A 753,656-nucleotide genomic window follows, 5' to 3' on the forward strand; every position below is an offset into this window, starting at 1 on the left:
CTACCTTCTGCTGGTTTGAAGGGAACCTGTGTTTCTTTTTTACAGTCTGCACATGTGGCAGGAAACATTTGTCTGTCTTCAGTTGACATGATTTTTGTTGATAAATGCTACATAATAACTGTTCACTCAGGATTTTTAGACCTTTATCACGTGTTTGCCTATCCGAAGTCTGCTGGGAAGACAATTTCACGAGTATTCTAGTACCATACTTGTCTAGGTACATGACTGTTAGTGATCAATTGCTCTTATGATGACTTTATTCTGAAAATGAAAATAACTGAAAACATTCCGATTACAAGTATTGTAGGAGCTATGGGGAATTCTGGAACAGGGTTAGTTTGACTTGCCAAAAATGTACTTGCAGAATCTTCGAATAACTGTGAGTTTTTGTCAATGTTGTCTGGATTGCTTGTTAGATCTAATGTGTACTGATTTCCATTATCTAAAAAATAAATTATGTTTTCACTCAATGATGTGGAATTGTCTAAAGAATAGTGTGTGGCAGAACTAATTGTAACACGTACTCCATCAGTGAATCTGTCCACTACTCCGTTGTATACTATTGTATTAGAATCTGTATCTTTATGTGTCATCTCTTGGGCTATTGTAGCAAGAATATCATTATCTGTGTGGTTGTTTATGGCATCTATTACATTCGATGCTATGTACCTGTGATAAATTCCAAATGTGGCCAACTGGGTTTTATCATTGTTTGAAAATGTTACTATTGATTGATTTGATATGTTTGGTGGTAAGTTATTCAGGGCTTCCCAGTTGAGAGGTGGCTGGATGGAAATACCATAGTTAGAATTTTTGTAGGTATTAGAATCTGCAAATCTGAGAGCATCCGCAAATATGGAAACATTGTGATTTGTTGCATATGCTATACTTGTAGAAAATAGAGTTAGCGCAATCGCTGCTGTGATTATCGGTATTGTTTTATTCATGATTTTTCTTGATGGTACTGTTATTTATTGTTCAAGATTTTCCTAGATTGGTTATTATGAAAAATGTTTTACTATGGGTAGGCAATTATCTATTATTCTGAGCACTTCGGAACGAATTACTTTTTTATCAATTGATACCCAGACGGTATTCTTACCTACTGCAAAAGAGATGGTTTGTACTTTTTCTCTTTCCTCCCACATGAATTGTACGTCGCCAAGCTGTCTGTTAAACTGTGATGCCATACGGGTCTTGATTGCAAGATGTGAAAACTGATCAGTCGTATTTTTTATGTTAAGCAGTGGTTCATGCCCATGCCTTCTCTCATATACCATGATCTTTCCCTTACTATCTATTACGCCTGCAAATCTAACATACTGGCTAATCGCTCGTATTGCTTTTACTATTCCTTGGGCGTCTTTTTTATTCAATATCCCATGTGCTAATTTTTTGCTATATAACCATTGTTCACTTGTTCTTGATAATGACTTGGGGGTTAGAGGTATTTACTACAAATTTGATGTCTAACTTTTGATAAAATGGGGATTCACTGGGAAAAATTTTGTCTCATGCTCTTTTCAGCTTGTTGTCTTAATTGCGTTGCAAAAAAATTATCTGGCTCATAATCTAGCACTGTATCAAAATAGGCAATAGCCTCATCATATTTGCCAAGGTGGGAAAGAGACAGGCCTTTGTTTATTATTATGTTTATTTCCCTTGGTTTGGTTTCAAGGATCTTGTCAAAACAATCTATTGCTTCCCTATACCTGCCTATGTTGTCAAGCGAATATCCCTTCAATGACAGAGCTCCGGGATCATCTGGCATCAACCTTAAAGCCTGATCAAAACACCGCAGTGCATCCTCATGTTTGCTTATGTTTGGATTTGAAAGACACAGTCCTTTGTTGACGAATGCACCAAAGTTATTCGGATCTATCTTCAATGACTTGTCATAGCACTCAATTGCGTCATCAAATTTTAGTAGCATTTGAAATGATATTGCTTTATCATATAATAACTCGGCATTATTTGGAGATGACTCTAAAGCCTTGTCTAGGTATGAAATTGCCTCTTCCTGACTTCCTTCTTTTTGCAACATGAGCGCTTTTTTATGTAATGATTCCACGGAATTGTTTTTGGATGTAGTATCAGCTCTGCCCAATGATACTATTACGTGATCCTGACTGATAAAGATTGGAATTACACATATGTATTATTGTACATTGAATATTGTTGCTACAATTGATAATGACCCTGACAATTATAATGATCTTCTACCAAGTTGCACTGTCTTGGATTTCAGTCGCAAGAAAACAATTAACATATTTGCAATTATTCTTGTATTGTTAATAGCGGTACCTGAGATTGTTGGTCATACTTTATTTGACAAGGCTCATCCTGAAAACTCGTCTGTTGTTGCAGCACTCGCTCTTGCGAAAAAGTTTGAAGCAAATAAACATTCCAGTCCGTCCTGCAATCTTATAATTCAAAATGATACTTCTGGCGCAGGAATTGCACGGGCAGCTGGTCTACAAGGGCAATATGGGAACTTTACTTGTACCAGCCCTTGACGTCTACTGATTATCCTTTATTTCTAGGTTGAATCTACTTGATGATCTTACACTTGGATGTGATGTCCCTTATTGATGAATAATAAGTATAACCCAAGACTGCAATTGACACCAGTCTTAACGGCATCTCATAATTTGTAAGAAACGCAGTATCTGTTCCTCCTATGGTTCCAAATATGGATATTGCAGAAAACCCAAGTGATCCACAACTGCATGCACTGCACTTGCATCTATGATGGAGCCAAAGAAACCGATCCCTGATCTTTTCAAACCATTATTTGACATACGCATATGCTAAATGCTCAAACTTGTGACAATTCAAGATAGTAGTACAATTGCAACAATTAGAACAAAGTCTACGATTGAATTTGTTGGTACGTAGAACGTCCATACGCTCGGGAATTATTTAATCACATTTTTCACAATATCTTAATTGTTGATGTGTAAACACATGATATGCTACTCTACCCGAATTTGTAGCGGCAGTGAAGGAGCTAATGCATTTGGACTTGATATGCTCTGCCAGACAAAAATTTGAGCAGTATAAGTCCCGGCAGTACTTGGTAGCCATGATTGGCCAAGACTGAGAGTCTGTCCTGGAGTCATTGAACCTGTTATCCAAGATAATGAAACTGTGATTCCATTATTGTCTTGTATTTGTACAAGATACGCAAATGGTTGATCTCTTTTTTGCTGATTTGTAACATCTGACACAACTTGTATCTGTTGGTTTACATTGACTTTGCTCAATACTTTTCCAGTCGAGTCTACAATTCTTGCATTGCTCAAAGCTGCTTGCTCAAGTGGAGCAAGAACCGTACCTGCAGTTGTTGTTGCAGTAAGACGCAATTGGTCCGATGGTGAATATGGCAGTGGAAGGGTATTGTCTGTATATTCTGCAGTTATGGTATCGCCGGGTGATACATGTAATCTACTTCCTGCTGATCTCAAATCGGTGGTAAGATACACCGTTCCCTGAAATATTCCCGTGTTTGGACCTGTTTCAGTCATTGTTAGATTGATGCCTCCTGAATCCGAGTCTGACCAAACACTTGTATCAAATTTGTCAATTGCACCTGGGTTGAGATTCATGTCAGGATCTGTTATCTGTACTATTGCCTGACTATTTACCGGATAACTTGATTGTAACCATTGTATGCTGCCTTGATTCCAACTGATTGTACCAGATCCTGTTACAACTTCATTACGGTTGTACTCAAACGAGACCGTAACTCCATCATTATTACTGCTTGGGAGAAACCCGTTTGTAGGACCGCATGTGGGGCTGCACGTTGATTGGATTCCAGTAGGATTTGTACCCTGACCGTCTACGCCTGTTGATCCCTTCAATGCTGGATCACCAGTAAGTGTAACATATCCACTAAATATTCCCGTGTTTGGACCTGTTTCAACCAAACGATATGGTATGCTGTGACCGCTTGTAGAGACAGTTATCTTATCATCCGCAGTAACACCTATCTCATCAATTATGTTAGGATCTGAATTAAAATCCGGTGCATAAATTGTAATGTATACCCGGTCAGTCCAACTGAATATTTTTTTGTTAAGCTGTATGGGAGATGATGTTGAAAATGCATTTTGAGGCATTATGAGAAAACATATTACAATCATCGAAACTATGATAATTTTCTTCAAACGTTATCTGGTACTGTAAATGGTCGTCATAAACATTGAGATAGAGGATACACACGAATCATTTTTACACCATATACGCGTACGACTCTTACTGCAAGTTTCTTATAAGGTGCTTTGAAAGTTTTTAACACTTGGCAAAACTATCCCTGGCACGCGGTCCTGTAATTGCAGCAATTGGATTGATTGTAGTAGTGATAGGTGCCAATCTTTTCGATACATCATACCGATCCGTGGAATCTGTAATGGGAACCACATCTAGTATATTTGCAGACAAGGAAATTCTTCCAAATCAATTCGTCAATTCTACGATAGCGTCATCACATCTCCAAGAACATAATGTCATTATAGTGCATGTCATACCCTCATCTGGTTCTGTCAAGCTAGAAGGTATTGACCCAAATGGTATGACTTTTGAGAAAGACAGCAGTGATGGTTTTCTATATCATATTATACAAAGAAGTCCTCAGGGTGGAGCATATGATCTCAAAATACTTGATACTGGAAGTAGGTCAGTGAGAATCAACGCTGTAATAGGTGAGGATCCGTTCTTAGGTAATAGCTGCAATACGTCATATGGGATGAAGTGTAACATTGTGCACCTAGCAGTGGGCATGGTAGCAACTGGTATTATTGCATTTGTTGTTGGAATTGGTATTGGAATGTATGATTTCAAAAAAGAGCAAAAACTTCAAAAAAAATAACGGTCAGTCTATTTTCTAAACTGTCTGATGTCTTGAATAATTGGTGTGTTTCTATCTGGGCGTGTATTTTTTAACTTTACATATGATAGCCATCAATAATCTTATCAAGTGATATGACCATATGGTATCATGTCAAAAGAATCTGCTCCCAAAGATTGGGACAAGATGTGGCTTGAATATAATAAATCGCTCAAGACATGGATGCACGCATTTGAAACACTTCAAAAGGCAACCAATGATGTCCAGTCCAAATATAATGATGTCATGGCAAAAGCACTCAAAGAATCTAGTGATAAAACCATGAGTCAATTTACTGAAAACTGGCAGAAATCAATGAGCCAAGCAGGAATTGAGACATTCAAACAATTTGGTACCAACTGGCAAAAATCATTTAGTCAATCTGGAATGGATCAAATGAAAGCATATGGTGATGTGATGAATAAATTTGCCGAAACTTGGCAAAAAATGTGGAACAAGTAAAATTTTCACATCTTCATTTTTATTCATAATTTGCCTTGATTTGTCACGAAAGGAATTTTTTAACTGGAAAAAGAGTATTCGTTTTGTTAAAAGTCTGATTTGTAAAGATCCTAAAAACCGTCTTGCTCATTTTTGGATCAAAAATGGATCATTTTGAGCTCAAAAATCAATTTTAAGATAAAATTTGTTGCCAACTTTCTTAGCGATCCTAGCTAACAAATCATTTAACAGAAAGGTTTTTAATATTCGAAAATTTAGAACACACAAGTTGAATTCCAAAGTACTTTTCTCAGTATTGGCAGTTATGTTGCTCTCCTTGACAATATCTTCAGTATCAGCATATGCTGCAACTGGAACAACCAAAACTAGCGAGGCTACCGTAAATGAACAAACAAGTATTACATTGTCTGGTGCAGACTCGACTGATCCACACTTTCAAGCTATTTCATACCATTGGCAGCAGTTGTCTGGTGAACCTGTAACTCTGTCATCTACCTCTGATGCTGATATTACTTTTACAACTCCGGCAGTTGATCCAGGTCAGGTAAAAGATCTCAAGTTTTCGTTAATTGTGACAAATCCTCAGGGACTTACAAGTATTACTGCATTTACATTACATGTTATTCACATAAATCATCCTCCAGTGGTAACCACTGATCATGAATTGACCGTGATGGAAGGAAGTCCTATGACTTTGATGGCATCTGCCACTGATCCAGATGGTGACAACATGACTTATGCGTGGACTCAGGATGCTGGATCTAATGTAACCTTGTCTAACCCAACTGATCTTACCACTCTATTTACCGCACCTGTGATTAATTCTGGTAATAACTCCACTTTGCACTTTACAATTACTGCAACTGATCCATATGGTGGTGTAGGCTCTGATTCTGTTTTAGTTCATGTCATCAGTGCATCTGCGTACAAGCTTGCATCACTGAGCTGCGGTCCAATAATTAGATCACATGAGGGCGGTAGTGCAACTCTTGCAGAATCAATTGACAACCCATCTAATGCTCCATTGACATATCAATGGAACCAAGTCTCTGGAATGCCACTTCAAATTTCATCTACAACAGATGTTTCACCAACAGTATCCCTGCCATCTGGTTCAGGTGGAAGTGTATTTGCATTTCAATTAACACTTAATCAAGGTGGTTCAATTGTAGGGAACTGTGAACAATATGTTTATGCCGCATACCCAGAACCAGGTAATCCACCGGTCGCAAATGCAGGTCCAGACCAAGTAGTTAATACTGCAAGTCAAGTACAACTTGATGGTACAAACAGTACAGGTGGATACTTGCAATTCTCTTGGATGCAAATCTCGGGTGAACCAGTACAGTTACTTTATGCAAACACTGCAAAACCAGTCTTTACTGCCCCTGATGTACCACTTGGTCAGTCAATGGATATGACATTCTCTAATACAGTGAGCAATTCATTTGGAAAAGATGCCGCAGTGGTACATGTTACAGTGGTCAATCCGTCATCACCACCGAACGCTGTAATTACAATCAAGTAAACCTGTAGGGTTTTTTCTACAATAGGTTTTTTTGGATTGTATTTGATTGATTTGGACATGTTACTAGTCCATTTGTAGATGGCCAAACGTACGTGGATGGAGAGTTAAAAAAGCATCTTGTGGCTAGTCTTAATACTTTTTGACGGAATTATGGGTAAAGAATAGACTGATTCGGTTGTTGGCACTCAAAAATCATGAACTAAATCGATGAGAAAACAACACAGAACTAAACTAGATGAATAAAACCCCTTTCGAACTCGCGGGAATGGCAACGATACAAATTTTCTTGAAGTGCTATCGCTTTTATCTGGGTAAACTTTTGTCCAAACTGTTGTCAGATGATCTAATTGGAGCAATCCAACAAATCTTACTTCTTGGTAAAGGCGACCGGGGTAGACTAGAATATCTTCTTGATCTGCTGCAAAAGGGCAGACCACTTACAGACTCTGATCAAAATTATCTACAAATGATGGTGCCACTATACCTCAGTCCAAAAGATTCCTATCAGCAAAATACTGAACTTGTGATAGGCCGATTGTCAGATGAAATAAAGGAGTTACATCAAAAAATTCAGCAAATGCAAAGAAAAGGATTTGAAAAATATGTGGGAAGAAAGGCTGTCTTGTTCTTTTTTACCGTATTTGTAGGATGGAACGCATGTCAAACCTATCTGCAACCCATGCTGTCAGGCTTTGTATCTGATAGTTTGATATCTTACGTATTTCCCTTGAATCTGGTTGCAAATTACTTTAATTATGGCATGGTTGTCTGGCTTGGATTCTTGGTATTGTTGTCGTCATGGCCATTTATTGGTTCAATACATCTTGCCAAGTTCATCATGTCTAGAAAAATTTCAAAGTAGCTATTGTAAAACTACACGATAATAATCCCAGCGCTCTGGGTCAAATTGTTTTACAAATTCAATCTGCTCGTTTCTTTCAATTCTGCTTGCAATTACATCGCGTAATGCAAAGCTTGTGAGATACTTGTATCCCTTTGACTGTACCTGCATATTAAACAACAATCTCATTTCTCTTCCACCTCTCTGTCCCCAATATCCCATTCTGATTGCGAGTGGTTCCATAAATGCAGTATTTTTGAGTCCATAGTTTACGTCATTTATCTCTGGTCTGAGCTTGTATGTTTCCAAGGGCCCTCCTTTTGTGAATCCTATGACTGGACCATCGTCACTTCCAAGCCTTAGTGTATTAAGTATGGTATCTTTTGCCATGACTGATTCTACAAACTCATCTTTTTTGAATTGAAGTGGCTTTGGCAACTGTTTATGTATCTCTGATAATATGTCTACGAATCCGTGTTCTTGTCTGTTTGACATGGGTTCTATTACTGCAAAAAATTTGGTATTGTCATAAACTAGAGATCCCTCAATCTCTATTTCTTGTTCCCGTAGTTTCATAAATGATAGTACATTGTTTGTAAAATGTTTTCTCATGTCTTTTGGAAGTGACTGCAGGACGCTCTGATACATCTCTGCATCATTATTGAGTAGATCCTCGAAATATGCAACAGATCTTCTGACAATGTAATATGGATGCCATGCCAATGCGTGGGCGTTTTTTTGTGCCATCTCTAGTGCTTTTGCAAAGTCGCCAAGAGTATATCCTGCTATCCTGTCTGTAACTGAGAGAAACCAACCTACCTTCTTAAAATGCTCTCTCTTGTCTTTGTCGTCTCTTGTAATTTCTGACAAGTTAAGACAATCTTCGATTTTTTTCTCTGTGGCCTCTTTTATCTCTCCACTCCAAGGGTATGTGGTTCTATGGATTAGTACTGCAATCAAATTCTTATCAATGCTTGCATCTCTTAATAAAGAATCTAATTTCTCGTCTGTCATGACAAATTTTACAGCGTCCTCTTCATGTGGCTTGTCCACCTTTTTTTGCGGATCATAATCATGGAATAGTGATGCAACAAAAAGATATGGAAAGTCTTCGGGTCTTAGAATACTTCTGGTGTTCTCGGACTGGGCTGCAAGCAGCGTGACATAGGTCACTTCTAATTCGTGAATAATATTGTGGTATCCATAATACTCTATACCGAGACCCTTTGATTCGAATAGGTTTATTGTATAATCTAGGATCTTGGAGTAACACTCTCGCTTAAAGCCATTAGCTACCATGATTCTTTGAATCTCTTCACGTAGGGCTACTGGATCCTGATTCTGTAGCAACATGTTGGTAATTGAAACTGATGGTTTTAAGTTCTCGCTCGAATTCCAATCATGTTTTAGAAAGAGGTTTCCTTTTTTGGTAAATTGTCAGCGAAACTAAAACTGCAACTATGACTATGCTAATTATGGAGACATTGGTATAATCCTCAGACCAGTTGGCCACCATAACCTTTGGTGAGTCCGCTATTGTCTCTACAGACTCGTGATCCGAATTTCCTATGACAGTTCCTTGCCACCCCGAAAATACGTGGTTTACAAGAATGTTGTTTCCTGGAATGACACTTACATCTACGATCGCACCTGAATCATACCATCCTGTTCCCAATACCCGTCCGAAATTTGAAATGACCTTGATGTAATATTGGGTCTTGTACTCTAGACCAATCTCGTGCATACTAGACATGTGGATTTGGGGGGACATGAAAATGCCTGATTCCTGCCTTGGGATGACGTTTATGTCTGGGTTATCAAGTGACCATCCGTCAAGTATCTGTCTTGTATATTGATTGTCGGATTGTATCACATGAGGTACCACAAATTGTACATGTGTGCCAACATCAAACCAGCTGTCGCCTGTGGGAGATGGTGGAACAAAAGTTACATTGTTATCTCCATGTATAGCTATTTCAAATTGGTGTACTGCAAAAAATGTCAGGGAGTGATTTCTGTCAGCGATTACATTCAGGGTGAAATTTCCACCGGCTGTCCTGTTGATTGGAACTGCCTGACTGTTATCAATGGAGTACGAATACAAATTGTATCTGCCATTATCTGTCGTCCATGAATGTTGTTGGAAAACTGTATAGTTCTGGCCATTGTTTACAAGAACGGTGTATCCTGTCGATGTATTGTTTGCATATCTGACATTGATGATTGACACTTGGTTATTTTGTACATATGCTGACACTTGATTATCTGAAACAATGATGCAAAATAATAACACTGGAATTAAAAAGAAAATGACCTGTTTTCTCAAAAATAAACTTGACAAATCTCTCTGTACATGATATTTGCTTTTCAACTCTCTAAACAATATCCATCCCTAGCAAAGGTCAAATAATGCTTGGTAAAAAAGAATCTATGCAATCATACTCTTATGTTATAATTATTTGCCTTGTCTTTTCAATGGGTGTTGCACCAGTCTTTGCGCAAACATCATCGCAATATTTGATAAAAGATGCACAAAGTGGGCAGTCATTTCAGGTGCCGTATTCCATAACGGGTGCAATAGTCAGTGACATGTCAATTAGTTCTTCAGATACATCTCTTGTGGTGTTTCTTCAATCATCTGATGATGGAAACCTGACTCTGACTCTTCCAAGAGCACTAATTGATGCAAAAAATGGTACAAACGATGATCAGTTCTTTGTTCTAGTGGATGGTGCAGACACTGATTTTACAGAACACAAAACTAGTACTGACAGAACAATAACCGTGTTTATTCCAAAAAACACTGAACAGGTAGAGGTGATTGGTACACAGGTGGTTCCAGAGTTTGGTGCATTATCCTCCGTGGTGCTTATTATGGCAATAATTTCAATAGTTGCAATATCTACAAAAACCCGCCTCAAGTTTGCCTAGAAAACGTACGATCTCTCTTAGCTGAATCCTGCACCAAACTGATCTCCATGTTGAAGAGGATCTGCAGATTCTGCACCCTTGAGCTTTAGATACAAAAATGCTTCATTTACCAACTCTATTGCAAGCTCATCTTGCAAATGAAATTGTTTTTTTACCAAGTCGTGATATTTTTTTAATTTTTTTTCCTCTTGCTCATCCAACGAGATCCCGTCTTTAACTATGATTGCGGCAATCGTTTCAATCTGAGAATTATGCTGGGCATCATTCATTATTTGTGATAGTCATTTCTTACTTTTAAGTGATTGTCCTATTTGATGTAATTCAAGATTTTTCAGAATCCAATTCTTCTTCAAATTCGTCATCCAAGAATTCGTCTGTATCATCATTGTTCTCAGAAGGTTCATCTAGAAAGTCTTCTTTTTCTTTATTCTTTTTAGACATGTTTTCATTCTTTTCTTTGCACTTATAACTTTTGAAATATTCTTGATATGAAAAATCTCTCACTCGTATAATATGGTATCATGCGACATTGTATGCTATTCCACAATAGTTTTTTCTTTGTCGACTAACTCCGCTTCTAACTGATTTTCTGATCTAATTTTCTGTACCAGACAAGCTTTGGATCAGAGTACCTCTGACCAGTTACCAGCAGGTGTTGCTATCAGAGGAAAGTATCTATGATATCACAGATTGAAAGGCACAATTACTGGAAGGACAGTGTGAGCGATGGAAAGCGATGGATAGCAGAATATATCTTCTCCGTACTGAAGAGATCTTTGGTGAGCACGTGATGGCTCACAAGCGGCAGAACATGGAAAAGGAGTTGCAGCTGAAGGTAGCATTGTATAACAAGTTCGTGAGCATGTGATAGAAGACACCATTATGGCGATATCTTGATTAGTTTAGGAGTTAGTCGACAGAGCAATTTTTAATATTGTATACGGTACAAGTTATAAATAATTAAAATGAAAACTCCATACTATTTCATAATTGTAATTGTCAGTGCATGTATCATAATCACAAATAATCTTGTATTTGCTGATAATGCGATTCCGCATGTAGTCATAGACGGAACCATTTCTGAAAATGGTTGCAACGTCATAAATGGCATCATAACGCAAGCATTAGACATACAAAATACGCCAATTCAAGCATGCAAGTATCATGGCAAATACTTCAAGATATCAGCATATCTTGGATGTCCATTGATCAGCGTTGGAGATACAAGAGATCCGGAAACAGGACAAAAATTCAATTTCAATGTAGTGTGTGACGAACCAACAACATGCGGTCTTAAAAATTCATGGGGCGGATACAACTTGGGAAATGCTGGAAATGCTGACTTGTTAAACGCATCAACAATTAATGGAACAGGATACGTAATCACTGCAAATTATGGTGAGGGTGTATGCCTGTCAGAAAAATATGACGAACAAAAAAAGAAAATTACCATGATTGCTGATGGTCTGTGGAAAAACGAAACAGTTCTAAATGTACTGGTTCCAAGGGCACTTTTGACAGATACTACAGTAACAATTGATGGAAAGAAAGCAGATGCCAAGATTGAAGAGCACAACCCAAAAAATGAAACCACAACCTGTAATCTATGCTATTATACGATAAACATTCCTCTCTTGTCTTCACAAACTTCTAAGAAAATTGAGATTGGTGTACAGGATACTGTGTATAACAACGCAGAAAATTGGAATAATTACTATATGTTAGGAAGCTTTGATAATTCATTTCCAAAAAAACCTACTCAGATCTTTGTCTTTCAATACAAGATAACAAACGGAACTGTAAGCGAGTTTAAGGGCCAACGAGGGATACTTTCAGCAGAGGTTCACAGCACTGGTAACGCAACACTTGATATCAAATTTCCACGCAACTATCCATATACAAATCAGCCTAAACAGGGGCCACAATACGGAGATACATCGCCAATCGTACTAGTAGACGCGTATGATCTTGTAAAAGTACAGCACTTTAAACCTGATACAAAAACTACCGATTGTTTCTTTGAGTATTCTATTCCATTTTCAGGAGATCACAAGATAGATTTGGCATGGTTTTATCTTTTATCTACAAGCTTCCCACTTCATGGTGACAACATACCACAATCTTGTAATACTCAAACAATTGCAAACTGGCCACCGCTAAAACAAATTAACATTGGAATGTCTACAAATGAAATCAAATGCGATGACGGATTTGATAAAATACTGCATCCTGACAACAAGACCGTTTCATGTGTCAAACCTTCCACACTGTCAAGACTTGAACACCTTGGATGGATTAAACCACATTTTGATCCACGTATGAATCCAAAGATTGTACTTACAAACTCTTCTTATGCAGGAATAGATAAACAAGACAGAACCATGGTTTCTATAAACAACCAAACTTTTTATCAGCTTACACTTGAGCACACCATTGATCAATTACAATCTGGAGAGTCAATCAAGTTTCAAAATGTCACATTTAGTTTTCCAGACGGATTGATGAAAACCATATCTGGAGGCATGACAACAGTTGATATCAAATTCTCTGATGGGAATGAAGAAATCTATGAGAAAATCCCAACAAGGTATGGTGGTACTTATGCAGAAAATGACATCACAATTCTTAGCAACCATTTAGGTCCACAAGCCGGTCTTACATACTATAAAGATGAAATCAAGTTACTTGTTGGAGAAGAAAAATGAAAACCACCTCCAAACTCTTTTTGTTATCAATCTAGCAAAATCATTTAGTAACGAGTGTAAAGATTGTAAATTCAACTAAATGAAAGTTCTCAGTTTCAAGCATGTTATAATAATTGCAGTTATAACTTTCTTGTTATCGTTTCTTCTACACTATCCACTTTTGCCATCAAAAGTATATGATGATGTATCATATTTTTGGACTTCAAGACCTGAGATACACGGATATCAGGTACCATATACAGATTACAACCTAGAATATCCTGCAATTTCTGGTCTTGTGTTGTATCTGTCCGCTCAATGGCACAATATTTTGGGATATTATATCACAATATCTCTGATAACACTCGGGTTTGTTCTAGTTAGCGTATGTGTTCTTGACAAGATTCTTCTAATCACAAACCAGCCAAGAAACAAGATAATCTACTATGTAATTTTGACACCTGTTTTTGTTGTTTATTCAATTTACAGTTTTGATTGGATAGGAATTGGACTGTTATTACTATCAATATATTGTTGCCAGAAAAACAAGGCGTATATTTCTGGCGGATTTATGGGACTGGCAATTGCAACAAGAATCATACCAATTGTATGCGTTCCGTTTATCTTGCGGGAATTCAAATCTTGGAAACAAAAGGCAGGATTTCTCTGTGTTGCGTTTTTGGCATGGCTTGGACCAAACATCTACTTTATGTTAAAAAACTTTGGAGGCTTTCTATATTCATATGCGTTTCAAAATTCCTGGCATGCTGAAGACAGCTGGCTTGTGATCTTTGGTACTGAATTTCCAGAAAGGCAATATGTATCGCTAGGATTGCTTGCGGCTTTGCTTGCTATCATCTATTCTAAAAAAAGATTCAATGTTTGGCAGGCATGCTTTTTAGCTCTTCTTGCATTTGTATTGACAAGCTACAAGTTTCCGCCACAATACATGATTCTCTTGCTTCCTTTTTTTGCTCTAGTCCAAACAAGATATCTGCTTTTTATTGTTGCAAGTACTTTGGATGCATTGATAATTCTACTCTTGCCTGCATTTCAAGGAGCAGGTCTAGCTTCATGGGATATATCAAGCCCAGTCCAGTGGATTGCCATTGCAAGACAAGTGATTCTGGTACCAGTGTTTGTAAGCATCTTTATGTCAAATAAAAAGAGGGTAAATTCTACACCAGTTTTTTAAACTATGCCTCTCCAGTACAAATACAAAATGAAAATGTATTTTGCAATAATCATAATATCATTTGTGTTTGTTTTCTTTTCACCATTTCAAGTCTTTGCACAAGAGTATGTTACAGTAAATCCTGTATTTTCAAAAGATCAATCAGATTCATGCTCTAAACTGGAAAAGAAATTTCCTGGAAGTGGTTATTCTGATAGTTGGGTAATACATGTAGCAATAAATTTTGTACCAACTATTAGCTCAAACCATACAAGAACAACAATGGTTGACTATAACGATACTAAATTCATAGTAACATTAAATGATTATAACCAAACAATCTACAACGATTATCCAGTTAACACACTCTTACAGTCTTCAAATTACACCACTCAAAATACGACTCTGTTCAATCTTAGGGGTTTTTCTTTGTGATGTTCAATTAGGGGTTTGAAGTGTTAATTTAGGGAGATGATTAATGGATAACCTTAATTCAAAATACAAGTAAAAACTATACTGCTGATTGAAAAAGATTTGTAAAATATGACACTGGTAAAAGTTCGGGTGGTACGATCTAAATAGCTATGAAATCAATCAAGCAGCACCACCAACACTCTCCTTGAAGAAGAGCAAGTAAAGCGTAACAGGATGGTAGAAGACTACGAAAAAGGAATTAGTAGCGGAAGCACATACAAAACATATGAAGGATAGACTTGTTCTTGGTACTGCGAACTTCGGCTCCGCTGTTCCTGAGACAGAGGCTCTGGAAATAATAGATTATGCTCTCTCCCAAGGTATCAAAGCGATAGATACCGCAAACTCCTACGGATCAGAGGAGATTGTAGGGAAAGCGTTGAAAGGAAGGAGAGACAATGTGATTCTTTCTACCAAAGTCGGCAACCCGGCACCAATGGGTTCCGGTCTCTCGCGTAGACATATGGAGGAGGCAATAGAAGATTCCCTGAGACGGTTACAGACGAACTATGTGGACGTGTACTATGCCCATAATTGGGACAAGATGGTCCCATTGGAAGAGACGCTCAAAACCTTCGACAAAATGATATTTGAGGGAAAGATATTGTCAGTTGGTTGTTCAAACTTCTCCGCAGAACAATTGGAAGAGTCGCTTGACATATCAAAGAAAAATCACATCACTCGATTCGGGACAATCCAGTCCGTCTATAATTTAATAGAACGTGGTGCAGAGAATGTTCTGTTTCCTTTGGCGAAGAAAGAAGGAATCAAGATTGCAACATATAGCCCCCTTGCAGGTGGAATCCTAACGGGCAAGTATTCCGAGGGAGTGAGAGAAGGAATGCGTGCGGCACAATTTTCTGGTGCTAATCCTCGTGAAGCAGGATTCATCCCCAAAATAACACCAGAGAATATAAAAATGGGAAAGAAAGTAGCAAAAATAGCCCAGAAGTTTAGCATCACTCCATCACAATTAGCTATAGGATGGGTACTTTCCAATCCTCTCGTCGATTCGGTCATAATCGGCGTCCGCAGTCTTGAGCAATTAAAAGAAATACTTTACTCAAATACTCCAAAAGAGGCATTAGTATTGATATGAAAGTTGTTATAGTGGGCGGAGCCGGATTTCTCGGCTCGTACCTTGTCAATGAATTGAAATACGACCATGACGTGTTGGTGTTCGACAGAGTAGCGAATCCTGACGTTGAATCACATGTTGGAGATTATATGAATATTGAGAACTGTCTTGAATCTTTGAAGGGGGGGGGGGGGGATGCAGTGATTCATGTCGCGGCGATTTCCTCTCCCGCCTACGATCCTCCCGAGCTTGTGTTCAAATCCAACGTAACGGGAACGTTCAATGTCCACGAAGCAGCAAGAAAATTAGGCATTAAAAAAGTTATCTCGACTAGCAGCGAAGCGGCATATGGCTTCTTCTTCGGAGAGAAAGAATTCCTGCCGAACTATCTTCCCATAGACGAGAATCATCCTCTGCGCCCCCAAGACCCCTACGGACTTTCCAAGAAGGTTAACGAGGAGATAGCACAGAGCTTCTCGGATAAGGGCATCATGAGCACGTCAGTCATTCGTCCGCCATGGATAGTCAAGCCGGAGGATTACACGGGTCACAAGGGATTCATTGCGGGGAGGGGATTCCCTCTCGATAAGTTCAACACTTTCGCGTATGTGGATGTACGGGATTTGACAAAAGCATTTAGATTGCTTTTAGAGACAGACATTCCTAGGTATGAAATCTACAACGTATGTGCAGATGACAGCACCTCTAACATGCCACTCAGCGAACTTCTCCCGAAGATAAACCCTACACTTGAAGACATGGCTCAATCCATAAAGGGCAATAAGTCTGGACTTTCTAATGAGAAGATAAAGAAGCTAGGTTGGATTCCCAAATTCGCACGCCGATAAAAATCATTATATTAGCAAATGCACTGGTCGCCTTCACAGATGGTCATGATATTACGCTACACCTAGATTCGTATCCTCCCAAGCTTTAGTTGCATCGCTTATTGTATTTGATGCAATAGCCAAGTGCATAATTTGGGACTGGATCGACATAAATAGTAAGTTTGTTGGTTAGGGGTCATGTTGATCATCCGAGGAATTACCAGTGTCATATTTTACAAATCTTTTTCAATCAGCAGTATAGTTTTACTTGTATTTTGAATTAAGGTTATCCATTAATCATCTCCCTAAATTAACACTTCAAACCCCTAATTGAACATCACAAAGAAAAACCCCTAAGATTGAACAGAGTCCAAAATACGACACCGTTACATCTTAGGTTGATTTCAGGATTTTGGATGGACTGTTACGAAAGGGTGATTGGGTGTTACGTTAGGGAGATAGTGAATTTATACACTAGTAAATCTTGGGAGGATGACTGTTCCTTCGGTTACTGAATAGCTTTAGCTTGTTCAAAAAATCACTCCATACAATATTCAATTAATAGAGGTCGAATACCTTTTAGATGAATGGGGAGAGTTATGGATAGCGATGAAATGTTGGGGGACGTCGTAGCCTCAATTGTTGAAAAAATTCTCATGAATATCGGGTTTGATGCTCATGCCAAAATAAGCAATATACTTGAAGCCCACAACCTTAATTTTTCTGACTGTTACAAAAACCCTGATGTCTTGAACTTTGCCCTCAAGGAAGTGTTCGACCATGACTATATCTCGATAGTGGAAAAGATCAGAAAAGAATTTGGCGGTATTGTGGATGATGATCAACGTTTAGTAAAATTCATGCAAAAATTAAGTGAATAAATTTAGGAGAGTAGTTTTAGCCAACAACTATCCTTTCCATTGGACAGCCAGTTAAAACCACTCAGTTTTAGAATGTCGTTAATCTCTCTCCAAGTCTGTTTTTCCATCCATCCCTTGCATGTTACCTTGATGGAATCCTTCTCGTTCACAATGTTTACTTTATCAATTCTTTTTCCTAGTTGAACTGCAAAGTTACTTTTAGATTCTACACTTTTGGTGATTAGATCCTTGATCTTGTCATGTCCCAAGTTTAGATTGATTCCTGAGGCTTCGGCAGGAGTGATATTTCCTAACCCTTCATGAGGTCTGACATAGTTGTGATATGTCATGTATGCTTCTGCAAATTTTTGAGCAGATTCATCATTTCCCAAACCACGTCTAGTCTTTAGTTTCTCTCTGATTTCATTATGGTATCTCTCAATAGGTCTGTTTTGAAAGCCATCTGAGAGGGATTTTGTCTTGATATGTGCTGTCTTTCTTGCATCAAGTTCTGTTCTGATTGCTTGCTGGTAGGAGTTGAGCGAATCTGTAATTACATAACTTGGGTTTGAAACCTTTTTTCCCTTTGCTATGATATTTCTTGCATCTTCTACCTTGCGTTTCTTTGATACTTCTGTAGCAATTACAAATCTCGTTTTTGGATCTATGATAGTCCATACCCAATCATAGAAGCCTTTTCCAGTTTTTTGAGTATCTTTTACGTTGAGCATCATTTCATCTAGTGACCATACATCGCTTACTAGTGGATTAAGAGTTTCAACATATTCCTTGATTATATCCATGTATTTTCTCATCCATCGGTTTATTGCAACATGACTAATCGACATGTCATGGACTGACTTGATATGCCTTGCAATGTTTCTATAAGACATCCCAGATAGAAAGAGGTTCAACGCTTCTGTGATTATTTTTGGATCTGAACTTACCTTTGAGAAGCCATTCTCACCTAGAGTGAATTTGTAGTTGCATTGTAGACAAGAATATCTCTGTCGCTTTGTACCGTTTTTGACAATTCTAAATCCATTTCTTATTATGGTGCTTGAATAGCATCTTTGGCATATCTTTGCCCTTTCGACTCGTTCAATTTTCTTTTCATTCTGTACTGTATTTACAAGTAATTGGCAACTTATGATATGCTTGCATCTCTTATCGTCCTTTCTTGTTAGGTTGTATAGGAAATCAGGACAGTCGCAAGTCCATGTGTCAGAATCTTGAAGTTTTCTTATACTGTAAGTCTTGTTTTGTGATTGTGAATCTACTGAATAGTGATTCTTTGTTATCTTTCTGATGTGGCTTCCCTCAGAAAGGATTTGGATTCCTTTTTCATTTCTTGAATTGTCTATCATACCTTAGTATATACCACCGTATGTATATAAATTTTTATATACGATATGATATACTGATGTATGTACATGGTGAATGAGACTAAGATCAAAATATACAAGGTAGGATCAAGGCATAGCATCAATCTACCAAGTGACTTTGTAACGGATAGTGCATTTCCTTTTGAACCGAGTGAGGAGTTGATTGCTAGAATAGAAGGAAAAGCGGTCATTATCGAAAAAAGAAAGCATGTAAAGGCATAATGTGTTGATTGTAGCTATCAATAGTAATCATCCCTCTTATCAGGGCTAAGAACTATATATAGTTACTATACATATTTATAGTACCATGTAACTATGTATAGTAACAATGCAAACAGAAAAAATCTACAAATTAGAAAGAAATGAAATGCTCAAATTTGCTCCGGATAAAAAATCGGAAACTGTAGTTAATGCAATAACTCAAGTTTTAAACAACAATTCTGAAGGAATATCAATTTCACAAATATGTAAAGACCTAGAAATGTCGAGACCGACGGTAGCTAAACATCTTGAAAAACTTGTGGCTTTACGTGAAGCTAGAAAAGTAACAAAAGAGATGGGCGATGTTAAAATTGCCTTTTATTATCCTATAGGCGTCATTAAGGAAGAAAAACAGTTTCATAAACAAAAAGGAAATACTACATACACTTTTTCAGTAGTTGAAAATGAAGGTGGAAAATATTTCTATGTTAAAGAAATTGAATTAGATCCTCTAAAAGGCGAGGTTGTAAAAGGTGCGATCATGATCAAAGGAATTAATCTTATCTCTTTTATAGAACAATTGCATTCTTTTTCAGCAAAGGCGATGGAAAGTGAGCCAAAACCCTAGCGAAATTTCAATTAAAGAAGTAGAGCGTGATAGATGTGCTCGTATTACAAAAAGTACTATAAGACGAAAAGTACTCGAAACTCCAAATTTTTGTGTTCAACTTAAGAGTCATTCAGATTATGAATTATTTTATAATTTAAGATTGAATTACAAGACAGAGCATTTAGGTTCAATCACTATTCCATATTTTGTAGCAGAAAAAACTATTGCCCCATTAATCCGAACATCTGAAAAACAACTAGATATGAATTTAAATCCTGTTTCAAATAGTTTCCTACAAAATACTGTCATCGGTGTAGACCCATATACTGAATACATGAAATACGAATGGCGGTTCAAAGATATTCTAGAAAGCGATCTTACCCCTTTGTTAGTAAAACAATATGCTAGAGAAGTTAATACTAGAGGGAAAAAAGCGATAACAAAAGAACAACTAAAAGATTTCAAATTATGGAAAACGGCTCGTTATCGCAAATTTTGGTTATCTTCAATGAATGATGATCCATCGAGCTTGGTTAGGCTAATTGCTAATTATTTCGATATTGAACAGAAATGTGGTGCCGACTACTTCATTCCATCATGTCCTGTGATTGATGATACCGATGAGATGCTTCAAGCTACAATAACAGTGAACGACAAAGCAAAAGCCATTAAAAAAGTAGATTCAGTAGCCACTTATTTTCTTCTTGCTTTTGAAGCACTTTCTGAAACAAAAATAATTAAAGGAATAATTAATTACATAACTGATAATCCATCAAAAATAACAATAATTAAAATAAAAAATCTTGATCTATTCCAGCCAAACAATTATACCGCATTCAACAATTATGTCGGTTTACTCAGAGAAGTAGATCTGATTAAAAGAAGTGATCCTGAAAGATTATTTTTCAATTTGGAAACAGGATATCACGCATATCCAACTTTAGTTGCGTGTAGTGACTCTATCTCAACGTCAGTAAGAGGATTAGACAAAGATGGCATATTTGGACGACCTAAGGAACATGCACACTCTCAATGGTTTCATCCTAAACTAAAAGTTCATCTTACTCACAGCGAAACTATGGAAATGGTCAAACTCAATGCTGATACAATAATGGATAACTGTCCCGCATGTAACGAAATTCAAACCAAACCAAATTTAATTATCAAAGATAATTGGAATCCTTACACAAAGAAACATTATCTTTTGACATGGAATTCTTTTGTAAGTGAAATACGAACTTTTATTCAATCACATGAAATTGAAAAGACTAGAAATGAAATAATGGAAGATGCAGTAAATCTACGGAAGTTTAAAGATTTTATTCCTACATATTAATAATTAAATTAAGATAAGACATGCTTTGAAGTTGCAAATTGTAAGAAGATTTGATCTAGAAGTAATGTGTACTGTAATTAGAGATCGTTTTTAAATATAAGATTTAAAACCTAACTGTAGTTGGTCAAGGCAATTCAGGTTTTTAAATATGAATATGCACCAAGTAAAGCTACAATAAGAGAAAAGTTTGGTACTAAAAAAACCATAACAAGACCAATTCTAAAAATGTATAAAGAGAATAACGTAAATCATCTGGATAAACTCCAGACTATAATAAAAGACTTTGATGAGAGTGATGAAAATGGTACCATGGGATTCATTCAACATCAGTATTTTCGAAAACTAAATCTGGCTAATGATGAATACACTTATGAAGATGCGTGGCAAAATTTCTTTTTTTATATTTCATCTAAATATAAAATTATAATCATAGGAGGAGGACCTGAAAAATTAAGAAATGAGGCAAGAGATATCATCGTTCAATTTCTTAGTGGTGATATATCGTACATTTCTGTTATTCCTATAAAAACAAAAGAAATGTTTGCATTAGTAAATAAAATAAAAAGAGACGGACCTCCTATGAAAGTAGCTGGTTCTCAAAAAATTGAATATAAAAACATCATGACCGATGTAGTATGGTATTTTATTCGGATAGATGATCATGAGGGTGAAAAAAGAGAAGAAAACAACATGCATCGAAAGGAAAATGATCCCCGATGTGTTTCGAAACGTTCCGATTTCAAACAGAATCTGGATGACTCCGATTCTTTTGACCCAACTATGGCAATCTATCGTTGTAATGGAATAATGGAAACTGAATCAACACATGCACATCATATGACCATGTACGAAGATGCGAGATACGAATGCACTGCTGATCCATCTCCAAGACATTGGGTGATTTTCATTACACAGACTTGTAAGGATGTATTAGGTATCGGTTAATTTTCTGCCTTTAATTCTTTTTTCAATATGCTGTCAATATCGTATTTTTTTTCTAAAAACATATTATATTCAGTAGTCCAGATTGTTGTCCGCATATCGTCATTATCTACGTTCAACGGAAAGAACGTTGTAATTAACCAATCAAAATTAGAAATCACTTTATCAAATTTGTCTCTTACAACATGATCTAGGTTTACCCATAATTCAAGACTTCTTTCACTATTCTGTAATAATTTTATCATATCTCCATGATATTTTCTAAAGTAGAGATTAAGTTCTTGTGTGATTAGTTGTTTATCTTCATCATTATCCAATTTACGTTTTTCAATAGTTTTAAAAATCTGATCAAAATGATTTTGGATTTTTCGCAAATAATCTTGCGTTTTTACCACGTACAAACCTTCTGCATTTTCTAATTGTTTTTTCTGTATATTTCCTGTTCGTCTATAAATTACAATAGTTAATGCAATTGCAATAATACCAAGAATTATTCCAAATATACTTGCCCATGCTCCGATCTCATCCAACTGTGGCATTTATGATCCATTTCATTTACCACAATCGGAGCTATAAATCTTCTGTTTCAGTTACGAAAAAAGTAGGAAGGTCAAATTGATGAAAGGAAAAAATTAACATAATACATTTTAAGTAAACCATTATTTTTGCTTTTATTAAAGAAAGGGTCTCTAGCCTAGTTGCCTGTAGGTGAAAATGAGATCTCGCATTCCCCCAAGAAGAATTATTATCTATAAGCCTCAAATTTTACCCAATTCCTTAGCACAACTTCAAACAATAGCCAAGTCTATTCCTCAATAAAATTATTTTAGTGCTGTGAAACCATCTCCCTTACGTAACAACTAATCACCCTTTCGTAACAGTCAATCCAAAATCCTGAAATCGACCTAAGATGTAACGGTGTCCAAAATACGGCGATGTTTCTTTATCGGTTGTTCATTCCTAAAAATGAGGCTTAAACAACCTATAAAGTAACAGTACCCTTATTTGTTAAGAGTGACTAGTTTTCATCATCACTAGTCAATTAATTCCCAAGTGCCGTGTTAACACCATGACAACAATAGTCGGAATTAAGACAAAAGACGGGATAGTACTAGGATCAGACAAGAGAGCAAGCAAAGGCTTTTTCATCGGATCAAAAATAGTACAAAAAATTGCAAAGGTAGATGATACGCTGGCTGTCGCAATTGCAGGACAGCTCTCAGATGCAGAGCACATCATCAAAGTAGCAAAAGCAGAACGAAGGCTCATAGAATTGAGGCGGGGGTTCTCCTTGACCATAAAAGAGGCTACTAGACTGATTGCAAACATTGCCTATTCGGGTCTTAGAAACTACCAACCATACTATGTAGAATTACTGGTTGCAGGAGTAGACAGAGATGGCGCACATGTTTTTGCAGCAGATATGAGCGGAGCAATCACCGAGGAAGATTTTGCATCTTCGGGGTCGGGCTCTCCTATTGCATATGGTGTACTTGAGAGCTTGTACAACAAAAATATAACAAACAGTCAAGCAAGCGAGATTGCATCACGTGCAGTATCTGCCGCAATGGAGAGAGATCCAGGTTCTGGAAACGGCATAGACATTTTGGCCATACAGAACTTGCAAAAGGAGGCAGTGACATAAATGTCTGAAAACCAAAATGGCAACAGATTTCCATTTTATGGCCCACAGGGAAGACTTGTTCTTGTAGACAGTGCTCTGGAGGCTGTAAGTAGAGGTTCTACAACCATTGGAATCAAGACGCCAAACTTTGCAATGATTGCAAGCCAGATAAAACCAACACACCCATTAATGGAGCCTTCTGAGAAAATATTTCCAATTGATTTCCATATTGGTGCGACAGGTGCTGGATACATTGGAGACATTCTGCAGCTAATTGACACATTACGGCTAGAATCACAAAAACATCGACTTACATATGAGACACCAATAGACGTAGATTCCCTAGCAAAGCACCTCAGTAGCTTTCTCCACAACTATACAACATACGCAGTAAGGCCACAGGCCGCATCAGTGATAATCGTAGGCGAAGACCAGACTGGGATCCAGTTGTATCAAGTAGACCCAAGCGGGACTTTTTTTAGAGGTTCTGGGTTTGCAATAGGTCAGGCATCCGATATTGCACTTGATGTAATAACAAAAGAGTACAACAAGGATATGAAGTTGGACCAAGCCATAGAACTCGGCAGAAAGGCAATTGAAAAATCTCTCGGGGAAAAACCCATAGTTGAAACAGGAATAGTTGAACCTGGAAAAGCGTTTCGTAAGATACGCACAGACAAAATCTAGAATCCAGTCACTATTTTTCTTTTTTTAAAACCAAAAAATGTTCAATAGATTCAGATATGATCACAAGGACATTAGCTGACTGCTCTATGCATCAAGTGTTGATATGAGTTGATCTCCTAATCTATTATGCCCTATCCTTGGTGGGTGGATAATCTTTTTAGGGGTTGTTTATCCATCGCCGATAAGAAACAGGTGTTTGAATGATCAACCCTCTTACATACATCATAGGATCAGCCATAGTAGGGATACTGCACATGGCAGCCCCTGACCATTGGTTAACACTTTGTATGCTTGCAAAAAATCAAAAATGGGTTTCAAAAAAGATCTTCAGAGTATCGTTTGTAACTGCAGTTGGACACGTTGTACTGTCTATTGCCATGGGTCTTGGAGTCGTAGCTGTCGGACTTGTTTTTTCTCATCTGATTTCATCATATCTTGATGCCGGAATAGGAATAGTCATGTTAATTGCAGGTTTGGTCATAAGAATTAGATCCCTCATAGTGAAAAATACTCATCATCATGATCATCATTCTCATCATGATCATCATCATGAGAATGAAGAAAAGAAAAATATCAATAACCTAACTTGAGGTATTGGATATTTTGCAGTATTAGGAGCCGCACTTTCTCCAGATCCCAGCATAGTTCCAATTTTCCTTTCTGCGATATCAGCCGGATTCTATTTTGCACTAGAGTTATCAGCTGTTTTTGCCATATCTTCCATAATTACACTCTTGCTACTAGTTCAGCTTGGTACGGTTGGATTTACAAAAACATTGACAAAAATTCCAGAAAAGTATAACGATTCAATAGTTGGCTTTGTCATTGCAGCCATAGGAATTTACATTCTGGTTTCCTCATAGGTTGGATAAACCATCCGATTAGATAAATATCGCCCAGATAAGAAACATTGTAACGTGACTCACCACAAACTTCCCGAGGTAAAGAAGAGACTGGCAAGAATAGAAGGCCATGTTAAAGGCATTAGTAAAATGATTGACGGTGGAAAGGGTTATCCGGAGATTGTTCAGCAAATAACAGCTGTCAGAGCTGCTTTAGATAGCACAATGGAGATAATAATTCAAGATCTTGTGGATCATGTCAATCTGAATACAAATACAAAAGGTAAGAAAGCAGCAAGCGATCTTAAAGACACGGTATCCAAAATCTTATAGTTCATACCCCCTACTGACATGTAGAAAAAGCAAACCAATATCGGCCAATCATACAAAACCAAGTTACTGGTGTGAGATTTCAATGAAATACTTGCTTTATGCCATCAATTACAAATTGTACTGCAAAAGCTGCTATTATGATTGCAAATATTCTTGTTATTATCAATGAACCCCTTTTTCCAAGAAGCTTGTAGATTGGATCAACTGAGCGCAATATTGCATACGTTATGCCCAGTACAATTATGATTGAAAGTACAGTTATCAGTATGCCATAGGTTTCAAAGGATAGTATTACCAAAGTCAGTGCTCCAGGACCTGCAAGTAGTGGAAAAGCTAATGGAACAACGCCGGATTCATCATGCAGGGTTTGGTTGCCAAATGTCCAGTCTCCGTGTGTCAGTAATTGAATGGATACCAAGAATAAAAGCACGCCTCCTGCAATCATAAAACTGAATATTGAAATTCCAAATGTTGAAAGAATCGAAGATCCAATAAATGCAAAAACAAAGAGTAGAATTGCAACTGTTATTATTGTTACGTTTAAAATTGATGTTCTTTGTTTTCTTTCCATTTTACCAGTGAGACCCATGATAATAGGTATACTGGCAATTGGATCAATTACTACAAGTAGTGTGATGACGGCCTTGCCAAGATCGCCTAGAAAATCTTGTACCATGTTTTATTTGTAGACATTAGTTATTTCAGGGATTCTTTTAGTTGTTTTTAGAAGCAAGAGCCTGAAAGATAGTAAATGTCTGCATTTTCACTAAAAACATTTTTCTGACTAGATATCAATACTGTTTCAACATAGTAAAAGCGGCTAGTCTTGAACTGTTGGTATAATGTGACAGGTCAAATTCAATTATGGTTTTTGGACGATTTTGGTTCTTCAAAATCCAATACAATACTTTTGAGTACTATCTTCACTCCCTTTAGAATTCGCAATCCATGTTTTTTAGAACTGTCTGCAATCACATGTATAGTATACATCCGTAACATAAAAGTCTGATCTCAGTTGGTTGTGTCAAGTTTCCATAATTTTAAAAAAATCAATCACCTCTTGAACATCGGCCAATTCCCCAAGATATGATTTGATTTGAGATATGATAGAAGTATACTCCTCACCATACACATCCTTGAGTACTGTTTTCAGGTATTGTGGATGATCATAACAGTCTCCGATTTTGCAATCATAAAGAGATCCAAGCCTTGCCAATACAAGATGATAATTTGTGTTCCCTCTCCTCATCAGTACAAGTTCTACGTATGAAATGACGGCTAACCGGTACGGTTCAAAACTGGAATCCAATACAAGACATTAGCATGTTATTTTATAATATTTTGTGTCATGAAATTCCAAAGTAATGCTAGTAACCTGTCAGTTATACAGGTCAAAAGAGCTGTATCGGCTCTTTCCATCGTATCTTTCTTGGCCCTCTTTGATCAGTTTTGCTATATGTTCAAGTATGCGGTGTGCATTTATAGTTGCCTCAGATTTGTCTTTTGGCTTCACTGCATCGCTTTCTATAACTGCATATCTTGTGACCAGTTTGAGGTTGACATTATACTTGTCATTGCTTGCCCACTGTAAGATACATCCCCCATCTCCCTCAACCATGCCAACCCATCGGAGCGTGCCAAACCATTTACCAAGTAACTTGGTTACAACATCTTCAACTTTTACAGCGGTTGGGAGATATAGTTGAATTATCTGTTCAAACTGAGCACAGTGATGTGACATGGCCTTGGAAAGATTTTCAAGATCAATCCTAGATTTTTTTACAAGCACAGAATCAAGGTTTTTTGTAAGCTTGTAACCGTAATCTGTTTTTTTCACAAGCCCTGCGTTCTCTAGCCTATGCAAGGATCTTGCCAAGCTTTGCTGATGAATTCCTAATTTTCGTACAAGTCCATTGAATGTATACTGGTTGTCATTGACATCACTGTCTTGGTTTAGTAATGATAAGACTTTTTTGTCATTTGTTTGAAAATCATCAAGAGATACATCTGGTGAACTGTCAATTATTATTTGAACCATTTTGTCATCGACCTTGATTTCTTTTTCATTTCCCGACTTTTCTTCTTTTTCATGAGAATCTGGAGTATCCATGTTTATCAACTTCCGATAGTCTCTTTACTTATTTAAAACTAGTTTAGATGTTATCATTTGATCTGATTCTGGTATACCACGGATAGATTTCATCAAGTTGCTTGCTTTTTCCAAGATGGTATAATCTCCTAGATTAAACCTATTTTTTCTCGACTTTGTATTTCTTGAATTTAATCGTAATTTGTTATTACAGCAAGGACATCTTATTCCTACAGATAACGAATCTACAAATATTCCACATACAGAGCAAGGCCTTTGCCCCACTGCAAATCTATATCCTCCCAATGGCTTTTTTGCCGCAAACCTATAACAAATTCCTTTGCATCTCAAATCTCCAAACTTCCTTGTTATGAAAATACACATCATTCTAAATAAAATAGACTAGGATTAACAAAACCTAGTCACACGCGTTTTTATATGAAGTTAGAGGTACTAGCACAAAGCAGATTCATTGGAGTTCAAAGTCTAGAAAGCAACACACTGCCATACTAGTTTTTGTTTCTTTTTCATGTTTAATTTTTTGTAGATCAAGTTCAGGCATAACATAGCGCATTAGATAATTTCAAAAAAAGACTAGCTTTGTTTGTTTCGTGTAACAGCAATTACTGCAATCACAATTCCTGCAATACCTATTCCGATTCCAGTCATACTTATCATATACAATTTATCAGTAGTATCTTTAACTTGTTGGAAGGATTGTACAACATTTGAGACACTCTTAGATGCAGCATCGGCATTGTTTTTTGCATCTTCTATATCACTTGTCAATTGATTTATCACTGTACCCATCTGATCCATATTTACAGATGTGCTAGATGATGAACCGGCAGATTGTGGAAAGTTCAAGGTATCTATACTGCTCACATCATCCAATAATATTTCATCGGCAATTGTCTGATTTCCTACACTTCCTTTTAAGACAAGACTATAAGTTCCAACTCTTGTTGGAATAAGTATTGCATGATATTGTCCATCAACAACACTGCTGGGAAGAAAGTCAAGTGGCTTTGTCACGCTACCATACTTGACAGAAATCTGCAGGTTTTGTAGTGCGTTAATCACAGGCGTTGCACTGTCTCCACTTCCCTGTTTTATTATCACCTGTGCACCATTTGTCAACCCAGTATATGCCGGCTCATTATCCCAACCTACCTCCACAATATAATTTCCATAAACCTTTACAATGTGAGCTTCAGCTGGTTTTACAGAAATCGGTGATACAAAAATGACGGTAGCTATGACTAGTGAGAGAATAGTAGGAATTATGATTTTATTTATTTTTGTCATTGTTTTACAGATTTAAAATCCAAGTCGTGATCGGAATCTAGTTGTTACAACTACACCGGCAATTGAAACTACAGCCAAGAGAGCTGGTAATGGGAATTCTGGTACGGCCGGCACAGTATTAGTCGTTGTTCCATCAATGCCCTGTATGTTGTAAGCACTTATCATAACAGGGTGAATATGGACATGAACGTCAGTCATGATAGTATTTACATCAGCCTTGTTATTTAGATCCTGCACTAGTTTTGTAAATGCGGTTGATATTTTGGCATTTGCATCAGACTGGCCAGGATATTTCGTAGCAAGATCATTGAACATACTTTGTGCTGCAGTTGCGAGCCCTATAGAATTCTCATATGCATTTTGATTAACAATAGTGCTCGACATTGACATGCCATTTGACATACTTCCTCCAGACATGTTCATTTGAGACATGTCATTTAGATTAGTTGTTGTATTTAGTGCAATCCCATATTTTTCCAAGGCCTCTTTTTGTACAAATACTACAGCCAATGCTTGGACTGTAGAGTTGTCAAGCTTACTTGCATCAACTCTCACTGGTATAGATTCATCAAGATACCCATTGAGTTTTGAAACATCGATATTTACAGCATTCTGATTTCCAGCCAGTGCGTCAGACAGAGTTGCATTTATTGTAGAAGGTATTTCAGTTTGTAGCAAAGTATTCCTCTCGCCCATTTCTCTGGTGTCATTTACATTCCAATATTCGCCTAGTGCGTCAGAATAGTAATTAATTGCATTCTTGTCACCAACATGTTTTGCAACTAAACCTATTTCCGTTTTAATCTCTGCCATTTTGGCAAGCCATGTCGCACTTGCATCCCCCCCAAAATTGTGGGCAAATGCAGGATGAGTATAGATCAAGCCAGATGCAATAATCACCGATAACAATACTGCGATTAATTTGTTGTTCACATGAAAATAGAAATCACCGTCATTTAAAAGCCTTATAGTACAACAATCGAATGTAAGACTCTAAAAATTTCTAAATTACACAACATGATAACCTGTGTTCGATGACTGTACCACAAATTTAACAAGAGCAATATAGTAAATCACATATGTAATTCATTAGATGTCTAACAAAAAAACAAAATTGCAATTGGTTTTGATCATCATAATAATTTCATCCGTCATGGTAATTCCTAATGCACCAAAATCTTATGAACATGCATTTGTTGAAAAAAGTGATCCTGCTGCATCTCAATCACTTTCAACACCACCGTCCAAGGTTGATGTATACTTTAGTGATCCTGTTGACATAAGATATAGTGAAATCAAAGTCTTAGATTCAAATGGAAAACAGATTCAAAAAAATGATCAACATTACATTACAGATGACCAAAAGGCATTGAGTGTATCCCTCCCATCAAACCTTAAAAACGGCATATACACAATATCAACAAAGGTCTTAGATCAGACAGACGGCCATGTTACTGAAGATGCATTTGCTTTTGGGATCGGGCAGGATGTTCCAAAGAGCATCGCAAGTAATACGCCAAGCAATTACCAAGAAATATCAATACCAGATGCGGTAGCTAGATTTCCAGCCCTCATAGGTCAGATCATCGTAGCAGGCATTGCCTCTGCTACATTATGGTTATGGAGTCCAATATCCAGAATACCAAGACTATCTGATTCAGTTTCGCAGATCAGAGCTAAGATAGACAACAACATGACAAAGATGGCAGTTATTGGCTCCATCATCATTTTAGTGTCAGGCTTTGCAATGATAGTTGTACAGGCTTACTCCATAAATGCAGGAATACTTGATGCCATTTCTACAAAGTTTGGAAACATGTGGGTACTAAGAATGATCGCATCATCTGTATTGCTTGCGTTATCATTTACAATTTACCAAAAAACAAAGAAAACCCAGGCCATAATTCCAAGAGCACACACTGTATCTTTACTTGGTCTAAGTTTTGCAGTATTACTGACTACAAGTCTAATTAGTCACGGAGCTGCTACTGGTCAAATAATTCCTCTATTACTTGATTTCTTCCACAATGTCTTTGCATCATTATGGATTGGAGGAATAATTTATCTTGCATTTATTGTCATGCCCCAGATTAAACGAATTACAGACCCTAATCTCAGTCTTTCAGTCATGTCTATGATCATTCCAAGATTCTCTACACTTGTAATTACTGTGCTTGGTGCAGTTGTAATTACTGGCCCATTTTTGTTGTATGTGCTAGAAAATAATCTTGCACTGACCTTGGCATCATTTTATGGCAAGGTCCTAGTAGTCAAACTCTTACTTGCCACCGTCATGATTGGGCTTGGTGCATACGACCACATGTCTGTAAGCGGTAAGGCATACCAGACAATCTCAAATAAGACAACAAGAAACACAGCAATACAGAATACAGTCATAGATGCAAAACTTATCCTTTCCAGATTTGATATGAGTGTAAAGATATCAGCATTTCTAGGTATTGCACTGATAGCATCTGTTGCAGTTCTGGTGGATTCAGGCTTGCCATCAAGTGAATTTCAAAACCAGTTACAGTCATTACCAAACAATGTATTTGCGCTTGGTACAAATAATAACCTCCACATACAAGGGTTTTCTCAAACAAGTTTCATCGAAAATGGAAGCAGAATAGTTTTATCAATGAGTCCATTTGCTACAGGAAATAACGATTTTACCATATCATTTTTGGACTCGAATAAACATCAAATAGACATGAAATCCACCCAGCTCAAACTTACGCAAACAGATAATGGGATAGGACCAATTACAATCAACACAAATAAGACAGATACTGGAATTTTTACTGCCAATACAGACTTTGGATTTCCGGGACACTGGACCGTTAGAGTAGAAGGAGTACAGAATAAAGAAAATTCTCTCAATCTAGTATCATCATATAATTTATTTGTCAAGCCGAAACTGAGCAATTTACAACTAGACATAAAAGAATACAAGACTCCTGGAAACAGCAGTACCCCCAGATATCCAGTTTATGACAGTAGTAGAAACAAGATATGGGTCGGAGATACAACCCTCAAGAGCGGTAAGATACTTGATTTTGATCTGGGAACTAACAAGTATACAGAACACAAAATCAGTGGATTAAACAGCATAGTATACATGGCATTAGACTCTCACAACACTCTTTGGTACATTGATTATACACAAAGAATGCTAGGACATTTTAATCCAGATGACAACTCAAATCAATATTACCCCATTCCAAATAAAGGAATTCTTACAAGCTTGGTAATAGATGGTAACGATACAATCTGGATCACTTCTGCAAACACTAATGAGGTTTTAAAATTTGATACCAATACAACAAAGTTTGATTCAATAAAATTACCAGACAAATCAGACCCGCTAGGAATTGCAGTAGACAATACACAAGGCAAGATATGGATAGCTGAAGGCATTGGTAAAATATCAAGTATTGATATTTCAGACAACAAAGTGACAGAATTTTCACCTTCCGGAAATTACACCATGAAAGGTCCTACTGCCATAATTTTAGATCCTTGGACTGGAAAAATATACATTTCAGAGCATGAAGGTCAGGCAGTATCAGTTTTTGATCCATTATTAAAGACATTCAAGAAGATACATCTTGATCCAAACCCAGACAATCTTCCATATGGAATGGCTTTTGATAAATACCACAACCTGTGGGTTGCACAACATACTTTTGACAAAGTTTCAGTGATAAACCCAAGGACTGGAAACATAATTGAGAAAAGCATTCCAACACCGAATAGCTGGGTGCAATGGTTGACATCAGATTCACAAGGCAACATCATAATGGCAGAGGAAAGAGCAAACGCACTTGCTACTGTTACAATATCAGCAGGACAACCACAAAATGATCAAAGCAATAAAGAAAATATTTCATCCGTGGTTCCAAATCTAGGCTTTGATTATGCTCAAGTTGCGGCTCCAACCATTGCAGGATTATTAGTAGTAGTTGGATTCTTCTATTGCAAAGGCGTAATGGATTTAAAAAAAGTCTCAAACCAAGTAAGAAAACAGGGATAATTCATAATTCGATTGCCCCACGCAGTATGTTTTATCATCCCAGAGAAACAGCCGGCTCAGATATTATTAGTAAAATACAGATGGTGTTCGAAGATTGTACCAGTTCGTTTAAATCCAATTTTCGACCATGATATTCCATGTCCATGTATAGCAATATCCTAGAAAATAGATCTAATTTACTAACTGTGATAATGTTTGCAATCATAGGTATTTTGGCAATACCAGTAATTTTGCCGCACATTTTTCACGAGTTCCAGATCTTTCATATATTGATCCATCTTTGTGGTATCAGCCTAGCAGTTTTCTTGAGTATAGTATCAGCAATTGCGTATTCAAGAGTCAAAACCAAGCGATTATTCTTTACAATGTTGGCATTTTCGCTCTTTGTAATAGCAGAAGCGTTATCTCTAGTGGATGCAGCATGGCAATACACATATTATTTAGGCCCATTTCCAGCAGGCGAGATTGGACATTTCTTTGAAGTGTCAACACTGGGAATGCTTGCACTCGGTGTCTTTAGGAAAGATTAGTCATGAATCGAGAAACAGAAATCATTAACATCATTGAAAAAAATCCCGGAATAAAATTCAGGGAGATAATGAGAGAAACGGGATTGAAAAACGGAGTACTAAGCTATCACACAAGAAAGTTGGAGGAAAATGGCAGCGTCAAGATAGATAGAAAATCTGGTGAGACTAGATTCTATCCGCTCTTTGTTACAGAAGAAGAATCAATACTAATAACAAGTCTCAGACGGGACACACAAAGATATATCGTGTTAGCATTATTAGAAGACAGGCCGCTTTCATTCAACGAAATAGTTCAAAAGGCGAAAAAAGCCCCTTCCACTGTTTCCATATTTCTTTCAAAACTCGTAGATGATAAAATAGTGGATATCAGGACCATGGAACTGAAAAAAACGTACCTTTTGAGAAATGTAGACATGGTGCATGAAATCATAGAAAAATACAACCCCATCTTGCTTGAAAGAACTGCGTATAACTTTGCGGATACATTCTCAAGTCTATAGAACAACTAAGCCAGTTTCCAATTTATGCCAACCATGCATCATAGAATCTGGTCAGTGCGATCAAGTGAGAAGATGCCGACTATTTATTTAGAGTCATAAGATAAGACTCTGCAAATTGGCAAAACTGGCAGTTCTAATCGTAATTTTGTGTGCATTGCTTCCAAGTTTTGTTTTCATGTCAGCAAATGGTGATGGTCTTGCAAGTGAAATATTGCCACCAGAGATGATAGGAAACAAGAATGTCACTCTGTCAATAAATTCGTCGCCATTTTTGATTGATAACGATCATGTCGGTACTCAGATAAACTTTGTTTTACAAGATGCGTCAAACCAGACACCATTACCGCAGGTGACACTTGCAATATCAGCTTTTAAAAATAATCAGGCACTTTTTGGCCACATATTCATGAGCGATAGTGGAAATTTTCTGTTTGATGTTACGCCTGACAACTCAAGTAAAATTTCAATAAATGAAGAAGGTGGACTATTCCCCGGTCTTTTGGGGCACAGTGGAAGTTATCAAATAAAGAGCCCCGTGTTTGCATCAGGCGGATTGTACAAATTCAAGATCAACGTACTTACAATGGGCTCTTACAATAACCAGATAAGCAAAACATATGATGCTGCAATATCTATTCCAATAACCAATGAATATCCAATAACCGACAAAGATGATGGGAAACAGACAATTACAATTGTTGCATATTATGATCAGATTGGAAATTTTCAATACGATTCTGATAACAAAAAAATGAGTTTTTCCATGCCATTTAACTGGAGTCAGGACAACTTGAAACAAGTAACAGTTGTGCATCAAGAATTGAAGATTCCAAGAGCATTTTCCAGTTTTATAGTTACAAAGTATGACGCACATGTAAACGGAATAGCACTGCCAGACAGTGCAGTAAGCATAGATGATTATTCTTCAGATACTGAGAGGATCATACATCTAATATTATACAAACAAGTGCTAGACAAAATCGCTGCACAGCAACAAAACTCCAAGCCCGAGATGAATTTCACCCTATCTCCAAGTAATGAAACCGCGTTTCCAATAATGCAGTATACAAGAAATGCCCAGTACAAGATCAGTCTCAGATGGGACCCACCAAAGATGATTGCAGGCCAGACAACAAGATTTAGTTTCCAAATTCTTGATCCATATCTAGTAAACAAGACCGTGAATTCGATAGATTATGATTTTTCCGTCATAGAGGGTAAAAATGGTTTGCTGTTTCATAATAGCGGTACAACCAACAACGATGGTGCTCCAAATACCATAGATGTTGATTTTCCAGCCAACTATACAGGCCCTATTACCATGGGGTTTGAGAATCTAAATGGAAACAGTTTTTCAGATGCAGAGATTTCAGGTGTTGTGTCACGACCTCACATAGTGCCAGAATTTCCCACTGGGTCGTCGGTTGTAATTGCAATAGTGTTTTCACTGACAATCATGCTTCCCAGATTTGCAAAAATATGAAGATCAACCGAGGCATCTGGATTTTTCTATCAGGTGTCATCATGTTCCCAGTTGGACACTTTTTGTCACAGATGGTGCTTGACCTCATTTCAACAATCAATCCAGCCAATTCAAGTGTAATCGTCGATACAAATTACCACATGTTATCCATCAGTAATCAACTAACGACTGTCAGCCAATTTGGAATCATTGTGATTGTTATAGACGCAATAGTTTTCTTTGCAGACAAAAGAAAACCCAAATTATAGTTTAATGAATGTTAGCCCTTCATTCCATATCCAACAAGTACAGAATAGCACCCAAGACCACATTCTTCACATATTGGTTTCATCGAAGAGTTTTCAGCACTACCAATACAGCATGGCTTTTTCTCCCTGCCCATATGATCAACGGATACAATTGCCCAAGTTGGACAGTCAATTGGTATGGTTCCCTTTCCACCCCAGTTTTTCTTCATCAGTTCAAGCTGACTGTCAGGATTTATGATGTAATCATCATCGAATTTCTCCCTTAATGCAATGATATCATCAACTACCCTAGTCCTCTCAGGGCCAAACGGTAAGAAGAGCGGATCGTTTTTTGCAAAGGGAGTGTGAAACTGGAATCCAATCTTATTAGTGTGGTCACGCCATTCTTCTACTACGTCCTTTACAGTCTTGTAGTTTAGTGAGTTTATTGTCATTGTAATCCAAACATCTTTCCATGCCTTTTCTCCATTATCTCTTACATAATCAAGCACATTTTTCCTAGTCTTGTCATAGGATCCAGGACCACGAATTTTGTCATGTATCTCTTTTGTGCCATCTATTGAAATCCAGTAAAAGTAAAGATTAGGAATTTTTTTCAACGGTATTGTTCCATTTGATACAATACAGATTCTTTTTGGAAATTGTTTTACAAACAGATCAATAACATCAGGCCTAAGAGTTGGCTCTCCTCCAACAAGGGTTATGATGAAGATGTGTTTTTTCTTGAATTTTTCATCAATTACTTTTTGCCACTGCGCAACTGTGAGCTCCTCATTTTCTTTTCTGTTGAGCCACCAGTAGCAATGTGTACAGTGCAAGTTGCACACATTGATGATATCGGCAGATCCATACAATGGACTCTTACGATGAAACAGTTTGTAGCCTGCAAATTTGCCAAATATGTGAAAATAGCAAGGCATCTCTTGAACTAGTTGAGTAAAACCCCTTCCCATTATCTCCATTATACAATAATAGCATGTTGCAGGTTAAAAGATGTTATTTCCAATAATTTTTACAATAGCAGAGGGAAATACATGTCATTTTGGACCCTAGTTAGCACACATTAGTGTTGTAGTACATCGCACATTTGACAGAAGGCGTATCTTTTTTGCTATGGTTTCACGCATCTCATCAATGTCTAGACATTCTAATTTCACTATGACATCATAGTTGCCAAACACGCCTGACACTTCCTTTACAGAATCGATTGATTTCACACCCTCCATAATTGTCCCCTCCGCACCCATTTCACAGTTAATCATCACATATGCGGTTTCCAATTATAATATATCGTGTTCATAATATATGAGATTTTTGGAGGATGGTCAATTTTGAGATACATAATCACATAACACATACAGTTTTTTGAAAAATATCAGTATGCATGCCAAGTACAGGACAGTTGTTTTACTGTCACAGTGTCAACACATATCCCAAAAAATGAAGAAATGTAAAACTACTGGTCTCCAATTAGGAATGTTACATCTACAGTAGTTGTTACTTGTTGGTTTGCAGTAAATACAGGTGTTGCCTTGTCAGCCATGGATTGCATTGCACCATAGTACATCGGGACTGGTGCCGGATTAAACTCTGACAAGCTTACCATTTTTACGCCAATTATTTTTTGGCCTAGAGGCTCAAGTGCTTTTTCTGCCCTCGATTTGGCATTCAAGACAGCTTGTCCTAGCAGATCATCTTGCATACTTTGTTGCTTGCTAGGAGAGAGTGAGAACGATATGTTGTCCACCCTGTTTGCTCCCGCACCAACTGCAACATCAACAATGCTTCCTGCAAGTGACAGTTTGGTTGTCTTGACATACAAAGTGTTTGAAGCTCGATATCCTGTCAGGACAGACTTGTGTATGCCAGTTGTCATATCAGATACAGAGGCATTGTATACTGGATAAATTGAAAATCCAGCCGTACTGATCTCAGTGGTGGTTATGCCAATGTTCTGAACAGCACTCACCACAGTACTCATCATCTGAGCGTTTGAGCTTATTGCATCCTTGGCAGTCTTTGCCTCCGTGTCAACACCAAATTGAACAGTAACCATGTCCGGTGTGACAGATTCAGTGGCAGAGCCTGTGACAGATGCAGTTCTTTCTCGCGATGCGGGTATTATAGTGGCTTGCTGCCCATAGGCTTGCTGCTGAGAGATTTCCAGGCTTGCAAATACTGCAGTTGAAACGATTAAAATTGCAGCAATTGTTGCAAGGATGGTTTTTTTCTTGGTTGTCATTATACGGCATCACACCTGCAGAGTTTATAGGCTTTGATTAAATTTCATTTTAACTTAATTTTTTTAAAAATTTATGTCATGATATGTAACATAAGGTATTTTTTTATCAAATATTTACTAAAGAGTAATTTATCTTATTTTTTTATTTTTCGTAATTTTTTAAATGCGCGTATTACAAAAAACACTAAAAAAAATGCAGCTGCCGCCCCAGATATTGCAATTGCAATCATCACAGGATCTGCAGATACAATAGTCGACTCTGGACTTGATGACATACGTGATGCTACAAATGGTGCAATGGAGACATTGTTTTTTAGTGACTCGATTGCATGTGGAAGACTGTTTTGCGCAGCTTCTCGAACAGGTCCTTGGTTTACAGATTGGTTCTGTTCTACAAGGTAAATCAAAGGGCCAACTATTACAAATGCCAAAATGCTTGCCAAATAATGCCGCAATTGCATAAATATGGCCTCTTTTTTTGTTCTTGAAACATTATTTTCAGCAGGGTTTGTAGGCGGTACAATCACAAAGGCGGTTTTGACAGGACCATAATATTTCATTTTTTTATTTTTTGAGCTTAGTTCAGTCTTTTCTACTTTTATCAATCCTACGCCAAGCAAACGAGTTATGTGCCAGTTGACAAGAGGTAGTGAAATGTTTAGTGACTTTGCTAGATCGTTTGTACTTAAAACTCCTTGTGATATTTTTCCAAATATGGCTCTGCCAGTATCGTTTGCAAGTTCTTCACCAATTATTTTTATTCTTTCATCTTCAGTGCTTATTACCTCAATGTGCTCTTGCGCCTTGACAAGAAAATCGTCATCATCAGACATTGTTTAGTAAATCATTTCAATGGAATATAATTGAACATCCCAACAATCATGCACATGCCTTATTTTCTTGGCAGGCATGATTTTCCCAAGTTGCAATTTGCCACCAGCATGTTCCAGGCCAGATTGAGACCAAATAATTGCATGGCCATCCATAGCAAGATTCTCAACATAGGTCCACCATATTACAAAATTGTCCAAGATATGAACAGATGATTGAGTTTTCATACCAAGAATGGGGAGTTGAACTTTCAGACAGTCAACATAAAACCAGTTATATCCCCAATAGATATCAGTATAAAGTATTTTTCAAATCATTTCACTTACAATCATTTCACAACATCGTTAACTGATGCTCATAGACAGCGTAAAAGCACCATGTGAGTATTTTTAACATATCAATATGCTACCTCTAGTTTTTGATCTTTGGGGATGTATGACAGAGATCTCAAAGAACTGTAGTGATATGAGTAACGCATCATCAACATATCTTGGAATCGCAGGTGGAGCAATAATCGGAGGAATTGTAAGCTGGTGGATATACAACAGACAAAACAGGACAGCCGTCCAACAAGACAAGATACTTGGCAGAATAGAAAAACTAGAAGAGAATCATAGTGACATTTTAAAAAAACTTGCCGACTTTGACGACAAGCATGAAAGCTCGTTTGGTGCAATACAGGAACTTGATAAAAAAATTGACATACTTTTAAAGAAATTCCAAGACGGGCCCGAGTGATGACATCATCACTTGTTTGAAAATGACCACTTGTCTTCCTTGTTAATTTTCAGTATTTGTTCAGGAGGTATGTCTTTGTGATCTACACCAATATGATTAGTATATTCTATCAAACTGGTAAATTTCTTGCCGCACACGGGACAGTTTTTTTCAAATCCTCCCATGGTATAACATGTATCAATTTTATATTTTAAGATATTCCAAGTTATCAGATCAGAGCTTGCCATATTCCTCTTCGTCAGAGTAGGCCCTTTCTGCATGTTCTTCAATATCAAGACCTGCCTCTTCTACACTAGAACTTACCCTTATTGGAATCAATGCTTTTAGTATCTTTAGGATTAACCATGTGCCACCAAAGCCCATCAATACCGCAATACCTACTCCAAGTGCCTGAGCTCCCAGTTGTCCCGGATTTCCATACAGCCAGCCGTTTATTCCAAGGTGGTTTACTGCAGAGTTGGCAAACACTCCTACAAGAAGTGAGCCAATAATTCCAGATACACCATGCACTGCACCAATGTCAAGAGCATCATCAATCTTCAATCTCTCTTTGAACACCGGTACCATAAGTGATGATGCAAAACCTACAATAATTCCAATCACTACGGCAAATTCAACTCCGACATATCCAGAGGCTGGAGTAATCCCTGCAAGGCCTGCAACTGCGCCGTTGATTGCAGCAATTATGCTAGACTTTCTTGTCCGTATCCAAAATATTACAACCCAGATAAGGCATGATACAGCGGATGCCATTTGCGTGTTTACAATTGTAATTCCAGAGAGAGATCCTGCAGAATATGCACTGCCAGCGTTAAATCCAAACCAACCAAGCCAGAGGAGTGAAGAGCCAAGAACCGCAAGCGGAATATTATGTGGAACCATTATGCCAGGACCAAACCCGAGTCTCCTTCCAAGTACTAGAGCAGCGGCGATTCCTCCAACACCTGTCGTAGTGTGAATTATCATCCCACCTGCAAAATCAACTACGCCAAGCTTGTGTAGCCATCCATCTCCCCAGATCCAGTGCACCAAGGGATAGTAGATCAATGCACTCCATGCTACAATAAACAAGACATATGCGCTAAACCTCATCCTCTCTGCTACCGCACCTGTAAGAATCAATGGCGTGATTACCGCAAACATCATCTGAAACATTGCAAATGAGACTCCTGGTACAGTTGGTGCATAATGGAGTCCTTCCTTTTGAGAGACGCCATGTAGAAATCTCCAGTCTGTGTTACCAGTCAGTCCTTCACCAGTATCAGGTCCAAAAGTCAGACTAAATCCAACTGTAAACCACATCACACTAAGCAATGCAAGACCAAAGAAGATCTGCATGAAGACAGAGACTGCATTTTTTTGTCTTAAAAGTCCAGCCTCGAACATACCCAGTGCTGGGATCATAAGTAGCACCAAGCTAGATGCTATCATAAGCCAGGCTGTGTCGCCTGTGTTTATCGGGATTGGCAAGATGGAATTAGGTCATAACGGTGTATTATTAATTATTTTCCAAAGGCGGTCAAAAACAGAGATCTAAAATTAGGAATGAGGCATCATGTGGAATATTTTTTGAGGAACTATCTTTAGCATGATTCTTTTTTCTCCAGGCATTGCAAACGGATACTTGTCTACCCCAAGATATTTTTTTGCCATCTTGTCAATATGTTCATCAGCCCCTTCGACTGTCTGTTCTACCACCTGACCCCTGATTGTAACCATGTTGTACGGGTTATTTCTGTCAACTATGGAAATTGCAACCCGCGGATCTCTTGAAACATTTCTTTGTTTCACTCTACCTTCTGCAGTATTTACAATAATTTTTCCATCAACCAAGTCTATCCATACAGGAGTTATCTGGGGCGAATTATTTTTCATTAGGGTTGCAACAAATGCCAGGTTCTTGTCTTCAATTAATTGTGCAACCTGCAAAGTCATGCTTCCAGTCATAGGGACTTGGGCCTGTTACCAAACTTACCATCCATTACAATTTCCGACAATGGTTTTCTAGTGTTAGGAATTTCACGGGCTTGGAGTTCAGGTGATAATTTCTCTTTTGAACCTCTTTTTCCTATTGCTACCATTGCCATCACTTCATAGTTATCAGGAACTTGTAATGTTTTTCTTGCCTTGTCATAATCAAATCCAGCCATTGCATGTGTAGCCAATCCTTGAGAGACTGCCTGAATTGCAAGGTTTTCCCATGCTGCTCCAGTGTCAAACTGGTGCGTTATCGATGGCTTTTCATTATTTTCAAAGTTCTTTCTTGATACAACAACCACCAAGGCTGCAGCATCTGCACACCACTGCTTATTAAAATCAATCAATAGATTAAAAAAATCATTCCAGTTTTCAGAATTTCTTTTAGCATAGATAAATCTCCAGGGCTGGCTGTTAGAAGACGACGGTGCCCATCTTGCAGACTCGAAGAGAGAAAACAAGTCAGCATCATCAATATCATACGGTACAAATGATCGTGGAGACCACCTGTTTACTATGACATGATTAATTTCAAAGGTCATATTTCTAGTCTTTTGTACTTCAGGGTCTATCATGAATGAGTTTCACATTCTGTGACAAGCATCCAGTATTATTGGTTTTCTAAATCATCTAAATTATTTTTTGCGTTAAAACAAGTCATTTTTTCATAGAATCAATGCGAGAAAAAATCGGCCCCAAATATTTGCTTGATGCAACTACTGCGCATGCTATACCAGTACCAAGTAAGATTCCGCCAACCACATCTAGTGGATAGTGAACACCGACGTAGACCCGAGAGTAGGAAACAAGTAGTGCCTCGATTCCAAGAATTATCGAAATAATCATCTGTCTTCCCCTGTTGAATCTCAGAAGAAGTATTGCAGCACCCCCTGATACGATCGTTGCGTGTCCAGATGGGAATGAAGGATCAGTTTCTGTTTGTACAAGTAGGTTGCCATCGAGTGGAACAGGTCTTGGTCTATCTATCTCAGATTTTATTATTGTCCCAAGAGGAATCAGAATTAGAAACGTTATAGTGAGTAAAACTGCCACCTTGCGGCCATCTTTTTTGCCAACAATAAAAAGTAACGCAGTCATTCCAATCCACACTGCTTCTCTTCCATATTTACTCAGGTCAACCATTAACTTGTCTACAATTTTGTTACCATGTTTGTTCACTAGAGTAAATGAGGCATGATCCCATTCAGATACACTAGTGTTATTTTCAACAATTAAAAAAGACAAAGCTGCCAATCCTGCAAGCAGGATTGCAGAAATTATAACATACTTCATTTCAAACAAATGAAAAACGAGGTCCATTATAAAACAATCCTGCTAGATAATTTCGGATACTAGTATTTCCATTATTGGAATAGTGATCTTGCAATTGACTCTCAATACAGTACAATCACTTGAGTAAGTTAGCTTAACAATAACAAAACAAGCTGATAAGATCTTATCATCTTGTCTGATCAAATATAGATATGACAGACAAACCAACCAAACCCTCAGTGTGGGCAGCAGAGGTTCGTGCTCCATTTAAGAAAGTAGTAGCATTTGACATCCTGTTTTTGGGACTAGGTGCAATTATAGGAGCAGGAATAATTACAGCAGTCCTATTCAACAGATAGGACTAATTTTTTTAATTCAGAAAACCCGGGTTGTAAAAAAATTCTATTCTACGTGATGGAATGGTACAAGCTGGTCATAATATCTAACAGACTTGACATTTACAAATTCAAGCATTCCATATCTTGAGAGTTCCCGACCAAATCCACTCTGCTTGACTCCTCCAAATGGAACCCGCGGATCAGATATGACTACGTTATTCACAGTCACAATGCCTGATTCTATCAATCTAGATAATTTTTCCGCTCTGTCAAGATTCTGAGTCCATATGCTTGCTCCAAGACCATATTGTGACGAGTTTGCAAGCCTTATTGCCTCAGCCTCATCTTCAACCACAGTCACAGGTGCCACAGGCCCAAATACCTCCTCGTGTGCCACTGCCATATCAGGAGTTATGTTGTCAAGTACAGTAGGTGCGTAAAAATAGCCCTTGTCTCGCAGTCGTTTGCCTCCTGTAAGAACCCTGGCACCTTTTGCTACAGCGTCTTTTACCATAGCCTCAATCCTATGCAGACCATCAGCATTTACAAGAGGACCAATGTCAGTGCTATCAGACATTGGGTCTCCCACGTTTAGTTTTGCAGTCTTTTGTACAAATTGTTCGATGAATTCTTTTGCGATATTTTTTACTACAAAGAACCTCTTTGATGCAATGCAGCTCTGACCACAGTTGATGAATCGACCCTTTACTGCCCCAGTTGATGCCTTGTCAACATCGGCATCAGAACAGACTATGAAAGGATCACTTCCACCAAGTTCTAGAACACATTTCTTGATTTGCGATGTTGCCCTCTGCGCAACCCTTGCGCCAACAACATTGCTGCCAGTAAATGTTACCGCATTAATATTAGAATCAATTAATTTTTCAGCCATGCTAGAATCACTTACCAGTGTTTGAAATATACCTTCAGGAAATCCAGTCTTTACAAACAGGTTTTCCATTTCAATACCGCATTGCATGGTAGCACTTGCAGGTTTTAGTACAATTGTATTTCCAGCCATAAGCGATGGAGCAGCAAATCTCAATGCCTGCCAATATGGAAAGTTCCATGGCATTATACTTGCAATGACACCAATTGGCTCAAATGCAACAAAACTCTTTCTTGCATCAGTGTTTATTACTTCGGTGTTTAGAAATGTCTCTCCATTGTCACCATAAAACTCCATCACCCATGCACATTTTTCCACTTCGGAAAGAGATTCTTTGAGTGGTTTTCCCATCTCTTGGGTAGCTACTTTTGCAAGAGATTCCTTGTTCTTTCTGAGTTCCAGAGATAAAAGATGCAATAATGTTGCCCTATTTTTAGAGTCAGACTTCCATGTGGCAAATGCCTCTCGTGCCTTGCCTACCTTATTTTTCAGATCTGCTTCTGTTATATTTTGATATTCATGTATGACATCCTCGGTGACAGGATTTATTGTACGAATCGTCATCATTTGTGATATTAAACAATAGCATTATATACCTTTGGTTGGTTATCATTACCAATGACTGGTAACTATGACCAACCTGACCCATCGGCTATCTTTAGAGAATGGATCCAGCGAAGTGGCAAGGCTCAGATGGATTTTATGAGAACATTTGGCGACATGATGAATCGCACAAACCAAACAAATCCACTGGACACACTAAAAGAGATGGCGGACAAGACCACCAAGACGCAAACAGACTTTTTACAAACTTTTGCAGAGAGTGGATCAAAGGCCATGTACAATTGGTTCAATCTTGCACAAAATTTGCCCCAGTTTTCGTCATGGGGGGCATTCAAGACATCAGTTGGGAGCAATGGCAGAATTTCCATACCCGAAGCAGAAAGGGAAGCAATTGGGATCAAGGAAAACGATCTGGTCCAAGTGATTGTAGTTCCAATTCATAAAAGTAATTCACGACAGGAGGTGAAAAAATGAGCAAGACAGAAACAAAAGAAACATACGCAGTATACAAGCAGAATGTGAACCGATATTTTGAAGAGGCAGAAAAGAATGTCACACAATACATACAAGCAGTCTCAAATCTACAGCAAGAATTTGCAACAGCATACAAAAATGCGGTAGAAACAGCAATTGAGTTCCAGCAAGAGGCAGCAGCAAAGAGTGGTTTTACAGCAAACCTTCCACCAACTTACCTCAAAGCAATAAATGATGCAACTGAGGAGATAGTAAAAACAAGTTCAGTACAAAACAAAGCAGTATTGGCAGCAATGGAAGCAGCAAGACAAAACCTCAAGACATTCAATGACAACCTAAAGGCATTCACAACAATGGATGCAAATATACTGCAATCATGGTTCTCAGCATGGACTCCAAGCAAGAACTAGACCATTAATTTTTCAATTTTTTTATTTTTCAGATCTTTCTCCCAGCCATTTGGCAAATTCTGGGAGAACCTTTTTTTGAGAAAATGAGCTTGCGATCATGCCCACATGTCCAGTTGGATATATCTTGAGCGTCTTGTCTTCGCTTGATACTGCATAGTGAATAGGCATACTGCATTCGGGGGAGACCAAGTGATCGCCTACTGCAACCTGTGTAAGTAACGGCATGGAAATATTTTTCAAGGACACCTGCCTTCCTCCCACATACATTTTGTTATTTATCAGAAGGTTTTCCTGGTAAATGTCCCTTATCCATTGTCGGTACAATTCCCCTGGAATTGGAGGGGTATCTGAGACCCATTTCTCCACCCGGATAAAGTTTTCAACGTATTCCTGGTCATGGATGTTTTTGAAGAAATTAAGGTATTTTTCAAAGCCTTGTTCAAAGGGTTTGAGAATTGAAAAAACATAATACATCAATTCAGGGGGCATGTTACCCAGAGTATCTACTAGCTTGTCAACATCCATGTGTTTTGCCAAGTTTGACACTACGGTGCTGTCTCTCCTACCATCAATCACTGGAGCAGTCAGAGTCAGGTTTTTGACTTTTTTAGGATAAAGGGCAGAATATACTGTAGACAGTGTACCACCAGTGCAATAGCCTTGCAGAGATACTGCATCAGACAAGGTTTCTTTCCTTACAAAATCAATACAGTTGTCCATGTAACCGTTGACATAGTCATCAAATCCCTCGTGTCGATTTATTGGAGTTGGTGTTCCCCAATCAATCAAGTAGACATCAATTCCTTGATTCAGCAAATGTTTTACCCAGCTCTTTTTTGGATGTATATCTAAGATATGAAATCTGTTTATCAGTGCATATGCAATCACTAGTGGTGTCTTTAGTTGTCTTGAAACCAATGGATTGAAGTGAAGTAGTCGAATCTTTCCTTCAGAATATACAACCTCATGCGGAGTTACTTCAAGATCAATCTCATCAAGAGATTTGGCAAGATTTGGCGCCTCAAGTATGTTCTTGTTTAGTTTGATAAACTCTGCCAACATTTGCGGGTCTACTTTAATTTCATTGGCCATTTGAAGTTCCTCCCTTGTTTACTATTTTTTCAAGTTTGGCAACTCTTTTTCGCAAAGAGTGTAATTCTTTGTACACTTCATCCATGTCCTTCTTTGTGGGCATGTTTGCGCTTTCAAGCAGTGTGGATGCCATGTTGTTCCAGTGTTTGGCAATCTCAAGTTCGCTTGATACGAGTTTGCCAAAGTTCTCTGCAAATTCAGCAGAATCAAAAAGTCTTGTAAAATAATTTTCAAATATATCAATCCATATGCGTTTTGATGCCTCCATGTGTTCTACATCATTTGGAAGTTCCGGTACCTTTCTGGCATATTCTTTCTGTGCCTCATTCCATGTATCTGAGAGTTGCTTATAGTATCCAGACAGTCTAGTGTTAAACTCTGCCATGTCTTCATTAATTTCGATGGTTTCCGTGCTTAGGGTTTTGGCGTTTATTGCAAATTTTCTAAATGGTCCCGTGGCCGCAAGTGATTGTTGCCTGTTTGACATCAGGTACAACAAGTCGGTCCAAAAAAGGGAATTGTGTTTATAGTTTGCCAACGATTTTTTAAAGTCAGGCGGAATGGACATGAGAGGTAGAATAGATTAGTGCTCTATACATATAGAGATTGCTAGCTAAATGTAAATGCAACAAATTGTTAAAAGGATGTACCTCATAAACAATATCAGTGTTAAAATCAGAACCCCAAGAAAAGGCAGATGTCAGACATTCCCTTTCGGTATGCGACGTAATGAGGGATAATACAAATGAAGTAATAATGAAAATAGAGGGTTTGCTGCCTTCATATATTGAAAATTTTGCAGATTTGCAGGAAGAAAGCTTGCGCATTGCAAGGGACTTTTTTGGCACATGCTATATTGCAGAAAAAGAATTTCTTGACAACATGGGAGTTGACCAAAAAGCAATAGAAACATTTGACAAGTGCTTTAAAATAATAACAAAGACTACCTTGTCAGAGATAGACATGATGAGTAGTTTTCAAAAAACACTTGTCAAAAACACCATGTCTGCAATGAAATCATATGATGATTATGTCAAGCTAGCTCTGTCATCTTATGCAAAGATGCTTGAATACGTCACGACCATGACTAAGACGTGATCGCACTACCGATCTTTTTAGTGAACATTGCTTTACTAATGTTGTCATAAGAAATATCGCTAAAAACTTATTTTGTTTGCAAGACTTTCAGTGACGGATGAAGGAAAAATTTATCGTCATAAACAGAAACAGTATCAGATATTTAGAGGATGGTAGTCAGTCTGATCGCAATCTAATTCTTTTACATGGACTTGGTGGATATGCAGAAAGGTGGAGCAATATCATGCCTTATCTGAATAAAAAGTATCATATTTTTGCACCTGATATAATCGGGTATGGTCAGAGCGACAAACCTTCCGTTGATTACACTCCCGAATTTTTTATAAAATTTGTTTTTGACTTTATTGAATCACTTGGCATAAAAAAGACATTCATGATTGGTACGTCACTTGGAGGTCAGATAACTGCAGAATGTGCCGCTGTCCAAAATTCTGTAATTGAAAAAATAGTTCTCATCTCTCCTGCAGGGATAATGAAAAAATCCACCCCAACACTTGATGCATATACGATGGCCGCATTATACCCAAACAAGGACTCGGTGAAAAATGCATACCAGATGATGATAGGCCCTGGCATGCAAGTATCAGAGATATCAATAGAGAGGTTTGTCAATAATATGTCAAGACCAAATGCAAAGATGGTATTCTTGTCTACTCTTCTAGGATTAAAGAATGCACCTGATATTTTTGAGAAGCTCTCAAAGATAGACATTCCCACATTGGTAATTTGGGGTAATGAAGATAAGCTGATACCTTTCGAGTATTCACACCAGTTTGTTTCGCGAATCAAAAACTGTGAGTTTATGCCAATGGAAGGATGCGGGCATTCTCCATATGTTGAGAAACCAGAAAAACTTGCAGAAATCATCATCAAGTTTCTATCAAAATAAGATTATAATTACAAATCACACATGAGAATCATAATCAATGTAAATAAGGATGATTTTCTAGTTATAGATATGCGCTACAGCCTTTTAAAAAAGAGACACCATAGGTCATGAACATGTTTCTTGCAGACAAGACATTGGAGGAAATTTTACCCCAATCAATACTTTCCACGCCAATGGTGAGCATCAGAGTAAACGATACATTATGTGAAGCAGCGTCACTTCTTCCTCATCATCTTGAGACATTGACAGATTCACTTGTTGCTACAAGCGATGACATACCAGTAGGCATAGTAGGCGGGATTGAGGTTTTAGATAATATCCTAAAAAATCAGACTGCTGATTTTCTTGACAAGACAAAGATAGGAGACTCGATGAGTAGAAAGATTGTCATTATGAGTCCAAAGGATAAATTTTCAGAATTGATAAAACGGTGGTCGCAGACCAGAAGGGCATTTGCCATAATACCAAACCAGTATTACGGATATTCAGTCATATCAGCAAGAAAGATCCTTGAAGTGGGGACAACATTTCAAGTAAACTCTACCATTTCTGACATTCCAAGAAAAAAGATAGTCACATTTCACAAAGAGGATACGGTAAGGCAAATAATTCAGAGAATGTTTGACAACAATACTCGTAAGCTTGTACTTGACGGCACTTGTTCTTTTATCAACGACCGTATAATAATACAGAAACTGGTCAGAGAGTTTGAATGTCTCAGAAACGGACAAGACTTTTTGGCAATGAGTGGAGACATTTTCAGTCTAGAACAGGTAAAAAACACACCAGATGACATTACAATTACTGATGCATGTAAAATTATGCAGGATATGAAATCCCCATACTTAAAGAGTCAGAATAACATAATCAGCCCATGGGACATGGTATTTGCTCTTGCCTCTGCAAACTTGTCATAGTTTAAAATTACAATATTTTCACATACAGCAAATGGTGAAAGGTGTAGAACCAAAAAATGAGGGCAGGACAAGATTTGCTACAAATCACAAGATTCTGATTTTTTGTTTATTTTTTCTTGCCATTACAGGTACCATGTGCTATTTCATAGATGACAGAAAAGAAGCATATGAAGCAAAGTGGCTGATAGTATCCACTGCATGGTATATTACAATCAGTTTTAGTATCATAGCAGTATTCAAGAAGGCAAGAATTGGATATCTAACCGCCGGCATACTTTCATGGATAACACTGGCGCTATGGATGCTTGACAATTCCCATGTCATATTTGGCATATCATTTTTTGCAACCAAGCCAAACATGATAATGATAGTAAGAAATTTCATAGGATCTGCAATAGCATCTCTGGGCATCATATCTTCTCATAATGCATTTCACAAAATTTTAAGATGTAGGATGAATTAGGATCCATTCGATGCAAGTAGATAATCAAAAACAAAGATACAAAACACAGCCACATAACCACCTAGAAACAGGAACTGGGCTCCATGTCAGAAATCTGAGAATTATAGAAGGCGTCAACAATCTACGATGTAATACATACTAGTAGAATGTTGGAGACATATAAGAGAAAAATGAAGAAAATATTTGTCTTCCAAGGCGTGGGTTCTCTCAAGGGGAATCCCATGATCCGTTGAGACCTTATGAATGAGACTCATCAAATTAGTTTTCTTTTTTTAAGAATCTTTCTACTATTTTTTATCACTGAATTATTTCAAGTCTTCATTTGGATTTATTTTGGAACCCTGAAATGAATTAAATCCATAATGACGAGCCCTTGGGTTCTCTTGCTGACAGTCAGTGCGAGTCCGGGACATGTTGTGAGTAAAACTTGGCAGAAAATGTGCAGTAAGATGATCGGAGTAGCTACAAATTCATTTTCCTTAATTTTTTATTTTGACCTAGTTTCTAGAATATTTTCCCATTAGAGTAGATTCTGTAATAATGTGCCCATCCATTGCCTTTTGGAGATCCGTTACACTTGATCCCTCAGTAAGATCTAATTCTGCATCCAACGCGTAAATTTTGATAAGGTATCTATGAGTACCTGACGGAGGACATGGGCCACCATACGCTGGTGTTTCAAAACCAGTACGTCCTTGTGGAAAATCAAACTTTTCACCTTTTGCAAATTCGGTCTTGGAAGAAGGAATGTTCCAAACGGTACTGTTACTTTATAGGTTGTTTAAGCCTCATTTTTAGGAATGAACAACCGATAAAGAAACATCGCCCAAATAAGATAGTATTTTATTAGTTGTTTTATCATTATATGGTACCATGAAAGACATCAATGAAATAATGCCAAAAGTTCCAAACATGAGATGGGGAGCACTGACCAATGCGTTTCCAACAAACGACAAGATAAAAGAAATGAATAAACTTTTTCCCCATGATGGTAGGTGGCATACAGTATTTGAAGAGCCAGAGCAGGTCTTCGTTGATGGTGTTAGAATATGGAAAAAAGATCTTACCAATCTGAGCTAAACTTTAATCTGAAATAAATCGCTGATCTGCAATTCCAATTATTCTTAATTCTGTCTGTCCCTTGATCGAATTGATTGTAAAATATGGATCTCCCCACCTTCTATAGTGTACTAGTTTTTCATCATCTGTCATGTGTACTGCAATAACATTTCCTATCTTTGGGATGCTGACTGGATGAAATGTTGCTAGTCTTTCTCTAATTGTTCCATGCTGCTCTGTTTGCATGAATATGCAATCTGCCACACCATATTCGTATAGTTCAATCACTGGAACAAATGGGTTTGATGTTTCATCTATTACCTGATTTATCATGTAGCTGTTGAAATGATATCTTGCATATTCTTCCATATGTTCTGCCTCATTTCGGTATGTCCACGGGGAGTCTCTGTCAAATACTATGTTGTATGTATCGTGCACCTTGTTTTTCTGACCTTGGATTGACGAATAAAGCGCGGCAAGCCCGAACCTCTTGGCTTTTGCATTTGTCAGTCCAAATAACTCATGAAATACTTCATAATTTCCTATCTTTTTTGACCTTTCTATTGAACGCATCATGGGAATTCCCATGGCGGCACAAAGGGATGTGTGATACGTGTCTGCAAATGGCCTGAATGCCTCGACTGTTTTTTCCTTTATCCTGTTTAGGTGTGATAATTTTTTCTCAAATTCTTCAACAGGCTCATATCCAAATGTCTCCGATTCGTCTATTGCATCTATTCTATTCCAAGCCCGGTTTATCAAAAACATGGTTTTTTTATCGAGATGGTATTTTTCCACTATGTTTTCTAATATGGTAGCATCAATTTCATTTGGCATGATTTGTTTTTGTATGATGGCATAGAGTTAAATTTCCTTTGGGACCTATTGTCCAATAATTGGCCCAGCGCATAAAGCCCGCAGATCCATATGGTCAGATCCTACTACTTGATGATGCAATTCGTTTTGTTGGCAGGATAAAGGATAGGAAATTGGTCACATTTGTCAGGCAATCAAATGCAGCACCATTGCTTGATGAAGAACTAAGTAACATGGTACACTATCAAGCCTCTGTCAAAGCATCATGGGATGAAATGTTTAATGAAAAACTGGGCAAGACTAACTGGATGATAACATCCAAAGAAAAAGTAAAACTTATCACTTTGTTTCTTGATGATGGACTCTTGATACTATCAACTGAACCAGAATCACAACATGATGAGATAATCCAAAAGATAAAAAACCTGAACGTAAAATTATAGCCATATAGAAAATTATTTTATGACAATTATTATTTTTTATAAGCTAATGTTGTGAAAACTAAGCTTTTCTATTGAAAGAATTCTATATTCACTAATGTCTATACTAGAACTGAAAGTTAGGTCAATATGTACTTCACATAATTTGTGTCTCTTAGTCAGCATTTTGACCAGGCAAGATTACTTTCTTGGAGAGGTCCTACCAAAGAAACCTCTCCAATTTTTTTATTTTTATGAATAGTGTTAAGCCTTTTTGGATCTTTGAAACATGTATGTCATGACTCTCTAGTTTCACATCTGGATTTCTTTTAGGATGGTAACCATTGCTTCTTTTTACCATATTCTGTGAGGGTGTGATACATGCGGTTAAACGAATCTTGCTGCATGGTCCCATGTTCAATAGTTCTCTGAATGATGGTCTCCAACTTGATGTGTTTCTCACGAATCATTTTCATTATCTCATCAAACATTTGTTTTATTATCTCAGACTCTTCATCTTCTGGTTCTTTGGGCATGCTATTCATCTATGTTGAAAAAACTTAAGGATTATTTAATTGAGACACATTGAAGTATACATGAGTGCTAATACAATAAAAAAGGCCAAGGCCCTTGCAAAAAATGGCGTAGTCATGATTGACAATGATCTATACCAAGTAAAATCCTCTAGCGATCCCTCCAAATCATACATGGTGACATCAGACAGCTGTGACTGTGAGGGGTTTAAGAATTTCTACAAGTTTCATCATGGAAAGGGATTGAAAGCAAACTGCTCACACCTTGAAGCTGTAAGAATCTTCAAAGACATGTCTCACAAAAAACAAAATCCAAAAACCAAATGAATTGTACGAAATAATGGTAAAATAATATTACGTAGAGCCTTTGTACAAAACCAAATACTCGTCTGGCCTGTCTCGCTCTTTTTTTGCTTGTAATGCATCTTGGTATCTTTCATAATGCGCAATAAAGTAAAGCCTTCTTCCAAATGATTCAAAGTAGTCAATTCCACACAAGTCAAATCCCGACTCTGGCGTCAATGATTTTTTTTCCTCATCTGTTACATCGGAACTCATTGATTGAATAAATAATACGTATTATTTCAAACTAACTTGAAAGCTAGTTTTTCTTGGAATCGAAATGCAGTATTAAAACTGACTTGTTTATCAATTCCTTGGCGGGGATTACAACACTCTCGTTTTTTTCATTGGTTACTATTATGTGGAACATCTCTGATGATGTGATGGTTCTGGATATATCACCTATCTGAGACATGAGTATGCCCAACCCTCAGGTAAATAATCTTTTGAAACGTTTGAATTTGAGAAACAAATTGAAAATCTCCGAGTTTAAGTTTTCTAATGATACGCCTAAAACAAGAATAAGATTTTTGAAACTGATTAGCACTTTGGTCCTAGATGTTGGAGTAATAGCAATCTCTAAGGATAGCGTGAAAAAAGAATTTCAAATGTAAATAATGTGGTACATTTTTGATCGTTACTAGTTGAAAGGATTCAGATATGTTTAATAGTAGCATTGCTACATAGGTAGATGATCCACTGTGAAACCTATTATGTATGGAGTGATTGGTGGAGGAGGTGCAGTTATGATTGCCATAGTTATCATACTAGTCTCTCAGTCAACTCCGCAATACGCACTACTACTAAATCCTGTGATACAAACAGGGACTAGTACCGACATGCATGTCATGGTTCAAAATACGGGCAAGGCCCCACTTACAAATGTCAGGGTAGATTATGGACATGGCACCAAGGCAGATATTATTCCAGTTTTAAATCCTGGGGAAAAAGTATGGTTGTCGCCGTCTAACATTGACACAAACAATAATGTAGTAGTAACAGATGATCAGGGAGTTACAGTAACAAAACCGTATACGACACCAATTAAGACGCCTCTTGCTGATTCGGACTAAACCACACGATGATCTTTTTTCTGACCTTGAATCTGAAAACAATTTTTGCATGTATCTATATTTACCGATAATGTTGAATCCATGGGCTGATCTGTAAATGACAACAGTAAGGATAAGAATCTGCCTTGAATGTGGTAGCACAAATACCGTTGTGAAAGCCAACGGTATTACATGCAGAAGCCGTGGAATGCAACGTATTCTTCGTTCAGTATCTTCTAGTGATTAAAAATGGCTTGTAAGGGAATATGCTACAGATTTGCAGCCAAAATACCATCAATAAAACAACAAATCTGAAATTTTTAATCAAGTACACATACCAAATGCCAGCGCCTATATGCCTGTTGATAATCTAATCTTATTACAATTCAGCCATGCTGTTAATTTTGTATGATTCTAGTTTAAGATGATGGATTTGAGTTCTTCTGGTTCTTCTATGACATGATCAGGATGAAATTTGAGCAACGCATTTTTACTGTTGTATCCCCATGACACTCCTATCACTCTGATTCCTGCCTTTTTAGCTGCCTCCACATCTCTTATCTCATCTCCTACGTAGATTGGATCTTCATGTGGAATAGTTTTTTCTTTCATCATTTTTTTCAATAGTCTGCTCTTGCCAAAGACTGCTCGCCCTGAATAGACAAAATCAAACAACTCCAAATCGTTTTTCTTTAAAAATTCCATTACATTCTCTCTGGAGTTTGTGGTCAATATTCCAAGGACACATCCGTTTTCTTTGAGGTGTACAAGCGTCTCTCTTATGTCCACCGCTGTCTTTAGATTGATGATTTCTTTATTCATCTCAAATCTTATCTTTCTTGCAACGATTGGAAGTTTGAATATTGATATTCCTAGGTGCTTTAGTACTGCACTTGGTTTTTTTTCTCGTAATTTTGGCAAGTCACTGAGTGGAATTTTTTTGTATCCGTAATGATCTGCAAACTTGTTTGCAATTCTTATGACTACTGACAGCGTATCTGCTATTGTACCGTCAAAATCAAAGATTATTGTGTGCATTAAAGTTTCGCAAGAAACTGCCGTTAAAGATTGTTGTGGATTAGGTTTTTCATTATTTACTGGACAATAAACTGTGTATTGTTCTTGATTTGTGGAACAGATATCTAGAATCTGTACTATGTTTTTGATATCTACAACTAGCTTTTTCTGATCGCGCAAACCTGACTCTGTATTTCGTTTACTTGTCGTTGACCTGTACTTGTGATAAGATATTCTAAAAATATAATATCTACAGATTTTAACCTTTGATGATGAAATCCTCCCTTTTGGATGAGGCATACGAGCTATGTGAAGAAGGCAAGTATACTCTAGCACTAGAATTTTATGATCTAATTTTATTCAAGGAACCCCGAAACATCACTGCCATGATAAACAAGGGTGTTACACTGCAAACGCTTGGAAAGCACTCCAAAGCAATAAAATGCTATGACGAGGCGCTGGAGATTGAAAAAAACAATCTGGATGCTCTTGTAAACAAGGGTTCGGTGCTACACACGCTTGGAAAATTTCACGATGCAATAGATTGTTATGACAAGACACTAAAGATCCAACCGAAATATGCATTGGCAATGGCATACAAGGGTCTCTCATTGGGAGAAATTGGTTTGCTAAAAGATGCAATAAAATGTTTTAATGCTGCACTAAAGATTGACAAAAAGTTTGACTTGGCATTGAACAATAAAACAATTGCACTAGAACTTTTAAAAAACAATACCAAGCTAAAACCAAAACTTCTCAAAAAGACTAGCGCAATAAAATAAAACTTGCTTAAAGTTATTGTATTTGTGCTTGCTGGACAAACCTGTCAAACCCGTATTCTAGGGCATCTGAGACCGAACTGTCTGGAACAAAATTGATCATCCATGCCAATAGTCCTGATGTCTTTACATCTAAGGAGATGTTTGCAATTGTCCCCCCATCTTTTTGACCATGAAAACCCCATGTTTTTTCTAGTTTGGTAATCATAGTAGTTCCCTTGAGATCTCCTGAAACTACCTCAACTACATAATTTCCATTCGAATCAGTCTTGCATATTGCCTGGGTGTCAAAAAATATGCCATTTACTCCTGCATTAATGTCCACAAGTCTTGTGTTGTTGTCTAATATCTTGACATATTTTACATTGTCAGGAAATATCTTGGAATACTGTGACACGTTTGATATTGTATTGAGCAAAGATTCTTCTTTTACGTCAGAAACTTTTTGCAACGTGATCATCCTGTCAGCATACGATGATGGAAACGAAAAGACTGTAACTACTACTATGATGATGAAAAGAACAGACTGTAATGATCTCTTGTCATGTTTTTGCATGACTTCCTATCCTGTATAAAATTTTGATGTGACTCTCGAAAGTCTTTCTGTAGTCTATGTGTTTTGTAAATGTAAATTTGTCTTGAAATGCCATTTCTGTGTCATTTGACGCAATCAATTGAAATCCATCATATGCATTATCTGATCTACCTTGTGCTGTCTGGATAAGGGCACTGCATGTCTTTGGCGCAGACATGGTGTAATATTTGACGTGTTAGTATATAACTATTGGTATACCAATCATTTGTATACAAGTGTATGCCATAGATATTATGCGTAAACTCGATCTCAGTGATAGCATAGGAACACTGATTGCACTTGCAGCAAAATCCCAGGAGCGGCTTGCAGAAATAGAGATGAAAAAACAACTGGGATTGACTCCTGCACAATGGAAAGTCATCCTGGTTCTCAATATTGTTGATGGACCAACACAAAAAGAGATCGCCGAAAAAATTAATGTTGATGGAAGTACACTTGTACCAGTGATAGATAAGATGGTAAAAAATGGCCTGGTAAAAAGAATGGCAGACTCTGAGGACAGACGAAACAACAGGATATTTCTTACAAAAAAAGCTGAATCAACAGTGGACTCTATAATTGTTATAATTCTCCAGGTTCGAAAGATGATTTATCGCGGCATATCTGAAAGCGATATACGTATCACTAGGACAGTTCTAAAATCCTTGATTGCAAATTCTGATTCTGTAATAAATGAAATAAGATCTGCATCTGGAAAGGGTGTTTCATGAATATGTCCAATCTGAAAGCATTTCTTATCATGATGCTTTTGTTACCAATGTCTCTTTCTTATGCAGAACCTGCAACACCTGGAGCCATTCTGACTTTTTATGTGACTGATTCGAACTTGTCCACTGATCATCGTGCAGTGATGAAGATATCTACATCTGGACTTGTTGATTTTACAATAAACGGAGTTCCAATATCTGGGCCAGGTGAAATGGTGGAAACTGGAATAGATACTGGAGTTTTTCAGCTCGAGCTTACACTGCCAGACTCTGTTAATGGAAAACCACTACAAAGTGGAGATGTTGTTGTCATGACATACCACCAGCGAGCAGACTATTCTGGAAATCCTACTGATGTTACCCAGTCTGCAGTTCTGTCAAGTGCACCATCAAGTCCTGTACAAAGCTCTTCACCAAATGTTAGAATTGGACAATATTTCAAACTGGACATATATGCACCAAACTATAACCTTGATTCCCAGACACCTGATGACATTCCACTTAGCATGATTGAGGTTCATATGGGCGGAGCGCAAACCACATTATCAGATAGTGCATTCCAAGCCAACCCGTATACTATGAGGGAGACTGGACCTGATACTAGTACATTTGAGGTAAATGTCAAGATACCAAAGTCAATAGCCGGGTTTCCTGTAGAGATGGGCTCGACATTAGAATTTCGATTCAATGATCCATCCATGCCCTCAAGTGTATTTGTAACAGTGGGCGGAGGCTCGTATCGTACACCTTACAACTCTGGTTCGGGTGGGGTGCCTAATTCAAGCTCTGGTTCTGGTACCTCTTACAACTATGGTTCAGGTGGGACACAACGCTTGGCTCCTAGTACGCTGATATTTTATGCGACAAACTCGATTGGAACAAATGTCAACTATGTAAACTCTACGTTGTTGTCTAGTCTGCAGGCGCCAATATGTGATCCAATCTCTGGTTCTTTTTTCATGATGGGAACAACAACAGTGACTTGTGCCGCAAAGGATCAAAATGGAAATTCTGTGATAAAGACATTTGTGGTAACTGTATTGGCAGATAAGAGTCATATTCCATCCTGGACCAAGAAGACAGTGGGATTCTGGTGTGCTGGTGAAATATCAGATAGCCAGTTGTCTTCTAGCATGAAATATCTTGCTTTAAATGGTGTGCTGTCTGTACAAGGAGATTCTGTGGTCCCAACCCCTGACAAGACAACACTGTGTCTCTGGGCTGGTGGTAGGGCATCTGATCAAGACGTGATAAGTTCTCTGTATCTTCTTTCTAGGTGATAGTTAAGACTTGGAGTGCTTGAAAAAATTCTAAAAACTTTCAACTCTTCATTATGTCTAGCGCAGCAAAATTTTCTCTAGGACCTTCTTATTTTAACAGCCCTGGCTATTAACAAAACTATTCCCACTATGAAGAGTATACCGCCGCCTATGATTATGATCTGGATATGATTGCATAATTCTAGTATCTGTAAATTGAAAGTTTGTGCAAGTTGTCCAATGATGGAACTGCAAAGTGATGAATATTGGAATAAAGATATGGCTGGTATGATGCCTACTATGATGGATATTATTCCAGCTGCTGCCATCCCTGCATATCTTTTCTGTTTTGACTGGAACTTTTTGGTGTCCTTTAACTTGTTTTTGCCTTGATGTGCTCCACATATGGGACAAAATTCATGCGTTTTGAATATTTTTGAACTGCATGTAATACACGATTTCATTGATGTGTCTTGAAATGTTTGCTGGGAACTGTGATCACGTTTTTCCTTTTTTTGTTGATCTTTACGTGTATCAATAAAATTATGTTCATCATGAAATGCTCCGCATTTTGAACAAAAACTAAACATTCTTGGTACTGGCGAACCACATTTGGGGCATAAATCAGAAAGACTAGTATCTGTTGATGGGTTGGTCTCACCCCCGTATCGTTGTTTTACATTCTGTATTTTGTTTTCTAGTGATCCTATCTTTCTTGTATTTTCGGATTCCTCTTCATGCGGATAAAGATATTTAGAAACTAGCATGTCTACATATTTCTGATCTGACGGGTATAACGGCTGTTCATTTTGTAATCTTTTAGATATTGAATCTAACCTAAGTGAATCTCCATAACCAAACTCTGTCAATTGTTCCACCAGTTCGATTAATTCTTTATTCATGAATCAGTAAATATAATCCACTGATTAAAAGAGGTTTTCATTTGCTTGATTTGATGTCTTTCACAAACGTGGTAAGAATAATGTGAAAAAATGTGGGTAAACCTTTTAGATAGAATTTAATTCTTGTCTGGATATTGTGTTGTGGATGAAAGCTACTTTTGGCGCAGGGTGTTTTTGGTGCATAGAACATGTTTTTAGAAAAAATGGAATCACGTCAACAAGTGTTGGCTATATGGGGGGCAAGACAAAAAATCCGACCTATGAGGATGTCTGTACCGACATGACTGGCCATGCAGAAGTTGTACAAGTAGAATATGATCCATCCAAGATTTCATATGGTGAAATTCTAGACATTTTTTGGAACAATCATGACCCGACAACACTGAATAGGCAGGGGCCTGATGTTGGGACCCAATATAGATCTGCCATTTTTTATCATACTCCGGAGCAGGAAATGGAGGCATTACAATCCAAAGAATACATTGAGAAATCTGGAACTAGGAAAAAGATTGTAACTGAGGTGGTACCTGCAACAGAATTTTACAAGGCAGAAGAATACCATCAGCAATATTATGACAAATGTGGAATCGTGTAACCTCTTGCATGGTTTGTGAAATTCTTACAAGACAGATCCGTTTTATATCAGGTCGTGGATGTGTGTCACTAGTTGAATTTCAAGCGACTTGGTAGACTGGTACTTTTTTTTGGCCTGATAGGACTGGGCGCGTTTATTTTTCTAAATCTTGATCTGGCGCATCGCAAGAGGGAGATATATCTATTATTTGCGTTATCTATCGCCTCTTTCATATCTGGTTGGGTTGGTCTGTTTCGCTATTCTCGGTTCTGGAACATGCTTGAATAGTGAAATGACCTGGTATTTGTCATGATATATGACAATTGTTAAAAAAATACAATGTTTCTAGAAATATCTCATGTAATGATTTTCTAAATGTATTTTTAACATCAATTCTTAAATAATTTAAAATTATATTATATATGTGATCGTAGAGTCACTACAGATGGCTTGACGATGCGTGGTCTGGCAGGAATCTTAGACGAATGCACGCAATGGCGTTGATTCCAAAGGAGGTAATCTCCAAACATCCCTGCAATGAAGGACCACGCCCTATGTTTTACTTTTCTTGAACCAAAGTTTTTTCTGAAACAAGATTATTGCAATCACGATTCCTCCAGCACCTGATAGGCCTGCTATTATTAGATATGTAAACACATTCATGTAGAAATTAAGAACGCCTACATTGAATGTGTATGATAACGTTCCCCCATTTTTGAAATCGACAAGACTGGCTCTGATTACATGATTTCCAGGTTCCTTGAATGTGTAATCCAAATCCCATTTTCCATAATCATGGTTTGCGGGAGGAAACGTGCCTACAATTTCGTCGTTATAATAAATTTGAACACCCATTCTGAAATTATCAACTGGGTTTTCATTCTGATCAAGAACTAGAAAGTGTAGAGTTGTATCTTTTCCTACCTCTGGAACAGGAGGAGTGGTTCCAACCTGGACTTCATAATCTCCAATCCTTGAAGAGTCTGTGCTAAAAGGGGGATGAATTATTTCATATATTCCAAGTCCGATAAAGAAGCTTAGGTATATTGGTAACAATAGATAGAATCGTTTTCTCATGATGTAATATCTGGCGTGTTGATATATTACGTTGCCTCTGTTTGCCAAATTGGAAAATACGTCAATCTGATATCATGATTGCCAAATATGTACAACTTTGAATTCTGTAGAAAAATTAACGGGATCTGAGATACTAATAAAGACGGATACTGTCAATTTAATATTGAACAAGTTGGCATCTAAAAAAATTTTAGCGGTTACAATAGTTGCAATGATGATAATCTTGTTTGTATATCTTGATCAGAATTTTAGAGATAAAGTGTTGCCTTCAAACGTTGTATCTCGAAATGATCCTTTCGTTAAGGAATATTCTTTGCCTCCAGGTTCTGCGCCAAATGGATTGGTTGTAGACAAGTCAGGGTTGGTTTGGGTTACGTCAAAGAATGCCACACTCTATTCAGTTGATCCACGCAGTGGGCAGGTGAACAGATATGAGATCAAAAGTGGGACAGCATCATACGAAAACCCGGGCACCACTTCTGCCATGGTTTGGGCTATTGTACAAGGCGGTGATGGAAAGATCTGGTTTTCTCCGCTGGGAACCAAAACAATCTGGAGATTTGACCCATCACGCGACATCTTTGATTCGTATTTGTCTGAAACTGGGGCTCCATTTCAGATGAAAGATGCCATGGATGGAAAAATCTGGTTTACTACACTGCGTGGAGACACAGTTGGCGTCATAGAAAAATCACAAAATGACACTTATTCTGTTTCTACTTTTGATACACTTCCTCATGCCAATCCTGCAGGAATATTTCTACAAAATGATTCTGTATGGGTGGCCAATGTGGGCTCTCAAAATATTTTCCAGTATAAAATCGACCAGAGTAATTATACCACAAAAGATATTTCAGTCATCCGAGAAATCCCGCCAGACAATAATACGCTATTTTCATCCCCGACTGATCTGTTTGTCGATAAGAATATTTTGTGGCTGACCGAACATGGCACCAGCTTTCTCACAAGTTATGATCTTGATAGCGGAAAAATTACGAGATATCCAACATCACAAAATACTTTCGGTACTACCACACTTCCCTTCTGGATTAGAGGAATTTATGATCCAAAAATTCTGTGGTTCAACGAACACCAGGGAAATAAAATTGGGCGCTTTGATGTATACAATAAAACATTGACAGAATACTCGATACCGTCATTACCAAAAGATGGTTATCTTACTTATCCTCTCAATATTTCGCAAGATCCTATGGATGAAAAAATTCTCTGGTTCTCTGAATGGAACACGGATAAGATTGGAGTGATAAACGGACATGTTACCATACCATTTACAATAAATCTCAATACAACAGAAATGACATTACGATATCATGATGCCAATGTTGTTGATTTGAAAATCACAGGTGATACCCATAGTTCTGACAGGATATTTTTGAATGCGTCAAGCTCAATTACTCCTACTGCCGAACTTGGAAATCTGACAGTGGGGTTTTCCTCTAATGTAGTGACTCTACCTCATGATAATATTATACACTTATCCATAAGGAATGATGGGGTTGCGCCTGGAAATTATACTGTTGGAATAAGTGCATCAGATGGCTTGGTGACAACCACCAAGTTTTTCGGTCTGTCTATACCCCTGACATAACTTTGTGACTGTTATTTCTCAAAAAAGTGTTTGGTAACTATGCCTTTTTTTAAAGCATACTCCTTGATCTCGGCAAATCGGAACTCATCTATGATGAAATGAATAAAATCTTCCTTGTATTGAGGCAACTCGGTCTTCTTCTTTGTTATTTGGTCTTCGTAATATTCTACATCTGGACCCTTGCCAAGCAGATTGTTACACATGTCTTTTAACTGGCCTATGCCAAATTTATCCAAAAGAAAGTACTTACTTGAGAGTTCTTTGTAAAATATCTTGTCTGCAGTCTCCATTTCATTTTTTATTTTTGATACGTCAGAATTCCTGGTTTCAGCATCTCTTGATCTTTCATGAGAATTGCTATGATGCATTTGTTATTGAATTCTTTTTTCCCAAAATATATACCATGAAAATTCCTGCTTGTTTTTTCTCATATTGAATATTGTTGAATGCGTGATACTGGAAAGATCCATTTACAATAATATTGTTTGACACTGTCATTGTTATGTCTTGATAAATTTGTTCTGCTTGATGAATGGTGAAAACTTGTTACATGTCTGAAAAAACTGAGCCTTGGAACAAACCTCTAAAGTTTTCCATGTGTGTCCTTGTCTGGTATTTTGTTTATGCAAAAACATGATCTAATCTGATTGCAAATAAAACTAGTGCTATTACAATCTGTGGTTCGCTGCATTTTGTTAGATCTAGTAAATGTGTTGTCTTGGTGCCTTTCAACCTATTTGGAAAATTACACCAATTTGTAAAACACGATCAGTTTTTTGATCGAAGTTTTTCGTTTTCAAAACATGCTGTAAGATCTTTTACCTTTCCAGTCATGGTAGTTATGTAATTGGTTATATATGGTACCACTTTATAACCTATTTAAATGCCGCAAACAAAACCTATTGTCGACATCGTAAATGTGGTTGCCTCTGCTTCCGTGGACCAAAAAATTGATCTTGTGGCAATTACAAAAGAATTTCCGGACGTTGAATACCACCCTGAACAATTTCCAGGCCTTGTCTTTAGATTAAAGTCTCCAAAAACTGCGACACTTATCTTTAGCTCGGGCAAAATGGTCTGTACTGGCTCAAAATCAGAAGAGGCGGCAGTAAATGCTGTAAATACAGTAGTGCAAAGACTTCGAAAAGGCAAGATAAAAATAAAAAAGAATCCCGAGATTACCATTCAGAATATTGTAGCTTCTGTTAGTCTTGGTGGTAAGGTTCACTTGGAAAAGGCCGCACGAAGTCTTCCAAGAAGTATGTATGAACCAGAACAGTTTCCTGGATTGATACACAGGATGCTTGATCCGCGCTCAGTGGTTCTAATCTTTGCATCTGGAAAACTAGTGTGTACCGGAACAAAGAAAGAGGCCGAAGTTTACCGTGCAGTCCACAATCTTCACACATTACTAGAAGAAAAGAAACTCATGGAATACGAGTAATCGTAAAACCACTCTCTAAATTTTTATAAATAATATCATACTCTTGTGTTTATGATCTATTTTTTTGCATCATGCTTCCGCCAAATGATATTGCAAGATTGATTCCAAGTGAAATCACTGCTATGTATATTGGACCAAATGTTGTTTTTAGTAACGATGATGTCAATGGACCAAAATTATTTGCCATTTCTACCATGAGTATGCCTGATGATATCCCAGCAAGTAGACCTATTATCAGGGGTGTCTTTTTGAGCATCTTTGTGTGTAGTCCAAAAAAGACTGCAGGTAAAATTTGGACTATGAGTATTCCTCCAAGCAACTGAAGCGATATTGCATAAGTTGCTGGAACAGAAAATACAAACCCTAAAGCTATGAATTTGAAAACAGTTGATGAAATTTTTGTAATTTTAATTTCTGACTTGTCTGAGAGACTAGGCTTTACTTCCTTGATTATATTTCTAGTCAGGAGATTTGCTTGGGCCATGGCCATGATTGCTGCAGGTACAAGACCTCCTATGAAAATTCCAAGCAGGGCAACACCTGAGAACCAACTTGGAAGAGAGTACAGGATAAGTGAGGGGACTACAAGTATCCCACGTGAACTCTCGGGAAATCCTGACAAAAACTTCATTGCGTCTGGAACTGCATAAACCAGTATTCCCATCAGTGCAAGCACTGCCAGTCCAATTCCATAGAGCGGTAATAATGCAGTACTTTTGCGAAGCTTTTGAGCACTTTGGGCACTAAGTACTCCGCTTATTGCATGTGGGTAGAGATAGAGTGCAAGTGCACTGCCAAGAATGAGGGTAGCATATGCTGGAACAAGATTTTCTGGTAGTGTGACATAACTGCTGTTTGCTGCCTTGAATGCATTTCCAAAACCTCCTATGCTGATTGGTACTACCACTATGACTACAATTACTGTTATCCATACCAGTATGTCTTTGAATATTGCAGTAAGGGTTGCACCGCGCAAACCACTTGTGTATGTAAAGGCTGCTAGAATTACAAAAGCAATGAGAAGCGATATCTCTTGAACCATTTGAGAATTGGCATATCCTGCAAGCATTACAGTGAGCACTGATTGCATTCCAACTATCTGGAGTGCGATATATGGCAATTCTGCAACAATTCCGGTAACCGCAATCATGATTGCAAGTGTTTTGCTATTGAATCGATCCTTGACAAAATCTGATGCCGTGATGTATCCCTTTTCTCTTGCAAGTGTCCAGAGCTTGGGCATTGCAACTAGAGCCACTGCAAAAGTTAACATGACATAGGGAATTGCAAAAAAGTATAGCGCCCCTTTTGCAAATACTCCAGACGGAATTGCCACAAAACTGTATGCAGTGTACAAATCCGCACCTATGAGGAAAAATACCAAGGTTGTTCCAAGATTTCTTCCTGCAAGCGACCACTCGTGAACATGATTCAGGTCTCCTCTTCTCCAATACTTGCCATAAAATCCTAGTCCAATGAATATGATAAACAGTGAAACAAATACAATGATAATATCTGAGCTTATCATGATTTGTTCTCCACTATCTTGGCATACATGAAATAAAATCCGGTACATGCTACAAGCCAAAATGTTTGAAACCAGTAGAAAAACGGTAGTCCAAATAACTCTGGTGAATCCATGTTGTATATGGGCACTCCCAAGTTCACAAACGACGGTATCAAAATAAGCAAGGCAAGTATGACGTACCTAGTTTTGGAATGCATATCCATCTTGAACTGGGCCGTAAAAATATAAGCATTCAGAATTCTTCTAATATGACAGTCACTATATTCTACCGTGGAAGATGAGCCATCAGAATCATTTTGTCATGATGTTGTAAAAAATCATGATTATTCTAAACTAGAAAGGCCTGTCTATGTCATTCAGGAGCATCATGCCTCAAAACTACACTGGGACCTGAGGTTTGAGATGAATGGCACCTTGAAAAGCTGGGCATTGCCAAAAGAGCCTCCTCAAAAAATTGGCGAAAAACGCTTGGCAATATCAGTTGATGATCATCCTGTAGGATATGCATTATTTGAGGGTCAAATTCCAGCGGGAAACTATGGGGCGGGTCTGGTCAAAATTTGGGACGGGGGGACATTTGAAATTGTGGAAAACAGTGACAGGAAAATAGTTGTGAATATACATGGCTCCAGGCTACAGGGAAAATACTGCCTTGTACATTTTGAGGCTGAAGAAAAGAACTGGCTGTTTTTTAAGATGAAGTATGATTCTAGGTAGGTTTTTCTTTTTTTCCTATTGCCATCAAAAACATGGTCTCCTTGTTTTCTGCATGCGGAGAAAAGAAATTGATTACCAAATCATCATAGAATGTCAGTCCTGTCGCACCAAGACCCAGTGCATATGATGCAAGATACATCTTGCCTCCTGTTATTGCTGCATCAAGCTGGGCAACTCTGTAACCGCGATTTCCAAAATGCCTCAAAATCTTATCAAGGTTTGAGAGGAGAAAAATTGTAACACTTGCATCATGTGGTAGGTCTTGATCCAACCCTAAATTACCTGATGCATGTCTGAAATTACCTTTGCGCAATTGTTCCAAGGAGTTTTTTTCTTTAACAAAATAATATGAGCCAGACTCTAGTCCATCTACCGCGTTTGCAATGATGTAGATGTCTGATAGTGAACCCTGGCTTGTAAAGTCTGTATTTGTTTTAGATGTTGTCTGATTGAGTATGGTTGACAACTGATCAAGTGTTATGGGCTCTGGTGAAAACTTTCTTGTAGAACCACGCCTGATTATTGTTTTCTCTAGGGGTTCTTGAACTGCAATGTTTTTTCCAAGCGGAATGAGTTTGGCCGAATATTTTTCCTCCGATGTGATTTGGCGCCTCCATGATGTCACTTCTGCCTCAGTTAAAAGGCAGGATGACTCGTGAATGGCATTAATCTCTGGATATTCTATATCATAGTCTGACGAGGCTACATCCATATTGATTTCTTGCAAGGGTGGGCATGTCGGTGCTTCCTGTACCGTCTGCCCTATGGATACGATTACGATAGGTGCTTCCTCAGTAATATTCAATCCTAGCAACTGGCAGATCTTGGAGTCTACAAAACCTGTGATTATCTTTGAGTAAATCTTGTGGGCAGATGTGATGGCAAGTGTATTTGCAAGTATTGTTCCACTGTCCCAAAACGCATGCCTGTATTCACGTGATTGATATTTTATGGAATTTCTAGAAAAGACATCCGTGAAAACCAGAATTGCTGTAGCTTGGCTTGTGGATTGTTCCTCTGCAGTAGCACTTGATATGAATTTTCTAAAATCTCCTAGGCGTATTGTATCCAATTTCATGTGTTTTGGATCAAAGTGGTATACTCCTGCACCCAGTCCTGGGATGTCATTGCAGATGATGTAAATTTCAATGTGGTACAGTGCACCAGTACAAGAGGCTGCACGAAAATCCATCTCTCCGAGTCCTTGGAATTTTATTTTTTTTGTAATGCCTGATGAAAAATAGAGAATCCTTCCAAGTACCCACAGATCTAAAATGGTATGACTGTAGTTATTTTCTCTGGATATTGCAACAAGTGCAGAAATCCCTACTGGGGTTTTATCTAATGGAATGTTAACTTGTGATATGTTCTTGTAAATTTTGTAAGGTACTGGTCTGTGAGAAGGGTGGTATACATGAAACCTGTTGAGTAGCATCCCGTTTGGGTGTTTTGTGCCGTTGTGATAGTGCCAGGCTGCCTCGATTTCATAATTTTGCACAGATACCATCTATGGAATTGATCTTGTAAAAGTATCGTAACTGTGACAAGCAGAAGATTATTAGTGGTTGATTTTTTTAAATATGCTGTAAATGATAGAAAACGAAGACGTACTGGTGAAATTATCGGAGACACAGAATCTGTCCTGTACCACACATGTTGAAGAAAAATCATACCCTGTTCAAAAAATATCTATTGCCAAGTCTACAATTCCTGTGAGAAGGCCAACTACTAGGGGAGGTGTGTATTTTACAGATACTGTGGCCTATAAAATCAAAGCACTCACACAAGACATGTCAATCTCAGCAGAGATTCCAAAACTTATGCTAGGCCCAAATGCCGACTTTAAGCCAATACTGGTTAAAACTAGGTTAATAATTGATGGCGCGGAACGCCAAATAATACTCACGGTGCATCTCACTAATGCCGTAAGCACGACGGATCATATGGAATTAAACCTAATAGTTGACAAGGTGGATCTGAAATAACTTTGTCTTACATGCTTACTATATTATACTGGCAAATCGTGATAAATACATGAAAATTTCAATTGCAATAATTTTGAGTTTGTCTGTGCTTGCAGGAATTGGACAAAGCTTTGCACAAGTAGAGTCGCCTGGATTTACAAATGCTATCAGTATTAGTTCTGTCTCTGGTAATTCTGCGTTGCCACACTTGCTGGTTTCAAGTGATGGCATTTTTACAATCTGGACTGAAACAGAGTCTGGAAAGTCTAATGTCTTATTTTCAAAGAGTACTGATGGTGGGTATACGTTTGACAATCCGATAAATCTATCTTCGACCACCACGGGACAGTCAAGCTATCCGCAATTTGTAGAAAAAAACAATCATGTTTACGTGACATGGCAGTCATCTTTGTCTGGTACTTCGACTATATTGATGGCAAGAAGCCTTGATGGCGGCGTTAGTTTTGAAAAACCAATTCAACTAAGCGACGGGTCACAACTCTCGGCATTTCCACAAATTGCAATGTCTGGGAACAATGTCTATTCTTCTTGGATTGAAAAATCTGCAGACAACTCTACTAATATAATATTTGCAAAAAGCAATGATCAAGGAAATTCATTTGGCGCACCTCTACATGTGACACACAATATGGGAAATTCTGGAATTCCAAAACTGTCTGCAGATGGAAATGATGTCTATCTGACATGGGAGGATAACAGCAAGGGGGACTATGAGGTGTTTCTAAGCAAGAGTAGCGACTCGGGGGCTTCATTTCATGTACCAATTGACATAAGCACAACCACCGGACAATCAGGAACGCCTGAAGTTATTTCATCTGGAAATAACGTGTATGCTGTATGGATGGACAACACCTCGGGAAATTACGACATATTTTTTACAAAAAGCTCTGATGGTGGAGCAACATTTGAAAAACCTGTTGACATTAGTAATCTCAAGGGGGATTCAGGATATCCACAGTTTGCTGTATGGAAAAATAATATCTATGTAACGTGGACCCAGACCATGTCTGGCATAAACTATGATGTCTTTTTTGCAAAGAGTAGTAACAATGGTGATACCTTTGATCAGCCGATAAATCTAAGCAACAATCTGGGCCCATCTGGATGGCCACAGATTGTATCTGATGGAAACATCTATGTGAGCTGGGTCGACAGCTCATTTGGAAAATTTGACATCTTGATTACAAAAAGCTCTGATGGGGGTACAACATTTGAAAGCCCAACAAACCTGAGCCATTCTAAAAGCGAGTCATACGAAAGTCAAATGGCAGCACTGAACAACACCGTATACATGGTATGGCAGGAGGAGGAAGGACAGAGTGGAAACCATACCATTGTCTTCTCAAAGAGCACCACATTTGTTCCAGAGTTTGGTCCGCTTGCATCAATTGTACTAGTTGTATCTATAACTTCCATAATTGCAATATCATTTCGATCTAACTTGCGCTTGAATACCGGCTGAAGTCAGTAACCATTTCTGTGATTCATCTAGTACACCTTTTTGTCAGAAACAACTATTTGTCGAAATACTCTATACTGGATAGTCCACACGAAATAATTTTTGGGAATCACCTAAAATATTTTGTCACAGAATGACCTGAAAAATATTTTTATCAAAACCTATCTCTGGCATTGTAAATGAAATATTTTTTGCGGTTTATCTCATTTCCAAAAGCTCAACAAGGCCGCATTTTGTGTTCTTTGTATTAAGATCTACAAATGCAATGCGACGCTCATCAAAACCTCTCACGGGATTTACGAGAATGGTTGCACCTTTTTTTGCAAATGACTCTAGTTCTACCTCAATATCTTTTACCTCAAAGCACAAGTGGTGTATTCCGCCTCCCGACCTTGCAAACTCGCTAATTGCCGAGTCTGGGGATGCAGGTTCTATTAGCTCCAAGAATGGATCGCCTATCTTTAAGAGGCAAATGTTGACTTTCTGGCTACCGACTGGCATTATTGTGCTTGTGGTCTCAAAATTAAGATAGTTCTTGAGTTCGCCAATGGATTGCTTTATGTTACCAACTACGATGCCAATATGGTGCAATTTCACAAAAATTGTGGTATTGCACATGTACTATAATCTAATGGATGACATGTTAATCTTATATTGATACTGGATTCAAGTAGTACCAATGCTGGAAAAACTAGTCAAGGAATCAAGGGCACTTGAGAAAGCAATTGCTGGAGAAGATCTAACATATGATGACGGAATTGAGCTAATGTCATATGACAATCTATACATGCTTGGTGCAGCAGCAGACCTGATTAGGCAAAAAAAGGTTGGGCAACAAGTAACATTTGCAGCATCATATTATCTGAATTACACAAATGTCTGCGCAGCAAGCTGTCAAATGTGTGCATTTTACAGAAAGGGAAACGAATCTGATGCATACGCATTATCTGCAAAAGATATTGAGGGTCGTGTTGCAATGGCAAAAAACTTGGGTGCAACAGAGGTTCACATTGTTGGAGGTTTTCATCCAGATCTTCCACTTGAATATTACGAAGAAATGTTCAAAACAATAAAAACCAGTCATCCTCAAATGCATATCAAGGCACTTACTGCAGCAGAAATATTTTTCCTAGCACGCTTGACAAAAAATTCCGTAAAAGAAGTACTGACTAGACTAAAGACAGCTGGCTTGGATACCATGCCAGGAGGTGGTGCAGAACTATTTCACCCTGACATACGAAACAAAATAGTTCGTGGCAAGTGCTCTGGTCAAGAGTGGCTTGATACAATAGAGCAGGCTCATAATCTTGGAATAAAGAGCAATGTGACTATGCTCTTTGGACATATTGAAAAACCTGAACACATTATTGATCATCTTGTAAAAATTAGGGAGGTCCAAAAGAGGACCAAGGGATTTCTTACATTGATACCGCTCAAGTTCAGTCTTGACAATACAGAGCTTGAAAAGAAGGGGCTGGTGACCTCGGAGAGTTCATCGACATATGATCTTCGGGTTACTGCAGTGTCAAGGCTTATGCTTGCAAATCAACTTGACAACATTTCTGTATACTGGGTTGCGCTGGGAAAAAAGCTTGCTCAGGTTGCACTCACATATGGCGGAAATGACTTGGTTGGTACTGCTTTTTCTGAGGAGATTTATCGCGCAGCAGGCAAGGGAACAAACTCTTCAATAATCGAGCTAGCAAACATGATAAAAGAAATTGGACGAGAACCAGTCCAGAGAGACACATTTTTTAACATTTTAAAAAAATTCTAGAAACCTGACACAACACTGAAAATAATTGACGGTTTTCTGATGTGTGCGTAATTCTACTCTTGAATGGATGCTCTACAGTATTTGACATGTATCGCGGTTTTAAATCTCTGCAGGTTTTTGTGTAACTGGTTTTCCATCTCCTCCTTTTTTCCTGCGCTTTAAACCAATACTTATCAGCACGATGAAAAAACCTATGCCGCCAATCATTGCTGCAATGTTTTCCAGTCCTGCATTTACTATCTCCGCCTGGTTCAATGCATCTATCTCGTCTTGCGACATGCCTGTCTTGCCAGTTGGAACATTCTCATTTAGATATCCGTAAACTGAAAAGCCTGTTACAAGCATTGCAATGCCTAGTACAAAGACACGTTTGTCCACTAGAATAATCTGAGACTAGAGGTAAATAATCTAAGCTATCCGAAGCTCAAATTCTGGAACCAGACTCTTTTCTATTCCAAACTGGAACAGGTTTCTTATTGCCTGCTCTCCAAGAATACCCATCTCTATTGTTACATCATTGACGTACATTCGAACAAACTTGTCAATTGTCTCCTTTGCCTGTCCTCTCCCATATTGCATCGCGTAATCTAGTGCATCACTTGGCCTTGCCATTCCGTATATGATTGACTCGCGAAAAAATGCGTCAAACTTTCTGATGACATCAATTCCAAAATGATTGCTCATGACATTTACTCCAAGTGGAACTGGCAAGCCTCCCGTGCTGTCCCTCCACCAAGAACCTACATCCAGTAGTTTTACCAAATTCTTTTGATCATATGTGATCTGCCCTTCATGTATTACCAAGCCTGCATCCACCTTGCCGCTTGCCACTGCGTCTGGAATGTCACTGAACTTCATTTCTATATAGTCAAACTTGCCAATCATGAGCTCTAAAAGAAGGAATGCAGAGGTAAGCTTTCCAGGGATTGCTATCTTTGATCTTTGCAATTTTTCTACATCCATGTCTTGCTTTGCAACTACGATTGGACCATATCCCTTTCCAAAACTGCCCCCGCTTCGCAATATGGTATAATCATCAAGGTATGCACAAGCATGGACAGAGACTGCTGTTACATCAAGCTCATGCTTTAGGGAACGCTTGTTGAGGGTCTCAATATCTTCCACAACATGTTTTACATTGAAAAAGGGTGAGGTAACCTTACCGCTTAACATTCCATAGAACATGAACGCATCGTCTGCATCAGGTGTGTGACCTATTGTAATATCCACGATTAATGATTTTTGTGTCTATTATAAAAATCAAGTTTGTGGGATCATTTCAATTGGCATTGATCATCATCTGTTTTTGATCTAGCTCTTGTCTGCAAATTATTATGTCTGTTTGAAATAAAAACAGATGTTTGCTTGTGCAAATGCAAAAAATCATGACATGCTAGTTCTTCCATGATCCATTGATTTTTTTTATAATTCTTCTAAACGTTTAATAGCGGCTGGAAAAGGATTTAGCTAAACCATGAAATTCAAGGCAACAGATCAAATTCTAAGTATTATTGGTAACAAGAAAAATATTAGAAACTTTGGAGTCATAGCTCACGTAGACCATGGAAAGACAACCATGAGTGACAGCCTTTTAGCTTCTAGTGGAATTATCAGCCCATCTGTTGCAGGCCAGGCTTTGGCACTTGATTCAATGAAACTTGAACAAGACAGACAGATGACAATTGTCCAGGCAAACGTTACATTGCTTTACGAACAAGCAGGCCAGGAATACGTCATTAACATGATTGATACTCCTGGACACATTGACTTTACTGGCAGAGTAACTCGAAGTCTTAGGGCAATAGATGGCGCAGTAGTTGTATCTGATTCGGTAGAAGGTATCATGACACAGACTGAAACCGTGACTCGTCAGGCATTAGAAGAGAGAGTAAAACCTGTTCTTTACATTAACAAGATTGACCGTCTCATAAAGGAACTAAGACTGCCTCCGGAGAAGATGCAAGAGTGGCTGCTTGAGATCATAACCAACTTTAACAGGCTAATCGATATTTATGCAGAACCAGAGTACAAGGAAAAATGGAAGGTAAGCATACAGGATGGAAGTGTGTCATTTGGTTCTGCAAAGGACAAGTGGGGATTTAATGCAGATGTGATGAAAAAGAAAGGAATCTCATTCAAGGATATTTACGAAGCATACTCTGAAGGCGGCGATGTCAAGAAACTCGCAGAGAAAGCCCCGTTGTATGATGCAGTACTTGGAATGGTTGTAAAGCACCACCCGTCACCTGATGTTGCACAAAAATACAGAATTCCAAAAATCTGGAAGGGTGACTTGGACTCTGATATTGGGAAAGCACTCATGAACTGTGATGATAATGGTCCTGCTGTAATGATGATTGTAAACATGACTGTAGACCCCGCTGCAGGCCCTGTGGCAATTGGACGTTTATTCTCTGGCAAAATAAAAGATGGTGACCGCATACATTTGATTGACTCAAAACGAGAGGGCCGAGTCCAGTCTGTCAACTTTTTCATGGGTAACCAAAGAGAGATGGTAGGCGAACTTGCTGCAGGAAACATCCCTGCGCTTCTTGGATTGGAACATGCAAGAGCAGGTCAAACACTGTCTTCCGTGGCAGGCATTCCTGCATTTGAGGGAATTCATTATGTATCAGAACCTGTGGTGCAAATTGCAGTAGAGCCAAAACATCCTAAAGATTTACCAAAATTAGTTGAGGCATTAAATCGTATTACAATTGAAGACCCTAACTTGGTTGTAAAAATAAATGAGGAATCCGGTGAAACTGTAATTGCGGGCATGGGTGTGTTGCACCTTGAAATTGCCACTGCACTTATTGCTGATGCCAAGGTAGAGATTGTAACATCTCAGCCATTGATAAATTATCGTGAAACAATTCGAAGCAGTGCGGGACCAATCATGTCCAAGTCACCTAACAGACATAACAAAATATTCATGAAGGTTGAACCACTGGATGAAAAAATTGCTGAAATGATACGAAATGGAACACTAAATGAGTACAAGGACAAGAAAGAAGTTGCTACGATACTAAAGGCGGCGGGCTGGGACGGCGATGAGGCAAAACGTGTCATGAGATTTGATATCAGAGGTAATGTCATGGTCGACGGAACCAAGGGTGTCCAGTTTGTGGGAGAATCAACTGACTCTATCTTGTCAGGCTTTGAAGACTCTGTAAAAGAGGGCCCACTTGCAAGAGAGCAGGTGAGAGGTTGCAAGTTTACATTCCATCATTTTGTTCCACACGAAGATCCAGCTCACAGGGGCTTGTCACAATTGGGACCAGCCTCTCGAAGGGCATGTACAGGTGTCATGCTTTTGTCACAACCGGTATTGCTAGAACCAATGCTTGGAATTGAAGTACGTGTACCGCAGGAAATGATTGGCAACGTTGCAGGTGTAATATCTGGTAAGAGAGGCAAGGTACTAAACATGGAACAAAAAGGTGTCATACATATCATATCTGGTGAGCTTCCGGCATCTGAGACATTTGACTTGTCTGAGATAATGAGAGGACAGACTGCAGGACGCGCCATGTGGAATACACACTTTAAGGCATGGACTCCAGTTCCAAACTCAATCCTAACCAAAGTAATTGCTGACATTAGAAAGAGAAAGGGACTTGCACCCGAAGTGCCAACTCCAGACGAATACGTCGACAGCGAGTAAAAATGGTTTACCCCCAAATTACGCTTGGGGACATGCTATTGTCGTAATCTTTTAGATTGGGAATTACTAGGTTTATTCGATGAGAAAATTTTCAGAACCTGAAGCATCATTTCATTTTGATAATATTCCGGCAGTTCTAAACGGAAAAACTAGCAACATGATCAATTTTTGGAAATGGGCTTATTCTGATCTTTCTCAGAACGTTACAAGAGGTATGTTAGGTCAATACATTGTAGCGTGGTCGCTTGGAGTTGACGACATACCTGATGATCGATGGGCTTCTTTTGATCTGAGCATAAATGATAAAAGAATAGAAGTAAAAACCACATCATATCTTCAAGCATGGAAACGAAAAAAGATCAATCCACAGTTTACTATTCATAAAACGCATAGTTATTCGAGAGAATCAGGCTACTCCAAAGAATCTGACTTTCAGGCAGATGTCTATGTTCTATGTTATTTTTTTGAAAGGGACGAAAAAATAGCAGATACGACAAATCTTAACCAATGGAAATTTTGGGTATTATCAAGAAACACAATTGAAGAATTATTCCGAAATAGAAGAGCCATAACAACGTCAAGATTGGAAAAAGAATTCAATTCTGTCGTAGCAGACGATCTGAAAAAAACAATTCTTTCATGTGAAAATTGACTCTAAAAGGTAAGAAAAACCGCTATAACGTCAAACTCCTTCGAGGGATGGCGTATCAATTAATCTAAGAGACAATAGAATCATTCTCAAAAATGGGCAACATGAATCACTGCGACCAAAAATTGAAACAAAATATCTGGGGCATTTTCGGACTGATTTGTGAATAATCTCTAATTGGTCTAGCCGTGCAATTGTTGTGTTATCTCTATTCTACGTAGTATCTTTGAGTAAAGATATCATGTTATTGCAGAACATATGTCTGAAAGTACATGTGAATTGTATTGTCCCATCTGTGTTCTAATACTGGTACGAGGAATGACTTTGCAAATTACATTTGGCATGATATAATCTGCCATTGCGTAGATTCCAATTAAGAGGCATCCGATCAAAATTATAAGTCCAAACGGTATCTGCATTAAATTATTCTACCTAGTGTTGTCATATAAGAGTCATTTTATATTTTCTTAAATATGTCCAGTTTTCACAATATCGCTTTGTATAAATTCACAAGTTTTGTCTTGTGTACTGGATGTGACTAAAATGTACATGCGATCATCGAACATCATATCTTTTTCACTGGCAATATTCAACTTTCATCATTGATGGTATGATTTAACTAGGAACCAGCATATCACAAATTATGGGGCAGAAATCATCCGGAATAGAAAGATTTCTTGCTCCATCTATAAACAAGATAGAAGAAGAATTAAAGTCAATTCATGCTGAGATTAATACTGTAAAAACAAGAATTGATGAGACTGATAATAAACTGGAAAAATTAGAAGAAGAACGTAAACGCCTCGCAACTAGAATGGACAAGACAGACGATGGAATGACAACTGAATCCAAAGTCTTGTTTGACAGTGTAAATGAGATGGGCAAACAAAACAGGGACGAAATTGACATCCTAAAACGCGCCATTGATATTGCACAAAGAAGACTAGTCGTTCTTGAGGCTAACATGAAAGAACTTGGCAAGTGATTTGTTTTTATCTAGTTCTCACTATGGAATGTCTAGAAAATATGATATCATTGTACTCTACTTTATCGATAATTCATCCATGAATGGAAATGTGAGGTATGGCTGACATCGCCTCAAAATGTTTAATATATCAGTCCTAATCCTGTAGGCTCTGATCTTTCACACCTTGACAGTTTTATCTATGTCCAGTCTTGCCGATTGAATCCTGTCATGGATACGTTGTCATGTATCGTAAAACTTAGAATCAAGTAAAACAATGTTCTGGCATGGATGTAAAACAAAAAAGTCTCAAATGCAAAGAATGCGGAATGCAATTTGATGACCCTGTACGGTTAGAGAGACACTTTCATGCAGCACATCCAAGCAAACATGATGGTTTCAGGCAGAAAATGTACTGGGAATAGATATACGTCAACTCTTTTAACAAAAGGAATAACTGATGCCAAGATTGCTAACATCCAGTCATAACCATATGCGACAGTGATGCTAAATGATTCTTAAAAATGACCATCTTGACGTTTAAAAATTAGAATTCAATTTAAATAATGGATTTTTTCCATGATAATCATTGGACAAAGAGACGACAATTCTAAAAATCGACGAAATAATAAAAACACTATCTGAATCAAAAAAACCATTGACGATTTTAACACCTGATGAGGTGAAATCTATTCAAGATGTAGACAAGGAAGATCACTCCAAGCTTGCAGATAGGCTAGAAGATTTGGTTGTCTTGCTAAGAGATGATCCTGATAATAAGAGAAAGATACGGGATACGCGCCAGATAGCTTTTGATGAATTTGGCCACGTAGGTCCTGTATGGGATGTCTTAAAATCGGTAGAAGCCTTATTCTAGAATCATATTCACAAAATCTACCAATAACTGAAACCTAATTCTAGACAGTATGTTGTGGTATTGCTGGGTAATTGTCACAACCAGAGTCTGAGAAAATCCATAATTCTTTATAGGTAATTTTAAATTATAATTTTAATGAGAATACCAACAGGACTAGTTGTCATTTCAACACTGTTTTTTTTGACCATGAACTCTGTTCATGCTCAAGTTGATCCGGGCAACGATCCTGCCATGTGGAGCTATGTTGATCCTACACAATTCGGAATAATACTTGTTGCATTAGTTGTGGTCGGCGGCGGGTTTACAATATATTTTCGCAGAAAACCTGCCCCAAAAGGTGACAATGCCTAGGTTTTAGGTTTTGTAATTTTTTTGGCACGTAATTTTTCAAGCCCTGGAATCATCATTGTGATGATGGCAATAAATCCAAAAATAACTGCTGCCCATCCAGCAATGTAGGATTTGTAAGTATGCATGACAAGAAATGATGCTACGGAAAGACTAAACGTGATTAATGATATGGCAAAAAATGACTTTATCAATTCATGATATCTTGACTGGACTAGTGATTTAGCAATTTCTATTGGTATGGTAAAAATAATACCATTCTAGCAAACAATTTATCAGGTATGGCATGATATCAAGTCTACCACTGGGACTCGACGGGATGATGTTAGTATGGCAATCCTTTGACCGATTGAGGTAGTGGTCAATCTTTTTTAGTCTAGTATGAAATGTATACTTGTTGAACTTTTTTGGTAATAAAAAAGAAGAATTTTGTGCAGTTTGCAAAAAGAGAACCGCTCGGACTAGCAAGCCAAAGAAAGAGTGGAATGTCAAAGGACAGGTGTGCGCAAACTGTTACGTGGATTTGATGAAAAAACCGGTGAGTAAAAAAACCAATAGCGATGACAAGTGTATTGCATGTGGAGACGAGCCAGGGGGACTAAATCTGTGGAGGCCAAAAAAAGAATGGGAATTAAAGGGATGGCTGTGTGAACCTTGTTTTAATGAATGGGAAAAGTCAGACAATGAATTGAAAAAAAATTGTGTTGTATGTAATACAAAACTTGGTTTTATGCCACGCCGTGCAAAAAAAGAATGGAATCTCAAAGGCTATCTGTGCAAAAACTGTTGGAACCTTCAAGAGTCAAAAACCTAGAAAACTAACATTCCTGCAACTTGACTACTCTGGAGGGTTTTGAACAAATACGTTGCAAACAAGTATGTCTGTCTTTGAGTCTCTGTACTGAACATTACATGTCACAAATTTGCCTTTCAGGGCGCGTTCTAGATCATAAATGGTTTTTTCCTCATATTGAGGATTTGTAGGATCATCGACTTTGGCAATCATTATTCTTTCGATATTGCCATATTCTTCCTTGTTGTCTTTACGAAAGTGTGTTACAGACATTTGAAAAGTGTTTCCTGATAAACAGACAATTACTGGCCCACCTATTCCGTCTCCCATGTCTTGTATGGTTTTTGCACATCGTAATTAACCATGTCATTCCAGTATCATATGTTACAAGAAACAGTCAAACATGTTTTTCAAATAATTATGCATGTTAATCATTTCATCATGTATTGTATGTATCTCTAAGTAATTTATTATCAAGATCTTTATGACGTAGAACTAGAAAATAAAGCCATGAGTAAAACTGAAATGCTAAGCGAGAGGGCAAACAAACCGGAGACAAAAGAAGTCTATGCAGTATATCGACAGAATCTAAGTCGTTACTTTGATGAAGTCGAGAAAAACATAACACAATACATTGAGGCAATTTCTCACCTGCAACAAGAGTTTACATCGACATGCAAAAATGTAATGGATAATACAATTGCATTTCATCAGGATGTGATGACAAAGAGCGGTCTTGGTGCCAATCTTCCACAATCCTATCTGAAATCAATCAATGATGTAACAGACGAATTTGTAAAAACAAGTTCTTTGCAGAACAAGGCGGTAATAACTGCAATAGATGCAACAAGACAGAACATCAAGACATTCAATGATAACTTGAAGGCGTTTACAAGCATGGATATGAGCGTAATCCAATCATGGTTCTCATCTTGGAAACCTACACGAAATCCATAGATCCCTTTTTTATTTTTGTATATGGCATATTTGTAAAATGATTTGTATTTCTTTGAAGAACCTTTGACGATTAATTATTTTAGTATGATTTCCCACTCGTGTTTGCAGTCTTCACACAGGAAATAATAATGCATTCCGTCGCTTTTCTCAATTGGGTCCATGTATTGACCGGTATTCTTTGACATGCATTCAAGACATTCATACTCTTTCATTTTTTATTTGTGATGTTCTGCATAAAATTAATGCTTCTGAACATTTTTCTGCCTACTGATTTCAATCTAGTTCATGGCGCAAATTTTTAGAATCATCTCGGGTCATTTTTATAGTTCATGGGAAGATTCTATTTTATGATATATTGTGTCAATTCTAGGTGTAGGGCAAGGATTGCTCGGGGTGTGGCATGTAACAAATGCGGCCTTGACAACTCACGCGAAGCAGGAAGGATTGGACTTGAAATTCTTGAAGACAGGGGAGTTGAGGAACTCGATGAGTTTATGCTCATCCATTTTCCTGATGAGAACAAGCGAAAAAAGCTCAGACATGTCATGCTACAAATAAACTATAATGAGAATAGGGCAAAACAATATGATGCATCAAACCGTCATAAAAGATGATGACATAAAAGATCATTCAAACCAACTCGATTACTAAAATTTGTGTCAGAAACAATGTTTATACTAGATCCAATACAAAGAAGAGACATGGAACCTAATCAAATAGATGGACTGAAAAAGAAACTAAAAAAGAACAACGACGACGCACTAGATTTTGTGCAAAAACTAGAATCTACATTAACCGACTTTGAAAAAACTGGAGACTTGTCAAGCAGCTACTCTGAGATTAAAAAAGCAGTGCTTGCATACAAGGACAAGATAATAAGTCAAGTCTAGTAAACATTACATCTGGATTTTCAAACATTGTAAATTGCCTGGTATTGTTTGAAACATTTCTTGTGACTGTACTTTGAAGAATCACTATCTAACTTACACGATGTCATTATTTTAAAAATACAACGTTATGCTTTTGTTAATTTTTCTCTCGGATCTCTATATGTATGCCCTCGACAGTGGAGCGAAGACTCTGGTAGGGATAGTGATCGGTGAAATATTTAGAAATGTCATCATCAAATGTAGCAACAAGTTGTGTGGAATTGTACATGTCGACAATCTGTCTTCCTCTGTTAAAGTCTACCATGTAATGTGGATCCGCCACTAGGACAACTTTTGTTGTGTTGATGGGCTCGAAGAGTATCTGGGAGTAATCTAGCGGAACATTATTCTTGTGAAACACATTGCTGAATATCCATGTATAAGTGGGGCTTGCAAGAATGGTGGTGTCATTACCAATTGACTGGTTTACAACAAAAGATGTTGCAGAATATTCTGCACTTGTCATATCTGTAGATATGAGTTGCACAAGGCCTATCATGCCAAAGGCACAGATCCCTAAAACAAACACAATCATACCATCTTTGGAAATTTTTCTCTTAGGTATCTTTTCAAATGACTTTGTAATCAACACTCCAGCAGCAATACACATCACAGGTATTACTGGAATCCAATAAAAATACTGGTTATAGCCTATGAAATACAGAAAAACTACAAACGGGGCAAACCATCCTAGTATCAGATAATCTCTCCTGATTACTGCAAAGCCAATGCCTGCAATTCCTAATCCAAATAAAACGGGATCCATGTCTGCAAATTCTTTTGATATTACATTCAGATCAGCACCTCCAACCCTATGAGTCTGAAAATAAAATACATCATGCATCCAATAGTTAAAGTGTCCAGCCTCTATGCTTTGAACTGGCCACAAGGAGGGAATCAAAATTACGGGTATAATCCACAATGCAAGTAACTTGAAACGTTTGGTATTGCTGAAAAAAATAATACCTCCAACCAAGGGAATTGTAGTAAAGGCGGGAATTTTCGTAAATACTGCCAGTCCGAGACATATGCCAGATAACAAAACTAGCCCGGTGATATGTTTGGAATTTTTAGATTGGAGTGCAGTCCATATTGATAGCAAAAGAAAAGGCAGCAAGATTGAATCAAGCAATATTCTGCGAAAGATCCATGATATTGGCATCACCGAAAATAATGCTGCAGAAACCAATGCTACCTTTTGTCCGTAGTGTTTGCCCGCTATCTTGTATATGAGAAACGTATCTGCAACCGCAAGTAGTCCCATTATGATTCTTGGTATTGTATACAGGATGGCAATGGAGTTGGTATCACCTGAGGAATGCAGAGAGCTGGGATATCCTATGAAACCAAGTATTACTGCAAGAAATGTTTGTCCAAAAAATGGATGATCATAAAACGATCCTTCTTGGGGGCCTAAGCCATTTAGTACATGCATTGCCCTGTGCATGTATATCCCCTCATCAAAGAAAATATCTGGAAAGCCATCTACATTCCAAAGATGCGTGAAAACAGAAACTATCAGTATGGATATTATCAAAAGGCGGTACTTGTTTACAAATTCAAGTCTTGCATTCAATATGTTGTGACATTTTTCTAATGCATTAAACTTATTCTAGTTTGTACTGTCTTGTACGGGTTTATGTTCTAGAAGAAAGATTCATTTTTCAAATCATGTTGATGTTGAACATATCATGTGGATAAAAACTCTTCAAACTGAATCATTATGCCCACTTGATATCCTGTAGATGAACCATGACTGATATCAATCAACTGGTATAGTTTTATCTGGTTTTTCCTAATCTTGTGGCTTGGTAAGTCGTCTCAATAGCATGTGTTGTTTGCACTCTAGGATATCGTATTGAGGGTCATATTTGGTACAAAAACCTACAAGACAGAATTTTGAGGCATCATAAAATGATGGATATAATTTATTAATAGATTTAAAGCGGAGGAATCGATGAAAATGTCAAAACCATTTGGCGTACTATTTGGTCTTTTGGCTCTAGTTGCTATCTTAGGTGTAGCACCAGCATTTGGACAAACAGCAAATGAAATTGATATGGTAAAGGGCGCAGGCGCTTCCGCATCAGCGGCTTGTGTCACTGCAAATAATTGCTTTTCTCCAAATCCTCTGAATGTTACACCGGGAACAACAGTAACTTGGAAAAATACTGATACTGTAAGTCATTATGTGACAAGCGGTAAACCGTCCGATGAAACAACTGGAACTGTGTTTGATAGCGGTAATTTGATCAAACCAGGCAGTACATTCCAATTTACTTTTGCAAATGCAGGCACATATGATTACTTTTGCACTGTTCATCCATGGATGACAGGTCAGGTAATTGTAGGAGCAGCTAGTACCACACCAAGTACTACAACGTCGAATATGACAACAACTATGTCTAACATGACAACAACACCAGCTGCAAACACTACAACTACAACAACACCAGCTGCAACAACACCAACTACAACAACACCAGCTGCAAACACTACAACTACAACAACACCATCTGCAACAACACCAGCTGCAAACACTACAACTACAACAACACCATCTGCAACAACAACACCATCTGCAACAACACCAGAAACACCACAATATTCTGCCAGCCCGACTACTGTCAGCCCATCACCTGGACCAACTGGTGATGAAGTAGCTGCATGGGTTGCTGGAATTGTAATATTTGGAATTGTAAGTGGTATAGGAATCTGGACTGCAGTACGACGTAGATAAGATCTGGGTCTAATAACTCGATCATTCCTTTTCATTTTTATTTTGACTCTAAAGCAATACTTGTTACCGTCTCAAGGGTATCTTGGTGTAAGGTATGAACAGAACCTGGAAATAAAATAATTGAACTAACAGAACAACTCTCCAAATATGTTCAAAAAAATTCATTATACATGGTAGATCCAAAATTCCTGGGAATGAAATAAAAAAGATGTAATATAGGCTTAGGACTGTCATGCAGTAACTATTGCCTGATCCTTTGTAACCCTGATAGTTGCATCAGAGTTATCTTTTGTCACATCCGTCTGCTCGTATGCCTTGTCTTTTGTTACTTGGTCTTGACCTAATGCATTGTATGCCGATATGGTTGCATCCTCTACTGCCTTGGCTTGCATGATGGATACTTCAAAACCGCCATTTGTATTCTCCTGATCATTTCTTGCGGATAAAATGGAATTGTCTTGTGCAATTGATGCGGTTTCCACTGTTTGATCTCGGGCTGCATTTTTACCACCCTTGATATTGTCATATACAACTAGGGCATCTCCAGATGCCTTGTCTTTTACGGCTTGGGCAGAACCAATCGCTTGTATCTTTGTTACTTCTGCCTGAATCTCTGCATTTTTCTCTGTCACATCGGCCTGACCAATTGCGATATCTAATGTAATCTTTGCATTGCCTATGATACTGTCTCTTATAGCAGATGCCTGTGCTATTGCAGACTTGTCTCCGTTTGCAGCATCTTCTGCTATTTCATATGTCTGTCTTGATGCATTTACTACACGAAAAGTCTGCCTTGCATCACTGTCTGCTTTTTGTTTTATCTGTTCTGCATTTTGCATTGTCTGACTGTAGCTTTGTGTGGCATTTCTCACGGTATTCCAAGTCCTGATTTGCCTGATGAAGAGCTGTTTGATAATCACTCCATGACTGGTCTTTGTCATTGCTGCTATTTCCAGTCTGATAATTTGTATTTGTAGAATTTTTATTACTACTGTCTGCTGCTGCAAAGTTTACAATTGATTGTTCGGAAAGACTAAACAACAAGAGCAATATTGTAGATCCGGAAAGTGTTGTTAGAGTTTTTGATGTGTTTGTTTTTTGTCTGTAAAAATTTTCATTGCATTGTAATGATAATTCTATTGTTAAACAATCGCGGAACTATGTAACTTAACAACGACAAGTGACAATGCTGAGAAAACTTTAAACCAATTTCAGAAGCTTGCAAATAAAATGTATCAAAAATAAATCCATGTTGTCATTTCAATCCATATGGAAAATCATGGTACTTTCACATGTTATTCTTGATCATGTTTGTACTACAATATTCTCTGAGATGGCTATTCATTGAGAAGTCTTAGAACAAATATCGTAATAATACACGGAACTCTTAAATCTATTATATTGCTCCAAAATAAGGTTAACCAGTTTGAATCTAAAATTAATCTTGGCATTTATTCTTACTTTTTTTGGAGCATCACTCTTTGGAATTGCATTTGCCCAGTCTCCAAATTCTGTCCAATATGGACCTCCTGCAAACACTGGTGATTATTTAGAAATTATTTCCAATACTGAGAGAAATAAACAAATCGTCCAATTGCCGGTGGACCAACTCTTGTTTAATGTTATTCCACATTATGATCAAAAATCAAATCTCATATCGCTTTCTATACAATTAAAGCCGAATTTGACTGACGTGTATCAGAAAATTGGACTCTTTAACAAGCCAAAAGACATTGTTTTTGTTTATCCTATCTTTACACAGGCTGCATATGGTGCAAATGGATTTTATGATTATTATAACAAAAAATGTGATACAACTTGTCTTACTGTAAGTATGCCGACCAAGATTAACGGCGTACAAGCATCCAGCATAGCAGGGGCATGGGCACTGAAATTACTCCAGTTTCCTTTTGTTACTGATGAGGATATTGACAAAAATCCTGACATTCTAAAGCAATACAAGAGAGTAATAGTTTTACATAGTGAATATGTTACCAAAAAAGAATTTGATGCAATAACAAGTCATCCTGATGTGATTTTCCTGTATCCAAATGCATTGTATGCTGAAGTAAAAACAGATTATGATAACAATACTATAACCTTGATACGTGGACATGGATATCCAGATCCAAACATCACGAATGGTTTTGATTGGAAGGGCGATAATTCAAAATATGAATATGATGTACAATGTGATAAATGGAATTTTTATCATAAAAATAATGCAACAATGCTTAACTGCTATCCTGAATACAAGATGCTTTATAGTGCAGAATTACTGAAATCACTCCAACGATCAGAGCCATCTAATTTATTAGATGACGTCACAAACTGGTTGCGATATCCTAATCAGGGCATCTATGTAAATGACGTATTGGATGAATATGATATTACGGGTTCTCATATACCGTCATGGGTTTCAAAACCTGCAACCATGCTTACAAATGGAGATATTACTAGAAATGACTTTGCAAACATAATACAATATCTAAACACAATTCACGCGTTAAACTGACAATATCTGTAACGAATCGTCAAGATCTAATCTTAAACTGTTTTTAAACAATTCTCTGTTTTCTATCTTATATTTCAAGGAAGACACTACACCTAGTGGACAAAGCAATGGCGAATCATTCTCGTGACGGTCTAGTCTTATGTGAGTTAAATCTGAGAAATAAATCTGAAATAAAGTCTATTTTCATAGAATACCATCATGGTAAAACCATCCATGATTGATATAATGCCGTGGCTCCAACTTTGACTGTCAAATACACGTCAGATATAATTGAATTTTATAAAAAAGCATTTGCTGCTCTGGAAATAATGAGATTCCTAGGACCGGAATACTTTTCACAAGTATGACTCCAAGTTCAATAATTGAACCTTATAGGATTTGAGTTTTTGACTCAATGTAAAAAATACGAAAATATACCGTACAAATAAAGGGTGTCTTGTCCCGCAAACATTATAACATAATGATTGAAAAAATAAACATGAATTCCAAAGAACGGGAAAATAAAATCGCCTTTATGACTTGTGTTGAAGTGGTATTGATGAGAAGGGGAAACACCAATTATAATTTAGTTCTGGCTAAACTCCAATCATATCATAATTTTTGGATTTTTGAATGCATTGATCATCCAGAACACTTACGAGACATATTGAAAGAAGTATATCAAAATGAATATTATTCTATTGTGGATGAAATCCGAATGGAATCAGAAAGACTGGATGATATGGATGAAACCAAAGAAGCCTTTTTGAAAGTCATGCTCAGTTAATGTCAAGACAAAAACCAGTCCCGTATACCTGGGATGTAACATGATCTACAAATTAGTTCTCAAGTGATATGATACACAAATGGTACCAGGCCACAGATCTCACGTCTTGGATGTGTTCTTGCCAGAGCCAATTTAATAGGGACGGTGATGTAATAATAGTTGGAGAATTGGCATATGGTATACAATGTTGCCAAAAAGCATCCTCTGAATCATGTCTTAGGGTTTAGGATGGAATTTGTTGAATGTGGCAGATATAGTATCAAGATTGGTAGTGATATGATTTGCAAATAATTATGCTGAAAAAATCAAAAGTCTATAAAAGATGTAAAGCAGAATTTGAGGAAGAAAATGGTTATTTCATATGTGCATATTGTCTAAAACTGCTGGATGATTGGGAGTAGTAGGACTTGTCACTCAAAAGCGTCATTCCAAAAGAGATCAACGAACACCTCCGTCTTTATTCAAAAGAATCATGGGAAGTGCAATTTAAGGAAGAGTGTGGAGTGTGTGGAAATAAAATTGATGAATTTGGACTGTGTGGATGTGACATTGGGGGAGGGGATTGAGAATAGAATCATGTTTGTACCAACGAATGCCTGATAAGGAATCACCAAACTTTTGCAAAGGTATTTGCTGGTTTTGCCAAAATCGTTGTAATGCCGCTAGTTACACTCATGAAGCATGTATCATAGATTATTTTGGCAGACTAAAGAAAGACAAATTGATAAAAACATAGGGTATAAACTAGACTGACAATGCTTATTGGCTAGCAAGTCCTTATGGATATCATGGTGACAACACTTGAAAATCACCATTCTGAAATACTGTATGATATACAAGATGTGATGGATGATGCAAAAACCCGGGATTATGTTAAAGATATTTCCAGATCTGAGCACACTACAATAGCAAGCATCATGACACGAGATATCGTAACATTGGATCATACCAAAACTGCACATGATGCGATTATTGCCATGATGCAAAAAAGGACTGGAAGCATAATAATCACTGCATATGGAAAACCGTTTGGCATAGTTACAGAAAGGGATTTGGCACGTATAGTTGCAGCTGTGCATGTACCTGCCAGATGTCTGATCTTAAGTTATCTTGCATCAAGACCACTAATTTGTGCAAGTCCAACTCAAACAATTCAGGAAGCATCATATCTGATGGGAAAATATAACATAGATCATCTTCCAATATTGGAAAAAGACGAAATTGTTGGAATGGTTACGACCAGAGATCTTGCCATGTATTTGTTTTATGCTTGAGAGATCTTTCTAACTCTCTAATATCATTTGATGATAGTGCATCATAGGCTGGCGCTGCAAACATCTTTCCCGGTACGGGGAGTCAAGCGAGCTCTCACATTCAAATTATGTGTATATTTATAAATATTTAATAATATCTATTTTTCACGTGTTAGAAGAGGCCATGATTTGCTAAACCTGTTTCATATGAAACCCATGATAACTCCCTGGTGCCATCTTGTAATTATGTGTAAAACAACAAGTGTTACTAATAATGCAGCAAGAATAGCTTGACCATGAACTAGTCTACTGACAAATTTCAAATTTTTACCATATGTGAATCGAAGTAGTATACCACTAATCATTGATACAATCATGACTGTGACCATTGAGAGTGAGATATAGTCCAGTCCTCGGATGAGCATAAATCCATGTGATACCCCTGCAAGGAATCCTACTGAATTTAACATAATGTGAAAGTTCAATACAGGTTTGTACATAGGTGTCAAACTTTGTGATGTGGCAGAACGCCCGATTACTTTCATGACTGGAATTTTTCTTACCATTTTGAATATTACAAGAGAGAGATTTGCTGTCACCCCGCATCCAATAGCCAGCCAGCCAAGAGTTGCGGCTGTACTGAATACACTGTTATCATCAGCATAGGCTAGAATTGGCACGAATACCAGTGCTACTATCGCTAATGTTTTTAAGAAATGAATCGGAGAGAAAAATCGCATACAAATTACGCTAATTTTTTTATGGACTTTCTTCTTATTTTGTATACTTGCCAAATCGAATATCCAACTACAGCAAATATTGCAGATATGGTAACATACAATGTTAAACTAAAAATTGCCAGGATCGTTGTGCCTCCCTGATTGTCCCCTTGGTTTTCATATTGTGCAAGAGCTAGTGTTGGTGCGCTTGTGGCAAGTATGACAAGTATCATCAGTCCGTATAGACGCAATTTCATTGAATGAGTAATAAGTAAATTGGAATAAAACCGGTTCTACTATTTTCATTGATGAGAACGGTAGTTAGGCAATTAAATACAGAATTTGAACTAGAAACATGTCAAAACATCAATACCGATCAGAAATGGGTATAATATCGGATATTTTACGTGTTGTACTGGATTGTGATAGGCATGGTACAATAATATCCTCCATATCCAGAAGTGCAAATCTATCACATTATACAGCAATTGAAAAATGTCAAAAATTGATAGACTTTGGATTAATGAAGTCTACAAATGATGGGAGAACCCGTACTTTCACCATTACTGAAAAAGGAATACACTTTTTTCAAGAACTACAGAAATTCCTAGAAACTGTGCAGGAAATAAAAATAAGATATTGAATTGTTGCGAACAATGCTGGAAATGAGATATGATGAATGGTATGTTCATCTATAATCCATCCTATTATGTCAATAATGATGCCTATTTTTTTCCAAACTCTTGCCAGAGTCTAACTATCTTATCATTCATTTGAAGTCGTTCAATTTTATATGAAATCTTTCCATCCCTGAACTTGATCTCAATTTCGGAAACAAGTCCCTTGTAATAGCTTTCATCGAGTCCCTCTAAGGTTCTGATAACCTTGGTTTTCTTTATGATTTTCATATATTCTAAGAATTTTATTTTTCTGTAGCTTGTAGATAGTGGAATGTTAAGCTTTGTAGCAATCTCCTGTGTTGTCAACTCGTTATTTGTTAAAAGTATGATTATCTCTCTGCTATATTTATCCGCAAGTACTGATATGATGTCATCGTCGCTGTCCATTTCAACTTTTTTTGACTGCCCAAATCAGTGTGATGAATCCAGCGATCTCAAATGACTCCTCTATAATTTTCTGTAGATTTTCATCATTAAGAAATGAAAATGCCTCTTCGATTACTGTCTCTCCTACAACTAGAAGTGTGAAGCCGATTACTAAAAGAAGCATTGGCAGATATTTTGTTTTCTTGAATGCCTTTGCAGCAAATAAAACCAGGATGAAACCTACTATTAGATGTGCCACAAGTAGAACATAATGAGTAATCGATAAATCTACCATTTCTTATCACTTGTCCAAATGAGGTTTAGCACAATCGCAAAAACAAGTCCTGATGCTGAAAAATTTGTCATCTCTTCATCATAAATGGCATAACTTTCTGTTTTTAATTAATCTGTCCATTCTTATCACTGGGAATGGTAAGCAGACTCTTATGATGGAATAAGGAAAGTATGTGTCATGAACAAGAAGATTGCTGTTGGTGTGGGCATTGCAGTACTGACGATTGTCATAGCGGTAGTAGGCTTCAAGACAACTTTGGGTGATAAGGCAATGGGACTACCTGGAGAAGAAAATACAGAAAATGCATTGCATCTTCAAGAATCTAATGGAACCACTTCGTCCGCAAATACTACTAAATCCGCTGAATCTGCGTCTACAGAATCAAGCGAATCTGGACCATAGTAAAAAAGCTGAACCAAGTGAATATGCTGTTTATGCTGTCTAGTATTTTTTGACAAAATTTTATAAAAAGAGAATTGGCTTGACCTGACAACTTTTCTAAATGAATCTGTAGTTTCTAATGTGTGCCTGGTTTTATGACATTTGTACCAAGCAAAATTAAGATATTGTAAAAACAATGAAAAACCACCATGATTCCATGATGTGCTCTGGCAACTGTTTAACAATTGGTATTATTGTATAATTTTATGAAACCCTTTCAAAAGATCCTGTTTATTGATATTGCTGCTCTGGTTGGATGCTTTTTTCTGATCTGGATATTGTCTACAGGATTTAATTTTTTGATTCCAAACACCACATCTGACTATGTAAAATCATTACCGTTGGCATTGTTGTATACTACACTTGTAGGAATTCTTATTGTGTTGGGAACAGTGCTTTTATTTCTGCCACGGGCGAAAAAACAATGACTCTACACTGTCTTCAATACTTGCCCGTCTCTGTTGTTTCTATGATATCAGGGTGCTATTGGTATAGCTAGTCATCGTCCTCGTCATCATACTCAAACTCATATTCATTTGAATGTAACACAAATAATTTTCTGAACAAGGGCAATTTTTTCTCGTATAAAACAAAGGTCACAAGTTAATGGTAGTCAGTCTTTGATATTCCAACCTTTGGATCAATTAACTAATGCTGCCCATCGATTTTTTATTTGTACGATCATCTCATAGATTTTAACATAGATAAAGAAAGTTTGGATTTCATATAAAAACAGAAAAAAAATGAAATTCTACAACCCTTGTTTTTAATCGATGATATTTTTGATAAATTTTTTCTTTAGAAGGACTCTGTCAATGATCTAATTTGCTATTGTGTTGGCAGATGTTTACTAGTTTCTGATTTTGTTCAATCGGTGCACAAATTATAACAAGTATCAAGTTAGATGTTATAACAATGAATGCTCTGGCAGTTGGCTTGGTTCTTGGTTGCATTGTATTATCTGGAATTATACTTTACACATACATTCCAAAAACAACGACAAGTGCTGTGATCAGGCTAAGTGCAACTGTTGAGATAACTCCTGGTAATGTCAAGGTTCATACACAACAAGATCTCTAGAATATGGATATCGGTACATATTTCTTGACAATTCTACACTGGATAAATTCCTGTACTAAAGAATTCCATTGACAGCCTGAAACGCAAACCAATGACACCAATTTTGGAGTAAGTTTTACAACCTACACATCTTCAATGGAATTCAAATTGAACAATTTCTATTATTATGTTATCATAGAACAAATGATTCAGTCATAAACAAAGTAAACTGATGTCTTGTAATGGGAAATGCGATAGATGTGATTTGTCCAAATTAAAAAAGAAGATTTTGGGGATTTGTAATAAAGCCAAGATGCGAAAACTTTTAAAATTCTATCTTGTCTTTTTCATTGAGAAGAAACTTTTTTGACTTTCTTGCTCCTTTTAGATCAAACCAGCTTATTTTTAGGGTGACTTTTTTACCCTTGATCTCATCGATTGTTATCTTGTCGGCTGTCTTTACAAGCTCGCTTAATGTTTGATTTGGCATTTTTTTACTTGGTATTATTTTTCAATTTGATTCTTGGGACGAAATTTTGTACACATCTAGTTCAAAATATTCCACGCTGTAATTTTTTCAGGCAAGGCCATTTGCTGCGATCTGATCGATTAAGCTAGCTTTATGATAAATCAGCTACATTGTTGAGTATGCATAATATGCAAAAAGTGCCCTGACTCTATTTATGCTTCAAACCTCACAACTGGACAGAAATGTTGAAACAACATGTGTCATGATAAACTGTGAATCAGGCTCTGAAGGGAGAATCATTGACAAGATACGAGAGATTCAGGGAGTAAAAGAGTGTGTTAGAACAACTGGCCCATATGACATTTTGGCTATTATAGAGTCAAACACTGTGGAGTTGCTCAAGGAAATAATTGAAAACAAGATCCGCAAGATTCAAAGTGTTAATGCTACAACAACACTAGTCATTGCAACCAAATTCTAGGAAAGAATTTTCTATCTGAATAGCAACACAAAACTACTTGTGTGGGCGTGTGGTATTTTACACCATGAAGGCAATGAGCTACAAAAAATTCCGTGAATCCAAGGCCACACACTATGATACCATAGAGGGAAAGATGGAAAGGGCTCAAGTCATAAAAAAACTAGAATCATTTCTGACTCAAAAACTAGGCGAAGGTCAGGACTTTTTTGATCAATATAATGTAAAAGAAGAGTAGCTATCTTATCATACTATGGGTTAGCTTGTCATGAATCTGTGCTAAAATGAGTTCTGCCTTCTCCTTATTCTCAAACGTCTCTACCTTCTCATCCATGATTGCATCAATTTCATAACTCTTGTCTACCAAAACATTTGCCACGTGATCATCTAGTGTACCATTACCCATGAGATAATATGCAAAGACCGTATTTTTTTGTCCAATTCTGTGCAACCTGTCTTCTGCCTGTCTGTGTATTGCAGGACTCCAATCAAGTTCTGCAAATATTACATATCTTGCTCTGCTCAAGTTTATGCCTACATTTCCAGCTCTGAGGCCGGCAATTATCAGCTTGGTCTCACCATTTTGGAACCTGTCTATTCCCTCTTGCCTTTCCTTGTCACTCTGGCCTCCAATGATTGATGCAGGTGAATATTCTGAGAGGCTTCGGTGAAGTAATTCGTGGATTGCCTTGTGGTGGCAAAACACTACGACACTTTCTTCAATTTCCATGATGTTTTTGACAAACTCTATCACATGAGGAACTTTTGCTACGCCTGCAGCTTGCCTTTCGCTCTGTATTGCTCTCTTGTATGATGAAAATTTGTCAAAGGCGCTTGTTGCGCTTTTTTGCTCTTCTTCCAATCTCTCCCAAATTTTGCCAAGCTCTGTTTGGTAATAATTGATATCTGAATCAATAAGCTCCTTGTACCTAACTTTATCCTTTAACTCCTTTAGAACATCAGATTTTTTTCGCCTTAGCATTACATGCTTGCGTAATTCTTCCCCTAGACTTGCACGCTTGTTTTCAAGAACGATTGCCTTTCCTTTTTCATTGACATAGCAAAAATATTCACAAAATTCATCAAATGTTCCCAGAAGCCCGGGCCTTAATATGTCCACAATCGGCCATATTTCAGAGCCTCTGTTGTAAATTGGTGTTCCAGATAGGCCTACTCTGTATTTGACAGAATCAAGCGCTGCAAGCTTTTTAACAGCTGTATATTTTTTAGTTGTCTTTGATCTGAGGTGTTGTACTTCATCGCATACAATTGTCTTGATGTTTAATTTGGCAAGATCGTCTATTCTCTTATGAAGTAAATCATAGTTTATGATGTAAACATCATATTTTCCCAGTTCTTGCGCCTTGCCTGTTCTTATCAAGACAGATGATGGATATTCAGACTCTGAAATTTTTCCGTTGCGACTACGTTTTTTGAGAAATTTTTGCGTCTCTCTCTGCCAGTTATTTAGTGTAACAAGTGGTGCTACAATTAATACTGGAAATGTTTGTTTTTCTGTCGCAAGATATGCCAAGGTCTGCACTGTATTGTGGGTTATAATTCCATTTGCAACATAATTGTGTGTCTGGGGAACCGATATATCATACACGTATCCTGAAAACTGTTTTTCATCAACTGACTTGACTGGACACCAGTTGACTGACTCTGCAGATATCTTGTGCAATTGTTGTGTCAAATTGTGATAATCTGGCTCTAACATTTTAGAAGACTGGAGGGCAAGTTGTTTACTCGTACCTTGGATGTATTTGTATTGTGTGTAAATGTCGGGGGAAAATGATATTCCAGTCTCTGCAATTTTTTGTGATGGAAATACCGTTAATTCTGCAATATCTTTTGACGACTTGTCCTTTACAACATGTGCTGTTTTTGAGGGTACTGCAACTTTATCATTGACATTTAATTCGCCAGCTCTCTTCCATCCATCGGGAGTGAGAAATCTGTGACGCTTGGTACATTCTATCTCAGAACCATTTTTGAGAGTTATCTTTGTTATGGATTCATTAATTTTTTGCCTAAATACTCTGTTCACTTGTTTGGCAACTATGCTTTTTCCATCGAAAGTTTGTATACTTGTGGGAATTTCCAGTCTGGCCCATTCTTCATCACCGCCCTTCTCTATGCTTTTTGCTCGCTTCCAAATCTTCTTGATTGCAATACTCCCGTTTGTTGTGCTGATTAGCGTATCGCCCTTTAGACACTTGCCTAGACCCATCTCGTCTGCTAGCAGTGCATTGCCGTATGATTTTAGTAGAAAATCAAGACCTTCTCTCTGAAAGTCAAGCAGGTTGCCGCGAAATTGGGGCCCGGGGCTTGCCTTGCGCAATTTTTCAATCCGTGTCCATTTTTTTTGCGGAACAATAACCTTGCGGACTTTTCTATGCCATATTGATTTTGATCTTATCTCCAGCGGATATCTGTCCATTATCCATTTTATCTTCTCTACATTTTGTATCGTATCTGGTACTATGGCTTCTTCTGGGCCATTACCGTACCATGCATGAGGTATGACACGAGCTACCATGCTTACTGCTCTGGGGCCCGTAAGTTTCCAAGTCCAGTTTTTTGAATATGTGTCCAGAACATATTCCAGGGTGCCAAATTCTTTCATAAGCTATAATTCTTCGACATTGGTAAACTCGATTTATGAATCTTTTACTTTGTGTATCTGATCGCAGTTTTATTGATTTATGGCATCTTTGAATAATTTTTAAAAGAAATTATGCCACTTTTATAAAAAATTGATGATTAAAACTGATAAATATTTGAAAAGACCCTTTTCTGAAAAAATCTATTTGGTGGATTGTTTTCGAAACTTTTTCAGCTTGTTGAATCCTAGGCTCTGCCCAAAGAATTTTTTTACATAGAAATAGGCTACAGCGGTTGCCAACGCAGCGGATGTTACAACAGTGGTAACAATGGGCCAGAATACTATCTCATGGTTTGGATAAAGGCCAAAGACTGTTGCAATTGTGTTTGGCACAAGTTCAGCTGTTCCAGCCACTGTCCACCAGATGATAAGGATGGTAACCTTGTTTGTTACTTCGGTTTGGACCACATTGACTCCTGTTGCAACCATCTGCATGATGTTTTCTGACATTTGTATCTGCCTGTCAAGTCTTCCAAGGATTACCTCAAATTTTGCAAGAATTACTTCATCGTCTGAGACCATTTCTGCATCGCCATACTTTAGATTGTGCACTGTATCATAGCTTGCCCATGTTGCATTCAAAAAAGTCAATAGCGATGTTCGTACGTTTGATAGTTCCAGAGATATGTCTCTTGTAACTTGTCTTGAACCTGCAATGTCTATCTCAAATTGCTCTGCCCTTTCCACTATGAGGCGTAATATGGAGAAATTGGACTCGCTAATTTCATCTATGATTCTTGCTAAAAGTATTGTCTGCCTGTCTGCCCAACTGTCAGCTTCTTTTGGAAGTTTTCGTAAAAGTGTGGGAGCATAATTGTATAGACGAGTAATCTTACCACCATAGTCATCATGAATGGTCACGATAAGATCTTTTTTCACAAAAACCAAAATAGGGGCAGTCAAAGTTTTGTTATTTCCTGGTACGACAAATGGTATCATGAGTCCTAGCGTATCGCCCCTGTCTTCATAACTTGACACATATCCTGATAATAGTACGGAAGGGTCCATGGTAATGTTTAATTTTTCTAAAATTTTTGGAGTTTCTCCTATGATGTTATCTACTACACACTCAATCCAAGTGAGGTGTACTGGGGATGATATCTCGACAAGTTCTTCTAAAGTGATTGTTGGTTTCTTGAATGGTACACCTTCTTGTAAACCTGCGACACTGATTGTCTTGATCATATCTTAGGGGCAAATTTGGACTTATATACACTTATTCGTGAACAAAAACTTACCTTATGTTTTTCATAATCTATTGATGCTTACAGAAAAGTTTGCTATGATATGATGACATGACAACTTGTTTTTATTTTATGTTGTAAAGTCGTGTAATAAATCATCCATAATGTCTAAAACCTGTATATCTTCAAAGCTTGCATGAACCATGTAACACTGGTTGCAATTGTGGTGATTTTTCTGATATCTGGATTATTTGTTCAACTTGGTAATGTTGATGCCAATGCCACAACAAACATTGTACCAACGTGGGTAAAGCATATTGCATTGTTATGGACGCAGGCAGAGATCTCCGATGCTGATTTTATAAATGACATGAGATGGCTTGTAGAACATCGGATTATTCCAGTAGAAGATCTTGTAGAAAATGCAGATGGTTTTATGATACCTGATTCTGTAAAAAAAATTGCATATTATTGGAGTAATGGAAACGTACCAGACAGTGAGTTTATTAGTGGAATTGAATATTTAATCCAAAATGGAGTAATTGAACTGGATGACAATTTTGTGTCAAGAGTACAGAAAGAAAGGATGTCGGAAATCTCAGTATATAATGATACAAAAAAATCCGTAGTGATTATTCCAGTTTTTACAGCATCTGCATATTCTGAACGTGGTTTTTACTCGTATTATGCAGGCAATTGTGATACCACCTGTCTGACATCTTTTATCTATGCCAATGCGCCTCTCGGATACACTGCAAGCGGACAAGCCGTGGATATTTTAGAATCCCTTGGATATTATACTCTCACAGACATTGATGTGGATAAAAATCCCAAAATTTTGTTACAATATGACAAGGTGATTGTATTGCACAATGAATACGTTACACAAAAAGAGTTTGACGCAATTACTACTCATCCACATGTAATTTACCTTTATCCTAATGCGCTGTATGGAAAAATAGTTGTGAACTATTCTGCTAATGTATTGACGCTTGTTCGTGGCCATAATTATCCGGATGTAAAAATACGCAATGGTTTTGACTGGAAATTTGACAATTCCAATCTAGAGTATAATACACAGTGCAGTAACTGGAAATTTTATAATGTAACAAATGGAATTATGCTTGACTGTTATCCTGAAAATCACATAATGCATAACATACCGCTGCTCAGGGCAATAAAAGACTATTAAATCGCCATGTTGGCCAAGTCCCAGTCTGAACATCCTAACATAATAATATGAGTTTCAAACGGATACTGACAATGAAAGTATTAGTTGATGAGATGTATGATGGGTTTGATGCCCGACTCAAGGAATTTGGATATGAAGCATTTAGCGTAAAAAAACTAATTGCCGAGGGAAAAAAACTATCTAGTGACTATTCTGTGATAAAATATGCACATGAAAACGGCATGATTGTTGTAACAGAAGATGTGGAGATTGGAAATGCATGCAAGGAAAATGATATCAGGTGTGTGTTGCTTGACAGCGAAACAATATTTCAGATAATCCTAGAAGAGTTGAGCAAGCATAAAGATCGTTAATTATTATCTGGCTTGGCAACCCTTTTTTTGACTATGATTATTATTATGATAACTAGTCCTACTATGACTGCACCATCAATGTAATCTGAATAGTGTCTGATCCTAGTCCACTGATCTCCTAGTGTCATCCCAACATATGTTAACATGGTACTCCATATGATAGAGCCTGCAAAAGTGTAAATTGAAAATTTTTTCAAGTTCATTTTTGCTATGCCGGCTGGCAATGAAATGTATGTTCTAATGGCAGGCAGTAGCCTACTTACAAATGTGGATCTATCACCATATTTTTTAAAGTATGATTCAGTCCATTCCAGGTGGGATTTTTTCAGAAGAACATATTTTCCATACTTGGCAATGAACTCTCTGCCAAGCTTTACACCTATGATATATGCCACAAGCGACCCCACTAGGTTTCCAATCGAGCCCGCAAGTATTATTAAAATTGGATTGAGTTTTCCAGTGGATGCAAGATATCCAGAAAATGGCATGATTATTTCACTTGGAATTGGTATGAGCGAACTTTCTGCTAGCATTAGAAAGAAGATTCCAAAATATCCTGTATTTGATATTGCATGGATTATGAAATTTGCTAAATTATTGATAATATCCAAAGCAACCATGTTTTGTCAATCCACTTCATTTTTTTCTTGCAAATCTTGTACCTTTACCACATTCCGCCTGTACTGGTTCCAGGCTCATCAAAGTTCCTTTGTGGCGCATGTTTGTGTGCCTTCTTCATGTGCCTGTCAAGTCTTACTGGATCGTGGAGCTCAAGACCGCACTCTTTACATTTTGTTTCAGCAGGTCCTTCTTTTTTCTTGAAAAGTCCCATGCTTTAATCATATTATTTGAGATAATATTTCTTACGGAGAAAATTGTCAAGATCTGTTTATGAAAATTAATAGGCTCTGCGTAGAGAGAACCTACGCAGAATAGCATCCAGACGGAATTGGTATGCTATGAAAAGTCATGGATTTACTACGTTGATAAGGGTTACTTTGTGCATTTTATCAAGACATATTCAATGGTATGATTTGTTGCAGCTTGTTTCATCTTTAGCATTGATCTGAACAATATTGTCTCTACATACGACGGGTATCTTTTTAAGATCTCTGATCTGAGAAACCGATGATTCTGAATATAGTATTCTGCCAGAGGTGGATATACATTTGATCCAACAAGTCTGATTTCTGTAATGTTAAGACCAATGTCTTGGATTATTTTTTTAATCGCATCAATATCATAATGCTCAGAAGACCATGTCATCTTCAAAATACCGATCTTCAAAACGCTAAACTTTGATGGTTTTGAAAGCACTGGTATTGCAAAGACGGCGGTCCCATCTTTTTTCAGAATCCTTCCAGTCTCTGATATAAATTCCTTGATTGGTCTAAAGTGCTGCGCTGATTCTAGTGCAATTATTCTGTCACATGATCGGTCTGATATGGGAATTTTTACTGCTGTTGCATTTACCAAGTTTATTTCAGATATTTTTTTCTGTATGTTTGCAAATTTGAGTTGATTGGGGTTTATGTTAAGGCATGTGATTGTAATGTTTGGGTATGCCTTTTTCCAAAGAAAAGCTGGTTCTGAAAAACCACTTCCCACATCAAGAATATGTCGTGCATTTTCAAGCTCTGCCATGTCTCCTATTAGATTGCACAGATTTGTCTGAGCATCTGCAGGACTCTTTGTTGCGTTATCCCAATATCCAAAATTAAGAAAATTTCTCCCAGTTGAAATCTGCATTAGTTCGGACAGGTAGTTGTACATGTTCACAATGTCGCCCTCTCCACGTCGCAGTGTCCATAGGATGACATCCATGGGATTGGGGTTGTTCAATATGGAAAACGATCAAAACACGGGTGTATTAAGATATGAATTCTCGCAGGTGAGGTTCAAAAATCACTGATCTTTTTATTTAGCTTGACAAAACTAGTATGCAATGGAAAAATGTGACGCTCGAACCAGAGCGTACAAGAATGGAAAGACTTTTGATCAATGCAGGGATATTGCAAAGATTATTGTTTTACAAATGGAGGAAAAGATTAACCAATCTGGTCAAGTGGAATGGGACGAAATCCTCCGCACTGTTGAGCATGACGAATTGGTATACAAGCTTACTCTGAAATATCTCAGGCAAAATGGGTATGATATTGGAGACTGGAAAAGACCGCGTGTCATAAAGTCTATCTAGAGTTTACTGCACAACTCTCATTCTGCGACTTTATCTTCTTGGCCATTATGATGGGAGTTACAAAAAGAACCGGAATGGATATTGCAATAAAGACTGTCTGGATTTGGGCCTCGACGCTTGTTAAGAACAAAGTAAATGTTGTGGCTCCTGTTCCAAAACCAAATAACATGGTAAACATCGTACCTGCACACGTAGGGCATCCGACAAACAACCCTGTTATTGCTCCAAACGCCCCGAGATTTCCTCCACTTTTTGCAATGGAAAATACGGTCGATGATAACGCAAAATTCAAACCGACCAAGAATGACACCATGACTAGTAGCAGTAAATTTAATGGAATTATCTGTAATCCTATATGTTCTGTAAAAAATGCAAAAATCATTGGCATGTAGCCTGGAAGATCACAGCATGGCGAGAGCTCTATGTGTGGAGGTTGTGGAAATCCATAATCTGTAGCATTGATGTCTGGCTTGTAGATTATTATTCCTGAAGTAAATGCAAAAAATAATCCGTATCCTATTGTACTTATGACGAAAATTTGTTTTGATCTTTTGTTATGTGTGGCATTTGCAATAATTGATAAGATGGTAGAGTCTGCATGTGTGATCTTTGACTTGTACATCTTGTACAACCCCCAACCTATGGCTCCAAATGATGAAAATAGTACAGCGTATGTAGCAACTGCAAGGTTTTGCAAGGCGGGCATGGCAGCGGGCGTGATTATTAGACTGTTATTTTTTGTATATGCTAAAAATGATATGGCAATAGCTAAAAAGCCAACTAGTACGAGTGCAAGATGGGAACGACCACGTATTTTTTGTTTTTCCACTTGTACAAAATTCTCAGCCTGGCATTAAATTCTATCTCCTATTCTCTCCAAAGTGTTTATCTTGGGTAATTCCATACTTGATCTAGTCGTGAAGATCGACGAGCCTCAAGATTCTGATTATGCCGAGACCAAGATAACCTACGTGGGTTTTGTAGATCCGTACGGGGTTGAAGGGCTTTTGATCCTACGATCAGACGACGGTAAAGAATTTCACATGAGAGCCTTTTCAGGAGAAGTTGCAAGACACATATCTAATTTTATTGAAGGACAACGAGATGCGATTCCAACTATATACAACATGGTAGAAGAAATTGCGGAACTAAACGAGCTTGTACTTGTAAAGATAAAAGTATATGAAAGTGGCAGCGTCTTGCGTGCCAATGTCTACTTTACTGGAAAACATGATCTTGTAATGCGTAACTACCGTGCATCTGATTCTATAGCACTTGCAACATTTTATAACATACCAATACTGGTCAGAAAAAATCTCTTGAAAGAAAAAATGGAAGCCTAGGTTAGCACTTGTTCCAATTTTCCTTCCTGCTGTGCAATTCTTAACTCCATTGCAATCCTGCGTCCAACACCAAAAGTTTCACCATATTTGTATTTTGTATATGGACTTGTTGTAGCAAGAATTGGATTTCCTGGAACTCGTAATGATACGTCATACACTACGATGTCTAGGTCACGGGTTATGACGCTTTGCAGAGAAAATGGACCGATGATCCCTGGCGCATACTCTTTTTTCACGGCATTGACAAACTTGTCTCCAGCATCTATGACCTGCTCAAGTAGGGATTCTCTAATGCTTGCAGGTGTGTGACCTACCTCGATATTTTGTAATTCGATGTTTGTCTCAAGCTGTTGTTTTGCAGGAAGTGAAACAAAGTCATGAAGGTTTGTCTGCAATCTTCTTTCTATTCCAAGAAAATCAACCTCTTTTGATATCGGTGTATGGAAATAATTGAAATTAAAATAAGTTCCTATGATAAATTCCTCGATGCTTGCAGTCTTGAGTGCATCTCTTGAAATCAATCCTTGTTTTATCTTGGTCTCTGTCTTGTCCCTGTATTCTGCATATGATGATACATTGAAAAAAGCACGTTCAAGCTTGCGTTTTTTTTCCTGAACTTTTACTATTACTGGTCTGTCTATGTCTTTTGGATCTTTGAACAGTCTTGGAAAACGTATCCTTGCTTTTTGTAGCAAGTAATATTGGTTTTTCTTGTTGGCCCGCTCCTCTGCCTGGAACAAGGCTCTGTTTCCAAACAATGGTACTTTGAACTTGTTCTCGACACCGTCGTATCCAAGATATGCAGTAAGGGCTCTATGTGGAACCACTATTGTACCGGAATCTCTCAGTCTTGACTGGATCTTGGGAGATAGCATGTCTTGGAACCTCTTCACTATTATGATGTCATCTGCAAGCCTTGAAAATCTCCTGTATGGCACATCTCTTCCCTTTTGGCAAACCACGACTGTCTTGAAATTTTCATCCTTTGCACCGTCCATTATTTCAAGTGCCGAATGACTCCCAAGTGCACCAATGGTTAGTTCAGAATACTTGTTTACAATATCTACAATGGCTGATTTTCTTATCACGTCGTATCTATTTTATCTGGGTAAAAAAGCGTTATCCAAAGCAAACGTGGATTATTTGTATTTCTTACCGTGAATAAATTTCTAACAAAAAAGGGGATGAACTTTTTGAAAAAACTACTTGAGGTCTTCCTTGTCCTTGAAATCCTTGAGCTCTTTTTCAGATTCTAATCTGCCTTTCTCAAACTCGCCCTTTGCCTTTCCAAACGTTTTTGCAAGTTCAGGGATCTTTTTGGCACCAAATATCAAAACCCCTATTATTACCACTGCAATTATTACATTTTCATATGCCATTAGTGGCTTAAATGCGGCAGATTAAGATTTAAACGTTCCAATATTTTTTGCCTGTCTCTCAGATACCGCCATACCTATTAGATACAACACTATCATAGGACCTGCTACGAACCACATGGTTACTCCACTACCATCTGGTGTTATTGCTGCACCAAGTATGACCATCGCAATTATTGCATACCGTATGTTATTCCTCCAAAATTTTGGGTCAATTAGTTCAGATGTAGTAAGTGCATACATTATCAATGGTAGCTGAAATGATACTCCAAATGCAAGAATAAACTGCAGTACAAATGTGATAAAATCTATTATGTTCAAAAATGTGAGCAAGTCTGCAGATTGTCCATATTTGTAAAGAAATTCTAGTATGTATGGAGTGACGAAAAAATATGAAAATATGCCTCCTATTGTGAAAAGAATGATGGCTGGAATTGTTATGTTTCTAATTATCTGGATCTCCTTTCTATGCAACGCAGGTGCCAAAAATCCTACAAACTCTTTGACTATGACTGGCATTGAGAACACCATTCCAAGCAATACTGCAATATAAAACTGGGAAAAAAATGCCTGTCCTGGGGCTGTCTGGATTAATTGTACCGTTGATGGTAATAGATGATGCTTCATTGATATTGTTACTTGTGCTGCCATGTTGTTAAATGGACTAAATGTTGGATAATACAGCTTGATGTTATTGTACATAAATGGCGTAAGATGAAAACTCAGGATGAAAAATGAGATTAACGCTATCGCAATGACTGACCTAAATATTCTTTTTCTTAAATCATCAAGATGCTGGCTGATGGTCATAGACTTGTCCATTATAGATTATGAAATGGGCAGATCTGTATTAATAGTATTTTTTCTACAGTCCTGGTATTGGAAGTATCTTGCTTGAGGGCAAGTTACTTTTTTCTTGTTCTGGCACAGTAAAGTTTTCAAGCTCTATTGTAAGTTCAGTGCTTACCTCAAAATTGTCGCCAAGCTGGACTGCAAGTTCTGCAATTTCTTTTGGTGCGTATATCTCACGTGAGCCCTTTAGGAATATTCTGGAACTCTTTTCTGCAGGGTCTCCACCAAACTTTTCCTTGAGGAATTTTGTTAGTTTGTCTACCTCCTCCTTTTCTATCATGTTGTGATAAAATACAATGCCTTTGATTAAATCGTAATCCCATGGAGTTCCATTTCTATACGAATATACTCCAAAGACTGCGCCCTTGTCATCTTTTGGACATTTTATTTCCCAGATCAATACTTTTTTCGGGTCATACTCTGCATTTCGAACGTCTTCTACGGTAAGTTTCCAGTATCTCAAGCGACTCATGTTCTAGTCAATCGATAAATATTCACGGTTAATGAGCCTTACTAGACGCAAACTATGGTGTAGCAGGTGGTTAGCGTTATTACAAGTTGATATTTTTGATGGCCTTTATTCCAATCTGTTTGGATCAGAATCCATCCGAATCAAAACTAGGCTCTTTTTTATATCGTGATATGATCTGAAATGATGATCTGCAATGGATAGAACATTTGACTTTCATGGTACACTTGTGACAATCAAGTCTATGACTTGTGAGACCGGCGGTATCTATACAATACTTTATGCAGTTCATCCTCCAAATACGGGACCTGCACTACATGTGCATCCTAGAGGCAGTGAGTGTTTCTACATTGTCAAAGGTGGATACAAGTTTATACTTGGAAACAAGTTGATTGATGTTACACCTGGTGATCTGGTTGTTGTGCCAACAAACACTCCTCATAAATTCACTGTAGGAAATGATGGTGGAGAAGTACTGATAATCAGCTCTCCTGATTTGGAAAATTATTTTTCTCAAGTAAGCAGTCTGCTGCGAACAGGTACTGTTACATGTGAAATGGAATCCCAAATAGCACAGAAGTATGGACAAGTTTTCCTAGAAAGTACAAATCACTGGAAGTAGATTTTACATTGAGTGAAAAATTCAAACAAATTAGAGCTATATACATACTAGCAATAATACTGACACTGTCTGGTTTTACGCACCTTTGGAACACTGTGGGATTTCCAGATATTTTCTATGATGAGGGAGTATACATGGAAAGGGCAATGCATGTGCTAAATGGTCTTGGCCCACAAGACCGGTATTTTTATGATCATCCTTATTTTGGCCAAATTTTTCTTGCTGCTCTTTTTGGCCTAGTAGGATTTCCAAATTCATTACATCCTTCAACCGACCCGCATTTCATTGCATCACTTTATTTTGTACCCCGACTTGTCATGGGGTTGCTAGCAGTTCTGGATACTTTTCTTGTTTACCAAATTGCCGATACAAAATATGGGAAAAAAATAGCGCTAGCTTCCTCTCTCTTGTTTGCAGTGATGCCGTTTACTTGGATACTGAGAAGAATACTTTTGGATTCTATATTGCTGCCGTTCCTGCTGACATCTATACTGTTTGCACTCAAAACCAAAGATTCTAAAAACAAGTACATGTTGGCATCTCTTTCAGGAATTTGTCTTGGCATTGCAATATTCACAAAGATTCCAGTCTTTACAATGATTCCATTGATTGCAGGTCTTGTATATTTCAATACTGGGAGGAACATCAAGACTCTTGTGTTTCTATTGATTCCAATATTTTTGATACCTCTCATATGGCCACTTCAGGCAATAGGTACACAACAGTTTGATGTGTGGATGAGAGATGTCATAGGGCAGACACAAAGGCAAAGTTTTGGATTGCCATACATCTCACTAGTTTTTTTCAAGCTTGATCCAGTTCTATTTGTTCTCGGAATAGCTGGAACTGTATTTACAATTATACGGAGAAACTTTTTTATCTTGTTTTGGTTTATCCCATTTGTAATATTCCTGCTCATGATTGGTTACAATCAGTATTTTTACTGGATTCCAATACTTCCAGTATTTTGCATATCTGCATCAATACTAACCATGAATGTCTTGGAACGTCTCAGTAAGAGAAATCAAAACAAAGTCTTATCTCCTGTTGTATTTTTAGGGCTTGTTATGTTTGGATTGGCAAGTACCATTCTAGTTATCAGTGTAAACGTGACAAACTCTGAATTCCAGACCACATCATTTATTCTACAAAATGTACATGATACTGATACTACAGTACTTGCAAGTCCCACATATGCATGGATTTTACATTATGTATTTCATAGAGAAAACATACCCAACGATTATTCGTTTGTATTATTCAATCATCTCCAGACCAGGAAAATACTTCTTGTGGCTGATCCTCATTTTTTTATAGATCTCGGAAGGGGAAAACAATTGCAACAACTCTATAATGATTCTAAAACAATAGCTACATTTGATGAGGATCTATCAAAATATGACATGTCCACATATCCCTATTCTAACATAAAGATGAATGTTGATGGAGAGAACATCCAAGTCAAAATGAAATGAATCTAAAATTGCCCCTATGAAGCCAAATGTGTTTTCAAATATTTGTATTCCATCTATTGTTGCAGTGCGACTGAATACGTTTAACACCTCAAATCCTGATATCTGCTATTGTTCAAACTAGAAGAAAACATACGTCAGTCTTTTAAACAAGTGTGAGACCGTACACTTCAAGAGATGAATTCTGTGCATATTACGGCGATTCTGAAATCTAATGTTACAGGTAACATTGTTCATGAACAATGTATAACAATTCTTTATTTGAAGAATATTGGAGATCATGCGAGATGGATCTAAAGATTTTACTCTTCGTCTCCATCGTTGCGGTGATGGTTTTTCCTCAATATGCTTTTTCCGCCGAACCTGACTCGAACAGTTCTGATACTATAATATCTAATTCTACAATATCTAATTCTACCAATTCCACCATTGTGCCCAAACCAAATATTGTAATTGATTCTACATCAAGTAAAGTTATATCAAATCCTAGCACCTCAAGTCAAGGTTCCCCCATATCGTTAACTGTGAAAGTCATGGACACATCAAACTTGCCAACTACTCCTACAGGTTCTGTAACCTGGAGTGACGGCAACCTTGGCGGTACATTTAGTCCATCTTCGTGTACCATCTCATCCGGCAATTGTACCGTCTCATATGCGCCTCCGGCAAATCATGCTGGTACGATAACAGTAACCTCGAATTATGGCGGGGATACAACGCATTCTGCCAGCACTGGCACATTTGCCTTGACTGTGACGACAATTCATAGTGTCACCACTACCATAACCTCTACCACCAGCTCAAATTCTAAAGTACAATTTACCGCAACGCTTGTTGATACGTCCAACCCTCAAATTGCCCCTACAGGTTCTGTAACCTGGAGTGACGGCAACCTTGGCGGTACATTCAGCCAATCATCATGTATTCTTTCATCCGGCAGTTGTACCGTATCATATACTCCTATTGCAAATTATGGAAGCAACATACTGATAACCACTAGTTATGAAAGTGATGGAACGTTTTCCACCAGCACTGGAACATTCACTCTGATGGTACACCCTCTGCCCAGTACTACTCTTACAGTAACACCAAGTACTGCTACTGTGAACCGCGGATCTCAGGTACGGTTTACTGCTACAGTAGTGGATGTTTCTAAATTGACAACAGTTCAAACTGGCTCTGTAACCTGGAGTGACGGCAACCTTGGCGGTACATTTAGTCCATCTTCGTGTACCCTTTCATCCGGCAGTTGTACAGTATCATATACTCCTACAACTACATCAAACCTAGTAACAGTTACCGGTAGATATGCTACAAATAATGAATATTCTGGCAGTGCTGGTACCTCTATTCTAACAATAACTTCTCTAGCTGATACTACAACAAAAGTCACACCAAGCACTGCTACTATAAATCAAGGATCTCAGATACAGTTTACGGCAATTGTGACTGGTGCATCTAGATCACAAATTGTCCCTACAGGTTCTGTAACCTGGAGTGACGGCAACCTTGGCGGTACATTTAGTCCATCTTCGTGTACCCTCTCATCCGGCAGTTGTACCGTATCATATACAGCACCACTCAATTATGGCGGTACGATAACAATCGCTACTAATTATAATGGAGATGTCGCACACTCTGGCAGCACTGGCACATCTACTTTGGCGCTAGATGTACTGCATAATACCATAACCACTGTTACACCTAATACTGCTACCGTGGCACAGGGATCGAAGGTACAATTTACTGCAACACTTGCAGATGTTTCCATCTCATCAATTGTAACTGGGAACGTGTCATGGAGTGATGGCAACGCAGGGGGTTCATTTGACACTGCCTCATGCACGCTTTCATCTAATGCATGCACTGTATTTTATACACCATCTGCGTCTTCTACAAATGCAGTTACAATCACTGCTACGTATGCAGGAGATAGTGCACACTCTGGTAGTTTTGGTACCGCACAATCTACGATAATCATACTTCCACATTCACTCTTGTTGAGCACTGATCAGTCATACTATGCATACGGTGATGTAGTCACACTCTCTGTAAATCTTCCAGGCCAAAGCTTACAAAGTATTGCAGTTGGGGTGTCAAATCCAAGTGGTGACAATATTATATCCAGGACTATAACTACTGATGAAAACGGTACTGGCTCTTTACAATTCAAGATACCGAATACATATCAAACTGGCGTCTATCGAGATATTGTGAATACAAATGTTGATGGTAGAAACTATACTAATTCAACCGAGTTTAACGTAATAAAATCACGCGGCGTTTCTATTGACTCGGTACAAATCACAAATCAACAAGGAAATCCAGTTTCAGTTCTGCCACAGGGCCAAAATGGATTTGTCAAAGTTTCACTCTCATCGGGAGAAAAAATGCCGGCCCTCTTGACACTCAATCTATTTGATGCAAACCAAAGTAGTCTTGGTACCACATCTATCAAGTCCATCTTAAACCCGGGAACATCTCAAATGACTCTGTCGTTTTTCATACCCTCGAATGTACAGGTGGGAGTAGCAAATGTCTTCACTGATGTGTATTCGGACTGGCCAACTAATGGTGGAACGCCGCTCACTGCAGAGTCTTGTCTTGCAGCAGACCTTCAGGATGTGTCAACACTTCCTGCCTCATACGTTTCATTCGTACCGCATGCATGCACAACTTCTGCCAGCAAGGTGCCTGGAGCTGGAAACGTATTATCCACTGCAATGACAAATAACCAAGCTGAAATTACACTTGGAGTCGTGATTCAAAATGACTCTATGACATTTATGAGTCCTACACAGGCTCATCTTCTTGCACTCGCGTATCAAAATAACACTGGCCAAAATATGATCCACAATTCCATAGGAACAGTAAATGTGAGTCTTAACAGTCTTGGTACTAATGGAACAAGTATCGGAACTATTGGTAATGCTACCAGAATCGGACCTGCACAATTTACAACCTTGGCAGGTCCTAATATTCAAAATAATCCCGTGGCACTGAAAATTTTACAAGAAATCCAAGCATCAAAGAGGCAAGTGGCAAATATACTGGGGAACCAGACAGCAGCACAACTTGATCAGCAGTTGATACTGCAGCAGCGACAGTCTGCTGCCAGTCAACTCAAACAAGACTTATCTGCACTTGCAGTGGCAAGTGCATCCACCACACCCGATGCAGCATATGTCCACTTTCTTACAACCGTGACTGACAACAGGACTCAATCTGTATTTCAAAATGAGTTTAATTTCATGAAACAAAGAATTGCAGTTGCAAATACTGCAATGCAGTCTGTTATTAATGGCGGTGGAAGTCTAGACCAAGCACTTGTCACCTTTAACAAATATGCCACCGTAAACCACGTTCAAATGGTCAGCCTTAACAATGAACTAAATGTTGCATATGGTCTTGCAAACAGCAAAATTCAGTCTTGTTTTAACAATGCGGGACAACTAACGGTCGTAAATGGAGTGAATCCATGTATTGCAAATATTGCAAACAATTCTACCGGACCGACTGGAATCTCAATAGTATCGGTACAACCAACCGACCAGCAAGGAAACCCAGTATCTTTAATCAATAGAGGACAGACAGGATACGTAAAAGTTGTAATTGATTCCAACGCGAGTACACAATCTCTCATAACAGTAAACATCTTTGATTCCAATGTGAGCAGTCTTGGTACTGCATCTGCCCAGTATGCGCTAAGCCCGGGACAATCTGAAGTAATTCTGCCTTATTATGTTCCAGCCCAATCAGGAACTGGACTTGCAAGTGTTTATGCAAATGTATTTACTGACTGGCCAAACAAAGGAGGAACATCACAATCAAATGAATTATCATACTTTGTCGGTCTTTCATGAGGCGAGTCACAACAGGCTCTTGTTTCTTGCGGCGGTTGTGTTACTAGCACTGCAAGTCTCAAATTCGTTTGCTCAGGAGGAGCAGTCCATTGTGATTACCACAAACAAGGCTCATTATGTGCCAGGTGACATTGTTACGTTAAATGGTACGGTGTCAGGACAACCCAACGCACTTGTTGCCTTGCAAATAAAAGACTCGTCTGGAAACTTGATATTAATAAGAACTGTATCGTCTGATCAAAACGGAAATTTTGCGCTCCAGTTCAAACTACCTCCTACTGCAACATCTGGAGATTTCAACATAATTGCCAGCGCAAAAGTAAATGGATTTATTGTAACACAAACCAAGATCATGACTGCAACTGTTCCAGAGTTTGGTCCTATCACAATGCCTTTGTTTGGAGTATCGCTTGTTCTGACAGTTGTCATATTTGCCATGGCAAACAAATCAAAAAACTTGCATTACTAAAAATCTATTACATGTGATGTTGTTACTAGTACATGAATTTTGGTCTTTGTTTTTTGTGCAACATGCATCGAGAACTTGGGATACATTATTCAAAAAAACATGGCAAAATAATTGAAGTCTGTCTTGGCTGTAAATCCAAACTGGCTTGATAAAAAATGGGAAAGTCTGGCCTATCCGTATGTCTTTCCACATGTATTGCATTGCCAGTGGTTTGATATTACCGACCACTGATGTTTGTGTTGTGCCTGAGTCGTCATATTGTTCTCTATTAGATATACAAAGGTAAGCATATAAATTAGAAAGTGATAATATGGTTATCAAGTGAGTTGATGGTAAGTTGAAAGAAGAAGAATGCAAGGTTTTGTTGGATTCTATGAAAGCATGCCCAATTGATAATACTTTTAAAATTATAGGAAGAAAGTTTACCGTACACATTTTACGTAACATGACAAAACTTGGCCAAAGCCGGTTCAACCAGTTTTTGGACTCTGTAGAAGGGATAAACCCAAAAACCTTGTCTGCAAGGCTGCGAGAAATGGAAAAAAATGGCATAATCGAGAAGAGAATCTATGCTGGAACTCCAGTCAAGATAGAGTATGTTGTCACAAAAAAGGGGCTTGCACTAAACCCGATACTTGAATCAATGGCGGCGTTTTCTATGCAATATTGCGCTAAGGATGTATTCAAAGATGGAAAGCCTAGAATCTTGAAAGAAGTCTATTCGAAACCCACCGAAGCTGCATAAATTGTATTTTAATATCACACAAAAACCAAAAAATGACTTACCTCAAGTTAATCTGATATAGTCACACTCACTTGCCATTTTAAATACTTTCAAGTGTATAGTAGATATACAAATGATATCTAATAAAAAACAAGAACTTGTATTTGAAAAAGACAAGACATGCCTACGTGATGGAATATCACATGGGCCACTTGTGACTGATAATGTTCGTGGTGAAATACTGTGTGCAAAATGTGGAACCATTCTTGAAGATAGGGTAGAAGATTCCGGATCAGAACAAAAATTATTCACTGCAGAAGACTATGGAAACAGCACCAGGACTGGACTTGGCTCGGCGCTATCAATTCATGACAAGGGATTGTCTACTGTAATTGGAAATACAGATCGGGATGCATCTGGAAATTCCATTTCTACATACATGAAGTATACATTTAACAGACTACGAACTTGGGATACAAGAAGCAAGTCAAGTTCTGCTGAAAGAAATCTTCGCTCTGCGTTTGTAGTAATGGGGGCAATCCAGCCAAAACTTGAGGTTTCTGATGCTGTAGTCGAACGAGCTGCATATTTGTATCGAAAGGCACTGACTAAAAACATCATTCGAGGAAGAACAATTTCTGGCATGATTCTTTCTGCACTGTATATTGCATGCAGGGAATCTGGAGTTCCAAGGACACTGCAGGATGTTTCAAGTGCAGGAAATGTGTCTTTTAAGAATCTCTCGCGCCACTATAGGATATTTGTCAAAACACTTGATTTGCAAGTAGACTCTCTCAATCCGTCAGAGTTTGTATCAAAGATTGGAACATCTGTAGGTCTTAGTGAAAAGGCACAAAGAGACGCACTTGGTATTATTGAGGATGCCAAGAAAAGAGGGCTTGCAGATGGGAAAAACCCAGTATCGCTTGCAGCTACTGCCCTCTTTTTGTCAGGTATGATAAATGGAGAAAAGGCCACTCAAGACAGCATTGCCAAGGCTTCTGGAATCAGCAGCGTGACTATACGCAATGTAGCAAAGGTGTTCCGAAAGAAGATGGAATTGGGAACATAATGGGAGTAAAGATAATACCGTCTGACGAACACTATCAAAACAAGACTGACTGGCTCACCACCTATCACCATTTCTCATTTGCTGAATACCAGAATCTGGAGAAGATGAACTTTGGACCATTGCGCGTATTCAATGATGATGAAATACAGCCTGGCACAGGATTTGATTTTCATCATCATAGAGACATGGAAATTGTAACCTATGTCATTGATGGAGAACTAGAACACAAAGACAATCAGGGAAATCATGGAATAATATATCCTGGAGAAGTTCAACGAATGACTGCAGGTTCTGGAATAATGCATGCCGAATCAAACAATTCAAAAGAAAAACCACTGCGATTGTTGCAAATGTGGGTGTTTGCAAACAAGAAAGGTCTAATGCCGTCTTGGGAACAAAAAAAATTTACAAAAAAAGAAATGATGGACAAACTTGTACCAGTGATTACTCCTGAAAACAGCAAGGACAATAATACATTACACATACATCAGAATGCAACATTTTACTTGGCATCTCTTACAGCTCAAGGCCAAGTAACACACAAGCTAGGATCTGCAAGACAAGCATACTTGTTTGTAATAGACGGGAAGATAAAATTTGGAAACTATGACATGCAGACAAGAGATGTGGCCATGATATCACAAGAAGACAAAATTAAGATCCAGGCAAAAATTCCAACAGATCTCATACTGATTGATCTGCCAGAACAATATGTAGTCAATGGATGAACAACTGCATTTTTCTAAATGCAAAGAATCTGCACAAAATCATCATGAGATTTATAGTAACTTGTTCAAGCTAAAACAATGCAGTACAAGTGGATAGCACTAACTAACACTACGATGTGCATCTTGATGGCATCACTTGATGCCAACATTCTCATCATTGCACTTCCAAGACTTGTTCCTGATCTACATGTCTCACTTATTGAAACAATATGGATAATTCTCTCATATGGACTTGTTACCACATCTGTTCTGCTCAGCTTTGGCAGACTGGCTGACATGTTTGGAAGGGTAAAACTCTACAACTTTGGCCTGGTGGTTTTTACAATTGCATCATTTCTATGCAGTCTTGCCCAGACTGGAACTGAGTTGATAATATTTCGAATAATTCAGGCCTTGGGCGCTGCCTTTCTGTTCTCTAACAGTGCAGCCATATTGACAGATGCTTTTGATGCAAAGGAAAGAGGCAAAGCTTTAGGGCTTAACCAAATATCTATTGTGATAGGGTCTGCACTGGGCCTGGTACTTGGTGGCATATTGACAGAAACACTGGGTTGGAGAGCAATTTTTTGGGTCAATATCCCTATAGGGATTTTTGCAATTGTTTGGTCACGAGCAAAACTTCGAGAGCTGGGCATTATGACAAAAGGCAAGATAGATTGGACTGGAAATTCAATACTTGTAGCATCACTGGTTCTAATTATGTTTGGAATCACATTTGGTTCTTTACATATAGTAGATTCTCTTGGAGCAATACTTCTTCTAGTCGGAGGGATTAGTCTCTTGGTATTGTTTGTGTATGTTGAATCAAAAACAAAAGAGCCTATGTTTGATCTGGCTCTTTTTAAAATAAAGTTTTTTTCTGCAGGAAATACCACCATATTTCTAAATGCATTGGCAAGAGGCGCATTAGTTTTGATAATGGCATTTTATCTTCAGGGACCATCGATGCGTCTGAGTCCATTTACTGCTGGACTGTATCTGATACCTGTATCATTTACAATTGCAACATTTGGGCCAATAAGTGGATGGCTTTCGGATAGGTATGGTCCTAGGTTGCTTACGGTATCTGGATTGTTATTGTCAGCAGTAGGATTTTTGATATTATCCCAGATTGGATCGAAAACTAGTTTTAATGATCTAATGTTACCTCTTGCATTGGTAGGTGCAGGGATGGGACTGTTCGCATCTCCTAACAGGTCTTCTATAATGAACTCTGTTCCTCCTCAACGACGGGGTGTTGCAGCTGGGATGAGCACTACTCTTGTAACACTTGGAAACATGATCAGTCTTGGAATGTCTTTTGCAATACTTGCCAGCACAGTTCCAATGTCAGATCTTGAATCGATATTTTTGGGCGCTTCAGGTCATGTTGAATCCGCAGATGTTGTATCTAACTTTATGAATTCTGTCCATGTGGTATTTTTCATCTCTACCTTTGTTTTACTGGTATCGATAATACCTGCTGTGCTGAATCGTTCGCAAAAAGAGCATATAATATACTAAATTTTTTCCACATGTGGAAAATTACTACCTAAATGATCTTTAGGTATTCATTAAACATAAAGAACAGTTTTCTATTATGATATAAAATGCACTCAAAAAAGCCAAATGTTTTTGATATCCTGACAACTCGGTTAGGAGATGAATTCCCACAGTTTTCAAGAATTCGTGCTGACTGGGAGTTTGTTCTTACTGAAAAGAAATCAGGAGAGGTAAAAAACACAAAAAAATTCCAAATATTGGTAATTCAAAACGATCTTGAAAAATATCAACATGTTGGAATAATAATTTCTGAACTAAGTAGCGAATATGTACAGCTTCCAGCTCTAGTAGAGAAATTTTTGTCAGAAATAAAAAAGACAATTGAGGTAAATGTGGGTGAAACCCTGGGAGAAAAGAAAATATTTGATATGTCAGGATTACAGTTCACAGGAAATGTCTATCTGTATGCTGACAGACTGCTTGTAGCAGAAGATGCTGTGCAAAAACATTTCAAAAAGAACAACTTGGATCTGCATCTTCGAGTCGAAAAAAGAATCTTGTTCTGAGATAACGTTGTTCTGATATTGCAAAAGACTCTGATAATTACTCTGGATTGATTATTGTTTTTGTAAAACTATGGATTAAATGTAATCTGCCAAACTCTAAATATCAGATGATAAAAACCGAGTGCATGGAAATTATACCAACAGGACGCCTTGAACTCTTGTCCGAAATGGAAGAAAGATACGAGAAAAAAGACAAGGAATACTTTGTTGGCCTATTAGATGACAAAGATTTTGTAATAAGGTGCAGGACAGTCTGCATTCTTGTAGATATGGGTGGAGAAGATGTTGTTCCACATGTGGCAAGCGTATTGAAAAACGACTCTAATGAATTAGTACGACACGAGGCAGCTTTCTCCTTAGGACAAATGTGTCTAAGAAGCGGAATAAAGCCATTGGAAGACGCAACACGAAATGATCCTAGCTTGTTTGTAAGACATGAGGCTGCTGTAGCACTTGGAGTGATTGGCTCTCAAGATGCAAAGGAAACTCTGCAAAAGGCTCTTGAAGACTCTAGTGAGCAGGTAAGGGATTCAGCTGTAGTTGCACTATCTAATTTGAAATTCATGGAAAGTCTTTGTAAGAATGAAAAATTTGCCAAGATGACTGGCGGCTAGATTGGTGTAACAACAGTTCCTTCAGGTGTGGACTTGAAATCATAGATTGCATCAATGTTTGAATTTTCAAATATGTCTGAATCATGTGTGATTATGATGAACTGGGAGATTGCATCAATGTTTGATTCAAATGCTTGCGAAAGTACATTTACAAGTGATTTTCTTCTTTCCTGGTCCAAATGAGTTGTCGGCTCATCAAGTATGATGAAATTCAAGTTTGAAGTTCCCATAAAATGAGCCATTCCAAGACGTAGTGCAAGTGCTACGCTCATCTTCTCTCCTCCACTCAAAGATTCCAAATCTATTTCCAAGTTTCCGGAGTAGCATGTGATGCCTACATCTCTTGACTTGTCTTCTAGCGTGATTCTCTGGATTTTTACATTAAATGTTGAAAGATACTCTGAGGCTTTTTGCGATATCATGTTTAGAGCCCATGAGCGTAGACTTGTGGCAACAGGTCCATCTCGGTTGTAAATCTTACTGCGTATTGCCTCAAGGCCTGTGACATATTGTTTTACTTTATGCAATTCAAGCAATATCTGAGAAATTTTTTCCGCATCTTCCTGACGTATCACTAATTTTGTATTTGTGACAGTAATTTCTTGATCCAGCATGCCTAGCGCTTTTCTTTTTTGTTCCAGCCTTGATTTCAAGTCTCTGAAATGGTTAATGTCAAAGTCCCTCGTCTCATCAACCAACCTAGTTATTGATTTTATCACATCTGTGGAATATTCATCAATTGCATATTGCATGAGATTTCCAGAGTTTATCTCATGGGGAATTCCTTGTGTACTTACCTGTAGTTTTGATATTTCCTCTTCAAGCTTTGTCAAATCCTCATGAGTTTTGATATTGTTTGAAGCCAGAATCCCTTCTGCTTTTATGATTTGCTGTAGTTTTAGATCAAACTCTTTTTTTTTGCTCTGAATAGAGGTGTTTTTCTTTGTAATGTCTTCTTTTTTCTTTTTTAATGCTTCAATCTCAAATGTAATGTATTTCTCATCAAATAACGGATTTAACTTGTCAACGCTAGAATCGCAGACCGGACATTTTCCATCTACCAAGTGAAGTTTGTTTGCAATATCTTGCTGACTCTGTATTATAGTTATTTTTTCTTCTACTTGTTTTAGTTCAGCTTGAATATTATCAATATCTAGTTGAATCTGTTCTGTGTCTGACTCTACTTGCAATTTGACTTTTGTAACTGATAAACTGTTTGAGCAATCTGAAAATTTTTTCTCCTTTTCTACAAGATCTCGTTTCATCTTGACAATAGAGTCTCGTATGTATCTGAGAAGATCTTCTTTTTCTCTCTCTATTTCCTTTATCTTGGTCTCTTTTGGGGTTTCAATTTCAATATCATGCTCTAGTGTAGAAAATTCCTGTTCTCGTAGAATTTTCTCCTCCATGATTTTTTTCTTTTGTGGCTCAAGCACTGATATCTCTTTTAACAACACGTCAATTCGAGCCTGAAGCGTGTCAATATCAGTATCATCATGGCCTAGTCTGGACTTTATTGTTCCTCTAAAACTGTCTATTGTTTTTTTCATGGATTCATATGCAATGTCTAGCTTATCTATCCCAACTATTGCATTGACTAGCTCTTTGAATTTTCTAGGGTCTGCCTCAATTATTGCCTGAAGTTCACCTTGTTGAACTATTGACGCAACCTTGAGCTTTTCAAAGTCTAGTCCAATTAGTGATTCTATTTCCTTTGTCATGGATTCTCCAAATTGCTTGCGCTCTCCAGCTACGAGCGAAACCATTTCGCCGTTTATTTTTTCATAAAGAACTGCTCCCGCTGTTCCCTTGGAGTCAATCTTGCGTACTGCCTCAAATTGTCTGTGTCCTAAGGAAAACTCTACTTTGGAGTATGACTGGTTGCTCCCTCTCCGTAAAAGCCCTTTTGTTGATTTTCTTAGGTGTTCCCCAAATAGGGCAAATGTTATCGCATCAATGATGCTTGATTTGCCAGCACCGTTTTGTCCAACAAATACAGTAACACCTCTGTCAAATGTCAATTTGGTATTCTTGTGTGAAAGGAAATTTTCTATCTCAACTGACTGTAGCATTTTCTACTCCTTTCTTGAATCTCTCAAAATCTTCAATTATTGCCTGCCTTGCCTCCTCTATGTTACCTCTGGATAATAGTGGCAAGAGTTCGTTTATTGCAAAGTTTGCCTTGTCTGTAGAACCAAGCATCTCTTTTGCAATTCTGTACATTTCATCTTCTATCATTAGCGGTTTGTTCACAAATACCGATCCGTTTGATTGTTCCTTTGAAACATGTTTCCAAAAACAACGTAGTGTCTGATCTGTTAGTCTTGAAATTTGAGACTGCATCAATCCTGAATCTAAAATTTCTCCTGTTACATTCAACTCCAATATTGGTTTTCTTGAAAATAATTTTATCTTCTCTGATAACCTGTCTATCTCACTTGAGATGTCTTGTACTGACGTTTTGATGGAAAACTGTGGACGGGTATCAAGTTTTATCCATGTTGGATTGGACTCTTGTCCTGAAATATCTACTTGATAAAATCCCTTTTGTGTCTCTTTTATTCCCTCACTTGACGTAAGTTCGGTGGATCCTGGATATGCTAGTGGTCCTCCCAAATGTGAAAATTGCTTCAACTCTTGTTCATGGAGGTGACCCATTGCATAATATGTAAAATTACTTGGTAGATCTGTGGAGTTTAACTCACCTGCAAACTTGTTAATTTCTGTAATTCCCTGGTGCAAGACTAATATCTTATGCCCTTGATGTTTTTTTGCATCTGCATCAATTTGAGAAAAGTCATCTTCAAACGATTCAATCTCTGCTTTTCTACGCTTGTCAAATCCAGCAATCAAAACATCCTTGTAAATGATTGGCTTGCCGTTTCCGATGTACTTTGAAAACTCTAGATTGTGGTATACCCAGGGAACAGGAGTTGCTCTAATTCTACTGATGTCATGTTCTCCTAGTATAAAGAAAGATTCAATGTTGTTTTTCTTTAGGCGCTTTAAGGCGTTTGCTAAAACAACAATTGCCTTCCCGCTTGGATTTGGGACGTGAAATATGTCTCCTGCAAGTATGATGAAATCTACATGATCTTTTATTGATGTGTCAATTGCCTCATCAAACGCAGTGTACACATCATTTTCACGCTCTTCTGAATGATATTGTACAAAACCAAGATGTGTATCTGATATGTGTGAAAAGATCATCTCAATCTAATAGCAGGTCTTTTTGAATCATTGACTCGGTCGATTCTTTTGCAACTTGTTTGAACTTATCTGTCTGGTTCCACTCTGATACTGCATTCAAATCCGATCCTGATTTTTTACTCTTTACCTCATCCACATGTACAATTGATGGCAAGTTCACCCATTGTCCAATCAAAACAGCATCACCGATATTCAAAGATGAAAGTTGTGATAATAGATCTTTGCTTAGTGATTCTGCAGCCGATGCAATCTGCTGTTGATCATCATCCTGCACTATTTTCATTATTGCAAGTGAACCCATCTGGCTCAATACGTTTGGATCAATGTTTCGCGGTCTTTGAGATACTACTCCCAAACCTATTCCAAATTTGCGACCCTCCCTTGCTACTTTTGATGCCCAGTATTTTGTATCGGTATGTTCGCCCTTTGGAATAAACACATGTGCCTCTTCTATTATTACAAATATTGGTGCAAGAAACTTGTTGTTTCTTTTGCTTGATGTCTTGCCTTTCCTCTCCCAAACTGCATCCTTTCTATGTTGCAACAATTCTTGTAAATAATATGACAGTCCTGCATTTGCCTGTCTCTCGCTGAGCTCCGATATGTTAAGCACATTGACCCTGCCTTCCTTGATTAGATCTACTGGATCTCCACAATCTGGATCTAGTATGTCTGAAAACCTATGTTTTGCGTCATCTATCTTGTCTAAAACCCTACTTGCACTATCTGCATAGCCCTTGACAGTCCGACCAAAAGATGCTGTGCTCTCTTCTAAGGCTTGCCAGAAATCCTTTGACTGCTTCACCGCCTCTGTAAGAGACTCTCGCAATGCTCTTTGTTGCTTGTCTGCATTTTCTCTTAGCTCTATTACTTCTGCTAGCTTGTCTGAAGGTAAAAGTCTGGGGTTTATCTTTGCCAGCATGTAGTTTATCTTTGGCACATCCAAGTTCTCATAATCATTGTGGTAGTCAAAAATAATCAAGGTACCATTTAGTGATGAAACATGTCTTGCAATCAGGGATACAAGATTGCTCTTTCCCATGCCAGTCATTGCAAGTATAGCTAGATGTCTTGATACCATCTTGTTGACATTAATCTTGGCCTCTATGCTAGAGTTTCTCAAAAGAGAGCCAATTCTGATCCACTCTTCTGTTATGGGTCCAAATATTGCACCAAGATCTTTTTGTGTTGCCTCAAGAATTGAGGTACCTGGCAATGGCGGTACTGCTGGCAGAACCATCTGACCGTTTTGTAACTTGTCCAAAAAGCCAAGTATTCCTATCTTTACCTTGTAATTCTTATCTCGTGAATTTATATCTGCGACTTCTTTGCTTTCTACAGCTTCATCAAAATTTCTTACATCTGTTAATGCTTCGCTTGATATTATTGATTTTTCAACAAGACCTAGAATCTGTCCGTCTTGAGAATCAATTATTACATATTCTCCTACCGAAAGCGGCTTTGATGATTGGGCAGTAACATCTGTAGGTCTTGATTCTCCTATTACTACACCTATTGTCAATTCAGCACCTCTCTTGAACCGATTTCATTTCCTAGTCCATATAGGCTAACAAGTCTTGCAAGATCTACACTGGTTATCTTGCAGTTTTCATGTGCAAGCTTTAACGAGTACGGATATCCACCTACACTGTTTTTTGTTATCATGTCAAGAAGTAATTTTATTTCGTTTTCCATGTGGTTTGACCCTAAAAGTTCTATTTTGATTAGTGGAGTGGAATCTCTTAGTCTTGCGTAGACATAGGATACTATTTTGCCAGGTCCCAGGCTGGTATCAACAAATATTTTACTAAAACCAGGCGTCTTGATTGCGTGGTTGTAATAGAAAATATCTCCCGCTATGGAGCCGAGTTTTTCAAATTGTTTTCTTGCAGATGACGTTTTTGATATGAAAATCACATTGTTTCTTTTTTTTATTGCGGATGTGATAGAGTTTCCAAGCGATGTCTGTCTAGTAAGAAATTGTGAATAGAGCGAACCATCTAATGCCACCAAGTCTGCCTTGTCCACTGAATTGATACATGCCTCTACTTCCATCTTACTTGCCTGCATCTCAAGTTCGGGCGCAGGTTGACCGAGTCCCTGTCTGTGATTCTCAGTTATTATCTGGCCGTCTGATTTTACTGATACGCCAGTTACTACCCATAACTCTAGCCCTTGAAACTTTGTACTGTTGTAACTACTGTCTATTCCAGCAATCTCAGCATCTTTTTTCTGAGGGGTATACTCTATCCAGTTTTCCTTGGCTGTTTTGATTATATGATCAAATTTCTCGCCCCTAAAGACGGATCTTACTGCTTCACGCTTCTCTATTGCATCGCGATATACAGCATTGAGCATAAAACACCTTTGCCTACGGAGATAAAATGTTTCTCGTTTGAAATGGATTTGTTCTCAAGCTAGTGCAAATTCAACATAAATCTGACTAGTTAAAATGATGGTACTGTGTAATACATGCATGTTTGAAAACGAAAAAACTTGGATGAGATTTGTAGAAAACAACTCCACTGATGAGTTTCACAAGAACTTTGATAATGCTATAGATAAAGCACAAAAGGATTTTGGAAAGGCATATCCAATGATAGTGGGAGGAAAGGAGATCTTTTCTGATGATGTATTCCAAGTCCGATCCCCTGCAGACAAGAATATTGTATTGGCAAACTTTCCTCTTGCTACAAAGGATGACGTTTTACGTGCAATTGAAACCGCAAGGGAGTCATTTTACAAATGGTCTCTTGTATCATATAAAAAAAGAGTTCAGATATTTCGCGAAGTTGCCGACACCTTCTCTCAAAATAAATTCAGTCTTGCGGCAATCATGAGCTTTGAAAATGGAAAGAACAGACTTGAGGCAATGGGGGATTTGGACGAATCAATAGATTTCATGAGATTTTACGCCGAACAACTTGAAATAAACGAGGGATTTTCAAAAGAAACCAAAAGTGCTTCTCCAAACGAGAAGACAAGGAGTGTTCTAAAACCATATGGAGTCTGGGGAATAATCTCGCCGTTTAATTTTCCTTCTGCAATTGCAATAGGGATGACATCTGGGGCTTTGATCACTGGAAATACTGTCGTCTTAAAGCCGTCAAGCGATGCACCAATATCTGGATTCAAGTTTGTCGAACAAATCTATCACAAACTTCCTCCTGCAACAATAAACTTTGTAACTGGTGCTGGAAGCATAGTTGGAAAAACAATAATTGAAAGCAACATGGTTGATGGCATTGCATTTACTGGCTCAAAAGAGGTGGGAATGACTGGATATTCTACATTTGAAACAACTAAGCCTCGACCATTTATCTCTGAGATGGGAGGGAAAAATCCAACAATAGTTTCCTCCTCATCCGATGTGGAAAAGGCAGTAGATGGTGTCATGCGTGCAGCATTTGGTTTTAGCGGACAAAAATGTAGTGCTTGCTCTAGGGTCTATGTCCAAAAATCTATTGCAAACAAGTTTTTGGAGAGACTTGTTGCAAAGACTAGTGCACTAAAAATTGGCAAACCGTGGGAACGAGATGCATACATTGGGCCTGTCATAAATGATGCAGCAGTAAAAAAATTTCAAAGGGCGGCTGAGATTGCAAAAAAAGATGGTATTATACTGTGTGGAGGCTCACTTGTTTCCGACGAGCAACATAAAGATGGAAACTTTGTTACGCCAACAATTGTAGTCCACCTTCCAAAAGATCACGAGTTGATACGCGAAGAATTATTCTTGCCGTTTCTCTGTGTAGAAGAATTTGAAAACTTTGATGAGGCACTTGTCATGGCAAACAAGAGCAATTATGGATTGACTGCCGGAATTTTCAGCCAAGATAAAAATGAGATTGAAAAGTTTTTTGAAAAAATTGAGGCAGGTGTTACATATGCCAATAGGGCAGCTAGTGCTACCACTGGTGCAATGGTTGGGGCACAACCGTTTGTTGGATGGAAAGACTCTGGGATATCAGGCAAAGGTGCAGGAGGTGTATACTATCTTTTACAATTTCTAAGAGAGCAGACTCAGACCCGATGTGAATGAATAAACGAACTTCCAAGGAGAAGTATATTGCGCTTCCTCTCTCTTAGTCTTCTGATGGAATAAGGAAGCCAGTTGGTGCCATATGGGATGTATTCTGAAACAGAGAACCCCTTTTTTACCAAAATGGGTTTTAGCTCATCGCGTATTCCCTTTAGCATTTGAAATTCAAACTTTCGTTCATGTTTTTTTGATAAATCTGTTGCCAAACCAATTATCCTAGAATCATGTGTTGCAATTGCAAACTCATTTCCATGTTCAAATAAAACGTTCATTAATTTTCTATAGTTTTCATCTACCGCATGTCTTGTTCTGTACGAGTTTATTGAATTTTCATGGTATGCTCCTTTGACAAGGCGAATCTTGGCACCTTTTTTTAAAAGCATGTCCAGATCATCCCAAGTACGTTTTAGATTAGCCTGTATGACTATGCCAAGTCTCTCGTATTTTTCAAAGAGCATACTGTATATTTTGAATGTAACATCAGTGTATTCTGATGATTCCATGTCTATCCAAACAAAAGACTGGAACTGTAGGGCTTTTTCTATTATAGTGTCAAGATTTGAAATGCATTCTTTTGCACTGATGGCAAGTCCCACCTGAGTCGGCTTTATGGATAATCCTCCAGTTATCTTTGATCTCCGCAAGTTTGAAACAAGTGTTAGATAATCTGAAACCGTCTGGCTAACCTGTGCTTTGGATGTGATGTGTTCACCTAACTTGTTCAAGATTGCATTCATTCCGTTCATGTTTGCCTGATGTGCAGACTTGAGTGCATCATTCATTGTATCTCCTGCTATCCACTGCTTTGCTATCTTGAACAAAACCTTCTCAATTAGTACAGACTTGTGTTTTTCCAATTTACCTAATTTGTATGACTTGTTTTGATAATTCAATATTTTGCTAGTACAAAACCTGATAACAGATTTAATGAGGACGGGTTGTTCTAAAATTTAGATTGAAGCGAGTTGGATTACTTGGTTGTGGAGCAATAGGATCAGAGATCGCATTTGCAATAGACTCTGGAAAGATTTCTGCGAAACTCACTCACATTTATGATTTTTCAAAAGACAATTCCAAAAAACTTGTTGACAAGTTGCAAAACAAACCTGTCGTGACAGAAAATGTCGGCCTGCTTGCTGCATCTCCGGTAGATCTGATAATAGAGGCGGCATCACAAGATGCAGTAAGAGATGACATACTGAGCATACTGCAAAATAGGAAAGACGTGATGATAATGAGTGTAGGTGCACTGTTGGATGAATCAATATTTGATATTGTCATGGATGGCTGCAGGGATTTCAATAAACGCGTCTATCTACCATCTGGTGCGATAATAGGACTTGATGGAATTAGGGCTGTTCAGGATGAACTTGACTTGGTAACTTTGGTTACTACAAAAAACCCACGAGCACTCAAAGGTGCCAAGTTTTTTGAGACGTCAACGATTGACCCTGATAAAATCACCACATCTGTTGTAATCTATGAAGGAAATGCGCAAGAAGCAGTAAAACTATTTCCAGCAAACATCAATGTTGCTGCACTTCTTAGTCTTGCAGGAATTGGTAGCGAAAAGACTAGGGTAAAGATAATTGCAGACCCATGTGCCAGCAAGAACACCCACGAGATATATGCTGAGGGAAAATTTGGAAAGTTTTCAATAAAGGTAGAAAATGTACCCAGCCCAAGCAATCCAAAAACAAGCAGGCTTGCAACCCTTGCTGCAATAGAATGCCTCAAAAAGATTTGCGGTACTCCCTTGAACATAGGCACCTGAATGGTAAATTTTGCCGTCTGGATCAATATTGCCCGATAAATTTGTCAATATCATGACGCTTTAAAGATGAATCAATACTAATTAGTTTGTACATGAATATCAAATCTGAAATATTAAAGCTCAAAAAAGAAAAAGACGTACTAATACTTGCTCACAACTATCAGCTCCCAGATGTACAAGATATTGCAGACTATGTTGGAGATTCGCTAGGACTTTCAAGACAGGCTGCAAAGACTGCCCAAAAGACAATCCTCTTCTGCGGGGTTCACTTTATGGCAGAAACTGCTGCGATAACATGTCCTGATAAAACAGTATTAATTCCAGACCTCGGGGCTGGATGCTCACTTGCAGATACCATAAATGCAGAAGAGTTGAGAAAATGGAAATCAGAGCATCCAAAAGCAATCACTGTAGGATATGTCAATACATCTGCCGAAGTAAAGGCAGAGCTTGATTATTGTTGCACTTCATCTAACGCTGTAAATGTTGTAAAATCTATTCCTGAAGACAAGGAGATTCTCTTTTTACCAGACATGTTCCTTGGTTCTTATGTTGCAAAGATGACCAACAGGAATAACATGTTCATCTGGGCAGGAGAATGTCATGTTCATGCCGGCATTCGTTCACAGGATGTACAGGAAAAACTCCGAGAACACGCAAATGCTGAATTTTTGGTACATCCGGAATGCAGTTGTACATCTTCAGTAATGTATGATGTGGCATCGGGTGACTATGGTTCAAGACAAGTTCAGATATTGTCAACCGAAGGAATGATGAATCATGCCAAAAACTCCCAATCAAAGGAATTTGTGGTGGCAACAGAGACTGGAATATTGTATAAAATGCAAAAACAAAATCCTGACAAAAAATTTATTCCCATGTCTGAAAATGCGATATGCCGATACATGAAGATGATAACACTGGAAAAAGTATATGCGTCATTGCAAGAAAACAAGTATCAAGTAAAAGTTCCAAAAAACATTGCAGACAAGGCTCATCTTGCAATAGAACGTATGCTGGCGATTAGTTAACTTCAAGACTAAGATCAAGGCCTATGACTGAGCTTGTCAGTCTTCCGATGGATATCATGTCTACACCTGATCTTGCATATTGTGCTACGTTTGAGTAATTTATTCCGCCTGACGCCTCTATCTTTACTCTGTCCCGTAGGTGAAGGCGTTTGAGTTCCTGGATTGTCTCTCTTATCTTTGACGGCGGCATGTTGTCTAGCATGATTATCTGTACACCTTCAGTTGCTGCCGTAATTGCATCCTTTAGGCGCTCTACTTCTACCTCGATTTTCTTGTGCTTTTGTCTTGCACGCTTGATCAAATCTAAAAGAGAGTCTGATGCCGCAATGTGGTTGTCCTTTATCATGATCATCTGGTCTAGAGACATCCTATGTCTATGTCCGCCACCAATAGCTACTGCATCCTTGTCAAAAATCCTAAGACCGGGTGCTGTCTTTCGCGTGGAATATAGCCCAACTTTGGGATTTGCAGCACGGATTTTTTTTACATATTGGTTAGTCTGATTTGCAATGCCGCTCATCCTTGACATTAAATTCAATGCTGTCCTTTCACAAGATAATATTTGATATGTGCCGCCTGAAATTGTCATTATCTTTTGGTCTGGGATTACAGTTTGCCCGTCTTTTTTGTGTATTGTAACCTTGCAGCCTCTTGATGAAAAAATCTCTCTTGCATACAAAACGCCTGCCACTATGCCACTTTCACGAGATACTATGGTTGCAGTAATTTTTTTTCTTACAAGTAATTTGCTTGTAATATCACCACTTTTGATATCTTCCTCAAGAAATCTTTCTAGCTGTTTTTTTGCACTTGTTTGCAACCTATGTTACCTTGAGTGCATACTTGCCTTTCTCTTTTATTCCTAGAGACTTGGCAACAAGAGAATTTGTTGGATCTACAACAAGAACTGAACTACTCCAGTCTGGACTAAGGTCTGATGACTTGCATATTGGACATACTTTCCCTACTGTGACAAACTTACATTTGCGACAAGCCAACTCTCGTACCAATTCTTATCACTTGGACTCCGCTGGTTTCTTTTTGTCTGAAGATGCTGCAGCAGCTGCTGGATTTTTGGATTTCTTGATCTCCTCTTCAATCCACTCGTCTGCACCAAGAAATGGTTGTCTGCAGGTGATGCCAACCTTCATGGCTGCTGTCTTGCCAATTGATACTGCTGTGATTCTTGCACGGAGTGTTGTTCCAATCTTCATTGTTCTTCCACTCTGGTTTGCAAGGATCATGCCAGACTTGACATCGCTCTTGAGATAATCATCCATTATTTGTGACAAGTGTAACAATGCATCTGTTGCACCAATTCTGACAAACGCTCCAAAGTCTGTAATCTCGACAATTTCTCCACGGACAATTTCCTGGAGTTTTGGTGAAAATGTTAATGCTGTGAATTCTACTCTGTGATACGTTCCGCCATCGCCTGCAATTACTTTGCCCATTTTTTCTACCTTGGTTTCAAGTATCATTATGACATAGCCAAGCTCTGGGTTTATCATGCTCTCATATTTTTCACGTAGGATGGTGATTGCGGCCTTTTTGAGGGATTCGCCAAATAGTTTAGGAGGTATTCTAACTACATCAGTAAGGGTCGATATAGAAAACATCCATAAATCGACATAAAATTTGAATTTATGAATCTTTGGATAACTTGAATGTTGTCTTTGTAGTATGTTTGATGGTACTATCAAATCATGCGATGAAAATCCGATCTCTTGACTTGATCACATCGACTCGATAGTTACTGGTTCACCACGTTTTGTCATCAACACTTTACATGTGAATCCCGTCTGGTACCACCAGTGTGTCTCAAAGCAATATGTACACGCACCATGAAAATGCCATGAATAGAGTTTGGAATCTAGGCGTAATCTGTGATACCTTAGTCCAAACTTGGATGAGATGTTTTCTTCAATGCAGTCCCTTACTTATGTTTAAATATTGTATTCGGGATTTTTTACTTTATGGTTTCAGTTGATCAAGTACTTTCTACTCTTGCCACTGTGATTGATCCTGATCTAAAAAAAGACATTGTCTCAATGGGGATGATAAAAGACATTGAAATCAACGGAAACGATTTAAAATTTACACTAGAGCTTACCACTCCAGCTTGTCCTTTTAATGATGAAATAGAACAAGATGTACGAAACGCAATCTCCAAGATGAAGGAGATATCAAAATTTGATCTCAAGGTTACTGCCAAGGTTATGGAAGGAAGATCACTTAGCATGGACGAGATGTTGCCAACAGTCAAGAACATAATAGGTGTTGCAAGCGGAAAAGGAGGAGTAGGTAAAACAACTGTCTCTGTCAACTTGGCACTAGCATTGGCCCAGACTGGTGCAAAAGTTGGACTGCTTGATGCAGATATCTATGGTCCAAGCGTTCCTCTAATGCTTGGAATGGGAAAATCCGCAATGGAGGTTGATAATAATAAATTACAACCTGCTGAATCACATGGACTCAAAGTTGTATCGTTTGGCTTTTTTGCAGAGCAATCTCATCAAGCAGCAATTTACAGGGGACCGATAATTTCTGGAATTTTAAAGCAATTTCTTGTCGATACTAACTGGTCAGATCTTGATTATCTTATCGTAGATCTTCCGCCTGGGACTGGAGATATTCCTCTTACACTTGCACAAACAATTCCAATCACAGGAATTGTAGTTGTTACAACTCCACAGGATGTTGCAAGTAATATAGCTGTCAAGGCATTTGGAATGTTTCAAAAGCTAAACATTCCTATCATGGGGGTCATAGAAAACATGAGCTACTTTAGATGTCCAAACTGTGCTACTGATCATTACATTTTTGGAAAAGAGGGTGCAAAAAGAATGAGTGAGAAACACGACCTTCCATTCTTGGGGGCAATTCCGCTCAATCCTGGCATAATGGAGGGTTCTGATAGTGGAAGGCCCGTACTTGTAACAGATCCAAATTCTACAATGTCTCAGGCATTCATGGTTGTAGCAAAGAATGTGGCAGCAAGATGCAGTGTTCTTGCATCCCAGCTAAGTGATGAAATGAAAGCTGAGGTAGCAACTCAAAAATAGTTGAAAATAAAGGTAAATCGTGCATCTTCCTGAAAACCTGCGGTCTGGGCTAAAAAAACCACTTGGACTGCTCATTGAAGATCATAAAGTAACTAGATCTAGTGTTTCAAACAACATGCCAAAAGACGCATTTGTAATCACTGTAGGTGATGCCACTACTGAAAAGATGATATCGTTTGGTTTCAACCCGTCTCTGCAAATTGTAGATTCTTTGGAAAAGAGAAACAAGAGGGACTTGCCAGGGGGATATGTGAAAACAATTCTCGAGTGTAAAAATCCTGCCGCAGAGATTACAGAAGACAGCATTTCCACAATTCGTCAAGCGTTTAACATGACCCCGCCTGTGCGAATAATTGTCGATGGGGAGGAGGACTTGCTTGTTCTTCCAGTTGCAGCTTATGCACCTGATAACGCAGTAATCTTGTATGGTCAACCAAATGAAGGGCTGGTTCTTGTAGTATTGACAGAGAAGGTAAGAAATAAGGCTAAATCTATAATGAGTTCAATGAATTAATGTGGGGAATGAGGAGACGGTGGCTGTATGATTTGTGATTAAACTAATGATTTCTGACCCTGCTTACTACTTTTCTGGTTGAAACGAAAAAATCCACTACTACCAATACGAATTTTGACAACATCAATTAAACTTGGAATTGTCGTCTCTGATTTTATGAAGCTAGACCATGATCTGCGTTTTAAGATACTTGAAAAAGTGGGAATTTACTCTGCAAGATTTAGTATATCTGAACCTCAGATACTCTTAACAACAAAAGAGGTTCTTGCTATGCCAAAGGCAGTAACTGAGGGAAGGCGAACATCTGCATACAAATATCTCGGAGTCTCGTACATTCAGGACAATGTTGTTTTTGTTAATGTACGAAAGATCCAGGATGAAAAAATGCTGGAAAATACCATTGTGCACGAGCTAATCCATATGAGGTTTCCATACATGAGTCATGGAAGAAGATTCAACAAGATGGTAAGGAGAGGCCTTGCAGGCTGGACGTTTAAACCATATTCGAAAAGGCGTTGAAAAGGCTATTTTTCTTCAACGACTGTGGTCATGTCAAGCTTGTCTATCTGTGACACTATGGTGTTCTTCATCAACTCTCCGTGCTGGGAACAAAACCTGAAAAATCCGTCTACCGTCTCAAAGCAGCCACATATCCACTTTGTTTGTATGTCTCCCTCTACAGTTAATCTGTTGTAATTGCTTTTTTTTGCCATGGCATGATGCTATATGCATCACGCTAAAAAGAGTTTTTAAAAATAGTAATTGAATTAAAAAATTGAGATTAGATCTTACGGACAGCCTTCCATCTTTTGGATGAAGTAGCCTTTCTTTTGGATCTCGTTGGCAATTGGTTCTGGTGCACCTTGTGAGTGGCAGAATTGGCATTCTTCGGTTGAAACCTTTGACTCGGCTTCTCCTATAGTCTTGAGCCATTCTTTTGCATACTGGATTGCCTTTTGGTGATCCTTCTGGCTTGTAATGACATCAAAATGCATTGTATGGCCATCCTTTGCCTCTACGTATGTATCATATACGTGAATTTCCATGATTGATATTCGAAAAAAGGGATATTTAATCTAATTTGGACAAGTTTTTAACATGATTGGCATAGCAGGCGATCGGAAATGGGTTTTCACATGAAATGCATCTTTACCGCGTCTCTAAAACTTCATATTTTTAATGAATTTGGTGTGTATTTCTGGACACTTTTTGAGAGACTAGGGGCATTTCTTGGTTCTCTAGTTGTATATCCCGATCTTCTAAATATCATCAGTAAATCCTTTTACGCAAGTTCATGCCATTAATTGCCGTTGTGGGGCGCTAAAACCGAACTAAAATGCAAGGACTGCGACACTATTTTTACAGATAAAGAACATTTTGAACGACACAAAAAAGTTCACAAAAAATAGGTCACAATACCTTTACGGGAATCTCGATGATAATCCCTGAATTGTAAATATACGCCTTGAATTCGTCATTTATGTTTGAGAATATGATCCATGGTACAGGATTGATTTCCATGTATTTCTTGTCTGTCAACGAAGGATATGGAACTGAGACTGGATGGGAATGAAATATCCCGCTGACATCTAACGCCATCTTCTCCGCACTGCTATATGCTGCTATTAGCTCTTCGCTTGAAATGGTAAAATTTGCTGGTGCCTGGTCGATATTTTTTGTAAGAAAAATTTCTTTTATTGTAACCTGGTAATTTACATTGTTGCCAAACAAAATTGCACATGCTTCATTTGGAGAATTTTGTTCTGAGTGTTTTTTCAATGTCTCTATTTGATTCTTTGAGAAAATTATTACCTTTATTGTCATCCTACTGTTACTTTTCCAGTCATCCATGGGTGGACTGTACAAAAGTATGATGTAGTGCCAGCAGTGTTAAACACCTGCTGGAATGTTTTTCCTGGTTTGATAAGGCCCGAGTCGAACAGTCCGCCAGGGGATGAATCGCTAGGGTTGCCACTGGTAACCGTATGTGCTACACTGTCTGCATTTGTCCAAACTACTGTTGTTCCGGCTTTTACTTTGCTCTCTTGTGGGTCAAAGTATTTCTGGCCTGCAGCTTGTTTTGAAGCACCACTTGAGATGGTTACATTTGCAAACATTGGGGCTGTTATGGTTATGCTTCCTGACATTATTGGATGAACAGTACACAGATACTGGTATGTTGTGGCGTTGAGTTTTGATGTATCAAGACGGAATGTTTTACCTGCTGATATTATTCCAGAATCCCACGTTGTACCATCTGCACTTGTCACAGTGTGACCTACTTTGTCGTCATTCTTCCATTCTATGATGTCTCCCTTGGGGACTGATACAGAATTGGGGATGAAGCTTGGATTGCCCTTTATTGATGCGTTTGCAGGAATGTCAATTGATATGACCGGTACATTTGAAGTGGGTGCTGTTGCGTTTGTCGCATTTTCTGATATTGAGTTGAGATGAAACTGTGCACCTGGTCCAATAAAACCAAATACTGTGTAAGAGCCTATTGCTACTACCATTGCCGCAATGAATATTGTCGCTACTGGTTTGAAGTGTTTTGGCATCTTCATTGAGAAAAAGGCAAGAACTATTGTTGGTATCACGATGATTAATAGCAATCCGACAAATACTGTCAATGATGTGATTACCTTGTTCAAGCTCAGGGCATATGTTGCAACAGATCCTGCAATGCCAAAGATTACAAGCGTAGTTGCCTTGGCACGTGGGCTAGTCGATACACCGCCACTTAGAATTCCTGCTGACAAGAAGACCAAGCCGATAAACAAGGTTAAACCTGAAAGAGCCTGCATTCCTGTAAGAAAGGTGTTTGCAATGCCCAGATATGATAAAATCACTCCTGCTAGACCAATCGCTGATAGTCCCATTCCTGGCATCATGAGGTCCCAGTCACTCATTTGTGGTTGTTCCATGAAATGACATACTTAATTCTTTTGAACCTGTGGGATAATCTTCGAAGAAATTAAATTCCCTGCAAATCAGCTTAGATCCGTGGGATTAAAGGAAGTACTTGAAGTATCTAAACCAAGAATCATAGTTTTACTTGTAATTACTGCAGTGACCTCGATGTATGCTGCAAGCATATTGATCGCACACAAACCTCTTGACAATGTGGTACTCTTTCACTTGATAGTGGCAGGTGCGCTTTCATCTGCAGGTTCTAGCGCTCTGAATCATTTCTATGACAGAGACATTGATCCACTGATGAAACGTACGAGCACAAGACCTATCCCATCTGGAAGGATGGCAGCTCGTAGTGTACTTGTCTATGGTCTTGCAGTTAGTTGTATTTCAGTGGTTTATGCTTGGTTTACACTAAATCCTGTATCTACATTCTTTATTGCGCTTGGAATATTTTTCTATGTGATCATCTATACTGTCTGGCTTAAACGAAATAATTGGTCAAACATTGTAATTGGTGGTTTTGCTGGAAGCTGTGCATCCATGGCAGGCTGGGCTGCAGCAACTGGTTCCATGGATATTCTTGGGGCATTGGTTGGCATGCTGGTCTTTGTATGGACACCTTCTCATTTCTGGTGTCTTGCAATGAAAATACGAGACGATTATGCAGAGGCAAAGGTCCCGATGCTTCCAGTATTGATTGGAATGCAAAAGACCTCCAAGTACATTCTGCTCAACACTGCAATACTGCTACCCTACTCTATTGCACTTGTTGCATTTGGATTGGGATATGTGTATCTGGGTGTTGCATTGGTATCTGGCGGTCTTATGCTGGTTTATCATTACAAGCTTACCAAGACTCCCACCTCGGATTTTGCATGGAAAGCGTACAAGGTTACTGCGCCATATCTTACAATAATATTTGTAGGAATTGCACTTGATGCGGCATTTCACTTTCCAGTGATAAAATAACTATTCTTGAATCTCTTCTTCTTGTCCAACACCTGGAAATCCTGATTCATATTCTTTTTCCAAGTTTTCCATGTTCTGTTTTTCTATCTCATCTTCATCTTCTTCCTTTTCAGATATCTCTATTCTACGCTCATCTTTTGTTAGCCACGTTACTTTGATCAAGCCATAGATCTCTAGGTTGAGGAGAGTCTTGTTAAACTCGTCTTCTGGAATTGAGATGCCCGCCTTGATGAGGGATTTTGATAGCTCTGAATCGGTAAGAGATCCTGCAATCTTGATCTTTTCATATATTGTATTTCGTAGTGGGATGGCCATATCTATCCGTAAAATGCCTTGTCCATTGGTTTTGGTAATGCGTATGATATATTATCTTTAACTGTAGAGTACCAATCTTCAACTCCTTTTGTAATTGATGGCTTGACGTTTTTGAGTGCGGCAGAAAAGTCAGTACTAGTTATTTTTTGACTATTGTTTCGCATGGTATTTACTGCAGCTTCCCTACATACTGCAACAAGATCTGCTCCACTGTATCCTTTTGTTGCTACTGCAATCTCTTTCAAGTTAATGTCACCTGAAAGTGGCATCTGTTTTGTTAATAGTTTGATTATCTCAAATCGACCCTTTTCATCTGGCGGTGGAACGAAGATCATTAGATCCAGTCTGCCCGGTCGTATTAATGATGGGTCGATAAGATCTGGTCTGTTTGAAATTCCTAGTACTACAACTCTTGACGCTCCTCCATCTTCCATCTCTGTAAGAAGCTGACTTAGCAGCCTCTCTCCAATCCCGCCCTCTTCATTTGATTTGAAACGGGCAAGTGAGTCAAGCTCATCAAATATTATTATACATGGTGATGATGTCTTTGCTTTCCTGAAAATTTCTCTTATTGCTTTTTCTGATTCTCCGACCCATTTTGACAGTATCTCTGGTCCTCTTACGAGTATCATGTTTGCACCACTCTCTGTTGCAAGAGCCCGTGCAAGTAACGTCTTTCCACATCCTGATGGACCGTACAATAATGCGCCCTTTGGAGGTTTGATTCCCATCTTTTGGAATTTGACTGGTTCTTTTATTGCAGTGATCAAGTTATCTTCTAGAGTTCTTTTTGCATCATCCAGTCCCCCAACTTCCTTCCACCATACTTTTGGACTCTCAACATAGAATTCGCGCATGGCAGTTGGCACGATTTCATGCATTGCATCGTAAAAGTCCGGTAATGTTATCCTCATCTTTTCTAATACATCTGGCGCTATCTTTTCATTCTCGTTCTCAATCTCTGGTAAGAATGTCCTGAGGGCTTTCATTGCAGCTTCTCTGCATAATGATTTGATGTCCGCACCTGTATATCCGTGTAATTCTGCAGCAAGTGTTTTGAGGTCTACATCTTGAAGTGGCATGCCGCGTGTGTGGATGTGTAGTATCTCAAGCCTACCGTCTGCATTTGGTACTGTGATCTCAATCTCTCTGTCAAACCTACCTGGTCTTCGCAAAGCAGGGTCTACACTTTCCGGTCTGTTTGTTGCACCAAGAACTATTACATTTCCTCTGTCGTTCAGACCGTCCATCAAGGCTAATAACTGAGCCACTACTCTCTTTTCCACATCTCCATATGCTTCCTCTCTTTTTGGGGCGATTGCATCAATTTCATCAATGAATATCACACTTGGTGAATTTTCTCTTGCCTCTTTGAAAATATCTCGTAATCTTGCCTCTGTCTCTCCATAATACTTGTTCATTATCTCTGGACCGTTAATTGAGTAAAAGTTTGCCTCTGATTCACTTGCTAATACTTTTGCAATCAATGTCTTTCCACATCCTGGAGGGCCGTACAGCAATATTCCACTGTGTGGCTCTACATTGAGTCTTGTGAAAACTTCGGGGTGTTTTAATGGCAGTTCTACAATTTCCCGCATTCTTTTAGTCTGTGTCTTAAGGCCACCTATTTCATCAAATGTAACTCTGACTTTTTTATCAATGGATGTCTCAGTAAGTATAGTAACCGAAGTACTTCGTTCTATTTTTACAACAGCTTTTGGAGAGATCTTGTGAATTTTGAAATCCATCGAATTTCCAAGAATCATTACTGATATCTCATCACCTTCAGAAAGTGGTAAACCACGTAGTCTGTTTTTTACAAAATCTGTAAACTCCTTGTCAACTGTAACATTTCCGTTTACCGGCATTAAAGTTACAGTCTTGGCAGGCTTGGCTGTTACCTTTTTCACATTTACCAAGTCGTTGATTCCAACTCCTGCATTTTTTCTTGTTTGACCATCTATTCGAATGACATCTGGTGTCTTGTTGTCGTCATCTGCAGGCCATACTACTGCACAACTTGATCTTTTACCCATGATTTCAACCATGTCGCCTGCTTCTACTTTTAAAAATTCCATTGCCTCTGGTTCAATTCTGGCTCGTCTTTTTCCAACGTCTCTTTGTTTTGCTTCGCCGACCCGCATTTGTAGCAGTTCGTCTTTTTTTACCAAGTTGATACCTACTTCATATCAACAGATGTTCTGCTCAAGCCTAGTACTTCGAATTCTCCAACTCCTTCAATTGAACGTACTACGTTTTCAAGAGAATCCATTTGACCTTCCTTGTCGTCTAGGGCAAACTCTGCATTAATGAAATAGAGGCCAAAAGCAAGCGGCTCTTTTGTATATTTTGAAAGTATAATACCCTCCTTTAATGATACGGTGATCTTTTTTGCAATGTCGTCTAGATTTATTTCAGTTCCTGTTGGGAGAATTTTTGCTCTAAGTGAAAGTCGCGCCAATTTCTAAGGTCCTTCAAATGTGCATGAATTGCATTTGTATGGTCTTGCTGCTTCTCTACAACTCTCACATCTCCAGAGTAATACCGAGCCACAACTTGGGCAATTGAATTTTACACACTTATCGTTAGGCATTATTGGTCTGTGACAAGAACTGCAGACAGGTAATGCTATTGTTGATGACATGATTAAAACTCGATTTCTACTGAATTTATACCTTGCTTATCAATTTTGACTCAGCTCAGCAATCTTCTCAATTCATTTCCAAGAATTGCTTGTACCGCCTTGACCGATCCTCTTACGCCAAGTATTTTGGCAACCGATGTAGTATGAAAATCAAAACTTCCTTCCTTTGAGATTTCATCAAGCATCTTTGGTGTTATCGAGTCAAATATTGAGTCAATTGTTTTGTTGTCCATTCTCTCAAGTAAAGAGCGCGCAAGAAGCATATTCTCAAACTCCTTGCCGAATTTTTTGTTCCATTCTCTTTGATATTCTGCCAGTTCTGACTTGTTTCCAGATTCCAAGAACTTGGAAATTGCATTGCCTGCAAATATGCCGCCAATTCCTGATGAATAGATTCCTCCAGCAGTTGTGGGCTTGGCTTGTCCTGCCGCATCACCTATTGTGATAACATTTCCTGTAACAAACTCTTTGATTGGCCCCTTGATCCAAATTGGGGCAAATATTTTTCTAATGGTGGAATGTTTTCCTTTTTTCTTGAGAAATTCCTCGATTACTTGTGCTGGATTAATTCCTCTTCCTGCTACTCCTATTTTTGCCTCATCTCTTCTAGTAGGTATGACCCATGCAAAAAATCCGGGATATCTTTCTTGATCTAAATAGACCTCGATTCTTTCCTTGTCTATCCAGTCTGCAAATATCTCGTACTGTGCTGACTGGAGAGTGCCAGTTCGGTCTTTTTGAACAAGAGATGTCACACCTCTTGCATCTACAACAAATTTGCACTTGATCTCGCCATCCGATGTTCGAACTCCTTCCTTTGTAATCTCTCGCAGTGATGTTCTTACTCTAATTTCAGCTCCCTTGACCTGAGCTTGGTGCGCAATCTGCTTGTCGAATTCTCGTCTATCCAAGACTATTACTTGTTGCTGCCTTGCATCAATTGTAAACTCTTTTCCAGATGGTGATACTATTTTTGCAGAGCGTACCTTGTTGTCAAGTGTGGCCCTCATTGGTATGATGCCCAAGTCGTCTATTGCAGAGATGCTGACTACTCCACCACAGTGTTCAGGTGTTCCCAGCTCAGAGTCTTCTTCTATTACTAGGACTCGATGGTTCTTACTTGCAATCTCTCTGGCACATAGTAATCCTGCAACACTTCCGCCTGCTATGACTACATCATAATCCATGTTTCTTATTTTTTGTACATACACTATTAATTCAATACGGATTTGAAAAAACTCGGTTTTATTTTATGGTGAGAAAAAATGGGTTAGTGGCTATGACCGCAACCACAAGAGTCATGACTTGCTGCGGCTTCATGATGGCCCTTGTCTGAACACTTGGAACATTTGTCTGAACCAGTGGCAGAAAAGAATCCAATTCCGCATGATACGCATTTCATACCTGGCATGTATCTAGTAAAATAATACCGTTATTTATGGATATAATATGAAAATCAAACAAGCCTTTTTTGTTAAACACGCTGTTCAAAAGTTTAACATGCCCTAATGTAATTCAAAATCAGTATGGGTACAATCAAGCAAGTAATTGTTGTAAGAAAAGATTTAGGGATGGGTACTGGAAAGATTGCTGCACAAGTAGGTCACGCATGTGTTTTGGGAGCAGAGCATGTGAGAAAATCAAAAAGAGAATGGTTTGATCAGTGGGAAAGATACGGACAAGAAAAAGTTGTTGTTAAAGTATCTAGCATGTCAGAGCTTGAAAAAATAAAACGTGATGCGATATCACATGATCTGCCTTGGTCTGAGGTCACTGATGCAGGTCATACTCAGATAGAACCTGGGACTGTGACATGCATATCGATAGGTCCTGCTCCAGAAGAAATGATTGATAAAGTCACAAAGGATCTAAAACTTCTCTAATCTGCTATATTTTGTGCTCTCTGTCTTTTACCTTTACATCATATGTTGCAGTGATATTGTCTCCTACCTTTGCATTGTTGCAAGGAATGCCACGTATGTCAAAACCATCACTTGTTTCTACAGTGCATTTGCCGCCTCCTTCTAAATATACAACTCTGGCTTTTTCTGTAACCATGGATGGAATCAAATTCCAAAATGGGAATACGATGGTTGACATTATCACTATGGCCGCAATGATTGATCCATATGCTAGGAGCTTCTCATTCATGTCTTTGATCGAATTACTCCGTTATTTAGAATTATTGAGTCTGTGCGAATATAGCACCATTTAGACACGTGCAACTTGCTATGCATGACAATCTTAGAAATATTATTATTCATATAATTACCGATCAAGCATATGTTTGTAGTTTCAGCAGAAATTCAAATCAAAAAGGGCTCAGAAGACGAGTTCAAAAACTGGATATCTGAATCTAATGTCGAGCTCTCAAAATTTGATGGCTTTGTAAGAAGACGACTGTTGGAAACACGTAGTGGCAAGCATGTGATTCTGGTGGAGTTTGAAAACCAGGCAAAGTTTGAAGCAATGCACAAAACACAAGAACATTTCAGAATTCAATCCAAGGGTCATTCTTTGATGGATGTGCTGCCCAAGCCAACGTTTTATGAAGTAGTGTCTCAGTAGACAGAAATTTTTCTAGACTTACAAATAAAGTCTCTTTTACAAATGGTTCAGAAACGTGTAGGAAAGGTCTTTGTGTGTGACAAGGGAGGTAAACTTTTGGGAGTAGTAAGCAAAACAGACATTATAGAACTGGCAAGTGAGAGGCAAAAATATCTTCAAACTCTAAAGAAAACTAGCAGATCTACTACAACATAGCAAATTCATATCATCAGTTCTCGTAATCATGTGATCCAGTACACTAATGCCCTGAAATTCTTGATATTTAGAAACATTTTGATGTCTATCATGAGTATTTTTATACACTACTCTAGAATTTGCATGGCAAGATTCTGAAGTCTTTGCAGTCTTTGGTATGATATTTTAGTTTCACGGGATAACATATTCAGATCTGACTTTATCAAATCTTTGATCAACATCATGTTGTTTCTTGATAAAGACTCGAACTCAACCTGTTTAACCCTAAAATTGTTACTGGATATAGGCCCTTTTCTTCAATCATGCTTTCAAGGCCTTTGCTTGGTGGGTATCTCCAAGAAATTATCTGCTGGCCTATGTACTTTGCGTATGTTATGGCGTCATCTGATAATTTGGTTTGCATACTAGCATTTCCTGATCATACTTGTCATCTAGATCTAAGAATCTAGTGTGTGTGTACAATGATTCTTTGAGACCTGTGTATATTCCAGACATGTTATTATACTTGCATTCAATTATGTATTTTTCGCCAGTGGAAATGATCTCTGTAACTAGATCAATTTCATGCTTTACACATTTACCGTGCTCTATTGTTCTTGTAAAGAGAACATTGTGACCATAATCTCGGAGTATTTCACCAACATAATTTTCAAAGCTATATCCGGCAGGTCCCATCCTCATGATCGATTCTTTGAGTTTGTACTTGTGATGCGTTACCTTGCTTGCATCTTCAATTTTGAGTGCTTCTAGAACCATTTTGTAAATTTCAGATGTTTTCATACATTCCTTCACTTTTTGACCTATATTCTCTGCTACTGTTATTGGAAACATCTCTAGAAGTTTTGTATTGTTGTCTTTTATTGTGCCAGTATCATACCTACGGTGGCAATATTTCATTCAAATGTGTCTGCTTTGTTTATGTAGTGTCTCATGTATACAATGAATTTCTGATATGAATATGTTATTTAATATCTGATCACGTGTCACAAATAATGTATCTTCATGTGGTTGTTATGCACTGCCTCAAATTGGGTAACATGACCGCAGTGTACACATGAAAAAAATTGATCCGTTGGCTGTGCAGGCTGTATCTCCAGCTTAAAGTCATCTATTGCCACTACTGAAATCAAGTTTTTATTCTGAATTATGGCAAAATGTTTCTCAATTGACAATGAGTCCAGGAAATTTCTGATTGCCTTTATGACTCTTGAAGCATCTACATCATCATTATTGATGGAATCTAGTACAAATTCTCGTATCTTCAGTGCAGGTACTGCTCCAACTTGCTCCGATGTGTATACAGCAAGGGGAGACTTTAGGGATGGTATGTCTCTACAGTTTACTGTGATCATACCTAGTCCAGTTGACCATGATATTTTAGTTTAACAATACGCTTGGTAAATATATCTCACATCACATCTCACAAGAATTTGTTCATGATAATAATCTGCACAGGATCTAGGTTAGTAAGATTTACATAAATACTTTGAACCAAGTATGTTGTGGGTACAATTTATGAAAACGCGGCAAACGATTTTCTAGAACTTGCAAGCGAACAAAGACTCAAGATAATATTCAAACTGCTGGAACAAAAATCAAAAATTTCAAACATGGCAAAGGAATTGCATGCCACTGTGCAAGAGGTGCATCGAAACTTTGAACGCCTTTCAAATGCCGGACTTATCATGAAAGACAAAGATGGATACTATGATCTAACTACTTATGGAAAGACAATGTGTACTCAAGTACCTTCACTACTATTTTTATCAAGAAACCGGAAATATTTTGAAACCCATGACTTTGGAGACATTCCTATGAAATTCATACAACGAATTGGTGCTCTTGCTGGAGGGCAACAGATCAAGGGATTTGTTAATGTGTTGGAACAATGGAAGCTTGTGTACAAGAATGCGGATGAATACATCTACGAGTTATTCACCGAGGTTCCCCTGGATCTAATAGAACCATTGCTTGCAAGAGTAAAACGTGGCACTACATTCAACTACATATTTTCTAATACCGTGATTGTGCCCAAGGGCAGAAAAGAGCTGTTAAACAAGCTGGATATGAAGGCCTTACTTGACAAGGGATTGGTTGAAAGAAAAATGAAAGAGGATGTCAAGGTAGTTGTTGTGTTAAATGAAAAAGAGGCATGTGTATTGTTTCCAACTCTTGATGGGGACGCAGACATGAGGGAAATGTTCTATAGCAAAGATCAGCTGTTTCACGAGTGGTGTCTTGATTATTTCAGGTATTGCTGGTATAATTCAGGACCATTCCAAGAGAACAAGATTTCAGAGTAAATCGTTATAGATTTAATCTCTTACTGGTATCGAGCTTTATTGTACGAATCTAGCTTGCAGTATATTCGATGTGTCAAATGTGGATGGTCTTTGGAAATGGAGGTATTTGAAAAGAAAACCGAGATTGTGGAAGGATTACTTTCTTGCACATCTTGTACTGGTATATATCCCATAATCTTGTCAATCCCAATTCTAGTTGAAGATCTTTCATCTTTTTTCTCTATTAGGACAAAACTTGGGGGCTATCTTTTACTTAATGTAAAAAATTCGAAAGTAAAATCCTTGATAAAAAAATCACTACAAAACATAAAAAAAGTTGGAGATGATACAACAGATTTAGAAAAGAACTGGACAAAAATTTACAAGAAAAGCAGATATTCGATATTTGAGAAAAAAATAAAAAACATTGTCCAGAAACTACCAAAGTGTAGTCTTGTACTGGAACATGGTTGTTCTATTGGCACAATGTCTGATATTATGGCAAAACATCATGGCATTGTATTTGGAATTGATAAATCCTTTTTTGCGTTGTTGGAAGCAAAGAAACACAAGGTAAAAAATATGGACTTTTTCCTAGCAGATTCTTTGTCAGGACCTTTTGGTTCCATGAAATTTGATCTTGTTGTATCCCTGAATATTTTAGAACTGGTTGAACCATTGAAGTTTTTAAAAATTGTTGGGATTCAATCTAAGCGATTTTTACTCTTGTCTGATCCTTATGATTATGATGGGAGAAAAAATTCTGTTAAAACTAGGCTAGATGAAAAAACACTGCGCGCAAATATACGACAGATGGGATTCAAGTTAATTCTCGGTACTGGCAAGCCAAGTTTTATTTCGTGGAAATTAAGCGTAAATTCACGCCTTGAATTGATGTACAAAGTAGATCTAGTTCTTGCAGCTATCGAACAAACAAGGGTGAATTGAACAAAAATGATTCATTGTTAATAATGATCAAAAATGGGTTTGTTGATTCTATAGGTTTTAACTCACTACAGTGTTAGTCTTCTGCATTGGCGGCAAGTGACTTTTTGAGAGCGAACATCTTGGATTTGAATTAGTATTCATGCACGTGTAGGACTGTCAATTGGTGAAATGTTTGGAGGAAAAACACCAAATGTTAATAATTTTACAAGGTGGGCTGATGAACATGTTGTATGTAATGGTTCACATTATGTGTATTTTGGACCCATTTCTTAATTGGTGTAAAAATATTCACCATACTCATCATCACAAATTCTTCGTTTCACTTAAATAATAATTAAAAAAAATGTGATCATTGAAAATTAATGCATTACTAGTTGTTACAATGTTGCTTACTAGTGCCATGATTATGCCTGTTGGTATGTCATACGCACAAAGTTATGGTGGTATGATGCAGTCATCTGGTAATCAAACTAGCATGAATCAGACTATGACAATGCATACTAACTCTACCAGCACAAATGCAACCATGATTATGCATGATAATGCAACTATAACCATGTCTACCAACACTACAAGTGCAATTATCACTCCGGTGACTAACTCTACAACTTCCCAGTCTAATTATACCAAGTCTGCTCAACAAATATCTGATTTTATCCACTCTGCAGTTGCAGACTTTAAACAACAGGGTGCTGAAACTCTTAAAGTTATACTGGACTGCCAGAATAGAGTTCAGGCTGCTGCTCCAGGAGATATCAATTCCATTAAACAAGATTGTTCAATACAACTTAATGCTATTACTGCAAAATATCAAGACGAGCGAACCCATTATCATGATTTGATAAAACAATACAGATCAAGCGTGATGGTTTTCTTGGCTGATGCACGGGGACTTTCTACAAGTCCGGCAGCACTTGATAATGCAATCACACATCTCGGCATGATGATGCATAATACCATGTCAAATAATACCGTGACGGGTTATATGGCCACTAGGAACAATACACATTGTGTCAATCCGCCTGGCGGACCTGCAATCTGTTAAGTTCTTCTCTGACAACTCCACAAGATATTTTACTAGTCCATAAATTTTACAAATAAAATGAAATCGATAAATTTCACACTTCTTGCCGATGAATCACTTGCAAAGGATTTTGGGAAAAAAGGTACGGCTACTGACATTACAATTTATGACAGAAAAGAATCTGGAGTTTTACGGACCTGGACTGTGCCAACCTCATTTCCAGACAAAATCCAATCATTGTTTCAGGCCATAAACATGGGCGAGTATGTAATATTTCATGTAACAAAACTCGATAAATTTACAGGCGAGCAAATAATTGCACTTGATATGCTTGGTAAAAAACAAGGAATTCTTTCGCACTCTTTTGATGTTGACAAGAACATGCTGCTTTCAATGATAAAAGGAACAGTTGTAGAGCAATACAAATTGGTAGACACTGAAAACCTAAAAAAGGAAATTGATCTGCTGGAGCCGGTTTCAAAAGATGGTAATCCGCAAATTGTAATAGATCATTGTTTTGATGTCAAAGGTGTAGGTACAGTAATTCTTGGCAAAATAGCACAGGGCAAGATCAAAGTATATGATAACCTCAAACTGTTTCCAAAAGGAACAGACATTATGATAAAATCTATCCAAATGCACGATGATACTGTGGAAGATGCAGTTTCTCCTGCAAGAGTTGGCTTGGCAGTAAAAGGCGTAGTGACAGATGATGTTCAGAGAGGTGATGTACTTTGTATGCCGAACACAATGATGATTTCCCAAGAAATTGAGGTTGATTACGTGCAAAATAAATTCTTTAAAGATAAAGTTTCTGAAAACCAAATGTTTCTTGTAAGTATTGGGTTGCAAATACGACCTGTCAAAATTGTCTCTCTGAATCCTATGAAACTGTTGCTTGGTAAATCTGCGGTATATGAAAAAGGAGACACGTGTGTTATTTTAAAACCTGAATCTACCTCTATTCGCATTGTGGGTAGCGGGAAAATTACAAAATAGTTTTAAATTTTTTCTCATGATGTTTTTTAAATTCACTCAAATAGATCCATTTCATAACACATTGTAAGATTTGACTCATCTTGATACTGTTGCATTTACATCATGGTCTGTTCTTACTGCTGTGTGCATGATATCTATAGGTCTAATCTATAGAAGATTTACTAGAACTGGGAAAAATGAAACACGTCCATCTTGAAAGACTAGCTGCTAAATCAACACCCGCAGACTTGAAAGTGTCTTGGTAACTAACATCTATTTTTTATTGGAATAATGTCACCTGTTCAGCTAGATACATGTGATATTATTTTCTCTCTTCCTTTGTTATCTTCCATTCTCCCTGTGAAAACCTAGAAGATTCAAATTCGATCTGGCCTATAACTCTGTCACCTTTTTTTACTACTCCATACTCATTTTTTGCAATTTTTGCCAAAAATTTTCTTGTCTTGTAGCCTCCTTCTATGACTTTGATCTTAAAACGTTTACTTGCTCTCATTGTTATCTCTCTTGCAGCCTTTGGGTCTCCAATCAACGAAAACATTTCAAACGAACCAAAGTTTTTTGTTTGAATTTGACAATTGTATAACCTTGCCTCAAATTTCCAACCCATCTTCTTTGCTTCATCATTCATCCATTCTATTGCCTGTGTTCCATATCCTATCTCTACGCCAAAAGTTTCAGAATCCATTTGATCTAATCTTGATCTAGTTGAATATAACTTGAAATAACGATCTAAATAATATTATTAGCAAGAGTCCGTTACATGTTTATGTGAAGCGTACTGCTACCGACATACGAAAAGCAATAGAATCAAACTGGAAAGAATATCTCTCGCGTTATGGCAACCTGTTTTCATCTAGTAATATTGCTGGTTCTACTCCGCCGTCTGTATTTGTTGGAGCATATGGTTATCCAAAAGTCTTGGTAGGTCCTATGCTACCTCCTGTTCATGGTGACACAATGATCCTAGACTCTCCGGAAAAATGGACAGGAAAAAGTCTCGAGGATATAGTGAATTACAGGCTAAGCTTGGTTCGTGGCATAAAACCTGTAAAAATAGATGATGTGGAGCAAAAATATATTGAAAACCTCCAAGAGATGTCCATGTCTGAACGATCAACTGACGCAGAATTGGAACTGGTAAAAAATGCGTCTCCTGTTGTCACAGTTGACCGGGATAGTCCAATTTTTGGACCAATTGGTGAGATAAAGTCTGCAAAATTTGCAAACTCGTCATCTGACAAAAACATACAGAGAACATTTTATGACAAGGATCTCTTGGCACAGGATGCAATGGTGGAACTTTACAACAGAGGCATTGAAATTTCACGAATCCAAAAATGTTTTAGCATTGGAATGTTTGGGAAAAACAGAAAGCTCGTACCAACCAGGTGGAGTATCACTGCAACAGATGATGTCATCTCAAAATCGCTCATAGAAAAAATAACTGAATATTCGATATTGGATGTTTCCTTGGTATTTTCATACAATCACTTGGGTAATTTTTTTGCAGTTGTCATGTTTCCAAGTAGGTGGATGTTTGAAATGCAAGAGGCGTGGTATGATGAACATGGAAATGTAGGATTTGGCTCTGATTTTGAAGATATTGTAGGCATGACACATTATCCAGAAACTGCTGGGGCTCACTTTGCTTCAAGACTTGCAGTGTCAGAATATCTTACAGAAAACAAAATTCAAGCAGCTGTCATGGTACTTCGTGAAATACGACCAGAATATGCAGTACCAGTGGGAGTGTGGCAAGTACGAGAAGGAATTCGTATGGCACTGAAACAAAAACCATTCGTTGTTTCCACTTTTCAAGAAGGACTAGATCTTGCTTGCAAGGGATTGAGCATTGGAAAAAAAGAATGGCTTGTACGCAGTAAACTGTATTTGGCCCAAAAACAAAAATCAATATCTGATTTTTTCTAGTTGCTAGAGTTTTTATTTAACACACTTTGGACTTAATTTATTGCAAAACAAAAGTATTATCTTTGCGATAGCAATACTTGCCTCTCCTGTGCTCTTTGCACTAGTAGTATTTCCAAACACATTCAGCCTTGGATGGAACCAAGGTAGGGGTGGCTTTCTTTTTGCAACGGCATTTATCGCAGCAGAGCTAATTGGTCTGAAATTGGAAATTCCAAAAAAACGTTTATTGGCAGCAATTCCGCTTGCCATCATAGTAATAGTATATCTTACAGGTCTGGAATTTGGTTTGAAATCCTACTTGATATCTATCGCTCCAAGTTTCCATGTATTGCTAAAAGACTCTTGGACTTGGATGTGGGACTTTATTGTACTGGCTGCATTTTTTATGGTAAGCCTGACAATTCTATTTGGGAAAAGATGGATTCGAATATCTCCTGCAGGTCCAATATACACGGCAGGAACTGCAATTATTTTGTCACTTGATGCTTTTTTTCCATATGATACTCTGGGACCGCTACAGTATGTTGTACCATATCTTGTAAAACTTGATGTCTTTTTGATAAATCTATTTCACCTTGGTTTGGCTACTTCTCACAACAATGTAATGTTCCTTAATGGTATACATGGTCCATTTGCATTGCAGGTGTTTTGGCCGTCTGCAGGTGTGCACAGTATCATAATCTACTCACTTGTGATGATGGCATTTTTACTAAAGATGAATATTCCAAGAAATAGAAAAATCGTCTACTTTGTCCTAGGAGTAGTTGGAACAATAACTGTAAACGTAATCAGGATTTTGTCATTGTCGATTTTTGTCCTCAAGATATCTACCAACGTGAACGAATTCGAGTCATTTCATGGCATTGCAGGCGAGATCATGTTTCTGCCATGGCTCTTCATATTTTTACTCATAGTTACATATGTGGAAACAAAGCGCATCAAAAAATTAGAGGCTGCAAAAAATGAACCAAATCAAAATAAACCATGATGTAGAAAACGGGACATATTACATCGAAGAAATTTTTGTGAATCTAAAAAACACTGAAATTCTCTTAAAAATATTTGAAACTAGAGAAAATCTGGATAATGTGTTTGAGAACATATCTGTTATTGTGAATGAAAAAACGCATTATATGCATGTTCAAAATGATGATGCGTCAATAGTGATAGGAAGAAATCACCTTCGAAATTCTGAAAAAAAAATTCTATATCTTGACATAATCCATGAATTGGTGCATGTAAAACAACAAAGACAGGGATTTGATCTTTATGACGAGTCGTACTCTTATGTTGACAGGCCTACTGAAATTGAAGCATATGAAATTGCAGTTGAAGAGGCAAGAAGACTGGGGATGAATGACAGCGAGATATTTGATTATCTACGTGTAGAATGGATATCAGATGATGAGCATAAAAGACTGGCTTCTCGGGTAGGTGTGTTGGTTTAAAAAAATCTTGTAATGTCTATCTGTCCGCTAATCCGTGAAAAATCTGAGACTCGTACTCCTAGTCGTCTCACAGGCAGTTTCTGGTCCTCGATTGATTCTCTTAGCAACTGAATCGCAGTTTTTTTCAACTCGTCCAAACTTGATGTTGGGTTTCTAAGGGTCCTTGATTTTGTCCTATTTGACAGGTCTGACTGGACAAACTGAATTCCAACAGATCTAAAAAGTATGTTATCCCTTACTATGGTTTTATACAAATCATCACAAAGTTTTTCTAAATCGTTTGCAAGATACCCGAAATCCTTGGAATCTTGCTTTAATGTTACTATCCTGCTATACTGGATGGGGTCATGTCTTGGAGATACTGACTCTTCATCGATCCCACGTGCCGCATTGTAAATATATGATCCAATTTTTCTTCCAAATAATCCGTTTAGGGTAAAGACATCAACATTATGAAGTTGTGATATTGTCTCAAGATTCATCTCAGAAAGTTTTTCTTCGGATTTTTTGCCTATTCCTGGGATTGTTCGTATTGGTAGTGGACCTAAAAATGATTCAATTTCCTGTGGCTCTATGATGGTAAGACCATCTGGTTTCTTGTAGCCTGATGCAATCTTTGAAACAAGCTTGTTTGAAGATATTCCGATAGTGCTTGAAAGCTTTATTGTACTGCGTAATGAATTCTTGAGTTGTTGTGCCAGATGTGCCGCATTTTTAAAATTATGGCTTGTTCTATTTGTAACATCCAGATATGCCTCGTCTCTTCCAACATACTCAAAAATATCGGCATGATTTCTTATGATGTTCATGGCATTTTCTGAAACCTCTGAATAATATTCAAAGTCAGTAGGCAAGAAAACAGACTCTGATATGTCTACAAGTTTCTTTTTTGCAAACTTGATTGGCATCCCTGATTTGACTCCATATTCTCTAGCCAAATAGTTGGCAGTTGCAACTGCCCCACTATCTCCTCCACGGTCTGAATATACACATACAACTACAGGCTTTGTCTTTAGGTCTGGTCTGCGTATCTCTTCGCACTGGGCATAAAAGTAATCAAAGTCAATATGAAATACGACTCTGTTATCCACACTGAATTTATGATTTGAAATCCTTATTACGTTATTGCTGATCTTCTCGTCCTTGTTATCAACATCATCTAAATATGCTGTATGGATAAACCACACATGGATTATCCAATTATTGTAGAACCGGAGGGTGTCAAGATAAAATCTGAAAAAATGGAGGTTGACAAGATGTATTATTGCATATATCAGGAAAAAATATTGTTATTCTATAAAGAGCAAAATGAGATGCTCAATTGTTATGAAATTGAGGAAAAAGATATCGTTGAGGAAGTAAAGCAATCCAAATCTGAAGATATTGAAAAAATCTTGCAGACGTACATAGAAAAAAAGAATCTTGACTAGAGCATATGTTCCTGATTAAGCAACATCGTTTTTTCTTTGCTAACTATTAAATAAAACACAACAAGAGTGGGTCTTGTGTCCAGACCGCCTAATATTGTATTTATTGGTAAAAAACCCATTTTGACATACCTTAATGCTACTCTCACCCTTCTTGCAAACGAGCCTACCGTGACCATAAAAGCAAGGGGCAGAAGCATGGTTACGGCAGTCGATGTATCACAGATGATAGTAAAAAGGATGAGTGCAATGGGATACAGAGTAAGTGGAGTGAGGATCTTCTCTGAGAGGCTTGAATCAAATGATGGGAAAGAAAGAAACGTTTCAACCATAGAGGTAGACGTTTCAAAAAGTTAGAATGCTAAATAGACAGCTAAAATGGATTGTGATTATAGTAACAGCTGGCTTGACCGTATCAGTTGTTTCTTATGTATTTGAATTATCACGTGTGTGCACTGTGCGTCAGTTAGGCATTGCAGAGGATATTATGCACTATGACAAGACAAAGGACCCACAACTCTGTGATATGTTGAATTCTAAGATCTCGCAATTTAATGATGCATGCAAATCAAACATTGAGGAATTGGACTGTGGTTGATTCCTTTTCTAATATGCAAAAATTTTTGACAGTTCATTTAGATGATCTTTTAAAAAGTCCATAACTTCATCAGCACTATTTTTGTAAATAAACTCGTCTTTGTTGTCTATAGATATGTCAATACAGTATCTATTTGATGTCCTGTTTACAAATATGTATCTTGATTCGTTATCTATTCTTACACCCTCGTCAGAATCTAACACTCTTAGAACTTTCTCAAAATTCTCTCTTGTGATTGCTCTCTCTTGAAACATCATCCGTAAATTGCATCTCTGAATGGGCCTGCGTCTTGTTCTGTCTGTTTCAAGTTTTGTTCTATGCCTTCCGCTTCACTGAGCAATAACTTGAGGTTACATGATGCTCCTGGGACAAGTTTTGTCATTGCCATGCAAATCTCAGCGCCTGCTCGAAAATCAGGCCCTGATTCTTTTGCCTTGCACAATAATACTATGACATTGATTTTCGCTATGGAGCCTTCGTTTAATAAAATTCCTGGAATTCCTGGTATGGTTCCATTCTTTAATATTGGTATGTCCGCATCACGTAATTTTTTCTTTGCATCTTCAGTACTGCCAACCCCTATCACAACCGGTGTTTCATCATCGCTTTTGATTGCTGAACTACTTATGATGAAAGAACACTTGTGATCGCTTGCCCACTTTAGCATGACTCGTGCTACATCACGATGAATGGATTCGTGGGGAGTAAGGTATGATGAAAAGACTGCTACCTTGAGATCTTTGTTGACTAAAATCCGGGCAGGAAAATTTGGTATCTCATCCCTTACAATGCTAATTGGCGGGAAAAGATCAGAGTCAAGTACACCCGCCAATTCAAATTGAGATGTTGTGTTGACAAGTGACTCTGTTGCAATGGCATTTGCTAAACCCGTGTATGGAAAACCATCTATGAAATAGCCTTCCTTTATATCAATTGAAATGATTTCTCTAATGTATACCTCGTTTCCCATGATGTGATTATTGGATATGGCGTTTTAAATATGGATATCGTTTTATGTGCCCAAAACGGTTTATACTTATGGAAACACTCTACATACTCATTAATTGTGATCTAGGTTCTGAAGTAGATATAATCAATGAGCTTGCAAAAATTTCAGAAGTAAAAGAGGTCAGAGGTACGTATGGGATCTATGATATTTTTGTAAAACTACAGGCTGATTCAGGCTCTACACTGGAAGCCCTAATTACACACAAGATACGAAGACTCCCAAAAGTTCGTTCCACTGTGACATTGACTCCGATCCTTTCCCAGGGTGGGCGTTAAGTCAAAAAATGCTCAAACTTTACAATTCTTTTTCTTTATCTAAAGAAGACTTTGTTCCGTTTGAAAAAAATCTTGTAAAGATGTTCATTTGTGGTCCTACTGTATACGACTATACACATCTTGGGCACGCAAGAATTTTTTTAGTATATGATCTCCTGTGTAGGTGTCTGAATGATCAAGGATTCAAAACCGATGTTCTTGTGAACTTGACTGACATTAATCAAAATGTCTTTGATAAAGCAAAAGAAAATTTGACAACTTACAAAGATGTGGCAAAGTTTTATGCATCTGCATTTGTAGTAACGCTGCAGTCACTTGGCATACAAAGTGTAAATAAACTTGCATATGTGTCTGATTATGTTTCAAGTATGGAGGTGCAGATAAGAAAATTACTGCAAAAAAAGATTGCATATATGGCACATGGAAATGTATACCTTGATGTCTCCCAAGCACAAAACTATGGGAAGATTTCACAGCAGACACGAGACCAGCTAAACCTACACAGATTGGATATTGGCCCTGGCAAGAAAAACCAAGAAGATGTCATGCTATGGAACTGTACTGACTATTTTGATTTCTCATGGGAAAGTGAATTCGGAAAGGGTGTTCCATGGTGGCATATGCAAGATACTGCCGTTGCGGTAGAAAATTTTGGCGACAATTATGATATTCATGGAGGTGCACGGGAATTGATATATCCGCATCATGAGGCACATCTGGCACAATACCAGCTTTTGTCCGGTTCAAAACAACCAGTCAAAGCATGGGTACATGTGGGCCTTGTTTTATCTGGAGGGGAAAAGATGTCCAAATCTCTAGGAAATGTTGTTTGGGTACAGGACCTGATCAAAAAATATGACTCTGATCTTATACGGCTGTATATTCTCTCAAAACATTATCGTGACGACATGAATTTTTCTGAAAATGATTTGGTGATGAACAAATCATTGCTTGACTTGATTCGCCTAACTGCACTTCGAGTCTCAGATACCACACATGACACCATATCAAATCTGATACATGATTTTATGGAATCATTAAATGACGATCTTGATTCACCCACAGCTCTTGCAAAATTGGAAAAAATATGCATCAAAGTAAAAAATGGAAAGAGTATCACTCAAATTGATTTTAACCGCCTGTGTAAAGTACTTGGTATAAAATATGATTCAACAAATCGAGTTCAATGACCTTGGCTTTACTGGATTATGGAGTAACGCCACAAAACTTGAATGCGGGACACTTTTTTTAAATCAAAACCTTGCAGATGATGTTTTTTTTGATAAACTTGCTGGCATTACATGTACCAGTGAAGACATGATTGATGAATCAATAACATATTTTCAGAAGAACCACTCTGTACCATGTATTTACTCATTGCAATATCCAGAGCTTGATTGCCTGCTTGAAAAAAAAGGATTTGTACGCTACGACATACAACACGTTCTCAAAAGAACACGGCCTTCAAAGAAAATAAATGCTATGAAAATCACACATGATGATATTGGTCTGTGGACCAGAATTTTTTGTGAGGCGTATGATTGCCTTGATTGGTCAAGCCAAGTGGCATCTATACTAGAAAACACACTTGATTCTGTGGACTATGTGGTGGATGAATCTAGAGTCTCATGCATGGCTTTGTATGAAAAAAATTCTATCTTGGGATTGTACTGTCTTGGCACTTTGCCATCTAAGAGATATCGTGGTGCTGCCACTTCCTTGATTGATTTTGCTTCGTACCATGCAGATTCCAAAAACCTGACCTTAATTCTGGAAACATATGAAAAAGACAATCTCTTGGAGTTTTACGCAAAATTAGGGTTTGAGCAAGTCTATTACAAGACAGTCTACACTATTTGAGTTTGGTAAGCAGGGCAGAATAGAGAAATGGCAAGATTGTTGTGGCTTCTGCATGAATTGTAGTCTGCTTGGCATTCTTTGTAACCTTGCCCCATGATATTGCTTCTCTGACAAGTGCACCACTCAAACTTCCGTCAAACTCCTGAGCAGTTGTTATGTATACTGCATAGTCCAATCCGTCTCTGTACTGATTCCACCACAAGGTGTGATGTTTTGATATTCCGCCACCTATCATTAATGCGCCTGATTTTTTTGCCTTGAATATTAATCCAGATAATAAATCTCCATCTGAGGTAACGTTTAATCTGAAATCATTATGACTTTGTGAAAACATCCAGATTTGGCTTCCAACTGCGCCATCCATTATTCCTGGAACAATCACTGGAATTTTATTTTTATTTGCCCAATAAAGGAATGAATCCTCTCCCAAATTCTCTCCTATCATCTTTGTCACATCATAAGTTGACATTTCTTTTTTGCCTTCATTGTAGGCCTTTTGCAGAAAAGACTGCATTTTTTCTTCAATCAATGGTCCATAGCTTTTCAATGGAACCAAAACATTTCCCAATCGGTGGATCTCTTCCTCCAAAAGTTCACTGTCATCCATGGTAAATGATCCTTCCAAATAATCAGAATAATGCCTTGCAATATCGTGATCCAAAGCGCCACATGTGGTTATTACTATGTCACACATCTTGTTTTTTACCATGTCAGTTATCACCCCTCTTAGGCCGGTTGAAACAATTGCCCCAACAAACGACATGAATTTTAAACAATCCTTGTCCTCAATCATGGCGGTCAGAATGTTGAGACCATCAACAAGATTTTTTGACTCAAATCCTCCTGACTTTGACATTTGATCAAATATTGAATCAATGGTGTCACCTTTTTTGATGCAAATATCTTTGACTGGTTTGCCTGGTTCTATCATGAAACATAAATTGGTTCCGGGCTATAAAATCCTCTGTTCTCGATCACAAGTAATTAATATGATGGATTATTTGGTATCTATCGAAGTTGGGTAAGAAAATAAAGATTGCAATAGCTGGTGTTGGTAATTGTGCTTCTGCAATTATTCAAGGTGGAAAATATTACACTCAAAATACTCATGATACTATAGGTCTGACAGCTTTTAACATTGGGGGATATGAGCCAGGAGATATTGAAGTGGTGGCAGCATTTGATGTGGCAGATACCAAAGTAGGAAAAGATGTGTCTGAGGCAATCTATGCAAGACCCAACAATACGATTACCGTAGCAGAAGTGCCTCACATGGGTATAACTGTACAGAAAGGTCCTACTCTGGATGGAGTAGGTAGACATTTGAGCCGAATTGTCACTGTTTCTCAAGAGCCTGATGTTAACGTCAAAAAGGTTCTCCAAGATAGCGGAGCAGAAATGCTTGTAAATTATCTACCTGTGGGAAGCACCAATGCGGTAAAACACTATGCCAGTCAAGCACTTGAGGCAGGAGTGGGATTTCTTAATGCAATTCCTGTGTTTATCGCATCAGAGCCAAAATGGCAACAGGCGTTTGCTGACAAAAAGATCCCTCTTGCAGGTGACGATGTAATGAGTCAGCTTGGTGCCACGGTTGTTCACAAGACACTTGTAAAACTCTTTGTAGACAGAGGTGTTCAGATTGATGGAACATATCAGCTAAACATTGGTGGTGATATGGATTTTTACAACATGCTTGATGAGGAAAGACTTGAAGACAAGAGAATCAGCAAGACTAGCGCGGTCAAGGCAATGGCAGACTATGACATCCCAATGAGAATTGGTCCTAGTGATTATGTTGACTTTATTGATAATGAAAAGATCTGTTACATCAACTTGGAGGGGAAATATTTCGGAAAGATCCCAGTCAAGTTAGATCTCAAGCTAAAAGTAATTGATGCATACAATAGCGCAGGAATAATGATCGATGCAATTAGAGGACTAAAGATTGCGCTTGACAGAAAATTGTATGGGCCAATGACAAGCATATCGTCTTATTGCTTCAAACATCCTCCAGTCCAGATGCCATATAATGAGGCAAAGAAGGCATTTGGAGAGTTTGTAGAAGGCAAGCGCAATAACTAAGATCTCACATTATAATTTTTATTCAGCAGCTCAAGGAAACTTGTCAATAATCGGTTATCTCGGTTCAGGCATTATCGGATACATTGGTCCATATACGTAAACTAGAGATATTTGGGTTCAAGTCATTTGGATACAAAAACACACTAGTGAACTTTGAGCAAGGATTGGTTGCGATCTCTGGCGCAAATGGGTCTGGGAAAAGTAACATACTTGATGCCATCTCATTTTCACTTGGGGAAAACTCGCCCAAAGTTATGAGAGTAGACAAACTTCGTTCATTATTGCACGATGTAGATAATGCAAAACATGGGGCCAAGATTGCACGTGTAAGTTGTCACTTTGACAACTCTGATAGGAAGATTCCGGTAGACTCCAATACTGTGACAATTACTAGGGAAATGGATGAAAATGGCGAAAATATTTATTATTTAAATCAAAAAAAGGTACTCCGAAACCATGTTCTAGACATACTTGAGGTAGCCAACTGTGGTATTCACAAGCTCAACATTGTCCAGCAGGGAACAATCACTAGAATATCAGAGTTTAATGCAGAGGAAAGGCGAAAGATAATTGAGGATATAATTGGTCTTGCATACTTTGACGAAAAAAAGGTTGAATCACTAAAGCAACTTGATGAGGCAGACAGGCGACTGGAGATTGCGCTTGCCAGAATGGATGAGATAAAAAAGCGCATTGATGAGTTGGAACTTGAGAGAAACAACCAGCTCAGATTTGATATTCTTGACAGGGAACTAAAGCGATTCTACGCAATCCAGTCTTCTAATAAGCTAAGGGACATCGAGTCTAACAAAATCTCAAAAGAAAGAAACCTAAATGCCATCCAATCCGAGTCTAAAAAATTTGATGAGCAGCGTGGCCAGATTCGTGATGAAATAAAAAAACTTGAAGAAGAAAAACAAAAGTTCATGGATGAAGTAAATGTGTACAACCAGACAAAAGCAACAATTGATTCGGAAATTGCAGCGGCCATGCACCAATTTGAATCTGCAAACAGCAAACTTGCGACTAATGCAAGAAGACTATCACAAATAGATTCCAGGCTTCCTGAAATCCAGTCAGATCTTGCAACATTGAATGAAAAACGTTCCTTGTTGGAAAATCAAATCGCTGAACTGAAAAATTCTATTGGTATCATCAATGAAACCCGAAAGTCTACAAATGCTGATCTTGCATCTGTTGACTCTGAAATAAGTCAAGTGTTAAAACAACAATCTCAGATTGCCACAAACAAATTACGAGTTGATGAAACTGTACAAAAACTCACAGATCAACTAAACGAAACAAAACTTGCATTGTCAAAGTTTGAGCAAGAGCGAGTAGACATTCAAAATAAGATGGAACAAAACTCATTGAAGATAAAATCAATACTTGACGAGAAGGAATACCTCTTAGATCTTGAAAGAAGACTGAGACGAGTAAGATCTGGGCATGAGTCCATGATCAATGATCTAAAATCAAGACTTGGGAACCTTCGTGAGAGACGAGTGAAAATAGAAAAAGATATTGAGGAAACTGCGATAATTTTTGAAAAGGCAAGCAAAGCTGCCGCACAATATGAAGCAAAGATCAAAGTAGTAAAAGAAGTAATGCATGAAGATTACTCTATTGCAAAACTCAAAGAAGACTCTAGGAGGCTTGGAATTCAAGGCCTCGTATTTGAAATTTTGACGTGGGATAAACAATATGAAAGGCCATTGCTTGCAGTTGGCTCGGACTGGCTCAAGGGGTTGGTTGTAAATGATTTTGCAACATTGCTTGGGCTTGCTGAATTTGCACAAGAGAAAAAATTACCGAAGATACGAATAATTCCACTAGATGCTATATCTGACACTAGAATATCTATCAACAAGGAGGGTGGGGTTCTTGGGGTCTTGTCTGAATTTGTACAATGCAACGAAAAATTTGAATCGCTAAAAAATTTTATCTTTGGAAATATTGTGCTGGTTGACTCTAAGAACAAGGCGTACGAGTTGTCTAAAAAAGGCTACAGAGCAGTGACAATTGATGGGCAGTTCTTTGAAGCAGATGCAAATGCTGTCGTAGTTGATGTAAACTCCAAGGTTTCCCATCTGACAAAAATTATTTTATTGAGTACATCAGTAGACGGACTGGTACAATCACTTGAACTTTTGAGGAAGTTTATCCAAAACAAAAAGGGTCAACTAAAAAAACTTGAGAGAATTGCAGACAGTCTTGAAAATCGATATAATTCTTCCGAGACTGGCTTGGCAAACGTTAGTCTTGACCTTACAAACATCAAGGCAAAACTAAAAAACTTGGGCATGTCAGAAGATCAACTGACCTCAAGAATTTCGCAATTGAGAAAAAGAGAGGAGAGCGTCTTACTCAACATGTCAAAACTGCAATCTTATGAATCATCATTGGATGAACGCATATCGTTGACTCGAGAAAACTATGCCGATGAAGGCCAAGCAAGGGTAGCAAGTCTTTTATCGTCACTGAATGAAAAACGTACAAGCCTGCTGAGCTCACACAGTACTATATCTACCCAGTTTAGGGAGTTGACTGGAAACCTGACTAATCTGGGCAACGAAGAAAACTCATTCAAGGCCAATGTCAGGCTCTTGTCACAAGAACAGTCCTCGCTAAACCATGAAAAATATGACATTGAGGTCCAGTCAAGAACTCTTGTAAAAGAAAAAGAAAACGCAGAGGCCGTGCTTGTAACATTGAGAGAAAAAGAACAGCAATTGATTTCAACCTCTGGAACATCTGTATCAACACTAAAAGAATATGACTCTAATCTGAAGGGGCTGTATGAATCTGAAAGGACACTGAGCAAGGAAGTAAACAGCTTGGAAAGGCAGTCTGATTCCATATCTAGGGATGTTAGGGACTTGATGGAAAACGAGGAAAGAATTCGTAAAACTTTGCAATCATATGGATATAGTACACTTTTGGAATCCTTTGATGTTGACAAGATTATTGTTGAACTGGAATCTGAAAAACGAAGTCTATCTGGTTCGCTTAATACTAGGGCTCCTGATGCATACGTTGAGATATCAAATGGCTATCGCTCCATGTCGTCACGAAAGAATGAACTTGAAGAAGAAAGAAATTCAATTGTGAAATTTATTGAAGAAATTGACAAAGGCAAACGCCAAACCTTTTTGGAATCGTACGATAAAGTAGACAAGGATATTCGTGAAATATTTAGCAAGATGACTGGAGGGAATGCATGGCTTGAAATTCAAAACGAGGATGACATCTTCTCGTCTGGAATATCATACCTTGTACAATTTCCAAACAAGCCAAAAAGAGAATCAACATCAATCAGTGGCGGAGAAAAAACACTTGCTGCAATCACATTTTTACTAGCACTTCAAAAACTAAAACCATCTCCATTTTATTTGCTTGATGAAGTTGACGCACATCTTGATGCATTGAACACTGAAAGACTTGCTACCATACTTGAAGACCGGGCAAAGGGAAGTCAGATGATAATGGTGTCACTAAAAGACTCTGTAGTAAAAAAGGCAACTCTGATCTATGGTGTCTTTCCAAGAAATGGTGTTTCACATGTTGTTTCACATAGAATTTCCAATATATCAGAAGTGGCAAACTAGTTTATCTTGACAAAACATGCCACTTGGCGTGTATCTGAAATTTTTTCAAGATTAGGTTCCTGTTTACATTTTTCTATTGCGTAAGGACACTTTGCCATGAACCTGCAACCTTGATACGAATTGACCTCTGTAGACTCTATAATCCGTATCTTTCTATCCTTGTACAAATTGTCAGGATCTGGTTCTGAAACGGAATCTAAGAGTGCTTGAGTGTATGGATGGCGTGGAGCAAATAGAACTTCATTGATTGGTCCTGTCTCAACAATTCTTCCGCGATATAAAATTGCAATTCTGTGACCGATGTATCTTGCAGTGGACAGATCATGTGTTATGTAAAGAAAAGCAATACCATATTTTTCCTGTAATTCTTTTATGAGCTCAAGTATCCCAATTCTTACTGATACATCAAGCATAGAAACCGGTTCATCTGCTATGACAAGTTTTGGATTTGTTACAATGGCGCGAGCTATTGCAACTCTTTGACGTTGTCCTCCTGATAACATGTGTGGATATTTTGACGCAATGTCTTCTACTGGTTCTAGTTTCACCTGACTGAGTGCCTGCAATGCAATGAGGTTTCTTTCTTTCTTGTTCCCAACATTGTGAATTTCAAGAGACTCTTTTACTATATCTAAAACCGTCATCCTTGGATTGATTGATGCATATGGGTCTTGGTGAACCATCTGGCAACCAAGCCTTATCTTTTTGAGACTATCTGCTTGATTTGTTATTTTTTGTCCGGCAAATGTTATGGTACCAGAATCTTGTTTTAACGCTCCAAGTATAATGCGCGCAATAGTGGTCTTGCCTGATCCTGATTCACCTGCAAGTACAAATGTCTCGGCATTTTTGATTGAAAATGAAATTCCATCTGCTACTCTAATTGTCTCTTTGTCAGTTCCTGTGAATCCTTTTTTGGTAAAGTATTTTGCCAAATCCTTGACTGAAAGGATCTCTTCCATTCACTTCCTAATATGATCGCAAATATATCAAGCGATCAATAGGTCAAAACCTGATCATCGCAAAGTTTTAAAAGGCATAAGATATGAGAGAAATTCGTGAAATCTCAGTTACTAGCACTTGTAATGATTACTGGTCTTTTGCTAAGTGCAGGTTCTGTCTACCTCAATCATGCAGTTTTCGCAGATGATCCTTGGTCAGATATTGCTGCCCGACAGCAAGTCGCAGAACAAAAAGCTATGGCAACATACATGAGCTACTACCAGTTTGCAAACATGGATGAATCCAAAAGAAACTGGTCTGGTCTTACCAGCGTTACCACTGATGAAACCAGCCGTGGAAGAAACATTGATGCACAATCACAAGTTTCATTACAAAATGCAATTGCACAATTTGACAATATTCACGTTAGACAATTATCGGCCATTGACTCTACTGGTTATGCTGGATTGAACAGCACATCCACTAATACCCAGGGAAGGGATAGAAATGCCATGATTGACTCAGCCACATCTTCATCACTTGCACAAGCCCAAAATGTCATTGATCAGCTAGTCAAGATTAGACAAAACTATGCAGACTTTAAAGCCGGTCCAACAACTGATTCCATTGCAACTTATGATAGACAAGCCCAGATTACAAAGGGATTAGATGATGGTGAGGCTCAAGCAGCAGCTTTGGTTAGCCAACTTGCAAAAACTGATAAAGTATATGTAGACTTGAGCCAATATGTAGACCCAAGCCAGTTCACTTACAAACCAAACTCTGTAACAAATGAACAAGGTGGTGCAACTTCACTATCTCCACAACAAGCATATTCATTAGCAAAGGCAGTGATGATATTCAACCAAATTCATGACAAACACCTTGCATTGCTCAAGTCAAACTATTATGGTTTGAACAGCGTGACAACAAATGAAAACGGTGCAGATAGAAACGCTTTGTTGGCACAAGCAAAACAGGTCTCAATGGATAATGCACTTAGAATATACAACTCGTACTATAATGGTACAGGTCTCAAGTAAAACCCAGAAAATTTTATAATTTAAAATTTCTTTATTGATTTTCTTATTCGTGTAACCAGCACATTACAAAGCCTGACACTGTTTTGATTTTAGGCGGATCTTTTTTACATTTTTCCATTGCCTGGGAACATCTGTCATAAAACCTGCATCCTTCTGGAGGATTTACAAGACTTGGAGGATTACCTCTCAAGGGTATGATTTTTTCGGTCTTGTCTAGTTTTGGTATGGACTCTAGTAATGCAATTGTGTAGGGATGTTTTGGGTTTCTGTAAATATCCTGCATGTTACCAAATTCTACAATCTGTCCAGCATACATGATCCCGACTTTTTCTGCGATTTCTGAAATTATGCCCAAATCATGAGAGATCAACATGACCGACAACCCCTCTTTTTTGAGCTTTTTTAATAGAATCATTATCTGTGCCTGAACCAAGACATCCAGTGCAGTGGTAGGTTCGTCTGCAATCACCATTTTTGGTTTTAAAACAAGTGCCATGGCAATGATTACTCTTTGTTTCATTCCTCCGCTAATCTCATGCGGATATTTGTCTAAAACCGAATGTGTCAGTCCAACCGACGATATTCCAGATTCAATTATCTGTTTGTAATTTCCTTCAAAGTTATGTTTTTTTAGAATTTCTTCGAATTGCTTCCTGATGGTAAATACAGGATCTAGGGAATTCATCGCACCTTGGAAAACCATTGATACATACTTCCACCTGATATTTTTTGTAAATTCAGCATCTGGCATTGACAGTATGGATTTGCCATCCAAAAGAATCTCACCTGATACACTGGCATTTTCCTGAAGAATTTTCATGATTGCAAGACCAAGTGTACTCTTGCCACATCCACTCTCGCCCACTATGCCTATAGATTCATTTTCCTTGCATGAAAACGATACGTGATCTACTGCATGTATTTTCTTTTCTTGGTTTTGGTACTGTACCATGAGATCATTTACCGACAGGGTAACCATAGGTATTCTATAAGCGGGTAGTACATTTGAGTTTTGAATTACTATTTTGTTACCTTTGGAGTAGTTGTACTGATTAGCATTATGTTTTGCCTCCAAACATATAACGTATGGAATATCAAGAAATAGAAATCTTTCAACCGATCTTATACACAAATAAGATCAATCGTCAATTAGACAGCACCGTATTTCGCATGATTTATCTTCTAGTTTTTGCAAGCAAAAAATCGATTTCCTTGAGAACCCCAATTTGTAACTTTGATGCTATGAATGGCATACTGTGCCCTCAATGTGAATCAAAACTAGATCAAGGTATATTGACCAAGGCAGATGTGGACGCATCAATAAAACTGGTGAAACTCTCCCAAAAAATACATCCAATAGACAAGTTTACACTAATCTCGTGCAGGGAATCTCATGGGAATTATGTTCTGTATCTTGGCAGCCCTGATATAATGACAATTAGGCAGAGTCGGGAGCTTTATGGGATACTTCAAGGGGAATTTAATGGAAAGATTTGGCTTGTGCATAAAGACTCGGACGACAAAAAACTCATTGAAGACATGTTTTTCCCAATCAAAATACTTGGTATAAATCAGGTCTGGGCCCCGGGAGGCTTGCAAAAGACAAAGGTCATTGTATCCGGGAAAAAGACATCACGTTTTCCAATGGATGTTGACAAGGTAATTGCAATAGTACACGATCTTCGAAAGATAGAACTAGTAGTGGAATTTGAAAGAAAGTAAAGATGATTTGATGGACATAAAAAAAACTCATGATATTGGTACACTCAGTCCTTCGATGAAGGGACAAAAAGTTGTGGTTGGAGGATGGGTGGAAGACTTGAGAGAATTGGGTAAACTGACCTTTCTTACTTTGAGGGATGTAACCGGGGTATCGCAGATTGTAGTTGCAGGCACAGAAAATTTGCAGCAGGTAAAAGACCTGACAAGACAAAGCGTAGTACAGATAACTGGAGCGGTACAAGAATCTAAAGCGCGAGATTTTGCATATGAAATAAAAGCTGAAAAAGTTGAGATTTTATCAAGGGCAATCCATCCATTACCAATAGACCCATTGGGTAGGCTGGAAAGTGGAATAGATAACAGACTCAATGCAAGAGCACTTGATCTTCGCAATCAAAAGACCGCATCAATATTTAAGATACGGCACAATACTCTTCTTTGCATCCGTAAAGTGTTAACTGATCGAGGATTTCTTGAGGTGAATACTCCGAAAATTATTGGCAGTGCAAGCGAAGGTGGAGCGAATTTATTTTCTCTAAAGTATTTTGACAAACAGGCATATCTTGCACAGAGTCCACAACTATACAAGGAGCAACTGACACTAGGTCTTGAAAGAATATTTGAAATTTCGTCATTTTACAGGGCAGAAAAATCTCATACTGTAAGACACTTGACTGAATTCACAAGCGTAGACATTGAATCTGCATTTATGGATTATACTGATGTCATGGAGATTTTAGAGCAGTTGATAGTCTCTGTCTTTGAACACGTGGAAAAGACATGCATTCAAGAGCAAAAGAATTTGGGTATAGAAATTCGAAAACCAAAAACACCATTTGACAGGGTGACATACAGGCAAGCCATTGAAGAGCTTGGGAAACAGGGACTGGCTCTTTCATTTGGGGATGATTTGCTTGATTCGCATCTGAGAAAACTCGGTGAGATTCATCCTGGATTTTACTTTTTGACTGAATGGCCACTCAAACTAAAGCCATTTTACATACATGAAAAAGAAGACGACATTGAGGTTTCAAAATCATTTGATCTACAATACGGTTATCTTGAATTGTCATCTGGTGGTAGGAGGCTTCATGATCCTGTCAAGATAAAAGCACGATTGCTGGAGCAAGGACTGGATCCAGTACAATTTGAGGACCATTTGCGCGCATTTGACTGGGGAATGCCGCCTCATTCAGGATGGGGACTGGGACTGGATAGGCTGATGACAGTATTGACACAAATTGACAATGTGAGGGAAGTAGTCTTGTATCCTCGTGACCCAGAACGGTTATTTCCATAAAAAGATAAATTTTGATCAAATTCTAGATAACTTGTGCGACGGTGTGATTTTTGCGGATCTGAGTTTGGGGATAGAACATGTTACTTTTGTGACAAGCACTGTTGCACTTCATGCATGACAGATGATAGGACTAGATGCAAGCGTTGCTATATTGCAAAAAGAAAACTTGGTTGGAGAATTTTCAAGAAAAACAAAGTCTTGCTTGGGTTTATTGCATTTGTTTGGGCCTATACTGTATTTCCAGTTCCTTTGATAAAGGGGATTGATCCAACTTTTTACTGGATTTCATTCGGGGTTGCAATAATGATAATGATTCCAATTAGTCTTGCAATGTTCTTTTGGTCAAGAGAGCCGCCTGTGTCTGACCTCAAATGATACGCGATATCACGTTTTGTGTAAATTCTTTTGTGCTCTTGTTTCCGCCAATGTCTCTAGTCTTTATTCCATCTTTGACAATACCGTAAACTGCATCCTCGATTTTTTTTGCAACATCCTGGCATGACTTGTCACTATTTTTTATCCCAAGCCACTCAAACATCATCTTTGCAGACAAAATAAATGATGATGGGTTTGCTACCTGTTTTCCTGCAATGTCAAAGGCTGCCCCATGTACAGGCTCAAACAATGCAAATCTATCTCCAATATTTGCAGCTGGGGCCATTCCAAGTCCGCCCACAACTTGCGATGCTTCATCTGATAATATGTCACCAAACAAATTTGTGGTTACAATAACATCAAAGGACTCTGGCTGTCTTATTAGATTCATGGCACAGGCATCTACATACATGTGCTCAAATGTAATTTTTGGATATCTCTTTGCTACCTGCTCACATGTCTTTGCAAATAATCCATCTGTTTTTCGCATTACATTTGACTTGTGTACACAAGTGACTTTTCTTTTTCCATCTCGCTGCTCAGATGTAGCAAATGCATGTCTTGCAATTCTCTCAGATGCATTCTTTGATATTGAGCGTAATGCAATGATGGTCTCGCCCACTTCAAACTCCATGCCAGTGTATAGATCCTCTGTGTTTTCTCTTACTATTACCATGTCAATATTTTCCTTCAATGCTGGCATGTTTGGATAAGACTTGGCAGGCCTGATGTTTGCATAAAGGTCTAACAATCTCCGCAATACTACAATGACATCTGCTGCACTCTCTCCAACTGGGGCCTTGAGACATGCATCTGATTTTTTTATCTGCTCTACTGTTTCGTCTGGTAATGCCTTTCCTGTTTTTTTGAGTGCTGCATCGCCTGCTTGTAGTTTTGTAACCTCGACTTTGACTCCAAGATTGTCATTTATAACGTCTAGTACATCTATTACTGATTCTGATAATTCCGGGCCTATTCCATCACCCGTAATGAGTGCTATTTTGTACATTTACTGTCCCAGATTTTTTTGCTTGAGTATTTTTTTGAGCATGATTCTGTTTATTCCGTCTATCATGGCCTGTACACTTGTGATAACAATGTCTTCTCCCACTGATTTTGCTGAAGCTTGGTTGCCATATGGATCTTCTACCTTGATTGTAACTTCACACAAGGCCTCTGAACCTCCTGAGATTGAATCCAGCTTGTAATCCTTTATTCTCACTTTGGATATTTCCCCCGTAATTTTTTGTATTGCATTAATTGATGCATCCACTGGACCTACACCATAATCCGTACTGATAAAGTCCTTACCTTCTATGTTTAGTTTGACAAAGGCATACGGCATGTTTCCAATCCCTGTTGATACTGAAAAGCCAATCAAGTGAACAAGTCTCTTCAACCCTGGTTGTTGCATGACTTCGCCTGTAATTCCAAGAAGCTCGACATCCGTTACATGTTTTCCCAGATCTCCTAGTTTCTTGACTCTTTCCAATATTTCATGGGTCTGCTCCTTTGAGGGCTGGATGCCATATTCCTCAAGCATTGCCGCAATTCCATGCGCTCCTGCATGTTTTCCTACTTGGAACCATCTGGTTCTGCCGACTAGTTCCGGACTGATTGGCTCGTATGTCAATGGGTTGCTTAGGACGCCATGGGTGTGAATTCCAGATTCGTGACCAAATGCATTTTCTCCCACAATTGCCTTGTTTGGCTGGACCTGTATTCCAACTGTTTTTGAAATATATCGTGATGTCTCATAGAGAAGTTTGGTGTTGATGTTTGTTTCATATTTTTTATCAAACTGTAAGCATTGCAACCCCATGACGAGTTCTTCCAACGATGCATTTCCAGCTCGCTCCCCAATTCCATTTACTGTAACATGTGCGCATTGTGCGCCTGCTTGTATTGCAGATATTGCGTTTGCTACCGCTAGTCCAAAATCATTGTGACAATGAACACTTACGGGTAAATGTGTGGCATCAATAGTATCCTTTGTAATGGCCGCAATATATTGTGGGGTGGAATATCCTACGGTATCTGGAATGTCTAGCCTGTCAGCACCTGCATCTGTCACTGCCTTGAATACTTTTTTTAGAAATTCCCTTTCTGTTCGCGTAGCATCCTCTGCTGAAAATTCAACCTTCAAGCCAAGTGACTTGGCATATTGTACGGCATCGACTGCTTTTGCTAGCGCCTGTTCTCTTGTTAGTTTTAGTTTGTACTGGAGATGTATGTCTGATGTTGCGATGAATGTGTGGATATAATCCAAACCTACTGCAACAGCTGCATCGATATCCTTTCTTTCTGTTCTTGCCAGCCCACAAATCTCTGCCTTTAGTCCCGTACTCGTAATTGATTTGATTGCTAACCTTTCACCATCTGATATGATTGGAAATCCTGCCTCGATTGCATCAACACCTAGTTCATCTAGCTTTTGCGCTATTGCAAGTTTTTGATCAGGAGTCAAGGCCACGCCCGGAGTCTGTTCTCCATCTCTTAATGTAGTGTCAAAAATTCTAATCTTCATTTGCATGTCCTCTTGCCAGTGCGCATATTCCAGTTCGTGCCATTTCTAAAATCCCATATCCTTTTACAAGATCTTCTAAAGCATTAATTCTATCGGGGGTAGCAGTAATCTCTATTATGATTGAAGACTTTCTTACATCATGTACATCACACTTGAAAGCATTTGCAAGGTCTGTTATCTCTTTGATGTCTGTTGGCTTTGACACTTTTAGTTTCATCATGACAAGCTCTCGGTATATGCTTTTTTTCTCCTCTAATACTTTTACTTCTAATGTATCAATTAATTTGTCTAACTGCTTTACTATTTGACTGAGTTGTTTTTCATCTGCTTCTGTAGTGATTGTCATTCTTGACACTTCAGGATTCTCAGTTATGCCTACTGATATGCTGTCTATGTTATAGTTCCTTGATCTAAACAAGTTTGTAATCTTGAACAATACTCCCGGTTTGTTTTCAACTAGAACTGAAATTATTGACCACATAATATCTCACTATGATGGTAAGATCATGTCCTTGAGAGATGTTCCTGGAGCAACAAATGGTAGCACATCTTCCTGCGGGTCAATTGGTACGTCTATGACAGTTGCAACATTGCTCTTCAAGGCTGTCTGGACCGCTTTTCCAATTTCATCAATTGTCTGGGCTCGTATTCCATGTGCTCCGTATGCTTCTGCTACCTTGACATAATCTGGACAATTCTTTAGATCTACTCCAATCATTCTCCTGTCGTAAAATGTTCTCTGCCACTGGGCTACCATTCCGAGTGTAAAGTTATTTAGCAAAAGCACTATGACCGGCAAGTCCTCTAGCACTGATACTGCAAGTGAATTCTCTGTCATGTTAAAACTTCCTTCTCCTGCTATGTCAAGTACTGGGACATCTGGTTTTGCTGCCTTGGCACCTATTGCTGCTGGGAATCCCCAACCCATTGTTCCAAGACCTGTAGAGCTGAAAAACGTTCCTGGCTGTATTACGTCAAAGAACAACGAGGCCCACATTTGGTGTTGTCCAACTTCGGTAGTTACAATTGACTGTGCAGGTAACACCTCTCTTAATTTTTTGAGAACTTTGGATGCTGCTAATGGGTGTGGATGAATTTTGAGGTTTTCTCTATAGTATTCCTTTGTCTCCTTTACTCTTTTCCCCCACGCACTTTCTCCGTTGCGTTTGATTGCTTTTTGGATTAGCATTTTTACCATGATTCTAAGTGATGTCTTTACGTCTCCTACCACGGCTACATTTGTGGTCTGGTTCTTTCCTATCTCTGCAGGGTCTACATCCATATGTATGATTTTCAAGTTTCTCTCAAACTCTTCAAATGTACCAACAGACCTGTCAGAAAATCTCGAACCGCATGCAAGAACACAGTCAGCCTCTGTCATCATTTTGTTTGCTTCTGCATGACCGTGCATTCCTATTGGTCCAAGTGAGAGAGGATGATTTTCTGGAAATGATCCTTTTCCTTTGAATGTAGTTACAACTGGTATCATGAGTAATTCTGCGATTGACTGGAGTTCTGCAAACGCGCTTGATATTATTACTCCGCCGCCTGCAAGAATTATCGGTCTTTCTGCAGATAGTAGCATATCTGTTGCTCTCTCAATTGCTGTTATGTCTGGGTCAACCCATGGATGGTATCCTCTAATTTTTACCTCGGAAGGAAAATGAATCTCTGCTTCGTTTTGTTGTACGTCCTTTGGAATGTCTATCAATACAGGACCAGGTCTTCCTGTTGATGCAATGTAAAATGCTTTTTTTACTACCTCTGGAATCTCTGTTGGACTCATTGGCTGGAATGCATATTTTACTATGGGGTTTGTGATCCCGATGATGTCACTTTCTTGAAATGCATCACGTCCTATCATCTTTGAAGGAACTTGACCAGTAATTGCAATCATTGGTGCCGAGTCTGCTTGGGCTGTTGCAATTCCTGTAACAATGTTTGTTGCACCTGGCCCTGATGTTGCAAAACATACTCCAGGCCTTCGGCTCACTCTGCCAAAACCATCTGCCATGTGTGAGGCAGACTGTTCATGTCTTACTAACACGTGACGAATGTTGCTCTTGTAAAGCTCATCATAAATTGGCAAGTTTGCACCTCCCGGTAACCCAAAGGCTATTTCCACACCTTCTTTTTCCAAAGCGATCATCAAAGACCTAGCACCTGATATTTTTTCCATAATTTTCTATCTCCGAAAATTGCTGTATCTTACAGCACAATCTCGACTAGCAACAAAATACTTGAAATGCTTGTCGAGTCTATTTCTACCATACCTATCTGTAATTTTTCTCTCTAAAATTGTTAATAAGCATTTTGTCTAAAAGTCTTAATATATTACCGCTTGGCTAGGCACGTTTAGGCACAATTTTGGGGTTATGGTCAAAAACTCAGATTAAAATCTGGTTGCTAGATTTTTGCGAAATGTTTCATAGCAGGCACGAAATGAAATCCTTGTGAAACATTTTCAGATTTTAATAATTTTTTCAGTACAACCTTTGAATTAGGAAGTTCAAATTTGCTGATTCTGTAGATTTTGTCATAAAGTTCTAAAACGGGAAAACAAGAAGGATTATGTGAAACTAAATTACAAAGTATTAATCATTTTACTTGGAATTTGTTTTGGTAGTTTAGGTTTTGCAATTATAATTTCAAGTCTTGAAAGTATGATGCTTCCTCCTAACGGTAATGACATGATGCCATTGTCGATAGTAAGTTACATGGGTTCAAATGTGAATCCATTACTTGCCTATGTTTTTTTTATAACTTTGATTATTGTTATAATTTATTCCGCATTTATCTTTAGACAAAAGATAATGCGAATACTTTCATAACTCAAAGGTAAGAGAATCATTACAACTTCAAACTTTGTACTGTAGATTTTGCACTAGTTGTAAAAAGGTATGTTTAGAGTTTTCATTTTCTAATCCTTATCTTCCATTTGATTCAGGATCCAACATTTGTTGCCGTAGTTGTAACTATCTCACAGCCTACCTCGGTATAGTTATGTTCAATTTCGACTGGTTTTAGATTGATTACTACAAATCCATATGAACCATTTTCACACTCATGTTTTCCAACGTTAGAAGGCAAGTAGAGATGTACAGTAGCAGAAGATTGGTGAGTCTCACCATTTGATGCATAACTATAATCACTATATGTCCATCCTTTCATGGACCAATCCCTTATTTTTGGCTCATTTAGTATGTCATAGAAAACAAGGTTTGCTTGTGTTTGGTTTCCATCTTTTAAAAGTAGATTATCTAATGGATTTTCTGACCATCCTCTGAGTACAAGTTTTGGTACAGTATCAGGATTTACACATGCTGGCTGATGTCCTTGTTTTTTTATTGCAAGTATGAATCCCTCCTTGCATGCTATGTTTTGTGTGACAACACCTGACTTGAATTGTTGTAGTGGAGTCAGTTTATCAAATGCAAATGGAGGTCCTCCGTGTAGAGGCTGAATATTTGTATTATTATCCAATATTGTAAACAAGAACGATTTTGAAATGGTTTGATCAATGTTAGACTGGTTAGAGTCAGTTTGATTTTTTATTTTATATGGAAACGTTACAGTAACATTTACAGTTCCAGATTGGGTTGCAGTATAAGTGAAAAAAAGACCGGACTAGTTCCAGTGTATTTTTTACCAGAATCTAATCTTTCTTCATGACCAACATAACTGCAAGTTATTCCATCTTTAGCAGTAACTGCAACCTTGACATGATTATCAAATGATACAGTGAAGAACGGTCCCTGACAATCTTTACTTATCATATCACTTACAAATATTGGAAATGTAGAATTGTTGACAAGTGTTGCTGTGATGGTAAATGTATCTCCAACTTTTACAGCATATGGTTGTACCGATATATTCTGAATTGATATGCCATTTACGTCATCTGCGTGAGCTTGTGGCACTAGAAACCCTAGAAAAACAACCGTGGCAAGTGTAAGAAACAAGAGGTATGCAGATTTCATATTTTACATGTACTGTACGCATATAGTTTAAAAAAGTGGTGCAGAATTCTTCTAGATTAAAAAGGGCGGATTGAACCAGATATTATTTCATAACGGATCATAAAATTGAGTCTTACAAGTTCCGGCACAATATTGTTCTATCTTTGATGTGATGAGTAGTGTTAGGGCTGAATATCTTCCATTTTGGTTGAAGTTGGACTTTGTAAGTTCAATGTATGTAGAGTTTTTTATTTTTTAATCTTGAATTCTATTTTATCAGCTCATTATGATAATCCAAAGTAAATTCATCCCTTGTTATTCCACAATCATCAATAATTTGTTTGGTCAAACCAGTTACTAATTCATCATTTTTAGCTGGGACAGATGTGAATCTATTTGAATTATAATTTCGTAATGAAACATGACTTCCTTTTTGATGAGATATTTGGAATCCTTTCTTGTTGACAAGGTATTTTATCATAGCATTACCAGAAACTCGAGGAAGTTTACTCACTGTATTTGCGAATAAATTTAAGACTATAACCTTTGTCTTTACCTAGATCTTCTACCATCAATTCGATTGCTTCTTTTATGTTATCTTTTGCTTTGGCTTCTGTCTTTCCCTCCGCATTAGCATGAAGTTCGTTGCATCTTGCAAATATCATACCATCTTCATCTTTATCTAAAATTACTTGGTATGTCTTTTTAGATACTGTAGATGTAGAGTGTTGCATACAGGACAATATCAATACGATCTATAAAAAGAATAAGACATTAAAATAAGATAACTTGTATTTCTAGATAAAAATCAAGACGGAACTATAACTTTTGGATCCATCCAAAATATTTCCCAGATGTGGCCATCCAGGTCTTCAAAACTTCGTCCATACATGAAACCGTGGTCATGCGGCTCACTTGCCTCTTTTGCGCCCGTATCAAGAGCATTTTTTATCATTTTATCTACATTCTCCTTGCTTTCTGAAGATAACGCTACAAGAACCTCGGTGTTCAGTTTGGCGTTGACAATCTCTTTTTTTGTAAACGTTTTAAAAAATGGTTCCACAAGCAGCATGGCATAATTTTCTTCGCTGATAACCATGCACGCAGCGTTCTTGTCAGTGAATTGAGCATTAAAAGTAAAGCCAAGTTTTGCAAAAAACTCTTTAGATTTTTCTAGATCTTTTACAGGCAGATTGACAAAGACTTTGGTTCCCATATCTTTGATATAAAATTGCAAGTTATAAGTTTGTATAAAAACAAATCTGCAACCGTTAAGTTAGGCTTGTTCAAAAAACATCCATGCTAGGTGCAGAAATAAGCCAAAGCAAGTTTCACGATGTATCCCATTTCGGGCTACGGCTTGCAATAGGCTCAATCTTTATTGCAGGTGGTCTTATCAAGTTTGATCCAAGCTTTGCAACATACCTACCGCAGATGGGCCTTCCTGCAAACATGCAGTATCTTTTTGCATTGCAGGAATTCATTCCAGGGATTTTGATAATAGCAGGCGTACTGACAAGAATCTCTGCATCAGTTCTCTCGCTTGTCATGCTTGGCGTAATATTTTATGTGGACAAGGCGTCAAAATTCATAGGCCCTGACGGTGTCGAGCTTCCAGTAATACTTTTTGCAGTATCCATCGTAATCATAACAGTTGGTCCTGGAAGAATTTCTATATCACATGCAATTAAAAAAATCCCACGTTTTCTACAGTGAGACAAGTGAAAAAATTTCTGTTGTTTATTGTTCCGATTCTATTATGTCAGTAGATTTTGCAATTGCTTCTTAAATTGATATGTGTTATCTTCAAATAGTTTACACTTTCTTTAAATGGTTTTTCATGATTCAAATGAAATTATAATACTAGTAGATAAAATCAACTCCAATATCCTATACGATATATACGAATGCTTGGGCAACATAATTAGAAGTTTTCATTTGAATTATCAAAATCATTTGAATCATTTAGTGAACGGTATAAAGTGTGTAAATCATTTGAAGCAGATAAATTTAACATTATCATTTTTTAGAAAATAAAATTATTTCAAGGGTATAAACTCCTAAATTATTTATAAACAATTTTCATTACTTTTAATAGCGTTTTGATATAAAATATTCATTATAAATAAAATTTAGATCAATTTATTTTTTTTAAAATACTAGTACTTTGTAGATGATGTAATGCCACAAAAAACTTCATCTGTAATTCGAGAAGAAATCATTAATAAATATATTGTTGGCAAAAAGTGCCTAAAATCAACAAAACAAGGGTTTGCCAGAGATACAATGTTTGGTCTAGGCATGATATTTAGCATAACATGTCATAAGACTTAAACTAGATTTGTCTCAAGCAATACCGATTTTGAGCGACAAGGAAGAAATTGTTGATATTGTAATGACGTTTTTTAATGCAGGAAAAACAAAGAACGTTGCACCATTAGGTGTAATCCAACTCGATGATCCTAGGTTTTCTGCATATAGCGACGTACCGCCTTTTGATCTAAAGGACTTTGCCACAACCTCTGCACTTGAGCAGCTACGGTTTGTCAGTATCTCTGATTATGATTTTGAATTAAAAAACATGAGGGTGGATATATTTGAAAACTTTGCAGTGGCAACTTTTACTGTAAGACAAACAGGTATGGTTGTAGACAATTATAGTTTCAGAGGACAACACATGACGATGGAGAGCAGAGCAACCTTTGTCATGGTAAAATATGCCAAGTGGAAAATAGTGCACCTGCATTTGACAAAAATCTCTGATTAGGTACTACTTTTTTGGCTTGGTCTTCTTGGCAGGCTCGCTTTTCTGTGCAGGCTCAGCTTTTATTTTTTTGAAAATTTCATGGGCCTCTTTGGCGGTGACTCTCTGATGAACTATGGCCCGTACTGCCTTTATCATTGCTACTGGATGATCGTTTTGCCAAATGTTTCGACCCATGTCCACACCTGATGCGCCTGCCTGTAATGCATCATATGTCAGATTGAATACGTCCATCTCTGTTGCAAGTTTTGGGCCGCCTGCAATTATTACCGGTACTGGACATGATGTTACAACTTTTTCAAAGTTTTCACAATAGTATGTCTTGACTAGATGTGCGCCAAACTCTGCAGCCATCCTGCATGCAAGTGACAAGTATCTCGCATCCCTTTTTTCTAGTTCTTTTCCTACTGCTGTAACTGCAAGTACTGGTATTCCATATTCTTCTCCCTCATTAACCAGATTGCCAAGACTGACAAGTGATTCGTGCTCATGTGCTGCCCCTACAAATATTGACATTGCAAGGGCTGTGGCATTTAGTCTGATTGCCTCTTTTACAGACGTAGTAATTTTTTCATTTGAGAGGTCTTTTCCAATGATGCTTGCACCTCCTGATACTCGAAGTACAACTGGTACTGGAAAGTTTGCATCAACGGATGTTCTTAAAACTCCTCGTGTAAGCATGAGAGAATCTGCATATGGCAATAGTGGGGCAATTGTTTTTTTTGGCACTTCGAGCTTTTCTGTTGGCCCAAGGAAATAGCCGTGATCGACTGCAAGCATTACGCCCCGTTTGTTTTGCGGTTTGATTATTTTTGCAAGTCTGTTCTTGAGTCCCCAGTCCATATCTTCTTCGAAAAAATTTGCCTTAGTTAAGCGTTTCTGAATTTGTAATTATTATTTTCATGGAGTCATTTACCTGGTGGGCATAATCCAAAGCTTTTGCGGAATCTGCAAGATCAAACTTGTGAGTGATTAATTTTTGTACATTGATTGTTCCTTGTGATATCAACCTGAATGCCTCGTTTGTGTCGTTTTCAGAAGCTGCGTAACTTGGTGTGATTGTAATCTCTTTTGAATATACCTTGCTCATCTCAAGTGACATCTTGACATCTTTTGTCGGTACTCCAAACAACACCACTGTTCCTCCTTTTCTTACAAAATCAATTGCCTGTGAAATTGCATTTATGTTTCCAGTCGAAACCATTGCAATGTCAACTCCACGGTTGTGTGTCTTTGAAAGAATTTTTTGATGTGCCTCTGGGTCGTCTGATCTTATTGATTCTGTTATGCCAAATTTTTTGGCAAACTCCAGCCTAAAATCATTAATGTCTAGGCAGAATATGTCTTGAATTCCATATGCTTTGCTTAGCATCAGGTGCATCAAGCCAGTTGGACCTGCACCTAAAATTGCAATCGAGTCACCTTTCTTGAATTTTATCTTGTTCCATGCCCTGACACAGCATGCAAGTGGTTCAATCATTGATGCTGATTCAAAACTTACATGATCTGGCAGTTTTATTACCCCGCCGTGAGATACATTCCATTCTGGAACGATAAACTCTTCTGCAAGCCCACATGGTAAGAGATTTGTCTCAGAATATTTTTGGCACATGGTCTCATTACCATGTGTACAGTAGTGGCATGAATGACATGGAACATGGTGGTGTGCAAAGACCCTGTCACCATTTTTGAAATTTGTTACACCGTCACCTATGGCAGAGACTATTCCTGAAGGCTCGTGACCAAGTCTCATGGAAGGCTGGCTGTATTTGCCATAGATCTTTTCTAGGTCGGAACCACACACCCCACAGGCTTTCATGGAAACTAGGATCTCGCCCTTGCTAACATGTGGTCTTTCTACATTTTTTATCTGTACATCTGATGACCCTGAAACATATGCTACCTTCATCATTTCAATGAAATGGAAATGGCGTTTTATCTTTTCCGCAATCTATTCTGGGTACGTCTTACTTGAAAAACAGGAAATTCGATATAAGGAAATTTCATCTCTTTATGATGTCAATTAAATAGAACTTGTTTCTGAGACAGCAACATGGATTTGTGGCGCGACATTGAGACTGGCTCCAATGTACCATCTGTGATAAATGTCATCGTGGAAATTCCAAAAGGTTCTCAAAATAAATACGAATATGATAAAAAGAGAGGTGTCATAAAACTTGACCGAGTTTTGTTTTCACCGTTTTTCTATCCTGGAGAATATGGTATAATCCCACAGACATTTGCAGAAGACGGTGATCCAATGGATGCCCTTGTACTTGTTACCAATCCAACTTATCCAGGTGTCCTAATAGAGGCACGTCCAATTGGGATGCTCAAAATGAAAGATGGCGGTGAAATGGACAACAAGATCTTGTGTGTCGCAAAAGATGATGTTAGATTTGACAATCTAAAGGACATTACCGGTCTTGACAAACACTATCTCAAAGAGATCGGGCACTTTTTTGAAGTGTACAAGCAACTTGAAGGAAAAAAAGTAGAGATACTTGGATGGGAAAATGCAGCAAATGCAAAGAAAGAAGTGCTTGCTGGAATAAAACTATACCAAAAGACCTTCAAAAAGTAACTCTCTGTTAGTTCTCTGATAAAAGAATTAAAACAAAAATGGTATTAACCAGTAATTGGAGATGAGGTATCATGAATGAAGGTGATATTGCTCCGGATTTTGAACTTGAAGCAAATGATGGCAGCTTGGTAAAGCTAGGCTCTTTTCAGGGAAAGAAAAATGTTGTTCTGTGTTTTTACCCAAAGAACCACTTGTTTGCGTGTCCATCAAAAAGAGTGTTCCAGATGGCAGAGGCAACAATTGCGGCATATCAAAAGATAAAAGAGCAAGATGCTGAACTCTTTGCAATATCCATTGATACGGTACAAGACCAAAAAAAGTTTGTCGAGGAATATGGTGTACCATATCGTCATCTCAGTGATACTGCCAAAGCCACTTGCAAGGCTTATGCGGGACTAAACATTGCAGGACTTGCAAAGCGTTCTACCTTTATCATTGACAAGAATGGACGAGTTTCAAAAATTTTCAGAGATGTCAGTCCAGAAAAACATGGCCATGAAATAATTTCGTCATTGCAGAACTTGAAATAATTCCATTTTTGTAAATTCAATATATTTTTAAAGATGTGAGTTAAGACTTGACTTGTGCTAGATCTAGTAGCAAAGAAAATTTTCCTTACCAAAGGCAAGGGTGTTCATGCTGACAGGCTGACAAGTTTTGAGTATGCATTACGAGATGCAGGAATTGCAGGAACAAACTTGGTTTTAATCTCTAGCATATTTCCACCTGGTTGCAAGGTGATTCCAAAATCAGAAGGCCTGAAATTGATAAGACCTGGTAGCGTGACTTTTGCGATATATTCTAGACAGGAAAGTAATGAGCCTCACAGGCTTATGGCTGCATCTGTTGGAATCGCCGAGCCAAAAGACAATACCAAATACGGCTATCTTTCAGAATATGTCTCCTTTGGAGAGACTGAAAAAGAAGCAGGTGACTATGCCGAAGACATTGCAGCACAAATGCTTGCATCATCACTTGGAATATCATTTGACGTAAACAAGAGCTGGGATGAGAAAAGACAACAGTGGAAGATATCGGGACAGATTTACAAAACTAGAAACATAACACAGAGTGCCGTGGGAGATGCAAAAGGTAACTGGACTACGGTATTTACAGCAGCGGTGCTGATTCTCTAAATTTTTATCTTCGTTTCATGAATAAATATACTGCAGCTCCGCCTGCTGCTACTATGCCAATCAAGGCGTAAATGGAATAATCTGTAGGATTTGAAATTGGTGGTGGTGTTGATGTGGTGTTGCCCTGTCCTGATGTGGTTGGAATGCTATTGCCCAGAGTCAATGAAGCTTGGCCATCTGTGACCGATGTAGTTTTTCCAAATAGGTATATTGCAGAAATCTGCTGTCCGTAAGACGGGTCTATGATCCAGCCTGCCTGAGTCAGGTCAGATGGAAATTTTTGACCATTTTTGATTGTAGTTGGTGCCAAATCTCCACCATGGTTAGTTACTGCAGTAGTCTTGTTTGATATTACTGTGACATCAAGTATTGAATTCAATGGGAAGAATCCAACGCTAAAGTAGCTTGATCTTTCAAGGCTACTGATACCTAATAATTCAAGTGGCTTGATTGTAGTAATCTGTGTCTTGATTGGGATTTGCTTAGAAACTTGGAGCTGATAAAGTAGAGCATTTTGTGATGGCGTGATTGCAAATGTTACTGTAGAGTTGGAGTCTTGAGCCATTGTTTGTGCAGCATTAAAAAATCCTCCATCATCACGAATCTGTTTTGGTATCAAGATAGCAGACAGTCCATCAAATAGATATGAAGAATCTTGTCTTGACATTGTATATACTACAGATATCGTCCTATTTCCGGATATGACACCTGATGTGCCAAGGGCACCATTTAGCTGTCCTTTTGGATTTATGTACACGTTGTTAAATCGTGCATCTGTTGCAAATGCCTTGTTTATGTGATCAATGAGGCCGTCTCCGACTTGTCGTGCTTCTGTCTGAATAGTTGTAATGTTATAGCTTTCAATAAGTGATGGTGAAATGATGTTGACCAGGATGCACCCCTGATCTTGAACACCTATGACACAGCTTTTGTCATTTGTTATGACAACTGATGTTACATTGGCAGAGTTCTGTATGCTCTGACTAAGGTCTGCTGGTACTCGCATCTCTACTGGGCTTGTTGATGCCAATGTGATAAATGCCGTAGTCTTATTCTGTACTTTTTCATCAACTAGTATGTGTGCTGTTTCACGATATGATGCAAGCTGTGGTTGCTGTGCGTACGCTGAAACAAATGAAGTCATTAATAGTGCAAAAATTATAGACAAGGCAAAAAGGTTTTTCAATTAAAGAAATTTTTGAAATCTAACTATTAAGTTATTCTCTCAATTTTTCTATCTTTACAGCAAATCTCTGGAATGGTTCCTCCTTAAAGTGGTTCTTGCATACTAGCATGGTCTGCTGTGGATCAGGCCCGCAATCATACGTTATCAAGTACTCTGGTTCTTTATTACAGCATCTTGTGTATTTCACTTGTCAGGTAATGGTTATCATAAAATAAAATAGTTCTCGATCTAATCTCTAGGTTTAAATTATAATGTACATGTAATGTCACTGACATCGGTTCAAACCGTAGGGGAACATTGCCTGGCAGTTGGGGGCGCTTGACTGCCAGGCGCTTTAATTAATTACTTTACCAAGTCTTTCTGTTTGATTTTTGATGTATTCAAAACCCTCTTGCCAGAAACTCTCTGATGTGATGTCGATTCCATGCTCCTTGAGCAGATCTTCTGGTTTTTTGGAGCCGCCTGCTGCCAAGATGCCGATATATGTGGAAGCAAATGATCTTCCTTCCTTTCTATATCTCTGGTATAGGGATAACGATAACAGGTTACCAAAAGAGTAGGAATAGCAATAGAATGGAGAATGGTAAAAATGTGGAATACATGTCCATTCTATTCCAAAGTCTGGTGTTACATCCACCGAGTTTCCAAACTGGTCCTTTAACGTCTTCGTGTATTCTGACGTGATATCTTGAACCATGGCACCATTGCCAATTTTTTCATGTGCTGCTATCTCAAAGAGTGTAAAGTATGCTTGCCGTCCTACTGTTGCATACAGATCATTCATGTGCTCTGTCAGTAGGGATTGTTGCTCATTGTCTGGGATCTGATCGAGAATTTTGTTGAATAGTAGCATCTCAGAAAAAGTAGATGCTGTTTCAGCAAGCGGTAATGGAGCCTCTGCGATGAATATTGACTTTCCTGATGCTGCAATGCTATGTATGGCATGTCCAAGTTCATGGGCCAAAGTGAACACGTCGTTGGTTCTTCCCTTAAAGTTTACCAATACATATGGCGTTATTTTTGGAGATATGGTACTACAAAATGCACCGCTTCTTTTTCCCGGTCTTATGGTGGAATCTACATGTCTCTGGACAAACACTCTTTTTGCATACTCACTTAGCCGTGGACTGAAATCATCCAGTGTATCCAAGACAAGTTTTACTGCCTTGTCATAGCTGTATTTTTTTTCTTCTCTTTTCTTGGTTGGTGCATAAATGTCATAGCGACGAAGTTTTTTCATATTCATGATGCGTGCCTTTAGTAAAAAGAATTTACGAAATACGTCCGAGTTTTTCTTGCAGACTGAAAGAAGAGCATCAACTGTCTTGTCGTCTGTATCGTTTCCAATATTTCTGACTGATATTGGGGATGAATACCCGCGTATATGGATGCATTCATCTTTCCAGTTTGAAACTATGTTTTGATATATCTCTCCCAACACGCCTTTATTTTTGTCAAACTCTGATAGTAATGCCTTGTATGCAATCTCTCTTGTTTTTGACCTGGGGTTTCTAATTAGGACTGATAGTTCCTCTCTGTTGTATTTTTTTGTCTTCCCATCTATTTTTACCTCAAAAACAAATGCATTAGTTATCTTGTCATAAATTTTGACAAGAGCGGAATGGCCTGTGACATCCAGAGTATTGATTATTCTCTCTTCTGGCTCTGTAAGGGAATATTTTGCAAGTAATCTCTTGTATCTTAAAAATTCATATAGTTCTCCTGACGCCCTCATCAATCTTTGGGCGTTTTTCTCATCAAGTTGTTTCTTCCACCACTGGTCAAAAAACAGGGTTTGGTTTTCCAACTGTGCACCTAATTTTCGCATCCTTGAAACCAATGATGTGGCCTTGTCTGATTGGGTATCTGATGAATATTCTAGTGATGCATAGCCTGAAACTCTGCCGAATTGTTCTGTGATTTCCTCTAGGGTATGAAGCATGGCAAGGAATTTTTTCTCAGGTATTGTGGACTTGAGTATTTTCTTGTTCTTTTCAAAGTTTTTGACATCTCTTTGGATTGCTTCAAGTCGTTTAGTAAACTGTGGCGATTCTGGATCCTTTACAAGTTCGCTTAGATCCCATTTTTCTTCTCGAAAAAGTTGCATCTGGTTCAAACTCGTATTTCTTCTTAAAATACTATGTGGAAAGTATCCTGATTTTACAATGATATTGCATCAGTTGGTCTGACAGTTTTTTAAAATTTGTATGTCATTATCAAGTGTACAAATCATGCACACGTCTTAAATATTAAAAATGCATAATAATGACATGAGCATGACAGCATGGCATTGTTACAGATGTAATCTGACCTTCAAAGAAAAGTCACATGTTGTTATGCACAAAGAAATTTCAAGACATGACGCAAGGCAAGTAGAAATTCCCCAATAGAGTTTCTACTTTTTATTTTTTGTCTCAAAATACAAACATGTCATTGTGGGCAAATTCTTGCAAGTATTTAATTACCCCAAAAATGAGTTAGTCGTTCGTGGATCATCATAATTTTAAGGGCAAAGACATTCCGCATTTGAGGATAAAACCCAATATGGGCATCGATGATCTAGTGGAAATTTTTGCAAGTACTGGCTATAATGCAAGACAACTTGGGGATGCCGCAAAATTATACTGTAAAATGATTGAAGATGATGCAACAATATGTCTTACAATTGCTGGCGCGATGACCCCTGTTGGTTTTGGGGGGCTATTCAAGTCGTTGATAGAGCGTGGTTTTGTTGACTGGATTATTTCAACTGGCGCAAATGTGTATCATGAGGATCATTTTGCATGGAATTTACCTGTAAAACAAGGACACTTTGAGGTGGATGACATGATACTATATGAAAAAGACATAGTCAGAATCCGTGATGTATACATCAAAGGAGAGGAAACACTCAAGGCAGAAGATAGCATTGTCCAAAAAATGTTTGCAAAAGATCTGCTTGACAAGTCATTTACTACTGCAGAATTCTGTAATGCCATGGGAAAATACTCTAAACAGCATTCTAAAAATCCAGAACGCAGCTTTGTCGTAACTGCATACGATTATGATGTTCCTGTCTATGTCTCAACATTGAAGGACTCTTCACTTGCACTAGACTTGGCGCCATTAAGACTTGAAAACAAAATGTATAATCTTGACTTTGTACGCGAGATAATAGAGCAAGCTGCAATATTGTACAATTCCAAGAAATCCGGAATTTTGGAGTTGGGTGGAGGTGTTCCAAAAAATACTGCACAACAAACCGGTCCGTTGTTAGATCAGATACTTGGCCTAGGTCATGGTGGTCAAAATTACATTATCCAAATCACTGATGCACGACCAGACACTGGTGGCCTCTCTGGTGCAACATTGCAGGAGGGAAAAAGTTGGGGTAAGGTAAAAGATGCGCATGAAGATGTCATAATGGTATACACTGATGCAACTATCGCATTTCCAATACTTTGTCTTTATGCATTAAGCAATGAAAAACCAAGAAAACCAAAGAGACTTTACAAGAAACTAAACCAGTATTATGAAGGCTTGAGCAAGGCATATTTTAACAAAAAACACTAGATGCAAAATAGATAATCACAATTCTTTGTGTAAACTGGATATGTACTGAAAATAAAATCCATAAGGTGATGGTTGATTATCTAGAATCTGCTGAATCGTGCTTTTTCTGTATCCCTGTCTTCCTTTGTTGCTTTTTTCCACTCTTTATAGTGCTCCTTGCAAAGGATTGCCTTTTTCAAACCGTGTGGAATGCCCACTCCAGTTCCGTCCACCTTTGAGGCAGTAAGCGAACGAACTCCATCATTGTCACATCCTGTGACGCTGCATTTTGCACCTTTTGATATGAGGCCCATGAGAGTTCTAAAACGCACTATTATATCAGATTTTTTGATATTTTGTTAAAATTGTAAGAAATCTTGTCAAACATGCCCTTAGGTATATGATATAAATTATTAGGCGTGTGGCTGATATAGATGCTTAACAACTTGAGAGAAGGTCTAAAACCTGCTCTACAAAACATTGGTAAAGTTTTTGCTTCAACAGGCCTGTCTGCAAATTTCTGGACAGCGGTAGGACTATGTTTTGCATTTGCATCAGCAATAGTTTACGCTATTCATCTGGAGTATTCTTTTGTCTTGGGGGGAATTTTGTTACTTGTTTCGGGGTTTTTTGACATTGTTGATGGCCAAGTTGCACGCATTACTGGAAAGACATCTAAAAAGGGTGCATTCCTTGATTCTGTCTTTGATAAAATTGCAGAAGTTGCAATATTTCTCGGAATTTTAATTGGAGGATATTCACAAGGTTATCTTGTACTGCTGGCAATAGGTCTCTCTCTACTTGTTAGCTACACTAGGGCAAGAGCTGAATCTCTTGGAGTTCAACTTCAAGGTATAGGCATAGGTGAGCGCGCCGAAAGATTACTCGTGATTGCAATAATTGGAATGATCAACTTTCTAAATTATGCCGTAGTAATTGTTGTAATAATTGCAGCAATTACATTTGTTCAGAGAATAATGGCAACAGCTAGAGCAATAAAAGATTAGACTATCGGAGTCTGCCAGTCTGACGTCTTGAATCAGCTGATCTAATTTTTAGAATCCCAAAGTGTATTGCACATGATATGCAGTACCATTTGAGTACAGTTGGTGCTGCAATGTATGCACCTTGAGCCCTTAATTCTTTTGCCAATGTGTGCTCTACTAGATTTAATCGCGATGTTACTTTCTTTGCCTTGTCTCGTGGAACTGTTGCGCCACAGTTTGTACACTGGATACGATCGGAGGAACCCTTGCCTCCCTTCTTTCTTCCACGACTAGCACGCTTTAGTGGCATGTTTTACCTGTATAGAGCCTCTTTATAATGATATTTGACGGTCAGGTTTTATTGAATTTCTAATCCTGACTGGACAAATTCCATCCCCTTTACCATTCTTCCAAAATTGGGATGTGATGAATTTATGAAATATGCTGTTTTCACCTGTTAAAATTTAAATTTCATATAATTTTAGATTGAGGCATGCGTGGCCTCTGTCATGTATGCCTGAGCTCTAATGTTGATATCGTAATAGTAAAAGGCAAAATAATCTGCCAATCCTGTCTACGTAGTAAGAAAAAGGACTAAATGGAAAGATATCAGCATCAAATCAAATGAAGGTTGCAGTATTTTCACATTGTACAGTGGATGAGATATATCAAAATGACGCGATGGTTGAGACTGCTGGAGGCCCTGCGTGCTATTGTGGCCTGACTGCAAAAAACATGAAGTTTGAAATCGATCTTCATACCAAAGTGGGTACAGATTTTGCATTCAAATCCGTGCTTGAAAAAAAAGGAATTTTCCTTTCACAGAATTCCATGTCCGAAACACCGACCACCAGATTTATGTTGAAAATATTTGGAACCGAGCGTGATCTCTATCTTAAAACAAAATGTGATCCAATTCAATCAATAAAGTCTGATGCAGATGGTGCAATTGTAAGTCCTGTCTTTGACGAAGTATCGGAAGATACATTGGACGAAATAAAAGAAAACTTTGACTTTACATTACTTGATCCACAGGGATATCTGCGTCGGATGGCAAGTGACAACAAAATCTTTTTTGAAAAAACACTGCTTGACCTATCACACATAACTGCAATCAAGGCAGATCCTGATGAAGCATTTTATCTTACTGGGCTGAAAGAAAAAGAAGCAATGCTTGCATTGCAAAAAAAAGGCGTCAAGCAGGTGCTTTACACTGACAAGCAAAATATTACAATGCTTGTAAAGGACAGGATGTATCACTTGAAAATTCCAAATATGGCAATAGGTGACACTACGGGTGTTGGAGACATTTTCTGTGCATCTTTTACCTGTTCATATTTGAAAGAAAATGATCCTATCTGGGCAATCTGTTTTGCAGTTGGTGCCGCACAAGCAGCACTTGAGACACATGCTACAGGTCTTGACAAGGTTCCGGCCGGGGGTGATACTGAGAGAAATGCGGCATATCTTTACAACCTGATGCAATTTTCAAGTGTCTAAGCTTTTATTGTGTGAGAGATGAATTAAAGCGTGAAGGTTGCAATCTATAGTCAAGACCAAGAACAAGCTGTAAAATCCATAAAACTTTCACTTGAAAGTCATGGCATCGAGTCTGTGAATGTTGGAAAAAAACCCCTTGGAAAAGACATTGACTATGTAATAGTAACTGGTGGAGACCGTGGAGTTAGAAAATATTTTCATCACGTTATAGACTCTACAATTCCAGTTCTTGGAATAAACGAGTATGAATCTAGTGGATTTTTAGCCCAGACCGATCTCAAACAATTTCCAACATATCTCAACAGATTAAAAAAAGGCGATTTTTCAATTGAGGCCTTACCAAGGGTCGGTGTAAAAATTGACGGAAAACAAATCTATCCTGCACTAAATGATGTTGCAATATTTTCCTCAAAGAGTGCTACGCTGGTAGAGCACGTACTGCGAATAAATGGAGAAGAGCTGTGGCATGACAGCAGTGATGGTCTTATAGTATCCACTCCGATTGGTTCTTCTGCGTATGCAATGTCTGCAGGTGGTCCTACAATATATCAAAACTCAAAGGTTTTTTGCATTGTATCAGTAAATTCACTTGACATCACAAGACGCCCACTCATAGTTCCAGAGGATGCATTCATCGAGATCGATGATATATCATCTAGTCTCCGATGTGAAGTTGTAATTGATGGAAAGGACAGATTCAAAGTTGACAAGATCGTAGTCTGTACCAAGTTTCCATTACCTGCAAGCGTAATACGCATGAAAAAAGATTCTACTACAGTTTCTGCTCTTGCTAAAAAAGTAAAACTTGCAGACGAGCTTTTGAACATGCCTCCAAGCTCCAAGTTGTTACTCAAAACTCTCGAATACGAGGGTTCTCTTACTCAAAAAGAGCTGGCAGAAAAGACGCTGCTTCCAGACCGGACTGTCCGGTTGGCACTAAGCCATTTGCTTGAAAAGGGCTATGTGAAAAGAAGAGTCTCACTTCGCGACACCAGGCAGAGAATATATGAAATTCCAAAATAGGTTCTAGGCATTAGATGATGCTCTTATGAATGCCTCAAATGACTCTTCAGGATATCCTGGTCTACTGCTAAATTCCGGATGATATTGTACCCCTAGGTAGAATTTATGGTTTGGAATCTCTAATACCTCCATACGTTTTTTGTTATCACTATGCCCTGAAAACTTCATGCCTTTTGAAGAGAACAGATCCAAATATTTCTGGTTGAACTCAAACCTATGCCGGTGTCTTTTGTGAATCTTTGTGGATTTGTAGAGTCTGAATGCCATGGTGTTGTCTTCAACCGTAATCTCATGCGACCCTAGACGCAGTGAGCCACCCATGTTTTCCACTGATTTTTGTTCTGGTAAGAGGTCAATTACAGGATTTTCTGTACTTGGGGCAATCTCTGTAGAGTTTGCGTTTGTCAGTCCACATACATATCTTCCAAACGCCACGGCAGCAAGCTGAAAACCAAAACAGATTCCAAGATATGGTATATTTTTCTCTCTTGCATAGTTTGCAGTACTGACTATGCCTTCTACACCTCTGTCCCCGAACCCTCCAGGAACAATTATTCCACTATATGCCGCAAGTTTATTCAAATCCCCGTCCAACTCTTCAGAATCAATCCAATCTATGATTACATTTTTTCCAATTTTGGCACCGGCGTGTTGCAGTGCATGGTTTACACTCACATAACTGTCTGCAAGCTTGACATATTTTCCAACCATTGCAATTCGTACTGATTCTTTTGCGTTTTGAAATGAATTTATGATTGCATTCCACTTGTCCCAGTTTGCTGAAGTGTTGACCAGTCCAACCTTGCCAAATTTTTTGAACATGACATCGATTATGCCTTGATCGTACAACATCTGAGGCACCAAAAGAATAGACTTTGCATCATGACATGAAAACACGTCCCGTTCTGAAACATTTGAAAATAACGAAATCTTTTTTCTTGCAGCCATTTCAAGAGGTCTGGTACATCTGACTGCCAACAAATCTGGCTGAATACCTATTCTTCGTAGTTCCTGTACACTGTGTTGTGTTGGCTTGGTCTTTTGTTCTCCTACCACATCAAGAGATGGGGCAAGTGTAACATGGACAAAAATTACATTCTCCGACCCTTCTTCTAACCTCATCTGTCTCAAGGCTTCAAGAAACGGAAGACTTTCAATATCTCCCACTGTTCCGCCACACTCTATTACAAGCATGTCAAGATTCTCACTTTTTACTATCTTTCTTATTCTGTCCTTGATTGCATCTGTAACATGCGGTATGATCTGAACACAAGCTCCCAAATATTCTCCGCGTCTTTCCGCATCTATTACACTGGAATAAATCTGAGCCGTAGTAATATTGTGAGTCTTTAACATGTTTTGGTTCAAAAATCTTTCATAGTTTCCAATATCCATGTCGCATTCTCCTCCATCTTCAGTAACATAGACCTCGCCATGAGCAATGGGATTCATGGTACCTGCATCATAGTTCAGATATGGATCAAATTTTACACACGAGACCTTTTGATTAGAAAGCTGAAGTAGCTTTGCAATGGATGATGAAACAACGCCTTTTCCAAGGCCGGACATGACTCCGCCTGTCACAAAAATGTATTTTGTAGATTCTGTCTGCATATCCATGATGGATTTGAGGTCCTTTTATTTCTTATTCTGTGATTGTAGCTTTCTTTAGACTTGATGTAAACTGTCCAATTTTACTTTCGATCTTTTCTGAAGGTGTGCTTTCCATCAGCCTTAGAAATGCACTTCCCACAATTATCGCATCCGCTCCAGATTTTATTATGAATCTTGCCTGATCTGGGTTACTGACACCGAATCCAACTCCTAATGGAATTTTTCCACCTAGTATCTTTTTGGTATTTTTGATGGCATGTGTTGTATAGTTTTGAAATTGTTGCTGACCTCCAGTGGTTCCAAATACTGATACAAGATATAGAAAACCTGATGAAGAATCTGAAATTTTTTTGATCCTGCCTGGAGCAGTGTTTGGAGAGATCAAAAATATGGAGTCCATGTTATTTTTCTTGGCTGCTTGCAGAAAATCTTTGGATTCGTCAATTGACATGTCCGGTAGTATCAATCCGTCAATTCCTGCCTTTTTTACAGTAGATATGAACTTGTCATAACCATGTCTGTACAGGATGTTTGTATATGTCATCAAAATTAGCGGAAGGTCTGTCTCCATACGAATCTTCTTTACTAGTAGAAGAAATTTGTCAAGATTCATGCCTTTTTGTAATGCCTGAAAACCTGCATTCTGGATTACCGGTCCATCTGCCAAGGGGTCTGAAAATGGCATTCCAAGTTCTATGATATCTGCGCCGCCTTTTGCAAGCCCTCTGACTGCTGAAATCGTATCCCTTTCACTTGGAAATCCTGCCATGATATATGCTATCAGGGCTTTTTGGTGCTTTGACCTGAGGTCCTGAAATTTACTTTTTATTCTTGACATTTTTACTCAAATATCTCCCAACTTCTTCAACGTCCTTGTCTCCTCTGCCTGATAATGTTACAACAATGCTTTCACTTTTTGGCATGTTTCTTGCAACTTTTAGGGCATATGCAATTGCATGTGCCGATTCTAATGCTGGTATAATTCCTTCATGTTTTGAAAGCAAGAGGAATGCCTCTACTGCCTCCTTGTCATTTACCGCATCGTACTTGACTCTCCTTGCATCTTTTAGATACGAATGCTCTGGACCTACTCCTGGATAGTCCAATCCTGCGGATACGCTATGTGTCTCACTAATTTGTCCCTCGTCGTCTTGTAAAAGATATGTCAACATACCGTGAAGAATTCCTTTTGACCCACCTACCAAAGTTGCAGAGTGGTGACCACTTTTGATTCCTTCTCCACCAGCTTCTACGCCGAACATCTTGGTATCTTCATCAATTAATGGATAAAATGTTCCAATTGCATTAGACCCTCCGCCTACACATGCCACTACAGAGTCTGGAGATTTTTTTTCGAGTTTTTTCATCTGGACAAGAATTTCATTTCCTATGACAGATTGAAAGTCTCTTACCATAACTGGGTATGGATGTGGTCCTACTGCAGATCCTAAAAGATAGTATGTTGATTTTACATTTGTAATCCAATCTCGTATGGCTTCATTGATTGCATCCTTCAATGTCTGGGTTCCTTCTTTGACTGGATGTACCTTTGAGCCAAGTAAGTTCATTCTAAATACATTTAGTTTTTGTCTCTGGGTGTCCTTGTAACCCATGTATACCTCACCATTCATTCCAAGGACAGAACATGCCATGGCAGTTGCAACTCCATGTTGTCCAGCGCCTGTTTCTGCAATGATTCTCTGTTTTTTCATCCTCTTTGCAAGAAGGCCCTGGCCTAGAGTGTTGTTTATCTTGTGAGCACCTCCGTGCAACAAGTCTTCTCTTTTAAGATAGATTTTTGCACCGCCAGCAAATTTTGTCAAATTTTTGGCCAAGTATAGTGGTGTAGGTCTTCCTGCATACTGGGTTAGATAATATTGTAATTCTTTCTTAAATTCTACATCATCTTTGTATTTTAGATATGCTTGCTCTAATTCTTCTACTGCGGGAACTAGAGTTTCAGGAATATATCTTCCTCCAAACTCTCCAAACTTGCCATTCTTGGGATATTTGAGTTTCATATTGCTGACACCAACTCTGATACTAGTCCCTTGATATCTTTACTCTTCATTATGCTACTGCCTACCAAGAAAGCATCTGCACCGCATCTGTCAAGAAACTTGATGTCTTTTGGAGACTCAACCCCACTCTCTGATATCACAATTCTTTTCTCATCTCTGTCGTGTAGTATTGATTTGGTAGTGTCAAGGTCAATCTCAAGAGTGTCCAGGTTGCGATTGTTTATGCCAAGTATGTCTGCATGTGTTTTCGTAGATTCTGTAAATTCTTTTTTTGTATGGGATTCAAGCAATACCAGCAGGTTCTTTTTGTGAGCATATGACACAAAGTCATCAATGTCTTTTGCAAATTTCTTGTCAAATATTGCCTGTATCAAAAGAATAACATCTGCACCTAGTTTTTCGGCAGCATCGATTTGTATCTTGTCAACCACGATATCCTTCATCAGTAATGGAATATTGATTTTTTTCCTAATCTTTGTAAAATAATCTGGTGAACCATTAAACAAATATGGCTGTGTCAGAACTGACAATCCCACTGCACCACCCTCTACCATTTGGGTTGCAATAAAGACTGGATCTGATACATCTCGTATGTTGCCAAGTGACGGTGATGAAAATTTTACTTCTGTAATCAATGAAGCATGCTTGTTGTTTTTGATCTGATTGACTAGATTTTGTTTCGACTTGGGAGTCTTGTAGTTGATTTTGTATGTCCCATCACTTATTGCCTTTTGTGAATTCTTGGCAAGTTTTTCTAGCATGTCTTTCATTTTTTCTCAAAAGCCTCCAACTTTGTAACATCACCGCAATGTTTCACAAAGTCTTTGAAGAGATTGTATGCATTGCCATTTTTAATTGATTGGAGCGAAATCTGCAACGCTTCATCAAATTTTTCTGAGAATCCTCCTACAATCAATCCTGCTGCGGCATTGAGTGCAGTTATCTCAATCATTGTTTTCTTGGCAGTTCCATTAAGGACTGTAACAAAGGCGTTTATCGCCTCTTCTTTTGTAGACACTTGGAAATCTGAAAGTTTGGCCTTGTTCAAGCCAAGTTCCGCAGGGTCCAGTACAGAGCTAGTGACCTCGCCCTTGTTTAGTTGATAAATGTAATTTTTGGATGATGTAGATAATTCATCAAGACCGTCTTCTGAAATTACCGTCATCACGCTTACAGATCCTCTTGACTCTAAAAGGGATATGACACGATTGAGATATTCTTTTGAATATACTCCCACAAGTTGATGCTTTACTTGGGCTGGATTGCACAAGGGACCAAGCAAATTAAATGCAGTTCTCCTGTCAAGGCGTTTTCTCGCATCAGCGACGTTTCTCATGGCAGGGTGGAACTGAGGGGCAAACATGAAGCCAATCCCAAATCTTTCAATTATTTCTTGAACTTGGTTTGGTTTCATGTTGAGATCATATCCAAAATATTCGAAAATGTCCGCACTTCCACTTATGCCGGAGACTGATCGGTTCCCATGTTTTGCAACTACTATTCCTGATGCAGCAATGACAAATGATGCGGTCGTTGAAATGTTGAATGTGTGCATTCTGTCTCCACCAGTTCCGCAGACATCTATGATTTTTTGATTTATCCTTGGGTGTATGTGTATTGCATTTTGCTGCATCTTGTCAAGCATTGCACCAAGCTCTTGATCAGTCTCTCCCTTTTCGGTCAGCGCTTCAAGAAAACTTAGAGTCTTGTCAACAGAGACTTTTCCAGCCAATATGTCATCCATGATTTGAGACATTTCGTCATGGCTGAGGTTTTTGTTCAAAGACATTTTGGCGATATATTCTGTGATCATTTTTGCACCAATTTGATAAAGTTGCTTAGGATCTTCTTGCCCTCGTCAGTCATTATTGATTCGGGATGGAACTGGACTCCTTCTATTAGGTATTTTTTGTGACTTATTGCCATTACTTCATTGTCGTCTTGCGCAATGGCAGTTACCTGAAGATCATCTGGAATCACTGTCTTGTCTCCTACCAGTGAATGGTATCGAGTTGCCCGAAATGGATTTTGTACCCCCTCAAAGAGTGGAGACTTGGTATGCTCTACTGGGCTTGTCTTTCCATGTCTTACATTTCCTGCATTGACTACTTTGCCACCAAACGCATGTATGATTCCCTGATGGCCAAGACATACCCCAAGTATTGGTTTTATAGGTCCAAGTTCCTTTATCACTTTGGTGCATATGCCAAAATATTTCTCATCTTCTGGTGTTCCAGGTCCGGGAGAAATTATTATTGCATCATAGTTTCCTTTCTTGATGTCCTCTATTGTTATCTTGTCATTTCTTATTACATCCGACTCTACGTTTAGCTCGCCTAGCAACTGAGCAATGTTATACACAAATGAATCATAATTGTCAATTATCAAAAATTTCATCTTGTTGCCTCCTTGAGGGCTGTTATCATTGCATTTGCCTTGTGCTCTGTCTCCATCCATTCATTTTGTGGTACCGAGTCTGTCACTATGCCTGCTCCTGCTTGTATGAAACCCTTCGAGCCGTTCATGAAGATGCTTCTTATTCCAATTGCAAAATCACAACAACCGTTAAATGAAAAATATCCAACTGCCCCTGCATAAGGTCCTCTTGCATCAGGTTCGAGCTCATCAATTATCTCCATTGCTCGTATCTTTGGTGCGCCAGAGACTGTTCCTGCGGGAAAGACTGCCTTAATGGCATCATACATGTCATATTTTTTATCCAAAGTTCCAACTACATGAGTCACAATATGTTGGACATGGCTGAATTTTTTTACAGCCATCAGTTCTTTGACATGTACTGAACCATATCTGCACACTCTACCAATGTCATTTCTGCCAAGGTCCACTAGCATGGTATGCTCTGCAAGCTCTTTTTCATCGTGCAGCATTTCATTTTTCAGCTCTTCGTTTCTTTTCTCATCGCTTGTAATTGGTCTTGTACCTGCAATAGGGAATGTCTCAACTTGGTTTCCTGTAATGCGCAATAACATTTCTGGACTAGAACCAATTATTGTTCTCTTTCCTAGTTTCATGTGGTAAAGATATGGTGATGGGTTTATCTGGCGCAGAATCTTGTATACTTTGAGATAATCTCCGTCCACATAGAAATTAAATTTTCTTGAAAGCACTACTTGAAAAATGTCTCCAGTCTGAATGTATTTTTTTGCCTGTGTTATCATTTCTGTAAACTTGTCCTGATTCAAATTTTCCGAAATTTCTGAAACTGAAAACTTACCACAGTCTACACTAGCGTATGATATTTTTTCAATTCTATTTTTATCATAATAAAAATAAAATGATCTTTTTTCTTTGTTGTCGTAAAGTATGCCGTCTGTATAGATTCCAAACTCCATCAATGGTTCGTCAGAATCCTTGTGGGAATCTGGAATGTTTTCCCATAATCTGATTGCATCATAGTTGATAATTCCAACTGCCCCTCCAACGTACCTGTATTTCTGATCAGGTACCTGGTATACCAGCTTCTTAATCTCAGACAAAGGATCACTTGTATGAATAGTCATAGAGCCACCATTTTTGTAATGGAGTACAACTTTGTCAAAATATCCCTTGATTATCACTGATGGGTCAAAACCAATCAGTGATGTCTCTGCCAACTCTTCTGGTCCTGTGAGGGATTCAAAGAAGAAAGAATGCTCGAATTGATGTGATATGTTGTTGTATAAATCAAATTGAGAGCCAGTATAGTCTAGGGGTATTATCTTAAGGCTTGAATGCCCAAATGTGGCCACCCATGAAAGGTTCACTCTACATCTCTATTTAAAATTAAGCCGTGCGCAAGATTACATATATTACGGTATGGTACGGTACCTTTATATGCGATCGAGCGTATAATTATTCATGTCTCAGATCTTAATTCCTGACTTTGGCAGTAGTAAATCATTATTGTTCCAGGACCTGTATTTTATACGAAGAAAATCCCCGGTCCACACAACTGTGGCAGAAGCTGTGTGTACTGTTTGTCAAAAGGGCCTGGATGATGGAATGTCTGTTACTGCAAAGAAAATAGGTCAGAACCTGAGGCTTTTTTGTCAATACCATATTCCTCAAGAATGATTTTTCGAAATCTGTAATTTCACCAGATTGGCCTCGTTATTGCACCCTCTGCTGCAGAGGATACCAGTGATGCAAATTTTGCAAGAGCGCCAGTCTCGTAATTTGGTTTTCTTGGTCTCCATTCTTTTCTTCGTTGCACAAGTTCATTTTCTGAAACAATCATGTCTATGGTATTTTTCTCAAGGTTGATGACAATTTCATCCCCATCTTTTACAAGAGCAATATTTCCTCCTACTGCTGCCTCTGGAGCAACATGACCTATCATGAATCCTCTTGTTGCACCTGAAAACCTTCCATCTGTTATCAATGCAACTTTTTCACCCAAATTTTGTCCAACCAAAGCAGCAGTTACTCCTAGCATTTCTCGCATTCCAGGTCCTCCCTTTGGACCTTCATATCTTATTATGACAACATCTTGTTCTTTTATCTGTCGTTTGGATATTGCATCAAATGCATCCTCTTCCCTGTCAAAGACTTTGGCCTTGCCTCTGAATTCTTTTGTATGAACGCCTGCAATTTTTACTACTGCTCCATCTGGAGCCAGTGAGCCTCTAAGTATTGTAAGAGTTCCAACCTCGTGAATTGGGAACTCGATTGACTTTAACACCTTCTGGCTTGCATCAAATGGTATCTGCATTGAATCAAGATTCTGTTTGACTGTTTTGCCTGTTACAGTGATGGCATTCTCGTGGATGAGATTTTTCTTTTGCAAACTTTTCATTAGCAATGGGATTCCACCTATCTTGTCAAGATCAAGCATGACATATGTTCCTCCAGGTCTCATGTCTGCAATGTGTGGTGTCTTTTTTCTGATTCTTTCAAAATCATCCAATGTGAGTTTTACCCCTATCTCACGAGATAATGCAAGCAAGTGCAATACTGCATTTGTAGACCCACCTATGGCGTTGGCCACTACAATGGCGTTCTCAAATGCTTCAAATGTAAAAATATCTTTTGGCCTAATTCCTGTTTCAAGTAAATTCATTACAGCCTTGCCACTTTCGTATATCATTTTTTCTCTTCTTGGATCCTCTGCTGGTGGGGATGCATTTCCTGGAAGAGCTATTCCAATTGCCTCACTAATTGAGGCCATTGTGTTTGCTGTATACATTCCCCCACATGAGCCTGAATTGGGACATGCTACATTTTCTAAGTTTTTCAAAGCTTCTAATGTTAGATTTCCTGCATCGTATGCTCCTACTGCTTCATAGACGTCCTGGACTGTAACCTGTTTTCCTTCAAAAACTCCCGGCATGATTGTACCACCGTATGCAAAGACTGATGGTAGGTTAAGACGAGCCATTCCCATCATTGTACCTGGAAGGCTTTTATCACAACCCGCAATTCCAACCAATCCGTCATACTGATGTGCTCTAACCATTAATTCAATTGAATCTGCAATAATTTCCCTGCTAACAAGAGATGACTTCATACCTTCATGGCCCATTGCAATACCATCACTTACTGCAATTGTGGAAAATTCTCTGGGCGTACCTCCGGCAGATTCTACTCCTGCCTTTGCATGAGTTGCCAATCTTCCAAGATGGATGTTGCATGGGGTTGCCTCATTTCCGCTGTGGGATACGCCGATGAATGGTTTTCCTAAATCATTGTCGTCTAAACCCATTGCCTTGTACATAGCTCTGTGTGGTGCTCTCGAGGGACCATCGACTACGTTTCTGCTAGATATCTCCATAATCATCACTATATTTTGTGCCCTATTTTATACATACTAGATAAGGTCCTGTCGGGTTATCAAGACCTGCCATAAATAATTAATACTGACTTTACAATATTTCATCGATAAACAAGGAGATGGCATAATGACCATAAAATCAGTAAAGCAGATTCACACATTTCCTGATGAAATCCAGTCCATGATGGAAACATTCAAGGACATGGTAAATTATTGCATAAGAATAGGGATATCTGAAAACATATCAAACCTGAATAAATTCTCGCCATTGCACTACAAGGATTTGTCCCAATTCAATATACAGTCCTACTACAAACTTACTGCCATGTCTCAGGCAATGGGCAGGCTAGCACAGAGGAAAAAAGACATGAAAAAAGGAAGAATAGTAAAATCTCCATACATCTCAAAACCATATCTGGTCTCATGCTATGGTTTTAAAATAACAGGCATGTTACTCTCATTTCCAATGTACCATGGTGACAAGTTCTTGGTCAAACTAAATGAGTACACCATGTCACAACTGGAAAATGCAGAACCAAGGTCATTTGTGATAACACCTGATTCAGTATCAATCTCAGTAAGAAAACAAGTAGAGCAAATCATTCCAGAAAACGTGATTGGGATAGACAGGAACCTCAGAAACATCACAATATCAACTCCAAATCAAACTGTAATGTACAAGACTAGCAAGTTATTATCGATAAAGGAAAACACATCTCACGTGATATCATCTTTTAAAAGATTTGACGTAAGAAAAAAGAAATATTTCCAGAAAAGATTGGGTAACAGGCGTGCAAGACGTATACAGCAGCATCTGCACAAGATATCAAAGGATATCATATCCAGGGCGGTACAATCAAAGTCAATGATAGTATTAGAAGATATCAAGTGCATCAGAAAATTATACAGAAAAGGAAACGGTCAGGGAACAAAATACAGAAGGAAATTAAACTCATGGTCGTTCTATGAACTGCAAAGACAGATACAATACAAGGCAGAATGGGAAGGAATTCCTGTTGGATTCATAGATCCTAAACGCACAAGCCAACTCTGTCCAGTATGCGGAGGCAAACTCCAAGAGGACAGGTTTCACAGACGAAAATTGTTGTGCATTAATTGTAAGAGATCAATAGACAGGGATGTAGTTGCATCCATGAACATATCTTACAAGGGGTGGAGTAGGTTTTGCCATCCTAGAGGGCTTTTAGTTGAAGCGGTGAACGGGAATCTGGAAAACTTTCGGCCAGTAATCCTGCAAGTAGATGGAAGCAAGTTGGTTGAGACTCGAAAATGATCAAGGTCTCGATAATCCGACAGAACCCTAGATAATGTCATAAATGAGATCACAATCTAGACTTGTTAATCTGTATGCCATTGCTTGAAAAAACGATCAATCGTAGGAAAACATTTCCCATTTTCTATGAATAAATTGAACTCAAGAGTCGACAAGTGTGAATTCTACTGAGTTTTTAATAATTAGAATATTAGATTTCTGATATGAGTAAACACGGGTTATATCTTGCAGTGCTATCATCTGTAATTGTCATATCTACTGGATTAATTCCTGCTTATGCAGAAGTAACTTCCCTCAAAACAAATGCCTTGTTTTACAAAGGCGGTAGCACAATTTACTTTTCTGGCACTGTGTTGAATACTGATCCTCCTAATGTAACTATACTAGTCTTTGATCCAACTGGCAAATTTATTTTACTTGCATCAGGGAATGCCGATAATAACCATCAATTTCAGATAGCGGTAGATACCAGCGCCTCGACTAACCAGCACAAATTTTCACTCAAGGGAACATACAACGCAACTGCCTTTATTGCAAACAAGGTAGATGGGAAAACTGTGAATTTTGTATTCTCCCCAGATGGTTCACCCATGATTCCTTCTCAACCTACATCTTTGACTGCATCAGTTGTCTCTTCGACAGAAATTGATCTCAGTTGGACTGCCCCTGCAAACTCTGGGGGCACACAATCTCCTGGATATAAAATTGGGCGTTCTACTGATGGCGGTTCAACTTGGTCTACATCAGTTACCTCCATTTCCTCTACGACATTTGCAGATGTTGGTCTTACCCCGAACACGACGTACATGTACAGAGTGTATGCCGTAAACCAAGCTGGACCAAGTATTCCATCTAATGTTATATCTGCTGTTACTTTGCAGACTCCTGGTCAAACTGTAACTCGAGGTACTACAAATGCCACAACTAACACATCTTCTTCTCTTGCTGAACTACTCCAACAAAGATTGGCTGACGCACAAAGATTGCAAGAATTACTTCATGGTGGTAATCCTGGCTCGGCAAATCCACCTGGCCGAGTTCAAACCCTTTATCTAAATGAAACCATGGCCGTAAATGATGCATCTTCAAGTCTGGGGGTGCAAAAACCTACAAACGTATCAGGAAATAATCCGACCCAAAGTAGTATGAATTTTGATGCCCGTCTTGCAGTATATCCTGTAATCTCTCTTGTGGGTGTTGGCATAGTTGTTTACATACTGTATCTTAGGAGGAAACGAAAACCATTGGGCAATACTGTCGTGGAAACGAAAGACACTGTTGTATCGCCTGATGTCTCATCTGATCAAAAAGATGGCGACCATGCCATGATGATTCTCAAAAACAGGCTAGCAAAAGGAGAGATAACTGTGGATGAGTTTAAAGCACTAAAAGATGAACTCTCCGAGCCTTAAGTGATCAACTGGAATCCGTCTAGTCGTGCTAACTGTGCATTGATTTGTGTATCATTCTCATTGCCATATGATATCAACATTCTGTCCTGATCTTTGAAGACATAATTTCTCAGATCCGGAACTTCATGGTGGTTGATGTAGAACTTTAATGTATAATTGGCATTTGTACAAAATGCTCGCTTGTCAGGGAATGTGAAACACTTGTCATCTAATCCTATATGTAGAGAATCAAATAGAAACCCCATTGTTACATTGGTTGCCATCATGTGGATTGTTTCACCGTTTCCTTTCTGGAAACTGATGTATGGACTTTTTATCTGGTAAGCTGCGGATGAGTAGTCAAACTGTTGACCATAAATCATTGTCAAAATTCCTGCATGGATGTGATACTTGCCAAGTGGGCCTGCGCCCGGTGGCTCTCCACTTGGTGTTACAGTTGATGATAACACGTAAAAATTGTAACTTGAAATTCCAAGTACTGCTATAATGCCTGCTAGTATACCAATGGCTATTGCCTTGTTCTTAAATTGGGTCTTTTGTCGTTTTTGGTAAAAAGTCTCTCGTTCCTGAACTCGCTCTTCTCTATCTTTTTTTCCCATTTGACGATCCAAGTCAAAATTTTACCCTAAATAACAGTATCTGAGATGGCCAAATGTGATCTTGAAGGTGAGTATAAATAAAATATGTGTCAGGGAAAGACATGGATTGTCTTTTCTGCGACATTATAAATCGAAAACAAGATGCCTATGTAATATTTGAAGATGACACGCATATTGCAATCATGGACAAGTACCCGATACAAAAAGGCCACTCGTTAGTGATGCCAAAGGCACATCATGAAAAGATAACTGATATGGATGGTGATGACGTTGGCAAATTGTTTTCAAACATTCCAATTATAGCACGTGGAATAACTGCTGTGACAGGTGCGGATGGATTTAACATTGGCCAAAACAATGGAAGGTCTGCAAATCAAATAATCCCACACGTGCATGTACACATTATTCCACGATATGGCCATATAGGAAACTCTTGGGCAAAAAGAATGATTACCAATGACAATGATCTTGGAGAGTTGGCCAAAAAGATCAGAAATAATATAAAATCATGCTAGTTCTGTAACGATGGAATCCATGTCTGATTTTGTCAGACCGACATGTTTTCTAGCATCTCTTCGTGAAATTATTTTTCCATCTTGAAATACAATCATTGTGGGTACTGCTTGTATGTTGAATCTATCCCAGAGTGGATTCTCATCTTCGTCAATAATTGAGCCTACCTTGTTTGCAGTCCCAATCTTTGCAGCCTCGAATGTTGGTTTGAAATTGCTACAGTATGGACACCATGTTGCATAGAAAAGAACAACCACCTTCTTGCTACCAAGGATCTTGGAATCGAATTCTTCTAGAGTTACATGTTCCATGATGTGAATAATGTTTTAAATTATTTAGAGATATGTTTTGATAAATCATTGGTTTGGATTGTATCTCAAAAATGCTCCAACTTTGCCTATGCTTGAAAGCATTGCACCATATTCTGTTGCACCTGTAATGACTTCGACCTTTGCACCTGTTTGACCTGCAATCAAATCCAGATAATCTACAATATCTCGTTCGGTTGATTCCAAGTCCATGCTTTTGCAGCTAGGGCATGGTTGACTCAGTAGTTCCTGTAGTCTTGGAATTACTTTTGGGCGGTCTAGTATCTCACTTTGTACATGTTGGCATCTCCTACAAGTGATATCGATTTTTCTTAAATTTGTATCATCGGTAATCAATATTGTGGATACCACATTTCTTTTTACTAGATCAATAATTTCATTAAGACCGTAAGTTGCAAGGCCTCTTGAAAAATGTATGTCATTGAACAACTTGTCTACAAGTTTCTTTTCTTCCACCATTCTATAATCCGTAAGAACCTCTTGCGCTTTGGCAAATGCCTCGCGTACCCCTTCTGAACCTGCATAAGAGCAATCAAGTGTTGCAAGGATGTTGTTCTGAAGCCTGTACTCTAGATAGTTTTCTTTGATAAAGTTCTCCTTTGTTGGTCCCGGACCTGAAACTATGATGCCTTTTACGGGATAAATATCTATGAAATATTCGCGCGTTGTGTGTGCAACTCTGTTATAATATTCATTGAGCTCCATCTCTCGCAGTCTCTCAAATCTTCTTGCAGACTGGCCTCCTTGTCTGTGCTTTCCCGCTACTCCTGATGAAGTCTCTGATAATACGTCTAGCTTGTCACCACGCAACAATCCCCACCCTGCATCCTTTGCATCAATTGCCAAAAAACCAATCATGTTGTCGTCTTTTAGCATGTCCTTGAGTATGTCTACGTGAAAATGATCATCGCATCTGTACAGAAATGTCTGTAATTCCTTTGGAGGTTCAATCTCAAACAACTTTATCACTTCGCTTCCGATTGGGCCTCCTCCCTGTGGTGGTAGTGCACCGCAAAACATGACGAGTCCCTTTTCAGGCGATGTCTTGTACAGCTTCAGTCTCTGAATTACTCTTGATAGCGCATCTACAACATGTGTTCTTGTAAGATCAGACTTGATGTTGTCTGCAGTTCCCTGTTCTTCCCGAAGATTGTTTATGACTTCATGTAGTGCCTTTTTTGGAGGAACATAAAGCGAGATTAATTCTGTTCCTCGTCCTGAATGGTCTGACAAGTCTTCGAGCATCTTTCGTAACTTGTATAGTTTTACAGAATCTTGTTTTTCTATCTTGGGCTTGACCATTATTCAACTACCTTTAGCTATTTTGAAATTTATCTATGACTTGTTGGAATTGTGATAATGGTTGTGCACCTACTATCTTTGTAATTTGTTTGCCGCTAAATATGATAAATGATGGAGTGCCATCTATGCCAATATTTTCACCAAACTTTTGATTGTCTAACACTTTTTGCTTGTATGTATTGTTTGATAGGCATTTATCAAACTTGTCTAAATCTAGGCCAACTGTTGTGGCAAACATGTCCAACGACTTTTGGTTCACCCACCCGGTCTTTTCTCCAGCCCAGTTGTTGTACAACTCGTCGTGATATTGCCAATACTTGTCTTGGTCTCCTGCGCAGTATGCTGCTTCTGCTGCCCAGACTGAATCAGGTCCGTTGAGTGGAAAGTCTCTGAAAACAAAGTTGACCTTGCCGGTGTCAACATATTGTTGTAGCAATGCGGCTTTTGTGTTTTGGTGAAACAGGTGACAGTATGTACACTGATAATCTCCAAATTCGACTATTGTTACCTTTGCATTAGGATCCCCTAGTATCGGTGATCCGTTTTGCATAATCATTTGCGGAGTTAATTCATTAGACTTGTTTTCATGGGGAGTTGTCATGTAGTATACTGCAGCTATGGTAATTATTATTGGAATGACAACGAAATAGTACCTTTTCACTTTTTTCAATGAATTTTCTTTGAATATTAACTATTTGACCAAGTCTTAATTGGGACTAAGTATTATGGTTGGTTCCGGTTTTCTTATGCTTATCTCTGCTCTGCTTATTCTGCTCTTGTATACCTTGAATTTTTTTCCACTCTCTGACAATGACCACCTGTCTACTTTTACAAGTGTCAACTCTTCCAAGTCTGAAATCTTTTTGTAAACTGAGCTGAGTGGAATTCTGTATTTTTCTGATAATTCCAAGGCAGTCATTCCTTCCCTGATGATTGAAAATAATATTGATCTTGACTGGGCATCAGCCAGCGCTTCAAGAATTTTTTGGTTTACATCATATTTTTTGAGTTGTGCTAATGACACTTTCTTTTTCAATATTTTTTGAATTAGGCAAGCCTAACTATTTAAACGACGCGAGTTATTCTAAGAACTTGGAACAGGTCTGTAATTTAAATAAAGTTAGCTGGTCCTAACTTAATCAATGATTGATTACTGGCAACTTTTGTTGCTTGGGGCAATAGCCGGTTTTACGATATTTCTTGGACTTCCTGTTGCAGCGTTGCAGAATCTCAGTCACAAAAGGAAAGGATTCCTTAATGCATTTGCGCTTGGAATCTTGATATTTCTAATAATAGATGTCTTTAGCCATGGATGGGATACTGCGTCAACAGCTGCAACCAATGCCGCTTCTGGAAAAGGCTCAATTGAAAATGCGGTAATTGATCTTGCTGCACTATTTGGAGGCATAGCAATAGGTCTGCTAGGACTGATACTTTATGAGACAAAATTCATGACAAAAAGTTTTCCACAGATATTGTCGCTTGACAACATCAAGGAAGGTGATGACCATCTTCGTAGATTATTTCACGAAGCAAATGCATACAAGCTTGCAATGATGATTGCAGTAGGGATTGGAGCACATAATTTTAGTGAAGGTTTAGCAATTGGGCAATCGTATGTAGCAGGAGAAATAGGTCTTGCGATCATATTGATAATAGGATTTGGGGCGCATAATACTACTGAAGGATTTGGCATAGCAGGTCCGCTTACAGGAATATTGAAAAAACCTAACGCAAAGTTCTTAGCCAAAGTGGGATTGATTGGTGGAGGACCTACATTTGTTGGTACAATGCTTGGCAGTTTGTGGGTGTCTGATGTCGCATACATTCTATTTTTATCGATGGCAGGAGGCGCACTTATCTATGTGTCAATGTTGATGTATAACTCCGGACGAAGACAAACCACAAACAACGTATTGATGGTAGGAATCTTTGTCGGTTTATGTGCTGGTTTTATTACTGATCTAATTGTGACACTTGGTGGAGCATAGAATTCACAATGTCATACCTTGTCACTGTATCATCATGTAACTATCTTTGATAGGTTGTTTTTGCTCGCAGCATTTTTAATTTCACGAGCTATTCTTCTTCCCATGCTCATAGGCTCGTCATAAATTAATGATGAATAGGGAGAACCGTCCACATAGAGATTTGTCCCAGCAACTATTCTTGCTGAGAACTCAAACGTAGTGAATTTACCGTCTGCATCGTATACGCCCTCGAGACAAAAAGGTCCTGACATGCCTGGGGCAACAAGCCTCCTTGCCGCTTCAACAAACCTTTCTCCCATGGAATAAACATCCTCAAGCAACGATTCACGTAGTACTAGTGGACTGTTGCCTACTACGTTAAATGATGGAATCAAATCAACATCAATTTGCTCCTGCGCCGGAATTCTTCCCAGGCCGTCAATATCTGATTCGTATCTTCTATCGACTCCGAAAAATTCCAATTCTTCTTTTAATTCAGAGTAAAAATACTGTAAATACGCAGAAACTCCTAACGCATATTCTTGCAAGTACAGATCTTGGTCGCCCTTGATTATGCCTTCTCTTACAAGCTTGTCTCGTTTTTTTATGTACTCTTCTTCATTTGTTGCAAGAAAATATCCCTTGCCGCCTGCAGCGCCATGTCTTTTTGCAATTGTCAACCCGCTGATGTCTTTTGGGCCCTGTAAAGATCTTGGAATCTTTAATCTTGATTCTATCATGAGTTTTTCTTTCATGTTTCTGTCGGACTCCCATCTGAGAATCCACTTGTTTCCAAAGATTGGTGTCTTGATGGACTCTATTTCAGATGAACTCATCTGAGCGATTAATGTACCATGAGGTATGATCACTGCATTATTTTCATTGAGCATTCCAGAGCATTTCTGGTCCAATACCTCTCTGAAAGAATCTACAAGTATGAACTCGTCTATGAACTGAAATCTACGGTAAAGTCTTTCACGTTTTTTTTCACAAACAAGTATTGTCTTAAAGCCCTCATCTTTTGCTCCCTTGAGCACCTGAAGAGCACAATGAGAGCCAAGAGTAGCAATGGAATTCATTATATCTCATCTATTTTTGGGGTTTATGAAAGTTCCATAGGTCTACTTGCGATAAAAGTAAAAACATCATCGATCAAATCTATGGAAAGTTCTGACTTGAATTCTGGAGGAATGTTTTTCATCAAAAAGTCTATGACTGACTGATTCTGGGAAATTTTTCCTTCCTCAATCATTTCTGAATAAAGTGAGATCAGGTGTGATGTGATTACTATTGTTTCTTCACGGCTTGAGAGTGTCATGTTAGTAAATTGTTTTCTTTTTTATTTAGACGTTTGCAGATTGTTTTTACATGCTTGGTTGTTACCTGATCTTTTTTATCATGTCTGTTCGCAGCTGGCCGCAGGCTGCCGAGATCTCTGCCCCTTTTTCAACGCGTACTGTGCAATTTACGTCTCCATTGCGAAGCACTTGTTGGAATGCTAATACTTTTTTTCTATCTGGACGTTGGAATCCTCCGGCAGTTGGATTCATTGGGATGAGATTTACATGCGCACCATTACCTTTCAAGATGCATGCAAGTTCTGATGCTAATTTGATAGAGTCATTGATGCCCTCAATTAATGCATATTCAAAAGTGACGCGCCGTCCAGTTTTTTTGAAATAACGTTTTGCAGCTGCAATCAAATCTCCGACCGAGTTAGGTCCTGCCGTAGGTACAAGTTTTCTACGTAATTCATCATTTGGGGCATGAAGTGAAATTGCAAGTTTGACTTGAAGATCTTCATCTGCAAGACGGTCTATTCCAGGTATTATGCCGACCGTGGAAATAGTAATACTTCGTTGTCCTAGACCAAATGCACGAGGGTGTGTCAGCAATCTAACAGCTCTGATAGTTTCGTCATAATTTGCAAGCGGCTCACCCATTCCCATGAACACTAGGTTGGTAACATGTTCTCCTCTCTGACTAAGAATGTCTGAAAAATGGAGTACTTGGGAAACAATATTTTCAGCTTTTAGATTTTTTTCAAAACCCATTTGACCTGTTGCACAAAACACGCAACCCATTGGGCAGCCAACTTGGGTTGAGACACAGACTGTTGACCTTGGATGAGTTTTGTCTTGTGATGGGCTGTATTGCATGAGAACTGTTTCAACAAGTGCATTATCATCAAATTTGAGCAGTATCTTTGTGGTATGACCATCTTTGCTGATAACTCGATTAACTTCATTTTCAGGACCTATCATATATCCATCTTTTACAAGTGCATCTCGCATAGACGATGGGATTTGATGTAAATCTGACACTTTTTTTGGAGATTCATGGTACAATGCTTGAAGCAACTGCTGTGATCTGTATCGTGGTTGACCAAGTTCTGTGACAAGAACATCCATCTCTTCTGGTAGTACTCGATATAGATCAGCCATCTGGATATCTTTTTTCTATGTTCTTGTGAAAATATGACTCTTGTGTAATTTACAACCAATCTGATATTTTTCAAGTATGTGTAATTCGTTTTACGCGCTGGCAGAGACAGCTTGAGACAATATCTACTATTGCTGAGGATTAAAACTAGACTTGTCCACTAATTTTGTAGCAAATAAAATCACAATCATTGAAATCCACAAAACAACCATTGTAATCGGGCCAAATTCTGGAATTGCAGCCTTTTGCGACATGTCTATGATTGAATGTAGTGTAGAGTTGGAATCTGTTAGTGTATTGCCTATGATCACTTGCCCTGTCATCCAAGGATGTATGGTACAAAAATAATTGTAAGTTCCTGCGTTTGAAAATGTAAATTCAAATGTCTTTCCAGACTGGATGGTTCCACTGTCAAACAACGAACCAACACTGCAGCCTTTCACCTGCACTGTTTTTTCTACTGAGAATGTGCTATGACCAATTCCTTCCAATACTACGACTTCGAACGACTTTGTCACAGGAGATACATATGCTTCATAAACCAGTCGCCTTACGTCTGCATTGGTGTTTTCTTCTGCATATGGTTGAATCTGTGCAAGCTTTGCATATGTTGTATCAGTAAGTGATGTGTGTATCATTACGATAGGATCCACCTGCCGCGTGTCGGTAGCCACTTGAATTGTCACATGTGGTCCGTTACATAGGTTGTTTACACTTGTTATTGTGTGAGTTGTAAAATCAGAGTTCTTCCAAGTTACTGTTGTTCCAACTGGAACATCTAGCGGGTTTGGAGAAAAACAGTCATGTGTACTGACACATGCAGATCTTACACTAGTACCTGACCCTGCTTGGATGTCCACCTCCGATGCGGACTGTCCAAATGCTTGTGTGGCAGAAATTCCAAATGTTGCAATACATAATGCAATTACACTAAAATTGATGGCAGAAAAGTAGTTCAATTCATGATTTATTTCGTATTGTGATATATCGCCTTATTGATAATGTACTGAACCAGTATTCATAAATCACAAGCGGGTGCGGAGAAACATACCATCACATTTTACCATGAATAAATTTAATATGCACAAAAAGGCACAAAAATTCAATAATGTTTTACAACTCTCAAATACAAATTAGGTTCACAAACCACTCCAATAAAAAATACATTTGATGAAATCATGATAGGTACAGAACTTGGTAATTGGCGTAGAACGATCTACTCTAACCAGCTTGATCCATCTATGGATGGAAAAGAGGTTGTCATAATGGGTTGGATTTCCAGTGTGAGGGATCATGGAAATTTAGTATTCATTTTGCTAAATGACAAAGAAGGGCAGATGCAAATTACAGCAAAAGCAGGAGTGTGTCCAGAGGACATCAAGGAAATGCTGGTAAAACTAAAGGAGCAATCAACTATTGCAGTCAAGGGCATTGTAAAACCATCTGCCAAGGCTCCACGAGGGGTAGAAATATCACCAAGTGAATTACGCGTATTTTCAGTTGTTGAAAAAATTGCACCCTTTCAATGGCAAACAAAGACTGTCCCAAATATTGATACTAGGTTAGAATTGAGGGCAATTGATCTTCGCAGAAATATCTTACAACATGTCTTTAAGATGAGGGGCTTGGTTCTAAAATCAATTCGAGATTACTTGTATGAAAAAGAATTTCTTGAAGTAAATACTCCTAAGATGATTGCAACTGCAACTGAGGGTGGAGCTGCACTATTTCCAATATTTTACTATAACAAGGAGGCGTTTCTTGCACAAAGCCCTCAGCTTTACAAGGAACAACTAACACTAAGCTTTGAGAAAATTTTTGAGATTGCTCCAATATTTAGAGCAGAGGCATCGCGAACTAACAGACATCTTTCAGAGGCAATCTCCATGGATATCGAAGAGGCTTTCTCAGACTATGACGATGTTATGGTACATGTAGAAAATATAATCAAAAAATCAATTAAAACTGTAAAAGACTATTGTGACTCCATAAAAACGGTGGACTACAAAATTCCTGAAATTCCAGAAAAAATCCCACAATATACATACACAGAGTTGGTAGACAAGATGCAAAAGGCGGGAGCCACTACAAAGTGGGGCGATGATTTGTATCCTTCGCAATTGAAGAAAATAAATCTCAACGGATTTTACTTTATCAAGGACTGGCCGCTTGCTCCAAAACCGTTTTATGTAAAAGCCAAAAGTGACGACCAAAAGATTTCTGAATCATTTGATCTGATGTTCGGGGATCTTGAATTATCTTCCGGCAGCACTAGGATTGAAAAAAGAATGGAGTTAGAAGACAGGATGAAAAACAAGGGCTTTAAGCTTGAGACATTTGATTATCACTTACGTGTATTTGATTATGGAGTTCCTCCTCATGCTGGATGTGGAATAGGCCTTGAAAGACTGATGATGGCACTGACCGGCACTGAAAATATCAGGGATGCTACCTTTTATCCACGTGATGTAGATAGACTTACACCGTAGATGAAGTAACATGGTGGAAAAAAAAGAGATTGAGCATCTGGCAGATTTAGTCAAGGTTAACCTAAGTGAGCCAGAAAAATACATCAAGCAGGTAGAACAGATTTTAAATTATTTTGACAGACTTGACAAAGTAGAATTTCAATCAGATGAGACACTAGGAATTCAAATTACAACAGAGGATCTAAGAGAAGATATTCATATACAATACGGAGATTCTTTAATCGAACACCTCAAAAAAGATCAAAATAACTTCATTCGTGCTCCTAAAATGGTTTAAATGAATTTAGGAATTTCAGCCACTGAATTTACGTCTCAGGTAAAGGAAGGTTCTATATCTGTAGAAGAATTTGTTGCAAAAACTCTGGACAGGATTGAAAAAGTCGATGAACAGATACATGCCTTCATTACGGTTGACTCACAAAATGCGCTTGAAAAAGCAAGGATACTTGACAAAAAAATAAAGTCTAAAGAAAAAATCGGAATTTGTTTTGGCCTGCCAATGTCTGTTAAAGATAACATTTGTACTGCGGGACTAAAAACAACATGTGCCTCAAAAATGCTTGAAAATTTTGTTGCACCATATGATGCAACTGTAATTTCTAAACTAAAATCCGAAGATGCCATAATAATTGGAAAGGTAAACCTCGATGAATTTGCAATGGGCTCTACAACTGAATTTAGTCACTTTGGTCCAACTAGAAATCCATGGAATATCGGATATGTTCCAGGGGGATCATCTGGAGGAAGTGGTGCATCAGTAGCTGCACTAGAATGTCTTGCCGCTTTGGGTTCTGATACTGGAGGCTCGGTTCGAAGCCCTGCAAGTTTTTGTTCTGTAGTCGGTTTGAAACCGACATATGGCCTGATAAGCAGGTATGGCCTAGTCTCATATGCAAACAGCATAGAACAGATAGGTCCTATGGCAAAGACAGTAGAGGATGTAGCGTTTTTACTAAATATCATATCAGGTCATGATATCCATGACAATACTACTTCAAAAAATGCGCGTATTGATTATGTCAAGGACTTGAAATCTGGAATTTCTGGAAAGAAGATTGGAATAATTTCACAAATGACTGGAGATGGGGTGGACAAGGAAGTAGAGTCTGCAACAAATGATGCGATATCAAAACTACAGGATCTTGGTGCGCAATGCATCCCAGTGTCTCTTGATGCTGTAGAACATTCAGTGGCTGCATACTATACAATAGCTGCTGCAGAAGCAAGCAGCAATCTTTCAAGATATGATAATTTGAGATATGGCTTTGATTTTGGCATCGAGGGATATGAATTCAAGGCGTTTATCTCAAAGGCACGAGGCAATTTTGGACCTGAGGTGGTAAGAAGGATGTTGCTTGGAGCATTTGTCTTGTCTGCGGGATATTACGGCAAGTATTACCTCAAGGCTCAAAAAATTCGGGCAATGATAAAGACTCAGCTTGATGAAGCATTCAAGAATGTGGACTATCTAATATCACCTACGATGCCCGTATTGCCATTTAAGATTGGCGAAAAAATTGATGACCCGCTAAAACTCTACCTTACTGATATAAACACTGTCACTGCAAACTTGTCTGGAATTCCTGCCATTTCTATTCCATTTGCAATGTCAAGTTCCGGGTTGCCAATTGGTATTCAGCTATTTGCAAACTCGTTTAAAGAAAAAGAACTACTTCAAGCAGCGTATGCATTACAAGAAACTACTAAACTCCCGGGGATTACACTATGACAAAAATAGGCCTTGAGATTCACTGTCAACTTACAAAACTCGCAAGCAAATTATTTTGTTCGTGCAAGGCGGAATATAGAAACATTGGACCGAATTCTAACATCTGTCCTGTTTGTATAGGTCTGCCAGGTTCACTTCCCATGTTGAATAAAAAAGCGGTAGAAAAAGCTGCAATGATATCACTTGCACTAGGCTGCACAATTCCTGAAAAAATTGGATTCTTTAGAAAGAATTACTTTTATCCAGACTTGCCAAAAAACTTTCAAATTACACAGTATAATGCATATGGTCCTACGAGCATTGGCTCTGGTGGAAAAATCGAGATTGAAGGAAAGACAATCAGGATAAGGCGAATACAGCTAGAAGAAGATCCAGGCAGGCTTGTATACGAAGGTACTTCTGAGAAGACAATGATTACGCTAGTTGATTACAATAGGGCAGGTACGCCACTTGTAGAGATAGTGACAGAGCCTGACTTTGAGACTCCAAAACAAGTCCGTGTGTTCTTGAATGTACTTGCAGATCTAGTTGAAAACATTGGGGTATCTGACCCATATCTTGAAGGTGCAATGAGAGTAGACGGAAACATCTCGGAAGGGGATGGAAACAGAGTAGAGATCAAAAATGTGGGCTCTTTTAGAGATATTGAGAAAGCACTCCATTTTGAAATAACACGCCAGCAGAGCCTTGTTGAAAGAGGAATACAAGTACTGGCAGAAACAAGACACTGGGACGAGGCAAGAAGAATTACAGTCTCATCCAGATCAAAAGAGGAAGAACAAGACTATAGGTACTTGCCAGAGGCAGACATACCTATTGTTCAAATCGGGAATAATTCTATTGAACAAATAAAAACACAAATGCCTGAAAGCATTGTTGGAAGAAGGGAAAGATATGTCAAAAAGTATGGCATGCCTGCACAGGTGGCTGATGTCTTGTCTTCTGATAAATTCTACTCTGATCTGTTTGATAAATCTCATAATGAAAAAAATGCAAAGGAGGTATCAAATATCATTACAACTGATCTGATGGGTGTTGCAGACACTAGGGAAAAGAAAATTGAACTAAAGATTACATCAAAACATCTCTCTGATCTTGCAGATGCTATAATGACAAACAAACTAACAAGAAATTCGGGAAAACTGGCATTGCACGAAATGATACAATCTGGAAAATCGCTTGCTGATGTTATGTCAAGTCTTGACTTGGGTCATGTCAGTGATCCTGGTTCTATCGAGAAAATAATCGATGAGGTGTTCCAAGAGGAAGGAAAAGCAGTGGCAGAAGCAAAACAAAATCCGGATACAATTAACTATCTGGTTGGCAAAGTAATGAGAAAGACAAAAGGCAAGGCGGATCCTGCTACTACGCTTGATATTTTACGAAAAAGACTTACCATGTGATAAAGATGTTTGTTAATCTAGAACGACATTATTTTACTACACATCTATGAGCAAAGATTTATTGTTCTGAATTTTTGCATATTCATTTTTTCATATTTTGGGTTTTATCTTACAATAAAGACACTTTACAAAACATTACTGTTTTTGATGTATAGGATATGTCTACATTTTGCCAAACTCGTCTTCATCAGAATACGCACGCTCTGCATGCTCTTCGATGTCCAAGCCTGCTTCTTCCACTTTGGCTGATACTCTGACTCCGATTAGTTTGTCTATTACCTTCATTATTGCAAATGTTCCAAAAAATCCCATTGCCCCTGCAACTCCTACACCAATAGCTTGAATGAGTAGCTGTTGAGGGTGGCCAAACAATAATCCATTTGGACCATTTGGATTAACCAACGTACTAGCAAATACTCCTATCCCCAATGAACCAATTATTCCAGCTACCCCGTGTACTGAACTGACATCTAATGCATCATCTATCTTGAGGTGTTCCTTGAAGAACAAGACTGCAAGATATGATCCTATTCCAATTGCAATTCCTAAAACAAATGCATGTTCTACGCTGATGTACCCGGAAGCTGGCGTAATTCCTGCAAGTCCGGCAATTGCTCCGTTGATTGCAGCAATTACACTTGGTTTGCCTGTTCGCATCCATGAAAGCCCTACCCAGATTAACGCAGAAATTGACGATGCAATATGGGTGTTGATGATGGTATTTCCTGCTAAACTTCCGGACGCTAATGCGCTGCCTGCATTAAATCCAAACCACCCTAGCCATAGTAATGATGAACCTAAAACTGCTATTGGAATACTGTGTGGAATCATGATGGATGGGCCATAGTTGAGTCTTCTTCCAAGCACCAAGGCAGCTGCCAGTGCTCCCATGCCTGCACTGGTGTGTATAACAATACCGCCTGCAAAATCGACAACTCCCATCTGGCCAAGCCATCCGCCTCCCCAAATCCAATGGACTAGGGGATAATAGATAAGCCCACTCCATGCTACAATGAAAATGACATATGCGCTAAACTTCATTCTCTCTGCAATTGCACCGGTTAGCAGCAAAGGCGTAATTACTGCAAACATCATCTGGAATTTTGCAAATAAAACTCCTGGAATTGTAGGTGCATAATGCAGGCCTGAATCATATGGGACGTTATTGAGGAATGTCCAATCCATATTTCCGGTGAGACCCATTCCTGTATCTGGTCCAAATGACAAACTAAATCCAAATGTGAACCACATGACACTGAGAATTGCTAATCCGAAAAAGATCTGCATGAAAATAGAAACGGTGTTCTTTCGTCGTAATAATCCAGCTTCAAACAACCCCAAAGCTGGGATCATCAATAGTACAAGGCTGGAAGCTATGAGCATCCAGGCTGTATCACCTGTGTCAATTGGCAAGATTTCTTTCTTAGAAAAGATGAAGTATAAAAAAATTTGTTTTTTTGAGGGTTGTAACGGATCTGAAATGAATCCACAAGATTTTTTAATATGGTATTTTATTTCCTTACATCTTGCTAAAAATTGAAGTAGTACTCCCAGAAAATGAAATAAAATCAATTAGCGATGCACTAAAAAAACTGTCAGTTGGTGGAATAACTGCATACAAAGGATGGGGCAGAGGGAAAACAATTGCCAAAGAAATACACGCATCAAAAGGAACAGAGGTGTTCACTCCTGAATTTGGAGAGCGGTTTATCTTGGAAGTAATAGTGCCAGATGAAAAGAAAAATAATGTAATAGCAGCCATCCGGGAATCTTCTAAATTTGGAAAAATATTTGTCACCTCAATTTCAGAAGCATATGACATTCAAACTCCTAAAAAAGACGAGCAAGTCATCTGAGTCTTTTGACAAAAATATTATCTAGTGCAAATTCTGTCATGACTAACATGATACGTATAGATGCAATTGTCCCACAAAATGATATCAGGGCTATCAGTGATGCATTAAAAAAAATAAATGTAGGCGGAATTACAATTATGAAAGTTCGTGGAAGGGGTAAAACAGCTGGGCCTGCACTGCATGCAGCAAAAGGCACTGAAACATTCATTCCAGAATTTTCAGACAAGTATATTGTAACTGTAATTGTAGAAGAGAAAGATGAGGATGAAGCGGTGACCATTATTCGCAATAATACAAAAATTGGCAAAATTTTCATGTACAAACTTTCACGTGCGGTGGATATTGATACTGGCGCAGAGAATGAAAAAGCAATTTAGAATTTTTATTTCAATGTCTGTCTAATATCATGTATGAGATGATTGTATCGAAATACTGATTATGCCTGATAACCAGATCTGATAATTTGAATTACTTTAATAATATTGGAATGTTTTCTTGTAGTAATGGTTGACAGTTTCCTAGTTCAAGATTTGTACCTGAAACATCGAAAAAAGATGATCAGATCTGATGTCCAACCATTGACATGTCACATGTGTAAAAAAGAATTAAACGGAATCTCGATCACTGCTAAAATGGTATCTGGGAAAATGGTATTTTTATGTTCGCATCATTATGCTTCAAAACCATATCAAGTTGTTCTGGTGGATGGATGACAATACATACGGATGTCAAGACAGCAATTGAGACAAACCTAGATCTGATGATTAATCAGACCAAGGCATACCTGCCATTTCTAAGAGTGGCATTTCCAGGAGTGCAGGACTTTTCTGAGTTGGTGTTTAACATGATGGTTGGAAATGCATTATCTGTCTTTATTTCACAATGTACTATGAGATTACAAAGTCCATCTGCAGATGATTTTGCTGAATTTGGAAAAATTGTTGAATCATACAGAAACAAAGTGAAGGAATTATTCTAATCGATGAAAACCGTGATGAATTATCAACAGATTGTGAAGTTTTTGAAAGATCCGAGTCGTTGTCCTATTACTATGTTTATTGGGCAAAATATGCAATCTTACAAATATTGGGTCTGGCATCAAACAAGTGAGAACATAGTTGAAACTAAGAAAATGTGACTGCAAGTGTGGGTGTACTCGTAATATATGTAACAAGTATTATGCACTCTGTATTTTCTGTACATTAGGAAATCATAAAACAAATTGAAAATTATCGTAATTATTTGATTGGTATATTTCTACCCTGTACTAGTTTTGGCATTGTGATCTTCAAAATACCGTCCTCAAATATTGCAGAAATTTGTTTCATGTCTATTCCACTTGGAATCTTTATCGTCTTTCTCAACCAGTTAAACTCTGTTACTACATTTCCCCTTGAGATACAAAATGTCTTGGTTAGTTTTGCGTTTATGGAAAGGTGGTCAGCCGATAATATTATTTCAATATTTTTTTTATCCACTAATGGCAGGTCAATCTCTATGATCCAACTAGAATGCTTTTCATTAATATGTGAAAGCGGAATCATTTCTTTGTGCGTGAAATCATTAAAAACAGTGTCTTTGAAAAAGGAATTCATCCGTTTTTCTATAATTGATCCAAAATCGCTCATATCATCACTTGTATATTTGGGGGGGAGTAGTCGATGATTCCTTTTGCGTCTGTAAAACATTTAGTGTATCTTCCATGAGTTGCCTGTTTTGTAATCGTAAATAGTCGACCTGTTTCTTAAATTCTACCAGATCAATCTCCGTCTTTATGATTTGAGATATTGTTTTGATGGTTTGCATAGCAGCATCAGGATCAGGAAAAAAATAATTACACTCGGTATGAAAAGCAATGGTTGGTATGGATGAATTTCTCAACTGTGAAAGAATTATGGCATCGGGACCACTAATCACGCCTGAAAGAAATTTTGGTATCCCGTTATCATAAAGTAGTTTTTCAAGTTTTTCATGTGTCACAAGTCCATATGTCTTAAGATTGGACACATTTCTTTCTTGAACTTGAATGCCTGATAAAAATACGATCAAGTCAACATGGTTCTTTTTAGAAAAATCTATGACTGATTCTGTAAAGCCTATGGAATTATCATAGTCTATTGGGATGTCTGATACAATTGCAAACATCTTGTCTTTTTTATAAATCCTGATAGGACTCACCATCTGACAATTGTCTACAAAGATAATTGGTGAAGGGCTACTATCTATCTCTCCTACCAGATCCATCTTTAGTGTATGAATAACATATGTCATGGATATGGTTCCTATCAATCCAGGTCCTGGTATGCCAAGAAATAATGTGACTGGATCTTCTGCTAATTCTACTTTCTTTATCTTGGATTTTTGCATTATTGTGGACAATACACTAATGGTTTTATCTTATAAAAATAATCGTGCCAATTTATCACCGATGATTATCAATGTTGAAAATCTTCATTATGCTGAAATTAAAACATATACGGTTTGTAGTATGGCATCAGTACAAACAACATCTGAAGGAATTCCTATCTTGGTGCTAAAAGAAGGATCTAGACAATCACGAGGCAGAGATGCACAAAGAGGTAATATTGCAGCTGCAAAACTCATTGCAGAGATTGTAAGTACAAGTCTTGGGCCGCGGGGAATGGACAAGATGTTGGTAGACTCGGTTGGTGATATTACCATAACAAATGATGGCGCGACCATACTAAAAGAAATTGATGTTCAACATCCTGCAGCAAAGATGATGGTTGAAGTGGCAAAGGCTACGGACAGTGAAGTTGGGGATGGCACGACATCTGCAGTGGTCTTGGCAGGAGCACTGCTTGAAAAAGCAGAAAACCTCATTGATAATGACATTCATCCTGTAATTATTGCAGACGGTTACAAAAAGGCAGCAATGAAAGCGATTTCATTGCTTGGGGAAATTTCACAAAAAGTTGAACCAAAAAATAGGGAAATCCTTGAAAAAATTGCGATAACTACAATGCAAACTAAATTGATATCGGTGGAAGCTGCTGATCTTGCAAAACTCGTGGTAGATGCAGCATTATCGGTTGTGACTCAAAAAGCAGATGGGTATAATGTTGATTTGAATAATATCAAAGTTGAAAAAAAGGCAGGCGGGTCAGTCTTGGATAGTACCTTGATATCTGGAATAGTTCTTGACAAGGAAGTAGTTCATAGTGGAATGCCAAGAAAAGTTGAGAATGCTAAGATAGCATTGATCGCAGCTCCACTTGAGATAGAAAAGACTGAATTTGAGGCCAAGATTAACATCTCAAGTCCAGATCAAATCAAGTCGTTTATGGAAGAAGAAGACAGTATTCTAAAGGGGATGGTGGAAAGGATAAAATTTTCTAAAGCCAATGTGTTGCTCTGCCAAAAAGGTATTGATGATATTGCTCAACATCACCTGTCCAAGGTTGGTATACTTGCAGTACGGAGGATAAAAGAAAGTGACATGTCAAAACTTGCAAAAGCCACTGGAGGCAGAATTGTTGGAAGTGTTAATGATTTGACTGAAAAGGATTTAGGAGAATCTGCAATAGTTGAGGAACGAACAATTGAAAATGATAACTGGGTCTTCATAGAAGGATGTAAGAATCCAAAAGCAGTTACATTGTTGATACGTGGTGGTTCGCAAAGAGTGATAGATGAAGTCGATAGGTCCTTGCATGATGCATTAATGGTTGTAAAAGACGTCATAGAAAAACCGATGATTGTGTATGGTGGAGGCTCTCCTGAGGCATATGTTTCATACAAGCTTAGGTTGTGGGCTCAAACCTTGTCTGGACGAGAACAATTAGCTGTTGAAAAATTCGCCGAGGCACTGGAGTCCATACCTCTGGCTCTTGCACGAAATGCTGGAATGAATCCAATCGATGCAATAACACAATTGCGTTCAAGACAAAACGCAGGAGAGAAATGGACAGGAATTGATACAATCAATGGACAAGTTGGTGATCTGGAAAAATTACAGATTATCGAGCCTACCAAAGTAAAAGAACAAGTAATAAAATCTGCAACCGAAACTGCCAATATGATTTTACGCATAGATAATGTTGTGGCATCATCAAAGGGCGGCAATATGACGCCTAATATGCCTCCTGGCCAAGATACTTGAATATAGTTTCAACTAGATTCCAAATTCGTCTTGGTTGCGAAGTTCTTGTTCAATTCGCATCAAGCGCTTTACACGTTCTGTAACTGGAGGATGTGTGGAAAAGAATCGTGCGATAGTCTCACCTGATATTGCAGGTATGATAAAAAATGCATTCATGCCTTCCATCTTTTTGAGTTGCGGAATAGGCGCAGTCTTTACTTCCCCACTTATCTTCATTAGTGCACGGGATAGGTTCATTGGTTTGCCTGTGAGATATGCCCCTCCTCTGTCTGCTGCAAATTCCCTGTATCTAGATATTGCCCGGATTGTCAAAAAACTTAGGAACCAAACAATTCCTGCAACTATGATGACAACAAATGTATTTCCACCTTGTTGCCTTCCACCATATCCGTATCCTCCCCACATTGTACTAAACATGGAAGACTGCATCAAATACCATGCAATTGTGGAAAATAAACTGGCAAGTGTAATGATTGTAACATCCCTATTTCTAATGTGGGTAATTTCATGTGATAATACGCCCTCAAGCTCGTCTTTGTCTAGAATTCTTAGTATTCCGGTACTCACTACTATTACTGATTTCTTGGGACCCTTTCCAGTTGCAAATGCATTTGGAACGTCACTTGCCATGATTCCTACTCTGGGTTTTGGAATGTTTGCTTTTTGAGTCAGGTTTTCTATTATTTGGTGCAATACTGGGTATTCTTCTTTGGATGTGATCTTGGTTCCTGTACTCCATAGAACTATTCTGTCAGAAAAATACCATTGTGCACCGATCATCAGTCCTGCAATCATTGCAATTGGGAGAATGCCTAATCCAAAATAAATTGCAATGAAACTCAAAAATGCTAGGTAGATCATAGTTAGGGCAAAAAAGCTAATAGCCATCCTCAAAGTTAATTGAAAATCCCGTTGCATGCTGGCATCCTATGATCTTGATCATAATTTAAAACTTGAGACTGGTTCTTACGGTATGTCTTAGTCAATACTCATGGTGTAGAAAATTTATCTAAAATGTTTCTCATATGGAATTTTCTTTTTTTGTCTGCTTTCTAGTAGAAGTTCTAGGAGAACTAAATCTTGAAATCTAAAATACTCTGTCATTATGATATATCCTGAACCACGTTTGAAGTGGAATTAGATTGTAAAAATGGGTCTTATTTTTGTAGATAGCACTACTGTGGCCAGGATTGCCAGTGCAAATATTGTCACAGACAATGGGCCAAATTCCGGAATTGACTGTGTTGCATTGGTCTGATTTCCTGTGTTTGAGATGGGTTGTGTTTGAGTTCCAGTGAACTGAAATGTGGTCTTGGCAGTTTTATCTTGGCCTCCATATGTGACGTCAATCTCATAAGTACCTGCAGTTTTCCACAGGCCTCCGCCTGCAACTGCTTGAGATGAATAATTGTTATGGGAATCCGGGTTCGTCTGGGCAATGTATACTAGATTTTGAGAACTATCTTTGATGACTATGGATATTGGTATGTTTAACTGATCAGCTACACTACCAGATATCTTGATCGTGTCACCATCGGAATATGATGTCTTGTCAGTCATTACCGTAATGGGAGTTTGTGCGGTTGCAGACAAAACTGAAACTGTGAAGAATACGATTATTACAAGACCTACTTTTGATGTGGTTATCAATACACTAGCCTTCATGATTTGATATTTAAGATTTGATGTTGGTTACTACTTTCATTGTGTGGTAATGTATTCATACCTGTCAAAACTGATTTGCCCGTGATAGTGATAAATCTCATTATCATGTTATGCATTGTCTGGATGTCTGCAGTTGTTATGATGCAAGTAAATGACATGTGTCATAAACACTGTATTGGTGTTGACAACAAATTTGACTTCAGTTTAATTTAACATGATGGCAGATAAAAATATGCTTGAAGACAGAGCAAACATGAAATTTTTATCCATCTCATCTATGGGCTGGATGGATCATAATTTGGTTTCATCACTCGATTAACTTTTAAAAAGGAGAGACGGAAACGTGTTTCACACATTATACCTTTGTACATCATGCTTGGGTTACTACCCCGCGTTTCCGTCCATTTTTTAATACGTGATTAAATTATTTAAAATTGATCCTAGTTACCAACTCTGATTGTAAAATAAAATCTTATATTATCTGATTGGTTTTCTGATTGATTATTCTTGTTTGTTACAACTGCATCTGGGAATCCTCGTACCATTGATGGAAAATTGGTTATCAGAGAACAAGATGATTTCTTCTTCCAATCTACTCGTCATATTGATTGGTGCACAAAATGGTTCAAAAAGCCTTGTATGTTTGATCTTTTGATATGGGTATAATAATGACTAGTGCTCTTGTTCTAAGAATTTCAAGTCAATCTTAAAATAGAATATTGTTAGAGGGCTAACATGCAAGGCTCTAACGCACTTGATAATTATGATCCAAAAAAGGCAGAAAAATCCCTAAGAATGCTACTAAATGACAAGAGTAATGAATTTCAAGAATTGGCACATGGTATTGGATATCCTACCTCAAACAAGGAATGGGAATCTATAATTCTGAATTTCTGCCTTGATTTTAGTGACTGTTTCAAGGCATGGTCAAGTAAAGACAACAGCTCCGATCACATGCAGGTACACAAATGTAACACCATGATGAGACAAATTGGCCTTGGTAAATCCAACATGACTGAAGTTACACATCTGGAAAATATTGCGTATAGAATCGCAGAAGATTTTAAAGCCATTTACAAGAGAATCGAATAAATTCTCCAGATTATTTTAAAACCGAAAACGTCAAAAATTGATTTATATGTTATCCTTCTGATGCAGATTTTCCGCCGTCCACATTAAGTATGGCGCCAGAAATCCATTTTGCCTCGTCTGATGCAAGATATGCTACAGCATTTGCAATATCTGACGGTTCTCCAATTCTGTTTATGGGCTGTCTATCTTCTAAGACCTTTCGTGCTTCTGGGTAATCAAGATAGGATTTCATCATTCCTGCATTGACTATTCCGGGATTGACACAATTGCAGCGAATATTTCGTCGTGCGTATTCTACTGCAAGTCCCTTGGTGAACATGTTGATAGCGGCTTTTGTTGTGCAATATACTGTTAGGTGAACCTTTGGTATTGCTCTTTCTGCGGAAATAGAGCCAATATTGATTATAGATCCACCATTTTTATTTTCAAGCATCTTGATTATGACTGACTTTGTTATTCTGAATGTACCAAACAAGTTTGTGTCCACTAGAGAATTACAGTCTTCATCAGTCATCTCATGAAAATGTATTGGATCAGTGATTGTTCCTGCATTGTTTACTAAAATATCAATTTTTCCATAATGATCTGTTATCTGATTTACTGTTTGAATGACTTGAGATTCTTTTGTTATGTCGCATGGGATTGCAACAGTTCGTAACTGGTAATCTTTGATGCTCTTTCGCGCCTTTTCTAACTTCGCCATGTCTCTTCCCAACATGACTACGCTTGCCCCCTCATCGACAAATTTCTTGGAAATCTCTAATCCTATGTCGCTTGATGAACCTGTAACAATTGCTATTTTATCCTTTAATCTCATGTATTGTGTTTGGAATTATACTATATGAATAATTACATTCCAAGTTTTATATCGAACCACATAATCCAGCAACTAGAAATAGCATCTATGCCTTGATTTGTAATATTGGCATTCTTTTTAAAATCACTTAACATCAGGATATTGTCTTAGTACCTGTGTTAATGCATGATTATTACTGGGCATTTTGCCAATTCAGAAATTTTTCTACTCGTGCTTCCTAATGTCAACACCTTTGAAATTCCTGAACGCCCTTTACTGCCAATAATGGTCAAATCTATATCATTATCTTGTATGAATTTCAATAATTCTCTAGTTACATCCCCTTCTAGAACAACACTTTTGATGACTATACCAGAGTTCTTGTAGTTTATTCCAATTTCTTTTAGGTGTGATTCTGTAGATATCATGATTGAGTTTTTTATCTGTTCCAATGTTTTCCTTTTTCCTTTCGAGAGGATCTGCCCGGGTGGGTTTACTGTACTCACATCTACGACATTTACAAGATATATGAAAGAATCAAATGACTTTGCCATTTCAATTGCCATCTTCAATGCTTTCTGAGAATACATAGAACCGTCATATGGGACCAGGATGTTTCTATATGACTTGTCCACGGTGTGTTTTCGATGATTCTAGGAGTTAAACTGTTTCATTAATTTCAGTTGTGATAACACAGTGTACCTATAAAATACACTGCATTGTTACTGGTGGGAGGTTATGTTGGTGAATAAACATGATGTTTAAAAATAGGACTGATGCAGCTCAAAGACTTGCCAGTAAACTAGAATGGCTAAAAAAAGAAAATCCTGTGATTTTGGCAATTCCTAGAGGCGGTGTAATAACAGGCGATGTAATTGCAAAGACACTTGGACTCTCACTTGATGTAGTTGTCTCACGAAAAATAGGTGCACCTCACAATCCGGAACTTGCTATAGGTGCAGTAATACATGATGGTAGTTTTTTTCCAAACTCTAATCTGATAAACGCGCTGGGAATTTCGCAGAGTTATCTTGACGAACAAATTGCCAATAATGTCAGAGAGGTACGACAAAGACTGGTGAAATTTCGGGGTAGGACAGACTATGATCTAAAAGGTAAAACCGTCATAATTGTTGATGATGGTATTGCGACTGGTGCAACAGTTTTTGTTGCATTGGAATGGATCAAAAAACAGAGACCAAAGAGAGTCATAGTTGCAATTCCTGTAGGGCCTCAAGATACTATCAATAGGTTACGTCAAATAGCAGAAGTTGTAGTGCTACATGATCCGGCTGTCTTTGGTGCAGTAGGGGAATTTTATGATTCATTTGATCAGGTTGAAGATTATCAAGTATTTGAAATAATGAGAAGTTACGGGTTTAAACTAGAAAACACCAAATGATAATTGTTGTTATAAACTATCTTGCACGTAATGCGTTTAGTATGACGCTGACATCCAAAACTTCTTGAAGTATGGCGCCAATGGCTGGTGGAAGGTGTCCTAACATAGCTATTGCCATAAAGAAAAAACTGCCGCCTAGACCAACTAGAATACTCTGCTTTGCAACTTTGATGGTCCTTTTGCTTATGTCTATCACATCTATTATCTTTGAGACTCTGTCTACCAGAAATACAATGTCTGCAGCCTCTGCTGAGATGGCAGTCCCTTTTGCTCCCATAGCTATTCCTACGGTTGATGCCGCTAAAGCTGGTGCGTCATTGATGCCATCTCCTATCATTGTAACATTTTCAAACTCTTGTCGCAGTTTCTTTACTGCAACAACTTTTTCTTCTGGGATAAGATTTGCCTCATAATCGATTATGCCAGATTGCTCCGCAATATTCTTAGCATTATTTTTGATATCTCCTGTAAGCAAAACCGTTTTCTTTACTCCTCTGATTTTTAATTGCTGGATCATGGTTTTTACATCAGGTCGTATCTCATCACCAAACATGATTGCACCTGACAGTCTTCCATTAAATGCCACGAATGCAACCATGCGTCCTTTTGATTTTATCTTATCTGTCATGACATTGGTGTTGTTGAAAATACCTTCTCCCACATTTGCAAATATGCTCGGAGATCCTATCATTATATGGTCCTCTCCTACTCTTCCCTCTACTCCAGCACCTGATATTTCACGAAAATTTTCTGGTATGAGTAGTTTACCAAATTTTTCTTTGCCTTTTTGGACTATCATGGATGCAATGGGATGAGAAGATAGCTGTTCCAAGCTCGCTGCCTTTAACAATATGTCTTCGCTTGAAATCACGTCAAAAGATAATATTCTTTCAACAGCTGGTGTACCATGTGTTATGGTTCCTGTTTTATCAAAAACTGCAACTTGGGTCTTTGCAACATGTTCCATAGCTGCTCCTGTTTTTACTATTATTCCAGACTTGGCAGCTCGGTTTATTCCACTGATGATTGCAACAGGAGTGGCAAAGATAAGTGAGCAAGGAGTTGCTACCACTAAGACAGCTAATATTGTCTCAAAATTATTTGTAACCAACCACCCTGATATGCTTGCCACAAGTGTGATGGGAGTAAACCAAATGGCATATTTGTCTGCCATCCTCTGAATCGGAGCTTTTTCATGCTGTGCTTTTTTCACAAGGTTGACAATTTTTGAATATTGGCTTTCTTCACTTTTTCTTGTAGCTTTGATATCGAACACATCGCCAATATTTACTGTTCCACTAAACACCTGATCTCCATTAGTTTTCGTTTTTGGTAATGGTTCACCAGTAAGTGATGATTCATCAATACGGGATACCATACTAAGTATCTCCCCATCAACTGGAATTACATCTCCTGACTTGATGACTAGTGTATCGCCTATGTTAATTTGAGATACTTGGATTTCCTCAAGATCATGGTCAATCTTTCTATGTGCAATTCTTGGTGCGTGTGATAAAAGGTTGTCAAGTGATGATGATGCTCTTCTATATGCATAATCTTCTAATGCTTTCCCACCTGACTGCATTAATACAATTATCATACCTGGAAATGAGTCATTGAGTATGATTGAGACAATGATTGCAAGCATTGCCACAATGTCTGCCACAAAATGTTTATGTAAAATTTCATGCATAGTTTGCCAAACTACTGGAATTCCCCCTAGAATTAGAGTAATCAACCAGATAATTTTTCCAGCCTGCGGTTCATTGGTTGCCTGTAATGCCCCTCCTACGATCAGCCCTAGGAGGGCCAAGATTGGGACCGGATAATGTCTTGTAAACCACGTGATTTTCCTTAACTGTTCCATCACACACATCATCTGTAATCTCGAGTCTACCGAAAATTAAAACAGCTCTGCTACTATCATATCTGATAATCAAGTCTTTTTAACGGCTGTTTTTTATTAAAAAACTGGATTCCAGCATCTGATATATGTACATCACTACACGTGCTGTTTTAACAATCTTTGAATCTCTTGCGTAACTAGGGGCAAAAATGCTCCTACATCAGTTACTATTCCGAGTGCTTGCCATGTTCCTCTGTCCATGAGTTTTGTTACGGTTGGCTGGCTGATGTCTACTACAATTACCTTCACATCAGCTGGTAACATATTTCCTGTAGCAATCGAGTGAAGCATTGTTGAAACCATGATGACAAGTTTTGCATCTTTGACAATTTCTTTGTATTTACGCTGTGCTATTGTCATATCTGTAATGACATCTGGTAATGGACCATCATCTCTTAATGAACCTGCAAGTACAAAAGGCACTTTATTTTTCACACATTCAAACATTATTCCTTTTTTCAACACTTTCTTTTCTACCATGGTGCGAATTGATCCTGCTTTGAAGACTGCATTTATTGCTTGCATGTGATTTCTGTGACCTCTTACTGCAAGTGTGCCATCTTGGACATTCATTCCAAGTGATGTACCAAGAGTAGAGTATTCTATGTCATGAACAGCAAGTGCATTTCCTGCAAGAACCGCATTGATGAATCCAAGTTTTATCAATAATGAAATTGAATCCGATGCCCCTGTATGTACAATTGCAGGTCCTCCCACAAGAACAATTTTTCCTCCTTGTTTCTTTATCTTGTAAATGTCCTCTGCAACTTTTCTTGCAATGTGCTGTGTCGGTCTTTCACTTGAACTTCCACTACTCATGAATTGAAACAGGTTGACTCCTTCTCTCGGTCTTTCAGGAGGTGTGACACGTATTCCTTTTTCACCAACAATTATCATGTCACCTTTTTTGATGTCACGAATTGGAGTGCAGAATGCCCTATTTTTTTTTACTATGATACATTTGTCCATCATCATGTTTTCTACGCGAATCCATTTTCCACTGTAGAAAATTTCAGTATGGTTATTGGTCGTACTGTAAAAATCATCTGGCATTACCATGTTTTTTTGCGCTTTTTTTAATGAAATTTCTTGTTGGATCCTTGAGGTCGCACCTTCCCGGTACACCGCCTCTAGAATCTTATCCAGATGTCCCTGGGACTGACCATGAATTGAAAGCTTTGCGTAACTCTCATCTTTTTTATGCTTTCCTACCTTGAACTCTTGAACCTGAAATTCGCCCTTCAAGTCCATTATTACATCAAAAATCTTTGTCAATATCATGGAATCAATGAGATGCCCCTTGACCTCTATGTCATGAGAAAACTTCTTTGTCATTTCCTAAAATGAAGAGTTGTACTAATTTAATCTTGATGCTAAACAGTCATGATATTCGGCAATATGATCAAACTGGAAGAACCACATCACCCTTGTGCTCTACGATATTGTCTGATCTTAATTTGGCAACGATGATATCCTTTCGCTCTGCATCTAAACTTCTGACAAGAGCTTTTGAGATTCCGTTTTTATCACAAATTACTATCATGTATCCTGTAGAATCAGTCAAAACATATCCTCCCGCGTCACTTAACACAGCATAAAGATTTTCTTGACCAACTGGTTCCCACACATTAGTTTTGTTATCGCGTAGTGCCAAGGCTGGCATGGCTTGTTCATTGCATAATGTATTGAGATATTCGCGGGCTTCTTTGACTCGTTTCTCACCCATCTTGAGTGCTACAAAATATTGCATAATTGAAAAACCAATTATTGTTATTTATATGATAGTGCGTCTAGTATGTCCATGAGTTCTTTTGACTTGACCTCTTTTTTTGCAGACTCGATAAATGTACCGAGTTTTTCATTTGAAAAACCTTCTGAAGAATATTTCATGGCTTGAATGGCCATTTCAAACTTGTCAATCTCATGCAATAGAGTTGCTTCCTTTGTATTTGCTCGCATGTATTCGTGCCATATGTTGTTGTACTGATGTGCTATATTTTCTGGTAGTTTTGCAAGAATCTCTTTCATCGCGTCATCTTCAACAACTTTCTTGTTTTCCTTTGAAATTTCTTCTGGCATAAAATCGCCGGTGATAGATTCTGCCAAATCATGAAGAAGCGCCATTTTGAGAATCTTTCCAGTGTCAAGATTGTGCATGTCTGACAAGACCATGGCTATGACTGCTGTTCCGTAAGAATGATCTGCTATGGATTCTGGATGTTCTATGCCTACCTTGCTTTTCCATCCACTACGCGGTATTCTTTTGAGCTCTGATGCAAGATAAAAAAAATCAAACAACATTTGAGATTTATATGAAATGTGTATGTTTTAATCTTTAAGTCTAGATTTTTTTGAAATACTAATGCAAACAAGATTAAAATGGCAATTGTGATCCAATTAGACATCTGTGAAAATTTACACAAAAACAGGTGATGATGGAACCACCGGTCTAATTGGCAACAAGCGCGTAAAAAAATCAAGCCCTAGAATTGAATCTTATGGCGTGGTGGATGAACTAAATGCGTCTATTGGTATAATTTTGTCGTCAAAACTGCAAAAAGACATTCGTGTTCTGCTGACAAAAATTCAAAATGATCTTTTTGTAGTAGGTGCAGACCTCGCAAATCCAGACTTGAAAAATAATTCAAACCGAGTTACGTCTGAAATGGTGTCTTATCTGGAAAAAAAGATAGACCGCCTTGAAGAAAAACTGTCTCTCATAACATATTTTATTTTGCCTGGTGGAAATTTGATTGCCTCGCAAATTCATCTAGCAAGAACGATCTGTAGAAGAGCAGAGACAAACATGGTACACCTGTCAGAATCTGAGGATCTAAACAATACATGCTTGATATACATGAATAGATTATCTGATCTTCTTTTTGTAATAGCGCGAACAATAAACAAAAGAAAAAAAATTTCCGATATTGCTTGGAAAAAGTAAAAGACACACTTTAATTCCCCTGAAATTGGATAGTGAAATGTGCCGCCGTAGCTCAGCCCGGGAGAGCACTCGGCTGAAGACCGAGCTGTCGCATGTTCAAGTCTTGCCGGCGGCACCTTTTTGATATGATATTTACATGATTGCCTTGGCAAGTGTGATTTTCTAATACCGTATGCCTAAATTCTAAATCTGACATATGATGATAACCAAAATATTTCATTCTGAAGGGATTGTTTTCTATTTGGTTTTCTTGTATTGTTTTAGTGCAATTCCATTTGTAACAAGCAACAATCCTTGTAATATGTAGCCACCAACAATCAGTACAATTGCGTTGTAAAATGGATGTAATGTTGACATGATCTCCAAATGTTTTGGAGATGCTGTATTGCCTACTATGACTATGCCGGCAATAATGAAATTTGGGAGGTATGCATATCTGAAACTTTTTAACGACAATACTACAAGTGCCATAAAAGATGATTCTAATGCAATGGCTTGGATGAAAAACTTTGGATCTCCCAACGGTATGCCAAATGCACCCACAATGCATATGGACACAAGGACAGAAACTAGATACTTTTTGATGTTGTTCATTTTAACTTCCAGTTTTGTACCATGTTTAATAAAATTAATTGTACGTGACGGGAATTCAAAACATGTCTTAAATAGGGTGTTCTGAAACATATTTTGAATACAAAAATGAGCTTATCTGCAGATACGGTCAATTATTGCAAAAAAATACTTGCACTTGATCCCCAGATTAGATTTGCAGGTAAGATTGTCGATGAAGAACTGGTATCTACTGCAAGAAAGGATGGTGTTGTACCTTTGCTTGACAAGGATCTTGCTGCTCTTGCACATCATCAGGTTTCTGTAAAGGCTATGATGGACAAGATGTTCACCGATAAACTAGGCAATACCGACTGGATTGTTGAATCCAAGGGAAAAGTGAAATTATTGACAGTGTTCCAAAAAGATGGCATACTGATTCTTTCAACAGAACCCACATCTGATCATCATGCCATAATTGAAAAAATAAAGAATCTTAAATAATATCAATATTGGGTATGTGCGAAATTCGGCTTTTTTCCTTGAATTGTGTCGAAATTATTTAGTAATGTCATAATGAGACAAGTTTAAAAGGACGATACTACTTGTTGGATAATCGTCTTATGACAAAGGACAAGAAAAAAGATAGCAAGAAGTCTACAAAAAAAGAGGCCTTGAAAAAGGAACCTTCCAAAAAAGAAGTGACAAAAAAGGAAATTCCAAAGGTCAAACTAAAAGAGAAGACTAAACTAAAAGAGGATCTGGTTCAAGAAGATGACGGGATAATTGTTGTTGAGGATGACACAGGTCTTGACAAGGAAGCAGAACTAGAGGCAAGAAAAGCATACTTGGAAGAGGCACGTTCTCAAGAAGCAAGTGACGATTAGATTTTTCATATTGCTCTGATCGAAAAGACTTATCCATGATTATGTCAATACAGGTATAATGAGATCTCTTTGTTTGATAACTGTAAAACCAGGCAAGGTTGACTCGGTCATAGATTCTCTGAAAAAAGCAAGAAAAATACTACGAGAAATAATGGTCGTGACAGGAAGGGCTGACATTGCAGTTGTTCTTCAGGGCACAATTGATGAAATCAATAACATCGTGATTGATTTTAAAAAGATAAAAGAAATTGTTTCAACAGAGACTCTGATTGAAGTGGAGGTAGATATGGGTTGGTCAAAGCCGTAGTCCTAGTAAAATCTCCTAAAAAACTCATAGCTGCAAGACTCCGCTTGGTAAAGTCTGTCTATGATTCTTTTGCGGTAAGTGGTCAATTTGATGCGGTTGCACTCATAGAGGTTAAGGAATTATCATCCATAAAAGACGTTACAACAGAGATCCAAAACATAAAAGGCGTAGAACGTACTGAAACAATGGTCCAAGTAGTCTAGTTTCACCATAATCTTTTAACACTGCGAACACTTACGGTGTACATGAATATCCGACACCTTGGAAGTGTAATCATTGCAGTCTCAGACTTGGACAAATCTCTGAAGTTTTATAATGAAGTGATTGGATTGCCAGTTAAAAACAGCAGAGAAAACTGGGTGGAATTGGCAAAAGAAGGTGCAACCGTCATACTTCATCCTGCAAGTAAACCCATTAACACTGGAACGTCTATTGAGAATGGAATAGTGATTGGATTGGTTGTAGGGGATATAGAGTCTGCAGTGAAAGAACTCAAATCAAAAAATGTCACAATCTATAGAGAAATTGTATCTCACAAGGCAGGCAAAAACTGTATTGTGCTGGATCCTGACAAATACATGGTGTCATTATTTGAGCCTTCATTTGATGATGGTGCAAAACAAGCTCGTGGTTTCCACGGATTTGCTCCACTCTAAATAATTTTTTTAATTTTTGCAATAATTTTGTTTACTGCATCAGGTGCCACTATCTTGTTTACTGAAATATAATAAATGCCCTCTTTTCTCTGGAATACGATAATTGTAACCCTGTCATGCCTAAGTACTGCACTATCCATATTTCCAATGGCTAGACTTGCCTTGCTTCGCATTGCAAGCATTGTAGAAACCAAGAAAAACTCATTTCTTGCAGGCTCGTTTGATAGCAGGACATTTAACCCCGGTCGAAATATTCCAGTCAACGTTCTTCCATATTCATTTATCAACCCTACATATCTGATTGATTTTGACAACTCCATTATGTTCTGACATTTCATTCTGTATTGTGCTATCCGTTCTGTCCATTTTTGACTGGGTGTCTTTTGCATAGTTATGATAGAAAGTTTATGCTTTATAAAAGTTGGAAGTTATTTTTTCTTTTCTTTACCAAGATCAGATCTCAAAGCCATGTTTTCTTTTTTCAGTCTGTCATTTTCTTCGGTTAGCGTATCTACTGTCTGCATTGTAGCATGCATTGGATGACCTGGCATGAATCCATTTGGCGTCATGTTAAACAGGCCTGCTGCATATCTTTGAAACATTGTATGATGGCCTGAAAGTTTACTCGTCATCATGTTGACATCCTTGACTATGCTGTCTTTTACCATTCCTGCACTGGAAATTCCATGTGGTGGATTTGCACGTGGTGGTAACCTTGGAAATGCAAATGGGGAATTCATATTGTCAATTGGATGTCCCAAAATCTCCATCATTTTTCTCACATCATATGGCCACATGAGTTGAATTCTTGTTGTCCTATATTTCATGTTTACTCACAAAATTACGCATTAGATATAGCAAGGTGTCAAGTGCTGGTAGTTTTTTATCAAATTCTATCGATCTCTGATCCTTATAGAATGGCCTGATCGACACTAGTTTAATGTCAAAAATGATATCAATGCATTGCATAAAATGTAAAAAAAATATTGGTTCAATGGATTTATACAAAATTGTCATGTATGTTGTTGATCAAAAGTTTACAGATCATCATTACGAACATGTGGAATGTCCTGACAAATTCACTATCTAGACATGCATTGCATACACTCTGTAGACTCTTCCTGTTTTCTTGTCTTGGTATGACCATCTATTATCCGACCATTCTATTTGCTCGAAAAGATTTTTGAGCGATGGGTGAAGCTTCTCATAGACATCTTCACCGATCAAGATCTGGTTTGGCTTTGCTAGTGCAGTAATTTTGGCGGCAATGCTTACTGCTGGGCCAAGGATGTCTACATGTGATCTAACTTGGTCTGAACCATATCTTGCAATCACATTCTCACCAAAATCCATGCCGATCTTTACGCGTAACTCAGGATAATCATATTCACTAAGTATCGGATTTATTCCACGTTCAATTACATCTATCATAGTTCTTGCACAGTTTACTGCACTGTCTGATACCACAAGTGGACTTTCTTCGGCAATAAAATACCCAATAACTGCATCTCCGACATATTTTAGGACATATCCTCCATGATGGCGTATTACAGATCTCATCTCTTGTGAAAATGAGCTAATTATTATCCCAAGTTTTTCTGGCGGGAGTTGCAATGCCATATCTGTTGAGCCAACCAAGTCTACAAACATGACAAGCATGTGCAGTTTTTGTGCCACATGTTTTCGCAGAAACGTATCTGATTCATCTATGGAATAATCATATTCATATCCTTTTTTGAGGGAACTCCATACTCTCTTCTGAGTCTCCTTGATCAAACTTTCACTGTCTAGGGTACCAGTCTTGCCTCCTCCCAACATCATGTCTATGATGCTTTTGGTGGACGTGTTTTCCTCTTCCTGCATTTTCTTGGGTTCTTCACTCATTTTTACTCATTCCAATGGAAAGTTGGCTCCACATACGGGACATACTCCTCTTTCTCCCTTGTATTTTATATCAAAGTATTGTATTACTTCCACGTTACAGTTCCAGCAGATTATCTTCTTAAAGGACGGTTTTTTCACTTGTCAACATCCAATAAAAAATGGGCTTATAACGTATTTAAAGTACATACCGATTTTATGTGGAAGGCTTTTGGAGATATTTTGATGCAGATACCTGTAAGCAATCCCGATCTATTCATAAAATCTATGAGTGACAAGGCTGAGATCATACGGACCTCATTCTTGGGGCATATTACTACTCTTACAAAAAAAGTTCCTCTGAAGGTCATGTTGGGAGATGGTACTGTGACAGATCAGGAATCATTTGATCCTGCTCTTGTAAGAAAATTTTTTGAAAATATACTAAACAAAATACCTGAATGGAATCATCAGGGAGTATCTGCAACTACTGAAAAAGACTTGCGAAGAAGTTTCATAAAATTCGATATACAGGAAGGAAATTATCTTCTTTCTTCACACATGTCTCTACAATATCACGCATTGCTATTTTATAGACTTGATCACCGCGTTATTGAGATCCAAAAAGAACTATCAGATATATCCAACATGATTGAAAAACTCCAGATTCGGGTAGGACCTGAAAATGACAAGATAATAGAAGAAAAACTACGAGCGGAAGGATATCATGGAATGGATGAACAAAAACTATTCGAAGTGTTGTTTAATCGTGAAGATATCACACAAGATGTTGTAAAAACAATTGAGGCGTCACATGCAGAACACACAAAACTTGTAGTAAACAGGGATAAATTGTTTAGAGAACTGGATGACCTGCTCATAGAGGTATATCATACTACGCCAGTGTTAATTGATGAAAACAAAATGATCGCGGCAGAGGAAGGATGTCTGTGCAATTTTAATCTAGAATATGTAAGGAATAACACCAGACAAGGAAATATAAACCTGGCAAGAATTTCGGAGCAGACCAAGACAAACTTACTTGTATTGCTTGATAGTATCATAGAAATTTTAAAAATCTAAAAAATTGTTTATATCAAAGTGTTTTCAAAACTCCTGTATTATTAGCCAAGGGGTCAGAACTACACATCACGGTGCAAAGTTTGGGGAGTTGACACCATGTGGTATATGACCACCTTGACTTAGATCTTACATGCTCTCAGAATATTATTTAGCCCTTTTTGATCCATAAAGATTTTGTTAATTTGTCATATGTTTGTATAGTTTTTATCTTAAATATGTCAGAATTATGCAAAATACATGTTGGTTTTTTGGTTCACATGGTTCAATAAACCAAATATACCAAGTCAGGGCTGGAAATTCTGATGGATGTAACTTTTGAAGACATAATAAAATCCCAGAAATTACAACGTAATGTAATTCGTAGGACACCACTTGAAAACTCACATTCATTTAGTGAAATGACTGGCTCCAATGTCTACCTGAAATCAGAATGCCTACAAAAAACCGGCTCATTCAAGTTTAGGGGAGCCTATGCAAAGATTGCAAGCCTTTCAAAAGATGAAAAGAAAAAAGGAGTGATTGCGGCATCTGCGGGAAACCATGCACAAGGTGTGGCATATGCATCATCGCTTGAAAAAATTCCATGTACGATTGTAATGCCTGTGACGGCATCTCCTGCCAAAGTTTCTGCAACCAGATCATATGGTGCCAACGTAATTCTAGAAGGTACTATCTATGACGAATCTTCTGCAAAAGCTGCAGATATCGCACAAAAAACAGGGGCTACTATTGTACATGCTTTTGATGATGAAACGGTAATAGCTGCACAGGGAGTAATAGGACTTGAAATAATGGAAGATCTTCCCGATGTAGATGAGATTTATGTTCCAATCGGAGGGGGAGGACTTGCAGCTGGAATCCTAAAAGCAGTCAAGACCAAAAAACCAAAGGTGAAGGTGATTGGTGTACAATCATCGGGTTTTCCTGCGATGAAAAAATCATTTGATATTGGCAAGTTACAATCAGTTGCAGGCCACCGGACGATAGCAGATGGCATATCTGTAAAAACACCCGGTCACTCCACATTTAAAATCATAAATGAGTTGATAGATGATATTGTTCTTGTCGATGATTCTTCCATAGTGAAGGCAATGTTTCTACTGATGGAAAGATCAAAGACCGTGGTAGAACCAGCTGGTGCTGTTGGCATTGCATACTTGCTTGATAAAAAACCATCTCCGGGAAAAAAAGTGGTCACAATCCTGTCCGGTGGAAATGTGGACATGTATTTGCTTGGTCAGATTGTGGCAAAGGGCCTAACAGAAATGGGTAGAATGGTCAAGATCTTTATTCTTTTAACTGACAAACCGGGAGCACTCAAGGAAGTAGTTGACCAGATATCATCACTAAGTGTAAACATAGTAGATGTGATTCATGATAGGCTAAGCTCAAGTATACCTGCAGGTACTGCAGGGGTCACACTGAGTCTTGAGACACAAGATCAGGAACATGCTCAACAATTGATACGATTCTTGAAGAGAAAGAATATCCAGTTCAAGGTAGTGACTTAGAAACCGACTGTAGCAAGCAGGTATATGTTTAGCAACATGATGATGCCAACAAACATGCTTGCTACAACAGTAGTTATTTTCCTGTTTACAAATTGACCCATCAGGTTTCTGTCCCTTGTCAATATCAAAAGAGGTATCATTGGCAATGGGATCAATATACTCAGTATTACTTGGCTGTAAACAAGTATGTGTAGAGGATCAAACCCCAAAAGTATTGCAATTGTAGTAGGAATTACATTGACAAACCTGGTGACCAGTCTTCTTAACCATGGATTCACTTTTTTCCCTAAAAGGCCTTCCATGATTGATTGACCTGCCAGTGTACCTACTACTGATGATGCAATACCTGATGACAGTAGTGTTATGATAAAAATTGTGGCAGCAGAGACGCCAAAAAGTGGAATGAGAATTTTAAAGGCCTCAGATATTGTATTGATTTCAGGATGTGTTGGATTGAAAGCTACGGCTGCCATTATCATAATTGATACATTTACGGCAGCTGCAAGACTGAGTACAATTATTGTTTCTGTCAAATGATATTTTCTAAATTTGGTTTTTTGTTCAATGGTGCTTCCACTAACCTTATCTCGTGTCAGAGAAGAATGAAGAAAAAGTACATGCGGCATAACTGTTGCACCAATAACTCCGACTGCAACAAATAATGCCTGAGAATTTGTAACTGATGGAACTATCGAATGGTAAACTAGCATACTGGCATCGGGTTTTGCAAGAAATATTTCATAAAAAAAACCAAAACTGATCACTGAAACAAATAAGAGGAAGAATTGTTCTAACACTCTGAATCTCTTTGATGTCAAACCAAGTATGAGTATGACATCTGCAGCTCCAAAAATTGCAGCATAAAGTAGTGGTACACCAAATAATAAATTAAGTGCAATAACTGTTCCAAGATATTCTGCTAGATCTGTTGATGCTGCAACAACTTCTGCACTCAGCCAATATGGTATGATGTAAATCTTTTTTTTCAATCTTGCACGGATTATTTCTGGCAATGACATCTCTGTTGCAATGCCTATCTTTCCAGATAGATACTGGAGAAGCATGGCCATTATGCTTGCAAGCCAGACCACCCACAAAAGAGTATACCCATAGGATGCACCACCTGTAATGTCAGTACCATAATTTCCTGGGTCCATGTATCCTATACTGATTATCAAGGCAGGGCCAGCAAAAGCCAAAAATCTTGCAATCTTATTCCTAGCATCCGCTAGACTAGTTTTATTCATGAATTACAAGTTCTGACATGCGCTATTAAAAGTTAGCTTAGTCTATATTAATTAGCTCTGTCTAACTTTAAAATGATTTTTCAAAATGATTAATAGGAAACAAAAAACAGTGCAATCGGATTGACAAAACAACTTTGGAAAGGGCACTATGATGTTACATGGGCTGAAGTAGAGATGCTAATAGAAATTCTTGTGAATAAGATAAAAAAGACTGGTATTGAATTTGACAGAATAGCAACCATCTCAAGAGGAGGCCTAGTACCTGCAAGACTAATCGCTGATCATTTTGATACAAAAAAAATAATTGTAAACCCGAAAAAGATTTCAAAAAAAACTCTTTTTGTTGATGACATTTATGATTCTGGAAGTACATTCCATAAGATATTTTCACTCGTTCAGACACCTGAAAATTTTTTGTATGCTACATTGATTGCAAGAAAAGACATGAAGTATCCGAAATCGTTGACATATGCCAAAAAAACACAGGGTCGTGAATATGTGGTATTTCCATGGGACAGATTCGAGTTTAAGAGAACAAAAACAAACATTAAAGATTAGGTATTATGATATTATCGATTCGATATGAATCCATTTGCATGCTCTAAATGTTTTGCTGGATATAGGCCTGGAGAGTTGATATCTTGTTCAAAATGTAGTCAAGAATTCTGCGGCACGTGTTTTAAGCAACATGTTCACTAGATGCCTGAAAAAATAAGTAGTGGTCATGGGTCAAATACTCTAATGGAATTTGGGGGCGATGATGTAGATACACTTGCATTGATGTTTGACAAACTTCAGTATATTTTTCGGGGATATGACTCGTACATTCAGGCATTCGCAGAAATGTATGCGCTCTACAAGCAAGGAAATCTTTCTGAACGGGACTATTATTACGGAATAACTGATGCAGTTCTAAAATATTCCGCACTGGATTTTCTAGGGTTAAAAGCCATGTTTGAGATAAAAAAGGCACTAAATAGGATGAATAACGCTTCCCTGACATCTACAACAGGATTGACACCTGGTAAGATACAATCGGGTCCTCAAAATACTGTTGCCTCGTTTATTTCGGCAAAAACCCTGCCTGGAAGGAATGAAGTCATGAATGTGATATCTGGTGATGGAAACAAATGCATGTCTTGTGGAAAGACTGTATCAAATGTGGCAAAATTTTGCACATCATGTGGCAACAGGATGTGAATTGATTAATTGTTAAGAAAATTCAAGAACTAAATAATCCTACTTTGAAAAATAAATCTGGATCGGTAGTCTAGCCTGGTTAGGATATCGCACTCACACTGCGGGGGTCGCTGGTTCAAATCCGGCCCGATCCACTACTATACAGTTCTTTTTATGGTTCCGTCACGCATGGGGTATAGGCCTTGAAAATACACAAATCAGATATCGAGCAATTAGAGCAAAATCCGTTAGACCTATTCTATGATGGATGCAGATCGCCTGCTACCAAAGAACGCTATGCCAGATATCTTAGAACAATTCTATGTGATATCTATGAAACTGTTTTAGAAATTATAAATTGACTGGATTGATTTTATATTCAAGTTCACAATAAAAATTACTACCAGATGGATTTGTTATTTGATGAGCATTGTGCAGGTAATTATTTCTCTAATCAATCAGAAATTGATCAAAATCATAAATCGATTTGCGTTGGTCATCATGCTGATTTGCCCGCTGGTATGCATGATGAGGCAATAATGGAATATGCAAAAAACAATAATTTTACTATTGTGACTAAAGACGTTAAATTTGTAAAAGAACGTAGTAAACAAAATACGAAAGTGGCTGTGTTAAAGGGTAACTATCTATTTCTTGTACAATCAGCTGTCAAGATGTTTGGTCGTGAACCAGATGACCGATTATTTACTTATGACTGATGGATTTTATATCGATGTAGATGTAACACGGGCCCAAAATAATGACTAGAAGAAAAACATTATCTATTAAATCCTTAAGTTGATGGAAATTCAAAAAAGCCTGGGATTTGGGCGAAGAAACAAAAGAATGGTATGATAAAGTATTAGAGTGTAATCCTAGAGATGTTGATGCGCTATACTACAAAGGTGTCTCACTTGACAAACTAGGAAAACACGAAGAAGCAATAGTGTGGTATGATAAAGCACTAGAAATTAATCCAAAATATGTTGATGCTCTAAACAAAAAACGTATTTTACTTGGCAAACTAGGAAAGAACGCAGAGTCACTAGAGACTGACAAATCTAATCCTGTCAAGGCTGAAAAATTATACATCATTCAGGAAGAATCTCTAGTTAGTTTATCTGAAGATTATGTAAGGGATTTTTTACAAAATACTGTTGTCAAGATTGATGACAAAATCAAGATTCATCATAATGGCACAATAATAGAAATGAAAATGGTTTCGACCTATCCTGGTGGGTCTTCTGTTGTAGTACCATCTACAGAAATTCACATTACTACAAGACAGGAAATTGAATACCTGTCTAATCTTAGACCAGAAAAAAAGAAAATAAGCGCAGATAATGCCTGTGCTACGCCTGATTGTAAAACAAAATTACATGATCTTAATTCAAAACATTGTAAGTTATGTAATCAAAGAGTCTGTATTGATCATTTGCAATTACACCTAAACAAGTATTGTCCTAAAACTATGTATGTTAAATATATCCGAAAGTTATGGCTGATGAAACGTGGTCAGAATGTTTCTTCAGGCATGTACAGCATAATCTGTGAAACATGTGGTTATGTTTCTGATTTTCCACAATTAATCGAATATGCTGGACAAGAATTAGAATCACATCTAGATAACAGCCCAGAATGTAAGGCAAACGAGAAAACATTTCTTGAGGAACTTGATTTTGAACCAATACCAAAAGGAGTACATGTAGAATCAAGCATTGTTCATGATCCTACTAGGACATTATGGGTATGTGTACATTGTCGGCCACCTAGAAAGTTTACAAATCATGATGAATACATATCACATCATTATACTCATAGTTAGAAAAATATGGACGATGATGACTGGCGTAACTGGAAGAATGGACGATATGATAATCGATATGATGGTGTAGGAAGACACTCGGGTAAAAGATACTATCGACGAAGTAAATTTGGAGCAAAACAGATTGCAATTATTTCTATTGGATTAGTTGCTGCGTCACTATTTGTTTTAGTGGTAGGAGTTCCAGGACTACCACAAATACAACTTCCACAAATTAGTCTTCCAAATCTTATACAAACATCACCATCTCAAAGCCCCTCAGAAATACCACCAGGACAAACAAATCAGCCACCAGCTAGTAGCACCAGCCAAGTTGTTTATTCGAACTGTCTCATGGCATCAAACGGAGCCGGAGGAATTAGGATTAATTGTGCAAATCATGATTCAATACAGTGTATATCAGATCCTCCAATAGGTTCCGGAATACAAAAAGATGTGACTTTGACAATTGACAAAAATTCCTGCATTGTCCAATATCAAAATTCTCAAGGAAGTGATGCTGTATATAATTTTCAATTAGGTTCATCTCCGTCTGTTACAACACCCAATCCGAGTAACACTCCTCCTGCGCCTAGTATTCTTCCAAAGATGACATTTCCAAAAATTACGTTTCCAAAGGTAACAATTCCCTCTATAACAATTCCAGGAAGTTCTAATGTTCAACCACCGATCCAACCAACAGATCTTCCAAGCCTTTACGCATATGCACTAAAAATTATAAATGATGATAGAAAGGCAAATGGATTAAGTCCGGTAGCATTAAGCAATATAGGTTCGGCACAAAATCATGCAAACGATCAATTGACTCTAAAATATTTTTCACATTGGAATAGTGATGGTGTAAAACCCTATGTCGTTTATACAAAACTTGGCGGAAGAGGAGCCGTTGCAGAAAATGATTATTATACATATTCAACATGTCCAACCGGAAACTGTATAGAAAATACCTATGACCCATATGCAGAAATCCAAAAAGGAGAAGACGAGATGATAAATAATGATGCTGCATCAAACTGGGGTCACAAGAAAAATATTCTAGATCCTGATCATACAACCGTAAACTTTGGAATTGCGTATGATAATGACCGATTCTACTTTGTACAAAACTTTGAGAACAATCTAGTAAATTGGCAGACAATAAAATTGACAGGTGGAACTCTGATGATTAGTGGAACAATTCTTCCGGGATATACAATGTATAGCATTGATGTATTTTCTGATCCAAGTCCAAAAGCACTTACGGAAAATGATTTGGATAATTCACCTCCTTACAATGCTGGATATTATGACCAAGGAACTGATGTAGGCATGATTGTACCAAGACCTGTGGGAAATAGCTATTATCCTGAATGCTCTCCTGGGAAAATCACTACCTTATTTTCAGATGGTAAAAGCGAGTGTTTGGACTATGCTATGTATGTAAATAATTCTCCAAGTCCAAACTCGATTAATACAGTAATTGACGTTTCAAAATGGTTAGGTACAGGAGGATTACATACGATTTATCTCAACTTGAAGGATCCTTCAGGAAACGTGGCTCCTGCAACTTCATGGACGTTAGAGTATTTGAAATGACTCGTTATTTAGTACAAATCAGAATTTTAGGCAACACAAAAGTGTATCTTAAAGATCTGATTTATGATATATCAAAGAAATTTGATGTTGATGGTGTAACAAGAAAAAGACCAGTACCTCATATTTCTCTTGCAGGTCCACTCAGCACAGATGATGAGGAAAGACTTGTCAGAGAAGTATTTGATGTTGTCAAGAAATATGACATAGTAGGATACTCTCTAGACGGATTTGGTAAATTCAGTAAATTCCTTTTTTTAAAACGAGTCATATTTGTAAACATTGAACCTTCCAAAGATTTGGAAGAAATGAGGAGTGAAATATCTCGGAGATTAGAAATCTTTTGCAAGATGCAGGATCATGATTACAAGGATGATTTTGAATTTCATGCGACAATTGCATTTCGTGACATCACATGGAAATTTGGGGAGATATGGAAGTATATGCAAAAATTACCACAACCGAAAATTAATCTGACTCTCTTACGAGTGACAATACTTAAGAAAGCCATACATGAGAAATCAAAAATCCTTTATGAATATGATCTAATGCTTAAAAGAAAATTGGATAGAGAACAAGCACTTGATAAACAAACCCTTCAACACACATTATCTGTTCTAAAAAAAAGACAAGAAACTCTTCCTCCAGATTTCTGGGATGTGCCTGATTCTGAGAAGGATGGAGAGATATTCCTAATCAGTGATACTCATTTTGATCATGAAAATATCATAAGATATTGTCATAGGCCTTTCAAATCTGTAGGAGAAATGAACAAGACTCTAGTTGACCGATGGAATTCAAAAGTTGGAAAGGAGGATACTGTTTATTTCATGGGCGATTTGACACTTGAACGTGAGAATCTTGATTATTGGCTCGGTAAACTAAATGGAAAAATAAAATTCATTCGTGGAAACCATGATAAAGGTCTGATTACAAAGGCAGAAGAAATACAGGATAGATGTCCCCTTGTCTACAAGGGAAATAAATTCCTTCTAACTCATGACCCTGTCAGACCAGCTAATTGGGATGGTTGGCTAATCCATGGTGACAAGCACAATAATAGTCTAGATAATTGAGGGTTGGGCACAATTCCAAGGCATATTTTGATCATGTTCCAAAATTAATTTAATGGAAAATGCTTTGGATCTCCTTGCCAGATATTCATTGTCAAGATGCATATCAAGAAAGAAATCCTCAGCAAGATTCAATCAGAATCCTTCCTTATTGGCATTTTGCATTTGATAGGTTTGCTATCTTTGTATGATGATATTGACAAAAGGGGAAGACCATATGTGTATTCTACTTGTACAATGATTCGCTGCTACATTGTGCGAATATGGTTTAGAATTCCATCAAACAATTGCCTGCATCATTATTTTTCTGTAACACACAACAAGAAAATAATGAGATCATGTGGATTGTACACATTACCAGACAGAAGAACATTTGACCGAAGATTCAAGGTTATGCCGGTCCAGAACATCATTGGTATCATGGGAAGAAGATTTGTGTCAGAAAAAATTGCTGATTCTACCATAACATCCATTGATAGTTCCATGATACGTGCAAAAAATGGTCATGTTTGGCATCGCAAGCATATGATATCAGGACATCTTCCACGATCCGGAATTGATACTGATGCCAAATGGGGATTCTCTGGAACACGTGGATGGATATTTGGATACAAATTACACATGACATGCAGTACTGGAAAACTAATAGTTCCACTGTCTGCTGGCATAACAACTGCAAACATACAAGATAATCAAGAGTATCAAAATCTTGTAGAATATCTTCCTGATATGCGATATATTGTTGCTGACAAGGGGTATGATGATCATGAGCTGTACGAGTATACAAGACAGAGAGGTGCAAGGTTAGTTTGTCCGGTACGAAGGTACAGGCATACAAGAGGTGAAAGACTGGAATTGATTTTATTTTACAAATCCAAAAAAGGTCGGAAGATACATCATAGTAGAAGTGTATCTATTGAACCATTGTTTGGTAGCATCAAGGAAACATTTGGGATATCAACATCTCCTGTATCTGGATACAACAACGTATCATCATATTTACTGATGTGCGTCTTTGTGTATCAGGTTGTCATATACTACAATTGTATTCTGGGAAATAATCCACGATCCATCCGATTGATGCTTGGTAATTAGAATATTTTATGAAATGTTTATGCCCAAGTCTCAGATAATTATCCTTTCATGAATCACGAAAAAAAGACAGTTAACATATGCTCAGAACTTGTTGGCTACACGCCTATCTCACTTGATATCATAATTCTTAATCTTTCAAAAAATGAACAGAAAAATTATAGATATTATGAAGGGGAAGCGGACCGCCAAAATTCTGAATATGGCGAAGATCATAGACATGAACACAGAGATGGTAGAAGAGAACACAGGACTGGGGAGTTATTTGATCATGTAAAGTATAACAAACGCTTTGGTTACTAGAATACGTACATTAATGTACGTACATATATGCATATATGCAAGTAGTGTGTAATTAATGTATGGCGAATCCAAAATCCGTATTTACAAAAGACCACATTCTAGATTCTGGAACAGTTCTCTCTGGCAATGATTTCATCCAAAACATATCCAAGTATAATCCGACGCTTAAGAATATCCTGAAAGTAGAACAACTTCTTGCAAAATACAAGGAGTTTGATTCAAAAGCACAGTTGACAAAAAAACTAGATGTTACCATGAGACCCCCTGTTCTAAATGTCATTTTAAAATATCTAGAAGCATCTAACAAAGTTTTACTGGATAAAGATGGTTCTATAATCTGGATTTATGCCAGTACTACTGCTAAAAAGAGCTGGGAAAAAGCAGTACCCATATAGAATTCAAGGAACTTGAATCTCATAATGGAATTAGGCACAAACGGATCTAAAACTAGAACGCAAAACGTAACATACCAGGCCCGATCCATATTTTTTAAACTAGAAGAATCCTACACCAATTTTTTATGATATGTACGTCCAGTACGTGTAAGAAATGAGACTCCCATGCGAAATCTTTTCCTTGCAGTAACTAACCTGATACTAACGATATGTCAAGTTAATATTGCTGTATCAGACTGTATCCCTTGAATTATCTAACAATATTGTATTAATTACAATCTGTATTTTTTTAGGAATTTTCACATGATGGATTTTTTATGATGTTGATTAATTTGGACAGGTTGTTGGATGGTAGAAAAAATGTGAGCATTTTTATGTAAAAACTCCATTTCTAAGAATAAATATGTTCTAGTTACCATGAAATGAAAAAATAGTAAAAATAACTCAAATGAGTATAATGTTGATGAAATCGAATAAAAAAATATTATATTTTCAAATGATGAGTTACATACATGTGAATTTTGTACGTTGACTTGAGAAAAACATCAATATTCTTATATAAAATATAGTATATAGAATTAGATATTATGATGAAAATTTTACTAATAGACGACAATGAATCCATTACCGAAATGATGTCCAAATATCTGAGAGGTAAGGGACACGAATGTATTGTTACAAATGATGGAAGAAACGGACTGACTCTGATTGAACAAGAAAAATTTGATGTCATATTACTGGATTTGGCAATGCCCGAGTTTACTGGGGTGGATGTAATAGATCATCTGTATAAAAATGGAGAAATTGGAAAACACAAGATAATCTTGTTTACTGCCTCATCTATCACCGACGAAGAAATTCAAAAGCTTATAAAAAAAGGGGCACATTCCTGCCTTAAAAAACCTGTAAAATTAGAAGTCCTATTAAAAACTATGGGAGCCTGAGTAAAAATTAGTTCAGACAAAAATGATACGTCTGCAGATGAAAAGCTGTTTGAAAGTGATAAGATAAAAGAGTTAGAACAAGAAAAAATCCTTCTAAAGGAAGTCAACGATTCGATATCGTCACAAATGGATGAGATGGGAAAATTAAAACAAGATCTAGAAAGAAAACTAGTTGATGAATCACAAAAATCCAAAGAATTGGGACAAGAAAAAATTATTCTTGAAGAGATAGTACATGATGGGGAAAAGACTGAAAAAAGAGCTCGTAAATGGTATTATGTATCGGTTTTAGGTATTGCGGTTGTAGTTTCATTGGGATTTGTAGGCTATTCTTACTATGAAAATCAAATTGTGAACAAAGCTATATCCCACGACATGTCAAATTACAACTCAAACTATGTAATCCAGAATCTACAAGGCGATACTGTAGATACATGGGTATCATGGAATATTGACAATGGAAGAGTGATTCACGTTCATGTTGTTAACGAAGCAAAAGTCTCACAAGACATGATAAATGCCATAAAAGATGCAATCTTATCTACTAAAGTTGTATCTATAGATGATTCACAAACAGGTAAAGGTCCACAGGGAACTTCTTCCACATATTATGTTGGGTGGGAAGGAGCTACTGAACAAGCATCCGAAAAACCTACCACGTTATACATACCACAAAAATTTGACATAAATGGATCTCCTAATGGAGTGGGAGACATTGAAATAATACTTACAAGTGATGTGAATCCTGACGGATATTCTGGATATACCAAATCTCTTGTAGATGGCAATCAAATACTTAAGTCCAAAATAACCATCTTCAAGGCAAACAAGCTTGATGCCGATAGACTTGAGGCAATAATGAGACATGAATTTGGTCATGCTCTGGGACTTGGCCACTCTACTGCTATAGAAGATCTAATGCATTCAATGCTTCCAGATTATCCGTATATCTCTGCCTGTGATATTGACGCGTTACATGGATTGTATGATGGAGACAAGAATAGCAAGGTGGTGTGTACAAAATGACCTGCTTCCTTTATGCCTGTTTTAGGAGGGATGTGTTATGTTTCAAGTAAATTCTTACACTTCTTGGATAATTGTTGGAACGCTATTGCCGATTATTGCATTTTCCATAGTATCATGTGTATCATTTATCAGTATAAATAATTTGATTCAAAATGAAAACTGGTTATCGCATACTTTTACAGTGATTGACAAAGCAGACTATTTCATGAAAACAATGGTGGATGCCGAAACTGGTCAGCGTGGATATCTAATTACTGGACAAGAAAATTTCTTGGAACCCTACAATTCTGCAATATCTCAGATTGATGATCAGATCAAGGCATTAAGACAACTTACGATGGATAACCCTGTTCAACAATCCAATATGGATAAATTGGAACCATTGGTGAAAAAAAGACTGGATTTACTTGATTTAAACATAAATCTTCGCAAGAGCAATAACACATTAGATCTTGTTAAAAATTTTGATACACTCAAAGGGAAAAAAACCATGGATGAAATTCGTCAAGTAGTAGAGAACATAAAAAATGAAGAACAACAATTATTATCTAAACGAAATCTAGATACCCAGTCAGCTATACTCACTACTGAATATGTGATAATTTTAGGAACTGGCCTTGCAGTAATTTTAACCGTTATCACAACTCTTGTAGTAAATAAGAAATTGGCAGAACGACAAAAACTTGAAAGATCTAATATTGAATTACAGGTACAATCTCAACAATTACGAGAAACAGACATAGCCAAAGAAGAATTTACTACTATGGTTTCACATGAATTGAAAACTCCTCTAGTCACAATCAGTGGATATGCAGAAATGCTCAGAGAGGACAATAGTATTCTTGGACCATTAAATAGTGAACAGATTAACGCAGTTGAGAAAATTAGTACAGAAACTACCAAGCTGGAAAGATTAATCAGTGACATAATGGATACCCAGAAAATAGATTTAGAAAGAATGAAGTTTAACAAAAAGGAGTTTGAAGTTAAAGAATTCCTAGACGAGCAAATCCAAACACATTCAAAATTAATGAGTGATAAAAAAATACTCTTCGTCAACACTACCAAAGAAAGAACAAACATAGTGAGCGATCAGTATCGATTAAGTCAAGTGTTTGCCAATTTGATAAAAAACGCAGTTGATTTTGTACCACAAAATCATGGCAGTATAGAAATTAACGCACAAGGAAATAACAATCATGTTGTTTTTTATGTAAAAGATAATGGTAGTGGAATACCAAAAGAAAAACAAAATAATCTTTTCAAAAAATTTTATCAGATTGATACATCTCTTAAAAGAAGACATGGTGGAACTGGATTGGGCTTGGTGATCTGCAAAGGTATAGTGGAAGCATTAGGTGGAAAAATTTGGCTTGAGAGTGAAGTTGGGAAGGGCACTACAATTTTTTTCACCCTGCCAAAAACTGATCTAAATGAAAAGCATGATGAATAGTTATTGCGGTATTAACAATTTGAGTAAAATGCTTGCAAGTTGAAATTGTGGAAAAACAGAATAACAAATATCTTCCATGGATGAAGTGTATAAAATCAAGATCTAGAACAGGTACATATTGTACTATAAGATCCGCATGAATCACTTGATGCTAAAAATGAAGATCTAGAAAAATCGAGAAAAAAATTGAAATGATGTGGAAAAAGATCATTCTATGTGGATACTGTATTGATATAACTTGTACATTGTAATGTGATGTGGTTCTAATTTTCTTATTCGGAAGTCATGCCAAATTGGAACCAAATACGTGTTAAACCTTCCCCACTTGATATATTATATGTCCTCGTGATAATTATTGTAAATTGTAATGTCTAGAATTTTCTTCACAGCACAAAGGACTATATCTATTTGAGATCACATCACAAATACTTTGAAAAAGAATTAAGAAAATTGCCTATTGAGAAGTTATGGGAAATTGTGGAAGAATTACTATCATTTCACTACTATGTACCTGACAAAATAGGAATGAATTATGAACAAGTACTTGAATTATGTGTCATTTTAAAAGAAATTGATGAGATGTTTAGAAATCTTGAACAAGTTGCTATTTTAAAAAGCGAATTGGGCAAGACTTTAAACCATGATGTCTCTAATTAGTCCGATTTTTTCAATATGCGCATAATCATAGAGAATATGATGTCTCTTGTCTTTTGGGAAAAATAATATTACTTGTGACAACATGTCACAATCGCAAAGCATGATATACATTACTAATTATGATAAACATTGCAAATGTTCTCAAACAATATGTTACCGATGAAAGTTATCAGACCATAATACGTGCTTTATTTCCAATATTCTAAAAACCTGATAATCTAAGACGGATTTTTATTGGATGATTATTTGACGAAATTAAAATGTGGCGGCACATGTATTATGGATAGTTGGATTTATCCCCTACTTCTTAGTTTGATCGGTGGTCCTGCAGCAATAATTTTTAGACGCTGGTACAGTAAAAAAGATGATACTTCAAGTAAGTTTAGAGATGCAGGCACCTATGTACGTGATGATTCTTTATACTCTTATGATAAAAAGGAAAAAGACTCTCAGGAGGGGGTAACTTGAATTGATTTTGCAACATGTTTAAATTTTTTTATAAACATCATAAAATCAAAATTAACCCATGCTGTACATGACACAACCGTTTTTATAATTGCAAATCACAAAACCATTAATGTCTACATCAGAATCAAATTCCGTTGCATGTTCTCTGCTTATCAACATGCAAGGTTGCCAGGAATTAAAGAAACTAAAACAAGGAACACAATACAAGATTGACGTGATCCAAGAGCCTAGTGTGATCTTCAAAGATTCTGTAGGAAACAAAAAAGAGATGAAGTTCAAACAAAACTGTACCATAACCATAACGCATGAAAAAATACTCTACAACCGTGATGATGTCGTAATAAAATCAGTATAGTTGTACAGTAATGAAAATACTTATGGATGTCCACGAATCAAGTGATTATATCTATGGAAAACCTACTTAACAATGAAGAGATAGATTGGCTAGTCAAGTTTTTGGCTGGAAAGGGTAGCAATGATGAGATAATCGAAAAAATAGTTCGAATAACCACCAAGCTTGAGAAAATGAAACGTAGGTGATTTCTAGTATGTTCCTTTAATGGCCCAAAGTTTTTTTTGAATATTTTTTATCATCGCATGTTCATTTTGGCATAAAGTTTAATTCAACAACCAAAACAAAAATAAAACATGCGAATATTGCAGTTACATTGCGATTATATCGAATATACACCGGTAAAAAAGGAAATAAAATCTGCTGAGGAAATAGATCCTCAAACAAAACGCCTTGAAGAGATTGTGGTTGCATTTGTGGCAGTAGAAGAACTAGATAATGAAGTTGTTGCAAAAAAGGCAATAGTTGAAATCTCAGAATCCATGCAAAAAATTGGCTGTTCTAAATTATTGTTGTATCCTTATGCTCACTTGAGCTCAAAGCTTGCATCTCCCACCACTGCATTGCTTTTACTCCAAGATATGGAAAAAAACGCCAAAGGTCTGGAGGTGCATAGGGCACCATTTGGATGGACAAAATCGTATAAACTTCAGGTCAAAGGACACCCATTGGCTGAAAATTCTAAAACAATAACAGCTGGAGAAGAAAAAGACTCGTCATCAAATGCACTAAAAGCGGAATCCAAAATCATATCATATTGGCACATACTTACCCCTGATGGCAAACTGCATGACATTGACAAATTCAATTTTGCAAAATACCAAAATCTCGAAGTGTTGGCAAAATATGAAGCTGCTAAGAAAAGAGCAGTCGACGAGCCTCCGCCTCATGTAAAATTAATGAAAAAATTGGCAATCGCAGATTATGAACCTGCATCAGATGCTGGCAACATGAGGTTCTATCCAAATGGCAGGCTCATGAAATCTTTGATTGAACGATATGTCACAGACAAGGTAATGGAATATGGGGGGTTTGAAGTCGAGACTCCAATAATGTATGATTCACATCATCCTAGCATGGAAAGTTATTTTCACAGATTTCCGGCGCGACAGTATAGCATTGATTCAGAAGGAAAACACCTTTTCCTGAGATTTGCAGCATGTTTTGGTCAGTTCTTGATGGCAAAAGACTTTCAACTATCATACAAGAATCTGCCGTTAAAACTGTATGAGCTTACAAGGTATAGTTTCAGAAGGGAACAGTCTGGAGAACTTGTGGGGCTTAGAAGATTACGTGCCTTTACAATGCCTGATTGTCATGCCATGTGTATGGATATGAACCAAGCAAAAGAAGAGTTTAGAAAAAGATTTGATTTGTCACGTGATGTCATAAAAGGACTTGGCATTGAAAGCGAAGATTATGAAATGGCGATTCGATTTACCGAAGAGTTTTACAATGAAAATAAATCACTAATTGAAGAGATTGTGGCAAAGATTGGCAAGCCAGTGCTTGTTGAGATGTGGAAGGAGAGATTTTTCTACTTTGTACTAAAATGGGAATTTAACTATGTGGACAATCTCGGAAAAGCTTCTGCATTATCAACCGATCAAATTGATGTAGAAAATGGAAAAAGATACAACATTGAGTTCATGGATGACACCAACAAACCTCAGAGCCCAATAATTTTGCACAACTCTCCTAGCGGTGCAATTGAGAGAGTGATATACACGTTATTGGAGAAAGCAGCAAAGGACCAGAGAGAGGGAAGAAAGCCCATGTTCCCATTGTGGCTTGCCCCCACCCAAGTACGATTAATTCCTGTAAAACCCGAGTTTCTGGACTATTGTGAAAAACTTGCAGACAAACTCACAGAAAATGACATACGCGTAGATGTAGATGACAGAAATGAAAGCGTAAGTAAGAGTATCCGGGATGCAGAGACTGAATGGATACGATACATCATAGTCATCGGTGAAAAAGAAGTCAATTCTACTACTCTATCTATTAGGGATAGAAAGTCAAAAGATCCACATAATCTATCAGTTGAAGAATTCATCACAAACATCAAAGAAGAAACCAAGGGGAAACCTTTCATGAGAATAAACATGGGTCGAAGCATGGCAAAAAGGCCACAAATAATGGTCTGACATCAAGAAGCGTCTAAATCTCTTGGGTCCAGTTGGAGAGACTTGTTGAAACATTCAATGGCCTCATCATATCTTCCCAGGCCGCGCAGGGAAATTCCTTTTCTGTTGAGCAAATCCGGGTTGCTTGGCTGCATTATTATTGCTTGATCAAAATGACTTGATGCCTTCTCAAAACCACCCTCTGTCATCAACTGAATGCCTTTTTTGGCAAGGTTTGAAATGTTTTCTTCCACTAGATGGTAATTTTATTTCTGCCTTAAGTTACTTACGGGATAAATTCATTGCTATGACTTCAGACATTAGTTTTGCGGCAACAGAGGCTGTTGCACCATTATCATATGGCGGACAGAGTTCAACTATGTCCATACATCTTATAGTGTTACCCTCTAATGCGTATATCATGTCAAATAACTCTCGTGATGTTATTCCCATGGCCTCTGGATTCCCAACCCCAGGTGCAAATGCTGGGTCTAGCACATCCAAATCAATGCTGACATAGATCTTGTCAAAAGTTGACATAAAGTCTTTGACCATTTTTGGTCCTCTGCCCTCTCTGATGTCTTTGTCTGTTACAACGTTTATCTTATGTTCTGTCTTGAATGCCAGCTCTTCTTTTACAAATGATCTTGCACCTACATGGACAATATTTTCAGCTCCGCGTTTTTCGATGATTCTTCTAAGATATGCTGCATGGCTCAGCTTAATGTCTGCATATTCATCTCTTAAATCATAATGGGCATCAAATACTATGTAACCTGTATCCTTTGGAAATGCCATGTATGTGCCATATGTAATCAGATGTTCTCCACCTAAAATGATCATCTGCTTGTTTCTTTCTGCAAGCTCAGTTGTTATCTTTCCAATCATGTCGAGCACTTCGGTTGCAACTACTGTATGATATGTATTTCCAAGGTCTTCGATATTGACACTTTCTAAATCTACGTTAAATCTTGTTGAAAATATTTCAATATTGTTAAAAGCCTGGCGTACTGCATCTGGACCAAATCTTGTTCCAGGCCTAAATGAATGTGTAGAGTCAAAGGGAATTCCATAAACTATTGCCGATACATCTCCTTCTTCACTAGGGCTTGTTATCAACGGATTCCGATTCATATACAAGTCAAGAAAACTCATTTGTGTAAGGCTCATCATTTTACAGTGATATAATAATATTTCAAATTTTGATCTTTTTGACAAATAAAAAAACTGGGATTTTCAGACTCGATGATCTGTTATTTGTTCAAAAACACTCTTTTGGTTTGGAGTTGAATGGCCTTTTTTCAATAAAGCAAAACTGGTCAAATTTTGGATACTTGAAAAATATCTAATTGCATACAACATCTTTTGCGATCAGATTACATTTTGGGTGAACCTGCTCATCGCTTGCCTTTCTACAAGTGGTGCAGACAAACTGGTTTACCTCACTACATATGGTGCAACGTTGAAATTCTTCCATAGTTATACCACAATTTCTACATGAATCTTTTCTCATATTTGTAATTTCTATAACTTTATTTATAAATTTTAGTACTGATGGACTTGACACACAGGTGTAAATATTTGCTCATTTTCAGGGTGAATATCTGGTTTTAACAATTTTTTCGAGGCCCGAAACCGATCAACATTAATTGTATGTCTAGCTACTTCCAGAAAAATTGATCCAACCCGGTCTGTTTTGGTTCCCCAATCAAGCTTGCAAAATCCAAGTCCATTGAAGACAATATTTGGTCAAACGTACTTTCCATAAACTCCATGTATTTCGGAGTATCAATCTCATCCGGCCTTGCCATCTCGGTAGGCTTTACCCCTGGTTTGTTTATTATCTTGACATATGAAATAATGTCACCTTTTTTTATCTCTCTTGTCTGTTCTAAAAGTTTGGCAGCTCTGATGTGTTGAGGGATGGTTTTAACATATTCTGCAGGAGCCTTGCTTATCATTACATTGAATGCAAGTTCTACAAGCGGAATCTGCCTTGCCTTTAATTTTTTTGCATAACTTGATATCATATCACCAATCTTTGTCTTGGACTGGGAGAACTCCTGTTCGTTTTGTACTTGTGACAAGATTTCAAGTATTTCATAAAACAGATTTCTAATAAATGGTGGAGTATGTGATTTTTTTCCAGTCAGGCCTTTGACATCTACCTTACCATCTTTTTGTACTCCGAGATAGTTTTTCTTTCTTTTACTAAATACTACATAACGATATTCCTTGTCTAAATCCAAATCAACTCCAAACTCTGTTTTTGCCCATTCTACTACGCCTTGCACCTGATCTTGTGATGGAGATTTCAAAAACAATGAATCCGTATTATGTAACAAGACATTGCCTAATCCACCACAAAAATGATGATTCTTTGTTTCCAAATCATACACATATCCGCTTATGTTGAATTTTTCAATTTTTTTGATGATATCTGATTGTTTTACTCTCATGGTTTTTTGATCTTTAATTATTTCTAGTCTACATGTGCATGGCTTGTTTTTTCTTATTTGCAACGAATAGTCCAGTCCTAACTGCTCCAACATGACAATGATTCCAGCAATGACGGTCTTGTGTATTTGATCTATTGTCATTCCAGTTATGTCGGTATGGTAATCTCTACCCAACATTCCGTTCATGAATGCCCTTTTTGCCTCATTGTTTGCATTCAGTACGGATTGTGGTACTCCCTTGTGGTCATCGCGATAGCAAAAAAGTCTAAAATAATCCACAAACAGTTTGTGGTTATTCTTTGGAACTAACGCATATGCAGAAGACCTTTTGTGGACACCCTTGATGATTGTTTCTAAAGCCAAATGCTCATGTATGATTTTCTGTGCTTTTTGTAATGACTTTTTGTCTTGGTCTACAATTCTCCATGAATATTGAATATGACTTTCATGTCTATCTGTATTACATGTGCCTTTTGCAATAAAGAGACCAAATAACCACACTAGATCAGCATTTACATGTAATCTGGATTCTGTTTTAACTGAAATAAGATTAATTCTGTCTCCCACTTTTAGCTCTGATGGTTTTACATTTTTTCCATTGATGACTAGGCTGTGATCTTCAGTACATTCCACAAATCCCTTTCTGGTAAGAATTCGATATCCTTTTTTCTTTACCTTGTGTCGGTAGACGTATTTTATTTTTGTAAACCCCTTCTCTGTCAGTACTTCAATGTCTCTAATCTTGTCATATCTTGTATCGCTTATTGTTTTTGGCATCAGTGTCTCTATTGGAATCAAATCAATCGCCCCGTCTTTTCTGCGAATTGTAATTGGTGTATCTGGGAGTACGCTGTCTCCGTATAAAACCTCGATTCCAACCGATTTGCATTTTTCAATTGTCTCTAAAATTGTAAACCTCCCAACCGCCGTTGTTGCTTCCGCAACCGGCAGGCAATATAATGGAAATATCTCTGCACCCATTACACCATAGCTCGCATTCAAAATGACCTTGAGTGCTTGGCTTACTACTGTGTACAATTGTTTTTGATTTGCAGAGAGACTTGGATTTTTTGATAAGCTCTTGTAATAGTTTACACGCAGGTCCCTGAGCGAGCCAATTAACATGGCAGTCAGACCGTTTTTCTTGGTACAAACCCAATGGGTGGTTCCAGGAATCATGTTTTTTTTACATTCGTCATGAATACATCTCACTGTCTCATAGGATAGATTTCTCACCTTGATTATGCTGGGGTATAGACTTGCAAAGTCCATTACAGAGACATTGAAATGAATTCCTTCTGTGGGTTCTACTACTAGACCTCCGCGATACTTTTTGTCTTTGATAACAGCTTCTGTTGATGCGGTACCTGATTTTTGATCAAGTTCTTCCCGTCGTGGTATCAAATAATTATGTTTTCGATGTTCATAATAAAACAGACTTCGAATCCATTGGGATACGCCCATTCTCGATATGTCATCAATCGGCATGCGCCCAATTCTTGTTATGACTACAAGAAGATTCATCAACAAATCATTATTAAAACTTGTAAGCTTTTGCGTGATTCTTGAATCATTGAAACAATAGTTTCCCAATTCGTAAAGAGAGAGATCTCCCAGTTCTCCCTCATACTCTGTCTTGGATTCATCAATCAGTCCTTCGCATATTGTGTTCAGTGAAAAATCATTATACCTGTGTGAAAAAGCATAGATTTGAAATGAGCGATTGGAAAATGTTCGGTACAAGTCAATATGCACGCCTTTCTTAAGAGTTGCAGAATCGCGCATCATCACCAATGGAATTTCCTTTAATGGAACACCTAGTCTTTCTGCTCTGTTGTACATGAAAGGCATGTCAAATTCATCTCCGTTGAAGGTTATTACAAATGGATAATTTTCCAAGATTTTGAACGCATCTCTTAACATGTCTGCCTCCTTGTCTTCTTCATAGAAACTGATCTTGACATCCTTTGGAAGCTCATTATTTCCCATCTGTAGTCCTGCCCGTTTTAGGACAAAGACTGTCTTGAAATCATCACTTGCACAAAACCCTATTGCAGTAATTTTCTTGTCAGCAATTTTAGGATCAGGGATTCTTCCCGTCTCCGATTCTACTTCGATATCAAAGGTAATTCTTCGTATGTTGGGCACTGGTTGATTGAGAAGATTTGCCCATTCACTGATGTGGTTTTGAAATTCCTTTGTGTCTATTATTCCAATGTTTGTTATCTTGTCAAACAATAGCCCTTTTAGCGCAAGCTGGACCTCGTCTGGTATCGGATGTGAATATTCTTTGAGTGCGCCATTTTCAATGGTGTAATATCTGCCTACAATTAACGAATTGTCATAAAGATAGTTTTCATAATATTTGATATCTGACTCCCACGTCTCAATGGTGTTCCTTATACTCTTGTCAGTCTGGGTACCACCAATTGCAAGTGGATCTGCTACTATGATCTTTGTCACGTCAATCATTCGGTCTTTTAGCAAATCTTCTCGCTTGACATTTTCGAGTTTTAATACATCTGTTCTGTTTGACAAGAACGTCAGTTCCTCTGGGGTGAGTTTGGAATAGCAATATGGTTTATGTCCTGTATTATCGAACCAAAGTTTTAGCGTTTGAGATTTTGGTTCATAAAACTTGAGCACCGCACATTTTTTTAGGCCATCATATGCTGCCGACACCAATAGTGCCGGTGGCATGGAGGTTGTCACTTCTTCTATTACATTTGACATGGTTCCATCACTTTGGCGTAAGATTGGCGTCTGGCTCTTCAAGGAGAACCTTTATCCAATGATTTATCCTGCTCTTGTCCAAAATCACTACTTCTAACCCAGCTTCATGTAATAATTCATAATCCGTCTCAGGATAATTCCCAAGGCAGACTATTTTTTTAATCCCGATTGTGATTGCCATCTTGCTACACTCTAAACATGTGATAAATGTGGTATACAAGGTAGAATTTTTGGTCCCAGAGCCTACCCCGAGTATAGCACAATGCATTATGGCATTTGCTTCAGCATGGTTGCATAGGCACCTGTCAAGACCTTCACCTGATGCAACTTTGCCTTCCATTCGAAGTTGGCATCTTTTACAGCCTCCCTCGAAGCAATTTTTTACCCCCGGAGGCGTCCCATTATAGCCTGTGGCAATCTGTCTGTTTTCTCGTACAATTACTGCTCCAACTTGTCTTGTAATGCAATTTGATCGTAATTTTGCTAATTCTGCCTGGAGCATAAAATACTCGTCCCATGTAGGACGGTCAAATGACTTGTTCATGTGAAGACTGTATAACAGTCCAATATAAGATTACAAACATCTTGGAGTGAAAAGAGTAGTAAGTAAAGATCAACTTTCTATTCTAAACAAGCTTTTTACCAAGATGATGACAATCATGATTAATTGAGTGGTAATTTCGTAGAACACAAGTATATCAAAAAGTTAAGTATAGAACACAGGGATTATCAAAACAACCTGGCAAGACAGGCAATTGCAGAAAATTGTCTAATTGTACTTCCAACAGGACTTGGTAAGACTACTGTCGCATTGCATGTGATTGCAGAATTTCTGTCAAGAGGAAAAGGAGGGGTCTTATTCTTGGCTCCTACTCGAGTCTTGGCACACCAGCATTATGAGTTTTTAAAAAATAATTTGTTAATTGATGACATCGTCCTTATTACAGGAGAAGATCTACTTGCAAAAAGAAAGAAACTTTGGGTAAGCAGCATAATTTGTGCAACTCCTGAAATTGTAAAAAATGATCTTGACAGACAGATCGTTTCCACTGATCAGTTTTCACTTGTAATATTTGATGAGGCACATAGGACAGTTGGAGATTACGCATATTCTGGAATTGCAGAGCGTTTTGTAAACATGAACGTTAGAATAATTGGCATGACTGCTACTTTACCAAGCGAGAAACAAAAGGCAGAAGAGATGATAAAGATACTAAAGATTACAAGTATAGCTCAGAGGACAGAAGAGAGTCCCGATGTAAGTCCATACGTTCAACAAACAGACACACAGTGGATTACTGTTGAACTTGGACCTGAGATGAAAGAGATTCAGGCCTTGATAAAAGCCACAATTGATTCCAGGTATCTTGAACTCAAAAAACTTGGTCTTAATCTTTCAGGAAGCCGATCAATGTCTGAACTTTTGCGTGTAAGGGAATTTGTTTTAAGACAAAACAGGCGAGCTGCCAAGCCACTCTTTACTGCCATCCGCCTCATTCATGCACTAAACGTGTTTGAATCTCATGGTGTTACATCCTTTCTTAGGTTTTGTGAGAGAACTCGAGAGAAAAAAGGAGTCGGCATTAGAGACTTGTTTGAAAATGATGTGAATTTTGGCAAGGCGGTAAGGCTTGCAAAACAGGCACAGGAAAAAGGAATTGAGCATTCCAAAATGGAAAAACTCAGTGAGGTATTGCGCGACATTCCAGGAAAGGCACTTGTCTTTACAAGCTACAGGGATTCGGTGGATGTCATACACCGGAAACTAAACGAGATGGGAATCCCCTCTGGATTTCTGATAGGAAAGGCTGGCGAGACCGGCCTTAAACAGAAAAAACAGATAGAGACAATACAGAAATTCCGTGATGGGCAATACAAGGTGTTAATTGCAACTCGCGTAGGTGAGGAGGGTCTTGATATTTCAGAAGTTAATCTCGTAGTATTTTTCGACAATGTCCCAAGTTCGATTCGATATGTCCAGAGAAAAGGTCGTACTGGAAGAAAAGATTATGGTAAATTAGTAGTATTGATTGCTAAAGATACAACTGATGAAACATATTATTGGATAGGAAAACGCAAGGTTACAGCTGCAAAGGGAATGGGCGAGAAAATGAACAAGTTCTTGGAACAACAAGAAGTACCTGTCGCAAAAAAAGGTCTTGATTCATTCTTCTAGGCTAGTACATAGACGTTTGATTTTGAATAACATAAAACCACAGTTAAATATCATGGAAATATCACAAACTTTTGATGGATGTATCAAAAAATATGATTTTTCTAATCTTGCTTCTTGTTATACCGTCAATCATTCTCCCAATTTATGCAGATAGTTCTGGAATTACGGCGTCTGTAAACAGGGATTCATACCAGCCAGGAGATAAGGTGATAATCAGTGGATCTGTTGGACAGGTTGTAAACAGTAATCCGGTAAACATAATTGTTCGAAACCCCATGGGGAATGTCTATGATGTAGGGCAGGTAAACTTGTTAAACAATTTGTTTGTTCATGATTTTGTATTAAATGATGACTCGTTGGGCGGTACATATACTGTCAATATCAAGTACAGCAATTCCTCGAGTCAGTTACATTTTGTACTGAATTCTGGAACGCTGAGTACAATTCCTGTCTTTGACAGTGAGATAAAAATAAGAACAAATGGTACAAACATGATAAAATATGGCAATGTTTCAGTGTCTGCCACGGATAATACAATCAAAATTTCAATGGACACATCACAAATGTCTGGTAACTCTGTAAATCAAGAATATCAAATTCCAAAAAAAATAATTGATACGCCTGGGGGAAATATAGTGTTGAAGGTTGATGGAAACCAGATCTTGTGTTCGCAGAGTGAAACTGATACTATCCGCATACTTGATTGCACAATTCCTGCAAATTCTACAGAACTTGAATTGGTTGGAGCTACGGTAATTCCAGAATTTGGTCCGTTGGCAGGTCTTGCAATATTTGTATCTTCGATCACAGTAGTTGTTTTGTCAAGGATCTCCAAAATTCATTTGTAGCTCAAGTATCACTTTTGAAGATTATCTATTGTAATGTGTCGTATCTTGTCTTTTAGCTCTTGAATCCGAATACCATATCGGGATATTTCATTTTGTGGTAGATATCTTTCTTTTTCAAATTTTTTCACATGAGACTCACATATCCAGAGAAACTCAAGATCGTAAGATATGGAATCATGGGAATTGTTCTCTTCGATGGCTCCAGGGTACTCCTTTTCAAATTTTATCATTTCAGGTAGATGTTCTACATTGTTTTTCACTAGACTCAGGAATGAATCAAGTTCCTGTTTCAAGGCACTGTTATCGCGAATCTGCTGAGTCCAGACAAGTTTTGTCTTATCATGATATACTAGTTCTTGATTTGACAGGTCAATACCAAATGTGTCCAATACATCTCTTGTTATTTCCTCCCTGACACTTTCTGACATTTTTATCAGTCTGGCGGTAGCATCGTTTTTTAGTTTCACATTTAGAGTTTTAGCTGTACTGTGATACTATACTATGTGCAAATAATGTAACAAATTGGTTTAGAGATTGTCTAGTGATGTGATAAAAAATAAAGAAAAAAGGGTTTTGTAGGATTATGATCTGATGTTGCCCGAGTTTCCAATCGTACATGGAGCAAATGTTCCATTGAGCACCGCAATATATCTTCTAATTATATCGCCAAACGATGATTCATTTTGTACCCGCGTCAGGATTCTGGGTCTAGTGCACCTTGTGGTGTTGCAAATAGGCCATCAAACTTTTTGATTGCATAAAATGAACCGTATACAAGCTTTCACACTTTTAGGTGATCATTGAGATAATCGTGCCCAACAGTACCCACTCCGGAATCTTCATCATTTTGTACAAGATGTGAAACGTCTGGAATTTGTTTGACTCCCTTTGTATGTGAGTCTGCCAAAAAGCTTTGGCTTGGACAGATATTTCGTTTTCCATGAAAAACATCATTATCGGTTTTGAATGGTTTTAGTTTCTCATCTTTGTCAGAGAACGCGTTTGCAACATAGCTTGATCCAGCAGGATAGTTTTATGCCATAACTGACAGTATCAAGATACCATCTATGCAAATGCACGTAGAGTTCTATTCATTATGATCAATACTGGCAGTGTCATATTTAGACATGATCGAAAATTTTTACGGTCAATTTACCACTGATAATTTTCCTTGAAATGACATGTGACCGAAAAACAGCTCAAAAATTTATCATGGTTTTTTCAAAAGATATTTAACGTCTAGGATGGCATTGCAGAACGTGATTACATACATTCTTGCAACATGTATACCTGGAAATGAAAAAGAAGTCATACAAAAAATAAAGGAATTGCCAAACATAGTCGAGGTGAATGGAATAATGGGCAAATATGATATTTTTGTCAAGATTCAAGCATCTGATGTAACAAAGGTTGATTCAACAATAGGCAAGGTAAGAAGTGTTCCGCATGTTACTAGTACCGTATCAATATCTGCGATTTATGGTCAGGGCGGAACAATAGACTATGAAAAGTAGTTCAAATCTTAATTCTTAATTTTGTGACTAGATACTGGCAAAGATTATCTATAATGGTCACTTAATTATTACATGGTGAAAGTGGTTGAAGTTACAGACTCGGAAAGAATTGACAGAGTCCCTGATAAGACAGTCGTATTATTATCCGGTGGAAAATTTTTGGAACGTGGCCATGTAGTGCAAAATATTGCATTAAATCTATACATTCAAAGAAAAAATGAAAAACTTGGACCATATTCACTGATCACTGCACTTGTAGAGACTGACAAGGGAATAATAGAAATGACATATGATGAGGGTTATAGAGGTGAAAATGCAATCGAAGAGGCTGCTGCATTTCTTACATCTCATATTGGCATTTCAGCACTGATACTGAGATCTATTATTCAGCTTGATCAGTCTATGAATAAAAATAACCTAGTTGTAATAGAACAAAATGATCAGGGGGATAAGTTTTACGAAATTTGAACGAAAACCTATTGCAATTACCCCGACTTGTGCAGTGTGCGGAAAATTTGTCAAAGATCACACTCAGGAACAGACAAAATCCTGTACAGATGAGAGACGTAAATGCCATGTAAAAACTAGCGGCTCTACATGATACCTATTTGATGACACATGTGATCCCGTCTCATCTGTACGTATGCTAGTGTTAAAAAAGATGACATAACTTGTTGCATCACTTCATTAATCAATACGTGATTAATTTAAAGCACCTCATGATATGGCAAAGTTGTCACATGTTATAACAAAAACAATACCGGGTAGTGAAAGAAAATCTAAGAATTCATTTTTTTGTAGCATATTGTACACTAGGTCAGCAAACTTGTTTCAAAAAAGACTGTTTTTGACATCTGTTGACTAGGAGTCTTTTGTCCATTTTTCTATGTCAAAGCCAAGACAGTTTCCAGCGAACTCTTTTAACATTATGATCCTGCAAATCTGCTCTTGTAGTTCTGAATGTTCTGCAAATTTTTGTCTGCAAATAGGGCATCTGGCATTTTTGAGCAATAGTGTCAATGTGTTAAAACAGTTTATTGAAATTTTCCCTTACAGGTCAAGTTCACTTGCATCTTGTAGTTTTCCAGTTAATTCAAGATAGGTATACGGGTCTAACTGTTTTGCAAAACCTTTGTCTATGTTTATCAGATATATCGAATGCAGATGAGCATTTAGGATGTCTTCTGGTTCAATTGGCGGATTTTTATAAAACCTGTCTACTAGTAATTTTATCTTTTGGACTTCTTCTGACTTTCTATCCTTTGGAGGTTTCAAGAATAATTTCGGGACTGGCAAAATCCCAACAACTGGTGTAGCTAGTGCAAACTTGGAACAATGTTTACTATATCTTGCAATCTTACTTGATATTCTTGCGACATAATAATCAATAGTATCTAGTGCATGGTCTGGCGGTGTAAACCCTGTTTCTATTTCTAAAATAAGTGTACCATCTCCTTTTGTTGCAAACACATCACAGACTAGAATGTTTGAGAGTTGCTTTTCAACATCTACGGCATAGCCACGAGATATCAAGTTTGAGGCACAGATTATCTCCAATACTGAATGATTGATCTTGACCACGTTTTTTTTGTACAACTCAATTAATCGTTCCCTTACAAAATTTGTCTTTGATTTTATTTCAGGCGTCTGATCACGAGTTAGTTTCTCAGTAACTGTATAGACATCTTCGGTGAATTTTTCTAAATCCAAAATCTACTATTTTAAATCCAACTAGGGGTTTAAGAGGATTATCTAATTGATATGAATACAATGCCGACTATTTACTGGATTTGGTAATTATTGCCGTATTTGTTCACGTATGACGTATGCCAAAAAATACTTTAGAATAATTGTATGGAATTGGTTTTATTCTAGGGTGATAATGGCATTCATATGATAAAACGACTAATGATTTTTCTGGTAAAAAAATGGTGTACACGTAGGGTTGTAAACAAAAAGAAGGGACTAGAACAAGCACATTATGAACCACTCATCATAGTAGATGACTGGATTTCTTTTGGCTATGTACGACACGGAGAATCCATCAGTGATTTACAATGACCGTGGTTACAAAAATAAAACTTGTACATGATGCAAAAGACCTAAATAAAATCAGGAAAAATTTGGAAGATCACTAATATAGTATTTTTTCATAATGTTATCATGACAGCGGCCCAAGAAAATCATGACATGATGTTTTTATCAGAACAGTTTAAAAAAACTCGCGCACAAACACTTGAGCTGGTAACGACACTTGAAAAAGAAGACTTTGTAGTACAGACTGCCACATTTATGAGCCCACCGAAATGGCATTTGGGACACGTAACATGGTTCTATGAGGTAATAATGAGTAAGATGAATCCAAGTTACGAATTTTATTCTCAAGAATATTCCAAGATCCTAAATTCATACTATCAGGCTCTTGGTACACCACACGAAAAGACAAGGCGTGGAATAATGTCAAGACCGACAGTTAATGAGACACTGCAATATTTTGACATTATAAACAAGCGGGTCGAAGAATTTTTGCAAAATCACATTGCAGACTATAATCTTGATTATATGTTCAATCTTGCATTTAATCACGAATGTCAACACCAGGAACTTTTAGTATATGACTTGCAACATTTACTTGCAAGTGCATACCGACCCGTAAAACACCATGTTGCCCCAAAACCGTTTTCTATTGAAAAAAATTCTGTCAAGATTTCTGGCGGACTGTACGATCTTGGGTATGGCGGAGATGATTTTTGTTATGACATTGAACTTCCAGAACATAAAACGTATCTGAACCAGTATAGTATCGATGTGTTCCCAATTACAAATGGAGATTATTTGAAATTCATGGACTCGGGAGGGTATGAAGATTTTAGATTTTGGCTTGCAGATGGATGGGATCAGGTCAAGAAAAATAATTGGAATGCACCTATGTATTGGGAGAAAGACGGTGACCTGTGGACAAGGCATGATTTCAGAGGCAAGGTGCCGATTAACCTCAACGAGCCTGTTTGTAACGTTTCATACTATGAAGCATATGCGTATTGCAAGTGGGCAGGAAAGAGATTGCCGACAGAGGCAGAATGGGAAAAAGCCGCTTCGTGGAATGAGCAAAAACAGAGAAAGACACTGTATCCATGGGGTAATGAACCCATATCTGAAAATCATGCAAACTTGTTAGAGTCATACATCTGGGGACCTGTTGAAATTGGTTCATATCCGTCTGGGAAAAGCCATTACGGAATACACCAGATGATGGGGGATGTTTGGGAATGGACAACTTCGGATTTTGTAGGCTATCCAGGATTCCAGTCTGGATTTGCAGAATATAATGACAAGTGGTTTTCAAATCAAAAGGTACTTCGTGGTTCTTCGTTTGCCACTCCTAGGTATCAAATCAAGAACAGTTATAGAAACTTTTTCAGGCCTGATGAGCGGTGGATGTTTGCAGGGTTTCGGTGTGTGGAAGACATATGATTAGAAAGCAGCAGATGGAGATTGATAATTATGAAAAAGTTGCAGTAACTCCACGGTTTTGCTACTTTAAACCAAAAGTTATGACAAACTCTACCATGGCTCAAGAAATAGCATTTAGCTTGTCACAGAAAAAGAAGTTTATCTCATCCAAGTTTTTCTACGATGATGTAGGCTCAGAGACCTTTGAAAAAATATGCGATTTGCCGGAATACTACCTTACAAGAACCGAGTTTGAAATACTAGATGAAATAAAATCTGATCTGTCAGAATATCTTGCAGACAACTTTGCTCTGGTAGAACTTGGAAGTGGTTCGTCTGTCAAGACACGTAAACTTTTGGAAATTTTGACGTGTAAACAAAAAGATGTAGAGTATTACCCAGTTGATATTTCAGACATCCTAAAGGACAGCTCAATTAATCTGCACGATGAATATGAGAATCTGAAGATAACTGGAATAATTGATAATTATGAAACCGGGCTTGAATTTATCAGGACGTTAGATCACACAAAAAAACTTGTTGCATTTTTGGGATCTAGTATGGGAAACTTTAGCCCAAAAGAGGGAATGGAGTTTTTAGAAAAAATCCATGAGTCTATGAGTGTTGGCGACATGTTGTTACTTGGCCTTGACTTGGTAAAGGATGTAAAAATACTAGAATCGGCATACAATGATTCCTCGGGTATCACAGCAGATTTCAATTGTAATCTCTTGTTACGTTTGAACAAGGAATTTGGTGCAAACTTTGACTTGACAAAGTTCAAACATGTGGCAGTCTTTAATAAAAAACACAGGAGAATCGAAATGTATCTAAAATCACTTACAAAACAGCATGTCTTTATGCCTGTCATTGATTTGTTTTTGAAATTCAAAAAAGACGAATTGATTCATACGGAATACTCTCACAAGTACACCACATCACAAATCAAAAAGATGACAAAAAGGACTGGATTCAGGCTTGTGCACATGTGGAATGACAAGAAAAATTATTTTACCATGGCGCTATTTGCAGTTGAGAAATGACTGACAAAAAATGTGTGCACTATGACGGCGTACCAAATACCGTTTCTCAAAATACTGAGGGATGCGAAGAGTGTGAAAAAGGGGGCACCGATTGGGTGGCACTACGTCTTTGTTTATCATGTGGTCATGTAGGATGTTGTGATTCATCCCCTGGAATGCATGCAACAAGTCATTTTAAAAAAACTGGACATCCGGTAATGGTTGCACTGCCAAACTATGCTTGGAAATGGTGTTATGTACACAAGGCATACTCTTGATTATTTTCACATCCATCTAACATGATGGTGATAAGATGTAATGTCAGAGGATATGATGAAATCAATTGTGATTTAGTATAAAATGGTTGTTTTCAGATGATTCCCAAGTTTTGCCATTTCATACTTGAAATAATCATGCCACATTGACTGGTCATGAATGGATACAACAAACATATTGTCAACCATGCCATTATATCATGATAGTATGACGTACGTTGACTGTGCAGGTGATGACACAGTGGCACAAGAACTTGAAACTTATCTCAAGAGTCATGGTTTTAGTGCAAAGGCAGACAAATCCATGATAGTGGTAAATGAAAATGACATAGATCATATTCTAGTTCATTTTCTCAAGGAGACAAACAGACTAGATTACAAGATACGCAAGATAGATTCTGAAAATCTACTCCTGTCTAAAGAAGTACAGCTAGAAGATTTTGGCTTTTTCAGGTGTGAGATGTGCGGGTATGCATTATCCAGTCAGGAAGAGTTACTGGTTCACCGAAGAGCACATGGTATCCAGTTGTTGTAATTAAAAACACGGATCAAAACATTATCTCTTAACTATAACCACATTGCCGAGAAAAATCTATAAAATTAGAAATTTGTATAAAATCAATGAATTATTGGCTTTTAAAACAAGAACCGACTGTATACAATTTTGACAGACTAGCAAAGGAAAAAAAGACAGTCTGGGATGGTGTTCATAACAACTTGGCATTAAAACACATGCGCAGTGTGAAAAAGGGTGACAAGGCGATTTTTTATCATACAGGTGATGAGAAACAAGCAGTTGGAATAGTAGATATCATGACAAATCCATATCCGAATCCAAAAGAGTCTGACAAACGGTTCATAGTGTTTGATGTAAAGGCATCAGACAAGCTCAAGAGGCCTGTTACTCTGGATGAGATCAAAAATGATATGAAATTCAAAGACTGGGAACTTGTCAGAAACTCTCGTCTTTCTGCAATGCCTGTACCAAAGGTTTTGTGGGATGAAATAATGAAAAAATCAAAGAGCTAATCTTTTTACCAAAATCTTCCATGTGCTGATAAACTACAGAATATTTTTTTAATTGCAAGTGTTATGCAAAAATTCCACTAGTTTGTCATCTGGCTTAATTTTGGAGTATACAATCTGACATGCATAGTAAAATTTTATGTACAAATGCAGAAAATATACTTGCACCTAATTGTCTTTTTTGTCATCAGGGTGAATCTTTCTTAATGTTTCATGTATCTGATTCCTAAAGATTGTTAGCCCTATCCTCTTTGCATATGGTTCACCTTTTGCAAAAGATTTTGTCATCTTGCTTACTAATTTAATGTCCATCTTTGGCGGCATAGGTGGTTCAAAGGGATCTACGTATGCCTCTATTATGGTTGGTGCATTTTGTGACATTGCTTCATGCATTACTTTCTTAATCTCGTGGGGTTTTTTTATTGAATACCCTTTTCCACCACATGCCTCTGCGAACTTGACAAAATCAATTGGAGAAAATTCTACACCATATTCAGGATTCCCAAGAAATGCCAATTGCTCCCACCTGATCATTCCAAGAATATTATTTTTTATGATGATGACTTTAATCGGTAGATTATATTTCACTGCAGTAGCAAATTCTCCCATCAACATTGTAAATCCTCCGTCCCCCACAAAAGCTACAGATTGCCTGTCAGGAAATGCAATTTGAGATGCTATTGCATATGGCAAACCACATGCCATTGTTGAAAGAGTTCCAGAAAGGGAAAATTTCATTCCTTCTCTGATATTGATGTAACGTGCTGCCCAGATGGTATTAGTTCCACTGTCTACTGAAATTATCGCATTATCTTCCAATTCATCTGAGACTGCTGTTGCAATTAACTGTGGTTTTATTGGTTCAGCCAGAGGATCTGAAGAATGAATGAGACTATTCCATTTCTTCATGGACACTTGTTTTGATTTTAGAAACTTGTCATCTTTTTGATGTAGTAATGGCAATATCTTGTCAAGAGTACGTTTTGCATCGCCGACAAGACCAACTTCTACTGGGTATCTGAGCCCGATTTTTTCAGGAAATAAATCAATTTGAACTCCTCTTGCATTTCCGGGCTTTGGAAGATACTCCATGTATGGAAATGAGGTTCCGATCATCAACAAGGTGTCCGCTTCATCCATTGCATCACTTGCAGGTTCAGTGCCAAGTAACCCAAGACCTCCTATGCTGTACATATTATCGTCAGGTATGACTGCCTTGCCAAGAAGTGCTTTGACTACAGGTGCTGAAAGTTTTTTTGCAACTTCAATTACTTGATCTCCTGCACCAAGGGCTCCTTGTCCTACTAACAAAACTATTTTATTGCCTGCGTTCAAAATCTCTGCCGCCTTTTCAAGTAAAACCATATCGGGAATTCTTGCTGCTGTTGTTGGAGAAAGAAGGTGAGCAGTATGGCCTCCAACATTATGTCTGGTGTATCTGCCTTCAAGTTTTCTCTCTTGTGTATCTATTGGAATGGTTATGTGACTTACACCCCTTAGTGCCAATGCACTTCTACATGCAATATCAATTACAGACTCGACATGTTCTGGACTGTTGATCATATTGTTGTAAATTGTAACATCTGAAAATAGTTGTAACAGATTTACATCTTGTTGATATTTTGTTCCCATCGTATCAGAATATGTGTTTCCTGTAATTGCAAGTACTGGAACGCCATCCGCTTTTGCATCATATAATCCAGTTAGCAGATGAGTTGCACCTGGTCCTGATGTAGCTACACAGACTCCAAGTTTGCCCGTATATTTGGCATATGCACATGCCATAAAGGCAGCTGATTCTTCATGTCTTACTAGAATGAATTTTATCTTATCTTGATGACGTCTCAATGCTTCAATTACCCCGTTGATTCCATCTCCCGGTAATCCGAAAATTACCTCTACTCCCCACCTGAGTAGACCTTCAACAATTATGTCTGATGTTTTGAGCCGGTCATATTTTGTCATACAGTAAACGACTCGTACTCGGATAAGAATATTCTTTAGATTATCAAATCATCTAGAATGCAAACCGCATGCTTTTTCCAATTTTGCAACCCTCCTGCCCGTATTTTGTAAATCTGTATCTGAGAGGTTTGCGTTAATAACTACGATATTGTCAAGATCTGCATTTTTAAGATTAGTATCAGTTAGACTAACTCCTACATGTTTGATGTTTTTAGGCACTAACAAGATTTTTTATCAAGGCCAAGTAATAACAACTATGAGTGAACTGTCAAGTGATGACAAATTAGTACTCCTTCAGCATGCCATTTCAAAATATGAGGATGAAAACACTCTACTTGAAAAATTAAAGGCAGTATTACCTCAGAAGGACATTGATAGAGGCATCGCAACACTGATTGGGACACAAAGAGTACGAAGAATTGGCCCTGATGTATTACAGAATAACATCAGTCACATTGGTGAGTTGCCAGAAATCCCTACACATATCAAAGAAATTATAGATGGTCTATAGTTCAAACTTTTTAATATTTCCAGCATCTGCTTTTCAAATATGAATATCTCATGAACAGAACTGTTCAGACAATACACAAGATAGTTTTTCAAGTTAAATATTTAAATGCAAATTGCATTTCTTACATGTACTACAATGTCGAAAACTTACAAATAGATGTGATTCAAACCAGTACACATGATAATAAAAAATATTACAGTTTTGGGTTCTGGTATAATGGGTCATGGGATTGCCCAAGTTTCTGCAATGGCAGGATACAACGTAGTTCTTAGAGATATTGAAAAACAATTTCTTGATAAAGCAATGGAAAAGATCAAGTGGTCACTTGACAAACTAGTGTCGAAACAAAAAATTACGGAAGATCAGGGAAAAGAAATTCTTGCAAGAATTATGCCGATAGTAGATTTGGCTGAGGCATTAAAAGACTGTGATTTGATGATTGAAGTAGTACCTGAAATAATGGATTTGAAGAAAAAAGTTTATTCCGAAGTTGATAAAGTTGCGCAACAAAAGACAATGTTTGCATCAAACACCAGTACTTTACCTATAACTGAGATTGCAAGCACGACATCTAGGCCAGAAAGATTCATCGGGATTCATTTCTTCAACCCGCCGCAATTGATGAAACTAGTTGAAGTTATTCCAGGACAAAAGACATCGAAAGATCTAGTAGATACAACAATTAATTTTGTAAAATCAGTCGCAAAGGAACCAGTCTTGTGTAAAAAAGATGTGCCTGGGTTTATTGTAAACAGATTGTTCATTCCATTAGTCCACGAAGCTGCCTACGCCATGGATAGGACAGGTGCAACAAAAGAAGAGATTGATTCTGCAGTGAAATTTTCTCTTCATTTTCCAATGGGAATATTTGAACTTGCTGACTTTACTGGCATGGATGTGATCTACAAAGCTACACTTGAGATGCATTCACGTGACAAAAAAGTAGTCCATCCACATCCGTTGATTGAAAAATTATACAACGAAAAGAAACTAGGACAGAAAAGCGGTGAAGGTTTTTACAAGTATTCTGGAGACAAGTATGAAAGAATAAATCTGACAGAAGATATGGCAAAGAAATTCAACCCTATACAATTGCTAGGAAACATACTAAACAACGCTGCATGGCTTGTTACAAACCAGGCAAGTGATGTTCCAGAAATTGAAAAAGCGTTGTCACTTGGAATGGGACTCAAAAAACCATTGTTTGATACCGCAAAACAATTTGGTATGCAAAACATTGTACATGAATTACAAAAACTGGCAAAAGAAAACAAGTTCTATGAGCCAGACCAGTATTTGTTATCATTCAAACAGAATTAATTTTTTCAAGAAGTACCTTGACTGCTTCTTTTGGTGATGATACACCTGTTATCAAGACGTTTTTTCTGTGATCAAGATATGTATCCGCATACTTTTCTGCAATGCCACCACTGTTTTTTATCGCAACAATTGGTTTGTTGTGCATATATGCTGCACATGTCTCAGATAATGTCCCAGCTCCTCCACCGATTATTATGACCCCGTCCCCAGAAAGCGCATTTAGAAAATCCCTTGCCAAACCCATCCCACTTGGAATGACAATATCACAATATTCATTTGCAGGAGAAGGTTCGTTTTGTGGAATAATTCCTACTGTGATACCTCCTCCATCTTTTGCACCGTGAGATGCAGCCTTCATTACTCCTTCCAATCCGCCCGTAATTAGGACAGCTCCTGATTTTGCAACTTCCATGCCTGTCTCATATGCAATTTTTTCAGTCTTAGGGGTAATTCCGTTCTGATTATGACCTATGATCAAAATTTGTATTTTCTTTGTCATTGAAATACCATAAAAAAACAGATAATAAAAATTGTATTTTATAAAAATGAAAAGAGAACTGGAGAGAAAATACCTAGGATGATGTACTAGTCTCTGTCTTTGGTGTCTCAGTTGTTGAAATCGTGCTTTCTGTTGGTTTTATTGTAGCAACAGTTTCAGTTTTCTTTTTTCGTGGTGCACGTGGTTTCTTTACCTTGACTTCTGTAGATGGTTTTATAGTTTTTTCAGTAGATGGTACGGTCTGTGGCTTTGATTGCTGTTTTTGTTGTGGGTGTTGTCCCTGCTGTGGTTTCTGACCTGATCTTTGTCCTTGAGGTCTCTGACCATGTTGTGGAGGTCTCTGACCTTGAGGTCTTTGTTGTCCCTGTTGTGGTCTGTTACCCTGTTGTGGTCTGTTACCCTGTTGTGGTCTGTTACCCTGTTGTGGTCTGTTACCCTGTTGTGGTCTGTTACCCTGTTTATTTCCAGAATTTTGCTTTTGTCCATGTTTTGTATTCTGTAACGATCCTGGAATTGGTCTCATCCTACTCCACAAGACACTCATTCTTGCCTTGTAGCCCACCCCGTATTCCAATTCGTCTGGAACTAAAGTTGCAGGATGAACAAACCCTTGACTTCTAATTGCAACAGCTCGTCTCATCGCTACATTTCTAACATAATCCCAGTCTTCAGTTCCGAATCCATCTATAGGACCTGTCAAAATTCCATTATGCATTGAAAATACAAGTGCTGATACTATTGGAATGGCATAGTTGATGCTTGCGGGAGAATTGATTTTCACTGGCATCAATGGCATGTGATGACTACCTCGGGTATTTCCTGCTACTAGATGAGGATTGTTAAATGCAGATCCTGCCTCTTCTGTTGCCGGAAAATCTTTCTGGGTTCGCACTATGCAAATTGGATCGTCTTTTCCAACATAGGTTCCCGCAATATTATGCAGCCTATCAGTAGATGCTGCCAATATTGGTTGATTATCCTTGGTAGTTACAGTGGATATGACATATCTTCCTGGATACATTAGAGCTGCTTCCAATGTGGGTTTGTCTTGCCACATTTCCAATGTAGCTACTTTACCCTTTTCTACATCCATTACTGAAATTCTAACACCTCTTGCCAAATTCTGGTTTACAATCAAACCCGTATTGGATAGGGCATCAACAAACATTCTGTAGAATGGATAGTTGAATGCTCCGGGTTCCGTTTTATCTGCTGCATAAATCGTAAATGCTTCATTAGGTCTTTCATCAAATGTCATCTCTGCAACGCCTGGCCCCATGCCTTTTACATTTCCAGAAAATGAATCCTTCAGCAAGTCTTGGCCTGCGCCGTAAAGTCCTTCACTTTTTGCTACGCGAGTTGCAGCCTCAAATGCGCGCCATGCTAGTCCATGGACTTGAGAATTATTAACGCCTTTAGTGTGAGTCATAACAATATGTATGTCATCTCCACAATACCCAATGTAGGAATCAATCAAGAGTCCTTTACCGTCTTTTCTTACTTGTGGCTTTACAAGATTTTTTACAGCGTTTAGTAGACCATCGCTTGGTCTTGTATGTCCGCCGATTCCGCCAACATCAGCTTTGATTACTGTTACTGTGATTTTCATTATTCATTGTGATGAAATAGTTCGATTTATACCATGTGAAAAAATTTGATCATGATGATCGAGTCAGAAAATAATTCAATTTTTGACCGGAAAAAAATCAAAAAATGAAAATGCTAATAAAGCCCTTCTCAAGTAACATCCAACATGAGCACTGCAGCATCAAGAAAACCTCACTTGAACATGATTGTCGTAGGACATATTGATAACGGAAAATCTACAACCATGGGTCACTTTTTAATGGAACTAGGATTAGTAGATGAAAGAACAATTGCAGCACATGCAGCCGAATCCGAGAAGACCGGAAAAGGTGACACTTTCAAATATGCATGGGTCATGGACAATATCAAAGATGAAAGAGAAAGAGGTATCACTATAGATTTAGCATTTCAGAAATTTGAATCGCCAAAGTACTTCTTTACATTAATTGACGCACCAGGTCATAGAGACTTTATCAAAAACATGATTACAGGAGCCTCAGAGGCAGACTGTGCAGTTCTAGTCTTATCTGCCAAAGAAGGTGAAACCGATACTGCAACCGCACCAGGTGGACAAGCAAGAGAACATGCTTTCTTACTTAGAACATTAGGTGTAGGACAATTAGTAGTAGCAATTAACAAAATGGATGACAGTAATTTCTCAGAAGCTGCATACAAAGTAGCCAAGGAAAAGGCAGAGAAATTATTAAAGTCAGTAGGTTACAAACTCGACAAGGTCGCAATCATCCCTGTGTCAGGTTGGAAAGGAGACAACTTGGTCAAGAAATCAGCAAATATGCCATGGTGGACAGGCAAAACACTATTTGAAGCATTTGACGACTTTACAATGCCTGACAAACCCACAGGTAAACCACTTAGAATTCCAATACAAGACGTATATACAATCACAGGTGTTGGTACCGTCCCAGTAGGACGTGTTGAAACAGGTGTTGCAAAACCTGGTCAGAAGATCATCGTCATGCCATCAGGTGCGGTGGGCGAAATCAAATCTATTGAAACACATCATACAGAAATGCCATCTGCAGAACCAGGTGATAACATTGGATTCAATTTGAGAGGTATTGAAAAGAAAGACATCCACCGAGGAGACGTCATCGGAACATCTGACAATCCACCAAACGTAGCAAAAGAATTCAGAGCACAAATCATAGTTATTCATCATCCAACAGCAATTGCACCCGGATATACACCAGTAATGCATGCACATACTGCTCAGGTTGCAGCAACAATAGTCGCTTTTGAAGCAAAAATAAATCCACAATCTGGTGCGATTGAGGAAGAGAATCCCAAATTCTTGAAAGCCGGAGATTCAGCAATTGTCAGAATAAAACCAGTTAGACCGTTGTGTATTGAGACATTCGGAGAATTTCCAGAAATGGGAAGATTTGCTCTCAGAGACATGGGTGCAACAATTGCAGCAGGAATTGTTAAAGAGATAACTGAGAAATACACCAAATAGGGACTTGAATGACCCAGACAGCCCGAATCAAATTGACAAGTACTAGTCTTTTAAGGCTAGATGGGGTATGTACTGAAATCAAAGGTATAGGTGAAAAGACAGGTGTCAAAGTAAAAGGTCCGACACCATTGCCAGTAAAAACATTAAACGTTGTTACACGAAAATCGCCATGTGGTCAAGGCACAAACACATATGAAAAATGGGAAATGCGAATACACAGACGAGTCATAGACCTTGGTGCAGACGACAGAGCAATAAGACAACTCATGAGAATTAAAATTCCAAACGATGTATATATCGAACTTACTTTGAAATAGTGATAAAAATGTCTGAACCAATTCAAGAAATACCTGCAGAAGAAAAACCTACTAGCTTTAGTGTTTTTTACTCATGCATGCGTTGTGGAACTCAAGTATCACAATCCGAACTTACAAGATTACCAGAAATAAAATGTATTTGTGGTTTTAGAGTATTTACAAAGGTCAGACCACCAGTAGTAAAAACAATCAAGGCATTCTAGACATCTCTAGTCCCATTATAGCTGTGGGCGCGTTGCATGTGTGTTCTCATCTCTTCCATGCTTGAAAAAAACTTGTTACATTCTTTACAATCGTAATGCTTGTCACAATGATGCAACTGCTGGTGTAACATCAAGTATTCCTGCTGTCTAAATTTTGTACCGCATAAATCACACTTGAATTTTTTAAAAATATTCATCTAGCCCAACTTTGCCTTGTGAGAGTCCCAACATTCCCGACACAGTTGTCCGTCAAGCACCCATTTTTTTTTGGGTGTGTACCTTATCATGCCAAGTTTTTTTCCACATGTTTGGCAATTTGACCTCTGACTCTTGTAGGTAAGATCTTTTTTATCAAAACAAGGCTTGCATAATAACCCCGTCATGTCCCACTGGTATCGTGGCTCCCACAAATCAGGAACGTCTTTTTCTATTCCACATATGACACATTTCTGTCTCAGGCTCTGTTCGTAGAACTTTTTCATCTGGGAAACATAGCAATCTCCACACAGTGAGCCCTCTATCTTCCACTCACTCTTTGGCTTATTCTTGTGGGCAGACTCTTTCTTACAAATGGTGCAGATGATGGGTTTTCGTGAAAACAAGTTCATGGTATTGAATATCACTAAATACATTAAATAGTTATCATAAAGGAAAGGAATTGAGAACGCTAGTTCTCGGATTTATTGTTCCAATGCTTCTTCTAGAAGCTGGCCTGCGTTTAACATTCCCTTTTGCTTTGCAATCTGTTCAATTTTTGCATATTGTTCAGATGTAAAACAAACTGGCATTGAACGGTCTTTCATGAATATCCACAGTCTTTGTGATTTTATATCCTTTTTGTTGATTTGCTTTGATCGTCAAGATCGATTTGTGTAACCTATTCGTTAAACACGTACTTGCGCTGACCACGTAATTCTGGACTACTCCCTACTCCCACCAACACAAATTCTTTTTTCCCATCCAAAATGTTTTGGGTTGGACTCAGCTTGCTTTCATGAATCTGTTCATATTCTTCAAGAGATATTTTTCTCCTATCTCCTATTTCTGCTTCTAGATTCATGTTTTTGACAATTTCCTTATATCTATCCATTATAACTCCGCTGAAGACCATTGCACTACTACCGCTTCCGTACGAGCCAAATCCAAATCTCTTTCCCTCAAGATCGGTGCCCTTTTGGAATTCAAATTCCAGACAACTTCTAAAGCCCATGTATAATGAGGCAGTGTAAAGATTTCCTACCATGCTTGATGCAATAAGTGAACTTGCAAGTTTGGAATCATATGCTTCTTGGAATTCCTCAGTCATTGTAAATCGTTTCGTAAATTCGTGGTCTTTTTGCATGAATTCCTCGTCTGCAAGTATTGATTCTATTGTTCCACGTGGATCCTTTGGAATTGGTTCCTGCATTCCCATTTTTTCTACAATCCCTTTCCAGCGCGGTAAGCTTCTCCATTCATGTCTTAGCAAGTATGTCAAAGCTTTCTTACCCATGTTGCTGTATGGAAGATGCATGTTTACAAAATCAATATAATCGAGAATTGTTTCTCCATCCTTTAATTTTATTATTCCAGTAGATAGCGCTTTTTCTTTGTATGCCATTAATGCCTTTTTCACCTGTATCATGTAAAGCAAGTTGGAATATTGACCGTTTACAATTGGTGTCTCTTTTCCAAATGGCCTGTAGAAATCATATTCATTTTTAATAGAAGTTGATGTAACCTTTGGATCAAAAGTCATCAGTCTAGGATTATCATTTAGAAGCATGGCAACAGCACCTGCACCCTGGGTATATTCTCCGCTTGAACCAAGATCATATTTTGCAATATCTGATACTACAACGATGGCAGACTTGCCCTCTGCTTCTCCAGCTCTTACCCAATTGGCATTGTCGTACAAAGCATAAGAACCGCTAACACATGCAAACTTGCATTCAATTCCACCGCAATGCCCAAATGAATCATTACCATATACCTGCTCCAGCATGCCAATTACGTATGAGTTCATCGCTTTTGATTCATCAAGTGCAGATTCTGTTGCAACATAGAGTCTACCAACGTCTTTTGGTGAAATTTTGTTTCTTTCCATTATTCTCATGCAGGCATTTGCAGCCATGCATGCTGGATCTTGATTAGTATCTACGATAGCCATTTTTGATACACCAAGACCTCTTTGTAGCTTGTCGGGGTCCATACCACGAGCTTTTGCAAAGTCTCTTGCGTCTACAAACAATCTTGGAATGTAGATGGCAATGTCATCTATGCCTGCGGCCAATAGCTTCAGCTTTCTAATTGCAGATATAAGGATTATGAGAATCTACTTTGATCTCAAAGAGTAATAATTTTTATCATATTATTACAAAATATGTGAAATCTCTTACGATTTTAGCTTGGATTTGAATAATTCATCAAACACGTTAAAGGGCTGGGCTCCAACAATTTTTGTCACAGTCTTGTCTGGCGCTATGATGAAAAAGTCAGGGGTTCCAGTCAATCCGAGATCCTTGGCGTTTGAAAGACTGCCTTGGACAGTTGAAATATATCTGGACTGGGACATGCACTGCCCAAATTGAGTGTCATTCAACCCAACATCATTTGCAAACTTTAACAGATTGCTTGATGATGCCCATCCGGTATTTTCTCCGGCCCAGTTATTGTATAGTGTATCATGATACTCCCAAAACTTGCCTTGTTCTTGTGCACAATGTGCGGCATGTGCTGCATTCACTGAGTCTTGACCAATTATAACAAAGTCCTTGAAGACCATGCGTACTTTTCCAGTGTCTATGTAGTTTTTAACGATATCAGGCTCGATTGTATGATAAAACCGGTTACAATAAAAGCACTGATAGTCTCCGAATTCAATCATGGTAATCGGTGCATTATTTGAACCAAGCACTGGAGATGTATTGTCTGTCAGCAGGTTCATTGCTACTTTCGAAGATGATGCATCATTTTGTAATGTAGCATTATCAAGGGAAATAGTTTGTGTACTAGTTAATGCCATATGATTTGGAAAGACTTGCCCGAATAAAGAAATCATGATTATAATGATAACAGTTGCACCGATCCCAATTCCTATTGATGGTAGATGAACCTTCAAGAATTTGATTTAGGTCTACAGATTATTTAGTTCTTGGCAAGTGTGCAACCAAATAAATAGGATTTTCCCTCAGAAATGACATGAAAAAGGTTTTTGTCAATGGGTATGGTTCTATTGGTAGCAGAATAACCCAGTTCATATCTGGTGACAAGGATATAGAGGTAATTGGGGTTGGCAAGTATTCTCCTGACGACAAGATTGCGGATGCAATATCTAGAGGATTTCATGTCTATGTCCCAAAGGAAAAAACTGGTGTTTTTAAAAACTATGAGATATCTGGGACGATTGAAGACATCATATCTAAAAGTGATCTAGTAATAGACGCCTCCCCGGGTGGTGTTGGATATAAAAATAAAAAAATATTGTATGAACCAAAAAATGTTAATGCGATTTTTCAAGGCGGCGAAAAAATTGGCGGAGAGGAATCTGTTGCAAACCTAATATTCAACTCTCGTGTAAATTATGAAAAAGCATTTGATGCAAAATACGTGATGCAAGGAAGTTGCAACGTTACTGGAATGGGACGAATACTCCAGCCTCTCAAGGAAAAATATGGAAAAAAGATCAAGCGATTTGATGCTACATTACTGAGAAGATGGGCAGACCTTGAGGATTCGAAGACCCAAGTGAAAGACTCTGTTGAATGGACTAGAAAACCACATCACAATGATGATGTAAAAAGTTACATGGGTTCAGATACACCACTTTTCATTCGTGCTCTCAAAATTCCAACGAGACAAATGCATGTACACTTGATGGACATTCGTTTTGATTGTACCGCACCAAATTCGCAAGAAATTCTAGATCTATACAAAAATGAATATGGTGTTGCAACATTATATGATGCAAAAGGAACAAAGGATATTAGAGATTACGCAGAATCCATAAAATTTAGTTTTAAAGATACCAACATGATTCACATTCATGCAGATGTTATTGAAGTTCAAGATGATACTGTTAAACTGACCTACTCTGATGATCAGACTGGCATAGTAGTACCTGAAAACCATCTTTTAATGCAAGCAATGTTATTCAAGAGAAAAAGAGAAGATGCCTTCAAACATACTGAAGAGCTGTTTCACATGGAAGAAAAGAAAAAACTTTTGCAAGAACACTTTTCAAAGAAACGAGAATAATAATTTCACATGGAACAGTTTGTTATCAAAAACCCTTGATGATTAATGTGAACTTATAAAAGAGACAGTTCAAAAATGGTATACACACCAATTGTTTGAAATTCAATCATCACATTTATCAGTTAAAACACAGAATTTAACATCAATACAATGTGGAAGGCATTCACATCGAGGTAATTAATCGTGGATAGTGAGCTGATTTTAAAAATAATATTACTTGCATTATTAGTAGCTTTATCAGCCATTTTTAGTGGGGCTGAAATTGCATTAATTGCAACAAACAAGGCCAAAGTTAACCAACTGTTAAAAGAAAAAGCAAGAGGTTCATCTTCCCTTGCCAAATTGAAATCCAATCCTAACAGAATGCTTGCAACCATAAACCTTGGAACAGTATTGGCAAATGTAGGATCTTCTGCACTTGCCACGGAGGTTGCACTGAGTTTGTTTGGTAAAGGGGGTCTTGCAATGTCAATCGGAATAATGACTTTCATACTTTTAATCTTTGGTGAAAATGCCCCCAAATCTTACTGTAATGCAAATCCAGTTAAAGTGTCGCTTTGGATAAGTGGCATTACACTTACTTTTAGTTACATTTTTTATCCATTTGTCATATTATTTGAAAAAATCACACATGCAATACTTTGGATACTAAGAAGTCCTTATCACCCACCGCCAATTACAGAACAAGAAATTTACAATGTAATTGAACAAGGTCTAGAAGACAAGGCATTGAAAAAACATGAACGTGAATTGGTACACGGTGCGCTCAAGTTTGATGACATTGTAATACGTGCAGTCATGACTCCGAGAACAAAAATGTTCATGCTTCCAGCAAAGATGATTTTGTTTGATGCAATGCCTCTGATAAGTAAAAGTGGCTATTCAAGAATTCCGCTATACAAAGATACTACTGACCAAATTATAGGTATTTTACATGTACGAGACTTGTTAAAAAATTTAGAAAGGGATGAAAAAATAATTACTTTGGAATCTCTTTCCAGAAAACCAATTTTTGTATCGCAAGAACAGAGAATAAGCAAACTTCTCAGGGAGATGCAAGGTAGGCAGACCCATATGGCAATTGTAGTCGATGAGTTTGGAGGTGTAGAAGGTTGTGTTACACTTGAAGATCTATTGGAAGAGATCGTAGGTGAGATAATGGACGAAACGGACATGGAGGAACTCAATTTCAAGATGTTAGACAAGAATACAATGCTTGCAAGTGGAGATGTTGAGATTGATACAGTAAATGAAATATTAAAATCAGACATACCGCAGGGCGATGACTATTCTACACTGAACGGTTTATTGCATGACAAATTAAAGGACATCCCAAGGGTGGGGGACAGGTTGATAATAGAGTCTGTCAAGATGACTGTGGAAGAAGCAGTAAATAATCAGGCAAGTAGAATAAAAATAGAAAAGGTTTCAAGCAACAGCTAGGTTCGTGGCGGGATTGCAAACTTGTTTTGTGGATTCTTGTGGTAATCTACAGGGATACTAGAGTCTTTTTGTCGTCCTGTCAATATTCCTACGACGGTTTCATCTTTTTTGATTATTCCTTCACCGATTAATTTTCTTACGCCAGCTGGAACCGCGCCTGATGCCATTTCACAGTCAAACCCATTTAGGCCAACAAGTGCCATACCATCTAGCATCTCGGCATCAGATACCTGTGTTACAACCCCGTTTGTAAAGTCAAGCGCACGTAATCCCTTGAGAATATTGGCAGGTTTTGCAATCTGGATTGCAGTAGCTTTGGTCTTGGGCCTGATCTGGTTTGCATCCATATGTTCATAATACTTTTTAATTAAATCGGTATCAGGTTTTCCATTATTCCATCGCAATTCAGTATTTTCGAATTTACCGTTGTACAAAGTATACAAAGTATTTGCACCTTCAGAATTTACAATAGCAAGACGAGGTATTTTCTTTATCCACCCCCACTCGTACAACTCCATGAGTGCTTTGCCACAGCTTGACGTATTTCCCAGTGCGCCTCCTGGGTACACTATCCAGTCAGGTGGATTCCAGTCCAAAAATTCCAAGGCCCTAAATACAATTGTTTTTTGTCCCTCGATTCTAAATGGATTTACAGAATTTACTGTATACCCACCTACCTGTCCTGCCTGTTTTAGTGAAGCAGATAGTGCATCATCAAAATTTCCTTTGATTTCTACAACTTGAGCTCCAAACTGAAATGCCTGGCTAAGTTTTCCAGGCGCAACTTCTCCTGCGGGTATGTATACATCACAATCCATGTTTTCATTTGCAGCATACATTGCAGCAGATGCAGAAGTGTTACCAGTTGATGCGCATATTATTTTTTTAATTTTAACAAGTTTTGCATGTGTTACAGCAGTTGTCATACCATTATCTTTGAAGGAACCACTTGGATTGTATCCTTCAGGCTGCAGCCAGAAATTTTGTAGTCCAACATACTGCGATACACGTGACATGTGATATGGTTTTGAGAGCCTGCCTTCTGCACCGTCTAAAGATACAAGATATTTTGAGCATTGATCAATATCTTCAGTGTCAATCTGACAAAAATTCAAAAGCTCTCGAAAACGCCATACGCCGCTTTCATTGAAAATATTGTTTGCGTGATTTCTGCGTTTATAAAAAACTTCTTTTAATGAAATTGGTGGAATAGAACCATATTTGACATCAAGTAAGTGACCTTTATCACATTCAATTCTGGTATCAGTGACAGGGTACTGTAGACCACATGCCGGATCTATGCATTTTAGATATGCCTGTGACTGCATTATGCAAAAGTTAGTTGGTTCGTATTTAAATCTAAAGAATTTACGTTTTAGACAAAAACCTCTGATACCATAAAAAAACTAACTATTTTTTTGGGCCTGAACGCATGTGAAAGTTGATGCAACACTTACACTCTTTTGCAATGCATTCTTTTTCAGATACATGTCCGCAGATACCACATTCACAATGTGTTTGCATATTTCTTCTGAAGATTTATTGCATTTAACCAATATGAGGGTTCTTGTATGGTCTATTTTTTTGGTTTTTTAGGTTTTTCAGTGGATTTTTTTGCAGACTTGGCTTTGTCCTCTAGATGTTTTATCTTTGCCTCCTCTGTCTCTTTACTTTTTTCATCTACTGCTTTCATAACGGCCTGAATCAGACCATCCAGGTCGCTATCTGAAACTTCTGGTTCTACAGCCGATGCTATCTGAGTAATGGTATTTGATATGGCAGAGCTTACTTCGTCAAAACTTTCCGGATCTTCATATGCTGCATTATACAACGCTTTGAGTCTTCGGACATCCGAAAGCACCTGATCAGTCAGTGTTAAACGGTATTTTTTACCATTTATGGTAATTTCCTGGCTTATCATGCATGGACTCGCCATCCTGCTTTCATAAAGTTTTCTGTGAAAAAGAACAATTACTGGAGATATAATGAATAGGATCTTGACTAGGAAAGTTCCAAGTAAAGCAGAACGATATTTTTCCACAGGTGTAAGCATGATTACCTCAAGAGGCACAAAAGGCCCCAATATTATGGCAGCAGAATGGGTGATACAAATTTCATACAACCCCATTTTGATTGCCATTTTTATCCAGAGTGGATCTCAAACCCTGAAGAACATAGAAAAAACAAAAGAATTCGGTGTAAATGTGGCATCAACAGATCAAACAACTGCAATAAATGTGGCAGGCGGATATTCAGGGTCAGAAATTGACAAGTTAAAAATCAAAAATGTTTTCAAAATTATCAAATCCAGAAAAATCAAAACAGTAATGATTTCGGGCTGCACTATAAATGCGGAATGTAAACTAGTCCGAAAAGAAAAAATTGGTGATCACATCATGCTAGTAGGAAAAGTTGTTTACATAAAACACAACGATGTCAAGAGCCCTTTGATATACCACAAGGGAAGATACTTTAGCCTAAATTCCATGATAGTGCAAGATAGAAAAGAGATTATAGTAAGTAAAGAGACATTAGAGTTTTTCACACGCCTCTCGTGCGGAAGATTTGTTTTAAAATGTACAGGAGTTCTAGTCAAGTTTAGACACAAAATTATGGTCATCAAATGGTCGACGACTGGATTTGAAACCATACCGTTTATCACATCTCAAACAGGCAAAAATCAACGAGATCTCCTTATTAAATTTCTGAACAAAACTGGGCTTGACATTCAGGTAAATACAGAACCAATCATGAAAAGACTTATCCTACGAAACAAAAATAAAATTCAGAGAATAAATTTTGTGTTATTCAGTGGGAAAAGTAAAAAATTATCGCAGGCAGCAACATGGAAATCAATACACATGGATGTCATTGCAAACTCGATTTAAATTGTAATATAGTCCAATGCTACCGCATCAGCTAATAATGACGCGTGTCTTGAGTTAATGATGTACCCATTTTTTATATCTGTTGTTGGGACCCATCTATTTGTAGAACTATAGTGCCTTTTTTCTTTCATTTCTTTCTCAATGTCATGTAAATCACATTCTCCCTCCTCGATCTGTTGTGTGTTGATATGTTTTATTGTGATCAGGATTTTTTTTACTTTTACCCTGACCCCGAATCTCCAAATGTGGTCGGAGGTATCATCCTCAACTTCAAGCAACTTAAGTTTTATCTCCTTGGTGCCAAGTGCATCTCTGCTAACTAGGCTACGTTCATCAACAAAATCTTCAAAGCTCATTATCTTGTGTTTATCACATCACATTAAAGAAGTATTCGATCTAATTTACCTTCGATCTTTTAGTAAATGGCATGGTGCCTGATTCTAGTTTCAATGATTGTCTCTTTCCATCATGCATGACATAAGTATCACCGTCATACGTACAAATAAAATCAGTTACAGGATATTTCTCGTCCCAAATTTTAAAGTATTCTCGAAGCTCGCGATGTTCGTATTTTCCTGTATCTATTCTTTTCTTGGATGAAAATTTGAATGCGATAATCATTTTTCTTGTCTGATATAGCTCAAAAGTATGTATCCATTTCAGACAACGTTGTATTTGATCAGATGGAACTCTCAAAGTTGTATTTGTGCCAGATTTTGCCTCAATTGTATATATGACATTCTCCATAGTGCTGACCGCAAGTATGTCTGGCAATCCCACACTTGGAGATCCAAGTCTAAAGGCTTTCCAACCATCAACAGCATTAAATCTTTTTACTAACGTATCTTCCCAATTGTAACCTCTTTGCCTTCTAGTCCTAGCTATGATCTGGTTAGCTGTTTTGATATTTTTTTTACGTGATATGGCCTTGGAGTTGTAAAATCTAGATTGCTCTACGGACGTCACTTGCCTTCAATTTTATACAATGAATTTGATGATATAGACTAGGTGGTAATTATACTAACACCTGTGTACCTATTTTTTGTCACTATCAGCTCAAATCAAAAACCCGTCTACAAAAACAATCTGAATTGTGTCTTAGCATTAATATGTCATGGTTCCAATAACAGAACCATGGCCATAAATGAAAATCAAGCAACATACTTGAAATACAAAGAGTACGGTGATCTTCTCAAAGTTATTTTATATTCCTCCCAGTCAGTTCTTGGCGCAGTTCCCTTGATCTATCATTTGCACCACAGTGGTCAGAACATTATTTTCATACAAACAGGAACTATTGGTGGAAATGTGATCCATTATCTTGTAACAAATGGTCCACCAGCAAAGAAATTCATTGAATTAAAGCGACTAACAGGAGATTATAGTTTTGTAGAAAAAATTGGAACCGATGGAATGTCACTCTATATTCCAATTTTAGAATTGGAAAAATCAAATCTCCAATTCCCGTAAACTACACTTCATCTAGTTTTGAATACAAACTGTGGTCTTTCATCATAGTTGCATTTTTCCAGAGTCAGGTTTTTATTGTGTTTTGTATGATTCCCTAAAAGGGAGCCAAATACTCGAATATGTCCCTCAAACTCTGCAATGCAAAAATATTTTCCATCAGCGCTAGAAACTTCAACAAGTTTTGCATTCCTTGACACTTGTTTCCACACTATATTTCCAAGACATTTATTGCAAAATTCACTTGTAGGCCATACAAAATGTTGACATTTCATACAATAACTGCACACAAAGTTATTGTTTCTTAGTTCATCTTCAAATCTAGTCATACTTCTAACACCAACACAGTTGATGATGTAGAACCCGCAGACATGTTGTGAACAAGTCCAGTTTGTGCACCATCCACCTGTCTTTTCCCTGCCTTACCACTTAGTTGTTGATGTATTTCTACAACTTGTGCTATTCCGGTTGCACCAAGTGGATGCCCAGCTCCAATCAGTCCTCCCCTTGGGTTTACCTTTTTATTATTTGTATCATGTAAATCTCGTACAAGTTTTGATCCATGTCCATTTCTACAAAATCCCATGTCTTCCAGTTCTATGATTTCACATATGCTAAACGCATCATGAAGCTCAACAACATCGATATCACAGGCAGTCTTGTTAGACATACGATAAGCATCACCAACCGCACTTTTTGTCGATTCCATGGATGCCAAATCATTATTCTTTGTAAAACTTGCAGAGATAGTCTTCTGACCAATACCTGATATCCAGATTGGCATATCTGTAAATTTTTTCGCTTTTTCTTCCGAACAAACCAAGACAGATGCTGCACCATCACATGGCATCGAACAGTCAAGTAACCGTAAATTTTCAGTGAGGTTTTTAGAACGCATCACATCATCAAGTGAAAATGGTTTCTCAAAATATGCATGTGGATTATCCAACGCATTTCTGTGGTTTTTCACAGACACGTATGCCAGATCTTCAAGGGTGGTACCGTATTTTCTCATGTGTGCACTTGTGAACATGGACGACCAAAAAATTGGATGCCTATATTCGCCGCGTGACATGTCCCAGTTTAGAACAAGGCCTGGATTGTCTGATTTATCAGCACCTACAACAAGTGCAACATCTGCAAGCCCTGAGGACACATAGGCATATGCTGAAACCAGAGAGTTCGTACCTGAATTACATAGACTTTCAACAGAATGCGATATTCTTGGTTTGATTCCAGATAACTCGGATATGATGTTTGCAAGATAGTTGCGATTTGCGTTTGTAGATGTAAGTAGAACATCAATGTCATCTTGTTCTAGATTCCGTGTATTCTCAAAAATTGGCCTGATTGATGAGAGCATTAGGGATTCAAGCGGTTTTTCACTCTTGTTGAACTTGGTAATGCCTACTGCAACGATTGCCACTTTTTTCATTGCATATCCCTTGCAAGAGTCTTGACAAGAAGTTCAAAGGATTCTTTTACGTTCTCTACAGGATTGAATTGAAGTATAGGCAAGTCTATCCCAGTTTCAACAAACTGAAGCATTTTTCGTCTTACATCCTCAGGCGTTCCGCATATTGAGAGAGAGTTTACCATATCATCCGTCACAAACACATGGTTTCCGTTGAGGCCGTTTTTTTTATATTCTTCAAATATTACATCTGTCGCTTTTTTGAATCCATGTGATGCTAGAAATTGTCGATAAGCTGTTCCAACTGAAACATAAAATGCAATGGTTTTCTTGGCACGAGTAATTGATTTTTCATAATCATTAGAAACACATGTTATTAATTGACATGTAACATCAATTTTTCTTTTGGATTGCATCATTTCAATTGTTCCTTTTAATTCATGAAGTGGCCGGAGATAAAAAATTACCCCGTCTGCAATATCCCAAGTGAGTTTTACCATCTCTGGGTTTATTGCTGCAAGGTAGATTGGTATTTTGGTTCTCCTAGGTTTGATCAAAAGACCAAAGTTCTTCAAGTGAAAAAATTTGCCGTCATATGATACTTTTTTACCTGACATGACAAGACGAATAACATCCACATATTCCCGCATCCTGTGTAGCGGATTCTCAAACTTAATGCCATGCCAATCCTCGACAATTGGTTTACTGCTTGTACCTAGTCCTAACATGAATCGCCCATTAGATATAACATCAAGAGTAACTGCAGACATGGCTACCAATGCAGGACTACGGGAATAGATATTGATGATGGATGAGCCTAACTTTGGCTCGTTTGCAATGCCAGATACATGTGATAAAACAGAGCAACAATCCATTCCCCATGTCTCAGGAATCCAAATGGAATCCGCGTGATATTTGCTCAATATTTTTGCACAATCAAAAATCTCTTCAACCGACAAGAGAGAGCCCAGACTAAACCCCAGTCTCATGTCACTCACCTAGAAAAAATGAATTTTTCATATTTGTTAGTTTTGATAAGCAATTCGCATTCTTCCATATCTTTGTAAGAATCAACGGATTTCCAAAAAACTCTGTCATATTTTACTGCGTATAACATTCCAGATTGGGAAAGAAATGGAAATGTGGTGCTTTCAAGATTACCGTTTTTTGGTAGATGTTTTAAAATATCCGTATTCAGATAATATATGCCTGCATTCATCCAATAATCAGACATCTCAGGCTTTTCTTCAAATCGTTCAACTTTGGTTCCATTAAGATGAACAATTCCAAACGATGTTCTAAGTGGTATTACCGCAATAGAATTGGAATGAGTCTTTAGTTTGTTCAAGTCAATATCGGTCAAGATGTCCCCATTTATAACGAAAAAATTCTCGGCATCAATATACTTACTTGCTTTTTTTATTGCACCAGCAGTACCAAGTGGATCGGTTTCAATTGAATATTCCAAATGTACTCCAAGGTTTTTGCTTTCCAAGTGTTTTATCACTTGATCTGCCTTGTAACCTGCACATACTATGATATCATTTATTCCGAATTTCTTGAAATAATGTATTTGCCACTCAATAATTGGATAATTATAAATCGGTATCAAAGGTTTTGGCAGATAATCTGTCAGTGGTTTGAGTCGCTTACCAAATCCACCGGAAAGAAGTATTGCTTTCATAAATAATGAATTCTTCAATTTGAATTAAAAGATTTGGAAAGTCTCACATCTGATATTCCAAAAAATTCAAGAATTACTTGCAGGTTTTTCCTCAGTAAGATAATAATGTAATTCAGTATAACATTCTACACAATACTCATGGCCACCAGTATGTTCACAATCATGTGTTTTACTTACATCCTGACCACATTTAGAACAATTTGCCACATGGTTAATTGCATGGCCTTGTCTTTGAATATTTCTTTAGACACACACTAGCTTAATGACTACGCTGGGAAATCTATGATTTTCGTATTTTAATTGCGCCCAAAATGGCAATGATGATGCCTATCCCTAAAACGGCGCCCATTTCTCGAATAGCACGAGTGTCTTGAGACTGGGCACTCTGCATTGCAACGATTATTCCAGTGCCAGCAAGTATCAGCACACCACCAATTATTATTAGCATCCCTAGTTTTTTAGATGGTTCTTTCCTAGTTATGAAGAAAGATATTATCAGCATTGCTGACGGAATTATTCCAAAAATTGATCCTCTTACAGATACATCCATTGGGAGAAATCCCGTTTTACTGCCATTGGCCACAATTACGTCTGCGCCATAGATGCAAAGCATCACTATGGATATAACTGCCATTGCAATTGCAACCTTTAGTTTCACAACTAGGCGTTTTTTTTTACAACTAATAAACCTTAGATTAGAAAACCCAGAGACGCTAAATAATGGACATCAATAAAATGTCTTGATAATGTTAATGATTACATCTCCATAAACAAGTTGGATGATAAACCCTCCTAAAATATAGATCATGTATGGAATTCCAGGTGTAACCCAAGTGTCCGGCGAAGAACAAAATTCTCCATTGTCCGCATTTTTTAATGCAAAGTCCAACTTGCGCATACCTCCTTCTCTTTTTTCGATGGAAAAACTAAATTTTGGATTTTTTGAACGATGTCCTATAAACATGGCAATTATTTTGTTTTTTCTGGTATCATTTTCAAAACCCTTGAAGATATCTTCATGTCTTAGTATTGAAATGATGTTTCTTGTTATGTTTGCTATCACTGGAATTATTGAAAGTAATACAGTGTTCAACAATGTAGTAAATGGATTCACCTGAGAGATAGAAAAGGTAGATTCAGGAGCAAGTGCGGCGAGAACAATCAGTGCAAAAGCATCCGCACCTCCAAAAAAACCAATGCGCCAAACAAATATTGCAATCGGTACTATGATTAGTGAAAATCCAACTGTGGTAAGAGAATTAAATATATTGGGCGTGAAAAATAAAAGGAATACTGCCAGTCCACCAAAGATCATCCATATCTTGTCGTCTATCTCTCGCTTTTTGATATCGGTGTATGATGCAATTCCTAACATTAGTAGTGCCATTATAACTCGGATATCAGTTACATCAAGAGGCATACTAATGATGAGAAAGTTACATTCATCAATAAATTAAGATTTCTCAAATTTATTTACTGATATGCCTAATTATTTGGAATCATTTTCCAGTGAACATGATCAATCATATCAAGAATTAAACATCCGCATTGATATCGTCTTGCCGCATAATTCCATATGATGTAAAATGATGTCGTGTTTACTTTCGTATTTCATAATATTGTTCAAAGTAAGACGCAATCATTGGTTTCATCAGATATGGCAGATCATAAATCTAACATGTAACTTATGACATTTCTACTAGTATTTGAAGACTGTAATATATTCAAAGTTTTTAATTTAATGATATGACATAATGAGACATTATTGTTTTCTCCAATGGACTCATTGTGTATTACAACAATGACAAGATATTTCCTAAAATATGATAACTGGAATTGTTCGTACCATCTAAAATTTATTTTTAATAAAAATATTCTCAAGCACGGCTTCTCTCCCTGTTTGCGTTTGTTTATTTTATACAAACAATTGCTCATATCACTGTATGATTCTACATCACTATGATGAATTTCCTCTCATTAACCATGAATTATAAAACAATTGTCAATGGCATTAGACAAAAAAGGAATGTCGTGGGATCAATCTACTTATATACTTACAAAAGTAGAATCCGATCTACAATGTATCAGAGTTCAGAACTCAAATCATATCAAACGGAGGGCAGTTCCATGCTTAAAATAGATAAAAATGCAGTATCCTCCTGTCTTTTTATGCATTATTTCGATCATGAATTTTCTAGTTTTAGGAGTGTTTTGTTTTGAATACTGAAGAAGATCTATTTTCAACATTAAAGTACTTTGGTTTAGAAGGAGATGATGCCAAAATTTACTTGGGTTTGCTCCGAACTGGAGAGGTCACAGTTGGAAGCCTCTCTGCAAAACTAGATGTGGATAGAGGCAAGGCATATCGAGCACTTACAAAGTTACGAAACCTAGGGTTGATTACAACTACGTTATCAAATCCTACAATTTGCAAGTCAGTAAATCCAGAAGAAGCATTCAAGGGCATAATACAGAAAAAGCAAGACGAGATTACAACGATGGAAAAACTGTCAAAACAGGTTGTTGCCAATCTTGAAGAATTAAAACGCCCCACTCCAGACAATTCCATGTCATCATTTTCAATCATACAGGGCAGATCTAATATTTATGCAAGAATTGGAAAATTGATAAACGAAGCAAGTGATGTTGTATATGTAGTAAGTACTGTAGAAGACATAATGAGGATGTACCATACCGCAATACCTGAAAAGATAAAAGATTGTATCAAAAAAGGTGGAGAAGTCAGAATAATCACGGAAGTTGAAAACAAACAGGCGATCAGTTTGGTACAGAAACTTGGTGCAACTGATACCAGAGTAGGCAAGCTGCCATCTAAGGGAAGAATGGTTGCAGAAAAAGACAAACAGATTGTAATGTCTGGTTCAATGAAAGGCACCATGGATCTAAATGATGATGCAGATTCCATAGTTCACACAAATTCTACAGAGATTGTAAACAACATCTTTAGTCTATGTGAGCATTTGTGGAAAAAATCAAAACCCATTGAAGTTGTATATCAATCCGCATAAGGTTTTCCAGTTTAGTTTTAGAAGTTTAAATTTCGTTCAGATTAATCACACACCATCTTATATCACATTTTAAGGTATTTTGCATAGCATTGAGGACTATATTTCTAATTCTAATTATAATTTTCAGTGTTGGAATCATGAAATCGTATGCCGATAGTGATTACAGTTTCGGAGTAAGAATAATGCCTGATAAACTAATCGAGAATTCGGATGGAGTATTGCAAGTGTATGCCTTACATAGTGGCAACATATACCCTCAAAAAATTGAAAACATGGTATTTTCTTCGACGGATTCCTCAATCATACAGGTAATAGGAGTGGAATCTGGCGACAATTTCATTACAAATATTAAATTAAAGACAGTAGGACAGGGCAGTGCAAAAATTGAGATTGGTGCACCGGGTTTTGTCTCTCAAGAGGTTCCAATAACCGTGTACGGAAATCAAAATTATCCAGTGAAACTAGCTGTTCAATCAACCCCGTCAATTTTTTCAATTAATGGTCCACATACAGGATATTTTACAGTAGAACTGATAAATAATAATGGTTCACCTGCTACTGCAAAAAACGACATTCTTGTCAATCTGGATACAACAGATAGCAGGGTTGTAAAACTTGCAGACACCCATCTCTTGATAAAAGCAGGAGAGTATTACGGAATAGAAAAATTTGAAGTAATGCAAATTGGAACTACACAAATATTTGCATCTGCCGACTCACTCCAGTCTTCAAGTGCTACCGTTACCGTTAATCAAATAGGATCGCCCATAATACACATGTATGTATATCCTAAAAAGATCAACAATTATCAATCTTCGACATCTTATGCTATTGCGCAGTTGACAGATGCTTCTGGAAATCTTACTCCCGCAAAAAAAGACATTGTGATTCCAGTGAACATAAATAATCCCAATGCAATTTTGACAAATTCAAGTCCCATAATACAAAATGTAGAAGCAAATGCACCAATAATAATAAAGAAAGGGTCCTATTGGGGATATACAAACATCGCTGTCAGTGCAGGAGCAAATGGAACATACAATGTCTTATCATCGACGCCAAATGGATATGTCAATTCCGGGCCAAGCCAGATAACTACATTTACAACTAAATTTTATGATGACAAATCAGCTAGAATAGATCTTTTACCAATATTAGCAACTGGAAAAGATGAATTGATTGGAGTTTTACATTTGGAAGACGAAAATGGAAATCCAATAATAGCAAGCCACGACATGCAGATAGAGATTGATTCGTCTGATGCAAATTCGCTTGCAGTTGATAATGTGATACTGAACAAAGGATCAGGTGTTGCACCAGTGTTTGCCAAGGTGGGTACCGCCATTCCCGTTTCAATATCATTACACGTTGTAACATACAATGATCAGACTGTTAGTCCAGTAATTTCATTGCCAGCAAGTAACTCGCTCAAGGTACAGTCTTTGGTGCCAGAGATATTGAGCAACACAAACTTTCCGATTGCAGCATATCCTACAGACTCTACAGGTATGCCGGTTTACTTTACAAATGATTCTGCTCTAGAAGTAATACCTAACAATTATTTTTCAGTCAAACAGACTATGATCCACAAAGGTGACTCGATAATCTTGGCAGATTCCAATTCTTTAAAATCTGGTACTTCGACTGTAAACATACTTTCGGATAATAGTCAGACTTCCATTGCATTACAATCGTTCAGCAATTCACCTTCACAGGTGGTTTTGAATTACCCAAATCCAATTTTTATGGATATGCAAAATGCATTGGTAATCCAGATTTTGGATTCTAATGGAAAACCCGTATTTGCTCAAAAGGACATCACTCTAAAACTCATTTCAAGCAACAAAGATGTTTTAACACTTCCTACAAACATCACAATTGCGAAAGGACAATACTATGCACCATTAGACGTAACTCCAAGTTCTACTGGAACATCACAGGTATCAGTATTTGCCAATGATATGCCACTTTCTACTTATGTTATTAAGGTGGATAGCTTTTCTCCTACCCTTAGTCTAGAAGCTCCAAAATCCACCCTGCCTGGAGAATCATTAATTGCGAACGTCACTGCACAATATCATGGATATCCACTAAAGAATATGATGATACAGTGGAAAACAAGTGGTGCCATTATCCAGAATAGCGATGCAGTGACAAATCAGAATGGAACCGCAAATATTGTCCTACTAGCAAATTCCAATAGTAGCACCATAAATCTAAATGTCAACGCAACTGGTTTAGGATATATTCCATCACATGCAAGTACACTGATAAACATTAATGGAACCAATGTATATGCGTCAGGTGTCAATGTAACGGCAGCAAAATTATCACCACTTGGAAACATCCAGGAAAATTTGAAAACATTCAAAGTTGGAGGAATTGACACGCTACCAATAATGGTACTTGGCACAATTGTGATAAGCGGTATTTTAATCAAGAGAAAGAGTTTACCATCATTTAAGAAAATGTCATCGCGCATAAACACGCAATCAAAATAAGACCGACCAAACACTAGATGTTTAAATTTTCAAAAACAATGTGTTCCAATAATTAAACCAAACACAAGTCTGTTCAATGCGAACATACTAAAAAATATCATTTCAAAGTTTTAATTAAGATTTGTGAAGCCTTACATTTATTTAAACAAACATTTCGCCTCAGGAGCATTTTAGATGGTCAGGGGATTCTTAACCGATTTACATGACTTGATATATGATAAAATGAAAAATCACAATAAAAAAGAGTCAATACTTTTTTCTCCTTCCACATTGGGCAAGGATCTCAATCATTGTACAATTGAGGAGATTTTACCACACTTGTTGGTATGTTCATCAATGGCAACAATTGAAAGTAAGGAAAAAGTTTGGGTAGCAACATCCATGTTAGTACGCTTTCTTGCAACGCATACCAATAATTTGGTAGTGATGGAAAACGATACTCCAGTTGGAATGGTTGGAAGTAGAGAAGTTTTACAAGGCCTGTATTCAAACCCGAATCATGCTTTTTTTTCAGAACAGGCAGTAAACAACATAATGAACAGAGATTTAGAAATGGTATCAGCAAAAATGCGAGTTTATGATTTACTAAAAAGAATGAATGACATTAGAAGAGATTTTGCATTAGTGCAAACAACAGATGGTGAATTTTCAACAATTTCAGCAAGACGACTACTAGAGGTTGGAATACTGTGTGACACAAGAATAAAAGTTGCAGACATACCATCAAAAAAAGTTGTTACTTTTCAAAAAGAGGATAGCATAGGTTTTCTAATAGGTGAAATGTTAAGAAATAATACTGATGTTGTGATCTTGGAGAAAACACCATTATTTGTTACTCCGCAGATGATATTTGAAAAAATATCTGAATTAAACTATCTTGAGGATGTTGACGACTTTCTGGATTCTAAGGCAAGCATATTGAATTTGAAGAATGGTCGAATAATATCTGACAATATCACAGTACCTGAGATGTGTAAGATAATGTTAGGAATGAAAAATGCATTTGTAATGACACAGAATAACGTATTGACTCCTTGGGATGTTATTACAACATTAGCATAGGAGAATGAGCAAACATGACCCAAAGAATGCAAACCAGGGAAAATTCCATAAAACACTTACGTAGTCATCTTGAACATTTAACAAACGAGCTTAACAAGACCACAGAGTACATCCAACTATTAGAACTACAAGATGAAGTAAAATCAGAAAAAGAGCAACTAGATTTTGAACCCAAACAAGAAATCAGTGAATTACTACAAAAACAAAACATGGTTTCACACGAAATCATACTAGTTAAAAAAAGAATTCAGAAGCTGAGTGCAAAAGCTATACTCAAGGTAGAATTGTTGATATTGCCCATTGTGGTCATCTTGCTATTTTTTGTGGCAGAAAATTATGTAATTCAACCATCAGGCACAGATTCACACATAAAAACGCGGTACGTGACAGAAAACCTTCAAGGAGGTACGCTAAACGACTTCAAATATTGGAATATCAGCACACAAATGCCATTGGTTGTAAATATAGAAAACAGTGCCAAGGTAAGCAACCAAAAGATTAATGCAGTAGAAAAATCAATAATGTCAACAGAAACAATGTCGGGAGATACTTCTCAGGCATATCATTCAAATTCTGGAATCACAAAATATTTCATCGGGTGGCAAGGTGCACTACAGGCTACATCTCACACAAAACACTACATTCCAGAGAGGTTCAACATAATCCAGTCCCCTAATGGTGATGGCCAGATAGTCATAACACTTTCCACAATCAAGAACACTGATGGATACAATGGAATTACAAAAACAATAGTAAGCGGCAACCAGATACTAAAGGTATTCATCACCATATATGATGCCGGTAATCTGACTGATACTCAAATAGAATCCATCGTAAGACATGAATTTGGGCATGCACTAGGTTTACCATCTACAAGTAATATGGAAGATCTCATGCGTGAATCAATTTCAACAGATAATTCATACATATCAGAGTGTGACATCAACGCACTAGAGAAATTATACAACGGTACAAAACCTCCTAGTGATTTTTGCAATATTGCATAGTTTTCGCATTGTGACATGATGACATCATGTCAAGACTTTAGAATGTTCGTCCCTTTTGTAACTGACATAATACATCAAAATATGCTTTAATCTGAGCATGAGATGGATTGAGTTCTTTAATTGCAGCTATATCCACGTTTAGTTTCTCAAGTTTTTGATAAATCTCCTTGTCTTCCAGCGTATCCACCAATGCTTGTAGGTGAAATGGTTTTTTCATTATCTCTGTTATTTGCTTGAGATTTTTTATAGATTCAAAAAAAGTCTCTTGAACAAAACCCGAGGCAAATATTATCCTCTGGTGCGAGTTCATTTCCAGAATTTCTTTTGCTGTATCAAGCCCGTTTTTTAGCGGCATCTGGTAATCCAAAATAACGGCGTCAAACGGAGGAAGAAGATCATTTGATTTTTTATTATTTTCATATTCTACACGATAAATTTTAACACATTCGTCCCCATTCTTAGAGATTGTCACCTTGTGACCTTTGTCTTCCAGCATGTCTTTATATTGATCCAGAAGATCTTTTTCATCTTCGGCTATCAGAATGTGCATAGACATAACAGAAATGTCTTACATATACTAATTTACCGTAGCTCGTTTGTTTTAAACAGACATAGATTAATCTAAAACTACTGATTAAACATGTTAGATCTGAGGATTGGCCTATCATCCCAACAGAAACGCCAGAGTTCTCAGTTCTTGCTTTTTTCTAGAAAACAGGCCAAATTGGAACCATTTTTATAAACATTATTGCAGATTGTTATATGAACGAGAAAAAGAATAAGACTGTAAGGTTTGAACAATCAGAAATACGTATTCATAATAAGTATTATTGTAGCAAGCAGCCTTTCAGCCCACCTAGCATACGCAGCGACCAGCATAGACATTGGCTGGGGAAGCAGAGGAATAGGGATCAATCCTACTACAAATAAAATATATGCCATAAACTCAGTCACAGGTGTTCTAGATACGATTGATGGCTTTACAAACAAGGTTGTAGACCACATTCAACTCAATCAAGGATCAATACTTCCAGACACTGGAGCAGCACGTGTTGATGTAAATCCCACTACAAATATTATTTATGTAACAGATAGACTAAGGGGCAATGTCATATCCATAAACGGAAGCACTGACAAGGTAATTGCAAATGTAGCGGTAGCGAACAATCCGTGGGGAGTTACCGTGAATCCAGCTACCAACCAGATTTATGTTACAAATCTACTTTCAAATTCAGTCTCTGTAATTAACGGCGAGACAAACAGTTTGATCACAAACATCCCAGTGCAAAGCGGACCATGGGGGATTGTTGTAAACCCAACAACCAATCGCATTTATGTTGCAAATAGTCTCTCAAATTCGGTTTCAGTCATAGATGGTTCTAACAATAGTGTAATTGACACAATACATGCTGATGGAGGTCCGTGGGGAATTGCAGTCAATCCAGTAACCAATCTGGTGTACGTAAGTCATTGGGGAGCAGGTGTAGTTTCAGTGATAAATGGAACTAATAATCATGTGATAGTAGACATACCTACCAATGCTGGCTCGTGGGGAATAGTAACAAATCCTCTAACAAACAAGATCTTCCAGACAAACGAACAGACTGGAGAAATTTTTGAAATAGATGGAAATACGAATACTGTCATAAATAAATTCAATTCAGGTATTGCTGCTCAATACCTAGCGATAAATCCAGTAACAAACAAACTCTATGTTTCAAGCCTATTTTCAAACAATCTTGAAGTGATTGATATCCCTACAGTGAACACAGGTCAACCACTCCCATCAAACTATACAAGTCAGTTTCCAAGCTATGCAAATATGACCAATGTGATAAAGATTACACCGCAACAGCTTGCCAATTTGATTGGAAACAATACTAACCTAAGCATAACTCCAAAACAACTGTCAGAAATGATGGGCAACAGCACGAATCTTAACATGAGTCCAGAACAGTTATCAAAAATTCTAGGAAACGACTCAGCATTGTCAAAATACCTCAACAGTACAACCCTGCAAGATTCAGAAATGACGATAACTCCAAAACAACTGTCAGAAATGATGGGCAACAGCACGAATCTTAACATGAGTCCAGAACAATTATCAAAAATTCTAGGGGACAATGCCACACTTGATCTAACTCCCAACACATTACAAGAATTTTTGAATAACAAGACGATGGGAAATTTCAATGCTAGTCTTTCATTTTCGCCCAGTGAATTGGCAAATCTGACCAAATCTCTGGACCGCATCAAAGAAAGTAACTTTACAGGCATTAATCAGACTAGTTTTAACGATACACTTCTACATGTAATATGTATTGTAAAGTCAGGCGAGTTGAGCAAGCTTTTTGACAGCATGGCAATACCACTATCAAGCTGTCAAATTAAAGAGTAGATTTACAAAATCAGCGAAAGCTCATCACATCTAAACAATCACGTGTTTTTAAACTACTCTTGTATAGTTTCTACATGAATGATAAATTTTACAATCATTCATCGTGGATGATCATATGAGTCTGGAGGATGAAAAAACACACATTCAGTTAAATGTGATGACAAGGATACTGGAAAAGGAATTGTCCTCAATAGGACTATTGACAGACTTTGACTTGATCCAGTCACAAACACCAATTAATATTGAAAGGTGTCTGCCTGAAATAATACTTTATGAGCAAATTATAAGAAAATCATTACTTAAAGAGATAAGAAAACAACATGGATTCGATAAAGTATTTTTCGGCATGATAAACTTTCATTATAACTCAAAAAAATACTCAAAGGCATTAGAACTTTTAGATTTTATGCTACTAATCATCCCTAGTAATTTCAAGATTCATTACAACAAGGGGAGATTGTATGAATTATTAGACCAACCGAAAAAAGCACTAGAATGCTATGAGGCTGTATTGAAGATAAAACCAGACCATGTATCTGCGTTATATAAGAAGAGTCTGATTGATACGCAATTTAGAAAACAAGATGAAGCAGTAATATCCTTAGATAGACTAGTCACGATAGATCCCAAAAACTCGACTGCGTACTATGATAAGGCAATCATTCTACTAAAAAAGAATAATTTTGAAGATGCAATAACATGTTTTGACAAGGTGCTTGATACAAAACCAAGGCATGTTGAAGCATTATACCACAAAGGCATTGCATTAGAAACTTTAGCACAATACCCTGATTCACTAGAATGCTATGAGGCTGTATTGAAGATAAAACCAGACCACGTATCTGCATTACATCATGAAAAAATGCTCTGTGATAAGATATGCCATACCAATTGTTCGCCTGAAGTATTAGATAGAATAATAGAGATAAACCCAAAACATGTTTTGGCCCAGTATAACAAGGGAATATTACATCTCAAAACAGGACAATGTACAGATGCAATAACATGTTTTGACAAGGTGCTGGATACAAAACCAAGACACTTGTCTGCATTATACAACAAGGGAGTTGCCTTGGAATCGTTGTCAAGATTTGAAGAGGCGTTGAAGTGTTATGAAACAATATTGGATGCAAGACCAGACCATGTATCTGCATTATACAGCAAGAGTGTGCTTGATGCAAGGGCTGGAAGATACAACCAAGCAATAACATCGTTGGATAGACTAGTAATGATAAACCCAAAACATGTTTTGGCATTGTTTGACAAGAGTGTGTTATTACTGGAGGTGAATCAATTTAAAGAAGCAATCACATATTTGAACAAGGTTTTAGAAATAAACCCGGTACACTTGTCTGCATTGTACAACAAAGGGGTTGCCTTGGAATCGTTGTCAAGATTTGAAGAGGCGTTGAAGTGTTATGAATCAGTGATAAATATCAAACCGGATCATGCATCTGCTTTATCACATAGAAAATCATTATTTGATAAATTAGGCTCATATAGTAAAGGCATGATGCTATTTGAAATTGGGCAATTTGAGGAAGCAATTATGTATTTTAACGACATATTGAATTCTTATCCAAAATACATACCTGCACTATACAGTAAGGGAATTGCATCAGAATCATTGTCCGATTTTGATGAGGCCCTAACATGCTATCAATCAATAATAAATCAAAATCCTCAGTATAAGGAAGTGATCTTACAAGCTGGAAGAATTTTAGCTTCTTTAGAAAGACATGACGAGGCGATAGAACACTATGATTTGGTTTTAAAATCAAACCCGAATAATGCTAGTGCATTATATTGCAAATCATTCAGTACACTCAAACAAGGAAAAGAGAAGGAACTAATACCATTGATTGAGCACATGATTTCATTAGATTCTAGATATGTCACATTCTTGCAAAATGAAACAGATTTTGAGAAATATTTGAAAGTCTGACCGACTATAATTGATATGATGTGAATATCAGGCTGTGCGATTAAAACACACAAACTCCTAAGTAATTTGGGGTAGATGGAATCACGTGACTCTTAGAATATTGGTTGCAGAAGATTACAAAGATTTGGCAGACTCGTATAAAATTGCACTAGAAGGAAGAGGTCACGAGGTAATCATGACAGGAAACGGTATAGAATGTCAAAGAACATACAAACAATATACAAAACAAATGGACGGTCAGATAAAACCATATTTTGATGTGGTCATACTTGATCAAAACATGCCAGGAATGGATGGAATTGAGACTGCAAAAGAAATTCAAAAAGTAAATTCAAAGCAAAGAATACTTTTCATAACTGGATACGGAATAGAGGTGATACAAAAGCTCAAGCAATTAACAAGTAACGCATCAGTTATGAATAAACCATTTACTGTTGAAGCTTTGCTTGCGGAAGTTGAAGGATGGCCAGTCTCAAAATTGCGTGAAATGTTAAAAAAAGGATTGAAGGAGTGGGATGGACATACCGGCACGTCAGTTCCAGTAGGCCCTAGCAGAGCAGGGTAAGAATTCAAAAATATTTGATATTTCCAATTTGTTTACTTTGAACATACAAGATACTAAATTAGATTGTAATATTGTTAAAAGTATTGAAAGATTGGTCGCTGAGGATACTGGTAGCAGAAGATTACAAAGATTTGGCAGACTCGTATAAAATTGCACTAGAAGAAAGAGGACATCTAGTAATAACAACAAGAGATGGTATTGAATGCCTACAGATATACAATGATTACGTAAAACAAGGCACTGATAATGAAAAACCATATTTTGATGTGGTCATACTTGACCAAAACATGCCAGGAATGGATGGAATTGATGTGGCAAAAGAGATACAAAAAATAAATTTCAAGCAAAGAATAATCTTCATAACAGGATATGGTAACAGTCTGATAAAAAAACTCAGACAATTAAGTGAGACAGTTGAGGTCATGAACAAACCATTTACATTACAAGCCCTAATCACACAAATTGAAGGCTGGCCAATTTATCTATGGAGAGAGAAGGCCAAACAAGGATTCAAAGGGTGGGATGGATACGAAGGCACTTCGGTCCCAGTTGGTCCAAGCAGAACTGGTTGATACAAAAATGAAAGTATTGATTGTTTGTCTGTTTTATACACATAAGGACATACAAATTAGTTTGTAAATATTAAACAGGTGATAGTTCATGCATAACATCAAACTATGTTCTAGGAGATAGTTGATTTTGCAAAATCACAAGACAAGCACCAGCTTAAGAATTGGGATATCAGTTGCAATGATAATAATGATGTTGGGTCTTGCATTAGCCCTTAATGCTTTTACAACATATGCGATTACAAACCAGATGAAGGTCTTATCAAATTTGAACATGCCGGTGAGTCAAGAAGTAACACGAATATATGCAATACAGCAAATGCAACAACATGATATTTCCGACATGGTAACATATCAAAAAATGTCTAGCAAGGCAAACTATGAAATTTCAAAAAGCCAATTCGAGTCACATGATCAGGAGTGGAATTATGAAGTCAAAAAAATCAAAGATCTGATAGATACATTTCTAAATTATGGATCAGACTATGGAACTGCAGGGAATATTTCAACTCTGAGTACAAACTTAAATGATATAGAATCAGCACATTTGCAATACGTGCAGAAAGTAGATCAGATCTTTGGTACATATGGAGGTAACACAAATAACTTGAATTCTGTTGTAACAGGTTTGGAAACACAACAGAGCCAAATTAGCCTGAGAATAATCCTGTTAAATGACGAAGTTCAGAAATTAACTGACAATCTTAACGCAGGAGTTGATGAGAGCAAGCAGAAAGCATTTACGTGGCAGTTGATAATAATTACGTCAGCTGGGATAATGTCCTTAGCTTTGGGATATTTCCTCAATTTGATAAACAAAGACTTGGTACGAGAGGTGATTAGAAAGACAAGGTCACTTCAAAAAGCAAACAAAAAACTAGAAAAGATGAATATTTTAAAAGATGATTTCATAAACGTTGCATCACATGAGTTAAAGAGTCCTCTTCACCCAATATACGGTTTTGTGGAACTTGCACAAAACGGAGACATTGGAGCAGATGAGGCTCTTGCTGGAATATCAAAACAAGCAAGACAATTAGAAGAAATAGCCAACAGAATTCTAGACATTAGTAGAATAGACAATGGATCATTGTATTTATCATATGAAAAGTTTGATCTTAGTAACCTTCTATTGGAGATAACTTCATCACAGGGATTAAATCTAAATGAAAAAATAAAAATTGAAACAAGTCTTGAAAAAGGAATAGATGTAGAAGCAGACAGAGTGAGAATCGGCCAGGTGGTTCGTAATTTACTAAATAACGCATTAAAGTTTACTGAGGATGGAATCATACGAGTCATTATACGATATAATTTACAAAAGAATTTGGTCGAAGTCACCATAAGGGATTGTGGTCAAGGCATACATCCCGAGATACTACCAAAATTGTTCAACAAGTTCATAACAAAAGGACCCAAAACAGAATCTTGGAAAGGTAATGGACTTGGGTTATATCTTAGTAGAGAAATAATAAATGCGCATGGTGGACATATTTTTGCATATAACAACAAAGAAGCTGGCGCTACATTCAAATTCACAATCCCAATTATGCGGCATATAAATGCCATAGAATTGCATGAAAAAATAATGAATTAAGTATGTTCAGAGTGAACACACGAATCTTAATCAAACAAATTAGTTAAATCAAACATGACAGCAAATGGGATTACGCATCTTAGCCGCAGACGACAACGAGTTTGCAGGACTACAGTATAAAAAAATCTTCGAGAAACACCAACATGACATAACAATAGCAAAGGATGGCGAGGCATGTGTTGAGATATACAAGAAAAAACTTGACGAGAATCGATCTGATGCGGATCCATTCAATGTAATTTTACTGGATTTTGTAATGCCAAAGAAGAATGGAGTGCGAGTAGCAAAAGAAATCTTGGAATTGCGCCCTCATCAAAAGATAATTTTTGTCTCGGCCTTTGGAAACGGTATTCTAGATGACGCCTCGATATTTCTAAAAGATGACGTAGAGATAATCCAAAAGCCATTTTCTCTAGAGTTTTTGGTTAATAAGATAGAAAGTAGCCACGCACTAAGAAATATGCGCTAAAACACATATTTCTTCCATTTTGGATACTGTTAATCAAAAAAATTGCAGAGCACCTTATTTATAGAAAATCAGTACTTACATGTGATTGTCTGATACGTTAACACTAGATCTTCCACATGCCATGATCCAAGGCATTGATAAAGCTTGTAAAAAAGACGGGTATACAAGCCAAGAATTTATCCGGACTGCAATATCCAAGATGCTTTTTGAGCAGTTCAAACCAGCTCCCGAATCAAACGTTCTTGTCGCAAAAGAGACGATGGTATCAAATGATAATGTAAACAATCCATGTTATGAGATTCCATTAGAAAGAATAATTGCTGTAAGATATACTCTTGACGATGGAAAAATAATACACATAATGCGTGGAAAAAAATCCTGCTGAGTCTTTTATGCAAATTTTTTGTTAATCTAGAGAGTATAATTACCATCCAGATTATACTTGGGAGCTATGTTTTTCGGCAATCTTACGGTGAAAACAGTTGGTGGTGACTTTACTGTTAGTGTACCACCATGCTGTTCTACAATATTTTTACATATTGAAAGTCCTAGACCAGTGCCGGTTTGTTTTGTAGTGAACAATGGATCAAATATCTTTGACTGGATTTCAAGTGGAATCCCAGGACCGGTATCTTCAAATTCAATCTGTATGTTATAACCTAAATCCATTACACGGATCTTTATTTCCCCCTTATCATCCATTGCTTGTACTGCATTACTTATCAAGTTGGAAAATACAGCTTCGAGTTTTCGCGAATCACAATTTATTGCTATGTCAGTATGTGGTTTTAATATTAAAACTTCAGGAGGCAACAGGGTATTACTAATTGCACTGTCAACCATTGAAAGTAATGATGTTTGTTGTAACAAGAGTTCAGATCTTTTTACAAAGTTTAGAACATCGTCTATCTGATGCGTCATTCTCTGAATGGCTCTGTCAAACCTTCCAAAATGTGGTAATTTTTCCTCAATACGCATGTTTGGTTTTGCTCTCATTATGTCCATTGTATTTTTAACAACAGATAATGGATTTCGGAGGTCATGTGCAAGCCTTGCTGCCAATTCTCCTATCACTGTGAATTTTTCAGCGTTTATAAGATCTTGTGTCTTTTCATCCACTTGTTTTGCGAGAAAGTCTCGTTGCATAGATAATTCTTTTTCTTTTGATAGTACAGTGTCTAATTTAGACTTTAAATCCCTAGTCATTTGATCATAATGAAATTTCTGCTTCTCAAGTTCTAGATTAGACCTGATTAATTCGTCATTTTTCTTATTCAAAGATGCGCTAATATCAAGTAAAAACCCCACCTTGTCTTGTAAATCATGGTTGATGGTAGATAATTCTTTGATCTTCTCCATCGATTCGTTTGCAATATTTGTCAGACGTCGTTCTTTTTCTTGTAATTCACACCTTGTTGCATCAAGCTCTTTGAAGGCTTTACCAGTTAATGTACTTAGATCTTCTAAAAGAGTCTTCTGTGGCTCAGGCTGAGATTGCGACAATCCAATTTTTAATCACGTATCAGATACATTAACCCTTGTGGTTGTTTATTTCAAACAAACACAATGCTGTAATGAACTCATTTTCAACACATATTTAACAAATGACCAATCCTAAAAATAAATACATGGTCATACCATGTTTTTAACACAAACAAGCTAAGTTATTTCCACACCTATTCACCACTAGTAATAATGCTGGTGAAATAGTGTTCAAACACATTTTTGTGCCATATGACGGTTCCAATTATTCAAAGCATGCATTTCAGGTAGCATTAGAAATTGCAACAAAATTTGGATCCAAAATTACACTTGTCACCTGTTTGTTTAGGCCGCCTGAAGATGAATCGTTTTACATTTCAGAGCACATAAAGAATATGGACAGTCTAAAAAATAATGCAATAATAGATCTAGCAAGGCTACAAGAAATTGCAAAAGTAAACAAGATTTCTGCAGATGTGCATGTCATGTCATGTAATTCAGCAGTTGAAGCGTTGACAACATTTGCCAATTCCAACAAAGTTGATCTCATAGTCATGGGGACCAGAGGAAATACTGGATTCAAGCCACTGCTCTTAGGTAGTGTTTCAATAGGAGTGTCTCAACATGCAACATGTCCAATACTTCTTGTAAAGTAAAATTATCGAAAACATGGACAATGACAAAAATTAGTTTAACACCAATGTTTTTGGCAAATTGTAAATTTTTCTATACACAATTATAAATACTAGAAATTCAAATTGTTCTACAAGAAGTATTGTATCCAAGTTGACCATCCACCCTCCCATCATATCATTCATTATGGCATAAGTCATTGATATTATGTGATCTGCATAGTTAACATATGATACATCAAACACCATATTTCCTTGCTTGATATCCATAATTTTATGAATGTCACTAGGACTCATTTTATTTGTGTCATAATTTGAAAATAACATATTTGATATCAAATGTTTTTCATCAGAGTATACAGTATTTCCTCGTTCAATCCATACGAGAGTACTTGTAAAATATGCAATTAAAACAAGCGAGAGCGTAATTGCAACTTTACCAGATTTTCCTTTTATTGTTTTTGTCATTTGACTCAAAAACAAATTACCAAAACGCCCAAGTTTTTGTTTGTGAGCCAAAAATATCAATACAAACATAAGCGAAGAAACAAGGCCCAGGCTACCAATCCAGTGAGCTGAAAAATACTCATAGAAAACCATCCGTACAGGCAAAAATATGCCAGTAATTACTGCAAATACAATTAGCTTTTCCTTAATATCAGATAGCCTGTCCCTCAGTGCCTATCATTCCCACAGATCGTTTGGACAAGGTTTGATATCTATTTATCTAAGAAATCATTCTTTTGTGCATATTCAAACTCCTAATTTACTAGTCAGTAACGGCAACTTAGATTAGTGCAATGGAACATTCAAACATATGATAAAATCAGATAGTTTTTTCAAATTTTTTAAGATTTGATGCAACAAGCATCTCACCCGAACGCAAATTAAATCGAACCCATCTCCCAAAATTTTCACCTGTGTCTTCAGAGACTAGAGGAATGTTATTTTCCTCTAAGATCTCTTTCAAGAATGCTATGTTTTTTGGTCCAACATTGAATAGATTGGTTTCAGATTCATGGGCAAATATTGTAGCCCCTCCTGCCATTTTTGCTTTAATTCTCTTTGGATCTGCACCTTTGTGAATCATATTGTCAACCATGTACGAGAGTGCTTCATCAGCATATTTTCCAATGTCATTTTTCCCAGTAAATTGTATACCATCAGATTTTTTTGGTAACATGATATGAGCCATGCCTGCAACTTTTGACACTAGATCAAATAAACAAATGGCAACACATGAACCAACAAAAGTTTTCAATTCTTTTGTTTCATCAGTTATTATTTCCAAGCCTCCCATTTTTATTTCAATCACGTTATTCATTGAAAAATCAAACTCTATATCAAAAGTTTTTTTATTTCAGAAGGATCTTGAATAAGGAGTATTTGTACGTGTAGACCAGAATTTATCCCATGAAGTTCTACAGTTGACATAATCAAAGAATCAGACTTATTTTCAAAATCTGATACTACTGCTTCTAGTAGTGTTCTGAAGAATTCAATGGCGTAACCAGGAACTGATGAACATATTTTATATCCAGTACCAATTGATATTGCATTGATTAGTGATGCAGTAAGTATGTTTCCAATTTCAGATATTGACGACGTAGCAAGTCCAACAAATTCTTCAGATATTGGCTTACCAAGTAATTTTTCAGCTAATATTTTTGATTCATGTTCTGGCAGGTATAACAATACCCCCATATGAATATCTCCTACGCATTTTATGTACACCGCGGACATGGCATTCGTTTCTTCAAGATCTTGAATTATCACATCCAAATTCATTATTGGGATTTCTCGAGTCTTCCGTAAAATGTGTGTTACAGGTTCTTCTAACAGAGAACTAAGCGATGGAATTGTTTTGTAAACGATGAAAGAATCAAGAGTAGAATTTAATTTTTGCAGATCATTGTTTCTAGTACTCAAAATTTTTACAACTCACCATTCATCATGCAAAAAAATGTAATTTTTGAAACACAGAGTATTTTATGAAATATCATCATGTTATTTAGACCTGATAACCTTGCTCATCACCATTGCCACGTTAGATCTATCAAATGGTTTTATCACATAGTCTCTTGCACCAGATTTTATAGCATCCTGCACAATGTGTTTTTGCTCGACTGATGTAACCATGATTACTTTTGCCCTAGGATTGAACTGTATTATTGCCTTGAGAGCCTGGATTCCATCTGCCTTGGGCATGTTTACATCCATTGTGACAATATCTGGCTTGAATTGCTTGTATGCCTCTACTGCAGCAACGCCATCTCCGGCTTCATGGATTTGCGATACCAGTCCATGAGAGACCAGTATATCTTTTAGTACAACTCTCATAAATGATGCATCATCTACAATCAGGACTTTGACTGCGCTAGTGGTAGACATGATTATGCCTCCACATCTTTTTCAGATATTTTTCACAAGTTCTCAGTAAAAAAGGTTCACCAGTATCAAGTGCTATAGAATACAAAAATACAAACACCATCAAGAGTTTTTTTAATAAAGATTGTAATATCGGTACGTTTGTTCAATTTGATCATACAAGAATAAATTACATGAATTTTTCAATTTCTGAAAATAGCGTTTTAATTATTTTGCGGTAAGACTTTTTGATAAATTCTTTCTCTTGCCATTAAAGGATTAAATAATTTTTGACATCTCCGTCCAAACATAGTTTCGTCCATTCCCAATACTAAATACCCTGATTCCTTCAAACCATTATAGAACTTTGTAAAGATTAATTCTTGTGCTTCTTTTTCATAATATATTAATACATTTCTACAAAATATTACATCAAAATACTGTATCGCATAAGACAAAATATCACCAACTTTGAAGGTTACCATATTTTTTATGGTTGATATGACTTCATATTCCACATTATTGTCAGCGCTATTTCTTTGTTGAAAATTATTTGATATCACATTAACTGGTAAACTTTCCACGCTTTTTGCAGGATATATTCCGCGTTGTGCAAATTCAATTGCAAATTTGTTAACATCATTTGCAATAATTTCGACCTTAAGATTAGATATTTTTTCGGTAGCTTGTTTGAACATCATTGCAATAGAATATGGTTCCTCACCTGAAGCACAACCTGCACTCCAAACACGTATTTTATTATCTCTAAGATCTGACAATATTTTAGGCAATATTGATAACTGAAATCTGTCAAATACTGCAGAATCTCTAAAAAAATTTGTTACATTAATAGAAAGCGATGCAAATATTTCCTCAAATTCTTTACGGTCATCTCTTAGTGTGAGAAGATATTTTGAGTATTCAGAAATGTTCAGTATTCTCATCCTTCTATCCAATCTTCTTTTTATAAAGGCAGGTTTGTATCTGGCAAGATCTAGTCCATAACTTGCAAAAACTTTGTTAAATTCAGCCATGATATTTGGATCAAGGGTCAGATCATTTAGGCTCAATTTTTTTCACCAAAACCATCAATCATATTCATAGAATAACCAACAGTGAGTTTTTCCATACACTTGTCACCTTTTAGGATTCATTAGTTTTCTTGCATTATCATAATCTTGGATTATCAGCATGTGTAATCGTAAACCACTATTGTTTCCAGTAAATTCAACTTCGGTGACTATATCACTAGTAGGACATACAAATTCAGATGCATGTGGCTCCAATAATGCAGAAATGGATGTCATAGCAAAATCAGGAGTAGAAAGTTCTACCTTTAATCCAGTATGATCAGATAGTGCATTAAAAAATGAACCTGACATTATATTTCCTACTTCAGATATCGCAGATTTGGATAAATCGTCAAGAGAATCTATTTTATCAATACACATTAGTTTTGCAGCAAGTTGTTTTGCATCTTGTTCTGGTATAGTGTACAAAATACCGAGACGGATATCACCTCCGCCATATAGAAATACAGAGCAAGCCACTATTTCTTTTACAACTTTATTCATATCGCCAATCTTAGAAATTTCCACATGTGTTTGTTTTACAGCATGTCGAATTGATTCTCCAAGAAGTGAAGATAGCGCAACGGATGTTTTTTGAGTTATGTATGAATCAAGAACTCCCTCAAGAACATTCAATTCAACAGAATTTAACGCATTAGCTGGCATTTTCGTTTTTACACCAACAATGACGGTTCTAGAATTAATGCTACTTTACCATCAGGCAATATCGTAGCATCGGAAAATGCATTAGATGAATTTGATAATCCATCAAGACGTTTTATTACAACTTCTTGTTCTCGTTCAAGTGAATCCACAATCAAACCATAAGATTTACCATCTTTATCCACTACTACAATATTTATCTGAGAGTTAGATACCTCATCAAGTGTAGAAACTAAGCCGAGAATTTGTGATGCCCTAATTACAGGTACAACCTTGTCTCTAAGTGTTATCATTTCTTTTCCATGTACATTTTTTATCTCATTTTTGTCTACCGTGATAGTAGTAGATATGCTAGAAAGTGGGAGTACATATTTTTGATTGGATATATTTACAAGCAAGCCACCAATTATGGCCAAACTCATTGGAATTGTTAGTACTATGCTAGTACCGCTTCCTTTCGTGGTGAGGATCTTTACCTGCCCCCCTACATTTTTCACCTGTGTCATGACTACGTCCATTCCTACTCCACGACCAGAAATATCAGTAACTGCTTTTGCGGTTGAAAGCCCAGGAGTTCCAATCAGACCGATGATTTCCTCATCAGACATGTGTGCAATCCCCTCAGCTGTAGCAATTTGTTTTTCTAATGCTTTTGCTTTGATAGCTTCAAGATCAATCCCCCTTCCATCATCTTCCACATAGATTTCTACGCGATCTCCAATCCTACTTGCACGGAGTCGTATGGTACCGGTTGCCGGTTTCCCCTTTTCTCTTCGTTCAGAGGGAGTTTCAAGCCCATGATCCACTGCATTTCGGAGCATGTGAAGAAGTGGATCAGTTATGGCATCTAATACAGTACGGTCAAGCTCAATGCCAGAATCATCTACATCAAGTTTCACTTCTTTTCCAAGCGAAGTTGAAACATCCCTTATCATTCGTGAAAATCTATTGAAGACTTGATCAATTGGGACCAATCTGATTTTCATTGTTTGATATTGAATATCAGTTATCAATCGGCCCAGAGTCATTAGAATCTCTCGGCCTTCATCGGAGTCGTGAGTGTGTAATATCTGTTCTAGTCTCATTTTTGATATCATCATCTCACCCACCAAGTTTACAAGTGAATCCAAATCTTGCATTTTCACTCTAACTGTTGGTGATTTCACCTGCGGGGTCAATGTAGTTTCTGATTCATCATGATTTTGTTTTAGATCTGAGGGATTTTTCACATAATTGAGAAATTCATCAAGATTAATTATTTTTGTTTCATCATGTATTAGTTGTTTTAAGAGATCAATTCCATAAAATATCACATTACCAAGTTCCGTGGTTATTGTTTCTTCACCTTTTCTAAATTTGTCAAAAATTTCTTCAATTGTTTTACAGATCTCACGAATCTGATCATAACTCATAGTTGCAGCCATGCCTTTTATCGTATGAGCAGATCTAAACAGCACATCAACATGTTCCCGTACATTTGGTTCTTCTTCAAATTTTAAGAGATGTTGGTTTAAACTTTCAACATGCTCTAATGCCTCTTGCACAAACATCTCACGGTATTTACTGTTTTCAGACAATTTGTTTGACCACCTTTACAATTTCATGTGCCAGGTTATCAGCGTCAACCATTTTGTCAACTGCATGAAGATCACTTGCAGCTTTTGCCATACCATATACTACCGAAGAGGATTCATTTTGAGCAAGCGTAATACCACTTCTTTTTTTCACCATCTTCATCCCAAAAGCTCCATCTTGTCCCATGCCAGACAACAGTACCCCTATAGTACTTGCCCCAAATACTTCAGAAGCAGATACCATTGTAACATTTACTGCCGGCCTTACTCCAAATCTTTTTGGTCCATGATCCAATTGGATTTGATGCGATGGAGACACCACCATATGCATATCACCAGGAGCAAGTAATGCAGTTCCTTCCATTATTTGGTCACCTTCTACTGCCTGTTTTACGTGCAATTTGGAAATTGCATCAAGTCTTTGTGCAAAAGTTGAAACGAATTCCTTATTCATGTGTTGTACAATCAAAAATCCGGCAGGAATGTCACTCGGTATATCTTTTAGAATGTTGGTGATTATTCTAGGCGCCCCAGTAGATGCACCAATTACTACAACAGTGGATGCCATTCCATCAGATACGATATCGGTATTTTTAGATGGTCTCAGTTTTGAAATTGCCTTTGGAATAAGTGCATCTCTATTGGATTTGGATGCAACCTCTATTTTTGACAGTAATGTTCCCTTGAGTTTTTCAACTACATGTGGATCATCAGGAGGTATTGAGATAAAATCTACTGCACCAAGTTCAAGGGAATCTAGAATAAGTTTGGCGTTAGATGGACTGTAATTACTAACTACAATAATACGCAAGTTTTTTTCCGGTAGGAGATTTACATTTTCAATAAAAGTTAATCCATCCATATTTGGCATTTCCATATCTAAGAGTACGATATCAGGTGATAGATGTCGTAATTTTCGTAATGCTTCCAATCCATCGCGCGCAGTCTCTACTATTTTGATATGATGTTCAGAAGATAATAAATCACTTAGAAGAGATACCATGTAAGGAGAATCATTTACTATCATTACGCTTATCTGATTTTTCTCAGATGTGGTCATCATGTTATTTAGACCTGATAACCTTGCTCATCACCATTGCCACGTTAGATCTATCAAATGGTTTTATCACATAGTCTCTTGCACCAGATTTTATAGCATCCTGCACAATGTGTTTTTGCTCGACTGATGTAACCATGATTACTTTTGCCCTAGGATTGAACTGTATTATTGCCTTGAGAGCCTGGATTCCATCTGCCTTGGGCATGTTTACATCCATTGTGACAATATCTGGCTTGAATTGCTTGTATGCCTCTACTGCAGCAACGCCATCTCCGGCTTCATGGATTTGCGATACCAGTCCATGAGAGACCAGTATATCTTTTAGTACAACTCTCATAAATGATGCATCATCTACAATCAGGACTTTGACTGCGCTAGTGGTAGACATGATTATGCCTCCTGCACAGATGTAGTATCTTTCAAAAGTTTTTCCATATCTAAAAGTACAACTAATCTACCTGAAATTTTTGCTACACCTTTGACATATTCTAGCGATTCAAGACCTCCAGAAAGATTTGTTTCTACTTCTTTTGATGTGATTCTCATTACTTGATCAACTTCGTCAATCAAAAGACCAGTAAGATGTCCTTCCACATCAGCTACAAGAACACGTGCTTTTGGACTTGATGTACCATCACTTGAGAAACCAAGTTTTTCTTTTACATCTATTACTGGAACAATCATACCTCTCAAATTCATCACTCCAAGAACATAGCTTTTTGCATTAGGTACCTTGGTGATAGACTCCAGAGGACGTATCTCTCGTACCTGTTCGATCAAAACACCATATTCTTCTTTTTTATGCAACTTGGAATCAAGTAGGCTGAATACAACAATCTGTAGATTTCCTTCAATGATTGTCTCACTCATCGTACAATTACCTCCTTTTTTATTTCATCATAGTTTCTTGGTTTGGATTCAGAGTTTTCTGGGAGTTTGAAACCAGCAGTAATCTTTGTAAGATCATCTGCCATGACTGCCATTTTTTGTACAGACGCTGCAATTTCTTGAGTTCCTGCAGTTTGTTGTTCAGTAGCAGCAGAGGCCTCTTCAGTTGCGGAAGCATTTTGCTCAGAAACTGCCGCGATTTCAGAAGCAGCCTTTGACAATTGTTCTATTGCACCAACTTGGACTTGTGTGATATTTGCCACATCTAGTACGTTTACTGATACTTCGGTTACTTTGGAAGCTATTTCATTTAGTGCCTTTAGTGCTTTATCTATCACAATTCGGCCTTCAGACACTTCCTTTGTTCCTCCCTCTATACTCAGTACAGTTGCCTTGGCATCTTCCTGTATCTGTTTTATCAGACCATCTATTTCTTCAGATGATTTTGCAGAGCCCTCTGCAAGTCTTTTAACTTCATCTGCGACTACTGCAAATCCTCTTCCAGCTTCACCCGCACGAGCTGCTTCTATTGCAGCATTGAGTGCAAGTAAATTAGTCTGATCTGCAATTTTTCGTATCACGTCCACAACGGCTGTAATTTCTCCACTTCTCTCTGCCAGTTCTTTGATCTTTTTTGCAGATTCGTTTGTGACACTGATTATTTTTGACATTCTAAAGTCTGCTTCTGATGCAGATTTGGAACCTGTTGCAGATATCAATCCAACTTCTTTTGTGAGATCCGCAGTCGTTCCAGCTTTTGAAGCCAATTTTTTCATTTCTCCTGTAAGTTTGACCACAACCTTGCTTGTTTCCTCCAGTTCATGGGCCTGCGTCTGTGAGCCTTTTGATATCTGTTCAATAGTTGAAGAGATTTGTTGTACAGATGAATTCATTTGTTCCGTTGAAGACACTACCTGTTCAGAATTTGACGCAACTAGTGATGAGCCATCTCTTACCTGAGATACCAATTGACGTAAACTTACAACCATGTTGCCAAACTCATTAGTTAGTTTTCCAAGTTCATCATTTGATTTTGACATTGATAAATCTACTGTAAGATCACCGCGGCTAATTTTTTCTGCAACTTCTGCCATTTTCAATATAGGTCGTGCAATAGAGCGTGCCATAAAATATGCAGAAATACCTACTACTCCTTGCATTATGACACCAGTTATGATATATCGCGCAGTATCATCATTACCAGAAGCATGACCAGCAGCAGAATAGCTTGCAACAGATATAGTTGCTATAGATATGGCCGAGGCTACATTGACCATTGCAATAATTTTTGTCTTGAGACTTTTTTGGAAAATCGACTTGAAGTTCATTTAACATCAATTTATCAGGCTAGAGTCATAATATGTTCACGTATGTTTGAATTGATCATACATAGAAATTACTAATTTCAATACTAGTTTTTTTACATTAAAATGATTAAAATTAAAAATCAGAATTTTATTTTTGTAGATCCGCTAGTTTCTTTCTGAGTTCTTCTTCAGCCTCTATTGCCCGTAGTTTTGAAGAAACAATGTCATGAAGTAATTCGACATCATGTCTTGCTAATGCTCGCTCCTCCAACTTTATCAATTCCCTTTTGACATATTCCAGATTAGATAGGCCCCAACGATATCCGTCTTCTTTACTTAACGGTTCTAGATCTGGGACCCTCATTTTGCCCCATATGTCATCAAATGGATAGCCATTTGAGATATTATTCATTACGGGATAATACGAACACACGGATTAAAGTAATTACGCATGTTTTGGCTTTATTTTAGACCATTTTGGCGCCAAATGTGTTTGATCGCCTCCAAGATGGTAGTTTTTACAGTTCCTACCAAGACTGCAAAACTAGGCCTTTAGTTTTTGAATGATCACTGAATGCCACCCAGAGGCATATGTCTCATAACCAGTAGAAAGAGCATGTGCAATACAGCATTTTTCATCGTTATAATCCGATATTGCAAAACCCTTTTTCTCCTTGAAAAGTTCATTTTTGCCCAAAAATTCTATTTTATCTTCAAGCAACAGATCCTTTGAATCTGCAAGAAGTAGACCGTTTTCATCCACTATGCATATCCTTGTTTTGTCTTTTTCTTCATCAGCAATCGGTACACCTTTTACAATTTTTTGTGCCAGATCCTCCCAACGAAATATTACTCCAAGCACTCCTATCACAGAACCATTTTGTTCACCATGTTCACGAACAGTACAAGAAAACACAAGACTTAGATCATTGTTCACCATAGGACATTTGTTGACTGTTTGGAAACCAAATTCTTTTCCACTGCTAGTAGATTTCATAGCACTTGAAAACCATTCAGAGTTTTTCACATTCATGCCAACAGATCTATAACTTTCAGGTCTTCCATTTGCCATTACATTTCCATCAAGATCACATAAGACTAGATCAAAATACACCGTATAAGAATTCAATATTATACCAAGTCGTTTTGATACAAGATCATAACTTTCTTTTGTCTTTTTATGTAATGCATTGACAATGGTATCATCTGTTGCCCACCAACGTACATCACATGATCGTTCATACAAGTTTCTGTCAATTAGATCAATGTTAGTCAATGCAAGATCAGAAAATCTAGTACCCCTAACATTAGTTGCCTGTGTTTTAATTAGATTGCCCAATTCGTCAATAGAACCACGACTTTCATTTCGCATCTTCTTGCTTACTATACCAATTTTACCCGAAAGGTCATTCATTTGTTCAGCTACAACCGAAAATGCTTTTCCTGCCATGCCTGCTCTACTTGCCTCGATTCTTGCGTTGATTGCAATCATATGAGTCTGACCGTTTAGTCTTTCAATTTCATTTATTGCAGATTCCACCTTGCTTGCAAGAATTTCAGATAGTTCTGCAACCCTTTCAAGTGTAAAATTTCCGCCTTTTTCCTTACCCTGTTTTAGAGAATGCATTGCATCATCAGGTTTTAACAGAGTGTTACTCATTGCAATTTACTCCATGAGAGAAAACACCTAGTAGACAATAAGTAAAATAATACATTTTTTGTCATCTTTTAGCCTTATTTCAATCATATAGAGTAGCGTATGTACAGAATAAACACACATGTTAGGCACTAATTTTATCCAGAATTACTAAACATGGACAATTTTTGTACCAATCCATTGTTTGTTCAAATCACACAGACTTGTTGATAATACCACCTAGCACAATTCCAAAAACAATGAACTCGGCAGTAAGAAGCAGAAAGACTCGTAGAGGAGTCATCGGTATAGAGTCTGCAATAGTTATGATAGCATTCGTAATCGTTGCTGCAGCTTTAGCCTTTGTCGTTCTCAACATGGGTTTTTCAACAACACAAAAGGCAAAGACAGCAATTTCATCATCTGTCACAGAAGCAAGCAGTGCACTTGAAATTGCAGGTAAGGTAACAGGGTTTGGCGACATTGCTCATTCTCAACTCAACGCCACAGTGGTACCACTCAAGGTAGCAGGTGGTGGAGACGCAGTAAGTCTTGATCCTACTTTGACTGACATCAAGTATTACAGCAACAGCGTAAGATATGACAACATCTTTGGAGTAGGTTGTGCATTAGGAAGTAGTGGAAACATCATAAATGCTTCCGGTGCAGTAGCAATTGCCAAGATTGGAAATGCATGCATAAACCATGATCCACTCACTAATCTAGGTGACAATCAATATCCGAACAGCACCAAGGCAATGATTTACTGGGATGTAAACAAGAACAACAACAACATACTTGACCAGGGTGAACATGCAAACCTGATAATTGTTTACAAGAACGGTGACCAGCCAAAACAACTAGACAACATCAAGGCTGAAGTCATAGTACCAACCGGTTCTGCATTGACTGTGGAAAGACAGGTGCCAGCAATTACAACAACAACAGTGGACCTAGGGTAGGTAGAAAACTTACTCAACAGTCTTTTTTATTTTTAATTAACTCCTGAAATCATATTACATTGTATCAGAAAATCACCCAGTCATTTGATTGTGATACTAAATCTAATATTTAAAATAACGCAGCACTCACGATTACAATCAACACAATGTTCGTTCAGTTGTCACACACTGTTGGATATGTATATGACATATTATACTACAACTAATGAATTCTACAATAAGAAGTAGAAAGACTCGTAGAGGAGTCATCGGTATAGAGTCTGCAATAGTTATGATAGCATTCGTAATCGTTGCTGCAGCTTTAGCCTTTGTCGTTCTCAACATGGGTTTTTCAACAACACAAAAGGCAAAGACAGCAATTTCATCATCTGTCACAGAAGCAAGCAGTGCACTTGAGATTGCAGGTAAGGTAACTGGTATAGGATATGTCTCAGGTGGAGTACTCAACGCCACAGTGATACCACTCAAGGTAGCAGGTGGTGGAGACGCAGTAAGTCTTGATCCTACCTTGGCAGACATCAAGTATTACAGCAACACCATAAGATATGACAACATCTACAAGAGTGCATGTGTTTTGTCAAGTACATCATATACTACAGTATCAGCAGCAGTTGCTGCTGCAGTTACAGCAGGATGTACTGATCATAATGCAGTAAATGGAACAGCATCAGTAGCACCAACAACTACGCAAGCAATTGTGTACTGGGATGTAAACAAGAACAACAACGCCATACTTGACCAGGGTGAACATGCAAACTTGGTAATTCAATACAAGAGTGCAGACAGACCATCACAACTAGACAACATCAAGGCTGAAGTTGTACTACCAACCGGTTCTGCATTGACTGTGGAAAGACAGGTGCCAGCAATTACAACAACTGTAGTAGACCTAGGGTAAGCAGAAAACTTACTCAACAGTCCCTCTTTTTTATTTTTAATAAAGTTCAAGATCTGTTATACCACTGTTAGAAATTATTTTTTTATTACAATTATTCCATTATGTTTTCATGACATATGTGAGAGCAAAACATTGTTTAACTCAGATTGAATGTTTGATCATTTTATACACACTGTTGGATATGTATATGACATATTATACTACAACTAATGAATTCTACAATAAGAAGTAGAAAGACTCGTAGAGGAGTCATCGGTATAGAGTCTGCAATAGTTATGATAGCATTCGTAATCGTTGCTGCAGCTTTAGCCTTTGTCGTTCTCAACATGGGTTTTTCAACAACACAAAAGGCAAAGACAGCAATTTCATCATCTGTCACAGAAGCAAGCAGTGCACTTGAGATTGCAGGTAAGGTAACTGGTATAGGATATGTCTCAGGTGGAGTACTCAACGCCACAGTGATACCACTCAAGGTAGCAGGTGGTGGAGACGCAGTAAGTCTTGATCCTACCTTGGCAGACATCAAGTATTACAGCAACACCATAAGATATGACAACATCTACAAGAGTGCATGTGTTTTGTCAAGTACATCATATACTACAGTATCAGCAGCAGTTGCTGCTGCAGTTACAGCAGGATGTACCAATCAAAACGCAGTGAATGGAACAACAGCATCAGCACCAGCAACTACGCAAGCAATTGTGTACTGGGATGTAAACAAGAACAACAACGCCATACTTGACCAGGGTGAACATGCAAACTTGGTAATTCAATACAAGAGTGCAGACAGACCATCACAACTAGACAACATCAAGGCTGAAGTTGTACTACCAACCGGTTCTGCATTGACTGTGGAAAGACAGGTGCCAGCAATTACAACAACTGTAGTAGACCTAGGGTAAGCAGAAAACTTACTCAACAGTCCCTCTTTTTTATTTTTAATAAAGTTCAAGATCTGTTATACCACTGTTAGAAATTATTTTTTTATTACAATTATTCCATTATGTTTTCATGACATATGTGAGAGCAAAACATTGTTTAACTCAGATTGAATGTTTGATCATTTTATACACACTGTTGGATATGTATATGACATATTATACTACAACTAATGAATTCTACAATAAGAAGTAGAAAGACTCGTAGAGGAGTCATCGGTATAGAGTCTGCAATAGTTATGATAGCATTCGTAATCGTTGCTGCAGCTTTAGCCTTTGTCGTTCTCAACATGGGTTTTTCAACAACACAAAAGGCAAAGACAGCAATTTCATCATCTGTCACAGAAGCAAGCAGTGCACTTGAGATTGCAGGTAAGGTAACTGGTATAGGATATGTCTCAGGTGGAGTACTCAACGCCACAGTGATACCACTCAAGGTAGCAGGTGGTGGAGACGCAGTAAGTCTTGATCCTACCTTGGCAGACATCAAGTATTACAGCAACACCATAAGATATGACAACATCTACAAGAGTGCATGTGTTTTGTCAAGTACATCATATACTACAGTATCAGCAGCAGTTGCTGCTGCAGTTACAGCAGGATGTACTGATCATAATGCAGTAAATGGAACAGCATCAGTAGCACCAACAACTACGCAAGCAATTGTGTACTGGGATGTAAACAAGAACAACAACGCCATACTTGACCAGGGTGAACATGCAAACTTGGTAATTCAATACAAGAGTGCAGACAGACCATCACAACTAGACAACATCAAGGCTGAAGTTGTACTACCAACCGGTTCTGCATTGACTGTGGAAAGACAGGTGCCAGCAATTACAACAACTGTAGTAGACCTAGGGTAAGCAGAAAACTTACTCAACAGTCCCTCTTTTTTATTTTTAATAAAATATCCTCGAGCGATCAACCAACAGATACCAAAATACAAACAACATTTTGTTCAAAAAATTATCCCATTAGTCTAATTTGGGTAATCGTCATCCTCTTTTCTTATTTTTTTGATATTTTTTATGTGATCTTGTTTCAATATGCCATCATAATGCTATTTGTCATGCTCATCACAATACCAATATCACATGTATTTGCGTACAATTCAACAATACCATGGAAAATCACGATAAAGACAAATCCGGGAGTAAATAGTACATCGTTTTTGCCCACTGAATTAAACGCAAGACAAAATGAAACAGTACAATGGATAAACAACGACACTGTTGCGCACACAGTTACAAGTGGTGTTCTAGATCATCCAGATTATGCCGGAAAAATATTTGACAGCGGTATCATAAAGCCTGGAGGAATTTTTTCTTTGAAAATTCCTGCAGACATGTGGTCTGGCTACTATTATTTTTGTAAAATTCATCCCTGGATGAGTGGAAAAATCGACGCTGGAATAGCATATTTGGGAGTATCACCAGACTTCAGTATCGAGACAGATAAGAAATCATATTCATCAGGAGACACTATCAGAATTTCAGGTATTGCAAATAACACATATCAGATTACACCTATTACCATTCAAGTATTTGACAGTCAGAGAAATCTAGTCTACACAAATAAAACCAATTTACTTGCAGATAATAGCTTTCTGTATGAATTCAAAGCTACAAACTCTATTTTTAAGACTAGTGATAATTACAAGATAAAATCATTTTTTGGGTTTCCATCCACCATAACAGATGCCAATATCTGGGTTAACAGCACATGGCCTACATCATCATCCATCCCAATACAAGATGCATATACCATACATTATTGGATGAAAAACAGTGCAAGACTGTGGTCTACTGGAGAAATAACAAACAGTGAATTTGTCAATGCAGTTCAATATTTGATCGAAAACGGTTACATGGCAATCCACACCCAAAGCGTAGCAAAAATTAATTCAAATATAATTCCAGAATGGGTAAAGACCAAGGCAGAAGGATGGTCAAACAATACAGTATCAGATAACGAATTTGTATTCAGCATCCAATATTTAATAACGCATGGAATTATCCAGTTGTAAGATTTTGTAAATATTCAAACCTCATGTTTGATCATATCAAACATACTTCATGATTAAAACCTAAATATGATATATTACAAATATTGAGACCCAGATCAAGAAGCAGAAAGACTCGTAGAGGAGTCATCGGTATAGAGTCTGCAATAGTTATGATAGCATTCGTAATCGTTGCTGCAGCTTTAGCCTTTGTCGTTCTCAACATGGGTTTTTCAACAACACAAAAGGCAAAGACAGCAATTTCATCATCTGTCACAGAAGCAAGCAGTGCACTTGAAATTGCAGGTAAGGTAACAGGGTTTGGCGACATTGCTCATTCTCAACTCAACGCCACAGTGGTACCACTCAAGGTAGCAGGTGGTGGAGACGCAGTAAGTCTTGATCCTACTTTGACTGACATCAAGTATTACAGCAACAGCGTAAGATATGACAACATCTTTGGAGTAGGTTGTGCATTAGGAAGTAGTGGAAACATCATAAATGCTTCCGGTGCAGTAGCAATTGCCAAGATTGGAAATGCATGCATAAACCATGATCCACTCACTAATCTAGGTGACAATCAATATCCGAACAGCACCAAGGCAATGATTTACTGGGATGTAAACAAGAACAACAACAACATACTTGACCAGGGTGAACATGCAAACCTGATAATTGTTTACAAGAACGGTGACCAGCCAAAACAACTAGACAACATCAAGGCTGAAGTCATAGTACCAACCGGTTCTGCATTGACTGTGGAAAGACAGGTGCCAGCAATTACAACAACAACAGTGGACCTAGGGTAGGTAGATTGTGATTTGAAGATCGGTATATCAAATCCACTCTTTTTGATAACAAAACTATCAAGTAAAACACGAATATTTGCAACAGTTAGCATAATGGCATGTTATGGTTTATTCCTCTACGAACTTTTGCCAGAATATCTATTTAGTTTTCCTACAACAATATACTATTTTATAATTCCAGTCGTAGTCATTGCAGCAATATTTGTAGGCATCCCAAAATTCACGGCAAAGAAAATGCCTAATAGGTCTGATCAAAACTTGGACCAAGGAATAGAACAAACAGCATCTCCAACTGAAAGCGTTTCTTTTGAAGCACCAAAACAAGAAAGTGGTATGATCATGACAAATAACACTCCCAGTGGAATGTCAGACATGATCATGCCTTCTCCTGCATCACCCGGTGAAACCATGGTTGCCCCAGCTATGACAAACCCCGTAGTTGATGAAAATGTCTTAAATGATATGGTAACACGTGCAGTGGATCCATTTCAAAGAGAATTAGTAAGAATGCAAGACACTGTAAGTGATGTGAGAGCTGAAATCAATTCAATTCGAAGTACAATCCAAGATCTGACACTAACATTTGAAACATCATTGACTGATCTCAAGGCATTTCAGACAGAGATAGCAAATCCCCTAAATTTCATGCGCAAATATTTTGATTCCATAGATATCAAAGGATTATCAGATCCAACACTTCCACTTCATGCAGAGCAATCACCAATACATATTGTTAACAGTGCAGAAAATTCCATGCCAAATAGTCAAGATCAACAAACAGAATCCAGTCAGACCGTGACAACAAACAACAATTTACCCACAACAACTACAAAACAAATAGAGGAGATTCAACCAAAACAAGAATTACATGAATCAATTCCATTTACCCAGTTGTTCAACGGTAGTCTCACTCTTGGCAAACTTATGACAACGACTACAATATTGGAAGAAATTCTTCAAACAGTAGATAGAAACTCGATTGACATCCTAATAGAACAATGCAAATTGATGGGTCTCAGACAAGAAGATGAACGAGTCATATACAATATCATTAGTTTGATGGACCAATCAGGATTATCAGTTAAAGAGATACTCGTAATGCTGTACAAGTTTGGTAAAGTCATGGGAATAGCAGACACGGAGGCTGATTTGACATATGCTAAACTCATGATGAATCAAGGTAAGTCACAGGGTTCGCTTGTGACAGTGGAATCAAAGGTGAAATAGATGGGTTCAGCAGTATTTACAGAAGCAATTCTTATCATAGCATCCGTTATTATAGCTGCGGGCCTTGCTGGAGTAGTTATGACAAAGGTAGGCACATTCCAATCCACTTTTACCCAGACAACTGAGAACCAGAAACAGACCATACTGACAAATATCAAAATCATTTATGCCCAGAATCCTACATCTACAAGCGTAAACGCATGGGTGAAAAATATTGGGACATACTCTATTACCAATACACAGAACATTGATGTGTATTTTGGACAAACTGGTGCAATGCAGAGAATCCCGTACAATGTAGGATCGCCATCATGGACATTTTCCAGCCAGGTCACTAGTTGGGACAAGGCAAATACTGTACAGATCAACCTTTCAAATTTACCCACCATTCAATGTAGTAATGTATACGAGTTACAAGTAACAACACCAAACGGCGTTAGCGATGAATACTTCGCCACATTCTGCTAGGTGATGGGCAGTGGGATTGAGTATTGCAATCTCAGGTGGAATTGTTACCTTTACAATAGTATATGCCATGATGTCATTTCCAGCAATACTTGATGATACAGCAAAAATAAGCAGATCTTCGTCAGAAATGTCAAACACCTTAGATGCGATAATACACACAAACATTAGTATTTCTAATCTTGTAGATACTGCAGCCACGGCAACCGCCACTTTTAGTATAACCAATACAGGAAATACAATTCTATGGAATTACAAACAATTTGACGCGATAGCATCATACCCTCCACTATTGCCAGGTAATCGAGTTACCAGTGTTCTGCAATATTCAAGTAGTTGCACCGGATTAACAGCTGGACATTGGTGCATTAATAGCATAACAAATGATTTGAATCATCCAGGACTTTTGGATCCTGGTGAAACTGCCAATATAAAGATGATTTCATCAAATCAGGCTATTACTTCAGGTGGTACTTTTACAATTAATTTTGGAACAGATAACGGTGTAATAGATACAAGTTCGGTGATAATAACATGATAAAAACAATCCCAACAGGTAATGAAGAGGTGGACAGGCAACTAGCAGGTGGAATCCCAACTCCATGCCTTATGATGATCGAAGGAGAACACGGTACAGGAAAGAGTGCGCTAGGGGCACAATTCATCCAAGGCATGCTATCATCAAAGATGAAGGTGCTGTGTGTAACAGAGAACACAGTCAAAGACTATATCGAAAAGATGAAGACAATTACTTTTAACTTTACAACGGCATTTTTACAAAATCGGTTTTCCATACTTCCACTACATGTATACGGAGCAGTGTGGTCACAGAAACAATCGTCATATCTGCTGCCAGTAATTGGTAGATACATCAGTAGTAATTCCAAGAACTTTGACTGTGTCATAATTGATTCCATATCACTTTTAACAATGTATGCAGATGCAGGACAGATACTTGATTTTCTAACCAGATGTAAGCACCTTGTTTCAACTGGCATGACTGTAATACTCACAATGCACGAAACATCAACTCCAAAAGACATTTCTTTGAGAATAAAATCTGCGTGTGACGTATACTTTTCTCTCAGTACGGCAAGCATTGGTGGAAAAGCAGTAAAGGTAATGAAGGTCATAAAATTGATTGGCTCAAGCGAAGCATCCGAGTCATCATTTGCTTTTGAGATTGATACCAATTTTGGAATCAAGATTGTACCAATATCCACAGCTAATGCATAATAGGGCGAAATTACGAGAACAAGAAATCCGGTGAAATAAAATGGTACTAAGTCTATCTCTAGTAAGTGATAAGAAATTCTCAGAGGCATTGAAAAAATCTACGCACTTGTTAAATTACCTATCAACATATGTTGAGAAAGGTAACCCCATTCCGTTATTTACAGAAAAACTAGAGGGTGAGCATAAGAAACTCAAAGACCCCAATCTGATATATCCAATATCTGATAATACATACATCCACATCAATCCACATTCCAACTCTGCTGATGGGTATGTGGAATATGCAATCATAGAGCCAGATGAACCAGACCGTGCATTAATGGAGAATGCGGACAAGTTATTTGCATTACACGCCGGAACTATGAATCCACCGATTGAGCTTACGGAGAGATTCAACATGATAGACCAATATCTAGACAAGACAATATTGTCCACAAATTCTTCTATTGACTATTCCAAGTTTGATGTATTCAAATCAAAAAATTTGTCAGTATTTGAAAAAGACATACCTAGCCTGAAATATCATTTTTTACGCAAGCGTGCAGGAATGGGATTGCTTGATCCATTTCTAACGGATCCACATTTGGAAGACATTTCAATAGTTGGAGCAGGCAACATGTACGTAATCCACAAGATGTTTGGAGCACTAAAATGCCCTGTCTTTTTGAGTGTGGAAGAAATTGATGATCTCATTGTCAGTATGGCAGAACAATTTGGTAAAACCGTATCTCATGCAAAACCAGTCATAGATGCTACGCTTCCAGAGGGCTCTAGAATCAACATTGTATTTGGAAAAGATGTAAGCAGAAAGGGGACAAATGCTACAATCAGAAGATTTGCAAGTACTCCTCTATCAATAACACAGATTATTCCAAGTAAATCTTTACTCGCAATAGAAGCCGCCTATCTATGGATGATGCTTGCAGAGGGAATGAGTGTGTTCATTAATGGAGAAACGGCATCAGGAAAGACCACAACCATGATGGCACTAACTGCATTTATCCCATCCAACTGGAAAATTGTTAGTATTGAAGATACACCTGAGCTCACATTGCCTCACTCCAACTGGATCAGTGAGGTTACAAGAGATACAGGAAATGCAAATTCAAGCGTGACAATGTTTGATCTTTTAAAGGCTGCATTAAGACAGAGACCAAATTACATATTTGTGGGAGAAATTAGAGGCGCGGAGGCAAACATTGCATTTGGTGCAATGCAAACAGGTCACCCAGTAATCAGTACATTTCACGCAGCAAACATGACTGCATTGATTCAAAGAATTACCAACCCTCCAATGAACATACCAAAGACAAACGTTGAGAACCTAAACCTTGCAATGTTTCAAGCAGCAGTTACAGGTCCAGACGGCAAACGAGTAAGAAGAGTCTTATCGATAAATGAGGTAATTGGATTCAATCCAGATGGGAACAACGTAATGTTCATTCCAGTATTCAACTGGGACCCAGGAAGTGATACGGTCAAGTTCAGAGGTAAAGGAAGTAGTGCACTATTCATTTCAAAAGTTTTAGAAAAAAGAGGAATGTCACGAAAAGATGAGGGCTTGCTATATGAAGAGCTTGCACTTAGAACCAAGATTTTGGACAAGATGGTTGAAAAGAAAATTTTCAATTTTTATGATGTTTATGATTCCATATCTCGTTGCAGAGAAATCGGTCTTGAACAATTTATGAAGGAGCTCAATGCATTATGATGGAAAAACTTTCTATCAAGGAAAAACTTGCAGAGCTTCGAAGAACAGACGAAGATTTGTTGTATTTCATTGCATTTCTTTATGCATTATCTACTGGTGAAGTTGGCTCAGTTGAGATGATAAAAAGTGGCCAGTCTTCAGGATATGGTCGGTATTCAAACTCATTCAAAGAAGTATTCAGGCTGGGAGTAGGATGGGGGTATGGATTGGCAAGATCTTGTGAAATGATTGCCGCAAAAATAAAAGACAATGCAGACCCATTAAAGCAACTTTTGGTAAAATTATCACAAGTAATAAGACTTGGAGACGAATTGAAGGTATTTTTTACAGACGAAATGGCTTTTGCTATTCATACATTTACAATACGCTATGAGCGCAACTTGGAAACCCAGAAGCTTTTTCTTGAAATGTTTTACACAATTTCGTCAACTGCATCTTTTATGATTGCAGCCAATTCCATCATGGCAATGCTTATGGGAAGTTCCAACTCCGAGTCAGTCTTTACAATGTCTTTTGTTGGCGTCATAGTAAGCATGGGTTCGTTCATTGTAATTATGTACATGATATTTCCAAAAGACAGGTTAGCATCTGGAAAGCATTCCAAAACACAAAAATTCAGAATGTCGTTGTTTGCAGCACTTGGCGTAGGAATTTCCATCGGAGTTGTACTAACCTTGACCAACATGGTTCCCCTTACATTGGTCGTAGTCATTGCAGTGGCACCCTTGTTCATTCCAGGATTCTTAGCTAAAAGACTAGAGACAGAATTGCGTGGCAATGATGAATGGTATCCTCCATTTATCAGACATTTTGGAGAGATTTACACAATGGTAGGCTCCATGGGACAATCACTTGATGCCGTACTTAGAAGTAATTTTGGACCATTGCAAAAACAGATTGTTGCTTTTAAGAATCGTGTGAAGAATAGAATAGATCCTGAGATATGCTTTGAAATATTTTCGATGGAGGCTGGAACCTCCGTGATTGAGTCAGGTAACACCATAATGTCAAGAGCACTTCTCAAGGGATCGGATATGAATCAAGTAGGCAACAAAGTTGCCGAGATTTCAGCAAAATTAAATGAGCTTCGATCAAAGAGGATGCAGACATCTAGAACTTTTGAGACAATCATAATTGTATTACACGGACTTACAATGGCAATCTTTGGCTTGATGAGTACATTAATTGAGGTATTTCATACCTTATTATCAACAGTCCCAGTATCAAACCAGGCATTTACACTCAGTCCAATTGATCCAAATTTTATACACATGATGTTACCAATAGTAATACTTGTAACTTCAACCATCAATGCATTGGCAGTAAAAGTAGGCCAGGGAGGGCTATTCAAGACAGTATGGTTCAATATCGCTATGCTAACGGCGCTTGGAGGAATTACAATGTATGGCACAACTGCTGCACTATCGCAATTTCTCACACATCACATATTGGATACATATGCACCAAGTGTCGCTGCAGGCACTCTCCCAGGAATTGGTTCAGGAACCTAAAGATTTTTTTCAAAAAACAAGACATGATAAATAAATCATCATGTGATCAAGAAATAGTCAGTGCTAGATACTAGACGTACTACAAATAGTCTTTGCAAGCAAATTATGAGCCGTCTGCATTACAGACTGCATGTCAAAAGGCTTGTAGATTATTGCATCTGCGCCCAATTGTTCTAATCTGGATATAGTGTCAAGCCTCACATCACCAGTTATCATCACTACGATTGCCTTTGGATTCATCTTTTTGATATTTTCAAGTGCATAGAAACCATCATAGTCAGGCATCATCACATCAGAGAAAACAATGTTAGGTATCATGTCGTTGTAAATTGTGACTGCCTGCTTTCCATCGAATGCCTTGCCTATCACAGCAATATCATAAATTTCTAAAAATTCTGTAAAAAGATTAACAGTATCCTCATCATCATCAACTACAAGTGCAGTATACGCAGGGTGTTCCATGTTATTGTCATCAGGCATATAATTATTGTGAACGTCCATATTCTAATATTAATCAGTGTGTCGACATCAGACAAACAGTTTGAGAATAAGATTATGACATATGTTAAATGGTAATCAAAACATCTTTTTGAGATTTATCATAGAAACAGGTAACTATTTTTAAAACCATGCTTAAGGCATGCAGTTGACCAAAAATTTAGGAATAATTGGAGGCGGGCAGCTTGGAATGATGTTAACCGAGGCAGCAAAAAATATGCCCGAGCATATATCAGACGTCATAATTTTAGATCCTACAAAAAATTGTCCGGCATCAATAGTAGGTGCAAAACAAATTGTTGCTGATTTCAAAGACAAAAATGCCATTGTGGAATTGTCTCTCCAATCAGACATCATCACATATGAAATAGAATCTGGAGACAGCGAAGTATTAGAATCATTACATGGTGAAGTCTCAATAAATCCCTCCCCCAATACTCTGAAAATAATACAAGACAAGTATATTCAAAAACAATTCTTACGCAAAAATAACATCCCTGTTGCAGATTTCGATATAATAGAATCATTAGATGATCTTGAAAAAAAAATTACAGATTTTCAATATCCTGCACTACTAAAGGCAAGACGTGACGCATATGATGGCAGGGGAAATTTCAAGATAGAAAACAGTTCCCAAATAGAAACAGCATATCAGAAATTTTCCGGAAGACATACCATGATTGAAAAATTTGTTGATTTTAAGATGGAAGTATCAGTCATAGCGGCAAGAAACATTCATGGTGAAATTGCAACATACCAGCTGGTAGAAAACATTCACAAAGACAACATACTAGAGTACACAATTGCCCCTGCACGAGTTGACAGTAAGATCTCATCAGAGGCAGATAAAATCGCCAAAAAAACAATGGATGTACTGCAGGGTGCAGGAGTTTTTGGGATAGAAATGTTTGTGACAAAAGATGACAAAGTACTGATAAATGAGATTGCTCCCAGAGTACACAATTCAGGACACCACACTTTGCAATCAAGTGACACCTCACAGTTTGAACAGCATCTGAGAGCAATACTGGGATTGCCGCTTGGTAGTACAAAATTAAGACATGCTACAATCATGTGCAACATTTTGGGACCAAAGGACTTTATTGGCAGATACAAGCCAATCACACTTGAACAAAAAGGTGTGTATCTCAAAATGTATCACAAGAATGATGCTAGACCACAAAGAAAACTTGGACATTTCAATGTAGTAGATGAATCAGATACAAATGACGTGAAATCATTACTTGAAAGGACCAAAGAGATAAAAAATTCCATCCAGTTTATTTCGCAGGACTGAGTTACTTTTTGACTAGTGCAAAGACACCACCTGCACCATAAGCAACTGCTATCATTATTCTAGAGGTGATCACTGCAGTTGTTTGGTTGGATATTAGTGATGTGTCAAGCATTATTGCAAGTGGTATTGCAGCAAGAGATATTGCCCCTACAATGATTTGCTCCATATTTACAAGGCCACTGTATTTTTTCATAAAGAAAAACGTGGATGTGTTTCCAAGACCAATTCCGAACAATATCAAATACTGGTACAGATGAGGAACTATTCCTATTGCTGCAAAGGGTGCAGCCCAGCACAATCCATTTATGGCCTTTACTGCAGGAGGCCATTGTACACTATTTTTCATCCTTCCTTTTATGGATGACAGAATGGTCCTGAATTTTCCGAGAATTATTCCAAACGTTATTGCAAAACTACCAAACCAAATTATTCCATAGTAAAGCATCGGCTCCTTGTATTCAAATGAGATCTCACTTAGAATAGAAGCAGAGCCAACTGCTATTGCCACGCCTACAAATAAAACGCCAAAGGCACGCCTTACTTCTAGAGGAGATTTTTGCACACCTAAGAGTCAAATTCACCTCAGATATAATTTAAGAGATTGAGTTGCAGAAAGTGAATAACACCTTGTGCTAAAACGTTGAGTTTAATTATTTAATTCCATGCTGTCTAATCCTATGTCATATTCAAAAAATCCTCTTGTTGGCATCATAATGGGATCTAGTTCAGACAGTAAAGTAATGCATTCGGCAGCAATAGCCTTGGATGAATTTGGAATAAAACATGAGGATCAGATTGTTTCTGCCCATAGGACACCTACAAGATTGCCAGACTATGCAAAACATGCAGAAAAACAAGGATTCAAAGTAATCATCGCAGGAGCAGGAGGTTCGGCTCATCTGCCAGGCATGATTGCGTCACATACAACAATTCCAGTAATAGGAGTTCCAATAATGGTTTACAATGACAAGATAAATTCTGACAAGTTCAAGTTTTCTGCATTTGGAGGACTAGATGCGCTGTTATCAATATCGGAGATGCCAACGGGTTCTCCTGTTGTTACAGTAGGTGTAAACAAAGCTGCAAATGCAGGACTGTATGCAATAAAGATTCTTGCAAATGAATTTCCAGAATTAAAAACCAAGCTAAAAAAACATAAAGAAATGCAACACAAATCAGTTCTAAAAGAATCAGACGAAATGAAAAAACTTGGCCTTGTTCGATTTGCAGATAAGAAACTCAAGAAATAGATTAGAGGTGATTAGATATCTGCATTACAGGAATTGAAAAGTATATCGGATATATTTTTCCAGTAGTCGGATGTGTATAGTTCCATCTTTTGTCCTGAGGATCAATTTTCATAAACTGTGTGGCCATATCAGACGATAACATTTTGTATGCTTCTTCCCCTATTGTCATCTGGTTTGGTTGTGCAAGAGGTAAAATCTTTGAAGCAATTGTAATGCTGTGTCCAATCAAATCAGGTTCAGAGCCAAGAACAACAATCCTATTTTTTCCAACATCTATTCCAATTCTTACATTGATTTTCGGCAGACCAAAGCTTGCAAACATGGGATTTAGTGAGTGTGTAACCAGCATGTTCATGGATCGAGCACAACGTACAGCATTTGCTGCCATATTCCCAAAGTCTTTGAGTTCTGGGAAAAATGCAATCACTGCATCTCCTGTATACTTTAGAACAAAACCTGCATGCTTTGATACTACTACTGACATCTCTTCAGAAAATACCTTGATCAGCCCAGAAAGATCATCGGAGCTAAGTGATGTTGCAATTTTGGTAGATCCTACAATATCAACATATAGAATGGCTGTATTGATTTCGTTTTCAGGCCACAGACTCAAGAATCTGTTTGAGACGTATTTGAGAAATGCTTGAGAATATGAATCACTTTGTTTCCTCTTGTATAACGAAAAGTTTCTTTGTATTCTGGTTAGACTTTGAATCACAAATGCGTCATCAGGAGTAAGAATTTGAAAACTTTCAACCGGTTTTACTTGAGATATTACAGACTCTAAGCTTTCAAGTGGAACAAACTTCTTTTCTATAACATCATAATACCCTTTTTCCCCCTCTATTACTTGTGGCTCAAGTTTTACTTTGCTAGTGGTAAGACCAAAAGGAAATGATGTTTTTTGTTTATTTGCCGCAATTAGTATGACACTATCATATTCACTTAATGCTAATCCTTGTTCATTTTCTACTCCTGAACTAATATCAATTATACGAGAGATTGGAAATATTGAAATTTTTCCAGTGTTTGAGTTTGCCCTTATTACTTCAATTACATCATGTTCTGAGTTATCAGATACAGTTGTTTGGAGAATGAACTTGTCCCTGAATTCAGAACGATACATACCAGTACCCTTTGCTGCATGGACTTCAGAGCCAACCGTGGTTCCCCTACTCTTAACTTTGACAACATTTACGGTAATTCCCATCATGTCAAGAGCGTCAGTTACTGCAGTAAGGTCATTTCTTGGCAACTCTGCCTCTATTCGTATCATTCTAGTCCTAGATCGTTTATTATAATTAGTAATTTAAACTAGTTTTTTAATTTGCATTTAGTGCCACTTTTAATCACAACTTTAATTTACGATATGCCAAATAGTGATGTCTTGGAACTAAGCGAGATTCTGCCCAATATCATTTCAGAGTATGGAGAACAGAGAATACTTTCAGACATAGTACAAGGCGAAAGCACAGAAGTCATAAAAAGCATTTTTGAACATTGCATGTCAAAAATAGAAAAAACAGACGGAATAAAACCAGACACTTGCATTACAGTTTCAGAAGGGTTACTACACTATTTGCTTACAATTACCATGATTCCAAGTAAGCGAAAAACTATGTTCCATTCAGTTGATATCGACATTGCAATTCCTGATACCATAACACTTGGAACATCCCCGCAAGATGTCATCGTGATCTCTTTTCCAAAAACAAATGATGTGAATACAATAAAGTCTCAGATTGAAAACATAAAAAAAGTTCAACCAAACAAAGATAACATATGGGTAGTTCTTGAGGAAGACATGCAGTGCGGTGCAAAAGTATACACGTTAAGTGGTTCTATGACATTTGCAAACATAATAAATGATTTAATTAGTTTTGCATCAAATAAGAAACAATCCAAGTTAAAAATTTTCAAGATATAAGAGATTTCAAATTTATATTTCTTTCAATGTGTGGAATCATTGTTTCATAGTTTTCATAATCTTTCACAAATGGTAACACACCCAAAATTGGAATGCCTGTAATTTCATGTATCGTGGTTGGTGCATTTATTTCTTCAGGTCCGCCATTCTCATCATAGTTATTTACAATAATTCCCATGATTGGAATTTTGTAATTGTGACATGTATTGACTGTCATCACAGTATGGTTCAGAGTTCCAAGAGTAGGTCGTGTGATTATGATTGTTTCAAGGTCCAATTCTTTTATCAAATCAGCTACAAAGTAATCCCTACTTAGAGGAGTCATTATCCCCCCTATACCTTCAACAAGCATCAGGTCATGCTTGCTTTTCAATTTTGCAAACTTTTCAAAGATTATTTTTTTATCAAACTTGAGATCAAGTATTTTGCTTGCGTCATATGGAGAAACTGGCAACGGCATAAATATTGGATTTATTTCGTCCTCAGGATCATCCACCTCAGCAGCACGATGTAAGATTGAAACATCGGATGACTTGAAGCCAATTTTTTGGACAATCCCGGTTGCAATCGGCTTCATAACACCAACATCTATTCCCAATTTTTGCATACATGCTGCCAATGCAGATGTGATAGTGGTCTTACCAACACCAGTATCAGTGGCAGTAATAAAATATGATTTCATGAGAGACAATCGTTAATGTTGTTTAATAACCCACCCTATCATTATTAATTCGATTTGTTGAAAAATTCAATGCATAGTTTTGTCTGGCATCCTTATACTCAGATGAAGGACTGGAAAAAATTTGACATAATCACAGAAGGCAGAGGAATGTGGCTTCATGACACGCATGGTAATGCCCTAATGGACGGCGTTGCAAGCATGTGGTGCAATGTATGGGGTCATTCCAATAAAGAATTGATAAAGACTATCAAAAAACAAGCAGAAAAACTACAACATTCCTCATTATTTAATTTAACAAACGACAAGGCAGAAGATCTTGCAGAAAAATTAGTAAAACTAGCCCCCGAGATGTACAGAGTATTCTATTCTGATGATGGTTCCACTGCAATGGAGATTTCTGCAAAAATGGCTTTGCAATACTGGAGTAACATGGGTGAGAAAAAGACAAAATTTGTGTCACTTGAAAACGGATACCATGGTGATACAATAGGTGCCATGTCACTTGGATATGTACCCCTTTTCTTTTCTAAATTCAAGTCTTCATTGTTTCCAGTTTTAAGAACTCCATCACCAAACAGATATCGAATTCCCAAAGGTTATTCATTTGAGGATTATCAAGAATTTTGCCTAGAAAGAATTGAGCAAGTTTTTTCAAAAAATGACAATATTGCGGCATTTGTAATGGAAAGCGGGGCACAGATAGCTGGAGGCGTCATCATATATCCAAATGGATTTCAAAAAAAGATCAGTAAAATATGCAAGAGACACAACGTCTTATTCATACTTGATGAAATTGCAACAGGATTTGGAAGACTTGGATCAATGATCGAATACAAAAACCAAGAAAGCATTCCAGACATAGTATCATTTGGCAAGATGTTATCTGGAGGATATTTACCTCTTGCAGCAACACTTGCAAGCAAGAAAATCTATGACTCTTTTCTTGGAGAGTATAAAGACATGAAGCATTTTTTCCACGGACATACATTTACTGGAAATCCCTTGGCATGTGCAACCGCTCTTACAAACATTTCATTATACGAAAAATACAATCTAATATCAAAGATCAAAAAACGCGCATCCCAGATGGAATCACGCATCAAGGAAATTTCCAACATGGATCTAGTAGGAGATGTAAGACATACAGGCATGTTGATGGGAATTGAGCTTGTATCAAATAAAAAGACAAAAACTCCAATATCTCCCAAGAAACGATTTCCACAAAAGATCTTTGTAGAGGCAAAAAAACATGGAATTTACCAAAGAACACTAGGGCACATAGTAATGGTCATTCCACCACTTGCAATATCAGAAAAAGAATTAGATTTTCTGCTAGATGGTACTATTACAACAATAAAAAATGTCTCATCACAAATGTAAAAACCACATTCATTCTAGCACGAGACACAAATTATTATATCAGCAACACCAGATCATATCCAAATGCCACAGATTCGAATTTGCCCAACATGTAACAAAGTCTTACAAACCGGTGAGACTCACAAGTGTTCCCATATAGCTTCAGAATATGCCACATGTGAAAAGTGTGGTGAAAAATACCTAAAATCAAGACAGCATATTTGTACCACAAGAGTTTAGATCTATTGTAAACCATTACGCTACACAAGGTTTACAGTTAAAATAATCTTAATTAATGGATTTAAAACAGAGGAATCATTGACTAGCGAAACTGATTTTATAATTTCATGCAAGGACAGAGTCTTATCAGGACATACCATTTCCCAAGGTGAAGCTGAAAGACTTATCAACGTGTCAGATGATTCGTTGCACACTTTATCTGATGCTGCCAATGAAATTACCAGAAAACTGTGTGGAAACATGGTTGATGTAGAAGCCTTGATAAATGCAAAAAAAGGCAAGTGTCAAGAAGATTGTTCATTTTGTTCCCAGTCTGCATTTTTCAAGACAGGTATTGACACATACAAGCTGCTGCCACCAGAAACAATAGTACAAAATGCCATGCTTGCAAAAGAGGACGGAGTGAAAAGTTTTTGTCTAGTATGCGCATGGCGTGGTCCTACAGAGAAAGACTTTGAACAGATTTCGTCAATCATAGAGAAAATAAACCGTGAGGTTGGAATAGAGGTCAACTGCTCACTTGGTTTTATCAATGAAGAGATGGCTATAAAATTAAAAAAACTAGGGGTGAAACGTTACAACCACAATCTAGAGACACCGAGAAGTTTTTTTGAAAAAATATGCACAACCCACACGTATGATGACAGGATGAAGACAAATCTGACTGTAAAAAAGGTAGGCCTTGAATTATGCTGTGGTGGAATAATTGGCATGGGAGAAACAAGAATGCAACGATTAGAGTTAGGACTTGATCTTGCAGGACTTGAACCAGAGGAATGTCCAATCAATATGTTAGTACCTCAGAAAGGAACACCACTCGAACTTCAGACAAGACTCTCAATATCTGAGATACTACGAACTATAGCTGTTTTTAGATTTTTGATGCCAAAAACAATACTCAAGATTGCAGGTGGAAGAGAAGTCTACCTCATAAATGACCAAGAAAGAGTTCTCTTGGGCGGTGCAAACGGAATCATTACTGGGGGATATCTCACCATAGGCGGAAACAAACCGACAGATGATTTTCAAATGATATCAAAGATAGGCCTTGAAGCCTAGAACCAGTTTCATCAGCAAAAGATTAGAACAGATAAAGAAGGCAAATCTGTACAGAACACTGGTTTACAACAAGGTATCAGGTCCATACATTACAATTAAAGGAAAAAAATTGATCAATTTATCATCGAATGATTACTTGGGATTAAATTCTACGCCCACTCTATCACAAATACAATCAAGTTCTAGATTAATTTCAGGGAATGATGTATCTTTTAAAAAACTTGAAAACAATCTCGCACGCCACAAATCAAAAAATGCCGCACTGGTTTTTCCAACAGGCTACATGGCAAACCTCGGTGCAATCTCAATTTTAACACAAAAAAATGATTTAATTTTAAGTGATGAATTCAATCATGCAAGTATAATTGATGCATGTAGATTATCAAATGCAAAAAAAACAATCTACAAACATAACGATGTCTCAGATTTAGAAAAAAAACTGCGCAAAAAAGCACAGCGTAAGTTTGTGGTAACTGAGGGAATATTTTCAATGAATGGTGACTTTGCCAGACTTGATGAAATAACGAAACTATGTCAAGAAAATAATGCGTTTCTCTTGCTTGACGATGCACATGGCGACTTTGTAGCAGGTAAAGATGGAAAAGGTTCTGCAGATCATTTCAGAGTTACAAAAAATGTTGATATATACACAAGCAGTATGAGCAAGGCACTGGGAGTATTTGGTGGCTATATTGCTGCAAGCAACGACATAATCGATCTTGCTGTAAACACCTCGCGGCCATTCATTTACACTTCTGCACTACCAAGTTTTTTAGCAGACATGGCACTGAAGAGATTTTTGTCAGATAGAGAAAAGAAGCGACTAGAATTATGGAGTAAGATAGAACAATTCAGCAAGGGTTTGCAGTCAATTGGATACAAAATGGAATCACCAAGCCAGATAATGCCAGTCATAATAGGATCCGAGAGAAAGGCACTTGAGTTTGGTAAGTATTTGAAAAATAATGGCATATTTGCCCAGCCGATACGCTATCCCACCGTGAGTTTAGGTTCTGCCAGAATAAGGATATCTGTCACAAATTGGCTTTCCGAAGACATGATATCAAAAGCATTAGACATATTTGAAAAAGCTGGCAAGAAATTTGGTATAACGTAACCACAGTTTGAAACAGATTTTGAACAAGGTATTAATAAAAAAACAGCGTCAATTGAACCATGGTAGAACTGACCATGGGAATTGCAGCCATAGCAGAACTCGGTCATTTCTTGCACTGTGCATATTGCCAGTGATTCCTGCATTTCTTGCACATATTTCAGGCACTATATTGACAGAACTCCAAAGAAACAATGAAATGATAACATTGTCACAAGCGATGATGCAGATCAAGATACCAAATGTGGTAGTAGCCGTAATTTCAGAAAATAGGTTATACAACATCATTTTGTCAAAGCAGGCAGGTTCTCACACTCTTACCATAATAGGCCACCCTGGCTTTCAAATCTACACGTTTACCTTCGGATAATCATTATATAATGTTTCTAAATTCGAATTTAGAAACATATTGAATCATCATTTCAGGTCTAGACTGTAACCCCTGTCAGCTGTCACTATAGTTACACATCAAGTAAGAACATGGTTGTTTAAAATAACATTTCAAATCAAGGCACAGTAAAAATGAATTTTACAAACAAATGGAATGTGCAAAAAGAGAGTATATCTCAAAAGGTAATAGACAAGGTAAAGCCAGATGCTCCACTCAAGCCCAAAATTGATGAGGCACAAAAGAAATTACAATTACAAATTATAAAACTTGATTCCATCGCAAAGAAATTAAAGGAAAAAGATGAATTTATCTTCAAAAAAGTAGTCGAGGCAGTAAGATCACATAATAAGTCATATTCTAATGCATATGCTACCGAATTACACGAGATTAGAAAAATGAATAACATGGTTACAGGTGCAAAATTAGCCATGGAGCAAATTCAGCTACGATTAAACACGATATCAGAACTTGGAGATGTAGTAGTAACACTCAGTCCTTGCATGTCAATAATAAAAGGACTCGGGACAGGCCTAAATGGATTAATGCCAGCAGCAGATTCATCCATGGCAGACTTGTCAAACATATTAGGAGAAATAATGTCAGGCGCATCTGTAAACGGCGACAATTCATTTGTCACAGACGTATCAAACTCAGAGACAAACCAGATATTGGAAGAGGCAAACGCAATATTAGAAGGGCATGTAAGACAGAGTATCCCAGATCTTCCCCCAACATTGGGTTCTACAACAAAAGCGCCAGAGCCTATCTAGAGCGCTTTTTACTCAACTCTACAAAGTGTTTCTTGATTCTAGATATTGTAGGATAACTATACCCTAGTTTTCTATAATTTGCAATCATCATCTTCCAGTTTTTCAACCTCCATTGGGCCTGCTCAGAAGTCACAGAATGGATCTCCTTGTTTATTATACTCTTCCTGCCCACCTTGAGTACTCCTGCATCTTTTGCAGTCCATCTACTGTTTGCAAAATTCAGACCTGACAGGATTTCCTCTACAGGCATTTCAGCAAAGTGCTCCTGCAACTTTTGTATTTGTGCAATTGTGGGTTTTTTGTTTACAATGAGGCTTATTTCAAATCTTTCCATACTCGAATTTTGAAATATCCTTCCTAATTAGTGTGAGGGTAAAAACATCTCTTCTTTTTGTTTAAAACTTCACCAGACAGCACCACGGAATACAGGACAATTCAAAGAGAATTAAGCAAGTGAATGATTCTTAAATTATAGTAATAATAAATTTGCAACATGGATGAAAAAGACATACGTGCAAATCGGGTTCCAAAAGGATTTTTACACAAGGAGAGAAAATGTGAAAGCCCCAAGTGTCATAAGGAGGGCATCTATTCTTCAAAAAGAGGATATTTTTGTCTTGATCACATATTAGATTACAACATGTCATGCCCCAATCAAGACTGTCCAAGACATGGTCTTGTCATGGACAGACTAATTTCAAAAATAGAAAAAGACATCAAGGGAGATTTGCATCAGGCATTCCAGTGTCCATCATGTAATCACAGACATGATCATACAGTTCATGTCTAGTACGCGACAAGTACAACTTTGAAAAAAATTGAGCTAAAACATCCACAAAGTTCTACTTGAGACTTAAGATATTATCACATCAATTCACTAAATGGCTACCCATAACTGACCAGGCCTAGAATCGTGAGGGTTTTTGTGCCTCTCTCACGATAATATACTTATCAGTAAAGTTACAAGACCAGAATTTCTACAAGTTTGAAAATCACGTAACATGAGTTTATTCATTCCTACATGGATCTAAAAACCCACCAAGTGAAACTGTGATCAAACAAGTCAAGAATTAGAAAAATGTTGAATCCAATTATAACACCATATTCAAAATACGATTGTTTAGCAGCAGAATGTTATTACGAGATTTTAGAATCTGCCTTACAGATGGCACATTCACAGTCAAACATACATGCCTTACCCATGCACTGACCATGTTTCTCCTCAAAGCATTTCAGACAAAGAACCATCTATTTTCAACTTTTAGGATGTTTTGGGGTTATTTTTACCCCCGTATTATCATCAAACTTACCAAGATCAACAGTTATTTTAACTCAAAAAAACGGCTGAAAATAATCAATTTTTAAAAATATCATTTTTTCCTGACTTGTGTTTGAAAGTTAAACCCCCTAACATTTTCAAACAATTAGGCATAGCATGATTTTTTCAAAAATGGTCAATTTTAGGGGGGGTGTAACACTTGTGCGTACTAATAGCAGCCAAGGGTCAAAACACCCCCATTGCCTAGTAAGAGTCTTGTTTTCTTTTTTGGCAGCGAATAAAAGCTAAACCCCAGTTTTTATTCCAGATTTTGGAACTCTAAAAAATGATCAAACGTACACAGGCATGAAAAACATGAAAAGTTTGGTAAGTTTATGTCCTAAAACCAGGGGGTTTTGAACCAAAAGTAAGTGGAAAAAACATCAAAAAATAGCGGGTGATGTCGTTACGACAAGTTTGTTGATTGTGCCAGAGAAAGTTTTTCAATTTGCGAACATTCCAAATACCGTACTACTCGTTTTTACAGTGGTAAAAAAATTAAAGTCTAGATTCACAGATTAGCCAAATCCTTTGTCAAGGTTTCAGTCTTCTTTTTTCATTATTTATTGGACACAAGACTTTCAATTGTTAGATATGCAACCCTACACTTGTAAATGGTGTAGGAAGACGTCTCTAACAACAATCGCTGTCTTTCTAAGAAAGATCAACTAGATTTCATGATATATCCAGTATTTTATCAGACAGTAGTGGAGGTCTTTACCAATTCTGGTATTTTCTCCCTGGCTTGAACAATCTCTATTTCTACTGTTTCTAACGGTTCATCTACCACATTTCGTTTGATTGAGAACATCTTTGGTTTATCAAAATCTTTAGTGCAGTCGGGACAAGCATAAACCAGAACCCTGTATTCGTTAGGAGCTTTTGGGTTTGAAAGGCGAGGATAGTAAACTAATCTACCCCCACAATCCACGCAGTATCTATTTGCGCGTCTTGTTCTGGCCAATGCGGACCTCCTGCATACATCATCATCATATGATCGGTATTAGATCCATATTGTCTAATAGAATAAACTAAAGCGTGATCGCATTTACAATATTGCACAACTCGAATTTAGAAATATAATATCTTACGACCTGTGAATTTCATACCTATGAAGTTCCCTAGTCAAAAATAAATATTTCTAAATTCGAATTTAGAAATATTAGAGCGCCGCCCGCCAGACTTGAACTGGCGACCCGCTGGTTAACAGCCAGCTGCTCTACCACGCTGAGCTAGGGCGGCAATAAACTTGTTCGTAGAATAAGCGGATTTATTCCTTGCTGAATCTATTTTTCGATCTTGTCAAGTTTCTCAAAAAGATAAAGACCGTCAAGAAAGACTCTATGATCTTTGTTTTTGACTTTGGTATTTTGTTGTAGACTTCCAGCAGTCTGTGACACATCAGTCAATACAGGCCCAGTTATTATCACGTCGTCACCTTTTGGAACTACTTTGGTATCTCCAAATATTTTTGAGACTCGGGCAGCACGTTCACCTTGAAAGTTCTCCACGTGAATATTGCCATCTTTTACCTTTACAGTGATTGGAAAGTGTGCGTATACAATTTTCATTTTAAAAGTATAACCAGTTTGAACACCCGTGATCAGTGTATTTATTATGGATTCAGCAGTCTTGAATATTGCATAGTCTCTTTTACGAATTCCAACAGATTTTAAGATGACATTCTTACCTTCAACTTGCAATTCTACAGGTATTTTTTTGAATGTTTTTCGTGTTTTCCCTAACGGACCTTGTACATGCAATATCTTGTGACTTACAGATGCTTTTACGGCATCAGGAATTGGTATTGTTACTTCGTGTATTTCAACTGTTTTAGTAGACAAATCCTATCAATAGCCCTCCCAAGCCACTCTTTATTGCTTCGTGATGAGACATCACTCCTTTGTTTGTAGTTACTATCAACATACCACGTGAGTATGATGGCAGATATTGTTGTTCCCATTTAGCATAACCATCTTTTTTTACCTTGAACCTAGGCGTAATTGCACCGCATTTAGTAATTTTTGCCAATAGTTGAATCTTAAACTTGCCACCTTTTTTGTCATCCACGTGTTCAAATTCTCCAATATAATTATGAGTTTGGAGTGTCTTCAATACGTCTGTTGCAAGTTTTGAAGTTGGCAATACAACACATTCTCCTTTTCTTCTTGCCTCAGTATTATACAAGGTTACAAACATGTTTGCTAGAATATTAGTTGCTGGCATAATCTATCACTTGAACTTCCTAAACCCTAACGAGTCTGCTACTTCTCTGAAACATCGTCTGCAAAGATCCAGATCATATTTTTGAATTACTGCGTTATAGTCACCACATCTTTTACACCATCTTGAACCCTTTCCAAATTTATGGACAGTCCTTCCAGTTACTTTGTAATCACGATTTTTCATTTTATACTACCTGAATTCCAAACTCACGGGTTAGAAATGCTTTTGCTTCTTCCGAGGTAATTATGTGAGTACGTCCAACACTAGCTTTGTGTTTACTTCTTACTCTAATACTAAAACCTGGTCTTGTAAGTGAAATTGCAATATCAAGACCCAGGATTCCATCCTGTGGATCATATTTTACACCTGGAATGTCTATGTGTTCTTTGATACCAAATGAAAGATTACCAAAATTATCAAACGATGAGCCCTTCATCTGATTACCCTTTGCAGCAAACAATCTCTTGATGAGTTGAATTGCGGGCTCATTTCTCACTGTAACTGCAACGCCGATTGGTTCACCTTTGTGTACGCCCCAGTCACGTTGAGTAGCCTTGGCATATCTAGGAGATGGTTGTTGACCTGAAATGTGTTTTAGTGCACGTTTTGCTTTTTCAATTGGTTCACCAGATTTACCGACGCCCATGTTTAAAACCACCTTTGCAATTGAAATTTTCTTCATTGGAGATTCTGTTTGTTGTGCCATATTTATCACTGGATTTGAATAACAGGTTTGTCTTTTCCTACTGCCATTACCAAGTCTGCTGGAATTTCGATTTGTCTGTCGCCCAAGTCAACATCTGCTCTTTTTGGTAAGATGAATGTTCCTGGTTTAAGTTCTGTGAGTTTACCCATACGTCCTGCGTTTACTCCACTTGTAATTATGACCTGAACTCCTTTTTCGAGTGGTATTATGTCAAGAATTTTTGTTCCCGGGACCTCAACTACACATGTATCTCCTACACTTACCTTCGTGTCAGAAACTAGTGTTCTGCCGTCATGAAATCCGAGTTGGGTTTTTTTGTCTTTGATTGTTACCTTTTTAGTAACTTTGAGTAATTTCTTTGATTTTTCAGAAGAGTTGATCTTAATTGGTCTTAAGACAGTCAAATCTTTTGGAACAAGTCTGTATATATCAGATACACCATCTAGTTCTACAACATCCATCAAACCAATTCCATGATGAAGTGAGTTCCTTACAATGCCGTCTACTTTGACTTTACCACCATAGATTACAGATTTTGCTTCTCTTAGAGAAGTAGCAAGTTTTAGTGTATCACGGAGGAATACCGCAGTTGGTATTGATACATCTTTTTTATGGCCACCAGGTCTTACTGTTACTACAAATCTTTTGTCTTTTCTTGTAATCCCCCAGAAAAGCGGAGCCATTTGTCTTTTTAGTTTTTTACTGCCTGAAATGCTAACCATTACTTAGTCCCCTTTTTTTCAATTTTTGATTTATCTTTTTTATCATCTAGTTTTACTTCCTTTGGTTTTTCCTTGCTAGCCTCTTTTTGTTCTTTTGGTTTTACCTCTTTTGTTTCTGGCGGAGTAATTTTTACAGTCTTGGGCTTTTGTCCTTCAAGTCTGCTTTGTCTCCACTTGTCTTCAAGATTCAATGAAGTAATAAGCACATTTGATGGGTGAATGTAAATATCGACATTGCCGCCTTTGAGTTTTTCACGTTTTATACCTTCTATTGCAACACCTCTTTTTTCAGTAGATATACGAGTAACTTTACCTTCAATTCCTTTGAATTCTCCGCGTAATACTTTGACACTGTCACCCTCTATTACACGCATACTTTTACAATGATATTTTTCTTTAAGATCTTTTGACAAGTGAGAGCCAAGTTGTTTGCTAAGTAGATGTTGTGATGCAGTATACAACATTCTTTTGCGTATCTTTGTTGGCTTCATATCATACCACCATCGATGCCAGGTTTGCTATTCTGGGATATTTTTCAGCTGCTTCTACTGCTACTGGTCCCTTGATTTCGGTGCCTTTTATTTCACCTTCAGGCGTTACAAGTACTGCTGCATTGTCTTCAAATGTTACTCGCACCCCGCTTAATCTCCGTACAGCATATTTTTGTCTAACAATAACAGCACCAAATATTTGTCCCCTTAGTTCACCAGGACCTTTCTTTACTACAACATTACAAAAGTCTCCAACAGCCGCCGATGGATAACGAGCAACTCTAGTCTTTGTTTTTTGAACCATTACAATTTCTAAGATCTTTGCACCAGTGTTATCAGCACATACCACTTGCGCTCCAAGTGGAAGAGCTCTTGTAACATATGGTCGGAATTCTTGAACGCCTTTTGCTGAAACTGCACGACTCTTTGTTGCTGCCATTATGATACTACCTCAACTACAACAAAAGAAACACTCTTTGAAAGTGGTCTGCATTCAGCAGTAAGAACAACATCTCCTTCTTTTACATCCATACATTGTGGTCTGTGTGCATGCAATTTGCTTTGACTACGTGCATATCTCTTGTATTTAATATCAAGTCTTGGAAACTCTTGCTGTACAACAATTGTTTTTGGTGCTCGAGCACTTACCACTTTGCCTTGAACTAGCTTACCTCTAATACTCAAAGTTCCGTGGAAAGGGCAAAGATCATCATGACATTCTGATTTTGGTGCTTTGACTTGAAGTCCTATGTTTCTAGTCATGCCTTTACTCCCATCCTTTCAAAAGATCTTTTTGCAATTGTGTTCCCATCTACAAAAGTAGACATTTCATCAAGGTTGAATTGCCAGATCGAATTTTGCTTAGGTATTGTCTTTACCCCTGTTGCAGTTTCAATTGCAAACATGGATTTTGTTTCGTCAATTATCTTTCCGTGTAACCCCACTATTTGGGAATTGTTAGATTTTACAATAGAAGTTTCAAGTCCGATTAATTCATGACGTGTGATATTCTCTGCCGTAATCATTTAGATTTCATCTCATTTAGTCTAGTTAATACTCTTGCGATGTCTCTTCGAAGAGGTTTTACCTTTCCGCTATCTTTTCTCAATGTTCCTTTAGATGCTTCAATCTTTAGTTTGGTTAATTCTAAACGCAATTGTTCCAATCTATCTTTAAGATCAGTCTCGTTGAACTCTCGAACTGTTTTCATCTTTATTCGGGCCATTACTTGAGTTCCTCCTCTACTTCTTCAAATGTTTCCACTTTTTCTATCAATTTCTCTTCAAGTTCAATTACTTCACTTTCAGTACGTGGTTTGGTTGGATCAATTTGTGTCTCTTCAACAATTTCAATTTCCTGTGGAAGTTCCTCAACTTTTTGTTTTGTATCTTTCTGGATTGCCTTTAGTTCAAATTCTGGTATGAATCTCTCTTTTCTTGCAATGCGTATTCTAACTCCAATAAGACCCATTTTTGTTGGTACATGAACTATATCTTCTGAAACTATGACTGTTGCTTGGTGTCCGGCTCGTGGAAGCACACCCTTACTGTGTTTTTCAAAACTAGAACGATCGCCCCTTAGTTTACCAGAAGTTGTTATTTGTACACCCATCGCTCCTGCTTCCATTATTGTTTGCATTGTCCACATGACTGCACGTCTAAATGCAGTTCCTCTTGCAAGGTGTTGAGACATTCTGTTGCACATCACACTAGGTTCAAGCTCTGGTTTTGTTATTTCGATGACAGATATCTGCGGGTTTTTGAGGCCAAAGTCTGTTTCTAAAACTTTTGTGAGATCTCGTATCCCACTTCCTTTTCTTCCTATTACTATACCAGGCCTTGTTACATGCAATCCAACTCTAGTTCCTGTTGGAGTTTTTTGAATATCAACTCCTGAAAAACCAGCTTCTTTGATTGCCTCTCTTAGATAATCTTTCAAGAGCATCAGTTTGTAACTATCATTGATTACATTTTTCACTGAAGACATGTTTATAGTTCCTGAGCTACCAGCTCAACATGAGTAAGAATATCCACTTTTGGTGATGCACGTCCCATTGCACGAGGAGTGAATCGTTCAAGTTTTCTCCCCTTGTGCACTGTAGCATTAATTATTTTTAACCTGTCAAGATCCATTCCACGATATTCTGCATTTGATTCCAAGTTATCAAGCAGTCTGATGAATTCTCCTGCTGCTTTTTCAGGATATCTCCCAGACATGACGCCAGTATCTGACTTGTGACCTATTTCATTATGATATCTCTTAAATGGCACAGCGCGTTCCAAATTGGTAACAGATTGTAAGTAACTTCGTGCAGATTCAATCGACATCCCCTTTATCTTGTGTGCAATTTCTCTTGCATGTTTGTGTGAGATTGTTTTTTCTCGCAATGCGGCACGAACGTGTCTTGTTTTATCATAATTTTGGAAAGCGTAGCTAAAATGCATATGTATCACTTCAATGGTACGTACAAGCTTGACCTGGATGCCCCTACACCAGGTGCACCATGTATGACTCGTTTATTGGTTCGTACAAATTCTCCAAGGTAGTGTCCTACCATTTCTTGTCTAATTGTGACTGGCAAGAACTCCTTTCCTGAATAAACATGAATTGTAAGACCGACAAAATATGGTAGAATGATTACATCTCTTAGATGTGTCTTGATTTGTGTGTTAGATTTACCTGCTTTGACAGACTTTACCTCTTCCAGGAGTTTTCGTTTGCCATCTGTAATACCCCTTGTAAGTGATCGTCGTGCTCTAGATGGTAAAAGCTCAAAGAGTTTTTCTAATGAAAGACCTTGAATCTCTTCAAGTGCAAGACCTCTATACTTGTATTCTTTAACCATTTATTTTCACCATCACTTTAGTTGATTCACGATTGACCATATTATAGCATTCCTATCTTTGTAGCCAAGTCTCTTGCTTTTTCAATCGTCTGGAATTTTACAAAAGCTTTCTTACCATATACTGTTCTGCACACGTTCAACCCGATTGGATCTTCTTTGTATAGAAGTTTAATCGCTTCAATTATTTTTGGTTTGGTTGCCTCTTCTCTTACCAAGAAACAGATTCTGCTTTCATTTTCAACTAGTGCGAATGTCTTTTCAGTAATATACGGTTTGAGTATTATGTGATTTGCTTCTTCAACGTTCATTTGTTGATCACCATGATTTCAAGATGAGGAGACTTTATTTTAGAAATCTCATCAATTGCACCCTTTGAAAATACTGTCAATCGTATAGGTTGTGCACCAGGGGCCAAGTCAAGTACACTAAGATTCTTTACGTTTACTACATCTACTCCCAAAAGTGAGCTTGATGCCTTTGAAAGATTCTTGGAATCTTTTACTACAAGCAATACACTCTTGCCCACCTTGGTTTTCCTGCCTCTGAGCAGTGGTTTTCCGGAACGGCCCTTTAGTCTGCTTTTCAGCCTGTCCACATCTTGTGACAAATTTAGGGCATCTAAAACTTTGACTAGTTCTTTCGATTTTACTACTGATTCAATTTGATCAGATATGACTACTGGAAATGATTCAATCTTGTCTACTTTGTGGCCTCGAAGTTTTATCAATGCTGCAGATGCTGTTGCTGCCAATGCAGAACAAAGAGCAAGACGGTTTTCTTTCTTGTTTAGCATTTTATGTATAACTCGCTCAGATGTTGGCGGGTGTGCTTGCCTTCCTTTACGTGTCATTGCAACTCCACCAGCCTGACCTTGTCTTCCACCTCCACCGCCAGCCATTCTTGCAACTCTTGCTTGGTGATGACCTGTTGGAGGACTGTTAGATTCTGCAACTACATCCATACCAGCATTTGGATATCTGCCCTGTCTTTGAAAAGAGTGAGATTCCAAGTGGACATATGCTTTGTGAATTAGCTCATTTCTAACCGGAGTTGAAAATACATGTGGCAATTCAACTTCGCCATCTTTTGAACCGGTTGTTGTAAAGACTGGAACTTTCATATCATAATCTCCAAGATCTTTGGTTGTGTGACCTTTGTCAATTTTGGTCTTACCGGCGCACGAAGTTTTACAAGTCTGCGATAAGTTCCCGGGATCGAACCGCGTATTACAACATAATCACCTTGCACCAAACCAAAATGTTTGTAACCACCAGGAGGATTGATTTTTAGTTCATCGTTTTGAGTATTGCTTACTATCATGATTCTACTATTGTACTGAGTTCTTTGATGAAATCCTCGTTGACCTGCTCTTGGAACAGAGTACATGATTGTGGCAGGACTGATTGGACCTAATGTACCAAGAGCTCTGACACTTTTTCTTGATTTGTGTTGTTTCTTTTTGACACCCCATCTTGCAATTGGACCTTCGATACCTTTTCCTTTTGTAATTGCTGCAATATCAACTTCAACCCCTTTTTGAAAAACTTGATCTACTTTGACTTCTTTTCCCATGAGATCTTTCAAGAATGCAAATTGTTTTACAATATCTCCGCCCTTTACTGCAACTTCAAAGACATAGGGTTTTTTTTGTTCAAGTCCTGCTTTTCTTGGAAGAATAGCTGCAATTGCAAAGAGTTCGTCAATTTGTGCAAGTGATTTTTCTGCTTTTTCTATTGCTTTTTCATCCAGTTTTGTTTTGAATAATCTTGAAAGTTCTTTTGGTAAATCTTTTGCATAAACGTCAAAAGTAGAATCTATTCCATACCTATCTCTAGAGTAACCCCTGATTCCAATTATCGACATTGGCGGGGTCACTACAACAGTGCCAAGTCCAACAAGTTGTTTTCCAAAGTTAGGAGTTTTTTCTCGATCGTCAATACTTGCTATGCGCATACAAGCTGCTTTGAATCCGGCATATCCTAGAAGTTTTGGTTGCTCTGATTTTACATCGGGCCAAGTTCTAATTCTGGCTTCCATGCTCTTCGCTCGTGCCCTTGGCAAATATGCAAGGCTTCCCCTCCTAGGCTGACTATGCTTCCTATGGCCCATTGTTAAACAAAATTGTCGAAAAGCCCATTATAAGTCTATAATTAGAGGATGATTGGTTTTATTTTAAAAATTTAGATCCTAGTGTAAGAAATGCATCACACTATTTACCATAAGTATGCCGCCAATTATTACTCCTGCAATACCTGCAATGATGCCAAAAAGTAAAAACTTCTTTTTGTCTAATGTTTTCTTGTCCAATGTTCTGCCACCGACGATCCCGTATTAAAACTAGTTACGGGTCAGGGTGTTCAAAACTGCAAGAGTTCCAAGAATTGCTTCTTCCAGTCTGACTGTTTCGGTTGCCTGATCTGAAAAGAAATTTAGTACCTGAGATTTAGGAATGTGACCAATATTTTTTCCCAGGATCTCATGAACTCCTTTTTTCGGCGAGCCAAAAATGAGCAATATGTGTTCGTGTGAGATCTCATCAAAGTATTTTTGTGTCTTGTGGATTGATTTCCCCTTTCTTGATGTGAGTATAACAGTAGATCCCCAAGTAGTAAGAAATGTGTATAGATTTGACACTTCTTTTACGTCATATCCCCAATATTGTGAGATCTCTTCTTTTTCGATCTGTTTTACTGTCAATGCTGGATATCCTTCCTTGAATTTGACGATTATTCTTTTTCCATCATCATCTTTGCTGTAAAATGGAATAAGTTGTTCAAAACCCACATTTACGAATTTTTTTCCTTTGTATTGTACCACAACTCCATCTCTGACATCTCCTGCCCTGATTTTTTTCGGATCAGATGTTTGTATATGAGATGGGATCTTGAGCGGACTCAGACTTCCTGCAAACTGGAATTCATCGCTTATTGGATAAAGTATTCTGCGTAAATATTGCGGGGTTTCAAGATAACGAAGTAGATTTCTAAGTAATGATCTATCTCGGTCAGAACCGCTTTGTTCCTTGTAGATGTAAATTGTATCTATATGAAATATTGAACATGCCCTTGCAATCTGAGATATTTTCATTGCCTTGTCAAGCGGAGTTGGTTCTTCAGAAAGTGATGAGTCTGGAATAGCTATTGAAACTTTCAATGTATGTCCTAGATTATTGTGCTATAAAATATTAGATGCTACTTGGGTCTCTTGGCAATATTTTCTTTTGCCTTGACAGCAAATTGTTCAATATCTTTTTCGCTTGTTCTCGTCAACTGTTTTGTGGCAATTGGAATTTGTGACATTTTGATGTGTTTGGTGCCTTCTTTTTCTTCGCTGACAAGATAGATAGACTCGATTGCCATAGCTGCTGCATCTTCAACAGACATGTCCTTTTTGTAATTCTTTTCCAAAAATTCTGTAACTTGATCTGCACCTGCTCCAATAGCCACTGCATCATATGAGATGTATGTTCCACTTGGGTCAGTCAAGTATATCATGCTACCACTTTTGTCAATTCCTGCAATTATGAGTGCAACACCAAATGGTCTCACACCTGCGTATTGAGTATATTGTTGGGCTTGATCTGCCAAGTGTTTTGCTACTGCCTCTACCTCTATTGGTTCATCATATATCATTCTGTTACTTTGCGAAAAGAATCGTGCGTTATCAACTTGGGATCTTGCATCAGGAATGTAACCTGCTGCTGCCACTCCAATGTGATCATCGACTTGAAATATTTTTTGAGTAACATCAGAATTTTGTAATTTTCGTGGCTTTTCTTCCACTGCAAGTATTATGCCATCTTTGCTCTTGATACCAATTGCAAGAGTGCCTCTTCGTACTGTTTCTATTGCATATTCTACTTGGTAAAGTCTGCCATCAGGAGAAAAGACTGTAATTGCCCTATCATAACCTGCTGCAGCTGGTAGCATTTCAAAATTCATCCTTTGAAGGTTTAATTTAAGTTTATACAACTTGAAAGCGTGCGTTTTGAGATCTCATTTCATGGTCACAAAAATGTAAGATCACTTCATCCAAAATCAATCGAGATAACAACTGATCCAGATCTTACGGTAAATGGAGATTGTATTGTAGGCGTAGGAGCTTCATGTGGTTGTCTTGGAATTCCAGATGAAATGAAAATACTGTTAAGAAAGCCTCAATCAAAGGTTACATGTACCATACTTGTTGAAGATCTTTCATTTAAGATCACAGGAAGTGGTAGTGAAAAACTTACTCTGGCAAACCCACATGACATTGTTATTAGAAAAAGCAATTTCACATGTCCTAGGACATTGTCAATCGGATGCGATATTGCATCAGATGCAATTCCCCGTCAAATGATAAAGGCCTTGCAGAACCCATGGACCATAGGAATTTTTAGAATAGAAGTAAAGTGAAGAATTTATTTTTGCAAAAGCAATTGCCCGTTATTTTCAAACACTCTAGTCATTGCCCTGTTAACAATCTCCATCACGATTTGTTCCTCATAATTCGATTCGGCAGTGACATTCTTGGAATTTTTTTTCTTTATTTTTGATCCAGTGTTCTCTGCAATATTTTTTATTACTTTTTCCAGTTTGACTGAAGTGTCTGCAATTGTCTTTGAAAACTCGGTTTCAAAATTGGCAGGAAGTTTTGTTCCCATGACCCGAACAGATGTACCATAATATTTCATTACTGCGCCCCGGACTTCTTCCATTTTTACAATTTCGATCAGTCCTGCATTTTTTAGGATATCAAGATGATGTCTTATGGTGGTGGTTGCTTTTCTATATCCAATCTTGTTAAGTTCCTCAACAATCTGTTCTGTAGCAAATTGCTTATGATACAAGATTTGTAGAATCTTTATTCTTGCAGCATCATCAAGGGCTTTTGCTTGATCTGCATTAGTGCTAAGTATTTTGCTTATTTTGAGTTCTTTTTGTAGCAGTGTAGACATTTTACAGACTCTACTTTTGTAGTTATCCTAAAAGATCAAGAGATCATATTTTTTTGTCCATTACGTAACTTTTTTTTATGTTCCAAGTTTGGTCAATTCACAGCAATGTTTCCAGATACGATACCATAAACTATGGCATATACTAATTCAAATCATAATAGTATCAACAAATCAATAACAGTGTCATGTAGATCATACCATTACTAGTGTAATTGTACCGGTACAAAAAATACTAAAAATTTAAAAAAAATGAAAAAATGAAAAACTTGCAAAAATATAACATCAAACGAGCAGCAAGAAACAAAAAATACGGACGACCCAAATCAGAAATTCGAGTTAAAACTTGATTCCAGTTATCTTTTCGTATGCAGTAATGTATCTTGATGACAATTCAAGACATAGTGCATCAGAGAGTGGTGGTGCAATTGGTTCTTTTCCAGCATCCCTGTCATCTTCAAACTTTTTTTGATATCCGTTTGATGCAAGCCAATCACGCAATAGCTGTTTGTCAAAACTTTCTTGAATGTGTCCTATATGATACGATTCTTTTGGCCACAATCGGTATTCGTCAGGTCCAATTGAATCGCCAAGTAAAATCTCATCTCCCACCTTACCAAACTCTAGCTTCAGGTCAGCTAGAACAAATCCTGCAGCATCTGCAATTTTAAACATCTGTCCATAAATCTCAAGTGACGTGGTTTCAAGCCACTCATACTCGTTTTTACTTACAAGGTTTCTATCAATTGCATCCTGCTTTGATATTGGAACATCATGTGTTTCGGATTTTGTAGTAGGATCAAAGATCGGAGTGGGTAGTTTTGCTGCAAGTTGTGAAATAAAACCGTCTGGCAACTTGACTTTACCATCTTTCCATCTTTGAACCAGGCTACCGTAAAAATATCCACGTACCACACATTCAATTGGAATCATTTGCATTTTTTTTACCACAATTTTGTACTTTCCTTCTGTTCGGACGTAATGATTTTTTGTCGGTAGTTTTTTGAACCAAAATTCAGCAAACCTGCACAACACCTCACCTTTTCGTGGAATCGGAGTTGGGAATTTTACATCAAATGCAGACACCCTGTCTGAGAAATGAAATAAAATATTGCCGTCTGGAAGCTCGTAAATGTCTTTTACCTTTCCTGAGCGTAAAAACTTCAAACAGGCGGTCATTGAACTGGCTGGGATTTAAACTGATATACATTCAAGATTTCCGATAATCAAAAAGAGGGTTAATTCTCGCTTATTTTGTGTTCTTGCCAGCAAGTGCAGGTAGAGTAGTGGTAGAAAGAACGTTTTGCACCATGCGGATTTTTTTTGTAATGATCTTATCCAATTCTGGTCTTGTAGGAGCCTGAACCTTGACAAATATATCATACTGCCCAAATGTTCCTGTCGCTTCTTTTACTCCATCAATCTTGAGAATATCGTTCATGACATCCATTTCATGCCCCATCTTGCTTTTCACCAAGACAAATGAGAGTTCCATATCATTCACCTTTGATTTCTGCCCTTGTTTTAAACATAGGCTTTATTCCCAGTGTAGAATAGTCTCCGCTTGAGCAAGTAAAACACATTGAGTTAGAATCCATTCCAACTGCATCTGCGAGGTTCTTTGCATCATTATAACCAAGAAAATCTGCCCCAATAAGCTGCCTTACTTTTTCAGTAATTTCATCTTCAGTGTATTTTTTTCCATCACCCATGTATGTTACAAGTTCATCTTGTGATGGAAAGTCAATTCCAGCATAACATGGGAATTGAATTTGTGGGAATGTTATCACCATGCTTATCTTTTTTGCACCTGCTCTACGCAGAGCCTTGATGATTGCCTTTGAGCTAGTACCTCGAACAAGACTATCATCAACAACAACTACATGTTTTCCGGATATGACCTGTGTGATTGGAATTATCCAGCGATTAATTTCAACTCTATCTGCCTGATGTGGTTCAATAAAGCTGCGCAATGGGCCCTTTCGGCTATACCTATCTTTGAGTAATCCTTCTTCAAATGGCACTCCAAGCTCTTGTGCATATCCAAGTGCTGCAGGCCTTGCAGAATCAGGAACCGGGATTACAATATCTGCATCCTTTATTGCAAACTTGCGAGCAAGAAATTGCCCAATCCTTTTTCTTGCCAGATAAATGTTAGAGCCCTCCATTACACTTGAGGGATGTGCAAAATAGGTAAATTCGAACGAACAGTGAGCTGGTTTTTTTTCTTCTGAAAACATTTCAGATTCCAAACCAGTATTACTGATTTTCAATAGTTCACCAGGTTTTACATCACGGATAAGTTGTGCTCCCACTGCAGAAAGTGCTGCAGATTCGGAAGCAACAATGTATGTATTATTATCTTTTCTATATCCTAAAACCATCGGTCTGAATCCTTTTGGATCACGTGCTGCATAAACAGCATTGTCATCAGATACAAATGTAAAACAGAACGAGCCAACCATTTCATTTTTTAAAATAGATAATGCATTTCCAAGCTTTCCATTATCTGCCATCAGTGTAACAAGCCTCTGGGCTGCAATCAGCGTATCACTGACATTTTGAGGAGTAAAGGTGCATCCCCCTACCATTCCGGTGAGTTCTTCTACGTTAGAAATAGTACCATTGTGAGCAACACATAGGTCTTTTACCTTGAGCGGTTGAGCATTTTCCAAGTTACTTTTGCCCATGGTAGAATATCTGACATGACCTATTGCCGCAGGTGATTCGTACTCACGTGTAACTTTGTCAAACTCTGATATTGCCGAGGAGACAAGTCCAATCTGTTTATGCGGTTGTTTTTTTGGTATTGCTACGCCCCATGCTTCCTGGCCCCTGTGTTGAAGTGCACGCAGTGAATCAATCACCATCGGAATAACATTTACACCATCCAGACTAAATATTCCGACTACACCACAGTTTTCCTTAACCATGTGTTACAAGTTCCCCCAACGAGTTTAACCATTTTTCTTGTGCTTTATCAACCCTTACTCTAGCTACAGTATTTGTTTTTTCTTTGAATATAATGTCCTTGCCTGAAAATATTCCAATACGTGCATGTGTGATTCCCCTTTGTTTGAGGATTGACAAAGTTTGTTTTTCATTTTGTGGCTGTATTACAAGTAGAAATCGTGAATGAGATTCTGAGAACAACAATTCATCATGATGTAATTTTTCTGAAGGAATTTTTTCAACTGAAATAGTACATCCGGTATTATTCATGATGCAGATCTTTGACACTGCAACTGCAATGCCTCCCTTGGAGCAATCATGTGCAATTTTTACAGTATCCTGCTGTACTAATTCCAATACAGCATCCTGTATTTTCTTGGATGATCTCATATCAACTACAGGACACTTTCCACCAACTAGTTCATGAATATATTCATAATATTCAGATCCTCCAAGTTCGTCTTTTGTAATTCCAAGTATGATAAGCAAGTCTCCATTTTCAATTTTTTGTGAAACTAGTGGTTTTTCATCTATGAGACCAAGCACACCAATAAGAGGAGTTGGTTTGATTGGGCCCTCATTAGTTTCATTATACAGACTTACTTTTCCCCCAACACAAGGAATTTCAAAATATCTGGCATAATCAGTGATTGCCTGGACTGACTCTTTGAATGTCCAAAAAATTTCAGGATCTTCTGGATTTCCGAATTGTAGATGATCAACCATTCCTATTGGTTTTGCACCAGTGCAAACTATGTTTCTACAAGCCTCATCAAAACATCCAATGATGCCATCCCTTGGATTTACGTAACAATGTTTTGAATTCCCATCAATTTTTGCAGCCAAAAATTTACCATTGTCTAGCCTCAGTACGGCACCGTCATTTCCTGGCTTGACAACTGTTCTTATTCCCACTTCATGATCATACTGTGTGTATACCCACTGTTTGCTTGCAATGTTTGGATTTGAAAGCATTCTCAAGAGTGTCTGTGAGAGATCTTTTGGTACTTTTGGTTTTTCTATTTTTTCAATATTACCCAGATATTTTGGTTTAGAGGATGGTCTATCAAGAAGTGGTGCGTTTGCAACTATCTGACTTGGAAGTTTTGCAACCGTATTTTTGTCCAATTTCACCTCCATCAAAGTATCACTTTTTATTCGTCCGATTACAGAGTATGGGACTCTGAACTTGTCACATATTTTTTTTAGTGTATCAAGTTTTTTCAGATCAGTAATCACGAGCATTCTTTCTTGTGATTCAGATATCATTATCTCAGAAGGAGACATGTTTTGTTCTCTAGTGTGGACAAGTGATAGATCAAGTTCAATTCCTACACCCAGTGCATCAGCAGTCTCAGATATAGCACATGACAACCCTCCGCCCCCTAAATCTTTCATTGCCTTGATGCATTTTTGATTTCGTGCCTCCAAGATCACCTCGATTACTAGTTTTTCAATAAATGGATCAGGAATTTGTACCGCAGAACGGTTTTCTGCTTCAAGTTTATCAGAGGCAAATTGTGACCCACCTACTCCATCGCGTCCAGTAGAACCTCCAATTAGAACGACATAATCACCCTTTTCTGCCTTGTTTCTGATCAGGTTTTCTTTTTTGCCAAATCCAATTGATGCTACATCAACTAGAGCATAATTTGTAAAACACTTGTCAAACTCAATCTCGCCACCAATTGTCGGGATTCCAAGACAGTTACCATAGTCTGCAATTCCCCGTACTGCATTTTTGAAGAGCCATTGAGCATGACGATCTTTTTCAATATTCCCAAAACGTAACCCATCCAAGAGTGCAATCGGTCTTGTCCCAGCAGACAATATGTCTCGGATTACTCCACCAACGCCAGTAGCAGCACCGCCATATGGTTCCACTGCAGACGGATGATTATGACTTTCAATGTGTACTGTGACAACATAGCCGTCTCCAACATCAAGCACACCAGAATCATAACCTGGTCCAGATATCACACGTTTTCCCTCTTTTGGTAAAATTCTAAGATGTTTCTTAGAAGACTTGTAGGAGCAGTGTTCTGACCACTCTGCTGCGACAATCTGTAGTTCTAAATGGTTAGGTTTTCTGCCTATTTTTTTTTCGAGGTATTCAGACTCGTGAGGAGTGAGGCTCATGCTGTTATGCCCAGTGTATTCAAAAGTGATTCAAAAATTAATGATGCAGGCTTTGAATCATTTGGATTTATGATTTGTTCAGCAGACCTTTCAGGATGTGGCATCATTCCAACTACATTCCCTGCCTTGTTTGATATTCCAGCTATGTCAAGAGAGGCACCGTTAACTTTTTCAGAATAGGTAAACACGATTTGATTATTTTTTTTCAATAATGCGAGAGTTTTAGCATCCGCATAGTATCTACCCTCGCCGTTTGCTATTGCAATAGGGATTCTCTGGTTTAGTTTGAACTTGTTTGTAAAAGGAGTCTTGTTGTTTTTGACAATTATTTCAGTCCACTTGCACATAAAATTTAAAGAGGTATTTTTTAGCAGTGCACCAGGTAAAAGACCAGATTCGACCAATATTTGAAAGCCGTTACACACTCCAAGAACAGGCATGCCCTTTTCAGCCATCTTCTTTACGTCTTTTATGACAGGGCTATGTGCAGCAATCACTCCTGCCCGTAGTCTGTCGCCATACGAGAACCCTCCCGGCAATACTATGGCATCCACATTCTTGGGTAGCTCATCAGTATGCCACACAAGCTTGGACTCTAAATGAAAAACATCTGTTAAAACATGATGCATGTCACGATCGCAATTACTACCAGGAAATACGATTATTGCAACCTTCACGAATTACATTACTTTTCAGACATATTAAATTGAATCGACAATAATTTTTTTTAAAACTAATTGGGAATTATCACACTTTATCTAGGTATACCTGATCGCATGGTGGATATATCGATCAAAATGTAGACCGTAGTATTTTGCCCCATCGTTTTATTATGGCAACCAGGTTTCAAGAAGAATGCTAAAACTTGGTGTTCCTCCACCCGTTACTACAACACTGGTTGTTGTAAATATTCTAGTTTTTGCATACGGCATCCTTAGTAACTCACAAAATGTAATGATTTCCCAGTACGGGTTTGTTCCAAACGGTTTGTTCAAGGATGGCTATCTCGAAGATAGTATTTTGAGACTATTTACATCAATGTTCATCCATGCAGGCATTGCACACATTGCATTCAACATGTTTGCATTGGCATACATGGGTGGATTTGCGGAGAGAGCCATAGGCAAGCCAAAATATATTGCACTATATCTATTAGCAGGACTTGGAGGAGCGCTATTTCACGGAGTTGTTGCATCATATGCACTTGGAAATGGAGATTCTGTGCTCATCGGAGCGTCAGGAGCAATCTCTGGGATTCTTGGAATTTCGGCAGCGATGGGAGACATAAGAGGGTATTATTGGTTTGTAATTCAAATACTCTTTGTATTCATAGGCTCTATTGCATCACTTTCAATAGCATTTGCTGCACATGTTGGTGGATTTATCACAGGACTTGTTCTGACAAAACTTTTGATCGAGCTGGAACGTAGCAAGAGAAATCCATATCGAGGGTTGACTTGATTATAGTGTAACAAGATTTTCAAAAAAGTGGTTCAGTTCAGAAAAATATTCCAGACACATTTTCAAGTTATTTTGTTTGCAAAAAGAGTGGAATCGTTTTTATTCTAATATCCGTTGGTACTAGCTATGGGCCTAGTTCGTGACATCATGGTTCGTACTGTGATTACTATTGAGCATGACAAGAATGCAAAGGATGTGGCGCTGCTCTTTGCAGAAAAAGGAATTAGTTCGCTTGTGGTGGTCAAAGACGGCAAGCCAATCGGACTTGTGACTGAGAGAGATCTTGCTCGTAAAATCTCAACAACTGATAGAAAAAGTGCAGAGGTTCCACTATCAGAGATAATGTCAGCCAACTTTAGATGGGTTGAGCCAATGACTCTGATCGAAGACGCTGTCCAAAAGATGTTAAACAAGAATGTGCGAAGACTGCTGGTTTTAGACAATAACAGCTTGGTGGGAATCATAACAGAGACAGACCTTGCAAAATACTTGCGAAGCAAGTTGCTCATAGACGGAGCCTTGGACGACGTTACTGCCCTTAACAGAAAAGTGATAAAAAGTGGCTAGGAATCTAGCGTCTCAGTTGATACTTTACTTACAAGCGGATTGAATATTCTAAATTCATTACATATTCCAAGTACTGTCTTTTCTGCAGACTCTTTGTTTTTTGCATCTATCACAAATCTGAGCATCTTAGCAGAACGAACCTTTTTGATGCTAGTCTTTTTGTCTTTTAGAATCAAGTCGTTTAAGATTGTATCGCCTTCAGGATCTACAATTTCAGGTTTGTTTTCAATTATTACATTGACTTTAAAGGAAGGCATAAAATGCGTTCAGTTACAATCAATTTAAGCTTTGAGAAAGACCATAAGGAAATGAAACCGATTTTTGATCCAATACAATACAAGATAACTGTCAAGACAAACTGGAATACAGTAGCTTCAGAATACCATTACAACTGGGCAGATAAAAAGATCGGACCATTCAAGTCCACCATGGAAATCATAAAATTGTCAAGCATCAAACCTGACAACAAGATACTAGATGTTGCTTGCGGCACAGGCGTTGTATCAAAAGAGATTTCTCAAGTGCTTGGTCCAAAAGGTCTCTTGGTTGGAATTGATTTGTCCAGAACAGCACTTGACATAGCAAGAGGATCAATATCATACCAGAATTCAATCTTTATTGAGATGGATGCAGAAAACATGGGATTTAATTTTAAGTTTGATAAAGTTACATGCCAGTATGGTCTTATGTTTTTTCCAGATTCAAGAAAAGTTTTAGAGTCAATTAGAAAAATTTTGAAGCATGATGGAGTGCTAGTTGTTGCAGTACATGGGCTTGCAGAGGATGTGCCGTATTTCAGTACCATAATGAAACCGGTTTTGGAGCACATTCCAGACATTAGACCGTATGGAACACCCACAGTACACAGATTTGGCAATCCAAAGGATTTAGAGTCAGAGTTATCAGGAGCAGGTTTTGAAGATGTCATCATAACAAGGCATGATTTTGTCTACGAACCTGGAACCTTTGAAGAGTATTGGACAGATTATATGAACTCTACTGCAAATTCTATCAAAACAAAGATGGAAAGCTATGGACAAGAGATCATGGACAAGATAAAACAGGATGCAAAGAAAAATGCATCACAATATGAAAGAAACGGTAACTTGATGTTCCCTTGGACTGTACTTATTGCATCCGGGATCAATCATTGAGTTATTTTATTTTTGTGGCATACGATTCAAAATCAGATTCATACCAGATTGTTTGTGCTTCTTTTGCTTTTTCTGTAAATATGTTAAGTGCTATATGAGCAAAGTTTTTTCCCTTTATGGCACCATGCCAGTGTAAAATATTTTTAGGAATGAAAACAATATCGCCTTTTGTAAGACTCGACTCTGAGAGTTTTTTTATCCGGACTTTATCTCTGTTGATGTTAGTTTTTTTGTAAATCACAAGTATTCCTGTACCCTTTGTGACCACAAGAATTTGTCCGCCTTGGTGATAATGCACCTTGGTCCTTGCACCGTTACTAAAATTCGCAAGGTATGTTTTTTCCCCTTGGATTTTCAGATGGGCTGAAATGTCACTTAGCCATGCATTTCCCACAAAATATCTTTTTTTACTTTTGACAAGTGCCTTGTCGGGTCCTAGTTTCAAAGTGTTTATTTTTTTCACATCAATACAACTCCTACAGTCTACCAAACTCGTAAGATGTCGAAATGGACGTCGGCATATCTCCCGACACTAGAACAATTTCATCATGTGCAAATAAGGGTATGACATCATAGTGATCAGTTATCTCAGTCCCATTTACAAATACCTTGAGGTTTTTGTCTCCATGAGTCAGTTCTTCAAACGTATGTGATATTTCAGGCGTACTGTCCCAGACTTGTACGAACTGGCCTAACGTAAACTTGTTTTGCGTTGGTGATTCTATGTGAATTACACCAGAGGTGTCGTGAGTATGAAGCCAGCAGAGACATTCATTTTGTTTGATTCCAATTCCAGTAGGAATTGTAATTTGTTTTGAATCAACAATCATGTCAAGGTGTGTGTGAACATGAAAGACCGTACCCTCGGATGGATCACATTCTACCCCCTGGATGTTTCCAGTAGGTGCAGATGGAGTATCAGAAAAATACACCATAAGAACAATTATCACTGCGGCCACAACCACAATTCCTGTAGCCTGGTATTGCTAAGATTGGGAGGTCTTTGGCCTTCCAGTAGAATTCTTTTTTTATGAGATTCCTTGTGTTGAGATAGTTTATTTGAACTTTCAAATTTACTTCCACAAATATCACATTTTTTTTCAGTGGCTTTCAACACCAAAATCAACAGATCAGGATATAAATTTCGTTTGATATTGCAGTATTTGACAAGAATTAGATCAGATCATTTTGTAAGTTTGATAACATTTTAAACCACCTTCCCAAGTCCATAACCTAATGCCAACGTAGCTCAGCCTGGCTAGAGCATCTGACTTGTAATCAGAAGGTCGAGGGTCCAAATCCCTTCGTTGGCTTGAACTTTAATCAAGAATCAGAATTTTTGTACCACTTTCACGGCTACTGGCTTAACGCAGTATCAGAGTCAAATGGTACAGAATGCGCGACCTGGTATAGAATAAATCTAAGAAATGCAGACAGTGGTTTTCTCATCCAGTGTTTTTTATTCCATTCTAAGATAAGATCATGGTAGAATTTCCATTCATCATCATCTTTTTTGAGATGTGTTTTCATCATTGTTTCAAATTCTCTTGTATTCCAATCAGCAGGACACATTTTATCACTCATTTGAGTTAGTTTTCCATCTTTCATCTGAAATGGATATGATTTGCACACACCAGGTTTGAATTCATTTACAGTGCATCGAAAGACATCTTTTGATTCAACAAGAAATGTACATGCATCATTTTTTTGTTTCAAAGCCAGATCAACTAGGCCTTCTTTTACCTTAATTCCCAGATCGAAATCTTTTGCACCATATATATCAAGAAAATTCTCAGGGTCCAACCCTAACCCGATTGAAAGTCGGTAAACGTCATGTGCATTAACAAATATCACATATTCTTTGCAACAGTTTGTATGGCATGAGACACATGGGTATTCCCGAGTATCATTTCCTGTTGAAACATCCAAGTTACGTTTTTCATTTTGCCCGGCTTTATTCCTATGGACAGTGAATGTTTTATCTACCAAATGTAAATTACAATATATCATAGGATTGTAACTATAATATCATGCGCAAGATTATGTACTTCGTATCAATCGCCAGTGCAATCTTTGTAATTGCAGTAGTTGGCGACATTGAATTTTACTACATGACGGGACAAAATGAAAAATCGTCTGTCGTAAAATCAATCTCCCAGTCAAACATACAAAATATTAATCTTGTAAACGACTGTATGCAATTTCAGAGCCTGGACAGCCTTACAAGTTGTAAGATATCCATTGCCCAACTAAAGCAAGACTGTAAGAAACCAGACTATCAAGATTCAGAAATTTGCAAGGACTCAAGAATTGATCAGTTTCTAGACACGGTAGACTACAAGATAACGTCTGCCCAGAACCAAATGGCCGAAGTGTCTTCTGAGCTTGATAGTTCAATTTCCAATTTAGTTAACCTGTGCACACATGCAGATATTCCAACGTGTCAGTCAACAATGATAGAACTAAAACAAGAGTGTTCTGCTAGAAAACTGGACCAGATCAAATCTTGTACAGACCCAAGAATTGATCAGATAATTTCCAAGGATATCAATTACACTTCAACCAGTTCAGCATATTTCCAAGACCAAGTCTTGTCATTTATTGACACATGTTCCAAAGCAAGCTGGAATGATTCCATTTCAACATGCACTACCACTGCAAGACAGGTAATGAGCCTGTGCCAGTCTAGTCTTGCCCCTGCTTGCAATGACAACAGATTGCAGCAAATAGCAAACATGGGCCTCAACGCTGTAATAATATCAAAGATAGAACAACTAAATAGTAGACTTCAGACTGTTCTTGACAAGTGTTCTAGCAAAATATTAAACAAGACAGAGTGCCTGGATTCTGAAAGCACCATAGCCGAATCATGCAATGGAAATTTCAAGCCATATTTCCCAATATGCTATGATCCAAGAATTCAGAATTTAACAAGATGAAATACTATTGTATAAAAATTAACAAAAGTTAAGTAACGTAAATGAGACCAAAACATAATGGAAAAGGGATTTATTTTAATCAATTGTGAACTAGGTGCAGAAGATTACATAATAGAGGAGCTCAAGACGATACCACAAGTAAAAAGTGCCCATGTCACATTTGGAGCCTACGATGTCATAGCAGAGATCCAGGCCGCAAATTCACAAGAGTTTGATACAATATTATCTCAAAAAATACGCTCGTTAACACAGGTAATGAGTACAATGACCCTAAAAGCCACTACTTGACTGCAAAAAAATATTTTCCTAAAAAATAGTGTAGAAACATGATTCACAGATAGTAGATACCCAGATTACAGAAAATTGTAAGACGTGATTAGCTTGTTCAAATTATCATTCCACATGCTCAAGTGCGTTTTGGCAGATAGTACCATCAGATGTCAGACGCATTTTTGACGGTAGTTGACAAGATAGACCGGAGAATAATAGAATTGCTCATGGAAAATGCAAGGATTCCAGCTCGCCAGATAGCTATCAAGCTAAGAAACGAAGGTCACGATATTCAAGATAGGGCAGTTGCGTACAGGATAGAACGGCTTGAAAAAAAGCAAATAATCAAGGGTTATGAGACAATTCTTCGACAATCACTTGTTGAGGACTTTGAAGCCCTGTATCTCAGATTCAAGGCAAGCAAATCATCAGACATCATAACGGACAAGATTTGTAATTTCGTGAAAGATTTACCAAATTGTTTGCTGACTGCAACAGTTAGTGGAAACTGGAATCTTTTGATATTGACTGCAAAAGACGAACATGGTAAAAAGTGTGAGAGACAGATAATTGAGAAATTTTGTGATCATATTGAGGATTACAGAATTTGCAACTTGAAATTTGAATCCATCAATACGCTTAACATGCAATCAGTCATGATATAGAAAATAAAAACATATTCAAGATTTGATCAAAATATCTTTCTAATGTATCATCAACCCAATTGTTTCATAAGTGAACACATTGAGAACAAAGTAAAAAAGACAAAACTTATCCGGTAATCCCTATCATGTAGACGAAAGTTTATCATTTTATCTTCTTTATGATTATTAGAAAATATGTGAAAAATAACCCAAATTTGAGTTTAATATATTCCAATTAAAGTACAATGAATGAATAATCAATAAGATGTGTGAATGAAAATCAGATAATGGGTGGATTTGTCATGCAAGTTGTCACACTGGTTTTAACTAGTCATAACTAAGATTTTTTACAACAAGTCTATTAGTGTTATTTTAGTGGTTTCTTTGACTTAATATTATGATACTAGCAAAGCAATATCATTCATTCTTTACTATCTTGGATTTTTACACCTGCATTATTCATTGGTTCATGCAGCCACTAACTCCACCTGATGGTCTTTTACAATAATCAAAACTGATGAAGATATACAAAAACCCTATCCACCAACCAAAAGTAACAGCGACATAAATCAACAAAAACGATCTACAGGATGTAGTTTCCTATTTTGCAATCAATCCAATGTCTTCGTGATTATTCATCATTGACATCATGGATTTTCCTGCAGGTATGACATGCGTGTGCAACGTGTAATAGCCTGGCTTGTCAAGAATAAAACTCACAACATACTTGCCGTTTCCAATGTTCTTTGCGTCAAACATCGGTCCTAGCATATCCATTGTACTCATAGGTGCACCTCTCTCGATTCCAACTACGATTCGGGCATCTGTCAAGGGCCTGCTAGTTGTTTTGTCCAGAACAAGAAGCGTTATTGACTGTATTTTCCCAACAGATACTGCTTGACTGGATTTTATCTTTATTATAACATCTTGTGGAGAATCACTCATCATTTTACAATTCATTCCAGAACCGGAACCGCCCATCGTGTTGCCGGACATCATGTTTTTCATCATGGAATCCATGTTACCAGAGCTCATCATCGAATAAGCGTCGATGTTGTTTTGCGATACCAGGACAAAAACACTTGCTGCAAACACTCCTAATGTAACAATAGATATGATTGTCCGTTTTCCCATTTCTACAATCTGTTCTACTCACGCGAGATATATGAATACAACATTTTACAAATGTAAAGTACTGAATTTATCTATCACTTTTCTGTAATACGCCCATGGCTAGAGATCCAGTATGTAAAATGGAAGTGGATGAAAAGAGTGCGCCCTCATCAAATCACGGAGGTCAGACCTACTATTTTTGCTGTCCATCCTGCAAAGGCGCATTCGAGAAGAATCCTACCAAATATGCTTGAACGCAGCAACTCCCAACAGAAGATGTAGTAAATTTGCCAGAAAATTCTTTTTATTCTACTCCATTTCTGGCCTAGCCAAAAGTAAATGTGTAGATCTGAAAGCCTGACTGTGCTGTGATTGTGAGTGTGTGTGAGCCGGCAGTGCTACTGGAGACCAGATTGTAGAGTCTGTTTTCTGAAACATGAACAGTACCGTTTTGAACATCTGCGCCTGCATCACTCGCACTTATTGGATTTCCGTCTAACAGGATATGAAGGTCAGCTTTGTTTGCAGCCACTATATGGACATCCTTTGCAAAGTATGGTAAAACTATCTTACCACTTTGTGACACAAGCTTCATGCTGTCTGCAAGGTTCTGCCACTGTCCTTCCAGATAGAAATGATCTTGTTGCAGATCAGATGGTAGTGAATAGCTCACAGTCTCCTCGGGCTTGAAGCCTTCAGAGTTTCCAATGAAGCTTCTGCCAGTCACAAAACTGTATCCAAAGTAGAGCTCTGGTGTCTGTTGGTTTGCAAACTGGTGCTCTTTTATGTTGACAAGGGATTGGTCTACGTTAATGCCCAGCCCAAGACGCTGGCTGCGTTCATCTAAAAGCTGCTGTATTGCTTTTTCAGTCTCATTATAATCTCCCTCTCCAAAATGAGTGTGTCTTATGTGCCCAGTTGAATCTGCAAGATATTCAGCAGGCCAATATCTGTTACCAAAGGCATTCCATGTGGCATGGTCATTGTCAAGCACAACAGGATATTGTAATCCATATTTTGCTACTGCCATCTTGACATTGTTGATATCCTTTTCAAACTCAAATTCCGGGGAATGAACTCCTATAATCAATAGCCCCTTGTCTGAATATTTTTCGTTCCATGCTTTTAGATATGGAAATGTCCTAATGCAGTTGATGCAGCTATACGTCCAGAAATCGTAGAGAACCACTTTGTCTTTCATTGCAGCTTTGAGGTTTTCTGGTGTCGTGTTGACATATCCTGATATGCCTGTAAGATCTGGCGCTATTGGATACTGACTTTCATCTATTTGCGTAGTCTTTGTACTAGATGCGCTGGAATCTACGTTTGTAGATCCCTGTTTGTTATTGTTTGTAGGTACTTGGGTTACAACTTTTGGTTTGTCAAGTGTTGTAAAGTAATAACCAATTCCTCCAATTCCTACTGAAACAACTATCGCAATTATTATGGCTGTTTTTATCTCGGTTCTCATGATATCAACTCAAAAGAAGATTATTCAAAAGTGGAAAACTTGCTATTGCTGCAAGCTGGTTGGTAAACACCAGTACTCCAAGTATCACTATGAGCGATCCCATTGCAACAGAATAGTACTTGAGATGTTTGCTTATGTATTTTATCAATCTGGTAAATCTGGAAAAGAATAACCCCATCAAGACAAATGGAACTCCAAGACCTGCTGAATAACCTAGTAACAATACAAAAGCGTGGCTTGGAGTAGTAGCTGCCAAAGTAAGAATGCTTCCAAGAATAGGACCTATGCACGGAGTCCAACAAGTAGCAAATGCCAATCCAAAAACAAAAGAGAGCGGATAGCTAACTTTGGTTCTGTTTGGGAGAATTTTCTTTTCAAAATTTAATCTTGTGATTTTTGTTGACAATAGCATGAATGCGCCAAAGCTTATTATGATTATACCTCCAACATGATTGAGATCCGAGGTAATGCCAGAAGCTACTTTTGAAAGTACGCTGTTTAAAATCACACCAAATATTGAGAACACTACGGAAAATCCTAGGACAAAAAATATCGTATTCATCAAGATATTGAGCCTATTGGCTGCAAGATTTACTATGCCGTTGTTTCTTTGAAGTTCAGTTATGGTAGTGCCTGATATGTATGCAATAAACGCAGGTATTACAGGCAGTATACATGGAGCTAGAAAAGATCCCAGACCTGCTAAAGCCGCAATTGCAATGGTAATCTCCTGCATGACTTCAGGTCTTCATCATTTTATTAAGACTTTGTTCCAAATCTCTTCCAAAACTATTTTGTGTTGAAAGAAAGTGTGATCTTGTCGCCATCCTTGAAGACATAGTTTTGATAATCCGGGAATGGTTGTCCGTTTACAGTCAATGTTACCTGTTTGTAATCACTCAGATTTAGGCCCCAGATGGCGAGCAACTGGCCAAGGTAATAGTCCTTGACCTTGTATGACTCTACATGTATCATACCAGAAGTGTCATGCGTGTGTAGGGGAGCCATGCCTGTCATGCCGTATGAATCAAGCGAATGATCATTCCACAGTGTGGAATCAATTCCAATCTGTGCCGGTACTGTAGTATCTTTTCCGTCTATCACAAGCGTGAGATGCGTGTGCAGGTGCATCATACCCATGGAATCAATAGGCACAGAACCGCTAGGTGTCTTGGAAGCAGGCGAGCTAGATGTAAGCATAATCAAGCTAACGCCGATTGCCAACGCCGCTAAAATTCCAATTGCCACGAACGCTTTGATTTTTTTCTTCGAGTTTCCAAAGTTGCTTTTTGGTTCTTGTCCATCGTGCTTCATTTTATCTTCAATGGACTACAGGTGGTGTGGATATTTATCACTGGTAGTTTACAATTGTAAAATCAATGTAGATGTTAAGCACAATCTAAAATTCGTCTTACAATAACTCTGATTATAAAAATTGAATGAATCTATTTTGGATTTAATTAACAGCAGCAACCGCTGCCTTGATCCTCATCCTTCTGTCTTGTCATTTGCATATCTGTATATTTTTGTGCATGTTCATCAGAACAAAAAGATTTTCCAAACCTTTTGAATGGAGTGTCTTTCTTGACATCCATTCCACAAACAGGACAGTGTTTTGTCATTCCAAACATGTCTTTACTAGAAAACTTATGATATTTTAATGTGGAAGTTTACAAATGTAAAAAATTTTTCAGGAACATGTGATGGAGTAGACAGGCCCGCAACGGTCATTTCTTGTGATGGAACAACCATAGGGAAATCTGGCCTGAAATCAGTTTGACACAATAATATAAAGAGATTTTTCCAAATCAATTCAAAATCAGTTGTTCTTTCTTCTAGGAGTCCATCTCTTCATAGCAAGCGAGCTCATGGTGACAGAGACAGAGCTTGCTGCCATGGCAACTCCTGCAAGTGCAGGATACAATAATCCTATTGCGGCAACGGGTATGAGAACAGCGTTATACATGAAAGCATAAGCTAGATTTTGTTTTATCTTGCCTACTGTCTTCTTTGCAATCTCTATTGCGGTGACCACATCGCGGATATCGTCCCTGACTAGTATGACTTTGCCAGATTCTATTGCTATGTCCGTGCCAGAACCTATTGCCATCCCTACATCTGCAGCAGTAAGGGCAGGAGCATCGTTGACTCCATCCCCTATCATGGCGACCTTCTTGCCTTCGGTTTGGATCTTTTTTACAACATTAACCTTTCCAGACGGCAAGACATCTGCAAATATTCTCTCTATTCCTATCATCTGAGCAACCTTTCTAGCAGTCTTTTCATTATCTCCTGTAAGCATAATCGATTCTATTCCCATGGACTTTAAGATCGATACAGCTTCCTTTGCTCCTTGCTTTGGTGTGTCAAGCAATCCTATGACTCCAAGAACAGCGTTGTCAACTGAAACTATCACCGCAGTCTTTCCCTCTTCCTGAAGTTTCTCAACTGTCTGTTTCGAAGATGTTGTGTCTATGTTCTGGTTTTGCATGAATGACAAATTGCCTACTTTCAAATTCAAATCATTGTATGCTGCCATCACTCCAAGCCCTGCAACTGCTTCAAAGTATGATGGGTCGTATACCTTCACTCCCTGATTTTGTGCATGTATAACTATTGCCTTAGCCAGTGGGTGCTCGGAACCTTTCTCTGCCACTGCAGCAAGAGACAAAGTTGTGATTCCATTTTTGCTACCGTCAGTACTAGTTATGGTGGCAAGCTCTTTTATTTCTATGACATCAGTTACTTGTGGTTTTCCCTGCGTTAATGTTCCAGTCTTGTCAAATATCGCAACAGAAGTCTTGTTGAGCAACTCCATTGCTTCTCCACCCTTGAATATCACACCATTTGATGCTCCCTTACTCATACCTACCATGATTGCAGTTGGAGTTGCAAGACCCAGAGCGCATGGACAAGCAACTACTAGCACAGCTACTGCTGGAATCATTGCGCTTGCGATAGCTCCATGTGCCACAACAAAATACCAGATAAGAAAAGTTGACAGGGAAACAATCATCACGGCATATGCAAAATATCCTGCAACTTTGTCCACCATCTTTTGTAAAACTGGTTTTTTGCCCATTGCTTCTTCTACAAGCTTGACTACTTGCGAAAGAAAAGAGTCTGACCCAACCTTAGTTGCTTTTACTAGAATCATTCCTTCTCTGTTTATTGTTCCCCCTATCACACCGTCTCCAACTTTCTTTGTCACAGGGACAGATTCCCCAGTTACCATGGATTCATCCACTGCGGATGCTCCAAGAACGACAACAGAATCAACTGGAATCTTCTCCCCAGGTCTTACCACGAGAATGTCTCCAGGTTGGATAAGTTCTATTGCTACCTCAGTCTCCTCGCCGTCCTCTTTTCTGATTCTTGCAGTTTTTGGTTGGAGCTCAAGCATCTTTCTGATTATAGAACTAGTCTTGCCCTTTGTCTTGAGTTCCATCCATTTTCCTAAAATTATGAAAGTGACAACAACAGCTGCTGCATCGTAATACATGTTGTGCCAGATAGGGGATGGAAACGTGTAGAATGCACTAAATACGTAGGCAGTAGTAGTACCAAGCACTACGAGTGTGTCCATGTTTGCAGATCTCATCTTTGCAATTCGAAATGCGCCAGTGTAGAATCTGTTTCCGGTGACAAACTGAACTACTGACGCAAATGCAAACATGGCATATGCGATAATACTTGTACCAGCAAACGGCAAAAATTTGAAGATCTCGGGATAACTGAACAACATCACAGGAACCGTGAAAATGACTCCTATGATGAACAGGTGTTTGAGTTTCTTTGCCTCTATGTCTTGTGATGATATTCCAAGATCCTCGCTTAGTACCTCGTATCCAAGTTCTGTAATCTTCTTTCGAATGTCAGCAAGTGACAGTAGGGCAGAATTGTATTCTATATTAAATTGCGAACTTCCATAATTAACTGAAGCAGATTTAATTCCGTCTAGGTGTAATCTTTGCTCAAGTCTTTCAGCATCGGTGGAATCAGAAATTCCACCCAACTTCAAAGTTAATTTTTCATAAACTACCTTGTAACCTATTTCTTCAATTGCTTTTTCAATTGAATCCAGCCCAACTTTTGTTTGATCAAATTCTAAGGTAGCCTTTTCGGTAGCAAGGTTTACCTCCACCTTGTTTACACCCGGCACCTCTGAAACTGATCTCTGGATGGAGCTAACACATCCAGCGCAGTGCATGCCGCCTATCTTTAGCACGGTGCGCTTTGTGCTTTCTTGCTTGGATACCTCTATTGTCAAACGGTATCATATACCACTGACATTTACTTAACTATGGGACTTTACAATTGTAAAGTGTACAAGATATACATCCATGAGACGTAATCTAATCATGCCATTTAGGTTGGACGATGTCGACATTGCGGTATTGGAATCTCTGTTAAAAGACGGAAGAAAGTCCTTCAGGCAGATCTCAAGGGAGATAGGTGCAAGCACCCCTACTGTGAAGCAGCGATACGAGAAACTGGTCAGCATGGGCCTAATCAAGGCGGTAATGCCAATCGTAGACATGGACATGATTGAGAACAAAGAAAGTGAGAAGCTTGATCAGATAAGGCACGAAACAATCAAGCATCACAGCGTCAAGATCAGCAAGACCATGATGATAAAGATGGTCTGCGATTATTGCAAGGGTCCGATACACGAGAAACCACACATGTTGAAATTTGCAAACCTTGAAAGATTTTTCTGCTGTACATCGTGCAAGTCATTATACAAGGAAAAATACAAAGGAAGAATAGATTCGCTTGAGAATAAAAACAATTTCTAGGACAAACGGTCAATGCATAAATAAGTTCCACCTGTATATACGACAATGTCTGACGATATTTCTGTGAACGAGCTTGACAACATACAGAAAACCATGCAGTCATACATCAACAATTTTGATGAGATCGACAAAGAGATTTGCAATCTATTACAAAATTCAAATGCTAATGCAACTGCACTAGAAGAACATTCGGTAGAAACACAAAAATCTATACTTGATGGGAGGGACAAAGCCCTGTCCATTGGATTCATAGCAATATCCGCAGTTGCCCTTATCATCAGGAGATTTCGTACTGCGTCAAAATTGGTAGATCTTTTCATTCATCTGGTCAATCGTTTTGTTTCGCTCATCACACGATACGAGAAACTTTTCAAGATAAACTCTATTCAGGTCACAATCAGCCTCACTCCGTCTGTAGTAGTTACTTTCAAACCGTAAAATGTTCTGGTGCAATTCTGCACAAATATTATTAACGGGAACAAAATACAGCTGCTCATATGATGTCTTGCGGCACAGGAAAAATGTCAAAAAAGAAAATTGCAATCTTTTCAGCAGCAGGTATTGGAACAGCAACAATATTTTATTTTACATTTGCAACACACAATCCAACTCTTGCGGCAATGGCGCCGACATTTCTTACACTGGGCCTGTGTCCTGCAATGTGTGCTGCTATGGGTGGAGCAATGTGGTTTGGCAACAAATTTGCCAAGAAAAAGAAAAATTAGTTTTCTTACAAATGTAAAGGTTTGTATTAAAATATCTCGCCTTTAGAAGGATATACAATGAATTATGTGAATCCAGAAGTTTTAACTGATACAGAAACAGTTGCAAAAAATCTAAACAACAAGTCATTGAAAATTGTTGAGGTGGATTACGATCCAGAAAATGCCTACAAGCAGAGCCATTTACAGGAAGCTGCTCTGATTTGGTGGAAGAGAGACATCAACGATCCTGTCACACGTGACATCATCAATAAATCGCAATTTGAGGAATTAATGTCCAAGAATGGAATAACGCCAGAATCCGAAGTTGTCCTCTACGGCGATTTCAACAACTGGTTTGCTGCATTTGTCTTTTGGATCTTCAAGTACTATGGACATGAAAAAGTGAAGATAATGAACGGTGGAAGAAAGAAATGGGAACTAGAAAAAAGATCATATACAAAGGAAGAACCACAAATTCAGAGAACAAAGTATGTCTCACAGCCTCCAAACGAAGGACTGAGGGCGTATCTCTTTGATGTAAAACGAGCCCTTCAGAGAAAGGATACAATACTAGTTGATGTTCGCTCTCCAAAGGAGTTCTCAGGGGAAATTACTGCACCAGCAGAATATCCCATGGAGCATGCCCAGAGAGGAGGACACATTCCGGGAGCCAATAACATCCCGTGGGCTACTGCTGTAAATGATGTAGACGGGACATTCAAGTCTGTTGAGGAACTAAAGAAGATCTACGAATCAAAAGGGGTCACTCAGGACAAGGATATCATCTGTTATTGCAGGATTGGTGAAAGATCATCTCATACATGGTTTGTGCTCAAATATCTGCTTGGGTATACACAGGTCCGAAATTATGATGGATCGTGGACAGAGTGGGGAAACATGATTGGAAATCCAGTAGAAAAATAACATTGACTTTTAAAAAAATCATAGGCATAGCGGCTTTCATAACGGTAATTGTGTTAGCTACAATTTTGTTTAGCAACTTGGAAACTCAAATTATGACAGAAAATAAAAAAACAACCGATGAGAGATCTGCAAGCGAGCTAACTTTACAAAATGTCAACATTTCAAAGAATATTCCAGATTCCGTATTCAAAAGCAAATATGTGACAATCTATTCACTTCCAAATAAAACTGGGCCAAACGGAATTTTAGTCGATAGAAACGATGTGGTTTGGACATCTGGATCGTTTTCGCAGTCATTGTTTAGATTAGACCCTAGAGATGGCAATTTGACTTCATACCTCATACCAGAAGAAAAACATAGTAACACAATGGTTTGGTCTATGGTGGAAGACAAAGATGGAAACATCTGGTTCTCTCAATTTGGTTCAAACCCTCTCTGGTTGTTTGATCCTCACATAAAAAAATTCAATTCTTACCACACAAGTTATCCTCCGTTTCAGATGAAAGTAGACAATACAACAGGCGACATTTGGTTTACCACCCTGATCGGAAATACCGTAGGCGTAATTCAAAAAGTTGAAAATAAAACAGAATCTTCATACAAGATAATTGAATTTCCATTAGGAGCTAGTACAACTCCAAGCGGTTTATTTCTCAAAGATGATGCTGTATGGGTAGCAGAATTGAGTACCGGAAAGATAATCAAGTTTAAGATTCTCAGAAATAATGACGGTCTTGTTGTCAACATAATAAAGACATTGGAGTTACCGCAGCCTGATAAAATCAGATTTTCTTCACCCATTGATGTTCTGGTTCAAAATAACGAAACAATATGGGTGACAGAACATGCACCTAGCACAATTTCTGAATATGATATAAAGTCAAACAGTTGGAAAAGATTTTCAACTGCCAGAACAATTCCGCCTATACCTACATTGCCATTTTGGATGAGAGAAAGCCTAGACCACAAAGGCATATGGTTCAACGAACATCAAGGAGACAGGATAGCATTCCTCAACATAACAGATCACATTCTCACTGAATTTAACATACCCAACAATCAAGTGCCCGATCCATCCCCATACATGATCAATAATCCAATATCAAGACAGAACATAGCTGCACAAAATGACTACTATTCAACAATATTCACGCTGAATCTATCACTTGATCCTACAAATCCTAACAAATTTTGGTTCTCACAGTGGGACAATAACAAAGTAGGCATGGTAGACCGTACAGAGATTGTGCCATTTGACATACACTCTGATCTTACAAAGATCATATTTTCTGACAACAATACCACTCAAACTGCAATAATCAATGCAGTGGTCTTGGGGAAAAATATCACTATACCAAACAAGGATAACCACAATGTGATTTTTCTTAGTGCATCAAGCTCAATGAGAACTGATGGAGGATTTGAAAAAATAGTTGCAAACTTTACCACCAATACCGTTTCTTTATCAAGATCTGATCAAACAGTCCCTGTTCAACTGGTATTACAAAATGAGGGTGCAAAACCTGGAAACTATACGGTTGGCATCAGTGCAAGCAATGGCTTGGTAACAAAAACAACATTTGTTGATTTAGAAATACGCTAGTTGAGTTAATTTTTTACAAATGTAAGGATCTACATTAAATACCTACGACGTGATCAAGGATACAATTTAATATTAAGAAAGCGGCCTTTGAGCAGTTGGAAAAACAAGCTGCTGTCCAGCGTTCTCACAAGGTGCTTATAATTATAGGATCTCTAGCCATGCTAGTCTCATTTCTCGCGTACTGGAACAACCATTCACTCATAATTACACCTGCTGCTATGCCAGCACTTCAAAGGCTTGCAGTAGTAACATACGTGATCATGTTCCTGTCTTTTGGTTCAATTGGATGGGGCTTGTATAGATTCTACAGAACAAAGATAAGAAATGCCGATGATTCTACTTCTTCCATAATTTCAACTGTGATAAACAGCAGGAGATCAAAACAAATCTTTCTAGCAAGTGCGATAGGATATGGATTGTTTTTTGCAGTGGGCTCCGGCATAATACTCTACAAACCAGAACTGAACTTCACTGATTTTGGCCTTGCAGTTCCAATGGCAGAACTATCTCCATGCTGTGGTTTGCCCGGACAGATGCCCATGATTCTTTCCACATTTACAGAGCACCTAGGCTTTCAACTGATACCGCTCAACTTGGTGTTGTGGATAGTGGTATCTTTCTTGGTTGGTCTGAACTTTACCATGATGGCAAAGGCATTTTCAATTGCAAAAAAGAGCAAGGGGCTTGGAATATTTGGGGCAGCAACAGGCTGTTTCGTGGGCTGCCCTACATGCGCTGGGACAATATTCTTTTTGCTTACTAACCTGGGAGTTACTGCTACCACCACTGCAACCACAATATTTCTTACATCATACGGGCTGCAACTTCAAAGCCTCTTCATGGCCATATCGATTCCAGCACTAGTAGCAACTCCATACATAATGGCAAAGGCAATCAGAAAATCTTCCCAAGAATCATGTTCGATAAAATAGGTTTGAGCTATTCGCCCTCTTTGAATTGGTGAATTGACAGTATGAATGAAGGTGTATTTCCATATGCCACTACAATTTCATCGTGTTCTCCAATCTTAGTTTCATTCAAGCCTGTATTGACAATCTGCCCATTGACAAATATTTTTGGCAAAGCTCCAGAAACTGGAAAGTTCTCCGAAGCCCTCCAAATATCAAAGAACTGACCTAGAGTAAAATCTCTAGATTTTGGCGATTCCATGCGTATCACTCCGCTGGTATCATGCGTATGCAGCCAATATAGACACGTATTGCCTACAAATCCGATTTGTGCAGGAAACCGTTAGTGGATTTCCGTTGACATAAAAATCAAGATGCGCATGACTGTGGAGAACTACAAATTCCTTTGTGTTACATTCTATTCCGTCTATTGATGACGCAGTGCTGACTTGCTTTGAACCAAGATCATGGCTGACATATGCTAACGCAGCAACTATGCCTGCAATAATTCCTATTGTAATCAGTTTGTTTCAATGTTTGTTAGGAGTCTGTCCGATTTCGTCTCTTCGTTTTTCCTGTTCTTTTTCCTTAACCATTTTCCTAGCAACAAAAAATCCAGCTAATTGATGATATATTAGTCTGGCAGTTTACAATTGTAAAATTTTTCTTTTGGACAAAAGCATTTAAACTGCAAATTATGTAAAACAATTACAGGTTACACTAGGTGAAAAAATATTTCAGAAGGAACAAAAAAAGTCACAATTGAGATTACAAAGGGGACAGTTCTTCTCTTTGCCGTTTTTCTTGTCACAGGATATTTCATAGGAGTGGTGTTCCCGGTTAACAACATAGGAGTTACAAAAGGATCCAACATTCCTCTCGAACCGCAACAGCCGTTGCATCAGCAAGCGCAGCAACAACTTGCAAAATTGCAGATACCGTCATTTGCACAGTACAGAGGATCTAATTCGGCTCAACTAAACATAGTGGAGTTTGGAGACTATCAATGTCCATTCTGTGAAAAGTTCTTCCAGCAAAACGAGCCACAGATTCTACAGGATTACATAAATAATGGAAAAGCAAAATTCTACTTCCTCGACTTCCAGTTTCTTGGTCCAGATTCTCTCACGCTTGGAGAGGGAGCATGGTGCGCAAACGAGCAGGGAAAGTACTATGATTATCATGATTACATTTACTCGCATCAGGGACAGGAGAACTCTGGTTGGGCTACACCGGACAAGGTCAAGGCACTGGCTGTAGACATTTCCGGTCTTGATGCTACAAAGTTCAATTCCTGCCTTGACAGCAAAAAATACGAGTCGCGAGTACAGCAGCTCACACAGTATGGCCAGAGCCTAGGGGTGAGCGGAACGCCTACAATTTTCATAGGAAACGATCAAAAGGGCTACCTCTCTGCGGTAGGAGCACAGCCCTACGACGTCTTCAAGCAGATAATAGACAAGCAGAGGGGTTGAACATGGATGCTATCGTGATGAAAAATGCGCTTCAAAGCGTTTTCCGAAATCCAAGATATGTGGTAATATCGATCCTGATTTCTGTCTTCACGTTTTTTATTTTCATTTTTGTCAACAACTTTTCTACGTTTGTTACAGCGATTAGTCTTGGCGCCTCTCCAACATTACTCCTCGCTGTAACGACAAACGGTGCTGTAAACATATTTGACGCATCAGGTGCAGCCATGTTTACATCGATAATTGTTATTTCCATACTTTCAGGCATCACGATCTCCATGATAATATATCAGCTGCGGGTCACTGGGTCATTGGGAGGAAAGAAAAACCTTGCAAGTTTTGGAGGAATTTTTGGTGGCGCATTTTCTTCTGCGTGCTCGGCCTGTTCTACTACACTTGCATCAATATTGGGTGCCGCAGGAGGACTCGCAATATTTCCACTGAAGGGACTGGAGTTTAGCTTACCTAGCATAGGCATACTTGTTGCATCCATGTATTTCATTTCCAAAGGATTGATGAAATCAGGAAAGTGCAAGATATGAAATTGGAGATACCTACAAAATACTTTGCAATAGGAGGAGCAATAGGGGCGCTTGCGATAATTTCATTTGTATTGATTAGTTACCACGAGACTTCAACTTCGGAGTCAATGCCTCTTCAACACACAGACAACAAACTGCTTGATATTTACAATTCAATTCCGACTCAGACAGGAAAGGGCATCTTCATGGTCCAGAGTAAGAATCTGACAAAACCGGTGGATCCTGAGCTTGTTGATCTGGACAGCCAGATAATTTCATGCAGCCCTAACGTTGATGGTCTGCTGACTTCATCACCAAACATAGGTGGTAGTTGTACAGGACCAAACGTCAATCTTGCCAGTGTAAAAGGAAAATATCTTAGCGGCCAATGTTGTGGCATTCTTCAAAACACAACAGAATATCACAAACATCTTGAAAAACTACAACAATATTCAAACATACCAGATATTCCTCTAAACCCATACAAAACCTCAGTAGATGTGGCAAAGAAGTGGATAGACTATGACAGCAAGACTACTCTTAACACCTCAGAACAAGCAGTATATGACAAGGCGATGAAAATCTCAACAGAGGGGCCGTGCTGCTGTCACTGCTGGCATTATTATGTAAACGAGGGAATTGCAAAAAAAATGATCCGCGATTACGAGTACAACGCACATCAAGTTGCAGATTTTTGGGACGTGTCTGACATCTGTGGGATATGAAAATGAATGTGGAATAACCTTACTTCAGAATTTTAGCGAGATAATGAAACTCTTCTCAATGCATTAGTCCCATGATATGATGCCAAATTAGATCATATTCGTATTAATTTTCATCAATGTCAATCATGTTAGTATCTTTTCCATATCAAAAAGTGCAAATCAAAATCCATAATGTGGGTATACTTCAAAGGATAGTCTCCTTCTTGTTTCTTGTATACGTCCTAGAATAGATCTGCCACAAAAGAAATGCTATGAAATACCTGTCTTGTGATACTGTCCTTGATTTGTGTAATTTTATTCGCCTATAATCATAGGAAAAATGGTATTTCAAAAAATCATAATGTCCGATTTTTTGTCTTTTTAAGATCTCATGAACATTATTCGTAATCATAATGTCCGATTAGGACATACTAATTATACTAGTAAATTGGAGTGTTATTAGTTGGACAAAATCGAATACGAGGGCACCGTTTGGGCAATAAACCACGGTTTGCCGCAACCATTGCTTGATCATTGCATAAAGAAACTGGTTGATTATGGAGTCAAAAAAGAAGACATTCAGATCACTGACGCTCCATCAGATGTAAAGGTTGGAACAATCGTAGTGGATGTGTATCCATATCACATTGAAGTAGGACGAGTGAGAACCACCCGAAATGATTCATACATAAGCGGCAGCATAATGATAATAGAGCTAAAGGCAGATCCGGAAGGAAAATACATTGACTAGAGTTTGTACAAATTACGCTATTAACTTGTCAGACCGAGACAGAAGATCCAAAAGCCAAAAGAGCAATAGATTTTGATTTTCAAATAGATTTATCTCATATCAAATTCTGGTTTTGGTGTGAGACGAAAAAAGGCTCCAGGTAAAAGCCATGTCATGCCAATAGCAATTGGCACAGGTATAACAATAATAGTAATTGTAATACTTGTCAACTATTATCTTGACCAGATGAGTATTGCAGGTCAACGATTTGGAGACCAACTGGCACAGATCCAGTCAGATCTTAAAAACGAGACCCAGAGTTTTGATGCAAACTTTACGCAGTACAAACATGGACAGATTTCAAAAGATCAGATGTTAAAGATAACTGATGCTCATATACTTGCAGTCAAGAATATACTTCCACGATACGATGGGTTGAATGCCCCAGAGTTATTCAAACCATCATTACAGTTATTCAGACTGTCTACTGAGACCCAGATTGAAAGTGATGAAGCACTAAGAGAGTGGGTTACAACAGGAAACAATGCAACCATTGCAAAATCCGACCAGTTGTTACAGCAATCATTCCAGTATGAAATGAATGCACTCCAGTCATATGAAAGTGCAAAAACTGGCAGCTCACAGTAGACCTTTTTTATTAGCAAAATCCAATATGTTTCCCAAGTTGCTAAGGATCTCTTTTTTCTCAAGCAGAACATTTGATGGAAAAATTATCCCAAGTGTGATGCTTAGCATATCATGATCCGTATGAGATATCAAAATTTTATGGTGTGCAATGCCTTTTTCAGTCAATAGATTTCTCCAAGCAAGAATTCGGTCATGTACATGGCGTATCTGTTGCTCAACATAATCAAGATTCATTTCCACACCATCTTCAAATATTCCAAACTTGACAAATGGCACCATCAAATAACCACCCTTTATGGGATCATGATTTTTTAGCATTTCCTGAATCATTTTATCAGCCTTGTCTTCTGGCTGGATATCACCATACTCTGGCGCAAAATAGCCTACCAGTGTCTTATTGGCATCATAGATCTTAAAATAAGCATCTTCTTGATCAATAGTCCACATTGTATTATACTGCTATCTTTTCTGCCACCTGATTTATTTTAAACGTAGCAAGACACTTGCCGCAGAAATACTCTTTTCCTGTGTTAAAGATAGTTGGATTTTTGCACTTTGGGCATTCCTTGTTTACACGGTTAACTTCAATTGGCACGATAAGGCTTGGGATCAATTCTTCAAAAATACATGTGGTCAAATTTAATTTGCAAGTTCTCTAATTACATCAGATCTTACACCGGGAATTGTGAAAATCAAACATTATAAACAATGCAAGGAAAAATCTATTCGTGATTCCCTCGACAACACGAAAATTCATTGACAGCCTAATTGATTACTACATAAGCGAGGCTGCATCGTACAAGCAACTGGCAAAGGCATACTCTGACGAGGTTGAAGATATAAATGCAAACGCGTTTGGAATCATAGTTGGCTGCATCTATTCAGCTTTTCTTCAAGCATATCAGAACCAAAAATTAAAGCCGTTGTTAGAAGACACCCAAGAATTTACACAGATGATCAAAATCAGAGCAGCCCAGATAAAACGCGGCATACTCGATGCCAAGGTCTGACACATTTCATGAAAAAAACAATTCCAACCATTGCCTTGATTGTTTTATTTTCATGGTCTGTTTTTGTACCAACAGTAGTTCCTGCTTTTGCAACAGGCCAATTTTTGCAAATGCCAATAAGAGTTCATCATGGTCCAATAATTTGTGCCATAGAACCACATGCAGATCCAAATTTTCCAACTGTTGGAAAACAATTACTGGATGAAACAGAATATGCAGTGATTGACTGGAAGGCAAAATTAAACCAAGGTCTTGGAAGACATCCAGTTTGGAACATCACTCTAGTCAAGGTTCCAATTTCTCAGCAAAATAGTTTTAATTATACAGAGTGTGATATTACAATAAAATATTTTCCACAGCCACAAAAAAATTCTAATGGATTTATTGCTACAGGGGTAACAATACCAAACTTTGAAACTGGTAAAACCAACATTGAGATTTATTATTTAGACGTAGAGCCAAACTGGATCAAAAAAGAATGGACGGTCGGCGGCCAGATGTATTATACATATGTAGACGAGCCACAATATACAGGTCTTGTTGCCACAAGTACACAGTTAGATTCCACCATCAGGCATGAGATTGGCCACTCATTTGGTCTTGGACATTATATTGTACCATATGACAGATTACGCAACATCATCAATGGGTTAGAGGACATGCCATCAATCATGATAGACGCAGTAACTATTCTTGGTGTAAAACATTACGATATAACACCACTTGATGTTGCCCAAGTCAAATCAACATACGGTGATGGAGGATTTGACAATCCAATACAGAAAAAAGATTACCACCACATGGTACATCAGATTAGCATGTCCAAGCAGTATTACCAACCAGGTGAGGAAGTAACATTGGATGTCAATACCGGCATGTTTGATGACAAGTCATTTGCAGAAATTCTCGTAATTGATTCCAATAATACCATGATAGAAAATATTGGAATTTCAAAATTAAACTCCACAATACCATTAGGAAATGCATACCAGAAAAACGAAAAATATCTTGCAGAAATGATCAATCCAATTACCGGAGACTGGGATTTTGCCAGTTTTACTGTTGGAGTTCCGATTTCACAGATAACAAATATGAATCAAAATATTCCAGTCTTACAGACACAGATTCCATCATGGGTAAAAAACAATGCAAAACTATGGTCTCAGAATTTGATTCCAGATGAAGAGTTTGTAAAAGGACTCGAATTTTTGTCAGTCCAAGGCATGATAAAGATACCTCATAGTATAGATGAAAACAATCTGGGTCGCATTCCAGTATGGATAAAGACAGCTGCAAAATTGTGGTCAACCGGAGAAATATCAGACGATGAGTTTGTCAGAGGACTCCAATATTTGACAGACAATGGGATCATTCCAGCTCAAAAATAGAAAACCTAGACACAAAACAGGACCAAGAGTTGTGAAAAGTTAAATTGCAACATTTTTAACGATATCTCAATGTCGGAGCTAATCCATTACCAGATACAGCAGTTAATTGACAATGGACAGACAGTACAGTTGACACTTGCCGAAGATGTCCAGACAGAGCCAGTTTCTCAAAAGCAGCTGATGCTTGATGCAATAAACCGTAAATTAGACCCAGAACTACGAGACCAGATTGCTCCATTTATAGAGGCAATACTTCAAGCCCAGCCAACTATTGCAATCAAAAGTTATGCCCAGACATCAATCACCATAACCATGCCCAAACGAAGATATGAAAAAATGGGCAGTCCTGCAGTAGGCCAAAGACTTGAAATTAACATGAGAAAAATCTAGACCAGTTTTTCAATTTCAGATACAGTCTCAAGAGGCAAGGAACATGTAAAATCCCTGCAGACATAGACTTTGGTTTTGGCGTCTTCAAATTCTTTTCCTGTAAAAAACTGCAGATCTTTTAGATTTTCAAGATCCTCTTTTTTAGATATCATGACAAGAATTGCTTCTGGTATGAATTTTTTTAAGAGATAATTTTTAATATTATGATTTATCGTGTTTACCAGTGTAATTTCTACTGGCTTTTGCAGGTATGCATACATTGTATTTAGCAATTGTCCAAACCCAAATGGATTTTCCGCAGCCATCACTGCAAGTGATTCCATGACTTTGATAGATATGTCAAGATATTTTTTTTCTTGTGTGAGATGATATAGCCGCAGCATAACCCATGCTGTAACAGAATTCCCAGACGGCAGGGACAAGTCGTAAATGTTTTTTGTCCTTATGATTAGCTTCTCGTGATTGTCAGCAGTAAAGAAAAAGCTTTTTTGGTTTTCATCCCAGAAATGCTCAATTAAATAATTTGCATAATATACTGCAAGATCAAGATGTTTTTTTGACGGTGCAATCTCAAAATAGTCAAGCAATGAATTTACAAAATATGCATAATCATCAAGATATGCCCTAAGCTTAGAGTGACCATTTTTGTATGTGTGAAGCAACTCGCCATCTCGGGTCAGTTGTGATTCAATGAATTCAATGCAGTTTGTGGCAGCCTGGAAAAAGTCCCACTCTCCTGTAACACGATATCCTTTGATAAATGCAGTAATCATGAGTGAATTCCAGTTGGTCATTATCTTGTCATCTCGGCCCGGTGGAACTCGCTGTACCCGTACTGCATAGAGTTTTTCTCTGGATTGTTGTAGAATTTGCTTTATTTCCGATTCACTCTTGCCAAAGTGAAATGCTATTGATGACAGGTTCATGTTGTTATACAAGATAGTGTGTCCCTCAAAGTTGCCACCATCTGTAACATCATAGTACAGACAGAAAATGTCTGCGTCTTTTCCCAATATCTCTTGGATCTCTTTTTTCTTCCAGACGTAGAATTTCCCTTCCTCGCCCTCAGAGTCTGCATCTTCTGCAGAGTAGAATCCCCCTTGGGGCGATGTCATATGTCCTAAAACATATCGCAGCGTGCCATTTATGACCTCAAGGTATCTTGGATCTTTAGAAATCTGGTACGCCTCGGCATAGACCGGAGGCAAAAGTGCATTATCATATAACATCTTTTCAAAATGCGGTACTAGCCATCTGGCATCAGTAGAATACCGGTGAAATCCGCCGCCAAGTTGATCATACATTCCGCCATTTGCCATTTTGGTCAGAGTCTTAAATGCAAACTCCTGAAACTTGGCAATTCCAGATAGTTTAGAATACCTTAGAACAAAGGATATGTTTGATGCATTTGGAAATTTTGGTGCTTGACCAAATCCGCCATTTGTTGTATCTGCAATTGATAATAAATTCATCGCTGCTTCATCAAGGATTGACCTTTCCAATTTGGAATCAAGTGAAATAGACTCGGTTTTTTGTAGTGTGTTGATAAAACTTTCAGCAGCTTGCTCTACATTACCAGGCTTTTCTTTCCAGGCTTGTGCAAGCTGTAATACAATGCTTCCAAATCCTGGCCTTCCATAGTTATCAAGTGGTGGAAAATATGTGCCGACATAAAATGGTCTTTGATCAGGGGTCAGAAACACGCTAAGAGGCCAGCCACCGCTTCCAGTAGTCATCTGACAAACTTTTTGATAGATATCATCAATATCTGGTCTCTCTTCCCTATCTACTTTGATATTGATGAAATTCTCGTTCATTGCTTTTGCAATTTCTTCGCTTTCAAATGATTCATGAGCCATGACGTGACACCAATGACATGCACTATATCCTATACTTAGAAAGATTGGCTTGTTTTCTTGTTTTGCCTTGTCTAGTGCCTCTTCTCCCCACGCATACCACTGGACAGGATTGTTAGCATGTTGTAAAAGATATGGGCTGGACTCTTTTATCAAATTGTTTGGCAATACACATCATACAAGAAAATTACAGTATTTGTATTAATCTCTTTAACAGAAAGAATAATGTTACATGTTTTCACGTCAAAATCAAGTAATGCAATCTAGTATGATATTTCTTGTTTTGTCAATTTTGGTATTGGGTGTTACAATACCTACAGGATATGCATTTTCACAACAGCCCAATGTGTGCAATCCTCATACCATTTGTGCTCATCCCGGAGACATGCTCAGATACAATATTACAATAAGAGACATGAACAGCTCCCAGACATACAATTTTGGTTCCATGCCTGATGCAAACACCATCAATATCATACAAAGTCAGGACGACATCAAGGGTATCCAAAATTCCACACTAGTTCTCAACCTAAAGACCGGCTTTGCGCATGGTGTACAAGATGCCAATGCAGTTCAGCCATTTCTTGAGATGTTAGCATCACCAATAGATTATAACCAGTCAGATACTTCAGTGACACCAGTTATAACAGACTTTAATGGATTCAAAAGAACTTCTCTTGTTGCGTTCCACTCTACTGAAAACAGTACATCAAAAATTGTATATGATATTGAGACAGGAATTCTGTTAGAAGAGCAGTCCACATCAATTATTTCGATCAATGGTAATCCAGAAGTTATTAATTTTGCAGACAAGCTATCTGATACTAATATGATAAATTCAGACTCGGGTTCCACCAACACTCAAAGCCAGATATCAATACCAAAGTGGGTCAAAAATACTGCCAGATCATGGTCCCAAGGAGACATACGGGATTCAGAGTTTACAAATGCAATCCAGTATCTCATATCAAATGGCATAATGCACATACCACATGGTACATCTGGTGTAAATTCTTCCCAGTCAATTCCAGCGTGGATAAAGCAAAGTACTGGAATGTGGGCAGGAGGTCAGATTACAGACAATGAGTTTGTGCAAGGCATCCAGTGGCTTATTACAAAAGGCATAATCCAGGTCTGAAACCAGCAAGTTAAATAAAACAAGGAAATGTTTCAGTTATGAATTGTAAGAGGTGTCATCATACAAGTGACGCGCATATGCCATCTGAAGAAAGCAAGTCTCTAGTAAAATTTGGCAAGTGCATCATAAGGACTTGCGCATGTTCACAATTTATCGAGCCCATTGAAGAGATTGACGATGATCTAGTCTAAGTTTTATTTAGTGACAGTATTTATTTTGAGATTTTCTGACAGGGAGATTGTTTTTGCATTGTTTGAAGTAGTGTTTGAAATTGTCATTGTGTGATTTGAGGAACCAGTTGCTGTAGCATTTGCAGTCATAGAAATAGTATCTGCCTTAGTCTCAGCAGTCATGTTTGATTTTGTACTATTACCAGTGGAAGTACTTGTGTTAATCGTCATCTTCCCTGTAGAATTTACAGTTGCGTTAACCGGGGCTACAACACTTGTACTGGTTGTCATTTTTACAGTAGCATTTACCACAGTTGCGTTAACAGGAGATGCAATACTTGTAGTATTTTGTATAACAGGAGCAGGTGGTGGAGGAGGAATTAATTTTGGCGGTGTTGATGTAATCTGGTTAATATTTTCAGATTCTAGAGTCGGAGTATAACTTGAGCCAAGTATCTGCTTGAGGTTGTCATCAAACGATGAAGTAAATGTAAGTATCCGTACTTGAGGATCAGCATTTGCTGTCGCGTATCTTGCAGAATCATTAGTTGCTGCACCAAGTGAAGGGTCCAGTGTTTGAGGAGAAAGCCTTGCACCAACAGGCATCATAGTGTTAAATGACACAATATTATACCCAGAAGTAGGAGTCATTGCATACACCTCTGCAAGAGAGACTGAGTTTGTATTGTTTACAGTTGATGTGTCAAAGATTAGGACTTGGCCTTTCTGACCGTTGTAATTTGGCATGTATTGATTTCTCAGTTGTACGGCATCAGCAAAGTTGCTTGCAGCACCCAAGAGTTGAATCTTGGCACCTACTGGTTGAGTATAATCAAATGCAACTATCGTGTAACCGTGTTTTGGCGTCATGGCAGTAATCTCTTGTTTTGCCATTATGTCACCTGAAAAATGATAATTGCCACCTATTTCCAACACCAATAAACCGATGAGTACTAGAGATACTGAAATTACAATTAGTGAATAACCGACTTTTCTATAATTGTGAGGATTTTTGTCTTTTACAACCGGTGGTGTGCTGTTCGATGGTTCGGGAGTATGAGACATTTGTTTCCCAACAATTGGGGGCTGAATTTAATCTTTTATTGTCACAAAGATACAGAATACAATACTACGATAACGTCACTTTTTGGCTTGGTCTACTTTGAAGATCTGTATCATCATCAGATCTAGTGCTTTTTTGATGTGCTCTGACTCGTCAACGATGTGTTTTTGATTTTCTGCAAGTATCTTTAACACTCCCATCATGGATTTTTTTTCTCGATCAGTTGACGATGCCTCCAATGCACTTATTCTAGATATCAAAACATCTAGTTCTTTTTTGAGTTCCTGGCCATGAGACTTGGTCTTGTCCATGGAGATGGTTTTTCATATCATCATATATCAATATATTAAAATCACGACCATGCAAGAGAGGTTACCGTGATCGAAGAAAACCTAGCGTCATTGGGTATTTTGCTTCCAACACCACCCAAGCCTGCTGGCTCGTACATCCCAGTTGTAAGAACAGGCAATCTCATCTTTGTATCAGGACAAATACCAATGAAGGATGGACAGGTGCAATTCAAGGGACAGGTTCCAACAAGCATCTCCATAGAAGATGCTCAAAAGGCAGCCAAGTTATGCATTACAAATGTTTTAGCACAGATTAAAGCAGAGATTGGTACTCTGGACAAAATAACAAAGATTGTGAAAGTTTCAGGATTTGTCAACAGTTCTCCAGAATTTTACGAGCATCCAAAAATAATCAATGCAGCATCTGATCTTTTGTTTGCAATTTTTGGAGAAAAGGGAAAGCATGCAAGAATTGCAGTAGGAGTTGCGAGTTTGCCTCTAAATTCAGCAGTAGAAATTGATCTGGTAGCAGAAACTACTTGAGTTTTGAATTAAATTTTTTCAGGAATATGCCCATTTTTTCTTTCGGTATGACCGCACCACATGCTTTATCATGTCCCCCGCCAGAACCGCCAAGCTCTGTTGCCAATTGGTTTACAATCCTGCCAAGATGTATCTTGCATGACTTTGCACCTCTTACTGATACTGCATAGATTCCTTGTTCCTCCCGTAACTTGTATGACACACCTACTTCTTTTCCGGACAAACCCAAGACAAAGTTTACTGCCATGCTTGCACCAGAGTCTGTGACTTCCATATAGGAGAGATTTTTCATTTTTTTCATATTGTCTTTGACTTTTTGTATCACGCCAGAGATTCTCTCTGCTTGTATTCTTGCAAATTCAAACGTATTGTTTATCTGATGCGGGTATTTTGAATCACTGAGCTCATCCACCAGATATAGAAGAAATTCCGGATCCTTTTGGTGGCTGGTAATTGTAAATGTGAGAACTGTCGCTTCCAGCAATACAAACTGCCTGTCAAATCTTTGCAACTGTGCAGCACCAATTGGCCTGTCTTCCATATAATCAGTTACTGCAGCACATGCTGCAAGAAAAGAGCCATAGTCTGACAATTTGGGCTTGAATGCATTATACACCTGAACGGTTGTACACTCGTTAATAGTATGAATTAGTTTCACTTTTAATGCCTTGATCTTCTTTTTTATGGATTCTTCAATATCATGATGGTCAATGTATGTTATTGTTACCTTATTTTTTCTCAATGCCTTTAACAGTTCAATGAACTGGTCTTGATTTGACTTGCTCAGCCCAAGGTCACATATGTATAATGTCTTTAGTTTTTCATCACTTTTTAGCGCTTCAAGCTCATTCATTAGTCCGGGATAGTCCACTAGCTTTGTTTCTCCGCCAAATGCTTTTCTGATTAGTGATGCAGAGCTTATGCCATCAGCATCTTCTTTATGTGAGACACAGACAACTCTAGTTCTTGCCATGGATTATTCACGGGATAGAACACCCTCATTTAAACTAAAAAACAGGCCTAGCCTTTTTCAAGCTCATATATGTTTTAAATTCCGCAACAAGTGTCTGATGCCCCTTTACATCTTGCAATACTACACAATACATATCATAAAACGATATTCCAAGCAACCTAGACTCCCGGTCAAGATCAGAAATCTCTTGTAAGATTCTAGGATCCTTTGTCTCCACCACAAAATTATCCACCATGCGTACAAATTCGTCATCCCACTGGCTCATTTCTAAGGAAAATAGGATAAATTTTGCTATAATTGCCAAAGTTGTTAGATTAGACCAACTGCTTAATTTTTTATTTACAAATTAGGATACTAACAAATTAGCAATAATTTAATACATATTTTTTCCATTATAACCCGTGCAGACAAAGAATATCGGACTTCGAAATATCGAGGTGGCAGATACCAAGATTTCTGCAATAGATGGCATAAATGGAAAGCTCATCTATAGAGGCTATGATGTTTTAGACTTGGTAAAAAAATCAACCTTTGAGGAGACAGCGTGTCTTTTGCTCAACGACGACCTGCCAACTCAAGATGTACTGTCTTTATTTTCAGAGAAATTGGTAACAACCCGTGAGATTCCAGAGGGCTTGGAAAAAATGTTAAGAAGTATGCCCAAGGCTGCAAATCCAATGGATGTACTCCAATCTACCGTATCCATGATGGCAGTGCATGATACCGAAAAAGTAGATGATAGGATAACTAACTATAGCAGGGCCATCAATTTGATTTCAAAGATTCCAATCATTGTGGCATGTTGGGACAGGATTAGAAACGGCCAAGAGATAATCCAACCGTCAAAAAAGCTAAATCATGCCGGCAATTTTCTATACATGCTTACAGGAAAAGAGCCAGATACAGAGACTGCAAGAATTTTTGATATTTGTCTGATATTGCATGCAGAGCACAGTTTTAACGCGTCAACATTTGCGGCACGCGAGGTAGCATCAACACGTGCAAATATGTATGCGGCAGTCAGTGCTGCAGTTGGTGCACTAAGCGGAGAACTGCATGGTGGTGCAAACTTTCAGGTAATGAAGATGCTCTTAGAGATTGGATCTGAGGAAAAAGTCGAACCGTGGATAAAAAACAGGCTGGAAAAGAGTCAGAAGATAATGGGCATGGGTCATGCGGTATACAAGACATTTGATCCAAGAGCAGAAGTTCTCCGAGAGTTGTCAAGAAGACTTGCAGAAAAGACAGGACAGCCATGGTATGCCATTACAAAAAGAGTTGAAGAAGTCACAGAGGAGGAGATGAAAAAAATCAAGAGTTCGGATATTTTTCCAAATGTTGACCTGTACAGCGCATCAGTATATTACATGTTAGGCATCCCAATGGATCTCAACACGCCAATATTTGCAATATCTCGCGTGTCAGGGTGGACATCTCATATAATAGAAGAGAAATTTGCAGAGGCTGCACCAAAACCAATGCTTTACAGGCCAAAGGCAGTGTACGTTGGGAAATATTGTGGACCATCAGGATGCGAGTATGTGTCCATCGAAAAACGCCTGACACAAATTTAGACAGCAATTCAATTTCCTAGTCTTTAGTTTCAAAAAAACACAGATGCATAATGTATGCAAACTATAGAAAAATCTCACTGCGTCTTTAGATAGATCAAAAACAGTATAGATAATGTTGGAAAACGCATTTGGAACAAAACCCATTCCTGGCAAAAGTATGCTTGCATTGGTGTTTATTTCCATCTTGTTTGCATCACTTGGCATATCAACAAGTCAAGCATTTGCAATGGGTCAAGCACCATCAACATGCTCCAACCGATATGATGGAACAATCACCGCCATGAAAATAATTGTAGGACATAGAACATATGATCCAATAACAAATCCAGATACAACATTTCAGTTGAGAAATGACCGATCATATACGGTAACATTCACCATCCACACAACAAATCAAAGCTCTCAGAATAACACGCTTGCTGGAGACACATGGTATGACACCAGTTCTCCAGGATACCAATTAGGTGAGTGTGTCACAGGTGCAGGTTCAAATCAAGATGTCGCAGTGACTGTAACTGAAACACATCCAGGCAACATTGCACCACAGACAATACAGAATGTTTCATGGAAGACTCTGATGCCAGGAGATATAACATATAACATAAAATGGATCAATCCCTAGTATGTCACGGATGAGTCCTACCAATTTTAATTTTTATTTGAGCAATCAAATCGGTGATAATATTTTTTAAAAATCAAGTGAATGAATTGGCTAGTTTCTATTTGCAAGCCAGTCTTTTGCTTTAGAATCTACATCATGTCGATGCAATACATGAAACACCATTTCATAAAATGTGATTCCTCTTTTTTGTGCCTCGCAGTCAATCCATTTTAATCCCTCTGCAAGCTCTGGATCATATTCTGAGAAATCAACAAGTTCGTCCACCATGTTTGTAAAAAATGAATTTGCTTCTAACACGGTTAACAAGTTTTCATTTTTCTTATTCAGTAGTATACAGAAAATATATTGACATATTTGGTAAATATGTTGACATGGAGCACATTTATTTTTTTGACGGTGATCAAAAAAAGATCTCTTGGATAATTGAAAACATTCAATCAAGATCAAAAGAGAATAGAATACATGCAGAATATTTTTACAATGTTGTTACACCGGAGCAATCAAAATACATCGCATTACATGTTGGAATTTTTTGGGGAATTGGGAGATTTATAATAAAAAAAGGTGACGTGATCAAAGTAATGCTGGATCACAAATCAATGTTTGATCGTCTTGCGAAAAAGGAACTAACTGATGATATTTTCATAGAAAGAAGAATTAAATTCATTGATCAGATAATCAAACAAAGAGATCTCGATGTCAGATACCAATCAATAGATCCAAACGAAAACAAGGCAACCAAGTTACTATTTTCGTAACACAAGACCAATATCCATCAAGTTGGTTCCGGTAGAACCAGTGAAAACAAGTCCGCCATATTTTTTGAAAAAGTTGTACGAGTTGTTATTATCAAGATATCGTTCCATGGAGTCTATTTTTTTACCAGATTGCCAAATTGCGCCAGCACATTTGGTAGTACCGTCAATTCCATCAGTACCAACTGATGTAATTACAATGTCATTTCCTTTCTTTGATAGATCAAGGGTACAATGTAAAACTAATTCCTGATTTCGTCCGCCTTTTCCTTTTCCAGTTACAACAACAGTGCTTTCTCCGCCAAAGATCATACAATTTTTTTTGTTACCAGAAAATGCTCCAGATATTTTTGAGCCAAGATCTTTTACATTATCAGAAACACAACCGAGAATTTTAGTAGAGTAGTCAAGATCTTTTGCGCGCAATTTCATCACTTCAAGACAGTCTTTGTTTGTTGCAATGACATAATTTTGTATTTTTACTTTCTTAGGAGTTTCTTTGATCTTTCCTTTGACTCCAAGATCCACATGATACAATACTCTCTTTGGAACAAGTTTTTCAACATGGTATTTTTTTAGAATCTTTTTTGCATCTGCAAACGTTGTTTTATCATAGTATGTCATTCCAGATGCAATACTAGATGGATCATCGCCCACCACATCAGACATGATAAGAGACACAGCGTCAGATCTTAGATATGTCACCATCTTGCCACCCTTTATCTTTGAGAGGTGTTTTCTGACACAGTTGATCTCATGTATACTAGCACCACATTTTAGCAAAAGACTTGTTGTTGCCTGCTTTTGTCCAAGTGTTATACCATCAGGCATGCAAACAAGCGACGACGCCCCACCAGATATTAAAAATATCAAAAGATCGTTCGGTGTTGTTTTTCCAAGAAACTCTACGATCTTTTTTGCTGCAATCAGGCTGTTCTTGTTTGGGATTGGATGACCTGCTACGATCATCCTGAATTTTTTGTCCATTACCTTGATTTTATTCGGAACTACCAATATCCCACCGTCAATACGAGTCAGCAAATCAACTGCACTTGTCATAGAATAGGCTGCTTTACCCATTGCAACGACAAGGACACGATCATACTTTTCAAGATCAATCTTTCTGCCAGGCAAAATCAAGACATCATCTTGAATGATTTTTTCAAGATACCGTCTCGGATTTGCAGCATCAAGGCCTGCTTCAATTATAGACAAGGCGTCTTTTTTTGCAGAATTTGTTGATAAAGAGCGGAAATTTTTAATTATCGTTTATTGTCACCGTACAACAAATAAAATTTGGCTAATTTTGAGTCTTTTTGTTTCTATTTTGGAAAAATTTGAGTTCATTACCTTTGTTACACTTTTTTTATATATCCCAGCCTACAAGCCATATCGTGTCAAAGTCTAGAAATGGTGCAAAGGCATCAATATTTGGCGTACTAGGAGCTTTGGCCATCATGACAGTAATCCTAGTCCCTGCTTATGCAGACCCGATTGTTAAACCAACCAGTGCTGGAACACTAAACATCAGTTTTGAAACAAATCCTGCAACTCCAAATCCGGGAGATCAGACAGAGCTTAAGATTAGTTTTCTAAACAAGCAGAATACAGTTCAGCAGCACATTGACTACAGGGTTTCTATGACACAGGGAGGTAACCAGGTATTTGGAACACAGGTGACACATACAGCAGAGGGTTCAGTTAGCATTCCTTTCCAGTTTCAATCAGCAGGAACATACCAAGTCACAGTTGAAGTTCAAGGAATATTATTCCAGCCTATTCCTCCAGAGGCAGCAAGTTTCACAGTTGTGGTTGGCCCATCAGTGCCAGAATTTGGCCCGCTGGCAGGAATGATCATTGCAGTAGCAATAACCAGTGTCATAATAATATCAAAGAAAACCCATCTCCACATCTAGACCGCAAAAAAGGCATGGTATAATAATTGTAGTAGGCGTAGTTTTTCCATGAATACAGTTCGAATGCCAAAGACAATTAATTTCGGTAAAGACGCTTTATCGGAAACACAATATCCAAAGAATGCCCTAGTTGTAACAACAGCACCACCGGATGTATCTGCCAAGTGGCTTGCAAGGATGAATATTCAAGATTACATGTTATATGACAAGGTAGAACCTGAACCATCAATTGAAACAGTGAACAAGGTGATGGCAGAATTCAAGCCAAAGAATCCATCTGTAATAATCGGTCTTGGTGGAGGAAGTTCTCTTGATGTTGCAAAATATGCCGGAATGGAGATGAAGATTCCAAAAATACTCATCCCAACAACATTTGGAACCGGTGCAGAAATGACAACATATTGTGTACTAAAATTTGATGGAAAGAAAAAGCTCTTGCAGGATGAACGATTCCTTGCAGATATGGCAGTAATTGATGCCTATTTCATGGATGGTACACCAGAAGCAATTGTCAAAAACTCCGTCTGTGATGCATGTGCTCAGGCAACAGAAGGATACGACAGTAAGCGAGGAAACGAATTTACCAAGATGTTGTGCAAATCAGCATTTGATGTTCTCTATGATGCAATAATGAACAACAAACCAGAAAACTATCCATTCGGGTCAATGCTTTCAGGTGTCGGATTTGGAAACGCGTCCACAACACTTGGACATGCATTATCATATGTATTTTCAAACGAAGGTGTTCCACATGGATACTCGTTATCATCATGCACTACAATAGCACATAGATTCAACAAGTCCGTCTTTTATGACAGATTCAAAGAGGTCATTGAAAAACTAAAGTTTGACAAACTAACATTAAAGGCACCATTTGATCAGGCGGCAGATGTTGTCATGACAGACAAGGGCCACTTGGATCCAAATCCACTGCCGGTTTCAAAACAAGATGTCATCCAACTTTTGAAGGACATAGTAGACGGTAAACTCTAGTCTACTTTTTCCCTTTATTTTTCAAATTCAGAATATCATTTCATTTTTTTTAGAGTTATAGATACACCAAATCTACAATCATTATCACAATATTACTAAACTTAAATACACCCAATTTGAGACAACAGTGAAGGATTTCGCAAATGCTAAAGTTTGGAATTCAACAGGGACTCAATGTTGCAAGACTTGGATTAAACGAGGATCAAATAATCACTGCTTGTGTTTTAGCAGACAAGACAGGTTATGATTCCATTTGGTATATGGACCACAGCAATGTTCCGCAGTGGGACAAGGCCACAGTAAACGATCCATGGGTCATGCTTTCTGCAATAGCAGCAGTCACACAAAGAGTGGAACTTGGAACCTGTGTAACCGATGCAGTAAGACGACATCCATCAAATATTGCACTTGCGTCAATTACACTTGACAGAGTATCACATGGAAGAGGAACGTTGGGCATAGGTGCAGGAGAAGCACAAAACCTCAAGGAATTCAAGATCCAGTGGGACAAACCAGTAGGAAGATTTGAAGAACAGTTACAAGTCATCAAATTACTTTATGAGTCATCACCTTCTCACAGAGTCAATTTCAAGGGTGAGTTTTACCAGTTAGAAGAAGCGTGTTTGCAGGCAAAGAGTGTTCGCAAGCCAGCACCACCAATCTACATGGCAGCAGGTGCACCAAGAACACTTGCACTATGTGGCAAATATGGTGACGGATGGATTCCAATTGGTTACACGCCAGAGTTGTATGCAGAACATGTAAAATCAATAAAAGCATCCATGAAAGAAAATGGAAGAACAGATGAAAACTTTAACTATGCAGTGGACATAGATGTGTACTTTTCAGAAGATGCCGAGAGTGCATGGGCAAAGATGAAAAATGCCGTAAAGGTTAGCTTGTTCAAGCCAGAGGTTCTCAAGGTTCATGGAATCCAAGATATTGCGGGTTTTGATTTTAAAAAATATTTTACAGAATATTCCATGTCAAACCAAGAATGGATTGTAAAGATGAGAGAGGCAGCTCAAACAATCCCAGACGATGTTGCACGATCATCAATTGGAATGGGTACGCCAGATGACATCATACCGGTCTTTGAGAAATTCATGAAGGCAGGTGTCAATCATTTCATAGTAAGATTCTGGGGTTCAGGATATTTTGGCTCAGTTGACAAGTTTGCTTCGACCATAATGCCGTACTTTAAAGAGCAAAACAATCCAAGAAAATAGTTTTCTCAAATACCCTTTGAGAGTTTTGTTAGCCAAGTTTTTTCATTGTTGTATATCATATCAAATGTTTAATATGTATTAGATCAGGGAATATAGATTTGCTAGGTTTTGTTAATCTAAATTAGATTCTCATTTCAAGCATATCAAACATAACTTAAACAACTGCCTATTTCAGGGTCTTAAAATTATCAAACTATGTCCTTCACGTATACATTGAGTATGATTATACGAAATGATTTTGTTTAGCCTGTCATCTGAAAAATATTTTATATTGTATGTACCTAGTTTTTTCTTACAAGTCGAACAGTAAATCTCCTTAACTTCCATGTGTAATCATCCTGTCAACAGCAAGTAATAATCCCTGAATCAATATTTCGGGCCTAGGCGGACAGCCAGGAATGTAAACATCAACAGGAACAATTTTATCAATTCCACCAGTTGTTGCATAAGTATCACCAAATATACCACCGCTACAAGCACAAGCACCTGCAGCAATTACAATTTTTGGTGTAGAGGTTGCTTCATAGGTTCTCAGCAAGGCAGTTTCCATATTCCTAGAAGCAGGTCCAGTTACCAACAACACATCTGCATGCCGAGGCGACGATACAAAATGAATTCCAAATCTTTCAATATCATATATCGGATTATTAAGAGCAGTAATTTCAATTTCACAGCCATTGCATGAACCTGCGTCAATTTCACGTATTGCAAGCGAACGACCAAATAATTTTCTAATTTTTTCTTGTAATTCTACACCCATTTTATCATAGGATTTGCCAGGTAAATGTTCTAGAGAAGTAGAATATTCAATTAGATGGTTTTTTGTTTTAGTGGGATTTACACACGTGTTTTCTTTTTTAATTAATTTTGGAAAAGATTCCTCACAATAGCCACACATGATACATTTGCCATTATCAAGAGCCATGGTACCGTCATCTTTTTTGGATAAGGCTCTTGTAGGACACACATTTCCCAAATCTTGTTGGTCACTTGCGATTTCGGAGATAAATTTCATCTTTCCTCTATAATTATCGGCAATAATCAAATCGTCAAGAGATCTGGTTTCTATATGATTACCAAGTATTTTTCTAGACTTTTCCATCATAGATCATTACCAGAATAAGAGAGATCCAGACTTTTGTTCACCAGTGGAAAATCTGGCACAATGTCATTTAATACTGCATGTTCCATTATTTTCCAGTTGCAAAATGAGGCAGTTCTGATTTTATATCTAAATATTGAGTTTTTCTCACCCATCATTATCCAGTGAAGTGTCTGCCCCCTATGAGATTCAGCATATCCAAGAGCAGAACCATATGGTGTTATTTCCACAGGAACATCTGTAAATAGACTATCATCAGCAAGATCAAGTGATTCTCTTATGATCTTAAACGAGTCGTGGACTTCATTTATGCGAACTTCAAATCTTGCTAGAACATCACCTGATCTTTTTTCCATTTCAATCTGAGATTGCATGACCTGTTGAGGCGTCCTGTGATTGTGTACAACATAGTTTGCATATGGATGATCATATCTTGTATCTACATCAATCCCTATACACCTAGCAGCAATTCCTACAATACCAAGGTCATGCGCAATTTTCTTTTGTATTATACCTGTATCTTTTAATCTATCCATAAAAGATGATTTTGATTTGAGCATTCCAATTATTTTATCAAAATCAGACAAAACTTCATCAATCCGTTCACGAATTAATTTTTTCTTGCTCTCAGAGATACCACATTTTACACCCCCTATTCTATTTACTCCAAAAAGTAGGCGACTTCCACTCAGAGACTCGTTGAGCTGCATCAGTCTTTCCTTAAGAATATTTAATCTTGCTGCACCAAAAGCAAAACCTGCATCAGTAGAAATTCCACCCAATGTTCCAATGTGATTATAGGCTCGTTCCAGTTCACCAAAAATTGTTCTTATCTTTTTTGCATTATTTGGAATAGAGATTTGTGAAATTTTTTCTATTGCCTGGCAATATGCAGTAGAGTTTGCAACAGATTCATCACCTGAAATTCTTTCAGACAATAACAATGCTTCATCAAGTTTCATAGACTCGGCAAGTTTTTCTATTCCCTTATGAGTGTAGAAAAGACGAGTCTCAAGATTGATGATGTTTTCACCTAAAACGCTGAATCTAAAGTGACCTGGTTCTATTATTCCAGCATGTACCGGGCCAACAGGGATTTCGCAAATCCCATCACCTTCTACTCGTAAAAATGCATACTCTTGTTCCTGTCGTATTGCCTTTGTCATGAGATCAAACTCTTTTCTCAATGGAAACATGTCATTTGGCCAGTGTTCGTGCAAAACTAGCGGCCGCAGGTCAGGATTACCGACAGGAACAAGCCCGAACATGTCCTTTATTTCACGCTCATAGGATGCGGCTGCCGGCACGTGTGAAACAATACTTGGAAAACAGTTGCTTTTTCCTAATGATGTTATAATAAAAATAAAAATGTCTGCATCTAATTTTTCAAACACATATCGAATTACAAAGCCATTACCGTTTTTTTGTTCATCAGTACAGATTATTGTTGCCAGTTTTGTATTCAAATTTTCATAAACATTATTACAGATTATCTGTGTATCACTTACATCTTTTAGATGAATGTATATTTCATTATTTTTGTTATCAATCTTTTTTATTTGGTTTGAAAAACTAGATAATACTTTACCAATATGATTCTCAAGAATTAGCGGATTCATGTAATACCCCCTCCATTAATTATAGATGATGCATTGTGCACCAAGGTTTGTAGTTGTTCTGGAATGTAGAAACCAAAGATTATGACAAGTGAAGCCAATATCATCATTGGGATAATTGCAAGCTTACCCATGTCATCTTTTTTCATTCCCAATACAGGATTTCCAAAGATCATTTTTATCAAATGACGCAAAAATACTGCAAATGTTATCACAAGAAATGCTATCACGAGTATCGTTACAAGAAATTGTCCACTCTGAAAACCTGAACTAAGTACAAGAAATTCACTTAGAAAAATATTGAACGGCGGCATTCCAACCAATGCAAACCCTCCAATCAAAAATAATGCTCCAGTAATTGGCATTACTTTGATGATTCCCTTAATTTTGGACATTACTTTTGTTTCATATTTTTGGCTGACCATACCGCTTGCAAAGAACATCAGCGGTTTTGCTATGGCATGGTTGATTATCTGCAGTATTGCCCCATAGATTCCGAATATTCCGCCAAATCCTATTCCAAGTGACACAATACCCATATGTTCTACACTTGAATAGGCCAACATCCTTTTCATGTCCTTTTGAAAATAAATCGAGGCCGCAGCTATGCCTATGGATACAACTGCAAGTATTATCAGTAGTTGATTCGAGAATGCAGGTCCCAATGTGCCGCTACTCACTATATGAAACCGGATTATTCCATAAAGGGCACAGTTCAAGAGAACCCCCGACAAGAGTGCACTTACTGGAGTCGGTGCCTCACTGTGCGCATCCGGTAGCCAAGTATGCATCGGAGCAAGACCTGCCTTTGTTCCATATCCTACAAGAATAAAGACAAACGCAATTTTTACCAGATTGGGATCAAATAATTTTGAATTGCGTACCATACCTGTCCAGTTCATTGCATCCTCAGAACTTCCTGCATTGATGTTTGCATAGTAGAAAAACACAGTTCCTATGAGAGCAAATGACAATCCGACTGTTGCAATTATCAAATATTTCCATGCTGCCTCTATGGCATTTTCTTTAAAGTATAGCATTATCAAAAGGACCGAAATTAATGTGGTCGCTTCTACAGTAACCCACATCACTCCCAAATTATTTGTGATTGGAACAATTAGCATAGATAGCAAAAAGATACTCAGGCCTTGATAATATCGAACAATGTGTTTGTCATCCACCAATCCAATATCATATTGTCGTCCCATGTAATTTTTTGAATACAATACAGAAACAAATCCCACTATAGATATTGGAAGTAAAATTACTGCTCCAAAAGAATCAATATAGAAAGCATTCCCAAATGCAGAAAGTGTTTTTTCATTTATTATTGTATACAAGATAAAAAATACTTGGATCAGTATAAGAGATGCTGAACAAATGGTTACAATTTCGATTATTCTTTTTTTTCTAAAAATCGTTACAATAATTCCGCCAACTAAGGGAGTCAGAAGAAGAAACACAATTGTAAGATTTGCTGAGATTGAGTTCACTAGTCATCCCTCAGGTTTTCTAACCTGTCCACATCAAGGCTGTCAAATGTTCTACTCATCCTAAAGAGAAGAATTGATGAGATCACTATTCCGACCAATATGTCTGCAAATATACCAACTTCAATTATCAGAGAAACTCCATGTGTTAGAACTAGAGTGAATAGGAAAAGGCCATTTTCTAGTACTAAAAGGCCTACAACTTGGCTTAGGGCAGTTCTTCTATTTACCAAAGCAAAAAGTCCCAAGAAAAACTGGGCCATTGAGACAGGCAAGAACACATTTACCACAGGATCAGATTTGAAAGGAATCTGCTGGCTGAGAAGATATGACATGGTAACAAGGAATGCAGAAACGATGATAGACATACGAAGGCTCAGATATGGATTAAAATTAGTTTTAGATTCAATTTCAAGACTCTTTGTCACATGTGTCAAAACTTTTGGAATTACCAATGATTTTATCACAAGTGTAAGTCCTGCGGCAATGTAAATTTCCCAGATTCCAGTAACATATCCAACGATTGCTGTAACTGCAGCAAGAACAATAGATTGAAGCCGGTATGCATTGAGCCAATCCATGAAACCACGTCTTGCAATGACTCCAAAAGTAGCAATCAACAGTATTGCTCCAGAAATTGTCAAAACATCAAGCTGTATTATTTCCATAACAATCACTAAAGATAGTAAAGTACCAATCCTACCAAAGAACTTGCAATTGCCACAGTAATCAGATCAGGAATTCTAAATAATCTCCATTTTGCAATAGATGATTCTAAAAAGGCAACAAAAATAGCAAATACTGAAATCTTTATGAAAAATATTACAAGTCCAAGACCAAGTGAAGTTACAGAAACTGATGATGAAATTCCCCACGGAGTAAAAATATTTACAATTAATGAAAACAGTATGACCTGTTTTATTGACTGAGACCAATCTATTAACGCCAAACTTTTGCCTGAATATTCCAAAACCATCGCTTCATGCATCATGGTAAGCTCAAGGTGTGTTGCATGATTTCCAAATGGCAAACGACCTGTTTCTCCCAGTATGACAACAAACATGGCAATTGCAGCAAAGATCAATTGTGGATGCGGAAGCAAAGATGAGTTTGATGCACCCTCTACAAGCGTACTCAAGTTTGTCCCCCCATAGGTAAGTGCTACAACAAATATTGCAAGAAAGAGAGCAGGTTCCAAGAGTGCTGAAACCATCATTTCCCTGCTACTTCCAATCCCTCCAAATGTACTAGATGTATCAAGCCCTGCAAGCATCGTAAAGAACCTAGCAAGCCCAAACAGACCAATCACTAGGAGTAAGTCACCTACAAGTCCAAATGGAGAATATGAGAGAAACACAGGTATGAAAAATGCCGCAGTTCCTATTGCAGCAAAGTTTACCCAAGGTGTACACCTGAAGATCCACGAACTCTGGTCAGATACCACCTCATCTTTGCGCATGAGTTTTACCATGTCATAATATGGCTGAAATATACTGGCACCCATTCTTTTCTGCGTCTTTGCCTTTGTCTTCCTCATAATTCCAGTCATCAAAGGTGAAAGTGCCATCAATATCAGAGCCTGAATTATACCAAGTATAATTTCAAGAAAACTAGGCATGACTAAACCTCACAAATATCAAAAGCAAAATGATAGTAATCATAATGTATAACAGATACGAGTTTATTTTTCCAGTCTGAATCTTGCGTACCTTGTCAAGCAGGAAAAGAGTTGAAGAGATTATCGGAGTGTAGAGATTTTCCTCAAAGATATTTTTTGTAGTTGAATTGAATTTCATGGTTTTTACAAGATATGAGTTTGTCGGTATAGAAAATTCCTTGTGTGTTTCATTATGTGGTTTGAAAAGAGATTTGAATACTACACGTATAGGTTGTGAGATAGATGTAGCAGTATATTCCATCCGCTTATTTAGTTTTCCAAATCCACAATCCCATGTACCATAAATTGTTTTTGTTGTTTTTCCACCGACTACACGGATAAAACCAAGGATACCAAGTGCTACAGCAGACAACATTATTGCAACAACGGGCATTGAAAGATTTGCGAAACTTGTCATGGTATTGTTTTTCAGTGCAATTGCATCATACGGGCTAGAAGGTGAAGATGGAAGATGAAATGCTGTACTTAGTAAAGAAATTCCCAAAAATGGTACAATACCAAATAAAATACAGGCAGATGCAAGTATTGCCATACCTGCAATCATGTTACGCGGCACCTCGCAAATGTGTAGTAGAAATGTGCCCCTTGTCTTTGAAAGAAATATCATCGAAAACAATCTAACAAATGTAGCTGCTGCAAGTCCTATTGTCAAAGCAAATGGTAGACTTGCAAATGCAATTGAGATCTGCAGTATTGTGGACGGTATCTGAGAACTTGAAAGAATGGCCTGGAGTCCTAGCCATTCACTTACAAAACCATTGAATGGCGGCAAGCCTGCAATGGAGACTGTGCCAATTAAAAATAACATGGATGTCCAAGGCATTTGTTTTACTAGCCCTCCAAGTTTTTCCATATCCTTTGTGTGAGTAGCATGAACCACAGAGCCAGCACCCATGAAAAGTAACCCCTTGAAGAATGCATGATTTATTGTATGATACATGCTTGCCACAAGAGCCAAGACAGATAATGCATGAAGATTGTATGAAGCAAAAATCACAGACAGCCCCAACCCTATGAGAATTATTCCAATGTTTTCTATACTAGAAAAGGCAAGTGCACGCTTGATGTCACGCTCAACTATTGCATAGAGTATACCAATTAATGCAGAAGCGGATCCCGCAATGACCATGAGTACCCCCCACCATGCGTAATCGGGGGAGGCTCCAAAACCTGCAAAATCAAAGACTGTTCTGATTATACCATATATGCCCATTTTTATCATGACTGCAGACATTAGTGCTGAAACATTACTTGGTGCTGAAGGATGTGCTTTTGGCAACCAAATATGCAATGGAACAATTCCAGCCTTTGTTCCAAACCCGATAAAAGCTGACGCAAATATCAGATCTTTAACTAAATGTGGAAATGAAGATGATGAGGATCTAAAAAAATCAAACCCAAAGTTTCCTGTTTGAAGATATCCTAGTAAAAATGAAACAAAAATAAGCGCAGTTCCAAAGTGTGTCATGACAAGATATGTCATTCCAGACTTGACATTTTCTTCTTTATCATGATCATATATGACCAAAAAGAATGATGTTAATGACATCAATTCCCAGAACATTAGAAAGAAAAATCCGTTGTTTGATCCTACAACAAGAATCATGGACAAAATAAAAATATTAAAAAGAAAACCAAAGAGAGATATTCTTTTTTTAATTTCATACTCTTTTGAATATCCCACAGAGTATAGAGAAACAGCAAATGAAACGATTCCAATCAATAACATAAAGAATGCAGATATGCCATCAACAAAGATTTCAAGATTAAAAAATGGAATTATGTGTGGAACTCCCCATGACAGTGATTTGGTCGTAATTACAGTAATAGAAAACAAGATTGTCAGAATTGAGCCCATCATAGAAGGAATGAAGATCAGAGGTCGTGAAAATCTACCATTCCCAGATACCAAGCCAAGTATGGCTCCTCCTAGAAATAATGATATAGTTAGCTGGAACAAAATCAGATTTTCAATCATTTTTGTCAGCCTGTGTAGCCTTGGATATTATTGAAACAGTGTTTCATAGATTAGGTCTTTGACGCTAAATCTCTGTTTTATGCATTTAATTGTTTATGAGAAAAAGGTATATGTGTATGTATATGTATACATATGTACACATGCAGGACTTCAACAACACAGTACAGCTACTCTCCCAAAAGCCGGAATACCTCAAGACACTTCAACTAGCCGTCCAAAAAGAAGAGGAAAACCTATCCAACAAGCAATACCTAGGATGGCAATGGTTCGATGTAGAAACCCATCCAGCCAAGATTGTCAGATTAGTTACAAGTAGCATAGCAAAAGTGAACTTCAAAACCAACAGTTCCACATGCTACATACTAAAGAATCGGGAATCCGTCAAACGAGCCATCAAGCGATCATAGAATCATAACGAAGAAATTTTGTGAATGGTTCTGTCAAGACAAGATTGAACTGTAATGAAAGACAATTGTTCGAAAAGACTAGCACGGTGTTATTCATAGAAAAGGTGTAGACAAAATCTGTTCAAAGACATCTATTTGAGTACATCCAGTGTAGAATTACCCAGCCAGATTAATTTTGAAATGATAATTAAAAATTATGAAATCTCCACATTGTGTTCTGGAATATTAACAGCTTTTTTGTCAAAGATAGCGAAATATTGTTAGTTTCTCAGAATTTGGTAGATCAGATACCAATGCAAAGTTAAAGAGTGGATAAAATTTCTTGTACTCTTTCATAAAGCTCCATGCAACGTCATGTGTTTTAAATTCAGTCCTAATGCCATCTATCGGGGTTTCCACTCCACATACATCAAATACCTTGATCAGGTATCTTTGTGGCTTTCTGCCGGGTTTTGCTTTCATTAGCCAAGCTATTGCAAACACAAATACTGCCATCATTATTAATGCTGCACCAATCTCCCTGAAATAGACTGCAAAAAATGACGGAATTGTATTACCAAACAAAGTATACACATAGCTTGCAAATCCAACCACGGAACCTACGATCGCGCCTACCAATACACTGGTATATCTCGATCCCTTTTGCATGCCCTATGTTAGAGCCACTTACATTTATCTATTAAAACCATATACAGAAATATCATATCTGATAACAAGAGTTTGTGCAACTGCTTGGAAGACTGGAGATCAGGTCAAAAGAAAAGATAATCGAGTTTCTAAACCACCAAGAAACAGGCAGAATATGCAGTATAGACAAGGATGGATTTCCCCAGATAATACCAATGAATTTTGCCTATACAAACGATGTAATCTATATGCATTCCCATCCTAGAGGAGAAAAACTGGAAAACATAGTAAAAAACTCAAAGGTCGGCTTTGAGGTAGACCGCAGTCTTGAATTTTTGCCATCATACTTTACATCTCCTACTGATGCATCACAGGCAGATACGCTATACATTAGTATTGTAATAAAGGGAAAAGCAAGCCTTGTTTCAGACCCAAAGGAAAAGACTTTGGCATTAAATGAATTAATGAAAAAATACCAGCCTGAGGGAGGATATGAAAAATTGACACCGGACATGAAAGTTGTAGAAGAGGTTGCAATAATCAAGGTCGTTCCAATCACAATGAGAGGCAAGTACAAGATAGGTCAGCATTGGGACAAGAAAACAAGACTAGAAATTGCAAAAAAAATACTGGCGCGTAACAGTCCAACTGCACATGATACAATAAAGACGATGGGCATTATAAATACAAAAGACGGACTACAGATTTCAGAGGAACCCAGTTGGTAAAGATATCATAATACCATTTGCTTTAAATTTGAAACAGGGCCAATTTGTAATGTTTGCTAGAAAATCCAAGCTTTGAACTTGTTGCAGAGTTTACTCCAACAGGAGACCAGCCTCTTGCAATAGAGCAAATTGTTCAAGGAATACAAAAAAAGAAGATCCAGACGCTGCTTGGCGTAACAGGTAGTGGTAAGACGTTTACAGTTGCAAATGCAATTGCCAGGACTGGAAAAAAGACACTGGTCATATCACATAACAAAACACTTGCTGCTCAGCTTTACGCAGAGCTAAAACAGTTTTTCCCAAGAAACAATGTAGGATATTTCGTTTCATATTATGACTATTACCAGCCCGAAAGTTACATAGCCCAGACAGATACATACATAGAAAAAGACACTCAGATAAACGAAAAGATAGAAAAATTACGTCTAGAGGCAACTGCCATGTTACTGTCAGGAGAACCCACGATTATCGTAGCTACTGTATCATGCATCTACTCTCTTGGTTCACCTAGCGAGTGGGAAACCATGGCCATTACAATTGAAAAAGACGCAGACATTGGAAGAGGAACACTTGTCAAGAAACTTGTCAATGCCAGATACGAGAGAAATGATACCGAACTTTTGGCAGGTAGGTTCAGAATCAAGGGCGATACCATTGATGTAATACCGGCATACTCGGACTCGGTTGTAAGGATTTCATTATTTGGAGATGAAGTTGAAAAGATATCAATCTGTGATCCTGTATCATTAAAAGAAAAAAAACAGATTTCAAAGATCAAGATATACCCAGCAAAGCACTATCTTGTTGCCGCAGATGTCAGGAAAACTGCAGTCCAGTCAATCAGAGAGGAACTAAAACAAAGGCTAACAGAATTGCCAGAGCTTGAAAGACAGAGACTTGAGATGAGGACCAAATATGACTTGGAGATGATAGAGGAACTCGGGTATTGTTCAGGAATTGAAAATTATTCCAGACATTTTGATGGAAGAAAACCAGGTGAGCCACCGTTTTGCCTTTTGGATTTTTTTGGAGATGACTTTTTGCTTGTAATTGACGAGTCACATGTAACTCTGCCACAACTACATGGCATGTACAATGGGGACCATACTAGAAAAAAATCTCTGATTGATTATGGCTTTAGGCTAACAAGTGCATTTGACAACAGACCATTAAAATTCGAAGAATTTGAAAAATATATCAGCAATACAATATTTGTTTCCGCAACGCCAAGCGATTATGAAAGAAAGCAAAGTTTCCAAATTGTCGAGCAACTAATCAGGCCAACAGGACTTGTAGACCCCACAACCGAGATAAGAAAAACAGAAAATCAGATGGATGATTTGATTTTAGAAATAAAAAAACGGACAGAAAAGAACCAGCGCACATTAGTCACTACATTGACAAAAAGAATGGCAGAAGATTTGGCAGAGTACCTGTCAAAACATCAAGTAAAGGTTCGTTATTTACACTCTGAGATTGAAAACTTGCAGAGAACCGAGATAATCAGACAGCTCAGACTCGGTGAATTCGATGTCCTAGTCGGAATCAACCTGTTAAGAGAAGGCCTTGACATCCCAGAGGTGTCCCTTGTTGCCATACTTGATGCAGATAAGGAGGGATTTTTGAGAAATGTAACTAGCTTGATTCAGACATTTGGAAGAGCAGCAAGAAATGTAGACGGTGCGGTAATCATGTATGCTGATAAAAAAACACAATCCATGACACTTGCAATATCAGAGACTGACAGGAGGAGAAAAAAACAGTTGGAATACAATCAAAAAATGGGAATCATCCCAACCGGCATCACAAAGGCAATCCCACAGCAGACAATTGTACTAGATGAAATAAAACACATGTCAAAGCATGATATACAGACGATGGCAATAGAAATAGAGGCAGCCATGAAACGCTATGCAGAGGAGCTTGACTTTGAGCACGCAATTGAATACCGTGATAAACTAACAAGGATACAAAAACAATTACGAAATGAATGACAAGTTAATTATCCGAGGTGCAAGGGAGCACAATCTAAAGAATATCAACGTAGACATTCCAAAGAATAAACTGGTGGTGATTACAGGACTATCAGGATCTGGAAAATCAACGCTTGCATTTGATACAATATATGCAGAAGGTCAGAGAAGATACGTCGAATCACTTTCGGCATATGCAAGGCAGTTTCTTGAAATGATGAACAAGCCAGATGTTGATTCTATCGAAGGGCTATCTCCTGCAATATCAATTCAGCAAAAGACCACAAGTAAGAATCCAAGGTCTACAGTTGGAACCATAACAGAAATTTATGATTATCTCAGACTATTGTATGCAAGAATTGGTACACCCCACTGCCCCAAGTGTTCAAGAAAGATATCAAATCAATCAGTTGAATCAATTTGTGAATCAATCCTAAAAGAGTCAGAAGGAAAAAAAATCTTGATCTTGGCGTCACTTGTCAGAAGGAAAAAAGGAACTTATGAAAAATTATTTGAGCAAGTAAAAAAACAAGGGTATTCCAGAATCAGGATTGATGGGGAAATTATAGAGCTTGCTGGGGATCTTCCAGTACTGGATAAACAAAAATGGCACAATATCGAAATTGTTGTTGATAGAGTCAAGGCATCGTGGGAAGAAAAAAGTAGGTTGTATGAATCAATCCAGACTGCACTCAAGGCAGGCAAGGGTGATGTGATGGTTGCCGACACAGAAGAAAAGGTCTTCTCCCAAAATAATGCATGTCCATTTTGTGGAATTTCAATAGGCGAGTTAGAACCAAGAGGTTTTTCATTCAACTCACCATTTGGTGCATGCAAGACATGTCATGGCCTCGGGGTAAAGATGGAGTTTGAGCCAGACTTGCTAATACCAGACAAGACAAAATCAATACTAGACGGGGCAATAGTTCCATGGTCAGGCAGGTTTTCATCATTTAGAAGACAGACATTACGAGATGTCGGAAAAAAATATGGTTTTGATCTTATGACTCCAATCAACAAGATGAGTTCAAAACAGCTTCAGGTAATATTGTATGGAAGTGAGGAAGCAGTCAGGTTTTCTTACGAATCCCAGTCTACTGATTCCAAGTGGGAATATACCAACAATTTTCATGGTGTAATACCAAGTCTTCAGAAAAACTTTGCGGAGACTGATTCAGAGTCAAAAAGAGAGGAATTGAGCAAGTTTATGAGAGAGACTCCATGTAACTTGTGTAAGGGCCGAAGACTCAAGGACGAAGCATTGTCAGTTTCCATAAACTCGCTTTCAATCATGGATGTCTGTGACTTGTCAATTGATTCGTGTTACGAATTTTTCAAAAATCTTCAGCTGAGCGAGACAGAAAAATACATTGCAAAATCCATCCTAAAAGAAGTACTGTCAAGGCTTGAATTTTTAAAAAATGTGGGACTGAATTATCTTACGCTTAACCGCGTTAGCTCTACACTGTCAGGCGGAGAGGCCCAGAGAATCAGGCTTGCAACACAGATAGGATCAAACCTAACAGGCGTACTATATGTTCTTGACGAGCCCACAATAGGATTGCATCAAAGAGACAATGCCAAACTAATCAAGACTCTAACAAAACTTCGCGACCTTGGAAATACCATACTTGTTGTCGAGCATGACGAAGAAGTAATGCGAAGCTCAGATTGGATAATTGATCTCGGTCCATATGCAGGAGTCCATGGAGGAAACGTGGTCTTTGAAGGGACAATAAATGAAATTCTAAAAAATGAAAAGTCAGTTACTGGAAAATATCTCAAAAACCATGATGCTATAAAACTTGCAAAAAACAAACATCCGCAGAAAGGCAATCTTGTTCTCAAGGGCGCATCAGAGAACAATCTCAAAAACATTGATGTTGAATTTCCTCTAGGCATGATGATCACAGTAACAGGAGTATCAGGATCTGGAAAATCAACACTTGTAAATGACATATTGTACAAGGCATTGGCAGCCGACATTTATGGCTCAACAGACAGGCCTGGAAGACATAGAAGCATATCAGGAATGGGCGAAATTGACAAGGTCATAGGTATAGACCAGTCCCCAATAGGTCGCACTCCACGCTCAAATCCTGCCACGTACATTGGAGCATTTACGCCCATTCGAGAATTATATGCAGGAACTGAGCTATCAAAGGAACGAGGATACACCCCAGGGCAGTTCTCATTTAACGTTGCAGATGGCAGATGTTTTGCATGTGAGGGTGACGGGGTCAAAAAAATAGAGATGCAGTTTCTATCAGATGTCTATGTAGTATGTGACGAGTGTAAGGGCAAGCGTTACAATTCTGAGACACTTGCAATACATTACAAGGACAAGAACATATCTGACATTCTTGCAATGACGGTAGAGGAGGCGCTAGAATTTTTTGCAAACATTCCTTCAATTCAGAGAAAGTTACAAACAGTATCAGATGTTGGACTAGGATACATAAAGCTTGGACAAGCAGCCACAACATTATCAGGTGGAGAAGCCCAGCGTGTAAAACTTGCATCAGAACTGTCAAAACGCGACACTGGCAGAACTGTCTACATCCTAGACGAGCCAACAACTGGGCTTCATTTTGCAGACGTCCAGAAATTGCTGGAAGTTCTAAACAGACTGGTAAATCTTGGAAATACAATAATCATAATAGAGCACAACATGGATGTAATCAAAAACTCTGACTGGATAATTGACCTTGGTCCAGAAGGTGGAGATGGTGGTGGGACAATTGTTGCAACAGGTACGCCAGAGCAAGTTGCGCTAAACCCTCGAAGTTACACTGGCCAATACATAAAACGCATTTTAAAAAATGACTCTTGATATCTCAAAGGTATCAATTCCGTCACATCCTGGCATATACATCATGAAGGATGAAACAGAAAAGATACTATACATAGGCAAGGCAAAAAATCTCAAAAATCGAGTCAAGTCATATTTCTTGAAAAACCAAAACTACAAGACACAAAAACTGGTGGAAAAAATTACAGACATTGAGTTTATTTTGACAGATAATGAGGAGGAGGCCTTTTTGCTAGAGGCAAACATGATCAAGCGCTATAGGCCACCGTACAACATAGAGCTCAAGGATCAGCAAAGATACACCTACCTGAGGATTACTAATGAAGAGTTCCCTCGTCTCATGGTAGCAAGAAGAACAAGGACCGGGCAGTTTTTAGGGGGAGGTAAAATGTATGGCCCCTTTACACATGGAAGTTCAAAGATGCTTTCAATTGGTCTTTTGCGCAAGACATTCAAGATACGGATATGCAAGAAACTTCCAAAGGAGGCATGTCTTGAATATCATCTTGGAAACTGTGATGCTCCATGTCAGTTCAAGCAAGCTCGGGAAGATTATAATAAACACATTTCGGATCTTGAGTCAATCCTAAAAGGTAAACAACGACTAGAAGACTTTGTCAAAAATCTAGAAAAAGAGATGATTCAAGCATCTGAGAATCGCCAGTATGAAAAAGCAAAGGAGATTCATGAGACATTGCAAAGACTCGGCAATCTTCAAGTCAGGCAAAAAATGGAGTCCCCTAGAATAGGCACTAACGAAGAATATTTTGGCATAAAAACAAAAGATCAGACTGCACACTTGATGAGCTTTCGCCTAGCAAACGGAGTGATAAAGGACAGAAACAAGTTTTCGTTTGACTTGGTAGGTGACAATACATTTTCTAGCTTTTTATCCCAGTATTATTCCACAAACCCAATTCCAAGATATGTAATAGTAAGTGAGATGCCAGACAAAAAAGAGGTATTAGAAGAGGTGTTTGCACGCTCGTCAGGATTTACGGTACACATAACGGTGCCAACAACTGGAAAAAGGCGCGAAATAATTGATCTTATCATGAAAAACATATCACTTGAGATAACAAAGGGTGCAGACCCTGCACTTGTCGAACTTCAAGAGAGACTTGGGTTACAAGACATCCCAAGAATAATAGAATGTTTTGACATTTCAAACCACGGTGAAGATTATGCAGTGGGCTCCATGTCATGTCTTGTTGACGGAAAACCTCAGACATCAGGATATAGAAAATTTAAGATAAAAACAGTACAAGGACACAATGATTTTGCAATGATAAATGAGATAGTCAAGAGGCGTTACTTGAGATTAAAAGAGGAAAAATCAAAGATGCCAGACTTGGTACTAATTGATGGTGGACGCGGCCAGCTAAATGCAGCACTTGATGCCATACATGCGATTGGGGTGGACATACCATGCGTATCGCTTGCAAAAGAGAATGAAGAGGTCTATCAGCCAAGAGTCAGCAAACCACTAGTCATGGCAAAAACCAATCCAGCACTAAAGATCTTGCAGCATGCAAGAGATGAAGCGCACAGGTTTGGGGTTGCATACAACAGAGCAATCCGCAAATTTACATGATGTTACTAGTTTTTGAAATTTCAATTACTTGTTGTCATGTTTTTTCAAGTATGCACCTTACCTGTTGTACCGCCCTTTAAATTCCAGGACGTATCAGTAGTAACAGGTGCAAAAAAAATGTCTGGACAATATTCATCATCTAACTTTGCAGAAAAACTAGTCAAGCAAAAAGGATCGGGTTATCATGTCATCATAGGGGTACTAGTTCTCATCATCGGTCTTGCCATAGGCATGGCAACTAGTAATAATCTGATAACATATGGAACACTTGTCATAGGCGTATCATTAATCATTTCTGCATTCTTGATGATTATCAATCAATATGAGAGAGCTGTAATACTACGATTGGGAAAATATCAAAGACAAGTTGGTCCCGGCATTCAAACAAGATTGCCTTTTGCAGATAATATTTTAGTTATCGATATACGAGAAAAAGTAAGCGAATTCAAGGCTGAGAGAATGTTGACAAAAGATAATGTTCCAGTAACTATCGATGCAATACTTCGCTACAAAATAATTGATGAGCGTGCAAAAGATGCAATACTAAATGTGGAAAACTTTAACCAAATGATACAACAAGTATCACAAACAACGCTTCGCAATAACATCGGTTCTTCGCAATTCCAAGATGTGCTTTCAAAAAGAGAAGAAATCAATCAGCATGTAAAAACAATAATTTCAGCAGAAGCGAGCAGTTGGGGAATTGAAGTAACAGGCGTGGAAATTCGTCAAGTCATAATTCCGCAAGAGTTGGAATCAGCCATGTCAATGCAGGCACAGGCGGAGCGTGAGAAGAGTGCCAGAGTGACATATGGCGAATCAGAGATACTAGTCGCAAAAAAATTTGAAGAGGCAGCAAGAGTGTACGCAGATAATCCCGTAGCATATGCACTACGACAATCCAACATGTTGTATGAATCAATTAAAGTGCAAGGAAATACAATTGTCATGATCCCATCAGAGTCATTAAATGCAATGGGATTTGGAAATTTGGGAACCACTATAGCATATCTTGAAAGTACTAAAAAGGCAGTGACACAGCAAAAATCAAAAGACTCCCAAGCCAATCAAGAGAATGGTTCACTGTAAGAATATTTTCTTTCAGAAAAATCTGTCAAAACTTTCAGTTACATCACAAGATTTGAACAGTAGATGTTTTAACATCTCATAATAGGTATCCTTTAGACATAATTATCAATAGAGTCTTCGCGCAGAGACTGTGCATCATATCCCCGCTTGACAAGGTCTGCAGCAAACTCATCTACAAATCCATGCACAGTGTATATTTTTTCAGGATTGCATCTTTTCACCAAATCAATCAATTCGTTATAGTCACAATGATCACTTAGTGCAATGGAATAATCATGACCGCGCGCAAAAGAAAATCTGGAAGATTGTGCCCACCCACTAAATCCGATTGTTATTGCGTCATACTTTGACTTCATGTGTTTGACAAAAGCATTTCTTCCGCTCATGTTAGGAGCAATCATAAGCCAAGGTTTTTTCTCAAGGAGTCCACGTGACTCGGCTTCAGTATGACCTATTGATTCATCAAGTGGTACTCCAAACTGTCTGTATAGGTCATTGACTTTTTTTACCGAATCATGATAATATGGATCCCAGTGTGAAAACAAGTGTGATAAAATCTGAGCTTTGCCAAGTTCATATCCCAACAAAATTACGGGTTTTCCTTTTCCATAAAGTTCTGAAATGATTTCATTTACACGTTTTACAGTGTCATCAATGGTAGGAAATACATATTCAGGCATCCCAAATGTACATTCAGTGATTAGTGTTTTGCATTTTGGAACAGTTGCACCTTTCATAAATCCTCGGTTACGAATAGAGATATCACCGGTGTAAAAAAGATCATCAAACAAGAGCCCTTTTGCTCCAAGTATGTGACCTGCATCAATCATTGAAAAATTCTCATATTGTTCAACATAGTTTTCAATCACATAACCTCGAAGTTTTGCAATCTCAGTTGTCTGCTTGGAAGCAATGAGAACTCCATCCCCTTTTTGATTGTGTAAATGATCAAGATGTGCATGAGATACAAAGCTAATCCCATTTTCAGTTCCACGTTTTGGATCAAGATGGACTGTCTTGTCACTATGTAATACCACGATTCCGTTTGATGTCATCTTTACCTTTGAGTTCAATTTGAGATTGTGCCAACCAGATTAGATATAAATTGCAAGATTAATCTGGTGCAACATACAGCATAATGACTTAAAACACCGATCTGTTGTTTTTCAGTTAAAATTAGTAAAGTGTTTATTCATACAAGACCAAAATCATTTCATGTTAAGTCTTGCCATTTTGATCTCAGGTAGAGGAAGCAACATGGAGAACATCTTAAAGGCTGTTAAAAAAAATAAAATTCCAATCAAGCCGGTCATAGTAATTTCAAACAAGCCAGACGCTAGAGGACTTGCCATAGCCCAAAAAATAGGGATAAGAACAGAGATTATAGATAGCAACGGCTTCAAGGGAGGAAACTGGGAGTATGACTCTAAACTTGTATCAGTTCTTGAAAAGCATGGGGTGACGCCACAAAATGGCCTCATATGCCTTGCAGGATTTATGAGAATAATGAGCCCAGAATTCATCAGGCATTACAAGGGAAGAATAATGAACATACATCCAGCCATATTGCCAGCATTTCCAGGATTACACTCACAAAGGCAGGCTCTAGAATATGGAGTGAAATACTCAGGATGTACAGTACACTTTGTAGATGAAGGTGTTGATACTGGACCCATTATTTTGCAGTCGGTTGTAAAGATAAAGGACAACGATACGGAAGAAAGCATTTCTAAAAAAATTCTCAAACAAGAACACAAAATATATCCAAAGGCAGTAAAGCTCTTTGCCAAGGGAAAAATAAAGATAGTTGGAAGAAAGACAGTAATTTCCTAGGTGTCAGGCCCTCCAAAAAAATACATTACAACGAGTTCTTTTTTGTTTCCATGAAACTTGTGGGGGATTTTTTTAGCAACGTAATATGACATGCCTTCTGAAACAGCATAGTCTTTTCCGTTAATTTCAAGAAATCCATCACCTTTTACAACATAATAAACCTCGTCATTTTCATGAGGTTCCTGTGTATCATTACCACCGGGTCCAAGTCTCAAAATCCCTGCTGCCAAGTTTTCCTTGTTTAGAAAGGTATGAAAGTATGTGTCGCTTTTTATAATTTTTTTTGCATATTCATTTGTGTCAAATACTATTTTCAATATCATTTCTGCGAGATGGCTCTTAATGATTTTAACTCAAGTCACACATGCACGGCATGTAAAATTTCCAAAGATTAAATATCCAAAAAATCATCCAAGTATGTTTGACGGGACAGAAAATAGATGGCATCATAGTGGCATCATCAGTTAAGGACAGGGTAAGATCAGCTGTAAAGGAACTGTCAGAGGATGGCATAGTGCCATGTCTTGCAACAGTTCTGGTAGGCGACGATCCTGCATCTTCAACATATGTAAGAAACAAGCAAAAAGCATGCGCTGATGTTGGTATAACTACAAAGGATCACAAACTTCCTCCCATCTTTTCTCAAAAAGAAATGAATTCCTTGATAAATTTATTAAATAATGATGAGACGGTCCATGGAATTCTAGTCCAACTTCCACTGCCAAGCCAATTAGATGGCTTTACAACAACTTCCAGGATATCACCCATAAAGGATGTGGACGGTTTAACGCCATACAATATTGGTCTTTTGACATCAGGGAGGTCAATCCTCAAACCCTGTACTCCCTCTGGGATAATGGAGTTGTTAGAGTATTACAAAATAGACTTGGAAGGAAAAAACGCTGTGATAATAAACCGAAGTAATCTAGTAGGAAAACCACTCTATAATCTCATGCTAGAAAAAAATGCCACGGTAACAACATGTCACTCCAGGACAAAGAATCTCAAGGAATATTGCCTTGGTGCAGATATCATAGTTACCGCAATAGGCGACAGATCAAAATTCATTCTAACAGAAGACATGATAAAAGAAGGCGCAGTGGTAATAGATGTCGGCACTGCAAGATTAGATGGTAAACTCGTAGGAGATGTAGATTATGACAATGTCATCAAAAAGGCATCATATGTCACACCAGTACCAGGCGGAGTAGGGCCAATGACAATAGCGATGCTTTTAAAAAACACTGTAACAGCTGCATCAATTAGTAAAGAATTTGTCCAACCCAGTTGAAAAATCAAGATTACGCAAACAAATGTTAGATGCTAGAGATGAACTCTCGCTTGATTTTATAAAAATTGCAAGCAATAGGATCCGGGACAATCTAAGAAAAATTGATTTTTACAGGCAAGCCAAGTCAATTGGTACATATTATTCAATAGGAAGTGAAGTTCAGACACATGATCTATTGCACGAATTTTTTAACCAAGGAAAAGAAGTGTCACTTCCACGAGTGGACAAGAATGATCTGGTCTTCAAAAAAATTTCAAGTTTATCAGATCTAGAACTTGGGAATTTTTCAGTGATGGAACCCAAGGAAAAATGTGAGACAACTAAAAAACTCGATGTCATCATAGTGCCTGCAATTGCACTTACTCGAGAAGGATACAGGTTAGGATACGGCTTTGGGTTTTATGATAGGTATCTACAAGGTAAAAAAATAAAGAAAATTGGTTTGACATATTCAAAACATGTACTAAAGTCATTTCCCCACGATGACCATGATGTAAAAATGGATTGTGTTGTAACAGAAGATTCAGTCATTCACATCAAGTAAAAAGGAAAAGCCATAGCCCTTGAGGAATTTTATGTTGTAATGATTATGCTGCCCCTTTTGAGCCATGGAATCATTTTACAATTATCTGACCCTGTATCCATGGGTGAATGATACAAAAGTAATCGTATGTTCCTGTATTTGTAAAAGTGAATTTGAATGTCTGTTCTGGCTCTATGACCTTACTGTCAAATATTGTACCTGCGACATCTCCAGTTGGTATGCCACTTGTTACTGTATGTCTTAGCGAGTCCTTATTTGTCCATGTCACAGTATCACCTCTTGAAATGATCAACGGGTTTGGATAGTAACAACTCTTGGTGCTTACACAATCGGGATGAGTACTAGATCCTGAGCCGTGAGTTATATCCACTGAAGTATTTGCAATACGATATACTTCAAAAAATGTTAAAAATGCGATTCCGATTATAACTGCAATTATTGGAATTATGAAAGATGATCTTTTCATGGTGTAACTATTCCGGTACTGATCTTAAACTCTTTCCAACAAATCATAACCTACGCTATGTCCTGATTGCGTCATGTTTTTAGGTACAAACGGGGGGCTTTCCCTTTTTATCCACATCAAGTAAAAGTACAGTCTTAGAAATTTGCACTATCATTGCTTGTTTATCTTTGAGCCACAATTTACCTTTATTTTTGAGTAAAGTAGAAACAATTCCATTTCATGTGAGGGATTGACTCCATGCTAGGCTGAAGACAATGTAAAATGTGTTGTGGTACATTGCTCGGCACAGGTAAAGGAATCACGTAAAATACAATACCTGTTCCAATTATTGCCAAAATTATGGATAGTATGATAACTGATTTTCTCATTACATAATTACGTCAGTATCAATCTTAAGATCTTTCCACCAATCCATCTGATTTCATGTGCGGCATATTGAATTATGTGAATCTTGGACTTGTTTTTTCATTTATGCCATGTAAGACCTTTTTTGCCAATATCCGTTCTACAGTATTTTGAGGGCCAATTTATTTTCCCCACCCGCAAGTACGCATTTGCGATTGCGTCCCCCAATGTCTCTCCAACTGCAGTCACCCCAAGCACTCTTCCACCACTTGTCAAAATTCTTCCATTCTCATTTCTTGTTCCAGAGTGAAAGACCTGTGAGTTAGGAGTCAAATCGTCAAGACCCAATATTTCCTCACCCGTAGGATACGATTCAGGATATCCTTTGGATGCAAGTATAACACATACTGCACTCTGTTTTTTCCATGACATCTGAGGTAAAGAAGACAGAGTACCATCTATGCTTGCCTGCACATATTCGAACAGGTCCGAGTCCATGCGCATCATTATTGATTGGCATTCCGGATCGCCCATTCTTGCGTTAAACTCCAAGACATAAGACTTGCCATCTTTTAGCATTATTCCGGCATACAAAAATCCCTTGAACACAATGCCTTCCTTTTTCATCGATGTGATTGTTTTTTCAATGACATTTTTTTGAATTTCATTTGCAGTGAAATCATCAATCACAGGAGTTGGAGAATATGTCCCCATCCCACCAGTATTTGGTCCCTTGTCATCGTCATAGATTCTCTTATGATCCTGACTTGTAGCCATAGAATATGCAATGTTCCCATCAGAGAGTGCAATAAAAGAGGCCTCAACCCCATCTATCCTCTCCTCCAAGATAATTTTCAAGCCCGCATTACCAAAACTTTTGTGTACAAGCATCTTGTTTATTGCATCAACTGCTTCAGAAGAACTGTTACATACAATCACGCCTTTTCCAGCAGCAAGACCATCGGCTTTTACCACCAAGCGAAAGTCAACAGACTTTGCAAAATCTATTGCTTTATTCGGATCATCAAAGACTTCAAATCTTGCGGTAAGAATGCCATTTCTCTGCATGAAGTTTTTTGCCCAGATCTTGCTGGATTCCAATTGTGCTGCATTCTTCGTAGGACCAAATATTCCAAGTCCTTTTTTTGTAAACTCATCGACTATGCCATTTGACAGCGGAATTTCAGGACCCACCACTGTTATGCAGTCATTCTCTTTTGCAAACTTGGCAAGACCCTCAATATCATCAGAAGAAATACATACATTGTTTGTAGTGCCTCCATTTCCAGGTGCAAAGTAAACGTTATCGACTTTTGAACTCTGCGCAAGCTTCCAACCTATAGCATGCTCGCGTCCACCGGAGCCCACAATCAAAATGTTGACCAATGCTTTCGGCTTGAATCATGAGGTATATAATCCAAGATTGGTTTTAGAAATATTCATTAAAGCATCAGATGGATGTACTTTATTGACTCAAGTAGATACAGCAAAATCAGTCTACCTTTTCACACATGGTAGAAGTGACTTGGAGACAGCTGCAACAGATGCACTTGTTGCAAACGGTTTTACAAAAGAAAAGATAATTTCTGCAAAAGCAGACGCAGTGGGAAATGTAGGTGACTACATGGCAATGCTCTGGATGCCACCGACTCCTAATCAAATAAAGATCCAAAAAATAACCAAAGTGGAACAAGTCAAAGCAGAAGGCATGATTGGACTCTGGAAAGGCGTTTCAAAGGAAGACCTTTTCACAATACCTCTAAAATAACCCATAAATTATTTTCATACTAGCACATTTATTTTAATCATATTTTCATCCAGAGATATTTTTTGGCATCATAGCATATCTTGTATAAGTGCAGATATGAAACTATCAAACTCAGAGTCTTGAAATATTATTGTCTCAATTTTATCTTGTTTTATTGCAGTTTGAACTGCTTGTAAGTGATAACATTGCCGTCCTTTTTCCATTGCGTTATAGTAATAGTCTTCACATGAGCAGTATCCCAGATCCGAATCAAGCCAATGCTCGTTTTCTTTTCCAACCACAGTCCAGATTTTTCTGCCGCTTGGCTCAAACAGGTGCAACTTTACACCATTTGTAGATACGATTGACTCTACATCCCCTGATTCTTTTTTCACAAGAATTTAATTGAAAAAAGACAGGTATATCTTTGATGGTAAAGACAAGAATTATTCCTTCACAGCCAGCATTAATTTTAGAAGACATACAACGATTTCTTGTTGTTACCGACTTGCATATTGGATTTGAGATTGGCATGATCTCAAATGACATAAACGTTAGGCCAGAAGAAATTGTTGAAGAAATCCACCTAACTCTTAACTCCTTGATAAAATCTGAAAAACTTGACAATCTCATCATACTTGGCGATATCAAGTCAGGCATAGATTCCATCTCAAAGATAGAATGGCAGACAGTGCCAATGTTTTTTGAGATTGGAAAAAAAATCAACACGCTAGTGGTTCCAGGAAACCATGATGGAAACTTGGCTCATTTGATTCCAGATTATATTACCATGACCGGCCCATCAGGTCTAGTCATAGGAGATACCCTATTGACACACGGTCATGTGATGCCATCTGAAAATTTTTCGCATGTAGACAAAATAATCATGGGCCATCTTCATCCAGTGTATTTTCAAGAAGGTTCTGTACTAGATGGACAAAGATTATGGGTGTCAATCAAGACCAGAAAACAGAATATTTTTCCATCTAGTAAGGGTGAAATTGAGATAATAATAATGCCATCCTTTAACAAATATTTTTATGCAACACACAAGCACTATCATAAAAAATCAATCTCGCCTATACTTGCAAGAATAAAGGAAGACTATTCTGCAAAGATTGTAACACTTGACGGTTCAATAATTGGAGACGAGTCAATACTCAAAAACATAGTTTGATTTTTGAAAAACTAGTCCACTTTCTCGTATGGTTCTAATGGTTTTTTTGTAGTGTCGTTATGTCGTAACCATTCCAAGGTCTTGGCAAAGGAATCAGCAAGCTCTGTTGTTATCAGTACAGGTATTCCAAGCTCGACAGCTTTTCTTCGTATTTGATATTCATCATAAAGCATGCCAACATATTTTTCAAGTGTTGATGTACTTGGTACATTTATTATGAAATCAATTTTTCTTTCATAAAGTAAATCTGCAATATTTGGTTTTCTTTGAGGCTCACTTATTTTGTATACTACCTCAACATCTCCTATCCTTTTATCGGATAAAAATTCTGCAGTATGCTCAGTTGCAAGTAGCTTGTATTCCAGACTTTTAAGCAATATGGCAGTCTGCAATAGTTTTTCCTTGTTTTCAAATCCACCCGCGCTGATAAGAACAGAACCCTGTTTTGGCAAAGAGTACCCAACAGATGTCAAGCCCTTTGCAAGCGCATCATAGAAACTATCTCCAAAACATGCAGCCTCTCCAGTAGATTGCATTTCTACACCTAGTATGACATCAGCTCCATCAAGTTGCATAAAGGAAAACTGTGGAACCTTGATTCCATAATGATGTATTTTACGCCACCTGTCTTTTGCGATGGTTGGAAGTGACTTTCCAAGCACTGCACGTGCTGCCAAGTTGATGAGGTTCATCCTTACAAATTTTGAGACAAATGGCATGGAACGTGATGCCCTGATGTTGAGCTCTATGACATAGACTTGGTCTTGATTTATTAGAAATTGGAGGTTAAATGGGCCCTTGATTTTAAATGCAATTGCAACTTTTTTTGCATAATCAAGTATTGTATCAATCACCTTATTATTCAAAGTCCATGGTGGAATGCACATCATAGAATCGCCAGAATGAACACCTGCACCTTCAATGTGTTCAATTACTGCACCAATCACTACGTTTTTTCCATCCCCCACGCCATCCACTTCAGCCTCCAGTGAATTTAGCATGAACTTTGTTATGACTACCGGATAATCAGGTGAAACATTTGTTGCCTCTGCAAGATATTGTTTGAGTTGCGTTTCTGACCATACAACTTTCATGGCAGCTCCACTTAGTACATATGAAGGTCTCACAAGAACTGGATAACCAACTTTTATCGCAAATTTTTTGGCATCGCCAAGACTCGAAAATGCTTGCCAAGGCGGCTGTCGGATATTTAGTTCATCTAATACTTTGCTAAAAGTTGAACGGTTCTCAGCCCTGTCAATGTCTTCAAAAGACGTGCCAATTATTTTTATTCCATTTTGTGCAAGTTTTGGTGTAAGGTTGTTTGCAATCTGTCCTCCTACTGCAGTAACAATGCCATCTGGTTTTTCAAAGTCTGTGATATCCAACACTCGCTCAAGTGTAAGCTCTTCAAAGTATAGCCTATCACAGATGTCATAATCAGTCGATACCGTCTCAGGATTACAGTTGATCACAGAGACTTCTTTTACCCCATTCTCTTTTAGTCCCCAGACCATGTTTACCGTTCCCCAGTCAAACTCTACACTGCTTCCAATTCTATAAGGACCGGCACCGAGTACTATGATTTTTTGAGAGTCAGATACTACCTCGAAATCATTAACTTTTCCACCATATGTGAGATACAGATAATTTGTTTTGGCAGGCCATTCTGCTGCCAAAGTGTCAATTCGTTTTACTACAGGTATAATTCCTGCCGCTTTTCTTATTTTTCTAATATCAAGATCATCTTTTCCAACAAGCCTTCCAATCTGCTTGTCCGAGAATCCAAATTGTTTTGCTTCATGTAATAAGTTGTCGTCAAGTGTAGACTCTTTGAGTTTTTTCTCAGTTTTTACTATATTTTCAATTTTTTCAATAAACCACGGATCAATTGCAGAAAGTTTGTAGATTTGTTCTATCGACATTTTTTGCCGCAGTGCTTCTGCCACATAGTACAAAATATGATCATCTGATTTTTGCAGTTTATTTTCAATTTCTTCAATGTCACATTTTTTATCAGGATTACGGTTTGCAACAAGCCCATCATTTCCAATCTCAAGCATTCGTATTGCTTTTTGTAGAGATTCTTCAAAACATCTACCAACCCCCATTACTTCGCCTACAGATTTCATTGTAGGGCCCAAGTTACGATTTGCAAGCTCAAACTTGCTAAAGTCCCACCTAGGGTGTTTACATACAATATAGTCAAGGGACGGCTCAAAACATGCAGTAGTTGTCTTGGTGATTCTGTTTACAAGTTCTGGAAGAGTGTGACCCATTACAATTTTTGCAGCCATGTATGCAATAGGATACCCAGTTGCTTTGCTTGCAAGAGCAGATGAACGAGAAAGTCTTGGATTCATCTCGATTGCAACATACTTGTCGGAATTTGGATCTAGTGCAAATTGTACATTACATTCCCCAACAATTCCAACATGTTTTGCAGCACGTAACGCTGCAGAGCGTAACATCTGGTATTCATAATTATCAAGCGTCTGAGAGGGTGCAACTACAATATTGTCACCGGTGTGTACTCGCATTGATAGAACATTTTCCATGTTGCATATGATGACATTATTTCCTGCATAGTCTGCCATGACTTCATACTCAATTTGTTTCCAGTGTCCAATGTATTCTTCAATCAATACTTGTCCTACAAGACTTGCATTAAGACCCCTTGCTACAATTTCATGGAGTTCAATTTCATTGTGTGCAACTCCTCCACCTTTTCCTCCAAGCGTGTACGCAACACGTATGATTACGGGGTAGCCAATGTCTTTTGCAACTTTTTTTGCCTCTTCAAAGTTATAGACAGTTCTGCTTTTGAGTACTGGTACATTACATCCTATCATAGAGTCCTTGAAGAGTTGTCGGTCTTCAGTAGCTTGAATTCCACCTACTTGAGTTCCAAGCACCTTTACGCCATATTTTTTTAGAACTCCGAGTTCTTCCAGTTTTACCCCACAGTTAAGTGCAGTTTGGCCTCCAAAGCCAAGCATTAGACCATCAGGCCTCTCTGCTTCTATGATAGATTCTACATATTGTGGATTAACTGGAATAGAGTACACCCTGTCTGCAAATCTTGTATCAGTTTGTATTGTTGCAATATTTGGATTTACAAGAACACTCTTGATTCCCTCTTCCTGGATGGCTTTGAGGCACTGGCTACCGGAGTAGTCGAATTGACGGTCATTTTGTGACTTTCGCCTGCTTCTCCGATTTTGATTGCCCCACTTCCAAGAACCAGAATCTTCTTTAATGACTCATCTTTTGGCATTGTCCTCCCCTATGAGTTTATTGAGCTCTTCAAAAATAAACATACAATCAAAAGGTCCAGGTGATGCCTCCGGATGAAATTGTACAGCAATTATTTTCTTTTGCTTGTGTTTTATTCCCTCTACTGTTTTATCATCAGCATTTGTAAACCACAATTTAAAATCAGTATTTTCTAGCGAGTCAGGATTAATACAATATCCATGATTCTGACTTGTCACATAGACTTGGTTAGTGTCAAGATTGATGCAAGACTTGTTTTGCCCTCGATGACCATATTTTAGCTTGTACGTACTTGCACCACCTGCAAGCCCTAGGATTTGTGCCCCAAGACAAATTCCCAATGTCGGAATATTTTTTTCAATTACTTGTTTTGCAATTGTCATTGTTTCAGCACATTTGATTGGATCACCAGGTCCATTTGAAAATATTATTCCCTTTGGATTGTATGACAAAATCTTTTCAAGTGAATAGTTCCAAGGAACTTTGATTACATTATAGCCAAGACTTCGGACATTTCGCAATATGGAGTTTTTTACACCAGTATCAATCACCACGATTGATTCAGATCCAGAGCCAAACGTTTGAGGTTCTTTTATAGATACAGCATTCATAAATTCCTCGTCATTATATTTTGTAGCAGACTCGAGTTTCTTTTTAATTTCTTGCACATCAATTGGAGTATCAGATACGGCAAGTGCAGCCATCATCACTCCACTTGTTCTAAGTTTCATGGTAAGATCCCTAGTATCAATTCCTGAAATTCCAGGGATTTTTTCACTATAAAGCCACTCATCCAGAGTCATTGCGACATTCCAATGACTTGCAGTGAGAGACAATTCGTGAACCACAAGACCTCTTGCCTGTATTGCTTCAGACTCTGTGTTTTTTCGTATGCCATCAGGATCTTTTGCAGTAGGATCAGGAACACCATAGTTCCCAACAAGAGGATACGTAAGTGTTAGAATCTGCCCACTGTACGACGGATCCGTGAGCGCCTCAACATATCCAGTCATTCCTGTATTAAATACTGCCTCGCCAAACGCCACAGTCGGATATCCAAAACCCATTCCTTCAAAAATGGTACCATCTTCTAAAATCAACATACCAAACTTGTTTGCATGTTTGGCTTTTTTTGTTGGAATCCTTGAAACCCTCTGCATGTGGATTTTAATAGAGATTTAAATTTTATGGCGATCTAAGATTTGAATTCCCACTAGAATATCAGGTTAATGGAAAATGTTTGGAAAAATAAGATTCAGAGTGCTTTGAACTGCTCAGTCCATTTGTAATATGCACGTATCATTTCCATACTTACACTTGGCTTTCTTCTTGAAATTATTTCTTTAAAGTCTGCAGTTGTCAATACACGCGGTTGTGATTTTGGCTCACCCAACACCTCTTCTCCAAAGTGTGGAGAGTGGAACAAATCATTTACCACCATCAACTGGGCAGACTGACATATATCTTTGACATCAGATGCGCTATATCCATCTGCCAATTTTGCAAGCTCAAGTGACTTTACTTTGTCATCTTTGTGTAACTGCGATGTATAGAGTTCAAAGAGATTTTCTCTTGCCTCAAGAGATGGAAGTGAAACATATACTCTCTTGGTAAATCTCCTAAGAAACGGCCAGTCAAGACTCCATGGCTTGTTTGTTGCACCAATGACATATAGCTTGAGATCTTTTCCCTTACCATTTATTCCATCCATTTCGGTTAAAAATTGGTTTTTGACACGAATCTCTCCACCAATCTCACTATTACGATTACCAAGAAGTGAATCTACTTCGTCAATGAACAGTATTACTGGAAGTCCTTCTTTTTCTGCCAAACCTCTTGCCATCTGAAAAAGTTTTGAAACATTTTTCTCAGCTTCTCCTAGCCACTTGCTCATCATAGATGCCGCATCTACGTTGATAAAATAACCATCAATCTCGTTGGCAGTAGCTGCTGCGATGACAGTCTTTCCACATCCCGGTGGACCATAAAGTAAGATTCCTCTTGGCCATCCAAGTGGGAACAGATCAGGTCTTTTTGCAGGATATACAATTGATTCTCGTAAAGCATTCTTTGCGTCATCCAGACCAATAACTTCCTCCCAAGTCACATTTGGTTTTTCCTTCATGATAAGGGAGTCTAGTTCATTTTTAGTAAGAGATTGTTTTTGTTCTTCAGGAGTAGCCTTTGGATCCACTGCTGGTTCTAACTCTACATTATTCATCTGTAAAGCCTTGATACGATTCTGATACGCTGCAGTTCTCTCTTGATATACTCTATTTAGTTTGTTTTCAGGATAAAGTTGGATTAGTTTGACAAGGGATTCGATTGCTCTTTGATAATTTGCAATCGCCATTCCACGAGCACCTTGGGAATCAAGTTTTATTGCTTCTGCGGCAAATTTGCTTGCACTATTTTCTAATTCTTGGGGGGCTAGACTCATAACAACATCAACTATATCTCGACTGCAGTTCTTTCAAGGTAATCACCGGTGTTAATTCGTCTAGAAGAATTTGTTAAATTAATTGCACCAACGTTTTGTTTTGGAATTTGAGCCTCAACATAGGCCATTTTTACAGGTTCTACTTGTGGAACAAGTGTGTCTAAAAGTGATTGAATTTTAAAATCATCAATCTTGGTTTGAGATTCCCTTTTGAATACAAGACTTTGAGTCACATCAGCATGCAGTGTCTGAATCTGACACAGTGCAAACTCTGCAGACATGACTAAATCTTCAAGATTATCTTTCATTCCATTAACAGAATTTGCAGCATGTAGTACAATTCCAACAAATTCCTGCAAAAAGGACTTGATCTCCTTCTTGTCTTGATATTTCGTGAGTAAATATTCAGCAGCATGTATGACTTGTCTTATGTCTTTTAGTTCCTCAACAGAAAGAGTCTCAATAAATGCATCATTTTCATCCTTGTCTTTTTGAGATATCTTTAGTTCTACCTTAGAAGAGAGTATCCTTATTTTGTCCATATATCCAGACAAATCTGATTGACCATCACTCTTTGTGAAGTTAAGCATGCCACGACCTTACCAGAAATCTAGATTAGGGAACTGCTTGCATATTTTAGAGTCGGCGATTAATTTAGCTTCATCCAAGAGCTTGCCAGAGACTTCATTTGCTTTAGCAAAGTCTAGAGTTGCGCTTCCCAAGTGTGCTGCGTCAATAATTATACCGCCTAATAAAAGAGACAGCTCACCTAGCTGAAAATCCATTGCTGGCATTAGCGCGAGTAGTTTAGATCGTATTGTCCTGACAACTGATATCGTAGGAGACAAGACAGTAGGCACATTGCCAAGGCCAACTATACAGTCAAGGCTTCGTCTTATCTGCCTCAGAGATTCAATCGTGTATGAGAGTTCTCGCTCATATCTGACTTGTTTTTCAAGCGTAGTAAGTGACATACGGTCGTTGTCTAGTAGATTATACATGTCAAGATTATTTTGATTTACATCATGACGATGCTGTACAAGAATATCAAGTAAGCCATCTACAATCTCTGTTGCATAATCAATTCTTGGCTTTATGGTGCTTGCACGCACAAGCTGGCTTTTATTTTCATGTTCAATAACCCATTTTGATTCATTTATCATCCCAGTAGGAAGCCTGACTTTGTACTTATACGGTCCTTGTTACAACAAATAGTGTCACCATGGTAACACATGCGATAGATACAGCTTAGTATTTTTTCGAATCTTTGTTCAATGAATTTAGCTATTTAGCTTACCTTTCAATTTGATGAACCTACACATGGTCAAAGGTCAAGATCTAGCTGTAAGCCTTGAGGAATTCGGGCTGAGTAAATATGAAGCCCAAGCCTATGTCACCTTAATCACAAAGGGTACAATTTCTGCCGGGGAGCTTGCATACTATTCCAACCTACCAAGAACCAAAGTCTATCCAACCCTGTTAAAACTTGAACGAAAAAAGATTGCAATCATATCAAAAAGTAAACCAATCATGTGTACTGCAATTGCACCAGAAGACGCTTTTGATGAAATTATCCAGGAGCAAATTAATCGTGTAAATGCCATGAACAGTCTCATTACAAAGTTAAAGCAACTAAGCGAAGATAGTAAAAAAGCAAGAGGTTCGGAAGAGCAGCGATATTTCCATCTGGCTGCAAACTATGTATTCAAACAGCTGCAAACAATGATAGAAGGCTCCAAGACATCTATACATATTGTGATTGATTCATGGGGGCTGAATCTGTTGTCACAATGTAAAGAAGTTCTTCTGCATGCATTGCGAAAAGATATTGACATCAAGATGGTTATTCCCACAAGCCTTGTATGTTCTGAGACATTCTATGGCCTACCAGCTGGAATCAAGATAAAGACATCAGATAGCACACAGAATGTTTTCACTTTTGATGATTCTGAAATTCTCATGATAAATAGCAACAATGGCAAAGGCGCAATATTCCACTCAAACGATGTATTGGGAACCAACCAAATCAAGTCATTTGATCAAATATGGAAAAATGGAATTAAGATAAGCAACTTGGGAGATATGACAAAGAGCGATGCTCAAGAGATACTAAGAGCAATTCAATTAGTAACCCAGAATGGATTAGGTTATGTTTTGAATTCCATGATAAACTCAAAAAATAAGGCATTAGACATTTTGAATTTTTTAAATAAAAATGGAATTGATCTTGAATCAAAGACATTTGATGAAATAACATCCCTTGTAAATTCCACACTTGACATAACATGTTCTGGTCGTCTACGCTACGAATCTAACGCGAATCATTTTGTAATAGAATCCAAGATGAACAGTGGCCATTCTATTCCATGGGCATTACTGCTTGAGGGATATTTGAATAAAAAGGGGGTCAAGACCAAGATGATTTACAATGATCACGTACACAATGGCGAGCGAATTCACATCAAGGTTGATTCCAAAATCAGTATGAGTCCATAGACAATAGAAAGCAAATATTCGCTTCATGGGACACATACCCACATAGCATGCCCATGTAAATTATGAAAACATGACTAGCACAGCAATCAAAGCGTTAACCACTACAAACCCTGTTTGCTCTAATTGCCACAGTGTTAGTGTCAGCACACCAGCATACGCAATTAATGGACATGGTGTATCATATAGTCCTGAATTCAGAGTGGGAAGCCTTGTGCAATATTCAAACGGTCTTCAGATCAACTGAAAATCAATAGACGTCTCAAAATATTCGCAAACAATTTCAACTCAGAATTTGTACATAAATGACACTTCAGACATTAGTTTGAAGATCTATCATCATGATGGTTCACAAAATATCCAACATGTGATAGTATTCATGAACCTAAACGGTGACAATCCACAATCATACCAGAGCAACACAGGGACAGAATTTGATAAAACAAATGGTGTATCTGTAGTAGATCCAAATAACGTATTCAAGAGCATAACCGCCAAAGTCACCTATGATAAAAATTTCATGCACCTTAGCTACAAGATAGTTGCGAAGAATCCAATGAATACAACTGATCTGATAGTAAGAGCATGGAACAAAACTTATCATCATCACAGGTGATAATACTCAATGCAATCAAAATTGGATACATGCCTGTAACATTTTCCAGCATGGCTCAATAGACAGTCATATACAGATAAATCATTTTTATTTTTATATTTTTTAACAATTGTACCTTTATAATATGATGCAGTCCACTCCACCCTAGAATGTCATTATCAACGGATTTTAACCCAAAAAAAATAGAGGCAGATGTAAAGAGTGCTCTAGCAGAACTTGATCTAGAGAAATTAATTTTTGAGTCAAAAAACAAGACTAGGAAAATCGCATTCATAGAGGGACCGCCAACCATGAATGGAATTCCACACGCGGGACATCTTCGAGGAAGAATAATGAAGGATCTATGGTATAGGTACATGACGTTACGAGGTTACAAAGTAATCTTCAATGCAGGATGGGATACCCAAGGACTTCCCGTTGAATTGCAAGCAGAAAAAGAATTAGGAATTTCAGGAGGCAAATCTCATGCCATTGAATCCGTAGGAATTGAAAAAATAGTTGCAGAGTGTAAAAAAATTGTTTACAGATTTAATGAAAAATGGGTTGCACTTGACAAGCTTCTAGGCATGTCATTTAACCAACAAAAGGCATACTGGACATACAAAGATGAATACATAGAGCGAGAGTGGAAGTATCTCAAAAAGGCCCAAGAGATCGGAGTCTTATCAGAGTCATACAAGGTGGTTGCATACTGTCCCAGCTGTCAGACATCACTGAGTCATGCTGAAGTCAACCAAGGATATGATACAGTAGTAGATCCATCTCTTTACTACAAAGTCAAATTACATCACGAAGATCTTTATCTGATTGTTTGGACCACGATGCCATTCACCTTGGTTACAGATACCATGGTAGGACTAAACCCAGATGAAAATTATGTCCATACAAAAGTAGGAAATGAGACATGGCTGGTTGGTGAAAAAAGATTAGAGGAGTTCATGAAAGAAGTAAAAATTGATGATTATACAGTTACCAAGACTGTGAAAGGCTCTACCCTAGAGGGAAAAAAATACATCCACCCGCTATTAGATCAGATTCCAGGTCTGGAAGAATTTTCAAGATCTTCCAATTTCCACATTGCAGTTGCAGAAAATTTTGTAGATATTCAAACAGGAAGCGGTCTTGTTCACCTCTCCCCTGCCAACGGAGAAGACGATTTCGAGATTGCGTCAAAGAGAGCAATGCCAATTTTCAATCCAATAAACGATGAAGCAAAATTTACAGAAAAAGCAGGAGTATATTCAGGATTATTTGTAAGAGATGCTGATGAAAAAATAGTTAATTCGTTAAAGGAAAAAGGCGCACTTGTGAAAATTGGCAAAATAAAACACCAATATCCATTATGCTGGAGATCACAGCACAAGTTGCTCTGGCTTGCAAGAAGAGGTTTTTTCTATTTTCTTGACAGACTAGGAGACAAGGCAGTACAAGCCGCAGAAAATGTAGAATATTTCTTCGAGCCTCCAAGAAATAGATTTTTGGAAATAATAAAAGACAAACATCCATGGTGTATTTCAAGGGAGCGGATCTGGGGATGTCCACTACCCACATGGAATTGCAAAAACTGTAAACATTCCAAATGGTTTTTCTCAAGAGAGGAGATAGTAAAATCAGCATCGGATCTTCCAGATGGGCCAAATTTTGAGTTGCATAGACCATGGATAGACAACGTATCCATAAAATGTGAAAAGTGTGGAAGTATGATGGAAAGAGAACAATTTGTTTTGGATACATGGCACAACAGTGGTGCTGCACCTTATGCATCACTTTCTGATGAAGACTATAAAGACAACATTCCGGCACTTTTCCTGACCGAGGGAATAGACCAGACACGAGGATGGGCATATACATTATTAATAGAAAACGTAATTTTCAACAACGCGCCCATTGCGCCATTCAAATCATTTTTGTTCCAAGGTCATGTACTTGACAAAAATGGCAACAAGATGAGTAAGAGTAAAGGGAATGTGATGGATGCAATTGAATTGCTTGAAGAACATTCTGTTGATCTGGTGAGATTATACTTTATGTGGAAATCAAGTCCAATTGAGCCAATTAATTTTAGCACTGATGAGCTTGTATCAAGACCATACCAGATACTAAGTACTCTATATCATCTTCATTTGTATTTTAAACAAAATAGTGAGTATGATAAATATGATAAAAAACACAATTTACGATGGGCAGAAGGCAAGAGCCTCTTAAAGGAACCAGAAATTTGGATTTTATCAAAACTGCAGAAATTAATTTCTTCAGTAATAGAATCACAGGATAAATGCAGGTTCCACGAAGCAGCAAGAGCGATAGACGACTATCTGATAAATTCAGTAAGTCAGGTATACATTCCAATCACACGCGAAGAATTGTGGGCAGAAGATGATTCTCAGAAGGAACGAAGATTTGCAATTTACGCCACACTTTCAGAAATACTGATTACACTTGACATACTTTTACATCCAATTTGTCCGTTTATAACGCAATATCTTTATGACTCCATGTTTGCAAATAAAAAAAACATACTTTTGGAAGATCATCCATCATCACAGATTTCTCTTACAAATGATAAAGTTGAGGAAGCATTTGACTTGATGAAGGAATCAGTCTCTGTTTCTTCTGCTGCAAGAATGAAAGGCAAGCTCAAGAGAAGGTGGCCCCTTGACAAGGCAATAATTTGTGTAGAGCCAGGTCAGAAGGAAAAATTAGAATCGCTCTCTGAGCTACTGCGTTCTCAACTTAATGTAGAAAAATATGAGATAATTGAATTACAAAAATCAGACGGACTTGAATTTGTGTCAAATCTGCTACAAAAAGAAATGCCAATCGTTCCAAAGATAGAACTTGAAAGAAAAAAAATTGGACCAAAGGCAAAACAGAATATGGGAAGATTATTAGATAAATTTGCACAGACAGACTCGAGTGTAATCGTAAATGATCTTTTGAAAAATGGTGCACACATATTTGATCTAGAAGATACTAAAATTGAATTATTAAAAGAAGATTTCATAATAGGGTACTCCGAAAAAGAAGGGTTTGCAATGTCAAGCCATGATTACCTAATTGTATTTATCAGTACAACTAGAAATCGTGAGATGTTGGCAAGAGGCATGATAAGAGACATTGCAAGAAGATTACAAGTATTAAGAAAAGAGAGAGGGTACACTCCAACTGATATACTGGAGTCAGCATATATTGTAGGTCTTGATGATGAATCTCTTGAGATGACAAAAGAAAAGCAATCAGATCTTTCATATCTAGTGCGAGTTAAAAAAATAATATTTGAAGACAAGGCAAAAAACTACAAAGATGAAGATTTAGATGGTCAAAAAATTCGAATCTCAATCGAGTAGTGCTTCATCCATTGCATTAAATAATAAAAAAATATACCATACTCCATGCCAAAACAGATAACCTTAGACGGTTGGCTCATATCACACCTTGCCATTTTATTAAAGAAGGCATCGTCTCACGTTACAAAGACCAAGACCCCCCTCGTATTATACAGAAATACACTAGAAGAGGAAGAAGAGGCATATCAGGAGACCGTTTGTACCATCACAGATGGATATGTCATAGTACAAGTAATTACATCTGGGGGTGGAGTAGTTCCAAGTTTTCAACAACAATTTGTTTTTACACCAGATGAGTTTCCAAACTGGTTGATGCGAAAAAGCAAGGATCTGTTTCTTCAATGTATAGACACATTGGAAGAACAATTCAACTAAAGTTTTTCACGTCAATTATTATATCATAAAATTTCAATTTCACGATAATTAGCCTTAAAAGTGTCAGCGTGAAAAACAGTCATAGTTTTTGGGGCCGGACCAGGCAAGAGGGTGTCATTTGACACTCGGTACCGACCCCAAAACATTTGTGTCATAATACTATCAATGTGAAACATAGATGAGGTCGGCATATCAGGCGCAATTACATTGTGTAAAGTATCACGTGCAATATGTGACAATCAGTAAATGGATTTTTGATCGAATATGATTTTACTCCACATACAATGCCAAACTTGATTTCACATCTTGACAACATTATCAATTCATAGTTTGTGTGAATATACAACATCAAACAGATTATAAAGACCATAAAAATGAAAAATCACAATGCGTCTACTAGAGTATCAAGCAAAATCTTTGTTTGCAGAATACAACATTCCAATTCCAAAGGGATTGACATCTACAGACATTGTACAGGGGAGAAAAGACGCCGCAGTGCTTGGATTTCCGTTTGTAATAAAAGCACAGATGGCAGTAGGAGGAAGAGGAAAGGCAGGTGCCATTCAAAGATGTCAAAACGTAGATGAATTTGAGTTAAAATATCCAGACATAATGCAAAAAATAGTCAAGGGAGAAAAAACAAAGGCAATTTTACTTGAAAAAATGGCAGATATTAAAAAAGAACTTTATCTTTCACTATTCTTGAACAGAGGCAAAAGGTGCTATACAATAATTGCATCAGGCGAGGGAGGTGTAGAGATTGAATCCGTCAAGAATCAAATAATTCACGAAGTTGGACTTGGTAACGTTGATGCTAAGATAGCCGAAGAAGTAGGAAAAAAGATGGGACTAAAAGACAAGCCACTGACTCAGTTTGTTGATATTTTACAGAAATTAGCAAAAATTACAATAGAAAAGGAGGCCGAGCTTGCGGAGATCAATCCGCTTGCAGTAGTAGGGGACGATTCAGTTGTTGCCCTAGATGGTAAGGTCATCATAGATGACAATGCAATGTTCAGACACGAGGAATTACGCAAGTTCCAAGAAATCTCTGAGCTTGAAGAGAGGGCAGAAAAGAGTGGATTTTCACTTGTAGAGCTTGATGGAAATATTGCAGTAGTAGGAAATGGTGCAGGTTTAGTCATGTCTACTCTTGACATGCTATCAGACAATGGAGGAAAGCCTGCTTGCTTTTTGGATGTTGGAGGCGGTGCAACTACTGAGACAGTGTATGAGGCACTCACTTTGATTAGTAAAATGAAAAAGGTGAAAGGAATACTTGTAAATCTTTATGGCGGAATTGTCAAGACTACAACAGTTGCAACCGCTTTTATCAAAGCATATGAAGATAAGATAATAGATCTTCCAGTCTTTGCAAGAATGTCAGGCGCAGAAGCAGACAAGTCAAAAGAAATGCTCAAGGGCTCAAGAACAAAAATGTTTGACACCATTGAAGAAGCAATAAATGCGGCAGTAATCGAGATGAATAAAAATGGTTGATCTTTTTGAATTATTAATTGGTAATAAGAGTGACAAGGATTACAAGAAAAAACCAGTCATCGTACAGGGGATCACAGGAAAGTTTGGTGCATTCCACACACAGCAAATGCTAGCATATGGGACAAATATTGTGGCAGGTGTGACACCGGGCAAGGGGGGACAAAAATATGAAAGAGTTCCAATTTATGAAACAATGAGTCAGGCTGTAAGTGCAACAGGTGCCAAGATTTCAATCATATTTGTTCCAGCAAAATTTTTCTTGTCTGCAGCAGTTGAGGCACTAGAGTCTGGAATAAAATTACTAATAGCCATCCCAGAACATGTCCCAGTAAAAGATGCATTAACAATTGTAGACTTGGCAAAGAAAAAAGACGCCATCGTGGTAGGTCCAAACACTCCAGGAATCATAATTCCTGGAATAATTAAGATAGGAATTATGCCAGCAATGCCTTTCAAGGAAGGAAGAATTGCAGTAATCTCAAGAAGTGGAACTTTGATGTATGAAGTGTCACATAACTTATCTGTTGCAAACTTTGGTCAAAGCGTATGTTTTGGAATAGGTGGAGATCCAATCAACGGCACGCCGTTAATTCAGGCATTTGACATCATACGAGACGGAGCAAATATTGACGGAATTGTAGTAGTAGGCGAAATTGGAGGAGATGCAGAAGAGATGCTTGCGCAACATATCATTGATACCAAATTTGACAAGCCAGTAGTTGCATACATTGCTGGAAGAGCAGCACCAAAAGAAAAGAGAATGGGGCATGCAGGTGCGATCGTTTATGGAAATTACGGTTCTGCCGAATCAAAGGTATCAATGTATGCCAAGGCAAATGTACCAGTTGCCAAGAGGCCTGCTGAAGTACCCATGCTTTTAGCAGGAAAGTTTGAAAAAGGTAGAATCAAATAGCAGGAAATTGGAGAAATAGAAAATGCCCATAACAGATCCACTGAAAAAATCAATAGCCCAGAAGGCTAGACTTCACTTCAAAGTCTGTTTTTCATGTGGTGCAAAAAATCCGATTAGTGCATCAAGATGTCGCAAATGTCACAACATCTACCTTAGACTAAAGAACAGAACACTGGGAATCAAAAAGTAATCAGCAATCTCCACCGCATCCACAACTATCATCACGTGCCATTTTTAATGGATTCCTAGCATCGTGTTTTGCTTTTTGATAGTGTGCTACATTTAGAATTCTTTCAGCAACAACCATGTTTGTCACGTGGCTGGCCTCAAGCCATTTTTCTATATCATCAATTTTGTATATATTGCCACTTGAAAGAATTTTTGTAAAGGTGTCCTTGATCAGATCATCTTGCTCCCTACCAAGTGTCTCATTGCAATCAATAGTTACAAGATTATTCAATAAAGCAAGTGATCTTTCTGAAAGCGGCATAAATTATCCAATTCAGAATAGTATAAGAATTTTCCAAGATCTCTTGATATATGGGCAACTGTAAGATTTTCCTGGATACAACATGTTCATCATCAATTTCAAGAATTATGACGAGATTGCAGGTACAAAGTCAACACGCCTGGCAAAAAGCGCTGCAAAGATTGCAAAAAAACATAGTGTAAAAATTATTGTTTGTCCTCCCCAACATCTCATGTCAGAAATAACCCGAATTTCTTCTGACGTATTTGCACAACATCTTGACAACGCAAAAGTTGGCAGTACAACAGGTTTTGTCATACCTGAAATTGTAAAAAAATCAAGGATTACAGGTTCCCTCATAAATCACAGCGAGCATAGAATACCGTCAAATGAGATCGAGGAGATAATAATTAGAATGAGAGAATTAAAAATGACATCAGTTGTCTGTGTACAAGATGTAAATGAAGCGTGGAAATATTCAAAACTCAACCCAGATTACATCGCAATAGAACCGCCAGAGCTGATAGGTAGTGGCAAGGCAGTCTCCAAAGAAAAACCAGAGGTCATAATAGATGCAGTCAAGGCAGTAAAGAAAGCAAACAATTCTACACAATTGTTATGCGGTGCAGGAATTGTTTCAGGAGAAGATGTGTCACGAGCATTAGAACTTGGAGCAAAAGGAATACTCGTCGCAAGTGGCATTGTAAAAGCAAAGAATTGGGAAAAAGCAATAGAAGAATTTGCTTTAGCGTTCAACAAAAAATAGATGATCTTGTGTTCAGATGTAGATTGATAAATAAATACATGTCCAGAATTTTCAACACATGGTCTTAGAAAACGACATACTTGAAGAACTAAAAAGATCAGAGAAGATGTCACACCAAAACCCACACCATCAACTCCAGAACCAAGAGGAATCATTGTAGAATTCAAAGAATTCATTGGCAAAACAGGAGTTTTTGGGTCTAGCCATTGGTTTCATAATGGGCACCGTAATTGGCAGAGTGGTAACTGCACTAGTACAAGATCTCATCATGCCAATCCCTAGCGTATTCATAGAAGGAGGGGACTGGTGAAAAGCTACAATCACCATACCGATAGGAAATGGGATGAGTTTTGGAATAGGAGACTTGTCGGTGTTGTGATTGATTTTCTCATAATCTCCATTGTTATCTTTGTGATAGCAAAATTTGGACGAAAGTCAGGCTTGAAATAGCCTCTATCTGATTTTTTTATATTTTCAGCATAAAATAGAGGGAGGCTTGAAATATTGAACTTGGTATTTATTTCGTATAATGCTTCCAAGACTTGAATCAATAAAACAGGCAAGAATGAAGATAGGTCTGACTCAACAAAAACTGGCATCACTTACAGGGGTTAGCACTTCAATGATCAACCAGATCGAATCAGGAAGGTGTCAACCAAGTTATGCTACCGCAAGAAAAATATTTGAAGTATTATGGTCTTTAGAAAGTCAGTCATCAACCAAGGCAGGAGATATTTGTAGTAAAGAAATTGCCAAACTCAAGGCCCAAGATTCACTCCATGATGCAATAAAAAAGATGCAGGAATTATCAATCAGTCAGATGCCAATCTTTGAGGGCCTAGATGTAGTTGGCGTGATAACAGAGGACGGTATTGTAAAACATATTTTAGATAATGATGAAACTGAACGAAAAAGGATCAAGATATCAGAGGTAATGGATCCGAGACCCCCAGTTGTTGATTATAACACTCCAGTCAAGACACTTGTATCACTTATAAGATATTCAAAATGTGTGTTGGTGTCAAAACAAGGCAAGATTGTTGGAATAATCACTGCATCTGATGCACTCAAGCTAGTGGACTAGTTTTTTGATATACTCAGATCTCAATTAATATAATTTCTAACTAACAAGACGCTATCAAGCACACCATCAGGATTTTGGATGAGAGCAGAGTTCTGCCAATACGCCATGAAGCGATTTCGGGTGCATAAATATTATTTTTGTGCCACGCGAGCCCGGCCTAATTTCACCAAGAAACTTTATTCCACACACTTTCATCCTGTCAACCTCTTTTTCAATGCCCTCTGTTTCAAGTGCTATATGATGCAGTCCTTCTCCTTTTGTCAACAAGAATTTCTTGATGGGACTTGTTTCCCGTATAGCCTCCATGAGTTCAATTCGTGAGTTATTTAGATGAAGTATTGCAACTCTAACCCCTTCCGATTCCACAGTCTCAAATTCTACGTCGCCAACCCCCAAGACTTCTTTGTACTGTTTTACTGCAGCATCCAAGTTATTTACTGCGATTGCAACATGATCAAGCCTCATCCTAGAATGTCTCCCTTGGTTGGTAAATCCCAAAGACCTCACGGAATGTATTACTTATTTCTCCTAACGTGGCATAATTATTTACAGCATCCAAGATAAACGGCATTAGATTTTCATCCTTGTCTGCCGCACTCTTCATTCTTTCAAGTGCATGTTCAACTTTACTAGTGTCACGAGTGTTGCGGAGTTCTTTAAGATTCTCCATTTGTTGTGTTTGAATACTTCCATCAATCTTCATGATATCTGGTTTTTCTTTTGTAGTATCGGTAAACTTGTTGACACCAACTATTACCCTGTCTCCACCATCAATCTCCTTCTTTAGACGGTAAGCATTCTGCCTAATCTCAGATTGGAAAAAGCCTCTCTCTATCCCCACAAGCGAGCCACCCATTCGATCTATTTTCTTGAGGTACTTGTTTGCCTCTGCCTCTATAGTATCAGTTAGGTTTTCAACATAGTACGAGCCGGCAAGAGGATCAACGGTTTTTGTAATACCACTTTCATGTCCCACAATCTGTTGAGTTCGTAGTGCAATTTTGACTGCAGCTTCAGTCGGTAAGGCAAGTGCCTCATCTTTTGAATTGGTATGAAGCGATTGGCACCCTCCAAGAACTGCAGCCATTGACTGGATTGCTACGCGTATGATGTTATTATCAGGCTGCTGAGCTGTAAGAGACTCTCCACTTGTTTGTACATGGAACTTTAATTGGATGGATCTTTTGTCTTTTGCATGAAAACGGTCTTTTAGTATCTTGGCATAAATTCTTCGTGCGGCACGGAATTTTGCGATCTCTTCCAAGAATTCACTTGTACAACAAAAGAAAAATGAAAGTCTTGGTGCAAAGCTATCAATTTTTAATCCCCTATCAACACATGTCTCTATGTATTCTATTGCGTTTGCAAGAGTGAAAGCAACTTCTTGTACAGCATTACATCCAGCTTCTCGCATGTGATAACCAGATATGGATATTGGATACCATTGGGGAACTTTCTTTGAACAATATTCAATCATGTCTCCAATCAACCTCATCGATGGACGCGGTGGATAGATGTACGTATTTCGTGCAATGTATTCTTTTAAAATATCATTTTGTGTTGTACCTCGCAATTGCTTACTGTCTACCCCTTGTTTTTCCCCGGTTGCAATGTATAGTGCAAGCAATGTAGATGCAGTTGAATTGATTGTCATAGAGGTGCTTACTTTGTCAAGAGGAATTCCGTCAAAACATTTCATCATATCTTTTAGAGAAGTGATGGATACTCCAACCTTACCCACTTCGCCTTCTGCATGTGAATCATCGGCATCATAACCAATCTGTGTTGGCAAGTCAAATGCCATTGAAAGACCTGTCTGACCCCTCTCAAGTAAATACTTGAATCTTTGATTTGTTTGCTCTGCAGTGCCAAAACCAGTGTATTGTCTCATCGTCCAGAGTCGGTCTCTATACATCCCAGGATGGATTCCTCGAGTGTAAGGATATTTTCCGGGTTCCTCTGTTTTACTTTTCGGCTTTACCTTTGAATCATAGAATCGTTTTACAGTAATATTAGAATCAGTCTTGATAGATTTCATTGTAATGTCACACTAACCCCTTTGATATTTTATCTGCTGCCTCAAATGGATCAATTTTTCTTGATTGAACTTTTTTCAAATATGTGGCATATGACTTGCTTGAGTCAAGCATGGTTGTCACTTTATTTTTGACATTATTTAAAACAATATCTCGCAGTTCTAAGTCTAGTTTTGAAGCCTCCTCTTTAGCCTTAGTTTTTTGTCTAGATTTCATGATCTCTACCAATTTTTTTGCAAATTCGGCAACCCCCTTGTTTGATTTTGCTGACACCATCATTACAACCGGGTTTTTTTCAGACATGCCAATAAAATCGCGTACAGAGTCAAAGAGTTGATTTGAACCAGGCAAGTCGCTCTTGTTTATCAAATAAACATCTCCGATCTCTGTAAGACCAGCCTTTATTGTTTGGATGCTATCTCCAGTATTTGGATTAAAGACAACAACTGTCATGTCTACAACTTTTTCAATATCAACTTCTGTCTGTCCTGCCCCCACGCTTTCAATTATTATTGGATTGAATCCTGCATACTCTAAGATTCTAATGCTGTTTCTAAGCGATGTAGAAATAGCACCAGTTGCACCCCTTGATGCCATGCTTCGAATATAGGTACCAGAATCTGTAGATTCAGTCATTCGTACTCTATCCCCAAGTATTGCGCCTCCAGTAATATGACTAGTAGGATCTATTGCAAGAACAGCGGTCTTATAACCTAGTTTGTTTAGTTCAAGGCTTGTTCTATTTATCAGAGTGCTCTTGCCTGCCCCAGCAGGCCCAGTGATACCGATTTTCATAGAGTTGCCAGAATTTTTGAAGATCTTTTTTATGATGGATTTAGCGTCTTTCTCGTTATTTTCAATTATAGATATGGCACGTGCAATTGCCCGTCGATTTCCTTTCTTGATCTCTGTCACAATATCCATAGAAAAGTCACACAAAGAATCAACAATAAATCTTCTTGTTATACGGTAAAATGAGGATATCAATATTTTGCGATTTCAAAACTCTTAATGATCTAAAACATCAGATCCTCCAGCCTGTACCTAAAAATTGATAGTTTGACTCCAACGGGTGGACTAAATGTATCAATCCAGCAATGATGTCATCGAACCTTTTATCATCACAGACGATAAGAATTTAATCAGATTCTGAGTATGGAGATTCAACCAGCATGACATCGTCAAGGAGAGTTGCAAAAATCTACCTTTGGTGATATAAAATTATTTTCCTTGATCACCCTTTGCCTGCAAGGTATTGTTATTTTAGAATTGTATGATACAAAATATTATAATGTATTACATTAATCGTTGGCGTGTCTACTATTGATCAAGATAACAAAGTAGCTTTTATGACGTATGTAGAGTTGGTATTGATGAGGCATGGAAATATCAATTATAATCTAATTGTATCAAAACTCCAAGCCCATTACAACTGTGGAATCTTAGAATCTCTTGATCATCCAGAATACTTGAGAGATGTACTAAAAGAGATTCATAAGAATGAATATCAATCTATCATAGATGAAATCAGAATTGAATCTGAAAGATTAGTTGACATGGATGAATTCAAAGACAATTTTTTTAAAATTATGCTAATGTAAGGCCCTACCTCCTTTTGCCAAAGGTATTTGTGATCATAGTAAGTAAAAATAAAAGTTCCGTAATTTCTAGGATCCGTGTAGATTATTTTTTGTTGCAGTGTACAACATGACATTTGCGAATAAAAAGACTCTCAAAAAAAGACACCATAATGAAAAAAATATTAAACCTGAATAAAACTAACTAGGAGAGAAAACAAAAATTATGACCATGAAAAGAGCCATAGAAATGCTAGAAAGATTGGCTAACAAGCCAAAAAGGAAAATATCTCATGAAATGTTAACAAAGTTTGAACAGGATTACAAAGAAGGAAAACCGGATACGTTTAACAATCTCATAAAACTGCTCAGAGATAACGAAGAGTCAGATCGTGGATACATATATGACATACTTGAGGAATTGCAACCAAAAAAATATACTCAACCAAAGAAACAATGAGTACTGAAAAAATGTTTACGTTATCTATGTTGACACAACTATAGACCCAATCTGGAAAGTAGTTGTGTTTGCGAATAAAAAACAATACCATATTGGAAAATTATCCACATGTCCTTTTTGGTAATCTGATCTAGGTGAACTTTAAGACCCACATCACATTCATAGCAAATAGTTTTCGGATTTAAAAAAGAGAGTTAATTTTACCAATAAGTCATTCAATGTGGTAATAATTAGGATCTTATGGTTTTGAATCTTGTTCAGTCTTTTTTGCAGATTCCTTGAATGCATTTACGTCATTAGATGATGACTTGTTGCAAGTGCATGATTTTAGTTTTGCAAATAGCTCTTTTAACATGATCATGTAGAGTTTCATGTACATATAAGTCAAGAATTGTCAGAATTTCGATGATGATGTTTTGATCTATTTTTCTCTCTAGTTCATCCATCCACTCATAACCATCAGGATGTGATGAACTTCACTCTTGGAGTGTCCCGCTATATAATTAAAAAACGGTTTACGTTATCAAATAAAGCTTTTAAAACAGAAAATTTACTTGAAAACATATGTCTCAGAAGGCTCAAACAAAGAGAATCAGGATTCTTGTTTCAAAACTAGGACTTGACGGTCATGATAGAGGGGCTTTGGTATTATGCAGGGCATTCAGGGACGCAGGAATGGAAGTCATTTATTCAGGATTGTTTGCAACGCCAGAAAGAATAGCCCAGATAGTAGAAGACGAGGATATCGATGTAGTAGCACTCAGTCTTCTAAATGGTGCACATCTGACTCTGTTTCCAAGAGTGGCAAAGGCAATCAAAGACAAGGGAATCAACGATGTCTTGGTAATAGGCGGAGGAGTCATACCAGAAGATGACAAGCCGGATCTTGAAAAATCAGGAGTTTTAGGAAACTTTGGTCCAGGAACTCCACTTCCAGCAATAATTGATTTCATCCAGACAAATATTTCAAAGACAAAAAAATAATTCTACTCTGTAGAGTCAGGCCACATCATCTTTCTCATATTTCTTCCTACTTTTTCTATTTGATGTGTATCTATTTCCTTCATGAATTTGTCAAAAGAGTTTTTGCCGTTCTTTTGATAATCAGAAATCCATTCTTGGTTGAATGTTCCATCTTGGATCATCTTTAATGCTTTTTTCATCTTTTCTTTTACGTCTTTATCCATAACCATTGGGCCTCGTGTGAGTCCACCATATCTTGCGGTTTCACTTACCCTGCGATACATTCCTGCAATCCCATATCTCTGAATCATGTCAACTATTAATTTCAGTTCATGTAAAACTTCAAAATATGCAATCTCTGGTTGGTACCCTGCTTCAACCAGAGTCTCAAATGCATTCATAACCATCGAGGCAGAACCGCCACAAAGATCTACCTGTTCTCCAAACCAGTCAGTTTCCACCTCTTCTTTAAAGGTGGTTTCTATCACACCAGCTCTTGTACTACCTAAACCCTTTGCAATCCCAAGTGTTCGATCCCAAGCTTTCTTGGTATAATCTTGGTATACTGCAACAATGGAAGGCGTACCAAATCCTTGTTGATATGTTTCACGTACCTTAGAACCAGGACCCTTTGGCGCGACCATGATTACATCCACATCCTTAGGGGCCTGTATCCAGCCCCAGTGAATTGCAGCTGCATGAGAAAACGAAAGCGCTTTCCCCGCCTTAAGATGTGGTCCTATAAATTCCTTGTAGACTTGGGCCTGAACCATATCAGGGATCAAAATATGAATAATGTCTGCACTTTCACAAGCTTGTGGAATTGACATTACTTTATGTCCTGCCTGTTGCGCTTTTTTCCAACTTGAACCAGATTCCTGCAAACCAACTATGATATTAAGTCCAGAATCTTTGAGATTGTTTGCCTGGGCATGACCCTGTATTCCATAGCCAATTACAGCTATAGTTTGATTTTTAATTAGATCTAAATCAACATCTGCGTCTTTCCAACTTTTAGCCATACTGATCACTAAAAACCATGGAAATAAAAACTTACGACTAGGTAAAAAATGTGCCTAAGGTAGTGTCAATACTATGACATGTGGTAAAACCAAGATTAGAGTGTAATCTCTTTTCTACAAACTACACATTTGACAATTGTTTCTTCAGAAGGTATTCTGTCAAATTTTTTGGAACCACATCCAGGGCATATAGGACAGGCTTTGATCTTCTCCACAAGATGCCATATCATGCCGTAAAGATATTACTTGCGTTCTTTTGGCATTAGAAAAAGAGTTTATCTAAAAGATTTTTCAAGAGTTATCAGTTGAACGGATTCATTAATTTTTCATCTGATGACGAGGATGTAAATCTAGAACACTTGTACCGCATTGGATTATTCCACGCAAAGAGAGGTAACCCCCGTGACGCAATATTTTATTTTGACAAGGTCTTGGAAGTTAAACCAAGCCATTTTGATGCACTTGCAAACAGGGGAAATGCATTAGGAAAACTTGGAAAATATGACCAAGCAATCACATGTTATGAAGTCATTCTAAAAGATAATCCGGATCACACAGTATGTCTACTCAACAAAGGCCTTGCACTACACTATCTTGGAAGATATGACCAAGCAATCACATGTTATGACAAAATTTTGATACGCACTCCAGATAATGCAATCACACTATACCACAAGGCCTGTACCAAATCTCTTCAAAATGACATTGAACAATCTCTGGCATTGTTGGAAAAAGCAATACTACTTGATTCAGAATATACAAAAAAGGCCTCAATGGACAAGGATTTTACCAATCTTTGCAATGATCCAAGATTCAAGTCACTCATAGTATAAAATGCCAATAGAAAAAAATACAGTGATAGAAACTAACTAGTTATGAATGTGGGAATCATAGGCACTGGTCTTCTTGGAAGTGCGATTGCAAGACGTATAGCAACATCAGGGCACAATGTACATGCATACAATAGAACAAGACAAAAAGCAGAATCTCTAGAAAAATCAGGAATTGTGATAGAGGATTCTCCCACAGAATTGGCAAAAAAATGCGATGTTGTCATAACCATAGTAAAAGATGTGCAGGCCATTGAAGAGGTATCTTTTGGCAAAAACGGAATTGTCAATGGAAAACATAAGGGCTTGGTTGTTGCAGATATGAGCACAATCAACCCGATATCATCAAGGAAAATTGCCAAAAAATTTTCAGACAATGGAATTTCAATGATCGATGCGCCTGTAATGGGAGGTCCAAGTTTAGCAGAAAAAGGCAAGATGACAATAATGGTTGGCGGTAAAAAAGAGACATACCAGAAATGTAAATCAGTGTTAGATTTGATCGGAGAGAAAACATTTCACCTTGGAGAAAACGGTTCAGGGCATGCAATGAAGCTTGCAATGAATTCACAGATAGCAATTCTTGCTCTTTCAATATCAGAAGGAATCATACTTGCAAAAAAATCCGGTCTAGACCCATTGACATTTCTCGAAGTTCTAAACTCTACATATTTTAAGACAGGAATGAGTGTTAACAAAGGACCTAAGATGGTAAAGGGTGAATTTGAACCAAGTTTCTTTCTGAAAATGATGCAAAAAGATCTAGACGAGATAGATTACACAGCAAAAAAGTGTGGGGCCAATATGCCCATGTCCAGACTTGCAAATCAAATATACCAAAAAGCAATCAATGAAGGGTTTGGTGACATCGACTATACCGGAATTCTTGCATATCTTGAAAAATCAGGATGATGTAATTAGAGCTCTTCTGGAGGTTTTATCTTTCTAAAGCTAAAAAAAATTCCAACATCGTAGATAATCTTCAAAACCCCGCCAACTACAAACGGCGCAGAAAGTGAAAGTGTGGATATTATTATACCAGTAAGTGATGGGCTTATTGCCTGAGATATGTTTCTTGAGGTATTTGTAAAAACGGCTGCATTTACTCTCTCATTTTCTCCCACTACACCCATCAAATATGACTGCCTAGTTGGAACATCCATTTGTGACAAACTCATCCTTGCAAAATATAGAGAGATTGCAATAGAAAAAGAAGGAGCAAGTGCAAGAAGTATCAACAATACATTTGACGGAATGTGCGTGAAGACCATTGTGTTTACCAGCCCTATTTTTGATGCAATCCTCGTAGAAGCCATATAAGATATGGCTGTAAGTATTCCTGCAATTGCAAATATGTATGATAATGAAGACAGGTCTGCGCCAAATTTGGTGTAAAACCAGAATGATACAATGCTCTGTATGACAAAACCTCCTCCAAACGAGTCAACCGCAAAAAGTGAAGACATTTTTGCAATTATGCCTCGAGATTTTGGAGAGATGTTTTTCAACGAAAGGCCGGACTTGGGGACATTGTCTTTTACTTCGACATTTTTAGAAAGCGCCAGATAAATTACAAGAACTACTATTGCACAAGATGCATAAATCAAGAACAGTAATTTTATTGCATTAATCTTGTCAAAGCCATAGTTTTGCAATATTGACGGCAGGCCTGCCAGTAGAACCCCTGCAGACATGGCAAAAGTTCCAGCTGCATTATAGATTGCAAATATCGAGTTTCTTTTTTTTGCATCGTATACAGTTTGCGGTAACAAAGCTTGTTCTAGTGACAGAAATGCTCCAACTTCAGATCCTGTCACGTTTATGGTTCCAATAAGAGCTGCAATAACAAGAGCTACATAATTGTCTGTCACAAAAAATATTAGAGATGACATTATCATCAATACAGCATATATTACCAGAATTCTTCTCCTTCCTATTTTATCAGCATATGCACTTGAGAAGAGATTGAAAAATACGCTGTTTACAAGCGTGGCTGTAAGTACAAGACCAATTAGGATATCATTGAATCCTATGAGTTTTAGATAGATTGCAAGAACTACGCTAAGAAAACCATATGAAAAAGTCCGGACAATTTTTGCTCCAAGCAAGAGTTTGCCGTCTTGCGATATCCATTGTAGATTCATTCACTTTCCAAGTTTTGCCTTGTTAGCTTCAATATCCGAGGCCTCTATTTTTTTAAATAGAGGTGAAGCAGTGCCAATCTTGTGACCCTCCATTATTTTGATTTCAGATATAGAACTCCATGGTTGTTCGGATACAGAACCGCTCATACCAATTTGTGTCCATATTCTTTTGGAAGACTCGGGCAGAAATGGGTAAAGAGATATTGCCAAGCTGCGTACTGCATTTACTGAAATAAATACACAGTTGTTAGAGCCCACACCGCCTTTCCAAGGTTCCTTTTTCTGGAAATATTGGTTAAAGTGTGCAGAAAATTCAATTATTTTTTTCAGTGCTTTGTCAATACTGTTATCTTCCATCAAAGAAGTCAGGTCACTTGAAAAATTATGTATTTTTTCTTTAGCCTCCTTGTCACTTTGATCAAACTCAGTCGTATTTGGTACAACTCCTGCCATGCTTTTTTGTGTAAAACCAAGTGCTCTATTTACAAAATTTCCAATGTTACCAATTAATTCAGAGTTTATTCTTGATGCAAATTCCTCCCAGTCAAAATTAAGATCATCCTGACTGTAAGGAGTTATCAGCGCAAGATAAAATCGGAGGTAATCAGTAGGGTATATTCCAAGAAAGTCTTTGAGACCAATATACCAATTTCTGCTCTTTGATATCTTTTTAGACTGGAGCATAAGGTGACCTCGAGTCGGTATATAGTCAGGTAGTTTGTACTCATTCCCAATTCCAATTCGCATTGCAGGTAAGAATAGATAGTGATGATATACGATATCTTTTCCAATGAAATGATAAATATCTGCAGCATTCCAGAAATTTTTGCCATCAAGCCCCTTGTCATTTAGAAACTTGAGTGCAGTTGATATGTATGCCAAATGGTTGTCAAACCATCCATAAAATACCTGTCCCTTTGCGCTGTCAAGTGGTATTGGAACTCCCCAGTTCATGTCTCGTGTAATGTCCCAGTCAACAAGACCCTCTTTAATCCAGTTTTGGACATATTTTTTGACATCTCGTTGAAGATTGGAGTCAGCTTCAAGCCATTGATTTAGTTCATTTGCAAAGTTTGTTAGCTTAAAGAAATAATGTCTTGTCTTTTCTTTTGTGGGCGGGTTTTTACATAGGGAGCATTTTGGATCTTCGATTTCGGCTGGTACTCTGCCACATTTTTCACACAAGTCTGAATACTGTTCCTCTGCCTTGCAGTATGGACACCTTCCAAGTACATACCTGTCAGGCAGAAATTTCTTATCAACATTACAATAAAACTGGATAATCTCTTTTTCATAGATATGCCCATTTGCCTGTAATTTTTTAAAGACTTCTTGTACAAAGGATATATTTTCCGGCGAGCTAGTCCTGTAGAAAAAATCAAATTCAATTCCAAAGGAGGTAAAGTCTTCATAATCTCTCTTGTTCCAGACTTTGACATATTCCTCAGGAGTCTTGTTCTCTTTTTCAGATTGGATAAGAATCGGCGTACCAAAATCATCAGATGCGCAGAAATAATATGCTTCAGTTCCATTTAATTTTAGAAATCTCGTAGTAATATCAGCTGGAAGGTATGTAGAAGCAACATGGCCAAGGTGTATCTCTCCATTTGCATATGGTAATGCACTTGTTATGATGGCCTTTTTCATCATCAGGGTAAAGTTTGTGTGTGATTTAAGCTATGCCCAACTCTGTCCGTATTTTATCTGGGCTGCAGTTGGTTTATCCATGTTTACATTCATTGCCTTGAGAGCATCAATTGCAATCTGAATATCAATTTCCGGTGGAACGGTTATCACATTCTTTCCTATCTTTTTGTGATTCTTTGCAATGTATATCATAGATAGCAACTGGTTTGAAAATGATTGTGCCATAACTTCTGGCGGGTGTCCCTCTGCTGCAACAAGGTTTGCAATTCGTCCCTTTCCAATAAGATATACTTTTTTGCCATTTTTTAATACACATTCATCAAGATTTGGCCTGACTTCTCGTACAGATTTTGATTCAGATAGTAAGAACTTGGCATCAACCTCAACATCAAAGTGACCCACATTGCCCATGATTGCACCGTTTCTCATGGTCAAGATGTGCTCTTTTCTGATAACCCCGGTCTGACCCGTTGCAGTGATAAATATTTCACCAGTTTTGGCAGCTTCTGTCATAGGGGCAACTTCGAAACCATCCATGTGAGCCTCTAATGCTCGCACCGGATCAACTTCAGTAACACAAACTTTGGCACCCATTCCACGACATCTTGATGCAACACCTCTTCCCACCCAACCATAACCTGCCACAACAACACGTTTTCCTGCAAATAACAAATTCATGGATCGCAGATAACCATCAATTGTGCTCTGGCCTGTTCCATATCTATTGTCAAACATGTGTTTTGTATATGCGTCATTTACTGCAATTACTGGATATTTCAATTTCTTTTCTTTTGCAAGTGCCTTCAGTCGTATGACGCCTGTTGTAGTCTCTTCAGTTCCACCCAAGACTTTCATTGAAGCAAATTTTTTGTTTCCATGTATCTTACTGTGGCTGTCAGAACCATCATCTGTCAAAATCTGAGGTTTGTGGCTGAGCATCTGTTCAATGCACCAATCATATTCTTCAGTAGTCTGACCAGTCCACGCGTATATGTGGATTCCATTTTCAGCCAAGAATGCTGCAATATCATCTTGTGTTGAAAGAGGGTTTGCTGCACAAGCACTGACATCGGCGCCCAGTTCTTTTGCAGCCATTATCAAGACAGATGTCTCTTTTGTAATATGCAGGCATATTCCTATGCGCAAGCCCTTAAGTGGTTGAGATTTTTTTAATCGTGATACAGTATTAGTTAAAATTTGCATGTGATCGTGTGCCCATTCATACGACATTTTTCCCTTTTCTGAGAGACTTGGATCTTTTACTTGACTCATGCTAAATCACAATTTTATGGGATATAAAACAGTATCAGAAATGACAATCTAAATATTGGATAGATTTAGTTTTACAAAACATGGTATGGAAGAAAGTAGCAGAAAAAGATGCAGTTGTTCCAGGAAAAGGAAGAGAGTTTGTAATCGATGGTAAAAAAATCGCAATATTCAACCAGAATGGCTTTCACGCACTTGATTCAGTATGCGTTCACCAAGATGGATCGCTTGCCCCAGGCAAACTTGATGGCGATATAGTAGAGTGCCCGCTTCACTTTTGGCATTATAACATAAAGACAGGCGAACTGTTGGATTACATCAAAGGTGTAAAGCTTCAAACATACAAAATCGAAGTGAAAAAAGACGGAATCTACCTAGACGTTTGATAAGTTTAATTTCTTAAGGGCGTTTTAAAAAACATTGAATCGTCAAATTGTAGAAGAATTAGTCAAGAAAGATTATGATTCAGTCCAAAATCGCATTGGATGCTTTTTAAAAAACGAGATAGATGAAAGAAAATCTGGCGGTCTAGTCTTTGGTTTGAGCGGAGGAATAGATTCCGCAGTGATTGCAGCAATCTGTGCCAAATTTGTCAAGGAAAAATCACTGGCGCTAATCATGCCAAATTCAAAGATTACCCCAAATAGTGAGACAGAAGACGCGATAAAGATAGTGGATAGTTATTCAGTAGAATACAAGTTAATTGATATTGGATTTATCCATAAAGAATACTCCAAATACCTGGAATCAAATCCATTGTCATTTGCAAATTTAGGGGCAAGGATACGAGCTAACATACTATATTATTATGCAAATGCCAGAAATTCTCTTGTGCTTGGCTCTTCTGACAGGAGTGAATTTCTAATTGGGTATTTTACAAAATTTGGTGATGGTGCATCAGACTTGTTGCCAATCGTATCACTATACAAAACCCAGATACGTGAACTTGCAAGACATCTAGGGTTATCTCAAAACGTCATCTCAAAACCAAGTGGTCCGCATTTATGGGAAGGTCACACCGCTGAGACAGAGATTGGCCTGAACTATGAAGAGATTGATTCAATATTACACTGTATTATTGATAAAGGTCTTGCAGTTGACGAGACGGCAAAGATTACAGAGATACCAATTTCAGAGGTAGACAGAATTTTCAGAATGCATAGAAAAAGCGAACATAAAAGGACCATGGCCACGCAATGCATATTGTAAGGATGAAAAATTTGAGAATTTTTGACACTTTATCAGTAACAGAAAAAAATGTGGACATTACAAACTTGGTGAAAATATACCTATGCGGAGTTACAGTGTATGATGAGAGTCACATAGGCCATGCCAGAACCATCATAGTGTTTGATACACTTCGAAGATATCTAGAGTCAAAAGGAGCCAGGGTAAATCTCATACAAAATTTTACAGATGTCGATGATAAGATAATTAATCGTACAAAAAAGGAAAACGTTTCCGCAGATATCATAACTACGAGATACATAAAAAATTATTTTGATGACTTTGACAAGCTAAATGTAAAGAGGGCAGACTTGTATCCAAAAGCCACAGAACACATCACGGACATGACTGACATGATCAAGGGTTTGATTGACAAGGGATTTGCATATGTGTCCAAAAATGGAGTATATTTTTCTGTTTTAAAATTCAAGGAATATGGAAAACTTTCAAAGAAAAAAATAGATGAATTGATCTCAGGTGCACGCGTTGAAGTCGATGAGACAAAAAAAGATCCTCTAGATTTTGCATTGTGGAAATTCTCTGACGAGTCTCCCACATGGAACAGCCCATGGGGCAGAGGAAGACCCGGATGGCACATAGAGTGCTCCGCAATGAGCCTGAGATATTTGGGGAGTAATTTTGAGATCCATGGTGGAGGACGTGATCTAATATTTCCCCACCACGAAAATGAGATAGCGCAGTCAGAGTCTTTTTCCGGAGTCAACTTTGCCAAGATTTGGATGCATGTTGGAATGGTCACAATAAATGGAGAGAAAATGTCAAAGTCGCTAGGGAACACAAAATCAATCGACCACGTTCTCAACATATGGGGTCCAAACATAGTTAGACTGTTTTGTTTGTCAAGTCACTATTCAAAACCAATTGATTATTCCGAAGAGATTCTAAAGGAAATCATAACAAAGTGGCGCCAAGTAGAAAATTGTTATTTTGAAATGATTTTATCAGATGACTCGCAGGTAACAGAAAATTTGGATCAGATCAAAAATATTATCCACGAGTCAAAGACAGAATTTGACAGTGCACTAGAGTCTGACTTTAATACACCTCTAGCTCTTGCCTCATTCTTCAAACTAGTTAAAAACATCAACCAATTAGCATCCGTAGAGAAGATCACTAAAACAATATCAGAGGTAATCTTTCCGACATTTCAAGAAATGCTATCAATTCTTGGCCTGAGATTAGTTCAAGTCACAAACGATGAAAAAAATCAGATCTCAAATCTAATCAAACAGCGAAATGAACTGCGTAATCAGAAAAAATTTCAAGATGCGGACGCAGTAAGAAAGCAAATTTCAGACATGAATGTAACACTAATTGATCACAAGACCAAAACACTCTGGATGAAACAAGAGAAAATAGGTATCGAAAACTAGGATTTTTTAGTTTGTGCGCTAACTAATGATACAACATCCCTGTCACGTAATTGATAGTTCACGGGAAGTCTTACTCCATATCGTACATCTTTAGCATAGAGTAGACCTTTTGTAAGATCTGTGTGTATTTCTTTTGCAAGGTCTTCTACTGTTGCACCATCTTTAAGCAAAATCAAGTCAGGAAGAATCCTTCCTTTTTTATCAGACAAGTTTTCAGGATTTGCCACAGGATATATCGAATTCATTTTTAGCAACTTGAATACGGTAACATTGATTGCAAACTGGACACCCGTTCTCATGTATTCTCCTAGTATGCCCTGTGTGATAAAATCAAGTGCCTCTAGTTGTTTTTTGGTTAATTGTTCTTTGTGTAAAATATCAAATTGCTCTGATCCTGGAACATATTTGATAAGACCTTTTTTCTCAGCCTTTCTCAGTGATAGTTCACTGTCTGTACTTGCTGGAATTATTATAGTATCAATGTATTTTTCTCGTAGTCTATCAAAGTTTTTTTCTGCTCCAGGAATATCAACCTTGTTTGCAACAATAAGGGTGGGTTTCGATATCTTTCGCAAATACGCCGCAAATTTTTTGCTATCATACATGTCAAAGTTTTCAAAGTGTTTGTTTTCAAGACCTGTTATCTTTAGTGCCTCCTTGACATGCCCTTCCTTGACGCCTATTCCGCGGAACACATCAGTTATTGCAACAAGAGGATCTGTCTCAGACTGGATAAGTTTTGATATTTTATCTCGATTACCTTCCAATAATTTGAGATACCACATGATAAGTTCCTCTTCAATATCAGAGACATCGGCTATTGGATCGCCGCTTCCAACTTCGGCAATCCTTCCCGCAGCATCTATACTTCCGGATACATCCACAACATGCAGTATTGCATCAGATTGAGTAGCCACTGAAAGAAATTGGTTTCCAAGCCCTTTGCCTGCCCATGCGTCTTTTATCAACCCCGGAAGATCAATTAGCTCGATTGGTATGAATCTCCAGCCATCAGTGCATTTAGAATTTTGCGGATTATCCTTGACGTTAAACTCGGTGTGGACACAAGGTGTTATTGCATTACCAAGTGCACGTTCTGGTCTTTTTGTTGTAAATGGATAAGTTGAGACTTCACCTCCTGCCAGTGTGGCTGCGTTGAAAAAAGTGGTTTTACCAGTGTTAGTCTTACCTAAAAGGCCAATCTTTATTGGCATGATCTCATCTGATGTTGCTTGCTATTTATCTTTGCCGTAGATACACTGTTCAAGATCAGATTGAGCCAAACCCCGTAAGGTTATTCAATATTACTGTGGGAAGTTACATTACCAGACGAATTTTTTATCTCGTCTGTATACCACCGGATTTGTTTTATTTCATCATCGGTCAGAGCACCATTCCATTTTTCAAGCACGATTTTTAGAATTTGTGATCCATTATACAGTAGACTCCAGTATGGGTGGTGTTCAGCCGTTGTAAGTGCAAGCTCTTCAATTTCATCTAATCCTGTTTTTGCAAGAGACAATCCATCAGAGTGTTCTCCATAAATTCGAATAATATTAGAATCAGGATCAGAATACATTTTCATCAGAACATTTTTCTTTTCGAAGGACTTGACTAGGTCTAAAAGCGATTTGTAAAATACATCAAAATTGTCTGCCATGTCTTAGAATAGTCTTTGATGTTCTGCGAGCATGCATCGATTAAATACCACTATTGGAATTCCTGCTTTTCGTGCAACATCTTCTGCTTCAAGATTATGTATTCCCTCTTGCAACCATATTACTTTGGGTTTTATTTTTACAGATTCTTCTATAACTTGTAAGACTTGATCAGATGGTCGAAAGACATCAACTATGTCCACAGTGTCAGGAACATCAAGTAGTGTTGGATAACATTTTCTTCCAAGAATTTCTGTTGCAGTTGGGTTTACAGGAATCACGTTAAACCCATTATCAATCAAATATCTTGGAACATAGTGCGCTGCCTTGTCAGGATTTTTTGACATGCCTACCACTGCAATATTTTTCAGAGTGTAAATTTTTCGTATGTCATCATCAGTGCAAGAATCTCTTTCCATGTTGTTACACATCATCATATGGCTTAATGTCTTGCGGAAGGTTCTGTCGGGTTATCAAGACCTTATGATTCATTTTCGAGCCTCAACCAACTTGCTTCCATCTACTTGCAGGATTACTGGCTGGAAGTTTTCCAGATTCCCGTTGCGGAATAACCGATTTATAGGGCAATTCAGTTATTATACTATGGAACAAGAACCAAATGATGTAATAGTACTCAGTGCAATAAGCCAGGGTGCAAAAAAGTTTGACAAGATCTTAAAAAAGACAAAGATTGAAAGTCAAGAATTGAACACATTGCTTGAGCGCCTTGAAGAAAAAGGTTTCATTACAATTATTGAGAAAAAGGGCTGGTTAGGTCCCAAGAAAGAAATCACATTAACAGACAAGGGCAATAAGGAACTAGAAGAGAGAAGATTTGAATTGCAACAGAATTGGGATCAGATGGTAACCATTTGGAAGAGTGGAGACAAGCAAAAACTTGAACAACACATGGAGGCAAACAAGTCCACCATCCCATCGATGATGTTCATGGGAATAATGGACATGATGATGTTTTCAACTATGATGGGTTTCATGGGGATGGCAATGACCAGTTTCATACCAGACCAGTATATGAACAGCGGTCACGACATTGGAGGAGGACATGATGCAGGTGCTCACGATGCAAGTTCAGGACAGGACTTTAGCGGTGGGGATTTTCATGGGGATGGCGGTCCAGGAGACATGGGCGGTTTTGATGTTAATTTCTAAAAACACATCTTGAAAAAATAGAAATTAAAAAACGGTTTTTATTTCCAATAGATGGAAATTATTTTTTGCTACGGGGATGGCATTGACATCGAGGATGTCATGTTATTACCCGTTGGACTATTCATTGATGATGTCATGTTATTACCTGTTGGACTATTCATTGTATTATTTCCATGAAATGCCGCCGAGCCTGCAAGTGCAGCCATGACATCTTCTCCATGAAGAGCAGAGCCAATTTTATCATAACTTACTTTTTGTGACGCCCACATTGCATCGATCCAAGCTGTATGTTCTCCAGGAGCACATACATGATCACCGCAAACTACGCTGTGACCAAAGCTTGCAGTCGATATGGTGTCAAATCGAGTACTTGGAGTCAAAGCACTAGCTTGTGGAACAAATACTGCGATGACAGATGTCAAAAGCACAGATGTTGTAAACAAAAGTAATGCTATTTTGTTAGACATGATCTAGTTTCATTTATAGGCATATAAAAGAATTATGATGAATTTATGCATCAGATAAAAATGGTTAGTGGTTAGTCCACTGGGATTATTTTGTTCCATTCATGGTGTTTGTCGCCATGTTATGCATGACATTTCCACCACTGGGCGTATTTCCAATCATACCTGCTCTTTGTGACTGCCATAATGTATTGATCCATTGTGCATGTTCACCTGGTGCGCAAAGGTGATCACCACATACTTTGCTTATACCATGGCTTGCAGTTGTAGGAGTGTCGTTTCTTATCGAAAAGTCTCTTTGGATCAGAGCGTTTGCTTGTGGTAAGCTATCTACCACTACGGATGTCATTATAACAGATACAGTAAGCAAGAGTAATGCTATTTTGTTAGACATCGTTGTCGATTCGTTTATGGCATATAAAAGATTTATGAATCAAGGTCCTGTCGGGTTATCAAGACCTGCCATAAATAATTAATACTGACTTTACAATATTTCATTGATAAACAGGGAGATGGTATAATGACAATAAAGTCGGTAAAGCAGATTCACACATTTCCTGATGAAATCCAGTCCATGATGGAAACATTCAAGGACATGGTAAATTATTGCATAAGAATAGGGATATCTGAAAACATATCAAACCTGAATAAATTCTCGTCATTGCACTACAAGGATTTGTCCCAATTCAATATACAATCCTACTACAAACTTACTGCCATGTCTCAGGCAATGGGCAGGCTAGCACAGAGGAAAAAGGCACTGAAAAATGGCAAGACAGTAAAATCACCATACATCTCAAAACCATATCTGGTCTCATGCTATGGTTTTAAAATAACAGGCATGTTGCTTTCATTTCCAATGTACCATGGTGACAAGTTCTTGGTCAAACTAAATGAGTACACCATGTCACAATTGGAAAATGCAGAACCAAGGTCATTTGTGATAACACCTGATTCAGTATCAATCTCAGTAAGAAAACAAGTAGAGCAAATCATTCCAGAAAACGTGATTGGGATAGACAGGAACCTCAGAAACATCACAATATCAACTCCAAATCAAACTGTAATGTACAAGACTAGCAAGTTATTATCGATAAAGGAAAACACATCTCATGTGATATCATCTTTTAAAAGATTTGACGTAAGAAAAAAGAAACATTTCCAGAAAAGATTGGGCAACAGGCGTGCAAGACGTATACAGCAACACCTGCACAAGATATCAAAGGATATCATATCAAGGGCGGTACAATCAAAGTCAATGATAGTATTAGAAGATATCAAGTGCATCAGAAAATTATACAGAAAAGGAAACGGTCAGGGAACAAAATACAGAAGGAAATTAAACTCATGGTCGTTCTATGAACTGCAAAGACAGATACAATACAAGGCAGAATGGGAAGGAATTCCTGTTGGTTTCATAGATCCTAAACGCACAAGCCAACTCTGTCCAATATGCGGAGGCAAACTCCAAGAGGACAGGTTTCACAGACGAAAATTGTTGTGCATTAATTGTAAGAAATCAATAGACAGGGATGTAGTTGCATCCATGAACATATCTTACAAGGGGTGGAGTAGGTTTTGCCATCCTAGAGGGCTTTCAGTTGAAGTGGTGAACGGGAATCTGGAAAACTTTCGGCCAGTAATCCTGCAAGTAGATGGAAGCAAGTTGGTTGAGACTCGAAAATGATCAAGATCTCGATAATCCGACAGAACCTGAATCAAAGTTTAGTGTGAAGCCTTCAATTCACACAGAAGAAACAGATATCAATAATTCACAAGATGTGTTTGACATGACAGTGCAAATAGGCGCAAAAGCTCCAAATCTCCAAGTATCAGAATGGATCCAAGGATTGCCAACTAACATTGACAAGGAAAAAGACAATGTAATTCTAATTGAGGTGTTTCAAGTCAATTGTCCGGGCTGTTTCATGTATGGCATTCCGCAAGCAATTAACATTTATCAAAAATACAGAAAGGAAGGAGTTACAGTTCTTGGAATAGCAACCGCATTTGAGGATTTTGATAAAAACACGGTGGAGAATCTGAGATTGTTGCTTACAGAGGGAAAGACAATAGGTGAGACATTAAAGGCGTTGGGACAATACGGTCAACTAGTAGATGGAAACAAGATTCCATACAAGATTCCATTTCCAGTGGCAATGGACTTGCTCAAAAAAGAGGATGGGCCAATCAGTCAATCCAGAATAAATGAAATAATCCAGGCAAACGTCCCAGGCTACGAGTCATATAGTGAAGGTCAGAAATTAGAAATAATTGAACGGGTAAAACAATATTTAAAGAGCAAGGAATATTCTGCTCATACCTTTGACGAATTTGCACTGCGTGGTACACCATCAACAATATTGATTGACAAAAAAGGAGTATTGCGAGACGTTGCATTTGGAACTAATGACTTTCTAGAAGAGAACATCAAAAAATTATTGAGTGAATAACTTTCGTTAATTTGGAATGGCAGTTGTTTTTACATGTACACATCCTTTGATGGAACAACATTTGATAAGATAATTACGTTACTCAAATCGCACCACTCAGAATTTGTATCCGGAGAAAAACTTGGCAGGATGTTATCATTAAGCAGGACTGCAATTTGGAAGAATATCAAAAAGCTACAATCACTCGGATACAAAATAGAATCAAAACCAAAAATAGGATATAGACTGCATGCAAACACCGGTCTTTTCTTACCATGGGAAATCACAGATGGACTGCAGACAGACATTATAGGTAAGAAAATATATTATTTTGATAAAATTGATTCGACCCAGAATTTTGCACTGGATCTTACTCAAAGGCCCCATGAAAACGGCTCGGTTGTCATAGCACAAAGACAAACCCAAGGAAGAGGCAGACTAGATCGAAGATGGATTTCACCAAAGGGAGGCATATGGATGTCCATACTTTTGAGGCCAAACTTTGAGCCGTCATATGCATCACTATTTCCCATGCTAACATCCTTGGCTCTTGCAGTTTCGATTGAAGAGATTTTAAAGATAAAAACAGAGCTGAAATGGCCAAATGACCTTACCCTAAAGGGAAAAAAAGTTGCAGGCATACTAATTGATGCGTCCATAGAATCAAACAAGATAGATTACATCATAATAGGAGTAGGGATTAATTTTAAAATCAAGCCGGATATAGTGACAAAATCAATCAAGAATAATAAAAGAAATTATGGCATTACAACCTTGATAAAAAAGAATCAAAAGGGTAATCCTGTAGAACTCATACAGCAATTCCTGTTTGAGCTTGAGCAGAATTATAACAAAGTTGTATCAGATTCCACTGGACAAATTAGAAAAGAATGGGTCAAGAGATCATCCACAATTGGAAAAAATATTACTACAACAACAACCACTGGAATTCTAAAAGGCAAAGCATTAGGAATAGACAAGACAGGTGCATTACTCTTATCAAACAGGGGTAAAATACAGCGTCTTCTAGCCGGCGATATCATTTACAAAAACTAGACAAACTTTTGGGGAATTTTACTTGTGAGTGATCAAAATAAGACTGGTGCCTATGAGAATACCCGCCATTATCTCCATCCAATGTGGAAAGAATAGTCGTCGTAGAAGGGTTTCGCCAACTCCTTGTTTCATAGTACAACGGTTTGAGATTCATTATAATAGTGTTTTATCAGCTCTGAGCATTAAAATTCAGCTGACTTGCTTATTTTATTGACAGGTAAGATCTAGAGATTAGATCACTTTGCCAACCTAATGAATTTTTAATAATCACAAGATCCCAACAATATGATGAATATTTGTTGGGCAAACACAGACAGTTTTGATGAGGCAGAAATTGTAATAGTCGGAATTCCTGACGAATCAAAGTCTCACGCACTTCGAAAGGGAACATCTGATGCACCACATAAGATAAGAGAAATTTCATCAATAAGAGACACCTATAAACGCGGAGACGATGTATCTATGGGCTTGCCGCTAGATGGAATTGTCAAGAAAGTTTACGATTATGGAAACATAGAACGCAGTCAGATAGAACATACAATAAACAAGATTATTTCAAATTCCAAGATCCCAATATCAATCGGAGGAGACCATTCAATATCAATTGAAATAATCAAGTCAGTCTCAAAAAAATATGGCCCGCTATCGTTAGTATACTTTGACGCACATCCTGATTTTATCAGTTCTATTCACGGGTATTATGGATCTGTGTTTTATGACGTCTTGCCATACATTGATGTGGATACAAGTATTCAGATAGGAATCAGGACTCCAGAAAAGGAAGAGATAGACAACATCAAAAAATATGGCCTCAAAGTCATCACACCGTTTGACATAATTCGTGATGGGATACAAAAAACTGAAGAAACAATTCTAAATAAAATAGGTAGGAATGTGTATGTATCACTTGACATGGATGTAATCGACCCAGCATTTGCGCCAGGGGTCTCTGTTCCGGTTCCCCTAGGCCTTGGGAATACCGAAGTGGCTCTTCTTCTCAAATCTATTGCAAAAAGAGGCATGTGTGGAATGGATCTAATGGAAGTATGTCCAAACTATGACATCAAAGACAGGACATCACATCTTGCATCAAGAATTATTGGAGAATTAATATCATCCACGATATAACATCACGCCAATACTTTTAACTGCCACATAATTGTTAAAAAATAATGTTTTCCCATTTTACATTAGATCAAGCAAACAAAATACTTCCATCAATCATAGAAAAATTCGACAGAGTAGTAAGCATGAAAGATCAAGTGATTAAAATCCAATCAGATTTGGAGTCAAACCCAAAATACATGACAAATTTTAAGGATTACATCATAAAAAAGCAAGAGCTTAATTCTGCAATAACTGGTTTTTACAAATCAATTGAAGATCTAGAGGCAACTGGCGTATCAATCAAAAGCATTGATCAGGGACTGATGGATTTTCCATCTCTTATGTTCAATGAAGAAATATGGCTTTGTTGGAAACGTGGAGAGACCGAAATAAAATTCTGGCATGGAAAGGAGGAAGGGTTCAATGGAAGAAAACCCATAGAGAGTATAGATTTGGAAAAACTACGGTAGAGCAACCAAGCATATATCAAAATAATCCAATTTTTCAACAATATTATGCTAAAGGTGTGGCTACGAGCTGTTAGGATAAGATTCCTTCTTGCATCAATCATCTCAGTCTGTCTTGGTCTTGCAATAAACAGCTGGCAAAACAAGACAATCGATATTGGATTTGCAGTACTTACATTTGTAGGAGTGACAGCATTACATGCAAGTGTGGATTTACTCAATGATTACTGGGACTATAAGAGACAGATAGACACAGATACCAAAAGAACAAAGTTCAGCGGCGGGACAGGAGTTTTGCCAGAAGGATTGCTCAAGCCAGAACAGGTGTACCGTGCAGGAGTACTCATGTTGGTACTGGGTTCTGCGGTGGGGGCATTTTTCATATTTGAGAGGGGAATAACAATAGCAGTAATCCTAGGATTTGCAATTGTTTCCATTTATTTTTATTCAACAAGAATAGTGGATTCTGGCCTAGGTGAAGTCTTTGTAGCAATAAAGGGTTGCATGATAGTGCTTGGTACATATTTTGTCCAGAGTTCACATATAACAATAGAACCAGTCATTGCAGGAATTATTTCAGGAATATTATCATCAACAGTCCTCTTTGTGAATTCATTTCCGGACTTTGATGCCGACAAGAAACATGGTAGAAAGACGCTGGTCATAATACTTGGAAAACAAAAAGCTGCAACAGTAATCTGGATTTTTCCAATCATCATTTATGGGATTATATTAGTATCAACAATATCAGGAATATTTCCGTTCATAACCCTCATCACTCTGGCAACAATACCCATGGCAATAAGATCAGGCAAATCATTGATAAAAAATTATGAAAATGTAGATGAACTTGTTCCAGTGATGCAAGGATTTGTCACATACAGTAGAATAACAGGAGCACTGTTTGTTATTTCATTTTTAATTGGCATTTTGTTAAAGATTCCACAGTAGGATTAAATCGTCCACGTTCTAATCCAAGTTTACATGATTTCAGGTTTTGCAACACCGGAAGGCACTGCAGGTTTTGCAAAAAGACAGTCAAAAGTATCAAAAAATCATTTCAGGCAATTTATTGGTCTCATGTTATCATCTGTCGGCATTGGTACATATCTTGGCAACCCAGACAATGCTACGGATAACATGGTCTCAGATGCCATAAAAACATCTGTCAAATCAGGTATCAACGTAATCGACACTGCAATTAACTACAGAGCACAAAAAGCAGAGAGGTCTGTTGGAAAAGCAATTGCAGAACTCATACAATCAGGAGAAGCAAAAAGGGATGAGATCTTCATCAGCACAAAAAACGGGTACGTTACAAACGATGGAGACATTAATGAAGATTTTTGGACCAACATACAAAATACGCTTGTAAAGCCAGGTGTGATAAAATCAGGAGACATCTCATCGGGATATCATTGTATGACAGTACCATACCTGCAAGACCAGTTAAATCGCAGCATGAAAAACATTGGACTTGATTGCATAGACCTTATGTACATACATAATGCTGCAGAAGGCCAACTCCAAGACATTTCAAAAGAAGAGTTTACAAAAAAACTAGAAGATGTTTTTGAGTTTTATGAAAACCAGAGAAAGAATGGTTCGATAAGATATTACGGAATGGCCACGTGGGAATGTTTTAGAGTCCCAGATAACCATCCACAATATCTTTCAATTTTCGACATTACAAAAATAGCAAAACAAGTTGGCGGACAGGATAATGGATTCAGGTTCATCCAGCTACCATACAACATGTATCTTGATCAAGCTTTAATTCTAAAAAACCAGAACTCTAACCAGCATACCATACTAGAGTCATGCATACAACTTGGCATAGGAGTGTTTGCGAGTGTTCCTCTGATGCAAGCCAAATTGCTTGCACCAAATGTTTTACCAGAGTTTGGCAACATGTCAAAAGCATCACACAGAGCAATGCAATTTGTCAGGTCTACGCCTGGAATTATTTCTCCTCTAGTAGGACAGAAATCACGAGAACATGTACAAGAAAATCTTGATTTCATGGCAACGCCAGTTTTAAGCGAGACAGAGTTTTCAGATTTGGTAAAAAAGTTGTCATCATAATTGCAAGCATGCTTGGACAAAATCATACCTTAAACAAACTATAGATTCAAAACTAGTCTAGTATTTCATAAAATACAAGATAGGCATTCTGTTTTTGAACCCTAAATACAATTGGGAAGAATATGGTATATTTTATAAGATCTTGTTATTCATCACAGCACGAAGAGAAAAAAATGGAATCAAATACAGACAATGATAGTAACAGTGTTTTGCTAGAACGGTTTCAAAAAGAGATATTGAGTAAGGTTCCGCACCTAGAAAAAACAGATGGAATTAGGGTTATCAATGCAACGCCCCTGATTGATATTACCAAAGATTTGAAAGAGTGCGCAAAAAAAGAATTTGGTCTAAATCTTGATGGCAAAGATCTACTAGTTTATGGCAAGTTTGATTCTAATTTACTAGCAGGCTCGATCAAAGTAAGGCCAGCTGTGAACATAATACATGATGCTATTGTAACAGGGAAGATTGGAAGTGGACATACAATATTCGAAGCGACGTCTGGAAACTTTGGGATAGCCCTCGGACAGTTATCTAAAATCGGGCTAGATGTAGTTGCCCTTGTTTCAAGAAAGCTTCAGGAAGGAGTGTTTGAGGAATTAAGAAATGAAAAAATTCGCATCATAAATCTGGACATGGACATTTGTCCTGCTCCAGGAATGAAGGATAATCCAAATATTTTAGCGGCAAAAGCAACGGCTGCAAACATCAGATCACAACTATCTGATCTTGGTTTTGATCCAGTTATTTTTGATAACGCAAGTACTGAGGTACAGGCTCTTTTAGTTAAACAAGACATCATAAACCTAGCTAAACTTCTTGCAAAGATCTACGATTGTTTTTGCCCAGAACAATATGACAATGAAATGAATGTTGACGTACATAGAAAAATTACTGCTGTAGAAATAGACCAACAACTGCATGAAAAAGAACAATCATTGGAAGACTTTAGAATTGTCTGCACGTTTGGTACTGGCGGTACATCGGGTGGCTTGAGTAGATACATGTCTGAAAAATATGGAAAAAAATCGCTGCATGTGGTATTTCCACTTGGTGATCAGGATGTTGCAGGAATTAGGACCAAAAGCAAAACGTCAGGCTTGAAGTTTTACGAGCCTGATCAATATGCAGGACAGCATGAAGTAGATTTTAATGACGCAAAACGTTTGCTGAAGTTTTTTGTAGACAAGGGCCATGACATAGGAGAAAGCAGTGCCCTTGCACTATATGCAGTGATGCAAATGACAAACTTTGGAGGTTTTGGAGGAAGATTTGTCGTAATTGTTGCGGATGGAGTACAAAAATACAAAAAGAATCTGGTTGACACTGGAAAGAAACAGAATCGTACCCAGGTTTCCCTTCAGGAGGCAATATCCAGTGTAGATGATTATGATAAAGTAATCTGGATTCATACCCAGTATACTCCACGTGAGGAAGGAATAGAATTAATTGCAAAAACTATCGGTGTTGATAAAAACAAGGTCTTTGTGCCAAAGGCAAGAGACGTGGAGAAACTTTTAGCAACACAGCAAATTCCCGAAGAGTTGAATAAAGCTTTGGAAGGCTCTCGTAAATCACTGCTTGTTTGTATGGCAGGATACACTTCATTGAATGCGGTCAAAGTACTTGGAGACAAAGGCATTGTAACTGAAAGTTTGACAGGGGGGATATCAGCACTAGCTCAAGGAAAAGGTAAACAAATGCCAGAATTAATACGCATGGCTACAGAATAGCGAACGCGTAGTAATGTTTGTAAAAATACATTAGTGATATCATTTCTTTTCTGTTTTTATTGCCTACTAGATTGTAGAGTAGACGAATGTGTCTTTTGTACATGTGGTTCTTACATTGTTATCATCACAGTCAAAACCTGGATGAAATAAGCTCTGCAAGAACAAAATTTGCCAAATCAAAAGGAGTTCAGACATACATTTCAGCTAACAAGTAAAAAATCAAGATAACATTGTTCCGATATAGTTATCAACGAGATCCCGGTAGAAATCATCATTGAACACTAGGGTGAAAATCATCTAAATGATCTCTGAAAAAATAGTCAGTTTTCATGACAAGAACAAGGATTTGAATCAATTAGCACAGCAGATAATAACAACATTAGACGCAGATGGATACAAGACGCAATTAACAACAAATTCTCCGACAGGAATTATAATTCAGGCAAAGAAAGCAGGCATACTTAGGGACATAATCACCGCAGACAGGGCGTTTACAATTATGATTACAGGAGATTCCAACAACTTTGCAATACACATTGGAATCGGTAAATGGGTACAAAATATTGCTGTTGCGGCGGCAGAGGCACTACTTTTGTCGGTGTTGTTTCTAGCAATAGACATACCAGAGATGCTATGGACAAAACATGTTGAAAATGAGGTATTAAAGAAAATAATCCAGTTGATATAATATTTATTATCACAAAATCATTATTTGAAATATAGCAAATAGATCTAGAGTAGAATCAGAGTCAAGTATTTGTTTTCTTGTTCACAACCAGTACAAGTCCTAGATATTTTATTGGTAAGATTTGATGTAATGGCGTAGTGACTTAAGCACAGATACAGAACTCATTCCCTTTGTTTTGTAGGCATTATTTCATTAAGAAAGCCATTCCCTTTATGTGGTCTCTTTTAAAACAAGAATAAACACAATTGTCCATTTTTTGTTGAATATGATTGCTCACATTTCATCTTCCAATCTCGTATCATCGATCATGGTTTTAAGATGTAAGTTTTAAATACAAATATCAGACGAGTTTCAATATGCCAGTTGATCCAGTATGTGGAATTGAGTTAGATGAAAGTCTCGCACTGGTTCACGAATATGAAGGTAAAAAGTATTATTTTTGCTGCCATGGATGTAAGAGAATTTTTACTAGAAAACCAAACAAGTGGAAGAAATCTAAATAGGAAAACTTCCGCACATGCGACAAAAATGAGAACCAAGTTTTAGTGAATAGTTGCAATAAGGACACTTGAAATCAGATTTGGCAATGGCATGTGGTACATCAAAGTACTTGCGATATAATTCATAATAGTACAATGATTCCTTTGAAGACAAAATGACTTGTTCCTTTTCTGCATAATGCCTAGATTTTTTGGCAAAAGCAGAGTCAGTTATCATGCCATCAAGAAAAGACGTCAAGCCACTTGTGCCAGAACCATCTTGCATTGCAGATTTATCCCTCCAGACAATTGATGTAGGGAGATCATTTTCAAATGCCTTGCGAATTATCCATTTTCCATATTTTGTTCCCTTTTCATCATGCACTTTGAATTCAGGAGGGATCTTTTTTGCGTATTCAGACACATCATCATCCAAAAATGGAGTATGCAGTGATATTCCAATTGATTTTGATATAGCCCTTGATGGAAAATGCATTACGTCCCAGATGCGTTCCAGATCTTTTTCCAAGTCTTTTGTAGACATTTTTTTGAAAAAATTATACCCTGCAAAGAGTTCATCTGCCCCGTCACCGGTCATCATAGACTTGAATCCAGACTCTTTGGCAGCCTTCATTGTAAGGTATACAACAATATTGTTTCGGATTTCTATCGGATTGAACACCCCTAGTATCTTGATAGTATTCTCTGCCGCAGAAAGAAGACAGTCTACATCAGCAGTTATGATGTCAAGTTTTAGATCGTGTAGTTTTGCAGCAAGTTGTGCATGCACCAGATCTGTCGAGGTGAAATCTTTTGCAATTAGTACAAATGCTGCAGTTTTCCTGTCCACACATGAAGCAAGAATTGAACTGTCCAATCCCCCAGAGAGTGCAATAGAGTCACACTCATGGTTTTGCACAGATTTTGTTACAAGTGTCTTGATTTGCTGCAGTATTTCTTGCAATTAAAAGATCTTTTCCACTCTCTAAAATAAGTCATCGTGAAAAATATGACTAGGTTTAAATATTTTATTACAACATTTTTTCATATGCTTCTTCCGTCAGAGATAGAAACCAAGACCCTAATACCTGCACTCAGAGCAATACTTGCAAAAAAGCTGATAGAAGAACACAAGATAAGAGAAGAGGAAGTTTCAAAGCTATTAGGAGTAACCCAAGCAGCTATTAGCAATTATGTCAGGGGAACAAGAGGCGATCCGATTCTCATAAACAAATTGCTATCTGTAAAAGAGGTATCAGATATGATCAATGATATATCAAACAATCTTGCCTCAAAAATGGCATATACTCCCGCAAGCCTTTCAAAATTCATAGGACTCTGTAACTACATCAAGTCGAGTTTATTGATATGTGACATACACCACAAGCTTGAATCAAACATAGATGAAGCAGTATGCAAAGAATGTGAAAATATGCTCTTGAAGGGATCGGGTAGTTCCTTTTAGTTTGTTTTCAATACTGTAATTTTAATAATTGAGACAAGTGGTCGATCTTTTTCTTCCTCGCTATCTACTACAATGTCAAGAATTTTTGAATTTCCTTTCATCATGTTTTCAGTTACAATATTTGCAACTGCTACGGCAGTAGGTATAGACTGACCACGTGCCAAAAGTGTGACCATCTTGTATTTTACAAGTTCAGTTAGAAGATCAAGTGCACATGGAACTATGTCTTGCTGGTAAATTGTTACGATATGACCTTCTGGATGCACAGAATCATTCAACTGGATTTTTTCTACACCACTCAACAAAACTCTACCACCACCATTTATGCATTCTATTAAAGTCTTATCGACCAATCATCCATCAGTCAAAAAGATCTATAGGTATATTTTGAAAGTCACCGTTTGGTAAGACTCGCCTGATTGTAATAGGAATTACACGCTTTTCAAGTTCGGCATAAGCAAGATCAAGTGATGTGGCAACGTCTTTTGGTATAGGTATGAAAGGAGGTGCTCCCAGAGACAATTGTAATGCCCTTGCACCAAGTATTCTTGCTTTTTCAAATCTTGTGAGTGTTGGCGGGCCGATCATTATCTTGCCTTTACCCGTCATTTCATATTCTATAATTTCGTGTACTGGATCAATGTCAATAATTTCACGAGCATCAATTATCTTTCGCAATCTCTCTTGTTCTGCAATCTCTTCTGCGCTTAGTTCTTTCTTGCCTTTCTTTCCAGGCTTGACCTCTTCCTCTTCTTCAGAGGGAGATTCGGTTGTTTCAACTACTGTAGGAGCTAGAATTGGTTCTTCCTCCTCTACTGGTTGAACCTCTTCGGTATCTACACTTACTTCCTCAGGTTCATCCGACATTGAGAGTTTGGATAAAGAAACGTTATATATTCATAATCCTTGTCCTCAAAAATGAGTGCAGGTTCTGTTTCCAAGCTTGATTTTGTCCTATCTTTAAAGGGTAAAGCAATTCTCAATTTAGAACTAAAGCGTCACTTGGCCCCAAAAACAGTTGGCGGTATAACTCGATCAATTCCGATAGAGGGCAATGCCCACATGATGGGAAGTGACATAGCATATGTTGACACAAACATCAAAACAGGTGGAGAAAAACTCAGGACGCAATTCAAAAAGGGAGACGTCACATTCCTTGCCGCAAATGGCTCAATCTGTTTCTTCATCGAGGATATGCAAGGTACAAAACCCATGACATTAATTGGAAAGATAACAACAAACCTAGAATCTTTGAGAAATGTAAAACCCGGAGATATATTTTCAATAACTCAAGCTGGAACGTAAACGTGGTGTCCGCTATATCCACCCACTCTTTTTACTGCTCCTTTCTTTAACAGAGCCTGTAAGAATGTATTTGCCGCAGAAATTTTGACATTCGTTTGTCTAGACAATTCCTGAACTGTGAAAACTTTGGCACCTTTAATGAAATTCATGGCCTGTCCTTCGTCAATTATTACAGATATGTTGGTTCGTGGCTTTTGATCTTTTCTATCTCCCTTCTTTTGACCTTCCTTCTTTGCAGACTCGGCAGTCTGTGATTTTTCTGCCTGTGCCGGAGATTGTTTTTTACCGCCGCCCATGTGGAATTCTTTTCCACCCCTATTTATAAACGAACAAAAAATTTGAGAAATTCTAAATACTAGAAAAAAGTGCTTTGTACCATGGGTTTGGATGTTATAGAAGAAAAGAATCTAAATGACGTGATAACATATGCCCTGGATTATCCAACAATGGTAATATCAGAGGCAAAGACATGGCCAATTACAAACATGGAAGATTTTGCCACAGGTCTTTACGTAGGACACATAGGCGGCGTATTCTTTGACGGCTTCTTGAAAAGAAATAAGAGGTTCTTGGATTCTGAAGAATATTCCGACTTTCATGTAATAATATCCAAACGGTCTACTGAAATCAAATTAAAAATCCAGGCACACTTACACAAGAAATAACTTTATGTCATCATCCTGTATATTGTGAGAATTCCCAGATGAAATTTTCTCTTATTGCAGACACTCTAGGTTACATGGAAAATACAACCAAAAGATTAGAGTTGACACAGCATTTGGTGGACTTGTTTAAGATTACACCGTCTGACATAATATCAAAAGTCATCTATCTTTTACAGGGAAAACTAAGGCCTGACCACGAAGGAGTAGAGATTGGTATTGCGGAAAAAATTGCAATCAAGGCACTATCAAAATCATCAGGCATATCAGTTAAAAAAATAGAAGACGAATATAGAGATACGGGAGATTTTGGCCAGGTTGCCTCAAAGATACTTGAGCAAAAAACCCAGACAACGTTTCTGAGTCAAAACATTACAGTTGAACGAGTATATGATACATTATACAAAATTGCAGAGCTAAAAGGAGCAAGATCACAGGACATGAAGATGAAGTATATCTCAAGCTTGCTAAATGATGCAACCCCAATAGAAGGCGGGTTTATTGCAAAGATAATAACTTCAAATCTCAGGCTCGGCATTGCAGACTATACCATACTTGACGCATTAGCTGTTGCATACACAGGATCCAAAGAAAATAGGCCAGCATTAGAGCATGCATACAATGTTTGCAGTGACTTGGGAAAGGTAGCCAAGTCAGTTGCAGAAAATGGTTTAGAGTCTCTAAAAGATTTTCAGGTCACAATATTCAGTCCTATTCGTCCAATGCTTGCGGAAAGAGTAAAGAGTCCACAAGAGGCCCGTGAAAAAATGGGTACTGAATTTGTATCAGAATACAAGCTTGACGGAGAAAGAGTTCAGATCCACAGACAAGAAGAAAAAATTGTATTATACTCGCGTAGCCTTGAAAACATCACAAACTACTATCCAGATATTGTAGAAAATATTGGTAAGGTGTTAAAGCCAGACGAGGTAATACTGGAGGCCGAAGTTGTTGCAATGAATGATGATACAGGCGAGTTCCTACCATTTCAAGAATTGATGCATCGAAGACGTAAATACAAGATTGCCCAAGCTGTTCAAGAGTATCCCATCACTGTAAATTTTTTCGATGTTTTATCAATGGATAAAAAAAGTTGTTTGGACTTACCATATGTTCAAAGAAGAAAACTATTAGAAAAAAATGTAATAGAAGACTCTTTTGCAAAAATAATGCCAATGGTATTTGTAAAGACAGATAGTGAGGTAGAAGACAGTTTGGAAAATGCAATCAATGCAGGATGTGAGGGGATAATGCTAAAACAGTTGAATTCCCCATATCGCGCAGGTGCGAGAGCAAGCAACTGGCTCAAGCTCAAACGAGAGTACAGAAATGAGCTCGGGGATAGTATTGACCTGGTAATAGTGGGAGCATTTTATGGCAGAGGAAGAAGAACTGGGAGATATGGAGCTCTACTCTTGTCTGCATATGATGACAAATCAGATACATTCCCCAGTATCTGTAAGGTGGGTACTGGGTTTACGGACGACAGCCTTGACCAGTTCTACCAGATTCTTTCAGATAAAATTACAATCAGAAAGGATCCAAGAATTGAGAGTGGTCTGGAGGCAGATGTCTGGTTCGAGCCTGAAGTTGTAATAGAAATTGTGGCGTCAGAGATAACACTGAGTCCAATTCACAAAGTTGCCATGGATAAGATAAGAAAAGGCAGTGGACTTGCACTCAGATTCCCCAAGTTCACAGGAAAGATAAGATTTGAAAAAACATCAGAGAATGCAACCAATATTGATGAAATAGTAACTTTATACAACAGTCAAAAACGCGTTGTACAAGATGAAAAATAAGATAGTGAAAAATTTTTCTTCACCAGTCTGATTTACGCAAGGATTATTAGCCGCAGACCTAGTCTAAAATCTCTAGATGTATAGCGGAGAACTTGAAGTTCAGGCAAAGAGAAAGGCCTTGGCCGTTTTACAAGACGAGATAAACAGAATTCTCAACGCAGTCAGAGATCTATCAATTCTGCCAGGTTTGATAATCAAGGCTGACAAATCTGAAATAAAACAACTACTGGAGAGAATAAAAAATACTGAAGATGAAGTAGAGGCTCTTCGTAGAAAGATAACTAGAGAAATTTCAGATGTTGGAGGTCTCATGATGAACCGTGAGAACCTTCTGAACTCAGCATATGCGATGGATGAAATTGCTGGTTACATCACAGGTATTGCCTTTAAACTCTCAAACATCAAGGCAGCCACACTCAAAAAGGAGAAACTTGACAAGGATCTTACTGAACTAGTTGAGCTAGCAGTAGACCAGATTCACAAGATAAATGAGATAATCCGAGCCCTTGCAAGCAACAATAGCACAGTAGCAATTGACTTGGCTCACGAGGCACAAAAGATAGAGAGACAAGTGGATGACAAGTACAGAGCATTAAGCATCAGAGTTCTTGATGAGACTGCTACAACCAAAGAACTGCTTTTACTCAAAGATGTGGTAGAGGGAATAGAGGAAATGTCGGACAAGGTACTGCAAGTGTCAGATTCATTCATTTTACTTGCTCTGAGCCTATAAAATTCAAGATATTCTTTTTCCTTTTTTTGACATTGTAAACACTAAAATCAATTGTTAAAATAAGAAATTCCATGAAAGGCGATTTGCTTGAAAATAGAATAATAGTTTGGAACATTACTGATTCTAAAGCACTTTTTGTCGAGGGATATTATGGAAAACCAATCGGCATGGCAAAGCCAAAACCTGATGAGATCAATGTACCGCTCATCTTGGACTTGATTGAAGGATATTATTTACAGGAAAAATCAAAGATCAAGGTATATCAGTCAAGAAAACTAGTATTACAGAAAGATCTCCTAGATATTTGCAGGAAAGAATATCACAATTTTGATAAAAAATATGCGGTCTACAAAGATTTTCGTGACAAGGGATACATTGTAAATCCCGGCATCAAGTTTGGATGTGATTTTGCAGTATACCAAAAGGGACCTGGAATTGATCATGCCCCATACTTGCTTCAAGTATACAATTCTACGGATACCATATCTGCGACCAGCATAGTTCTAGCTGGAAGACTTGCAACAACAGTGAGAAAACAATTCATCTTTGCAATTCCAAAGGGCGACAAAATGGACTGTTTAGCTTTGGACTGGTGGAGAGCCTGACTATTTTCTTATATTAAGGGCAATCCTGTCATAGACTGCAAACAGGTCCTTTGTCATTGAAAAATTACTACCATCCATCCATTTGCCGTAAATTCGTATCCCAGCTTTTGTTGGCTCTACAACAATATGTGCATCAGCGTATGACAATTTTATCATCATGTTATGAAGAGTGTCATCAGCATTCAGGATATCTGCAAGAGAGCCCCCAACCCATGTGACTCCAGTAACTCTCTTTGATGCAAAGTGTCCCTTTGTCTGCAACTTTGACCTAGCAAGAAAATCATCTTCTGCAATATTACGGTGAGATTTTACAATAAAGTGTGCTTGATATCTATCTTGAGCACCCCATGAAATTGGATTGAGATCTTGTGTCATTTGTTAACCTTTTTGAATTATTTGTACTACATCAATGTTAGAACCCTTGAGTGCAATTGTTCCAAGGTTTGTTACCATGGAAGACGTACTGCTGAAATATTTCGAATAACAACTTTCTTTTTCTACTTCATCCGTGTCGATTTCTTTTGCTTCAGCGTCAACGCCAATTTGTTTCAAGGCTTGTGAAAACTCTACATTTTTGTTTACTGGTTGAAAAGTGTCAGATTCCGAATCATGCATAAGGGTGTTCCATCCAGCCCACAAATAAATATGTCTGTATGATCTTTTGTAGAACCACTAGATCCAAACATATTTTCTAATTGTCATACCATCACAAGCATAATCGAATAAATAGTACAGAATCATCCAAGTAGACATCCATGCTAAAATTTCAAAATAAGATCATAGTAATTACAGGAAGTGGAACCGGCATAGGAAAAGCAATAGCCATAAAATTTGCTGAAAACGGTGCAAACATTGTCATATTGGGGAGAAGGAGAGAGCCTTTAGAAGAGACAGCAAAAGAACTAGAACGCATAATTTCTTCAGTAAAGAGTAACTCATTTGTAAAAATTTTCCCAGGTGTTGATGTAAGTGACGAGGATGGAGTCTCAAAGATGTTCGAAGATCTCAAAAAATCACATGGTGCAGTGGATATAGTTGTAAACAATGCAGGAGTCTCAGGACCTGTCACTTGTTTTGCAAATGCCCCAATCTCAGAATTTAAGAGCACAGTGGGAATTCATCTCACAGGTACATTTTGGACATCATCTCAGGCAATCAAGACAATGAAACCAGGTTCCAAGATAGTTACAATATCCACATTCTTTACAGAAGAGCGCCCATACGAACAAAGGCCATACAGGTTTAGAAGTCCATACACTGCATCACAAGGAGCAAAGAATAGGCTTGCTGAGGCAATGTCATGGGAAATTACTGACAAAAAAATTATATCAATTGCAACAAATCCAGGACCCGTCCATTCTGACAGGATTTACAAAACAGTATATCCAAAAGCAGCGGCAGAATTTATGAGAGTAAGCGGTTTTGAAAACCTCACACCAGAAGAAGTCGAGTCCGTAAACAATGACATACTTCCATTGCTTGGAGAAGATGAAAAAACAGTAAAAAATGGAATTTCACAGGCGGCAGATAAACTTGCGAAATTAAAATCAATCACAGCAGAATCAGACATAAAAAAACTTGTCAGTACCATTTCTGCACTACTAGCAAAGATACAGCAGATTGCAGAAAAAGTCCAGAACAACACAAGCAAAATGATTGCTGATGAACAGTTTTTGACACAGCAGCAAGTTGCAGAAACAGTTCTGATGCTTAGTGATGACAACATATCACATATTCTAAATGGCAAGGTGATACCTGGCGACCGCGTATTTTATCCAGTCAAGCCACACATTGCATGTTCCATACCAGATGTACAGCCAGATTTTGGTTCTAAAATTACAGTATTTGCACTGGATGCAACTGATGAATCAGATGTAATAAGAGCCAAACATTTGGCTGAAAAAATAGAGGATGCTGGAGGAAAGACAGTGATACTGATTTCAAAAACAAGTCCCAAGATCGCAGAAGAAAGGCTGGCAAAATTTCATTCTCATGTGATGGACATTACAAGCCAAGAAAACGTAAAGAGAATGCTAAACACTGCAACACAAAAGGTCGGACCAATTGGCAATGTGATCTACATGACAGGCAAAGTTCCTCAAATCGGTAATCTAGTGGACTTGTCAAGAAAAGACTGGGATGGCCTGGTTGATAAATTCATAAACACTCCAGCTATTTTCATGCAGGAATCACTTGGCATCTTTGTTCCAGGAGGAGCAAAAAATCCGCCGCTTTTCAAGGGCAAGGAAGGAAACATGATAATCATAGGACCAGACATGCCAGCAGGCAGTAAGACAACAGGAGTAGACAGAGCAAGAGTGGAGGTATTCAGGGGTGCACTTAGACCATTTGCAACAACTGTGAACCAAGAGCTCAGCGACGTACTAAAATCAAGACTTCGGATATACCTAGTGCTTCCAGGAAGCGTAGATGGTACAGAATCCAGCAATGACAACATCATGAAAGCAATTAGTTATCTTACGTCCGGAAAATCAGTAAACAATGCAGAGATTATTTACTATCCAGACGAAACAAGATCTTGATGAAAAAATTTGCAGATCTGAATATTGGTGACGAATTTTATTCGGAATGCTCCATATCTTTGGCAGAACTTGATGCATATCTTTTGTTTTCAGGAATTAAAAATATTATTTATGAAGACACTAAATCAGGCAAGGAAAAAAAGATGGTGTCAGGTCGAGCCATACTCTCAAAAATGGAAGGAGAGTTTACAAGACTCGAAGAGATGTACGGCAATCTCCTAATTTTTTATGGAATTGACGGGGACCAAAACTGGAATAACAGGCAGACTAGATTTCTGAAACCTCTCCATACTGATGATAAATTAAAGATAAAATTTGTAATTTCTGAAAAACGTGAAATCAATGATGAGTTTGGCTTGATAGGAGTAGATTTCGAGGGAAAAGATGGAGAAGGAAAAGTAATAGTAATTTCAAAAAGAAACCTATATCAAATCAAGAAGGACTTGTCAGCGAGTCAATTATGAGTTTAGCTGCAGTGATACCAAGTACAACTATGACAAACAGGCGAAGTTTTCGTTCATCAACACGTGTAGATAACCTACTCCCTACAAGCCCTCCTACAAATGAGCCAATTGAGAGTATTCCGGCCTCATAGTAATTTGGATGACCAAGCGCAGAGTGTACTAGCATGCCAGAGGCTGCCACAAACATCAAGATGAATTGTGACGTAGGTGCAGCAAGTTTCATGGATAATCCAATTGCAATCACCATCAATGGTACAAATACAGTACCTCCTCCAATTCCAAACAAGCTGGAGATTATACCTGCAAAAAAACTTGCACCGACTGCAAGAACCACAATCTGCTTTGATAGGTTGTATTCTCTTGGTTCCATTTTTCTTCTCAGGTAAATATACACACCTGATGACACCAGCACAGCCCCAAACAGTAATTTGAACAATTGAGATGATACATCATCGGATATGTATGCCCCGAGTACTGTTCCAGGAATTGCAAAGAGTGCAAGCTTTATTCCAAGCGAGTATGAAATTCTTTTTTGTTTAGCATATGAGACAGTTGATGCCACCGAGTTGCTGAATGCTGCAAAGAGACTATCGCTTGCAGCAAGTGTTGATGAGAACCCGAAAAATGTCAGTACTGGAACCATTACAAATCCGCCTCCTAGTCCTACCATGGATCCTATGACACCAGCTACAAAACCAAGTGGTAAGAGCCACAGATATTCAAGCAATGATAATACCAAAACCTATTTTCCCCAGATTAAAGAGTCACGTCAACCTTCGTAAACCAAGGTGAATTAATTACTTGGCAACTAAAAGCTTCCAGAGATATCCACCCTTAGTTGTAGAAAGCTCAATTTCAAAATGCTTGTTTCCAAGAGGTACAGTATGCGTAGTACTATCCGGTTGTTTCCCATTTACGTGGAAGTTTCGTAATGCGTCCATCATGTCAGAAAGAGTTGAATACCCACCAGGATTCTCCTTGTCCCAGCATTGGCAAACAGTACTGTTTAGCACAACCCCGAATACAGTCTTGACAGCAACATAGTCACTCATGGTAGGATCTAACTGGAGTGCCACAACTACAAGCCCTGGAACATTAGGTGAACCAACCATATCAATGTCACCAAGATTTCCCTGTTTGTCTTTGAGTACTGTAGATGTACAATGTGTGACAAGTGCTTGTTTTTTTGGATCTGTGATGAAATTACAATATTGTTTAATATCAGCTGCACTGCTCAACGTGATGGGATTTGTCATGTTGATATGATGTAATGCCAGAGTAGATTTTAGATCAGAGTTTTCCTCATCATATGTGAAATCAAGAAATGCAACTTGGTTTGAAGTAGCATTTGGACTTGCCATTTGAGGAACAAGTTGAATGACTACAACGATTGCAATTATAACTATGCCAGATATTGCTGCATAAAGATACTTTTTTGGGATCACACGATAGTTTTTCTTCAATGCTTTAATAAAGCAATCTCAGAATTCGTCAATCTTAATTAATGCCAAAATGTGTCTTGAAAATATTGAGAATAATATTATCTGGTTTTGGAGTAGTGGGACAAAGTTTTGCAAAACTTTTGCTTTCTAGATCCGAGGACTTGTATGCAAAACACGGATTGAAACCAAGAATAGTAGGTGTCTTTGACTCAAAGGGTTCTGCAGCATCTTCAGCTGGACTTGATTTGAACAGGCTGTTAGAGATGAAGAAAAAATATGGAAACATACGAAAATATCACAATAAGGAAAGAGACGCAAATGGCCTTGACATGATAAACGGCATGGATGCGGAAGTTCTTATAGAAACCACTCCGAGTAACTATAAAGATGCAGAGCCCGGCATGTCACATATTGTAAGTGCCATGAAAAAAGGACTTCATGTAATTACAGTAAACAAGGGACCGCTCGCACTTGCATTTCCATCGCTGATTGAACTTGCAACATATAATCAGGTCCAGTTAAAATTCAGCGGAACCGTAGGAGGAGGAACTCCAATATTGGATTATGCAAAGAATAGTTTGCGTGGAGAAAGAATAATTTCATTTCAAGGAATACTAAATGGTACCACAAACTACATCCTGACAAACATGGCAGCAGGTCTTACATTCAAGGCAGCACTTGCAGATGCCAAGAAAAAAGGATATGTTGAGGCAGATGAGTCATTAGATATAGACGGTTTTGATGCTGCTGCCAAACTCGTCATACTTGCCAACTGGATAATGGATATGAAAGTTACAATAAAGGACATCGAAAGAACAGGCATTAGGGATGTTACAACAGGTGATGTAAAAAAAGCGGCAGCACATAATTGTGCAATAAAACTGATTGCATCGTGCAATAGAGACCTAGTTGTATCACCAAGAGAGATAGCACTTGATGACCCTATGTGTGTCAACGGAACCCTTAATGCCATAACGTTCAACTCGGAGCATTCTGGCCAGCAGACAATAACTGGTCGTGGCGCAGGAGGCATTGAGACCGCCAGTTCAATTTTAAGAGATTTGTTAGATATTAAACAGGAAATGTCAAGAATTGAAATCGCATAATCTTTCAAAGAGTGACATTTCAGTAATCATTGACAAGATGACCAAACAATGGCACATCGAACTTTCAAAATCAAAGACATTGATATTGCACGAGATTGATGATAATACACACCTGATAACAGGAGATAACATAACATCAATACAAATTGGAGACTCTTATCTTCCGTTTCTTTCAGAGACTGCATTATTGGAGAAATTTCCAAAAGCAATTGTGGATGCAGGTGCAATCAAGTTTGTTTGCAACGGAGCAAACGTAATGCGTCCGGGAATTAAAAAATTTACAGATTTTCAAAAAGATGACATTATCTGCGTAGTTGACGAAGTACACAACAAATTTCTTGCAGTTGGAAAAGCCTTGATGTCAAGTGCTGAAATGTCAAACATAACAAAAGGCGAGGTTGTAAAGAATTTGCATTACATTTCTGACAAGTATTGGGAAGCTGCAAAGATTATCAAAAAATAACTAGTTTGCTGTGAATTCTCTTGTACCGTTTTTATCGACAACAAGTACATCAATTCCGTCACCACTTGCATTATCCCTCATTATTGCAGACTTGATCGATTTTACTGCCAAGTTTACTGCATCCTTTTCATTCATCTTTGGTTTGAACTCTTGATCTAAGACTCCAAGTGCCATCTCTGCACCTGTACCGACCGAAGCATAATCATCAGGTAAAACAGAGCCTAATGGGTCCAGTGTATAGATTACTGCGTCGCCATCAACTCCCCCAACTATGACTTGAGTCAGAAGAGGATAGTAACGTCGTTCATACATCAAAGTAGACATCATCTTAGCTACAGAGTTTGGCGGAATTTCGCGTTTAATCTCCATCTTTCGTATCTTTGTCATTGCTCTCATTTGCATTGCTAAAACTTGCATATCTGCAACCATTCCAGCACAGCATGCACCAACAAAATCAGTAATTTTGAATGTTTTTTTAGTATTCTTGCTTACGACAAAATTGCCATAAGAGATCCTTCTTTCACTTGCCATGACAACACCGCCATCATATGCAATACCCACCGCAGTAGCACCTGGCATGTACATGTAAGCCATGTCTGAATTGCAAAATGAGCACAATAAAGGCCTTTCTGTGCAGTTAACCATAGATCAGCAGGTCAGAGACAAGAGATCCCCAGATTTCTTATTCAAAAATGATCTTGTAAAAAAATCTACTATGATGCAAAATTTCGAATTATTTTGCACATGCATTTAGTTGTTTTTTTGAGCAAGTCAATTCTTGCAAATTCATTTGGAGAGTGGATCCTAGAAAATATGTAGGTGCTCCCTATTGCAATACACGGAGAGCGGAGAAACTTGACAAACGAGAACATAGGCCCTGTTCCTGCAGACGAGACGCTAAGAATAGATCTTCCAAATGATGCATCTGCTGCCTTTTTTACAGCACCTACAAAGGGATCAGATATTGCGGTCCTAGCTGCTGCCTCGCCGTGAATTAGTGTAACTTGAATGTCCCCAAACCCATTTTGTCGTAGATGGTTTTTCAGACGTAGAAGTTGCTTTTTCGGATTCATTTTAGGAACAAGTCTAAAATCAATTTTTACTAGAGCCTTTGATGGTAGAACTGTTTTTGCACCAGGTCCGTCATAACCCGATGCAAATCCTGCAATATTGCATGTTGGTTCTCCCACTAGAGCTTTTTTTATTGCTATCCCTTTTTTGTTCCCGACAAATTTTGTTATCCCATATTCTTTTTTAAACGAATGTTCATCAAATGGCTCTGATGCAATTATTTTAATATCCTCTTGCGTAAACTTGTCAACCTCCTTGTACCAGTCTTTTATCAATATTCTCCCATCATCATCACGAAGTGTCTTCAATGCTCCAACAAGCCGCCATGCAGGATTTTCTATTATCACTGCAAGACTTGAGTGAGCATCACGAATTGACTCTGTTTTTGACAACTCGACGTAAAGTAATCCTTTCATCCCAAGACTAATTATCGGTCTGTCTTGTTCATCAACATAGCCAAACTCCCATATTACTGCATCACATGATAATTTTTCTTTGTATTTTTTTAAATAATCTTCAATGTGTACGCTTCCAATCTCTTCTTCCCCCTCAATGAAAAATTTGATGTTGCATGGTACATCGCCTGTTGTTTTCAGAAACGATTCAACTGCTTTTATTCTTGTGATTAACTCTCCCTTGTCATCAGCTGAGCCTCTGCCAAATATCTTGTTTCCTTTTATTTTCCCACTAAACGGCTTGTCATCCCATAGCTCAACTGGCTCTTCAGGTTGTACATCATAGTGGTTATAGAACAACAGAGTCTTGTCGGGATTTTGTCTTGACGTGACTTCTCCATATATTGCAGGCGGAACACCCTTTTTGACATAGAGTATCTCAGCACGTATTCCAGACTTTCTCATCATCTGAACAATCAGTCTCGAACATTCTTCTAGTCCCACATTTTTTGCAGAAACACTTGGTTGCTGGATTAATTTCTGCAGATCCGAAATAAGGCTTGAAAAATTCTTGTCAACGTAATTTTCTTGCATGAGTTATTTCACTCTATCAAACGGTTTCATAGAATACGGTATAAAATCCAGCAGATCAGTTGCCATAATGTGCAATCCATATTTTTTTTGAGCCAGATATCCTGCTTTTCCATTTACAAACACCGCTGCAGACGCTGCCTGTACAGGATTTTTATTTTTGGCAAGCATCGCCGCTACAACGCCCGACAATACATCGCCTGTTCCACCCACAGTCATTGCCGCAATGTTTTTTGGATTCAAGTATGTTTGCTTACCATCAGAAACAATATCTGTCGGTCCCTTGAGCAATATTGTCACACCGTTTTCTTTTGCATGTTTTTCAACCATCCCAGTGCGTTGTTTTATTGCAGTAGGAGGCAGTTCACCAAACAGCCTTTGAAATTCTCCGGTATGAGGAGTAACAATTACCTTCTTGTCTTTAATCTCGGGAAGAATTTCTGGCACAAGTGAGCTTGCGTCAAGGGATAATCCAACTGCCCTGTCAAGAAGAGAATGTACTAGAATCTTTAGTGCCTCCCGGTCTTGTATCCCAAGACCCATTCCTATTGTAGCAGAATCAAGATTTTTTGGGATTATTCCAAGCAGTTTCTGGACAGAACCACGCGTCAGTTTTACATCAACCAGTGGTACAACAATCAGATTCGGGGAGAATGCACGTGTTGCCATTACATTGATCTTTGGCACACAAGTATACACTAAATCAGATCCTGTACGCAGTGCTGCAATAGACGACAGAATTGGAGCGCCGTGATAAAGATAATTCCCACCAATGACTAGTACTTTGCCATTGTCCCCTTTTCTTGACATAGCCTTACGTGTAGGTATGAAATTTTTAACAACTTGCGATTGGAGAATTTCTTTCAACAATCATTTTATTTTTTGAGAGATGATAAACTTTCGTCTTCAGAGGAATCAACTTCCTCAGATTCAGTCTCTGGTTGCTCTACCGGCATCAATACTTTGCGCAAGCTAGCAGGTGTGATAACCTTCCGTGCAAATGCAACATATGTTGTATGCCCTATTGCCCTAAACGAGTGTCTTGTTTTACCATCTCTTGCCTCGATGGTTCTTACAATTTGTTCAGTACATTCAATATCAAAGAAATCATTTTGTCGCAATGCAGCCGCAAGTTTTTCAAGTTGATTCATAGTAGGACATATAGCAACAAATGCACCGCTTCCCTTGAGCATCTTTCTTGCTTGAGGAACAACCACCCACGGATCACCAAGATCAACTATTACCACATCTGCATCCTTTTGAGGCATTTTTTTTGCAGTCTTGAGGTCAAGTTTTGTCATGGTGACATATTTTGAAACTCCTGCCTTTTCGATATTTTTTCGTGCGATTGCCATAAAGTTTTCGTCTACATCATAGGTGTAAACATGACCCTTTGGCTTTACAATGCTTGCAAGAAAAGTTGTAAATGAACCGCTTCCAGTTCCAATCTCCACTATTTTGTTTCCGCTCTGCAACCCTATTCGTGCTGCAATATATCCCAAGTCTTTTGGATACACTATCTGCGTACTGCGTTGGCTCTTCATTACATAATCATAGATAGTAGGCTCGAGTGCAAAAATTATTTTACCCTTGTTTGTCTTAAGTGCACTTCCAAATGGTTTTCCTATCACTTTCTTGTGGTCTATGATTCCAACATGTGTATGGAATTTTTGTTTTGGTGTAACCCTCATAAGCCATTTTTTACTATCATTATAAAAAAATAACACATTGTCGTTTTGCTTTATTTTCTTCAACAATTCAACCTGATCAACTGTGGATAAATATCTTGACCCTGGAAATTTTCTTTCACTTGGCTAGATTTTATTTGTCTGTCTTTGGTTTTCTTTTAAGCATCTTTCCAGATACAATAGATGCCACCCATAATCCCACCCCAGTCCAAACCAGTTCTTTGTGAACTGTAAACATTCCCAGTGTTGTGGAGACAAGACCGATTGCTGCAAATATGACTGGAATTATTGCTTTTTTTGGAGGCAAATACATCTCACATCCTTTCTGGTGCGTCAATCCCTAAAAGCTGTAATGCTTTTGCAAGCGTCTCCTTGAAAGAGTAGACTAGACAAAGTCTTGCATTTATGACATCTTCAGAATCTGCAGTCAACACCTTGACATGTTCATAGAAAGTATTGAAAGATACTGCAAGGTGGTAGCAATACTTGGCAATTATCTTAGGTGAGAGATTCTTTGCAGCATCTTCTACATGAAGATCAAACTTGCCAATGATTTTGATCAGGTCTTTCTCATATACAGTGTTAATATCACCAAGGCTTGCCCCAAAATTCGGGCTCTTCCCATATTTTTCCAAGATTCTCATTGCACGAGCATGTGCGTATTGGATGTATGGTCCCGTGTCACCCTCCAAGCTGAGTGATTCTGTCAGATCAAATGTAATTATCTTGTCAAGATCTTGCTTTATCATAGCATAACGCAATGCACCGATTGCCACCTGCTCTGATATTTTTACAAGACTCATTTCATCAAGTTCAGAATTTCTCTTCTTTGTCTCATCAAATGTTCGTCCACTCAAAATGTCAAGTACATAGTCTGCACTGACATAGATTCCCTTCCTACCAGACATTTGCACTGATTTTCCTCCAGTATCAAGATCAAGTGTCTTGGCAGTATCAGGACTGAGGGTGACTGATTCATATCCCAAGTGAATATACGAATCAGGTTTCGATTTGAAATCAGACATTATCTTTGTTATGATGTTTTGAAGCCTTGACTGCCTGGAATCAATGACTGTAATTGCACGATCTCCTGTAAAATGCATCGTGGCCTGCTTTGAGTCAAGCGTTGTCTGCCACAAGACACGCCCTGTTTTCTGGATTGCATAATGTTTGTAATAAAATGGGTCTGCTAAAATTCCAAGTTTCCATGCAGCATATGGTATATCTTTTGCAACGTATGTGGCAGTTCCATTGCTTCGAACCAAGACCTTGTCATCTTCCGATTCTGCTTTTATGACCCAGCATCCAGCATTTTTTCCTTCTTGTTCTAGCTCTGTTATTCCCATTGATTTCATCTTTTCAAATGCAACTTGCCACAATTTAGAATGGACTATCTGCGATTCAAAGTTGAGACAGTCATATGTAGCACCAAGGCGCCAGCATGTTTTGAGCTGTTCTTCAAGGACGCGTCTTGTTATCTCGTCTCCAAACTTTGCAAGATCCGATGTTTCCTCTTCAAGTTCTTGCAGCACATGTGAACGCAGATCTGCAAAAGCCTTGTCTGTTTCATATCTTTCAGTGGTTTTTACATAGACTATATCACCGCAATAGTGATCAAATTTTTGATCATCTGGCGGAGTATCAGAATATCCACCATACTTGAAACCAACAATAATATCTGCTACCTGCAGTCCTGAATCGTCTACGTAATTTAGAACGCTGACATCATATGATGCCTTGTGTAAAATTCTGGCAACCGTATCACCAATTATTATATTTCTGATATGTCCAACATGTAAAGCCTTGTTGGGATTTACACTTGTATGCTCTATTACCATTTTGGAATTTTTTCCAAGATTAATTGAGCCATAATTAGCTTGAAGTGATGAATGAACTACCTGTGGCACAAGTAATGAGTAGTTTGCAACAAAATTTAGATATCCAGATGCATGCGCAGAGACTTCGGAAACATATTCGCCAAGATTTTTTTTGTATTCTTCTGCAAGTGATTGGGATATATCAAGTGGTCTTTTCTTTAGTGTCTTTGCAAGCAAAAACCCAACATTACAACTCACATCTCCGAACTCTGGCCTTGACGCCTCTGATACATCAAATTCTATTTCTGGATAGCCAAGTTTATGACAGGCTTGTTTTACACCGAACCTAATTTCATCATAGACTAATCGTAGCGTCATGTAATCATCATTCTACCAACAATTGTAGTTGTACTGCCTCTAATGCCTCAATCATGCCATCACCCTGATGTCCTAGAACAGACAAGGTTGCTTGAGACTGGACATTTTTTGGAGCATTTCCAAGTGCTACACTTGTTCCTGCCAACTTGAAGAGCGGTACATCAGTCTCGCTGTCCCCTATTGCAATTACATCTTCTTTTCTTGCAGAAAACATATTCATTACTTCAACAAATCCATTTGCCTTGTCTACACCCTTGGAATTTATGTGGTATGCATATTGACTATCGGTAAGAGTTACGCCAAGGTCATTGTCAGCAAAAAGTTTCTTTCCAATATTCACATCAAAGTTTCTTTCAAGCACCACCTCAGTCATTCTTGGAAAGACTGGCTTTTCTATTGCTTCAGGAATTTTTGTTTTAAGAAATTCGAATGCGTCTAAGCACTTTTGTTTGTTGCCAATTAACTTGTGTTCATTAGGTCCTGAAGTTATAATACCACCATTTTCACCTACCGCGATTCTTGTGGTTCCGCCAAATATTGATAACACATAAGCCTCGATAGAAGATCTTCCAGTCACATAGATTACTTTGTGTCCAAGTTTTACAAGATATCGTAATGCACCAAGTGCGTCAAGATCAACTCTTCCTCCCTTGTTGTCAGTAATGGTGCCATCAATATCTATTGCAAATATCTTTGGTTTCATCAAAATCACGTATGATATGGGTCATAATAACTGCTATCTAAAATAGTTCAGTCCCATAAAATAAGCGTGGCAAGAAAAGGCATAGTTGCCGAGATTTTCAGCAAGGCCATATACAATGACAAACCTCAATCATATATTGTAGGATACATTGATCGTGGTACAACAAAAGAGGTAACACTTGAAGAATTTTTAAAACGGTCTGAAAACTTTGAGATTATCCCCGCAACAAGAATTGCATATATCAAAAAGAAAAACAGTATTTTGTATTCAAAAACATGCAAGATCTCAAAATCATTTTAAAAAATCAGGTAGTGCTATTAGTGGGTAGATTTTGTTCTAATTTGTGTTAATTGATTTTCTAAAGCCCATACTTGAGAATCCGTTTTTTGTGAAATATGGATTGACTGGTCTTTTTCTCAATGCAGTTTTTGCTTCAATAGTGCCATTTCCAATCGTAGTCACATCAACTGCCTTGCTTCTGAACGGTCAAAGTGAAGCAATGGTGTTCATCATAATGTCATCTGGTTCCGTAATAGGTGGAATTCTGACATATTACATTGGGTATGACGGCGGCAAGGTTTACAAGATTTTGAAAAGGACTCACAGAGAAGAGCAGCAACAAAAGAGTGTCATATGGCTAAGCAAGTATGGATGGAGTATAATCTTCGCTCTTAGTTTGGTTCCAATATTGACAGAGATTGTGACGGTAATTGCAGGAGTGAAAAAATATAGTTTCAAAAAATTTTTCATATCAATGAGTATTGCAAGAGTAGCTAGTGCATTTGCCATGGTTTATTTCGGCAATATGTTTCTGCAATACATCAAGACATAAAAAATCACGTGTAAACACCAGTAGTAAGATTTTATTCAGCAGAATAGTGTTAATTCTGAAGATGGGAATTCCAGAAAAAATCCAGGCCATTAAAGACGAGATGTCAAAGACACAGATAAACAAGGCTACGGAACATCACGTCGGTCTTCTCAAGGCAAAGCTTGCCAAGCTTAAAAGAGAACAAGAGGATGTAAAATCAAGATCGAGTGGAAGCTCTGCAGGCTTTGATGTTAAAAGAACAGGTGATGCAACGGTGGTGTTCATTGGGTTACCAAGTGTTGGAAAATCAACGTTGCTCAACAGGTTGACCGGTGCAAAATCAGCGGTTGGTGCATTCCAGTTTACAACAACAACAGTAGTTCCCGGAATGATGGAGCATAGGGGTGCCAAGATTCAGATCTTGGACTTGCCTGGAATCATCAAGGGTGCATCAACTGGCAAGGGCCTTGGAAAAAGAGTTCTAGCAGTTGCAAAAAGTGCAGATCTTGTGTTGATAATTCTGGATGTGTTTCAACCATATCATGAAGATGTTATAAGGACAGAGCTTGGAAACATCGGAATTAGACTTGACCAGAAGCCCCCAGATATCGTAATTGAAAAAACAGGGGATGGTGGAATCGCAGTCAGTCAGCAGGTCCCACTTACAAAGATGTCAATTAGTTTACTGAAGGACATACTTAGGCTGTACGGTATGAATAATGGTAGAGTCTTGATTCGAGAGGATGTTGATGCTGACCAGATAACAGACTTTATTTCGGGCAACAAGTTTTACGTCCAATCTCTCACAATAATGAACAAGATTGATCTTGTGAACCAGGGTTTTGTAAACGAATTACAGGAAAAATCAAAGTCAAAATTTGTTCCGATTTCTGCAGACTCTGACATCAACATAACTGCGCTAAAAGATACCATATTTGAGAAACTAGACTTTATCAGAATTTATATGAGACCAAAAGGCGGTGAGACAGATTACAAGGAACCGTTGATAACAAGAAATAATTCTACCGTACTGGACATATGCAACAAGCTTCATCGTGATCTCAAAAAAGATTTCAGATATGCACTTGTGTGGGGAAAGAGTGTAAAGTTTGGTGGGCAGCGAGTCAGCATAAATCATGTTTTACAAGACGAAGATGTACTCACAATAATCAAAGCAAAATAGCAAAAAACTCTTTTGTGCCATAAGCATCTTTTGACATCATGGAAGAAAACGAATACAGATGGTGTAAGAAATGTTTTTCCAAAACAAAACAAGAAATTATTTTCATGCCAAACATGGCAACATACAAGAGAAGAAGACAATACAAATGTACAGAGTGTGGTCAGACATCATGGTTACAAGGAAGAAGACCATCTGCAGAATCAGTTTACTAAATTTTTGATCAAAAAATTAGTTTTTTATGAAAAAAATTGTGTCTAATTACTCATCATTTAGTGTAACTTTCTTAAGTGCTACAATAGAAAAACTAGTAAATTCAACAATTGTGCAATGGCAAAACGATCAACACGAGCTGTTAAAAAAAGATCAGCTGCAAAGAGAAGATCAGCTGCAAAGCGATCCGCTCCAAAGAGAAGATCTGCTCCTAAGCGAAGTGCTCCAAAGAGAAGATCAGCTGCAAAGCGAACAGCTTCAAAAAGACGAAGATAAAATTTTAAACAGATTATCGCTTCCAGTAAGCGATAATCTGTAATATTTTAGCTAAACATTTGGCCTGGTGGGGATGACGATTTGTTTTTTACTGCATCAGGCTCTACGAAAAATTTTCTTTCATTAGGAATTATAGATAACTTCAGCGATGCATTTACAGCATAATGTGGTGTGCCATCAGGATTTTTGTAGTTTGCTGCAATCCCAACTCTATCAAGATCAACTTTTACCTTTACAATGGTTCCATCTTCAAGCTTGAAAGTAACGTGGTCCTCTCCCACTCGTTGATGATCTAGCATCTTGAATTCTATTTTTTCTTTTGATATACTCATATCATTTGAAAACAAATTGAGTTATTTGAGGGTTGCACATCTTATTCGAATTTTTCTTTCTGACGATATGTTGTTTTTTCTTTTTCCTCTTCAGGTGTAATGTTCATCTTTGAGAAGACCCTTTTCTATTCCTAATATTTTAGAAATTTCTTCATAAAAATAGTCAAACTCTTGCTTTTTTCTACCCTCAAGCAAACCAAACTAATTTGTAATCCAATCAAGATAGCCCCGGCCTTCCGGTATCCAGGATCTGTTATCTATACAATGTGCAACATATCCAAGACATGAAAGGAATTCCTCCCTTGTGATTGGGCCTTCCTTGAGGCCTTGAATGGCAGCTTGTTTGAGTGTTATTGTGAGACCATCTTTTATCTTCGTCTGTCTTGAATTCTTGTTAGTAACATTGTCAATTTTTATTTTTTTCCACATGTCATTACCGGCATCATTTTGTTCATCGCGGTATCTGCTTCCAAACGACATGATTTCTTTTAACAACATCTCATCTGTAATGTTAGGATTTTCCACATGGTATGATGCTATTGCAAATTCGATCGGGTATAGAATATGTGAATAATTTTCTACATCAAATCTGCCCAGTATTTTTTGCTTCTTTTCATTCTTAATTCCTTGTTTCCTGTTGCTTGTTGCCTTAGATCCAGAACGAACAGACGCTCAATCTGTTCATCATGGTTATCGGTGATATTGTTTTTCTTGTTTTTTACCACGTCTCAACAGTTTATTTCGCTCTCCGATTGCCACATTTGTATTACTTGCACGTAATGAATAATGAATCTTTTGTTCATTGTGATCAACCGAAAATAATTTAATGAAAAAAACAAGGATCAGTACAGGAAACAGCGACCAAGTGGCATCATGAGAATGCTTGTTAATTATCATTTTTTTGTAAACGATTATGCCATCTGAGTTATTTACATATCAGTAAAGAAAGCTCATTAATTTTATTTGCTGTTCTGTCGTCAACACATTTTTCGAAGACAAAATCTCAAGCAGTTGAGTTATCAAAGCACGTTCTTGCTCTGAGAATCCGGTTGGACCCTTGTCACCTGGAGGTCCTGGAGGACCTCGTGGACCCTGTTCGCCAGGAATTCCCTGTTGTCCTTGCGTACCTTGTGGACCCTTGTCACCTTGTGGGCCTTGTTGACCTGTCAGTCCCTTGTCACCTTGTGGACCCTGTACACCCTGAGTACCCTTGTCACCTGGAGGTCCCTGTGGACCTTGCGGACCAGGAGGACCCGGAACTCCTTGAATTCCAGGCGGACCCTTGTCACCTGGAACACCCTGCGGACCAGTTGTACCTTTTTCACCTTGTGGACCCTGTATTCCTTGAGGACCTGGAGGACCAGAGGGACCAGACGTACCACGGGGGCCTTGATCACCAGTAGCACCAGGTAACCCCCTTGGTCCCTTGTCGCCTTGTGGACCGGGGATTCCCGTAAGGCCTTTTTCCCCCGCAGGACCTTGTGGCCCTTGCGGACCTTTTTCCCCAGGCGGACCCTGTGGACCGGTTAGTCCCTTGTCACCTTGTGGACCTTGTGGACCGGACAATCCCTTGTCGCCAGGTATACCTACTGGACCTTTTGGACCCTGTTCTCCAGGCGGACCAATAATTCCTTTATCACCGGTAGAACCTGGCGGACCAGTAGGGCCTTTTTCTCCAACCGGACCAATCTCTCCTGTGAGTCCCTTGTCGCCCTTGTCTCCCTTGTCGCCCTTGTCTCCACGCTCTCCTTTTTCTCCCTCATCACCACGTGGACCCTTGTCACCTTGTGGACCCTTGTCACCAGTAATTCCTTTATCACCAATTGGACCCTTGTCTCCCCTGTCACCCTTGTCGCCAGGCATACCCTGAGGTCCTTTATCACCATGTGGACCGGGCGGCCCAGGAGGACCCTTGTCACCAGTAATTCCTTTATCACCAATTGGACCCTTGTCTCCCCTGTCACCCTTGTCGCCAGGCGGTCCAGGCGGACCCTTGTCACCTTTTTCTCCAGCAGGACCTTGTGGACCCTTGTCACCCTGTATGCCCATTGGACCCGGAGGACCGGATACACCGGGTTGGCCCATCGGGCCGGGTTGACCCATAGGACCTGCAGGACCCATAGGACCAGAGGGACCACGGTAACCTCTTTCGCTTGTAAAATGTTCCATGGTTTGTTTTGGTCTTGTATCAGAATCCGATTTTGTATATCTAGTCGCCTCTGGTTCCGTGGCTGGTTCAACATAGCCAGAACTTATTCGCGGAACATCAACTGGAAAACTAGTATAAGATGATGAGAACTGGTCTATTACAACAACCCAGACTAGTCCTCTCTGAAACACAGATGATGGTAGTGGGTTTTTTATAGAGCCCAAAACCTGAGAAAATTTTTTGTCTTTAACCCTAAGATGAAAGTTATCTTTCCACAAAGCATGAAAGCTTCGTCTCTTGACATCATCGGCAGATGGGGAAGCATCGCAGAGTGCAATTTGTACCTCAAAGACACCAGACGGGATCTTAAAAGGAGATTCACCTGAGACCTCGATAGTATTATCTTTTGATGACATATTCTACGTCTAATTCCTAAGTATTTTTGTATTTTCAATATGATATAAAGCCCATTTGTGAATTTTTAGACACATTTGGAAACTGTTTTCTACCTTTCGTTACTGCCTAATTTTCAAACTAATCTATTTATCTACGGCTAATCCACATTTTATTGACCGTGAAGAAACTATTTGGAGATAAAAAAGAAGAGCCTGCAACTAAGATAACAAAGTCAGAGGAACCTACCAATACCAAACTGACAGATTCCAACTATAACAGAAACAAACTCTACAAAAAGGGAATTTCCCTCATGGCAGACGAGAGAATGGATGATGCTGCGGTGGCTTTTGAGGGCGCCTTACGAATCGATCCAACACACATTGAATCTCTTCTGAAACTAGGATACACCCGTTTTCACATGAATGACATGTCAAGTGCCATGGAGGCTTATAACAAAGTCCATGAGATTGACGTGACAAATGCCGAGGCGTGGAACTTGAAAGGCTTGATTTACTATAGGCAGAAAAATTATGATAAAGCATTAGACAGTGTAGAAAAGGCAATTGATTCCAATTCCATGGATGGAATGTCATGGTACAACAAGGCATGTTATCATTCTTTGTTGAATCACATACCAGAGGCAATTGAGGCACTAAAGCGTGCAATTGAGATAGATGTAAAAAATGCAAGAAAAGCAGTAAAGGACAAAGATTTTGAGAACATCAGGGCAGATGACGGATATAGAAGAATTGTTGAAGTTGTCGTGCTGGAATCCGTAAGACAGGGATATCACAAAGTCGGACAGATTGTCTGGACCACAATGATTGGTAAGCTGGAAGTAGAAGACGCTGCAAGAAAACTAATTGAAAAGGGATTACTTACCAAGACAGAGAAAAGTCTCGGACTTCAAAAAGTGGAAGAATATGAAATTGTTCCAGAACTTGCTGAAAAGATTGGTGTTGAGAGAAAAACTTTCTTTGGAACTACAAAAAAATCCCAACCAATTGTCATACAAAACCTCAAGGAGATAAACGAGGCTGTTCATGCTGCCAAGACATCAATTGAGAAAGGAGACATCAGTGAAATCATTTCGAAACTTGATGTGTTCATAGAACCGTCAAAGAAGGGCAGTCAGATGATCGAATATTTTTTCGAGGAGCACAGAGACATCAGGCTGTACAAGGTAAGACTCACTGACAAGGGCACCGAATATCTCCAAGTAAACAAGCAAAAAATAATTGATTTGTTTGATAATATAGAAACCATGATAACCAAGAAACTTCGTGCAGAATCTGCCGGACAGTCCTGATTTATTCTGCAGACAAGTCCCAATAGTTCGCATCCTTTTGCTGTTCTATTGGTTTTTCAAGAGATTTCCACTCTTTGAATGAGCGGACATAGAGTTTTACATTTTGCATCCCAAGTGACTTTAGTGCATAATATCCAAGTCCTGAGAGCGTACCTACACTTCCACAATATGTGATTATTTCAGAGTCTGGGAGAATGTTCCTATTTTGAATCATCCTGCGTAGATCTTCTTTCGGTCTCAGTATATTTTGCCCTGATGCAAGCATTCTGTAGGGCATATTGATTGCGCCTGGGATGTGTTGCTCTAGATAATTGAGTCGTTCCCTATTATCTACTAATATTGCTCCCCTTTCTTTGGCAGGAACAAGATAATCAGAGGTTGCAAGAATTTGTGGCTGTAACTTTAGCGAGTGGTTTGTTTTCACCAGAGTTGGTGTTTGTGAATTCACCTCAAGGCCCAGCTTTTTCCATGCACCATATGTAATATCAAGAAGTGAGACATCTTCGTGGCCGATATATTCAAGTGTCCATGCAATTCGTGATGCAAGTGCACCAAATGTATCATCATATACTACTACACGAGTCTCATCTCCAATTCCAAACGACTGTACATATTGGAGAACTTTTTCCGGGCTGTCATCTGCAAGAAGGTTTGCAAGTGGAAGATTTATCGCATCTGGGATATGGCCTTGTTTGTAATCTTCTTCTTTTCGAATATCAAGAACTTTGACACTCTTATCTCGAATTTCAGAACGTAGTTTGTCGGCTTCAACTGTAACACGAGTGGTTTTTTCTTTGCTCAAGCCGCACATTCGCCCCTTCCTGTCTTGGTGTGATAGCTTCCATCATTTCCATAATCTGCGTAAAAGTCCGAATCTTTGTCTTTCAAAGGTATTGCGACAACGGGCTTGAGTAACTCTTTGATATCATCAATGGATTTTATTTTTGGACCTCCATTACCTTGTATTACTCGACGTATCCACAGGTCAAGTGTCTCACCTTGTTTTTTGTCAGACTTGAATATCTCCACTATTTTTAGAATTGTCGGAATTACTCTTTTTGCCGGAACCTTGGTACACATGTGACCAAGTATGGTGTCCTCATCAGACCTGCCACCAAGTGACATAGTATACAATGGATACATATCTTTTCCAAGTCTTCCACCCCCACCATAGAATCCAATTGTTGCAATTTCATGTTGACCACAAGAATTAGGACAGCCACTTATTTTTATTGTGGAATTTCGTAGATCGTCGTCCTCGTCAATTTTTAGCTCGATGAATTTTCGCTGTACTTCTTTTGCCAATCTGTGTGAGTTTGTCAGTGCCAAGTTACATGATGTTGTTCCAGAGCATCCAACAACGGAGGCCATTGTGAGTGCACCAGGATTTGCAAGACCGACTTCTAAGAGTTTAGAGTAAACTCTTGGGAGGTCCTCGTCTCTGACCCATCGAAATACCATATCTTGTGTAAAACCGTTTCGTATCTGCCCGTCTGCAGTAAACTCTCGAGCCATCTCTGCAATAGCACGAAGTTGAGTTGATGTCACATCACCTGACTCTAGCGTAAGAAATACACAACTAAATCCAGGTTGTTTTTGTTTAAACGTGTTTGACTTTACCCATCTAGAATATCCCTGAGGAACTGATGGCATCTCGGAATTGATAGATATTTTTCGCATAGGTTCTTGAGTCTTGTCAACTTCGAGTTTTATCAGGACAGATAAAAGCATCTTGATCATTGCCCTCTCTTTTAGTACCAAGTTTTGGAATTTTTCCCATCCCATTTCGTTTACAAGATAACGCATTCTTGCTCGTGCCATGTTGTCTCTGTTTCCTAGCCTGTCAAAGATTCTAATCACAGCAATAATAGTATACAGCAATTGATCTTCTGATGTAAACGGCTCCAGCTGGTGACCAACAAAGGATTGTGCACCAAGTCCGCCTCCAAGAAATATTTTAAATCCGCGTTGGAGTTTGCCGTTTACTTCGCCTTGTTGTGGAATCAGTCCAATGTCCACCATTCTTGCCATGCCGTGTTTTTCACAACACGTGAAATTGATCTTGAACTTTCTTGGAAGTGACTGGCACAATGGATTGCGCAAAAGGAACTTGGTTGCTGCAACTGCATAAGAAGTTGGGTCAAAGACCTCTTCTGGGCAGACACCGGCAAGAGGACTGCACATTATGCTGCGAACAGAATTTCCACATGCTTCTCTTGTTGTCATTCCTGCCTCTGCAAGCCCCCTTAGAACCTCTGATACGTCTTCAAGTGCAACCCAGTGAAGTTGGAAATTTTGTCTGGTAGAGACATGTGCACTACCTATTGAGAATTGCTCGCTGAGGTCTGCAATTTTTTCTAGTTGTTCAGAGTAAACTTCACCTGCCGGAAGTTTTAGTCTAACCATGCTGTAATCATCACTCATTCTGCTGCCATAGGCTCCATGTTGCAGCCTAAACTTTCGAAAATCATCACGGTCTAGTTTTCCTTGTCGATATAGTTTTACTAGTTCTGAAAATCTTTCTGCCTCTTCTAACCTTCCCCAGTTTATCTTGTGCTTTGGTGCACTAGTGGGTTTTGATTGGCTAACGCTGGTATTACTCAATTATTGATAGCTTGTCTTCAGAAAGCATATAAATTTTGTATTATGGGAATTTTCGCTATATTTAGTACAATCATGGCAAAAGTTGCATATTTTGCATGTGATTGGTGCAAGGAAAATATGCATCTGTAAAGAATCAGAAAAGAGTTAAATGATCACCGGCAAGAAAAAAACAGCGTGTCAAATAAGATCAGTATTGCCCTAGTTGGAACAGGTAATGTTTCCAGCACACTTGTAAGAGGTTTAGAGTTTTACAAAAATTCAATCGAAGGCCTGTGGCATCCAAAAGTGGGAGGAATTTCATTGAGTGACTTTACAATTGTTGCTGCGTACGACATAGATGCATCAAAAGTTGGAAAAAACATTTCAAGTTTGGTAAAAACCAAGTCAGACTTTGGAGACATTACAGTCCAACCCGGTATTACAGAAGATGTGACGCCCCCACACATTTCAAAAAATGGTCAGATAAGATCAGCAAGTTATGATGAATTTGTCAACTCTCTTAAAAAAGCAAAACCGGATTTTCTTGTAAACGTCATATCATCAGGAATGGAAAAAAGCAGTGGAAAATATGCTATGGCTGCACTTGATGCAGGATGTTCTTTTTTCAATGCAACTGCCGCCAAGACTTGCACAGACCAGGCAAGAAAAGAATTTGAATCAAAAGGACTTATCATACTGGGGGATGATCTCATGAGCCAGTTTGGTGGCACTGCATTTCATAGAGGCATGATAGATTTTATGACAAGCAGAGGAATTTACTTGAAAAAAGCATACCAGCTTGATGTCGGTGGCAATCAGGATACACAAAATACCATGGCAGAGGAGACAAGAGAAAGAAAGAGGTTGATCAAGACAGAATCAATTGCAATCGAGTCACCAGTTCCCTTCATGTCAACTGCCGGAACTACAGAATATGCAGAACAGCTTGGAGATTCCAGGGTAAGTTACTATTGGATGGAAGCAAAAGGATTTCTTGGCTCGCCAGTTGAGCTTGACTTGTCACTTCGAACAAACGACAGCACAAACGGCTGCAATGTCATAGTTGATTCCATAAGAGCGGCAAAGAAGGCAATATCAAACAAGGAGTTTGTAAAGACAGATATTATTTCTGCATATGCATTCAAAAACCCTCCAAAGAAGATGCACATAAGAGAATGCATCAAGGCTTTTGAGGACGCGTTTACAAACTGAGCAAACTATTTAGCTAGTAAAAATACACATTAAGTTCCCATTGTCTGTTTTTCCATGATCCTAATATTTTCTAGTCAACTGCAATCCAGTGGTCTAAATTTAACTCATTGCATACGTACATTTTTTACTCATTTACGATAATTGATAGAATATCTTTTACTCTACAAAACAATCGTTACAATCAAGATTATTGTGGTGATACATGGTTATGCTCCACTATATTGAAATATAGTGAACGCCATCTAAATAACATTGCAACGAGTAACAAAGAAACCCAAAGAAACAGTGGACGATCTCACACCAGAGGAGATAGCAGACATTAAAGAATACGAAGATGATAAAACCAAGGGTAAGACAAAACGAAGTAATTTAGAAGAACTACTCAAAGAATTACATAGTTAAATTGTGGCTACTCGCACCAAACAAGAAATTTATCAAACAATACAAGTTATTGAGTTCGGATTTACAAAAAAGGATAGATTTGGCACTTGACGAATTGGTAAGATCTGAAAACCCCATCAAACTAGGCGAGTACAAATCAAGTTTAAAAGTACATGCCTACAATCTCGATAAGAGCAACAGAATTATCTACACCGTTGATTTTTCCAATAACACAATAGAGCTCCGCAGAGTCGGCACTCATAAGCAAGCATATGGCAAGGATTAGAAATCAAGTACGTTTTCACAAAAATCCATAAAGTCTCCAGTAGACTTGTTTGCTAACGTCTGTGGTGTTACCATAAAGAACAAATTGATACTACAACAACAATTAAGCCAATTCTGGTTCCAGTGATTATTGAAAGATACAGTCTTTTCAAAATATACTGTTCTATACCAATCAAACTTTAAAAAATTGGCGTATCTTTCTTCTTGGATGAGCAAACTATTAATGTGCAAAATGGAGGAGATTTTTTCATGCAGAAAGCAACTCTTAGTGATGAAGCACCAAAGATTTTTTCTGATTTAAGGGAGGTAGAGATTACACGGGCAATAGCAAATGAGTTTCATTCAGTATTAATTGACAGATCAGATAGTGATGTAATAGTCATAGGCGCAGGTCCTGCCGGACTTACTGCAAGTAGAGAATTATCATTAATGGGATTCAAGGTACTAGTAATTGAGCAGAACAACTATCTAGGTGGAGGCTATTGGCTTGGAGGCTACATGATGAATCCAGTAACAGTTAGAGCCCCAGCACAAAAAATATGGGATGAGCTTGGAATTCCATATAAACAGGTTTCAGAGGGCCTCTTTTTAACACCCGGACCACATGCCGTATCCAAGTTGATTGCTGCAGCATGTGATGCAGGAGTAAAATTTTTGCAACTAACCAAGTTTGATGATCTAGTTTTGAAGAATGGTCGTGTTTCAGGAATTGTAGTAAACTGGATGCCAGTATCAGCACTTCCAAGAAATATAACATGTGTAGATCCAATTGCACTAGAATCTAAAATGGTAATTGATGCATCAGGCCATGATTCTGTTGCAGTAAAAAGACTAGTAGATAGAAAACTGGTAGAGTGGAAAGGAATGGATCCAATGTGGATAGATGATGGTGAGAACAGAGTTGTCTACAAGACAGGCGAGGTATATCCAGGACTGGTCATTTCCGGCATGTCCGTCACTGAAACATATGGGCTTGCAAGAATGGGTCCGACGTATGGTTCCATGTTATTATCAGGTAAAAAGGCAGCGGAAGTAACTGCCGCCAAGCTAAAAGAACTAAGAAGATAAATCAATTCACTTTCTAAAGTACTCGATGAAGATATCTAAAATTTTTCTCTATGATGAGCCAACAGTTCCTGAAATCAAGATAGATAGACTGGCCAGATTTTTGGAGGAGACGTTATGTGTTACAGTAGAGATAAGAAAAAATTTCTTTATGCATTTCAATTCGGATAAAAATACAGCACATAATCTAGCATCATCTAGAGTTTTTAATCCATATGTTCCATTTGAAAGACACATTCCAACAAAAGAAGAGATGGATTTTGAAGAAAAGTCGCATGGGAACAATTCTAACTCAAACATAGTACTATACGACGGGTTTGAGTTGCAGAGAATTATGCAATGTATGATTCCAAACGAAGAATTGTCAAGTGAGATGTTTCACTTGGTTTTTACCACAAGACTTGGATGCACGTACGATTATGACGATTATAGATACCATGGAAGGGCAGTAATTTGTTCAAATCCGTCATTCATCTCAACTACTGGAATAATAGAGGCGCCTGCCAAGCCCCGTGCGTACTATATCAGCATGCATCAGACCATATCGCAAGGCCTTAATTTAGATGCATTAAAGGAACAGTTTCGAGGCAGGTTTCTTGAATATCATGATAAGAATCTTGATCAAGTTGTAAGAGGATACGCCCTTCAGGCCATCCTCTATTACATTACTGCGGAGCCATTTTGTGATTCAGCAGAATGTATTTTGTACAATGCACACTGGCAAGAAGATCTAATTTGTGCACAGATACAATCAGGAAAATTGTGTATGCACCACCAGAAAATTCTCGAGTCGATCAAAAAGCCTGAATAATTTAAATATGAACTTGAACGAGTTTGATTTGTGCAAGCAGAAATAAGATCAGATGATAAAAAACCAGAAACTAGAAAAAAGTTTGACGTGATAATTATTGGTGCAGGTCCTGCAGGATATACTGCTGCAATTTACACATCACGTGCAAAACGTGAAACGCTCATAATTTCAGGCATTCTCCCTGGTGGCCAGCTGATGCTTACGACGGAGGTTGAAAATTTCCCAGGCTTTGCAAGCGGAATCATGGGACCTGAATTAATGACAACAATGCGGCAGCAGGCAGAACGAATGGGAACCACAATCATTGATGATGAAGTGGTAAACGTCGATTTCAGACACAAGCCGTTTAAGATATTAACATATTCTGAAGAATATGAGGCAGATTCAGTAATCATTGCAACAGGCGCAACCCCAAGAAAGATTGGTGCCAAAGGAGAGCAGGAGTTTAGCGCACGTGGTGTTTCATATTGCGCAACATGTGATGGACCATTTTTTAAAAATCAAGAAATTGTAGTTGCAGGTGGAGGAGATTCTGCCATGGAAGAGGCCATATTTCTCACCAAGTTTGCAAACAAGATCCACGTGATACATAGAAAAGACAAGCTTCGTGCAAGCAAGATTATGCAAGACAGGGCTTTTGAAAATCAAAAAATCCAATTCCATTGGAATACCATAATTGAAGAGATTAAAGGCAATCAAAAGGTGAATCAGATAACAGTCAAGAACACCACAACAAACAAGGTGGATACGCTGGAAGTGGGCGGAATATTTGTTGCAATAGGACACGAGCCAAATACAAAATTATTCCAAGGTCAGATTGACTTGGATACCAATGGATACATTGCACTAAAAAATCACACACAAACAAATGTGGAAGGAGTATTTGCTGCAGGAGACGTACACGACCATAGATACAGACAGGCAATTACCGCAGCTGCTTTTGGATGCATGGCTGCAATTGACGTAGACAAGTACCTCTCAGAACACAAATGATTATTCTCTGACTTTTGATATGTATCTTGAATTTTCTAATGCCGAATCGTATTCGCTTTCTGTAAGTATTTTTTGTTGAGTATAGAGGCTCTTGAACTTTCTTCCATCGTCTGCAAATATTCCAACTACACATCCATTTGAGATATCATATTTTTTCATTGCAGTATATACAGTGGCAGAGGAAGGGCTTACAAGCATCTTTTCTTTTTGCAATATCTCCTTGACAGAAGCAAATGCTTCTTCGTTTGTGATTGTCACCCAATCGTCTACCACTTGTTCACGTTTGATAAACAAGTCAGGTTTGGAAGACTCTTCAAAGTTTCTCAGGCCCTGAATCAGGTGATTCTGCTGTGGCTGAACTGCAATTATCTTGATGTTTGGATTCTTTTCTTTTAGATATGCACCAATACCTGTAATGGTTCCTCCGGTTCCCACTCCAGTGAAAAAGTGGGTTATCTTTCCTTGTGTTTGTTCCCAGATTTCAGGGCCTGTACCTTTGTAGTGACCCATAAAATTTGCCTCGTTTGCATATTGATTTGGAGAATAGTATTTGTCAGGCCTTGCAGATGCAATGGACCTTGCAAGAGCAATGCTTTGATCTGTTCCGGCACCTACCTTTGGGCATAGGTCGTCTGTTGTTTGATACAAAGTAGCACCAAGTGATTCAATTATTTTTTTGGTTTCATCGCTTGCCTTTTCAGGAATTACGATTTCAACTTTGTATCCAAGAATCTTTGCAATTCCTGCAAGTGCAATTCCCGTGTTACCCGAAGTTGGCTCTATGATTATAGTGTGACCTCTTTTGACAAGACCTCCTTCTTCAGCCATCTTGATCATCCAGTATGCAGCCCTGTCTTTCACAGAACCAAAAGGATTGTAAAATTCCAGTTTAGCAAAAAAATCAGCATTGTCTCTTGAAAGCGATTCTAACTTTACAATTGGTGTATCACCAATTTTTATTGCCATACCAGCATCTTCTAGTGTTTCAGCCAAGTTAGATTATTTCACCTTCTTGATTGTAAATTCTAGATCCTTGTCTGTTTTTTTAATACCAATTAATTGGTGACCAGTTCTATTCACCCATCTTGTGATATCTTCTTCAGAGGCAGGATCATCTGCAGTTATTTTTAGGATATTTCCCACGGCCATTCTTTCCATTTCGATCTTTGTCCTAAAGACAGGCTCGGGACAGAACATGCCTCGTACATCAATGGTCTTGGTTGGAGTTAATTCTGAAATGTCAGTCACCTGTAAGCAAAAAAGTGCTCACGCAATATTAAAATCTATTCATAAGTGCACAAAAATTACATCATCTAAGAATCATTGGTAGTATTGCTCGTAGATTTCTTTCATACAAAACAGTATGATCATGGTCTTTGAAGTTTATCTTGTTTGAAAGTTTTGTAATTAGACGTACTGCTACTTTGTAGGCAGTTGTCCATACAATACTATCGGGATTTGATTCAAAGGCATTAATCAAAAATCTGCACACGCCCGTCAGATGAGGATGGTGTTCTTCAAAGTATATGAGAATGTCCTCTTTAGAGTTTTCAATCTTGTACAATGCATGTTCTATCATTTCTCGGCTCGTGATGTAGCCTGTATCACCTATTGTAACGTTACCATGACGTAGTGCATACAATATATCATCAAGATTATTCTCTGAATCAATCATGTTTGTGCATCTGCCAAGTGTGGATGCAACATGTGAATCACTTCCCACGACTTCTACAAGGTTTGATGCTTTAGCAAAATGGTATGCTCTAAGATTAGAGTACCGGTCCACGTTATTGCTGTTAAAGACCTCAATCAGATCACACAGAGCAGCTTTTTCCCTTAAACCATTACTGAGCCCAAATGGATGTGGAGCACAAGAAACTGCACCTTGGGATTGTATGTTATCCAGTATTTCCTCGAGACTACTCCCGGCCTTTATTGTTTGATTTAAACCAAATGCAAGGACATGTATTCCCTGATCAGTTGTTATTTCTTCTCCAGGATATACGCGAATTTTTTTGTATTTATCATGATTCTGCTGATATTCCAAAAGGGAGCCGTATCCGTTCAAGGTATTGTGATTTGTAATGAAAAATGCATCAAGATCGGTGTCATGTGCTTTATCTAGCTGCTGCATAACTGTAACACCGCAATCATATGGAGTCTCTTTTGGTCCAAGTTGAAAGTTTGAAAATTCGTTATGACAATGTAATTCGATTTTTAATCCTGCCAATGTTTATCGAATCCACCCATCAATGCATATAATCTTTGTTTCCAGAATTTTTGTTTATCGGAACAGATCAAGAGATTTGATGCGCAGTAGATCTTGGAGACGTCCATTTTTTTTGTCAAACGGATAATTGCGTACAATTGCAATTGGTGTGTAAAACGTCTTTCCCCTAACCAGCTCTGTGGCAGAACAGATTTCATCTGCAGCTGCAATTGCCGTAACCCTAAGAATCTTCTGGAAGTTGTCTTGTTTTCCTTCATAATTAACCACAGGGGACATTCCAGATAGCCCTATTGCAACATCGGTTTGACCTTCTCGAAACGGCCTCCCAAATGTATCAGATATTAACACCGCAACATTTTTCCCAGTCTTTGCCTTGATGCGTCTTCTAAGCCTTCGAGCAGAGTTGTCGGCATTTTTTGGAAGAAGTGTAGCAAATCCTTTTTCCATGTTGCTTTCATCAATTCCCGCATTTGCGCAGACAAGACCATGTCGCGTTTGTGATATTATTATACCATTTTTCATGCGAATAATTCTTTTTGTTTCATCAAGAATTAGTTGTACGATTCTCGGATCTTTTTTGTATGCGCTTGCAATTCCTGTTGCAAGAAGTGTTGGCTTGACTTTGGTCAAGTCAGTTTTTTGCCCCTCTTGTTTTGAGATTATCTTTTGCGTAAATACTAGAATGTCACCTTCCTTCAATTCCCTACCGGCTTTTGTTTTAAGCAAAATCTCAACTAGGTCATCCCCAAGTTCTACGTCACAGGATATCTTGACCGGTATTATTTGCAGTGACATATACCAAGTCAGTTTTTACTGCTTAAAATGATATCTTGTTTAGGCAAATGCTTGTAGTGATATTTTCAGACCATAGTGTTTGTTTATCAGTCCTATAATCTTTGAGAGATCTTTTTCTTCTAGTGTGACAGTTGCTAGCTCCTTTACCATATCCTGGGCTCGAAATGCAATACCAAGACCGCAGATGTTAAACAGTTTAACATCATTTGCACCATCTACTACTACCACAACATTCTCTTTTTTTTCTTTCCATTCATTTATTTTTATAATTGCGGATTTTGACTTGTCAGAGTCAACATCAATTGTTACACCGTCAAGCTTTCCGTCCTTGAATAGCAGATTGTTTGAAAAAACATAGTCAAGATCTAATTCCTCTTTCAATCTATCAGTCATAAGTGTAAAGCCTCCCGATACTGCCATGATTTTCCAGCCTGCTGCCTTCAATGCCCGGCATGCCTCTTTTGCACCAGTCATTATTTTAAGTGAGTCAGATACTTCCTTGCAGGTCTCATAGTCAATGCCACGAAGAAGATCAATTCTTTTCTTCAATCCTTCTTCCCAGTTTATCTTACCTTCAATTCCTTGTCTTGTGATTGCCCAGATTTCATCTTGCTTGTTAATTTTTTCGGCAAGTATTGGAAGAAATTCTGCGTCAAGTAATACGCCTTCAACATCAAAGATTGCTAACATCAGTTTCTTCTTTCAACCATAAATCAGATTATATTAATCTTAAGCGATTATCAGATCTTTTTACCACTAGTAATATATTCAAGGTTATCAAGCTGACAAATATGGCAGAGCTTCCACACAAATACGAAGTACCAGTAAAAGTCGTTGCAAAAGCTATCAAATTGTCAGATGAAACAAAAGAAGAACTCAAGGCATCAGGCATGATGGATGATAAAGGAAAACTCAAGCTAAAAGGAGTCAGCCCAAAAATGCTCAAGCGCATGAAAGAAGAGGCAGTAGATTGCCCTGTTTTAAAAAATGAACTTCCATTCATACAATGTTTTGTATGCTCCAATTTCCAGAGCAGAGTATCAGGAAAGGTGCTCTGTAAAGGCGATCCGCTCTAAAAACCAGAAAAGCTCATTAGTGTAACTAAAAGAAAGACTGGAATTGAGCAAAGAGATAGGAATCACAGTAAAGAAAGATGAAAATTTTAGTGAATGGTACACACAGGTAGTACTGAAAGCACATCTTGCAGATTATGCCCCAGTAAAAGGCCTCATTGTCCTTAGACCCTACGGATATTCAATATGGGAATCGTTGAAATCTTCACTTGATCAAAAGTTAAAAGCAACAGGCCATGAAAACGGTTTTCTCCCAGTCCTAATACCAGAGTCATTACTAAGTAAAGAGTCGGATCACTTTGCTGGATTTACACCAGAGGTATTCTGGGTTACACATTCTGGGGAGACAGAGATTGGGGACAAACTTGCACTGAGACCTACTTCGGAGGCCCTTGCATATTCAATGTATGCAAAATGGATAAAGAGTTGGAGAGACCTGCCACTCAAGATTAATTTCTGGAATACCGCATTGAGGGCAGAGATAAAGGCAACTAAACCATTTTTGAGAACATCAGAATTTCTCTGGCAAGAAGGTCACACTGTACATGCTACAAAAGAAGAGGCAGAGCAAGAAGTTATGTCAATACTTGAAATGTACAAAAAAACAGTTGAAGAAGAACTTGCAATTCCTGTGATCACTGGCAAAAAAAGTGAAAAAGAGAAATTTGTTGGTGCAGTATACACCACAACAATGGAGTCAATCATGCCAGACGGTAAAGCACTCCAGATGGGTACATCCCACTTTTTGGGACAAAACTTCTCCAAACCATTCGATGTAAAGTTCCTGGACAAGCAAAATGTAGAGACGTTTGCATGGCAGACATCATGGGGAATTTCATGGCGTCTAATAGGAGCACTAATTATGATCCATGGTGATGACAAGGGACTAGTTCTGCCACCTCGCGTTGCACCAATACAGGTAGTCATAGTACCAATTTATTATTCACCACAAGACATGGAGATTGTTCTCAGTAAGGTTTCTGAAATAAAACAAGCCCTGACAAAGCACAATCTTCGCGTACACATGGATGTAAGAGATGAAGTTACTCCAGGATACAAATTCCACGATTGGGAGATGAAGGGCGTACCGTTACGAGTTGAGATAGGCCCAAAGGACATCGCAAAAGGTAAGATGGTTCTTGTTCGCAGAGACAATCTCAAGAAAATGGATCTGGCATTCAAAGATACAGAGAACGGAATTCTCTGCGTGTTAGATGAGATTCAGCAGAATCTCTTTGAAAATGCCAAGAATCTTTTAAGAGAAAAAACAAGAGAAGTGACAGACTTTGATGAATTCAAGTCAGAGATGGAAACGGGTACATTTCTTTATTCACCATGGTGTGGACAGACAAAATGCGAAGAGATCATAAAAGAGTCAACAGGTGCAGACATTAGAGTAATTCCATTTGATGCAAAGATACAAGACTCCAAGTGTATCATATGCAAGAATCAGACCACCATACATGCAATTTTTGCAAGAAGTTATTAGCGATGAGACTAGAGCATCATGACAGTCAGACATTATATTATACCAAGAAGGTAATGTAACCAATGTCAGGATCAAACCCTTATCGTGACAGAATATACATAATCAAGGATATCATTCTGACACTAGTTCAATATGGAGAACTCAATCAGACAGCCCTTGTAAGCTTTTGCGGTCTGAATTTAAAAAAACATAAATCGATACTTGAAGAACTCGAATCAAACAATCTTATTCGAAGTGAGGAAAGGCATCTTGGAAAACGCATCATAACTATGTACAAGCCATCTCCACAAGGAATAGAATTTTGCAAGACAATCTTGGATCCTTATGAAACATTATTTCCAAGAAAGAAGAAAGACCAGTCAAAAAATGAGATCTAGTCGGGGTCCAAGCCATACTGTGACGCAATCTTTTTGTCAATCTCATCTTTTTGTTGGAGATATTCATTATATTTTCTATTCCAGGATTTTAATGTCTTATATTGTCTGATTCCAGTTATCATCCAGCCTACAGATATTGCAATTATTAATCCAAGCAGTATGCTCAGTGCTACTCCAAAGTCATATTCATTATCAAGAACAATGACAAAATTTTTGTGAGTTAACAGGAATACAGAAAGTCCTATTGCAAAAGGTGCCAATATAAAACCAGAGAGTGATACTCCAAGAAGAATTCGTCTCAATTCAAGAATTTTACTTATGAAACTATCCATTAAATCAAGTATATCAAAGCGAGAGCGTTGTATCTCATCATCAGTCATATCGATTTGGCCTTTCCTGCTTATTGTTGCAATGGTTTCTAAATATTTTGGCTGTCAATTTCATGGATCCACGGTTATTGTGCCGTTCATTTCAGGATGTATTTTAGAATAATATTTAAAACTGCCAACCTTGTCTGCAACAAAGTTTATGGTCTGAGCCTCAAAATACTTTAGATGTCTTGTATGAACATTAAATGCATCAATGTTCAAATCTTGGGCTGAGCCAGTATCCTTGTCTTCATTTATCACATGCAATGCAACCAGTGTTCCTTCTGGAATATGAATTGCAGGATCAAAATTCGTGCCAGAAAATGCTTTCTTTCCAGTTTTAGTAGATTGTTCATCATACGAGTATCCTTGGGCATTGTGAATTGCAAGTATGTAGATATTGGTAGCTGTTGCAAATACTGGATGATCTACATTTACAGGAATTGAAGAGTTCCAGATATAATAAGCACCACCAGCTACAGCTAGCGCAATAACTGCAACAGTCATTATCAAACCCTTAGAAATAGGATTAGACTTGGCCTTGTTCTTTTGTTTTTTTCCCACTATAAAACCAGTGAATCGTGTGTATATTTATGTAATGATTACCAAAGTTTAGCAAAATATATTACTGAAAAATTAGTGGTTAACTCGACAATTAGATGGAACATTTGATAGTAAAACATAATATTTTGATATGCAGAATTTGTGCAGAGGTTTCAACATGAAAAGACTTGAGATCATACTTGTTGGCGTAATCATTGTTTTGGCTGCTACAGTTGTATTGCAATTTAGTAATGGAAAAATGTTGAACGATGTTTCACAGGGTGCAATCCAAGGACCTCCAGGACCTCAAGGTCCACCCGGTCCACAGGGACCTCCAGGACCTGGATCAAGTCTTGCCGCACAGGGTGCCATCCTTACACAGATTTACAAGAACACTGAGAATTCAGTAGTACAAATAACGAGCAAAGTCTCAACAGTAGACAACAGTTTCATACTAAATGGCCAGCCACTTAAAGGTCAGTCTACAAGACTTGGGTCAGGTTTCATATATGATACAGATGGAAGAATAATTACAAACAATCATGTCGTAGAAGGATCAAAGACTGTGAATGTTTCATTTATTGACGGAAATACATATACTGCCAAAGTAGTAGGAACGGATCCTGGAAATGATATTGCAGTAATACAAATAATAGACAACTTTTCGGATGAGCATATTGTTCCCCTGACCCTTGGAAACTCATCAAATCTGAATGTCGGACAGCAAGTCATTGCAATAGGCAATCCGTTTGGACTAAGTGATACAATGACAACAGGAATAATTAGTCAGATTGGAAGACTGCTTCCAGATGGCAGTTCCATAGGATTTTCAATACCAGATGTCATACAAGTCGATGCCGCAATAAATCCAGGAAATTCAGGCGGGCCATTGCTAGACCTCAATGGCCAAGTAGTAGGCATGAATACTGCAATCAGTACTAACACTGGAGATTTTGCAGGAGTTGGATTTGCGGTACCTGCAGATGCAATAAACAGAATAGCCCCAGTTTTGATTAAAAATGGCACATATAATCACCCATATCTTGGCATATCAGGAAGAAGCCTTGACTCTGATGTAGCACTCGCAAACGGACTAGCAAGAAATTTCAAGGGGGTGATAATCGAAAGTGTTGTCAAGGGAGGACCTGCAGACAAGGCAGGGATAACCCCAGCTACGCCAGATCAGAATAACATTCTTCACGGTGGAGACATCATAACAGCGATAGATGGACATCCAGTCAAGACAATCTATGATGTCATTGCGTATCTAGATGAAAAGAAAAATGTAGGCGACAAGGTAGTTTTGACAGTATATAGACAAGGCAAGTCAGTAGATTTGACTGCTACACTTGGTGCAAGACCCAATCCATCATCCTAGTTTTCTTCAAAGACATTTTTTGTAGCCTGAAAGTTCCACATCTTGTCGATTGCTTTTTTTATTCCAATCCTTGGACCTATCAAAATCTCAGACTTTTTCATTTCAAATCCATCGGTGATGTACAAGCTGGATTTTTTCGTCAGGTCTTCGCAGTATTCTTTTTTTGTTATCATCAATGCCTGGGTGAGCTTGGCAGGACCATTTGTTAGGTTAGACATGTCACAAACATTACGCCGTATCAACATAAAATCAATTCCTTGTCGTGGTACAATGGATCTGATTAATACAGCACCTGCATCATAATCTTGACTTTTAGCCACTGCATTTACACAATAATGCATTCCATATGTAAAATAGACATATGCCCTTCCTACAGGCCCAAACATTGCCTGATTTCTCCTAGTCATTCCACCATAGGCATGACTTGCAGGATCATCTTTGTATCTATAAGCTTCAGTTTCTACGATTACTCCAGACATGATATTTCCATTAATTTTTCTAACCAGTATCTTTCCAATCAAGGCTTGTGCAACATCCACAGTATCTTGGTCATAAAATGAACGGGGGAGTACCTTCATTGTGAGATTTCTACGTCAAAACCCTTTCTTAATTTATCCAAAGATTTTGCAAGTAAGACAAAGTCATCCTTGAGGACTTGTCTTAGACCGGGATTATATATCACAGCGGCGGGATGGACCGTGACAAAATAAAGTTGGCCGTTGTTTTTTACAATCTTGCCACGATTTTTTATTATTGCATGACCATCAAGTAATGAATTGTAGGCCGTGTTTCCAAGTATACAAATTATTTTTGGTTTTATGATCTCAAGTTCTTCTGACAAATAGGGTTTGCACGCAGTTCGTTCTTCTGCCAGAGGCTGCCTATTATCGGGCGGCCTGCATTTTACTACATTTGTTATGTAGACATGATCTCTTTCAAATCCTGCATATTCAAGTGCCTCAGAAAGAATTTGCCCCGCAGCGCCTACAAACGGCTTTCCTTTGAGATCCTCGTTTCTTCCAGGAGCTTCGCCGACAAAAATGACGTCAGAGTTTTTATCACCATCACCTGGCACAGCATTTACCCTTGATTTTGAAAGACTGCAATTAACGCAAGAGATTACTCTATTTCGGATATTATCGAGTTTATCAGACATTTTATGTTACCACGCTTTTTACAATCGACTTGCCACGTATATGTGGACCTCCATTTCCCATCCTCATGATTTGCATAGGATCACCTTTTCCACAGTTTGTGATTGGTCTTACCTGAAAATCTTTTCCTCTTGCATCAATTGACCCGAAAAATTCTGGCGCGTTGCCCATTACAATGACATCTCGCAGTAGATCACCCAATTCTCCGTTTTCAATTTTTTGTGCATATTGACATGAGATACTCCAGTTGTAGCGCATCATATCTATTGATGGAATTTTCATATTACAGATAAGAAATCCATTTTTCACATCCCTTATCATTTCTGCAGGATCCCAATTTCCAGGTGAGATGCACGTGCATGCCATTCTCACAAGAGGCATGAATGAGTACCCAGTTGATCGCATTGAAGAGTTTGGCGTGGCGTCAAACATTGACGCAGTCTCTCTGCTGTGCATGTGATTACATAGTATTCCATCTTTTATCAACAATTTTTTTGTTGCAGGTACGCCTTCATCGTCATACTTGTACCACCCAAGACTAGACGGTATTGTCGGATCATCAATTACATTTAGCTCAGATGAACCAATTTTTGTTCCGAGTTTTCCTGCCCACCATGCACCTCCTGCCCATGCCATTTCTTTTCCAAGTACTCTGTCTGCCTCTGATGGATGTCCAAGAATTTCATGTGAAAGCAATGCGACAAAATCAGGATTCATCACCACAGTAGACTTTTCTTCCTTTACAGTCTTTGCGTCAAGCAGTGCATCAGCTTTTTCAGATAGTGACTGGGATACAGCAAGTATGTCATTTTTACCTGTAAGCATCTCGAGTCCACCCCTTCCACCCTCAGTGGTACTTACAGATTCTGTCAATCCAGAACAGTGTGCAGTTGCAGACATGTTTGCTATCATGTCATCAAAGTTTTGAGTTATTTTTGATCCTTCACTGTTTACAAAATACTTGTGAAACTTGTCATGATGTATTGATACAGACGATTTTATTATTCTCTTTTTGTCACGAATCGTCTTGTCAGACTCTAAACCAAGTTTCATCAGCTCGTCGACATTTGGATCTACTAGTACATTGAATCGCACATCGTCAACAAAAGAGCGAACTTCGGCAAGCCTCACTTTATATTTTTTATATTCTGAATAATATTTGGTCGCCTTGACAGTGTCAACAATGTTCTGTTTTATACCATCAAATGATTTTGGCTCAGAGATAGAGTAAAATCCCCATGACCCGTTCACTAGAACCCGAATTCCAAGACCGGAATCATACGATGAAACAAAATTTTCAACCTCGCCGTTTTCAATGACAAACCCTTCAGTCTTGACAGACTCAGCCCTCACATCACAATACTGGGAACCAGCATCAAGCGCAATCCGAATCGCCTTTTCGGCATAATCTTCAATCGACATAAATTCATCAGTATAACTTATCCTATATTGGCGTTCTAGTTGTCTCTATCTTTGGAATTGTAAATGAAAATGTTGTACCTTTGGATGATGTACTTTGCATCCAGATGGTCCCGCCATGAGCCTCCACAATTCCCTTGCAGATGGACAAACCAAGTCCACTTCCGCCCTTTTCCCTAGTGCTTGTTGTATCAGTCTGATAGAATTTTTTGAAGATCTTGTCATTTGCATCAGGCGGGATGCCTTTTCCATTATCCTTGACTGAAACCACTACTTCACTTTCTTTTTCATCAAGTTGTATCTCCACCACACCTGTCTTTGGAGAAGTTGCCTTTAGACTATTTTTTATCAAGTTGGTAAGTACTTGTTTTATCCTGTCATCATCATAATATGCATAGATATCTTTCCTTGGAGCATATGTGAGCGATATATCATCAATAGTTGCTTGTGGTTGCATTCCAAGTATTGCTTTTTCTACACTTTCCTTGAGATTGTTTTTTTCTTTTTTGATTCTAAGCTGCCCAAGATCTAGCTTCTGTGCATCAAGTAAATCAGAGATTAGTTCCAACAGAGTAGTTGCACTTGAGCTTATGATTTTTAGTCTCTCTTTCTGAGTTGCATTCAGAGGCCCAAGGTGTTCCCCAAGCAATATATCAGAATATCCTTGGATTGGCACAAGTGGAGTTTTTAGTTCATGTGTAACCATCGCAAGGAATTCATCTTTTGCAATTTCTATTTTCTTTGCCTCTTCTTCTTTTTTCTGAATTGTGAGAGACATCGAGTTGAATGTTTCTGCAAGTTCACCTATTTCATCTTTGGATGAATAGGCAATTTTATCCCCGTAAGCTCCTTCCTTGATATGCCCTATTGCCTTGATCAATGTGGCAAGAGGTGCCAATGATTTTCTAATTGACAATATAACAATAACAAATATCACAATATCTGCAATGATAAACAGTTGTACTATCAGTATTTTGTCATGTAATTGAGAATCAATCATTCCGTTCCATTCATCTACAAAATCAGATGTTGTGCTAAGCAGCACATTTCTTTGAGAGTTCAATTGTGATAATGCAGTTCCAAAGTTTTTTGACAGTAATGTATTTGATTCGATGTAAATCAGCTTTACATTGACAGATTCCCAGAGAGGATCAAGTTGTCGTATAGAACCAGAATTTTCTCTAGGAATTGCTTGTAAGGTTTCAGGCATTATGCCATAGGTTGCATATATAGGATCATCTAGTGGCAAACCTTCCAATTTTTTGAGATCAGCATCAAATAGTACGCGGTCTTTTTTGAGCGAGGCAGTAACATTTCCTCCCTCGCCAATGGAATACAATAATGTTTTTTCTCCAATATCTTTTGCAGTGTTTACCATTTCAAGTGCAATTATTTTCTGCCTGTTGTAATTCCTGTCCAATGGTGCAAGATCATTTTCAACACCATTTGTTAAAGAAGTCAGATCACCGTTTTTACGGAGCACGTATGCCAAGTCATCTTTTACTTTTGGATCAAATATGCTTTCTTGTTTTATTTTCTCAGCATCTTCTTTGTATAACCCCCACGCATCACCAACTTTTTGATATGCGGGAATCAATCCTTGTGGAACCGCTACCACATTGAGACCATCAATGTTTCCGCCCGTCCCAAGTTGTGCATAAGTGGTATCAAAATTAGTCAGTTGTTGTTCCAACATTACCCTGTCTCCCTCATTGCCACTTGCAATCGAATTTGCAGTACTTCCAATTCTTTCAACTATCACCTTCAGATCGCTTGCATAGCTTATAGAATGCAATATGTCTTGATTTTGCTGTGATGTAAATATCAGGAGAAAAAAATTGACTGCAGAAACGCCAATTATTACAGCTAGTAAAAGATATGTTTTTTGAGTAAGCTTCACAAGAGGGAAAAGACAGAGACGCGTATAAAAGTTAGTATAAAAGATACGTAGTAAGTAGTTAAAATGTCTGACGAGTTTCTCAGAATGGCAAGACAAGAGATACAGTCAGAGTTAGAGAATTTGAACAAGATCTTTCTTTCTTGCGTAAATGATGAACAACTCAGTAATAGATCTGTAGAAATTGCAAGACATATGCACAAGATTAAGGGTCTAGCACCCATGATGGGTCAAGAAAAAATGGGAGAGATTGCAAAAATAAGTGACATGGTCGTAAAACATATTTCAAGTCACGGCATACTGAAAGGTGCTCAGGGCATAATCCTAGATGCTGTAAAGAGAATGTCCAGCCTTTGTAACGGACAAACAGATATCCAGGTAGATGATTTTAAAAAACATGTAATGAGTACATGGCCAGACATTTTTGAATTTTAAATGATGCTTGTAATTATATATCTCAGCCTTGATGAGACATAACATGGTCAATGTCATGGTAGTAGATGATTCTGATGCCATTAGGATGGTCTTAAAGGACATACTAGTCATAGGCCAACACAAATTAGTTGCAGAGCTTGCAAGTGGCATAGATGTTTTGGAAGAATATGCAAAGACAAAACCGGACATTGTCCTGCTCGACATGGCAATGCCAAAAAAAGATGGTCTCACAGCCCTCAAAGAAATTATTGCATACGATCCAAAAGCAAAGGTCATCATGATTTCAGCCAGTGATAATCAAGAGACTGTCAGAGAATGTATCAAAACAGGGGCCAGCACATATGTGCTAAAGCCGTTTAATTTTCAAGAAGTGTTGAAAATAATTAATAGGGTAGTAAAATCACAGTCCAGATAACTTGTATCCAGCACTTGTGACCCATTTTACCTTTTCCAGCGGAAACCTATTGTTACATTTTATACACAAAAAATCCTGCGACGGATCGGAAAACTTGTCTCCACAGTCATTACACATGTAATAGTTATCCATTGTTTTGTAATCAACTCCCAGAATTTTTATTTCCTTATGACATTTCGGATATTTATTTTCTTTGTAGGAATTCTCAACTGAAACATTTCCACACTTAAAATGTTCAATTAATTTACCTTATACAAAGTTTGTTCCATTACAGACAGGACATGAAAAATTGGGAAAAATTCACAATGAATTACATGGAATACAAGAAACTTACTTCATGTCGGAAACTTTTATTATCTTTTTTTCAGTTTCAAGTTGTGATAGATATTTCTTAAGTCACTATTAATTTCAGAATATTCGGCTAGTCTTGCAAAACTTATACGAGTGGATGATTTTATATGAAACATTACCCTTTCAAGATCATCTGAAGGTTTTTCTTCCAGGATATCTTTTTCCAGTGTTTCGAATACATTTTTTAGAGTATCACATCTTATTGGTTTTTCAATATACAAATAAGCCCCTCCTCTTAACACATTTTTTATTTGCTCATCTGACTCGAGTCAGCAGTTTCAAGAATTATCTTTGCGTCAGGATGAATAGCAAATATGCCGGTCATTATTTCATTGCAGTCATGTCAAGAAGATGAAAATCCAAAAGAACAATCTGTCGCCTGCCAGCATTTTCAAGATCAGAGAACAACGGTGTATGCCAGATTTTCCAGTATCACATGTCTTGATGTTTTCACATCCTATTTTTTTAGAAAATCCCATAACAGAATGGTTGTTGTCATGCTATCCTCAATTATAAGAACGTCATTTTTGTCGCTCATAAGACGTAGTTTTGTATCAGATTATGTCATTTGTAAATACAGTTATGATTAAAAGGTGCAGAAACTGAGTACATTTGTGGAAAAATTCGTAGTAGACACTAGCATCATAATTGATGGAGAGATTACCAAGTTAATCGAAGCCGGTACCATGACAAATTGTGAGATAATAATACCGGTTGCTGTTTTAGACGAGTTACAATCACAGGCATCTCAGCACAAAGACCATGGTTTTGTAGGATTAGAGCAGATCAAAAAAATTCGTGAGTTGTCAGAGAAAAATAACATTGTCATCAAATTTGAGGGCGAGCGTCCCAGTATGGACGATATCAGACTTGCAAGGCATGGTAGAATTGATGCAATTATAAAAGATATTGCAAAAAAAAATGGTGCCACATTTTATACCGCAGATTATGTACAGGCCCTAGTAGCACAGGCAGAGGGAGTAAAGACAAGCTATTCCAAACCTCAGATCAAGATTTCAGACCTAGAATTTGAGAGATATTTTGATGATAAGACAATGAGTATTCATCTCAAGGATGGGACATTTCCGCTTGCAAAGCGTGGCAAACCTGGATCATTTTCCCTAGCACCCGTAGGAGACACATTACTAACAAAAGAATACTTGGAAGGAATCACTAGTGAAATTTTGGAAGCATCAAGGGCAACACAGCTTGGAATAATTGAAATATCAAAGTCAGGTGCTCTTGTAATACAATACAAAGACTTTAGGGTAGTTGTAACGCATTCACCATTTTCAAATAGTTATGAAATTACAATAACACATCCAATAGTAAAGATGTCATTAGATCAGTATACTGTTTCTGAAAAACTTATGCAACGCCTTTCTGAAAAAGCCGAGGGAATACTGATATCAGGATCACCTGGCTCTGGCAAAAGTACGCTTGCATCAAGCCTTGCAAACTATTACTCGACAAAGGGCAAGATTGTAAAGACATTCGAGTCCCCAAGAGACTTGCAAGTAAATAATCAGGTAACCCAATACACACATCTTGAAGGCAGTTTTGAAAATGCTGCAGACATTCTTCTTCTTGTAAGACCAGATTACACAATATTTGACGAGGTCAGGAGATATCAAGACTTTAGAGTATTTTCAGACCTGAGACTGGCAGGGGTAGGCATGATAGGGGTAGTACATGCTCATGCACCACTTGACGCGATTCAAAGATTCATAGGCAAGGTGGAACTTGGAATGATTCCTCACATATTAGATACAGTGGTTTTTGTCAAGGCAGGCCAGATCTCAAAAGTGTACGAGTTGGAGTTCAAGGTAAAGGTACCAACGGGAATGACAGAGCAAGACCTGGCAAGACCAGTAATCGAGATTAGAAACTTTGATGACCACAACTTGGAATATGAAATTTATACGTATGGTGATGAAAATATCGTAATTCCAGTATCTAAAGAAAATAAGAGCGGCGGTATTGAAAAACTGGCAGAGGCAAAGATCAAGGATGCAATACGAAGGTTTGATTCTAATGCAGAGATTGAGATTTTATCAAACAATAGCATACGTGTACGGGTGGACAAGGAATCCATGCCAACAATTATTGGCAGGGGCGGAGCAACAATAAATGATCTTGAAAAGACATTAGGGGTTCACATAGATGTAGAACAAAAAGAGAAAGGATCCTCAAGAGGTGGAGAATGGTTTGAAATGTCAGAGTCGGGAAATAATTTTGTTTTAGAAATTGATATTTCAAAATCCGGCATGGATGCAGATGTTTATGTAAATGACAAAAACATCACATCTGTAAGGGTCGGAAAAAACGGTAGAATAATAATTCCAAAAAAATCCACTGCCGGTAGGAGATTGATCAGTGCAGTAATGTCAAAAGAAAATATTCAGATAACTGTTCATGACTAGCTATTGGAAATTTTCTAAAATTTTTGGATTTGATTTGAGGAATGTGACAAACTTGCGTAGCTGTTTTATTGTTTGTGGGTTTAGGTGATGCTCTATTCCTTCAACATCCTGATTTGCAACATCATGGCTAATTCCAAGCATCCTGAAGAACTCTAGCAACGTACCATGTTTTTGACGTACAGCATCTGCCAACGCAGAACCCTTCTGAGTCAGGTTGATTCCCCTATATTTTTCATATTCTAGATACCCTCCTTCTGCAAGCTTTTGGAGCATCTTTGTGACAGATGGGGCACTTACTGTGAGGTATCTTGAGATGTCAAGAGTGTTTGCATACCCTTTGAGTTCCACAAGTTCAGATATCACCTCCAGGTAGTCCTCCATTCTAGAATAATCAGTTTTTGTCGATTTGTGTGCCTCTTTTATGGATTCTAGCCTCTCAGCGCGTTTTTCCTTCATGTTTTTGTTGGTTATACACGAAATCATATAACCTAATCTCTTGATCATAATTGTTCACTCAGTTGTAATTGATCTTTTGCATGGAGTTTTAACTATATTTTCAAAAAGAAGGGACGCATGGATGAGGGAGTCAGACAGGGTATTGATAAAATAAAAAAAGTAAGCGATTCCCTTCACAGAAGGGCTAGAATTTACTCGGAGCTTGGGAAGATAGACGACAAGGGTACTGCACGTGCTCTTGGTTCACTGCAAAGAGCACCATCACCAGGAAAAAAGATCACAAAGATTGGATTCATTTTTCTTTTCTCACCAGACCCATTTACTACGCCCATTGGCATCCCAATGATAGTTGCCGGAAAATATCTAGAAAAAGTGTACAATGGTGCCACCATCAAAGACATTGGTCATGAGGCAAAGAGTTTTTTCAGTGACTATTCCAATATAAAAAACAAGATGCGGTAATACTCTTCGTTATTTTTTGCATTAGTTTTTAACTAGATATCGACCCCTAGTGTTTTGTGGCAACAAGGGCACAGGTTCTAATTCCGATTGCAATTGCAGCAGTAATAGTTGGAATAGTTGGAGTCATTACAATCCCTGCAGATTCCAAGCTTGAAGAGGTCAAGTTTCCAAGAGGTACAATCAAGCTTGATGACAAGATTTTAGATGTGCAGATTGCAGAAACAAATGCACAGAAGATAAGAGGCCTGATGTTTCAAAACAAACTACCAGATGATCAGGGGATGATCTTTGTATTCAGTCAGGCCCAGGTTGTACCAATATGGATGTTAAACATGCAATTTCCGCTTGACATAATTTGGTTTGATTCAAACGGAAATGTAATCCACATTGCAAAAAATGTTGCACCATGCAAGTCTGCACTTGAGACTGCCACATGTACTGTTCAGAATGCAGATGGTAAAATGGCAAAGTACGTTTTAGAGGTGACAGGTGGATTTACCGACAAGTTTCACATTACCGAGAATTCCAAGATGCAGATAATTTCAATTTAGGATCTCCCAAGTGTGTGTTGCAAGTCTGCAAGTGCAGATTTTATTTCATCAACAGACGCCTCATCTTCCAACGTACTAACATCATTAATTTTTTCATCTTGAGTAATTGCTTTGAGTAATCTTCTCATTATTTTACCGCTTCTAGTCTTTGGAAGTTTTTTGACAAAAAACAGTTGGTCAGGCGATGCAATAGGGCCTATTGTCTTTCGTATGTGTGTTACAAGATCTTTTTTTAGCTGTTGTGTTGGAGTAATACCATCTTTTAGAACTACAAACGCAATGATTGATTCTCCCTTGACCTCATGCGGCACTCCACACACTGCTGCTTCTGCAACTGTCTTGTGCGATACAAAACCGCTTTCAATCTCTGCAGTACCAAGCCTGTGACCTGCCACTTTGAGTACATCATCTGCACGTCCAAGCATCCAGACATATCCATCCTTGTCTTGCATTGCATAATCGCCTGCATAGTACATGTGTTTGTATTTTGACCAATAAACTGTCTTGTACTTTTCATCATTGCCCCACAATGTGAGAAGCATTCCAGGCCATGGGTTTTCTACTACGAGATATCCCTTGGAATCTTTAGGTACTTGTTTACCATCATCATCAACAACAGATATGCAAATTCCCGGTACAGGTCTTGCTGCAGAGCCTGGCTTGAGTCGAATCGTTTCAATTCCAGGAAGTGGTGAGATCATTGCAGCTCCTGTTTCGGTCTGCCACCATGTATCAACAATGGGGCATTTTTCCTTGCCAATTGTTTTAAAATACCATTTCCAGACTTGAGGATTAATTGGCTCACCTACCGTTCCAAGCAGCCTCAAGCTTGTCAAATTGTTAGAGTTTGGAAATTTGTCTCCAGACTTCATAAACATTCTGAGTGCAGTTGGAGTGGTATACAAGATTGTAACTCTATATCGTGAAATAATTTCCCAGATTCTTGCGGGTGTGTCATAATCAAGTGCTCCCTCATACATCACCTGTGTTGCACCATGCATAAGAGGACCATAAACTACATAGCTGTGACCTGTAACCCATCCAATGTCAGCTGTGCAAAAATAAACATCGGAATCACGAATGTCAAAAATCCACTTGAATGTTGCAAAGACATGAGTGAGATATCCACCAGTACCATGTAGAACACCTTTTGGTTTTCCCGTTGTTCCTGAAGTATATAGAATGTAAAGCGGGTGACTGCTGTCAAGCATCTCTGCATTGCATAATGGTTCCATAGAATCAACAAATTCGTTCCATTTCTTGTCCTTTGCATTGTATGTGATTTGGTTTCCAGTATGTTCTAGAACAATTACGCTTTGTATAAAATCAAGGCCTTCAATGGCATCATCTACAACATTTTTTAACTGTATTATGGTACCACGTCTCCTTCCGCCATCGGCAGTGATTATCACACTTGATTTAGAATCAATGACCCTGTCCCGAATCGACTGCGCACTGAATCCTGAAAATATCACGGTATGAATAGCACCTATTCGGGCACATGCTAAAAGTGAAATTATCAGTTCAGGTACCATTGGGAGGTATATTGTTACCCTATCACCTTTTTTGACTCCAAGTTTTTTCAAGGCATTTGCAAGTTTTGCCACTTTGAAAAGCAGGTCTTGGTATGTGAGTGTCCTATTTGATCCGTCTTCACCTTCCCAGAGTATTGCCTTTTTGTGTGGATTTTTCTTTACTGCTACATCCAGTGCATTGTATGATGCATTGGTTTTACCCCCAACAAACCATCTTGCAAATGGAGGATTCCACTCCAGCGCTCTATGCCATCGTTCAGACCAGAAAAGATTCTCAGCTTGTGATTCCCAGAATTTGACATTATCTTGATTTGCCAACGCCCTTATTGTGGAATCATTATTTCCAAGACCAATATCATAGGAATCCAATACAGACTTTTAGTGTACATGTCAAAAAAAAGGTTCGCTCAAACGGATTGGGAGCGAATCCTTCGGTCCCAGCAGACTATATTAAGACGAGGATATTCGCTTAAGCCAGTCTGAATCTTCGGAGACTTCATCACCATCGGCTCCAATTGCTACAGGCTTTGCTGTTGGCACAGTGGGAATACTGGGACCAACCCCAATGTCAGTAGATATAGGAGTCTTTGGCTGTGAAGGAGAAGGACTTTCTACCTTTCCAAGATATGAAATGGCTGCTGAATGAACGTCCTGCTTTGGACTTTCTACACGCTCCCCACTCTCAACTGAAAGATCGTTGATGCGACGTTGGATGTTTGTTATCTCTGCTTTTTCATGTTCGATGTGTTCTATGATTTCAACCGTGTGAGTCTTGACCAAATCAAACTTGGCGTCAGATATCTCATTGCTCTTGTTTTGCAACTTGGCGTCAAATCGTAGCATCCGAATTGACTTGAGTTGCCCATCAAGTTCTCCGAGTCTTTTCTCAAGTTTTTCTCTGATCTGTCTCTCGGTCTCATCAAGAGTTAACAATTTCATCTTATATTTTTCATGGATCAATTCAGCATCCTCTTTCATGTCATCGTTTTCAGATACGATATCCATCAGGGCACGTATACGACGCATGGTAAGCCCCTTTTCTCGCAACAGTCTCTGGGCATCTAATCTCCATCTAGGGATAAAGATTACATATTGTCCCTGAATGACCAGTTGTTCGAATGCTATCTGCTTGAGTCCTTCAGAACCACAATCAACACCAACGGTTTGTACACTTCCATCAATGTCAGTTATAGTTCCTATTACTTTGCCAATATAGGTACCATACATGTCCTTTACTTGCTTGCCGATAAATTCGATCTCTTCCTTGCTCATAGGTAGGTGTTTTAAATTTCATATAATCAGCAAAGTGTTAACAAGCTTTTCAGTTTTGGTAAGATCATTTTAGCTAATGATGATGTAAAAATGCAAAAAATACGTAATTTTATAATCACATGATTAGTAATGGTCCAATAATGATTACAAAGGAGGAATTAGACCAGATACTGCACTTTGTCTCCAAGCGCTGGGTAGATATGAGCAGGGATGAAAAGAACAAGGCGTTTGAAAACATGCCAACAGATTTTTGGATGAACTCCATGGGCGGCACTGCCGGTCCAGGAAAGTGGGTGACGACTTTGATGTACACAGAAGATCCACAAGAAGCCGAGTCCTTCAAGGAAGTTTTGCTACGATGGCAGGCAAAACACAACATGCCAAAGTTGGGACCATCAGATCTGATCCAAATTGGAAAGAAGTAGTTATTATCTACAGTTGGTTTGAACGAGTGTTGTCATCAGAGTTTTCAAATTTTGAAAAAGAAATTCTTTTGAAACATTTTTCAAATGTTGATGATTCAGTATTTGCAATAATCAGTCCAAGACAAGTGGATAGAGGAGCTTTGATGTCAAGATATAGTAGAACCGATAAGAGCATGCGCAAAATTTTCTTGGACGAGTTTGCACAAAACGAAAACCGTGGTGAAGAATTTTACAATAAAGTTTTACTGGAATATGGGGATGATTCTGTTGCAGAGCTTGGAGAAGCACAAATTGCAATAGAAGGACTGTCAAACATCGCAGTAAAAAAAATTGAAGATCGCAGGATTGGATTATCGTATCTTGAAAAATCTTCAAGATATGTTGCATGGGATAAAAAAGTAAATGGAGAATACAAGTTTTACAGAGAACCTGCAATAATGAGCTCAAAGTATGCTGACATGTATATTGAATCATGCAATCTGGATTTTGAGGTGTATTCCAAAAATATTCAGTCTACAATTGATTTTATGAAGGAGCAAGAGCCGATAGAGAAACAAAAATTCAGAAACTCTAGCGGGATTGATGTATCATATTCCAAACTTACAAGTGATGACGAGACAAAGTCTGCAACCAGAATCTACAATGCAACAATTCGGGCAAAGGCACTAGACATTCTCAGGGGAATACTGCCTGCATCAACCATGACCAATGTTGGAATCACAGGCAACGGCAGAGCGTTTGAATATTTGCTTACAATACTTTACTCATCAAATCTCAAGGAAGAAAATATTCTGGCAGGCAAGATCCAGAGAGAGCTGAACACCACAATTAGATCATTTGTAAGGCGAGCAGACGACACACATGGAAAAACATTGCAGAAATATCTAAACGACATCAAGATAAAATCTTCGGCACTTGGAAAGAAATATCTCAAGACAAAGAAGGGCTCAAATCATCTTGCAGACTTGGTCGACTATGAACAAGAAAAAAAGGCAGAAGAAAAAATAATTTCTGCCATATTATATGAGCAGTCAGACGGTGCATCATATAGAGACATAAGTTCTCAAGTAAAAAAAATAAAATCGTCAGAGAGGAAAAAAATAATCAAGACATTTGCAGATCTAAGGCAAAATAGGAGGCAGCGACCACCGCGTGCATTTGAAATGACAGAATATACATTTGATTTTCTTACAAACTTTGGAATGTTCCGAGATTTTCATAGACACCGGGTGCTCACATTAGAGCGACAGTTTCTTTCAGCAAATCGAGGATATTTTATGCCAGATGAAATAAAACATCTGGGGATAGAAAAAGATTTTGATGATTGCATGTACAAGGCAAAAGAGGTTTGTGATATCATGAGAACAAAAATGCCAGAGCAGTCACAGTATGTTGTAAACTTTGCGTATAATTATCCATACTTTATGAAACTAAATCTGCGTGAAGCCACACACCTAATTGAGTTACGAACTGTCCCACAGGGACACCAAGACTATAGAAAAGCTGCACAGGAAATGTTTAATGCAATAAAAAAAACACATCCAAATCTGTCCAACATAATCAAATTTGTAGACATGAAATCATATAGCCTTGAAAGACTAGAGGCAGAAAAAAGAATCGAAGAAAAACGGAAAAGATTTTCCTAGATATGCACAGTAACTAGATATGCACCATAACATGACAAATCATCATTGCATTATTAGTCAGCCTTTTTGGATTTGCCAAACACCTGTTCCAATGTCCTGGGTTTTCCATCTTTGAATATATCTGAGCTGCAATGTCTCATCGAAAAAGATGCCATCTGCATTATGATTGATTTTAGTTCTTTTCCTTTTTCCGTAACGGTGTATTCGATCTTGATTGGAGTTTGAGCATATACTTGTCTTTTTATAAGACCATTTTTTTCCATCTCACGTAATCTCACAGAGAGTGTTTTTGGATTTATGCCCTCTACCGATTCTAGAAATTGATTAAATCTTGTTTGATTCAAAATCAACATGTTACGCAGTAGATGAATGGTGAATTTTTTCCCAACAAGTCTGAATGTGTTGTCTACAGGACAGCACTTCATCTGATCTGACATGTCTTTGAGTTCTCGAGGCATCAACTTACTAAAATCTCACTTACTTTCTATTTCATCACTTTCCAATTTATATACTTACTATTCTATAGTTACTATAAGAAAGTAATATGGAATGCAAATCAGAAACCGGTGATACAGAAGATGCAACATGCTCATGTACGTCAGAAATGGAATGCGGCGACTGTGGTTGTGGAACAGCTGATCCTGTAAAACAATCAACAGAATTACTGCATAAAGCGTTTCATGATGCATTGTATCAAGCACATGTAGAACGACTAAAAAAGAGAATCGACTCCTCATTTGGTCCTTCACTTGACAAGGCTACAGATGCAATGATTGAAACAGCTTCCAAAGTTTGGCAGTCAATGCTGGTACAATCAGAGGCCAAAAAAGAGCTTGAATCAAAGTTGCAAAAAATATTTTCGGAAACAAGTAGGAGATAGACTTTCCCAAAAAAAGCAGAAATCTCCTACTTTATTTTTTTAAAATTGACAATCCAGAACAAGTATTGTAAAAATAGCATTTGTGGGTTTCAGACAGTTATTGTACGAATCTTGGAATCTTTTTTACTATATGCGATATTGAAATTCTTCCAGGTCCCAATACAATCACGGTGAGAAGAATCACAAATACGAGCAGTTCAAGCTCAAGTCCGTTTTTTCCAGAAAATGATTGTAATTTTTTGAGATATACCATGATTACAAACATCTCTATTGCAAGAAGACTGCCTGCAATTCTAGTCAGTACCCCTACGATAAGTAAAATACCTCCAATCAACTCCAACAATCCAATCAATAATGCCATTTCTGGAGGAAGACCAATACTTGAGAAAAATCCTGTAGCACCATTATCAAATTTGCCAATACTGTGAACTATGAACATAACGCCTACTACAATTCTTAATCCAAAATGGCTGAGATCATGTAACCTGTGTGTTCTAAGAGATGCATCTGCCATATACTAGCTACCTCGCATGTCAATACATATTATTTGTTTATGTCATTTGTCAAGACATTTGCTTGAAAATTCTATTGTCTTTTCTAGAACATAGATTCATACTGCTTGTTTTGAAAAATTGGAATCGTGATGGAGGTATTCATTGTTTTTAATAATTTGTTACTACATCTTACTTGTATACATTACTAGCCATAAAGATTTTTTCTTGTAAGACATGTGCACGTCAACCAAGAATGTCGATACAATGCAATACTTAATTTGATATCCCAGACCAAAAGATGATGAAGTCAAACCGTGATGCGGATTGGTGATCTCTTTTTTCATTACAGGCTAAACTTGTTGCCGAAAATTCTTCAATTTAGATATCAATTTGAGATTTCGTCCAGTGAGTGCGCCTACACCTAACATCATTATCAAATCTACAACCAGTGTTATTTCAACAGCAAATGAACTCAGATTTTTTTGAGTACCATATGTAGTGATGAGATAGTCAGGACCTAGGAAGACATATCCCAAGACAAATCTTGATACCAACCCCACTAGCCAAATAACATATGGAATATTTCCGCCCTTTGCATGAATCTTACCATCATCTGCCTTCCAGACCATCACAGTTTTATCAACATGCCTGTATGAGAAATATGTCGAACCTATCAAGACGCCAGCATAGGCAAAGACATACCAAATGGATACGCCTACTTGAAATGAGCTAGATACGGTTAGTATGCTGATAACAAAATAAGATATCATTGAAAAGATTATCCTGTTTTTGTTGACAGGTCCTCCTGAGTATATCTTTCGAAATCTGAAGACAAATACTATAACGATAATTATAACAAATATCAGAATCTGCGATGTTGGCATTATCAAATCACTGAAATTAGACCATTCATCTCACAAGTTTTTTATTTTAATGGTGTAATCAATTCTTTCTATCAACGTATAATTGATCTAGTCAAGAGGCAACAACATGTGGATCTCAGATCCCTTGCCCGGTCCTTCAGACTCTGCCCATATTTTTCCACCATGTGCCTCAATTATTCCCTTGCATACAACAAGACCTAGTCCAGATCCGCCATGCTCCCTTGTTACAGATGTATCTATTTGATAAAACTTGACAAAGATTTGATCTAGTTTATTTTTAGATATTCCAATTCCATTATCTTTGACAATTATTTTTGCATTTTTTCCATCTGCATATAACTTTATAATAATTACCCCGTTTTCTTTTGGACAGAAATCAATTGCATTATTCAGCAGGTTGTTTATGACTTGTTCAAGTCTCAGCGAATCACAGAAACAAAAAAGATCAGGTTGTAATTGTGTTAACATATCGATGCCATATTTTTTCATGGTGGGCCTCATATTTTCAATTATGCCATGCATGACATCGACAAGATTGTGTCGCTCTTTTGATATTCTTAACTGACCAATCTCAATCTTTTGCACATCCAAAAGATCAGTCATTAGTTTTGACAAAGTGTGTGCATTTAGTTTTATAATTTCAAGTCTTTGTCTTTGTGCCTCAGTTATCTTGCCAAATGCATCTGTTAGTAAAATGTCAACATATCCTTGTATTGGTACAAGAGGAGTCTTCAATTCGTGGGTTATCATAGTCAAAAACTCTTCCTTTGATTTGTCAGTTATGCGCAGTTGTTCATATTGCGCCCGTATATGTGCCTCGTTTTCCTCTATTTTTTTTCTTGCATTGTAAAGTTCTGTTATATCCTTGATTATCGTATTGCTTCTCATTTGGTTATCACCTTCATAGAACGTGGTTGCGCTCAATAAGGTTGGAAAGATGGTACCATCTTTCCTTTTCATCCATATCTCTTTGTTTATGATGCCTTGTCCAGATTTCCACTCGCCAAAGATTTGCCTCATATTGTCCATGTTTTTCTCTGCAGTATGATCAAAGATAGACATCCCGATGACTTCTTGTTTTTCGTATCCCAGATTGATAGCATATGCATCATTGCAGTCAGTGATATTACCATCACTGTCTATGGTACGCATCAAGTCAGGTGATGTATCATAGAGGCTTCGAAATCTTGTTTCAGATTCCGCAAGTAAAAAGTTTATTTTTTTTAGATCATCGTATTGTTCATTAATCTTTTTCTGATCCTGCTCTATTCTAGTTCTTGCTGCATAAATATCAGATATGTCTCTAAATGCTACTGTTCTTCCAATGAGATGACCATTTTCATCATATAGGTTGTTTCCGGAGAACAGGGTAGGAAATGAACTCCCATTTTTTCTTTTGAGCCAGATTTCTCTGTTAGATATCATTCCAGACAGCCTCCATTCTGTTATTCCTTTTTTTAGATCACCGTAGCTTCTATCAGCAGTATGCTTGAGTATGGAACTTCCCATAATCTCATTTTTTTCATATCCTAGATTTTGTGCATATGATTTGTTACAGTTGATAATCACCCCATTAAGATCAATGGTACGCAAAAGATCAGGAGAATGTTCATAAAGATTTTGATATTTATTTTCTACCATCATTATGGCGTCATATGCTTTCTTGAGCTCATTGTATTTTTTTTCCAATTCCTTTTCTGCATGTTTTGTTTTTTCCACATAGTCATGTATCAGTGATACATCCTGTATAGTAATGAGATAGATGTTTGAAGTTTCAATGTCATCCCATATTTTTGCCCCATTGCACAAACCAAAAAACGTGGTATTGTTCTTTTTGACCAGTTGGATTTCAATTAGTGGACCTATTCCTTTTTCTCGCATCTCGTTGAACCCATCCAACACCATTTTTTTGTATTCAGGCATAACAAAATCAAAACATAATTTTCCGACAACTTCACTTTTTGAATACCCAAAGTGTTCCAACATGCGCTTGTTGGCATCAAGGATTATTCCATTTTCATCCAGTGTGCACACAAGATCTGGAGTCATTTCATAGAATGTCCTATATTTGAGGTCTGAGATATGTGGCGGAATCATCTTTTTCTGTATAGATATTGATACGCTTTTGGTTAATAAAATATTGGTAAGCTGCACAACATACACCCTAATAGTTGCAGATTCCACATGAGTACGGTACATTTATTCCTTTTAGATTTTGCTTGAATCAGAGTCTACAAACATGATCCGATCTTCCATACAAGAAATTATATTCTTAAAAATATCGATTCTTCCAGTTTCGGGCATAGTTGTTTTATTTTTCATTTTTTCGGTATTTCTTGCCAGTATTTTTATCAAAATATATGAATTTACAATTATGATTAGGGCAGTGAAATATGCCAGAGCCCACATCAAACTCTACTAATATGTCATCACAATCTGGACAATGCGGTATCAATAGATATAGTCCGGGACTTGTATTTAAAAAACTAGCTAATTTTCTATCCAAATATTAAAAACAGGTCATCGTTGATACCATATTAATTTCAAAATGAACAAACATGTTCTTTTCAATGTATGTGCCATATGCAATATTGCAGATTCTCTATCGGCGGTAAATGTTCCCAGGGTTAAAACCCTCTAGAACAACCGCTTGAATCTGTTATTTTTTTGCATCATGTCAGGTAGAATTTTTTCCAAGAAAGACTCTTTATTTGTCCATTTAACATATGTGGTATAGTGGATATTTTCCAATGTCATGAAATACTTGGTCTCAAACAAGGTGCGTCAATACCAGAGATAAAGCAGGCATACCGAGAGATGGTATTACGATATCATCCCGACAAGAATTCCACGGAGGGCAGTGAGATAATATTTAGTCGTATTTCAGAAGCGTATCAAACTTTACGAATGCAAAATAAAAAACATGACAAAATTATACAAAAATTTGATGACATTTACCCAGAGGATGCAGTATTATCATACAATCAGGCCCAGACACTGGCTGCAAAACACCAATACGAGGAGGCCATTGTGTTCTATGATAAAGCATTGAAACAATTGCCTCGGTACGCAAATGCATGGCTCAAAAAAGGTGATGCATTAGATCATTTGAAAAGACATGAGGATGCGCTTTATTGCTATGGTAAAGTTTTGCAGATCAATCCTGAATCAGTAGACGCATGGAATCTTCAAGGGATATGCCTGTCAGATCTCAAAAGATATGAAGAAGCACTAGAATCTTTTGATGAGGCAACGGTACTTGACCCTACACATGGACCTGCGTGGAACTTTAAGGGCGTCTGCTTTTTCATGTTAGGAAGATATGAGATGGCATTTGATTGTTTTGAGAGGGCGACAAAATCCCATCCAGAGTTTATAGTTGCGTGGCATAACAAGGGAGGCGTATTGATGAAGATGGGACGAAAAAAAGAGGCCGAAAAATGTTACGAAAAAGAAAAAAAGATAAAACAATAGACGGTAAACTGGATTTCACTGATGTACGCATATAGAAATACGAATAGACATTTGAAGATCGTGTAAATGAAATAAAAAACTTGTAAAAGATTATTTTTGCATGTCATACAGTAACGCCGTTGATGAATTTAGATATTTTTGTTGCAAATGCAATTGGACTGACTTTCTTTGTGCTTGTAACAATGATGATGTTTTTGTGGTATGGAAAACTAAACATCATAAAATCATCATGGCCTGAGTGATGATATCTAATTGGCCCATAAAGATCATCAAATTTTGCACCCAATGAAATGTCAAATGTGCATTCCATGTAATGGACATTATTCCACTTGTCAAAGCTTGGTTGTGTAAATCCACGATGGGTTTCACTGTGAATCAACCTTCCATTTCTGTCCATTATTGCAACAGAGCGTACATTCCTATCAATATTCAGCATAGACTTGCAAATTTGGTCGAATTTCACAGTTTTTGTAGTGTTCATGCCCAGATCCTACCAAAAAGGAATACTAAAAACTACCGATCATTTAAGGCGAATTTTATCTCATCCACAACAAAAATAGCATTGTAACAGCCAATCCCATGACTAGGACCGTAATCCAGCCTACAATGTTAGATATCTTGCTGTTGGTTCTGCCCTGTAGGATTGTATTATCATTTCCAATTTTCATGATTGTTATGAGAAGTGGAATTGCAATAATTCCATTAATTACTGCTGCATATATGAGGGCCATAATTGGATCAATACCAAGAAAATTTATCCATAGCCCTATTACGGTGGATGCAGTTATTATCAAGTAAAACCCTTTTGCCTGTCTGAATTTTTTATTCAGGCCTTGCTTCCATCCAAGTTCTTCTGATAATGCGTATGCCGATGAGCCTGCAAGCACAGGTATTGCTAACAACCCTGTACCAATTATGCCAAGTGCAAATATTGTTTTTGCCCATTCTCCCGAATTTGGAAATGTTTTCACGAGTGGTTCTAGTGCCTTTGCAGCTTCATCTGCGGTAGATATGTTAGTTATTCCATGAGCATAGAGCGTTCCAGCTGTAGTTGTTATGATAAACCACATTATTGCTTGTGAAAATATCATCCCGATTGCAACATCTTTCCTCATTATGTTTATCTCTCTTTTTCTAATCCTTGGCTTGTCTTGACCCATTTCTTTTATCTTGTTTTTTGCAACATCTTCTTCAGCTTCTTCAGAGGACTGCCAAAAAAACAGATATGGTGAGATAGTAGTACCAAAAATTGCAACAAACAACATTGCAAAGGTTGGCGTAAATTCAATATGCGGTATTACACTCGCAGTCAACATTGCCACTAAATTTCCTCCAACAATGAATGCCGTAATCACATATGCAAGTAAGCTTAGAGTCAGATACTTGAGTATGGTCACATATTTCTTGTATGTGATGAAAACTTCTGTGCAAACAATTAGTGCCGTAAATAGAATAGTGACAACAACTATTGGCGATTGTGGCAAAACAAGTTTAACAGATGCCGCCATCGCTCCAATGTCTGCTCCTATGTTGATAGTATTTGCAATTAAGAGCAGACCTATAATTGGGTAGCCTATTTTTTTTGAATATCGGTTTCGCAGGACGCCTGCAAGTCCATTTCCTGTAACAAGTCCTATACGCGCACATATCTCTTGAATCACTATCATCATTGGCAGCTGAAATAGTGCTAGCCATAGAGTTCCAAAGCCAAATTGTGCGCCTGCCTGAGAATAAGTTGCTATTCCAGATGGGTCATCATCGGATGCTCCTGTTATTAATCCGGGACCTAGAAATTTGAAAAACGATTTGATTTTCATAGGCTGCTATTTCTATCAAACATGTCCCATATTTGCAGTTATGCAAGTCTAGGACATACCAATCTTGAATATTTTGTCAAGTAATTGTGTTGTTATGCAATATGTTGCTGGGAACCCGGTATGATTTGCTCTTTTTTTAGATTGCGTAAAAGGATAGCAGATATTGCAATTATGCCAACCTGTATCGTTTTTGTAGCTAGATCAATCATGCCTATATCTGTCTGTATTCCAACTATTGGTAGACTGATGTTTCTTGATGCAATGTATAGAATTATCAGGAAAACAGAAATGAGAATTGAGATTACATATGGGGCTCTGCTGTGTAACCTGTTCTTTAGCATCCATATTCCAAGTGGAATGTAAACAATTCCCACAGTGGCAAAAAACATTGTTTGTATCTGAGATGCAGAATCCACACCTTCAAGAGATTGAGTATATGATGTTACAAAGTAGATCATTCCACATAGTGTCACTAGTACAGATACGATCATGATTGATTTTTTGGTGGTGGGATTCACAAGACTATCATATACTTGTGCCATTTAATGTCTACCTGCCATTCTCATCCATAGGAATGGAAATGAATGATGTTTTCATTAGATTTCCACAAACATATCATCAAAGTCACCCCGGGTATCAGAGATATCAGTTGAGGAATTGACGCATTAATTCAAACTACTTGACAACCAATACAGGTATTTTGGATTTGTGAACAACGTCATTTGCTACACTTCCAAGGAAAGTACTTTTCATAGGTCCACGCCCTCTGGAAGCAATCACAATCAGATCAAACTTTTTGTAAGTAGCATATTCAGTAATCTGCCATGACTCTGTTCCAAAGATTATTTTTTCATGGAATACTATTCCATTTTGTGCACAAAGTTTCTTAGCATCAGCCATGAATTGCTTGGCTTCTTTCAAAGTCTGATTCTTCAGTGATGTAAGTAATGGTCCAAGGTTGACTGTGTAAAAAGGCGTAACACATAATCCTGTAATTGTTGCCCCGCATTGTCTTGCCAGATAAATTGCTTCTTTTAATCCCTTAAATGATCTTTCAGAGCCATCAAGGGCAACTAGAATTTTGTTGATTTTTTGTTTCATGAGACCCATTACAGATATTGGTACATATTAACAAATACCCGATTATCAAAATTTATTCCAAATTACCAATACAATAGCACTAGTAATTGAGAATTGTGACATGAGTATAAAAGCACATGGAGACAACCCTGCCGGTTTTCACCCCACCTATCTATTATACTTGATTCCCATAAGATACTTTGACATGAAGGGAGTTGGCAAGTTTGCCAGGATCAAATTAAATAAATTCAATGATTGTAATTAGGAATCGCGTATTCTTCCAATTCTCCATATGATGTACGTGATGCTAGTATGATGCTATTGAGGCAGACCCTGTTACCGTTTCAACCTCAGGATCATTCGATATTGCTTCTATTGTCTTCAGATTCATGTTTCCCTGTACAAGAAGACTAGATTTTCCTTCTCTTGCCATGCAGTACCCATATCTTGACCTTAATTGATCCAATTTTTTTTCACTGTCCGTTCCTGCCTTGTAATGAACATGCAAATTTACAGCAGGCGCTACATCATTGAACTTTCTTTCATACTCCATTACTCGCATGGCAAGTCCTGGATCTATTTTCTGCAGTTTTGACGAGATGTTTTCTAGTACATAATCGTACATTGATTCAATTTCTTGTGACATGTCGGTAACATGGCATAAAATGAATTTAAGAAGAATCTACGATTACCACCTCTGATAATCAGATTTAGATCTTTTAAATCTATGAACATCATATGGCACATGGTAGAAAGTTTTGTTAGAAATGTGATGAAATTTAATGTAGTTTCAATCAACTCGTCATCAACTGTTTCAGATGCGGCAAAGATGATGAAAGATGCAAGCATTGGATGTGTCATCATAACTGAAAATAATACTGCAGTGGGGATACTGACAGAAAGAGATCTTGTTCGTAAAATCATTGCTCTTCAAAAACCTCTATCCACTTCTGTCAAAGACATAATGTCAACTCCACTAGTTATGATAGATCCTGATGAAAGCCTATGGGAACTAGCCGAGATGATGAAACAAAAACAAATTCACAAGGTACCCGTAGTAGAGAATGGTAAACTAGTTGGAATTGTAACGGCAACGGATCTGACAAGAATATGTAGTCTCGGCTCGGGTTCAGAGATGAGTAGAATTTGCACTGAAATAATAGCCAGAATGCAAAAAATTTAACCGTCTATCCGCCATTATCAGATAAAAAATCAGCCCGAGTCAGATTCTTTCTTCATACATTCTTCCCCCAGTTTTTGCGCGGTGTCAGAAATACAATATGTAGTAACTATTGTTAGTCATCAATTACGATTATTTTACGCCCAATAGAGATACTGTTTCTGAATCTCTATCAATCATTATTGCAGTACCAGAATCTTCTGCCGGGTTTAACGAATATACCGCATGCGGCCTGAACATTATTAGTTCTGGTTGTTCCGCATGAGCCATTCTTTCAAATATTTTTGCGCTAGTCTTGCCTGTTGCAGAACGACATATGACATCAGTGATTCTCGATTTTTCTTTTTCATTTGTTACAAAGCTAACCTTACCTTTCATCTGATAGCCCTTTAGATCTTCCTTGTCAAATACAGCAACACTTACCCATGGAACATTTTTGAAATTATAGTGAGATTTGTGTTTGAAAAAATCAAGCCAGTAGATCACATCTTCTGAAAAGTAAAACGTGGTTCTAGGAGATAGATTACACATCCCATTTAGATCAATAGAGCCCACTACGATAAACTTTTGTTCAGACATCATACTTTGCACTTCTTTTGGAATTGTAACCATATGATCATCTCCTATAATCTTTTAATTAAAGATAAAACATGATTATCTCATCTGATAATTATAGTTTATCGTAGCAGCATACAAACGATTATCAGTGCTGATAATCATAAGCGAATTAAAATAAAATTGTGTTTATCAACCCCACAATGAAATATTTTATGTTACTTTTAATTTTGGTTTCCACTGTATTGTTTGGTACAGCATATGCAGATTCATCCTCAACTACAATGAGAGGGTCAGGAATTGCATTGCTAAATTCAGACTTGCCACAAATGTACGAGTCAAGTGTTAGAATCATACTTTCAAATCATACTACAATTGACCGTGGCTTGGTAACAATAAGCACCGACCAACGTACAATAGTTGAAAGAATGATCGCAGACCAGTGGAAGTTTTCCTATGGTACGGACGGCTCATTTCATGCATCTGGACCCCTAATTTCAGGGGATAATACTACATATGATATGGTTTTAGACGGCAATAGATTACTTGCATCAGTGGCAGGATCTTTGTGGAAGATAAGCGCAGAATTGAAAAATAATGATCAAAATTATATTTTAGAATACCTGGTAAACAGTAAGAGTCATCCAATTGACAATGTAACATCATATCTAACTGCCAATGTAACCATACCAAACGGCAACTCAGTACAGGCTAGCACTGGTTTCTTCATACCACTTAACTTGGAAGTTTTACAGGGTACAACTGTAACATGGAAAAACCAAGATAATATAGATCATACAGTTCAGAGCATAAACAGTCAGGGAACTATCATTCCAATATTTAACAGTCCTATCTTAAAGACAGGCGATACGTTTACCCACAAGTTTGACAAGCCCGGTGTGTATCACTATTTTTGTTCCATACATCCATGGCGAATTGGGGTAGTAACAGTATCATAGATACACGGATGTAACCTAGTACTTGTGTTCGTTAAAGTCAAAACCAAGATCTATGCTTGCTATAGTAGTATTGGAAGTTGTTTTGCATTGCATTGCAAGCCCTGGTAAAAACTGGTAAAATATTTGTCTCAATAGCTGTTCTGTAAAGAGCGACCATTTGATTCCAAGATTGTGTTGTATTATGAAATGATGTACACCTCCTTCTATTCTATGATCTGATGTCATGCCAGAGGCACGCATATAATCTTCAAGTGCTTCTATTGCCCGCCTCAGATCATAATTTCCTTTCATGAACATAACCCAGTCTTTTATCATTGGAATCATGATGTCAATAATCTTGTTTATTTCATCACCCTTCATTTCATCTCCAAGTATCTTGAGAATTTCCTTTGGCACTGGGATTATGCCTATCTTATCTGCAAATCTGTCCCATCTGACATATTTTTCCAAGATTTGTTTTACTAGAACATTCTGTGAGACTTCTTTTTGCATTGCTTCTGTCTCCAATTCGTTTACAATATACTCTGGAAGTCGATAACTTATGCTCCTTGTCTGTTCATGTTTTGCTTGATGCGGCTGTCTTTTAACAGTCATCGCTCTTTAACTTGGGGGATGATTTAATAAAAATATGTTGTTTAAATACCGTACCTCATCGAGGTTATATCAAGTCATCTAACATAGCATAATGTTTTGAAATAAAAAAGTAAAGTTACTTTGGTTGTACTTTGGTCTCTTTCTTGATGCTGGATTTTTTGGGTAACTCTACTGTTAAAGTTCCGTTGTTCATTTTTGCTGTTATATCAGATTCAGCAATCCTTTCTGGAACAGTCAAAATTCTCCTATACCTTAGGAAAGATCTTTCATTTTTGACATAATTTTTTGATTTTTCCTCGCTTACATCCCTATGTTCTGCTGAAATTTCCACATGTCTGCCAGTCGCGTTTACCTTTACATCCTCATCTTGTATTCCTGGCAAGTCTGCAGTGAGAACATATGTGTCTCCATGATCTACAAGATCGCAACTTATATCCTTTGGAAACTGTCGCATGTAATTTGGAAACATCTCATACATGTGTTCAAAATTTTCTGAAAATTTGTCCCATGCTGAATCTATTCCCATAAACCCGGTTTTAAACCACGGCAGATCATTCCATTGCGTGAAAAAAGGTTCAAGCCACGGGTTAGGTGTTGCTACAGGTAGTCGTTTCTCGTTACTGATTTTTACCATATTTTATACATCACATAATTGCTTAAAAACAATCTTACGATTATCAGCATCAAATATTGCTTTTGGAGTATTCCATTAGCAATGCAGACTTGTGATGTCACTCATTACTGCGTTGATGGACAGTATCAAGACATTCGTATGTGATCAACTAGAAAAATAAATCATCCGTGTACCGTTCCCCACAGAAATGCTTATGTTTTATTAAAAATCATCATTCATCCCAGTAGTCGTATTCTTCAAACAAATTTTCATATAGATCTTTTTTGTAATTATCTGAATCAGTAGTTATTGCGCCAAAATGTTTTATGAAATCAGTTATAGAGATTAGTCCTAATGGCTGGTTGTTATTTACCACAAGTACATGTCTAATCTTTCCTTCCAACATTGTCTGTACAACATCATCTACAGATGCAGATGCAGAAATAGTGACAATTGGTGAAGACATCATTTCGGTAGATTTCACGTCGGATGGTTTTTTGTCTTGTGCTGAAATTTGAGATAAAAAGCTTCTCTCAGTTATTATCCCATAGGGTTTCTCATTTTGAGTCACAATTACACAGCTCACATTGTTTTTGTGCATTATCTTTGCGATATCTGTTGGAGATGCAGTTGACTCCATAGTGATTATTTTTTTTGACATGATTGCTCGTGCAGTCAGCATGAGGTAAAATTGCCCAATTTGATATAAAACCACTGGCAAAATTATCACTGTTGATAACAAGATAAAATCATATTTGATAATGTACCAATTCGTTAATATCGGCGAGATATTTTATAACTTGCAAATGTCAATAAAAAATATCCTAATTCCATACGATGGTTCACCCTTGTCAAAGAAAGCTCTTGCGTTAGCAAAAGATATTGCAAGAAACTTTACAGCAGATCTGACGCTTCTAATGGTTATCCCAGTGTATTATCCAATAAATGATTCAGTATTTTCAGGGGCAGCCGTGACAAATTACCAAGAAATAGTCAAAACCCTCAAGCAACAGGGAGAAAAGGAGTTGGGAAAAGTTGTTGAGAGATGCAGGGAGGAAGGTACCAAGACTGCATACAAAATTGTACATGATGATGTTTCAAATGCAATCCTAAAGGAGGCAAAAAAACTAAAGGCAGACATGATAGTGATGGGAAGTAGAAGGCTTACAGGCATATCAGTGATAAAACGCCTTGGAAGCACTGCAAGACATGTTTCAGAACATGCACAATGCCCTGTAACCATAATACATTGAGAAAGTAGGCATTACCTTTACAATAGGACTTTTCATCTGCAATCGGTGGTTCTGCACATACAGAAAGTCTGCATTGCACGGCAATGCAGTCCTACTTGTTATATCAGAAAAAGAGGTCAGGTCATCATGCAAGTATTAATCCAGGGCAAACCTGTCCAAGAGCAAACAACAAAAGATATTCTGCTAGAAGTCATGGCAGACAAGTATTCCCGCCTGATACTGGAATCAACCATTGAAATGCCAAAATCAGTTATCGATCTCAGCAAGGAATGTGGCGTACCAATCAGTACTGCATACAGGAGAGTACAAAGATTACATGGTCTCAAACTTCTTGGCATATCAGGCTCAATTAATGAAGATGGAAAAAAGTACTTTTTGTACAAATCCAAGATCAAGTCCATTATGACTTGTTTTAACAATGGCATGCTGGATGTAGAGATTATTCCCAATTTTGCATAAATTGGGAATCTCCAAAAATTTTCTTACAATCATAACTGAGAATCATGCCGGTGTCTTAAATTCGTGTGCTAGGGTAAACATACAATGACAAAATTTGTTACTTATACTACTCCTGTCATAACATTAGGTTCTGAGAACAGTATTCATGAAACAATATCACTGATGAAAAAAAATGATATAAAACGAATTGTTGTGATAAATGACGTCAATATTCCAGTTGGCATAGTAACTGAGCGTGACATTGGCAAGTTTTTGGAAAGTGATAGAACAACAAGAACTTTGGATAAGATAACCCTCAACGAGATAATGAGTAGACATATCATAACAATCACCAATGACCAGGAGGAACTTTTAGTACAATGTGCAATACGAATGGACGCATTTCAGATAAGCTCCATTGTAGTTGTAGATAACGATGGAGAACTGATAGGAATTGTTACAAAATCGGATCTTGTAAAAAGTTTCTCAACATCATTCAGAGGCATCTATAAAGTTAAAAATTACATGAATACCAAGATGATAACATGCCGCAAATCGGATTCACTGCCATTTGCACTTAGCGCATTGAATAAAAATATGATATCAAGGCTTGTTGTAACTGATAACGATGGCAAGCCAGTAGGAGTAATCAGTTATGATACATTTTTGAAAAATAGCGAGTATTTTAAGTTTGGAACAAGAACTGAAACCGCATTAGAATATCTACCATTGAAAACTTCTGCCAAAGAATTACAAGTAGGTGACTTGATTGGTGATGAGCTTCTTACAATTGAATCGGAAGAGGATCTTGCAAAAGCAGCCAAGTTAATGACACAGTACAAGATAAGTGGTGTTCCAGTAGTAGATCATAGAGGAAACCTAGAGGGAATGATTAGTGCTACAGATGTCATTCATGCATATCATGAAGTAAAAGTTCATGCAGTAATGCAAAAACAGGATCCACATTTTACATGAAACTAGAGTAATAAAATACAGTTCAAGAACCATGAAGAATGGATGGTGGAAAATAAATCACTCCAGTTCTTTTCAATCTTAAATTAATCTTTCAAGTTTTTCTTCATCAATTTCGACATCTTGGCCACTCCTAAAGATGCAAGAAAATGCATGTATGATCCAGGTTGCTTAGAAAATGTCTTTTTTGTTTATTTTTCTAATAGACGTTTTCAAACGTTTCTTCTTACCATGTTGAACCAAATTTCGGGCTACTTTAGTACCAAGAACATCAAAAACTTTTGAGAGATCCCATCCCATTTCAGCATAGTTGAAAGTTCGGTATGGACTAAATATTCTGACTGTGACTTCATAATGTGGCCTATTGCTGACTTGATTATGTATAGTCTTGATTGATGCCTTTGCCTGTTCTACATCAGGAAATACTTTGATGAGATTTCTAATTATTTTATCGAATTTTGTCTTGACAATCGCTGCACTGCCGTAATCTTCTGGGAGACCAACAATGAAAAGCGGAACATTACTAGGAATTTTTGACTCGAGTATATTGACAATGTCTTTGTAGGTAATTATGCCATGAACATGATCCCACAAAGTCAGTAAACAGCATGATGCATCATTTTTTAACATGGATTCTATTACAGTGCTAAGAGATTCACCGGTGTCAAGATTCGGAATGCGTGTACTGCCCATATTTCCAATCTCGGACTGGTATTCCTTGTGCAAGTCCAGTCCTCTCAACATGCTTCCTAGCCTTTCGGTAGGCTTTATCACCTGTAACAGATGCATCGAGGTTAAGACATGTGAGACCTTGTTGGCTTTGATGACTGGGAGATGATCTATTTTTTTGGTAAACATTATTTTTCTTGCAGTTGCAAGAGAATCACTATTTTTCACTGTGATTGGATCTGCAGTGAGAATATTGTTTGCCGGTATCCATTTTAAATCCTGTTTATGTAATAGTCCAACAATGTCTTTTACGTCAACTACTCCTACTATCTCATTGCCTTCAACAACGGGAACCGAACGCATTCTATAATGAGACAAAATTGCAGCTGCTTTTTCTATCGTATCATCCCTAGTCAAGGCCTGAATTTTTCGTAAAATTGGTTTGATTTTCATATTTTCTACATCTTTTGTTCCCAAAAGTTCTCTTGCACTCACTGCAAGCACATCCTTGCCATCCATACAAAATACATCATAAGAATTTGAATTTACCATAGCCCCAACTGTTTTGGATACAGTGTATGAAACATCGATGATGGTTGCTTTCTTTAGTATCTTGTTTACCTGAAGATCCCTGACTACTTTCAAATGTGCATAAATAATTTGGGGTGAAACCACTTTCTTCTCTTTTCCTTCTTCTCAATGACAATCAGGGTTATAAAAAGAAACCATATGACTATTGTTTGTGATAATCATCTTGCCTATGAAAGTAAAACTTTTTGAAGAATTCATTGCAATGTTTAGAAGAAAGCCAAAGTCGAAAGGATTGTTAAAATCGTATTTTCTTTTAAGGTCAATCCATAATCAAAAGACAGATCATCTTACGTGCGTTTCGCCATTATCAGTCAATATGTAATCATAACCCCAATTCCCATCTCAATATCCGAGCTCTTCAAATTTCTCGAGATCCTCTCCATACTCGTAATCTGCAATAATCATGCCAATGTAAAACAGCAAGAATAAGAAGTTCTCAGTACATATGTGACTAGATGAAAATAAATTCCAAAGACTTTCGTGTGAAGCCGGGAGAAAAGGTCAGACTCAACAAATGGCCTACAGTGGTAAAGCCTGTTTACAAATCAAAAGATCAGTACAAACAGATACTTTGCGAGCACATCAAGGAGTTAAGCTCGTTACAAAATCTTCTCTATGCATACAACAGATATTCCATATTGTTGATCTTCCAGTCCATGGATGCTGCGGGAAAGGACAGCTCCATCAAACATGTCATGTCAGGCATAAACCCACAAGGCTGTCAAGTCTTTAGTTTTAAGCACCCTAGTGCAAATGAGCTTGAACATGATTTTCTATGGCGTGAAATTCGTTGTCTGCCTGAACGGGGAAAAATTGGCATCTTCAATCGTTCTCATTATGAGGAAGTATTGATTGTTCGCGTACACCCAGATATACTGGATAGTGAAGGAGTTGTTGACAAATCCAACAACAAGGATGTTTGGCGTGGACGATATCGTTCAATCGTAGATCTGGAAAATCACCTATACAGGAACGGGACCAGAATCATCAAGTTTTTTCTCCACATTTCAAAGGAAGAACAGCGAAAGCGTTTTCTCAAGCGTATTGACGACCCAAAAAAGAACTGGAAATTCAGCACTGCAGACATGGCGGAAAGAAAATTCTGGAAGCAATACATAAAGGCTTATGAAGATTGTCTAACTGCTACAAGCATACCTAATTCACCATGGTATGTCATTCCAGCAGATGACAAGGAGAACACTCATCTTATCATTTCCCAGATTGTTCTTGATACGCTAAAAAAACTCAAAATGTCTTACCCAAAGATGGATGCAAAGCGAATGCAGGAATTAAAAACAATCAGAAAACTTTTAGATACCTGAAAGTTGAACTGGACATTTTTCAATCACAGCACAACAGATTAGAAAAAGACTTACTATGGTAATGAGACCAAGAGTTGTTTATTTGTAGAAACATACTTGATGTTCAGATGTACAGCAGTTTCTAGATCTTTTTGTTCTATGCCATTCTTTTCCAGAGAAATTTTCCAGTTCCCAACAATAGGCTACAATGATGTAATCAGGAATCTTTCCAGTGTGCCATTTCCACCCGGATAATATACTACATAGTTTGTCCCATCAAGTGTGATGCTAGAGTACCTTCCACTCGTGCTTATAGTAGATTTGCCAACAAGACATACAGGTGATTCCCCAATTACACATGTTCCGTCGGAGGAGACACATGACATGTGACCTCATCACTTGGTACAAACAACGGATATAGAGACCCAGGAGCGGCAACAATGCTTCCTTGTGTATCAACAAGTGATTTTAGCAGTCCCATGTTTTCAAGTGACATTATAGACGTTCCCCTGTCAAATACATGGTCAATAAACTGCGATACTTGCTTGCCATCAACAACTAGCGATATTGTTCCATACAACGTACCGGAATCCAAGTCATTCATGCAATTTTCTCATGCCTATACCTGTTCTTGATGTACCGGTCATGATATTTCCCATAAGATGATTCAGACTTTATCAGCTTGTCATAGATTTGTTTTGGCACTCCAAAATACCGATAAGTCCCACCATGCTGAAAATCTATTTCCAGTATTTGCCCTGGTTCATCATATCCGATAGTTCGCAGGGTGCCAGACTTGACTCGTATTTTTTCCACCAGATATCACAGTTACAAAATGGCATTCTCAAATCTATCTATTTCTATCCCAGTGGCAATCACAGTTGCATCCCTGTTTACAATTTACCCTCTTACAATCAGAGCACATGTCCTGTCTCCAAGAATTGTACCCATCCATAAAATGTCAGCACCTCAAGTGAGGTAGTGATTGTACCAGATCAAAATTATTCTTCATCTTCTGTTTCCCGAATCTCTTCTTGTTCATCTTGTTTGACTTGTTCTAGTTCATGAGTCTCTTCGTTCATTTCTTCCTGTTCTGCCTTGCGTTCTTCTTTAGATTCTGCACCTTTTGAGTTCCACCCGGTTTTAAAAAATTTCTTGATCATTTTTAGATTCAATAGTTGTATAACGCGATGCTACTTAATGATACCTTTAGATTCATGTGCAGATGTAAACACCGCATCGGGCCTTTAAGATAATTCAGTACTGCATTGTGGACAAGTAATGAACCATTCCAGCGTGATAGTCTTTTCTGGGTTTTGCTCGATATCTGCACTTTTTACATGATCCAGTTGTTGACATGATACCTGATAATTGCACGCTCTTATCTTGCTTAAGGAAATATTTATCAAAACATAATTTCGTGATGACTCATAGAAGTCAATGGCAAAAAGGGTTTTAGATGATTTAATGAAAATCAATGATTTTGGTTAGTTATTTTTGCATAATCAGGCATAATGTCAGGATTATGCGGTCCACTCAAATCCAAGTAGAGTGTTTTTCCCAGCCCTTTGTACCTGTTTCGTATAGTCACTTCGGTCACTCCTGCTGCAAGTGCAATCACTTTTTGAGATACTTGGTCTCCATTTATTACACATGAAAGATACAATGCGGCAGCAGCAAGCGCCATAGGATTTTTCCCCGATGTGATATCTTTATTGACTGCATTTTCAAGAATTGCAATAGCGCCACGTTTTGTTTTTTCTTTCAGACCCACCTTGCTTGCGATTCTGGAGATACATTGCACGGGATTTACAACAGGCATTCGTAAATCAAGTTCCTGTAAAAGTAGCCTATAGCATTTTGATGCATACTTGATTTTCACATTGTTTTGATCTGCAATTTCACGTAATGTTCTAGGTGTCCCACTATCTCTACAGGCAATGTGTAATGCTGCTGCAAGAAGTACTGGAATTGATCTTCCCTTTACAAGGTGTTTCTCCAATGCTTTTCTGTAAATATATGCGGTTTTTTCTATGACTGCATCTGGAAGTGCAAGCTTGTCTGCTAACCTTTTTAGTTCACCAAACGCCTCTGTGAGATTCCTGCTAGCAGATTCATGCATTTGACTTCTACTATCCCATACTCGTAGGCGAGTTATCGTACTCTTCATTAGTGAAGACAGTGGTTTTCCAGACGAGTCTTTATTTTGGCGGCCAATTATGGTGGCAAGGCCCATATCATGCATAGCAAGCGAAGTGGGAGAGCCCGTCCTTGTCCTATTATCATACTCATCTTTCGAAGACGAGTGCCACTCTGCTCTCGAGTCTTCAATGCGTTCAAGTACGACAGAGCCGCATCCCCTACAAAATTTCTCCCCTGTTACATCGTCAGACGTCATAGAACATTTTCCGCAACGGCTGCATTTCATACCCAAGTTTGATTCAAGTAAAACCATTTTTTATCACAGCAATATACCGACCAACCAATAAGAATGATGGTATGTCAAATTTTTTTCATAGAATGACAATGATTTGTTTTAACAAGAGAAGAGAGTTCTATTTTAGAACTGCAGTGATGATTCTGGCTCCAATCATTGCACCAAGGGCCAAAAACAAGATGCCAAAAGCAATGACTTTCCTAAAAGATGCATGTACTTGTTTTTTCAGACTGACTGTTTTTCTATTTTAGGTGCAGCAATCAAAGGTGAGAATCTTTTTCCTAGTATCTGTTTTCCCATCTTGTAACGATTCTGATTTTCGTTTATTTGATTCACTTGTCTTGTATATGTCCTAATATCACGGAAGGAAACACAACCAAAGTAGGACAGCACGAACCATTTTGTAGCTGTAAATGACACATTACGCCGCTTTATTAGCGATGAGGGCATAACATCAACAGAGGCATTAACGCATGATTCAACAAACTGTAAAATATTTTGATGATAAATCCAGTCCATCATTTTCATTTATCATCTGTGAGCCTGGAAAAGTAGATCTAGTGATAGAAAAACTCCAGACACTCAAGACAGTCAAGGAGATTCATAGGACATATGGCAAGTATGACATACTTGTCAAACTTGAGAACATGACTGAACCTGAACTTCAAGAGTTTATTCATGATCAAGTACAGAACATGGTCGTAGTCCATTCTGTCATGAATTTGACATCAGTTTATGCAGCATAAAGAGAGGATCATAATCATGGAAGAAATTGCGTGGGATGTAATTGAACAAGTCTTTGCACAAACAGTCAAGGAATCAGGAATAACAGACTATGGCTTGCAGCAAACTATTTTCAACAACATCAAAAAGGAATTGACTTGTCAGATTGAGGCAAGCCTTGGCAGAAACGTGGAAAGTATGACGCATGACAATCTTAAAAATATCATACAAAAAGCAATTGAAAGGGTCAATACTCCTGTAAGAGCTGGTTAGTTAATCCAGTCTTTCCCTGGGCATAAATTCCAGAGATGTGCCAACTCACACCACTCTACGGTTACTAATACTTGCTTACATTAAAAGACTGGGATATTAAAACAGGGTTTGAGTGACTAGAAAGCGCCAGGTAAGTGAATGGTGTGAAAAGTTTGATACCCTCTCAGTTCCCATATAAAGAACACGCGGTTGACGTGAAATCAGATGTAGCGGGCCCGGGTTACCGCTATAACGGTTGTAGTGTGCACCTGTCCCTAATTTTTCTTATCATTTGAATTTTTAGTCTTTTAGATTTTGTCAAATCTGTTTTTGTGTTTCTTTACTGTAAATAATCAGTTATCCTATTGGTGGCATAAACCATTTTAGAAAATCAGGAGTATTGACACCAAGGCCATAAAGAATTAACGGTATTGCAGTGCTAGTAAGAAGTATTCCAGCTACAAGTCTTGTTATCCTAAGGGGAACTTTCTTTACCACTCCAAGCCAAACCAAGCCCACAAGCAAGGCTATTGCAATAAAAAATCCTATCAATGCACTTGTTATCTCAATGAGACTAAAAGTGGCCAGTGCCACTGAATTTTCTACTGCCTCAAGCATTGCTATGTAAAAATAAGTTATCTTGTATTTTGTTGATTGATGTTCCTCATCCTCATCTTCAAAAAATTCTTTAAACATTGTACCGCTAAAAAATAGTAATCCCACTCCCAAAGATACCTCAAGGATTCCAGTAGGTACAAAGCCAGCTACTTTCAAGAAGACAAAATAAAGTATTACACCAACTATTAGGCCTAGAATAGTTATCTTGACTGTCTGTCTTAATCCTATCTTGCTTGCAGTGCCTATTCCTACAAGAACCTGTTCCCCACCCTCTATGAATATGTACTTGAATGAAGTGAAAAATACGATCAGCTCAAACATGGAATCAATACCTATGAATCTATTTTGTTATTATAATCTTCCAAACAGGGTGTATCTCGTTCCAGCCATGTGGGGTATCAGTAACCCAAGCACCGATAGCACGAATTTTATCTCCTTCTTTTGGAATTTGTACATTGGAGGAATTCTGATCTTTTGGTATTATCTCAACTACAAGCATGCCCTTTACCTGGTTGTTATTTGCATCATTTAGCAGATGTTTGTATTGAGAATCTAAATCTACATTGAACTGGTAATCCCCGTCATCCTGCTTTGATATGTCATGTACCGTTCCTGTTATGGTTTCACAAGTGGAAAGAACGTTAAATCGTGCCTGCCTGTCTACGCCGTCCAAAACATTTCCCTGCCTGCAACTTGGGTCAGAGTTTGTCTGCAGTACAGTTTGTGGTCCAAAATAATGATAATAACCATATATGCCTATTATAGCTACAATTACTACTGCAATTGCAGCCAAATACTTCTTTTTCAAAATATCGACCTTGAATTTGTTCGATTTTGCATAATAAAAATCACACAAAATTCAATATGGTCTGAAACATGCTGTAGATTATAGAATTTTAGAAACCTTATTCCTTAGTTCTATTGCAGATTTCTTTCCACTTCCATTGGTCTTCAGGCTTTGTGTTCGACCAGATCTTCAACTATTACTCCCAACGCACCGTCCAAAGCAGCTCTTACTGCAGTAATTTGCTGCACAATTTCTGGATTAACTCTTCCCTCATCAATCATTTTCCTTTTATGCCTTTGACATGTCCCTCTATCCTTGCAAGTCTTCTTTCTACCTCAGGAAGTTTGTGATGTGTCATGTTTTATTTTTCATCTCACAGTGGGATCTATCTGGTCGGATAGTTTATCCAACGTTTAAAATGGATATCCATGCCATGAGGTAGAATCAAGGCTTTGCACCTGTGAATTGCTTATCAAGAATCAATCGTGCCGAGTTTACCATAAAGACAAGCTCAGAAGACACGTGGATCGCTGCTGCAAGAAGCGGATTTATGTGGCCAGTAAAAGCAAGTACAAATCCAAAGCCATCAACGCTCAACGTTCCAAAGTAGTTTTGCTTGATTGCAAAAATGGATTGTCGTGAATTTTTAATCAAGTATGGAATCTTCATCAGATCTTCTGACATCAGGACCACATCCGCAGTTTCTATGGCAACATCTGTTCCGGTCTTACCCATAGCTATTCCGATATGAGCTTTTGCAAGTGCAGGTGCATCATTTACTCCATCTCCAACCATTACAACCATCTTGTCTTTGCCATGTGTTTTTACAATATCTTCGATCTTTGAGACCTTGTCTTGTGGAAGCAACTCTGCATAATACTCATCAATGCCAACTTCTTCTGCAATTCTTTTTGCTATCTTCTCATTGTCGCCAGTTAACATTACAACTTTGATATTCATTTTTTTGATCTTGTTGATTGCTTCTTTTGCATCATCTCTTAGAGAATCCTCAAAAAATAGTGCTCCAACAAGTTGTCGGTCTATTGCAAGAAACGTGGCAGTAAGTGCAAACTGTAAAAGATTAACATCTTGCTGTCTTACAATCTGTAAAGTATGACCTGCGTTATCCTTGTATTCATTTACCAAATATTGAAACGAACTTCTTTTTGATTTCAATAATTCTGACATTCTCTGGGACGCATGTTCTGTATCGCCATCATTGATCACCTTGTCTATAAATTCAAGATTACCAAGGCTGATTTGTTGTTGATTGAATATCCTTCTTACTCCCCCTCCTACTGTAACCATGTTGGAAACAGTAGAACGCTCATTTGAAATCAGTATCCCTTCCTGAATTGCTCTCTCCTCCACTGCTCTTGCAAGGGGATGATTGATGTTTTTCTCAATCGTGGCTGCATATTCAAGTATCTTTTTGGGTGTCTCGGAGGGATCCAGAGAGACTACCTGAGAAACGACAGGCTTGCCGTGGGTTAACGTGCCTGTCTTGTCAAAGACCACTATTCCAGCACGGCTTAGATTCTCAATCTGAAGGCCCCCTTTGATGACAATTCCGCGCTTTGAGATTTTGCCTATTGTAGCAAGCAATGCTATCGGAGTTCCAACTGCTAGACCGCATGCACCTGCCACAATAATTACTGAAAGTGTTGATACGATGTTTTGTGTTACAAGATATGTTACAACAGATAGTCCTATTGCAAACTGGATAAGTCGAGTAGCCATTTTATCGCTTAATTTTTGTATCGGAGCCTTTGATGCCTCAGCTTCCTCTACAAGCTGTATTATTTTTGCAAAGGTTGTGTCTGTGGACTTCTTTTCACATCGAATTTCCAACTGTTGTGTCAAATTTATCGTTCCCGCAAATACGTGGTCTCCGATCTTCTTTTCAACTGGAAGGCTTTCTCCGGTTATGCTAGACTGATCAATTGTGGATGAGCCTGAAATTATTACACCGTCAACTGGTATTACGTCTCCTTCTCTTACAATTATTATGTTTCCAACATTTACCTGTTCTATCTCAAGTGATTGTGTTTGGCCGTCATCGTTTTTGACAAGCGCTTTTCTTGGGGCTAAACTGTATAGCTTCTCAATGTTTTTTCTCCCTTTTTTCACAATAAAGCCTTCAATAAATTCCGACATTATTGCAAAGAATGTAACAACTATTGCAGGAAGAAATTGAAACAAAGCTAATGAGGCAATTATTGCTATGACCATGGAAAGTTCCATGTTTACACGACCATTTCTTAGCGCGCCCAGTGATTCTTTGAAGAGCGGATAACCGCCAATCATCACCGTGATTGTAATGACGATTTTTCCAATCCAATCAGGCTGTATGATCTGTAGCCATGCGATAAATATCATAACTAGTCCGATTCCAACTATGCGTAGAATTTCTATCCGTTTATCATCTGGTTCCTCAGCTAACTCGTGTGCCTTTTTGGGATCGTATTCACAGGCTCCAGACATACATATCCTCTGGAGGAGGATGGGATATATTGTTTTCTGGCTATAATTTTTGGAATAAACACAGGAATTTATTTATCTAAATTAATCAGATCATCATCGTTTTCAATCTGTATCGTACAGTGATTAATCCCGAATTTTTCCCTCATCAGTACATTAATTTTTTTCAAGATCGAGTTTGCTCTGCCCATGTGTTGATGCTTTACCTTGATATGAGCTGACATGGCAACAACATTGGACGTCAGAGTCCAGATGTGAAGATCGTGTATTTCCGTAATCTCCTCAAATTTGTGAATTTCTTTTGCAACATCATCTGCCTTTATCTCATGAGGTGTCCCCTCCATGAAGATGTGGAAGCACTCCTTGCACAGAGATATTCCAGATCGCAGTATCAATCCTGCAATCCCAATGCTGATTATTACATCGATTATCGCGTTTGGTATGAACATCATCAACACTGCACCACCAATCACAGCTACTGTAGATATCAGGTCGCCCAGAACGTGTGCATACGAGCCTTTGACGTTCAGGTTGGACTTGCTCTCCTTTTTCAGGAGAAGAGCCGTTACTACGTTTGCTACGAGTCCTATTGCCGCAAAAATCAGGACTGTCGTAATGTCAACCTTGTGTGTACTGAGAAATCGTGAGTAGGCCTCATAGAAAATCCATCCAGTAATTGCAATCAGGGATACGCCGTTTGCAAGTGCGGCAAATATCTCTATTCTGTGGAACCCGAAGCTCATTGTTGAAGAATGCGGCCTTTGCGCAACCCTGAAGGCTATGAAAGTCAGCCCTATTGCAAGAAAATCTGTCAGTATGTGAAACGAGTCTGAAAGAAGGGCGAGGCTGTTGCTCACCAGTCCTCCGACTAGCTCTACCACGAATATTCCGACTGTAATTACAAATGCAATCCCAAGTTTCTTTTCAACCTGCATACCCTCATGAGAATGGTTCAAATCGTCTTCACTCTGGCATGTTGCATCATATGTTATTAACGTCGTGCTAGAAATTTATGCTCTTTTTAATAATTGTTAATAACAGAACGATATTTTCTTAACATATCTAGGTTATGATAGCATATTTTTCCATCTGCCAAAACCTGACTCCTTGACAGGCCCAAGTTCGTAACATCTTTTGCGTATGGTTCCAATGGTTCCCGCCATAACAGTTGTGGTGAGCTCTTTTGAATTCGTCAATTTACTAAAAAAATCTACGGGTCCGATGGTTACCGCCAGAACAGTTGTAGTGGGTCCTGCAAAAACAAGGCCCGTGAAAACAGTTTTAGCTGGCCCGTGGGTTTTCTAGCTCCAGAGGATTTGGATTCAAGGTTTTGTCAGAAAAAATTAGTACAAAATGGGCAGTAATCTTATAGGAGTAGCTACAAAACTCCTTTTCCTTAATTTTTTCTAATTTCTTTAACTCTCATGTTTGAATGATTTTGAATGATTTTTGTTAAATGTTTTATCTATTATTTTACAATAAAAAAGATTTGGCCCAAATCCATGTCTTGATAGTTTCCGCTCACAACATATTTTCCAGAAGGATAAGAATTATCCAGAGTTATCGACGTACTAAAACTGCCACTGTCAGTTACATCCGCATTTACTCGTACTTTGGTATTATCTGGTTTTACTATTGTCAGAACCACATATCCTCCAACGGGATTACCTACTGTTCCAGATATAGTTTCTACTAGAGGTCTGTTCATTGTTAACTTTGCATCATGATATTTTACCATTACAGTATATGATTTATCATTGTAAGAAAATATTGCTGATGTGTCTCTAGGTGCATTGTCGGCAATCTTCACATCTGCAATTCCGCCATCATCGTAATTAGCAAAGATGCCGACATTTGGTTGAATTTCTCTGGTGGTAAAAGGTCCAGAGAGTCCACTAATTGAATTGGTACGCATAAGTCCATTATTGTCTTTAAACAAGGTTTGAATTCCATTACTTTGGGATTCTGTAATAACCACTCCTTGAGGAAGATATCCTGTTAATGCGCCATTATGATTGAACATAAGAGCAGTCAAATTCCCAATAAGATTTTGCATTGCCAGTGTACCGTCTGCATCTGGCTTGCCATTTCTGTCAAATGCCATGTAATACAACGTGTTATTAATTGGAGAGATACCCCAAGTCCAAGAGTCTTCAGAGGTTGGATCAATGTTAAGTTGTGGATCAATCAAGTCGCCCTGAATTTCTGCACCTGGAGGAAAATCGGGCCTATTGGAATACGCATTAATCATGTTAGACGGAATTTTGTCAAAGATCAAGGCGACTATTTGATCACCACCTGCTTTTTGATAATCAACTGTGACTGGAGTTGGAATTGATGAGAAGTCATACAATTGGATTACGGGCCATATATTTTCCTCAATAGCATTAGCTGCAAAACCATTTGGATTCATGTTAAGAGTTTTATTTTGTCTTATCACATGTTCCATTTGGTTTGCAGTGAGCATTCCTTGTATGTTTGTGCATAGAGGAAGATTTGATGGACTAATTTTTGTACCTCCATTATTGGTGTCATTGATTGAACCAAATCCTCCTCTAGCAATCGTAAATCCCACAGTATCCGAATAGACAAGACCAGATTTTGGTGAGAATGAACTATTTGGTGCACAGAAACCGCCAAAATTCAGCCCTTTACCAGTAATTACGGCAGTGTTAGCAGCAGCAATCGCTTGATTTCTATCAGCAAAGTACGCATACCAATTTCCATCTGTTGTTTGAGCCATTCTTAATCTCTTGCCATTGACAGTTACTATTGGTTCACCGTAGGCCTGATCTAATCTGTTTATGCCAGGATCATTTACACTCACTTCAATTACTTGCGGACCTGCAAAATAATTTTTAAACAAAGAATTTTCTGTAGATACATACAAGTTGGGATTTGATGACATATGTTGAGTTGGTTCATACGATGGAAGAAGTGGTTCCATTGCGTAAGCCTGTGACATGGCAATGATTTCCATGACAATGTTAACTGTTAACAACATTATATTAAACTTGGAAAAATAATCTTTGCATTTACATTTTTCTGTTCTGGCACAATATGAAAACTGTAGTAGGATCTTATGGCAAAATGATACCATATCTATTTTATGCTTAATTTCTGATTATATTTAAGAAATTTCTTAATTTTTTATGCTGTATCAAACTGGTAAATTTCTGTGATTTGATCTTTTTCAATGTATTATGATACTGGTTTTGATGATTGATTATGATGAACTTTGTTGCCTATTCTCATGCATTCCAGTTAGCAGGAATAGTAAACGCAAAAGTAGCCCCCTTTCCTCCCATGTTGTTTTCAGTCCACATGTTACCACCATGAGCTTCAACAATGTTTTTAGAAATGAACAATCCTAGACCTGTTCCTGTCTCAGATTTTATTGCAAACTTGGTGAACAGTTGTGATAATACATCATTGTTTATTCCTGTACCAGTATCTTTTACCTTTACCAAAACATTATCATCAATCCTTTCAACAGAAATGGTAATTACTCCTTTATCCGTGAACTTGAGTGCATTGTGAAACAAATTCATTATGATTTGAGTTAATCGTGCTCTATCTGCAGTGACAAAGATGTCTTTTTTTGCTTCAAATTTCAACTCAACATCTTTTTCCTTGTAATTGGAATGTAGGTGGTAATTAAAGTCCTGAAAGAGGTCGTAGATTAGATCTTTTATGTTAAATTGTTCTTTGTTAATTTTTAGTGTATTACTTTCTATTCTAGTAACATCCAAGATATTCTCGGCTACTCTTTGAAGTCTTTTTCCACTTTTAATGATTACATCTATCAAGTTAGTTTGTGATGAGATGTCTCCTTTTTTGTCTCGAAGAGATTCTGCCAAGCCTATGATTGGCTGTATTGGAGTTCGCAATTCATGTGCTGCCACATTGATGAATTCTTTTTGCATTTTGTCCTGCACTTCCAATTTTTTATTTAATTTTTCCAATTCCTCAAATTGTTCTCTTAGGCGTGCCTCTCGTTCTTGAAGGTTCAATCTGGCTTTGTGTATCTCAGTCAAGTCTGTCAGTGCTACAGTTCTTCCAATCAAAATTCCGTGTTCGTCAAATAGACTTGTTCCTGTTAATAGCGTGGGGAAAATAATTCCATCCTTTCTTTTCATCCAAATTTCTATGCGTGAAATTTGTTGGGTTTTCTTCCATTTTTTCAGGTCATTTCTCATATCTTCTATACTTCTTTCTGCAGTATGATCAAATATGGACATCCCAATAGCTTCTTCTTTTGTATAGCCTAGTGATTTGGCATATGCTTCATTGCAGTCAGTCAGGATTCCATCAGTTGTAATACTTCGTAACAAACTAGGAGATTTTTCATAGAGGTTTTTGTATTTTTTTTCAGTCGATGATAGTTGTAGGTTAGATTGCTGCAACCTTTTGTTTGATTCTTTTATGTTTTCATGCAGTTCTAGTTCGGCCCAGAGACTTTCAAATATGAAGACATGCGAAAGAACAATTGGATTGCTACTAGAGTACGTAGTAAGACCCATTGCTTCATAAGATGTTTCTTTTGAATCATCCTTTAATTCCGCTATTAAGGAACAAATTCTATCTACTATTAGAATTGATATTTTACTTTGAAGAGTAGATTCGATAAACTGGATATGGAGTTTGCCAGGTTCTTTATTTATTCTGTCAGATAATTCTCTTATCGCATTGTCTGTGGGAACAAGAATTCTTATCGATACATCTTTTTCTTTTGCTACTTTTTTTAGCAAATCTAACAATCCTGTCTTCTCCTGACGGCGAAATGCGTTGGCAGTAGAAAGCATCACAAGGATTTCTGTCTTGGCCGATTCTATAAGATCAATTGCAACTTTTAGTGCCTTGCGTGGATTTACAATAGTTTCCATCACATGCGGTGTTACTTCGGTTTGGTTAATTCTAAATTCAGTATCAATTTCCATGTTGACCAAGAGTTGTTTTTACTACCTCGACAAAATCTTCCTTGCTTATGGGCTTTCTCAATATCTGGCTTTTTTTTACTCCTGGTAACACACTTGCAATCTCTTCGATCCCATCAAGTGCAGATACAAAGAGTATTTTGACGGATAGTGATAATTCTCTGAGTCTATTGTAGAGTTCTAGGCCATTGACAGGTGACATCCTTACGTCTGATATTACCAAGTCATAATGGGAAGGATTGACTGTAACAAAACTACGGAGGGCCTCATCCCCATTTTTAAACATGTCAACTGCATAATTTTCATCGCTCAAAATTGTGTTGAAAGTAGTCAGAGTCTCCAAGTCATCATCAACTAACATAATGTTAATTTCAGATTTGTTTTTTTGATCTTGACTCAAATTTACTTTTGAGTTTTGTAGTGTACAAAGTCTTGATTCCCGTTTAAACGGATTTACAGGATTTGGTTTTTCTACTCTCAAGATGTACACAGGGTAAGGGAATTTGAGACCGGATGAATATGTACCTAATTCAGTCAAGCGGTACTCTTGTTTATCAAGGTGTAAGTATCGCAACACTTGATACAAATCACCACCAAGTGTAATGCTGTTTGTAGGTGTAAATGAATTAATTTTAGAACACATGTTCATTGTTGCACCAAAAAGATCATCTTCCTTTGAACTTAGGGATTTTGCGACTTCTACTTTTCCATAATCTGCACTAATTCTATAGTTAATGGCTGGTAAACCTTCTTGATATAGTTTAGTGTTAACTATTGGTCTGGCATCTATCAGTGCAAGTAAACAATCAAGGATATCTTTCCATGCATCTTTGTTTGTGGAATCTTGCGATTCTGGAAAATAAAATATTAACGAATCCCCCACATTTTTCACTATTTTGGCACCAAAGCTTCTAACTATTGCCGCCATGGAGTTTAAAAATAGTGAGTAGTATTTCCTTACTTTTGCAGTGTCATAAATGCAAGCTACCTCTTTGGTAGAACTTACCATGTCTACATAACAAACGCAGTAATTTCCCGATGATGAAAAGCATACTTCTTCGTATGGAATATTGGAAAGAAAATCTGAATCTTGGGCATTATTATTGTTCATTTCTTATATCCAAAGTAATAGAAGTAATAGGAAATAATGTATGGTTAGCTGAAATTACAAGTATTAAGCTGATTTGGTAAGCAGGTTTAGAATAATCCTGTATGCATGTAATTAATATATTAGCGATCCTATGTGATGACAATTTTTGATCAATAGAATTATGTATAAACCATATTTAATATGCCACCACTGAGATACACGAACTTGCACGAATTTTATGAATTTAAATACATATCATACTGTTTGCTCTGAAGACATGTAAACTTCCTTCCCTAATTTTTATTCTAATGCTCCAAACTAGTATGTTGACAATCTGTACAAAAGGACATATGTACGGTACATACGCACCCGAATCTAATAAACAAATTCTTGGCTATTGTAAATGGTTTTAGATGGTTCTCAAAGGAAAACAAAACCACTATAACATAAATTCCTAAAGGGCTATTGATTTATCAATCAAGGTTAAAGATTCAAAAATCATTCTAAATAATGTGGGGAGATGTATTCTTATTTGTAGAGTACATGAATTAATGTCCATAAAGCGTGCCACGGTGTGTCCATCTTACCATGCATGTTCCGTTAACATTGCATGGTAAAATCTACAATCAATACAAAATCTAGAGCAGTTCTCCTCTACGTGGAACATGTCCGCCAAGCAAATGAAATATGTGTAATGTTTGGAATATCTAGAAGAACACTAACCAGATGGGTCAGCACGTACAACAGGGAGGGATTCAAGCACTAGAATCAAAGAAGCTAGGTCCAAAACATCCGCATTTTATTCCAAAGAAGATTGAGCTGAAGATAGTAAGACTCAAACAAAAACATCCATCATAGGGAGCAAGACGATCAAGTACCAGTACGATCTTCCATGTCACTGGAGGACGGTCCACCGTGTCATCAAGAGACGCCAGATGCTTGTGAGAACCAAGCCAAAACCACAACCAGCAAAAAGATTCCAGAGACGACACGTTGATTCCATGTGGCAGGGAGACACGTTTCAGTTCCGCATTTCAGGCACGGGAAAGGTGTATGTGACAGGGTTTACTGATGACCGCTCACGGTACCGTATCATATCGAAGGCATATCTGCGCAAGAGTGCTACCGAGGCAGTCAACGCACTACGTAACGCGGTCAAAAAAGGTAAGGATCTCAAGGCAACTCTACCTTGACAACGGGAGACAGTTCACATCAAAAGAGTTCTCAGGGACGAGATTACAAAATGCGGCATCAGGTCAGTCTATGGCATACCGTATCATCCACGAGGGAGAGGGAAGATTGAGAACTATCACAAGGTACTCTACAAGGATCTGATAACTCAGATCAGGTTCAGGTCACTTGCACATTTCAAGAGAGCTTGGAAAGTTTGACATGATATACAAACAATGGAGGAAGAGTCAAGCGTTAGGTTGTAAGACTCCAGAATCCATTTACAACGACAAGAAGTACATTAGCAGGCATGTCAAAAGATGATTATAACATGGACAGAGATTCTGTCAACAAACATGGACATTAATTGTGGTACACTACATATAATGATACCAGATTGAAGACAAAAATAACGTAAGATCATAGATAATAATTGGGATGACGTATTGTATCATGATAGAAAAAGAGTCGCCAAAATTTTGCAAAGGAATTTGCTGGTTTTGTCAAAACCACTGCAATATGTACAGTTATACTCATGAAGCATGTATAATAGATTATTTTAGCAAACCAAAACAGCGTCTAGTCACAGCATAGAAAATCAAATGATGAAAAATAAAACACAAAACAAAAAGTATGACATATGATCTAACTAAATTTTCATAAGTTTTTCGGGTTCTGTCAACTTACTGGCTCACTGTTCTCCTTGTAAACTCTCGGCTCATTTGTGCATTTTGAATTAATGTAATCCACTTGTTATCACCTTCTACTTTGATACCACAGGCTTCACTTGGTGTTTTCCCATCCAAGCCCATGTGCGGTCTAACGTAGTTGTGGAATATCTCATAGCCTTTCAAGATTGGTGTATCCATTTTCTTTAGTCCTCTCATAGTCTTTTCACGATCTCGTATTTCTCCGTTTAGTCGTTCCATCTTGTTATTGTTCATGTCATTTTTGAAATGAATGTGACGAATATGCTCGGTTCTCTGTTCCAAAGGTCGTGCCCAAAACTCTTTCATGTAAGCTTGTTGAAAGTTCATAGCTCCGTCTGTAATCAAGACTTTAGGCTTCTTTCCTGCTACTTTTTTACCCTCTCTGAATAATTCGTTAATGTTCTCTTTGTATTTTGTATTTCCTACTTGTTGTGCAATTATGTATCTAGTTTCGTCATCTAATAGTGCATACATGTATTTCATATTGCCTGAAATTTTCAAGAATAGTTCATCTGATCTCCAAGTGTCGCCTACTTGTGGAGTTATTTTCTCCAAATATCCGCTCATTAGTTTAGTGTATTTCTTAATCCAGTTGTAAACAGTCTGATGTGATACGTTTACTCCTTGCAGTTTCAAGAACTGTTGAACATTCCTTAATGATTCACCTGTAAAGTATAGTTGCATAGCTGAAGTGATTGCTTTAGGATTTACTCTCATTCCCTCAAATCCAATATTGAATACAAACCACTTGCCACAGTCCTTGCATGAAAATCTCTGAATGTCACCTGACTTGTTTCGTCTAATTCCGTGCTTGACTATGTTGATAGATTGACATTCAATACACTTTGAACAATCAATTTGTTCTATTACGACATTGTTTCTTTCCTTGACTTCTTTTCTTATCTTTACGCTAAACTCTACTGCGTGAATATGCTTACAGCAAATCTTTCGGTAAATGTGATCTTCGCAATCACAAATTAGTCCAGATTCGGTAGATATGACATCATGTTCTAGGTTTCTTGATTGTGATTTTACTTTGTAGTGATGTTCGTCTATTCTTCTTACTTGATTATGATTAGCTATTTCCTTTCCTCTTTCTTCACGGTTGTTATCATGTTTCAATGTATATCTATTGATTCTATACATAGCGATATTATTAAATATATCGATAGGTATCAATATGTACATGGCAATGAAGAGATTCATGGTTTCAATACCTGAAGAGATGGAACGAGCATTGGAGAAGGAACGAAAAGAGAGAATGTTGGAAACTGTCCCCGAAGTAATTCGGGTTATTCTTAGTGAATACCTAAGAAAAAAGTAAATTATCTTGGAGGACAACGATCACACTTTCCCTTAAGATTTTGTTGTCCTTCACATAAATCTAATAGAAACACTTTTCTGCTCTCATTGAATCTGTTCTTGAACGATTCATCAAGATTTTTTTCCATTGTATCAAGCTCTTTCACTATTGACATTAAATTCTGATCAAATGTTAAAGGAGAAAGAATATCCAATAATTTTTCAAGTGTAGACATATCACCTACTGCAATACTACCTTTGTTTTCCACTTCCAGTGAGGGTAACAGATCAGAACGATTTTCAGTGACATTAATCTTAATCTTACATAATGGAATATACTCATTTACATGATGATCATACATGCTTTTCATCATGAACTTCTCAAATTGTTTTTTCATAATATGGTGTTTGGTCTGACCAAGATATTCATCACTATCTGGTAAGTCTTTGAACGATTCAAGTTTTCTATCTATGTAATTGTTAAACTCTCTGATTTTTTGTTCCATTTCATCCGTTTTAACATCATAATGAGCCCTACATTGTTGATACAGTTTACCAAGTTCGTATTGTTGTAGGTGTGATTTCAGATTTTCAAAGAGATCATGATGCTCACACCAAGAGAATTTGTTGATGGTTTGTGTCTCCCAATAAACACTAGGAGATGATGCAAGTTGATCCAAAATATCATAGAAAAATTCTTTATGTTTTTCTCTTCTATCATCTAGACGGCTTCTCTTTCCCGCTATATATGTAAAAATTCCGTTAAATGCTTCCACCATGATCAATCCTATTAGTAAATAATTGGAGGCGTATGTCGTTCCAAAAAATGTGTTTATAGATTGTGTGTAGTAGATTGAAAATCCCGCTAGGATCGGTATTACCACCAATGTTATGGTTAGTATCTTTCTCATTTCTCAGATCCCCGATCGTGCCTAGCGATTTAAATGAGCCGATGGTTGACAGAGAGAAATATGAGCCATCAAGTTGACAACACCTTCTAGGATCATCTTTTTATTTTATAAAATCGTATATAATACAGCGATATGGCATCAACTGCTCGCATGTCTTGGCGAGTAAGCAACTCGCTTATTGTGATACTAGTCATAACCCTGTACATTTTACTTCCATTACCATTCTTTCTGGGTGAAAAAACTGACAGTAAAACCATGCTAACTTTTTATCAATACTCGATGCCATTTCTTGCAGGTGGGCTTGTACTGTTATTTTTATTCAAACAAAATAGAATAGCTGTTCCAACAAAAGATGAAAAACAACGAAGAGGATCTGAGAGAAGACAGATAGTCAGGCTTGGTGCAATAGCAGGTTGTATTGCCTCTTTTTCTGTCCTTGTGCCCATATTTTTGGGTGAATATGCAACACATCTGCCTCCAGGCACATATCTTTCAGTACTTGGAACAGTACTTGGAAGCTACATTGGAAATACCCAGTACAGCTTTGTGCTTGGCCTTATGGCACACTTGATAACTGGAACTGCGATAGGCGCTGTATTTAGCTGTATCATGTCAGCGTCTGAAATATTTGATTTTAGGAAAAAAAGTCAGGTGTTTGCATTTGGCCTTGGTGCAGGCTTTATCACATTTCTTGCACTGTTCAATCCAATATCGAGACTTGGCATAGAGCCATACCTGCAACAGTCGTTGCATGTTACAATGACAAACGCAGATCCAATAACCATATCCAATACTGCAAGAGAGATAATGTCAAATCTATTGGCAGGATCTCTTTTGATGCATCTGCTCTTTGGTTTCATGCTGGGAATGGCTTTCTACGTACTGGCACGAAGATATACGTGATTACGTGTAGAGTATCAGAGATAATGCCCGCTTAGCGTATCACAATTAATGTCCGCATAAACACCCACGGCATGCTTCTGATGCATGGTAAAAGTAACAGATGAAATCAGAATCAGGGCGGTCATTTTGCATACCCTCAATGGCAAACATGCAAAGGAAATTTGTTCTGCGTATGCGATATCTGACCTAACCCTCAGAAGATGGGTCAGATCATACAGGAGTGGGGGTGGCTGGAATCAGACACAAAATGGATCCATTAAAGTTATTACAACGAGGAAGTTTACATGTCTTCAAAGCAGAAATACAATAAAAATAATTCTGAACCGTATGATCAGTCTTATTAGAATCTTTAAAGTACATCACACATGTTAAGAGAATGTGGGAAATAATGAAAGGAGATCTAAAATTAAATAATAAATCAAATGTCACACTATCTATAGATACTGCAATTTTTAATGAAATAAAAAAATATGCTGAAGATCAAGGACAAAGTGTCAATGCGTTGTTGAATACTGTGTTGACAAAGTATGTTCTGCTCTATGGACCTGCTGAGGTGCAAGAGGGCATGCTAGTTCCGCACAAGTTCTTTAGTGGGTTACTGAAATACATTCCTGATGATGATCTGTTGGAGTTGATACATGAAGATGGTTTTGAAGCTATCAGATCAATTTTCGTACAAGGGGGAATTTCATTTAGTATTGATAATATGATCACATACGTTTTTGAACGCATTGCTCTATGGGCTGGTACATACTACAAATTCCGTAGTTATCATGATGATGATGGTTGGCTATGTCTTGCCTTTGAACATAGTTATGGGATAAAATGGTCTAAAGCCTTAGGTGAATCTCTCTCTATTATCATTAAAGAAATATTGAATCATGATTCAGAACATAAAATTACTGCCTCAACAACACTCATCCGAGTAAACGTTAAATGATGTTTTCTACTCTTCTAATATGATATTGTAAATTAATTTTCATAATTTTTCTTACTGTAAATTTCAGAACACTTGTTGGTCCATGGTAAAAACTTCGCTGTGCCCAGATTTTGGTACGTAAATAACTGTATGATGGTTTTGACGTAGATCGTCGCGCCACTGTTTCTTTTTACTCGGTTCAATCTTTGAAACATCATATGAGCACATTATAGAACCTCCAAGATCGTCAAATTGATTTTGAACATCTCTTTCAATGTTCAATTCTGCAGAAATTCTTTCCATGGTATCTACATTTGGAATAATTCTAGAAACTATTCGAAATGGTGTTCTGATATTCATCTGAATCATTATCCAATCTCTCCTACAATGCAAAATCTCATCTCGACTACCAGATCTATGACTAATTTGTAAAATACGTTAGTTGTTTACTCTGGAAATATTTCAAAGGAATGCCATAATTTAACATTTCAATAACTATGGAGCAAGAATCTTCTTCTGTTGCATACCTGCATTCTTCTCCACTTGTTAGCCCGTTTTTTATGAACCTGAACATTATCATCTTGGCATGTTCTAGATCCTCGTAAAGTAGGAGTATGTGCTTACGTGATGTAAGATTATCTACATAATTAATCGGGTATCACATATTGTTTTCAATTACGTGACTTGGGAACAAATTGAATATTTAATACCCTGCCACTGATCTACACTGTTTACACGATAAAAATGTCATTAGTCTTACAGTTATTTTTTATCTACTTTTACTAATACTGCTGTTGATAGGGCTTTGAAAGTAGAAGTCTGGTTTGCCATCTCTCTGATCATATTACAGATGCTTGCTCCTAATATCCTAGACCACTTGATTCCTAATTTATGGTCAAACACAAGACATGTGTATCCTTCTTCATCAACATAGTGTCGAAATCGTCGATATGCTCCCGCCCATAATGCAACTTTTTCAAAATGATGTTTAATTAAACCGTCTAGTGTGAAAGGTATGTTGTCATGCACATAAACGGCTTGCATTGTTTCCACTGAAACGTTGGTTAACAATTCAATGTGTTTATTTTCATCTAATAATTCTATGAATGCTTCAAAATATTTTCTCGGTATGGATGCACCCTCTTGATCTTCAAGATGTTTATAAAATAATACATGTTTTGCCAGTATGGTATTAATTTTTGTGTTAACGCTTATTGTTTGATTTTTTGAATCTTTTTTTATTTCATTAAAAATTGCAGTATCTATAGATAGTGTGACATTTGATTTATTATTTAATTTTAGATCTCCTTTCATTATTTCCCACATTCTCTTAACATGTGTGATGTACTTTAAAGATTCTAATAAGACTGATCATACGGTTCAGAATTATTTTTATTGTATTTCCATTGTTACAGTATTTGTGGAAACTTTTGTTGTAACTTTTGCTGAGAATGATTTCGTGAGCATATCAGAAAATGAGGTCGCTAGCACTGCGACAGTACGAAGCCAAGAGTTACAGAAGATTCGTTGTTTTTTACAACGTTTCCAAGTCTTCTTATCTCTACGTCCTGACTGAGTGTATAACAATTTCAAAAAATTAGGCGTGAACTATTTAAAGAAAAAATAGGTACGCCAGGTAAGGGATTCGAACCCCTGCATGCTTGCGCATAACCGCTACCTTGTTTTTGATCTCGAGGCGGTCGCCGTTCCGCTTGGCTAACCTGGCACTTGTTAGAAAGTTGGATTTTGGTACATAAATAACATGGCAATGAAACTGATCAGTAGATCAAGTATATAATAAAGGATATAAAGTAGATAATTTATTATCTAAACAAATGGAGACAATAATAAAAAAGACAGTCTCAATAGAATATGCAGGCAAAAAACACGCAGTCTCAGATGATCTTACCATATCATTACTCTTGGCCCAAATTGGCCTCCCAGAGGACACGCATGTTAGGATGGTTCCAACAAAAGAAGGGTTCATAATCATACCACAGACAGAAAAAAATTGATAATAGATAATTTATCATTGATATTAAACCATGATACAGTGATACCCATTGGCAAAGACTAGAATTTCCATAACAATTGATGATAGCATTGCAAAGGCAATAGAACTGTATTACAGAGAAAAGGTAAAAAATGCAGCAGAAAAGGGAGAAGCAATACCAAAACTATCAAACATTTACGAGGAAATTATAGAAAAGGGCTGGGACAAGTCTTTTCTAAAAAAGAAATAAGAATACTTGAAAACAACGTAACATCAAGAGATGGGCCTAGATCTAAAACAGCTTTGTGTGAGGGACAGGACAAACCTAGAGTCGTTTACATCAAAAATTGTTGCAATAGATGCATACAATGCAATATACCAGTTTCTATCAATAATTCGCGGACCTGATGGACTTCCATTAACTGATTACAATGGAAAGATAACAAGTCACATCAGTGGGCTTTTTTACAGGAACATCAATTTTTTGTCGCTTGGAATAAAGCCTGTTTATGTCTTTGACGGCAGGCCCCCGTCGTTAAAGTCTGCAGAAATACAGAGAAGAAAGCAGGTAAAAAAAGATGCTACTGTAAAATATGAAAAAGCAATAAGCGAGGGAAATTATGTCGAGGCAAAAAAGTTTGCCCAGCAGACATCGGTTTTGCGTGACGACATGGTAGACGAGTCAAAAAAATTTCTTGACTTGTTTGGCATACCATGGATCCAGGCACCATCAGAGGGAGAGGCAACTGCCGCACAGATGACAATATCTGGACAGGCATATGCGTCTGCAAGTCAAGACTTTGATTCGTTGTTGTTTGGCGCAAAAAAACTTGTCAGAAACTTTACAAACAGTGGCAAGCGAAAACTGCCAAATAGAAATACTACGATTGAGATAGAGCCTGAAGTTATCCAGCTTGACAAGACACTTTCATCACTTGGTGTGACGCGAGAGCAGCTTGTGGATATTGGCATTCTGATTGGCACTGACTTTAATCCAGATGGGTTTGAGAGGATTGGCCCCAAGACTGCATTGAAGATGATAAAGGACAATGGTGCTCTTGAAAATATCTCGCAGATTCAGGAGAAACTCGAAGAGATTGACTACAAACAGATACGTAATATTTTCTTGAATCCACAGGTTGCTGACATATCTGAGATAAAGTTTGGCAATGTCGACTATTCTGGAGCTGTAAATTACCTTACAAAGGAGAGAAGTTTTTCACTTGACCGTGTAGACACTTCATTGAACAGGCTCAAAAAAGCGTTAGAGAAAAAAAGTCACAACCTTGAACAGTGGTTTACGTAAACTAACACGCCGATTTTATTTATTCATCTGGCTTTCTGAACTCTGTGGTACAAACACTAGTTGAAGTGATAGAAGAATTTGATCCTGTAAAAGATTACGGAATAGAAATCAGAAAACAGTACAGGATGTGCCTTTCTGTTCTGAAAAAAGGACAGAAGATTAATCCAAATGAGTTTATCAAGAGCAATCTAAACAGATTTACTCACGGAAAAAAATCATTCAAAACAAACAGGGAAGCAGTGTACCATGCTTTTTGGATAGGAAAGAAAGTTGGCATCTCAAACCATTGTCACGTGAAGAATCAGGAGTACACAACTCATTTGATAATTTTTGTAATCCCGAGTCTGTATCATATTTTATTGATCAGCACAGAGAAAGCAGATACAGAAACCTCACAGCAGTAAAAGGAACAGGAACCAGGTATGCTTACGGGTACCTATTATGGAGGTTTGACACCTGGTTGCACGGCAAGACTTTTCCGTTCAATCAGGAGGTCATGGTAGGAAACAACACATACCAGAGAACCATAGAAAACGTTACTCTTGACGGAGTGGAACACTTGTTAAGGCTTTACCAGCAGCCATTCAAAACAGAATCGGATTTTATCAGGGTTGTAAAAAGATACCTGTTGATCCAATGCATGCAAACAAGCGCGCCAGGACAATCAAGATAGACTACAATGCCATCAAGTCATTGAGAAAAACGATTCGCCTTTGCATTTCAGGTTTGACTATAACGCAAGATACAAGACTACAAATGGAGAAGATGAGCAGGCGTCACTGAGTCTTGAAGACATGGTCAATCTTTTGACCGTGGGCAAGCCAAGCCTGATGCAAAAGGCAGTATTCCTATGCAAGTTGCACAGGGGCTGGACACCTCAACGCTTACAGACAGGTTCAACTTCCAAGGTTCGTCACGAGGGTAAGATCTTGAATCGCGATATGCCATATGGTAAAGTTCTTGCGGTTTCAAGACAAAAGGAGCTACGGCAAGAAAACCTGATGGTATCAATTAGGTTCATGAGGGGCTTGGCGCAATCCATTGTGCGCATGCAAGAAAAAATAGAATGGATGAAAAATGAATACGGCGATGAGGCAATCAAAAATACCTTTGAATAAAATTAACGCCTAATTTTCTTTAGTTTTCAAATAGGTTTTTAGAGCATTTCATAGATTAGAAAGAAGCCACATTTTGAAATCCATTTACCTCAGATATCTGATCATTATAGCATCTAGACTATAATATTATACAAATAATGGTATAATATTATATCAACAATACTATAATATTATACCATTATTACTATAGATACACACTATGAATAAAACAACATTGAGAATTCTAGAGGTATTATCAAGCGAGATAGGCACCGGATTATCCATTAATCATCTCACTGACAAAATACATACTCGATTCAATACGGGTTTTTACAGGGATGTATACAAAAATGTACAATCCCTTGCCAAACAGAGAATATTACAAATATCAAAAGAGGGTAATTCATCCATCATTTCTTTGAACTTTGATGATCCATTCTTAGTGGATATGTTAGCAGAAATGGAATTGGAGCGCAAACGTAATTTTCTTCAAAAAAGAAAAGAATTTCAAATATGGATATCCACATTATCTAGTAGAATAATTGACTATTCTTTCATAAATTCAATATCTTTGATTCGTCCAGAACTAAATGCAAAACTAAATCGTGCAGAGCTTCTTTTTTTGATTTCCAATCAAACCAATCAAACCAATCAAAACGATATGGAATACCATCAACGTGACAAACTTCATGAACTAACAGATTCCCTTCAAAAAGAATACAACATCAGCATAGATGCATTAATCATGAATCCAGAAGAATTTATCATAACATTTCGTTCAAGCAGTATAAACCCAGTAAAAGAAATGATGTCCAATAAAATTGTAATATTCTTTCCACAGATGTTTTGGCTTGAAATTGGAAATACAATAAAGAAAGAGCGACCTTTTAAAACTGAAGAATATGAAATACGCCCTTTGAAAATTACCGAGGAAGAACTCGTATCAAACCTTGCAATGTTGGGATACAAAGAGATTGGAACAGACATAAGACCGCCTTCGAAATTAATAGGAATAGAATATATCATAATTTCAATTTTGATGGGAAATGATTCAAGGAGAATAGATGCAGTTCCAATAATAATTGCAAAAAATCAAGATATGATAAATTATGATCTTTTGATATTCCTATCTACAAAATATCATACATCGGATTTATTGTATTCATTGCTCAAGGCACTAGATCAAATCAAACCCACTGCACGTGCTAAGAAGATATTAGATAGACTGCATTTTATGCACATAGGTGAAGTTCAGATAGATTTGAAGGATTTAGAGAAGAGGTTGAGATTGTATAATGTCATTAAATAAGAATTCACTTTTGGAGTTCCTAGAGGTTTTAGATGATGAATTCACGAAGAAAATAATCATCGTAGCTGCGGGGGTACCGCAATGACGCTCTTAGATGGAAAACCATCCACAATAGATGTTGATTTTACAGTGCCTAAGGAATACTATGATGATTTTCTATCCGCGTTAAAAACTGTCCCGCATGGATTTAAAGTAGAAGCATGGCCTGAAGGTCAAGTATTTAGTCAGATGTTGCCATCTGATTATCTAGCTATAAGCATCCTGATAGAAACTACGTTAAAACACATCGAATTAAGGGCTTTACATCCTTTAGATATAGTAATCACCAAAATAGGCAGATTAATTGGAAGAGATTTGGGCGACATTGAGATTTGCATTAGAAACTTTGGGCTAAAAGCAGATCAGATACGTGAAAGAGCAAGTAAAATTGGTTATGCTGGAAATGACGAAGTGTATGAAATGAAATTGAATGTAGTAATTCGAGATTTCTTTTGATTGCAGTAATGAAATATCAAATACAGTTGTACAAAAAAGTCATACTTTGAAACTATTTTATGGTGTAAATATATTGAACCAGTGGTTCAAGTAAACAGGTGTTATTCACTACCGCCTTACATCATATGATATATTTTATAAAAACATAAGGTTCTGAAATAATATTCTTTATTATTTCACAGGAACCTGAGTCTGTTCATTGTCTGTCTTTTTCTGTTTTGAGATCATCTTACTTAACACGGCATACAATCCAATGAATGCAATCTGACATATTTCAATTGGTTGTATGAGTATGGCAAAACCTATTCCCAGAGACCCATGAGTGTCATTTCTGTGAAATCCACCTTCCGGTACATTTCCCTGTGAAAAATTGCCTTTGTAACCAGGACTTGTGGCCCACCAAAGTGTCACAATTCTTTGTTAGGTAAACCTAGTATCTCAAATAAAAAATAAAAAAGACATATGAATTTATCAGAAATAAATATTGTAAATGCAAAGTTATGAGAAACATTTCATGAAAATAAATTCGACCATTTTAGACTTTTCCAGTAATTTCAAACCAGTATATTTACAGATTCATTCTTGCAGAGAATGACTGTATTTTTTGTATCAGATCTCAGAGATTGGTTAAAACTTAGAAAAGATACGCGAATCTTATAAGATGCCAAATCTCTGTTAAACCAGTCACGGGTAAAGACCATCTGTGAATATGTGCGCCAAGTGGTCATTTATCACCCTGACTAAAAATTTTCATGTTTTAAAAAACCATTTACGCTAAATCTAGATCATTTTGTCATAATTTCATTCCTATTGTTAACTGTATTTGTAAGATCCAGTATTACATTACACAAAATAATGTTATGACGAAACAACAGGAACTGTAAAAAATCCCATAATGTTATCTATGAAGCCAAATTAGTCAGTACAGAAAAGTTTATCGGATACAAGCAAGCATATCAGGCACGAATTACAAGCCACTATTTGACAAAATCATGGAAATTGATCCAAAAATTCGTTTTGCTACAATATTTGACATGACTGGACAGGTTTTGTTCAGTGCTCATCGAGAGGGAGTGGTAAATTTGCTTTCACCAGAAGAGAGCCAGAAATCACTACATCTTGCAATCAACGCATGGAAGTCAAGAAATGAAGTCTCAGATAAAATTGGAAAGGGAAAATATGCACTTGTCGAATATGAAAAATTAAAGAGAATTACGATGCCCTTGGATTCTGAACACATACTTTACATCACAACAGATGTAGAGGCAGACCACGGTCCGATAATTTACAGGGCCTTGAGATTAAAACATGATGCATTGCATACACCTGAAGGAATGCCCTAAGTCACGACCTGTATTCAAAATTGCACATGTATTCCTTACTAGAATTAATTTAACGGCTGCACCAGTCTGAAAAATATGATTGTTGAAGATGATCCTGTGCGGAATCTTTTGTTTGCCCCACAATTACAACTCCTGCCGAATTTGGATGCAGATTATCAAAATAAGTAAAGGAACCTATCCTGTCAAACTTGTGTGAGAATACACCATGTGGTGCAATAAGTGAGCTTGCAAACCAGCCATCAGGTCCGCTCTGACCGCTACCACTTGTAATCATGTGAATAGAACTGCCAGAATTTATCCAAGTTATTGTATCTCCCTTGACTAGTGTAACTTGGCACGGGCTAAAGCAAGCTCCTACAGTACTACAATCGGTGATGAAAATGGTTGTTTCATTAGTTGTAGTTGACACATCGGCATACGCAACAGAGTCATCAACATTGTAAACTAGAAAAACCACAAGATATAGTACAAATGCAGTCATTCCAATCTTTTTGTGCATATCCCAAACATAGTGTGAACGTGTTATTAATATTGAGATGTGCGTAGCGTCAAGCCTCAGATTGATTTCTAAATAAAACCAACACTAAAAATGTGATGCAATATTTCACTTTAGTGCATTAGAACAATTTTCAAAAAATCCACATGCTTTGCATTTTGGTTTGCTATTATGATGTATCAAATCATCCCATTGTAAACACTTTTTGGTAAATTGTGAAGCATAGTCGAAAAGCAATTCCGTGTGACTTGCATCTACAATTTCTTCATATGTCTTGTAAATCGACCTAGTTCTGGTATCCACAATGTTGATCTGGTACATTTTCTGCGTGTGTGGAATTCCAGCCCACCCTCCAAAAGAATCACCCAGATAGTACATGGAATCAAGATAGGTAAGCACCTGTAGCAATTGGCCTATGTAGGGTTTTGACATGGCACCATAGCGTTCTGGATTTGAGGCATGTTTGTCATCAGAGACTATAAGAGTTTCATTTTGACGAGTGACCTTGTCTGCCCTTCCAAATAATACCAGTCTTGCTTGTCCTTCTTTGAAATCAAATTCTTGTACAAAAGATGTCTGGATATCTTCTCGCATAAAATTTAGATCAGATTTTGTGTCTTCCAGCCTTGTTTTTGTCAATTGCATTGGAATGGTTGTCTCTTTTTCTATTCTTTCTGCCTCCTCGTGGTGCTCGGTACCCTTTAACATTTGAGCAGTTTCTGCACGCACCCCCTCAATGAAAAACGGTATCTGGAACTGGCAGTATCCCATAGCACCTGTAAAATCAGTCACAAATGCCTTGACCTGATTAACGCCGTTTTCATCCTTGTCTATTGTAATCGTATTATGTTTTGATTGACAGATGTAGATAAAACATGCTGGATAAATGATTCAACTCCAATATTTTTGATCCAGTTCTTTTGACGCCTTTTCAATTAAAGAAAATTTTCACAACAAGAAAACCTTGAAAAATCAGCAGCGATATACACATCTGTCAATCATTAAATATAATCAAGTCATCATCGTACTCATCTAGGAGAAAAATGATGAAAGTCAATGGTTATGCAGCACAGAGTGCCAAGGCAGCACTTGTACCATACTCGTTTGAAAGGCGCGAGGTTGGGGACAATGATGTTCTAGTAGAGATACAATACTGTGGGATATGCCACACAGACATTCACCAAGTGGGTGACGAGTGGGGCGGTTCCACATTTCCAATGGTTCCCGGACACGAGATAACAGGAATTATATCAAAAACTGGACCCAAGGTAACAAGATACAAGATAGGTGACAGGGTAGGAGTAGGATGTTTTGTAAATTCATGCCGCAAGTGTGACGCCTGCAAGAAAAACCTGGAACAATATTGTACTGATGGAATGGTTACAACATACAATGGAACTGAAAAAGACGGCACCGTAACCCATGGAGGATACTCAAATAGAATTGTGGTAGATGAAAATTATGTGTTACGCATCCCAGATTCTTTGCCACTTGATAAAGCTGCACCACTTTTATGCGCTGGAATAACACTATACTCTCCACTCATGCACTGGAATGCAGGTCCTGGAAAAAAAGTTGCGATAATAGGACTTGGTGGAATCGGCCACATGGGAGTAAAGATTGCACATGCACTAGGTGCAGAGGTCACAGTTCTTAGCCACTCGCTAAAAAAACAAGAGGATGGAAAAAAACTTGGTGCTTATTATTTTTATGCCACGTCAGATCCTGAAACATTTGAGAAATTAAAGGGACGTTTTGACTTGATAATAAACACAGTATCTGCAGATCTTGATTGGAACCAATACCTTGAGCTTTTGGCACTTGACGGTTCCATGATAGTAGTCGGGATTCCAGAAAAACAAACATCTGTTGGTGCGTTTCCACTTGTTGCCGGACGTCGCAGCCTTTCGGGCTCGCTCATCGGGGGAATAAAAGAGACACAGGAGATGCTAGACTTTTGTGCAAAGAATAACATTGCAAGCGAGATCGAACTGATTCCGATTCAAAAGGTAAATGATGCATACAAGAGAGTTCTCAACAGTGACGTCAGATACAGGTTTGTAATTGACATAAAATCACTTGAGCAAAAGTGATGTGCCGCACATGAGAAATATCAATAGGCAACTTTTCAAAAAACAACAAACCTAGTGTTGTAAGTGATATACTTCAGACGTGGTCACATGACAAGATTTCAAGTGTAGAATTTCTCAATGCAGTCAAGTCAGTGTTATCGCAAGGTACAGAAAACAGTATGCCAAGTTACAACTTTACAACAATTCCAAGATGGGTAAAGCGTACTGCCAATCTCCAGTCGCAGGGACTGATTTCAGATGACGAGTTTCTAAGTGCAGTTGAATATCTTGTCAAGATCCAAGCAATAAAATAGATTTCAAGTGTCCTTTGAGCCAAGCATCTCATTGTCTTTAACATCATGATCCCATTTTCCGCGTATTCCCTTGTACATGACAAACCCCCCTATTCCCAAAAGGGCAAATGACAAAAGGAGATACAGCATGTGGTCGTAGCTCTTGTCTGAGCACTTGACATGCATTGCAACGCCTGAGGAATAGTCATAACAGTCATCAAAGGTTTGCTGCTGGACTGCATATTGGGCATAGTCGGCATTTCCTATGCTTGCAACCACAAAGCCTGCAAATATCACAACTGCGCCTATCATGACAAGCCGTATGTCACTCATGATGACTGAACATTGTTATGCATAATATTTAATGTTCTTAAAATATCATATCAAGTGATCAAAAAAATGGTTTTCGGCTTTGGCAAGAAAAAAACACATGAACAGCAGCCCACCGCACCAGTCCAGACTGAAAGAAAAGTATCGCTAGAAGAAATACCAGGTATATTGCATGAGATCGAATTGCCACAAATGGCAGAGGCAGTAGAGATTGCACAGTCAACCAAGAAGGAGATAGAGGCACACCGAAAAAAAATCCTCAGTCTGATTTTACATTTAGAGTCAGATGACCTAAAGCTTGACGACGTCGACAAGAGTCTAAGAGTCATTGTAAAGAGGGGCAAAAATGCAATTGTGTCAACTATAAAAAAAGAGACGACAACCGTTCTGACAAGTGCTACCAAGTATGATCAGGCAGTACTTCTCAATATGGAAATAAGCCAGATGCTGAAAAAAATGGGTGACGTATTAGGACAGAATTCAAGAATAATTCACATTTTTGCAAAAAAATATGCTGACAATCTCAAGGAAGAGATTGCAAAGGTTGCAAAGAGCAGAAATCAATTACAGACATCAATAAACACCACAGAAAATTTCAGGACAGATGGAAAAATCATAGCAGATCTGAGCCAAAAAATTTCAGAGCAGAGAACATCAATAGCACAAAAAAACTACAGGCTGTCGGAGATAGAGTTAGAAGTCAAGTCCCTCAAGGATACCATTTCAAGTCTTGAAAAACAAATTCATGATTTGAAATCAAGTGAAGAGCACACAAAGTTTCTTGAAATAAAAAACAAGATAGATCCCATGTCGTCTGAAAAGTCAGAAATAAAAAATGTCATAGATTTCCAATTCTCAAAGATTTCAAGACCACTTGGCAGGTATAGCTACATCTCGTCATTTGAGAAGCCAGTAAGAAAAATGATGGATGAACTTCTTGCCAATCCATACGATGTAATCTCCCCGCACAACAAGGATTCCATAATACATATTTTAGAAGCAGTCGAAAAATCAGTAATCTCTGGCTCCATATCTGTCAAGGACTCTGAAAAATCCACAGAGCAGATCCAAGAGACAATATCAAAACTTGACGAATTCGTGTCATTAAAAGAGGCATATTCCAAGAAGGTGTCGGCATTAGAAAAAGATCTTACAGTTTTTGATATCAAATCACTAGAATCAAAAGAGCATGACTTGTACAAAGCAAAAACAGACATAGCAAACATGGAACGAATCAAACAGAAACTGGAGGAAGAGATCAATGATGGAAATCACACTCTAGCAAAAAATATTTCAGAGATAGAATCAGATGTTGCAAGGTTGACAGGCTCCAAAGTCTTGCTAAAATAAGTCACGTCTAAGATTAATTAGCGCGTGATGTAAAAACAACGATAATGATCTTTTCCAAGAAAGAAAAACCTAGGAGAACCATAACCATAAAAAAAGAGATCAGGGACAGTATTTTGTCATATTGTAAGATGAATCACCCAAATGAGTGCATATTGGTGCTCAGGGGCAAGTCAAGAAAGGGCAGAGTACTTGTGGAAGGCTTGGTTATTCCTCCATTTTTTCACACAGGTCCCACATTTGCAGGATTTCCGCATTCTTTTCTTCCATTTGATACAAGTTACATAGGAACAGTCCACTCTCATCCATCAGGTGTTGCCAAGCCATCGGTTACCGATTTGCACAACTTTTTTGGTTTTGTGTCAATTATCATACAATCACCGTATGAAGACGGTGACATTTTTGCCTATGATCGTGATGGCAACCTGCTTGAAACAACTATAAGTTCGGATTAATCCTAACAAAAATTTATAAGCTTTTTGATGTAACCACTAGTGTTGATAAATTACAAGACATATCTCGTATTCCTTTTCGGATCTTTGGCTTTTAGCATCGGTATCCAGTTGCTTGCATCGTACTTGAACTGGCCTCCGTTCTCGGGAGTGGCAATAGCACTTGCTGTATTCATAATTTTCCCGCTAATTCTAAGAAACAGGTCGATCAAGCGCATGGGTGGAATGGGTTCAGACGCAGGCGTCGGTGGCGGAGGATTTTTTGGACAGAATCAGGGAGTAAAATACATCTGCCTTGCATGCAACAACAGATACAAGGGCGGAATGTGTCCACGATGCGGCTCCAAGATGAAGCGAGCAGATTTCTAGAAATAAAAAATGACCCTCGAAGAATTAAGGAGTAGGGCATTATTCCAAAATACAATCGATACATGGATAATGACATGCGAGGAAAAAAAAGCAGATTGGTACCTGCCTGAAAATTATAAAAAATTCATTGCACATTTGTTTCAGAGTGGACTAAAGATGCAAAAGTTTCCACTATGCATAAAAGAATCTGGTGGAATGTACCAGAGAGGCAAGGACAAGACCCAGTTTGCAGAGACACTTGCCCAGTCAATTGATCCAAATGCAGCAGCCTACACAATCAAATTATCAGATGATACCATCAAGATAATTCGCCAATTCAACGCTGTCGAAGCTTAGGATTTACGATACCATCCATTGCGTGACCCATAAACACAAACGCAAGACCTGTCACTGCAATCATTATACCAGGAGGCATGATCCACCACCACATTCCACGGGCTGCTGCACTGTATGAGCTTGCATCATGGAGTATCTGGCCCCATGTTGGGAAGGTCGGATCTCCCAGCCCCAGAAAACTCAGGCCGGCTTCAGTAGTGATTGCACCAGGTACAGAAATTGCAATGCTTGCAAATGCATATGGAAGAAGTTGTGGCAAGATGTGCTTGAAGATTATCTTGTAATTTTTTTGGCCCATTAGTTGTGCCGCCTCTACATACTGGAGTGTTTTAATCTGCATTGCCATGCTTCTAGACACCTTTGCTATTCCGACCCAGCCAAATATCACTAGAAATCCAACCATCAAAAATATGCTGTTGCCAATTGTCACTGCAAGAATAATTAACAGAGGCAGGGCAGGCATTGCGTATATGATATCATTGAAGCGCATCAGAACCTCATCTGTTGCACTTCCTTTGTAGCCAGCATAGACACCATAGATCAGGCCAATCACTACGGATCCGATTGATACCGTTATACCTATGAATAATGCAAGAGGCGTTCCCCAAAGCAGCCCAATTGAGAGATCTCTTCTTAGCTCATCTGTTCCCATGACTCCATATACCTGTCCTCCAAGAATCAGGCGTGATTTTTCCAAAACTGGTTTTGTTGACACGTCATACAGATGAACATGGAATACATACAGGCCCTTTAGAATTTTGTTCTCGTCAAGTTTTGAAAAAATAATTTTTTCAGAAGACAGGCCATCAAGTGAAAATGCATAGTTTGATCTTTTATCTGCAATGTTTTTCAGTATGACATTTTGTGTTGAAAATATCATACTGCTGTACACAGAATCATTGCTTGCAAAAGGCAATGATGTTGATACAAGTTGTAGATCGGTCCCATCTGGCCTTGTCACAGTTATTTGTAAAAGCGGTGAGCCGCTGTATTTTGCAGCATACTGGTAGATAAAATCACTTGGAAACCCATCATACTGATAGTTTACCGCAAATGAGTCAGTCAGCACATTAACAGAACCGAGTTGTTGTGATGACTGGACAGGTGACAGTATCAAGTGCTCTGGAATTTTTTCAGACTGGAAATAGTTGACCCACGCAGGCTGGGCAGATTTTGGATATAGTAACCAGCTTGCCGGATCGTTCCATGTCTTGAAGCTGTCAAGAGGTATAGTTACAAATGCAACAATTGACATGGTAAAAAGAATTAAAAGTATTGCAACACCGGTCATCCCAATTTTGCTGTGTGAAAACTCTTTCCACACAGCTCTGGCTGAAAAGCTCATTGCCTTCGCACCCTTGGATCAAAGTATCCATACAAGACATCCGCTACAAAGACACTGACAAGAAAGAATACAGTCAGTACATAGGTTGCCCCAATTATCACTGGCAAGTCAAGAACGCTTATCGCCTCAAAGTACAGCCTGCCCATCCCAGGCCAGTCAAAAACTGCTTCCGTTATTATTGCACCACCAAGTGAGCCTGACAAGCTAAGTGCAAGTATTGTAACAATGGGCGGAGCAGCATTTTTTAACGCATGAGAGAACAGAATATGTTTTTCATCAATTCCTTCAGCCCTTTTTGCAGTGATAAAATCTTCTTGGAGTACACCCACCAAGAAATTTCTCACGAGGTATGCCCAAGAACCGAACCCAATCATTACAAGAGTTATCAACGGCAGTGCCATGTGATACAAGAGCGATCCCAAGTATCCCGGGTCTGACGCAGAAACATCAGGAGTTGCTCGTGCAGGAAATATCGGGTAGAGAAATGCAAAGACAAAGATCATCAATACTCCAATCCACCAGACAGGAAAGCTACTGGATATTACTGCAAACCCCGATGTTATCTTGTCAATTTTTGAATTGACCTTGCTTGCAGCTACTGCTCCAAGAAATATTCCGAGAACTGATACAATGACAGTAGCCGTTGTAAAAAGAAGAATTGTCCTTGGAAGTTTCTCAAGTATGATATCCCGGACATCAGACGAGCCACTATCACTCGTAAGAAACTTGGCATGACCAAAGTCTAGTGTCAAAATTTTGTACATTGACAACCCAATTCTTTGTGGCGAGTACCAAGGCTGGTCAAGTCCAAGTGCAGTGATTCGCATCTTTACTTGATTGTCAACATACAAGTCAAGCTGTTCGGTTGTTTTAAAACTTGAAAGAAGACTCTTGTTGTTTGTCACCTGTTGCCGTACATCTAGTGCTGCACTTTGCTTTGATATTGAATCCATGTTAGAGCCAACAAGAAGTATCGTAAGAAGAAGTGTAGCCATCAATACACCAAACATGGTGATCGCGCGTTTGACAAGGAATTTTTTAAATCCCAAACTAGGATGCACGCCTCTTTTTTACAACATAAAATGACACTGCAACTGCAACTCCTACTGATATTATTCCAAAAAAGAGATACCTGTTATCTCCTGTAGGCTGCACAGTACTGGTTATGGAATTATCCACAGCAAGCAAAGTCACGCCTTTTGTTACAAGAAAGCTAGTATGATACATGTCTGGCTTGTACGCCTCGTCTGAGACAACAAATACTTGCAGGTCATTTGAGCCTAGCTCAAGAGTTGCAGTCTTTTCAGGCAATAGTGTTATCTTTGCAGTGCCGTTCTGTGACATCATGTTTCCTTCATCAATTACCTTTCCATGAGGATTTGTAAAGTAATAGTATACGGTGGCATTTGGCGTGACAGATATAGGGATCACAAGTGTAGACCCAACAGATACACTTGTTGGCACACTTATGCCAAGTATCTGCGGCATGTTTACCTGTTCAAACTTTTTCCAGTATCCTGCGGCAAATGGATATGTCGGATCATCAAATGCCTTTATTGTGATCGTTCTTGCATCAGGGGCATAGTTGTCAAGATAGTATGGACCGTTACTTATCACAGCATGGCCGTGCTCTGCAATCCATGATGATGAAGCATCATACCTAGACTTGAAATATTTTGAATCATTTACAAAGGCAAGTGCTGGCGGGATAGAGTTTTCCTTTGCAAATTCATCAAGGTTTGCCTTTATTATCTTGGCATCGTTTGGGATTATCAATGACATCAAGTCAATGTTTTTGCTCACAGCATCTGATCGTGAAAACGCAAGTTTTCCATCAGTCACTGCCTTTTCCATAGAGTAGATCATTTCCCATGGCATTGCAGGCCAAACTTGTGCAGAATCTGCAATCTCGCCTGAATCAAAGTGCCAGTAATTTTGATACACCTCGATTGTATTACCATTAACTACTCGTACTCCTATGAGTGTCTTGGCAGCCTGGTTTGCCTTGGGCGAGTATTCAGAATCAAAGGTCATGGTACCATTTGTCTGATCTGTGCCCCATTGGTACAGAAAATAAATTCCATACAAGACATCATTCATGTCCATCGGAGTCTTATCATGCCAGTTTCCAAACTTGAGGCGAAATGTAACTTCGCTTGTTGCCTTGGCACCAGGTCCCACATGGACCCACTTTTGCTTTGAGACATCCCACCGTATTGCATCAGATGGCACATCAAGTTTGTCAAGAGGTCCCTTGGTATTAACAGTCCAGTCAGACCGTACCGGAATTGTATATCCGGTGAAAGGGTTCTTGAAACTCCCAGGATCAGAAACTGCCCCCCATATTTGCTGACTAGCCGAGTCTGCAAATCCAGATATGGGATTCCATGCACCCTGATAGATATTTTTCACACCAATTGTTAGTGTGTCAGAATCCGACCTTGCATTGATTGGTGTGAACCTGCTTGTTATCCCTGCACCAAAATCATTGATGATGCCGCTAATTTTTTTGCTTGCAACAAACTGGTCAGTCTTGCATGCAAGAAATATTCTAACAGAATCATTTATCCCCCTGTTAACTGCCTGGTTTATCAGACTGGCACGTTGTTCAGATGATGTAAAGTTTCCAAAAAATATTGCCTTTGACAGAGAGTCTACTTTCGGGTCTTGGAAATTCCAGTATGACGGATTATTAAATCCAGGCATGTTTGAGTACCATGGAGAATACATTTGTGCAGTAATTACAGAATCATATCTTACAAAGCCACCCATTGTCCACCCTTCTGTATAGATATTCCATTTCAGATCAGACGGGTTGGAACCATATACAGTTGAAAATGCCTTGGTCAGGTCACCATAGTCTTTTTTCACCGCAAATCCCATGCCCTGCAATTGTGATGCCAGAATTTCTCCAATTGATTTTCTCACGGGATCGTCATTTCTTATGAAAATGGAGATTGCTACCGGTTTAGAGTCATAGTACCAGAATCCACCAGTCTTTTTTGCTCCTGCTTTTTCCAGCGCATCAGTTATCATTGAATCTGCAAGTACCGGATTGTGCTTGAAGTTAAATGACTGGAGATCTCCAAGTATGAGAAGATAGTCAGGGTCGTATGGCTTGTACGCAGATATCATGGTAGCCCCATATCCACCAAGTATTTCATCCACAATAAGATCCCTGTCCACCAAATAATTTAGTGCAAACCTTACTTGTTGGATTGAAAATGGATTAAACTGTACTGTAGATACTGCAGGATTTATCAAAAGACTATAGCTTGTCCCAGAAGACTGGAATATCTGCAGGTGTTGTCTTGACTGGTCATCAAGTCTGTCAATCGGTATTGCGGAATAGTACATGTCAAGGTGTCCGTTTTCAACTTCCTGTACTGCTGTATTATCATCAGAGTATTGAACAAACTGGACCCGGTCAAAGTTTGTGCCTTTTATCCCAAATGCAATTGTGGGTCCCAAAACAAAAAGTGCTAGCATCAGGACTAGCATGAGCTTCATGATATGTTTTTCAATGAACTGTATTTAACCGTGGTCCAATGCGCGACATCATAAAAAAATTTTCAAATCTTAGACAATGTGACAAGTATTTTATTTGAGAAACATAAAACTTACAGATGTTGAATCTTGTAACTTTGGTAAAAGCAATACCTGGAATAATTCCAGGCGGATTGTCTGTCAAGGATTTCAGCATGGCAACCCAGACAGGCGAAGATCTTGCAAAAGAGATGCTGGACAATCTGATGCAAAACGGCATTGGAAGATTTGAAGATGGCCAAATCCAATTCGAAGACTCTGACAAGCTAAAGACAGGCGTGATTGCGATAAGCATGGGCGCTCCAATTGATGAGATATCTCGCATGCTAGAGTGGCAAGACTTTGAGTCACTTGCAGCAGAGGTTCTTGAAAAGCGGGACTTTGATACAACAAAAAACGTAATCATGAAAAATCCCAGAATACAGATTGATGTGGTTGGAATCAAGTCAGAGGTTGCAATACTGATTGATTGCAAACACTGGAACAACATGACCCAGTCAGCACTTTCGGAGGCAGTGAAAAAACAGATTATCAGGACCAAGCAGTTTATCTTAAAACACAAGCTCAGAGGAGCAATCCCTGCAATTGTAACGCTGTATCAACATAGTGTCCAGTTCATCGACAAGGTACCAATAATTCCGATCCACCAGCTAGATTCATTTTGCGACGAGTTTTATGGAAATCTAGAAGCAATGCAGGACTAGAGCATAGTATAGATGAAAAACCCAGTAGTTATCAAGAGAAACGCCTGTGTGATTCTCATTGCATTGTCAAGCGATTTCGAATAAAGTTCAAGTTGATTTCCCCCCATGACTTTGACCTGAGTTTCGCTTTTTAGTAACTCGTATGATGTAGGCCTTGCAGCATGATCTGCCTTTTTGGCAAGATCAGAAAACCATGATATCACATCAGGTGCCTTTGAGAGGCTGCCAAACTCAAAATATCCATGCTTGTTCTTTGCTGTTCGCGCCTTGTAATGTGTATCAGAAGTACATATCTCAAGAAAGTTGTAGCCATTCTTTGAAAAATGGTTTGCAATCTCTTCACGCAACCCATTTAGCATGTTATTTGCATCAGCCCACGCAAGAAAGAAATTCTCCCCTCCAATCTTAAAGCACATCATTGCAACTTTTCCAGGTCCAAGATCATCTGCCTGGAAATGCAGATTTTCAGAATTTGCATACCCTACCTCTAGTGGAAGTGTCTCTTTTGTAATCAATGTATCAAGTGTTGATTTTGCAGCAGTTAGAAGATCATCTGCATCAAGTTTCTCGATCTCTTTTCCCATGGCATTGTGACTGTCAACAATCAACACCCGTTCATATCCACGATTCATGCCGTACTGCTCCAAATCAGACTTGATATGATACGGAATGTCTTCCATTCCATATGGCGATAATGAAAGTATCAACACTGCCGTCTTGTCAAACAAAAGTCCGGTTGTTCGTGCTTTATTTACCTGGACTGTTACAGGTTTTGTGCACATTGACCCTTCCCTAATCTTTGAGTTTTGGTGAAGGCTGGTAATATACAGGTCAACTTGAGATTTTGATGGCAGGTTAAGAGCATGGTCAGAGATGCTATGCATTACCATTGCAGACGAGTCAAGATTTTTGTAGATAAGATATGGAATGTTACTTCCACCTATTGGATGAAATGGTCCTGGATGCAAGTCAGGGATTACAAGCCTGCAGTTTTTGTCAGATGTTTTGAATAAAATTTGAAATGTTGATACCTTTGATTGTTCTGAGCGCTTTTCCATTAGGGATTCCATTGGAACAGGGTCATCGTTTGTCCATGCAGCAAGATATGCTTGCAAAAATGCATGAGTGCTGGATAACTTTCCGCTTCCTGCAATTCTGTCACTCAGTAAGGTCCAGATGCTACCAAGCACACAAAAGACAATGCCATATTCAATTGCTTTTGGGTCAGATAGCATTGGGACCCATAGATGAGTTGGCACAAATGCAAGAAAAACTGCAAGTGGTTGGAGAAGGCAAATTATCCACGCAGTAGTGAGCTTGGTTCCAAGTACAGATGTAAATATAGCAATACGAAAACTTGCGTACAATAGCATTCCTTCTGTTATGTAGACTGGCAAAACCGATGGTTTTGAAAATACATAGGCAGCAAGAATGCCACAAAGAATTGTCACAAGCCATAACAGATTTCCAAATGCAGACATGTGGATTGATTTGGAATATTCCGTCTTGAGGATTTTTGGGTCAATAAACTGGGTTATTACAAGCACTGTAACAGCAATTGGAAGTGCAATAAACAGGTTATCAGTTGACTTGAAATAATCAATGTAAGATACTGCAGCTATCACACATACAACTGCAATAGATATTGCAAGGGATACATAGTGTGATGTAGGAGTAAATGTTGTTAGCGTATACCGCTTGTGAATACGGGATACGTCGTTCGAACTTTCCGTCATGGCGAGAAGAAGAACTTTAGAATCCACGAAATTCCAATCAAAGATGCCGGTATTGCTACTACCACCTCTGGTTTTAACTTGTATCCCTTAGTCTCATCCTCGAAGAATCTTAGCAGTCCTGCGCTTGATGCCGGCAGTGGTGCAGATTTTTTGCTGCTCATACTAGTGCTGCTTTAAGGATCTTTAAATAAATACCTTTTTGTGCCTAGCGAACCCCAAGTTTTTCCTTGATTGAAATTATTGCAGTAATTGTTTCCAAGATTTGTTTCTGCTTGCCAAGATCTTTTTCCTTTGCTAGATCTACCGTTAGATCCAATAGTTTTTGATCCAAGTTTTCAATGGAAGTGTTTCCAGTTTTTTCTTTTTTTGTCATGACATCATCTGCCTCTTCAATTACTTGCCTGCCACAGTTTATACACAGTGCACTGCCATTTTTCATCACTCGTACACCCTTGCAGTAAGGACAAGGATCGCCTACCAGTGTGGCCCCGCTTAGTAAAAGATCAACTGCTTTCTTTGTTAGATTTGACATAAAGATAATGTACACAATCAAATAAAAAAACATAAGGGGGATAAACAAGGCTTAATAGTAGGATCTCGACTTTTTATTTCGAATGGCGGTAATCTGCAACACTTGCGGACTTCCTAATGATTTATGCGCCTGTGGCGAACTAGAAAAAGATCAAACACAAATTGTCGTTAGAATTGAAGAAAGACGTTTCAAAAAGAAAGGAACGATGATTGAAGGAGTGAATCCAAAGATGAATGATTTAGGAAAAGTTGTGAAAGAGTTGAAGGCTCGTTATGCTTGCGGTGGCACTGTAAAAGAAGGTTACATATTTCTCCAAGGAGATCATAGAGATACTATCAAGGCAACGCTTGTTAAGCTTGGATTTCCAGAAGCAAGTATCGAAGTCCATTGATATCAACTCTAGAAAATTTAAATAAAATCATAAAAGCTCTTCTCATTCCATATTCAGGATTATTATCTGTGATATTTGGAGTAATGATTCTGTCGTTTCCAATCGGACTTTATGTCATGTACAACTCGGACGTTGGAAAAGAGATCAATTACCAATATCCCATCAATGGGTTTGATGTATTTTTGGGAGGGATTGGTTACAAGATTCCAGTCTCTTTTGAGATGGGCGATGCATTCATCATAGCATGGACAATATTTCTCATCTTATTTACAATATCATATTTCGGCCCAAAGGATTCACTTCTCAAAACCCTCTCAAACATGATGTCAAGAGAAGTAAAGCGATTTCAGGGAAACGCCATGATAAACATGATGGCGTGGTTTTCAATCCTGATCCTGTTTTCCGTAATAATTGATGCCGTACAGCAAAGCTTTGGGGTAAAGATAGAACTTCCCACTTCTAGCAATGACTTGGTACGGTTCTTCCAGATTGGCATTTCTCCACTGACAGAAGAGACGGGGTTTAGAATTCTTCTAATTGGTGTACCGTTGTTTTTGATGTATTCACACAGTGCATCGTGGAAGACGCTTGTCAAGTCATTGTGGAGACCGTCAAAGTATCTTTCAATTTCAGATTATAAAAAACCAATGACACTCATCATAACAATTGGGTTGCTTTTTGGCGTAGCTCACATCATTTCAGGTACACCATGGAGTCCAGGAAAAATAACACAGGCTACAATGGCAGGAATAATAATCGGTTGGGTCTATGTAAGATATGGTATTGCACCTGCAATTCTTGTACACTGGGCCACAAACTATTTCTTGTTTTCATACCTGTTCTTCCTCTCAGACCTCAGCCAGAGTTCGGCAATAACTGATTCATCAAATCCATTTTCAGACACTCTAGAGGTCATACTTGTTATCACGGGAGTATTTGCAATAGCAATCAAGATCTTAGAATACATAGAAACAAGACAGCTTGAAACAAGCCAGAGTCCATAAGTCAGCCAAGAACTTTTTTGAGTGAGTTTGCAATGGCAGTGTCAGAAAATGAAAGTATGAAATTCAGGTCAGATTGGTCGTCAATGTCAAGCATTATCCTTCGAATAAGCACAAGCGAAGAGTTGGCATTTCGTTTCTCCGCAGTATTGAGATGTATCTTGTAGCTGTCCTCGTCATAATGAGTTTCCATAACACATGGCGGAGTTCGAAATAGTGCATTTGTCCCATCAAATTTTCTTGATGGCACCACAAGCACACACCTGTCAGATGTCCTCATCTGGTATAGCGTACGAATGTCACCAGACTGGATCAGTGGAATATCTTGCGGAAATACGATTGTCCCCTCAAATCCTTCTTTTGCAAAATAATTGTCAGCAAGCAATACTGCACTGTTTACTCCCTGTTCAGACTCGTCATAGATTCCAATGGCACCGAATTTTTTGCCAATACCAAGAGCATCCTCATCCTTGCTCACAAGAACTGTTTTTTCAATAACATCGGATTTTGTTACAGAATCCAAGACAGATTCAAGCATCAACTTACAAATTTGCTCAGTCTTTTCAGGCGACAATCCAAGGCGTGTCTTGGCTCTAGAAAAAGTTTTTACCGGAATTATTGCGCCAACGCGCAAGCTAGACATGTACTTGTTTCATAATAAAGGACGCCAATGCTTCTTCATCCTTTTTGTCTTTCATCTTTATTTTGGTTTCATAAACTTTCATGTCCAAGTTTTCAATTTTTCTTGTTAGTAACCTATCCGAAGAATCAATTACCATGTGTGATGCAACTTCGGAATACATTTTTGCAAGACCATAAACAGAGACTTCCATTCCAGCAGCTTCCATGTATTTTGTTGCAGGGCCGCTGATTGCAGCATTTCCAATCAATGGACTTACAACTACAACTTTTTTCTTTGACTTGGACAATTCTTTTCTTATTCCCTTGATGGATAAAATCGGTCCAATACTAGTAAGAGGGTTCCCGGGTGCAATTATCACCAACTTGGCATCATGTATCGCATTTACAGCAGCAGGATTTGCACGTGCCTTGTCGGCTCCGATATATTTTATACCGTCAACCTTGTCTTGCCCCTTGTACTTTACCCAATATTCCTGAAGATGAAGATCTCCCTTGGTGGTTACAATTCTTGTCTCTACACTGTTATCAGTAACTGGTATAATTTTTGTATCAATTGCAAATTTCTGGCACATCCATTCAGTAATATCAGACAGGTTCTTTCCATTCTTAAGCATGTTTGTTCTCAGGAGGTGAATTGCAGCATCCCTGTCACCGATGTTAAACCAAGTCTCTTCTCCCAGCATTTCCATCTGACGTAAAAATCCATAAGTGTCTTTTTTTATCCCCCATCCCTTGTCAGTGTCCAAGACATCTGCAAGTCCATATAGAATAGTATCAATGTCCGGACAGATGTACAGTCCGTACAACCAATAATTGTCGCCAACATTTGATACTACAGAAATATCTCGAGTTTGAGTTGCCATACCGCGCACTAGTTTGACAGAACCTGTTCCACCTGCAAGAATTGTAATCATTTTTCTATTTGCCCCGTGAAATTAATAACTAACACCAACTAAATATTACTCTTGCCAATACACTGCACAGGAATTATCAACTTCAAAATTAATGCTAAGATTTATTACTATCCCAAGGAAAATTGTGATTCGTGACTAAGAGACTCCTTTTAGCATCAGCCGTCTTGAGTTTATTGGTTATCGGAATGGTTTCTCCTGTACTTGCAACAGTAGATTTTAATGCATACCTGCCAATTTCCGGAAAGCCAATCACGCCACAATTCATGTTTACAAAGAATGTTGCAATTGATTATTCAAACGGTGGAAAATTAAAAGATCTTTTAAACGGTAAGAATGTAACATATTCATACTCTGGCAACTCAAACAATAATCCAAGCATCAAAACACTCATGGAATCATTAAACACACTGCTTGCAACACAGAGAAAGACAACTGCAACATTTTCAGACTTGCAAGTAGATTATCAAGTTCAGGTAAACGGTGATAGTCAAGGTGCTACCATCGATTACAAGATAGTGTTAACTCCAACACTAACAGGATACATGCTATACAAGAGCAATGGAGACACACCTACAGTATTTGACGTATCATGGATGGGATTCAGTATGACAGGCCCAGCAGTCATATCAGCTGGAAGCCTAGGAAACGTGGATATCAATTCACCAATAGGAATAATCAAGAGTCAATTACCAGATGTTTATAATGTATTGAAAGGAACTGCTGCAGAAGCTCCCCTGAGCGTAAACTTGCTTGATGCAAGCGCCCTAGTAGGATTTCCAATCGAAAAGTGGAATGCCCTTTTTGACCCAGCATATACCCTCAGTGATGCAGTAGGCTTGGGATACAAGGGACAAAAGGTAGCAGTTACCTCATTTGCATATGGACAAAGCGATCTGTACCAGGGATCATTGAAGACAGTCAATACAAACGTAGATTTTACAACAGATGCCAAGTATCACTTGTCAATGGTTGAAAGAGCAGGCTCTGGTACACTTGACGTAGACGGTCATGCAAACGGATTAGAAGTCCAGGGAGATCCGGCAATTTCAACAACAGTTGGTGCATCAGCAAACGTAGGCACCACAACAGCTCAGGGTCTATCAACTATGACAATTTATGCGATGGCAGGATTTGCAGCAGTTATTGCAGTAGGAATTTTCATATGGAGTAACAAAAAGGTGAAAGATGCAGCAAAGAGAGGAGTAGACACAAGTCCACCACCAACATACCAGTACGAAGAGAGAAAGCACTGGGCAGACAAGTTTGATGAAGAAAAGAAGTAAGAATCAGCGATTATTTTTCAAAACTATTTTAAAAAAAATGCGTGCCAGCCGTAACCCTCCTTCTGTTTTCACGATATTTCGCTATGCGGCCTACCTAAACAAAGTGCAGCGCTTATTGTTTGATTTGGCCTTTCTCCGCGTGGGACAGATATTTCATTCCTGCACTGGAAACCTCAGGCTTTACCATCATAGTACGCCAGGTGGGATTTTTTTCTGTGCTGTTGCCAATCATCTCTGATTATCCGTCTCCGGATCACACTTGCTGCATGGAGGGAGGAGTTTCCTCTGCCGTGGCAGTGATCGTTCACTGGCTCGCATACAGTACCAAGTCAAGATTAGTTATTTTAGGATTAGGAACAGGAAAAATTAGAACTAAAAGATGGTATGCCTTCCATATTTGCCAAAGATTTGTTCATATTTACTTAGGATCTACAAGTAGAGATTTATTCTACCGCCAAGTCCTCACGAATAGATAGTCCATGGAACACGAGTCACATGCAGGCCTTGTCCGAAGTCTCTCATTGCTAGACATAACAATGATTGGAATTGCAGCCATGATTGGAGGTGCAATTTTCAACCTAGTAGGTCCTGCAATGCATGAAGGTGGGCCAGCACTTTTAGTAGTATTTCTGGCAAGTGGAATAATCAGTTTCTTTACTGCCTTGACATACGCCGAGCTTGGCTCTGCATTCCCAGAGGCAGGTGGAGGTTACAGGTGGGTAAAAGAGGGCCTGCCAAGGCCAAATGCATTCATCAGCGGCTGGATAGCTTGGTTTGCCCACATGATTGCAGGTAGTTTGTATGCAGTATCTATTGGAGCCTTTTTTGGTAGCATACTAACCAGTATTGGAGTTGCGCCACAATATGGAGGAATTCCACTTGAAAAAATTATTGCGATTTTATCCATCATACTTTTCACATATGTAAATTATCGGGGGGTTTCCCTTACAGGAAAGATTGGAAACGGACTAACTTTCATGCAGATAATCATAATCATCATTCTCATATCGTCTGGCATTTATGCGATGAGTTTTGTAAACCACAACTGGGCAGTAAACTTTCAGCACTTTGTTCCAAACGGAGTGACCGGATTCATTTTGGCAATGGGAATTACATTTATCGCATTTGAGGGATATGAAATAATTGTCCAAGCAGGAGAAGAGGTGAAAAATCCAAAGAAGAACATTCCAAAGGCAATATTTTTGACACTCGGAATAGTAACTGTGCTCTACATTGTGTTTACATTTGTCTTTCTTGGGGGAATTGATTCATCAAAGATTGGAAAGGAAGTATGGCAGTTCATTGGAGATAACCAAGATGTCGGGATTGCAAAAGCTGCAGAATATCTAATTCCATATGGAACAACGCTTGTTTTTGTTGGAGGACTTGTGTCAAGCATTGCAGCACTTAGTGCTACAACATTTTCGTCAAGCCGAGTATCCTTTGCAATGGGCAGACAATACAACTTGCCATATATTTTCAGTTCCATTCACAAAAAATACCACACACCGCATTTTGCAATAATTGCATCAGGTTTTATCATGTTGATAATGGCATCATGGTTGCCACTTGAACAGATTGCGCTTGTGGCAGGTGTCATGTTTCTGTTTTTATTCACGCAGGTAAACTGGGCTGGAATCAACATTAGACGAGTTCACGGGCACAAGCTTGACTATGGATTCAAGATTCCACTGTTTCCACTCATGCCAATAATTGGAATAATCTGCAAGGCAGGGCTTGCGATATTTTTGCTCATATACAACCCTCTTAGTTGGGCGATTGCCATAATCTGGATACTGATCGGATTTTCAATCTACAAGCTATACATTGCAAAAAAAGAGATAGAACATTATGCACCACTTGTTGCAAACATTGGCCCGCCAGAAAGAAAGAGTTATCGCATAATGGTTGTCTTTAACAAAAAGACAATTGAAAAGCTAGTCAAGATTGCATCAGCAATTGCAAAGGACAAGGATGGTGAGATCTCGCTTTTGAATGTGGCTACAATTCCCCTGCAAATTCCACTCTCAATGGGTCACAGGTTTGCAGAACCCATCATGAAGACATTTGATGAGTTAAAAAACATGCCTGGTTTTTCAGACCACAGATATCTTGTGAGGTTATCGCATGACAACACGGAGGCAATTCTTGCAACAACAGAAGAGCAGGGAATCAATCTTTTGATAATGGATTTTTTCGATCTAAAAAATAACCGAAAACTTCTCTCGCTTGCAACATGTGACATACTTGGTGTGAGTATCAAAAAAGAGTTTGAAAAAGAACTATCCAATGTTGTGGTATCATATGACAAGGGCAGACATTCGGATCTTGGAATCGAGATTGCACATGCATTTTCAAATGTGATTGGAAGCAAGATACGAATCATACGCGGTGTTGTAGAATCCCCAGAGGAGGAAAGAGACATCTTGAGTAGAATAAATGAGAAAATGTTCGACCTTGATCTCCGAAAGGTACCAGTCGAAAGGGTATATCCAACAAGTTCAGAAATAACGAAAGACCTGCTTGAGAACCTGAATAAAGATCCAGAGATCGTAATTGTTGGTGCGGGAAACCAATCAGAGCAGGCATTCAGTCCGCGAACCATGGAGATTGTGGAAAAATCACGATACAGTGTCTTTGTTGTAAGAGATTCAAGGTTTTCAAGCATAAAGGCAAGATACTTTTGGCAAATGATAGCTCCAAGGCTGAAGGAAAACAGGATAATTTACAGGGTCTATCGCAGCATTTACAAATTCAGGCCAGTCAAGAAGATCACTTCAGACGAGGAATATTTTTCATCAAGATTCTAAAAAGCATTACACTTCAAGACCGTATTCTTTAGATATTTTTACAACATCTTCTGTTGTTTTTGCAGTGGCATAGTCCTGCAGCATATACTGGTTCAAGTCAAAAAATGTATGACCCCACTTGAACTTGTCAAGTACCGAGTCTGCAAGCTTGCCATAATCCATAACATACAAAGCACCTGCTATCGCTTCAGCAGTTGTAAGCTTACCGACCTTTGAATAGTTGACAGGATTTCCTGCAAGAAGTGGTGGAAGTTTTCTTGATAGTCCCACAAATCTTTTCAGGAACATATTTTGTGCAAGCTCCCATGAGCAGTCGATTGCAGTGAGTGATTGTGTAAGATCCCTGTCAGTTTTCAGGACAAACTCTTTTGCAAATGGATTTAAAATCATGTCTTTTCCTGTAAGATGTTTCACACGTTTCGCAATTCCAAATTTTACAAGTTTGGCAGCAGTACACTTGGATGGATCATCCTGCTCAAACATTAACACTTGGATTTGCATCACAGATACAAAAATTTGTCAACAATAAATTGCTTCAGGTTTGAAAAAATTATTTGCTGATATATGTTACCTGGTAATAGAATCTAGTTACTTGGTCTTTTTTAATTATCTGAACACTCCATTGCCCATCAGGTATTACATCGCCAGTGTGTGCAGGCATGATGCTAAATTGAGCCAGCCTCCCTCCTGTTCCGGAATATCCAACAAGGTATTGCATGCCACCAATTATTTCAGTCTGATACACTCCACTTGACTGGACAGTAGAGCCAGATATTTTGCAACCCTTGTCTTGCCCAATTATGCACGTTCCATCTTGTGAGCTCACCTTGAGGCTCACGGAATTTACGTCACCCGGGTTTACTCGTAAAAGGCCATCAAGCTCCTGTGGATAGTATGTTGCGTTTCCACGTGGTTTGGAACCAAGATTTATTGGGACTACAGACTCTGAAAGCTGGCCCATCTTTTCAACAAACATGTTAGCTGTCTTTGAGGGCTTTTCTGTCGGCCCTATAGTATATGGAGCAATTGTTGGAGGAGAAAGAGTAGAGTTGGTCACAGTGTTGTTCACCCCAGTGGTGTGTGTTGTCTGTGTTTTGTTTATGATTGGAATTGTATTGACGGGTAGCTTGTCCACCACGCTAAAGTATGCATTGTATGCCCCAAATGGTACCTGTGCAATAATGGTATAGTTTCCAAGCGGTGCATTGCTTGGGATCTTGTAATCATAGTTAAAGGATCCAAATTGATCAAACGGTACAGTAACGGTTGGTATAACATTCCCTCTAATTGATGTGACTTGTCCATCTCTTATTGTAGTATCATTTGCAATGCCAAATGAAAGGTTCACATTATTGACCGAGACTATGCTGCTTGTCCTTCCGGTAACAAGTACAGTTTGTCCTGGGAGATACTTGTCAGAGTCAGTAGTCATAAAGACCTGCAACCCGGTGGAACTTGTTGTGAATTGGTCATATACGGTAAATGATGATATTATTGTATTTGTAAGATATTGAACATAAAGCTTGTAGACTCCAGCATGCCAGATACCAATATGGAATGGCACCGTAGCATAATATTGACCGCCCTGGTTGACATTTGCGTTACCTCGGTAAATCTCTTGTCCCGTGCTAGAGTAAATCAGAATTTGAACTGCAGTGTTAGTTTCCTGAGATGCGGTATTTTGTGTTTGAACAACTTCTCCCCAGATCTTTGCTACATCTGTTGAGGCATAATTTGTCTTGTCAGTCATCACTACAAGGGGAGCAATGTCTTGATTTGGCTGTGGATTTTTAGATACTTGGAAAAACAGGTCAGTGTTTACATTGGCCGAACTTATTTTTATGTGATATATTCCATAGACGTTGATCATAGGATCTGATACCGGAGAAGACGACCTATCAGTTAGAATTTGGACACCCTGGCTTGCTGTGCTTGCCACTGTCCAAGTCCATGAAAAGTGACCATTGTTAAGAATTAGTGGATAGGTTATTTGTTCCCCATCAGGTTTTATCAATGTCAGTGTAAAAGACGAAGTACTTGTTTGGGCGGAAATGTTGCCAGTCAACTGTACAGTATCTCCAACACCATATACCTTTTTGTCAGTGCTTACAGCAATTGGGCCCTGTGAGCCTGTTGCAAGCGGATCATATACAGTAAATGTTGTTGAAGCAACCAAATTTAGGTAAGATGCCTTGAGCATGTAATTTCCTGGCTGATATACTCCAGTCTGGACAATTTGTTGTAGTTGATAGCGACCATTAGCATCAGGGAATGCAGAATAAGACAAGGCGTTTGCAGTAACAGCAGGTGCGGTTTGGTTACTTGTCAGTATCGATATATTAGCATGTAAACTACCAGCAGATGTCACGGGCATGCCTGTTGAGTTCAATACTTGGATGCTCACACCTACTCCGGAATTTTGTGTTGAGATTTGAATCGGATGTAGAATTTGGCCAGATATTGTTATTGGATCCCCTATAGCATACAAACTCTTGTCTGTAACAATGGTAAATGGAGATGATGATGTTGTGCCATTGTATGCAGATGGGTTTTGCATAACAACAAAGTCGGATTCTGCGCTACCTTGTGGTATTGATACAATTGCCCTATAATTCCCTAAGCTGCTTGAGGTTCCAGGAAGGACAAACTGGTATGAGAAAGTATTATCAGATTTGAGGTTGACTTGGATCTTGACATTTGCAGCATTTGTGACACTTGTAGAAGTTTGATAACTAGATCCAACACCGGTCTGGATTATTTGCAGGGTTGGACCCAGTCCGGCATTTTGCAACCCTTGAAGCAACGTACTTCCTTTGAATGTCACGGTTTCTCCTGGTGCATATGCTGGCTTGTCAGTTGATAGCGTTATCTGGCTAGTTTGTATTTGAGCAGGAACAAGTGTGAATATAGTAGTGGCAGATGCCCCACCATAAGTTGCACTCACTCGATATATTCCATAAACTGGATTTACTCCATTGACGAGCAACCCAGAGCTGCCAGTACTGCTCTGATATGGATTTACAGAAGTTATTTTCCCTTGAGCATCAGGGAATAAATTTCCTTGATATATCAAGACGTTTGTTGGATCATAGACCTTGTACTGGACAGGAGTAAGTGGAATTACGTTTGAGACAGTTCCCAACAATATAACAGACTGCGAGGTTGTGTAATTGGAATGATCCGTGGATATTACAAGTGTTGTCTGAGCGGCTTGCGTTGGCGGGACAAATGCCACTGGATTTAGTGAAAATGTTGTGGATGTTTGTACACCTCCATATGATGCAGAAATGGTATACGTTCCTTGAGAAAATCCCAGCACCTGATCAGTCTTCACAGATTGGGAAAATGTAAGATCATTTCCAGGATAGAGTGAAAATGTTTGCTTGAATCCTTGCGGACCTGATAAAACCATGTTAACAATCTGAGGGATTGAAGACACTGTTGAACTCATGACAAGTTGAGATACTTTACCACTAATGTTTACAAAGTCTCCAAAGACATAACCCTGCTTGTCAGTTGACACAGACATTGTTAGATGGGTTGTCGTACTAGTTGTCGGTGGTTTTCCATTTGAAAAACCCGGAGTGCCAATATTGTACACCCAGTCATTCACAGAGCCAGTACTTAGACCGTCATACATTCTCTGCCATGTATTGCCATCACCCTGGGTATCTGAAAGTGGAGGGGTCTGATCAATTACCGTACCAGTAGGATTTGTCAGCTGTATTACAGCACCGGCATGTGGAAACCAAATTGGGACATAGTGATAAACAATAAACTGCTGGCTCTGGATTGTGGTACCTGCAGATATCGTATATGCCTGCCTTAGTCCAGTTGTTGCCCCAATAGTCCATCCTCCAATGTTGACGGGAGAACTGGTCGGGTTGTACAGTTCAACCCATTGGGCAGGAAACTTGGTATCATCAATGGCAGGATTTATCTCTGCTTCGTTTATTACAACATGGTTTGCAATTGTCGGGGTTTGCGCATTTACGGAATAACTTTGCCCAATGACAAGCAAGAGAATAATTCCTGCAATAAGGCCTGAGCTAGAGTATTTCATCTGTTATACCATTTCAAGCCCACTTTTAGAATTTTAGGTGTTAATTGTGGAAAAGTTGAGCAAGTGGTTAATGCACAATATGCATGGATTTGCATAAGCAAAATGCTCCTGCAAGCATTATAAGGCATACTCAGAATTCATACCAAAACCAAACAACGGCTTTCTATGCAGAATCACATTGTGGGCACTTGTTATCCATTATTTTTGCCCCACATGTTGCGCATATGCCCTGGCCGATTTCTCTTTGAATCTGTTTTTTTCGCCTTCCAACAAACACCCTGATTCCAAAATATATCAAGACGGCAATAACAAGAGCATACGCAGGGGCAAGAACTGACATCATTCCAATCATCACAAACAAAACCCCCACAATTAAGAGAAGTTCACGTTTTTCGAATTTCATTTTAATCTAGGGCAAGGATATTTCAATAAATAGATATTGACAGGATCTAGAATACATGTGCACTGCAATTTTACCGTGGATGTTAAGAAAATACAATACCAGCGTTTTTGGCAATTTCCTAGTTTATTACATGTAGTAGGTCTTTTGCCCCTCTCGTTGCCTTTTCCTTTGGTTTTTCATTTTCGTAACCAATAGGAAGTATTGCAATCGGCCTTTGCCCTTTTGGAATATCCAGTATCTCCGAGACTTGTTTTTCATCAAATGCTCCAATCCACACTGTTGACAATCCTAGTGCATGAGATGTTAGCTGAGCATAAGCAGCTGCGATGGTGGCATCTTGAACAGAAAACAACTGTGATCTCTCTCCAAATCGTTCAACAGAACGAGATGGATTTGCACAAAAAATCAATAACAAAGGAGCTTGCGCTACAAATGTCTGGTCTTTTGCTGCCGAAACTAATTTTTCTTTCATTTCTTTGTTTTTTACCTGGTAAATTTCGAAGGTTTGCAAACCACCAGATGATGGAGCCAAATTGATTGCCTCAAGCATCTCATCTGTCTTGGATTCATCAATTGCATTTTCTTTGAAAGACCTAATTGATCGTCTTTTTCTTAGAAACTCCAAGAATAATTTTCCGTCCATTTATTTGACCACCAGTACTGGTATCTTTGATTTATGCAATGCCGAATAAGTGACACTTCCCAAAAACCATCCTTTGGCAGGTCCAAATCCCCTTGATGACATGACCATGATGTCACATTTACCACTGTTTGCATATTTTACAATGTCTTGAAAAACTACATCGCCCTCGATTATCTTTTCTTTCAAGTCCACACCCTCTTTTGCTGAACGAACTTTTGCATCATAGATGAAATTCTTTGCATTTTGAAGAAGATCTTTTTTATACGGTCCAAATATTCTTGGGCCGCTATCAGCAATATAAAACGATAATACGTATAGTCCTGTTATGGTTGCACCACATTGCCTCGCAAGATAAATTGCAAAATCTAGTCCTTTCAGAGAATTTTTGGAACCATCCAATGGTACAAGTATTCTAGAGATTTTTTTTCTCATATCTTTGTAGTGTGTAGATCATATCCATTACAAAAAGTTTGTAGGCTACAAATAGAGCCTTCAACGGAATTTGATTCAAATTGTTCTCTTGTTTCCATGACATAGACAAGCAAATGTTTTACTCTAGAAAACACATTACTTGAACATTTGTCCATTCCAAGGTTTTTAGAAACAAGAGAACCCATCATTTCGCTTTCTCTGTGGCCTGTACGAGTTTTTGTTCAATTTCTTTTCCAAATTTTTCCAATGTATAGTCATGAATATTAGCTAGAAGAGATGTAGGTTTTGCCAAGCTGATAAAGTTCTCATTGTTTTTCTGATATATTGCAATAGTACAGGGTAACAGCAACCCAACCTCTGGATTTGATTCCAATACCTGTTTTGCGGCTCCGGGATTGCATACTTCTAAGAGTCGATATTCATCCTTGAAATCCAATCCCTTCTTTTGTAAAATTTCCTTAAAATCCAGAGTACCTAAAATACCAAAGCCGACATCCTTTAGACTTGTTGTCATATCATCAACTGCCTGATTTATTGTCTTCAGAGTCCTCACAGTATAGCTAAAATTTGTCTTTGCCGCACCGGTCATGATCATACTAGCAATATCATGCATTATAACAGTCTTGAAAAATATCAAATTTGAAATTCTGCATTATCATTTATAGGCAAAATAAAAAATATGTAGATTCTTGAGTGTGGTATTTTTCATTGATTATCATCAGTGATATTCTTGGTATTTTTTAAATAATATTTTTGTGTGAATGTAACCATGTCACAAGATGTAGAATCAATATACAACCAATATCTTTCAAATCTAAAACAGGCCATGCCTAATGTTGATCCTAATCTTGCCCATCGTATAATGTATCTAGAAAGAAGGATTGCTGACGAGATGGTTTCCGAACCTCATGTTAATGCGATAATAGAATACAAGTCAGGTGTTGAACTTGATAAAAAAATCAATGGTCTGCGAGAAAAATATTCTTTGGAAGTGGAACATGCCGATAAGCAAAATGCACTTCACATAATGAGTAATATGAAGATAAATAAAATCAGGGAGATTTCGTTGGACAGAGACATTATACAGATTTCTGGAAAAGCTGATCCAGCCATGAGTGAATGAGTTATCCATCACACTAGACAATCCAAGATTCGCGAATTTAGAATATTGTTACAACGGGGCAACAATCTGAATTGAGTCATTGTGATTGATTTTATCTTGCTTTGGTAGAGATGTATTTTTTACCATCCATGGAGTCTAAAGATATCACATCTTTCAGAATCCTCAAACACGGCTGGTTTTCCAGGAAATACTTGCATTATCAATTTGCCAATCCATGTGATAAAGATAGACATGTCTCTAATGCAATCATCCGTAATTGCCTAGTCTTGAAAACTGAGCACTAGCGAGTTTGTCGTTACAGTTGAATTACAAGATTTCCCAAGTGTTGATTTTATTAATGTCTCCAAGAATGTCTTGAGAAATAACGAACCCTTTTTGCCTAAATCATGACGTATGCTAAAAGTAATCATACCTCCAGTTTTCGTATGGTCATGTGTTCCATATCCACAGTGATCAAAATACATTTTGACGAACTTGATTACATTGTCAATAGCGATTTCTTTCCATTTAAACAAGATAAACTCCTTTGGTGCTTTCCCTCCAATATCCACGGCCAAGTTTAGAAGGCTTTTTTCATCAAGTGAATCAAGTACAATTTTGAATGCTTCTCTGCTTAGAACTATGGTCCCAAACTTTTCCATATATCGTTGCCATTCCACATAGTCACCAAAAATCTGGTTTGCAAGAGCATTTACTGTGATTTTTTTAGTTTGTGCTTCCTCACGCAAGACCTTCTCATACTCCTTGTCTATTCTAAATGTGAATGTACTTGTTTTTTCGCTACTCATGTATCATCTGAACACAGTTGATTACATTAAAGACATATTCGCTAAATACTTTCGTGTACCATGTACATTCATGAACGCCAATCAGGAATCCAAAAAACTTGCAGTCACTGCAGAAGAATTGTATGCAGATCTCAAAAGTGAAAAGCCACTTTTAGTGTTTGATTTACGACTAAAGGAACACTATATTCATGAGCACATAGAAGGCTCGGTTCATGCAGTCTGTGACTCGCGTGCAAAAGAGACCATAATGCCAAGAATTCCAAAAGGTGTAAAAATTGTATTAATTGATGAAGATGGAACCATATCTGCAGAGACAGCTGGCATGATGGCATCATATGGACTGGACTCTTACTTTCTCAAGGACGGAATCAAGGGTTGGAACAAAGGTCTCATCAAAAAAGAAACCCATTCCACAATTTCTCCCGAGGAGTTATGGTCCAAGATAAAGAAAAAAGAAAACGTGATATTAGTAGACGTAAGACAGGCTGAAGAGTTTTCAGACTTTAAAATTCCAGGCAGCATAAACATCCCGCTTTCAGAATTATTCAAGAAGGAAAATGTTAACAAGATACCAAGAAACAAACAGATAATCACAATCTGTCCTCACGGAAACAGGTCAATGGTAGCTGCTTTTGCCTTGGCAAGAAATGGAATAGATGCATTGTCCCTTACAGGGGGTCTTGCAGGTTGGGGACAAGTCCTAAATTCTCAAGTTGTATCAAGAGAAGAATCCATCGTAGTACAGGTGGAGAAAATTGGAAAAGGGTGCCTGTCATACATAGTGGGCTCAAAAGGACAGGCCATAGCAATTGATCCGGTTTATCCAGCAGAGAAGTATGTAGAGTTTGCAAGAAATGAGGGATTGCAAATAGTAAAAGTCATCGATACTCATCAACATGCAGATCATGTTTCTGCAGCACGGGAACTAGCTAAAATTACAAACTCGGAACTATATATGAGCAAGTACGAGCAATATGATTTTGAAAGTAACAGAGTTGGAGAGGGTGACATTGTAATTGTAGGTGATTCAAAGATCAGAGTAATTCATACTCCGGGACACACAACAGGAAGCTTGTCCTATGTCTTGAATGAAAAATATGTCTTTAGCGGTGATATTCTTTTCGTCGAGGGAATAGGAAGACCAGATTTGAGAAATAATGCAAACGAGTTTGCAAACGACCTGTACGATACACTGCACAAAAAGTTTCTCACCCTACCAAACGAGGTGATTGTTCTTCCAGCTCATCATGGAGAGCAATCTAGTTCTAAAAATGGCATCTATTATACCACCATCAAAGAAGCAAAGAATCTTTCAATATTGAAACTGTTACATGATGGTTTCATAGAAAAAGTTGCCAGTACAACACTTCCAAAACCAATGAACTATGAGAAAATAATCCAGATAAACAGATTGTCTCAGCCAGTACCTGTCTTGGAGATTGCAAATTTGGAGATTGGTCCAAACAGATGTGCCATATCAACATCCTAGATCTGGGTTAATATCACATGGAATTAATCTCCCTAGTTTTTTCTCTTTCCACTTTGGGTTTATCTCAAATTTCTAGTTTAGAATTTTCGCCAATCATCATAATTCTTTCCATGATATCCGGGATCATAGTAGGATTTAGTCTTGGCGTGGTCGGAGGCGGAGGTTCTATACTTGCTGTTCCTCTTTTGATTTATGTCATAGGGATTGAACCGCATGTTGCACTTGGAACTTCAGCACTAGCTGTAGCTGTAAATGCTTTGATTAATCTGATACACCACAAAAAATTCGGGCATGTTAGGATCAGGGAAGGTTTTGTCTTTGCAATTCCCGGCATATTTGGTGCGTTAATTGGATCCCAGCTTGGCTTGCTTACTCCCTCAAAACATCTCTTGTTCTTGTTTGGTTTATTCATGATAGTCATAGCAATTACAATGTGGAAAAGAAAACTAACAATTTTACCCACAGTACTGCAGCACAAACATCGCATATTTCTTTTACACAAAAAGAAAATAATCATCATTGGTTTTGCAGTGGGTGTCACAGCCGGCTACTTTGGTATCGGCGGAGGCTTTTTGATCACTCCTGCCCTCATGTACTCTGCAGGTTTGAACATAATAGATGCCATTGGTACTTCGCTCCTACCTGTAAGTGCTTTTGGCCTGACTACTGCAATAAGATATTCTCTTGAATCTCAGATTCAGTGGTTTGTTTCGATTCTTTTCATCATTGGTGGTATAGGTGGAGGGTTTGTAGGTACAAAACTTTCGATAAAACTTCCAAGAGAAAAACTTTCCAAGATGTTTTCAATTCTTTTGGTGATAGTAGCAACATTCATGATTGTTAAAACTCTTGCTGGAATATGATGTACCATACAAATCCATTTCCGATTTCAGGTTTTTCATCAGATCCTTTAGTATCCATATGATATTACTTATTTGAGGCTTGGGCATACCCGCGTCTCAATTAGATGTATTTTGTAATATGTTAAAAATTACTGAAGGTATATCGCATGGTATGAAAATATCATAATAAGAATTCAGACAAGTGCAAAAAACATCTTAACTTGAATAATGAATCAGATCCTTTTTTGCAGTCATCACAGCAGTACCTGGAACAACTTGGGCATGTATATAGAATGGTTTGGTGAAATTTCCCTGAGAAAATTCGTATTGAATATCTTTTACATGGTTTTTTATTTCGTTTATTGTTTTTATGTCACTCATGTTAGATGACATTATCATAATTTCACCGCCCGTAGCAGAAGCCATAAAGTGATGGTGAATCTTGGTCTGATTGAATCCCATTGCCATGTTACCACGCTCCAGCATTGCAGCCTGGTTGGAATCTTCCGTTGCGTTGGTAGTTTGGTTGACTTCATTCTTGTAATTTGTAGTAAGAAAATACACAGTTGCAGATATCATGGATGCAACAACCATTATCATTATTGTTAGAATTTTTTTATTCAATTACACATTTCACTGTCAAATTAGAATATGATATTACTTTTTCCACATCATGCCATGATAGGTAAAATTATTTTGCATCATCCAAGGACCCATGTAGTTATTTTGAAAGTTTGAATTTTTCATCATCTCATACATAAAATCTTGATTTTGTAACATGTAGTTATACATTTGTTGTCTTAGTTGCGGATCCTGCATCATAGATCCCATCCACTGTCCCACATATTGCGGATTCTGTGACATCCATTGGTTCATGTATTGTGGATTTTGCATCATGTATCCCATATATTGACCAGAAAACTGGGGATTTTTTCCAATCATCTGACTGAACATAACAGGATTTCCCATCATTGCATACGGATTGTAAGTGTTAATGAAAATACTATAACCCATGCCCAGTCCAGCAAAGAATAGTCCTATTGCCAATCCGATCCACACATACCTGCTAATCATGCTAGATTGTTTGTTCTCCTCAATATTATAACCAGAGTAAAAATATCAGGATTGATAACATGTAATCATTTTAAATCAGACCAATCATGTAAAGGGATGTAAAAAGATGCTAATGATTGAAGAAATAGAAAATTTTGGTTTCAAGCCAAAAAAAGGAATTTTCGATTTGGAAAGATGTACCAAGTGTAGTGAAGTTGTTTTCTCCACTGGTTTGAGAGTTGTAAATGGCAAACATTATTGCATTCCGTGTTCTGGATTATAATTTATAATCAAGCATACGGTGAAAGACGTGGACACACTAGCAAACGACAAGACAGACATAGAAAAAGGACTGGGAACTGAAGAGGCTAAAAGGAGATTGGCAGTATATGGCTACAATGAGGTCCCGGAAAAAAAGACACATTTTCTCATTACACTGGCAAGATGCTTTTGGGGCATTGTTCCATGGATGCTCGAAGCTACCGCATTTCTCACGTGGTTTTTGGGCAAATATCCCGATACAATCATCATCGTAGCACTTCTTCTTTCCAATGCTGTAATATCCATCATGCGACAGAGAAAAGCAAGTGTGGCAATGGCCGCTCTCAAACAGAGACTGAGTATTCAGAGCAGGGTAAAGAGAGACGGCATGTGGTCAGTCATTCCTGCAAGAGAACTTGTGCCTGGTGACCTCATTAGAGTCAGAGCAGGTGACATTTTACCAGCTGACATAAAGATTGTTGGTGGAAACACTGATGTTGATCAATCAGTACTCACCGGCGAATCTGCAACGGTAGAAAAGTCAAGTGGAGAACCAGTCTATTCAGGCTCTACTGTAAAACGTGGGGAGGCTACAGGAATCGTCGATGCCACTGGAACCAGAACCTATTTTGGTAAAACAGTCGAACTAGTAGATTTGGCAAAACCAAAATTGCACATGGAAGCATTGACTGTAAAAATTGCACGACGACTTGCAATTATAATCATCATATCCCTTCTAATTGCTTTTACCTATGCCCTTTTGACAGGTTTCCAGTTTGTGGTGTTGCTTCCACTTGCGGTAGTACTTTTAGTTTCTGCCGTTCCTGTAGCGATGCCAACCATGCTCACTTTGAACATGGTACTTGGTTCATCGGTGCTTGCAAAGAAGGGAGTTCTTGTTACAAGACTCAGTGCAAGTGAGGACGCTGCTGTAATGGATGTCATCTGTGTAGACAAGACCGGTACAATGACAATGAACAAGCTCTTCGTTGAAGAAGAATTTCCAGTAAGCGAATTTGGAAAAAATGATGTCATACTTTATGGTGCACTTGCTTCAAACGAGGCAAACCAAGATCCCATAGATCTTGCATTCCTAGCAGCAGCCAAGGATACTAATATTTCACTGGATGGGTACTCCCAGACAGAGTTTGTGCCATTTGACCCACAGACTAGGATGACTGGATCTACAGTTCATAGATCTGGTGAAAAATTCCATGTAATGAAAGGTTCGTTCAAAGCCATCTGCGCTTACTGCAAAATGACGGACGATAACACCATATCTTTGAGCAAGGATGCAGATGCTCTCTCAGCAAAAGGATTGAGAGTGATAGCAGTTGCCAAAGAAAACCACGAACATGGATTTGAATTGGTGGGCCTTGCAGGAGTAGCTGATAGAATAAGACAAGATTCTCGTGAGACAGTTTTGCAGCTCAATGACCTCGGAGTGTCTGTAAAGATGCTTACAGGCGACGCACTCCCAATCGCAAAGAATATCGCACCACAGATAGGTCTGGGTGACAATATTATCAGAATGCCCGATGTGCAGAATCAAAACTTGTCAGGCTCCATGATAGAAGAAAGTAGCGGTATGGCCGAGATCTACCCTGAAGACAAGTATACCATAGTCAAGAATCTCCAGAGCAGAGGACATATTGTTGGAATGACTGGCGATGGAGTAAATGATGCACCAGCACTAAAGCAGGCCGAAGTAGGAATAGCAGTTAGAAATGCAACAGATATTGCAAAGGACTCGGCAAGCGCTGTGCTTGTAACAGAGGGCCTAGGCGGCATACTTGCCATCATAAAGACTGGTAGGACGATTTACCAAAGGATATTCAGTTGGGTCCTCAACATGGTAACCAAAAAGACTTTCATGGTTGGATATATTGTATCCATGTTATTTCTTACTCACAGTCTTGTAATTTCAATATTTAGCATGGTATTACTGATATTTTTTGCCGATTTTGCCACCATGTCAATATCAACAGACAACGTCAGACATTCAAAGAGTCCAGACTCGCTAGATACTTCATGGTTATTCAAGGTTGGAATACCACTGGCAATGCTTACCGTGATCGAGGGCGTAGTACTTACCATGGTAGGCATGAACTATTTCAAATTAAGCGACAACTCCCACAGACTCTACACCTTCACTTTTTCATATCTGGTCATAGAATCACTCTTTAGTTTGATGATAATACGGGAGCGCGGACATTTTTGGAAATCAAGACCGAGCAATATTCTTCTCATTACAACTGCCAGTGAAATCGCAATAGTATCTGCAATATCGATACTTGGTTTTTGGGAACTTGGTCCGCTAGGATATATTCCGTTGCTTGTCATACTGGCCTATTCGTTTGCTGTACGTTTTCCAAATGATCTGCTCAAGGTATATCTCGTAAGGAGATTCTACAAGAGTTCACAGTAATAGACGATCCTGTGCTCCGCATTCCAAAACTATTTTCTTTTTCAAAATGCTTTATCTTGATTTTTTTTACTAGCCTTGATCATTTGTAATAATACTAGGTTTGCAAAAACCTGCCATATCCTACTATGCCGTTCTGATTGACATTCCATATTGCAGGTTTTATCCACAAATTCCCATCACTGTCAGTTTCAAGATAAAGAATTGGTAACACATTCGATGGTGCAGCTTGAAGAGATGCAGGCCCTGCAAACGCCTTACCGTTTATCATGTTGTACATACTTCCATGACATGGACATTCTCCTCTTTTTCTGCCCTCTTGTGGCCAGTATTTCCACAAGCACCACAAATGTAAACAAACCATGCTGTAGGCACGAAAAGCACTGACATCTTCTTTGCCGCCACCAAGTTCATCTGGCAATCGAACAAACTGCCATTTCTTAAATGGCTCTTTATCAAGCACAGGATCACCTGATAATGGATAAGTAATAACTTCGGAATGATTCTTTGGAAAAGTCTTGACGTTTGCCTGAGTTCCGTCTGGAAGTATGACCTCAGCTTTTACCGGCATGATGTTTGAGGGGTTTGGCATGAATTTTCCCCATGGAATAAACGGTGTAAATGCCAGTCCTACCCCAGCAGCAGCTAACAACTTTAGAAAGTCTCGTCGGGATACATCACTCTTGGAAGGTTCTATCTCGATTGAACCCATTCAAATTCACTACCTAGCAAGAAAGGATTTTCTCCAAGCGCAATCTGTACGGACAAGAAATTTTTGATTTGTTGATCAAACATGATCTTGGTATTGCTTCCTGACTTTTATGTCTCACTATGTCTTTATTGACGCATCTTTATCAAGAAGGTGTTGATTTACTAGCGTACGATATTTTCACTTTAGGTTGGTCAGTCATGATTTTGCAGCATTAGCAGCCAAAGATGTTAACAGTATCAGACAAAACCAGAACCTTATAAGTACACAAAATTAGTTCCAGTCAAATGTCTACAGGAGATAAAAAACATGATCGAGTTACAGAACACCTAGCCAATGAACGCACTTTTCTTGCATGGCTACGTACCTGCATTGCACTCATGGGATTGGGTTTTGTGATTGCAAGATTTGGCCTATTTCTTAAAGAATTTAGCATCATAACAAAGAATCAGACAATTCCATCAAACCTACCATCTCAATCTTCTTCAACATTGTTGGGCATGAGTATGATCGGTCTTGGAATTTTGCTGATAATTTACGCATTGGTAAATTACCTCAAAGCTCAGAGATCTATTGAATCTGGCACCTACATTCCCAGACATTCTATAATGTATGTGACAAGCATAGGCCTTGTCATCTTTGCAGTAATTGTGCTTGCTTATTTGATCTTGATATCAACATGATTTTTTGTAGAAAAACATACGGGCATTAGAGAATTAAAATTCTGGATTTGGGCATATAATGATCTAGCCCACTCATTCATCACAAAACGATTTTGAAACTATCAGGCATCATGTGACTGCTTTTGACAGTCATTGATAGTATTTACAATCTTCCTTGCCAGGGATATTGGACTAGCATTCTTGTTTATTGTTACAAGAATAATGTGATCGTCCATAGGGAAGGTGAGCATTGTAAGACTATCTCTCTTAGATACGTAATAGTTGATTGGGCCAAAATGTTCATCAAAGTCACCGCCCATTGATACCTGCAGAACACATTGCATGAAGAACATCTCACTCATGTAATCCGGAAATTGGTTTGTAAATCCAGGTCTTGAGACTTTTTCAACTGCCCTTCCCTGTCTGTTGATTAATGCAATAGATTGGATATTTTTATTAATAGATATGATGGAGTTGCACAATCCAACATGGTCTAGACGTAGCGACATTACATATTAGAATACAATAATGGAAGAAAAGTCTTCCGTAACAAAATGTACTTACAGTGATTTCTCACTTTCATAACCTGTCGATAGTACATGGTCTTTATCCCTACCATGACTGATTTATCGTATCAATTGGTTTTACCTACTACTGTACTAGCATGCAAAATAATATTTTTACCATTTTGCAATATACCTTCTATTGTCACCGGCATCTTTGTTCCTATGTTTGGATCTCCTTTAACAGGCATGACAATCTCATCATATGATACGGTTTTTCCAGGATTCAAATTAGTAGTAATTACAGACTTGTCATATGGTCTTCCCAGTAATCCCATATTTCCCATTGAAAATTTAATGTCGTGAATTGAAGCATTACCAGCATTGTATAATACAGTTGAAAGATGCATAACTGCATGAGAGTCTATACTTTCACTTACATGTAGAACTGCAAGATTATCTTTACTTGCTATTGATTCAATCTTGTTATTAATCATATTTTGTGAAAATTCTCCCGAGCTGACCATTTGGAAAACGTACAGCAATGCAATCGTGCCAACAAAAATAGTTGGAGGTATGGCAAATATCTTATCCATATTTTTATGAATTGTTTTCAAATATAATACAATTGATTAACAATGTTATGTTTGTCTTAATCTATAATCATCTCAGGATTTAATCAGAAATTAATAAGATCAATTCTCTAGATAGCAAGTAGACAAGATATAAAAATTTCTTAGCATGTTAGAGGTACAACAAAAGAAATCTACCAGAAACTGATAGGAGATAAGTCTTCTGTAACATGGTAACGTAACAAGGATCATCATTCTCTAAATATTACAATACCGAAAAGAATTTCATGCAAGAAATCAACGACATGAAAAAAAGACGTGTAGATCAAAATCTATTCTGGCTTGAACAACGTTCTGGCGGAATATACGTAAAGTTTCACAGCAAGTAGATTAGATCAATAATAAATATTTATGAAAACAATTGATTTGTATGAAGTACATATGATGAAAGCAAAAGTAAATAAAAATTATAAAAATAATTTTGAATTTTATGGAAGAAAAGATGTTGTTATGATATGTTTCTCAGATAATTTTATTTTATATTAAAAAATTTTAATACAAATGAAATGACCCTCCAAGATTTGATCATATATGCAAAGTCGGCTACTGAAACAACCAATTTCGCAGAGTCAGTAAACAAGACATTACATTCTAACATCATTACAACTGAGATAACTAGAATAAATCATGACCTTGCGCAGACGGTGTTTCATGGCACCAATCTTGCATCAGCTCAGGTCATTCTTCTTGCAGTGGGAGTCATAATTTTCGTAGGAGTGGCAGGAGAAGCATTCTTTAGAAAAACAGGAATTCCAGAAGTTCTTTTCCTCACAGTTGTCGGATTTGTACTGGGGCCAATCTTTGGCATAGTAGATTCATCCACCATCATTAGGATTATTCCGTATTTTTCATCCCTTGCCCTCATCATAATAATGTTTGATGGAGGCCTCAATCTTGACATAAAGACAGTAATCAGAACTGCACATTATTCTCTGCTTGTTGCAATACTAAGCTTTTTAGCAACGCTTGCCATTGTCTCATCTCTTGCAGTCTACGTTTTTGACTGGCAGTGGATAAGTGCAATACTTCTTGGTTCCATCTTAGGAGGAATCAGTCCAATAGTTGTATTTGCCATAGTAAAGAGAGTACAGATTACTGAAGATACCAAGTCAATTTTGATTTTGGAATCTGCCATGACTGACATCATGGCTACCATAGGAGCCTTTTTGCTTTTTGACATCATTGCTTCAGGACATTTCAGTATTAGTTTATTGGGATTGGATTTTGGAAGGGAGGTAGTAGTTGGCATGGGACTTGGATTCGGGGTTGGCATACCTTGGCTTTATGGGTTTTCCAAGATTACAAATATCAAGCATGCATACATGCTTACACTTGCCATATTGTTTGTACTTTTCTTCACTGCAAAATCTCTTGGCGAATCAGGAGCATTAACAGCTCTAATTTTTGGACTGGTACTAGGTAACAGAAAAACACTTTCAAGATATCTCAAGTTTAACATGCCAGAGGTCTCCATGGAAGACACATTTCATGATGAGGTGACATTTCTTGTAAGATCATTTTTCTTTGTATTTGTAGGGTTGATTGCAGAGTTTGGCCAACTAAGATATGTGATAGTGGGGGTAATAATTGCAATTGCGCTTTATCTATCAAGAAAGGTAATTACCAAAGCCTTGTTTACAAGATTCCCCGAATTTGATAAAAAAGTGATAAGATCCATGATACCAAGAGGATTGGCAGCTGCAGTACTTTCCACATTTGCCCTCACATTTGGAGTCCCACACGCTAAAGTCTATACTGAGATTACCTTCATCATAATCATCTCCACTGTAATAATCACAACTATTGACATTGGAAAGATCCAAAAAAAGCAAGGCCAGACTAAAAGTTGTAACAAATAACCGAGGATCGTGTATAACAATTTACAAAAATATAACCCTAGTTACCAAGCATGTACTGGATACATCTTCGGATTTACACCATCTGTCAGACAGTCATACTAGACAGCAATTACGTACACAAATAGGTAGACTTGGAACAATTCAATGTAGCCATTCCTGCAAGAAAATTTGGTAATACAGCATCATTCAAATTGAATAGAGACGCCGTAATAGTGAAACAAGTCACATCATTAGATTCAGCGCAAAGATGGCAAGGAAAATATTTCTAAATCAAAAACTAAAACTAGGGATTTTAACGTCTTCATTTGGGTTTGATGATAAAGAAAAACTTATCCCGGAGGTCCAGTCATCAGAGATTGTTCTCTAGTCTTTACATTTGCATCATACTTGGCTAATACAGAATCACCAGGCTTTGCGTTGCATTGCCCTATCTTGACAATATACCCATCAGAAGTTTCTGCAGTGCATCCTGAATTATCTACTGAAACCACCTTCACCTTCTCAGTGACTTCATTTGGTAAAAGGTTCCATACTGGAAACACAACTGTTACCATGAGGATCACAACTGCTCCTATGGCTACTCCTACATACCATGATGCTTTACTCTTTTTTTCCATCATTTGATAAAATCAATCCATCATTTCATTTATATATGTAGTGAATCTACGTAGTAGCTAATCTACTATGCATATATTGAATGATGACTAAAATGGATAAACGGTTTATTGTTTTAATTGCTGTAATTGTAGTTACAGTAGCATCTTTGGCTGTACTTGCTGGCGGAAATATGTTCAACGTGGAAAGAATTGGAAACAATTCTGTAGATCAAAACATGACATCTACAGCCTTACAAAAAATACAAGTAATTCCACTCTCAAATGTTAATGGACGAATTGATCACATGGACATAGATATTGCAGGAGGGCGTTTGTTCATTGCTGAGCTTGGAAATAATTCTATAGATGTTATTGATCTTGTGAAAGGTAAGAGAATACACAGCATTACTGGACTTGATGAACCACAGGGAATTGTCTTTGTTCCAGAATCTAAAAAGATTTACGTGGCAAATGCAGGAGATGGAACGGTAGATATTTTCAATTCAGATTCTTACGCGCTTGTCAAGACAATTAATCTCTCAAGTGATGCAGACAATATGCGATATGACTCAGCCTCAAAATTAGTTTACGTTGGATACGGAAATGGTGCACTTGGATTAATTGATACTGCAACTGACAATTTGGTGGGAAGCATAAAACTGGATGGTCATCCTGAATCATTCCAGATTTCCCATCAGCTAAAACCAAGTATTTTTGTCAATGTTCCAGGAGATGATTCCATAGAAGTCATTGATAGCCAAAAGTTATCAATGGTATCAAAAATATCGAACACCGATTCACATTACAATTATGCCATGGCATTAGATGAAAATGATCATAGACTCTTTGTTGTTTACAGACAGCCCTCACAACTATCTGTTATTGATATTGATTCTGGAAAGACAATAACAAAGCTAAATGTTGTTGGAGATGCGGATGATATCTTCTACGATAACAAAAACAAGCAGATCTATGTAACTGGAGGCGAGGGATATCTGCAAGTAATTTCACAAGACGGTGCTAATACTTATCATGAGGTAGCCAAGATGCCAACAGCCAACGGTGCAAGAACTTCCTTGTTTGTACCAGAAACCGGCAGGCTATATCTTGCAGTTCCTGCCTACTTTGGACAAGACGCACAAATTCAGGTTTATGAAGTTCACAAGATACAATAAAAACAAGCCAGAAAAGTTTTATGGAAAATTAAATGTGGATTGTTCCAATTCTAATATTGGTACATACATAGACAAGGCATCACTTCCAATTTTACCCACAAAACTAAATTCGCCAGATAATCGCTTTAATTCAACAAGTTTTGTTTTCGGGATCTCTTTTGTAACGTGATAATGAACAACATTTCCTCCCATGCCGACTGTTTGGATAAAAAGAATTTCTCTATTTTTATGATTTATGTGATGCAGTAGAGGAGCAGTAGCTAGTAAAGATTGTGAGGAATATAAAATCACGGTAAGAAGATCATTCATAGATGAATACTGGAAAAATGTGAACGAGTCTTCGGTCATGAGAAACACCTTATGTTGATTCTTCGTTCTTTGAAGCCTGCCGAGGCCATTCCATTTCAATATGGATCTCATACTTGTCTTTATTCTCACCAGTCTTCTCCTTTGCATAAAGAAATTTAAATTCCAATGGATCAGAGGGATTCTTTACAACTATTTTTTTAGTGGTTGGCAATATCTTGCTTATTTCTAAACTTGATTTTTCCTGCAAGGATTTTGCAAGATAAGTAAAGATCTTTGATAGATCGTTTTTACTGATTTCACTTTTGTGACGAAATACTGCCTGATGGGCTTCCCAATGAGTCTCAATAATTTCGGCCATCTTGGACCAATGTATCATGGAATCTGCCAATTCCTTCTGACCCTTTTCTGTAATTGCATAATGTCTCCTGTCTGGAGTTTTGTCTCTGAACTCAACCTTGCTTGTAACGGATTTGTTTTTTTCAAGTTTTTCTAGTGCGGGATAGATTGTACCTGTTTGTGGTTTCCAATATCCAGAGAATTTCTTCTCCAATTCTTTTATGATTTCATATCCATACATTGGTCTCTCTGCTAGAAGCAAAAGAAGCCACAGTGAAACGGCTCCAACCTTCATTCCTTTCTGTTTGATCATCTTACTGTCCTATGTATGACTAGTTTAATAACTCTTATATCAGTGTAGAGGATCTACCTATGTAGATGATCCATGGTGATAAACAATGAAATGGGTTACTAGGGAACATGCCAAAGTAGACAGAATTGCATGTCCTTGGCTTATTAAGCATCATGTAGATGCAGATGCAGAATTTCTCTATGTACCAGCTGATGAGGTGATGCACGTTGCAAAGGAACAAAACGCAACACCGTTTGATGTGCCAAGTGTGGAACTTGGTCACCACGGAGAGGAATGTTCCTTTGACGCCATTGTGAAAAAGTATGATCTTGACAAAAAGGATCCAGCATTAGCAGAGCTCGCAAAGATTGTCAGGGGCGCGGATACTCCAAACAGGTCCCTAACACCACAATCGGAAGGATTGCTTGCCATTGCTTATGGTTTTAGTATGAATGTAAAAGATGATCATGATAACATTAGTAAACAATTCCATGTCTACGATGCACTTTACAGTTTTTGCAAGTGGAAAATAACTCAAAAGTAAGATTGAGGATATTGGTTATCGGTGAAGATAAGAAAAACTAAAGAATCACAATCAGATATACAATCAAATAAACACCGAAACAAGATAATTTTAATAGCAATCATATCTGCTATAGTAGCAAGCATTGCAATCATAAGTTACCAATTAGACAATATTACAACAAGCAGTATTCAATATGTTGATTCAATAGGATGTGACAGTATGGAATATTCTATTTTTCACATACATGCCCACCTGGATATTTTTGCAAATGGTCAACCGATTACAGTACCAGCATCAATTGGCATAAAAGACAGCACTTGTCTATATTGGTTGCATACTCATAAATCAGACGGCATAATACACATTGAAGCTCCAAAATCAAGAGATTTCTCTTTAGGAGAGTTCTTGGACATTTGGAAGTCAACAAACACTGGTTTGCCTTCTACAAATGAGAATCCCATCATATACGTAAACGGACATATTGTAACCACTAGCCTAAAAGATACTCTGCTTAATGCACATGATGAAATTGTACTTGTTTATGGGAATCCACCGTCTCACATACCTCAGTTCTATCAATTTCCAGAAGGCCTATGATTTATTCATGTAAAAAAATACATCTGGTGAGAACATAACATGAATCTAGCATTAACATTTTACAGTGTACTTAAGATGCCAATATCCGATATAATTTCTTGTGGAGTGGCAGCTGAAAAGGCCGGATTTAGTCATGTTTCCTTGGCAGAATCATTTTACAGAGATGCGGCTGTTCTAGGTACTGCAATTGCTACAAATACAACCAAGATAAAATTTGGCTCTAGCATATTTCCAATTCCAACAAGGACACCTTTTCAGATAGCCATGGCAACCGCCACACTAAATGAGATTTCTTGCAACAGAGTTGGATTCGTTGGACTTGGAGTGGGTTATCGTAGCAGAATTGAGAAATATTTTGGCATAAAGATTGAAAATTCTCTGGACAAGATGAAAGAATATGTCGCAGTCCTGAAAGGATTGCTTTCTGGTGAAGATTACACATATAGGGGAAATTTCTTTTCTTTTGAAAGTTTCCCAAAACTTGTTCCATACAGAATGAATATTCCAATTCTGTTTGGTTCTTCAGGTCCAAAAATGATTGATCTGGCAGGACAAATATCTGACGGGCTGGTATTAAATTCAATAGGTACACCAGATTACTTTAAAGAAGCAATATGTACCTTCCAAGAATCTGTCAAAAGATCCAAAAGAAAAAAAAGTAAATTTGAGATTGCCTCTAGTGTAATATTTTCGGTTGATGATAAATACGATGAAGCAATAAAAGCTGCTAAACCTGATGTTTTGTTCTATGTTCTTTATCCAGAGTTAGACCCAGTCATAGAAAAGACACCTTATGTTGAAAGAATAAAAAAGATAAGAAAAGAACACTCTGCTGGGAATTACAAAGAGGCTCTTTCTTTAATATCTGATGAAATGATAGAGGATCTCACCATTGCAGGAACTCCAAAGGAATGCAGAAAAAAACTGCAAAAAATATATGGCTACGGAATTACTTTACCAATAATCAGAGTATCAGTTCAGACTTTCAAGGAGAATCAACGCAAGGATGTCTTTCTAAAAGCAATACAATCACTAGCTAAAATGTGACCTAGTAACTACCTCGTTAGTCAATTAATTCATGAAAAACCAAATCAATAGACATGAAGTTGAACATTAAACATATTATAATTATCGCAAGTTGCATAGGAGCAGCCCTGCTTGTAGCCTTCTTCCTCATGACAGAGGCAAGTGTTGATTTGACCTAAAGATGGACAAACGCATATTTTTTTCAGGGGTCGCAATGTTTGCCGTAGGACTGTTATCACTTGCATATCTGAGCAACACAGAACCTGCAGAAAAACCTGGCATGACTGAACAGGAAACAAAAGAATTTTACAAATCTGAAGCAACTAATACAAACTTGTCAATATTGTCACAAGTACTCTCAGCCATAGGATTTGTCATGTTACTTGTAGGCATAGGATTAAATCCGAAAAATAAAGGCGGTGTTGGAAAAGCAGTCATACAAAAGCCCGCCAACACAATGTGACCAGTCTATCAACAGGCTAGTCGCTATATCATACTAGGTAATTCAAGAAACATGGCATGCAGGGGGCTCTGTGAAAGACTGTCGGCCAAGAAACCCAGGAACAATCAACGCTATGCGTCAGGACAGAGGCCTTGCTCCTTATGTGGAGTATTTTTTGACACGAATGATCTTGAAATTTTCAGGTGCCCATGCTGCAATACAAAGCTGCGAATGACTCAACGAAACAAGTCTAGATTGTAAATCACTGTACAAATAGATCAATTCTAAAATACATCAACATTGGGTCAAGAAAATCAATTTTCAATGTACCAATGACCTCTCAGAATTAGCTAGACTTATATAAGTAGTAAATCTACTTAGGTAGTGAATCTACTTGGTTACCGACAAGGATATAGTAAACAAGGATATAGTAAACAAGGAAAAAGGAAATAATCAAAATGCTGACAACATTATCTCATCCCCTACTAGCAACAAGAATCTTGTACAAATACTCGTAGAGAAAGAAAATATCGAAATCTACAATCCTGACCTTGGTGCAAATGACCATAAAATTCTCTTGCTGCTAAATGATAACAGCGAATTAAATCATTATTACACATTCAAAGGCATAATGAGAAAAATAAATCTTCACCAACAGAGTCTTTCAAGATCTTTGCAGAGACTAGAGTCATTAGAATTAATTGAAAAGACAATGATGGGTTACAAAATAACGAAAGAGTGTAAAACACAATTATCAAAAAGACGTGAAGCAAACTTTTCTAGTATCCCAATTAAAATTCCAATTGAAAGTGCTGGTTTTACACAATTAATTCAAACACATGTCCCATGTGATCTTATGACACATGACATAGTTGCTGCTTTGACAGGAAAATGGTTTGATACTCTTCGATGGCTTGGGCTTGTAGAAGGTGATAATGAATATCTTTTACAATGGATAAGTACAGATCACAAAGTTCTAGTAAATCTTCGCATATTATCTAGATACATAATTATTGAAACTAATGCAACAAATGAAAAAGACAGGATGGAATCCATGATCTCTTCCTATAAGATACTTGATTATGCTACAAAACTTGCAAAGAACAAAATCAATAGATGTAGTTCTACACAATACGAGCTTGATATATTTGATTAAAATAATCGGAAAATTATGAAACCCATAACAATAGGAGCAATTGGTGGAGGAGCTGCAGTAGCAATTGCCATCATAATCATGTTTGTGTTTCAAAGCGTACCTATTACTCAATATTCTTTGTATGTTGATGCTCGCACTGAATCAGGCGATGGTTTGTCCGAATCCCATGTAACGATCATCAATACTGGTTCAGCACCATTGACAAACCTCAAAATGGCATATGATACTGGTGCCCCATATAAGATACCGCTACTAAATCCAAAGGACAAGATGGTTCTTTCTCCTCCCCCTTCTGCAAAAACAGTAACAATAACTACAGATCAAGGTTATACTGTAACAAAATCATTTGAACAAATTTCGGAATAGGGTGAAGAAATGAACATGTTAAGATTTACAAAACTTGCCATTGTTGTACCAATACTTGTGATTCTAATGATGCCAACAATTGATGTATTTCCTATAGTTAATGCATTAACTAAAAACACATTTGATGACAGTCATACAACAGCACGTTTTGGAAATAGCAAAGTCTGTGGCGATCATCTCTGTGCACCGGGAGAACATCAGAAAATGATTGAAGCAATGATGCAAGCACAACGAACAAAATATGTTACACCTAGTACAGCTGCAAATTCACCTTTGCAATCCGCACCAAGCAACATCAGTCAAGATGTATTCAACAAACATGGAAACATTCTCATTTCAGACCAGTTCAACAATCGTGTTATTGAAGTAAATCCAGTTACCAAAGATATCGTGTGGAGTTTTGGTTCCGGGAATTCCAGTCTTTGCAATCCCGGACCTGGAGCAATCATAGGAACAAATGATGCAGAGAGACTTTCTGATGGGCTGACACTTATTGCTGGAACAGGCTTACCTGCAGGAGCATTAGGTTCTATGTCTAAGGGATGTGTAGACAATCGTGTAATAGTTGTGAATCAAGCAGGTCAAATTGTGTGGCAATATGGACAAGCTGGAGTTACAGGCTCTGATCCTAACATGCTTAATGCGCCGGTATTTGCAATCCAATTGCCTAATCATGATATACTAATCACTGATCAAGGGAACAATAGAATCATAGAAGTGAATCAGCAAAAACAAATAGTATGGTCGTATGGGCCTTCCTCAGGACCTGGCGCATTAAACAGTCCTAACAGTGCTGAATTGCTTCCAAATGGAAATATCTTGATCGCAGACCAAAATAATAACAGAGCAATTGAGATTACACATGATGGTAACATTGTGTGGCAGTATAACACAAGTTTACAAGCAGTTGCATTTGCAAGCAGACTGCCAGATGGTCATACCTTGATTGTTGACTCGGGCCATAGTCACATAGTTGAGATAAACGAGCAAAAAAGTATTGTCTTTCAATATTTCACCAACGCCACATCTGGAAGCAATTCATCTCCTACGCCTTCTAATGCAGTCAGACTTGTCAATGGAGAGACTAGCATTGCCGACCAATTCAATGATCGCATAATAATTATTGATTCCAAGGGGAACACTGTCTTTCAATATGGAATGACAAACATGACAGGAGTTGGAACTAATGAGTTAAATGCACCATATAGCGCATTTGTGATCGGAGATTACACAGGTCAGACACCTCCACCATCAAATTCCAATTTCATATCTCATAATTTTTTGAATCCTTAGATGTCAACTTTCAGTAAGATCATGACACTCAGAGTCTTGTATGTTGGAATTAACACATGGAAAGGAAATACAGATGGCTGAAAATTTTTCTAATAGGGAGGGCATCAAGGGAATGCTCAATCCTACAAGATATGGTCTTCTTCGTTTTGCATATTGGCTTCAGCGGTTGACAGGACTTGGTTTGCTTGCTTATCTGATAGGGCACATTTACGAGACTAGTGCTATAATTCATGGTAAAATCGCATGGCAACAAATGCTTAACATCACAGGGGGTCTGACAGGTAATCTTGTTTTGGTGATTGTCATAGGAATGTGTGTCTATCACACAGGTAATGGTATTAGAGTCATGATAAGCTCGAGTGGAAATGGCCTTGGCAAACCAGGTCAACCAGAATATCCATACAAACCATCGTCGTTGAATTATAAGCAAAGACTTTGCATTTGGGTATCAATAGCATTAGCTGCACTTGCAATGATGTATGGAGCAGCTGTATTGTTTGGTGATTAAAATGAGAGAAAATACAATTATGAAGATAATTATGGAACAGCATTGGGCAGTAGATCTGTATCTGGGCACATCTTGTTTAGAATGACAGCAAAAGATTACTCTTTAATGATTGTTTTAATCTAAAAAAAGGAATTTATGAAAATTTAGAGTATGTGACAAACTCTCAAGATGAAAATAAAGGAAAGGGAGTTTAGTCCCACTTAGACCAAGCTGCCATCCACCTGTAAGTCCATGTTGTGAGTTTAGTTCCTAATGCAGTCATTGTTACTGTCAAAACTGCACTAACACCCGCACCTAGCGCAACGGGACTATCATAGAACTTTCCTACTTGGGGTTCTATTGGTGTCATGTATGGAGGCAATGTGGTTCTGGGGTATTTGAAAGCCATCTCAAGAGGATCATCTATTGTGATTAGATTGATCATGTTGAACAACGCCATTGACATGCCACAAAGCACACCACCGATTAGGATCAAAGAGTGTTTGTTTCTCTTTGTTGCCCAAAATGCCAAATCCATCAATATTGCAGATGGAATCCATATTGGTACAGTGATGAAGCTGTATGGATATCCTAAGGAAAACCACGCACCTTTTGCAACCCATGTATACGTTGTCATTATTAGCGCATAGTATGTTGCGGTTCCTGGCACGCCAGTGAACGTAAGGTAATATGCTGCACCGACTGCGAGCATCAATGATTGTGATAGTGTAAATATCACATAAGATGTCCATGCCCAATCAGTGTAGAATATGTAGTCTCCTGAGTTGATTGTCAACAAGGTTGAGTTGACTGCTACCACTACTATGAATAAGTAGTGAGTGCATCTTCTTAACCAGACCATTTGATAACATAGTAGAATATCTACTTATTTAGGTTTTCTACATAATCTTAAATATGTAGCATATCTACATATATGCAATCTGCGGAGTTGACTGCCCCTAAAAGGCAGCGTCTTAGCCAGACAAACTCCGTAGATAATTTAATTTATAAAAAATCCATTTTACTTTTTTTACACATCTTCTTTAAGATCAATTGCTCATAAATTAATAAATTCTTGTAAAAAGAGCATTAGTAAATTGTGACCACATATATGATTTGGCGGTCAATATAATTATGAATTATGAAGATATTGCATGAAAAAATGCAGGCCAAAATCACAGAGAATGCAATTTCAAATAATTCACGGTGTGCCTTTTAATGGTAAAGGCTATGGTATTTGCAGCAATAGGTGGTGGCGTCGCAGTAGCTGTAGTTTTAACATTATTTTTCTTCAATTTAGGTGCAACTCAATACCAGATGTCAGTTGAAGTCCAAACAGGGACGTCAATGGGCAACATGGGCTATACTGATCTAAAAATTAAAAATACTGGAACCTCAGAGTTGACCAATATCAAAGCAGATTATGGCCAAACTTCTGAAAAAATAGCATCTCTTGAACCTGGTCAATGGGTAGATGTCGCTCCGCCCGCTTCGGCAACAATGGTGACAGTAACATGCGATCAAAATGTAACTGTAATAAAAGCGATATCATCTATGGGTTAACTCGGAAAATGTCTACAAAGTTTATGATCTACATCTACGTTTGTTTTCTGCACTTTAACCACTATCCTGTTTCTTCATACACTGCTACACGACAACTTTTTGGCAGAAATACATAGAGAAGCTGCATGTTGGAATTAAAGGCAAGCGTATGTGCACCCTCTTCAGTTTTGATTCTTTCGCTTATTGAAAATTCCTTGGAATCTATTGCCTCAATTATTCCGGGTTTTCCTATTGCACAGTAGAGACGTATCATGGATTTGTTATACCAAATCACATCTGGTTCTCCACCTATTGATACCGATGAAATCTCGCGGCCATTTTCTATGTCAATCAGAACAAGTTTTTTTGCATCACATGCGATGAATGCATGTCCAACACTATCAAGATCTAGACCATGAGGACCAAGTGCTGAGACAGACAGAAAATTCTTCTGACTTCTAGTCTTTGGTTCAATTAAGGAAAGTCCGGGTGGATCTCGAATATTTACTAGAAACAAATCGGATCTCTTATCATATGTGCACCAGCGAGGTCTTCCTGGAAGAATTATCGTATAAAGATATTCTCCAGAATATGGATCAAGTATCATGGCTTGATATTTCTCTGTATCTGCTACGAGCAGCTGTTTACGTACTGAATCCCAAGCTAAACCATTAGGTTTTGGCCCTACCTTTAACTCTCTTAAGACATTGTTACTATTTGCATCTATGACTAGGACCTTGCCCTTACCTCTGGATGCTACAAATATGAGATTTTCACTCTGTGCACATAGAACACCGCTTGCCTCAGGACAGCCTCGGATTGTGGCAAGATGACAGTTCTTCAAACCATTTATTATCTCAACGGTCCCGTTTGCAGTGTGTGCAAGAAATACTTTGCCACTTGAAAGATGAATATCAGCATGATCGAATCCACCAGAATCATGACTGGGCAGGTCAATGTAGTTTCTAAACTTTAGTGCCATTCCATAACATCTTGTCTGTTTTCAGTTGATAAAGGTAAACATAGAAGTGTAGTAGTAGAATGAATTCCATCAATTTTGCGAATCTTCCAATTAATGGTCTCTTTGATGATATCAACAGTTATTGCTTCTAGTTTTACAATGATATCATAATTTCCAGAAATTTGTTGTATTTCTTTTATAGATTTTATTGAATAAAGTTTTTCCATTATTGATGCCTCTTTACCCTGTTCGCAATTTATCAATATGAAAACCATGACAGGGCCAAGTTGTTTGGATATGTTTGTACGGTGTTGGAGATCCATCAGATGTTATCCCATGAGACATAATGCAATCAAAAATAAAATGACCACGCATTTCTAAATCAGGTCACAGACTCCCAAATTTCAAAAAGTTGTCTAAATAAATTCAATGTTGAAGACAAGCATCAATATGATGGCTATCGCAATTATCCCAATTAAAAGAAAACCAAACTTACTCATGCACTATCCTGTGTTACATCTATCATGTAGTACATCTACTATGTAGAGACACTACGTATATAAGTATGTTTTTGATAATTGCATTAGAATAACAATGGATGTAGATCCAACAGGTCAAATGTATGCATGGGGCGCCATGGTTGCAATCAGTGCAATTTCTGCTGCAATAGGCATATTTACAATTCAGCGACGCAAGTAGACAAATTATGCCCCTATTGTAAGAACCCACTCTGCTTTTTCTCAGATGTCGTTCATGTAACATGTAGACAGAATATTCTAGATCTAATTGTAACTTGGTTCATTGTTCAATCAGATTAATTTTTTGTAAAGATTGACCCAAAATTATCACTAACACCGGTATTTTTTGTAGATCCAGTTTTGTACAAAATATTCTAAAAGAAATCTCATAAAACAAAGCTGAATCTTGGAATGCTTCTATACTGACATGGTTCATATAATTTCAAACACAAGTCTTCAAAATATCGTTGAAGACAACAATCTCCCGGTGGACTCATTCTTTTCTGGGTGCATTTATGAGACTTTCTTGATAATCTAAAACGAACTTAACATTCTAAATCAAGAAAATATACAAAAATTGTACAAGATTTCAATATGAATATACTAAAAATTAACAAAACTTGTGAGTTAACGGAGAATTGGAATTATGTTCAACGCTCAGATAATTATTGATTACAACATAGCTGAATTTCAATCACATCCATTAAATCAAAAACCATTTCTAGTGATTGCATGCCAACATGTAAAGAATGCAATATTGTTTTTTACTCACAAGAAGGGTTTCAAGTACACGTTGAGAAAGTCCACAACAAACCCAATTCGTCGGACTCGTTTGCTCAGCAACAGAGAGACAAGGTTGCACTCTAGTTGTACCATAGTCACCGTTGTTTTTTTCTTGTTATTACCTTGCCATTTTTCACATACACATAGTTTCCCCTATTTTCAAGAAGCGTCTTTGCAAAGGTTCCGCATTCTAGATCCAATACCAAGTCCTTTAATCCTCGATCGCTGAGTTTTGAAAAATCAAACCCTGCAGGTTTCTTGTCTTTTGTATCGGATAATACAGCCGTGTCATTTTTCTGCTCTGCTTCTAAATTATGAGAGTCCAAGTTTTCACCGAGTTTTTCGTCTTTCCCTGGCGATATGAGACATTCCTGCCTTTTGGCTTGGGCGATGTTTTTTCCTTCCAAGTCAAATTTTGCATTCTTGGTCTCGATACCGCCCCGTTCTGTCACACCATTTTGCTCAAGTTTCCATAAAATCTTCATTACATCACATGCAGAAAATTCTGCTTTGTAGTCAATAGACTGTGCCGTACCACTGCCTTTTAGTATGTTGTACACCATAAGTTCCTCCCCAGTTAGGCAAGATATGAAATTGTCATGTATGTTGCCAAGTCGCCCTACTACATCAGGCATGATGATTGCGATATTATAAAACTGCCTAGCAATGTTATTCTTGTTCATCGCATCTACAACATACTGTTTGTGCTTGTCTGAGAAAACTATGAACCATACATCGTACCCAAGTTCAAAGTTTTTCCTGAAATTCTCAACAACCTGAGATTCATGTTTTGTTGGGTCTATCTCTACCTCTACTGCAATTATTTTTTCAGACCAATACAGAGGATCATACGTTATTTCTTTTGAAGCCTTGCGTCTTTGTAATTCAAATATTAAAAGATCCGGCCTCTGTTCTGCCCTGTCGCCAAGATCTGGAATACAAAACTTGAATGTTTTTTGCTGCATGTTCATTATCAGAAATATTGTAGCCTGGTGCAGTGGAGACCCTGCACGTCTTCCTATTGCAGTTTGTGAGAAAAAACTATTGTATGCAAGGCCCGACAATACATAACTGATAGCAAGTTTGTCACCGCCATCGTTAAATATCGTATTTTTGCGCTCCACCAGATGTAATTGATTAACTAGGATATCATCGAGTTTTGAAAAAACATCTCGCTTGTTTACTGGAAACATTTTGTAAACAAATTCATAGATCTCATCTTTTGTCATGTCCCTATTTTCATTATACAGTAAGAGCAAGATTGTTGCCTCAAGTGGTGTTACCTGTGGTGACGGGTGTTGAGACTTGGTCGGCATGACATATCTTTGAAGAGATGTTGGTTCGCCATACTTTTCCACACTGTATCTTGCCAATTCTTTCCAATCTTTTCTTCTATCAACTATTGGAAGTGCCATCAACAATCCAGTATGTTGCGGATTCCCCTGGGAATAAAAGGCAAATCTTCCCTGCGTCATGGATGTGAGTTGCTCTACCGATACTGGCATTACAGTCTTGAACATGTTTGCAGTCTCCAAATCCACTTTGAAGCAAACTAGCGTACGAACCAGTGCAGATATCTCCTTTGCAAATTCCCTTGGGAATGTATTGATGGTTTGTGTCGCAATTGTCACTTTCATGTTTGCCTTTCTCATTGTGTTTAGCAATTCCCTTAGCGCAAATGGGGCAAAAAGATGCGCCTCGTCAACATACATGAAAAATGATCTTGTTGTACCAACAGGCCTTCCAAACCTTTTTCTTGCTTCCACATAGACCATGTTGATTAGAATAGTCCCAAGGAACGATATCACATCGTCAGAGCCGCCACTTGATAAATCCACTATTACCCACTTGTCTGATTCCATTATATCCCCAAAGTCAATCGTTGATTTTGCAGTGTCAAGTATTGCTGCTACCTGAGGGGTTGACAAGATCTTGTCAAGTTTGTTGTACGCTGAACGACCGGCATCTTTTTGATATTGTTGAGGAAACAAGACATTCCAGAAATGTCTGACATCTCTGTTTGCAACTTTATTCATAAAAACAGAACGCATTCTCTCATCTGTGATTATTTTTACCAAGTCTCTAAGTGTCGAGTCTTCTATCTCTACAAGTGCATTTGCACCATTTCGTAGCAAGGCCTCAAGCTGTGGACCCCATGAATCGTGATATATGTTTCGTAATGCATTTACAAGATTCATGGCAACAACATACCTGTCACTACCACTCTTTACCTCAAGTGGGTTTATTTTTACAATTTTTCCCCACAAGCGCACAGTATCCAAACTGATGTAGATTACGCGGTCCTTTTTTGATTCCGGAATCATTCTTAGTACATCTTGTGCCAAGGTTCCATGTGGGTCAACAAGCATGAACCATTGATCTCTGTTTATGTTCTGGTTTATCAGTATGGTATCCACAATACTTTTTCCTGAACCAATCTAGCCAAAGATTCCCGTGTGTATCTGCTCATTTCGTGATATTCCTGCAGTCATGCCATTGTCATTAGAACCAAGAACTGTCATGTCAGACTTGCCAGAACTCATGATTTGTAGAAATATTCTATTTTAAAAAGTCAAAATGTGTCCAATTAGAACAGAATTATGTCTCATGGTCATACTTGACAATAAAATTAAGTTAAAAATAAAACTAGTTAGAACTGCAGATTTTGTTATTATGTGATGATCCCACAAAAACAGTTTAGCTGTGAGATTTTTTCAATTTTGAAACTGCATATTCAAATCCATGTGACCTGCTAGAAAACACCTTTTCCTTAATTTGTTGGTCTATCCATTTTACCAGTTCTGCATCAATACTGATGGTAAGTTTCATCTTTGCCAATAGTATGACTATGTAATACCGATTCATTTAACTAGAGGTATTACTTTACCTTACTAGGTAAGGGAATGTAATAATGATTAACAAAATTCTGAAGATGTTTTTTGATCAATGCGAATATGCAAAAAATGTCAATTTTATGACAATAATAACTATGACCAATATTACAAATCAGATATGCTGTGTGGAATAAAGAGAGAAAAAGACGTGGTCAAACTTGGGGACAGATCTCTCAAAAGCATCATAAGAAATCTGACAATTGATAAATGATATAAAATTATGAGCCAGCAATTTGCAAGGAGAAAAAGTCAACAAAAATGTGCCCAAGAAAGGTGTGAATGTCTTGGAAAGTAATGTACATTCCAGCCGTGATAAAGACAGACACAGCACAACAAAAAATGATATAGAAATACAGAAAACAATAGATTTGTTATCACTCTTATCAAAACTACATGCCTTGAAGATCTTTACTCTTGCAAAGGATGGCATAAAATCGCATATTGGTACGCACTCTGAGATTGGGCTAACAAAAAAGCAGTATTATCTTAGACTTAATCAGCTAGTCAAGGCTGGTCTTTTGGTAAAATATGATGACACGTATAATCATACAACACTTGGCAAAATCATTTATCATGATTATCTCCTACGACTTGAAAAGGATATTTCAAATTCTAAATACATGGAGATGATAGATGTGCTAAACCAGTCTTCCAAGTTCAGTAAAGACGAGATTAAAGAAATTTTTCCAAATATGAGATGAATCCAAGTGATTGATTGTCATATCATATCCAAGCACTGTATTTCTCATTACCTATGTTTTGATTAGTCCTGTAGGATCCAGTTACTATTTTGGAGTTAATCAAACCCCCCCCCCCCAAACCTTTTTTCGTATTCTTTGTGATCAAATACTTCTAAAATAGTGCAGACTTTTTCTTGTTTTGTACCATATACGGTATACGGGAGATATCAGTCGAGCCTCTCTTTGAGTGCCTCAAGGATGCATTTGGTACATCCGTACTTTTGGTGCGGGGATTTGACATCTCATCATCATATGTATTAATGTGCATCTTTGCATACCAGATTGCCGTATACTATAACTGTATTACAGGCAATGATAACCCAAGATGTGTCAAGAGAATGTTTAGCAACTAGGATTTATTTTTGGAAAGAATAGTGCCCACGGCTCAATTAGTTAAAACCATGAACCGCCTTATTGCACACTCTATACATACAAAACTTGCCTTAAACAATTTCATCCTCATTTTTATTCCCAATTATCCAAATATTTCAGGCAATAATTACAGATTGGATAACCTGTATCTTCTCCATATTCTGTTTTGCATCTTTTACATATCTTTTGTGATTTTTGTACACTATTTTGCGTAGTCATTAAAAAAAGAAAACATCTTTGCAAAATTGGCAATATTCCTATTCATCATCTGATCATAAAAGTCCAATAACGTAAGCCTATTAGACACATAGGACTTGACCATATTTTCGTTCATGTCCATTTGAAATAGAACCATTTGTTTGACAGATCCCAAATAGGCATTAAACATTGCAAGCATAGCATCATTTACACCCATCTTACCAAAGAATTCTTTTTGGGTCAAGCAAGATGTAGTGTAGAAATTGTTTGCAATGTGTAGATATTTTTTGTACAGATCAGAATAAAGTTGAACATATGTTGGAATTTTAGAATCGATCTTCTCGACTATCTCAGAAGCGTTGTCTTGGATGACATTGGGCATAGAAACAACTGTTTTTTGTCCAGATAAATCATGTTCATTTTTGCTTGTCTTGATTGCATCGATTAATTGCTTTTTTGTTACATTTTCTATTGTTGCTATTGTTTCCACTGTTTTTTCTGACATCCATTCTATTACACAGTCATAGCCATTAAATGTGATCATGATTATCATCTCAAATTAGTAAAAAATGTCATTACGTGCATTTACACATAAAACATCGTAGTTTTACCGTCCAATCGTAAAGTAAATCTCCCAAGATCCCCTTGTTGTTTGTTCTTTTGATTTTCTTATTATCAACATGATAATTTTACGGTTGATTTTATATCAAAAGTTAGAATTACCATTATGAGTACAGCATTGGACATAATGAGTAAGAAACTTGTCACTCTTGATTCAACTGTTTCTGCCTCAGAGGTTGCAAAAATAATGGACAAAAACAATGTAAGCTGTATAGTACTTACAAAAAATGAAAAACTTCAGGGCATAGTGACAGAAAGAGATTTTTTATCCAAAGTTATGATACCAGCCAAAAAACTTCATGAGTTAGCAGCAAGTGAAATCATGACTTCTCCCATTACAGTTGTATCTCTCCTTACTCCAGTAAATGAAATAGCACAAAAAATGCTTGATAACAAAATCAGAAGAGTGGTTGTCGTAGATGGCGAACGACCACTGGGGATAATCACAGTTACAGATTTTGTGAAACACATCCATACAATATTGTCAGATTCTGAAAATTCTAAAATACAATTTTATAGAAATTTGTTTGAAGATTACGAAGATGGGATTAATTAGCCAGTTCAAATCTGATTGCATCAATTGATGATTAGAACGCATTCATTTGAATATCCAATCTTGAGCTCACTTTGAACATTCAAAGTTTTATTATTTTTTGATCAGTGTTTTTTCCATCACCTGACTGAACATATGGAATTTCCGTCATGGCACATGGATGGGCAAGGATAATGAAAATAATGATATTCAGAAAATTCAAGGACAGTATTTTTTGTGATCTTGACAGATTTGTGAGCTAATCATGTGACAGAATCAGTTCCAAATGAAAATGTTACATTCCACTCAAGATCTTTGGGCAAGCCATTTTCCAACTTCGGGCCATAATTTTTCATGTGCTGCCGTACTTATACACAAACCAACATGACCTGTTGGAAATTCAACGAGTCTCTTGTCAGCACTGCCTATTGCATCAAGTACAGATTTACTTGATGACGGAGGCACTAGGTCATCTTTGGTACCAATTATGTCAAGAACTGGTACTGATATTTCTTTGAGGTTTATTGTTTTAGAACCTACTTTCATCTTATTTTGTATCATCAGATTCTTCCTGTATACCTGATCCACTATCTCACGATAAACTTCTCCTATTATCGGTCTGCTGTCGTATAGCCATGTCTCAATCGCAAAAAACTGGGTCATCTCGTCGAGGCTTCGTGGTTCGCTAAAATATCTAGGGTACTTCAACATTGTCTCCACGGGATTACGCAGAATAAATGCCAAGTTGAGAAGCCAGCCAGGGATGTTTCCACATGTATCTACCAGATTGTCGGCATTGAGATGAGCAGTCCAGTTTTCTATTATCGTCTTTTCCTTCTCTATATCTACCGGAGTAGCATGTAAAATCAGATTCTTGACATTTTCTTGATGTGTAGCTGAATAGATAAGGGCAAATAGTCCTCCCCAGCAGTAACCAAACAAGGATATTTTTTCAGATCCGCTTATTTCCTTGATTTTTTCTACCGCGTTTCCAATATATTTTTCAGCATATGTCTCAAGGGATAGATCCTTGTCAAAGGAGCTTGGAGTTCCCCAATCTGTTGTATAAACATCAAAGCCTTGTTTTTGGAGATTTCTGATGACACTGACTTGGGGAAGAAGATCCAGAATATAGTGTCTGTTGATAAGTGAATATATCACTAGTAGAGGCGTCTTGTGTTTTGGTGCCAGGTCTGATTTATAATGACGTATCTTGAAGCCTCCCTTCACATCTGCAGCATCAGATGGTGTACTGCCATTGTCTCTCAGGGTTGATGTTTCGCAACAAGTCTTGGAGCAATGGATGATATCAGATGGCGTTCTGTTGATGTTGTCCCTTAGTGGTTCTAGTATTTTGTTTGCATATGATATAAAATCATAAAAATTGGAAGTGAGTTGGCCATATCCAAAAAGACCGCATAATTTTATCCAAGAATTAACATAGTCTGACATGCTTGATGCCAAAGCATCGTCGTTTAGATCATCCCGAAGTGTAAAGTCAAAAGAAGATCTAATGTTTTTTTCAATATTTTGTGCGGTTCCTTCCCTTGAACTAAAAAAAGTATCCAGTGCATGTGAGCCTGCATCAAAGAGTGCAGAGTTGTACTTTAATGCAAAATCAAACCAGTTGAAGACATAGTCATAGTAATAATCAGAGGCTTGTTTTGTTACATCGTTTGATGTGTTCGTCTTGGTTGCAAGCGACAATATCCTATGGAGCGAGGTGATCAGATTTTAATGTAAGCTGTCATTATCACACATGATATCACCTGTCATGGTGCATGCAATTTATGTTCGCAGGTTTTCCTGTACGTGTAATTTTGCGATAAATTTTTCCAGTTTATCATTTAGTTCCCTGGCATACCAAGATATGGTGCTGTGTTTGCGCATTGCAAATATTCCAGTAATTGGTCCAGCTATTACTAGCATCAAATATGTGTAATCAGGCCTGTAGATTGCAGTTGCAAATATGCTGTCTTTTGCTACAAAACTAGGATCATTTGTCTTTGAATCAAATGGCAGATTGTTGCCGTTCCAATGATCAAAAACCTGTCTTACAAGAAATGAGACTTGCCATTTCTCTGGAGCATCTAGTGTGACAGTACTTCCATACGAGTAAAATCCCCCTCCAATAGCATTTGTTGCATTTACACTGAGGACCAAGTCATATGTTGCAATTATGTACGAGTCGTCTTCTAGGTATGTTTGTACGTTATTTTCAGTATAACGCTGGTTACCAATATCGATCATGTGTAACACATAATTTTTGTTTTGCAAAATCACTTTTGGTGGTAATTCCATGTCAGCATTGCCAGCATTCACGGTTGTAGTAAACGGTGTGTTTTGTTCAATGGAATAATTACTAACAGTAAACTTGGGATTGATGTGTAACTGGGTTCCATCATTTCCTTTTGCAACCATCGTTATGTCTATTATTTTCTTTGAGACAAGATGCAATGTTTCAGATACTGGTCTGAATCCATCTTTGTGTGCAAATATAGTCACATCAAAACTCTGTTCTCTTGATGGTATAATGGAGTATTCTCCATCTCCTTTTTTAATAACAGGAAAAATTGATTGTACTTTGTATGTTACATCACTGATATCTGAACTTATATTGAAAATATTGTCCTTTCCCACTCTGAAAATTGTCGAGTTTGCATCGGTGTTTACATTCATGTCATTGTAAAACGAAGTGATTGACTGCTTGATTGCCCCATCCTCTGAAAGTATCACTATTGTTACCCTTCCTTCCTGATTCACGTATATGTACCTGCCAGAAGGATCAAAATCCACTCCGGTTATTGTCGATACATCACGTGGTATGATCCTCATTAATGGAACCCCAAACGCATCTGTTTTGTATACAACATAAGGAAATTTTTCTCCCACATGGACTCGCGGTGGCAATTCAAATTCCATGTTTGTTGCAACATCAAGAGGAACAATTGAAATTGCAGAGGATTGAATTCCTTGAATTGATGCTACTAGTTCTGATTTGGCAGTTAACATCCCACCAAGTATCATGTTGGTGGATGTAAAATCGAGTACCTTTGGCATATTATTGATGGTACTTTTGATTTCTACTTGTGGTGGAACTGCAAAAACATTTGATGGTTCTATCATTGCTCCAGTACTGTCTGCAATGTACATTATGCCAAGATCTTGATTTATTCCAGCCTTGGCTGGAAGTGGGGTTATCTTGATGCTGTATGAATCACTATACCGTGGTTTGACATTAAAAGTTGCAACACCCGGGATTTCTCCTGGACCTGATGCTGCCATGGTAAAGTTTCCAGTTCCACCCCCTTGTATGCCAAATTCCACTGCCTGAGCTACGCCTGCTTCTTCATTGCTTCCAGGTATGCGAGTGGGTATCATGCTGATTTGTTTGTCATATCTTGTCTCCGGTCCATTTGATGACAACTGGACTGTACTGCTGTCTGCTTCTAGCGGAATGATTGTGCTGGTGTTTGATTGATTCATCTCATGATACAACCCAATTATGCCATATCCCGAGTCATCAAATGTAGTAGGATACACCCAAATTTTCACCATGTTTGGTTTACATGACGAAAATGAATCGCAGTAACTTGTGATGTTTTTTCCTGTTACTTGATTGTTCGTCGAGGGCCCAACTATTAGGCTAGCACTTGCTACACCAAACCCGTCTATGCTTGCAGAAATTACTGTACTTCCAACATTTCGCGTATAGACAAAACCTTTTGCAACCCCGTCCCTTATTGTTGTAGAATAAAGCATATCACTAAAATGCGTGACATCATAATTATTTCCAAATCTTGCAACATTTGTATCACTTGATGTAAGTGACGCATGAATTGCATACGGAGGCTTGAATGGCATCCCATCTTTTTCCAGCCAAATGTAAAAGTAAGACAGAGAATTTGGCAGTGCAGTGTAGGGTGCCACAGCTAATTTGATCGTTATATCATCACGGGTTTTTGTGACGTTTGTAGTTGCAACACCCAAGGTATCAGATGATATCGAAATAGTGCCACTGCCTTTTGTAATCAAGGGCAGTGTGGTATAATACTGTCCCTTGGGTATGGTTACAGTTTCTGGGGCTGTTATCATGGATGATGTTGTCACGGTTATTTCTGTATCTTCATCAACTGACACCGGCAATCCAAATTTATCTTCTGAAAAAACATATGATTGCATATCTTGTGCCTTGGTCACATGTGTTGGAACGATCATTTGTAATTTTGATGGTTGCGAATTTGAAGTGTAAACCATGGCATCACATTGGGTCAAATTTCCATTTAATGCACCAAATACAGTAGCATTTCCATCTTTGAGTGCTGTGATTGTAAATATTCCATGATTTTCTGACGGCTGCACTGTTACTGAGAGCGGCACACGCAATGTCGATATATCACTTGAAGACAAGTAGAAAATACTTGGCTGGTTTGTTGGCTTGTCTAAAACTACCATTCCTTCATAATCCTGACCGCTGATCATTTTGCTTGGAATCCATATTGTAAAACTGCTCGCATCTTGCTTTGATGGCAAATTTGAACTGGCATCATTTGGGATCAAGTCAAGCTGTCCAAATACCTGAAGTGGCAATATGACAATGCCAATGAAAAATAGAAAAACCACAGTTCGCATAAGACCGAAAATTATGCGCAATTTAAGACAATTTTTTTATCGTCAACTAATGCCTGTGAGGATGGAACCACTGTTGAGATTTATCGCGGCACTTCCGGTGCATATTTGGTTTGTAGTGGTAAATACTCCGTAGTGCCCTGTTGGTACAGATATTGGATCTCCATATGCATCCACATGTGCACGCAGGTAAAATTCAACCAAATCTCCTGCATGTACTGGTATCTGCACTAGTCCAGAAGCTTGTGAAGTTGGATAATGCATTGCCATTGCATTTGAACCTGAGAATGACCAACTGCTCACAGATGATGTCTGCTGAATTGTTGGATTTGTGTTATAGTAAATAATCTGCGAACCAGAAAATACGCCATTTACGTAAACATCTGCATATACGTCAAGCGGTCCTGCGTGAACGGATGATGAGGCATATGATAAATGGTCAGTACACCCACCAGATTGGAATTGATCTTGTGGGCATGGTGCCTTTATGTACCAACCTGTTGACGGATCATACACCTCGTAGATGTATTGTGTTGCAGTCTGTTGATAGTTGTAAGTTGCACTTGTGGTGTATGATGTGTCCGCAGAGACTTGAGCATTTACTAACGCATACATTGTTCCGTCTTTTGGGGCAATAGATGATGCTTCACCGCCAGTGTCCGCACTAATTTGCAATGGCGCACCATTAGTATCATATCCTGAATTGCTGTTTGTACCTGGCGTGACAATTGATATTCCCAAATTGTTTGGAATGGAAGACATCTTCAGTACTGTTTGAGTACCATTCAGGCTAAATGAAATTGATTTTAGCCCCGGAATGATTGGTACCATCATAGATGAGCCTGCATTGTATGTCTTTGACAAGTATGGTATGCTGATTAACGAAGTTGCATTATCTACCACGTTTTGTATGTCGGTTTTAGCAGCCATTGGAATTTGAATATAAGCAAACGGAGTATAGATCTGCATAGATGCTGCAGGTATGTTGAACATTTGGTTATTCACCGTATCATAAACTGCAGTACCTATGGTTCCGTCATATGATGGAGAGTTTGGATAAATGTCCAATTCACCACTAATTGAAGACTGGCCTCCGGCGGCTATTTGTGAAGATGACAAGGATATTGTACCACTTGAGCTTGTTACACCTTGTACACCGACTATTCCGTTTTGTAATATCTGAAACGGGATGTTAGATGGTAAGTTAGTCACTTGCAAAAACATCTGTGTGCTAGGATCATAGTTGGTTGCACCAATTGTTGTCCCCCCAGATGTGGGGGTTACAATTAACCAATACGAGTATGAGGGATTGAAATTTACTTGTGATTGAAAATCATTTGTGTATGTTTGTGTCAACTGGACAAATGGTGATTTATCATAGAGCGTAATATACGGTACAAATGAACTGCCACTCTGAAAATATGAGCACCCTCCTTTCGCGGTACATGAAGAAGAACTAGTGTGCGAATAATAATTTGCGGCATACTGATCAGTTGTGCTATAACTTACAGAAGTTACATAGTAGTAACTTCCTGATACGTATCCATTTACCGTTGCAACACCTGTTCCAGAATCATAACCACAAGACCAAGACCAAGCTGTGTATGCGCTCATATTGCAAGATGACCAGCCCCAGGTATATGTCGCATAGACATTGCTTGCCGAACTTGTGTATTTGTTGACAGGTGTTGTTATGGCATATCCTCCACTGGTTGTTCCAATGTTTGATGAAAATATTGCATATCCATGAGTCCCACCATCATAAGCAGTTGGGGACACTGTAGGATCTATCAAAGTTCCAAAAAATGCAGAGCCACCACCAGCAAGTCCTGATCCTGTCACAACAGTAGATCCCAATCCACTATTGAGTAAAATTCCGAGATTTCCTTGACCGCTAATGCTAATCCCACTTGATGAAGTTGTACTGTATGGTGAACCTGAAAATACAACAGTAGAACTGGGAGACAATATGTTTGTCAGTTGTATACTGTTACTTTGTAATGTCCCATTACTGTACACATACGGCGCATTCATCTGTGGAATGTATAACTTTTGAACAGGATCGCTTGCCTGAAATCCTGCCGCAAATGTTCCCGTGTCAACTTTATTGTATGGTCTAAGCGAACTTGAATTTCCAGTAGCACTGTCTATTCCTGCAATTACTGAACCTTTTGGATTTACAGTAACAATCTGTGCAATGACTCCATTGCCCGTTCCATTGCCGTTACCAGTCCCAGTAGCAGAAGAACCGGATGTATTTGCGATTGGAAATACATTGCCATTGTCAGTGACAATTAAAATTTGTGTGGCATATGCACTGTTAAACACAAATGCTGCCAGTAATAATCCTAAAGAAAGTAATTCTATTCTTTGCATTATTTGAAAAAAGTATCTAATTTTTAAACAGTTGATAATCCAATTATTTTAGATATTGTAAAGGTATTACTCCGTTAAGGTTAATGCTAGAGTTTGTAAATGCAGGTATCTGCTTATCATATGGAATTCTGGCAATCAAATGTCCCTGATCGTCTACAATTCTAAAATACTTGATATGCACCGGTACATTTTCTGGATTTTTGAAACTAAATGAACTTCCAGAGTACGTTGCCATGATGTTTTCTTTTTCTCGAATGTTGTGAATCGTATTGATATCATTTTCTTTTTGTGTAACTGTCAAACTTTGGCTTTGTTGTTGCATTATCAAACCCATTCCAACTATGATAATGAGCGTGATAGCTATTGCCACAGGTATCATAATTATTAATTTGTAATACCATTTAAGCGGTATAATGACACCTTTTATTTTTCATGATTCCGTGATTGTGTGATAGGTCTTGCAAAAGGACAACAAATTCGTGACAAGATAAAAGTACAATGCAAGATGGGGCTTGGAACATTATATCTACTTGACACTGGAATTGCAGTAGAAGTACATGGTAATGGATTGTGCCTGGAACTTTTGTATGACGAAATACTTTCAAATGCAGTAAAAAAAGATAGCCTTGTGATTTCTTGGACTGAGGGAGTGGCTACATATGATATGAAATTTAATATCAAAAATGCGGTCGAGGTAATACAAAAAATAAATCAATATAAAAAAATAATCTCTTGAATTAGTAAATCCTCCTGATGTAGTGGATTACTTTTTCATCATAGCAAAGCAATTTTCGTATGTAGAGTAATCACTATCTCAGTTTAGTGTCCCATTATAATGAATTCCGTAAGACTCGGGCTAACAGTTAAAACCTGAAAATGCTCTGCTATGAACTAATTTACTAATTCCAATTAATTGGAATTAATCATGGTTGATTTTATCTTGTTGAGGTAGACATAGCCCAGTACAATTGAGAGTATGGATATCACCCCAATCACTACACCCATCTTTTCATAGAGAACAATCCATCCAATACCAACTGCAAGCATTATTCCAGCCCAAGTGAAATAGTAGTCATGGTCGGAGGTTGCGTAAGGTTTCTGTTTGTTCCTGAGACCAAGCACGGTAGTATAGATTGAGACTGGAATCAAGAAGAGAGGAATTGATAGAACAAGCGGGATTAAATGTAATTGCAACAAGGCTGCCACGGCAATGATGACAAGTATTACTAGAGTAATAGTTGTAATATTAGACGTACGATGAGTCTGAATCTTGCTCAACAATATCTATAGGGTTTTCATTCATATAAGTAATTGAGTATGTGACATGGCCGTTTCTGAAAAATACGCTTGTCAGACATTCTCCTCAAATAATATCAAGCAGATTACATTGTTCTCGCCAATTCTTTCCAGTCCAGTTTCCCAGATAATTCAGTGATCATATTCATCGTATGTCTCACCCTGTTGAATTGGTAAGATTTACGCCCAGTCTCCGTAATGCTTTGAGTATATGACCTTCGGTGGTAGAGTTGATTTCGTTTGTATAGTTTTGATTTTCAGCATTGCTCTGTATCATATTTTGAGTAAAGTTGTTTCCAGTGTTTGATGGACTTGTCTGGTTTGAGTAAGTATTGTTGGTATCATTTGACAATGTAAATGTCATGAGTTGTTTTGGAATCCAGATGGCATGTTTCTGGGACTCTGAATTGTTGTCGGCTTGTGCGAGAGTTTTATGTCCCACAGGTTCCAGCAACAGTTGGCCTTGGCACATCTGTTTGACATCAAGTGGCGGGTCAACAGCATCTTTTGTCACATTAGAAAATCTCAATAATTTTACTTGATAGAGAGTTGGCACATCAGTGTTTGCAGTCTTTGAATCATAAAGCGTACTTTCCACTGGAAAGGGAATATCATCTTGGAGGTAAAACGCATTGTCTCTTATCACTTCAAATCCAACTTGATATACAGATGCGATGGCATTTCCCGTGTTTATTGTAGTGAACCTATTTACAATTAACTGGGGAATGGGTAATACATATTCGTCTACCAGTCCCCACGAGGTTCCAATCTTGAGCAATTGAGGTTTGTGCATGTTTGCATATTTTTGTAGATAAAATATAGTATGTGAAAGAGATGTAGCATAATTCATGCTGGTACCATCAGTTGTAATTGTTGCAAAATCTGAAGATATGTGTAAAATGGAAAACCAATGTTTTCCTGCATCATCTGGTGTGAAAATCGCTTGAACTATCCAAGTCTGCCCAGTCTGTTCCTGCAAGAGTCCGATAAAGTCAAGTTCTACCTCATAACACGGAGTTGCATAATTTAGAGTAGGCTTTATGGAATAGTCACATATGTGATATGTGTAGCTTTGCTGAGGCAATATGCCCTTTCCAACATACCACGATGGGTATTCCTTTTGTTTTTCAATGACAAGACGCTCGAAACTATTGTCAAACCCTGTTGCGTATACAGGAATAATGAAAAATGAGATTATCATAATTGCTGCAACTGTCAAAATAATTTTTAACATGTTTTTCAAGCATCAATTGCTTAAAAACAGAAGATCTTGCTTTAAATTTCATAATTTTCTAAAATACAATGACATCGAAAATACAGGAATTTGTTTGGCTTGAGCTCAAGCCTCAGCAGAGATTCAAAGATGATCAAGAAAATCAAGTCCTGAAAATAATCCAGTATGCCACGGAATTTGCATTCTTTGTTTTACGGAGCAAGTCTGAAATGAGATTGATAGTCAGAACCACAAATATGAACCAAAAGATCTTTGGAACAATTGACGGCCTCACAGTAGAACGCATAGACCGGCCGCACTTTGAGCAAATGGTCACAAGATATCTTGCATTAAAAAATCACTTTATGGTTCCCCTTGTAGACCTTGCAAAAATAGTAAAAAGTGATGTCTACTCTAAACTCTGGCAGCAGTCATCGGGGTGTATGATGGCCTGTTTTGTTCAGGACCAGACCAAAAAAATCTCAAATGTAATACATGACCAAGTGACCTCGCTTGAGAGTAAAATGTCAAAGAAAAATGCCGTATTTTCTAGCAAGAGAAAGATAGATCTCGCAGAAGCAAAAAGCAAACTTGCCGGACACAATCTGTATAATTGCTTTATTATATTTGGAGTAGAGGCAACTCTCCACAAATTCTCAGAATTGGATGCAGAAAAAAGAAATAGTGTAAATCAGGAGAAAATCCTGTTTGAAAACCATATTGCCAATCTAAAAAAAGACCTGACGGAGGAACAATTCAAAAAGGAACGTAAGAAACAAAACAGCATTCATCATGATAATATTAAAAAAATAAAAGACGCTTTCAAACTGGAGGTGGAAAGATCAAGGGCAGATATTGTCCGGTCAGCAAAAACGTTGGATGGCATCATCAATGTAGTTCTTCTCAACAGCTTTTCTCACAGAATCACATCTCGTAAGATCAGATTCATGTATGGAAAAAAGACTTTCAGGCAAAAACTTGCAGAGTTGTTTTCTGTCAAATCGATTGATCCATATACTTTCATGCCTCAAAAATTGCACTCAAAAAGTCTTGCCTTATCAGACATAGAGCTTGTATTCTTTTTGTCATTTCCGCAAGAAAAAGATATTCAGATAATCAATTTTGGCGTAGGTGTAACACCTACTTTTGTACACAGTCCTGCCCAAGATTTATCCCTGACAGATCTTACAATGCAATGCCATCCACATCAAGTATCGTCAAAGGACCAAGACAGGTTGAATCGTTCAGTATATCATAGCCTCAAAGTTCATTGTGAGAAATGCGGTATTATGATCAATGTAAGAAAAGATGGAAAAACTGAGTACTAGATACGGCATCCAATAATTTTGTATTCCACAATTAATTTTGATTGTGTATTATACTAGGCAGATTTGTTTAAATCAGTTTAATACTCATTACGTTTTGTTTGCATGTTTTAGGCAGATCGCCTGTTCACAAATTTTCTTTTGTATACAAATCCAACAATCGATGTTCCTACAAAAGTTGCAGTCCAGTATAACCACAGGTTGTCAAAAACTCCTGAAAAAACAGCAGGTGCAAGGGAACGGATTGGATTCATTGATGCCCCAGAGATAAACGCAAAAAAGAAAATATCAAGTCCTATCATTCCTCCAATTGCAATTCCGCTAAAACCTCTCAGTCCGTTTGTGTGAACAACTAGCATGATTACTGCCATCAAGAGTGCTGTTGCCAATACCTCTACCCCAAAAATCATCCATATTGGAAATGAATAGTTTGGGGTATTGACTCCAAGGTATGCTTCTGTTCCTATGACATTCTTGACAAAGATTATTCCTAAAAATGCACCAATAGATTCTGCTCCAAAATAGATGGGCAGATGTGTTTTTGTAATGTGTTTTGTTATAAAATACGATATAGTAACTGCTGGATTGAAATGTGCGCGTGAGATCTTGCCAAATGTATACACCATCAGACAAACCCCGACAAAGGGAGCAAACGCCTCAAACCATGTGCCTATGGTTCCACCGGATTTTGCATGCAATACAACTGATCCTGTGGCACAAGCTACCACGACGAACGTACCAATGATTTCGGCAAAAAATATCTTTTGATTAGAAGATAATTTGCTAGTTAGATTCAAGAGTTGTAACAAGTTCCTTTACCTTTTTTTCTATCTCGTTTCTTATTTCACGCACTTTTTCAATCGGTTTTCCCTTGGGATCCTCAATGCCCCAGTCTTGATAGTTTCCAAGAAACACGGCAGGACATTCTGCCTGGTCTATGCAGCCCATGCTCACCTTTAGAAAGGAGGAGCGAACCAGTTCCTCAGATAATTCCTTTGGTTTCTGTTTGCTAATATCTATACCAACTTCTTTCATTGCTTCTACTGCAACTGGATTAAGCCCTGGCGTTGGTCTTGACCCTGCACTGACTGGAATCCATCCATCAGGAGCATGTTTTCGAAGGAAGCCTTCTGCCATCTGACTTCTCCCGGCATTCTCTACACATACAAAGAGAATTTTTTTTCCTTCCTTGTGTTTCTCAAAGAACTTCATGGCATGATCACTTTATTGCTCGGATGACAAGACTAGATATTTTTCTGCCATTTACCTTCTCTCCTTCCATGTATGGTCTCTCTTCTAAAACATCGACATTCACAAAACCAGCTTTTTTGATACTTTGAATATAATTCTCCCTTGTCAGTGCACCATCTATGCAACTACACCATTGTTCCGTATTGATCTGACCCTGTTCAATCTCTCTGTCAGTTACAAGATCAGAGATTACCATCCTTCCGCCTTGCTTCAATATTCTATGAACTTGCCTAAATGCGCTTGTCTTGTCGGTGGTAAGATTGATGACACAATTGCTGATAACTGCATCAACTATATTGTCATCTACTGGAATGTTCTTTTCAATGTCCCCCTTTCGAAATTCTACGTTAGTGTAATTGCCTTCTTTTGCATTTTTTCTTGCCTTGTCTAGCATTTCATCTGTCATGTCAATTCCAATTACTTGCCCAGATTTTGAGACCTTGTTTGCAGACAGGAATGCATCTATTCCAGCACCAGAACCAAGATCCACGACAGTTTCTCCATCTTTTAGATTGGCAAATTTTATTGGGGTACCACATCCCACACCCAGAATCGCCGCTTCTGGAATTGATCTTAATTCATCCCGGTCATATCCAATTATCTTGCTTGCATCAATCAGGGAATCGTCAGTGCTGCATTCTCCGGGCATGCAGCAACAGTCAGAATTACCAGTCAGTGCGATCTTTCCGTATCTTTCTTTTACCTTTTCTTTGATGATATCATCCATGCAATAGGTTTACCAAGTAAACCATTTAAGTTGTCAAGGATATACGATTGCAGTTGGTGTAAAAGTGGAAACTAAAAGAAAGTCTCTTCCAATTATCAAAGACAGTTGTAGTTTTGAGGGGTATGATGCGTTGTCTTTAATGTCGGAGACTGCAAAACTAAGAAAGATAATCACCAAGAGAGGCACACTTGAGATTTTAATTCCTTTATGTTGTACCACTGAACCTGTAAGATACAAGCAATTCAGACAAGCCCTGAAGGGAATAAGCAGTAGAACTTTGGCAATTAGATTAAAAGAATTGGAAAAAAGTGGAGTATTGGAAAGATTATCGTATAACGAGATTCCACCTAGAGTAGAATACAAATTAACTGGCAAAGGACAGGAGCTTGTGGAATCAATGATTAATCTTTTGCAGTGGATGAAGAAATGGTCTAAAACCAGATGATTTGTGCCACTGTCAAATAGTTTACAAATTAGAATCCATTCATAAAATGGAGAATGATTTTGTTGTGACTTGACTTTTGTTTAATTTGTAATATTTTGTAATTTATTTGTCTTCGTTGCCATCTCCAAAACTTAGTGCCGCTGCAAATCCGCGCCAATAACGCCTGACAAACCCATAGCCTGTGACAGCCAATGAAAAAAGCAACACCAATGTGGCAATCTTGTTGTAATCAGTGGTGTCTTGGGACACGGAATTGTATACATCAAAAGTCTGTGATGCCTTGCCACCCCAAGCGTTGTATGCACTAACTGTAGAATTTTTGTACCTATCAGACAGCATGATGATGCATCCCGTTGAGCAAGTAATGTTTTGTATTTTTCCATCTACTAGAACCTGAGAGTACGATCCAAAGTTATTGTCAGGTCGAATTGATACCATTCCTTGGTACCTCGTACTGTTGAGTGTATTGTTTTGGTCCATGTTGATTACATACCTCCAATTTGTATCAAACTCAAATCCATGCTCTACAAACGAGAGTCGTTTTCCACCTGCAGTTATGGTAACATTATACGGCGATGGTTGTTCATACACCAAATTGAGAGGAAGATCAAGGGGATTTTGTGCAAGTACTTGTGATATGTCTGGTATTACCATCGATGTAAGATGTGCTTGTAAATTTATTACTCCAGTACCTGTTGCCGTATTTTCTTTACCATACATGTCATTTAGTACAATTCCTGCAAAGATCCTGTCCCTGTCATGGATGACCTTTGTTCGTATAAAGTTCTGTTCATATGTTGCACCCTCTGAATAATCAGGTATCATCTTCAAATCAATTGGCACGTGGTTTATGGAACCATCAGAGTGCAAGGCAATTACAATCACATCAGTACTGAATCTAGTATGTGGGTATCCAAAATAATATTTGAAAAGATCAAGTTTGTCCAGTCCTGCAAAGTTTACAGATTGTAATGTATTGATTATTGTGGAATTATCATAACGTGTCTTCAATATTGTAAACAAAATGGGATGCTCAAATATGATATCACCGTATCCAGATTTTACAAACATGGCAGAGTTTTTTCCGGATTGTAGCGAGTCATCACGATATGCGAAATTATCATCGAGAAAATTTGCAGAATGTGACTCTGACCATGTCATGGTAACATTTAGCGGCACAGGTGTCAAGATACGGTACGCATAACTATTGTAAGAAAATGAGTTTATCTTGCTTCGTCTATATTCATGAATTCCCCGGTCCGAATCGTCCTGCCCCCCGCCTTTTGAACCAAGATAATGCATGGCTACTGCAGGCCTATTCCCAAACCCCCACCACTGGTTATCTTTTAGTACTGTATACCCATAACTTGAGTTGTATACCGGGTCATACGTTACAACTAATGCATCGGTCTTTGCAAATTGACTTTGGCCAATCAATCTTCCAATGTTGTACAGAGTTGTTTCATACGTGAAGGTATGTTTTTTGATATCTGAGCTAGTCTCCGGGACCCAATTTGTCTGGCCCTGTGCATATTCATATGAAAATGTCCAAGGCTTTGCCCGGGAATATAGTAGTGTATCACTGCAAGACTTTTTTTGACATTGAAAATCTTTTTGCAAATACATGTCTGATGAGTAGACAGTATGTGCTGATATCGTACCAACCCTTTGATTCTTCCATTGGTATTGTGGATTGAAGACAATATTGATTCCATCCCAGATATAATATGTCCCGTCTAGGTTTCTCATCATAAAACCGTCTGTATCTGTCAAGTTTTGTTTTGTTAGATCAATTGTTACTTTTGGCAAGATTATCTTGGGAGAATATAAAGTACTTCCAGCAGTACTGCCTCTAAAACATGTACCACCAGCCTGTGGATTAAAACTGCAAATCAAGCCATAACCAAAAACAACTTGAGACAAAGTTGCGGCACTTGATCCAATTCCAATTTCGGCATGCCCTGTCTCCGTATATCCAAAAGATTGTCCTCCCCCTGATGATATTGGCAAGACTTGGATCTGGCCAATTTGAAGACCAACTGTGCTGATTGGTTTTGGTTTGATTGACCAGCACCATGAATTCCAGTGTATGGTTATTGCAAAATCAAAAGCATCACCAGGATAAAACGTACCATCCGGGTTACTACGAGGCAATCCGTTGTACTGCGATGGAGTTGTATGCATGCCCAACCAAACTTTGCAGCCAGGGATGACCACGTCTGCAAAAGATATTGGCATCATGGATGAAGAAAACAGGACTAGAGAAATTAGTGTCAGACCAATGATTCTCTTCACGCAGATTAGGAGAAATGATTTTAAAAAGCAAAATTATTCCAGTGGAAATTCAAAGACTGAACCATGTGTTGTAACAATCTGCATCCTAGAGCCTGACGTGCCAGTTGATATTATCACAGGTTCATTTACTGGCAAAAATTTGGTTTGCGTACCATTGATAAATGTCATTGCATAGGATTGTTGCAATACTGCGTCCACCATTACCCTGTCTAAATTAATATTTTCAAGGCCAAAATTTACTATTTCTACCTCTGATCCCGTTCCTGTGTTCCTTCCTGCCACAAGTGATATGCTCTCGGACATTCTCTTTTGGGACGAGTCTAGCATTTGGTAAGCACTTTGTTGCTGATTGTCAAATTGGTCAGATGATGATACCATTACAACTCCCGCAATAGCAAGAGCTACTGTAAACATCAGAACTGTAGAGTATATCTCTGATATGCCCCTTCGTTGCATCACAATAGCAAGATATGCCAGATTTAAAACACCTGAACGATGATTTTTTCTCCATGTTTTTCATCATTTTGAGGTTTCTCTCAAGGACTTTTAGTCAGAAAATGTACGGCGATTCGATGGAATCTGTTCCAAAATCATCAAACATGCTAACAATCAGTTTTATAATCTCAAAACACATCCATAACAATGGCAAAATACCAAGTCAGGAAGATTCTAGTTCCCATGGATGGATCAAAAAACTCGTTTAGAGGGCTGGATACTGCAATATATCTTGCAAGACAGTGTGGGGCTACACTTACAGGACTGTTTGTCATGCCAATATATCCACAATCGTTTATGCCGATAACATATGATAAGAAATACCTTACAAAGGCTGCCAAGGAATTCATGGACAATGCAAAAAAACGCGCTGCTCAAAACGGCATAGTCTTTGTTGGAAAAACCACAATTGGAAAAGAATCGTCTGAGATAATTGATTTTGCTGCAAGAAACAAATTTGATATCATAGTGATAGGGGCAAGAGGCCTTGGCAGTGTAAAAGAAGCCTTTCTTGGCAGCGTATCTCATGCAGTAGTTCACAAATCAAAGATTCCCGTACTAGTAGTAAAATAACGTGAAAAAAATCAAAGAAGAAAAAAGTAATACAAAAAAGAGAAACGGCAAGATAATAGTATTGTTAGTGATGACTGGAGTTATAGTTGGAATTGTTTATGCGGGATACATGTCCAACAATGCATCGCCCAGTGCTGCACCTGCAGTTGATGGAATAGAATGCAACACAAGTGAAATTACAACATTTCACATACATGCACATCTTGATTTTTATGTTAACAGCAACCATTTGACAGTACCAGAAAGAATCGGAATAGTTGACAACAAATGCCTCTATTGGTTACATACGCATGATTCTAGTGGAGTCATACACATCGAGTCGCCAAAATCACAGGAATTTACCCTAGGACAATTCATGGACATCTGGAAGGCCTCGGGAGACTTTCCCATCTATGGCGCAACTGCAAAAATATTTGTCAATGGGCAACTTGTGAATACATCATCAAACGATACCAAGATAAACAAACATGACGAGATTGCTCTGGTCTATGGAAATGTACCGCCTGCAATTCCATCATTTTATCAGTTTGACCCTGGTGAATAGATTTATTTTTCAATGTTCCTCTTTTTTCTCTTGCTTGGTGGCGACCATCGTTTTAGCAACAAAGAACTGTTTGTCACCGAAACAGAACTTGCTGCCATGGCAAGACCTGCAAGAGTAGGATATAGGAGGCCCAACCGGTCACTGGAATTAATGCAACAACATTTTGAGCACATGATACACATTTGGATTTTTCCTCAATACCGCAATAGTTTGAATGCATTTGCGGGTTTGTTTGAATTTGTCGTGTCTGTATTTTGTCACTATTTTGGTCAAGATTTAGATGCCGTCACAATAAATTCAATATCAATTCTTTAGATGCAAGTCTATTGCTTTGTTAGCATCATTTTCTCCGTTACGTATCAGTTTTTTTATTGTAGCAAGAGAAAAATCAGAATCTTCAAACAGATACGGCGCATCTTCTTTCCTTTCAACACGTACTATGTCCCTTATTATTCCACCCCTCTCAACTGTCAATTTGTGATATGTTTTCTCCATCTCCAATATTTTCTGTTTCATATTATCATCTGCTTTTCCAGAATCCAGATAATTTGTCGTTATTTTATGCATGTCACCTAAGAGCTCAAGGTATCGTTTGAGCATATTTGAAACTCTGAGTGTATGCTCGATCTTGTCAAAGAACATGATGTCTCTTGCCCTGTGCCAGACTTCTTCCATGTTTTTTGGAAGCTCCTCTTGCACATGCGGAAAAAGATCCACAAGGTACACGTTTTTGTCCGAATCAGGTGAGGCGTTTATGGCGTCAATTAGGGGCGTGTTACTCAACAGTGTACCATCCCACAGATATCTTCCGCTTACTTTTGTCCATTGTATTCCATAGTAAGGATATCCTGCGCTAGCAAGTATGTGATCCACAGTAATGTTATCATATTTGCTATCAAAAATTGTTGGTTTTCCATTTTGTATATCAGTACAAGTAATAATTATTCTAGGACTGGCAGGTCTTCGTATCCTTTCAAAATCAACATACTCGTTTATTTTGTTTCGAAGCCGTGTATTATCATAGATATATGGAGAGTTATTTGAATCTGATACATTTGGACTGAGCCATCTTGGTGTAAATGCTTTATTTCCCCAGATTGATGCATGTGTTACAGAAGCAACGGCACGGGCTTTGTCAGGCAAGTGTGATGAGGTAACAGTGTCTGCCAGACTTAACCAAAAATCTTCTAGTGCTTTTGCAGGCTCGTCATTCTTGGAACCTGTCATAATTGCAGCGTTAACGCTACCAATTGATGTAGCAGTAATTATGTCAAGTTTTATTTTATGCCTAGACATTGCCTTGTATACGCCACACTCGTATGCTCCTAGGGCACCTCCACCTTGCAATACAAAAACAGTTTCGATTTTTTTTACCATAGTCCAATCATGATTGTCTCATTTGTTATCTTGTTAGAAAGAACTTTTTGATATATTTGACTTTTCCTTTTTGCAATTTGATTGGCATTTTTGCTGATTTTGTTGCAGCCAGTACTCATTTGTTTCTTGAACAAAACCATGCCAAGACAGTTAATTGAGACATGGACACACCCATGTCTCGGATAGTTAGAGGTTGTTGATACTCAGAAATCACGATTGATCAACCAAAAGGTAGTAGCATCTGTTTTTATTAAAAAAGGACACAGTAGGATTTTACAGCCAGATCCTATTTGATTTAATATATCGTTTCATAAACCACTGCAAAAAAGGCATCTCGTCATTTTTCAAGTTCGATTTTTCAAGAACTGCATAGTATCGGTATCGTGAAACATATTCAATGTTCAACATAGGATACCTGTTTTCATCAAGTATGCAATTCATTAACAGTCTTGATATTCTGCCATTGCCGTCACCAAATGGATGAATTGATACAAATTTGAGATGAGCCAATGCTGCAAGCTCAACCGGATTCATCCTGGATTTTGCAGACTGGTACCATTTGAAAAATTTTCTTAGGAGAGAAAAAACCTGATCACCTGGTGGAAACTTTGTTTTTCTTCCACGAATTGTGATTTCATAATCCCTTACATCACCAGCAAGGTCAATCTTTGTCTTGTTGAACATTTTTGTGTGCCAATACCTAACAGTATCAAGTGAGATCTGTTTTTCATGTTTTAGCATCTCAAAAAAAACCTGTTCTGCAAGCTCGGTCTCAATCATATCTGATTTTGGTTTGTTGGAAGGTGTGACACCATCCCTCAACAATCTCTCAGTCTCAAGCTTGGTAAGTGTAGATCCTTCAATTCTCTGGGTATGATATGTAAACTGGATGACAAAATCTTTCAACTCTTGCTCGATTACACTTTCTGGCATCTTTTTTTGGTTCGCAACAAAATTTTTGCGTATTAATTCCAGCTGAGGATACCAATCCTCTCTGTAAAATTCAAGCAGAAATCTTTTCTTTCGTTCTTCAATATCGACCGGTATTTCTTTTCCAAGATACTCTCTTTTGGTTCTCGATTTGTTGTGGTGGGTGAGATAATAATAATAGGTCTGATTACTAGTTTTTTGTAGTATTACGCTGACCATGAACTGGTTATATTACCCTATGTATTTATATTTTCAATAAATTTACAATAAAGGGGTAATAAGTTGGCTATGAAATACCCACGTTGGTACTATTTCATTTGTATTTGTTTATCTCCTTACTGATCAACTGAAAGGTTAACAGTATCCAATCCAAGTCTTATCTTCATTTTCTAACTTGTCCTATCCCGCACTAATTTGTCTGCCAGTAACAAAAGTAGACCCGTCATTTGCTGTTGCAGATACCCTTACAGTATAGCTGTTACCATAAACAACTGCTGCATTTAGAATACCTTTTTGCTCCAATGTCTGACTAGGACCAATTCTTGTTGTATTCTGTGAAAGATTATACGTTACACCGTTAATGTCTACAGATATTGTTGTTTGAATGAAAGGTTTGTTTCCGGTATTTGACAAAACAATGTCATACCAAGTTAAAGTTCCAGACTGGATTGCAGAAAGGGTTGCTGTGTTTATTGTGTATTGTATATTTGATGAGAGTATGCTGTTTGATGCATTCATGTAATCATAGACAATGCCAGACATTCCTACTGCTATGATCACCAGCAAAGAAATTGCATATGCAGAATGTATACCACGTCTTTTCACACATGCAAAACAAATCAAGTTTTAAAGGCTCACATGTACTTTTGTCTTTTTGGCCGACTCAGAAATATCGGATCGTTTCTAATCAACTTGCCTGTACCATCATAAAGACATACATGATAAAGCACCTGTCCATTGGATTCGGATATTTTCTTGACATGCATGGTATAAGTTTGTGTTTCAAATTTATCCCCGACATGAAGATTTCCAATCTTTTCTTTCAAATCAATTTCAGAGATTCCAATGATACCAGACATCTCTTGGAAATATTTGTAATACTTGTTTCTAAGCTGCATCTGTGTTCAATGGAGATGTTCCAAACATGTCAAGCTCTTCTTTTGATGAAGTAATGGAACAACGAATCCTATAATCGCGTGTCAAGATCAAGGCATCTCCTGGAACAAATGTCTGAATCATCTCTTTTTCCTGTGGAGACAACTGCAATGATTTTGCAAGTTCTTCAGCCGCAATCTCGTTGTTTCGTAGTATTATTTTTGTCTCACTGTTGTCAAAGAATGCACGCCCAGCTTCCGTCTTTGTTACATCTTCCACCCGTTGTGAAATAAACATGAAAATAACATTCTTTTTTCTTCCCATACGTGCAAGCAAATCAACAAATTTTGAGGCACTGGCAAACCTGAAGATGAGATGCCCTTCGTCAATTACAAGTATTTTTGGAATCTCCGTTGGTGCGGCTTCTATTTTTTTCCACAATTTGGCCAGTGCAAGAAAGCTAATCTTTGCCACAGAATCTTCAGCATATGTTCCTTTTAGGGATATGATAGTACGGTTAGATATTGTAGGTTGGCCCTTGAATAAAGTTGCCATTGGACCAGTAACAAGATTTACCAGATATTTTTTCTCTTCATCTGAGAGTTTTTCATAAAACTCATCAAGACTTTTTATCCCAACACACTTTGCCAAAAATGAATTTGCAACAAGTGTTGGGGCTTTCACAATCTCACACAAAACATTTACCGCATCACTTGGCTTTTCAAACATCTTGAATGGATCAAAGCCGAGTTCTTGTTCTCCTGTGACTCTTATTGGTTCCACATCAAGATACTTGGCAATATTTTCATACTCGCCCTGTGGGTCAACAACAAAGATGAATGCATCAGGATATTTTTCCATCAGCCTCTTCATCATTAGTTTGGCAGTAACAGACTTGCCTGCACCAGAGCCTGCTAAAATCAGTATGTTATAGTTTGCACGCATGGTATAGTTAAAGATGACAGGTGCACCGGTACCATAGTTTACACCTATGGTGATTCCGTTTGGAACTTCTAGCATGTCAGCACTTACAAATGGATAGAAAACTGCACAAGAGCCAAGCTCGACGTAGAGTTTTTTTCCCCATCCGGTTAACATTCTGGCCTGGTTTGCAGATGTGTTGTCAAAACTTGAGAGAGATATCCTGGTTTGTTTTACAAATTTTTTTGATTTTTCCTTTAATGATTTTAGATCGTCAGCTTGGACTATCACATTAGCAGTAACTGTGAACATTTTTGTACTGTTTTTTTCAAGTGCAGACACGGCCTCAAGTGCCATCTGTATTTGATGCATCATTTTTGGATTGGTGCTTTGTGTGGCCTGCATGAGGTGAATCTTTTTTCTCAATTTTGAAACTGCACGGTCTTGCTCTATTGGGGCAAAATTGAGCATTATTGCATCAGATACAGGAAGCAGGGAGTGGATCCATGCCGGTGAGAGCGTAGATGACATAGAATACAGCGTAAAGCATTTGGCTAACTTGCCATTCTCAAGTATTACATGTTTTAGAAATTCATTTTTTACAGAAAATGGTACCATATTTGTTGCAAGAAAATAATCAAAACCCTGTCTTTCAAGTGCCCAATCCAATGGCTCTGTACTTGACATGAAAGTTCTCAAAATTTGGAGATGCCTTATCTCGTTTCCCATCTGTGCATCTAACGGTTCTTTTATCATTGTTATACAAAGTGGTTCTTGTATCGAAGTGAGCAATGAATAAAAATGTGATAGTACGGTTCGTTGCTTTTCATCGGAAAGTGTAAAGAAATTTGTTGGCTTTACTTCATAGTTATGTATTGTCTTGATTCTTTGCATATAATTTAGAGAGAATTTCTTTTTAAGGGAACGATGATCAAGAGTTGGCTAATTTTTTCCAGTCGGATAGAATTGATAATATTGACGCAAGATATTGAAAACATCTGATACCTCGTAGGCCTTTTTTTCAATGCATGTATCAAGTAGTGTAATTCTTTTTTGAATGTCCGATACAGGATCAATACCAAAAAGTTCTGCGACATATCCGAGTCTTTTGCTTTTCTTGACCAGTTCCTCTATGTCATTGAGACCAAAGTCATTGTTCTTCCTGTCAAAACTAAACAAATCTGTTGTTTCTATTCCCGTATCTGTTGGATTAATTTCTGTCAGTGTTTTTATTCTTCGCATTGTTTTTCCATCCATACCTTTGAGTGTAGTTGAATGGATTGCAAACCAAAGCAACATTTGCTGTGAAAGTTTTATGTTGATTGGCTCTGCTGCAAGTCTTGTTAATGCTGATTTTATGTCAGATCCATGAATGGAGCTTAGCCCGCCGTGTCCAGTTGCAGCACTCTGGAACATCTCGTTTGCCTCCTTTCCACGAACCTCTCCCACAATGACAAAGTCAGGTCTCATCCTTAGTGTCGCCTTGATTAGCTCCATAATTCCAATATCATTATCTGATTTTACAAGCGGGCTTGACCTTGTATGTAATGATATAGTGCGTTTTTGTGGCATCTGAAGCTCAGGCGTTTCCTCTATGGTTATGATACGCCATCTGGGATTGGCCATGGTCATTAGAGAATTTATCAGCGTAGTCTTTCCAGAACCGGTTTCTCCAACTATAACACCAAACGCCTTTGCGTCTATTAGCATCCAGACATATGCCGCCATCAGTCTGCTTATGGTTCCAAATTGTAACAGATGCGTGATAGTATAGGGTTTTGACGGGAATTTTCTTATGGATACGGTTGAGCCGTTGCCTGAGACCTCTTTTCCATATATGACCATGATTCTGTGTTTTGTTCTAGTTGTTCCATCCATTATGGGCTTGGCAACTGTGACAGATTTTCCAGTCTTTTGAACAAGTCTTTGAGTATAAGAATCCATCAGAGTAGATTTGCCTATGACAATATTAGTATCAAGTATGTGCATTTCAGAATGTTTTCGATGTATCACTCCAACATCTGTATCATGTCTTTCGATTAGAATTTCCTCGATATCATCATCATTCATCAAGACATCTAAAACGCCATACCCCAAAACTTCACGAACAATGTAATATTTTAGACGGTCATAAAATTTTGAGACCTGATTTATAATTCCCTTTTCTTGGGCATCTTGCCAGATATATTTTTCTAGATGATGAATGCGCTCTTCCTCAGTCTCTAGTTTGTCAAGAAATGGCAAAGAATTCATGAGATGGTCCATTATCTTTTCATAAATTTGAAACTCGTTTTGTTCCAAGTGAGGTTCTTTTATCAAATATTCACCAGTATCTGTAATGAAAACTTTAGCTTGGTTCACTGTATAATGATCAATGACCTGTACTTGTTCTATGTTTGCGTCAAGTGCAATGATTTTTGAAGTCACAACTTGAAATAACGAATCCTATAAAAATACACAATGGTTGATTAGTATTTTTACAACCCTTGTTTGGTTTATCGTTACTATTCTATAACTTGACAGCATCTACGTAGCTTTTCTTCAATTTTTCATTATCTACCGCATATATCCAAGTCCAAGAACCATCTTCGTTATCAATTATCTTCCCTAATCCTTTTAGATATTTCAAAATAATATTCAGAACGGGTGCCTTCATGCTACCATCTAATTTTCTTAAAATCTGATTTTTAGAATTAAATTCGGTATTCTCTTTGAAGAGTTTTTCAACCTTTAGGATGCTTTTGAGAGTAGGATTGTTTTGTTCTAAATCTTCTTCAGATATTATATCGATATTTAGTGTTCTTACCTGCATGTTTTCTAAAAAATCTTTTTTTCCAGAATATACGGTTTTAGGCATGTATTGTGTATGTACTTAGAAGTATATGTCTTTTGTGTACCATACCTAAAAGTAACGTACTAAGAAGATGCCTTCTTAAAGTAGCCAAATCTCTTGTTATATTTATCATGATTCATCAATTCCAATAGTAGTGCCTTTGGTTTTTCCCCTTCATTGAACGTATGAAAAGTATAGATCAGTCGCCATTGTTGTGGCAAAGCCACTCTGTATAGAATCTGGATGTTATGTCGTTGTATGTAATATTGTGGAATTTGGTTTCGTCGTATATGTTCTCCCACAATCGAATCATCCTTTAGGGCTTTAATGATCTCTTTCACGACATTTTTGATTGGTCCATCAGAAAGACCTTCATACACAGGATTAAAGTCCCTCTTATCACCAACAACATCCATACAGCAGTTTTAGTAACATGACTGTAATAAACAAGTCTTTAACCAGAAAACTAAATCTTGGATAGTTTTGATTTCTCTTTGTCTTATTAATTCAAATCCAAAACTCTCATAGAATTGAAAAGTCTGATTCACCAAATTTCTTTATTCCACTCATACCTTCAATTCATACTCAAGTGCAATGATTTTTGAAGTCACAACTTGAAATAACGAATCCTATAAAAATACACAATGGTTGATTAGTATTTTTACAACCTATGTTTGGCCTGTCAGAAAGTACAGTTGCGAGATAAAGTAAAGTGATTCATTTGAAGATCAGTTTCTTAATTTCGTGACAAGTTCTTTCAAATACTTTGTAAATACATCTATGAAATCATGAAATTCTTTTTCATCTAGTTTTGTCAACAACAGATCTTTTTCAGACCCCCATTCGAATATTTTTCCTTTGTCAAGAAGTTTTTTCTTATCTGCCAGATTTGTCCTATACTTTTCAAAATGTGCAAGAGCAAAATCAGTCTTTGCAATAACACATTTTTCCACATCTTGTGGGTGTATACCTAGACTTTTGGAAATAAAAAATATGTCTAGAAAATCTCTAGCTTTTATCCCCTCTCTTGTCAATAACGCTCTTACCTTTTCACTCAAAATCTCTTTTGCACCATACATCTCAAAGGGTATAGTTTCAGAATATTCCAAATATTCTGTAAACAACACCTCCAATTCGCTGTTCTTTCCCGTCACGAGGCTCCTCAGACGTCCTTTCCTAGGTTTCAGACACATTTTCTCCACGAAATTTATCTGTACTTTCAAGAAAGTCTTCTTCTTCAATATGGCAGAATCATACCACAGTTTGAACGTACAAATTCTGTTGCTTCCACCCAATTCAACGTAATCTCTGTTGCTCTTGACGCATTTGAAATCCAGGTCTCTCTTTGCAGATATCTTCTCGAAAACTTTTCCTGTCTCATCAATGATTGCTGACAAATCTCGGCTGATTTGTTTTCCTGATTTTCCATTGAATCTAGATTGATTCTTCCATGTAAAATCAATATCTTCTGAGAATCTAAAATAGTCAAGATAATGTTTTATCAGACATGTGCCTCCCTTGAAGATGAATTTGCTTGAAAATGATTTGTTTGTTGAGAGATCTAACAAAATTTGATGGAGGCGGAGATCCTTTTCTATCATGTCTTTCCGCCTAATTCCCTGAATTGTTGATACTCTGTCTACAAAATCTAGTATCATTGGATCACCCTGTCAACAATCTCTGCCACTGTTTTTGGATAATTCTTTGAGTATTTCTTGAGCTTGTCTTTAGAAATATTTTTACACCAATCAGACACGTCAATAATAATTCTATCAGCAGGTACACCATCCTGTCTTGAAAGATATATGAAATCAAGTATTGTTTTCTCTGGATCGGAGTAGCGCAGCATTGTATTTTCTTTTTTTATCCCGAAATCCAGTAACGATGGAGAAAGTTTTACGAATTTGAATTTGTATCCATCTATGTTTATTGGATTTGCCCTGAATAAAGAATCACTGATAACTTCCTCAATAGCAAAATGCTCGTGTGTCATGTTGTTTAGCTTTAATGCAGTATGCAGGCCGAAATACCATTTTTTCACTCCCTTTAATTCCAGACCCTTCGATACAAGTTCCAGGTGATTGTATTTACTTTTTCCTAGCTTGAACTCTTCTATCGACTTTACATAGAAAATCCCTCTGAAGATCCTTACGAGATATTTCTTTCTTGATACAAAATAGCGTATGACAAGATCATAGTTCATCTTTGTCAACTTGCAGTATTCCTTCAGCTCATTGGCTGTTACGAACTCCTTGTTCTCAATCCTTAGTTTGTCTAGTATTATGCTCATTCTCATCTTCTATCATAACCTCACATTATATGTGATGTTCTGATATATATCATAACATCACATAAAGTGTGATATTATGATATATAATTACACAGCAATGAATTCTTTGTTTGAACGCCATGCAGTCATGTGTGTAATCCCAAAAACCAGAGCAATAATACCTGCAGAGGATACATCAAGCCTAAGGGAAAAAATAGACCCTGAGAAAATAATGACAATTTCAAATAGAATTTGAAGTGCCAGTGATTGTTTAGGGGTAAATCTACGGGAAAATAATCGTACCATTACATTTGTTTCATATTTTATAAATTCGTTGAATCCAACTGTGCTTTTGATATCCAATAAAAAGAATGTCATCCAAAATGTAAAAAATGAAAGAGATATCCACCAAGGAAATGAAATGCCAACTCCAAGTAATATCAGTGGAGCAAATCTGAACAAGGTGCTAATCTTTTTTTTAACTCTAGCTTGATTCCACCTATGGCAAGAACTAGGGCTGCAATGATACCACCGATAAGCTGACCTGCCCCAAAGGTGCGCTTCAATAGATCTGGTGGAATTAATGGAGTTGTATCAGATGCATTTACCTTGCCTGATGTTATATCTACACCAGCTATGTAACTGAGCAATGTTGGTGCAATCAGTATCAGTACAAGACCTCCAATGCCAGCTATCATCATTTTCGAATACTTGTTGCCCATGTTTACTTCTTCGCCGGCGGCGTGGTCTAGCATGTTACCATAAAATGATGAATTATTTAAGCCAAATTTTCTTGGTGTGTTTTCACTTCGATGGTTTCTAAAAATACTGGTTCTGCTTGTTCATCTACACAAACTGTAATGTTTTTTTTGCCTGGTGTTTTTGGTATGATTATAGTTTCCAATTCCCCGTTGATATCTGTAGTCAGTGCATCCAAGTAAGTTCCATCAAGATACACTTTGGATTTCTTGTTAGCGAGAACCTTTCCAGTTGGACCTACAAGTTTAACCTTGAATCTGTATGGTCTGAAAAGATCTGACACGGTAATGGTTCTAATGTTATTTTCTTGCGAATTCTCGATTAATGATTCCGCAAGACCGAGTTTTTTACTTGAACTTGATAACTTTTTGCTCTTTGCCTTTTTCTTTTTGTTTCCAGTACCATAATGTCTCCCCATGAAAAATAAAACCATGGAGATTACCATTTGTTCTGATGATGTAACTTTTGGTTTTGTTAGAGCCAAGAATGCTCCAATACCTTCAGGAATTACAGCAATGATACCATGCGAGCTTGAAAATATCAAATAAGATATCATCGAGGCAAGGCCCAAAATGAAAAATTGCCTCATAGAAATTCTCCCAATTATAGGAAAAGACAGTACTGGTTCGTTTAATGGACTAACATCTTCAAACCACAGGATCTCTAGGTTTCTCAATCATATCATGATAAAAAATAAAATAAAAGGGATTTGCATCATGGAGCAAACAACGATCCGGTCTTTGATGTCACCGACCCATCATCTGATGTAGCTTTTACGATCAGGGGTAATTGGGTTCCAGATGTAGGATTGGCTGGAATTGGAGTTACTTTACCAGAATAGCTTGCTGTCTGACCCGGTATTAGAGGCAATGGAGCAAGAGTATATGGTACAGAATCTTGTACTTGTACAGTCAAGTTGTTCAGTTTTTTGTTGCCATCGTTTTTGACATCAACGGTAAGATAGTATGTCCCATTGAAGGTCTTTGTAAATTCACTGTGTGAAATGCTGACTGATGTGCGTTGTGTCAATGATTGTACTCCTCCAGTAACAGAGAATGCAACAACTCCCACGATGGCAATTACGACTCCAACAATCAACGCTATTTCCATTGATTGTGACATTGCTTTTCTTTTTTGCAGTTTTACCATCAACTGCCAAATGTTAGATTGTTTTTAAACCAGAACCCAGAGCCTTTGGATTTATCTTTTTAATCACATCTTGTTGTAATGTGTGAATTATAATCATGTAATAGTTGCCCTTGTTGCAATAATCTGGCTATCATTGGCGTTCAATAATCTAGCTGTCTTTGTGATTTCAACAATAGGATTGCTATTCATGGTATCAAAACGTACATCAAAAAAGTTTGATTGGAAAAAACTTGTTGAGAAATTTTACAAATTCTCCTTACTGCAAAAATTAAACACGCCAAATATCAAAAAACCCACTGCCAGAATAATTCCTTTGTCAACCAACCTACCAATTTTTATCTCAAAACCAATACTGGATATGCCAATATTTCAAAAATTACAGAAAAAACTTGGCAGCCAGATTGAAAGATATATCAGGATGTCAGGCAAGCCTGCAAACTCGCTTAACATGATAAAAAAGAGCATGTCATTTTCTGTCTTGTTTGTTATAATCATACTTCCAATTGCTATTGCATTAGGGATCTTTGTAACTCCATTATTTTTTGTCCTCATTATACTACCAATTGGAATCATGTTTTATCCAAGAATGGCACTAGGACTTGCCAAATCAAAACGTGAGACGGCAATCAACCACGAACTGGCATATTTTACAAAATATGCGTCAATAATGCAGAGTGTAGAAAAGATGCTGTATGACTCGCTAGTTGAAATGATAGGTAATGGATTGTTTGAGATTATAGAAACTGATGCCAAGATGGCTTATCGTAATGTCACCATGTTTGCGATGGATATCTTTGAGACCCTCAATGATATAGCACTGCATCATCCAAACAGAGCGTTCCAGTCATTTCTTTTGAGTTATGTAGCAACTGCACAGACGGGCGGAGATCTTACAAATCTAATTGAGAGAGAAGCTGAATCCTTCTTTGAATCCCTAAAAGAAAATCTCAAGAGATACTTGGGAACTGCAACAACCTTTGGTGAGATATTGTTGATAATACTTTTGATCATGCCTACATTTTTGATTGCAACGTCATTTCTTTTACCGGGTGGATCTGTTACACTTCTTTTGCTTGTAGGTGTAATAGGAATTCCCATGATGAGCATGGCATTGATTGTAATGGTAGATTCGTCACAGCCAAGAAATTTGAACAAGATAACAATTGGAAATCTTGCCTTTGTGGTTGCCATAATAATTGCAGTTGCAATGACATCTCTGCGCCAAGCACCATGGCTTGTAATCACATCAAGTGTGCTGGGGTTTGCATTGGCAAACATGTTTAATACGACACCGCAATTTTTGCGAATCAAAAATATCGAAAATGCATTACCTGAATTTCTCCGAGATGTAACAGAATATAGAAAGATAGGATATGACATGACAATATCGCTATACAGACTTTATGGAACACGAAAATATAATAAATATTTTGACAAATTGTTCGGAATGATTTATTCGCAGTTAAAATCTGGCGCAACACTGTCTGGCATTGCAGGTATTGAAGACAAGTCGTGGATAACCAAACTAGTGTTATTTATTTTGGGAAAACTTGCAGACACTGGAGGGGGAACACCATTGACTCTCGAACACTTGACCAGATTTGTGTCAGATGTTACCACCATAAAAAAATCAACGATATCAGCATTACGTATGCAAATGTTACTGGTGTACATTGGTCCAATCATCATGGTTTTTGTGTCAAAGACATCCATCTCATTGCTAACAAAGATGAGTTCGAACTTGTCATTTTTTAGCAATTTGGGAGTAGGTAGTGCATTTGCCATAACACCAGAGTTTGTAGATGCCATAAATATGGTAATAGTGATATCATCACTAGCCATGGGATTTGTCTTTACCAAGGTAAGCATGTTTACCCTCAAGGATACAAAAAATGTGGCAATTACAGCAATCATAGTAATCATTGCCATTTTGATTTCTCCATATCTTCCGTCCATTTTTTAATTATAGTAATTGCAAAGGAATTATGTATCACACAATTGGATAATCTGTGTGAATTATTATATGATCACTTTTAATGTATCACGCAAAAATAATTCCTCGTGAGAGGTTTTGTTCACGGGGTTTAGTTCCTCCCTTAAAACATGAATAAACTGATTGTAGTTTAGACCCGGGGTTACCACTAGAACAGTTAGTATGCACCACCTAATTTTTTAGCACATATATTTTATTTTCTATAGTAATTTTGCCCAACCTCTTTGCACAAGATTAGTAACATCTTTGGGTTTTACACATGCCGGAAAGTTATCTTCTGATTTTAATATAAGTGTAAAATCTTTCTTGCATGTAATATCTTTTACAGAGATACCAGATTTAAATTGCATCAATGGGGACATAATATTAGATGGCATGTGAGGTAGGGACGATAAAGGATCTGCAGTATTTTCATTCTGTATTTTGTTATCAGATATACTTCCCATGAATACCGGAGATGCTAAAGTTATCCTCATATTTTTAATAAACTGCTTTTCTCCGATGTTCTCCTTGATTGCAACCGTATAGTTTCCAGCAGGTGCAGATGGTGTATTCACTGTGATCATAAAGTAATATGGTTGTGTAGCGTTCAAATCGAATGAAGGTTTTGAGATATTAACATCAAGCCAAGATGGCAGGGGGATAATATTGTCTTTTTTTATTAATCCAAGAACTGAAAGGTTCACTGGCAATGATGTAGAATTATAATGTGGATCATACACCACACCAAATACTCCGTAGTTAGTACTATTGATGTTTGGTCCTATTTCCCCTGCCAATTCTATTGGAGCAGGAAAATTAAGTATGGTCAAGTTTTGTGTTTTTACAATGGGTAAAAAGCTTGTTACCATATCACCATTTGTAGATGCTGCTTGTATTGTCATTACATTGGTAACTAACGGATTGACAAGTGGTGGTTTTTCAATACCAGACATGATAATCTTTGCTGAACTTCCATTAGAGTTAGCAACAATTTGTTGTGGAATGATCCTTAGCCAGGACCCCGTTGGCACAATAGATGCATTTAGTTTCATATCCACGGTATTCTTGGAATAGACAGTCAGAGAAAACTCCTCATAAGTCACAAGCGAATTACACATTGTAAATCCATGAGGATCCTTAGCACAAAAGTTCTCTTGGTGCATTTCAGGTGTACCTACATTCATTCTAATCTTGCTTGGATTAGGTTGTATGGTAAGATGGATTGTTCCTAATGTATTGTTGTTTAACTGGAGATAATTCCCAGTAACTAGATCTTTTATTGTTCCACTACCCATTATTGCTAGCGTATAGTTTCCAGTCTGTGTTTCAGAATCTACTAGAATAGTAATTGTAGTATTTTCAATATGTTTGATGTTGATTTCATTTGATAGCATGTTGGGGTTTGTCCATGCTTGTACCTTTGATGGTAAACTGCTAATTGTTTGATGCATGTCTTCAATCTCGTAATTCTTACCTAGTTGAATTTCAGCAGATATGTGTACTGAATTTCCTTGTTTGATTATAGCTTCTAAAGGTAGTCCTTTTGTTGATGTCACTTCTAATGGCATAGCAATTACAGAACTTGCATGTGTTTGTATAACATAATACGAATTAAAAAGTAGACATACTAATAATGCCAAAATAGATAAGTTTGAAAAATTCTTGAATAACATTTTAATAATTATTGGCATTCTTTAACAAGACAAAAAAAGAGGGAGTGTAAGAATTCATGATTTTATGAATCCTAACAACTAGTAGCGGTGAATGTTGCTTGTGCTGGCGAAACAGGTGGTGTTGAAACACTTACACATGATGATCCCCATGGAGTATTCCATCCTGTAACTGATACAGTTTTTCCACTAGTTGGTGTATCATAGAATCCAAAGGTGAATATCTGTGATCCCCAGTTGTATGCTACAGGAAAGCTAGAAGCTGATTGTTCTTCTTCTTCAGGTCCACTTGAGTAGTGACAAGATCCTGTATCTATTTGACCGAGGTTTATTGTTTTTCCCGTATCGCTGCTTTCTGAGAAACCAAACACGGTGCCATGATTGTTAGATAAGTCAGTTTCTCCCATGGAATATACTCCTGCCTGTGTTCCATCTGCCTTGATGAATGATTCGATTGAATCTCCTGTTGAGACTGTTTGTGGTGCAGATACACTGTTGAAATCTCCAGTGAAACAACCACCTGTCTGGATAGAATCATACTGCATTCTCCATGCTGGTGATCCGTAGAGTCCAGCATTATCATAAAATAGACCAGCCTGAATCCAGTGCTGGTTATTTGAGTTCATTGCGTTTACGATTTGGAGCAGATTAGAGTTTGTATTGGATGCCTTGGAGTTAAAGTCCATGACTTCTTTGTATATGGCTGTACCAGATGCGCTAGTATCCTTTACTATCCCTACAGCTTTGTTTACTGTGGTTGATGCAGTCAAAGGACCTGCGGAGACGGTTGGAGTCATGTATAACTTGGCTTTATACGGATTTGATTCTGCTGGTCCAACATAATTCACTGTAGAACTTGTTGAGTTCCATGACATCAGATAGATCCAGCCTGTGTGGCCATGGATCTGCTGAGAAAGAGATCTCTCCAAATTAGCTGCATGTGTTGGTAGAACAGAACGATCCGTGTTCATGTCTGCAGCATAGGATGTTTGTGCTCCTATGCTTGGAGCCATAATGGCGGCTACTATTGCCATTATAGCTACGGTTTGGATGTTCTTAGACAGATTTGTCTTAAAGTTCGTCATTAGGCAACTAATTCAAGTTATCAATACATCTGAGTTTACCAAAACCAGTTTTCTTGTTTTGAGAAAAGCACAAATATGTCGTAAACCAAGTACCGCACATTATGAATAGAAAGTATCTGAAGTTAGTTACTTTGTCGATAGCAGTAGTATTCACGTTTCCCGTTATAATTAATCTGTCAACTGAAGCAATTCATACAATTTCTAGTAACCATTTTCCTCCATTCATGAAACCAACATCAGATACTATTTTCCTAACAACTGTGTTTCCACTCCTAGCTTTGCATTATAATGATCCATTATCATTACTTATTGTAGGACTCTATGCTAAATCCACATACATTGCATCAGCGGCATGGGGATTATTTTTATTATCATCATTTTACAAAGGTAAAACAAAAAGTATGTGGCACAAGAATGGTTATGATTATGATCTCTTCAAGATGCTTGTAAAAATGCGAGGAGGTCCAATTCGCATAAAGATTTTACAAAGTTTGATCTTACCCAAAAACAAACTACAAGTTGCAAATGAAATTGGTTTTGATTGGAGATCAGCTGATAGTCATGTTGAAATCCTTCTAAAACATGGATTGATCAAAGAAATGGTTTCTATTGGAACAACTACATATTTTATAATAACTGAAAAAGGAAAGGACGTTCTTACTCTTATGAACAATAAGAATTAGAAAATAATTCAAGGGTTCCTGATACTAGAGAAAGCGGATCCGGGGAGACAATCTTGGTCTTATTTTAGACCCGTCTATGAGAGTTATTCAATCAGTTTAATTCCCACACTTTGAAAGGCCAATGGAATGACTACCATTTTATTCCAACAAATGACGAAAAACCTGTGTTAAAAAGAGATGCAATTTTCATTCCCATGCCAGACCCGGACACCATACTTTTTCTAAGACAGATCATAACATTGACGATGTTATCAGTCGCGTCATATTTTGACATAAAGACACGTAGAATAGACGATAGAATCTGGTTGATTTTTGCAATCCCTGGAATTGTATTATATTTTCTAGCCCCACTGCCATCTTTTGCTACCATTTTCTTTCTGGTCATCGGCATAATCATTGGGATGACATGGTTTTTCACAAGAGTATTTGGCCAGGCAGACGGGCTTGCCATAATTGCACTTGCAATTGTATTTCCAATATTTGACAATATGCCAGTTTCGGTACTAGTTGCACTTGCAACAACTGTATTACTAGGATTATTTGGTATGCTCTACAATACGATATACAACATTTCAGACATGTTACATGGCAATCTATTTCTTGGAATCAATGAAAAGCCACATCGTAAGATACTTGCATTTCTTACCATGCATAGAAAAAGAAGCTACGAAAAGTTTGTCATACCAACACAGACAGGTGACAAGTTTTCATTTCATTTCAAACCAAACCCAGATGAAGATTTTACAAATGATTTTACAGGTTATGTATCATCAGCATTCCCGCTTGTCCCATTTATGCTAGTTACACTTGTTGCATATCTTGCAATATTCTAGTAGTATACACCTTCAAGTCATAGAATCCGTACTCAGAAATTAATTCCATCCCAGCTACGTAATTTTCCGTCTTGGGATGGAATTTTGAATGGATTGCGAAAAAATGACTCGTCGTGTTAGCCGCTTTAAAAGTACGTTCCCTATTGATTTTGTGTTTAAATCAAGAGATGGTTTTGGGTTAGACTCTATCATAATTTTGATATCAACTATTGCCATCATTGCCATAATGATCGGAGTGGGCAAGATGTTTATGACGACACTTGAGAATTCCTATGTTTCACTTACAACTACAATGCCAAAGTTTAGCACAACAGGAGATTATAGTACAATACAAGGCAAGACAGATTCGCTTCTCTCAGTTTACAACATGTTACGGTCTGGAATAATTTGGGCATTTGTAGCAGTCTTGATGATTGCCGGGATTTTATTCATGCTAGAGCAAATACAAGTTGTTCCTGCATCAACAGCATTTGGAATTATTTCAAAAGGCACATTATACTTTGTAATTTTATTTGGCTTTCCTCCAATTTGGGACCTGTATGCTGGTACAATCGAACTAGGATCAAAAGCAATAATGGATCCTGCAAATACAGGCCAGACTCCAGAATCCGTTGTCAAGGTGTTTGGTACCATCAACGGGATGGGAATATCGCAAGGTAAAGTACCGCAGGTAGATAATTCTGTTCTAAACAATCTTGTACAATTATTCAACGGTTCAGATATTTTATCTACTTTCTCAGACCAGGGCAAAGCCTTGATACTTGGCGCAATTGGGTCGCTTCTTTCACTAATGTTGTCATTTTTGACATACATGTTTGCAGCAATAAGACAGGTACTAACAGCAGTATTGATTGCAGGACTGCCTGTTATTCTGATACTATCACTTGTACCATGGTTCCAGGGAATAACAAAAAGACTCTATGATACTTTGTTCGGTCTCTCGCTTGTTCCAATATTTTCAGCTCTTGTCATGGTAACAGGTGCAGCATACCTTGGTGGTATCACAACTCATCCAGTAGAAGAACAATGGTTTGCGTCTGTTGCAGTGCTTACACTATCAACATTTATTCCAACAATTTTGGTTCCACTGCTTGGTTCCCTGTTTAGTTCCATGACATCAATAGCAACAACTGCTACAGGTTTTGGTGGAATGATGTCAATGATGGCAATTCAGGGCGGAAAAGGAATTGGAAGCGGTGCATATGGTGCTGCCATGTCGGCACAATATGGTGCGGCAGAGATGGGCCAATCAATATCAGGAATTGGCATGGTAAAGGCTGCAATGGGAGGAGGTCTGGCAGGAGGGTTTGGAGGTATCGCACAAGGCTTGTCAAATGTTGGCTCTCATGCCCTAAGACGGGTAGGTGCAAAAGACTTGGCTTATGACATGCGAGGCGCTGGCTCTCAAATTGTAAAAAAATCACAGGACATGGCACACCAGTACGGCAATTCAGTGATACAGCCAGTTGTGGATAATGCCCTTACTGAAAATTCGGCAGGAATGATGACCAGGCTTGCAACCATTCCAGTTCCGAAAGAGCAAGCAGGAGTACACCTGCAAAATGGAATGACTATGTTAAATCTGGCACAGGATTCCATCAAGACTGGGAATTATTCCAAGATACTTGACCATCAGTACTTCAAATCTGTTCCAGTCCGAGACACACAGAGTTTTGCAAAAGCTGTTTGTGCAACAATTGTAAATCATGGATTTGAACCTCAAAAGCTTGCAAACATTTCTTACAATTTAGAAAAGATGGGAGGTCTGACTAATGAAAATATCAAGGAGTTTATTCGAAATCGTAAGACATACGATTCATTACACCAAACAGACAAATCACAAACATTCAACGAGAATGTTTAAGGGTATTAATCACTAGGTTCTGTTTAAAGATCAACCAAGTCTCCTGTACATCCAAATTTTCTTGCCTACCGGAGGTTTGGCAGACATGCGGAATTCAAATCTCTTATACAATGACGTTCCAGTGGTACCAGTCTGCAAAATTACGTACCTGCAAGCAATTTGTTTTCCAAGAACATCGGCCAAACCAAGACAAAAGTTGCAAATGTCACTTCCTATTCTCTTTCCTCTATACTTTTTATCTACGCCTAACTGACCTAACAACATTGCAGGATACCGAATTGAGGTTACACCCTCTACCTTTTCTCCACTTGCAAGAATATCTACACTTATTGCTGACATTGAAACCGTAAAATATGCAACTATCTCTTTTTTATCCCGCACTACCCGCACTGTGGCAATCTTATTTTCATGATATTTGGCAGCCTTTGTTCTTGCAAACTCGGCAACTCCCAGTGGATCTGTGCCATCAGATTCGGCAAAGTCCAGCAATGAAAGGTCGTCGCCAGGAGAGATGATATTGTAATCTAATTCCAATACGAGATGATTTAGAAATCAGATTAAAAAAAGTCTAGGTTTTACATTTGGAGAGGTAGTATTCACGTGCTTTTTTCAGTGTTGCTTTTTCTTCTGCAGTCAACTCTCTAGAGTCATACTCGAGAAAGGCCTTGGCGTCATCGCCTTCCAGTGTTAGGATCTCTTCTGCCATGATAACGATATTCTGGAAGAGTTATTTAAAATGTGTCTCCAGTACAGAGACCGTAGTATACACCCAAACTCAATATATGACTGATATGATTGTAATCTTTTCTTAACTTGGAATTTCTATGACCAGTTTTCTGTATTTTCTAGCATCTTCTTCCAGAGACTCGAGAACAAGCTCGATGGCCTCAGTCATGTTTTGCTTTAGTTCCTCGATTGTTCTCCCTTCGCTTATAGCCCCGCGTAACTCAAGACACCTTCCTGTATACCCACCTTCAGGATCTTCTTGTATTATAATAGTAAACTTCCGTTTTGCAGCCATGAGATATCCACAAGCATCTTGCTAATTTTAGCTCTTCGTTGCTTGAGATTGAACTTCCTGTCTCTTCTTGCCACTTTCTAATTTTTCTCTTGCAACTATTGTTACAAATTGATACAAAAGATATCCTTTCCGGGTAAAGTTATGTTCAAGCGGCTTGCACATTTGAACATCCATCTCAAGCGTTCTGACAGAAAAATCCTCAAAGTCTCGAAATACATCAACCATCATATCTACTTCCTTGTCTGACATGGTATCATATCTCCACTTTAAAAATCCAGGCAAGTCTGCAAAGTCTTTGTAAGTTAGATTCTCATAGTCTACTACTAGCAAATACGGATCTACATCTGGAGTTCCGATTTTTGCATTCTTGACATACTCGTTAAGATAAGTCACTCTTTCCAGTTTGAGAAATTTCATGATATCATTCCAGTTATCCTGGAACCATCTGGCCTCTGAAAGTGAATGTGCATTCTGGTCAAATTTATCATCATGGTTTTCAATATTTTTTATATCAGATGTGAAATCAGGTGAAGTGTTTCTAGCATACTCTTGATTTACCTCGGAGATATCATACTCGACTTGATTGGCAGTATTTACTTTAAACTCAATCGACTTGCGGCCGTCTGATGTGCGAATCACTACAAGCAATTTGTCCCTCTTTACTGCCTCAAAACTTGCCAGATAATCAAAATTGCATTCAAACTTGACACCCTCTCCCCTCTTTTCAAACATGATTCCATCGTTTAACAGGTACAGTATGCCTTTGCCTGTTTTTTGCATCTCGGCATCGTAAAACTTGACTATTTTGACGCCTGCAGGAAGCGATATCATGGTAGAATCATCATCCCGGGCATCAGATCTGCCTTTATTTTCCCGTGTTTTGTCATGTTGCCTACGCGGTATAGCACATAGTAATATTTAAAAATATTTATACATATGATAGTATGAATTGGTACAGAGTAGATACACATGGTAAAAAAATACCTGCTTACAGTAACAGACGAGATGGCAGTAAAACTTGAAAAAGAGATGAAAAGGCGTATGATAGAAACAGTCCCGGAGACTGTAAGAGCCATATTGTCAGAGTATCTCACAAATAGTAAAAAACCATACATCAAATAAACAAGAATGAATGTGTATCAGCATGCAAATTTGGAAACAATTTACATATACCCTGACAACTGCACCAGAATTCAAAGAGATGAGAAATATCCAAGATTACAAAAGTGGTTAGGCTGCCTAATAATTTTAAAATAAAAAAAATTATCCATGAAATAGTGTAATGATATGACGTGTAATTACATATTTTTGGTACAGTTTTTCAATAAAGAACTTTTCTGATTATGATCACATTCTCGGTTACTGATACATCCAGTTTCTCACCCTTTTTCAATCTGAGTTGCTCTACAATTTGTACCGGTATCGTAACACGATACTTGTAGTAATTGTTGCCATTGTTGACTCGCGACCTTTGTTTCTGGAGAATAATTTCCAACACAAAAGATAGTCCCATCTGATTTAAGGAAATAATTTGGATGAGCTACCGTGTAACATATTAAAAATATTGTGACATGTTTTCTCACACCTGAGACTTGCCCACCCCTTTGCATTTATTTTTGTCCTTAGATCATATTGTGTTCTATATCTTCTCAAAAATGCATGTGTGTCTTTGTATCCACATCAGTGCAAGTCTGGCAAAAAAATATGATGGGTTCCCTACACACAATACATCTCGTGCATGGAATTTGATCTGACCCGCATGACCTGCAAGAATCAAGTCTCAACTTATCAGACCCACTTTTCGTGCATCAGACTCTTCCAGTACAATATAGTCATCATACTTGAAGTTCTTGCCTGACTTTTTGCCCTTTCCGGCTATGAATATTTTTTTGCCTGTGAGTGGTGCAAGATTTGGCATGGCAGTATGCAAGACAGATTTTGCCAAAGTTAGAGTGCGCTCTTCATTTGCATATTCTTTTTGGCATGTCTTTGTTTTTTCCCTGCCCATCTCTTCATAGATCTCTTCTATTGTTTCCATCCCCTGGAGAATCCTGACATCTACAACATCTACGTCTGACTTCATGTTTCCTGTCTTTGCGATATGCCTGATCTCACTCAGGCATTCTATCATTCCAACAAAGTCCAATGTAGGATTCCAGAATTTCAATGCAGGCCTTGGCTCGAACTGTGTTATCTTTTGCATGTCAAAATTGTACATGCCAAAGAAGAGACGTTTGTTTTTAAGGTCTAGATTTTATTTCTGCATTTGATTTTTGATTTGAAGAGATCGTCGTGGTCAGAAAGATTTAGTAGATATTGTGCAGTCCTACACGAAGCAAGATTATTACATGTTCTTCGTTTACCACGTCATACAGGATTCGATACTGTCTGCCAATTTCATAGGTATGCAGACAGCTTAGTGGACCTGTCTTATGCGCTCCTAATTTTCTAGGATCTTGGCTTGCTACAAGATCATGTATTGTTTTCATGGCTTCTTTTGCAGATCTGAGCTTAGATGTTTATAGTCTCGTTTGAATTGATTGCTCTCTTGATCTATGTTCCACAAATAAAATCAACTCAAGTAAGATCAGGAATTAAGATCTTTTAGGCAGTCTTCTACATTTTCGAATCTTTTGAATTTCAGCTTGCCTGCCTTGTAGAGTTTGGCAACCTTTTCCTCTTCTGGACAGAGTTTGTCATCTCTTTTTTCTTTTGTTTGTTTGCGTTTCTGTTGCGTTGCTTTAGGCAATGTCTCTTCTTCTCTTTGGTTTCAAATCAATCTTGTGAATGATTTTTTGAAGCTTGACAGGTATCATGCAATAGACCACATATGCTAGTCTTTGCCATAGACTTGTTTGTGAGAACCAACATTGGAGAAGATTATTGTCTTTGTATTGTACGAGATATTGTAGATGATTCTGTACTGTCTTCCAAGATCGTATGCATAAAAATGCTTTAGATGCCCCCTTTTTTGTTCACCAAGCTTTGTGGGATCTTCCGAACCTACAATTTCTGCAACGGCATCATCTACTCTTTTTTGTAGTTGTGAATCCAGTCGTTTATACTGTCGTCTAAAGAGATTGTCAAAATCAGCATCCCACAAATGGATTCACTTTCTTGATTTTCGATCCTTGCCGTGCAGCCACTTTATTGCATCTTCGGCATTCTCAAAATGTCTGTACTTGCCCTTACCTGACTCGAGTCTCTCTATTGCTTCTAGTTCTTCTTTGGTAAGGTCAGTACTTGGTTTTAAAGGGGTTTTGCTTTTTTGCACTGCTTTACCTTGCAGCTTATTTCTAATTAAGCTTCTGGACTCACGCATTGATAACATCCTCCTTTCCTTCGTGGGTCTCCAAGATCAAGGTGATTACCTTTTGGACCTTGGACAGTACCCTCATGCATATTCTTCCTACTGCTTCAGGAGATTTTTCTTCTGCATATGACGCGATATAGTTCCAGGAGAAAGTTGTCGCGTCATATCCGTAGAGTTTTGCCAAGACACATGCCGATAGTTGTGCCACTGTTTCCTGTTCTGGATCCTGCACCGGCTTTAGGTTCTCAAATGTGGAATGAGCCTTGTGTGCAAGTTCATGGAAGAATGTGTCTGGATTTTCTTGGCTCAACTTGATTACATTTGTTACCAGGTTGTATGATCCTCCCTCACCTGATACAGTTGGACCATATTCCACCTTGACTCCAAACTTTTCTGCTACATCAAGCAGTGGCGGAAGCTTTGTTGGCTGGTATGCTTCAATTGTTTTTCCTTCCGTATCCTCATATCGGAAGACAGGTATTCCGATAAATCCGACAGGAAATTTTACGTCATCTTCCTTGCCTTCTTTGTTACGACTTTTTTGTGTCGTATCATTGGCGCCAAGATGTAGAATGCTTTTGCACCTTTCTTGACATGCCTTCCAGATTCATGCCACTGTCTGTATCCTCTGGCGTCAGCAGTACCATGCAACAGCATGACAAGCCTGTTTCCTAAAGACCACTTTCTTGATGGTCCTACGCTTTGGATAAAGACCTGCTTGCACATCTCCGGAAGTTCTTGGCTAGAAAAGAGTTTGACTAGATTACCAAGCTCCTCTAATGCTTTTTGTATGGTCATTGTACCGCTTCCTCCCCTGCTAGCAGTTTTTTTTCTGGTGCAACCAACGGGTGTTTGGAGTGAAAGACAAGCTCCGCATGCTTGCATGCGAGTGGGTCTGTCCTGCCTATTTCATAACACGTGATGGTTTTCCCATCAAGGTCTGCCACGTAAAACCACTCAATCCATGTCTCCGGTTCAGGGTCTTGCGCTTCAACAATTCCATATCCAGTCAGGATTCCGCTCAAATGAGTTGGGTTTTTCCAGATTGGACCTGTGAACTCTTCAATTTTTTCGTCTTCTTTTCTTTGTTCTACTTCATTTTCTTCTGCACTTCTTTTGAAGAAATAAAAGAAGTTTGCAACCGTATAGGACAGGTCGTCATTCCTGCCTTTGTTCCAGGCAAAAAATTCCTGTAGGTCCGGTACCACTCCTTCTGGATATCCATCCCAGTGTCTGTAGATCTGGAATTTTCTGTTTCCACTCTGGATTCGTATGTTGCTTCTGGTACTCATTGGTACCATGCCTCCGTCTTTATGTCAAGTTTCTTGACATATTCCAAGAGCACTGCAATTGGTCTTGGTTTCATGTAACTTGTACACAGGTAAGAAACACTTGTGCCAGAACTTTCTACAGGCGTCCTGATGTAGGCAAGTTTCTTGCAGATGCAGTACTGTCCTGTTTCATATTGTGTTGCATTTGTCTCGTTTTCTTGATTCATTTACACTACCTCCTTTTGGTTTGTGCCAAGATTCCAGTAGGTCTATACTGTACAGTAGTGATGTCATTTCTGCATTTTTTGTAAAAACTATTGCAGGAGCATATGCTCGCTCATCCTGTGATTTTGGCACAGGGAATATTGTTGTTCTGTGTTTGTTTTCCGAATACTGGAATCCTAGAATTTCATATGGACCGAGTGGAAATTGGATCCACATCTATCGAGTGACAATCGATTGTTTGACGATTGAACTATCAGTCCATATTTTTATCTCTCACACCAGCCGGCCGAGTCCGCATAGCTTATGCTATGTATTTGCTGGTTTGGAGAAAATTGACCCGGTCAGAAAAAGATTATTTGGATTTTTTTACACTGTTCATTTGTTTTGCAGTGATTCCATCAAGAGTTATCAGCCTCATATCCGTCAAGCCGGACAACCTCGTAGATTCCAGTCCTGTTGACAAATCGGAGGCCTTTGGAATACATCCTGTCTTGATCTCCATCTACCTGCGTATAGATCTGGCCACTGATCTTCTCTGCATATTTTTTTATCTCTTCAATGCTGGCTTGCCTGTCAAGTCCGAACTGCTTGCTTTTGATCCAAGGCATCTCATCGAATTCATCAAGAGTCATCTCATCGGGATATTTCTTCATCATGATTCACTCCAGTATTGACATGGATGATTCAAGATTGTCCTGAACCATGCCTGTGATCTCTTTTTTGCCAGTCACCAGGGGTCGTTTCCTGTGAACGAGTTTTTTCATGGCTTTTCCATGTATATCCAAGACTTGTTTGATGTTTTGTTTACTCATTTTGTTTCCAACTCTTGGATTTTTTTCCTGTACGCTTGCCATGCTTTCCAGCATGTTACTTCATAGTTTTTCCAGGCTTTTTGATATGCGGCGTGCATTACTTTTTCGATCCGCTCAAATTCTGCGAGTGCTTCTTTCTTTAGTTTTTCCTTGTCTTGTTTATTCATGCCTTGTTCTCCTTGATCATGTTCATTGCCTCGTTGAATTTGCAGGGCTTCCAATCTTGGACTAGTTGTGCACCATTGTCTAACAATTCTTCGATGGAGATGTAGCCCCACTCTGCATTGAAATCATCATGCAGGTTGGCATACCCAAAGGCAGTGTTTGTTTTTCTATCAAGTTCTGCAATTAGCCAGTAAAAGCCAATTGCGCTTATCTCGTATTTCTGATAGATTATTTTGTCCTGTGCTTTTGTTTGTTCTGTTTCATATAATTTTGGAATGTTTTCCATGTTTTTCTACCTCCTGTAAAAAATGGGTTTAGCATTAGCTGTTTGTGATATTATCTGGTTGTGGTGATGTCATACATCTTGTTTTGAAAAATTAGATGTTGTGGAAATCCACTTGTTCTATTTTTTTGCAATAGAAAATTTTGCTGCGAGCAGATATTTTTGATAGTTGGCGTTTACCCAAAAGATGGGCAATCCAAGCATTACAGAATTCCGTAATAATCACATGTCAAACCAGTGCAGGGTTGTGTTGTTTGTTGGATATAGGTTAAAAAAATCAAAAGAGATTCTAGAATTGGTGGCGATGTTGCCAGATGACATGTGCGGAGATTTTTATTGTGTAAGCTGGTGTTGCTTGGACACAAAATGTATTTTATTTATAAAGAGTTACGGCTAGGCCAACTTGTTCATATCTAAAATGGACATTTTGTGACCCTTTGCGTCAATGTGCTTTTCCTTTTCAAAAATTACAGAATTCTGTAATGGTTCATGGTCAAAAAGTTCGGCAAGTACACCAAGGTTCAATTGCAATTCAGAATTTTTTTCCGTAACAAGTTTGAGATCAGAGCCAAATCTTTGAATCTTCTTGTTTATTCTACTCTTGAGTACAGCCTTGTATGATTTAGAAACCGAGTTTGGGTCATCAATGAATCTGCGTTCAGACTTTGTCAACATTCCTGAGATGCTAGTTTGAACAGGCCCAACGCATTTGACATGACCGGATCTTCTGGCAGGATGATATCCTCCAATAGTCTTGTTTCTAGTGCTTCCTTTAGGCCAGGAATCATTATGCCTCCTCCGGATACAACTATTGGCAAGTGCTGCAAGTCTTGGCGCATCCCGTTGAGGTCATCAAGTATTGAATCTGCAAGCATTGCTACAAGTGGATTTACCTGCGGGTTTGTGAAGATATCATTATCAAGATAGGCAGTTTTAGAGGTTCCAAGTTTTGAGCTGATGTCATTTACTGCATGATGAATTGAGATGCCCCTGATTGCAGAATAATCCTTGAATGCGACAATCTCTGTTGTGCCCTGCCCAATACTTGTAACAATCGCAGAAGACAAATCTACATCAATCAGGGTACCGAGCACCTGGGGCACTATATCGCACCTCTTTGGATGAAATAATCGCGTTACCATTTTTTGGATATTTTTGGCATGAGATCTTGCTTCATATGGCAGGCCAACGACCATAAAGAATCTTGCCAAATCACATTCTTGTCCGATTGCATCGTTGTTTTGCAAGACCAATTCCACTGCCTTTTTGACCAATTCTTCAAAGCCTTTTTCATGTACCGGTCTACCAAGCATGACAGGCCTTATCACCACAGCGTCAGGATATTCAGATATCTTTACTGCCTCATCACCCACAGCCTCAATCTTTCCTTTTTTATTTTCCCAGATTGCATGTTGTCTATATGCACAAAGCGATGGAAATTTTATTTTCTTTGTATCAGAGACACATTTGACAAAACCTGTTCCAACATCAAGACCAATCGCTGTCATATCCGCAAATAATTTGTAAATATTTAAGGCAACCAGGAGTGGGAATTTTCCTTGTAAGATGTCCAGTCATAATTTTTGTGATAAATGACAATGTAACAAACTTGGTATTAACATCAAAGATAACGACGGGCTTCTTTTTGCGGAAATAGCTGTTTTATGGTCCTAGGTTTTTTGTCTTCAAAGACCTTGTCTGCAAACCACTTGGCGCCAAATTCTACAAGTTTGACAAGTATTGGCAAGGTATCATCACCTTTTTCTGTCAACTCCCACCGTACAATCTTTGGTGTACCATTTTCCTCAATACGCTTGATGAATCCATCTCTTTCCAGTTCCTGCAATCTCATTGATAAAACACGTGGTGTGAGTCCAGGAGTTACATCCAGCATCTGGTTGAATCGCTCTTTTTTAAAGACGCCAATGTTTCTGAGAATAAGAAGTGTCCATTTTCGCCCAAGAACTCCCATGCTTGACTCGACCGGGCATGCCTTCATTGGTACAACAGGCAAAAGTGGAGGAATCGTGTTTTGCTTCACTATACATTTACTCCCTTTCTATTTTATATATCATACAAGATATCCAGTTTCATGGTAAAACCAATCCCGGACGGATATCACACTGTCACTCCAACATTGATAATAAGCGGAGCAGCAGATGCGATAGAATTTTACAAAAAGGCCTTTGACGCAAAAGAGGTCTTTAGATTTCCAGGGCCAGATGGCAAATCAATAATGCATGCGGAGATAAAAATTGGAGACTCTCCAGTCATGCTTGGTGATGAGATGCCAAAAATGGGATGCCTGTCTCCAAAAACAACAGGAAGTACAAGTAGTGGTATTTTCTTGTATGTGCAAGATGCAGACAGCGTCTTTAACAAAGCCGTTGCTGCAGGAGCAAAACCTCAGATGCCTATGATGGATGCGTTTTGGGGAGACCGATTTGGCTCTGTCATTGATCCGTTTGGACATGTCTGGAGTATTTCTACCAGAAAAAAAGACATGACAATGGAAGAAATACAAAAGTCAGGCGCAGAATTTATGAAAAACCAGTGCAAATAATATTCAAATTTTTTTTATTTTAATTTCTGCATCCTAGAATATGAGTTTGACTGGTCACCTACAAGAATGAGGCCTGTAGGACCCGATCATAAAGACAGTTATTTCTTAGACCCACATTTACTAAAATCATTAAAATTGATTTGCACACTCTTGCTGTTTTACGATGTTCCTAATTTTTTGCCAGATATTCTAAAGTAGTTTTCAGAGTATCGACTTCAGTTTTACTTCCTGATAATTTTTCAAGCAGCTTCCAGTCTATTTGTTTTAATCTTTGAACAGCCAAAATTCGCAAGTCAGGATAATCTTGAGATGGCCTATTTGCTCTGAATTTCGCCAAAATGAGGGCTTCCAATCCCATTGCATTGACTTTATGACCTTTATTATCAACCTCAAAATCGTGGGAGGTTTCAATTATTGTTTTTATTGGAATTCCGTTCAACGGCCTGTCTGAATAAATATCAATTTTGTAATTTCTAGGCGTATATGTTTTTTCTTTGCCATTTTCTACTATGAATCTATAGTGTTTATCTAAAAGCTCTTCTCGAGTTATTGGTTTTGCCATTACAAAATCCAAATCCTGCGATTCCCTAGTATTCTTACTGTGTAAAAATACTGCCACTGCACCTACAAACGTCACTGATCCTAAATCTTCGGTAATTTTTAGTGCTTCACGTATTAAGGGATGCAATTTCTTGTGACCTTTCTGATGGCATGTCTTCTTGTACCTTAGTGACTGTTTCTACTGGAAAACGTCCTTTGACAGCAATTTGTTCTGGATAAAGCAATTGAATCGCTACTGCGTCTAGGATACTTCTGTCCCCGTTTGCAATGCAATCTAGATATGTTCGTTCAATTTCATTTTCAAAGGATCCAATTTTTGGCAGCAATATAACATGCCCACGATCGCCTTCGCTGAATCCACTATCCTTTAGAAATTTAGCACCAGCTTCAATATCAGCAACATACATGTAAAGATCATTTGGAAACTGAAACTTTGTCAAAGACCATGCCTGAAAATCAAGCGTTACTATTGATGAGTCTGGTTTATGATCAAGTGCAAAATTAATGTCTGCGTTGTTGTATGATCTGCCAAATCTTCGCGCTTGTTTTAATGCCAGGAGGGACGGTAACATTTTTTCAATCACGTCAAGCGGTTGCGAAACAGCTTCTTTTTTTATTGAAAATTGACCGCGATGAAAAGTTGCAAGACCAAGTGGTACTAGCGATTTTATTCTTCGATATGCAGTCTTTTCTGAACCGGCCATTTCTATTCCATGCTGCTTTATACTATAGACAGGTCTAGGGTCAAGCCCCTGAGCAAACAACAATCCAGGGGCTACCTTTTCAATAATACCGCTTTCATACATGCCATATAATATTGTATTGATCTATTTATATTGATTGGTCAATTTTGACCAAATACTAGTGAATAACCAATGGGACCCCCACAAGGTTTCCTTAGAATCTAATCATCGGTAGTTCATCCTATCAAATGTGAAAAAGGTTAGACCAAAGATAATGCCACTTTAGTTGTGCAGATGCAAGACCTACTAGACTCAGATATTGTTATGATACAATTTCAATACCAGAATCTGCATTGGGGGACGGTATCATCATGAGCTTAATTTTAGACCCACTTTTTAGATGATTTGAATCCGATGGGGATGATCTACAAGTCGGTTAGCCGTTCAGAGTGAGAATGATGATTCTATAAAATATCAAATGAGCATAAAATGAATTACATCCTTAGAACAATTCATCAAGTGCTGCAGAAACTAACTCAGACTCTTTTTCCTGGATTTTATCAAGCCATTTTTCCATGGAATGAAAATGTTCACCATACTGAAGCATTAATTTCTTGTGTATTTTTGGATAGATTCTCAAACTCTTTTTTGTAACTCTAAAACCAAATCCATTTGTTCGAAGATTGATGAACACCCGCTCTAACCACGATTTTGAGTAATATTTTTGAAAGATCTCCTCAAAACTTGGCAACAGATAAAAACCATCCTTGCCATGTGACTGGGATCTTTCTTGTACACAACATGCGCACGCAAGCGCACAAAGTTCCAAAAATGTTATACCGAGTTGATTCGATATGGAAAACCAGATACCGAAACTGGTCAAACAGTACAAGTCATCTGGATCCTGAATCACGAGTCCCTGATGTTTGAATCTGACCAGTGTTGATTTTATACCTGAACCATGCTCTTTCACTAGAACAGGTAATGGTTTTTTCTTGTCAGGATAAAGTGAATTAATTATCATGGATGCCTTGGATTTGGAAAATAGTTTTTTATTTCCGTAAACATGAGGCCAGAGTTTTCTCCGGATTTGCGGAATCAATTACAAGTAACTACAACCATTCTAAATGAACCTGATTTTAGGCTCTTTGCAAACTTTTCAAGTTCCCTTGAGCCATTTATGGTAACAACTCGAAGTGATTGCCCGTCTTCAACGTTTAAAAACTCGATGACGGTAGGCGGTACAACATATGCTGCCTGTCCATCTCCATCTACAAGTTTTATGCACTGGTTCTCTTTATCGAAATTTACATTTGAGACCCTGTGCGTTTTTGTGTCCAAAAGTAGGTCTCTGCCACATTTACAATGTACAAGACTGTTATGTGATGAACCCCTGATTAGATTCTCTGCCTCTTTCATGTCTGGTTTTTTCCAGTCTTTCTTTTCAGATTCAAGAGGCTCAAATATGATCATCTCTTTTTCAGAGTGCTTTTGAGAAAGAGATGAAAGTATCACCTCAAGTGCTGGAGGTGCAGGAAAGACAAATCTGTTGGGCTTCAAAGCCCGCACGGTATCCAAGATGACAGTTGTCGCAGTCAGTTGCTCTTTTTCAGTGGAGAAATCGGCAATTTTTTCTATAACATGCATTGGAATCTCAACATTTGGATGCCTTTGACATGCAGTAACGACAAAGTCGTCCCATTCCTGGCGCACCTTTGGATACAAAGTTTTCTTGGCAAGCTCCAGGTATCTTTTATCAACTGATGGTATCACGTTATGTTTTTCAAGATAATTCACAGCTTCTGCCATCTTGATGGGGTTAATGGAACCATGTGTGTTCAATTCCATATGCAGTCTTACAACATCTGAAATCGTCTTTACGTTGATACACCAAGCCTTGATGGAATATTTTCCTGTATTTTCAAATGCCTTGACACGTAGATCACCATTTGCAACATATTGTTCAGAGCCAAGAATCGCAACCACAATTGGTTCAATTTGCCCTGGATTTGTTTTTACTATACTTGTAAGTTCTTTTAGCATCTTTTCAGTATGTAGTGTAACCTTGACAGGACATGGTTTTAGTTTTGAGATATTTACTAAATCTTCTTCATACTTGAACATTTAATTTTGCTCCCTCCAATGCAAGGTCCAGGGCTCGTTGTGCTCTGGTATTTTCTCGTGTATCAGTAATGTATGATAGATTCTCAATGGCCTGTCTTTGTATTTTATTAAAAAGATGTCCATCACCAATTTTGGAGCGTATCTTACCGAGAAGAATGCGCATGTAGTAATTGCTCTTGTCATAATCACACACAATTCCAAGACTTTCAGCAGTAACTCGGTTCAATGAATATGTCTTTAAAACAGTAAACGTGCGTTTCATTCCAAAATTCATTTTGATTGCCTCAATTATCTGTACATCAGACCTTGGTAGGCCATATTTTCTGCATGACAAGTGTACTGCAAATGCCACAATGTGTGCTTTTGTACATCCTTTTGGCCTGCTTCTTTTTAATGTGGAGGTGTCCTTGTCATTAATTTCATGCTGTTTCATCAAATCAGAGTATGTCTTTTTTTCTTGTTGCTTGTGTTTTGAGAGTTTCTGATATACAATGTTAATGTCCTGTGCGACATAGATTGGAAGATCTAGTTTTACACAGACATTTGATATCTGGGATACGTCAGACTTGTTTTCATGGATATGTCTTGCAAATTCAAGGTTGACCTTTTTGCATCCCACTTCGGCAATCTGGTACAAGTTTAGTTTGGAGCTCAGAGTGGTCTCTTGTAAATGGCAATCAGGTCCAAGCACAATTCCACATTTGCTGCAGCAAACCTCATCATCCATGACACAGAGACCAAGTTTGTTACATCGTGGACACTTGTTGTCATCCATGCTGTAACTTGAGAGGTCTTGTCTTTGGCTCAATTCACATGTTCCTCCAAAGGTGTGGTCTTGGTTCCCCGGATGCTAGGTCTGGACCATCGTCTATAGCAGAATATTTTTGCTTTCTGAAATTTCCAAGGTATAAACTTGTAGTTAACATGTCAATAACATGTAATATGATGATAATAAAGTTTACTTGTTGAGAACTCTTTACCTACGTGCAAGTAACATGTAAAACATATATTCAAGTTAATATCATACCATGTCAAGTACATGCCAATAAAAGACAAGCAGAAACGCAAGCCAACTGTTGCCATAGAAGAGGCAATATATCAAAAAGTAAAGAGCAAGGCAAAAGAAAAGGGATTGTCTCTTGTAGACTATGTAAATGAGACTCTTTTATTGAATGCTGAAAAGGACGATTTTCTGAAGAGATATGCACCGTTTCTTGAAAAGATCAGTGTAGGGGAGACTCTGATACTCAAGGATCACAAGATAGGAAAACTAGTAGAGGTATATCTTAAACAAAACAAGATGTATTGTACCCAAGATGAAGATGACGATTGTATACACATTCATTTTGCTCTAGCACTGCCTGAGCTTGCGTTGCTCAAAAAGTCTGGCTAGTACAGATTTAACTAGAATGATATTTTTGGAAATTGACTTGATATTTCCAAGTCCTATCTACAAGACTTGGATCAATACACAAGTTCGACATCATCAGTGGTACCAGGCAGTCAATCAATGCAGGCTTGAACATAACTCTCTACCATTTTATTTTGGATATGATAAATTCCAAAATGCCATATTGGAGATGTGTATACATATCAAGTCTGAAAGTTAACTAGCATGATGTAGCAAATGTCATAGACTGGGTAAGGGTACCGGTGGTTGTGTGGAATAGTTTTGGTATCAACTGCCAGTATGTTTGTATGGTCGACATTCCTACAAAATTGGACAAAATTGTCACCGGGTTTCCATTGAGATTAAGATGTGTTGGAATAACTGAGGAAGTAATTGGCGATGTTGCAAAAGCGGTCTCGTTTACCAATATGAATACTGTACTTCCTACACCTGTCCAGTTGCCAGCACTTACCGTAAGAGTGGAAGTGGTACTTCCAGTGTTACTCAGATTAGTTGGGTTGTTTGTCGCATTGACCGGAGTGGTTCCAGGCTTGACAGTGCCATAAGTGATTGTAGTCTGCGATAAAGATACACCGCATGTTGGTGGATTTACAGTTACACTAACAGTTGATGGGTTACTACCTACAATTCCATCGCTTACAACAAGCTTGAATGTAAGTATTGTACTGGAGGTTACAGTTGGCGCAACAAATGAGGGAGTGGAAGAATTTGGATTGGATAATGTCACAGCAGGTCCTGCCACCTGAGTCCATGAATATGAAAGAGGATCACCGTCAGAATCAGAACTTGCAATTCCATTTAGTGTAACAGTGCTACCACTTGTTACGGTTTGATTCAGACCTGCATTAGCAACAGGTATAGCGTTCGTATTGCCTATATGAGTTGCCCATAAAGATGCAGTAGATCCATATTCTCCTGCCATCCACACATGTGCAGGATTTGATGGGTCAACTCCGGACCCAAAGTAATCGCCATATCGTGCAATTCCTCCTGTTTGACTTGAGAGAAATGTTACGGCAGCAGTGCCAGTCTTGAGAATTTGAAGAGGTTCAACAGAATTTGCAGGGTCGGACAGAGTTTGAGCCGTAAACATTATGCTCGGATAATTGTTTGCAGACGAGTTTGCAAAAACGACATTTAGTGCAGAGTTGCTATCAATACTAAGAGATGGATAAAAAAAGTAAAAATTCGGTTTTGCAATATCAAAGTCTTGCAAGACCGAAGAGGTAGTGGTGTTCAACTCTGTCAACCTAACACAGGCACGAGATTGCAAGTCTCCGCTTGGAGTACAACCATCATTGAGTGTTAACCATAATCTCTGCTTGAACCAAACTGCATCCTCAATTCTGTTATCACCAGTGTCCAATGGCACAGTTGTTCCTTTCTGTAACGCGTTAAGAGGATTGTTAATCGGGTTTATTTGGAGTGTGATTTTTTGAATGGAAACGTTTGGAGTTGATCCAACAATCTTATAAAAATAAAGGTTAGTACTTGATGTACCATCATCGCTTACCATGAAGAGAGTAGAATTTGAGCTAAGATTTTGGACAGGTCTGACAGCAAACTCGCCTATATTTGGACCAAAGAACTTGTAATCAGAGGAAGTTAAAGGTGAACCGGATAACAGAGATGATTTGTTAATAACAATATATTCTGCTCCTTGAAATGGGCTATTACATCCTAGTCCAAAATCATTACCGCTTATTACAAATTTATCATCACTCAGACCAATATATGGCTGGTCAGCACAATTACCAAAATTGATGCTGTACAATGTCCATATCGCAGTTGGATCAGCAGTGTTCGATATGGCGATCACTACACTATTTGTAGTTATATCAAGCATTGATGCAAACCATCTGCCGCTCAAAGAATCAAAAAGTATTCTAGGATCTGAAATAGAATCAGTGCCTGTTCCAAAAAATGAACTAAGAGATATCGAACTCACCAGTGTTCCAGTTTTTGTCCAAATTTCTTCTTCCGTGTTTACCATCTCCACCACATAGCTTGTACCAGCTGCCACCTGTACATCAGGAGGAGTACAACCACATGATGATTGTCCTTCGTTTATTCCGTCAAACTGAGGGTATGCTGTTATGCTGGCAGGACTGCTGCTAGCCTGTGTAAAAGTTGACGGAGCAGCTGTAATTTTTGCAGATGTGGATGGGGCAGCTGTAATTTTTGCAAAACTTGTGGTAGATTGTACCACCTCAGTATGGTTCTTGTCTGCAGCATATGAAACTGGATCTTTTGGATGAAATGGTATAACAAACATGCCTCCGGAGGCGGGGTGCGATACGCGCGGTAGATTGGATACTGAAACCTCGCCGATATGAGTTACGTGTAAACTGCTGCTTTCATTTACAACATAGGTGTTAGTACTACTGCCATTCCCTAGTGTCTGTTGAGCAGAAACAGTCGGTTGAATTGCAACAAATAGATTACCAAGAATAATGATTGAAATAATCAGCCTGCGTATCAACAAGTTCAACTCCAGATCAAATTATTTAAACTCACATATCGTCTTACAAGCAAAAGGTCGTTTATTCAAATTGGGCAACGATTATCAGGCTCTGTCTTTTTAACAAATCTTGCATGATCTGACTCTATTGTGACAAGTGTGAGAATTTCATTGCATCCGTTACTTACTGAATCTCCCGGGTGCAAAGTCACTGGAATTCCCTTCAGCAATGCAAGGGGATAACTTAGGTAGTGGAGGCCTGTAACATTATAGTTGTTTATTTTGCTTACCATAAATGGATCTTCCCTTTGCCCTTGCTTGAGAGTTATGGTTTGATATGTGACATTGGGAGGCCAGGTTTTCATTTGGAACAAGTCAAATGTAAGATTGCCAAATTTTTCACCAGTCAAATACAGTTTGAAGTTTGTACTATTTACTGCCACATGGATTTTGTTATGCATTACAGAATCTACATTGGTGATGTTTCCACTGGTATGGATCTCTTGACCACTGCATTCTGAATTCACTGGAGAAAACAAGAAGAGTTCTCTTTTGAGGTTGCCGTTTGGATCATGTACAAAAAGAAATATGGTGCCGCTTGGCCGAAGTGAATTCCATCCAACAATTACCTCAGACACGTTTTGATTCTTTACAAAGACCGATTTTATAAAAACATGTTCACAGTTAATTGTAGAATTTGTCATAATTTGTGACTTGTTGCCTGAAGCAAGAACTAAATAATTTTCATGCAACGGAATCTGTGATGTGTTAGATAACATTCCTTCTGCTTCATACGAAATTCTGTTTACTACAAATGGAAGCATTCCTCCAGATAATAATACTAGAACAAAGCAAATGGTAAGAAGTCTGTTCTTCAATTGTTATAACTTAGGTTAAACCAGCTATTTAGTGTGTATCTAGACAAGCCTTGGGCATTATTTCATGTATGTTTACAAAGAAATCTCATACAAGAAAATAGCCATGCTGTAAAAAACTTTACAGATTTACATGTCAATACAAGTAAAATAAGATACATCGTGATGAATTTTTAGACATATGATATGTGTGGTGATTGTTTAGCGTCAGTATTTGGATTACTACCATGTGACTAGGAGATGAGAATAAGTATTATAAGTTGAGATTATTATATAGAGGAGAAATTTTGTGGTCTAATTTTTATCTTTATTACCTACTTTGATTTGTTATCGTGATGATTGTCATTCTTGTAATGTTGGTTATCGAAGAAATAATGTAACAAAGAAGTAAGGTCATCGTTAGATATCGAATCGTTCTCCCACCACGATAGATCCTTCTTTATCCATGAAGGAATGTTATTTGGTTTTCCATCTGAATTTGGCAGGTTGTTGCCAGAGATAAAATTGAGAATAATGTTTTTGATATCGTCTTTTGAGGGTTTCTCATCATGGTGCTCATGCTGTGAGACAACAGTACAATTTACAATAATGCTGTGATTTATCTTGCCTATGCAATAGTTTTGACCAGTACCCCCATCTATGATATTATTGCCCTTGCCAAAGAAGATCACATCGTTTGTAGGACCTCCAACTATCACGTTATTGCCATTACCAACAAATATGATGTTAATTCCAGAACCGCCCAAGATGACATTATTGTCATGACCGCCCATCAGTGCATTATTGCCATGGCCTCCAACAAGACAATCATCCCCGCCTTTTCCAAAAATCAATGTATTTTCAAAACCTACCATGAGATCATTTTGGTCTGTTCCTTTCAATTTTTCATCATTTCGGGTTGCAAAAAACATGTGATCAAGGTGATCTATATGACCCTTGCAAAGTGTCGGGATGATCAGTACTGTTGATTTTACTGTAACAGCTGCAGCTTGATCAATTTGAACAATAATCAAGGCTAAAAGAATTATTGAGCAGATAAAATAGTTTCTATGATTCAAACAGTACATCCATCGTTGTATAACTTAATTCCAGTATAAAATATTGGTGTAGAGATTACAGTAGATAAAAAAGGAAAATTGGTGTGTTAACACGAAGTTGTGTATGTCACTGTTTGTGTTAAGTTGCCTGCAAATGGTCCCAATGTTTTGGCCAGGAGAGCCCAGAATGTATTAAGCGATCCTGCGGGTACAAGCGAATTTGTTAGAGTCACTGGTGTTCCAGTGAGAGTCAAGTGCGGTCCGGCAGGATTTATCTGACTGGCATGTATTGCGGATGGGCTCACAAATGTTTCATTTGCATAGATTACAGTTAATGGTCCAGTAGTAGTCCAGTTGCCTCCCGATACAACAAGTGTAGCTGACACAGTGCCTGTGTTGCTTGCAACAATTGGATTATTTGTTGCATTAGCTGCTTGGCCTGGAGTAACTGTACCATAAGCTATTGAGTTTGTGTTTAGCGCTAGTCCACAGGTACCTGCAATGGTCACACTACCTGTTGCACTTCCTCCTCCTCCTGCGGCATATGCCGACGCTGGAAGCAACAATACAATTGCAGCCAAAGCCGGCAGGATTAACAATGTTTTCATTATCAGGTGGTTGACACGCAATTATTTAAGCATTATCAGGTGATGTGTTGTATGATTCTAAAAATTGTAATTTTATCAAGAATGTCGATGTGATATCAAATGAATTTAAAAAAAGTCTATGAAAATTACATCATCAAATAATAAATTCCATATGTATGCAAATAGTTGAACCGTTTGAGGATCAGAATTTTAGAAATGTGTAACGTAAATCGATAAATATATGCATATGAAGTAAACATTACGTGAAGAAGATATATTTCAGCATCATAGTTGGTGTGGCACTCATTTCAATGATCTCAAGTAGTTATGCATTGCAAGAAGTTGCAGGAAAAATAACCCTGCAAATGAAACCTGGTGAAAACCAAAATTTTAACTGGGGCTTGCTATCAGATAGTGATAATACGACTACGGTATCACTTAGTGCCAGCGGTAATGGTTCTCAGTTTCTCTCCTTTCCAAAGACCATAACTCTTCCACCTCATCAAGTTGTGACCGTGTCTGTAACTGCTACCGTTCCATCAAACTATAATGGTCAAATGGAGCTTACACCATACTTGTTTGCAACCCAGGCAGGCCAGTCAGGTGGTCCCACCATATTAAATGTTCAAGTCATGAAAATTGTAACATTGAATATCAACGAAACTCAGAACACCCCAACCACATCACATGCAGTAGGGGCAGTACCCGAGTTTCCATTTGCAATACCCGTTCTTATTATTGCAATCATGTCTTTGATTGTAATCCATAGACTAAAGTCATCCAGCGTAAAGATTTAACAAGCAATGGAAAGATAATTGAGGGTTTGGACATCATTCTAAGATAATTGTCTTTGAAAGAGTCTAATTACATTAGAACCGGGAAACATGTAAATTTTCTTCTCAATCCAGAATTAATGTATGATGTAGGATTATTCTGTTTACAATTTTTGTTGATGTCAAGTTCTAGTGGAATACAATTCCAGCAAACGTATATTGCTCATGCCGTTCTTCCTAGATCATCGATGCTAACTATAGACTATGCTCCTTTCATTGCTTAGGATCTTTACCAGTTCTTTTATTCTCAATGAACCAATCATTTTGCCCCATTTATTAAGGGGTAGCAGGATACAATCGCCTTTTCTTATTTTGTGAGTCTTTCCTTTATTGCTCGATACAATAGATCATCTCTTGGATTATCCAACAGTTCTTCAATGAATTTCTGAGGATTTTCCTTCCATGCCAGTACGGTTCTCAGATGCTTTTCAAATGTGGGAAATGCATTTTTATTTTCTTTTGATATTTCCCAGTCAAACTTGCCTGTATTAATGGAACCCCTCAGTGCAACAAAGACAACAAAAATCTTGATCTTGTCCTCTGGAATTTTATTGAGCACTGAAAACATTCGCCTATATACTGCAAGTTGTTTTTTGTGGTCTGCCGAGTAATTGTTGTTCTTATCAGTCTTGTAGTCTATTATTACATAGCCTCCATCATGCTCAAAGATTGCATCAACATAGCCTTCGAACATGAGGCCTGCGCCATTGCATTCAACCATGGAGCCAAGCGCAAGTTCATATTTTTTTTCCACGCCCAAAATCTTCATTCCCGGATACTCTGATTTGAGTTGTCCAACTGCTGCCATTCCATTTTCAACTGCTTTTCTGACATCGCCATCAAAGTCATCTATCATAGCTTTGTTGTTTGAAATCCTGGCAAGCGCCTTGTGAACCCTAGAGCCAAAGTCTGCTGCTGCAAAAAATGCCGGTATTACAATTATGTTTTCAACAAGAAAATCATACGGGTCTGTTTTGACACTTGAGTAGGAAAGATGATCAAGTTCGTTGAAGTAATTTATTATAAACTCTTCAAGCCAGGTATCCTTTTCTTTGAGCAATTTTTCAGAATCCTTGAATCTTCCTGCCACAAACAATGAAAATGCCTCTGACAATCTATTGTCAAGCCTTGTTGCAACCAACACATCTTCCTTGTCATCAATTTCAATCTCAGACAAGTTCTCAATGTGATAATTTTTTGAATTCTTATCATCTGTTATGATGTAAAGACTTTTCCTTGCCCTTGTGAATGCAACAAAATCAATTCGAAGAGACTCTTCCTCAAGCTCTTCTTTTGGATCCAACCCTTTTGATTGCAATATTGCCTTTACAACAATATCCACAAAACTTGTCCTTGCTGCAGAAGATGTTGGAAGATAGATCACGACATCAAAATCCCTTCCCTTTGCCTTGTGTACCGTTGTAAGTGTAATTTTAGATTCCCCGCCTCGTTCAATGTATGCATCTTCGGAAATTGCGATAAAATCAAACAGGCCATTTATTGTTGGAATTTCCGCAGACAGATACTGGTTGATCTGTTGTTTTGCAACAAGAGCGGTAGAAAACCATTCTGCGCCTTTTGATACACAGACTGGAACTATTACTTTGTTAAACAATGCGTCAATGTCAGATTTTTTTAGTGAAATTCCCCATGACGAAATTTTTTCCAGTTTTTCCTTGTCCTCATCATGATAGGCTTCGGATATCTCGAATGCCTCCTTTAGAGTATATGGAGAAAAGACAGTAAATGTAGCAGAGACCTTGTCCTGTATCTTGTCAGAGATCAATCCACGGATAAACCCAAGTATCTCAGTCTTTGCCTGCTCTGTTGTTGCCTGTGACGATGTTGATGAATACTTGATATTGTTCGTATCAAGATACCGCGATATTTCTATAATCTGCCTGTTGGTCCTGGTTATAATCCCAATTGATTTTCCCTGATTTTCGTCCATTATCTGACAAATCTTGGCAAATGGCGCCCCGGTAGATATTATCTTTGGTATTACTCCAGTGTCTAGCGACTTGAATGATTCGAGTTCCTGCTCAAATATTTGCCTGCTCTGGGTTCTGTCAAGGAAGAACTTTTTTGAATAATCAAGTATCTGTTGCGAGCTTCTCCTGTTTGTTGACAGGATCTTGGGCTGGCAGATTTCCTTGAATCTCTGAAAGTTTTTGATGGATCCTCCTTGAAAGCCAAATATTGCCTGCTTGGCGTCTCCAACAAGAAAGATGTTGTTTCCAACCATCTCTGCAATCTTGGCTTCTATTTCGTTCATGTCCTGTATTTCATCAACTAGAACATGATCAAATTTTTTTCCCTGGAAATTATCAGTGAACATCAAAAGCATGTCAGAATAGTCTACAGCGTCTTTTTTGGATTTTTCATAATATTTGTAGGCCTCTACAAAATAATTCAAAAATGCCTTTACCTCGTCAATCGAATAAGACGTTGAAATTTCTTTGTAAGATGTATCCAGCAATGAACTTGCCATTGAGACATCAATCTTGTCTGGCGTTATGCCAAAACTCTTGATGTACCTTAATGCGTTTTCTGTCTTGGGTACGATTGTAGATATGATATAATCTTTGGAATAGGTAAATGCCTTGTTTTTCTCAAAGCTTTGCAATATGGAATATCGGAGAACATTGTTTTCAACAATATCTCCTGTTACTATTCCAGAGTCTACCAGATAGTTGTATGCAAAGCTATGAAATGTATGGATGTTCAGCTTCATAATGTCAGAATCCGTAAATTTGCCCTTGGCAAGATCAAATATTTTATCAAACATCTCCTTCTTGGCTTTTTCAGTAAATGTGATGCATAGGATATTTTCTGGTTTGTTTCCATCTTGGAGGAGTTTTAGCACCTTTAGCGAAAGAGTTGTAGTCTTGCCTGTTCCCGGGTTTGATGTGACTATGGTGTTTTTATCAAGATGGATGATTTCTTGCTGCTCTTTGGAGGGTTGCACTGGCAAATTATGACTTGTTGGAGTTGTCGATATTTAATCCAGATCCCTTTTGTGGACATGTTCCTAATTGACAGAATAATCATCAATTGGAGTTTGCATCAGCACAACTGTTGCTGCAAGCACAAGCAGACAGTGGCAATAGTTCAAAAACAGTACAACAAAAATCATCACATGGATGAACAGTTTCCTGTGTGTGATTTATCATACGTCAGCGGCAGATGACTTGAAATTTTAAAAAAACATGTGCTGAAAGTTGTTGCTAAACAATGTTAAGCGAGTCTTTTATGTGTCAACGAGATAAACAATACATGAATACTCCAATAGATAAGTTGAAACCAACAAGCGCGTTACTTGGCGTTCTGGTTTTGCTTGCCATTGTAACCATATTCCCACATGCTTTTGCGCAATTGTCGTATACGGATGCCAACAATCCTCATGGCCCGCTCCAACCCGTGACATGGGCAGCAGGACTAGTCGTAGTTGGCGTAGTAGCAGGCGTGGGAGTCTTTACCACAGTCAAGCACAAATAAATTCCATCCAACCGCACACCCAATTTTTTATCATTTAAAAGATTGTACAAGTCATGCTAGACATTCTGTTAAAGGTAATCACAAGTTACGAAAAGCGTTATTAAATCACATTTTTTCAAGCAATTGCTTTTACTTCTTTTTCAAACAATACATAAAAAATTACAAGAACAGAATAACTTCTAAAAGTCTTTTATTTCATTTCCAAGATCTTCGAATAGCTGTTCATTTTCCTTCATGAATGTATCTATGAAATCAGATTCATCTTGGGTCATAGTGGTTTAGTGTTTTTTCTAATATATAAAATTAGTCTATCAATTATCGCTGCCTGAAGTTCTCCCTCTCTTCTTGGATTTTAAACAAGAGTTGTCTTAATTCACGTTGTTCCTCTGGCGGAAATTTGATGGATAATTCATTTCTTCGTAAGAATATCGTGGTAGATAGTATTGCGGTTCGTTTGTTTGCCCCACTAAACGATTGAGCCCATGACATACCGCCTAGAAGATGAGCTGCCTTTACAATTATTTTGTCTTTATGGTCCACCTCATCATTACCTGTTTTTTCCACCATAGAAAGAACTTCGTCAAGTCCAGATCCTGACTCAGCAATGTATTCTGGCAATTCGGGATGCCGTTCATTCCATTCTACAATTATTTTTTTATTCAACTCTATTACAAGTGATTTTTCCAAGTAATGGATTTGCATTGATTCCATTTTCTTGTACAGAGTATGGTTAATAGGCATTAAAATAAAATGATAGTTTGGGATCTGTTCTTATGTTCCAGTTAAAAGATGATATAATTTTGAATTTTAATAAAATTCACAGAGTGGATATCATCGCAACCCAGAGTTCAAGATATGTTCAATAGATATCACATAGTACACAGATAGATTTCTTTTGCGTTAAAACTAGTATCCACGTTTCCCAAGCCAGTCAGATATGATTTTGTTGGCAAGCTCACTTGGGTGTAGATCCTGACGGCGCGATTGCACACCCAGTCCATGGGATTTTCTCTTTGACAACTTTAATGAGACATTCTGTTGCAATATCAAGGACCTTGCCTTTTTCATTATTTTTTTATGTGACAAGTTTGGATTGCATTCCAAAACCCTGAGATATCGCTTTTTTGTTTGCGGTTCAAGCTCTGATATATGATGTGCAATTTGTAGTGCTCTTGAGACATCCGGAATGATTTGGTACAGTCGTGTTGCTACATCCCTTGAGATTGTCCTTGGTACAAGTTCTTTTAGCTTGTCTGGCACCCCAGCAAAACCGTGATATTTTTTGAACATGGACATTGAAAGACCCAGAGATTGAGCAGCCTTTGATTTGCCCATCTGTTGGGCCAAAAATGCACATGCATCAGCCATATCCTTTACATTCATGTTTTTACGGTGGATGTTTTCAATAACAGAAGCTGCCTTGGCATCAGGGGTATCGTATTCTGTTTTCCTAGTCAAGACCAAAACCGGAATTTTTTTTGCCCCCAGTCTTTTCAGTGCAGCCAATCTCCGTTGTCCTGACATCAAGAGATACAAGTGTCCCTCTTTTTGCACCATGGGTGGATTTTGCAGCCCCTCTGTTTTGATGGACTTGGCCAGCTCTGAGATTCCCTCTCGGTCAAGTTTTCTTGCCTGTGCCTCTTTCCAGACCTGGATTTGTTTTACTGGAATCTCCCTTAAACGATAGGAAACCCTTGACGTGTATCCTGTTTTTCTGCCAGTCCGTCTTTTGATGATTTTTCTGGCTTTGTGTTTGGCCTTTACCAACTAGCATGTGATAGTTCGGATTTTGTAAAAGGAGGTTGGTTGAATCAGATTCGCTTGTGTGTGATGAATAATTAGGCAGTGAAGAGTCTGGCTTGGCAATATGGGTGGGTTATGAATACAGTCGATCAGATATTGTGTAATGTTTCAATACATGCACAGTAAAAAATTTAGATGTTAAATACAGTCCAAACTTTCTTTGATTTTACAACAGGCCAATTTTCATGACTGACTGGCATTCCTAATGCTCAAAACTATACAGACAAAGGCATGGAATAGTAAACTTGTGGGATTGTAGACATGTTACGTCCCCATGGAAAAACTAGATGAAAGGATTAGAACAGATAAGGGAAATTCCAACAAATCCCCGTCCTGAAGAAACAAGAAAGGATTTTGAACAGGTATTAAAAGCACTGGAGATGATCTAGACTTGATATGAAGTATCAGCAACTCAAGGATTTCATCATTAGCAAAATGAAGATGCAGCACATCTATCAGCCTGTCATGATAAAGACATTGCTTGAAAATGAAGGACTGGCATCAGTAAGAAAGATTGCTGAAGCATTTCTTGAAAAGGATCAGAGTCAGATAGAATATTACGAACAGATTACAAGGTCAATGCCGGGAAAAGTATTACAAAAACATGGCATAGTAGATTATGCAGACAAGGCATTCGTTCTAAATGTTTCAGATCTTACCAGTGAACAAAGATCTGAATTGATTGAATTATGCAATCAAAAAATTAAGGAATACGAAAATAAACGTGGAAAACTCGTCTGGAAACACCGTGCAAGAGATTCACGCGAGGTCCCAGGCTCCCTCAGATATCAAGTTCTAAGCAAGGCAAAATTTCGGTGTGAATTATGTGGCATTGCCGCGGATGAAAAAGCACTAGATGTTGATCACATCGTTCCAGTTAACAAAGGCGGAAAAACTGTAATAGAAAACCTCCAAGCGTTATGCTATACCTGCAATTCCCAGAAAAGAGATCTTGATGATACGGATTTTAGGCCATGGAAGGACATGTACAGAAACATTGATCCTCAATGTGTATTTTGTAAGATTCAAAGTAAATCTTATGAAAGTAACGAACTTGCATTTGTTCTGGAAGACAAGTATCCTGTAACAAAACATCATACCCTAATTTTACCGAAGAGACATGTTAGGTCTTTTTTTGAATTAAGTTCTTCAGAGCAAAAAGCTTGTTTGCTGTTATTAGAATCCATTAAAGAGAAGATTAGTAAAAAAGACTCCAGCATAAATGGATTCAATATCGGCATCAATGATGGACATGATGCAGGTCAAACCATATTTCATTGTCATATTCACTTGATTCCAAGAAGAAAAGGGGATGTACCCAATCCCAAAGGAGGAATACGACATGTCATTCCTGAAAAGGGATTTTACAAGTGATCTAATGAAAACTCCTGAAATTGAAGGAAGACATCTGAAAATATGGAATTAAAACATGATGTGAATTTCAAATGATATGAGGAACTTGCGATATGATGTGCATGTCATATTATCAAGATTTTATCCCACAAAAAACATTACTTGCAAATTATTGGTGTTTAATTATACTAGCCTTGGGCATGATTCTTATCCAAAACAAGTTTTGATGACAGGACAGCCAAGTTGTCCACAACAAGGTCAGGCTCAGAGTCACTGAATTAACAATCATTTCAAGTCATGTCTCTAACTCTTCTTCATCGCCTGGCTATCTAGTAGACCGGCGTCAGATAATAATCAATTGGATTGTTTCAAATATGCAAATATTCCTGGAGTAGGCAATGAACAAGACTGCAGTTGCAGGATACGCATCAGCACTGGTTGCTTCAGCGTTTTTTGGGGCAGTCCCTACAATTGCAAAACCAATGACATCAAGCATCAACGTACTTCTCTTGTCTTCAATAGCATATCTTATTGCAGCCCTTACATTTACACCAATGGCAAAAAAAGCCAAAACGGCACTTGCAAAAAAAGACTATGCCATACTGGTTGCCATTTCAGTCTGCGGAGCTGCCGCTGCACCATGTCTGTATTTTCTAGGCCTGCGCCAGTCAAGCGCAGCAGACACGTCGCTTTTATCAAATGTCGAGATAATGTTCACAGTACTCTTTGGGTTGATATTTTTCAAAGAAAGATTGAGGCCGGTAGGCTTCATTGCAGTAGCCATGGTTGTGCTAGGTGTCATAGTCATAACAACAGATCTACGATTTTCAGGATCATTTCTACAGCTAAACGCCGGACACTTTTTCATTTTAGGCGCCATGGCGCTGTGGGCACTGGACAACAACCTGAGCAGAATAATATCCACCAAGATGGATACTGCAAGACTTGTCCAGTTAAAATCAGTCATAGGCGGCCTCATCCTGCTTGGGGCAGTATTTCTGCTTGGCATACCACTTGATGTTAATATGTCACAGGTACCGTACGTAATACTTCTTAGCGCAATCGGGTTTGGCGGATCATTGTACTTTTTCCTGCAGAGTCTAAAGAGAATCGGTACAATCAGGACAATAGTGATATTTTCAACGTCATCAGTATTTGGCCTAGTCTTTGCATCAGCGTTTTTGCACGAACCGATAAGCTTGTACCAGACAGCAGCAATTGCAGTAATGCTGACAGGAGTTTACCTGGTAAACAGAAAGGAAAGCGTCAAGGAAAAAATAGAGTCATCCAGGATTTAAGACAGCATCCCAAGGGATACAATGAACACATAGTATACCGCCAAGTTTACCGCAGTCACCAATATACCAATTTTAAAAAACTCGAAAAACGTAAAGGCCTTGACGCCCTTTGATTCAGCGGCTTGTATTATGATAATACTGCTTGCGGCACCAAGTATTGTCAGGTTTCCTGAAATCGTAGAGGATGCTGCAAGCATCATCCACTGGGCTACATGTGCACCTGTAAAGCCATTTGCAATCATGACGTGATTGTACAATGCGACAAACGGGACATTGCTCAATATTTGTCCAAGTGTTATGCTGTATGCAGAGATTACAGCACTGCTCTGCACCAGGTCATGCGGGTTTGGAATCGGGAGATATTTCATAAACAATGAAATTGTCCCAGAAGACCACAGGGCACCTGTAACCACAAACATGGCTGCAAAAAATACCAGGACAGTATAGTTTACACTCTTTAGGATATCATACCTCTGGCCGCTTGCAGCATAGAGGGCTGCTGCGCCAATCAATGCAACGATGCTGATGTCAATGTCAATTACATGCAGAAAACGCAAGACTTCGGATACAAAAAAGCCTGCAATTGTTGCAAGCAATACAGCAAGCGATATCTTTGCAAGGCGCGGGTTTTCAATTTTCACACTAGATATCATGGTATTATCTTCATAGTTGTGAGACATTTGCTGCAAGTCCTTTTTGAAATAAATTTTAAGCACATACCACGTAAGGAACAGGTTCACAACAGTTGGAACTGCAAGAAATTTCAGAAAACTTGTAAACGGTAATGAAATTCCACTCTGTAGGGCAATCAAGAGATTTTGCGGGTTGCCAATTGGAGTCATGGCACTTCCCACCGTAATTCCAAATGCAAGTGCAATCAAAAGTACCACAGGTCTTGCACCAACATGCCTTGAGATGTATATTATCAGAGGAATTCCCATCAAGGCAAGGGTATCATTTACAAGAAATGCCGAAAGCAACCCCATGCCGACAACAATTGCCATCAATAACAATTCAGGGGTCCTGGCTTTTGACATCATCTTTGCAGCTACAAGTTTTAACAGGCCCGACCTGTCAAGCGCTGAAATAATACTAAACATTGCAAAGAGAAATACAATGACATCAACCTGGATGGATTTTGCAGCAGATTTTACATCAATGACTTGGAGTGATACCATGAGTACCGCCCCAATAGACATTGCAATCCATATTGGTACCTTGAATCGAATCCTTCCCACAATTAGAACATAGACAATTGCAAAAACTGCTAGCGCGATATACTCCTTCATTGGCAAGTCAAGAATACGCTTGGGTTTATTTCTTGCCAATCACCGGTACGGATCATTTCTTGCACTTGAAACAATCTTGCGTGTGATCATTTACAATCCCTATTGCCTGCATGAATGCATAGCATATCGTAGTTCCTACAAAATTAAAGCCCCTTTTTTTCAAGTCTGCACTAATCTTGTCTGATAGATTGGTTGATACAGGAACATCAGAATGTCTTTTCGGGCGGTTGACGATGGATACATGGTTGACAAAACTCCAAATGTACCTGTCAAATGAACCAAATTCTTTCTGAATTTCTAGAAATCTCTTGGCATTATTTATGGCAGAGTGTATCTTTAGCTTGTTTCTAATTATTCCATCATCTTCCAACAGCCTGGAGATATCCCTCCGAGTATACTTGGAAATTTTTCTTGGATCAAAATTATCAAACGCCTGCCTGTACGTATCTTGTCTTTTAAGAATAGTACTCCATGACAATCCTGCTTGTGCACCCTCAAGTATCAGCATTTCAAACAGCTCTTGGTCTGCATGAAGCGGAATGCCCCACTTGTCATCATGATAACGTACCATCAAATCCCCTGTTGCCCACTTGCACCTTGGCAGGGTATCATCATGGTAACATTCCATGAAAAAAATATTTTGCCAAGTTGTAATAGAGTTTACTCGAGATAATATCATTTTTAGAACATGTACAAATACAGGTCCGTGGCAATACTACATATGGTTGGACCACAAGATGGCGGATTCGGGTTTGACGGCGCTCCAAAATATTCCTCACTTGATGGCAAAAATGCAATATGCGTCCAGTGTCAAGCAGGCCAGCACAGCAAGTGCCTTGCCAAGATTGACCAAGGCATACTTTGTGACTGTGAGTTGTGTCTTAGTTGAACCAAGTCATTTGGTTACGCAATTTTCATCTAGATGAAAAATATGAATGTCATTTAATGAAGACGGGATCAGCCCAGAAAAAAATAGGTCAAAGATGAGTTTTAAAATATCAGTAACAGGCGTAGCCTAACGTATACAAAATGAAAATGGGGGGTATAGATGAGGACTCTGCGTTTGACTATGAATTAACGTATGAATCAAAGTAAGAATTTTAGTTAGAATGAAAATTAGAACACGAGTTAAGATGAAACTGATTTTTCCTTAAATAATTCAATAGATTTTCTAACATTGTTGGTCACAAAAACAGATACACATGAATTACTGCATTTTATTGATCACCTATCGAATCTGAATACTTTGTTTGATGATTTTCCAGATTTTAAAGAAGAGTCTTCTAAAATTTATGTTAGAACATCTGGTGGCATAGCAGATTCATTTGAGACTTTGCTTGAGAGATTAGACAATATTGGAGAGAAAATAGAAAAAGTTGATGGTGTAAAATCGTCAATTAGACGATGGATAAACCGATTAGATAAAAATTATAGCGAGGATGAAGGTACCAATCTCCCGGTATATCTCACAAAAGAAGATGCAAAAGCTCTGAGGAAAGAAACTCAAAAATGGCTCGATAAGATAATTGAATCGTTTGATAATTCTGGCACGGCCATAATAAAGGAAAATCAAATCAATGAAGTCTTTTCAAAGGAAATAATGGATAGGTTAGACAATGATGCACAAAAGGATTTGAAAGAAGGAATTGACGTACTATTACATGGCTATCCAACTGCAGCAACTATGATTTTATTCAGAATGGCAGAGAGAATGATCCGAGAATTATACAAAAACACTACAGGAAAGGAGGTTGGGAAAGAAACATGGGGACATATGCTTACAGCAATAGGACAACATGAGGACTTTCAAAAAAATGACGATAACAAAGTGTTGATGGGATATTTGTACTATCTTAACAAAAAGAGAATCAATGCAGCTCATCCTTATAGAAGATACACTCAGGAAGAGGCAGAACGAATACTATTACAAATCAAAGATATGCTTGAAGAGATACATCATAGAAAGTAATTTTTAGAGAACATTTATTCTCAAAATTAACCAACAGTTCAGGCTCTACTTTTAGATACAATTCTAACTTTTCTAAATCATCTTTTCTATCATTCTAAAATGATCATCTTTATCTCAACAATACATCTAGTCTACATGTGAGAACCGGAATACTGGTTACAGGGGCAATTCTCATAGTATTTGGAGTAATTGGATATGTGTATCCGGTAACAAGTGTAGGTTCAGTATCTGACATAGATGACCTGTGTAAATCAACCATTGGTTCTATAGGAAGGTGTTAAATGAACAAGTTCGTGAAAATTGCCAACTTGCAAAATATGCTGTACTTGGGGTATACGCATTAATTGGAACTGGTGCAATTCTTGTAATTATAGGTAGTATAATAAAGAACAACTCTTATTCAAATCAACCACTCAGCCCACATGCAAAAAAATCAATCATTGTTGTAATTGGAATAATTTTTGCAATAATTGTTGGAGTAATCGTATATCCGTTTTATTGCAACCTGATATTTAAACGTCAAATCTTGCCTTTAGTGCAATGAAAAATCAGCAACTAGTCAAAGTGTTAGATCAAGGTAGGGTTTCAAACACAGGGAATTTTCACTATACTTCAAGTCATGATGATACATATTTCATCATCTTTAGTAATGAATTTTCAATCATTTCGACAAAGTCTGTGTCTTTTACATATGTATACAACGGGCAACAGAACCATCAATCTTTTACAATACCACCGGGTGCATTCAAAAGTATGCCTGTATTGATACATTCAGGTCAGTCAATAACTGGAACTTTTACGGCTTCTGGCGGTTCTGGAAATGATGTGGACTTTAACATCAGTACTATGACTTGTACTCAGACAGTCAACTTTAGTTTTAGTTTATCCAATACAGGTCAAGCAAATGGAAACGCGGATGTTGCATTTGAGGTAGATGGAAAACCAGTTTGGTCAAACAATTATTCAGTAGACATGGGAAAACAAACTAGCGTAAGTGGTTCTACATCATTATCAGATTGCAATCCGCACGATTACAAGGCAGTTGTTACAAACCAACAACGAACTAGATAATCTGCAATAGATGAAAAACCTAGATACAAAAAATTTATTATCTTCATTAGAGATTGTATTACATTGGACAGTTTATCAGAAATGGCATTAGCAGGATTTGTTGGTACTACAGCTGCTAATCTAGTTACTTTAATGCTGTCAAACGTCATAGAAAGTAAAAAAAATTACTAAAAGTGTCACCTATTTCGACACTTTCATACGATGGTGGAGAAAATTTTTGAAGCCCCGAGTGATTTATCGCAATAGATTCATTAGATCTAGAACTGGTACTTTGGTGCTTGTCATTCCAGCACCATTGGCAAAAGAGATGGGTTTTAAAATTCATAAAAAATCGCGTGATTATGAAAAAGAGACTGTATTGAATTCAAGAAATGAAGAAGCCGGTTTATACATTTGGCTTAATTCTGATTATGAAATTGAGATGTGTGATACTTCAAAACCCTTGCAGAATACAAACGGCATAATGTCTACAGAGGGAGTACATCCGCATGGTAAATCATGTGAACTTACTATTCCATATAGTATAAGAACCACATATCAATTGCTAGGTATTGATCTTAACAAGGTGGATATTCTAAAAAATGAACAGGGCAATATAGTAGTCAAACCCCATCTAAACTCGAATACCGTTTCAAACACATCTGGAACTAAAGTGCTAATTGATATAATGCGTGACGGGCTAGATGATACTCTGAGAAAACATGATTATGATGCACATAGCGTAAAAAAACTATGTGAGGAACAATCATTGAATCTTAGAAGCGATTTTTCCCTTATGAAATATGCAGAAAAACACAACATGATTATAGTAACAGAAGATAAAGACAATGTACTGGGCTGTAGAGAAAATAATATGGACTGTGTTGAATTCGGTCAATCTGACACACTAGAATATCTTTTAGAAGAACTTGAAAAAATAATGCGAAAGCGAAACGATGATCTTTAGAGAGTATTATAAAATAACCACATTTCTTTATTTATGAAAAATAATTAGAGTACATGGCAGTAAAGAAAGCAATCTCATCCATTGATCTTTTGATTCAAGAAAAGAAGGAGTTTAGAACAAAAGTAGTAGGTTCGGAGGAATTGCCACCTCTCATTCAAGGTGATATTATCAATCGATTTGATAGAGCAATGTGGTCTATGTTACAAGGAGACATTGAATGGTTACAGGCAATAAAAAGACAACTTTTGCCAGACCAACACAGAACAAAGATAGTTTGCAGACATCCAAAGAAGGATCATGATACTGATGGCAGTGGTCAGAAATACTGTATGAATTGTAATGCAAATTTGCCCAGTTTATAGTTTCATTGTAAACAGAAACATGAATAAAAGTTAAGAAAATAATTCAGAATTATTGTTTTTAAAATTACTAACTTGTGTATGTTAAAGATACATCGGTTGATACTTCTTTGCTTGATAATACGGAAAAGGTATTATCATAAATAAGATAAAGTGTTTGCCCGGACGGAATATTTGCATTAATGTTACCTACTGTCTCTTGACCACTGTTGTAATACACATTTGATTGATGACCATTTCTCCAGTTGATAAAATTCTGATCATCCATTATGAATACACGTATGTCATTACCGCTTCCTCCTCCTGCAGTGAATTTGCCGCTTACGTAAGCATTAGTAGAACCAGAAGGGGCTGAAAATGTGTAATAAGTATAGGTATGTGCATTGACGTGAACCATGTCATTTACCAAAGACGCTGTATGTTGTGTAGGAACATAGACCGGAGCATTGTTCCCTCCACCTGAATAATTATTGGTATTGACCAAATGTGGTGCCACCATGAGAACTACAAAAACTACTGCTGCCCCTACAGCTGCAGGAATTGCTAATTTTGAATATTTTCTTTGTTTTGGCAGACTCATGTATGACTATCAAAAAATAATAGAAGATAAAGATGATCATATGTTTCGTCATATGGAAACATGGCACTGCTTGTACCTGACAACAACAAATCATCAAATTCAGATGTATTCATGATACAAGTTTCTCGAATTTTACCGATAGTTGAGGAATAGTTACCGACAGTTTACAAGTTTCGATGATTCTTTTACCGACAGTTTACAAGTTTCGATGATTCTTTTACCGACAGTTTACAAGTTTCGATGATTCTAGTATCGATAGTTTTGGAAATTATCTTTTTTAATTCATCATACTTATTAGAAATCATCTCAAACTTTCCATTGACGTTGTATTCTCTCTACTAGTTTTGCACGTAATTTGATATTTTCAACCTGAACCTTTTCATATTCTATTTTCATTTTTTGTATTTTTTGATCCTTATTGACATCTTTTAACATGATCTTCCAGAGAGTTTCAATTCATCAAAATCTTTGTCAGAATTCAACATTTTAGATGTCTGACCACCACTGTCTGTTCTATATGTTACCTGTATTTCCCATCTTTGACTAGATTTCGTATAGGTGTCTATTGGATGTATTCCATGAATCAAACAATCTGACAAATTTGGCTCTTCTCTTCCAGTATGAATTTTAAAAAAATAACCCAGACCAATTACGTCCATTTTATAAAACTCTGAACCTCTGGATGATATTATTTTCCCCACCTTTTCATAAGTATACGAAGTAAGAAGATTACATTCATCAATCAAATCATAGAATGACTCGACATCTTTTCTAAAATTGCTGTCTTCTATTAGGTGATAAGTGTAATTGTTTTTTATTGCTTTCCAAGTATTGACGATGAATTGATAGTAATGTCTTGTACTTGATAGTAAATCATATCTTGTTTCAATTAGGATGCTTTCATCATAAAGGGGGCCATAAACACTGTCTACGGTTTTTATTATGAAATCTCTCTTCCATGCTCTTCGTTGTGTTTTGGTCTGAACTACATATGATAATACAAAACCTATTGTCACACCTATAACAGTACCCGCAATCGGATAATTTACAAAAAAGCTTATGGCCATTCCAGCAGTGGCCAAGATGGAAATTATCAATATACTTAGTTTATTCCATTCTGTTTCCATCTAGTATGCTTAGGTTGAATCTAGCATAAATAAAGATATGATTGACCTAGATTTGATTATATCATGAGCAATGATAGTAATCCAGAAAAACTTCCAAGCGATAAAGAAATCAAGAAATTCATGAAAGATTTCATTCATGAATTCAAGCCATATGCAGCTAAATTAACTGGAGAAAACATGTCAATGCATTATGACAACAATGATTTACAGAATATTAAAAATTTCATTGAATTGGCAAATGATTACAATCGAAAAGAAAACTCCATTGCAAGTGAAGACATTGCGGAACACGCAAAGTTACAAAAACGAATGGATCTAACAGATGATATTCTAAAATCTATTTTGGGATTAACGTCAGATAATCCAGCACTTGAATTGGCTCAAATATCCAATCCGAAAAATTCCTACGAAAAAATCATTCCAGATATAAATTACAGGACATTAATGCGGGGTACAATACATAAGGTTCTTCACACCATAGATCAGATGGGAAAACTGGAACAAATTAACAATTTCATAAAATCCATGAGACCTGATGATGTTTTTGCAATGTCACAAAGTGCCATTAGGGTTAACGAGATTATACGATCTGTATTGAAGACTAGAAAAAGAATTACAAAGGAAATAGTGGAACAATATGTAGAAAACTATAAAGAAATATCGGGTTTCTTGGAACCGCTAATTGTAGTGCTTTTTGGTATGCAACAAATCATACAGGATAAATACAAACTTTTTACGGAAATTAAAGAGAAAATTCCCATTGGAAATCTAACCAATCAACTAAAATCTGATCAAATGTTCAATCCTCTAGTGGAAAAATATGATCCACGCACAAGGAATTCTATAATACATGTTAGTTATCATATAGATCCAATAAATAAAAAAATCGAATTTAATGATAAAGGAAAAATGTTTTCATTAACTTATTCGAAATTTGTTGAATATGTGCAAGAAGTGACCAAGATTGCAATCATAATATGTCATTTTGAGGAGGAGATCAGATTTCTCACATTTCTAGGATATGCCAAAAAAAGAGATGATACTCTCAATCTCAATATTGAATACTAAGACAACAAATACAAACTATTATTGTCACATGTTAGAATATGTCTGATGATTGTGCACCTACTCGTTTAAGTAAGATACTAAGTTTTTTGCCACCAATACGGATTGTAACCATTCTTAGTATCATGGTATTATTCCCATCTCTGAGATTATCGTGGGAATTTGCTGTTGTGATCTATCAAGGGTTTGCTTTCTTTTTCGTGGGTAGTTTTGTAATGGAATGGATTTTAATTTCCAAACTAAAAGGACTTCGCAAGGAATTCTGGCCTCTGTATAGCAAATATGTGGCATCGCTACCGTTCGAATTTCTTGGCGTGTTTGTATTTGTCATATACAGCTTTAGGCCTAATTCTGGCTCTGTTGATTGGGATGAAGTAAAGTTTGCTTCAATAGCATTGGGAGGGGGAACGATTTTAGAAATACTTCATCGTTATGTATATCCAAAACTGCCTAAAGGTAAGGAAATTAAAAGTGCAAAAGATATAGGTGTAAAAGAAATTCTGTCAATCATATCATTGACGGTATTGATTGTTTTTCTGGGATTATATACAGTCATATGGCAAGATAACGTGATTTTAAAAATTTAATGAGTGTTTTAAAAATTTAAATTAATCTTTATTAAATTTTAACAAACTTTTATCGTAAAATTTAACTTTTTTACCATCTTGTATGTTCTTTTTCATGTACCAAAGCGTAGATTTGTTGATTCCAAGTCTTTTCCTCTCATCAGGCGTCATTTTCAGTATTTTCCCTTTAAAATCCAAAGTATCCTCGTTTTTAATTTTAAATTCTGGAATTTTAAAATCAATTTTATCACTTTTATCAGCTATTAAATTTGCATAGTCTTGAATTTTATAAAATAAAACATTTTCATAGGTGTAATTCTTGCCTTTAAACGGGGCTTTTAAATTAAAATTATTTTTAATTTTTAAAATTAATGCCTTGGCAGTTGACTCTTTTAATCTTATATTATAATTCTCTGTCACAATAAAATCTGATTTCTTCAACTTGGGCTTGCTGTCAAGTAATTGGATAACTGAATAATCTACAATCCATCGAAATAACTCCTGAAAGTCATAGACTAACGGAGTTTTAGCATATGCTAACTCGTGCAACAAGCCAATAGTTGGGTCTAAACCAATAGAGTTTAATGACTTTTTAACTTCTGACTCTAAAATGGCATATCCGTAATTTAACAAGGCATTAATTTCATCGGATGCATTGGCATTCCACGAGTTAGACTTGTTCATTCTTCCCACGAATTTAAAATCAGGCGCCAATTCTGTAACTAATTTTTTAAATTGATCAAGATAAATTTGGGCAATCCGACCTTCAAAATTCATTAATTTTTTCAATTTATCTGAAATTGTGCCTGTTTGATCTTTAAAATTTAAATTATTAAATTCATTGTTAAATTGTTTATTAAATTTATTAAAATTTAAAACATTATAAAATCTTGATAATTCTTTAATTAAATTCAATGAACTTGTTATTTTGCTATTAACAATTTCAATGGCAATTTTAAACCTGAACTCGTTGTCAAGATACTTTTGGTACTGTTTTATTCTTACTTTACCTATTTTTGGCTCTTGTGGGAGGGTTACTCCTAGCAGATTCCCATTCCAATTTAACATCGTGAGATTGACATCGTGTTTTAAAAGCCACCTCATGGACTCGAATGTTATGCTACCAGAATGTCCATCTACTACTATGCTATCATGATCAATTTGATGTGGATAAAACTCTAGTTTCTCATTTTTTAACTTGTTTTGAATGACTAGTTTTCGTTTTTCTACATTGATTGATGTACCAAAGCCTGAAATTAATAATGGATTCATTTTTTCTTGTCTCCTATGTGATATTTGAGAATATATGGTCTAGTATGTGGAGTTACACTATCTTGAATCCATATGGCATCAATCGCTTTTTCTTTTTTCCACAGTTTTCCCCATTTTTCATAAGAGTCATTTTTTACCATTTTGACTATTTCATCATAGTTTAGCGATATGCCCAAAATGATACTTCCTGTTTTATCGTCTCGTAAATCCAGTTTTTTGTTTTGAATATTTTCAAGTATGTGACGGATAAGTTCATTTTGAATTCTAATCAAATACTCTTTAGAGATTAGCTGAAAAAGATCAATGCTCTGATCTACAGCAACATGAACCGTGCTAGGCCAAAACAATGGTTCTGGTTTACCAGATTTTGGTACTGGAGCCATTGGGACTCCACCTGAAAGATATTTCCCGCCTCGCTCCTTTATCTCGGTTAAAATATTCTGTAACAGAAAAATTTCATTATATGCAGATTCTCCCTTTTCTGTTAGCTTGTAGGCTTCGTTTTCATTATGAATTGTTTTTGTAATCAATCCATTTTTTCGGAGTAATTTTAAGTGCTTACTTAGAGTAGTATGAGAAAATAATACTGCATTTTCCAGTTCTTTGAATGTTTTAGGAGATTTTTCAAGCGCTAGAAGTATGTCTTCTTGATGTTTTCCCTCATCATATTTCTGCTGTCTAGCTGTATATTGCACCATTGACTTGAGTTTACTCAACTCATTGGAGTAGTTTAAGTTTTCGCCTCCATATACTATGTCATGGTTAAAACAAATATTCGTAAAATCGGAAAAATCGGCAGTTATACACGCATGCTTACATTGCCTTTGTTTTGGCTAGAGATAGTCGGGCTTGATGTAGGCGATTTTGTAGAACTGTCACTTGGCAAGAACAAGGAACTTGTCATAAAACCAAAGAGGGTTAAAAATGAAAAGAAGGAATGAAAATTGGAAAGTAGATTTAGATCTACTCACTCCAAAACAACTTGCAAAATATCATGATTCGATTGAAGCATTATACTTGATACGTCATGGTTCTTTACTAAAAAAAGCATCAAAAATAACTAGAGTTTCTGTTTCAACGATAAAAAAATACGTTGGTTCTACATTAAGAGTAAATAATCGTAAAACAATTGCAAGAAAATCTGATAGTCTATTACGTAAAATGAGCATCTATGAAAACGGAAAAGAAGTTTTCATTCAAGTAAAAGGCAGAAAAAAAGCATCACTTATTGGCAAGTATCATAGTGCAATTGGAAGACTAGATCAAAATGATATGACCAAATTACAGTCGTTCCAAGAAATAAAAATCAGAGACATTAAAGGCAAAGTACACAAATTCGAAATCAATGTTGACAAGATAAAGCAAATTCTTGAACGTATTGAAGAACCAGAATTCTTCGATATTTACAGGAGTAATTGAAATGAAAGATTACTTTACCAAAATATTAGGATTAATTGCAGAAAAGACATGGACTGATAAATTTGCAACAGGACAAGGATTTTGCATAATCTGTGGGCACGATGATCCATTAGATCTGGAATATCATCATGTTGCAGGGAAAAACAACAGTTCTCTTGTTGTCTCATTGTGTAGAAATTGTCATGGTAAAGTTTCAAGGAAACAACAAATTTCATGGCCAGATGAATGGTCAAGTAAAGACAACAGTCTCAAGTACAAAGAAGGATTGATGTTAAGAGGGCTCTCAGACCTTATGCGTGTAAAATCTGATCATATTCTTCATGGTGATACTGTATGAATGAAGAAACCATCGCCATTCGTGCCTACACCGTGCCCAAAAAGAGTAATTTGGGTAAAAATAAACCCAAATCATACAAAAGACCAGATGATAACGCAAATCCCACATTTGATAGGGTTCTAGTCTTTGATACAGAAACTACTACAGACCTATATCAGAACCTCAAATTCGGGTATTTTGAAACTTATCAGTATGGCGTTCTTGAAGAAAAAGGCCTCTTTTACGATCCCATAATTGTAAAACCAAAAGAATTGGCAATACTGGAGTCATACTCTAATGAAAACAATATTTCATTGTACACACTAGAAGATTTTCGTAAAATATTTCTTGGTGAAGTTTATGATCTTCAGACATTATGTATTGGATTTAACTTGCCATTCGATCTTACAAGAATTGTATTAAAATCAACTAATGCTAGAAAAAGAAAAGATGCATTTTCACTTGAACTTTCCAAGAATCTAAAATATCCAAGATTATATGTCACACATGCTACAAACACGTTATCATTTATCGAGTGGGCAAATTCAATGATATGGAACGGGTTCAAAGGGAATTTTGTTGATCTTCGTACCTTGTGCCATGCCCTTACCGATACAAAACATTCTCTTGAAAGTGCATGTAAAGCATTTGATACAGAATTTCAAAAATACAAAGCAAAAGAACATGGAGTTATCAACACTACATACATTAATTATTGCATTAACGATGTAAAATCTACCTATTCACTATACCAAAATACGAAAAAAGAATTTGATACTTACGGATTGAAAATTCCTGTAATTAGAGCCTACACACCTGCATCAATTGGAAAAGAATTTCTCAAGAAAATGGGTGTTAAACCATTCTTTGATAAAAGCCCAAAGTTCTCAAATGAAATAATTGGAAATATAATGACGGGATATTTTGGTGGAAGGACAGAATGCAAGATTAGAAAGACTCCTGTCAAAGTGGATGTACTTGACTTTCTTAGTATGTATCCTACCGTTTGTACACTACAAAATCTTTGGAAATTCGTAATTGCAGATCATATAGAGCACGTTGAGGCAACCCAAGAAATAATCCAATTTGTAGACGGAGTCACTTTGAGAGATATCCAAAACAAGGAAAACTGAACAAAATTACAGGCAATTGTGCTTGTAGAACCTCAAGAAGATGTGCTTCCCATCAGGGCAAAATATGGTCAAAAACACGTCTGGAATATAGGCACAAGCCACGTTTCTTCTAAAACGCCCCTTTGGTACAGTCTTGCTGATGTAATTGCCTCAAAACTATACACAGGAAGAACACCCAAGATATTGCGTGCTATTAGATTTGTTCCAATAGGCACACAAAAGAGACTAGAAAAAATAGACATTCATGGAGTCAAGATCAATCCTTACACTCAAGATCTATTCAAAGAATTAATCGAATATAGACAAACCTTGAAAAAGAAACGTGATGGTTTTACAGAAACTGATTCTAAATATTCCTATTATGACAGAAAACAAAACGTAGTCAAGATTATAACAAATGCAATAAGCTATGGAATTTTTGTTGAAATAAACACTTTGGAAGAATCATACAAGGTTCCAATTGATGTCTATGGTCTGTATCATTTTCAACAAGAAAAAACCAAGATTGAAAAATCTGGGTTTATGTTCAATCCCATAATTGCTGTGTGTATAACATCTGCATCAAGATTATTGCTTGCAGTAACGGAAATTTTGCTATCAAATAATGGTTCTAGTCATGCATATTGTGATACAGATTCTATGATGGTACATTCAGAGCATACAAAAGAAATTCAAGAATTCTTCCAGTCATTAAACCCATATAGTTTTAATACGGAGATATTCAAACTAGAAAGAAAAGATGTTTGGTTTTATGGAATATCTGCAAAAAGATACTGTCTTTATACAATAGAAGATAATAAAATTATAATCGAAAAAGAAAATTATTCATCTCATGGTCTGGGGCATCTTTTAGATCCATTTGCTAATGACTCCGACAAAAAAGATGACTGGCACAAAATAATTTGGCATGATATTCTCGGTTTGCATTATGGAACTGTATCCATGGAACAACTGATTGAAAAATATGAAAACAAGTATGCCTTGTCTCAACTTTCAATTTCAACTCCTAGAATACTTGATAGATTAAGAGAATTTAACGAGGGTAAAGACTATCATCATCAAATCAAACCGTCAAATTTCTCTCTAGTGGGATTTGCAAATGCCACTGATGAGAAAAATTCTCAAATCAAGCCAATTGCGCCCTATAGGAATCCTGCAAAACATGCAGTCTATGACTATTTTGTGGATTATTATGACAAATCTAGGCACAAATTAAGAGGAAAGCAGTACTGGAAGACCTTTTGGAGTACATTTAGGGATTATCTTGGTCATCATGAATCAAAATTTGATGGCAATACTGGAATATTAGCAAGAAAGTATGTCGATGTCATTGGAATAGTACACATTGGAAAGGAAAGCAACAATTTGGAAGAATCAGAGGTTTTAGGAACTAGTTCGGATAGTTATGAAATCTATGAGAATATTGAAAACATAGAACAAAGATTCATTAAGATTGCAAAAGATGTTTTGAAATTAAACCCAAGAGATGTTAAAAAATTTGGAATATCAAAGCAGACTTTGTGGAATGTAAAAAGAAAAATAAAATTGAATCAGTATAATAAAATTTCAAATAAAATTAAATCACAAATTTTGTGTACCATTAGTTAGTCTAATAACACTTGATATCAGATTAATTTTAAAATTCAACCGGGAATCTAGGAGTAAAAGTTTGTTCTAACTCTGTTACATTTTTTATTCTATCCATTCTAAAACCTCGAATGGCATTTTTTCGTATATCCCATGCAAAAAAGAGTACGGTTCCTCCTTTTCCTCTATGTCTAAAGCTGTATGGTTCTACAACTCTTGGCTCCACAGACCCATCTTCTTCACGTGCTTCAATCCACATCAGCCTACGTTTTTGCCCTGTATGTTGAATAATCCGAGTAATGCTTTCGTGATACAATATTGCCTTTACATATGCAAGTATATCTACTGTAAATTCATCTTTCATAATTGTCAAGTCTAATCCGCATACTAGACCCAAGATGCCATTTTCATAACCATTCGTGAAATCTGCATATTTTATGTCGATTATTATTGATGGGATTTCACATTTCTCTTTTAATACTAGGAGAATTCTTACTGAGTTATCTTTCAGTTTCTTCATTACTGCCGAGGAAAGTTCTTTTTTAACCCAATTGGAATTAACAGAATTTGTTGATAATATTATTATCAAATCTGTCATTTTACCAAGAGCAGAATCAATCTTTCCTACTATAGAATCTCCAACTTTAATTTCCCACCTATCAAAGAACATTGGAAATTTGTATTTTGTTAAATCAATGGCTAGATTTTCTACAAACTCTTTGTCTGTTGAGGAATAACTAAGAAAACCAAATCTCTCTTTTCTAGTAGACATAATATCTCGTGCCATAATATGTTATTAAATAATAACAGTATGAAGATTTAGTATCTTAAACTTAAGATGACATACGATCATCGTAAAAATATTATGAAAAATGATTTCTCTGAAAACCGCATTGTTTAATTTTATAGCATTGATTCAACAAGCAAGTGAGCAATTCTAATAGAAAAAAGGATTATTGGGAAATTTACTTAGATTTGGCAGATGTTATTTTTGGAGTAATTATTGCAGCCAGTTTTCTGAATTTCCAAGCAATACTTGTACCCTTTAAGCTTAATTTTGCAACCATGATGTTACTGTCAGCATATTTGACAGTGGTTCTCAGTTGGATTGGTTATCATAAGGCAGTGGAAGATAAACCTCACAAAAATGTGTCACGATTTGTTATTGATCTGATTCTTTTGTATTTTTACTTTTATCTCATATTCACTAATAATATCAAAGATTTCCTTGGCGTATTAGCAGCTATATTCCTTCTTTATCTAATATGGGTAGTTCTACGAAATAACGAATATAAGAAAGAAACCAAAGAACAACGCAGACAAGAGCACTTTAAAATTGTCCGATCTTCTATTTTCTTTCTAGCATTCATTATTTTATGGGGATACTATAGAACCTATTTACAAGGAATCGGTGATGAGTTCCTAGGTGGAAAATTAATTGATTGGGTCATGTTAATTATAGCAACAAGTTTGAACATACTTTATAGAGTTATTTGGCCTCTCCTGTCAAAAAGATTCAGTAGTTCATTGTCATCAAAAAGTAATTAGTTCATCATGCAACTTATTTTGCAAACTGGTATCTATGTTCAATTTTTTGTTCTGGAATTTCTTTAATGTTAAAGAAAATCTTCTTTCCATGTTGTTTTGCATATTCTAATTCAAGATTTGCACCACGTGATGGTGCCAAAAGTAGTAATGCATCGCAATCCTCTAACCACGCATGATCCATTTCTATGTAATCTTCCCATTTCAAACCTTGTTTTGTTTCTTGACTTCGTAATTCTATCCAGTGAGTCAAATGTGGAAGATACGGATAATGTCCTTTTTTATAAATCGCAATAGCCGCATCAATAGCATTATTGACATTCTTCTGTATTTCTAAATCAGTAGATGCAGTATAAGGCCCTGCAACATATATTTTCATATTGTCTGCCATCATGTAAGAAAGTATCAAAAACCGGTATATAATGAATAGTTTCTTTAGGATGTGAACTATCAGTCAAACTAAAGTTCTTTGTATTAAGAAACCTGTAAAATATCTATGTAGTAAAAATTGGATTTATTCCTTTAATGTTTCATGTCTTTTTTCGAATTCTTCGATCTGTGCCTGAAATTCTACCTCCGAAATATCTGGTTGTTCACTTACCCACTGAGCTAAACTTTTAGCTTCAAGATCGTTATCACTTATGTCCTGCAAAGTTTCCACAATATCCTTGTCAAAAAATTGTCTTATTCTTTCTACTTGATAAGGTTCCAGAAATGTTCCCGCGGGACCATTAATACCAAATTTTTGTTCTATGGGAGTATACTGTAATGCAACTGGATACTCTAGAATATGCAAGATAATTACAGATTTAGCAACCTTGATCACCAACTCAGACCATTTCAATAAGGATTTTTCATTGAAGCGATTGCAAGTAGAATTGCCTAAATCCATATTAGAATGAGAACGTCCTTTGGTATGTACAAAATCTGATAACTGTTTGAAAATATTGTCTAGTTCATTAAAGATTTCATGCTTATCATCAAATTTTCTAAAGTTTTGATTGGTTTTGAGTTTTGTATACATGGTTTTTTTACGCTGGGTATTTTCAAACGAATGTAACCATTTCTGAATATCCACATGGCTTCTTCCATCAATATCCCAGTATACCGATAGAAGTCCAAGCTCCAGAACACTTCTTAATGCTATGAAGGCATGTTTGTAAAACCCAAGTTTACAAAGCATAATTGAATTTTCCAACTCGGAATTGGCTTCTACAATAGGAAACATATGACCAGACCAAAACTTTTCTACTGTCTGAGGCATCAAATCTTCAAGCGAATGGAAAACAGAGAGGAGACTCCTTATTCTAGAAGATAGATCCTTATTCGATTCCAAGTACCTGTTACTTTGTTCTAAAACTTGTAGAATATTTTCGTCTGAGTTAATTAGATGCATATGACTCTTGTTTGATTTGTTGGTAGCCATTGAATAAATTGATTTCAACTAGAATTTTGAAAATGGAAGAAATACATACGTCATTCCTCCTAAAACAATGAATACCAAGGTAAAACATGCGACACCATAATAATATGAAAATCGTATTTTTTCGTGAATTTCTTTTCTATTGGCTAATCCGCTATAAAGGAAATATCCTATTAACATACTCATCTCGATAAGAAAATTCTGACTTGTCAATTGTTTGTGAAATGCCCCGTTTATGGCATCATTAACAACAAAGGTGATCATTACCGCTAAAATTATCATAAATACTGATCTTCTCAAAATTGGCTTCTTTTTTACTATCATGGGAGCAACTCTGTCAGCAATCAGCATTACAATGAAACTCAAAATGAATATAGAAAATGAATCCAACAGTATACTATCTCATCATTACTTTAAAAATTTAGTTCTAGTTTTCATTCGTACTTTGGTATATAGTCAAACGCAGAGTCCTCATCTATACCCCAAAATGAAAATGGGATCGGCCGGATTTGAACCGACGACCTCAGGTACCCAAAACCCGAATCATGCCAAGCTAGACCACGATCCCGATGTGATTTGCACAAAAATGTCCCCAATTTAATCTTCTCACGCTGTGATGATTTTAAATAATAAACCAAATTAAGGCATAATCGTTGCAGTTACAAGATTACATCAACGCAGGAAAGATAGCATCAGAGGTGAGGGAGAACGCCAGGAGAAAAAATCATGTAGGCTCTACCCTTGAAGAGATATGCAATTCCATTGAAAAGGAAATATCAAGCAAAGGCGGCAAGTGCGCATTTCCAGTAAATGTCAGCTTGAACGAGATTGCAGCACACTATACAGCAGAACCAAATGACAAGACAATAGTCAAGGATACTGATCTCTTAAAAATTGACTTGGGTGTTCAGATAAATGGCTACATTGCAGACACTGCTGTTACAGTATGCTATGATCCAAAATATGATTATCTGGTCTTGGCAGCAGAATCGGCATTAAGGGAGGCCATGTCAATAATACGAGTCGGCACAAAATCAAGCGATGTCGGGAAAACAATAGAGAACACCACAAAGCAGATGGGCGGAATACCCATTGCAAATCTCAGTGGCCACTCTCTTGAACAATATACAATCCATGCAGGAAAATCAGTCCCAAACATATGGTCCATTGGTTCTTTTTCATTCCAGTCTACAGAGGCATATGCATGCGAGCCATTTGTCACGACTCCCGACGGGTCAGGTTTTGTGCGGGAGGGAAGAATCAGGAACATATTTTCCCTTGTTACAAGAAAAAGGACAAAGGACGAGAATGCAAACAAGATGATTGATTTCATATGGAAAAATTTCAACATGCTTCCATTTGCGCTAAGATGGCTTGTCCCAGAATATGACGAAAAGACTGCAGGAGATCTTTTAGAGATTCTAATCAAGAACAAAGTTGTCAGGTCATACCCAATACTTGTAGAGTCAAAGGGAGAGCGAGTGGCACAGGCAGAGCACACATTCATCCCTCAGGCGAACAGTGTTCTAGTGACTACTATTTCATGACATGGTTTGGAGACTAGCGAAGTACAATCTTCTTGTGCCACCACATTGTAAACAGTATCATCCCACTACCTGCAATTGCAAGACCCGCATAGACCAGCGTGCTGCCTATGCCTTGTTGCAAGACATTTGCACAGTGACATCCAGCTGGAATGCCCCCTGTTTGAGAAATGCAGTGACATGTGCCAGGCTCATACAACCCATATCCAAGTAGCGTTACAAGCAAACCCAACACAATGAGCGAGGCACCAAGTGTTTTCATGCTTTGGCATGTACGGTACCACACCATTGCTTAAAAAGTTACCTCTATATTATTTCATTTTTATGATACATGTAAAAACACAGATTATTCTACTTGACAACTTCGCCGAAGATCTTGCCTATCATCATCTGCCCGTTTCCACAGGATGGACACTTGTCAGTAGTCTTGAATACATAGTCCCCTTCCTTGAATTTTCGTTTGGATGTCTTGTTGCATGCATTGCATTGCTCTACAGTATACGGGTCAAGCACCTCTTCTTTTTTCTTGAACAGCATCATTGTGATACCCCCAGTGTATTTCCAACCCCAATGACTAGAGCACACTGACCCTGCTTGGTGTTTTCCCGTATTATATCATAAACCTGTGATGACACCTTCTCAGAAGAATCGGCAATCTCTTTTTTCATCAGCGTGATTGCCTCTTTGATTGACTGTTTTACCACTATGGCATAGATTGGGATATTGTGCTTGGTTGCAATCTCCTCTATCTGGAATCTTTCAGTCCCCACTCCCCCTATTGCAGCTCCGAACCCTTGTGCTATGGAACCCGTATCCTCGCCCTCTAGCTTCAAGGCAGCGTCAACCATCACTATAATGTCAGGCTTGTTTTCAGAAATGGTTTTCTCTAGTGTATCAGCAGGCCTTCCAACTGTTGCAGCAGGACCTTCTGCCTTCAAAAGATATAATTTTCTTCCCTCAAACTCTTTTTCACTCTGGACAGTTTCAAGTGCGACAGATTTTTTTTCTGTGCCAAGCATCATTTTGCCAACAACCATAGGGCCAATCCCATCCCCTATTGGCTGTCCCTGCTTGAATGCTGATACCGCAACCTTTAGTGCTTCGGCTTCCTCCATAATAAAAGGCATCATCATTTGCAGAGGCAGTATCAATGGAAAGTTGTTTTGTTTTTTAGCAGTAAGGAAAAAGTGTCGTACCATCTTGTACAACATGTGCAGTGTTGTTACTGCCTCCAGAATGTTGATTATCTGGCTTGCCTCCACATGGCTTAGATTTGGAGACAGTGTTTTTACCTGCGCGCGAGTCGAGTCTTCTCTTGTCCTCATGATATGTTTTATCTTTGGCACAATACCGTTTGGGTCCATGTCAGCGGGCATTATCGTAAAGTACTCAAAGTACTTGTCAAGCAATGCAGTAGGATCTGCAGTAGATTTTGTATTATTTTTCACATATGCAATCAGTTCTTTTCGCGTATCATCACGGTACATCTTGAGCTTCTCAAGCCCCTTGTTGATTTCAGACGATGTAACATAAAGCTGGATCCTCTGTCCATACAGCATAAAGACAAAGATTGGCAGGATCCAAACCATCCACATTAAGGGATTAGAGTTATCAGTAGAACCGAAAAGCTTGTCCAAATTTGTACCCAAAAAATCCATTATTCAAAAGACCCTGTTTTACCAAATTAAATCTTTCAGAGTTTGTTCTACAATCAGGTAAAATGAAAAACAGTCATCCTTCCTTGGGTGGACATGGCAATTTTTTCCTAGCAATAACATGCCAACGCATCTATTACTTTCCCTCTTTGCCATTGCTTCCCATTTCTGAAGATTCCATGTGTTGCCACATGTCCCGTGCAGAAATGCAAACACCGCATGACCAGAAGACCAAGTCCTTACCTGATGTCCTGTTTCAAGCGAGTCGACACTTTTGTCGGTCGGATGACTGTCATATAATACGTCATCGTGGAATAAAAATTGGATCAATATAGATCCGGTATGCCCAAGCGAAAAATAGTCTTTGCATACATCTGCAACATCAGAGCAAAACTTGTGAAAAAATCATTTTTTAAGCATTCAGGATGCAGATACCAGCAGTGAAACCAAGCGATGTGGGACTGAGGCTAGCAAAAATAGTAAAGTGTGCCATATCATGGGATGAACACGTACGCAATTTTTACTCAGTTGATGCGAGCTCTTACACCATAAAACCACAAGTTGTCGCATTTCCCCGCAACGAGTCTGATGTAATAAAAATTATAAAATTTGCAAAAAGATACCACATTCCAGTGACTCCCCGGGGAGCAGGCACAGGACTTGTTGGCAGTGCACTTGGAAGAGGAATTATCTTAGACATGCAAAATTTTGACAGGATAAAACTTGGAGCAAGTCATGTAGAGGTAGGAAGCGGTGTCTTCAAGGGACGCCTTGACAAAATATTAAAAAAACAAGACAGAGTCATTGGCCCTGACCCGTCAATAGGCCCATTCTGCACCATTGGCGGAATGATTGGTACCAACGCAAGCGGCATCCACTCGCTAAAGTATGGAAGTGTCATTGACAACATAATCCAGGTCAGGATGATAGGTTCTTCAGGCAATGTCATAAAACTTCCAGGAAAATACAATGCAAAAGGCATGATTAAAAAAATTCATTTGTCAGACAACACATTTCCCAAGGTGTCAAAGAATTCTTGCGGTTACAGGATTGACAAGGTTTTTGCAGAAAAAGATTTGCACAAATTGATTGCAGGCTCCGAGGGAACACTCGGAATAATTACTTCTGCAAAACTTAGGACATATCCATCTCCAAAAAACATCCTGCTTTATGTCATACATTACAAGACACTGTCAGATGCAGCAAGAGACACTCCAAAAATACTTGGACTTGGACCATCTGCTGTCGAACTTGTAGACAGCAACATAACAAAGCACATCAAGATGACAGTACCGTCAAGCACAGGTTGCCTTCTTTTTGTCGAGTTTGATGGTACGGTACAAGGCAGAAAACAGATTCACAAAATCACGTCAGGCAAAATAATCAAGACAGAGTCAAATGCTGCCCAAGTCAAAAAGATATGGAGTTTTAGAAACTCGGCCTTGGCATACAGTTTGCAGAGCATAACAAAAAATGAGACAATGCCTACACTCATAGAAGATGCAGTTGTGCCGGTAAAAAGACTGCCGCTGTTGCTGAAAATACTTGGCATGATTTCCAAAAAATATGGCCTCAGGACCATCGTCTACGGTCATGCGGGAAACGGCAACCTGCACATCAGGCCAGTTCTCAAGCAAAAAGATCTTGGTATCATAAAGAATATTGCAGTCGAGTTCTTTTCAGCAGTAATAGGTATAGGAGGAAGCATAACAGGCGAGCATGGAGACGGGCTTGCAAGGTCAGAGTTTGTAAAATTACAGTACGATGCCAAAACATATTCCATTTTCAAGGACATCAAAAAACAGTTTGACCCAGAAAATATTCTAAACCCCGGGAAAAAAATATCAAGTTACAGTACAGTGACTAGAAACTTGAAAATATAGCAATTACCTGATTCCAGTACCAAGCGGAACATCTTCAGTTACAGTAAGCCAGAATGGCTTGTCGTCCGAGTCTGCAGCCAAAAGCATTGCGCCAGATTCTATCCCGGCAATCTTTCGCGGCTCAAGATTTACAAGTGCGATGACTGTTCTGCCCACAAGTTCCTCCGGCTTGTAGTATTGCGCACCGCCAATGATGATGCTGCGTTTTTCATCTCCAAGATCAATCGTTCCCTTGATGATTTTTGTTTTGCCAGGAATTTCCTCCACTGAAATTACTTTTGCCACCCTCATGTCGAGCTTGGCAAAATCATCGTATGTTATCAGTGTCACAACAATTCTGATATCATGAGATTAAAATTGATTTCGAAACCACTCAAGGCTTGTTTTTGAAAAATCAACTATCACAACATAAATATGAAGAAATATGGATCTTTTGCATGGCCCAGATCCAGGCATCTATTGAGATTGACGCCCCAATTGACAAAGTTTGGAGCATTGTTTCTGATCTTGATTCAGAACCCAAGTTCTGGAAGGGAACAAAGGAGGTAAGAAACATCTCAAAGGAGGGCAACACCATAACAAGAGAGGTCACAATTGCATTCAAGGATTCAAAATGCATGCAGACTGTAACACTATATCCAAAGGAAAAGATCCAGATCCAGTTTACAAAGGGAGTAATCGAGGGAACAAAGGCACTCACGCTTGCACAGACAGGTAGCAAGACAAGGCTTGATGTCATCTGGGACATGAAGCTAACAGGCATGATGGGAATGTTTACAGGAATGATAAAAAAACACATCCAAAGCGGTTCAGAGCAAGCTCTTGAAAGCATCAAGCAAGAAGCCCAGAGATAGCAAAGATGTTTCTATCAGATGTAACAAATTATCTCCTTGCAGCTATCTTGCTGAGCGTTTCTGTTGCATGGTTATTTTTGATAAAGTCGATGTGGATTACATTTCGCGACTCACCATTTCTTGACAGGTACGATTCAAGGCCGCACCACATGCCAAAGGTATCAGTAATTCTGCCTGCAAGAAACGAAGAGATGTTTATTGAAAAATGTGTCAACTCCCTGCTAGACCAAGATTATGAAAATTACGAGATAATAGTCATTGATGACATGTCAGATGATAACACCGGGGAGATAATCAAAAAAATTGCAAAGAAAAACTCCAAGGTGGTGCATGTACAGGCAGCGCCCAAGCCAGAGAAATGGATTGGAAAAAACTGGGCATGCATCGAGGGTTTCAAGAGATCATCAGGAGAATTGTTGTTATTTACAGATGCAGATACAATCCACACAAAAAAGACAATCACATTAGCAGTAGGCCACCTCTTGAGCGAAGGACTTGACGCACTCACGGTTGTTCCAAAGATGCTTTGCCTTGACTGGTGGACAAAAATAACGCTGCCAGTTTTATCTACATTTCTCCATACAAGATTTTCAGCGCTAAGGGTAAATGATCCTTCCAAAAAGACTGGATATTTTTTCGGGAGTTTTTTCATCATAAAAAGAAAAACATACGAATCAGTCGGGACACATGAAAGTGTAAAGAGTGAGATTGTAGAAGACGGGGCGCTGGGAAAAAAAGTAAAGGAGCAGGGATTCAAGCTAAAGATGGTGCGCGGTGAGCACTTGGTTGAAGCAGTGTGGGCAAGAGACAGGACCACACTGTGGCACGCCCTCAAGAGATTAATGATTCCGCTTTACATCCAGTCAAGCAAGATGGCAGTAGGAATATTTTTTGCAGTACTTTTCCTTTTGTTTGTACCGTTTCCAGTTCTTGTCTACTCGGCACTTTATGCAAACACCTCCACATCTTTTCAAGTATTGCTTGTAGCCTCATCACTTGCATCAACGTTGGTCTACATCGGAGGCACTATAGATGCAAGAAAGGGACTTGGTCTTGGATTTCGGCATGTATTTTTTGCCCCGCTAGGCAGTGCAGTGATTGTGTCAGGATTTGCAATTGGAATTTTGCATGCAAAGAAAAACAATGCAGTAACATGGAGAGGAAGAACATATTCGATCTCAGAGACAGTGCAAAATCCAATCAGCTTGTGAGTAAGGATTATACAGCAACCTAGAATAGTTCATGTACTTGGACAAGACTACAGCAATTTTAGGTGGAGCATATGGAATCATCGTACTGGTCATAGTGCTTGCATTTGTATTTGAACAACAAAAAACAGATCCTACGCAACAAACTTCAATTCTGGAGAGTCTTGTACAAAGTCCGGGATCTCAACTAAGTCTTGCAGATCTTTTTGCAAAATCACAAGACGGCGTTGTGCAGATAATAGTTCGCAAGACAGGCGACAACTCTTCAAGCAGAGCTATTGGCTCTGGAATAGTTTATGATCTTGGAGGACATATCATTACAAGTAATCATGTTGTAGCTGATTATCAAAAGATACGAGTTGTATTTCATGATGGTCAATCATATTCAGCCAACGTTAGTGGCACTGACGTGTATGCAGACCTGGCGGTAATCAAGGTAAATGCAGGCTCACAGTCATTGCACCCGCTGCCACTAGGGGACTCGTCAAAGCTTCGCATAGGAGACACCGTTACAGCTATTGGCAGCCCGTTTGGCTTGAGCGGTTCAATGACATCAGGAATTGTAAGCCAGCTAGGAAGAATTCTAAACCCCCCAAATCTCCAGTCATTTTCCATTCCAAATGTAATCCAAACAGACGCCGCAATAAATCCAGGAAATTCAGGCGGCCCACTTTTAAATGACCACGGCGAGGTAATAGGAATCAACACTGCGATCCAAACCGACACGGGAGAGTTTTCAGGAGTAGGTTTTGCCATACCATCAAATACTATGAAAAGAATTGTCCCAGCACTCATACAATCAGGCCACTACAAGCACCCATGGCTTGGCATATCAGGGATTACACTTGACCCAGACCTGGCAGACAGTCTAGGGCTTGCAACACATTTTGGCTTTTTAATTGAAAACATAGTATCAGACAGCCCAGCATCCAAGGCAGGCCTGCATGCATCAAACCAGACAAAAACAATAGATGGAATCAAGTACAAGTACGGTGGAGATATCATAGTAGGGGTAGACAACAACCCAGTGTTAAAGCTAGAAGACCTCCTGAACTATTTGCAAGACAACAAGTCTGCAGGCGACAAGATGGTAGTACACATAATTCGAGATGGCAAGAAAATGGACGTAACACTCACACTGCAGGAAAGACCATACAGTCAATAAAAATACAAAAAATTCATAGATTACATTATAACATTGAGAACATTGTTCCCAATGTATTTATAAAATAATATTTTCATTAGAAAATAATTTGAAATTCTGGCTGATTTCTATTTTCATATTTTCAGGTGTTGCGATATTTCCATCATATGCTGAGCCAGTAATGAATGACACAGGGTTTGTAATCCAGCCCTATGTTACAAGCATTTGCTGCAGTCCAACCACGATGGCATTTGAGGGAAACGACATACTAGTTTTATCAAAAGTTTCAGGACAGGTGTACTTGTTCAGAAATGGAATCTTGCAAGACAAGCCAGTACTGCAAGAAAATGTTACAAGTACTGGAGAGCAAGGAATGCTGGGCATAACAACAGTTGGAAACAAGGTCTATCTGTATTTTACAGCATCAGACAAGATGGGCGGACATGCACTTGGAAAGCGTGTCTACAGTTATGACTGGAATGGTCAGGAGCTCGTAAACAAGACACTCGTAAAAGACTTGCCACAAACCCAGGCATATCACAACGGCGGCGCCATGGCCACATCCAAGAACGGTTCCGTATATTTGGTCGTAGGAGATGCAGGCAGATTTGGAAGATTACAAAACCATCCAACAGGAGAACCCGATGATACATCAGTCATATTCAGACTTGTCCCGCCAGGCCCGTACTATGCAATTGGAATAAGAAACAGTTTTGGACTTGCAATTGATCCCGTCACAGGAAACCTTTGGGATACAGAGAACGGCCCAGATTGGGGAGACGAGGTAAACCTTGTTCCCCCTGGATTTAACAGTGGATGGGATGTTGTGGCAGGACCTGCAAACAAGACTCAGATTGCAATGATCCCAGCATATCCTGGATATACGTATCACGATCCACAGTTTAGCTGGCAAAAAACTGTAGCGCCAACAGGCATTGCGTTTACATCCCCACAGGGATTTGGAAAATACGAGGACAGTGTGTTTGTAGGTGACTGTAACAATGGAAATGTGTACAGATTTCAATTAAACCAGAACAGAGATGGCTTTGTCTTCAACAGCCCAGAGCTTGCTGACAAGGAAGTAAACATTGGAGATTCCATGAAGGAGATAGTGTTTGCAACAGGATTTGGTTGCATCAGTGATGTGGTAACGGGACCTGATGGGATGTTATACATAACATCCTTGTCAGACGGTACAATTTACAGGATAGTTCCACAAAACAGCATAGAGGGAATATTTAGCGGCAGCATCAGTCTGTACATATCAATTGCCGCAATTGTTATAGCTATCATAGTAACATATGCAATTCGCAGAAAAAAATACATCAATAAAGTAAATGCTTGAAAAATTTATAAAATATCCCAAAAAAAGTCCGGTTGACAATTACTTGACAGTTTGGAGAAAAAAATTAGGTTTCATCAAATAACAATTAAAAAATAAAGTACCAAAAGTTGAACAGACACATCATTTTTACAGTTTGCACCTTGCTGATAGGCTTTACAGTTGCAATGTCAAGTATCCATTTCTCCGAGTCCATACTGGCCAACCAGATGATAGTATCAGTGAAGGCAGAAACTAACCCAATAACAGAAGGTGGATTTCCAACAATAGTCGGCACCGTGGATGATCAGGCCTACAAACCAATTGCAAATGCAAATGTGTTGATAGAATATGGAACTGTCATAGTAACCACAACTACGGATGACAATGGCAGTTTCAAATACCAGTCGGCCATACCATCAACCCATGGAATTTACGAGGTTGTAGCAACTGCAACAAAGGGCGGCTATGCAAAGACTGTTACAAATTCCACATTTACAGTCATGCCAAGGCAGACCACACCAGTAGTAACCAAGACCATAACAGGCCTGCCAATCCAGTCAGGAAAATATACAGTATTTCTTGGCAAAGTTTCACAGTGGAACCTTGAGACAACTTGCTTTGTAGACTTTGGTACCAAGTACATGAGATTTTTGAAGACATGTGATTTGTACAACATGGCACCAGGGGATTTCCAGACAGACCAGCCAGTAACGCCAATGGTTTCCGTAATACAGAACAATGACACATACAAACTCTTTCCAGAAAATGTCTACACTACTGCAGCCAACATGTACAACAGTACGCTTGATGCATTTGTGGCAGGTACCTATGCCAACTATACTGCGCCGTGATGATACATATCTAAGATCTATACAATAAAATCAGCATTGTAAGAGACCAGAATAGTCAGAAAAACTCAGGGATGGAGAATTCCAGTACACAGTGCAATGACGTGTCCTAATATGGATACAACATCTAGTATATTGACATACGATATGGACAAACTAGTATTTTAGAGTTGGTGTAAATTGGCTGTGGGTAAACTAACTTGCTGAAAAAATTAAGGATGTTGAATCACGGTTAAAACAGGTTTAACTAAAAATAGGTTTGATTACGCCATTGGATTGAGTTGTATTTCTTGTTTCATTTTTAACATGTTGTCGAAATATTCTTTGTTTCCTACCAAATACTCATTATCATAATGAAGTGCGCCTTTGTCAACTAATTCGGAAAGTTTTGATTTAAATTCCCACATTGTGATTTTTTTGTAAAAATCTTGGTATCGTCGGTATAGGTGTGGACTACTCATGTGGATTAATCTCTCTGCTTCTAATGAGGCTGAATAATATGCATTTGCAAGATGTACAAAAGGTTCAAGTTGCCTTATGCCAAAAACTTGACGCAAGACTGAATATTTTTGTTTAATGACATGTGATAATAATGCGGTTCTAAGTTTTCGAGAATCACTCTTTGCTATTTCTAATAATCCAACGTATGTGTTTCCATGCACATAACCTCCTGTCACCCTTCTAACAATACCCAATTCCAGCAATAATTCTAAATATTCCATAATCCTTTCAGGCTTACGCTGTTCATAGACATCAGTGTCCAAAATTTTGATTTCGTTGTCTTTGACAGTGGCAATAAGTTGATCCAAAATCAATTCAAGGGGATTCAAAACATGACTACTCTCTTCAATTTTAGCAAATACATCTGATGATGCAATAACCACTATTCTCTCTGTTTGTTGTTTCCAAAGATCTAATCTTGAAGATAATTGGACTTCACATTTATCGCTAGGTGTGGCATCTATGAACTGTAACTTGTCATTAAATTTGATCGTTCCTAAATCCTTCAAATCAAGAAATCCTACAAGTATCTCTCCTGATATTTCATCTTCAACAATACGAGGATAAGTTGATCTAAGTTCAGATTTCCAAATCTTTGTTTTTTCATCAAAAACAGGTTTGTTTGGAACTATAAGATCGCCGTAGTGATCTACTGCGTATTTTTTTATAGCATACTCAAGGCTGTTCATCAGACAACTCCTGCTGCCATGTTTCTAATGTATATCTGTTTATTCGTCCTATTTCTGTTTTTATCATCAACGCCTGACCTTGTTCCCATTTTGTTACAAACTCACTTTGACTAATTGTTTTTTGTCTATATATGGGATCATTGTAACAAATTGTTTTTGCAATGTCATCTATACCAGTAATGACAATAGAATGTAGATACTCAACTGAACCAGTATGGATCCAAACAGATACAGGCAATCCTTTTTGCAACTCTTTTTTAATATCATCTAAGGTATGCGGTTTAAATTCAGCAACAAACTCCACTGATGGGTTCGATGTGGTCAATATGTCATTTATGTTCTCTACTTCAGAGATACGTGTTCCGCTGATCGTTGTATTCATTATTTCTGCAATCTGATCTTCGTCAAGATCAGGTTCAGGTATTGTAAGTTTTACTTTATTCAGATAATCAAGCATCATCTTGCAACAACTCGGTACGCAAGTAAAGTTTTTTGTTTGTCTATGGATAGGTACATTGAGATGGATCTTTTCTCTGTCTTGTGCCACAAAGATAAACCATTTTCATTCATTAATAAACATCCCATGTTTACTATCACCTCAATCATATTTCTTAATATGTTGTAATTCCTTAGTAACATTTTTCTATCAAAGTTCATAGGTCTTGATGTCGCCATTTTGGAGAATTTTTCTAGGTCTCATAGTTTACCCACAGCCTGTAAATTACATGCAATTTTATCACTTGTCTCAATTAACATTGTTAAGGAACAAAGTGTCACAATTTTTTATTAACTAGATTTTCATGTAAAAGCATGTCAAGGCAACCGTACCGCTCAGAGCTTGGAATGATCTCAGATGTATTACAGGTTGCAAAAGAGTGCGGCAGGCAAGGAACCATAATTACCACCATAGCAAGAAGGGCCAATCTATCACACTATGCTGCAACAGACAAGTGCCAAAAACTCATAGACTTTGGACTCATGAAGGCAAGGCCTGACAAGAGAAGCAATTTTTTCATCATCACTGAAAAGGGAATCCAGTTTTATGAAGAGCTGCAAAGGTTTACAGAAACAATACAGGCAATTAGAGTCCGGTACTAGATCACTGTATTACAGTATACAAGGATAACATGCCAGCCAAGATGTGATCGTTTGCAGCATGTGATACAAGTGTAATTTTAACAAAATTCACAGGCCTAGGCTCCTCCAAAGGTTACTATCAAGTCAATTACAAAACCGGCACACAGTCCAACAAAAATTCCAACCATCACGGTATTATTTGTAGTAAATTTCCTTCCAGAATTATACATCAGCATTGAAACATAGATCAGTGCGCCTCCTGCAATTGACAAAAATAGTATGTATGTAATGTTTGAAAATACCAGACTGCCCAGTACAGTTCCTACAAATGTCGGTCCACCACCTACAAGGCCTGCAACCAGCAGAAACTTGGCCGTAGGTCTTTTCAAAATACCTGTAAGCGGGCCTGCAATTCCAAATCCTTCAGTTGCATTGTGAGCACCAAACCCAATTATCAAAAGTATTGCAAGGCCAATCTATCCCTGTCACATAGGATTGCCCAATGGCAAGCCCAAGAAAATAGTAAAACCGGCAATAGCATCAAGTAACAAAAGTTGTGATTAGTCAATCATGGATTATCACTATCCGTTTTATGACAGACCGGACTTCCACGACATGACATTTCAGTACCCGAATAATCAAGACCTCCCAGATTAGCCCCAGTTAGATCCGAATCTGCAAAACTGCCCCCTGTTACATCAGAGTTTTCAAGGTTTGCCCCCCTGAGATCAGTGTCATCAAAAATTGCATTTCTCATGTCAACACCAACCAGCGTAGCATTTTGCAGGTCTGCATCAGACAGATCTGCACCTATGATATTTGTGTGGGACATGTTCTGGCCCGCGAGATTTGCATTGCTAAAATCTACGCCTGGAAATCTTGCACCGACAAGATTTGCACCGCGCATGTCTACGCCTGAGAGATTGGCATGATAAAAGTCGGCATTTCTCAGATCTGCTCCCCTGAGATCTGCACCAGAAAGATCAGAGTATGCAAAGTTACCTCCAGCCAAGACAGAATTTTTCAGGTTGGCACCGGAGAGATTCACGTTATAAAACAATCCGTTTTGTGCAACAATGTAAGAGAGGTTTGCCCCAGTCATGTTGGCAAAATGAACTTCTGCATTACCCACATGACAGCCGCTCCAATTTACCCGCGGCGATGGAGATGCATAGCAGTTGTTCAATTGTACAGCATGATGTGATGCTGCATTTCCATAAACTTGAGCAGATATCTGGGTGGTTGGAATCAGGGATATCAAAATTGTGCCAAATATCATAAATAATTTTATTGTTGATTTCATTAGGCTTGCCTAATTATGAGAGATATTTAATCTGGTCAATCGACACAATTGTTGAAAACAAATTCCTATTTCAACAAGATAGAACAAGGCCAAGAAATGAAATGTGGTAAAAAAACAATTTTTAGTACAAAAATTTTACTGGCTGAATAAAAAGTAGAACATGCATCAAAAATCCCACACGTAGATTTTACAAATCTTGATTTCGTGAAAAAAAATTTTATCCAGAATTTCAAAATATTTTTTTGCAGAGATTGTTTTTCGCTGGATAAACCCTCCAACGATTTAAATACAATTCTTTCAGACAGGGTTTGAGAAAAACTTGAAGACCGTTTCTTTTCTTGTGATTGTTATTTCTGCAGGCCTATTGGCAGGACTTGTCCATGGCATGCTCAACATCGCATTTGTAGAGCCATATCTTGACACTGCAATAGGGATTGAGAACCAGCACAAGTTTGCAGAGGGAGAGGCAAAGGACACTCCACAATTTTGGAAACAGTTTAGTGATTACAGAATATGGCAAAAACAAGGGTCAATAGTTGCAGGCGCAATGCTTGGAATGGCCACGGGCTCGTTGCTTGGCCTAGTGTTTGCATATTCAAAAAATGCGCTTCCTGGAAACAGTGAGATCAAAAAAGCCATCATACTTGCAATCATAATGTGGGCAGTGCTGTATTTCATACCATTTTTGAAATACCCAGCAAATCCCCCAACCGTAGGAGACCCCAGCACTATTACCCTTAGAGCCACAGCATATGCATTGTTTGTAGCATTTTCAGGTGGAGGTGCAATCGGGTTCTCAATGCTTTATAAAAAAATGAAAGACAAGAAATTTCTTGCCTTTGCTGGATATGCCGGATTGATGGCATTAGCATATGTCATCATGCCGCCAAATCCAGATCCAATTAAAACCTCGATGGATGTCGTAAATGGATTCAGGGCAATATCTGCAGCAACCATGACTGCATACTGGATTACAAATGGAGTCATACTTGGATGGATGTGGAAAAAAGTCAAGCCAGATGCAGTTTCAGCAGAGTGATAAAAAAATAAAAACCAACTTTTGGCAGTATTTGCCGTTTCTGGCATTTTTTGGCGCGTTAAATGTCACACTATCTAAGGATAAATACAACTGTCAAAGCTATCATGACTAGTTGAGCAAGCTCATACTCCGTTCCGAGTTGTTAAACAGACTAGTTGATGGTAGAACGCCATCAAAAGATGAGGCTTGTCGTATTTACCAAGATGCCGACAGAGACCCTACTGAGCTTTACCAAGTGTCCCAGCTTTTGAGGACAAGCCACAAGGGCACAACAGTGACATATTCAAGAAAAGTATTTTTCAATCTGATAAACCTCTGCCGGGACACGTGTTCCTATTGTACCTACAAGTCAGAACCAGAACATGCAAAGGTTTCAATGCTTTCAAAAAATGACATTATAACGCTTGCAGAGGTTGGAAAAAAACACCACTGTACCGAAGCATTGTTTGTCACAGGTGAGAGACCAGAACAAAAATACCAAGAGGCAAGAGAATGGCTCAAAGAAAATGGATTTTCAAGTACTGCCGAATATCTAGTAGAGGCATCAGAGATTGCACTTGATAATGGACTGTTTCCCCATACCAATGCAGGAAACCTCACAAAGGAAGAGATGCGCCAGCTAAAGAGCACAAATGTGAGCCTAGGACTGATGCTAGAGAATGCAAGTGAGAGATTCTCAGAGAGCGGCATGCCACACCAGTTTGCACCAAGCAAGAACCCCAAGGCAAGAATCAGGGTTCTCCAAAATGCAGGAGAGTTGAGAATCCCAATGACTACAGGACTGTTGATTGGGATAGGAGAGAGCCCACAGGAATTGATTGATTCAATTTATGCAATAAAAGAGATTCATGAAAAATACCAAAATATTCAAGAAGTAATTTTACAGAATTTTCAGCCAAAGATTGACACCCCCATGAAGTCAAGTCCGTCACCGCAAGAAAGATATTTCAAGACACTTGTTGCGTTAACCAGAATAATTTTGCCCAAGATGAACATCCAGATACCTCCAAATCTTTCTCCCGAATCATATGCATCATTTCTGTCAGCAGGAATAAACGACTGGGGCGGCATATCGCCTGTAACACGCGATTTTGTAAACCCAGAATTTCCATGGCCAGAAATAAATGACATTGATGCAAATTGTGCAGATGCAGGATTTCATCTAAGGACAAGGTTCCCAGTCTACCCAGAATTTTTCCACATGGTAAATCAAGACTTGGTATCAAAAATGTCTGAAATTTCAGACTCTGAAAATCTAGTTAGTAGAGAGTATGCAAGATGAACATGTCCTTGTTTGAGTCACTCTTGAAAAATTCTGATCCCCTCATATCAGATACGCTCAACCGTGCACTAGAGGAAAAGGAAATCTCGGTAAACGAGGCTGCAAGGTTGTTTCATGCAAGAGGTATCGACTTTCACCTAGTAGGGATGGTTGCAGACGAGCTTAGAAAAAGACGTGTTGGAGATATTGTAACATATGTAGTAAATCGAAACATCAACTTTACAAATGTCTGCATAAAGCAATGTGGTTTTTGTGCATTTAGCAGGGATTTTCGCGAGGAGGAAGGATATTTTTTGCCAACAGACGAAATAGTAAGGCGTGCAAAGGAGGCACATACACTTGGTGCAACAGAGGTCTGCGTCCAGGCAGGCCTCCCTCCAGACATGGACAAAAATACATACGAGAATATTTGTAGGGCCATCAAGAGAGAGGTCGGCGACATACACATACACGGATTTTCACCAGAGGAGGTACTCTATGGAGCCACAAAATCAAACATGCCAGTAAAAGAATATCTGCTCAGACTCAAGGATGCAGGTGTGAATTCTCTGCCAGGTACTGCAGCAGAAATTTTAGACCAGACAATGCGCGATAAAATTTCCCCCGGAAGAATTAGCGTCAGCAAGTGGGTCGAAGTAATCAAGACGGCACACAAGATTGGCATACCATCAACTTCGACTATAATGTTTGGTCACCTTGAATCACCGGAAGACAGGGCAAGACACATGGGACTGATTCGTGACATTCAAAAAGAGACAGGCGGGTTCACGGAATTTGTCCCGCTTAATTTTATCCATACCGAAGCTCCAATGTACAAAGAAAACTTACACCACGGTATCAAAAATGGTGCAGACGGCAGAGATGTCCTGCTGATGCATGCAGTAGCTCGAATCATGTTCAATAATTACATCAACAACATCCAGACATCGTGGGTAAAGGAAGGTACAGAGATGGCCCAGCTGGTACTATCATGGGGGGCAAATGATTTTGGTGGCACACTAATCAACGAAAGCATCTCTACTGCAGCAGGCTCAGAACATGGTCAGCTGTTAAAACCAAAGGACATAAGACACCTCATACTACAGGCAGGAAGAATTCCAGCCCAGCGGACAACATCATACAAGATAATCAAGACATTTGTTTCAGAGGAGAGTACGGACAAGTTGGACGAGATTCAGAATACATCCCAGTTTGGCTCGTATCACGAATTGATAAAACTTGATGGATACAGGTACAGAAACAACAGGCGACACTAGTTGTCATATTGTGATGACATACTTGCAAGGTCAAGGACACTTCATCTAGATGAATGTGAAGTAGTATCAATACAAAAAAAGATCACAACAGTGAGAATAACAGATTCAGAGATTGCAGAGATAAAACAAAACCAAGAAAATTCCGTTGCAGTGCGTGTTATTGACAAAAAAAGAATAATTTCCGGCATGACCTCAGGTGATGAAAAAAATTTCTTGGAGAGAGTTTTGGAGACAAGAATGTTTGTAAAACCAAAGAATTTTTGGAAGACATTACCTTTTCCATCAAAGTTTTCCCAAGTGAAAAAAACATACGACCCTAGACTTGAGAACATTACAGGTCATGCCGCAGCAGACATGGCAAACGAAATGATAAATGCTTCAACTCACAAGTACATCACAAGAATATCAGGCTCTCTAAATATTGTCTCAGAAAAGTTTCATGTGATGAACACAAACGGGATAGACTGTTCAGATGATGCCACATTCATATCTGCAACAATCAATACAGATTCCCAGACAGGAGACCAGCCTGTCAGCGGCATCGGTGCATCTTGTACAAGAACACTGGACGATTTTTCTGCACATGGCATCGGTAACGACTCGCGTGAAATGTGCATAGGATCAACCAACCCAAAAAAAATCGAGCCAGACTCGTATGACATCATCTTTGAGCCTTATGCGTTTGGCGAACTGTTAGCATTTGTAGTCTCTGCAAACTTTGGCCTAAAGACATATTCTGAAAAACGAAGTTGTTTTTCAGACAGGCTTGGAAACAAGGTCTCAAGCGAGAATTTTACCTTATCAGACGATCCCCACAGCCCAGAGGGTATTGGCAGCAAGTCATTTGATGACGAGGGAACTCCAACTGTTCCACAGTTTTTCATAAAGTCAGGCATATTCTCAGGACTTTATTCAGATTCTTTTGAGGCATTCAAGAATGGAAAAATTTCCAGTGGAAATGCTGCAAGACCTGGCTCCCCGATGGGAAGACAAGCCACACCGCTGCCCGTCCCGCGCACCCACAACATCAAGGTTACGGAGGGAGATTTTTCAAAAGATGAGATTGTAAAAAACACAAAAAAAGGCATCTTGGTTGGCAGGCTTTGGTACACATACCCAGTAAATCCCGAGCAGGGAGATTTTTCATGTACCGCACGAAGTGGGATAAAAATAATTGAAAACGGCGTGGCAAGCCCTGCAAGACCTGTCAGAATAGTTCACAACATCAAAACATTATTGCAAAACATTTCTGCAGTTGGAGATGATTCAAAAAACATTCTCCAGTGGGGCTCGATTCCTGCCATAACTCCCACTATAAGGGCTGATTCCATCCAAGCATCCCCGCTCTAAAGACTGGGCAAAATAAACTGCATGCCAATTCCTACTGCATACAGTACAAGCAGCATGATGCCAGACTTGAGACCAAGCTTGTTTTTGAACATTGGAATCAGTGCAACTATAGTGATTACCGTGACAAGTATCATCTGGTTTTCAAGTAGCGGCGTGTTTTGGATCTTTGCAGTAAACCCCTGGTAACTCATTGCAGCAAAGATTGCAACAGAAAGGAGCAATGTATTGTTTAGAATCTTTGAGCCCAGAACATTTGCAACTGCAATAGATGCCCCACTTGCACCCTTTCTTGCAAGCAGTATCATCGATATTTTCTCAGGCATCTCGCCTGCAATTGGACTGACAATTACTGCAAGTACTACTACCGAGACGCCAAGGTCAACTGAGACACCTTCTAATGCATGCACAAAGGGTTCAGCCCCCACAAATATCCCAGCAGTTCCTGCAACAAAAAGAACCATTGCCCTTGTAAAGTGCTTTTTTGACTTGACTTGAGTATCATGGAGGTCTTTTTCAAGTGGTGCCTGCCTCTCCTTCTTCATTTCACTAAAAGCAATCAAGAGATATACTGAAAATAGTACAGCGAATACTATTCCGTCAAGAACAGTATAACCATCAATGAACAACAAGGCACCAACAACAGCTGTTATTACAAGAAATATCTTGTCAAGCTTGAACTCTTTGACATCAATGAATTTTTGTGGAGCCTTTGAGAGTCGGGTTGTTGCAATTATCAACATTATTGCAAGACCAAGTGTCATCATGAGCAGGTTGCTTCCAAGTGCAGAGCCAATTGCAGTACCATACGAGCCATCCTTTGCAGCGGCAACAACAATTCCTATCTCAGGCAATGTTGTTGCAATGCTAAGCAACGTCCTTCCAACAAATCTCCCGCCCCATCTTTCCGCAAGATGTTCTGCGCCTGATGACAAGAGCCAGCTTGCAAAGACAAGTTCGCCCAGCCAGCCAAACAGAAACAAAATATTATCTGCCAATTGACCACTCTTGTAGATATAGTGCTATTATTTGTGACGATGGTATTTCATCATGGCTAGTCTTTGACTATGATCATGGTAAGAGTGGATTTGATTCCTTCCAGTTTTCTCACCTGTGTTGTTATCATCTCCCTCAGTGTTTCCATTGATTCAGACTCTAGCACCATCAGCACGTCATATACGCCGTATACAGGATAAACTTCTTTTACATGTGGAAGTTTTTTTATCTCGTCTACAATAGTAAGCTCTTTTCCAAGTTCTGCATTTATCAAAACAAATGCGCTGTGCATGAAGAAATTTTATGCGTCTACAATAAAAACAAATGGAATTTGTCCAAAAAAGCTAGCGCCAAGCTCAAAAAATCTACCCAGCTAGAATTAATAAGGTATAGTACGGTATGAGTACCGTAACATGAAGCCAAGAATGACATACATATCAGTCGAAGTGGCAGACCACTTTGCAGACTTTATCATAAAGCGAGACGAGCAGGTGCTTGATGCAGTCAAGACAAGAGCAAGGGACTTTAGTACCATATCCATCCTAAAGTTGCTCTACCAGCTGCGGTGCAGCCAGATGACTTTTTCAGACCTGTATGTAAAATCAAACATACGAATGAAGCGGTCTTTTCTGAATTACCTGCACCTGTGCACGTCATACAATTTTATCAAAAAAGAGCCAAGGGGATCAAACATGGTTTATTCCATAACAGACAAGGGAAGAATCATGCTTGATCTGTTCATGCAAAAAAGCAACTGATTTCATAATTCTTTTATTCCAATCAAATCGAGTTAAGATCCATTGACAATAACTTACAAGGATGCGGGCGTTGACATTAAAAAAATAAAGCAGAGCCAGCAAAGCATTGGAAATCTAATTGCATCAACCCACGGGCTGCAAAAAAAAGCAAAGACAATGTCTGGGTTTGGCCACTATGCAGGAATTGTAGAGATAGCAAGAGGCACGCTGCTTGCAACCCACACGGATGGAGTGGGAACAAAGGTAATGATTGCACAGATGATGAAAAAATATGATACGGTTGGAATCGACTGCATAGCAATGAATGTAAATGACATAATATGTACAGGTGCAGTTCCAATATCCTTTGTAGATTACATCGCAGCAAACAGAAATGACCAAAAAATATTCAACCAAATAGTTCGTGGACTGGTAAATGGTGCAAAGGAGGCCCAGGTACCCATCGTTGGAGGAGAGACTGCAATACTTCCGGATTTGATAGCAGGGAAAAATTTCTCGTTTGATCTTGCAGGAATGGTTGTAGGAATTCTCAAAAAAAATGAGATGATTCTAGGAGACAAGATAAAAACAGGAGATTCAATCATTGGAATAAACAGTAGTGGCCTGCACTCAAACGGATACTCGCTTGCACGCAAGGCACTTTTTTCAAAATATTCCATACGAGATAAAATAAAGGGCGTCGGAGTTTTGGGAGATGCACTTCTTGCACCGACTGAAATCTATGTCAAGCCAGTCTTGCAGTCAATAAAGGAATGCAAGATTCACGGCCTTGCCCACATAACAGGCGGTGCATTTACCAAACTTTTGAGGCTAAAAAAGACAGGATTTCTTCTTGACAGCCTGCCAGAGGTGCCACAGATATTTCAGCAAATTCAGAACCAGGGCGTAAAAAGAGAAGAGATGTACAAGACGTTTAACATGGGAATAGGATTCTGCCTTGTGACTCCAAGTGACGAGGTAGAAAAGATTATCAAGGTATTCAAGAAACACGGATTTGCAGGCAGTCAGATTGGAAAAATCACAGACAAAAAGGGCGTCTACATTGACAAGCTCAAAATAGCATAACCAGATTAGGATTTAATACCCAAATTAGTTCAAACAAGGCGTGCAAAAATCTGAAGTGACATTTGAAGGAGCATGCAAAGAAATTTGCACCAGCCTTCTTGCAATTCCAATTCCTACTGACAAGGACGTAAAAAAAGAAGTCAAGCGAATTTGCATAAAATATTCCCTGGAAAGAATCCCAAGGAATTATGAGATACTTGCATCAGTCACAGGGATAGACTATATCAAGCTGCAAAAGGCGCTAGTGAGAAAGCCAGTCAAGACAGCATCCGGTGTTGCAGTAATTGCTCTCATGCCAAAACCCTATGCATGCCCGCATGGAAGATGCAGTTATTGCCCAGGCGGAATAGAATACAACTCCCCTAATAGTTACACAGGAAGGGAACCGTCTACACAAAATGCAATTGCAAACAGTTATGATCCAAAAAAGCAGATTCTTGACAAACTAGAGCACCTGATTGCATATGGACATGATTCCACAAAACTGGAGCTGGTCATAGTTGGTGGAACGTTTCTTTTCATGCAAAAAAATTACCAAGTTAATTTTATAAAATCATGCTATGACGCATTAAACGGATTTGATTCACCTGATTTAGAGTCTGCCAAGAAGAACAATGAAAAGGCAAATTTCAGAAATGTCGGATTTACAATAGAGACCAAGCCAGACTATTGTAAAAAAGAACACGTTGACTGGATGCTAGATTACGGAGTTACACGAGTTGAGATTGGCGTACAGAGTCTCCATGAAAAAGTATACGAGATTGTAAACAGGGGACATACATACAAGGATGTTACAGAGTCGTTTCAGATATCAAAGGATGCAGGATATAAAATTGTGGCACATATGATGCCTGGCCTTCCATCCATGACCCCCGAGCAAGATATCGCTGATTTCAAAAAACTGTTTTCAGATCCTCATCTAAGGCCCGACATGCTCAAGATATATCCAACACTAGTGCTGGAGGACACCCCCCTTTATGCAGAATACAAACAAGGAAACTTTACTCCCTATTCTGATGACGAAATGGTTAGAGTACTCACAGAGATAAAAAAAATAATTCCAAGATGGGCAAGAATAATGAGAGTTCAGAGAGAAATTTCATCAGACCAGATAATTGCAGGACCAAAGCTTGGAAACCTAAGACAGATAGTGCAACAAAACCTAAGGAAGCAAAATATATCCTGCAAGTGTATCAGGTGCAGAGAGGCAGGACTCTCAGAGGGTACAGCAATAAACATGGATGACATCAAAATGCAGAGGGAAAATTATGACTCGTCAGGGGGCAATGAGGTCTTTTTGTCATATGATGATTCCAGTGATAAAATATTTGGATTTTTGAGACTGCGAAAGCCAAGTACAATGGCACATAGAAGCGAGGTCACACAAAATACATGCATCGTACGAGAGCTCCATGTTTATGGAAAATCGTTAAAGCTTGGAGAAAGGGAACATGACAGCATACAGCACCTAGGCCTTGGAAAGAACCTGATGAACGAGGCAGAAAAGATTTCAGTAGAAGAGTTTGATTCCAAAAGACTGTTAGTGATTAGCGCAGTAGGCACAAGGGAATACTATAGAAAGATTGGTTACACCCAGCTTGGACCATACATGTCAAAGGATTTGAGATAATGGAAGAAGAGCAGCAGATAATCGGCAGGGGCACATGGATAGACAAGCTTGCAGACGAGTTGCTGCAAAGAGAAAAGTCACTTGGAAGAAAGACAGATCTAATCAGAGTTGAGAGCGGCCTTGGTGCATCAGGGATACCACACATTGGAAGCCTGGGCGATGCAGTAAGGGCATATGGTGTAAAGCTTGCACTTGAAAACTTTGGCTACAAATCAGAGCTGATTGCATATTCTGACGACCTTGACGGCCTCCGCAAAATTCCAGAAGGATTGCCAGAATCCCTAAAAGAGCATATTGGAAAACCAGTCTCGTTTATTCCAGACCCGTTTGGATGCCATGACTCGTACGGGTTGCACATGAGCAGCATTTTGCTTGATGGTCTTGACAAGCTTGGAATCAAGTACAAGTTTCAGCGCGGTGTTGATACATACAAAAACGGATTGCTAAAAGACCAGATTCATACAATTTTGATAAACAGTAAAAAAATTGGAGAAAAAATTGCCGAGATGGTGGGCCAGGAAAAATATCAGGAGGTGGTGCCATATTTTCCAGTCTGTGCAAGCTGCGGGAGGCTGTACACTGCAATTGCATACGAATACCTCGCAGATGAAAAAAAGATCAGGTACAAATGTTCTGACACAACAATTGGTTCAAAACCATTGAAGGGATGCGGCCATGAAGGCATTGCAGACATTACAAAAGACTTGGGCAAGCTGCCATGGAAGGTAGAATTTGCAGCAAGATGGAATGCATTTGACATCAGGTTTGAAGCATATGGAAAAGACATCATGGATTCAGTCAAGGTAAACGATTGGGTCTCTGAAAATATCCTAAACTTTCCAGCACCAACCCATGTAAAATACGAAATGTTTCTTGACAAAGGTGGAAAAAAAATATCAAAGTCACTTGGAAATGTTCTGACGTCACAGGCCTGGCTTCGATATGGAACCCCAAAGACAATCCTACTCTTGCTCTACAAGAGAATAACAGGCGCTCGTGAAGTGGGAATTGATGACATACCTGCACTGATGGACGAATACAATGAACTTGAGAATATTTATTTTGGAAAAATAAAACTGGACAATGAGACCAAGGTGGTAAGATCAAAGGGACTGTATGAATATGTCAACTTGCTAAATCCACCAAAAGTGCAAAAGCCATATGTCAATTATCGATTACTCATCCAGCTCTGCAAAATATTTAGAGAAAACAGAATACCTCTTGTCACAAAAAAACTGCTCGAATATGGTACCATAAAAGAATCAAGCTCAGAGGTAGATGAAATCATCACACTTGCAGGAAACTATGCAGACGATTATGACATTCCAACAAAGGTTGAGATTGAAATGGATGATGTTTCGCGACAAGTACTTGGCAACCTTGTAAGCATTTTATCGTCAGACCAGGAACCCGCAGACCTACAAAACACCATTTACCAGATTGCAAAAGACAAGGGAATGCAGCCAAAGGACTTGTTCAAGATGCTATACCAAATCATACTTGCATCAGACAGGGGTCCAAAGATCGGGCCTCTAATAATTGACATTGGAAGAAAGAAGATAGCATCTTCAATCTCAGAGTACTTGTAAAACATGGCTCACAGTGAACACAACAGACCAAAGGGCAGCGGAGTCATACTGATTGCAATAGGAGTACTCATATTCTTTTTTGTCCCACAGTATTACACAAAAGACCTAGTGGGGGGCATGGCACTCATAATATTTGGTTTTGCCATTGGCGGACTGGGCTTTTACTTTGCATTTGTGAAAAAGCGAGCCTAACTTACAAAAGGAATACTTTTCTTACCTTGCATCAAAGTTATCTCCATGGGACTTTTTGGGCGTGCAAAAAAAGAACATGTAGGCGACAGCAAGCAAGACGAGGCGGCATCATCTCCAAGAGAAGAGCCTACGTCGCCTGAAATTACAGACCTCAAAAAAGAGATAGAAAACACAGCAATGATGCTAGAATCTTATACTCACGAGTTAGAAAAGGCAAAGACGTTACTTGATGCAGTATCTCTAGAGGCAAAGACGGTACAAGAGGAAGTAGAATCCGCAAGAGAAGAGATCAAGTCAACAAAGGCAGAACAAAATTCCATACTAGACCAGATAAAATCTGCAAACGCGGAACTTGAGATGGTAAGATCACAGTATTCCAAGACCGAGGCAGAAAGCATAAGACAGCAAATAAACAGTGCACAAGAAGAGCTGTCAAGGATAAATTATGAAAAAGAGTCTGCACTGACAGAACTTGAATCAATCAAGTCCAACATAATCTCTGCAAGACAAGACTTGGAGAAAATAACATCATCAAGAGAAAATGAAGAGCGAGAGATTGAATCATTAAAGACGCAGCATGAAACAAAGAAAAAAGAGATCTCGCTATCCAAAAAAGAATTGGAATTCATTGAGACAGAGCTTGCAACAGTTGGAAGAGCAAGCGATACCAAGAAAATTGTAGAGGCAGCAGGTGCTGTTGCCGCATCAATAAATGCAAAATATGAAGCTGCCAAAAAAGAATTAGAGATAGTAAAAGTGGCATTGGCAAGAACAAAGGAGGAGTTGGAGAGCACCAAAAAGGAACTTGAATTCCTAAAGGACAAGACAGATGTAAAAAATGTCACGTGAGTGCCAGAAAATCCTTTTAAGATATAACAATCATACAAGCCTGTGAATGAGGCATTTGTCTTACTAAATGTCGATTATAAACAGCAGCAAAACATAATCGATGCGGTAAAGAAAATCCCGATATTAAAGGCAGTAAAGACAATTTATGGAATATACGATGTTTTAGTGGTTTTAGAGTCAAACAATATGCAAGAGATCAAGACAGCAATAGATGTAGATTTACACAAAATTGACGGGATAAATAACATCACCACACTTGTTGCCGTAAACTAGATGGCTCAAGAGTACGAGGTAATCATAATAGGAGGAGGACCTGCAGGACTCTCGGCAGGAATATTTACTGCAAGACAAAAGGTCTCATGTCTTTTAATTTCAAAGGACCTCGGTGGACAGCTAAACCTAATCCCAAAGCTAGAGAATTATCCAGGAACAATAATGTCAAGCGGGCCACTTTTGGCAAGGACACTTGAAAATCAGTTTTTAATGTTTGGAGGAGAGATGGTCTACGATACAGTAGAGCATGTAGAGGAGACAGAATCAGGCCTCAGTGTCAAAACAACGCGTTCAGAATACAAGACAAAGGCTCTTGTTCTTGCACCAGGAAAGGTACCAAACAATCTCGGTGTGGAAAACGAATCCAGTTTTGTAAACAAGGGAGTGCACTATTGCACCAAGTGTGATGCGCCATTTTACCAGGGCAGGACAACTGCAGTGATTGGTGTTGGTGCATATCTTTTAGAGTCCGGCATCTTGCTTTCAAGAATGGCATCAAAGATTTACTTGATCTACAAAGGTGGTGCATTGGGCGGAGATAAGGAAATGATTGCATCAATTGAAAAAAAAGAAAATATTGAGCTTGTCCCCCAGTCTTCTGTCAAGGCACTCTCTGGTGCAAACAGTCTCCAATCAATCACAATAGTAAATAATTCAGGGCAGGAAAAAGTCGTCAACGTCGACGGGCTTTTCATAGAGATGGGTTCCAAGATCAACCTGGATTTTATAAAACACCTAGTCATAATTAACACCAGAAATGAGATCGAGATCACGCCGGATGGCAAGACATCACACCCTGCAATATTTGCAGCAGGAGATGCTACGAGCATACCATACAAACAGATTGTAGCAGCATGCTCGGGCGGTGCAACTGCCGGCCTTTCTGCTTTCAATTATGTAGAAAAACTAAAGGGCAAGCCTGGAATTAGGGCAGACTGGAAAAAGACCATTGGCGATACAGTATTTCATTATTGACGGTACAATCAGTTTGTAATAGAAGACTTGCCAAGTTGCCGTTTTAAGACAATTGCCATCCCTATTGACAGACCGGATATCAGAGTGGCAGTTAAAAATATGAGATTGTACGAATCTGCAGTAGGAAATGCTCCCGATATTCCTGCAAGTGTTGTCTTGTGAGTCTGCATGTACATGGCAGCCATTGCAGGACCCAAGGAGGCACCGACTATTCTTATCAACGTACTCATTCCAAGTGATACGCCCATGTCTTGTTTTGGTGTTGCAAGCATTATCACATTCATTGCACCCACATTTGTAAGGGACAGTCCAGTTGACAAGATTGCAAGGTTGATAGAAACTAACAGTTCTGTCGAGTGGTTAAGATACAGATCTGCAAACCCAATGGTACTGATTATGCTTCCCACAATGATTGGTTTTGTAGAGCCAAGCTTGGATACAATAAATCCAGATGTTGGTCCAAAGATTAACAATACAAGCGCAAATGGAAGTTGGACATTGCTTGTAACCAGAGAGTTTTCTCCAAATCCCAGTGGCGACGGACTGCGAACAAGAACAGGAATTGTCTGAAATACCATGAACATTGACATGCCAACAATCATTATCATGATATTTGATGGCAAGATTATCTTGTTTGCAAGAATCTTCATGCTGACAAGAGGAGAGTTTGACCTTCTCTCAATTATTGCAAATAGCACCATATAGACAAGACCAATTATTACAAGACCCAGTACTGAAAACAAGTTTGACGTGTCACCATTTTCCAGCATAGTCAATGCCATCAAAAATGCACTGAGTGATATAGTCAGCGTGATTGCGCCCTGGATGTCTATTTTATTTTTAGTGTTATTTTTTTCATGTCCTGTTGGAACGTGTGACTCGTCCACGTGTATAAAGCGCGCAATTACCGCCAGTAGAAAAATTACCACAGGTATTATTGAGAAAAATGTCGCATTCCAGCCATAGGTTTGTATCAAGTGTCCCCCTGCAATAAGACCAATCACGGCCCCTGTTGCAAACATGGACGTTATCACTCCCTGTCCTATTGCAAGCTTGCTCCTTGGAAATGATTCCCTGATTATGCCAAATGCAATAGGAAACATCGACATGCCGATTCCTTGCAGTATACGAATTGCAAGCATTTGGTAAATGTCTGTGACAAACCCCCCAAGCGAGACGCCAACTGCATAAACTCCCATTATGACAAGAAGCATTTTTTTTCGCCCATAGATGTCGGAGAGTTTTCCAGTAATCGGAGTCATGATTGCACCTGCAATCAAGTATGCAGTAAGAATCCATGATGACATTCCGTATGATATGTGAAAATCTTTTATCAAGTCAGGAATTGCTGGAACGAGCATTGTTTCTGCATACATGACCATGGTGGCAATCAGGCTAAGAATTGCAAGTGTCTTCCATGCAGACGGAGAAATTTTTTCAGATATGCTATCGCTTGATCTTGAAACGCTCAATCTAGATCGTCCTGTTTATTTTTTTTACAGATAGTATTGTCTTGTCAAGATCAGAGAAGGCCATCAAGTTTTTCGATATCTTGCGAAGCGTTTCAAGAGTTATCTGGATGTCATTTTCAGAAATATTTTTTGAAGAAGACTTGCGTATCCTAAGTGCACATTCCGTCATTGTTTCCCACAGCGAGTCTGCTTTTTGCGTGAGATAAATCCGGTTCACCCTCCTGTCATCAGAGTCTGGCTTTCTTTTTAGCAAACCCTCTTTTTCCATCTTGTCAATTATTGGAACAAGTGTAGCCCCCTCAATTCCCACCTTGTCAGCAATCTCCTTTTGCGTAAGACCTGGTTGCATTACAAGTGCTCCAACGACGCGCCATTGACTAAGCGAGACGCCAGCATTTTTTCGAAGCTCAAGATCAAAGGATCTCTGAAATGCCTTTGCAGTAGCGTTTACAACAAAGCCCATGCTGTTTTCAAAATCATATCTAATCATGCTTAGACTACTAATCATCAGTATACTAACGATATAAAGCTTGGCGATAACCATCGATTTACTTATATCTAAAACAAACTTGAACGCAACCATGGTTAAAGAGCCAAACGTAGTAGGAGTAAAAGTCCTAGAACAAAATGGTGTTAACGTAAAGGAGCTCATCACGGCTCTAGTTTACAATGCATCAGTAGAGTTTACGGCATACTATTACTTCACAAATCTAAGAGCCCACTGTGTAGGAATGGAGGGCGAGGCACTCAAGGGAATAATTGAGGATGCAAGATTAGAAGACCTCAGCCATTTTGAGTCTTGTTTGTCTAGAATCTATGAGCTTGGCGGAAAACTTCCACTAGATGCACAAGATTTCATCAAGATGTCAGGCTGCGAATTTTTGCAGCTTCCAACAAATCCAATAGACACCAAGTCAATCTTGGAAAAATGTCTCAAGGCAGAACAAGGTGCAATTGTCAACTGGAACAAGGTATGCATGATGACACATGGAAAGGATCCTGCCACTTATGATGTTGCAAAAGACATCCTCAGAGAAGAGATAGAGCACGAGGCTTGGTTTTTGGAGTTGCTTTATTCAAGACCATCAGGTCATATGAGAAGAAAGTTTCCAGGAGAGAGACCTCACACACATAAACATTCAAGAGCTTTGGGCTAACCATTTTTTTTATTTTTTCAAGACATTATGACAAATATCTGAAAATAGAACACAGGTGTAAAAAATACAATTGCTAGTCATAATCTGCGGCCTGCCGGGAGTTGGAAAAACTACACTTGCAAAAAGTCTTGCGCCGCTCATTGATGGTATAGTCTTGTCTTCAGACAAGATTAGAAAGGAATTATTTCCCAGTCCTACATATTCCCAATCAGAGCAAAAGACAGTTTTTGACACCATGCTTATTGCAGCAAAAAACCTCAGCGATGCAGGAACAAACTGCATACTTGATGCCACGTTTAACAAAGAGCAGTCAAGAACAGAAGTAAAAAATAGGCTCGGACTGGCAGATAACCAATTCCATGTAATAGAATGCTCTTGCCGGGAAGACATCATCATGTCAAGGTTAGAGTCACGTAAAAACGATTATTCTGATGCAACCGTCCAAGTATATCAAAAAATGAAAAGTATTCGCGAGCCAGTCAAGGCAGAGCACATTACTTTGGATACAGTACTTTCTCCAGAGGAGAATGCCAGAAAGGCAATAGAATACATTTCAAAAAGATCGTTACAATACCAATCAGGGTAACTCTTCAGATTCTGGTGCACAATACTTGTGGACCCATTTGCCTGCAGGGTTTTTTGCAATCTCTTCTCCAGACTTGATCGGTGCGTTACACTCTGAACAAGTAGTCTTGAACTTGGCTTTCATGATACCATGATACAGAGCAGGTAGATAAACCATCAAAAATGCAAACAGGTGATAAACTTGGTCAAACCGCTAGAACATCTTGTTTTTATCAAACTAGATTTTCGGAAAAAACATTTCCGTATTTCTTGCGGCGTTGCATAAACAAGAGGAGTAAAAATGACATCACCCTTAAATTACCTTTAAAATGGATTTTAGTTTGAAAATAACATGGTAAAGCCAATAGTTTACGGTGCAATAGGTGGTGGAGTTGCAGTAGCTGTTGCAGTTATTGCTCTTTTTGTATTCCATCCTGCCACCGAACAATATGCATTGTCTGTAGAGCCAAGAACTGAAATGGTCATGGGCGTAGGAAATGTTGTACGTGTTTATGTACAAAATACAGGTTCGTCACCTTTGACAAATGTCAAGGTAGATTATGGAACCACTTCAGATGTCTTACCAATTTTGAATGCAGGTGAGAAAGAAATGTTTTCACCACCAGATGGCACAAAGATGGTAATAGTAACAGATGATCAAGGCATCACAGTGATGAAACCCATATCATACTAGTGCAGCAAGAATACAAATCATCAAGACTTTTTTTATTTAAAAATCTAAAAATACGTTATATCTACAAAGAAATATCAAGAAAAATCTGACGTATACCACTATGATTTTATTTTCACTATGGTAACTTTTCTGTATTCTTCAGGGTTTTCTTCCCTTAGTCTTTGAAAATAGACTTCTTCGTATGGCATTTTGGTAATTTTCCAAATTTCTATTTAAAGAAAAGATTCACTAATTTTACTAGGCTAGGTCAAATATTTGACAATCCAAGAGACACCAAGTGTCAAAAATAACGGATTTTTAACTAGTGTTACATATCTGTCCCATAGAGAAACAAAATGGCAGACGATATCCTAGTCAAAAAGATGAAGGAAAAAATAGACAAAACCGAAGCCAAACTGCAAAAGCAGATAGAAGAGGTAAGAAGGATTTGGGAGGACACGGGTCTTGACCCAAGGGATCCGTCATACGTGATAGAAAAGACAATGAGGTTTGAGATGGCACAAGAAACCATCAATGCGGCATTTTTGCTTGTCAGTGAGACCATTAGTGATTACAAGAAACTCTGCTCTGAACTTGACAAACAAGACGATTCCGAGTAAAAAACTGCACTTTTAGGCATCAAAGATGAAATGACGGTTTGCACAATTAGCTTGGTTTTATGAGGTCTTGTCATCATTATTGTTTAGCGCATGTACTCTTTCATTAACCCGGAGTACTGCAGTATACAGCTGGAATAGTAATTCATTACTAGGATGTGTCGCTTCCAGTAATTTTCGGTCTATTCCATATTCTTCTATTTTTTCCCACATTTCATCAAGTGATAGTTCAGAACTCAATTGCTCCCCTTTTTGAGTAGAATAACTCGTATTTTTTAAAACTTGCTACCAATCATAATAGACTACAAGTCAACAAGAAATCAGGATCGTAAACAAGTTACCAAATTTGGGAAATTGATATGAAAAAATATTTTAATTGTCAGATTTTTATTTTGATCGCAGATTCAATGTAACATTTTTAGTTGAAAAATTTGATTTTTCCAGATTTTGTATTAGATTCAATTTCATCTACAACTTTTACCAAGTCATTGATATCAAACGGCTTGTAGACTACAGCAGTAGCCCTGAGATCTTCCAGTCGCTTGGCAGTATCCTGGGAGAGATCTGTTGTAATCATTACTACAATAGCATTAGGATTTATTTCTCGAATAAGATCCAGCGCGTAGATCCCATCAGTATTTGGCATGACTACATCAAGAAATGTGATATCCGGCCTTAGTTTCTCGTATTGTGTAACAGCATCTTTACCATTGCGTCCAGTGCCAACAACTTGAAAATTTTTCAACTCCAAGAGTTCTACAAAAAGAGATAGAACCTCAACATTATCGTCTATTACCAGCACAGTCTTCAATCGTCTATCATGTTCCACTTACTTCAAGTAGTGTATTACCTATTTAAGGTATTTTTACATCAAATTTCCCTATTTATAGAGAACTAAATTTCAAAAAGATGTTTTACGCATTAATGTTGTAGTTTACATGCACTTGATGGGAAAATACATGTGAAATTCACCAAAATTGATATAAAGCCCTCTTCATATTTGATATAATGAAATCTATGAAAGTTGTTACTGAAAAACAGATAGGGGATAATTCACGTTCGATCTCGACCTCAATTGATAGTTCCAAACTTTTAGTACAGTTAACTGAAGTATTATCAGTACTATCAAAAAATGATGCTTTGACAATTTTTCTCATGGCAAACGAAGGAATCAAGTCAGAGATTGACACGCCAATGAAGATAGGCCTTACAAAAAAACAATACTATACCAGACTAAAACAATTGGTGGACTTGGGACTAGTTATCAAACAGAATGAATCATACATACAAACAGCATTTGGTAAAGTAGTTTACCAAAAACATATCATAGGATTAACAAATCAAATCAAGAATTCAAAATATTTGCAGATGGTCGATGTACTAAAAGCAGATTCAAAGTTCAATGATAGTGACATCATGGAATTCATTTCAAAAGTGCAACCACAAATTAGCTCTGATTTGCAAGAATCCTCCAAAAAAGATTCTACAATCGCATCATCGTATGAAGACATGGTTAGAAAAATTTTGGAGATGACAGAATTTGCTCAAAACGAAATACTTCTTGCCACCAGATTCCAAAATGAACTTATCGTCAACTCCATTTTGAAAAAGGCAAATTCGGGGATAAATGTTAAAGTGCTTGCAGATACAAACTTGGTAGAAAATTATTTTGAAAAGGAAATGGTTGTAAAATCAGACAAGAACAAAAAGGAACGTGAAAACGTTATTTCCAATCCATATTATCCTTCAAAAATAGATAGACGGTATGTACAAATTCCTTTCTGCATCATGATCGTAGACAATAAACATGTAGGATTAGAGATTGTAGATCTAAATGAGTCAAAAAAATTCAAGATGGCTATTTTTAGAGAAGATGCAAACATTTCATCATTTATGACACTTCTCTTCAATAATTTATGGCAAAAGTCTAGTGTAAATCCTCCCAAAATAATCACAAAATCAATTTAAACGGAATTTTTACTGAATCAAGAACTGATTCAATGCAAGACCTACAAATATAGAGACCTGAATAGTAAATATACTATTTCTAACAGTGGTTCGTGTTTTATTCATTTTCTTCTTATCATCAGGAGTTTTTGACAAGTTCATAATTTTCAAGACAAGATAACCGCACACAGTTAAGCCCAACCCCACTCCTGCTACATTCATGCCAAGAAAACAATAACTTGCCACAATCATAGTAGCAATTGAAGATATAGAACCAATAATTATCGCAAAACTTTTCCTCACCCCAATAACAATCGGTATGGTTCGCCTACCTCCCTTTCTATCACCCTCTAAATCACGTATGTCATTCAGAGGCCCATTAATAAAATAAATCAAAAATACTATGGCAGAAGATGTAATAGCCAAGTATGATACATTATGTACTGCCAGAGCGCCCATCATAGATGCGATGAATCCACCTAGAGCAGTCACAACTGTTTTTATTATAAACATGTTTTTCAGATGCACTTTAGGATGAGAATAGGCAACAGCTAATCCCAAGAAAACAAGTGCGCCAATTCCAGTCTGCACATTAATTGAAAATGCCAATAAGATAGAAACTACAAAGAAACCAATTGTATGATATAATATTTGTAGATAGTTTTTTCTTTGCGAACTCGGCGTATCTCGATCATTTACTTGATCAACATCATAATCAGTAAGATCATTGTAGAGATATGTGGCAAGGGCAAGAAAATATACCGATGCGGTGAGTTTGATCAGTACAAAAAAATCTGGAGTTTTCATGCCAGATGCAATAAAAAACGTACCTACAGCAGCCAGAGCAAAACCATAGACTATAGTCCTTGATTTTATTACAGAGCAGAGAATATTCCACTGTGTAAGTATTTTGATACCCAAATCAGATGGACGATCTTGCTGTGCCAGGGCCATTTCATACCACCATGTGTTCACATTTTGTAGCAATAAATTGAGATATATTCTCCATATTTGGATAAATACAATGTAGATTATAACTTTTTGGATATTTTGGGTAAAAATATGAAAAATATATCATAATTATACTAAATTATGTAAATTTCTATAGATTTCAGATTTATATCATCAAACAACTGTAAACAACAATTCGTATAATGCTCAACCCCATAAAACTACAGCCACAGACAAAGATTAAATGAGTTATTCTAGATCAAATACTGGCAAAATTTATTTTCTCAGATAGCATACAATTTTACCACTAGTAAATAATTTTTAAAATTCGGCAACTCTCAAGTTTTACTTAATTCCAGTTGTGTGTTAGTTCAATGTGATGATATCCAGTCTTTCACTAAGTTTGTTATTTGTATTCTAGACTCTTCAGAATATCGATTGGTATCTTGACTATAAAATATGCAATGATTAAACCAGTGATCACAATCCAAAACATTTATTTTTTTATCAACACTTTTTGCCAGATTACAGAATTGCACACCTACTTCAGAGAAGACGTTTCTATCGTTTTTTCCATGAAGAATAAACATGGGTACCTCAACATCAGACAATGCAGAGATGTCAGTATTGCGAAGCGCTAGAACATTTACAATGTATCTATACGTATACTGAAAATTAAGAGATTTATCATGTAACATCTGTTCAATTTCTGGACCGCCAACTTTTAAAAAGTTAGGCAATTCTTTTGTTGCCAAGAGTCTAGTTTTAGGTGTCACCATTTTCCGCAACAGGAAATATAGAAAACGAATATTGCTTGGTTCAATCTCACTCCTTTTCTTCATACCCGGTATTCTTACATATGGTGCAAATAAAATTAGCCCATCAATTGATTTTTTAAAAATATGAGCATACCAGAGCGCATATGTACATCCCATACTATGCGCTAAAATGAATAGTTTGGAGGTTCCTTTTAGTTTTGCAATAACATCATGTATTGATTCTAGGCAATCATCAAAGTCCAAGTCTCCTTTTTCTCCATATGATTTTCCATGACCAGGCAAATCAATACTGTATATATCAAATCCATCATTTGCAAGGACATTTCCAAGATAATCAAATATTCTTGCATCACAGCAAAACCCATGTATACATAACACTGTTTTATCAGAGGGTGTCTTGGAAGGATATTTTATTACGTTAATTTTTCCTTTACTTGTTTCCAGTAATGCCATATTGCTTGAACTATTTTTTCCCAATTACACTAAAAAGTCGTGCGTAAAGTACGAAACTGTGTGGATCTTGTGACATTTCCTTGAGATCAACAACCATGTCATCAAATTCTTTTTTACCCATTAGTCCAAGTGACAAAATTTGTGGCTGCAGACTCTGGGCAATCTTCCATCCAAGAGAGTTGAAAGGCTCTCGTCCCATCACAAGACATGGTGAATATGATTCTATCATACTATCAAGATGTTGGTCAACAAACATTTTGTACAGTTTTCTACCAGAATAAGGATCCCCTCCAGCATGTTTTACAAGTTTTACATATATTTTTCTCAGAGTATCCACGCTCTTTCGTTTTGGATATGAAAGCCACGAGTCTGGGGCATGATCAAATTCCTGAACTATTATTGTGCCACCCTTTTTTGCAAGTCGAACCATGTGTTGCAATGCATTAACCTTGTTACTCAGATGCACAAACATGAACCTAGAATACACAATATCAAAAGCCTCAGAGGGTAAATTTTTAGACGTTATTATATTATCACATACATATGAGACATTTTTTTGCGTTGTGGATGCCTTGCAGTATTTGATATAATTTTCATTGATGTCAAATCCTACCGCTTTACCGCTTTTTCCAATCATCTCACCCATCATTCGAGTAACTTCCCCAGGACCGCATCCAACATCACAACATCGCATTCCTTTTTGGATTCCCCCTTTCAGTAAAGAATCTCTAGTCAATGGTTCAAACAAAGATGATTGGATCTTGAGTCTTTGAATTTCATCAGATGTACTTCCTAAAACATAATTGTTGTCCAATCTACGCCTCATTTTTTGCATTTGTCTTCCATGATGCTTAGACTATAAGATTATTATCAATTATGGTAGAGGTACATCATGATAGTACAATACAACATGGCTGGGCAACATTCTTCCAGTCCATAAACCAAGGCATCATGACTTTCATGCAATTATCATTACAGGATATTTTTACATATGGAAATAGTTAAAACTAAACGAATTCGAGTATCCGTGATACCTCAGGGTTTGATCAGATGGCAATCTTGAAGAAGGTTTACAGTCACATAAAACATGAATGTAAGATATCAACTTCATTATTCTTGTTGGCCATACTTTGTTTAGAAAATATGTCCATGCCTGCCAATGCAACAGAGCCATTACTTCCACAATATGAGCCTACACAGCACATCTCATCCAATCCAAATCTCTTTGTCTCTGCAGAAAATTCATTTTTTGAAAATTATTTTGCAGGTCCACAAGTAATTCAAGTAATTATAACTGATCCCAACATAGATAGATTAGACCAAGCATATGGCGAACCTGATGTTACAGTAAACGGAAAAAAACTGCGAATGGCTCAAGCAACCGATGGAAACTGGTATGCGTACTTTGCAGACAGCAAACAAGCTCAGATTGCAGACTCTACACAGACAAGTACTTCTGGCAAAGGCCTTGATTTTGGCAAATTCTGTTCTCCTGCAAGTGCAATAGTTGCAACAGGTGTTGAGTTTTCACAGACAAATGGAATTGCAATAGCAAGAAGTGCACCGGGATCATCTGATGGAAGTCAAAATCCACAGGCTACAGTGTCTGCAACATGCACCGGAATTGTAGATCATTCAGTATCTAGTATCACAGGTGCAAAATCCAATTTACTAAATCATGTTGTGAGAGAAAATAAAACACTAAATACGAATTCTGCAAGAGCAGGTCAGATAGCACAACAGTCAGACAACCAAGCATTCATTGATGCATGGCCGATAATTCAGCTGTATGATTTCGGACCTGCCACAAAAGTGACAGTCCAATACAATGCGGGAGGTTCAGGAGTTCAATCTGTTGAGCTTAATTTCGATAGAATTCCTTCCAATCTAATAGGAATTGTCAGTAATAGACAAACTTGGCCAAGAGGTGCACATGTTCATGGAGACTTGATCGATCCACAGCTCAATATTGATCCAACTGAGGAGGATTCGTGGACATGGGGGACATCAATGACAAACAATACAGTATACTACCAGGCATTTGACAGAAGTGGGAATCCTGATGCAGACGGGACAATTGCAATGCAAAACCTTAGTGGCAATTTAACTTCGATGATGTTCAATCACAACGGTAGATTAACACAGGATCCAGAACCGCAAGGAGTTGCAGTTGCCACATTACAACCAAATGGAATACAAAAAATAACAAAAAGCAGTGATGGATTCTATAGAACCAAGTCAATTAATGAATTTTCCATACCACTTACTATTCTAGAACTCCAACCAAATGTAGGAATATTTGGAGATTATGATGCAAGTGGCATTGCGGAGATCATAACCCTAGACAATGCGCCAAGAGACAAGTCATTTACAGTCAATTATAATGACAAATCATATACTGTCAGGATAGAATTTTCAACTGCAACATTAACCATGGGAACACCTGCTGAAAACACGCCTGTAAATCCAAATCCACCAATAAAACAATCAGTGTCAAACCAGTCTCCAATAAACCCAGTTTTTGCCGCATTTCTCAAGCTAGTCATCATGCAAAATCTATTCCTGTACTAAATTTTAATTGCACCAAAATCTGAGAAATTATCTTTTCCTGGCATTCTCTCTTGTGATGACATGAAATATGGATTCAGTCAGCCCAGGCCTTCGGGTAGGCGAGAGAAACATTGCAAGATCCGTTACAGTTACAATTCCAGCTATTTTTCCCTGCTGTATCACAGGAAGTTTTCGTATCTTATTTTTTATCATGAGATCTGCAACTTCTTCAATTGTCTGCCTTGAAGACGCATAAATCAGTGGTCTTGTGGCAAACTGTTCAAGAGAGACATTTTTGAATGAAACCCCAGTACTGATGCCTTTTACAAGATCGCCTTTTGTGACAATGCCGAGCGGTTTTCCTTTCGAGGTAACAACAAGAGATCCCACCCTCTTCTTTGCCATCAAAACCGATGCGTCATAGATTGTCTTGCCAGATTCCAGGCTGACAACTATCTTTGTCATTATCTTTTCTACAGGTGTTTTGCTGTGCTCTACAAGAACTTCCAGAGCTTCTTTTTTCCTTATTTTGTCTATAATGCCCTGGACTTGTTTGATGCTCATGTCTGCCTGGTATGATATTGATTCTACTGACAGGTCAGAGTGATGGTATAGTGTATCAATGAGATTCTTTTTTCTCTCCAACTCGGACGGGTTGTCCTTTGTTATGACCATCATTTGATACTAGTTTCTCTTCAAATTATTAAAGAACTAGCTATGTTTATTTGAAAAATACTGTCATGGGCCGGAATATCATTACATCATACTATAAAGCAAGCCTCAAACCTTGATGCCAATTATTAGCGGAGTACCCTTTCTATACACTGCAATTCCTATCAATTTTGCCATAAGACCATATTTTTTCTTACGAAGCTTGATTGCCTGCATTGATTCAGATTCGTTTGCAAAATACGCAGTTGCATCAATCCATTCTCCCCTCGGATTGCCTTTCATGTCAGAGGGAACAATACGAACATTCTTGTTGCAATTCAGGCGCTTGACTTTGCCAGTAGTAGGCGGTGTTGCAACATAGATTATCCCATCATCAATTACAAACCAGACAGGAGTTTTTACTGCTTGATTATTGCTTCGATATGTTTCAAGGTTGATATATTTTGCATCAAGAAATGGAGTTATCTTGTCAGAAGACATTTCCTGCAAACACATAGTATCACACCAGATTAAAAGATGATGATAGAGTAAAGATGTCTCATTTTGCAAAACATATTTTGCTTCTTGTGCATGGAAAACACATGATTTTACATCATCATACCAGGGACAAGATTTTATCGCATGCAAATTCTTTTAGTGATGCACTATCCTTGAATCTAAAACACCAAGGCATCTTCTGCATAGCTGACTCTTGAACAAGCTATCCATGCCAGTTATTTTTATGTGCCTCATATCATCAGCAGTAAACGTGTGAAGGTGGCAAATCGATTGTGTTGTATGTGACGGTAAAAAATGGCTTTTTCCTGTCAAATGTTTGTTTCTTCCATAATATGTCCATCCAGAATTCACATCATCCATAACGTCAACATGATTTTATATATAAAATATTTTGCGTAGGAATTATTTGTAAACAATATATAGTTCACACCAGATCAAGTGATACAAAAAATTCATCTGGTTTTGTCATGTATCATGTGTCCCTCACATATCATTCACTGGTTAGGTTCTATGTTTTTTATCAGGCCAATATAGATTCAAAAGTTTTGACAAAACCATGGAGATTATTCCTCCTATGATAGCAGTCACAATTCCACCTACGTCAATTGTAGCGTGCACTGTCTGATTCTTTATTTTATGAAAAGATATGGATGGTATTTTCACTTCATAGTTGTAATCAACTATCGCTCCATGCGTGTTGTTTTGAATTGATTCTGATATACTGGGTTTTTGTGTAGTGCCAGAGTTTGCAAATCCATACAAGATAAAAAACCATATTATAGAAATGAATAACAGTGCAGTACCAATATAAAAAATTAGATTCGTAGATTTATTATTCATAAAAAATCAATAAACTAGAGCATCATCACAATCTTACTTGCAATCTAGATAATACAATAAATGAGATCATGGTAATTCCCAAAATTGCAACGGAGTATGGAAATTCAGGTATAGCATAAGGATTCGTTGTTGCAACATATGTAGACCAAAAAGGTGACTTGTCTTTATGATACTCGCCTGCAAACCATGTGTATAGGGAATTTGATGGATCAGTTGATGACCCAAAGTAATCACCATATCTTCCGATATCATCATACCAAGCACCTTGTTTGAATATTTGCGGCCTGACGATACCATTTGATCCAGCACTTGCATCTTGAACTGCAAACATCAATCCAGGATAATCAGAAGGAGATGAATATCCAAATTCCAAATTTAACTTGGAAGACAGATCAACTGCCAGGGCAGGATAAAAATAATAAAACCCAGCATTACCAATATCAAAATCTTGAAGCACTGTAGGTCCTGCAGTATCAAGCTCAACCAATCTCACACATGATCGTGCCTGTACATCTCCCTGAGGAGTACACCCATCATTTAGTCCGAACCACAAAATCCCACCATCAAAGACTGCACTCTGAATCCTATCATCATTAGTATTAACAGTGGTAGTTGTGTTAGGTTGAATAGCACTTGGCGGTATGTTAATAGATTGTATAACAAGATCTTTTTTGACAACTTGAACATTGGGCACGGTGCCAACCAAGGAATAAAGATGCAAGATGTTATTGTTACCATATGCATCTACCATAAAAAGAGTGGATGTAGAATCAAGAGACTGGACAGGAAAAATTGAAAACGTTGAACCATCTGGTCCAAATTTTTGCATTGAGGGATTTGGCACTCCCATGATTAGATTATTTTTATCAATTACAAAATACTGTGCACCTACAAAAACGGGGTTTGAAAGACAGTTTGTAAAATCATTTGCGCTTACAACAAACTTGTCATCGCTTATTCCAATTGATGGTTGATCCGGGCAATTACCATCAAATTGTATAGAGTATACATTCCACATTTTTGTTGGATCCTCGTTAGTTGAAACTGCCACGCCCACATGTGATGTAGTCACATCAAGAATAGACGCGTACCATTTGTTACTAGAAGCATCAAACATCAGCCGAGGATCACTTAGAATATCAGAACTTGGAGTAGAAAACAGCCTATCAAGCAACACAGACGATAAAAACACACCATTTTCATCCCAGATTCCCATGTCCGCGTTTACCATCTCAACTACATGATGTGACCCTACTGCAATTTGGACATCTGGAGGAACACAATCACACTGTGTTTGGTTCAGCCCATCAAATCCTGCAATTATTTGTGGAATTGTTGAGACCAATGGTTCTGCCGCATGTTTTTTTATGGAAAAAGAGGTCACATTCTTTGATACGTACATGAATCTTGATTTATCTTTATCAAGATGAAACGATATTGCGTCTCTTGGTAGAAAAAGTCTGATAAAATGATGAGTGGATTTTTCATTTTTTGGTAAATTATCAACTGTAATTTTTCCCACAAGCGAGATCTGGTTGTCAGTCATGTTTTGAACAATCCCGTACGCTGAAATACTTGATGTGCATACAAAAAATACGGTACACAGTAAAATTATATTTTGCAGAATCATATTTTATGAAATTATATTTCAGGGTTCATTAATAGAACTTGCTTAGAACTGTACTGTAAAAAAGTTCTAGTAGATCATTATTTCATGATATCATATATTTTAGAAAATATCTAGTTTTTCTGAGCCTTGTCAGACAAATAGTTAACAAAGCGTTCAAATCCAGGAGTCATGGACAAGTCAGTTGTCTCTACGGTGTGTTTTCCATCTTTTGATTCTACTGTAATTTTGTATAGAAAAAGATCTGCGGCGCCTCTTTTGGCATCAGACTTGGAAGGCAGGTTAAAGAAATTGATATTGGCACACAGGCCATGAAGCTGTGCAGACTCGTCTTGTGACATGTTGTCAGTGTCAAGTGAAACAGATGTTCTGATTCCTGCAAACCCACCCGAGCGCTCAAAGTGTATTTTCATGGTATACACACATGCTCTTGGCAATTATTTCTTTACCGTAATTCCTACTCCATCCCAGCCTTGTCTGACAGACTCTTGTTCCGCACTTCCAAACAAAATTCCGGCAGCCTCAAATGTGCACGCTGCCATGTCCTCAAAGTTAGAGTTGGGATTTAGCAAGTCAAGTGTCTTGTACCAGATCTTGCCTGCCTTGTCCCATGAGTATCCACCAATGTCAGTTGCTATCAAGTAAAAGGCCCGATTTGGTATACCAGAGTTTATGTGGACCCCGCCATTGTCCTCAGAGGTATCAACATAGTCATTCATGGTTCCAGGCTGCGGATCTTTTCCAATCAATGGGTCATCATATGCAGTCCCTGGAGCCTTCATGGAGCGTAATGCAACTCCATTGATTTTAGGCGTAAAAAGGCCATGTCCGATTAGCCAGTCTGCCTGTTTTGTGTTCTGCTTGAGAGAATATTGTTTTACAATAGAGCCAAAGACGTCTGAAATATGCTCATTTAATGCACCTGACTGATCCTGATACTCTAGCTTTGCAGTATACTGAGTCACCCCATGCGTAAGCTCATGGCCTATGACATCAATTGCAATTGTAAACCGTTTGAATATTTTTCCATCACCGTCACCGTAAACCATCTGGTTGCCATTCCAGAATGCGTTATCATATTTTTCACTATAATGTACCGTAGAATCAAGCGTCATTCCCTTGTTATCAATAGAATTTCTTCCATAGACATCCTTGTAGATATCATATGTCCATCCTGCTCCATCATATGCCTCATTTACTGCAGGATCATCAACTGTAGGATCACCCTCCATTCGTACTAATTTGCCAGGAAGTGCACTCTTGTTTTTTGCATCATAGATTCTGCGTTGTTTTTGAGTTGATACAGACATGATATCATTTGTGACAAAAATTTGTCGCTGCATCCTTATTTGCTCGGAGAGTGTAATGGTATTGATTGCCCATTTTTTCAGTCCCGGATCTCCACGATTTATTATTTCACGTAAGAGATGTGGCGGCACAATGCACAACATGTTTTCATACTAGATTATGTTTCAAGGTAAAAAAGACATACGTATAATAACATCACAAGATTTTAAACGAAGATTAATACAGAAGATTTTATCATACGTGCAATTCATGCAATATGCTTAATATAAAATTTGTAAGATACTAATACATGTCACAAAACCCAGTACAAGGATCCGGTACAGTACAATCAATCACAAAGCATATGGCATTAGGAAATCAAAAATTCAAGCCTCTCCCCAATCCCACAGGCATACCCCCATATCACATAAGGCTAGACGATGTAATCCCTGTAGCAGATATTAAAAAAATCAATGATGCAAACAAGATTTTATTTCATGTTGTAGGCGACACAGGCGGCGTCAAGTATCCAATACCACAACAAATAGTAGAAATGGCAATGGAGTCAGATCTGCAAGGACCTGACAGGCCTGCATATTTTTACCACCTAGGAGACGTGGTGTATTATTTTGGCCAGGCAAGTGAATACTATCCTCAATTTTATGAGCCGTACGCAAAGTACCAGGCTCCAATATTTGCAATACCTGGAAACCACGACGGGGATGTTGCTCCTGGGGATACCACACCATCACTTGATGCCTTTGTGAGGAATTTTTGCTCCAAAGAGCCAAAAGTTGTTCCTGACTCGGTAGAGGTAAACAGGCCTGCCATGACACAGCCAAACGTGTATTTCACTCTAGAAGCGCCGTTTGTGACAACTATTGGACTGTATTCCAACGTGCCAGAGGGAGGCGTATTTGATGATTCCCAGATCAAATGGTTCAAGGATGAACTAAGAAAAGCCCCAAAAAACAAGGCACTCATTGTCACGGTGCACCATCCTGCATATTCTGCTGACATGTATCATAGTGGAAGCAAGGTCATCGAGGAGACACTTGATAACGCATTTTCAGAGTCGGGACGTTTTGCAGATATAATACTAACAGGCCACGTTCACAATTACCAGAGATTCACAAGGACTGTAGACAACAAGCATGTACCATATCTTGTAGTAGGATCAGGAGGATATTGGCACTTGCACTACATGCAAAAGCTGCCAAACAAAGATCCACTTCCTGTACCGTATACAATGCCAGATAGCAACACAATACTTGAGAACTATTGTGAAAACAGGCATGGCTACATGATAATGCAGGTTACGCCAGAATCAATCACTGGAACATATCATACAGTTCCAAGACCGCATGAATCATGGCGTGGCAAATCAGAGTTATTTGATTCATTTACACTTGATCTTTCCACACACAGGTTGAAAAAATGAAAAAGAAAAATTACAAAAAAATTGAACTGTTATTTCCAAAGATTGATGCAAAAACACAGCAACAAGCCTTCTTGTCACAAAAAGATATAATGAAACGTTTTGTTGCGACAGTTGAAGATATTAAAGACTGGTTTGAGTCATATGATATTGAATCGATCGAATTATGGATAAGCGGAGTAGTTCAAACACAAGGTGTATTGAAATTAATTATCAGTGCAAGCGGAGAAAGTGGTGTCATGATAACACTCAAGCCAAAAACAAAATAAATTCAGATTCTACCATGCAAAATTATTACCGATGAAAAAACATGTGTGTCTCACAATGACATATCAGAACAGTCAAAATCATCCAAACCAAGCCTGTAAAAAGATATTATAACATTAGAGTAATTTACCGGATTTATTTTACAATATGCTTGTGATATTTTTTCTGCCAGATCAGTGCATTGTCAGCGATAGAACATTTTCTATAAAGCAATTTGTAAGAATATTTCATGTCCAAAGTTGTTCTTCAAACATGATTATACGATAATTTGGTGCAAAAAGTATAAGATTGTTACAGAAGAAACTTACAGTCACTTTAAGAATAACCCACATCATATACAGCTGAATTGCAAGACATTACGCATGAAACAAAAAAACTCTCAAATGTTTCGCCTGAAGCAATCAATACATTGTACGATGATGGCAAGCTCCTCTTGTGTATGGGAAAATATGAAGAGGCATTACAGTGCTATGACAGGATTTTAGAAATATCCCCATCATCAAAAAGAGCAGAAGGCTACAAGGGACTGGCCTTATTCAAGCTGAAAAGGCATGCAGAAGCTTCACAGTGTTATGAAAGAGCACTAAGTTAGTAGAAAAATACTTGACACGTGCAATAAAGAAAAATCATCATAAATTATGCATCGTTTGGCAATATAGTAGAATACTGGATCATTGAGTACGAAGCCAGTCAATAGTACAGCACAAAAAGCATCAAAAAACATAGCAAAAAAAAGAACACTCCACTTGCTAAAACTGCTGACGAAAATCCAGTTCTACGACTGCACTAGGAAGGTGACTTGTCGTCCCTTGAGAGAATTTGTCAAATAGTATCAGACCAGCAGAGATCATTTTTATACAGATGCCTAATTTTCAATAAAGCCTCTGTTTTAGAAAGGGTTTTGTTGTAGGCATGTTGTCATGCCATGATTTGGTATGCATCTTTCATCAAAGGATTTCTTGTTTGGCATACATCACCATATGCATGACAGGGATGTGACATCCCTTCAGATTTTGAACCGCATTGTATGCATATGTGCTGCATGGCTTGCCTACATATAGCACATAGTGAATATTTTTTGAGAGTACCTCCGCATCGCCTACATGATTCGTACGACAGATTCCATCGTTCGGCATTTTTTATCTGAGATGAGTCATTCATTTTATTTGGTTTTTTTTAATAGGTATTAAATAGCACTACTTTGTGACAAGTCATGTTTTTAGATACAAATGTTCTATATACACAATTCAGTTTGAAAAAACATATCAACGCCTTAGAATCATATTTTAATTTCTCGATAAACTATATGTCATTATGTCATGATTTTTCTAGAATAATCTTCTATTTGTGCATTGATCGCAAAAATATCAGTATGAATTATCATACATATCTTATTTAGCATAAATTATTTTAAAACTATACAGTTTCAATTTACTAGTAGATTCTAATAGATAATTGCATCCATATTGTTTTACGTTATTGAATCCATACATGCAGATACTATAAACATGAAGAAACATAACAGGTACAGGAGTTATTGGCTAATACTAATTTTTTCCTTGATTCTCATATCATCATCACTTGTCATTACGCTGAGCAGCAAGACACTTACAAATACTGCGACGGGCACACTGGTACCCACCCAAATTGTTTCATTACATAATACAACAAGATCAACAGACCTATCCGCAAGGCTTGGGGGAAATGCAACTGGAATATACTATCCACTGTACAGCCTAAGCGAGCTTCCACAGGTGCTCGCAGCAAAACAAGCTTTTCCTAATGTACCGTTCATGGTAAACATAAATCCGTCATCAGGCCCTGGCTCTTCTGCTTCTGCAGCATGGGCAACTGCAATTACACAGCTCAAAAGCGCAGGAGCAGTAGTCACAGGCTATGTACCAACCGGATACGGCACAGGAAGAACGATATCAAACGTGGAAGGCATGATATCATCGTATAACCAGTTTTATCCAAACATGCTAGACGGCATAATGTTCGATGAGGTGTCAGGATCTTGCTCAGAGTTTAGCTTTTACCAGACAGTGTCAAACTATGCAAGATCACTTGGATATTCATACATACGGGCAAACCCAGGCAGTTCAATATGCCAGACAGATGTACCGCTCTTTAACCACATTGCAATATACGAGTCTGCGGGTTATCCAAGCGAGTCAACACTTGCATCAAATACCTACTATCCACAATATTCAAAAAGTGTAGTTGGTTTTGGTGCCACGGTGCACACCCAGCCAACATATGATCCCACCTGGCTCCACATGGCAACAAAATATCTAAAGTGGGTATACATCACAGACCAGACAGAGCCAAATCCATACGCTGTGTTCCCGGCATACTTTAACCAGTACCTGACTTATCTTACCATTCTACAGAAACATCATCATTTTCTATCAGTCAATGCAGTAGATACTGACGGTAGGCCAATTCATGGCATGGGCATTTGGCTTGAGATGCCTTCAGGGGACATTATAAAGAAAGCATTCACCCCCCATACATTTACCGTAAAGTCAGACGCACAGTACAGAGTTGTATTAGCAAACTTTAGAGAACATGTCTTTGATCATTGGCAGGATCAAACAAACAACACGGACAGGCATAGAATAATTTTCATTACAGGTAATACAACTCTAGTCGGAGTCTATCTTGAACAGTCATGCCATATTAACCAGATAAACAAATGTAATGAATCAGACTTTTGTCTACCATGGGATGGATTAGCATGGCACAATAAAGATCAAGATCATTGCGGTACAAACAGAACACAGTATTTCCACAGATAGGTACAACATCAAACTTGATGCAGAGTTGTAGAAGTAACTTGGCTTATTACTATATCTTACCTAGTATTTTTGATTCATATGATTTGACTAGAAAAAAATATAGAACAATATTAGAATAATATTAAATAAAATCCAAACAAATTTTTATTGTGAATATTCTAGCAATAGGAGCACATCCAGATGATATTGAGTTAGGATGCGGGGGACTTTTGATCAAGGCAGCAAGACAGGGACATGAAGTATCCATGTATACACTCACAAGAGGAGGAGCAGGCGGCAATCCAAGTGAGCGCACCGATGAGCTCAGACGTTCAGCAGAGTTCATTGGTGCAAAACATTTGTGGATTGACAACTTTGAGGATTCAAAGCTTAGCGTAACAAATGAACTGATAAATCATATAGAGTATTTTATAAACAAGGCTAATCCTGACATAATTCTAACCCATTCTCATGGAGACATACACCACGATCACAGAGCCATAGCAGCAGCAACAGTTGAATCAGCCAGGTTCAACTCTAACGTATTATCATATGAGATACCGCTTAGTAGAAATTTTGATCCAAAGGTTTTCTATGATATTTCAGACGTAGTTTATGAAAAGGTGGAATTGATTGAGATCTTTTGGTCACAACAATCCAAGCTGTATCTAAAGTCCAACGCAATCAAGGGTTTAGCAGAATACAGGGCATTACAGAGTCGACTAAATACAGAGGTAAGGTATGTAGAGGCCTTTGAGGTTCTCAAGCTCTGCTTTGACAAGGACTTTAAGCTGTTAACAGTGCCATATGTAAAAATAAAGAATTCAAATGCAGTGAAAGACATCAACGAAATTCTGGAGTTTGTATAACACAGGACAGCGAGCATGTGTGACATAGAATATGTCCCCTATGAGAAATTATACAGAACAAAGCGTCATGGGTTGGGGAAACCGTGGTTGGGTCGAGATAATTGAAACTATCTTAGAGGTTTGTGAAAGCGGTGCGCTAAAAACACATATCATGTACAAATGCAACCTTAATTCAAAACAAATATCACAGTATTTACAATTTCTTCTAAACCACGAATTGATTGAGAACATGATAGATGATCCATTCTCAAAACGAGCCGTTTTTAGAACAACTTCTGACTTGGGTAAAAAATACATGATAGCATATAAACGACTGGCAGATATTTTCAAACATTAGTTATTCATTAATCCTTGCATGAAATTTGCAATAATCAAATTTTCGTTAAAAAATATGGAACTATGTTCCATAGAATAGAACCAAATCATTTTTATGATACAATCACAATTATAGAGTGCTATGAAGTATCGTAGTAGAACTGAGATTGTGGCAATGATACTACAGTCTTCGCGCACAGGTGCTACAAAAACAAAGATAATGTACAAAGCATTCATGTCGTATACGCAAGTCAAAGAATATCTAAAATTTCTACAAGATAATAACTTGATAAAATATGAAACAGCCACTCAGCTTTACAAGGCCACCGAGAAAGGCATACACTTTATTCATGCATATGATGAAATTAGCGATCTAATTTCTGCAAAAACAAACGGAAAACTGGCGAATATATAAAATTAGTTTTACACACATATCTAGATCTTGTCACAATAAAAAAAACTTTGATCATAAATTTTTTCATGGAAAAATTTCTTAGAAGAGTTTTCCATGAAAAAATTAATGTATTATCTTGCAAAGAGCTTTAAAACCACAATATCTTTTGTGTGTACATGTCATTGCAAAACGTCTCAACAAATTCTGATGATACTACATGTCCATCATGCAAGGGAAAACTTGTATCAGATCTTGATAGAGGTGAGAGAATTTGCAGTCATTGTGCGATTGTTATTGATGAACGTTTCCATTCTGCCAACTCTGGAAATATGGATTTTTTTTCCACATATCGTGAAAGTGAGAGCACAAATGAACAGACTTCTCAGATGATGTATCATGTAGGATTACCCACATTAATAGGCAAGAAAAACGTGGATGCTTTTGGAAAACAAATTCATGGACACTCTGAAATGGAGAATCTCAGGAGATTAAACAAGTTTACAATCTCAAATGATTCAAAGACAAAAAATCTCAACAAGGCCATAAGAGAGATACGAAGGATAAGTGAAATGCTCGGAATTAGTCATTCAGTAGCAGAGAGAGCAAGCTACATTTATCGAAAAGCTTTGAATAAAAAACTCATCAGAGGCAGATCTATTACTGGGATAGTTGCGGCTACAATATACATTGCATGCAAGGATGCAGGTATTCTTTTTCCCATAGATAGAGTTGAGAGCTTGCATGAAAACTGTAGTAGAAAAAATGTGATACATTACTACAAATTACTATTACGAGAAATGAAGATGAATACATGTGTGTCAGACCCTGCACAATATGTATCCAAAATATCAATAAAAGCAAGAGTAAGCGGAAAGACTGAGAGAAGGGCACTTGAAATTTTGTCACAAATCGAAGGAGATCCTGGCCTATCTGGAAAAAAACCTGTTTCATTAGCAGCTGCATCACTATACCTAGCAACACTTCAAATTGGAGAACATGTAACACAACTTAGAATAGCAGTAGCTTCAGAACTTACTACAATTACAATCAGAAAAAGATGTTCAGAGATTGATCAAATATTAAAACAGAAAACAAACCAATCTTCTCTCGAAGAACAAATTGAAGACACGATCTCAATTTCATCTGAAACTATACTCCCAGAAAATTATACAAATAATCAAGAGAATGTAATAATAAATTCACATTAATGGTACAGTTTTACCCAGATGCCTTTATCTCAATTGCAGCATCATCCCAGAGGTCTCCACTTCCGCTTGCAGTCCATCCACATGTTGCAAGTCCTGCCGATGTCTTTACAGATGAGCTTGATGCACCAGTAATTGCGCTTGGCATGTTAGTGTCCCATTGTTGTGTACAGGTTGGAGAACCAAGTGTTACACCACCATATATTGCTGGCAAGTCTAAAACCCAGCTGTTTGGATACTGGGTCGTAATGGATATGGTAGGGCTGCCTGCAACAGTATTGTGATTTGTAATACTGGTCGGTATCGGAGTTGTCTGGTCTACTCCGGAAAATGAATATGCACCGACTACAACAGAGGTAGAGCCAGCCATGGTAACAACAATGTTTCCAGTGCCAGACGGGTTTGTCAGGTACCAAAACTCTGCATCGTTGTTAGCAAATGATGCCGCTTTGTTTGTTAGTGGCACTCCTCCAAATGTGACGGACGCTACGTGATTATTGTTTGCACTCACACCAACTACAAGCAGACGGTTGGTTCCAGTTCCGGCATTAACGTTGGAAAGCGTAATCTGGTATGGTAATGAGGATACTGTACCGGATGTTGTCTTGACGCTGTTTAGTATGATAGATCCTGTTGTGGTACCACTACTTGTAGTAGCAGACGCAGTGTTAGATGGAGAACCAGTTCCAACAGAATTGATTGCAGATACCCGGTATGTGTAGGCAGTGTTTGAAGCAAGTCCTGTGTCAGAGTATGTTGTGGATACAGAAGCAGTATTTGCTACAATAGTAGACCATGTTATACCGCTGTCAGTAGAGCGTTCAATCTTGTATCCTGTTATTGCAGAGCCTCCGTTGTTGGAAGGTGCAGTCCAGGACAGATTAATTTGTGAGGAGGAGATGGTAGTGGCAGTAAGACTGGTTGGAGATCCTGGTATAGTAATTACAGTACCAGATGTGATTGTAGTTGCAGTGTTTGATGGAGGGCTAGTTCCCACAATGTTGATTGCTGATACCCGGTATGTGTAGGCAGTACTAGCTGCAAGACCAGAGTCAGAGTACGTTGTGGATACAGAAGCGGTATTTGCTACAATAGTAGACCATGTTATACCGCTGTCAGTAGAGCGTTCAATCTTGTATCCTGTTATTGCAGAGCCTCCGTTGTTGGAAGGTGCAGTCCAGGACAGATTAATTTGTGAGGAGGAGATGGTAGTGGCAGTAAGACTGGTTGGAGATTGTGGTATAGTAAGAGTGGAACCTGTGTCAAGCATTCCAACTTCAGTGCTCAAATAGGAAGGAACTGTGTCATATGGATTTGGTAGAACGTCATCTGTTATGTACACATATCCCACATAAGTTGAGTCAGTAGTAATGGTGCTTTGAATAGGAAGACTTCCTACTCCAAATGCAATAAGTCCAAAGTTAGATTTTGGGTAGCTTGTGTGCCAACCTGTAAGGTCCGTGAGCGCAGGCATGCCAGGATTTTCATAGATATCTAAAACATCCATTGTGCCGATATAACTGGACAATGTATCAGTTCCTGGGTTGCCTACAGTCATTGTCATGCCAAGGGATTTGGTATAACCAGATAGACTCGAATAATATGTTTCAAGGCCAGCAGTATTTGCCATCTCATCGAAAAATATGCCATTTACATGATACCAGTTGTTATACGAATTAATATCAGATTCAACAGTACTTGCACTTCTTGCACCATAGCTTGTATAGACATAACCTAAAACTTTCACTCCAGCAGCTTGGAGTTGCTGAATTCCAGAAACATAATTTGGATCACTGGATGAGCCAGGACCGCTGTTGGGATTAATTATGGCAACAATTGGTACTGATGGATGTGCGTTTTTGGCTTGTATGACTTGAGTCCAATAACTTCCAGGATAAGAATACAACGGTACCATAACTCCAGTTTGTCCTGCCGGAGGCGGTGCAGTTGCGCTTTGTGTAGTGGCAGAAGATATGTTCGATGGCATACTTGTACCGACTGAATTGATTGTAGATACCCGGTATGTGTAGGCAGTGTTTGGAGCAAGTCCTGTGTCAGAGTACGTTGTGGATGCAGAAGCAGTATTTGCTACAACAGTA

General features: G+C 38.0%; 902 protein-coding genes, 6 tRNA genes, 1 other RNA gene and 3 pseudogenes (1 of these 912 running past the window's edge). 442 read left to right on the plus strand and 470 right to left on the minus strand.

Annotation, left to right across the window (positions count from 1 at the left end):
- From BQ3481_RS11815 to BQ3481_RS01180, 4 genes are all read right to left on the minus strand, one after another.
- On the minus strand, positions 1–89 hold the 5' portion of the coding sequence (locus BQ3481_RS11815; protein WP_101478192.1) for a CxxC-x17-CxxC domain-containing protein. The gene continues 55 nt to the left of window position 1, outside the view; only the first 89 of its 144 coding nucleotides appear in the window; it begins with the start codon at positions 87–89; the stop codon falls past the left edge of the window.
- 156 nt (positions 90–245) lie between these two features.
- Positions 246–947 carry a hypothetical protein gene (locus BQ3481_RS01170; RefSeq protein WP_157926586.1) on the minus strand — a complete coding sequence of 234 codons (702 nt, stop codon included), beginning with the start codon at positions 945–947 and terminating at the stop codon, positions 246–248.
- Positions 948–1,001: 54 nt separating this feature from the next.
- The gene (locus tag BQ3481_RS01175; protein ID WP_157926587.1) at positions 1,002–1,376 is read right to left on the minus strand and encodes a hypothetical protein; all 375 of its coding nucleotides are present in this window, start codon (positions 1,374–1,376) and stop codon (positions 1,002–1,004) included.
- A gap of 116 nt (positions 1,377–1,492) precedes the next feature.
- A complete protein-coding gene (locus BQ3481_RS01180; RefSeq protein ID WP_157926588.1) occupies positions 1,493–2,107 on the minus strand; it encodes a tetratricopeptide repeat protein in 615 nt (204 codons plus the stop codon).
- 46 nt (positions 2,108–2,153) lie between these two features.
- Here BQ3481_RS01180 and BQ3481_RS01185 point away from each other — a divergent pair, with 46 nt between their 5' ends.
- Positions 2,154–2,516, plus strand: a complete 363-nt coding sequence (locus BQ3481_RS01185) for a hypothetical protein (protein WP_157926589.1) — start codon at positions 2,154–2,156, stop codon at positions 2,514–2,516.
- A 459-nt stretch (positions 2,517–2,975) separates the two neighbouring features.
- Here BQ3481_RS01185 and BQ3481_RS01190 read toward each other — a convergent pair whose 3' ends face one another.
- On the minus strand, positions 2,976–4,124 hold the full coding sequence (locus BQ3481_RS01190) for a hypothetical protein (protein ID WP_157926590.1): 1,149 nt from the start codon (positions 4,122–4,124) through the stop codon (positions 2,976–2,978).
- Between the two features lie 179 nt (positions 4,125–4,303).
- Between BQ3481_RS01190 and BQ3481_RS01195 the strand changes: the two genes are divergently transcribed.
- From BQ3481_RS01195 to BQ3481_RS01210, 4 genes are all read left to right on the plus strand, one after another.
- Complete coding sequence (locus BQ3481_RS01195) at positions 4,304–4,873, plus strand: hypothetical protein (RefSeq protein ID WP_157926591.1); 570 nt, start codon at positions 4,304–4,306, stop codon at positions 4,871–4,873.
- Between the two features lie 129 nt (positions 4,874–5,002).
- Complete coding sequence (locus BQ3481_RS01200) at positions 5,003–5,353, plus strand: hypothetical protein (RefSeq protein ID WP_157926592.1); 351 nt, start codon at positions 5,003–5,005, stop codon at positions 5,351–5,353.
- A 268-nt stretch (positions 5,354–5,621) separates the two neighbouring features.
- Positions 5,622–6,881, plus strand: coding sequence for a PKD domain-containing protein (locus BQ3481_RS01205; protein ID WP_157926593.1), 1,260 nt, complete (start codon positions 5,622–5,624; stop codon positions 6,879–6,881).
- A gap of 331 nt (positions 6,882–7,212) precedes the next feature.
- Positions 7,213–7,743 (plus strand): hypothetical protein, encoded by a 531-nt coding sequence (locus BQ3481_RS01210; protein ID WP_157926594.1) that lies wholly within the window; start codon positions 7,213–7,215, stop codon positions 7,741–7,743.
- Here the strand turns inward: BQ3481_RS01210 and BQ3481_RS01215 are convergent, their stop codons facing one another.
- Together BQ3481_RS01215 and BQ3481_RS01220 are read right to left on the minus strand one after the other, a co-directional pair.
- Positions 7,744–9,075: a hypothetical protein gene (locus BQ3481_RS01215; RefSeq protein WP_157926595.1), complete on the minus strand. Its 1,332-nt coding sequence runs from the start codon at positions 9,073–9,075 to the stop codon at positions 7,744–7,746.
- 46 nt (positions 9,076–9,121) lie between these two features.
- A complete protein-coding gene (locus tag BQ3481_RS01220; RefSeq protein WP_157926596.1) occupies positions 9,122–9,979 on the minus strand; it encodes a hypothetical protein in 858 nt (285 codons plus the stop codon).
- Between the two features lie 152 nt (positions 9,980–10,131).
- Between BQ3481_RS01220 and BQ3481_RS01225 the strand changes: the two genes are divergently transcribed.
- Complete coding sequence (locus BQ3481_RS01225; protein WP_157926597.1) at positions 10,132–10,653, plus strand: PEFG-CTERM sorting domain-containing protein; 522 nt, start codon at positions 10,132–10,134, stop codon at positions 10,651–10,653.
- Positions 10,654–10,670: 17 nt separating this feature from the next.
- Here the strand turns inward: BQ3481_RS01225 and BQ3481_RS01230 are convergent, their stop codons facing one another.
- Positions 10,671–10,922, minus strand: a complete 252-nt coding sequence (locus BQ3481_RS01230; RefSeq protein WP_157926598.1) for a hypothetical protein — start codon at positions 10,920–10,922, stop codon at positions 10,671–10,673.
- Between the two features lie 696 nt (positions 10,923–11,618).
- On the opposite strand from BQ3481_RS01230, the gene BQ3481_RS01235 reads away from it, so the two are divergent.
- The 6 genes from BQ3481_RS01235 (at position 11,619) to BQ3481_RS01260 (ending at position 17,771) form a co-directional block, all read left to right on the plus strand.
- The gene (locus BQ3481_RS01235) at positions 11,619–13,358 is read left to right on the plus strand and encodes a hypothetical protein (RefSeq protein ID WP_157926599.1); all 1,740 of its coding nucleotides are present in this window, start codon (positions 11,619–11,621) and stop codon (positions 13,356–13,358) included.
- 79 nt (positions 13,359–13,437) lie between these two features.
- On the plus strand, positions 13,438–14,532 hold the full coding sequence (locus BQ3481_RS01240) for a hypothetical protein (protein ID WP_231911820.1): 1,095 nt from the start codon (positions 13,438–13,440) through the stop codon (positions 14,530–14,532).
- A gap of 27 nt (positions 14,533–14,559) precedes the next feature.
- On the plus strand, positions 14,560–14,946 hold the full coding sequence (locus BQ3481_RS01245) for a hypothetical protein (RefSeq protein ID WP_157926601.1): 387 nt from the start codon (positions 14,560–14,562) through the stop codon (positions 14,944–14,946).
- 265 nt (positions 14,947–15,211) lie between these two features.
- Positions 15,212–16,084 (plus strand): aldo/keto reductase, encoded by an 873-nt coding sequence (locus BQ3481_RS01250; RefSeq protein WP_157926602.1) that lies wholly within the window; start codon positions 15,212–15,214, stop codon positions 16,082–16,084.
- Positions 16,081–16,911: an NAD-dependent epimerase/dehydratase family protein gene (locus tag BQ3481_RS01255; protein WP_157926603.1), complete on the plus strand. Its 831-nt coding sequence runs from the start codon at positions 16,081–16,083 to the stop codon at positions 16,909–16,911. The genes BQ3481_RS01250 and BQ3481_RS01255 overlap by 4 nt, the downstream gene beginning before the upstream one ends.
- A 578-nt stretch (positions 16,912–17,489) precedes the next feature.
- A complete protein-coding gene (locus BQ3481_RS01260) occupies positions 17,490–17,771 on the plus strand; it encodes a hypothetical protein (RefSeq protein WP_157926604.1) in 282 nt (93 codons plus the stop codon).
- 2 nt (positions 17,772–17,773) lie between these two features.
- Here BQ3481_RS01260 and BQ3481_RS01265 read toward each other — a convergent pair whose 3' ends face one another.
- On the minus strand, positions 17,774–19,117 hold the full coding sequence (locus BQ3481_RS01265; protein WP_157926605.1) for a DDE-type integrase/transposase/recombinase: 1,344 nt from the start codon (positions 19,115–19,117) through the stop codon (positions 17,774–17,776).
- A 66-nt stretch (positions 19,118–19,183) separates the two neighbouring features.
- Here BQ3481_RS01265 and BQ3481_RS01270 point away from each other — a divergent pair, with 66 nt between their 5' ends.
- From BQ3481_RS01270 to BQ3481_RS01285, 4 genes are all read left to right on the plus strand, one after another.
- Positions 19,184–19,357 (plus strand): hypothetical protein, encoded by a 174-nt coding sequence (locus BQ3481_RS01270; RefSeq protein ID WP_157926606.1) that lies wholly within the window; start codon positions 19,184–19,186, stop codon positions 19,355–19,357.
- 106 nt (positions 19,358–19,463) lie between these two features.
- On the plus strand, positions 19,464–19,964 hold the full coding sequence (locus BQ3481_RS01275; RefSeq protein WP_157926607.1) for an ArsR family transcriptional regulator: 501 nt from the start codon (positions 19,464–19,466) through the stop codon (positions 19,962–19,964).
- Positions 19,948–21,282: a hypothetical protein gene (locus BQ3481_RS01280; protein ID WP_157926608.1), complete on the plus strand. Its 1,335-nt coding sequence runs from the start codon at positions 19,948–19,950 to the stop codon at positions 21,280–21,282. Before BQ3481_RS01275 ends, BQ3481_RS01280 begins: the two co-directional genes overlap by 17 nt.
- Positions 21,283–21,402: 120 nt before the next feature.
- Entirely contained in the window at positions 21,403–22,227 is an 825-nt protein-coding gene (locus tag BQ3481_RS01285; RefSeq protein WP_157926609.1) for a hypothetical protein, read from the plus strand.
- On the opposite strand, the gene BQ3481_RS01290 is transcribed toward BQ3481_RS01285, so the two are convergent.
- Positions 22,224–22,754, minus strand: a complete 531-nt coding sequence (locus BQ3481_RS01290) for a hypothetical protein (RefSeq protein ID WP_157926610.1) — start codon at positions 22,752–22,754, stop codon at positions 22,224–22,226. The two genes, BQ3481_RS01285 and BQ3481_RS01290, sit on opposite strands and share 4 nt — an antisense overlap.
- A 539-nt stretch (positions 22,755–23,293) precedes the next feature.
- On the opposite strand from BQ3481_RS01290, the gene BQ3481_RS01295 reads away from it, so the two are divergent.
- The 5 genes from BQ3481_RS01295 (at position 23,294) to BQ3481_RS01310 (ending at position 25,710) form a co-directional block, all read left to right on the plus strand.
- Positions 23,294–23,869 (plus strand): Ntn hydrolase family protein, encoded by a 576-nt coding sequence (locus tag BQ3481_RS01295; RefSeq protein WP_157926611.1) that lies wholly within the window; start codon positions 23,294–23,296, stop codon positions 23,867–23,869.
- Entirely contained in the window at positions 23,870–24,535 is a 666-nt protein-coding gene (locus BQ3481_RS01300) for an Ntn hydrolase family protein (protein WP_157926612.1), read from the plus strand.
- Positions 24,536–24,735: 200 nt separating this feature from the next.
- Complete coding sequence (locus BQ3481_RS01305) at positions 24,736–25,125, plus strand: hypothetical protein (protein ID WP_157926613.1); 390 nt, start codon at positions 24,736–24,738, stop codon at positions 25,123–25,125.
- Between the two features lie 144 nt (positions 25,126–25,269).
- A complete protein-coding gene (locus BQ3481_RS11820; protein ID WP_255408316.1) occupies positions 25,270–25,398 on the plus strand; it encodes a hypothetical protein in 129 nt (42 codons plus the stop codon).
- Between the two features lie 54 nt (positions 25,399–25,452).
- On the plus strand, positions 25,453–25,710 hold the full coding sequence (locus BQ3481_RS01310) for a metal-sensitive transcriptional regulator (RefSeq protein ID WP_157926614.1): 258 nt from the start codon (positions 25,453–25,455) through the stop codon (positions 25,708–25,710).
- Between the two features lie 79 nt (positions 25,711–25,789).
- Here BQ3481_RS01310 and BQ3481_RS01315 read toward each other — a convergent pair whose 3' ends face one another.
- The 6 genes from BQ3481_RS01315 to BQ3481_RS01340 all read right to left on the minus strand — a co-directional run bounded on the left by BQ3481_RS01315 (position 25,790) and on the right by BQ3481_RS01340 (position 30,040).
- Positions 25,790–26,386: a MarC family protein gene (locus BQ3481_RS01315; protein ID WP_157926615.1), complete on the minus strand. Its 597-nt coding sequence runs from the start codon at positions 26,384–26,386 to the stop codon at positions 25,790–25,792.
- 348 nt (positions 26,387–26,734) lie between these two features.
- Positions 26,735–27,019 (minus strand): hypothetical protein, encoded by a 285-nt coding sequence (locus tag BQ3481_RS01320; protein ID WP_157926616.1) that lies wholly within the window; start codon positions 27,017–27,019, stop codon positions 26,735–26,737.
- Between the two features lie 69 nt (positions 27,020–27,088).
- Complete coding sequence (locus tag BQ3481_RS01325) at positions 27,089–27,820, minus strand: hypothetical protein (protein ID WP_157926617.1); 732 nt, start codon at positions 27,818–27,820, stop codon at positions 27,089–27,091.
- A gap of 24 nt (positions 27,821–27,844) precedes the next feature.
- Entirely contained in the window at positions 27,845–28,150 is a 306-nt protein-coding gene (locus tag BQ3481_RS11645; RefSeq protein ID WP_177994816.1) for a hypothetical protein, read from the minus strand.
- A gap of 243 nt (positions 28,151–28,393) precedes the next feature.
- Entirely contained in the window at positions 28,394–29,107 is a 714-nt protein-coding gene (locus BQ3481_RS01335) for a hypothetical protein (protein WP_157926618.1), read from the minus strand.
- Positions 29,108–29,119: 12 nt separating this feature from the next.
- Positions 29,120–30,040, minus strand: coding sequence for a hypothetical protein (locus BQ3481_RS01340; protein WP_157926619.1), 921 nt, complete (start codon positions 30,038–30,040; stop codon positions 29,120–29,122).
- Between the two features lie 160 nt (positions 30,041–30,200).
- Between BQ3481_RS01340 and BQ3481_RS01345 the strand changes: the two genes are divergently transcribed.
- The 5 genes from BQ3481_RS01345 (at position 30,201) to BQ3481_RS01365 (ending at position 35,901) form a co-directional block, all read left to right on the plus strand.
- Complete coding sequence (locus BQ3481_RS01345) at positions 30,201–33,140, plus strand: copper resistance CopC/CopD family protein (protein WP_157926620.1); 2,940 nt, start codon at positions 30,201–30,203, stop codon at positions 33,138–33,140.
- Between the two features lie 305 nt (positions 33,141–33,445).
- Complete coding sequence (locus BQ3481_RS11695) at positions 33,446–33,670, plus strand: hypothetical protein (protein ID WP_231911821.1); 225 nt, start codon at positions 33,446–33,448, stop codon at positions 33,668–33,670.
- A gap of 2 nt (positions 33,671–33,672) precedes the next feature.
- Positions 33,673–34,170 (plus strand): winged helix-turn-helix transcriptional regulator, encoded by a 498-nt coding sequence (locus BQ3481_RS01355; protein ID WP_157926622.1) that lies wholly within the window; start codon positions 33,673–33,675, stop codon positions 34,168–34,170.
- Positions 34,171–34,285: 115 nt separating this feature from the next.
- Positions 34,286–35,653 carry a hypothetical protein gene (locus BQ3481_RS01360; RefSeq protein ID WP_157926623.1) on the plus strand — a complete coding sequence of 456 codons (1,368 nt, stop codon included), beginning with the start codon at positions 34,286–34,288 and terminating at the stop codon, positions 35,651–35,653.
- Positions 35,654–35,694: 41 nt separating this feature from the next.
- Positions 35,695–35,901, plus strand: coding sequence for a hypothetical protein (locus BQ3481_RS01365; protein ID WP_157926624.1), 207 nt, complete (start codon positions 35,695–35,697; stop codon positions 35,899–35,901).
- A gap of 11 nt (positions 35,902–35,912) precedes the next feature.
- Here BQ3481_RS01365 and BQ3481_RS01370 read toward each other — a convergent pair whose 3' ends face one another.
- The 4 genes from BQ3481_RS01370 to BQ3481_RS01385 all read right to left on the minus strand — a co-directional run bounded on the left by BQ3481_RS01370 (position 35,913) and on the right by BQ3481_RS01385 (position 38,976).
- Positions 35,913–36,854, minus strand: a complete 942-nt coding sequence (locus BQ3481_RS01370) for a radical SAM protein (protein WP_231911822.1) — start codon at positions 36,852–36,854, stop codon at positions 35,913–35,915.
- Positions 36,855–36,950: 96 nt separating this feature from the next.
- The gene (locus BQ3481_RS01375; protein WP_157926626.1) at positions 36,951–37,181 is read right to left on the minus strand and encodes an Lrp/AsnC ligand binding domain-containing protein; all 231 of its coding nucleotides are present in this window, start codon (positions 37,179–37,181) and stop codon (positions 36,951–36,953) included.
- A 176-nt stretch (positions 37,182–37,357) separates the two neighbouring features.
- Positions 37,358–38,143 carry an SIMPL domain-containing protein gene (locus tag BQ3481_RS01380; RefSeq protein WP_157926627.1) on the minus strand — a complete coding sequence of 262 codons (786 nt, stop codon included), beginning with the start codon at positions 38,141–38,143 and terminating at the stop codon, positions 37,358–37,360.
- A gap of 134 nt (positions 38,144–38,277) precedes the next feature.
- Positions 38,278–38,976 carry a winged helix-turn-helix domain-containing protein gene (locus tag BQ3481_RS01385; RefSeq protein WP_157926628.1) on the minus strand — a complete coding sequence of 233 codons (699 nt, stop codon included), beginning with the start codon at positions 38,974–38,976 and terminating at the stop codon, positions 38,278–38,280.
- Positions 38,977–39,409: 433 nt separating this feature from the next.
- Here BQ3481_RS01385 and BQ3481_RS01390 point away from each other — a divergent pair, with 433 nt between their 5' ends.
- On the plus strand, positions 39,410–39,712 hold the full coding sequence (locus BQ3481_RS01390) for a hypothetical protein (protein WP_157926629.1): 303 nt from the start codon (positions 39,410–39,412) through the stop codon (positions 39,710–39,712).
- A gap of 8 nt (positions 39,713–39,720) precedes the next feature.
- Here the strand turns inward: BQ3481_RS01390 and BQ3481_RS01395 are convergent, their stop codons facing one another.
- The 5 genes from BQ3481_RS01395 to BQ3481_RS01415 form a co-directional block, all read right to left on the minus strand.
- The gene (locus BQ3481_RS01395; RefSeq protein WP_157926630.1) at positions 39,721–39,939 is read right to left on the minus strand and encodes a hypothetical protein; all 219 of its coding nucleotides are present in this window, start codon (positions 39,937–39,939) and stop codon (positions 39,721–39,723) included.
- Positions 39,926–41,176, minus strand: a complete 1,251-nt coding sequence (locus BQ3481_RS01400; RefSeq protein WP_157928419.1) for an ammonium transporter — start codon at positions 41,174–41,176, stop codon at positions 39,926–39,928. Before BQ3481_RS01400 ends, BQ3481_RS01395 begins: the two co-directional genes overlap by 14 nt.
- Positions 41,177–41,251: 75 nt before the next feature.
- Positions 41,252–41,647: a PPOX class F420-dependent oxidoreductase gene (locus BQ3481_RS01405; protein ID WP_157928420.1), complete on the minus strand. Its 396-nt coding sequence runs from the start codon at positions 41,645–41,647 to the stop codon at positions 41,252–41,254.
- 8 nt (positions 41,648–41,655) lie between these two features.
- The gene (locus BQ3481_RS01410) at positions 41,656–42,264 is read right to left on the minus strand and encodes a nitroreductase family protein (protein ID WP_157926631.1); all 609 of its coding nucleotides are present in this window, start codon (positions 42,262–42,264) and stop codon (positions 41,656–41,658) included.
- 82 nt (positions 42,265–42,346) lie between these two features.
- The gene (locus BQ3481_RS01415) at positions 42,347–43,009 is read right to left on the minus strand and encodes a phosphatase PAP2 family protein (protein WP_231911823.1); all 663 of its coding nucleotides are present in this window, start codon (positions 43,007–43,009) and stop codon (positions 42,347–42,349) included.
- 164 nt (positions 43,010–43,173) lie between these two features.
- On the opposite strand from BQ3481_RS01415, the gene BQ3481_RS11580 reads away from it, so the two are divergent.
- Positions 43,174–43,320, plus strand: a complete 147-nt coding sequence (locus BQ3481_RS11580; protein ID WP_173848063.1) for a hypothetical protein — start codon at positions 43,174–43,176, stop codon at positions 43,318–43,320.
- A 43-nt stretch (positions 43,321–43,363) separates the two neighbouring features.
- Here BQ3481_RS11580 and BQ3481_RS01420 read toward each other — a convergent pair whose 3' ends face one another.
- Positions 43,364–44,755, minus strand: coding sequence for an NAD-dependent succinate-semialdehyde dehydrogenase (locus BQ3481_RS01420; RefSeq protein WP_157926633.1), 1,392 nt, complete (start codon positions 44,753–44,755; stop codon positions 43,364–43,366).
- Positions 44,756–44,806: 51 nt separating this feature from the next.
- Between BQ3481_RS01420 and BQ3481_RS01425 the strand changes: the two genes are divergently transcribed.
- Positions 44,807–45,226, plus strand: coding sequence for an AbrB/MazE/SpoVT family DNA-binding domain-containing protein (locus BQ3481_RS01425; RefSeq protein WP_157926634.1), 420 nt, complete (start codon positions 44,807–44,809; stop codon positions 45,224–45,226).
- Positions 45,223–45,636 carry a hypothetical protein gene (locus BQ3481_RS01430; RefSeq protein ID WP_157926635.1) on the plus strand — a complete coding sequence of 138 codons (414 nt, stop codon included), beginning with the start codon at positions 45,223–45,225 and terminating at the stop codon, positions 45,634–45,636. The genes BQ3481_RS01425 and BQ3481_RS01430 overlap by 4 nt, the downstream gene beginning before the upstream one ends.
- A gap of 21 nt (positions 45,637–45,657) precedes the next feature.
- Here the strand turns inward: BQ3481_RS01430 and phaC are convergent, their stop codons facing one another.
- Complete coding sequence (gene phaC / locus BQ3481_RS01435) at positions 45,658–46,728, minus strand: class III poly(R)-hydroxyalkanoic acid synthase subunit PhaC (protein ID WP_157926636.1); 1,071 nt, start codon at positions 46,726–46,728, stop codon at positions 45,658–45,660.
- Positions 46,718–47,296 (minus strand): poly(R)-hydroxyalkanoic acid synthase subunit PhaE, encoded by a 579-nt coding sequence (locus BQ3481_RS01440; protein ID WP_231911824.1) that lies wholly within the window; start codon positions 47,294–47,296, stop codon positions 46,718–46,720. Before BQ3481_RS01440 ends, phaC begins: the two co-directional genes overlap by 11 nt.
- 98 nt (positions 47,297–47,394) lie before the next feature.
- On the opposite strand from BQ3481_RS01440, the gene BQ3481_RS01445 reads away from it, so the two are divergent.
- The 4 genes from BQ3481_RS01445 to BQ3481_RS01460 all read left to right on the plus strand — a co-directional run bounded on the left by BQ3481_RS01445 (position 47,395) and on the right by BQ3481_RS01460 (position 50,095).
- Complete coding sequence (locus BQ3481_RS01445) at positions 47,395–47,826, plus strand: hypothetical protein (RefSeq protein ID WP_157926637.1); 432 nt, start codon at positions 47,395–47,397, stop codon at positions 47,824–47,826.
- A 97-nt stretch (positions 47,827–47,923) separates the two neighbouring features.
- Positions 47,924–48,715, plus strand: coding sequence for an alpha/beta fold hydrolase (locus tag BQ3481_RS01450; RefSeq protein ID WP_157926638.1), 792 nt, complete (start codon positions 47,924–47,926; stop codon positions 48,713–48,715).
- A gap of 107 nt (positions 48,716–48,822) precedes the next feature.
- Positions 48,823–49,632, plus strand: a complete 810-nt coding sequence (locus BQ3481_RS01455; RefSeq protein WP_157926639.1) for a CBS domain-containing protein — start codon at positions 48,823–48,825, stop codon at positions 49,630–49,632.
- Between the two features lie 31 nt (positions 49,633–49,663).
- Positions 49,664–50,095, plus strand: coding sequence for a hypothetical protein (locus BQ3481_RS01460; protein ID WP_157926640.1), 432 nt, complete (start codon positions 49,664–49,666; stop codon positions 50,093–50,095).
- 497 nt (positions 50,096–50,592) lie between these two features.
- Here BQ3481_RS01460 and BQ3481_RS01465 read toward each other — a convergent pair whose 3' ends face one another.
- On the minus strand, positions 50,593–50,844 hold the full coding sequence (locus BQ3481_RS01465) for a YbhB/YbcL family Raf kinase inhibitor-like protein (protein ID WP_157928422.1): 252 nt from the start codon (positions 50,842–50,844) through the stop codon (positions 50,593–50,595).
- A gap of 124 nt (positions 50,845–50,968) precedes the next feature.
- Between BQ3481_RS01465 and BQ3481_RS01470 the strand changes: the two genes are divergently transcribed.
- Positions 50,969–51,175 (plus strand): hypothetical protein, encoded by a 207-nt coding sequence (locus BQ3481_RS01470; RefSeq protein WP_157926641.1) that lies wholly within the window; start codon positions 50,969–50,971, stop codon positions 51,173–51,175.
- Positions 51,176–51,178: 3 nt separating this feature from the next.
- Here the strand turns inward: BQ3481_RS01470 and BQ3481_RS01475 are convergent, their stop codons facing one another.
- Positions 51,179–51,991 carry a hypothetical protein gene (locus tag BQ3481_RS01475; protein WP_157926642.1) on the minus strand — a complete coding sequence of 271 codons (813 nt, stop codon included), beginning with the start codon at positions 51,989–51,991 and terminating at the stop codon, positions 51,179–51,181.
- Positions 51,992–52,050: 59 nt separating this feature from the next.
- Between BQ3481_RS01475 and BQ3481_RS01480 the strand changes: the two genes are divergently transcribed.
- Positions 52,051–52,413, plus strand: a complete 363-nt coding sequence (locus BQ3481_RS01480) for a hypothetical protein (protein WP_157926643.1) — start codon at positions 52,051–52,053, stop codon at positions 52,411–52,413.
- 305 nt (positions 52,414–52,718) lie between these two features.
- Here the strand turns inward: BQ3481_RS01480 and BQ3481_RS01485 are convergent, their stop codons facing one another.
- Positions 52,719–52,925, minus strand: a complete 207-nt coding sequence (locus BQ3481_RS01485) for a hypothetical protein (RefSeq protein ID WP_157926644.1) — start codon at positions 52,923–52,925, stop codon at positions 52,719–52,721.
- Between the two features lie 60 nt (positions 52,926–52,985).
- Between BQ3481_RS01485 and BQ3481_RS01490 the strand changes: the two genes are divergently transcribed.
- On the plus strand, positions 52,986–53,249 hold the full coding sequence (locus BQ3481_RS01490; protein ID WP_157926645.1) for a hypothetical protein: 264 nt from the start codon (positions 52,986–52,988) through the stop codon (positions 53,247–53,249).
- Between the two features lie 27 nt (positions 53,250–53,276).
- Here the strand turns inward: BQ3481_RS01490 and BQ3481_RS01495 are convergent, their stop codons facing one another.
- Together BQ3481_RS01495 and BQ3481_RS01500 are read right to left on the minus strand one after the other, a co-directional pair.
- Positions 53,277–53,480, minus strand: a complete 204-nt coding sequence (locus BQ3481_RS01495; RefSeq protein WP_157926646.1) for a hypothetical protein — start codon at positions 53,478–53,480, stop codon at positions 53,277–53,279.
- 43 nt (positions 53,481–53,523) lie between these two features.
- On the minus strand, positions 53,524–53,679 hold the full coding sequence (locus BQ3481_RS01500) for a hypothetical protein (RefSeq protein ID WP_157926647.1): 156 nt from the start codon (positions 53,677–53,679) through the stop codon (positions 53,524–53,526).
- A 286-nt stretch (positions 53,680–53,965) separates the two neighbouring features.
- Between BQ3481_RS01500 and BQ3481_RS01505 the strand changes: the two genes are divergently transcribed.
- Positions 53,966–54,337: a hypothetical protein gene (locus BQ3481_RS01505; protein ID WP_157926648.1), complete on the plus strand. Its 372-nt coding sequence runs from the start codon at positions 53,966–53,968 to the stop codon at positions 54,335–54,337.
- A 393-nt stretch (positions 54,338–54,730) separates the two neighbouring features.
- Here the strand turns inward: BQ3481_RS01505 and BQ3481_RS01510 are convergent, their stop codons facing one another.
- Positions 54,731–55,354 carry an HAD hydrolase-like protein gene (locus BQ3481_RS01510; RefSeq protein ID WP_157926649.1) on the minus strand — a complete coding sequence of 208 codons (624 nt, stop codon included), beginning with the start codon at positions 55,352–55,354 and terminating at the stop codon, positions 54,731–54,733.
- Positions 55,355–55,602: 248 nt separating this feature from the next.
- Here BQ3481_RS01510 and BQ3481_RS01515 point away from each other — a divergent pair, with 248 nt between their 5' ends.
- On the plus strand, positions 55,603–56,115 hold the full coding sequence (locus BQ3481_RS01515) for a tetratricopeptide repeat protein (RefSeq protein ID WP_157926650.1): 513 nt from the start codon (positions 55,603–55,605) through the stop codon (positions 56,113–56,115).
- A 13-nt stretch (positions 56,116–56,128) separates the two neighbouring features.
- On the opposite strand, the gene BQ3481_RS01520 is transcribed toward BQ3481_RS01515, so the two are convergent.
- Together BQ3481_RS01520 and BQ3481_RS01525 are read right to left on the minus strand one after the other, a co-directional pair.
- Positions 56,129–56,668, minus strand: coding sequence for a hypothetical protein (locus BQ3481_RS01520; RefSeq protein WP_157926651.1), 540 nt, complete (start codon positions 56,666–56,668; stop codon positions 56,129–56,131).
- The gene (locus BQ3481_RS01525; RefSeq protein ID WP_157926652.1) at positions 56,655–56,864 is read right to left on the minus strand and encodes a hypothetical protein; all 210 of its coding nucleotides are present in this window, start codon (positions 56,862–56,864) and stop codon (positions 56,655–56,657) included. The genes BQ3481_RS01520 and BQ3481_RS01525 overlap by 14 nt, the downstream gene beginning before the upstream one ends.
- 76 nt (positions 56,865–56,940) lie before the next feature.
- On the opposite strand from BQ3481_RS01525, the gene BQ3481_RS01530 reads away from it, so the two are divergent.
- Both BQ3481_RS01530 and BQ3481_RS01535 read left to right on the plus strand, forming a co-directional pair.
- Positions 56,941–57,417, plus strand: a complete 477-nt coding sequence (locus BQ3481_RS01530) for a MarR family winged helix-turn-helix transcriptional regulator (protein WP_157926653.1) — start codon at positions 56,941–56,943, stop codon at positions 57,415–57,417.
- Between the two features lie 2 nt (positions 57,418–57,419).
- The gene (locus BQ3481_RS01535) at positions 57,420–58,694 is read left to right on the plus strand and encodes a hypothetical protein (protein ID WP_157926654.1); all 1,275 of its coding nucleotides are present in this window, start codon (positions 57,420–57,422) and stop codon (positions 58,692–58,694) included.
- Positions 58,695–58,771: 77 nt separating this feature from the next.
- Here BQ3481_RS01535 and BQ3481_RS01540 read toward each other — a convergent pair whose 3' ends face one another.
- Complete coding sequence (locus BQ3481_RS01540) at positions 58,772–59,575, minus strand: zinc ribbon domain-containing protein (RefSeq protein ID WP_157926655.1); 804 nt, start codon at positions 59,573–59,575, stop codon at positions 58,772–58,774.
- Between the two features lie 145 nt (positions 59,576–59,720).
- Here BQ3481_RS01540 and msrA point away from each other — a divergent pair, with 145 nt between their 5' ends.
- The gene (msrA, locus tag BQ3481_RS01545; RefSeq protein ID WP_157926656.1) at positions 59,721–60,170 is read left to right on the plus strand and encodes a peptide-methionine (S)-S-oxide reductase MsrA; all 450 of its coding nucleotides are present in this window, start codon (positions 59,721–59,723) and stop codon (positions 60,168–60,170) included.
- Positions 60,171–60,701: 531 nt separating this feature from the next.
- Here the strand turns inward: msrA and BQ3481_RS01550 are convergent.
- Entirely contained in the window at positions 60,702–61,226 is a 525-nt protein-coding gene (locus BQ3481_RS01550; RefSeq protein WP_157926657.1) for a hypothetical protein, read from the minus strand.
- A gap of 163 nt (positions 61,227–61,389) precedes the next feature.
- On the opposite strand from BQ3481_RS01550, the gene BQ3481_RS01555 reads away from it, so the two are divergent.
- Positions 61,390–62,835 carry a Vgb family protein gene (locus BQ3481_RS01555; protein ID WP_157926658.1) on the plus strand — a complete coding sequence of 482 codons (1,446 nt, stop codon included), beginning with the start codon at positions 61,390–61,392 and terminating at the stop codon, positions 62,833–62,835.
- 11 nt (positions 62,836–62,846) lie between these two features.
- Here the strand turns inward: BQ3481_RS01555 and BQ3481_RS01560 are convergent, their stop codons facing one another.
- A complete protein-coding gene (locus BQ3481_RS01560; protein WP_157926659.1) occupies positions 62,847–63,203 on the minus strand; it encodes a hypothetical protein in 357 nt (118 codons plus the stop codon).
- A gap of 515 nt (positions 63,204–63,718) precedes the next feature.
- Between BQ3481_RS01560 and BQ3481_RS01565 the strand changes: the two genes are divergently transcribed.
- Positions 63,719–64,279 carry a TATA-box-binding protein gene (locus tag BQ3481_RS01565; RefSeq protein ID WP_101009891.1) on the plus strand — a complete coding sequence of 187 codons (561 nt, stop codon included), beginning with the start codon at positions 63,719–63,721 and terminating at the stop codon, positions 64,277–64,279.
- A gap of 49 nt (positions 64,280–64,328) precedes the next feature.
- On the opposite strand, the gene BQ3481_RS01570 is transcribed toward BQ3481_RS01565, so the two are convergent.
- A complete protein-coding gene (locus tag BQ3481_RS01570) occupies positions 64,329–65,807 on the minus strand; it encodes a sodium:solute symporter family protein (protein ID WP_157926660.1) in 1,479 nt (492 codons plus the stop codon).
- Positions 65,804–66,004 carry a DUF3311 domain-containing protein gene (locus BQ3481_RS01575; protein ID WP_231911825.1) on the minus strand — a complete coding sequence of 67 codons (201 nt, stop codon included), beginning with the start codon at positions 66,002–66,004 and terminating at the stop codon, positions 65,804–65,806. The genes BQ3481_RS01570 and BQ3481_RS01575 overlap by 4 nt, the downstream gene beginning before the upstream one ends.
- Positions 66,005–66,077: 73 nt before the next feature.
- Here BQ3481_RS01575 and BQ3481_RS01580 point away from each other — a divergent pair, with 73 nt between their 5' ends.
- Positions 66,078–66,524 (plus strand): DNA polymerase ligase N-terminal domain-containing protein, encoded by a 447-nt coding sequence (locus tag BQ3481_RS01580; RefSeq protein WP_157926662.1) that lies wholly within the window; start codon positions 66,078–66,080, stop codon positions 66,522–66,524.
- Here the strand turns inward: BQ3481_RS01580 and BQ3481_RS01585 are convergent.
- On the minus strand, positions 66,517–68,022 hold the full coding sequence (locus tag BQ3481_RS01585; protein ID WP_231911826.1) for a SagB/ThcOx family dehydrogenase: 1,506 nt from the start codon (positions 68,020–68,022) through the stop codon (positions 66,517–66,519). The two genes, BQ3481_RS01580 and BQ3481_RS01585, sit on opposite strands and share 8 nt — an antisense overlap.
- A 91-nt stretch (positions 68,023–68,113) precedes the next feature.
- Between BQ3481_RS01585 and BQ3481_RS01590 the strand changes: the two genes are divergently transcribed.
- Positions 68,114–68,509, plus strand: a complete 396-nt coding sequence (locus BQ3481_RS01590; protein ID WP_157926664.1) for a hypothetical protein — start codon at positions 68,114–68,116, stop codon at positions 68,507–68,509.
- 49 nt (positions 68,510–68,558) lie between these two features.
- Positions 68,559–69,971, plus strand: coding sequence for a PEFG-CTERM sorting domain-containing protein (locus BQ3481_RS01595; protein WP_157926665.1), 1,413 nt, complete (start codon positions 68,559–68,561; stop codon positions 69,969–69,971).
- Positions 69,972–70,166: 195 nt separating this feature from the next.
- On the opposite strand, the gene BQ3481_RS01600 is transcribed toward BQ3481_RS01595, so the two are convergent.
- A complete protein-coding gene (locus tag BQ3481_RS01600) occupies positions 70,167–70,565 on the minus strand; it encodes a VOC family protein (RefSeq protein ID WP_157926666.1) in 399 nt (132 codons plus the stop codon).
- An 82-nt stretch (positions 70,566–70,647) separates the two neighbouring features.
- Between BQ3481_RS01600 and BQ3481_RS01605 the strand changes: the two genes are divergently transcribed.
- On the plus strand, positions 70,648–71,745 hold the full coding sequence (locus BQ3481_RS01605; RefSeq protein ID WP_157926667.1) for a radical SAM protein: 1,098 nt from the start codon (positions 70,648–70,650) through the stop codon (positions 71,743–71,745).
- Positions 71,746–71,844: 99 nt separating this feature from the next.
- Here BQ3481_RS01605 and BQ3481_RS01610 read toward each other — a convergent pair whose 3' ends face one another.
- Positions 71,845–72,123 carry a hypothetical protein gene (locus tag BQ3481_RS01610; RefSeq protein WP_157926668.1) on the minus strand — a complete coding sequence of 93 codons (279 nt, stop codon included), beginning with the start codon at positions 72,121–72,123 and terminating at the stop codon, positions 71,845–71,847.
- Positions 72,124–72,153: 30 nt separating this feature from the next.
- Positions 72,154–72,975, minus strand: a complete 822-nt coding sequence (locus tag BQ3481_RS01615) for a menaquinone biosynthesis family protein (RefSeq protein WP_157926669.1) — start codon at positions 72,973–72,975, stop codon at positions 72,154–72,156.
- Positions 72,976–73,219: 244 nt separating this feature from the next.
- On the opposite strand from BQ3481_RS01615, the gene BQ3481_RS01620 reads away from it, so the two are divergent.
- Both BQ3481_RS01620 and BQ3481_RS01625 read left to right on the plus strand, forming a co-directional pair.
- Positions 73,220–75,412, plus strand: coding sequence for an elongation factor EF-2 (locus tag BQ3481_RS01620; protein ID WP_157926670.1), 2,193 nt, complete (start codon positions 73,220–73,222; stop codon positions 75,410–75,412).
- Between the two features lie 79 nt (positions 75,413–75,491).
- The gene (locus BQ3481_RS01625) at positions 75,492–76,064 is read left to right on the plus strand and encodes a hypothetical protein (protein ID WP_157926671.1); all 573 of its coding nucleotides are present in this window, start codon (positions 75,492–75,494) and stop codon (positions 76,062–76,064) included.
- 236 nt (positions 76,065–76,300) lie between these two features.
- On the opposite strand, the gene BQ3481_RS11700 is transcribed toward BQ3481_RS01625, so the two are convergent.
- Positions 76,301–76,480: a hypothetical protein gene (locus tag BQ3481_RS11700; protein ID WP_162287724.1), complete on the minus strand. Its 180-nt coding sequence runs from the start codon at positions 76,478–76,480 to the stop codon at positions 76,301–76,303.
- 224 nt (positions 76,481–76,704) lie between these two features.
- On the opposite strand from BQ3481_RS11700, the gene BQ3481_RS01630 reads away from it, so the two are divergent.
- The 3 genes from BQ3481_RS01630 to BQ3481_RS01640 all read left to right on the plus strand — a co-directional run bounded on the left by BQ3481_RS01630 (position 76,705) and on the right by BQ3481_RS01640 (position 78,253).
- The gene (locus BQ3481_RS01630) at positions 76,705–77,046 is read left to right on the plus strand and encodes a coiled-coil domain-containing protein (protein WP_157926672.1); all 342 of its coding nucleotides are present in this window, start codon (positions 76,705–76,707) and stop codon (positions 77,044–77,046) included.
- Positions 77,047–77,614: 568 nt separating this feature from the next.
- Positions 77,615–77,902, plus strand: a complete 288-nt coding sequence (locus tag BQ3481_RS01635; RefSeq protein WP_157926673.1) for a hypothetical protein — start codon at positions 77,615–77,617, stop codon at positions 77,900–77,902.
- Between the two features lie 135 nt (positions 77,903–78,037).
- On the plus strand, positions 78,038–78,253 hold the full coding sequence (locus tag BQ3481_RS01640; RefSeq protein ID WP_157926674.1) for a hypothetical protein: 216 nt from the start codon (positions 78,038–78,040) through the stop codon (positions 78,251–78,253).
- Here the strand turns inward: BQ3481_RS01640 and BQ3481_RS01645 are convergent.
- Positions 78,250–78,444 carry a hypothetical protein gene (locus BQ3481_RS01645; RefSeq protein ID WP_157926675.1) on the minus strand — a complete coding sequence of 65 codons (195 nt, stop codon included), beginning with the start codon at positions 78,442–78,444 and terminating at the stop codon, positions 78,250–78,252. The genes BQ3481_RS01640 and BQ3481_RS01645 overlap by 4 nt on opposite strands.
- Before the next feature lie 203 nt (positions 78,445–78,647).
- Here BQ3481_RS01645 and BQ3481_RS01650 point away from each other — a divergent pair, with 203 nt between their 5' ends.
- Positions 78,648–79,064, plus strand: a complete 417-nt coding sequence (locus BQ3481_RS01650) for a hypothetical protein (RefSeq protein ID WP_157926676.1) — start codon at positions 78,648–78,650, stop codon at positions 79,062–79,064.
- 24 nt (positions 79,065–79,088) lie between these two features.
- Here BQ3481_RS01650 and BQ3481_RS01655 read toward each other — a convergent pair whose 3' ends face one another.
- On the minus strand, positions 79,089–79,373 hold the full coding sequence (locus tag BQ3481_RS01655) for a hypothetical protein (RefSeq protein ID WP_157926677.1): 285 nt from the start codon (positions 79,371–79,373) through the stop codon (positions 79,089–79,091).
- 180 nt (positions 79,374–79,553) lie between these two features.
- Between BQ3481_RS01655 and BQ3481_RS01660 the strand changes: the two genes are divergently transcribed.
- On the plus strand, positions 79,554–80,000 hold the full coding sequence (locus BQ3481_RS01660) for a hypothetical protein (RefSeq protein ID WP_157926678.1): 447 nt from the start codon (positions 79,554–79,556) through the stop codon (positions 79,998–80,000).
- Between the two features lie 74 nt (positions 80,001–80,074).
- Here BQ3481_RS01660 and BQ3481_RS11540 read toward each other — a convergent pair whose 3' ends face one another.
- Positions 80,075–80,212: a hypothetical protein gene (locus tag BQ3481_RS11540; protein WP_162287725.1), complete on the minus strand. Its 138-nt coding sequence runs from the start codon at positions 80,210–80,212 to the stop codon at positions 80,075–80,077.
- A 183-nt stretch (positions 80,213–80,395) separates the two neighbouring features.
- Here BQ3481_RS11540 and BQ3481_RS01665 point away from each other — a divergent pair, with 183 nt between their 5' ends.
- Complete coding sequence (locus BQ3481_RS01665; RefSeq protein WP_157926679.1) at positions 80,396–80,614, plus strand: hypothetical protein; 219 nt, start codon at positions 80,396–80,398, stop codon at positions 80,612–80,614.
- 87 nt (positions 80,615–80,701) lie between these two features.
- Positions 80,702–80,890, plus strand: coding sequence for a hypothetical protein (locus BQ3481_RS01670; RefSeq protein WP_157926680.1), 189 nt, complete (start codon positions 80,702–80,704; stop codon positions 80,888–80,890).
- 136 nt (positions 80,891–81,026) lie between these two features.
- Here the strand turns inward: BQ3481_RS01670 and BQ3481_RS01675 are convergent, their stop codons facing one another.
- Positions 81,027–82,505: an ArnT family glycosyltransferase gene (locus BQ3481_RS01675; protein WP_157926681.1), complete on the minus strand. Its 1,479-nt coding sequence runs from the start codon at positions 82,503–82,505 to the stop codon at positions 81,027–81,029.
- 387 nt (positions 82,506–82,892) lie between these two features.
- Here BQ3481_RS01675 and BQ3481_RS11650 point away from each other — a divergent pair, with 387 nt between their 5' ends.
- Positions 82,893–83,669, plus strand: coding sequence for a cupredoxin domain-containing protein (locus BQ3481_RS11650; protein WP_231911827.1), 777 nt, complete (start codon positions 82,893–82,895; stop codon positions 83,667–83,669).
- Between the two features lie 230 nt (positions 83,670–83,899).
- Here BQ3481_RS11650 and BQ3481_RS01685 read toward each other — a convergent pair whose 3' ends face one another.
- On the minus strand, positions 83,900–84,676 hold the full coding sequence (locus BQ3481_RS01685) for a hypothetical protein (protein ID WP_157926682.1): 777 nt from the start codon (positions 84,674–84,676) through the stop codon (positions 83,900–83,902).
- A gap of 419 nt (positions 84,677–85,095) precedes the next feature.
- Between BQ3481_RS01685 and BQ3481_RS01690 the strand changes: the two genes are divergently transcribed.
- From BQ3481_RS01690 to BQ3481_RS01700, 4 genes are all read left to right on the plus strand, one after another.
- A complete protein-coding gene (locus BQ3481_RS01690) occupies positions 85,096–86,184 on the plus strand; it encodes a hypothetical protein (RefSeq protein ID WP_157926683.1) in 1,089 nt (362 codons plus the stop codon).
- 478 nt (positions 86,185–86,662) lie between these two features.
- On the plus strand, positions 86,663–86,950 hold the full coding sequence (locus tag BQ3481_RS01695) for a hypothetical protein (RefSeq protein ID WP_157926684.1): 288 nt from the start codon (positions 86,663–86,665) through the stop codon (positions 86,948–86,950).
- Between the two features lie 407 nt (positions 86,951–87,357).
- A complete protein-coding gene (locus BQ3481_RS11585) occupies positions 87,358–87,516 on the plus strand; it encodes a hypothetical protein (RefSeq protein WP_173848065.1) in 159 nt (52 codons plus the stop codon).
- A gap of 222 nt (positions 87,517–87,738) precedes the next feature.
- A complete protein-coding gene (locus BQ3481_RS01700) occupies positions 87,739–88,224 on the plus strand; it encodes a CBS domain-containing protein (RefSeq protein ID WP_162287726.1) in 486 nt (161 codons plus the stop codon).
- 182 nt (positions 88,225–88,406) lie between these two features.
- Here the strand turns inward: BQ3481_RS01700 and BQ3481_RS01705 are convergent, their stop codons facing one another.
- Together BQ3481_RS01705 and BQ3481_RS01710 are read right to left on the minus strand one after the other, a co-directional pair.
- The gene (locus tag BQ3481_RS01705; RefSeq protein ID WP_157926686.1) at positions 88,407–88,883 is read right to left on the minus strand and encodes a hypothetical protein; all 477 of its coding nucleotides are present in this window, start codon (positions 88,881–88,883) and stop codon (positions 88,407–88,409) included.
- Between the two features lie 65 nt (positions 88,884–88,948).
- Positions 88,949–89,179 (minus strand): hypothetical protein, encoded by a 231-nt coding sequence (locus BQ3481_RS01710; protein ID WP_157926687.1) that lies wholly within the window; start codon positions 89,177–89,179, stop codon positions 88,949–88,951.
- Between the two features lie 98 nt (positions 89,180–89,277).
- On the opposite strand from BQ3481_RS01710, the gene BQ3481_RS01715 reads away from it, so the two are divergent.
- Complete coding sequence (locus BQ3481_RS01715; RefSeq protein ID WP_157926688.1) at positions 89,278–89,565, plus strand: winged helix-turn-helix domain-containing protein; 288 nt, start codon at positions 89,278–89,280, stop codon at positions 89,563–89,565.
- Positions 89,566–89,647: 82 nt separating this feature from the next.
- On the opposite strand, the gene BQ3481_RS01720 is transcribed toward BQ3481_RS01715, so the two are convergent.
- Positions 89,648–89,989, minus strand: coding sequence for a winged helix-turn-helix domain-containing protein (locus tag BQ3481_RS01720; RefSeq protein WP_157926689.1), 342 nt, complete (start codon positions 89,987–89,989; stop codon positions 89,648–89,650).
- Position 89,990: 1 nt separating this feature from the next.
- Complete coding sequence (locus tag BQ3481_RS01725) at positions 89,991–90,263, minus strand: DUF7521 family protein (RefSeq protein WP_157926690.1); 273 nt, start codon at positions 90,261–90,263, stop codon at positions 89,991–89,993.
- 177 nt (positions 90,264–90,440) lie between these two features.
- Between BQ3481_RS01725 and BQ3481_RS01730 the strand changes: the two genes are divergently transcribed.
- Positions 90,441–90,665, plus strand: a complete 225-nt coding sequence (locus BQ3481_RS01730) for a hypothetical protein (protein WP_157926691.1) — start codon at positions 90,441–90,443, stop codon at positions 90,663–90,665.
- 954 nt (positions 90,666–91,619) lie between these two features.
- The gene (locus BQ3481_RS01735) at positions 91,620–91,784 is read left to right on the plus strand and encodes a hypothetical protein (RefSeq protein ID WP_157926692.1); all 165 of its coding nucleotides are present in this window, start codon (positions 91,620–91,622) and stop codon (positions 91,782–91,784) included.
- A 304-nt stretch (positions 91,785–92,088) separates the two neighbouring features.
- On the opposite strand, the gene BQ3481_RS01740 is transcribed toward BQ3481_RS01735, so the two are convergent.
- Entirely contained in the window at positions 92,089–92,253 is a 165-nt protein-coding gene (locus BQ3481_RS01740; RefSeq protein ID WP_157926693.1) for a hypothetical protein, read from the minus strand.
- Between the two features lie 193 nt (positions 92,254–92,446).
- On the opposite strand from BQ3481_RS01740, the gene BQ3481_RS01745 reads away from it, so the two are divergent.
- Entirely contained in the window at positions 92,447–92,713 is a 267-nt protein-coding gene (locus BQ3481_RS01745; protein WP_157926694.1) for an Lrp/AsnC ligand binding domain-containing protein, read from the plus strand.
- Positions 92,714–92,777: 64 nt separating this feature from the next.
- Complete coding sequence (locus BQ3481_RS01750) at positions 92,778–92,948, plus strand: hypothetical protein (RefSeq protein ID WP_157926695.1); 171 nt, start codon at positions 92,778–92,780, stop codon at positions 92,946–92,948.
- Here the strand turns inward: BQ3481_RS01750 and BQ3481_RS01755 are convergent, their stop codons facing one another.
- On the minus strand, positions 92,949–95,339 hold the full coding sequence (locus BQ3481_RS01755; protein ID WP_320410702.1) for a DEAD/DEAH box helicase: 2,391 nt from the start codon (positions 95,337–95,339) through the stop codon (positions 92,949–92,951).
- A 180-nt stretch (positions 95,340–95,519) separates the two neighbouring features.
- A complete protein-coding gene (locus BQ3481_RS01760) occupies positions 95,520–96,563 on the minus strand; it encodes a CorA family divalent cation transporter (RefSeq protein WP_157926696.1) in 1,044 nt (347 codons plus the stop codon).
- 195 nt (positions 96,564–96,758) lie between these two features.
- Here BQ3481_RS01760 and BQ3481_RS01765 point away from each other — a divergent pair, with 195 nt between their 5' ends.
- Entirely contained in the window at positions 96,759–97,754 is a 996-nt protein-coding gene (locus tag BQ3481_RS01765; RefSeq protein ID WP_157926697.1) for a N,N-dimethylformamidase beta subunit family domain-containing protein, read from the plus strand.
- A gap of 71 nt (positions 97,755–97,825) precedes the next feature.
- On the plus strand, positions 97,826–98,107 hold the full coding sequence (locus tag BQ3481_RS01770; RefSeq protein WP_157926698.1) for a DUF5615 family PIN-like protein: 282 nt from the start codon (positions 97,826–97,828) through the stop codon (positions 98,105–98,107).
- Here BQ3481_RS01770 and BQ3481_RS01775 read toward each other — a convergent pair.
- From BQ3481_RS01775 to BQ3481_RS01780, 3 genes are all read right to left on the minus strand, one after another.
- Positions 98,104–98,727, minus strand: a complete 624-nt coding sequence (locus BQ3481_RS01775) for a DedA family protein (RefSeq protein WP_157926699.1) — start codon at positions 98,725–98,727, stop codon at positions 98,104–98,106. The two genes, BQ3481_RS01770 and BQ3481_RS01775, sit on opposite strands and share 4 nt — an antisense overlap.
- 44 nt (positions 98,728–98,771) lie before the next feature.
- Entirely contained in the window at positions 98,772–98,939 is a 168-nt protein-coding gene (locus tag BQ3481_RS11590) for a hypothetical protein (protein ID WP_173848067.1), read from the minus strand.
- A 161-nt stretch (positions 98,940–99,100) separates the two neighbouring features.
- Positions 99,101–99,949 (minus strand): class I SAM-dependent methyltransferase, encoded by an 849-nt coding sequence (locus BQ3481_RS01780; protein WP_157926700.1) that lies wholly within the window; start codon positions 99,947–99,949, stop codon positions 99,101–99,103.
- Positions 99,950–100,052: 103 nt separating this feature from the next.
- On the opposite strand from BQ3481_RS01780, the gene BQ3481_RS01785 reads away from it, so the two are divergent.
- Positions 100,053–100,304, plus strand: a complete 252-nt coding sequence (locus BQ3481_RS01785) for a hypothetical protein (protein WP_157926701.1) — start codon at positions 100,053–100,055, stop codon at positions 100,302–100,304.
- Here the strand turns inward: BQ3481_RS01785 and BQ3481_RS01790 are convergent.
- Complete coding sequence (locus BQ3481_RS01790) at positions 100,297–101,133, minus strand: hypothetical protein (RefSeq protein ID WP_157926702.1); 837 nt, start codon at positions 101,131–101,133, stop codon at positions 100,297–100,299. The genes BQ3481_RS01785 and BQ3481_RS01790 overlap by 8 nt on opposite strands.
- A gap of 88 nt (positions 101,134–101,221) precedes the next feature.
- Here BQ3481_RS01790 and BQ3481_RS01795 point away from each other — a divergent pair, with 88 nt between their 5' ends.
- Positions 101,222–101,647, plus strand: coding sequence for a bifunctional nuclease family protein (locus BQ3481_RS01795; RefSeq protein ID WP_157928424.1), 426 nt, complete (start codon positions 101,222–101,224; stop codon positions 101,645–101,647).
- Here BQ3481_RS01795 and BQ3481_RS01800 read toward each other — a convergent pair.
- The 4 genes from BQ3481_RS01800 to BQ3481_RS01815 form a co-directional block, all read right to left on the minus strand.
- The gene (locus tag BQ3481_RS01800) at positions 101,644–102,735 is read right to left on the minus strand and encodes a formate--phosphoribosylaminoimidazolecarboxamide ligase family protein (protein ID WP_157926703.1); all 1,092 of its coding nucleotides are present in this window, start codon (positions 102,733–102,735) and stop codon (positions 101,644–101,646) included. The two genes, BQ3481_RS01795 and BQ3481_RS01800, sit on opposite strands and share 4 nt — an antisense overlap.
- 114 nt (positions 102,736–102,849) lie before the next feature.
- Positions 102,850–103,026 carry a Sec-independent protein translocase subunit TatA/TatB gene (locus BQ3481_RS01805; RefSeq protein WP_157926704.1) on the minus strand — a complete coding sequence of 59 codons (177 nt, stop codon included), beginning with the start codon at positions 103,024–103,026 and terminating at the stop codon, positions 102,850–102,852.
- A 21-nt stretch (positions 103,027–103,047) separates the two neighbouring features.
- Positions 103,048–103,845: a twin-arginine translocase subunit TatC gene (gene tatC / locus BQ3481_RS01810; RefSeq protein WP_157926705.1), complete on the minus strand. Its 798-nt coding sequence runs from the start codon at positions 103,843–103,845 to the stop codon at positions 103,048–103,050.
- Positions 103,846–103,888: 43 nt separating this feature from the next.
- The gene (locus BQ3481_RS01815; protein WP_157926706.1) at positions 103,889–104,347 is read right to left on the minus strand and encodes a hypothetical protein; all 459 of its coding nucleotides are present in this window, start codon (positions 104,345–104,347) and stop codon (positions 103,889–103,891) included.
- Positions 104,348–104,540: 193 nt separating this feature from the next.
- Between BQ3481_RS01815 and BQ3481_RS01820 the strand changes: the two genes are divergently transcribed.
- The 10 genes from BQ3481_RS01820 (at position 104,541) to BQ3481_RS01865 (ending at position 115,956) form a co-directional block, all read left to right on the plus strand.
- Positions 104,541–104,966 carry a cupin domain-containing protein gene (locus tag BQ3481_RS01820; protein WP_157926707.1) on the plus strand — a complete coding sequence of 142 codons (426 nt, stop codon included), beginning with the start codon at positions 104,541–104,543 and terminating at the stop codon, positions 104,964–104,966.
- Between the two features lie 8 nt (positions 104,967–104,974).
- Positions 104,975–106,441, plus strand: coding sequence for an ArnT family glycosyltransferase (locus BQ3481_RS01825; protein ID WP_157926708.1), 1,467 nt, complete (start codon positions 104,975–104,977; stop codon positions 106,439–106,441).
- Positions 106,442–106,725: 284 nt separating this feature from the next.
- Positions 106,726–110,301, plus strand: coding sequence for a beta strand repeat-containing protein (locus tag BQ3481_RS01830; RefSeq protein WP_157926709.1), 3,576 nt, complete (start codon positions 106,726–106,728; stop codon positions 110,299–110,301).
- Entirely contained in the window at positions 110,270–110,770 is a 501-nt protein-coding gene (locus BQ3481_RS01835; protein WP_157926710.1) for a hypothetical protein, read from the plus strand. Before BQ3481_RS01830 ends, BQ3481_RS01835 begins: the two co-directional genes overlap by 32 nt.
- A 337-nt stretch (positions 110,771–111,107) precedes the next feature.
- Positions 111,108–111,515, plus strand: coding sequence for a winged helix-turn-helix transcriptional regulator (locus tag BQ3481_RS01840; protein ID WP_231911828.1), 408 nt, complete (start codon positions 111,108–111,110; stop codon positions 111,513–111,515).
- Positions 111,516–111,627: 112 nt separating this feature from the next.
- Positions 111,628–112,566 (plus strand): transcription initiation factor IIB, encoded by a 939-nt coding sequence (locus tag BQ3481_RS01845; protein ID WP_157926711.1) that lies wholly within the window; start codon positions 111,628–111,630, stop codon positions 112,564–112,566.
- Positions 112,566–113,294 (plus strand): pirin family protein, encoded by a 729-nt coding sequence (locus BQ3481_RS01850; RefSeq protein ID WP_157926712.1) that lies wholly within the window; start codon positions 112,566–112,568, stop codon positions 113,292–113,294. Before BQ3481_RS01845 ends, BQ3481_RS01850 begins: the two co-directional genes overlap by 1 nt.
- 78 nt (positions 113,295–113,372) lie before the next feature.
- The gene (locus tag BQ3481_RS01855) at positions 113,373–114,797 is read left to right on the plus strand and encodes an MFS transporter (RefSeq protein WP_157926713.1); all 1,425 of its coding nucleotides are present in this window, start codon (positions 113,373–113,375) and stop codon (positions 114,795–114,797) included.
- Positions 114,798–114,883: 86 nt separating this feature from the next.
- Entirely contained in the window at positions 114,884–115,342 is a 459-nt protein-coding gene (locus BQ3481_RS01860; RefSeq protein WP_157926714.1) for a hypothetical protein, read from the plus strand.
- A 125-nt stretch (positions 115,343–115,467) separates the two neighbouring features.
- A complete protein-coding gene (locus tag BQ3481_RS01865) occupies positions 115,468–115,956 on the plus strand; it encodes a HEAT repeat domain-containing protein (RefSeq protein ID WP_157926715.1) in 489 nt (162 codons plus the stop codon).
- On the opposite strand, the gene BQ3481_RS01870 is transcribed toward BQ3481_RS01865, so the two are convergent.
- The 4 genes from BQ3481_RS01870 to BQ3481_RS01885 are packed head-to-tail and all read right to left on the minus strand — an operon-like array spanning position 115,953 to position 121,524.
- Positions 115,953–118,028, minus strand: a complete 2,076-nt coding sequence (locus tag BQ3481_RS01870) for an AAA family ATPase (RefSeq protein WP_157926716.1) — start codon at positions 118,026–118,028, stop codon at positions 115,953–115,955. The genes BQ3481_RS01865 and BQ3481_RS01870 overlap by 4 nt on opposite strands.
- Positions 118,012–119,166 (minus strand): metallophosphoesterase family protein, encoded by a 1,155-nt coding sequence (locus BQ3481_RS01875; RefSeq protein WP_157926717.1) that lies wholly within the window; start codon positions 119,164–119,166, stop codon positions 118,012–118,014. Before BQ3481_RS01875 ends, BQ3481_RS01870 begins: the two co-directional genes overlap by 17 nt.
- A gap of 1 nt (position 119,167) precedes the next feature.
- A complete protein-coding gene (locus BQ3481_RS01880) occupies positions 119,168–120,688 on the minus strand; it encodes an ATP-binding protein (RefSeq protein WP_157926718.1) in 1,521 nt (506 codons plus the stop codon).
- Positions 120,685–121,524: a DNA double-strand break repair nuclease NurA gene (locus BQ3481_RS01885; RefSeq protein WP_157926719.1), complete on the minus strand. Its 840-nt coding sequence runs from the start codon at positions 121,522–121,524 to the stop codon at positions 120,685–120,687. Before BQ3481_RS01885 ends, BQ3481_RS01880 begins: the two co-directional genes overlap by 4 nt.
- Positions 121,525–121,642: 118 nt before the next feature.
- Between BQ3481_RS01885 and BQ3481_RS01890 the strand changes: the two genes are divergently transcribed.
- Entirely contained in the window at positions 121,643–123,208 is a 1,566-nt protein-coding gene (locus BQ3481_RS01890) for an aldehyde dehydrogenase family protein (RefSeq protein ID WP_157926720.1), read from the plus strand.
- Here the strand turns inward: BQ3481_RS01890 and BQ3481_RS01895 are convergent.
- Positions 123,190–124,101, minus strand: a complete 912-nt coding sequence (locus BQ3481_RS01895) for a proline dehydrogenase family protein (RefSeq protein WP_231911829.1) — start codon at positions 124,099–124,101, stop codon at positions 123,190–123,192. The genes BQ3481_RS01890 and BQ3481_RS01895 overlap by 19 nt on opposite strands.
- 62 nt (positions 124,102–124,163) lie before the next feature.
- Between BQ3481_RS01895 and BQ3481_RS01900 the strand changes: the two genes are divergently transcribed.
- Together BQ3481_RS01900 and nadA are read left to right on the plus strand one after the other, a co-directional pair.
- The gene (locus tag BQ3481_RS01900; RefSeq protein ID WP_157926721.1) at positions 124,164–124,982 is read left to right on the plus strand and encodes an aspartate dehydrogenase; all 819 of its coding nucleotides are present in this window, start codon (positions 124,164–124,166) and stop codon (positions 124,980–124,982) included.
- A 92-nt stretch (positions 124,983–125,074) separates the two neighbouring features.
- A complete protein-coding gene (nadA, locus tag BQ3481_RS01905) occupies positions 125,075–126,013 on the plus strand; it encodes a quinolinate synthase NadA (RefSeq protein WP_157926722.1) in 939 nt (312 codons plus the stop codon).
- Here nadA and nadC read toward each other — a convergent pair.
- From nadC to BQ3481_RS01920, 3 genes are read right to left on the minus strand one after another with little or no spacing between them, the layout of a single operon-like run.
- Entirely contained in the window at positions 126,006–126,833 is an 828-nt protein-coding gene (gene nadC, locus BQ3481_RS01910) for a carboxylating nicotinate-nucleotide diphosphorylase (protein WP_157926723.1), read from the minus strand. The two genes, nadA and nadC, sit on opposite strands and share 8 nt — an antisense overlap.
- 1 nt (position 126,834) lies before the next feature.
- Entirely contained in the window at positions 126,835–127,023 is a 189-nt protein-coding gene (gene spt4, locus BQ3481_RS01915) for a transcription elongation factor subunit Spt4 (RefSeq protein ID WP_148694018.1), read from the minus strand.
- 6 nt (positions 127,024–127,029) lie between these two features.
- Positions 127,030–127,632, minus strand: coding sequence for a DNA-directed RNA polymerase (locus BQ3481_RS01920; protein ID WP_157926724.1), 603 nt, complete (start codon positions 127,630–127,632; stop codon positions 127,030–127,032).
- A gap of 357 nt (positions 127,633–127,989) precedes the next feature.
- Here BQ3481_RS01920 and BQ3481_RS01925 point away from each other — a divergent pair, with 357 nt between their 5' ends.
- The 3 genes from BQ3481_RS01925 to BQ3481_RS01935 all read left to right on the plus strand — a co-directional run bounded on the left by BQ3481_RS01925 (position 127,990) and on the right by BQ3481_RS01935 (position 130,111).
- Positions 127,990–129,078: an Mrp/NBP35 family ATP-binding protein gene (locus tag BQ3481_RS01925; RefSeq protein WP_157926725.1), complete on the plus strand. Its 1,089-nt coding sequence runs from the start codon at positions 127,990–127,992 to the stop codon at positions 129,076–129,078.
- A 19-nt stretch (positions 129,079–129,097) separates the two neighbouring features.
- Positions 129,098–129,592, plus strand: a complete 495-nt coding sequence (locus tag BQ3481_RS01930) for a GTP-dependent dephospho-CoA kinase family protein (protein ID WP_157926726.1) — start codon at positions 129,098–129,100, stop codon at positions 129,590–129,592.
- A gap of 156 nt (positions 129,593–129,748) precedes the next feature.
- Positions 129,749–130,111 (plus strand): hypothetical protein, encoded by a 363-nt coding sequence (locus tag BQ3481_RS01935; RefSeq protein ID WP_157928427.1) that lies wholly within the window; start codon positions 129,749–129,751, stop codon positions 130,109–130,111.
- Between the two features lie 5 nt (positions 130,112–130,116).
- Here the strand turns inward: BQ3481_RS01935 and BQ3481_RS01940 are convergent, their stop codons facing one another.
- From BQ3481_RS01940 to BQ3481_RS01960, 4 genes are all read right to left on the minus strand, one after another.
- Complete coding sequence (locus BQ3481_RS01940; RefSeq protein ID WP_157926727.1) at positions 130,117–130,305, minus strand: hypothetical protein; 189 nt, start codon at positions 130,303–130,305, stop codon at positions 130,117–130,119.
- Between the two features lie 75 nt (positions 130,306–130,380).
- Positions 130,381–130,638, minus strand: a complete 258-nt coding sequence (locus tag BQ3481_RS01945) for a DUF2024 family protein (RefSeq protein WP_157926728.1) — start codon at positions 130,636–130,638, stop codon at positions 130,381–130,383.
- 364 nt (positions 130,639–131,002) lie between these two features.
- Complete coding sequence (locus BQ3481_RS01955) at positions 131,003–131,416, minus strand: Mov34/MPN/PAD-1 family protein (protein WP_231911830.1); 414 nt, start codon at positions 131,414–131,416, stop codon at positions 131,003–131,005.
- A complete protein-coding gene (locus tag BQ3481_RS01960; RefSeq protein WP_157928429.1) occupies positions 131,413–132,504 on the minus strand; it encodes a cupredoxin domain-containing protein in 1,092 nt (363 codons plus the stop codon). The genes BQ3481_RS01955 and BQ3481_RS01960 overlap by 4 nt, the downstream gene beginning before the upstream one ends.
- Before the next feature lie 94 nt (positions 132,505–132,598).
- On the opposite strand from BQ3481_RS01960, the gene BQ3481_RS01965 reads away from it, so the two are divergent.
- The gene (locus BQ3481_RS01965) at positions 132,599–133,480 is read left to right on the plus strand and encodes a heme o synthase (RefSeq protein ID WP_157926730.1); all 882 of its coding nucleotides are present in this window, start codon (positions 132,599–132,601) and stop codon (positions 133,478–133,480) included.
- Here BQ3481_RS01965 and BQ3481_RS01970 read toward each other — a convergent pair whose 3' ends face one another.
- The 6 genes from BQ3481_RS01970 to BQ3481_RS11595 all read right to left on the minus strand — a co-directional run bounded on the left by BQ3481_RS01970 (position 133,481) and on the right by BQ3481_RS11595 (position 137,850).
- Positions 133,481–133,795 (minus strand): hypothetical protein, encoded by a 315-nt coding sequence (locus tag BQ3481_RS01970; protein WP_157926731.1) that lies wholly within the window; start codon positions 133,793–133,795, stop codon positions 133,481–133,483.
- A gap of 2 nt (positions 133,796–133,797) precedes the next feature.
- The gene (locus BQ3481_RS01975; RefSeq protein WP_157926732.1) at positions 133,798–135,966 is read right to left on the minus strand and encodes a CDC48 family AAA ATPase; all 2,169 of its coding nucleotides are present in this window, start codon (positions 135,964–135,966) and stop codon (positions 133,798–133,800) included.
- A gap of 8 nt (positions 135,967–135,974) precedes the next feature.
- Positions 135,975–136,256 carry an elongation factor 1-beta gene (locus tag BQ3481_RS01980; RefSeq protein ID WP_157926733.1) on the minus strand — a complete coding sequence of 94 codons (282 nt, stop codon included), beginning with the start codon at positions 136,254–136,256 and terminating at the stop codon, positions 135,975–135,977.
- 3 nt (positions 136,257–136,259) lie between these two features.
- The gene (locus BQ3481_RS01985; protein ID WP_101010189.1) at positions 136,260–136,439 is read right to left on the minus strand and encodes a zinc finger domain-containing protein; all 180 of its coding nucleotides are present in this window, start codon (positions 136,437–136,439) and stop codon (positions 136,260–136,262) included.
- A 50-nt stretch (positions 136,440–136,489) separates the two neighbouring features.
- Entirely contained in the window at positions 136,490–137,626 is a 1,137-nt protein-coding gene (locus BQ3481_RS01990; RefSeq protein WP_157926734.1) for an NAD(P)/FAD-dependent oxidoreductase, read from the minus strand.
- A gap of 83 nt (positions 137,627–137,709) precedes the next feature.
- A complete protein-coding gene (locus tag BQ3481_RS11595; RefSeq protein WP_173848069.1) occupies positions 137,710–137,850 on the minus strand; it encodes a hypothetical protein in 141 nt (46 codons plus the stop codon).
- 115 nt (positions 137,851–137,965) lie between these two features.
- On the opposite strand from BQ3481_RS11595, the gene pth2 reads away from it, so the two are divergent.
- Positions 137,966–138,322 carry a peptidyl-tRNA hydrolase Pth2 gene (gene pth2, locus BQ3481_RS01995; RefSeq protein ID WP_157926735.1) on the plus strand — a complete coding sequence of 119 codons (357 nt, stop codon included), beginning with the start codon at positions 137,966–137,968 and terminating at the stop codon, positions 138,320–138,322.
- 4 nt (positions 138,323–138,326) lie between these two features.
- Here the strand turns inward: pth2 and BQ3481_RS02000 are convergent, their stop codons facing one another.
- Positions 138,327–138,590, minus strand: coding sequence for a hypothetical protein (locus tag BQ3481_RS02000; protein WP_157926736.1), 264 nt, complete (start codon positions 138,588–138,590; stop codon positions 138,327–138,329).
- 132 nt (positions 138,591–138,722) lie between these two features.
- Between BQ3481_RS02000 and BQ3481_RS02005 the strand changes: the two genes are divergently transcribed.
- On the plus strand, positions 138,723–139,007 hold the full coding sequence (locus BQ3481_RS02005; RefSeq protein ID WP_157926737.1) for an antibiotic biosynthesis monooxygenase family protein: 285 nt from the start codon (positions 138,723–138,725) through the stop codon (positions 139,005–139,007).
- A gap of 42 nt (positions 139,008–139,049) precedes the next feature.
- A complete protein-coding gene (locus BQ3481_RS02010; RefSeq protein WP_157926738.1) occupies positions 139,050–139,202 on the plus strand; it encodes a CBS domain-containing protein in 153 nt (50 codons plus the stop codon).
- Between the two features lie 107 nt (positions 139,203–139,309).
- On the opposite strand, the gene BQ3481_RS11940 is transcribed toward BQ3481_RS02010, so the two are convergent.
- The 4 genes from BQ3481_RS11940 to BQ3481_RS02025 all read right to left on the minus strand — a co-directional run bounded on the left by BQ3481_RS11940 (position 139,310) and on the right by BQ3481_RS02025 (position 140,554).
- A complete protein-coding gene (locus BQ3481_RS11940; protein WP_394336728.1) occupies positions 139,310–139,426 on the minus strand; it encodes a hypothetical protein in 117 nt (38 codons plus the stop codon).
- Positions 139,423–139,605, minus strand: coding sequence for a PDDEXK family nuclease (locus tag BQ3481_RS02015; RefSeq protein WP_157926739.1), 183 nt, complete (start codon positions 139,603–139,605; stop codon positions 139,423–139,425). The genes BQ3481_RS11940 and BQ3481_RS02015 overlap by 4 nt, the downstream gene beginning before the upstream one ends.
- Complete coding sequence (locus tag BQ3481_RS02020; RefSeq protein WP_157926740.1) at positions 139,575–140,099, minus strand: PDDEXK family nuclease; 525 nt, start codon at positions 140,097–140,099, stop codon at positions 139,575–139,577. The genes BQ3481_RS02015 and BQ3481_RS02020 overlap by 31 nt, the downstream gene beginning before the upstream one ends.
- Before the next feature lie 86 nt (positions 140,100–140,185).
- Positions 140,186–140,554, minus strand: a complete 369-nt coding sequence (locus BQ3481_RS02025; protein WP_157926741.1) for a C2H2-type zinc finger protein — start codon at positions 140,552–140,554, stop codon at positions 140,186–140,188.
- A gap of 150 nt (positions 140,555–140,704) precedes the next feature.
- Between BQ3481_RS02025 and BQ3481_RS02030 the strand changes: the two genes are divergently transcribed.
- The 4 genes from BQ3481_RS02030 (at position 140,705) to BQ3481_RS02045 (ending at position 144,455) form a co-directional block, all read left to right on the plus strand.
- Entirely contained in the window at positions 140,705–141,505 is an 801-nt protein-coding gene (locus tag BQ3481_RS02030) for a helix-turn-helix transcriptional regulator (protein WP_157926742.1), read from the plus strand.
- A gap of 96 nt (positions 141,506–141,601) precedes the next feature.
- On the plus strand, positions 141,602–142,432 hold the full coding sequence (locus BQ3481_RS02035; RefSeq protein WP_231911831.1) for a class I SAM-dependent methyltransferase: 831 nt from the start codon (positions 141,602–141,604) through the stop codon (positions 142,430–142,432).
- A gap of 352 nt (positions 142,433–142,784) precedes the next feature.
- A complete protein-coding gene (locus tag BQ3481_RS02040) occupies positions 142,785–143,477 on the plus strand; it encodes a hypothetical protein (RefSeq protein ID WP_157926744.1) in 693 nt (230 codons plus the stop codon).
- A gap of 57 nt (positions 143,478–143,534) precedes the next feature.
- Positions 143,535–144,455, plus strand: coding sequence for an EF-Tu/IF-2/RF-3 family GTPase (locus tag BQ3481_RS02045; RefSeq protein ID WP_157926745.1), 921 nt, complete (start codon positions 143,535–143,537; stop codon positions 144,453–144,455).
- 301 nt (positions 144,456–144,756) lie between these two features.
- Here the strand turns inward: BQ3481_RS02045 and BQ3481_RS02050 are convergent, their stop codons facing one another.
- Complete coding sequence (locus BQ3481_RS02050; protein WP_157926746.1) at positions 144,757–145,140, minus strand: hypothetical protein; 384 nt, start codon at positions 145,138–145,140, stop codon at positions 144,757–144,759.
- Between the two features lie 83 nt (positions 145,141–145,223).
- Here BQ3481_RS02050 and BQ3481_RS02055 point away from each other — a divergent pair, with 83 nt between their 5' ends.
- Genes BQ3481_RS02055 through BQ3481_RS02065 form a run of 3 tightly spaced genes read left to right on the plus strand, consistent with a single transcriptional unit; the run spans position 145,224 to position 147,832 of the window.
- Positions 145,224–146,384, plus strand: coding sequence for an Nre family DNA repair protein (locus tag BQ3481_RS02055; RefSeq protein ID WP_157926747.1), 1,161 nt, complete (start codon positions 145,224–145,226; stop codon positions 146,382–146,384).
- A gap of 40 nt (positions 146,385–146,424) precedes the next feature.
- Positions 146,425–147,372: a thaumarchaeosortase gene (gene artG, locus BQ3481_RS02060; RefSeq protein WP_157926748.1), complete on the plus strand. Its 948-nt coding sequence runs from the start codon at positions 146,425–146,427 to the stop codon at positions 147,370–147,372.
- Positions 147,347–147,832 carry a hypothetical protein gene (locus BQ3481_RS02065; RefSeq protein WP_157926749.1) on the plus strand — a complete coding sequence of 162 codons (486 nt, stop codon included), beginning with the start codon at positions 147,347–147,349 and terminating at the stop codon, positions 147,830–147,832. Before artG ends, BQ3481_RS02065 begins: the two co-directional genes overlap by 26 nt.
- Here the strand turns inward: BQ3481_RS02065 and dinB are convergent.
- Complete coding sequence (dinB, locus tag BQ3481_RS02070) at positions 147,829–148,923, minus strand: DNA polymerase IV (protein WP_157926750.1); 1,095 nt, start codon at positions 148,921–148,923, stop codon at positions 147,829–147,831. The genes BQ3481_RS02065 and dinB overlap by 4 nt on opposite strands.
- 96 nt (positions 148,924–149,019) lie before the next feature.
- On the opposite strand from dinB, the gene BQ3481_RS02075 reads away from it, so the two are divergent.
- The 3 genes from BQ3481_RS02075 to BQ3481_RS02085 all read left to right on the plus strand — a co-directional run bounded on the left by BQ3481_RS02075 (position 149,020) and on the right by BQ3481_RS02085 (position 149,857).
- A complete protein-coding gene (locus BQ3481_RS02075; protein ID WP_231911832.1) occupies positions 149,020–149,262 on the plus strand; it encodes a hypothetical protein in 243 nt (80 codons plus the stop codon).
- Between the two features lie 75 nt (positions 149,263–149,337).
- Positions 149,338–149,616 (plus strand): AlbA family DNA/RNA-binding protein, encoded by a 279-nt coding sequence (locus BQ3481_RS02080; RefSeq protein WP_231911833.1) that lies wholly within the window; start codon positions 149,338–149,340, stop codon positions 149,614–149,616.
- Positions 149,617–149,644: 28 nt separating this feature from the next.
- Positions 149,645–149,857, plus strand: coding sequence for a hypothetical protein (locus tag BQ3481_RS02085; RefSeq protein ID WP_157926753.1), 213 nt, complete (start codon positions 149,645–149,647; stop codon positions 149,855–149,857).
- Positions 149,858–149,865: 8 nt separating this feature from the next.
- Here BQ3481_RS02085 and BQ3481_RS02090 read toward each other — a convergent pair whose 3' ends face one another.
- Positions 149,866–150,114 carry a hypothetical protein gene (locus BQ3481_RS02090; protein ID WP_157926754.1) on the minus strand — a complete coding sequence of 83 codons (249 nt, stop codon included), beginning with the start codon at positions 150,112–150,114 and terminating at the stop codon, positions 149,866–149,868.
- Positions 150,111–150,827: a proteasome assembly chaperone family protein gene (locus tag BQ3481_RS02095; RefSeq protein WP_157926755.1), complete on the minus strand. Its 717-nt coding sequence runs from the start codon at positions 150,825–150,827 to the stop codon at positions 150,111–150,113. The genes BQ3481_RS02090 and BQ3481_RS02095 overlap by 4 nt, the downstream gene beginning before the upstream one ends.
- A gap of 68 nt (positions 150,828–150,895) precedes the next feature.
- On the opposite strand from BQ3481_RS02095, the gene BQ3481_RS02100 reads away from it, so the two are divergent.
- From BQ3481_RS02100 to BQ3481_RS02110, 3 genes are read left to right on the plus strand one after another with little or no spacing between them, the layout of a single operon-like run.
- Positions 150,896–151,141 carry an Lrp/AsnC ligand binding domain-containing protein gene (locus tag BQ3481_RS02100; protein ID WP_157926756.1) on the plus strand — a complete coding sequence of 82 codons (246 nt, stop codon included), beginning with the start codon at positions 150,896–150,898 and terminating at the stop codon, positions 151,139–151,141.
- An 8-nt stretch (positions 151,142–151,149) separates the two neighbouring features.
- Positions 151,150–152,331: a class I tRNA ligase family protein gene (locus tag BQ3481_RS02105; RefSeq protein WP_157926757.1), complete on the plus strand. Its 1,182-nt coding sequence runs from the start codon at positions 151,150–151,152 to the stop codon at positions 152,329–152,331.
- Positions 152,306–153,001: a GNAT family protein gene (locus BQ3481_RS02110; RefSeq protein ID WP_157926758.1), complete on the plus strand. Its 696-nt coding sequence runs from the start codon at positions 152,306–152,308 to the stop codon at positions 152,999–153,001. Before BQ3481_RS02105 ends, BQ3481_RS02110 begins: the two co-directional genes overlap by 26 nt.
- Here BQ3481_RS02110 and BQ3481_RS02115 read toward each other — a convergent pair.
- Entirely contained in the window at positions 152,994–153,932 is a 939-nt protein-coding gene (locus BQ3481_RS02115) for a deoxyhypusine synthase (RefSeq protein ID WP_157926759.1), read from the minus strand. The genes BQ3481_RS02110 and BQ3481_RS02115 overlap by 8 nt on opposite strands.
- Positions 153,933–154,018: 86 nt before the next feature.
- On the opposite strand from BQ3481_RS02115, the gene BQ3481_RS02120 reads away from it, so the two are divergent.
- Positions 154,019–155,086 (plus strand): inositol-3-phosphate synthase, encoded by a 1,068-nt coding sequence (locus BQ3481_RS02120; protein ID WP_157926760.1) that lies wholly within the window; start codon positions 154,019–154,021, stop codon positions 155,084–155,086.
- 83 nt (positions 155,087–155,169) lie between these two features.
- Positions 155,170–158,694, plus strand: coding sequence for a chromosome segregation SMC family protein (locus tag BQ3481_RS02125; protein WP_157926761.1), 3,525 nt, complete (start codon positions 155,170–155,172; stop codon positions 158,692–158,694).
- Here the strand turns inward: BQ3481_RS02125 and BQ3481_RS02130 are convergent.
- Positions 158,691–159,656 (minus strand): ABC transporter ATP-binding protein, encoded by a 966-nt coding sequence (locus BQ3481_RS02130; protein WP_157926762.1) that lies wholly within the window; start codon positions 159,654–159,656, stop codon positions 158,691–158,693. The genes BQ3481_RS02125 and BQ3481_RS02130 overlap by 4 nt on opposite strands.
- Before the next feature lie 96 nt (positions 159,657–159,752).
- Between BQ3481_RS02130 and BQ3481_RS02135 the strand changes: the two genes are divergently transcribed.
- On the plus strand, positions 159,753–160,679 hold the full coding sequence (locus BQ3481_RS02135) for a hypothetical protein (RefSeq protein ID WP_157926763.1): 927 nt from the start codon (positions 159,753–159,755) through the stop codon (positions 160,677–160,679).
- Between the two features lie 43 nt (positions 160,680–160,722).
- On the opposite strand, the gene BQ3481_RS02140 is transcribed toward BQ3481_RS02135, so the two are convergent.
- The gene (locus BQ3481_RS02140) at positions 160,723–161,658 is read right to left on the minus strand and encodes an ABC transporter ATP-binding protein (RefSeq protein ID WP_157926764.1); all 936 of its coding nucleotides are present in this window, start codon (positions 161,656–161,658) and stop codon (positions 160,723–160,725) included.
- Between the two features lie 191 nt (positions 161,659–161,849).
- Between BQ3481_RS02140 and BQ3481_RS02145 the strand changes: the two genes are divergently transcribed.
- The 3 genes from BQ3481_RS02145 (at position 161,850) to BQ3481_RS02155 (ending at position 164,076) form a co-directional block, all read left to right on the plus strand.
- Complete coding sequence (locus BQ3481_RS02145) at positions 161,850–162,401, plus strand: transcription elongation factor NusA (protein ID WP_231911834.1); 552 nt, start codon at positions 161,850–161,852, stop codon at positions 162,399–162,401.
- A 10-nt stretch (positions 162,402–162,411) separates the two neighbouring features.
- A complete protein-coding gene (gene aspS / locus BQ3481_RS02150) occupies positions 162,412–163,701 on the plus strand; it encodes an aspartate--tRNA(Asn) ligase (protein ID WP_157926765.1) in 1,290 nt (429 codons plus the stop codon).
- A gap of 114 nt (positions 163,702–163,815) precedes the next feature.
- A complete protein-coding gene (locus BQ3481_RS02155) occupies positions 163,816–164,076 on the plus strand; it encodes a hypothetical protein (RefSeq protein WP_157926766.1) in 261 nt (86 codons plus the stop codon).
- Here BQ3481_RS02155 and BQ3481_RS02160 read toward each other — a convergent pair.
- The 9 genes from BQ3481_RS02160 to BQ3481_RS02200 form a co-directional block, all read right to left on the minus strand.
- Positions 164,069–165,085 (minus strand): isocitrate/isopropylmalate dehydrogenase family protein, encoded by a 1,017-nt coding sequence (locus BQ3481_RS02160; RefSeq protein WP_157926767.1) that lies wholly within the window; start codon positions 165,083–165,085, stop codon positions 164,069–164,071. The two genes, BQ3481_RS02155 and BQ3481_RS02160, sit on opposite strands and share 8 nt — an antisense overlap.
- Positions 165,086–166,603, minus strand: a complete 1,518-nt coding sequence (locus BQ3481_RS02165) for a 2-isopropylmalate synthase (RefSeq protein WP_231911835.1) — start codon at positions 166,601–166,603, stop codon at positions 165,086–165,088. It lies immediately after the preceding gene.
- Complete coding sequence (gene ilvN, locus BQ3481_RS02170) at positions 166,593–167,084, minus strand: acetolactate synthase small subunit (RefSeq protein ID WP_157926769.1); 492 nt, start codon at positions 167,082–167,084, stop codon at positions 166,593–166,595. The genes BQ3481_RS02165 and ilvN overlap by 11 nt, the downstream gene beginning before the upstream one ends.
- Before the next feature lie 9 nt (positions 167,085–167,093).
- On the minus strand, positions 167,094–168,782 hold the full coding sequence (gene ilvB / locus BQ3481_RS02175) for a biosynthetic-type acetolactate synthase large subunit (protein WP_157926770.1): 1,689 nt from the start codon (positions 168,780–168,782) through the stop codon (positions 167,094–167,096).
- Positions 168,783–169,546: 764 nt separating this feature from the next.
- On the minus strand, positions 169,547–170,098 hold the full coding sequence (locus BQ3481_RS02180; RefSeq protein ID WP_157926771.1) for a hypothetical protein: 552 nt from the start codon (positions 170,096–170,098) through the stop codon (positions 169,547–169,549).
- An 86-nt stretch (positions 170,099–170,184) separates the two neighbouring features.
- A complete protein-coding gene (locus BQ3481_RS02185; RefSeq protein ID WP_157926772.1) occupies positions 170,185–170,583 on the minus strand; it encodes a hypothetical protein in 399 nt (132 codons plus the stop codon).
- A gap of 247 nt (positions 170,584–170,830) precedes the next feature.
- Complete coding sequence (locus BQ3481_RS02190) at positions 170,831–171,076, minus strand: type II toxin-antitoxin system HicA family toxin (RefSeq protein WP_157926773.1); 246 nt, start codon at positions 171,074–171,076, stop codon at positions 170,831–170,833.
- Positions 171,069–171,296: a type II toxin-antitoxin system HicB family antitoxin gene (locus BQ3481_RS02195; protein WP_157926774.1), complete on the minus strand. Its 228-nt coding sequence runs from the start codon at positions 171,294–171,296 to the stop codon at positions 171,069–171,071. Before BQ3481_RS02195 ends, BQ3481_RS02190 begins: the two co-directional genes overlap by 8 nt.
- A gap of 74 nt (positions 171,297–171,370) precedes the next feature.
- On the minus strand, positions 171,371–171,778 hold the full coding sequence (locus BQ3481_RS02200; protein ID WP_157926775.1) for a VOC family protein: 408 nt from the start codon (positions 171,776–171,778) through the stop codon (positions 171,371–171,373).
- A gap of 83 nt (positions 171,779–171,861) precedes the next feature.
- Here BQ3481_RS02200 and BQ3481_RS02205 point away from each other — a divergent pair, with 83 nt between their 5' ends.
- Positions 171,862–172,278, plus strand: a complete 417-nt coding sequence (locus BQ3481_RS02205; RefSeq protein ID WP_157926776.1) for a DoxX family protein — start codon at positions 171,862–171,864, stop codon at positions 172,276–172,278.
- A 625-nt stretch (positions 172,279–172,903) separates the two neighbouring features.
- Positions 172,904–173,329: a Cif family virulence factor gene (locus BQ3481_RS02210; protein WP_231911836.1), complete on the plus strand. Its 426-nt coding sequence runs from the start codon at positions 172,904–172,906 to the stop codon at positions 173,327–173,329.
- Positions 173,330–173,332: 3 nt separating this feature from the next.
- On the opposite strand, the gene lsrF is transcribed toward BQ3481_RS02210, so the two are convergent.
- Positions 173,333–174,169, minus strand: a complete 837-nt coding sequence (lsrF, locus tag BQ3481_RS02215; protein ID WP_157926777.1) for a 3-hydroxy-5-phosphonooxypentane-2,4-dione thiolase — start codon at positions 174,167–174,169, stop codon at positions 173,333–173,335.
- A 22-nt stretch (positions 174,170–174,191) separates the two neighbouring features.
- Positions 174,192–175,235: a zinc-dependent dehydrogenase gene (locus tag BQ3481_RS02220; protein WP_157926778.1), complete on the minus strand. Its 1,044-nt coding sequence runs from the start codon at positions 175,233–175,235 to the stop codon at positions 174,192–174,194.
- Positions 175,236–175,379: 144 nt separating this feature from the next.
- Between BQ3481_RS02220 and BQ3481_RS02225 the strand changes: the two genes are divergently transcribed.
- The 3 genes from BQ3481_RS02225 (at position 175,380) to BQ3481_RS02235 (ending at position 177,046) form a co-directional block, all read left to right on the plus strand.
- Positions 175,380–175,910, plus strand: coding sequence for an inorganic diphosphatase (locus tag BQ3481_RS02225; RefSeq protein ID WP_157926779.1), 531 nt, complete (start codon positions 175,380–175,382; stop codon positions 175,908–175,910).
- 71 nt (positions 175,911–175,981) lie between these two features.
- Positions 175,982–176,440 carry a peroxiredoxin gene (locus BQ3481_RS02230; RefSeq protein ID WP_157926780.1) on the plus strand — a complete coding sequence of 153 codons (459 nt, stop codon included), beginning with the start codon at positions 175,982–175,984 and terminating at the stop codon, positions 176,438–176,440.
- A gap of 54 nt (positions 176,441–176,494) precedes the next feature.
- Positions 176,495–177,046: a pyruvoyl-dependent arginine decarboxylase gene (locus tag BQ3481_RS02235; RefSeq protein WP_157926781.1), complete on the plus strand. Its 552-nt coding sequence runs from the start codon at positions 176,495–176,497 to the stop codon at positions 177,044–177,046.
- A 4-nt stretch (positions 177,047–177,050) separates the two neighbouring features.
- Here the strand turns inward: BQ3481_RS02235 and BQ3481_RS02240 are convergent, their stop codons facing one another.
- The 3 genes from BQ3481_RS02240 to BQ3481_RS02250 all read right to left on the minus strand — a co-directional run bounded on the left by BQ3481_RS02240 (position 177,051) and on the right by BQ3481_RS02250 (position 180,339).
- A complete protein-coding gene (locus BQ3481_RS02240) occupies positions 177,051–178,232 on the minus strand; it encodes a hypothetical protein (RefSeq protein ID WP_157926782.1) in 1,182 nt (393 codons plus the stop codon).
- 31 nt (positions 178,233–178,263) lie between these two features.
- Positions 178,264–178,419: a hypothetical protein gene (locus tag BQ3481_RS02245; protein ID WP_157926783.1), complete on the minus strand. Its 156-nt coding sequence runs from the start codon at positions 178,417–178,419 to the stop codon at positions 178,264–178,266.
- A gap of 147 nt (positions 178,420–178,566) precedes the next feature.
- Positions 178,567–180,339, minus strand: coding sequence for a M3 family oligoendopeptidase (locus BQ3481_RS02250; RefSeq protein ID WP_157926784.1), 1,773 nt, complete (start codon positions 180,337–180,339; stop codon positions 178,567–178,569).
- Between the two features lie 380 nt (positions 180,340–180,719).
- Between BQ3481_RS02250 and BQ3481_RS02255 the strand changes: the two genes are divergently transcribed.
- Positions 180,720–181,784 (plus strand): homospermidine biosynthesis protein, encoded by a 1,065-nt coding sequence (locus BQ3481_RS02255; RefSeq protein ID WP_157926785.1) that lies wholly within the window; start codon positions 180,720–180,722, stop codon positions 181,782–181,784.
- A gap of 80 nt (positions 181,785–181,864) precedes the next feature.
- Here BQ3481_RS02255 and BQ3481_RS02260 read toward each other — a convergent pair whose 3' ends face one another.
- Positions 181,865–182,077, minus strand: coding sequence for a hypothetical protein (locus tag BQ3481_RS02260; RefSeq protein ID WP_157926786.1), 213 nt, complete (start codon positions 182,075–182,077; stop codon positions 181,865–181,867).
- 120 nt (positions 182,078–182,197) lie between these two features.
- Between BQ3481_RS02260 and BQ3481_RS02265 the strand changes: the two genes are divergently transcribed.
- The gene (locus tag BQ3481_RS02265) at positions 182,198–182,770 is read left to right on the plus strand and encodes a CDP-alcohol phosphatidyltransferase family protein (RefSeq protein WP_157926787.1); all 573 of its coding nucleotides are present in this window, start codon (positions 182,198–182,200) and stop codon (positions 182,768–182,770) included.
- Between the two features lies 1 nt (position 182,771).
- Here BQ3481_RS02265 and BQ3481_RS02270 read toward each other — a convergent pair whose 3' ends face one another.
- Positions 182,772–183,059 carry a 30S ribosomal protein S26e gene (locus tag BQ3481_RS02270; RefSeq protein WP_101010282.1) on the minus strand — a complete coding sequence of 96 codons (288 nt, stop codon included), beginning with the start codon at positions 183,057–183,059 and terminating at the stop codon, positions 182,772–182,774.
- 314 nt (positions 183,060–183,373) lie between these two features.
- On the opposite strand from BQ3481_RS02270, the gene BQ3481_RS02275 reads away from it, so the two are divergent.
- Together BQ3481_RS02275 and BQ3481_RS02280 are read left to right on the plus strand one after the other, a co-directional pair.
- The gene (locus BQ3481_RS02275) at positions 183,374–184,249 is read left to right on the plus strand and encodes a PfkB family carbohydrate kinase (RefSeq protein WP_157926788.1); all 876 of its coding nucleotides are present in this window, start codon (positions 183,374–183,376) and stop codon (positions 184,247–184,249) included.
- A gap of 30 nt (positions 184,250–184,279) precedes the next feature.
- Positions 184,280–185,272: an NAD(+)/NADH kinase gene (locus BQ3481_RS02280; RefSeq protein ID WP_157926789.1), complete on the plus strand. Its 993-nt coding sequence runs from the start codon at positions 184,280–184,282 to the stop codon at positions 185,270–185,272.
- A 3-nt stretch (positions 185,273–185,275) separates the two neighbouring features.
- On the opposite strand, the gene pyrG is transcribed toward BQ3481_RS02280, so the two are convergent.
- The 7 genes from pyrG to BQ3481_RS02315 are packed head-to-tail and all read right to left on the minus strand — an operon-like array spanning position 185,276 to position 192,656.
- Positions 185,276–186,886: a glutamine hydrolyzing CTP synthase gene (gene pyrG / locus BQ3481_RS02285; RefSeq protein ID WP_157926790.1), complete on the minus strand. Its 1,611-nt coding sequence runs from the start codon at positions 186,884–186,886 to the stop codon at positions 185,276–185,278.
- 31 nt (positions 186,887–186,917) lie between these two features.
- Positions 186,918–187,724 carry a tryptophan synthase subunit alpha gene (gene trpA / locus BQ3481_RS02290; RefSeq protein WP_157926791.1) on the minus strand — a complete coding sequence of 269 codons (807 nt, stop codon included), beginning with the start codon at positions 187,722–187,724 and terminating at the stop codon, positions 186,918–186,920.
- Entirely contained in the window at positions 187,705–188,907 is a 1,203-nt protein-coding gene (gene trpB / locus BQ3481_RS02295; RefSeq protein WP_157926792.1) for a tryptophan synthase subunit beta, read from the minus strand. The genes trpA and trpB overlap by 20 nt, the downstream gene beginning before the upstream one ends.
- Positions 188,904–189,677 carry an indole-3-glycerol phosphate synthase TrpC gene (locus BQ3481_RS02300; RefSeq protein WP_231911837.1) on the minus strand — a complete coding sequence of 258 codons (774 nt, stop codon included), beginning with the start codon at positions 189,675–189,677 and terminating at the stop codon, positions 188,904–188,906. The genes trpB and BQ3481_RS02300 overlap by 4 nt, the downstream gene beginning before the upstream one ends.
- The gene (gene trpD / locus BQ3481_RS02305; RefSeq protein ID WP_157926793.1) at positions 189,674–190,720 is read right to left on the minus strand and encodes an anthranilate phosphoribosyltransferase; all 1,047 of its coding nucleotides are present in this window, start codon (positions 190,718–190,720) and stop codon (positions 189,674–189,676) included. The genes BQ3481_RS02300 and trpD overlap by 4 nt, the downstream gene beginning before the upstream one ends.
- Complete coding sequence (locus BQ3481_RS02310; RefSeq protein ID WP_157926794.1) at positions 190,717–191,304, minus strand: anthranilate synthase component II; 588 nt, start codon at positions 191,302–191,304, stop codon at positions 190,717–190,719. The genes trpD and BQ3481_RS02310 overlap by 4 nt, the downstream gene beginning before the upstream one ends.
- The gene (locus BQ3481_RS02315; protein ID WP_157928433.1) at positions 191,301–192,656 is read right to left on the minus strand and encodes an anthranilate synthase component I family protein; all 1,356 of its coding nucleotides are present in this window, start codon (positions 192,654–192,656) and stop codon (positions 191,301–191,303) included. The genes BQ3481_RS02310 and BQ3481_RS02315 overlap by 4 nt, the downstream gene beginning before the upstream one ends.
- 109 nt (positions 192,657–192,765) lie before the next feature.
- Between BQ3481_RS02315 and BQ3481_RS02320 the strand changes: the two genes are divergently transcribed.
- Positions 192,766–192,981 carry a hypothetical protein gene (locus BQ3481_RS02320; RefSeq protein WP_157926795.1) on the plus strand — a complete coding sequence of 72 codons (216 nt, stop codon included), beginning with the start codon at positions 192,766–192,768 and terminating at the stop codon, positions 192,979–192,981.
- Between the two features lie 19 nt (positions 192,982–193,000).
- On the opposite strand, the gene ilvD is transcribed toward BQ3481_RS02320, so the two are convergent.
- Positions 193,001–194,677, minus strand: a complete 1,677-nt coding sequence (gene ilvD / locus BQ3481_RS02325) for a dihydroxy-acid dehydratase (RefSeq protein WP_157926796.1) — start codon at positions 194,675–194,677, stop codon at positions 193,001–193,003.
- A 127-nt stretch (positions 194,678–194,804) separates the two neighbouring features.
- Between ilvD and BQ3481_RS02330 the strand changes: the two genes are divergently transcribed.
- Both BQ3481_RS02330 and BQ3481_RS02335 read left to right on the plus strand, forming a co-directional pair.
- Positions 194,805–195,971, plus strand: coding sequence for an RNA-guided endonuclease InsQ/TnpB family protein (locus BQ3481_RS02330; protein WP_157926797.1), 1,167 nt, complete (start codon positions 194,805–194,807; stop codon positions 195,969–195,971).
- Positions 195,972–196,174: 203 nt separating this feature from the next.
- Positions 196,175–197,383, plus strand: coding sequence for a fibronectin type III domain-containing protein (locus tag BQ3481_RS02335; RefSeq protein ID WP_157926798.1), 1,209 nt, complete (start codon positions 196,175–196,177; stop codon positions 197,381–197,383).
- Here BQ3481_RS02335 and BQ3481_RS02340 read toward each other — a convergent pair.
- On the minus strand, positions 197,380–197,982 hold the full coding sequence (locus tag BQ3481_RS02340; protein ID WP_157926799.1) for a protein-disulfide isomerase: 603 nt from the start codon (positions 197,980–197,982) through the stop codon (positions 197,380–197,382). The two genes, BQ3481_RS02335 and BQ3481_RS02340, sit on opposite strands and share 4 nt — an antisense overlap.
- 101 nt (positions 197,983–198,083) lie before the next feature.
- Here BQ3481_RS02340 and BQ3481_RS02345 point away from each other — a divergent pair, with 101 nt between their 5' ends.
- A complete protein-coding gene (locus BQ3481_RS02345) occupies positions 198,084–198,497 on the plus strand; it encodes an HIT family protein (RefSeq protein ID WP_157926800.1) in 414 nt (137 codons plus the stop codon).
- Here the strand turns inward: BQ3481_RS02345 and BQ3481_RS02350 are convergent.
- From BQ3481_RS02350 to BQ3481_RS02365, 4 genes are read right to left on the minus strand one after another with little or no spacing between them, the layout of a single operon-like run.
- The gene (locus BQ3481_RS02350; protein ID WP_157926801.1) at positions 198,489–198,806 is read right to left on the minus strand and encodes a thioredoxin family protein; all 318 of its coding nucleotides are present in this window, start codon (positions 198,804–198,806) and stop codon (positions 198,489–198,491) included. The genes BQ3481_RS02345 and BQ3481_RS02350 overlap by 9 nt on opposite strands.
- A gap of 45 nt (positions 198,807–198,851) precedes the next feature.
- Positions 198,852–200,126, minus strand: a complete 1,275-nt coding sequence (gene prf1 / locus BQ3481_RS02355) for a peptide chain release factor aRF-1 (protein WP_157926802.1) — start codon at positions 200,124–200,126, stop codon at positions 198,852–198,854.
- A gap of 13 nt (positions 200,127–200,139) precedes the next feature.
- Positions 200,140–200,787: a DsbA family protein gene (locus BQ3481_RS02360; RefSeq protein WP_157928434.1), complete on the minus strand. Its 648-nt coding sequence runs from the start codon at positions 200,785–200,787 to the stop codon at positions 200,140–200,142.
- Between the two features lie 45 nt (positions 200,788–200,832).
- On the minus strand, positions 200,833–201,162 hold the full coding sequence (locus BQ3481_RS02365; protein WP_157926803.1) for an ArsR/SmtB family transcription factor: 330 nt from the start codon (positions 201,160–201,162) through the stop codon (positions 200,833–200,835).
- 106 nt (positions 201,163–201,268) lie between these two features.
- On the opposite strand from BQ3481_RS02365, the gene BQ3481_RS02370 reads away from it, so the two are divergent.
- Positions 201,269–202,117, plus strand: coding sequence for a ZIP family metal transporter (locus BQ3481_RS02370; RefSeq protein ID WP_157926804.1), 849 nt, complete (start codon positions 201,269–201,271; stop codon positions 202,115–202,117).
- 32 nt (positions 202,118–202,149) lie between these two features.
- On the opposite strand, the gene BQ3481_RS02375 is transcribed toward BQ3481_RS02370, so the two are convergent.
- From BQ3481_RS02375 to BQ3481_RS11705, 4 genes are all read right to left on the minus strand, one after another.
- Positions 202,150–203,175 (minus strand): formate--phosphoribosylaminoimidazolecarboxamide ligase, encoded by a 1,026-nt coding sequence (locus BQ3481_RS02375; RefSeq protein ID WP_157926805.1) that lies wholly within the window; start codon positions 203,173–203,175, stop codon positions 202,150–202,152.
- A gap of 23 nt (positions 203,176–203,198) precedes the next feature.
- Positions 203,199–203,414: a hypothetical protein gene (locus tag BQ3481_RS02380; protein ID WP_157926806.1), complete on the minus strand. Its 216-nt coding sequence runs from the start codon at positions 203,412–203,414 to the stop codon at positions 203,199–203,201.
- Positions 203,415–203,475: 61 nt separating this feature from the next.
- A complete protein-coding gene (rlmN, locus tag BQ3481_RS02385) occupies positions 203,476–204,540 on the minus strand; it encodes a 23S rRNA (adenine(2503)-C(2))-methyltransferase RlmN (protein ID WP_157926807.1) in 1,065 nt (354 codons plus the stop codon).
- A gap of 126 nt (positions 204,541–204,666) precedes the next feature.
- Entirely contained in the window at positions 204,667–205,497 is an 831-nt protein-coding gene (locus BQ3481_RS11705; protein ID WP_231911838.1) for a cupredoxin domain-containing protein, read from the minus strand.
- A gap of 219 nt (positions 205,498–205,716) precedes the next feature.
- Here BQ3481_RS11705 and aspS (BQ3481_RS02395) point away from each other — a divergent pair, with 219 nt between their 5' ends.
- The 4 genes from aspS (BQ3481_RS02395) to gatB are packed head-to-tail and all read left to right on the plus strand — an operon-like array spanning position 205,717 to position 210,159.
- Positions 205,717–207,027 (plus strand): aspartate--tRNA(Asn) ligase, encoded by a 1,311-nt coding sequence (aspS, locus tag BQ3481_RS02395; protein ID WP_157926808.1) that lies wholly within the window; start codon positions 205,717–205,719, stop codon positions 207,025–207,027.
- A 10-nt stretch (positions 207,028–207,037) separates the two neighbouring features.
- Positions 207,038–207,304: an Asp-tRNA(Asn)/Glu-tRNA(Gln) amidotransferase subunit GatC gene (locus BQ3481_RS02400; RefSeq protein ID WP_157926809.1), complete on the plus strand. Its 267-nt coding sequence runs from the start codon at positions 207,038–207,040 to the stop codon at positions 207,302–207,304.
- Positions 207,305–208,756, plus strand: coding sequence for an Asp-tRNA(Asn)/Glu-tRNA(Gln) amidotransferase subunit GatA (gene gatA, locus BQ3481_RS02405; protein ID WP_157926810.1), 1,452 nt, complete (start codon positions 207,305–207,307; stop codon positions 208,754–208,756).
- Positions 208,753–210,159 (plus strand): Asp-tRNA(Asn)/Glu-tRNA(Gln) amidotransferase subunit GatB, encoded by a 1,407-nt coding sequence (gene gatB / locus BQ3481_RS02410; RefSeq protein ID WP_157926811.1) that lies wholly within the window; start codon positions 208,753–208,755, stop codon positions 210,157–210,159. Before gatA ends, gatB begins: the two co-directional genes overlap by 4 nt.
- Before the next feature lie 162 nt (positions 210,160–210,321).
- On the opposite strand, the gene BQ3481_RS02415 is transcribed toward gatB, so the two are convergent.
- Entirely contained in the window at positions 210,322–211,572 is a 1,251-nt protein-coding gene (locus BQ3481_RS02415; protein WP_157926812.1) for an ammonium transporter, read from the minus strand.
- A 113-nt stretch (positions 211,573–211,685) separates the two neighbouring features.
- Between BQ3481_RS02415 and BQ3481_RS02420 the strand changes: the two genes are divergently transcribed.
- The 3 genes from BQ3481_RS02420 (at position 211,686) to BQ3481_RS02430 (ending at position 212,994) form a co-directional block, all read left to right on the plus strand.
- Positions 211,686–212,015 (plus strand): P-II family nitrogen regulator, encoded by a 330-nt coding sequence (locus BQ3481_RS02420; RefSeq protein ID WP_157926813.1) that lies wholly within the window; start codon positions 211,686–211,688, stop codon positions 212,013–212,015.
- Between the two features lie 47 nt (positions 212,016–212,062).
- Positions 212,063–212,392, plus strand: coding sequence for a P-II family nitrogen regulator (locus BQ3481_RS02425; protein ID WP_157928436.1), 330 nt, complete (start codon positions 212,063–212,065; stop codon positions 212,390–212,392).
- A gap of 332 nt (positions 212,393–212,724) precedes the next feature.
- Positions 212,725–212,994: a hypothetical protein gene (locus tag BQ3481_RS02430; RefSeq protein WP_157926814.1), complete on the plus strand. Its 270-nt coding sequence runs from the start codon at positions 212,725–212,727 to the stop codon at positions 212,992–212,994.
- 259 nt (positions 212,995–213,253) lie between these two features.
- On the opposite strand, the gene BQ3481_RS02435 is transcribed toward BQ3481_RS02430, so the two are convergent.
- Together BQ3481_RS02435 and BQ3481_RS02440 are read right to left on the minus strand one after the other, a co-directional pair.
- Positions 213,254–213,643: an Hsp20/alpha crystallin family protein gene (locus tag BQ3481_RS02435; protein WP_157926815.1), complete on the minus strand. Its 390-nt coding sequence runs from the start codon at positions 213,641–213,643 to the stop codon at positions 213,254–213,256.
- Between the two features lie 4 nt (positions 213,644–213,647).
- On the minus strand, positions 213,648–214,382 hold the full coding sequence (locus BQ3481_RS02440) for a proteasome assembly chaperone family protein (RefSeq protein WP_157926816.1): 735 nt from the start codon (positions 214,380–214,382) through the stop codon (positions 213,648–213,650).
- Positions 214,383–214,503: 121 nt separating this feature from the next.
- Between BQ3481_RS02440 and thsB the strand changes: the two genes are divergently transcribed.
- Positions 214,504–216,138, plus strand: a complete 1,635-nt coding sequence (gene thsB / locus BQ3481_RS02445; RefSeq protein WP_157926817.1) for a thermosome subunit beta — start codon at positions 214,504–214,506, stop codon at positions 216,136–216,138.
- Positions 216,139–216,150: 12 nt separating this feature from the next.
- On the opposite strand, the gene htpX is transcribed toward thsB, so the two are convergent.
- The gene (gene htpX, locus BQ3481_RS02450) at positions 216,151–217,056 is read right to left on the minus strand and encodes a zinc metalloprotease HtpX (protein ID WP_157926818.1); all 906 of its coding nucleotides are present in this window, start codon (positions 217,054–217,056) and stop codon (positions 216,151–216,153) included.
- A gap of 219 nt (positions 217,057–217,275) precedes the next feature.
- The gene (locus BQ3481_RS02455) at positions 217,276–217,788 is read right to left on the minus strand and encodes a hypothetical protein (RefSeq protein ID WP_157926819.1); all 513 of its coding nucleotides are present in this window, start codon (positions 217,786–217,788) and stop codon (positions 217,276–217,278) included.
- A 750-nt stretch (positions 217,789–218,538) separates the two neighbouring features.
- On the opposite strand from BQ3481_RS02455, the gene BQ3481_RS02460 reads away from it, so the two are divergent.
- The gene (locus BQ3481_RS02460; protein WP_157926820.1) at positions 218,539–218,895 is read left to right on the plus strand and encodes a hypothetical protein; all 357 of its coding nucleotides are present in this window, start codon (positions 218,539–218,541) and stop codon (positions 218,893–218,895) included.
- Between the two features lie 49 nt (positions 218,896–218,944).
- Here BQ3481_RS02460 and BQ3481_RS02465 read toward each other — a convergent pair whose 3' ends face one another.
- Together BQ3481_RS02465 and BQ3481_RS02470 are read right to left on the minus strand one after the other, a co-directional pair.
- Complete coding sequence (locus tag BQ3481_RS02465; protein ID WP_157926821.1) at positions 218,945–219,712, minus strand: SDR family NAD(P)-dependent oxidoreductase; 768 nt, start codon at positions 219,710–219,712, stop codon at positions 218,945–218,947.
- Between the two features lie 158 nt (positions 219,713–219,870).
- Positions 219,871–220,326: a universal stress protein gene (locus tag BQ3481_RS02470; protein ID WP_157926822.1), complete on the minus strand. Its 456-nt coding sequence runs from the start codon at positions 220,324–220,326 to the stop codon at positions 219,871–219,873.
- A 119-nt stretch (positions 220,327–220,445) separates the two neighbouring features.
- On the opposite strand from BQ3481_RS02470, the gene BQ3481_RS02475 reads away from it, so the two are divergent.
- A complete protein-coding gene (locus BQ3481_RS02475) occupies positions 220,446–221,093 on the plus strand; it encodes a phosphoribosyltransferase (protein WP_157926823.1) in 648 nt (215 codons plus the stop codon).
- A 16-nt stretch (positions 221,094–221,109) separates the two neighbouring features.
- On the opposite strand, the gene BQ3481_RS02480 is transcribed toward BQ3481_RS02475, so the two are convergent.
- The 4 genes from BQ3481_RS02480 to BQ3481_RS02495 all read right to left on the minus strand — a co-directional run bounded on the left by BQ3481_RS02480 (position 221,110) and on the right by BQ3481_RS02495 (position 225,300).
- Positions 221,110–222,960, minus strand: coding sequence for a heavy metal translocating P-type ATPase (locus tag BQ3481_RS02480; protein ID WP_231911839.1), 1,851 nt, complete (start codon positions 222,958–222,960; stop codon positions 221,110–221,112).
- A gap of 135 nt (positions 222,961–223,095) precedes the next feature.
- On the minus strand, positions 223,096–224,334 hold the full coding sequence (locus BQ3481_RS02485) for an ornithine cyclodeaminase (RefSeq protein WP_157926825.1): 1,239 nt from the start codon (positions 224,332–224,334) through the stop codon (positions 223,096–223,098).
- Positions 224,335–224,401: 67 nt separating this feature from the next.
- Positions 224,402–224,749: a hypothetical protein gene (locus BQ3481_RS02490; protein ID WP_173848072.1), complete on the minus strand. Its 348-nt coding sequence runs from the start codon at positions 224,747–224,749 to the stop codon at positions 224,402–224,404.
- A 20-nt stretch (positions 224,750–224,769) separates the two neighbouring features.
- Positions 224,770–225,300, minus strand: a complete 531-nt coding sequence (locus BQ3481_RS02495; RefSeq protein ID WP_157926826.1) for an HD domain-containing protein — start codon at positions 225,298–225,300, stop codon at positions 224,770–224,772.
- 106 nt (positions 225,301–225,406) lie between these two features.
- On the opposite strand from BQ3481_RS02495, the gene BQ3481_RS02500 reads away from it, so the two are divergent.
- Together BQ3481_RS02500 and BQ3481_RS02505 are read left to right on the plus strand one after the other, a co-directional pair.
- The gene (locus BQ3481_RS02500) at positions 225,407–225,943 is read left to right on the plus strand and encodes a cob(I)yrinic acid a,c-diamide adenosyltransferase (RefSeq protein ID WP_157926827.1); all 537 of its coding nucleotides are present in this window, start codon (positions 225,407–225,409) and stop codon (positions 225,941–225,943) included.
- A gap of 41 nt (positions 225,944–225,984) precedes the next feature.
- Positions 225,985–226,058, plus strand: a tRNA-Phe gene (locus tag BQ3481_RS02505).
- A 122-nt stretch (positions 226,059–226,180) separates the two neighbouring features.
- Here BQ3481_RS02505 and BQ3481_RS02510 read toward each other — a convergent pair.
- Entirely contained in the window at positions 226,181–226,537 is a 357-nt protein-coding gene (locus BQ3481_RS02510; protein ID WP_157926828.1) for a hypothetical protein, read from the minus strand.
- 105 nt (positions 226,538–226,642) lie between these two features.
- Between BQ3481_RS02510 and BQ3481_RS02515 the strand changes: the two genes are divergently transcribed.
- From BQ3481_RS02515 to BQ3481_RS02535, 5 genes are all read left to right on the plus strand, one after another.
- On the plus strand, positions 226,643–226,996 hold the full coding sequence (locus BQ3481_RS02515) for a hypothetical protein (protein WP_157926829.1): 354 nt from the start codon (positions 226,643–226,645) through the stop codon (positions 226,994–226,996).
- 104 nt (positions 226,997–227,100) lie between these two features.
- A complete protein-coding gene (locus BQ3481_RS02520; RefSeq protein WP_157926830.1) occupies positions 227,101–227,379 on the plus strand; it encodes a hypothetical protein in 279 nt (92 codons plus the stop codon).
- A 58-nt stretch (positions 227,380–227,437) separates the two neighbouring features.
- Positions 227,438–227,686, plus strand: a complete 249-nt coding sequence (locus BQ3481_RS02525; protein ID WP_157926831.1) for a hypothetical protein — start codon at positions 227,438–227,440, stop codon at positions 227,684–227,686.
- The gene (locus BQ3481_RS02530; protein WP_157926832.1) at positions 227,671–227,889 is read left to right on the plus strand and encodes an Lrp/AsnC ligand binding domain-containing protein; all 219 of its coding nucleotides are present in this window, start codon (positions 227,671–227,673) and stop codon (positions 227,887–227,889) included. The genes BQ3481_RS02525 and BQ3481_RS02530 overlap by 16 nt, the downstream gene beginning before the upstream one ends.
- A 42-nt stretch (positions 227,890–227,931) precedes the next feature.
- Positions 227,932–228,342 carry a VOC family protein gene (locus BQ3481_RS02535; RefSeq protein WP_157926833.1) on the plus strand — a complete coding sequence of 137 codons (411 nt, stop codon included), beginning with the start codon at positions 227,932–227,934 and terminating at the stop codon, positions 228,340–228,342.
- On the opposite strand, the gene BQ3481_RS02540 is transcribed toward BQ3481_RS02535, so the two are convergent.
- The 4 genes from BQ3481_RS02540 to BQ3481_RS11825 all read right to left on the minus strand — a co-directional run bounded on the left by BQ3481_RS02540 (position 228,339) and on the right by BQ3481_RS11825 (position 230,364).
- Positions 228,339–228,731 carry a hypothetical protein gene (locus tag BQ3481_RS02540; protein ID WP_157926834.1) on the minus strand — a complete coding sequence of 131 codons (393 nt, stop codon included), beginning with the start codon at positions 228,729–228,731 and terminating at the stop codon, positions 228,339–228,341. The two genes, BQ3481_RS02535 and BQ3481_RS02540, sit on opposite strands and share 4 nt — an antisense overlap.
- 39 nt (positions 228,732–228,770) lie before the next feature.
- Entirely contained in the window at positions 228,771–229,169 is a 399-nt protein-coding gene (locus BQ3481_RS02545) for a hypothetical protein (RefSeq protein ID WP_157926835.1), read from the minus strand.
- Positions 229,170–229,428: 259 nt separating this feature from the next.
- The gene (locus BQ3481_RS02550) at positions 229,429–230,226 is read right to left on the minus strand and encodes an adenylate/guanylate cyclase domain-containing protein (protein WP_157926836.1); all 798 of its coding nucleotides are present in this window, start codon (positions 230,224–230,226) and stop codon (positions 229,429–229,431) included.
- Between the two features lie 6 nt (positions 230,227–230,232).
- Positions 230,233–230,364, minus strand: coding sequence for a hypothetical protein (locus BQ3481_RS11825; protein WP_255408327.1), 132 nt, complete (start codon positions 230,362–230,364; stop codon positions 230,233–230,235).
- Between the two features lie 84 nt (positions 230,365–230,448).
- Between BQ3481_RS11825 and BQ3481_RS02555 the strand changes: the two genes are divergently transcribed.
- A complete protein-coding gene (locus tag BQ3481_RS02555) occupies positions 230,449–231,285 on the plus strand; it encodes a hypothetical protein (protein WP_157926837.1) in 837 nt (278 codons plus the stop codon).
- Between the two features lie 302 nt (positions 231,286–231,587).
- On the plus strand, positions 231,588–232,796 hold the full coding sequence (gene ilvA, locus BQ3481_RS02560; RefSeq protein ID WP_157926838.1) for a threonine ammonia-lyase: 1,209 nt from the start codon (positions 231,588–231,590) through the stop codon (positions 232,794–232,796).
- Here the strand turns inward: ilvA and BQ3481_RS02565 are convergent.
- Complete coding sequence (locus BQ3481_RS02565; protein WP_157926839.1) at positions 232,793–234,043, minus strand: Nramp family divalent metal transporter; 1,251 nt, start codon at positions 234,041–234,043, stop codon at positions 232,793–232,795. The two genes, ilvA and BQ3481_RS02565, sit on opposite strands and share 4 nt — an antisense overlap.
- Positions 234,044–234,163: 120 nt before the next feature.
- On the opposite strand from BQ3481_RS02565, the gene BQ3481_RS02570 reads away from it, so the two are divergent.
- From BQ3481_RS02570 to BQ3481_RS02650, 18 genes are all read left to right on the plus strand, one after another.
- Positions 234,164–234,601, plus strand: coding sequence for a phosphoribosyltransferase (locus tag BQ3481_RS02570; protein WP_231911840.1), 438 nt, complete (start codon positions 234,164–234,166; stop codon positions 234,599–234,601).
- A gap of 141 nt (positions 234,602–234,742) precedes the next feature.
- Positions 234,743–235,243, plus strand: coding sequence for a zinc ribbon domain-containing protein (locus BQ3481_RS02575; protein WP_157926840.1), 501 nt, complete (start codon positions 234,743–234,745; stop codon positions 235,241–235,243).
- A 59-nt stretch (positions 235,244–235,302) separates the two neighbouring features.
- A tRNA-Val gene (locus BQ3481_RS02580) sits at positions 235,303–235,377 on the plus strand.
- Between the two features lie 252 nt (positions 235,378–235,629).
- Positions 235,630–235,941 carry a DUF5615 family PIN-like protein gene (locus BQ3481_RS02585; RefSeq protein WP_157926841.1) on the plus strand — a complete coding sequence of 104 codons (312 nt, stop codon included), beginning with the start codon at positions 235,630–235,632 and terminating at the stop codon, positions 235,939–235,941.
- A gap of 107 nt (positions 235,942–236,048) precedes the next feature.
- A complete protein-coding gene (locus BQ3481_RS02590; protein WP_157926842.1) occupies positions 236,049–237,047 on the plus strand; it encodes a tetratricopeptide repeat protein in 999 nt (332 codons plus the stop codon).
- A gap of 6 nt (positions 237,048–237,053) precedes the next feature.
- Positions 237,054–238,622 carry a CAP domain-containing protein gene (locus tag BQ3481_RS02595; protein WP_157926843.1) on the plus strand — a complete coding sequence of 523 codons (1,569 nt, stop codon included), beginning with the start codon at positions 237,054–237,056 and terminating at the stop codon, positions 238,620–238,622.
- Complete coding sequence (locus tag BQ3481_RS02600; RefSeq protein ID WP_162287727.1) at positions 238,619–239,695, plus strand: 2'-5' RNA ligase family protein; 1,077 nt, start codon at positions 238,619–238,621, stop codon at positions 239,693–239,695. Before BQ3481_RS02595 ends, BQ3481_RS02600 begins: the two co-directional genes overlap by 4 nt.
- A gap of 327 nt (positions 239,696–240,022) precedes the next feature.
- Positions 240,023–240,787, plus strand: coding sequence for a transposase (locus BQ3481_RS02605; protein WP_157926845.1), 765 nt, complete (start codon positions 240,023–240,025; stop codon positions 240,785–240,787).
- Between the two features lie 48 nt (positions 240,788–240,835).
- Positions 240,836–241,087, plus strand: a complete 252-nt coding sequence (locus BQ3481_RS02610; RefSeq protein WP_157926846.1) for a hypothetical protein — start codon at positions 240,836–240,838, stop codon at positions 241,085–241,087.
- 59 nt (positions 241,088–241,146) lie between these two features.
- Positions 241,147–241,482: a hypothetical protein gene (locus BQ3481_RS02615; protein ID WP_157926847.1), complete on the plus strand. Its 336-nt coding sequence runs from the start codon at positions 241,147–241,149 to the stop codon at positions 241,480–241,482.
- Between the two features lie 587 nt (positions 241,483–242,069).
- Positions 242,070–242,426: a response regulator gene (locus BQ3481_RS02620; protein WP_157926848.1), complete on the plus strand. Its 357-nt coding sequence runs from the start codon at positions 242,070–242,072 to the stop codon at positions 242,424–242,426.
- Between the two features lie 126 nt (positions 242,427–242,552).
- Entirely contained in the window at positions 242,553–243,452 is a 900-nt protein-coding gene (locus BQ3481_RS02625; protein ID WP_162287729.1) for a matrixin family metalloprotease, read from the plus strand.
- A 37-nt stretch (positions 243,453–243,489) separates the two neighbouring features.
- The gene (locus BQ3481_RS02630) at positions 243,490–244,905 is read left to right on the plus strand and encodes a sensor histidine kinase (protein WP_157926850.1); all 1,416 of its coding nucleotides are present in this window, start codon (positions 243,490–243,492) and stop codon (positions 244,903–244,905) included.
- 450 nt (positions 244,906–245,355) lie between these two features.
- Positions 245,356–245,562, plus strand: coding sequence for a hypothetical protein (locus tag BQ3481_RS02635; RefSeq protein ID WP_157926851.1), 207 nt, complete (start codon positions 245,356–245,358; stop codon positions 245,560–245,562).
- Positions 245,563–245,841: 279 nt separating this feature from the next.
- Positions 245,842–246,030, plus strand: coding sequence for a hypothetical protein (locus BQ3481_RS02640; RefSeq protein ID WP_157926852.1), 189 nt, complete (start codon positions 245,842–245,844; stop codon positions 246,028–246,030).
- 109 nt (positions 246,031–246,139) lie between these two features.
- The gene (locus tag BQ3481_RS02645) at positions 246,140–246,385 is read left to right on the plus strand and encodes a hypothetical protein (RefSeq protein WP_157926853.1); all 246 of its coding nucleotides are present in this window, start codon (positions 246,140–246,142) and stop codon (positions 246,383–246,385) included.
- Between the two features lie 53 nt (positions 246,386–246,438).
- Entirely contained in the window at positions 246,439–246,570 is a 132-nt protein-coding gene (locus tag BQ3481_RS11830) for a hypothetical protein (protein WP_255408329.1), read from the plus strand.
- A 108-nt stretch (positions 246,571–246,678) separates the two neighbouring features.
- Positions 246,679–248,529: a threonine--tRNA ligase gene (locus BQ3481_RS02650; RefSeq protein ID WP_157926854.1), complete on the plus strand. Its 1,851-nt coding sequence runs from the start codon at positions 246,679–246,681 to the stop codon at positions 248,527–248,529.
- Between the two features lie 2 nt (positions 248,530–248,531).
- On the opposite strand, the gene BQ3481_RS02655 is transcribed toward BQ3481_RS02650, so the two are convergent.
- The 4 genes from BQ3481_RS02655 to BQ3481_RS02675 form a co-directional block, all read right to left on the minus strand.
- Positions 248,532–248,762 carry a tetratricopeptide repeat protein gene (locus BQ3481_RS02655; RefSeq protein WP_231911841.1) on the minus strand — a complete coding sequence of 77 codons (231 nt, stop codon included), beginning with the start codon at positions 248,760–248,762 and terminating at the stop codon, positions 248,532–248,534.
- Between the two features lie 28 nt (positions 248,763–248,790).
- Positions 248,791–249,663 (minus strand): agmatinase, encoded by an 873-nt coding sequence (gene speB, locus BQ3481_RS02660; protein WP_157928440.1) that lies wholly within the window; start codon positions 249,661–249,663, stop codon positions 248,791–248,793.
- Between the two features lie 506 nt (positions 249,664–250,169).
- Entirely contained in the window at positions 250,170–253,700 is a 3,531-nt protein-coding gene (locus BQ3481_RS11710; protein WP_231911892.1) for a DNA-directed DNA polymerase I, read from the minus strand.
- A 7-nt stretch (positions 253,701–253,707) separates the two neighbouring features.
- Positions 253,708–254,244, minus strand: a complete 537-nt coding sequence (locus BQ3481_RS02675) for a deoxycytidylate deaminase (protein WP_157926855.1) — start codon at positions 254,242–254,244, stop codon at positions 253,708–253,710.
- Between the two features lie 123 nt (positions 254,245–254,367).
- Here BQ3481_RS02675 and BQ3481_RS02680 point away from each other — a divergent pair, with 123 nt between their 5' ends.
- Together BQ3481_RS02680 and BQ3481_RS02685 are read left to right on the plus strand one after the other, a co-directional pair.
- Entirely contained in the window at positions 254,368–255,876 is a 1,509-nt protein-coding gene (locus BQ3481_RS02680; protein WP_157926856.1) for a DEAD/DEAH box helicase, read from the plus strand.
- Between the two features lie 74 nt (positions 255,877–255,950).
- Positions 255,951–256,724 (plus strand): hypothetical protein, encoded by a 774-nt coding sequence (locus BQ3481_RS02685; RefSeq protein ID WP_157926857.1) that lies wholly within the window; start codon positions 255,951–255,953, stop codon positions 256,722–256,724.
- Positions 256,725–256,732: 8 nt separating this feature from the next.
- Here BQ3481_RS02685 and BQ3481_RS02690 read toward each other — a convergent pair whose 3' ends face one another.
- Complete coding sequence (locus tag BQ3481_RS02690) at positions 256,733–257,191, minus strand: hypothetical protein (protein ID WP_157926858.1); 459 nt, start codon at positions 257,189–257,191, stop codon at positions 256,733–256,735.
- Positions 257,192–257,505: 314 nt separating this feature from the next.
- Positions 257,506–257,631 (minus strand): hypothetical protein, encoded by a 126-nt coding sequence (locus BQ3481_RS11835; RefSeq protein WP_255408330.1) that lies wholly within the window; start codon positions 257,629–257,631, stop codon positions 257,506–257,508.
- Between the two features lie 337 nt (positions 257,632–257,968).
- Here BQ3481_RS11835 and BQ3481_RS02695 point away from each other — a divergent pair, with 337 nt between their 5' ends.
- Complete coding sequence (locus tag BQ3481_RS02695) at positions 257,969–258,238, plus strand: Lrp/AsnC ligand binding domain-containing protein (RefSeq protein ID WP_231911842.1); 270 nt, start codon at positions 257,969–257,971, stop codon at positions 258,236–258,238.
- Between the two features lie 72 nt (positions 258,239–258,310).
- On the plus strand, positions 258,311–258,706 hold the full coding sequence (locus BQ3481_RS02700) for a hypothetical protein (RefSeq protein WP_231911843.1): 396 nt from the start codon (positions 258,311–258,313) through the stop codon (positions 258,704–258,706).
- 582 nt (positions 258,707–259,288) lie between these two features.
- Here BQ3481_RS02700 and BQ3481_RS02705 read toward each other — a convergent pair.
- Complete coding sequence (locus BQ3481_RS02705) at positions 259,289–259,948, minus strand: hypothetical protein (RefSeq protein ID WP_157926860.1); 660 nt, start codon at positions 259,946–259,948, stop codon at positions 259,289–259,291.
- A 183-nt stretch (positions 259,949–260,131) separates the two neighbouring features.
- Here BQ3481_RS02705 and BQ3481_RS02710 point away from each other — a divergent pair, with 183 nt between their 5' ends.
- From BQ3481_RS02710 to BQ3481_RS02735, 6 genes are all read left to right on the plus strand, one after another.
- Positions 260,132–260,299: a hypothetical protein gene (locus BQ3481_RS02710; RefSeq protein ID WP_157926861.1), complete on the plus strand. Its 168-nt coding sequence runs from the start codon at positions 260,132–260,134 to the stop codon at positions 260,297–260,299.
- A 102-nt stretch (positions 260,300–260,401) separates the two neighbouring features.
- Positions 260,402–261,712, plus strand: coding sequence for an ergothioneine biosynthesis protein EgtB (gene egtB / locus BQ3481_RS02715; RefSeq protein ID WP_157926862.1), 1,311 nt, complete (start codon positions 260,402–260,404; stop codon positions 261,710–261,712).
- On the plus strand, positions 261,709–262,734 hold the full coding sequence (gene egtD, locus BQ3481_RS02720; protein ID WP_231911844.1) for an L-histidine N(alpha)-methyltransferase: 1,026 nt from the start codon (positions 261,709–261,711) through the stop codon (positions 262,732–262,734). Before egtB ends, egtD begins: the two co-directional genes overlap by 4 nt.
- Positions 262,731–262,991, plus strand: a complete 261-nt coding sequence (locus BQ3481_RS02725; protein ID WP_157926863.1) for a UBP-type zinc finger domain-containing protein — start codon at positions 262,731–262,733, stop codon at positions 262,989–262,991. Before egtD ends, BQ3481_RS02725 begins: the two co-directional genes overlap by 4 nt.
- A 157-nt stretch (positions 262,992–263,148) precedes the next feature.
- A complete protein-coding gene (locus BQ3481_RS02730; RefSeq protein ID WP_157926864.1) occupies positions 263,149–263,523 on the plus strand; it encodes a hypothetical protein in 375 nt (124 codons plus the stop codon).
- An 86-nt stretch (positions 263,524–263,609) separates the two neighbouring features.
- Positions 263,610–264,017: an EVE domain-containing protein gene (locus BQ3481_RS02735; protein ID WP_157926865.1), complete on the plus strand. Its 408-nt coding sequence runs from the start codon at positions 263,610–263,612 to the stop codon at positions 264,015–264,017.
- A 165-nt stretch (positions 264,018–264,182) separates the two neighbouring features.
- Here BQ3481_RS02735 and BQ3481_RS02740 read toward each other — a convergent pair whose 3' ends face one another.
- On the minus strand, positions 264,183–265,979 hold the full coding sequence (locus tag BQ3481_RS02740; protein WP_157926866.1) for a thiamine pyrophosphate-dependent enzyme: 1,797 nt from the start codon (positions 265,977–265,979) through the stop codon (positions 264,183–264,185).
- Between the two features lie 48 nt (positions 265,980–266,027).
- Entirely contained in the window at positions 266,028–266,198 is a 171-nt protein-coding gene (locus BQ3481_RS02745) for a pentapeptide repeat-containing protein (protein WP_231911893.1), read from the minus strand.
- A 37-nt stretch (positions 266,199–266,235) separates the two neighbouring features.
- On the opposite strand from BQ3481_RS02745, the gene BQ3481_RS02750 reads away from it, so the two are divergent.
- Entirely contained in the window at positions 266,236–266,490 is a 255-nt protein-coding gene (locus BQ3481_RS02750; RefSeq protein ID WP_157926868.1) for a hypothetical protein, read from the plus strand.
- 177 nt (positions 266,491–266,667) lie between these two features.
- Positions 266,668–267,810 carry a 3-hydroxyacyl-CoA dehydrogenase family protein gene (locus tag BQ3481_RS02755; protein ID WP_157926869.1) on the plus strand — a complete coding sequence of 381 codons (1,143 nt, stop codon included), beginning with the start codon at positions 266,668–266,670 and terminating at the stop codon, positions 267,808–267,810.
- Here BQ3481_RS02755 and BQ3481_RS02760 read toward each other — a convergent pair.
- Positions 267,797–268,309: a TIGR00725 family protein gene (locus tag BQ3481_RS02760; RefSeq protein WP_157926870.1), complete on the minus strand. Its 513-nt coding sequence runs from the start codon at positions 268,307–268,309 to the stop codon at positions 267,797–267,799. The genes BQ3481_RS02755 and BQ3481_RS02760 overlap by 14 nt on opposite strands.
- 469 nt (positions 268,310–268,778) lie before the next feature.
- Positions 268,779–269,918: pseudogene (locus tag BQ3481_RS02765) on the minus strand (fructose 1,6-bisphosphatase); the annotation flags it as partial.
- 144 nt (positions 269,919–270,062) lie between these two features.
- On the opposite strand from BQ3481_RS02765, the gene tuf reads away from it, so the two are divergent.
- Genes tuf through BQ3481_RS02780 form a run of 3 tightly spaced genes read left to right on the plus strand, consistent with a single transcriptional unit; the run spans position 270,063 to position 271,893 of the window.
- Positions 270,063–271,373, plus strand: coding sequence for a translation elongation factor EF-1 subunit alpha (gene tuf, locus BQ3481_RS02770; RefSeq protein ID WP_157926871.1), 1,311 nt, complete (start codon positions 270,063–270,065; stop codon positions 271,371–271,373).
- A gap of 8 nt (positions 271,374–271,381) precedes the next feature.
- Positions 271,382–271,690: a 30S ribosomal protein S10 gene (gene rpsJ, locus BQ3481_RS02775; RefSeq protein ID WP_148693870.1), complete on the plus strand. Its 309-nt coding sequence runs from the start codon at positions 271,382–271,384 to the stop codon at positions 271,688–271,690.
- Positions 271,691–271,698: 8 nt separating this feature from the next.
- Positions 271,699–271,893, plus strand: a complete 195-nt coding sequence (locus BQ3481_RS02780; protein WP_157926872.1) for an RNA polymerase Rbp10 — start codon at positions 271,699–271,701, stop codon at positions 271,891–271,893.
- On the opposite strand, the gene BQ3481_RS11945 is transcribed toward BQ3481_RS02780, so the two are convergent.
- The 5 genes from BQ3481_RS11945 to BQ3481_RS02800 all read right to left on the minus strand — a co-directional run bounded on the left by BQ3481_RS11945 (position 271,890) and on the right by BQ3481_RS02800 (position 274,993).
- Positions 271,890–272,090: a C2H2-type zinc finger protein gene (locus BQ3481_RS11945; protein ID WP_157926873.1), complete on the minus strand. Its 201-nt coding sequence runs from the start codon at positions 272,088–272,090 to the stop codon at positions 271,890–271,892. The two genes, BQ3481_RS02780 and BQ3481_RS11945, sit on opposite strands and share 4 nt — an antisense overlap.
- A complete protein-coding gene (locus tag BQ3481_RS02790) occupies positions 272,091–272,501 on the minus strand; it encodes a hypothetical protein (RefSeq protein WP_157926874.1) in 411 nt (136 codons plus the stop codon).
- A gap of 72 nt (positions 272,502–272,573) precedes the next feature.
- Positions 272,574–272,696 (minus strand): hypothetical protein, encoded by a 123-nt coding sequence (locus tag BQ3481_RS11840; protein ID WP_255408331.1) that lies wholly within the window; start codon positions 272,694–272,696, stop codon positions 272,574–272,576.
- A 74-nt stretch (positions 272,697–272,770) separates the two neighbouring features.
- Positions 272,771–274,165, minus strand: a complete 1,395-nt coding sequence (locus BQ3481_RS02795; RefSeq protein WP_157926875.1) for a hydroxymethylglutaryl-CoA synthase family protein — start codon at positions 274,163–274,165, stop codon at positions 272,771–272,773.
- A 102-nt stretch (positions 274,166–274,267) separates the two neighbouring features.
- Positions 274,268–274,993: a DsbA family protein gene (locus BQ3481_RS02800; RefSeq protein ID WP_231911845.1), complete on the minus strand. Its 726-nt coding sequence runs from the start codon at positions 274,991–274,993 to the stop codon at positions 274,268–274,270.
- A gap of 80 nt (positions 274,994–275,073) precedes the next feature.
- On the opposite strand from BQ3481_RS02800, the gene BQ3481_RS02805 reads away from it, so the two are divergent.
- Complete coding sequence (locus BQ3481_RS02805; RefSeq protein WP_157926876.1) at positions 275,074–276,129, plus strand: type II glyceraldehyde-3-phosphate dehydrogenase; 1,056 nt, start codon at positions 275,074–275,076, stop codon at positions 276,127–276,129.
- Between the two features lie 183 nt (positions 276,130–276,312).
- Positions 276,313–277,572, plus strand: coding sequence for a hemolysin family protein (locus BQ3481_RS02810; RefSeq protein WP_320410703.1), 1,260 nt, complete (start codon positions 276,313–276,315; stop codon positions 277,570–277,572).
- On the opposite strand, the gene thrC is transcribed toward BQ3481_RS02810, so the two are convergent.
- Both thrC and BQ3481_RS02820 read right to left on the minus strand, forming a co-directional pair.
- A complete protein-coding gene (gene thrC / locus BQ3481_RS02815) occupies positions 277,569–278,900 on the minus strand; it encodes a threonine synthase (RefSeq protein WP_157926877.1) in 1,332 nt (443 codons plus the stop codon). The two genes, BQ3481_RS02810 and thrC, sit on opposite strands and share 4 nt — an antisense overlap.
- Positions 278,901–279,148: 248 nt before the next feature.
- Positions 279,149–279,493 carry a hypothetical protein gene (locus BQ3481_RS02820; RefSeq protein ID WP_157926878.1) on the minus strand — a complete coding sequence of 115 codons (345 nt, stop codon included), beginning with the start codon at positions 279,491–279,493 and terminating at the stop codon, positions 279,149–279,151.
- 64 nt (positions 279,494–279,557) lie between these two features.
- Between BQ3481_RS02820 and BQ3481_RS02825 the strand changes: the two genes are divergently transcribed.
- A complete protein-coding gene (locus tag BQ3481_RS02825; protein WP_157926879.1) occupies positions 279,558–280,460 on the plus strand; it encodes a flavin reductase family protein in 903 nt (300 codons plus the stop codon).
- Here BQ3481_RS02825 and BQ3481_RS02830 read toward each other — a convergent pair.
- Both BQ3481_RS02830 and BQ3481_RS02835 read right to left on the minus strand, forming a co-directional pair.
- Positions 280,457–280,816, minus strand: coding sequence for a hypothetical protein (locus BQ3481_RS02830; protein WP_148693846.1), 360 nt, complete (start codon positions 280,814–280,816; stop codon positions 280,457–280,459). The genes BQ3481_RS02825 and BQ3481_RS02830 overlap by 4 nt on opposite strands.
- A gap of 40 nt (positions 280,817–280,856) precedes the next feature.
- Positions 280,857–281,426 carry a PDDEXK family nuclease gene (locus tag BQ3481_RS02835; protein WP_394336729.1) on the minus strand — a complete coding sequence of 190 codons (570 nt, stop codon included), beginning with the start codon at positions 281,424–281,426 and terminating at the stop codon, positions 280,857–280,859.
- Positions 281,427–281,594: 168 nt separating this feature from the next.
- On the opposite strand from BQ3481_RS02835, the gene BQ3481_RS02840 reads away from it, so the two are divergent.
- Positions 281,595–281,930, plus strand: a complete 336-nt coding sequence (locus tag BQ3481_RS02840) for a hypothetical protein (protein WP_157926880.1) — start codon at positions 281,595–281,597, stop codon at positions 281,928–281,930.
- 8 nt (positions 281,931–281,938) lie between these two features.
- Here the strand turns inward: BQ3481_RS02840 and BQ3481_RS02845 are convergent, their stop codons facing one another.
- The 6 genes from BQ3481_RS02845 to BQ3481_RS02870 form a co-directional block, all read right to left on the minus strand.
- A complete protein-coding gene (locus BQ3481_RS02845) occupies positions 281,939–282,256 on the minus strand; it encodes a hypothetical protein (RefSeq protein WP_157926881.1) in 318 nt (105 codons plus the stop codon).
- Positions 282,253–283,362 (minus strand): thiolase family protein, encoded by a 1,110-nt coding sequence (locus BQ3481_RS02850; protein ID WP_157926882.1) that lies wholly within the window; start codon positions 283,360–283,362, stop codon positions 282,253–282,255. The genes BQ3481_RS02845 and BQ3481_RS02850 overlap by 4 nt, the downstream gene beginning before the upstream one ends.
- Positions 283,359–284,330: an LLM class flavin-dependent oxidoreductase gene (locus BQ3481_RS02855; RefSeq protein WP_157926883.1), complete on the minus strand. Its 972-nt coding sequence runs from the start codon at positions 284,328–284,330 to the stop codon at positions 283,359–283,361. The genes BQ3481_RS02850 and BQ3481_RS02855 overlap by 4 nt, the downstream gene beginning before the upstream one ends.
- A 5-nt stretch (positions 284,331–284,335) precedes the next feature.
- Complete coding sequence (locus tag BQ3481_RS02860; RefSeq protein WP_157926884.1) at positions 284,336–285,025, minus strand: nucleotidyltransferase family protein; 690 nt, start codon at positions 285,023–285,025, stop codon at positions 284,336–284,338.
- Between the two features lie 280 nt (positions 285,026–285,305).
- Positions 285,306–285,683, minus strand: a complete 378-nt coding sequence (locus tag BQ3481_RS02865; RefSeq protein ID WP_157926885.1) for a hypothetical protein — start codon at positions 285,681–285,683, stop codon at positions 285,306–285,308.
- 69 nt (positions 285,684–285,752) lie between these two features.
- Positions 285,753–286,445 (minus strand): A24 family peptidase C-terminal domain-containing protein, encoded by a 693-nt coding sequence (locus tag BQ3481_RS02870; protein ID WP_231911846.1) that lies wholly within the window; start codon positions 286,443–286,445, stop codon positions 285,753–285,755.
- A gap of 796 nt (positions 286,446–287,241) precedes the next feature.
- Between BQ3481_RS02870 and BQ3481_RS02875 the strand changes: the two genes are divergently transcribed.
- From BQ3481_RS02875 to BQ3481_RS02890, 4 genes are all read left to right on the plus strand, one after another.
- Entirely contained in the window at positions 287,242–288,054 is an 813-nt protein-coding gene (locus BQ3481_RS02875) for a TrmB family transcriptional regulator (protein ID WP_157926886.1), read from the plus strand.
- Between the two features lie 137 nt (positions 288,055–288,191).
- Positions 288,192–290,555, plus strand: coding sequence for a hypothetical protein (locus BQ3481_RS02880; RefSeq protein WP_157926887.1), 2,364 nt, complete (start codon positions 288,192–288,194; stop codon positions 290,553–290,555).
- A gap of 174 nt (positions 290,556–290,729) precedes the next feature.
- A complete protein-coding gene (locus BQ3481_RS02885) occupies positions 290,730–291,617 on the plus strand; it encodes a CBS domain-containing protein (RefSeq protein WP_157926888.1) in 888 nt (295 codons plus the stop codon).
- 14 nt (positions 291,618–291,631) lie between these two features.
- Positions 291,632–292,624: a matrixin family metalloprotease gene (locus BQ3481_RS02890; protein ID WP_157926889.1), complete on the plus strand. Its 993-nt coding sequence runs from the start codon at positions 291,632–291,634 to the stop codon at positions 292,622–292,624.
- 37 nt (positions 292,625–292,661) lie between these two features.
- Here the strand turns inward: BQ3481_RS02890 and BQ3481_RS02895 are convergent, their stop codons facing one another.
- Positions 292,662–293,174 carry a response regulator gene (locus tag BQ3481_RS02895; protein WP_157926890.1) on the minus strand — a complete coding sequence of 171 codons (513 nt, stop codon included), beginning with the start codon at positions 293,172–293,174 and terminating at the stop codon, positions 292,662–292,664.
- A 243-nt stretch (positions 293,175–293,417) separates the two neighbouring features.
- On the opposite strand from BQ3481_RS02895, the gene BQ3481_RS02900 reads away from it, so the two are divergent.
- The 7 genes from BQ3481_RS02900 (at position 293,418) to BQ3481_RS02930 (ending at position 300,552) form a co-directional block, all read left to right on the plus strand.
- Entirely contained in the window at positions 293,418–295,022 is a 1,605-nt protein-coding gene (locus BQ3481_RS02900; RefSeq protein WP_157926891.1) for a YncE family protein, read from the plus strand.
- Positions 295,023–295,137: 115 nt separating this feature from the next.
- Entirely contained in the window at positions 295,138–296,967 is a 1,830-nt protein-coding gene (locus BQ3481_RS02905; RefSeq protein WP_157926892.1) for a tetratricopeptide repeat protein, read from the plus strand.
- An 85-nt stretch (positions 296,968–297,052) separates the two neighbouring features.
- On the plus strand, positions 297,053–297,532 hold the full coding sequence (locus tag BQ3481_RS02910) for a response regulator (protein ID WP_157926893.1): 480 nt from the start codon (positions 297,053–297,055) through the stop codon (positions 297,530–297,532).
- An 83-nt stretch (positions 297,533–297,615) separates the two neighbouring features.
- The gene (locus BQ3481_RS02915; RefSeq protein WP_157926894.1) at positions 297,616–298,104 is read left to right on the plus strand and encodes a response regulator; all 489 of its coding nucleotides are present in this window, start codon (positions 297,616–297,618) and stop codon (positions 298,102–298,104) included.
- A gap of 127 nt (positions 298,105–298,231) precedes the next feature.
- Positions 298,232–299,698 (plus strand): sensor histidine kinase, encoded by a 1,467-nt coding sequence (locus BQ3481_RS02920; RefSeq protein ID WP_157926895.1) that lies wholly within the window; start codon positions 298,232–298,234, stop codon positions 299,696–299,698.
- Positions 299,699–299,762: 64 nt separating this feature from the next.
- Complete coding sequence (locus BQ3481_RS02925; RefSeq protein ID WP_157926896.1) at positions 299,763–300,167, plus strand: response regulator; 405 nt, start codon at positions 299,763–299,765, stop codon at positions 300,165–300,167.
- Positions 300,168–300,252: 85 nt separating this feature from the next.
- Positions 300,253–300,552, plus strand: a complete 300-nt coding sequence (locus BQ3481_RS02930; RefSeq protein WP_157926897.1) for a ribbon-helix-helix domain-containing protein — start codon at positions 300,253–300,255, stop codon at positions 300,550–300,552.
- 26 nt (positions 300,553–300,578) lie between these two features.
- Here BQ3481_RS02930 and BQ3481_RS02935 read toward each other — a convergent pair whose 3' ends face one another.
- Positions 300,579–301,670 carry a sensor histidine kinase gene (locus BQ3481_RS02935; protein ID WP_157926898.1) on the minus strand — a complete coding sequence of 364 codons (1,092 nt, stop codon included), beginning with the start codon at positions 301,668–301,670 and terminating at the stop codon, positions 300,579–300,581.
- A gap of 206 nt (positions 301,671–301,876) precedes the next feature.
- Between BQ3481_RS02935 and BQ3481_RS02940 the strand changes: the two genes are divergently transcribed.
- The gene (locus BQ3481_RS02940; RefSeq protein ID WP_157926899.1) at positions 301,877–302,305 is read left to right on the plus strand and encodes a universal stress protein; all 429 of its coding nucleotides are present in this window, start codon (positions 301,877–301,879) and stop codon (positions 302,303–302,305) included.
- A gap of 30 nt (positions 302,306–302,335) precedes the next feature.
- On the opposite strand, the gene BQ3481_RS02945 is transcribed toward BQ3481_RS02940, so the two are convergent.
- The 13 genes from BQ3481_RS02945 to BQ3481_RS03005 all read right to left on the minus strand — a co-directional run bounded on the left by BQ3481_RS02945 (position 302,336) and on the right by BQ3481_RS03005 (position 312,870).
- The gene (locus BQ3481_RS02945; protein ID WP_157926900.1) at positions 302,336–302,758 is read right to left on the minus strand and encodes a hypothetical protein; all 423 of its coding nucleotides are present in this window, start codon (positions 302,756–302,758) and stop codon (positions 302,336–302,338) included.
- Between the two features lie 349 nt (positions 302,759–303,107).
- On the minus strand, positions 303,108–303,596 hold the full coding sequence (locus BQ3481_RS02950) for a chemotaxis protein CheD (RefSeq protein WP_157926901.1): 489 nt from the start codon (positions 303,594–303,596) through the stop codon (positions 303,108–303,110).
- A 23-nt stretch (positions 303,597–303,619) separates the two neighbouring features.
- Positions 303,620–304,210 (minus strand): hypothetical protein, encoded by a 591-nt coding sequence (locus BQ3481_RS02955; protein WP_157926902.1) that lies wholly within the window; start codon positions 304,208–304,210, stop codon positions 303,620–303,622.
- 78 nt (positions 304,211–304,288) lie between these two features.
- Positions 304,289–304,672: a response regulator gene (locus tag BQ3481_RS02960; protein ID WP_157926903.1), complete on the minus strand. Its 384-nt coding sequence runs from the start codon at positions 304,670–304,672 to the stop codon at positions 304,289–304,291.
- Between the two features lie 200 nt (positions 304,673–304,872).
- Entirely contained in the window at positions 304,873–305,718 is an 846-nt protein-coding gene (locus BQ3481_RS02965) for a CheR family methyltransferase (RefSeq protein WP_157926904.1), read from the minus strand.
- A 66-nt stretch (positions 305,719–305,784) separates the two neighbouring features.
- Positions 305,785–306,384 (minus strand): chemotaxis protein CheC, encoded by a 600-nt coding sequence (locus BQ3481_RS02970; protein ID WP_157926905.1) that lies wholly within the window; start codon positions 306,382–306,384, stop codon positions 305,785–305,787.
- A gap of 8 nt (positions 306,385–306,392) precedes the next feature.
- Positions 306,393–307,958, minus strand: a complete 1,566-nt coding sequence (locus tag BQ3481_RS02975; protein ID WP_157926906.1) for a chemotaxis protein CheA — start codon at positions 307,956–307,958, stop codon at positions 306,393–306,395.
- Complete coding sequence (cheB, locus tag BQ3481_RS02980; protein WP_157926907.1) at positions 307,951–309,018, minus strand: chemotaxis-specific protein-glutamate methyltransferase CheB; 1,068 nt, start codon at positions 309,016–309,018, stop codon at positions 307,951–307,953. The genes BQ3481_RS02975 and cheB overlap by 8 nt, the downstream gene beginning before the upstream one ends.
- A gap of 1 nt (position 309,019) precedes the next feature.
- Positions 309,020–309,403, minus strand: a complete 384-nt coding sequence (locus tag BQ3481_RS02985; protein ID WP_157926903.1) for a response regulator — start codon at positions 309,401–309,403, stop codon at positions 309,020–309,022.
- 2 nt (positions 309,404–309,405) lie between these two features.
- Entirely contained in the window at positions 309,406–309,885 is a 480-nt protein-coding gene (locus BQ3481_RS02990; RefSeq protein ID WP_157926908.1) for a chemotaxis protein CheW, read from the minus strand.
- Positions 309,882–311,231 carry a methyl-accepting chemotaxis protein gene (locus tag BQ3481_RS02995; protein WP_157926909.1) on the minus strand — a complete coding sequence of 450 codons (1,350 nt, stop codon included), beginning with the start codon at positions 311,229–311,231 and terminating at the stop codon, positions 309,882–309,884. Before BQ3481_RS02995 ends, BQ3481_RS02990 begins: the two co-directional genes overlap by 4 nt.
- Positions 311,232–311,358: 127 nt before the next feature.
- Positions 311,359–311,622 carry a hypothetical protein gene (locus BQ3481_RS03000; RefSeq protein WP_157926910.1) on the minus strand — a complete coding sequence of 88 codons (264 nt, stop codon included), beginning with the start codon at positions 311,620–311,622 and terminating at the stop codon, positions 311,359–311,361.
- Between the two features lie 132 nt (positions 311,623–311,754).
- Positions 311,755–312,870, minus strand: coding sequence for a methyl-accepting chemotaxis protein (locus BQ3481_RS03005; RefSeq protein WP_157926911.1), 1,116 nt, complete (start codon positions 312,868–312,870; stop codon positions 311,755–311,757).
- A 203-nt stretch (positions 312,871–313,073) separates the two neighbouring features.
- Here BQ3481_RS03005 and BQ3481_RS03010 point away from each other — a divergent pair, with 203 nt between their 5' ends.
- The 12 genes from BQ3481_RS03010 (at position 313,074) to BQ3481_RS03065 (ending at position 324,608) form a co-directional block, all read left to right on the plus strand.
- On the plus strand, positions 313,074–313,808 hold the full coding sequence (locus tag BQ3481_RS03010; protein ID WP_231911847.1) for an archaellin/type IV pilin N-terminal domain-containing protein: 735 nt from the start codon (positions 313,074–313,076) through the stop codon (positions 313,806–313,808).
- Positions 313,809–314,013: 205 nt separating this feature from the next.
- Positions 314,014–314,706 carry an archaellin/type IV pilin N-terminal domain-containing protein gene (locus BQ3481_RS03015; RefSeq protein ID WP_157926912.1) on the plus strand — a complete coding sequence of 231 codons (693 nt, stop codon included), beginning with the start codon at positions 314,014–314,016 and terminating at the stop codon, positions 314,704–314,706.
- A gap of 209 nt (positions 314,707–314,915) precedes the next feature.
- Complete coding sequence (locus BQ3481_RS03020) at positions 314,916–315,608, plus strand: archaellin/type IV pilin N-terminal domain-containing protein (protein ID WP_157926913.1); 693 nt, start codon at positions 314,916–314,918, stop codon at positions 315,606–315,608.
- Between the two features lie 209 nt (positions 315,609–315,817).
- A complete protein-coding gene (locus tag BQ3481_RS03025; RefSeq protein ID WP_157926912.1) occupies positions 315,818–316,510 on the plus strand; it encodes an archaellin/type IV pilin N-terminal domain-containing protein in 693 nt (230 codons plus the stop codon).
- A gap of 206 nt (positions 316,511–316,716) precedes the next feature.
- A complete protein-coding gene (locus BQ3481_RS03030) occupies positions 316,717–317,673 on the plus strand; it encodes a cupredoxin domain-containing protein (RefSeq protein WP_162287730.1) in 957 nt (318 codons plus the stop codon).
- An 83-nt stretch (positions 317,674–317,756) separates the two neighbouring features.
- Positions 317,757–318,458, plus strand: a complete 702-nt coding sequence (locus BQ3481_RS03035; RefSeq protein WP_231911848.1) for an archaellin/type IV pilin N-terminal domain-containing protein — start codon at positions 317,757–317,759, stop codon at positions 318,456–318,458.
- 12 nt (positions 318,459–318,470) lie between these two features.
- Positions 318,471–319,685, plus strand: a complete 1,215-nt coding sequence (locus BQ3481_RS03040) for a hypothetical protein (protein ID WP_157926915.1) — start codon at positions 318,471–318,473, stop codon at positions 319,683–319,685.
- Entirely contained in the window at positions 319,686–320,153 is a 468-nt protein-coding gene (locus BQ3481_RS03045) for a flagellin (protein ID WP_157926916.1), read from the plus strand. It begins immediately after the preceding gene.
- 16 nt (positions 320,154–320,169) lie between these two features.
- A complete protein-coding gene (locus BQ3481_RS03050; RefSeq protein WP_162287731.1) occupies positions 320,170–320,688 on the plus strand; it encodes a hypothetical protein in 519 nt (172 codons plus the stop codon).
- On the plus strand, positions 320,685–321,386 hold the full coding sequence (locus BQ3481_RS03055) for an ATPase domain-containing protein (protein WP_157926918.1): 702 nt from the start codon (positions 320,685–320,687) through the stop codon (positions 321,384–321,386). Before BQ3481_RS03050 ends, BQ3481_RS03055 begins: the two co-directional genes overlap by 4 nt.
- 40 nt (positions 321,387–321,426) lie before the next feature.
- On the plus strand, positions 321,427–323,097 hold the full coding sequence (locus BQ3481_RS03060; RefSeq protein ID WP_157926919.1) for a type II/IV secretion system ATPase subunit: 1,671 nt from the start codon (positions 321,427–321,429) through the stop codon (positions 323,095–323,097).
- Positions 323,094–324,608: a flagellar assembly protein FlaJ gene (locus BQ3481_RS03065; RefSeq protein WP_157926920.1), complete on the plus strand. Its 1,515-nt coding sequence runs from the start codon at positions 323,094–323,096 to the stop codon at positions 324,606–324,608. Before BQ3481_RS03060 ends, BQ3481_RS03065 begins: the two co-directional genes overlap by 4 nt.
- A gap of 63 nt (positions 324,609–324,671) precedes the next feature.
- Here BQ3481_RS03065 and BQ3481_RS03070 read toward each other — a convergent pair whose 3' ends face one another.
- A complete protein-coding gene (locus tag BQ3481_RS03070) occupies positions 324,672–325,109 on the minus strand; it encodes a response regulator (protein WP_157926921.1) in 438 nt (145 codons plus the stop codon).
- A 145-nt stretch (positions 325,110–325,254) separates the two neighbouring features.
- Here BQ3481_RS03070 and BQ3481_RS03075 point away from each other — a divergent pair, with 145 nt between their 5' ends.
- Positions 325,255–326,403 carry a 5-(carboxyamino)imidazole ribonucleotide synthase gene (locus BQ3481_RS03075; protein WP_157926922.1) on the plus strand — a complete coding sequence of 383 codons (1,149 nt, stop codon included), beginning with the start codon at positions 325,255–325,257 and terminating at the stop codon, positions 326,401–326,403.
- Position 326,404: 1 nt separating this feature from the next.
- Here the strand turns inward: BQ3481_RS03075 and BQ3481_RS03080 are convergent, their stop codons facing one another.
- Positions 326,405–326,965 carry a hypothetical protein gene (locus BQ3481_RS03080; protein ID WP_157926923.1) on the minus strand — a complete coding sequence of 187 codons (561 nt, stop codon included), beginning with the start codon at positions 326,963–326,965 and terminating at the stop codon, positions 326,405–326,407.
- 115 nt (positions 326,966–327,080) lie between these two features.
- On the opposite strand from BQ3481_RS03080, the gene purE reads away from it, so the two are divergent.
- Positions 327,081–327,653 carry a 5-(carboxyamino)imidazole ribonucleotide mutase gene (gene purE / locus BQ3481_RS03085; RefSeq protein WP_157926924.1) on the plus strand — a complete coding sequence of 191 codons (573 nt, stop codon included), beginning with the start codon at positions 327,081–327,083 and terminating at the stop codon, positions 327,651–327,653.
- Between the two features lies 1 nt (position 327,654).
- Here the strand turns inward: purE and BQ3481_RS03090 are convergent, their stop codons facing one another.
- Complete coding sequence (locus BQ3481_RS03090) at positions 327,655–328,929, minus strand: adenylate/guanylate cyclase domain-containing protein (protein WP_157926925.1); 1,275 nt, start codon at positions 328,927–328,929, stop codon at positions 327,655–327,657.
- A gap of 60 nt (positions 328,930–328,989) precedes the next feature.
- Here BQ3481_RS03090 and BQ3481_RS03095 point away from each other — a divergent pair, with 60 nt between their 5' ends.
- Complete coding sequence (locus BQ3481_RS03095) at positions 328,990–329,580, plus strand: hypothetical protein (RefSeq protein WP_162287732.1); 591 nt, start codon at positions 328,990–328,992, stop codon at positions 329,578–329,580.
- On the opposite strand, the gene bioD is transcribed toward BQ3481_RS03095, so the two are convergent.
- Positions 329,570–330,262, minus strand: coding sequence for a dethiobiotin synthase (gene bioD / locus BQ3481_RS03100; RefSeq protein WP_157926927.1), 693 nt, complete (start codon positions 330,260–330,262; stop codon positions 329,570–329,572). The two genes, BQ3481_RS03095 and bioD, sit on opposite strands and share 11 nt — an antisense overlap.
- Positions 330,263–330,331: 69 nt before the next feature.
- On the opposite strand from bioD, the gene bioA reads away from it, so the two are divergent.
- From bioA to BQ3481_RS03125, 5 genes are all read left to right on the plus strand, one after another.
- Positions 330,332–331,642 carry an adenosylmethionine--8-amino-7-oxononanoate transaminase gene (gene bioA / locus BQ3481_RS03105; RefSeq protein WP_157926928.1) on the plus strand — a complete coding sequence of 437 codons (1,311 nt, stop codon included), beginning with the start codon at positions 330,332–330,334 and terminating at the stop codon, positions 331,640–331,642.
- 297 nt (positions 331,643–331,939) lie between these two features.
- Positions 331,940–332,920 carry a biotin synthase BioB gene (gene bioB, locus BQ3481_RS03110; RefSeq protein ID WP_157926929.1) on the plus strand — a complete coding sequence of 327 codons (981 nt, stop codon included), beginning with the start codon at positions 331,940–331,942 and terminating at the stop codon, positions 332,918–332,920.
- On the plus strand, positions 332,910–334,037 hold the full coding sequence (locus BQ3481_RS03115) for an aminotransferase class I/II-fold pyridoxal phosphate-dependent enzyme (protein WP_157926930.1): 1,128 nt from the start codon (positions 332,910–332,912) through the stop codon (positions 334,035–334,037). The genes bioB and BQ3481_RS03115 overlap by 11 nt, the downstream gene beginning before the upstream one ends.
- A 130-nt stretch (positions 334,038–334,167) precedes the next feature.
- Positions 334,168–334,404, plus strand: coding sequence for a hypothetical protein (locus BQ3481_RS03120; protein ID WP_231911895.1), 237 nt, complete (start codon positions 334,168–334,170; stop codon positions 334,402–334,404).
- 176 nt (positions 334,405–334,580) lie between these two features.
- Positions 334,581–335,195, plus strand: a complete 615-nt coding sequence (locus BQ3481_RS03125; protein WP_320410704.1) for a Snf7 family protein — start codon at positions 334,581–334,583, stop codon at positions 335,193–335,195.
- Here the strand turns inward: BQ3481_RS03125 and BQ3481_RS03130 are convergent.
- Complete coding sequence (locus BQ3481_RS03130) at positions 335,188–335,529, minus strand: hypothetical protein (RefSeq protein WP_157926932.1); 342 nt, start codon at positions 335,527–335,529, stop codon at positions 335,188–335,190. The genes BQ3481_RS03125 and BQ3481_RS03130 overlap by 8 nt on opposite strands.
- 159 nt (positions 335,530–335,688) lie before the next feature.
- On the opposite strand from BQ3481_RS03130, the gene BQ3481_RS03135 reads away from it, so the two are divergent.
- Complete coding sequence (locus BQ3481_RS03135; RefSeq protein ID WP_157926933.1) at positions 335,689–335,985, plus strand: hypothetical protein; 297 nt, start codon at positions 335,689–335,691, stop codon at positions 335,983–335,985.
- Positions 335,986–337,210: 1,225 nt separating this feature from the next.
- Here BQ3481_RS03135 and BQ3481_RS03140 read toward each other — a convergent pair.
- The 20 genes from BQ3481_RS03140 to psmA all read right to left on the minus strand — a co-directional run bounded on the left by BQ3481_RS03140 (position 337,211) and on the right by psmA (position 347,432).
- Positions 337,211–337,477, minus strand: coding sequence for a hypothetical protein (locus tag BQ3481_RS03140; protein ID WP_157926934.1), 267 nt, complete (start codon positions 337,475–337,477; stop codon positions 337,211–337,213).
- Between the two features lie 204 nt (positions 337,478–337,681).
- Positions 337,682–337,755 (minus strand) — tRNA-Asn (locus BQ3481_RS03145).
- 44 nt (positions 337,756–337,799) lie between these two features.
- A complete protein-coding gene (locus BQ3481_RS03150) occupies positions 337,800–338,357 on the minus strand; it encodes a 50S ribosomal protein L6 (protein WP_157926935.1) in 558 nt (185 codons plus the stop codon).
- On the minus strand, positions 338,347–338,739 hold the full coding sequence (locus BQ3481_RS03155) for a 30S ribosomal protein S8 (RefSeq protein WP_157926936.1): 393 nt from the start codon (positions 338,737–338,739) through the stop codon (positions 338,347–338,349). The genes BQ3481_RS03150 and BQ3481_RS03155 overlap by 11 nt, the downstream gene beginning before the upstream one ends.
- Positions 338,740–338,745: 6 nt before the next feature.
- Complete coding sequence (locus tag BQ3481_RS03160) at positions 338,746–338,922, minus strand: 30S ribosomal protein S14 (RefSeq protein WP_148693767.1); 177 nt, start codon at positions 338,920–338,922, stop codon at positions 338,746–338,748.
- Between the two features lies 1 nt (position 338,923).
- Positions 338,924–339,445: a 50S ribosomal protein L5 gene (locus tag BQ3481_RS03165; protein WP_157926937.1), complete on the minus strand. Its 522-nt coding sequence runs from the start codon at positions 339,443–339,445 to the stop codon at positions 338,924–338,926.
- A 5-nt stretch (positions 339,446–339,450) separates the two neighbouring features.
- Positions 339,451–340,167 carry a S4 domain-containing protein gene (locus BQ3481_RS03170; protein WP_157926938.1) on the minus strand — a complete coding sequence of 239 codons (717 nt, stop codon included), beginning with the start codon at positions 340,165–340,167 and terminating at the stop codon, positions 339,451–339,453.
- Positions 340,167–340,658, minus strand: coding sequence for a 50S ribosomal protein L24 (gene rplX / locus BQ3481_RS03175; RefSeq protein ID WP_157926939.1), 492 nt, complete (start codon positions 340,656–340,658; stop codon positions 340,167–340,169). The genes BQ3481_RS03170 and rplX overlap by 1 nt, the downstream gene beginning before the upstream one ends.
- A 1-nt stretch (position 340,659) precedes the next feature.
- Positions 340,660–341,097, minus strand: coding sequence for an uL14 family ribosomal protein (locus tag BQ3481_RS03180; RefSeq protein ID WP_157926940.1), 438 nt, complete (start codon positions 341,095–341,097; stop codon positions 340,660–340,662).
- The gene (locus BQ3481_RS03185) at positions 341,097–341,420 is read right to left on the minus strand and encodes a 30S ribosomal protein S17 (RefSeq protein ID WP_157926941.1); all 324 of its coding nucleotides are present in this window, start codon (positions 341,418–341,420) and stop codon (positions 341,097–341,099) included. The genes BQ3481_RS03180 and BQ3481_RS03185 overlap by 1 nt, the downstream gene beginning before the upstream one ends.
- A complete protein-coding gene (locus tag BQ3481_RS03190) occupies positions 341,417–341,683 on the minus strand; it encodes a ribonuclease P protein component 1 (protein WP_157926942.1) in 267 nt (88 codons plus the stop codon). Before BQ3481_RS03190 ends, BQ3481_RS03185 begins: the two co-directional genes overlap by 4 nt.
- Positions 341,680–341,883 (minus strand): 50S ribosomal protein L29, encoded by a 204-nt coding sequence (gene rpmC / locus BQ3481_RS03195; RefSeq protein WP_157926943.1) that lies wholly within the window; start codon positions 341,881–341,883, stop codon positions 341,680–341,682. The genes BQ3481_RS03190 and rpmC overlap by 4 nt, the downstream gene beginning before the upstream one ends.
- On the minus strand, positions 341,883–342,644 hold the full coding sequence (locus tag BQ3481_RS03200) for a 30S ribosomal protein S3 (protein WP_157926944.1): 762 nt from the start codon (positions 342,642–342,644) through the stop codon (positions 341,883–341,885). The genes rpmC and BQ3481_RS03200 overlap by 1 nt, the downstream gene beginning before the upstream one ends.
- 2 nt (positions 342,645–342,646) lie before the next feature.
- Positions 342,647–343,102: a 50S ribosomal protein L22 gene (locus BQ3481_RS03205; RefSeq protein WP_157926945.1), complete on the minus strand. Its 456-nt coding sequence runs from the start codon at positions 343,100–343,102 to the stop codon at positions 342,647–342,649.
- Between the two features lie 5 nt (positions 343,103–343,107).
- Positions 343,108–343,503, minus strand: coding sequence for a 30S ribosomal protein S19 (locus tag BQ3481_RS03210; RefSeq protein WP_157926946.1), 396 nt, complete (start codon positions 343,501–343,503; stop codon positions 343,108–343,110).
- A 41-nt stretch (positions 343,504–343,544) separates the two neighbouring features.
- Positions 343,545–343,811, minus strand: coding sequence for a 50S ribosomal protein L23 (gene rplW / locus BQ3481_RS03215; RefSeq protein WP_157926947.1), 267 nt, complete (start codon positions 343,809–343,811; stop codon positions 343,545–343,547).
- A complete protein-coding gene (gene rplD / locus BQ3481_RS03220; protein ID WP_157926948.1) occupies positions 343,808–344,623 on the minus strand; it encodes a 50S ribosomal protein L4 in 816 nt (271 codons plus the stop codon). Before rplD ends, rplW begins: the two co-directional genes overlap by 4 nt.
- Complete coding sequence (locus tag BQ3481_RS03225; RefSeq protein ID WP_157926949.1) at positions 344,620–345,612, minus strand: 50S ribosomal protein L3; 993 nt, start codon at positions 345,610–345,612, stop codon at positions 344,620–344,622. Before BQ3481_RS03225 ends, rplD begins: the two co-directional genes overlap by 4 nt.
- A gap of 228 nt (positions 345,613–345,840) precedes the next feature.
- Positions 345,841–346,656, minus strand: a complete 816-nt coding sequence (locus BQ3481_RS03230) for a putative RNA uridine N3 methyltransferase (protein ID WP_157926950.1) — start codon at positions 346,654–346,656, stop codon at positions 345,841–345,843.
- 38 nt (positions 346,657–346,694) lie between these two features.
- Positions 346,695–347,432, minus strand: coding sequence for an archaeal proteasome endopeptidase complex subunit alpha (gene psmA / locus BQ3481_RS03235; protein ID WP_157928451.1), 738 nt, complete (start codon positions 347,430–347,432; stop codon positions 346,695–346,697).
- Between the two features lie 51 nt (positions 347,433–347,483).
- Between psmA and BQ3481_RS03240 the strand changes: the two genes are divergently transcribed.
- Positions 347,484–347,900, plus strand: coding sequence for a DUF371 domain-containing protein (locus BQ3481_RS03240; RefSeq protein WP_157926951.1), 417 nt, complete (start codon positions 347,484–347,486; stop codon positions 347,898–347,900).
- A gap of 5 nt (positions 347,901–347,905) precedes the next feature.
- Here BQ3481_RS03240 and BQ3481_RS03245 read toward each other — a convergent pair whose 3' ends face one another.
- The 6 genes from BQ3481_RS03245 to purQ all read right to left on the minus strand — a co-directional run bounded on the left by BQ3481_RS03245 (position 347,906) and on the right by purQ (position 354,207).
- Entirely contained in the window at positions 347,906–348,442 is a 537-nt protein-coding gene (locus BQ3481_RS03245; protein WP_157926952.1) for a winged helix-turn-helix domain-containing protein, read from the minus strand.
- Positions 348,443–348,778: 336 nt separating this feature from the next.
- The gene (gene purC, locus BQ3481_RS03250) at positions 348,779–349,606 is read right to left on the minus strand and encodes a phosphoribosylaminoimidazolesuccinocarboxamide synthase (protein ID WP_157926953.1); all 828 of its coding nucleotides are present in this window, start codon (positions 349,604–349,606) and stop codon (positions 348,779–348,781) included.
- An 82-nt stretch (positions 349,607–349,688) separates the two neighbouring features.
- Complete coding sequence (locus BQ3481_RS03255; RefSeq protein ID WP_157926954.1) at positions 349,689–349,934, minus strand: Lrp/AsnC ligand binding domain-containing protein; 246 nt, start codon at positions 349,932–349,934, stop codon at positions 349,689–349,691.
- Position 349,935: 1 nt separating this feature from the next.
- The gene (gene purF / locus BQ3481_RS03260) at positions 349,936–351,372 is read right to left on the minus strand and encodes an amidophosphoribosyltransferase (protein ID WP_157926955.1); all 1,437 of its coding nucleotides are present in this window, start codon (positions 351,370–351,372) and stop codon (positions 349,936–349,938) included.
- Positions 351,365–353,530 (minus strand): phosphoribosylformylglycinamidine synthase subunit PurL, encoded by a 2,166-nt coding sequence (purL, locus tag BQ3481_RS03265; RefSeq protein ID WP_157926956.1) that lies wholly within the window; start codon positions 353,528–353,530, stop codon positions 351,365–351,367. Before purL ends, purF begins: the two co-directional genes overlap by 8 nt.
- On the minus strand, positions 353,527–354,207 hold the full coding sequence (gene purQ / locus BQ3481_RS03270; RefSeq protein WP_157926957.1) for a phosphoribosylformylglycinamidine synthase subunit PurQ: 681 nt from the start codon (positions 354,205–354,207) through the stop codon (positions 353,527–353,529). The genes purL and purQ overlap by 4 nt, the downstream gene beginning before the upstream one ends.
- A gap of 178 nt (positions 354,208–354,385) precedes the next feature.
- Between purQ and BQ3481_RS03275 the strand changes: the two genes are divergently transcribed.
- Both BQ3481_RS03275 and BQ3481_RS03280 read left to right on the plus strand, forming a co-directional pair.
- Positions 354,386–354,991 (plus strand): rhomboid family intramembrane serine protease, encoded by a 606-nt coding sequence (locus tag BQ3481_RS03275; protein WP_157926958.1) that lies wholly within the window; start codon positions 354,386–354,388, stop codon positions 354,989–354,991.
- A gap of 126 nt (positions 354,992–355,117) precedes the next feature.
- Positions 355,118–355,558 (plus strand): CBS domain-containing protein, encoded by a 441-nt coding sequence (locus tag BQ3481_RS03280; RefSeq protein ID WP_157926959.1) that lies wholly within the window; start codon positions 355,118–355,120, stop codon positions 355,556–355,558.
- On the opposite strand, the gene BQ3481_RS03285 is transcribed toward BQ3481_RS03280, so the two are convergent.
- Positions 355,555–355,815, minus strand: coding sequence for a phosphoribosylformylglycinamidine synthase subunit PurS (locus tag BQ3481_RS03285; RefSeq protein WP_157926960.1), 261 nt, complete (start codon positions 355,813–355,815; stop codon positions 355,555–355,557). The genes BQ3481_RS03280 and BQ3481_RS03285 overlap by 4 nt on opposite strands.
- Positions 355,816–355,818: 3 nt before the next feature.
- On the opposite strand from BQ3481_RS03285, the gene BQ3481_RS03290 reads away from it, so the two are divergent.
- Entirely contained in the window at positions 355,819–356,712 is an 894-nt protein-coding gene (locus BQ3481_RS03290; RefSeq protein WP_162287733.1) for a methyltransferase domain-containing protein, read from the plus strand.
- A gap of 1 nt (position 356,713) precedes the next feature.
- Here BQ3481_RS03290 and BQ3481_RS03295 read toward each other — a convergent pair whose 3' ends face one another.
- Both BQ3481_RS03295 and BQ3481_RS03300 read right to left on the minus strand, forming a co-directional pair.
- Positions 356,714–357,175 carry a cupin domain-containing protein gene (locus BQ3481_RS03295; protein WP_157926962.1) on the minus strand — a complete coding sequence of 154 codons (462 nt, stop codon included), beginning with the start codon at positions 357,173–357,175 and terminating at the stop codon, positions 356,714–356,716.
- Between the two features lie 13 nt (positions 357,176–357,188).
- On the minus strand, positions 357,189–357,671 hold the full coding sequence (locus BQ3481_RS03300; RefSeq protein ID WP_157926963.1) for a hypothetical protein: 483 nt from the start codon (positions 357,669–357,671) through the stop codon (positions 357,189–357,191).
- Between the two features lie 279 nt (positions 357,672–357,950).
- Between BQ3481_RS03300 and BQ3481_RS03305 the strand changes: the two genes are divergently transcribed.
- Positions 357,951–358,025: transfer RNA gene (locus BQ3481_RS03305), tRNA-Thr, on the plus strand.
- Between the two features lie 43 nt (positions 358,026–358,068).
- On the opposite strand, the gene BQ3481_RS03310 is transcribed toward BQ3481_RS03305, so the two are convergent.
- Positions 358,069–358,701 (minus strand): YkgJ family cysteine cluster protein, encoded by a 633-nt coding sequence (locus BQ3481_RS03310; protein ID WP_231911850.1) that lies wholly within the window; start codon positions 358,699–358,701, stop codon positions 358,069–358,071.
- A gap of 41 nt (positions 358,702–358,742) precedes the next feature.
- Here BQ3481_RS03310 and BQ3481_RS03315 point away from each other — a divergent pair, with 41 nt between their 5' ends.
- The 3 genes from BQ3481_RS03315 to BQ3481_RS03325 all read left to right on the plus strand — a co-directional run bounded on the left by BQ3481_RS03315 (position 358,743) and on the right by BQ3481_RS03325 (position 360,586).
- Positions 358,743–359,651 carry a hypothetical protein gene (locus BQ3481_RS03315; protein WP_157926965.1) on the plus strand — a complete coding sequence of 303 codons (909 nt, stop codon included), beginning with the start codon at positions 358,743–358,745 and terminating at the stop codon, positions 359,649–359,651.
- Between the two features lie 57 nt (positions 359,652–359,708).
- A complete protein-coding gene (locus BQ3481_RS03320; RefSeq protein WP_157926966.1) occupies positions 359,709–359,939 on the plus strand; it encodes an Lrp/AsnC family transcriptional regulator in 231 nt (76 codons plus the stop codon).
- Between the two features lie 149 nt (positions 359,940–360,088).
- A complete protein-coding gene (locus BQ3481_RS03325; RefSeq protein ID WP_157926967.1) occupies positions 360,089–360,586 on the plus strand; it encodes an Lrp/AsnC family transcriptional regulator in 498 nt (165 codons plus the stop codon).
- A 579-nt stretch (positions 360,587–361,165) separates the two neighbouring features.
- Here BQ3481_RS03325 and BQ3481_RS03330 read toward each other — a convergent pair.
- Entirely contained in the window at positions 361,166–361,699 is a 534-nt protein-coding gene (locus BQ3481_RS03330; protein ID WP_157926968.1) for a hypothetical protein, read from the minus strand.
- 95 nt (positions 361,700–361,794) lie between these two features.
- On the opposite strand from BQ3481_RS03330, the gene BQ3481_RS03335 reads away from it, so the two are divergent.
- Positions 361,795–361,932 carry a YHS domain-containing protein gene (locus tag BQ3481_RS03335; protein WP_157926969.1) on the plus strand — a complete coding sequence of 46 codons (138 nt, stop codon included), beginning with the start codon at positions 361,795–361,797 and terminating at the stop codon, positions 361,930–361,932.
- Positions 361,933–362,003: 71 nt separating this feature from the next.
- Here BQ3481_RS03335 and BQ3481_RS03340 read toward each other — a convergent pair whose 3' ends face one another.
- The 5 genes from BQ3481_RS03340 to BQ3481_RS03360 form a co-directional block, all read right to left on the minus strand.
- Entirely contained in the window at positions 362,004–363,149 is a 1,146-nt protein-coding gene (locus BQ3481_RS03340) for a thioredoxin family protein (protein WP_157926970.1), read from the minus strand.
- Between the two features lie 4 nt (positions 363,150–363,153).
- The gene (locus tag BQ3481_RS03345) at positions 363,154–363,885 is read right to left on the minus strand and encodes a cytochrome c biogenesis CcdA family protein (protein WP_157926971.1); all 732 of its coding nucleotides are present in this window, start codon (positions 363,883–363,885) and stop codon (positions 363,154–363,156) included.
- Between the two features lie 53 nt (positions 363,886–363,938).
- Positions 363,939–364,463, minus strand: a complete 525-nt coding sequence (locus tag BQ3481_RS03350; protein WP_157926972.1) for a hypothetical protein — start codon at positions 364,461–364,463, stop codon at positions 363,939–363,941.
- Between the two features lie 146 nt (positions 364,464–364,609).
- Positions 364,610–364,780 carry a hypothetical protein gene (locus BQ3481_RS03355; RefSeq protein ID WP_157926973.1) on the minus strand — a complete coding sequence of 57 codons (171 nt, stop codon included), beginning with the start codon at positions 364,778–364,780 and terminating at the stop codon, positions 364,610–364,612.
- A 188-nt stretch (positions 364,781–364,968) separates the two neighbouring features.
- Complete coding sequence (locus tag BQ3481_RS03360; RefSeq protein ID WP_157926974.1) at positions 364,969–367,419, minus strand: heavy metal translocating P-type ATPase; 2,451 nt, start codon at positions 367,417–367,419, stop codon at positions 364,969–364,971.
- 73 nt (positions 367,420–367,492) lie between these two features.
- Between BQ3481_RS03360 and BQ3481_RS03365 the strand changes: the two genes are divergently transcribed.
- The 6 genes from BQ3481_RS03365 to BQ3481_RS03390 all read left to right on the plus strand — a co-directional run bounded on the left by BQ3481_RS03365 (position 367,493) and on the right by BQ3481_RS03390 (position 372,112).
- Positions 367,493–367,948 (plus strand): winged helix-turn-helix transcriptional regulator, encoded by a 456-nt coding sequence (locus BQ3481_RS03365; protein ID WP_231911851.1) that lies wholly within the window; start codon positions 367,493–367,495, stop codon positions 367,946–367,948.
- Between the two features lie 45 nt (positions 367,949–367,993).
- On the plus strand, positions 367,994–368,386 hold the full coding sequence (locus BQ3481_RS03370) for a hypothetical protein (protein WP_157926975.1): 393 nt from the start codon (positions 367,994–367,996) through the stop codon (positions 368,384–368,386).
- Positions 368,387–368,469: 83 nt separating this feature from the next.
- Positions 368,470–368,673: a hypothetical protein gene (locus tag BQ3481_RS03375; protein ID WP_157926976.1), complete on the plus strand. Its 204-nt coding sequence runs from the start codon at positions 368,470–368,472 to the stop codon at positions 368,671–368,673.
- Between the two features lie 57 nt (positions 368,674–368,730).
- Entirely contained in the window at positions 368,731–369,576 is an 846-nt protein-coding gene (locus BQ3481_RS03380; RefSeq protein ID WP_157926977.1) for a sulfurtransferase, read from the plus strand.
- Positions 369,577–369,578: 2 nt separating this feature from the next.
- Positions 369,579–371,180 carry a Vgb family protein gene (locus BQ3481_RS03385; RefSeq protein ID WP_157926978.1) on the plus strand — a complete coding sequence of 534 codons (1,602 nt, stop codon included), beginning with the start codon at positions 369,579–369,581 and terminating at the stop codon, positions 371,178–371,180.
- Between the two features lie 95 nt (positions 371,181–371,275).
- Positions 371,276–372,112, plus strand: coding sequence for a hypothetical protein (locus BQ3481_RS03390; protein ID WP_157926979.1), 837 nt, complete (start codon positions 371,276–371,278; stop codon positions 372,110–372,112).
- A gap of 7 nt (positions 372,113–372,119) precedes the next feature.
- On the opposite strand, the gene BQ3481_RS03395 is transcribed toward BQ3481_RS03390, so the two are convergent.
- Positions 372,120–372,350, minus strand: coding sequence for a hypothetical protein (locus BQ3481_RS03395; protein ID WP_157926980.1), 231 nt, complete (start codon positions 372,348–372,350; stop codon positions 372,120–372,122).
- A gap of 565 nt (positions 372,351–372,915) precedes the next feature.
- Between BQ3481_RS03395 and BQ3481_RS03400 the strand changes: the two genes are divergently transcribed.
- The 5 genes from BQ3481_RS03400 (at position 372,916) to BQ3481_RS03420 (ending at position 376,163) form a co-directional block, all read left to right on the plus strand.
- Positions 372,916–373,563 carry a DsbA family protein gene (locus tag BQ3481_RS03400; protein WP_157926981.1) on the plus strand — a complete coding sequence of 216 codons (648 nt, stop codon included), beginning with the start codon at positions 372,916–372,918 and terminating at the stop codon, positions 373,561–373,563.
- Between the two features lie 2 nt (positions 373,564–373,565).
- Positions 373,566–374,102 carry a hypothetical protein gene (locus BQ3481_RS03405; protein WP_157926982.1) on the plus strand — a complete coding sequence of 179 codons (537 nt, stop codon included), beginning with the start codon at positions 373,566–373,568 and terminating at the stop codon, positions 374,100–374,102.
- Entirely contained in the window at positions 374,099–374,806 is a 708-nt protein-coding gene (locus BQ3481_RS03410) for a hypothetical protein (RefSeq protein ID WP_157926983.1), read from the plus strand. The genes BQ3481_RS03405 and BQ3481_RS03410 overlap by 4 nt, the downstream gene beginning before the upstream one ends.
- 442 nt (positions 374,807–375,248) lie before the next feature.
- Complete coding sequence (locus BQ3481_RS03415) at positions 375,249–375,536, plus strand: hypothetical protein (RefSeq protein WP_157926984.1); 288 nt, start codon at positions 375,249–375,251, stop codon at positions 375,534–375,536.
- A gap of 117 nt (positions 375,537–375,653) precedes the next feature.
- Positions 375,654–376,163, plus strand: a complete 510-nt coding sequence (locus tag BQ3481_RS03420; protein WP_157926985.1) for a hypothetical protein — start codon at positions 375,654–375,656, stop codon at positions 376,161–376,163.
- On the opposite strand, the gene BQ3481_RS03425 is transcribed toward BQ3481_RS03420, so the two are convergent.
- Positions 376,155–376,610, minus strand: coding sequence for a hypothetical protein (locus BQ3481_RS03425; protein WP_157926986.1), 456 nt, complete (start codon positions 376,608–376,610; stop codon positions 376,155–376,157). The two genes, BQ3481_RS03420 and BQ3481_RS03425, sit on opposite strands and share 9 nt — an antisense overlap.
- A gap of 4 nt (positions 376,611–376,614) precedes the next feature.
- Positions 376,615–376,758: a hypothetical protein gene (locus BQ3481_RS03430; protein ID WP_157926987.1), complete on the minus strand. Its 144-nt coding sequence runs from the start codon at positions 376,756–376,758 to the stop codon at positions 376,615–376,617.
- A gap of 133 nt (positions 376,759–376,891) precedes the next feature.
- On the opposite strand from BQ3481_RS03430, the gene BQ3481_RS03435 reads away from it, so the two are divergent.
- The 3 genes from BQ3481_RS03435 (at position 376,892) to BQ3481_RS03445 (ending at position 378,951) form a co-directional block, all read left to right on the plus strand.
- Positions 376,892–377,173 carry a hypothetical protein gene (locus BQ3481_RS03435; protein WP_157926988.1) on the plus strand — a complete coding sequence of 94 codons (282 nt, stop codon included), beginning with the start codon at positions 376,892–376,894 and terminating at the stop codon, positions 377,171–377,173.
- Between the two features lie 8 nt (positions 377,174–377,181).
- Positions 377,182–378,561: a zinc metalloprotease gene (locus BQ3481_RS03440; protein WP_157926989.1), complete on the plus strand. Its 1,380-nt coding sequence runs from the start codon at positions 377,182–377,184 to the stop codon at positions 378,559–378,561.
- 69 nt (positions 378,562–378,630) lie between these two features.
- On the plus strand, positions 378,631–378,951 hold the full coding sequence (locus BQ3481_RS03445; protein ID WP_157926990.1) for a hypothetical protein: 321 nt from the start codon (positions 378,631–378,633) through the stop codon (positions 378,949–378,951).
- Here the strand turns inward: BQ3481_RS03445 and BQ3481_RS03450 are convergent.
- On the minus strand, positions 378,948–380,963 hold the full coding sequence (locus tag BQ3481_RS03450; RefSeq protein ID WP_231911852.1) for a thioredoxin domain-containing protein: 2,016 nt from the start codon (positions 380,961–380,963) through the stop codon (positions 378,948–378,950). The genes BQ3481_RS03445 and BQ3481_RS03450 overlap by 4 nt on opposite strands.
- Before the next feature lie 76 nt (positions 380,964–381,039).
- On the opposite strand from BQ3481_RS03450, the gene BQ3481_RS03455 reads away from it, so the two are divergent.
- Positions 381,040–381,945 carry a hypothetical protein gene (locus tag BQ3481_RS03455; RefSeq protein WP_162287734.1) on the plus strand — a complete coding sequence of 302 codons (906 nt, stop codon included), beginning with the start codon at positions 381,040–381,042 and terminating at the stop codon, positions 381,943–381,945.
- A gap of 194 nt (positions 381,946–382,139) precedes the next feature.
- On the opposite strand, the gene BQ3481_RS03460 is transcribed toward BQ3481_RS03455, so the two are convergent.
- On the minus strand, positions 382,140–383,180 hold the full coding sequence (locus BQ3481_RS03460) for a hypothetical protein (RefSeq protein WP_157926993.1): 1,041 nt from the start codon (positions 383,178–383,180) through the stop codon (positions 382,140–382,142).
- 75 nt (positions 383,181–383,255) lie between these two features.
- Entirely contained in the window at positions 383,256–383,489 is a 234-nt protein-coding gene (locus BQ3481_RS03465; protein ID WP_157926994.1) for a hypothetical protein, read from the minus strand.
- A gap of 66 nt (positions 383,490–383,555) precedes the next feature.
- Here BQ3481_RS03465 and BQ3481_RS03470 point away from each other — a divergent pair, with 66 nt between their 5' ends.
- Entirely contained in the window at positions 383,556–384,011 is a 456-nt protein-coding gene (locus tag BQ3481_RS03470) for a RidA family protein (protein ID WP_157926995.1), read from the plus strand.
- Here BQ3481_RS03470 and BQ3481_RS03475 read toward each other — a convergent pair.
- Both BQ3481_RS03475 and BQ3481_RS03480 read right to left on the minus strand, forming a co-directional pair.
- On the minus strand, positions 384,004–384,984 hold the full coding sequence (locus tag BQ3481_RS03475) for a DHHA1 domain-containing protein (RefSeq protein ID WP_157926996.1): 981 nt from the start codon (positions 384,982–384,984) through the stop codon (positions 384,004–384,006). The two genes, BQ3481_RS03470 and BQ3481_RS03475, sit on opposite strands and share 8 nt — an antisense overlap.
- A 34-nt stretch (positions 384,985–385,018) precedes the next feature.
- The gene (locus tag BQ3481_RS03480) at positions 385,019–385,249 is read right to left on the minus strand and encodes a hypothetical protein (RefSeq protein WP_157926997.1); all 231 of its coding nucleotides are present in this window, start codon (positions 385,247–385,249) and stop codon (positions 385,019–385,021) included.
- Between the two features lie 136 nt (positions 385,250–385,385).
- On the opposite strand from BQ3481_RS03480, the gene BQ3481_RS03485 reads away from it, so the two are divergent.
- Positions 385,386–386,558 (plus strand): citrate/2-methylcitrate synthase, encoded by a 1,173-nt coding sequence (locus tag BQ3481_RS03485; protein ID WP_157926998.1) that lies wholly within the window; start codon positions 385,386–385,388, stop codon positions 386,556–386,558.
- A gap of 112 nt (positions 386,559–386,670) precedes the next feature.
- On the plus strand, positions 386,671–387,180 hold the full coding sequence (locus tag BQ3481_RS03490; protein WP_157926999.1) for a hypothetical protein: 510 nt from the start codon (positions 386,671–386,673) through the stop codon (positions 387,178–387,180).
- Between the two features lie 90 nt (positions 387,181–387,270).
- Here the strand turns inward: BQ3481_RS03490 and BQ3481_RS03495 are convergent, their stop codons facing one another.
- On the minus strand, positions 387,271–387,477 hold the full coding sequence (locus tag BQ3481_RS03495; protein ID WP_157927000.1) for a hypothetical protein: 207 nt from the start codon (positions 387,475–387,477) through the stop codon (positions 387,271–387,273).
- Between the two features lie 74 nt (positions 387,478–387,551).
- Here BQ3481_RS03495 and BQ3481_RS03500 point away from each other — a divergent pair, with 74 nt between their 5' ends.
- Positions 387,552–387,938, plus strand: a complete 387-nt coding sequence (locus tag BQ3481_RS03500; protein ID WP_173848075.1) for a hypothetical protein — start codon at positions 387,552–387,554, stop codon at positions 387,936–387,938.
- Here BQ3481_RS03500 and BQ3481_RS03505 read toward each other — a convergent pair.
- On the minus strand, positions 387,927–389,150 hold the full coding sequence (locus tag BQ3481_RS03505) for a glycerate kinase type-2 family protein (RefSeq protein WP_157927001.1): 1,224 nt from the start codon (positions 389,148–389,150) through the stop codon (positions 387,927–387,929). The genes BQ3481_RS03500 and BQ3481_RS03505 overlap by 12 nt on opposite strands.
- A 179-nt stretch (positions 389,151–389,329) precedes the next feature.
- On the opposite strand from BQ3481_RS03505, the gene BQ3481_RS03510 reads away from it, so the two are divergent.
- The 3 genes from BQ3481_RS03510 to BQ3481_RS03520 all read left to right on the plus strand — a co-directional run bounded on the left by BQ3481_RS03510 (position 389,330) and on the right by BQ3481_RS03520 (position 392,073).
- Positions 389,330–389,851 carry a PEFG-CTERM sorting domain-containing protein gene (locus tag BQ3481_RS03510; RefSeq protein WP_157927002.1) on the plus strand — a complete coding sequence of 174 codons (522 nt, stop codon included), beginning with the start codon at positions 389,330–389,332 and terminating at the stop codon, positions 389,849–389,851.
- A gap of 48 nt (positions 389,852–389,899) precedes the next feature.
- Positions 389,900–390,844 carry an iron-containing alcohol dehydrogenase gene (locus tag BQ3481_RS03515; RefSeq protein ID WP_157927003.1) on the plus strand — a complete coding sequence of 315 codons (945 nt, stop codon included), beginning with the start codon at positions 389,900–389,902 and terminating at the stop codon, positions 390,842–390,844.
- Positions 390,845–390,987: 143 nt separating this feature from the next.
- A complete protein-coding gene (locus BQ3481_RS03520) occupies positions 390,988–392,073 on the plus strand; it encodes an LLM class flavin-dependent oxidoreductase (RefSeq protein ID WP_157927004.1) in 1,086 nt (361 codons plus the stop codon).
- Between the two features lie 316 nt (positions 392,074–392,389).
- Here the strand turns inward: BQ3481_RS03520 and nuoB are convergent, their stop codons facing one another.
- The 7 genes and pseudogenes from nuoB to BQ3481_RS11950 all read right to left on the minus strand — a co-directional run.
- Complete coding sequence (gene nuoB / locus BQ3481_RS11930) at positions 392,390–393,175, minus strand: NADH-quinone oxidoreductase subunit NuoB (protein WP_449240202.1); 786 nt, start codon at positions 393,173–393,175, stop codon at positions 392,390–392,392.
- The gene (locus BQ3481_RS03530; RefSeq protein WP_157927005.1) at positions 393,175–394,794 is read right to left on the minus strand and encodes a hydrogenase large subunit; all 1,620 of its coding nucleotides are present in this window, start codon (positions 394,792–394,794) and stop codon (positions 393,175–393,177) included. The genes nuoB and BQ3481_RS03530 overlap by 1 nt, the downstream gene beginning before the upstream one ends.
- Positions 394,791–396,284: a hydrogenase 4 subunit F gene (locus tag BQ3481_RS03535; protein WP_157927006.1), complete on the minus strand. Its 1,494-nt coding sequence runs from the start codon at positions 396,282–396,284 to the stop codon at positions 394,791–394,793. Before BQ3481_RS03535 ends, BQ3481_RS03530 begins: the two co-directional genes overlap by 4 nt.
- Positions 396,284–396,949, minus strand: a complete 666-nt coding sequence (locus BQ3481_RS03540; RefSeq protein WP_157927007.1) for a hypothetical protein — start codon at positions 396,947–396,949, stop codon at positions 396,284–396,286. Before BQ3481_RS03540 ends, BQ3481_RS03535 begins: the two co-directional genes overlap by 1 nt.
- An 8-nt stretch (positions 396,950–396,957) precedes the next feature.
- Positions 396,958–397,899 carry a respiratory chain complex I subunit 1 family protein gene (locus BQ3481_RS03545; protein ID WP_157927008.1) on the minus strand — a complete coding sequence of 314 codons (942 nt, stop codon included), beginning with the start codon at positions 397,897–397,899 and terminating at the stop codon, positions 396,958–396,960.
- Entirely contained in the window at positions 397,892–399,508 is a 1,617-nt protein-coding gene (locus BQ3481_RS03550; protein ID WP_231911853.1) for a proton-conducting transporter transmembrane domain-containing protein, read from the minus strand. Before BQ3481_RS03550 ends, BQ3481_RS03545 begins: the two co-directional genes overlap by 8 nt.
- A 168-nt stretch (positions 399,509–399,676) precedes the next feature.
- Positions 399,677–399,937, minus strand: a pseudogene (locus BQ3481_RS11950) (hypothetical protein); the annotation flags it as partial.
- Positions 399,938–400,077: 140 nt separating this feature from the next.
- On the opposite strand from BQ3481_RS11950, the gene BQ3481_RS03555 reads away from it, so the two are divergent.
- Entirely contained in the window at positions 400,078–400,344 is a 267-nt protein-coding gene (locus tag BQ3481_RS03555) for a hypothetical protein (RefSeq protein WP_157927010.1), read from the plus strand.
- 240 nt (positions 400,345–400,584) lie between these two features.
- Here the strand turns inward: BQ3481_RS03555 and BQ3481_RS03560 are convergent, their stop codons facing one another.
- Positions 400,585–400,992: a hypothetical protein gene (locus BQ3481_RS03560; protein ID WP_157927011.1), complete on the minus strand. Its 408-nt coding sequence runs from the start codon at positions 400,990–400,992 to the stop codon at positions 400,585–400,587.
- 74 nt (positions 400,993–401,066) lie between these two features.
- Here BQ3481_RS03560 and BQ3481_RS03565 point away from each other — a divergent pair, with 74 nt between their 5' ends.
- The 5 genes from BQ3481_RS03565 to BQ3481_RS03585 are packed head-to-tail and all read left to right on the plus strand — an operon-like array spanning position 401,067 to position 409,167.
- On the plus strand, positions 401,067–401,699 hold the full coding sequence (locus BQ3481_RS03565) for a pyridoxamine 5'-phosphate oxidase family protein (RefSeq protein ID WP_157927012.1): 633 nt from the start codon (positions 401,067–401,069) through the stop codon (positions 401,697–401,699).
- Between the two features lie 53 nt (positions 401,700–401,752).
- Entirely contained in the window at positions 401,753–403,693 is a 1,941-nt protein-coding gene (uvrB, locus tag BQ3481_RS03570; RefSeq protein ID WP_157927013.1) for an excinuclease ABC subunit UvrB, read from the plus strand.
- Positions 403,686–406,505 (plus strand): excinuclease ABC subunit UvrA, encoded by a 2,820-nt coding sequence (uvrA, locus tag BQ3481_RS03575; RefSeq protein ID WP_157927014.1) that lies wholly within the window; start codon positions 403,686–403,688, stop codon positions 406,503–406,505. Before uvrB ends, uvrA begins: the two co-directional genes overlap by 8 nt.
- The gene (gene uvrC, locus BQ3481_RS03580) at positions 406,495–408,078 is read left to right on the plus strand and encodes an excinuclease ABC subunit UvrC (RefSeq protein WP_157927015.1); all 1,584 of its coding nucleotides are present in this window, start codon (positions 406,495–406,497) and stop codon (positions 408,076–408,078) included. The genes uvrA and uvrC overlap by 11 nt, the downstream gene beginning before the upstream one ends.
- A gap of 12 nt (positions 408,079–408,090) precedes the next feature.
- Positions 408,091–409,167, plus strand: a complete 1,077-nt coding sequence (locus BQ3481_RS03585; RefSeq protein WP_157927016.1) for an SPFH domain-containing protein — start codon at positions 408,091–408,093, stop codon at positions 409,165–409,167.
- A 92-nt stretch (positions 409,168–409,259) separates the two neighbouring features.
- Here the strand turns inward: BQ3481_RS03585 and BQ3481_RS03590 are convergent, their stop codons facing one another.
- Positions 409,260–410,240: an MBL fold metallo-hydrolase RNA specificity domain-containing protein gene (locus BQ3481_RS03590; protein WP_394336730.1), complete on the minus strand. Its 981-nt coding sequence runs from the start codon at positions 410,238–410,240 to the stop codon at positions 409,260–409,262.
- A gap of 142 nt (positions 410,241–410,382) precedes the next feature.
- Here BQ3481_RS03590 and purN point away from each other — a divergent pair, with 142 nt between their 5' ends.
- Positions 410,383–411,000 (plus strand): phosphoribosylglycinamide formyltransferase, encoded by a 618-nt coding sequence (purN, locus tag BQ3481_RS03595; RefSeq protein WP_157927017.1) that lies wholly within the window; start codon positions 410,383–410,385, stop codon positions 410,998–411,000.
- Here purN and BQ3481_RS03600 read toward each other — a convergent pair.
- The gene (locus tag BQ3481_RS03600; protein WP_157928456.1) at positions 410,997–411,317 is read right to left on the minus strand and encodes a cupin domain-containing protein; all 321 of its coding nucleotides are present in this window, start codon (positions 411,315–411,317) and stop codon (positions 410,997–410,999) included. The two genes, purN and BQ3481_RS03600, sit on opposite strands and share 4 nt — an antisense overlap.
- Before the next feature lie 104 nt (positions 411,318–411,421).
- On the opposite strand from BQ3481_RS03600, the gene BQ3481_RS03605 reads away from it, so the two are divergent.
- Positions 411,422–412,291 (plus strand): bifunctional 5,10-methylenetetrahydrofolate dehydrogenase/5,10-methenyltetrahydrofolate cyclohydrolase, encoded by an 870-nt coding sequence (locus BQ3481_RS03605; protein ID WP_157927018.1) that lies wholly within the window; start codon positions 411,422–411,424, stop codon positions 412,289–412,291.
- On the plus strand, positions 412,275–412,835 hold the full coding sequence (locus BQ3481_RS03610; RefSeq protein WP_157927019.1) for a 5-formyltetrahydrofolate cyclo-ligase: 561 nt from the start codon (positions 412,275–412,277) through the stop codon (positions 412,833–412,835). Before BQ3481_RS03605 ends, BQ3481_RS03610 begins: the two co-directional genes overlap by 17 nt.
- A 70-nt stretch (positions 412,836–412,905) precedes the next feature.
- Here the strand turns inward: BQ3481_RS03610 and BQ3481_RS03615 are convergent, their stop codons facing one another.
- Both BQ3481_RS03615 and purD read right to left on the minus strand, forming a co-directional pair.
- Positions 412,906–413,301 carry a cupredoxin domain-containing protein gene (locus tag BQ3481_RS03615; RefSeq protein ID WP_157927020.1) on the minus strand — a complete coding sequence of 132 codons (396 nt, stop codon included), beginning with the start codon at positions 413,299–413,301 and terminating at the stop codon, positions 412,906–412,908.
- Between the two features lie 465 nt (positions 413,302–413,766).
- Positions 413,767–415,032 (minus strand): phosphoribosylamine--glycine ligase, encoded by a 1,266-nt coding sequence (gene purD / locus BQ3481_RS03620; protein WP_157927021.1) that lies wholly within the window; start codon positions 415,030–415,032, stop codon positions 413,767–413,769.
- 82 nt (positions 415,033–415,114) lie between these two features.
- On the opposite strand from purD, the gene BQ3481_RS03625 reads away from it, so the two are divergent.
- Positions 415,115–415,414, plus strand: coding sequence for a hypothetical protein (locus BQ3481_RS03625; RefSeq protein WP_157927022.1), 300 nt, complete (start codon positions 415,115–415,117; stop codon positions 415,412–415,414).
- A 68-nt stretch (positions 415,415–415,482) separates the two neighbouring features.
- On the opposite strand, the gene BQ3481_RS03630 is transcribed toward BQ3481_RS03625, so the two are convergent.
- Positions 415,483–415,788: a hypothetical protein gene (locus BQ3481_RS03630; protein ID WP_157927023.1), complete on the minus strand. Its 306-nt coding sequence runs from the start codon at positions 415,786–415,788 to the stop codon at positions 415,483–415,485.
- Positions 415,789–415,823: 35 nt separating this feature from the next.
- Here BQ3481_RS03630 and BQ3481_RS03635 point away from each other — a divergent pair, with 35 nt between their 5' ends.
- Positions 415,824–416,570, plus strand: coding sequence for a metallophosphoesterase (locus BQ3481_RS03635; RefSeq protein WP_157927024.1), 747 nt, complete (start codon positions 415,824–415,826; stop codon positions 416,568–416,570).
- Between the two features lie 11 nt (positions 416,571–416,581).
- Here the strand turns inward: BQ3481_RS03635 and carB are convergent.
- From carB to BQ3481_RS03660, 5 genes and pseudogenes are all read right to left on the minus strand, one after another.
- Positions 416,582–419,847: pseudogene (carB, locus tag BQ3481_RS03640) on the minus strand (carbamoyl-phosphate synthase (glutamine-hydrolyzing) large subunit).
- Entirely contained in the window at positions 419,834–421,006 is a 1,173-nt protein-coding gene (gene carA / locus BQ3481_RS03645) for a glutamine-hydrolyzing carbamoyl-phosphate synthase small subunit (RefSeq protein ID WP_173848077.1), read from the minus strand. Before carA ends, carB begins: the two are co-directional and overlap by 14 nt.
- A 95-nt stretch (positions 421,007–421,101) precedes the next feature.
- Positions 421,102–422,286 (minus strand): AAA family ATPase, encoded by a 1,185-nt coding sequence (locus BQ3481_RS03650; RefSeq protein WP_157927025.1) that lies wholly within the window; start codon positions 422,284–422,286, stop codon positions 421,102–421,104.
- An 11-nt stretch (positions 422,287–422,297) separates the two neighbouring features.
- A complete protein-coding gene (locus tag BQ3481_RS03655) occupies positions 422,298–422,876 on the minus strand; it encodes a hypothetical protein (RefSeq protein ID WP_157927026.1) in 579 nt (192 codons plus the stop codon).
- A gap of 9 nt (positions 422,877–422,885) precedes the next feature.
- Positions 422,886–423,449: a hypothetical protein gene (locus BQ3481_RS03660; protein WP_157927027.1), complete on the minus strand. Its 564-nt coding sequence runs from the start codon at positions 423,447–423,449 to the stop codon at positions 422,886–422,888.
- Between the two features lie 145 nt (positions 423,450–423,594).
- On the opposite strand from BQ3481_RS03660, the gene BQ3481_RS03665 reads away from it, so the two are divergent.
- From BQ3481_RS03665 to BQ3481_RS03695, 7 genes are all read left to right on the plus strand, one after another.
- On the plus strand, positions 423,595–424,782 hold the full coding sequence (locus tag BQ3481_RS03665; protein WP_231911856.1) for a TrmB family transcriptional regulator: 1,188 nt from the start codon (positions 423,595–423,597) through the stop codon (positions 424,780–424,782).
- 376 nt (positions 424,783–425,158) lie between these two features.
- The gene (locus BQ3481_RS03670) at positions 425,159–425,395 is read left to right on the plus strand and encodes a hypothetical protein (RefSeq protein ID WP_157927028.1); all 237 of its coding nucleotides are present in this window, start codon (positions 425,159–425,161) and stop codon (positions 425,393–425,395) included.
- 149 nt (positions 425,396–425,544) lie between these two features.
- Positions 425,545–428,742 carry an isoleucine--tRNA ligase gene (gene ileS, locus BQ3481_RS03675; protein WP_157927029.1) on the plus strand — a complete coding sequence of 1,066 codons (3,198 nt, stop codon included), beginning with the start codon at positions 425,545–425,547 and terminating at the stop codon, positions 428,740–428,742.
- Between the two features lie 45 nt (positions 428,743–428,787).
- A complete protein-coding gene (locus BQ3481_RS03680) occupies positions 428,788–429,117 on the plus strand; it encodes a hypothetical protein (protein WP_157927030.1) in 330 nt (109 codons plus the stop codon).
- A gap of 387 nt (positions 429,118–429,504) precedes the next feature.
- Complete coding sequence (locus tag BQ3481_RS03685; RefSeq protein WP_157927031.1) at positions 429,505–430,617, plus strand: succinate--CoA ligase subunit beta; 1,113 nt, start codon at positions 429,505–429,507, stop codon at positions 430,615–430,617.
- Positions 430,610–431,530, plus strand: coding sequence for a succinate--CoA ligase subunit alpha (gene sucD / locus BQ3481_RS03690; protein ID WP_157927032.1), 921 nt, complete (start codon positions 430,610–430,612; stop codon positions 431,528–431,530). Before BQ3481_RS03685 ends, sucD begins: the two co-directional genes overlap by 8 nt.
- 22 nt (positions 431,531–431,552) lie before the next feature.
- The gene (locus BQ3481_RS03695; RefSeq protein WP_157927033.1) at positions 431,553–431,720 is read left to right on the plus strand and encodes a 50S ribosomal protein L40e; all 168 of its coding nucleotides are present in this window, start codon (positions 431,553–431,555) and stop codon (positions 431,718–431,720) included.
- Here the strand turns inward: BQ3481_RS03695 and BQ3481_RS03700 are convergent, their stop codons facing one another.
- Positions 431,721–432,020 carry a hypothetical protein gene (locus BQ3481_RS03700; protein WP_157927034.1) on the minus strand — a complete coding sequence of 100 codons (300 nt, stop codon included), beginning with the start codon at positions 432,018–432,020 and terminating at the stop codon, positions 431,721–431,723.
- Positions 432,021–432,102: 82 nt separating this feature from the next.
- On the opposite strand from BQ3481_RS03700, the gene tpiA reads away from it, so the two are divergent.
- From tpiA to BQ3481_RS03720, 4 genes are all read left to right on the plus strand, one after another.
- A complete protein-coding gene (tpiA, locus tag BQ3481_RS03705; RefSeq protein WP_157927035.1) occupies positions 432,103–432,765 on the plus strand; it encodes a triose-phosphate isomerase in 663 nt (220 codons plus the stop codon).
- 175 nt (positions 432,766–432,940) lie between these two features.
- Positions 432,941–433,075, plus strand: coding sequence for an MscL family protein (locus tag BQ3481_RS03710; protein WP_157927036.1), 135 nt, complete (start codon positions 432,941–432,943; stop codon positions 433,073–433,075).
- A complete protein-coding gene (locus BQ3481_RS03715; RefSeq protein WP_157927037.1) occupies positions 433,072–433,215 on the plus strand; it encodes a hypothetical protein in 144 nt (47 codons plus the stop codon). Before BQ3481_RS03710 ends, BQ3481_RS03715 begins: the two co-directional genes overlap by 4 nt.
- Before the next feature lie 79 nt (positions 433,216–433,294).
- Positions 433,295–433,849: a CBS domain-containing protein gene (locus tag BQ3481_RS03720; RefSeq protein WP_157927038.1), complete on the plus strand. Its 555-nt coding sequence runs from the start codon at positions 433,295–433,297 to the stop codon at positions 433,847–433,849.
- Between the two features lie 66 nt (positions 433,850–433,915).
- Here the strand turns inward: BQ3481_RS03720 and mce are convergent, their stop codons facing one another.
- From mce to meaB, 3 genes are read right to left on the minus strand one after another with little or no spacing between them, the layout of a single operon-like run.
- Complete coding sequence (gene mce, locus BQ3481_RS03725; protein ID WP_157927039.1) at positions 433,916–434,314, minus strand: methylmalonyl-CoA epimerase; 399 nt, start codon at positions 434,312–434,314, stop codon at positions 433,916–433,918.
- A gap of 1 nt (position 434,315) precedes the next feature.
- Positions 434,316–435,887 carry an acyl-CoA mutase large subunit family protein gene (locus BQ3481_RS03730; RefSeq protein ID WP_157927040.1) on the minus strand — a complete coding sequence of 524 codons (1,572 nt, stop codon included), beginning with the start codon at positions 435,885–435,887 and terminating at the stop codon, positions 434,316–434,318.
- Between the two features lie 7 nt (positions 435,888–435,894).
- The gene (gene meaB, locus BQ3481_RS03735; protein WP_157927041.1) at positions 435,895–436,809 is read right to left on the minus strand and encodes a methylmalonyl Co-A mutase-associated GTPase MeaB; all 915 of its coding nucleotides are present in this window, start codon (positions 436,807–436,809) and stop codon (positions 435,895–435,897) included.
- Positions 436,810–437,198: 389 nt separating this feature from the next.
- On the opposite strand from meaB, the gene BQ3481_RS03740 reads away from it, so the two are divergent.
- From BQ3481_RS03740 to BQ3481_RS03750, 3 genes are all read left to right on the plus strand, one after another.
- Positions 437,199–437,486: a hypothetical protein gene (locus BQ3481_RS03740; protein ID WP_157927042.1), complete on the plus strand. Its 288-nt coding sequence runs from the start codon at positions 437,199–437,201 to the stop codon at positions 437,484–437,486.
- Positions 437,487–437,694: 208 nt separating this feature from the next.
- A complete protein-coding gene (locus BQ3481_RS03745; protein WP_157927043.1) occupies positions 437,695–437,922 on the plus strand; it encodes a hypothetical protein in 228 nt (75 codons plus the stop codon).
- Positions 437,923–438,486: 564 nt separating this feature from the next.
- Positions 438,487–438,906, plus strand: coding sequence for a cobalamin B12-binding domain-containing protein (locus BQ3481_RS03750; protein ID WP_157927044.1), 420 nt, complete (start codon positions 438,487–438,489; stop codon positions 438,904–438,906).
- A gap of 2 nt (positions 438,907–438,908) precedes the next feature.
- On the opposite strand, the gene ilvC is transcribed toward BQ3481_RS03750, so the two are convergent.
- On the minus strand, positions 438,909–439,907 hold the full coding sequence (gene ilvC, locus BQ3481_RS03755) for a ketol-acid reductoisomerase (RefSeq protein ID WP_157927045.1): 999 nt from the start codon (positions 439,905–439,907) through the stop codon (positions 438,909–438,911).
- Positions 439,908–440,212: 305 nt separating this feature from the next.
- Here ilvC and BQ3481_RS03760 point away from each other — a divergent pair, with 305 nt between their 5' ends.
- Both BQ3481_RS03760 and BQ3481_RS03765 read left to right on the plus strand, forming a co-directional pair.
- Entirely contained in the window at positions 440,213–440,740 is a 528-nt protein-coding gene (locus tag BQ3481_RS03760) for a tetratricopeptide repeat protein (protein ID WP_157927046.1), read from the plus strand.
- A gap of 42 nt (positions 440,741–440,782) precedes the next feature.
- Positions 440,783–441,649, plus strand: coding sequence for an NAD(P)-dependent oxidoreductase (locus BQ3481_RS03765; protein ID WP_157927047.1), 867 nt, complete (start codon positions 440,783–440,785; stop codon positions 441,647–441,649).
- Positions 441,650–441,654: 5 nt separating this feature from the next.
- Here the strand turns inward: BQ3481_RS03765 and BQ3481_RS03770 are convergent, their stop codons facing one another.
- Genes BQ3481_RS03770 through BQ3481_RS03780 form a run of 3 tightly spaced genes read right to left on the minus strand, consistent with a single transcriptional unit; the run spans position 441,655 to position 445,800 of the window.
- Positions 441,655–442,881, minus strand: coding sequence for an MFS transporter (locus BQ3481_RS03770; RefSeq protein ID WP_157927048.1), 1,227 nt, complete (start codon positions 442,879–442,881; stop codon positions 441,655–441,657).
- On the minus strand, positions 442,882–444,531 hold the full coding sequence (gene metG / locus BQ3481_RS03775) for a methionine--tRNA ligase (protein ID WP_157927049.1): 1,650 nt from the start codon (positions 444,529–444,531) through the stop codon (positions 442,882–442,884).
- Between the two features lie 27 nt (positions 444,532–444,558).
- Entirely contained in the window at positions 444,559–445,800 is a 1,242-nt protein-coding gene (locus BQ3481_RS03780; RefSeq protein WP_157927050.1) for an adenosylhomocysteinase, read from the minus strand.
- 80 nt (positions 445,801–445,880) lie between these two features.
- Here BQ3481_RS03780 and BQ3481_RS03785 point away from each other — a divergent pair, with 80 nt between their 5' ends.
- From BQ3481_RS03785 to cysS, 3 genes are read left to right on the plus strand one after another with little or no spacing between them, the layout of a single operon-like run.
- The gene (locus tag BQ3481_RS03785; RefSeq protein WP_157927051.1) at positions 445,881–446,183 is read left to right on the plus strand and encodes a Rieske (2Fe-2S) protein; all 303 of its coding nucleotides are present in this window, start codon (positions 445,881–445,883) and stop codon (positions 446,181–446,183) included.
- Positions 446,184–446,217: 34 nt separating this feature from the next.
- A complete protein-coding gene (locus BQ3481_RS03790; RefSeq protein WP_157927052.1) occupies positions 446,218–447,006 on the plus strand; it encodes an NAD+ synthase in 789 nt (262 codons plus the stop codon).
- 11 nt (positions 447,007–447,017) lie between these two features.
- A complete protein-coding gene (gene cysS / locus BQ3481_RS03795; protein ID WP_157927053.1) occupies positions 447,018–448,418 on the plus strand; it encodes a cysteine--tRNA ligase in 1,401 nt (466 codons plus the stop codon).
- Here cysS and ychF read toward each other — a convergent pair.
- The 3 genes from ychF to BQ3481_RS03810 form a co-directional block, all read right to left on the minus strand.
- Positions 448,415–449,632 (minus strand): YchF-related putative GTPase, encoded by a 1,218-nt coding sequence (gene ychF, locus BQ3481_RS03800; RefSeq protein WP_157927054.1) that lies wholly within the window; start codon positions 449,630–449,632, stop codon positions 448,415–448,417. The genes cysS and ychF overlap by 4 nt on opposite strands.
- A gap of 80 nt (positions 449,633–449,712) precedes the next feature.
- Positions 449,713–450,078 (minus strand): hypothetical protein, encoded by a 366-nt coding sequence (locus tag BQ3481_RS03805; protein ID WP_231911857.1) that lies wholly within the window; start codon positions 450,076–450,078, stop codon positions 449,713–449,715.
- Positions 450,079–450,081: 3 nt separating this feature from the next.
- The gene (locus BQ3481_RS03810) at positions 450,082–450,495 is read right to left on the minus strand and encodes a CoA-binding protein (protein ID WP_157927055.1); all 414 of its coding nucleotides are present in this window, start codon (positions 450,493–450,495) and stop codon (positions 450,082–450,084) included.
- Positions 450,496–450,679: 184 nt separating this feature from the next.
- On the opposite strand from BQ3481_RS03810, the gene BQ3481_RS03815 reads away from it, so the two are divergent.
- Positions 450,680–451,246 (plus strand): PadR family transcriptional regulator, encoded by a 567-nt coding sequence (locus BQ3481_RS03815; protein WP_157927056.1) that lies wholly within the window; start codon positions 450,680–450,682, stop codon positions 451,244–451,246.
- A gap of 68 nt (positions 451,247–451,314) precedes the next feature.
- On the opposite strand, the gene BQ3481_RS03820 is transcribed toward BQ3481_RS03815, so the two are convergent.
- Together BQ3481_RS03820 and BQ3481_RS03825 are read right to left on the minus strand one after the other, a co-directional pair.
- The gene (locus BQ3481_RS03820) at positions 451,315–451,713 is read right to left on the minus strand and encodes a hypothetical protein (protein WP_157927057.1); all 399 of its coding nucleotides are present in this window, start codon (positions 451,711–451,713) and stop codon (positions 451,315–451,317) included.
- A gap of 85 nt (positions 451,714–451,798) precedes the next feature.
- Entirely contained in the window at positions 451,799–452,104 is a 306-nt protein-coding gene (locus BQ3481_RS03825; protein WP_157927058.1) for a hypothetical protein, read from the minus strand.
- Positions 452,105–452,230: 126 nt separating this feature from the next.
- Here BQ3481_RS03825 and BQ3481_RS03830 point away from each other — a divergent pair, with 126 nt between their 5' ends.
- The 10 genes from BQ3481_RS03830 to BQ3481_RS03875 all read left to right on the plus strand — a co-directional run bounded on the left by BQ3481_RS03830 (position 452,231) and on the right by BQ3481_RS03875 (position 461,781).
- Complete coding sequence (locus BQ3481_RS03830; protein ID WP_157927059.1) at positions 452,231–453,397, plus strand: RNA-guided endonuclease InsQ/TnpB family protein; 1,167 nt, start codon at positions 452,231–452,233, stop codon at positions 453,395–453,397.
- A gap of 103 nt (positions 453,398–453,500) precedes the next feature.
- Positions 453,501–454,163, plus strand: a complete 663-nt coding sequence (locus BQ3481_RS03835) for a peroxiredoxin family protein (protein WP_157928461.1) — start codon at positions 453,501–453,503, stop codon at positions 454,161–454,163.
- A gap of 33 nt (positions 454,164–454,196) precedes the next feature.
- Positions 454,197–455,198, plus strand: a complete 1,002-nt coding sequence (locus BQ3481_RS03840) for a biotin--[acetyl-CoA-carboxylase] ligase (protein WP_157927060.1) — start codon at positions 454,197–454,199, stop codon at positions 455,196–455,198.
- Between the two features lie 288 nt (positions 455,199–455,486).
- Entirely contained in the window at positions 455,487–456,326 is an 840-nt protein-coding gene (gene speB / locus BQ3481_RS03845) for an agmatinase (RefSeq protein ID WP_231911858.1), read from the plus strand.
- Positions 456,327–456,370: 44 nt separating this feature from the next.
- A complete protein-coding gene (locus BQ3481_RS03850) occupies positions 456,371–456,775 on the plus strand; it encodes a DUF2203 domain-containing protein (protein ID WP_157927062.1) in 405 nt (134 codons plus the stop codon).
- A gap of 45 nt (positions 456,776–456,820) precedes the next feature.
- Positions 456,821–457,723 carry a prenyltransferase gene (locus BQ3481_RS03855; protein WP_157927063.1) on the plus strand — a complete coding sequence of 301 codons (903 nt, stop codon included), beginning with the start codon at positions 456,821–456,823 and terminating at the stop codon, positions 457,721–457,723.
- A gap of 33 nt (positions 457,724–457,756) precedes the next feature.
- The gene (locus BQ3481_RS03860; RefSeq protein ID WP_157927064.1) at positions 457,757–458,857 is read left to right on the plus strand and encodes an aldo/keto reductase; all 1,101 of its coding nucleotides are present in this window, start codon (positions 457,757–457,759) and stop codon (positions 458,855–458,857) included.
- A gap of 173 nt (positions 458,858–459,030) precedes the next feature.
- Complete coding sequence (locus BQ3481_RS03865; protein ID WP_157927065.1) at positions 459,031–460,590, plus strand: pyridoxal-phosphate dependent enzyme; 1,560 nt, start codon at positions 459,031–459,033, stop codon at positions 460,588–460,590.
- Positions 460,591–460,891: 301 nt separating this feature from the next.
- Positions 460,892–461,278, plus strand: coding sequence for a hypothetical protein (locus BQ3481_RS03870; protein ID WP_157927066.1), 387 nt, complete (start codon positions 460,892–460,894; stop codon positions 461,276–461,278).
- Between the two features lie 356 nt (positions 461,279–461,634).
- Complete coding sequence (locus tag BQ3481_RS03875; protein WP_157927067.1) at positions 461,635–461,781, plus strand: YHS domain-containing protein; 147 nt, start codon at positions 461,635–461,637, stop codon at positions 461,779–461,781.
- Here BQ3481_RS03875 and BQ3481_RS03880 read toward each other — a convergent pair.
- Positions 461,774–462,721 (minus strand): asparagine synthase-related protein, encoded by a 948-nt coding sequence (locus BQ3481_RS03880; RefSeq protein ID WP_157927068.1) that lies wholly within the window; start codon positions 462,719–462,721, stop codon positions 461,774–461,776. The genes BQ3481_RS03875 and BQ3481_RS03880 overlap by 8 nt on opposite strands.
- Before the next feature lie 84 nt (positions 462,722–462,805).
- Here BQ3481_RS03880 and BQ3481_RS03885 point away from each other — a divergent pair, with 84 nt between their 5' ends.
- Positions 462,806–463,222 (plus strand): transcriptional regulator, encoded by a 417-nt coding sequence (locus tag BQ3481_RS03885; RefSeq protein WP_157927069.1) that lies wholly within the window; start codon positions 462,806–462,808, stop codon positions 463,220–463,222.
- Here BQ3481_RS03885 and BQ3481_RS03890 read toward each other — a convergent pair.
- The gene (locus tag BQ3481_RS03890; RefSeq protein ID WP_157927070.1) at positions 463,219–463,524 is read right to left on the minus strand and encodes a DNA-binding protein; all 306 of its coding nucleotides are present in this window, start codon (positions 463,522–463,524) and stop codon (positions 463,219–463,221) included. The genes BQ3481_RS03885 and BQ3481_RS03890 overlap by 4 nt on opposite strands.
- 58 nt (positions 463,525–463,582) lie before the next feature.
- The gene (locus tag BQ3481_RS03895) at positions 463,583–464,089 is read right to left on the minus strand and encodes a DNA-directed RNA polymerase subunit K (RefSeq protein WP_157927071.1); all 507 of its coding nucleotides are present in this window, start codon (positions 464,087–464,089) and stop codon (positions 463,583–463,585) included.
- 51 nt (positions 464,090–464,140) lie between these two features.
- Here BQ3481_RS03895 and BQ3481_RS03900 point away from each other — a divergent pair, with 51 nt between their 5' ends.
- Entirely contained in the window at positions 464,141–464,527 is a 387-nt protein-coding gene (locus BQ3481_RS03900) for a cyclophilin-like fold protein (RefSeq protein WP_157927072.1), read from the plus strand.
- Here the strand turns inward: BQ3481_RS03900 and BQ3481_RS03905 are convergent.
- The gene (locus BQ3481_RS03905; RefSeq protein ID WP_157927073.1) at positions 464,512–464,823 is read right to left on the minus strand and encodes a MarR family transcriptional regulator; all 312 of its coding nucleotides are present in this window, start codon (positions 464,821–464,823) and stop codon (positions 464,512–464,514) included. The two genes, BQ3481_RS03900 and BQ3481_RS03905, sit on opposite strands and share 16 nt — an antisense overlap.
- A gap of 81 nt (positions 464,824–464,904) precedes the next feature.
- On the opposite strand from BQ3481_RS03905, the gene BQ3481_RS03910 reads away from it, so the two are divergent.
- The 4 genes from BQ3481_RS03910 to endA all read left to right on the plus strand — a co-directional run bounded on the left by BQ3481_RS03910 (position 464,905) and on the right by endA (position 468,329).
- Entirely contained in the window at positions 464,905–465,192 is a 288-nt protein-coding gene (locus BQ3481_RS03910) for a hypothetical protein (RefSeq protein WP_157927074.1), read from the plus strand.
- Between the two features lie 38 nt (positions 465,193–465,230).
- Positions 465,231–466,991: an ATP-dependent DNA ligase gene (locus tag BQ3481_RS03915; RefSeq protein WP_157927075.1), complete on the plus strand. Its 1,761-nt coding sequence runs from the start codon at positions 465,231–465,233 to the stop codon at positions 466,989–466,991.
- Positions 466,992–467,067: 76 nt separating this feature from the next.
- Positions 467,068–467,724 carry a DUF47 domain-containing protein gene (locus BQ3481_RS03920; protein WP_157927076.1) on the plus strand — a complete coding sequence of 219 codons (657 nt, stop codon included), beginning with the start codon at positions 467,068–467,070 and terminating at the stop codon, positions 467,722–467,724.
- A gap of 71 nt (positions 467,725–467,795) precedes the next feature.
- Positions 467,796–468,329: a tRNA-intron lyase gene (gene endA / locus BQ3481_RS03925; RefSeq protein WP_157927077.1), complete on the plus strand. Its 534-nt coding sequence runs from the start codon at positions 467,796–467,798 to the stop codon at positions 468,327–468,329.
- Here the strand turns inward: endA and BQ3481_RS03930 are convergent, their stop codons facing one another.
- Together BQ3481_RS03930 and BQ3481_RS03935 are read right to left on the minus strand one after the other, a co-directional pair.
- On the minus strand, positions 468,330–468,704 hold the full coding sequence (locus BQ3481_RS03930) for a hypothetical protein (protein WP_157927078.1): 375 nt from the start codon (positions 468,702–468,704) through the stop codon (positions 468,330–468,332).
- A gap of 3 nt (positions 468,705–468,707) precedes the next feature.
- The gene (locus BQ3481_RS03935) at positions 468,708–468,944 is read right to left on the minus strand and encodes a hypothetical protein (RefSeq protein ID WP_157927079.1); all 237 of its coding nucleotides are present in this window, start codon (positions 468,942–468,944) and stop codon (positions 468,708–468,710) included.
- 140 nt (positions 468,945–469,084) lie between these two features.
- Here BQ3481_RS03935 and BQ3481_RS03940 point away from each other — a divergent pair, with 140 nt between their 5' ends.
- Together BQ3481_RS03940 and BQ3481_RS03945 are read left to right on the plus strand one after the other, a co-directional pair.
- Entirely contained in the window at positions 469,085–470,872 is a 1,788-nt protein-coding gene (locus BQ3481_RS03940; RefSeq protein ID WP_157927080.1) for an SDR family NAD(P)-dependent oxidoreductase, read from the plus strand.
- Positions 470,872–471,336: a hotdog family protein gene (locus BQ3481_RS03945; RefSeq protein ID WP_157927081.1), complete on the plus strand. Its 465-nt coding sequence runs from the start codon at positions 470,872–470,874 to the stop codon at positions 471,334–471,336. Before BQ3481_RS03940 ends, BQ3481_RS03945 begins: the two co-directional genes overlap by 1 nt.
- On the opposite strand, the gene BQ3481_RS03950 is transcribed toward BQ3481_RS03945, so the two are convergent.
- A complete protein-coding gene (locus BQ3481_RS03950; protein ID WP_157928462.1) occupies positions 471,305–472,063 on the minus strand; it encodes a sulfite exporter TauE/SafE family protein in 759 nt (252 codons plus the stop codon). The two genes, BQ3481_RS03945 and BQ3481_RS03950, sit on opposite strands and share 32 nt — an antisense overlap.
- Before the next feature lie 70 nt (positions 472,064–472,133).
- Complete coding sequence (locus BQ3481_RS03955; RefSeq protein ID WP_157927082.1) at positions 472,134–472,781, minus strand: hypothetical protein; 648 nt, start codon at positions 472,779–472,781, stop codon at positions 472,134–472,136.
- Between the two features lie 83 nt (positions 472,782–472,864).
- Here BQ3481_RS03955 and BQ3481_RS03960 point away from each other — a divergent pair, with 83 nt between their 5' ends.
- Both BQ3481_RS03960 and BQ3481_RS03965 read left to right on the plus strand, forming a co-directional pair.
- A complete protein-coding gene (locus BQ3481_RS03960) occupies positions 472,865–473,884 on the plus strand; it encodes a homoserine dehydrogenase (RefSeq protein WP_157927083.1) in 1,020 nt (339 codons plus the stop codon).
- Positions 473,871–474,347, plus strand: a complete 477-nt coding sequence (locus BQ3481_RS03965; RefSeq protein ID WP_157927084.1) for a PUA domain-containing protein — start codon at positions 473,871–473,873, stop codon at positions 474,345–474,347. Before BQ3481_RS03960 ends, BQ3481_RS03965 begins: the two co-directional genes overlap by 14 nt.
- Here BQ3481_RS03965 and BQ3481_RS03970 read toward each other — a convergent pair whose 3' ends face one another.
- From BQ3481_RS03970 to BQ3481_RS04000, 7 genes are all read right to left on the minus strand, one after another.
- On the minus strand, positions 474,348–474,926 hold the full coding sequence (locus BQ3481_RS03970) for an Ntn hydrolase family protein (RefSeq protein ID WP_157928463.1): 579 nt from the start codon (positions 474,924–474,926) through the stop codon (positions 474,348–474,350).
- 134 nt (positions 474,927–475,060) lie between these two features.
- Positions 475,061–476,407 carry a M20/M25/M40 family metallo-hydrolase gene (locus BQ3481_RS03975; protein WP_157927085.1) on the minus strand — a complete coding sequence of 449 codons (1,347 nt, stop codon included), beginning with the start codon at positions 476,405–476,407 and terminating at the stop codon, positions 475,061–475,063.
- A gap of 3 nt (positions 476,408–476,410) precedes the next feature.
- Complete coding sequence (locus tag BQ3481_RS03980; RefSeq protein ID WP_157927086.1) at positions 476,411–477,274, minus strand: NAD(P)H-hydrate dehydratase; 864 nt, start codon at positions 477,272–477,274, stop codon at positions 476,411–476,413.
- A gap of 5 nt (positions 477,275–477,279) precedes the next feature.
- A complete protein-coding gene (locus BQ3481_RS03985; RefSeq protein ID WP_157927087.1) occupies positions 477,280–478,158 on the minus strand; it encodes a tRNA (adenine-N1)-methyltransferase in 879 nt (292 codons plus the stop codon).
- A 67-nt stretch (positions 478,159–478,225) separates the two neighbouring features.
- Positions 478,226–478,399 (minus strand): hypothetical protein, encoded by a 174-nt coding sequence (locus BQ3481_RS03990; RefSeq protein WP_157927088.1) that lies wholly within the window; start codon positions 478,397–478,399, stop codon positions 478,226–478,228.
- 7 nt (positions 478,400–478,406) lie between these two features.
- Positions 478,407–480,287, minus strand: coding sequence for an arginine--tRNA ligase (locus BQ3481_RS03995; protein ID WP_157927089.1), 1,881 nt, complete (start codon positions 480,285–480,287; stop codon positions 478,407–478,409).
- 7 nt (positions 480,288–480,294) lie between these two features.
- Entirely contained in the window at positions 480,295–480,990 is a 696-nt protein-coding gene (locus BQ3481_RS04000) for a phosphoglycolate phosphatase (RefSeq protein ID WP_157927090.1), read from the minus strand.
- Positions 480,991–481,056: 66 nt separating this feature from the next.
- Between BQ3481_RS04000 and BQ3481_RS04005 the strand changes: the two genes are divergently transcribed.
- The 5 genes from BQ3481_RS04005 (at position 481,057) to BQ3481_RS04025 (ending at position 483,513) form a co-directional block, all read left to right on the plus strand.
- Positions 481,057–481,290 (plus strand): RNA repair domain-containing protein, encoded by a 234-nt coding sequence (locus tag BQ3481_RS04005; RefSeq protein WP_157927091.1) that lies wholly within the window; start codon positions 481,057–481,059, stop codon positions 481,288–481,290.
- Between the two features lie 43 nt (positions 481,291–481,333).
- A complete protein-coding gene (locus tag BQ3481_RS04010; RefSeq protein ID WP_157927092.1) occupies positions 481,334–481,822 on the plus strand; it encodes a YqaA family protein in 489 nt (162 codons plus the stop codon).
- Between the two features lie 61 nt (positions 481,823–481,883).
- Entirely contained in the window at positions 481,884–482,984 is a 1,101-nt protein-coding gene (locus tag BQ3481_RS04015; RefSeq protein ID WP_157928464.1) for an OBG GTPase family GTP-binding protein, read from the plus strand.
- A 38-nt stretch (positions 482,985–483,022) separates the two neighbouring features.
- Positions 483,023–483,196 (plus strand): hypothetical protein, encoded by a 174-nt coding sequence (locus BQ3481_RS04020; protein WP_157927093.1) that lies wholly within the window; start codon positions 483,023–483,025, stop codon positions 483,194–483,196.
- A gap of 26 nt (positions 483,197–483,222) precedes the next feature.
- Positions 483,223–483,513 (plus strand): hypothetical protein, encoded by a 291-nt coding sequence (locus BQ3481_RS04025; RefSeq protein ID WP_157927094.1) that lies wholly within the window; start codon positions 483,223–483,225, stop codon positions 483,511–483,513.
- A 4-nt stretch (positions 483,514–483,517) separates the two neighbouring features.
- On the opposite strand, the gene BQ3481_RS04030 is transcribed toward BQ3481_RS04025, so the two are convergent.
- The 4 genes from BQ3481_RS04030 to BQ3481_RS04045 all read right to left on the minus strand — a co-directional run bounded on the left by BQ3481_RS04030 (position 483,518) and on the right by BQ3481_RS04045 (position 486,367).
- Positions 483,518–483,802 (minus strand): hypothetical protein, encoded by a 285-nt coding sequence (locus BQ3481_RS04030; protein ID WP_157927095.1) that lies wholly within the window; start codon positions 483,800–483,802, stop codon positions 483,518–483,520.
- A gap of 201 nt (positions 483,803–484,003) precedes the next feature.
- The gene (locus BQ3481_RS04035) at positions 484,004–484,327 is read right to left on the minus strand and encodes a hypothetical protein (protein ID WP_157927096.1); all 324 of its coding nucleotides are present in this window, start codon (positions 484,325–484,327) and stop codon (positions 484,004–484,006) included.
- Positions 484,328–484,380: 53 nt separating this feature from the next.
- The gene (locus BQ3481_RS04040) at positions 484,381–484,527 is read right to left on the minus strand and encodes a hypothetical protein (protein ID WP_157927097.1); all 147 of its coding nucleotides are present in this window, start codon (positions 484,525–484,527) and stop codon (positions 484,381–484,383) included.
- Between the two features lie 211 nt (positions 484,528–484,738).
- A complete protein-coding gene (locus BQ3481_RS04045; RefSeq protein ID WP_157927098.1) occupies positions 484,739–486,367 on the minus strand; it encodes a collagen-like domain-containing protein in 1,629 nt (542 codons plus the stop codon).
- 158 nt (positions 486,368–486,525) lie between these two features.
- On the opposite strand from BQ3481_RS04045, the gene BQ3481_RS04050 reads away from it, so the two are divergent.
- Positions 486,526–487,656: a tetratricopeptide repeat protein gene (locus tag BQ3481_RS04050; RefSeq protein ID WP_157927099.1), complete on the plus strand. Its 1,131-nt coding sequence runs from the start codon at positions 486,526–486,528 to the stop codon at positions 487,654–487,656.
- A 1-nt stretch (position 487,657) separates the two neighbouring features.
- On the opposite strand, the gene BQ3481_RS04055 is transcribed toward BQ3481_RS04050, so the two are convergent.
- The gene (locus BQ3481_RS04055) at positions 487,658–488,458 is read right to left on the minus strand and encodes a sulfurtransferase (RefSeq protein ID WP_231911859.1); all 801 of its coding nucleotides are present in this window, start codon (positions 488,456–488,458) and stop codon (positions 487,658–487,660) included.
- Positions 488,455–490,260 carry a nitrite/sulfite reductase gene (locus BQ3481_RS04060; RefSeq protein ID WP_157927101.1) on the minus strand — a complete coding sequence of 602 codons (1,806 nt, stop codon included), beginning with the start codon at positions 490,258–490,260 and terminating at the stop codon, positions 488,455–488,457. The genes BQ3481_RS04055 and BQ3481_RS04060 overlap by 4 nt, the downstream gene beginning before the upstream one ends.
- Before the next feature lie 174 nt (positions 490,261–490,434).
- On the opposite strand from BQ3481_RS04060, the gene BQ3481_RS04065 reads away from it, so the two are divergent.
- The 6 genes from BQ3481_RS04065 (at position 490,435) to trxB (ending at position 494,986) form a co-directional block, all read left to right on the plus strand.
- Positions 490,435–491,451 (plus strand): hypothetical protein, encoded by a 1,017-nt coding sequence (locus BQ3481_RS04065; RefSeq protein WP_157927102.1) that lies wholly within the window; start codon positions 490,435–490,437, stop codon positions 491,449–491,451.
- Positions 491,452–491,703: 252 nt separating this feature from the next.
- A complete protein-coding gene (locus BQ3481_RS04070) occupies positions 491,704–491,853 on the plus strand; it encodes a hypothetical protein (RefSeq protein WP_157927103.1) in 150 nt (49 codons plus the stop codon).
- A 1-nt stretch (position 491,854) separates the two neighbouring features.
- Positions 491,855–492,118, plus strand: coding sequence for a type II toxin-antitoxin system RelE family toxin (locus BQ3481_RS04075; protein WP_157927104.1), 264 nt, complete (start codon positions 491,855–491,857; stop codon positions 492,116–492,118).
- 248 nt (positions 492,119–492,366) lie between these two features.
- Positions 492,367–493,185, plus strand: coding sequence for a sulfide-dependent adenosine diphosphate thiazole synthase (locus BQ3481_RS04080; protein ID WP_157927105.1), 819 nt, complete (start codon positions 492,367–492,369; stop codon positions 493,183–493,185).
- A gap of 25 nt (positions 493,186–493,210) precedes the next feature.
- Positions 493,211–493,993: a DUF6775 family putative metallopeptidase gene (locus tag BQ3481_RS04085; RefSeq protein ID WP_157927106.1), complete on the plus strand. Its 783-nt coding sequence runs from the start codon at positions 493,211–493,213 to the stop codon at positions 493,991–493,993.
- A 30-nt stretch (positions 493,994–494,023) separates the two neighbouring features.
- On the plus strand, positions 494,024–494,986 hold the full coding sequence (gene trxB / locus BQ3481_RS04090; protein WP_157927107.1) for a thioredoxin-disulfide reductase: 963 nt from the start codon (positions 494,024–494,026) through the stop codon (positions 494,984–494,986).
- Here the strand turns inward: trxB and BQ3481_RS04095 are convergent, their stop codons facing one another.
- The 5 genes from BQ3481_RS04095 to serB form a co-directional block, all read right to left on the minus strand.
- Positions 494,987–495,952: a pyridoxal-phosphate dependent enzyme gene (locus BQ3481_RS04095; protein ID WP_157928465.1), complete on the minus strand. Its 966-nt coding sequence runs from the start codon at positions 495,950–495,952 to the stop codon at positions 494,987–494,989. It lies immediately after the preceding gene.
- A gap of 33 nt (positions 495,953–495,985) precedes the next feature.
- Complete coding sequence (locus tag BQ3481_RS04100) at positions 495,986–496,234, minus strand: sulfurtransferase TusA family protein (protein ID WP_394336731.1); 249 nt, start codon at positions 496,232–496,234, stop codon at positions 495,986–495,988.
- A 61-nt stretch (positions 496,235–496,295) separates the two neighbouring features.
- Complete coding sequence (locus tag BQ3481_RS04105) at positions 496,296–497,216, minus strand: PHP-associated domain-containing protein (protein ID WP_231911861.1); 921 nt, start codon at positions 497,214–497,216, stop codon at positions 496,296–496,298.
- Positions 497,217–497,270: 54 nt separating this feature from the next.
- Positions 497,271–498,011 (minus strand): coenzyme F420-0:L-glutamate ligase, encoded by a 741-nt coding sequence (gene cofE, locus BQ3481_RS04110; protein WP_320410705.1) that lies wholly within the window; start codon positions 498,009–498,011, stop codon positions 497,271–497,273.
- Positions 498,012–498,050: 39 nt separating this feature from the next.
- Positions 498,051–498,701 carry a phosphoserine phosphatase SerB gene (gene serB / locus BQ3481_RS04115; protein ID WP_157927108.1) on the minus strand — a complete coding sequence of 217 codons (651 nt, stop codon included), beginning with the start codon at positions 498,699–498,701 and terminating at the stop codon, positions 498,051–498,053.
- Between the two features lie 101 nt (positions 498,702–498,802).
- On the opposite strand from serB, the gene BQ3481_RS04120 reads away from it, so the two are divergent.
- The 3 genes from BQ3481_RS04120 to BQ3481_RS04130 all read left to right on the plus strand — a co-directional run bounded on the left by BQ3481_RS04120 (position 498,803) and on the right by BQ3481_RS04130 (position 500,950).
- On the plus strand, positions 498,803–499,087 hold the full coding sequence (locus BQ3481_RS04120; protein ID WP_157927109.1) for a hypothetical protein: 285 nt from the start codon (positions 498,803–498,805) through the stop codon (positions 499,085–499,087).
- Between the two features lie 43 nt (positions 499,088–499,130).
- Positions 499,131–500,573 (plus strand): proline--tRNA ligase, encoded by a 1,443-nt coding sequence (gene proS / locus BQ3481_RS04125; protein WP_157927110.1) that lies wholly within the window; start codon positions 499,131–499,133, stop codon positions 500,571–500,573.
- 62 nt (positions 500,574–500,635) lie between these two features.
- Positions 500,636–500,950, plus strand: coding sequence for a winged helix-turn-helix domain-containing protein (locus BQ3481_RS04130; RefSeq protein WP_157927111.1), 315 nt, complete (start codon positions 500,636–500,638; stop codon positions 500,948–500,950).
- Here the strand turns inward: BQ3481_RS04130 and BQ3481_RS04135 are convergent.
- On the minus strand, positions 500,947–501,330 hold the full coding sequence (locus BQ3481_RS04135; protein WP_157927112.1) for a hypothetical protein: 384 nt from the start codon (positions 501,328–501,330) through the stop codon (positions 500,947–500,949). The two genes, BQ3481_RS04130 and BQ3481_RS04135, sit on opposite strands and share 4 nt — an antisense overlap.
- 60 nt (positions 501,331–501,390) lie before the next feature.
- The gene (locus BQ3481_RS04140; protein ID WP_157927113.1) at positions 501,391–501,882 is read right to left on the minus strand and encodes a cupredoxin domain-containing protein; all 492 of its coding nucleotides are present in this window, start codon (positions 501,880–501,882) and stop codon (positions 501,391–501,393) included.
- 157 nt (positions 501,883–502,039) lie between these two features.
- Between BQ3481_RS04140 and BQ3481_RS04145 the strand changes: the two genes are divergently transcribed.
- On the plus strand, positions 502,040–503,239 hold the full coding sequence (locus BQ3481_RS04145) for a S1C family serine protease (protein ID WP_231911862.1): 1,200 nt from the start codon (positions 502,040–502,042) through the stop codon (positions 503,237–503,239).
- Here BQ3481_RS04145 and BQ3481_RS04150 read toward each other — a convergent pair.
- The 4 genes from BQ3481_RS04150 to BQ3481_RS04165 are packed head-to-tail and all read right to left on the minus strand — an operon-like array spanning position 503,236 to position 507,712.
- A complete protein-coding gene (locus BQ3481_RS04150; protein ID WP_157927115.1) occupies positions 503,236–503,817 on the minus strand; it encodes a DNA-3-methyladenine glycosylase in 582 nt (193 codons plus the stop codon). The two genes, BQ3481_RS04145 and BQ3481_RS04150, sit on opposite strands and share 4 nt — an antisense overlap.
- A complete protein-coding gene (locus BQ3481_RS04155) occupies positions 503,814–504,395 on the minus strand; it encodes a uracil-DNA glycosylase (protein WP_157927116.1) in 582 nt (193 codons plus the stop codon). Before BQ3481_RS04155 ends, BQ3481_RS04150 begins: the two co-directional genes overlap by 4 nt.
- A 1-nt stretch (position 504,396) precedes the next feature.
- Positions 504,397–505,815: a TldD/PmbA family protein gene (locus BQ3481_RS04160; protein WP_157927117.1), complete on the minus strand. Its 1,419-nt coding sequence runs from the start codon at positions 505,813–505,815 to the stop codon at positions 504,397–504,399.
- Between the two features lie 22 nt (positions 505,816–505,837).
- The gene (locus tag BQ3481_RS04165; RefSeq protein ID WP_157927118.1) at positions 505,838–507,712 is read right to left on the minus strand and encodes a HAMP domain-containing sensor histidine kinase; all 1,875 of its coding nucleotides are present in this window, start codon (positions 507,710–507,712) and stop codon (positions 505,838–505,840) included.
- A 63-nt stretch (positions 507,713–507,775) separates the two neighbouring features.
- On the opposite strand from BQ3481_RS04165, the gene BQ3481_RS04170 reads away from it, so the two are divergent.
- Together BQ3481_RS04170 and BQ3481_RS04175 are read left to right on the plus strand one after the other, a co-directional pair.
- On the plus strand, positions 507,776–508,144 hold the full coding sequence (locus tag BQ3481_RS04170; RefSeq protein ID WP_157927119.1) for an Hpt domain-containing protein: 369 nt from the start codon (positions 507,776–507,778) through the stop codon (positions 508,142–508,144).
- Between the two features lie 43 nt (positions 508,145–508,187).
- Positions 508,188–508,559: a response regulator gene (locus BQ3481_RS04175; protein WP_157927120.1), complete on the plus strand. Its 372-nt coding sequence runs from the start codon at positions 508,188–508,190 to the stop codon at positions 508,557–508,559.
- Here the strand turns inward: BQ3481_RS04175 and BQ3481_RS11955 are convergent.
- A complete protein-coding gene (locus BQ3481_RS11955; protein WP_157928469.1) occupies positions 508,545–508,799 on the minus strand; it encodes a TackOD1 domain-containing metal-binding protein in 255 nt (84 codons plus the stop codon). The two genes, BQ3481_RS04175 and BQ3481_RS11955, sit on opposite strands and share 15 nt — an antisense overlap.
- A gap of 704 nt (positions 508,800–509,503) precedes the next feature.
- On the opposite strand from BQ3481_RS11955, the gene BQ3481_RS04190 reads away from it, so the two are divergent.
- On the plus strand, positions 509,504–511,333 hold the full coding sequence (locus tag BQ3481_RS04190) for a PINc/VapC family ATPase (RefSeq protein WP_394336732.1): 1,830 nt from the start codon (positions 509,504–509,506) through the stop codon (positions 511,331–511,333).
- Here the strand turns inward: BQ3481_RS04190 and mntR are convergent, their stop codons facing one another.
- Entirely contained in the window at positions 511,334–511,789 is a 456-nt protein-coding gene (gene mntR, locus BQ3481_RS04195; RefSeq protein ID WP_157927122.1) for a transcriptional regulator MntR, read from the minus strand.
- Positions 511,790–511,906: 117 nt separating this feature from the next.
- On the opposite strand from mntR, the gene BQ3481_RS04200 reads away from it, so the two are divergent.
- Together BQ3481_RS04200 and BQ3481_RS04205 are read left to right on the plus strand one after the other, a co-directional pair.
- Complete coding sequence (locus tag BQ3481_RS04200; protein WP_157927123.1) at positions 511,907–512,251, plus strand: hypothetical protein; 345 nt, start codon at positions 511,907–511,909, stop codon at positions 512,249–512,251.
- 56 nt (positions 512,252–512,307) lie between these two features.
- Complete coding sequence (locus BQ3481_RS04205; protein ID WP_157927124.1) at positions 512,308–512,802, plus strand: DUF192 domain-containing protein; 495 nt, start codon at positions 512,308–512,310, stop codon at positions 512,800–512,802.
- On the opposite strand, the gene acs is transcribed toward BQ3481_RS04205, so the two are convergent.
- Positions 512,799–514,706: an acetate--CoA ligase gene (acs, locus tag BQ3481_RS04210; RefSeq protein ID WP_157927125.1), complete on the minus strand. Its 1,908-nt coding sequence runs from the start codon at positions 514,704–514,706 to the stop codon at positions 512,799–512,801. The two genes, BQ3481_RS04205 and acs, sit on opposite strands and share 4 nt — an antisense overlap.
- 81 nt (positions 514,707–514,787) lie before the next feature.
- Complete coding sequence (locus BQ3481_RS04215) at positions 514,788–515,609, minus strand: CdvA-like protein (RefSeq protein WP_157927126.1); 822 nt, start codon at positions 515,607–515,609, stop codon at positions 514,788–514,790.
- A 140-nt stretch (positions 515,610–515,749) separates the two neighbouring features.
- Here BQ3481_RS04215 and BQ3481_RS04220 point away from each other — a divergent pair, with 140 nt between their 5' ends.
- Together BQ3481_RS04220 and BQ3481_RS04225 are read left to right on the plus strand one after the other, a co-directional pair.
- Complete coding sequence (locus BQ3481_RS04220; protein ID WP_157927127.1) at positions 515,750–516,034, plus strand: hypothetical protein; 285 nt, start codon at positions 515,750–515,752, stop codon at positions 516,032–516,034.
- Positions 515,968–517,680 (plus strand): FAD-dependent thymidylate synthase, encoded by a 1,713-nt coding sequence (locus BQ3481_RS04225; RefSeq protein WP_157927128.1) that lies wholly within the window; start codon positions 515,968–515,970, stop codon positions 517,678–517,680. The genes BQ3481_RS04220 and BQ3481_RS04225 overlap by 67 nt, the downstream gene beginning before the upstream one ends.
- A gap of 53 nt (positions 517,681–517,733) precedes the next feature.
- Here BQ3481_RS04225 and BQ3481_RS04230 read toward each other — a convergent pair whose 3' ends face one another.
- On the minus strand, positions 517,734–518,138 hold the full coding sequence (locus BQ3481_RS04230; RefSeq protein WP_231911863.1) for a winged helix-turn-helix transcriptional regulator: 405 nt from the start codon (positions 518,136–518,138) through the stop codon (positions 517,734–517,736).
- An 86-nt stretch (positions 518,139–518,224) separates the two neighbouring features.
- Between BQ3481_RS04230 and BQ3481_RS04235 the strand changes: the two genes are divergently transcribed.
- Positions 518,225–518,560, plus strand: coding sequence for a hypothetical protein (locus BQ3481_RS04235; RefSeq protein ID WP_157927129.1), 336 nt, complete (start codon positions 518,225–518,227; stop codon positions 518,558–518,560).
- Positions 518,561–518,657: 97 nt separating this feature from the next.
- Here the strand turns inward: BQ3481_RS04235 and BQ3481_RS04240 are convergent, their stop codons facing one another.
- The 4 genes from BQ3481_RS04240 to BQ3481_RS11960 form a co-directional block, all read right to left on the minus strand.
- Positions 518,658–519,074: a DoxX family protein gene (locus BQ3481_RS04240; RefSeq protein WP_157927130.1), complete on the minus strand. Its 417-nt coding sequence runs from the start codon at positions 519,072–519,074 to the stop codon at positions 518,658–518,660.
- A 330-nt stretch (positions 519,075–519,404) separates the two neighbouring features.
- The gene (locus tag BQ3481_RS04245) at positions 519,405–519,938 is read right to left on the minus strand and encodes a DUF1453 family protein (RefSeq protein WP_157927131.1); all 534 of its coding nucleotides are present in this window, start codon (positions 519,936–519,938) and stop codon (positions 519,405–519,407) included.
- An 87-nt stretch (positions 519,939–520,025) separates the two neighbouring features.
- Positions 520,026–522,122 carry a PAS domain-containing sensor histidine kinase gene (locus tag BQ3481_RS04250; RefSeq protein ID WP_162287735.1) on the minus strand — a complete coding sequence of 699 codons (2,097 nt, stop codon included), beginning with the start codon at positions 522,120–522,122 and terminating at the stop codon, positions 520,026–520,028.
- 453 nt (positions 522,123–522,575) lie between these two features.
- On the minus strand, positions 522,576–522,695 hold the full coding sequence (locus BQ3481_RS11960; RefSeq protein WP_157927133.1) for a DUF1563 domain-containing protein: 120 nt from the start codon (positions 522,693–522,695) through the stop codon (positions 522,576–522,578).
- Here BQ3481_RS11960 and BQ3481_RS04260 point away from each other — a divergent pair.
- Positions 522,675–523,412, plus strand: a complete 738-nt coding sequence (locus tag BQ3481_RS04260) for a J domain-containing protein (RefSeq protein ID WP_157927134.1) — start codon at positions 522,675–522,677, stop codon at positions 523,410–523,412. The two genes, BQ3481_RS11960 and BQ3481_RS04260, sit on opposite strands and share 21 nt — an antisense overlap.
- A 103-nt stretch (positions 523,413–523,515) precedes the next feature.
- Here BQ3481_RS04260 and BQ3481_RS04265 read toward each other — a convergent pair whose 3' ends face one another.
- The 4 genes from BQ3481_RS04265 to BQ3481_RS04280 all read right to left on the minus strand — a co-directional run bounded on the left by BQ3481_RS04265 (position 523,516) and on the right by BQ3481_RS04280 (position 526,330).
- Positions 523,516–523,893: a hypothetical protein gene (locus BQ3481_RS04265; RefSeq protein ID WP_157927135.1), complete on the minus strand. Its 378-nt coding sequence runs from the start codon at positions 523,891–523,893 to the stop codon at positions 523,516–523,518.
- A 55-nt stretch (positions 523,894–523,948) separates the two neighbouring features.
- Positions 523,949–525,229, minus strand: a complete 1,281-nt coding sequence (locus tag BQ3481_RS04270; protein WP_157927136.1) for an NRAMP family divalent metal transporter — start codon at positions 525,227–525,229, stop codon at positions 523,949–523,951.
- Positions 525,230–525,321: 92 nt separating this feature from the next.
- A complete protein-coding gene (locus BQ3481_RS04275) occupies positions 525,322–525,771 on the minus strand; it encodes a hypothetical protein (RefSeq protein WP_157927137.1) in 450 nt (149 codons plus the stop codon).
- Positions 525,772–525,904: 133 nt separating this feature from the next.
- Positions 525,905–526,330 carry a universal stress protein gene (locus BQ3481_RS04280; protein ID WP_231911864.1) on the minus strand — a complete coding sequence of 142 codons (426 nt, stop codon included), beginning with the start codon at positions 526,328–526,330 and terminating at the stop codon, positions 525,905–525,907.
- 100 nt (positions 526,331–526,430) lie between these two features.
- On the opposite strand from BQ3481_RS04280, the gene BQ3481_RS04285 reads away from it, so the two are divergent.
- The gene (locus tag BQ3481_RS04285; RefSeq protein ID WP_157927139.1) at positions 526,431–526,574 is read left to right on the plus strand and encodes a hypothetical protein; all 144 of its coding nucleotides are present in this window, start codon (positions 526,431–526,433) and stop codon (positions 526,572–526,574) included.
- Between the two features lie 42 nt (positions 526,575–526,616).
- On the opposite strand, the gene BQ3481_RS04290 is transcribed toward BQ3481_RS04285, so the two are convergent.
- Positions 526,617–526,955, minus strand: a complete 339-nt coding sequence (locus tag BQ3481_RS04290; protein WP_157927140.1) for a hypothetical protein — start codon at positions 526,953–526,955, stop codon at positions 526,617–526,619.
- A gap of 99 nt (positions 526,956–527,054) precedes the next feature.
- Here BQ3481_RS04290 and BQ3481_RS04295 point away from each other — a divergent pair, with 99 nt between their 5' ends.
- Positions 527,055–527,492: a CBS domain-containing protein gene (locus BQ3481_RS04295; protein WP_157927141.1), complete on the plus strand. Its 438-nt coding sequence runs from the start codon at positions 527,055–527,057 to the stop codon at positions 527,490–527,492.
- Between the two features lie 129 nt (positions 527,493–527,621).
- On the opposite strand, the gene BQ3481_RS04300 is transcribed toward BQ3481_RS04295, so the two are convergent.
- A complete protein-coding gene (locus BQ3481_RS04300) occupies positions 527,622–528,101 on the minus strand; it encodes a pyridoxamine 5'-phosphate oxidase family protein (protein ID WP_157927142.1) in 480 nt (159 codons plus the stop codon).
- 146 nt (positions 528,102–528,247) lie between these two features.
- On the opposite strand from BQ3481_RS04300, the gene BQ3481_RS04305 reads away from it, so the two are divergent.
- A complete protein-coding gene (locus BQ3481_RS04305; RefSeq protein ID WP_162287737.1) occupies positions 528,248–529,003 on the plus strand; it encodes a cupredoxin domain-containing protein in 756 nt (251 codons plus the stop codon).
- Between the two features lie 15 nt (positions 529,004–529,018).
- On the opposite strand, the gene BQ3481_RS04310 is transcribed toward BQ3481_RS04305, so the two are convergent.
- From BQ3481_RS04310 to BQ3481_RS04320, 3 genes are all read right to left on the minus strand, one after another.
- Positions 529,019–529,597, minus strand: coding sequence for a hypothetical protein (locus tag BQ3481_RS04310; protein WP_157927144.1), 579 nt, complete (start codon positions 529,595–529,597; stop codon positions 529,019–529,021).
- Positions 529,598–529,712: 115 nt separating this feature from the next.
- Positions 529,713–530,231: an Hsp20/alpha crystallin family protein gene (locus BQ3481_RS04315; protein WP_157927145.1), complete on the minus strand. Its 519-nt coding sequence runs from the start codon at positions 530,229–530,231 to the stop codon at positions 529,713–529,715.
- A 211-nt stretch (positions 530,232–530,442) separates the two neighbouring features.
- Positions 530,443–530,892: a CBS domain-containing protein gene (locus BQ3481_RS04320; RefSeq protein WP_157927146.1), complete on the minus strand. Its 450-nt coding sequence runs from the start codon at positions 530,890–530,892 to the stop codon at positions 530,443–530,445.
- Positions 530,893–531,016: 124 nt separating this feature from the next.
- On the opposite strand from BQ3481_RS04320, the gene BQ3481_RS04325 reads away from it, so the two are divergent.
- The 3 genes from BQ3481_RS04325 (at position 531,017) to BQ3481_RS04335 (ending at position 532,876) form a co-directional block, all read left to right on the plus strand.
- Positions 531,017–531,463, plus strand: a complete 447-nt coding sequence (locus tag BQ3481_RS04325; RefSeq protein WP_157927147.1) for a universal stress protein — start codon at positions 531,017–531,019, stop codon at positions 531,461–531,463.
- A gap of 126 nt (positions 531,464–531,589) precedes the next feature.
- Positions 531,590–531,922: an ArsR family transcriptional regulator gene (locus tag BQ3481_RS04330; protein ID WP_157927148.1), complete on the plus strand. Its 333-nt coding sequence runs from the start codon at positions 531,590–531,592 to the stop codon at positions 531,920–531,922.
- An 84-nt stretch (positions 531,923–532,006) separates the two neighbouring features.
- Positions 532,007–532,876, plus strand: a complete 870-nt coding sequence (locus BQ3481_RS04335; RefSeq protein WP_157927149.1) for a CBS domain-containing protein — start codon at positions 532,007–532,009, stop codon at positions 532,874–532,876.
- Between the two features lie 168 nt (positions 532,877–533,044).
- Here BQ3481_RS04335 and BQ3481_RS04340 read toward each other — a convergent pair whose 3' ends face one another.
- Positions 533,045–534,217 (minus strand): CBS domain-containing protein, encoded by a 1,173-nt coding sequence (locus BQ3481_RS04340; protein ID WP_157927150.1) that lies wholly within the window; start codon positions 534,215–534,217, stop codon positions 533,045–533,047.
- Between the two features lie 371 nt (positions 534,218–534,588).
- Here BQ3481_RS04340 and BQ3481_RS04345 point away from each other — a divergent pair, with 371 nt between their 5' ends.
- Positions 534,589–535,455, plus strand: a complete 867-nt coding sequence (locus BQ3481_RS04345) for an ADP-polyphosphate phosphotransferase (RefSeq protein ID WP_157927151.1) — start codon at positions 534,589–534,591, stop codon at positions 535,453–535,455.
- Positions 535,456–535,637: 182 nt separating this feature from the next.
- Here the strand turns inward: BQ3481_RS04345 and BQ3481_RS04350 are convergent, their stop codons facing one another.
- From BQ3481_RS04350 to BQ3481_RS04370, 5 genes are all read right to left on the minus strand, one after another.
- Positions 535,638–535,820 (minus strand): hypothetical protein, encoded by a 183-nt coding sequence (locus tag BQ3481_RS04350; protein WP_157927152.1) that lies wholly within the window; start codon positions 535,818–535,820, stop codon positions 535,638–535,640.
- Complete coding sequence (locus BQ3481_RS04355; protein ID WP_157927153.1) at positions 535,787–536,038, minus strand: hypothetical protein; 252 nt, start codon at positions 536,036–536,038, stop codon at positions 535,787–535,789. The genes BQ3481_RS04350 and BQ3481_RS04355 overlap by 34 nt, the downstream gene beginning before the upstream one ends.
- Positions 536,035–536,250 carry a KTSC domain-containing protein gene (locus BQ3481_RS04360; RefSeq protein ID WP_157927154.1) on the minus strand — a complete coding sequence of 72 codons (216 nt, stop codon included), beginning with the start codon at positions 536,248–536,250 and terminating at the stop codon, positions 536,035–536,037. Before BQ3481_RS04360 ends, BQ3481_RS04355 begins: the two co-directional genes overlap by 4 nt.
- A 185-nt stretch (positions 536,251–536,435) precedes the next feature.
- Entirely contained in the window at positions 536,436–536,609 is a 174-nt protein-coding gene (locus BQ3481_RS04365) for a hypothetical protein (protein WP_162287738.1), read from the minus strand.
- 299 nt (positions 536,610–536,908) lie between these two features.
- Entirely contained in the window at positions 536,909–537,832 is a 924-nt protein-coding gene (locus BQ3481_RS04370; protein WP_231911865.1) for a transcription initiation factor IIB, read from the minus strand.
- A 512-nt stretch (positions 537,833–538,344) separates the two neighbouring features.
- Between BQ3481_RS04370 and BQ3481_RS04375 the strand changes: the two genes are divergently transcribed.
- Together BQ3481_RS04375 and BQ3481_RS04380 are read left to right on the plus strand one after the other, a co-directional pair.
- Complete coding sequence (locus BQ3481_RS04375; RefSeq protein WP_157927157.1) at positions 538,345–538,617, plus strand: Lrp/AsnC ligand binding domain-containing protein; 273 nt, start codon at positions 538,345–538,347, stop codon at positions 538,615–538,617.
- A 16-nt stretch (positions 538,618–538,633) separates the two neighbouring features.
- Positions 538,634–538,867: a hypothetical protein gene (locus BQ3481_RS04380; RefSeq protein ID WP_157927158.1), complete on the plus strand. Its 234-nt coding sequence runs from the start codon at positions 538,634–538,636 to the stop codon at positions 538,865–538,867.
- 336 nt (positions 538,868–539,203) lie between these two features.
- Here BQ3481_RS04380 and BQ3481_RS04385 read toward each other — a convergent pair whose 3' ends face one another.
- From BQ3481_RS04385 to BQ3481_RS04420, 8 genes are all read right to left on the minus strand, one after another.
- Complete coding sequence (locus tag BQ3481_RS04385) at positions 539,204–539,785, minus strand: hypothetical protein (protein ID WP_157927159.1); 582 nt, start codon at positions 539,783–539,785, stop codon at positions 539,204–539,206.
- A 19-nt stretch (positions 539,786–539,804) separates the two neighbouring features.
- A complete protein-coding gene (locus BQ3481_RS04390; protein WP_157927160.1) occupies positions 539,805–540,272 on the minus strand; it encodes a hypothetical protein in 468 nt (155 codons plus the stop codon).
- 143 nt (positions 540,273–540,415) lie between these two features.
- A complete protein-coding gene (locus tag BQ3481_RS04395) occupies positions 540,416–540,532 on the minus strand; it encodes a metal-sensing transcriptional repressor (RefSeq protein WP_157927161.1) in 117 nt (38 codons plus the stop codon).
- A gap of 163 nt (positions 540,533–540,695) precedes the next feature.
- Positions 540,696–542,735 (minus strand): heavy metal translocating P-type ATPase, encoded by a 2,040-nt coding sequence (locus BQ3481_RS04400; protein WP_157927162.1) that lies wholly within the window; start codon positions 542,733–542,735, stop codon positions 540,696–540,698.
- A 68-nt stretch (positions 542,736–542,803) separates the two neighbouring features.
- On the minus strand, positions 542,804–543,688 hold the full coding sequence (locus BQ3481_RS04405; protein WP_157927163.1) for a cation diffusion facilitator family transporter: 885 nt from the start codon (positions 543,686–543,688) through the stop codon (positions 542,804–542,806).
- 512 nt (positions 543,689–544,200) lie between these two features.
- Positions 544,201–545,712, minus strand: a complete 1,512-nt coding sequence (locus BQ3481_RS04410) for a hypothetical protein (protein WP_157927164.1) — start codon at positions 545,710–545,712, stop codon at positions 544,201–544,203.
- A gap of 271 nt (positions 545,713–545,983) precedes the next feature.
- Positions 545,984–547,672 carry an ATP-binding protein gene (locus BQ3481_RS04415; protein WP_157927165.1) on the minus strand — a complete coding sequence of 563 codons (1,689 nt, stop codon included), beginning with the start codon at positions 547,670–547,672 and terminating at the stop codon, positions 545,984–545,986.
- Complete coding sequence (locus BQ3481_RS04420; RefSeq protein ID WP_157927166.1) at positions 547,662–548,780, minus strand: response regulator; 1,119 nt, start codon at positions 548,778–548,780, stop codon at positions 547,662–547,664. The genes BQ3481_RS04415 and BQ3481_RS04420 overlap by 11 nt, the downstream gene beginning before the upstream one ends.
- Positions 548,781–549,369: 589 nt before the next feature.
- On the opposite strand from BQ3481_RS04420, the gene BQ3481_RS11965 reads away from it, so the two are divergent.
- From BQ3481_RS11965 to BQ3481_RS04430, 3 genes are all read left to right on the plus strand, one after another.
- On the plus strand, positions 549,370–549,525 hold the full coding sequence (locus BQ3481_RS11965; RefSeq protein ID WP_394336733.1) for a helix-turn-helix domain-containing protein: 156 nt from the start codon (positions 549,370–549,372) through the stop codon (positions 549,523–549,525).
- Complete coding sequence (locus BQ3481_RS11845) at positions 549,486–549,617, plus strand: hypothetical protein (protein WP_255408345.1); 132 nt, start codon at positions 549,486–549,488, stop codon at positions 549,615–549,617. Before BQ3481_RS11965 ends, BQ3481_RS11845 begins: the two co-directional genes overlap by 40 nt.
- A gap of 77 nt (positions 549,618–549,694) precedes the next feature.
- Positions 549,695–549,952 carry a DDE-type integrase/transposase/recombinase gene (locus tag BQ3481_RS04430; RefSeq protein ID WP_157927168.1) on the plus strand — a complete coding sequence of 86 codons (258 nt, stop codon included), beginning with the start codon at positions 549,695–549,697 and terminating at the stop codon, positions 549,950–549,952.
- Between the two features lie 660 nt (positions 549,953–550,612).
- Here BQ3481_RS04430 and BQ3481_RS04435 read toward each other — a convergent pair.
- Positions 550,613–551,761: a DDE-type integrase/transposase/recombinase gene (locus BQ3481_RS04435; protein ID WP_231911866.1), complete on the minus strand. Its 1,149-nt coding sequence runs from the start codon at positions 551,759–551,761 to the stop codon at positions 550,613–550,615.
- A gap of 64 nt (positions 551,762–551,825) precedes the next feature.
- Here BQ3481_RS04435 and BQ3481_RS04440 point away from each other — a divergent pair, with 64 nt between their 5' ends.
- Positions 551,826–551,963, plus strand: coding sequence for a ribbon-helix-helix protein, CopG family (locus tag BQ3481_RS04440; RefSeq protein WP_231911867.1), 138 nt, complete (start codon positions 551,826–551,828; stop codon positions 551,961–551,963).
- 1 nt (position 551,964) lies between these two features.
- On the opposite strand, the gene BQ3481_RS04445 is transcribed toward BQ3481_RS04440, so the two are convergent.
- The gene (locus BQ3481_RS04445) at positions 551,965–552,852 is read right to left on the minus strand and encodes a hypothetical protein (RefSeq protein ID WP_157927169.1); all 888 of its coding nucleotides are present in this window, start codon (positions 552,850–552,852) and stop codon (positions 551,965–551,967) included.
- Between the two features lie 132 nt (positions 552,853–552,984).
- On the opposite strand from BQ3481_RS04445, the gene BQ3481_RS04450 reads away from it, so the two are divergent.
- From BQ3481_RS04450 to BQ3481_RS04460, 3 genes are all read left to right on the plus strand, one after another.
- The gene (locus BQ3481_RS04450; RefSeq protein WP_157927170.1) at positions 552,985–553,755 is read left to right on the plus strand and encodes a hypothetical protein; all 771 of its coding nucleotides are present in this window, start codon (positions 552,985–552,987) and stop codon (positions 553,753–553,755) included.
- A gap of 84 nt (positions 553,756–553,839) precedes the next feature.
- Positions 553,840–554,127, plus strand: a complete 288-nt coding sequence (locus tag BQ3481_RS11970; protein ID WP_157927171.1) for a helix-turn-helix domain-containing protein — start codon at positions 553,840–553,842, stop codon at positions 554,125–554,127.
- A 16-nt stretch (positions 554,128–554,143) separates the two neighbouring features.
- Positions 554,144–554,695: a hypothetical protein gene (locus tag BQ3481_RS04460; RefSeq protein WP_157927172.1), complete on the plus strand. Its 552-nt coding sequence runs from the start codon at positions 554,144–554,146 to the stop codon at positions 554,693–554,695.
- Between the two features lie 63 nt (positions 554,696–554,758).
- Here BQ3481_RS04460 and BQ3481_RS04465 read toward each other — a convergent pair whose 3' ends face one another.
- From BQ3481_RS04465 to BQ3481_RS04480, 3 genes are all read right to left on the minus strand, one after another.
- On the minus strand, positions 554,759–555,043 hold the full coding sequence (locus BQ3481_RS04465; protein ID WP_157927173.1) for a hypothetical protein: 285 nt from the start codon (positions 555,041–555,043) through the stop codon (positions 554,759–554,761).
- A 393-nt stretch (positions 555,044–555,436) separates the two neighbouring features.
- Positions 555,437–555,988: a hypothetical protein gene (locus BQ3481_RS04475; RefSeq protein WP_157927175.1), complete on the minus strand. Its 552-nt coding sequence runs from the start codon at positions 555,986–555,988 to the stop codon at positions 555,437–555,439.
- A gap of 316 nt (positions 555,989–556,304) precedes the next feature.
- Positions 556,305–556,400 (minus strand) — tRNA-Ser (locus BQ3481_RS04480).
- Positions 556,401–556,509: 109 nt separating this feature from the next.
- On the opposite strand from BQ3481_RS04480, the gene BQ3481_RS04485 reads away from it, so the two are divergent.
- The 7 genes from BQ3481_RS04485 (at position 556,510) to BQ3481_RS04515 (ending at position 560,874) form a co-directional block, all read left to right on the plus strand.
- The gene (locus tag BQ3481_RS04485) at positions 556,510–556,689 is read left to right on the plus strand and encodes a hypothetical protein (protein WP_157927176.1); all 180 of its coding nucleotides are present in this window, start codon (positions 556,510–556,512) and stop codon (positions 556,687–556,689) included.
- 48 nt (positions 556,690–556,737) lie between these two features.
- Positions 556,738–556,917, plus strand: coding sequence for a hypothetical protein (locus BQ3481_RS04490; protein ID WP_157927177.1), 180 nt, complete (start codon positions 556,738–556,740; stop codon positions 556,915–556,917).
- A gap of 30 nt (positions 556,918–556,947) precedes the next feature.
- Entirely contained in the window at positions 556,948–557,973 is a 1,026-nt protein-coding gene (gene fen, locus BQ3481_RS04495) for a flap endonuclease-1 (RefSeq protein WP_157927178.1), read from the plus strand.
- Positions 557,974–558,259: 286 nt separating this feature from the next.
- The gene (locus BQ3481_RS04500) at positions 558,260–558,646 is read left to right on the plus strand and encodes a hypothetical protein (protein ID WP_157927179.1); all 387 of its coding nucleotides are present in this window, start codon (positions 558,260–558,262) and stop codon (positions 558,644–558,646) included.
- Positions 558,647–558,686: 40 nt separating this feature from the next.
- Positions 558,687–559,091 (plus strand): hypothetical protein, encoded by a 405-nt coding sequence (locus BQ3481_RS04505; protein ID WP_157927180.1) that lies wholly within the window; start codon positions 558,687–558,689, stop codon positions 559,089–559,091.
- Positions 559,092–559,290: 199 nt separating this feature from the next.
- Positions 559,291–560,379 (plus strand): hypothetical protein, encoded by a 1,089-nt coding sequence (locus tag BQ3481_RS04510; protein ID WP_157927181.1) that lies wholly within the window; start codon positions 559,291–559,293, stop codon positions 560,377–560,379.
- A gap of 81 nt (positions 560,380–560,460) precedes the next feature.
- Positions 560,461–560,874, plus strand: a complete 414-nt coding sequence (locus tag BQ3481_RS04515) for a hypothetical protein (RefSeq protein WP_157927182.1) — start codon at positions 560,461–560,463, stop codon at positions 560,872–560,874.
- A 171-nt stretch (positions 560,875–561,045) separates the two neighbouring features.
- On the opposite strand, the gene BQ3481_RS04520 is transcribed toward BQ3481_RS04515, so the two are convergent.
- Positions 561,046–561,285 (minus strand): hypothetical protein, encoded by a 240-nt coding sequence (locus BQ3481_RS04520; RefSeq protein WP_157927183.1) that lies wholly within the window; start codon positions 561,283–561,285, stop codon positions 561,046–561,048.
- A gap of 581 nt (positions 561,286–561,866) precedes the next feature.
- On the opposite strand from BQ3481_RS04520, the gene BQ3481_RS04525 reads away from it, so the two are divergent.
- Positions 561,867–562,217 carry a hypothetical protein gene (locus BQ3481_RS04525; protein WP_157927184.1) on the plus strand — a complete coding sequence of 117 codons (351 nt, stop codon included), beginning with the start codon at positions 561,867–561,869 and terminating at the stop codon, positions 562,215–562,217.
- Between the two features lie 49 nt (positions 562,218–562,266).
- Here BQ3481_RS04525 and BQ3481_RS04530 read toward each other — a convergent pair whose 3' ends face one another.
- Both BQ3481_RS04530 and BQ3481_RS04535 read right to left on the minus strand, forming a co-directional pair.
- A complete protein-coding gene (locus tag BQ3481_RS04530) occupies positions 562,267–562,716 on the minus strand; it encodes a cupredoxin domain-containing protein (protein ID WP_157927185.1) in 450 nt (149 codons plus the stop codon).
- A 105-nt stretch (positions 562,717–562,821) separates the two neighbouring features.
- Positions 562,822–563,505, minus strand: coding sequence for a PD-(D/E)XK nuclease family protein (locus BQ3481_RS04535; protein WP_157927186.1), 684 nt, complete (start codon positions 563,503–563,505; stop codon positions 562,822–562,824).
- A gap of 251 nt (positions 563,506–563,756) precedes the next feature.
- On the opposite strand from BQ3481_RS04535, the gene BQ3481_RS04540 reads away from it, so the two are divergent.
- Both BQ3481_RS04540 and BQ3481_RS04545 read left to right on the plus strand, forming a co-directional pair.
- Entirely contained in the window at positions 563,757–564,806 is a 1,050-nt protein-coding gene (locus BQ3481_RS04540) for an NAD(P)-dependent alcohol dehydrogenase (RefSeq protein WP_157927187.1), read from the plus strand.
- A 131-nt stretch (positions 564,807–564,937) separates the two neighbouring features.
- A complete protein-coding gene (locus tag BQ3481_RS04545) occupies positions 564,938–565,099 on the plus strand; it encodes a hypothetical protein (RefSeq protein ID WP_157927188.1) in 162 nt (53 codons plus the stop codon).
- A 3-nt stretch (positions 565,100–565,102) separates the two neighbouring features.
- On the opposite strand, the gene BQ3481_RS04550 is transcribed toward BQ3481_RS04545, so the two are convergent.
- Entirely contained in the window at positions 565,103–565,411 is a 309-nt protein-coding gene (locus BQ3481_RS04550; RefSeq protein ID WP_157927189.1) for a hypothetical protein, read from the minus strand.
- Positions 565,412–565,477: 66 nt separating this feature from the next.
- Here BQ3481_RS04550 and BQ3481_RS04555 point away from each other — a divergent pair, with 66 nt between their 5' ends.
- Genes BQ3481_RS04555 through BQ3481_RS04570 form a run of 4 tightly spaced genes read left to right on the plus strand, consistent with a single transcriptional unit; the run spans position 565,478 to position 567,912 of the window.
- On the plus strand, positions 565,478–566,758 hold the full coding sequence (locus BQ3481_RS04555) for a V-type ATP synthase subunit I domain-containing protein (RefSeq protein WP_157927190.1): 1,281 nt from the start codon (positions 565,478–565,480) through the stop codon (positions 566,756–566,758).
- A gap of 44 nt (positions 566,759–566,802) precedes the next feature.
- On the plus strand, positions 566,803–567,210 hold the full coding sequence (locus BQ3481_RS04560; protein ID WP_157927191.1) for a Mov34/MPN/PAD-1 family protein: 408 nt from the start codon (positions 566,803–566,805) through the stop codon (positions 567,208–567,210).
- A gap of 39 nt (positions 567,211–567,249) precedes the next feature.
- Positions 567,250–567,576 carry a hypothetical protein gene (locus BQ3481_RS04565; protein ID WP_394336734.1) on the plus strand — a complete coding sequence of 109 codons (327 nt, stop codon included), beginning with the start codon at positions 567,250–567,252 and terminating at the stop codon, positions 567,574–567,576.
- A 9-nt stretch (positions 567,577–567,585) separates the two neighbouring features.
- Positions 567,586–567,912, plus strand: a complete 327-nt coding sequence (locus BQ3481_RS04570) for a hypothetical protein (protein ID WP_157927193.1) — start codon at positions 567,586–567,588, stop codon at positions 567,910–567,912.
- Here the strand turns inward: BQ3481_RS04570 and BQ3481_RS04575 are convergent.
- Genes BQ3481_RS04575 through BQ3481_RS04585 form a run of 3 tightly spaced genes read right to left on the minus strand, consistent with a single transcriptional unit; the run spans position 567,893 to position 572,767 of the window.
- Positions 567,893–569,257: an ABC transporter permease gene (locus tag BQ3481_RS04575; RefSeq protein WP_157927194.1), complete on the minus strand. Its 1,365-nt coding sequence runs from the start codon at positions 569,255–569,257 to the stop codon at positions 567,893–567,895. The genes BQ3481_RS04570 and BQ3481_RS04575 overlap by 20 nt on opposite strands.
- Positions 569,254–570,252, minus strand: coding sequence for an ABC transporter permease (locus BQ3481_RS04580; protein WP_231911868.1), 999 nt, complete (start codon positions 570,250–570,252; stop codon positions 569,254–569,256). The genes BQ3481_RS04575 and BQ3481_RS04580 overlap by 4 nt, the downstream gene beginning before the upstream one ends.
- A gap of 55 nt (positions 570,253–570,307) precedes the next feature.
- The gene (locus BQ3481_RS04585) at positions 570,308–572,767 is read right to left on the minus strand and encodes an ABC transporter substrate-binding protein (RefSeq protein WP_157927195.1); all 2,460 of its coding nucleotides are present in this window, start codon (positions 572,765–572,767) and stop codon (positions 570,308–570,310) included.
- 116 nt (positions 572,768–572,883) lie between these two features.
- Between BQ3481_RS04585 and BQ3481_RS04590 the strand changes: the two genes are divergently transcribed.
- Entirely contained in the window at positions 572,884–573,507 is a 624-nt protein-coding gene (locus BQ3481_RS04590) for a restriction endonuclease (RefSeq protein WP_157927196.1), read from the plus strand.
- On the opposite strand, the gene BQ3481_RS04595 is transcribed toward BQ3481_RS04590, so the two are convergent.
- The 3 genes from BQ3481_RS04595 to BQ3481_RS04605 are packed head-to-tail and all read right to left on the minus strand — an operon-like array spanning position 573,504 to position 575,775.
- Positions 573,504–575,270 carry a DUF2070 family protein gene (locus BQ3481_RS04595; RefSeq protein WP_231911869.1) on the minus strand — a complete coding sequence of 589 codons (1,767 nt, stop codon included), beginning with the start codon at positions 575,268–575,270 and terminating at the stop codon, positions 573,504–573,506. The two genes, BQ3481_RS04590 and BQ3481_RS04595, sit on opposite strands and share 4 nt — an antisense overlap.
- On the minus strand, positions 575,240–575,404 hold the full coding sequence (locus BQ3481_RS04600; protein ID WP_082208620.1) for a preprotein translocase subunit Sec61beta: 165 nt from the start codon (positions 575,402–575,404) through the stop codon (positions 575,240–575,242). The genes BQ3481_RS04595 and BQ3481_RS04600 overlap by 31 nt, the downstream gene beginning before the upstream one ends.
- A 44-nt stretch (positions 575,405–575,448) precedes the next feature.
- Positions 575,449–575,775, minus strand: coding sequence for an Sjogren's syndrome/scleroderma autoantigen 1 family protein (locus tag BQ3481_RS04605; RefSeq protein WP_157927198.1), 327 nt, complete (start codon positions 575,773–575,775; stop codon positions 575,449–575,451).
- Between the two features lie 82 nt (positions 575,776–575,857).
- Between BQ3481_RS04605 and yciH the strand changes: the two genes are divergently transcribed.
- Entirely contained in the window at positions 575,858–576,166 is a 309-nt protein-coding gene (yciH, locus tag BQ3481_RS04610) for a stress response translation initiation inhibitor YciH (protein ID WP_157927199.1), read from the plus strand.
- Positions 576,163–577,170: a CPBP family intramembrane glutamic endopeptidase gene (locus BQ3481_RS04615; RefSeq protein ID WP_162287740.1), complete on the plus strand. Its 1,008-nt coding sequence runs from the start codon at positions 576,163–576,165 to the stop codon at positions 577,168–577,170. The genes yciH and BQ3481_RS04615 overlap by 4 nt, the downstream gene beginning before the upstream one ends.
- 1 nt (position 577,171) lies before the next feature.
- Here BQ3481_RS04615 and cofC read toward each other — a convergent pair whose 3' ends face one another.
- Both cofC and cofD read right to left on the minus strand, forming a co-directional pair.
- Complete coding sequence (gene cofC, locus BQ3481_RS04620) at positions 577,172–577,810, minus strand: 2-phospho-L-lactate guanylyltransferase (protein ID WP_231911870.1); 639 nt, start codon at positions 577,808–577,810, stop codon at positions 577,172–577,174.
- Positions 577,803–578,723 (minus strand): 2-phospho-L-lactate transferase, encoded by a 921-nt coding sequence (gene cofD, locus BQ3481_RS04625; protein WP_157927201.1) that lies wholly within the window; start codon positions 578,721–578,723, stop codon positions 577,803–577,805. Before cofD ends, cofC begins: the two co-directional genes overlap by 8 nt.
- A gap of 131 nt (positions 578,724–578,854) precedes the next feature.
- Here cofD and BQ3481_RS04630 point away from each other — a divergent pair, with 131 nt between their 5' ends.
- Positions 578,855–580,006, plus strand: a complete 1,152-nt coding sequence (locus BQ3481_RS04630) for a hypothetical protein (protein ID WP_157927202.1) — start codon at positions 578,855–578,857, stop codon at positions 580,004–580,006.
- A gap of 39 nt (positions 580,007–580,045) precedes the next feature.
- On the opposite strand, the gene rnpB is transcribed toward BQ3481_RS04630, so the two are convergent.
- Positions 580,046–580,322, minus strand: an RNA gene (gene rnpB / locus BQ3481_RS04635) — RNase P RNA component.
- A gap of 163 nt (positions 580,323–580,485) precedes the next feature.
- Here rnpB and BQ3481_RS04640 point away from each other — a divergent pair.
- Positions 580,486–582,816: an amino acid permease gene (locus tag BQ3481_RS04640; RefSeq protein WP_157927203.1), complete on the plus strand. Its 2,331-nt coding sequence runs from the start codon at positions 580,486–580,488 to the stop codon at positions 582,814–582,816.
- Positions 582,817–582,822: 6 nt separating this feature from the next.
- On the opposite strand, the gene BQ3481_RS04645 is transcribed toward BQ3481_RS04640, so the two are convergent.
- The 6 genes from BQ3481_RS04645 to BQ3481_RS04670 all read right to left on the minus strand — a co-directional run bounded on the left by BQ3481_RS04645 (position 582,823) and on the right by BQ3481_RS04670 (position 588,946).
- Entirely contained in the window at positions 582,823–583,317 is a 495-nt protein-coding gene (locus tag BQ3481_RS04645) for a DUF367 family protein (RefSeq protein ID WP_157927204.1), read from the minus strand.
- A gap of 49 nt (positions 583,318–583,366) precedes the next feature.
- Positions 583,367–586,879, minus strand: coding sequence for a lamin tail domain-containing protein (locus tag BQ3481_RS04650; protein WP_157927205.1), 3,513 nt, complete (start codon positions 586,877–586,879; stop codon positions 583,367–583,369).
- A gap of 163 nt (positions 586,880–587,042) precedes the next feature.
- Entirely contained in the window at positions 587,043–587,282 is a 240-nt protein-coding gene (locus tag BQ3481_RS04655; protein WP_157927206.1) for a hypothetical protein, read from the minus strand.
- Positions 587,283–587,400: 118 nt separating this feature from the next.
- A complete protein-coding gene (locus BQ3481_RS04660) occupies positions 587,401–587,925 on the minus strand; it encodes a nitroreductase family protein (RefSeq protein ID WP_157927207.1) in 525 nt (174 codons plus the stop codon).
- Complete coding sequence (locus tag BQ3481_RS04665; protein WP_157927208.1) at positions 587,926–588,357, minus strand: universal stress protein; 432 nt, start codon at positions 588,355–588,357, stop codon at positions 587,926–587,928.
- Positions 588,358–588,541: 184 nt separating this feature from the next.
- Positions 588,542–588,946 carry a DUF302 domain-containing protein gene (locus BQ3481_RS04670; protein WP_157927209.1) on the minus strand — a complete coding sequence of 135 codons (405 nt, stop codon included), beginning with the start codon at positions 588,944–588,946 and terminating at the stop codon, positions 588,542–588,544.
- A gap of 180 nt (positions 588,947–589,126) precedes the next feature.
- Here BQ3481_RS04670 and BQ3481_RS04675 point away from each other — a divergent pair, with 180 nt between their 5' ends.
- Positions 589,127–589,480, plus strand: coding sequence for a hypothetical protein (locus BQ3481_RS04675; RefSeq protein ID WP_157927210.1), 354 nt, complete (start codon positions 589,127–589,129; stop codon positions 589,478–589,480).
- 260 nt (positions 589,481–589,740) lie between these two features.
- Here the strand turns inward: BQ3481_RS04675 and BQ3481_RS04680 are convergent, their stop codons facing one another.
- On the minus strand, positions 589,741–590,268 hold the full coding sequence (locus BQ3481_RS04680) for a hypothetical protein (protein ID WP_157927211.1): 528 nt from the start codon (positions 590,266–590,268) through the stop codon (positions 589,741–589,743).
- A gap of 70 nt (positions 590,269–590,338) precedes the next feature.
- Between BQ3481_RS04680 and BQ3481_RS04685 the strand changes: the two genes are divergently transcribed.
- Positions 590,339–591,757 carry an MBL fold metallo-hydrolase gene (locus BQ3481_RS04685; protein WP_157927212.1) on the plus strand — a complete coding sequence of 473 codons (1,419 nt, stop codon included), beginning with the start codon at positions 590,339–590,341 and terminating at the stop codon, positions 591,755–591,757.
- 17 nt (positions 591,758–591,774) lie between these two features.
- Entirely contained in the window at positions 591,775–592,620 is an 846-nt protein-coding gene (locus BQ3481_RS04690; RefSeq protein WP_157927213.1) for a sulfite exporter TauE/SafE family protein, read from the plus strand.
- A 195-nt stretch (positions 592,621–592,815) separates the two neighbouring features.
- Here BQ3481_RS04690 and BQ3481_RS04695 read toward each other — a convergent pair whose 3' ends face one another.
- Both BQ3481_RS04695 and BQ3481_RS04700 read right to left on the minus strand, forming a co-directional pair.
- A complete protein-coding gene (locus BQ3481_RS04695; RefSeq protein WP_157927214.1) occupies positions 592,816–593,223 on the minus strand; it encodes a hypothetical protein in 408 nt (135 codons plus the stop codon).
- A 33-nt stretch (positions 593,224–593,256) separates the two neighbouring features.
- A complete protein-coding gene (locus BQ3481_RS04700; protein WP_157927215.1) occupies positions 593,257–593,673 on the minus strand; it encodes a hypothetical protein in 417 nt (138 codons plus the stop codon).
- 289 nt (positions 593,674–593,962) lie between these two features.
- Between BQ3481_RS04700 and BQ3481_RS04705 the strand changes: the two genes are divergently transcribed.
- Positions 593,963–596,341, plus strand: a complete 2,379-nt coding sequence (locus BQ3481_RS04705; RefSeq protein WP_157927216.1) for a plasma-membrane proton-efflux P-type ATPase — start codon at positions 593,963–593,965, stop codon at positions 596,339–596,341.
- Between the two features lie 94 nt (positions 596,342–596,435).
- Here the strand turns inward: BQ3481_RS04705 and BQ3481_RS04710 are convergent, their stop codons facing one another.
- The gene (locus tag BQ3481_RS04710; protein ID WP_157927217.1) at positions 596,436–597,050 is read right to left on the minus strand and encodes a twin-arginine translocation signal domain-containing protein; all 615 of its coding nucleotides are present in this window, start codon (positions 597,048–597,050) and stop codon (positions 596,436–596,438) included.
- A gap of 284 nt (positions 597,051–597,334) precedes the next feature.
- Here BQ3481_RS04710 and BQ3481_RS04715 point away from each other — a divergent pair, with 284 nt between their 5' ends.
- A complete protein-coding gene (locus tag BQ3481_RS04715) occupies positions 597,335–597,730 on the plus strand; it encodes a YidH family protein (RefSeq protein WP_157927218.1) in 396 nt (131 codons plus the stop codon).
- Positions 597,731–597,831: 101 nt separating this feature from the next.
- On the opposite strand, the gene BQ3481_RS04720 is transcribed toward BQ3481_RS04715, so the two are convergent.
- Both BQ3481_RS04720 and BQ3481_RS04725 read right to left on the minus strand, forming a co-directional pair.
- On the minus strand, positions 597,832–598,218 hold the full coding sequence (locus BQ3481_RS04720) for a hypothetical protein (RefSeq protein WP_157927219.1): 387 nt from the start codon (positions 598,216–598,218) through the stop codon (positions 597,832–597,834).
- Between the two features lie 125 nt (positions 598,219–598,343).
- The gene (locus BQ3481_RS04725; RefSeq protein ID WP_157927220.1) at positions 598,344–598,808 is read right to left on the minus strand and encodes a hypothetical protein; all 465 of its coding nucleotides are present in this window, start codon (positions 598,806–598,808) and stop codon (positions 598,344–598,346) included.
- Positions 598,809–599,350: 542 nt separating this feature from the next.
- Here BQ3481_RS04725 and BQ3481_RS04730 point away from each other — a divergent pair.
- Entirely contained in the window at positions 599,351–600,703 is a 1,353-nt protein-coding gene (locus BQ3481_RS04730) for a cation:proton antiporter (RefSeq protein ID WP_157927221.1), read from the plus strand.
- A gap of 329 nt (positions 600,704–601,032) precedes the next feature.
- On the opposite strand, the gene BQ3481_RS04735 is transcribed toward BQ3481_RS04730, so the two are convergent.
- Positions 601,033–601,323: a hypothetical protein gene (locus tag BQ3481_RS04735; protein ID WP_157927222.1), complete on the minus strand. Its 291-nt coding sequence runs from the start codon at positions 601,321–601,323 to the stop codon at positions 601,033–601,035.
- A gap of 89 nt (positions 601,324–601,412) precedes the next feature.
- On the opposite strand from BQ3481_RS04735, the gene BQ3481_RS04740 reads away from it, so the two are divergent.
- The gene (locus BQ3481_RS04740) at positions 601,413–602,474 is read left to right on the plus strand and encodes a YncE family protein (protein ID WP_157927223.1); all 1,062 of its coding nucleotides are present in this window, start codon (positions 601,413–601,415) and stop codon (positions 602,472–602,474) included.
- Positions 602,475–602,492: 18 nt separating this feature from the next.
- On the opposite strand, the gene BQ3481_RS04745 is transcribed toward BQ3481_RS04740, so the two are convergent.
- Together BQ3481_RS04745 and BQ3481_RS04750 are read right to left on the minus strand one after the other, a co-directional pair.
- Positions 602,493–602,822, minus strand: coding sequence for a hypothetical protein (locus tag BQ3481_RS04745; protein WP_157927224.1), 330 nt, complete (start codon positions 602,820–602,822; stop codon positions 602,493–602,495).
- Between the two features lie 10 nt (positions 602,823–602,832).
- A complete protein-coding gene (locus BQ3481_RS04750) occupies positions 602,833–603,432 on the minus strand; it encodes a PadR family transcriptional regulator (protein WP_157927225.1) in 600 nt (199 codons plus the stop codon).
- Positions 603,433–603,517: 85 nt separating this feature from the next.
- Here BQ3481_RS04750 and BQ3481_RS04755 point away from each other — a divergent pair, with 85 nt between their 5' ends.
- The 8 genes from BQ3481_RS04755 (at position 603,518) to BQ3481_RS04790 (ending at position 609,325) form a co-directional block, all read left to right on the plus strand.
- On the plus strand, positions 603,518–603,955 hold the full coding sequence (locus BQ3481_RS04755; protein ID WP_157927226.1) for a chromate resistance protein ChrB domain-containing protein: 438 nt from the start codon (positions 603,518–603,520) through the stop codon (positions 603,953–603,955).
- A gap of 21 nt (positions 603,956–603,976) precedes the next feature.
- Positions 603,977–604,534, plus strand: coding sequence for a hypothetical protein (locus tag BQ3481_RS04760; protein WP_157927227.1), 558 nt, complete (start codon positions 603,977–603,979; stop codon positions 604,532–604,534).
- Positions 604,535–604,573: 39 nt separating this feature from the next.
- The gene (locus BQ3481_RS04765) at positions 604,574–605,581 is read left to right on the plus strand and encodes an LLM class flavin-dependent oxidoreductase (protein WP_157927228.1); all 1,008 of its coding nucleotides are present in this window, start codon (positions 604,574–604,576) and stop codon (positions 605,579–605,581) included.
- Positions 605,582–605,741: 160 nt separating this feature from the next.
- Complete coding sequence (locus BQ3481_RS04770) at positions 605,742–606,023, plus strand: hypothetical protein (RefSeq protein ID WP_157927229.1); 282 nt, start codon at positions 605,742–605,744, stop codon at positions 606,021–606,023.
- A gap of 373 nt (positions 606,024–606,396) precedes the next feature.
- Positions 606,397–607,158 carry a MarR family transcriptional regulator gene (locus BQ3481_RS04775; protein WP_157927230.1) on the plus strand — a complete coding sequence of 254 codons (762 nt, stop codon included), beginning with the start codon at positions 606,397–606,399 and terminating at the stop codon, positions 607,156–607,158.
- Positions 607,159–607,173: 15 nt separating this feature from the next.
- Positions 607,174–607,524, plus strand: a complete 351-nt coding sequence (locus tag BQ3481_RS04780) for a hypothetical protein (RefSeq protein ID WP_157927231.1) — start codon at positions 607,174–607,176, stop codon at positions 607,522–607,524.
- 15 nt (positions 607,525–607,539) lie between these two features.
- Positions 607,540–608,817 (plus strand): outer membrane protein assembly factor BamB family protein, encoded by a 1,278-nt coding sequence (locus BQ3481_RS04785; RefSeq protein WP_157927232.1) that lies wholly within the window; start codon positions 607,540–607,542, stop codon positions 608,815–608,817.
- 73 nt (positions 608,818–608,890) lie between these two features.
- Positions 608,891–609,325 carry a succinate dehydrogenase gene (locus BQ3481_RS04790; RefSeq protein WP_157927233.1) on the plus strand — a complete coding sequence of 145 codons (435 nt, stop codon included), beginning with the start codon at positions 608,891–608,893 and terminating at the stop codon, positions 609,323–609,325.
- 190 nt (positions 609,326–609,515) lie between these two features.
- On the opposite strand, the gene BQ3481_RS04795 is transcribed toward BQ3481_RS04790, so the two are convergent.
- On the minus strand, positions 609,516–610,166 hold the full coding sequence (locus tag BQ3481_RS04795) for an ammonia monooxygenase (protein WP_157927234.1): 651 nt from the start codon (positions 610,164–610,166) through the stop codon (positions 609,516–609,518).
- A gap of 356 nt (positions 610,167–610,522) precedes the next feature.
- Here BQ3481_RS04795 and BQ3481_RS04800 point away from each other — a divergent pair, with 356 nt between their 5' ends.
- The gene (locus tag BQ3481_RS04800) at positions 610,523–610,867 is read left to right on the plus strand and encodes a hypothetical protein (RefSeq protein WP_157927235.1); all 345 of its coding nucleotides are present in this window, start codon (positions 610,523–610,525) and stop codon (positions 610,865–610,867) included.
- A gap of 61 nt (positions 610,868–610,928) precedes the next feature.
- Here BQ3481_RS04800 and BQ3481_RS04805 read toward each other — a convergent pair whose 3' ends face one another.
- Together BQ3481_RS04805 and BQ3481_RS04810 are read right to left on the minus strand one after the other, a co-directional pair.
- The gene (locus BQ3481_RS04805; protein WP_157927236.1) at positions 610,929–611,828 is read right to left on the minus strand and encodes a YncE family protein; all 900 of its coding nucleotides are present in this window, start codon (positions 611,826–611,828) and stop codon (positions 610,929–610,931) included.
- Positions 611,819–612,130: an Lrp/AsnC family transcriptional regulator gene (locus BQ3481_RS04810; protein ID WP_157927237.1), complete on the minus strand. Its 312-nt coding sequence runs from the start codon at positions 612,128–612,130 to the stop codon at positions 611,819–611,821. Before BQ3481_RS04810 ends, BQ3481_RS04805 begins: the two co-directional genes overlap by 10 nt.
- Positions 612,131–613,057: 927 nt before the next feature.
- Between BQ3481_RS04810 and BQ3481_RS11850 the strand changes: the two genes are divergently transcribed.
- Positions 613,058–613,192, plus strand: coding sequence for a hypothetical protein (locus BQ3481_RS11850; RefSeq protein WP_255408348.1), 135 nt, complete (start codon positions 613,058–613,060; stop codon positions 613,190–613,192).
- 11 nt (positions 613,193–613,203) lie between these two features.
- On the opposite strand, the gene BQ3481_RS04815 is transcribed toward BQ3481_RS11850, so the two are convergent.
- Together BQ3481_RS04815 and BQ3481_RS04820 are read right to left on the minus strand one after the other, a co-directional pair.
- Positions 613,204–615,525: a type IV secretory system conjugative DNA transfer family protein gene (locus BQ3481_RS04815; RefSeq protein ID WP_157927238.1), complete on the minus strand. Its 2,322-nt coding sequence runs from the start codon at positions 615,523–615,525 to the stop codon at positions 613,204–613,206.
- A gap of 280 nt (positions 615,526–615,805) precedes the next feature.
- The gene (locus tag BQ3481_RS04820) at positions 615,806–615,946 is read right to left on the minus strand and encodes a ribbon-helix-helix domain-containing protein (protein ID WP_157927239.1); all 141 of its coding nucleotides are present in this window, start codon (positions 615,944–615,946) and stop codon (positions 615,806–615,808) included.
- Positions 615,947–616,235: 289 nt separating this feature from the next.
- Here BQ3481_RS04820 and BQ3481_RS04825 point away from each other — a divergent pair, with 289 nt between their 5' ends.
- The gene (locus BQ3481_RS04825) at positions 616,236–616,703 is read left to right on the plus strand and encodes a hypothetical protein (RefSeq protein ID WP_157927240.1); all 468 of its coding nucleotides are present in this window, start codon (positions 616,236–616,238) and stop codon (positions 616,701–616,703) included.
- A gap of 173 nt (positions 616,704–616,876) precedes the next feature.
- On the plus strand, positions 616,877–617,095 hold the full coding sequence (locus tag BQ3481_RS04830) for a hypothetical protein (RefSeq protein ID WP_157927241.1): 219 nt from the start codon (positions 616,877–616,879) through the stop codon (positions 617,093–617,095).
- A gap of 221 nt (positions 617,096–617,316) precedes the next feature.
- Here the strand turns inward: BQ3481_RS04830 and BQ3481_RS04835 are convergent, their stop codons facing one another.
- Entirely contained in the window at positions 617,317–617,856 is a 540-nt protein-coding gene (locus BQ3481_RS04835; protein WP_157927242.1) for a hypothetical protein, read from the minus strand.
- Positions 617,857–618,039: 183 nt separating this feature from the next.
- Here BQ3481_RS04835 and BQ3481_RS04840 point away from each other — a divergent pair, with 183 nt between their 5' ends.
- Positions 618,040–618,489 carry a CBS domain-containing protein gene (locus BQ3481_RS04840; protein ID WP_157927243.1) on the plus strand — a complete coding sequence of 150 codons (450 nt, stop codon included), beginning with the start codon at positions 618,040–618,042 and terminating at the stop codon, positions 618,487–618,489.
- Between the two features lie 282 nt (positions 618,490–618,771).
- On the opposite strand, the gene BQ3481_RS04845 is transcribed toward BQ3481_RS04840, so the two are convergent.
- The 4 genes from BQ3481_RS04845 to BQ3481_RS04860 all read right to left on the minus strand — a co-directional run bounded on the left by BQ3481_RS04845 (position 618,772) and on the right by BQ3481_RS04860 (position 625,840).
- Complete coding sequence (locus BQ3481_RS04845; protein WP_157927244.1) at positions 618,772–620,172, minus strand: alpha/beta fold hydrolase; 1,401 nt, start codon at positions 620,170–620,172, stop codon at positions 618,772–618,774.
- Between the two features lie 81 nt (positions 620,173–620,253).
- Positions 620,254–623,055 (minus strand): hypothetical protein, encoded by a 2,802-nt coding sequence (locus BQ3481_RS04850; RefSeq protein WP_157927245.1) that lies wholly within the window; start codon positions 623,053–623,055, stop codon positions 620,254–620,256.
- Between the two features lie 84 nt (positions 623,056–623,139).
- Positions 623,140–625,470, minus strand: coding sequence for a hypothetical protein (locus tag BQ3481_RS04855; protein WP_157927246.1), 2,331 nt, complete (start codon positions 625,468–625,470; stop codon positions 623,140–623,142).
- A 43-nt stretch (positions 625,471–625,513) separates the two neighbouring features.
- On the minus strand, positions 625,514–625,840 hold the full coding sequence (locus BQ3481_RS04860; RefSeq protein ID WP_157927247.1) for a hypothetical protein: 327 nt from the start codon (positions 625,838–625,840) through the stop codon (positions 625,514–625,516).
- Positions 625,841–625,918: 78 nt separating this feature from the next.
- On the opposite strand from BQ3481_RS04860, the gene BQ3481_RS04865 reads away from it, so the two are divergent.
- Positions 625,919–626,206 carry a hypothetical protein gene (locus tag BQ3481_RS04865; protein ID WP_157927248.1) on the plus strand — a complete coding sequence of 96 codons (288 nt, stop codon included), beginning with the start codon at positions 625,919–625,921 and terminating at the stop codon, positions 626,204–626,206.
- A 173-nt stretch (positions 626,207–626,379) separates the two neighbouring features.
- On the opposite strand, the gene BQ3481_RS04870 is transcribed toward BQ3481_RS04865, so the two are convergent.
- Together BQ3481_RS04870 and BQ3481_RS04875 are read right to left on the minus strand one after the other, a co-directional pair.
- Positions 626,380–626,748 (minus strand): hypothetical protein, encoded by a 369-nt coding sequence (locus BQ3481_RS04870; RefSeq protein ID WP_157927249.1) that lies wholly within the window; start codon positions 626,746–626,748, stop codon positions 626,380–626,382.
- Between the two features lie 175 nt (positions 626,749–626,923).
- The gene (locus tag BQ3481_RS04875; RefSeq protein ID WP_157927250.1) at positions 626,924–628,000 is read right to left on the minus strand and encodes a hypothetical protein; all 1,077 of its coding nucleotides are present in this window, start codon (positions 627,998–628,000) and stop codon (positions 626,924–626,926) included.
- A 68-nt stretch (positions 628,001–628,068) separates the two neighbouring features.
- On the opposite strand from BQ3481_RS04875, the gene BQ3481_RS04880 reads away from it, so the two are divergent.
- Positions 628,069–629,307 (plus strand): hypothetical protein, encoded by a 1,239-nt coding sequence (locus tag BQ3481_RS04880; protein ID WP_157927251.1) that lies wholly within the window; start codon positions 628,069–628,071, stop codon positions 629,305–629,307.
- A 107-nt stretch (positions 629,308–629,414) separates the two neighbouring features.
- Here the strand turns inward: BQ3481_RS04880 and BQ3481_RS04885 are convergent, their stop codons facing one another.
- From BQ3481_RS04885 to arsM, 3 genes are read right to left on the minus strand one after another with little or no spacing between them, the layout of a single operon-like run.
- Positions 629,415–630,101 (minus strand): MIP/aquaporin family protein, encoded by a 687-nt coding sequence (locus BQ3481_RS04885; protein WP_157927252.1) that lies wholly within the window; start codon positions 630,099–630,101, stop codon positions 629,415–629,417.
- Positions 630,088–630,516, minus strand: a complete 429-nt coding sequence (locus BQ3481_RS04890; RefSeq protein WP_157927253.1) for an arsenate reductase ArsC — start codon at positions 630,514–630,516, stop codon at positions 630,088–630,090. The genes BQ3481_RS04885 and BQ3481_RS04890 overlap by 14 nt, the downstream gene beginning before the upstream one ends.
- A gap of 7 nt (positions 630,517–630,523) precedes the next feature.
- Entirely contained in the window at positions 630,524–631,282 is a 759-nt protein-coding gene (arsM, locus tag BQ3481_RS04895) for an arsenite methyltransferase (protein ID WP_157927254.1), read from the minus strand.
- 64 nt (positions 631,283–631,346) lie between these two features.
- On the opposite strand from arsM, the gene BQ3481_RS04900 reads away from it, so the two are divergent.
- Complete coding sequence (locus tag BQ3481_RS04900; RefSeq protein WP_157927255.1) at positions 631,347–631,727, plus strand: winged helix-turn-helix transcriptional regulator; 381 nt, start codon at positions 631,347–631,349, stop codon at positions 631,725–631,727.
- A gap of 102 nt (positions 631,728–631,829) precedes the next feature.
- Here the strand turns inward: BQ3481_RS04900 and BQ3481_RS04905 are convergent, their stop codons facing one another.
- Positions 631,830–634,022, minus strand: a complete 2,193-nt coding sequence (locus BQ3481_RS04905; RefSeq protein ID WP_157927256.1) for a hypothetical protein — start codon at positions 634,020–634,022, stop codon at positions 631,830–631,832.
- 33 nt (positions 634,023–634,055) lie between these two features.
- Positions 634,056–634,478 carry an archaellin/type IV pilin N-terminal domain-containing protein gene (locus BQ3481_RS04910; RefSeq protein ID WP_157927257.1) on the minus strand — a complete coding sequence of 141 codons (423 nt, stop codon included), beginning with the start codon at positions 634,476–634,478 and terminating at the stop codon, positions 634,056–634,058.
- Between the two features lie 186 nt (positions 634,479–634,664).
- On the opposite strand from BQ3481_RS04910, the gene BQ3481_RS04915 reads away from it, so the two are divergent.
- The 3 genes from BQ3481_RS04915 to BQ3481_RS11725 are packed head-to-tail and all read left to right on the plus strand — an operon-like array spanning position 634,665 to position 635,949.
- Positions 634,665–635,090 carry a universal stress protein gene (locus BQ3481_RS04915; RefSeq protein WP_157927258.1) on the plus strand — a complete coding sequence of 142 codons (426 nt, stop codon included), beginning with the start codon at positions 634,665–634,667 and terminating at the stop codon, positions 635,088–635,090.
- Position 635,091: 1 nt separating this feature from the next.
- Positions 635,092–635,634: a hypothetical protein gene (locus BQ3481_RS04920; RefSeq protein WP_157927259.1), complete on the plus strand. Its 543-nt coding sequence runs from the start codon at positions 635,092–635,094 to the stop codon at positions 635,632–635,634.
- Between the two features lie 30 nt (positions 635,635–635,664).
- Positions 635,665–635,949, plus strand: a complete 285-nt coding sequence (locus BQ3481_RS11725; RefSeq protein WP_231911872.1) for a hypothetical protein — start codon at positions 635,665–635,667, stop codon at positions 635,947–635,949.
- Here BQ3481_RS11725 and BQ3481_RS04925 read toward each other — a convergent pair.
- From BQ3481_RS04925 to BQ3481_RS04970, 10 genes are all read right to left on the minus strand, one after another.
- Positions 635,938–637,011 (minus strand): patatin-like phospholipase family protein, encoded by a 1,074-nt coding sequence (locus BQ3481_RS04925; protein WP_157927260.1) that lies wholly within the window; start codon positions 637,009–637,011, stop codon positions 635,938–635,940. The two genes, BQ3481_RS11725 and BQ3481_RS04925, sit on opposite strands and share 12 nt — an antisense overlap.
- Before the next feature lie 273 nt (positions 637,012–637,284).
- Positions 637,285–638,160: a Fic family protein gene (locus BQ3481_RS04930; protein ID WP_157927261.1), complete on the minus strand. Its 876-nt coding sequence runs from the start codon at positions 638,158–638,160 to the stop codon at positions 637,285–637,287.
- 180 nt (positions 638,161–638,340) lie between these two features.
- The gene (locus tag BQ3481_RS04935) at positions 638,341–638,766 is read right to left on the minus strand and encodes a hypothetical protein (protein WP_157927262.1); all 426 of its coding nucleotides are present in this window, start codon (positions 638,764–638,766) and stop codon (positions 638,341–638,343) included.
- A gap of 29 nt (positions 638,767–638,795) precedes the next feature.
- Entirely contained in the window at positions 638,796–639,059 is a 264-nt protein-coding gene (locus tag BQ3481_RS04940) for a hypothetical protein (protein ID WP_157927263.1), read from the minus strand.
- Positions 639,049–640,851, minus strand: coding sequence for a VirB4 family type IV secretion system protein (locus BQ3481_RS04945; RefSeq protein WP_157927264.1), 1,803 nt, complete (start codon positions 640,849–640,851; stop codon positions 639,049–639,051). Before BQ3481_RS04945 ends, BQ3481_RS04940 begins: the two co-directional genes overlap by 11 nt.
- 48 nt (positions 640,852–640,899) lie before the next feature.
- A complete protein-coding gene (locus tag BQ3481_RS04950) occupies positions 640,900–642,384 on the minus strand; it encodes a type II/IV secretion system ATPase subunit (RefSeq protein WP_157927265.1) in 1,485 nt (494 codons plus the stop codon).
- Positions 642,385–642,466: 82 nt separating this feature from the next.
- Complete coding sequence (locus BQ3481_RS04955; RefSeq protein ID WP_157927266.1) at positions 642,467–642,814, minus strand: hypothetical protein; 348 nt, start codon at positions 642,812–642,814, stop codon at positions 642,467–642,469.
- 59 nt (positions 642,815–642,873) lie between these two features.
- The gene (locus BQ3481_RS04960) at positions 642,874–643,206 is read right to left on the minus strand and encodes a hypothetical protein (RefSeq protein WP_157927267.1); all 333 of its coding nucleotides are present in this window, start codon (positions 643,204–643,206) and stop codon (positions 642,874–642,876) included.
- 312 nt (positions 643,207–643,518) lie between these two features.
- Entirely contained in the window at positions 643,519–644,448 is a 930-nt protein-coding gene (locus tag BQ3481_RS04965) for a nucleotidyl transferase AbiEii/AbiGii toxin family protein (RefSeq protein ID WP_157927268.1), read from the minus strand.
- Positions 644,445–645,080 (minus strand): type IV toxin-antitoxin system AbiEi family antitoxin domain-containing protein, encoded by a 636-nt coding sequence (locus BQ3481_RS04970; RefSeq protein WP_157927269.1) that lies wholly within the window; start codon positions 645,078–645,080, stop codon positions 644,445–644,447. The genes BQ3481_RS04965 and BQ3481_RS04970 overlap by 4 nt, the downstream gene beginning before the upstream one ends.
- Positions 645,081–645,177: 97 nt before the next feature.
- Here BQ3481_RS04970 and BQ3481_RS04975 point away from each other — a divergent pair, with 97 nt between their 5' ends.
- Entirely contained in the window at positions 645,178–645,315 is a 138-nt protein-coding gene (locus BQ3481_RS04975) for a hypothetical protein (protein WP_157927270.1), read from the plus strand.
- Between the two features lie 184 nt (positions 645,316–645,499).
- Here BQ3481_RS04975 and BQ3481_RS04980 read toward each other — a convergent pair whose 3' ends face one another.
- From BQ3481_RS04980 to BQ3481_RS04990, 3 genes are read right to left on the minus strand one after another with little or no spacing between them, the layout of a single operon-like run.
- Positions 645,500–645,814: a hypothetical protein gene (locus tag BQ3481_RS04980; RefSeq protein WP_157927271.1), complete on the minus strand. Its 315-nt coding sequence runs from the start codon at positions 645,812–645,814 to the stop codon at positions 645,500–645,502.
- Between the two features lie 23 nt (positions 645,815–645,837).
- Entirely contained in the window at positions 645,838–646,494 is a 657-nt protein-coding gene (locus tag BQ3481_RS04985; RefSeq protein ID WP_157927272.1) for a hypothetical protein, read from the minus strand.
- Positions 646,495–646,532: 38 nt separating this feature from the next.
- Positions 646,533–646,967 carry a hypothetical protein gene (locus BQ3481_RS04990; RefSeq protein WP_157927273.1) on the minus strand — a complete coding sequence of 145 codons (435 nt, stop codon included), beginning with the start codon at positions 646,965–646,967 and terminating at the stop codon, positions 646,533–646,535.
- Between the two features lie 82 nt (positions 646,968–647,049).
- Between BQ3481_RS04990 and BQ3481_RS04995 the strand changes: the two genes are divergently transcribed.
- Positions 647,050–648,930 carry a type II secretion system F family protein gene (locus BQ3481_RS04995; RefSeq protein WP_157927274.1) on the plus strand — a complete coding sequence of 627 codons (1,881 nt, stop codon included), beginning with the start codon at positions 647,050–647,052 and terminating at the stop codon, positions 648,928–648,930.
- Between the two features lie 230 nt (positions 648,931–649,160).
- Here the strand turns inward: BQ3481_RS04995 and BQ3481_RS05000 are convergent, their stop codons facing one another.
- Together BQ3481_RS05000 and BQ3481_RS05005 are read right to left on the minus strand one after the other, a co-directional pair.
- A complete protein-coding gene (locus BQ3481_RS05000) occupies positions 649,161–650,510 on the minus strand; it encodes a hypothetical protein (protein ID WP_157927275.1) in 1,350 nt (449 codons plus the stop codon).
- Positions 650,511–650,686: 176 nt separating this feature from the next.
- Complete coding sequence (locus BQ3481_RS05005; RefSeq protein ID WP_157927276.1) at positions 650,687–651,646, minus strand: hypothetical protein; 960 nt, start codon at positions 651,644–651,646, stop codon at positions 650,687–650,689.
- 152 nt (positions 651,647–651,798) lie between these two features.
- On the opposite strand from BQ3481_RS05005, the gene BQ3481_RS05010 reads away from it, so the two are divergent.
- A complete protein-coding gene (locus BQ3481_RS05010; protein WP_157927277.1) occupies positions 651,799–652,380 on the plus strand; it encodes a hypothetical protein in 582 nt (193 codons plus the stop codon).
- 130 nt (positions 652,381–652,510) lie between these two features.
- On the opposite strand, the gene BQ3481_RS11730 is transcribed toward BQ3481_RS05010, so the two are convergent.
- Entirely contained in the window at positions 652,511–652,765 is a 255-nt protein-coding gene (locus tag BQ3481_RS11730; protein WP_231911911.1) for a hypothetical protein, read from the minus strand.
- Here BQ3481_RS11730 and BQ3481_RS05015 point away from each other — a divergent pair.
- Together BQ3481_RS05015 and BQ3481_RS05020 are read left to right on the plus strand one after the other, a co-directional pair.
- Positions 652,668–653,213: a hypothetical protein gene (locus tag BQ3481_RS05015; protein WP_231911898.1), complete on the plus strand. Its 546-nt coding sequence runs from the start codon at positions 652,668–652,670 to the stop codon at positions 653,211–653,213. The two genes, BQ3481_RS11730 and BQ3481_RS05015, sit on opposite strands and share 98 nt — an antisense overlap.
- 151 nt (positions 653,214–653,364) lie before the next feature.
- On the plus strand, positions 653,365–655,077 hold the full coding sequence (locus BQ3481_RS05020; protein WP_157927279.1) for a hypothetical protein: 1,713 nt from the start codon (positions 653,365–653,367) through the stop codon (positions 655,075–655,077).
- A gap of 30 nt (positions 655,078–655,107) precedes the next feature.
- Here the strand turns inward: BQ3481_RS05020 and BQ3481_RS05025 are convergent, their stop codons facing one another.
- From BQ3481_RS05025 to BQ3481_RS05040, 4 genes are all read right to left on the minus strand, one after another.
- Positions 655,108–655,611, minus strand: a complete 504-nt coding sequence (locus BQ3481_RS05025) for a GNAT family N-acetyltransferase (RefSeq protein WP_157927280.1) — start codon at positions 655,609–655,611, stop codon at positions 655,108–655,110.
- Between the two features lie 34 nt (positions 655,612–655,645).
- Positions 655,646–655,783 (minus strand): hypothetical protein, encoded by a 138-nt coding sequence (locus tag BQ3481_RS05030; protein WP_157927281.1) that lies wholly within the window; start codon positions 655,781–655,783, stop codon positions 655,646–655,648.
- 102 nt (positions 655,784–655,885) lie between these two features.
- Complete coding sequence (locus BQ3481_RS05035) at positions 655,886–656,098, minus strand: type II toxin-antitoxin system HicB family antitoxin (protein ID WP_157927282.1); 213 nt, start codon at positions 656,096–656,098, stop codon at positions 655,886–655,888.
- A gap of 27 nt (positions 656,099–656,125) precedes the next feature.
- Positions 656,126–656,929 (minus strand): hypothetical protein, encoded by an 804-nt coding sequence (locus BQ3481_RS05040; protein WP_157927283.1) that lies wholly within the window; start codon positions 656,927–656,929, stop codon positions 656,126–656,128.
- A 138-nt stretch (positions 656,930–657,067) separates the two neighbouring features.
- Here BQ3481_RS05040 and BQ3481_RS11600 point away from each other — a divergent pair, with 138 nt between their 5' ends.
- Positions 657,068–657,220: a hypothetical protein gene (locus BQ3481_RS11600; protein WP_173848079.1), complete on the plus strand. Its 153-nt coding sequence runs from the start codon at positions 657,068–657,070 to the stop codon at positions 657,218–657,220.
- A gap of 199 nt (positions 657,221–657,419) precedes the next feature.
- Here BQ3481_RS11600 and BQ3481_RS11975 read toward each other — a convergent pair whose 3' ends face one another.
- The 18 genes from BQ3481_RS11975 to BQ3481_RS05130 all read right to left on the minus strand — a co-directional run bounded on the left by BQ3481_RS11975 (position 657,420) and on the right by BQ3481_RS05130 (position 664,208).
- Entirely contained in the window at positions 657,420–657,611 is a 192-nt protein-coding gene (locus BQ3481_RS11975; protein WP_157927284.1) for an AbrB/MazE/SpoVT family DNA-binding domain-containing protein, read from the minus strand.
- Positions 657,612–657,878: 267 nt separating this feature from the next.
- Positions 657,879–658,301, minus strand: a complete 423-nt coding sequence (locus BQ3481_RS05050) for a hypothetical protein (RefSeq protein ID WP_157927285.1) — start codon at positions 658,299–658,301, stop codon at positions 657,879–657,881.
- A gap of 103 nt (positions 658,302–658,404) precedes the next feature.
- Positions 658,405–658,587 (minus strand): type II toxin-antitoxin system RelE family toxin, encoded by a 183-nt coding sequence (locus BQ3481_RS05055; protein ID WP_157927286.1) that lies wholly within the window; start codon positions 658,585–658,587, stop codon positions 658,405–658,407.
- Positions 658,588–658,685: 98 nt separating this feature from the next.
- Complete coding sequence (locus BQ3481_RS05060) at positions 658,686–658,847, minus strand: hypothetical protein (RefSeq protein ID WP_157927287.1); 162 nt, start codon at positions 658,845–658,847, stop codon at positions 658,686–658,688.
- An 84-nt stretch (positions 658,848–658,931) separates the two neighbouring features.
- Positions 658,932–659,201: a type II toxin-antitoxin system RelE family toxin gene (locus BQ3481_RS05065; protein WP_157927288.1), complete on the minus strand. Its 270-nt coding sequence runs from the start codon at positions 659,199–659,201 to the stop codon at positions 658,932–658,934.
- Positions 659,202–659,207: 6 nt separating this feature from the next.
- Entirely contained in the window at positions 659,208–659,372 is a 165-nt protein-coding gene (locus tag BQ3481_RS05070) for a hypothetical protein (RefSeq protein WP_157927289.1), read from the minus strand.
- A 40-nt stretch (positions 659,373–659,412) separates the two neighbouring features.
- Positions 659,413–659,787, minus strand: a complete 375-nt coding sequence (locus BQ3481_RS05075; RefSeq protein WP_157927290.1) for a hypothetical protein — start codon at positions 659,785–659,787, stop codon at positions 659,413–659,415.
- Positions 659,788–659,915: 128 nt separating this feature from the next.
- Positions 659,916–660,209 (minus strand): ArdC-like ssDNA-binding domain-containing protein, encoded by a 294-nt coding sequence (locus BQ3481_RS05080; RefSeq protein WP_157927291.1) that lies wholly within the window; start codon positions 660,207–660,209, stop codon positions 659,916–659,918.
- On the minus strand, positions 660,206–660,703 hold the full coding sequence (locus BQ3481_RS05085) for a hypothetical protein (protein ID WP_157927292.1): 498 nt from the start codon (positions 660,701–660,703) through the stop codon (positions 660,206–660,208). Before BQ3481_RS05085 ends, BQ3481_RS05080 begins: the two co-directional genes overlap by 4 nt.
- On the minus strand, positions 660,700–660,909 hold the full coding sequence (locus BQ3481_RS05090) for a hypothetical protein (protein WP_157927293.1): 210 nt from the start codon (positions 660,907–660,909) through the stop codon (positions 660,700–660,702). The genes BQ3481_RS05085 and BQ3481_RS05090 overlap by 4 nt, the downstream gene beginning before the upstream one ends.
- A complete protein-coding gene (locus BQ3481_RS05095) occupies positions 660,872–661,123 on the minus strand; it encodes a hypothetical protein (protein WP_157927294.1) in 252 nt (83 codons plus the stop codon). The genes BQ3481_RS05090 and BQ3481_RS05095 overlap by 38 nt, the downstream gene beginning before the upstream one ends.
- A gap of 182 nt (positions 661,124–661,305) precedes the next feature.
- The gene (locus BQ3481_RS05100; protein WP_157927295.1) at positions 661,306–661,563 is read right to left on the minus strand and encodes a hypothetical protein; all 258 of its coding nucleotides are present in this window, start codon (positions 661,561–661,563) and stop codon (positions 661,306–661,308) included.
- Positions 661,564–661,566: 3 nt separating this feature from the next.
- On the minus strand, positions 661,567–661,719 hold the full coding sequence (locus BQ3481_RS05105; protein ID WP_162287742.1) for a hypothetical protein: 153 nt from the start codon (positions 661,717–661,719) through the stop codon (positions 661,567–661,569).
- Positions 661,716–661,886, minus strand: a complete 171-nt coding sequence (locus BQ3481_RS05110; RefSeq protein WP_157927297.1) for a hypothetical protein — start codon at positions 661,884–661,886, stop codon at positions 661,716–661,718. Before BQ3481_RS05110 ends, BQ3481_RS05105 begins: the two co-directional genes overlap by 4 nt.
- Positions 661,883–662,170, minus strand: coding sequence for a hypothetical protein (locus BQ3481_RS05115; RefSeq protein WP_157927298.1), 288 nt, complete (start codon positions 662,168–662,170; stop codon positions 661,883–661,885). The genes BQ3481_RS05110 and BQ3481_RS05115 overlap by 4 nt, the downstream gene beginning before the upstream one ends.
- A 390-nt stretch (positions 662,171–662,560) precedes the next feature.
- Entirely contained in the window at positions 662,561–662,842 is a 282-nt protein-coding gene (locus BQ3481_RS05120; RefSeq protein ID WP_157927299.1) for a hypothetical protein, read from the minus strand.
- Positions 662,836–663,675, minus strand: coding sequence for a ParM/StbA family protein (locus tag BQ3481_RS05125; protein ID WP_157927300.1), 840 nt, complete (start codon positions 663,673–663,675; stop codon positions 662,836–662,838). Before BQ3481_RS05125 ends, BQ3481_RS05120 begins: the two co-directional genes overlap by 7 nt.
- Positions 663,676–663,788: 113 nt before the next feature.
- The gene (locus tag BQ3481_RS05130; protein WP_231911873.1) at positions 663,789–664,208 is read right to left on the minus strand and encodes a winged helix-turn-helix transcriptional regulator; all 420 of its coding nucleotides are present in this window, start codon (positions 664,206–664,208) and stop codon (positions 663,789–663,791) included.
- A 51-nt stretch (positions 664,209–664,259) separates the two neighbouring features.
- On the opposite strand from BQ3481_RS05130, the gene BQ3481_RS05135 reads away from it, so the two are divergent.
- Entirely contained in the window at positions 664,260–664,730 is a 471-nt protein-coding gene (locus BQ3481_RS05135) for a VOC family protein (RefSeq protein ID WP_157927301.1), read from the plus strand.
- Between the two features lie 169 nt (positions 664,731–664,899).
- Here the strand turns inward: BQ3481_RS05135 and BQ3481_RS05140 are convergent, their stop codons facing one another.
- The 5 genes from BQ3481_RS05140 to BQ3481_RS05160 all read right to left on the minus strand — a co-directional run bounded on the left by BQ3481_RS05140 (position 664,900) and on the right by BQ3481_RS05160 (position 668,906).
- Complete coding sequence (locus tag BQ3481_RS05140; protein ID WP_157927302.1) at positions 664,900–665,418, minus strand: hypothetical protein; 519 nt, start codon at positions 665,416–665,418, stop codon at positions 664,900–664,902.
- Positions 665,399–666,097, minus strand: a complete 699-nt coding sequence (locus BQ3481_RS05145) for a hypothetical protein (protein ID WP_157927303.1) — start codon at positions 666,095–666,097, stop codon at positions 665,399–665,401. The genes BQ3481_RS05140 and BQ3481_RS05145 overlap by 20 nt, the downstream gene beginning before the upstream one ends.
- Before the next feature lie 379 nt (positions 666,098–666,476).
- Positions 666,477–667,076, minus strand: a complete 600-nt coding sequence (locus tag BQ3481_RS05150; protein WP_157927304.1) for a hypothetical protein — start codon at positions 667,074–667,076, stop codon at positions 666,477–666,479.
- On the minus strand, positions 667,073–668,098 hold the full coding sequence (locus BQ3481_RS05155; protein ID WP_157927305.1) for a ParB N-terminal domain-containing protein: 1,026 nt from the start codon (positions 668,096–668,098) through the stop codon (positions 667,073–667,075). The genes BQ3481_RS05150 and BQ3481_RS05155 overlap by 4 nt, the downstream gene beginning before the upstream one ends.
- Entirely contained in the window at positions 668,085–668,906 is an 822-nt protein-coding gene (locus BQ3481_RS05160) for a hypothetical protein (protein ID WP_157927306.1), read from the minus strand. The genes BQ3481_RS05155 and BQ3481_RS05160 overlap by 14 nt, the downstream gene beginning before the upstream one ends.
- Positions 668,907–669,137: 231 nt before the next feature.
- Between BQ3481_RS05160 and BQ3481_RS05165 the strand changes: the two genes are divergently transcribed.
- On the plus strand, positions 669,138–669,491 hold the full coding sequence (locus tag BQ3481_RS05165) for a hypothetical protein (protein WP_157927307.1): 354 nt from the start codon (positions 669,138–669,140) through the stop codon (positions 669,489–669,491).
- A gap of 217 nt (positions 669,492–669,708) precedes the next feature.
- Here BQ3481_RS05165 and BQ3481_RS05170 read toward each other — a convergent pair whose 3' ends face one another.
- The 4 genes from BQ3481_RS05170 to BQ3481_RS05185 all read right to left on the minus strand — a co-directional run bounded on the left by BQ3481_RS05170 (position 669,709) and on the right by BQ3481_RS05185 (position 674,490).
- Positions 669,709–671,994 carry a PKD domain-containing protein gene (locus BQ3481_RS05170; RefSeq protein ID WP_157927308.1) on the minus strand — a complete coding sequence of 762 codons (2,286 nt, stop codon included), beginning with the start codon at positions 671,992–671,994 and terminating at the stop codon, positions 669,709–669,711.
- A gap of 62 nt (positions 671,995–672,056) precedes the next feature.
- Positions 672,057–672,848: a hypothetical protein gene (locus BQ3481_RS05175; protein ID WP_157927309.1), complete on the minus strand. Its 792-nt coding sequence runs from the start codon at positions 672,846–672,848 to the stop codon at positions 672,057–672,059.
- Between the two features lie 311 nt (positions 672,849–673,159).
- Positions 673,160–673,903: a calcium-binding protein gene (locus BQ3481_RS05180; RefSeq protein WP_162287743.1), complete on the minus strand. Its 744-nt coding sequence runs from the start codon at positions 673,901–673,903 to the stop codon at positions 673,160–673,162.
- A gap of 86 nt (positions 673,904–673,989) precedes the next feature.
- Complete coding sequence (locus tag BQ3481_RS05185) at positions 673,990–674,490, minus strand: hypothetical protein (RefSeq protein WP_157927311.1); 501 nt, start codon at positions 674,488–674,490, stop codon at positions 673,990–673,992.
- Positions 674,491–674,732: 242 nt separating this feature from the next.
- On the opposite strand from BQ3481_RS05185, the gene BQ3481_RS05190 reads away from it, so the two are divergent.
- On the plus strand, positions 674,733–675,266 hold the full coding sequence (locus BQ3481_RS05190; protein WP_157927312.1) for a hypothetical protein: 534 nt from the start codon (positions 674,733–674,735) through the stop codon (positions 675,264–675,266).
- Between the two features lie 343 nt (positions 675,267–675,609).
- On the opposite strand, the gene BQ3481_RS05195 is transcribed toward BQ3481_RS05190, so the two are convergent.
- Entirely contained in the window at positions 675,610–678,270 is a 2,661-nt protein-coding gene (locus tag BQ3481_RS05195) for a UvrD-helicase domain-containing protein (RefSeq protein ID WP_231911899.1), read from the minus strand.
- Between the two features lie 308 nt (positions 678,271–678,578).
- On the opposite strand from BQ3481_RS05195, the gene BQ3481_RS05200 reads away from it, so the two are divergent.
- The gene (locus BQ3481_RS05200) at positions 678,579–678,800 is read left to right on the plus strand and encodes a hypothetical protein (RefSeq protein ID WP_157927314.1); all 222 of its coding nucleotides are present in this window, start codon (positions 678,579–678,581) and stop codon (positions 678,798–678,800) included.
- A 315-nt stretch (positions 678,801–679,115) separates the two neighbouring features.
- Here BQ3481_RS05200 and BQ3481_RS05205 read toward each other — a convergent pair whose 3' ends face one another.
- Together BQ3481_RS05205 and BQ3481_RS05210 are read right to left on the minus strand one after the other, a co-directional pair.
- A complete protein-coding gene (locus BQ3481_RS05205; protein ID WP_162287744.1) occupies positions 679,116–679,502 on the minus strand; it encodes a Fic family protein in 387 nt (128 codons plus the stop codon).
- A gap of 204 nt (positions 679,503–679,706) precedes the next feature.
- The gene (locus tag BQ3481_RS05210) at positions 679,707–680,567 is read right to left on the minus strand and encodes a ParB/RepB/Spo0J family partition protein (protein WP_231911874.1); all 861 of its coding nucleotides are present in this window, start codon (positions 680,565–680,567) and stop codon (positions 679,707–679,709) included.
- A gap of 432 nt (positions 680,568–680,999) precedes the next feature.
- Between BQ3481_RS05210 and BQ3481_RS05215 the strand changes: the two genes are divergently transcribed.
- Positions 681,000–681,977, plus strand: a complete 978-nt coding sequence (locus BQ3481_RS05215) for an HIT domain-containing protein (protein ID WP_231911875.1) — start codon at positions 681,000–681,002, stop codon at positions 681,975–681,977.
- 377 nt (positions 681,978–682,354) lie between these two features.
- Positions 682,355–683,254: a DMT family transporter gene (locus tag BQ3481_RS05220; protein ID WP_157927316.1), complete on the plus strand. Its 900-nt coding sequence runs from the start codon at positions 682,355–682,357 to the stop codon at positions 683,252–683,254.
- On the opposite strand, the gene BQ3481_RS05225 is transcribed toward BQ3481_RS05220, so the two are convergent.
- Together BQ3481_RS05225 and BQ3481_RS05230 are read right to left on the minus strand one after the other, a co-directional pair.
- Positions 683,251–684,582 carry an ArsB/NhaD family transporter gene (locus BQ3481_RS05225; protein WP_231911876.1) on the minus strand — a complete coding sequence of 444 codons (1,332 nt, stop codon included), beginning with the start codon at positions 684,580–684,582 and terminating at the stop codon, positions 683,251–683,253. The genes BQ3481_RS05220 and BQ3481_RS05225 overlap by 4 nt on opposite strands.
- 13 nt (positions 684,583–684,595) lie before the next feature.
- Positions 684,596–685,171, minus strand: coding sequence for a DNA-3-methyladenine glycosylase I (locus BQ3481_RS05230; protein WP_157927318.1), 576 nt, complete (start codon positions 685,169–685,171; stop codon positions 684,596–684,598).
- Positions 685,172–685,249: 78 nt separating this feature from the next.
- Here BQ3481_RS05230 and BQ3481_RS05235 point away from each other — a divergent pair, with 78 nt between their 5' ends.
- The 7 genes from BQ3481_RS05235 (at position 685,250) to BQ3481_RS05265 (ending at position 688,891) form a co-directional block, all read left to right on the plus strand.
- Positions 685,250–685,432 carry a hypothetical protein gene (locus BQ3481_RS05235; protein ID WP_157927319.1) on the plus strand — a complete coding sequence of 61 codons (183 nt, stop codon included), beginning with the start codon at positions 685,250–685,252 and terminating at the stop codon, positions 685,430–685,432.
- Between the two features lie 291 nt (positions 685,433–685,723).
- Entirely contained in the window at positions 685,724–686,512 is a 789-nt protein-coding gene (locus BQ3481_RS05240; protein WP_157927320.1) for a hypothetical protein, read from the plus strand.
- A gap of 137 nt (positions 686,513–686,649) precedes the next feature.
- Positions 686,650–686,793: a hypothetical protein gene (locus tag BQ3481_RS05245; RefSeq protein ID WP_157927321.1), complete on the plus strand. Its 144-nt coding sequence runs from the start codon at positions 686,650–686,652 to the stop codon at positions 686,791–686,793.
- Entirely contained in the window at positions 686,787–687,056 is a 270-nt protein-coding gene (locus tag BQ3481_RS05250) for a hypothetical protein (RefSeq protein ID WP_157927322.1), read from the plus strand. The genes BQ3481_RS05245 and BQ3481_RS05250 overlap by 7 nt, the downstream gene beginning before the upstream one ends.
- Positions 687,053–687,583 carry a hypothetical protein gene (locus tag BQ3481_RS05255; protein ID WP_157927323.1) on the plus strand — a complete coding sequence of 177 codons (531 nt, stop codon included), beginning with the start codon at positions 687,053–687,055 and terminating at the stop codon, positions 687,581–687,583. Before BQ3481_RS05250 ends, BQ3481_RS05255 begins: the two co-directional genes overlap by 4 nt.
- 217 nt (positions 687,584–687,800) lie before the next feature.
- A complete protein-coding gene (locus BQ3481_RS05260) occupies positions 687,801–688,529 on the plus strand; it encodes a hypothetical protein (RefSeq protein ID WP_157927324.1) in 729 nt (242 codons plus the stop codon).
- A 53-nt stretch (positions 688,530–688,582) separates the two neighbouring features.
- Positions 688,583–688,891: a hypothetical protein gene (locus BQ3481_RS05265; RefSeq protein WP_157927325.1), complete on the plus strand. Its 309-nt coding sequence runs from the start codon at positions 688,583–688,585 to the stop codon at positions 688,889–688,891.
- 67 nt (positions 688,892–688,958) lie between these two features.
- Here the strand turns inward: BQ3481_RS05265 and BQ3481_RS05270 are convergent, their stop codons facing one another.
- Positions 688,959–689,468 (minus strand): hypothetical protein, encoded by a 510-nt coding sequence (locus BQ3481_RS05270; RefSeq protein ID WP_157927326.1) that lies wholly within the window; start codon positions 689,466–689,468, stop codon positions 688,959–688,961.
- A 428-nt stretch (positions 689,469–689,896) separates the two neighbouring features.
- Positions 689,897–690,595, minus strand: a complete 699-nt coding sequence (locus tag BQ3481_RS05275) for a hypothetical protein (RefSeq protein WP_157927327.1) — start codon at positions 690,593–690,595, stop codon at positions 689,897–689,899.
- A gap of 63 nt (positions 690,596–690,658) precedes the next feature.
- On the opposite strand from BQ3481_RS05275, the gene BQ3481_RS05280 reads away from it, so the two are divergent.
- Together BQ3481_RS05280 and BQ3481_RS05285 are read left to right on the plus strand one after the other, a co-directional pair.
- Complete coding sequence (locus BQ3481_RS05280; RefSeq protein WP_157927328.1) at positions 690,659–691,663, plus strand: hypothetical protein; 1,005 nt, start codon at positions 690,659–690,661, stop codon at positions 691,661–691,663.
- A gap of 212 nt (positions 691,664–691,875) precedes the next feature.
- A complete protein-coding gene (locus BQ3481_RS05285) occupies positions 691,876–692,247 on the plus strand; it encodes a hypothetical protein (protein WP_157927329.1) in 372 nt (123 codons plus the stop codon).
- A 21-nt stretch (positions 692,248–692,268) separates the two neighbouring features.
- Here the strand turns inward: BQ3481_RS05285 and cas1 are convergent, their stop codons facing one another.
- Both cas1 and BQ3481_RS05295 read right to left on the minus strand, forming a co-directional pair.
- The gene (cas1, locus tag BQ3481_RS05290; RefSeq protein ID WP_157927330.1) at positions 692,269–693,498 is read right to left on the minus strand and encodes a CRISPR-associated endonuclease Cas1; all 1,230 of its coding nucleotides are present in this window, start codon (positions 693,496–693,498) and stop codon (positions 692,269–692,271) included.
- Positions 693,495–694,196, minus strand: coding sequence for a winged helix-turn-helix transcriptional regulator (locus tag BQ3481_RS05295; protein ID WP_157927331.1), 702 nt, complete (start codon positions 694,194–694,196; stop codon positions 693,495–693,497). The genes cas1 and BQ3481_RS05295 overlap by 4 nt, the downstream gene beginning before the upstream one ends.
- A 111-nt stretch (positions 694,197–694,307) precedes the next feature.
- On the opposite strand from BQ3481_RS05295, the gene BQ3481_RS11855 reads away from it, so the two are divergent.
- From BQ3481_RS11855 to BQ3481_RS05315, 5 genes are read left to right on the plus strand one after another with little or no spacing between them, the layout of a single operon-like run.
- Positions 694,308–694,439, plus strand: coding sequence for a hypothetical protein (locus BQ3481_RS11855; protein ID WP_255408349.1), 132 nt, complete (start codon positions 694,308–694,310; stop codon positions 694,437–694,439).
- On the plus strand, positions 694,423–694,917 hold the full coding sequence (locus tag BQ3481_RS05300; RefSeq protein ID WP_157927332.1) for a hypothetical protein: 495 nt from the start codon (positions 694,423–694,425) through the stop codon (positions 694,915–694,917). The genes BQ3481_RS11855 and BQ3481_RS05300 overlap by 17 nt, the downstream gene beginning before the upstream one ends.
- Before the next feature lies 1 nt (position 694,918).
- The gene (locus BQ3481_RS05305; RefSeq protein ID WP_157927333.1) at positions 694,919–695,254 is read left to right on the plus strand and encodes a hypothetical protein; all 336 of its coding nucleotides are present in this window, start codon (positions 694,919–694,921) and stop codon (positions 695,252–695,254) included.
- A complete protein-coding gene (locus tag BQ3481_RS05310; RefSeq protein ID WP_157927334.1) occupies positions 695,251–696,366 on the plus strand; it encodes a DNA polymerase in 1,116 nt (371 codons plus the stop codon). The genes BQ3481_RS05305 and BQ3481_RS05310 overlap by 4 nt, the downstream gene beginning before the upstream one ends.
- Positions 696,367–696,384: 18 nt before the next feature.
- The gene (locus BQ3481_RS05315; RefSeq protein ID WP_157927335.1) at positions 696,385–697,974 is read left to right on the plus strand and encodes a hypothetical protein; all 1,590 of its coding nucleotides are present in this window, start codon (positions 696,385–696,387) and stop codon (positions 697,972–697,974) included.
- A gap of 28 nt (positions 697,975–698,002) precedes the next feature.
- Here BQ3481_RS05315 and BQ3481_RS05320 read toward each other — a convergent pair whose 3' ends face one another.
- Positions 698,003–698,725, minus strand: coding sequence for a TIR domain-containing protein (locus BQ3481_RS05320; protein ID WP_231911877.1), 723 nt, complete (start codon positions 698,723–698,725; stop codon positions 698,003–698,005).
- 155 nt (positions 698,726–698,880) lie between these two features.
- On the opposite strand from BQ3481_RS05320, the gene BQ3481_RS05325 reads away from it, so the two are divergent.
- Positions 698,881–699,501, plus strand: coding sequence for a hypothetical protein (locus tag BQ3481_RS05325; protein WP_157927337.1), 621 nt, complete (start codon positions 698,881–698,883; stop codon positions 699,499–699,501).
- 13 nt (positions 699,502–699,514) lie between these two features.
- Here BQ3481_RS05325 and BQ3481_RS05330 read toward each other — a convergent pair whose 3' ends face one another.
- The 4 genes from BQ3481_RS05330 to BQ3481_RS05345 form a co-directional block, all read right to left on the minus strand.
- Positions 699,515–699,892, minus strand: coding sequence for a DUF4406 domain-containing protein (locus tag BQ3481_RS05330; RefSeq protein WP_157927338.1), 378 nt, complete (start codon positions 699,890–699,892; stop codon positions 699,515–699,517).
- 120 nt (positions 699,893–700,012) lie between these two features.
- The gene (locus tag BQ3481_RS05335; protein ID WP_157927339.1) at positions 700,013–700,696 is read right to left on the minus strand and encodes a hypothetical protein; all 684 of its coding nucleotides are present in this window, start codon (positions 700,694–700,696) and stop codon (positions 700,013–700,015) included.
- Positions 700,697–700,942: 246 nt separating this feature from the next.
- The gene (locus tag BQ3481_RS05340) at positions 700,943–701,311 is read right to left on the minus strand and encodes a hypothetical protein (RefSeq protein ID WP_157927340.1); all 369 of its coding nucleotides are present in this window, start codon (positions 701,309–701,311) and stop codon (positions 700,943–700,945) included.
- Positions 701,312–701,415: 104 nt separating this feature from the next.
- Positions 701,416–701,489 (minus strand) — tRNA-Pro (locus BQ3481_RS05345).
- An 85-nt stretch (positions 701,490–701,574) separates the two neighbouring features.
- Between BQ3481_RS05345 and map the strand changes: the two genes are divergently transcribed.
- Positions 701,575–702,468, plus strand: coding sequence for a type II methionyl aminopeptidase (gene map, locus BQ3481_RS05350; RefSeq protein ID WP_157927341.1), 894 nt, complete (start codon positions 701,575–701,577; stop codon positions 702,466–702,468).
- A 13-nt stretch (positions 702,469–702,481) separates the two neighbouring features.
- On the opposite strand, the gene BQ3481_RS05355 is transcribed toward map, so the two are convergent.
- The 4 genes from BQ3481_RS05355 to BQ3481_RS05370 all read right to left on the minus strand — a co-directional run bounded on the left by BQ3481_RS05355 (position 702,482) and on the right by BQ3481_RS05370 (position 704,450).
- Complete coding sequence (locus tag BQ3481_RS05355; protein WP_157927342.1) at positions 702,482–702,754, minus strand: hypothetical protein; 273 nt, start codon at positions 702,752–702,754, stop codon at positions 702,482–702,484.
- Between the two features lie 62 nt (positions 702,755–702,816).
- Positions 702,817–703,005, minus strand: coding sequence for a hypothetical protein (locus tag BQ3481_RS05360; RefSeq protein WP_231911878.1), 189 nt, complete (start codon positions 703,003–703,005; stop codon positions 702,817–702,819).
- Entirely contained in the window at positions 703,002–704,123 is a 1,122-nt protein-coding gene (locus tag BQ3481_RS05365) for a DUF1512 domain-containing protein (RefSeq protein ID WP_157927343.1), read from the minus strand. Before BQ3481_RS05365 ends, BQ3481_RS05360 begins: the two co-directional genes overlap by 4 nt.
- A gap of 18 nt (positions 704,124–704,141) precedes the next feature.
- The gene (locus tag BQ3481_RS05370; RefSeq protein WP_157927344.1) at positions 704,142–704,450 is read right to left on the minus strand and encodes a hypothetical protein; all 309 of its coding nucleotides are present in this window, start codon (positions 704,448–704,450) and stop codon (positions 704,142–704,144) included.
- Positions 704,451–704,545: 95 nt separating this feature from the next.
- On the opposite strand from BQ3481_RS05370, the gene BQ3481_RS05375 reads away from it, so the two are divergent.
- Positions 704,546–706,003 (plus strand): FAD-binding oxidoreductase, encoded by a 1,458-nt coding sequence (locus BQ3481_RS05375; protein WP_157927345.1) that lies wholly within the window; start codon positions 704,546–704,548, stop codon positions 706,001–706,003.
- A gap of 3 nt (positions 706,004–706,006) precedes the next feature.
- Here BQ3481_RS05375 and BQ3481_RS05380 read toward each other — a convergent pair whose 3' ends face one another.
- On the minus strand, positions 706,007–706,333 hold the full coding sequence (locus BQ3481_RS05380; protein ID WP_157927346.1) for a tRNA-binding protein: 327 nt from the start codon (positions 706,331–706,333) through the stop codon (positions 706,007–706,009).
- A 107-nt stretch (positions 706,334–706,440) separates the two neighbouring features.
- Between BQ3481_RS05380 and BQ3481_RS05385 the strand changes: the two genes are divergently transcribed.
- The 5 genes from BQ3481_RS05385 (at position 706,441) to BQ3481_RS05405 (ending at position 711,384) form a co-directional block, all read left to right on the plus strand.
- Positions 706,441–706,857 (plus strand): type II toxin-antitoxin system RatA family toxin, encoded by a 417-nt coding sequence (locus BQ3481_RS05385; RefSeq protein WP_157927347.1) that lies wholly within the window; start codon positions 706,441–706,443, stop codon positions 706,855–706,857.
- 5 nt (positions 706,858–706,862) lie between these two features.
- A complete protein-coding gene (locus BQ3481_RS05390) occupies positions 706,863–708,068 on the plus strand; it encodes a glycosyltransferase (RefSeq protein ID WP_157927348.1) in 1,206 nt (401 codons plus the stop codon).
- Between the two features lie 31 nt (positions 708,069–708,099).
- A complete protein-coding gene (locus BQ3481_RS05395) occupies positions 708,100–709,230 on the plus strand; it encodes a S1C family serine protease (protein ID WP_231911879.1) in 1,131 nt (376 codons plus the stop codon).
- Positions 709,231–709,318: 88 nt separating this feature from the next.
- Complete coding sequence (locus BQ3481_RS05400; protein WP_157927350.1) at positions 709,319–710,554, plus strand: PQQ-dependent sugar dehydrogenase; 1,236 nt, start codon at positions 709,319–709,321, stop codon at positions 710,552–710,554.
- Positions 710,555–710,694: 140 nt separating this feature from the next.
- Positions 710,695–711,384, plus strand: coding sequence for a hypothetical protein (locus BQ3481_RS05405; protein ID WP_157927351.1), 690 nt, complete (start codon positions 710,695–710,697; stop codon positions 711,382–711,384).
- Positions 711,385–711,644: 260 nt separating this feature from the next.
- Here BQ3481_RS05405 and BQ3481_RS05410 read toward each other — a convergent pair whose 3' ends face one another.
- A complete protein-coding gene (locus BQ3481_RS05410; RefSeq protein ID WP_157927352.1) occupies positions 711,645–712,571 on the minus strand; it encodes a hypothetical protein in 927 nt (308 codons plus the stop codon).
- Positions 712,558–713,118 carry a C39 family peptidase gene (locus tag BQ3481_RS05415; protein WP_157927353.1) on the minus strand — a complete coding sequence of 187 codons (561 nt, stop codon included), beginning with the start codon at positions 713,116–713,118 and terminating at the stop codon, positions 712,558–712,560. Before BQ3481_RS05415 ends, BQ3481_RS05410 begins: the two co-directional genes overlap by 14 nt.
- Positions 713,119–713,381: 263 nt before the next feature.
- On the opposite strand from BQ3481_RS05415, the gene BQ3481_RS05420 reads away from it, so the two are divergent.
- Positions 713,382–713,669, plus strand: coding sequence for a winged helix-turn-helix domain-containing protein (locus tag BQ3481_RS05420; protein ID WP_157927354.1), 288 nt, complete (start codon positions 713,382–713,384; stop codon positions 713,667–713,669).
- A 95-nt stretch (positions 713,670–713,764) separates the two neighbouring features.
- Here BQ3481_RS05420 and BQ3481_RS05425 read toward each other — a convergent pair whose 3' ends face one another.
- Together BQ3481_RS05425 and BQ3481_RS05430 are read right to left on the minus strand one after the other, a co-directional pair.
- Positions 713,765–714,106 carry a ZIP family metal transporter gene (locus BQ3481_RS05425; RefSeq protein ID WP_157927355.1) on the minus strand — a complete coding sequence of 114 codons (342 nt, stop codon included), beginning with the start codon at positions 714,104–714,106 and terminating at the stop codon, positions 713,765–713,767.
- A gap of 110 nt (positions 714,107–714,216) precedes the next feature.
- Complete coding sequence (locus BQ3481_RS05430) at positions 714,217–714,951, minus strand: pentapeptide repeat-containing protein (RefSeq protein WP_157927356.1); 735 nt, start codon at positions 714,949–714,951, stop codon at positions 714,217–714,219.
- 319 nt (positions 714,952–715,270) lie between these two features.
- Here BQ3481_RS05430 and BQ3481_RS05435 point away from each other — a divergent pair, with 319 nt between their 5' ends.
- The 4 genes from BQ3481_RS05435 to BQ3481_RS05450 all read left to right on the plus strand — a co-directional run bounded on the left by BQ3481_RS05435 (position 715,271) and on the right by BQ3481_RS05450 (position 719,878).
- Positions 715,271–715,990 carry a CbtA family protein gene (locus BQ3481_RS05435; RefSeq protein ID WP_157927357.1) on the plus strand — a complete coding sequence of 240 codons (720 nt, stop codon included), beginning with the start codon at positions 715,271–715,273 and terminating at the stop codon, positions 715,988–715,990.
- A gap of 112 nt (positions 715,991–716,102) precedes the next feature.
- Positions 716,103–717,272 carry a 7,8-didemethyl-8-hydroxy-5-deazariboflavin synthase CofG gene (gene cofG, locus BQ3481_RS05440; protein ID WP_157927358.1) on the plus strand — a complete coding sequence of 390 codons (1,170 nt, stop codon included), beginning with the start codon at positions 716,103–716,105 and terminating at the stop codon, positions 717,270–717,272.
- On the plus strand, positions 717,269–718,528 hold the full coding sequence (gene cofH, locus BQ3481_RS05445) for a 5-amino-6-(D-ribitylamino)uracil--L-tyrosine 4-hydroxyphenyl transferase CofH (RefSeq protein ID WP_157927359.1): 1,260 nt from the start codon (positions 717,269–717,271) through the stop codon (positions 718,526–718,528). The genes cofG and cofH overlap by 4 nt, the downstream gene beginning before the upstream one ends.
- On the plus strand, positions 718,529–719,878 hold the full coding sequence (locus BQ3481_RS05450; RefSeq protein ID WP_173848082.1) for a TldD/PmbA family protein: 1,350 nt from the start codon (positions 718,529–718,531) through the stop codon (positions 719,876–719,878).
- Here the strand turns inward: BQ3481_RS05450 and BQ3481_RS05455 are convergent.
- Together BQ3481_RS05455 and BQ3481_RS05460 are read right to left on the minus strand one after the other, a co-directional pair.
- On the minus strand, positions 719,875–720,873 hold the full coding sequence (locus tag BQ3481_RS05455) for a sodium:calcium antiporter (protein ID WP_157927360.1): 999 nt from the start codon (positions 720,871–720,873) through the stop codon (positions 719,875–719,877). The two genes, BQ3481_RS05450 and BQ3481_RS05455, sit on opposite strands and share 4 nt — an antisense overlap.
- A gap of 56 nt (positions 720,874–720,929) precedes the next feature.
- Positions 720,930–721,163: an Lrp/AsnC ligand binding domain-containing protein gene (locus BQ3481_RS05460; protein ID WP_157927361.1), complete on the minus strand. Its 234-nt coding sequence runs from the start codon at positions 721,161–721,163 to the stop codon at positions 720,930–720,932.
- A gap of 121 nt (positions 721,164–721,284) precedes the next feature.
- On the opposite strand from BQ3481_RS05460, the gene BQ3481_RS05465 reads away from it, so the two are divergent.
- From BQ3481_RS05465 to BQ3481_RS05500, 8 genes are read left to right on the plus strand one after another with little or no spacing between them, the layout of a single operon-like run.
- Positions 721,285–721,629 (plus strand): hypothetical protein, encoded by a 345-nt coding sequence (locus BQ3481_RS05465; RefSeq protein WP_157927362.1) that lies wholly within the window; start codon positions 721,285–721,287, stop codon positions 721,627–721,629.
- A gap of 42 nt (positions 721,630–721,671) precedes the next feature.
- Entirely contained in the window at positions 721,672–722,694 is a 1,023-nt protein-coding gene (gene purM, locus BQ3481_RS05470; RefSeq protein ID WP_157927363.1) for a phosphoribosylformylglycinamidine cyclo-ligase, read from the plus strand.
- Positions 722,695–722,734: 40 nt separating this feature from the next.
- A complete protein-coding gene (locus BQ3481_RS05475) occupies positions 722,735–724,324 on the plus strand; it encodes an elongator complex protein 3 (RefSeq protein ID WP_157927364.1) in 1,590 nt (529 codons plus the stop codon).
- Positions 724,324–725,913 carry a lysine--tRNA ligase gene (gene lysS, locus BQ3481_RS05480; RefSeq protein ID WP_157927365.1) on the plus strand — a complete coding sequence of 530 codons (1,590 nt, stop codon included), beginning with the start codon at positions 724,324–724,326 and terminating at the stop codon, positions 725,911–725,913. The genes BQ3481_RS05475 and lysS overlap by 1 nt, the downstream gene beginning before the upstream one ends.
- Before the next feature lie 3 nt (positions 725,914–725,916).
- Positions 725,917–726,105, plus strand: a complete 189-nt coding sequence (locus tag BQ3481_RS05485) for a hypothetical protein (RefSeq protein WP_157927366.1) — start codon at positions 725,917–725,919, stop codon at positions 726,103–726,105.
- Positions 726,106–726,150: 45 nt separating this feature from the next.
- A complete protein-coding gene (locus tag BQ3481_RS05490; protein WP_157927367.1) occupies positions 726,151–726,954 on the plus strand; it encodes a coiled-coil domain-containing protein in 804 nt (267 codons plus the stop codon).
- A 42-nt stretch (positions 726,955–726,996) separates the two neighbouring features.
- Positions 726,997–727,227: an Lrp/AsnC ligand binding domain-containing protein gene (locus tag BQ3481_RS05495; RefSeq protein ID WP_157927368.1), complete on the plus strand. Its 231-nt coding sequence runs from the start codon at positions 726,997–726,999 to the stop codon at positions 727,225–727,227.
- Positions 727,228–728,202: an NAD(P)/FAD-dependent oxidoreductase gene (locus tag BQ3481_RS05500; protein WP_157927369.1), complete on the plus strand. Its 975-nt coding sequence runs from the start codon at positions 727,228–727,230 to the stop codon at positions 728,200–728,202.
- 8 nt (positions 728,203–728,210) lie between these two features.
- Here BQ3481_RS05500 and BQ3481_RS05505 read toward each other — a convergent pair whose 3' ends face one another.
- Together BQ3481_RS05505 and BQ3481_RS05510 are read right to left on the minus strand one after the other, a co-directional pair.
- On the minus strand, positions 728,211–729,674 hold the full coding sequence (locus tag BQ3481_RS05505; RefSeq protein ID WP_157927370.1) for an MFS transporter: 1,464 nt from the start codon (positions 729,672–729,674) through the stop codon (positions 728,211–728,213).
- A 1-nt stretch (position 729,675) separates the two neighbouring features.
- On the minus strand, positions 729,676–730,164 hold the full coding sequence (locus BQ3481_RS05510; RefSeq protein ID WP_162287747.1) for a MarR family winged helix-turn-helix transcriptional regulator: 489 nt from the start codon (positions 730,162–730,164) through the stop codon (positions 729,676–729,678).
- A 91-nt stretch (positions 730,165–730,255) separates the two neighbouring features.
- Between BQ3481_RS05510 and dps the strand changes: the two genes are divergently transcribed.
- Together dps and BQ3481_RS05520 are read left to right on the plus strand one after the other, a co-directional pair.
- A complete protein-coding gene (dps, locus tag BQ3481_RS05515; protein WP_157927372.1) occupies positions 730,256–730,831 on the plus strand; it encodes a DNA protection during starvation protein in 576 nt (191 codons plus the stop codon).
- 70 nt (positions 730,832–730,901) lie between these two features.
- Positions 730,902–731,417 (plus strand): AAA family ATPase, encoded by a 516-nt coding sequence (locus BQ3481_RS05520; protein WP_157927373.1) that lies wholly within the window; start codon positions 730,902–730,904, stop codon positions 731,415–731,417.
- Here the strand turns inward: BQ3481_RS05520 and BQ3481_RS11860 are convergent.
- Positions 731,409–731,540 carry a hypothetical protein gene (locus BQ3481_RS11860; RefSeq protein ID WP_255408350.1) on the minus strand — a complete coding sequence of 44 codons (132 nt, stop codon included), beginning with the start codon at positions 731,538–731,540 and terminating at the stop codon, positions 731,409–731,411. The two genes, BQ3481_RS05520 and BQ3481_RS11860, sit on opposite strands and share 9 nt — an antisense overlap.
- A 207-nt stretch (positions 731,541–731,747) precedes the next feature.
- Between BQ3481_RS11860 and BQ3481_RS05525 the strand changes: the two genes are divergently transcribed.
- Both BQ3481_RS05525 and BQ3481_RS05530 read left to right on the plus strand, forming a co-directional pair.
- A complete protein-coding gene (locus tag BQ3481_RS05525) occupies positions 731,748–732,089 on the plus strand; it encodes a hypothetical protein (RefSeq protein ID WP_157927374.1) in 342 nt (113 codons plus the stop codon).
- 335 nt (positions 732,090–732,424) lie between these two features.
- Positions 732,425–732,688: a hypothetical protein gene (locus BQ3481_RS05530; protein ID WP_157927375.1), complete on the plus strand. Its 264-nt coding sequence runs from the start codon at positions 732,425–732,427 to the stop codon at positions 732,686–732,688.
- 57 nt (positions 732,689–732,745) lie between these two features.
- Here the strand turns inward: BQ3481_RS05530 and BQ3481_RS05535 are convergent, their stop codons facing one another.
- Both BQ3481_RS05535 and BQ3481_RS05540 read right to left on the minus strand, forming a co-directional pair.
- Entirely contained in the window at positions 732,746–732,925 is a 180-nt protein-coding gene (locus BQ3481_RS05535; RefSeq protein WP_157927376.1) for a hypothetical protein, read from the minus strand.
- Between the two features lie 178 nt (positions 732,926–733,103).
- A complete protein-coding gene (locus BQ3481_RS05540) occupies positions 733,104–733,514 on the minus strand; it encodes a response regulator (RefSeq protein WP_157927377.1) in 411 nt (136 codons plus the stop codon).
- A gap of 179 nt (positions 733,515–733,693) precedes the next feature.
- Between BQ3481_RS05540 and BQ3481_RS05545 the strand changes: the two genes are divergently transcribed.
- Positions 733,694–734,653, plus strand: a complete 960-nt coding sequence (locus tag BQ3481_RS05545) for a hypothetical protein (RefSeq protein WP_157927378.1) — start codon at positions 733,694–733,696, stop codon at positions 734,651–734,653.
- 9 nt (positions 734,654–734,662) lie between these two features.
- Here the strand turns inward: BQ3481_RS05545 and BQ3481_RS05550 are convergent, their stop codons facing one another.
- The 3 genes from BQ3481_RS05550 to BQ3481_RS05560 all read right to left on the minus strand — a co-directional run bounded on the left by BQ3481_RS05550 (position 734,663) and on the right by BQ3481_RS05560 (position 737,650).
- On the minus strand, positions 734,663–735,586 hold the full coding sequence (locus BQ3481_RS05550; protein WP_157927379.1) for a UbiA prenyltransferase family protein: 924 nt from the start codon (positions 735,584–735,586) through the stop codon (positions 734,663–734,665).
- 368 nt (positions 735,587–735,954) lie between these two features.
- Positions 735,955–736,815, minus strand: coding sequence for an alpha/beta hydrolase (locus tag BQ3481_RS05555; RefSeq protein ID WP_157927380.1), 861 nt, complete (start codon positions 736,813–736,815; stop codon positions 735,955–735,957).
- A gap of 10 nt (positions 736,816–736,825) precedes the next feature.
- On the minus strand, positions 736,826–737,650 hold the full coding sequence (locus tag BQ3481_RS05560) for a class I SAM-dependent methyltransferase (RefSeq protein ID WP_231911880.1): 825 nt from the start codon (positions 737,648–737,650) through the stop codon (positions 736,826–736,828).
- Between the two features lie 215 nt (positions 737,651–737,865).
- On the opposite strand from BQ3481_RS05560, the gene BQ3481_RS05565 reads away from it, so the two are divergent.
- Positions 737,866–739,386: a hypothetical protein gene (locus tag BQ3481_RS05565; RefSeq protein WP_157927381.1), complete on the plus strand. Its 1,521-nt coding sequence runs from the start codon at positions 737,866–737,868 to the stop codon at positions 739,384–739,386.
- A 27-nt stretch (positions 739,387–739,413) separates the two neighbouring features.
- Here the strand turns inward: BQ3481_RS05565 and BQ3481_RS05570 are convergent, their stop codons facing one another.
- The 6 genes from BQ3481_RS05570 to BQ3481_RS05595 all read right to left on the minus strand — a co-directional run bounded on the left by BQ3481_RS05570 (position 739,414) and on the right by BQ3481_RS05595 (position 744,441).
- Positions 739,414–740,043 (minus strand): CBS domain-containing protein, encoded by a 630-nt coding sequence (locus tag BQ3481_RS05570; RefSeq protein WP_157927382.1) that lies wholly within the window; start codon positions 740,041–740,043, stop codon positions 739,414–739,416.
- 102 nt (positions 740,044–740,145) lie between these two features.
- Positions 740,146–740,532: a PPOX class F420-dependent oxidoreductase gene (locus tag BQ3481_RS05575; RefSeq protein WP_231911881.1), complete on the minus strand. Its 387-nt coding sequence runs from the start codon at positions 740,530–740,532 to the stop codon at positions 740,146–740,148.
- Between the two features lie 504 nt (positions 740,533–741,036).
- Positions 741,037–741,297 carry a hypothetical protein gene (locus tag BQ3481_RS05580; RefSeq protein ID WP_162287748.1) on the minus strand — a complete coding sequence of 87 codons (261 nt, stop codon included), beginning with the start codon at positions 741,295–741,297 and terminating at the stop codon, positions 741,037–741,039.
- A 103-nt stretch (positions 741,298–741,400) separates the two neighbouring features.
- Positions 741,401–742,921: a hypothetical protein gene (locus BQ3481_RS05585; protein ID WP_157927384.1), complete on the minus strand. Its 1,521-nt coding sequence runs from the start codon at positions 742,919–742,921 to the stop codon at positions 741,401–741,403.
- Positions 742,922–743,115: 194 nt separating this feature from the next.
- Positions 743,116–743,415 (minus strand): protealysin inhibitor emfourin, encoded by a 300-nt coding sequence (locus BQ3481_RS05590; RefSeq protein WP_157927385.1) that lies wholly within the window; start codon positions 743,413–743,415, stop codon positions 743,116–743,118.
- A 24-nt stretch (positions 743,416–743,439) separates the two neighbouring features.
- Positions 743,440–744,441: a M4 family metallopeptidase gene (locus BQ3481_RS05595; RefSeq protein WP_231911882.1), complete on the minus strand. Its 1,002-nt coding sequence runs from the start codon at positions 744,439–744,441 to the stop codon at positions 743,440–743,442.
- A 158-nt stretch (positions 744,442–744,599) separates the two neighbouring features.
- On the opposite strand from BQ3481_RS05595, the gene BQ3481_RS05600 reads away from it, so the two are divergent.
- From BQ3481_RS05600 to BQ3481_RS05635, 8 genes are all read left to right on the plus strand, one after another.
- Complete coding sequence (locus BQ3481_RS05600) at positions 744,600–745,730, plus strand: metallophosphoesterase family protein (RefSeq protein ID WP_157927387.1); 1,131 nt, start codon at positions 744,600–744,602, stop codon at positions 745,728–745,730.
- The gene (locus tag BQ3481_RS05605; RefSeq protein ID WP_157927388.1) at positions 745,727–745,996 is read left to right on the plus strand and encodes a hypothetical protein; all 270 of its coding nucleotides are present in this window, start codon (positions 745,727–745,729) and stop codon (positions 745,994–745,996) included. The genes BQ3481_RS05600 and BQ3481_RS05605 overlap by 4 nt, the downstream gene beginning before the upstream one ends.
- A gap of 344 nt (positions 745,997–746,340) precedes the next feature.
- Entirely contained in the window at positions 746,341–746,586 is a 246-nt protein-coding gene (locus tag BQ3481_RS05610) for a tetratricopeptide repeat protein (protein ID WP_157928483.1), read from the plus strand.
- 916 nt (positions 746,587–747,502) lie between these two features.
- The gene (locus BQ3481_RS05615) at positions 747,503–748,795 is read left to right on the plus strand and encodes a spherulation-specific family 4 protein (RefSeq protein WP_157927389.1); all 1,293 of its coding nucleotides are present in this window, start codon (positions 747,503–747,505) and stop codon (positions 748,793–748,795) included.
- Between the two features lie 149 nt (positions 748,796–748,944).
- Entirely contained in the window at positions 748,945–749,643 is a 699-nt protein-coding gene (locus tag BQ3481_RS05620; protein WP_157927390.1) for a PIG-L deacetylase family protein, read from the plus strand.
- Between the two features lie 40 nt (positions 749,644–749,683).
- Positions 749,684–749,980, plus strand: coding sequence for a winged helix-turn-helix domain-containing protein (locus BQ3481_RS05625; protein ID WP_157927391.1), 297 nt, complete (start codon positions 749,684–749,686; stop codon positions 749,978–749,980).
- Between the two features lie 120 nt (positions 749,981–750,100).
- The gene (locus BQ3481_RS05630; protein ID WP_157927392.1) at positions 750,101–750,373 is read left to right on the plus strand and encodes a winged helix-turn-helix domain-containing protein; all 273 of its coding nucleotides are present in this window, start codon (positions 750,101–750,103) and stop codon (positions 750,371–750,373) included.
- Between the two features lie 155 nt (positions 750,374–750,528).
- A complete protein-coding gene (locus tag BQ3481_RS05635) occupies positions 750,529–751,560 on the plus strand; it encodes a transcription initiation factor IIB (RefSeq protein ID WP_157927393.1) in 1,032 nt (343 codons plus the stop codon).
- Positions 751,561–751,570: 10 nt separating this feature from the next.
- On the opposite strand, the gene BQ3481_RS05640 is transcribed toward BQ3481_RS05635, so the two are convergent.
- Positions 751,571–753,656: spherulation-specific family 4 protein (locus BQ3481_RS05640; RefSeq protein WP_197706557.1), on the minus strand; the 2,086-nt coding region annotated here is incomplete at its 5' end.

Origin of the sequence: Candidatus Nitrosotalea okcheonensis (assembly GCF_900177045.1) — an archaeon.
Classification (GTDB): domain Archaea; phylum Thermoproteota; class Nitrososphaeria; order Nitrososphaerales; family Nitrosopumilaceae; genus Nitrosotalea; species Nitrosotalea okcheonensis.

Bases quoted from the DNA above. Each gene is read 5' to 3' on its own strand.
- BQ3481_RS01170 (WP_157926586.1), bottom strand. From the start codon at position 947: ATGAATAAAACAATACCGATAATCACAGCAGCGATTGCGCTAACTCTA.
- BQ3481_RS01185 (WP_157926589.1), top strand. From the start codon at position 2,154: ATGTATTATTGTACATTGAATATTGTTGCTACAATTGATAATGACCCT.
- BQ3481_RS01190 (WP_157926590.1), bottom strand. From the start codon at position 4,124: ATGCCTCAAAATGCATTTTCAACATCATCTCCCATACAGCTTAACAAA.
- BQ3481_RS01200 (WP_157926592.1), top strand. From the start codon at position 5,003: ATGTCAAAAGAATCTGCTCCCAAAGATTGGGACAAGATGTGGCTTGAA.
- BQ3481_RS01215 (WP_157926595.1), bottom strand. From the start codon at position 9,075: ATGTTGCTACAGAATCAGGATCCAGTAGCCCTACGTGAAGAGATTCAA.
- BQ3481_RS01225 (WP_157926597.1), top strand. From the start codon at position 10,132: ATGCTTGGTAAAAAAGAATCTATGCAATCATACTCTTATGTTATAATT.
- BQ3481_RS01230 (WP_157926598.1), bottom strand. From the start codon at position 10,922: ATGAATGATGCCCAGCATAATTCTCAGATTGAAACGATTGCCGCAATC.
- BQ3481_RS01235 (WP_157926599.1), top strand. From the start codon at position 11,619: ATGAAAACTCCATACTATTTCATAATTGTAATTGTCAGTGCATGTATC.
- BQ3481_RS01240 (WP_231911820.1), top strand. From the start codon at position 13,438: ATGAAAGTTCTCAGTTTCAAGCATGTTATAATAATTGCAGTTATAACT.
- BQ3481_RS01245 (WP_157926601.1), top strand. From the start codon at position 14,560: ATGAAAATGTATTTTGCAATAATCATAATATCATTTGTGTTTGTTTTC.
- BQ3481_RS01250 (WP_157926602.1), top strand. From the start codon at position 15,212: ATGAAGGATAGACTTGTTCTTGGTACTGCGAACTTCGGCTCCGCTGTT.
- BQ3481_RS01255 (WP_157926603.1), top strand. From the start codon at position 16,081: ATGAAAGTTGTTATAGTGGGCGGAGCCGGATTTCTCGGCTCGTACCTT.
- BQ3481_RS01260 (WP_157926604.1), top strand. From the start codon at position 17,490: ATGGATAGCGATGAAATGTTGGGGGACGTCGTAGCCTCAATTGTTGAA.
- BQ3481_RS01265 (WP_157926605.1), bottom strand. From the start codon at position 19,117: ATGATAGACAATTCAAGAAATGAAAAAGGAATCCAAATCCTTTCTGAG.
- BQ3481_RS01270 (WP_157926606.1), top strand. From the start codon at position 19,184: ATGGTGAATGAGACTAAGATCAAAATATACAAGGTAGGATCAAGGCAT.
- BQ3481_RS01275 (WP_157926607.1), top strand. From the start codon at position 19,464: ATGCAAACAGAAAAAATCTACAAATTAGAAAGAAATGAAATGCTCAAA.
- BQ3481_RS01295 (WP_157926611.1), top strand. From the start codon at position 23,294: ATGACAACAATAGTCGGAATTAAGACAAAAGACGGGATAGTACTAGGA.
- BQ3481_RS01300 (WP_157926612.1), top strand. From the start codon at position 23,870: ATGTCTGAAAACCAAAATGGCAACAGATTTCCATTTTATGGCCCACAG.
- BQ3481_RS01305 (WP_157926613.1), top strand. From the start codon at position 24,736: ATGATCAACCCTCTTACATACATCATAGGATCAGCCATAGTAGGGATA.
- BQ3481_RS01315 (WP_157926615.1), bottom strand. From the start codon at position 26,386: ATGGTACAAGATTTTCTAGGCGATCTTGGCAAGGCCGTCATCACACTA.
- BQ3481_RS01325 (WP_157926617.1), bottom strand. From the start codon at position 27,820: ATGGATACTCCAGATTCTCATGAAAAAGAAGAAAAGTCGGGAAATGAA.
- BQ3481_RS01335 (WP_157926618.1), bottom strand. From the start codon at position 29,107: ATGACAAAAATAAATAAAATCATAATTCCTACTATTCTCTCACTAGTC.
- BQ3481_RS01345 (WP_157926620.1), top strand. From the start codon at position 30,201: ATGTCTAACAAAAAAACAAAATTGCAATTGGTTTTGATCATCATAATA.
- BQ3481_RS01355 (WP_157926622.1), top strand. From the start codon at position 33,673: ATGAATCGAGAAACAGAAATCATTAACATCATTGAAAAAAATCCCGGA.
- BQ3481_RS01365 (WP_157926624.1), top strand. From the start codon at position 35,695: ATGTTCCCAGTTGGACACTTTTTGTCACAGATGGTGCTTGACCTCATT.
- BQ3481_RS01370 (WP_231911822.1), bottom strand. From the start codon at position 36,854: ATGGGAAGGGGTTTTACTCAACTAGTTCAAGAGATGCCTTGCTATTTT.
- BQ3481_RS01380 (WP_157926627.1), bottom strand. From the start codon at position 38,143: ATGACAACCAAGAAAAAAACCATCCTTGCAACAATTGCTGCAATTTTA.
- BQ3481_RS01385 (WP_157926628.1), bottom strand. From the start codon at position 38,976: ATGTCTGATGATGACGATTTTCTTGTCAAGGCGCAAGAGCACATTGAG.
- BQ3481_RS01390 (WP_157926629.1), top strand. From the start codon at position 39,410: ATGACAGAGATCTCAAAGAACTGTAGTGATATGAGTAACGCATCATCA.
- BQ3481_RS01395 (WP_157926630.1), bottom strand. From the start codon at position 39,939: ATGGCAAGCTCTGATCTGATAACTTGGAATATCTTAAAATATAAAATT.
- BQ3481_RS01405 (WP_157928420.1), bottom strand. From the start codon at position 41,647: ATGACTTTGCAGGTTGCACAATTAATTGAAGACAAGAACCTGGCATTT.
- BQ3481_RS01410 (WP_157926631.1), bottom strand. From the start codon at position 42,264: ATGATAGACCCTGAAGTACAAAAGACTAGAAATATGACCTTTGAAATT.
- BQ3481_RS01415 (WP_231911823.1), bottom strand. From the start codon at position 43,009: ATGGACCTCGTTTTTCATTTGTTTGAAATGAAGTATGTTATAATTTCT.
- BQ3481_RS11580 (WP_173848063.1), top strand. From the start codon at position 43,174: ATGACAGACAAACCAACCAAACCCTCAGTGTGGGCAGCAGAGGTTCGT.
- BQ3481_RS01420 (WP_157926633.1), bottom strand. From the start codon at position 44,755: ATGATGACGATTCGTACAATAAATCCTGTCACCGAGGATGTCATACAT.
- BQ3481_RS01425 (WP_157926634.1), top strand. From the start codon at position 44,807: ATGACTGGTAACTATGACCAACCTGACCCATCGGCTATCTTTAGAGAA.
- BQ3481_RS01430 (WP_157926635.1), top strand. From the start codon at position 45,223: ATGAGCAAGACAGAAACAAAAGAAACATACGCAGTATACAAGCAGAAT.
- phaC (WP_157926636.1), bottom strand. From the start codon at position 46,728: ATGGCCAATGAAATTAAAGTAGACCCGCAAATGTTGGCAGAGTTTATC.
- BQ3481_RS01440 (WP_231911824.1), bottom strand. From the start codon at position 47,296: ATGTCCATTCCGCCTGACTTTAAAAAATCGTTGGCAAACTATAAACAC.
- BQ3481_RS01450 (WP_157926638.1), top strand. From the start codon at position 47,924: ATGAAGGAAAAATTTATCGTCATAAACAGAAACAGTATCAGATATTTA.
- BQ3481_RS01455 (WP_157926639.1), top strand. From the start codon at position 48,823: ATGAACATGTTTCTTGCAGACAAGACATTGGAGGAAATTTTACCCCAA.
- BQ3481_RS01460 (WP_157926640.1), top strand. From the start codon at position 49,664: ATGGTGAAAGGTGTAGAACCAAAAAATGAGGGCAGGACAAGATTTGCT.
- BQ3481_RS01470 (WP_157926641.1), top strand. From the start codon at position 50,969: ATGAAAGACATCAATGAAATAATGCCAAAAGTTCCAAACATGAGATGG.
- BQ3481_RS01475 (WP_157926642.1), bottom strand. From the start codon at position 51,991: ATGCCAAATGAAATTGATGCTACCATATTAGAAAACATAGTGGAAAAA.
- BQ3481_RS01485 (WP_157926644.1), bottom strand. From the start codon at position 52,925: ATGCCCAAAGAACCAGAAGATGAAGAGTCTGAGATAATAAAACAAATG.
- BQ3481_RS01490 (WP_157926645.1), top strand. From the start codon at position 52,986: ATGAGTGCTAATACAATAAAAAAGGCCAAGGCCCTTGCAAAAAATGGC.
- BQ3481_RS01495 (WP_157926646.1), bottom strand. From the start codon at position 53,480: ATGAGTTCCGATGTAACAGATGAGGAAAAAAAATCATTGACGCCAGAG.
- BQ3481_RS01500 (WP_157926647.1), bottom strand. From the start codon at position 53,679: ATGTCTCAGATAGGTGATATATCCAGAACCATCACATCATCAGAGATG.
- BQ3481_RS01510 (WP_157926649.1), bottom strand. From the start codon at position 55,354: ATGCACACAATAATCTTTGATTTTGACGGTACAATAGCAGATACGCTG.
- BQ3481_RS01515 (WP_157926650.1), top strand. From the start codon at position 55,603: ATGATGAAATCCTCCCTTTTGGATGAGGCATACGAGCTATGTGAAGAA.
- BQ3481_RS01520 (WP_157926651.1), bottom strand. From the start codon at position 56,668: ATGCAAAAACATGACAAGAGATCATTACAGTCTGTTCTTTTCATCATC.
- BQ3481_RS01525 (WP_157926652.1), bottom strand. From the start codon at position 56,864: ATGTCTGCGCCAAAGACATGCAGTGCCCTTATCCAGACAGCACAAGGT.
- BQ3481_RS01530 (WP_157926653.1), top strand. From the start codon at position 56,941: ATGCGTAAACTCGATCTCAGTGATAGCATAGGAACACTGATTGCACTT.
- BQ3481_RS01535 (WP_157926654.1), top strand. From the start codon at position 57,420: ATGTCCAATCTGAAAGCATTTCTTATCATGATGCTTTTGTTACCAATG.
- BQ3481_RS01540 (WP_157926655.1), bottom strand. From the start codon at position 59,575: ATGAATAAAGAATTAATCGAACTGGTGGAACAATTGACAGAGTTTGGT.
- msrA (WP_157926656.1), top strand. From the start codon at position 59,721: ATGAAAGCTACTTTTGGCGCAGGGTGTTTTTGGTGCATAGAACATGTT.
- BQ3481_RS01550 (WP_157926657.1), bottom strand. From the start codon at position 61,226: ATGAGAAAACGATTCTATCTATTGTTACCAATATACCTAAGCTTCTTT.
- BQ3481_RS01560 (WP_157926659.1), bottom strand. From the start codon at position 63,203: ATGCATCATAGCAATTCTCATGAAAGATCAAGAGATGCTGAAACCAGG.
- BQ3481_RS01565 (WP_101009891.1), top strand. From the start codon at position 63,719: ATGCCGCAAACAAAACCTATTGTCGACATCGTAAATGTGGTTGCCTCT.
- BQ3481_RS01570 (WP_157926660.1), bottom strand. From the start codon at position 65,807: ATGATAAGCTCAGATATTATCATTGTATTTGTTTCACTGTTTATCATA.
- BQ3481_RS01575 (WP_231911825.1), bottom strand. From the start codon at position 66,004: ATGCATTCCAAAACTAGGTACGTCATACTTGCCTTGCTTATTTTGATA.
- BQ3481_RS01590 (WP_157926664.1), top strand. From the start codon at position 68,114: ATGATAGAAAACGAAGACGTACTGGTGAAATTATCGGAGACACAGAAT.
- BQ3481_RS01595 (WP_157926665.1), top strand. From the start codon at position 68,559: ATGAAAATTTCAATTGCAATAATTTTGAGTTTGTCTGTGCTTGCAGGA.
- BQ3481_RS01605 (WP_157926667.1), top strand. From the start codon at position 70,648: ATGCTGGAAAAACTAGTCAAGGAATCAAGGGCACTTGAGAAAGCAATT.
- BQ3481_RS01620 (WP_157926670.1), top strand. From the start codon at position 73,220: ATGAAATTCAAGGCAACAGATCAAATTCTAAGTATTATTGGTAACAAG.
- BQ3481_RS01625 (WP_157926671.1), top strand. From the start codon at position 75,492: ATGAGAAAATTTTCAGAACCTGAAGCATCATTTCATTTTGATAATATT.
- BQ3481_RS11700 (WP_162287724.1), bottom strand. From the start codon at position 76,480: ATGCAGATACCGTTTGGACTTATAATTTTGATCGGATGCCTCTTAATT.
- BQ3481_RS01630 (WP_157926672.1), top strand. From the start codon at position 76,705: ATGGGGCAGAAATCATCCGGAATAGAAAGATTTCTTGCTCCATCTATA.
- BQ3481_RS01640 (WP_157926674.1), top strand. From the start codon at position 78,038: ATGAGAATACCAACAGGACTAGTTGTCATTTCAACACTGTTTTTTTTG.
- BQ3481_RS01655 (WP_157926677.1), bottom strand. From the start codon at position 79,373: ATGGGAGACGGAATAGGTGGGCCAGTAATTGTCTGTTTATCAGGAAAC.
- BQ3481_RS01660 (WP_157926678.1), top strand. From the start codon at position 79,554: ATGAGTAAAACTGAAATGCTAAGCGAGAGGGCAAACAAACCGGAGACA.
- BQ3481_RS11540 (WP_162287725.1), bottom strand. From the start codon at position 80,212: ATGAAAGAGTATGAATGTCTTGAATGCATGTCAAAGAATACCGGTCAA.
- BQ3481_RS01670 (WP_157926680.1), top strand. From the start codon at position 80,702: ATGGAACCTAATCAAATAGATGGACTGAAAAAGAAACTAAAAAAGAAC.
- BQ3481_RS11650 (WP_231911827.1), top strand. From the start codon at position 82,893: ATGTCAAAACCATTTGGCGTACTATTTGGTCTTTTGGCTCTAGTTGCT.
- BQ3481_RS01695 (WP_157926684.1), top strand. From the start codon at position 86,663: ATGAATTCCAAAGAACGGGAAAATAAAATCGCCTTTATGACTTGTGTT.
- BQ3481_RS01700 (WP_162287726.1), top strand. From the start codon at position 87,739: ATGGTGACAACACTTGAAAATCACCATTCTGAAATACTGTATGATATA.
- BQ3481_RS01710 (WP_157926687.1), bottom strand. From the start codon at position 89,179: ATGAAATTGCGTCTATACGGACTGATGATACTTGTCATACTTGCCACA.
- BQ3481_RS01715 (WP_157926688.1), top strand. From the start codon at position 89,278: ATGTCAAAACATCAATACCGATCAGAAATGGGTATAATATCGGATATT.
- BQ3481_RS01720 (WP_157926689.1), bottom strand. From the start codon at position 89,989: ATGGACAGCGACGATGACATCATATCAGTACTTGCGGATAAATATAGC.
- BQ3481_RS01725 (WP_157926690.1), bottom strand. From the start codon at position 90,263: ATGGTAGATTTATCGATTACTCATTATGTTCTACTTGTGGCACATCTA.
- BQ3481_RS01730 (WP_157926691.1), top strand. From the start codon at position 90,441: ATGAACAAGAAGATTGCTGTTGGTGTGGGCATTGCAGTACTGACGATT.
- BQ3481_RS01735 (WP_157926692.1), top strand. From the start codon at position 91,620: ATGAATGCTCTGGCAGTTGGCTTGGTTCTTGGTTGCATTGTATTATCT.
- BQ3481_RS01740 (WP_157926693.1), bottom strand. From the start codon at position 92,253: ATGCCAAATCAAACATTAAGCGAGCTTGTAAAGACAGCCGACAAGATA.
- BQ3481_RS01745 (WP_157926694.1), top strand. From the start codon at position 92,447: ATGCTTCAAACCTCACAACTGGACAGAAATGTTGAAACAACATGTGTC.
- BQ3481_RS01750 (WP_157926695.1), top strand. From the start codon at position 92,778: ATGAAGGCAATGAGCTACAAAAAATTCCGTGAATCCAAGGCCACACAC.
- BQ3481_RS01755 (WP_320410702.1), bottom strand. From the start codon at position 95,339: ATGAAAGAATTTGGCACCCTGGAATATGTTCTGGACACATATTCAAAA.
- BQ3481_RS01760 (WP_157926696.1), bottom strand. From the start codon at position 96,563: ATGATCAAGACAATCAGTGTCGCAGGTTTACAAGAAGGTGTACCATTC.
- BQ3481_RS01765 (WP_157926697.1), top strand. From the start codon at position 96,759: ATGAACCATGTAACACTGGTTGCAATTGTGGTGATTTTTCTGATATCT.
- BQ3481_RS01770 (WP_157926698.1), top strand. From the start codon at position 97,826: ATGAAAGTATTAGTTGATGAGATGTATGATGGGTTTGATGCCCGACTC.
- BQ3481_RS01775 (WP_157926699.1), bottom strand. From the start codon at position 98,727: ATGGTTGCTTTGGATATTATCAATAATTTAGCAAATTTCATAATCCAT.
- BQ3481_RS11590 (WP_173848067.1), bottom strand. From the start codon at position 98,939: ATGGGACTTTTCAAGAAAAAAGAAGGACCTGCTGAAACAAAATGTAAA.
- BQ3481_RS01785 (WP_157926701.1), top strand. From the start codon at position 100,053: ATGGAAAAATGTGACGCTCGAACCAGAGCGTACAAGAATGGAAAGACT.
- BQ3481_RS01805 (WP_157926704.1), bottom strand. From the start codon at position 103,026: ATGGCATATGAAAATGTAATAATTGCAGTGGTAATAATAGGGGTTTTG.
- tatC (WP_157926705.1), bottom strand. From the start codon at position 103,845: ATGGACAAGTCTATGACCATCAGCCAGCATCTTGATGATTTAAGAAAA.
- BQ3481_RS01815 (WP_157926706.1), bottom strand. From the start codon at position 104,347: ATGAGTCGCTTGAGATACTGGAAACTTACCGTAGAAGACGTTCGAAAT.
- BQ3481_RS01820 (WP_157926707.1), top strand. From the start codon at position 104,541: ATGGATAGAACATTTGACTTTCATGGTACACTTGTGACAATCAAGTCT.
- BQ3481_RS01830 (WP_157926709.1), top strand. From the start codon at position 106,726: ATGGATCTAAAGATTTTACTCTTCGTCTCCATCGTTGCGGTGATGGTT.
- BQ3481_RS01835 (WP_157926710.1), top strand. From the start codon at position 110,270: ATGAATTATCATACTTTGTCGGTCTTTCATGAGGCGAGTCACAACAGG.
- BQ3481_RS01845 (WP_157926711.1), top strand. From the start codon at position 111,628: ATGATATCTAATAAAAAACAAGAACTTGTATTTGAAAAAGACAAGACA.
- BQ3481_RS01850 (WP_157926712.1), top strand. From the start codon at position 112,566: ATGGGAGTAAAGATAATACCGTCTGACGAACACTATCAAAACAAGACT.
- BQ3481_RS01855 (WP_157926713.1), top strand. From the start codon at position 113,373: ATGCAGTACAAGTGGATAGCACTAACTAACACTACGATGTGCATCTTG.
- BQ3481_RS01860 (WP_157926714.1), top strand. From the start codon at position 114,884: ATGCACTCAAAAAAGCCAAATGTTTTTGATATCCTGACAACTCGGTTA.
- BQ3481_RS01865 (WP_157926715.1), top strand. From the start codon at position 115,468: ATGGAAATTATACCAACAGGACGCCTTGAACTCTTGTCCGAAATGGAA.
- BQ3481_RS01870 (WP_157926716.1), bottom strand. From the start codon at position 118,028: ATGCTACAGTCAGTTGAGATAGAAAATTTCCTTTCACACAAGAATACC.
- BQ3481_RS01875 (WP_157926717.1), bottom strand. From the start codon at position 119,166: ATGATCTTTTCACACATATCAGATACACATCTTGGTTTTGTACAATAT.
- BQ3481_RS01885 (WP_157926719.1), bottom strand. From the start codon at position 121,524: ATGCTCAATGCTGTATATCGCGATGCAATAGAGAAGCGTGAAGCAGTA.
- BQ3481_RS01890 (WP_157926720.1), top strand. From the start codon at position 121,643: ATGTTTGAAAACGAAAAAACTTGGATGAGATTTGTAGAAAACAACTCC.
- nadA (WP_157926722.1), top strand. From the start codon at position 125,075: ATGAATATCAAATCTGAAATATTAAAGCTCAAAAAAGAAAAAGACGTA.
- BQ3481_RS01920 (WP_157926724.1), bottom strand. From the start codon at position 127,632: ATGTTTTCTATATCGACCCTTACTGATGTAGTTAGAATACCTCCTAAA.
- BQ3481_RS01925 (WP_157926725.1), top strand. From the start codon at position 127,990: ATGGTTTCAGTTGATCAAGTACTTTCTACTCTTGCCACTGTGATTGAT.
- BQ3481_RS01935 (WP_157928427.1), top strand. From the start codon at position 129,749: ATGAAGCTAGACCATGATCTGCGTTTTAAGATACTTGAAAAAGTGGGA.
- BQ3481_RS01940 (WP_157926727.1), bottom strand. From the start codon at position 130,305: ATGGCAAAAAAAAGCAATTACAACAGATTAACTGTAGAGGGAGACATA.
- BQ3481_RS01945 (WP_157926728.1), bottom strand. From the start codon at position 130,638: ATGGAAATTCACGTATATGATACATACGTAGAGGCAAAGGATGGCCAT.
- BQ3481_RS01955 (WP_231911830.1), bottom strand. From the start codon at position 131,416: ATGACAATAAAGGTAATAATTTTCTCAAAGAATCAAATAGAGACATTG.
- BQ3481_RS01960 (WP_157928429.1), bottom strand. From the start codon at position 132,504: ATGAGTGACTGGGACCTCATGATGCCAGGAATGGGACTATCAGCGATT.
- BQ3481_RS01970 (WP_157926731.1), bottom strand. From the start codon at position 133,795: ATGGCCATCCCACTACGAAATACAATATATGAAAAGATCAAGATTGCA.
- BQ3481_RS01985 (WP_101010189.1), bottom strand. From the start codon at position 136,439: ATGTCATCAACAATAGCATTACCTGTCTGCAGTTCTTGTCACAGACCA.
- BQ3481_RS01990 (WP_157926734.1), bottom strand. From the start codon at position 137,626: ATGGATTATGATGTAGTCATAGCAGGCGGAAGTGTTGCAGGATTACTA.
- BQ3481_RS11595 (WP_173848069.1), bottom strand. From the start codon at position 137,850: ATGCCAGGTATGAAATGCGTATCATGCGGAATTGGATTCTTTTCTGCC.
- pth2 (WP_157926735.1), top strand. From the start codon at position 137,966: ATGGGTACAATCAAGCAAGTAATTGTTGTAAGAAAAGATTTAGGGATG.
- BQ3481_RS02000 (WP_157926736.1), bottom strand. From the start codon at position 138,590: ATGAATGAGAAGCTCCTAGCATATGGATCAATCATTGCGGCCATAGTG.
- BQ3481_RS02005 (WP_157926737.1), top strand. From the start codon at position 138,723: ATGTTTGTAGTTTCAGCAGAAATTCAAATCAAAAAGGGCTCAGAAGAC.
- BQ3481_RS02010 (WP_157926738.1), top strand. From the start codon at position 139,050: ATGGTTCAGAAACGTGTAGGAAAGGTCTTTGTGTGTGACAAGGGAGGT.
- BQ3481_RS11940 (WP_394336728.1), bottom strand. From the start codon at position 139,426: ATGATGTTGATCAAAGATTTGATAAAGTCAGATCTGAATATGTTATCC.
- BQ3481_RS02015 (WP_157926739.1), bottom strand. From the start codon at position 139,605: ATGCAAACCAAATTATCAGATGACGCCATAACATACGCAAAGTACATA.
- BQ3481_RS02020 (WP_157926740.1), bottom strand. From the start codon at position 140,099: ATGAAATATTGCCACCGTAGGTATGATACTGGCACAATAAAAGACAAC.
- BQ3481_RS02025 (WP_157926741.1), bottom strand. From the start codon at position 140,554: ATGATCACAGTAAACTGTAGAGACATACCATCCCTAAAGTCTCCCCTT.
- BQ3481_RS02035 (WP_231911831.1), top strand. From the start codon at position 141,602: ATGGAGGTATTTGAAAAGAAAACCGAGATTGTGGAAGGATTACTTTCT.
- BQ3481_RS02045 (WP_157926745.1), top strand. From the start codon at position 143,535: ATGAAATCGATAAATTTCACACTTCTTGCCGATGAATCACTTGCAAAG.
- BQ3481_RS02050 (WP_157926746.1), bottom strand. From the start codon at position 145,140: ATGGATTCTGAAACTTTTGGCGTAGAGATAGGATATGGAACACAGGCA.
- BQ3481_RS02065 (WP_157926749.1), top strand. From the start codon at position 147,347: ATGAACCAAATCAAAATAAACCATGATGTAGAAAACGGGACATATTAC.
- BQ3481_RS02075 (WP_231911832.1), top strand. From the start codon at position 149,020: ATGGATTATCCAATTATTGTAGAACCGGAGGGTGTCAAGATAAAATCT.
- BQ3481_RS02090 (WP_157926754.1), bottom strand. From the start codon at position 150,114: ATGATGTTTCAAGAGAGAGCAATCACAAGAGAGAATTTTGAGAAAGTT.
- BQ3481_RS02095 (WP_157926755.1), bottom strand. From the start codon at position 150,827: ATGGGAAACGAGGTATACATTAGAGAAATCATTTCAATTGATATAAAG.
- BQ3481_RS02100 (WP_157926756.1), top strand. From the start codon at position 150,896: ATGGAAACACTCTACATACTCATTAATTGTGATCTAGGTTCTGAAGTA.
- BQ3481_RS02105 (WP_157926757.1), top strand. From the start codon at position 151,150: ATGCTCAAACTTTACAATTCTTTTTCTTTATCTAAAGAAGACTTTGTT.
- BQ3481_RS02110 (WP_157926758.1), top strand. From the start codon at position 152,306: ATGATTCAACAAATCGAGTTCAATGACCTTGGCTTTACTGGATTATGG.
- BQ3481_RS02115 (WP_157926759.1), bottom strand. From the start codon at position 153,932: ATGATAGAACCAGGCAAACCAGTCAAAGATATTTGCATCAAAAAAGGT.
- BQ3481_RS02130 (WP_157926762.1), bottom strand. From the start codon at position 159,656: ATGGAAGAGATCCTTTCAGTCAAGGATTTGGCAAAATACTTTACCAAA.
- BQ3481_RS02140 (WP_157926764.1), bottom strand. From the start codon at position 161,658: ATGGTTACCCTGTCGGTAAATGATCTCATGGTACAGTACCAAAACCAA.
- BQ3481_RS02145 (WP_231911834.1), top strand. From the start codon at position 161,850: ATGATTTATCTTCTAGTTTTTGCAAGCAAAAAATCGATTTCCTTGAGA.
- aspS (WP_157926765.1), top strand. From the start codon at position 162,412: ATGGACATAAAAAAAACTCATGATATTGGTACACTCAGTCCTTCGATG.
- BQ3481_RS02155 (WP_157926766.1), top strand. From the start codon at position 163,816: ATGACAGATGATAGGACTAGATGCAAGCGTTGCTATATTGCAAAAAGA.
- BQ3481_RS02160 (WP_157926767.1), bottom strand. From the start codon at position 165,085: ATGTACAAAATAGCACTCATTACGGGTGATGGAATAGGCCCGGAATTA.
- BQ3481_RS02165 (WP_231911835.1), bottom strand. From the start codon at position 166,603: ATGAAGATTAGAATTTTTGACACTACATTAAGAGATGGAGAACAGACT.
- ilvN (WP_157926769.1), bottom strand. From the start codon at position 167,084: ATGTGGTCAATAATTTCAGTTCTAGTTGAAAACAAACCGGGAGTATTG.
- ilvB (WP_157926770.1), bottom strand. From the start codon at position 168,782: ATGGAAAAAATATCAGGTGCTAGGTCTTTGATGATCGCTTTGGAAAAA.
- BQ3481_RS02185 (WP_157926772.1), bottom strand. From the start codon at position 170,583: ATGAAATCTGCATACCTCTTGTTTCTTACACTTGCCACGGTTGTTTTT.
- BQ3481_RS02195 (WP_157926774.1), bottom strand. From the start codon at position 171,296: ATGCAACACTCTACATCTACAGTATCTAAAAAGACATACCAAGTAATT.
- BQ3481_RS02200 (WP_157926775.1), bottom strand. From the start codon at position 171,778: ATGGGAACCAAAGTCTTTGTCAATCTGCCTGTAAAAGATCTAGAAAAA.
- BQ3481_RS02205 (WP_157926776.1), top strand. From the start codon at position 171,862: ATGCTAGGTGCAGAAATAAGCCAAAGCAAGTTTCACGATGTATCCCAT.
- lsrF (WP_157926777.1), bottom strand. From the start codon at position 174,169: ATGGACTGGGGACTCAAGAACAGACTTGCAAAAATAATCAAACCGCAA.
- BQ3481_RS02220 (WP_157926778.1), bottom strand. From the start codon at position 175,235: ATGAAGGTAGCATATGTTTCAGGGTCATCAGATGTACAGATAAAAAAT.
- BQ3481_RS02225 (WP_157926779.1), top strand. From the start codon at position 175,380: ATGGATTTGTGGCGCGACATTGAGACTGGCTCCAATGTACCATCTGTG.
- BQ3481_RS02230 (WP_157926780.1), top strand. From the start codon at position 175,982: ATGAATGAAGGTGATATTGCTCCGGATTTTGAACTTGAAGCAAATGAT.
- BQ3481_RS02250 (WP_157926784.1), bottom strand. From the start codon at position 180,339: ATGCAACTTTTTCGAGAAGAAAAATGGGATCTAAGCGAACTTGTAAAG.
- BQ3481_RS02260 (WP_157926786.1), bottom strand. From the start codon at position 182,077: ATGGGCCTCATATCAAAAGGTGCAAAATGCAGCGTCACAGGATGTGAC.
- BQ3481_RS02265 (WP_157926787.1), top strand. From the start codon at position 182,198: ATGCTTAACAACTTGAGAGAAGGTCTAAAACCTGCTCTACAAAACATT.
- BQ3481_RS02270 (WP_101010282.1), bottom strand. From the start codon at position 183,059: ATGCCACTAAAGCGTGCTAGTCGTGGAAGAAAGAAGGGAGGCAAGGGT.
- BQ3481_RS02275 (WP_157926788.1), top strand. From the start codon at position 183,374: ATGAAGGTTGCAGTATTTTCACATTGTACAGTGGATGAGATATATCAA.
- pyrG (WP_157926790.1), bottom strand. From the start codon at position 186,886: ATGCAGACAGAATCTACAAAATACATTTTTGTGACAGGCGGAGTCATG.
- trpA (WP_157926791.1), bottom strand. From the start codon at position 187,724: ATGTCAAGAATAAAAAGTAAATTTCAGGACCTCAGGTCAAAGCACCAA.
- trpB (WP_157926792.1), bottom strand. From the start codon at position 188,907: ATGAAACTCAAATATCCCAAGAATGGCAAGTTTGGAGAGTTTGGAGGA.
- BQ3481_RS02300 (WP_231911837.1), bottom strand. From the start codon at position 189,677: ATGAAAGACATGCTAGAAAAACTTGCCAAGAATTCACAAAAGGCAATA.
- trpD (WP_157926793.1), bottom strand. From the start codon at position 190,720: ATGATCACAGAATATATCGCCAAAATGTCTTTGAACAAAAACCTCAGC.
- BQ3481_RS02310 (WP_157926794.1), bottom strand. From the start codon at position 191,304: ATGAAATTTTTGATAATTGACAATTATGATTCATTTGTGTATAACATT.
- BQ3481_RS02320 (WP_157926795.1), top strand. From the start codon at position 192,766: ATGTCTCAGATCTTAATTCCTGACTTTGGCAGTAGTAAATCATTATTG.
- ilvD (WP_157926796.1), bottom strand. From the start codon at position 194,677: ATGGAGATATCTAGCAGAAACGTAGTCGATGGTCCCTCGAGAGCACCA.
- BQ3481_RS02330 (WP_157926797.1), top strand. From the start codon at position 194,805: ATGACCATAAAATCAGTAAAGCAGATTCACACATTTCCTGATGAAATC.
- BQ3481_RS02335 (WP_157926798.1), top strand. From the start codon at position 196,175: ATGAGTAAACACGGGTTATATCTTGCAGTGCTATCATCTGTAATTGTC.
- BQ3481_RS02340 (WP_157926799.1), bottom strand. From the start codon at position 197,982: ATGGGAAAAAAAGATAGAGAAGAGCGAGTTCAGGAACGAGAGACTTTT.
- BQ3481_RS02345 (WP_157926800.1), top strand. From the start codon at position 198,084: ATGGATTGTCTTTTCTGCGACATTATAAATCGAAAACAAGATGCCTAT.
- BQ3481_RS02350 (WP_157926801.1), bottom strand. From the start codon at position 198,806: ATGGAACATGTAACTCTAGAAGAATTCGATTCCAAGATCCTTGGTAGC.
- prf1 (WP_157926802.1), bottom strand. From the start codon at position 200,126: ATGGTCAAGCCCAAGATAGAAAAACAAGATTCTGTAAAACTATACAAG.
- BQ3481_RS02370 (WP_157926804.1), top strand. From the start codon at position 201,269: ATGATTGATTACTGGCAACTTTTGTTGCTTGGGGCAATAGCCGGTTTT.
- BQ3481_RS02375 (WP_157926805.1), bottom strand. From the start codon at position 203,175: ATGAATTCCATTGCTACTCTTGGCTCTCATTGTGCTCTTCAGGTGCTC.
- BQ3481_RS02380 (WP_157926806.1), bottom strand. From the start codon at position 203,414: ATGACACTCTCAAGCCGTGAAGAAACAATAGTAATCACATCACACCTG.
- rlmN (WP_157926807.1), bottom strand. From the start codon at position 204,540: ATGGCTGATCTATATCGAGTACTACCAGAAGAGATGGATGTTCTTGTC.
- aspS (WP_157926808.1), top strand. From the start codon at position 205,717: ATGATAGGTACAGAACTTGGTAATTGGCGTAGAACGATCTACTCTAAC.
- BQ3481_RS02400 (WP_157926809.1), top strand. From the start codon at position 207,038: ATGGTGGAAAAAAAAGAGATTGAGCATCTGGCAGATTTAGTCAAGGTT.
- gatA (WP_157926810.1), top strand. From the start codon at position 207,305: ATGAATTTAGGAATTTCAGCCACTGAATTTACGTCTCAGGTAAAGGAA.
- gatB (WP_157926811.1), top strand. From the start codon at position 208,753: ATGACAAAAATAGGCCTTGAGATTCACTGTCAACTTACAAAACTCGCA.
- BQ3481_RS02425 (WP_157928436.1), top strand. From the start codon at position 212,063: ATGATACGTATAGATGCAATTGTCCCACAAAATGATATCAGGGCTATC.
- BQ3481_RS02430 (WP_157926814.1), top strand. From the start codon at position 212,725: ATGACAATACATACGGATGTCAAGACAGCAATTGAGACAAACCTAGAT.
- BQ3481_RS02435 (WP_157926815.1), bottom strand. From the start codon at position 213,643: ATGAGCGATTTTGGATCAATTATAGAAAAACGGATGAATTCCTTTTTC.
- BQ3481_RS02440 (WP_157926816.1), bottom strand. From the start codon at position 214,382: ATGCAAAAATCCAAGATAAAGAAAGTAGAATTAGCAGAAGATCCAGTC.
- thsB (WP_157926817.1), top strand. From the start codon at position 214,504: ATGGCATCAGTACAAACAACATCTGAAGGAATTCCTATCTTGGTGCTA.
- htpX (WP_157926818.1), bottom strand. From the start codon at position 217,056: ATGCAACGGGATTTTCAATTAACTTTGAGGATGGCTATTAGCTTTTTT.
- BQ3481_RS02460 (WP_157926820.1), top strand. From the start codon at position 218,539: ATGCAAGGCTCTAACGCACTTGATAATTATGATCCAAAAAAGGCAGAA.
- BQ3481_RS02465 (WP_157926821.1), bottom strand. From the start codon at position 219,712: ATGAGATTAAAGGATAAAATAGCAATTGTTACAGGTTCATCAAGCGAC.
- BQ3481_RS02475 (WP_157926823.1), top strand. From the start codon at position 220,446: ATGATGTTTAAAAATAGGACTGATGCAGCTCAAAGACTTGCCAGTAAA.
- BQ3481_RS02480 (WP_231911839.1), bottom strand. From the start codon at position 222,960: ATGGAACAGTTAAGGAAAATCACGTGGTTTACAAGACATTATCCGGTC.
- BQ3481_RS02485 (WP_157926825.1), bottom strand. From the start codon at position 224,334: ATGACAAAGAAGTTTTCTCATGACATAGAGGTCAAGGGGCATCTCATT.
- BQ3481_RS02490 (WP_173848072.1), bottom strand. From the start codon at position 224,749: ATGCAATATTTTGTAGCACTCAAGATGGGTGAGAAACGAGTCAAAGAA.
- BQ3481_RS02495 (WP_157926826.1), bottom strand. From the start codon at position 225,300: ATGTTGTTTGATTTTTTTTATCTTGCATCAGAGCTCAAAAGAATACCG.
- BQ3481_RS02510 (WP_157926828.1), bottom strand. From the start codon at position 226,537: ATGAACAACATCAAAAAGTATCTAGTTTCTGTCCTTGTGTCCATATGC.
- BQ3481_RS02515 (WP_157926829.1), top strand. From the start codon at position 226,643: ATGAGCTTATCTGCAGATACGGTCAATTATTGCAAAAAAATACTTGCA.
- BQ3481_RS02525 (WP_157926831.1), top strand. From the start codon at position 227,438: ATGAGATCTCTTTGTTTGATAACTGTAAAACCAGGCAAGGTTGACTCG.
- BQ3481_RS02535 (WP_157926833.1), top strand. From the start codon at position 227,932: ATGAATATCCGACACCTTGGAAGTGTAATCATTGCAGTCTCAGACTTG.
- BQ3481_RS02540 (WP_157926834.1), bottom strand. From the start codon at position 228,731: ATGCAAAAGACACCCAGTCAAAAATGGACAGAACGGATAGCACAATAC.
- BQ3481_RS02545 (WP_157926835.1), bottom strand. From the start codon at position 229,169: ATGAAATATAGGACAACAAGAATTCAACTCATGTGGCCATATGATGTG.
- BQ3481_RS02550 (WP_157926836.1), bottom strand. From the start codon at position 230,226: ATGAGTGAAGAACCCAAGAAAATGCAGGAAGAGGAAAACACGTCCACC.
- BQ3481_RS02555 (WP_157926837.1), top strand. From the start codon at position 230,449: ATGCAGATACCTGTAAGCAATCCCGATCTATTCATAAAATCTATGAGT.
- ilvA (WP_157926838.1), top strand. From the start codon at position 231,588: ATGGATGTAACTTTTGAAGACATAATAAAATCCCAGAAATTACAACGT.
- BQ3481_RS02565 (WP_157926839.1), bottom strand. From the start codon at position 234,043: ATGAATAAAACTAGTCTAGCGGATGCTAGGAATAAGATTGCAAGATTT.
- BQ3481_RS02575 (WP_157926840.1), top strand. From the start codon at position 234,743: ATGCCTGAAAAAATAAGTAGTGGTCATGGGTCAAATACTCTAATGGAA.
- BQ3481_RS02585 (WP_157926841.1), top strand. From the start codon at position 235,630: ATGGATTTGTTATTTGATGAGCATTGTGCAGGTAATTATTTCTCTAAT.
- BQ3481_RS02595 (WP_157926843.1), top strand. From the start codon at position 237,054: ATGGACGATGATGACTGGCGTAACTGGAAGAATGGACGATATGATAAT.
- BQ3481_RS02600 (WP_162287727.1), top strand. From the start codon at position 238,619: ATGACTCGTTATTTAGTACAAATCAGAATTTTAGGCAACACAAAAGTG.
- BQ3481_RS02605 (WP_157926845.1), top strand. From the start codon at position 240,023: ATGAGATCATGTGGATTGTACACATTACCAGACAGAAGAACATTTGAC.
- BQ3481_RS02610 (WP_157926846.1), top strand. From the start codon at position 240,836: ATGAATCACGAAAAAAAGACAGTTAACATATGCTCAGAACTTGTTGGC.
- BQ3481_RS02615 (WP_157926847.1), top strand. From the start codon at position 241,147: ATGGCGAATCCAAAATCCGTATTTACAAAAGACCACATTCTAGATTCT.
- BQ3481_RS02620 (WP_157926848.1), top strand. From the start codon at position 242,070: ATGATGAAAATTTTACTAATAGACGACAATGAATCCATTACCGAAATG.
- BQ3481_RS02625 (WP_162287729.1), top strand. From the start codon at position 242,553: ATGGATGAGATGGGAAAATTAAAACAAGATCTAGAAAGAAAACTAGTT.
- BQ3481_RS02630 (WP_157926850.1), top strand. From the start codon at position 243,490: ATGTTTCAAGTAAATTCTTACACTTCTTGGATAATTGTTGGAACGCTA.
- BQ3481_RS02640 (WP_157926852.1), top strand. From the start codon at position 245,842: ATGGATAGTTGGATTTATCCCCTACTTCTTAGTTTGATCGGTGGTCCT.
- BQ3481_RS02645 (WP_157926853.1), top strand. From the start codon at position 246,140: ATGTCTACATCAGAATCAAATTCCGTTGCATGTTCTCTGCTTATCAAC.
- BQ3481_RS11830 (WP_255408329.1), top strand. From the start codon at position 246,439: ATGGAAAACCTACTTAACAATGAAGAGATAGATTGGCTAGTCAAGTTT.
- BQ3481_RS02650 (WP_157926854.1), top strand. From the start codon at position 246,679: ATGCGAATATTGCAGTTACATTGCGATTATATCGAATATACACCGGTA.
- speB (WP_157928440.1), bottom strand. From the start codon at position 249,663: ATGAGTTTTCTTGACTTGTATATGAATCGGAATCCGTTGATAACAAGC.
- BQ3481_RS11710 (WP_231911892.1), bottom strand. From the start codon at position 253,700: ATGTCAAATGTAATAGAAGAAGTGACAACCTCCATGCCACCGGCACTA.
- BQ3481_RS02675 (WP_157926855.1), bottom strand. From the start codon at position 254,244: ATGAACAAGTCATTTGACCGTCCTACATGGGACGAGTATTTTATGCTC.
- BQ3481_RS02685 (WP_157926857.1), top strand. From the start codon at position 255,951: ATGGATGTATCAAAAAATATGATTTTTCTAATCTTGCTTCTTGTTATA.
- BQ3481_RS02695 (WP_231911842.1), top strand. From the start codon at position 257,969: ATGGCATTGCAGAACGTGATTACATACATTCTTGCAACATGTATACCT.
- BQ3481_RS02700 (WP_231911843.1), top strand. From the start codon at position 258,311: ATGGTGAAAGTGGTTGAAGTTACAGACTCGGAAAGAATTGACAGAGTC.
- BQ3481_RS02710 (WP_157926861.1), top strand. From the start codon at position 260,132: ATGATAAAACGACTAATGATTTTTCTGGTAAAAAAATGGTGTACACGT.
- egtB (WP_157926862.1), top strand. From the start codon at position 260,402: ATGACAGCGGCCCAAGAAAATCATGACATGATGTTTTTATCAGAACAG.
- egtD (WP_231911844.1), top strand. From the start codon at position 261,709: ATGATTAGAAAGCAGCAGATGGAGATTGATAATTATGAAAAAGTTGCA.
- BQ3481_RS02725 (WP_157926863.1), top strand. From the start codon at position 262,731: ATGACTGACAAAAAATGTGTGCACTATGACGGCGTACCAAATACCGTT.
- BQ3481_RS02730 (WP_157926864.1), top strand. From the start codon at position 263,149: ATGGATACAACAAACATATTGTCAACCATGCCATTATATCATGATAGT.
- BQ3481_RS02735 (WP_157926865.1), top strand. From the start codon at position 263,610: ATGAATTATTGGCTTTTAAAACAAGAACCGACTGTATACAATTTTGAC.
- BQ3481_RS02740 (WP_157926866.1), bottom strand. From the start codon at position 265,979: ATGACAAAATATGACCGGCTCAAAACATCAGACATAATTGTTGAAGGT.
- BQ3481_RS02750 (WP_157926868.1), top strand. From the start codon at position 266,236: ATGAGTGAACTGTCAAGTGATGACAAATTAGTACTCCTTCAGCATGCC.
- BQ3481_RS02755 (WP_157926869.1), top strand. From the start codon at position 266,668: ATGATAATAAAAAATATTACAGTTTTGGGTTCTGGTATAATGGGTCAT.
- BQ3481_RS02760 (WP_157926870.1), bottom strand. From the start codon at position 268,309: ATGACAAAGAAAATACAAATTTTGATCATAGGTCATAATCAGAACGGA.
- tuf (WP_157926871.1), top strand. From the start codon at position 270,063: ATGAGCACTGCAGCATCAAGAAAACCTCACTTGAACATGATTGTCGTA.
- rpsJ (WP_148693870.1), top strand. From the start codon at position 271,382: ATGACCCAGACAGCCCGAATCAAATTGACAAGTACTAGTCTTTTAAGG.
- BQ3481_RS02780 (WP_157926872.1), top strand. From the start codon at position 271,699: ATGTCTGAACCAATTCAAGAAATACCTGCAGAAGAAAAACCTACTAGC.
- BQ3481_RS11945 (WP_157926873.1), bottom strand. From the start codon at position 272,090: ATGAATATTTTTAAAAAATTCAAGTGTGATTTATGCGGTACAAAATTT.
- BQ3481_RS02790 (WP_157926874.1), bottom strand. From the start codon at position 272,501: ATGAACTTGTTTTCACGAAAACCCATCATCTGCACCATTTGTAAGAAA.
- BQ3481_RS11840 (WP_255408331.1), bottom strand. From the start codon at position 272,696: ATGAAAGACCGTTCAATGCCAGTTTGTTTTACATCTGAACAATATGCA.
- BQ3481_RS02805 (WP_157926876.1), top strand. From the start codon at position 275,074: ATGAAAAAGGTTTTTGTCAATGGGTATGGTTCTATTGGTAGCAGAATA.
- thrC (WP_157926877.1), bottom strand. From the start codon at position 278,900: ATGCAGTCACAGGCATATCTAAAATGCATAGATCCGGCATGTGGTCTA.
- BQ3481_RS02820 (WP_157926878.1), bottom strand. From the start codon at position 279,493: ATGATAAGCCAGGAAATTACCATAAATGGTAAAAAATACCGTTTAACA.
- BQ3481_RS02825 (WP_157926879.1), top strand. From the start codon at position 279,558: ATGAATAGGATCTTGACTAGGAAAGTTCCAAGTAAAGCAGAACGATAT.
- BQ3481_RS02830 (WP_148693846.1), bottom strand. From the start codon at position 280,816: ATGAGCTTTGAAGATTTTGTTGATGAACGTAGCCTAGTTAGCAGAGAT.
- BQ3481_RS02840 (WP_157926880.1), top strand. From the start codon at position 281,595: ATGGCCATAAATGAAAATCAAGCAACATACTTGAAATACAAAGAGTAC.
- BQ3481_RS02845 (WP_157926881.1), bottom strand. From the start codon at position 282,256: ATGACTAGATTTGAAGATGAACTAAGAAACAATAACTTTGTGTGCAGT.
- BQ3481_RS02850 (WP_157926882.1), bottom strand. From the start codon at position 283,362: ATGAAAAAAGTGGCAATCGTTGCAGTAGGCATTACCAAGTTCAACAAG.
- BQ3481_RS02855 (WP_157926883.1), bottom strand. From the start codon at position 284,330: ATGAGACTGGGGTTTAGTCTGGGCTCTCTCTTGTCGGTTGAAGAGATT.
- BQ3481_RS02860 (WP_157926884.1), bottom strand. From the start codon at position 285,025: ATGAAAGCAATACTTCTTTCCGGTGGATTTGGTAAGCGACTCAAACCA.
- BQ3481_RS02870 (WP_231911846.1), bottom strand. From the start codon at position 286,445: ATGCCTCTTGATGTAACTGATATCCGAGTTATAATGGCACTACTAATG.
- BQ3481_RS02880 (WP_157926887.1), top strand. From the start codon at position 288,192: ATGAAATCGTATGCCGATAGTGATTACAGTTTCGGAGTAAGAATAATG.
- BQ3481_RS02885 (WP_157926888.1), top strand. From the start codon at position 290,730: ATGGTCAGGGGATTCTTAACCGATTTACATGACTTGATATATGATAAA.
- BQ3481_RS02890 (WP_157926889.1), top strand. From the start codon at position 291,632: ATGACCCAAAGAATGCAAACCAGGGAAAATTCCATAAAACACTTACGT.
- BQ3481_RS02895 (WP_157926890.1), bottom strand. From the start codon at position 293,174: ATGCACATTCTGATAGCCGAAGATGAAAAAGATCTTCTGGATCAATAT.
- BQ3481_RS02905 (WP_157926892.1), top strand. From the start codon at position 295,138: ATGAGTCTGGAGGATGAAAAAACACACATTCAGTTAAATGTGATGACA.
- BQ3481_RS02925 (WP_157926896.1), top strand. From the start codon at position 299,763: ATGGGATTACGCATCTTAGCCGCAGACGACAACGAGTTTGCAGGACTA.
- BQ3481_RS02960 (WP_157926903.1), bottom strand. From the start codon at position 304,672: ATGTCTACCACTAGCGCAGTCAAAGTCCTGATTGTAGATGATGCATCA.
- BQ3481_RS02970 (WP_157926905.1), bottom strand. From the start codon at position 306,384: ATGCCAGCTAATGCGTTAAATTCTGTTGAATTGAATGTTCTTGAGGGA.
- cheB (WP_157926907.1), bottom strand. From the start codon at position 309,018: ATGATGACCACATCTGAGAAAAATCAGATAAGCGTAATGATAGTAAAT.
- BQ3481_RS02985 (WP_157926903.1), bottom strand. From the start codon at position 309,403: ATGTCTACCACTAGCGCAGTCAAAGTCCTGATTGTAGATGATGCATCA.
- BQ3481_RS02990 (WP_157926908.1), bottom strand. From the start codon at position 309,885: ATGAGTGAGACAATCATTGAAGGAAATCTACAGATTGTTGTATTCAGC.
- BQ3481_RS02995 (WP_157926909.1), bottom strand. From the start codon at position 311,231: ATGAACTTCAAGTCGATTTTCCAAAAAAGTCTCAAGACAAAAATTATT.
- BQ3481_RS03000 (WP_157926910.1), bottom strand. From the start codon at position 311,622: ATGAATAATATCTCAAATGGCTATCCATTTGATGACATATGGGGCAAA.
- BQ3481_RS03005 (WP_157926911.1), bottom strand. From the start codon at position 312,870: ATGAGTAACACTCTGTTAAAACCTGATGATGCAATGCATTCTCTAAAA.
- BQ3481_RS03015 (WP_157926912.1), top strand. From the start codon at position 314,014: ATGAATTCTACAATAAGAAGTAGAAAGACTCGTAGAGGAGTCATCGGT.
- BQ3481_RS03020 (WP_157926913.1), top strand. From the start codon at position 314,916: ATGAATTCTACAATAAGAAGTAGAAAGACTCGTAGAGGAGTCATCGGT.
- BQ3481_RS03025 (WP_157926912.1), top strand. From the start codon at position 315,818: ATGAATTCTACAATAAGAAGTAGAAAGACTCGTAGAGGAGTCATCGGT.
- BQ3481_RS03030 (WP_162287730.1), top strand. From the start codon at position 316,717: ATGCTCATCACAATACCAATATCACATGTATTTGCGTACAATTCAACA.
- BQ3481_RS03045 (WP_157926916.1), top strand. From the start codon at position 319,686: ATGGGTTCAGCAGTATTTACAGAAGCAATTCTTATCATAGCATCCGTT.
- BQ3481_RS03055 (WP_157926918.1), top strand. From the start codon at position 320,685: ATGATAAAAACAATCCCAACAGGTAATGAAGAGGTGGACAGGCAACTA.
- BQ3481_RS03060 (WP_157926919.1), top strand. From the start codon at position 321,427: ATGGTACTAAGTCTATCTCTAGTAAGTGATAAGAAATTCTCAGAGGCA.
- BQ3481_RS03065 (WP_157926920.1), top strand. From the start codon at position 323,094: ATGATGGAAAAACTTTCTATCAAGGAAAAACTTGCAGAGCTTCGAAGA.
- BQ3481_RS03070 (WP_157926921.1), bottom strand. From the start codon at position 325,109: ATGGACGTTCACAATAATTATATGCCTGATGACAATAACATGGAACAC.
- purE (WP_157926924.1), top strand. From the start codon at position 327,081: ATGTCATATTCAAAAAATCCTCTTGTTGGCATCATAATGGGATCTAGT.
- BQ3481_RS03090 (WP_157926925.1), bottom strand. From the start codon at position 328,929: ATGATACGAATAGAGGCAGAGTTGCCAAGAAATGACCTTACTGCAGTA.
- bioD (WP_157926927.1), bottom strand. From the start codon at position 330,262: ATGAAATCATATTTTATTACTGCCACTGATACTGGTGTTGGTAAGACC.
- bioA (WP_157926928.1), top strand. From the start codon at position 330,332: ATGCATAGTTTTGTCTGGCATCCTTATACTCAGATGAAGGACTGGAAA.
- BQ3481_RS03130 (WP_157926932.1), bottom strand. From the start codon at position 335,529: ATGGAAAGATTTGAAATAAGCCTCATTGTAAACAAAAAACCCACAATT.
- BQ3481_RS03135 (WP_157926933.1), top strand. From the start codon at position 335,689: ATGGATGAAAAAGACATACGTGCAAATCGGGTTCCAAAAGGATTTTTA.
- BQ3481_RS03155 (WP_157926936.1), bottom strand. From the start codon at position 338,739: ATGCCAGCAACTAATATTCTAGCAAACATGTTTGTAACCTTGTATAAT.
- BQ3481_RS03160 (WP_148693767.1), bottom strand. From the start codon at position 338,922: ATGAAAAATCGTGATTACAAAGTAACTGGAAGGACTGTCCATAAATTT.
- BQ3481_RS03165 (WP_157926937.1), bottom strand. From the start codon at position 339,445: ATGGCACAACAAACAGAATCTCCAATGAAGAAAATTTCAATTGCAAAG.
- BQ3481_RS03170 (WP_157926938.1), bottom strand. From the start codon at position 340,167: ATGGTTAGCATTTCAGGCAGTAAAAAACTAAAAAGACAAATGGCTCCG.
- rplX (WP_157926939.1), bottom strand. From the start codon at position 340,658: ATGAAGCCAACAAAGATACGCAAAAGAATGTTGTATACTGCATCACAA.
- BQ3481_RS03180 (WP_157926940.1), bottom strand. From the start codon at position 341,097: ATGGCAGCAACAAAGAGTCGTGCAGTTTCAGCAAAAGGCGTTCAAGAA.
- BQ3481_RS03185 (WP_157926941.1), bottom strand. From the start codon at position 341,420: ATGACTAGAAACATAGGACTTCAAGTCAAAGCACCAAAATCAGAATGT.
- BQ3481_RS03190 (WP_157926942.1), bottom strand. From the start codon at position 341,683: ATGATTACGGCAGAGAATATCACACGTCATGAATTAATCGGACTTGAA.
- rpmC (WP_157926943.1), bottom strand. From the start codon at position 341,883: ATGGCCCGAATAAAGATGAAAACAGTTCGAGAGTTCAACGAGACTGAT.
- BQ3481_RS03200 (WP_157926944.1), bottom strand. From the start codon at position 342,644: ATGTCTTCAGTGAAAAATGTAATCAATGATAGTTACAAACTGATGCTC.
- BQ3481_RS03205 (WP_157926945.1), bottom strand. From the start codon at position 343,102: ATGCATTTTAGCTACGCTTTCCAAAATTATGATAAAACAAGACACGTT.
- BQ3481_RS03210 (WP_157926946.1), bottom strand. From the start codon at position 343,503: ATGGTTAAAGAATACAAGTATAGAGGTCTTGCACTTGAAGAGATTCAA.
- rplW (WP_157926947.1), bottom strand. From the start codon at position 343,811: ATGAACGTTGAAGAAGCAAATCACATAATACTCAAACCGTATATTACT.
- rplD (WP_157926948.1), bottom strand. From the start codon at position 344,623: ATGAAAGTTCCAGTCTTTACAACAACCGGTTCAAAAGATGGCGAAGTT.
- BQ3481_RS03225 (WP_157926949.1), bottom strand. From the start codon at position 345,612: ATGGGCCATAGGAAGCATAGTCAGCCTAGGAGGGGAAGCCTTGCATAT.
- psmA (WP_157928451.1), bottom strand. From the start codon at position 347,432: ATGCTACCAGCTGCAGCAGGTTATGATAGGGCAATTACAGTCTTTTCT.
- BQ3481_RS03245 (WP_157926952.1), bottom strand. From the start codon at position 348,442: ATGTCTACACTGCTACAAAAAGAACTCAAAATAAGCAAAATACTTAGC.
- BQ3481_RS03255 (WP_157926954.1), bottom strand. From the start codon at position 349,934: ATGGAACTCTCATTTGTCTTGGTGAAAAGCAAGATGGGGCATGAAATG.
- purF (WP_157926955.1), bottom strand. From the start codon at position 351,372: ATGGTTAAGGAAAACTGTGGTGTAGTCGGAATATTTAGTCTGGATGGT.
- purL (WP_157926956.1), bottom strand. From the start codon at position 353,530: ATGAGCCTCACTCCTCACGAGTCTGAATACCTCGAAAAAAAAATAGGC.
- BQ3481_RS03275 (WP_157926958.1), top strand. From the start codon at position 354,386: ATGCTAAAACTTGGTGTTCCTCCACCCGTTACTACAACACTGGTTGTT.
- BQ3481_RS03280 (WP_157926959.1), top strand. From the start codon at position 355,118: ATGGGCCTAGTTCGTGACATCATGGTTCGTACTGTGATTACTATTGAG.
- BQ3481_RS03285 (WP_157926960.1), bottom strand. From the start codon at position 355,815: ATGCCTTCCTTTAAAGTCAATGTAATAATTGAAAACAAACCTGAAATT.
- BQ3481_RS03290 (WP_162287733.1), top strand. From the start codon at position 355,819: ATGCGTTCAGTTACAATCAATTTAAGCTTTGAGAAAGACCATAAGGAA.
- BQ3481_RS03315 (WP_157926965.1), top strand. From the start codon at position 358,743: ATGCGCAAGATTATGTACTTCGTATCAATCGCCAGTGCAATCTTTGTA.
- BQ3481_RS03320 (WP_157926966.1), top strand. From the start codon at position 359,709: ATGGAAAAGGGATTTATTTTAATCAATTGTGAACTAGGTGCAGAAGAT.
- BQ3481_RS03325 (WP_157926967.1), top strand. From the start codon at position 360,089: ATGTCAGACGCATTTTTGACGGTAGTTGACAAGATAGACCGGAGAATA.
- BQ3481_RS03330 (WP_157926968.1), bottom strand. From the start codon at position 361,699: ATGGGAAAACGGACAATCATATCTATTGTTACATTAGGAGTGTTTGCA.
- BQ3481_RS03335 (WP_157926969.1), top strand. From the start codon at position 361,795: ATGGCTAGAGATCCAGTATGTAAAATGGAAGTGGATGAAAAGAGTGCG.
- BQ3481_RS03340 (WP_157926970.1), bottom strand. From the start codon at position 363,149: ATGAGAACCGAGATAAAAACAGCCATAATAATTGCGATAGTTGTTTCA.
- BQ3481_RS03345 (WP_157926971.1), bottom strand. From the start codon at position 363,885: ATGCAGGAGATTACCATTGCAATTGCGGCTTTAGCAGGTCTGGGATCT.
- BQ3481_RS03350 (WP_157926972.1), bottom strand. From the start codon at position 364,463: ATGAAGCACGATGGACAAGAACCAAAAAGCAACTTTGGAAACTCGAAG.
- BQ3481_RS03355 (WP_157926973.1), bottom strand. From the start codon at position 364,780: ATGTTTGGAATGACAAAACACTGTCCTGTTTGTGGAATGGATGTCAAG.
- BQ3481_RS03365 (WP_231911851.1), top strand. From the start codon at position 367,493: ATGAGACGTAATCTAATCATGCCATTTAGGTTGGACGATGTCGACATT.
- BQ3481_RS03370 (WP_157926975.1), top strand. From the start codon at position 367,994: ATGTCTGACGATATTTCTGTGAACGAGCTTGACAACATACAGAAAACC.
- BQ3481_RS03375 (WP_157926976.1), top strand. From the start codon at position 368,470: ATGTCAAAAAAGAAAATTGCAATCTTTTCAGCAGCAGGTATTGGAACA.
- BQ3481_RS03380 (WP_157926977.1), top strand. From the start codon at position 368,731: ATGAATTATGTGAATCCAGAAGTTTTAACTGATACAGAAACAGTTGCA.
- BQ3481_RS03395 (WP_157926980.1), bottom strand. From the start codon at position 372,350: ATGGAATCGCCAAAATCTAGAGATTTTACTCTAGGTCAGTTCTTTGAT.
- BQ3481_RS03405 (WP_157926982.1), top strand. From the start codon at position 373,566: ATGGATGCTATCGTGATGAAAAATGCGCTTCAAAGCGTTTTCCGAAAT.
- BQ3481_RS03410 (WP_157926983.1), top strand. From the start codon at position 374,099: ATGAAATTGGAGATACCTACAAAATACTTTGCAATAGGAGGAGCAATA.
- BQ3481_RS03425 (WP_157926986.1), bottom strand. From the start codon at position 376,610: ATGTGGACTATTGATCAAGAAGATGCTTATTTTAAGATCTATGATGCC.
- BQ3481_RS03440 (WP_157926989.1), top strand. From the start codon at position 377,182: ATGAAAAAAACAATTCCAACCATTGCCTTGATTGTTTTATTTTCATGG.
- BQ3481_RS03445 (WP_157926990.1), top strand. From the start codon at position 378,631: ATGTCGGAGCTAATCCATTACCAGATACAGCAGTTAATTGACAATGGA.
- BQ3481_RS03455 (WP_162287734.1), top strand. From the start codon at position 381,040: ATGTTTTCACGTCAAAATCAAGTAATGCAATCTAGTATGATATTTCTT.
- BQ3481_RS03460 (WP_157926993.1), bottom strand. From the start codon at position 383,180: ATGTCTCATACTCCCGAACCATCGAACAGCACACCACCGGTTGTAAAA.
- BQ3481_RS03465 (WP_157926994.1), bottom strand. From the start codon at position 383,489: ATGGACAAGACCAAGTCTCATGGCCAGGAACTCAAAAAAGAACTAGAT.
- BQ3481_RS03475 (WP_157926996.1), bottom strand. From the start codon at position 384,984: ATGGCAAGAACTAGAGTTGTCTGTGTCTCACATAAAGAAGATGCTGAT.
- BQ3481_RS03480 (WP_157926997.1), bottom strand. From the start codon at position 385,249: ATGAGCCAGTGGGATGACGAATTTGTACGCATGGTGGATAATTTTGTG.
- BQ3481_RS03490 (WP_157926999.1), top strand. From the start codon at position 386,671: ATGTTGGAAAACGCATTTGGAACAAAACCCATTCCTGGCAAAAGTATG.
- BQ3481_RS03500 (WP_173848075.1), top strand. From the start codon at position 387,552: ATGGAGCACATTTATTTTTTTGACGGTGATCAAAAAAAGATCTCTTGG.
- BQ3481_RS03515 (WP_157927003.1), top strand. From the start codon at position 389,900: ATGAATACAGTTCGAATGCCAAAGACAATTAATTTCGGTAAAGACGCT.
- BQ3481_RS03520 (WP_157927004.1), top strand. From the start codon at position 390,988: ATGCTAAAGTTTGGAATTCAACAGGGACTCAATGTTGCAAGACTTGGA.
- nuoB (WP_449240202.1), bottom strand. From the start codon at position 393,175: ATGGAAAAGTCTAGAAAAATACTTGGTAATCATATAGAAACCAGATCT.
- BQ3481_RS03530 (WP_157927005.1), bottom strand. From the start codon at position 394,794: ATGAATCCGCTAATTCTTGAGAATCATATTGGTAAAGTATTATCTAGT.
- BQ3481_RS03540 (WP_157927007.1), bottom strand. From the start codon at position 396,949: ATGGAAATAATACAGCTTGATGTTTTGACAATTTCTGGAGCAATACTG.
- BQ3481_RS03545 (WP_157927008.1), bottom strand. From the start codon at position 397,899: ATGCCTAGTTTTCTTGAAATTATACTTGGTATAATTCAGGCTCTGATA.
- BQ3481_RS03550 (WP_231911853.1), bottom strand. From the start codon at position 399,508: ATGTCATTAACATCATTCTTTTTGGTCATATATGATCATGATAAAGAA.
- BQ3481_RS03555 (WP_157927010.1), top strand. From the start codon at position 400,078: ATGCAGGACTTCAACAACACAGTACAGCTACTCTCCCAAAAGCCGGAA.
- BQ3481_RS03560 (WP_157927011.1), bottom strand. From the start codon at position 400,992: ATGCAAAAGGGATCGAGATATACCAGTGTATTGGTAGGCGCGATCGTA.
- uvrA (WP_157927014.1), top strand. From the start codon at position 403,686: ATGAATGACAAGTTAATTATCCGAGGTGCAAGGGAGCACAATCTAAAG.
- uvrC (WP_157927015.1), top strand. From the start codon at position 406,495: ATGACTCTTGATATCTCAAAGGTATCAATTCCGTCACATCCTGGCATA.
- purN (WP_157927017.1), top strand. From the start codon at position 410,383: ATGTTAAGTCTTGCCATTTTGATCTCAGGTAGAGGAAGCAACATGGAG.
- BQ3481_RS03615 (WP_157927020.1), bottom strand. From the start codon at position 413,301: ATGAAAAGATCATCTTTCATAATTCCAATAATTGCAGTTATAATCGGA.
- BQ3481_RS03635 (WP_157927024.1), top strand. From the start codon at position 415,824: ATGGTAAAGACAAGAATTATTCCTTCACAGCCAGCATTAATTTTAGAA.
- carA (WP_173848077.1), bottom strand. From the start codon at position 421,006: ATGCAGAGGGTTTCAAGGATTCCAACAAAAAAAGCCAAACATGCAAAC.
- BQ3481_RS03650 (WP_157927025.1), bottom strand. From the start codon at position 422,286: ATGAGTCTAGCCCCCCAAGAATTAGAAAATAGTGCAAGCAAATTTGCC.
- BQ3481_RS03655 (WP_157927026.1), bottom strand. From the start codon at position 422,876: ATGCTTAACTTCACAAAGAGTGATGGTCAATCAGATTTGTCTGGATAT.
- BQ3481_RS03660 (WP_157927027.1), bottom strand. From the start codon at position 423,449: ATGATAAATGAATCAAAATGGGTTATTGAACATGAAAATAAAAGCCAG.
- BQ3481_RS03665 (WP_231911856.1), top strand. From the start codon at position 423,595: ATGAACCTACACATGGTCAAAGGTCAAGATCTAGCTGTAAGCCTTGAG.
- BQ3481_RS03670 (WP_157927028.1), top strand. From the start codon at position 425,159: ATGAACCTAAACGGTGACAATCCACAATCATACCAGAGCAACACAGGG.
- ileS (WP_157927029.1), top strand. From the start codon at position 425,545: ATGTCATTATCAACGGATTTTAACCCAAAAAAAATAGAGGCAGATGTA.
- BQ3481_RS03680 (WP_157927030.1), top strand. From the start codon at position 428,788: ATGCCAAAACAGATAACCTTAGACGGTTGGCTCATATCACACCTTGCC.
- BQ3481_RS03685 (WP_157927031.1), top strand. From the start codon at position 429,505: ATGCGTCTACTAGAGTATCAAGCAAAATCTTTGTTTGCAGAATACAAC.
- sucD (WP_157927032.1), top strand. From the start codon at position 430,610: ATGGTTGATCTTTTTGAATTATTAATTGGTAATAAGAGTGACAAGGAT.
- BQ3481_RS03695 (WP_157927033.1), top strand. From the start codon at position 431,553: ATGCCCATAACAGATCCACTGAAAAAATCAATAGCCCAGAAGGCTAGA.
- BQ3481_RS03700 (WP_157927034.1), bottom strand. From the start codon at position 432,020: ATGCCGCTTTCAGAAAGATCACTTGCTTTATTGAATAATCTTGTAACT.
- tpiA (WP_157927035.1), top strand. From the start codon at position 432,103: ATGTTCATCATCAATTTCAAGAATTATGACGAGATTGCAGGTACAAAG.
- BQ3481_RS03720 (WP_157927038.1), top strand. From the start codon at position 433,295: ATGCTTCCAAGACTTGAATCAATAAAACAGGCAAGAATGAAGATAGGT.
- mce (WP_157927039.1), bottom strand. From the start codon at position 434,314: ATGAGGCTTGATCATGTTGCAATCGCAGTAAATAACTTGGATGCTGCA.
- BQ3481_RS03730 (WP_157927040.1), bottom strand. From the start codon at position 435,887: ATGAAATCTATCAAGACTGATTCTAATATTACTGTAAAACGATTCTAT.
- meaB (WP_157927041.1), bottom strand. From the start codon at position 436,809: ATGGATATTGTGACAGAGATCAAGAAAGGAAATCGACGGGCAATTGCA.
- BQ3481_RS03745 (WP_157927043.1), top strand. From the start codon at position 437,695: ATGAAAAGAGCCATAGAAATGCTAGAAAGATTGGCTAACAAGCCAAAA.
- BQ3481_RS03750 (WP_157927044.1), top strand. From the start codon at position 438,487: ATGTCTCAGAAGGCTCAAACAAAGAGAATCAGGATTCTTGTTTCAAAA.
- ilvC (WP_157927045.1), bottom strand. From the start codon at position 439,907: ATGGCTAAAAGTTGGAAAGACGCAGATGTTGATTTAGATCTAATTAAA.
- BQ3481_RS03765 (WP_157927047.1), top strand. From the start codon at position 440,783: ATGAATGTGGGAATCATAGGCACTGGTCTTCTTGGAAGTGCGATTGCA.
- BQ3481_RS03770 (WP_157927048.1), bottom strand. From the start codon at position 442,881: ATGAATCTACAATGGATATCGCAAGACGGCAAACTCTTGCTTGGAGCA.
- metG (WP_157927049.1), bottom strand. From the start codon at position 444,531: ATGATGAAAAAGGCCATCATAACAAGTGCATTACCATATGCAAATGGA.
- BQ3481_RS03780 (WP_157927050.1), bottom strand. From the start codon at position 445,800: ATGAGTCAAGTAAAAGATCCAAGTCTCTCAGAAAAGGGAAAAATGTCG.
- BQ3481_RS03785 (WP_157927051.1), top strand. From the start codon at position 445,881: ATGGTATGGAAGAAAGTAGCAGAAAAAGATGCAGTTGTTCCAGGAAAA.
- ychF (WP_157927054.1), bottom strand. From the start codon at position 449,632: ATGCCAATAAAGATTGGCCTTTTAGGTAAGACTAACACTGGTAAAACC.
- BQ3481_RS03805 (WP_231911857.1), bottom strand. From the start codon at position 450,078: ATGGCAGACAATTTTGATGTATTTTACAAATCGCTTTTAGACCTAGTC.
- BQ3481_RS03810 (WP_157927055.1), bottom strand. From the start codon at position 450,495: ATGGAAAGAGATTCTTGCACTGATGATGACATACGAAAAATTTACACT.
- BQ3481_RS03815 (WP_157927056.1), top strand. From the start codon at position 450,680: ATGGAACAAGAACCAAATGATGTAATAGTACTCAGTGCAATAAGCCAG.
- BQ3481_RS03820 (WP_157927057.1), bottom strand. From the start codon at position 451,713: ATGTCTAACAAAATAGCATTACTTTTGTTTACAACATCTGTGCTTTTG.
- BQ3481_RS03825 (WP_157927058.1), bottom strand. From the start codon at position 452,104: ATGTCTAACAAAATAGCATTACTCTTGCTTACTGTATCTGTTATAATG.
- BQ3481_RS03830 (WP_157927059.1), top strand. From the start codon at position 452,231: ATGACAATAAAGTCGGTAAAGCAGATTCACACATTTCCTGATGAAATC.
- BQ3481_RS03835 (WP_157928461.1), top strand. From the start codon at position 453,501: ATGACAGTGCAAATAGGCGCAAAAGCTCCAAATCTCCAAGTATCAGAA.
- BQ3481_RS03840 (WP_157927060.1), top strand. From the start codon at position 454,197: ATGTACACATCCTTTGATGGAACAACATTTGATAAGATAATTACGTTA.
- speB (WP_231911858.1), top strand. From the start codon at position 455,487: ATGAATATTTGTTGGGCAAACACAGACAGTTTTGATGAGGCAGAAATT.
- BQ3481_RS03850 (WP_157927062.1), top strand. From the start codon at position 456,371: ATGTTTTCCCATTTTACATTAGATCAAGCAAACAAAATACTTCCATCA.
- BQ3481_RS03855 (WP_157927063.1), top strand. From the start codon at position 456,821: ATGCTAAAGGTGTGGCTACGAGCTGTTAGGATAAGATTCCTTCTTGCA.
- BQ3481_RS03860 (WP_157927064.1), top strand. From the start codon at position 457,757: ATGATTTCAGGTTTTGCAACACCGGAAGGCACTGCAGGTTTTGCAAAA.
- BQ3481_RS03865 (WP_157927065.1), top strand. From the start codon at position 459,031: ATGGAATCAAATACAGACAATGATAGTAACAGTGTTTTGCTAGAACGG.
- BQ3481_RS03870 (WP_157927066.1), top strand. From the start codon at position 460,892: ATGATCTCTGAAAAAATAGTCAGTTTTCATGACAAGAACAAGGATTTG.
- BQ3481_RS03875 (WP_157927067.1), top strand. From the start codon at position 461,635: ATGCCAGTTGATCCAGTATGTGGAATTGAGTTAGATGAAAGTCTCGCA.
- BQ3481_RS03885 (WP_157927069.1), top strand. From the start codon at position 462,806: ATGCTTCTTCCGTCAGAGATAGAAACCAAGACCCTAATACCTGCACTC.
- BQ3481_RS03895 (WP_157927071.1), bottom strand. From the start codon at position 464,089: ATGTCGGATGAACCTGAGGAAGTAAGTGTAGATACCGAAGAGGTTCAA.
- BQ3481_RS03900 (WP_157927072.1), top strand. From the start codon at position 464,141: ATGAGTGCAGGTTCTGTTTCCAAGCTTGATTTTGTCCTATCTTTAAAG.
- BQ3481_RS03905 (WP_157927073.1), bottom strand. From the start codon at position 464,823: ATGGGCGGCGGTAAAAAACAATCTCCGGCACAGGCAGAAAAATCACAG.
- BQ3481_RS03910 (WP_157927074.1), top strand. From the start codon at position 464,905: ATGGGTTTGGATGTTATAGAAGAAAAGAATCTAAATGACGTGATAACA.
- BQ3481_RS03915 (WP_157927075.1), top strand. From the start codon at position 465,231: ATGAAATTTTCTCTTATTGCAGACACTCTAGGTTACATGGAAAATACA.
- BQ3481_RS03920 (WP_157927076.1), top strand. From the start codon at position 467,068: ATGTATAGCGGAGAACTTGAAGTTCAGGCAAAGAGAAAGGCCTTGGCC.
- endA (WP_157927077.1), top strand. From the start codon at position 467,796: ATGAAAGGCGATTTGCTTGAAAATAGAATAATAGTTTGGAACATTACT.
- BQ3481_RS03930 (WP_157927078.1), bottom strand. From the start codon at position 468,704: ATGACACAAGATCTCAATCCAATTTCATGGGGTGCTCAAGATAGATAT.
- BQ3481_RS03935 (WP_157927079.1), bottom strand. From the start codon at position 468,944: ATGCATGATTCGGAATCTGACACTTTTCAACCAGTAAACAAAAATGTA.
- BQ3481_RS03940 (WP_157927080.1), top strand. From the start codon at position 469,085: ATGCTAAAATTTCAAAATAAGATCATAGTAATTACAGGAAGTGGAACC.
- BQ3481_RS03945 (WP_157927081.1), top strand. From the start codon at position 470,872: ATGAAAAAATTTGCAGATCTGAATATTGGTGACGAATTTTATTCGGAA.
- BQ3481_RS03970 (WP_157928463.1), bottom strand. From the start codon at position 474,926: ATGCCAGGTGCTACTGCGGTGGGTATTGCATATGATGGCGGTGTTGTC.
- BQ3481_RS03975 (WP_157927085.1), bottom strand. From the start codon at position 476,407: ATGCAAGAAAATTACGTTGACAAGAATTTTTCAAGCCTTATTTCGGAT.
- BQ3481_RS03995 (WP_157927089.1), bottom strand. From the start codon at position 480,287: ATGACGCTACGATTAGTCTATGATGAAATTAGGTTCGGTGTAAAACAA.
- BQ3481_RS04000 (WP_157927090.1), bottom strand. From the start codon at position 480,990: ATGAAACCAAAGATATTTGCAATAGATATTGATGGCACCATTACTGAC.
- BQ3481_RS04015 (WP_157928464.1), top strand. From the start codon at position 481,884: ATGGGAATTCCAGAAAAAATCCAGGCCATTAAAGACGAGATGTCAAAG.
- BQ3481_RS04020 (WP_157927093.1), top strand. From the start codon at position 483,023: ATGGAAGAAAACGAATACAGATGGTGTAAGAAATGTTTTTCCAAAACA.
- BQ3481_RS04025 (WP_157927094.1), top strand. From the start codon at position 483,223: ATGAAAAAAATTGTGTCTAATTACTCATCATTTAGTGTAACTTTCTTA.
- BQ3481_RS04030 (WP_157927095.1), bottom strand. From the start codon at position 483,802: ATGAGTATATCAAAAGAAAAAATAGAATTCAAGATGCTAGATCATCAA.
- BQ3481_RS04045 (WP_157927098.1), bottom strand. From the start codon at position 486,367: ATGTCATCAAAAGATAATACTATCGAGGTCTCAGGTGAATCTCCTTTT.
- BQ3481_RS04080 (WP_157927105.1), top strand. From the start codon at position 492,367: ATGCAGAAAGCAACTCTTAGTGATGAAGCACCAAAGATTTTTTCTGAT.
- BQ3481_RS04085 (WP_157927106.1), top strand. From the start codon at position 493,211: ATGAAGATATCTAAAATTTTTCTCTATGATGAGCCAACAGTTCCTGAA.
- BQ3481_RS04095 (WP_157928465.1), bottom strand. From the start codon at position 495,952: ATGGCAATAAAAATTGGTGATACACCAATTGTAAAGTTAGAATCGCTT.
- cofE (WP_320410705.1), bottom strand. From the start codon at position 498,011: ATGTCACTGCAAATAATACCGGTCAAGATATCCTGTGACGTAGAACTT.
- serB (WP_157927108.1), bottom strand. From the start codon at position 498,701: ATGTTAGCAATCTTTGATGTTGAAGGCGTATTACTTGACGCAGAATTT.
- BQ3481_RS04120 (WP_157927109.1), top strand. From the start codon at position 498,803: ATGGCAGAGCTTCCACACAAATACGAAGTACCAGTAAAAGTCGTTGCA.
- BQ3481_RS04130 (WP_157927111.1), top strand. From the start codon at position 500,636: ATGTCAGGATCAAACCCTTATCGTGACAGAATATACATAATCAAGGAT.
- BQ3481_RS04135 (WP_157927112.1), bottom strand. From the start codon at position 501,330: ATGACTGATGATGAGATACAACGCTCTCGCTTTGATATACTTGATTTA.
- BQ3481_RS04145 (WP_231911862.1), top strand. From the start codon at position 502,040: ATGAAAAGACTTGAGATCATACTTGTTGGCGTAATCATTGTTTTGGCT.
- BQ3481_RS04150 (WP_157927115.1), bottom strand. From the start codon at position 503,817: ATGAAGGTACTCCCCCGTTCATTTTATGACCAAGATACTGTGGATGTT.
- BQ3481_RS04155 (WP_157927116.1), bottom strand. From the start codon at position 504,395: ATGTCTGATAAACTCGATAATATCCGAAATAGAGTAATCTCTTGCGTT.
- BQ3481_RS04160 (WP_157927117.1), bottom strand. From the start codon at position 505,815: ATGTCGATTGAAGATTATGCCGAAAAGGCGATTCGGATTGCGCTTGAT.
- BQ3481_RS04170 (WP_157927119.1), top strand. From the start codon at position 507,776: ATGTCTGACGAGTTTCTCAGAATGGCAAGACAAGAGATACAGTCAGAG.
- BQ3481_RS04175 (WP_157927120.1), top strand. From the start codon at position 508,188: ATGGTCAATGTCATGGTAGTAGATGATTCTGATGCCATTAGGATGGTC.
- mntR (WP_157927122.1), bottom strand. From the start codon at position 511,789: ATGAAGGAAAAACGCGCTGAGAGGCTAGAATCCATAAAAGAGGCACAC.
- BQ3481_RS04200 (WP_157927123.1), top strand. From the start codon at position 511,907: ATGGATGAGGGAGTCAGACAGGGTATTGATAAAATAAAAAAAGTAAGC.
- BQ3481_RS04215 (WP_157927126.1), bottom strand. From the start codon at position 515,609: ATGAGCAAGGAAGAGATCGAATTTATCGGCAAGCAAGTAAAGGACATG.
- BQ3481_RS04220 (WP_157927127.1), top strand. From the start codon at position 515,750: ATGATTACAAAGGAGGAATTAGACCAGATACTGCACTTTGTCTCCAAG.
- BQ3481_RS04225 (WP_157927128.1), top strand. From the start codon at position 515,968: ATGGCAGGCAAAACACAACATGCCAAAGTTGGGACCATCAGATCTGAT.
- BQ3481_RS04230 (WP_231911863.1), bottom strand. From the start codon at position 518,138: ATGCCTCGAGAACTCAAAGACATGTCAGATCAGATGAAGTGCTGTCCT.
- BQ3481_RS04235 (WP_157927129.1), top strand. From the start codon at position 518,225: ATGGAATGCAAATCAGAAACCGGTGATACAGAAGATGCAACATGCTCA.
- BQ3481_RS04240 (WP_157927130.1), bottom strand. From the start codon at position 519,074: ATGGCAGATGCATCTCTTAGAACACACAGGTTACATGATCTCAGCCAT.
- BQ3481_RS04245 (WP_157927131.1), bottom strand. From the start codon at position 519,938: ATGCCAACATCGCAGATTCTGATATTTGTTATAATTATCGTTATAGTA.
- BQ3481_RS11960 (WP_157927133.1), bottom strand. From the start codon at position 522,695: ATGACATTGGAAAATATCCACTATACCACATATGTTAAATGGACAAAT.
- BQ3481_RS04265 (WP_157927135.1), bottom strand. From the start codon at position 523,893: ATGAACACTACAAAAACTGTGAAATTCGACCAAATTTGCAAGTCTATG.
- BQ3481_RS04270 (WP_157927136.1), bottom strand. From the start codon at position 525,229: ATGAAAATCAAATCGTTTTTCAAATTTCTAGGTCCCGGATTAATAACA.
- BQ3481_RS04275 (WP_157927137.1), bottom strand. From the start codon at position 525,771: ATGGCACAAGTATATGATAGTCTTGTGAATCCCACCACCAAAAAATCA.
- BQ3481_RS04280 (WP_231911864.1), bottom strand. From the start codon at position 526,330: ATGAAACAAAAAATCAACAAAATTCTAGTTGCCCTTGATGGCTCTGAA.
- BQ3481_RS04285 (WP_157927139.1), top strand. From the start codon at position 526,431: ATGAGTATAAAAGCACATGGAGACAACCCTGCCGGTTTTCACCCCACC.
- BQ3481_RS04290 (WP_157927140.1), bottom strand. From the start codon at position 526,955: ATGTCACAAGAAATTGAATCAATGTACGATTATGTACTAGAAAACATC.
- BQ3481_RS04295 (WP_157927141.1), top strand. From the start codon at position 527,055: ATGGTAGAAAGTTTTGTTAGAAATGTGATGAAATTTAATGTAGTTTCA.
- BQ3481_RS04300 (WP_157927142.1), bottom strand. From the start codon at position 528,101: ATGGTTACAATTCCAAAAGAAGTGCAAAGTATGATGTCTGAACAAAAG.
- BQ3481_RS04305 (WP_162287737.1), top strand. From the start codon at position 528,248: ATGAAATATTTTATGTTACTTTTAATTTTGGTTTCCACTGTATTGTTT.
- BQ3481_RS04310 (WP_157927144.1), bottom strand. From the start codon at position 529,597: ATGACTGTTAAAAGACAGCCGCATCAAGCAAAACATGAACAGACAAGG.
- BQ3481_RS04315 (WP_157927145.1), bottom strand. From the start codon at position 530,231: ATGGTAAAAATCAGTAACGAGAAACGACTACCTGTAGCAACACCTAAC.
- BQ3481_RS04320 (WP_157927146.1), bottom strand. From the start codon at position 530,892: ATGCTGACTGCACGAGCAATCATGTCAAAAAAAATAATCACTATGGAG.
- BQ3481_RS04325 (WP_157927147.1), top strand. From the start codon at position 531,017: ATGTCAATAAAAAATATCCTAATTCCATACGATGGTTCACCCTTGTCA.
- BQ3481_RS04330 (WP_157927148.1), top strand. From the start codon at position 531,590: ATGCAAGTATTAATCCAGGGCAAACCTGTCCAAGAGCAAACAACAAAA.
- BQ3481_RS04335 (WP_157927149.1), top strand. From the start codon at position 532,007: ATGACAAAATTTGTTACTTATACTACTCCTGTCATAACATTAGGTTCT.
- BQ3481_RS04345 (WP_157927151.1), top strand. From the start codon at position 534,589: ATGAAAATAAATTCCAAAGACTTTCGTGTGAAGCCGGGAGAAAAGGTC.
- BQ3481_RS04350 (WP_157927152.1), bottom strand. From the start codon at position 535,820: ATGTCATGTGTCTCCTCCGACGGAACATGTGTAATTGGGGAATCACCT.
- BQ3481_RS04355 (WP_157927153.1), bottom strand. From the start codon at position 536,038: ATGAATGACTTGGATTCCGGTACGTTGTATGGAACAATATCGCTAGTT.
- BQ3481_RS04370 (WP_231911865.1), bottom strand. From the start codon at position 537,832: ATGACGTCTGACGATGTAACAGGGGAGAAATTTTGTAGGGGATGCGGC.
- BQ3481_RS04375 (WP_157927157.1), top strand. From the start codon at position 538,345: ATGATTCAACAAACTGTAAAATATTTTGATGATAAATCCAGTCCATCA.
- BQ3481_RS04380 (WP_157927158.1), top strand. From the start codon at position 538,634: ATGGAAGAAATTGCGTGGGATGTAATTGAACAAGTCTTTGCACAAACA.
- BQ3481_RS04385 (WP_157927159.1), bottom strand. From the start codon at position 539,785: ATGTTTGAGCTGATCGTATTTTTCACTTCATTCAAGTACATATTCATA.
- BQ3481_RS04395 (WP_157927161.1), bottom strand. From the start codon at position 540,532: ATGATTGATGAGGGAAGAGTTAATCCAGAAATTGTGCAGCAAATTACT.
- BQ3481_RS04400 (WP_157927162.1), bottom strand. From the start codon at position 542,735: ATGTCTGGAGCCTGTGAATACGATCCCAAAAAGGCACACGAGTTAGCT.
- BQ3481_RS04410 (WP_157927164.1), bottom strand. From the start codon at position 545,712: ATGGAAATCATTGCCATGTCACAGGCTTACGCAATGGAACCACTTCTT.
- BQ3481_RS04415 (WP_157927165.1), bottom strand. From the start codon at position 547,672: ATGGAAATTGATACTGAATTTAGAATTAACCAAACCGAAGTAACACCG.
- BQ3481_RS04420 (WP_157927166.1), bottom strand. From the start codon at position 548,780: ATGAACAATAATAATGCCCAAGATTCAGATTTTCTTTCCAATATTCCA.
- BQ3481_RS11965 (WP_394336733.1), top strand. From the start codon at position 549,370: ATGGTAAAATCTACAATCAATACAAAATCTAGAGCAGTTCTCCTCTAC.
- BQ3481_RS11845 (WP_255408345.1), top strand. From the start codon at position 549,486: ATGGGTCAGCACGTACAACAGGGAGGGATTCAAGCACTAGAATCAAAG.
- BQ3481_RS04430 (WP_157927168.1), top strand. From the start codon at position 549,695: ATGCTTGTGAGAACCAAGCCAAAACCACAACCAGCAAAAAGATTCCAG.
- BQ3481_RS04440 (WP_231911867.1), top strand. From the start codon at position 551,826: ATGGCAATGAAGAGATTCATGGTTTCAATACCTGAAGAGATGGAACGA.
- BQ3481_RS04445 (WP_157927169.1), bottom strand. From the start codon at position 552,852: ATGAGAAAGATACTAACCATAACATTGGTGGTAATACCGATCCTAGCG.
- BQ3481_RS04450 (WP_157927170.1), top strand. From the start codon at position 552,985: ATGGCATCAACTGCTCGCATGTCTTGGCGAGTAAGCAACTCGCTTATT.
- BQ3481_RS11970 (WP_157927171.1), top strand. From the start codon at position 553,840: ATGGTAAAAGTAACAGATGAAATCAGAATCAGGGCGGTCATTTTGCAT.
- BQ3481_RS04460 (WP_157927172.1), top strand. From the start codon at position 554,144: ATGAAAGGAGATCTAAAATTAAATAATAAATCAAATGTCACACTATCT.
- BQ3481_RS04465 (WP_157927173.1), bottom strand. From the start codon at position 555,043: ATGATTCAGATGAATATCAGAACACCATTTCGAATAGTTTCTAGAATT.
- BQ3481_RS04475 (WP_157927175.1), bottom strand. From the start codon at position 555,988: ATGAAAGGAGATCTAAAATTAAATAATAAATCAAATGTCACACTATCT.
- BQ3481_RS04485 (WP_157927176.1), top strand. From the start codon at position 556,510: ATGGAGACAATAATAAAAAAGACAGTCTCAATAGAATATGCAGGCAAA.
- fen (WP_157927178.1), top strand. From the start codon at position 556,948: ATGGGCCTAGATCTAAAACAGCTTTGTGTGAGGGACAGGACAAACCTA.
- BQ3481_RS04510 (WP_157927181.1), top strand. From the start codon at position 559,291: ATGAATAAAACAACATTGAGAATTCTAGAGGTATTATCAAGCGAGATA.
- BQ3481_RS04515 (WP_157927182.1), top strand. From the start codon at position 560,461: ATGACGCTCTTAGATGGAAAACCATCCACAATAGATGTTGATTTTACA.
- BQ3481_RS04525 (WP_157927184.1), top strand. From the start codon at position 561,867: ATGGAAATTGATCCAAAAATTCGTTTTGCTACAATATTTGACATGACT.
- BQ3481_RS04530 (WP_157927185.1), bottom strand. From the start codon at position 562,716: ATGCACAAAAAGATTGGAATGACTGCATTTGTACTATATCTTGTGGTT.
- BQ3481_RS04540 (WP_157927187.1), top strand. From the start codon at position 563,757: ATGATGAAAGTCAATGGTTATGCAGCACAGAGTGCCAAGGCAGCACTT.
- BQ3481_RS04550 (WP_157927189.1), bottom strand. From the start codon at position 565,411: ATGAGTGACATACGGCTTGTCATGATAGGCGCAGTTGTGATATTTGCA.
- BQ3481_RS04555 (WP_157927190.1), top strand. From the start codon at position 565,478: ATGGTTTTCGGCTTTGGCAAGAAAAAAACACATGAACAGCAGCCCACC.
- BQ3481_RS04560 (WP_157927191.1), top strand. From the start codon at position 566,803: ATGATCTTTTCCAAGAAAGAAAAACCTAGGAGAACCATAACCATAAAA.
- BQ3481_RS04570 (WP_157927193.1), top strand. From the start codon at position 567,586: ATGACCCTCGAAGAATTAAGGAGTAGGGCATTATTCCAAAATACAATC.
- BQ3481_RS04575 (WP_157927194.1), bottom strand. From the start codon at position 569,257: ATGAGCTTTTCAGCCAGAGCTGTGTGGAAAGAGTTTTCACACAGCAAA.
- BQ3481_RS04580 (WP_231911868.1), bottom strand. From the start codon at position 570,252: ATGGCTACACTTCTTCTTACGATACTTCTTGTTGGCTCTAACATGGAT.
- BQ3481_RS04585 (WP_157927195.1), bottom strand. From the start codon at position 572,767: ATGAAGCTCATGCTAGTCCTGATGCTAGCACTTTTTGTTTTGGGACCC.
- BQ3481_RS04590 (WP_157927196.1), top strand. From the start codon at position 572,884: ATGTTGAATCTTGTAACTTTGGTAAAAGCAATACCTGGAATAATTCCA.
- BQ3481_RS04600 (WP_082208620.1), bottom strand. From the start codon at position 575,404: ATGAGCAGCAAAAAATCTGCACCACTGCCGGCATCAAGCGCAGGACTG.
- BQ3481_RS04605 (WP_157927198.1), bottom strand. From the start codon at position 575,775: ATGTCAAATCTAACAAAGAAAGCAGTTGATCTTTTACTAAGCGGGGCC.
- yciH (WP_157927199.1), top strand. From the start codon at position 575,858: ATGGCGGTAATCTGCAACACTTGCGGACTTCCTAATGATTTATGCGCC.
- cofC (WP_231911870.1), bottom strand. From the start codon at position 577,810: ATGTCTAGCTTGCGCGTTGGCGCAATAATTCCGGTAAAAACTTTTTCT.
- cofD (WP_157927201.1), bottom strand. From the start codon at position 578,723: ATGATTACAATTCTTGCAGGTGGAACAGGTTCTGTCAAACTAGTGCGC.
- BQ3481_RS04640 (WP_157927203.1), top strand. From the start codon at position 580,486: ATGGAACACGAGTCACATGCAGGCCTTGTCCGAAGTCTCTCATTGCTA.
- BQ3481_RS04645 (WP_157927204.1), bottom strand. From the start codon at position 583,317: ATGCAAATCCAAGTGTTAATGTTTGAGCAGGATGATCCATCCAAGTGT.
- BQ3481_RS04650 (WP_157927205.1), bottom strand. From the start codon at position 586,879: ATGAAATACTCTAGCTCAGGCCTTATTGCAGGAATTATTCTCTTGCTT.
- BQ3481_RS04655 (WP_157927206.1), bottom strand. From the start codon at position 587,282: ATGAAATTCGAAAAACGTGAACTTCTCTTAATTGTGGGGGTTTTGTTT.
- BQ3481_RS04660 (WP_157927207.1), bottom strand. From the start codon at position 587,925: ATGGACGGAAAATTATTCTTGGAGTTTCTAAGAAAAAGACGATCAATT.
- BQ3481_RS04665 (WP_157927208.1), bottom strand. From the start codon at position 588,357: ATGAGAAAAAAAATCTCTAGAATACTTGTACCATTGGATGGTTCCAAA.
- BQ3481_RS04670 (WP_157927209.1), bottom strand. From the start codon at position 588,946: ATGACCGGTGCGGCAAAGACAAATTTTAGCTATACTGTGAGGACTCTG.
- BQ3481_RS04675 (WP_157927210.1), top strand. From the start codon at position 589,127: ATGTCACAAGATGTAGAATCAATATACAACCAATATCTTTCAAATCTA.
- BQ3481_RS04680 (WP_157927211.1), bottom strand. From the start codon at position 590,268: ATGAGTAGCGAAAAAACAAGTACATTCACATTTAGAATAGACAAGGAG.
- BQ3481_RS04685 (WP_157927212.1), top strand. From the start codon at position 590,339: ATGAACGCCAATCAGGAATCCAAAAAACTTGCAGTCACTGCAGAAGAA.
- BQ3481_RS04690 (WP_157927213.1), top strand. From the start codon at position 591,775: ATGGAATTAATCTCCCTAGTTTTTTCTCTTTCCACTTTGGGTTTATCT.
- BQ3481_RS04700 (WP_157927215.1), bottom strand. From the start codon at position 593,673: ATGATTAGCAGGTATGTGTGGATCGGATTGGCAATAGGACTATTCTTT.
- BQ3481_RS04710 (WP_157927217.1), bottom strand. From the start codon at position 597,050: ATGGGTTCAATCGAGATAGAACCTTCCAAGAGTGATGTATCCCGACGA.
- BQ3481_RS04715 (WP_157927218.1), top strand. From the start codon at position 597,335: ATGTCTACAGGAGATAAAAAACATGATCGAGTTACAGAACACCTAGCC.
- BQ3481_RS04720 (WP_157927219.1), bottom strand. From the start codon at position 598,218: ATGTCGCTACGTCTAGACCATGTTGGATTGTGCAACTCCATCATATCT.
- BQ3481_RS04725 (WP_157927220.1), bottom strand. From the start codon at position 598,808: ATGGATAAGATATTTGCCATACCTCCAACTATTTTTGTTGGCACGATT.
- BQ3481_RS04730 (WP_157927221.1), top strand. From the start codon at position 599,351: ATGACCCTCCAAGATTTGATCATATATGCAAAGTCGGCTACTGAAACA.
- BQ3481_RS04735 (WP_157927222.1), bottom strand. From the start codon at position 601,323: ATGATGGAAAAAAAGAGTAAAGCATCATGGTATGTAGGAGTAGCCATA.
- BQ3481_RS04740 (WP_157927223.1), top strand. From the start codon at position 601,413: ATGGATAAACGGTTTATTGTTTTAATTGCTGTAATTGTAGTTACAGTA.
- BQ3481_RS04745 (WP_157927224.1), bottom strand. From the start codon at position 602,822: ATGACCGAAGACTCGTTCACATTTTTCCAGTATTCATCTATGAATGAT.
- BQ3481_RS04750 (WP_157927225.1), bottom strand. From the start codon at position 603,432: ATGATCAAACAGAAAGGAATGAAGGTTGGAGCCGTTTCACTGTGGCTT.
- BQ3481_RS04755 (WP_157927226.1), top strand. From the start codon at position 603,518: ATGAAATGGGTTACTAGGGAACATGCCAAAGTAGACAGAATTGCATGT.
- BQ3481_RS04765 (WP_157927228.1), top strand. From the start codon at position 604,574: ATGAATCTAGCATTAACATTTTACAGTGTACTTAAGATGCCAATATCC.
- BQ3481_RS04770 (WP_157927229.1), top strand. From the start codon at position 605,742: ATGGACAAACGCATATTTTTTTCAGGGGTCGCAATGTTTGCCGTAGGA.
- BQ3481_RS04780 (WP_157927231.1), top strand. From the start codon at position 607,174: ATGAAACCCATAACAATAGGAGCAATTGGTGGAGGAGCTGCAGTAGCA.
- BQ3481_RS04785 (WP_157927232.1), top strand. From the start codon at position 607,540: ATGTTAAGATTTACAAAACTTGCCATTGTTGTACCAATACTTGTGATT.
- BQ3481_RS04790 (WP_157927233.1), top strand. From the start codon at position 608,891: ATGGCTGAAAATTTTTCTAATAGGGAGGGCATCAAGGGAATGCTCAAT.
- BQ3481_RS04795 (WP_157927234.1), bottom strand. From the start codon at position 610,166: ATGGTCTGGTTAAGAAGATGCACTCACTACTTATTCATAGTAGTGGTA.
- BQ3481_RS04800 (WP_157927235.1), top strand. From the start codon at position 610,523: ATGGTAAAGGCTATGGTATTTGCAGCAATAGGTGGTGGCGTCGCAGTA.
- BQ3481_RS04805 (WP_157927236.1), bottom strand. From the start codon at position 611,828: ATGGCACTAAAGTTTAGAAACTACATTGACCTGCCCAGTCATGATTCT.
- BQ3481_RS04810 (WP_157927237.1), bottom strand. From the start codon at position 612,130: ATGGATCTCCAACACCGTACAAACATATCCAAACAACTTGGCCCTGTC.
- BQ3481_RS11850 (WP_255408348.1), top strand. From the start codon at position 613,058: ATGCCAACATGTAAAGAATGCAATATTGTTTTTTACTCACAAGAAGGG.
- BQ3481_RS04835 (WP_157927242.1), bottom strand. From the start codon at position 617,856: ATGATCACATTTAATGGCTATGACTGTGTAATAGAATGGATGTCAGAA.
- BQ3481_RS04840 (WP_157927243.1), top strand. From the start codon at position 618,040: ATGAGTACAGCATTGGACATAATGAGTAAGAAACTTGTCACTCTTGAT.
- BQ3481_RS04855 (WP_157927246.1), bottom strand. From the start codon at position 625,470: ATGCAAAGAATAGAATTACTTTCTTTAGGATTATTACTGGCAGCATTT.
- BQ3481_RS04875 (WP_157927250.1), bottom strand. From the start codon at position 628,000: ATGTTAAAAATTATTTTGACAGTTGCAGCAATTATGATAATCTCATTT.
- BQ3481_RS04880 (WP_157927251.1), top strand. From the start codon at position 628,069: ATGACATCGAAAATACAGGAATTTGTTTGGCTTGAGCTCAAGCCTCAG.
- BQ3481_RS04890 (WP_157927253.1), bottom strand. From the start codon at position 630,516: ATGAAGTTCTTTGAGAAACACAAGGAAGGAAAAAAAATTCTCTTTGTA.
- arsM (WP_157927254.1), bottom strand. From the start codon at position 631,282: ATGGATGATATCATCAAAGAAAAGGTAAAAGAAAGATACGGAAAGATC.
- BQ3481_RS04910 (WP_157927257.1), bottom strand. From the start codon at position 634,478: ATGCAACGAAGGGGCATATCAGAGATATACTCTACAGTTCTGATGTTT.
- BQ3481_RS04915 (WP_157927258.1), top strand. From the start codon at position 634,665: ATGGCAAAATACCAAGTCAGGAAGATTCTAGTTCCCATGGATGGATCA.
- BQ3481_RS04925 (WP_157927260.1), bottom strand. From the start codon at position 637,011: ATGGTAAAAAAAATCGAAACTGTTTTTGTATTGCAAGGTGGAGGTGCC.
- BQ3481_RS04930 (WP_157927261.1), bottom strand. From the start codon at position 638,160: ATGGTCAGCGTAATACTACAAAAAACTAGTAATCAGACCTATTATTAT.
- BQ3481_RS04940 (WP_157927263.1), bottom strand. From the start codon at position 639,059: ATGCAGCTTAGAAACAAGTATTACAAATATTTCCAAGAGATGTCTGGT.
- BQ3481_RS04945 (WP_157927264.1), bottom strand. From the start codon at position 640,851: ATGCAAAGAATCAAGACAATACATAACTATGAAGTAAAGCCAACAAAT.
- BQ3481_RS04955 (WP_157927266.1), bottom strand. From the start codon at position 642,814: ATGCCTAAAACCGTATATTCTGGAAAAAAAGATTTTTTAGAAAACATG.
- BQ3481_RS04960 (WP_157927267.1), bottom strand. From the start codon at position 643,206: ATGGATGTTGTTGGTGATAAGAGGGACTTTAATCCTGTGTATGAAGGT.
- BQ3481_RS04965 (WP_157927268.1), bottom strand. From the start codon at position 644,448: ATGATACTAGATTTTGTAGACAGAGTATCAACAATTCAGGGAATTAGG.
- BQ3481_RS04970 (WP_157927269.1), bottom strand. From the start codon at position 645,080: ATGAGCATAATACTAGACAAACTAAGGATTGAGAACAAGGAGTTCGTA.
- BQ3481_RS04975 (WP_157927270.1), top strand. From the start codon at position 645,178: ATGAATTCTTTGTTTGAACGCCATGCAGTCATGTGTGTAATCCCAAAA.
- BQ3481_RS04980 (WP_157927271.1), bottom strand. From the start codon at position 645,814: ATGCTAGACCACGCCGCCGGCGAAGAAGTAAACATGGGCAACAAGTAT.
- BQ3481_RS04990 (WP_157927273.1), bottom strand. From the start codon at position 646,967: ATGGTAAAACTGCAAAAAAGAAAAGCAATGTCACAATCAATGGAAATA.
- BQ3481_RS05000 (WP_157927275.1), bottom strand. From the start codon at position 650,510: ATGCCATTAGAAGTGACATCAACAAAAGGACTACCTTTAGAAGCTATA.
- BQ3481_RS05005 (WP_157927276.1), bottom strand. From the start codon at position 651,646: ATGGCAATAGTAGCCGCCATTATGGCTCCAAGCATAGGAGCACAAACA.
- BQ3481_RS05010 (WP_157927277.1), top strand. From the start codon at position 651,799: ATGAATAGAAAGTATCTGAAGTTAGTTACTTTGTCGATAGCAGTAGTA.
- BQ3481_RS11730 (WP_231911911.1), bottom strand. From the start codon at position 652,765: ATGACCAGAAAGAAAATGGTAGCAAAAGATGGCAGTGGGGCTAGAAAA.
- BQ3481_RS05030 (WP_157927281.1), bottom strand. From the start codon at position 655,783: ATGGCAGAAGAGATCCTAACACTGGAAGGCGATGACGCCAAGGCCTTT.
- BQ3481_RS05035 (WP_157927282.1), bottom strand. From the start codon at position 656,098: ATGGCTGCAAAACGGAAGTTTACTATTATAATACAAGAAGATCCTGAA.
- BQ3481_RS05040 (WP_157927283.1), bottom strand. From the start codon at position 656,929: ATGATATCGCTTCCTGCAGGCGTCAAAATAGTCAAGTTTTACGATGCC.
- BQ3481_RS11600 (WP_173848079.1), top strand. From the start codon at position 657,068: ATGGTAAAAAAATACCTGCTTACAGTAACAGACGAGATGGCAGTAAAA.
- BQ3481_RS11975 (WP_157927284.1), bottom strand. From the start codon at position 657,611: ATGGGACTATCTTTTGTGTTGGAAATTATTCTCCAGAAACAAAGGTCG.
- BQ3481_RS05050 (WP_157927285.1), bottom strand. From the start codon at position 658,301: ATGCAAAAGATAACACAGTTCGAGCCAAGGCCTGCATTGAAATTCTGG.
- BQ3481_RS05055 (WP_157927286.1), bottom strand. From the start codon at position 658,587: ATGAAAACAATACATGATCTTGTAGCAAGCCAAGATCCTAGAAAATTA.
- BQ3481_RS05080 (WP_157927291.1), bottom strand. From the start codon at position 660,209: ATGACCATACAAAAAGCATTAGAGGAGCTTGGTAATCTAGTCAAACTC.
- BQ3481_RS05085 (WP_157927292.1), bottom strand. From the start codon at position 660,703: ATGAGTACCAGAAGCAACATACGAATCCAGAGTGGAAACAGAAAATTC.
- BQ3481_RS05090 (WP_157927293.1), bottom strand. From the start codon at position 660,909: ATGAATCAAGAAAACGAGACAAATGCAACACAATATGAAACAGGACAG.
- BQ3481_RS05095 (WP_157927294.1), bottom strand. From the start codon at position 661,123: ATGTGGATCCAATTTCCACTCGGTCCATATGAAATTCTAGGATTCCAG.
- BQ3481_RS05100 (WP_157927295.1), bottom strand. From the start codon at position 661,563: ATGATGAAGAAATATCCCGATGAGATGACTCTTGATGAATTCGATGAG.
- BQ3481_RS05105 (WP_162287742.1), bottom strand. From the start codon at position 661,719: ATGAGTAAACAAAACATCAAACAAGTCTTGGATATACATGGAAAAGCC.
- BQ3481_RS05110 (WP_157927297.1), bottom strand. From the start codon at position 661,886: ATGAATAAACAAGACAAGGAAAAACTAAAGAAAGAAGCACTCGCAGAA.
- BQ3481_RS05115 (WP_157927298.1), bottom strand. From the start codon at position 662,170: ATGGAAAACATTCCAAAATTATATGAAACAGAACAAACAAAAGCACAG.
- BQ3481_RS05120 (WP_157927299.1), bottom strand. From the start codon at position 662,842: ATGTTGACAAAGTCTGAACGCAGATTCATTGATGACCCAAACTCGGTT.
- BQ3481_RS05125 (WP_157927300.1), bottom strand. From the start codon at position 663,675: ATGACAGCGATTGGTCTTGATGTTGGAACAGGTTTTGTCAAATGTGTC.
- BQ3481_RS05135 (WP_157927301.1), top strand. From the start codon at position 664,260: ATGGTAAAACCAATCCCGGACGGATATCACACTGTCACTCCAACATTG.
- BQ3481_RS05145 (WP_157927303.1), bottom strand. From the start codon at position 666,097: ATGTATGAAAGCGGTATTATTGAAAAGGTAGCCCCTGGATTGTTGTTT.
- BQ3481_RS05155 (WP_157927305.1), bottom strand. From the start codon at position 668,098: ATGTTCAAGTATGAAGAAGATTTAGTAAATATCTCAAAACTAAAACCA.
- BQ3481_RS05165 (WP_157927307.1), top strand. From the start codon at position 669,138: ATGCCAATAAAAGACAAGCAGAAACGCAAGCCAACTGTTGCCATAGAA.
- BQ3481_RS05185 (WP_157927311.1), bottom strand. From the start codon at position 674,490: ATGAAAACATTGTTAATCCTGCCGGCTTTGGCTGCAATTGTATTGTTG.
- BQ3481_RS05200 (WP_157927314.1), top strand. From the start codon at position 678,579: ATGAATACTCCAATAGATAAGTTGAAACCAACAAGCGCGTTACTTGGC.
- BQ3481_RS05205 (WP_162287744.1), bottom strand. From the start codon at position 679,502: ATGCAAATCCATTACTTGGAAAAATCACTTGTAATAGAGTTGAATAAA.
- BQ3481_RS05215 (WP_231911875.1), top strand. From the start codon at position 681,000: ATGAAGTATCAGCAACTCAAGGATTTCATCATTAGCAAAATGAAGATG.
- BQ3481_RS05220 (WP_157927316.1), top strand. From the start codon at position 682,355: ATGAACAAGACTGCAGTTGCAGGATACGCATCAGCACTGGTTGCTTCA.
- BQ3481_RS05230 (WP_157927318.1), bottom strand. From the start codon at position 685,171: ATGGAATGTTACCATGATGATACCCTGCCAAGGTGCAAGTGGGCAACA.
- BQ3481_RS05255 (WP_157927323.1), top strand. From the start codon at position 687,053: ATGAAAAATCAGCAACTAGTCAAAGTGTTAGATCAAGGTAGGGTTTCA.
- BQ3481_RS05265 (WP_157927325.1), top strand. From the start codon at position 688,583: ATGGCAGTAAAGAAAGCAATCTCATCCATTGATCTTTTGATTCAAGAA.
- BQ3481_RS05270 (WP_157927326.1), bottom strand. From the start codon at position 689,468: ATGAGTCTGCCAAAACAAAGAAAATATTCAAAATTAGCAATTCCTGCA.
- BQ3481_RS05275 (WP_157927327.1), bottom strand. From the start codon at position 690,595: ATGGAAACAGAATGGAATAAACTAAGTATATTGATAATTTCCATCTTG.
- BQ3481_RS05280 (WP_157927328.1), top strand. From the start codon at position 690,659: ATGAGCAATGATAGTAATCCAGAAAAACTTCCAAGCGATAAAGAAATC.
- BQ3481_RS05285 (WP_157927329.1), top strand. From the start codon at position 691,876: ATGGAATGGATTTTAATTTCCAAACTAAAAGGACTTCGCAAGGAATTC.
- cas1 (WP_157927330.1), bottom strand. From the start codon at position 693,498: ATGAATCCATTATTAATTTCAGGCTTTGGTACATCAATCAATGTAGAA.
- BQ3481_RS05295 (WP_157927331.1), bottom strand. From the start codon at position 694,196: ATGGTGCAATATACAGCTAGACAGCAGAAATATGATGAGGGAAAACAT.
- BQ3481_RS11855 (WP_255408349.1), top strand. From the start codon at position 694,308: ATGCTTACATTGCCTTTGTTTTGGCTAGAGATAGTCGGGCTTGATGTA.
- BQ3481_RS05300 (WP_157927332.1), top strand. From the start codon at position 694,423: ATGAAAAGAAGGAATGAAAATTGGAAAGTAGATTTAGATCTACTCACT.
- BQ3481_RS05305 (WP_157927333.1), top strand. From the start codon at position 694,919: ATGAAAGATTACTTTACCAAAATATTAGGATTAATTGCAGAAAAGACA.
- BQ3481_RS05310 (WP_157927334.1), top strand. From the start codon at position 695,251: ATGAATGAAGAAACCATCGCCATTCGTGCCTACACCGTGCCCAAAAAG.
- BQ3481_RS05320 (WP_231911877.1), bottom strand. From the start codon at position 698,725: ATGTCTACTAGAAAAGAGAGATTTGGTTTTCTTAGTTATTCCTCAACA.
- BQ3481_RS05330 (WP_157927338.1), bottom strand. From the start codon at position 699,892: ATGATGGCAGACAATATGAAAATATATGTTGCAGGGCCTTATACTGCA.
- BQ3481_RS05355 (WP_157927342.1), bottom strand. From the start codon at position 702,754: ATGGTGTGGTACCGTACATGCCAAAGCATGAAAACACTTGGTGCCTCG.
- BQ3481_RS05360 (WP_231911878.1), bottom strand. From the start codon at position 703,005: ATGATGCTGTTCAAGAAAAAAGAAGAGGTGCTTGACCCGTATACTGTA.
- BQ3481_RS05365 (WP_157927343.1), bottom strand. From the start codon at position 704,123: ATGGATTTTTTGGGTACAAATTTGGACAAGCTTTTCGGTTCTACTGAT.
- BQ3481_RS05375 (WP_157927345.1), top strand. From the start codon at position 704,546: ATGCAGATACCAGCAGTGAAACCAAGCGATGTGGGACTGAGGCTAGCA.
- BQ3481_RS05385 (WP_157927347.1), top strand. From the start codon at position 706,441: ATGGCCCAGATCCAGGCATCTATTGAGATTGACGCCCCAATTGACAAA.
- BQ3481_RS05390 (WP_157927348.1), top strand. From the start codon at position 706,863: ATGTTTCTATCAGATGTAACAAATTATCTCCTTGCAGCTATCTTGCTG.
- BQ3481_RS05395 (WP_231911879.1), top strand. From the start codon at position 708,100: ATGTACTTGGACAAGACTACAGCAATTTTAGGTGGAGCATATGGAATC.
- BQ3481_RS05410 (WP_157927352.1), bottom strand. From the start codon at position 712,571: ATGAACAGCCTTGAGTATGCTATAAAAAAATACGCAGTAGATCACTAC.
- BQ3481_RS05420 (WP_157927354.1), top strand. From the start codon at position 713,382: ATGTCAAGGCAACCGTACCGCTCAGAGCTTGGAATGATCTCAGATGTA.
- BQ3481_RS05430 (WP_157927356.1), bottom strand. From the start codon at position 714,951: ATGAAATCAACAATAAAATTATTTATGATATTTGGCACAATTTTGATA.
- cofH (WP_157927359.1), top strand. From the start codon at position 717,269: ATGAACATGTCCTTGTTTGAGTCACTCTTGAAAAATTCTGATCCCCTC.
- BQ3481_RS05460 (WP_157927361.1), bottom strand. From the start codon at position 721,163: ATGCACAGCGCATTTGTTTTGATAAATGCAGAACTTGGAAAAGAGCTT.
- BQ3481_RS05465 (WP_157927362.1), top strand. From the start codon at position 721,285: ATGAAGCCAAGAATGACATACATATCAGTCGAAGTGGCAGACCACTTT.
- lysS (WP_157927365.1), top strand. From the start codon at position 724,324: ATGGAAGAAGAGCAGCAGATAATCGGCAGGGGCACATGGATAGACAAG.
- BQ3481_RS05485 (WP_157927366.1), top strand. From the start codon at position 725,917: ATGGCTCACAGTGAACACAACAGACCAAAGGGCAGCGGAGTCATACTG.
- BQ3481_RS05490 (WP_157927367.1), top strand. From the start codon at position 726,151: ATGGGACTTTTTGGGCGTGCAAAAAAAGAACATGTAGGCGACAGCAAG.
- BQ3481_RS05500 (WP_157927369.1), top strand. From the start codon at position 727,228: ATGGCTCAAGAGTACGAGGTAATCATAATAGGAGGAGGACCTGCAGGA.
- BQ3481_RS05510 (WP_162287747.1), bottom strand. From the start codon at position 730,164: ATGATTAGATATGATTTTGAAAACAGCATGGGCTTTGTTGTAAACGCT.
- dps (WP_157927372.1), top strand. From the start codon at position 730,256: ATGGTTAAAGAGCCAAACGTAGTAGGAGTAAAAGTCCTAGAACAAAAT.
- BQ3481_RS11860 (WP_255408350.1), bottom strand. From the start codon at position 731,540: ATGAAAGCCAAGTTCAAGACTACTTGTTCAGAGTGTAACGCACCGATC.
- BQ3481_RS05525 (WP_157927374.1), top strand. From the start codon at position 731,748: ATGGTAAAGCCAATAGTTTACGGTGCAATAGGTGGTGGAGTTGCAGTA.
- BQ3481_RS05530 (WP_157927375.1), top strand. From the start codon at position 732,425: ATGGCAGACGATATCCTAGTCAAAAAGATGAAGGAAAAAATAGACAAA.
- BQ3481_RS05545 (WP_157927378.1), top strand. From the start codon at position 733,694: ATGAAATCTATGAAAGTTGTTACTGAAAAACAGATAGGGGATAATTCA.
- BQ3481_RS05550 (WP_157927379.1), bottom strand. From the start codon at position 735,586: ATGGCCCTGGCACAGCAAGATCGTCCATCTGATTTGGGTATCAAAATA.
- BQ3481_RS05555 (WP_157927380.1), bottom strand. From the start codon at position 736,815: ATGGCATTACTGGAAACAAGTAAAGGAAAAATTAACGTAATAAAATAT.
- BQ3481_RS05560 (WP_231911880.1), bottom strand. From the start codon at position 737,650: ATGCAAAAAATGAGGCGTAGATTGGACAACAATTATGTTTTAGGAAGT.
- BQ3481_RS05565 (WP_157927381.1), top strand. From the start codon at position 737,866: ATGGCAATCTTGAAGAAGGTTTACAGTCACATAAAACATGAATGTAAG.
- BQ3481_RS05570 (WP_157927382.1), bottom strand. From the start codon at position 740,043: ATGATGGTCATAACAAAGGACAACCCGTCCGAGTTGGAGAGAAAAAAG.
- BQ3481_RS05575 (WP_231911881.1), bottom strand. From the start codon at position 740,532: ATGTGTTTGCAGGAAATGTCTTCTGACAAGATAACTCCATTTCTTGAT.
- BQ3481_RS05585 (WP_157927384.1), bottom strand. From the start codon at position 742,921: ATGACTGACAACCAGATCTCGCTTGTGGGAAAAATTACAGTTGATAAT.
- BQ3481_RS05590 (WP_157927385.1), bottom strand. From the start codon at position 743,415: ATGAAAATACACTTTGAGCGCTCGGGTGGGTTTGCAGGAATCAGAACA.
- BQ3481_RS05600 (WP_157927387.1), top strand. From the start codon at position 744,600: ATGTCACAAAACCCAGTACAAGGATCCGGTACAGTACAATCAATCACA.
- BQ3481_RS05605 (WP_157927388.1), top strand. From the start codon at position 745,727: ATGAAAAAGAAAAATTACAAAAAAATTGAACTGTTATTTCCAAAGATT.
- BQ3481_RS05615 (WP_157927389.1), top strand. From the start codon at position 747,503: ATGAAGAAACATAACAGGTACAGGAGTTATTGGCTAATACTAATTTTT.
- BQ3481_RS05625 (WP_157927391.1), top strand. From the start codon at position 749,684: ATGAGAAATTATACAGAACAAAGCGTCATGGGTTGGGGAAACCGTGGT.
- BQ3481_RS05630 (WP_157927392.1), top strand. From the start codon at position 750,101: ATGAAGTATCGTAGTAGAACTGAGATTGTGGCAATGATACTACAGTCT.
- BQ3481_RS05635 (WP_157927393.1), top strand. From the start codon at position 750,529: ATGTCATTGCAAAACGTCTCAACAAATTCTGATGATACTACATGTCCA.